Annotated in this window: 802 protein-coding genes, 7 tRNA genes, 1 pseudogene and 5 riboswitches (1 of these 815 only partly in view); of the genes and pseudogenes, 387 read left to right on the top strand and 423 right to left on the bottom strand. The window is 53.0% G+C overall.

All coding sequences use genetic code 11. The annotated features are described in order from the left end of the window. From J4E05_RS13350 to J4E05_RS13310, 9 genes are all read right to left on the bottom strand, one after another. On the bottom strand, positions 1-495 hold the 5' portion of the coding sequence (locus tag J4E05_RS13350; protein WP_085587120.1) for an ABC transporter ATP-binding protein. The gene continues 327 nt to the left of window position 1, outside the view; only the first 495 of its 822 coding nucleotides appear in the window; the start codon lies at positions 493-495; the stop codon falls past the left edge of the window. Positions 496-668: 173 nt separating this feature from the next. Beyond that, complete coding sequence (locus J4E05_RS13345; protein WP_349596355.1) at positions 669-1,910, bottom strand: ABC transporter substrate-binding protein; 1,242 nt, start codon at positions 1,908-1,910, stop codon at positions 669-671. Between the two features lie 110 nt (positions 1,911-2,020). Continuing rightward, positions 2,021-3,094, bottom strand: coding sequence for a branched-chain amino acid ABC transporter permease (locus J4E05_RS13340; protein WP_085587118.1), 1,074 nt, complete (start codon positions 3,092-3,094; stop codon positions 2,021-2,023). A gap of 18 nt (positions 3,095-3,112) precedes the next feature. Beyond that, the gene (locus J4E05_RS13335; RefSeq protein WP_085587117.1) at positions 3,113-4,006 is read right to left on the bottom strand and encodes a branched-chain amino acid ABC transporter permease; all 894 of its coding nucleotides are present in this window, start codon (positions 4,004-4,006) and stop codon (positions 3,113-3,115) included. Between the two features lie 72 nt (positions 4,007-4,078). Further along, complete coding sequence (locus J4E05_RS13330) at positions 4,079-6,031, bottom strand: long-chain fatty acid--CoA ligase (protein WP_349596350.1); 1,953 nt, start codon at positions 6,029-6,031, stop codon at positions 4,079-4,081. 2 nt (positions 6,032-6,033) lie between these two features. Further along, positions 6,034-6,846, bottom strand: coding sequence for an ABC transporter ATP-binding protein (locus tag J4E05_RS13325; protein WP_349596347.1), 813 nt, complete (start codon positions 6,844-6,846; stop codon positions 6,034-6,036). 571 nt (positions 6,847-7,417) lie between these two features. Then, positions 7,418-8,842, bottom strand: a complete 1,425-nt coding sequence (locus J4E05_RS13320; RefSeq protein ID WP_349596344.1) for an esterase/lipase family protein — start codon at positions 8,840-8,842, stop codon at positions 7,418-7,420. Between the two features lie 2 nt (positions 8,843-8,844). After that, a complete protein-coding gene (locus J4E05_RS13315; RefSeq protein WP_349596342.1) occupies positions 8,845-9,762 on the bottom strand; it encodes a Tli4 family immunity protein in 918 nt (305 codons plus the stop codon). Next, entirely contained in the window at positions 9,759-11,075 is a 1,317-nt protein-coding gene (locus tag J4E05_RS13310; protein WP_349596339.1) for a DUF4123 domain-containing protein, read from the bottom strand. The genes J4E05_RS13315 and J4E05_RS13310 overlap by 4 nt, the downstream gene beginning before the upstream one ends. A 390-nt stretch (positions 11,076-11,465) precedes the next feature. Between J4E05_RS13310 and acnA the strand changes: the two genes are divergently transcribed. Further along, complete coding sequence (gene acnA, locus J4E05_RS13305; RefSeq protein WP_349596336.1) at positions 11,466-14,156, top strand: aconitate hydratase AcnA; 2,691 nt, start codon at positions 11,466-11,468, stop codon at positions 14,154-14,156. 198 nt (positions 14,157-14,354) lie between these two features. Then, entirely contained in the window at positions 14,355-16,985 is a 2,631-nt protein-coding gene (locus J4E05_RS13300) for an EAL domain-containing protein (protein ID WP_349596333.1), read from the top strand. Positions 16,986-17,074: 89 nt separating this feature from the next. Here J4E05_RS13300 and J4E05_RS13295 read toward each other — a convergent pair whose 3' ends face one another. Then, positions 17,075-18,409: a sodium-dependent transporter gene (locus J4E05_RS13295; protein ID WP_085587110.1), complete on the bottom strand. Its 1,335-nt coding sequence runs from the start codon at positions 18,407-18,409 to the stop codon at positions 17,075-17,077. Between the two features lie 270 nt (positions 18,410-18,679). Between J4E05_RS13295 and J4E05_RS13290 the strand changes: the two genes are divergently transcribed. The 10 genes from J4E05_RS13290 (at position 18,680) to J4E05_RS13245 (ending at position 27,051) form a co-directional block, all read left to right on the top strand. After that, positions 18,680-19,450: a DUF1223 domain-containing protein gene (locus J4E05_RS13290; protein WP_349596330.1), complete on the top strand. Its 771-nt coding sequence runs from the start codon at positions 18,680-18,682 to the stop codon at positions 19,448-19,450. A gap of 192 nt (positions 19,451-19,642) precedes the next feature. Further along, complete coding sequence (gene ccmA, locus J4E05_RS13285) at positions 19,643-20,422, top strand: heme ABC exporter ATP-binding protein CcmA (RefSeq protein WP_349596327.1); 780 nt, start codon at positions 19,643-19,645, stop codon at positions 20,420-20,422. Then, positions 20,419-21,084, top strand: coding sequence for a heme exporter protein CcmB (gene ccmB / locus J4E05_RS13280; protein ID WP_085587108.1), 666 nt, complete (start codon positions 20,419-20,421; stop codon positions 21,082-21,084). The genes ccmA and ccmB overlap by 4 nt, the downstream gene beginning before the upstream one ends. A gap of 117 nt (positions 21,085-21,201) precedes the next feature. Further along, positions 21,202-21,978, top strand: a complete 777-nt coding sequence (locus J4E05_RS13275; protein ID WP_349596324.1) for a heme ABC transporter permease — start codon at positions 21,202-21,204, stop codon at positions 21,976-21,978. After that, complete coding sequence (gene ccmD, locus J4E05_RS13270; RefSeq protein ID WP_085587106.1) at positions 21,975-22,172, top strand: heme exporter protein CcmD; 198 nt, start codon at positions 21,975-21,977, stop codon at positions 22,170-22,172. Before J4E05_RS13275 ends, ccmD begins: the two co-directional genes overlap by 4 nt. 15 nt (positions 22,173-22,187) lie before the next feature. Then, positions 22,188-22,676 (top strand): cytochrome c maturation protein CcmE, encoded by a 489-nt coding sequence (gene ccmE / locus J4E05_RS13265; RefSeq protein ID WP_085587105.1) that lies wholly within the window; start codon positions 22,188-22,190, stop codon positions 22,674-22,676. A 147-nt stretch (positions 22,677-22,823) separates the two neighbouring features. After that, complete coding sequence (locus tag J4E05_RS13260; RefSeq protein ID WP_349596321.1) at positions 22,824-24,917, top strand: heme lyase CcmF/NrfE family subunit; 2,094 nt, start codon at positions 22,824-22,826, stop codon at positions 24,915-24,917. Further along, the gene (locus tag J4E05_RS13255; protein WP_085587103.1) at positions 24,914-25,453 is read left to right on the top strand and encodes a DsbE family thiol:disulfide interchange protein; all 540 of its coding nucleotides are present in this window, start codon (positions 24,914-24,916) and stop codon (positions 25,451-25,453) included. Before J4E05_RS13260 ends, J4E05_RS13255 begins: the two co-directional genes overlap by 4 nt. Further along, positions 25,450-25,953: a cytochrome c-type biogenesis protein gene (locus J4E05_RS13250; RefSeq protein WP_349596318.1), complete on the top strand. Its 504-nt coding sequence runs from the start codon at positions 25,450-25,452 to the stop codon at positions 25,951-25,953. Before J4E05_RS13255 ends, J4E05_RS13250 begins: the two co-directional genes overlap by 4 nt. 63 nt (positions 25,954-26,016) lie before the next feature. After that, positions 26,017-27,051 carry a tetratricopeptide repeat protein gene (locus tag J4E05_RS13245; protein WP_349596315.1) on the top strand — a complete coding sequence of 345 codons (1,035 nt, stop codon included), beginning with the start codon at positions 26,017-26,019 and terminating at the stop codon, positions 27,049-27,051. 41 nt (positions 27,052-27,092) lie between these two features. Here the strand turns inward: J4E05_RS13245 and J4E05_RS13240 are convergent, their stop codons facing one another. The 3 genes from J4E05_RS13240 to J4E05_RS13230 all read right to left on the bottom strand — a co-directional run bounded on the left by J4E05_RS13240 (position 27,093) and on the right by J4E05_RS13230 (position 30,978). Then, positions 27,093-27,488 carry a hypothetical protein gene (locus J4E05_RS13240; protein ID WP_349596312.1) on the bottom strand — a complete coding sequence of 132 codons (396 nt, stop codon included), beginning with the start codon at positions 27,486-27,488 and terminating at the stop codon, positions 27,093-27,095. Between the two features lie 285 nt (positions 27,489-27,773). Beyond that, positions 27,774-29,621 (bottom strand): lytic transglycosylase domain-containing protein, encoded by a 1,848-nt coding sequence (locus J4E05_RS13235; protein ID WP_085587255.1) that lies wholly within the window; start codon positions 29,619-29,621, stop codon positions 27,774-27,776. 439 nt (positions 29,622-30,060) lie between these two features. After that, entirely contained in the window at positions 30,061-30,978 is a 918-nt protein-coding gene (locus J4E05_RS13230) for a uracil-DNA glycosylase (protein ID WP_349596309.1), read from the bottom strand. A 233-nt stretch (positions 30,979-31,211) separates the two neighbouring features. Between J4E05_RS13230 and J4E05_RS13225 the strand changes: the two genes are divergently transcribed. The 6 genes from J4E05_RS13225 to J4E05_RS13200 all read left to right on the top strand — a co-directional run bounded on the left by J4E05_RS13225 (position 31,212) and on the right by J4E05_RS13200 (position 38,054). Next, positions 31,212-32,849 carry an electron transfer flavoprotein-ubiquinone oxidoreductase gene (locus J4E05_RS13225; RefSeq protein WP_349596306.1) on the top strand — a complete coding sequence of 546 codons (1,638 nt, stop codon included), beginning with the start codon at positions 31,212-31,214 and terminating at the stop codon, positions 32,847-32,849. 204 nt (positions 32,850-33,053) lie between these two features. Further along, positions 33,054-33,677 (top strand): DJ-1/PfpI family protein, encoded by a 624-nt coding sequence (locus J4E05_RS13220; RefSeq protein WP_349596303.1) that lies wholly within the window; start codon positions 33,054-33,056, stop codon positions 33,675-33,677. A gap of 232 nt (positions 33,678-33,909) precedes the next feature. Then, positions 33,910-35,625 (top strand): tetratricopeptide repeat protein, encoded by a 1,716-nt coding sequence (locus tag J4E05_RS13215; protein WP_349596301.1) that lies wholly within the window; start codon positions 33,910-33,912, stop codon positions 35,623-35,625. A gap of 26 nt (positions 35,626-35,651) precedes the next feature. Next, positions 35,652-36,545 carry a 4-(cytidine 5'-diphospho)-2-C-methyl-D-erythritol kinase gene (locus J4E05_RS13210; RefSeq protein ID WP_349596298.1) on the top strand — a complete coding sequence of 298 codons (894 nt, stop codon included), beginning with the start codon at positions 35,652-35,654 and terminating at the stop codon, positions 36,543-36,545. A 141-nt stretch (positions 36,546-36,686) separates the two neighbouring features. Then, positions 36,687-36,761, top strand: a tRNA-Gln gene (locus J4E05_RS13205). 291 nt (positions 36,762-37,052) lie between these two features. Further along, positions 37,053-38,054 (top strand): restriction endonuclease, encoded by a 1,002-nt coding sequence (locus tag J4E05_RS13200; protein WP_349596295.1) that lies wholly within the window; start codon positions 37,053-37,055, stop codon positions 38,052-38,054. Positions 38,055-38,078: 24 nt separating this feature from the next. Here the strand turns inward: J4E05_RS13200 and J4E05_RS13195 are convergent, their stop codons facing one another. Continuing rightward, a complete protein-coding gene (locus J4E05_RS13195) occupies positions 38,079-38,780 on the bottom strand; it encodes a copper homeostasis protein CutC (RefSeq protein ID WP_349596292.1) in 702 nt (233 codons plus the stop codon). A gap of 32 nt (positions 38,781-38,812) precedes the next feature. Beyond that, the gene (locus J4E05_RS13190) at positions 38,813-39,763 is read right to left on the bottom strand and encodes an ROK family protein (protein WP_349596289.1); all 951 of its coding nucleotides are present in this window, start codon (positions 39,761-39,763) and stop codon (positions 38,813-38,815) included. Here J4E05_RS13190 and J4E05_RS13185 point away from each other — a divergent pair. After that, complete coding sequence (locus J4E05_RS13185; RefSeq protein WP_349596286.1) at positions 39,751-40,842, top strand: LacI family DNA-binding transcriptional regulator; 1,092 nt, start codon at positions 39,751-39,753, stop codon at positions 40,840-40,842. The genes J4E05_RS13190 and J4E05_RS13185 overlap by 13 nt on opposite strands. Positions 40,843-40,907: 65 nt before the next feature. Here J4E05_RS13185 and J4E05_RS13180 read toward each other — a convergent pair whose 3' ends face one another. The 5 genes from J4E05_RS13180 to J4E05_RS13160 form a co-directional block, all read right to left on the bottom strand. Beyond that, positions 40,908-41,708, bottom strand: a complete 801-nt coding sequence (locus J4E05_RS13180) for a transporter substrate-binding domain-containing protein (RefSeq protein ID WP_349596283.1) — start codon at positions 41,706-41,708, stop codon at positions 40,908-40,910. Between the two features lie 177 nt (positions 41,709-41,885). Next, positions 41,886-42,809, bottom strand: a complete 924-nt coding sequence (locus J4E05_RS13175) for a glycosylasparaginase (RefSeq protein WP_349596280.1) — start codon at positions 42,807-42,809, stop codon at positions 41,886-41,888. Positions 42,810-42,835: 26 nt separating this feature from the next. After that, on the bottom strand, positions 42,836-43,570 hold the full coding sequence (locus J4E05_RS13170) for an amino acid ABC transporter ATP-binding protein (RefSeq protein ID WP_349596277.1): 735 nt from the start codon (positions 43,568-43,570) through the stop codon (positions 42,836-42,838). A gap of 14 nt (positions 43,571-43,584) precedes the next feature. After that, a complete protein-coding gene (locus J4E05_RS13165; protein WP_349596274.1) occupies positions 43,585-44,256 on the bottom strand; it encodes an amino acid ABC transporter permease in 672 nt (223 codons plus the stop codon). Further along, a complete protein-coding gene (locus J4E05_RS13160) occupies positions 44,256-44,918 on the bottom strand; it encodes an amino acid ABC transporter permease (protein ID WP_349596272.1) in 663 nt (220 codons plus the stop codon). Before J4E05_RS13160 ends, J4E05_RS13165 begins: the two co-directional genes overlap by 1 nt. A 197-nt stretch (positions 44,919-45,115) precedes the next feature. On the opposite strand from J4E05_RS13160, the gene J4E05_RS13155 reads away from it, so the two are divergent. Further along, positions 45,116-48,847, top strand: coding sequence for an ATP-binding protein (locus tag J4E05_RS13155; protein ID WP_349596270.1), 3,732 nt, complete (start codon positions 45,116-45,118; stop codon positions 48,845-48,847). A gap of 87 nt (positions 48,848-48,934) precedes the next feature. Here J4E05_RS13155 and J4E05_RS13150 read toward each other — a convergent pair whose 3' ends face one another. From J4E05_RS13150 to coxB, 12 genes are all read right to left on the bottom strand, one after another. After that, positions 48,935-50,194 carry a M16 family metallopeptidase gene (locus tag J4E05_RS13150; RefSeq protein ID WP_349596267.1) on the bottom strand — a complete coding sequence of 420 codons (1,260 nt, stop codon included), beginning with the start codon at positions 50,192-50,194 and terminating at the stop codon, positions 48,935-48,937. A 54-nt stretch (positions 50,195-50,248) separates the two neighbouring features. After that, a complete protein-coding gene (gene thrC / locus J4E05_RS13145) occupies positions 50,249-51,646 on the bottom strand; it encodes a threonine synthase (protein ID WP_349596265.1) in 1,398 nt (465 codons plus the stop codon). Between the two features lie 225 nt (positions 51,647-51,871). Next, positions 51,872-52,276, bottom strand: coding sequence for a cyclic nucleotide-binding domain-containing protein (locus J4E05_RS13140; protein WP_085587080.1), 405 nt, complete (start codon positions 52,274-52,276; stop codon positions 51,872-51,874). 126 nt (positions 52,277-52,402) lie between these two features. Next, positions 52,403-53,890: a carboxypeptidase M32 gene (locus J4E05_RS13135; RefSeq protein ID WP_349596261.1), complete on the bottom strand. Its 1,488-nt coding sequence runs from the start codon at positions 53,888-53,890 to the stop codon at positions 52,403-52,405. Between the two features lie 148 nt (positions 53,891-54,038). After that, positions 54,039-54,761 carry an SURF1 family protein gene (locus J4E05_RS13130; protein WP_349596259.1) on the bottom strand — a complete coding sequence of 241 codons (723 nt, stop codon included), beginning with the start codon at positions 54,759-54,761 and terminating at the stop codon, positions 54,039-54,041. Positions 54,762-54,768: 7 nt separating this feature from the next. Then, positions 54,769-55,137 carry a DUF983 domain-containing protein gene (locus J4E05_RS13125; protein ID WP_349596256.1) on the bottom strand — a complete coding sequence of 123 codons (369 nt, stop codon included), beginning with the start codon at positions 55,135-55,137 and terminating at the stop codon, positions 54,769-54,771. Positions 55,138-55,196: 59 nt separating this feature from the next. Further along, positions 55,197-55,997, bottom strand: a complete 801-nt coding sequence (locus tag J4E05_RS13120; RefSeq protein WP_085587076.1) for a cytochrome c oxidase subunit 3 — start codon at positions 55,995-55,997, stop codon at positions 55,197-55,199. Between the two features lie 71 nt (positions 55,998-56,068). Next, the gene (locus tag J4E05_RS13115; RefSeq protein WP_349596253.1) at positions 56,069-56,707 is read right to left on the bottom strand and encodes a cytochrome c oxidase assembly protein; all 639 of its coding nucleotides are present in this window, start codon (positions 56,705-56,707) and stop codon (positions 56,069-56,071) included. A 3-nt stretch (positions 56,708-56,710) separates the two neighbouring features. Beyond that, the gene (locus J4E05_RS13110; protein WP_168184787.1) at positions 56,711-56,854 is read right to left on the bottom strand and encodes a cytochrome c oxidase system small membrane protein; all 144 of its coding nucleotides are present in this window, start codon (positions 56,852-56,854) and stop codon (positions 56,711-56,713) included. Further along, positions 56,851-57,777 carry a heme o synthase gene (locus J4E05_RS13105; RefSeq protein ID WP_085587074.1) on the bottom strand — a complete coding sequence of 309 codons (927 nt, stop codon included), beginning with the start codon at positions 57,775-57,777 and terminating at the stop codon, positions 56,851-56,853. Before J4E05_RS13105 ends, J4E05_RS13110 begins: the two co-directional genes overlap by 4 nt. Positions 57,778-57,855: 78 nt before the next feature. Further along, on the bottom strand, positions 57,856-59,451 hold the full coding sequence (gene ctaD / locus J4E05_RS13100; protein ID WP_085587073.1) for a cytochrome c oxidase subunit I: 1,596 nt from the start codon (positions 59,449-59,451) through the stop codon (positions 57,856-57,858). 11 nt (positions 59,452-59,462) lie between these two features. Further along, positions 59,463-60,314, bottom strand: coding sequence for a cytochrome c oxidase subunit II (gene coxB, locus J4E05_RS13095; protein WP_085587072.1), 852 nt, complete (start codon positions 60,312-60,314; stop codon positions 59,463-59,465). Between the two features lie 1,153 nt (positions 60,315-61,467). On the opposite strand from coxB, the gene J4E05_RS13090 reads away from it, so the two are divergent. Both J4E05_RS13090 and J4E05_RS13085 read left to right on the top strand, forming a co-directional pair. Then, the gene (locus tag J4E05_RS13090) at positions 61,468-62,277 is read left to right on the top strand and encodes a protein phosphatase CheZ (RefSeq protein ID WP_085587070.1); all 810 of its coding nucleotides are present in this window, start codon (positions 61,468-61,470) and stop codon (positions 62,275-62,277) included. Between the two features lie 360 nt (positions 62,278-62,637). After that, a complete protein-coding gene (locus tag J4E05_RS13085) occupies positions 62,638-63,081 on the top strand; it encodes a DUF1801 domain-containing protein (protein WP_349596247.1) in 444 nt (147 codons plus the stop codon). Positions 63,082-63,168: 87 nt separating this feature from the next. Here J4E05_RS13085 and J4E05_RS13080 read toward each other — a convergent pair whose 3' ends face one another. Next, the gene (locus J4E05_RS13080) at positions 63,169-63,798 is read right to left on the bottom strand and encodes a TetR/AcrR family transcriptional regulator (RefSeq protein ID WP_349596244.1); all 630 of its coding nucleotides are present in this window, start codon (positions 63,796-63,798) and stop codon (positions 63,169-63,171) included. An 89-nt stretch (positions 63,799-63,887) separates the two neighbouring features. Here J4E05_RS13080 and J4E05_RS13075 point away from each other — a divergent pair, with 89 nt between their 5' ends. Both J4E05_RS13075 and J4E05_RS13070 read left to right on the top strand, forming a co-directional pair. Then, positions 63,888-64,907, top strand: coding sequence for an NADP-dependent oxidoreductase (locus J4E05_RS13075; protein ID WP_349596241.1), 1,020 nt, complete (start codon positions 63,888-63,890; stop codon positions 64,905-64,907). Between the two features lie 39 nt (positions 64,908-64,946). Further along, positions 64,947-65,249 carry a putative quinol monooxygenase gene (locus tag J4E05_RS13070; RefSeq protein ID WP_349596238.1) on the top strand — a complete coding sequence of 101 codons (303 nt, stop codon included), beginning with the start codon at positions 64,947-64,949 and terminating at the stop codon, positions 65,247-65,249. Positions 65,250-65,406: 157 nt separating this feature from the next. On the opposite strand, the gene J4E05_RS13065 is transcribed toward J4E05_RS13070, so the two are convergent. Beyond that, positions 65,407-66,579, bottom strand: coding sequence for an MFS transporter (locus J4E05_RS13065; RefSeq protein WP_349596235.1), 1,173 nt, complete (start codon positions 66,577-66,579; stop codon positions 65,407-65,409). A gap of 105 nt (positions 66,580-66,684) precedes the next feature. Here J4E05_RS13065 and J4E05_RS13060 point away from each other — a divergent pair, with 105 nt between their 5' ends. Next, positions 66,685-67,602, top strand: coding sequence for a LysR family transcriptional regulator (locus J4E05_RS13060; protein ID WP_349596232.1), 918 nt, complete (start codon positions 66,685-66,687; stop codon positions 67,600-67,602). A gap of 32 nt (positions 67,603-67,634) precedes the next feature. Here the strand turns inward: J4E05_RS13060 and J4E05_RS13055 are convergent, their stop codons facing one another. Next, positions 67,635-68,246 (bottom strand): TetR/AcrR family transcriptional regulator, encoded by a 612-nt coding sequence (locus tag J4E05_RS13055; protein ID WP_349597577.1) that lies wholly within the window; start codon positions 68,244-68,246, stop codon positions 67,635-67,637. 64 nt (positions 68,247-68,310) lie between these two features. Between J4E05_RS13055 and J4E05_RS13050 the strand changes: the two genes are divergently transcribed. Continuing rightward, positions 68,311-69,288: an alpha/beta fold hydrolase gene (locus tag J4E05_RS13050; RefSeq protein ID WP_349596230.1), complete on the top strand. Its 978-nt coding sequence runs from the start codon at positions 68,311-68,313 to the stop codon at positions 69,286-69,288. A gap of 68 nt (positions 69,289-69,356) precedes the next feature. Here J4E05_RS13050 and J4E05_RS13045 read toward each other — a convergent pair whose 3' ends face one another. Beyond that, positions 69,357-69,935, bottom strand: coding sequence for a YqgE/AlgH family protein (locus J4E05_RS13045; RefSeq protein WP_085587063.1), 579 nt, complete (start codon positions 69,933-69,935; stop codon positions 69,357-69,359). Positions 69,936-70,196: 261 nt separating this feature from the next. On the opposite strand from J4E05_RS13045, the gene J4E05_RS13040 reads away from it, so the two are divergent. Continuing rightward, positions 70,197-72,416, top strand: coding sequence for a protein-disulfide reductase DsbD family protein (locus J4E05_RS13040; RefSeq protein WP_349596226.1), 2,220 nt, complete (start codon positions 70,197-70,199; stop codon positions 72,414-72,416). A gap of 144 nt (positions 72,417-72,560) precedes the next feature. Continuing rightward, complete coding sequence (locus J4E05_RS13035; RefSeq protein ID WP_085587062.1) at positions 72,561-73,043, top strand: peroxiredoxin; 483 nt, start codon at positions 72,561-72,563, stop codon at positions 73,041-73,043. Positions 73,044-73,240: 197 nt separating this feature from the next. Here the strand turns inward: J4E05_RS13035 and J4E05_RS13030 are convergent, their stop codons facing one another. From J4E05_RS13030 to J4E05_RS13000, 7 genes are all read right to left on the bottom strand, one after another. After that, positions 73,241-73,651, bottom strand: coding sequence for a hypothetical protein (locus tag J4E05_RS13030; RefSeq protein WP_349596223.1), 411 nt, complete (start codon positions 73,649-73,651; stop codon positions 73,241-73,243). A gap of 197 nt (positions 73,652-73,848) precedes the next feature. Then, the gene (locus J4E05_RS13025) at positions 73,849-74,796 is read right to left on the bottom strand and encodes a protein phosphatase CheZ (protein WP_349596220.1); all 948 of its coding nucleotides are present in this window, start codon (positions 74,794-74,796) and stop codon (positions 73,849-73,851) included. A gap of 216 nt (positions 74,797-75,012) precedes the next feature. Further along, a complete protein-coding gene (gene gcvPB / locus J4E05_RS13020; protein WP_349596217.1) occupies positions 75,013-76,515 on the bottom strand; it encodes an aminomethyl-transferring glycine dehydrogenase subunit GcvPB in 1,503 nt (500 codons plus the stop codon). Beyond that, positions 76,512-77,867: an aminomethyl-transferring glycine dehydrogenase subunit GcvPA gene (gene gcvPA / locus J4E05_RS13015; RefSeq protein ID WP_349596214.1), complete on the bottom strand. Its 1,356-nt coding sequence runs from the start codon at positions 77,865-77,867 to the stop codon at positions 76,512-76,514. Before gcvPA ends, gcvPB begins: the two co-directional genes overlap by 4 nt. Beyond that, the gene (gene gcvH, locus J4E05_RS13010) at positions 77,867-78,244 is read right to left on the bottom strand and encodes a glycine cleavage system protein GcvH (protein WP_085587058.1); all 378 of its coding nucleotides are present in this window, start codon (positions 78,242-78,244) and stop codon (positions 77,867-77,869) included. The genes gcvPA and gcvH overlap by 1 nt, the downstream gene beginning before the upstream one ends. A 69-nt stretch (positions 78,245-78,313) precedes the next feature. Next, positions 78,314-79,429 (bottom strand): glycine cleavage system aminomethyltransferase GcvT, encoded by a 1,116-nt coding sequence (gene gcvT / locus J4E05_RS13005; protein WP_349596211.1) that lies wholly within the window; start codon positions 79,427-79,429, stop codon positions 78,314-78,316. A 58-nt stretch (positions 79,430-79,487) separates the two neighbouring features. After that, positions 79,488-79,600: riboswitch (glycine riboswitch) on the bottom strand. A gap of 3 nt (positions 79,601-79,603) precedes the next feature. After that, a riboswitch (glycine riboswitch) is annotated at positions 79,604-79,707 on the bottom strand. Between the two features lie 111 nt (positions 79,708-79,818). Beyond that, on the bottom strand, positions 79,819-80,370 hold the full coding sequence (locus J4E05_RS13000) for a hypothetical protein (protein WP_085587056.1): 552 nt from the start codon (positions 80,368-80,370) through the stop codon (positions 79,819-79,821). A gap of 317 nt (positions 80,371-80,687) precedes the next feature. Between J4E05_RS13000 and ispH the strand changes: the two genes are divergently transcribed. The 4 genes from ispH to J4E05_RS12980 all read left to right on the top strand — a co-directional run bounded on the left by ispH (position 80,688) and on the right by J4E05_RS12980 (position 85,731). Continuing rightward, positions 80,688-81,635, top strand: coding sequence for a 4-hydroxy-3-methylbut-2-enyl diphosphate reductase (ispH, locus tag J4E05_RS12995; RefSeq protein ID WP_349596208.1), 948 nt, complete (start codon positions 80,688-80,690; stop codon positions 81,633-81,635). Between the two features lie 14 nt (positions 81,636-81,649). After that, positions 81,650-82,627, top strand: a complete 978-nt coding sequence (locus tag J4E05_RS12990) for a homoserine kinase (protein ID WP_085587054.1) — start codon at positions 81,650-81,652, stop codon at positions 82,625-82,627. A 4-nt stretch (positions 82,628-82,631) separates the two neighbouring features. Next, positions 82,632-83,075 carry a ribonuclease HI gene (gene rnhA, locus J4E05_RS12985; protein WP_085587249.1) on the top strand — a complete coding sequence of 148 codons (444 nt, stop codon included), beginning with the start codon at positions 82,632-82,634 and terminating at the stop codon, positions 83,073-83,075. Between the two features lie 238 nt (positions 83,076-83,313). After that, positions 83,314-85,731, top strand: a complete 2,418-nt coding sequence (locus J4E05_RS12980; protein ID WP_349596204.1) for a putative bifunctional diguanylate cyclase/phosphodiesterase — start codon at positions 83,314-83,316, stop codon at positions 85,729-85,731. A 243-nt stretch (positions 85,732-85,974) separates the two neighbouring features. Here J4E05_RS12980 and J4E05_RS12975 read toward each other — a convergent pair whose 3' ends face one another. Then, the gene (locus J4E05_RS12975; protein ID WP_349596201.1) at positions 85,975-86,715 is read right to left on the bottom strand and encodes a 3-oxoacyl-ACP reductase family protein; all 741 of its coding nucleotides are present in this window, start codon (positions 86,713-86,715) and stop codon (positions 85,975-85,977) included. Between the two features lie 121 nt (positions 86,716-86,836). Between J4E05_RS12975 and J4E05_RS12970 the strand changes: the two genes are divergently transcribed. Further along, positions 86,837-87,457: a TetR/AcrR family transcriptional regulator gene (locus J4E05_RS12970; protein ID WP_349596198.1), complete on the top strand. Its 621-nt coding sequence runs from the start codon at positions 86,837-86,839 to the stop codon at positions 87,455-87,457. Between the two features lie 18 nt (positions 87,458-87,475). Here the strand turns inward: J4E05_RS12970 and J4E05_RS12965 are convergent, their stop codons facing one another. Further along, complete coding sequence (locus J4E05_RS12965; RefSeq protein ID WP_349596195.1) at positions 87,476-89,536, bottom strand: ethylmalonyl-CoA mutase; 2,061 nt, start codon at positions 89,534-89,536, stop codon at positions 87,476-87,478. 252 nt (positions 89,537-89,788) lie between these two features. Here J4E05_RS12965 and ccrA point away from each other — a divergent pair, with 252 nt between their 5' ends. From ccrA to J4E05_RS12950, 3 genes are all read left to right on the top strand, one after another. Beyond that, positions 89,789-91,069 carry a crotonyl-CoA carboxylase/reductase gene (gene ccrA, locus J4E05_RS12960; RefSeq protein WP_085587051.1) on the top strand — a complete coding sequence of 427 codons (1,281 nt, stop codon included), beginning with the start codon at positions 89,789-89,791 and terminating at the stop codon, positions 91,067-91,069. A 258-nt stretch (positions 91,070-91,327) separates the two neighbouring features. Beyond that, positions 91,328-93,004, top strand: coding sequence for an acyl-CoA dehydrogenase family protein (locus tag J4E05_RS12955; RefSeq protein ID WP_417842437.1), 1,677 nt, complete (start codon positions 91,328-91,330; stop codon positions 93,002-93,004). Between the two features lie 182 nt (positions 93,005-93,186). After that, complete coding sequence (locus J4E05_RS12950; protein ID WP_349596192.1) at positions 93,187-95,301, top strand: methyl-accepting chemotaxis protein; 2,115 nt, start codon at positions 93,187-93,189, stop codon at positions 95,299-95,301. A gap of 94 nt (positions 95,302-95,395) precedes the next feature. Here the strand turns inward: J4E05_RS12950 and J4E05_RS12945 are convergent, their stop codons facing one another. The 4 genes from J4E05_RS12945 to J4E05_RS12930 form a co-directional block, all read right to left on the bottom strand. Then, on the bottom strand, positions 95,396-96,736 hold the full coding sequence (locus J4E05_RS12945; RefSeq protein WP_349596189.1) for a ferredoxin reductase family protein: 1,341 nt from the start codon (positions 96,734-96,736) through the stop codon (positions 95,396-95,398). A 263-nt stretch (positions 96,737-96,999) separates the two neighbouring features. Then, entirely contained in the window at positions 97,000-97,455 is a 456-nt protein-coding gene (locus J4E05_RS12940; protein ID WP_349596186.1) for a hypothetical protein, read from the bottom strand. A gap of 34 nt (positions 97,456-97,489) precedes the next feature. Further along, complete coding sequence (locus tag J4E05_RS12935; RefSeq protein WP_349596184.1) at positions 97,490-98,656, bottom strand: adenosylhomocysteinase; 1,167 nt, start codon at positions 98,654-98,656, stop codon at positions 97,490-97,492. A gap of 191 nt (positions 98,657-98,847) precedes the next feature. Continuing rightward, positions 98,848-99,294: a hypothetical protein gene (locus J4E05_RS12930; protein WP_085587046.1), complete on the bottom strand. Its 447-nt coding sequence runs from the start codon at positions 99,292-99,294 to the stop codon at positions 98,848-98,850. A 155-nt stretch (positions 99,295-99,449) separates the two neighbouring features. Between J4E05_RS12930 and J4E05_RS12925 the strand changes: the two genes are divergently transcribed. From J4E05_RS12925 to xylB, 8 genes are all read left to right on the top strand, one after another. After that, on the top strand, positions 99,450-100,082 hold the full coding sequence (locus J4E05_RS12925; protein ID WP_085587045.1) for a hypothetical protein: 633 nt from the start codon (positions 99,450-99,452) through the stop codon (positions 100,080-100,082). A 145-nt stretch (positions 100,083-100,227) separates the two neighbouring features. Next, complete coding sequence (locus J4E05_RS12920; protein ID WP_349596180.1) at positions 100,228-100,734, top strand: EndoU domain-containing protein; 507 nt, start codon at positions 100,228-100,230, stop codon at positions 100,732-100,734. A gap of 337 nt (positions 100,735-101,071) precedes the next feature. After that, positions 101,072-101,269, top strand: a complete 198-nt coding sequence (locus J4E05_RS12915; RefSeq protein ID WP_085587043.1) for a twin transmembrane helix small protein — start codon at positions 101,072-101,074, stop codon at positions 101,267-101,269. A gap of 93 nt (positions 101,270-101,362) precedes the next feature. Further along, the gene (locus J4E05_RS12910; RefSeq protein ID WP_349596177.1) at positions 101,363-101,965 is read left to right on the top strand and encodes a cob(I)yrinic acid a,c-diamide adenosyltransferase; all 603 of its coding nucleotides are present in this window, start codon (positions 101,363-101,365) and stop codon (positions 101,963-101,965) included. 255 nt (positions 101,966-102,220) lie between these two features. Further along, entirely contained in the window at positions 102,221-102,970 is a 750-nt protein-coding gene (locus J4E05_RS12905) for an electron transfer flavoprotein subunit beta/FixA family protein (RefSeq protein ID WP_085587040.1), read from the top strand. A gap of 15 nt (positions 102,971-102,985) precedes the next feature. Further along, on the top strand, positions 102,986-103,921 hold the full coding sequence (locus tag J4E05_RS12900; RefSeq protein WP_349596175.1) for an electron transfer flavoprotein subunit alpha/FixB family protein: 936 nt from the start codon (positions 102,986-102,988) through the stop codon (positions 103,919-103,921). Between the two features lie 36 nt (positions 103,922-103,957). Continuing rightward, on the top strand, positions 103,958-104,845 hold the full coding sequence (locus J4E05_RS12895; RefSeq protein WP_085587038.1) for a 3-hydroxybutyryl-CoA dehydrogenase: 888 nt from the start codon (positions 103,958-103,960) through the stop codon (positions 104,843-104,845). 164 nt (positions 104,846-105,009) lie between these two features. Further along, positions 105,010-106,476 carry a xylulokinase gene (xylB, locus tag J4E05_RS12890; protein WP_349596172.1) on the top strand — a complete coding sequence of 489 codons (1,467 nt, stop codon included), beginning with the start codon at positions 105,010-105,012 and terminating at the stop codon, positions 106,474-106,476. Positions 106,477-106,520: 44 nt separating this feature from the next. On the opposite strand, the gene J4E05_RS12885 is transcribed toward xylB, so the two are convergent. Then, a complete protein-coding gene (locus J4E05_RS12885; protein WP_349596170.1) occupies positions 106,521-107,144 on the bottom strand; it encodes a TetR/AcrR family transcriptional regulator in 624 nt (207 codons plus the stop codon). 99 nt (positions 107,145-107,243) lie between these two features. Between J4E05_RS12885 and J4E05_RS12880 the strand changes: the two genes are divergently transcribed. Then, positions 107,244-108,032, top strand: a complete 789-nt coding sequence (locus J4E05_RS12880) for an SDR family NAD(P)-dependent oxidoreductase (RefSeq protein ID WP_349596167.1) — start codon at positions 107,244-107,246, stop codon at positions 108,030-108,032. 157 nt (positions 108,033-108,189) lie between these two features. On the opposite strand, the gene J4E05_RS12875 is transcribed toward J4E05_RS12880, so the two are convergent. After that, positions 108,190-108,744: a TlpA disulfide reductase family protein gene (locus J4E05_RS12875; protein WP_349596165.1), complete on the bottom strand. Its 555-nt coding sequence runs from the start codon at positions 108,742-108,744 to the stop codon at positions 108,190-108,192. Positions 108,745-108,777: 33 nt separating this feature from the next. Here J4E05_RS12875 and argH point away from each other — a divergent pair, with 33 nt between their 5' ends. The 4 genes from argH to J4E05_RS12855 all read left to right on the top strand — a co-directional run bounded on the left by argH (position 108,778) and on the right by J4E05_RS12855 (position 114,471). After that, positions 108,778-110,193, top strand: a complete 1,416-nt coding sequence (gene argH / locus J4E05_RS12870; protein ID WP_085587033.1) for an argininosuccinate lyase — start codon at positions 108,778-108,780, stop codon at positions 110,191-110,193. Further along, positions 110,190-110,348, top strand: coding sequence for an LPS translocon maturation chaperone LptM (gene lptM, locus J4E05_RS12865; RefSeq protein WP_168184786.1), 159 nt, complete (start codon positions 110,190-110,192; stop codon positions 110,346-110,348). The genes argH and lptM overlap by 4 nt, the downstream gene beginning before the upstream one ends. After that, positions 110,345-111,610, top strand: coding sequence for a diaminopimelate decarboxylase (gene lysA / locus J4E05_RS12860; protein ID WP_349596161.1), 1,266 nt, complete (start codon positions 110,345-110,347; stop codon positions 111,608-111,610). Before lptM ends, lysA begins: the two co-directional genes overlap by 4 nt. Before the next feature lie 170 nt (positions 111,611-111,780). Further along, complete coding sequence (locus tag J4E05_RS12855; protein ID WP_349597572.1) at positions 111,781-114,471, top strand: DUF4175 domain-containing protein; 2,691 nt, start codon at positions 111,781-111,783, stop codon at positions 114,469-114,471. 368 nt (positions 114,472-114,839) lie between these two features. On the opposite strand, the gene J4E05_RS12850 is transcribed toward J4E05_RS12855, so the two are convergent. Then, positions 114,840-115,685, bottom strand: a complete 846-nt coding sequence (locus tag J4E05_RS12850; protein ID WP_085587030.1) for a zinc-ribbon domain-containing protein — start codon at positions 115,683-115,685, stop codon at positions 114,840-114,842. A gap of 397 nt (positions 115,686-116,082) precedes the next feature. Between J4E05_RS12850 and ftsE the strand changes: the two genes are divergently transcribed. The 4 genes from ftsE to J4E05_RS12830 all read left to right on the top strand — a co-directional run bounded on the left by ftsE (position 116,083) and on the right by J4E05_RS12830 (position 119,658). After that, positions 116,083-116,766: a cell division ATP-binding protein FtsE gene (ftsE, locus tag J4E05_RS12845; RefSeq protein WP_085587029.1), complete on the top strand. Its 684-nt coding sequence runs from the start codon at positions 116,083-116,085 to the stop codon at positions 116,764-116,766. A 53-nt stretch (positions 116,767-116,819) separates the two neighbouring features. Continuing rightward, positions 116,820-117,722 (top strand): cell division protein FtsX, encoded by a 903-nt coding sequence (locus J4E05_RS12840; protein ID WP_085587028.1) that lies wholly within the window; start codon positions 116,820-116,822, stop codon positions 117,720-117,722. A 192-nt stretch (positions 117,723-117,914) separates the two neighbouring features. Continuing rightward, a complete protein-coding gene (locus tag J4E05_RS12835; RefSeq protein ID WP_349596157.1) occupies positions 117,915-118,733 on the top strand; it encodes a YdcF family protein in 819 nt (272 codons plus the stop codon). 124 nt (positions 118,734-118,857) lie between these two features. After that, positions 118,858-119,658: a lysophospholipid acyltransferase family protein gene (locus tag J4E05_RS12830; RefSeq protein ID WP_349596154.1), complete on the top strand. Its 801-nt coding sequence runs from the start codon at positions 118,858-118,860 to the stop codon at positions 119,656-119,658. Positions 119,659-119,796: 138 nt separating this feature from the next. Here J4E05_RS12830 and J4E05_RS12825 read toward each other — a convergent pair whose 3' ends face one another. The 6 genes from J4E05_RS12825 to J4E05_RS12800 form a co-directional block, all read right to left on the bottom strand. Further along, positions 119,797-120,756 (bottom strand): DMT family transporter, encoded by a 960-nt coding sequence (locus J4E05_RS12825; protein ID WP_349596153.1) that lies wholly within the window; start codon positions 120,754-120,756, stop codon positions 119,797-119,799. A gap of 74 nt (positions 120,757-120,830) precedes the next feature. Further along, positions 120,831-121,400: a gamma-glutamylcyclotransferase gene (locus J4E05_RS12820; RefSeq protein ID WP_349596150.1), complete on the bottom strand. Its 570-nt coding sequence runs from the start codon at positions 121,398-121,400 to the stop codon at positions 120,831-120,833. Positions 121,401-121,459: 59 nt separating this feature from the next. Continuing rightward, positions 121,460-122,350, bottom strand: coding sequence for a DMT family transporter (locus tag J4E05_RS12815; RefSeq protein ID WP_349596148.1), 891 nt, complete (start codon positions 122,348-122,350; stop codon positions 121,460-121,462). A gap of 162 nt (positions 122,351-122,512) precedes the next feature. Next, positions 122,513-123,496 carry a prephenate/arogenate dehydrogenase family protein gene (locus J4E05_RS12810; protein WP_349596146.1) on the bottom strand — a complete coding sequence of 328 codons (984 nt, stop codon included), beginning with the start codon at positions 123,494-123,496 and terminating at the stop codon, positions 122,513-122,515. A 1-nt stretch (position 123,497) separates the two neighbouring features. Further along, positions 123,498-124,595 (bottom strand): histidinol-phosphate transaminase, encoded by a 1,098-nt coding sequence (hisC, locus tag J4E05_RS12805; RefSeq protein ID WP_085587021.1) that lies wholly within the window; start codon positions 124,593-124,595, stop codon positions 123,498-123,500. A gap of 45 nt (positions 124,596-124,640) precedes the next feature. Beyond that, on the bottom strand, positions 124,641-125,531 hold the full coding sequence (locus J4E05_RS12800; protein WP_085587020.1) for a chorismate mutase: 891 nt from the start codon (positions 125,529-125,531) through the stop codon (positions 124,641-124,643). A gap of 163 nt (positions 125,532-125,694) precedes the next feature. Here J4E05_RS12800 and metX point away from each other — a divergent pair, with 163 nt between their 5' ends. The 4 genes from metX to J4E05_RS12780 all read left to right on the top strand — a co-directional run bounded on the left by metX (position 125,695) and on the right by J4E05_RS12780 (position 128,805). Further along, positions 125,695-126,852 carry a homoserine O-acetyltransferase MetX gene (gene metX, locus J4E05_RS12795; RefSeq protein WP_085587019.1) on the top strand — a complete coding sequence of 386 codons (1,158 nt, stop codon included), beginning with the start codon at positions 125,695-125,697 and terminating at the stop codon, positions 126,850-126,852. 4 nt (positions 126,853-126,856) lie between these two features. Continuing rightward, positions 126,857-127,519 carry a methionine biosynthesis protein MetW gene (gene metW / locus J4E05_RS12790; protein ID WP_349596142.1) on the top strand — a complete coding sequence of 221 codons (663 nt, stop codon included), beginning with the start codon at positions 126,857-126,859 and terminating at the stop codon, positions 127,517-127,519. 83 nt (positions 127,520-127,602) lie between these two features. Continuing rightward, complete coding sequence (locus tag J4E05_RS12785; protein ID WP_349596140.1) at positions 127,603-128,460, top strand: hypothetical protein; 858 nt, start codon at positions 127,603-127,605, stop codon at positions 128,458-128,460. Between the two features lie 54 nt (positions 128,461-128,514). Beyond that, complete coding sequence (locus J4E05_RS12780) at positions 128,515-128,805, top strand: hypothetical protein (RefSeq protein ID WP_349596138.1); 291 nt, start codon at positions 128,515-128,517, stop codon at positions 128,803-128,805. 45 nt (positions 128,806-128,850) lie between these two features. Here the strand turns inward: J4E05_RS12780 and J4E05_RS12775 are convergent, their stop codons facing one another. The 4 genes from J4E05_RS12775 to J4E05_RS12760 all read right to left on the bottom strand — a co-directional run bounded on the left by J4E05_RS12775 (position 128,851) and on the right by J4E05_RS12760 (position 131,636). Next, positions 128,851-129,312, bottom strand: coding sequence for a molybdenum cofactor biosynthesis protein MoaE (locus J4E05_RS12775; RefSeq protein ID WP_349596135.1), 462 nt, complete (start codon positions 129,310-129,312; stop codon positions 128,851-128,853). A 20-nt stretch (positions 129,313-129,332) separates the two neighbouring features. Continuing rightward, complete coding sequence (pgsA, locus tag J4E05_RS12770) at positions 129,333-129,884, bottom strand: CDP-diacylglycerol--glycerol-3-phosphate 3-phosphatidyltransferase (protein WP_349596132.1); 552 nt, start codon at positions 129,882-129,884, stop codon at positions 129,333-129,335. A 170-nt stretch (positions 129,885-130,054) separates the two neighbouring features. Continuing rightward, positions 130,055-131,326 (bottom strand): uracil-xanthine permease family protein, encoded by a 1,272-nt coding sequence (locus J4E05_RS12765; protein WP_349596130.1) that lies wholly within the window; start codon positions 131,324-131,326, stop codon positions 130,055-130,057. Next, entirely contained in the window at positions 131,316-131,636 is a 321-nt protein-coding gene (locus J4E05_RS12760; RefSeq protein ID WP_349596128.1) for a hypothetical protein, read from the bottom strand. Before J4E05_RS12760 ends, J4E05_RS12765 begins: the two co-directional genes overlap by 11 nt. 755 nt (positions 131,637-132,391) lie before the next feature. Between J4E05_RS12760 and J4E05_RS12755 the strand changes: the two genes are divergently transcribed. The 7 genes from J4E05_RS12755 (at position 132,392) to J4E05_RS12725 (ending at position 138,395) form a co-directional block, all read left to right on the top strand. After that, positions 132,392-133,108, top strand: coding sequence for a FadR/GntR family transcriptional regulator (locus J4E05_RS12755; protein WP_085587011.1), 717 nt, complete (start codon positions 132,392-132,394; stop codon positions 133,106-133,108). Positions 133,109-133,179: 71 nt separating this feature from the next. After that, complete coding sequence (locus J4E05_RS12750) at positions 133,180-134,142, top strand: Bug family tripartite tricarboxylate transporter substrate binding protein (RefSeq protein ID WP_085587010.1); 963 nt, start codon at positions 133,180-133,182, stop codon at positions 134,140-134,142. Between the two features lie 170 nt (positions 134,143-134,312). Continuing rightward, positions 134,313-134,786: a tripartite tricarboxylate transporter TctB family protein gene (locus tag J4E05_RS12745; RefSeq protein ID WP_349596125.1), complete on the top strand. Its 474-nt coding sequence runs from the start codon at positions 134,313-134,315 to the stop codon at positions 134,784-134,786. Beyond that, positions 134,786-136,291: a tripartite tricarboxylate transporter permease gene (locus J4E05_RS12740; protein ID WP_349596123.1), complete on the top strand. Its 1,506-nt coding sequence runs from the start codon at positions 134,786-134,788 to the stop codon at positions 136,289-136,291. Before J4E05_RS12745 ends, J4E05_RS12740 begins: the two co-directional genes overlap by 1 nt. Before the next feature lie 76 nt (positions 136,292-136,367). Further along, on the top strand, positions 136,368-137,102 hold the full coding sequence (locus J4E05_RS12735; RefSeq protein WP_349596120.1) for an SDR family NAD(P)-dependent oxidoreductase: 735 nt from the start codon (positions 136,368-136,370) through the stop codon (positions 137,100-137,102). A gap of 27 nt (positions 137,103-137,129) precedes the next feature. Further along, complete coding sequence (locus J4E05_RS12730; RefSeq protein WP_349596117.1) at positions 137,130-137,822, top strand: RraA family protein; 693 nt, start codon at positions 137,130-137,132, stop codon at positions 137,820-137,822. A gap of 48 nt (positions 137,823-137,870) precedes the next feature. Beyond that, on the top strand, positions 137,871-138,395 hold the full coding sequence (locus tag J4E05_RS12725) for a 2,4'-dihydroxyacetophenone dioxygenase family protein (protein ID WP_085587004.1): 525 nt from the start codon (positions 137,871-137,873) through the stop codon (positions 138,393-138,395). Between the two features lie 78 nt (positions 138,396-138,473). On the opposite strand, the gene uvrC is transcribed toward J4E05_RS12725, so the two are convergent. The 4 genes from uvrC to J4E05_RS12705 all read right to left on the bottom strand — a co-directional run bounded on the left by uvrC (position 138,474) and on the right by J4E05_RS12705 (position 143,134). After that, positions 138,474-140,390 (bottom strand): excinuclease ABC subunit UvrC, encoded by a 1,917-nt coding sequence (uvrC, locus tag J4E05_RS12720; protein WP_349596114.1) that lies wholly within the window; start codon positions 140,388-140,390, stop codon positions 138,474-138,476. 435 nt (positions 140,391-140,825) lie between these two features. Continuing rightward, the gene (folB, locus tag J4E05_RS12715) at positions 140,826-141,251 is read right to left on the bottom strand and encodes a dihydroneopterin aldolase (protein ID WP_349596111.1); all 426 of its coding nucleotides are present in this window, start codon (positions 141,249-141,251) and stop codon (positions 140,826-140,828) included. Positions 141,252-141,323: 72 nt separating this feature from the next. Next, on the bottom strand, positions 141,324-142,094 hold the full coding sequence (locus J4E05_RS12710; RefSeq protein ID WP_349596108.1) for an SDR family oxidoreductase: 771 nt from the start codon (positions 142,092-142,094) through the stop codon (positions 141,324-141,326). 80 nt (positions 142,095-142,174) lie between these two features. Continuing rightward, complete coding sequence (locus J4E05_RS12705) at positions 142,175-143,134, bottom strand: calcium/sodium antiporter (protein ID WP_349596105.1); 960 nt, start codon at positions 143,132-143,134, stop codon at positions 142,175-142,177. A gap of 534 nt (positions 143,135-143,668) precedes the next feature. Between J4E05_RS12705 and J4E05_RS12700 the strand changes: the two genes are divergently transcribed. Further along, entirely contained in the window at positions 143,669-145,477 is a 1,809-nt protein-coding gene (locus J4E05_RS12700; RefSeq protein ID WP_349596102.1) for a cation:proton antiporter domain-containing protein, read from the top strand. A 117-nt stretch (positions 145,478-145,594) separates the two neighbouring features. Here J4E05_RS12700 and phoB read toward each other — a convergent pair whose 3' ends face one another. The 6 genes from phoB to J4E05_RS12670 form a co-directional block, all read right to left on the bottom strand. Continuing rightward, positions 145,595-146,293: a phosphate regulon transcriptional regulator PhoB gene (phoB, locus tag J4E05_RS12695; protein ID WP_073955491.1), complete on the bottom strand. Its 699-nt coding sequence runs from the start codon at positions 146,291-146,293 to the stop codon at positions 145,595-145,597. Between the two features lie 4 nt (positions 146,294-146,297). Further along, positions 146,298-147,029, bottom strand: coding sequence for a phosphate signaling complex protein PhoU (gene phoU / locus J4E05_RS12690; protein WP_085579331.1), 732 nt, complete (start codon positions 147,027-147,029; stop codon positions 146,298-146,300). Between the two features lie 20 nt (positions 147,030-147,049). After that, positions 147,050-147,856, bottom strand: coding sequence for a phosphate ABC transporter ATP-binding protein PstB (gene pstB, locus J4E05_RS12685; RefSeq protein ID WP_085586999.1), 807 nt, complete (start codon positions 147,854-147,856; stop codon positions 147,050-147,052). Between the two features lies 1 nt (position 147,857). Continuing rightward, a complete protein-coding gene (gene pstA / locus J4E05_RS12680) occupies positions 147,858-149,204 on the bottom strand; it encodes a phosphate ABC transporter permease PstA (RefSeq protein WP_085586998.1) in 1,347 nt (448 codons plus the stop codon). Next, positions 149,197-150,576, bottom strand: a complete 1,380-nt coding sequence (gene pstC, locus J4E05_RS12675; protein WP_085586997.1) for a phosphate ABC transporter permease subunit PstC — start codon at positions 150,574-150,576, stop codon at positions 149,197-149,199. Before pstC ends, pstA begins: the two co-directional genes overlap by 8 nt. Positions 150,577-150,717: 141 nt before the next feature. Beyond that, positions 150,718-151,749, bottom strand: coding sequence for a PstS family phosphate ABC transporter substrate-binding protein (locus tag J4E05_RS12670; RefSeq protein ID WP_349596096.1), 1,032 nt, complete (start codon positions 151,747-151,749; stop codon positions 150,718-150,720). 532 nt (positions 151,750-152,281) lie between these two features. Between J4E05_RS12670 and J4E05_RS12665 the strand changes: the two genes are divergently transcribed. Continuing rightward, a complete protein-coding gene (locus J4E05_RS12665) occupies positions 152,282-152,584 on the top strand; it encodes a hypothetical protein (RefSeq protein ID WP_349596093.1) in 303 nt (100 codons plus the stop codon). A 124-nt stretch (positions 152,585-152,708) separates the two neighbouring features. Here the strand turns inward: J4E05_RS12665 and J4E05_RS12660 are convergent, their stop codons facing one another. From J4E05_RS12660 to J4E05_RS12645, 4 genes are all read right to left on the bottom strand, one after another. Continuing rightward, on the bottom strand, positions 152,709-154,187 hold the full coding sequence (locus tag J4E05_RS12660) for a heterodisulfide reductase-related iron-sulfur binding cluster (protein WP_349596090.1): 1,479 nt from the start codon (positions 154,185-154,187) through the stop codon (positions 152,709-152,711). Continuing rightward, positions 154,188-155,489, bottom strand: coding sequence for an FAD-binding protein (locus J4E05_RS12655; protein ID WP_349596087.1), 1,302 nt, complete (start codon positions 155,487-155,489; stop codon positions 154,188-154,190). It abuts the gene before it with no gap. A 93-nt stretch (positions 155,490-155,582) separates the two neighbouring features. Continuing rightward, positions 155,583-157,067 (bottom strand): FAD-linked oxidase C-terminal domain-containing protein, encoded by a 1,485-nt coding sequence (locus tag J4E05_RS12650; protein ID WP_349597570.1) that lies wholly within the window; start codon positions 157,065-157,067, stop codon positions 155,583-155,585. A gap of 12 nt (positions 157,068-157,079) precedes the next feature. Then, positions 157,080-160,547: a pyruvate carboxylase gene (locus J4E05_RS12645; RefSeq protein WP_085586992.1), complete on the bottom strand. Its 3,468-nt coding sequence runs from the start codon at positions 160,545-160,547 to the stop codon at positions 157,080-157,082. 457 nt (positions 160,548-161,004) lie between these two features. Here J4E05_RS12645 and J4E05_RS12640 point away from each other — a divergent pair, with 457 nt between their 5' ends. The 3 genes from J4E05_RS12640 (at position 161,005) to J4E05_RS12630 (ending at position 164,098) form a co-directional block, all read left to right on the top strand. Next, positions 161,005-162,408, top strand: a complete 1,404-nt coding sequence (locus J4E05_RS12640; protein ID WP_085586991.1) for a cache domain-containing protein — start codon at positions 161,005-161,007, stop codon at positions 162,406-162,408. A gap of 120 nt (positions 162,409-162,528) precedes the next feature. Then, positions 162,529-163,203 carry a response regulator transcription factor gene (locus J4E05_RS12635; RefSeq protein ID WP_349596082.1) on the top strand — a complete coding sequence of 225 codons (675 nt, stop codon included), beginning with the start codon at positions 162,529-162,531 and terminating at the stop codon, positions 163,201-163,203. 172 nt (positions 163,204-163,375) lie between these two features. Continuing rightward, entirely contained in the window at positions 163,376-164,098 is a 723-nt protein-coding gene (locus J4E05_RS12630) for a Crp/Fnr family transcriptional regulator (RefSeq protein ID WP_349596079.1), read from the top strand. An 88-nt stretch (positions 164,099-164,186) separates the two neighbouring features. On the opposite strand, the gene J4E05_RS12625 is transcribed toward J4E05_RS12630, so the two are convergent. Beyond that, the gene (locus J4E05_RS12625) at positions 164,187-164,846 is read right to left on the bottom strand and encodes a hypothetical protein (RefSeq protein ID WP_349596076.1); all 660 of its coding nucleotides are present in this window, start codon (positions 164,844-164,846) and stop codon (positions 164,187-164,189) included. Between the two features lies 1 nt (position 164,847). Here J4E05_RS12625 and J4E05_RS12620 point away from each other — a divergent pair, with 1 nt between their 5' ends. Further along, positions 164,848-165,168 carry a hypothetical protein gene (locus J4E05_RS12620; RefSeq protein WP_349596073.1) on the top strand — a complete coding sequence of 107 codons (321 nt, stop codon included), beginning with the start codon at positions 164,848-164,850 and terminating at the stop codon, positions 165,166-165,168. Here the strand turns inward: J4E05_RS12620 and J4E05_RS12615 are convergent. Together J4E05_RS12615 and J4E05_RS12610 are read right to left on the bottom strand one after the other, a co-directional pair. Then, complete coding sequence (locus J4E05_RS12615; RefSeq protein WP_349596070.1) at positions 165,139-165,423, bottom strand: hypothetical protein; 285 nt, start codon at positions 165,421-165,423, stop codon at positions 165,139-165,141. The two genes, J4E05_RS12620 and J4E05_RS12615, sit on opposite strands and share 30 nt — an antisense overlap. A gap of 185 nt (positions 165,424-165,608) precedes the next feature. Further along, a complete protein-coding gene (locus J4E05_RS12610; RefSeq protein ID WP_349596068.1) occupies positions 165,609-166,712 on the bottom strand; it encodes a hypothetical protein in 1,104 nt (367 codons plus the stop codon). Positions 166,713-167,075: 363 nt separating this feature from the next. Between J4E05_RS12610 and J4E05_RS12605 the strand changes: the two genes are divergently transcribed. The 4 genes from J4E05_RS12605 (at position 167,076) to J4E05_RS12590 (ending at position 172,335) form a co-directional block, all read left to right on the top strand. After that, a complete protein-coding gene (locus J4E05_RS12605) occupies positions 167,076-168,989 on the top strand; it encodes an ABC transporter substrate-binding protein (protein ID WP_349596066.1) in 1,914 nt (637 codons plus the stop codon). 45 nt (positions 168,990-169,034) lie between these two features. Next, entirely contained in the window at positions 169,035-171,389 is a 2,355-nt protein-coding gene (locus J4E05_RS12600; RefSeq protein WP_349596064.1) for an ATP-binding protein, read from the top strand. Between the two features lie 270 nt (positions 171,390-171,659). After that, positions 171,660-171,875 (top strand): hypothetical protein, encoded by a 216-nt coding sequence (locus tag J4E05_RS12595; RefSeq protein WP_085586986.1) that lies wholly within the window; start codon positions 171,660-171,662, stop codon positions 171,873-171,875. Between the two features lie 226 nt (positions 171,876-172,101). Beyond that, a complete protein-coding gene (locus J4E05_RS12590) occupies positions 172,102-172,335 on the top strand; it encodes a hypothetical protein (protein ID WP_085586985.1) in 234 nt (77 codons plus the stop codon). Between the two features lie 324 nt (positions 172,336-172,659). On the opposite strand, the gene gltB is transcribed toward J4E05_RS12590, so the two are convergent. Next, the gene (gene gltB / locus J4E05_RS12585) at positions 172,660-177,210 is read right to left on the bottom strand and encodes a glutamate synthase large subunit (RefSeq protein WP_085586984.1); all 4,551 of its coding nucleotides are present in this window, start codon (positions 177,208-177,210) and stop codon (positions 172,660-172,662) included. A gap of 30 nt (positions 177,211-177,240) precedes the next feature. Beyond that, complete coding sequence (locus J4E05_RS12580) at positions 177,241-178,671, bottom strand: NAD(P)-dependent oxidoreductase (RefSeq protein WP_349596059.1); 1,431 nt, start codon at positions 178,669-178,671, stop codon at positions 177,241-177,243. Positions 178,672-178,936: 265 nt separating this feature from the next. Between J4E05_RS12580 and J4E05_RS12575 the strand changes: the two genes are divergently transcribed. Then, on the top strand, positions 178,937-179,767 hold the full coding sequence (locus tag J4E05_RS12575) for an undecaprenyl-diphosphate phosphatase (protein WP_085586983.1): 831 nt from the start codon (positions 178,937-178,939) through the stop codon (positions 179,765-179,767). Between the two features lie 136 nt (positions 179,768-179,903). Here J4E05_RS12575 and J4E05_RS12570 read toward each other — a convergent pair whose 3' ends face one another. After that, entirely contained in the window at positions 179,904-180,257 is a 354-nt protein-coding gene (locus J4E05_RS12570) for a VOC family protein (protein WP_349596056.1), read from the bottom strand. Between the two features lie 120 nt (positions 180,258-180,377). Between J4E05_RS12570 and J4E05_RS12565 the strand changes: the two genes are divergently transcribed. The 3 genes from J4E05_RS12565 to J4E05_RS12555 are packed head-to-tail and all read left to right on the top strand — an operon-like array spanning position 180,378 to position 181,713. Then, the gene (locus J4E05_RS12565; RefSeq protein ID WP_349596053.1) at positions 180,378-180,695 is read left to right on the top strand and encodes an ArsR/SmtB family transcription factor; all 318 of its coding nucleotides are present in this window, start codon (positions 180,378-180,380) and stop codon (positions 180,693-180,695) included. Further along, positions 180,692-181,048, top strand: a complete 357-nt coding sequence (locus J4E05_RS12560) for an SRPBCC family protein (protein WP_349596050.1) — start codon at positions 180,692-180,694, stop codon at positions 181,046-181,048. Before J4E05_RS12565 ends, J4E05_RS12560 begins: the two co-directional genes overlap by 4 nt. A gap of 38 nt (positions 181,049-181,086) precedes the next feature. Next, the gene (locus tag J4E05_RS12555) at positions 181,087-181,713 is read left to right on the top strand and encodes an ATP-dependent Clp protease proteolytic subunit (RefSeq protein ID WP_349596047.1); all 627 of its coding nucleotides are present in this window, start codon (positions 181,087-181,089) and stop codon (positions 181,711-181,713) included. Positions 181,714-181,835: 122 nt separating this feature from the next. Here J4E05_RS12555 and J4E05_RS12550 read toward each other — a convergent pair whose 3' ends face one another. From J4E05_RS12550 to J4E05_RS12540, 3 genes are all read right to left on the bottom strand, one after another. Next, on the bottom strand, positions 181,836-182,111 hold the full coding sequence (locus tag J4E05_RS12550; RefSeq protein ID WP_085586978.1) for a DUF3572 domain-containing protein: 276 nt from the start codon (positions 182,109-182,111) through the stop codon (positions 181,836-181,838). A gap of 9 nt (positions 182,112-182,120) precedes the next feature. Beyond that, positions 182,121-182,513, bottom strand: coding sequence for a phosphatidylethanolamine N-methyltransferase family domain-containing protein (locus tag J4E05_RS12545; protein WP_085586977.1), 393 nt, complete (start codon positions 182,511-182,513; stop codon positions 182,121-182,123). Between the two features lie 529 nt (positions 182,514-183,042). Then, positions 183,043-183,131: transfer RNA gene (locus J4E05_RS12540), tRNA-Leu, on the bottom strand. 262 nt (positions 183,132-183,393) lie between these two features. Between J4E05_RS12540 and J4E05_RS12535 the strand changes: the two genes are divergently transcribed. From J4E05_RS12535 to J4E05_RS12525, 3 genes are all read left to right on the top strand, one after another. After that, complete coding sequence (locus tag J4E05_RS12535; protein WP_085586976.1) at positions 183,394-184,785, top strand: autotransporter domain-containing protein; 1,392 nt, start codon at positions 183,394-183,396, stop codon at positions 184,783-184,785. 150 nt (positions 184,786-184,935) lie between these two features. After that, positions 184,936-185,646, top strand: a complete 711-nt coding sequence (bluB, locus tag J4E05_RS12530) for a 5,6-dimethylbenzimidazole synthase (RefSeq protein WP_349596042.1) — start codon at positions 184,936-184,938, stop codon at positions 185,644-185,646. A gap of 38 nt (positions 185,647-185,684) precedes the next feature. Beyond that, positions 185,685-185,933 (top strand): hypothetical protein, encoded by a 249-nt coding sequence (locus J4E05_RS12525; RefSeq protein WP_349596039.1) that lies wholly within the window; start codon positions 185,685-185,687, stop codon positions 185,931-185,933. A 55-nt stretch (positions 185,934-185,988) separates the two neighbouring features. Here J4E05_RS12525 and J4E05_RS12520 read toward each other — a convergent pair whose 3' ends face one another. The 3 genes from J4E05_RS12520 to mutT all read right to left on the bottom strand — a co-directional run bounded on the left by J4E05_RS12520 (position 185,989) and on the right by mutT (position 187,772). After that, positions 185,989-186,324 (bottom strand): hypothetical protein, encoded by a 336-nt coding sequence (locus J4E05_RS12520; protein WP_349596036.1) that lies wholly within the window; start codon positions 186,322-186,324, stop codon positions 185,989-185,991. A gap of 56 nt (positions 186,325-186,380) precedes the next feature. Beyond that, positions 186,381-187,130, bottom strand: coding sequence for a competence/damage-inducible protein A (locus tag J4E05_RS12515; RefSeq protein ID WP_085587238.1), 750 nt, complete (start codon positions 187,128-187,130; stop codon positions 186,381-186,383). A 210-nt stretch (positions 187,131-187,340) separates the two neighbouring features. Beyond that, complete coding sequence (mutT, locus tag J4E05_RS12510) at positions 187,341-187,772, bottom strand: 8-oxo-dGTP diphosphatase MutT (RefSeq protein WP_349597568.1); 432 nt, start codon at positions 187,770-187,772, stop codon at positions 187,341-187,343. A gap of 134 nt (positions 187,773-187,906) precedes the next feature. On the opposite strand from mutT, the gene J4E05_RS12505 reads away from it, so the two are divergent. After that, complete coding sequence (locus J4E05_RS12505) at positions 187,907-188,794, top strand: alpha/beta hydrolase (RefSeq protein WP_349596033.1); 888 nt, start codon at positions 187,907-187,909, stop codon at positions 188,792-188,794. Positions 188,795-188,843: 49 nt separating this feature from the next. Here the strand turns inward: J4E05_RS12505 and trpA (J4E05_RS12500) are convergent, their stop codons facing one another. Both trpA (J4E05_RS12500) and trpB (J4E05_RS12495) read right to left on the bottom strand, forming a co-directional pair. Further along, positions 188,844-189,629 carry a tryptophan synthase subunit alpha gene (trpA, locus tag J4E05_RS12500; RefSeq protein WP_349596030.1) on the bottom strand — a complete coding sequence of 262 codons (786 nt, stop codon included), beginning with the start codon at positions 189,627-189,629 and terminating at the stop codon, positions 188,844-188,846. Continuing rightward, positions 189,626-190,888 carry a tryptophan synthase subunit beta gene (trpB, locus tag J4E05_RS12495; RefSeq protein ID WP_349596027.1) on the bottom strand — a complete coding sequence of 421 codons (1,263 nt, stop codon included), beginning with the start codon at positions 190,886-190,888 and terminating at the stop codon, positions 189,626-189,628. Before trpB (J4E05_RS12495) ends, trpA (J4E05_RS12500) begins: the two co-directional genes overlap by 4 nt. Positions 190,889-190,996: 108 nt before the next feature. Here trpB (J4E05_RS12495) and J4E05_RS12490 point away from each other — a divergent pair, with 108 nt between their 5' ends. Beyond that, positions 190,997-191,887, top strand: coding sequence for a LysR substrate-binding domain-containing protein (locus J4E05_RS12490; protein ID WP_349596024.1), 891 nt, complete (start codon positions 190,997-190,999; stop codon positions 191,885-191,887). Positions 191,888-192,108: 221 nt separating this feature from the next. Here the strand turns inward: J4E05_RS12490 and secA are convergent, their stop codons facing one another. Continuing rightward, a complete protein-coding gene (secA, locus tag J4E05_RS12485) occupies positions 192,109-194,832 on the bottom strand; it encodes a preprotein translocase subunit SecA (protein ID WP_085594573.1) in 2,724 nt (907 codons plus the stop codon). A 307-nt stretch (positions 194,833-195,139) separates the two neighbouring features. Between secA and J4E05_RS12480 the strand changes: the two genes are divergently transcribed. From J4E05_RS12480 to argJ, 4 genes are all read left to right on the top strand, one after another. Next, positions 195,140-196,261, top strand: a complete 1,122-nt coding sequence (locus J4E05_RS12480) for a hypothetical protein (RefSeq protein WP_349596020.1) — start codon at positions 195,140-195,142, stop codon at positions 196,259-196,261. A gap of 40 nt (positions 196,262-196,301) precedes the next feature. Continuing rightward, a complete protein-coding gene (locus J4E05_RS12475; RefSeq protein ID WP_349596017.1) occupies positions 196,302-197,405 on the top strand; it encodes an SPM autocatalytic domain-containing protein in 1,104 nt (367 codons plus the stop codon). Positions 197,406-197,888: 483 nt separating this feature from the next. Next, the gene (locus J4E05_RS12470; protein ID WP_349596014.1) at positions 197,889-198,728 is read left to right on the top strand and encodes a peptidylprolyl isomerase; all 840 of its coding nucleotides are present in this window, start codon (positions 197,889-197,891) and stop codon (positions 198,726-198,728) included. Positions 198,729-198,887: 159 nt separating this feature from the next. Continuing rightward, positions 198,888-200,117 (top strand): bifunctional glutamate N-acetyltransferase/amino-acid acetyltransferase ArgJ, encoded by a 1,230-nt coding sequence (gene argJ, locus J4E05_RS12465; protein ID WP_349596012.1) that lies wholly within the window; start codon positions 198,888-198,890, stop codon positions 200,115-200,117. Positions 200,118-200,251: 134 nt separating this feature from the next. Here argJ and J4E05_RS12460 read toward each other — a convergent pair whose 3' ends face one another. Continuing rightward, entirely contained in the window at positions 200,252-201,532 is a 1,281-nt protein-coding gene (locus tag J4E05_RS12460) for a pentapeptide repeat-containing protein (RefSeq protein ID WP_349596009.1), read from the bottom strand. A 415-nt stretch (positions 201,533-201,947) separates the two neighbouring features. Between J4E05_RS12460 and J4E05_RS12455 the strand changes: the two genes are divergently transcribed. The 3 genes from J4E05_RS12455 to J4E05_RS12445 are packed head-to-tail and all read left to right on the top strand — an operon-like array spanning position 201,948 to position 205,887. Further along, positions 201,948-203,168 carry a response regulator gene (locus tag J4E05_RS12455; RefSeq protein ID WP_085594581.1) on the top strand — a complete coding sequence of 407 codons (1,221 nt, stop codon included), beginning with the start codon at positions 201,948-201,950 and terminating at the stop codon, positions 203,166-203,168. A gap of 18 nt (positions 203,169-203,186) precedes the next feature. After that, positions 203,187-204,458, top strand: a complete 1,272-nt coding sequence (locus J4E05_RS12450) for an HD domain-containing phosphohydrolase (RefSeq protein ID WP_349596006.1) — start codon at positions 203,187-203,189, stop codon at positions 204,456-204,458. A gap of 4 nt (positions 204,459-204,462) precedes the next feature. Then, positions 204,463-205,887, top strand: coding sequence for a two-component system sensor histidine kinase NtrB (locus tag J4E05_RS12445; RefSeq protein ID WP_349596003.1), 1,425 nt, complete (start codon positions 204,463-204,465; stop codon positions 205,885-205,887). 19 nt (positions 205,888-205,906) lie between these two features. On the opposite strand, the gene J4E05_RS12440 is transcribed toward J4E05_RS12445, so the two are convergent. Together J4E05_RS12440 and J4E05_RS12435 are read right to left on the bottom strand one after the other, a co-directional pair. Then, a complete protein-coding gene (locus J4E05_RS12440) occupies positions 205,907-206,224 on the bottom strand; it encodes a YnfA family protein (RefSeq protein ID WP_349596000.1) in 318 nt (105 codons plus the stop codon). Positions 206,225-206,483: 259 nt separating this feature from the next. Continuing rightward, on the bottom strand, positions 206,484-207,488 hold the full coding sequence (locus J4E05_RS12435; protein WP_349595998.1) for an asparaginase: 1,005 nt from the start codon (positions 207,486-207,488) through the stop codon (positions 206,484-206,486). A gap of 241 nt (positions 207,489-207,729) precedes the next feature. On the opposite strand from J4E05_RS12435, the gene J4E05_RS12430 reads away from it, so the two are divergent. Beyond that, positions 207,730-208,584, top strand: coding sequence for a hypothetical protein (locus J4E05_RS12430; RefSeq protein ID WP_349595995.1), 855 nt, complete (start codon positions 207,730-207,732; stop codon positions 208,582-208,584). A 121-nt stretch (positions 208,585-208,705) separates the two neighbouring features. On the opposite strand, the gene J4E05_RS12425 is transcribed toward J4E05_RS12430, so the two are convergent. After that, a complete protein-coding gene (locus tag J4E05_RS12425; protein ID WP_349595993.1) occupies positions 208,706-209,197 on the bottom strand; it encodes an Lrp/AsnC family transcriptional regulator in 492 nt (163 codons plus the stop codon). Between the two features lie 167 nt (positions 209,198-209,364). Here J4E05_RS12425 and phhA point away from each other — a divergent pair, with 167 nt between their 5' ends. Continuing rightward, a complete protein-coding gene (gene phhA, locus J4E05_RS12420) occupies positions 209,365-210,339 on the top strand; it encodes a phenylalanine 4-monooxygenase (RefSeq protein WP_349595990.1) in 975 nt (324 codons plus the stop codon). A 132-nt stretch (positions 210,340-210,471) separates the two neighbouring features. On the opposite strand, the gene J4E05_RS12415 is transcribed toward phhA, so the two are convergent. Together J4E05_RS12415 and J4E05_RS12410 are read right to left on the bottom strand one after the other, a co-directional pair. Beyond that, a complete protein-coding gene (locus J4E05_RS12415) occupies positions 210,472-210,891 on the bottom strand; it encodes a response regulator (RefSeq protein WP_085594593.1) in 420 nt (139 codons plus the stop codon). Positions 210,892-210,976: 85 nt separating this feature from the next. Further along, on the bottom strand, positions 210,977-211,150 hold the full coding sequence (locus J4E05_RS12410; protein WP_168184970.1) for a hypothetical protein: 174 nt from the start codon (positions 211,148-211,150) through the stop codon (positions 210,977-210,979). A 370-nt stretch (positions 211,151-211,520) separates the two neighbouring features. Beyond that, a riboswitch (cobalamin riboswitch) is annotated at positions 211,521-211,691 on the top strand. 95 nt (positions 211,692-211,786) lie between these two features. Between J4E05_RS12410 and J4E05_RS12405 the strand changes: the two genes are divergently transcribed. The 3 genes from J4E05_RS12405 to meaB all read left to right on the top strand — a co-directional run bounded on the left by J4E05_RS12405 (position 211,787) and on the right by meaB (position 217,336). Continuing rightward, entirely contained in the window at positions 211,787-213,877 is a 2,091-nt protein-coding gene (locus tag J4E05_RS12405; RefSeq protein WP_349595986.1) for a methylmalonyl-CoA mutase family protein, read from the top strand. A gap of 2 nt (positions 213,878-213,879) precedes the next feature. After that, positions 213,880-216,036 carry a methylmalonyl-CoA mutase gene (scpA, locus tag J4E05_RS12400; protein ID WP_349595983.1) on the top strand — a complete coding sequence of 719 codons (2,157 nt, stop codon included), beginning with the start codon at positions 213,880-213,882 and terminating at the stop codon, positions 216,034-216,036. Positions 216,037-216,289: 253 nt separating this feature from the next. Further along, positions 216,290-217,336: a methylmalonyl Co-A mutase-associated GTPase MeaB gene (meaB, locus tag J4E05_RS12395; RefSeq protein ID WP_349595980.1), complete on the top strand. Its 1,047-nt coding sequence runs from the start codon at positions 216,290-216,292 to the stop codon at positions 217,334-217,336. 210 nt (positions 217,337-217,546) lie between these two features. Here meaB and J4E05_RS12390 read toward each other — a convergent pair whose 3' ends face one another. Next, a complete protein-coding gene (locus J4E05_RS12390; protein WP_168184971.1) occupies positions 217,547-217,699 on the bottom strand; it encodes a hypothetical protein in 153 nt (50 codons plus the stop codon). 520 nt (positions 217,700-218,219) lie between these two features. Between J4E05_RS12390 and J4E05_RS12385 the strand changes: the two genes are divergently transcribed. Both J4E05_RS12385 and J4E05_RS12380 read left to right on the top strand, forming a co-directional pair. Then, the gene (locus tag J4E05_RS12385; protein WP_349595978.1) at positions 218,220-219,215 is read left to right on the top strand and encodes a tRNA dihydrouridine synthase; all 996 of its coding nucleotides are present in this window, start codon (positions 218,220-218,222) and stop codon (positions 219,213-219,215) included. Between the two features lie 45 nt (positions 219,216-219,260). Further along, positions 219,261-219,707, top strand: coding sequence for a GNAT family N-acetyltransferase (locus tag J4E05_RS12380; protein ID WP_349595975.1), 447 nt, complete (start codon positions 219,261-219,263; stop codon positions 219,705-219,707). Between the two features lie 108 nt (positions 219,708-219,815). On the opposite strand, the gene fdhA is transcribed toward J4E05_RS12380, so the two are convergent. From fdhA to J4E05_RS12360, 4 genes are all read right to left on the bottom strand, one after another. Then, positions 219,816-221,006, bottom strand: coding sequence for a formaldehyde dehydrogenase, glutathione-independent (fdhA, locus tag J4E05_RS12375; protein WP_349595973.1), 1,191 nt, complete (start codon positions 221,004-221,006; stop codon positions 219,816-219,818). A 606-nt stretch (positions 221,007-221,612) separates the two neighbouring features. Then, on the bottom strand, positions 221,613-247,373 hold the full coding sequence (locus tag J4E05_RS12370) for a hypothetical protein (protein ID WP_349595971.1): 25,761 nt from the start codon (positions 247,371-247,373) through the stop codon (positions 221,613-221,615). 257 nt (positions 247,374-247,630) lie between these two features. Then, complete coding sequence (locus J4E05_RS12365) at positions 247,631-248,935, bottom strand: HlyD family type I secretion periplasmic adaptor subunit (protein ID WP_349595968.1); 1,305 nt, start codon at positions 248,933-248,935, stop codon at positions 247,631-247,633. Continuing rightward, the gene (locus J4E05_RS12360) at positions 248,932-251,274 is read right to left on the bottom strand and encodes a type I secretion system permease/ATPase (protein WP_349595965.1); all 2,343 of its coding nucleotides are present in this window, start codon (positions 251,272-251,274) and stop codon (positions 248,932-248,934) included. Before J4E05_RS12360 ends, J4E05_RS12365 begins: the two co-directional genes overlap by 4 nt. Before the next feature lie 311 nt (positions 251,275-251,585). On the opposite strand from J4E05_RS12360, the gene J4E05_RS12355 reads away from it, so the two are divergent. From J4E05_RS12355 to J4E05_RS12345, 3 genes are all read left to right on the top strand, one after another. Next, positions 251,586-251,726, top strand: coding sequence for a hypothetical protein (locus tag J4E05_RS12355; RefSeq protein ID WP_168184873.1), 141 nt, complete (start codon positions 251,586-251,588; stop codon positions 251,724-251,726). A 291-nt stretch (positions 251,727-252,017) separates the two neighbouring features. After that, complete coding sequence (locus J4E05_RS12350; protein ID WP_349595962.1) at positions 252,018-252,896, top strand: M48 family metalloprotease; 879 nt, start codon at positions 252,018-252,020, stop codon at positions 252,894-252,896. Positions 252,897-253,220: 324 nt separating this feature from the next. After that, on the top strand, positions 253,221-254,030 hold the full coding sequence (locus J4E05_RS12345) for a MarC family protein (protein WP_349595960.1): 810 nt from the start codon (positions 253,221-253,223) through the stop codon (positions 254,028-254,030). 121 nt (positions 254,031-254,151) lie between these two features. On the opposite strand, the gene J4E05_RS12340 is transcribed toward J4E05_RS12345, so the two are convergent. Next, positions 254,152-256,512, bottom strand: coding sequence for a thiamine pyrophosphate-binding protein (locus J4E05_RS12340; RefSeq protein WP_349597566.1), 2,361 nt, complete (start codon positions 256,510-256,512; stop codon positions 254,152-254,154). Positions 256,513-257,262: 750 nt separating this feature from the next. Between J4E05_RS12340 and J4E05_RS12335 the strand changes: the two genes are divergently transcribed. Next, a complete protein-coding gene (locus tag J4E05_RS12335) occupies positions 257,263-258,354 on the top strand; it encodes a beta family protein (protein ID WP_349595957.1) in 1,092 nt (363 codons plus the stop codon). On the opposite strand, the gene J4E05_RS12330 is transcribed toward J4E05_RS12335, so the two are convergent. After that, a complete protein-coding gene (locus J4E05_RS12330) occupies positions 258,326-258,898 on the bottom strand; it encodes a sce7726 family protein (RefSeq protein ID WP_349595955.1) in 573 nt (190 codons plus the stop codon). The genes J4E05_RS12335 and J4E05_RS12330 overlap by 29 nt on opposite strands. A gap of 134 nt (positions 258,899-259,032) precedes the next feature. Beyond that, entirely contained in the window at positions 259,033-260,259 is a 1,227-nt protein-coding gene (locus J4E05_RS12325; protein ID WP_349595952.1) for a methionine gamma-lyase, read from the bottom strand. Between the two features lie 224 nt (positions 260,260-260,483). Here J4E05_RS12325 and J4E05_RS12320 point away from each other — a divergent pair, with 224 nt between their 5' ends. From J4E05_RS12320 to J4E05_RS12305, 4 genes are all read left to right on the top strand, one after another. Beyond that, positions 260,484-262,157: a sigma 54-interacting transcriptional regulator gene (locus J4E05_RS12320; protein ID WP_349595949.1), complete on the top strand. Its 1,674-nt coding sequence runs from the start codon at positions 260,484-260,486 to the stop codon at positions 262,155-262,157. Between the two features lie 171 nt (positions 262,158-262,328). Further along, on the top strand, positions 262,329-263,111 hold the full coding sequence (locus J4E05_RS12315; protein WP_349595946.1) for a 3-hydroxybutyrate dehydrogenase: 783 nt from the start codon (positions 262,329-262,331) through the stop codon (positions 263,109-263,111). A gap of 216 nt (positions 263,112-263,327) precedes the next feature. Further along, positions 263,328-263,744 carry an antitoxin Xre-like helix-turn-helix domain-containing protein gene (locus J4E05_RS12310; RefSeq protein ID WP_349595943.1) on the top strand — a complete coding sequence of 139 codons (417 nt, stop codon included), beginning with the start codon at positions 263,328-263,330 and terminating at the stop codon, positions 263,742-263,744. Further along, positions 263,741-264,445 carry an RES family NAD+ phosphorylase gene (locus J4E05_RS12305; protein ID WP_349595940.1) on the top strand — a complete coding sequence of 235 codons (705 nt, stop codon included), beginning with the start codon at positions 263,741-263,743 and terminating at the stop codon, positions 264,443-264,445. The genes J4E05_RS12310 and J4E05_RS12305 overlap by 4 nt, the downstream gene beginning before the upstream one ends. A 75-nt stretch (positions 264,446-264,520) precedes the next feature. Here the strand turns inward: J4E05_RS12305 and J4E05_RS12300 are convergent, their stop codons facing one another. Both J4E05_RS12300 and J4E05_RS12295 read right to left on the bottom strand, forming a co-directional pair. Next, a complete protein-coding gene (locus J4E05_RS12300) occupies positions 264,521-265,219 on the bottom strand; it encodes a competence protein CoiA family protein (RefSeq protein ID WP_349595938.1) in 699 nt (232 codons plus the stop codon). A 141-nt stretch (positions 265,220-265,360) separates the two neighbouring features. Further along, on the bottom strand, positions 265,361-266,236 hold the full coding sequence (locus J4E05_RS12295; RefSeq protein ID WP_349595935.1) for a LysR substrate-binding domain-containing protein: 876 nt from the start codon (positions 266,234-266,236) through the stop codon (positions 265,361-265,363). Between the two features lie 139 nt (positions 266,237-266,375). Here J4E05_RS12295 and J4E05_RS12290 point away from each other — a divergent pair, with 139 nt between their 5' ends. Both J4E05_RS12290 and fghA read left to right on the top strand, forming a co-directional pair. Further along, complete coding sequence (locus tag J4E05_RS12290) at positions 266,376-267,500, top strand: S-(hydroxymethyl)glutathione dehydrogenase/class III alcohol dehydrogenase (protein ID WP_503012347.1); 1,125 nt, start codon at positions 266,376-266,378, stop codon at positions 267,498-267,500. A gap of 60 nt (positions 267,501-267,560) precedes the next feature. Beyond that, a complete protein-coding gene (gene fghA, locus J4E05_RS12285; RefSeq protein ID WP_349595929.1) occupies positions 267,561-268,418 on the top strand; it encodes an S-formylglutathione hydrolase in 858 nt (285 codons plus the stop codon). Positions 268,419-268,475: 57 nt separating this feature from the next. Here fghA and J4E05_RS12280 read toward each other — a convergent pair whose 3' ends face one another. The 21 genes from J4E05_RS12280 to J4E05_RS12185 all read right to left on the bottom strand — a co-directional run bounded on the left by J4E05_RS12280 (position 268,476) and on the right by J4E05_RS12185 (position 286,155). Next, positions 268,476-269,093: an energy-coupling factor transporter transmembrane component T family protein gene (locus tag J4E05_RS12280; RefSeq protein WP_349595926.1), complete on the bottom strand. Its 618-nt coding sequence runs from the start codon at positions 269,091-269,093 to the stop codon at positions 268,476-268,478. Further along, positions 269,090-269,764, bottom strand: a complete 675-nt coding sequence (locus tag J4E05_RS12275; RefSeq protein ID WP_349595923.1) for an energy-coupling factor ABC transporter ATP-binding protein — start codon at positions 269,762-269,764, stop codon at positions 269,090-269,092. Before J4E05_RS12275 ends, J4E05_RS12280 begins: the two co-directional genes overlap by 4 nt. 73 nt (positions 269,765-269,837) lie before the next feature. After that, positions 269,838-270,383: a biotin transporter BioY gene (locus J4E05_RS12270; protein WP_349595920.1), complete on the bottom strand. Its 546-nt coding sequence runs from the start codon at positions 270,381-270,383 to the stop codon at positions 269,838-269,840. A gap of 239 nt (positions 270,384-270,622) precedes the next feature. Then, positions 270,623-270,916, bottom strand: a complete 294-nt coding sequence (locus J4E05_RS12265; RefSeq protein WP_349595917.1) for a hypothetical protein — start codon at positions 270,914-270,916, stop codon at positions 270,623-270,625. A gap of 1 nt (position 270,917) precedes the next feature. Next, complete coding sequence (locus J4E05_RS24090) at positions 270,918-271,124, bottom strand: DUF4258 domain-containing protein (RefSeq protein WP_503012346.1); 207 nt, start codon at positions 271,122-271,124, stop codon at positions 270,918-270,920. Further along, the gene (locus J4E05_RS12260; protein ID WP_349595915.1) at positions 271,124-271,339 is read right to left on the bottom strand and encodes a hypothetical protein; all 216 of its coding nucleotides are present in this window, start codon (positions 271,337-271,339) and stop codon (positions 271,124-271,126) included. Before J4E05_RS12260 ends, J4E05_RS24090 begins: the two co-directional genes overlap by 1 nt. A gap of 419 nt (positions 271,340-271,758) precedes the next feature. Beyond that, complete coding sequence (locus J4E05_RS12255) at positions 271,759-271,998, bottom strand: hypothetical protein (protein ID WP_349595912.1); 240 nt, start codon at positions 271,996-271,998, stop codon at positions 271,759-271,761. Continuing rightward, positions 271,995-273,302 carry a hypothetical protein gene (locus tag J4E05_RS12250; RefSeq protein ID WP_349595909.1) on the bottom strand — a complete coding sequence of 436 codons (1,308 nt, stop codon included), beginning with the start codon at positions 273,300-273,302 and terminating at the stop codon, positions 271,995-271,997. The genes J4E05_RS12255 and J4E05_RS12250 overlap by 4 nt, the downstream gene beginning before the upstream one ends. Positions 273,303-273,620: 318 nt before the next feature. Continuing rightward, positions 273,621-274,238, bottom strand: a complete 618-nt coding sequence (gene ureG / locus J4E05_RS12245; protein WP_085590803.1) for an urease accessory protein UreG — start codon at positions 274,236-274,238, stop codon at positions 273,621-273,623. Continuing rightward, positions 274,235-274,954 (bottom strand): urease accessory protein UreF, encoded by a 720-nt coding sequence (locus J4E05_RS12240; RefSeq protein ID WP_349595906.1) that lies wholly within the window; start codon positions 274,952-274,954, stop codon positions 274,235-274,237. The genes ureG and J4E05_RS12240 overlap by 4 nt, the downstream gene beginning before the upstream one ends. Beyond that, entirely contained in the window at positions 274,944-275,558 is a 615-nt protein-coding gene (locus J4E05_RS12235; protein ID WP_349595903.1) for an urease accessory protein UreE, read from the bottom strand. The genes J4E05_RS12240 and J4E05_RS12235 overlap by 11 nt, the downstream gene beginning before the upstream one ends. 11 nt (positions 275,559-275,569) lie before the next feature. Next, positions 275,570-277,279 carry an urease subunit alpha gene (gene ureC / locus J4E05_RS12230; RefSeq protein ID WP_085590809.1) on the bottom strand — a complete coding sequence of 570 codons (1,710 nt, stop codon included), beginning with the start codon at positions 277,277-277,279 and terminating at the stop codon, positions 275,570-275,572. Positions 277,280-277,281: 2 nt separating this feature from the next. After that, positions 277,282-277,593: an urease subunit beta gene (locus tag J4E05_RS12225; RefSeq protein ID WP_349595899.1), complete on the bottom strand. Its 312-nt coding sequence runs from the start codon at positions 277,591-277,593 to the stop codon at positions 277,282-277,284. 15 nt (positions 277,594-277,608) lie between these two features. Beyond that, positions 277,609-277,911: an urease subunit gamma gene (locus tag J4E05_RS12220; protein ID WP_085590813.1), complete on the bottom strand. Its 303-nt coding sequence runs from the start codon at positions 277,909-277,911 to the stop codon at positions 277,609-277,611. 38 nt (positions 277,912-277,949) lie between these two features. Further along, positions 277,950-278,942 carry an urease accessory protein UreD gene (locus J4E05_RS12215; protein WP_349595896.1) on the bottom strand — a complete coding sequence of 331 codons (993 nt, stop codon included), beginning with the start codon at positions 278,940-278,942 and terminating at the stop codon, positions 277,950-277,952. Positions 278,943-279,061: 119 nt separating this feature from the next. Beyond that, on the bottom strand, positions 279,062-279,757 hold the full coding sequence (urtE, locus tag J4E05_RS12210; RefSeq protein WP_349595893.1) for an urea ABC transporter ATP-binding subunit UrtE: 696 nt from the start codon (positions 279,755-279,757) through the stop codon (positions 279,062-279,064). Between the two features lie 2 nt (positions 279,758-279,759). Then, a complete protein-coding gene (gene urtD / locus J4E05_RS12205; RefSeq protein ID WP_349597563.1) occupies positions 279,760-280,515 on the bottom strand; it encodes an urea ABC transporter ATP-binding protein UrtD in 756 nt (251 codons plus the stop codon). A gap of 35 nt (positions 280,516-280,550) precedes the next feature. Then, on the bottom strand, positions 280,551-281,738 hold the full coding sequence (gene urtC, locus J4E05_RS12200; RefSeq protein ID WP_503012337.1) for an urea ABC transporter permease subunit UrtC: 1,188 nt from the start codon (positions 281,736-281,738) through the stop codon (positions 280,551-280,553). A gap of 3 nt (positions 281,739-281,741) precedes the next feature. After that, positions 281,742-283,436, bottom strand: a complete 1,695-nt coding sequence (urtB, locus tag J4E05_RS12195) for an urea ABC transporter permease subunit UrtB (RefSeq protein ID WP_349595890.1) — start codon at positions 283,434-283,436, stop codon at positions 281,742-281,744. A gap of 128 nt (positions 283,437-283,564) precedes the next feature. Then, the gene (urtA, locus tag J4E05_RS12190; protein WP_085590821.1) at positions 283,565-284,842 is read right to left on the bottom strand and encodes an urea ABC transporter substrate-binding protein; all 1,278 of its coding nucleotides are present in this window, start codon (positions 284,840-284,842) and stop codon (positions 283,565-283,567) included. Between the two features lie 359 nt (positions 284,843-285,201). After that, positions 285,202-286,155, bottom strand: a complete 954-nt coding sequence (locus J4E05_RS12185) for a LysR family transcriptional regulator (protein ID WP_349595887.1) — start codon at positions 286,153-286,155, stop codon at positions 285,202-285,204. Between the two features lie 72 nt (positions 286,156-286,227). Between J4E05_RS12185 and J4E05_RS12180 the strand changes: the two genes are divergently transcribed. After that, positions 286,228-287,130: an MBL fold metallo-hydrolase gene (locus J4E05_RS12180; RefSeq protein ID WP_349595884.1), complete on the top strand. Its 903-nt coding sequence runs from the start codon at positions 286,228-286,230 to the stop codon at positions 287,128-287,130. 96 nt (positions 287,131-287,226) lie between these two features. Here the strand turns inward: J4E05_RS12180 and J4E05_RS12175 are convergent, their stop codons facing one another. After that, complete coding sequence (locus J4E05_RS12175) at positions 287,227-288,417, bottom strand: urate hydroxylase PuuD (RefSeq protein ID WP_349595881.1); 1,191 nt, start codon at positions 288,415-288,417, stop codon at positions 287,227-287,229. Positions 288,418-288,735: 318 nt separating this feature from the next. Between J4E05_RS12175 and J4E05_RS12170 the strand changes: the two genes are divergently transcribed. Beyond that, positions 288,736-289,650, top strand: a complete 915-nt coding sequence (locus tag J4E05_RS12170) for a LysR family transcriptional regulator (protein ID WP_349595879.1) — start codon at positions 288,736-288,738, stop codon at positions 289,648-289,650. Positions 289,651-289,672: 22 nt separating this feature from the next. Here J4E05_RS12170 and J4E05_RS12165 read toward each other — a convergent pair whose 3' ends face one another. Both J4E05_RS12165 and J4E05_RS12160 read right to left on the bottom strand, forming a co-directional pair. Then, entirely contained in the window at positions 289,673-290,377 is a 705-nt protein-coding gene (locus J4E05_RS12165; RefSeq protein WP_349595876.1) for an LrgB family protein, read from the bottom strand. Continuing rightward, a complete protein-coding gene (locus J4E05_RS12160; RefSeq protein WP_349595873.1) occupies positions 290,364-290,846 on the bottom strand; it encodes a CidA/LrgA family protein in 483 nt (160 codons plus the stop codon). Before J4E05_RS12160 ends, J4E05_RS12165 begins: the two co-directional genes overlap by 14 nt. 90 nt (positions 290,847-290,936) lie before the next feature. Here J4E05_RS12160 and J4E05_RS12155 point away from each other — a divergent pair, with 90 nt between their 5' ends. Further along, complete coding sequence (locus tag J4E05_RS12155; RefSeq protein ID WP_349595870.1) at positions 290,937-291,866, top strand: LysR family transcriptional regulator; 930 nt, start codon at positions 290,937-290,939, stop codon at positions 291,864-291,866. Positions 291,867-291,898: 32 nt separating this feature from the next. On the opposite strand, the gene J4E05_RS12150 is transcribed toward J4E05_RS12155, so the two are convergent. The 3 genes from J4E05_RS12150 to J4E05_RS12140 all read right to left on the bottom strand — a co-directional run bounded on the left by J4E05_RS12150 (position 291,899) and on the right by J4E05_RS12140 (position 294,802). Then, positions 291,899-292,996 carry a histone deacetylase family protein gene (locus tag J4E05_RS12150; RefSeq protein ID WP_349595867.1) on the bottom strand — a complete coding sequence of 366 codons (1,098 nt, stop codon included), beginning with the start codon at positions 292,994-292,996 and terminating at the stop codon, positions 291,899-291,901. 69 nt (positions 292,997-293,065) lie between these two features. Beyond that, positions 293,066-294,244: a methyl-accepting chemotaxis protein gene (locus tag J4E05_RS12145; protein ID WP_349595864.1), complete on the bottom strand. Its 1,179-nt coding sequence runs from the start codon at positions 294,242-294,244 to the stop codon at positions 293,066-293,068. Between the two features lie 24 nt (positions 294,245-294,268). Next, a complete protein-coding gene (locus tag J4E05_RS12140) occupies positions 294,269-294,802 on the bottom strand; it encodes a PAS domain-containing protein (protein WP_085590840.1) in 534 nt (177 codons plus the stop codon). Between the two features lie 343 nt (positions 294,803-295,145). On the opposite strand from J4E05_RS12140, the gene J4E05_RS12135 reads away from it, so the two are divergent. After that, on the top strand, positions 295,146-295,757 hold the full coding sequence (locus J4E05_RS12135) for a hypothetical protein (RefSeq protein ID WP_085590842.1): 612 nt from the start codon (positions 295,146-295,148) through the stop codon (positions 295,755-295,757). A gap of 88 nt (positions 295,758-295,845) precedes the next feature. Here the strand turns inward: J4E05_RS12135 and J4E05_RS12130 are convergent, their stop codons facing one another. Next, the gene (locus J4E05_RS12130; RefSeq protein ID WP_349595861.1) at positions 295,846-297,045 is read right to left on the bottom strand and encodes a helix-turn-helix transcriptional regulator; all 1,200 of its coding nucleotides are present in this window, start codon (positions 297,043-297,045) and stop codon (positions 295,846-295,848) included. Between the two features lie 139 nt (positions 297,046-297,184). Here J4E05_RS12130 and J4E05_RS12125 point away from each other — a divergent pair, with 139 nt between their 5' ends. Continuing rightward, a complete protein-coding gene (locus J4E05_RS12125) occupies positions 297,185-297,670 on the top strand; it encodes a hypothetical protein (RefSeq protein ID WP_349595858.1) in 486 nt (161 codons plus the stop codon). 250 nt (positions 297,671-297,920) lie between these two features. Here the strand turns inward: J4E05_RS12125 and J4E05_RS12120 are convergent, their stop codons facing one another. From J4E05_RS12120 to J4E05_RS12075, 10 genes are all read right to left on the bottom strand, one after another. After that, a complete protein-coding gene (locus J4E05_RS12120) occupies positions 297,921-298,991 on the bottom strand; it encodes a BMP family ABC transporter substrate-binding protein (RefSeq protein ID WP_349597554.1) in 1,071 nt (356 codons plus the stop codon). A gap of 123 nt (positions 298,992-299,114) precedes the next feature. Further along, the gene (locus J4E05_RS12115; RefSeq protein WP_085590847.1) at positions 299,115-300,035 is read right to left on the bottom strand and encodes an ABC transporter permease; all 921 of its coding nucleotides are present in this window, start codon (positions 300,033-300,035) and stop codon (positions 299,115-299,117) included. After that, positions 300,035-301,114: an ABC transporter permease gene (locus tag J4E05_RS12110; RefSeq protein WP_349595855.1), complete on the bottom strand. Its 1,080-nt coding sequence runs from the start codon at positions 301,112-301,114 to the stop codon at positions 300,035-300,037. Before J4E05_RS12110 ends, J4E05_RS12115 begins: the two co-directional genes overlap by 1 nt. Continuing rightward, positions 301,101-302,702, bottom strand: a complete 1,602-nt coding sequence (locus J4E05_RS12105) for an ABC transporter ATP-binding protein (protein ID WP_085590851.1) — start codon at positions 302,700-302,702, stop codon at positions 301,101-301,103. Before J4E05_RS12105 ends, J4E05_RS12110 begins: the two co-directional genes overlap by 14 nt. 113 nt (positions 302,703-302,815) lie before the next feature. Continuing rightward, positions 302,816-303,268 carry a nucleoside deaminase gene (locus J4E05_RS12100; RefSeq protein WP_349595852.1) on the bottom strand — a complete coding sequence of 151 codons (453 nt, stop codon included), beginning with the start codon at positions 303,266-303,268 and terminating at the stop codon, positions 302,816-302,818. A 164-nt stretch (positions 303,269-303,432) separates the two neighbouring features. After that, positions 303,433-304,608: a xanthine dehydrogenase accessory protein XdhC gene (gene xdhC, locus J4E05_RS12095; protein ID WP_349595849.1), complete on the bottom strand. Its 1,176-nt coding sequence runs from the start codon at positions 304,606-304,608 to the stop codon at positions 303,433-303,435. 5 nt (positions 304,609-304,613) lie between these two features. Further along, the gene (xdhB, locus tag J4E05_RS12090) at positions 304,614-307,055 is read right to left on the bottom strand and encodes a xanthine dehydrogenase molybdopterin binding subunit (protein WP_349595846.1); all 2,442 of its coding nucleotides are present in this window, start codon (positions 307,053-307,055) and stop codon (positions 304,614-304,616) included. Further along, a complete protein-coding gene (xdhA, locus tag J4E05_RS12085) occupies positions 307,048-308,535 on the bottom strand; it encodes a xanthine dehydrogenase small subunit (protein WP_349595843.1) in 1,488 nt (495 codons plus the stop codon). The genes xdhB and xdhA overlap by 8 nt, the downstream gene beginning before the upstream one ends. Before the next feature lie 8 nt (positions 308,536-308,543). After that, a complete protein-coding gene (gene uraH / locus J4E05_RS12080) occupies positions 308,544-308,897 on the bottom strand; it encodes a hydroxyisourate hydrolase (protein ID WP_349595840.1) in 354 nt (117 codons plus the stop codon). 181 nt (positions 308,898-309,078) lie between these two features. Continuing rightward, on the bottom strand, positions 309,079-309,306 hold the full coding sequence (locus J4E05_RS12075; RefSeq protein ID WP_349595837.1) for a hypothetical protein: 228 nt from the start codon (positions 309,304-309,306) through the stop codon (positions 309,079-309,081). Positions 309,307-309,308: 2 nt separating this feature from the next. On the opposite strand from J4E05_RS12075, the gene puuE reads away from it, so the two are divergent. The 4 genes from puuE (at position 309,309) to J4E05_RS12055 (ending at position 312,592) form a co-directional block, all read left to right on the top strand. Further along, entirely contained in the window at positions 309,309-310,223 is a 915-nt protein-coding gene (gene puuE / locus J4E05_RS12070; protein ID WP_349595834.1) for an allantoinase PuuE, read from the top strand. A 55-nt stretch (positions 310,224-310,278) separates the two neighbouring features. Beyond that, positions 310,279-310,836 (top strand): 2-oxo-4-hydroxy-4-carboxy-5-ureidoimidazoline decarboxylase, encoded by a 558-nt coding sequence (gene uraD, locus J4E05_RS12065; RefSeq protein ID WP_349595831.1) that lies wholly within the window; start codon positions 310,279-310,281, stop codon positions 310,834-310,836. A 36-nt stretch (positions 310,837-310,872) separates the two neighbouring features. Continuing rightward, a complete protein-coding gene (alc, locus tag J4E05_RS12060) occupies positions 310,873-311,892 on the top strand; it encodes an allantoicase (protein ID WP_349595829.1) in 1,020 nt (339 codons plus the stop codon). A gap of 178 nt (positions 311,893-312,070) precedes the next feature. Further along, complete coding sequence (locus J4E05_RS12055) at positions 312,071-312,592, top strand: ureidoglycolate lyase (RefSeq protein WP_085590863.1); 522 nt, start codon at positions 312,071-312,073, stop codon at positions 312,590-312,592. A 176-nt stretch (positions 312,593-312,768) separates the two neighbouring features. Here J4E05_RS12055 and J4E05_RS12050 read toward each other — a convergent pair whose 3' ends face one another. Beyond that, positions 312,769-313,539 (bottom strand): hypothetical protein, encoded by a 771-nt coding sequence (locus J4E05_RS12050; protein ID WP_085590865.1) that lies wholly within the window; start codon positions 313,537-313,539, stop codon positions 312,769-312,771. Between the two features lie 88 nt (positions 313,540-313,627). Continuing rightward, complete coding sequence (locus J4E05_RS12045; protein WP_349595825.1) at positions 313,628-315,424, bottom strand: hypothetical protein; 1,797 nt, start codon at positions 315,422-315,424, stop codon at positions 313,628-313,630. 325 nt (positions 315,425-315,749) lie between these two features. Here J4E05_RS12045 and J4E05_RS12040 point away from each other — a divergent pair, with 325 nt between their 5' ends. Next, positions 315,750-317,255, top strand: a complete 1,506-nt coding sequence (locus tag J4E05_RS12040) for a jacalin-like lectin (protein WP_349595822.1) — start codon at positions 315,750-315,752, stop codon at positions 317,253-317,255. 161 nt (positions 317,256-317,416) lie between these two features. On the opposite strand, the gene J4E05_RS12035 is transcribed toward J4E05_RS12040, so the two are convergent. Then, positions 317,417-317,815, bottom strand: a complete 399-nt coding sequence (locus J4E05_RS12035; RefSeq protein ID WP_349595820.1) for a winged helix-turn-helix transcriptional regulator — start codon at positions 317,813-317,815, stop codon at positions 317,417-317,419. Between the two features lie 131 nt (positions 317,816-317,946). Between J4E05_RS12035 and J4E05_RS12030 the strand changes: the two genes are divergently transcribed. After that, on the top strand, positions 317,947-318,498 hold the full coding sequence (locus tag J4E05_RS12030; protein ID WP_349595817.1) for an NADPH-dependent FMN reductase: 552 nt from the start codon (positions 317,947-317,949) through the stop codon (positions 318,496-318,498). Positions 318,499-318,623: 125 nt separating this feature from the next. Here the strand turns inward: J4E05_RS12030 and J4E05_RS12025 are convergent, their stop codons facing one another. The 6 genes from J4E05_RS12025 to J4E05_RS12000 form a co-directional block, all read right to left on the bottom strand. Further along, positions 318,624-319,406, bottom strand: coding sequence for a succinate dehydrogenase iron-sulfur subunit (locus tag J4E05_RS12025; protein WP_085590875.1), 783 nt, complete (start codon positions 319,404-319,406; stop codon positions 318,624-318,626). 25 nt (positions 319,407-319,431) lie between these two features. Beyond that, positions 319,432-321,228, bottom strand: coding sequence for a succinate dehydrogenase flavoprotein subunit (gene sdhA / locus J4E05_RS12020; protein ID WP_085590877.1), 1,797 nt, complete (start codon positions 321,226-321,228; stop codon positions 319,432-319,434). A 3-nt stretch (positions 321,229-321,231) separates the two neighbouring features. Then, positions 321,232-321,609, bottom strand: coding sequence for a succinate dehydrogenase, hydrophobic membrane anchor protein (gene sdhD / locus J4E05_RS12015; RefSeq protein ID WP_246832936.1), 378 nt, complete (start codon positions 321,607-321,609; stop codon positions 321,232-321,234). Positions 321,610-321,641: 32 nt separating this feature from the next. Further along, positions 321,642-322,022, bottom strand: a complete 381-nt coding sequence (sdhC, locus tag J4E05_RS12010) for a succinate dehydrogenase, cytochrome b556 subunit (RefSeq protein WP_085590879.1) — start codon at positions 322,020-322,022, stop codon at positions 321,642-321,644. A 244-nt stretch (positions 322,023-322,266) separates the two neighbouring features. Next, positions 322,267-323,325 (bottom strand): MaoC family dehydratase, encoded by a 1,059-nt coding sequence (locus tag J4E05_RS12005; protein WP_349595812.1) that lies wholly within the window; start codon positions 323,323-323,325, stop codon positions 322,267-322,269. Between the two features lie 243 nt (positions 323,326-323,568). After that, positions 323,569-324,447 carry an HpcH/HpaI aldolase/citrate lyase family protein gene (locus J4E05_RS12000; RefSeq protein WP_349595809.1) on the bottom strand — a complete coding sequence of 293 codons (879 nt, stop codon included), beginning with the start codon at positions 324,445-324,447 and terminating at the stop codon, positions 323,569-323,571. A 316-nt stretch (positions 324,448-324,763) separates the two neighbouring features. Between J4E05_RS12000 and J4E05_RS11995 the strand changes: the two genes are divergently transcribed. From J4E05_RS11995 to J4E05_RS11985, 3 genes are read left to right on the top strand one after another with little or no spacing between them, the layout of a single operon-like run. Further along, a complete protein-coding gene (locus J4E05_RS11995) occupies positions 324,764-326,335 on the top strand; it encodes an OmpA family protein (RefSeq protein ID WP_349595806.1) in 1,572 nt (523 codons plus the stop codon). A gap of 26 nt (positions 326,336-326,361) precedes the next feature. After that, positions 326,362-327,948, top strand: a complete 1,587-nt coding sequence (locus J4E05_RS11990; RefSeq protein WP_349595803.1) for a hypothetical protein — start codon at positions 326,362-326,364, stop codon at positions 327,946-327,948. A gap of 25 nt (positions 327,949-327,973) precedes the next feature. Further along, positions 327,974-328,834: a hypothetical protein gene (locus tag J4E05_RS11985; RefSeq protein ID WP_085590888.1), complete on the top strand. Its 861-nt coding sequence runs from the start codon at positions 327,974-327,976 to the stop codon at positions 328,832-328,834. 116 nt (positions 328,835-328,950) lie between these two features. On the opposite strand, the gene J4E05_RS11980 is transcribed toward J4E05_RS11985, so the two are convergent. From J4E05_RS11980 to pspA, 11 genes are all read right to left on the bottom strand, one after another. Beyond that, positions 328,951-329,868, bottom strand: a complete 918-nt coding sequence (locus tag J4E05_RS11980; RefSeq protein WP_349595800.1) for an efflux RND transporter periplasmic adaptor subunit — start codon at positions 329,866-329,868, stop codon at positions 328,951-328,953. A gap of 7 nt (positions 329,869-329,875) precedes the next feature. Continuing rightward, on the bottom strand, positions 329,876-330,079 hold the full coding sequence (locus tag J4E05_RS11975) for a DUF1656 domain-containing protein (RefSeq protein WP_349595797.1): 204 nt from the start codon (positions 330,077-330,079) through the stop codon (positions 329,876-329,878). Then, positions 330,076-332,295, bottom strand: coding sequence for an FUSC family protein (locus J4E05_RS11970; protein ID WP_349595794.1), 2,220 nt, complete (start codon positions 332,293-332,295; stop codon positions 330,076-330,078). The genes J4E05_RS11975 and J4E05_RS11970 overlap by 4 nt, the downstream gene beginning before the upstream one ends. 8 nt (positions 332,296-332,303) lie before the next feature. Further along, positions 332,304-332,780, bottom strand: a complete 477-nt coding sequence (locus J4E05_RS11965) for a MarR family winged helix-turn-helix transcriptional regulator (protein WP_349595791.1) — start codon at positions 332,778-332,780, stop codon at positions 332,304-332,306. A 444-nt stretch (positions 332,781-333,224) separates the two neighbouring features. Then, positions 333,225-334,346, bottom strand: coding sequence for a serine hydrolase domain-containing protein (locus J4E05_RS11960; RefSeq protein ID WP_349595788.1), 1,122 nt, complete (start codon positions 334,344-334,346; stop codon positions 333,225-333,227). Between the two features lie 150 nt (positions 334,347-334,496). Beyond that, positions 334,497-334,856 carry a hypothetical protein gene (locus J4E05_RS11955; RefSeq protein ID WP_349595785.1) on the bottom strand — a complete coding sequence of 120 codons (360 nt, stop codon included), beginning with the start codon at positions 334,854-334,856 and terminating at the stop codon, positions 334,497-334,499. Positions 334,857-334,973: 117 nt separating this feature from the next. Next, on the bottom strand, positions 334,974-335,579 hold the full coding sequence (locus J4E05_RS11950) for an EndoU domain-containing protein (protein WP_349595783.1): 606 nt from the start codon (positions 335,577-335,579) through the stop codon (positions 334,974-334,976). A 70-nt stretch (positions 335,580-335,649) separates the two neighbouring features. Continuing rightward, positions 335,650-337,029, bottom strand: a complete 1,380-nt coding sequence (locus J4E05_RS11945) for an ATP-binding protein (RefSeq protein WP_349595780.1) — start codon at positions 337,027-337,029, stop codon at positions 335,650-335,652. A 362-nt stretch (positions 337,030-337,391) separates the two neighbouring features. Next, positions 337,392-338,045 carry a hypothetical protein gene (locus tag J4E05_RS11940; protein WP_085590906.1) on the bottom strand — a complete coding sequence of 218 codons (654 nt, stop codon included), beginning with the start codon at positions 338,043-338,045 and terminating at the stop codon, positions 337,392-337,394. Beyond that, a complete protein-coding gene (pspB, locus tag J4E05_RS11935; RefSeq protein ID WP_085590908.1) occupies positions 338,042-338,290 on the bottom strand; it encodes an envelope stress response membrane protein PspB in 249 nt (82 codons plus the stop codon). The genes J4E05_RS11940 and pspB overlap by 4 nt, the downstream gene beginning before the upstream one ends. Before the next feature lie 86 nt (positions 338,291-338,376). After that, positions 338,377-339,042 (bottom strand): phage shock protein PspA, encoded by a 666-nt coding sequence (pspA, locus tag J4E05_RS11930; RefSeq protein WP_085590910.1) that lies wholly within the window; start codon positions 339,040-339,042, stop codon positions 338,377-338,379. A gap of 134 nt (positions 339,043-339,176) precedes the next feature. On the opposite strand from pspA, the gene pspF reads away from it, so the two are divergent. From pspF to J4E05_RS11915, 3 genes are read left to right on the top strand one after another with little or no spacing between them, the layout of a single operon-like run. After that, a complete protein-coding gene (gene pspF, locus J4E05_RS11925) occupies positions 339,177-340,238 on the top strand; it encodes a phage shock protein operon transcriptional activator (RefSeq protein ID WP_349595775.1) in 1,062 nt (353 codons plus the stop codon). 7 nt (positions 340,239-340,245) lie between these two features. Next, entirely contained in the window at positions 340,246-340,761 is a 516-nt protein-coding gene (locus J4E05_RS11920) for a hypothetical protein (RefSeq protein ID WP_349595772.1), read from the top strand. Further along, positions 340,739-341,884 carry a 2-methylaconitate cis-trans isomerase PrpF family protein gene (locus J4E05_RS11915; protein WP_349595770.1) on the top strand — a complete coding sequence of 382 codons (1,146 nt, stop codon included), beginning with the start codon at positions 340,739-340,741 and terminating at the stop codon, positions 341,882-341,884. The genes J4E05_RS11920 and J4E05_RS11915 overlap by 23 nt, the downstream gene beginning before the upstream one ends. A 20-nt stretch (positions 341,885-341,904) precedes the next feature. Here the strand turns inward: J4E05_RS11915 and J4E05_RS11910 are convergent, their stop codons facing one another. The 10 genes from J4E05_RS11910 to J4E05_RS11865 form a co-directional block, all read right to left on the bottom strand. Beyond that, complete coding sequence (locus J4E05_RS11910) at positions 341,905-343,038, bottom strand: acyl-CoA dehydrogenase (RefSeq protein WP_349595767.1); 1,134 nt, start codon at positions 343,036-343,038, stop codon at positions 341,905-341,907. Between the two features lie 78 nt (positions 343,039-343,116). Continuing rightward, positions 343,117-343,737: a carbonic anhydrase gene (locus tag J4E05_RS11905; protein WP_085590916.1), complete on the bottom strand. Its 621-nt coding sequence runs from the start codon at positions 343,735-343,737 to the stop codon at positions 343,117-343,119. Between the two features lie 106 nt (positions 343,738-343,843). Further along, entirely contained in the window at positions 343,844-345,028 is a 1,185-nt protein-coding gene (locus J4E05_RS11900; protein WP_503012336.1) for an acetyl-CoA C-acyltransferase, read from the bottom strand. Between the two features lie 53 nt (positions 345,029-345,081). Beyond that, on the bottom strand, positions 345,082-346,254 hold the full coding sequence (locus J4E05_RS11895; RefSeq protein WP_349595760.1) for an isovaleryl-CoA dehydrogenase: 1,173 nt from the start codon (positions 346,252-346,254) through the stop codon (positions 345,082-345,084). 98 nt (positions 346,255-346,352) lie between these two features. Then, positions 346,353-346,814: a PaaI family thioesterase gene (locus J4E05_RS11890; RefSeq protein ID WP_085590922.1), complete on the bottom strand. Its 462-nt coding sequence runs from the start codon at positions 346,812-346,814 to the stop codon at positions 346,353-346,355. A 214-nt stretch (positions 346,815-347,028) separates the two neighbouring features. Then, positions 347,029-348,324, bottom strand: a complete 1,296-nt coding sequence (locus J4E05_RS11885) for a TRAP transporter large permease (RefSeq protein WP_349595756.1) — start codon at positions 348,322-348,324, stop codon at positions 347,029-347,031. Then, positions 348,321-348,893 carry a TRAP transporter small permease gene (locus J4E05_RS11880; RefSeq protein ID WP_246832937.1) on the bottom strand — a complete coding sequence of 191 codons (573 nt, stop codon included), beginning with the start codon at positions 348,891-348,893 and terminating at the stop codon, positions 348,321-348,323. Before J4E05_RS11880 ends, J4E05_RS11885 begins: the two co-directional genes overlap by 4 nt. A 125-nt stretch (positions 348,894-349,018) precedes the next feature. Beyond that, complete coding sequence (locus tag J4E05_RS11875; RefSeq protein WP_085590926.1) at positions 349,019-350,041, bottom strand: DctP family TRAP transporter solute-binding subunit; 1,023 nt, start codon at positions 350,039-350,041, stop codon at positions 349,019-349,021. Positions 350,042-350,543: 502 nt separating this feature from the next. Beyond that, positions 350,544-351,383, bottom strand: a complete 840-nt coding sequence (locus J4E05_RS11870) for a substrate-binding periplasmic protein (protein WP_349595752.1) — start codon at positions 351,381-351,383, stop codon at positions 350,544-350,546. Positions 351,384-351,966: 583 nt separating this feature from the next. Then, positions 351,967-353,835 (bottom strand): DEAD/DEAH box helicase, encoded by a 1,869-nt coding sequence (locus J4E05_RS11865; RefSeq protein ID WP_349595749.1) that lies wholly within the window; start codon positions 353,833-353,835, stop codon positions 351,967-351,969. Between the two features lie 378 nt (positions 353,836-354,213). On the opposite strand from J4E05_RS11865, the gene J4E05_RS11860 reads away from it, so the two are divergent. Then, positions 354,214-355,884 carry a methyl-accepting chemotaxis protein gene (locus J4E05_RS11860; protein WP_349595747.1) on the top strand — a complete coding sequence of 557 codons (1,671 nt, stop codon included), beginning with the start codon at positions 354,214-354,216 and terminating at the stop codon, positions 355,882-355,884. 236 nt (positions 355,885-356,120) lie between these two features. On the opposite strand, the gene J4E05_RS11855 is transcribed toward J4E05_RS11860, so the two are convergent. Together J4E05_RS11855 and J4E05_RS11850 are read right to left on the bottom strand one after the other, a co-directional pair. Then, positions 356,121-356,981: a prephenate dehydratase gene (locus tag J4E05_RS11855; RefSeq protein ID WP_085590933.1), complete on the bottom strand. Its 861-nt coding sequence runs from the start codon at positions 356,979-356,981 to the stop codon at positions 356,121-356,123. Positions 356,982-357,287: 306 nt separating this feature from the next. Next, positions 357,288-358,034, bottom strand: a complete 747-nt coding sequence (locus J4E05_RS11850) for a 3-deoxy-manno-octulosonate cytidylyltransferase (RefSeq protein ID WP_349595745.1) — start codon at positions 358,032-358,034, stop codon at positions 357,288-357,290. A gap of 344 nt (positions 358,035-358,378) precedes the next feature. Between J4E05_RS11850 and J4E05_RS11845 the strand changes: the two genes are divergently transcribed. The 3 genes from J4E05_RS11845 (at position 358,379) to J4E05_RS11835 (ending at position 361,297) form a co-directional block, all read left to right on the top strand. Then, positions 358,379-359,167 carry a c-type cytochrome gene (locus J4E05_RS11845; protein ID WP_349595743.1) on the top strand — a complete coding sequence of 263 codons (789 nt, stop codon included), beginning with the start codon at positions 358,379-358,381 and terminating at the stop codon, positions 359,165-359,167. A gap of 102 nt (positions 359,168-359,269) precedes the next feature. After that, on the top strand, positions 359,270-360,052 hold the full coding sequence (hisN, locus tag J4E05_RS11840) for a histidinol-phosphatase (RefSeq protein ID WP_349595741.1): 783 nt from the start codon (positions 359,270-359,272) through the stop codon (positions 360,050-360,052). An 18-nt stretch (positions 360,053-360,070) separates the two neighbouring features. Beyond that, positions 360,071-361,297 (top strand): cation:proton antiporter, encoded by a 1,227-nt coding sequence (locus J4E05_RS11835; protein WP_349595739.1) that lies wholly within the window; start codon positions 360,071-360,073, stop codon positions 361,295-361,297. Between the two features lie 232 nt (positions 361,298-361,529). Here J4E05_RS11835 and J4E05_RS11830 read toward each other — a convergent pair whose 3' ends face one another. From J4E05_RS11830 to J4E05_RS11800, 7 genes are all read right to left on the bottom strand, one after another. Continuing rightward, complete coding sequence (locus J4E05_RS11830) at positions 361,530-362,270, bottom strand: LysE family translocator (protein WP_349595737.1); 741 nt, start codon at positions 362,268-362,270, stop codon at positions 361,530-361,532. Then, positions 362,267-362,770 carry a DinB family protein gene (locus J4E05_RS11825; RefSeq protein ID WP_349595734.1) on the bottom strand — a complete coding sequence of 168 codons (504 nt, stop codon included), beginning with the start codon at positions 362,768-362,770 and terminating at the stop codon, positions 362,267-362,269. Before J4E05_RS11825 ends, J4E05_RS11830 begins: the two co-directional genes overlap by 4 nt. Positions 362,771-362,813: 43 nt before the next feature. Continuing rightward, positions 362,814-363,830 (bottom strand): DMT family transporter, encoded by a 1,017-nt coding sequence (locus tag J4E05_RS11820; RefSeq protein WP_349595731.1) that lies wholly within the window; start codon positions 363,828-363,830, stop codon positions 362,814-362,816. Positions 363,831-364,306: 476 nt separating this feature from the next. Beyond that, entirely contained in the window at positions 364,307-365,296 is a 990-nt protein-coding gene (locus J4E05_RS11815; RefSeq protein ID WP_349595728.1) for an aldo/keto reductase, read from the bottom strand. A 68-nt stretch (positions 365,297-365,364) separates the two neighbouring features. Continuing rightward, a complete protein-coding gene (locus tag J4E05_RS11810) occupies positions 365,365-365,769 on the bottom strand; it encodes a (R)-mandelonitrile lyase (protein ID WP_085590952.1) in 405 nt (134 codons plus the stop codon). A 321-nt stretch (positions 365,770-366,090) separates the two neighbouring features. Then, positions 366,091-368,268, bottom strand: coding sequence for a potassium/proton antiporter (locus tag J4E05_RS11805; protein WP_349595725.1), 2,178 nt, complete (start codon positions 368,266-368,268; stop codon positions 366,091-366,093). 194 nt (positions 368,269-368,462) lie between these two features. Next, positions 368,463-368,927 (bottom strand): Lrp/AsnC family transcriptional regulator, encoded by a 465-nt coding sequence (locus J4E05_RS11800; RefSeq protein WP_085590956.1) that lies wholly within the window; start codon positions 368,925-368,927, stop codon positions 368,463-368,465. Between the two features lie 417 nt (positions 368,928-369,344). Between J4E05_RS11800 and J4E05_RS11795 the strand changes: the two genes are divergently transcribed. The 4 genes from J4E05_RS11795 (at position 369,345) to J4E05_RS11780 (ending at position 372,300) form a co-directional block, all read left to right on the top strand. Then, on the top strand, positions 369,345-370,493 hold the full coding sequence (locus tag J4E05_RS11795) for a DMT family transporter (protein WP_349595722.1): 1,149 nt from the start codon (positions 369,345-369,347) through the stop codon (positions 370,491-370,493). 253 nt (positions 370,494-370,746) lie between these two features. After that, positions 370,747-370,998: an EamA family transporter gene (locus tag J4E05_RS11790; protein WP_349595720.1), complete on the top strand. Its 252-nt coding sequence runs from the start codon at positions 370,747-370,749 to the stop codon at positions 370,996-370,998. Further along, entirely contained in the window at positions 370,995-371,189 is a 195-nt protein-coding gene (locus tag J4E05_RS11785; protein ID WP_349595717.1) for a hypothetical protein, read from the top strand. Before J4E05_RS11790 ends, J4E05_RS11785 begins: the two co-directional genes overlap by 4 nt. A 349-nt stretch (positions 371,190-371,538) precedes the next feature. Then, complete coding sequence (locus J4E05_RS11780) at positions 371,539-372,300, top strand: SDR family NAD(P)-dependent oxidoreductase (RefSeq protein ID WP_085590962.1); 762 nt, start codon at positions 371,539-371,541, stop codon at positions 372,298-372,300. A 148-nt stretch (positions 372,301-372,448) separates the two neighbouring features. Here the strand turns inward: J4E05_RS11780 and J4E05_RS11775 are convergent, their stop codons facing one another. The 3 genes from J4E05_RS11775 to J4E05_RS11765 all read right to left on the bottom strand — a co-directional run bounded on the left by J4E05_RS11775 (position 372,449) and on the right by J4E05_RS11765 (position 374,189). Next, on the bottom strand, positions 372,449-372,733 hold the full coding sequence (locus J4E05_RS11775) for a 4a-hydroxytetrahydrobiopterin dehydratase (RefSeq protein WP_349595714.1): 285 nt from the start codon (positions 372,731-372,733) through the stop codon (positions 372,449-372,451). An 80-nt stretch (positions 372,734-372,813) separates the two neighbouring features. Beyond that, on the bottom strand, positions 372,814-373,479 hold the full coding sequence (locus J4E05_RS11770) for a uracil-DNA glycosylase family protein (protein WP_349595711.1): 666 nt from the start codon (positions 373,477-373,479) through the stop codon (positions 372,814-372,816). A 41-nt stretch (positions 373,480-373,520) separates the two neighbouring features. Next, positions 373,521-374,189, bottom strand: a complete 669-nt coding sequence (locus tag J4E05_RS11765) for a glutathione S-transferase family protein (protein ID WP_349595708.1) — start codon at positions 374,187-374,189, stop codon at positions 373,521-373,523. A gap of 336 nt (positions 374,190-374,525) precedes the next feature. On the opposite strand from J4E05_RS11765, the gene J4E05_RS11760 reads away from it, so the two are divergent. Continuing rightward, on the top strand, positions 374,526-375,926 hold the full coding sequence (locus J4E05_RS11760) for a leucyl aminopeptidase family protein (RefSeq protein WP_349595705.1): 1,401 nt from the start codon (positions 374,526-374,528) through the stop codon (positions 375,924-375,926). 86 nt (positions 375,927-376,012) lie between these two features. Beyond that, entirely contained in the window at positions 376,013-376,360 is a 348-nt protein-coding gene (locus J4E05_RS11755; protein WP_085590966.1) for a MarR family transcriptional regulator, read from the top strand. 764 nt (positions 376,361-377,124) lie between these two features. Here J4E05_RS11755 and J4E05_RS11750 read toward each other — a convergent pair. The 7 genes from J4E05_RS11750 to J4E05_RS11720 form a co-directional block, all read right to left on the bottom strand. After that, complete coding sequence (locus tag J4E05_RS11750; protein ID WP_349595702.1) at positions 377,125-377,793, bottom strand: LysE family translocator; 669 nt, start codon at positions 377,791-377,793, stop codon at positions 377,125-377,127. 229 nt (positions 377,794-378,022) lie between these two features. After that, positions 378,023-378,688, bottom strand: coding sequence for a hypothetical protein (locus tag J4E05_RS11745; RefSeq protein ID WP_085589903.1), 666 nt, complete (start codon positions 378,686-378,688; stop codon positions 378,023-378,025). Between the two features lie 42 nt (positions 378,689-378,730). Then, on the bottom strand, positions 378,731-380,365 hold the full coding sequence (locus J4E05_RS11740; protein ID WP_349595699.1) for an ABC transporter ATP-binding protein: 1,635 nt from the start codon (positions 380,363-380,365) through the stop codon (positions 378,731-378,733). Positions 380,366-380,374: 9 nt separating this feature from the next. Further along, positions 380,375-381,409, bottom strand: a complete 1,035-nt coding sequence (locus J4E05_RS11735; RefSeq protein WP_349595697.1) for an ABC transporter permease — start codon at positions 381,407-381,409, stop codon at positions 380,375-380,377. A 3-nt stretch (positions 381,410-381,412) separates the two neighbouring features. Then, positions 381,413-382,516 carry a microcin C ABC transporter permease YejB gene (locus J4E05_RS11730; RefSeq protein ID WP_085589909.1) on the bottom strand — a complete coding sequence of 368 codons (1,104 nt, stop codon included), beginning with the start codon at positions 382,514-382,516 and terminating at the stop codon, positions 381,413-381,415. Between the two features lie 3 nt (positions 382,517-382,519). After that, a complete protein-coding gene (locus J4E05_RS11725; protein ID WP_349595693.1) occupies positions 382,520-384,457 on the bottom strand; it encodes an extracellular solute-binding protein in 1,938 nt (645 codons plus the stop codon). 114 nt (positions 384,458-384,571) lie between these two features. Further along, positions 384,572-385,489, bottom strand: coding sequence for a LysR substrate-binding domain-containing protein (locus tag J4E05_RS11720; RefSeq protein ID WP_085589911.1), 918 nt, complete (start codon positions 385,487-385,489; stop codon positions 384,572-384,574). Positions 385,490-385,640: 151 nt separating this feature from the next. Between J4E05_RS11720 and J4E05_RS11715 the strand changes: the two genes are divergently transcribed. Then, a complete protein-coding gene (locus tag J4E05_RS11715) occupies positions 385,641-385,856 on the top strand; it encodes a DUF1127 domain-containing protein (RefSeq protein ID WP_085589913.1) in 216 nt (71 codons plus the stop codon). Positions 385,857-386,168: 312 nt separating this feature from the next. Here J4E05_RS11715 and J4E05_RS11710 read toward each other — a convergent pair whose 3' ends face one another. The 3 genes from J4E05_RS11710 to J4E05_RS11700 form a co-directional block, all read right to left on the bottom strand. Beyond that, complete coding sequence (locus J4E05_RS11710; RefSeq protein ID WP_349595689.1) at positions 386,169-387,467, bottom strand: class I SAM-dependent methyltransferase; 1,299 nt, start codon at positions 387,465-387,467, stop codon at positions 386,169-386,171. A gap of 208 nt (positions 387,468-387,675) precedes the next feature. Beyond that, positions 387,676-388,671, bottom strand: coding sequence for an NADPH:quinone oxidoreductase family protein (locus J4E05_RS11705; protein ID WP_349595687.1), 996 nt, complete (start codon positions 388,669-388,671; stop codon positions 387,676-387,678). A gap of 104 nt (positions 388,672-388,775) precedes the next feature. Next, positions 388,776-389,081 (bottom strand): hypothetical protein, encoded by a 306-nt coding sequence (locus J4E05_RS11700; RefSeq protein ID WP_085589919.1) that lies wholly within the window; start codon positions 389,079-389,081, stop codon positions 388,776-388,778. A 322-nt stretch (positions 389,082-389,403) separates the two neighbouring features. Here J4E05_RS11700 and J4E05_RS11695 point away from each other — a divergent pair. The 4 genes from J4E05_RS11695 (at position 389,404) to J4E05_RS11680 (ending at position 392,535) form a co-directional block, all read left to right on the top strand. Then, positions 389,404-389,493, top strand: a tRNA-Ser gene (locus J4E05_RS11695). A gap of 428 nt (positions 389,494-389,921) precedes the next feature. After that, positions 389,922-391,145, top strand: a complete 1,224-nt coding sequence (locus J4E05_RS11690; protein WP_349595684.1) for a hypothetical protein — start codon at positions 389,922-389,924, stop codon at positions 391,143-391,145. A gap of 42 nt (positions 391,146-391,187) precedes the next feature. Further along, positions 391,188-391,826: a Vgb family protein gene (locus tag J4E05_RS11685; protein WP_085589922.1), complete on the top strand. Its 639-nt coding sequence runs from the start codon at positions 391,188-391,190 to the stop codon at positions 391,824-391,826. A 148-nt stretch (positions 391,827-391,974) separates the two neighbouring features. Next, a complete protein-coding gene (locus J4E05_RS11680; RefSeq protein WP_085590142.1) occupies positions 391,975-392,535 on the top strand; it encodes a type 1 glutamine amidotransferase domain-containing protein in 561 nt (186 codons plus the stop codon). A gap of 78 nt (positions 392,536-392,613) precedes the next feature. Here J4E05_RS11680 and thpR read toward each other — a convergent pair whose 3' ends face one another. The 6 genes from thpR to J4E05_RS11650 all read right to left on the bottom strand — a co-directional run bounded on the left by thpR (position 392,614) and on the right by J4E05_RS11650 (position 399,628). Continuing rightward, on the bottom strand, positions 392,614-393,249 hold the full coding sequence (gene thpR / locus J4E05_RS11675; protein ID WP_349595680.1) for an RNA 2',3'-cyclic phosphodiesterase: 636 nt from the start codon (positions 393,247-393,249) through the stop codon (positions 392,614-392,616). A 232-nt stretch (positions 393,250-393,481) separates the two neighbouring features. Further along, positions 393,482-394,369, bottom strand: a complete 888-nt coding sequence (locus J4E05_RS11670) for a pirin family protein (RefSeq protein WP_349595677.1) — start codon at positions 394,367-394,369, stop codon at positions 393,482-393,484. 89 nt (positions 394,370-394,458) lie between these two features. Next, complete coding sequence (locus tag J4E05_RS11665) at positions 394,459-395,499, bottom strand: NADP(H)-dependent aldo-keto reductase (RefSeq protein WP_349595674.1); 1,041 nt, start codon at positions 395,497-395,499, stop codon at positions 394,459-394,461. Positions 395,500-395,624: 125 nt separating this feature from the next. Further along, on the bottom strand, positions 395,625-396,779 hold the full coding sequence (locus tag J4E05_RS11660; protein WP_246832898.1) for an FIST signal transduction protein: 1,155 nt from the start codon (positions 396,777-396,779) through the stop codon (positions 395,625-395,627). A 231-nt stretch (positions 396,780-397,010) separates the two neighbouring features. Next, the gene (locus J4E05_RS11655; RefSeq protein WP_349595670.1) at positions 397,011-397,712 is read right to left on the bottom strand and encodes a J domain-containing protein; all 702 of its coding nucleotides are present in this window, start codon (positions 397,710-397,712) and stop codon (positions 397,011-397,013) included. 1,157 nt (positions 397,713-398,869) lie between these two features. Next, entirely contained in the window at positions 398,870-399,628 is a 759-nt protein-coding gene (locus J4E05_RS11650) for an arylesterase (protein WP_349595667.1), read from the bottom strand. Between the two features lie 144 nt (positions 399,629-399,772). Here J4E05_RS11650 and J4E05_RS11645 point away from each other — a divergent pair, with 144 nt between their 5' ends. Both J4E05_RS11645 and J4E05_RS11640 read left to right on the top strand, forming a co-directional pair. Then, on the top strand, positions 399,773-400,525 hold the full coding sequence (locus J4E05_RS11645) for an ABC transporter ATP-binding protein (protein WP_349595664.1): 753 nt from the start codon (positions 399,773-399,775) through the stop codon (positions 400,523-400,525). Then, entirely contained in the window at positions 400,525-403,068 is a 2,544-nt protein-coding gene (locus J4E05_RS11640; protein ID WP_349595661.1) for an ABC transporter permease, read from the top strand. The genes J4E05_RS11645 and J4E05_RS11640 overlap by 1 nt, the downstream gene beginning before the upstream one ends. Positions 403,069-403,215: 147 nt before the next feature. Here J4E05_RS11640 and J4E05_RS11635 read toward each other — a convergent pair whose 3' ends face one another. Then, positions 403,216-404,832, bottom strand: a complete 1,617-nt coding sequence (locus tag J4E05_RS11635; RefSeq protein WP_349595658.1) for an acyl-CoA synthetase — start codon at positions 404,830-404,832, stop codon at positions 403,216-403,218. A 136-nt stretch (positions 404,833-404,968) separates the two neighbouring features. Further along, the gene (locus tag J4E05_RS11630; protein ID WP_349595655.1) at positions 404,969-406,720 is read right to left on the bottom strand and encodes a hypothetical protein; all 1,752 of its coding nucleotides are present in this window, start codon (positions 406,718-406,720) and stop codon (positions 404,969-404,971) included. A 241-nt stretch (positions 406,721-406,961) separates the two neighbouring features. On the opposite strand from J4E05_RS11630, the gene J4E05_RS11625 reads away from it, so the two are divergent. Beyond that, entirely contained in the window at positions 406,962-407,684 is a 723-nt protein-coding gene (locus J4E05_RS11625) for a Bax inhibitor-1/YccA family protein (RefSeq protein ID WP_349595652.1), read from the top strand. Between the two features lie 327 nt (positions 407,685-408,011). Here J4E05_RS11625 and J4E05_RS11620 read toward each other — a convergent pair whose 3' ends face one another. The 3 genes from J4E05_RS11620 to J4E05_RS11610 all read right to left on the bottom strand — a co-directional run bounded on the left by J4E05_RS11620 (position 408,012) and on the right by J4E05_RS11610 (position 415,781). Further along, complete coding sequence (locus J4E05_RS11620) at positions 408,012-409,508, bottom strand: hypothetical protein (RefSeq protein ID WP_349595650.1); 1,497 nt, start codon at positions 409,506-409,508, stop codon at positions 408,012-408,014. A 146-nt stretch (positions 409,509-409,654) separates the two neighbouring features. Beyond that, positions 409,655-410,548 carry a zinc metalloprotease HtpX gene (gene htpX, locus J4E05_RS11615; RefSeq protein ID WP_349595648.1) on the bottom strand — a complete coding sequence of 298 codons (894 nt, stop codon included), beginning with the start codon at positions 410,546-410,548 and terminating at the stop codon, positions 409,655-409,657. A 397-nt stretch (positions 410,549-410,945) separates the two neighbouring features. Continuing rightward, the gene (locus J4E05_RS11610; protein ID WP_349595645.1) at positions 410,946-415,781 is read right to left on the bottom strand and encodes an NAD-glutamate dehydrogenase; all 4,836 of its coding nucleotides are present in this window, start codon (positions 415,779-415,781) and stop codon (positions 410,946-410,948) included. Between the two features lie 377 nt (positions 415,782-416,158). Between J4E05_RS11610 and fabI the strand changes: the two genes are divergently transcribed. Then, on the top strand, positions 416,159-416,917 hold the full coding sequence (gene fabI / locus J4E05_RS11605; protein ID WP_349595642.1) for an enoyl-ACP reductase FabI: 759 nt from the start codon (positions 416,159-416,161) through the stop codon (positions 416,915-416,917). Positions 416,918-417,233: 316 nt separating this feature from the next. Then, complete coding sequence (locus J4E05_RS11600) at positions 417,234-418,064, top strand: oxidoreductase (protein ID WP_085589940.1); 831 nt, start codon at positions 417,234-417,236, stop codon at positions 418,062-418,064. A gap of 122 nt (positions 418,065-418,186) precedes the next feature. Here the strand turns inward: J4E05_RS11600 and J4E05_RS11595 are convergent, their stop codons facing one another. From J4E05_RS11595 to J4E05_RS11585, 3 genes are all read right to left on the bottom strand, one after another. Continuing rightward, positions 418,187-420,346, bottom strand: a complete 2,160-nt coding sequence (locus tag J4E05_RS11595; RefSeq protein WP_349595638.1) for a putative bifunctional diguanylate cyclase/phosphodiesterase — start codon at positions 420,344-420,346, stop codon at positions 418,187-418,189. A gap of 418 nt (positions 420,347-420,764) precedes the next feature. Further along, positions 420,765-420,839 (bottom strand) — tRNA-Gly (locus tag J4E05_RS11590). Between the two features lie 34 nt (positions 420,840-420,873). After that, positions 420,874-420,948: transfer RNA gene (locus J4E05_RS11585), tRNA-Gly, on the bottom strand. 220 nt (positions 420,949-421,168) lie between these two features. Here J4E05_RS11585 and J4E05_RS11580 point away from each other — a divergent pair. From J4E05_RS11580 to J4E05_RS11560, 5 genes are all read left to right on the top strand, one after another. Further along, on the top strand, positions 421,169-421,687 hold the full coding sequence (locus J4E05_RS11580; RefSeq protein ID WP_349595635.1) for a prolyl-tRNA synthetase associated domain-containing protein: 519 nt from the start codon (positions 421,169-421,171) through the stop codon (positions 421,685-421,687). 152 nt (positions 421,688-421,839) lie between these two features. Beyond that, positions 421,840-422,766, top strand: a complete 927-nt coding sequence (trxA, locus tag J4E05_RS11575; protein WP_349595632.1) for a thioredoxin — start codon at positions 421,840-421,842, stop codon at positions 422,764-422,766. Beyond that, the gene (locus J4E05_RS11570; RefSeq protein ID WP_349595629.1) at positions 422,763-423,461 is read left to right on the top strand and encodes an LON peptidase substrate-binding domain-containing protein; all 699 of its coding nucleotides are present in this window, start codon (positions 422,763-422,765) and stop codon (positions 423,459-423,461) included. Before trxA (J4E05_RS11575) ends, J4E05_RS11570 begins: the two co-directional genes overlap by 4 nt. Positions 423,462-423,550: 89 nt before the next feature. Next, the gene (locus J4E05_RS11565; RefSeq protein ID WP_085589945.1) at positions 423,551-423,742 is read left to right on the top strand and encodes a Trm112 family protein; all 192 of its coding nucleotides are present in this window, start codon (positions 423,551-423,553) and stop codon (positions 423,740-423,742) included. 13 nt (positions 423,743-423,755) lie between these two features. Continuing rightward, on the top strand, positions 423,756-424,145 hold the full coding sequence (locus J4E05_RS11560) for a gamma-butyrobetaine hydroxylase family protein (RefSeq protein ID WP_349595627.1): 390 nt from the start codon (positions 423,756-423,758) through the stop codon (positions 424,143-424,145). A gap of 149 nt (positions 424,146-424,294) precedes the next feature. Here the strand turns inward: J4E05_RS11560 and J4E05_RS11555 are convergent, their stop codons facing one another. Continuing rightward, on the bottom strand, positions 424,295-424,960 hold the full coding sequence (locus J4E05_RS11555) for an OmpW/AlkL family protein (RefSeq protein ID WP_349595626.1): 666 nt from the start codon (positions 424,958-424,960) through the stop codon (positions 424,295-424,297). Positions 424,961-425,515: 555 nt separating this feature from the next. After that, positions 425,516-426,739, bottom strand: coding sequence for a UbiH/UbiF/VisC/COQ6 family ubiquinone biosynthesis hydroxylase (locus J4E05_RS11550; protein ID WP_349595624.1), 1,224 nt, complete (start codon positions 426,737-426,739; stop codon positions 425,516-425,518). 565 nt (positions 426,740-427,304) lie between these two features. Here J4E05_RS11550 and J4E05_RS11545 point away from each other — a divergent pair. The 7 genes from J4E05_RS11545 (at position 427,305) to J4E05_RS11515 (ending at position 437,531) form a co-directional block, all read left to right on the top strand. Further along, the gene (locus tag J4E05_RS11545) at positions 427,305-427,643 is read left to right on the top strand and encodes a P-II family nitrogen regulator (protein ID WP_073955310.1); all 339 of its coding nucleotides are present in this window, start codon (positions 427,305-427,307) and stop codon (positions 427,641-427,643) included. A 23-nt stretch (positions 427,644-427,666) separates the two neighbouring features. Further along, the gene (amt, locus tag J4E05_RS11540; protein WP_085589949.1) at positions 427,667-429,010 is read left to right on the top strand and encodes an ammonium transporter AmtB; all 1,344 of its coding nucleotides are present in this window, start codon (positions 427,667-427,669) and stop codon (positions 429,008-429,010) included. 298 nt (positions 429,011-429,308) lie between these two features. Next, a complete protein-coding gene (locus J4E05_RS11535) occupies positions 429,309-430,547 on the top strand; it encodes an ammonium transporter (RefSeq protein ID WP_349595622.1) in 1,239 nt (412 codons plus the stop codon). Positions 430,548-430,799: 252 nt separating this feature from the next. Beyond that, a complete protein-coding gene (locus J4E05_RS11530) occupies positions 430,800-431,990 on the top strand; it encodes an aminotransferase class I/II-fold pyridoxal phosphate-dependent enzyme (RefSeq protein ID WP_349595619.1) in 1,191 nt (396 codons plus the stop codon). A 50-nt stretch (positions 431,991-432,040) separates the two neighbouring features. Beyond that, positions 432,041-434,509, top strand: coding sequence for a DNA translocase FtsK (locus tag J4E05_RS11525; protein ID WP_085589954.1), 2,469 nt, complete (start codon positions 432,041-432,043; stop codon positions 434,507-434,509). 186 nt (positions 434,510-434,695) lie between these two features. Then, positions 434,696-436,093 carry a C4-dicarboxylate transporter DcuC gene (gene dcuC, locus J4E05_RS11520; RefSeq protein WP_349595616.1) on the top strand — a complete coding sequence of 466 codons (1,398 nt, stop codon included), beginning with the start codon at positions 434,696-434,698 and terminating at the stop codon, positions 436,091-436,093. A gap of 70 nt (positions 436,094-436,163) precedes the next feature. Next, positions 436,164-437,531 (top strand): lyase family protein, encoded by a 1,368-nt coding sequence (locus J4E05_RS11515; protein ID WP_349595613.1) that lies wholly within the window; start codon positions 436,164-436,166, stop codon positions 437,529-437,531. Between the two features lie 133 nt (positions 437,532-437,664). On the opposite strand, the gene J4E05_RS11510 is transcribed toward J4E05_RS11515, so the two are convergent. Continuing rightward, positions 437,665-438,603, bottom strand: coding sequence for a LysR family transcriptional regulator (locus J4E05_RS11510; protein WP_085589962.1), 939 nt, complete (start codon positions 438,601-438,603; stop codon positions 437,665-437,667). Between the two features lie 556 nt (positions 438,604-439,159). Here J4E05_RS11510 and J4E05_RS11505 point away from each other — a divergent pair. Beyond that, positions 439,160-440,785: a methyl-accepting chemotaxis protein gene (locus J4E05_RS11505; protein ID WP_349595611.1), complete on the top strand. Its 1,626-nt coding sequence runs from the start codon at positions 439,160-439,162 to the stop codon at positions 440,783-440,785. A gap of 702 nt (positions 440,786-441,487) precedes the next feature. Further along, positions 441,488-443,173 carry a methyl-accepting chemotaxis protein gene (locus tag J4E05_RS11500; RefSeq protein WP_349595608.1) on the top strand — a complete coding sequence of 562 codons (1,686 nt, stop codon included), beginning with the start codon at positions 441,488-441,490 and terminating at the stop codon, positions 443,171-443,173. Positions 443,174-443,295: 122 nt separating this feature from the next. Here J4E05_RS11500 and J4E05_RS11495 read toward each other — a convergent pair whose 3' ends face one another. The 7 genes from J4E05_RS11495 to tsaE form a co-directional block, all read right to left on the bottom strand. Then, positions 443,296-443,979 carry a dienelactone hydrolase family protein gene (locus tag J4E05_RS11495; RefSeq protein WP_349595606.1) on the bottom strand — a complete coding sequence of 228 codons (684 nt, stop codon included), beginning with the start codon at positions 443,977-443,979 and terminating at the stop codon, positions 443,296-443,298. 83 nt (positions 443,980-444,062) lie between these two features. After that, on the bottom strand, positions 444,063-444,383 hold the full coding sequence (gene trxA, locus J4E05_RS11490; RefSeq protein WP_085589967.1) for a thioredoxin TrxA: 321 nt from the start codon (positions 444,381-444,383) through the stop codon (positions 444,063-444,065). Positions 444,384-444,476: 93 nt separating this feature from the next. Then, the gene (addA, locus tag J4E05_RS11485; protein WP_503012345.1) at positions 444,477-448,001 is read right to left on the bottom strand and encodes a double-strand break repair helicase AddA; all 3,525 of its coding nucleotides are present in this window, start codon (positions 447,999-448,001) and stop codon (positions 444,477-444,479) included. A 23-nt stretch (positions 448,002-448,024) separates the two neighbouring features. Next, a complete protein-coding gene (gene addB, locus J4E05_RS11480; protein ID WP_349595601.1) occupies positions 448,025-451,267 on the bottom strand; it encodes a double-strand break repair protein AddB in 3,243 nt (1,080 codons plus the stop codon). Between the two features lie 206 nt (positions 451,268-451,473). Continuing rightward, a complete protein-coding gene (locus tag J4E05_RS11475) occupies positions 451,474-452,205 on the bottom strand; it encodes a nucleotidyltransferase family protein (protein WP_349595598.1) in 732 nt (243 codons plus the stop codon). A gap of 33 nt (positions 452,206-452,238) precedes the next feature. After that, positions 452,239-453,348 carry an aminoglycoside phosphotransferase family protein gene (locus tag J4E05_RS11470; protein ID WP_349595596.1) on the bottom strand — a complete coding sequence of 370 codons (1,110 nt, stop codon included), beginning with the start codon at positions 453,346-453,348 and terminating at the stop codon, positions 452,239-452,241. Continuing rightward, positions 453,345-453,821, bottom strand: a complete 477-nt coding sequence (tsaE, locus tag J4E05_RS11465; protein WP_349595593.1) for a tRNA (adenosine(37)-N6)-threonylcarbamoyltransferase complex ATPase subunit type 1 TsaE — start codon at positions 453,819-453,821, stop codon at positions 453,345-453,347. Before tsaE ends, J4E05_RS11470 begins: the two co-directional genes overlap by 4 nt. A 233-nt stretch (positions 453,822-454,054) precedes the next feature. Between tsaE and J4E05_RS11460 the strand changes: the two genes are divergently transcribed. After that, positions 454,055-455,083 carry an NAD(P)/FAD-dependent oxidoreductase gene (locus J4E05_RS11460; RefSeq protein WP_349595590.1) on the top strand — a complete coding sequence of 343 codons (1,029 nt, stop codon included), beginning with the start codon at positions 454,055-454,057 and terminating at the stop codon, positions 455,081-455,083. 83 nt (positions 455,084-455,166) lie between these two features. Here the strand turns inward: J4E05_RS11460 and J4E05_RS11455 are convergent, their stop codons facing one another. Continuing rightward, the gene (locus J4E05_RS11455; RefSeq protein WP_210402864.1) at positions 455,167-455,628 is read right to left on the bottom strand and encodes a heme-degrading domain-containing protein; all 462 of its coding nucleotides are present in this window, start codon (positions 455,626-455,628) and stop codon (positions 455,167-455,169) included. A 133-nt stretch (positions 455,629-455,761) separates the two neighbouring features. Further along, positions 455,762-457,567 (bottom strand): translation elongation factor 4, encoded by a 1,806-nt coding sequence (gene lepA / locus J4E05_RS11450; protein ID WP_085589979.1) that lies wholly within the window; start codon positions 457,565-457,567, stop codon positions 455,762-455,764. Between the two features lie 293 nt (positions 457,568-457,860). On the opposite strand from lepA, the gene J4E05_RS11445 reads away from it, so the two are divergent. Both J4E05_RS11445 and J4E05_RS11440 read left to right on the top strand, forming a co-directional pair. Continuing rightward, positions 457,861-459,909, top strand: a complete 2,049-nt coding sequence (locus J4E05_RS11445; protein WP_349595585.1) for a sensor histidine kinase — start codon at positions 457,861-457,863, stop codon at positions 459,907-459,909. Positions 459,910-459,963: 54 nt separating this feature from the next. Next, the gene (locus J4E05_RS11440; protein WP_349595582.1) at positions 459,964-460,416 is read left to right on the top strand and encodes a hypothetical protein; all 453 of its coding nucleotides are present in this window, start codon (positions 459,964-459,966) and stop codon (positions 460,414-460,416) included. Positions 460,417-460,440: 24 nt separating this feature from the next. Here the strand turns inward: J4E05_RS11440 and J4E05_RS11435 are convergent. Continuing rightward, positions 460,441-460,722: pseudogene (locus J4E05_RS11435) on the bottom strand (LysR substrate-binding domain-containing protein); the annotation flags it as partial. 20 nt (positions 460,723-460,742) lie between these two features. Here J4E05_RS11435 and J4E05_RS11430 point away from each other — a divergent pair. After that, positions 460,743-460,877 carry a thioredoxin domain-containing protein gene (locus tag J4E05_RS11430; protein ID WP_349595579.1) on the top strand — a complete coding sequence of 45 codons (135 nt, stop codon included), beginning with the start codon at positions 460,743-460,745 and terminating at the stop codon, positions 460,875-460,877. A 102-nt stretch (positions 460,878-460,979) separates the two neighbouring features. On the opposite strand, the gene pheT is transcribed toward J4E05_RS11430, so the two are convergent. From pheT to J4E05_RS11390, 8 genes are all read right to left on the bottom strand, one after another. Continuing rightward, entirely contained in the window at positions 460,980-463,388 is a 2,409-nt protein-coding gene (gene pheT, locus J4E05_RS11425) for a phenylalanine--tRNA ligase subunit beta (RefSeq protein ID WP_349595576.1), read from the bottom strand. Positions 463,389-463,392: 4 nt separating this feature from the next. Then, positions 463,393-464,463: a phenylalanine--tRNA ligase subunit alpha gene (gene pheS, locus J4E05_RS11420; protein WP_349595573.1), complete on the bottom strand. Its 1,071-nt coding sequence runs from the start codon at positions 464,461-464,463 to the stop codon at positions 463,393-463,395. A gap of 127 nt (positions 464,464-464,590) precedes the next feature. Continuing rightward, on the bottom strand, positions 464,591-464,947 hold the full coding sequence (rplT, locus tag J4E05_RS11415) for a 50S ribosomal protein L20 (RefSeq protein ID WP_085589989.1): 357 nt from the start codon (positions 464,945-464,947) through the stop codon (positions 464,591-464,593). A 17-nt stretch (positions 464,948-464,964) separates the two neighbouring features. Then, positions 464,965-465,162, bottom strand: coding sequence for a 50S ribosomal protein L35 (rpmI, locus tag J4E05_RS11410; protein ID WP_085578950.1), 198 nt, complete (start codon positions 465,160-465,162; stop codon positions 464,965-464,967). Positions 465,163-465,540: 378 nt separating this feature from the next. After that, positions 465,541-465,945, bottom strand: a complete 405-nt coding sequence (locus tag J4E05_RS11405; protein WP_085589993.1) for a response regulator — start codon at positions 465,943-465,945, stop codon at positions 465,541-465,543. Between the two features lie 35 nt (positions 465,946-465,980). After that, positions 465,981-466,496: a translation initiation factor IF-3 gene (infC, locus tag J4E05_RS11400; protein WP_085589995.1), complete on the bottom strand. Its 516-nt coding sequence runs from the start codon at positions 466,494-466,496 to the stop codon at positions 465,981-465,983. A 208-nt stretch (positions 466,497-466,704) separates the two neighbouring features. Beyond that, entirely contained in the window at positions 466,705-467,715 is a 1,011-nt protein-coding gene (locus J4E05_RS11395) for a glycosyltransferase family 9 protein (RefSeq protein WP_349595567.1), read from the bottom strand. Then, positions 467,712-468,947 (bottom strand): glycosyltransferase family 4 protein, encoded by a 1,236-nt coding sequence (locus J4E05_RS11390; protein ID WP_085589999.1) that lies wholly within the window; start codon positions 468,945-468,947, stop codon positions 467,712-467,714. Before J4E05_RS11390 ends, J4E05_RS11395 begins: the two co-directional genes overlap by 4 nt. A 39-nt stretch (positions 468,948-468,986) precedes the next feature. Here J4E05_RS11390 and J4E05_RS11385 point away from each other — a divergent pair, with 39 nt between their 5' ends. Then, entirely contained in the window at positions 468,987-469,781 is a 795-nt protein-coding gene (locus tag J4E05_RS11385) for an alpha/beta hydrolase (RefSeq protein WP_349595564.1), read from the top strand. Positions 469,782-469,864: 83 nt separating this feature from the next. Here the strand turns inward: J4E05_RS11385 and J4E05_RS11380 are convergent, their stop codons facing one another. The 3 genes from J4E05_RS11380 to J4E05_RS11370 are packed head-to-tail and all read right to left on the bottom strand — an operon-like array spanning position 469,865 to position 470,904. Further along, on the bottom strand, positions 469,865-470,212 hold the full coding sequence (locus J4E05_RS11380; RefSeq protein ID WP_349595561.1) for a Rieske (2Fe-2S) protein: 348 nt from the start codon (positions 470,210-470,212) through the stop codon (positions 469,865-469,867). Next, a complete protein-coding gene (locus J4E05_RS11375) occupies positions 470,209-470,622 on the bottom strand; it encodes an EVE domain-containing protein (RefSeq protein ID WP_349595558.1) in 414 nt (137 codons plus the stop codon). Before J4E05_RS11375 ends, J4E05_RS11380 begins: the two co-directional genes overlap by 4 nt. A 3-nt stretch (positions 470,623-470,625) precedes the next feature. Then, complete coding sequence (locus tag J4E05_RS11370; RefSeq protein ID WP_349595555.1) at positions 470,626-470,904, bottom strand: YciI family protein; 279 nt, start codon at positions 470,902-470,904, stop codon at positions 470,626-470,628. Between the two features lie 168 nt (positions 470,905-471,072). Here J4E05_RS11370 and J4E05_RS11365 point away from each other — a divergent pair, with 168 nt between their 5' ends. Further along, positions 471,073-471,645 (top strand): hypothetical protein, encoded by a 573-nt coding sequence (locus J4E05_RS11365; RefSeq protein WP_349595552.1) that lies wholly within the window; start codon positions 471,073-471,075, stop codon positions 471,643-471,645. Then, complete coding sequence (locus J4E05_RS24085; RefSeq protein ID WP_503012335.1) at positions 471,635-472,048, top strand: GNAT family N-acetyltransferase; 414 nt, start codon at positions 471,635-471,637, stop codon at positions 472,046-472,048. The genes J4E05_RS11365 and J4E05_RS24085 overlap by 11 nt, the downstream gene beginning before the upstream one ends. Before the next feature lie 17 nt (positions 472,049-472,065). Here the strand turns inward: J4E05_RS24085 and J4E05_RS11360 are convergent, their stop codons facing one another. After that, positions 472,066-473,073: an NAD(P)H-dependent glycerol-3-phosphate dehydrogenase gene (locus J4E05_RS11360; RefSeq protein ID WP_349595549.1), complete on the bottom strand. Its 1,008-nt coding sequence runs from the start codon at positions 473,071-473,073 to the stop codon at positions 472,066-472,068. A gap of 66 nt (positions 473,074-473,139) precedes the next feature. Beyond that, positions 473,140-474,198, bottom strand: coding sequence for a tRNA (adenosine(37)-N6)-threonylcarbamoyltransferase complex transferase subunit TsaD (tsaD, locus tag J4E05_RS11355; RefSeq protein WP_349595547.1), 1,059 nt, complete (start codon positions 474,196-474,198; stop codon positions 473,140-473,142). 273 nt (positions 474,199-474,471) lie between these two features. On the opposite strand from tsaD, the gene hemC reads away from it, so the two are divergent. The 4 genes from hemC to J4E05_RS11335 are packed head-to-tail and all read left to right on the top strand — an operon-like array spanning position 474,472 to position 479,386. Next, positions 474,472-475,428 (top strand): hydroxymethylbilane synthase, encoded by a 957-nt coding sequence (hemC, locus tag J4E05_RS11350; RefSeq protein WP_349595545.1) that lies wholly within the window; start codon positions 474,472-474,474, stop codon positions 475,426-475,428. Between the two features lie 59 nt (positions 475,429-475,487). Further along, positions 475,488-476,219 (top strand): uroporphyrinogen-III synthase, encoded by a 732-nt coding sequence (locus J4E05_RS11345; protein WP_349595543.1) that lies wholly within the window; start codon positions 475,488-475,490, stop codon positions 476,217-476,219. Positions 476,220-476,273: 54 nt separating this feature from the next. Next, positions 476,274-477,968 carry a mitofilin family membrane protein gene (locus J4E05_RS11340; RefSeq protein ID WP_349595540.1) on the top strand — a complete coding sequence of 565 codons (1,695 nt, stop codon included), beginning with the start codon at positions 476,274-476,276 and terminating at the stop codon, positions 477,966-477,968. Then, entirely contained in the window at positions 477,965-479,386 is a 1,422-nt protein-coding gene (locus J4E05_RS11335; protein WP_349595537.1) for a heme biosynthesis protein HemY, read from the top strand. The genes J4E05_RS11340 and J4E05_RS11335 overlap by 4 nt, the downstream gene beginning before the upstream one ends. A gap of 173 nt (positions 479,387-479,559) precedes the next feature. Here the strand turns inward: J4E05_RS11335 and J4E05_RS11330 are convergent, their stop codons facing one another. The 4 genes from J4E05_RS11330 to J4E05_RS11315 form a co-directional block, all read right to left on the bottom strand. Beyond that, positions 479,560-482,121, bottom strand: coding sequence for a TIR domain-containing protein (locus tag J4E05_RS11330; RefSeq protein ID WP_349595535.1), 2,562 nt, complete (start codon positions 482,119-482,121; stop codon positions 479,560-479,562). A 179-nt stretch (positions 482,122-482,300) separates the two neighbouring features. After that, positions 482,301-483,917 (bottom strand): bifunctional phosphoribosylaminoimidazolecarboxamide formyltransferase/IMP cyclohydrolase, encoded by a 1,617-nt coding sequence (gene purH, locus J4E05_RS11325; RefSeq protein WP_349595532.1) that lies wholly within the window; start codon positions 483,915-483,917, stop codon positions 482,301-482,303. 178 nt (positions 483,918-484,095) lie between these two features. Next, positions 484,096-486,006 carry a polysaccharide biosynthesis protein gene (locus tag J4E05_RS11320; RefSeq protein ID WP_349595530.1) on the bottom strand — a complete coding sequence of 637 codons (1,911 nt, stop codon included), beginning with the start codon at positions 486,004-486,006 and terminating at the stop codon, positions 484,096-484,098. A gap of 187 nt (positions 486,007-486,193) precedes the next feature. Then, positions 486,194-487,225, bottom strand: coding sequence for an MraY family glycosyltransferase (locus tag J4E05_RS11315; RefSeq protein WP_349595527.1), 1,032 nt, complete (start codon positions 487,223-487,225; stop codon positions 486,194-486,196). 186 nt (positions 487,226-487,411) lie between these two features. Between J4E05_RS11315 and J4E05_RS11310 the strand changes: the two genes are divergently transcribed. Beyond that, positions 487,412-488,770 carry an RsmB/NOP family class I SAM-dependent RNA methyltransferase gene (locus J4E05_RS11310; protein ID WP_246832902.1) on the top strand — a complete coding sequence of 453 codons (1,359 nt, stop codon included), beginning with the start codon at positions 487,412-487,414 and terminating at the stop codon, positions 488,768-488,770. A 114-nt stretch (positions 488,771-488,884) separates the two neighbouring features. Next, positions 488,885-489,553: a ribulose-phosphate 3-epimerase gene (gene rpe, locus J4E05_RS11305; protein ID WP_085590026.1), complete on the top strand. Its 669-nt coding sequence runs from the start codon at positions 488,885-488,887 to the stop codon at positions 489,551-489,553. Between the two features lie 129 nt (positions 489,554-489,682). On the opposite strand, the gene J4E05_RS11300 is transcribed toward rpe, so the two are convergent. After that, complete coding sequence (locus tag J4E05_RS11300) at positions 489,683-489,862, bottom strand: PIN domain-containing protein (RefSeq protein ID WP_349595523.1); 180 nt, start codon at positions 489,860-489,862, stop codon at positions 489,683-489,685. 163 nt (positions 489,863-490,025) lie between these two features. Beyond that, positions 490,026-490,319: a DUF1674 domain-containing protein gene (locus J4E05_RS24080; protein WP_246832903.1), complete on the bottom strand. Its 294-nt coding sequence runs from the start codon at positions 490,317-490,319 to the stop codon at positions 490,026-490,028. A gap of 184 nt (positions 490,320-490,503) precedes the next feature. Between J4E05_RS24080 and J4E05_RS11290 the strand changes: the two genes are divergently transcribed. The 6 genes from J4E05_RS11290 to J4E05_RS11265 all read left to right on the top strand — a co-directional run bounded on the left by J4E05_RS11290 (position 490,504) and on the right by J4E05_RS11265 (position 497,573). Beyond that, positions 490,504-492,903, top strand: coding sequence for a Tex family protein (locus J4E05_RS11290; RefSeq protein ID WP_349595520.1), 2,400 nt, complete (start codon positions 490,504-490,506; stop codon positions 492,901-492,903). A 157-nt stretch (positions 492,904-493,060) separates the two neighbouring features. Further along, positions 493,061-493,182, top strand: a riboswitch (TPP riboswitch). A 67-nt stretch (positions 493,183-493,249) separates the two neighbouring features. Continuing rightward, a complete protein-coding gene (gene thiM, locus J4E05_RS11285) occupies positions 493,250-494,065 on the top strand; it encodes a hydroxyethylthiazole kinase (protein WP_349595517.1) in 816 nt (271 codons plus the stop codon). Next, positions 494,062-494,724, top strand: a complete 663-nt coding sequence (gene thiE, locus J4E05_RS11280; RefSeq protein WP_349595514.1) for a thiamine phosphate synthase — start codon at positions 494,062-494,064, stop codon at positions 494,722-494,724. Before thiM ends, thiE begins: the two co-directional genes overlap by 4 nt. Positions 494,725-495,223: 499 nt before the next feature. Beyond that, positions 495,224-495,529, top strand: coding sequence for a hypothetical protein (locus J4E05_RS11275; RefSeq protein WP_246832904.1), 306 nt, complete (start codon positions 495,224-495,226; stop codon positions 495,527-495,529). Between the two features lie 162 nt (positions 495,530-495,691). Then, the gene (locus J4E05_RS11270; RefSeq protein WP_349595510.1) at positions 495,692-496,639 is read left to right on the top strand and encodes a cyclase family protein; all 948 of its coding nucleotides are present in this window, start codon (positions 495,692-495,694) and stop codon (positions 496,637-496,639) included. Between the two features lie 334 nt (positions 496,640-496,973). Next, positions 496,974-497,573, top strand: a complete 600-nt coding sequence (locus tag J4E05_RS11265) for a superoxide dismutase (protein WP_349595509.1) — start codon at positions 496,974-496,976, stop codon at positions 497,571-497,573. 64 nt (positions 497,574-497,637) lie between these two features. Here the strand turns inward: J4E05_RS11265 and J4E05_RS24075 are convergent, their stop codons facing one another. The 5 genes from J4E05_RS24075 to J4E05_RS11245 all read right to left on the bottom strand — a co-directional run bounded on the left by J4E05_RS24075 (position 497,638) and on the right by J4E05_RS11245 (position 502,399). Further along, complete coding sequence (locus tag J4E05_RS24075) at positions 497,638-497,970, bottom strand: type II toxin-antitoxin system RelE/ParE family toxin (RefSeq protein ID WP_503012344.1); 333 nt, start codon at positions 497,968-497,970, stop codon at positions 497,638-497,640. Then, positions 497,921-498,103 carry a hypothetical protein gene (locus tag J4E05_RS11260; RefSeq protein ID WP_349595506.1) on the bottom strand — a complete coding sequence of 61 codons (183 nt, stop codon included), beginning with the start codon at positions 498,101-498,103 and terminating at the stop codon, positions 497,921-497,923. The genes J4E05_RS24075 and J4E05_RS11260 overlap by 50 nt, the downstream gene beginning before the upstream one ends. 138 nt (positions 498,104-498,241) lie before the next feature. Further along, positions 498,242-499,741, bottom strand: coding sequence for an L-piperidine-6-carboxylate dehydrogenase (gene amaB / locus J4E05_RS11255; protein ID WP_349595504.1), 1,500 nt, complete (start codon positions 499,739-499,741; stop codon positions 498,242-498,244). A gap of 78 nt (positions 499,742-499,819) precedes the next feature. Further along, positions 499,820-501,121: an aspartate aminotransferase family protein gene (locus J4E05_RS11250; protein WP_349595501.1), complete on the bottom strand. Its 1,302-nt coding sequence runs from the start codon at positions 501,119-501,121 to the stop codon at positions 499,820-499,822. Between the two features lie 90 nt (positions 501,122-501,211). Then, positions 501,212-502,399 carry an NAD(P)/FAD-dependent oxidoreductase gene (locus tag J4E05_RS11245; protein ID WP_349595498.1) on the bottom strand — a complete coding sequence of 396 codons (1,188 nt, stop codon included), beginning with the start codon at positions 502,397-502,399 and terminating at the stop codon, positions 501,212-501,214. Positions 502,400-502,827: 428 nt separating this feature from the next. Here J4E05_RS11245 and gcvA point away from each other — a divergent pair, with 428 nt between their 5' ends. After that, entirely contained in the window at positions 502,828-503,781 is a 954-nt protein-coding gene (gene gcvA / locus J4E05_RS11240) for a transcriptional regulator GcvA (protein WP_349595495.1), read from the top strand. A gap of 126 nt (positions 503,782-503,907) precedes the next feature. Then, a complete protein-coding gene (locus tag J4E05_RS11235) occupies positions 503,908-505,620 on the top strand; it encodes a methyl-accepting chemotaxis protein (RefSeq protein WP_349597551.1) in 1,713 nt (570 codons plus the stop codon). On the opposite strand, the gene J4E05_RS11230 is transcribed toward J4E05_RS11235, so the two are convergent. The 6 genes from J4E05_RS11230 to J4E05_RS11205 all read right to left on the bottom strand — a co-directional run bounded on the left by J4E05_RS11230 (position 505,621) and on the right by J4E05_RS11205 (position 511,890). After that, complete coding sequence (locus J4E05_RS11230; protein WP_349595492.1) at positions 505,621-506,487, bottom strand: heme ABC transporter ATP-binding protein; 867 nt, start codon at positions 506,485-506,487, stop codon at positions 505,621-505,623. Next, a complete protein-coding gene (locus J4E05_RS11225) occupies positions 506,484-507,626 on the bottom strand; it encodes a FecCD family ABC transporter permease (protein ID WP_349595490.1) in 1,143 nt (380 codons plus the stop codon). Before J4E05_RS11225 ends, J4E05_RS11230 begins: the two co-directional genes overlap by 4 nt. Further along, entirely contained in the window at positions 507,623-508,501 is an 879-nt protein-coding gene (locus J4E05_RS11220) for a heme/hemin ABC transporter substrate-binding protein (protein WP_349595487.1), read from the bottom strand. Before J4E05_RS11220 ends, J4E05_RS11225 begins: the two co-directional genes overlap by 4 nt. Further along, positions 508,498-509,556: a hemin-degrading factor gene (locus J4E05_RS11215; RefSeq protein ID WP_349595484.1), complete on the bottom strand. Its 1,059-nt coding sequence runs from the start codon at positions 509,554-509,556 to the stop codon at positions 508,498-508,500. Before J4E05_RS11215 ends, J4E05_RS11220 begins: the two co-directional genes overlap by 4 nt. Positions 509,557-509,884: 328 nt before the next feature. Continuing rightward, positions 509,885-511,153, bottom strand: coding sequence for a CynX/NimT family MFS transporter (locus J4E05_RS11210; RefSeq protein ID WP_349595482.1), 1,269 nt, complete (start codon positions 511,151-511,153; stop codon positions 509,885-509,887). 80 nt (positions 511,154-511,233) lie between these two features. Next, complete coding sequence (locus J4E05_RS11205; protein ID WP_349595480.1) at positions 511,234-511,890, bottom strand: LysE family translocator; 657 nt, start codon at positions 511,888-511,890, stop codon at positions 511,234-511,236. 389 nt (positions 511,891-512,279) lie between these two features. On the opposite strand from J4E05_RS11205, the gene J4E05_RS11200 reads away from it, so the two are divergent. The 12 genes from J4E05_RS11200 (at position 512,280) to J4E05_RS11145 (ending at position 525,551) form a co-directional block, all read left to right on the top strand. Next, positions 512,280-512,921, top strand: coding sequence for an RT0821/Lpp0805 family surface protein (locus tag J4E05_RS11200; RefSeq protein ID WP_349595478.1), 642 nt, complete (start codon positions 512,280-512,282; stop codon positions 512,919-512,921). Positions 512,922-513,136: 215 nt separating this feature from the next. Further along, positions 513,137-513,436, top strand: coding sequence for an SCP2 sterol-binding domain-containing protein (locus tag J4E05_RS11195; protein ID WP_085590059.1), 300 nt, complete (start codon positions 513,137-513,139; stop codon positions 513,434-513,436). A 37-nt stretch (positions 513,437-513,473) separates the two neighbouring features. Next, positions 513,474-514,127, top strand: coding sequence for a DUF6134 family protein (locus J4E05_RS11190; protein ID WP_349595475.1), 654 nt, complete (start codon positions 513,474-513,476; stop codon positions 514,125-514,127). Positions 514,128-514,195: 68 nt separating this feature from the next. Beyond that, the gene (locus tag J4E05_RS11185) at positions 514,196-515,482 is read left to right on the top strand and encodes an OmpP1/FadL family transporter (RefSeq protein WP_349595472.1); all 1,287 of its coding nucleotides are present in this window, start codon (positions 514,196-514,198) and stop codon (positions 515,480-515,482) included. 96 nt (positions 515,483-515,578) lie between these two features. Further along, positions 515,579-517,273 (top strand): long-chain-fatty-acid--CoA ligase, encoded by a 1,695-nt coding sequence (locus tag J4E05_RS11180; RefSeq protein ID WP_349595469.1) that lies wholly within the window; start codon positions 515,579-515,581, stop codon positions 517,271-517,273. Between the two features lie 102 nt (positions 517,274-517,375). Then, positions 517,376-517,783, top strand: coding sequence for a MerR family transcriptional regulator (locus tag J4E05_RS11175; protein ID WP_085590067.1), 408 nt, complete (start codon positions 517,376-517,378; stop codon positions 517,781-517,783). Positions 517,784-517,827: 44 nt separating this feature from the next. After that, on the top strand, positions 517,828-518,964 hold the full coding sequence (locus tag J4E05_RS11170) for a thiolase family protein (RefSeq protein ID WP_349595466.1): 1,137 nt from the start codon (positions 517,828-517,830) through the stop codon (positions 518,962-518,964). Beyond that, entirely contained in the window at positions 518,964-521,288 is a 2,325-nt protein-coding gene (locus J4E05_RS11165) for a 3-hydroxyacyl-CoA dehydrogenase/enoyl-CoA hydratase family protein (protein WP_349595463.1), read from the top strand. The genes J4E05_RS11170 and J4E05_RS11165 overlap by 1 nt, the downstream gene beginning before the upstream one ends. An 11-nt stretch (positions 521,289-521,299) precedes the next feature. Further along, on the top strand, positions 521,300-523,084 hold the full coding sequence (locus J4E05_RS11160) for an acyl-CoA dehydrogenase C-terminal domain-containing protein (RefSeq protein ID WP_349595461.1): 1,785 nt from the start codon (positions 521,300-521,302) through the stop codon (positions 523,082-523,084). 63 nt (positions 523,085-523,147) lie between these two features. Beyond that, positions 523,148-523,681 carry a thioesterase family protein gene (locus tag J4E05_RS11155; RefSeq protein ID WP_085590075.1) on the top strand — a complete coding sequence of 178 codons (534 nt, stop codon included), beginning with the start codon at positions 523,148-523,150 and terminating at the stop codon, positions 523,679-523,681. A 100-nt stretch (positions 523,682-523,781) separates the two neighbouring features. Continuing rightward, a complete protein-coding gene (locus tag J4E05_RS11150; RefSeq protein ID WP_349595460.1) occupies positions 523,782-524,588 on the top strand; it encodes an enoyl-CoA hydratase/isomerase family protein in 807 nt (268 codons plus the stop codon). A 72-nt stretch (positions 524,589-524,660) separates the two neighbouring features. Next, on the top strand, positions 524,661-525,551 hold the full coding sequence (locus J4E05_RS11145; RefSeq protein WP_349595457.1) for an SDR family oxidoreductase: 891 nt from the start codon (positions 524,661-524,663) through the stop codon (positions 525,549-525,551). 317 nt (positions 525,552-525,868) lie between these two features. On the opposite strand, the gene J4E05_RS11140 is transcribed toward J4E05_RS11145, so the two are convergent. The 8 genes from J4E05_RS11140 to J4E05_RS11105 form a co-directional block, all read right to left on the bottom strand. Then, positions 525,869-526,348, bottom strand: coding sequence for a hypothetical protein (locus J4E05_RS11140; protein ID WP_246832906.1), 480 nt, complete (start codon positions 526,346-526,348; stop codon positions 525,869-525,871). A 174-nt stretch (positions 526,349-526,522) separates the two neighbouring features. Continuing rightward, positions 526,523-528,616 carry a glucans biosynthesis glucosyltransferase MdoH gene (gene mdoH / locus J4E05_RS11135; RefSeq protein ID WP_085590082.1) on the bottom strand — a complete coding sequence of 698 codons (2,094 nt, stop codon included), beginning with the start codon at positions 528,614-528,616 and terminating at the stop codon, positions 526,523-526,525. A gap of 73 nt (positions 528,617-528,689) precedes the next feature. Further along, the gene (locus tag J4E05_RS11130; protein ID WP_349597548.1) at positions 528,690-530,714 is read right to left on the bottom strand and encodes an OpgD/OpgG family glucan biosynthesis protein; all 2,025 of its coding nucleotides are present in this window, start codon (positions 530,712-530,714) and stop codon (positions 528,690-528,692) included. Between the two features lie 789 nt (positions 530,715-531,503). Beyond that, positions 531,504-532,250 (bottom strand): aspartate/glutamate racemase family protein, encoded by a 747-nt coding sequence (locus J4E05_RS11125; protein ID WP_349595453.1) that lies wholly within the window; start codon positions 532,248-532,250, stop codon positions 531,504-531,506. Between the two features lie 10 nt (positions 532,251-532,260). After that, positions 532,261-533,085, bottom strand: a complete 825-nt coding sequence (locus J4E05_RS11120; RefSeq protein ID WP_085590086.1) for an ABC transporter permease — start codon at positions 533,083-533,085, stop codon at positions 532,261-532,263. A 1-nt stretch (position 533,086) separates the two neighbouring features. Then, positions 533,087-533,944: an ABC transporter permease gene (locus J4E05_RS11115; protein WP_085590088.1), complete on the bottom strand. Its 858-nt coding sequence runs from the start codon at positions 533,942-533,944 to the stop codon at positions 533,087-533,089. Positions 533,945-534,040: 96 nt separating this feature from the next. Continuing rightward, on the bottom strand, positions 534,041-535,354 hold the full coding sequence (locus tag J4E05_RS11110; protein WP_349595449.1) for an ABC transporter substrate-binding protein: 1,314 nt from the start codon (positions 535,352-535,354) through the stop codon (positions 534,041-534,043). A gap of 34 nt (positions 535,355-535,388) precedes the next feature. Continuing rightward, positions 535,389-536,474, bottom strand: a complete 1,086-nt coding sequence (locus J4E05_RS11105) for an ABC transporter ATP-binding protein (protein WP_349595446.1) — start codon at positions 536,472-536,474, stop codon at positions 535,389-535,391. Between the two features lie 321 nt (positions 536,475-536,795). Here J4E05_RS11105 and J4E05_RS11100 point away from each other — a divergent pair, with 321 nt between their 5' ends. Then, entirely contained in the window at positions 536,796-537,527 is a 732-nt protein-coding gene (locus J4E05_RS11100; protein ID WP_349595443.1) for a GntR family transcriptional regulator, read from the top strand. A gap of 139 nt (positions 537,528-537,666) precedes the next feature. Here the strand turns inward: J4E05_RS11100 and J4E05_RS11095 are convergent, their stop codons facing one another. Genes J4E05_RS11095 through J4E05_RS11080 form a run of 4 tightly spaced genes read right to left on the bottom strand, consistent with a single transcriptional unit; the run spans position 537,667 to position 542,343 of the window. After that, entirely contained in the window at positions 537,667-539,265 is a 1,599-nt protein-coding gene (locus tag J4E05_RS11095) for a gamma-glutamyltransferase family protein (RefSeq protein WP_349595440.1), read from the bottom strand. Positions 539,266-539,289: 24 nt separating this feature from the next. Further along, on the bottom strand, positions 539,290-540,804 hold the full coding sequence (locus tag J4E05_RS11090; protein ID WP_349595437.1) for a tripartite tricarboxylate transporter permease: 1,515 nt from the start codon (positions 540,802-540,804) through the stop codon (positions 539,290-539,292). Between the two features lie 43 nt (positions 540,805-540,847). Next, positions 540,848-541,399 carry a tripartite tricarboxylate transporter TctB family protein gene (locus J4E05_RS11085; protein ID WP_349595434.1) on the bottom strand — a complete coding sequence of 184 codons (552 nt, stop codon included), beginning with the start codon at positions 541,397-541,399 and terminating at the stop codon, positions 540,848-540,850. Beyond that, complete coding sequence (locus J4E05_RS11080; RefSeq protein ID WP_085590100.1) at positions 541,396-542,343, bottom strand: Bug family tripartite tricarboxylate transporter substrate binding protein; 948 nt, start codon at positions 542,341-542,343, stop codon at positions 541,396-541,398. The genes J4E05_RS11085 and J4E05_RS11080 overlap by 4 nt, the downstream gene beginning before the upstream one ends. 236 nt (positions 542,344-542,579) lie before the next feature. Here J4E05_RS11080 and J4E05_RS11075 point away from each other — a divergent pair, with 236 nt between their 5' ends. From J4E05_RS11075 to J4E05_RS11065, 3 genes are all read left to right on the top strand, one after another. Continuing rightward, positions 542,580-543,413: a sulfite exporter TauE/SafE family protein gene (locus J4E05_RS11075; protein ID WP_085590102.1), complete on the top strand. Its 834-nt coding sequence runs from the start codon at positions 542,580-542,582 to the stop codon at positions 543,411-543,413. A 48-nt stretch (positions 543,414-543,461) separates the two neighbouring features. Continuing rightward, the gene (locus J4E05_RS11070) at positions 543,462-544,133 is read left to right on the top strand and encodes a FadR/GntR family transcriptional regulator (protein WP_085590104.1); all 672 of its coding nucleotides are present in this window, start codon (positions 543,462-543,464) and stop codon (positions 544,131-544,133) included. Positions 544,134-545,001: 868 nt separating this feature from the next. Further along, complete coding sequence (locus J4E05_RS11065; protein WP_349595430.1) at positions 545,002-546,579, top strand: aldehyde dehydrogenase (NADP(+)); 1,578 nt, start codon at positions 545,002-545,004, stop codon at positions 546,577-546,579. Between the two features lie 240 nt (positions 546,580-546,819). Here J4E05_RS11065 and J4E05_RS11060 read toward each other — a convergent pair whose 3' ends face one another. Then, positions 546,820-547,281, bottom strand: a complete 462-nt coding sequence (locus J4E05_RS11060) for a PaaI family thioesterase (protein WP_085590171.1) — start codon at positions 547,279-547,281, stop codon at positions 546,820-546,822. A gap of 285 nt (positions 547,282-547,566) precedes the next feature. On the opposite strand from J4E05_RS11060, the gene J4E05_RS11055 reads away from it, so the two are divergent. Both J4E05_RS11055 and J4E05_RS11050 read left to right on the top strand, forming a co-directional pair. Beyond that, on the top strand, positions 547,567-547,758 hold the full coding sequence (locus J4E05_RS11055) for a hypothetical protein (protein WP_085590108.1): 192 nt from the start codon (positions 547,567-547,569) through the stop codon (positions 547,756-547,758). A gap of 78 nt (positions 547,759-547,836) precedes the next feature. Then, on the top strand, positions 547,837-548,760 hold the full coding sequence (locus J4E05_RS11050) for a LysR family transcriptional regulator (protein WP_349595427.1): 924 nt from the start codon (positions 547,837-547,839) through the stop codon (positions 548,758-548,760). 76 nt (positions 548,761-548,836) lie between these two features. On the opposite strand, the gene J4E05_RS11045 is transcribed toward J4E05_RS11050, so the two are convergent. Then, positions 548,837-549,628, bottom strand: coding sequence for a sirohydrochlorin chelatase (locus J4E05_RS11045; RefSeq protein WP_349595424.1), 792 nt, complete (start codon positions 549,626-549,628; stop codon positions 548,837-548,839). Between the two features lie 294 nt (positions 549,629-549,922). Here J4E05_RS11045 and J4E05_RS11040 point away from each other — a divergent pair, with 294 nt between their 5' ends. The 7 genes from J4E05_RS11040 (at position 549,923) to J4E05_RS11010 (ending at position 555,164) form a co-directional block, all read left to right on the top strand. Then, positions 549,923-550,303 carry a COG4315 family predicted lipoprotein gene (locus J4E05_RS11040; protein ID WP_349595421.1) on the top strand — a complete coding sequence of 127 codons (381 nt, stop codon included), beginning with the start codon at positions 549,923-549,925 and terminating at the stop codon, positions 550,301-550,303. Positions 550,304-550,387: 84 nt separating this feature from the next. Continuing rightward, positions 550,388-550,918 carry an RNA polymerase sigma factor gene (locus J4E05_RS11035; protein WP_085590116.1) on the top strand — a complete coding sequence of 177 codons (531 nt, stop codon included), beginning with the start codon at positions 550,388-550,390 and terminating at the stop codon, positions 550,916-550,918. After that, positions 550,915-552,063 (top strand): anti-sigma factor family protein, encoded by a 1,149-nt coding sequence (locus J4E05_RS11030; protein ID WP_349595418.1) that lies wholly within the window; start codon positions 550,915-550,917, stop codon positions 552,061-552,063. Before J4E05_RS11035 ends, J4E05_RS11030 begins: the two co-directional genes overlap by 4 nt. Positions 552,064-552,169: 106 nt before the next feature. After that, entirely contained in the window at positions 552,170-552,865 is a 696-nt protein-coding gene (locus J4E05_RS11025; RefSeq protein WP_349595415.1) for a pirin family protein, read from the top strand. Positions 552,866-552,930: 65 nt separating this feature from the next. After that, the gene (locus J4E05_RS11020; RefSeq protein WP_349595412.1) at positions 552,931-553,404 is read left to right on the top strand and encodes a DoxX family protein; all 474 of its coding nucleotides are present in this window, start codon (positions 552,931-552,933) and stop codon (positions 553,402-553,404) included. A gap of 180 nt (positions 553,405-553,584) precedes the next feature. Beyond that, positions 553,585-553,839: a hypothetical protein gene (locus J4E05_RS11015; protein ID WP_349595409.1), complete on the top strand. Its 255-nt coding sequence runs from the start codon at positions 553,585-553,587 to the stop codon at positions 553,837-553,839. 104 nt (positions 553,840-553,943) lie between these two features. Next, positions 553,944-555,164, top strand: a complete 1,221-nt coding sequence (locus J4E05_RS11010; RefSeq protein ID WP_349595406.1) for a response regulator — start codon at positions 553,944-553,946, stop codon at positions 555,162-555,164. Positions 555,165-555,535: 371 nt separating this feature from the next. On the opposite strand, the gene J4E05_RS11005 is transcribed toward J4E05_RS11010, so the two are convergent. The 3 genes from J4E05_RS11005 to J4E05_RS10995 all read right to left on the bottom strand — a co-directional run bounded on the left by J4E05_RS11005 (position 555,536) and on the right by J4E05_RS10995 (position 558,737). Continuing rightward, positions 555,536-557,008, bottom strand: coding sequence for a sensor histidine kinase (locus J4E05_RS11005; RefSeq protein ID WP_085590128.1), 1,473 nt, complete (start codon positions 557,006-557,008; stop codon positions 555,536-555,538). After that, a complete protein-coding gene (locus tag J4E05_RS11000; RefSeq protein ID WP_349595403.1) occupies positions 556,995-557,477 on the bottom strand; it encodes a putative pterin-binding protein in 483 nt (160 codons plus the stop codon). Before J4E05_RS11000 ends, J4E05_RS11005 begins: the two co-directional genes overlap by 14 nt. A 78-nt stretch (positions 557,478-557,555) precedes the next feature. Beyond that, on the bottom strand, positions 557,556-558,737 hold the full coding sequence (locus J4E05_RS10995) for an EAL domain-containing response regulator (RefSeq protein ID WP_085590132.1): 1,182 nt from the start codon (positions 558,735-558,737) through the stop codon (positions 557,556-557,558). Between the two features lie 155 nt (positions 558,738-558,892). On the opposite strand from J4E05_RS10995, the gene J4E05_RS10990 reads away from it, so the two are divergent. Next, positions 558,893-559,864 carry a DNA-binding response regulator gene (locus J4E05_RS10990; protein WP_085590134.1) on the top strand — a complete coding sequence of 324 codons (972 nt, stop codon included), beginning with the start codon at positions 558,893-558,895 and terminating at the stop codon, positions 559,862-559,864. Between the two features lie 22 nt (positions 559,865-559,886). On the opposite strand, the gene J4E05_RS10985 is transcribed toward J4E05_RS10990, so the two are convergent. The 3 genes from J4E05_RS10985 to J4E05_RS10975 are packed head-to-tail and all read right to left on the bottom strand — an operon-like array spanning position 559,887 to position 563,112. Then, a complete protein-coding gene (locus J4E05_RS10985; protein ID WP_349595399.1) occupies positions 559,887-561,047 on the bottom strand; it encodes an ABC transporter substrate-binding protein in 1,161 nt (386 codons plus the stop codon). Then, positions 561,044-562,429, bottom strand: coding sequence for a sensor histidine kinase (locus J4E05_RS10980; protein ID WP_085590136.1), 1,386 nt, complete (start codon positions 562,427-562,429; stop codon positions 561,044-561,046). The genes J4E05_RS10985 and J4E05_RS10980 overlap by 4 nt, the downstream gene beginning before the upstream one ends. Then, complete coding sequence (locus tag J4E05_RS10975; protein WP_349595397.1) at positions 562,426-563,112, bottom strand: response regulator transcription factor; 687 nt, start codon at positions 563,110-563,112, stop codon at positions 562,426-562,428. Before J4E05_RS10975 ends, J4E05_RS10980 begins: the two co-directional genes overlap by 4 nt. Positions 563,113-563,222: 110 nt before the next feature. Between J4E05_RS10975 and J4E05_RS10970 the strand changes: the two genes are divergently transcribed. From J4E05_RS10970 to J4E05_RS10960, 3 genes are all read left to right on the top strand, one after another. Then, positions 563,223-564,209: a Bug family tripartite tricarboxylate transporter substrate binding protein gene (locus J4E05_RS10970; RefSeq protein ID WP_349595394.1), complete on the top strand. Its 987-nt coding sequence runs from the start codon at positions 563,223-563,225 to the stop codon at positions 564,207-564,209. Positions 564,210-564,275: 66 nt separating this feature from the next. After that, a complete protein-coding gene (locus J4E05_RS10965; protein ID WP_349595392.1) occupies positions 564,276-564,707 on the top strand; it encodes a tripartite tricarboxylate transporter TctB family protein in 432 nt (143 codons plus the stop codon). A gap of 1 nt (position 564,708) precedes the next feature. Further along, on the top strand, positions 564,709-566,226 hold the full coding sequence (locus tag J4E05_RS10960; protein ID WP_349595389.1) for a tripartite tricarboxylate transporter permease: 1,518 nt from the start codon (positions 564,709-564,711) through the stop codon (positions 566,224-566,226). A 74-nt stretch (positions 566,227-566,300) separates the two neighbouring features. Here J4E05_RS10960 and J4E05_RS10955 read toward each other — a convergent pair whose 3' ends face one another. Continuing rightward, positions 566,301-566,996: an IclR family transcriptional regulator gene (locus J4E05_RS10955; protein WP_349595386.1), complete on the bottom strand. Its 696-nt coding sequence runs from the start codon at positions 566,994-566,996 to the stop codon at positions 566,301-566,303. A gap of 278 nt (positions 566,997-567,274) precedes the next feature. Between J4E05_RS10955 and J4E05_RS10950 the strand changes: the two genes are divergently transcribed. From J4E05_RS10950 to J4E05_RS10920, 7 genes are all read left to right on the top strand, one after another. Beyond that, positions 567,275-568,468, top strand: a complete 1,194-nt coding sequence (locus J4E05_RS10950; RefSeq protein WP_349595383.1) for a CaiB/BaiF CoA transferase family protein — start codon at positions 567,275-567,277, stop codon at positions 568,466-568,468. After that, positions 568,465-569,268, top strand: coding sequence for a citryl-CoA lyase (locus tag J4E05_RS10945; protein ID WP_349595380.1), 804 nt, complete (start codon positions 568,465-568,467; stop codon positions 569,266-569,268). Before J4E05_RS10950 ends, J4E05_RS10945 begins: the two co-directional genes overlap by 4 nt. A gap of 33 nt (positions 569,269-569,301) precedes the next feature. Then, positions 569,302-570,288, top strand: coding sequence for a Bug family tripartite tricarboxylate transporter substrate binding protein (locus J4E05_RS10940; protein ID WP_349595377.1), 987 nt, complete (start codon positions 569,302-569,304; stop codon positions 570,286-570,288). A gap of 66 nt (positions 570,289-570,354) precedes the next feature. Then, positions 570,355-570,786, top strand: coding sequence for a tripartite tricarboxylate transporter TctB family protein (locus J4E05_RS10935; RefSeq protein WP_085595739.1), 432 nt, complete (start codon positions 570,355-570,357; stop codon positions 570,784-570,786). A gap of 1 nt (position 570,787) precedes the next feature. Then, positions 570,788-572,305, top strand: a complete 1,518-nt coding sequence (locus tag J4E05_RS10930) for a tripartite tricarboxylate transporter permease (RefSeq protein WP_339777526.1) — start codon at positions 570,788-570,790, stop codon at positions 572,303-572,305. 165 nt (positions 572,306-572,470) lie between these two features. Next, positions 572,471-573,562 carry an AbrB family transcriptional regulator gene (locus J4E05_RS10925; protein WP_349595372.1) on the top strand — a complete coding sequence of 364 codons (1,092 nt, stop codon included), beginning with the start codon at positions 572,471-572,473 and terminating at the stop codon, positions 573,560-573,562. A gap of 82 nt (positions 573,563-573,644) precedes the next feature. Further along, complete coding sequence (locus J4E05_RS10920; RefSeq protein ID WP_349597546.1) at positions 573,645-573,887, top strand: XRE family transcriptional regulator; 243 nt, start codon at positions 573,645-573,647, stop codon at positions 573,885-573,887. 34 nt (positions 573,888-573,921) lie between these two features. Here J4E05_RS10920 and hutI read toward each other — a convergent pair whose 3' ends face one another. Both hutI and hutH read right to left on the bottom strand, forming a co-directional pair. Beyond that, the gene (gene hutI / locus J4E05_RS10915) at positions 573,922-575,145 is read right to left on the bottom strand and encodes an imidazolonepropionase (protein WP_349595369.1); all 1,224 of its coding nucleotides are present in this window, start codon (positions 575,143-575,145) and stop codon (positions 573,922-573,924) included. 132 nt (positions 575,146-575,277) lie between these two features. Next, positions 575,278-576,810: a histidine ammonia-lyase gene (gene hutH, locus J4E05_RS10910; RefSeq protein ID WP_503012343.1), complete on the bottom strand. Its 1,533-nt coding sequence runs from the start codon at positions 576,808-576,810 to the stop codon at positions 575,278-575,280. A 310-nt stretch (positions 576,811-577,120) separates the two neighbouring features. Here hutH and hutC point away from each other — a divergent pair, with 310 nt between their 5' ends. Both hutC and J4E05_RS10900 read left to right on the top strand, forming a co-directional pair. Then, a complete protein-coding gene (gene hutC / locus J4E05_RS10905) occupies positions 577,121-577,912 on the top strand; it encodes a histidine utilization transcriptional repressor HutC (protein ID WP_349595363.1) in 792 nt (263 codons plus the stop codon). Positions 577,913-578,077: 165 nt separating this feature from the next. Next, the gene (locus J4E05_RS10900; RefSeq protein WP_349595360.1) at positions 578,078-578,512 is read left to right on the top strand and encodes a VanZ family protein; all 435 of its coding nucleotides are present in this window, start codon (positions 578,078-578,080) and stop codon (positions 578,510-578,512) included. 39 nt (positions 578,513-578,551) lie between these two features. Here J4E05_RS10900 and J4E05_RS10895 read toward each other — a convergent pair whose 3' ends face one another. The 15 genes from J4E05_RS10895 to J4E05_RS10825 all read right to left on the bottom strand — a co-directional run bounded on the left by J4E05_RS10895 (position 578,552) and on the right by J4E05_RS10825 (position 594,966). Next, positions 578,552-579,379, bottom strand: a complete 828-nt coding sequence (locus J4E05_RS10895; protein WP_349595357.1) for a glycosyltransferase — start codon at positions 579,377-579,379, stop codon at positions 578,552-578,554. Beyond that, positions 579,369-580,667, bottom strand: coding sequence for an oligosaccharide flippase family protein (locus J4E05_RS10890; RefSeq protein WP_349595354.1), 1,299 nt, complete (start codon positions 580,665-580,667; stop codon positions 579,369-579,371). The genes J4E05_RS10895 and J4E05_RS10890 overlap by 11 nt, the downstream gene beginning before the upstream one ends. A gap of 100 nt (positions 580,668-580,767) precedes the next feature. Continuing rightward, complete coding sequence (locus tag J4E05_RS10885; RefSeq protein ID WP_349595351.1) at positions 580,768-581,910, bottom strand: O-antigen ligase family protein; 1,143 nt, start codon at positions 581,908-581,910, stop codon at positions 580,768-580,770. A gap of 28 nt (positions 581,911-581,938) precedes the next feature. Next, positions 581,939-582,694, bottom strand: coding sequence for a glycosyltransferase (locus tag J4E05_RS10880; protein ID WP_349595349.1), 756 nt, complete (start codon positions 582,692-582,694; stop codon positions 581,939-581,941). Between the two features lie 255 nt (positions 582,695-582,949). Then, entirely contained in the window at positions 582,950-584,407 is a 1,458-nt protein-coding gene (locus tag J4E05_RS10875; protein WP_349595346.1) for an exopolysaccharide biosynthesis polyprenyl glycosylphosphotransferase, read from the bottom strand. Positions 584,408-584,495: 88 nt separating this feature from the next. After that, positions 584,496-585,935 (bottom strand): O-antigen ligase family protein, encoded by a 1,440-nt coding sequence (locus J4E05_RS10870; RefSeq protein ID WP_349595343.1) that lies wholly within the window; start codon positions 585,933-585,935, stop codon positions 584,496-584,498. Positions 585,936-586,002: 67 nt separating this feature from the next. Beyond that, complete coding sequence (locus tag J4E05_RS10865; protein ID WP_349595340.1) at positions 586,003-586,941, bottom strand: NAD-dependent epimerase/dehydratase family protein; 939 nt, start codon at positions 586,939-586,941, stop codon at positions 586,003-586,005. 1 nt (position 586,942) lies between these two features. Continuing rightward, on the bottom strand, positions 586,943-587,533 hold the full coding sequence (locus J4E05_RS10860) for a D-sedoheptulose-7-phosphate isomerase (RefSeq protein ID WP_349595337.1): 591 nt from the start codon (positions 587,531-587,533) through the stop codon (positions 586,943-586,945). A gap of 3 nt (positions 587,534-587,536) precedes the next feature. After that, complete coding sequence (locus tag J4E05_RS10855; protein ID WP_349595334.1) at positions 587,537-588,250, bottom strand: sugar phosphate nucleotidyltransferase; 714 nt, start codon at positions 588,248-588,250, stop codon at positions 587,537-587,539. 54 nt (positions 588,251-588,304) lie between these two features. Beyond that, positions 588,305-589,528 (bottom strand): DegT/DnrJ/EryC1/StrS family aminotransferase, encoded by a 1,224-nt coding sequence (locus J4E05_RS10850; protein ID WP_349595331.1) that lies wholly within the window; start codon positions 589,526-589,528, stop codon positions 588,305-588,307. Further along, positions 589,494-590,456 (bottom strand): transketolase family protein, encoded by a 963-nt coding sequence (locus tag J4E05_RS10845; protein WP_349595328.1) that lies wholly within the window; start codon positions 590,454-590,456, stop codon positions 589,494-589,496. The genes J4E05_RS10850 and J4E05_RS10845 overlap by 35 nt, the downstream gene beginning before the upstream one ends. Positions 590,457-590,460: 4 nt before the next feature. Next, complete coding sequence (locus tag J4E05_RS10840; protein WP_349595325.1) at positions 590,461-591,276, bottom strand: transketolase; 816 nt, start codon at positions 591,274-591,276, stop codon at positions 590,461-590,463. Then, positions 591,273-592,214 carry a GDP-L-fucose synthase family protein gene (locus J4E05_RS10835; protein ID WP_349595323.1) on the bottom strand — a complete coding sequence of 314 codons (942 nt, stop codon included), beginning with the start codon at positions 592,212-592,214 and terminating at the stop codon, positions 591,273-591,275. Before J4E05_RS10835 ends, J4E05_RS10840 begins: the two co-directional genes overlap by 4 nt. Position 592,215: 1 nt before the next feature. Beyond that, positions 592,216-593,211, bottom strand: coding sequence for a GHMP family kinase ATP-binding protein (locus tag J4E05_RS10830; RefSeq protein WP_349595322.1), 996 nt, complete (start codon positions 593,209-593,211; stop codon positions 592,216-592,218). A gap of 237 nt (positions 593,212-593,448) precedes the next feature. Then, the gene (locus J4E05_RS10825) at positions 593,449-594,966 is read right to left on the bottom strand and encodes a B12-binding domain-containing radical SAM protein (protein WP_349595319.1); all 1,518 of its coding nucleotides are present in this window, start codon (positions 594,964-594,966) and stop codon (positions 593,449-593,451) included. 399 nt (positions 594,967-595,365) lie between these two features. Between J4E05_RS10825 and J4E05_RS10820 the strand changes: the two genes are divergently transcribed. The 5 genes from J4E05_RS10820 to J4E05_RS10800 all read left to right on the top strand — a co-directional run bounded on the left by J4E05_RS10820 (position 595,366) and on the right by J4E05_RS10800 (position 601,986). Then, complete coding sequence (locus tag J4E05_RS10820; protein WP_349595316.1) at positions 595,366-597,663, top strand: GumC family protein; 2,298 nt, start codon at positions 595,366-595,368, stop codon at positions 597,661-597,663. Beyond that, positions 597,663-598,358 (top strand): hypothetical protein, encoded by a 696-nt coding sequence (locus J4E05_RS10815; protein WP_349595313.1) that lies wholly within the window; start codon positions 597,663-597,665, stop codon positions 598,356-598,358. Before J4E05_RS10820 ends, J4E05_RS10815 begins: the two co-directional genes overlap by 1 nt. Before the next feature lie 714 nt (positions 598,359-599,072). Continuing rightward, the gene (locus tag J4E05_RS10810) at positions 599,073-600,035 is read left to right on the top strand and encodes a hypothetical protein (protein ID WP_349595311.1); all 963 of its coding nucleotides are present in this window, start codon (positions 599,073-599,075) and stop codon (positions 600,033-600,035) included. Between the two features lie 70 nt (positions 600,036-600,105). Beyond that, positions 600,106-601,362: an outer membrane beta-barrel protein gene (locus tag J4E05_RS10805; protein ID WP_349595308.1), complete on the top strand. Its 1,257-nt coding sequence runs from the start codon at positions 600,106-600,108 to the stop codon at positions 601,360-601,362. Positions 601,363-601,452: 90 nt separating this feature from the next. Next, positions 601,453-601,986 (top strand): polysaccharide biosynthesis/export family protein, encoded by a 534-nt coding sequence (locus tag J4E05_RS10800; protein WP_085593205.1) that lies wholly within the window; start codon positions 601,453-601,455, stop codon positions 601,984-601,986. A 648-nt stretch (positions 601,987-602,634) separates the two neighbouring features. Here J4E05_RS10800 and J4E05_RS10795 read toward each other — a convergent pair. Both J4E05_RS10795 and J4E05_RS10790 read right to left on the bottom strand, forming a co-directional pair. After that, positions 602,635-603,411 carry a metallophosphoesterase family protein gene (locus J4E05_RS10795; RefSeq protein ID WP_349595305.1) on the bottom strand — a complete coding sequence of 259 codons (777 nt, stop codon included), beginning with the start codon at positions 603,409-603,411 and terminating at the stop codon, positions 602,635-602,637. 264 nt (positions 603,412-603,675) lie between these two features. Then, positions 603,676-604,524: a hypothetical protein gene (locus J4E05_RS10790; RefSeq protein ID WP_349595302.1), complete on the bottom strand. Its 849-nt coding sequence runs from the start codon at positions 604,522-604,524 to the stop codon at positions 603,676-603,678. Between the two features lie 449 nt (positions 604,525-604,973). Between J4E05_RS10790 and kdgD the strand changes: the two genes are divergently transcribed. From kdgD to J4E05_RS10765, 5 genes are all read left to right on the top strand, one after another. Continuing rightward, complete coding sequence (kdgD, locus tag J4E05_RS10785; RefSeq protein WP_349595299.1) at positions 604,974-605,882, top strand: 5-dehydro-4-deoxyglucarate dehydratase; 909 nt, start codon at positions 604,974-604,976, stop codon at positions 605,880-605,882. A 201-nt stretch (positions 605,883-606,083) separates the two neighbouring features. Next, positions 606,084-607,067: a Bug family tripartite tricarboxylate transporter substrate binding protein gene (locus tag J4E05_RS10780; RefSeq protein ID WP_085593193.1), complete on the top strand. Its 984-nt coding sequence runs from the start codon at positions 606,084-606,086 to the stop codon at positions 607,065-607,067. Between the two features lie 81 nt (positions 607,068-607,148). Beyond that, positions 607,149-607,634 (top strand): tripartite tricarboxylate transporter TctB family protein, encoded by a 486-nt coding sequence (locus J4E05_RS10775; RefSeq protein ID WP_349595296.1) that lies wholly within the window; start codon positions 607,149-607,151, stop codon positions 607,632-607,634. Further along, a complete protein-coding gene (locus J4E05_RS10770) occupies positions 607,634-609,151 on the top strand; it encodes a tripartite tricarboxylate transporter permease (protein WP_349595293.1) in 1,518 nt (505 codons plus the stop codon). The genes J4E05_RS10775 and J4E05_RS10770 overlap by 1 nt, the downstream gene beginning before the upstream one ends. 137 nt (positions 609,152-609,288) lie before the next feature. Beyond that, positions 609,289-610,233 (top strand): AEC family transporter, encoded by a 945-nt coding sequence (locus J4E05_RS10765; RefSeq protein WP_349595290.1) that lies wholly within the window; start codon positions 609,289-609,291, stop codon positions 610,231-610,233. A gap of 176 nt (positions 610,234-610,409) precedes the next feature. Here J4E05_RS10765 and J4E05_RS10760 read toward each other — a convergent pair whose 3' ends face one another. Beyond that, the gene (locus J4E05_RS10760) at positions 610,410-614,465 is read right to left on the bottom strand and encodes a KAP family P-loop NTPase fold protein (RefSeq protein WP_349595287.1); all 4,056 of its coding nucleotides are present in this window, start codon (positions 614,463-614,465) and stop codon (positions 610,410-610,412) included. A 450-nt stretch (positions 614,466-614,915) separates the two neighbouring features. Further along, a complete protein-coding gene (locus J4E05_RS10755; protein WP_349595284.1) occupies positions 614,916-615,242 on the bottom strand; it encodes an NIPSNAP family protein in 327 nt (108 codons plus the stop codon). A gap of 241 nt (positions 615,243-615,483) precedes the next feature. Between J4E05_RS10755 and J4E05_RS10750 the strand changes: the two genes are divergently transcribed. Together J4E05_RS10750 and J4E05_RS10745 are read left to right on the top strand one after the other, a co-directional pair. Next, a complete protein-coding gene (locus tag J4E05_RS10750; RefSeq protein WP_168184929.1) occupies positions 615,484-616,245 on the top strand; it encodes a FadR/GntR family transcriptional regulator in 762 nt (253 codons plus the stop codon). Positions 616,246-616,395: 150 nt separating this feature from the next. Further along, the gene (locus tag J4E05_RS10745) at positions 616,396-618,063 is read left to right on the top strand and encodes a thiamine pyrophosphate-binding protein (RefSeq protein ID WP_349595281.1); all 1,668 of its coding nucleotides are present in this window, start codon (positions 616,396-616,398) and stop codon (positions 618,061-618,063) included. A gap of 98 nt (positions 618,064-618,161) precedes the next feature. On the opposite strand, the gene J4E05_RS10740 is transcribed toward J4E05_RS10745, so the two are convergent. Further along, entirely contained in the window at positions 618,162-618,794 is a 633-nt protein-coding gene (locus J4E05_RS10740) for a 5'-methylthioadenosine/S-adenosylhomocysteine nucleosidase (RefSeq protein ID WP_349595278.1), read from the bottom strand. A 171-nt stretch (positions 618,795-618,965) separates the two neighbouring features. Between J4E05_RS10740 and J4E05_RS10735 the strand changes: the two genes are divergently transcribed. The 19 genes from J4E05_RS10735 (at position 618,966) to J4E05_RS10645 (ending at position 637,236) form a co-directional block, all read left to right on the top strand. Beyond that, complete coding sequence (locus tag J4E05_RS10735) at positions 618,966-619,625, top strand: hypothetical protein (RefSeq protein WP_349595275.1); 660 nt, start codon at positions 618,966-618,968, stop codon at positions 619,623-619,625. Further along, positions 619,622-620,122: a transcription termination/antitermination protein NusG gene (nusG, locus tag J4E05_RS10730; RefSeq protein ID WP_349595272.1), complete on the top strand. Its 501-nt coding sequence runs from the start codon at positions 619,622-619,624 to the stop codon at positions 620,120-620,122. Before J4E05_RS10735 ends, nusG begins: the two co-directional genes overlap by 4 nt. A 136-nt stretch (positions 620,123-620,258) precedes the next feature. Continuing rightward, positions 620,259-622,097: an ABC transporter ATP-binding protein gene (locus tag J4E05_RS10725; protein WP_349595269.1), complete on the top strand. Its 1,839-nt coding sequence runs from the start codon at positions 620,259-620,261 to the stop codon at positions 622,095-622,097. Then, a complete protein-coding gene (gene rfbF / locus J4E05_RS10720; protein WP_349595266.1) occupies positions 622,094-622,864 on the top strand; it encodes a glucose-1-phosphate cytidylyltransferase in 771 nt (256 codons plus the stop codon). Before J4E05_RS10725 ends, rfbF begins: the two co-directional genes overlap by 4 nt. Next, entirely contained in the window at positions 622,858-623,940 is a 1,083-nt protein-coding gene (rfbG, locus tag J4E05_RS10715; RefSeq protein WP_349597543.1) for a CDP-glucose 4,6-dehydratase, read from the top strand. The genes rfbF and rfbG overlap by 7 nt, the downstream gene beginning before the upstream one ends. Continuing rightward, complete coding sequence (locus J4E05_RS10710) at positions 623,937-624,497, top strand: dTDP-4-dehydrorhamnose 3,5-epimerase family protein (RefSeq protein ID WP_349595263.1); 561 nt, start codon at positions 623,937-623,939, stop codon at positions 624,495-624,497. Before rfbG ends, J4E05_RS10710 begins: the two co-directional genes overlap by 4 nt. Then, positions 624,413-625,717: a methyltransferase domain-containing protein gene (locus J4E05_RS10705; RefSeq protein WP_349595260.1), complete on the top strand. Its 1,305-nt coding sequence runs from the start codon at positions 624,413-624,415 to the stop codon at positions 625,715-625,717. Before J4E05_RS10710 ends, J4E05_RS10705 begins: the two co-directional genes overlap by 85 nt. Continuing rightward, the gene (locus J4E05_RS10700; protein WP_349595257.1) at positions 625,714-626,826 is read left to right on the top strand and encodes a DegT/DnrJ/EryC1/StrS family aminotransferase; all 1,113 of its coding nucleotides are present in this window, start codon (positions 625,714-625,716) and stop codon (positions 626,824-626,826) included. The genes J4E05_RS10705 and J4E05_RS10700 overlap by 4 nt, the downstream gene beginning before the upstream one ends. A 2-nt stretch (positions 626,827-626,828) precedes the next feature. Continuing rightward, positions 626,829-627,563 carry a formyltransferase family protein gene (locus J4E05_RS10695; RefSeq protein WP_349597540.1) on the top strand — a complete coding sequence of 245 codons (735 nt, stop codon included), beginning with the start codon at positions 626,829-626,831 and terminating at the stop codon, positions 627,561-627,563. Continuing rightward, complete coding sequence (locus tag J4E05_RS10690) at positions 627,560-628,336, top strand: cephalosporin hydroxylase family protein (protein ID WP_349595255.1); 777 nt, start codon at positions 627,560-627,562, stop codon at positions 628,334-628,336. Before J4E05_RS10695 ends, J4E05_RS10690 begins: the two co-directional genes overlap by 4 nt. Positions 628,337-628,400: 64 nt before the next feature. Beyond that, positions 628,401-629,519, top strand: a complete 1,119-nt coding sequence (locus J4E05_RS10685; protein ID WP_349595252.1) for a glycosyltransferase family 2 protein — start codon at positions 628,401-628,403, stop codon at positions 629,517-629,519. Then, complete coding sequence (locus J4E05_RS10680; RefSeq protein WP_349595249.1) at positions 629,512-630,402, top strand: glycosyltransferase family 2 protein; 891 nt, start codon at positions 629,512-629,514, stop codon at positions 630,400-630,402. The genes J4E05_RS10685 and J4E05_RS10680 overlap by 8 nt, the downstream gene beginning before the upstream one ends. A gap of 9 nt (positions 630,403-630,411) precedes the next feature. Further along, on the top strand, positions 630,412-631,137 hold the full coding sequence (locus tag J4E05_RS10675; RefSeq protein WP_349595248.1) for an FkbM family methyltransferase: 726 nt from the start codon (positions 630,412-630,414) through the stop codon (positions 631,135-631,137). Continuing rightward, positions 631,128-631,865, top strand: a complete 738-nt coding sequence (locus J4E05_RS10670) for a methyltransferase domain-containing protein (RefSeq protein ID WP_349595245.1) — start codon at positions 631,128-631,130, stop codon at positions 631,863-631,865. Before J4E05_RS10675 ends, J4E05_RS10670 begins: the two co-directional genes overlap by 10 nt. 22 nt (positions 631,866-631,887) lie before the next feature. Continuing rightward, complete coding sequence (locus J4E05_RS10665) at positions 631,888-633,000, top strand: glycosyltransferase (RefSeq protein ID WP_349595242.1); 1,113 nt, start codon at positions 631,888-631,890, stop codon at positions 632,998-633,000. Further along, positions 633,000-633,956: a glycosyltransferase gene (locus J4E05_RS10660; protein ID WP_349595240.1), complete on the top strand. Its 957-nt coding sequence runs from the start codon at positions 633,000-633,002 to the stop codon at positions 633,954-633,956. Before J4E05_RS10665 ends, J4E05_RS10660 begins: the two co-directional genes overlap by 1 nt. Positions 633,957-634,058: 102 nt before the next feature. After that, positions 634,059-635,018: a glycosyltransferase family 2 protein gene (locus J4E05_RS10655; RefSeq protein ID WP_349595237.1), complete on the top strand. Its 960-nt coding sequence runs from the start codon at positions 634,059-634,061 to the stop codon at positions 635,016-635,018. Next, complete coding sequence (locus tag J4E05_RS10650; protein WP_349595234.1) at positions 635,015-636,136, top strand: glycosyltransferase family 4 protein; 1,122 nt, start codon at positions 635,015-635,017, stop codon at positions 636,134-636,136. The genes J4E05_RS10655 and J4E05_RS10650 overlap by 4 nt, the downstream gene beginning before the upstream one ends. Further along, entirely contained in the window at positions 636,127-637,236 is a 1,110-nt protein-coding gene (locus J4E05_RS10645; protein WP_349595231.1) for a glycosyltransferase family 4 protein, read from the top strand. Before J4E05_RS10650 ends, J4E05_RS10645 begins: the two co-directional genes overlap by 10 nt. Positions 637,237-637,473: 237 nt before the next feature. On the opposite strand, the gene J4E05_RS10640 is transcribed toward J4E05_RS10645, so the two are convergent. From J4E05_RS10640 to J4E05_RS10620, 5 genes are all read right to left on the bottom strand, one after another. Then, a tRNA-Arg gene (locus tag J4E05_RS10640) sits at positions 637,474-637,550 on the bottom strand. Positions 637,551-637,825: 275 nt separating this feature from the next. Next, positions 637,826-639,562: an adenylate/guanylate cyclase domain-containing protein gene (locus J4E05_RS10635; RefSeq protein WP_349595228.1), complete on the bottom strand. Its 1,737-nt coding sequence runs from the start codon at positions 639,560-639,562 to the stop codon at positions 637,826-637,828. Positions 639,563-639,707: 145 nt separating this feature from the next. Then, positions 639,708-640,628, bottom strand: coding sequence for an alpha/beta hydrolase (locus J4E05_RS10630; RefSeq protein ID WP_349595225.1), 921 nt, complete (start codon positions 640,626-640,628; stop codon positions 639,708-639,710). 29 nt (positions 640,629-640,657) lie between these two features. Continuing rightward, a complete protein-coding gene (locus J4E05_RS10625) occupies positions 640,658-640,957 on the bottom strand; it encodes a hypothetical protein (protein WP_349595223.1) in 300 nt (99 codons plus the stop codon). A 188-nt stretch (positions 640,958-641,145) separates the two neighbouring features. Continuing rightward, positions 641,146-642,120 carry an ABC transporter ATP-binding protein gene (locus J4E05_RS10620; RefSeq protein ID WP_085593163.1) on the bottom strand — a complete coding sequence of 325 codons (975 nt, stop codon included), beginning with the start codon at positions 642,118-642,120 and terminating at the stop codon, positions 641,146-641,148. A 135-nt stretch (positions 642,121-642,255) separates the two neighbouring features. Here J4E05_RS10620 and J4E05_RS10615 point away from each other — a divergent pair, with 135 nt between their 5' ends. The 5 genes from J4E05_RS10615 to J4E05_RS10595 all read left to right on the top strand — a co-directional run bounded on the left by J4E05_RS10615 (position 642,256) and on the right by J4E05_RS10595 (position 646,924). Next, complete coding sequence (locus J4E05_RS10615) at positions 642,256-642,432, top strand: zinc-finger domain-containing protein (protein ID WP_085578687.1); 177 nt, start codon at positions 642,256-642,258, stop codon at positions 642,430-642,432. Between the two features lie 123 nt (positions 642,433-642,555). After that, positions 642,556-643,779: a tryptophan synthase subunit beta gene (gene trpB / locus J4E05_RS10610; RefSeq protein ID WP_349595219.1), complete on the top strand. Its 1,224-nt coding sequence runs from the start codon at positions 642,556-642,558 to the stop codon at positions 643,777-643,779. Then, complete coding sequence (gene trpA, locus J4E05_RS10605) at positions 643,776-644,624, top strand: tryptophan synthase subunit alpha (RefSeq protein ID WP_349595217.1); 849 nt, start codon at positions 643,776-643,778, stop codon at positions 644,622-644,624. The genes trpB (J4E05_RS10610) and trpA (J4E05_RS10605) overlap by 4 nt, the downstream gene beginning before the upstream one ends. Before the next feature lie 54 nt (positions 644,625-644,678). Then, on the top strand, positions 644,679-645,611 hold the full coding sequence (gene accD, locus J4E05_RS10600; protein WP_349595215.1) for an acetyl-CoA carboxylase, carboxyltransferase subunit beta: 933 nt from the start codon (positions 644,679-644,681) through the stop codon (positions 645,609-645,611). A 2-nt stretch (positions 645,612-645,613) separates the two neighbouring features. Then, positions 645,614-646,924 (top strand): bifunctional folylpolyglutamate synthase/dihydrofolate synthase, encoded by a 1,311-nt coding sequence (locus J4E05_RS10595; RefSeq protein WP_349595213.1) that lies wholly within the window; start codon positions 645,614-645,616, stop codon positions 646,922-646,924. Between the two features lie 346 nt (positions 646,925-647,270). Here the strand turns inward: J4E05_RS10595 and J4E05_RS10590 are convergent, their stop codons facing one another. Beyond that, on the bottom strand, positions 647,271-648,089 hold the full coding sequence (locus J4E05_RS10590; protein ID WP_349595210.1) for a hypothetical protein: 819 nt from the start codon (positions 648,087-648,089) through the stop codon (positions 647,271-647,273). Positions 648,090-648,272: 183 nt separating this feature from the next. On the opposite strand from J4E05_RS10590, the gene polA reads away from it, so the two are divergent. Continuing rightward, positions 648,273-651,113 carry a DNA polymerase I gene (gene polA, locus J4E05_RS10585; RefSeq protein WP_349595207.1) on the top strand — a complete coding sequence of 947 codons (2,841 nt, stop codon included), beginning with the start codon at positions 648,273-648,275 and terminating at the stop codon, positions 651,111-651,113. Between the two features lie 454 nt (positions 651,114-651,567). Then, complete coding sequence (locus J4E05_RS10580; protein ID WP_139835628.1) at positions 651,568-652,230, top strand: substrate-binding periplasmic protein; 663 nt, start codon at positions 651,568-651,570, stop codon at positions 652,228-652,230. A gap of 231 nt (positions 652,231-652,461) precedes the next feature. On the opposite strand, the gene dapB is transcribed toward J4E05_RS10580, so the two are convergent. After that, positions 652,462-653,262, bottom strand: a complete 801-nt coding sequence (gene dapB / locus J4E05_RS10575; RefSeq protein WP_349595204.1) for a 4-hydroxy-tetrahydrodipicolinate reductase — start codon at positions 653,260-653,262, stop codon at positions 652,462-652,464. Positions 653,263-653,471: 209 nt separating this feature from the next. Beyond that, positions 653,472-654,371, bottom strand: a complete 900-nt coding sequence (locus tag J4E05_RS10570; protein ID WP_349595201.1) for an aldo/keto reductase family oxidoreductase — start codon at positions 654,369-654,371, stop codon at positions 653,472-653,474. Positions 654,372-654,465: 94 nt separating this feature from the next. On the opposite strand from J4E05_RS10570, the gene J4E05_RS10565 reads away from it, so the two are divergent. Further along, positions 654,466-655,398 carry a LysR family transcriptional regulator gene (locus tag J4E05_RS10565; RefSeq protein WP_349595198.1) on the top strand — a complete coding sequence of 311 codons (933 nt, stop codon included), beginning with the start codon at positions 654,466-654,468 and terminating at the stop codon, positions 655,396-655,398. A gap of 43 nt (positions 655,399-655,441) precedes the next feature. Here the strand turns inward: J4E05_RS10565 and J4E05_RS10560 are convergent, their stop codons facing one another. Beyond that, on the bottom strand, positions 655,442-655,924 hold the full coding sequence (locus J4E05_RS10560) for an Rrf2 family transcriptional regulator (protein ID WP_349595195.1): 483 nt from the start codon (positions 655,922-655,924) through the stop codon (positions 655,442-655,444). A gap of 171 nt (positions 655,925-656,095) precedes the next feature. Here J4E05_RS10560 and J4E05_RS10555 point away from each other — a divergent pair, with 171 nt between their 5' ends. Further along, positions 656,096-657,004 (top strand): NAD(P)/FAD-dependent oxidoreductase, encoded by a 909-nt coding sequence (locus tag J4E05_RS10555; RefSeq protein ID WP_349595192.1) that lies wholly within the window; start codon positions 656,096-656,098, stop codon positions 657,002-657,004. A gap of 78 nt (positions 657,005-657,082) precedes the next feature. On the opposite strand, the gene dnaJ is transcribed toward J4E05_RS10555, so the two are convergent. From dnaJ to J4E05_RS10540, 3 genes are all read right to left on the bottom strand, one after another. Then, positions 657,083-658,237, bottom strand: a complete 1,155-nt coding sequence (gene dnaJ, locus J4E05_RS10550) for a molecular chaperone DnaJ (RefSeq protein WP_085594641.1) — start codon at positions 658,235-658,237, stop codon at positions 657,083-657,085. 106 nt (positions 658,238-658,343) lie between these two features. Next, positions 658,344-660,254 carry a molecular chaperone DnaK gene (dnaK, locus tag J4E05_RS10545; protein ID WP_085594643.1) on the bottom strand — a complete coding sequence of 637 codons (1,911 nt, stop codon included), beginning with the start codon at positions 660,252-660,254 and terminating at the stop codon, positions 658,344-658,346. Positions 660,255-660,568: 314 nt separating this feature from the next. Then, positions 660,569-661,060, bottom strand: coding sequence for a DUF2244 domain-containing protein (locus J4E05_RS10540; protein ID WP_085594645.1), 492 nt, complete (start codon positions 661,058-661,060; stop codon positions 660,569-660,571). Positions 661,061-661,365: 305 nt separating this feature from the next. Between J4E05_RS10540 and nth the strand changes: the two genes are divergently transcribed. Then, entirely contained in the window at positions 661,366-662,007 is a 642-nt protein-coding gene (nth, locus tag J4E05_RS10535) for an endonuclease III (protein WP_085594683.1), read from the top strand. 52 nt (positions 662,008-662,059) lie between these two features. Here the strand turns inward: nth and J4E05_RS10530 are convergent, their stop codons facing one another. Next, a complete protein-coding gene (locus J4E05_RS10530) occupies positions 662,060-663,400 on the bottom strand; it encodes a penicillin-binding protein activator (protein WP_349595187.1) in 1,341 nt (446 codons plus the stop codon). Positions 663,401-663,402: 2 nt separating this feature from the next. Between J4E05_RS10530 and rsmI the strand changes: the two genes are divergently transcribed. Together rsmI and J4E05_RS10520 are read left to right on the top strand one after the other, a co-directional pair. Then, positions 663,403-664,416, top strand: coding sequence for a 16S rRNA (cytidine(1402)-2'-O)-methyltransferase (rsmI, locus tag J4E05_RS10525; RefSeq protein ID WP_349595184.1), 1,014 nt, complete (start codon positions 663,403-663,405; stop codon positions 664,414-664,416). Between the two features lie 5 nt (positions 664,417-664,421). Then, a complete protein-coding gene (locus tag J4E05_RS10520) occupies positions 664,422-664,817 on the top strand; it encodes a YraN family protein (RefSeq protein ID WP_085594649.1) in 396 nt (131 codons plus the stop codon). A gap of 38 nt (positions 664,818-664,855) precedes the next feature. On the opposite strand, the gene J4E05_RS10515 is transcribed toward J4E05_RS10520, so the two are convergent. Beyond that, complete coding sequence (locus tag J4E05_RS10515; protein WP_085594651.1) at positions 664,856-665,263, bottom strand: DUF2000 family protein; 408 nt, start codon at positions 665,261-665,263, stop codon at positions 664,856-664,858. A 38-nt stretch (positions 665,264-665,301) separates the two neighbouring features. Here J4E05_RS10515 and J4E05_RS10510 point away from each other — a divergent pair, with 38 nt between their 5' ends. Beyond that, the gene (locus J4E05_RS10510) at positions 665,302-666,195 is read left to right on the top strand and encodes an AraC family transcriptional regulator (protein ID WP_349595180.1); all 894 of its coding nucleotides are present in this window, start codon (positions 665,302-665,304) and stop codon (positions 666,193-666,195) included. Between the two features lie 90 nt (positions 666,196-666,285). Here J4E05_RS10510 and J4E05_RS10505 read toward each other — a convergent pair whose 3' ends face one another. Then, positions 666,286-667,308 (bottom strand): aldo/keto reductase, encoded by a 1,023-nt coding sequence (locus J4E05_RS10505; protein ID WP_085594655.1) that lies wholly within the window; start codon positions 667,306-667,308, stop codon positions 666,286-666,288. A 386-nt stretch (positions 667,309-667,694) separates the two neighbouring features. Here J4E05_RS10505 and J4E05_RS10500 point away from each other — a divergent pair, with 386 nt between their 5' ends. Together J4E05_RS10500 and J4E05_RS10495 are read left to right on the top strand one after the other, a co-directional pair. Beyond that, positions 667,695-668,357, top strand: coding sequence for a BON domain-containing protein (locus J4E05_RS10500; protein WP_349595176.1), 663 nt, complete (start codon positions 667,695-667,697; stop codon positions 668,355-668,357). Next, the gene (locus J4E05_RS10495; protein WP_349595173.1) at positions 668,354-669,370 is read left to right on the top strand and encodes a SirB1 family protein; all 1,017 of its coding nucleotides are present in this window, start codon (positions 668,354-668,356) and stop codon (positions 669,368-669,370) included. Before J4E05_RS10500 ends, J4E05_RS10495 begins: the two co-directional genes overlap by 4 nt. Before the next feature lie 317 nt (positions 669,371-669,687). On the opposite strand, the gene J4E05_RS10490 is transcribed toward J4E05_RS10495, so the two are convergent. Next, entirely contained in the window at positions 669,688-670,872 is a 1,185-nt protein-coding gene (locus tag J4E05_RS10490) for a multidrug effflux MFS transporter (RefSeq protein ID WP_349595170.1), read from the bottom strand. Positions 670,873-671,098: 226 nt separating this feature from the next. Then, positions 671,099-671,548 carry a MarR family winged helix-turn-helix transcriptional regulator gene (locus J4E05_RS10485; RefSeq protein ID WP_349595167.1) on the bottom strand — a complete coding sequence of 150 codons (450 nt, stop codon included), beginning with the start codon at positions 671,546-671,548 and terminating at the stop codon, positions 671,099-671,101. A gap of 634 nt (positions 671,549-672,182) precedes the next feature. Here J4E05_RS10485 and J4E05_RS10480 point away from each other — a divergent pair. The 3 genes from J4E05_RS10480 to J4E05_RS10470 all read left to right on the top strand — a co-directional run bounded on the left by J4E05_RS10480 (position 672,183) and on the right by J4E05_RS10470 (position 677,051). Then, a complete protein-coding gene (locus tag J4E05_RS10480; protein ID WP_349595164.1) occupies positions 672,183-673,178 on the top strand; it encodes an adenosine kinase in 996 nt (331 codons plus the stop codon). A 308-nt stretch (positions 673,179-673,486) separates the two neighbouring features. Further along, entirely contained in the window at positions 673,487-675,295 is a 1,809-nt protein-coding gene (gene typA / locus J4E05_RS10475) for a translational GTPase TypA (RefSeq protein ID WP_085594665.1), read from the top strand. Positions 675,296-675,479: 184 nt separating this feature from the next. Then, positions 675,480-677,051 carry an AmpG family muropeptide MFS transporter gene (locus J4E05_RS10470; protein ID WP_085594667.1) on the top strand — a complete coding sequence of 524 codons (1,572 nt, stop codon included), beginning with the start codon at positions 675,480-675,482 and terminating at the stop codon, positions 677,049-677,051. A 180-nt stretch (positions 677,052-677,231) separates the two neighbouring features. Here J4E05_RS10470 and ptsN read toward each other — a convergent pair whose 3' ends face one another. The 14 genes from ptsN to rph form a co-directional block, all read right to left on the bottom strand. Further along, positions 677,232-677,696 carry a PTS IIA-like nitrogen regulatory protein PtsN gene (ptsN, locus tag J4E05_RS10465; protein WP_085578630.1) on the bottom strand — a complete coding sequence of 155 codons (465 nt, stop codon included), beginning with the start codon at positions 677,694-677,696 and terminating at the stop codon, positions 677,232-677,234. A 38-nt stretch (positions 677,697-677,734) separates the two neighbouring features. Next, positions 677,735-678,331 (bottom strand): ribosome hibernation-promoting factor, HPF/YfiA family, encoded by a 597-nt coding sequence (gene hpf, locus J4E05_RS10460; protein WP_085594669.1) that lies wholly within the window; start codon positions 678,329-678,331, stop codon positions 677,735-677,737. Between the two features lie 161 nt (positions 678,332-678,492). After that, positions 678,493-680,067: an RNA polymerase factor sigma-54 gene (gene rpoN, locus J4E05_RS10455; protein ID WP_085594671.1), complete on the bottom strand. Its 1,575-nt coding sequence runs from the start codon at positions 680,065-680,067 to the stop codon at positions 678,493-678,495. A 227-nt stretch (positions 680,068-680,294) separates the two neighbouring features. Further along, positions 680,295-681,116, bottom strand: a complete 822-nt coding sequence (gene lptB / locus J4E05_RS10450; RefSeq protein ID WP_371456127.1) for an LPS export ABC transporter ATP-binding protein — start codon at positions 681,114-681,116, stop codon at positions 680,295-680,297. 18 nt (positions 681,117-681,134) lie between these two features. Then, positions 681,135-682,004, bottom strand: a complete 870-nt coding sequence (locus tag J4E05_RS10445; protein WP_349595159.1) for an LptA/OstA family protein — start codon at positions 682,002-682,004, stop codon at positions 681,135-681,137. Next, positions 682,001-682,711: an LPS export ABC transporter periplasmic protein LptC gene (gene lptC / locus J4E05_RS10440; RefSeq protein WP_085594675.1), complete on the bottom strand. Its 711-nt coding sequence runs from the start codon at positions 682,709-682,711 to the stop codon at positions 682,001-682,003. The genes J4E05_RS10445 and lptC overlap by 4 nt, the downstream gene beginning before the upstream one ends. 2 nt (positions 682,712-682,713) lie before the next feature. Continuing rightward, complete coding sequence (locus J4E05_RS10435) at positions 682,714-683,706, bottom strand: KpsF/GutQ family sugar-phosphate isomerase (protein ID WP_085594677.1); 993 nt, start codon at positions 683,704-683,706, stop codon at positions 682,714-682,716. A 120-nt stretch (positions 683,707-683,826) separates the two neighbouring features. Further along, positions 683,827-684,438 carry a ribonuclease D gene (locus tag J4E05_RS10430; RefSeq protein ID WP_085594679.1) on the bottom strand — a complete coding sequence of 204 codons (612 nt, stop codon included), beginning with the start codon at positions 684,436-684,438 and terminating at the stop codon, positions 683,827-683,829. A 145-nt stretch (positions 684,439-684,583) separates the two neighbouring features. Next, the gene (locus tag J4E05_RS10425; RefSeq protein ID WP_349595154.1) at positions 684,584-685,867 is read right to left on the bottom strand and encodes an O-antigen ligase family protein; all 1,284 of its coding nucleotides are present in this window, start codon (positions 685,865-685,867) and stop codon (positions 684,584-684,586) included. Then, entirely contained in the window at positions 685,864-686,787 is a 924-nt protein-coding gene (locus tag J4E05_RS10420) for a glycosyltransferase family 2 protein (RefSeq protein WP_349595151.1), read from the bottom strand. The genes J4E05_RS10425 and J4E05_RS10420 overlap by 4 nt, the downstream gene beginning before the upstream one ends. Positions 686,788-686,907: 120 nt before the next feature. Next, positions 686,908-686,994, bottom strand: a tRNA-Leu gene (locus tag J4E05_RS10415). A gap of 168 nt (positions 686,995-687,162) precedes the next feature. Continuing rightward, positions 687,163-688,350 carry a radical SAM family heme chaperone HemW gene (gene hemW, locus J4E05_RS10410; RefSeq protein WP_349595148.1) on the bottom strand — a complete coding sequence of 396 codons (1,188 nt, stop codon included), beginning with the start codon at positions 688,348-688,350 and terminating at the stop codon, positions 687,163-687,165. Between the two features lie 113 nt (positions 688,351-688,463). Beyond that, a complete protein-coding gene (gene rdgB, locus J4E05_RS10405; RefSeq protein WP_349595146.1) occupies positions 688,464-689,060 on the bottom strand; it encodes an RdgB/HAM1 family non-canonical purine NTP pyrophosphatase in 597 nt (198 codons plus the stop codon). 85 nt (positions 689,061-689,145) lie between these two features. Further along, the gene (gene rph / locus J4E05_RS10400; protein ID WP_085587278.1) at positions 689,146-689,862 is read right to left on the bottom strand and encodes a ribonuclease PH; all 717 of its coding nucleotides are present in this window, start codon (positions 689,860-689,862) and stop codon (positions 689,146-689,148) included. A 262-nt stretch (positions 689,863-690,124) separates the two neighbouring features. Here rph and hrcA point away from each other — a divergent pair, with 262 nt between their 5' ends. The 3 genes from hrcA (at position 690,125) to cobB (ending at position 692,786) form a co-directional block, all read left to right on the top strand. Next, entirely contained in the window at positions 690,125-691,183 is a 1,059-nt protein-coding gene (gene hrcA, locus J4E05_RS10395; protein ID WP_349595142.1) for a heat-inducible transcriptional repressor HrcA, read from the top strand. Positions 691,184-691,235: 52 nt separating this feature from the next. Further along, positions 691,236-691,880: a nucleotide exchange factor GrpE gene (grpE, locus tag J4E05_RS10390; protein ID WP_085587279.1), complete on the top strand. Its 645-nt coding sequence runs from the start codon at positions 691,236-691,238 to the stop codon at positions 691,878-691,880. Positions 691,881-692,024: 144 nt separating this feature from the next. Next, positions 692,025-692,786 carry a Sir2 family NAD+-dependent deacetylase gene (gene cobB / locus J4E05_RS10385; RefSeq protein ID WP_349595139.1) on the top strand — a complete coding sequence of 254 codons (762 nt, stop codon included), beginning with the start codon at positions 692,025-692,027 and terminating at the stop codon, positions 692,784-692,786. Here the strand turns inward: cobB and J4E05_RS10380 are convergent. Continuing rightward, positions 692,753-693,448: an ArsR/SmtB family transcription factor gene (locus J4E05_RS10380; RefSeq protein WP_349595136.1), complete on the bottom strand. Its 696-nt coding sequence runs from the start codon at positions 693,446-693,448 to the stop codon at positions 692,753-692,755. The two genes, cobB and J4E05_RS10380, sit on opposite strands and share 34 nt — an antisense overlap. An 83-nt stretch (positions 693,449-693,531) precedes the next feature. Here J4E05_RS10380 and J4E05_RS10375 point away from each other — a divergent pair, with 83 nt between their 5' ends. From J4E05_RS10375 to J4E05_RS10365, 3 genes are read left to right on the top strand one after another with little or no spacing between them, the layout of a single operon-like run. Continuing rightward, on the top strand, positions 693,532-694,446 hold the full coding sequence (locus J4E05_RS10375) for a DMT family transporter (RefSeq protein ID WP_349595134.1): 915 nt from the start codon (positions 693,532-693,534) through the stop codon (positions 694,444-694,446). Positions 694,447-694,492: 46 nt separating this feature from the next. After that, positions 694,493-694,822 carry an NIPSNAP family protein gene (locus J4E05_RS10370; RefSeq protein WP_349595132.1) on the top strand — a complete coding sequence of 110 codons (330 nt, stop codon included), beginning with the start codon at positions 694,493-694,495 and terminating at the stop codon, positions 694,820-694,822. Next, on the top strand, positions 694,819-695,166 hold the full coding sequence (locus tag J4E05_RS10365) for an antibiotic biosynthesis monooxygenase family protein (protein ID WP_349595130.1): 348 nt from the start codon (positions 694,819-694,821) through the stop codon (positions 695,164-695,166). The genes J4E05_RS10370 and J4E05_RS10365 overlap by 4 nt, the downstream gene beginning before the upstream one ends. A gap of 40 nt (positions 695,167-695,206) precedes the next feature. On the opposite strand, the gene J4E05_RS10360 is transcribed toward J4E05_RS10365, so the two are convergent. After that, entirely contained in the window at positions 695,207-696,163 is a 957-nt protein-coding gene (locus J4E05_RS10360) for a DMT family transporter (RefSeq protein WP_085587285.1), read from the bottom strand. 250 nt (positions 696,164-696,413) lie between these two features. Here J4E05_RS10360 and J4E05_RS10355 point away from each other — a divergent pair, with 250 nt between their 5' ends. From J4E05_RS10355 to J4E05_RS10325, 7 genes are all read left to right on the top strand, one after another. Beyond that, a complete protein-coding gene (locus tag J4E05_RS10355; protein ID WP_085587697.1) occupies positions 696,414-697,343 on the top strand; it encodes a LysR family transcriptional regulator in 930 nt (309 codons plus the stop codon). A gap of 102 nt (positions 697,344-697,445) precedes the next feature. Then, positions 697,446-698,294, top strand: a complete 849-nt coding sequence (locus tag J4E05_RS10350; protein WP_349595126.1) for a glycosyltransferase — start codon at positions 697,446-697,448, stop codon at positions 698,292-698,294. Between the two features lie 165 nt (positions 698,295-698,459). Then, a complete protein-coding gene (ppa, locus tag J4E05_RS10345; protein ID WP_085587287.1) occupies positions 698,460-698,984 on the top strand; it encodes an inorganic diphosphatase in 525 nt (174 codons plus the stop codon). A 237-nt stretch (positions 698,985-699,221) separates the two neighbouring features. Continuing rightward, on the top strand, positions 699,222-699,755 hold the full coding sequence (locus tag J4E05_RS10340; RefSeq protein ID WP_349595124.1) for a L,D-transpeptidase family protein: 534 nt from the start codon (positions 699,222-699,224) through the stop codon (positions 699,753-699,755). A 70-nt stretch (positions 699,756-699,825) separates the two neighbouring features. Beyond that, positions 699,826-700,800: a DUF2333 family protein gene (locus J4E05_RS10335; RefSeq protein WP_085587289.1), complete on the top strand. Its 975-nt coding sequence runs from the start codon at positions 699,826-699,828 to the stop codon at positions 700,798-700,800. Positions 700,801-700,949: 149 nt separating this feature from the next. Further along, complete coding sequence (locus J4E05_RS10330; protein WP_085587290.1) at positions 700,950-701,522, top strand: NifU family protein; 573 nt, start codon at positions 700,950-700,952, stop codon at positions 701,520-701,522. A 476-nt stretch (positions 701,523-701,998) separates the two neighbouring features. Then, on the top strand, positions 701,999-702,988 hold the full coding sequence (locus J4E05_RS10325; RefSeq protein WP_085587292.1) for a glucosaminidase domain-containing protein: 990 nt from the start codon (positions 701,999-702,001) through the stop codon (positions 702,986-702,988). Between the two features lie 162 nt (positions 702,989-703,150). Here the strand turns inward: J4E05_RS10325 and J4E05_RS10320 are convergent, their stop codons facing one another. Next, positions 703,151-703,603 (bottom strand): hypothetical protein, encoded by a 453-nt coding sequence (locus J4E05_RS10320; protein ID WP_085587293.1) that lies wholly within the window; start codon positions 703,601-703,603, stop codon positions 703,151-703,153. A gap of 159 nt (positions 703,604-703,762) precedes the next feature. Next, positions 703,763-706,030 carry an NADP-dependent malic enzyme gene (locus tag J4E05_RS10315; protein WP_085587294.1) on the bottom strand — a complete coding sequence of 756 codons (2,268 nt, stop codon included), beginning with the start codon at positions 706,028-706,030 and terminating at the stop codon, positions 703,763-703,765. Between the two features lie 155 nt (positions 706,031-706,185). Between J4E05_RS10315 and J4E05_RS24070 the strand changes: the two genes are divergently transcribed. Next, a complete protein-coding gene (locus tag J4E05_RS24070; RefSeq protein WP_503012334.1) occupies positions 706,186-706,542 on the top strand; it encodes a DUF7662 domain-containing protein in 357 nt (118 codons plus the stop codon). A 59-nt stretch (positions 706,543-706,601) separates the two neighbouring features. On the opposite strand, the gene J4E05_RS10310 is transcribed toward J4E05_RS24070, so the two are convergent. Continuing rightward, complete coding sequence (locus tag J4E05_RS10310) at positions 706,602-707,102, bottom strand: hypothetical protein (protein ID WP_349595117.1); 501 nt, start codon at positions 707,100-707,102, stop codon at positions 706,602-706,604. 161 nt (positions 707,103-707,263) lie between these two features. On the opposite strand from J4E05_RS10310, the gene mutS reads away from it, so the two are divergent. The 4 genes from mutS (at position 707,264) to trpS (ending at position 716,066) form a co-directional block, all read left to right on the top strand. After that, positions 707,264-709,960: a DNA mismatch repair protein MutS gene (mutS, locus tag J4E05_RS10305; RefSeq protein ID WP_349595115.1), complete on the top strand. Its 2,697-nt coding sequence runs from the start codon at positions 707,264-707,266 to the stop codon at positions 709,958-709,960. Positions 709,961-710,230: 270 nt separating this feature from the next. Next, positions 710,231-712,975 (top strand): [protein-PII] uridylyltransferase, encoded by a 2,745-nt coding sequence (locus J4E05_RS10300; RefSeq protein ID WP_085587298.1) that lies wholly within the window; start codon positions 710,231-710,233, stop codon positions 712,973-712,975. Positions 712,976-713,333: 358 nt separating this feature from the next. Continuing rightward, a complete protein-coding gene (gene murJ, locus J4E05_RS10295) occupies positions 713,334-714,884 on the top strand; it encodes a murein biosynthesis integral membrane protein MurJ (RefSeq protein WP_349595111.1) in 1,551 nt (516 codons plus the stop codon). 180 nt (positions 714,885-715,064) lie between these two features. Beyond that, positions 715,065-716,066, top strand: a complete 1,002-nt coding sequence (gene trpS, locus J4E05_RS10290) for a tryptophan--tRNA ligase (RefSeq protein WP_085587300.1) — start codon at positions 715,065-715,067, stop codon at positions 716,064-716,066. A 186-nt stretch (positions 716,067-716,252) separates the two neighbouring features. Here the strand turns inward: trpS and J4E05_RS10285 are convergent, their stop codons facing one another. Beyond that, on the bottom strand, positions 716,253-717,704 hold the full coding sequence (locus tag J4E05_RS10285) for a hypothetical protein (protein WP_349595107.1): 1,452 nt from the start codon (positions 717,702-717,704) through the stop codon (positions 716,253-716,255). A gap of 212 nt (positions 717,705-717,916) precedes the next feature. Continuing rightward, on the bottom strand, positions 717,917-719,053 hold the full coding sequence (gene ribA, locus J4E05_RS10280; protein WP_085587699.1) for a GTP cyclohydrolase II: 1,137 nt from the start codon (positions 719,051-719,053) through the stop codon (positions 717,917-717,919). A gap of 240 nt (positions 719,054-719,293) precedes the next feature. Between ribA and J4E05_RS10275 the strand changes: the two genes are divergently transcribed. Next, a complete protein-coding gene (locus tag J4E05_RS10275) occupies positions 719,294-719,983 on the top strand; it encodes a response regulator transcription factor (RefSeq protein WP_085587302.1) in 690 nt (229 codons plus the stop codon). A gap of 308 nt (positions 719,984-720,291) precedes the next feature. Here J4E05_RS10275 and J4E05_RS10270 read toward each other — a convergent pair whose 3' ends face one another. Then, a complete protein-coding gene (locus J4E05_RS10270) occupies positions 720,292-720,996 on the bottom strand; it encodes a YggS family pyridoxal phosphate-dependent enzyme (RefSeq protein WP_349595103.1) in 705 nt (234 codons plus the stop codon). Positions 720,997-721,139: 143 nt separating this feature from the next. Between J4E05_RS10270 and J4E05_RS10265 the strand changes: the two genes are divergently transcribed. Next, positions 721,140-721,682, top strand: a complete 543-nt coding sequence (locus J4E05_RS10265; RefSeq protein WP_349595100.1) for a thiamine phosphate synthase — start codon at positions 721,140-721,142, stop codon at positions 721,680-721,682. A gap of 85 nt (positions 721,683-721,767) precedes the next feature. Further along, positions 721,768-722,994, top strand: coding sequence for a glycosyltransferase family 9 protein (locus J4E05_RS10260; protein ID WP_349595097.1), 1,227 nt, complete (start codon positions 721,768-721,770; stop codon positions 722,992-722,994). Positions 722,995-723,121: 127 nt separating this feature from the next. Here J4E05_RS10260 and J4E05_RS10255 read toward each other — a convergent pair whose 3' ends face one another. Together J4E05_RS10255 and J4E05_RS10250 are read right to left on the bottom strand one after the other, a co-directional pair. After that, complete coding sequence (locus J4E05_RS10255; protein WP_349595095.1) at positions 723,122-724,189, bottom strand: porin; 1,068 nt, start codon at positions 724,187-724,189, stop codon at positions 723,122-723,124. Between the two features lie 632 nt (positions 724,190-724,821). Further along, complete coding sequence (locus tag J4E05_RS10250) at positions 724,822-725,832, bottom strand: porin (protein ID WP_349595092.1); 1,011 nt, start codon at positions 725,830-725,832, stop codon at positions 724,822-724,824. A gap of 247 nt (positions 725,833-726,079) precedes the next feature. Here J4E05_RS10250 and J4E05_RS10245 point away from each other — a divergent pair, with 247 nt between their 5' ends. From J4E05_RS10245 to holA, 4 genes are all read left to right on the top strand, one after another. Beyond that, positions 726,080-726,643, top strand: coding sequence for a DUF3576 domain-containing protein (locus J4E05_RS10245; protein ID WP_349595089.1), 564 nt, complete (start codon positions 726,080-726,082; stop codon positions 726,641-726,643). A 360-nt stretch (positions 726,644-727,003) separates the two neighbouring features. Next, a complete protein-coding gene (locus J4E05_RS10240) occupies positions 727,004-727,396 on the top strand; it encodes a hypothetical protein (RefSeq protein ID WP_349595086.1) in 393 nt (130 codons plus the stop codon). Positions 727,397-727,628: 232 nt separating this feature from the next. Continuing rightward, entirely contained in the window at positions 727,629-727,910 is a 282-nt protein-coding gene (locus J4E05_RS10235; protein ID WP_349595083.1) for a hypothetical protein, read from the top strand. Positions 727,911-727,928: 18 nt separating this feature from the next. Continuing rightward, positions 727,929-728,960, top strand: coding sequence for a DNA polymerase III subunit delta (holA, locus tag J4E05_RS10230; protein WP_349595080.1), 1,032 nt, complete (start codon positions 727,929-727,931; stop codon positions 728,958-728,960). Positions 728,961-729,410: 450 nt separating this feature from the next. Here holA and J4E05_RS10225 read toward each other — a convergent pair whose 3' ends face one another. From J4E05_RS10225 to J4E05_RS10195, 7 genes are all read right to left on the bottom strand, one after another. Next, the gene (locus J4E05_RS10225; RefSeq protein ID WP_349595077.1) at positions 729,411-730,646 is read right to left on the bottom strand and encodes a ParB/RepB/Spo0J family partition protein; all 1,236 of its coding nucleotides are present in this window, start codon (positions 730,644-730,646) and stop codon (positions 729,411-729,413) included. Continuing rightward, positions 730,643-731,458, bottom strand: coding sequence for a ParA family protein (locus J4E05_RS10220; protein ID WP_085587313.1), 816 nt, complete (start codon positions 731,456-731,458; stop codon positions 730,643-730,645). Before J4E05_RS10220 ends, J4E05_RS10225 begins: the two co-directional genes overlap by 4 nt. Next, a complete protein-coding gene (rsmG, locus tag J4E05_RS10215) occupies positions 731,455-732,096 on the bottom strand; it encodes a 16S rRNA (guanine(527)-N(7))-methyltransferase RsmG (protein ID WP_349595073.1) in 642 nt (213 codons plus the stop codon). The genes J4E05_RS10220 and rsmG overlap by 4 nt, the downstream gene beginning before the upstream one ends. Positions 732,097-732,302: 206 nt before the next feature. Beyond that, positions 732,303-734,189, bottom strand: coding sequence for a tRNA uridine-5-carboxymethylaminomethyl(34) synthesis enzyme MnmG (mnmG, locus tag J4E05_RS10210; RefSeq protein ID WP_349595070.1), 1,887 nt, complete (start codon positions 734,187-734,189; stop codon positions 732,303-732,305). 158 nt (positions 734,190-734,347) lie between these two features. Further along, positions 734,348-735,763 (bottom strand): tRNA uridine-5-carboxymethylaminomethyl(34) synthesis GTPase MnmE, encoded by a 1,416-nt coding sequence (gene mnmE / locus J4E05_RS10205; protein ID WP_349595067.1) that lies wholly within the window; start codon positions 735,761-735,763, stop codon positions 734,348-734,350. 57 nt (positions 735,764-735,820) lie between these two features. After that, positions 735,821-736,033 (bottom strand): (2Fe-2S) ferredoxin domain-containing protein, encoded by a 213-nt coding sequence (locus J4E05_RS10200; protein ID WP_349595064.1) that lies wholly within the window; start codon positions 736,031-736,033, stop codon positions 735,821-735,823. A gap of 123 nt (positions 736,034-736,156) precedes the next feature. Continuing rightward, on the bottom strand, positions 736,157-736,405 hold the full coding sequence (locus J4E05_RS10195; protein WP_085587317.1) for a DUF6489 family protein: 249 nt from the start codon (positions 736,403-736,405) through the stop codon (positions 736,157-736,159). A gap of 290 nt (positions 736,406-736,695) precedes the next feature. Between J4E05_RS10195 and J4E05_RS10190 the strand changes: the two genes are divergently transcribed. Together J4E05_RS10190 and J4E05_RS10185 are read left to right on the top strand one after the other, a co-directional pair. After that, entirely contained in the window at positions 736,696-738,747 is a 2,052-nt protein-coding gene (locus J4E05_RS10190) for a thioredoxin domain-containing protein (protein WP_349595061.1), read from the top strand. A gap of 113 nt (positions 738,748-738,860) precedes the next feature. Then, on the top strand, positions 738,861-739,358 hold the full coding sequence (locus J4E05_RS10185) for a methylated-DNA--[protein]-cysteine S-methyltransferase (protein WP_349595059.1): 498 nt from the start codon (positions 738,861-738,863) through the stop codon (positions 739,356-739,358). A gap of 208 nt (positions 739,359-739,566) precedes the next feature. On the opposite strand, the gene J4E05_RS10180 is transcribed toward J4E05_RS10185, so the two are convergent. The 13 genes from J4E05_RS10180 to J4E05_RS10120 all read right to left on the bottom strand — a co-directional run bounded on the left by J4E05_RS10180 (position 739,567) and on the right by J4E05_RS10120 (position 750,876). Continuing rightward, the gene (locus J4E05_RS10180; protein ID WP_349595057.1) at positions 739,567-740,112 is read right to left on the bottom strand and encodes an HD domain-containing protein; all 546 of its coding nucleotides are present in this window, start codon (positions 740,110-740,112) and stop codon (positions 739,567-739,569) included. 262 nt (positions 740,113-740,374) lie between these two features. Further along, positions 740,375-741,640: a transcription termination factor Rho gene (rho, locus tag J4E05_RS10175; RefSeq protein ID WP_085587320.1), complete on the bottom strand. Its 1,266-nt coding sequence runs from the start codon at positions 741,638-741,640 to the stop codon at positions 740,375-740,377. 261 nt (positions 741,641-741,901) lie between these two features. After that, complete coding sequence (locus J4E05_RS10170) at positions 741,902-742,258, bottom strand: helix-turn-helix domain-containing protein (protein WP_085587321.1); 357 nt, start codon at positions 742,256-742,258, stop codon at positions 741,902-741,904. Then, positions 742,255-742,923 (bottom strand): Smr/MutS family protein, encoded by a 669-nt coding sequence (locus J4E05_RS10165; RefSeq protein WP_349595055.1) that lies wholly within the window; start codon positions 742,921-742,923, stop codon positions 742,255-742,257. The genes J4E05_RS10170 and J4E05_RS10165 overlap by 4 nt, the downstream gene beginning before the upstream one ends. A 198-nt stretch (positions 742,924-743,121) precedes the next feature. Beyond that, positions 743,122-743,838, bottom strand: coding sequence for a LutC/YkgG family protein (locus tag J4E05_RS10160; protein WP_085587323.1), 717 nt, complete (start codon positions 743,836-743,838; stop codon positions 743,122-743,124). 14 nt (positions 743,839-743,852) lie between these two features. Then, the gene (locus tag J4E05_RS10155) at positions 743,853-745,283 is read right to left on the bottom strand and encodes a LutB/LldF family L-lactate oxidation iron-sulfur protein (RefSeq protein ID WP_349595053.1); all 1,431 of its coding nucleotides are present in this window, start codon (positions 745,281-745,283) and stop codon (positions 743,853-743,855) included. Between the two features lie 3 nt (positions 745,284-745,286). Further along, positions 745,287-746,075, bottom strand: a complete 789-nt coding sequence (locus tag J4E05_RS10150; RefSeq protein ID WP_085587325.1) for a (Fe-S)-binding protein — start codon at positions 746,073-746,075, stop codon at positions 745,287-745,289. A 245-nt stretch (positions 746,076-746,320) separates the two neighbouring features. Then, on the bottom strand, positions 746,321-747,187 hold the full coding sequence (locus J4E05_RS10145; RefSeq protein ID WP_349595051.1) for a substrate-binding periplasmic protein: 867 nt from the start codon (positions 747,185-747,187) through the stop codon (positions 746,321-746,323). Between the two features lie 21 nt (positions 747,188-747,208). After that, entirely contained in the window at positions 747,209-747,904 is a 696-nt protein-coding gene (gene dnaQ, locus J4E05_RS10140) for a DNA polymerase III subunit epsilon (protein WP_349595048.1), read from the bottom strand. A gap of 1 nt (position 747,905) precedes the next feature. Further along, on the bottom strand, positions 747,906-748,508 hold the full coding sequence (gene coaE, locus J4E05_RS10135; RefSeq protein ID WP_349595046.1) for a dephospho-CoA kinase: 603 nt from the start codon (positions 748,506-748,508) through the stop codon (positions 747,906-747,908). A gap of 20 nt (positions 748,509-748,528) precedes the next feature. Then, complete coding sequence (locus tag J4E05_RS10130; RefSeq protein WP_349595043.1) at positions 748,529-749,395, bottom strand: shikimate dehydrogenase; 867 nt, start codon at positions 749,393-749,395, stop codon at positions 748,529-748,531. A gap of 57 nt (positions 749,396-749,452) precedes the next feature. After that, positions 749,453-750,049, bottom strand: a complete 597-nt coding sequence (locus J4E05_RS10125) for a Maf family protein (protein ID WP_349595041.1) — start codon at positions 750,047-750,049, stop codon at positions 749,453-749,455. Beyond that, positions 750,046-750,876 carry a pyruvate, water dikinase regulatory protein gene (locus J4E05_RS10120; RefSeq protein ID WP_085587331.1) on the bottom strand — a complete coding sequence of 277 codons (831 nt, stop codon included), beginning with the start codon at positions 750,874-750,876 and terminating at the stop codon, positions 750,046-750,048. The genes J4E05_RS10125 and J4E05_RS10120 overlap by 4 nt, the downstream gene beginning before the upstream one ends. A gap of 529 nt (positions 750,877-751,405) precedes the next feature. Between J4E05_RS10120 and hemE the strand changes: the two genes are divergently transcribed. From hemE to hemJ, 3 genes are all read left to right on the top strand, one after another. Continuing rightward, entirely contained in the window at positions 751,406-752,443 is a 1,038-nt protein-coding gene (hemE, locus tag J4E05_RS10115; RefSeq protein WP_349595038.1) for a uroporphyrinogen decarboxylase, read from the top strand. A gap of 170 nt (positions 752,444-752,613) precedes the next feature. Next, a complete protein-coding gene (hemH, locus tag J4E05_RS10110; protein ID WP_349595035.1) occupies positions 752,614-753,708 on the top strand; it encodes a ferrochelatase in 1,095 nt (364 codons plus the stop codon). A 36-nt stretch (positions 753,709-753,744) separates the two neighbouring features. After that, on the top strand, positions 753,745-754,173 hold the full coding sequence (hemJ, locus tag J4E05_RS10105) for a protoporphyrinogen oxidase HemJ (protein ID WP_085587337.1): 429 nt from the start codon (positions 753,745-753,747) through the stop codon (positions 754,171-754,173). Between the two features lie 126 nt (positions 754,174-754,299). Here hemJ and secB read toward each other — a convergent pair whose 3' ends face one another. Continuing rightward, complete coding sequence (gene secB, locus J4E05_RS10100; protein ID WP_085587339.1) at positions 754,300-754,794, bottom strand: protein-export chaperone SecB; 495 nt, start codon at positions 754,792-754,794, stop codon at positions 754,300-754,302. A 418-nt stretch (positions 754,795-755,212) separates the two neighbouring features. Then, positions 755,213-755,809 (bottom strand): FxsA family protein, encoded by a 597-nt coding sequence (locus tag J4E05_RS10095; protein ID WP_349595032.1) that lies wholly within the window; start codon positions 755,807-755,809, stop codon positions 755,213-755,215. 308 nt (positions 755,810-756,117) lie between these two features. On the opposite strand from J4E05_RS10095, the gene J4E05_RS10090 reads away from it, so the two are divergent. The 3 genes from J4E05_RS10090 (at position 756,118) to J4E05_RS10080 (ending at position 758,659) form a co-directional block, all read left to right on the top strand. Continuing rightward, a complete protein-coding gene (locus J4E05_RS10090; protein WP_139835443.1) occupies positions 756,118-756,816 on the top strand; it encodes a Tim44/TimA family putative adaptor protein in 699 nt (232 codons plus the stop codon). Between the two features lie 167 nt (positions 756,817-756,983). Beyond that, positions 756,984-758,252 carry a murein transglycosylase A gene (mltA, locus tag J4E05_RS10085; protein ID WP_349595028.1) on the top strand — a complete coding sequence of 423 codons (1,269 nt, stop codon included), beginning with the start codon at positions 756,984-756,986 and terminating at the stop codon, positions 758,250-758,252. A 41-nt stretch (positions 758,253-758,293) separates the two neighbouring features. After that, positions 758,294-758,659 (top strand): Dabb family protein, encoded by a 366-nt coding sequence (locus J4E05_RS10080; protein ID WP_085587347.1) that lies wholly within the window; start codon positions 758,294-758,296, stop codon positions 758,657-758,659. A gap of 79 nt (positions 758,660-758,738) precedes the next feature. Here J4E05_RS10080 and J4E05_RS10075 read toward each other — a convergent pair whose 3' ends face one another. Then, positions 758,739-759,128 carry a winged helix-turn-helix transcriptional regulator gene (locus J4E05_RS10075; RefSeq protein ID WP_349595024.1) on the bottom strand — a complete coding sequence of 130 codons (390 nt, stop codon included), beginning with the start codon at positions 759,126-759,128 and terminating at the stop codon, positions 758,739-758,741. Between the two features lie 52 nt (positions 759,129-759,180). Between J4E05_RS10075 and J4E05_RS10070 the strand changes: the two genes are divergently transcribed. Beyond that, positions 759,181-760,158 carry an aldo/keto reductase gene (locus J4E05_RS10070; RefSeq protein WP_349595022.1) on the top strand — a complete coding sequence of 326 codons (978 nt, stop codon included), beginning with the start codon at positions 759,181-759,183 and terminating at the stop codon, positions 760,156-760,158. 94 nt (positions 760,159-760,252) lie between these two features. On the opposite strand, the gene rlmN is transcribed toward J4E05_RS10070, so the two are convergent. From rlmN to J4E05_RS10040, 6 genes are all read right to left on the bottom strand, one after another. Then, positions 760,253-761,452: a dual-specificity RNA methyltransferase RlmN gene (rlmN, locus tag J4E05_RS10065; protein WP_349597535.1), complete on the bottom strand. Its 1,200-nt coding sequence runs from the start codon at positions 761,450-761,452 to the stop codon at positions 760,253-760,255. A gap of 466 nt (positions 761,453-761,918) precedes the next feature. Continuing rightward, on the bottom strand, positions 761,919-762,470 hold the full coding sequence (locus J4E05_RS10060; RefSeq protein WP_085587353.1) for an invasion associated locus B family protein: 552 nt from the start codon (positions 762,468-762,470) through the stop codon (positions 761,919-761,921). A 242-nt stretch (positions 762,471-762,712) separates the two neighbouring features. Then, entirely contained in the window at positions 762,713-763,303 is a 591-nt protein-coding gene (locus J4E05_RS10055) for a hypothetical protein (protein WP_349595018.1), read from the bottom strand. Positions 763,304-763,333: 30 nt separating this feature from the next. Next, positions 763,334-763,984 carry a bactofilin family protein gene (locus J4E05_RS10050; RefSeq protein ID WP_246832796.1) on the bottom strand — a complete coding sequence of 217 codons (651 nt, stop codon included), beginning with the start codon at positions 763,982-763,984 and terminating at the stop codon, positions 763,334-763,336. A 153-nt stretch (positions 763,985-764,137) separates the two neighbouring features. After that, positions 764,138-764,818 carry an EI24 domain-containing protein gene (locus tag J4E05_RS10045; protein ID WP_349595015.1) on the bottom strand — a complete coding sequence of 227 codons (681 nt, stop codon included), beginning with the start codon at positions 764,816-764,818 and terminating at the stop codon, positions 764,138-764,140. 629 nt (positions 764,819-765,447) lie between these two features. Beyond that, positions 765,448-766,161: a LolA family protein gene (locus tag J4E05_RS10040; RefSeq protein ID WP_246832798.1), complete on the bottom strand. Its 714-nt coding sequence runs from the start codon at positions 766,159-766,161 to the stop codon at positions 765,448-765,450. Positions 766,162-766,362: 201 nt separating this feature from the next. On the opposite strand from J4E05_RS10040, the gene gshB reads away from it, so the two are divergent. The 5 genes from gshB to J4E05_RS10015 all read left to right on the top strand — a co-directional run bounded on the left by gshB (position 766,363) and on the right by J4E05_RS10015 (position 772,042). Next, complete coding sequence (gshB, locus tag J4E05_RS10035; RefSeq protein ID WP_349595011.1) at positions 766,363-767,307, top strand: glutathione synthase; 945 nt, start codon at positions 766,363-766,365, stop codon at positions 767,305-767,307. Between the two features lie 332 nt (positions 767,308-767,639). Further along, positions 767,640-769,103, top strand: coding sequence for an alkaline phosphatase D family protein (locus tag J4E05_RS10030; protein WP_349595008.1), 1,464 nt, complete (start codon positions 767,640-767,642; stop codon positions 769,101-769,103). 74 nt (positions 769,104-769,177) lie between these two features. Beyond that, entirely contained in the window at positions 769,178-769,801 is a 624-nt protein-coding gene (locus J4E05_RS10025; protein WP_349595005.1) for a glutathione S-transferase family protein, read from the top strand. 149 nt (positions 769,802-769,950) lie between these two features. After that, a complete protein-coding gene (locus J4E05_RS10020; protein WP_349595003.1) occupies positions 769,951-770,280 on the top strand; it encodes a hypothetical protein in 330 nt (109 codons plus the stop codon). A gap of 244 nt (positions 770,281-770,524) precedes the next feature. Beyond that, positions 770,525-772,042 (top strand): YifB family Mg chelatase-like AAA ATPase, encoded by a 1,518-nt coding sequence (locus J4E05_RS10015; RefSeq protein ID WP_349595000.1) that lies wholly within the window; start codon positions 770,525-770,527, stop codon positions 772,040-772,042. A 138-nt stretch (positions 772,043-772,180) separates the two neighbouring features. Here J4E05_RS10015 and J4E05_RS10010 read toward each other — a convergent pair whose 3' ends face one another. From J4E05_RS10010 to J4E05_RS09990, 5 genes are all read right to left on the bottom strand, one after another. Continuing rightward, a complete protein-coding gene (locus tag J4E05_RS10010) occupies positions 772,181-772,792 on the bottom strand; it encodes a class I SAM-dependent methyltransferase (RefSeq protein ID WP_085587708.1) in 612 nt (203 codons plus the stop codon). 214 nt (positions 772,793-773,006) lie between these two features. Beyond that, a complete protein-coding gene (locus J4E05_RS10005) occupies positions 773,007-773,345 on the bottom strand; it encodes a phosphoribosylpyrophosphate synthetase (protein ID WP_349594997.1) in 339 nt (112 codons plus the stop codon). 313 nt (positions 773,346-773,658) lie between these two features. Beyond that, positions 773,659-774,147, bottom strand: a complete 489-nt coding sequence (locus J4E05_RS10000; protein ID WP_349594994.1) for a GNAT family N-acetyltransferase — start codon at positions 774,145-774,147, stop codon at positions 773,659-773,661. A gap of 273 nt (positions 774,148-774,420) precedes the next feature. Next, entirely contained in the window at positions 774,421-775,365 is a 945-nt protein-coding gene (locus tag J4E05_RS09995) for a 2-hydroxyacid dehydrogenase (RefSeq protein WP_349594991.1), read from the bottom strand. A gap of 325 nt (positions 775,366-775,690) precedes the next feature. Beyond that, positions 775,691-776,110 carry a VOC family protein gene (locus tag J4E05_RS09990; RefSeq protein WP_085587376.1) on the bottom strand — a complete coding sequence of 140 codons (420 nt, stop codon included), beginning with the start codon at positions 776,108-776,110 and terminating at the stop codon, positions 775,691-775,693. Between the two features lie 111 nt (positions 776,111-776,221). On the opposite strand from J4E05_RS09990, the gene J4E05_RS09985 reads away from it, so the two are divergent. After that, positions 776,222-777,184: a LysR substrate-binding domain-containing protein gene (locus J4E05_RS09985; protein WP_349594988.1), complete on the top strand. Its 963-nt coding sequence runs from the start codon at positions 776,222-776,224 to the stop codon at positions 777,182-777,184. Here J4E05_RS09985 and J4E05_RS09980 read toward each other — a convergent pair. The 9 genes from J4E05_RS09980 to hisB form a co-directional block, all read right to left on the bottom strand. Beyond that, the gene (locus tag J4E05_RS09980) at positions 777,181-777,660 is read right to left on the bottom strand and encodes a DUF6314 family protein (RefSeq protein ID WP_349594985.1); all 480 of its coding nucleotides are present in this window, start codon (positions 777,658-777,660) and stop codon (positions 777,181-777,183) included. The two genes, J4E05_RS09985 and J4E05_RS09980, sit on opposite strands and share 4 nt — an antisense overlap. Positions 777,661-777,923: 263 nt before the next feature. Further along, positions 777,924-778,295 (bottom strand): histidine triad nucleotide-binding protein, encoded by a 372-nt coding sequence (locus J4E05_RS09975; RefSeq protein WP_085587380.1) that lies wholly within the window; start codon positions 778,293-778,295, stop codon positions 777,924-777,926. Positions 778,296-778,331: 36 nt separating this feature from the next. Next, on the bottom strand, positions 778,332-778,664 hold the full coding sequence (locus J4E05_RS09970; protein WP_349594982.1) for a phosphoribosyl-ATP diphosphatase: 333 nt from the start codon (positions 778,662-778,664) through the stop codon (positions 778,332-778,334). An 81-nt stretch (positions 778,665-778,745) separates the two neighbouring features. Continuing rightward, positions 778,746-779,507 (bottom strand): imidazole glycerol phosphate synthase subunit HisF, encoded by a 762-nt coding sequence (gene hisF, locus J4E05_RS09965; RefSeq protein ID WP_349594979.1) that lies wholly within the window; start codon positions 779,505-779,507, stop codon positions 778,746-778,748. Positions 779,508-779,522: 15 nt separating this feature from the next. Beyond that, positions 779,523-780,251: a 1-(5-phosphoribosyl)-5-[(5-phosphoribosylamino)methylideneamino]imidazole-4-carboxamide isomerase gene (gene hisA, locus J4E05_RS09960; RefSeq protein ID WP_085587386.1), complete on the bottom strand. Its 729-nt coding sequence runs from the start codon at positions 780,249-780,251 to the stop codon at positions 779,523-779,525. Continuing rightward, positions 780,248-780,802: a GNAT family N-acetyltransferase gene (locus tag J4E05_RS09955; RefSeq protein ID WP_085587714.1), complete on the bottom strand. Its 555-nt coding sequence runs from the start codon at positions 780,800-780,802 to the stop codon at positions 780,248-780,250. The genes hisA and J4E05_RS09955 overlap by 4 nt, the downstream gene beginning before the upstream one ends. After that, the gene (gene hisH, locus J4E05_RS09950; RefSeq protein ID WP_349594976.1) at positions 780,799-781,449 is read right to left on the bottom strand and encodes an imidazole glycerol phosphate synthase subunit HisH; all 651 of its coding nucleotides are present in this window, start codon (positions 781,447-781,449) and stop codon (positions 780,799-780,801) included. The genes J4E05_RS09955 and hisH overlap by 4 nt, the downstream gene beginning before the upstream one ends. After that, the gene (locus J4E05_RS09945) at positions 781,446-781,886 is read right to left on the bottom strand and encodes a DUF2628 domain-containing protein (RefSeq protein WP_349594973.1); all 441 of its coding nucleotides are present in this window, start codon (positions 781,884-781,886) and stop codon (positions 781,446-781,448) included. The genes hisH and J4E05_RS09945 overlap by 4 nt, the downstream gene beginning before the upstream one ends. An 86-nt stretch (positions 781,887-781,972) precedes the next feature. Beyond that, positions 781,973-782,572, bottom strand: a complete 600-nt coding sequence (gene hisB, locus J4E05_RS09940) for an imidazoleglycerol-phosphate dehydratase HisB (protein ID WP_349594970.1) — start codon at positions 782,570-782,572, stop codon at positions 781,973-781,975. 221 nt (positions 782,573-782,793) lie between these two features. Here hisB and hslV point away from each other — a divergent pair, with 221 nt between their 5' ends. From hslV to J4E05_RS09920, 4 genes are all read left to right on the top strand, one after another. Beyond that, positions 782,794-783,363, top strand: coding sequence for an ATP-dependent protease subunit HslV (gene hslV / locus J4E05_RS09935; RefSeq protein WP_085587394.1), 570 nt, complete (start codon positions 782,794-782,796; stop codon positions 783,361-783,363). An 85-nt stretch (positions 783,364-783,448) separates the two neighbouring features. Next, positions 783,449-784,759, top strand: coding sequence for an ATP-dependent protease ATPase subunit HslU (gene hslU, locus J4E05_RS09930; protein WP_349594968.1), 1,311 nt, complete (start codon positions 783,449-783,451; stop codon positions 784,757-784,759). A 233-nt stretch (positions 784,760-784,992) separates the two neighbouring features. Then, positions 784,993-785,349, top strand: a complete 357-nt coding sequence (locus J4E05_RS09925; protein WP_349594967.1) for a TA system antitoxin ParD family protein — start codon at positions 784,993-784,995, stop codon at positions 785,347-785,349. Beyond that, positions 785,346-785,933 (top strand): ATPase, encoded by a 588-nt coding sequence (locus J4E05_RS09920; protein ID WP_349594965.1) that lies wholly within the window; start codon positions 785,346-785,348, stop codon positions 785,931-785,933. The genes J4E05_RS09925 and J4E05_RS09920 overlap by 4 nt, the downstream gene beginning before the upstream one ends. Positions 785,934-785,959: 26 nt before the next feature. On the opposite strand, the gene J4E05_RS09915 is transcribed toward J4E05_RS09920, so the two are convergent. Then, a complete protein-coding gene (locus J4E05_RS09915) occupies positions 785,960-787,369 on the bottom strand; it encodes an ATP-binding protein (protein WP_417842713.1) in 1,410 nt (469 codons plus the stop codon). A gap of 201 nt (positions 787,370-787,570) precedes the next feature. Then, the gene (locus J4E05_RS09910; protein ID WP_349594961.1) at positions 787,571-788,152 is read right to left on the bottom strand and encodes a malonic semialdehyde reductase; all 582 of its coding nucleotides are present in this window, start codon (positions 788,150-788,152) and stop codon (positions 787,571-787,573) included. 318 nt (positions 788,153-788,470) lie between these two features. On the opposite strand from J4E05_RS09910, the gene J4E05_RS09905 reads away from it, so the two are divergent. From J4E05_RS09905 to J4E05_RS09875, 7 genes are all read left to right on the top strand, one after another. Then, a complete protein-coding gene (locus J4E05_RS09905; protein ID WP_349594958.1) occupies positions 788,471-789,637 on the top strand; it encodes a polysaccharide deacetylase family protein in 1,167 nt (388 codons plus the stop codon). A gap of 124 nt (positions 789,638-789,761) precedes the next feature. Next, positions 789,762-790,982, top strand: a complete 1,221-nt coding sequence (coaBC, locus tag J4E05_RS09900; protein WP_349594955.1) for a bifunctional phosphopantothenoylcysteine decarboxylase/phosphopantothenate--cysteine ligase CoaBC — start codon at positions 789,762-789,764, stop codon at positions 790,980-790,982. 69 nt (positions 790,983-791,051) lie between these two features. Continuing rightward, positions 791,052-791,504 carry a dUTP diphosphatase gene (gene dut, locus J4E05_RS09895; protein WP_349594952.1) on the top strand — a complete coding sequence of 151 codons (453 nt, stop codon included), beginning with the start codon at positions 791,052-791,054 and terminating at the stop codon, positions 791,502-791,504. A gap of 77 nt (positions 791,505-791,581) precedes the next feature. Next, positions 791,582-792,037: an RrF2 family transcriptional regulator gene (locus J4E05_RS09890; protein WP_085587409.1), complete on the top strand. Its 456-nt coding sequence runs from the start codon at positions 791,582-791,584 to the stop codon at positions 792,035-792,037. Positions 792,038-792,242: 205 nt separating this feature from the next. After that, positions 792,243-793,190, top strand: a complete 948-nt coding sequence (cysK, locus tag J4E05_RS09885) for a cysteine synthase A (RefSeq protein ID WP_349594948.1) — start codon at positions 792,243-792,245, stop codon at positions 793,188-793,190. A 276-nt stretch (positions 793,191-793,466) separates the two neighbouring features. Further along, positions 793,467-794,267, top strand: a complete 801-nt coding sequence (locus J4E05_RS09880; RefSeq protein WP_085587413.1) for a HesA/MoeB/ThiF family protein — start codon at positions 793,467-793,469, stop codon at positions 794,265-794,267. Beyond that, positions 794,257-794,706 carry a DsrE/DsrF/DrsH-like family protein gene (locus J4E05_RS09875; protein WP_349594944.1) on the top strand — a complete coding sequence of 150 codons (450 nt, stop codon included), beginning with the start codon at positions 794,257-794,259 and terminating at the stop codon, positions 794,704-794,706. Before J4E05_RS09880 ends, J4E05_RS09875 begins: the two co-directional genes overlap by 11 nt. A 40-nt stretch (positions 794,707-794,746) precedes the next feature. Here J4E05_RS09875 and J4E05_RS09870 read toward each other — a convergent pair whose 3' ends face one another. Next, complete coding sequence (locus tag J4E05_RS09870; RefSeq protein ID WP_349594941.1) at positions 794,747-795,439, bottom strand: LysE family translocator; 693 nt, start codon at positions 795,437-795,439, stop codon at positions 794,747-794,749. Positions 795,440-795,517: 78 nt separating this feature from the next. On the opposite strand from J4E05_RS09870, the gene J4E05_RS09865 reads away from it, so the two are divergent. After that, positions 795,518-796,441: a LysR substrate-binding domain-containing protein gene (locus J4E05_RS09865; RefSeq protein ID WP_210402809.1), complete on the top strand. Its 924-nt coding sequence runs from the start codon at positions 795,518-795,520 to the stop codon at positions 796,439-796,441. A gap of 362 nt (positions 796,442-796,803) precedes the next feature. Continuing rightward, positions 796,804-797,328 carry an MgtC/SapB family protein gene (locus J4E05_RS09860; RefSeq protein ID WP_085587419.1) on the top strand — a complete coding sequence of 175 codons (525 nt, stop codon included), beginning with the start codon at positions 796,804-796,806 and terminating at the stop codon, positions 797,326-797,328. 109 nt (positions 797,329-797,437) lie between these two features. Here the strand turns inward: J4E05_RS09860 and J4E05_RS09855 are convergent, their stop codons facing one another. Then, positions 797,438-797,842 carry a RidA family protein gene (locus J4E05_RS09855; protein WP_349594938.1) on the bottom strand — a complete coding sequence of 135 codons (405 nt, stop codon included), beginning with the start codon at positions 797,840-797,842 and terminating at the stop codon, positions 797,438-797,440. A gap of 153 nt (positions 797,843-797,995) precedes the next feature. Here J4E05_RS09855 and J4E05_RS09850 point away from each other — a divergent pair, with 153 nt between their 5' ends. Then, the gene (locus J4E05_RS09850) at positions 797,996-798,592 is read left to right on the top strand and encodes a TetR/AcrR family transcriptional regulator (protein WP_349594935.1); all 597 of its coding nucleotides are present in this window, start codon (positions 797,996-797,998) and stop codon (positions 798,590-798,592) included. Positions 798,593-798,653: 61 nt separating this feature from the next. Here the strand turns inward: J4E05_RS09850 and ddpX are convergent, their stop codons facing one another. Next, entirely contained in the window at positions 798,654-799,211 is a 558-nt protein-coding gene (gene ddpX, locus J4E05_RS09845) for a D-alanyl-D-alanine dipeptidase (protein ID WP_085587423.1), read from the bottom strand. A 19-nt stretch (positions 799,212-799,230) separates the two neighbouring features. Between ddpX and tsaB the strand changes: the two genes are divergently transcribed. Beyond that, a complete protein-coding gene (gene tsaB, locus J4E05_RS09840) occupies positions 799,231-800,073 on the top strand; it encodes a tRNA (adenosine(37)-N6)-threonylcarbamoyltransferase complex dimerization subunit type 1 TsaB (protein WP_349594931.1) in 843 nt (280 codons plus the stop codon). A 164-nt stretch (positions 800,074-800,237) separates the two neighbouring features. Beyond that, positions 800,238-800,741 carry a ribosomal protein S18-alanine N-acetyltransferase gene (gene rimI, locus J4E05_RS09835; RefSeq protein ID WP_349594929.1) on the top strand — a complete coding sequence of 168 codons (504 nt, stop codon included), beginning with the start codon at positions 800,238-800,240 and terminating at the stop codon, positions 800,739-800,741. A 169-nt stretch (positions 800,742-800,910) separates the two neighbouring features. Here rimI and J4E05_RS09830 read toward each other — a convergent pair whose 3' ends face one another. Next, complete coding sequence (locus J4E05_RS09830; RefSeq protein WP_085587426.1) at positions 800,911-801,168, bottom strand: sulfurtransferase TusA family protein; 258 nt, start codon at positions 801,166-801,168, stop codon at positions 800,911-800,913. A 186-nt stretch (positions 801,169-801,354) separates the two neighbouring features. Here J4E05_RS09830 and J4E05_RS09825 point away from each other — a divergent pair, with 186 nt between their 5' ends. The 30 genes from J4E05_RS09825 (at position 801,355) to J4E05_RS09680 (ending at position 835,133) form a co-directional block, all read left to right on the top strand. Further along, on the top strand, positions 801,355-801,777 hold the full coding sequence (locus J4E05_RS09825) for a Fur family transcriptional regulator (protein WP_085578408.1): 423 nt from the start codon (positions 801,355-801,357) through the stop codon (positions 801,775-801,777). 163 nt (positions 801,778-801,940) lie between these two features. Further along, positions 801,941-802,729: a l-ornithine N(alpha)-acyltransferase gene (gene olsB / locus J4E05_RS09820; RefSeq protein ID WP_085587428.1), complete on the top strand. Its 789-nt coding sequence runs from the start codon at positions 801,941-801,943 to the stop codon at positions 802,727-802,729. Next, complete coding sequence (locus tag J4E05_RS09815; RefSeq protein ID WP_085587430.1) at positions 802,726-803,607, top strand: lysophospholipid acyltransferase family protein; 882 nt, start codon at positions 802,726-802,728, stop codon at positions 803,605-803,607. The genes olsB and J4E05_RS09815 overlap by 4 nt, the downstream gene beginning before the upstream one ends. Positions 803,608-803,745: 138 nt before the next feature. Continuing rightward, on the top strand, positions 803,746-805,152 hold the full coding sequence (gene miaB / locus J4E05_RS09810) for a tRNA (N6-isopentenyl adenosine(37)-C2)-methylthiotransferase MiaB (protein ID WP_349594923.1): 1,407 nt from the start codon (positions 803,746-803,748) through the stop codon (positions 805,150-805,152). Continuing rightward, on the top strand, positions 805,149-806,270 hold the full coding sequence (locus J4E05_RS09805) for a PhoH family protein (protein WP_085587434.1): 1,122 nt from the start codon (positions 805,149-805,151) through the stop codon (positions 806,268-806,270). The genes miaB and J4E05_RS09805 overlap by 4 nt, the downstream gene beginning before the upstream one ends. Further along, positions 806,254-806,823, top strand: coding sequence for an rRNA maturation RNase YbeY (gene ybeY / locus J4E05_RS09800; RefSeq protein ID WP_349594920.1), 570 nt, complete (start codon positions 806,254-806,256; stop codon positions 806,821-806,823). Before J4E05_RS09805 ends, ybeY begins: the two co-directional genes overlap by 17 nt. Positions 806,824-806,933: 110 nt before the next feature. After that, the gene (locus J4E05_RS09795) at positions 806,934-807,794 is read left to right on the top strand and encodes a hemolysin family protein (protein WP_417842824.1); all 861 of its coding nucleotides are present in this window, start codon (positions 806,934-806,936) and stop codon (positions 807,792-807,794) included. After that, positions 807,791-809,374: an apolipoprotein N-acyltransferase gene (lnt, locus tag J4E05_RS09790; protein WP_349594916.1), complete on the top strand. Its 1,584-nt coding sequence runs from the start codon at positions 807,791-807,793 to the stop codon at positions 809,372-809,374. Before J4E05_RS09795 ends, lnt begins: the two co-directional genes overlap by 4 nt. 72 nt (positions 809,375-809,446) lie before the next feature. Continuing rightward, a complete protein-coding gene (locus J4E05_RS09785; protein WP_371454951.1) occupies positions 809,447-809,947 on the top strand; it encodes a helix-turn-helix domain-containing protein in 501 nt (166 codons plus the stop codon). Positions 809,948-810,307: 360 nt separating this feature from the next. Beyond that, a complete protein-coding gene (metK, locus tag J4E05_RS09780; protein WP_085587441.1) occupies positions 810,308-811,483 on the top strand; it encodes a methionine adenosyltransferase in 1,176 nt (391 codons plus the stop codon). 108 nt (positions 811,484-811,591) lie between these two features. Further along, a complete protein-coding gene (gene trmB, locus J4E05_RS09775) occupies positions 811,592-812,305 on the top strand; it encodes a tRNA (guanosine(46)-N7)-methyltransferase TrmB (protein WP_085587443.1) in 714 nt (237 codons plus the stop codon). Between the two features lie 321 nt (positions 812,306-812,626). Further along, entirely contained in the window at positions 812,627-813,136 is a 510-nt protein-coding gene (locus J4E05_RS09770; protein WP_349594911.1) for an RNA polymerase sigma factor, read from the top strand. Between the two features lie 112 nt (positions 813,137-813,248). Next, complete coding sequence (locus tag J4E05_RS09765) at positions 813,249-814,205, top strand: FecR family protein (RefSeq protein ID WP_349594909.1); 957 nt, start codon at positions 813,249-813,251, stop codon at positions 814,203-814,205. Positions 814,206-814,375: 170 nt separating this feature from the next. Beyond that, positions 814,376-817,081, top strand: coding sequence for a TonB-dependent receptor (locus tag J4E05_RS09760; protein ID WP_349594906.1), 2,706 nt, complete (start codon positions 814,376-814,378; stop codon positions 817,079-817,081). A gap of 181 nt (positions 817,082-817,262) precedes the next feature. Then, complete coding sequence (locus J4E05_RS09755; RefSeq protein WP_349594904.1) at positions 817,263-817,997, top strand: calcium-binding protein; 735 nt, start codon at positions 817,263-817,265, stop codon at positions 817,995-817,997. Positions 817,998-818,130: 133 nt separating this feature from the next. After that, the gene (locus J4E05_RS09750) at positions 818,131-819,924 is read left to right on the top strand and encodes a type I secretion system permease/ATPase (RefSeq protein ID WP_349594901.1); all 1,794 of its coding nucleotides are present in this window, start codon (positions 818,131-818,133) and stop codon (positions 819,922-819,924) included. Further along, the gene (locus J4E05_RS09745; RefSeq protein ID WP_349594898.1) at positions 819,921-821,300 is read left to right on the top strand and encodes an HlyD family type I secretion periplasmic adaptor subunit; all 1,380 of its coding nucleotides are present in this window, start codon (positions 819,921-819,923) and stop codon (positions 821,298-821,300) included. Before J4E05_RS09750 ends, J4E05_RS09745 begins: the two co-directional genes overlap by 4 nt. A 141-nt stretch (positions 821,301-821,441) precedes the next feature. After that, positions 821,442-822,050: a biliverdin-producing heme oxygenase gene (locus tag J4E05_RS09740; RefSeq protein WP_349594895.1), complete on the top strand. Its 609-nt coding sequence runs from the start codon at positions 821,442-821,444 to the stop codon at positions 822,048-822,050. 164 nt (positions 822,051-822,214) lie between these two features. Then, a complete protein-coding gene (gene rimP / locus J4E05_RS09735) occupies positions 822,215-822,754 on the top strand; it encodes a ribosome maturation factor RimP (RefSeq protein WP_085587455.1) in 540 nt (179 codons plus the stop codon). A 9-nt stretch (positions 822,755-822,763) separates the two neighbouring features. Continuing rightward, on the top strand, positions 822,764-824,323 hold the full coding sequence (gene nusA / locus J4E05_RS09730; RefSeq protein WP_085587457.1) for a transcription termination factor NusA: 1,560 nt from the start codon (positions 822,764-822,766) through the stop codon (positions 824,321-824,323). A 19-nt stretch (positions 824,324-824,342) separates the two neighbouring features. After that, positions 824,343-824,933, top strand: coding sequence for an RNA-binding protein (locus tag J4E05_RS09725; protein WP_349594891.1), 591 nt, complete (start codon positions 824,343-824,345; stop codon positions 824,931-824,933). Between the two features lie 80 nt (positions 824,934-825,013). After that, positions 825,014-827,806 carry a translation initiation factor IF-2 gene (gene infB / locus J4E05_RS09720; RefSeq protein WP_349594888.1) on the top strand — a complete coding sequence of 931 codons (2,793 nt, stop codon included), beginning with the start codon at positions 825,014-825,016 and terminating at the stop codon, positions 827,804-827,806. Between the two features lie 17 nt (positions 827,807-827,823). After that, positions 827,824-828,246, top strand: coding sequence for a 30S ribosome-binding factor RbfA (gene rbfA / locus J4E05_RS09715; protein WP_085587463.1), 423 nt, complete (start codon positions 827,824-827,826; stop codon positions 828,244-828,246). Continuing rightward, complete coding sequence (gene truB / locus J4E05_RS09710; RefSeq protein ID WP_085587465.1) at positions 828,246-829,172, top strand: tRNA pseudouridine(55) synthase TruB; 927 nt, start codon at positions 828,246-828,248, stop codon at positions 829,170-829,172. The genes rbfA and truB overlap by 1 nt, the downstream gene beginning before the upstream one ends. A 17-nt stretch (positions 829,173-829,189) precedes the next feature. Beyond that, the gene (gene rpsO, locus J4E05_RS09705; protein ID WP_085578370.1) at positions 829,190-829,459 is read left to right on the top strand and encodes a 30S ribosomal protein S15; all 270 of its coding nucleotides are present in this window, start codon (positions 829,190-829,192) and stop codon (positions 829,457-829,459) included. A gap of 213 nt (positions 829,460-829,672) precedes the next feature. After that, a complete protein-coding gene (pnp, locus tag J4E05_RS09700) occupies positions 829,673-831,796 on the top strand; it encodes a polyribonucleotide nucleotidyltransferase (protein WP_085587467.1) in 2,124 nt (707 codons plus the stop codon). A 108-nt stretch (positions 831,797-831,904) separates the two neighbouring features. Continuing rightward, a complete protein-coding gene (locus J4E05_RS09695) occupies positions 831,905-833,299 on the top strand; it encodes an NAD(P)H-dependent flavin oxidoreductase (RefSeq protein ID WP_085587469.1) in 1,395 nt (464 codons plus the stop codon). Between the two features lie 221 nt (positions 833,300-833,520). Continuing rightward, the gene (gene irrA / locus J4E05_RS09690; protein WP_085587471.1) at positions 833,521-833,958 is read left to right on the top strand and encodes an iron response transcriptional regulator IrrA; all 438 of its coding nucleotides are present in this window, start codon (positions 833,521-833,523) and stop codon (positions 833,956-833,958) included. A 346-nt stretch (positions 833,959-834,304) separates the two neighbouring features. Then, entirely contained in the window at positions 834,305-834,778 is a 474-nt protein-coding gene (locus tag J4E05_RS09685) for a rubrerythrin family protein (protein WP_085587475.1), read from the top strand. A gap of 67 nt (positions 834,779-834,845) precedes the next feature. Continuing rightward, positions 834,846-835,133 carry a YciI family protein gene (locus tag J4E05_RS09680; RefSeq protein WP_085587477.1) on the top strand — a complete coding sequence of 96 codons (288 nt, stop codon included), beginning with the start codon at positions 834,846-834,848 and terminating at the stop codon, positions 835,131-835,133. Positions 835,134-835,183: 50 nt separating this feature from the next. Here J4E05_RS09680 and J4E05_RS09675 read toward each other — a convergent pair whose 3' ends face one another. Next, positions 835,184-835,933 carry a class I SAM-dependent methyltransferase gene (locus J4E05_RS09675; protein WP_349594882.1) on the bottom strand — a complete coding sequence of 250 codons (750 nt, stop codon included), beginning with the start codon at positions 835,931-835,933 and terminating at the stop codon, positions 835,184-835,186. 100 nt (positions 835,934-836,033) lie between these two features. Here J4E05_RS09675 and J4E05_RS09670 point away from each other — a divergent pair, with 100 nt between their 5' ends. Beyond that, positions 836,034-836,216 carry a hypothetical protein gene (locus J4E05_RS09670; RefSeq protein ID WP_349594879.1) on the top strand — a complete coding sequence of 61 codons (183 nt, stop codon included), beginning with the start codon at positions 836,034-836,036 and terminating at the stop codon, positions 836,214-836,216. Between the two features lie 35 nt (positions 836,217-836,251). After that, a complete protein-coding gene (locus J4E05_RS09665) occupies positions 836,252-836,383 on the top strand; it encodes a hypothetical protein (protein WP_349594877.1) in 132 nt (43 codons plus the stop codon). Between the two features lie 89 nt (positions 836,384-836,472). On the opposite strand, the gene J4E05_RS09660 is transcribed toward J4E05_RS09665, so the two are convergent. Then, positions 836,473-837,003, bottom strand: a complete 531-nt coding sequence (locus J4E05_RS09660) for an Lrp/AsnC family transcriptional regulator (protein ID WP_349594874.1) — start codon at positions 837,001-837,003, stop codon at positions 836,473-836,475. 66 nt (positions 837,004-837,069) lie between these two features. Between J4E05_RS09660 and J4E05_RS09655 the strand changes: the two genes are divergently transcribed. Further along, a complete protein-coding gene (locus J4E05_RS09655) occupies positions 837,070-837,456 on the top strand; it encodes a RidA family protein (RefSeq protein WP_349594871.1) in 387 nt (128 codons plus the stop codon). An 87-nt stretch (positions 837,457-837,543) separates the two neighbouring features. Here J4E05_RS09655 and J4E05_RS09650 read toward each other — a convergent pair whose 3' ends face one another. Next, positions 837,544-840,111 carry an alpha/beta fold hydrolase gene (locus J4E05_RS09650; RefSeq protein WP_349594868.1) on the bottom strand — a complete coding sequence of 856 codons (2,568 nt, stop codon included), beginning with the start codon at positions 840,109-840,111 and terminating at the stop codon, positions 837,544-837,546. Between the two features lie 492 nt (positions 840,112-840,603). Here J4E05_RS09650 and J4E05_RS09645 point away from each other — a divergent pair, with 492 nt between their 5' ends. The 4 genes from J4E05_RS09645 to J4E05_RS09630 all read left to right on the top strand — a co-directional run bounded on the left by J4E05_RS09645 (position 840,604) and on the right by J4E05_RS09630 (position 845,865). Next, positions 840,604-841,149 carry an MFS transporter gene (locus tag J4E05_RS09645; RefSeq protein WP_349594866.1) on the top strand — a complete coding sequence of 182 codons (546 nt, stop codon included), beginning with the start codon at positions 840,604-840,606 and terminating at the stop codon, positions 841,147-841,149. Next, positions 841,109-841,624, top strand: a complete 516-nt coding sequence (locus J4E05_RS09640; protein WP_349594863.1) for an MFS transporter — start codon at positions 841,109-841,111, stop codon at positions 841,622-841,624. The genes J4E05_RS09645 and J4E05_RS09640 overlap by 41 nt, the downstream gene beginning before the upstream one ends. 76 nt (positions 841,625-841,700) lie before the next feature. Next, a complete protein-coding gene (locus J4E05_RS09635; RefSeq protein WP_246832807.1) occupies positions 841,701-842,300 on the top strand; it encodes a CHAP domain-containing protein in 600 nt (199 codons plus the stop codon). Positions 842,301-843,279: 979 nt separating this feature from the next. Further along, a complete protein-coding gene (locus tag J4E05_RS09630; RefSeq protein WP_349594859.1) occupies positions 843,280-845,865 on the top strand; it encodes a plasma-membrane proton-efflux P-type ATPase in 2,586 nt (861 codons plus the stop codon). Positions 845,866-846,030: 165 nt separating this feature from the next. Here J4E05_RS09630 and bioB read toward each other — a convergent pair whose 3' ends face one another. The 13 genes from bioB to J4E05_RS09565 form a co-directional block, all read right to left on the bottom strand. Continuing rightward, the gene (gene bioB, locus J4E05_RS09625) at positions 846,031-847,029 is read right to left on the bottom strand and encodes a biotin synthase BioB (RefSeq protein WP_349594857.1); all 999 of its coding nucleotides are present in this window, start codon (positions 847,027-847,029) and stop codon (positions 846,031-846,033) included. After that, on the bottom strand, positions 847,029-847,628 hold the full coding sequence (locus J4E05_RS09620; protein ID WP_349594854.1) for a biotin transporter BioY: 600 nt from the start codon (positions 847,626-847,628) through the stop codon (positions 847,029-847,031). The genes bioB and J4E05_RS09620 overlap by 1 nt, the downstream gene beginning before the upstream one ends. A gap of 273 nt (positions 847,629-847,901) precedes the next feature. Continuing rightward, on the bottom strand, positions 847,902-848,552 hold the full coding sequence (locus tag J4E05_RS09615; protein ID WP_349594851.1) for a GntR family transcriptional regulator: 651 nt from the start codon (positions 848,550-848,552) through the stop codon (positions 847,902-847,904). A gap of 84 nt (positions 848,553-848,636) precedes the next feature. After that, positions 848,637-849,383 carry a proteasome-type protease gene (locus tag J4E05_RS09610; protein WP_085587494.1) on the bottom strand — a complete coding sequence of 249 codons (747 nt, stop codon included), beginning with the start codon at positions 849,381-849,383 and terminating at the stop codon, positions 848,637-848,639. A gap of 16 nt (positions 849,384-849,399) precedes the next feature. Continuing rightward, positions 849,400-850,221, bottom strand: a complete 822-nt coding sequence (locus J4E05_RS09605) for a transglutaminase family protein (RefSeq protein ID WP_085587496.1) — start codon at positions 850,219-850,221, stop codon at positions 849,400-849,402. Position 850,222: 1 nt separating this feature from the next. Beyond that, positions 850,223-851,182, bottom strand: a complete 960-nt coding sequence (locus J4E05_RS09600; protein ID WP_349594847.1) for an alpha-E domain-containing protein — start codon at positions 851,180-851,182, stop codon at positions 850,223-850,225. A 16-nt stretch (positions 851,183-851,198) separates the two neighbouring features. Beyond that, positions 851,199-852,602 carry a circularly permuted type 2 ATP-grasp protein gene (locus J4E05_RS09595; protein ID WP_349594845.1) on the bottom strand — a complete coding sequence of 468 codons (1,404 nt, stop codon included), beginning with the start codon at positions 852,600-852,602 and terminating at the stop codon, positions 851,199-851,201. 174 nt (positions 852,603-852,776) lie between these two features. Further along, positions 852,777-853,547, bottom strand: a complete 771-nt coding sequence (gene cobM / locus J4E05_RS09590; RefSeq protein ID WP_349594842.1) for a precorrin-4 C(11)-methyltransferase — start codon at positions 853,545-853,547, stop codon at positions 852,777-852,779. Positions 853,548-853,550: 3 nt separating this feature from the next. Then, a complete protein-coding gene (cobJ, locus tag J4E05_RS09585) occupies positions 853,551-855,479 on the bottom strand; it encodes a precorrin-3B C(17)-methyltransferase (RefSeq protein ID WP_349594840.1) in 1,929 nt (642 codons plus the stop codon). Next, positions 855,476-856,213 (bottom strand): precorrin-2 C(20)-methyltransferase, encoded by a 738-nt coding sequence (cobI, locus tag J4E05_RS09580; protein ID WP_349594838.1) that lies wholly within the window; start codon positions 856,211-856,213, stop codon positions 855,476-855,478. The genes cobJ and cobI overlap by 4 nt, the downstream gene beginning before the upstream one ends. Next, positions 856,210-857,520: a precorrin-6y C5,15-methyltransferase (decarboxylating) subunit CbiE gene (gene cbiE / locus J4E05_RS09575; RefSeq protein WP_349594836.1), complete on the bottom strand. Its 1,311-nt coding sequence runs from the start codon at positions 857,518-857,520 to the stop codon at positions 856,210-856,212. Before cbiE ends, cobI begins: the two co-directional genes overlap by 4 nt. Beyond that, positions 857,513-858,211, bottom strand: coding sequence for a precorrin-8X methylmutase (locus J4E05_RS09570; RefSeq protein WP_085587510.1), 699 nt, complete (start codon positions 858,209-858,211; stop codon positions 857,513-857,515). The genes cbiE and J4E05_RS09570 overlap by 8 nt, the downstream gene beginning before the upstream one ends. Before the next feature lie 32 nt (positions 858,212-858,243). After that, positions 858,244-859,272 carry a sirohydrochlorin chelatase gene (locus J4E05_RS09565; protein ID WP_349594834.1) on the bottom strand — a complete coding sequence of 343 codons (1,029 nt, stop codon included), beginning with the start codon at positions 859,270-859,272 and terminating at the stop codon, positions 858,244-858,246. A gap of 233 nt (positions 859,273-859,505) precedes the next feature. Here J4E05_RS09565 and cbiB point away from each other — a divergent pair, with 233 nt between their 5' ends. Further along, a complete protein-coding gene (gene cbiB, locus J4E05_RS09560) occupies positions 859,506-860,552 on the top strand; it encodes an adenosylcobinamide-phosphate synthase CbiB (protein ID WP_349594832.1) in 1,047 nt (348 codons plus the stop codon). Positions 860,553-860,578: 26 nt separating this feature from the next. Beyond that, positions 860,579-861,169: a nucleotidyltransferase family protein gene (locus tag J4E05_RS09555; RefSeq protein WP_349594829.1), complete on the top strand. Its 591-nt coding sequence runs from the start codon at positions 860,579-860,581 to the stop codon at positions 861,167-861,169. A gap of 23 nt (positions 861,170-861,192) precedes the next feature. On the opposite strand, the gene rfaE1 is transcribed toward J4E05_RS09555, so the two are convergent. Continuing rightward, entirely contained in the window at positions 861,193-862,665 is a 1,473-nt protein-coding gene (rfaE1, locus tag J4E05_RS09550; protein WP_349594826.1) for a D-glycero-beta-D-manno-heptose-7-phosphate kinase, read from the bottom strand. Between the two features lie 72 nt (positions 862,666-862,737). Further along, positions 862,738-863,319, bottom strand: a complete 582-nt coding sequence (locus J4E05_RS09545) for a D-sedoheptulose 7-phosphate isomerase (RefSeq protein WP_349594824.1) — start codon at positions 863,317-863,319, stop codon at positions 862,738-862,740. 392 nt (positions 863,320-863,711) lie between these two features. On the opposite strand from J4E05_RS09545, the gene J4E05_RS09540 reads away from it, so the two are divergent. Continuing rightward, positions 863,712-864,947, top strand: coding sequence for an EAL domain-containing protein (locus J4E05_RS09540; protein ID WP_085587520.1), 1,236 nt, complete (start codon positions 863,712-863,714; stop codon positions 864,945-864,947). A gap of 137 nt (positions 864,948-865,084) precedes the next feature. On the opposite strand, the gene cobT is transcribed toward J4E05_RS09540, so the two are convergent. Beyond that, entirely contained in the window at positions 865,085-866,119 is a 1,035-nt protein-coding gene (gene cobT / locus J4E05_RS09535; protein WP_349594820.1) for a nicotinate-nucleotide--dimethylbenzimidazole phosphoribosyltransferase, read from the bottom strand. Between the two features lie 114 nt (positions 866,120-866,233). Between cobT and J4E05_RS09530 the strand changes: the two genes are divergently transcribed. Both J4E05_RS09530 and J4E05_RS09525 read left to right on the top strand, forming a co-directional pair. Continuing rightward, positions 866,234-867,133: an adenosylcobinamide-GDP ribazoletransferase gene (locus J4E05_RS09530; RefSeq protein ID WP_349594817.1), complete on the top strand. Its 900-nt coding sequence runs from the start codon at positions 866,234-866,236 to the stop codon at positions 867,131-867,133. Further along, complete coding sequence (locus J4E05_RS09525; RefSeq protein ID WP_349594814.1) at positions 867,133-867,744, top strand: histidine phosphatase family protein; 612 nt, start codon at positions 867,133-867,135, stop codon at positions 867,742-867,744. Before J4E05_RS09530 ends, J4E05_RS09525 begins: the two co-directional genes overlap by 1 nt. Before the next feature lie 172 nt (positions 867,745-867,916). Here J4E05_RS09525 and J4E05_RS09520 read toward each other — a convergent pair whose 3' ends face one another. Continuing rightward, positions 867,917-868,588: a hypothetical protein gene (locus J4E05_RS09520; RefSeq protein ID WP_349594811.1), complete on the bottom strand. Its 672-nt coding sequence runs from the start codon at positions 868,586-868,588 to the stop codon at positions 867,917-867,919. Positions 868,589-869,043: 455 nt separating this feature from the next. Next, positions 869,044-869,255: riboswitch (cobalamin riboswitch) on the top strand. A gap of 64 nt (positions 869,256-869,319) precedes the next feature. Between J4E05_RS09520 and cobU the strand changes: the two genes are divergently transcribed. From cobU to J4E05_RS09475, 9 genes are all read left to right on the top strand, one after another. Next, complete coding sequence (gene cobU, locus J4E05_RS09515; RefSeq protein WP_349594808.1) at positions 869,320-869,847, top strand: bifunctional adenosylcobinamide kinase/adenosylcobinamide-phosphate guanylyltransferase; 528 nt, start codon at positions 869,320-869,322, stop codon at positions 869,845-869,847. A gap of 49 nt (positions 869,848-869,896) precedes the next feature. Next, entirely contained in the window at positions 869,897-870,937 is a 1,041-nt protein-coding gene (gene cobW, locus J4E05_RS09510; RefSeq protein ID WP_349594806.1) for a cobalamin biosynthesis protein CobW, read from the top strand. Between the two features lie 113 nt (positions 870,938-871,050). Beyond that, the gene (gene cobN, locus J4E05_RS09505) at positions 871,051-874,836 is read left to right on the top strand and encodes a cobaltochelatase subunit CobN (RefSeq protein ID WP_349594804.1); all 3,786 of its coding nucleotides are present in this window, start codon (positions 871,051-871,053) and stop codon (positions 874,834-874,836) included. Further along, the gene (locus J4E05_RS09500) at positions 874,823-875,659 is read left to right on the top strand and encodes an endo alpha-1,4 polygalactosaminidase (protein ID WP_349594801.1); all 837 of its coding nucleotides are present in this window, start codon (positions 874,823-874,825) and stop codon (positions 875,657-875,659) included. The genes cobN and J4E05_RS09500 overlap by 14 nt, the downstream gene beginning before the upstream one ends. 331 nt (positions 875,660-875,990) lie before the next feature. Then, positions 875,991-876,671, top strand: a complete 681-nt coding sequence (locus J4E05_RS09495; protein WP_085587538.1) for a hypothetical protein — start codon at positions 875,991-875,993, stop codon at positions 876,669-876,671. 219 nt (positions 876,672-876,890) lie between these two features. Next, a complete protein-coding gene (gene cobO, locus J4E05_RS09490) occupies positions 876,891-877,535 on the top strand; it encodes a cob(I)yrinic acid a,c-diamide adenosyltransferase (protein ID WP_085587731.1) in 645 nt (214 codons plus the stop codon). A gap of 65 nt (positions 877,536-877,600) precedes the next feature. Then, on the top strand, positions 877,601-879,352 hold the full coding sequence (locus J4E05_RS09485; RefSeq protein ID WP_349594797.1) for a cobyric acid synthase: 1,752 nt from the start codon (positions 877,601-877,603) through the stop codon (positions 879,350-879,352). Positions 879,353-879,691: 339 nt separating this feature from the next. After that, a complete protein-coding gene (locus tag J4E05_RS09480) occupies positions 879,692-880,366 on the top strand; it encodes a glutathione S-transferase family protein (RefSeq protein WP_085587540.1) in 675 nt (224 codons plus the stop codon). Continuing rightward, entirely contained in the window at positions 880,363-881,178 is an 816-nt protein-coding gene (locus J4E05_RS09475) for a class I SAM-dependent methyltransferase (RefSeq protein ID WP_349594794.1), read from the top strand. Before J4E05_RS09480 ends, J4E05_RS09475 begins: the two co-directional genes overlap by 4 nt. A gap of 101 nt (positions 881,179-881,279) precedes the next feature. Here the strand turns inward: J4E05_RS09475 and J4E05_RS09470 are convergent, their stop codons facing one another. Next, entirely contained in the window at positions 881,280-882,311 is a 1,032-nt protein-coding gene (locus J4E05_RS09470) for a substrate-binding domain-containing protein (RefSeq protein WP_085587544.1), read from the bottom strand. Positions 882,312-882,373: 62 nt separating this feature from the next. Continuing rightward, positions 882,374-883,252, bottom strand: coding sequence for a tetratricopeptide repeat protein (locus J4E05_RS09465; protein WP_349594790.1), 879 nt, complete (start codon positions 883,250-883,252; stop codon positions 882,374-882,376). Positions 883,253-883,598: 346 nt separating this feature from the next. On the opposite strand from J4E05_RS09465, the gene J4E05_RS09460 reads away from it, so the two are divergent. Together J4E05_RS09460 and J4E05_RS09455 are read left to right on the top strand one after the other, a co-directional pair. After that, positions 883,599-884,501 carry an SDR family oxidoreductase gene (locus tag J4E05_RS09460; protein ID WP_349594787.1) on the top strand — a complete coding sequence of 301 codons (903 nt, stop codon included), beginning with the start codon at positions 883,599-883,601 and terminating at the stop codon, positions 884,499-884,501. Between the two features lie 175 nt (positions 884,502-884,676). Then, positions 884,677-885,684 (top strand): complex I NDUFA9 subunit family protein, encoded by a 1,008-nt coding sequence (locus J4E05_RS09455; RefSeq protein ID WP_085587550.1) that lies wholly within the window; start codon positions 884,677-884,679, stop codon positions 885,682-885,684. Positions 885,685-885,858: 174 nt separating this feature from the next. On the opposite strand, the gene J4E05_RS09450 is transcribed toward J4E05_RS09455, so the two are convergent. Together J4E05_RS09450 and J4E05_RS09445 are read right to left on the bottom strand one after the other, a co-directional pair. Continuing rightward, positions 885,859-886,440 carry a flavodoxin family protein gene (locus J4E05_RS09450; protein WP_349594782.1) on the bottom strand — a complete coding sequence of 194 codons (582 nt, stop codon included), beginning with the start codon at positions 886,438-886,440 and terminating at the stop codon, positions 885,859-885,861. A 126-nt stretch (positions 886,441-886,566) separates the two neighbouring features. Then, positions 886,567-886,962 (bottom strand): DoxX family protein, encoded by a 396-nt coding sequence (locus tag J4E05_RS09445; protein WP_349594779.1) that lies wholly within the window; start codon positions 886,960-886,962, stop codon positions 886,567-886,569. 117 nt (positions 886,963-887,079) lie between these two features. Between J4E05_RS09445 and J4E05_RS09440 the strand changes: the two genes are divergently transcribed. Further along, positions 887,080-887,991: a LysR family transcriptional regulator gene (locus J4E05_RS09440; protein ID WP_349594776.1), complete on the top strand. Its 912-nt coding sequence runs from the start codon at positions 887,080-887,082 to the stop codon at positions 887,989-887,991. 78 nt (positions 887,992-888,069) lie between these two features. Here J4E05_RS09440 and J4E05_RS09435 read toward each other — a convergent pair whose 3' ends face one another. Together J4E05_RS09435 and J4E05_RS09430 are read right to left on the bottom strand one after the other, a co-directional pair. After that, positions 888,070-888,747 carry a GntR family transcriptional regulator gene (locus J4E05_RS09435; protein WP_085587558.1) on the bottom strand — a complete coding sequence of 226 codons (678 nt, stop codon included), beginning with the start codon at positions 888,745-888,747 and terminating at the stop codon, positions 888,070-888,072. Between the two features lie 4 nt (positions 888,748-888,751). After that, the gene (locus tag J4E05_RS09430; protein ID WP_085587560.1) at positions 888,752-889,648 is read right to left on the bottom strand and encodes a dihydrodipicolinate synthase family protein; all 897 of its coding nucleotides are present in this window, start codon (positions 889,646-889,648) and stop codon (positions 888,752-888,754) included. 192 nt (positions 889,649-889,840) lie between these two features. Here J4E05_RS09430 and J4E05_RS09425 point away from each other — a divergent pair, with 192 nt between their 5' ends. The 3 genes from J4E05_RS09425 to J4E05_RS09415 are packed head-to-tail and all read left to right on the top strand — an operon-like array spanning position 889,841 to position 892,667. Further along, entirely contained in the window at positions 889,841-890,845 is a 1,005-nt protein-coding gene (locus J4E05_RS09425) for a sialic acid TRAP transporter substrate-binding protein SiaP (protein ID WP_349594773.1), read from the top strand. 56 nt (positions 890,846-890,901) lie between these two features. After that, on the top strand, positions 890,902-891,375 hold the full coding sequence (locus J4E05_RS09420; RefSeq protein WP_349594771.1) for a TRAP transporter small permease: 474 nt from the start codon (positions 890,902-890,904) through the stop codon (positions 891,373-891,375). Then, a complete protein-coding gene (locus J4E05_RS09415) occupies positions 891,372-892,667 on the top strand; it encodes a TRAP transporter large permease (RefSeq protein WP_349594769.1) in 1,296 nt (431 codons plus the stop codon). Before J4E05_RS09420 ends, J4E05_RS09415 begins: the two co-directional genes overlap by 4 nt. A gap of 132 nt (positions 892,668-892,799) precedes the next feature. On the opposite strand, the gene J4E05_RS09410 is transcribed toward J4E05_RS09415, so the two are convergent. Both J4E05_RS09410 and J4E05_RS09405 read right to left on the bottom strand, forming a co-directional pair. Next, positions 892,800-893,597 (bottom strand): cobalt-precorrin-6A reductase, encoded by a 798-nt coding sequence (locus J4E05_RS09410; RefSeq protein ID WP_349594767.1) that lies wholly within the window; start codon positions 893,595-893,597, stop codon positions 892,800-892,802. A gap of 157 nt (positions 893,598-893,754) precedes the next feature. Continuing rightward, on the bottom strand, positions 893,755-894,858 hold the full coding sequence (locus tag J4E05_RS09405) for a cobalt-precorrin-5B (C(1))-methyltransferase (protein WP_085587566.1): 1,104 nt from the start codon (positions 894,856-894,858) through the stop codon (positions 893,755-893,757). Positions 894,859-895,138: 280 nt separating this feature from the next. Here J4E05_RS09405 and cobA point away from each other — a divergent pair, with 280 nt between their 5' ends. From cobA to J4E05_RS09375, 6 genes are all read left to right on the top strand, one after another. After that, on the top strand, positions 895,139-896,059 hold the full coding sequence (gene cobA, locus J4E05_RS09400; protein WP_349594764.1) for a uroporphyrinogen-III C-methyltransferase: 921 nt from the start codon (positions 895,139-895,141) through the stop codon (positions 896,057-896,059). 115 nt (positions 896,060-896,174) lie between these two features. Further along, positions 896,175-896,999 carry a sulfite exporter TauE/SafE family protein gene (locus J4E05_RS09395; RefSeq protein ID WP_349594761.1) on the top strand — a complete coding sequence of 275 codons (825 nt, stop codon included), beginning with the start codon at positions 896,175-896,177 and terminating at the stop codon, positions 896,997-896,999. Positions 897,000-897,137: 138 nt separating this feature from the next. After that, positions 897,138-897,776, top strand: coding sequence for an SCO family protein (locus J4E05_RS09390; protein WP_246832809.1), 639 nt, complete (start codon positions 897,138-897,140; stop codon positions 897,774-897,776). Positions 897,777-897,798: 22 nt separating this feature from the next. Continuing rightward, a complete protein-coding gene (locus tag J4E05_RS09385) occupies positions 897,799-899,244 on the top strand; it encodes a cobyrinic acid a,c-diamide synthase CobB (RefSeq protein ID WP_349594757.1) in 1,446 nt (481 codons plus the stop codon). Between the two features lie 246 nt (positions 899,245-899,490). Next, complete coding sequence (locus J4E05_RS09380) at positions 899,491-899,931, top strand: YcgN family cysteine cluster protein (RefSeq protein ID WP_085587574.1); 441 nt, start codon at positions 899,491-899,493, stop codon at positions 899,929-899,931. Positions 899,932-900,083: 152 nt separating this feature from the next. Then, on the top strand, positions 900,084-901,574 hold the full coding sequence (locus tag J4E05_RS09375) for a methyl-accepting chemotaxis protein (RefSeq protein ID WP_349594755.1): 1,491 nt from the start codon (positions 900,084-900,086) through the stop codon (positions 901,572-901,574). A 127-nt stretch (positions 901,575-901,701) separates the two neighbouring features. Here the strand turns inward: J4E05_RS09375 and J4E05_RS09370 are convergent, their stop codons facing one another. The 6 genes from J4E05_RS09370 to J4E05_RS09345 form a co-directional block, all read right to left on the bottom strand. Beyond that, positions 901,702-901,971, bottom strand: a complete 270-nt coding sequence (locus J4E05_RS09370; RefSeq protein WP_349594752.1) for a DUF1150 family protein — start codon at positions 901,969-901,971, stop codon at positions 901,702-901,704. 33 nt (positions 901,972-902,004) lie between these two features. Continuing rightward, complete coding sequence (locus tag J4E05_RS09365; RefSeq protein ID WP_085587580.1) at positions 902,005-902,487, bottom strand: Hsp20 family protein; 483 nt, start codon at positions 902,485-902,487, stop codon at positions 902,005-902,007. Positions 902,488-902,707: 220 nt separating this feature from the next. Continuing rightward, a complete protein-coding gene (locus J4E05_RS09360; protein WP_349594748.1) occupies positions 902,708-904,468 on the bottom strand; it encodes an adenylate/guanylate cyclase domain-containing protein in 1,761 nt (586 codons plus the stop codon). A gap of 168 nt (positions 904,469-904,636) precedes the next feature. Then, positions 904,637-905,365, bottom strand: coding sequence for a glutamine amidotransferase-related protein (locus J4E05_RS09355; protein WP_349594746.1), 729 nt, complete (start codon positions 905,363-905,365; stop codon positions 904,637-904,639). A 163-nt stretch (positions 905,366-905,528) separates the two neighbouring features. Continuing rightward, positions 905,529-905,960, bottom strand: a complete 432-nt coding sequence (locus tag J4E05_RS09350) for a DUF6691 family protein (RefSeq protein WP_349594743.1) — start codon at positions 905,958-905,960, stop codon at positions 905,529-905,531. A gap of 1 nt (position 905,961) precedes the next feature. After that, on the bottom strand, positions 905,962-906,387 hold the full coding sequence (locus J4E05_RS09345) for a YeeE/YedE family protein (protein ID WP_349594740.1): 426 nt from the start codon (positions 906,385-906,387) through the stop codon (positions 905,962-905,964). 298 nt (positions 906,388-906,685) lie between these two features. On the opposite strand from J4E05_RS09345, the gene J4E05_RS09340 reads away from it, so the two are divergent. Then, positions 906,686-907,669: a methyltransferase domain-containing protein gene (locus J4E05_RS09340; protein WP_085587590.1), complete on the top strand. Its 984-nt coding sequence runs from the start codon at positions 906,686-906,688 to the stop codon at positions 907,667-907,669. Between the two features lie 220 nt (positions 907,670-907,889). Here J4E05_RS09340 and J4E05_RS09335 read toward each other — a convergent pair whose 3' ends face one another. Together J4E05_RS09335 and J4E05_RS09330 are read right to left on the bottom strand one after the other, a co-directional pair. After that, positions 907,890-908,732, bottom strand: coding sequence for an FTR1 family iron permease (locus J4E05_RS09335; protein WP_349594737.1), 843 nt, complete (start codon positions 908,730-908,732; stop codon positions 907,890-907,892). Positions 908,733-908,972: 240 nt separating this feature from the next. Beyond that, complete coding sequence (locus J4E05_RS09330; protein WP_349594734.1) at positions 908,973-909,308, bottom strand: cupredoxin domain-containing protein; 336 nt, start codon at positions 909,306-909,308, stop codon at positions 908,973-908,975. Positions 909,309-910,274: 966 nt separating this feature from the next. Between J4E05_RS09330 and J4E05_RS09325 the strand changes: the two genes are divergently transcribed. Continuing rightward, the coding region (locus J4E05_RS09325) for a cadherin-like domain-containing protein (protein WP_349594731.1) at positions 910,275-922,746 on the top strand (12,472 nt) is incomplete at its 3' end.

Here is a 922,746-nt window from a genome sequence, read left to right as displayed (position 1 = left end):
AGACCGGCCAATCGCCAGCATCTGCTGTTCCCCACCCGACAAATACCCGGCCAGCCCGTTACGTTCACGCAAACGCGGGAAATACTCGTAAACCATTTCGATATCGTCTTTAACGCCCTTGTCCTTGCGGGTGTAGGCCCCCAGACGCAGGTTTTCCAGGCAGGTCATATCCTCGATAATGCGCCGCCCTTCCATCACCTGAAAAATGCCGGACCGCACGATATCTTCGGGATATTTGTTGGAAATCGGCTTGCCATCAAAGGTAATTTCGCCGCGGGTAACTTCGCCGTCCTCGGTTTTCAACAATCCCGATATGGCCTTAAGCGTGGTGGATTTCCCCGCTCCGTTGGGGCCAAGCAGGGTTACGATACTGCCCTGTGGCACATCAAGCGACACGCCGCGCAACACAAGGATCACCTCGTCATAAACGACTTCAATGTTATTTACCGACAAAAGCGGCGGTGCGGTTTCGGTCTTGCGGGCGGGTTCGGACATAAATCACCTTCGCAATGGCAGCGATAAAAACAAAACAAAACAAATCAAAAAACAATACGTCACACCGGGGAAACGCCCCCGTCCCTGCCACCATGGTGCCGAAACCGTTCGGGAAAACAGCAGGTTCCGGCACCAGGCGGGAGACATCCTTTCAAACCGAAAGGAGGCTGATCTTAATAGCCAAGCCAGTCGTCGCGGCGCGGCAGGGTCACGGTTTCAAGTTTGGTGACCTTGATGTCGCCGTCATGGGCTTCACCGCTATAGATATTGACAGTGTTAATGCCGCGATGGTCTTCGGCTGTCCAGGTGGCGGGCATGCAAACGCCTTCAAGACCTTTAGGCACCCAGTCAGAACGGGCATACATGCCCTTTTTGATATTCGGCCCGGTAATGCCGCCATTTTCCTTGGCCCATTCCATGGCTTCTTTCATGTAATAGACCGAGCAAATGCCGCGAATGTAATGATGGGTGCGAAATTCCTTGCCCGATTTGTCTGATTCCATCGAAATCTTGCGTACAAGGTCCATGCCCGGCACGCCTTCGTCCGTCCAGAAACTGGTCATCACCGGGAAGATGTAATTATCAACATCGCCAATGGTTTTCAGGGTTTCGTAATCCCCCGCCCAGATATTGGCAAGCCAGGTCGGGTCCACACCAACCGTCCCGCAGGACTTCACCAGCGACACAACCGACGGGCCAAGATTGCCCAAATAACCATAATCGGTTCCGGCTTCTTTCAGCGTCAGGCATTGCGCCTTGAAATCCCCCGGCTTCATCGACACAACAACCGGGTTGGTGACGTCAAAACCCAGTTCATTGGCATATTCGGCGCAGGCTTCCTTGGGCGCGTTCGGGTAAGGGTGGTTATCGCCGATATGGCTAAATACCGGTTTGCCTTCGCCGCCCTTGTCTTTCCAGTCTTTCGCGGCCCACTGCACCATCGCGCGGCAGGCATCGGAATAGGATGCGCCATAAAAGAAGTTATAGGGGGCCGGTTTGGCGGTTTTGGGGTTTTTGCCCGTCGGGTCGGTCAGATGGCCGGAATAGGATGCCGAATAGACCGGCACTTCATCCTTGGCAACAAACGAAATCAGCGCTTCGGTGTCACCCGTTCCCCAGCCCTGCATCGCGATCATGTTGTTGCGCGAACGCCATTTTTTATAATTGGCAATCGCCTGGGGAACCTTATAGGCATAATCAACCGATTCAAATTCCAGCGGGGTGCCGGAAATACCGCCATTTTCATTAATATAGGAAAGGGCATCACGTACCCCGTCGGCATAAAACTTGCCGATAAAGCCGGTCGCGCCGGTAATATCCATCAAATGGCCGACAAACACGCTGTCTTCAGCCTTTGCCGCGCCAACCGACAGGGCGGTTGTGATCATCGCGGTTGCCGCAATCAGTTTCTTCATCTCGACGTCTCCCTTGGACGTTTCATTGAACAAAAAAGCCTCCCGGTCTCCCCCATGTTTTTATTATCCTGCCGATAGATATTTTTATGATGTGGCAGGCGGGGGTTTGGTCAGTACGAGAAGGGATAAAGCTTCCAGTACGCCCTGATCTGTTGCCAACGGTGTGCTAACCCGTCGGGTTCAAAAATCAGGAACAGGATGATGGCCAGACCGATCGCCATCTCCTTGATATAAGCCAGGCCATCGGTCACCGCGGTGCTGTTGGCCCAGTCAAAAACGCTTAAGGCACTGACACCGGTTTCCATGACTTCGGGCAACAACACCATAAAAACAGTGCCCATCAAGGCCCCTTTGACCGATCCCAGGCCACCAATAATGATCATGCCCAAAAACTGGATCGACAGCAAAATGGTGAAGCCCTCGGCCGAGACATAGCCCAGATAATGCCCATAAATCGCCCCGCCGATCCCGGCGTAAAACGATGAAACCGCAAAGCTCAGCAACCGGTATTTGGTCAGGCTGATGCCCATGATTTCGGCAGACAGATAATGATCACGCACCGCGACAAATGCCCGCCCGTCGCGCGACCGCATCAGATTACTGCCCAGCACATACATGATCACCAGAAAAAACAGGCACACATAAAAGAAGCTGAAATCATCAACCACTTCATAGCCAAACACATTAATCGGATTGGCCGCCGCCCCGTAAGACCCGCCGGTAAACCAGTCAGCCCGGGCAAAGAAATCTTCTAAAATAAACTGTGCAGCAAGGGTGGCAATCGCCAGATAAAGCCCTTTGATGCGTGCGGCAGGCAGGCCAAACAGCAAACCCACCGCCGCGGTTAGCAACCCGGCCAGCGGAATGGATAACAAAACCGGAATGCCGGTGTGATTGTTGATCCAGGCCGAGGCAAAGGCCCCGAAACCGAAAAAAGCAGCATGCCCGAGCGAGATTTGCCCGGTAAAACCGACCAGAATATTCAAGCCCAGGGCCGCAATGGCAAAATAGGAAATCTGAATAAACAGATTAACGTAATAGCCATCGAGCACAAAGGGCATCAATGCCGTTGCCACCACGCCAAACACGGCGGCGTAACGCACAAAAGTAGTATCGAAAATGCGGGTATCCTGGCGATAGGTGGTGCGAAAATCGCCGCAGGGACGCATTGAAAAGCCGGCCATAATGGTTCGTCCCCCTGATCAGATACGTTCGATGTCTTTGGTGCCAAACAGGCCATAAGGCTTGATGCACAAAATAACGATCAGCACATAAAACGGTGCGATGGAAAACAGGTTGCCCCAGTGCAGATACTGCCCGTCGACAAATTCGGCCCCGTTTTCAAGCAGCCCAATAATCACCCCGCCGGCAATGGCGCCGATAATGGAATCAAGCCCGCCCAGAATAACCGCCGGAAACACCTTGATGCCGATCACCGACAAGCCGGACGACACGCCGTTAACCATGCCAATCACAATACCCGCAACCCCCGAAACCATTGCCGATATGGCCCAGGACATGGCAAACACGGTTTTCACCGAAATGCCCAGGCTTTGCGCCACCTGCTGGTCAAAGGCGGTTGCCCGCATTGCCAAACCCAGTTTGGAATATTTGAAAAACCAGTAAAACGCCGCCATGATCACCAGCGATATGGCAAAGCTCATGATATAGGCGGTTTCAATTTGCATGCCGCCAATCGAAATCGCACGGGTTTCAAATACTTGCGGGTAGGTTGCCGTGGTGGCCCCGAAAATCCATTTGGTTGCGGCCTGAAAGAAAATCGACAGGCCAATCGTCACCATGATCACGGAAATAATCGGTTCGCCAATCATCGGGCGCAGCACAACCAGTTGCAAAATCACGCCAAATGCCAGCATGAACAATAGGGTAAAAACGAAGCCCAGCCAGAACGGCATTTGAAATTCGACCAGAAACGCATAACAAACCCACGCGCCAATCAGCAGAAATTCGCCCTGGGCAAAGTTGACCACCTGTGTTGATTTATAAATCAGCACGAAACACATGGCGACCACGCCATAAAGCGTGCCGACGATCAGCCCGTTTAGCAGCAACTGGAACAAAAGTTCAAAATTCATGGTGCCATCCCTGTCATGGCGAGGATCAAATCATCCCCGGTTTTGTTTTTTGGCCGCGTCGCTCTGATCGGCTTATTCCGCAGCTTTCGAGGTGCTGTTTTCATGCCCCCGCCCTTCCAGATCGACGACCTGCACGCTGGTTTGAATCCGCGTTTTTGACCCGTCCTGAAAGGTAATCATGGTATCGATATCAACCTTGGGCGTACCCGAATAAACCGCATCGATAATGTCGGCATATTTTTCGGCAACAACACCGCGCCGCACCTTGCGTGTGCGGGTCAGTTCGCCGTCATCGGCGTCCAGTTCCTTGTAAAGCAACAGGAAACGGCGAATGCGCTGGGCTTCGGGCAGGGTTTTGTTTACCTGGCGCACTTCATCGGCGATCATGTCATAAACTTCGGTTTGTGCCGACAGGTTGGTATAGTTGGTAAAGGAAATGCCACGCTGTTCGGCCCATTTCGCCATGATGGAAAAACGAATGCAAATCATGGCGGATAAAAACGGCAGGCCTTTGCCCAAAATCACGGCTTCCGCAATGAAGGGCGAAAACTTCAGCTTGTTTTCAATAAACTGCGGCGAATAGCGTACGCCATTCGATGTTTCCGCCAAATCTTTCATCCGGTCGATCACGACCAGATGTTTGTTGTTATCCTTGAAATAACCGGCATCCCCGGTATGCATCCAGCCATCAATAACGTCTTCGTTATAGGCCGACGGGTTTTTGTAATAGCTGGTAAACATGCCCGATGTACGGGCCACAATTTCACCAACCCCGTTTTCATCGCTATTGATAACCTTGATTTCCGAATTATCAAACGCCACCCCCACGGTATCAAAATCGATATCGTCGGGCTGATGAATGGTATAGGCACCGCACAGTTCCGTCTGGCCATAAAGCTGACGCAACGGAACACCCATGGCATGGAAAAATTTAAAGGTTTCCGGCCCCATTGCCGCACCGCCCGTGGCGGCAGAACGCAAATTGCTAAATCCCAGCCGGTCTTTAAGGGCGCTCATCAGCAAAATGTCAGCCGCCTTTGAATGCCCGCCAGCCTCCATAGCACCCCGCGCCAGTTTCATGCCCCAGTCATACATTTTCTGTTTGAACGGGGTTGAATCCATCATGCGCGCACGCACATCGGCGGCGATAGATTCCCACACCCGCGGGGCCAGCAGCACAAAATTCGGTCCGATCTCGCGCAGATCGGCCATCATGGTTTCCTGTTCTTCAACAAAGTTTACAATCTGCCGGCTGACCAACGATTGCCCGACCACATAAACCTGTTCCATGATCCACGGTAACGGCAACACCGACACATAATTATCGCCCGGCAATTTGGGGTCGGCCCGCAAATAGGCCGCACAGTGATGAAGAAAATCACCGGCATTCATCATCGCGATTTTCGGCTTGGATGTGGTGCCCGACGTGGTGCAAAAAATGGCACATTCATCGCCGCGCGTTTCCCCCACCATGCGATCATAGGCCAACCGGTCGGCAGTTGCGGCCTTGCAGCCCAGTTCATAAAGTTCTTCCACCGCCATCAGGCGGGGATCATCATATTTACGCATCCCGCGCGGATCGCAAAAAATAATCCGGTCTACGGTTGGAATCTGATCGCCCAGTTCCAGCAGCTTGTCACATTGTTCTTCGTCTTCGGCGATAATCACACGGGCTTCGCCAAAGGTAATCAAAAACGCCACCTCGTCATGCAAGCTGTCCTGATACAACCCCAATGACCGGGCACGCAACGCATGGGCGGAAATTTCGGCCCACACCCATTCCGGGCGGTTTTCACCAATAATACCAACGACGTCCCCGGCCCCAATGCCCAGTTCACGTAGGCCCAGGCTCATCCATTTGACGCGGTCGTTATAATCTTTCCAGCTAAATTCCTGCCAAACGCCAAATTCCTTTTCGCGCATGGCAACGTCATCCGGCCAATTTTTGGCGTTATAGGCCAGCACCTTGGGAAAAGTATCAAGCATGGCAATATCGGCGTAATCAGGCGTGGTGTATTTCTTCATCGTTATGCGACCTTCCCGGAAACGCCATCGTCTTCATCGTCTTCTTCGCCGAGATAGGCCTTTTTGACATGGGCATTTGCCATGACTTCGGCAGGCAGGCCCGCCGCAATTTTTCGTCCAAAATCCAGCACCATGACACGGTTGGAAATGTCCATCACCACGCCCATGTCATGTTCGATCATGACAACCGTCATGCCCCATTCTTCATTCAAATCAATGATGAAGCGGGCCATATCTTCCTTTTCTTCCAAATTCATCCCGGCCATCGGCTCGTCAAGCAAGATCAGGTCCGGGCGCAGCGCCACCGCGCGCGCCAGCTCTACCCGTTTGCGCAACCCATAGGACAGGGTGCCCGCCGTTGCCTTGCGAATATGGGAGATTTCCAGAAAATCGATCACGTCTTCGCAAAATTTCCGGTGTTCCAGTTCTTCTTTCTGCGCGCCGGAAAACCAGTACAGCGACCCGGTGAAAAAGTTGTTTTTCAGCAGATGGTGACGCCCGACCATAATGTTATCAAGCACCGACATATGGCCAAACAGCGCCAGATTCTGAAAAGTTCGACCAATGCCAAGTTCGGCCCGGGCATTCGGCTTCATCCCGGTGACGTCCTGGCCCTTGAAATGCACCCCGCCCGACGTGGGATGATAACGGCCGGAAATGCAGTTCAGCATCGATGTTTTACCCGCCCCGTTGGGGCCGATAATCGAAAACAGCTCGCCTTTCTGCACCGAAAAACTGACGTCACTCAACGCACGCACACCGCCAAAAACCAGCGACACATCGTTGATACTTAAAATAGGGTCCGGTGACGTCATCGTCCTGGTATCCTCCCTGACCTGGGCCGCGTTCATCCGCTTTTCACCCGCCAAGGGTGTTCCGAAAATGAACCGTCCAAATTTCAGCGTTTCCCTGATTTGCGTCTGTTATTTTTACCCTGCCGGTCGATACCGAAAAGGCCGCAACGCAATTAATACGTATTTGAGTACCAAATTCACACTATAGCGTCAACGCGTTGCAAGCCCTTCGCTTTGCAACAAAATCACTTATCGCACCGCACAACCAGTCCGGTTATGCAGAACGCTCCCATACACGCCAACATTCCGTAACGGTAATATTTCAACCGCGCCAAAATGGACATCGCGAAATTATCGCAATGCGGCATTGAGAAAAACGTCACTCAACTTAACATTTCATCATTTAAGAGGGGTTTTTTGAAATATCGTTTCGCGCAAATGGCATCGATTCGGCCTGACCGGCCCATCCGCGATAGAAGTAAACCTTCCCATAATCCGCAACGAGCGTTTATCGCGCATTCTCAAAATATCTATTGCCTCTCATCGTTATGAGCTCAGGCTTACGATCTTTGAGACAGGATGAATATGGTCCCTATAATTGTTCTTCAACCATATCAAAAAGCCACCGGGCCGTCAGGCGCCGCGCTTCGGTTGAATCAAAGGCGGCCTGATGTTCAAAACCATTTGTCAGCGGTTCCGACATGGGACCTGAAACATATTTTCCCGATCCGGCATGAACCGTTCCGTCCCCCAGGGCATCTGCGGGCTGAATTTCATAGCGGGTTTCTGCCAGAAAAGTAGTCTGGGCACCATAAGGCGTTGTGTATGTATGCCACTGCCCCCATTCCAGTGTTCCGCGCCCGTCATTGTTCCGTTCTGCATCCGCCGGAATCACGTCTTCCTGCGCTGTTTGCTTCCATTCAATGTGATCAAAGGCAGGATGCCCCGAACCATTGGCATAAAACATGCGCGTATTGGGATGGAAAGCACTTGGTCCGAGTTGGGCGTGGAATTTTGCGGCATCTTTCAAACTCGTGAGGAACTGCTTGAAAGCGGCACCAGAATCTCCCTCCGGATTAAGATATTCCTTAACGATCAAGCGCCACCAATCCTGCTCGTTGCGGTAAATTTCCCCGTAAGGATTTGCTTCGGGTTTTGCCCACAGGCGAGAACCATCACGTCCGGTGGCAAACAGCCACTTCGTGCTCCCATCCACACTTTTATGGGTTTGGTTCGGCAAAAGCTCTAAAACGCCTGGCATATTGCCTGCCGTGGCTGTGGCCTCTTGCTGATTGGCCCCTAACACATGCCTTTCAATCGTTCCCTTTATCCCGCCGCCTTCAAACCCGGCGACAATACGTTTATAGGCCGCAGGTGCGCCATCACTTGGCAAGGCACCATGTATCACGCCATGCACGTCCGACGCACCACCATGGATTTGCGTATAAGCCCGTGCCACCAGCCCGCCCATTGAATGGGTAACAATCACCGGCTTTAAAACCTGAACATCCGTATCACGATATTTCTGGGTGGTTTCCGCCACTGCCTTGGCAACGGTTTCGCCCAGTGCTTTTCCTGAATTCAGATTGTCATCTGTCCAGTTGTAGGGATGCACCCAAACCTCATAATGAAGATTAAAACATCCCCGAGGCACTTGTCCGGCGGCAGGGGTTTCCGCCATATTCTCCAGCCAGGCCATAAAGCTCGCATAGGACCCTTGCATCAAGCCACCCCAACCCCGGTCGATCCGTTCCTGGGATAGAAAATCGTCCACCTGCCCCGGATCAACTTCAAGGTAATCAGGCGAATAAGGTGCACCATCCGGACCGATCATCCGGTCACGTTTTCCAATGGCCCCGCGACGCGCAAGCCCCAAAGCATTTACAGTACTATCTTGTGGCTCCCAGACGACATCTGTTGTCCCCGCAATCCTTAATCGACTTCCCATAATGCCGGGGACAAAAATCAAAGGTAAGGCAATCGGTTCCGGACAGCTTTTAATCGATGAATGAGCCATGTCTACCTCTTGATATCCATGTCTTTGATCAGCTTTTCCCAGATGTTTTTTGCATCTTCCCCTGTCACTGGTTCTGAGCCGGCATCATCCCGACTGTCCGAATATTCCAAGGTGATTTTATATCCAGCCATGCTCTTCGTCGGTTGCTGGCCAACCATTGCAGAAAGATTTATTTCCTTATTCTGCAAACGTAATTCTTTACCTTTTAATCCGGCAATATTGACCGGGTCTCCGTCGGCCCCCTCAATTGCGGAAAAATCCAGCGTCCGCCCGCCCGGTTCACGCACAACTGTTGAAATTCTAAGCAAAATGGAGCGTTCCGTCGGATAGATAAAAGACGCTCCGATATTTTCATTACCTGGCGGAAGGGCAACAAATGCATCTTTCAAGCAAAAACCGGGTTCTGATGGTATCTCGTTCAATTCGCGAGGATGGATCGCGTTCGCGACGGAAAGCATGTTCTCACGATAAAAATCCAGTTTGTCCTTGGTACCTGTTCCGATCAAATGAAAGATGACACCGTCCGACAACACATAGGCTTCTTCCGTCCACGGTTCTGTGATTTGCCCCATGATCGACGTATCGAGAATATGCTTGATGATTGTAAAACCACCAACTTCGTCCGTTCCCAGGAAAATCACGGGATCACCGCCCTCGATGACTTTTTTGTCTTCCAGTGCCTGAATACGGTCTGCAATCCTGTTCTGAAGGTCTTTTTCGTTACCGGCCCCCACTCTTTCAATTTTCAGCCCATTGATAGATCCGCCAAAATCCATCACCTCAAATTCTGTCGGCACATCAATCAGAAGACGCCCGACACAGTAGGTTTTCGTTTCCATCGTTTTCGCCATCACTGTGTGCCCCGTTGTCATTAGGATCAGCAGCCCTGTCACAAGCGCTGCGAGAGCTTTGAAATTCATTCGGCGTTTCCTTCGATCATATTTCTCAGGTGCCACAGGCGAATTGCCGGACCTTGGGCTGTGTTTTGCAAAATCTGCGATGCGTCGTCCGTCTTGCCCAACCATGACGCCCGGATAAAAAAGCACAGGGCTTCCTGCCGTTTTTCAGATGCCTTAAAGCCTTGGTCCCACAGCATATTAAGAGATGATTGCAACTGCACCGTGTCGGGGATTTCCTGTTCCGCAGTACTTTCGGGCAAAAGATCCAACGCCCCGGAAATATCCTGCGCATCACGAAGCGCATTAATTCCGTCATCCAAAGCCAAAATAACTGGCGCGGTCAGTCGTGGAGGAACCGTTGGGGCGGCATATCGGCCAAGGGCGCGGTGTATGATATTGACATCCCGCAGGGTTTTCGCCGGAACAAGCCAGGTCTGACCGCGATAAGTGCCGTCATTCAGCAGGGCCTCCGCCAGTTCAACAGCTTCTTGATTCGTAAAAACCGATAAAATCGATGAATCCCAAAAACGGAAATAGTGCCATTGGTCATCGTCATCGCGAAGACGGGTGAATTTGCGCAGATGGCGGCGCACATCCTCAAATCCTGCGCGGGATCGAATATAAATGCCCAACCCTTTTTCCCATAATCCCTGGATGCCGTCAGAACAGGTAAAAAGGTTTCGGGTAAAGGAACTATCTGGCGCAAGTTCAATCAGATAGGGCGCATATTCACCCAGTTCCTGCTGCGTTTTGCGTTGAAACAAAGACTGAAATCGCAAGCCGGATGTTTCAAGCAGTCCAGTTAAAACATAGGGCATTTTTGACGCATCAAGGACGGCATAAGTCTGCATTGGTGGCACAGAATCTGCCCCACCGTAAAAATCTGCCTCCTCGTCTATGGCATCAACCGCGCCAAACAGGGGCCTTTGCAAAACTTCGGGGACGGATCGCGGCGGATAAACACCCAATTGCATATCCAGTGGTTCAACATCCTCGACAGGCGTCACAATCACACAATTGCAATCTTCTGCCTGTTGGTCTTCACCTTCAACAGTGACCAGATCGGTCAAAACAACAGGGTGATTTTGACAGACGACACGCGCCACCGGCCCAATCTCACGCTGCCGGGCGGGATGTTTTGCCAGATATTGTGGTACCGGATAACAATCTTCGGCCCATATCAGGGTAAGCCCCTGCCTTTGCACATGTTCCGACAATTGGGCACGAAAAGAATCAAGGCCATCCGCCCAGACAGCGGCGCGCGACTGGCAATTGGCATGCGCATCGGTCTGTTGAAACTGACAATCTGCAATCCAGGGCTCGAATTTCGCCATCCAGCGTGCCTCTCTCGGGATTCAACCCGCTTAAAAACAACCATAGCGAGAAAAAACACAAGAATAAGACCACATTTTGGCAAAACCCTGGACCGCACATCGGGACTCGTACCAATTGACATCCCCAGAAAGACAATGCCGGCCGTTTTTTGGCCTATAAGGTTGTATCAGCACAATTATCAGGACCGACAAAGCCCTGTTATCAGGGTGATTTCGCGAAAGACCCTTTTCGGGGTCTGGACTTTCACCCGGATTTGTGGTGTAACGCCCTCGCACTTCTTATGTGTATCGTGACCCGCGTCACGGTCAACAGATAGCCCACCGCTCGGCGCTCCGACGGTCGGGGTGTCTTGTCACGACAAGCCCTTTAACCACCTTGAGGAGGGTCTGATGTCCATTTGTGGCAAAGACAACCTGCAAACGCGCCGCACTTTGAAGGTCGGGGATGAATCCTTCGATTATTTCAGCCTTAAAGCTGCATCCGAAAAAATCGGCGACGTTTCAAAACTGCCGTTTACGCTAAAGGTCGTTCTTGAAAACCTTTTGCGTTACGAAGACGATTTCACCGTTAAGGCTAACGACGTTAAAGCCGTCGTCGAATGGCTGAAATCGCGTAAAAGCACCCACGAAATCAACTATCGCCCGGCCCGCGTGCTGATGCAGGACTTCACCGGCGTTCCCGCCGTCGTCGACCTTGCCGCCATGCGCGATGCCGTGGTCAATATGGGTGGCGACGCCCAGAAGGTGAACCCGCTTTCACCGGTTGATCTCGTCATTGACCACTCGGTCATGATCGACTTTTTTGGCACCGACGACGCACTCGACAAAAACATGGAAGTCGAGTTTGAACGTAATGGCGAACGTTACGAATTTCTGCGTTGGGGCCAGAATGCGTTCAACAATTTCCGCATTGTCCCGCCGGGAGCCGGCATTTGCCACCAGGTAAACGTTGAACATCTTGCCAAGGTCGTCTGGACCGGCAAGGATACCGACGGTAAAACCGTGGCTTATCCTGATACCCTGGTCGGCACCGATTCCCACACCACCATGGTGAACGGCCTTGCTGTTCTGGGTTGGGGTGTTGGTGGTCTCGAAGCCGAAGCCGCCATGCTGGGCCAGCCGATTTCCATGCTGATCCCGGAAGTTGTTGGCTTCAAGCTGACCGGTGCCATGAAAGAAGGCATCACCGCAACCGACCTGGTTCTGCGTGTGGTTCAGATGCTGCGTGAAAAAGGTGTTGTTGGCAAATTCGTCGAATTTTACGGCGACGCGCTGGCACACATGTCCCTGCCGGACCGCGCAACCATCGGCAACATGGCGCCGGAATATGGTGCGACCTGTGGCTTCTTCCCGATTGACGATGAAACCCTGAACTATATGCGTTCGACCGGTCGTTCAGAAGAACAGATCGCCCTGGTTGAAGCCTATGCCAAGGAACAGGGCATGTGGGGCGACCCCGCACATGAAGCGGTTTATACCGACACCCTGGAACTCGACATTTCCACCGTTGAACCTGCCCTGTCCGGCCCGAAACGCCCGCAGGACCGCGTTCTTCTGAAGGATGCCGTATCGAGCTTCACCAAAACCTTTGCCGACATGGCACCGGGTGTTGATGCCGACCGTAGCGTCGATGTCAAAGGCGAAGATTTCGCCATGAAAGACGGTAACGTTGTTATCGCTGCGATCACGTCCTGCACCAACACCTCGAACCCGAGTGTGCTGATTGCGGCCGGTTTGCTGGCGAAAAAAGCCGTTGCCCTGGGCCTGCACAGCAAGCCGTGGGTTAAAACCTCGCTCGCACCGGGTTCGCTGGTTGTTGCCGACTATCTTGAAAAGGCCGGTCTGCAGGATTACCTGGATCAGCTTGGCTTTAACGTGGCCGGTTTTGGTTGCACCACCTGTATTGGTAACTCCGGCCCGCTGGCCGCACCGATCGCAGGTGCCATCGAAGACCAGGACATGCTGGTAACCGCCGTTCTGTCGGGTAACCGTAACTTTGAAGGCCGCATCAGCCCGCATGTGAAAGCAAACTATCTTGCCTCGCCGCCGCTGGTGGTTGCCTATGCCCTTGCCGGTAACCTGAAGGTTGATCTGAACAATGACCCGCTGGGTCAGGACAAGGACGGCAATGATGTCTATCTGAAAGACATCTGGCCGACCAACAAGGAAATTGCTGACACCATCGCGGCCTCGATCTCGGCCAAGATGTACAAGGACCGTTACGACAATATCTTTGCCGGTCCGAAACCGTGGCAGGAAATCCAGATCACCGAAGGCGAAACCTACGAGTGGGATAACAAATCCACCTATGTTCAGAACCCGCCCTATTTTGTCGATATGGCAGCTGAACCGGGTGACTTCTCCGACGTCAAGGGCGCTCGTCCGCTTCTGATCCTGGGTGATTCCGTAACGACCGACCACATTTCTCCGGCCGGTTCGATCAAGGAAGAAAGCCCGGCAGGTGAATACCTGAAGGAAAACGGCGTTGCCGTTCGTGACTTCAACTCCTACGGCGCACGCCGTGGTAACCATGAAGTCATGATGCGCGGTACCTTTGCCAACATCCGTATCCGTAACGAAATGGCACCGGGCACCGAAGGCGGTGTTTCGGTTCATTACCCGTCCGCCGATCAGGGCTGGGTTTATGATGTTGCCATGCGCTACCAGGAAGAAGGCACGCCGCTGGTGGTTATCGCCGGTCAGGAATACGGCACCGGTTCTTCGCGCGACTGGGCAGCCAAAGGCACCAATCTTTTGGGTGTCAAGGCTGTGATCGCCGAAAGCTTTGAGCGTATTCACCGCACCAACCTGGTCTGCATGGGCGTTTTGCCGTTGCAGTTCAAAAATGGTGAAGGTCGCAAGTCCCTGAAACTGGACGGCACGGAAACCTTTGATGTTATTGGCATCGCCGATGGCATCACCCCGCAGCAGGACGTTACGGTTCGTATCACCCGCAAGGATGGCTCGACCGAGGAAACAACTGCTGTGTGCCGTATTGATACCGAAAACGAAGTTCTGTATTTCCAGAACGGCGGTATCTTGCAGTTCGTTCTGCGCAACATGATCAAGGATGCTGCCTGATTTTAAACCCTCAGGGGTTTAATCAGCGCATACCGAATTCACCCCGTCAGTTCCGCTGACGGGGTGTTTTTTTAGTTTTGAATTGATCTATCTCCTAACGCCTGTCGCCACAATTGCGTAGGTGTTAGGGATTACAATGCCCCCGTTGTCCCACGCAGGAGCAAATTCGATGTTTTTACATAATTATTGCGCCGATTAATGACGAGTTACGCCAAAATCCCCGCGCCATTGCTGTCAGTGCGTGTTGGAACCTTAACCCACGGCCAGGTTTTGACCTGCAATCCCGATTTGCCCCTTGGCGATGCCATTGCCCTTATGCACCGTCAACGGCGAAGCTCGATCGTTGTAACTGTGGAAAACAAGCCTGTTGGCGTATGGACAGAACATGACTGCCTGACCATCAGCGCCGAAGATCCGACCGCTTTTCTCCGCCCGATTTCCGACTGGATGTCGTCGCCGGTCCGCACCATGTCGGCCCATGCCTCGGTCGAGGCCGCGACATTTAGAATGCGGCGCGATAAACTGCGCCACCTGATCATTATCGATGATCAGGAATGCCTGGTCGGGATTGTCAGCCAAAGCGACCTGATCCGCGTTCCCAGCGCCATTCACCCCTTGCGCGAACGTGATGTTGCATCAATCGTTCGCCGCAACACCGTAAGTGTCCCCGGCGACACGCCCGTCGGCCTGCTTCAGGCAGCAATGAAAGAAGGCGAATGCGACAGCGCCATTGTCTTTCAACCGGTTAACGGCAACTTGCCCGAAAACTCCGAATCCCCGACCGGTCGCGCACCCGCCACGCTGGCAGGTTTTCAGGATGAAGCCGGGTCTGTCACCACCACAATCGGCATTGTTACCGAACGCGATATTGTCGGGTATCTGGTACATCGCAGTGCTTCCGGGTCAGCATGGGAAATTGCCAGTCGCCCGGTGCGGCGTGTAAACGATCATACCAGCTTGCAAGATGCCCGCCAGATCATGATCGACCATCAAATTCGCCATCTGGTGGTGACGAATAACACGCAGGACGTGTTAGGAATTTTATCGTTTAACGATCTTCTGGCCTCGATCGAGCAGGATTACCTGCAACATATGCACGATGCGATGGAAGACCGTGACACCGCCCTAGCGCGGGCACAAAAATCGCTGCATCTAAGCCGCAAGATCATTGAAAGTTCGCCCGATGGCATCATCATTGTCGATGATCAGGGCAAGATCGAGGATGTAAATCCGTCCTTTACCCGCGTTACCGGGTACAGCCGTGCCGAAGCCATTGGTCAAAGCCCCAACCTGCTGCAATCTGGCCGCCACGATCGCCCGTTTTATGAAGACATGTGGCAAAGCATCACCCGCGCCGGACGCTGGCAGGGCGAAATATGGAATCGGCGCAAATCGGGCGAAATATACCCCGAATGGCTTTCCATCATCGCCATTCGCGATGAAGAAGGAAAAGTTTTGCAATATGCCGGAATATTTTCCGACATTACCGACCGCAAACAAACCAGCGAAGATATCCGCCGCCTGTCACATTTTGATGAGCTGACCGGCTTTCCCAACCGGCGCCGTTTCATCGACGTTTTGGGCCGCACGCTAAACGAATGTCGCGGCAACAAGGATAGCGTCGCGGTATTGCTGCTTGATATTGATAATTTTCAGCGCATCAACAATACGCTGGGCCACGCCATTGGCGATGATGTGCTGGTGGATTTTGCCGGGCGCCTGAACCGGGCCTTGCCCGCCGATGCGATGCTGGCCCGCATGGGGGCCGACGATTTCGCCATTCTGCTACCGCAAAAAAACGACCGCGACACGCTGGAAACCATGGCCCAGGATTTGATGGAGGTTTTTAACCACCCTCATTTTTCGGCATCCGGCGGGGAATTGTTTATTACCGCCAGCATGGGCATTACCCTGTATCCGCGCGATGGTAATGATACCACCATGCTGTTACGCAATGCCGAAATTGCCATGTTGCGGGCCAAAAATCATGGTCGCAACCGGTTCAACCACTATAACCGGTCGATGAACACGGCAAGCAGCGCCACACTGGCCCTTGAAACCGACCTGCGCCACGCCCTTGAACGGCACGAACTGTATTTGGCCTATCAGCCCCAGTTTATTGCCAATAGCGGAATGTTATCGGGGTTTGAAGCCCTGATCCGCTGGCGTCATCCCAAGCATGGCGAACTGGCCCCGGATAAATTTATTCCGCTGGCCGAAGAAATTGGCATGATTGACGAAATCGGCCTGTGGGTATTGCGCACGGCGTGTAGCCAGACTGTAAAATGGCGGCAACGCGGCCTGCATAACATCACGATGGCGGTTAACGCATCCTTGCAACAATTTAACAGCCCGATCGAATTTGGCGATCTGGTGTCATCGGCGTTAAATGAAACCGGATTGGCCGGTGACCGGCTGGAAATTGAAATCACCGAAAGCCTGTTTATGCAGGATATCGAGGATACCTGCCGTAAACTGCAACGCATCAGTGATCTTGGCGTCAAGGTTGCCCTTGATGATTTTGGCACCGGCTTTTCCAGCCTGAGTTATCTGCGTCATGTGCCCTTTGATGTGCTGAAAATTGACCGCAGTTTTGTCAATGATATCGGCAAGGGCATTGGCGGCAGTGAACTGGTGCGGACCATTATCAATATGGCGCACAACCTGGGCAAAACCTGCATTGCCGAAGGGGTCGAAACCTTGCAACAGGAACAGTTCCTGCGCGAAAATCACTGCGATTTCCTACAAGGTTTCTTGCGCGGACGTCCGGTTCGGGCCGAGGAAATTGAAAAAACCTTTGCCCACCTGTTTGCCGACTATCCCGGCTAAACATTTACAAACTGGTATTCCCGAAAAACAAAGGGGCGGAAACGAACCATCGTTTCCGCCCCAAATCGATCTGATGGATCAGCCTGATCTTAACCAGCCAAACCCTGGATCAGGATAAAGGCAATGGCCAGCGGTGCGATAAATTTCACAACGATGCCCCAGGCATTGATCCAGACCGGAACAGTGCCGTTATGCGCGGCAATATCGGCCTTCGCTGCCCCCCAGACGACCCAGCCCACAAACAACGAAATAAACAGGCCGCCAATCGGCAGCAGCAATTTCGAGGAAATAAAGTCCATCAGGTCGAAAAAGGTCATGCCGAAAAATTTGGTATCGGCCATAAGCCCCATCGACAGGGATGACGGGATGCCAAGGAAGAAAATGATCACCCCCATAATGATCGATGCCACCTTGCGGTTCATCGCCCGGTCATCGACAAAATAGGCAACGACAACTTCAAGAATCGACACCGAAGATGTCAGCGCAGCAATCGCCAGCAACAGGAAGAACAGGAAAGCGAACACTTCGCCAAACGGCATTTGGGCAAACACCGCGGGCAGCGTAATAAATGTCAGGCCCGGGCCTGCTGCCGGGTCAAAGCCAAAGGCAAACACGGCAGGTAACACCAGCAAACCGGCCAAAACGGCAACTGCGGTATCAAGCAGGGTTACCCAGCCAGCCGCACCGGCAATGTTTTCCTTTTTCGACAGATAGGACCCATAGGTAATCATGGCCCCCATGCCCAGCGACAGCGAGAAAAACGCCTGCGACAGCGCATCGGAAACCGTATTCCATGTAACCTTGGAAAAATCCGGCTGAAGCAAAAAGGCCAGTCCTTCGCCCGCACCGGGCAAGGTCACTGCGCGCACGATCAAAACCAAAAGCAACACGAACAAGGCTGGCATCAAGATTTTCGAGGCCCGTTCAATCCCGCTGCCAATGCCCGACAACACAACAAATACCGTCAGGGCCATAAAAATAGCGTGATAAACCAGCGGCGAAATGCTGCCACCAATGAAACCACCAAAGGCCGCGCCCAGAACCGCCGGATCACTGCTGGAAATGTCGCCCGTGATCGCCTTGACCATATAGGCAATCGTCCAGCCAGCAACGACGCTGTAAAACGACAAGATCATAAAGGCAGCGGCAACACCGCACAAACCCACCAGTGGCCAGGCACCGCCTTTCAGCTTTTTAAATGCGCCAATGGCATTTTTTTCGGCCATGCGGCCAATCACCATTTCGGCCAGCATCACCGACAGGCCAATCGTAAAGACCAGCGCCAGATAAATCAGCAGGAACGCACCGCCCCCGTTGACGCCTGCCATATAGGGAAACTTCCAGATATTTCCCAGACCAACAGCTGACCCCGCAGCCGCCAGAATAAAACCGAGGCGTGACCCCCAATGCTCACGTTTTATCATTTCCTGCAAACCCTCTTGTCTTGCCGATCTCGTTTCGCACCCGTTTTCGAGTTGATGGACCGGCTTTTATTTTGAATCGGAATAAAAAAGCAGAGGCATCCGGCCCCCGCCCTTTGCCCACCGGGCAAACCGGCTTTAACATCTCCCTTTAGCAGAAAACTTTGGTTAAGGGTGCATCCATTTACGCAAAAAACACGTGTTTTTATGACCTGTGGTTGCTTCAACCGCTTGTGATTGGCAGGTGATGGGGCAATCGGCAATGATAGGGGCATGAAAACACATTCACCCAAACTGATGTGGGGCCCCGCACTGGCAGCTTTGCTCGCGCTTGCTGTTCCCGGTTCGGCCCACGCCGCCGCAGGGCAGGCCACCAGCACAACCCCGCAAGCGGTTGTTGAACTTTTTACCTCCGAAGGGTGCAGCTCCTGTCCCCCGGCAGATGCCGTTTTGCGCGATATTTCCAGCGAAACCGACGATCTTCTATTGCTGTCCTTCCATGTCGATTACTGGAATTATCTGGGATGGAAAGACCGCTTTTCCGCCCCGGTCTATACCGACCGTCAGCGCAAATATGCCGCCTTTCAGCATGAAAGCTATGTTTACACCCCGCAAATCATGATCAACGGGGCCGGGGCGGTCCGTGCAACGCACAAGGATGCCATCCTGAAGGCGGCATTAAAAAAGCCATCTCCGCTGGCGTCCTGGGTAACCATCAAAACAGACAAGACTGCCGGGCAAAAACCGGGCGGCATTGTCCAACTGGCCGCAACAGCAGGTGTGACCCCCGACAAACCCCTTAAAATATGGCTGGTTGGCTTTGACCGCCACGCCAGCACCGATGTTGAAGCCGGCGAAAATGCGGGACGCAACCTCAAGCATGTTAATATCGTGCGCGAGCTGGATGATCTTGGCACATGGGATGGCAAACCACGCGAAATACCGGTGCGCCTGGAATATGAATGCAATGGCGGCATTGCCGTATTGTTGCAGGAAGAAAATGGCGGACCGATCCGCAGTGCGGGAATGGCGCGTTTTTATTGATGCCAAACCGCCATGGTTTTTCAAAACATCGGGATCACATGTTTTTATTAAAATAATGTGCAAAACATCCGCTCTCTCGCCCGGAGATTGACCTGAAACAAAGTCACCTGCACAAATGTCGGATAAAGCATGATTCCCATGACACTTCACGTTATAGAAGTGCATGACATGTGAATGGTTTGTGTGGACTGGATGATTGTTTTTAGCGGTTCTGATCTTACCTGCCGCCGCGGCGAAAGACTGGTTTTTGCCGACCTGGCGTTCGAGGCACATCCGGGCGATGCCCTGATGCTGCGCGGGCGCAATGGTGCAGGAAAGTCCAGCCTGTTGCGCCTGATGGCAGGCCTGTCCGAACCGCTCACCGGCACCATTTTCTGGCAAGGCGAAAATATTCGCACCGATTTACCCGCCCATCGCGCCCGTTTACAATATCTTGGCCATCAGGATGCCGTTAAGCCGGTCCTGACCGTACGCGATAATTTGCGCCTGTGGGCCAGCTTGCGTGATGTCGATAACAGCGACGCGGCCATTGATCATGCGTTAAAGGCGCTGGGCATTTTGCATTTGGCAAAAACCAGCGGCCGGTTTTTATCCAGTGGTCAAAAACGCCGAACCGCCCTTGCCCGTATTCTGATTGGCGAAAGCGACCTTTGGCTGCTTGATGAACCAACCGTTGGGCTGGACCGCGAATCCTGTGCCGACCTGGCCCGGATCATTGATGAATTTCGCGCAGGTGGCGGCATTGTGGTTTATTCGACCCATATTGATCTGGATGTTGCCAACCCGCGCAGTGTTGATCTTGATGAATTTGCCATGCCAATGTTTGATTGGCTAACCACCGATGATGAAAACCACGGCATAACCGGGGACACAGGCGACACCTGCCATAGTGGCGCCAATCAGGGTAACGCCGCTGGTAAAACACACAAAAGCAGATCTACCCCGTCACCTGATTTTACGGGGATCGCATGAAAATATTAATCGCCATTCTGGCCCGCGACCTGCGCCTTGCGCTTCGTCAAGGCGCAGACTCGATCATGGTGGTAGCTTTCTTCATCGTTACCACCACGCTATTTCCCTTCGGTGTGGGACCGGAAGCCAACATTCTGGCGCGCATTGCTTCGGGGGTTATCTGGGTTTCGGCCCTGCTTGCAGCTATGCTGTCACTGGAACGGGTTTTCCAGACCGATTTTGAAGACGGCACGCTGGAGCTTTTGTCGCTGTCGCCTGTCCCGCTGGAACTGGTTGTTCTGGGCAAGGTTTTGGCACACTGGCTGACAACGGGTCTGCCGCTGATCATTGCCGCGCCGTTAATGGCGGTAATGCTGAATATGAATAGTGCCGGTTTTGGTACCCTGATGCTGGCCATGCTGGTCGGCACCCCGGCGCTAAGCCTGATCGGGGCCATTGGCGCCGCCCTTATTCTGGGTGCGCGACGCGGCGGGGTTCTGGTATCGCTGCTGGTCTTGCCGCTTTATATTCCGGTGCTTATTTTTGGTGCCGGCGCTGTGGAAGCCGCCCTTTTAGGCTTACCCGCCGGCGAACATATACAAATTATGGGGGCCATTTTGCTTTTGACCTTGGCCCTTGCCCCGCTGGCAGCCGCCCGTGCGCTGCGGTTGGCAGTCGAATAAATGCCAACAATTGTGGCCCGTTTTCCGTATCGGAACAGGGGCTGCCAAACGACCGAGAGATAGACCAAACCGGTAGCGGAAACCTCTTCCGCCCGTGATGCGAATGGACAAGGAAAAATGCATCGTTTCGCCAAACCAAGTGTGTTTCTAAGACTGGCCAGCGCCGTCATGCCCTGGGCCGTCGGCATTACGGTGTTGACCCTGGCTGTCGGGCTGTATCTGGCGCTGGTGGCATCCCCTGCCGATTACCAGCAGGGCGATACCGTACGCATCATGTATATCCATGTGCCTGCCGCATGGATGGGACTGTTTTGTTATGTCGGCATGGCCATTTGTGGCGCCATGAGCCTGATCTGGAAACATCCGCTGGCCGATATTGCGGCACGCGCAACCGCCCCGATTGGCGCCACCTTTACCGCCCTGTGCCTGATCACCGGGTCATTATGGGGCGAACCGATGTGGGGCACCTGGTGGGTATGGGATGCGCGCCTGACCTCGATGCTGATTTTGCTGTTTCTGTATCTGGGCTATATGGCGCTGGTAAATGCCTTTGACGACCCCGAACGCGGCTCAAAGGCCGGGTCTGCACTGGCACTTGTCGGTGTGATCAATGTGCCGATCGTCAAATTTTCGGTCGACTGGTGGAACACCCTGCATCAACCGGCATCGGTGGCCCGCATGGGCGGCCCCAGCATCGACCCCAGCATGTTATGGCCACTGTTTCTGATCGCCATCGGCTTTACCGGCTATTACGTGATCGTGCTGATTTTGCGCATTCGCCTTGAACTTAACGAACGCCGCATCCGTGCCCTGCAACTAAGCGGCATTGGCGAAGATGCCCCGGGCAGCGTCCAACCGGCCTATAACCCCGAACAGGCAGGAGCAGGCGAATGACCGATTTTTTTGAAATGGGCGGTTATGCCGGTTATGTCTGGTCAAGTTACGGCCTGACCACCATTGCCTTGCTGGTTTTATTAATGGTCAGCCTGCGCGGGCTGAAAAAAAGCCGCCGCGACCTGGCCCATCTTGAAACCCTGTTAAAATCCCGGCGGCCCCGGCGCAAAAAAGCGCCCGTCCGCCAGCCTTAAGCCGAGGTCATTAAAATGTCCCTGTCCCGTGCCAAATCACGCAAACGCCAACGCCTGTATCTGATCGGCGCGGCCTTGCTGGCTGCTGGCGGTGCTGCCGCCCTTGGCCTGACGGCGTTTCGCGATTCTGTCGTGTTTTTCTTCAGCCCGACCGAGCTTGCCGAGCAATCGCCAATGGACCCGGACCGTCGCCTGCGCATTGGCGGCCTGGTCGAGGAAGGGTCGCTGCAAAAACTTGAAAATGGCAGCACGGTGACCTTTACCGTCACAGACATGCAACATGACGTGCAGGTTTCCTATACCGGTATCCTGCCTGACCTGTTTCGCGAAGGGCAAGGTGTTGTTGCCGAAGGCCACATGAACCCCAAGGGGCAGTTCGTTGCCCAGGAAGTGCTGGCCAAACATGACGAAAATTACATGCCCCGCGAAGTGGCCGATGCCTTGAAAAAAAGTGGTCACTGGGAAGAAATCGAAAAACAAAATGCCAAAAATATGCGTAATTAAGCCATATTTTTGAACCATCAGAAATATCAGGGATATTTCTTGTTGGGACGATTTCAGTTTGACGCACTTTCGTTTAGCATCACCGACCATCGCAAGATGGCAGGGGGAACCCTGTTTTTCGTATGACAGGATAAAGCACCGCACGGCATGATCGCAGAAACCGGACATTTCGCCCTTATTCTTTTGTTGATGCTGGGCTGCTGCCAGGCTGTTATCTTTTCGCCGCTTGGTGCGCTTATGCGCCGCCCGTCGCTGCATGTGACGGGGGCAGGCAGTGCCATCGCCGCAAAAACCGGCCCGTGGCAAACAATTTCGGCGTTTCTGTTTAGTCCCTTGCCCACCGGCCCTGGCCCGGCCACGTCACCGGCATCCTCCCTGTCGGGGATACCGATCTGGCCTTTGCCGATATTGATTTGCCTGTTGGCAATCGGCGCACAGGGAAGCCTGATATACAGCTTTATCATTAGCGATTTTACCCTGCCGCTGGTCACCCATTACAGCCATTCCTCCACCCCGGTTTTGTATCGTATAGCTGCCTCTATCAGCCCGGATCGCGGGGCGACCTTGCTGTGGATTACGCTCACATCGCTTGCGACCATTTTGTTTTTGCTGCAAAACGCCGTCTTTAAAAAATCGGAAAATCCGCACGCCATTATCGGCATTATGGGCCTGATCATTGCCCTGCTGGCGGCCAGCGTCCTGTTTGACGGCGACCCGTTTGCCCGCATGGCAAACCCGCCCCTTGACGGCCAGGGGTTTGACCCGCAATCCCAGGATATCCTTGATATCTTTTATTCGCCGATCCTGCATGCAGGGCTGGCCGGATTATCCATTATTTTTGCCGCCACCATTGCGGCCCTGCCGCGTGCCCGCCTGCACCGGTCCTGGGCCGAAATGCTGCGCCCGTGGGCATTATTGTCCTGGACGTTGCTGGGTGCCGCCATGATGATCAGCGCCTATCGCGCCTATGCTGAACAAAGCTGGGGCAACTGGTGGTACTGGGATGCATCGGAAAATGCCGTGCTGTTGCCGTGGTTACTGGCAACTGCGTTTTTACATTGCCTGGCCGTACTGGAAAAAACCGAAGCCTTAAAACCCTGGACCGCCCTGTTGGCCCTGTCGGCCTTTGGTGCGGGCTGGTTTGGTACTTTTCTCGCCCGCTCCGACCTGCTTGGCCCGCTTCCGGCCTCACTTCGCGCCAGTGGCGATAATGCAGTTTTACTGATCGGCTTTTGTCTGCTTTTTGCCGGGGCCTATTACCTGTTTTCGCGTGCTGCCGGTTATTTGCGCGAAAATGCCGATTTCACCCTGGTGTCGCGCGAAAGTGCGATGTTCATCAACAGCGTGCTGCTGGCCGTTGCCGCTGCCATTGTCATGATTGGCACCGTTTATCCGCTGTTTTTGCGCTGGCTGGGCGGTACCATCATTACCGTTGGTCCGCCGTTTTTTGTTCAGGCCCTGATGCCGGTTACCCTTGCCATGCTGCTATTGATGGGCCTGTCGCCTACGCTGCGCTGGCGGGTTGACGGGGCGGCATCGGTTGGGCGGCGCATGAAACTGGCGCTGATTTTATCCATTATCGTTACCCTGTTTGTCTGGATGCGCCATATTGATGCGCCGCCTTTGCCTTTGCTGGGCATTGGTCTGGCCGCATGGGTGGTAACCGCAGCCCTGGGTGATTTATGGGAAAAACTGTGGCGTCACCGCGACCATGGCGAAAGCAAATACCGCAATGTTAAAATGCTGGGGCCGCGTTATCTGGGCATGTCGCTGGCCCATATTGGCATGGCGCTGCTAATTGCCGGGGGTTCTGCCAGCAGCCTGTGGGAAGAACAGGCTGTTTTGTCCGCCCGCACCGGGCAAAGCATCGAAATCGGCCCGTATAATTTGCAATATGAAGGCGTTTCGTTGCTGCCAGGCGAAAATTTTGCCACCCGCAAAGCCAAATTCATTGTTTATCGCAATGCGCAGCCGGTTAGCGAGCTTTACCCTGAAGTCCGCTATTATCCGATCCGCGGTGTTGAAACCAAGGAATCGGCGATCTGGCATGGCCGCGATGGCGATTTACACGTGTCGATCGGGGATCGTGCCGAAGATAGCGGCCGCATTGTCGATGTCCGCTTTTTACCCATGATGCCGTGGGTCTGGGCGGGCATGCTGCTTATCCTGTTAGGCGGGGTCATCAATATGCTTACCCGCATGATCCTGCTTTTTAAGAAGAACGGAGTACCCGCCCCATGAGGTTCTGGATCGCTGTCATACCGCTGGTGTTGTTTGCAGCATTGGCCGGGATATTTCTGACCAATATCGGCAAGGACCAGTCCGTCATTCCTTCCGCCCTGATCGGCAAGCCCGCCCCCGAATTTTCCCTGCCGCCCCTTCCGGGCCGTGACAAGGGCATTTCACGTGCCGATCTTACACAGGGCCATGTTTCGGTGGTGAATGTATTTGCATCCTGGTGCGTGCCGTGCCGGGCCGAACACCCCATGATCAAACGCCTTGCCGCCGAAGCCGGCGTTCCGGTCTATGGCCTTAATTACAAGGAAAAAGACCCGCAAGACGGTGTAAACTGGCTTGATGAACTGGGTGATCCCTATACCGCTGTCGGTATGGATATTTCCGGGCGTACCGGCATTGATTTTGGGGTTTACGGCGTTCCTGAAACCTTCATCATCGATGGTGATGGCAAAATTGCCTATAAACAGGTTGGTCCTATTGATGCCGAAACACTGGAAAAAGTGCTTCTGCCCAAAATCAGGGAGTTGAAAAAAGGATGATGCGCCTCTTTCGCCCAAACAGGTCGATCTGGCTGGCCATGCTGGCAGTTGTGGTGACCCTGTCCTTTTATGCCCGCCCGGCCTTTGCGGTAAACCCCGATGAAATGCTGTCGGACCCGGTGCTGGAACAGCGTGCGCGCACGATCAGCGAGGAATTGCGCTGTCTGGTGTGCCAAAACCAGTCGATTGATGATTCCGATGCCGACCTGGCCCATGATTTACGGGTATTGGTGCGTGAACGCCTTCTGGCGGGTGACAGCAACCAGCAAGCCATTGATTATATCGTCGCGCGCTATGGCGACTATGTGTTGCTAAACCCGCCGCTTAAACCCGATACCTATATTCTGTGGGCCAGCCCGTTTATTTTGCTTATTCTGGCCGCCCTTGCTGTTGTCGGTTTTTACCGCCGCAAAAAACGCGATGACCGCACAACACCTGCAAACCTGACCGATCAGGAACGCAAACGCCTTGACGAAATTCTAAGTCCTTCGGGGGAATAAGCCACTAATGACCGGCATAAAAGACAGCCCGGCCCGCCTGGCCAAATATAACAAGGTCACACCATGATCTGGTGGAGCATTGCCGGGCTTTCCTTCCTGTCCTTTGTAACCGTGTTTTTCACGGCCTTTTGGCGTGGGCAACAGGGCGACACACCGCCCTTGCCCGCTGGGCAATCGCACAGGGCCCCTACCCCGGAAGCCATCGCCAAACCCAAATACCAGATTGGCGATGTCGTCGATGATGATGACGAAGACGACCTTGACGATGATTTTGACTATATCGAATATCGCAGTGCGCAAACGCGTCACAGTGATGGCACCGTCGTTTCGCACACCGGCACCGTAGCTATGGGTGAAGCCTCACCCCCACCCTTTGCGTCGTCAACGTCATCACCACAGACATTAACGCCGGCGGCTTCGAACGGCGGCCAAAATGCCCAAAAAATCATGATATCGGCTGTCATGGCGGCAATTCCGGTGGTTGCGGCCTTTGGCATTTATATGTGGCAGGGACACCCCGATATGCCCGCCCGTCCCTATGCGGAGCGGGCCAGTGAACGCAATATCGCCGCCGCAGCAGCGGCATCCGCCGACCCGGACGACCCGGCGGCCCAAACCGACAAACAAATCCGCCGCCTGTTAGGGCAAATTGTGATTTCGCTGGAATCCAACCCGCGCAATTTGCAAGGGTGGCTGGTTTTGGCCCGTGGGTCCTTACGGTTAGGTGACATCGAACGCGCGGTTGCGGCCTATCGCCGGGCCTATGCGCTGTCGGGGCAAAATCCGTTGCTGGCAATTGAATATGCCGATACCCGCATCACCGCCCAGGGCGGCCAGATCGACGAAATATCGCGCAATCTGGTCCTTCATGCGCTAGGCCAAATGCCCAATCACCGGCTTAGCCGTTATTATTACGGCATCATGCTGGAACAACAGGGGCATTTAACGCAATCGCTGCATGTCCTGCGCGACCTGATCCACGATCTGCCCGCAGACGCCCCGCTAAGCGCATCTACCGCCGCCGAAATTGCGTCACTGGAAGCACAGCTTGAAGCCAGTGAAAACGCCAAGAACAGCGCTGCCAGCAACGACAATTAGACGCAACACGCCAAAACGGGTCATATTAACGGAAAAGTGCTTTAGGCATTTAGCCAGTTCACGATGAACAATGCCAATAGAACAATCCCGACCATCAGGCCAAGCGTCCCAATGACCGAAACGACCCGCAAAACCAGTGGCAATCTTGCCAGCTCGGCCAGATCGGCACGGTTTTGATCATTCGCCGCATGCCCTGACGTTTGTTGCGACGACGGCCAGGGCCCTGTAGATGGACCATTGGCACGCGCCCCTGTTGCAACGTCACTTTCGCCATTCCCCCCGGAATCCCCCCCGCCATCGACTTCTGATGACACACTCCGTTTGGCTTCGTTCTGGCGTACTTTTTCCGTTTGCATATGCCCGTCAAACCGGCGCAGGGCTTCCTCGCCGCTCATGGGGGGCATGGAAATACGATCCAGGATCGTTCCCTCTGCCAACGGCGACGCCGCGGGTTTAGACGGTGGCGATGGCTTTGAGGCAGAATTTTTATCGGGATGCGCTGGCTTCAATTAAACGAACCTGACAGGCGTTAGGGTTTGATCCGGTTCACGACTATCTTGCGCCCGGTATCCAACATATGGCGCAAAAAGATCAAAACCGTCATCGGGCAGTTTATCGCCAATGACGGTTTTAAGGGATCGATATTTTTAAATGTCCTGTCGCCGGGCCACCAACATTTGCCACGCCGTTATAAACTCGCGACAGTCATGTAAGCAGGCCTGCTACTGAACAGCCGCCAGCCCGTCGGCATCCTGTGATTGATAAACAGGCCATTTACCTGCGGCCAGACGATCCAGTGACGGGCGATCCTGCCCTAAACGAGACCGGTACATCCACAGATTTGCCATCACCCGCTCAATGAACAGGCGGGTTTCACGCGACGGAATGCTTTCGATAAAATACAGCGGGTCTTCGTTGTCTTTCAGTGCCTTCTGCCAGCGGCCCAAATTACCAATACCGCCATTATAAGCCGCCATCAGCTGTAAAAAGCCGTTATCAACACCGTTCTGATCCAGCAAATGCCCTACATATTTCTGACCCAGGCCAATATTGACTTCCGGTTCATACAGTTCTTTGCGTTTGGCCCCGCGATAACGGGTATTGCCAATATAACTGGCCGTTGCGGGCATTAACTGCATCAAACCACGTGCGCCAACATGGCTACGTGCTTCGGCGTTAAAGCCCGATTCCTGACGCATCAACGCATAAATCAGGGCACGGTCAACGTTATAGCCCCCTTCCGGCACCCATGACGGCACCGGATACAGGGCATTCACAATCACTTCGCCGGTTTTTTGGGCGATGTAATTGCCAAGGCGCATGGTCAGGGCAGCAAAGGATTCGGTATCGGCCAGAGCCAAAACCGCCCGGCGCAGGCTGGGATCGCTGGAAATAGCAGCTTTGCGCATTTCACGTTCGGCATCATGGCGTTTGCCAATTTGCAACATGGCCAGGGCACGGCGACCATGCGGGTCAAGCCGCAATTTATTGGCGCGATCCTGCGTCAGGCTCAGGCTGTCCCAGTCAAAAACATCATCGCGACCAAGGGCGCGCAGGGCTAACAACCCGTAAAACGAACGCGGATATTTCGCCGCCCGGTTCAACAATTTATCGGCACGGTCAAACTTGCCTTCAGCCAGATCAATACGTGCAGCCCAGAACGCACCGGCTGACCTGGTCCAGCTTGACGCATACTGGTTGGTTGAAACATCGTCAAACTGCTGATGGGCTTCGTCAAACTTGTTCAGGCGCCATGCCGTCAAACCAGCCACCCACAGGGCCTCTGGCAAATATTTACCCGACCGTTTTGCCGCCTTCGCCGCATGTTTCAAGGCAAGATCAGGCTTGCCAAAATAATAATAACCCGATGCAATCGAGGCGCGCGCCTGGTCCTGCTCATAGGCATCAAACAGACTCCGGGCTTCGCCGCTATCAAGTACTTCCAGTGCGCCTGTGGGCCAGCCCGAACGAATGCGCGAATGAATACGCCGTTTTAAAACCGAAACCCGGCTGCGCTGGGCGGCAGACAATTTTTTGGTCGATTTGTGATAATAGGGGCGGATATCTTCGTAATCGTAACCAGCCCCCTTAAGATACGACCCGACAGGGCGCTTGGGCTTGGCAGCGGACCCGCGACGCGACATCGCCAGATCATAAATACGGTCCGCTTCGGGAAGATCGGCATATTTCGCCAGCCAGTCGCGCAGTTCGGAAAACCGCGAACGATATGCCGTCGGATGCAAATAGCGCTGGGCCATGACATGGCCCATCAGCACATCGTCAGACAGGCGCGATATCAGGTTGTCCGCGTCTTTCCAGCGGCCATCCTTTTGCACCTTGAAAATCTGGCGATAGAGTTCTGCATCCCGGCTTGAAAGGACACTGGGAATTTTAACCGCGTCGGAATCAGTCGACTCGTCAAGGCCAGAACTGCCAAGCGCAGCCTGTTCCTGTGCGGCATGAACCACTTTTGGACCTGCCACACAAAGTGTGGCCAGTGCCAAAACGGTAATGCTGCGCCTGATCCGCGTGGTTAAACGCGAAATGAACAATGTACGTGCTTCGATCAAAACCTGTCTTTTCCCCAAACAGACCCCGGTGTAAACGCGGTTTTTCTAACCCGAAGCAGTTTGTCGTCGCAACCTGTGTAAGCGGATTCCCCGTCTTTGAGCTGGCATATATACCAGCAATTCGCCCCTCAACGAAGCATTTTTATCCTGTAATCAGGAAGTTGCCCACCGCCCGGCCCCAAATGCATATCTGCCCTGCCCACGCAGAAACTGGCGGAAATTCTGGTTATTTTCCAAAAACAATTTCAAATTTCCGCCTAACTATCCCCGTCACCATCACAAAAGCTGCCGCACTTGCCCGCCTGAACCGGCAAAGGAAATACGCGCCGTTTTGAGATGAACCGGCACAACAGCGCAGGCAAAAATCGTTAAACACCGCCCCCGGTATTTGCAAAATAGTCACAAAATACCGCGGCAACAGCGCATAACCGCACGGGCATCAGCTAGAGGCCGAACGCCATTTTTTAACGATCCCGCGCAAATCCTGCCACGCGATCCTTTTTTGTTCGGGTGTTTTTAACAAATAGGATGGATGGAACATTGCCGTTACGTCCGCCTGGAGCGAATCGGAAAACGACATTTCATGCCAGTTTCCGCGCAACCGGGTAATGCCCTTATCCTGTTCCATCAAAATTTTGGCAGCACTGCCCCCCAGACATACGACAATACGAGGGCCAATGATTTCAATATGACGGCGCACAAAGGGTTCACAAACCATCAGTTCATCGGCGGTAGGCTGGCGGTTTCCCGGTGGTCGCCACGGTAAAATATTGGTCAGATATGCCGTTTCGCGCGACAGACCGATCGACCGCAACATGGCATCAAGCAACTTTCCCGCAGCCCCGGCAAAAGGAATGCCCTGCCGGTCTTCATCCGCATCAGGGGCCTCGCCCACCAGCATAATTTCAGCATCCGCCGCGCCGCTGCCAAAAACGGTATTGCTGGCCGATTTTTTAAGCGCACAGCCCTCGAATGCCAGTAAAGCCGCCTGTAATTCTTCCAGCGTGGTGGCGTCTGATGCGGCCTTTTGCGCCGAAATGCGCGCTTCCTGTGGCGCATCGGATAGAACAAAACCGCCAATGGCCGCAGGCGGCATCGCCCCTCCACCACCCGGAGTCGCACCGCCGCCCCCGGGCGCACCTGCCCGCGCGGCAGTGCCCCCCTTCATACCAAAGGTGCCCCGCCCGCCTGGTGCGGTTTGCGGGGCCGTTGCCTGCCGCGACAGGCTTTCAGACGCCCGAAACCGGTCCAGCGGCTCGTCGGCAATGGCTTCGTCTGCGCCCATTTCATATTGCCAGATCAGGGCTTGCAGGGCATCCAGGCTATTTACATCAAAATTTGTTATTGGTTTGCTCATCTACACAAATAAGGCGTATGTTGCAGTGCAGCCTGTAAAACAGGTTGCGTCACTCGGAATGACTTTAACGATTTTACGCCACTTGTGCCATATACAAACAGGCGTCAAATCGGTATAGCTTTACCGATTAACACCAGGATGAAACTCGGGGCTTGGGCGAGACCCTGATCGTGACGAAAAAGCCGCAGCACAAAAGGCATTAAAGCCAACCTGCGACAAAGGAGAGAGACGAGATGGAACGGGAATCCATGGAATTTGACGTGGTGGTCGTTGGCGCCGGCGTATCTGGCCTCGCAGCTGCCATCCGCCTGATGCAACTCGCCCAGGAGCAGGAAAAAGAAATCACGGTTTGCGTGGTGGAAAAAGGCTCCGAAGTTGGCGCGCATACCTTGTCCGGCGCGGTGGTAGAACCACGCGCCCTGAATGAACTTTTCCCCGACTGGCAGGAACGCGGCGCACCCTTAAATGTGCCCGCCACCACAGACCAGTTCCTGATGTTAAGCGAAACCGGCGCCAGACAGTTGCCGACCCCGCCGCAAATGCACAATAAAGGCAACTATATTGTCAGCCTGGGCAATGTGTGCCGCTGGCTGGGTGAACAGGCCGAAGCCATGGGTATTGAAGTTTACCCCGGTTTTGCCGCCGCCGAAGTCCTGTTTGATGATGCCGGTTCTGTGCGCGGCATTGCCACGGGCGATATGGGCATTTTACGCGATGGCAGCCAGGGCCCGAATTACGAACCGGGCATGGAACTGCACGCCAAATACACATTCTTTGCCGAAGGCTGCCGGGGGTCGTTGTCCGAACTGCTGATTAAAAAGTTCGATCTGCGCGAAAAATCCGATCCGCAAACCTATGGCATTGGCATCAAGGAATTGTGGGAAGTGGACCCGGCCGTTCATGAAGAAGGCAAAATCCAGCATACTGTCGGCTGGCCGCTGGATTCAAAAACCTATGGCGGGTCGTTCCTGTACCATCTTGATAACAATCAGGTATCGGTCGGATTCGTAATTGGGCTGGATTACGAAAACCCGCATCTTAGCCCGTTCGAGGAATTTCAGCGGTTTAAAACCCACCCGGAAATTCGCAAGATTTTTGAAAATGGCCGTCGCATTTCATATGGCGCGCGCGCCCTTAACGAAGGCGGGTTTCAATCCCTGCCCGATCTGGTCTTTCCCGGTGGCTGCATCATTGGCTGTTCGGCAGGCTTTATGAATGTGCCCAAAATCAAAGGGTCACACACGGCAATGAAAACCGGCATGCTCGCCGCCGAAGCCGCCTTTGCCCAACTGATCAGCGACGCACCTTCTCCGGTGCTTGATGCTTATCCGAAAGCCGTTGAAAACAGCTGGATCTATCCCGAACTTTATAAAGTTCGCAACATTCGCCCCAGCTTTGCCAAATGGGGCTTTTGGGGTGGCATGGCCTATAGCGCGGTTGATACCTATATTTTTGGCGGCAAGGCCCCGTGGACCTTTAAAAACCATGCCGATCATACCTGCCTGAAACCGGCGGCAGACATGCCCAAAATCACCTACCCCAAACCCGATGGCAAAATCAGCTTTGATCGGCTTTCTTCGGTGTTTTTATCCAACACCAACCATGAAGAAGACCAGCCGGTGCATCTGACCTTAAAGGATGCCAGTGTGCCGGTGGACGTGAACCTTGCCAAATATGCCGGGCCGGAAGCCCGCTATTGCCCGGCAGGGGTTTATGAATTTGTTGCCGACGAGGAAAAAGGCGGCCAACGCCTGCAAATCAATGCGCAAAACTGCGTTCATTGCAAAACCTGCGACATCAAGGACCCGACACAAAACATTGTCTGGGTGGTGCCGCAGGGCGGCGGTGGGCCAAACTACCCAAATATGTAACCAGCCTGATATATAACGGCATGTTATATGCTGGCCAGGACTGTTCAGGCCGCCATGATCCCCATCATGGTGGCCTGTTGCCTTGTCGGGGCTGATTTGCCCGGTAAAATTTCAAAATTCACACGGTTTTTTGTCTTTTTCCTTGTTTGAATGCCGTGCTGCGCGTTCAATAGCCGCCCTTTTGGTTGTGCGGTGGAATGTCAGATGAAAATTGCGATTGTGACACTGGATGGTTTCAACGAAATCGACAGCTTTGTCGCCCTGTCCATTCTGGGGCGGGTCAAGGCCGATGGCTGGTCGGTGCAAATCACATCGCCGGAAAAATCCGTTACCTCGATGAACGGGGTTACAGTCACGGCGCAACAATCGCTTTCTTTTGCCAATGATGCCGATGTTGTTTTGTTTGGCAGTGGCACACGCACCCGCGACCATATTGATGATGCCGACCTGATCAGCCAGTTTGCGCTGGACCCGGCCCGGCAGTTAATTGGCGCGCAATGTTCCGGGGCCCTGTTTTTGCACCGCCTGGGTATTTTGCCCGCCACCGCCACCACCGATGCCAAAACCCGCCCGCTTCTGGCAAAAACCGGCTGCCTGGTTGAGGACAAACCCCTCATCGCCCAGGGCAATATCGTTACCAGCGGTGGCTGCCTGTCGTCGCAATATCTGGCCGGCTGGGTTATTGCGCGCACCCTTGGCCTTGAACAGGCCCTGACAATTCTGGAATATGTCGCCCCCAGCGGGCAGAAATCGACCTTCGTGAAGGCCGCGTCTGACATTATCAAACCACAGCTTAACGTTCCGACCCAACCGGCCCTTTATTGCTAGGCGTCCAATTCACCCTTATCGCACAAAATATTGCCCGGTTGCGCAGGCTTGATCGCGCAAGATCGCACGGGATCGCGGTGATGTGATGAATTGCCGCCCCCAAACCGGGCAAATGCTTTGCCTTATATTGGCCGAATAGGTAGGGTATCGAAATGCCCTCGAACGGATGAGACTTGCCGTTTGATCAATACGGTTTTACACCGCGACCAAAAACGAAACGCAGGAAAAATTCTTGAAGCGCAATCTGTTACATCTTCTGGTCCCGGTAACGGCCCTTGCCCTTTCTGCCTGTGGCACAGTCGGTCAAAATGCCCTTAACCAGCCGTTCGATTATCCGCAAAGCGACGGTTTCGCTGGCAATTATCTGGCAGGCAAAGTGGCGCAAAGCAACAATGCCACCGATCAGGCCGCGCAATATTTGCTTCGCGCCCAGCAACTTGAACCTGACAATGACGATCTGCGCCGCCGGGCTTTTTTAGCCCTGATATCGGATGGCCGCATTTCCGACACCGAAACCATCGCCCGCCAGCTGATCATTGATCAACCCCAGGACCTGTTTGCTGTTCTGGCCGTGGTGGATGCCGATATTCGCAACGAAAATTACGAAGCTGCCCTTAAAACCATAAATACCCTGCCCGATCGCGGTTTGAACTCGTTGATCCGGCCGCTTGCCCGGGCATGGCTGTTTACCGCGCTAGACCGCAAATCCGATGCCCTTGCCGCCCTGGACCATTTGCAGGGCAACGGCACCCTTGCCCCGCTATCGGAATATCATCGTGGCCTGGTGCTGGATTATTTTGGTGATTTGAACGGGGCCGAACGCGCCCTTGCCAGCGCCTATGGCGACCCGGCCGACGCACCACTGCGCGCCGCCGAGGCATTGGGCGCCATTTACGAACGCAAGGGCCAAACCCAAAAGGCCGAACTGCTTTATCAAAGCTATATGGACCGCCATCCGCAGTCGCTGGCGATGCCCTATCATCTTGAACGCTTAAAAAAGGGCGAACCGCCCATCAGCACCGCGTTAACACCGGCATCGGGGCTGGCCGAAGGATATCTCGATATCGCGACCTTGCTAAGCCAGGAAAACGCTGTGGATCCGGCATTGTTGATGGCGCGCTATTCGCTGTCGTTACGCCCGGGCGATGCGGTAACCAAATTGCTGGTTGGCGAGGTAATGGAAATTCAAAAACGCTGGCCCGAAGCGATTGCGATTTATAAATCCATCCCGCTGGATTCCCCGCATAGCTGGAACGCGCGTTTGCGCGAAGCCTCCAGCCTGACCGAAATTGACCAAAACGACGAAGCCATTGCGATTTTGCGCAAAATGGTTAACGAACGCCGGGATCGCGCCGATGCGCTGATTCAGCTGGGCGATGTTTTACGCGCAACCAAAAAATTCGGCCAGTCTGCCGATGCCTATAGCGACGCGATTAACCGTTTGGGTGGCGCCCAAAATGTCGGCTGGCGGTTGCTGTATCGCCGCGGTATCGCCTACGAGCAAGACGGCCAGTGGCCCAAGGCCGAGCAGGACTTCCTTCTTGCCCTCGAAATGGAACCTGACCAGCCCTATGTCCTGAATTATCTGGGGTATAGCTGGGTTGATATGGGGATGCATTTTGACAAGGCGCAGGAAATGCTCAAACGCGCCATCGAACTTAAGCCCGATGACGGCTTTATTGTCGATAGTCTGGGCTGGGTCTATTACAAACTTGGCCAATATGATGCCGCCGTTGCCGAACTTGAACATGCGGTATCGCTGATCCCTGATGATCCGACAGTAAATGACCATTTAGGCGATGCCTATTATCAGATTGGCCGCCTCCACGAGGCCGAATTTCAATGGCGTCGGGCGTTATCGTTTGAGCCGACACCGGAACTGCGCAAAGACGTCATGGAAAAGCTGAACGGTAAAAAACCGGCAACCGGCACGTCGGCAACCAATTAATTAACCCGTAAAAATGGGCAGGGGCGATGGAAACCCAGTTGATCGAACCGGCACAGGCCAAGATTAACCTTTTCCTGCATGTAACCGGCAAACGCGAGGATGGCTATCATACCCTTGATAGCCTGGTGTGCTTTGCCGATTATGGTGATGTCCTGCGCGCACGTTTGCGCGATGACGCCACCCTGACACTGGCGATTACCGGCCCCATGGCCGACGCCCTGGAAGATGGCAGCCCCAAAGACAATCTTGTCATGCGGGCTGCGACATTTTTGCAGGAAAAATACGGCATTGCGCAGGGTGCCGAACTGATTTTGGAAAAAAACCTGCCCGTGGCATCGGGCATTGGCGGTGGCTCGGCGGATGCGGCGGCGGCCTTGCGGGTTTTGTGCAAGCTATGGGGCATTGATGCGCCCCCTGCCGATCTGGCCGATATCGCCCTGTCACTTGGCGCCGATGTGCCGGTGTGCCTAACCGGCGGCACGGTTTTAATGCAGGGCATTGGCGAGGAAATAACACCCCTGCCGCCCCTGCCCGGCTTTTCGCTGGTGCTGGTCAATCCTGGCAAGGCCGTATCGACCCCGGCCATTTTCGCCGCCCGCGATGGCGACTTTACCGATGCCGGATCATGGGCCACCGACGCCAGCTTTGCCGATGTCACCTCGCTTGCCACCGTGCTTCGCGATTGCCGCAATGATTTAACCCTGCCTGCGGTCACGCTGCTGCCCGAAATTTGCGACGTGCTTGATGCCCTGGCGCGCGCCGATGGCTGCCTGCTGGCCCGCATGTCAGGCAGCGGGGCCACCTGTTTTGGCCTGTACCCCGATGCACAACTGGCCAACACGGCCGCCACCACCATCGCCCAGGCCAACCCCGATTGGTGGGTGCGGGCGTGCAAAATTGTCGGCACCACGGCAACATAAGGCCGACACACGCCATTGGCGCGGCCATAAATCGCTGAAAACGCCGGAAAAACAAAAAAATGCCGCTGTGACAAAAAAGGATCAAAATAGAGGGTTGCACTTGGCGGAATAGGACGCTATTTTCCGCGCCACACACGCTGATGGGGCGTGGCCAAGTGGTAAGGCATCGGTTTTTGGTATCGTGTACCGTAGGTTCGAATCCTACCGCCCCAGCCAAGACAAACCCCTTCGAGGTTCGCCCTCGAAGGGGTTTTCTTTTGCCTGATCACCTTCTGCTATTCTTCCTTTACAAGTCCCGATTGCACCTTTTTCCCTGTTTCTTCTACGCATAGTTCCGCGCAGAATGTATAAAGCTGGCAATCGTCTTAAAGCCAAACATTACTATATAAACAACGGGACAAAGCTGTAGGCGGCTTACGACGAGACAGAAACGTCTTTATCGGCACCCAGCTCTATCTTTATAAATAAACCAGTCGCCAGAACCGGATTACACGGGGGAAGATCATCATGAGCCATGCACTCTGGGGAATACATATGTCAACCGAACACGGCACGGCCCCGGTTGATCAGGGTTATATCACCATTGGCTGGCACAATATGGGGGATCTTTCCAAACTTGAACGCACGCGTGAAGCCTTTAAGGACAAGTTCCGGCAGGAAGACAAAACGGCCAAAATCGGTGCTATTCCGGTTCAGGCCGGGGTTCTTTTCCGCTTTGCCAACGATATGCAGATCGGCGATCTGGTTGCCTATCCGTCAAAAACCGACCGCATGATCCATATCGGAAAAGTTACCAGCGACTATCAATATCTGCCTGATGCACCGTGCAAGTGTCCACATCGCCGCGAAGTTCAGTGGCTTATACATGTCTCACGCTCGGAATTCTCACAATCGGCGCTACATGAGATCGGCTCGGCAATCACACTATTTTCGATCACAAATAACGCAGACGAATTTCTGGCAGCTCTTGCTGGCGAAGCGACCGGGGCAAATGATGTTGACGATGAAAGCGTTGAAGAAGTTTCGATACAGGTCGAGGAATCGACAGAGGACTTCATCATCAAGCGCCTGAAATCAAAGCTCACCCCCTATGAGTTTGAAAAATTCATCGCTCACCTTCTGACCCGAATGGGATTCTTTGCACGCGTTACCCAACAATCGGCCGATGGCGGAATTGATATCATCGCCCACAAAGATGAACTTGGCTTTGAACCGCCGATCATCAAGGTCCAGTGCAAACAGACATTAGAAACCGTCGGCCGCCCCAAAGTTCAGGAACTGCATGGCGCAATTGAAAACGGCGAACATGGCCTGTTTGTAACACTTGGCGTTTATTCCACCGAAGCCCGAACGTTTGAGCGCGCCAAGCCCAATCTGCGCCTGATCGACGGCCCCGCTCTGGTGGATATGATTTATAACCATTACGAACATTTCGAGCCACGCTATCAGATGTTGCTGCCGCTAAAACACACCTATATCCCCGGCCCCGCGATCAGTACGGCGGATTAAACGCCGTACTGAAAAAACTTTCCCCTAATGATCCATCGCCCGGCGCAAATCACGAACGGCCTTGGCGTCGGTGGCAACGCGGCCTTCCTCGCCCGGCAATGCCGCCCGCTTGCACGATGCATGTAATTGCGATGTGCCGGTTTTGGCGCGCAGGGTGCTAGCTTTGGCAGCCGTCACACCACTGCCCGGCAAAATGATAATCCGTTCGCCCGCACGCGCGATCAAATCGGCAATCAGGGTACAGCCTTCCTCGGCGGTGTTTTTTTGGCCCGACGTCAAAATACGGTCAAACCCCAGTTCAACTGCCGTTTCAAGTGCGGCAAACGGGTCCGGTGTAATATCAAAGGCCCGGTGCAGTGTTTTTGCCATGCCCCCCGCCGCGTCACACAGCAAACGCAAGGCATCCCCGTCAAGGCTGCCGTCATCCTTGCTGGCCCCGAAAACAACACCTTGCGCCCCGGCATCGCGGGCCAGGGCAATTTCGCGGGTCATGGTTTCAATTTCCCCGTCGCTATAAACAAAATTACCCGGACGTGGACGGATCATAACGAAACAGGGCACCGCAATATCACCGATGCGGGCCAGGGCGCCCGGCGTTGGCGTTAGCCCGCCCACCGCCAGGGCTGAGCAATATTCGATACGATCCGCGCCATTTTCGGCGGCGATCAACGCATCATCAAAACTTTCAACACAAACTTCCAGCGTCATATGGCTGATGCGGGTCATGGGTGGCCTCCTTTAGGTCAGACACGGCAAAATCAAAGATCATGTAACAAGGCAGCCCCGCGCAGGCCACCATCGGCAAAAAAGCGCCCCGGCACCACCAGCGCATGGTCATAACGCCCTAAAACACTGGCCCGCACAGCCGCATCAATGCGCGCAATCAGGCCATGTTCAGCAGCAAGGCCCCCGCCCACCGGGATGATATCGGGGTCCAGCACATTAACCATCAGGCGCAATTGCCCGGCAACAAGATCGACAAAGACATCAATGGTTTTAAGGGCAGCGCTGTTGCCGGCCCGCCATGCCGCTGTAATATCCTGGCTGGAAAGATCACGCCCGTGCAAGGCCGCGTGAAGGCGTTCAAGCCCGCGCGCCGCGCCCCACGGGTCAAGGCAGGCCGCCCCGCCACAGCCGCACTGGCGGGCCTTTATGCCGTGGCGCATCAACGGGCCGGAAATATCATTGCCATGCCCCCATTCACCGCGAATGCCGCTGCGCCCGCCAATAAACTGCCCATCAACAACAATACCGCCGCCAACCCCGGTACCAAGAATAATGGCAAATACCGTGCGGTTGCTTTCACCCGCCCCTTGCCTTGCTTCAGCCAGGGCAAAACAGTCGGCATCGTTTTCCACCCGTACCGGGCGGTGCAAGGCATCGCTTAACCCTGCGGCAATCGGCCAGCCCTTGATCGGGGGCACATTTGCCGAAATCACCGCCCCGCTTTCCGGGTCCAGCCCACCGGCAAAACTGATCCCAACCGGGACCAGGGCCGAAACCGCGCCAGATGATGACGCATCGCCCGGTCCACAGCCATGCCCGGCAAATTTCCGGTCTGCATCAACAACCAGATCGCGGATCGCGGCAATAAAACTGTCGCGGTCCTCCAGCGGGGTTGCAACCTTTTGCCGGTGCAAAATGGTGCCATCATGATCAAAAACACCAAATTCTATTTTCGTGCCGCCAATATCGAATGCGTATTTCATTGAACCTTGCCTTGCGATCCCATAATTTCGCCCTTCACAATATGCCTTATCCGGGGGAGCAGACCCTGTCTGACCAAAATACCGCCCGCCTTCGCAAAAACCGCCTGCCCACCTTGCAGGATGTTGCCAACCGTGCCGGTGTGTCGCTGTCGGCGGCATCGCGTGCGCTGTCGCGTGATCAAAAGCCGGTGGCCGCCGAAAAACGCGAACGTGTGCTGGCGGCGGCCCGCGAACTGGGCTATAGCGCCAACCCGCTGGCTCAGGGCTTGTCCACTCGGCAAACCGGGCTGGTCAGTATTATTGTCAATCATATCGGCGATCTTAGTGACCTGGATTTGTTTGATATCCTGATTGGCCGATTGCAGGATGTCGGCAAGCAGGCATCAATTGTGCGGTTGGGATCGGTAAAGAGTGCGCGGGACTTTTTGCGGGGCAGCATCAGCTATCATGTCGACGCCGCCCTTATCTTTTCCGATTTTATTGGTCCAAGGCAAGCCCGGGATTTTTTTCGTACCAATCATGTCATCATGTTAAATGGCCGGCAAGACAGCCAAAGCCTGTCGGTTCAGCCCGATGACGCCCCGGGAATTCACCAGGCGGTTGAAAATGCCGCCCGCCATCAGGTTGAAACCGCAACGCTGATTACGGGGCGCGAAAGCTCTGAACTTGAAAAGCAGCGCATTGCTTTTTACCGCACTGCACTGGCCCGACACGGCATTCTCGTCAGCACTCAATTGCATGGCGATTATTCCTATGCCTCGGGTGTTGCCGCCGCCCGCCAGATTGACCCGCGCCATTATACCGACGCCATTTTTTGCACATCCGATGCCATGGCAATGGGGGTTCTCGATGTTTTGCGCGACCGCGAAGAGGGTATTATTCCCGGCCGCATTCGCCTCTACGGGTTTGATAACCTGTCGCTGACCGACCTTCACAGCTACCCGATATCGTCCATCGGCTTTGACAAGCGCGATTATGTCGAACAACTGGTATCGCTGCTGATTGATCCGGCCCGTGCGCGCAAGGGACCGCGCCATTTGGGCGTTCCCACCCGGTTTTATGGCCGCGAGACAGGGTAAAGTGATGACGCCGCCCGAACGCTAAAACGCCGCCCCGAAGGACGGCGTCATCGGCATGGCACACCTTACCAAAGCGGGTTCAGCGTTGGCGGGTTAGCATCCTCGCCCCACCATTTTTTATAGCTGGTTTCGTAATCACCTGACGAAATATAGTCAGAGACAAACATGTCCATCCAGCGCAGAAATTCCGGGTCGCCCTTGCGCACACCAATCGCAATCGGATCGTTGGAGAACAACCCCTTCATGGTAACCAGATTATCTTCCTGTGCAGCCAGATAATCGACCAGCGAGCTATCCTCGATCCCGGCATCAACCCGGCGTTGCTTTAACAGCAACACGCCATCGGGCGCGAAATTGTCGGTGTAAACCATTTCGGCATCCGGCACCCGGCGCTTGATAAAACTTTCACCGGTGGAGCCCCGACCGACGACAATTTTATGCCCCGCCAGATCATCAAGCGATTTGATGCCCGAGTCTTTTTGCACAACAACCCGCAAACCGGCCCGGTTATAGGGAATGGTAAAATCAATCGACTTGGCCCGTTCCAGCGTCGCCGACAGGTTGCCAATCACGGCGTCCAACTGGTCTGATAACAGCATCGACACACGGGCATCACCGCTCACATCGGTATATTCAATTTTCACACCCAGCTTTTCCGCCAGCCGTTTGGCCAGATCAACATCATAGCCCGCCGGGTTGTTTTCAGCATCGCGAAAGCCAATCGGCTCGCCGCCCAGCGATACCCCCACCCGGATCACACCGCGATCCTTGATGTTTTCCAGCTTGCCCGCCATCGCATGGGACATGCTTCCGGCAATCGCTGCGAGCGCCATCACGCCTGCCAGCACAAATCCTTTTAACCGCATTTTGAAGCCTCCTGTTTTTTATAAAACTTAGACCCGGTTCCCATGAAATTGGCCTATGGGGACCGGGTTAGGCGCGACGGCGCCGCGCGGCCTGCGCCGCGAAAGGCAAGGGCTTTTGCAAAGCCCGCCCGCCGATTGAGGGGGGCTTTGATCGATTTCGATCAAAGCCCTGTGGTCTTAGTCCGCGAGCGTTTCCGCTTCTCGTTTTTCCGGTTTGGTCAGGGTTTCGTCCCAGTACCAGTATCGAATGGTTTCGCGGCAGCGAAAATTCACCACCTTATGGCGACCTTGCGCATCCAGGGCATGAATAACCACCCCGTCAAGATAGCCGGTTTCAAGGTCACGCAATTCATCGACAGCAATCTTCAGGGCATCCTCCAGCGAATAGCCCAGCTTCATCGCCAGAACGATGGTGCGGCACGTGCCAGCCCGCATCGTCATTTCGCCGGTATGGGTGCAGGCCGCCGCCCCATAACGGCTATCGGCATAAAAACCGGCCCCGACAATCGGGCTGTCGCCCAACCGGCCGGGATATTTCCAGGCCCAGCCCGATGTGCTGGTCGCGGCATGAATGCCCTTATGGGAATCAATGGTCAAAAACACGCTGGTATCGCGCACTTTTTCCGGGTCGGTAATGGCACTGTTTAACGGGGCCAACGGCATATCGGGGAATTTGGCCTGTTCTTCAGGGCTTAACATCCGCGCCAGTTTATCCCACCATACCTTTTTGGAATCGGGGTATAGCGTGGGCTGCGCGGTGAAACCGCTTTCACTTGCGAACCTGCAAGCCCCCTCGCCGACCAGCATTTCATGGTTCAGGTCCGTCATCACCCGGCGCGCCACCGATACGGCATGCACCACCCCGCGCAACGCCCCGACCGATCCGGTCCGGCGTGTCGTGCCATCCATGACACCGGCGTCAAATTCCATTTCGCCAATCAGGTTGGGCCAGCCGCCATAACCAACACTGCGCACCTTGGGATCTTCTTCCACCCGGTTAAGCGCTGTTTCCAGGGCATCGAGCCCGTGACGGCCGGATTTCAAAATATCCACCGCCTGCTCGATCCCGGCACCGGCTTCGGAATTGGCAACAATGATCATGGGTCGCTCGTCCTTCTTTCTTATTGTTATTTATTGCGCATCTTTGCCAAAAAGCGCGCAATACGTTCATCGCCATAGCCACCATCTTCGGCAAAGAAACGGTCTGTTGGCATGTCGGCCCGTACCACCCCGTCATCGAGAAAAACGATGCGCGATGATATTTCGCGGGCAAAGGCAATTTCGTGGGTAACAAAAATCATGGTGGTGCCCGAACGTGCGAGTGCCGCCAGCACATCAAGCACTTCACCCGTCATTTCCGGGTCCAGCGCCGATGTCACTTCGTCTAGCAGCAAATAACGCGGTTGCATGGCAAGTGCGCGGCAAATGCCAATCCGCTGTTTTTGCCCACCTGAAAGCTGACCGGGATAGGCATCCGCCCGGTCTGCCAGGCCCACCTGTTTCAGCAGCGCATAGGCTTCGGCTTCAACCTCGGCCTTTTTGCGGCCCAGCACATCCATCGGGGCAAGCGTGATATTGTCCAGCACCGACAAATGCGGATAGAGGTTGAAATGCTGAAACACGGTGGCGCACCGTTTGCGGATTTCGCGCAATTCGCGGGGCTTTGACACATCCAGCCCGTCAATCAAAAGCGACCCGCCATTGAGCCCGGCCAGCCCGTTCATGCAGCGCATCAGCGTGCTTTTTCCCGACCCGCTAGCACCAAGGATCGACACCACTTCGCCCGGCGCAATGGTCAGGCTAACGCCTTTCAGAACCTCGGTATCGCCGAATTTTTTGTGCAGATTGTCTATTTCAATCACGATAAACGCATTCCTTATAATCCGGCCCAGTCCATGTGGCGGCGCAAACGGGTTTCAAGGCGACCACCGGCAGCCGCCAGCAGGCGCGACAGGATGAAATAGGTCACGCCAATGATGGTCCAGACGATAAAGGGCTGCCAGGTGCGCTGGTTCAAAATCTGCCCCACCTTGGTCAGATCAATCACACCAATGGCGGAAATCAGCGATGTGACCTGCAACTGGTTTACCGCCAGCCCGATCAGGGCGGGCATCGCCACCACCAATGCCTGCGGGGCGATGATTTTGCGTAAAATGCTGCGTTCGGAATGACCAAAGCTGCGTGCAGCCTCCAGCTGTCCACGATCAATGGCATCGATGGCGGAAATGGCGATGACGGCGATAAAGGCCGCTGTATTGCCCGTCAGGGTAAAAATGGCAGCTTCGGCGGGGGTGATGTTAACTTGCAACAGCACCGGCACGCCAAAAAACACCAAAAACAGTTGCACCAGCACCGGCGAGTTTTTCAAAAATTCGCTAATGGTCAGCAACAGGGGGGCGGCCACCGGCACCCGGTAAACCCGCACCAGCGCAATGGCAATGCCAATCACGGTGCCCAAAATCATCGAGGCGGCAAAAACACCCAGCGAAACGCCCAGCCCCTGCGCCCACAATATCGGGTCGTGCCAGTTAAAGCCCTGATTGCGCATTATTCAGCCCCCCGCATGAAACGGTTTAACCGCCGGTGCCACAGATTGATCAACAGCGACAGCAGATAGGTCAGCACGCAATAAAACAGCAGCAGGAAGAAATAGACCTCAAACGGGCGGAAGGTATCAGACGCCACGATCTTGGCATTGCCGGTCAGCTCGTTGAGCGTGATGGTCGATAATATCGAGGTCGTCAGCACCAGATTAATGAAAACCGAGCCTAGCGGACGCAGTGACACCCGCAACGCAATCGGCAGAATGATCCGGCGATAGATTTTGAACCGCGACAGGCCCGAAACCTCGGCCGCCTCGATCACGCCGGTATCGACATTTTCAATGCCGGAGCGCAACACATCGGCTGCATAGGCCCCCACCGCAATCGACAGCGCCATGGTGCCAGTGGTGAAGGCATCGATATAAACGCCAATTTCAGGCAGGCCGAAATAAAAGAAAAACACCTGCACGATGAAGGGAATATTGCGAAACAGCCCGATATAGCCCCGTGCAGCCTTGCGCAAAAAGGGCCGGCGCGACACCGCCCCAAAGGCCACAATCACCCCAATGATAAAACTGCCGGCAATGGACAGGGCACTGACCGACGCGGTCACCAAAAACCCGTCCCAAAACATGCCCAGATACCCTGATATCGCCGAAAAGTTCATTTTATAATTTATAACCTGATGATTTTGCTTGTTTATATGATGAAAGCGCTTTCACTTTAGCACATTCAAAACCGTGAGCAAACAAAAAGGCAGCCCTTGCCAAAGCCCCGCCGCCCATACCGTTACCAATTTTGCAATGGCATCAACAACCCTGCCTTGTATAGTTGTCACACGCGGCAAAAAATGGGGGAGCATAGATGTCAGATCCGCAAACGGAAGAAAGCCCGAATAGCCCCCTGAATGCCGACACCATCATCGACAAACTGGCACAGTCCGGATTTCTGTCTGACTTGCTGACAGACCGCGAGGTAAAGGCAGCATTACTTGATGAAATACGCGAATTGGGGTTTCGTCCCCCTTTGCACTACATCGTTTTGCGCCTGATCACCGCCATTGTTTCAAAATCAGAATCATTCCTGGGTGATGCAATTTCATCCCGGCTGCAAGCCTTTATTACCAAAGTCCCGGCTCTGACAGCGCTGCTAGACCGATTGACCACTATCCAGCATGGCAAGGAAACCAAAGACGCCCTTAAAACCGGTATCCTTGGTGCCATAACAGATGGCAGATCAATTGATATTAGCGCCATCGAAATTAACGACACCACCCCCATCGAAACCATGCTGGCCCTGCATAATATTCAAGGATTCGAAAAAGTTCTGAGCGAGCTTGATGAACAGACAGACACCCTGATCCAGACCTTCCAGAAAGAAATTGATCAGCTTTTTCACAACATGTTTTCGCCAGAGCTTAGATGGCCCAAACCACGGCGAGAGCTCGGATCTTTTGATCGCATCAAATACAACTCAAACCTTAACGAGCTATATGGACGCGAAAAAGAAATTGAGCTTCTGACCAATTTCACAGGTGACATCTCGATTTGTGGACCTGAATTTAATTTCCGCTGGATGCTGCTCACCGGTGATGGCGGCACAGGAAAAACCCGGCTTGCCTTTGATTTTACCACAGAAGAGCTAGACCGAAATATCTGGAAGGCAGGCAAGCTCCATCTCCATGATCTCGAAAAGTTTCGCAATCCGGAAAAATGGCGTCCTCGTCAACCAACCTTCATTGTGAGTGATTATGTCAGTGGACAGGCAGAAAAAACGGGGGACCTCTTACGTATATTTGCGAACAATGCTGCGCATTATGACTTTCCTGTCCGAGTTTTATTGCTGGAACGCAAGGCCGACAAAAGCTGGCTAGCAAAAATGCTACCCGAAAACGGCGATAAACCGATGGTAATGGACCATGTCTTCGGGCACGAGGATGAAAACGGACGCACCATCCCGCCCGTAGACGCAACTGCTATCAAAAAGATGATGAAGGAACGCTTTACCAAAGCCGGGCAAACACCCCCAGATGATGCCCTTCTTCTGGCCGCGGCGCAAAGGGTGGATACCAGACCAAACGATGCCAACCTGCCCCGCCCGCTTTTCGCCCTTGCCACGGCAGAGGCAATGATCGCCGAAGCCAAAAAATCACCAGAAGCACAACCCGATTTTACAAAAATCGCCGCACTGCTTAATCAGGAAGACGTCCTTGCAGGAATGCTAAGGCGTGAAGAACACACCCGCTGGCAACACGCCGCGCCCGATGATGGCGACGGCACCCTAACCCGCTATAAGCTCGCCTTGGCACTGGCAACCCTTAAACAAGGGCTGGACCTTAATGACCTCGACACAAAACAAGAGGATTATGGCCCCCTTGCCCGCCACCTGCCCGATCCGCCCCCCGATCACCATCAAGGGCTGATCAGCGCCCTTGGCGGCAGCGGAACATTCCTGCCGCCCCTTGAGCCCGATATTATGGGGGAGTTTTTTCTGGCTCAAATCTTACTAAAGGAGCCTCAAAGTCGACGGCACCTTTTTCTGAATGCCGCTTTGGCTGATGGAAAAACCGCCTCGCTGATCACCCTTTTACGTCTGCAACAAGACTTCCCGCAAAAAATCGCCGCCCTTGATATTCCGGTAGCCATGCGTGCCTGCCAAACCGAAACAGCCGCGGTATGCTACGCATACATGGCACCCAATTGGGTCAACCAATGCTATGCATCACATAACCCGGAGGCGGCGGACAGTTTCATGACGTCAAGTAAACAACTCTCCACGCGATTCGACAAAAACGCCGAAATCGCGCGGTTCGAGGCCATGGCCGCCTTCAATATCTGCTACCATGCCTGTCAAAAAGGCGATTGGGAACGGGTCCTCGCGATGTTGGCGCGACTGGACATACTCCGCAGCCAATTCAACGACAACCCGGAAATCGCATTGCATGAGGCCATGGCAGCCTTCAGTATCAGCAACTATGCCAGTGAAAACGGCGACGGGGAACGGGTCGACGCGATGTTACAGCGACTGGACAAACTCCGCAGTCAATTCAACAACAACCCGGAAATCGCACTGCATGAGGCCATGGCCGCCGTCAATATCAGCAACTATGCCAGTGAAAACGGCGACTGGCAACGGGCCGACGCGATGTTACAGCGACTGGATGCACTCCGCAGCCAATTCATCGACAATACAGAAATCGCTCTGGCAGCGGCCAGGGCCGCCCTCAATATGAACAGCGATGCCGGTGAAAAAGGCGACTGGCAACGGGGCGACGCAATGATCGCCCGACTGGACATACTCCGCAGCCAATTCAACAACAACCCGGAAATCGCACTGCATGAGGCCATGACCGCCGTTAATATCAGCAACCATGCCGGTCAAAAAGGCGACGGGGAACGGGTCGACGCGATGTTACAACGACTGGACGCACTCCGCAGACAATTCAACGACAACCCGGAAATCGCACTGCATGAGGCCATGGCCGCCGTTAATATCAGCAACCATGCCGGTCAAAAAGGCGACGGGGAACGGGTCGACGCGATGTTACAACGACTGGACACACTCCGCAGTCAGTTCAACGACAACCCGAAAATCGCGCTGCACGAGACCAAGGCCGCCGTCAATATCAGCTTCCATGCCGGTCAAAAAGGCGACGGGGAACGGGTCGACGCGATGTTGGCCCGACTGGACGCACTCCGCAGCCAATTCTACGACAATCTAGAAATCGCGCGGGAAGAGGCCAGGGCCGCTTTCAATATCAGCAACCATGCCCGTGAAAAAGGCGACAGGAAACGGGTCGACATGATGTTGGCCCGACTGGACGCACTCCGCAGCCAATTCAACGACAACCTGGAAATCGCGCGGGAAGAGACCAAGGCCGCTTTCAATATCAGCACCGATGCCGATCAAAAAGGCGACCGGGAACGGGTCGACTCGATGTTGGCCCGACTGGACGCGCTCCGCAAACAATTCAACGACAACCCGGAAATCGCACTACACGAGGCCAAGGCCGCCTTCAATATCAACAACCATGCCAGTGAAAAAGGCGACTGGCAACGGGCCGATGCGATGTTACAGCGACTGGACGCACTCCACAAACAATTCTACGACAATATAGAAATCGCGCTTTGCGAGGCCAATGCCACCTTCAATATCACCAACAACGCCGGTCAAAACGGCGACTGGGAACGGGTCGACGCGACGTTGGCCCGACTGGACGCACTCCGCAGACAATTCTACGACAACCCGGAAATCGCACTGCACGAGGCCATGGCCGCGTTCAATATCAGCAGCGATGCCGGTGAAAAAGGCGAGTGGGAACGGGTCGACGCGACGTTGGCCCGACTGGACGCACTCCGCAGACAATTCTACGACAACCCGGAAATCGCGCTGGAAGCGGCCAAGGCCGCCTTCAATATCAGCAGCCATGCCGGTCAGAAAGGAGACTGGGAACGGGTCGACGCGACGATGGCGCGATTGACCACAATCGCGGATACATTCGGAGATGAGTTGGTGCTGGTCGAGGTGAAGGGGCAACCCTTTACGCTGGGCGACGCCATCAATTATGTAACAAAGAAACTCGACAACAAACCCTGACCATACCATACCATAAAAACGGCGCCTGCCATCAGACAGACGCCGTTTGAAAGTGTGGTATCAGATCAGACCGCCAACGCTGTCAGGTCACGCCCGCAAGCGATCCACCAGCGTATCGTATTCCGGCATCTTGGCGACGGGGCCAAGGGCGGTGACGGTCGGTTTGCCCGATATCAGGGCTTCGCCAGCCGCGCGGACCTTGTTCAAATCAACCGCTTCGATCTTTTCGATGATTTCGGGAATGGTTTGCGGGCCGCCATGGACCTGAATTTGCCGGGCGAGCGTCTCGCAACGCGCCGAATTGCTTTCCATGCCCATCACGACCATGGCCTTAAGCTGGGCACGGGCGCGGTTGACTTCTTCTTCGGTCAGATCGACGGTGGCGCGTTTCAGTTCGTCGCACATCACCGGCATCAGTTCGGGCAGGTCATCTGGCCCGGTGCCGGCATAGATCGAGAACAGGCCGCCATCGACATAATGCGACGAGAAGCTGTAAACCGAATAGACTAGCCCGCGTTTTTCGCGGATTTCCTGAAACAGGCGCGACGACATGCCGCCGCCCAAAAGGGTGTTAAACACCTGCACATCATAGAAACTGTCATCGGCATAGGGCACCGTGGGCAGGCCAAAAATGACATGGGCCTGTTCAAGGTCGCGATGTTCGATGCGCTGGCCGCCTTCATAGCGCAGCGTTTCCATATCGTGGTCTTCGTGGGTCGGAAGATCGGTGAATTTTGATGAAACCATATCGACGATTTCATTGTGGTTCACATTGCCCGAGGCCGAAAACACCATGCGTTTGGCACTATAGCGCCGCGACATGAAATCAAACAGATCATCGCGTGACAGGCTGGAAACATTTTCAGGGGTGCCAAGAATAGAGCGGCCCAGCGCCTGATTTGGCAACGCGGTTTCCTGAAAATAATCAAACACGATATCGTCAGGCGTATCAATTGCCTGACCGATTTCCTGCAAGATCACCTGGCGTTCGCGTTCCAGCTCTTTTTCATCAAGGGTGGAATTTTGCAAAATATCGGCGATCACATCAATCGCCAGCGCCTGGTCTTCGTGCAGCACCTTGCAATAATAGGCGGTATTTTCGCGCGAGGTATAGGCATTCATCTGCCCGCCCACCGCTTCGATTTCTTCGGAAATTTGCAGCGCAGTCCGTTTGCGCGTGCCTTTAAATGCCATGTGTTCAAGCATATGGGAAATGCCGTTAATTTCGGGCGTCTCGTTACGCGCCCCGACATCTACCCATGCACCCAAAGCCACAGACTGCACATGTTCCAGGCGGTCCGTGGCGACAATCATGCCATTGTCAAGCTCCGTCAGCTCGACTGTCATTCAGATATTCTCCTGTTTCATATCAAGGTCCAACGATCCGATCACTGCCATCAATCAGGCCGCACGCCGGTTTTTACGAACATGCGCCATCAGGGCATCGGCATCGTTGGTCATGGGTTCAAGTTTCTCTGGTCGGTCATATAGATCGGAGAGGCGTTCGGGCAAGTCCGGGTAAATGCCCGATGCCTGTTTAACCGCATCGGGGAACTTGGCCGGGTGTGCGGTTGCCAGGGCAATCATCGGCACCGAAGCGTCACGGTTGCATGCCCGCCCGGCGGCAATGCCAATCACGGAATGCGGGTCTACCAGTTCACCGGTTTTTTGATACACATCGAGAATGGCAGCACGGGTCTGGTCATCATCCATGCGATAGCCATCAAAAAGTTCGCGGGCTTTGTCAAAGCGGCCCTGCGACATTTCCATAAGGCCGGTTTTGCGAAATTCGGTCATCAGTTGCGCAATTGCGGCACCGTCGCGGTCATACAAATCAAACAGCAACCGTTCAAAATTGCTGCTGACCTGAATATCCATCGACGGACTGATGGTGGGGTTAACCCCGTCCATTTTCATCACGCCATTATTGAAAAACCGCGCGAGAATGTCGTTGGAATTGGAACCAACCACAAACTGTTTGATCGGCAGGCCCATTTGCAGGGCGGCATACCCGGCATAGACATTGCCAAAATTGCCCGAGGGTACGGAGAAAGAAACCTCGCGGTCTGGCGCACCCAACTGGACACCGGCCCAGAAATAATAGGCGATCTGGCACATGATGCGCGCCCAGTTGATGGAATTAACCGCAGAGAGGCCAATTTCATCGCGGAAGGCGTGATCGTTAAACAGCGCTTTGACCAGATCCTGGCAGTCATCAAACGAGCCATCCACCGCAAGGTTATGGACGTTATCGGCAATCACGGTGGTCATCTGGCGGCGTTGCACTTCGGACACGCGCCCGGCAGGATGCAGAATGAAAATATCCACATTATCGCGGTCGCGGCAGGCTTCAATCGCGGCAGAGCCGGTATCGCCCGAGGTTGCCCCGACAATGGTCACGCGCTCGCCGCGCTGTGCCAGAACATGGTCAAACAAACGCCCCACCACCTGAAGCGCGTAATCCTTAAACGCCAAAGTCGGGCCATGGAACAATTCCATCACCCAGTCATTGGCACCAAGCTGTTTAAGCGGGGCAACGGCGGTGTGATTAAAACCGGCATAGGTTTCATCAAGAATGGTTTTAAGGGCGCTATCATCGACGGTTCCGGCAACAAACGGTTTGATCACCGCAAAGGCCACTTCGGCATATGTCATGCTGCGAAATGACCTGATATCCTCGGCCGTGAATTGCGGCCAGGTTTCGGGCACATAAAGGCCGCCATCGCGGGCCAGACCGGCCAACAGAACGTCGTCGAATTGCAAAACGGGGGCGGTTCCCCGCGTGCTGATATAACGCACTTTAAAGCTCCTGATACAAACAAACAGTCATCAGGCAATGGGACGCGCCACAAACACCCGCGGCAGCATCACCATTTCCACAGAATATCGAGTTAGTGCGGACTTACCCCGCCATAGTCAAGGATGAATAGCGGGCAGGTGCCCTGCATTGGTAAAAACACGCCCGATCACCGCAAATAACCGCCCGGCACCGGCATTACGCCCGTGAAGCATACCGAAAACGGCTTAATCCTCGAACGGAATGCCATGTTTGCGCAAAAGCGCCTCAAGTTTGACCGAACGGCGGGTGATTTGCCGGTAGTTTGATAAAAGAATGCGCAAAATGGCACGAATGAAACGGTCGGATTCGTTGAGTTTATATTCAAACTGACGCCGTGAAATGGCGATAACCACCGTACGGTCGCGCGCCCGGGCCGAGGCCATGCGCGGGGCATCGTCGATCAGCGATAGTTCGCCAAACAGGCCCCCGGGTTCGATATGCCCTAAAACCACATCTTCGCCACTGCCGGAGGTTTTATAAATCTCGACCGAGCCTTCCTGCACCACATAGGCGGCACCACCTGGTTTTCCCTCGCGGAAAATGATTTGTCCCGCCGCAAAGACCTGACGGTCCATTACCTTTGATGCCATTTGCCTGTCTGGTCCTGTGCGATTTAGTGTAAGTCAGTTTTTGATGTCAGATTTAGGCCTGCCCGCTGGAAACTCTATCGTTTATCCCGACAAAGGACCAGCGGGCAGACCCGGCGTTATAATAATTTAACCGCCGTAACGATTTTGCAAATGGGCAATGAACGCCTTTGTTTGCAAAGGCGCGCCGGTGGCAGCACCCAGAATTTCATCCGTTGTGGCGCTGGAGCCTTTTTCATGCACATTGGCGCGAAGCCAGGTCATCAGCGGGGCAAAATTGCCAAGGGCAAGCTGTTCCATGACATCGGGCACAGCGGTGCGAATTGCGGCAAACAACTGGGCCGCCGCCATCGCGCCCATGGTGTAAGTGGGGAAATAGCCCCAGGCGCCTGACGGCCAGTGAATATCCTGCAGGCACCCATTGCCGTCATTGGGCGGGGTAATGCCCAAAAGCGATTGCATCATATCGTTCCAGGCACCAGGCAAATCGGCCAGTTTCATATTGCCTTCGATCAGGGCACGTTCCAGGCGATAGCGCAAAATCACATGCGACGGATAAGTAACCTGATCAGCATCGACCCTGATCAGGCCCGGCTCCACCCGTGTATAAAGACGATAAAGGTTTTCCGGCTCCCATGCCGGGCCATTGCCATTAAACGCCTTTTTAAACATCGGGGCCGCATAGGTCAGAAATTCCTGCGAGCGGCTGGCCTGCATTTCAATCAACAAAGACTGGCTTTCATGCATGCTCATGCCGCGCGCCTTGCCCACCGGCTGCATGCGCCAATTTTCGGGCAGGCCGCGTTCATACATGGCGTGGCCGGTTTCGTGCATCACACCCATGATGGCGCTGGTAAAATCGGCTTCGTTATAACGCGTGGTCAGGCGCACATCATCGGCGGTGCCGCCACAAAACGGATGGTGGGAAATATCCAGTCGGCCATGGTCAAAATCAAACCCGACCGCCTTCATCAGGTCCAGCCCGATAGCGTTCTGGGTCGCAATCGGAAACGGGCCCTCGGGGGGCATGGCAGCAGGTTCGCCTTTCTGGCGTTCGATCACGCTGGCAGTAAAGTCGGGCAGAAACGATTCAAGATCGGCAAACAGGCCATCAATCCGCTCGCAGCGCATGGATGGATCATATTGATCAAGCAGGGCATCATACACCGAACAGCCCAGGGCTTCGGCCTTGGCGGTGCCGGCTTCAATCGAGAGGTCCAGCACGGTTTGTAATTTGGGCAACAGGGCGGCGAAATCGTTTTCGGCGCGTGCGGTGCGCCATGCCACCTCGCACGCAGTGGAGGCGCGCGAAATCGCCTCGACCAGGTCACCGGGCACGGCATTGCCATGCACCCATTCGCGTTTCATTTCATGAAGGTTGGCGCGCTGCCAGTCCGTCAGGGTTTCGCCTTCGGCCTCGGCCAGAAGATCCGCCAGGGCGGCATCCTTGATGAGCTCGTTGGACATGACATCAAGGGTGGCCAACTGTTCGGAACGCGATTCTGCCGCGCCATCGGGCATCATGGTGGCCATGTCCCAATGCAGCATCCCGCCAATATCCGCCAGAATGTTCATACGACGAAAACGGTTTTCAAGCGCAAGATAGGCTTTGGTCATAGGGGCTCCGCAGCGTTGGGGACATAAACAGAAATGATCCGGAAAATCATGAAATCACACCACGTTTCCCCCACCCGCAGGCAACAAGGAACGCCGGTAATTCACAATTACCCTGAAAACTAGTCTGCCAATGGCCCCGGCTGCAAGTTCAATCCGCTTTGGGCGGTTCCGGGCGGCGATGATAAACGATAAAAATAACAACCAGCGCAACCGCAAGGCAAAACCACGTAATGGCATATTGCAAATGGTTGTTAGGCAGGGTTACCCGCGCCTGTCCGCCCTTGGGCAATCCACCGGGGTTTGGCGTGGCGTCGGCTTCCAGGTAATAGGGGCTGGCAAGGTCGCCGCCTGCTTCTTCGGCCATATGTTGCGGATCAACATAAAACCACTGGTTTTTCACCGGGTCGTTTTCGGGCTGGGCCCAATGACGGGGCCGGGCGACCTGCAAGACGCCAGTCACATCAACCTGGCCTGAAACCTCGCCTTCCAGGCGGGTGGCGGGGTCGCGTTTGTCGTCGGGTACCCAGCCGCGATTAACCAGAATGATGCGGCCATCGGCCTGTTCAAGCGGTGTGATCACCTGATAACCCACACTGCCCTGCATGGTGCGCGCCATTAAATACATTTCCTGATCATGCAGAAAACGGCCATGCGCCTTTACGGCGCGAAACGACAGGGCGGGGTCGATTTTGGTAACATCAACAGGAAAATCGATGGGCGGCAGGCTGGCCTGGGCTTCGCGTTCAGCGATCAGGTTTTCTTTCCAGAATAACCGTTCCACCTGCCAGCCACATAATACCAGCAAAATCAGCAATGCCAGGCCGGCAGAAATCGATAGTGCGACGGTGGGCCGCGTTTTAAGAAGCGCCATAAAGGGCCTATTCCTGTTCTATGGTCGACCGGTGACGGTATTGCAAGGCAACCATCACCCCTTTTAGCGGCCGCAACAGCAAAAGGGTAACCCCGATCACGGTGGGAAACCACATGACCACATGCAGCCACAAAGGCGGTTGGTACGTTAATTCCACCCATAAGGCAAGGGGCACCACCAAAAAGCCGAGGATGAAAATAATGAAAATCGCGGGACCGTCACCGGCATCGTGACCGCGCAAATCAAGCCCGCAGACATCGCACTGTTCGCGCACCACAAGAAAGCCCGAAAACAGCTTTCCCCCACCGCAGCGCGGACACTTGCAGGCAAGGCCGGTACGAATGGGGGAAAGGGGTGGATAATAATCCAGGGTCATCAGGTTTTTAAAACCTTTGGGTTGGCATTGTCATTTTCGGACAGAGAGTGAGGGGGGCGTTATGCCCCGCCCCAGATATAGACCGAGAAGAACAGGAACAGCCACACCACGTCAACGAAGTGCCAGTACCATGCGGCAGCTTCGAGGCCAAAGTGATGGTCCGGTTTGAAATCGCCGCGGTTGGCGCGATAAAGGCAAACCGCCAGGAACACCGTGCCGACAAAAACGTGGAAGCCGTGGAAACCTGTCGCCATATAGAAGGTTGACGGGTAAATGCCATCATCAAAGGCAAAGGCCGCATGATGGTATTCGTAGGCCTGGCAGGACAAAAACGCGATGCCCAGCAGAACGGTAATCGCCAGCCCCTGCACCATATGTTTTTTATTGCCTTCAAGGCAGGCATGGTGCGCCCAGGTCAGCGTGCAGCCCGACAACAGCAGGATCAGGGTATTGATAAAGGGCAGATCCCATGGATCAAGCACTTCAATACCAGCAGGCGGCCACTGGGTTACAGACGGGTTAAAGTCCAGAAGGGCGCTTTGGAAAAAAGCCCAGAAAAACGCAACAAAGAACATGACCTCGGATGCGATGAACAGCGACATGCCATACCGCAGGCCGATTTGCACCACCGGGTTATGATAGATGCGCGATTCCTGAACAACATCGCTCCACCAGCGGAACATCACAAACAGGATACCGGCAATGCCAATGGCAGCCAGCCAGAAATCGGTCAGCATCCGATCCGAATGCATGAAATAAACCATGCCACCGGTAAACAAGCCTGCCGAAAGTGCGGCCACCATCGGCCACGGGCTTGGGTCTACCAGATGGAACGGATGTTTCTGAGCGTGATCACTCATTCCTCGCCCCCCTCAGTCCTTGAATAAATTAAGTGTCAAACTACGCATTCCCGAACGCTGGCCCATTTGGGTCAGCCTCCGTTCTCACCCGATCTGTCGGCTGCCTGGGCCGCCGTTTTCACGGCGTAAAAGGCAAACGACAGTTTAATTTCGCTCAAATCCTGTAATGCCGGATCATCCGCAATCGCCGGATCAACAAAAAAGCTGATCGGCATATCCACATTCTGGCCCGGCGACAGGCGCTGCTCATCAAAACAAAAACATGCCAGCTTGTTTACATAGCGGCCTGCTTCAACCGGGCTCACGCTATAGGCGGCTTCACCGGTTACAACCTTGTCCGACTTATTGCGGGCGGCATAAAATGCCATCCTGTTTTCCCCCAGCGGCACCGTCATCGACGCCTGCTCGGGAGCAAATTCCCAATCCATTGACAGGTCCGACGTTCCGTCAAAGGACACTGTAATCGTTCGCGCCTGCACATCCGTGCCAGTTGTCGCACTTACCCGGGTTATTCCGCCAGGGGCGGCCAACGCGAGCCCGGCAGCACCGGCCGGACTTTCGTGCATCGCACCCGCGCCATCCGCAAACATGCCGGGTGCCGATGCCATCTTGAAGCCGATAAACCCACCCACCAGAATAGCCGCGGCACAAAAGATCCATCCCCCGATCTTTCTGCGATTTTCCTGGTTTTTGCGTTTCCGGCGCGTCATTTTTCAGCCGCTCATCTTCAGGATGGTGATCACGAAAAACAAAACGGCCAGGCCGGTCAATATTCCCAGAAGAACCCAGTTTTTACGCCGGCGACTGGCATAAAAAGCAGCAAGTTCTTCGTCAGTCATTTTCGGTTGTTCGGTCATACGATGAAACTTTCAAGCCAGATATCGGCAACCATCGCGCCAAACAGCACAAACAGGTACAAAATCGAATAGCCAAACATTTTTTGCGGTGCCTTTTCCTCGGCATTGCGCAAAACACGCCAGGCATGACGCAAAAACCACAGGCCGGTCAGGCCCGCCGTAACGGCATAAAACACGCCAAGCAAACCGGTAAAATAGGGCACCAAAGTCACGGGCAACAACAGGATGGTGTAAACCAGCATTTGCTTTTTGGTCGCAACATCACCCGCCACCACCGGCATCATCGGCACGCCAACCTTGGCATAATCACCACAGCGAAACAGCGCCAAAGCCCAGAAATGCGGCGGCGTCCACATGAAGATGATCATGAACAGCGCGACCGAATTAAGGTCTATGCCACCCGTTACAGCAGCCCAGCCGATCATGGGCGGAAAAGCCCCGGCAGCACCACCAATAACAATGTTTTGCGGCGTGCGGCGTTTCAGCCACATGGTATAAACAAAGACATAAAACCCGATCGACACCGCCAGCAGAACCGCCGCCACCAGATTAATGGCAACGGCCATGACAGTGACCGATACAATCGACAGGAAAATTCCCAGCGACAGGGCTTCATCCGCCGGAACACGCCCGGCCGGAATGGGCCGGTTCATGGTCCGTTTCATGTGAATGTCGATGTCGCGATCATACCACATGTTAATCGAGGCAGCAGCGCCACTGGCAACAGCAATGCAGCCAATGGCAACCAGGGCCAGAAACGGGTGCAGATGGCCAGGCGCAATCAGCAGGCCAACGGCACCGGTAAATACAACAAGCGTCATGACACCGGGTTTAAGCAGCGTAAAATAATCACGCACGGTCGAAACCGGAATGCTTGGAACGGTATCAAGGGTCAGTGTCTGATCAAGTGCGGTCTTGCTCATGACAGGTGCGGTCTTCTTTCTGGCTTTGGTGGTTGTCTTTCGCCGGGAAATTCCGGCGAAAGACAAAAGATCGCATGGTTACTTGATGCGCGGCAGTTCATCAAAAGTATGGAACGGCGGCGGCGAGCTGACAGTCCATTCCAGGGTATCAGCATATTCGCCATACGGGTTTGCGGCGGCTTTCTTACCACGAATAAAGGCGTGTGCCACCACACCGAGGAAGAAAATAGTTGCTGCAAACGAGATATACGCACCATAGGACGAAACAAGGTTCCACCCAGCAAACGCATCAGGATAGTCGGCATACCGACGCGGCATACCGGCAAGCCCCAGGAAGTGTTGCGGGAAGAAGGTCAGGTTCACGCCGATGAAAAACAGCCAGAAGTGAATCTTGCCACCAAGATCGGAAATCTCGTACCCAGTCATTTTGCCGAACCAGTAATAGAAACCGGCAAAGATCGAGAAGACAGCGCCCAGCGACAGCACATAGTGGAAATGCGCAACCACGAAATAGGTATCGTGCAACGGCAGATCCATGCCGGAGTTCGCCAGAATAACCCCTGTCACACCGCCGACGGTGAACAGGAAGATAAAGCCGATCGCCCACAGCATGGGCGCGCGCAAACTGATAGAACCGCCCCACATGGTGGCGATCCACGAGAAAATCTTAACCCCGGTTGGCACCGCAATCACCATCGTTGCCGCGGTGAAATAGGCACGGGTGTCAACATCCAGGCCAACAGTATACATGTGGTGCGCCCACACGATAAAGCCGACAACACCAATGGCAACCATCGCATAAGCCATGCCGAGATACCCGAAAATCGGCTTGCGCGAGAAGGTGGAAATGATGTGGCTGATGATGCCAAAGCCCGGCAAAATCATGATGTAAACTTCGGGATGACCAAAGAACCAGAACAGGTGCTGATACAGGATCGGATCCCCGCCCCCGGCCGGATCAAAGAAGGAGGTGCCAAAGTTACGGTCGGTCAGCAGCATAGTGATGGCACCACCCAAAACCGGAACCGCCAGCAAAAGCAGGAAGGCGGTAACCAGCATCGACCAGGCAAAAAGCGGCATTTTATGCAGGGTCATGCCCGGCGCACGCATGTTGCAGATCGTGGTGATAAAGTTGACCGCGCCCAAAATCGAGCTGGCACCGGCAAGGTGAAGCGCGAAAATGGCCATGTCCACCGATGCCCCCGGATGCCCCAGCACACTTGAAAGCGGCGGATAAACCGTCCAGCCTGTACCGGCCCCCGTGCCGACGGCCGCCGAAAGCAGCAGCAAAAAGAATGCCGGAACCAGCAACCAGAACGAAATATTGTTCAGGCGCGGAAAGGCCATGTCAGGTGCGCCAATCATGATCGGCACGAACCAGTTGCCAAATCCGCCAATCATGGCGGGCATGACAACAAAGAACACCATGATCATGCCGTGTGCGGTCACAAGCACGTTAAAAAACTGGTGATCTTCGATAATCTGGGTTCCGGGATGTGCCAGTTCCATACGGAACCACACCGAAAACGCCCCGCCGATCAAACCGGCCACCAGCGAGAAAATCAGATATAACGATCCGATATCCTTGTGGTTGGTCGACAAGAACCAGCGGCTGAAAAAACCGGGCGTATGATCGTGGTCATGATCATGCGCATGTGTATCAGCGTGAGCCATTGAACTCTCCCTCACTCGGCCGAGGCAACTGAAACAGCGTTCGGCAAGGTTGCCGATGCAAACTGTTCCTGAGCCGTCTTGACCCAATCTGCGTATTCTTCCTTGGTCACGGCTTTAACCGCAATCGGCATATAGGCGTGATTGACACCACACAGTTCCGAACACTGACCATAGAACATCGTTCCGGCATATTCGGCCGGAATGCGGGTCCAGGTTTCGTTAAGACGACCCGGAACAGCATCGAGTTTAATGAACAGTGACGGCATCGCCCAGCTATGAATCACATCTTCGGATGTCATGATCAGGCGAATGTCGGTATCGACCGGCAGAACAACGGGATTATCCACATCCAGAAGGCGTTTTTTGCCTTCGGCAACGGCCGCATCCTCATCGAGCATCAGCGAATCAAAGGTGAAATCGCCGTTGTCGGGATATTCATAGGTCCAGTACCACTGCTTGCCGATGATTTTTAGCGTCATGTCGGCGTCTTCGACATGATCTGCGTAATACAGCAAACGGAAAGACGGGATGGCAATGATCAGCAAAATCAGGACCGGCACCACCGTCCATGCCACTTCAAGCAAGGTATGATGGGTGGTCTTTGATGGCTTCGGATTGCGCTTGTGGCTGAAACGAAACAGCACATAAAGCAGCAACGCCAGCACGATAACAACCACCGCTGTCATCAGCCAAACCAGCAAGATGAAAAAATTATGGCCCTCAACCGCCACTGGCGAAACTGCGTCCTGAAGACCCAGTTGCCATGGCTCGGGCTGGCCCACTGCGGCAATCGCAGATGAATCCAGTCCTGTCAGAACTGCCAATCCCAGCAAAAAAATGGGAAACAGCATCTTGATCGACATGCGAATCTGCCCCCTCGCATTACAACTCAAGGCATTATGCCATTTTCGGCAAGGCCGAACAGCGCGACACATTCCGATCGGGAAGGCCCGATCGCTCCCCGAAAATGACCCGCCATGACATTGGACCGCGGATCGGTCCCGACATTAAAACGACAAACTAATTAGCTAACACTAATTCTATTATCCTGACATGCCAAGCATATCGGTATGCGTGGCAAATAGCTTATCTTTTCAACCTGTTCCACAAAAAACCTTGCTGCGCTGCACAAATTAATTTTGTGTTTCCTCATAGGGTTTTAGCTGATTTCAGTATTTTTCCAAAACTAAACCTATGGATCAAAAGGAATATTCCCCTTATAGCAACCCAACCACAACGCCCGCAATGCCATATCGCCCTGCGGTAGCCAAAGGCAACAAAGCTATGTGCGCGCGGCGCGCATCGCGATGCAACCTGAAAATTTTGCTGAAATATTTCAATTCACCCCAAGCGCGTTCGATCGCGTCGCAACCTGTGATCCACATAATTTGGTATGGTTTTGCCGGAATTGGTGCAAAAGCGTCGCGAATCGTCCGGCAACTTTTCAATCCTGTCGGCAAAACACAGTGTCATATTGGGCAAAACCCGCTTTCAACCGGTTTCAACCGACAGATTTTCTTGCACCGCATATCAAGTCGCCCGCCCCCATCCATGCCCGCCCTATCCCCGGAAATGCCCGCCCCGGCCCCTATCTGGTTTCATCGGTAATTCTGTTTTTATTGCCCGTATGGCCCCAAGGGTAAGGAAAGAGCGGCATAAACCGGTATCTTGCCGGAAAATCGGGCCTGGATCAGGTAATTACAGCCGGTTTGCAAAGGTATACCCTCAACCGGCCGGATCATTTTGGTGGCAGGTGCAAGAACAGTATAAGGCTATATTCTTCTGTCTAAGCGGCCAAATCGGTATTTTTTGCAAAATTTACTCGCAGTGATCCCTTTACTTGTCGCCAGCTTTCCCCATTATCAAAGCATGGCAAGCGGTACGGAACGGTTGGCAACAGCCGGGGGCCGAAATTTGCAGGCGCGCTCGCAATGACATACCGGGAAACTTTAGCACCCGGCGCTCAGGTATAGTGTAGTATAATACAAGACAGATTTTCGTTATTGAGGTTTGCCTATGGCTCGTCAAAATCAAAAGAAGCTGTTCACTGCCGAAATGCGGTTGTTAAACAAGCTGGAACATATGAGCGACATCGTATCGCTGCCCGAACCGGCGAATTACGGTGAAGGACAGGCACAGGCACCTGATTTGTCGTCCCTGCATAATGCGATCGAAGATTTGAAGCTGGAGCTTCTGTCCGACATCAAAATCATGATTGACGAGCAGCGCAAGCTGGTTCAGACGCCCGAAGAACAGGGCGATGCCCGTAACGAATTGCGGATGCTGAAAACCGAAATTCGCGCGCTGGCCAATTCAATTCAGGAAACCAAAAAAGAAATCGCCGCCCTTTATTCGGCACCGGACGATTCCAGCGGCACGCGCCTGAACATTGTGAAGGGCGAGCTTGACTCGATTGTTGAAGCCACCGAGGAAGCCACGGCCAACATTCTGGAAAATGTCGAAAATATTGATACCGTTGCCCATAATATTCGCTCCTCCGCGACCGATGATTATGTACAGGGCCTGGCCGATGATATTGTTGAACTGGTTGTTAAGGTGTTTGAATCCTGTAACTTCCAGGACCTGACCGGGCAGCGTATTACCAAAGTCGTCAACACCATGAAATATATCGAGGAACGCGTGAACCGCGTGATCGAGATCTGGGGCGATGAAGACTTTGACGAATTTGACCTGCCGCCGGATCCCAAAGGCATGGATAACCTTGATAAAACCGTTACCCGTGCCCCGCAAAATCAGGAAAAGAACAACCAGAACGAAATCGACCAGATTTTCTCGCAAGACGAAATCGACGCTTTGTTCGACTAGGCCGTATCTCTTGCAAAACAAAACAAGGCAGCGATCCCGTTAGCGGGCGCTGCCTTTTTATTGCCCGTCTCCTCCCTGCTTCTGCCCCGCGCCGTAAACCATGATTGTGCGTAACAAAGCAGGCAAGGCAACACGCCTGCGGCAAACTGACGAGATTTGCGGTCCTGTCATGTCATGTCCTACCCCGTCCCTTCCTCTCAATCCAGGCGTCCTTCCGCCCTCCCCTTCCTGCCTGTTGCGCCGTTTTTCACTCCTTCCGGCCACCAAAGGCACAAGAATCTGGATCAGCAAGGTCGCCAATATTAACAATGCAAGGCAAATGGCTTAGGCTTTATCTGTATTGCAAAGGAGCCTGCACACATGTCGCCCCCGGCCCTGCCTGCCGCATTATCCGAAACATTTGAGCGTTATTCGACAGATGTGAGCCGGCGTCTGCTTCAGATACGCAGCCTGATTTTTAACACGGCAGCCAACACACCAGGCGTTGGCGTATTGACGGAGACACTGAAATGGGGCGAAGCAGCCTATCTAACCGCGGCAAGCGGTAGCGGCACAACCATCCGCCTGGGCCCCCCCAAATCCGCGCCCGATTGCTGTGCGGTCTTTGTAAATTGCCAAACCACCCTGATCAGCGATTTCCGCAGCCATTTTGCCGATGACTTCATATTTGAAGGCAACCGCGCGCTGATTATTCCGGCCAGAGCACCCCTGCCCGAAGGGCCGCTTGTTTTATGCCTGCGTGCAGCCCTGACCTATCACCTGCACAAAAAACAAAAGGCAAAAGCAGCCGTGATCAAGGCTTAAGGGCCCAAAAACACGGCCCCGTTACGTTACAGGCCCAATTGCGCGAATATTCGCTCTATGCCCGCTTGAACGACCAATCAGGTAACGTCAGGCTTTCGGGCCGGCGTCATTAGGCTCCTGCGCAGTTATGGTCGATGGCGGCAGTTTTTTCACCAGCGCATCAATCGACGCCGGATTGGTCAGGATCGCACCTGCAATAACACCAAAAAGATGTTCCGCCCGCGGGGCCAACGCCGGTTGATCGCCCAGCCACCCCAGCGCACTGATCAGGGCAAACAGATCCGTGCCATCCATATCAGTACGGGCCAGCTTAGCCGCCTGTGCACGAACAAGAAGCTGTGTTCCTGCCGCACGCAGAGCAACACAGGACGTATGCAAGGCAGAATCCGGCTCGGCAATTGCTGCAACCATCAGGGCGATAACCCCGCTGTAATTTTGCGTCACCGCCACGATCTCTTTTAGCCAGATCACAAGAGCCTGTGCGCAATCATCTGCCGTTTCAAGATCACGCGCCCTTATGGTCAATTCATCAAACCGTGCACGAAGCAAGGCTTCAAACAAGGCTTCGCGGGTGGGAAAGTGCCGGTACAGCGTGCCAAGACCAACACCGGCCTTCCGGGCAATTTCGCGCAATGAAACCTCGGCACCCTGCGCCATCACCACATCACGGGCAATGACAAGCAGGTGGTCATAATTCTTTTGAGCGTCCGCGCGCATCTATCCTCCTTGACAAACGGAACACTGATCCGTTTATATGGAGCAGCGCTCCGATTAGGGGTATCATAGATACAGTACAAGGAAAAGATATGACATCAACCATGATGAAGGCGGTTCGCCAACACGCGTTTGGCGGACCAGAGGTGCTGCAATACGAGGACGCACCGATGCCGGAATTAAACGCAGGCGAAGTGCTTGTGCGGGTTCACGCTGTGGGCCTTAACCCGCCGGACTGGTATCTACGCGACGGCTATAAAATGCTCCCGGAGGAATGGCGCCCCGAGGTTACCTTTCCTTTCATTTTGGGAACCGATATATCGGGCATGGTTACTGCAATTGCCGATGACGTGACGGATTTCGCAATTGGCGATGCCGTTTACGCGATGGTGCGCTTCCCTGACGGCCTGGCCGGGGGCAGCAAGGCCTATGCCGAATATGTCAGCGTGCCCGCGTCGGAACTTGCAATCAAACCTGCCGGGATTGATCACGCCCACGCTGCCGGTGCGCCCATGTCATTGCTGACTGCATGGCAGTTCATGATTGATTTGGGCCACACCGCGCCAAACCCGTTGCAGGCCACATCCCACCAGCCCGTACCACTTAAGGGCAAAACCGTGCTTGTAAACGGGGCGGCCGGAGGTGTGGGGCATTTTGCGGTGCAAATTGCAAAACTGAAAGGAGCGCATGTGATCGCCGTGGCGTCGGGCAGGCACGAAGCCCTTTTGCGCGACCTTGGGGCCGATGAATTTATCGACTATACCAAAACCCCGCCCGAAGAGGTTGCCCGTAACATTGACCTCGTTATTGATGCCCTTGGTGGCCCTACCACAGGTCGGTTTCTGACGACACTAAAACGGGGCGGTGCCTTGTTTCCGATCTTCCCGTTAGGCTTTTCCGGCGAAAAAGAAGCCGAAAAGCTGGGCATTACCGTTTCGACCACCCAGGTCCGTTCAAGCGGGGCGCAGCTAGCCGAAGTCGCACATTTGCTGGATAGCGGGGAGATCCGGGTGGTTCTTGACAGCACCTTTGCACTTGCTGATGCCAGCAAGGCACATGAACGCGCCGCCAAAGGCCACATTCAGGGCAAAATTGTCCTTACCGTCGATTAGAACCAAAACCCCAAACGGCGCAAACCAGCAGCGAGGACGATGATGATTATTGTTTCGGGGCATATCGACATTGCCCCAGCGGATGTGAGCGCATTCCTGGCGGATATTGAAAAAATCAATCCCGGCAATAAACCCGATAGTGGCTGCCTTTCCTATGCCGTTGCAATAATCGCCCCGGATATTGCGCGCCTGCTGATCGCCGAACGCTGGCAGGACCAACCATCGTTAAGCGCACATTTGACCCGCAAGGAAACATTGGCCTTTATTGGCAAATGGTCGGGCAGGATGCAGGGGGACATTTTGAAATATGATGCCACAAATGAACGCCCGTTAATGGCATAGGCCCAAAGAGACCATTATGACAACGTAGCGTTTTCCGACTTTATATCGCCTGTAAAACCCGCGAAAGACTGGGTACCTTAAACAAAAGACGGCCCTGTGATATGGCCGTCTTTTGTCGTAATCGTATGATCGGCAAAGTATAGCGGAGCGGTTTGGATCACGCGGCCAAAGACGCCAGCTTTCCATCGGATGAACGATCCATTCGCCAGCTGATCAGGGCCAGAACCAGCCCGCCTGCCGTAATCGCGGCAGCCACCAAAGGCACCCCGGCGAGGCCCGGTCCATGGTCAATGGCAACACCCCCAAGCCACGCACCGCCAGCATTGCCAAGGTTAAAGGCAGCAATGTTAATGGAAGATGCCAGGCTTGGCGCGCCTTCTGCCTTGGCAAGAACCCGCATTTGCAACGGGGGCACGGTTGAAAATGCCGCCGCCCCCAACACACCAACCGTGATAATGGTGAAAATCTGATTATCAAGTGCATAGGTCAGCACCACCAGAACGACCGATAAAAACACCAGCGACCCGATCAGGGTGACCATTAACCGGCGGTCTGCCAGCCGCCCGCCATACAGATTGCCAATAAACAGCCCCACCCCGAATAACAACAAAATCGGCGACACGGCCGCATCGGAAAAACCGGCAATTTCGGTTAATAACGGGGCGATATAGGTAAAGGCGGCAAATACCCCGCCAAAGCCCAGCACTGTAATCGCCAGCCCCAGCAATACCTGCGGGCGCAATAGGGCCGTCATTTCGGCAGCAACATTGATGGTGGTGTGTTTTTTATCGCGCGGCACCAGAAAGGCTGTTGCGATCAGGGCCAAAACACCAATCACGGTGACGGCTTCGAACGTGGCGCGCCAGCCATATATTTGCCCCAGCCAGGTGCCAAACGGAACACCCAGCACATTGGCAACGGTTAGGCCGGTAAACATAATGGCAATGGCCGATGCCTTTTTTTCCCTGGCGACAAGGTCGGTTGCGACCACCGCACCAATGCCGAAAAACGCCCCGTGGGCAAAGGCAGCAATAATGCGCGCCATCATTAACGTGGCATAATCAGGCGCAATGGCGCACAGAAAATTACCGATGATAAAAACCGCCATCAAAAACAGCAGCACATTTTTTCGCCGCCATCTGCCGGTAAATATGGTCAGAACCGGGGCACCAACAACCACGCCAAGGGCATAGCCGGTAACAAGAAGCCCGCTACTGGACAGGGACACATCAAGATCGCGTGCCACATCAAGCAGCAGGCCCATAATGACGAATTCCGTCATGCCGATGCCAAAGGCACCGGCGGCAAGCGCATAGATTGCTAAGGGCATAACAAAGCCTTTTGGTTAATACTTTACATGGCCTGCACTATGGCTTTTCTGCTTTGATGTGACTATAATTCAACAATTATAATTAGTTTGGAATTTTATTCTCAAATGTTGCCAAACCGCTCGGGCGAAATGGAAGTGTTTTTACGGGTTGCCGATGCGGGCAGCTTTTCGGCCGCGGCGCGGCGATTGCAACTTACCCCGTCGGCGGTGGCAAAGCTGATTGCGCGGTTAGAAGAACGGCTGGGCGCGCAGTTATTTGTGCGATCCACCCGTAATTTAAAATTAACCCGCGAAGGCCATGCCTATTATCACGACGCCAGCCGCATACTGGAAGATATCAGCACGCTTGAAGCCAGGCTGGCCCATGACAGCGCCACCCCGCGCGGCGCCATTCACGTTAATGCCACCATTCCATTTGGCAACCATGTGCTGGTGCCGGTATTGGGTACGTTTCTGGAAAAATACCCTGAAGTATCGATTGATTTAAGCCTGACCGATGATGTGATTGATATTCTAGATGAGCGCGCCGACATTGCCATTCGCAGCGGGGCCTTGCGCGATTCACGCCTGCTGGCACGCAAACTGGGGGTAAGCCGCCGGGTGGTTATTGCGGCACCATCCTATATTGAACGCCACGGTCGCCCGCAAACCCCGGCAGAGCTTGAAAAGCATAATTGCCTGAATTTCAATTTCCGCCGTGCGCAAGACCAATGGGCATTACCCCAGACCGAAGGTGACGGTAACGGGGGCCACAACGACGACCCCGGCGCACGAACCGGCAATTTGCAGGTTAATAACGGTGAAACCATGCGCCAGCTTGCCCTGGCCGGCATCGGTATTGGTCGGCTGGCGCTGTTTCATGTTGGGAGGGATATCGCCAAAGGCCGACTGGAAATATTGTTGGACGCGGGCATCGAACCCGAATTTGAACAGATCCATGCTGTTTTTGTCGGCCAGCGGCAAATGCCATTACGGATGCGGGTTTTTCTCGATTATCTGGCAAAAAACATCAACATCGAATAGGGCGCACCTGGCACATCGCAGCATCAAAGCCGTTAATTATTGCCGTCGCCCCGATCTTTAAGACCCGATACAACATCCTCAACAATTGCCTGCAAGTCTTCTTTCGCAACACCATCGCGCGCCTGAATAGAGATGCCTTGCAAAATGGCCGATACATAACGGGCAAGACGGTGCGCCTCATCACCATTTTTGGTAAAAGGCCGAAGCGCATTGGCGACAGACTCCCGCAACACCTCGCGCCGGGCTGCGGCATCCAGGGCAAGCGAATGAAGGTTGGGATGGCACGCAACCATACCGCTTGAGATCATACATCCCCGCGGACGGGCCGGATCAGTCACAGCACGAACAGCCCCTTCAAGCAATTTTCGCACGGCTTCAGCCGTGGAACTCGCGTTTGCGACAGACGCAAAATCAAGCGAACCGTATTTGTCCTCGTAGCGCTTTACCGCCTCCTGATAAAGGCCGGCCTTGTTGCCAAAAGCCGCATAAAGGCTTGGCGGTGCAACACCGATGACTTTGGTCAGATCCCCAACCGACACACCTTCATAGCCATGCTGCCAAAACAGCTGCATCGCCGTTTCGATGGCCTGTTCACGGTCAAAGCTCCAGGGGCGGCCGCCATGTGATTTTTCATCAGGTTTCATAGCGATCAATAAACAACACTTGACGCACAAAGTCAATCATGTTGATTAATGATCACTAAACAACATGAGAAAGATGATGCACAATTTACGAAAAACATTCATTTCAACAGCCGCTATTCTGTTTGCCATTGCCATTGGAACAGCCGCTTATGCGCCATCCGGCCATGCCGCGCCGACAGAAACGGCGAAAACCGACACCCGAAAAAATGAGGATGCCCGCGACCATTTCGAGGTGCGGTCCAGCGACGGAACAACATTGGCTGTCACAGCACAGGGGGCCGTTGATGCCCCGGAAATCCTGTTGATACACGGGCTGCGACAAAGCCATCTTAGTTGGGAAAAACAACTGAGCGACCCAACATTAAAAGGCTTTCGAATCGTAACATTTGATTTGCGCGGACATGGCGATTCGGACAAACCCGCCGCACTTGCCGCATATTCAGATGCCGATAAATGGGCAGACGATGTGAATGCCGTCATCAGCGGCGCAAAACTGCGTCGCCCCGTTCTGGTCGGCTGGTCACTTGGCGGGTATGTCGCAGGTGCCTATTTGCGTAAATATGGCGGCACGCATATTGCCGGGATTAATCTGGTGGACGCCGTAACGAATATGTCGCCCGACCTGTTCACCAGTGAAGCACTTGGTTTTGCCAAATCAACAACGTCGCACAACCTGGCAACACGGGCCGCTGCCACGGCCGATTTTCTTTTCACATGCTTTTATCAGGCACCGACACCATCAGCACTGCAGCAGATGATGGTCATTAACGGTATAACATCCCGCGCCGTCTATGAAGGGTTCCTTCAAACCAAAACCACGAACCTGGAACCCTTTTTTGCGGCTTATAACGGCCCGGTTTTGTTGTCGCACGGGATCCATGACCGGCTGGTAAAGGTTGCGATGTCCGAACGGATCAAATCCATACATGCCAATAGCCGCCTGTCCGTGTTTGACAATAGCGGCCATAGCCCATTTTACGAAGAACCGGCACGTTTTAACGAAGAACTGGCGGATTTTGTAAAAGAAGCCACGGCAAAGTGACCTTGCGATAAAGGCGCGCCGCAATCACGCGGCGCCCTTTTTTCATTGTACCGATTATTGGCGAATATTCAGGCGTGGCCGGCTTCGCCCGATAGCAATTCGGGGGCAAAACCCAGCTTGGCAAAGGCGCGCTGCCATTTGTCTTCGCAATCGGTACCAAACAGCAATTCTGCATCGGCATCGACATGCAACCAGCCATTGGCGCGAATTTCGGTTTCAAGCTGCCCGCTGCGCCATCCGGCATAGCCAAGGGCAAGAATGCTGTTATGCGGGCCTTTGTTCAGGGCGATATTTTCCAGAATATCGACCGTGGCAGTTACCGAAACATCCCGGTCGACCTGCAAGGTGGCATCGTTGTGGAAATCGTTGGAATGCAGGACAAACCCCCGGCCCGATTCAACCGGCCCGCCAAAATGCACCTGAATATCGGCAATGGTTGAAGCCGGGCGGACGATGCCCAATTGTTCGAGCAATTCGGGAAAGGTGATGGAATCGATCAAGCGGTTCACGACAATGCCCATGGCACCGTCTTCATTATGGGCGCACAGATAAACAACACTTTGGGCAAAGCGCGGATCACGCATGCCTGGCATCGCAACCAATAGCTTGCCCGATAGATATTCTCCGTCGCTGCCTGCATATGCCATTTGCGCACCATCCTCATTCACTGAAACTCAAGACTACCCTGTTCTCACGGGTCAAGCCAAGCATGGTCTTAAAATAATCACCCGGACCTGTTCTTAATCAATCCGCTGTTTTTTTCATATGGGTATAATTGGCAAAGCAAACCAGACCGTTTTTTTTAAGCCCCGATAGTGCTAACGCCGCAGTAACATGTTCGTGGCTTGCATTGAGCCATTCATCGTCGTACCCCTGCCTCGCTGACCAATTTTCCGGGAATCCGTGCCGTGACCAAGCGTATTTTTGCCCTGCTTATGTTGATAATGCTGCCGCATCTGGCGCAGGCTGCACCGGCAGAAAGCGCCTGGCAGGACGAGGATTTTGCCTCTGTTCGCATTATCAGTGCGCGCAACGGTGTCAAGGATGTTCACAGCCTGCGGCTGGGGCTGGAATTTGCCCTGCAACCACACTGGAAAGTATATTGGCGCAGCGCCGGGGATGCCGGGTTTCCGCCGAAAATTGACTGGACAGGGTCAGAAAATGTTAATGCTGGCGCAGAAAACATGCTGTGGCCCGCACCAATGCGATTTTCCATTTTCGGGCTGGAAACCTTTGGTTATGAAAACCGGGTTATTTTCCCCGTCGACATTCCGGTTCTTGACCCGTCCCAGCCGGTAAAGCTGCATTTATCGGTTGATTATCTGGCATGTAGCGACATTTGCGTACCCGCCACTGCTGTATTGAACCTCACCCTGCCCGCCAGTTCGGGCGACATTTCCAGCCACGCCCACGAGATTGAAAAATTTGCTGCCAAAGTACCGCTAACGGGTGGCAACCTGCCGATGGGCGTTGCCAGCATTTGGGAAACAGGCGATAGTAAAGCCAGTTATCTTGATATCGCGCTACGCGATGTTCCCGATGACAGCACCCCCGATATTCTGGTGGAGGGTAAACCAGCCGACAGTTTTGGTGCACCACAACCAACCGGAGAAATGCTTGATGGCGCACCGGTTTACCGCCTGACGATCCATAACAATGCCAAAGCCGACAGTTTTGACGGACAAAACCTGACCGTAACCATTTTGGCCGGGGCGCTGGCGGTTGAACAACCTGTTCAGGTCGGCAGTGCGCCGGAAAGCGGCATGGTGGCCGCCAACGACCTTTCAGGCGGCAACACGCCCCCGAAACAGGCCATGACAACCAGCCCCCATGGCACCGCCTGGTGGATTATTGGCGGGCTGGCATTACTGGGCGGTTTAATTTTAAATGTGATGCCCTGTGTATTGCCGGTTTTATCACTTAAGGTGATGGGGGCTATTCAGCTAGGAACGCAAAACCGGGCCAGCACCCGGCGTGGTTTTTTTGCCAGTGCGCTTGGCATTCTGGTGTCGTTCTGGATTATTGCCGGGGCGTTAGGCATTTTGAAACTGGCAGGTGGCTCCATTGGCTGGGGCATTCAGTTTCAGCAACCCCTGTTTTTAACGGTTATGACCATTGTTGTCGTACTGTTTGCCTGCAATATGTTTGGCCTGTTTGAAATCAGTGCGAACCGCTTAAACAACCTTGCCAATGACGCCATCGACCATCATCAGGCCCCGCAAGGTCATGCACCTGGTGCCAGGGAAGGTATGGGCGGGCATTTTCTGACCGGGATGTTTGCAACCCTGCTGGCAACCCCCTGTTCCGCCCCGTTTTTGGGAACGGCGGTTGGCTTTGCCCTTGCCGGGTCCATCTTTGATATTTTCTGGATTTTCACCCTGCTGGGCATCGGCTTTGCCCTGCCCTATCTGTTAATTGCGGCACGGCCCGAAATTGCCCGCCTGTTGCCCAAACCGGGTCGCTGGATGGTGGTGGTTAAATTTGTGCTGGGGCTGGCACTTCTGGGTACCGCGATCTGGCTGCTTGGCGTGCTGGCCGGGCAAATTGGTACCAACGGGGCCATTGCCGTTGGCCTTGGCCTGGCGCTTGCCAGCGGGTTGATCTGGTGGCGCCATAAAACCACCCGTCTCAAACGCAAACCGTTACTGGCGGGCTTTGCCACCCTTGCCGTGCTTGTCGCCCTGTTTGCGCCGGGCTTTTCCAAACCACCCGCAAACAGCGCACGTAACACGGCATCACACACAGGGGACGACGCGGCATTGCCATGGCAGCCCTTTGCCCCCGAAACCATCGCCCGTGATGTGGCCGATGGAAAAACAGTGCTGGTCGACATTACCGCCGACTGGTGTGTGACCTGTCAGGTCAATAAACGGCTGGTGATTGATACGGATGATGTGCGCGCAGTACTTGGCGGTGAAAACATTGTGTTAATGCAAGGCGACTGGACCCGCCCCGACCCGGCGATTGCCGCCTTTCTGGCGAAATATGACCGTTATGGCATTCCGTTTAACGCGGTATTTGGCCCCAATGCACCTGACGGTGTTTTACTGTCCGAATTGCTTAGCAAGGATCAGGTTATTTCTGGCATTGCCACCGCCAGCGGGGCAAACGGCCTTGCAAAAGACTGATCGCCACCACACCTGACGGGAAGCTGCTGGCACTGAATGATTTTTTAAGTCATTCTAGCAAGCTGTAATGCATAATCTGCCGGGCCACCTTACACCGGTAATCCATGCCCGCATTCAATGCGGCATATAAAACGGAGAAACGCCATGACCATCGCCGAAGGCGCAACATTGCCTGACGTCGTATTGCACCGTGCCACTGCGGATGGCCCCGAAGCCGTCCAGAGCAAGGATTTGTTTGCCGGTCGCAAGGTTGTTCTTTTTGCTGTTCCTGGTGCCTTCACCCCGACCTGCTCGATCAAACATCTGCCCGGTTTCATCAACAAGGCCGACGAGATCAAAGCCAAGGGTGTGGATGAAATTTTCTGTCTTGCCAGCAATGATGCCTTTGTCATGCAGGCCTGGGCCAAATCGGAAAATGTTGGCGAAGCCATTACCATGCTGGCCGATGGCGATTTGAATTTTACCAATGGCACCGGCCTGAAACTGGACTTGCGCGGCAAGGGTCTGGGCGAACGTGCTAACCGCTATGCCATGGTTATTGAGGACAACAAGGTTACCCACCTTGCTGTTGAAGAACCGGGCGCATTTGATGTTTCCAGCGCGGAATCGGTTTTGGCGGCACTTTAACCCCCCGTCCTAACGGGCAACATGATCGATCTGAAATGTTTGCCCGTGTCATAAACAAAAACAGGCCGAACCGCATAAACGGGGTTCGGCCTGTTTTGTAATTACCCGGCACATGGTGCCATTTGCCCATGCCACGCGACCGTCGGCACATTCGCCTGCAAACCGGATGATCACTTTTAATATCCCGGATGGGGTGTTTATCGCGGTAACATTACCGGGATCGCGTCCTGACGGCTGTCGAATTCGCATTCAAATACCGGCTTGATGCTGCGCGCGAGAAAATGAACGACCCCGTCGCGATATTCATCCTTGATCTGCGACCAGCTGATATAAACACCGCCGCGCCCGTCATATTCGCGAATGTCGCGGTCTTCGCGCAATTCCCGAAAAACAAAACCAAGATCCCCGGCATTACCGGCTAAAAGCCAGCCCGGCTTAACGCCGCCATGCCACACCAGATAAACGCCGCCAACACCATCGACTTTCAATTCGCTAATGTCGTCAATCATATACAAGCGAAAATAATCGCCGCGCGGCCCTGCGCGCCATTTGATGTCCTGCGCTTTGGCCTGTGTTGCATTTGTTTTGGTTGTTGACCAAAATGCCATATTTCCAGTCCTCCAGAACCTCCGGGACGGGAAACGCCCTCCCGGATGCTCGCTTCAAATCCTTCGGCACGGTAAACCGCCGGTCCGGCGGTGAATACCCATAAAGACAGTTTTACAATGCGATTGCATTATATATCTACCCTTACGAAGGGTATACCTTTTCGGGATGTTGGTATTCACGCGCGAAAATTAAAGGTTCAGTCGAACAATTTATCAATATCGTCCTGACTAATCCCCTCGCCTTCCATTTGCGGACCATTCAAAAGATCGGCATCTTCGTGTTTGACCTCGTCTTCTTCCTCTTCGGACATTGGCAGGTCGGCAAAGGCATCCTCGCCCCAGATCAGAATCATGTTGTGAACGCGTTTTTCAACAAATTCCAGGGTGTTAACCACCTTGTTGATGCGCTGGCCGGTAATATCCTGAAAATTACAGGATTCAAAAATCTTGGTAACGATAAAGGCAATCTGTTCAACATGATCGGCGACAAAATCGCTGGTGGCAGAATTTTTCAATGTCATCGCCAGATCGTCGATCTGTTCGGCCGATTCGAGAATGGTGTGGGTCGCCATCTCGGTATCCTTGACGATAGCATCAAGTTCGCTGGCCGCTGTTACCAGCCGGTCATCCGGGGCTTTGGGATGGCGCAGGGCGGCAATCTGGATTTTCGCCCTGTGAATATGTTCGTTCATTTCCTGAATCTGGCCACGGATCAGTTCCAGGTCGTCGCGGTCAGGTTCGCTGGCCCCTGGCCGATTGGAATGCGACGGGCGGCTTGAAACCGGCTCGGGCAAGACATCTAGCGGTTCGTCATTGGCCGCAACAGATTGCGGCGTAGTTTCGCCGCCTGCATCATCAGCCGCGGCAGTGGCAGCAACAGACGCGCCCTGGGCAATTGCATTGCGCAGCTGGGCCATTTCAGCCCGCATGGCGCGAATTTCATCCAGGATCAGCTGATTATCGCTACCAGCGGCCGCAGATGGCGCTGGTGAAACAGATGGCGAAGGTGCCGGCAGTTCACCGGCCCCCATGCCGGTTTCAAGTGTCGGATCAAAAAAGGAATCCGACCAGTCTTCGACCACAGCTCCCTGACGTTCTCGCAAACGTCGTTCAGCTGTAAAAATCTTCTGCACGGGACGCGTCATAACAGTCTCTTACCTCCGCCACGGGCTATATGCCCTGGTCTCCCAATCACGCATTTCCAGCCCCGCTTTCCCAAAACAGCGCGGCGATCGCAAATGCATTCAGATTATAAGGGGCCAGATTGCGACGAGTCCAACGGCTTTCAAGATCAAGCCCTTGAAAAAGAACACCCCGGCCATAGGACCGGGGTGCAAAAAATCGCAGCGCAGCATTGCAGATCAAGCGTTTGCCGGGCTCCAGCGCAATACTGGCTTGCGTGCAGCGGCTGTTTCATCCAGTCGCCGACGCGGGGTTAAATAGGGTGCATTTTTGAAGAATTCCGAATCACCGGCCTCTGCCTTGGCAACCAACGACAAAACTGCATCGCAGAACTGGTCGATCGATTCTTTGGTTTCGGTCTCGGTCGGTTCGATCAAAAGCGCCCCGTGAACGACCAACGGGAAATACATGGTCATCGGGTGGAAGCCTTCATCAATGATCGCCTTGGCAAGATCCAGCGTCGAAACACCGGTGCCCTTCAGGAAATCATCATCAAACAGGGCTTCGTGCATGCAATAGCCAGGATAAGCGACGCTGAGTTTGGTTTTAAGGCGTGCCAGCAAATAGTTGGCATTCAAAACCGCATCGCCCGATGCCTGACGCAACCCGTCGGCCCCGTGGCTTTTCATATAGGACAATGCACGCACGAACATCCCCATCTGGCCATGAAAACCCTTCAGGCGGCCAAACGGTTTTTTGCCGTCCTGTTCATCGGCGGTTTCCACCAGATGAAAGCCGTTTTCGGTTTTAACCACATAGGGGATCGGTGCGAACGGTGCCAATGCCTCGGAAAACACAACCGGCCCTGAACCCGGACCACCGCCGCCATGCGGGGTGGAAAAGGTTTTGTGCAGGTTGATATGCATGGCATCAACGCCCAGATCCGCCGGGCGCACCCGACCGACAATGGCGTTAAAATTCGCGCCATCACAATAGAAGTAACCACCGGCCGCATGCACCAGATCGGCGATTTTGCGCACATCGCGTTCGAACAACCCGCAGGTATTGGGGTTGGTCAGCATGATGCCAGCCACATCATCGCCCAGCTTGGCTTCAAATGCCGCCAGATCAACCCGTCCGTCGGCAGTGGCGGGGATCGAATCCACCGTAAAGCCACAAGCCGCAGCCGTTGCCGGGTTGGTGCCATGGGCCGATTCGGGCACCAGCACCCGACGGCGGTTTTCACCGCGCGCATCCAGGGCAGCACGAATCGCCATCATGCCGCACAACTCGCCCTGCGCACCCGACGCGGGTGACATGGCAACAGCGGGCATCCCGGTTAGAACCAGCAACCAGTGCGCACACTGATCCATCAGTTCTAACGCCCCCTGAACGGTGCTTTCGGGCTGCATCGGGTGCAAATCGGCAATGCCGGGCAACCGGGCAACCTTTTCGTTCAGGCGCGGGTTATGTTTCATGGTGCAGGAGCCGAGCGGGAAGAAACCGGAATCGATACCGAAATTCTTCTGGCTCAGGCGGGTAAAGTGACGCACCACTTGCGGTTCGGACAGGCCCGGAAGGCCAATTTCACTGTCTTCATCACGGGCGAGGCCGCCAAGGCGGCTTTTGACCGGTGCCGGGTCGGGCAGGTCAACCCCGGAACGTCCAGCTTCACCCTGTTCAAAAATCAGCTTTTCTTCAAGGACAAGGCCACGATTGCCGGTATGGGTCTGAAACGTCATGCCAGCACCTCCTTAAGGGCCGCCGCAAGGGCAGCGATGTCTTCGTCGGTATTGGTTTCGGTCGCTGCGACCAGCATAAACGCGCCCAGATCATCGCGGTTGGGATACAGACGCGACAACGGAACCCCGCCCATGATGCCACGGGCAACAAGGGCTTCGACCACCTCGGCTGCCGGTTTGCTCAGCTTGACGGTAAATTCGTTAAAGAAGCTGTCATTAACAACTTCAACCCCGGCAACCCCCTCAAGCGCGTCGGCGGTTTTAACCGCGCGTTCGTGGTTAATGGCAGCCAGCTTGCGATAACCGTCTTCGCCCAGCAAGCTCATATGCACCGTAAAGGCCAGCGAACACAGGCCCGAATTGGTACAGATGTTCGAGGTCGCCTTTTCACGGCGAATATGCTGTTCGCGGGTTGAAAGGGTCAGCACGAAACCGCGCTTGCCATCCTGATCGACGGTTTCACCGCACAGACGTCCCGGCATTTGGCGGACAAGTTTACTGGTGGTGGCAAACAGGCCCACATATGGCCCGCCATAGCCCAGTGCATTACCAATCGACTGGCCTTCGCCGCACACAATATCAGCCCCAAAACTGCCCGGCGATTTAATGGCGCCAAAGGCAACGGCCTCGGTAAACACGACGACCAAAAGCGCACCCTTGGCGTGGCAGGCTTCGGCCAGTTTGGTGTGGTCATCAAGACGCCCGAAAACATCCGGATACTGCACCACAACACAGGCGGTCTGATCGTCGATCAGATCGTCAAGCTGATCGGCAGTTGCCTGGTGTTCCGGGTGGCCATCGCGACCGGCAACCTGGGTATCGCTATATTGGCAATAGGTTTCGGTCACTTCGCGGTAATGCGGATGCAAACCACCCGACAAAACCGCCTTTTTACGCCGGGTGGCGCGGCAAGCCATCAGCACCGCTTCGGCACAGGACGTTGCCCCGTCCCACATCGACGCATTGGCAACATCCATATTGGTGATGGACGCCACCTGGGTTTGAAATTCAAACAGGTACTGCAAGGTGCCCTGGGCGATTTCGGGCTGATACGGGGTATAGGCCGTCAAGAACTCGCCGCGCTGAATGATATAATCCACCGTGGCAGGAACATGGTGCCGATAGGCCCCGGCACCCAGAAAACTGGGGGCCGATGCCGTTCCCATGTTTTTTGCTGCCAATTTGGCCATATCGCGTTCGACCTGCATTTCACCCAAATGGTGCGGCAGATCAACCGGTTCTTTAAGCAACGCACCTTCTGGTACATCGCAATACAGGTCATCGACCGAGCCGGCACCGATGGTTTCAAGCATCGAGGCCCGGTCTGCCTGGGTCAGCGGAAGATAGCGCATCAGTCCTCCAGACCTTCGACAAATGCCTTGTAACCGGCTTCGTCCATCAGATCGTCAAGCTGGGAGGCATCGGTGATCTTGATTTTAAAGAACCAGCCGTCATTTTCCGGCGATTCGTTAACCAAAGCCGGATTGGCATCAAGCTCTTCGTTGGCTTCAACAATTTCGCCGTCAACCGGGGCGTAAACGTCGCTGGCGGCCTTGACCGATTCAACAACAGCCGCATCGCCGTCCTTGGCCAGCTTTTTGCCAACTTCAGGCAGTTCAACATAAACGATATCGCCAAGGGCCTGCTGGGCATGGTCGGTAATGCCGACAGTTGCCACATCGCCGTCGATTTCAAGCCATTCATGTTCTTTGGAGAATTTTTTAGCCATTTTGATTTGTTCCTGCAAATTAGGTTGTCTGCTTAATTTTTGCTGCGTTTTAAACGCGATACGGCGCAATCAGCCGCGGAAATAACGATGCGGCGCAAAGGGTAACGCAACAATTTCCGCCGGGCGGGCCTTGCCACGAACCATCAGGTCCACCTTGGTGCCCGGCTCGGCAAATTCAATTGCGACATAGCCCATGGCAATCGGCGCATCGACGGTGGGGCCAAAGCCGCCACTGGTGATTTCGCCAATATCGTATCCATCCTTGTTAAGCACCATCGTATGTTCACGGGCGGGTGCCTTGCCTTCGGGTTTAATCCCGACGCGTTTACGGTCTGCCCCGTTGGCAAGCTGGTCGAGAATAATATCTGCGCCCAGAAATCCACCTTCTTCGCGGCGACGCTTATTGATAATCCAGTTCAAATCCCCTTCGACCGGGGTGGTCGTGGTATCAATATCGTTGCCATACAGGCACAGGCCGGCTTCCAGACGCAGCGAATCGCGTGCGCCAAGGCCAATGGCCTCGACCTCGTCTTCAGCCAGCAACAGACGGGCCAGCTTTTCGGCATCGGTATCAGGCACGGAAATTTCAAAGCCATCCTCGCCGGTATAACCCGAACGGGTGACAAAACAGGGAATACCGGCAATATCGATTTCAACAAAGGACATGAATTTAAGGCTGGCAACATCCGGGGCAAAACGCGCCAGAACGTTGGCGGCTTCCGGTCCCTGCAAGGCCATCAGGGCGCGGTCGCTCAGTTCCTGCAATTCCACGCCGTTATCAAGATTGGCGCGCATATGGACAATGTCATCATCCTTGCAGGCAGCATTGATAACCAGAAACAGGCTATCGCCCGCATTGGTAATCATAAGGTCGTCAAGGATGGTGCCGTCATCATTGGTAAAGGCGGAATAACGGGTTCGGCCCGGTTTCAAAACGGCAATGTCGCCCGGCACCAGTTTTTCCAGTTCGGCAACGCGGTTTTCGCCCACCAGACGAACCTGGCCCATATGCGATACGTCAAACAACCCGGCCTTGGCACGGGTATGAAGATGTTCGCCCTTAACCCCTAACGGATATTGCACCGGCATGGCATAGCCTGCGAACGGCACCAGTTTGGCACCCAGTTCAACATGCAAATCATAAAGGGCTGTTTTATATAGATTTTCGGCTTGTTGGTCCGCCATCAGGCTCTCCGTGACAGTCATTGCGAAACATAGCCGACCACTGGCCAACCACATCCCCCTCTGTCTTGGAGCCTGAAAGAATCACCTTTTCCGGGGCAGGATTTGCACCGGATCGGGCTTACATCTTCGGCGAGGCGCACATGAAACACCCATGTCGCCTGCTTTCCAGAGTCCCATCTCCCCGCGGTCCATTATGCCTGAGAGTTTCCGGGGTGGTTGCTCCTTCGGCGTCCGCGTATCACTGTGAAACGATCGCGGAACTCTCCCACGGGGATCACTTGGGTATGGGTCCTTATACGGATAACAGTACGATTGCACCAGTCAAAACATTAGAAATGCGTCACCGGTCATCACAATTCACACACGTGCTGTCAGCCCTCAACCGCCGGTTACCTGGCGAAGCGGCGATTATAATCCAGCTGTTCATGGCTCAGCTGAAAACCCATGTAAATTTCATAATCCGGACCATAATTTACATCGGCCAGCGGCACATGCAGCGATACCTGTTCGTCGGTGTAACGCACACGATTGGCATCTTTGGGGAAGGTCAGATCAACATCGAAAACCGATTTCTGAACAAACTCCCCTCCCGGATTTTTAAGGGCAACAAAATATTGTAAATGCTGCGAACGATCCGATGCGGCAGGCCCCATCCGGGCGGAAAATTCCGGGCTGATCAAAATATCAAGTTTCTTGTCTTCCAGATCATAGCTGCATTCGCCCTTATAACCTTCAAACCCGGCCTCAAAAATCACGTCGGTCAGATCGCGGCCTTTATCCTTGAACTGGGTCAGCTGGGCGGTATCCGTGGGCAGGAAGGTGCGCGGGCACGACGGAACAGGCGTTTCCCCGAACGGATCAGTGCCGCACGCAGCAAGGCCCGCAGCCATCAAAACCACACCAAGCGCACTTGCGCGCCGCAGATTGCATGCAATCGTCATCAAAGCCTCATTGATCAGACACGCCGAAGTGACCCGGCACCGGTTGTTGCGCGCAGTCTATGCTGTTGATCTGCCCGGCACAACCCGTTGCAGTGCACATTATGCAATGCACACCGGCCCGCCGCCCCGGGCAGATGGTAAAAACCCGGCAAAGCCTGTGTGAAAAGCACAAACAGGTACCATAAACCGCGTCTTTGACGGCAATATATCAACGCGCCATCATTGCACCTTTGTCGCAGGCGCGTTATGTAACCGGAAATACCTGTTAACGTGATACCGGCACAAACCGGTATCCTTGCATTTTCGAGGCGGTGCCGATGCCCGACAAAGCGAACCTTCACATTCTGCTGGCCAACCCGCGCGGTTTTTGCGCCGGGGTGGACCGTGCCATTGAAATCGTTGAAAAGGCGCTGGTCAAATACGGTGCCCCGGTTTATGTGCGCCACGAAATTGTTCATAACAGATTTGTCGTGGATCGCCTGCGCGATATGGGCGCGGTATTTGTTGATGAACTTGATGCCGTGCCCGATGGTGTGCCGGTCATTTTTTCGGCCCATGGCGTGCCCAAATCGGTGCCGGAAAATGCCGATCAACGTGCCCTTCATTACCTCGATGCCACCTGCCCGCTGGTTTCCAAGGTTCACCGCGAGGCCGAACGCCACTTTGCCGAAGGCAAGCATATTTTGCTGATCGGCCATGCCGGGCACCCCGAGGTGGTAGGCACCATGGGCCAACTGCCCGAAGGCAGCATGACCCTGATTGAAACCGAAAACGATGCCCGAAATGTGCATGTTGCCGACCCGGAAAACATTGCCTTTGTCACCCAGACCACCCTGTCGCTGGATGACACGGCAAAAATGATCGCCATTTTGCAGGACCGTTTCCCGACCATTTCGGTGCCGAAAAAAGAAGATATCTGTTACGCCACCACCAACCGTCAGCACGCGGTAAAAATGATTGCCGAACGCGCAGATGCGATTTTGGTACTGGGGGCACCCAATTCGTCGAATTCCAACCGGCTGGTAGAAGTTGCCCGGCGCGAAGGCTGTGCCGTATCGGTTCTGGTTGAACGGGCGCACGATATTGATTGGGCCAAACTGGAAAACATCAAAACCCTGGGCATTACCGCTGGCGCATCGGCCCCGGAAGTGCTGGTCGAGGAAGTGATTGATGCCTGCCGCGAACGTTATGAAGTCAGTGTTGAAACCATCACCCTGACCGATGAAAACGTCACCTTCAAACTTCCCCGCGAACTCGCAAGCTAAGGAAACGCCTGCCAATGGCCGTTTATACCGATGTGTCCGATGAAGATATCGCCCGTTTTGTGGCCGAATATGACATCGGCAAAGTCGTTTCGTTCAAAGGCATTGCCGAGGGCGTTGAAAACACCAATTTCCTTCTTCATACCGATCAGGCCCCGTTTATTTTAACCCTGTATGAAAAACGGGTTAACCCCGATGATCTGCCGTTTTTTCTAGGGCTGATGGACCATTTATCGTCCAAGGGGTTAAATTGCCCTACCCCGATCCATGGCACGGACGGGGTTGCCCTGCGCCGCCTGTGTGGCAGACCTGCTGCCATTACATCGTTTTTAAACGGTATGTCGGCACGCCGGGTGTTGCCCCATCACTGTGCCGGGCTGGGCGATGCGCTGGCAAAACTGCACCTTGCCGGGCAGGATTTTGACAATTACCGCCCCAATGCCCTGTCGGTAAAGGCGTGGCGCCCGCTATTTGGCAGTTGTGGTGCTGATGGTGCCGACGACGTAATGCCGGGCCTTTCCGAGCTGATCAGCAAGGAACTCGATTATCTTGAAGCCAACTGGCCTGCCAAACTGCCGGCCGGGGTTATTCATGCCGACCTGTTTACCGATAACGTGTTTTTCTTTTCCGGTCAGGGCGAGGTATCGGGACTGATTGATTTTTACTTCGCCTGCAACGATGTGCTGGCTTATGACGTGGCAATTTGTCTGAATGCCTGGTGCTTTGAACCCGACAACAGCTTTAATGTCACCAAGGCGCAAAACCTGTTGGCAAGTTACAACCGTACCCGCCCGCTTTCCGACGCCGAAATTGCCGCCCTGCCGGTTCTGGCGCGCGGATCGGCATTACGGTTTTTGCTTACCCGGTTATATGACTGGATCAACACACCGGCCGGGGCACTTGTGACCCCGAAAAACCCCCGCGAATATATAAACAAGCTGCGCTTTCATCAAAAGGTGGTCTCGGCCAGCGATTATGGCCTGGGAGACCGATAAAACCATGACGAAAGACGAAAAAGATACCGTCACCATATTCACCGATGGTGCCTGCAGCGGCAACCCCGGCCCCGGTGGCTGGGGGGCGATTTTGCGGTTTCGCGGCGTGGAAAAGGAACTTTCAGGTGGCGACCCGGCCACCACCAATAACCGCATGGAAATGATGGCGGCCATTTCGGCGCTGGAAGCCATCAAACGCCCGTGTATCGTCGATATTTATACCGACAGTTCCTATGTGCGCGATGGCATTACCAAATGGGTCTTTGGCTGGCAAAAACGCGGCTGGAAAACGGCCGATAAAAAACCGGTTAAAAATGTGGAGTTGTGGCAGCGCCTGCTTGAAGCGGCCCGCCCGCACACGGTTGAATGGCACTGGGTCAAGGGGCATGCTGGCCACCCGGAAAATGAACGGTGCGATGAACTGGCCCGAATGGCCGTTCCCCGTTAAAGCCGCCACGAAATTTATTTGCAAAAATCAATTGTGAAAATCCGGCCGATTTCAACTATTTAAAATCGCACTTGGCATTTTTTTTGTTCGTATGATCAAATTATATGTCTAAAATCAATCTTGTGCTTCGCCGTATCGCCAGTATGCGATACAAGTTAAGTACGGGGATGAGTATAGGATACACATCCAGATGGGGGACAAAAACTGACCGAAAGATCAGGTCAGTCAGGAGGATGAATTGCCGCACGGGTCTCACGGCTTTTTGCAGCGAAAATCGCTTAGCAGCCGGCTGCTGTTTATTGCTCTGCCGCTGGTAGCCCTGTGTTGTCTTATCCTGTTCGTTATCTTTGGTTATGCCAGCTATATTGTGCTGCGTGACGATTTGAACGAAAAAATCGAACAAACCGCCGATATCAATGCCCGCGTTCTGGCGACACCCTTCTGGTATCTTGATGTTGATAACATCGAATCGGCGCTGAACGCCATGAGCCGCGACCGCGATATTGTTGCCGTGCGTGCCCTTGGCGCAGATGGCACCGAATTTGCCCGCACCGGGGCATCGCAGGGCGACCTTAACGATACATTACGTCTGTCGCGCCGGGTTTATTTTGAACGGAACAATGTCCGCCACGATGTGGGCGAGCTGGTTATTTACTTTACCGAAGAGCGCGTACGCGAACTTTTGTGGCGCCGAATTCTGATCGATCTGATCCTGTTTGGCCTGCTGATTGCCGTGGTGACCGCCAGCCTGCTGATCGCCAATCGCCGTTCGATAAAGGAACCCCTTTCACGGCTTTTGCATTCCATCCGCATGACCAAACATGGCCGCCTGCGGCGCCCGGTGGAATGGAACAGTGTTGATGAACTGGGCCTGCTGATTCGTGAATATAACGAAATGGTGGCCCTGCAAGGCCAGGCCCAGGAAGAAGCCCAGCGCAAACAGGCTCTGCTAGAAGCAACCCTTCATAATATCGGCCAGGGAATTTGCCTGTTTGATCAGGATTTGAACCTGATGGTGTGGAACGAACGCTATATCGAGCTTTTGAACCTGCCGCGCGATCTGGTGAAGGAAGGAACGCCCCTTTCCGATATTTTACGCTTTAACGGGGAGCGCGGGGAATATGGCGAGGTCAGCATTCCCGCCCTGATTTCCGACCGGGTGGCGATTGCCCGGCGCCGCGAACCTTACCGCATGGAACGCACCCGCCCCAATGGCCGGGTTGTGCAGGTGGACCATAACCCGATGCCAGGTGGCGGTTACGTTGCCACCTATACCGACATTACCGAACGCAAACAAACCGAAGCCCGGATGCGCCACCTTGCCGTGCATGATGTGCTGACCAGCCTGCCCAACCGCACCCTGTTTTTGGACCGGTTGCGTCAGGCCCTGCTTTCTGCACGGCGGTTTCAGCGTGGTGTGACGGTACTGTTTGTTGACCTGGACCGGTTCAAGGATATCAACGACCATTTCGGCCACGATGTGGGCGATTTGATGATACAGGAAATGGGGCAACGCCTGTCGCGCATCATTCGCGATTCAGATACCGCCGCGCGTTTGGGCGGGGATGAATTTGCCATCATCCAGACCGACGTTCAAAATATCGAAGACACCATTGTGCTAGCACAGCGCATTATTGACGAATTGGCCCAACCGTTTGACTGCCGGGGCATTCGCCTGCATTCAACCGCGTCAGTCGGCATTACCCTGTTCCCCGAAGATGGCGACAACCCCGAACAGCTGGTTAAAAACGCCGATATGGCGATGTATGCCGCCAAGGCCGAAGGCCGCAATAATTACCGGTTCTTCCTGCCTTCCATGCATGAGCGGGTCAAGGAACGTAAAACCATCGAGGAAGACCTGCGCAACGCGCTGGATTACAACCAGCTGGAACTGTTTTACCAGCCCAAGGTCGATTGCCAGACCGAACAGGTGGTTGGGGCCGAAGCCCTTGTGCGCTGGAACCACCCCGAACGCGGCCTGATTTTGCCCGGCGAGTTTATTTCAGTCGCCGAGGAATGCGGATTGATCAATCGCCTGGGCGCCTGGGTGCTACGCGAAGCTTGCAAACAAACGCAAATCTGGCGCGAAAACGGCATGCCCGATTTACGCATGGCAGTTAACCTGTCACCGGCACAGTTTCAGGATGCTGAACTGGTGCGCACAGTCACCCAGACGCTGCAAACAACCAAGTTGCCCCAAGGCACGCTGGAACTGGAAATTACCGAATCGATCCTGATGAACAACCCGGAAAAAGCCGTTTCCACCCTGAAGGAACTGAAAAAGCTGGGCGTTGGCATTTCGATTGACGATTTTGGTACAGGCTATTCATCGCTGAATTACCTCAAACGGTTCCCGGTTACCTCGATCAAAATTGATCGGTCCTTTGTTAACGACATCAATGTGGACCCTGACGACAAAGCCATTGTCGATGCCGTTATCGGCCTTGGGCACAGCCTGCATCTTGATGTGGTTGCCGAAGGTGTGGAAGAAATCGAACAGCTGAAATATTTGCAAGCCAAAGGCTGCGATTTTATTCAGGGCTTTTTGTTTTCCAAGCCCCTGCCCGTCCCCGTTTTTGAAAAATGGGTTACGGAACGGGCCGCAAAATACAAAGCCGGTATCATTGATACCCAACCGGTTAACGGCGACGACTGACAAAGATCGTGTTTTGATAAACCGGCCTGTGTAAGCAGGGATGACATGGCAGCATCATCGCACTGCTTATCAGGCGTAAGACAAGCCAACCAAGTGCCAAGTGCGGGACAGTGGCTGCCACCATGTCAAACATCAGGTTCCGGGTATAAAACATGCATGACCCCCGGACGGGCCAGATGAGGGTCGCAGATGCGCCTGTTCACCACACCAATGATCGTTCAGGTTCCGGGAAAATTCCCCCGATCAGGCGTTCAAGCCGCTGTCGACCGTGAATTCGGCACCGGTAACCGTGCGCGCCTCGTCACTTGCCAACCAGGAAACCAAACCTGCGGTATCTTCGGAACGACTAAATTGCTTAATCGCCATGAAGCTGCGCATCGCGTCGCCGTTTTCACCATGCTCCGGGTTCATGTCGGTGTTGGTCGGCCCCGGATGCAACAAATTGACCGTAATGCCCCGCGCGCCCAAATCACGGGCGACCCCGCGGGTGAAACCGATCAGGGCTGATTTGGTCATGGAATAAAGACTGATACCAGGAAATGGAACCTTGTGTGCAAGGCTGCTGCCGGTGGTGATGATGCGCCCGCCATCGGGCATATGTTTCAGGGCAGACTGAACCGCGACAAACACCCCGCGGATATTGACGTCAACAATGCGATCAAACGATTCAAGTGTTTCATCCTCGATCGAGCCGCCACTCAGTATGCCAGCATTGTTAACCAGTATATCAATCTTTCCGAACGTTTTTGCCACTTCCTCGATCGCGGCGCGTACTGCTTCCGGGTCACGGTTGTCGGCCTTAATCGCAAAGGCCTCGCCCCCGGCTGCCTTGATTTCGGTAACAACTTCGGCGGCCTTGTCAGCTGCATTACCATAAGTGATGGCAACCGCAGCCCCGTCACGAGCCAGGCGTTTTGCGATGGCGGCACCGATGCCCCGGCTGCCGCCGGTTACCAATGCCATTTTACCGTTGAGTTGGGTCATTTCTGGAAACTCCATTAATTTTGTAATGTTCACTACAAAAACAAATGCGCCCCTTGCAATCATTCGTCAAGCCATTTATTTATCGGTCATTACATAATTCATGAAATGCGAGGTTTTCTTAATGGCTGAACGTGGACGCCCCCGGAACTTTGACCGGGATACTGCGCTGGAGCAGGCAATGGTGATTTTCTGGGCCAAAGGATATGAAAGCACGTCTATCTCGGATTTAACGACGGCAATGAACATGAAGCCACCAAGCCTGTATGCTGCCTTTGGTGACAAGCAATCGCTGTTTGAAGAAGTGGTGGAGCGTTACAATAGCCAATATGGTGCAAGACTTTGGGGTGATATGGAACGCTTTCACCACCCAAAGGACGCGACACAGCATGTTCTGACCACAACGGCATGCCTTTACACCCAAGATGACACGCCACATGGATGCATGGTGGTACTCGCCGCGCCACAGGCGGTTTCAAACCATGCAAATATCAATCAGGCCCTGCGTGATCTGCGCCGTCTCACTATCGGCAACCTGAAGAATTTATATGCCAAAGCGCAACATGACGGCCTTATCCCGCCCGATGCAAATATTGATAATATGGCGAACTATTATACGACGGTGCAGTATGGCATGTCGATCCAGGCACGTGACGGTGCGACGCGCCATGAACTGATCGCCGTTGCTAACGCGGCAATGGCAACGTGGCCTAGCCTGATCAACCCTTCACCGGTCGCATCCTGAAACCGGAACCCGCCGCAATCAATAGATGCTGGTTTGGCCCGCGTCAGGCGCGCCTTCAACATTACGCGGGGCCGGATACTCAGATAATTTGCGATCCACCAGATCGACAATTTCAGAAATCACCCGGACCAGTTGGTAATCCTTGGGCGTATAAACCGCCGATACGCCCATCTGACGCAAAACAAGTATATCTGAATTGGGAATGATACCCCCGACAACAACGGGGATATGCCCCGCCCCATGCGCCCGTAAACCATTTACAACTTCACGAACCAGCGCCACATGCGACCCGGACAGAATCGAAAGGCCGATCACATGGGCACCTTCGTCAATGGCGTTACGCACCAGTTTATCGGGCGTCCAGCGAATGCCGTCATAAAGGACTTCGATTCCGGCATCCCCCGCCTTGACCGCGATTTGTTCAGCCCCGTTGGAATGCCCATCCAGCCCCGGCTTTCCGACCAGCATTTTCATCCGTTCGCCAAGCTTTTCGGAAATTTCAGCCACACGACTGCGCAGTTTTTTGATGTTGTCCTCCTCGCCAGTCACAATCATGGATGTGACCCCGGTTGGTGCACGATATTCGCCAAAGACTTGACGGAGGGTTTCGGACCATTCCCCGGTCGTAACCCCGGCGTGGGCACATGCGATGGAACTTTCCATGATGTTGCGATTTTCGCGTGCGGCAGCTTCAAGACCGGCAAGGCTTTTGGCAATGGCGGCCTGATCACGAGCGGAACGCCATTCTTTCAGTTTTTCAATCTGTTCGTGTTCGACCATGTCATCGACCATCATGATCGACTGAATACCATCTGCGGTTAACGGCGAGGGTTCGGTTTCAACAAAAGCATTTACGCCAATAATGCGGGTTACATCGTTTTCAATATCGGACAAACGCTGTGCATTGGACTTCACCAGTTCGCCCTTCATATAGCCGCTATCCACCGCCGCAATCGCCCCGCCCATGGCATCTATTTTCGCCAGTTCGGCCAATGCGCCCTGTTTTAACGTTGCCACCTTGCGCTCTATCGCCGGGTTGCCATCAAACAGGTCTTCATATTCCAGAAGGTCGGTTTCATAGGCCATGATCTGTTGCAGGCGCAACGACCATTGCTGATCCCACGGGCGCGGCAGCCCCAGCGCCTCGTTCCAGGCCGGAAGCTGCACGGCGCGCGCCCGGGCGTTTTTCGACAACACCACCGACAGCATTTCAATCAAAATGCGGTATACATTGTTTTCAGGTTGCTGTTCGGTCAGCCCCAGTGAATTCACCTGCACGCCATAACGAAACCGGCGGAATTTTTCATCGCTAATGCCATAACGGGTTTGGGTAATTTCATCCCATAGCTCGCAAAACGCCCGCATTTTGCAAATTTCAGTGACAAAGCGAATACCGGCATTCACAAAAAACGAAATTCGCCCCACCACCTGACCAAATTCATCCTCGGGCACCTGGCCCGAGCTGCGCACGGCATCCAGCACGGCAATGGCGGTTGCCAGGGCAAAGGCCAGTTCCTGTTCCGGCGTCGCCCCGGCTTCCTGCAAGTGATAGGAACACACATTCATCGGGTTCCATTTTGGCACCTCGCGATAGGTAAAGGCCGCCACATCGGTGATCAGTTTCAAACTGGGGGCGGGCGGGAAAATATAGGTCCCGCGTGACAGATATTCCTTGATGATGTCGTTTTGCGTCGTGCCCTGCAAATCGGCGCGCTTTACGCCCTGCTTTTCCGCCACCGCGATATACAGTGCCAGCAACCATGCCGCCGGGGCATTGATGGTCATGGATGTATTCATTTTATCAAGCGGGATACCCTCAAACAGGGTTTCCATATCGCCCAGATGCGATACCGGAACCCCCACCTTGCCGACCTCGCCGCGCGCCAGCACATGGTCGGAATCATATCCGGTCTGGGTGGGCAGGTCGAACGCCACCGACAGGCCGGTTTGCCCCTTGGCCAGGTTTTGCCGATACAGCGCATTTGATGCCTGGGCCGAACTGTGCCCGGCATAGGTGCGAATCAGCCACGGCCGGTCGCGTTCCGGCGATGTTGCAGTGCGTGTGCGATCTGATGACATGGCGACCTCGCGTACATTTGTTGCTTAAACGCTTTCCGATTATTTCGTGAAAACGTTCTTAAATTACCCACTAGACAAGTTATGAGTAATTATATAACAATTTGTGCAACGCGATAAAAGCGAAATTACGCAATGCAGTGAAACCAAAGCGTTAGATGCCATTGCCATCGGGGAATCGGAAAACTTACGCCTTCCCCAAGCCGACAAGTCGTTATTCCGTGCCGCACGCGGCCCGAAAAAGGAGTGAAGGCCATGAACACCGCCGCTGAGATTATTTCGTACCGGGGCGGACCGGACGTCAAAGACCTTTATGACATTGGTGAAATTCCGCCGCTGGGCCATGTGCCAAAACAGATGTATGCCTGGGCCATTCGCCGCGAACGGCATGGCGAACCCGATACCGCAATGCAATGCGAAGTGGTTGATGTCCCGGTTCTCGACTCGCACGAGGTTCTGGTGCTGGTGATGGCGGCCGGGGTCAATTACAACGGCGTGTGGGCGGCCCTTGGCAAACCGATTTCGGTATTTGATGTCCATAGCGAACCGTTCCACATTGCCGGTTCTGACGCGTCGGGCATTGTCTGGGCGGTGGGGTCCAAGGTTACCCGCTGGAAAGTGGGGGACGAAGTGGTCATTCACTGTAATCAGGATGATGGCGACGACGAGGAATGCAATGGCGGCGACCCGATGTTATCGCCGACCCAGCGCATTTGGGGTTATGAAACGCCTGACGGGTCTTTTGCCCAGTTTACCAATGTGCAATCGCAACAATTAATGCCACGCCCCAAACACCTGACATGGGAAGAAAGTGCGTGTTACACGCTGACACTGGCAACGGCCTATCGCATGTTGTTTGGGCATCGCCCGCATATTTTGCGGCCCGGCCATAACGTGCTGGTATGGGGGGCATCGGGTGGCCTTGGGTCAATGGCGATCCAGCTGATTACCACCGCCGGGGCCAATGCCATTGGCGTTATTTCCGATGAAAGCAAACGCGAATTTGTGCTGGGTCTGGGGGCCAAAGCCGTCATCAACCGCAAGGATTTTGATTGCTGGGGCCAGCTTCCCACCGTGAATGGCCCGGAATTTGGCGCCTATATGAAAGAAGTGCGCAAATTTGGCAAGGCGATCTGGGATATTACTGGCAAGGGCGTGGATGTCGACATTGTGTTTGAACATCCGGGCGAGCAAACCTTCCCCGTATCGTGCAACGTGGTCAAACGCGGTGGTATGGTGGTGTTTTGCGCCGGCACCACCGGCTTTAACCTGACCTTCGATGCCCGTTTTGTCTGGATGCGGCAAAAACGCATTCAGGGCAGCCACTTTGCCAACCTCAAACAGGCGGCACAGGCCAACAAACTGGTGATCGAACGCCGGATCGACCCCAGCATGTCAGATGTATTTTCGTGGGAAGACATACCGCGTGCCCACATGAAAATGATGCGCAACGAACACAAGCCCGGCAACATGGCGGTACTGGTTCAGGCCAAACGACCGGGTATGCGCACCCTTGAAGACGCAGTCGAAGGATAAATCCCACATGGCAGGCGATGACGGTTTGGTTCCCTCGACACGCATCCCTTGCCACTTTCGACTGTGACCGGCGCGATCCTGCCCGAACCTCGCCCGTTACGGGCAGGATCACGTCCCGGTTTTGATTTATAAATATCTTTGCGCCTTAAAGCGGGCGTCGCATCATATTGGCCCCGATAATACCGAAATACCGCCACTTGCACGACCAACGCCTTACCATGATGTGTGCCGCAAGGTGCCGCCTGACAGGATAAAGCCATGAATGCCATGACAGAAAACACCCTGATCGCCAACCTGACATCCCTGTGTGACGGTGCCCTTTCCGCCCTGAACCCGCTTTATGATGCCACGCGTGATGCCGTCAGTACCACCATTTGCCCGGATGGCAAACTTGATGCCGACCAAATGGAAAAACACCAGTTTTCCGCCCACGGCTTTGCCTGGTTTGCCACCTATGTTAACGCGCTGCGCCAAATGCGCGCATGGGCAGCCAGGCTGGAACAACAGGACAAATTCGGACGGTTGGAACAACTGATTTTGCAGGCGGCCTTTGGCGAATATCTGGCCCAGATTTCAGGTGGCATCGCCATGTCACAAGGTGAAATCATTCGCCTTGGCGTAATGGGCACGGCCCCCGAAGCCATCGCCGGATTTAACGCCGACATATCGGTGCAAACACTGATCGCGCAGGGCAATGTTGATGCCACACGCCGCGCCATTGCCGACGAAATCGGCGACAGCCTGGCAAGCGGCCAGTTTGGCAATGGCGGGCTGGAAGACGACACCCTTGATATGGTGCGCGACCAGTTTCGCCGCTTTGTTGAGGAAAAAGTCAGCCCGTATGCGCACGGTTGGCACGAACGCGATGAATTAATTCCGATTGAAATTGTCAATGAAATGGCCGAACTGGGCGTGTTTGGCCTGACCATTCCCGAAGAGTTTGGTGGCCTTGGCATGGGTAAAACCGCCATGTGCGTGGTGACCGAGGAGCTTTCGCGCGGCTATATCGGGGTGGGGTCGCTCGGTACACGGTCCGAAATTGCCGCCGAACTGATCCGCCTTGGCGGCACCGATGCGCAAAAGAACCATTACCTGCCCAAGCTGGCATCGGGCGAAATTTTGCCCACTGCTGTGTTCACCGAACCCAATAACGGGTCTGATCTGGCAAATTTGCGCACCCGTGCGATAAAAGAGGGCGACTGTTACAGCGTTTCGGGCAACAAAACATGGATCACCCACGCCGCCCGATCCGATTTGATGACATTGATGACACGTACCAACCCCGATCAGGCCGGGTATCGCGGCCTGTCGATGTTGCTGGCCGAAAAACCGCGTGGCACCGATGAAAACCCGTTTCCCGCCGAAGGCATGAGTGGCGGCGAGATCGAGGTTTTGGGCTATCGCGGCATGAAGGAATATGAGCTGGGCTTTGACGGTTTTCGTGTGCCAGCCGAAAACCTGTTGGGCGGGGTGGAAGGCCAGGGTTTTAAACAATTAATGGCAACGTTTGAATCCGCCCGCATCCAAACCGCAGCCCGTGCGGTTGGCGTGGCCCAAAATGCGCTGGAAATTGGCATGCGCTATGCCCAGGAGCGCATCCAGTTTGGCAAACCGCTTTATGCCTTTCCGCGTGTGTATGGCAAAATCGCCTGGATGGTGGTGGAAACCATGATTGCCCGCCAACTGACCTATTTTTCCGCCATTGAAAAAGACCAGGACATTCGCTGTGACATCGAAGCGGGCATGGCAAAATTGCTCGGCGCCCGCGTGGCATGGTCAAATGCGGATAATGCCCTGCAAATTCATGGCGGTAATGGCTATGCCACCGAATACCAGATCAGCCGGGTTTTGTGTGACGCACGCATATTAAACATTTTTGAAGGGGCGGCCGAAATACAGGCACAGGTCGTGACCCGAGGGCTTTTGGGGCGCTAAAATTCGCCCCGTACCGAACCGGGGCCAACTGGCCCAGCCTTGCGGGTGTCAGCGTGCTGGCACCCGTTTTTTTGCCCCTCAACCTAAAGTACAATATGACATCCCCCCCCATATAGAGATAGGCTTCATGACAACAAAATGAATTATCGGGAAAAACCTGATAAATCCAAAGGAGACGTCCCATGGATATTCGCCAGGCAGCCCCGGGTGCTGCATCCCTGACCCATGCCCGTGCCGCATTTGATGTCATATCCCCGCATCTTGGCGAAATCGCCAGGGATTTTATTGCGCGCCTTGCGCCCCCCTCGCCGCCCGATGCCGCGCAAAAAGCAACTGAAATGGCACAATACTGGCAGGAATTGCTAAGTGCGAGCGGCCCCGAAACCATTACCCGCGACCTTGGCAAAAACCCGGTTTCGGGCATGGCCCCGTTACCGACCACAACCGCCATTGTCACGGCCTATGAAAATGCCGTTGCCAATGCCCTGCGCCATGTGACATCGCACCTTCGTGGCAGCAAGGCGCAAATGTGTGCCGATGCCATTCGCACCACATTTTATACCGATATGGGCGCGGTTTTAGGCCGTCAGATGCAACAGACAGGGTCTGGTAACACGGCGCGATCCGGCAGTGAAATACAGGCGATTTCGGAAATTATTGAACGCGAAACCGATAATATCATTTCCGAAGTCGGCTTTCAGGCCGGGCGCATGAATGATGTTTCCCAAGTCATGGAAACCGATTCGCGGGAATTATCAAAGCTGGTCGAACGCATTACCGAAACCACGGCCATTGCCAGCGGCAATGTAAATACTGTTGCATCGGCAACCGAGGAATTGCAGGCATCCAGCCAGGAAATTGCCCAGCGCATTCACCAAACCAGCGATATTGCCGGGCAGGCCGTAATCCGGGTTGAGGAAACCACCGGCACCATGGCAAGTCTGTCAAGCACGGCTGGTGAAATTGGCAAGGTGGTTGATATTGTCAAACGCATTTCCGACCAGACCAAAATGCTCGCACTCAATGCCACCATCGAGGCCGCACGGGCCGGTGACGCCGGCAAGGGGTTTGCCGTGGTTGCCAACGAGGTGAAAAACCTTGCCACCCAAACCGAAAAAGCCATTTCCGATATCAATGCACAAATTCAGGCCATTCAACAGGCAACATCAAGTGCGGTTGGTGCCATAGAAGGCATTGGCGGCGCGATTGATGAAGTCAGCCGCCTTTCCAGTGATATTTCCGTATCGGTGGAACAGCAAACCGCCGCCATTAATGAAATTTCGGGCAGCGCACAGGAAGTATCAACCCATATGGCCGGCATTGCCGAAGATATCGGCCTGGCACACAGCAAAGCGCAGAATGCACGGGATACATCGGAAAATCTGCGCGGGCTGGCCACCAACATTCGCCGTGATGTCAGCGAAATGGACCAGCGTTTCAGGGCTGTGCTGCGCACCACAAACACCGGTGATGGCACCGGCAATGATACCAAAAACAAGGCAGGCCGGCGGGTGCCGATTGCCGTTGATATTATGGTGGATTTTGGCAAAGGCGACAGCCGCACCGGCGTTACCGCCGATATGTCAACCGCAGGCCTTCTTGCCCGGATCGAGGCCCGCGAATCCGATGCCGGAAAACCCGTTTCTATCACACTGGATGGCGACACCCGCCTGCACGGCACCTTAAAGGCGGTTTCAAACCTGGGGTCGCATATCCAGTTTGACCAGCTTACGGCAGAAGCCCACAAGGTCATCGACGATATGCTGGTTAAAACCCGCGCCCATGACGAAAAAATTGCCGAACTGGGCAAACCGCTGGCACAGCAGCTTGGCAAACTGTTTGACGATGCAGTGCGCCGGGGTGAACTTAAAATCGATGATTTGATGAAACCGCGTTATCAACTGATCGAGGGTACGGACCCCAAACAGTTTACCACCGCATTCCTGAAATTCACCGACACCCATTTTGCCCCCTTGCAGGAAGGCACATTGGGCAAGGATTCGCATATTGTGTTTGTGGCATCGGTTGACCAGAACGGGTATTTGCCGACCCACAATAAAGTTTTCAGCCAACCCCAACGCCCCAACGACCCGGTATGGAACATGGGCAATGCCCGTAACCGCCGCATTTTTGATGATCGCGCCGGATTAATGGCCGCACGCAACACCAAACCGGTATTGCTGCAAACCTATTTCCGCGACATGGGCGACAAGGTTGTCTTCATGAAGGAATGCGATGTGCCGATTATGGTAAACGGCAAACATTGGGGCAATTTGCGCATCGGTTATCGCGCCTGAACCAGGCAAAGGCGACATAAACCCCGCTGGCAGCAAAGCGATAAAACCTTGCTGCCAGCGAAAAATATAACAGTATCCCAAGGGTATTGCGGCCTTATCGGAATTCAAAAAGTTCCTGATGGAAACGGGTGGCAGGCAGGCCATGCCCGGTAAGGTCCCGATACAGGGCAGTGCCAAAGTTGCGCGGCCCGCAAAACCAGAAACTGGCTGTTTTCCATTCTGTTACATCGTTGCGCAACCTGGCACCGGTTAACAGATCATCGCGGCCATCAAGGATAATATGCAGTTTAACCCCCGCCTGCTGCGCCAGCATTTTTAACCGGGACGACAGTTCTTCATCCTCGACCGGAACAGAATGATAAAGATCGATATTCTGGCGTTCAGAGGCGGGCAGGTCTGCCAGTTCCTTTAACCGGGCCAAAAAAGGTGTAATGCCAATGCCGCCACTAACCCAGACCTGCCGTGTTCCAGCGGCATCAAAGGTAAATGCCCCATAGGGACCTTCGATGCGGGCGGCGCGGCCAACCTGCAAATGCCGGGGTAACTTGCGGGTATAATCACCCAGTGCCTTTACCAACATCTTAAGGCGGCGGTCACTGGCATCCCAGGACGATGCAATGGTAAAAGGATGCGCGCCTTCCTGTTCATCAAAGGTGACAAAGGCAAACTGCCCGGCCTTATGCCCGTGCCAGCCCTGATCGAGCTTTAACGTTATTTCCAGCGACTTAATGGCTGGAAATGATTCGGTTTTTTCCACTGTTGCCATCACAGTTGATTTGCGACCCACCCGATTGGTCAAAACCAGAACGGCACTGTATGCCCCGGCCCCCAGAAAAATTGCCAACAGCACCCCGACAGGGCCTGCCCAGTCATCAAAATTGAACAGAACCAGCGCATGAAACACCAGTGCCAGATAGGCAAAGGCAATAAATTTATGGGTTTTGGCAAACCAGCGATAGGGAACCAGTTTAACCAGGGCAATCACCATCAGGGCCGCCGCGATATAAAAGCTCCATTCGCCAATGCTTTCGGCCAGATGGCGTTGCGACATCAGGAATTTCTGCAACATGCCCCAGCCTTCCTGTGAAGGGCGCGGCGGGCGATTGACATTTAACAGCCCCAGGCCCTTAAGCCATTTGGGCCCCTCTACCCACAACCAGTGGGTTACCGCCATAACCAGCGCGGCAATGCCCAGCCCTTTGTGCAAACGATATGTTTTATCAAGCCCGCCCAGCACGGGTTCAAGCCATTTGGGCCGGGTCGCCAAAATCATGATCAGGCTCATCAGGGAAATTGCCATCAGCCCGGTAAGTTGCAAAACCTGATTGCGCACCAGAATAACATTATCCTGCGCCCAGAAATCAGGATGTTCCGCCACCCACAGGCCGGAAACTCCCAGCAGGAAGACACAGAAAATCCATTTTATGTTTCGCATGATATTGTCCTTTGCGCATCCATGGCCAAGCCATCGGGGCCTTTGCCCACAAGCCGGTTAAACCACACTGCGGTCGCAGAACTATGCCGAAACAACGGAAATTTGTACTAAAATGTAACAGCTAACCTTCTGATTTTGCGAATGTTATTCAGACACATCCCAGTCCAGGTATGTAAGTGCCGGTTTCCCCTGGATATTCAAACGAAAACCGGAAAGGGCGGTTTTTCTGAACCATATGAAAAGGGCCGATATAACCCCCTTAGCTATCGATCAATCTGGCTAACATCTATCAGGTCAACGTCACGTCGCAGGGTGCGCTTATAGGCAATCAGTTGCCGGCGCGCCATTAACGGAATCGTGCATCCTGCATAGGTTCGCTGTTCGGCGGCAGCATAATCAATATCAAGGACACCCCAGTCCCCGGTCATGCCATCCTGAATACGGGGATGGTCATCGCTGCCAATTTCAATTTTTATGCCATCATAAACAAATTGCGCATAGGTCAGATCCCAGCCTGCTTCACGCTGGCGAAGGGCGGGTTTTCGAATATAAGCACCTAGTGCATCAACCAGCGGCCAGAAATGCGCGTCGGGCACAAACAGGTCAATATCATTTAAGGGGCGCGACCCGCCATAAGCCCGCACAGCCAGCCCACCGCAATAAAGCCGCGGGGCCCTGGCATGGTGAAGTTTGCTTTCAATCCATTCCAGCGCTTTCATCGGGCCCCCGCGGCTTTTTAGGTGATCGTTATTTCTAATTGTGCGACACCAGAATCCGCTGGGCAATTTCGCCTTCAAGCTCGGCAGGGTAATCCCAAAAGCCGGGTTTGAATGGTGCCGCCCCGCCCGATGCCAGCCAGTCGATCCCGCGCAACAAAATAGCCGAAAACGGATCAAACAGATCCTTGCCCGACCCGCCCATACCCGGCGCAAGGTTAAGCAGGCTGCCGCGGTTAAGCAGATAAACCTGTTTGTCATCGCTCAGATCAAAGCGTTCGATATGGCGGCGCATCCGGGTTTTTGGCAGGGTATCAAGCCAGGCAACATCAATTTCGGTGTTGGAATGGCCAACATTGACCAAAACGGCCCCGCGCCGCACCTGTTTAAGCTGTATTTTGCCCAATATGCCCGACAGGCCGGTTGCCGTTACAATGATGGCATTGTTTTTAAGACCGGTTTCCAGGTCCACCACCGCGCACCCGTGATGCTGGGCTTCGAGCGCGCGAACCGGGTCGCGTTCGGCAACCGAAACCACAGCCCCCAGGTTACGTGCCCGCTCGGCCACACCACGCCCGACCGGGCCAAAACCAATCACGAGAACCGTGCGGCCATACAGGGCCAACCCGGTAACATTGGAAAAAACCGGCCACATTTCCTGTGCAACATGGTGGCGGTTATGGAGGCGATCCTTGATGGCGATATCGTTCCAGTTAAAAACCGGAAAATTCAAATCCAGCTTTTCCACCCGGTGAACACCGGTTGTGGTGGCTTCAAGGGCACCATCCACCTTATGGCCTTTTTTAACAAATGCCTCGATCAATTCCCCACCCATATCGGCAATAATATCGGCTGGTTCGTTCGATAAAATATCAATGCTTTTGGCATATTCATCGGGCGTCATGCCGGAAAAGGCGTGAACCTCGACCCCGTTTTGCGCCAGATAGGCAGCGGCAGCATCGTCGGTGCTGTCAGGGTTACAGGCCCCCACCTTTACCCGTGCGCCCGCCTGGACAAACGGCAACAGGGTAGGAATGGTGTCTTCCAGAACATGCTGAAAACTGACGATGGTTTTGCCCTGCAAATCGCGCCGGGCAACATATTTGCCATAGGCGGCGGTCACCGGGCAAATCACCTGGCGCCAGGCCAGGGTTTCGTCGGTAATGTGTGCTGCCAGCGCGGCATCCTTGATACGACTATTCATGGTGTGGGGCCCATTTTGCAAAATGTGATCCGAAACTGGCCATCAGGACAGTGATCTGACTGCCTTGGTAATCGGTTCGATCCAAAATGAAAAGCACCCAGCACAATGCCATAAAAAATACCCCTGCCCCGGGGCTTAACAACCGCACAGAACAGGGGCACACAACCCGTTGAACGACCACTGATTGCAGACTAGTTTCTATTTACACTGAAAATATTGGTCAGCGCCCGGCTCGACAGCCCATAGGTCTGGCGGATTTCCTCGCGGTTCATACCCTTGCTGTAGTCACCCATAATCAGCGCCCGACGAATGGATTCAGACACGCCCCACGGAGAAGGTATTTCAACATATCCACTGCTGCTTGACAGGTTTAAAATACGCTCATGCAACTTTTGCGAGATATTTAAATCCATTTTGCGGGCCAGATCAGCGCGATCATTACGCAGATAAATTTTACGTCCCCCGTGGCAATACACAAACTCAAGTGCCTCGCGAAAGCCAAAATCCTCGATCAGTTCAGCGACCAGCCATGGCAGTGAAGCCATTATTAATCCACGGTTTTCTTCAAACAAATGTTCCAGTGTCGCGAAGGCTTCGTGATCATAGATCGGGAACCCTTTAAAAATTTGACGTTCCATAGTTCTGCCCCTGGTTACAGTTTCCATCTGTCTTACCTTGTGGTGATTTAAGGTTTAATATCAGTGGAATCATACCCGTTATGCGCGTAATACTTTTAACGTACTCCTAACGGCGAGCAGAAAGCTCAGTCACAACAAAATTTCAGGAGAACAAAATGGATTATACCCTCACCCTTAATGTTGACCCCACGGACCTGAACATCATCAATGGTGCGCAGCAGAAAATCGCCCTGGCAAAACCGGTGGGCAATTCGTCCGTCAGCGTGATCTGGGTGGCTTTTGACCCGTTTGAAAGCAATTCCATTCAGTGGTCGGAAGAATACTGGCTTTATGCTTCGACCGCATCGACGGGCACCAATGGCGAAAAAATCACCAAGCTGTCCGAAGTTCAGCCTGGCCCGTCAATGACCGGCTCCATTTACACCTTTGGCGATAGTGCGACCTTTGGGCAGCCGGTTAAAAGTGCCGATGTGGCATCGGGCACCTTTGCCGCACAGAACGACATGTCCTATGGCAAATACCCCTGCCTGACCTTTGGTCTGTCGCAGACAGCACAGGTCAACCAGAAAATCGAAGAACGCAAGCCGATTTCGGCCAATTCGGTTCTGGCCACCCAGCAGATCCAGGTTACCCCTTACACCCACGTCTATATCTGGCTTGAAGGGCATTTCGAAAGCTCGACCATCATCACCGATGTTACCGGCAAACAGTCGGTGGCCAAATTCGGTGGCGGGGTCAACGAAATCGCCATGACCTATGACGGCAAAAGCGGCCTGTTCCATCAATAATCGTCGTCCCTAACCCGGCCCGGCCTTTGCACCATACGGGGGCAGCCTCCCTTGCCCCCGTATGGCAGAAAAAAGGAAAACAGCCGTGCAAAACAAATTTTGCACCTTCAGGTGGCTCTCCCCACCCATCATTTTCGCAACGGCAATGTTTCTAACCATAACAATGGCGTTTGCGCGCCCGGCATCGGCCCGCATTAACTGCACAACTTTAACGCGCCTTGCGACCGTCGATCATATCGACATTAATCAACGTCATGTTTTTTGTGGTGAAATTGGCCGTTACGGGGCTGTTGGTTTTCATTCGCAACCAGATGGCGAAACACCGGATACGGTTAAATTCGATGCCTATAGCAGTGCGCTGGTCATATCACACCCGGATCACGGACAATGGCACACCAACGGAATATACGAATTAAACAATTTTCTGGTCAGCGACGGCATCGATCAGCTTAACAAAGCCAGATCAACCATGTTTCCCGACCATTGCACGATGAACAATGTGCTTGATGCCATCGCGCACGCCGCCCGGCACAATAACATGTCTGGCCCCACCTGCCTGACAACCCAAAACCGGCAATTTGAAATCAGGCTGTTCTGGTTATATGCCAATCCCACCGGGTGGTATGTCAACACCGCCTATCCTCGCCTTTAAACCGGCCCGCCAAAAACACTCAAACCCCACCCGGACAAACACGAGCAAATAAAAACAACGGAAGTCTGCGCCATTTGCGCGGGCTTCCTTTTGCTGTTTGTGGTGTTTTACCGCCGGATTTTATGATGGTTGACAGGGAAAAACGGATTTTTTTCAACTTCGTTACAGCAAAACTTGCCCTGACGGGCAGATTGACGCAGCATACCGGCCCCTGATCCTTGCCGATGCGATCAGGGCGGTTCACAATCGGGTTCTCAAATGCCTGTGAGCCAGTCTGGTGCCTTGCTGAAACCTGGTGCCAGATTACATATCGGGCGGGTTCTAACGGAGACGATAAATGGCTGCGTTTTTGCAAATCGGTGTTTTGCTGGCGATGGCAGCGGTAGGCATCATTCTGGTGCTGGGCATTATTACGATGGCCCGGGGCAAAAGTGCGCGGACATCCAACAAACTGATGCAATGGCGCATTATTGCGCAGGCAGGTGCAATTTTGTTGTTGCTGATTTTATCTGTCATGGCGATGGGTCACCACTAGATTAGCACCCACAGCGAACGCCAGCCCGGATCAACGCCAATACGGATGATACCGGGCCCTTCGGAAATCAAACAGGAAACGAACACGCAAAACATGGTTCAGCTGACACGCATTTACACCAAATCGGGCGACAAGGGCAAAACCGCCCTTGGCAACGGCAAACGGGTTGCCAAAAGCGACATTCGCGTTGAAGCCTATGGCACGGTGGATGAAACAAATGCCGTCATCGGTGTTGCCCGGCTGCACAGCGCCGATGCGCCCGGGATTGATGCCATGCTGGCGCGTATTCAAAATGATCTGTTTGATCTGGGGGCAGATTTATGCACGCCGGGCGATGGCACCGATGACACAGGCGACTATCCGGCCTTGCGCATTGTCGAAAGCCAGGTAACCCGGCTGGAAAACGAAATTGACGCCATCAATGCCGATCTTAACCCGCTAAAATCCTTTATCCTGCCCGGTGGCACAGCGTTGGCCGCCCAGTTGCACGTTGCGCGCACCGTTTCGCGCCGCGCCGAACGACAAATGGTTGAACTGGCCGCACAGGAAAACATCAACCCGCAGGCCATACGTTATATCAACCGCCTGTCGGACCATATGTTTGTGCTGTCGCGCTACGCCAATAATGGCGGCAAGGACGATATTTTATGGCAACCGGGCCTGACCCGCGATGCCGCCAAAGACGATACAAAATAGAATTAGGTTTCAGAAAGGCGTAATTCAGATTGCCAGCCTTCCTGAAAATATTGTTTTTGATCCCGGTTATTCCGGTTGCCAGGGTCAAATTTTCAGTAAAGAAGTTGTCGTTAACGTTAACCTCTTTACGTAAATTGACAAGCCTGCATGTGCCGATTATTGTGCATCGCAGGGAAAACAGTAACACCGGATGTATCAAGCCGTTAAAAGGGTGATGCATCCATTGGTTAGACAACAAAAACGAACAGGTCTGTCATGAAGGTTCTTGTCGCCGTTAAGCGCGTTGTGGATTACAACGTCAAGATCCGAGTCAAACAGGACCAGTCCGGCGTTGAATTAAACAACGTCAAGATGTCCATGAACCCGTTTGACGAAATTGCCGTTGAAGAAGCCGTCCGCCTGAAGGAAGCCGGCAGTGCCACCGAAGTGGTCGCCGTATCCCTTGGGGTGAAACAATCGCAGGAAACCCTGCGCACGGCCCTTGCCATGGGTGCAGATCGCGCCATTCTGGTAGAAAGCGACGACGAATTGCAGCCGCTAGCGGTTGCCAAGCTGCTAAAGGAAGTGGTGGCAAAAGAAGCCCCCGATCTGGTTATTCTGGGTAAACAGGCGATTGACGATGACGCCAACCAGACCGGCCAGATGCTGGCGGCATTGCTGGGCTGGCCGCAGGGTACGTTTGCATCCAAGGTCGTAATTGCCGATGGCAAAATGGATGTCACCCGTGAAGTTGATGGCGGCCTTGAGACCATCAAGCTGGACCTTCCGGCGATTGTGACCACCGATTTGCGCCTGAACGAACCGCGCTATGCATCGCTTCCCAATATCATGAAGGCCAAGAAAAAGCCGCTTGATACCCTGTCGCCTGCCGACCTTGGGGTCGATACCGCACCGCGCCTGAAAACCCTGAAAGTGACCGAACCGGCATCACGCAAGGCGGGCATCAAGGTTGCGGATGTCGCCGAACTGGTCGACAAACTTCGTAACGAAGCCAAAGTAATTTAAGCAGGGGCAGGTCATATGAGCATTCTAGTTATTGCCGAACACGACAATACCGAATTAAAGGGCGCAACCCTTTGCACCATCGCCGCTGCCAAAAAGATTGGCGGTGACATTACCGTACTGGTTGCCGGTGAAAACTGTGCCGCCGTTGCCGATGCCGCCGCCAAAGCCGATGGCGTTGCCAGGGTTTTGCTGGCCGACAATGCCGTTTACGGCCATGCACTGGCTGAAAACCTGGCTGGTCTGGTGATTGAACTTGCGGGCGATTACAGCCACATCCTGGCTGCATCCTCGACCACGGGCAAAAACTTTATGCCCCGCGTTGCCGCCCTAAAGGATGTCGCGCAAATTTCCGACATCGTTGATGTTGAAAGTGCCGATACCTTTGTGCGGCCGATTTATGCGGGTAACGCCCTTGCAACCGTGCAGTCCTCCGACAGCCTGAAAATAATTACAGTGCGGACCACGGGTTTTGACCCGGTTGCAGGTGAAGGTGGATCGGCCAGTGTTGAAACCGTTGCGACGGCGTCGGATTTTGGTAAATCCAGCTTTGTCGGACAGGAATTGACCGAGTCGGAACGCCCGGAACTGGCGGCAGCGTCGGTTGTGATCTCTGGCGGGCGCGGCATGGGGTCGGGGGAAAACTTCCACCTGATCGAACCGATTGCCGACAAACTGGGTGCCGCCATTGGCGCATCACGCGCAGCAGTTGATGCAGGGTACGCCCCGAACGACTGGCAGGTGGGTCAGACTGGCAAAGTTGTTGCACCGCAGCTATACATTGCGGTAGGCATTTCAGGTGCTATTCAGCACCTTGCCGGCATGAAGGACAGTAAGGTCATTGTTGCGATCAACAAGGACGAAGACGCACCGATCTTTTCGGTTGCCGATTACGGACTTGTTGCGGACCTGTTCGAGGCCCTTCCCGCATTGGCGAGTGAACTCGACAAATAGTCAGATCCTTTTTGGATAGGGATTAAGTGGGGAAACATGGCTTCATTGGATGATATCAAAACAATCGGCGTCATTGGTGCCGGTCAGATGGGCAACGGAATTGCCCACGTGATCGCACTGGCCGGTTATGACGTCCGTCTTCTTGACGTATCGGAACAGGCACTTGAAAAGGCGCTGGTTCAGATTGGCAAGAACCTGGACCGCCAGCTTAAAAAAGAGATGATTTCGCAAGCAGAGAAAGACGAAGCTTTGTCCCGGATTACCACCGGGGTGGAATATACGTTTTTGTCTGACTGCAATCTTGTCATCGAAGCGGCGACGGAAAACGAAGAAGTCAAAAAGCAGATCTTCAAATCGTTGTGCCCGGTTCTGGGTGAAGAAGCCATTATTGCGACCAACACGTCGTCCATTTCGGTGACGCGCCTGGCATCCTACACTGACCGGCCATCAAAGTTCATGGGCATGCATTTCATGAACCCGGTGCCGTTAATGAAACTGGTTGAACTGATCCGTGGCATCGCCACCGATGAGACGACCTATCGCACCATTCATGAATTGACGAAAAAACTGGGCAAGGACACGGCAAGCGCCGAAGATTTCCCGGCCTTTATCGTCAATCGCATCTTGCTGCCCATGATCAACGAAGCGGTCTATACCCTGTATGAGGGTGTGGGCAATGTGCAGTCGATCGATACCGCCCTGCGTTTAGGTGCCAATCACCCGATGGGCCCGCTGCAACTGGCCGACTTTATTGGTCTCGATACCTGCCTGTCGATCATGCATGTTCTGCATGATGGCCTGGCCGATACCAAATATCGTCCGTGCCCGCTTCTGGTCAAATATGTCGAAGCCGGCTGGCTTGGCCGCAAGGTTGGCCGCGGCTTTTACGACTATTCGGGCGACGAACCGGTACCAACCCGCTAAACCGGTTGCCAAATCAATTTTCAAGCCATCACCTTCGGGTGGTGGCTTTTTTTGTATTTCGGCAACCTTTCGTCGCAAACACAAAAAATTCGCAATCAAATCAGTTGATCTTATCGCCTGAATTTGTACTCCTGTAGGTAATAAAATTAACGGGAGGCGTTGCGATGTTTATGGGAATTGATGTTGGCACATCAGCGGTAAAAGCCCTGCTGATGGATGACACATCGGCAATTGTCGCCGAAGCCGACATTGCCCTGTCGCTTAGCAATCCTCACCCGTATTGGAGCGAACAAAACCCGGCCGACTGGTGGGAAGCCACCCTGCAGGCAATTGACCTGATCATGGCAAACAATGCCCGGGCATTATCGCAGGTCCGTGCCATCGGTCTTTCAGGGCAAATGCATGGTGCCGTGGTGCTGGGCGAGGACGACACCCCGCTACGCCCGGCCATTTTATGGAATGACGGCCGCGCCAAGGCCGAATGCGACGACCTCGAATCCGCGCTTCCCGGCCTTGCCCTGCGCGCCGGTGTGGTCGCCATGCCCGGTATGACGGCACCCAAAATCATGTGGCTGCGCAAACACGAACCCGATGTGTTTGAGGCGATTCGCACCATCATGCTGCCCAAGGATTATATCCGCCTGCATTTGTGCGGCGAAAAGGCGACTGAAATGTCTGATGCCGCCGGGACATTATGGTTAGACGAGGAAGCACGCGCCTGGAACCCCGATGCCATTGCCGCCACCGGCCTTAACGCCGATCAACTACCGCCGCTCTTTGAAGGAAGCGATGCCACAGGCACGCTGCGCCCCGATTTGGCCGCGCGCTGGGGCATGACTAAAAATGTTGTCATTGCGGGTGGCGGCGGCGATGCCGCCACCGGGGGCATGGGGGCCGGTGCCGTTACCCACGGGGCGGGTTTTATTTCGCTTGGCACGTCATCACAGCTTTTTGTCGCATCTGATCGCTATCGCCCGAAACCGGAACTGCTGCTGCACAGCTTTGCCCATGCGGTGCCCGATCGCTGGTTTCAAATGGCCGTTTTGCTCAACGGGGCCAGTTGCCTGGCGTGGGTGGCAAAAATGCTGGGCGAAACCAACATTTCAGACCTGTTGGCACGAACCGAGGCACAACATAAAAAACCGTCTGATCTGATGTTTTTGCCGTATCTTAGTGGCGAACGTACGCCGCATAACAACCCCTATGCACGCGGGGTGTTTTTTGGACTGGGCACCAACACCACCCGCGAACATATGGTGCAGGCGGTGCTGGAGGGCGTAGCCTTTGCCTTGGCCGATGCGCAATCGTGCCTGCATGCCGCTGGAACACATTGCGAATTACCCGGCGTCATTGGCGGCGGCGCACGCAGCCTTTACTGGACCCAAATGATAGCCGATATCATGGGCACCCCGCTGGCACGCTATCAGGGCGGGGCCAAAGGCCCGGCATTTGGCGCAGCAAGGTTGGCACGCATGGCGGCGAAGGATGGCACCATCGAGGATGTTTGCACGCCCCCCGTCATCGAAAATGTTTTAAAACCCGATGCGCACCGACACGAACAATACCTGCCCCGCATGGCCAAGTTTCGCCGCCTCTATGATGCGCTGGCCAACGAATTTCAGGATCACTAGAAACTGAGCCTGATCAGTATCAAAGCATAAACATCCAGCCCCGGTCAGACAGATGACGGGGTGATCGCGGTTTTGGCATTATCAAGCGGTGCCAGGCCAAGCCGCTTGCGGCCAGCGGCCAGTATCTCGTCAGAAAATTGCGGATCATCGGCGATGCGGGCCATAATGACCGAGCCGATCAGGGTGGCAACATTGGCAATCGCCACCTCGCGGTCATCGGCTGCATCAGCATCCACGTTACCATCAATTCCGGGCTGAATATTGTCCCCGCCAAATTTTGGCCGGGCCATTTGCGCAACAAAATGGTGCAAATTGTGGGTTAAATCGCGCCGCAAACCTTCATTGCCGCGCACCAGTTCCGTACCAAGTGACGAGAACACGCAAGAGTGATCAACATGGTCGCGATGCCGGCGGCTGAGATACAAATCTGAAAAATCCTGTGCCGAAATGCCGTCATCGACCAACTGGTCATTTGGCATCCCCAGGGAGGCCTGCACCAAATCATCCTTTGATTTGAAATGGTTATAAAACCCGCCATGAGTCATTCCGGCGGCCTTCATCACATCATTTACCGAAACCCCGGAAATACCATGCTGTCGAAACAGGCAGGCTGCGGCGGCCAGAATACGGCGACGATTGGCGTCTACCTGGCTTTGCGACAGCTTCATGAAAACCTCCTGTTGACTCTAATAATGTTAGTCATCATCATAAGGAAATATACATGAACAGGCAAGGGCGATGCCCTGCAAAAATCCGGAGAATTTCCTATGTCGCAGTCAAATAAAAGTACGGTTGCCATTACCGGTGCGTCCACCGGCATCGGTGCCACCTATGCCGACCGTTTTGCCAAACGTGGCCATGATTTGCTGATTATTGCCCGCAACGAACAACGCCTTAATGCCCTGGCTGAACGCCTGCGGGTCGAAACCGGTGTAAAGGTCGATATTCTTGTTGCCGATTTGACCGATGCTGCGGACCTTGCAAAAGTTGAAGACCGGCTTGCCAGCCTGCCCAATCTTGGCATTCTGGTGAACAATGCCGGTATGGCTGCCCATGGCGGTTTCACGGATGCGACGTCTGCTGAAATCCGCAACCTGATTACGTTAAATGTAACAGCCTTAAGCCAGCTTAGTGCTGCCGTTATTCCGCGTTTTGTTGAAAACAAAGCCGGGGCAATTATCAATATCGCGTCCGTCGTCGGGCTGGCCCCGGAATTACCGCTGGGCTATTACGGGGCAACCAAATCCTTTGTTATCGCCCTGTCGCACGCAATGAATATTGAACTGGCTGCAACCGGTGTGCATGTTCAGGCTGTGTTGCCCGCAGCCACCCGTACTGAAATATGGGAACGTTCAGGCCGCAATGTTAACGACCTTGATGGCGTGATGGATGTGAACGAACTGGTTGATGCCGCCCTTGCCGGTTTTGACAAAGGCGAAACCATCACCATTCCCCCCCTGCACGACGAAAATTTATGGCTGACCCTGGAAGATGCCCGCAAAGCAATGCTGCCGCATTTGCTTAACGGGCAAGCCGCACCACGTTATCAGGCATAAATCCATCCCTGCCCTTTGATAATAACCAGCACCGGTCCCATATTGCCTGCCATTACACATGGCGGGCAACGAGGGGCCGGTGCTTGCAATTCACAGATAAACCAGATCCGGCCGGTTCATTGGCCCCGCGCAACAGGCACGCGATACCAAGCGCCAATCAGTCGTTTGTCAGATCGGTGAAATACTTGATAATCGCCGGATCGGCCCACGGTGCCACCCCTTCGACATAGCCAATCACATTGCCATCTTTACCGATCAGAATGCTGGTTGGCAGGCCGCGCACCTTGAACGAGCGCGCAAGCGCGCCTTTGGGGTCAAGGGCAACATCAAGGTTATGAATATCGTTTTCGTCGAAAAACGCCTGCACATCCTTGGCACCGCCGCGATCTTGGCTAATCGCAATCACGCGAAACGGTTTATCGGCCATTTTATCGGCCAGATCGTTCAGATCCGGCATTTCGCGCACGCACGGCGCACACCATGTCGCCCATAAATTGACCAGCATCACCGTGCCCTTGAACCCTTTCAGGTCATGGATATTGCCGTTTTCGTCGCTAAATTCGGTTTTATCGGGCAGTGGCCCAGCATGTGTTGCGCTATCAAGTTTGGAAAGTTGATCAGGGACAGCCACATTGGCAAAGGCAGGGCTTGCATAAATGGCGGATATGGCGACAATCACGCCAAGTTTTATATATTGAAGCAGCGCCTTCACAACACACACCTTTCAGACCAAAGCGAAAACAACATGACCGACCAGACTTCTGCCAACCCGAAAAACGCCAACGCCTTGTGGGGCGGTCGCTTTGAAGCAGGCCCTTCCGCAATCATGGAAGAAATCAATGCCTCAATCGGGTTTGATAAACGCCTGTATGCCCAGGACATTCAGGGATCAAAGGCCCATTGTGCCATGTTGGTCAAACAAAACATTATTCCGGCTGAGGATGGCGAGAAAATCATCGAAGGTCTAGACCGCATTCTTCAAGAAATCGAGAGCGGCCATTTCGTGTTTTCGACCGCCCTTGAAGATATTCACATGAATGTCGAAAGTCGCCTGCGCGACCTGATCGGTCCGGCAGCAGGCCGCCTGCATACCGGCCGGTCGCGGAATGACCAGGTTGCCACCGATTTCAAACTGTGGGTGCGTGACGTTGCCTTGAATGACCTTGAAGCAGGCCTTGCCGGGTTGCAGGAAGCCCTGATTGGTCAGGCAGAAAAAAACATCGATACCGTAATGCCGGGCTTTACCCATTTGCAGGCCGCGCAGCCGGTAACATTTGGCCACCATATGCTGGCCTATGTTGAAATGTTTGGCCGCGACCGCTCTCGCGTCGCCGACTGCAAGGTTCGAATGAACGAAAACCCGCTGGGCTCTGCCGCCCTGGCCGGTACGCCCTACCCGATTGACCGGCACCTGACATCGGAAACGATGGGGTTTGACCGCCCGGCAGCCAATTCGCTCGATGCCGTGTCAGACCGTGATTTTGCGCTGGAATATCTCAATGTGGCCTCCATTACCGCCATGCATCTGTCGCGCCTGGCCGAGGAAATGGTGATCTGGTGTTCGGCCCAGTTCAAATTTGTTGGCATGTCCGATAAATTTTCGACCGGTTCATCGATCATGCCGCAAAAACGCAACCCCGATGCCGCCGAGCTGATCCGCTCCAAAATTGGCCGGATTGTGGGCTGCTATAATTCGCTGATGCTGTCGATGAAAGGCCTGCCGCTGGCCTATTCCAAGGACATGCAGGAAGACAAGGAACCGGTTTTCTTTGCCCATGACCATTTGGGCCTGTGCGTTGCGGCCATGACCGGCATGGTCGCCGATATGAAAGTGTTTGCCGATAACATGCGCAAGGCTGCCGGGGCCGGTTACATCACCGCAACCGACCTTGCCGACTGGCTGGTGACCGAACTGGGCATGCCGTTCCGCGATGCACACCATGTCGTTGGGGCAACTGTGAAACTGGCCGAAACCATGGGCTGCGACCTGGACCAGCTGCCGCTGGAAGAACTGCAGAAAATCGAGCCGAAAATCACCAGCGCGGTTTTTGATGTGTTGACCGTGGAAGCATCGGTTGCCGCCCGCAAAAGTTTTGGCGGCACGGCCCCGGAACGTGTTCGCGAATCCGTTGCCGCGGCAAAGGAAAGGTTTTTGAAATGAAAAATCACACGATAACCCGCCATGGCACGCGTGCGCTGATCTTGGCGCTGGCAGTGACCATGGGCCTGGCCGTTGCCGCCTGTGGCAAAAAAGGCCCGCCCGTACCGCCAACAGATGCTGGCAAAGATTACCCGCGGAGCTATCCCAGCCAATGAACCATTTTGAGTATGTTGATGGTGTTCTGAACGCCGAAGGCGTTTCGATACCGGAACTGGCCGACCAGGTCGGCACCCCGTTTTATTGCTATTCCACCGCAACCCTGGAACGCCATTACAAGGTGTATGCCAGCGCGTTTGACAGGCTGGATGCCACGGTTTGTTATGCGCTTAAGGCCAATTCAAACCAGGCCGTGATCAGGACCCTTGCCAAATTGGGGGCCGGGGCCGATGTGGTTTCGGTGGGGGAAATGCGCCGTGCCCTTCGCGCGGGCGTCGCTCCGTCAAAGGTGATTTTTTCGGGTGTGGGCAAGGCCGATGCCGAAATGCGCGAAGCACTGGATGCCAACATTGCGCAAATCAATGTCGAATCAATCCCTGAACTGGTCGAATTGAACCGCGTGGCATTGGATATGGGCAAAAAGGCCCGCATTGCATTGCGCATCAACCCGCATGTCGATGCCAAAACCCACGAAAAAATCGCCACGGGCAAGGCCGAAAACAAATTTGGCATCGACTGGACCCGCGCGATTGAGGTTTACCGCGATGCCGCCAAAATGGATGGTATCGAAATTACCGGTATTGCCATGCATATCGGTTCGCAATTGACCGACCTGACCCCGTTCCGCGAGGCCTTCACCCGCCTGGCTGGCATGGTCGAGGAATTACGGACATATGGTATCGATATTAAAAACCTCGACCTTGGCGGCGGGCTTGGCATTGCCTATCAGGGCGAAACACCGCCCCTGCCCGAAGCCTATGGCCAGATGGTGCGTGAAACGGTGGGGCATCTTGGTTGCCACATCACCCTGGAACCGGGCCGTTTGATTGTGGGCAATGCCGGTATTCTTGTTTCGCGCGTCATGTATATCAAAGACGGCGAAGCCAAACGCTTTGCCATCCTTGATGCCGCCATGAACGATTTGATCCGTCCGACATTGTATAACGCCTATCACGAAATCATTGCCGTTAATGAAGCCGGCGATGATGACAAAATGGCGTTGATGGACGTGGTTGGCCCGATTTGCGAAACCGGTGATACCTTTGGCAAAGACCGCAAACTGCCCGATAACCTGCAACCGGGGGATCTTGTTGCGATCTGTTCGGCAGGGGCTTATGGCGCGGTCATGTCGTCGACCTATAACACCCGTGCGCTGACACCCGAAGTTCTGGTTAGCGGCGATAAATTCGCCGTTATCCGCGAACGCCAGTCAATTGATGAATTGATCGGACTGGACAAAATTCCGGGCTGGCTGGATTAATTTCGCCGCATTGCGGGGAGTTGCCCCAAAACGGCCCCTGGGCCAATATCGAACAGGGTCGCGCGCGTCGCGGCCCTTTTTTTGTCCCTGATCACGCGGTCTTTGCTTGACCTTAAGCATTGCACGTCCAAACTGATAACAAGATCCACCACAGGGCCGTTTGCGTGAATATGTTGATCACATCCGCCCGGCTGGAACGTCGGCTAAAAATCGCCCGTCTTGTTTTGACGTGGGAACGGGTGTGGCCACGCCTGATCCCCGTTTTGGCGATTATTGCCAGTTTCGTTGGCCTGGCCCTGACCGGCGTTATTAACCAGTTACCACCGATCGTTCATTTATGCCTGTTGGGGCTTGCGATTATCGGGCTGGGTGTTTTTGGTGTTTTTGCATGGCGCGCCCTTAAATCCCCCCCCGCCATTCAGGTCATGGCGCGGATAGAGGCCGAAAACAACCTCTACCACACCCCCCTGCAAAGCCAGACCGATGGCATTGCCGCATCGGACGACGCCCTGACAACCTATTTGTGGCAACGCCAGCTGCGCGCCAACGAAACCAAAACCGGCCATTTGCACCTGCCTCGTCCCCGTCCGGTACTGGCCAGGCACGACCCGTTCGGGCTGGCCGTGATCCCGGTATTGCTGCTTTTCGTGGGTGTGATGGTGGCACATGGCAAATACGGCGACCGCCTTTCAACAGCACTGGACCCGCTTAGCCGGTTAAGCGGGGCTGCTTTTTCCACCAGTTTGTGGGTAACACCGCCTGCCTATACCGGCAAAATCCCCCGTGTTATTAACCCGGGACATGAAGGTGCCATCACCTATTTTACCGCGTCAAATAATGGTCTGGGCACCACAGCCCCAAACGAAGGTACCGGGCGAACCAGTGCCACATGGAATGGCAGCAGCAGTGTTTTAACCCGACCTGATCCAGGGTCAGAAACACCTGGCGCGGACAAATCAGGGCAAAATACAAACGAAACGGCAGAGCGTGATGGCACCAGTAGCGACGCCAGCGATGAAAACCAGCCGGTGCAGTTACGTGTTCCGGCAGGCACCATTCTGGCAGGCAGCATCACCAGTGCATGGCAACCCACCCTTATCGCCCCTGATGGCCACAAACGGCCGCTTGGAAACAGCGAAAACAACAGTTATTCCGTTTCAACATTGCTGGATCAGCCCGGCGAATGGAACATTACGGTCTGGGGTACCAGCCGGTTACGAATGCAGGTTGATATTGTTGCCGATATTCCGCCGGTTCTGGCTTTTGTTGCGCCCCCCACAACCACAAAACGCGATCATGTCCGCCTGGATTACATTGCAAATGACGATTACGGCATTCGCACGCTAAACTTAATTGTCAGCCCGCGCCTTGAAGCCACTGCGGCTTCGGTCTATGGCAAAATCGAGCCTATTACCATCAACCTGACCGGTGGGACCGACGGATCATCTGCTAAAAATCAGCGCGAAAATTACGCAGAAAACGGTCCGGTTAACGATGGCGCTGATGATAACACACCAGAAACAACACCGGATAGTGCAACCAACGATGCGCCCGTATCCGTTAACAACCTGCATGGGCCTTATTTTTTGAATCTGGTTGCGCATGCCTGGGCCGGGTTGCCGGTAAACCTGCAACTCGTCGCTACCGATAATTTCGGCCAAACTGCCAAAAGCGAAATACAGTCGCTGGTATTACCCGAACGAGAATTCACCCATCCGGTTGCTCGCAAGCTGATTGATATTCGTAAACTTTTACTGCGTTATCCCGACCAGGCACGCGACCTGCGCAACAGCCTGTACCCGGTGTTAAACGCGCCCCAGGCATATGGCGGCGATATTGGGGTCTTTCTGGGCCTTTCGGTGGCAACAGCACGGTTATCGGCCCACCTTGACGATATTGCCTATCACCAGAATGTCGGCGATCTTTTGTGGCACATTGCCGAGGAAATTGAACGTGGCCATTATGGCCTGGCCGAACGCAACCTGATCGAAGCCGAAGAAAAACTGCTGGATGCCCTGTCAAACCCGGACATCGGCGAACAGGAAATTTCCGACCTGATCGAACGTTATCGTCAGGCCTTAAACGAATATATGGCCGCACTGGCGCAAAAAGATGCCCCGATGCGCCCGGAAAATGCGCCGCACGGCCAGATGATTGAACAACAGGATCTCTCGCGCGTCATTGACCAGATCGGGGCGCTGATGCGGTCGGGGGCACGCAACGAAGCCCGCGACCTGATCGACCAGTTGCGCCAGCTGGTTGAAAACATGCAGGTCAGCAGCGACGGCAAAGGACAGGACATCACACAACCCCTTCGGCAGATGCTCGATGGTATGCGTGACCTTGCCCGACGCCAGCAGGAATTAATGGACCAGGCTAACCAGCGCAGCAATGACGCGCCCAGCAGCCAGGACCGTGCACAAACCCAACAGCAATTATCCGACGATGCCGGTTCCCTTACCAACAATAACGCCTTTGACCGTTTCGGGAATAGCAGCGGCCTGAAAAGTGCAATTGATGCCATGAAACGCGCCTCTGACGCCCTTGACCATGGTCGCCAGCATGAAGCCCTGCAACAGCAACAAAACGCCCTGCAAAGCCTGCGTGAAGGTATTGGCGCCCTGGGCCAGGCGCTTGAAGGGCTAAGCAAAATGATGCCCATGTTTGATGAACTGGGCCAGCCGGGCCAGCGTGACCCGCTGGGACGGCCGGTGGACGGCGAAAATGGCACCCATATTCCCAATGCCGATACACTCAATAAAACCTGGCAAATATTGCAGGAACTGCGCCGGCGCTCCAGCGAGCCGGGCCGGCCGGTACTTGAACATGACTATATCGACCGGTTGCTAAAACGGTTTTAACATCCATTGGCCAAGCACCTGGTAACATCCGCCTGCCCCACATCTCGACAACCACGCATGCCAACGGGGCAGGAAACCTGCGCGTTACTGCACACTGCGGCAAGATGCAATGCCTTCAATAGCTGATATGCCGGCGATACGGTGTAGCTGTGCCCGACATTCGCAACACCCCGCCCCTCTGCACCAGTGACCGATGCCATTACCGGCCAATTACCCGATAAGTTTTTGCAAACCGCGATCGCGCCCGGGTAACCATTATGCCCTGACGTTACAGCCCTAGATACGCCGCCAAACAAAACGGGCAGCACCCGCTGGTACTGCCCGTTTCACAATTCTTTCAGGCGGCATTATCACCCGGTGATAATGCCTTAAGGCTCAACGGCTTCACGCGGGTCAAGGAAGGTTACCTGAAGGCGCGTGGCTGTCGGGTTTGGTTTGCGGATTTTGGTTTCCACATTCAATGTCTTACCTACCGGCAAAACCTGTTCCTGAATGGGCATCCCCGGTTCAACCTGTGCCGCCTGCTGATCATAAATCAACGGAACTTTTTTGCGCTGAACCACCCGGTCAAGCGGATCAAGAAGTTCGATCAGCAAATAGGGCAGCGAACGGTCAACCTTACTGATATTAACGATTTCAGCGCGCACCACCAAAACATCCACGCCGTCTTCTTCTTCACGGGTCGGCGGCATTTCCTTAATATCAAGACCTTCGCCAACATGGGGCACATCCAGGCCAACCATGTCATACATTTTGGCGATCGGCGGCCAGGCGTTGATCAAGGCATCCTTGGCAAAATAGGCGCCGGCACCAATCCCGATGATGATCAGCAAAAACAGGATCCAGCCGACAATGCCCTTTTTCGATTTGGGCGCCGGGTCGTCATTTCTATTGAGCTGACGCGGAAAGGGCGGCGGATCGGGAATACGGTCCGCACCTTCAAAACCGGCATCGACATCGCCGTCATACTGGCCCGCACCAAAATCCCCCCCAGCGGCCCCATCGCGGGCAAACGGGGGTGGTGTCATTTCCTCGTCACCGGCAGATGAAACCGGCGCGGGCGCAGGCGCAGCCGGCGCAGCAGGTTTCGCCCCCGGAGGGTCCTGATGCCAACTGTTACCGCAACTTTTACAGCGTACAGTTCTGCCTTTCGGTCCGATAGACTCGGCCTTTACAGAATATTTTTTAGAGCAGTCTGGGCAAGTTATGATCATTGCAAACCTGGCATAAAGCTGTCAGCAGCTCGAATTCCGAACCTAGGGTCAGGACCCATTGAATACAGGAAAAACGGTCGACGGACACCCCCCGCTTTTCGCCGCTTCATACTATATGTAAATAGCGCCGATTTAACAGACTGTTAAGCAAAGATAACAGAAGCTGGATAAAGCAGCGTATAAACTGCGTTCAAGATCACATACCATTGCCATAAAACACACCCTTGATTGATAATTTTTTATGTTAAAACAGTGCCATGCCCGGTAACGCCATGCGCACATTTGCATATCCACGCATTTTTAAGGCATTTTCAGGTATAAGCCGGTCTGTGGCGTCGTTTGGCGGCAGATCATGCCCAAACGCACCACCGCCCACAACGCAGTCAGGAGGACGCAGGTGAACGATGTCGTCAGTTTTCGCAATGTCGGGGTCCGTTATGAATCGGGACCGGAAGTTCTGCGTGAACTGAACTTTTCCCTGACACGCGGCAGTTTTCACTTTTTAACCGGGGCATCCGGGGCTGGCAAATCCACCCTGATGCGTCTGCTTTATCTGGCATTACGACAGACGCGCGGCGAAATCAGCATTTTTGGCCGCGACAATATTCGCATCCCGCGCGATGAATTACCGGCAATACGACGTAAAATTGGCGTCGTCTTTCAGGATTTCCGCCTGATCAACCATCTATCGACCTTTGAAAACGTAGCTTTACCCTTGCGCGTGGCCGGGGTTGAAGATTTGCAAATTCGCAAAAACGTAACCGAATTGCTTGAATGGGTCGGCCTGGGCGATCAGATCAACGCCATCCCGTCGCGGCTTTCGGGCGGGCAACAGCAACGTGTGGCCATTGCCCGTGCTGTCATCAGCCGCCCGGCCCTGTTGCTGGCCGACGAACCAACCGGCAATGTCGATGACCGTATTGCCATGCGCCTTTTATACCTGTTCGAGGAACTGAACAAACTGGGCACCACGGTGTTGATCGCCACCCATAACCGCCACCTGATAAGGCGGTTCGGACATAAACACTGGCTGCTCGAAGGTGGCACCATTCACGACCTTGACCACCGGCCCCAGGCGTAACAGCGACCACACCGCAAAACACCAAGACAAAAAGCAGGAAATACCCAGGCATTATGGCATTCCGTTCCCGTCCCTCGCATTTGCCGCTTGAAAACGACTCCTCAAGCAGGTTCCTGCCCAGCATCGTGGCGCTGATGGTGGCGTTGCTGACATTTTCGATTGTCGGCCTTGCTGTATTGCACGATACCGTTGGTCGCTGGGCCACCCAGATTGACGGCAGCCTGACCATTCAGGTGCCCCCAACGGGCCTGTCGCAACTCGAACCAAAACAACGCGAAGCGGCCCTGGAAGAACGGGTTCAAACCATTATTGCCGCTGTTTCAGGCCAACCCGGTGTTGCCCGCATAGCCGAACTTAGCCCCGATAAAATGGTTGAACTGCTTGAACCGTGGCTTGGCCCCAATGAAATGATCAGCGATCTTCCCATACCGCGCATCATTGAAATTACCCCGTCATCGGGCTTTGATTTTAATGTGCTTGAAGCAACGGTTTCCAGAACCGCGCCCGAAGCCGTCCTCGACGATCACCGGATCTGGCTGGAACGGATCAGCGATGTCGCCGTGTCGGTTGAAATGGCGCTGCTTGCGCTGATTGGTGTTTTGTTTGCCGCCACCACGTTATCGGTATTTTTCGCTACCCGCTCCGGCCTGTCCATTCATAAATCGATCATTGAATTACTGCATCTGATTGGCGCACCTGATGGTTATATTGCCGGTCAATTTGCCCGCCACACCATGCGACTGGCCTTTTTGGGCAGCCTGATCGGCATTGCCATTGCATTGCCGGTATCGCTTTTGATTGGTTATCTGGGGTTACGTGCGGGCTGGCAAATTCCGGCCACCCTGCATTTGCCGCTGTTTTTTATTCTGGTGCTGATCGTTCCTGTTGCCATTTCGTCGGTGGCATGGTTAACGGCAAAGCGCACCGTCCTGAAGGTGTTACGGCGGATGTTATAACCACAACATTGATTTTATGTTGTTTTATCTCTTACACTTTGCCCGCTCACCCTGCCTGCACCGGTAGACAACCCCACCTTGAATGTGCGTAATGTATGCGTCATTTGCGGAATCGATATTGACGCGCTTTGCGATATGTAATGGGAGACCAACGATGCGCCTGCGCCCCGGCGCCGCCAAAGGCATCCCGGAATGAAGAGAACCCGAACAGCCCCACGCTCGGTCCAGAACCGGCGGCGGTCGCGCCGTGTGCGTTTCCTCATTTCCACCTTGATCATGCTGGCACTGGTATGGGGTGCCGGTTTTTTCTGGTATGTGGGTCAAATCCCCGATCATGTTCCTGACCCCTATCAAAAAACCGATGCAATTGTTGTGTTAACCGGTGGCAGCGAACGGCTAAGCGAAGGCCGACGCCTGCTTAACCGTCACCTGGCGCAAAAACTGTTTATTTCGGGGGTTTATCGCGGCGTCGAGGTTGATGAACTTCTAAGTGCGGGCCACGCCGACCCCGACCTGGTTGCCTGCTGTATTGTTTTGGGGCATATCGCCGAAAACACACGGGGCAATGCCATTGAAACCGCCACATGGGTTTACAAACAAGGCTATCACAGCCTGCGCATCGTCACGGCCAACTACCATATGCCGCGCTCGCTGCTGGAATTTCACAACCTGATGCCCGATGTCGAAATTGTCGCGCATCCCGTGTTCCCAGAAAATGTCAAAGTAAACGACTGGTGGCGCTGGCCCGGTAGTGCGGCGCTTATTTCAAGCGAATATAACAAATATCTGTTTGCGGCCTTTCGCAACAAGGTGCTGGAATGGTTTCCATCCACACGGCAAAGCCTGCCGCCGGTTCCCGACGAAATACCCGACAATAACGAATTGTCGGCGGCGAACCCGTTAAATGCGGTTAGCGGCGAAACTAAGCCCCAAAGGCAGTCCTATAAGCAGCCGGGCAATCGCAATGCGAATACCGATGCCTCCGTCGTCATTGTCGGCCCGCAGGGATAAGAACGAAACGCACGGGGCAGGCAAAACCGCAGGTGGGCATTACATGTGAAGCATTTATTTCACATTGCCCCCAAAACCCCCTAAAAGACCAGAACGCAATGAATTTGGTTTGAAGGACGTAAAGATGAGCACAATTCGTGCCCTGATTTTCAACATCCTGTTTTTTGGCGGCACAGCTGTCGAATGCCTGGTGCTGTGGCCGTTTTTGTTTTTTGGCCCCAAATTTGCCCAAAAAACCGGTCGTTTCTGGTGTATGTGGGTGCAGTGGCTGTTGAAAATTACGGTCAAGCTGGAACCCCGCATTGTCGGCGGCCAGTATTTGCCCGACGGACCGTGCATTCTGGTATCCAAACACCAGTCCGCATGGGAAACACTGACCTTTCATACCCTGTTGCATGATCCGGCCTATATCCTGAAAAAGGAATTGATCGATATTCCCGTCTTTGGCCTGTTTTTAAAATATTCAGGGCAAATCCCGGTGGATCGCTCTGCCGGTGGATCGGCCCTTAAGGACATGATCAAGGGGGTTGATTCCGGGTTGAAACGCGGTGCGCGCGTGGTGATTTTCCCCGAAGGAACCCGCACCCCGCCCGGATCGGACCGCCCTTATCATCCCGGTGTTTATGCCCTTTACCGGGCCTTCCCCGATGTCCCCATGATCCCGGTTGCCCTTAATTCCGGCATGTTCTGGGGCCGGGCAAAATTTATGAAATATAGCGGCAAGGTGACGCTGGAATATTTGCCGCCGATGGAACCGGGGCTGGATCGCAAAACATTTATGCGTGAAATTAAATCCCGCATCGATGACCGTACGCGCGAACTGGAAAAAATCGCCCAAATCGAATTTGACCTGCCAGCACCGCCCCCCACACCGGGTATTACCGACACAGATGCCGACGCCAATGCCCCCCAAACCACGGCCTAGGCGGGTTTAGGCGGCACTGTCGCGCTTCGATCATTCCCGTTTGGGCATTTTCATCAAGAACGGGCGAAAACATAAAGGCCGGTCAGAAATTCTGACCGGCCTTTTGCATGGAATTTGATGGTTCTGCCAGCGTAAAAATCAGGCCGTTTTCGTCGGTGCCGGTTTGGGGACACGCCGGGTGGCCCGCCAAATCCCCACGGCAATCAGGGCGATACCACCCAAATGATATAAATGCAGTTCTTCACCGAGAAAAATAATGGCCAGCACACTGGCAAAGGCGGGCATCAAATACAGAAACACACCGGCATTGGCCGCCCCCACCATGCCAACCCCCCGGTTCCAGAACAAATAGCCCAAAAAGGCCGGTCCGGCACCGATATAGGCAATTTTGATCATGTCGGGCCAGGCCGGGTCCAACCGGGTAAAATACGGGTCACCATTGACCAGAATGCTCCACAGATAAATCGGCGTCAGATAAACCAGCCCGACCACGATGGAGGCGAAAATCAGACTAAACGGGTGAATGCCACGTGGTGCATATTTCAGTAGCATCGAATAAACCGCCCAGATCATTGCCGAAATAAGGGCGAACAAATCGCCGGAAACAAAATTCATTTCCAGAAAAACATTAATGTCGCCCTTGGCAATGATCACCGCAGTTCCCAAACCGGCAATCAGAACGCCCACCCATTGGGTCATGCGGGGTTTGTCTGCCGTCAATAACGCTGCAAACAGCAACACCCAGATTGGCGTTGTCGCATTCAAAAGGCCTGTATTAACCGCCGTGGTGTTATATGCCGCCAGATAGATGGCAATGGTGAACATGAATGTCCCGGTGGTGCCGATCCAGAATATCGGTTTCCAGCCCTGTCTGATCAGTGGCCAGTCACGGCGGACCTTGCCCATACAAACCGGCAGTAACAATAAAAGGGCGACAACCCAGCGCCAGAAAGCCAGTGCCGCCAGTGGCACCGATGCATTCACCCCGCGCGCCACCACATGGTTGGACCCCCACATCAACGCGCAGGCGATGAGGAGCATATAGGCAATCACGGGAACGGCCTGTGTTTTACCCGCCGTTGAATTTGCCTGAGACATCAAGTTCCCCCCGAACCTGCCCCAAACCCGCACAGATATATGCCGGGGCAAGGTTCATTATTTGTTGGGCCGGGTTAAATCCCTGCACCCATATTTAATTGTCCATATTCGCGACGCACCAGATCCATCAGATCATGCAAGGGCGGATCAACAATGCCCATCTGATCAAGGTGGCAAACCGTATTTTCAAGATATTCCAGATTAGGGCCGACATTACCATAGGCTGCGGTAATAATTTCAGCCGCCTCGCGCATTGGCAGGTTGCCCGCATATTGCGGGTGTGCCGGGTCGGCCACATAGGTATGGGCAATAACGTGGCGGCCATCGGCCAGTTCCACATCAACATCGGCCGGAATATAGGTATTGGTTACCAGTTCGCGTTCATCAAGATAGGCCTTCACCATCGGCCAGTTTTCCGGTTTGACGCGAAAGGCCATGCCGTGGCATTCACCCCCGGCCGACAGGCCCAGAACCAGACCCGGATTTTCCGGCGTGCCGCGATAATGGTGCGAATAGATGCAAAAGGATCGATGATAATCGCGCAAAAGCGCCTGGGCACGTTCCTCGCAGGTGAAACCGGGCCGCCACAACAGCGAACCATAGCCAAACACCCATTTATCATCGTGGCCCGCCTCGCCCGTCATTCACATCCTCCTGATTTTGGCCTGTCTGTCTATTTTGCTGGCTTGATCTGGCCCCGACCCTAACGTTTCGACATCACCATTGCCACCCCAAGGGCGGCAACACCAAACCCGACAAAGCCCAAAACACCAATCTGTTCATCAAACAGCACCCAGGCAAAAAAGGCGGCCGTGGGCGGCACCAGATAAAACATGCTGGCCACCCGGGTCGCCTCGCCCTGTTTGATCAGCACCATCAACAGCATGATCGCCCCGATTGAAAGCACCAGCACCAGCCACACCATCACCAGGACAAAATCCAGCGTCCAGTCAACATGGCGGGTTTCAAGCGAAAAAGCCGCAATCGCAACAACGGCACTGGCGGCACTATATTGAATAACCGTACCGCTGCGCAAATCCATGCCGGTGCAAAACCGTTTTTGATACAGCGTCCCTGCCGTCATCCCCAACAACGCGCCCACGGCCAGCAACACACCCACAACGGTAATTCCGGAACCATCGCCAATTTTAGGGCCAAGCACCAGCCCCACACCAACCAGCCCCAAAGCCAGCCCCAGCCATTGCCGTGCTGTAACCCGTTCGCCCAGCAACGCCCCAACCACAGATGCGGTTAACACCGGCTGCATGCCGACAATCAGTGCCGACAGCCCCGCTGGCAAACCATGATTAATAGCGGCAAAGACCCCACCCAGATAAATGCCATGTACCAGCATCCCGGCCACGGCAATATGCAGGGTTTCAGCCAGGGTTTTGGGCCAGCGCGCACGCAGCAGCCACACCACCGGCAACATAATGGCAATCACCACCAGAAACCGGATCAACAGAAAGGTAAACGGCTCGGCATAAGGCAGGCCAAATTTGGCACCAACAAACCCCGTGCTCCACAAAAACACAAACACAAACGGCATGAACCGGGCAAAGGCCGGATGGCTCGATATGTTTTGTACGGGCATTTGCGGGGTTCCTTGCAGGCGAGACCGTTGCAGGCACGGCCTTTTTGCTGCCAAACGGCATTAATCGTGAAAAAAGACCCGCCGAAACAAGCAGCCCCGTTTAAGGTAAGCATTACCTTCAAGGGCCGTTAACACCGGCCGGGTCTTTTCAATTCAGGTTACTCAGGCGTCCGTTGCCGGTTGGGGCTTTTTGCTTTTGCCACTTTCATCAGACTTGCGGTCTTCGCCCTCGGCCGAGAAATTGGTAAAATACTGCCCGGCATCGACAATGCCCCGGCGAATTTCACGGGTACGCGAAAACAGATCAAACAGCTTGTCGCCCTCGCCCCAGCGAATGGCACGTTGCAGGGCCATCAGATCTTCCTGAAAACGGCCTAAAACTTCCAGCACGGCTTCCCGGTTGTTTAAAAACACATCGCGCCACATGGTCGGGTCGGACGCGGCAATACGGGTAAAGTCGCGAAACCCGGTGGCTGAAAACTTGATCACTTCCTGGCGCATTGCGTCTTCAAGGTCGGTTGCCGTGCCAACAATGGTATACGCGATCAAATGGGGCAAATGCGATGTAATGCCCAAAACACGGTCATGATGGTTGGCATCCATGCATTCCACCCGCATCCCGCAGGCCTCCCACAGCGCCTGAACCCTGGCATTGGCCTCATCGGGCACGCCGGGGATAGGGGTTAAAATGCACCAGCGTCCTTCAAACAGTTCGGGAAAGCCCGCATCGGGGCCGGAATGTTCGGTCCCGGCCAGCGGATGGCCGGGGACGAAATGCACCCCTTCGCCCAGATGCGGGGCAATATCGCGAATAACCGCCTGTTTAACCGAGCCAACATCGGAAACAATGCAGCCCGGTTTAAGGTGGCCTTCAAGCTGTTGGCCGATGGTTTCGTTAATGCCCACCGGCACGCACAGCATCACCAGGTCCGCGTCTTTGACCGCGCTTTCGATGTCGCAATAGGCGTAATTGGCAATGCCCAGTTCCAGAACCCGGTCACGGGTAGCTTCGGAACGCACAGCACAGCTAATGGAACCTGCCAGGCCGTCGCGGATCATGCGGCGCGCCATCGAGGAACCAATAAGGCCCATGCCAATGAATGCAACTTTGTCAAACAGCGGGGTCGTCGATACGGAACTGGTCATTTTAATTCGCTATAAAATCTTTGATTGTTTGCAGACATATCTGCATTTCTTCTTGTGTGCCGATGGAAATACGCAACATTTGCGGCAAACCATACGCGCCGATTTTGCGCGGGATCACCCCACGGGCCATCATGAATTCGTTGGCGGCATCGGCGTTTTTGCCTTCCTCTGCCGGGAATTCAACCATGACAAAATTGCCATAGGACGGATGGGCCTTAAGATCGGCCAGTTTGTTGATTTCCTCGCGGAACCATTCCCGCGTTTCCGAGTTATGGCGCACACAGGCATCGACGAAATCGTCATCCTCAAGGGCGGCAACACCGGCTTCCTGTGAGGGCAAACCGACATTGAACGGGTTGCGCAGGCGTTGCAACACATCGGCGACGGCAGGCGGCGCATAACACCAGCCCAGACGAATACCACCCAAACCGTAAATTTTGGAAAAGGTGCGTGTCATGACGGTATTATCACCCTTTGCCACCAGTTCGGCCCCGGCGGTATAATCTTCCTGCCCGGTCATGAATTCGGCATAGGCGGCATCCACTACCAGCAAAATATCTTCGCGCAGGCCCTCACGCAGGCGTGCAACCTCGGCCGAGGTAATATAGGTCCCGGTCGGGTTATTGGGGTTGGCAACAAAAACGATTTTGGTTTTATCGGTGACGGCGGCCAGGATCGAGTCAACGCTGGCTGTCATGTTGGTTTCAGCCGCGGTAACCGGCACCGCCCCCACACCCTTGGCAGCAATCGGATACATCAGGAAGCCATGCTGTGAATACAGCACTTCGTCGCCCGGCCCGGCATAAGCCCGGATCAAAAGCGTAATCAGTTCGTCTGATCCAGCACCGCATACGATCTGATCAAATTCCAGGTCGTATTTTTCAGCCAGTTTGGCGCGCAAAAGGTCACACCCGCCATCAGGATATCGATGCAGTTTGGTTGCCGATTTTTGCAGGGCTTCGATGGCCCTGGGGCTGGGACCAAGCGCGCCTTCGTTTGACGAAAGCTTGATCACGCGGGCAGCACCCGCACTGCTGGATTTACCACCAACATAGGGGGCAATATCAAGAATACCGGGACGGGGGGTGGGCGCAGTCATAACAGGAAACTCCCTGGGGGTATGTTCGTATGTTCGTATGTTCGTTTACATTTCGTCAGCGGGGATAGGCACGCCATAAGCACCCAATACCCGCACGTCACCGCATTTCAAACCATGGTCCAAAAGGGTGCGTCGAAAATTTTCGCCCTGATTACAAAGGAATCCGGCAACATCAACAAGGACAAAACCATGATTTTCAGTTGTTGGCGTAAAAACGCCAAGGATTGCCGAACCGGGGCTGGCTTTGGCAAAATCTTTGCGCAAGGTGGCCTCGTCACCGGGCTGATCAACCTTTACGACAAACAGGGTGCGGTCATCCCCGCTTTCCTCAAGCTCGATTGCGGCAAGAACAAACCCTTCGGTATCTTCACCACGCCCCACCGGGCGCCCGCCAAAAGGCAGTTTTGACACCACCCTGACCGCACTGTCAGCTGAAATCAGCGGCCACCACGAATGGCCTTCCCCCGCAACCGGGGCCGGAAAGACACCCACGGCGGCCCGACCGTCTTCCAGCGCATGAATGGCTTCAAGCTGGCTGTCAAATTCGACAATTTCATTTAAGCAGCCAAAATTAAGCCTGGCCAGTTCCCAGCAATCCTGCCCGTCGGCATCCCGGCACAGCGCCACCGTATAGGGCGCTTCCAGGCGGGTGCCCGCCGCAATCAGTTCCCGCCATATCTGGATAAGGGCGGTTTTGGGAAAGGCCCCTTCGTGGCGGCGCACCAATGTGCGCATGATGCGGGCTTCGCGCGCCGGGCGATAGGGCACATGTACCTTGCTGCCCGCTGCAATTTGCCGGTCCTTAAACGCACCAACGGCCTGCACCACGCGGGTACGGCGAATGATCAGGGCCTGCATCGCCTGATCGATCTCGTCGATTTCAGCCCGCAGCCCGTTAAGGTCAAGATTTGCCAAATTTTCGTCGTTTTGCGCCATGATCCACTCTTTTGCCAAACGGCGCTCAGTTTTAGGGAACTACCCGGCATTTGCAAAGAAAAGATTGACTAAAAGCATGCCTGTTCCTAACTGGAACGAACAAAAAAGGCTGGCGCAGCGTTTGGCGCGCCTGACATTGCCCGTGCAAAGGAATAAAACGTCCATGTCCCATACCGCCCCGCTTTCGCGCCGCGCCCTGCCGGGCCATCAGATTGTACTGGGCGAGACCGACAAGCTGCGCCTTGATAGCGGTGTTGATTTTGGCCCGTTCACGCTGGCCTATCAAACCTATGGCGCGCTGAATGCCGATAAATCCAATGCGGTTCTGGTGTGTCATGCCCTGACCGGCGACCAATATGTCGCCGATGATGTTCACCCCATTACCGGCAAGGAAGGCTGGTGGCGCGCCATTGTTGGCCCCGGCAAAATCATTGATACCGAAAAATATTTTGTGATTTGCACCAACGTGATTGGCGGTTGCCTGGGCAGCACCGGCCCCAAGGAAACCAACCCGGAAACCGGCAAACCCTGGGGGCTGGATTTTCCCGTGATCACGGTTGGCGATATGGTGCGTGCCCAAACCATGCTGATCGACCATATGGGCATCGACAGCCTGTTTGCCGTTATTGGCGGGTCCATGGGTGGCATGCAGGTGCTGGAATGGTGCAAAAGCTATCCGGAGCGCGTCTTTGCCGCCGCACCGATTGCCACGTCCTATCGCCATTCCGCACAAAATATCGCCTTTCACGAAGTGGGCCGCCAGGCCGTGATGGCCGACCCCGACTGGTGCGGGGGAAATTACCTGCTGGAAGGCAAAAAACCTGCCCGTGGTTTGGCCGTGGCACGCATGACGGCACATATCACCTATTTGTCCGAACCGGCACTGCATCGCAAATTTGGCCGCAAGCTGCAAAATCGTGGCGGCATTACCTATAGCTTTGATCATGATTTTCAGGTCGAAAGCTATTTGCGCCATCAGGGTAAATCGTTTGTCGACCGGTTTGATGCCAACAGTTACCTTTATATCACCCGCGCGATGGATTATTTCGACCTGTCAGTGGAATTTGACGGGCGCCTGGCCGAGGCCTTTCGCGGGTCAAACACCCGGTTCTGCGTGATTTCGTTTTCATCGGACTGGTGCTTTACCACCGCCGAAAGCCGCCGTTTGGCCCATGCCCTGAATGCGGCATCATGCAATGTCAGTTGTGTGGAAATTGAAAGCGATAAGGGCCACGATGCCTTTTTGCTCGACGAACCCGATTTCCACATGGTCCTGAGCGGCTTTATCGAGGGGGCCGCCGAAGCGCGCGGATTGAATTAAGACCATGACACAAACCTTAAACCAGACAGCCGCCACAAATGGCACCCCCCCATCCGACCGCATTCGTGTTGATTTGCAACTGATTGCCGACATGGTGGAACCTGGAACGCGTGTGCTTGATATTGGCTGTGGTGACGGCGAATTACTGGGCTATTTGAAGCGCACCAAAAAGGTTGATGGCCGCGGGCTTGAACTTTCAAACGAAGGGGTGCGCAATTGTGTGGCACAGGGCCTGCCCGTGATGCAGGGCGATGCCGACCGTGATTTGCACGATTACCCCAACGATGCCTTTGATTATGCGATTTTAAGCCAGACGCTTCAGGCCACTAACCGCCCGCGCGAAGTGCTGGCCGAATTGTTGCGCATTGGCCGTAAGGCGATTGTATCCTTCCCCAATTTCGGCCATTGGCGCGCCCGGTTTGATTTGATGTTTCATGGCCGGATGCCACAAAACCCCAACCTGCCAATCATGTGGTACGAAACACCCAACATCCATTTTTGCACCGTGCGCGACTTTGTTGCCATGTGTAAGGATATGGACCTGATCATTGAACGATCCATGGTGCTAAATGAAAGCGGATCAAAGGTCAGCCTGGGCAGCCATTCAAACCTGGCCAATTTTTTTGGCAATCAGGCTTTGTTCATGCTGAGCAAGAAGAAGGGATAACCCCCCGTCTTTTCGCTGGCCGTTCGTCACAAAACCCCTGATACACCGTCACCCCTGATCGCCGCGCAATCAGGGGATGCAGGATGAATTTTTACCGGGTTAAAAAAGAATGTTCGCGGGGGTGTTTCCTTGCGATGCTGGCCTTGCTGGCGGGCTGTGCGCAAAAGGCCGATGCGCTTAAATTATCGGCCCATCAGTTTAGCGTTGAAGCCCAACAGGCCATTTCGGCCCTGGATGATGCCCGCACCGCGCAGTTCAGTGCGCCCGTGCGCAGCCTTGATGCCCAACAGGCCATTTTCAGTGCCAATCTGGCGCAATTTACCGGCACGCTAACCGCCGATAACCTGCCGATATTGATCAACCCTGACGCCATTACAATTGACCCGGCTGAAAACGCCCGCTGGCAGGGCGAAATGGCAAATCTGCGCAATCAATATCAAAGTTTCGCCGCCATTTTTACTGACATCGGGGCAGACGACATTTTTGGGGCAGGCACCATCAAGGCATCGGCACCGCTGTTGCAAAAACTGCGGACCCAGCTGGCATCTCTGGCGCAAACGCTGGGCACATCGCCGCCGGCATTTCTGGTGCGCCGCGACGCGTTGATTGCCCGCATCAACAAAATCCACAGCGACACATCAATTTCCGCGACGGACCGATCCAGCCAGATCAAGGACTGGTGGCAGCAATGGCAAACCCTGGCCGGGGATGAAAAAACCACATGGCAAAATGCCATGCGTCATTTTATCACCGCAAGCCAACTGGGCAGCAAATTGCAAACCCAGATTGAAAATTATGATAAAATTACATCGCAAACCATGTTGACCGGCATTGACAAAGGTTTGCGCCTTGTTGCGCAGAACCGCAATTTAAGCGAAAGCCAGATCAAACAAAAAGCAGGCACCATGATTGATGATCTGGTCAAACAGGCCCGGCCCTGACCGTGTTTAAGGCCCCTTTAGATAAAGTCGTAAAACAAATTAACGGAGACCCGGATGTCAGATGTATCTAAACTGATCAGTGCTGCGATGAAGACATTTATCGCCCTTGATACACAATACGAGACGGCAGATATTAATCAAAAGGTTGCCCTTACCGCCAGCCGCAATCGGGCAGCCAATGCGCTTACCAAATTAAAGGACAACCAAATATCGCAAGACATAACGGTTAACCCCGCCGACATTGCACAGATGAATGCTCTTGCCGCCAAAGTACAAAATGGTGCGGCTTTGCAAACCGGCTTGCTGGAATTTCTCGATATCGTCAAAAACTACGTGCAGGTTTAGAACCCGCCCCGGCAACAAGCAGGGCAGCACAAGGCAGCACGGCAATTATTGGCCGCTTTCCCAGCGCCCAAGGTCATCTTCATCGCTGGATTTGGCGGCAACCCATTTTTCACCATCATCGGTTTCTTCGCGTTTCCAGAATGGGGCGCGGCTTTTTAAAAAATCCATGATGAAATCGCAGGCTTCAAATGCTGCGCGGCGATGGGCTGACAGGGTAATCACCAGCACAATGCGATCCCCCGCCAGCAGGCGGCCAAACCGGTGGATAATGCGCACACCATCCAGCGGCCAGCGTTCTGTTGCCTCATTGGCAATTTTTTCAAGCTGGCGTTCGGTCATGCCCGGGTAATGTTCCAGCGTCATGGCGCTGACATTCTCTGATCCGGCAATATCACGCACCAAGCCAACAAAACTGACGGCAGCCCCAATATCGGTTCTGCCATCGGTCAGGGCCGCAAGCTCGGAACCGGGGTCGAAATCGTTTTGTTGAACCGTAATACGCGCCATAGTCGCCTCGCGAAAATCGATCAGTCGAGATGCTTAAGCCCGGTGCGCAGATAGATATACCCCGTCTGCACGGTCACAATACCGGCAATCCACAGCAAGATATCGCCGATCATGATCGACGGGATCATATCGGGCGAGGCATCGCCGACCAGCAAAAAGCCAATCGCCAGGATTTGGGCTGTGGTTTTCCATTTGGCAAGAACCGTCACCGGCAGCGGCACCTTAAGCTCGGCCAGATGTTCGCGCAGGCCCGACACCATAATTTCGCGACACATAATAATCACGGCAGGCAAAACAGCCAGACCGGAAATACGGCCAAACGCCACCATCATCATCAGGGCGGCTGCGACCAGAAGCTTGTCGGCAATCGGATCAAGGAAACGGCCCAGCGGAGAAACCACATTCATACTGCGCGCAAGATAGCCGTCAAAAAAGTCCGTTACCCCTGCAAAGGCAAACAGGGCAAACCCGAGCCAGTTCCCCACCGGTCCGTCGACATAAAACGATAACACCAATGCCGGGATCACAATGATGCGCGACAAAGTCAGCAGATTGGGAATCTGGTTTTTCATTTACGGGCCTGTATACGGGTATTTGGGGCATTTAATATGGTGACATGCGTCGCCTGGCAGGGCCAAACGACCCCAGGACGCCCAATTAGTAAAGGCTTGCGCTTACAACCACAAGGGCCGTGTTGATTTGCCATAAAACGAAAACACGGCCCTTGCAGCGATAGGCAAATTCAGTCGTTATTTGCCGCCTGTTCTGTCGCACGATCCGCCTTGCCGCGCCCGATGCTGAGAACCTGATACAGAATAATCGCAGCCAGCGTTGCAGTGCCGATTCCGCCAATCGCAAAACCGCCGATGCTGACGGTGAAATTCCCGGCCCCGAAAATCAGGGTGATGCCCACCGTGAACAGATTGCGCGGATCAGAAAAATCAACCCGGTTATCCACCCACAAACGGACCATTGCCGCCGCAATCAGACCAAACACTGCAACCCCAAGCCCGCCAAGTACCGGCCCTGGAATTGTGTGCAGCAACGCACCAAATTTGGGCGAGAAACCCAGCAAAATGGCAATCATGGCGGCGATCACAAAGATCAGGGTCGAAAACACGCGGGTCACAGCCATAACCCCCATATTTTCCACATAGGTCGTCACACCGGTGCCACCGCCAGACCCGGCCAGCATCGTTGCCAAACCATCGCCAATAAAACCACGGCCAATATAACGGTCCATGTTTTGTTTGGTCATGCCGCCAATGGCTTTGATGTGACCCAGATTTTCCGCGACCAGAATAAACGCCACCGGTGCAATCATCACCATGGCCGAGCTTTCAAAACGCGGCGCAACAAAATTGGGCATGCCAAACCAGGCGGCTTGCGACAGTTCACTAAAATCAATGGCGGGCATCAGGCCAAAACCGTTACCAAGGATCAAAACCAGCACATAGCCCAAAAGAATACCGGCCAGAATCGACACACGGCGCACCGCAATCGGCGCATAAACCGACACCAAAGCAACCGATAACAGCGTCAGAAGCGCGACCAGCATATGGATACCATCCCCGGAAATACCGCTGATCCCAACCGGTGCCAGATTAAGACCAATGGCCGCCCCAACCGCCCCGGTCACCGCCGGCGGCATCAGTTTTTCGACCCAGCCGGTCCCCGTTGCCATCACGATCACGCCAATCAGCACATACAGCGCGCCAGCAGCAATAATACCGCCCAGTGCCCCGCCAATATCGGGATTGACGCCAGACCCGGCATAGCCGGTAGCAGCAATGACCACCGAGATAAAGGCAAAGGACGATCCCAGATAGCTTGGTACACGCCCGGCAGTGCAGATAAAGAAAATCAGCGTGCCGATACCGGAAAACAGAATTGCCAGATTGGGGTCAAACCCCATCAACAACGGACCGAGAATGGTGGAACCCGACATCGCCACAAGATGTTGCAACCCCATCGGAAACATTGTTCCCCACGGCAGGCGTTCATCAGGCAGCACGGTAGAAGACCGGGTCAAAGACCAGGAAGGAAAATAGCGCATCTTTGGTAAGCCAATTTTTATGGACGTTTCGCGCGAAGGTGCCCTGCCATAACAGCAAGACGCACCGGGTATCGCGCCCCTTACCGGAAAAAGCAAGGTGATATAAGGTGATGCAAGGCGATAGCCGGCGATCCCGGATGATGTTCGGTGATGCAGAAGGTATTTTTACCATTGCCGGATCGAGGGCCGAACCAGCAGCCGCCCTTACTGGAATCGCAACCACATAAACGGTGTGGCCCGATAAAATTGCGGGAGAAAAACCAAACAATTTGAATTTCCAAACCTGGGAAAGACCGTTCTGGCGTTACCCCGATTCCGAACCACAAGGCCAGGCAAGCAGGCAGCCTTGCCCGCAGAAAAGGCCGAAATAAGGGACAAATGCCATTTTGCGCGCCGCGTTAAAAACGGGAATGGAATGCTGAATATTTTTGCCGATCTGTTTTATCGTTCTGTTTTGGGAACGCACAGTTGCCACATTACCGGCTATGCCCTGCCCGCTCCAATCGTTAAGTTAGCTTCATACAGCAAGCCAATGTAACGAAACGAAGGAGGCTGCCCTTGAAAATCCATAGGAATGCAATGTGATATCGCCTTGGCGGTGTGTGCCCATTATGCCGCCCTGGTAAAACTTCCCGACATTGCCTCTTCCCTAAACGTTTTCTCTTTTCCTTTTTGTCGTGGTCAACTTCCCCCCCCCCCCGACCCCGTGACCACGGCAGATTTAGCGGCCCCCTTTCCCCAAGGGGGCCGTTTTTCTTTGCGCGCAAACAACACAGTTTCTGTGTGCAGTGCGTTAAAGCGCAAAATCATCAAAATTTTTTTCCCCGTTTTTCTTAATCTGCACTGCGCCTTTAGGCGAATTGGTTCCTTTCTGTGCAACGCAGCATTGGTAGGACCTATTGACTCACCATTTAATTTCAGCATTATTCATCCTACCAATAACAATTAAAATATCTGCGCTATTGCGCTGATATCATTAGGGCGGAAACTATCCCTGAACCATAACAGGGATAAGGAAATGCAATGAAAACAGCTGACCCCGCATGGCGTTCCGGCGCATCGGTTGCATGTGACAAAATTGGCCGCGCCATTGTTTCAGGCCGATTTGCCGAACATTCGCGTTTACCCAAAGAGGCCGAACTTGCCGCCGAATTTGCCGTTTCGCGTAACACCTTGCGCGAAGCGATGAAGGCCCTGGCCGCCAAGTCACTGATCGAAATTGCCCCACGCCGTGGCACGCTGGTTTTACCGCGGTCACGCTGGAATATACTGGACCGCGATGTGGCCGAATGGGCGGCACAAATTTTTATCAACGACCCCGGCTTCATGAATGAATTGCTGGCTTTTCGCCGCCTTCTCGAACCTGCCGCCGCCGAGGCCGCCGCCCTTCACGCCACCCCGGACGAGGCCGCTGACATCCAGGCTGCCTATGTTGAAATGGCCCGCGCGGTCGAAATAGACGATCTGGAAACCTGGGTAAATGTAGATATCGAATTTCACAAGGCCGTGTTTCGCGCTTCGCACAACAGGTTCATTCAGTCCGTGGCAGATTCCGTTATTCACGCCCTGCGCACCAGCTTTTTAGCCGTTAGCAACCAGCCCAGCAGTTATGCCCAGAATTTGCAAAACCACAAAATTCTGGCCGATGCCATTGAACATAAAGATTCTGAAGCGGCCAAACAAACCGCGGAAAAACTGATCGAAACAACCGCCAACGTCCAACGGAAAATGCTTCGATAACCAGCCTGCCCCGCAAACAGGCAACCACAAGAGTTGCCCTTGCAAAACAAACGATCCAGTGGAGGAAACACATGAAAAAGATAACAACCCTTGCCGTGCTTGCCGCATCTGTTTTTGCCGCCAGCCCGGCCTTTGCCGAATATCCCGAACGCCCGATCACCCTGATCGTGCCATGGTCCGCCGGGGGTGGCACCGATGCCGTAGGCCGAACCATTGCGCAGGGTTTGCAAGAACAGCTTGGCAAACCGGTTAATGTGGTAAACCGCACCGGGGCGGGCGGCGTTGTCGGCCATACCGCCATGGCCGATGCCGACCCCGATGGTTACACCATTGGTTTGGCCACCGCTGAAATCACCACTTATAAATCGATGGGTACCTCGCAAATCACCTATCAGGATTTAACCCCGATCGGGCTGGTAAACTTTGATGCCTCGGCCTTTAACGTTTCCACCGACAGCGACTGGAACGATGTTAAATCCGCGCTGGACGACATCAAAGCCAACCCGGGCAAATACAAAATGTCGGGCTTCCCGGTAGGGGCGGCGTACCATCTGGCTTTTGCCGGTTTCCTTAATGACAATGGCATTGATCCACAATCGGTTCCGGTCGTGCCCAGCCAGGGGGCTGCACCGGGCTTTCAGGAACTCGCGGCGGGCGGCGTTGCCATTGTACCATCATCCCTGCCCGAAGCCGTGCCGATGCGTCAGGCAAAACGGGTAAAAACGCTGGCTGTTTTATCTGACAAACGTCTGGATGCCTTCCCCGATGTGCCAACCGTTGAAGAAGCTATTGGCAAAAAAGCCGTGGGGGGCACCTGGCGCGGCATTGTAACGCCCAAAGGCGTTTCTGATGACGTGGCACAAAAACTTGAAGCTGCCCTTAAAACCGTGGTGGCGTCATCCGAATATACCGATTTCATGAGCAAACGTGGCTTTGGTGTTAAATGGCTTCCAGCGGACGAGTTCGAGGAATTCATGAAAAACGCCGATGAAAGCAATGCTGCCGTGATCAAGAAACTAGGTCTTGGTCAGTAACGCCAGATCCCGTTGATCGAAACCGGTCAACGGCCCCTTCGTGGCGGGCGGGCAAAAACATACCTTTGCCTGTTGCAGCATAAGCCGCACGGCACCGCCGCACATATCCCGGTTCCCATAAGCAGGCCTTAGAGGAACCGGGAACAACAATTGCGTTTTCGGATGCTGACATGAAAATCAACGATGCCCTTTTCGGGATTGTCTTTGTCCTTTTGGCAAGCGCGATTCTGATCACGGTGCAGTCGTTTCCGACCCTGCCGGACCAGCCTTACGGTCCGGGAACTTTCCCGACAATCATTGCCACCATCATGATGCTGGGCGGCATTGCATTGTGCATTTCGGGATATCGGGAACGGGCACACCAACCCTTGATCCGGCTTGCCGCCGTGATGAAAACCCGCGACGGCCTTGTGCGCATGGCCTGTGTGCCGGTTTTCATGATCCTTTATATTTTGCTCAGCAAACCCGTCGGCTTTCCCATTGTGGTGCCGGTCCTGCTGGCTGCCTTTCTGGTCATCACCACCCGAAACTGGCTGAAATCAGTGATTATTGCCGCCGTGACAACCGCCCTTCTGTGGCTGTTCTTTGTCGATTTCCTAATGGTGTCCCTGCCTTTGGGCATCCTGACCAAGGTGATTTACTGATGGATGTGTTTTATTCAGCGCTTGAGCAGGTCTTACGCCCGGATGTGTTGCTGATCATTTTAGGATCATCGATTTACGGCATTGTCATTGGCGCCATTCCCGGCCTGACCGCGACCATGGGCACCGCCCTTCTGGTTCCGTTAACCTTTTTCATGGACCCGGTCCCGGCCATTGGCGCCATTGTTTCGGCCACCACCATGGCGATTTTTGCCGGTGATATTCCCGGTGCGCTTTTGCGTATTCCCGGTACCCCGGCATCGGCGGCCTATACCGACGAAGCTTATAAAATGCGCGAAAAGGGGCTGGTGGAACTGGCCCTTGGCACCAACGTCATTTGTTCCATGATTGGCGGACTGGTCGGTGTGCTGGTGCTGGTGCTGGCCGCGCCGCAAATTGCCGAATTTTCGCTGATGTTTTCCAGCTATGAATATTTCTGGCTGGCCGTCCTGGGCCTTTCCTGCGCCATCATGGTGTCACGCGGATCGGCGATAAAAAGCACCCTGTCGCTGACCATCGGGCTGATACTGTCCATGATTGGCATTGATGTGGTGATGGGCATCAAACGTTTTACCTTTGGTGATACCGAACTGGTCGGGGGTATTTCGATTATCCCCACCCTGATCGGCATGTTTGCCATTACCGAAATTTTACGCAAAATTGGCGAATTGCGTGAATTACCCCCCGTGCCGCCGGTTCATATTTCGCGCATGATGTCGGGCGTTGGTTCGGCGATCTGGAAATATAAGGGGGGTGTGGCGCGGTCATCCATTCTGGGCACCATGATTGGCGCGCTGCCCGGTGCCGGGGCCGACATTGCGGCCTGGGTTTCCTATGCGGTGTCCAAAAAGTTTTCAAAAACACCGGAAAAATACGGCGAAGGCCATATCGAAGGCATTATTTCCGCCTCCAGCGCCAATAATGCCGCCCTTTCCGGGGCCTATGTGCCAACGCTGGTTTTTGGCATTCCCGGCGATACCATCACGGCCATTCTGATTGGCGTTTTGCTGATGAAGGGCATTACCCCCGGGCCGATGGTTTTTGTTATGGATGCCGGGTTGGTCAATGCCATTTTCATGGTGTTTGTGCTGGCCAATGTCATCATGGTGCCAATCGGAATTGGCGCGGTTCTGATGTCGCGCCATGTGCTGGGCATTCCCCAGGCCATATTGTTTCCCATCATTTTGCTGTTTTGCGTCATCGGTGCCTATGCCGCCAACAACACCCTGTTTGATGTCTGGGTGATGCTGGTGGTGGGGCTGGTCGCCTATGTGCTGGAGGAAAACGACTTCCCGCTGGCCCCGATGATATTGGCCCTGATCCTTGGCCCCTTGATTGAAGAAAACTTCATGAAATCCATGATCAAGGCCGACGGCCATTTGATAGAGTTTTTCTCGCGTCCGGTTAGCGGCACGCTGGGGGTTATCACGCTTGCCATCTGGGCCGTAATGACTGTCATGCATTTGCGCCACGCCAAACGCAAACACGCCGCAAGCCTGCCATCATGACCCATTCCTGCCCGCACCCTGCGCCCCATGTATCCATAGTGCCACCATCTGGCTATTTTGCTTATCAGAGGTTCCCATGACCAGAACGATTGTCGTTATCGGCGGCTCCAGCGGGATTGGCCATGCCATTGCCACCGGCTTTGCCCGGCAAGGGAATGACCCGCACGGCAATGGCAATGACAAGCCCCATGTTATTGCCACCGGCATAGAACCGGCCGCTCCACCTGCTTTTTCAGGTGATATTCTTGAATTTCAAACACTTGATGTTACCAATACAGAAGCGGTACAGGCCTTTTTTTCGACCCTGGACCGGCTTGATGTGCTGGTGAATTGTGCCGGGATCATTCGCCGCAACGGGGCCGAATTTACCGCCAGCGGCTTTGAACAGGTGATCGACGTTAACCTGACCGGCACGCTGCGCTGTTGCGAGGCGGCAAAACCGCTTTTGACGCAAAGCCGTGGTTGCATCATCAACACCGCATCAATGCTGACATTTTTTGGCAGTGCCTTTTCCCCTGCCTATTCGGCATCCAAGGGCGGCATTGGCCAACTGACCAAATCGCTGGCGAGTGCCTGGGCACCAGACGGCATTCGCGTGAATGCCCTGGCACCGGGCTGGATTAAAACCGATTTAACAGCGGCACTGGAAAAAAACAGTGAACGCAGCGCGCAAATCATTGCCCGCACCCCGATGCAACGCTGGGGCACGCCCGATGATCTGGTGGGACCAGCCCTGTTTTTGGCATCAGACCAGGCCGGATTTGTGACCGGATCAATCTTGCCGGTGGATGGCGGATTTTCGGCCAATTAACCCCGCCGGTGACGAAAGGATTTCACCATGACAAATTTTGACAGCGACGCCGCCCTTTTCAAAACCCTGAAAAGCAACCTGTTTACCGCCGTGATTGGCGATGTTCTGGACCAAATGGGCCTGACCCGTCAGTTTTTGCCGCCCGAAATTGCCCCGTTGCAACCGGGCACTAAAATTGCCGGGCGGGCAATGCCGGTATTGGAAGCCGATATTTTCGATTTGGGCCACCCGGCATCAAACGGGCCGCTGGCGAACAAGCCGTTTGGCCTGATGCTGGAGGCTTTGGATGACTTGCGCGAAAACGAAATTTACATCGCAACCGGCGCGTCGCTTCGTTATGCGCTGTGGGGCGAACTGATGTCGACCCGTGCGCTGCACCTCAAAGCAGCTGGGGCGATCCTTGATGGCTATGTCCGCGATGCTACTGGTATTCGCAGCCTTGGCTTTCCCGCATTTTGCCGGGGCATTTATGCCCAAGATCAGGGACCGCGCGGCAAGGTGATCGATTATCGCTGCACCATCGAAATTGGCGGTGTCAAGATTGCTCCGGGCACACTGCTGTTTGGCGACGAAGAAGGGGTGCTTGCCATCCCCGCCGAGGCCGAACATGAAGCCATCACCCGCGCGCTTGAAAAAGTCAAAAGCGAAAACATCGTTGCGGATGCCATCAAGGGCGGCATGAGTGCGACCGAAGCCTTTGCCACCTATGGCGTGATGTAAAGTCACCTTTAATCCCCCAGACGGATCGTAAAGATCAAGGAGAGACAAATGACCAAGGACAGCCAGGATCAGGCCAAAATGCCCTATCAACTGGCGATGCCCGCCGAAGCCGGACGCGACATTGTGGTAGAACATGCCATCCCCAAGGATGACCGCATTTGGGTACCACAGGCCGAAAATGTGTGGTTTCGCCCGCTATGCCTGAATGCCAGCCAGGGGTACTGGGTGAATTTATTAAAAGTGCGAAAATCGGGCGTGCTTAGCCGCCACCGCCACCCCAACCCGGTGCATGGCATGGTCCTTAAGGGGCGCTGGCATTATCTGGAGCATGACTGGGTCGCCAATGAAGGCGGCTATGTTTACGAACCGCCCGGCGAAACCCATACCCTTGTTGTTCCCGATGATGTCGAGGAAATGATCACGATGTTTCAGGTTAACGGCGTGATGTATTATGTCGACCCATGGGGAAAACACATGGGCTATGAAGATGTTTTTACCAAAATCGACATGTGCCGCGCCCATTACACCAAAATCGGCCTTGGTGCCGATTATGTCGACCAGTTCATTCGCTAGGCGATTTGAAAATGTATCAGGCCGGCCGTTATTGACCCTGCCTGATGCAAATTTACAGATGCCAGGGCAAAGCTGCCCTTAATCGTCGCTATGGAAATGACCATAGATTTTGCGGGCAATGGCGGCACTAATGCCGTCCACCGCTTCAAGGTCCGCCAACCCGGCATCGGCCACACCGCGGGCAGACCCAAAATGATGCAGCAATGCCTTTTTGCGCGCCCCGCCAATGCCCGGCACATCATCAAGCACGCTTTTGCCAATCTGTTTGGACCGTTTGGCACGGTGCGTGCCAATCGCCCAACGGTGTGCTTCATCGCGCAGACGCTGAATGAAATACAGGATCGGGTCTTTCTGGTCCAACCGCACCGGGGCCTTGCCGGGAATATGCAACACTTCCTTGCCCGCGTTACGGTCCACCCCCTTGGCAACGCCGACCAGCATCACATCTTCAATGCCCAGATCTTCCAGCACCTGTCGCGCCACACCTAGCTGGCCGAGGCCGCCGTCAATCAGACACAGGTCGGGCCAGGTACCATTTTCACGGTCCGGGTCTTCTTTTTGCGCACGGGCAAAGCGGCGGGTAAGCACTTCGCGCATCATGGCAAAGTCGTCGCCCGGTGCGATATCGCCCTTGATGTTGAATTTGCGATAGGCATTTTTCATAAACCCTTCCGGCCCGGCAACAATCATGCCGCCAACCATGTTGGTTCCCTGAATATGGCTGTTATCGTAAACTTCAATACGTTCAGGCGGGCTATCAAGGTCCAGTTTGTCGGCCAGGCCATCGAGCAATTTGCGTTGCGACGCACTTTCGGCCATACGGCGACCCAGGGCCTCGCGGGCATTGGTCAGGGCATGGTCCACCAGATTACGCTTGCCGCCACGCTTGGGCACATGCAGTTCAACCTTGTAGCCATTGTTAATGCACAGGGCCTCCTCGACCAGTTTCTGGCCTTCAATTTCGTGGCTTAGCAGCACCTGGCGCGGGGCCGGTTTATTGGCATAAAACTGGCCAACAAAGGCCGAAAGAATTTCGGGAATTTCAGCTGATTGCTCATGGCGCGGAAAATAGGACCGGTTGCCATAATTGGAGCCGCTACGGAAAAAGAACACCTGCACACAGCTTTGCCCGCCTTCGTGATGCAAGGCAATCACGTCGGCTTCTTCCAGCCCTTCCAGGTTGATATCCTGATGTGACTGAATTTGTGACAGCGCCCGAATGCGGTCGCGATACATGGCTGCCTTTTCAAATTCCATGTTTTCCGATGCCGCAAGCATGCTGGCCTCAAGCTGCTTGAGGATTACTTTGCTGCGCCCGGACAGAAAATCGCGGCAAATATCAACCAGCCCGTCATATTCAGGTTTTGAAATACGATCAACACAGGGGCCGGAACAGCGCTTGATTTGATAAAGCAAACACGGGCGGGACCGGTTGGCAAAAACAGAATCGGTACAGGAGCGCAGCAAAAAGGCACGCTGCAAATGGTTAATGGTATTGTTCACCGCCCAGGCAGAGGCAAAAGGCCCAAAACAGCTGCCATCCTTGGCCCGTGCCCCGCGATGTTTAACAATACGCGGATAGCCGTGATCCTCGGTGATCAGGATATAGGGGAAACTTTTGTCGTCGCGCAGCAGAATATTGTAACGCGGCTTGAGCTTTTTGATCAGGTTGGATTCAAGCAGCAGAGCTTCGGCTTCGGTGTGGGTGGTAATAATTTCCATCCGCACCGTTTGCGCCACCATTCGCGCAATGCGCAGTGCCAGACGCGCAATATGGGTATAGCTGGTAACCCGTTTTTTCAGATTTTTAGCCTTGCCGACATACAGGACCCGTTCCTTTTCGTCGATCATGCGATAAACGCCTGGTGACCCCGGCATTGTCTTTAACGCATGTTGAATTGCCGCCACCCCACGACCGGCTTTTCCGTCATGAAGATCATCCAGCGACAGTTCAATGTCACGCGGTGAGGAAGAAGAGGGTGCGGGGGAAGTCATCAGAAGGTCCTGGATTGTGCAATTAACGGGCTTTTGGTCGCCAATGGCCGGTTTTCTATACGATGGTCTAGCCGAATCAGCTTAGATAATTACGGATTGTTAAGGGAATCGTACCCCTGGAAAAGTTTCCACCAACCCTGTGGATAAGTATGTGGGTAATAGGGGGGCTGAACTCTACAGCCGTTGGGAGTCTTAACGTTCTATGAATTGCCCATATTTTAGGCATAAATACTAAGTATTTGATTTTATTAACTAAAAATACTGTCAACCTGAAAACATTCCGTAATCTTACCGTAAAATATCTTTTTACCCCTATGTTTTTGTCGCCAGGAATGCTTGTGCATAAACGACCAAAGCGATTCGCCCTTAGGGAATCACAGATTCGCCATGATAATGGCCCCGATATCGGCATTTATACATTTCAAAACGCTGATATCACCGCGCGAGATTGAACCGCTCAATTTCGACCCCGACCGCCGCGACATCGTCAAACACATCCAGTTTTTCGACCCGCACACAGACCTTGCGCACCCGGCGATCGGTCAAACACATCTCGGCAATTTTCTCGCTCAGGGTTTCCACAAGGTTCACATGGCCGGTTGCACAAATTGCGCGCACGCCGTTCACCAGTTCCTCGTAACACAGCACATTTTGCAATTCGTCATTCTTGGGGCCTTCGCCCTCGACCACGGATAAATCCAGGTTGATGCGCACGCGCTGGGGCGCATCCTTTTCAAAGTCGTAAACCCCGATCGAGGTATTGACCACCATGTCGCGCACAAAGACGCGCCGCAAGCTGCCTGCCTGATCGGCATAGGGCAAGGTGGTGATGTTATCGTCCTGTTTCAGACCTGCGGTCATGTTTATTTTCCTTCGTGCTGCGCGGGTGGGGGCAACTGGCACAAACCGCCAGCATCGGCATGGCAGTGCGGGTTATTCGACAGGCTGTTCGTTACTGTCGCAAGGCGCCCAATTCATATGTTGCCCACCATCAAGGGCTAACATTTGCCCGGTGACAGCGGGTGCTGCAAGAAAAAATCGTATCGCGTCGCAAATCTGCTGCGGCGATGTCCCAATTCCCAACGGTGTTTTACGGCACTGCGCATCGAAATCTTCCTGGCTTTGCCGCACGCTGGGCAATACCGGCCCCGGGCCAATACCATTTACCCGAATACGCGGTGCCAACCCCAGCGACAGGGTTTGGGTCAAGGTCCATAACCCGGCCTTGGACAGGCTATAGGTGGTAAAATGCGGCGTCAGATTCCACACCCTCTGGTCAATAATATTGACAATCAACCCGCCTGCGTCTTCGGGCAACTGGCGCGCGAAGGCCTGTGACAACACAAAAGGTGCACGCAAATTGACTTCCATGTGAAAGTCCCAGCTTTCACGGGTTGCCGTTTTCACATCATCATAATCAAAGGTCGATGCGTTATTAACCAATAGCCCGACCGGGCCAAGGGCATCATGTGCTGCCGCCATGATACCGGTGGTTTCTTCCTCGCGCGACAAATCGGCGCACACGACATGGCATTTGCGGCCCATATCGCGAATATCTGTTGCCAGTTCATCGGCGGCATCCCGCGAGCGGTTACAATGAAGAACAATATCATAGCCCTGCCCGGCCAGATCCAGCGCAATTACACGCCCGATCCGTTTGGCAGCCCCTGTGACAAGGGCGGTTTTTGGCAAATTGTCCGTCATCGCTTTTATCCGTTTCCTGCCATTTAATTATCGTCATCCGGGTAGATTGCCATGATCGGCATCCTGCCCCTTTTATTTGTTCAGGCAAACAACATGCCGATATAACCGGCATAGGCTGCCATAAAAACAGCCCCGGCAATACGCCCGATCCGTTTGGCGCAAAATGCCACCACCAGCACCGCCACCGTAACCGCCAGCATTATCCAGATATCGGACTGGGCGATTTGCGCGGGAACCGAAATGGGGGAAATTACCGAAACACCGCCAATAATCACCAGCAGGTTAAGCAGGTTCGAGCCAAAAACATTTCCCAGCGCCACATCCGAATGCCCGCGAAATGCTGCAACCATTGAAGCGGCCAGTTCGGGCAAGGACGTACCAAACGCCACCAGCGTCAAGCCAATCACGGCTTCCGACACACCAAAATCGCGCGCGACGGTTACACCACCATCCACCAGCAAATCGGCACCAAATGTCAGGCCCACCACGCCAACGACTGTGGCAACAACCGGTTTAGTCCAGCCCGACGGGGCTTCGCCGACTTCGTCGGCCTCATCTTCGTGCAGCGAACTGGCATCACCGGGATTTTGCTTGTCATGTTTATAGGTGAAATACCACATGCCGATCAGCACTGCGAGCATCACCAACCCCGCCCAGCGGTCGATCACACCAAACATGCAAAACCCGATAAACAGCAAAGTGCCTATTAACATGGCCCCGCCATCCCGAACGGTGGTGGTCCGGCTGGCAGCAATAGGTTTTAAAACAGCGACAGCCCCCAAAATCAGCAAAATATTGGCAATATTCGAACCAACCACATTCCCCATCGCAATATCGCCCGACCCGGCAAGGGCTGCGTTCAGCGACACCACAAATTCAGGTGCCGATGTGCCCGCAGCAACAATGGTAAGCCCGACAATGACCTTGGAAATCCCCATCAACAGCGCCAGACCAACGGCCCCGCGAACCATAAATTCGCCTCCGACCGTCAAAAGCACCAATCCGGCTAATATCTGTAAATAGGGTATAAGCTGTTCCAAAACCGGTCCGCCGTTTTTTATTAAAAAAAATGTGCCCTGTATTCATCCGGGCACTGCCGCGCAAGATGGCACTGCCACCCTGCAAACGCAAGCTGTGTCCCCAAATAGCGGATCGCAGGCATAACTGACCAGCCCTGTATTATCGTGTTGTTACCTAAAACACAGCCGATCGCCGCCTGAATGTGACATTACATATGGCACATCTTTAAAAACACAATGCGTCAAACGGAATGTGACCTTTTTCTCCTGCCAGAAACCGGTTTTCCAGCCCCGCTCATTGAAATTGAAACATCGCCGACCAACACTTGAAAATGCCGAACCAGAACCTGGACAATATCGGGCGCAATGCCCCGCCGACATCGTAAAACCATCTTGAAAACCTTTATAAACCCATGCCTAAAAGCAACTTTCCCACGCAAACACACACCGTAAAAACCAGATTTACATCGTTTTTTCACCCCGTTTTGCTATGCTGCACGCAACCGGGACCGTTTGTTGACTGGCCGCGAATTTAACGACCCTGGAAGATCATTCATGCCTCATAGCAATGTGCTGTTCGAGCTGTTCCTGATTTTAAGCGCTGCCGTGATTGCAGTGCCCCTTGCCCAGCGTTTGCGGGCCAATTCGATTATCGGGTTTCTGGTGGGCGGGTTGGTGATCGGCCCTTTCGGATTGGGGCTTATTCCCAGCAACAGGGATATTTCCACCGTTGCCGAACTGGGCGTGGTGTTCTTGCTGTTCATGATCGGGCTGGAGCTGTCGCGCGAACGGTTGCGCGTGATTGGCGGCAAATTTGCCGCCCTTGGCGTATTGCAAATTCTGGTGACGCTGGGCGTCGGCTTTATCGCCCTGGTGGCCATTGATTTACCCCTGCCCGCGGCGTTGGTCATTGCTGGCGCGCTGGCCCTGTCATCAACGGCAATCATTCTTAAGCAATTATCCGATGAACGTCAGTTACATACCCGTTTTGGCCGGGCTGCATTGGCGGTTTTGCTGTTGCAAGACGTGTCGGTCGGACCGTTTTTGATCATGGTGCAGGCGGCGGGCAACACCACCAGTACCACCAGCCCGTGGGTCAGTATTCTGGCCGGGTTTGGTGCGGTTGCCCTTTTATTGCTGGCGGGGCGGTATTTATTACGTCCGATGTTTCGCGCCATTGCCGCCCTGCACAACCCCGAACTGTTTGCCATTGGCACCCTGTTTGCGGTGCTGGCTGCCAGCACCCTGACCGAAATGGCAGGTCTTTCCATGGCGCTGGGCGCGTTTATTGCCGGCGTCATGTTGGCCGAAACCGAATTTCGCCACCAGATCGAAGCCGACATTGCCCCGTTTCGCGGGGTGTTTCTATCGCTGTTTTTCATGTCAGTTGGCATGTCGGTCGATATCGGGGTGGTTTACAATCACGCGATCACGGTGATTTTGGGCGTGGCGGCCCTGCTGTTGATCAAGGCCGCAATCCTGTTTGTACTGTCGCTGGCAACACGGTTTGACCGTGCCGTTTCGATCCGCATTGCAATGGGGCTTGCGGGCGGCGGCGAATTTGCCTTTGTCATGTTTACACTGGCCGCCCAAAACGGTGCCATCACACCCGATCTTGCCGCCATTCTTGTGCCGATTGTTGCCATTTCCATGGCCGTAACACCCAGCCTGATCAGCCTGGGCAAAAAGCTGGAAGATATCCTGCACCCGCGCGAAACCGACCAGCTTGGTGAAATTGAAAGCCACACCGAAGGGGTTGAACATCATGTGCTGATTATTGGCTGTGGCCGCGTTGGCCGCGTTTTGGCGCGTTTGTTAAAAACCCGGAATATTCCCTTTATCGTGCTGGAATCCGACGCCCAGCAAGTTGCACGGGGCCGTGCCGAAGGATTACCGGTTTATTTTGCCGATGGCTCGCGTCCGGAAAGTTTTCGGGCGGCCCATACCGATCAAGCCCATGTGGCCGCCGTTGCCATGGGCACCCCGCATGAAACCGAAAAAACCGTGGCCTTGCTGCGCCAGCATTACCCGCATTTAAAAATTTTCGCCCGCGCCCAGGACATTTCCCATATCGGCGCATTGGCCCGCAGCGGTGCCAATGCCGCCATCCCCGAAGTGTTGGAAACCGGCCTGCGCCTGTCAGACCATGTATTATCAGCCTGCGATGTCCCCCAGGATGAAATTGATACCGAAATTGCCAAATTCCGCCGTGCCGACATGCTGCTGATGAACGAACTGGCACCACGCGCGCCATCACATTCACCCGGCAGCGCCACAAAACCGATCAGTGCGCCATCTACGGCACCCGCAACGGCGACGGCCAAAACCACCGCTTCCGCCCCCCTGTCCGGCGAAAAGCCATAACGAAGGGCGACAATATTTCAATATTGTATAAAACAAGGCCCTGTCATGTGACAGGGCCTTGTAATTTCAGTGTAAATTGCGAAATTCTGTCACAATTTACTTAAATAAAAATGCCGGTTACGCAGCGGCATCATCGTCAAGGGCATAGCCCGCCGCACGAACAGTCCGAATAACGTCCTTGGTGCCTTTAACATCGTTCAATGCTTTGCGCAGACGGCGAATATGCACATCTACCGTGCGGGTTTCGACATAGATATTCGGCCCCCAAACGGCGTTAAGTAACTGTTCGCGCGAGAAAACCCGCCCCGGATGTTCCAGAAAATACCGCAACAGGCGAAATTCTGTCGGCCCCAGATGGATCGGTTTGCCACTGCGGTTAACCCGGTGCGCGGCCAAATCCATTTCGATATCAGAATAGATCAACTGCCCCTGTGGTTGCGCCGGACCCGACCGACGCAAAAGCGCACGGATACGGGCCAGCAATTCGCCAATGGCAAAGGGCTTGGTCACGTAGTCATCGGCACCGGTATCAAGGCCACGAATACGGTCGCCTTCTTCGCCGCGTGCGGTCACCATAATCACCGGCAAATCCCGGCTTTCCGGTTTCCGGCGGATCTGGCGGCACACCTCGATCCCCGACATGACCGGCAACATCCAGTCGAGCAAAACCAGATCAACATGGGTTTCAGCCATGATTTTCAAGGCTTCGTCGCCATCACCGGCTTCGACAACATTCATGCCTTCGCGTTCAAGGTTATAGCGCAACATCGTAACGATGGCGGCTTCATCCTCGACAATAAGAACCGTAGGATCCATCCTGTTATTCCCCTGCCTCGTTGGGTTCAATCACAGCAAAATTGGCAGCGTCATTTTTCGGACGGCCATCAACGGGCAAATCTTCACCCTTGATCCGGTAATAGATCGTTTCAGCGATGTTGGTGGCATGATCGCCAATACGTTCAATGTTTTTGGCAATGAACAAAAGATGGGTCGATGCGGTAATGTTGCGCGGATCTTCCATCATATAGGTCAGCAATTCGCGGAACAGCGAATTGTACATATCGTCCACTTCCTGGTCCCGCGCCCAAACGCGCTGGGCCTTTTCGGCATCGTTTTCGATATAGGCGTCCAGAACGTCCTTGATGATTTCCTGGGCCAGGCGCGCCATGTTGGGAATAACCTGAACCGGGCGGATCGGCGCCATCTGGTTAAGAACCTGTGCGCGTTTGGCAATGTTCTTGGCCAGATCGCCAATGCGTTCGAGATCGTTCGACAGTTTCAATGCCGTAACGACCTGTCGCAAATCATCGGCCATCGGCTGACGCAGGGCCAGAACACGTACAGCAAAATCCTGCACTTCCTGTTCTAGCTTATCAATCCGCAGGTCCGAAACAATGACCTGTTCGGCCAGTTCGGAATCGCGTTTTGAAATGGCGCGAATGGCCGAAATCAGCTGGCTTTCGGCCAAACCGCCCATTTGCGAAATGATATTGTTCAACCGTGTCAGTTCATCGTCAAATGAACTGACGATATGGCTTTCTTCTTTTCTCATCGTATTACCTCCTGCCCGGCTTAGCCGAAGCGCCCAGTGATATAGCCTTTGGTGCGTTCGTCTCGCGGGTTGGTAAAAATTTGGTCCGTTTCGCCGACTTCCACCAGTTTACCCAGGTGGAAAAAAGCCGTGCGCTGCGACACACGCGCGGCCTGCTGCATGGAGTGAGTGACGATGACAATTGTGTAGTTCGAACGCAGCTCGTCGATCAGTTCCTCGACCTTGGCGGTCGCGATCGGATCAAGCGCGGAACAGGGTTCATCCATCAAAATAACTTCGGGGCTGACCGCAACGGCACGGGCAATGCACAGGCGTTGCTGCTGCCCCCCGGAAAGACCGGTGGCAGGCGATGCCAAACGGTCTTTGACTTCTTTAAGCAGGCCAGCCTTTTCCAGCGAAGTCATGACGATTTCGTCAAGTTCATCGCGGGAATTGACCAGACCATGAATACGCGGGCCATAGGCCACGTTATCGAAAATCGATTTTGGAAACGGGTTCGGTTTTTGAAACACCATGCCGATGCGGGCACGCAACTGCACCACATCAATAACCTTGTCGTAGATATCGCGGTCATCAAGAGTAACCTTGCCGTTGATGGACACGCCATCAATGGTGTCGTTCATGCGGTTCAGGCACCGCAAAAACGTCGATTTACCACAGCCCGACGGGCCGATCAGCGCGGTGACTTCGCGTTCAACAACATCAAGGTCAACATTATAAAGTGCCTGCGCGTCGCCATAAAACAGGTTCAGGTCGCGGGCCGCCATTTTCGAATTACCCCGCGTTTGCGGTGCGTTCGTCATTGCATCAGTCGTTACAACAGCCATTTTACCACTTCCGTTCAAATTTCTTGCGCAATAACACAGCCAACCCGTTCATCAGGATCAGGAAGGCCAGCAACACCATAATCGCCGCCGAGGTTTTTTCGACAAAGGCGCGTTCCGGGCTGTCTGCCCACAGGTAAATCTGCACAGGCAACACCGTTGCCGCATCCATTGCACTGCCGGGAATATCAACAATAAAGGCCACCATCCCGATCATCAAAAGCGGGGCGGTTTCGCCCAGTGCCTGAGCCATCCCGATGATGGTACCGGTCAGAATGCCCGGCATGGCAAGCGGCAAAACATGGTGGCTAACCGTTTGCACGGGTGACGCCCCAAGGCCAAGGGCCGCCTGGCGAATAGAGGGCGGTACAGCCTTGATCGCGGCACGCGCGGCAATGATGATGGTTGGCAATGTCATCAATGCCAGGGTCAAACCACCAACAACCGGGGCCGAACGCGGCAAATGCATCACGTTAAGATAAAGTTCCAGCCCCAGCAGACCAAACACGATGGAAGGAACAGCCGCGAGATTGTTGATATTGACTTCAATAATCTGGGTCAGGCGGTTTTTCGGGGCAAATTCTTCAAGGTAAATTGCCGCCGCCACCCCGATCGGGAAAGATAAAAGCAAGGTTACGATCAACGTATAGAACGAGCCAACAGCAGCGCCCCAGATCCCGGCCAATTCAGGTTCACGGGAGTCACCATTGGTAAAAAACCGGGTGTGAAACCGCTTTTCAATGGCATCGCCGTTTTGAAGGGCCTGGAACCAGCCGATCTGGTCATCATCAAGGCGTCGGCTGGCTTCGTTGGTGTCGGCACTGATATAGCCCTTGTTGAGCATATCAAAATCATCACCGGAAATAAGCCAGACCTTGCGCGTTTGCCCGATCAGCGACGGGGTATCAAGAACCCGCTCGCGCAGATCATAAGACGCACCACTTGAAACGATGTCGTAAAGTTTACGTTTTTCCGAGCGCGATGTGACCTCGGGGAAACGGGCGCGAAGGGCTTCCTTGATCAGACCATCATAATTGGCACGTCCGATAACAGCCGGGTCACGGTTGCCTTCGGGGTCAATCACCGCCGGATCAAAGGTAACCTCGATCTGGACATAGGTTTGAACAAAGGCGCTGTAGCCCTTTGATATGATCGAATATCCCAGCATCACCAACGCGGCCAGTGCCAGCATGATCGCGGTCAGACCATAGGTCTTGAACCGGCGCTCGGCGGCATAGCGTTTTTTGATACTGCGCGAAATGTCGGCACTGTCCCAGTCAACCGGCTTGCGCAGGTTGGCGGCGTCCGTAGTGGCAGCGCGATCTTCCATCAATGATGCCATATCAGTCATATTTCTCGCGATACTTCTGCACAACCTTCAGGGCGAACACGTTCAACCCCAGGGTCACAAGGAAAAGAACCAGACCAAGTGCGAAGGCTGACAGGGTTTTTGCACTGTCAAATTCCTGGTCACCCACGAGCAAGGTAACAATTTGCACCGTTACCGTCGTTACTGCCTGCAAGGGATTGGCGGTAAGGTTGGCCGCAAGGCCCGCCGCCATCACCACAATCATGGTTTCGCCAATCGCCCGGGATACTGCCAGCAGGATGGCCCCGACAATACCGGGCAAGGCCGCCGGGAAAATAACGTGGCGAATGGTTTCGGATTTGGTTGCCCCCAGCCCATAGGAACCATCACGCAAGGATTGCGGCACCTGGGACATCACGTCGTCAGACAGCGAGGAAACAAATGGAATGATCATGACCCCCATGACCAGACCGGCGGCCAGCGCACTTTCTGAACTGACACTTAAACCAAGCACCGAACCAGTATCGCGCAGAAATGGTGCCACGGTAAGGGCGGCAAAAAAGCCGTAAACCACCGTGGGCACGCCTGCCAGAATTTCCAGCGCCGGTTTTGCCCAGGCACGGAAAGTTGGCGATGCGTATTCGCCCATATAAATCGCCGAAAACAAGCCGACCGGCACGGCCACCAGCATGGCGATAAACGTGATCAGCAAGGTTCCGGCAAAAAGCGGGATCATGCCAAACGAGCCATCGGATGCGACCTGATCGGCGCGGATTGCGGTTTGCGGGCTCCATTCCAGACCAAACAGGAATTCAAGCGGATTGACCTTGCTAAAGAAATGCAAGGCTTCAAACATCAGCGAAAACACAATGCCAACGGTCGAAAGAATGGCAATGGCCGAACAGCCGATCATCAGATAACGCACGATCCGTTCGACATTGTTGCGTGCCCGCATGTCGGCAACAATCCGGCGATAGGACAAACCCAGCCCGACCAGTGCTACGCACAACAGAACAACAATCAACGCCGTATTGGAAATGGTATGCAAAAGGGCTAGGCGATTACCGGCTTCAACCACTTCGGGGGCGACATTAAGATGTTGGCCGTTGTCGGCTGCAATCAGTGAAATTGCATTTAATGCCAATGACAGCTTGCCGGTATCGGATGTAATTTCGACCGGCAGGTCATTGATGATCAGGGCCTCGGTCACCGGGCCTTGCAGGGCATACCAGACAATCAGCAACGCCAGCGCCGGCAGACCACACCACAAAGCAGTGTAGGTGCCATAGTGGATTGGCAGGGAATGCAGGTTGCTAAAACGGCCGCCTGAAAGTGCAATCGCTCTCTGCCGTCCAAAGACGAAAGAGAGCGCACAAAGCAACGCAACCGCCAGCAACAAAAAGGTCAGGGACATTGTGTTATTCCATTTGCCTGAAAAAACCGGAAACCCGGTCGATGCACTCAGAGCGGGTGGGCAAAGTAATAATAAAAAAACAATTTTAAAACAAAGAAACCGGCGGCAACCCCGGATGGGCTGCCACCGGTCTTAATGCGATTACATGCTCAGCGGGGTCAGGTTTTTCGCAGCTTCGCGAACCTGTTCACGCTCGGCGTCATCCATCGGGATCAAACCACGGTCAGCAAGGTAGCCTTCCGGGCCCCAGGCTTTGTCGGCAGTGAACTGCGCAACATATTCTTCCATGCCCGGAATGGTGCCAACGTGGGCATTCTTGACATAGAAGTAAAGCGAACGGGAAACCGGGTAGGAACCATCCGAAATGGCTTCGAAGGTCGGCTCAACGCCACCAATTTTCGAACCGTGCAGCTTGTCGCCATTCTGATCAAGGAACGAGAAACCGAAGATACCCAGAGCAATCGGGTTCGCTTCAAGTTTCTGAACGATCAGGTTGTCGTTTTCGCCAGCTTCGATATAGGCACCGTCTTCACGGACACCGGCACAAGCAGCTTTGTGCTTGTCTTTGTCGCTGTCCTTAAGGGCAGCAATTGCCGGAAATTCGTCACAGGCTTCTTCAAGTACCAGTTCGGTGAAGGCATCGCGCGTACCGGAGGTCGGCGGCGGCCCGAGAACTTCGATCTTTTCGTCAGGAAGGGTCGGATCGATTTCTTTCCAGTTGGTGTACGGATTATCGATCAGATCCTTGCCGTCTTTGGACGGAACGATTTTGGCCAGTGCGAGGAAGATCTGTTCCTTGGTCAGTTCGAACAGCGGTGCTTCCTTGGAGTTGGCAAGAACGATGCCGTCATAACCGATTTTGACTTCGGTAATGGCTTCAACGCCGTTTTTGGCGCAGGTTTCAACTTCGGATTTTTTAATGCGGCGCGAAGCATTGGTGATGTCGGGGTTCTGTTCCCCAACGCCAGCACAAAACAGCTTCAAGCCACCGCCGGAACCGGTTGATTCGATAACCGGTGTTTTGAAAGAAGTGGTCTTACCGAATTCTTCCGCAACTGCGGTTGCGAACGGAAACACGGTGGACGAACCAACGATACGAATCTGATCGCGCGCATGTGCGGCGCCGGTCAAGGCAACGCTCGCGAGTGCTGCAATAGCGAGTGTCTTCTTCATGTAAATCCCCATTTGTGTGTTCCCTTAAGGAACTGTGCAACGATCTGCGAGGCGGACTTTACAGCTATGCTTTTACCGTATTGCGTCAGATTTGTTAAGGTTATGTTACAGTCGATTTTAGGGCGTCATATTCAAAAATTATTGTTTTAATTCAGTGTATTAATAAAAAAATATCTTTCCCGTTATTTGCCGGTTTCCTGACTTTTCCGGTTCTGCCATCATGCTTGTGACGCCAAATGTTACAATAAGGACATTCAACCTCAGGATCATCACGGCGGATGATTCGCCGTCCTTATGGTTTGGCACAGCCATCAGCGCTACCATTTTCCCCAGTCTGCTTCGGCTTACAGCCTTGCGACACCTCCTCCCGATTTTTACCGCCGCAGGAAAACAATAAAACGAATCATCGATAGTCATCGCAGTCGCGCTTTACAAACCCTTAAGAAGAGGCGACGCTATCCGAAATGGCGGAATAATCGCCATATGGGGATGACACCCGCAAAAGGGGACCTGCGATATTTTGGGGAGAGAAATGGTGAATGAACAAATCGACGGCTTAAAAGCGACAATTGATAAATTGTCGGGCGAACTTGGCGAAGTATCGCAAATGGCTGCCCGGCATTTTGATGAATTGCATGATGCGGTAAACAATGTTGCCAGCCATACCTTGGCAATGGAGGCAATTATATCGGCCATTCTGGTCAATATCGACATCGACCAGAAAACTGTTACCAGCTGGATCAGGGCGAAAACGGCGGAATATTCATCGCCTGAACATGGCGAATCTGCTGCCGAAGCCATTGCCCGTGATTTTCTTGGCAACAAAGGGGCATAATCGGGCAAGCTGGTATCAACCGTGATAAATGCCTGATGATAAATCAGATAAAGCGCCCTTTCACCAAAACCGGACCAGCAAACCGGTTCTCAATTCATGCCCGCCTGCCATCATAATTTGCGGGTTATGATATATGCTTCAGTTTTCCCGGGCAGGGACCACCTGTGGCCCAGTCCAGCAATTGTACAGTATGCACCACTTTAAGATCATCGGTTTCAAGCTGGATCATGCAGCCAATATTACCGGTCGCGACCAGGTCGGGCCGGGTATTGCGAATATTCGCCTGTTTGCGGACTTTTAACTGCCCGGCAATTTCAGGCTGCAACAGGTTATAAACCCCGGCAGAACCACAACATAAATGACCCTCGGCAATTTCCAGCACCTCGAACCCGGCTTTGCGCAACAAATCGCGCGGGGGACGGGTAATTTTTTGTCCATGCTGCATCGAACAGGCCGAATGATAGGCAACCCGAATTGCCCCTGTGCCATGGGACGATGCGGTTTCAAATGTGGCCACGGCCTTGCGTGTTGATGCCGCCGCACGATCAGAAACCGATGCCGGTGCTGATGATGGCGTAACAGACCCTGCAAAGGTGCCGTTCCGGGCCGATACCGCCTGTGTTGGCCGGTCCGGTTTGGCAGGTAACGGGGCAATGGGCTGCACAAGCTCCGCCGGTACGTCTATTTTTGCCAGATATTCGGAAATGTCGCAGGCCAGGCTGGCAATCCGGGTCGCTTTTTGCGCCCAGGTGGTGTTATGGGCCAGCATATTTCCGTAATCCTTGACCGTGGTGCCACAGCCCGATGCCGTAATAACAATCGCGTCCAGCCCCTCGCCGCCAGCCTCGGCCAACTCGCTATGCCAGGCGGCAATATTATTAATGGCCTGGGCATGGGATGCATCTTCCTTACCCATATGATGCACCAGCGAACCGCAACACCCCGCTCCCTGTGCCACCACAATTTCAATACCCAGACGGGTTAGCAACCGAACTGTGGCCTCGTTAATTTCGGTTTCCAGCACCTGTTGTGCACACCCGGTAAGGATGGCAACCCGGCCCTTGCGCGCCCCTTGCGCCGGAATAACCTGTGGCCGATCCACCCAGCTGGGCGGGGGCAATGGCCGCGCCCCCATTTTAACCATGCCACGCAACCGCCCCGGCATCAGCCCGGCCAGCGGCGATGCCAGCCTTGCCCCGATAAGGGCCGCCCGAAACAGGGTTGGGCGTGGCACCACCCATGCCAGCAATTTACGCAACCATTTATCCGCCATCGGGCGTTGATATGTTTTTTCAATATGGGCGCGCGCATGGTCGATCAAATGCATGTAATCCACCCCCGACGGGCAGGTGGTAGTGCAGGACAGGCACGACAAACACCGATCAAGGTGGCGAACCACCCGTTCATTGGCCGGTTTGTCGTTTTCCAGCATATCCTTAATCAGGTAGATCCGGCCACGCGGGCTATCAAGTTCGTCGCCCAGGGTGACAAATGTTGGGCAAGTGGCCGTACAAAACCCGCAATGCACGCATTTACGCAAAATCTGCTCAGACTGTGCCATTGCAGGGTCGGCAAGCTGACGGGTGCTAAAACCTGTTTGCATTTATGCCCCCACCGCCTGATTGCCGCTGACACCGCCCTGTGCCAAACCGGGCGTCATCCGCCCCGGGTTTAAAATATTGTGCGGATCAAAATTTTCCGAAATTTTGTGATTTATCCGGTTAATTTCCGATGATAACGGCTGAAATACCGGAATTTCACGGCGTAAATCGTCTGCGGCCCGAACCAGACAAGCCTGCCCACCTGCGTCAACCGCAATCTGGCGAATTTTACCTGCCTGCTCAACACTTCCGGCTGCGAATTGCGCCCAAACCAGCCCGCCTGCCCAATCAAGCATGGCATCGACATTTGGCTCAATCCGGCCTAATGCCTGTACCACGGCACCACCGGATGATGGCGGCACCGACAAACGCCATAAAATACTGTCATGCCGGGACTGCATTGGTTTTACATCGGCAATGGCCTGCCACACCGCCAGGCTTTTTTCCGTCCGCAATACCATCGCGCTCCCAATATCGTCGAGCAACCGGCACAGGGCCGCTGCCCGCCAGTCTACCGACTGTTCCGGCCCTTCGACCCGTAACATCACCATTGACGTTGCAGAACCGACATCGCCCGTTTCTGCCGCATCTGGCGAAATCATTGCCAGCATGGATGCAGGCACCCATGCCGCCCCGGAAACCTCGTTTTCACTGCCCATCGCGGCGGTCATTGCCTGTCCGGCTAAAACAACATCCTCGCAAGGCACCAGCACGGTTCGGGTTTTTTCCGGCACCGGCATGGCTTTTAAGGTCAGCGTGTGCATCACGCCCAGCGTACCAAAAGACCCGGCCATTAATTTCGATAAATCAAACCCGGTAACGTTTTTCATGACACGCCCGCCAGATTTAAAATCCTCGCCCCTGCCGCTAACCGCGCCGAACCCCAAAACATGGTCTCGTGCCGCACCGGATTTTAACCGGCGGGGGCCGGAAATATTGGTGGCCACCATCCCCCCCAGGGTTCCTGCCGGTGCCTGCCCGGCCACGGCACCATCCCGCTGCCCGCCTAACAGACGGGGAAAATCGCCCGGTTCAAACTGAAATTGCTGGTGCTTTTGCGCCAAAAGTGCAGTGATTTCGGCAAGCGGGGTGCCTGCATGGGCCGAAATTACCAGTTCTTCGGGCTGGTAAAATAAAATACCGGTCAGTTTTGATAAATCCAGCACGTAGTCGGCACGCACTGCATGACCATAGGCACGTTTGCTGCCATGCCCGATAATTTCCAGTGCCACCTTGTCACCCAAAGCCCATAAAATGGCATCACGCAATTGCGCGGGACTGGTCGGGGTTATTGTTTCCGCCATGGCGGGTTCCTCTCCTGATCCGGCGGCCGGTCTTTGCGGGGTCACGGCACACCGTTTTGCATTCTTTTGGTCAAGTCTCCGGCTTTTTGCCGGTTAAAAACGCGGAATATCGGGAAATTTTTCAGCAACAGAGCGTGCATGAAGGGTTTTTAACTCTCCACAGCCATGCAACACCGGAAAAACCTTACCCGGGTTTAACAACTGGTCTTCATCAAAGGCCAGTTTCAGGCGCTCCTGATGTTTCATGTCGTCTTCGGTAAACATTTCCGGCATCAGATCGCGTTTTTCAATGCCAATGCCATGTTCACCCGACAGGCAACCGCCCACCTCGACGCAGAGTTTTAAAATATCGGCGCCAAAGGCTTCGGCCCGTTCAAGTTCGCCAGGCTGGTTGGCATCAAACATGATCAGCGGATGCAAATTACCGTCGCCAGCATGAAAGACATTGGCGACCCGAAGGCCATGACGTTGCGAAAACACCTGCATCCCGGCTAGCACATCGGACAAACGCCCGCGCGGAATTGTGCCATCCATACAGATATAATCGGGTGAAATACGGCCAATCGCCGGAAAGGCATTTTTCCGACCCGACCAGAACAGAGCACGTTCTTCTTCGTTTTCAGAAATACGCGAATATACTGCGCCACATTGTTGGGCAATATCGCTAACCCGGTCAATCAGGTGATTAACCTCGATTTCCGGTCCATCAAGTTCAACCAGCAAAAGCGATTCCACATCCAGCGGATAACCGGCATGGACAAAATCCTCGGTCGCGCGGATGGCCGGCGCATCCATCATTTCCAGCCCACCGGGGATAATGCCACTGGCAATGATTTTGGCAACGCAGTCCCCGCCAGACTGATTGTCGGGAAAGCCCAGCAACATGGCACGCGCGGTTTCAGGTTTGCGCAAAATACGCACGGTTATTTCGGTAACAATGCCCAGCAACCCCTCGGACCCGGTAATTACCCCCATCAAATCATAACCGGCACTATCCAGGGCCTTACCGCCAAGGCGCAAAACATCGCCCTCGATGGTGACCATTTCCAGGCCCAGCACATTATTGGTGGTCAGCCCGTATTTAAGGCAGTGCACCCCGCCGGAATTTTCCGCAATGTTGCCGCCAATCGAACAGGCGATCTGACTGGACGGGTCCGGGGCGTAATAAAACCCGCGGTGCTCAACAGCACGGGTAATGCCCAGATTGGTCACCCCGGGCTGCACCACACAGGCGCGATTATCCCAGTCGATATCCAGCACACGGTTGAATTTCATCATGCTAATTGTAATGGCATCAGCCATTGGCAGGGCACCGCCCGAAAGGCCGGTGCCCGCCCCGCGTGGCACCACACGGATTTTGTTTTGATGGCAATATTTTAAAATCGCAGCAATTTGCGCCGTATTTTCGGGCAACACCACAATCATCGGCAATTGGCGATAGGCCATAAGCCCGTCGCATTCATAAGGCCTGAGCGCATCTTCCTCGGCAATCACGGCACCGGATGCGGGCACTATGGCCCGCATCGCTGCGATGATGTCCGTGCGCCGGGCAAGAACGGATTGGTCCGGCTCAGGCATTTTCAGCATTTTTTACTCCGTCAGTTCCACCAGCAAGTCCTTGCTGTCCACCTGGGTTCCTGCCGGGGCATGGATTTTCGCCACCGTCCCGTCTTTTTCGGCATGCACCGCTGTTTCCATTTTCATCGCTTCCAGCGCGCAAATCACATCGCCCGCCTTCACCTTCTGGCCTTCGGTAACCGACACCTCGACAACAAGGCCCGGCATCGGGGCCGCCACATGCAGACCATTGCCATCTTCCGCTTTGGGCCGGGATTTGCCCGAAACTGCCAGCTTGTTATCGGCAACTTTTACGGTCCGTGGTTGGCCGTTCAACTCGAAAAACACCGTACGCTGGCCTTCGTCATCGCCAAATTCCGATGTTGCCAGATACCGAATGACAAGGGTTTTGCCCTTTTCGATATCCACCGAAATTTCCTCGCCCTGCCCCATACCATAGAAGAACACAGGGGTTGGCAGAATCGACACATCGGCGTTGTGGCTGCGATGTTCGGCATATTCCAGAAACACCTTGGGATACATCACATAGGATGCGACCTCCGCATCGCTGGTATTACGATGGGTTTTCTTTTCAATCTCGGCCTTGGTCGCGGCAAAATCAATCGGCTTCATATGCTTGCCCGGGCGATCGGCCAGGGCCTCGCCGCCCTTAAGAACCTTGCGCTGCAAAGCAGGCGGAAAACCGCCAACCGGCTGGCCGATTTCACCCCGGAAGAATGAAATCACACTGTCGGGAAAGGCGATATCCTTTTTCGGGTCCAGTACGTCCTGTTCGCTTAAGCCCGATGTCACCATCATCAGGGCCATATCACCAACCACCTTCGAGCTTGGCGTGACCTTGACAATATCGCCAAACATCTTGTTAACCTTGGCATAGGCCTTCGAAACCTCGGGCCAGCGTTCTTCCAGACCAACGGCACGGGCCTGATGGCGCAGGTTGGTATACTGACCACCCGGCATTTCATGCACGTAAACATCCGACGTACCGCTGCGAATGTCGCTTTCAAAACCGGTATAATAACGACGCACCTGTTCCCAATAGGTGGAAACTTCACGCAGGGCTTCCGGGTCCAGCCCCGGGTCTCGTTCCATGCCGCGATAGGCCTGGGCAATAGAACCAAGGTTGGGCTGAGATGTTAACCCTGACATTGAATCAAGCGCACCATCCACCGCATCCACCCCGGCATCAATCGCCGCCATCACGGTAGCGGCTGAAATACCGCTGGTATCATGGGTGTGGAAATGGATCGGAATATTAACCGTGTCCTTTAGCGCCTTAAACAAGGTGGTTGCAGCCGCAGGGCGCAGCAAACCCGCCATGTCTTTCAGGCCCAGAATATGCGCGCCGGATTTTTCCAGTTCGCGGGCCATTTCAACATAATAATCGAGGTTATATTTCGACCGGTCCTTGTCGAAAATATCGCCGGTATAACAAATGGCCCCTTCGCACAGCTTGCCGGTACGAAGGACGGATTCCATCGCCACCTTCATGTTTTCAACCCAGTTAAGGGAATCAAACACCCGAAACAGGTCCATGCCATGTTCCGCCGACTGCTTCACAAAGTAATCCACCGCGTTATCAGGGTAATTGGTGTACCCCACCGCATTCGAGGCACGCAGCAACATCTGGGTCAGGATATTGGGCACGGCTTCGCGCAGTTTCACCAGCCGGTCCCACGGGTCTTCTTTCAAAAACCGCATGGCAACGTCAAAGGTCGCCCCGCCCCAGCATTCAATCGAAAACAGGTCCGACAGGCCATGGGCATAATAAGGGGCGATTTTCAACATATCGAAGGTGCGCATCCGCGTTGCGATCAATGACTGATGGGCATCGCGCATGGTGGTATCGGTCATCAAAACGCGCTTCTGGTCTTTCATCCAGCGCGAAAAGCCTTCCGGCCCCAACTGATCCAGCTTTTGTTTGGTGCCGGGGCGGATTTCCTTCAGGTCAATCGATTTTGGCATCACCGGCGGGTTGAAATTGGCCGGTTCGGCCCGGCCTGCCACCTCGGGATTGCCATTGACGCTGACTTCGCCAATGAAACGCAAAAGGCGGGTTGCACGGTCGCGGCGACGGGCGAATTTAAACAGTTCCGGCGTTTCATCAATAAAGCGGGTGGTATATTCCCCTGCCCGAAATTTCGGATGATTGATCAGGTTTTCAAGGAAGGCCAGATTGGTGGTCACCCCGCGAATACGGAATTCGCGCAGCGCCCGGTCCATGCGATCCACAGCTTCACGCGGGGAACTGCCCCAGGCGGTAACCTTTTCCAGCATCGAGTCATAAAACGGGGTAATCACTGCACCGGAATAGGCCGTGCCACCATCGAGACGAATGCCAAAGCCATTGGCCCCGCGATAGACCTTGATCCGGCCATAGTCGGGGACAAAGTTGTTTTCGGGGTTTTCAGTTGTAATACGGCATTGCAGGGCATGGTCACGCAGCTTGATTTTATCCTGCCACGGAATGCCGGTTTCCGACGGAAACCCGATGCGCCCGCCCTGCGCAATCAGAATTTGCGCCTTAACCAGGTCCAGCCCGGTGACACATTCGGTTACCGTATGTTCAACCTGAATGCGGGGGTTTACCTCGATAAAGTAAAATTTGGATGTATCGACATCCATCAAAAATTCAACTGTACCGGCATTGACGTAATTTGCCGCCTTGCCCAGACGCATGGCTGCATCGCAAAGCTCGGTGCGTTGTTCTTCACTTAGATAAGGGGCCGGCGCGCGCTCGACCACTTTCTGGTTGCGGCGCTGCACCGAACAATCGCGCTCAAACAAATGCACCAGGGTGCCGTGGGTATCGCCCAGCATCTGGACTTCAACATGGCGGGCACGACGGATCAGTTTTTCAAAATAAATTTCACCGTTGCCAAAGGCGGCTTCGGCTTCGCGTTTCGCAGCCAGCACCTGTTTTGCCAGGTCCTTGCCGTTTTCGATCACGCGCATGCCACGGCCGCCACCGCCCCAGCTTGCCTTTAACATAATCGGAAAACCGACCTGCTTGGCGATTTTGGCAACTTCGTCCATGTCATCGGGCAAGGCGGCGGATGCAGGCATAACCGGCACGCCCGCAGCCTCGGCCAGATTACGGGCCGAAACCTTGTTGCCCAATGATCGCATCACATCGGAATCGGGGCCGATAAAGGTAATACCGGCATCGGCACAGGCATCGGCAAAATCGGGATTTTCGGACAAAAAGCCGTAACCGGGATGAATGGCGTCAACCCCGGCATCGCGGGCAACGCGCAAAATATCCTCGATATCAAGATAGGCACGAATGGGTTTGTTGCCCTTGCCAACCCCATAGGATTCGTCGGCTTTAAACCGATGCAGGGCAAAACGGTCTTCATCGGAAAAAATCGCAACTGTGCGAATGCCAAGCTCGTTGGCTGCGCGCAAAACACGAATCGCAATTTCACCGCGATTCGCAACCAGAAGTTTACGGATTTTCTTGGGTGCTGGACGTGACATCTAGGACCGGACTCCTACCAGATATGAATGGCAAAAGCGGCCCTGAACGCCCCTGCCGAAAGCCAAGAGAAACGCCACGATACGGTCCTGTAGCGTGTTGCGGCGCGGAAAACCGGCAACACCGTATCCTGTGTGGCGAATGCAGGCACGAATACGCATTAAACGCGCATAAGCTACCCGAAGTTCCTGGCGCCTGGTGGGCAGGCGACGCTTTTGATATATGCCCAATGTCCGGCCTCTGTCAAAACAGTAATTTCAACTGGTAATACCAATTTTAAATTTACGCCGCCACAACCTTTCCACGATGTGAAAACAACTTTCTTGCGAAAAAGACAAAATTGCGACCGTTCCGTTACGTTTTTTCACGATCAAACGCAGACATACGCTGCTTTTATGTTATTGTCGGGCCGCTTTTGGGGAGCCAATCCTTTATCCGTTAGTTGAAGTCCGCCCGACCATGCCTAAACTGAATTTGCGCCTGAAATTTCTGTTGCTGTCGATATTGCCGCTATTGCTGGCTGCAAGCGCGATTTCCGGGCTGGTTTTTGCCCAGGCGGAACGGCTGGCGAAGGCAGAAACACGCACCTTTGAGCGCAATATCGTCGAAGCCCGCAAGGAAGAGTTAAAAAGCTATCTTCAACTGGCGATGGCGTCGATCAATCACATCTATTCGGTGGCAAGCCCGCTTGATGCGGTATCGAAGGAACGGGTTAAGGCGATCATTAATGACCTGTCCTATGGCAAGGATGGTTATTTCTTTATTTATGATCGCGATGGCACGGCCCTGGTGGACCCGCCAGAACCCTGGCGCGTGGGTAAAACATACTGGAACCTGCGCGACCTGAATGGAAATTCCGTTATTCAGGCCCTGATCAAAAATGCCGAAGATGGTGGCGATTTTTTACGCTTCATCTGGGATAAACCCTCCACCGGATTGCCGGCCGAAAAAATCGGCTATTCGCTGATGCTTGATAAATGGGGCTGGATGATCGGCACCGGGATTTATATTGACGATATATCCCAGCAGGTCACCGAAATTGAAACCGAGGTTGCCGCCCATATTCGCGAAACCACGATTTCGATCATTGGCATTACGGTTCTGGCGGTGTTGCTGGTGGGCATTTCGGGCACGGTTGTCACCCTGTCGGAACGCAAACTGGCCGACGCCAAGCTAAAGGAACTGGCCCATCGGGTGGTCGATGTGCAGGAAGAAGAACGCTTGCGGGTTTCGCGCGAACTGCATGACGGCATCAGCCAGATACTGGTATCGGTGAAATATTCAATCGAACTTGCCAGCGACCGAATGCGCCAGAATATGTCTGATGCCGCCATTCCGATTGAAAAAGCCGCCAAACGGTTACAGGATGCAATACAGGAAGTGCGACGTATTTCGCGTGACCTGCGCCCGGCGGTGCTGGACGATCTGGGGTTAAAACCGGCCATCGAAAGCATGTGTAATGAATTGCAGGACCGGTCGGGTATTCAAATTGGCGTAAAATGCGACCCGGTTGAAAATGCCCTGACATCGGCAAAAAAGACAACGCTTTACCGGGTATTGCAGGAAAGCCTGACCAATATTGAACGCCACGCCGATGCCACCCATGTTAGCGTGCGCATTCGCCGCGACGGTGCCAGTGTCGTGATGACCGTTGCGGATAATGGTGTGGGGTTTGAAACAAAAAGCTATATTCGCAATCGCGACCCGCGTGCCGGGATCGGGTTGCGTAACATGCGCGAACGCATGGAATTTCACGGCGGCGGGTTAAGTGTTACCTCGGAACGCGATGACGGCACCACCATTACCGCCTATGTGCCAGTGACCCCCGGCACACCACCCCTGCCCCCGGCATTAAAAGCATGATGCCGGTAAAACAATATCTTCTGGCTGCGCCCCCAGCCTTTTCGTGCCCATTTCGCCTTTTCCCGGCTGCTTTTGCTCCACAAGGCGGCCAGATCATACTGACAGGGACCGACGACAACGATGACCAGTGATGCTATTGTTTTTTCTTCGGATCGCCCGATCCGTATTTTGCTGTGTGACGACCATGCCCTTGTGATGGATGGCATTCGTTCGCGCCTGGAATGTTATGCCCATATCGCCATTGTTGGCGAAGCCTGCAACGGGCAACAGGCCCTTGATTTGGCCGGAGAATTAAAACCCGACATCGCATTGATGGATATCTCGATGCCGGTGATGAACGGCCTTGAAGCGGCCGAAAAATTCCGCGAAACGCTGCCCGATATCAAGGTCATCATGCTCAGCATGCATGAAAACCCGGAATATTTGCGCACGGCCAAACAGGCCGGTGTGCGCGGTTTTATCCTGAAGGACGTGTCATCAAATGATATGGTTCGCGCCCTGGAAGCGATCGCCAGTGGCGGCGAAGCATATAGCCCGTCTTTCGACAAAATCGACATCACCGAAGATTCCAGTGATGACGGCATGCCGTTAACCACGCGCGAACGCACGGTTTTGCGATTATTGGCGCGTGGGGCCAGCAACAAGCATGTCGCACGCGAACTTGATATCAGCGTCCGTACGGTTGAAACCCATCGCCGCAATATCAAACGCAAACTTGGCATTGACAGTTCGGCCGGCCTGGTGCGTTACGCCATCGAAAAAGGCCTGGTCACGCTTGACAGCGCCGCCGGATAATTACCTTTTTGACAGGCATTACCAGTGGCAAAGGAAACAGTTTTTAAAAAACGGGCGATTGAATTTACATTCTCTAATGCTAAATTACACAGCAGGTTGTAGTAGTTAAAATTCAAACCTGACGACACCGCCGACCACGCCTGTCGCCCGGTCGTTATAAAAGGGGGTCTTCGTGTCACAAACCGGTTGTGCCAAACCCAAACCTGACATGGTACGCTGCAAAAGCTGTGGCGTGCGTCAGCTTGCGCTGTTTACCGATATGACAGACGAAGATTTTAAACTGGTGCATCAACCGGTTGACGAAATCAAACTGGTGCAAGGCGAGGTTTTATATCATACGGACGACACCGCAGACTGCCTTTACACCCTGCGATCGGGCCTGGTTAAAATGACGCATTATCTGATCGACGGGTCGCAACGGGTAGTGCGGCTGGTGCGGCCCGGCGGCACCATGGGGTTAGAGGCGCTGGTGGCCGGTCGCTTTGCCCATAATGCCGAAGCCCTGCAAGATAGTGTTTTATGCCGCATTCCGGTTTCGGTGGTTGAAAAACTGGACCGTGAAAGCCCAAGGCTGCACAAACAGATATTAACCCGCTGGCACCAGACTGTCATGGATGCCGATTACTGGCTAACCCAGATGAGTACAGGCTCGGCCCGGGAACGGGTTGCTCGCCTGTGCCTGTTTTTGGCCAATGATGATGGCGATCTGGCTGCCTGCCATTTACCAGGACGCGAAGATATTGGCGCGATGCTGGGCATTACCACCGAAACGGCTAGCCGCGTGATTGCCGATTTTCGCCGCCAGGGCCTGTTAACAACCCATTCACGCCGGGAATTTTCCATGAATATCAATGGCATGCGCGCATTGGCCGGAACCGAGGACTACGCAGCATAACAGCTGTAGCACTGCCAGCACTGCCAGCAGCATGGAGGCCCTTTTACCGTTCCCCCAAGCCGCACATGGCACGCCCGCCTGTACATTGTTAACGGCGCATCGCCGCAGGCAAAGTTGTTTGAAAAGCCGAATTTGGCCCACAGGCGTGGGACAGACGGGTATATTCCGCTGGCGTGTCGATCTTCGCGTGGTCCCGTTGACGGGCGTTATCGATTTTGGCCAACAGGGATTTAAAATCACGCCCGTATCTGGATAATAAATTTTGAATCCGCGATGCCGCCAACCTGGCGGAAATTGGCTGCATTCGGGAAAAATCGCGCGTTACATCGTCCAGAAACGTCGGCAAAGCGTTGCGAATATCCAGTTCCATGTGCTGGTTAATCGCCACATGCTGCCCTTCATGGGCATAAACCACGTCATACTCGCAACTTCCCCGGTCCAGTTCGCTGGCGATATAGACCAGATGTTCGCTAACCGTTACCGTGGGATGAATCCGGGCTGGCAACAAACAATATCGACCATCGCCAAGCGCGACCGGTTCTATCCGCATTTCAAACTTTGCCTGCATTGCATAACTGGTAAGCCCGGTAACAAACCAGCCCGGGTTATGGGATGCCGCCTTGCGGTTTAGCCATTTAACCGACCGGTTGCGATCAAGCTGTGGCGATTTTGGCACAAAATCAAACGCAATTTCAGGCGGGCTAACCACCGGGCATGCCGCAGCCTGCGCCGGATGTAAGGGGAACACCGTGCAGATTCCCACCAAACACAGCATTCCAGCCCCGAACCTGACCTGCCCCCCCGTTTGGCAAAGCAAAACAGCGATCAAATTACGCAAGAATGGCAAAAAAACTGGAAAAAACGCAATCCGTGGCAAACCCGGCACTGAAAACCCCGTTAAATTAAGCGTGCCCCGCCTTTATGCATCGGCATCGGGTTTAATATGGCACCTGAATGGAAATATTGAAGAGATCACGGCCCGTCACACGAATATTAAGACGACCCTCGCCACCCTCACCACTGAAAAGGCGATAGGACCATCACGATGTTTCGTGCAACCAGCGACGTAAGACCGCCACAGCACGGTCCGGTTCAGTATCGACAAGCGTGCTGGCACGATGGACAAGGTTTTGGGCAATTCGCCCTTCGATGCCATCCAATGCCAGGGTAACATCGTTTTGCACGTCAGCGGAAACCGGTGCAACACCCCCTCTGTTGGCGGCCAGTTGCGGGGCTGGCCCCGGCAATTGGCGCGGCAACGGGGGTGTTGGTTTGCTTGCCATTGGCATGGCAGGTGTATCGCTATCTTTTAACTGCATACCCAAGTGTTGATCTGAAACCCGCACTTAACAAGTGAAATATTGATCGTTGCAGCATGGCGGCCAAATAACCCAGGCCGCCCGGAAACGTCGGCAGGAAAACAAATCTTCCCGCCGACGCAATCTCGTGCTTACGGTATCACACAACAGCCATTGACCAGTTGTGACCCGACACCCGCCCAGGCAACGGCTTAATGAACGGTGCGGCGTTTGTTGCTTTTGCTACAATCACCACAGGCATCAACCAGTTTTTCCATCGCGGCGTCGGCTTCGTCATCATCAAGGTGATGCGATTTCATGTTTTTCTGAATTTTGCAGCATAGAACCGCCCCTTCGGGGAAGGTCTCATCTGTCCAGAAACACTTGGCCGGATCGAAATAGCCGATCTCGTCAAGGAACGACACGCCATAATAATAGGCAGCACCGACAGAATTATAAAAACTGTCATCGTCAATAAAGCCGCCATCCTGCGTCATCGACACATTCAGGCACCAGTCAAGAAGACTGGATAAATCATCGCTGGCTTGCTGATGCGCGGCGTCATCAACACTTGACCAGCCTTCCGCAAAAATTTTGGCAACGTCGTAATTGTTGTGGTTATTAAAGTCGCCGTTGTGCTTCCAGCCATAGGGATATGTGCCATCGCGCAACGACAATGTGGTGGCAAATATTTCCGGCCAGTAAGCAACCTTGCCATGCTGATAGGAAATATTGTGAAAGCTCAGGCTCAGATCAGCGCTTTTAACCAGTGTTCCGTCTTCCTGCTCAAACCACGCACCCCAATACCCTGTCTGCGGGTCCTGCCAGTCATCAAGCCAGGCTTTATAGGCGGCAATATAGTCATCCGTCAGATCAAAGCCTTTGACGTATTGACGGAAATAATCGCGAAGTTCGCTTTTGAAGCACATTTCCGACAGCACAGCTGTCACGGCCCCCAATGCATCGCGACGATCTATCCCATCGGCGAAAATCTTTGAGGTACGCTGGTCATTCAACCAGTTTTGCATGCCCTCGATAGTGGCGATCGGGGCCATAAAATCAAACGGGTATTGCGGTGCCTCGCCCTGATCGGCCAGTTCGTTAACCGCATCAATCATGGCATCTACTTTTAAAAACCACTGATGATAACAAGGCCCCCATGATCCATCGACCGAAGATTGTTCCTCGGCCCACTCCTGATCCCTGTTTTTAAGCGACTCGGCAAGCAAAGCGATTGCTTCCTGAAGGCTTTTCCAGTCTGCCGTGTATTGCAGCAGCCATTTGCATTCAATCATCCTTTGATCTGAAGCTGCCATGCTGTTTCCCTGCTCTTGCAAGGTCGACAGACGGTCTTCCAACGGTGAAAGCTGACTGGCAAATTTTTTCTGTTGTGAAATATAATTTGGATCAAAGACGCAAAACTGCTTATTTATCATACTATTGTAATCTATCATTTATACATATCCTGAATGATCATGCCGGTTGTGGCACCGAAGAAAAAACCAACGAAAACCTGTTCTGCCTGACGCTGTTTTAATGACTTTTTCGCGAGGATAATCAATTAAATGCCATCAAAACTTTACCTTAATGTTTTTTTTCTTTATTCACCACCTAAGGATAGCGGATACGATACCTACCGCTTGTTATAATACAAAAGCATAAAATCAGTGGAGCCACGCGTGCCCGGAAAATTTTTCCAAACCTGCACCGTCCTGTTCGCAGCTATGTTTGTTTTCGCAATTTCTGCGACAAGCAGCTATGCCGTTGAATTTGGGCAGGCTCCATTGCTTGATGACCAGGTAAAGAACGGCCAGCTCCCCCCGATCGAGGACCGGTTGCCCCGTACCCCCATGATCGTATCGCCCGTCGACAGCCTGGGCAATTACGGTGGGACGTGGCATATGGCTCAACTGGCCGAACGCGACTATGCCCTGCTTATTCGCACCATCGGCTATGAACCTTTGTTACGCTGGACACCTCAATGGACAGGCACCGTGCCCAATGTGGCATTGTCATTCCAGACAAATACAAATGCCACCGATTTTATATTCCGGTTGCGCCCTGGCATGCGTTGGTCCGATGGCAAACCTTTCACTGCCGAAGATATTTTATTCTGGTACGAAGATATTCTCAAAAACCCCGATTTAACCAGAAACGTCCCCGACTGGCTTACCTGTGGTGGCGAGGCTGTTCGTGTCACAAAATCCGACGATTATACTGTAACATTCCACTTCGCCGCCCCCTATGGCCTGTTTTCAACGTTTCTGGCCCAGCCCGACGGGGTTGAACCGGTTTCCTATCCGGCGCATTACCTTAAAAAATATTTGCCAAAATATAACCCAAATGCCCAAAGCGATGCCCAAAAGCAGGGATATGCCAGTTGGCAGGAACGCTTTATTGATATTTTTGGCCAACCCGGCACCATTGATGACCCGTCGCGCTGGCGCAACCCCGATGTACCAACCCTGAATGCCTGGACGCTGAGCGGTGTTTACGGCAAACAGGACCCTTTGATTGCAAAGCGCAATCCATATTACTGGAAAATCGATCCAACCGGTCGGCAGCTGCCCTATATCGATACAGTGTCATTCAAACTTGTCGATAGCAAACCCGACGCCATCAAACTGGCGATGGATGGTGGCATCGATATGCAGGAACGCCACATCAGCAGTGGCACCGACGAAATTATTGCCCGCCGCAAAGACATGTCGTCTTTTACCCTGATCGAAAGCGACATGAACAAACTGACATTATCGCTGAACCTGAACCATCGCGACAAAACACTGCGCAGTCTGTTTCAGGACAAAAACTTCCGCGTTGGCCTGTCTCATGCATTTGACCGCGATGCCATTATTGACCAGTTCGTGCCAACAGCCCTGCCCCATCAGGCCGCACCGCGCCCGGAAAGTCCGCTGTTTCATTCGGTGCTGGCACGTCAATTTATAACTTATGACCCGGACCTGGCACTGGACTTTTTTGCCAAGGCAGGTTTAGTCAACCGCGACAGCCAGGGGTTTTTGCTAATGGCAAATGGCAAGCGGGTCAGCTTCAATATCGACACTGTTGGTAGCAGCCGTTTTGAAATGCTTGAGGCTGTCACCGGATACTGGCGCAAACTGGGAATTAATGTCACCCCCCGCGATATGGCGCGCGACGCATTTTACGAACAACGCAAGGCCAACCATTTTGATGCAACCGCCTGGGGCGGGGATGGCGGGCTGGATGCCATGTTGATTCCAATCAACTATTTGCCAATTTCGAAAGATTCATGGTTCGCACCGGCATGGGCGGCATGGTATCTTGATAAAACAAGTGAGACGGCAAAAATCCCGCCGCGAACAGTGCAAAAACAGCTGTCGCTTTATGACCAGCTAAAATCGACCGCAGACACCACGGAACAAAACGATCTGATGCGGGCGATCCTCGACATCAGTGCTGATCAGTTTTATGTTATGGGAGTTGCACTTCCGCCAAATCGCAAGGGAATTGTCGCAAATAACTTTAAAAACGTACCCAAGGTAATACCCGCGGCCTGGAGCTTTGCCACACCGGCACCAACCAACCCGGCCCAGTATTATATTGAGGACAAGTAACAGAAAAAAGCCGGGGGACGACCGGATCAGGGCGTAGAGGGTAGCTTGAAAAAACTGTTCGACCGGCTGTTTGGTAGTCTGGCGTTCAAGATCGGTTTTGCAATTGTTATTGTGGAAACCATTTTTCTAGGTCTGTTTGGTGGATATTATATCCAGTATTTCGGCGCAGAAATTGATCGTCGCACAGCCGAACAAATTAGTGCTCCTGGCCGCTTGATCCAGGAAGAACAGCTTAAAATATCGATTATCAGTGACAAGGCGCAACTGCGCCGTTTGCTAGGCCCGCATGTTATTGATGCCCTGGCCGTTGGCTTTGACGGCACCATTTACCATTCGATGAACCAGGCCCTGATCGGCAGCAACATTGCTGAGCTCGACAAATATCCGGCCCGCTGGTTTGCTGCCGATATTGTCGAACCGCGACTTTTTACAGTTCATGATACCAATGGCCGACAAATGGTCAGCGTTACCCCGCTTTTCAGTCTGAACGCCACCCAGCCCTTTATGTTCGTTTATTTCAAGGTTTCCACCGTCGGCCTTGAAGAAAGCCAGAACCGCATGCAGTCGGTTTTACTGATCGGCTCGGTGATGTGCCTGTTTTTAACATCAGGGCTGATCTTTTTGCTGATGCAGCAAACTGTTTTGCGCCGCCTGACCGGCATGGCGCAATTTGTCAGCGATATTCAGTTTGGTAAAATTGGTGCCCGGCTGCACCCCGCCAGCCGTGACGAAATTGGCGCGCTTGAACGCGGGTTGAATGCCATGGCCGAAAGCCTGGAACGCCGCACCGGCCAGCATCAGACCGCCCAGGATGCCCTGCGTGACAGCGAGGAACGTTTTCGTGATTTCACCCTGTCCTCGGCCGACTGGTACTGGGAAATGGGCCCGGACCTGCGCATTACATTTGCGTCCTATAAATTCTATCAACTGATCGAGGAACTGCATGGCTCCCCGCAGGGGCAGCGGTTTGACACGCTGGGGTTAACCGCACGCGACCACGAAAGCTGGGGCGTGTTGATGAGTCGCCTTGAAAGCCACCTTGCCTTTCAGAACTTCGAGTTTTCGTGGCAAGGTAAAGATCGCGATATTCATTTTGGCCGCATAAACGGGGTGCCGGTTTTTGATCTCGACGGGGTTTTCAAAGGCTATCGCGGTACAGGCAGCGATGTTACGGCCCAGCACCGCGCGACCGAAGAACAACATGCCCTGCAACGCCAGCTTGCGACGTCGCAAAAGCTTGAGGCCGTGGGCCAGATGGCGGGCGGAGTTGCCCATGAATTTAACAATTGCCTGGCGGGCATCCTGAGTTTTGCCGAAGTAGCACGCGCCCGCATTGATGACCATGACCGGGTGGAAGAATATATCGGCCATATTATTTCGCTGGGCGAACGCGCCACCAGTGTTGCCGACCAGCTTTTGATGTTTTCGCGTCGCAAGGTTGAACAACCCACCATTGTTCAGGTCAATGATGCCGTTCTGGATATGGAAAAGCTGCTGATCACGTTGCTGGAGCATCGGATCGAACTTGAAATCTGGACGTGTGAAACAGCCCTGTATACCCGGGTTGATCCGACCCAGCTTTCGGCGTGTATTCTTAACCTGGCGATCAATGCCCGCGATGCAATGCCCGATGGCGGAAATCTTCAAATCAGCTGTTCTTCTGAAATCATCCCGCCGGAAGACCAGCGCGATCCGCTTGATGAAATAACCTATCCCGATTGTGCGCCCGGCGGTTACGCGGTTATTACGGTGCAGGATACCGGCACCGGCATACCAGACGAAATTCTGGACCATATATTCGAGCCATTTTATTCCACCAAGGAACCTGGCAAGGGAACAGGACTTGGCCTGTCGATCGTCCATAGCTGGGTGGAAGAATCCAACGGGTGCATTGATGTCCAGACAATAGAGGGAGAAGGCACAACCTTTTCCATCTATTTACCCCTGTGCGAAGCTGGCACAGCAACGGTTCAGCCAATTGATACCATCAGCTATCACCCCGGCAATGGTGAACGGGTATTGGTCGTTGATGATGAACCATCATTACGCACCACAGCAAAAATCATTCTTGAAGATGCCGGGTTTAGCGCCATTTGCGCCCAGAATGCCGACGAGGCCTTGAAAATCCTGGCATCCCAGGAAGGCGACGACAAGATTGACGTTATTCTAAGCGATGTCGTCATGAGCGGCCTTAGCGGGCCACAACTGGCCATCGAGGCATTACGGCAATACCCGCATCTTAGCATTGTCTTTATGTCGGGCTACCCGGCCCGCACACGTCAGGAAATGGAAAAGATGCTGGGCGAATATATTTTCGTCAAAAAACCCTTCCGCCCCGCTCAGTTGCAAAAAGCCATCCATGAAGCCCTGGTGCAAAAGGCTGAACGCCGCCGCCTTTAACGCAAGTTTCCTTTAACACGCCCATGCCGAAAAATACCGGATTTGGCGAACGCGCCTAAAACTGCGGCAAATTCCAGAAATCATGTTTTAAAACGCCCCGTCATACAGGGGCGTTTTTTTATGGTCCGATATTTTTGTGCCTGCTTGTGACGGCCATCACTTAAAATTTGGCTAAACGGCCCTATATCTTAGTAATACGATGAAAATGCTTTCTGGCGCAGGCGCGATATCGACGGCCAGCAACTGCCAGACAACACAGGCGAGGACATCATGGTCGGCTCGATTGGTTCAGGTTTAAGCGCAGCGCAACAGGCGCTATCAGACAGGGTCACACCGCAACGCGCGGATGGGGCACCGCTTAGTGCCGCCGGATCATCGATGAAAAAGGCCGAAGGCCTGATGGAAAGCATTGCTTCAATCGTGACAGATTATCAACCCCTGGAAACCAGTGGTTCCCGTGGCACGCGGGTTAATATCGTGACCTGATTTTATTGCCTCCCTCCTCGTTGGCTTCTACTGGGGCAGCGTTCGCGCTGCCCCTTTTCTTTGCCCGTTATCACGAGGATCAAAGCCCGTTTCGGCAGGATTGACGAAGAACCGGACCAACCCCAAATCACGACGATACAAGATGAAATGTGATCCCCCCAAACTGAATGGTTCAGATTTTAATCAAAATCCCCTAGAATGAGCATTCGACAACAAGGGAAAAATAATGGCGCTCCTACCGCTTGGCAGTTCACGTACCAGCACAGGCGATATTACCGAAGCCCCGACCCGCAATGGTCCGGGACGCCCCAACACGCCAGGAGCCCGGCGCAGTTCCGCGGACCGCCCGTCAACCGAACTTGATATCCTTAGCCAGCTTGCCCGCCTGCGCAACCTGATTGCGGCCGACCAGATCGACCATTCGGCCCGACGGGGTACTTACCTGGATTTGCTGCTTTAACGCATGTTTCCGCATATTCCAGAAAATGACAAACCCTGACAGCCTTGGCCGGGTTTTTGCCCATATCAAGGCATGATGCGCCTGTTGCATTTTACCCACCGCTTTAATTAGCAGTTAATACGTGGCGAAAACTGCAGGAAAGTTGCCTGTTCACCATCGCCCTGGTCATCGATTACGATTAACAGGCTTTGGCATTATTGTGTTTTTGCCCTGTGTGTTCCCATATCAATAGCCCAAAAAAAGATACCCCGCACCGAGATGCGGGGTAAGTTGGTTTGTCCGGGTGTTTGGACAAGGGAGCTTACGCAAGCTGCGTGATCGTAATCACGCAGTTGCCTGGTCTTCGCTCTGGGAGCGAATGGGGTTTTCCAGCTTGTCGACGATTTCCTTTGGCACAACCTGCCAGAAGTGCCCGCGCTCGCGATCCCAGTTATCAAGGAGGTTGCGGGCGAAACCACTATCGGTTTCAGCAACATGCTCCTCGATCAGGCTGCGGCACAGATCGTCCCAATGCGGGGTTTCAATACGTTGATACAAAACCGAACTGTCATTGACGACATCGCCAAAATTATTGTTACGGTCATAGATAAAGGCCATGCCACCGGTCATGCCAGCGCCAAAGTTTTCGCCAACTTCGCCAAGGATAACAGCCGTTCCGCCGGTCATATATTCACAACCGTTTGAACCACATCCTTCAACCACCACCGTGGCACCGGAGTTACGAACACAGAAACGTTCGCCCGCCTGACCCGCTGCAAACAGCTTGCCCGCCGTTGCACCGTAAAGGACGGTATTGCCAATGATGGTGTTTTCGTTGGTCTTAAGCGAGCTTGACGGACGCGGACGCAGAACAATGGTGCCGCCCGAAAGGCCCTTGGCAACATAGTCGTTGGCATCGCCGTGAACTTCGATTTTAAGACCCTGAACCGAAAACGCGCCCAGTGACTGACCGGCCGAACCACGCAAACGCACATGCAAATGGCCGGGTTTCAGGCCAAACATGCCGTATTTCTGCGTGATCAGGCTGGAAATGCGGGTGCCGATGGCACGCTGCGTATTTTGAATATTATACTGCAGCTGCATTTTTTCGCCGTCATCCAGCAACGGACGGGCATCCTTGATCATTTGCGCATCAAGGGTATCAGGCACTTCGTTGCGGCCTTCGGTGGTGCAGTAACGCGGGTGCCCTGCCGCATCGGCCTGGGCCAAAAGCGGGTTCAGGTCAAGGTCAACAAGGTCCTTTGCACCACGGTGAACCTGCTGAAGCAGATCCGAACGGCCAATCACATCCTGCAGGTTGTCATAACCCAGTTCTGCCAGCACATCCTTGACCTCTTCGGCCATGAAGGTGAACAGGTTGACCAGTTTGTCGGCCGTACCATTAAACTTGGCACGCAGGGCCGGGTCCTGGGTACAAACGCCGACCGGGCAGGTGTTGGAATGGCACTGACGCACCATGATACAACCAAGAGCAATCAGCGATGCCGTACCGATACCGAATTCTTCGGCACCCAGCATGGCACCAATCACAACGTCGCGGCCGGTTTTAAAACCACCATCGACGCGCAGCTTCACGCGGTGACGCAGGTTATTGAGTGTGAGAACCTGGTTAACTTCCGACAGGCCCATTTCCCACGGAATACCGGCATATTTGATCGAGGTTTGCGGGCTTGCCCCCGTACCGCCATCATAACCGGAAATCAGGATCACATCGGCCTTTGCCTTGGCAACACCCGCGGCAATCGTGCCCACGCCCGACCGCGACACCAGCTTCACGCACACGCGGCAGCGCGGATTGATCTGCTTAAGGTCGTAAATCAGCTGGGCGAGGTCTTCGATTGAATAGATGTCGTGATGCGGCGGCGGTGAAATAAGGGTCACACCCGGCGTCGCATGACGCAGCTGGGCAATTTCGACCGTCACCTTAAAGCCAGGCAACTGCCCACCTTCGCCCGGTTTTGCCCCCTGGGCGACCTTGATCTGAATTTCTTCGCAGTTATTCAGATATTCCGCCGTCACACCAAAGCGACCCGATGCCACCTGCTTGATCGATGAACGGGCATTGTCGCCGTTGGAACGCGGACGGAAACGCTCGCGCGATTCCCCGCCTTCACCAGAGTTGGACTTTGCCCCAATCCGGTTCATGGCAATTGCCAGGGCTTCGTGGGTTTCAGTTGAAAGGGCACCATGCGACATACCAGGCGTTACAAAACGCTTGCGAATTTGCGTGATGCTTTCAACTTCTTCCTGATGCACCGGCTTGCGGTCCCGGCGGAAATCGAGCAAATCGCGCAGATGCAGCGGTTCGCGCTGACGCAGGCCTTCGCTAAACTTGCGGAACGTATTGTAGCTGCCTGTTGTAACAGCAGACTGCAAGGTATGGATCAGCGGGCCGGTCCACACATGGCGTTCACCGCTGCGACGATATTTATACAAACCACCAACCGGCAGGCTGACAACATTACCGGCAAAGGCGTCCTTGTGCTGGGCAATCGTGCGGCGCTGAATACCCTGAAGGCCAATGCCCGAAATGCGCGACGGCATACCCGGGAAGAATTCAGCCACCAGCGAGCGCGAAAGGCCGATGCTTTCAAAGTTATAGCCACCACGATAGGAACTGATGATCGAAATGCCCATTTTGGACATGATCTTAAGCAGGCCCTGATCAATTGCGGTTTTAAAGCGCTGCATGATTTCGGCGGTGCTGTGGATGTTCGGGAACAGGCCACGAGCATAACGGTCCAGCAAGCCTTCCTGGGCCAGATAGGCGTTAACCGTGGTCGCACCCACACCAATCAACACGGCGAAGTAATGCACATCCATGCATTCAGCCGACCGTACGTTCAGCGAAATATAGGTCCGAAGCGAGTTTTTGACCAAAAAGCTGTGAACGCCCCCAACAGCAAGCACCATCGGAATGGCAGCATGGTTTGCATCAATGCGTTCATCGGTCAAAATCACGTGCAAGGCACCGCCGCGCACGGCTTCTTCGGCTTCTTTCTGGATGCGGGTAATCGCATCGCGCAGCGCAGACGGACCAGCGCCAATGTCGAACGTGGTATCGATTTCAACAGCACTGTCGCCCATATAGTCGCGCATGGCGTCATATTCGCCAGTCGTCAGAACCGGGCTGTCAAGCTGCAACAGGTCGCACTGGCTTTCGTCTTCTTCGAGAATATTGCCAAGGTTGCCAAGGCGCGTTTTCAAGCTCATGACGCGGGCTTCGCGCAAGCTGTCGATCGGCGGGTTAGTGACCTGTGCGAAATTCTGACGGAAGAAATGATGCATGCCACGATAACGATCCGACAGGATCGCAAGCGGGGTATCATCGCCCATCGATCCAATCGCTTCCTTGGCGTCTTCGGCCATCGGATGCAGGATCAGTTCAAGGTCTTCATGCGACAGGCCCATTGCCTTTTGCATCCGCAAAAGGTGTTCCTTGTTAAAATTGGCCGGTTCGGATTTTTCCGGCGATACCAGGTCATCAAGAACCTTGGTCCGGCCGACCCATTTCGACCAGTCACGGCGATGTGCCAGTTTATCTTTCAGTTCGGTATCGTGGTAGAGCTTGCCTTCTTCAAGGTTAACCGCAATCATCTGGCCCGGCCCAAGGCGGCCTTTTTCAACGCAGCTTTCCTCGTCGATATGCACCATGCCGGTTTCCGAACCGGCAATCAGCAAACCGTTGCCGGTCACGGCATAACGCAGCGGCCGCAGGCCGTTACGGTCCGTACCGCCCAAAAGCCATTTGCCGCCATAAGCCGCAAGCGCTGCCGGGCCATCCCACGGTTCCATCACCGCGTTGCAATAGGCGTAAAGGTTTTTATAGCTGTCCGGCGTGGTCGCTTTTTTCGACCATGCTTCGGGCACCATCATGGTTTTCACCATCGGCAGGTCACGACCGGCACGCACCATCAATTCAAACACGGCGTCAAGGGCGGCGGAGTCTGATGATCCGGGTTGAATAACCGGTTTAACGTCTTCGATCGTATCAGAAAATGCTTCGTTACCCATGCGGGCTTCGTGGCTTTTCATCCAGTTGACGTTGCCGCGCAGCGTGTTGATTTCGCCGTTATGGGCCAAAACACGGAACGGCTGCGCCAGCGGCCAGCTGGGGAACGTATTGGTCGAATACCGCTGGTGATAGACGCAGAAATTTGACGTAAAGCGTTCGTCACGCAGATCAGGGTAAAAAATGTCGATCTGTTCGGCCAGGAACATGCCCTTGTAAATAATCGAACGGCACGACAGCGAGCAGATATAAAAATCCTTGATCGATTCCGTCATTACCGCTTTTTCAATACGGCGACGAATAACGTAAAGATCAACTTCGAACTGTTCTTCGTCGATGGTGGCAAGGCCCCCGACCAGAACCTGTTCGATTTCCGGGCGGGTTGCGTTGGCTTTTTCACCAATCACCGACACATTAACCGGCACCTGGCGCCAGCCAAGAATCGAATAGCCCATTTTCAGGATTTCGGTTTCCACAATCGCACGGCAACGTTCCTGTGCCGCCATGTCGATACGCGGCAGAAAAACCTGACCCACGGCAATCATGGAATCCGGGGCTTCCTGATTGATCAGCTTGAGATGGGCTTTAAAAAAGTCCTGCGGCACCTGAAGGTGAATACCAGCACCATCGCCGGTTTTACCATCGGCATCGACAGCCCCGCGATGCCAGATCGATTTCAAGGCTTCGATACCGGCTTCGACGACTTCACGGCGCGGTTTGCCATCAATGGCGCCAATCAGGCCAACGCCGCAACTGCTGTGTTCGTCATCCACGTCATACAGGCCGTTTGCCGACAAATGTTCGGCGTTACGCTCGAACCGGGCGATTTCTTCGGCACCGTGACCTTTGATAATTTCATTCATGGCTTTGTTCTCCAAAATGCGGCGGCGGGCTTAGGCGGCTGCTTCTTTCCGCGCCAGCAAATATTCGTCAATGCGATCAGCGGCATCGCGACCATCACGGATCGCCCAAACCACCAGCGACGCACCCCGTGCGATGTCACCGGCGGCAAAAACGCCATCCAGATTGGTCATCATCGAACGGAAATCGATCTTCACGGTACCCCAGCGTGAAACACCCAGTTCCGGGGCTTCAAACAGGGTCGGCAGGTCTTCGGGTTCAAAGCCAAGGGCCAGGATCGCCATGTCGGCTTCCATCGTATAGCTGGAATCCTCGATTACTTCCGGGCTTTGGCGGCCACCGGCATCGGGTGCGCCCAGGCGCATTTTAACGGCCCGCACACCATTTATCTTGTCATCACCAACAAAGGCTTCCGGGTTGGTTAACCAGACAAATTCAACACCTTCTTCCTCGGCATTGGCCACTTCGCGCTGGGAGCCGGGCATATTGGCACGGTCACGACGATACAGACATTTGACCGACTTGGCACCCTGGCGAACAGCCGTACGCACACAGTCCATCGCGGTATCACCGCCACCAACAACCACAACATGCTTGTCTTTGGCATTCAGCGTACCATCGTCATAGGCTGGCACGGCATCGCCCAAACCCTGACGGTTCGATGTGGTCAGATATTCCAGTGCCGGATAGATATTTTTCAAGCCAACGCCTGGCACCTTAAGGTCACGTGCCTTGTAAACACCGGTCGCAATCAGAACGCTGTCGTGCTCGCGGCGCAATTCTTCAAGCGAGGCATCGCGCCCGACTTCAAAATTGGTGTGCATGACGATGCCAGCTTCTTCAAGCAACTTGATCCGGCGTGCAACAATGTGTTTTTCCAGTTTGAAACCGGGAATACCATATACCAGCAAACCGCCCATACGGTCGTAACGATCATAGATATGAACGTCATAGCCTTTAAGGCGCAACTGTTCAGCTGCCGCCATACCAGCAGGACCACCACCGATAATACCAACCGACAGGCCGTTTTCCTGCCCGGGCACCGGTGCCTTGACCCAGCCGTTTTCAAAGGCGGTGTCGGTAATGTATTTTTCAACTGACCCGATCGTCACCGCCCCGTGGGTGGATTGTTCGATCACGCAATTACCTTCGCACAGGCGATCCTGCGGGCAAATACGGCCCGTGATTTCGGGCAGGTTATTGGTCGCCGAGGAAATGGCATAGGCTTCTTCCATCCGCCCTTCCGTGGTCAGGCGCAACCAGTCGGGAATATTATTATAAAGCGGGCAATGGGCCTGACAGAACGGCACGCCGCACTGCGAACAACGCGCGGCCTGATCGGCCGCAGCATCAGGTTCGAAGTCGGCATAAATCTCATCGAAGTCTGTCCGACGCTCAGCGGCTTCACGCTTTTGCGGATATTTTTGTTCAAGATGAACAAACTTGAGCATCTTTTCTGTCATTGAGGCCCCCAAAAAGGCTGTTTTGTTGCGGGAGTGGCCCTTTATATACCTGCGCCAGAAAAGAGAATCCAGCACAAAATGCACCATAGGTCAACAATACTGACCAATTTAACAAAAAGCCCTGACGGCGCCTAGGGTTTTATGGCAATTTTTCGGCGTCTTAAAAGTTTAATTAGTACCGAAATGGTACTAATTCAGTTATTCGCCTAGAGAAAACAAGCTGCTATAAGCAAATTTCCCTTCAAAAATCAGCACCGAGGCAGGTGTGACTCTTCAGCACATAATTCTCCTTGCAGTCGTTCAGGGTATCACTGAATTCCTGCCCATCAGTTCTTCCGGCCATCTTGTTCTGACACCCGCAATCACCGGCGCCGCCGACCAAGGCTTGCTGCTGGATGTTTCGGTGCATGTTGGAACCCTTCTGGCTGTTTTGATCTATTTCTGGCGCGACGTCCTTGCGATGATTATCGGCTTTTTCCGCCTGTTTACCGGGCGGATGACACCGGGTGCGCGCATGGCACTGCATATTGTGGTGGCGACCATTCCGGTGGTTGCTGTCGGCTTTTATCTTAAACAGTCCGGCATCGAGGAACAGATGCGGTCGGTCGAAATCATCGCCTGGACCACGCTTGTTTTCGGCATCCTCCTGTGGTTTGCCGACAAGGTCGGCATGACGATCAACCGGATCGAACATATGGGATGGGCCGGATCCATTTTTATTGGTCTGGCCCAGGTCATCGCCCTTGTTCCAGGTGTCAGCCGATCGGGCATCACCATGACAGCCGCCCGCTTGATGAGCTACGAACGCTCGGATGCGGCGCAATTTTCGATGCTAATGTCGATTCCTGTCATCATGGGGGCCGGGCTTTTGGCCGGGCTGGATTTGCATAAAGCCGGCAATATGGAACTTAACCGCGAAGTTCTTATGGCGATTGGCTTTTCCTTCATTACCGCACTGATCACAATTGCGGTTCTGATGTCGTGGCTTAAACGTGCCAGCTTCACGCCCTTTGCCATTTACCGGATCATTCTGGGGATTGCGCTGCTGGTGTGGGTCTATGGTTATGACACCGCCCCGCTGGGAACGCTGTTTTAACATCCCCTTGCGGTCGTTGATTTTGGAACGTTGATCGTAAAGGTGCGACTCCGAATGGGTCGCGCCTTTTTCTTATGCCCGTGCTGATGCGCCCATCACAGGCCACCGTACTTTTCGGCCCGGCCTGCAACATGGGTCAGGCTTTGTGCGCCAGAACATTCACCAGCCTGCCAAATGGATCGCGCACGAAAAAGCGCCGTACCCCCCATTCCTCGTCGACCGGCCCGTATTCCAGATCGATACCAGCGGCACGCATCCGCGTTTCGGCGGCGGCAATATCATCCACCTCAATAGACAGATCAGGCACCGGCGTACCGGCACCGCCCTGGCTGGCAATGCTAAGTTGCACCGACATTTTAACATCGTTGCCAAATGTAACGATCCAGCCATGATCCATCATAATATCAAGCCCCAGCACATCGCGATAAAACGCCGCGGCCTTTGCTGTGTCAGGGCTGGCGATGTTGGCAACGATACGCTTTACCTGCATGCCCGATACTCCTTTCCTTACCCAAACCGTTAAAGACAGCTTACATGCAAACCATGCAGCCGCGGCAACAATACACAAAATCGCTTGATCAAACACATAAGTACGTGCTTATGTGTTTGCATGATAGAAAATAACATCTTCAAAGCCCTTGCCGACCCCACCCGGCGCACAATTTTTGAAAAACTGGCAACGGCCCCGCGCATGAATGCCAGCACCTTGCGCACGGGCATGGAAATTAGCCAGCCCGCCATGTCACAGCACCTTGCTGTTTTACGGCAGGCCAAACTGATCCGCGAAGATCGACAGGGGCGCTTTGTCTATTACGAAGTTGACCCGGAAGGATTTGGGGTCATCGCGCAGTGGGTGGCAAAATATCGCACCTATTGGCCCGAACGTATTGATGCCCTGAAGGCGACCCTAAAGGACATGGACCAATGACAAACGAAAAGAACCATGCGCCCATTAAAACGTTGGTGCAGGAATACACACTTGATGCCCCGCGTGAAAAAGTCTGGCGGGCAATCACCATTCCCGCTTTTCGCGAAAACTGGTTACCGCAGGAAACCCTTCGCGACGCTGCGCCATCGGCGGTTATTCCCGGGCAGGAGGTAACCTATAAAATGCAGGATACCGAACCGCCCTTTTTTGAAAGCACGGTGACATTTCGCCTTTCAGACACTGATAACGGCGAAACCAACCTTCTGATTATCCATAAACTAACCGATCCGAAGGTTCGTGGTATCACAAAGGCGGCAAACACCAACACCCCTCCCTTGATGCGCGCTGCCTGAAATCCGTTCTGCCATTTCGAACAAACAGGAGTTCGCCAATGCGCGACATGATGCAACTCGTCCCGATGGTTGTTGAACAATCAAGCCGTGGGGAACGTTCATTTGATATCTATTCACGGCTGTTGCGCGAAAGAATCATCTTTCTGAATGGCGAGGTCAACGACACCATATCGTCACTGGTTTGCGCGCAATTACTGTTTCTGGAATCCGAAAACTCGAAAAAACCGATCCATCTTTATATCAATTCGCCCGGGGGCGTGGTTACCAGCGGTCTCGCCATGTATGACACCATGCGCTACATCCAGTCTCCGGTTCATACCCTTTGCATGGGAACGGCCCGTTCAATGGGGTCTTTTCTGCTGATGGCAGGCGAACCGGGCCATCGGGCTGCCTTGCCCAATGCCAGCCTGCATGTGCATCAACCCCTGGGCGGGTTTCAGGGCCAGGCATCGGACATTCTGATCCATGCCGAAGAAATGCGTAAAACCAAACATCGCATGATCACACTTTACGCCCGCCACTGCGGACGCAGCTATGAAGAGGTCGAACAAACCCTTGATCGCGACCGTTTCATGACGGCAGAACAGGCACTGGAATGGGGGTTGATCGACCAGATTCTGGCCCATCGCGGCGCCAACGACCAGGACGACACACCGCACGTTTAAAACTGATCCCAAACATCACAGAACTTAAAACGCGCGGCGGCCCGTCAAACACAGGCCGCACGCCCTACACCTGTCCTGTACAAACACCCCAAACAAGCAGGAACGCCGCCCCACGCGGGGCATTAATCCTGCCAGATCGGCCCGCCAGAAAGAATGATATGGGCTTTGGCTGGCATATCGGGCGGGCAATCAATGGCATCGACCAGACGCATTAAAAACGGTTCATGCGACAGCAAAAATTCCAGCACGCCGCGCTGCACATCGACATTGCCAAGCCCTGCACGTAAATCGTTTAAGTCCATACCGGTTTGCATCAGCAGGCCTTGCAACAATTCCTCGTCACCCGCAACAAAGGCAATCGCCTGAATAGCCAGGGTTTCGGCCGCGTCGTTATTCATTATTTTCGCCTATTTCAACCAGTTGGCCTTCGACAAGGCCCGCCACATTACCAAACCTGCCACCAGTATAATCCCGGCAGCGACAAAGCCCAAGCGGCTTCCCGCCAGTAAAACCAGCCCCCAGAACCCGATGGTGCCAAACCCGATTGCCAAACTTAAAAAAGCAGCTTTCGCCAGACTATCATGGCTTTTCTGGGCGGCCTCGGCCCGTTTGATTTCGTCAACCACCTCATACCAGGCCAGTTGTTGCCAGCGGTTATATTTCAAACCGCTTTTGGGGCCTTTGCGCAAAAACTCGTCAAGCTGTCGCACCACGTTATTGGCACGCTCCTCGGGGGCAACATATTTACCGAATCGTTCTTTTTTGCGTGGCTGGTCGTCGTCACTATCACTCGTACTCACGTCACTAACCCTGTCGTCGTCCCCAAACAATGCCGCACAGTGACCGGCAACGCATTTACATCCGGTAAATCTGCCTCATTTACCAAACCGGCAATTGCAACTTTCGGCCTGCATTCCTATCTGATAAATTCAGTTATGCAGGCTGATGTATCGTCGCTCTGCCCCATGAAAACCCCTGGTGATCATGGGATGTGGTTCGGGAAACAATTGATCGCCCCGACACGACCACCTGCCAACCGGATGATGCTGGTTTACCAGCCCGGTCAAACTGCCAAGTTGCTTGGCAAACAATAATGTACGGCAGGTATTTTAGGGAAGAAACAGCCACATTGGCAGGGTTAACTCACCCGCCGACGGGCTGGTTTTGTGTGTCTGACTGGCACAGAAACCGTAATTTCGCCCCGCACGAGACAATGATTTTGGGATGACAAAAAAGGATTTCTGGCAAATTTTCGTTGCGAATCGACTTTGCAATGCAACACGAACTGCAAAACGAGGCTGAAAACTGTAATTCCGGAAGGAGGGAATATGGTGCGGGCGGCCGGACTTGAACCGGCAAGGTCTGTTAGGACCGGCGGATTTTAAGTCCGCTGCGTATACCAATTTCGCCACGCCCGCAAGAACTTGGCAGAAACGTCCGGAGCCAATCACCCCAAAGACAGGACAGGTTTCTAGCGCGGCTTTGACGATGACGCAACATTCTATTGCAGGGATTTATAATTCGGTAACTCCCCTGCGCTATCACCAAATGGGGACACGAAGGTTTTTCAAGGCCTGACAGCCCCATAAAATACGCAATTTTCGCCGTTAGCTGTTGGGCAACGGCGAATGAAAAGGGCGGCAAAACGCCGCGAAACCGCGACAAGAGAAACAAAAAACAATGAAACTGCGCTGGAGCATCATAGCCATCGGCACAGCCTGCATTGGCGTTTCCACCCTGCCGCCAGACAGGGTTATTCCGCCGTGGATCACGCACGCCCATGCCGCACAGGACAAATATCTACGCACCAGCGAATCGCCTATTCTGCGCACCGAAACCATGACCCGGTCCAAAAACCGGCTTGGTCACCTTGACCGGCTTTCTGACCGGCTCGATGGCAACTTTGTTACCAACACGTTGCAACCCCTGTTTCTTGACGGCAGCATCGCCCCCCAGGACCAACCCGCCGATGCCCTGGCGATGGGAACCGACGTTGCATCGCAAATAGAAAGCTATAGCGGGCGCGATGCCCTGGGGTCGCTTGCCGAACGCATTGATTTTGACAGTGCTAACGGGTCTTTTCCAACCCAGGACCGCGCCACCGAGCGCGCCATAAGCATATGGGTCCATGGCACCCGGCAAAGCATTGATAACCGCGTTACCCGTGACGGCTTCAACCCGGGCCTTAATGGCGACGTCATTGCGGTGGATACCGGCGTTGATTACCGCATCGATACATCTACCATTGTTGGCATTGCCCTTGGCTGGGGCAGCACGGCAAGTGATATTGCCGCCCGGCAAACCCTGTATCGGGAAAACAACGTTACCTTTTCCCCCTATTTTCTAACGCGCATGACCGACTGGTTAAAACTGAATGGCAGCCTGGGCATTGGCAGCAGCGACATCACGCGCACCGGCCTTTCAAGCAGCTATGAAAATACCAGTTCCAGCATGACCTATTCCGGGTCGGTCGGGTTTGACGCTGAACAAAATCTGGGGCAAACGCCGCTTAGCCTGCGATTAAGCGGCAACCTAATCAGCGCACGCGAATCCTATGGCAAACATTTTACCCCCAACGGGGAAATTGTATCGGGCCATGTCGCGACATCGACCCTGTTTGATTCCGAAGCCGAGGCGCGCTATCGCATCGAAATGGGCGACCATACCCTGACCCCGTTCATGGGTGAAAACCAAACCATGTCGGTATTGAATGAAGGGTTTGGCCAGGACCAGACCCGACGTTATTTCTCCGGCACGGATTATAATTATTCACCGCTAAGCCTGAATGCGTCGCTGGAGGCCTTTCGTGAATTCAGCCCCGATGATGAACCCTATGAAGGGGTGAAGGGCGAATTGCGCTTTTCAACAGTCTTGCCGCGCGATTACGGCACCTTGCAGCCATTCGTTAATACCGAACGCGACAGCGATGCGGTTAAGGTTGGCGGCGGGATTGACCATTACTGGACCGAGTTTTCCGGCCATGTCGGCCTTGAAATCAATCAGACTGTCACCTTTGATCAGACCGACAAGGACCCGTTATCGGGGTTGCTAACGCTTAGTTTCAACATGTAGTCGGTTTTGCCTGTCCTGTCGGGCATTATAATATTTGCCTTTATGTAAAATGCGGCAAAACCGGCAACAAATGTGAACTGATTGCTTCTATTTGGGCGCAAAAGCCCCTAGGGTGCGGATAGATTTATTTCAGCGTGCCAGGCCACAAACATGACCCAGACCGACGACACCCAGCCCCCGGCAAGCAACAGCATTTCGCAAGCACCAAAAGGCAGTGATAATTTGACACCGCCGGTGTTTGACCATGCCTTTCAGCAGCAATTCATTGATTTGCTGTTATGGCGCCGCGATGTGCGGCGGTTTCGCACCGACCCGCTGCCCAAAGACGATATTGACGGCTTAATTGCCGAGGCCTGCCTGGCACCGTCTGTGGGAAATTGCCAGCCGTGGCGGTTTGTAAAGGTCAATGCCCCCGAACGACGCAAGGCAATACGCGACAGTTTTGAACGCGCCAACCAGCAGGCCTTAAACGATTATCACGGCGAACGTGCCCGGCTTTACGCGTCGTTAAAATTGCAGGGGATGGACCAGGCCCCGGTGCAGCTTGCCGTTTTCGCCGACGAGGAAACCGAGGCCGGCATGGGACTGGGCCGCAAAACCATGCCTGAAATGCTTGATTATTCCGCCGTTGCCGCTGTTCAGCTGTTATGGCTGGCGGCACGGGTAAAAGGCATTGGTGTTGGCTGGGTCAGCATTTTGGAACCCAAAACAGTACAACAGGTGCTTGAGGTGCCCGAACATTGGCGTCTTATCGCCTATTTGTGCATTGGCTATCCCGAGGAAGACCATGTGGTGCCCGAACTGGTTCGTCATGGTTGGCAGGACCGGATAGACCCGCAAGATCTAACCCTGGAACGCTAGAACATGTTTCGTAAAATAAAATATCAGGGAATACCAGTATGACAGCCGACCCGGCGGGGCAAAAACAGCCTGAAGCACAAGAGAAAAAACTGTCAAACGGCCATTATTTCAAGATCATGGGCTATTTGCTCACCGCATGCTGGGTGGGCTATATCGTGGTCATCACCAATGGCAATACCAGCGATCCGATGTTTGATTACATCTTTTCCGTACCATTGGTGTGCTGGATTATCGGCATGGTGATTGCGCATTTCGTGCGTAAAAAAAACAAGGCCGATCGCCCCTAACACCTGCAGCCTTTAGGCGCAGAACACAAGGTGCAACCATGTTTTTGATGGCGCGTTAATTCGCGCCATCGTCATTTCTATGATGGCGGCGTTCGTCATCGTAATCATCATTGTCGGAAAAACCACCCAGCAGCATCACCCCTGCCCCCATGCTGATGCCGCCAAACGTGATGAACAAACCAAAAAACAGCAAAAAGATAAAAACCAGCGTATCGCGCGAGGCATTGGCCAGCGTCCAGATGCCGCCAATATCGAAATACAGTGCCAAAACACTAAATACGACCGACCCCACCCCGCCATACATCAAATGCGTCAGCATGAATTTGATGATTTTCCATTCATCGCCGGGTTTTTGCGGCGGGGTCGTGTCGGAATTTACCTGTTCGCGCATTACCAAGGGCCTTTCTGGTCACTGGGCGGGTAACGCGGGCAAAAATTACGACGCGATTAATCAGCAACAACCTCGCGTCCAAAACCGATAATCGCATCGGTAATCCGCTGGATCGCCGCATCCACATCGGCCTGTTCTTCGCCGCGCACCACCAATGTGGTCCCAAGTTTTCCTTCGCGCAAGAACGGATAGGACCCTATATCAGTATTTTTGAATTCATCCTGGATTTTACCCAGAACCTCGGCAATCATCCCTTCGGGAATATACCCGCCGACCGAGCCTGACAGCATGGGTTTGCCGCCGACCAATTGATGTTTGATCCCCTGAAACATCGCCTGCATGATCATGGGGACGCCCGCCATGACATAAACATTTTCCATGCGATATCCCGGTGCCTTGCTAACCGGGTTTTCCACCAGTTCGGCCCCACGCGGGATACGCGCCATACGCAGGCGGGCTTCGTTCAAATCAACATCGGGATTGGCGTAATTGCTACGCAGCATTTTAACGGCTTCATCGTTTAAATCCAGCGGCACGCCAAACGCTGCGGCCATGCAATCGGATGTAATATCGTCATGGGTCGGCCCGATGCCACCGGTGGTAAACACATAATCAAATTTTGCCCGACATTCATTAACGGTATCGATAATGGTTTGAGCAATATCAGGAATCACGCGGGTTTCAGCCAGGCGCACGCCCAGCTCGTTAAGTTGCTCGGCCAGATAAGGCAGGTTTTTATCGTGGGTGCGGCCCGAAAGAATTTCGTTGCCAATAATCAACAGGCAGGCGCGAACAGTTTTGGACATTACACCCTCGTATTTTAAAATAAATCGCCCACCGGGACCGGCACGCGCCGAAATGCACATAGACACCAGCCAGCGTTTTCGCCAGCCGCATCAATGCCATAATAACCACGACCACGCCTTAAAGCACAGCCGGTTATCCACAACCGTTTCCCAAAGCCCCATTCATTTCAGATGGCCACATCACCGGGCCACAGGACCAATGGAAAAAGTTTATAAAAAGTCACGCAGCATCGCCACCAGCGGCACATCGGCCGGTGGCATAGGATAATCGCCCAAACGCATGGGCCGCACCCATTTCACCGACTGCCCTTCCATCGGGCGAATTTCACCTTTCCAGACCCGGCACAAATAAAGCGGCATCATCAGATGGAAATCGTCATAGGTGAAAGAGGCAAAGGTAAACGGTGCCAGACAGCTTTCAGTAATATCGATATCCAGCTCTTCCTTAAGCTCGCGCACAAGGGCCATTTCCGGGGTTTCCCCGGGCTCGACCTTGCCGCCGGGAAATTCCCATAGCCCGGCCATCGATTTACCTTCGGGGCGCTGCGCAATTAACACCCGATGATCAACATCAACCAGTGCCACAGCACTGACAAACACGGTGCGCTCGGGCACGCGACCCTGACGCAAATCGACCGACATGCAGCCGCTATCTGGTTTTTGAACTGTCATGGGGCATTTTTATCGCGCTAACGATTTTCCGCCAAGAGGGGATGCAATCCTTTTGATGTTTTTTTGCGTATACACAAACAGATCCATAACAATGTCCCGGTGCCATGCCTCGCCCAAAATTATTTATCATCGCCGCCAACGCCCTGCTTGCTACCTTTCTTTTGGCCGGGTGCGACAAACTGGGGGCCTTTAACAGCCTGCAAGCCGGGGACTTAACCCCGGATCTGGCTGATATACCCTATGGGCCCGATCCCCGCCAAAAAATGGATATTTACCTGCCACCGGCCCACCTGCGCCCGGCCCCTTTGATTGTGTGGTTTTACGGGGGGTCGTGGGATTCGGGGGAGAAACGCAAATACGCCTTTGTCGCCAAGCGGTTTATTGAAATGGGCTATGGCGTTGCCATTCCCGATTATCGCCTGGTACCTGCGGTGCATTATCCTGCCTTTGTCGCCGATGGCGCACGGGCCGTTGCATTTGCCCATCAATATGCCATCAGTCACCCCAATGAAATTGATGACAAAAAGCTGGTATTGGCCGGACACAGCGCCGGGGCCTATAACGCCGTGCAACTGGTTGCCAATCCGGCTTTTTTACACAATGTCGGTATGGCGCGCGACGATATAGCCGGGATTATCGGCCTTTCCGGCCCGTATGATTTTTACCCCTACGATGTCACTGCCACCCAAATTGCCTTTGGCGATACCGCCGCAAAGGATAGCCAGCCGGTTAACCAGGACCTGCATGACATGCCGCCACTATTGTTAATTACCGGTGAAGATGACCACACGGTTTTCCCACGCAATTCCATTCGCCTGGCGGCCCTGGCCCCTCATGCCACACTGGTAAAAATCCCCGATACCGGGCATGTCGGCACCGTTGTCGGGCTGGGTACATTTTTAACTGGTGACCGACGTATCACAACCCCGATCAAAACCTTTTTGCATGATGTTGCCCCCATTGATGCACCCATGCCAGGTGCCCCGCAATAAGGCCCCTAGCATTGGTTTGACCATCAAAATAATAAAGATCACCGCTTGCCTAACGCGGCAAGGCTGACGCCAGCGATGCCACCTCGCCCAGTGCGGCTGCGACCCCATGTTTTGCCAGTACATCCACCAGCCGCGACCCCACAACCACCAAATCGGCATGGGCGGCAACCTTGCGCACCTGTTGCACGCTGCGAATGCCAAACCCCGCAGCAACAGGCAAATCTGTATGCGCCCGCAACCGGGTTATTGCTGCGGCTATCACCTGTTCGTCCGGTGTGCCTGCACCCGTCGTTCCTGCTATCGCAATATGATAGACAAACCCGGTTGCCGGTTTTAGCACGGCGGCCATACGCGCATCGCTGCTGGTTGGGGCTGTCATTGCAATCAGATGCAGGCCTGCTTTTTCCAGTTGCGGGCGATAGACATTGGCGTGCTCAAGGGGTAAATCCACCAAAATCACCGCATCGGCCCCTGCGTCTGCCACGTCGGCAAAAAAACGCGCCGGTCCATAATGCAGCACCGGGTTAAAATACCCCATCACCACAATTGGCGTCGCATCATCGCGCAGCCGCACTTCACGCAGCATTGCCATCATCTGGTCCAGTGTTTGCCCACCTGCCAATGCGCGAATATTGGCCGCCTGCAATATTGGCCCGTCTGCCACCGGGTCGCTAAAGGGCATTCCCAACTCGATAATATCGGCGCCGGCCCGGCCCAACTGGCATAAAAGGTCAAGTGATGTCGTATAATCAGGGTCACCACCGGCAAAATATGTTACCAGCCCGGCACGATTTTCGCGTTTCAACGCGTCCAGTTTCCGATCAAGGCGGTTCATGCCTGCGCCCCTTTTTTCCCGTGTGTTTCGGTATTATTTTGCTTACGCCCAAAATGCGTTACGGTTTCAATATCCTTGTCGCCGCGCCCGCTTAAACACACGATCAAATTTTGGTCTGGTGCCATTTTCGGTGCCAGTTTGCGTGCAAAAGCCAAGGCGTGCGAACTTTCAAGTGCAGGAAGAATACCTTCCAGCCGGGTTAACCAGTGAAAGGCTGCAATGGCTTCATCGTCGGTGACAGAAGGATAATTGACCCGTTTCAGATCATGCAGCAACGCATGTTCCGGCCCGACACCGGGGTAATCCAGCCCGGCCGAAACCGAATGTGCATTGCGGATTTGACCATCGCGATCTTGCAAAAAATAACTAAGGCAGCCATGCAAAACGCCCTTTTCGCCCGTACCGATACAGGCGGCGTGATCGCCGGTTTCAATGCCCCGTCCCCCTGCTTCAACCCCGTAAAGTTTAACGTCGGCATGGCCTAAAAACGGGTAAAAAAACCCGATGGCGTTGGAACCGCCCCCCACACACGCCACCATCGCATCAGGCAAACGCCCGGTTTTTTGTTTTATCTGGGCATAGGTTTCATTGCCGATAATACGTTGTAAATCACGCACAATACGCGGATAGGGGTGGGGCCCGGCCCCGGTACCCAGCAAATAATAGGTGGTATCAACATGGGTTATCCAGTCGCGCAGGGCTTCGTTCATGGCATCTTTCAGGGTGGCAGTGCCCGAATGCACCGGCATGACCATTGCCCCCAGCATTTCCATGCGCTGTACATTCACCTGTTGCCGGGCAATGTCTTCGGCCCCCATATAAACCACGCATTCCATAGCAAACAGGGCGCAGGCCGTGGCCGTGGCAACACCATGTTGCCCCGCACCGGTTTCGGCGATAACACGTTTTTTCCCCATGCGCCGCGCCAGCAAGATTTGCCCCATGCAATTGTTAATTTTGTGCGCACCGGTATGGTTCAAATCTTCGCGTTTCAAAAAAACCTGGGCCCCACCCAATTCTGACGTCACGTTCCCTGCTTTAAACAGGGGGCTGGGGCGGCCCACATAATCGGTTAGAATTTCTTGAAGCTCATCCCAATAGGTTTGGTCATTGCGGGCTGCGGCGTAAACCTGTTCAAGCGCCCGCAAGGCAGGCATCAGGGTTTCAGGCATATATTGGCCACCAAACGGGCCAAACTGCCCTAATTCATCAGGCTCTTCGTGATGAAAATTATGTGTTCGCACGGGCTGCACCGTCATGTCCTCCGGTTTGGAACGATGTAATTTTGCCCAGACTAGGAAAAAATTCAGGCCGCCGGAATCGACAAATTCTTGTCTATTAATGTGAGAAAAACTAACATCATATTTATGATCAAATTACCGCCCCTCAATGCCCTTAGGGTTTTTAACGCCGCTGCCCGCCATTTGAATTTTTCATTGGCAGCCAAAGAACTATGCGTCACCCACAGTGCCGTTAGTCATCAGGTTCGACATTTGGAAGACTGGATGGGATGCACCCTGTTCGTGCGTCATGCTGGCGGCGTGCGACTAACCGATGCGGGGCAAAGCCTGCAACAAACAACGCAACAGGCATTTAGTTTACTCGAAGCCCGATGCGAGGAACTGTTAAATCGCAACGAACCCCGGCACCTGCTTTTGGCCGCCCCGGCCAGTTTTCTGGCAAACTGGCTTATTCCACGAATTGAACGGTTTGAAGCCCGCCACCCCGATATTATTGTAAAACTGCAAACCAACGCCGACCTTGCCACCCTGCAAACACGCCAGGTCGATGCCATTATTCTTGCCGGGCAAAACTGGCCCGCCGATATCCTTGCCCGACCATTATTTGCCGAAACCATCGGCCCGGTTTGCGCCCCATCCCAAGCGAAAAATATCACAACCGCCGAAGACGTAATATTGCAGCCCATGTTGCAAACATCCTCGCGGCCCCTGGCATGGCAAGACTGGGTCAAACAAAACGGCCTTAATGGCGCACAAATCAAACCCGGTCGCCAGTTTGACCATTTGGGCCTGATGCTTGAAGCCGCCACCGCCGGGCTTGGCATTGCCATTGCCCCATCGGTTCTGATCGCGCAGGAGCTTTATCGCCATCGCCTGGTCGCCCCGTTGGGCTTTGTCGCATCGGGGGCATCATTTTGCCTGTGCACCCGGGAAAATGACACGGCATCCCCCCAGCTTACCCAATTGCACGCATGGCTAACCGACGAAGCCGCAAGCGACGCCGCCGGGACGCCATAAACCTGGACCATCATCTAACGCGGCAGTGGTAAATACGCGAAACAAACCGGCGGGTGCAAAGGCAGACCTGAGCATGCCCGACACGATGTGTCGCATGCAAACGACAGTGACCGAATAAGTGGTAAAACCGCCTTAACGACCCCGACACCACAGCTTTTCCCATAAAAAAACGCGCCGTTTTTGACACAGCGCGTTTTTCAAAATCAAATCTTTGCCGCCAATCAGGCAAGCTGGCCGTGGCAATGTTTGTATTTTTTGCCCGAGCCACAAGGGCACGGCGCATTGCGCGAAACGCGTCCCCAGGTCGAGGGATCGTTGGCATCAACATCAACGCCACTGCCCTGACGGGACTGTACCGTTTCCTGCTGGCGTTCTTCCGCTGCCGTGGCAGCCGTTGCATCACCTTCAGGGGCAGGATGGTTTTCCTGCATTTGCTGCTGGCGGCGCGGTTCCAGGTCTTCCGGGCGCGGGGCAGATTGCAATTCAACATGCGACAACATCTGCGTCACACGTTCACGCAACGTGCCCAGCATGCCTTCAAACAGGTTAAAGGCTTCGCGTTTAAATTCGTTCAGCGGGTCGCGCTGACCATATGCGCGCAGGCCGATGCCCTGACGCAAATGGTCCAGTGCCAGAAGGTGGTCTTTCCATGACTGGTCCAGCAACTGTAACAGCAGGCTTTTTTCGACCTGGCGAATAATGTCGCTGCCGTAATTGGCGACCTTGGCGGCCATTTTCGAATCAACGGCCTTGGCGATGCGGTCGTGAACTTCCGCAGGATCAATGCCTTCTTCCTTGATCCAGTCGGCCACCGGCAAATCCAGACCGAACAAACGCAGGCATTCTTCATGCAGCGAGTCTGCTTCCCACTGTTCCGGGTAAATCTTTTCCGGGCAATGGCGGGCAACAATGCCTTCGATGACTTCGGCGCGCATTTCGGCAACGTCTTCGGCAACGTCTTTTGCCTGCATCAAATCGCGGCGTTGTTCGTAAATGACCTTACGCTGGTCATTCATCACATCGTCAAATTTCAACAGGTTCTTACGAATGTCGAAGTTGCGGCCTTCAACTTTCTGCTGTGCTTTTTCAAGGGCTTTGTTGATCCACGGATGATAGATCGCCTCGCCTTTTTCCAGCCCCAGTTTCTGCAACATGCTGTCCATGCGCTCGGACCCGAAAATACGCATCAGGTCATCTTCCAGCGACAGGAAGAATTTCGATCCCCCCGGGTCACCCTGACGACCGGAACGACCGCGCAGCTGGTTATCAATCCGGCGCGATTCGTGGCGTTCGGTTGCAATCACAAACAAACCGCCCGCTTCCAGAACCTTTTTCTGATCCTCGATCACTTCCTGGCGAATCCGCTCGATGCCAGCTTCACGTTCGGCATCGGGCACATCCGCCAGTTCCAGTTCGGCGCGCATTTCCACGTTACCGCCCAGTTTAATGTCGGTACCGCGACCGGCCATGTTGGTGGCAATGGTAATAGCACCCGGTGCACCGGCCTGTGCCACGATATAGGCTTCGCGTTCGTGCTGCTTGGCGTTCAGAATTTCGTGGGGAATTTTACGCTTTTTCAAAAGCGCGCTCAGCATTTCCGATTTATCGATCGAAACGGTGCCGACCAGGCAGGGTTGCTGACGGGCATGGGCTTCGACCAGCAAGTCGGCAATGGCATCCCATTTTTCTTCCGCGGTCCGATAAATTTCGTCGTCGAAATCCTTACGGGCAATCGGGCGATGGGTCGGAATTTCCACCACGCGCAGGCCGTAAATTTCTTCAAATTCTTCGGCTTCGGTCATGGCCGTGCCGGTCATGCCTGCCAGTTTCGGATACAGACGGAAATAGTTCTGGAACGTGATCGATGCCAAAGTCTGGTTTTCGTTCTGAACTTCAACCCGTTCCTTGGCTTCCAGTGCCTGATGCAACCCGTCGGAATACCGGCGGCCTTCCATCATGCGGCCGGTAAATTCGTCAATAATCACAACCTTGCCATCCTTGACGATATAGTCGGTATCGCGCTGGAACAGTTTATGGGCGCGCAGCGCCTGGTTGGTGTGATGGACCAGATGAATATTGGCGATGTCGTACAGCGTGCCTTCGGTCAGAATGCCCATTTCACCTAGCAGTTGCTCGGCGTGTTCGGTGCCTTCTTCGGTCAGGGTAACGGCCCGGGCCTTTTCGTCTTTTTCGTAATCGGCTTCGACCAGTTTCGGGATCAGCTGATCCACCGCCATATACATCGCCGATCCGTCTTCGGCGGGGCCGGAAATGATCAGCGGGGTCCGGGCTTCGTCCACCAGAATCGAATCGACTTCATCGACGATGGCATAGTTGAATTCGCGCTGAACCATGTCTTCCAGACGGAATTTCATGTTATCGCGCAAATAGTCAAAGCCAAGTTCATTATTGGTGGCATAGGTGATGTCACACCGATAAGCCGCCCGGCGCTGGTCGTCGGTCATGCCATGCATGATCACGCCGACCGTCATCCCCAGGAAGCCGTAAACCTGCCCCATCCATTCCGCATCGCGGCGGGCCAGATAGTCGTTGACCGTCACAACATGCACACCCTTACCCGACAGGGCATTCAGGTAGACCGGCAAGGTCGATACCAGCGTTTTACCCTCACCGGTTTTCATCTCGGCAATTTTACTGTCGTTAAGAACGATACCGCCAGTCAGCTGCACATCGTAATGGCGTTCGCCGCGCACACGTTTTGCGGCTTCGCGCACCGTGGCATAGGCATCGGGCAGAACCTGTTCTAGGGTCTCACCATTCGTCAGACGATCGCGCAGCCAGTCGGTCCGGGCGCGCAGTTCTTCGTCAGACAGTTTTTCGACCTCGGGTTCCAAGGCGTTGATTTGCTCGACCGTGGCCCGAAGGGCTTTGATTTCACGATCGTTAGCTGAACCGAAAATTTTCCGGGCAATGACGCCGAGCATTAAAACGTTCCTGGATAAAATGAAAATAACAAACAGACGGGTCACGGTACATACACCGGGCCCGATCACAGATAGAACCCTGACTTTGATCTGTCAACGGAACGAACCACTAAGATGTACGTAGAATACCCGCTTTCCTATCATTCCGTATAAATCTGGCTGTTTTTTGGTCCTTGAGATAGGCGTAAAAACACTTTATGATAAAACCTTAAGTTTTCAAAAGCGGGCAAGTAGCCCGAACATATTGCCCGATGCAGCAATTGTTGCACCATGATCAGGCGGTATTGTGCCTCAGGAGGAGGATACTATGGCGGACATATCCGCATTTGGCCCGCTACGTGGCGGCTCGATACCCAGCACAGATGCCCGGTTAACCCAGGGCCATGGAACCGATTCAGAAGCTGGATCGCGCCTTGGTCGCCCGGCATCCCAGGCGGTTGACCGTCTTTCGCTATCCCCGCAAGCTGTTAGCGCCGCACAAGCCAGCGACAAACCTGCTGCCACCACCGCCAACCCGATGATTTCGGCTGACGGGCTGGGCTCGACAGCCCTGTCATCGGCGCTGGAACTGATTCGCGGCAGCATGACAGAAATGTTTGCCCTGTCTGGCATGAGCGACGATGAAGCCACCGCCGCCACACAGGCCCTGTTTGATGACATCACAAAAATGGCATCCGGGTCCGACAATTTTGATTTTTCTTTCAAGCAGGCCATTGCCAGCCATTCGCGCAGCGAAATTGCCTATAGCAATGGCAATGCATCGGCGGCGGGCTTTGCCGAGTCTGCCATGTTTGCCGCCCAGTCGCTCGATATCAGCATCGATAACACCACTGGCGATTTTTCCTTTAGCTATAACACCGCCAAACTTGAAGTTTCCCGCGTGGCGGTTTCGGCCGTTGGCAACAGCGCCGGTGCCGCCCTGGGCGCACTGGGCACCGCACTAAACGGTTTGGGTGGTGCAAACCTGATAAACAGCCTGGGTCAATCGGCCAATGCCGGTGATGGCGGGTTACTGTTTGATATTAACGGGTCCGGCGTGGCCGACTTCATTAAAGATTTGCTGGAGCGCACCACCGGGGATTCCAGTGCTGCGAACAAAACCGGTGATCAGGATACGACGGCAAACACAACCAATGGCACCGCCGCCGCCACACAGGCAGGCCCCAGTGCCGCCGACCTGGCCCTGAAACATGCAAGCGACCTTCAGGCACAACTGATGAAACAGGCCGCGGTAATCGTGCGCGATGTTCAGCAATTGATGCAACCGGGCGAAAATGGCGTTGATAAACCGGTTACCAAACTGGGAATCGATTTGTTGTTGCCAATGGGCCGCGCAGGAAATGATGGCAACACACCCACATTCCAGATGCCCGATGGTAACAAGCTGTCCATTACGCCAGCCGATGATGCAAACAGCGTAACGGCCTGAACCGCCTGTTTCTGAAACGCTGTCATCATGGAGGCAGCCGATGGTTTCCCTTAATCTGAACAATGCGGCACAAGGCCGGGCAAGTTCGCTGGTATCGCTACAACAAAACAGCGCCACTGCAAGTGCAACCGCCCTTCAGGTATCGGCAACACGCGGTCAGGCTTCGGCCAGTATTGTTAGTAATGCGGCACAATTAACAAGCGCGCGGCTTAGCCTGTCAGCCACAGGCAACAGCAACAACACGCCCGGGGCAACGGCCACGCCGGGGGGTGATGCTGTTTCGTCGCAAATTTCCAAATTGCTGCATTTGTCAGGCAGCGGCGGCGGCGAAGTAATTAATGATGCGTCGCGCCGAATGAACCGTGATGCCCTGATCGTGCTGGCGATGCTGGGTATTCCCCCGGCAAAAGCCCGCGAAATGGCCGACCAGCTAACCGGCGCTGCCACGGCAGACAGCATTGGCAGCGAGGCAAATTTCAAATCCTCGCTGGCACAATCGGGCCAGGCATCAAACGGGTTTTCGCTGGTGGCTAGCAGTGTTGAACTGCAATTCAGCCAGACCAGCTTGCAAGCCAGCAGCAGCAACGGCGGCAGTACCCGTATTTCGGTTAGCGATTTACAGGTCCGCGTTAGCCAAATTCGCATGGAGATTGGCAATGTCACCCAGCAGGACCCGTTAATTCTGGATCTGGATGGCAATGGCATCGACATTACCAGCCTGCGCGACGGCGCCGTTTTTGACCTTGATGGTAACGGCACGGCCACCCAGGCCGCCTGGGTTACCGGTAACGATGCGTTGCTGGCACTTGATAAAAACAAAAACGGTAAAATCGATGATGGCCGTGAATTGTTTGGCGACCAGAACGGTGCCACCGATGGATTTGCCGAACTGGCAACCTATGACGACAACAACGATGGCACCATCGATGCGCAGGACAAGGTATTTTCATCGCTGATTCTGCTACATGCCGACGGATCACAATCCAGCCTGCAAGACGAAGGCATATCAAGCATTCGTCTTTCGGCAATTACGCCGCTATCGCAACGTCTGGTTGGTGGTACGCTCGCCGCAGAGGGCCAGTTTGAACGCGATGACGGCAGCATTGGCAAAGTTGGTGAAGTCCTGCTTGATATGGAAGCATAGGCAAACCTGGCCTGTGGGATGCTGAACGATCACCACCTGTAATCTGAAATCTCCTGTGGTGGGTACAGCACGCGAAGCTTTCCTATCGATATGCTGCCGTTTTGGCATAGTGGTTATCAATGCGTCATCATCAATTAGCGTGGTCATGCCCCGCTGTCCTTCCTGCTCTGTACTGTTCCAGTTCCTACAGCCATGCGGTTTTCTAACGTCCGCCTCAGCGGATTACAGAGCCAAATTTGCACGCCATTAACACATCAATGGTGTTTTCCAGATGCCAATTGGCACTGTCTCTCCCTTAAATTGCCGCATTATGGGGTTATTTACGGGCCTCGGGATCGTTTCATTATCACTTTTGCGCCAGCCACCGGGAAAAAACCGTGACATTGGCGGGCTGCCTCTTGTGCCATGATAAAGGATATGATTTACCCGTTAGATAACAGGAACAGGGTCATCCGGCCCTTAATAAATAAATCTGGAGAAAACATGCTGCGTAAAACCCTTCTCGCTGCTTCACTGGCCACCGTCCTTTTTGCATCTCCGGCCATGGCGCAGGATTCTGCACCGGCCGAAGACAAGGTTCTGGCGACCGTAAACGGCGAAAAAATTATGGAATCCGAAGTGCGCGCTACGCAGCAGGGGCTTCCGGCACAGTATCGCCAGTATCCGTTTGAGGCCCTTAAGCCGATGCTTCTGGACCGCGAAATCAGCCAGCGTCTGTTGACCATGGCGGGTGAAAAAGCCGGCCTGAACGACGACGAAGAAGTCAAAGATCGCGTTGCCGCCATGAAGCGCCGCATCGTTGCTGAAACCTACCTTGACCGTGAAATTGCCAAGGTTGTGACTGAAGACGCGGTTAAAGCACGCTATGACGAATTCATTAAAACCAATGAACCGGAAAACCAGGTTCACGCCCGTCATATCCTGCTGAAAACCGAAGAAGACGCCAAAGCCATAATCAAGGAACTTGATGGCGGTGCGGATTTTGCCGATCTGGCCAAAGAAAAATCAACCGGCCCGTCTGGCCCCACCGGGGGTGATCTGGGCTTTTTCAGCCATGACCAGATGGTACCGGAATTTGCGGATGCCGCGTTCAAAATGGAACCGGGCAGCTACAGCAAGGAACCGGTTAAAACCCAGTTTGGCTGGCACGTTATCAAGGTTGAAGAAACCAAAAAAGGCGAACAGCCCAGCTTTGAAGACAAACGTACCGAGCTGACCGCCGAACTGACCCAGGAAACCTACAAAAAGCTGGTTGCTGACCTGCGATCAGATGCTGAAGTAGACAACACCCTGGAAACCCCGGACGCCAAAGAAAGCAAATAAGCTGTTAATGGCACCACAAAGTGCCTTATCGGGCTTGATTGCCAAATGACCAGACGGGGTTGGCCCAACGGCCTGCCCCGTTTTTTTGCCTGTATCCTGCATATTATACCATATTTTGCATTCCCGGTTTCGCCCGGCCAGACAAGGGACATTAAACACATGGCTGCACATACCGTTTCGCCGCTTGCCCCGGCTGCTTTTCCCGAATTGCCCGAAATTGGCGGCCTGACGCTGCATACCGCAACCCTTGGCATTCGCTATAAGGGGCGCCCGGATGTTTTGCTGGCCGAACTGGCATCAGGCACCAGCGTTGCAGCTGTTTTTACCACATCAACCACGGCATCGGCCGCTGTACGCTGGGGCCGCGAAGCCCTGCGCGGCGGTACCGCACGGGCATTTCTGGTTAATGCGGGCAATTCCATTGCCTTTACCGGCAAGGCTGGCGAACAGTTTGTTGCCGATGAAGTTGCCGCAACCACCAAATTGTTGTCGTGCGAGAAAAACGAGGTTTTCACCGCGTCAACCGGTGTGATCGGTGAACCGGCCACTGCAAACCGCATTACCGATGCCCTGCCCGCAATGCTGGAAGCAAAGGCAAGCTGGTCGGATGCGGCACGCGCCATCATGACGACCGATACCTTTGCCAAGGGGGCAGCAGCCACCAGCGAAATTGGCGGCACACCGGTTAAAATTGCCGGGATCGCAAAAGGTTCAGGCATGATCGAGCCGAACATGGCGACCATGCTGGCCTTTGTTTTTACCGATGCCAAAATTCCGCATGCAACCTTGCAGGCCATGCTGGCCGATTGTAACGGCCGCAGCTTTAACGCCATCACGGTCGATAGCGATACATCGACATCCGATACCCTGCTATGCGCAGCAACAGGGGCCGCTGGCAACGCCGAATTTGACGATGCCAATGGGGCCGACCTGGCCGGGTTTAAAACCGCCCTTGAAGCTGTTCTGGTTGACCTTGCCCATCAAATCGTGCGCGACGGCGAAGGAGCCAGCAAATTTATCACGGTGAATGTCACATCAGCCCTTAATGATGCCGAGGCCAAAACCGCAGCAAAGGCGATTGCCAATTCGCCCCTGGTGAAAACCGCCATTGCCGGTGAAGATGCCAACTGGGGCCGGATTGTGATGGCTGTTGGCAAATGTGGCGTGATGGCCGATCCCAACAAACTGACCGTTTCCATTGGCGGCATTCCCCTTGCACATAAGGGCGAACGGGTTGCCGATTTTGACGAGGCCCCGGTAACCGCCCACATCAAGGGTCAATATATCGACATTGATGTTGATCTGGGTTTTGGCAACGGATCGGCGACCGTCTGGACCTGCGATTTGACCCACGGCTATATTTCCATCAATGCCGATTACAGAAGCTAAAGCCCGATAACCCGGGCTGCTGCCGGCTGAATGACATACACAAAGGCGGTGCATGTGTTTCACAGCACCGCCTTTGTTATATGCAAAGCATAATATCCATCTTGCCAAAGGAAACGGGCAATTCTGCGTCAGGGTCAGGCTTTATCCAGTGACTTTCCCATAACAGGTGTCAATGCCGCCTGCATGTTGCACCCTTCAAAATCGGCACCGTCAACATCGCATGATTTAAAGGTCGCCCCGGAAACATTTGCCCCATTCAACAGGGTGTTTCGCAGCCGCACTTCGACAAATTTTACATTGCGCAAATCGCACTGAAGCAAGCTGGCATCGCTTAAATCCGCCTTCCAGCTTTCGCCGGTAGCACTTCCGGTGGCATCGCGCTGGGCAACGGGTCCCATATGCACGCCCATCAACACAGCACGATCCAGCTTCGCCCCCATCAAGCGAATCCCCGAACAATGTGCCCCGGTAAATTTCGCCCCTTCAAGGTTGGCATTACGAAAAGATGCCAAAATAAGCACTGCATCCATAAACTTTGTTTCACGCAACGTGCAATTATCAAAACAGGCTCCGGTCAGGTCACTGCCCGATAAATCAATGCCTGATAAATCCTCGCCCGCTACATTTAACGGGCTTCCGGTTTGCCCTTCGCTGCTAATCCAGGCGGCATGCCGATCAATACGTTCCTGGATGGAATCGGGCAATTTGGGGCCTCGTTTAACGCCAATTGCCCCACTGGTGTTGCAGCGACTTAAATCTACCTGCGACAAATCGACATTGCGCAGGTTAACCCCGCTTAAATCGGCACCGGTAAGGTCGGTATATTTAAGGCGCGCGCCTTTCAGGTTCGCATTCTTTAACTTGGCCCCGGTCAGGCGACACCCGCTCAGGTCTGCGCCCTCCAGATTGACGGCAAACATGTTGGCTTCGCTCATATCAACATTGTGCAGTTTGGTACCGCTCATGTTGGTATTTGCCAGATTGGCACCCCACATTTTGGCCCCCGACAAATCAGCACCGCTCAGGTTACTACGACGGCTGACAGACTTTTCGTGCCCGGCATCAAGGATAATAATCGATCCTGCCCGAAGGTCGGCCTCGGTAAAGTCGGTGTCGCATAACCGGCAACGCGCCATATTAACGCCACGCATATCGGCACGGTTAAAAAACGACCCTTCCAGGTCAGCCTCGACAAAATTACTGGCAAAAAGATCGGCGAAATCAAACCGGACATCATGCATTACAGCCTGAATAAAGTTGGTTCCCGGCAACACGGCATCGGCCAGCGTTATGCGTCGCACCTTAAGACGCGACAAATTGGCATTGCGCACTTGCAACCGCTTACCGCCCGGTTTTCGCGAGACAAACGCCTGATGAAGACGAATGGCTTCATATAGCTCCTCGCGCGTTGTCACCGATATTCCCCCCGCACCACAAAAAACCGGTTTTTATTTTTTTAACGCATTGGATCGCCGCGCTCCGGGCACTTGTGCTGCAATGCCCCTTTTTAACCTTCATAAAACTATACAATAGAATTAATTTTCGACAATGTTAAAGGAAGGTTAACACCGCTTCGCCGAGCACTCTTTTTCCAACGCGCACACGAACCCTCTGGTTAAGGCTTCATCTTTTTATCCCCCCTGCCGGTTTTATCCGTTACACATGCCTTAAATCCCAACCGGGGATTATAAAGTTAAAGGTAAATACACCCAAAACGTGAAACCTGGCGTATAATCGGGAAAACAGTATTTCGTATGTCTTCGCCTTTATATTCGTGTGCCGAACCCCCAAATAAAACTGACAAGGTGCTTTGCTCGGCAGGGATTTTTAATGAATGAAGTTCTGTTCGTCGATGATGACGAAAACATACTCAACGGGCTTCGACGCCGTTTGCACGCAAAACGGCCCAAATGGCGTACCCATTTTGCCACCAGCGGCAAAATGGCATTGGAACTTTGCGAAGCCACAAGCATGGATGTTGTCGTAAGCGACATGCGGATGCCGGGCATGGATGGATCTTCCCTGCTGGAAAAAATCCGTCTGGCCCATCCCGAAAGCACGCGCATCATTCTGTCTGGCTTTGCCGAAGACGAAGCCATTTTGCGCACTGTCGGCCCGGCCCATCAATATCTGGCAAAACCGTGCGAAGAAAGTTTGCTCATTGATACCATTGAAAATGCGCTGGAACTGAAAGACACGCTGCAACGCCCGGCCCTGCGCGCCCTGATGTCAGGAATTGATGCAATTGCCTCCCCGCCCGATACCTATATGCGCCTGGTCAAGGCGCTGGAAGACCCGTTGACAGGAAATGACCGCATCGTCGCCATTGTATCGGCCGACATCGCCCTGACCGCCGAAGTCCTGAAACTGACCAATTCAGCCTATTTTGCCATTACGCAAAAAATCAGTTCCGTGTCCCATGCCGTGCGGATGATCGGCATGGATACCCTGAAATCACTGGCCCTGTTTGTTGGCCTGTTTCAGGGGTTCAAAGGCCCGTCACACGTGACCCGGCGGCTGTATCTGTTATGTCATCGCAGCCAGCAAATTGGCATTACTGCAGCCCTGATCGCCGAGGCCGAAAATCTGGGCAAACAAATTTCCATGATGGTGCCCTCGGCAGGCATGCTTAGCCATATCGGAAGTCTGGTTTTATTGATGAACCGAACCGAAGAAATGGAAGACGTGATGGCACGTGTTGACACAAAAAACATCTCGATCATTGCGGCCGAGGAAGAAGTATTTGGTGCGGCCCACCCTGAAATCGGGGCCTATTTGCTAGGGCTGTGGGGCTTCCCCGGGCCGCTTGTCCAGGCTGTCGCCTTTCACCATCGCCCGGCCGACGTACCCGAACGGGCAATGACACCGCTTTCGGCGCTTTATTTTGCGCAAATGCTGTGCCGTGACATAAATAACGACAAAAGAACCAAGCCTTACGCCGATCAAATCGACATGACCTATCTGGAGGAACTTGGCAAAACCGACCGGCTTGAAACCTGGCGACAAATCGCCATCAAGGTAAATGACCAATATAAAACCCTGACCAGGTAATCCATCAAGGAGGGTGCAATGGAAACAAACAAGGTTCTTTTTGTCGATGATGATGAAAATTTGCTGCGCGGTGTTCGTCGCACCATGCGGGGAAAATTCGATTTGTCGATTGCGGTTGGTGGCGCACAGGCACTTGAAATCCTGGCCGGGGAAGGCCCGTTTGCCGTCTGCATCGCCGACATGCGAATGCCCGGCATGACCGGGGTTGAACTGCTTGAAACCGTTGCAAAAAAGTACCCGGAAACCGTCGGCATCATGCTGACCGGCAATGCTGACCAGGCAACAGCCATTGATGCCATTAACCGGGGCAGCATTTTTCGGTTTTTCAACAAACCCTGCGATGATGAAATTCTTGAATCCGGCATTCGTGCCGCCCTGCGCCAGCACCAGTTAATAACCGCCGAGCGCAACCTGATCGAACAGTCGCTGGCGGGCAGCATCAAGGTCCTGACCGACGTTCTGGCGCAGCTTAATCCCACCATTTTCGGTCGTGCCATGCGGGTAAAAACCTGGTGCGACAAGATTGCGGGCGACATTCAATATCCGCAACCCTGGGAACTGGGGCTGGCCGCCTTGCTGTGCCCGATTGGCATGGTATCACTCCCGCCCGATTTGCTAAGCCGGATGTCGGGTGACAAACCGTTACAACCCCTTGAACGCGATATTGTCAAACGCACCCCCGAGGTTGCCGCCAAACTGGTTGGCAATATTCCGCGTCTCGAACATGTTGCCGAAATCGTTAGCATGCAGAACCGCAATTACGACGGTACCGGCTTCCCCGACAAGGGGCCGGTGGGGGAAAATATTCCGCTGGGCGCACGGGTATTGCGCATTTTAAACCATCTGGCCGAACGCGCCCGTGGTGATGCCCCCCTGCCCCAGGATTTTGACGAATTACTGTATCACAAGGAACGCTATGACCTGGACCTGCTGGCGCGTTTGCGGTCACTACTGGCGGTTGTTGATGATGTCTATGACGAAACCGTTTATCCCGATGGTCAGGAACTTGCGATCAATATCAAGGAATTGCGGGTTGGCGATTATCTGTTAACCGACCTTGAAACCATGGAAGACCGGGTTTTGCTGACCCACGGAAATTTCATTTCCGAGGTACAGCTGCAACGGCTTAGAATATTTGAACGGCTCCACAAGTTTCGCGAACCCATTGAAGTCCGCCGTGGCGGGCAATCATTAAAGCGGGGCCGGGCCGTAACATCTTCACCGGCATCTGACAAAGCCGCTGCGAACGCTCCTGCGACATCGTCCCCGCCGCAAGAACCAAAGGCCTGACATTATGAGTGTTTCCGCCGTGCCAAAAGAAACCGCCTTTGACCCGTCCACCAGGGAAACCGTAATTCTTAGCCCCAACGACAAGGCCGATTTTGACCTGATCGCTGCGGTGCGCGAACTGGGCCTGCCCGACGAAATGGCAGCGCGCGTTGAAATGCTGATCGAGGCGCAAAAAAAACGCCACCGGGAATCCTCGCAACGCCTGCAAACCATTCTTGATAGCGTTGTTGAAGGTATTTTGATTGTCGACGGGGTTGGCCGCATTCAGGACTGCAACAAATCGGCATGTGTTCTGTTACGATCCGACCGGGAGGATCTGACAGAATCAGGAGCGGACGAAATGTTTATCGACCGCAAAAACACCGTGCGTCACAAATTGCTTAATCGCTGCATCAATATCAGCAGCGGTATTTTGCGCTATGACTATACCGAAACCATGGGCCAGCGGCGCGACGGCGACAGTTTTCCGATGGAAGTTATCGTCAGCCCCGCGCATTTCATGGGTGAAAACAGCTTTTTATACATTTTTCGCGATATCACCCGACGCAAAAAAGCCGAAGAATCACAAAAGAAGCTGGAAGGCGAACTGCGCGAAGCCTTAAAACTTGAAGCAATTGGCCATCTTGCCGGAGGCATTGCCCACGAGATTAACACACCCAGCCAATATATTCGCGATAACCTGAAATTCCTCAATGACGGATACGGGTCGTTGTCGCGGTTGTTGGGGACCGCCCTTCAAACATTATGGAAACACCGTGACAGCCTGCCCGAAGGCACCTTTCGCGAGTTTTCCAAACAAATGCGCGATGCCGATCTGGAATTTTTGCTAGATGAAATCCCCCATGCCACCCAGCAATCGCTGGACGGGATTAATCAGGTGGCACGCATCGTGCTGTCGATGAAGGAATTTTCCCATCCCGGCAGCAGCGAAAAGACCGCAACCGACATCAACCGGATTCTGTCCAACGTTATTGTTATTTCACGTAACGAGTGGAAACACAGCGCCGAACTGACCGAGGAACTGGACCCGGAATTGCCGCATATTCCTTGTTTTATCAATGAAATAAATCAGGTGTTTCTGAACCTGATTGTCAATGCGGCCCAGGCGATTGAATCATCAGGGCGCAGCGTGGAAGAAGGCCATATTCATATCAAAACCACAGCCCTTGATGATCAGATTCTGGTCAGCATTACCGATAATGGTTCGGGCATTGCCAAGGAAAACAGATCGAAAATCTTTAATCCGTTTTTCACCACCAAAGAGGTTGGCAAAGGAACGGGCCAGGGCCTGGCAATTACGCATGATATTGTGCAGGTCAAACATGGCGGTCGGATCTGGTTTGAAACTGAAATCGGAAAAGGCACCACATTTCATGTTTTGTTACCGGGCGAAGACCGCACTGGTACGGGGAACGCCCCCAACAGCTAACCAAGGCAGGTTCCGCGCCCTAACGCGGGGCAAACAAAATGACCATTGCCCCGGCCACACACATGCCAGCCCCGACCATATCCCAGCGGTCGGGGCGCATTCCTTCGACCAGCCATAACCATAGCAGCGATACCGCGATATAAACCCCGCCATAGGCCGCAAACGCCCTCCCGGCAAATGCGGTATCAACGCGGGTCAGCAAAACCGCGAAAATCACCAGGGCAATCATTCCCGGGGCAGTCCACCACGGCGATTTATCGTTTCGCAACCACGCCCAAAATGCATAACATCCGGCTATTTCGGCAGTCGCGGCAGCGATATAAAACAACAGTGACACAACAGCCCTTTCACGCCCTGATATTTCGAAATACCGAAAACGGGGTACCACAGCACCATCAATGCCACGTCAATTGACTTAGGCGACATTGATCATTGCAGGACACCTGGCTAACAGCCCCAAATATTACGGTTTGTCCCCGCGTTAGCGGCGATGGTAGCGGCAAGAATACCAATACCAATATGCCCGCCATTCGCATACTGACCGGGATGGCATTTATAGTGGTAAACAGCCCTAAAGGCCTTGTGCGATCCTGCCCTTAAAAGGCGGGGCGCATATCACCGGCATATTTGCCCGCCCAGTTGGTTAGAACCGGCGTCAAATAATCTTTCAGAGTTGCCGCACGGGCATCATCAATCACGCCATGGCGACGCAGCAATGCCCCCATTGCCACCTCGGCACCACGTTGGGCACCGTCATCAATTTTAAGGGCCACGCCCAATCCTTGTTGGGGAAATGCTGCGCAATAAACGCCTTCGGCGCCGACCTTGACCAAAGCATCGGTACCGCAAACTTCCATCACCTTGGTGCAAAAACGCCCGGTGCCTGCCACCATGAACGGGTCAGCCGCACAGCCCTTGCGAATCCGCGTAATTGCCTGTGCGCGTGCCGGGGCCAGGCCACTGGTATCGGCCATACGTGCCATTGCCAGCCCCAAATCGCGCAACCGCATGCCAATAACCGGAATTCCGCAACCATCAATACCGCGTGGCGCAGATGACAAATCACAATCGCCCATTTCTTCCAAAATGCGAATCAGGCGTTGCTGCACCGGGTGGGCTTCGTTGATATACCCCGTCGGGTCTTCGCCCAAATGCACCGCCGTTGTCAAAAAGCCCGAATGTTTACCTGAACAGTTATTGTGCGCCCTGGTCAGTTGTACATGGTCCACCGCCTGTTCAATCGCCGATGCCAGTCGCAGCGAATAATGCGGCGCACATTCCAGCGTATCAACCGACAACCCCAGTTTTTCAAGCCATGCCGCCACAGTATGGGCGTGGCGTTCCTCACCGTTATGCGACGAACAGGCCAGCGCAATATGCTGGTCTTCCAATTTAAACGCATCGGCCGCACCGCTTTCAACCATCGGAATTGCCAATAATGGCTTGATCGCGGAACGCGGATACATCAACGCATCAATATCGCCGCCCTGCTCAATTACAGTGCCATCGGCTTTCATCACCACATAACGCCCGCGATGAAAACTTTCGACCATGGTTCCACGGGTGGCTTCAACAAGGATCGGGTTGGCACGATTGGTCATGATGGGCTCCGCATATGGGGGACGGGTTATATCGGTCATCGAATACTAATCTTTCCTATGCCTGAAATCACAGGCAAAAGGCAAGAACCGTTCACGGCGCGGACCGCACGATAAAACCGGTTACAATTTGCTTTTCACCATCCTTTACAGGGGAACCAGTCCCGTTCCCACGCGTCGGCAGCATCCCGATAACAGGGTGTGTTTCAATCACCCCGTGTAACATTATCAGGAGTATCCCGTCATGAAACGAGCCTTGTTCGCCCTTTGCAGCATCGTCATATCGAACAGCCTTGCGTCACCCGCCGTGGCCGAAAACAAGTGGCTTACCCCCCAGGATGCGATCTCGCAGCTATGGTCGGGCCGCTCCCCTGTCGGGCAGGGAAAAGAATGGCCGGTTGATCAATGCAATAATTGGGGAGCCTTGCCTGAAGATGTTCAGACGGCATCAACCAACACCTTGTCCGGGCTGGTTATTCCCACGGTGGGTGTTAACCGTGCGATCCTGACCACTGGCCTGCAACAAATGGCCAAATCCCTGCTGGCCTATGATTTAGCCACGCTCGAAGCCGGTCATTTTTATCCGCCCGACGATATTGACGGTCCCTTTGCCCTTAACCCCGCCTATTGGCAAAATGCTGCCCGGTCCCCGCATGGCAATGCTCTTGACCACCTGCCAGTCCTTGATATTTCCGGGTTTGACAACGAAATTCATATGACCGAAGTGCTAAAAACACAAAACCGCGCCGAAGTCATGAATACCCTTAATCAAACCGGGGGAATGACCAACAGCCAGCGATGGAACTATTACGCGGCGCGTTTTTCAAAAGTAGGGCAGGAAAACATTCCGCTAACGGGCTATGTCGAATTTACCCAGATGGAAGACCAGTGGGACGACCAATATGCCTTTGCCGCGGCTGACGGGCGCATCGTTTACGATTACGTCAACAACCGGATATACTATACGCCTGCCCATTACAAACAATGGAAACAGGACGATTTCACACCTGATGACACCCCGGCATATGGTTGCACGCCCGAAGGCACCTGTTGCGACCCGTTTTTCAAAATTGCCAATGACCAACAGGCTGCACAATAACAAACGATCTGGCAGGAAGGCGGTGTAAAGCCCCTTCCTTGCCGGTTTTCGGCGACCATTGCACCTGGCACATCTGCTGTCACGAACCTGCCTGCTCGTTGCCCTGCATCGTGCCTTACATCTATATCCGCGCCGACGGATCCACCCTGATCGGAATGGCGGTTTCGTTTTTATATTCCTTAAGCACCAAACTGGATTGCACATCGCGTACATTGGGCATCGACAGCAATTTATGGGTCACAAAATCACCAAAACTTTCAATGTCTTGTGCCAGTGCCATTAACAAAAAATCCTGCCGCCCGGTCATGGCCCAGCACGACAAAATCTCGGGCAAATCATTCATCGCACGGGCAAAATCTTCGGCACCAGCTTCGGTATGGCGCTGCAAACGGACCTGAACCGTTGCCAAAACCCCCAACCCTGCTTTTTTGCGATCCAGCAGGGCAACGGTTTTACGGATCATTCCCGATGCCTCTAGCTGTTTCACCCGGCGCAAACAGGGCGATGGTGACATACCCACAATTTCAGCCAGGGCAACATTGCTTATGCTGGCATCCTTTTGCAGGACATTTAAAATTTTCACATCCGTTGCCGAAAGCTCAACATCCGTCATTTTTAACCCCAAAATCGCAATAATCAGTCACATCATGACATACAAACCATAAAAACGCATCCATATCGCCCGGAAATGACGCTGAAACTACTGTAAAATACAATCTTCACAAATACCCGAAACCGGCCACCAGAATGCCGGAGACTTATTCGTCAGTGAGGAACGTCATGAACAGGTTTCAGGCCGAAAAAACACCTTCCTTTGTCACCGATCCGCATTTTAGCCCGGCAGAAAGGCAAAACGGCAATGATAGCGCCCAATTAGCGCCCTCTTGTGCGCCAAAGGCTCCGGCCCCTAACCTGCGCGGAGATTACAGCCATACCCATGACGATTACACAGTCGATCAAAACTGGGAAAAGTACAGCGCCGCCGAACATGCCTTGTGGCGCGAATTGTATCAGCGCCAAAGTGCAATTTTACCCGGCATGGCCGCCGACGATTTTATTGCCAATCTGGCACGGATGAACGCGCAGGATGGCATTCCAAAATTCGATAAAATCAGCGAACAGCTTTTTGCTGCCACCGGCTGGCGGCTGGTCGCCGTGCCCGGCCTTGTGCCCGATGATGCGTTCTTTAATCATCTTGCCAATCGCCGTTTTCCGGTAACGGTGTGGCTGCGCAAACCCGAAGAGATCGATTATCTGGTCGAACCCGACGTTTTTCACGATTTTTTTGGCCATGTGCCCATGCTGTTTGATCCGGTATTTGCCGATTATCTGGCGGCCTACGGTGCCAAAGGCCCGGAAGCGATCAAACACGGGTCACTAAAGCAGCTCGCCCGGCTGTACTGGTACATGGTGGAATTTGGTCTGATCAAAACTACAGACGGTTTGCGTGCCTATGGCGCAGGAATGTTATCGTCAAAAAGCGAGACTTTATATTGCCTTAGCGACCCACGACCAAATCGCATCGGATTTGCACTGGAACGTGTGATGCGAACAGACTACAAGATCGACGATTTTCAAAAAACCTACTTCGTTCTTGAGAGCTATCAACAGCTGTTCGAGGCGACGTTACAGGATTTTGAAAATCTCTATACGCGTCTTGCCAGTCTGCCCGTTATTCCACCAGCAGGCGTTCTGGATTCAGACCGCGTGTATCACTTCGGTAACGAAGGATACGCCTTCGATGGCACTGGCTAACACCGGGTGCCTGGACAAGGGAGCTTGCCCGCCGGTTGCGATGCGACCGGCGGGTTTTATTTTGCCGCCACTCCCGTTACCGCACCATTGGCAATAGCGGTCTAACGCGAGCGCGCAGCAAATATTGATGAATTAATGGCTAAGAACGTTTTCCAAAACGCGGTTCAACTGCGCGATAACAACCATCGGACTGGAATCCTTGCTGATAAAATCAGCCGCCCCAAGGGCTTCAGCCTGGGCGCGAGTATCGGCATCGTAATGGGCGGAAAAAAACAAAACCGGGACATCATTTGAACTGGGAAACCGGCGGCGAATTTCGCAAAAAGCTTCAAAGCCGCTCATACCGGGCATTTCCAGATCCAGAATAATGGCGCGAGGTGCCATACCATCTAGCGAATCGATCAAATCATCGGCGCAATCAAACCCTGCAACAGCATATCCCGCACGCCGCAAAACCGTCTCAAGGGCGGCTTTGGCACTGGGGCTGTCGTCGGCAAAGGCCACCAGACCAGACAGGCTGGGATAAGGCGGCATGGCGCTTAGCGCGTTCATGAATGGCTTCTCTCCGAATTTCAGGACAGCCCGACCATAGAGGCTGAAAATGTCGAATTGGTTAAATGTCGAAATTTTGCCGCATTTAAACGGCTTTCTCCCGCAATGATGCAACAAACGCCAGAAATGCACGGGTTTTGGCCGGTGGATGGTGGCGCGAAGGGTGATAAACATGGGCGGGGAAAATTTCTTCGCCCCAGTCCGGGAACAATTCTGTTAACGCATTTCTGCCCGTGAAATGCAGACGACCAACTTCCATAACCCGGGCAATCCTATGGCCTGCAATACTGGTGCGATAAAGCGCTCCTGTATCGCCCAGCAGCAAAAACCCCCGTTAAGCACAATAAGGAAACCGCTGTTGATCGCTCTGGTTTGTGGGAACCTGCCCGTCTTCGAATCCCGAAACGCGGCATGGTTCTTTGCCGTTCCCGGGTGTCCTGTTGTTCATCATAGCACCAAAGTCTGATGCGCCCACATCGCCAAACGGCCTTTTCGACACCATCAGACACATGCAAAATTTTTCCTTATTAATTGAATTTGCACTATTTTTCATCGATTCTTATTTTAACCGGGTTCTACCTTTCGAATAAATAGGTATTTCCATGCCTATTTACTGAATTGGGCGGGGGTGCTATAAACAGGACCGTCCCCGCAAGGGGACATGGAACATTTTCCGGGAATTCGGTGCGGCCCCTGCCAAATCCGAAACTGCCCCCGCAACTGTTGGTTCCGTAACGTCAGGGGCGCCAATGCAGCCTGTGACGCCGGGAACAAGTCAGATTACCGGGATTGTTTCGCTCTCTGACAGGGGCCGGGCGGGGTGTACCGGGCGATGGGAACCAATGGTGCCACGCCAGTGCGCGGTACTTCGTATCGACCGCGACCGGGAGCAACCATGACCGATCAGAGCTTGAAACTGGCATCTGAATTTCCGCCTGCCGATTATGCAGCATGGCGCAAACTGGCCGAAGCCGCCCTGAACGGCGCGCCGTTTGACAAAAAACTGGTAACACACCTGCGCGACGGTTTTGATGTTCAGCCCATTTACACAGCCGATGATCTTGATGGTGACATCGCCCAAATTCACCCCTCCCTGATCGCGACCAACAGCCAGCTTGCCGCGGCACCCAACGCGAATGAAAAAACAACAAATACCGGCGCAAACCCTGCCGCAACCGGCTGGGATATTCGCCAGCTCCATGCCCATCCATCACCCAAAGCGGTGAATGATGCCATTCTGGAAGATCTGGAAAGTGGTGTGACATCCATTTTGCTGCGGTTTGATCATGCCGCAAGGTTTGGTCGGGGTGCCCGTGGGGATGATGCGGGGCTGGGTGGCGTCATGGTTTATAATCTGGATGACCTCAACCACACACTGAACGGCGTTTATACCAATCTGGCACCAATCGCACTGGATGCCGGGGCAGCAACCATACCCTGCGCAGCCTTGCTGGCCGCCCGCATGGCCCGCGAAGACGATATTTCCGACGCCGCACCTGCCTTTAATTTTGACCCGATAAGCACATATGTTGCCGAGGGGTACTGCCCAACCGACCTGACAACCGCATTAAAACAGACCGGCAGTTTTGCCCGAACGATGGCTGATAAATTCCCCAATGCCACAGCGATAACGGTAAACAGCACGCCGTGGTATAATGCCGGGGCAACCGACAGCATGGAACTTGCCATTTCACTGGCAACCGGCCTTGCCTATTTCCGTGCCATGGTTGATACCGGTATGGAGGGCGCAAAGGCTGCCACCAGCATTACTTTTACCACGGCCATTGGCACCGATTTTTTTGCCGGCATTGCCAAATTACGCGCCCTGCGCCTGATGTGGCGGCGTATTTTGCAGGCATCAGGCATTGAAGGCTGCCCCATCACCATCAATGCCATATCGGCCGAACAAATCATCAGCAAAGTGGACCCGTGGGTAAATATGCTGCGCACCACTGTCACCAGTTTTGCCGGCGGGCTGGGCGGGGCAGATAGTGTTGTGTGCCTGCCCTACGACCATGCCATTGGCTTGCCGGACGGTTTTTCACGCCGTATTGCCCGTAATACCCAGCTGATTTTACAGGAAGAAAGCAATGTTCACCGTGTCATCGATCCGGCAGGTGGTTCGTGGTTTATTGAAAACCTGACCCGTGATCTGGCACTTAATGCCTGGCAAAAATTTCAGTCCATCGAAGACAATGGCGGCATTATCAATGCCGTTGAAAACGGCAGTCTCGTTGCTGAAATTACCGATCTTTGGCAAAAACGTGAATCCCGCCTTGCAACCCGGCGCGACCCGTTAACCGGTGTTTCCGAATTCCCCAATATCGACGAAGCCGCCGTGCATTGCGAAACACCCGATATTACGGTTTTGCGTACGGCGGCCCAAAACAGGGCCATGCCGCCTGATGTAAAAATTGGCAATGATTTTAGCGATCTGGTCACCGCCGCAGCCAAAGGGGCCAGTATCGAACAATTGTTTAATGCCCTGTATGGTGACCCGTCATCGGCAAGCCGCATACCCCCACTGCCACAACATCGTTTGTCCGAGGCGTTTGAAGCCAACCGCCGCCGTGCATCGGCACATAAAATGGAAACCGGTACGGCACCACAAATTTTCCTGTGCAATATAAGCAAGGTTGCCGACCATACGGCACGGGCAATGTTTGCACGTAACTTTTTTGGTGCTGGCGGCATTGAAGCCATTCCCAATAACGGCTTTGCCAACGGCCATGATGCGGCCATTGCCTTTAAGCAAAGCGGGGCAAAAATTGCCATCATTTGCGGATCGGATACACAATATGCCGAACATGCCGCTGAAATGGCAAAATCGCTAAACGCAGCAGGTGCCCGCAAAATTTATCTGGCCGGGCATCCCGGTGATAACCGGGGGGCTTTTGAAGCCGCCGGAATTAATGATTTCATTTTTGTCGGATCGGATGTGGTTGCCACAACCACCGCCGTCCTTGACCATCTGGGAGTGAAATAACCATGACCCGGATCCCTGATTTTTCCGATCTGCCCTTATTTGATACAAAGGCAAACACGCCCACCGCCCCGTCATCGGGCGTGCCATGGCATACGCCCGAAGGCATTGACGTAAAACCTGTTTACGACACCGATGATATTGCCGGGCTGGACCATTTGCACACCATGCCAGGGATGCCGCCCTTTTTGCGCGGCCCCTATCCCACCATGTATGTGCAACGCCCGTGGACGATCCGCCAATATGCCGGTTTTTCCACCGCCGAGGAATCCAACGCCTTTTACCGCCGCAACCTTGCCGCCGGGCAAAAGGGCCTTTCGATTGCCTTCGACCTGGCCACCCATCGCGGCTATGACAGCGACCACCCCCGGGTGGCTGGCGATGTCGGCATGGCCGGTGTGGCGATTGATAGCATCTATGACATGCGCACCCTGTTTGATGGCATCCCGCTTGATCAAATGTCGGTGTCCATGACCATGAATGGCGCGGTGTTGCCAGTAATGGCGCTGTATATTGCCGCGGCCGAGGAACAGGGCGTTAAACACGCCCAGCTTTCGGGCACCATCCAGAACGACATTCTCAAAGAATTCATGGTGCGCAACACCTATATCTATCCGCCCAAACCGTCGATGCGGATCATTTCCGACATTTTTGCCTTTACCTCGCAAAACATGCCGAAATTCAATTCGATTTCCATTTCCGGCTATCACATGCAGGAAGCCGGGGCGACGGCGGACCTGGAACTGGCCTATACCCTGGCCGACGGGGTGGAATATGCCCGTGCTGGCATGGAAGCCGGTCTCGATATCGATAAATTCGCCCCGCGCCTGTCGTTTTTCTGGGCGATTGGCATGAATTTCTTTATGGAAATTGCCAAAATGCGCGCCGCCCGTATGATCTGGGCCAAGCTGATCAAACAATTTGATCCCCAAAGCAACAAATCACTATCGCTGCGCACCCATAGCCAGACATCGGGCTGGTCACTGACCGCGCAAGATGTGTTTAACAACGTGATCCGCACCTGTATTGAAGCCATGGCATCAACACAGGGTCATACCCAGTCGCTTCATACCAATGCCCTGGACGAAGCCCTGGCTCTGCCAACCGATTTTTCCGCACGCATTGCCCGCAACACCCAACTGTTTTTGCAGCAGGAAAGCGGAACCACCAATGTGATCGACCCGTGGGGCGGCAGTTATTATGTCGAACGTCTTACCCGCGATCTGGCCGAAAAGGCCTGGGCGCATATTGCCGAGGTCGAAGAACAAGGCGGCATGGCCAAGGCGATTGAAGCCGGCATTCCCAAAATGCGGATCGAAGAAGCCGCCGCCCGCACCCAGGCCCGTATCGATAGCGGCCGTCAAACCCTGGTCGGGGTGAACAAATACCGCGTAACGGACGACCGCCCGGTAGATGTGTTGCAGGTTGATAATGCCGAAGTTCGCCGCCAGCAAATTGCCAAGCTGGAACGTTTGCGGGCCGAACGCGACGATAACGCCGTTGAAAGTGCGCTTACCGCGCTGACCAATGCGGCAGGTGAAAAATCGGGCAATTTGCTGGAACTGGCCGTGCAGGCCGCGCGGGCAAAATGCACCGTTGGCGAAATTTCCGATGCGCTGGAAAAGGTTTATGGTCGTCATCAGGCTGTTATCCGTTCCATCGCTGGGGTTTATAAAACCGAAGTAGGTGCCAATAACGCTGCCCTTGAAAAAGTGGCGCGCCTGGTCGATGCCTTTGCCGAGGCCGAAGGACGCCGCCCGCGTATCCTGATTGCCAAAATGGGGCAGGACGGGCATGACCGTGGGCAAAAGGTGATTGCAACAGCCTTTGCCGATTTAGGCTTTGACGTCGATATTGGCCCGCTGTTCCAGACGCCAGAAGAAGCCGCCCGCCAGGCCGCTGAAAACGACGTGCATATCGTCGGCGCAAGCTCCCTTGCTGCCGGGCATTTAACGCTGGTGCCGCAATTGCGCACCGAGCTGGATAAACTGGGCCGCGAGGACATTATGATTGTGGCTGGCGGGGTTATTCCGCCGCAGGATTTCGATAAGCTGTTTGCCGCCGGGGCCGAGGCCATTTTTCCGCCCGGCACCGTGATTGCCGAAGCCGCCAGCGAATTACTGGAAAAATTGCTGGACGGCGAAACATCAAACGCGGCCTAGAACCAAAACTCTGAGCCGGGCAGCGGTATCCAAAGCACAGTCTGTGCCCGGTTTATTTTACCATTTACGCCTTCATCAATTTGCCCCCGCCACAGGCGGCTCGATAGCCCGTTAATACAGGGCAACAAGTGGCACCAACCTTGCCCGTGCGATGGTGCAAGCAGTATGATCGACAGGATGGGGTAAAAGGTAGCGCAAAAAACCATGGCGAAATGCCCTGTTTGAAACCTGACGGCATGACAAAGGATATCTGGTGAAGGAAACGTTGCGCACCATTCCGGGTAAAAACGCCACCACCAACCCGCGCCCCCGGGTGCGCAGACGGGTGCTGGAAACCACCGAGATAGTCGAGGGTGTTCTGGCGGGCAATCGCACGATATTGTCACGTGCCATTACACTGGTTGAAAGCCGCAAACCCGAACATTTCACTCAGGCGCAACAGGTGCTGGAACAGTTAATGCCCCATACCGGCGGATCACACCGTATTGGCATTACCGGGGTTCCTGGCGTTGGCAAATCGACCTTTATCGAGGCGTTTGGCACCAAACTCACCAAAGCGGGGCATAAAGTGGCCGTTTTGGCCGTGGACCCGACCAGCGCACGGTCAGGTGGATCGATTTTGGGGGATAAAACCCGGATGAACGACCTGTCGATTGACCCCAACGCCTATATTCGCCCCTCGCCCAGCAGCGGGTATTTAGGCGGTGTCAACCGCATGACGCGCGAAACCATTTTGCTGTGCGAGGCCGCAGGCTTTGACGTGGTGCTGGTCGAAACCGTCGGGGCCGGGCAAAGCGAAACCATGGTTGCGCAAATGACCGATTTCTTTTTGGTGCTGATGTTGCCCGGGGCAGGCGATGAATTACAGGGCATTAAAAAAGGCGTGTTGGAAATTGCCGATCTGATTGCGGTTAACAAATCCGATGCCGACCCGGCCAAAGCCCGCGAAGCCAAACGGGAATATTCATCGGCCCTGCGCATTTTACAGCCCACCAGCCATCACTGGCGCCCGCAATCCATGATGGTGTCCTCCCTGACCCGCGAGGGGCTGGACGAGGCATGGGACCTGATCAAACAACACCGCCAGATCATGGAAAAAGAAGGCGAATTTGCCGCCAAGCGGGCGCGCCAGCAACATGAATGGATGTGGACCATGCTGCGCGACCGGCTGCTGGAAACCTTTACCCGGCGCGAAGATGTTCGCAGCGCCCTGCCCGATCTCGAACAAAACGTATTATCGGGTTCCATAAACCCGACACAAGCGGTCGAAGAACTTTTGGCGATGATGGCGCAAAAATAGCGAAAAAACAAAAGGGCTACGAAACCGCAGCCCTTTATCCCAATATCCAATGAACGCAATTTACCATCGCAACCGGCTACCAGGGACGATAACCTGCGGGAAATGTAAAATGCCCCTGACCTATCATATAGGCCGCGCCAAGGCATATCACACCGCATTGCGTCTGGTGCGCTCGTCAAAATCAGGTATCAAACGCCAGACAAGCCAGCGTTATTTCTTTTCGTCAGCTTCGAGCTTATCTTTAAGTTCCTGAAGTTTGGCGACCGCCTCGGAAATCTCGCGATCCACGTGGGAGTAGCTTTCGCGTTTGTCACGCGGCATGGCTTCAAGCTCGTCCAATGCCTTTTGCACAATATACAGCATCGTTGGGATCCTCCAGTTCGTCGTTTATGATGTATTTTATAATCAAACCAATCGTCAACACCCCTTAATTCCTGCGGAGTGCAGATGTCTTTTATCCTGTTGGGGCTACCAGATAAATAGGGATTTCCAATGAAAATAACCAGACTTGATCACCTGGTTTTGACCGTGAAAAGCATTGCAGTCCCTGTTGAATTTTATCAAACCATTTTAGACATGAACCGTAAGGATTTTGGTAATGGCCGTGCCGCCCCGCATTTTGGGGGGCAAAACCAATTTGCACCCAGCAAACACCATTCCTGATGATAACGTACATCGCCCCCTGCCCGGTTCCGCCGATTTGTGTTTTTAACCCAAACACCGCTTGACGCCGTAATTGAACATCTGCACAAGCACGGACAGAAAACTATCGAAGGCCAGATCGAACGAACCGGTGCTACCGGCCCGCTTCGGTCAGTTTATATTTACGATCCGGCCGAAAACCTGATCGAAATTCGCAATCCGCGATAGGGAATAAAAGACGATGACGCAATTGGTGTTAGCACCAATGGAAGGGCTTGTAGACTGGCGCGTTCGGCAATTGCTAAGTGCGGTTGGCGGCTTTGACCAATGCGTTACCGAATTTATCCGCGTGTCGCAAACCCTGTTCCCGGCGCATGTCTTTTATCGTTATTGCCCCGAATTGCATCAGGGCGGCAAAACCGCCAGCGGGCAGCCTGTTCTGGTCCAGCTGATGGGCCATGACCCGCAATTATTGGGTGAAAATGCTGCCTTTGCCGTTGAACTGGGCGCACCGGGCATTGATATCAATTTTGGTTGCCCGTCCAAAACCGTCAATAAACGCGAAGCAGGCGCGTCTTTGTTAAAATGCCCGGAAAACCTGTTTAACATTGTCCGTGCCGTGCGCGCCGCCGTTCCGGGCCATATCGCGGTTAGTGCCAAAATCCGCCTGGGATATGCCGATAAAACCCTGTTTCTGGAAAATGCCCGTGCGGTTGAAGAAGGTGGCGCGCAACATTTAACCGTTCATGCCCGCACCAAACTGGAAGGTTACAAGCCGCCCGCACATTGGGAATATCTGGCCCGCATCCGCGAGGTCCTTTCCATCCCAATGACAGCCAATGGCGAAATCTGGACCCTCGAGGATTATATCCGCTGCCGCGATATTTCCGGCTGCACGTCCTTTATGCTGGGGCGCGGTGCCATTGCCTGCCCGGACCTTGCCGCGCGCATCAAGGCAATGGAAACTGGCGAAGCACCGGCAAAACAAAGCTGGGCCGATGTTTTGGGCATTCTGTTGGCCTATATCGACCTTCTGGCACAGGACGGTGCGACTGAAAATCATCAGGCCGGGCGCATCAAACAATGGGTCGCGCTGATGCGCAAGGGCCATGCCCCTGCTGCACAATGCTTTGACGAGATCAAGCGCATTCGCGATATTGACGAGCTGCGCACCAAATTAAGCGAAGACCGCGAAAAGCCTGAAAACCGGCAGCAAGACAAACGGATCGCGGCTTAAAAAAAGCCTCAAAGCCACCAAACGCCTCCGGTTATGGACGTCGCCATGCCCCTTTCCGATCTGACCATACGCCCCTATGATCCGCAGGATTGCGACGATCTTCTCGCAATCTGGCTTGCGGCATCGCGCCTTGGGCATGCCTTTTTGGGGGAAAAGACGCTGTTACAACAACAGCTCATCGTGCGTGATGTCTATTTGCCGCAGGCGGAAAACCACGTTGCCCTCGTTGGTCACATTCCGGTGGGCTTCATTGGTTTGCTCGATTGTTTTATTGGCGGGCTTTTTGTGGCCCCGGCCTTTCATGGCAGGAATATTGGCCGGTCCCTGGTGGAACATGTCAGCCCGGTCAAACCCTGGCTGGAACTCGAGGTTTATGCTGCCAACCCCTTGGCACCGCCTTTTTATCGCAAATTGGGTTTTCACGAAATCTCCCGCCGCGCCAAGGATGATGACGGACGCCCCTTTGAGCTGATCCGCATGCGACGGGGTTAATCAGCCGCCATAAGGCCGGGCTGTTGGAGCAAACCAAAACATAAAAATCCCCGCCAGACGACCTGACGGGGATTTTCGTTACATTCAGCAGGTCAAAGCCAGCTAACCTTAGCTTGCCTTGGCCAGCATGCCGTGCGGGTCGAGGACAAATTTCTTGGCTGCCCCCTGGTCAAAGCTTTCATAGCCCTGTGCGGCATCTTCCAGCGAAATGACCTGGGCATTAACGATATCGGCAATGTTCAGTCGGCCATGCAAAATGGCCTGCATCAGTTGCCGGTTATATTTGATCACCGGGGTCTGCCCGGTATGGAAGGATTGTGCCTTGGCCCAGCCCAGGCCAAAGCGCAGCGACAGGCTGCCCTGTTTGGCCGCTTCGTCAACAGCACCCGGATCTTCGGTAACATACAGGCCGGGAATACCGATGGAACCTGCCGCCCGGGTGATTTCCATCATCTGGTTAAGCACAATCGCCGGCTGTTCACCGCCACTATGCCCACGCGCCTCGAAACCCACGGCATCAATGGCGCTATCCACTTCGGGGCTGCCGGTGATTTCGGCAATCATCTCGCCCAACCGGTCGCTTTGTGACAAATCGACAGGCTCAAACCCCATTTTAGCCGCATGGGCCAGACGTTCCTTGTTGAAATCGCCAACCATTACAACGGCCGCACCCAAAATACGGGCCGATGCCGCCGCCGCCAGACCAACCGGGCCTGCACCTGCCACATACACAATGGAACCAACACCAACACCGGCCTGCACCGCGCCATGAAAGCCGGTCGGCAAAATATCGGACAACATGGTCAGATCGCGGATTTTTTCCATCGCCTGATCCCGATCAGGGAATTTCAGCAAGTTAAAGTCGGCATAAGGCACCATCACATAATGGGCCTGCCCGCCAATCCAGCCGCCCATATCGACATAACCATACGCCCCACCGGCACGGGACGGATTAACTGTCAGGCATACACCGGTATCTTGCGATTTGCAGCACCGGCACCGGCCGCAAGCGACATTAAACGGAACCGATACGATATCGCCAATTTCAAGCTGTTCAACATCGCTGCCCTTTTCAATAACCTGCCCGGTTATTTCATGGCCCAACACAAGGCCAGGCTCGGCCGTTGTGCGCCCGCGCACCATATGCTGGTCAGACCCGCAAATATTGGTCGATATCACCTTTAAAATAACAGCATGGTCGATCTTGCGACCATCTGGCGATGACATTACCGGATCCAGAATATTCCGGACTTCCACTTTGCCCGGACCAACATAAACAACACCTCTGTTCGCGCTCATTTGCTTCCTCCGCTGATATAAAGCCTTCGGACATTCCGGGGCTTTGATTGTTTTCTTTTGATGGCCCTGGTCACCGCGCAGGTACACGGCCGGCACTTCGGGGCGAAATGCCTATAACGCCCCCGATCAAAAGGGCGCTGAACAAGTCCTGAAGAAGCACAAAATCTGGAGAAGCGACACAAAACCCAAAATACCCTGTTTTGCGTCATTCACCTGCTGCCGGAGCAACACGCAAATCCGGTGTCGATTATTTGAATTTGCCGGGCGAAGCACCAAAACGGTGACTTCACACTATTGATTATGCTTCATCCCTTTCAAACGGCCCCTGTAGGAAAAGACAGCCTGAAAGACGTGCGATGGAAAACCCAAAGGTTCATTTGGAATTACCCTAACAGAACCCCAAAGCTAAAAACGGGAAGTTTGCGACGTTTCGTCTGTAAGTTTGCGCATATCGATCAAATACACGTGTGAGTAAGGAAAGGGGGGGACAGTACAGACCGGGACAGGTCAGCATTACAAACATGGCCCGACGCACCCCAACCAAACCACAAAACCCGCAAATGCCGGGCATTTGCGGGTTTGTTTTAGCAACCGGTTTATTACGGCCTAGCCGTGGAAATTAAAATCATCGGCCTTAAGATTATGGTCAATGCCCATCAACGTAATCGATGCGTCATGGCCCAGGTCAATCACCAGGTTTTGCCCACTGGCATCAAGGTGCATATCGGCTTCGATCTGGTTAAAGTTGTTATAGTTCCACTCGCTTAGATCAATGATGTCTTCGCCTTCGGTGAAATCGGTAATCACATCATGGCCGGTCACATCACCCGCCACAAACTGATCCCAGCCCGCACCGCCCGACAGCGTATCATCGCCCAAACCACCATAAAGCGTGTCGTTGCCTGCTCCACCGCTCAGAACATCGTCCCCGGCATTCGACCAGATCACATCATTGCCATTGCCACCATTAATCGTGACATCGCCGTAACTTTCATTCTGGCTGGTCAGATCAACAATATCGTCCCCGTCACCGGCATCAATCACTTCAATCCCGGAAATACGCGGTGATGTGCCCGGATCACTTGTCGTATCATCCAGGAACAGAACATCATTGCCATCAGTCATTTGCAGGGTATCGTGCCCGTCGCCACCTTCGAAAATGTCGTTGGACTGGTTGTAGCCATCCAGATTGACCATATCGCCGGTGCCGCTGTCACCACCATCGCCGTGACCATAGCCATTGCCATGATGGAAGAAATGCCCCCAACCGCCGGTGTTGTTGTGGCTGTCAGCACCCGGTGCCCCGTCATTATGGGCATACCACTGATTGTTCCACTGACCATCGGCGTTATATTGCAGCACATCATCGCCCGCACCACCATCCAGCACATCCTGGCCGGAACCACCCGAAAGCAGGTCATTACCGCTGCCCCCATGCAGGGTGTCGTTACCATCCCCGCCGATCAACACATCGTCCCCGGCATTGGACCACAAAATATCGTCGCCCGTGCCACCATCAATCGTGACATCGCCGTAGCTGTTGGTTGAACTGGTCAGATCAACAATATCGTTACCGTTCCCGGCATCAATCACCTCGACCCCGGAAATGCGTGGCGTTGTCCCCGGTGCTGAAAGGTCGTCATGCAGGATCAGGGCATCATTACCCGAAGACATCACCAGCGTGTCATGGCCTTCGCCACCGTTAAAAATGTCGTTCGACTGGTGATAGCCGTTCAGATTGACCTGAACGTTGCTGCCATCGGCGCCCGGATCGCCCATGTCGCGCACGGCATTGGCCGAAGACCAGTTGGCATCATCGTGATATTGCAACACGTCATTACCGGCACCGCCATCAAGCTGGTCCTGCCCGGCACCACCCCACAGGGTGTCATTGCCGTCACCGCCCGCAAGGTAGTCATTGCCGTTACCGCCCCACAAAGTATCGTTTCCGGCACCGCCCAGCAGGTCATCATTGCCCGCCCCGCCCGATAGCAAATCATCACCATTAAGGCCCGAAAGCAGGTTCGCCCCGTCATCGCCAAACAGGGCATCAGCAAAGTTTGACCCAATCAAATCCTCGATCGAATTAAGGAAGTCCTGACCTGCCCCGCCCGATGCCGTATGCACCGAAAGATCAGCAGCCACTGCCGCACCTGCATTGGCATAGCTTGCGGTATCACGGCCCGACCCGCCATCAAGGCTGTCATTCCCCGCACCACCGCTTAGCGTATCATTGCCATTACCGCCCCACAGGCGGTCATTACCATCACCGCCATCAAGAACATCGTTACCGTTATCACCGTTCAGGCTGTCATCACCGCTTTGACCATACAGGGTGTCGTTACCATCCTGGCCCCACAGGCGGTCATTGTTGGCACCGCCATCGATCACGTCATTGCCGGTGCCGCCATAAAGCGAGTCATCGCCATTTTCGCCAAACAGGGTATCGTTGCCGTCGTCACCCCAGATACGGTCATTATTATCCTGACCGTTCAGAACGTCGTGGCCGGTACCCCCCTTGATCGAATCATCGCCCGAACCGCCAAGAATGGTGTCGTTACCATCCTCGCCAAACAGACGATCCTGGCCCTGGCCACCATCAAGCGTGTCATCGCCGGTGCCACCCAGCAGGCTGTCATCGCCATCATTGCCCAGCAGCACATCATTGCCATCACCCCCTTCAAGGCGATCCTGGCCGCTACCGCCTTCAAGACGGTCATTGCCCTGATCACCATAAAGGCGGTCGTCACCGTCATCGCCGTAAAGGGTGTCGTTACCATCCATACCGCGCAGGGTATCCTGCCCGCCAAGGCCCATGACCGTGTCATCGCCAGCAAGGGCGGCGATGGAATCATTGTTGCTGGTGCCATACAGCACGTCGCGATATTCGGTTGGGCCGCTGCTGCCGGTCACACCGACAAAGGAATCAGCACTCAGGTTTTCAAGGCGGACATCTTCAAGTGTCAACGTGCCTTCGCCATTCAGGAAAATGACAACATCATTGCCAACCTGCGACATGTGGCTGGCAAGGTCCGACCAGTCGGTAATGCCCATCGCCACGAGCGAGATTTTGTCCTGTCCGATGGCAAAATCGGTGACAACCTTGTTCCCGGCATTGTTGGAAACAACAATGGTGTCGTCGCCAGCTCCACCGGTAAAGGTGTCGTTGCCTGCACCACCGTCCAGCGTGTCATTGCCATCGCCTCCCAGCAGGTAATCATTTCCGGCATCGCCGCTCAGGGTGTCGTTACCATCGCCACCCCACAGGGTATCGTCGCCATTCCCGCCTGAAAGGGTGTCATCCCCGCCACCATTGTTCCAGTCACCGGCCAAAAGGTCGTTACCATCACCACCGGTGATAATGTCGTTGCCGGCACCGCCTTCAATGGTGTCGTTGCCGCTATCGCCCGACAGGGTATCGTTGCCTGCACCGCCAAAGATCAAATCTTCGTTGTCGCCACCCGAAACCACGTCATTGCCGTCGCCTGCTTCAATCCAGTCATTGCCGCCAGAACCAAAAATGGTGTCGGTTTCGGCCCCGCCAATCAAATGGTCGTCGCCGTCCTTGCCATCAATGTAATCCTGCCCGCCTTCACCGTCGATTACGTCGTCGCCAGCCCCGCCAAACAGGGAATCGTTGCCATCACCACCGGAAATAACATCTTCGCCGTCTTCACCATCGATCCAGTCATCGCCTGAACCGCCATCCAGCACGTCATCCTGATTGCCACCCAGAATGGTGTCATCACCCGACCCGCCGGAAATCTGGTCATTGCCGTCATTGCCGATCAGGGTGTCATCACCGGCACCGCCTTCAACAACGTCGTCCCCGGCCAGTGCATCAATATAATCGCCCGCGGTTGTGCCCGACAAAACGTCGTCATACGGCGTGGCCCCGACAAAGCCGTCAACATCTTCAAATGTATCGGCACCAATATCGCGCAAATGCACGCCCTTAAGGGTCAGCGAGCCATTTTCACCCAGATCAATTACCAGGTTGCCATTAACCTCGGACAGGCGCGGGGCCAGATCGGACCACTCGGTAATGCCAACCCCGGCCAGCGACACCTTGTCTTCGCTGGTATTAAAATCGGTTACCAGCTTATGACCTTCTGTGCTGGTCACAATCACATGGTCAGCCCCGGAACCGGTCTGAATCGTGTCATCGCCAGAACCGCCATCAATGCTGTCATTGCCGCCGCCGCCATTTAGAATATCGCGTCCGGCATCGCCATAGAGGGTATCGTCACCCAGTTCGCCATACAAAACGTCATTGCCTGCGCCGCCATGAACGATATCGTCGCCATTGCCCACCCATATGGTGTCATTGCCAAGGCCGCCATCGATGGTATCGGTGCTGACATCGGCCTCGATATTATCAAACACATCGTTGCCATCGCCCAGATCAACCACATTGTCCTGGCTGTTGCCGTAAATGTAATCGTCATGGGCCGAGGCAATAACCCGTTCAATGCCCGACAAAACATCGCCTGCAGCATCGCCCGTCAGCCCTTCATTCGCTGCCCACGGGTTGCGGGCATTGCCATCCGTGCCGCCAAGATAGGCTTCCACACCCTGGGTGGAATGGCTGTAATCAACCGTATCAATACCGTCGCCACCCATCAGGGTGTCGGCACCGGCACTGCCCATCAGGGTATCATCGCCCGCCCCGGAATCGACCACATCATTGCCAGCGCCATCATGGGTTATGTCATTGCCGTCGCCACCCAAAATGGTGTCGTTGCCCGCATTGGTCCACAAAACATCATTGCCACTGCCGCCATCGACCACAACATCGCCATAACCATATTGCGAACTGGTCAGATCAACCACATCGTCGCCCGCCCCGGCATTGATCACTTCAATGCCCGAAATACCGGCTTGTGCCGTGCCATCGGCATGGTCCGCATCAAGGATAATGGCATCGTTGCCATCTGTACCGGCCAGGGTATCAACGCCATCGCCGCCGGCAAATACATCGTCCGACAGTTCCTTGCCATCCAGCGACACGCCAATGCCGGTACCATCTATATCAGGGCTTCCGGCATGGTCGGTATCATCATGGGCCGTCCCGGTATGGTCACCGGCAAACTGCAACACATCATCGCCCGCGCCGCCAATCAGCGTATCGGTGCCGGTGCCACCTGCAAGGGTGTCGTTACCACCGCCCCCATCAAGCACATCGTTACCGCTATTGCCCAGTAAGGTGTCATCCCCGGCCCCGGCCGCAACACTGTCATCACCGCCAAGGGCATCGATCACGTCATTGCCATCGGTTCCGCTCAGAGTATCGTCAAACGCACTGGCGACATTTTCGATGCCGTTAAACTGATCCGGCCCCAGTTGCGATGCCGAAATACCTTCAAACGTAATCGTTCCGCCCTGCGGCAATGAAATCACCGCATTGCCGTTCACATCGTCAGCAATCATGCCTTTAAGTTCGGACCAGCTACCAATGTTAAGGTCCGGCAGGGAAACGTGGTCTTCGGTCAGGCTAAATCCGCGTACCACATCGTGGTCGCTGCCATTGGCAAAAATCAGGGTATCAGCCCCGGCCCCGCCATCGACAATATCATCACCGGCACCCGCGATCAGGGTATCAGCCCCTTCGCCACCCAACAGCAGATCATTGCCATCGCCACCGTCAATCACATCATCGCCTGCTCCGCCCAGCAGCGTATCGGCACCTTCCCCGCCCGAAAGCAGGTCGTTCCCGTCGCCACCGCCCAGAACGTCGTCGCCGCTTCCACCAAGCAAGGTATCAGCACCATCGCCACCGTCTAGCTGGTCATTTCCGGCACCGCCATCAAGGGTATCATTGCCAGCATCACCTGACAGGCTGTCAGCACCATCGCCACCTTTAAGGGTGTCGTTTCCGGCACCGCCCAAAAGCGTATCGGCCCCGTCGCCGCCCGACAGGGTGTCGTTACCTGCCCCGCCATCAAGCAGGTTATCGCCCGCATTGCCGGTCAAAACGTCATCTTTTGATGAACCGATCACATCCTCGATCGAGGACAGCCGGTCGGTTTCGCCGGCCCCTACCTGGGCCGAGCCCGAGGCGAGGTTAACCGTTACGCCACTGCCAGATGTGCTGTAATCAGCGGTATCGCGCCCTTCGCCACCGATCAGCGTGTCGTTGCCTGCACCACCCGAAAGGGTGTCATCACCCGCACCGCCGTTCAGAACATTGGCCGATGCGTTACCGTTAATCGTATCGTTAAAGTCCGAACCGACAACATTTTCAACATATTGCAACACATCGTTGCCCGCACCACCGGTGGCGGTATTGGCCGACAAGTCAACATTTACACCCGAAATGGCATCATCAAACAGCACGGTATCAACATCACCGCCGCCATAAATGGTGTCATCCCCCAAGCCACCGCGCAGGGTGTCGGCACCCACGCCGCCAATCAGGTAATCATTGCCCGATGCGCCATCCAGCATGTCGTTGCCAGACCCGCCATCCAGCGTATCGTTCCCGGCACCACCATACAGATTGTCAAAACCATTGCCGCCCAGAAGGGTATCGTTACCGGCATTGGCCCACAGGGTGTCGTTGCCATTACCGCCATCAATAACGACATCGCCATAGGTCAAATGGTCGCTGGTCAAATCGACCACGTCATTACCATTACCTGCGGCGATGGTTTCAATACCATCAATCTGCGCGCCTGCCGGTGCCTCGGTTACCGCATCAAAGCGAATGGACCGCAGGAAATAATCGCTGCTGTCGCTGCCCTGTGCGCCATTGCCATAAGGTTCGGCCGCAAAGGACAGGTAACGGAAGGAAACCGGGTTACCGCTGGCATCCAGCACGGAAATTTCGGCTGTGCCAACATCGCCGCTGGTGTAATCGATGGTATCCGCGTTCAAATCGCCCGTCGCAACAAGGTTGCCATCGGCATCAAATGCCTGCCAACTGCCGGTTTCCCCACCGGATTCCCCTTTAAGCATGTTGGAAACCTGAATCGTCGCACGGACAGAATCCGCGCCCAGATCAACAACGATGCTTTCGCTTTGTCCGGTTTGGCCGTTATGGTTGATCTGGCTGCTCGCCGGGCTGCCACCATTATTGCCAATGCCGTTGCCATCATAGGAAATGGTGTCTGTCCCGGCGCCCAGGTTCAGCTTGCCGTTTTCATCGGTCACCGAAACCCCGAAATCATAGGCATAAAGCCCGGCACCGGACCATGCCGATTGCACCTGATCAGGGGTGGACTGATTGGTCAGGCCAAAGCTGCGGGTTTCGGTGGTACCTTCACCGCCCAGCCCCAGTTTACCACCATCAAGCACCAGCGCATCATTGCCGTCCGACAACTGCAGCGTATCGTTGCCATCGCCACCGATAAAGCTGTCGGCCGAAATGGCATGGTTGCCAATATCGGCGACATCACCAGTGCCACTGACACCCGGACTGCCCTCATTTTGCGTGGTTGTGCCCGCATCGGCCTGATCATCGGCATTAAATTGCAACACATCATCGCCCGCACCACCGTCGAGCTGATCAGTCCCATCGCCGCCGCCCAGCGTATCGTTGCCATCACCGCCCGCAAGGCTGTCATCACCGGCACCACCAGCAAGGCTGTCATCGCCAGCGCCACCGGCAAGGGTATCGTTACCGGCATCGCCGCCCAGGCTGTCATTGCCATCGCCACCGAAAACCGTGTCATCCCCGGTGCCGCCCGATAACGTATCATTACCGCCATCGCCCGACAGGGTATCGTCACCGGCACCACCGGCAATGGTGTCATTGCCATCCAGCCCGTCGATAACATCGTCGCCCTCGCCCCCGGCAAGGTTGTCGTCATAGGCAGTGCCACCATCGGCAACACCGACAAAATCATCTGCGCCCAACGTGCCAAGCGCAACGCCCTGAAGCGTAACTGTACCACCGGCAGGCAGGTTGATAATGGTGTTGCCATGGCCGTCATCAACCATCTGTTCGCGCAATTGCGTCCAGCTGATATAGCCGCTATCGGGCAGGGAAATGGTATCCTGACCATGGGTGAAGTCGGTTACCACATCATCATCAACACCATCGGCAAAACGGAACACATCATTGCCGGCACCACCGGTTAATGTATCGTCCCCGATGCCGCCATCAAGCAGATCATTGCCCGCACCACCGGCCAGCGAATTGTCGCCATTGCTGCCCAGCAAGGTATCGTCCGAAGCACCGCCAACCACATTTTCAAAACCGGAAACAGTATCATTACCAGTGGAACCGCTGCTGGCGGTACCTGCGGCCAGATCAACTGTAACAGCGCCAATGGCGCGGCTCATATCCAGGGTGTCGATCCCGGCATCGCCATTTAAAATGTCATCGCCTGCACCGGCATAAACCCAGTCATCGCCGGTTCCGGCATCAATGCTGTCATTGCCCGCGGCCCCATCGAGCACATCGTTACCGCTGCCGCCCAGCAAATGGTCGGCCCCGGCACCGCCGGTCACCACGTCATGCCCGGCACCACCGTCAAGGCGGTTGCCAACATCATTGCCTGTAATGAAATCACGCCCGGCACCACCGGTGACATTTTCAATACCGCTTAGGGTATCGTGCCCGGTTTGCGCCGAAACAGCTGTGCCTTCCTGCAGGTTAACCGTCGCACCCAATTGCGCCTGCGACATATCAAGCGTGTCAAACCCGCCATCGCCCGCCAGCACATCGTCACCCGCACCAGCCAGCAATGTATCGTTGCCATCACCGGCCGAAACGGTGTCATTGCCCGCACCATCGGCAATCACGTCATTTCCGGCACCGCCCGAAAGGCTGTCGTTACCGGCTCCACCGTCCAGCGTATCGTTGCCTTCGCCACCGGCAAGGCTGTCATTTCCGTCACCACCGGCAAGGGTATCATTGCCCATGCCACTATCAATAACGTCGTCGCCGGTGCCGCCATCGAGGCGGTCATTCCCGGCACCACCGGAAATATCGTCGTTCCCGGCTCCACCATGCACGACATCATTGCCATCACCGGCGACAATGGTGTCGTTGCCCTGATTGGTCCAAAGGGTATCGTCGCCGCTGCCGCCATCAACCGTGACATCGCCATAACCAAACCGGGTTGATGTTAAATCGAGAACGTCGTCGCCTGCACCGGTATTGATAACCTCAACGTCAACAATACCCGGCGTACCATTGCTGGTACTGGCATGATTATCATCAAGAATAACGGCGTCCTTGCCATTGGTCCCTTGCAGGGTATCAATGCCATCGCCGCCATCAAACACATCGTCGCTAAGCCCGGCACCATTCAGCGATGCCACATCGCCGGTCCCGGCAACGCCGGGGCTGCCAACATTGTTGGTACTGTCTGTGGTCGAGCCAGTCTGGTCAGCTTCAAAATGCAGGGTATCGTTGCCAGCACCGCCCAATACGGTATCGCGGCCTTCGCCGCCGCCCAGTGTGTCCTCGCCATCGCCGCCCGAAATCACATCGTCGCCGCTGCCGCCATCGATGGTGTCATCACCATCACCACCGCCCAGCGTATCGGCACCATCACCGCCACCAAGGCTGTCATCGCCCGCACCGCCATCAAGGCTGTCGTCTCCGGCACCACCGCCCAGCGTGTCGTTGCCATCGCCGCCGGTCAGGGTGTCGTTACCGGCACCGGCATCAATCGTGTCGTCGCCATCACCACCGCCGAGGGTATCGTCACCATCGGTGGCAACATTTTCCACACCGTCAAAGGCATCGGCATTCAAATCGGCAAGGGCTACACCGGTCAGGGTAATCGTTCCGCCCTGCGGCAGGGTAATGACGGCATCGCCATTGTCGTTCTCACCCAGATAGGGCTGCAACAAGGTCCAGCTTGAAACATTGTCATCAGGCAGGGAAATAACGTCTTCGCCAACGGTAAAGCCGTTTACCACATCATGGTCTGTGCCATCGGCAAAGACCAGCGTGTCGGCCCCGGCCCCGCCATCGATAATGTCATTGCCGGCACCGGCGTTAATCACATCATTGCCGGCACCACCCGAAAGGCTGTCGTCGCCAGCCCCACCCAAAAGCGTATCTGCCCCGTCGCCACCGCTGATCAGGTCGTTACCTGCGCCGCCGTCAAGCACATCATCCCCGGCACCACCCGTCAGGGTATCAACGCCGTCTCCACCAGAAAGCTGGTCGTCGCCTGCGCCACCATCGAGAATATCGTTCCCGTCGCCGCCCGAAAGCGTATCGGCATCATTTCCGCCTGAAAGGCTGTCATCACCGACACCACCCAGCAGGGTATCAACGCCGTCCCCGCCCGAAAGCTGATCATTGCCTGCGCCACCGTCAAGAACATCATTTCCGGCACCGCCCAACAAGGTATCATTGCCCAGACCGCCCAGCAGGCTATCATTGCCATCATTACCGGACAAAAGATCGTCGCCAGCTCCGCCATCAAGAATATCGTTGCCTGCGCCGCCATCAACCGTATCGTTTCCGGCCCCAGCAGCAACGCTGTCATTGCCTGCACCGGCATTAATAACGTTATCACCCTCCGACCCGGCGATAATGTCATCCCCGGCAGAGCCAATAACGTTTTCAAAGCCCGAAAGGGTATCTGTGCCGCTGGCATCGCCCGTCGCCGTTCCGGCGGACAAATCAACATGGGCCTGACCGGCACCGGTCATATCAAGGGTGTCGGTGCCGTCCCCGCCAATAAGCAGGTCATCACCGGCACCAGCCACAACCGTGTCATCGCCCGCACCGGCATCAATCACGTCGTTACCGGCACCGCCGTCTATCACGTCATTGCCTGCCAGCCCGGCAAGGCTGTTGGCCCCGTCATTACCGGTCAGGGTATCGTTGCCCGCAGAGCCGCTGACATTTTCAATCCCGGAAAGCTGATCCGTGCCGGTCGCCCCCGAAGATGCGATGCCCGTTGCCAGGTTTACCGTCGCCCCGTTTGCCGCCGCCATATCCAGCGTATCGGTGCCATCACCGCCCACAAGGGTATCATTGCCGGAACTGGCAACCAGCGTGTCGTTTCCGGCACCGCCGTCAACTACATCATTACCTGCACCGCCATTAAGGACGTCGTTACCCGCGCCGCCCAACAAGGTATCGTTGCCCGCATTGGCCCACAACGTATCATCGCCCGCACCACCATCAAGTGTGGTGTCGCCATAGGCATATTTGCCGCTGGTCAGATCAACAACGTCGTTGCCATCACCGGCATCAATCACTTCAATATCGCTAAGCGCCGGGGCATCGCTGCCCCCCGCATGATCGCCATCGAGAATAATGGCATCATCGCCCGATGTGCCCAGCAAGGTATCCGTGCCACTGCCGCCATCAAAACGATCATCGCTAAGACCCTTGCCATCGAGGTCGGCAATCGCGCCGGTACCCGGCATGCCGGGGCTTCCGGCATGGTCGGTCTGATTGCCCGTCTGGCCCTGTCTGTCGCCTTCAAACTGCAATACATCGTCGCCAGCCCCGCCCGAAAGGGTATCGGTGCCGGTGCCGCCGCTCAGATGGTCGTCATCGTCGCCGCCATCGAGCACATCGTCGCCGCTGCCGCCATCGATGGTGTCATTGCCACTTCCCCCGGCAACGGTATCGTTACCCGCACCCGCGCTAACCGTGTCGTTACCGCCAATGGTATCAAAGCTGTCATCGCCGTCGGTGCCCGTCAGGGTATCGTCACCCGGTGTGCCAACATTTTGCACCCCGTCAAACTGGTCGGGGCCAAGCTGGTCAACCGCAACACCCTGCAAGGTTACCGTGCCGCCTTGCGGCAGGTTAATCACAGCATCCCCGGCATCATTGCTGCCCAAAAGCGGCTGCAAATCGGTCCAGGTGGTAATGTTACTGTCGGGCAGTGAAATAACATCCTGCCCCGGGGTAAAGTCGGTCACCACATCGTGGTCGGTGCCATCGGCAAAGACAAATGTGTCGTTGCCGGAACCACCCGACACCACATCGTTGCCTGATCCGGCATCGATAATATCGTTTCCGGCCCCACCGATCAGCACATCATCGCCAGCCCCACCGGCAATCATGTCGTTACCCGCACCACCATCAATGGTGTTGGCCCCGGTATCGCCTGTTAACTGGTCGTTTGCACCCGACCCGGTAATATTTTCAAAGCCGTTAATGATGTCAGAGCCGGTCTGCTCACCGCTGGCCGTGCCCGCTGCAAGGTCAACATCAACGCCGCCTGTCGTGCCGGAAAGATCAAGCGTATCGGTGCCATCGCCGCCTTCAAGGGTATCGTTCCCCGCGTCCATTGCCACGGTATCATCGCCGCTTCCGGCAATTACATGGTCATCCCCGGCACCGGCCGAAATGGTATCGTTACCCGCACCGGTATCAATCAGGTTGGCCTCATCATTACCAATAACGGTGTCGTCACCCTCGGTCCCAATAACGTTTTCAAACCCGTCAATACTGTCGGTTCCTGTCGCATCTGATGCCGCTGTGCCATTGGCAAGGTCAATTTGCGCGCCATTGGCTCCGGCCAAATCAAGGGTATCGGTGCCAGCGCCACCCAACAAAACATCGTCGCCCGCACCGGCACGCACAACGTCATCGCCGATCCCACCATCGATCACATCATTGCCAGCACCCCCGTCGAGCACATCATTGCCATCACCGCCCGAAAGCATGTCGGCATCCGCACCGCCCGAAAGGCTGTCATCACCCGCACCACCCAGCAAGGTATCGGCACCGGCACCACCGTCGATCACGTCGTTGCCAGTTCCCCCGTCGAGCACATCATTGCCATCACCGCCCGAAAGCGTGTCGGCATCCGCACCGCCCGAAAGCGTGTCGGCATCTGCACCGCCCGAAAGGCTGTCATCACCGGCACCACCCAGCAAGGTATCGGCACCGGCGCCGCCATCGATCACATCATTGCCATCGCCACCATCAATGGTGTCGTTGCCTGCGCCACCACGAATGTTGTCATCCCCGGCACCGCCGGAAATAACATCGTTGCCATCATTGGCCCACAGGGTATCGTTGCCGTCGCCACCATCAATGGTGACATCGCCATAGCTGAATTTTTCGCTGGTCAGGTCAACAACATCATCGCCGCCACCGGCCTGAATATTTTCAATATCGACAAGTGATGGCTGGTCCGCCCCGCCATTGGCGTGGTCATGATCCAGAATAATGGCGTCATCGCCATCACCCGCCACCAGCGTATCAACGCCAGCGCCGCCCACAAAACTGTCCGATGACAGGTTTTTGCCGGAAATATCGGCTATTTCACCGGTTCCGGCACTGGTTGGGCTGCCAACATTGTCGGTCGTGTCGCTGGTATCGGCGATGCTGTCGGTTTCAAAATGCAGCACATCATTGCCAGCGCCGCCATCGATCAGATCTGCGCCCAGGCCACCGGCCAGCGTATCGTTACCATCGCGGCCAAACAGGCTGTCATCACCTGCACCGCCAACAAGAATATTATCGCCATCCGAACCGGCCAGCGTATCGTCACCGGCACCGCCGGTGACACCTTCAATATCGATCAGGCTGTCATTGCCTTGTGCGCTTTGCGCCGTACCATCGGCAAGGTCAACCGTAACCGATGTATCACGGTCGCTGTAATCGGCCATATCGGTGCCCGCACCACCGGCCAGCGTATCATTCCCGGCACCGGCTTGCAGGGTATCGTTACCTTCGCCGCCCAGAACGGTATCGTTCCCCGCCCCGCCAGCCAGCACATCATCCCCGGCACCGCCCGAAATAATATTGTCCTGTGCGTTGCCGGTTATGGTGTCGTCAAAGGCAGAACCTTCAACATTTTCAAACCCGGAAATAACATCGTTGCCCGCAGCACCACCAGCCGTGCCCGATGCAAGGTCAACATCAACCCCGCCATTCGCATCTTCATAAGACAGGGTATCGTTGCCAATGCCGCCAATCAGGGTGTCATCGCCGCCAGCACCCAAAATGGTATCGTCACCCGCTCCGCCATCCAGAATATTGACGTTTTCATCGCCAATCAAAACGTCATTGCCGTTGCCGCCGGTGGCATTTTCAATGCTATCAAGCACATCATTGCCTGCGGCACCAGTCGCCGTTCCGGCACCAAGATCAACCGTCACACCGGTATTGGTATCACCGTAATCAACCGTATCATTGCCATCGCCACCGCGCAGGGTATCATCCCCCGCACCACCAATCAGGGTGTCATCGCCAGCACCGGCATTGATCACGTCATCGCCGTTCTTACCATCGATAATATCATTGCCATCCAGCGCATTGATTTCATCATCAAGCTGGCTGCCATTCAGGATATCGTCGTTTTCCGTGCCTTCGATGGTGACATAGCCATAAAAATTGCCCGGCCCGAGGTCGTTGATATCAACACCTTCCAGCGTCAGACTTTCGCCTGGTGCCAGCGAAATAACCACATTGCCCGACGCATCGTTAAACATGCGGTCCGACAAATCTTCATAGGTTTCAATACCATAGGCCGATAGATCGATTTTATCATGTTCGGGGTCAAAATCGGTCACATTGTCGCTGCCACCGCCCGGTTTAACGACAACCATATCGTCGCCATCACCGGTGATAATCACGTCATCTGACGCCCCGCCCATCAGGGTGTCATTGCCCGATCCGCCATCCAGCGTGCTAACACCATCGCTGCCAATCAGGGTGTCGGCATAATCGGTGCCAATAACATGTTCGATATTGCGCACAATATCGTTGCCAGCGGCCCCACTGGCATACTGGTTCACCAGATCAACAACAACCGGGCCATCAACTTCGGAATAATCGGCTACGTCGTGGTTACCATCGCCACCATCAATGATGTCGTCGCCCGCATCACCATAAATCCAGTCCTGCCCGGCATTACCCTGCAACACATCGTCGCCTTCACCGCCGCGCAGGGTATCGTTACCCTCGCCGGCATCAATAGCATCGTCGCCTGATCCGCCCGAAATGGTATCATTCCCGGCACCGGCATTAATATCATCAGCACCGGAACCGGCATCAATCACATCATCGCCAGCACCCGTATCAATGGCATCATTCCCGCCGCCGGCAGCAACGGTGTTATTTGCCGCACTGCCCTTGATCACGTCGTTAAAATCCGACCCGATCACGTTTTCAATGCTGTTAAGGCTGTCGGTGCCCTGGCCTGTTGCGGTACCGTTTTCAAGGTCAATATGCGTGCCGGTTGCCGCGGATGAATAATCAACAGTGTCGTTGCCATCACCGCCCAGCAGGGTATCGTCACCTTCCCCGCCTTCAAAAATGTCATCCCCTGAAAGGCCGGTTAACACGTTGTTGCCACTATCGCCACGCAACACATCGTCAAACAGGGTACCGGTCACATTTTCGATACCATCAAGCGTATCGTCGCCATCCCCACCGATAACGGTGTTTTGCGACAAATCAGCCGAAATACCACTGCTTTCGTTGGAATAATCAGCGGTATCAACCCCGTCACCGCCGCGCAAATCATCGCGGCCCTGACCACCAACAAGGGTGTCATCGCCTGAACCACCATCCAGCGTATCGTTACCGGCGCCGCCAATCACACGGTCATCGCCCAGCCCTGCTGAGACGGTATCATCGCCGTCAAGGGCATTGATAATATCGTTGCCACTGGTGCCGGTCAGCTCATCGGCATTTTCCGTCCCCAGTTGGGCATCAACGCCCTTGAAGTTATCCACACTCAAATTCGCGGGATTAACATTTAAAAGCGTGATGCTGTCAGTGCCATTCAGGCTGATCGTCAAATTACCATTGGCATCGGTGCCAAACATCGATTTCAAGGCATCATAGCCGCCAATATTAAAGGCGGTCAGGTCGATCACGTCGCCGCTGGCCTCAAAATCGGTAATGGTGTCATTACCATCGCCGGGGTTAAACACAACCGTGTCATTCCCCGCGCCCAGCGTTAAGCGGTCATTGCCGCTGCCTGCATCGAACCAGTCATTCCCCGCACCACCAACAAAGGTGTCGCTGCCGCTACTGCCGATAAAGCTGTCGGCGGAATCTGTGCCTTCAACAATTTCAACATTGGTCAGGGTATCGGTACCGGCACCGCTGCCACTTACCGTTCCGGCTGCCATATCAACGGTGACAGAACCGTCAACATTGCGATAGGACGCAGTATCAATACCGGCCCCGCCGTCGATCTGGTCATCACCCGCGCCAGCCATAATAATATTGGCCCCGGCATCGCCGGTAATAATATCGTTTCCTGCGCCCGTGGTGATGTTTTCAATATCCACCAGGCTGTCAGTTTCGCCATTGATGGTGACAGTGCCTTGCGCCAGATCAACCACCTGGTCGCCGCCCTGTGCCGATGTATCGACGGTATCAATCCCCGCACCGCCATCAAGCGTGTCAACACCGGCACCGCCCGAAAGCGTATCATCGCCAGTACCGCCCAGCAGCACATCGTTACCAGCACCACCTGCCAGCACATCGTTGCCTGCTGCACCATTGAGAATATTGTTGCCATCATCGCCGGTCAAAACATCGTCTGACCCGGAACCGGTAATATTTTCAACATTCGTCAACGTATCGGCATCACCGCCGCTGACCTTGCCTGTCATAAGGTTGGCATTAACACCCGATGTGGCCGTGTCATAGCTAACGGTATCAATACCGTCGCCACCATCAATCACATCGGCCCCGTCACCGCCACGAATATAATCGTCGCCTGCATCGCCAAACAGGGAATCGTCACCACCACCGCCCAGAACGGTGTCATTGCCCGCTCCGGCATGCAGAATATCGGCATCGTTGCTGCCCGTCAGGGTATCGGCATAATCCGAACCAACAACTTCCTCGATCCCTGAAAAACGGTCCTGACCAATGTCGTCACCGCTGGCGATTGCCGCAGCAATGTTAACAGTCACACCGCCATTTGCTGCGCTGTAATCAAGAACATCCTGCCCTGCACCGCCAATATAAACGTCGTCGCCCGCTTCGCCGAGGAAGTGATCGTTGCCCACGCCGCCATCAAGAATATCGTTGCCCGCACCGCCAGTCAGGGTGTCGTCTCCGGCCCCGCCCGTTAGCACGTTGTTGGCACTGTTGCCGAAAATGGTATCGTTAAAGGCAGACCCGGTAACATTTTCAAACCCGGAAACGGTGTCGTTTCCGTCTGCACCGCTGGCAACACCTTGTGCCAGGTCAATGGTGACGTCTCCGGTGGCTTCGCTGTAATCGAGCGTATCGGTGCCTGCACCGCCCGCCAGAATATCATTTCCGGCACCCCCGCTAACCACGTCGTTTCCGGCACCGGCATCAATCACGTCATCGCCAGCCCCGCCCGACACCGTGTCATTGCCACCAAGGGCATTAATGATATCGTTACCGGCACCGCCGCGCATAATATTATCGACACTGCTACCCGACAAATGGTCATCAAAATTGGTGCCGGTTACATTTTCAATGCTTTCAAGGGTTTGATTGCCCAAATCACCTGTCGCGGTGCCATCGGCCAAATCAACAGTAACCGCAGCGCCAACATTGCTGAAATCAACGGTATCGGACCCGACCCCACCCTGAAGCACATCATCGCCCGCACTGCCCAGAAAAGTATCGTTGCCTGCACCGCCGACCAGAGTATTGATGGCATCATTGCCGCCAATAATATCGTCTCGGGCCGACCCGATAACATTTTCGATGTTTGTCAGGCTGTCGGTACCACTGTTTGTTACCCCGACACCAGTTGCCAGGTTAACCGAAACCGCGTTGCCCAATTCACTGGCATAGCTAACGGTATCAACCCCGTCGCCGCCATCGATCACGTCCGAGCCGCTGCCACCATCAAGCAGGTCATTTCCGGCACCACCCAGAAGGGTATCATCGCCGCCCCCGCCGGAAATTGTGTCATTCCCGGCAAGACCACTTAGCGTATTGGCAAGACTGCTGCCGACAATGATGTCACCATATTGAGAACCACTGGCATTCTCAATGGAATCAAGGCGATCGCTCCCCATGCCGATGGCTGAGCCCTGCGCCAGATTAATGGTCATCGCACCGTTGGCATTGCCATAACTGACGGTATCAATACCGGAATCACCGCGCAGGGTGTCGTTACCTTCACTGCCAATAAAACTGTCGTCACCCGCTCCGCCAATCAGAACGTTGTCAACACTGCTACCCGCCAGAGTGTCGGCAAACTGGCTGCCATTTATATTTTCAATATCGACCAGGCTGTCATTACCTGCCGCACCGGTGGCAGTCAGATGTTCCAGATCAACATTTACCGCACCACTGGCTGTACTATAATCCGCAGTATCGGTGCCACTGCCGCCAAACAGGGTATCATCGCCAAGGCCACCGGCCAGGGTATCGCTTCCAATACCCCCATCCAGAATATTATTGGCGCCATCGCCACGTAAAATGTCATTGCCCGATCCACCAACGACATTTTCAATATTGGCAAGGGTATCGCTACCGGTTGCTCCGGTGGCTGTCCCTTCACTTAAATCAACGTTAACGGTACCTGTGGCATCATCAAAATGAACGGTATCTGTTCCTGCACCACCATCGATATAATCACTTCCCATGCCGCCGGTCAGTTGGTCATTACCATCCCCGCCCAGCAAATAATCATTACCATCCAGACCAATAATGGTGTCGTTGCCTTCCAGCCCCGACATGGTGTCGTCCGCTGACGTGCCGATCAGAATATCGTCGCCCGATGTCCCTGTAATATCGTGAATGCCAACAAAATTGGCGGCCGAAATATCGTCCAGACCAACACCCTGCAAGGTCATGCTGGTACCATCACCCAGGTCAACCACCAGGTTGCCATTGGCATCGACCGTCATATTTTCGCGCAAGCGGCCATAGGTATCGATATCAAGTTCGCCAACATCAATGCGATCAGTCGCAACGTTAAAGTCGGTAACCAGATCATGGCCGTCACCGGCAGCAACCTTGTAAAGGTCGGCACCTTCACCGCCCGACAGGGTATCGTCGCCCGCGCCACCACGCAGGGTATCATTGCCCGCACCACCGGAAATCCGGTTAACCCCGTCATCCCCGGCTAGAATATCGTCGCCGTCAGACCCGGTAATATTTTCAATACCGTCAAGCCGGTCGTTGCCTGCTGCGCCGGTGGCCGTTCCCTGCGATAAATCAACAGTAACGCCGTTGGTTCCGGCATCGGCATAACTGACGGTATCGTTGCCCTCACCGCCCGAAATCGTATCGTCACCCAACCCGCCAACCAGGGTATCGTCGCCGTCGAGACCGGATAATACGTCGTTCCCGGCACCGCCTTGCAAAATATTGGCCTGCCCGTCGCCCGACAGCACATCGTCAAAATCCGAACCGGTCAGATTTTCAATATTGGCAAGGGTATCGCTACCATCAATGCCTGTTGCCTGCCCTGTGGTCAGATCCGCATTGACGCCCCCCGTGGCATCATCAAAGGCAACAGTATCATTTCCGGCACCGCCATCAATGGTGTCATCACCTGAACCGCCGCGCAGCAAATCATCGCCATCGCCACCGGTAATAATGTCATCTCCGGCCCCGCCGGAAATCAGGTCATTATCAGCCCCGCCATCAAGAATGTCGTTACCGGTCCCACCATCAAGGCTGTCGGCCCCGGCACCGCCGGAAAGAACGTCATCACCGCCCGCGCCTGCCAGCACATCATTGCCGCCATTGCCGCTCAGGCTGTTATCGGCCGCATCGCCGATAAGTGTATCGGCAAAGCCGGATCCGTTAATATCTTCAATCGATGTCAGTTGGTCGGTTTCACCACCGGATTGTGTTGCGATACCATTTTCAAGGTCAACAACCACGCCCCGAGTGTCGGCATAATCGGCCATATCCCGGCCAGCACCACCATCAAGGCTGTCATCCCCGGCACCGCCAATCAGCGTGTCATTACCTGCCCCGGCCAAAATAACGTCATCGCCGCCACCGCCTGAAATCACATCATCGCCCGCCAGGCCGTCAATCATTTCGGCAAAATCGGTCCCGGTGATCCGGTCAGCATTTTCGGTGGCGCCCAACGAGGATATATCGTTAAAATTCGCCGCCGTCAGGGCGTCGGGCGAAACCCCCGTCAGGGTCAGTTCCTGGCCGTTAAGACGAATAACGGCATCACCCGCATCGTTGCTGCCAATGGCAAGGCGCAAGGCTTCCCAATTGGGAACATCAAAGCCCGACAGGTCAATAAAGTCGGCTGCCGGGTCAAAATCGGTGATAGTATCGTTGCCCTGATCGGCCCCGAAGACAAACTGGTCAGCCCCCGCGCCACCGGTTAAAACGTCATTGCCCGCACCGCCATTTAAAATATCGTCGCCTGCGCCACCCAAAAGGGTGTCAGTGCCGCCGCCGCCCGACAGCACATCATTACCCGCCCCGCCTGACAGAGTATTGGAACTATCATTCCCAAGAAGGGTATCATCACCCACACCACCGGTAACGTTTTCAATGCCTTGCAAAATATCACTGCCAGCGGCGCCTTCAGCAGTACCCGCGGCCAGATCAACCGTTACCGCCCCGTCAGCATCACTGTAATCGGCAGTGTCATTACCCGCGCCACCTCGCAGCAGGTCATCGCCCGCGCCACCATGCAGGATGTCATTGCCGCCGTTACCCGACAAAGTATTGTCACCGGCATCGCCCGCCAAGACATCGTTAAAATTCGATCCTTCAAGATTTTCGATGCCATTCAGGCTGTCATTACCCGCGGCACCTGTGGCTGTACCCTGGCTCAGATCGGCATTCACACCACCGGTCGCATCGCCATAACTTGCGGTGTCGGTGCCTTCGCCGCCTTCAAGCACATCATTTCCGGCACCACCGGAAAGAGTATCATCGCCGTCCCCGGCAGTAAGGGTATCCTCGCCTGCGCCCCCCAAAAGCACGTCATTACCACTGCCACCATCAAGAAGATCAGCACCCTCTCCGCCCGATACAATGTCATTGCCATCACCGCCGGTGATCGTATCGTTTCCGGCGTTACCGCTTAAATTATCGGCACCGGCACCACCGTCAATCAGGTCGTTACCATCGCCACCCGAAACAATATCGTTGCCGTCCCCGCCATCAATTGTGTCATTGCCGCCAAACCCGTCAATGGTGTCGTTCCCGGCCAGGCCATCAATCACATCACTGCGATTGGTTCCTTGCAATATATCGGCATCAGGCGTGCCTTCCAGCGACCGTACACCGGCAAAATTCCGGTAGGTAAGGTCATCCGGACTTACATTTTCCAGCGTAATAACACTATCGCCAACAGTAATGGTGGCAAAACCCTGGGCGTTTTCACCAATCAGCGGGGCCACATCGGCAAACAGTTCCAGCCCGTCAATGCCCTGAATATCAAGGATGTCACTGGTCGGGTCAAAATCGGTAATCAGGTCGTTACCGCTGGCGCTGGAAACCACAAAGCTGTCTGCCCCGGCACCGCCCGACAACACATCATCGCCTGCCCCGCCATCAATCGTGTCATTCCCGGCACCGGCACGGATGGTGTCGGCGGCATCGCTACCCGTCAGGGTATCGGCACCCGCCGAACCTTCATATTGCTCGAACCCGGAAAAGCTGGTGGTGGAATCGCCAATGGTGGCCGTGCCGCTACCGATATCAAGGGTGACACCGCCAGTGCTATCGCCAAAGGACAGGGTATCGGTGCCGCTGCCACCTTCAAGCACGTCCGCCCCGGTGCTGGCGAAAACGGTATCGTTACCCGCACCGGCATCGATATTGTTATCACTGCCGTTGCCATGGATAATGTCGTTGCCGTCACCAGCAATAACATTTTCCACCGATTGCAACGTGTCGTTGCCTTCGCCGGTCGCCGTGCCATTTGCCAGGTTAATCGACAAGTCAGCGTTGCTAGCCGAATAATCTGCAGTATCGGAGCCGGAACCACCAATCAGCGTATCATCACCTCCGGCCCCCACCAGCACATCGTTACCGGCACCACCATTTAGAATATTCGCGCCATTATCGCCCGAAATATGGTCATCCCCGGCCGAACCGGTAACATTTTCAATGTTTGAAAGGGTCTGGCTACCTGATGCAAGGTCGGCATGGCCTGCGGCAAGGTCAACCTGAACAGCACCGTCATTTGCGTAGCTAACGGTATCGCTGCCATCGCCACCGTCAAGGATATCATCGCCACCCCCGCCAGCCAATGTATCGTCACCAGCACCGGTTTGCAGGTGGTTATTGGCGGCATCGCCCTTTACAACATCGTTGCCACTGCCAGTAAGGATGTTTTCAACGCTGCTAACACTGTCAATTTCATCGGTCGATGTGTCGGTGGCAATGCCATTGGCAAGGTCAACATTCTGTGCTGTGTCGCGCGCTCTTAAATCAAGGGTATCGGTGCCGCTGCCACCAATATAGGTGTCATTTCCTGCTTCACCGACAAAACTGTCATCCCCTGCACCGCCATCCAGCACATCATTGCCACCGCCGCCGGTGATCACGTCATTGCCAGCACCGCCCTCAAGCCGGTTTACCCTGCCATCGCCATTCAAGGTGTCGTTATAATCTGATCCGATAACGTTTTCGATCCGGTCCAGAACATCATTGCCCGCAGCACCGGTAGCCGTTCCTGCCGCCAGATCAACATTTACACTGCCGGCAGCATCCGAATAGTCAACGGTATCAACGCCTTCCTCGCCGCGCAGGGTATCATCCCCCGCGCCACCATTTAAAACATCGTTACCATCACCGCCCGACAGAACGTCATTACCCGCGCCACCCCGCAGGGTATCGTCGCCGTCAAACCCGTAAATGGCATCATCGCCACTTGTACCGGCAACCGAATCATCGGCATCATCGGCAAAAATGCGGCCAAAACCACGGAAATTATCCTGCGTTAACGACGACGCATCGACATTTTCCAATGTCAACGATCCGTCATCCCCAAAATCAATAATGGTATTGCCGTTGCCATCATCGCTCATCATACTCTGAAGAGTGGCAAAATCAGACACAGCCAGGCGCGACAAATCAATAATATCGGCACCGGTTTCAAAATCGGTAACGATATCGTTGCCAAAACCTTCGGTCAGTTGAATATCGTCAACACCCGCCCCGCCGGTCAGGGTGTCATCGCCAGCGCCGCCTGTCAGGGTGTCAATGCCATCACCGCCCGACAAAACGTTATTGCCGTCATCACCGGTCAAATGATCGTCAAAGGATGACCCTTCAACATTTTCAACCATCTGAACAATGTCATTCCCGGCACCACCCGTCGCGGTTTCATTGGCAAGGTCAACCCGCACACCCCCAATGGCATCGCCATAATCGGCGGTATCCGTGCCTTCACCACCCTGCAACTGGTCATCACCCAGGCCACCGCGCAAATAATCGTCACCAGCGCCGCCCTGCACAACGTCATTGCCATCGCCGCCAATCAGGCTGTCATTGCCCGAACCGCCTTGCACAATGTCATTGCCCGTGCCGCCATCCAGCAAATCATCGCCGTCCCCCCCCTGCAACACGTCATCACCGGCATCACCGGTCAGGGAATCATTTCCAGCACCGCCTTGCAAAATGTCGGCGCCATTGCCGCCATCAAGCACGTCATCGCCGTCGCCCCCCTGCAAGGTATCATTGCCATCAGCCCCGGCCAGCGTATCGGCCCCGGCACTGCCATGCACAATGTCACGACCAGGCGTTGGAACATTATCACTCGGCGTGGTGCCGTCAGTTCCATTGTCGCCGTCGCTGCCATCTTCGCCGGTTTCATCGGTTTCACTGGCATCACTGTCACCACCTGTCGTGTCATCCCCCGATGACCCGCTGGTGTCGTCGCTGCCGTTACTACCCAACGCGTCACCATCGCCATTCGTCACACCATCGGTGCCACCGTCTGTCGATCCGTCGCCGGTTGCTGCCTCGCCAGATGTATCCCCCGATCCATCGGTTGAACCGGCATCACCGGAGCCTGTGTTGTCACCGGATCCATCATTCGCATCCGTATCCGTGCCAGTATCAGCGTTGCCGTTACCGGTTTCACCCTTACTGGTATCGCCACCCGTCGTGTCATCCCCTGATGACCCGCTGGTGTCGTTGCTGCCGTTACTACCCGACGTGTCACCATCGCCATTCGTCGAACCATCGGTGCCACCGTCTGTCGATCCGTTGCCGGTTGCTGCCTCGCCAGATGTATCCCCCGAGCCATCGGTTGAACCGGCATCACCGGAGCCTGTGTTGTCACCGGATCCGTCATTCCCATCCGTATCCGTGCCAGTATCAGCGTTGCCGTTACCGGTTTCACCCGCGCTGTTATCGCCACCTGTCGCGTCATCCCCCGATGACCCGCTGGTGTCGTTGCTGCCGTTCCCCCCCGCCGTGTCACCATCGCCATTCGTCGCACCATCGGTGCCACCGTCTGTCGATCCGTCGCCGGTTGATGCCTCGCCAGATGTATCCCCCGAGCCATCTGTTGAACCTACGTCAGCGGAACCGTCATTCTCCCCGGACCCGCCATTCGTATTCGGGCCAGAGCCAGCACCGGTGTCGCCGTTGCCGGTTTCACCCGCACTGTTATCGCCACCTGTCGTGTCATCCCCTGATGACCCGCTGGTGTCGTTGCTGCCGTTACCGCCCGCCGTGTCACCATCACCATTCGAGGCACCATCGATGCCATCGTCTGTCGATCCGTCGCCGGTTGGAGTCTCGCCAGATGTATCCCCCGAGCCATCGGTTGAACCGGCATCACCGGAGCCTGTGTTGACACCGGATCCGTCATTCCCATCCGTACCCGTGCCAGCACCGGTGTCGCCGTTGCCGGTCTCACCTGTACTGTTATCGCCACCTGTCGTGTCATCCCCCGATGACCCGCTGGTGTCGTTGCTGCCGTTATCCCCCGCCGTGTCACCATCGCCATTCGTCGCACCATCGGTGCCATCGTCTGTCGATCCATCGCCGGTTGCTGCCTCGCCAGATGTATCCCCCGAGCCATCTGTTGAACCGGCATCACCGGAACCTGTGTTGGCACCGGATCCGTCATTCGCATCCGTGCCCGTGCCAGCATCGGTGTCGTTGCTGCCGTTATCTCCCGCCGTTTCACCACCGCCATTTGTGGCACCATCGGTGCCACCGTCTGTCGATCCGTCGCCGGTTGCTGCCTCGCCAGATGTATCCCCCGAGCCATCTGTTGAACCGGTATCACCGGAACCTGTGTTGTCACCGGATCCGTCATTCGTATCTGGGCCCGTGCCAGCATCGGTGTCGCCGTTACCAGTTTCACCTGTACTGGTATCGCCACCCGTCGTGTCATTCCCCGATGACCCGACGGTGTCGTTGCTACCGTCACCCCTGACCGGTTCGCCATCCGTTGCACCATTGGTGCTTTCGTTGGCAGATCCGCTATCGGTTTCGCTGTTGCCCGACGTATCAGCCGGTTCATCCGCCGGAGTTACATCGGTATTATTGGTAATTTCGCCCTGACCGGAACGCACATCCACCACAACGCCGCCCTCGGCATCGCTGTAATCAATGGTATTGTTGCCGTCGCCGCCGATGATCTGATCGTTGCCACCGCCTGGGGAAAATGTATCGTCCCCGCCTGCGCCATACAGGATGTTGTCGCTGGCGTCGCCGCGCAGCGTATCGTTGCCATTTGATCCGGCAACATTGTCGATATTGGAAAAAGAAACCGTATCGCGGCCATTGGAACTGCTGGCAGTACTTGCACCCAGATCAACATCAACACCGTCAAGCTGGCCCCAATAGGACAGGCTGTCATTGCCATCGCCACCGTCGACAACATCATTGCCGCCTCCACCGCTGATCGCATCATCGCCCGATGTTCCGGCGATCACGTCATCATCGGCACTGCCTTCGATGTAATTGAGGGATGAAAGATCAGGCAGGGTAATCGTGCTGCCATCGGCCAGACCGACGGTGTCACCAGCATCAACAATCGACACGGCTTGCAGGTCGGCAAGTGTCAGGTTTTGCAACACCAGCAGATCGCCATTATCGAATGTAATAATGACATTTCCGGCGTCTTCATGGGCAAGGCTGATCAGATCCTGAACTGTTTTAACGCCCGTCCCCCCGAGCGACAGGGAATCTTGCGACGGGTCAAAATCGCTAATCGTGGTTTGCCCGAAACCCTGCTGCAAAACAAAAAGGTCGCGGCCATGCCCGCCTGTCAAATGGTCGTTGCCTTCACCGGCCACCAGCGTATCGTTGCCCGCCCCGCCATCAAGGCTAAGCGTTGAGCCATCGGCAATCAGCACATCGTTATAGGCGCTGCCAATAACATTCTGAATGTTGGTAAAAACCTGGGTCGCAATTGATTGCGGCACCTGTGCAGGAGACGCCCCGGCATTTCTGGAATCCACTGTGGCGCCATCACCCGCTGCGGAACCATTTTCCGTGCGTGTATCAAGCACATCTTCCAAGCTGGGGTCGGTAAAACCCGTGCCATCATCCTGATTGGCTGCCGCTGTCAATTTCGTAACTCCCTACATGGGACCACCCGGCACCCCTGCCGGAAAAAAGTCACAACTTCCCATATACGACAGTATATTTCAGCGACCCGCCAGCGGCAACAGCAGAAACGCCCGAAAACCATATGTTTCGGCCTTTTTCACCCTACGTCCCGCTAACGGAGCAGCAAAGCAAAAGAAATGTCAGATTGTGTCAGAATATAGCGCTGTTGCTTCGGTTCTTGAGGCCGAAAATACGCGACTCGGCCAGATAAACCGGCCTATTCCTCGCGGAAGGCACGCTGGAAACTATCCGTGATCGGTTCAAACAAATAGGCCAGAATGGTTCGTGCACCTGTCACAATCTCAAGTTGCGCTGCCATACCAGGGGACAGGATCATACCTTCATGTTCGGCCAGACTATCGGCATCAATTTCCACCATCGCCCGGAAATAAGGGCGTCCATCCCCGTCGCTCAACCGGTCCGGCGATACATCAACCACCTCGCCTTTAACGGGTGCAAACCAGCGCTGACTAAAGGCTGTCACACGGATATTCACCAGCAAGCCCGGCGACACCACATCGATGTCATTGGGTGAAATTCGCCCTTCAATTACCAGCCGGTCATTATGGGGCACAATCTCCAGAATTGGCGCACCTGGCGGTATCACGCCGCCCACCGTGGTAAATTTCAGGCTGGTTACTGTCCCTTCGGTCGGGGCGACGATTTTGGAACGCGCCAAAATATCCTCGGCCGAGCGTAACCGTTCCGTCAGGTCCGATAAATCCGCCTGCACATCACGCAGTTCGGTGTTTACCGTTTCCAAATGATCACGGCTTAACTGCGCCTGGCTGGCACGCACCTGTTGTATCTGTTGTTCGATCCGGGCGATATCGGCTGAATATCGACCAATATTGCCCAGATTATCCACCAGTCGGCTTTCAAGCTGCAACAACCGGGTGCGCCGGGCATAGCCCTTTTCCACCATCGGCTTTACCATCGCCAGCTCTTCCTTAACGATGCCAACCTGCTGTTGCGACGCAATCTTTTGTTCATTCGTTGCCGAAATTTCACGGCGCAGCTCTTTTATGCGTTCATCATAAAGCTGCACCTCACCGCGAAAGGCACTGGTTCGGCTGTCAAACAGGTCTTTTTGTGCCATCACAAGGTCTTTGTGGGCCACGGGATTTAAATCAGACGGCCAAACCACATGGTCCATCCCCTGCCGTTCCGCATTCAGGCGGGCCTGGGTCGCCAGCGCATTCAAATGCCGTTTATACAGCAAATCATAACTGGCCCGCGCCCTGGTATCATCCAGTTCGATCAGGGTTTGCCCCGGTGCGACCCGCGCACCATTTCGCACCAGAATATTGCGGATTATTCCGCCTTCCAGATGCTGCACGGTTTGCCGCCCGGAAAAGGGCGAAACCACCCCGCTGGCAATGGCCGCAGAATTAATACGCGCAGTTGCCGCCCATAAAAAAACCGACCCAAACCCCAGAATCAAAATCATCAAACCAAGGCGGACCAGCGGTTTTACATCGGTATCAAGGGTCCGAACCGACGGAAGCTCGACACCGTTCATCGACCGCCCCCTTGCCTGCGCCCGGCCGATCCTTCAACCACGCGCAATTGCGGGCGCCCATCCAGCCCGGTTTTTACCCGTGGCGTGCGTTGTTCACGCGGCTCACCAGGCGCTGCGGCGGAAACACGTGTGTTTCCATCATCCGCCCCACCCTGATCCGCTTGCTGGCGGGCAACCTGGCGGGCGGTTTTTTCGCGGCTCAGACGGGCATCTGCAGCGTCTTTTTGTGCCTTGCGGGCCGCGGCCTGTTTGCGGCGTGCCACGTCCTTTGGCCCCTCGCCACGGTCCAGCCCTTCGTCCTTGCGCGTGGGCGGCGCAAGGGGCCGCATTACCTTCATTGTGCCATTTGCCGTGCTGCGCAGGGCCTGTTGTTCGCCCCCCTGCCCAGCAGCTGCCCCGGCCCGCACGGTGCTGCGGGCCGTGCCATCATCCGTCATTCCCGCATCAGGGTTGCGGCGGCGGGCGGCATCGGGGTTGGGAACGGCGCGTTTTTGCGGGGTAATGCGCATCTGGTTATCGTCCCCCGCATTGCCCTGCCTGCCTGCCCCCGTGGCCGTTTTCGCAGAAGACAGCGCATCCGGCCGCGGCGGCACCTGCGCCGAGGACGGCAAGGCCGCAACCGACGCCGGTGCAGGAGGAGGCGGAGTTTGCATACGATTTACATTTACCGGCACCACACGAATTTGCCCGCCAGAAAGCGCAATAATCGCATCTGCGCGTTTTAAAACTTCGCGTTCATGACTAACAATGAAGGCGGTAATCCCCGCACGGCGGACGATATCGACCAGATTGGTCACATATTCCATCCGCCCTTCATCAAGGGCGGTTGTCGGTTCATCAAGCAACAATAATCTTGGCTTGCCATACAGGGCCGCCGCCAGGGCAACAAGCTGGCGTTGGCCGCCCGAAAGATTGGTACCGCCCCGGTCCAGTTTGGTGTCATAACCATCAGGTAAATCAAGAATAAATTTATGCGCCCCGGCCAATTCCGCCGCCTGCACAATCTCGCGCGGGTCGGCCGAGCCCAGCCGGGCAATATTTTCAGCGATTGTACCGGGAAACAAAAACGGGTTTTGTGCCAGATAGCCAATTTGCGGGCCGATCTGGGCACGATCCAGTTTTGATGCTTCGACCTCATCGAGTTTGATCGATCCCGAAGCGGGCGACCAAATCCCCATCAGCAGCTTTAACAGGGCGGTTTTACCCACTCCGTTAAACCCGGCAATGCTTACAACCTGCCCCGCGCCAACCTTGAACGAAAACCCTTTAAACAACACATTTCGGCTGCCGGGCGGGGCAAAAACCAGCCGATCTACCGAAACGGCCATGCCTTTGGCCTTTAATGCCGGTGCGGCAAGGCGGGGTTTGCGGTCCAGCAAAATGCGGTTTAGCCGCTCAAACGAATTACGTGCCGATGTCCAGGACCGCCACGCCGCCACCGCCCCGTCAAACGGTGCCAGGCCGCGCATGCCCAAAATCATCGATGCCACCATAATGCCGATTGTGATGCTTTCGCTTAGCACCAGATAAGCCCCGGTGCCGATAAACATCACCTGCATCGACAGGCGCACAAAATGCGACAAGGTGGTCGATGTGCCAACCCGGCGGCTGGTTTGGCCTTCCCAATACAGCGCATCGGACTGGTCCGCCTGCCAGCGCGCGCGGGCCGCAGGCGTCATGCCCATGGCTTCCATTGCCTCGGCATTGCGAACATAGGTTTCTTCCTGGGCAATGCCGCGATTTTGCGATTGTTCGGATCGATCTACCGAAATTCGCGCCGCAGCCTCGTTGGCCACCGCAATCAAAATCAGGATCACCGCACCGCCAAGCGCAACCATGCCCAGACGGATATCGAAAATGAAAACCACGCCAATATAAACCGGTGCCCACATGAAATCGATCAGGGCAAACGGGCCAGACCCGGTTAAAAACCCGCGCAAGCCATAAAGGTCACGTAAGGGGCGCTGCCGGTTGGGCGCGCCGCGCGATGCCTGTTCCACCACATGGGCAAACAAATCGCCGCCCAAACCAAGATCAAGCCCCGTGCCCACCCGGATCAAAACCCGGGATCGCAATTGCTCCATCGCGGCGATAAACACCAGCACAATGGCAATGCCAAGGGTCAACAAAAACAGGGTATCGAAACTGCGCGAGGACAAAACCCGGTCAAAGACCTGCATCGAATAAATCGGGATCACCATATTCAGCAAATTGATGACCATGCTGAATCCGCCCACAATACCGATCGACCGCCAGAACATCCGTTCAAGCGGGGTGCGATCACCTTCGCGGTTGCGTCCGGCCAATATGCCGGAGCGGGCTTTGTTCGGCTGGGCCATCCTGATCCCGTAAATATCGTCGCCGCGTGCCTGCGGCCTGTCCCCAACAGCAATCATCCCGTCGCATCACACGGCAGGACAACCTATCTGGTTGCATTAGTCCTCTACGACTATTCTAGTCAAACTTAATAAAGATGCGTTAACGAAATCATTGGTTTTGGGCCAATGCTTCATCAATTACCTGAATTTACAGCCCTTCTTTTGTGATCTGGCGCACCATTCCTGATCACACCACAGTCAAAACCCTTGCAACGGGCCTCGATCTATCCAATTTTCGTTTTTTTAATTCTAAAAACAGTTGCGAGTCCCCAATGGCTAACCCCAAAAATTCCTCAACCCCGAACCACCTGCAACAGGCCAAATCCAACCCGTTCAAAAAAGCCCTGTTAACCATTCTTGCCGTCATGGCACTGTTTTATGTCGGATACTGGTTTAGCCAGATGGTGTTTTAAACACTATCCTTCCCTGCCTGTCGTTGCCTGGTAAAACAGGCAACACTGGCCAGTCCGAACTGGCGGCCCGAAAACAACAGGATCAGGCACCACAACCCCCAATTCCTGTTTCGCACCTCCCCTGTTACCCGCCAAAACCCGGCTTGCATCATCAGTGCCATTTTGCCCGTCAGCGGTTATTTTGCCGAATTGATCAAGCCCCATGCACCGGACAACGCAGAAGCGTATCATCAGGGATCATTGCCCATGGCAAGATTTAGCGGTGGCCTGGTACGATAAGGGGATTGTCAAATGCTGGAACTTCCCAACTCCGTTCAACGGTTTTTAGCCTTACGCGCAGGCGGGGTTACCCATACCAGCGGGCTTTTAGCCTGCATGGCAGGGGTTCTGGTTGTTTGTGCGTGGCTTCTGGGCGGGCCCATGATGATGGTTTCGGCGTTTTTTGCCATTACCCTGATGATGATGTTCGGGCCAATGGTATCGTCAGACACGATAATGAAGCTGCTGCGCGCGACACCCTTGTCCCCCCAAAGCCATCCGGCCCTGTATGAAATGGCGATCCTTCTTGCGCATCGGGCAGGTCTGGCCTTTATTCCGCGTCTGTATCTATTACCCGGTAAAGGGGTTAATGCCATTACCACCGGCAAGGATGACAGCACCATCATTGCCTTGTCACAAGACGCCATTACCGGCCTGTCCCCCCGGCAATTGCGGGCGGTTCTGGCCCACGAAATCGCCCATACCTGGCATAACGACACCCAGATCCTGATGATGACCGACATTCTTTATCGCGCGACCTGGACCGTGGCGGTTTTTGCGATGTTTGTATTCATATTCAGCGCAGCACACCCAACCCCGCCAATATGGCTGGTCATCGTGCTGGCCACAGCGCCAAGCATAAGTTTTTTGTTGCAACGCGCCGTTATCCGAGACCGCGAATTTGCCGCCGATCACGGTGCAAGCGACCTTTTGGGTGGCCCCGACGATCTGATCGACGCACTGGGCCATATCGAACAAATCAATCGCCGCACCCTGCGTCTGATCCCCTATCGCAGCACCGAACCCCCGGCCCTGCTCGATACCCATCCTTCTGTGACCACCCGTATTGCCGCATTGCGCGACCTGCCGCCACCTTTTGCCGGGGGCTTTTTTACCCGCCCCCGACGTTAACCCACCTGGCACGACAGGTACCGCCCAAGATACCGCTCATTGAAAATGACCTCGTAATAATCAGTACAAGACAAAAACCACAAGCCGGCGATATATCGACATGTCAAAACGGAACCGCGCCGACAGGGCATGGTTGCCCCGACAATTACCGGCAACATCGGGAACCGGGCATTTACCTTTCTCGTTCAAACGCGTAAATCAACGCTGGCTTTTCCGGTGACTTCGGGCGAGCTGAAAACCGCCTGTTTATGGCGACAATTACGGCGTGATGTGCAAAAAATGCACCCTTACATCGACGGATGATCAAGCAAAAAAGGAAATCCCATGCCCGATATCAGCATGTTAAGCGAACTGATCGCCGCCTTTGTTACGCTGTTTGTAATTATCGACCCGGTGGGGCTGGTTCCGGTTTTTCTGGTGCTGACCCAGGATACCAGCACGGCTCACCGCCGCCGCATGGCGATCCGGGCCTGTATCACATCCTTTCTGATTTTAACGGCCTTTGCCCTGCTGGGTGAAAAACTACTAGGTATTTTTGGCATTCATATGCCCGCCTTTCGCATTTCGGGCGGAACCTTGCTGTTTTTGATCGCCCTTGAAATGCTGTTTGAACGGCGCGGCAAAAAACGGAATGAACGCGCCGAACAGGTTCATCAGGAACTTGAACACGAAGATGACCAAATCGTTGCCGGCAGCAAAATCCCGTCTGATGCCAAACCGCCGCAAGCCGCAACCAGCCCGCATACAGGCACAGTTGCCAGTACCAGTACCACCGTCACGCCTGGGCAAACCCCGGCATCCAAACCGGCACAAACCGCCCCCCATGATGAAGACGACCACGAAGATGTGTCGATCTTCCCCATGTCGATCCCGTTTCTGGCCGGTCCTGGTTCTATTGCCACGGTTATGCTCCTGATGGGCAAATATCAGGACAATATCGTTATGCAAACCGGCGTGATTGGCGTTGTCGGGCTGGTCATGGTCTGCGCACTGGTGATGTTCCTGTTGTCAGGCCTGGTCGCCAAACGCCTCAGCCCCACCGTCGCCACCGTCATCTCGCGCCTGCTCGGCATGATCCTCGCCGCCCTCGCCATCCAGTTCATCATTGACGGAATTAAGCAGGCGTTTTTCTAACCTCGTAATCATCAGATCGCGTTCCGAACGTCGAATTTCTGGTAGCGCACATATGTGCGCGTGCCCAAACAAAAAGGGAGAGCTAAAGCCCTCCCTTTCGCCGTCCCGTTTTACCGGGTGATCAGTCCCACCGCTTGGCCGCGCGCAGGATGGCTGCGGTGTCGATCTGGTAATGCTTATACAGATCGATGCTGTCGCCGCATTGACCAAACGCATTTATTCCCAGCGGGGCCACAGCATGGCCGCGCACCGCGCCAAGCCACGCCAGCGCCGCCGGGTGGCCGTCAATCACCGTGACCATGCGGGCATCTGATGCAAGTGGCTTCAGCAGGTTTTCAATGTGGGCCATGTCGTCACCTGCCTTGCCTTCCAGCCGGGCGCGTTCCAGGTCTTGCCATTCATTATATAAACGGTCCGTCGAGGTAACGGCCAACAGGCCAAGGCCCGGATGGTCGTCTTTAAGCTGTTCCCACGCTGCAATGGCTTCGGGTGCCATTGCCCCGCAATAGGCCAGCACCATTTTGCAATTTTCGCCCGGTTCGCGCAGCCAGTAGCCCCCGCGCACAATGCTGGATTTGGTCGCGTCATCCAGTTCACGTTCCGGTTGCGCCATCGGTTTGGTTGACAGGCGCAAATAAACCGATCCGCCGTCTTTATCCTGCATATGATTAAACGACCAGCCCATCACAGCGGCCACTTCATCGCCAAAGCTGGGTTCAAAGCTGGTCAGGCCCGGCTGGCCCATGCCAATCATGGGTGTTCCAATCGATTGATGCGCGCCGCCTTCGGGTGCCAGTGAAATACCACTGGGTGTTGCCACCACCATAAAGCGCGCATCCTGATAACAGGCGTAATTCAGCGCATCGAGCCCGCGGGCAATGAACGGATCATAGAGCGTGCCAATGGGAAACAACCGCTGACCAAACAGGCTGTGCGACAGGCCAAGGGCGGCAAGGTTCAAAAACAGGTTGTTTTCGGCAATGCCCAGTTCCACATGCTGGCCCTTGGGCGTTCTGATCCATTTTTGGGCCGAGGGCACCTTGCGGTCGCGAAATTCATCGGCCAGATTTTCCCGCGCAAACAGGCCACGCTGGTTTACAAAGCCGCCCAGATTGGTCGACACCGTCACATCGGGCGATGTGGTGACAATACGGTCGGAAAAATCGCTGTTTTTGGCTTTCGCCAGTTCATTGAGGATCTTGCCAAACACTTCCTGGGTGCTGCTTGTATCTGCCCGCTGATAGGGCATTTCCGGCACGGTGATGATTTCGGCAAATTTCTGGCGGGGCTGGCGGTTGTTAAACGGGGCGGCATCAACAAAGGCGCGCAGATCGTCGGCGGCGCAATCCAACCCGGCGGTCATATCCCATTCTTCACCCTCGGCAACATTGTTGGCTTTGCGAAAGCCTTCCATCTGCGCCACATTCATCAACCCGGCATGGTTATCCTTATGGCCCTGAAGCGGCAGGCCAAAACCCTTGACGGTATAGGCGATAAACACGGTGGGTTTGTCGTTGGGCACATTTTCAAAGGCGTTTAAAATTGCCTCCATGCAATGCCCGCCCAAATTGGTCATCAGGTCATGCAGGGCATCATCGTCATAATCGGCCAGCAGGCTGGCAAGCGCATTATCGCCCGGCATATCGGCCAAAATCTGTTTGCGCCAGGCGGCGCCACCCTGAAAGGTTAATGCGGAATACACATCATTGGGCGATTCATTGAGCCATTTTTTAAGCGATTTGCCGCCCGGACGACCAAAGGCCTCGTGCAGTTTGCGACCATATTTAATGGTGATGACGTTCCAGCCCACAGCGCGGAAAAACCGGCCAATCACACGAAACAGGTGGGCATCAATCATGCCATCCAGACTTTGGCGGTTATAATCAATCACCCACCAGACATTGCGAATGTCGTGTTTCCAGGTATCAAGCAAGGCTTCGTAAATATTGCCTTCATCAAGCTCTGCATCGCCGACCAGCGCCACCATCCGGCCCGGCTTTTCGCCATTGGGCAGCATGTTTTTATAACGCAGATAATCCTGGGTTAAGGCGGCAAAGTTGGTGACCGCGGCACCGAGCCCGACCGACCCGGTTGAAAAATCCACAACATCGCCATCCTTGGTGCGCGACGGATAAGACTGCGCCCCGCCAAAAGCCCGGAAATTTTCCAGCTTTTCACGCGATTGCCGACCATACATATAGTTAATGGCATGAAAAACCGGTGACGCGTGGGGTTTTACCGCCACCCTGTCTTGCGGGCGCAACACATTAAAATAAAGGGCGGTCATAAGGGTGCTTAGCGATGCACAACTGGCCTGATGCCCGCCAACCTTGATACCATCGCGCTTAGGCCGGATATGGTTGGCGTGGTGAATGGTCCAGCTTGACAGCCAGCGCACCTTTTTTTCCACCTCGGCCAGCATTTTCAAATCGGTTGCCGAAACGCTGGTGCCAGCCGTGGCTTCAATAATTTCGCCTGTCATATCGGTATCGCTGTTTGCTGCCAATTTCTTTCTCCCGTTTCTTGAAAGCGGACCGGCCCTGAGGATTAAGGCGCGCCTTTATTTTGGTACCTGAATGCGTATTTTTAAAACGGATCGACGCTAGGCAAGCGATTTTGCCAAAATTGGCAGAACCAGCGACAGTTTTGAAAAATCTTCGATCATCTCACGCAAGATTTCATAAAATTGTCGAATACCAAAACCGGCCCTTTTGCCCATAAACCGACCCAAATGGCGATTCGGCCCTTGTAACCGTAAGGTCATTTCTCCGAACAACGAGCACCTCTTGCGCAGCACCTACATTAAGCAATGCCTTCAACACTTGGGAAAGAGGGCGCAAGATCTGATTTGATCATCTATGCAAAATTGACCCGTCGGACATCCACTGTCTAAGGTGAATGACACAAGAGTGAGCCATTGCAACCAACACTGTTTTCTCCCCGGCAACAACTGCAAGCATTACTGCCTTAAGCCGAGGTCGCTGCCACCGGTCCGACGTCGAACGCCTTTCAAGAACAGGCAAAATATCATTCATACGTTCTATTTTTTACACGATGAAAAAGAAAACAGCCCAACCCGAACTCAATATATAGAACCATTAAAGTAAACGATATAATTCTATATAACTCTTAAAAAAATCACATAAATCGCCCCTCTCAATAATAATTTCACATATCCACAAAAACAAAATATAATTTTACTGCTTTAATTTTCTTACTAAAAAAGGAATACATGATGAATTTTGATCATAAACATTATGTCCCTCTCTTACGTGGAAAGATGGGAGAGTTCATTGCATTAAAAGAGCTCACGCAGCCTGTGCGAAGCAAGTTAACCCCGCTACTTGAAATCCCTGAACGGGACTGGGACTATGACCTAGAGGAGTACAAAAAAACTATTGAAGAACACATCAATCGCTTTCCGGACTTAATAAGCGGCAACTGGGGACTTGATCAAATATTCATTGACGGGCCATCAATTAGTGAAACCGACAAAATGAATGATGACTCTCACCCGCTAGATTATATTTTTAGACAGCTGTCATCGGCGGGTTCAGCAGCTATACCTGTTACGTCGCTATCAAGACCTAAAAACTATCAACAAGCTGTCAAAGCTATTATTGCGCGCGACGGTCGAGGGCTGTGCATAAAAATAGAGCAAGAAACATTAAGCTCTGCCATTTTCAATTCCGACCTTAAGAATCTGCTAGAAAACTTTAACTTGGCCGAAAATCAAGTCGACCTAGTACTCGATTTAGGTTTTATCGGGGGCGACAACCAAGTACCGATATTTCAATCACTTGCAACCAATTTTATATCAACGAACTCTTTCGCTTTGAACTCTCGAACCTTAACACTTTTAAGCTCCGCATTCCCCGTAAATTTGTCGAATTTCGGGATAGGCATATCCTCAACCCCAAGAAGCGACTGGCAACTTTGGCAAAATATTATCGCCACTCCACAACTACCCCGCCTACCCTCTTTCGGAGATTACGCAATCAGCAATCCAGAAGTCTCGCAAATTGACCCACGCCTAATGAGAATGAGCGCTAGCATACGTTATACATCTCAGAATGAATGGTTCATCTTCAGAGGTTACGGAATTACCAACGCGCAAAGAGGCGGTGCGAGTCAATACTTTGATCTAGCGAGAAAAATTACCAAGCATCCTTCTTGGTGTGGGAGTCACTTTTCTTGGGGCGATACTTTCATAGATAATGTAGCTAAAGAACTATCAGGGCCAGGAAATGGACAATCTTGGAGGCAAGCTCCAACCAATCACCACTTGCATTTCGTTATCGATCAGATCGCCAACCTACCCTAGTTTTCAAACGATCGCGAACTGCATCACGCAGTATGTCAACCGACAAACATTCGGCAAGGCGGCGATAAATTGCCGCCTTATTTTTACTACGAACCCCTTTTGCCACTCCGTGCTTCTCTAGAACATCTAGGGCCTCATCTTTCCATAACAACGAAGCAAGCGCTTCCGGCTCCTGTGATCGATTCAGTTTTGGAAAGCGTTCTTGGGAAAACTCTATACCACCGCGAGGACCAGAAACAGCTACTTTTATTCCCCACCACGCCGGCACGCACTCTTCTACTTTTTCAAAATGTCTCTCACCACAAACAATCGTAACCTTATCAAAAATACGGGAATAAGCTCTGGACTGTTCGGAGAGGCGCCCCAATGTGTCTTTGTCTGACTTGATTTCAATCCCGTGCAGCGAGCCATTAACAACGGCAATATCCACTCTTGACGCCCCGCCCAACACACCCAATTCGTGCACAACAAGAGTATTCGGATCAGCGTTATGATCACGCAAAACCTGTCTCTCAAGAGCCTGCCTAACGTCAATGTCTCTCATTTTACCGCTATTTTAATTGCCTCGGGCCTGTATTGAATCGACTTTGCATTGGCCATTCAACAATTTTATTTGCAAGGCACAATAGACGAATTGCATTCGTTAAACACAAGCCCCCCAAGAAACACCCTTCCTCACTACTCAGCAACAGCTAAATACTTATAATCCAGCGCGTTTTCAAGGTCGGCCAGAATGTCATCAATGCTTTCCAGCCCGGCGGAAATGCGGATCAAACCATCGGTGATCTGATATTCAGCGCGTTCTTCGGGGCTATAGGTGGAATGCGTCATCGAGGCCGGATGCTGGATCAGGGTTTCGGCGTCGCCAAGGCTCACGGCACGGGCAATCATTTGCAGGCTGTTCATCATTTTACGGCCTGCTTCAATTCCGCCTTTCAGCTCAAACGCGATCATGCCGCCAAAACGGGTCATCTGTTTTTTGGCAAGGTCATGCTGGGCAAAGCTTTCAAGGCCGGGGTAATAAACCGCCTCAACCTGCGGGTGCGCTTCCAGAAACGCCGCGATTTTTTCGGCATTGTCGCAATGGCGTTCCATGCGCAATTCCAGGGTTTTCAACCCGCGCAGCACCAGATTGGCATCCTGCGGCGAAAGCACCGCCCCTGTCATATCCTTTAGCCCCACCAGGCGGATATCGGTCAAATCCTCGGCTGTGCCAATAATGGCACCGGCCATTAAATCGCCATGGCCACCCAGATATTTGGTGGCTGAATGCACAACAATATCCGCCCCCATTTCCAGCGGGCGTTGCAGATATGGGGTGCAATAGGTGTTATCCACCACCACCTTGGCCCCGTGTTTATGGGCAATGTCGGAAATGGCCTGCACATCGACCAAACGCATATTGGGGTTGGCCGGGGTTTCAAAATAAACCACCTTGGTGTTGTCCGAAATCGCGGCTTCAAGATTTTTCGGGTCCGACAAATCAACATGGGTGTGTTTAACCCCGAACCGTTCCAGCCCGTGGCGGAAATAGGCAAAGGTGCAGCCATATAATGTCCGGTCCACAATCACTTCATCGCCCGGCGAAATCAACGTCCAGAAAACCGAGGTAATCGCCCCCATGCCCGAGGCCGTTGCAATGGCGGCTTCCCCACCTTCCAGGGTTGCCAGGCGGTCTTCCAGCAAACTTAATGTCGGGTTGCCAATACGCGAATAAATATAGCCGCCCTCGTCTCCGGCAAAGCGGCGTCCGCCTTGCTCGGCGGTATCAAAGGCAAAGGTCGAGCTCATATAAACCGGTTGATTCAACGCGCCGTTATGGCTGGCAGGATTATAGCCATGATGAATAGCGCGGGTGGCAAAACCGGCTTTGGCGTTCCGGTGGGCATGGTTTGACGAAGACATAAAGGCACTCCCGTTTTTTAAACTGTTCTGCCCTCATCAACGCAACCGCCGTGCCAGTTTCAGCTTTTTGTTTGAATTCAACATCTTAAAAATATTCCACAAATTATACCTGTATCGTAAAGTTTACACACCCGAAGCAACACGCCGCAGAAATGCTTGTCTTTCGCAAAAACAGCGCCTTATATATGTATATAATAGTTTACGCTGTAAATTAAGGTGTACGGATGCGCTTTGAAATCACCGGCGAAAACCGCCTTGGCATTACCCGCGACGTTGTAAACACCTTAACGGCGCGCGGACTGGATATTCGGGCGTTTGAAGTCACCCCGCACCATATCTATGCCGACATTCCCGCCCTTGCCCCCGATGATTTTGCCGAACTGGCGCGCCACCTGATGCGGGTGCCCGGCATTCATAATGCGCAGCCGATTGACCATTTACCGACCGAACGCCGCCGCGCCCAGCTTCACGCCACCCTGGCCGCCCTTGGCGACCCGGTTATTGCGGTTAATGCCAACGGCCTGATTGCACAGGTTAACCCGGCGGCACAAAAAATTGCCAGTACATCCAAAACAACCCTGCGCGACCAGCCTCTTGCCAGCATCTTAGCCGAACCAGATATCGCAAGCCTGCGCCGGGACGGCTTTTCGCAAAGCGAACGCGAGGTGACGCTGGGCGGGCAAACCTACCTGTTGCAGGTCGAACCGATTGGCCAGGTCGAGGATGGCAGCCCGGTGCACGATGGTGGCCCCCGCGAAGATAACGCCCCATGGGGAGGGGTGTTGATTTTTCACCGTGCAGCGCGGTTGGGCCGGGTCATCACCGCCCTTCAGGATCGCAATCACACCGAATTTGCCGACATTATTGGCGACAGCCGTGCGCTGGCGCGGGTTAAAACCCAGGCCCAAAGACTGGCGATTGTCGATGCGCCGCTGCTTATTTTAGGCGAAACCGGCACCGGCAAGGAACTGTTTGCCCGCGCCTGCCACCGGGCCAGCAAACGCAACGGCCAACCGTTTTTGGCCCTGAACTGTGCCGCCCTGCCCGAGGGTTTGGCCGAAAGCGAACTGTTTGGCTATACCGCCGGGGCCTTTACCAGCGCACGGCGCGGCGGCAAACCGGGGCTTTTGGAACTGGCCGATGGCGGCAGCCTGTTTTTAGATGAAATTGGCGAGCTATCGCCCTATTTGCAGGCCAAATTACTGCGCGTTTTGCAAGATGGCCGCTTTCGCCGTGTGGGCGGAACCGAGGAAATTTCGGCCGATGTGCGCATCATCAGCGCGACCAACCGCGACCTTGAAGCCATGTCGCATGATGGAACGTTTCGTGAGGATCTTTATTTCCGCCTCAATGTTCTTGGCATCACCTTGCCGCCCCTGCGCGAGCGGCGCGAGGATATTGACGCGCTGGCGCAATATTTTGTCGCCCGTGCGGCCCGCCAAACCGAACGCCCCTGCCCCAAAATCGCGCGCGATGCCTTGCAATGGCTTGTCACCCGCGACTGGAAAGGCAATGTCCGCGAACTTGAAAACACCCTGTTTCGCGCCGTTGCCCTGCTTGATGGCGATATTTTGGCCGCCGCCGACCTGCAATCGGCTTACGGCCCGCATTCGGCATCGCAATACGACGATAAAACAGCGTCGCCACCGCAAAATGGGCCCCTTTTGCCCGAAAATGCACTATCAACCGCCGCGACCTCGCAAAACACGCTCGAAACCTCTCTGATTGATCAGGCGCTGTTTTGTGAAAATCATGGTGCAGCAATGGATTTACTCGAAAAAAGCCTGCTTGAACGGCTTTACCCCGATTATCCCAGTTCGCGCAAACTTGCGGCCCGACTGGGGCTGTCACACACAGCGGTTGCCAATAAACTGCGCAAATACGGCATCGGCACCTGATCGCACCAGCCAGCACTGCGGTGCCGCATTCGCAAAAAAGGTGAAACATCAATCAAGCGCAAGCAACCACACCGTGATTCCTTGCCTCAACGATTGCGCTGCGGCATGATCGGATTACCTCATAAGGGCAAACCCGCCAAACGCCCCCTCATCGGACAATGGAGAACCACCATGCTTAAAGGCAAACACGCGCTTGTAACCGGCTCGACCAGCGGTATCGGCCTTGCGATGGCAAAGGCACTTGCCGGGCAAGGTGCCAATGTCATGCTTAACGGTTTTGGCGATGCTGGCGAAATTGAACAAATTCGCCTCGGCATCGAAAGTGAATTTGGCGTCAAAGCACTTTATAGCGGTGCCGACCTTTCCAAACCCGACCAGATCGAAGACATGATGAAAATGGCCGCCAGCGATTTTGGTGGCGTGGACATTCTGGTTAACAATGCCGGCATTCAATATACCGCCCTTGTCGAAGATTTCCCGATTGAAAAATGGGATGCGATCATCGCAATCAACCTGTCATCGGCCTATCACACCACCCGGCTGGCCCTGCCGCATATGAAAAAGCAAAACTGGGGCCGGGTGATCAATACCGCATCGGCGCATGGCCTTGTCGCTTCCCCGCAAAAGGCTGCCTATGTTGCCGCCAAGCACGGTATTGTCGGCTTTACCAAGGTTGTCGCCCTTGAAACCGCCGAAACCGGCATTACCGCCAATTCGATCTGTCCGGGCTGGGTCCGCACCGAACTGGTGGAAAAACAGATCAAGGCCCTGGCCGAGAAAAACAATGTGTCGGTCGAGGAAGCGGCAACAGAGCTGGTGTCAGACAAACACCCGTCCAAAACCTTTGTCACCCCCGAACAAATCGGCCAGACGGCGGTTTTCCTGTGCTCGCCCGCAGCAGACCAAATGACCGGCACCAGCCTGTCGGTCGATGGCGGCTGGACGGCGCAGTAAAACACATGTCTATGTCACCGTTCGGTGGCATAATACATCTATCCCCGTGAATAAAACCGATCCGTTACATGTCATATTTTCATGGGATGCAGCGGGTCGGCATCATACATTGCGGTTTATCACAACCACCGCCCCGGCAACAGCAACCAGACATCCAAAACCTCTTGCTCAATTCTTATCATATGATAGATTTAATCACATCATATGGAGGAAAACATGCTTCATCCCGTTATCCGTGATGGCGAAGCAGGCATTGTGCGGCCCATGACGGAACGCGATAAAATAGCCGTTCTGGTCAAGGCGATTGTGCGCACCGCCAACGCATGGGGCCTGACCAATGCCGAAGCCGCCGCACTTTTTGATGTCCCGACAGCCACCTGGAGCCGCATGAAAGCAGGGTCTTTTCAGGGTAAACTCGATCAGGACAAGGTGACACGTGCCAGCCTGTTAATCGGCCTGTTTAAGGGCTTGCGGTTGCTGTTTAACGGCCCGCTTACCTATGGCTGGCCCAAAACCCCCAACAAGGGTGCAGGCTTTAACAACAAAACCCCGATCCAGATCATGCTTGATGGCGGCATCCCGGCGATGATGCGGGTTCGCCAACATATTGATGCGCTGCGGGGTGGTGTTTGATAAATGCAGCCGACCTGCAAAGCCGGGATTTTACCAGCAACCATACCATTCGGCTGATTCCGACCGCTTATATTGATGAACCCGCCCTAAGCCCGCTTGCCGATAGCGATGACGAGCTGGATCTTCTTGCCGAAATCGAAGGGCTGACATCGGCACGGCTGCAACCGCCCCTTTCCATTCCGGGCGGGCTGGCGCCAAGCGAACTGCTAAGCCCGGCCCATGGTTATGGCTGGAGCTATGTCAACGCAGCCTTTTGTTATACCCACGCAGAGGGCAACCGGTTTAACAGCGCGGAACGCGGGGCCTGGTATGCCGCCTATGGCAAAAAGGCCACCCAAACCGCACAGGCCGAAGTCGCCTGGCATTTAACCCGTGAGCTTGAAAATACCGGCATTTTTGAAAATACCACCGCCTATCGCGAGCTGATCGCCGGGTTCAACGCCCCGTTTCACGATCTCACTCCGCATCCACAAACTTCCGCCCTTGATCCCTCGCCCGCCATTGCCTATCCCGCCGGGCAGGCGCTAGCCCGCACCCTTCTGGCATCAGGCGGCAATGGCCTGCTTTACCCGTCCGTCCGCCACGCTGACGGCCACTGCATCGCCGCCCTGCGCCCCCATCTTGTGCAAAATATCCGCCAGGGCGACCAATGGGTTTTCACTTGGTCAGGCTCTGCCATCCCGGAAATCATCCGAGCGTAAAAACGCCGCTGCCTAACGCTCCAAGCGTCTATAGCTTAAGCCAACTAAATGAACTTGAACCATTCATCAAAAACATCATGCAAACTTATGCACGGCACGAATAAATTCTGATCGACTAATTCGAGAATAAGCAAAATATCCTTCTTCCAATGGCTGACCTCCATTTAATTTCTTTGAAAGTGCCTCACCTGCAAGAAAAAAAATATGCCCATCATAGTCAAAGAACACGTATGCAGATGATCGCTTCCATTTCTCAATGAACTGACTACTTCTTGATGCGAAATACACTATCTCAAAAGTGCGACCGTCAACCGTCACAGACCGAGAAGAAAGCCCCAGCGATAAGCGAAAATTCGTTCCAGCAAAGCTTCTCTCATCATGAAGATGAACTAGCCAAAACATTCGGTGCCGTTGACGATAAAATACCTCTCGTTCAATACGCTCTTGCTCACTTATGCTGGAATGCTGCAATTCCAAAACAGTTGCCTGAGGCGTATTCCTTCCACAAAGCACGTCAGCACGGTGCCATTCACCAGCAACGTCGTCAAAAAGCCCAATTTCACGGCATTCCTCTGGAAACTCTTCTTTCCAGCCAAGATGCCAAGGGCCTTCAGATTCGCTCCAGCAATCACAATCTCCAGCCTTATGCCTCCAATGCCTAACGTTTTTTGAAGGAATAACCGAAGTTAAAACTCCGCCACATTCGCGGCAGGCCGTTCTTTCCCCCTTAGCAATCGGTTGACGCTTTACTCCATCGACCAACGCATAAAGCATTGTTCCTCACTACTAATTTTCTGCTTTTAGCTCACTCATCTAAAAGAAGGCCTTTGATAGGTTCACAGATTAACTATTCAGCTTTTATAAGAAGGTTGACCTTTAAATCTTATGTTATTTCCATCCAATACACGATCAAAATCACCCCAAATACCGTGCCAAATGCTCCACCAGCATCCGCACCTTTGATGACAAATGCCGGTTGGCGGGGTACAGCGCCCAAATGCCTTCGTCAGACGGTTGATAGCGTGTAAGGATCGGCACCAGCTCGCCACTGGCGATATAGGGATCAACGTAAAAATCGGGCAATTGCACAAGGCCAAGGCCCTTGCGCGCGGCATCGAGCAGGGCCTGGCCGCTATTGGCGGTGATGCTGCCGTGGATGCGAATGGTGCGTTCGCGGCCATTTTCCTCGAACCGCCAATAATCCAGCGTGCCGGGCAGGCAATTATGCCGCGACAGCTCCGACAGGCTATGGGGCTCGCCGCGCTTGGACAAATAAACCGGTGCGGCACACACATATAAACGGCGCGATGACAGCCGCTGGCTCATGATGGTTCCGGGGGTTCCCTCCAACCGCCCCAGCCGGATCGCCAGATCATACCCCTCCAAAATCAAATCCAGCTTCTGGTTGGTAAAGCGGCAATTTACTTCCAGCTCCGGGTAGCGGGCGACAAAATCATTGATCAGCGGGGCAATGACGCTTTCGCCGTAAGTGGTGGGGGCTGTCAGTTTTAATTTTCCGCGCGGGGTATCTTGCAGGCTGCTAATCGCGCGTTCCGCCTCTTCCAGGCCATCGCGCAACTGGCGGCAATGCTGATAATAAATCAGCCCCGCTTCGGTGAGGGTGACCTTGCGCGTCGTTCGGTAAAACAGCTTGCTGCCCAGGCGGGTTTCCAGCGCCGTGATCTGGCGGCTGACATGGGCGATCGAAACACCCAGCTGCGCGGCAGCCCCGGTAAAACTTTGGCATTCCGCCACCGCGATACATTCGCTGATCCCGTCCCACGCATTCATTATTACTACACCGTAAAAGTTATTTGCATAAATACGGGATTAACATTTTCTCGGAAACAAATAAACTTTCCTTCATATCTTTGCATCCTTGTATGCATTCCCGCTGGTCTGAAAAGGATTTACCATGACTGCACAAACCATCACCTGCAAAGCTGCCATTGCCTGGGAAGCGGGCAAACCGCTGTCGATCGAGGAAGTTCAGGTCGCGCCGCCCAAAGCAGGCGAAGTGCGCATTAAACTGACCGCGACCGGCGTTTGCCACACCGATGCCTTCACCTTGTCGGGCGATGATCCCGAAGGCATTTTTCCCGCCATTTTGGGCCATGAAGGCGGCGGCGTTGTTGAATCCATCGGTGAAGGTGTGACCAGTGTGGCCGTAGGCGACCATGTTATTCCGCTTTACACACCGGAATGCGGCGAATGCAAATTCTGCAAATCGGGCAAAACCAACCTGTGCAGCAAAATCCGCGAAACCCAGGGCAAGGGCCTGATGCCCGATGGCACCACGCGCTTTTCGCAAAACGGCACGCCGATTTTCCATTATATGGGCTGCTCGACCTTTTCTGAATATACCGTTCTGCCGGAAATTTCGGTCGCCAAGGTCAATAAGGCCGCCCCACTGGAAGAAGTTTGCCTGCTGGGCTGCGGTGTAACCACCGGCATGGGGGCGGCCACCAACGCCGCCAAAGTGAAAAAGGGCGATACCGTTGCCATTTTCGGGCTGGGTGGCATTGGCCTGTCGGCAATTATTGGCTGCCAGATGGCGGGGGCAGAACGCATTCTCGCCATCGACATTAACGAAAAGAAATTTGATCTCGCCAAACAGCTGGGTGCGACCGATTGCATCAATCCCAAAAATTTCGACAAACCGATCCAGCAGGTGATTGTCGATATGACCGATGGCGGCGTTGATTACAGCTTTGAATGCATTGGCAATGTCAACATCATGCGCTCGGCATTGGAATGCTGCCACAAGGGTTGGGGTGAATCCGTGATTATTGGTGTGGCCGGGGCCGGGCAGGAAATCTCTACCCGTCCGTTCCAGCTGGTTACCGGGCGTGTCTGGCGTGGTACGGCCTTTGGCGGGGTTAAAGGCCGTTCTGAACTGCCAAATTATGTTGAACGTTATCTGGCCGGTGAATTCAAACTGTCCGATTTCATCACCCACACCATGCCGCTTGAGGAGATCAACCATGCCTTCCATCTGATGCATGAAGGCGAAAGCATTCGCAGTGTCATCCATTATGCACCGGCCGCCAAATAAGTTGCCGCCACTCTGGGCCGGAAGCGATCTTCCGGCCCACTCGCGTAATTGGAGGATGAAATGAGCATCGAAAATATCTCTAGCGCCAAAAGTTTCGGCGGCTGGCACAAACAATATAGCCACCCTTCATCGACGCTGGGCTGCGACATGCGCTTTGCCATTTACCTGCCGCCCCAGGCAGGCAATGGCACCACGGTCCCGGTGATGTATTGGCTGTCCGGCCTGACCTGTACGGATGAAAATTTCATGCAAAAGGCTGGCGCGCACCGCCTTGCCGCCGAACTGGGCATTGCCATTGTTGCCCCGGACACCAGCCCGCGCGGCGACCATGTGCCCGATGACGAAAACGAAGCCTATGATTTTGGCAAAGGGGCGGGTTTTTACGTCAATGCCACCCAGGAACCCTGGCGGCAAAACTACCGGATGTATGATTATATCCTAAACGAGCTTCCGGCCCTGATTGCCGAACATTTCCCGGTCAATGACAATGCGGTGATTTCCGGCCACTCGATGGGCGGGCATGGCGCGTTGATGATGGCACTGCGCAATCCGGGCAAGTTCCGCTCTGTCACCGCGTTTTCGCCCATTTGCAACCCGGTCAATGTGCCCTGGGGGCAAAAGGCGTTTGAAAACTATCTTGGCCCCAAACAGGCCGATTGGGCCGCTTATGACAGCTCCATGCTGATGAGCACCGCCCAACCCACCGGCTTCACCCCCGCCCTTATCGATCAGGGCGATGCCGATGGCTTCCTCAAAGACCAGCTAAAGCCCGAAACGCTGGAACAGGCCGCCAAAAACAGCGGCTACCCGCTAACGCTGCGCATGCAGGAAGGCTATGATCACAGCTATTATTTCATCGCCAGCTTCATCGAAGACCATATCCGCTTTCATGCGACGCATTTGGGACTAACGGCCTAAAACATTCAGCCGACAAGACCCGCTTTCATGCCGGACCTGACAACAGGTCCGGCATTTTTATTTGCGTCCGGCAGGATCATAACTCCGCGCTTCAATCGCATCGGCGACATCATCGGCCATTTTCAGAGTACGGATGATCAGTGGCACCGACAGGGCCAGCATATTGCGATCCAGCCCCCGCGCCTTTTGAGCTTCACGCACATCATCGAAAACGCTGGCAATGACGGGGATAAAGCGTAGCACCAGCGAAAAGGCGAGGCCAACTTTTTCCGGATTGATGCCGACAAAGCGCAGCGGCTGCATCGCGCGTTCGAGGGCAGCGAGCATTACGGAAACCTGTGTGGTGAGCGTCACCAGGGCGGCAAACAGCACGACGATAGCAAGCCGTGTGACCACCACGAGGCCCGCTTGCCAGTCATTCAGCCACAACTGCACGGCAAAAAACACCACCAGCAACCAGACAAGCGGCCGGATTTGCGCCCATAAAATTTGAGGTGAAAACCGCGCCACCCCATAAAGCGCAATGACGGCCGCCAATATTGCCAGCAGAATTTGCCAGTTTGGAATAAGAAACACCGCCGTGCCGAGCACCACGAGTGCCAGCACCTTTAGCCCAGCCGGCAGGCGATGGATCAACGAGGCGCGATCCTGATACAGGCCGCTGGCAAGGTTCATGACATCAGATCCACATAAAACGGCAGCGCCTTTTGCGGCACGTCATCACACACCACCCGGCCCTGATCGATCACCAGAATACGGTCATAATCGGCCAGAAGGTCCAGATCATGCGACACCGTAATCACCTGTTGCTCCAATTCAGCAATGGCCTGTGCCACCCGGTTACGATTGCGCAAATCGAGCAAGGTGGTGGGTTCATCAAACACAATGCAGGCGGGCTCCATAATCAGCACACCACAAATCGCCAACAACTGCTTTTGCCCGCCGCTCAATTGATTGCTGGGATGGGTGCGATAGGCCCCAAGGTCATAACGCGCCAGCATGGTATCAATCCGTCGGCTGACGTCGTCTTTGGGCAGTTTCAACGGTTTCAGACCAAAGGCAAGGTCTTCCTCGACCACGGGAAAAACGATCTGGTTATCCGGATTTTGAAAGACGAACCCCACCCGTGCGCGTACTTTGCGGCCCTCTTTTGCGGTATCAAAACCATCGACCTGCACCTGGCCTGCGCTGGGCACCAACAGCCCGTTAAGCAGACGCGCCAGCGTGCTTTTTCCCGATCCATTGGCACCAACAATGCCAATACGCCGTTCGCCAAGGGACAGGGAAATATCTTCCAGCACGTTTTGCGCCCCATAACGCAGCGCGACATTCTGCAATTCGATCATTGGCCTCTCATATTCCGCCCAGCAAAAAGCCGCCTGCACTTATTGCACAGGCGGCCCGATTAAAGCATGCAAATCAGGCTGGCGAAACCAGCGGATAAGCCCGGCGCACCGTAAGGGCCGCCCCGGTTGCGACAAAGACCTTCAACGCATCGCCAACCAAAAAGGGCGCGGACCCGACCGAGGCCTTCCAATAGGAAATATCAACCACGACAGCCACCCAGGCATTGCCCAGCCCATAAAGCACAACAATGCCGCCAAAGGCGATGATGGCAGCCGTATTCACTGCGTTCAAACGGTCCCAGAATTTCTCGATCAGATAGCCAATGACAAAGGCCGATACCGCCCAGCCGATCATGAAACCACCGGTCGGCCCCAAAAACACACCAAAGCCACCGCGCCCACCAGCCAAAAGCGGCAAACCCAGCGCGACCAGAACCAGAAACAGCACCACCGACAGCGCCCCGCGCCGCGCGCCCAAAATCGCCCCGGCCAACATCGGTGCCAGTGATTGCGCCGTAATCGGCACGCCCGTCAGCGGCAGGGTAAAGGGCGGAAACAGCCCCAAAACAGCCATCAGGGCCGCAAAAAGGGCGATATAAACAATGTCCTTGGTCTTCATTCTGATCCCTCACTTCCGGGTCAGCCCTGCAGCGGCCCATAAACCGGCCTACCGCAAACACAAAACCGACCCCGCCTCACGCCAGGGCCACCAAATTCATTGGTAATGGATAACTACAAATGCAGGATTTTCCAAGGGAAATGCAAACCGAAAGCAAAGGCGACAGTAGGAACGTCGACGGTGCGAGGCACGCTATCCAAAAAATCACACGCTCAGCTTACTTAAGTTTTAATGAATGACTATAGTTCTGAAATTAAATATTCAATTTTTTGAATCGCACCGTTTACAATTGGCTGAGTAACCTGATCTAATTTATTTTCATTTTTTTCAATAAGATAAGAATTAACAGACTCCAAATCAGTCAATTTTTCTGTAAATTTATGATCCCATTCACTTGGGCAAACATCTAGCGCATCGCGCAAAAAAATCAAATCCTCTACGAGATCTCCTAAGCCAATTGCCCCATTTTTATAGTTTATGACCTGATCCTTCATTCTTTTAATTTGCCGGTCATCATATTCAGTTCTCATCATTTCACCTCGCCCCTCTCATAACTGTTATCACTTTTTCATTTTCAGTAATTACAGTTACTTTATTTTCCATATCAACATACCGAACTCGACCTGGGATTGGATCAGCACTACGTTTTCCAAATTTTACCGCATTTTCAACAGATGATGACATTATACCCCTATTTTGCATTTGATCTAAGGCATGACCAGAATATTCGCGACCAGAAATTACGCCATCAGAGTTTCGAGTTTTCTGATATGCTGAATTCTTAAGCTCATGACCTTTTCTGCCCCCAAAATCGCCCCGGTCAGCATCGGTGTTAACGATTGCATCATAATCAGAACACCAGTAAGCGGCATGGTAAAAGGCAGGAACAGCCCGAAAACGTCCATTAGCGCCGCAAAAGGGCGATATAAACAATTTCTTTGATCTTTGGTCTTCATTCCTGATTTATCATATCCGGGCTAGCTTTGCCGCAGCCCGAAACTCAGCCACCACAAACGTAAAACCGGCCACACCTCGGGTCAGGGCAACCAATTTCTTTAGCAATGGACAGCGGGAAATGCGCCTGCTTCCAAGGGAAATGAGATATCGCGGTTACGAGAAAAGGAGCGGCCTCCCAAAAGACGACAACGTTTGACCACTGGTCAACCTGAAAATATCTCGTCCAAATTCAGTTACCATAAATTATCGAGATACTTTTTTGCCTTAAAAACTAAATACCGTATCTGCTCCGCTGAATCACACAACGACCTCATGTAACCCCCTCTCGACAGTGGTTAGGGCTCTACAAAATTTCGCAAAAAATAATTTCCTACAAATTAAAAAACCAAGACCTTAAGAATTCACCGCAGGAGACATCTCAGGAATTTTGAAGCTTCTTTGACAACGAAACAAGTTCTTCTATTGAAAATTCGAATTCCTCTCCATCTTCCATAGAGCTAAGTTCCAACAATAATTCCTGCATATCCTCGTCCGCTTCCGAATCTCGTTGATGATCCATAAATATCTCAAAGGCCCAGCGAGACAGGATAACCAGATCATGTGTCTCGTTGACCTTTTTTTCTAACATTTTACCAAACTCTGATTTAGACAGTTTCATCGGATACCCAATTCGGTTCCAGTTGGGGGATAATGAAGAGAATCGACATGTTGACCGTTTATCATTTTGGGATGTACTCGGTTGATCCTCCCTGACTGATCATATGCTTCATTCCATGAACGAACCATTCCCGTATTAGAATTATATTCCGTTACATATGAAGAGCCTCTCGTTGGGCCTGGGCTCTTCGCCGAACGTTCGGCTCCATAATACCTGATACGCCCATCTGGCAGCTCGCGAACTTTCACTGCCTTGCTTTGAGCACGCTCCAACGCAGATAATTTCCTCTTCAGAGCAACGCCGGCATTAACGTTATTGGCACCCAAATTTGCACTATTTGTCGTGTCCGCAGTAGATTCAGTTTTCATCTCCTTCGGGCGCAATTTTGGCGCCGTTATTTCATTTTTTTCAAATTTCTCGAAATTTTTATTTGAGACAACCTGCTGTCGCGGCTCAACTATTGGCCTTGAAGTCTTAATTTCTACCGGCGAAGTTTTTGGGGATTCTTCGATTATTTGACGAGGGGATCTTCCTCCCACCCCTGTACGCCCAGCGGCATGAGTGAGCAACGCAATCAATAACCCCACTGTGATTTCAGCGGCAACACGTGCAAAAAGTGCAGCCGCGCGATCCAGATCTCGCTCATCCTTGGCGTTGGCAACCAACTGCATGGCCCCCATCAGGTCGCCAACAGCACCGAAAATTGCCCAACCAACCATCGCATAACCAATACCCAGGATAATCGCGAGAATGGTCCCGCCGCTTGCGAATGCCAGTGCAGCAATCGTCGCCGCAGCCGTTGCAAGTGCAACAGGTGAGACAAGCCCGCGCAAGGTCTCTGCGAAGCCTTCACCCAAATGATTTTCTAATTTCCCAAATGTCAGCTCGAATTTTTCGTCCATCGACATCGTTGCCACATTGCGGCCCTTGAGTGTCGAAAGCACTGGGGTCATCCGGCCACTGATCTTTTCAGGAACGGCACAGCCAACTCGGCGCTCATCGGCAATTTCAAGCGCCATCCATGCGCCTTGACCAACAATACGGCCAACATCACGCACCATATCCCGCTCATTGCGCGGGGCAAGGTTGCCACCACCTGCGGACAACCAGAAGTGACGCAGCTTAAGCCCGTTACCGGGATGAGAGGCATAATGCCGGACCCGGTCGGCAATACGCTGCGGATCGTCAATGCTGCCGCACATTCTTGCATCAAAACGATTGAGCTGACCAAAACTGATAGGACGGCCAATCAACAAGATAGAGCCATTGCCGCGCAATTCGACAATTTCGCTGTGGGAAAACACATCCTTCTCCTGACAGGTCCACATAACAGGTGGGGAAAACCGAACATGCAGAGACTATCGTGAAGGCTTGGGCATTTTCCTGTGCAAAAGTTCAAAATTCTGAACTTTCCTGAAAACAGAACAAGATATTGAATTTATGGGGAAATCATAAAAATCACTCAAGCAGACATGTTTCAATATCTGGCGAAATTCCGCTCGCGCCGGCGAATATTCGCCCGACAGACCAACTTTTACGCGAATCGTAAAAACAAACACCCGGCCCTTTCGGGCCGGGTGTTGCTGAACTCCCATCATCTGCGATTTTCTGCTTGTTTTATGTCACGCAGCAGATTGACGGAGCCCCCCTGATTCGATGATAAAGTTTTTCACATCCTCAAGGCCTTCCATCGCCTTGAGATTGGTAAAAACAAAAGGCCGATCCCCGCGCATTTTGCGCGCATCACGGTCCATAACCCCCAGATCGGCCCCCACCAGCGGGGCGAGATCGGTTTTGTTGATAATCAAAAGGTCCGAACGGGTAATGCCCGGCCCGCCTTTGCGCGGAATTTTATCGCCCGCCGACACATCAATCACGTAAATCGTAATATCGGCCAGTTCGGGCGAAAACGTCGCCGACAGATTATCACCGCCCGATTCAATAAAAATCGCCTCAAGACCCGGATGTTTCGCACTCATATCTTCGACTGCCGCCAAATTGATCGAGGCATCTTCGCGAATGGCCGTATGCGGGCAGCCGCCGGTTTCAACACCCGCAATGCGGTCCGGCGCAAGCGCCCCCGAGCGGGTCATGAATTCGGCATCTTCGCGGGTATAAATATCGTTGGTGATGGCGGCGATGTTAAATTCGTCGCGCATCGCCTTGCACAACCGTTCAAGCAATGCCGTTTTGCCAGAGCCAACCGGCCCACCAATACCAATGCGAAGCGGAGAAGTCATGATCGGAACAACCTTGTATATTGGGTTTCGTGTTTCATCGATGTCCAGTCGATCAACGGCGCGCAGGCACCTATGTCATCCGGGTCGGTTTCCATGGCCTGTTTAACGGCCAATTCCACCGCATTCTCTAGCGCAGCAATGGCGCGAATGCCATCGGTCTGCCCCAGCGGCACCAGCCGCACGGCACTGGAAACCAGATTGGCCACCATCGCATGGAAAAACGCCGTTAAGGCGCTGCGCAAATCAATATCCGCCCCCGCCGCGGCAATCGCAACCGCCACCGGATAAGACGGCAACCGGCCATCCGTACGCATCGAAGCGGCCCAGTTTGCCAGCAAGGCATCATCCCAAACCTGGCCAAGGGTGGAAACAAACGCCCGCCCCTGAGCGGTTGCCTCCAGCGCCATTTCGGCCGTGCCCCGGCGGCAATCGGCATCAATGCCAATGGCAATCAGATCCTCAAGGTCACCTGCGCAGGTGGCATGGTAAGCCTGGCAAAACAGTACCCCGTCAATGCGCCCGGCACCAAAGGCCAAAACACCTTCCACCCAGGTTATCACGCTGTCGCGCTTGCCAACCCGGCCATCCTCAATCGCAAATTCAACGCCGTGCGAATAGGTATAGGCGCCAACCGGAAAAGACGGCCCCAGCCATGTCATCAAGCGCATCAACCCGCGAGAATTAAGGGGCTGCGGCACGGTATGATCAATGGTCATGATCACCCCCGGCGGCAGGGTTGTGGGTGTGACGGTGACTGTCGCTTTGACCATGGCGGGGAACAGCAATGGGCCCCGTCGCATCCCCCGCGTCCCCGTGATCAGCATCGGCAAAGAAATCGTGGTCATGGCCATGATGATGGCCATTTTCCTGCGCATTACCGCCGAGGCCATGATAGGCCCCGCGTTCGGGGTCAAAGGGTGCAATTTCGCTGTCAACCACACCGCCAAGGCCAATGATCATATCGCGCAAAACATGGTCTTCAATAATGCGCAAGCGCCCGTCTTTAAGCACCTGCATCGGCGTATGGCGGTTGCCAATGTGCCAGGCCATGCGGGCCGCCGCAACGGGGCCGGCACAGGTAATGGTCAACACCGGTTCGGCGGCGGCACACACTACAATAATGCCACCATCGGCCAGTTTCAAATGATCGCCATCGCCCAAACGCACCGCATGGGGCAGATCCAGCAAAAAGGGCGCGCCCGCATCATCAAGCAGGCGAATGCGCCGCCGGTGCCGGTCAGCAAAGGCCAGCGTTACCGTCCCGCGCATTTCGGCGGCATGGTTTTGCCCGACGGGAATATGTTCAATGGCGCGCCGCATGATCCCGCCCCTTAAAACAGGAAGTAACGTTGTGCCATCGGCACTTCGGTTGCCGGTTGGCAGGTTAGATGCACCCCGTCCGCATGAACCTGATAGGTTTCCGGGTCGACATCAATTTTTGGCAAGGTATCGTTCAACTTCATGTCCTTTTTGCCGATATTGCGCGTATTCGATACCGGCAACAACTGACGTTGCAAGCCAAATTCGGCGGCGATCCCGGCATCGATCCCGGCCTGGGACACAAAGGTAAAGCATGATTTGGTCAGCGCCCCGCCAAAAGCCCCGAACATCGGCCGGTAATGCACTGGCTGCGGCGTGGGGATAGAGGCATTCGGGTCCCCCATAGCAGCCCCCATGATCATGCCGCCCTTCAGGATCATATCGGGCTTCACGCCAAAAAACATCGGTTTCCACACCACCAGATCGGCGATTTTACCCACCTCGATCGAACCGACATGGCTGGCAATACCCTGGGCAATCGCGGGGTTGATGGTGTATTTGGCGATATAGCGCTTGGCGCGGAAATTATCGTTTCCGTCGCCGTCTTCGGGCAAGTTGCCACGCTGCTTTTTCATCTTGTCAGCCGTTTGCCAGGTGCGGCAAATCACCTCGCCCACCCGGCCCATCGCCTGACTATCGGACGAAATAATCGAAAACGCGCCCAGATCATGCAAAATGTCTTCAGCCGCAATGGTTTCGCGGCGAATACGGCTTTCGGCAAAGGCCACATCTTCGGGAATTTTCGGATCGAGATGATGGCAAACCATCAACATATCAAGATGTTCGTCGATGGTATTAACCGTAAAGGGCCGAGTCGGATTGGTCGAGCTGGGCAAAACATTGGCTTCGCCGCACAGCTTGATAATGTCGGGCGCATGGCCGCCCCCGGCCCCTTCGGTGTGGAAAGTATGAATGGTTCGGCCCTTGAACGCGGCCCGGCTATGTTCGACAAAGCCGCTTTCATTAAGCGTATCGGTATGGATCATCACCTGCACGTCAAGATCATCGGCAACCGACAGGCAAGCATCGATCGTGGCCGGGGTGGTGCCCCAGTCTTCATGCAGCTTTAATCCGCAAACACCTGCTTTTACCTGTTCGATCAGGGCGGCAGGCAGGGTGGCATTGCCCTTGCCAAAATAACCAACGTTAACCGGCAAACCGTCGGCGGCTTGCAACATGCGGGCAATATGCCACGGGCCGGGGGTGCAGGTGGTGGCGTTCGTACCCGCTGCCGGGCCGGTACCCCCACCCAACATCGTGGTTACACCAGAATACAGGGCTTCATCCGCCTGTTGCGGGCAAATCCAGTGAATATGCGCGTCAATACCGCCTGCGGTGATAATATTTCCTTCACCGGCAATCACTTCGGTACCCGGACCAATAATAATATCCACATCGGGCTGAATATCGGGGTTGCCTGCTTTGCCAATGGCAGCAATGCGGCCATCACGCAGGCCAATATCGGCCTTTACAATGCCCCAGTAATCCAGAATCAGCGCGTTGGTAATAACGGTATCCACAGCCCCTTCGGCGCGCGATGCTTGTGACTGCCCCATACCGTCGCGGATCACTTTGCCGCCGCCAAATTTGACTTCTTCACCATAGGTGGTGAAGTCTTTTTCAACTTCGATAATCAGGTCGGTATCAGCAAGGCGCACTTTGTCGCCCACGGTCGGGCCAAACATGGCAGCATAGGATGAACGATCAATTTCATAGGCCATGTTCAGTCCCCCAACGCGCCGTTAATTTTACCATTGAAGCCGTAAACCACACCTTTGCCGACATATTTGACCAGGGTGACTTCGCGGGTTTGGCCCGGTTCGAACCGCACGGCACTGCCCGCAGGAACATCAAGGCGGCAGCCCCGTGCGGCTTCGCGGTCAAAATCAAGGCCGGGGTTGGTTTCGTAAAAATGATAATGCGACCCCACCTGCACCGGGCGGTCACCGGTATTTGATACCGTTATGGAGACGGTTTCACGGCCCTCGTTTAAGGTCAGGGTACCGGGTGCTGTTATAATTTCACCGGGGATCATAAAAACGCACCTTTCCTAGCGAATGGGTTCATGAACGGTAACGAGCTTGACCCCGTCAGGAAAGGTCGCTTCGACCTGAATGTCATGGATCATTTCGGCAATGCCTTCCATCACCTGATCGCGGGTCAAAACTGTGGCCCCGTCACGCATCAATTCGGCCACCGATACGCCGTCGCGCGCGCCCTCCACCACGTAATCCGTAATCAGGGCGATGGCTTCGGGGTAATTCAGCTTTACGCCCCGTTCCAGCCGCCGACGGGCCACCATTGCGGCCATCGCGACCAGTAATTTGTCTTTTTCGCGTGGCATCAGGTTCATGGTGCCCTCCCTTTTTCGTGCAAGCCGTTCTGCATCGCTTAAATCTCCCACATGCGCGGCAGGCGCGCCGGAAGATGATTTACCTTATGGCGAAACATCGCCCACCAGGCGCCATAGGCGCTGCGCAACCGCATCGGTTCAACCGCCAGCCACCGCACAATGACAATATTTGTCATTGCGGTTGCCGCCGCCAAAACCCCGTCCCCCTGTTGCGCAGCGCCCTTTAGGCATTCGCGGGCAACCTCAAGCTGATTTTCGGCCCCCCGACCGGTGAAAATCGCCGTGGCACTGGCCCGCGCCCCGTTAAAACTTGCCGGATGATCCAGCACCCGTAAAATATCGCCATCCAGATGCAACGCATCACGCCATACGGGGCGACCATCAAGGGAAACATCCCAGGCATCACGCGCCAGACCGTGCGAAAAAACCTCGCCCCGGGCCAAACGGCCAAAAACCATTATTTCCCCGGCCAGAACCCGGCCAGAACCGAAAACAGAAACCGATGTTGTGCGGCGCAAACGGGCACCATCAAACAAAATCGTTTCCTGGGGCAACCATTCCAGCCACGCGCCATCTTCGGCGGTCAGATCGACCGTCATTTTGCCATCCGGCCCTAATGACCGATAAACTTTTTCTGCCGCCTGCGCAGTCAGTTGTAATTGGGTATTTTCACCCGCCCGGCCCGAAAACGCCAGTTGATCGCCACCAACCATACCGCCCGATGTGGTCACCAGCACCGCCTGGCTAATATCGCCGGGCTGGGTGCGCGGAAACAGCATCTTCATCGGATCACGATAAAACAGATGGTTCAGGGCCGAAGGCTGGCCGGGATGATGTGCTGCCTTGAAAGAAACTTCCGCCCGCCCATCGGTCACAATCGGGCGCGCCAAACAATCGGGGTGCACCTTTGTTTCCGGGCGCACTACCGCCGAAATCGCGGTGTCGTCAAGCGCGGAACTTTCAATCTTGCCTAACTGCACAGGCCCACCCAACGCCGTTTCAACTTTGCCACCAACAGCAGCAAGCAACATATTAGCAAGATCCAGGCCAGAACTGATACCCGGCCAACATCGGCGCATTAAGGCGTTTTTTGGCGCGCAAACACACAATCGCGCCTGTTGTTCATGCGCGAAAATTAGGCAGGTGCTGATCAAACGGTCAGATAGGTGCGAACATTTTCCCGGTCCAGTTCATTTTTCGCCCCCGCCAGCACCACTTCGCCGCGTTCCAGCACAATGATTTCATCGGCAAGTTCATGTGCAAAATCAAAATATTGTTCAACCAGCAAAATCGCCATGTCGCCCCGATCTGCCAATTGTTTGATCACGCGCTGAATGTCTTTGATGATCGAGGGCTGAATGCCTTCGGTTGGTTCATCAAGGACAAGCAACCGGGGCCGGGTCACAAGGGCGCGGCCAATTGCCAGTTGCTGCTGCTGCCCGCCCGACAAATCGCCGCCGCGCCGCCCCAGCATGTCGCGCAAAACGGGAAACAGATCAAAAATTTCATCGGGAATATGACGTAGCGGCCGGGGCAAGGCCGCAAAACCGGTTTCAAGATTTTCCTTAACCGTCAAAAGCGGAAAAACCTCGCGCCCTTGGGGGACAATGGCAATCCCCGCTGCGGATCGTTTCCACGACGGATCCCGCGATATTTTTTTACCTTCCCAGACAATATCGCCACTGGCTATCGGGTGCTGGCCGACAACAGCGCGCATCAACGATGTTTTGCCCACCCCGTTGCGGCCCAGAACCGCCGTTACCTTGCCGGTTTCCGCCCTGAGCGAAACCGAACGCAACGCATGGGACGCCCCATAATAAAGATCGATGTTTTCAACACTCAGCATGATCAGCGCCCCAGATAAACTTCAATAACACGCGGGTCTTTTTGCACGCTATCTAACCGCCCTTCCGCCAGAACCGAGCCCTCGTGCAGCACCGTCACCTTGCAATCAAGATCGCGGACAAATTCCATATCGTGTTCCACCACCACAACCGACCGGGTTTTCGCGATATTGCGCAGCAAAATGGCGGTTTGTTCGGTTTCAGAATCGGTCATGCCCGCCACAGGTTCATCAACCAGCAACAATTGCGGTTCCTGCATCAGCAACATGCCAATTTCCAGCCATTGCTTTTGCCCATGCGACAAATTGGCCGCCAGCGTTTCGCGCGCATCGCCCAACCGAATGGTCGCCAGGGTCTCCTCGATCCGCTGTTTTTCAACGGTGCTTAGCCGGTGAAACAGGGCCGAAAACACCCTGCGCCCGCCAGAACAGGCCAGTAACAGATTGTCAAAAACCGTATGGCTTTCAAACACGGTCGGTTTTTGAAACTTGCGCCCAATGCCCAAATTGGCGATGTCGGCTTCGTCAAGTTTGGTTAAGTCCACATCGCTTTGATACAGCACATCACCCGTATCGGGGCGGGTTTTGCCGGTGATAATATCCATCATCGTGGTTTTACCCGCCCCGTTAGGACCGATAATGGCGCGAAGTTCACCCGGTTCAACATAAAAGCTCAGGTTATTAAGTGCGCGAAAACCATCAAAACTTACCGATACGCCATCGACATACAGGATGGTGGCGGCCTTTTCGCTTTGAATCATGCGGCTTTCTTCGGAAAGAAGGTCTTCTGCGGTATTCATGCCTTGCCCCCCTGATTGGCGCGCCAGGCGGCCAATCTTTCACGCCAGTTCCCCTGTGCGCCCGGCCCCGCAGCACCACCAAACGCAGGAACCGCCCCGATGACACCCTTGGGCAAAAACAGCGTCACGGCGACAAACAACCCGCCCAGGAAAAACAGCCAGAAGTCGGGCATTACACCGGTAAAAAACGTTTTGGCATAATTGACAATAAACGCCCCTAACACCGCCCCGTAAAGCGTGCCACGCCCGCCAACCGCCACCCAGATCACCACTTCAATACTGGCAGCAGGGGCGAATTCGCCGGGGTTGATAATGCCGATTTGCGGCACATAAAGCGCACCGGCAATGCCCGCCATCACGGCTGAAACGGTAAACACAAACAACTTGTAATATTCCACCCGATAGCCGGTAAAACGCACCCGGCTTTCGGCATCGCGAATGGCAATTAACACCTTGCCCAAACGTGATTGCGTAATGCCCCGCGCCACCAGATAACACAGTGCGAGCATCACAGCCGATGCCACAACCAAAACACAACGGGTTTGATCCGATTGCAGATCAAAGCCCAGAATATCCTTGAAATCGGTCAGGCCGTTATTGCCGCCAAAACCCATATCGTTGCGAAAAAACGCCAGTAACAGCGCATAGGTCATCGCCTGGGTAATAATCGACAGATAAACCCCGGTCACGCGAGACCGAAACGCCAGAAATCCGAACACAAACGCCAGCAAACCGGGAACCAGCATCGCCATAATCACGGCCATGCTGAAATGATCAAACCCGTACCAGTACCACGGCAGTTCCTTCCAGTTCAGGAACACCATAAAATCGGGCAAAACCGGATCGCCATAAACCCCGCGATCACCGATCTGACGCATCAGATACATGCCCATGGCATAGCCGCCAAGGGCAAAAAACGCCCCGTGGCCCAGGCTTAAAATGCCGCAAAAACCCCAAATCAGATCAACACTCAGGGCCAACAGCGCATAACACAAATACTTGCCCAACAGCCCCAACATCCAGGTTGGCACATGAAAGGCCGATCCTTCGGGGATCAGCAAATTTCCAATCGGAATCAAAATGCTGCCAGCCAGCAAAATGCCCAGCAAAATCATGCCGCCCCGGTCCTGCAACAACCAGCCCAGAACCGGCGTCATTTTATATTTCTGGCGATAGTCGGTCATGGATCAGGCCTCCACCGCGCGGCCCTTAAGGGCAAACAACCCTTTGGGACGTTTCTGGATAAACAGGATAAGAGCAACCAGAACAAAGATTTTTGCCAACACAGCCCCGGCAACAGGTTCCAGGAATTTATTCACAATCCCCAGGCTAAACGCGCCCAAAACCGTGCCCCACAAATTGCCAACGCCGCCAAACACCACCACCATAAAACTGTCGATGATATAACCCTGCCCCAGATTGGGGCTGACATTGTCGATCTGGCTAAGCGCGACACCGGCAATCCCGGCGATGCCCGATCCCAGGCCAAAGGTCAGCGCATCGACATAGCCGGTGCGAATACCAACCGACCCCGCCATACGGCGGTTTTGCGTCACTGCCCGCATTTGCAAACCAAACGCGGTATAGCGCAGCACAATGGCAATGCCACCAACGACGAGCAGGCTAAACAGAATAATCCACAGCCGGTTATAGGTGAGAACCAGACCGGTCGAAAATTCGATGGCGCCACTCATGAAATCGGGTGCAACGACCTGGCGGTTGCTGGCACCAAAAATGCTGCGAATGGCTTGCTGTAAAAACAGGCTAAGCCCCCAGGTCGCCAGCAGGGTTTCAAGTGGGCGGCCATATAAAAAACGAATGATCAAACGTTCAATCACCACGCCAACCCCGCCCGAAACCAGAAATGCCATTGGCACTGCTACCGCCAGCGACCAGCCGATACCGGCAGGCCACCACACCATAAAAGCCTGCTGCACCGCATAGGTGGTATAGGCCCCAATCATGATCATTTCGCCGTGCGCCATATTAATGACGCCCATCACACCAAAGGTAATCGCCAGCCCCACAGCAGCCAGCAACAAAACCGACCCCAGGCTGATGCCCCGATAAACGTCACCGCCGGTCTGCCACATCTTTAACCGGCCTTCGACCGATGCCACCGCGTCCTTTGCCGCAGCAACCACTTTGGGGTCATAATTTTCGGCCTCGGCGGCATTGACAAACTGCAACAACACCGCGCGAATTTGCGGGGTGGTCTGGCTTGCCAGAATATCAATCGCATCCAGCCGTTCTTGCGATGTTTTGCCCGCTGCCAACGCCATGGTCGCCCTGGCAAGTTCCATTCGCGCCAGTAATTCGGGGTCGTTCTCGCGGTCAATGGCACGCTGCAACAATGGTGCCATTGCCGGATCGCGGGTATCCATTACGGTTTCCACGGCCGCCCGGCGGGTTGCCAGGTCCGGACTAAATAAATTCAGGGTCGCCAGCGCATCACGAAGCGCCCCGCGCAGACGGTTATTAATCCGTATTTTATCAAGATCGCCCGATCCGCTTTCCCCTGTGACCGCCCCGCTAACAACATCAATATGCTGCCAGACCTTGCCCTGCTTTTTACCAATAACCACCTTGTCATCGGCCTTGCTGACATATAAATCGCCGCCCAGCATTGCTTCCAGGATCGGGGCAACACGCGGGTCGCCATCCGCCGCCATCTTTTCAATGACATCAAGCTTTTTGGTCGAACTTTTGGCGTTTAACTGTTCCGCATTCTGCCGCAACTGTTCGTCGCTAAAGGCATGTGCCTGTTGCGGGGCCAATGCCACCAGCATCAGAGCCACAATGGCAAACAGGGGCATGAAAAAACGGCGGAAAGAATGATGGGGCATTCGGCCCGGCGCAGGCGGGGAAAAATCTTGACGCATGATCAAAGCCTTCGCATCGCGCATTCAAATATACAGGCAAATTCAAACGGGGCGGTAAAACATGTTGCCATCCCGCGCACCAGCAAAACGGGCCGGAATGCGCATGGCATCCGGCCCGTCCATTTCAATTAATATGTCGGTTTTTCGCAGTTACCGCAGACCCACGGATAGGTCCAATCCGCCGTCAGCTTCGCACTTTCGGGGATATAGTCTGACCAGGAATCACCGACAACAACGTCGTCGGTTTTCCAGACGGTATCAAACTGGCCATCATCCTGTACTTCGCCAATCAGAACCGGTTTGGACAAGTAATGGTTGGGGTTCATCACCGCAACACCACCGGTCAGGTTCGGTACTTTCTGGCCATACATAGCCTGACGAACGGCATCGACATCGGTGGTGCCAGCCTGCTCAACCGCATGGGCCCACATGGTAAAGCCGATATAGGTGGCCTCCATCGGGTCATTGGTTACGCGTTTGTCATCGCCGATATAGGCATGCCATTTTTTGATAAAGGCCGCATTGGCTTCGGTATCGACACTTTCAAAATAGTTCCAGGCGGCCAGATGACCAACCAGCGGGGTGGTATCAATACCAGCCAGTTCTTCTTCGCCGACTGAAAATGCAACGACGGGAATGTCTTCTGCCTTAATGCCCTGGTTTGCCAGTTCCTTGTAGAACGGCACGTTGGCATCACCATTGATGGTCGAAACAACAGCGGTTTTTTTGCCCGCCGATGCAAAGGTTTTTACGTCCGACACAATGGACTGCCAATCGGAATGACCAAACGGCGTATAGTTTTCCATAATGTCTTCGTCAGCAACACCCTTGCTATGCAAGTAGGCGCGCAAAACCTTGTTGGTGGTACGCGGATAAACATAGTCCGTTCCCAGCAGGGCAAAACGCTTTGCGCCGCCGCCATCTTCGCTCATCAAATAGTCAACAGCCGGAATTGCCTGCTGGTTCGGGGCAGCCCCGGTATAAAACACATTGCGCGAGCTTTCTTCGCCCTCAAACTGCACCGGATAGAACAAAAGACCGTTGTCTTCTTCAAAGACCGGTAAAACCGATTTGCGCGAAACAGATGTCCAGCAACCAAAAACAGCGGCAACCTTGTCTTTTTCCAGAAGCTCACGCGCTTTTTCGGCAAAAAGCGGCCAGTCCGAAGCCGGGTCAACCACCACAGCTTCGACCTTTTTGCCCAGAAGACCGCCTTTTTTGTTGATGTCATCAACCAGCATCAGGACCGTGTCCTTTAACGTGGTTTCCGAAATCGCCATCGTTCCCGAGAGAGAGTGCAGTACGCCAATTTTGATCGTATCGTCGGCGGCTTGCGCCGGCGTCATGGCCATTGCAGACCACGCCAGCGCCCCCGCGCCAACGATCGTCTGAAGCGTCTTCTTCATTTTGTAGCCTCCACTGCGAGTTTATTGCACCGCAGCGGTACTAGCCAAAATCGTGCCAAATTTTGAAGTTTTATACGAATCTTCAAAAACCGCAGAGACTCAACGCAATTTAACAATACTACATTGCGGTTTAGTAGAAAATTATTGCGTCACATGCATTTTGTATGACTATTTTTCATTCACATATATTTTTTTGACTGTTTTTTAATCAACCGAAAGGTACTTGACCCCCCTTATTAACCGGCGTATCCCACCGCCCGGAGGTTTCGGCCTCCACCGAGGTTATTGCACCACAATACCTCGCACCCCGCTAGTTTGCCCTGGCGGGGTGCATTTATTTCGCCCCTGTACCATCATCATCATGATGCCTGCAACGCCACGATGCGAATACAATCACGCATCCATAAGACAGCAACATCGCGTTCCGTATGGCGGGCCCAGACCATAAAGCTGGCTGAAAAACCCTGTGCGACCGGCACCGGGCTGGTCACCAAACCAAATAGTGCGGCATAGCGCCTGGCAATGCGTTCTGGCACCGTCGCAATCAGGGGGGCCTTGGCCGCCGCGGCCAACAACGGCAAAAAAGCCGGGGCCGCAAACCCGACATCGAGCGTATGCCCGGTTTTTTGATAAATATCTCCAACACAGCCTGCGATATTGGCACTGTGTGAAAAAACCGCGTGGCGTGCCGCAAAATATGCATCGGCGTCCAGTGGCGCGTTTCGCCCAATCAAATCAGGGTGAAAACAGCAACTGGCGTGGGCATCAAACAGCTTTTCGCCCGCAAACGACCCTTGCGGCACATAGGGCACGCCCACAGCAACATCTATTTCACTACGATTCAGCAAAGGCTCAACCGTTGGCAGGCTTAATTCCCGGGCCAAAATGCCAATGCCGGGTGCGGCATGGGCCAGATACCCCAGAAGGTCCGGCAACAGAACCTGCGCCATCTCGTCAGAAACCCCGATGCGAAATACCCGTTTTTCCGTTCGCGGATCAAAATCATTTCCCACCTGCAAGGCGACTTGTGCCTGCTGCAAAGCATGGCGGATCGGCCCGGACAGGCTTTGCGCGCGGGCTGTTGGCTGCATTTCCTGCCCAACCCGAACAAACAAATCATCGCGCAACAACATCCGCAACGTTGCCAGATTATGGCTCATCGCGGACTGACCGATCCGTAATTTTCTGGCTGCCCGCGTCACACTGCCTTCCGTGATCAAGGCATCAAAGGCAACCAGCAGATTAAGGTCAAAAGATCGTAAATTGAAATGATCAATGATTTGCATTACCGACATCGATTTGATTAATGACAAACCCAGATATAGCCTGTCTGAACCAACTTACAAAGCCCCGCCTGCGTGGCGGGCAACAGACAGGAAACCACCATGAACGCCCCGATCAAACATCCGGCATTGCCCAACCCCGTTCCCGGTTATTACCCCATGATCCTTGGCAACATGGTCGTCACCGCATTATCAGACGGAACCATCCCCTTTGCGCTGGAAAAACTTTATCTAAATACCAATGCCGACCATGTCGCTGCACGGCTGACTGATACCTGGCAAGGCACGCCAACCCCCGCATCTTTTAATGCCTTTTTATTTGCCATCGGTGATCGTCTTGTTCTGGTCGATACCGGCAGCGGCGACCTGGCCGGGCCTGCACTGGGGCATGTGGAGCGCAACCTTATGGCAGCGGGATACCGGCCTGCGCAAATTGATGACGTTATTTTAACCCACCTGCATAGCGACCATGTCGGCGGTTTGATCCGCGATGGCAAAATGGCATTTCCCAATGCCCGCCTGCATATCCCGAAACGCGATGCAGACTTTTTCCTAAACCCGGACCACATGGCACTGGTCCCCGCTGCCATGCATCCGCATTTTAAAAATGCCATTGCCTGCATCGCGCCCTATGAAAATGCAGGGCATGTGTCCGTATTTGCCGACAATGCCAGCCCCATCCCCGGTTTTGCAATGTCGGTTCTGTTACCCGGTCATTCACCGGGGCATAGCGGCATCGTCATGCAATCGGGTGAAAATGCCGTCTTTTGCTGGGGCGATATCAGCCACGGCCATATCGTCCAGTTCGAGGACCCCGCCATCGCAATCTGCTTTGACGTCGATGGCGACACGGCGGTTCAAAGCCGTAAAAAAGCGCTGGAATTTGCCGTTACAAAGAAATGCCATGTGGCAGGCAGCCATATTGCGTTTCCCGGCATCGGCCATATCACGGTTGCCCGGCAAGGCTATCGCTGGAACCCCACTGTTTTTCAAAACCTGCCATAACAAAACCAAACCCAGAAAAAACAGGGGGTGGATCACAATGTTCCACCCCCTGCTTATCTCGGTCATAGCTTAATTACGATCGGACCCACACAAACCCTATTCCGGCATCTTCGCCCTTATCCACTGGCCCAGCTTGGCCCGTTCTTCGTCGGTCATTTCAGTAAGATTACCTAGCGGCATGGATTTGCCAATCACAGCCTGCGCCATAATGCGTTGCGCATTGGTATGGACCTGGTCAAGGCTGTCAAACATCACACCGGCCGGGGCTTCATCAAAGCCATCCTCGGTTGGATGGGCGGAATGACATACGGCACAGCGGGTTTGAATAATGCCCATGGCTTCGTTTGACGAAATAATGTCGCCACTGCGCGGGGCACTGGGGTCATAGGATACAAAAACCACCAGTATCGCCATAAATACCGCCGCAGCGGGCAATTGCCAGGCAATCGCCTTACCCGCACCACCCGAATTGCGGGTATTGAAAAAATGCCGCACCAGCCCGCCCACAATCAGGATCAGACCAATCACCACCCATGCCTGATCATGGGCATAGGTCATGGGGTAATGGTTGCTGATCATCATCGCCAGCACCGGCAAGGTCAGATAGTTATTATGGGTGGAACGCTGTTTGGCCTGCAAACCCAAAGCCGGGTCGGGCTTTTCCCCCGCCATCAGCGAGGCGACGACCTTTTTCTGATTGGGAATGATGATGCGAAAAACATTGGCCGCCATCATGGTGCCAATCAACGCACCCACATGAATGAACGCCCCACGCCCGCTAAAAACATGGGTATAAATCCAGGCAAAGGCCATAATCTGAATGAACAGGGCAATCGCCAGCGTGCCGGTTTTACGGCCAATCGGGCTTTTGCAAATCAGATCATAAATAAACCACCCGGCGACCAGGCTGATCAGGCCGGTCAGGATGGCATCCCATTTGGTCATCGGCATCACCGACGGATCAATCAGATAGGATTCCGCACTCCAATAATACATCGTCACCAGCAGGGCAAAGCCGGTCAGCCAGGTGAAATAGGCCTCGTATTTGAACCAGTGCAAATCGTCGGGCATTTTGGCCGGGGCGACCATCCATTTATTGACATGGTAAAAGCCGCCGCCATGCACCATCCAGGCTTCGCCGTAAACGCCCTCATCCATGCCCGGGCGCTTGCGCAGCGATAAATCCAGCCAGACAAAATAAAATGACGAGCCAATCCACGCGATCCCGGTAATCACATGCGCCCAGCGCAGGATCAGATTGATCCAGTCCTGAAACAGAATATCCACCTGTTTGGTCCCTCTCTCTTACCGGGATGTCCCTGCGATAACGATCGCGGGCCCCGGTCCCCGTCCCTGATTTTGCCTTGCAGCATATTATGACGCGAATTTTCAGAATTCTTACAATCCCTATTTTCCTAACACAGGCTTGAAGGGGGCTCTATTATTTAGGAAGCGGGCATAATCGAAATGACTTTCAAGACATTTTTTAAAATGGCACAGTAAAGACGCGATCAAGGCTTCGCTCCCGCAGCAAAATAAAAGCCCGATCGCTACAGCACCCCAACAGGGGAGCCTGTAAACCAACAAGAGTGAGAGCATAGCCCTATGTCCGATTTTGAGGACATCCAGATTTTTGTGCGCGTTGCCGAACTGGGCAACCTTTCGGCCGCCGGGCGCGAATTGCGCCATTCGGCCGCCGTGGTGTCAAACCGTATTGCCCGGCTGGAAGAACGACTGGGCGTACGTTTGCTTAACCGCACCACACGCCGCGTGGGCCTGACCACCGAAGGCGACATTTATTATCGCCATTGCCAGCGTATTCTGGCCGAAATGGAAGAAGCCGAAAACGCCATTGCCAACCAGAAAAACACCACCCGCGGCCCGGTAACCGTCACCTGCCCGGTGGCCTTTGGCAATATGTTCGTCGCCCCGATCATTCCGAAATTTGTTGAAAAAAACCCGGATGTACAAATCCGCCTGCACCTGTCAGACCGGCTTTTGGACCTGCTGCAAGACAAGGTTGACCTTGCCATTCGCATTGCCGAGCTTAAGGAAAGTTCGCTGATTGTGCGCAAACTGGCCGCCAACAAACGGGTATTGGTGGCAAGCCCGGCCTATTTAAAACGCAACGGCACCCCGCGCACCCCCGCCGACCTTCTGAACCATAACTGCCTGTTGCTGCGTTTTCCCGGCTCGCGGCAATATCAATGGACCTTGCAGCCTGAAGACGACGACGCACCGAGCACCTTATCGGTTTCAGGATCGATGGATTCGGACAATGGCGAGGTTTTAACCCGCTGGTGTGTCGATGGGCATGGCATTGCCCTGAAATCGATGTGGGAAGTTGGCCCGCTGATCGCCTCGGGGGTGCTAAAGGTGGTTCTGCCCGACTGCACTCCGCCAGCCCATGCGGTTTATACCCTGTACCCTGAAAACCGTTACCTGCCAACACGGGTGCGCGCCTTTGTTGATTTTCTGGTTGCCGAATTTGGCGGCATCCCGCCGTGGGAACGCCCATGATCCACCCGGTATTTCGCCCTTGTTAGCCCCGCAAACAATAAGCAATCACCGGGGCGATCAAAACATTCAGCAAACCAACCAGCACCATAATCAACCCGGCGACCGATCCTTCTTCGGTGCCAATTTCGTGGGCCTTGGCCGTTCCGGCCCCGTGTGCGCCCATGCCCAGTGCGGCCCCTCGGGCCAGGGTCGATGATACCGGCATCCGGGCCAGCATAATTTCGCCCAGAACCGCGCCAAACACCCCGGTCACCACCACAAAAACTGCTGTTAAATCGGGAATGCCGCCAATATCGCCCGAAACTTCCATGGCAAAGGGCGTGCTGATGGAACGGGGCAGCAAACTGAGCCGCAAGGCACCATCCAGCCCCAAAAATGTGGCCAGGCACCAGCCGGTTACCATTGCGGTAACACTCCCGGCAACCGCCCCCACCGCCAGCACCGGCCAATGACGATAGATAAATTTGCGCTGTTCATAAATTGGCACGGCAAAGGCAACCATGGTCGGCCCCAGCAAGGTTACCAACCAGCCGGTCCCGCGAATATACGCGCCATAACTTTCATGAAGCATCAACGCCAAGCCGATCAGGATCACCGGCGTTACCAGAAGCGGCGTTAACCAGCCGTGTTGCCAGCGGCGATGAAGTTTACGGGCCAGAATGTAAAATCCGATTGTTGCCAGCGACCAGAAAATGGCCTGGGCAATGGCATTATCAAACCACGTCATGACGGGACCTGAAATGTACAAAAACGTCCATGATCAAGGCGGTAACAGCAATAACCGAGGCCGTACTACCCAATATAACCACCAAAACCTTCACGCCCAGCATCCCGAACAATTCGGAATGGTTTAAAACCGCCAATACGGCAGGCACAAAAAACAGCAACATCTCAGCCAGATACCACTGCGCCCCGCGCCGCATGCTGTGCAAGCTGATGCGGTGTGTTGCCAGCAGGCCAAAAACAACTGCCATGCCAATAATACCGCCAGGCAAAGGGACATGCGCCGCACGCACAATCGCTTCGCCCAGCAACCAAAAGGCAAATATCAAGGCAATTTGTAAAAGGCGACTATTGCGCACGGCATGGCGACTGCGAATGGTGATGCCGGTGAAAAAGCGACCGGTCGTGAGCGGCGCAACGACGGCGTGGGTCGTGGCAACGGCAGATGGAACCGTGGAAAGTGGGGTGCTCATGTCTGTTCTCCTTGACGGCCACCATAACGCACTGCACAATATGATTAAAATGAATTGAATTACTTAAAACTATTCCATTTAGGAATAATTATGGATATTCGCGCCCTGCGCGCCTTTGTCGAAGTTGTTCGTCAGGGCGGGTTTTCCCACGCGGCCAAAACAGTTTTTGTCACCCAGTCGGCGATCAGCAAGTCTGTGCGCCAGCTTGAAGATGAAATTGGGGTACCGTTGCTCGAACGCATTGGTCATAACAACCGTATGACGGCCGCAGGCGAGGTTGTTTATGCCCGTGCATTGCGCATTTTGGCCGAGCGCGAAGACCTTTTGGCGGAACTTGATGAAATTCGCGGTTTAAAACGGGGTGCGCTGCATTTGGGCCTGCCGCCAATTGGCAGCAACACCCTGTTTGCGCCAGTATTTGCCATTTATCGCAAACGGTTTCCCGGCATTGATATTCGCCTGGTCGAACAGGGCAGTACCCGGCTGGAAGAAATGCTGCAAAGCGGCGAACTGGAACTGGGTGCATCGTTGTTACCGGCAGCGGGTGATTTTGATGCCCAACCCGTGCGCTGCGAACCGCTGGTCGCCCTGTTGCCAAACGACCATCCCGACGCGCATAAACCCCGCATCACCTTCGATGATTTGCGCGATACACCGTTGATCCTGTTTGAAAAGGGGTTTGCACTGAACCGTATTTTAATTGACGCCGCCCGTCGCCGTAAAGTTGAACCGGTGATTGCGGCGCGCAGCAGCCAGATCGATTTTATCACCGAACTGGTCGCAGCGGGCCTTGGGGTCAGCTTTTTGCCGCGCATGATCGCGCAGCAGCGCCCGCATCCTGGCCTGAAATACATCGAACTCAACGAAGCAGACACCCAATGGGACATGGCCATGATCTGGCGCCGGAACGGGTTTTTATCGCACGCTGCCAAGGCATGGCTGGAGATCGTTCGCGAGATTTACCCCACGGCTTCGGCCCTGCCCGCCCCACAACCCGGTGAACCACATCTAACCAGTTAAAAGTATCAGCCCCTTTTAAAACACTGACCCAATCACGGGTTACTTCCGATACCGCCTAAAAACCCCGACAATACCGCCACCACATTTTGCCCGATCACATCGTGGGCATACCCGCCTTCCATCACAAACAACGTGCGCAAGCCAAGGCTGGCAATCTGTTGGCCAATTGCAAAATAATTTTCCGTCGTCAGGCCAAGGGTCCCCAAAGGTTCAACCTCATGGGCATTTACCCCCAGTGACACCACCAGCATATCGGCATCAAACCCGATAATTTTTTGCCGCGCCAAACCAAGCCCGTCAGAAAAACCTGAAAAACCGGCATTTTCCGCCAAAGGTATGTTCAGGTTGGTGCCCAAGCCGTCACCCGCGCCGGTTTCGTGGGCATAACCGCTAAAAAAAGGAAAATGGTTATCCGGGGCTGCATGAATAGAAACAGTTAAAACGTCGCCACGCTGATAAAAAATATCCTGCGTGCCGTCGCCGTGATCCTGATCAATATCAAGAACAGCTACCCGGTCTGCCCCCATTGCCCGCATATGCTGGGCCGCAATCGCCGCATTATTTAACAGGCAATGCCCACCATAACAGGCACGGTGTGCATGGTGCCCCGGGGGCCGGCCAAGACAAAAAGATGCCTCGCCGTCCTTCATCACCGCATTGGCCGCCGAAATAGCAGTTTGTGCCCCCCAATAGGCAGCCTGCCAACTGCCATCACCAATCGGCGTGTCAGTGGCATAGGCATATTGGCCCAGCTTTTTAAGGATATGACAATGATCGGGCAGGACACTGGCGGCATGTGCAGATTTATCGCCCGGATTCAAATTTGCATCACCGATACCTGTCACCATGGCACGCCAGACACCGGGAACAGCAGCCCCGTCAAACCCGGCATTGCTCCAGTCCTGCCAGGCATGGCTTAGAAAGTTCAGATACCCCGCATCATGAACAGCCCGGATCGCAGCCATGCCATGATCTGTCGGGTCTACCAGCCGGGCGGCAACTTTATGGGCCAAAGCATCACGGATAATGCCCATGCGACGCGGATCGTCGAGGGCGGAAATGGTTTGCCCGTGATAAAATTCAGCTTTCACGTCATGGGCGTCATGCCGGGCATTGAAAAATACACGCATTGTCATATCCCTGAACCAGCCCGCCAGGCTCGACCGGTTCAAGGATACATCCGGTGGTTTACCTGCGGATTATTTTTTACGTGATGAAGTATACAACAATTGCGTAATATTATCGAGAAAACCGCCCAACTGCCCGCGCAGATGTTCCGCCTGCTGTGCCAGATCGGCCGCCATTTCACGCGTGGTTTGTGCCGCCTGACCGGTTTGGCTGGTCATATCGGAAACGGCGGTGATGTTATCGGTTACATCGCGTGCGCCATCCGATGCCTGTTCAACATTGTGCGTCATATCGGACGACAACGACGTCTGGGTTTCAACGTTGGTGGAAATCAAATCAGAACGCGCCGCCAGATCGTCGATTACCCCGGCAATCTCGCGGATTGATCCAACCGAAAGCTCGATCGCGTTTTGAATATCCTGAACTTTTTCTTCAATGCTTTCGGTTGCCTTGCTGGTCTGGTTGGCAAGGCCTTTGACCTCGTTGGCGACCACGGCAAAGCCTTTGCCCGCCTCACCCGCGCGGGCGGCTTCAATCGTGGCATTCAGGGCCAGAAGGTTGGTCTGGGCGGCAATATCGCGAATAAAGCTAACGACTTCGACAATCTCGACGGCCGCGGTTTCAAGCTGTCCAATACGCCCATCGGTTTCACGGGCCAGGCCATTGGCGCGATGCGCAATATCAACCGATTCCCGGGCCTGCTCGCTGACTTCGCGAATGGAATGGTTCAGTTCCTCGGACGCGGCGGAAACACCGGTGACGTTATCGGCCGTCTGGCGGGCAGCGGCGGCAACATTGGTGGAACGTGCACTGGTTTCATGGGCTATGCGGCTGGCATCATCTGATGCCCCTTCAAGGGCGACCGATGCCTGGGCAATACGGTCCACCGCATCAAACGACCCGCTGCGAAATTCATCGACAACTTTTTGGAAACCGCCCAGCTTTGTTTCAATCATGCCGGTGGCTGCGTTAATTTCACGCGCCGATGTTAAATAAGCCCCGACAAGCCCGGTTTCGACAATACGCCGGTAATAACGATTTTCAGCCACCGCAGCCATAGATGCGGCACTTTCGCGCAAAAAGGCATCGTTTCGGTCGATCAATCGGTTGATAGCGTTAAATAAATCCCGCATTTGCGGATGGCTATCAATATGGGTAATACGGGCTTCATAATCGCCATTTGCTGCTGCTTCGACAACTTCCAGCGCCTTTTGAATTCCCGACTTCGTAGACCTGCCAAACAGCGACATATTCAAACCTCGGCGTTAGGGTTGTTACAGGCTTTGGACGAACTGATCATATTCAAGCCCAAGATCCTTGACCTTTTGCGCCATCGCGCGCCCGGCCATATGCATGCCGTCCTTGCGGCTGGCCTGGCTTTCCTCGATTTTGCGCAATTCGGCATAAAGGGGCTTTATGGTTTTATCAACCACACCGGCTTCGGGAACCCGACGGTTGGAATGATATCCCGTGATTTTACCGTGCTGGTCAAAGCTGGGGGTAATATGGGCATAAACCCAGTAATGATCGCCGTTTTTTGCCAGATTAACGACATAGGCAAAAATCTCGCGGCCCGCCTCGATTTCAGACCATAGCAACTGAAAAACACACCGCGGCATATCAGGATGGCGGATAATGGAATGGGGTTGTCCCAGAATTTCTTCTTCGTCATAGCCTGCTATGTCAAGAAACGTATCATTGGCATAGGTAATCCGGCCTTTAAGATCGGTTTTACTGACAATCAGTTCGTCTGCACCGAAGTGGCGCTCCTTGCCCGTCGGCTGCACATGAGATCGTGTTTCAGTCACGTATCCTACCCCGGTTTTTGTCTTGATTATCCACCGTTCCCAACAGACGGCAGTATTACGTTTTCACGTATCATGTAACGATATATCCGCGAAGGATAAATGTAAAATATCCATGTGCCATACGGGCTAAGCGCGCCACCGAAAATTAGAATAATACAAATATGCACTGTAAAAAAATAATACCTGTGCAGCAGTCTGGCGTTTTTTTATCAAAACCCGGCCAGTATCCCCCGCACGGGGGATTTGCAGATACCCAAAATCACATTGAATAGCATCGAATACACCCGACACGGCTTGCATTTAGGGCAACTGCGAACCGGTCTTACACGCCTGGGAGACTTTTATGAAAAAACTGATAATTCCTTTTATTATTCTAATCGGGCTGGCAGCCTGCCAGACAAACAGCAATGTCGTGCGCAACAGCCAGGTCAGCCTGCTGTCACTGGCCAAACCGGACCTTGCCGTCGGCGATGCCTATGCCTATTACCGTAATGGCAACAAAGAAACACTGACCGTTACCGGCAAAAATGCCGATGGTTTGATGTTTGAAATCACCGAAGGCCCCAATAAAGGTTGCACATCAGAGGGAGCAGATTTCTTAAGCCCCGATACCAAATGGACCAATTGCGGCGGGTCAAACGGCACGCAAAGCGTTATCCGGCAAGGCGATATCTGGCCGTTAAAACCTGGTGCGATGGAATCCTTCGAGATTGAAGGCACAGACGGCAAAGAAACATGGTCAGCAACACGCGATTGCATCGTTGCCGGGACCGCAATGGTCACCGTTGGCACCAAAACCATCCCGACCTATGAAGTCATTTGCAAAGATGCATCAAACACACGCAGCTGGTTTTATTCTCCCGACAACAAATGGCCGATCAAATTCACCAAGGTTCACAAAAAACGCGGCCTTGTCGAAGATTATGTCATCGACCTTGGACAGGGTGCCAGCTAAGCATAATTAAAGACACAGCATAAACAGACACGACAAAACACCCGGTCGGTCAAACATTCAACCCGCCGACCGGGCCTTAACCTGCCTGCTAATCCTGTAACGCCCGTCTGACCCCCGGTTTTGGAGCATCGCCATCACCGTTGAGCGGAATGATCAACTGAACCGCAAGGCGCACAAGTTCCAGCCGGTCATTGGCACCGGTTTTACGAAATATGCTCGCAAGCTGGGATTTTACGGTTTCGCGTCCCTTGCCCAAATGATCGGCGATATCACTATTGCTTAAACCACGAAGAACAGCGTCGAAAATGTCGATTTCGGCCTTCGTCAAATTGTAATGATCGCGCATCAGGCCAACATTTAAATCCGTATACCAGAACGGATCCACCACCGTAACCAGCACACCGGAAAACTGCCCGCCAAAAGCGCCACGGGTTTCGCGCAAGGGCGATAGATCCAGCAAATAGGCGCTGTTTTCATTGATCCTGCTGCCAAGGCGGATACTTTCCGATGTCGTAACCAAACTGTCCTTGCGGCTTAGTTTTAAAACGGCATCGCGTAACAGACGGGCATCATAATCATCGCGGGCCGACAGGCTGGAATCCGCCCCCAGCATAAGACTGTCGCCGGTTGAAACGATGCGATTAAACTCCTCGTTGGCAATCACAAGCTCCGACCCTGCCGTTACAATCCCAACCCCGATCCGCAAGCGGTCCAGCACATCAAGAAATGCGCCATATCGATGCCGCAAAAGATTGACCGGGCGGTTCATTTCAAGAACCTTGGTCAAATGGGGGCCGATAATGCGCAGTATGCTGGTTGCTTCTTGCGGGACAAAATCCCCACCGTCGCGATAATGGGTGGTTAGAATGTCATACCCGGAAGGCTCGTTCGACAGGCAAATTCCCGCAGCCTGATTACAACCGGTGTTTTTTTCCAGCCATGGGTAAAAACGCGATGGCGACATGTCCCCGTTGCGGTGACGCATTTCATCACCAACTGAAAATTCATACACATCAAGCTGATGAAAATAGGCCGACCCGTCATTATTGTTCAAACCAAGTCGCAGATAGTCATCCGTCATTTCCGGCGTGATCCAGCTGTTGGTATGAAAAGAATAATCAGAAATTTCAGGTCTGATATTTTCAATGCGAACAAGAACAACATTCTTGCTGCGCAATACCCCTGTTAACCAGTCAAGGCGCTCTTTCCACAAATCGGGCGAAATTGCCGCCTCATATAATGCAGGAATCATCGAATTCAGAACGCCAAATTCTCTTTCACCGATCATTACCCTGCACCTCTCCCTATTGCCAGCTAAACTTTAGAACAGATAAATCTTTCGAATTCAAAGACAAAGAATTTATACATCTTTTAAGAACGCTTTATGTATCATTGGCTAACCGCCAAAGGCTGGCGTTGGGGGAGATATGAAAAAAGATCTGCGAAATTTTCCGTTTCGGATTGTTATTCACGAACGGCAATCAGCGCAGCCGATCCTGGACTGGCTGGACCGAAATATTCGTCATGATCGCTGGACCATGGGTATCCGCAATATTGAAATGCCGCGATCAGACCAAAGTGCACCATTTGTCGATATGGTGATCCACTTTGCCCGCAGCGATGATATGGAACTGTTTCGCGAAAAATGGGCCGGGGAAAGCCGGCAGCGCCGGGTAAAATTAAAATTCATCCGTGCTGCCCTGTTCGCCCTGACCCACCCGCGGGCCGATATGGTATTTTACGAAACCCTGTCCGACGCCGACAACGAACGTAACGCAAGGGCCCTGGCAAAAGCAAAAGCGGCCGAAAAAGAAAAGAACGCCCAGGAGCTCGATGCTGCAATTAATGCTGCAGAGGCAGCGCTGGACGCGCCAAAGCAAACATCGTCACCAAAACCGCAAAACCGGCAATAATTCCCATATAACCGCCCCCGCGGGGGCTAGCCCCGGTACTGGTCGCAAACAGGATGTTTTATCTCCGCATCAGATCTACTCGTCACCAGCCCCCAAATCGATAGGTGGTTTTCCCTGAAACCCGTGTTCGGGGCAGGTGCCTTAGAGCATATTTTACAAATAAAACAGCCCCACAGATCATCTGCGGGGCTGTCATATTTTGCTTATAGGCAACTGCAATCGTTAAAACTGCAATTAACCACAAGATATTTTATTTCGGCAGTTCGGCATCAATGCCTTTAACGTACCAGTCCATACCCAGCAGCATGCCGTCCGGGGCAACTTCGCCTTCCTTGACGCGCAATTCGCCAGCCTGATCATAAATCGGGCCTTCAAAGATTTTGATGTCACCCGAAGCAATTTTGTCTTCGGTTTCCTTGGCAAGGGCAGCAACATCGTCGGGCATGTTGGTAAACGGTGCCATATGGACCATGCCTTCTTTCAGGCCATGCCAGGTGTCGTCTGCTTTCCAGGTACCGTCCATAACAGCCTGAACGCGGTCGATGTAATAGTCATCCCAATGGTCAACAATCGCGCTAAGCTGGGCTTTGGGCGCAAATTTGATCATATCGGATGCCTGACCAAAACCCTTGATGCCACGGTTTTCAGCAACCTGAAGCGGTGCCGGGCTGTCGGTGTGCTGCACCATAATGTCGGCACCCTGGTCGATCAGGGCCTTGGCAGCATCGCCTTCCTTGCCCGGATCATACCAGCTGTTAACCCAAACAATTTTGACCTTCACATCGGGGTTAACCGACCACGCACCACGCATGAACGCGTTAATGCCACGCACAACTTCGGGGATCGGGAAGGACCCGACATAACCGATGACGTTGCTTTTGGTCATTTTACCGGCAATCACACCGGCAACATAACGGCCTTCGTAAAAACGTGCGGCATAGGTTGCAACGTTATCGGCGCGTTTGTAACCGGTTGCATGTTCGAATTTCACATTCGGGAACTGCTTTGCCACCTTGATGGTCGGGTTCATGAAACCAAACGAAGTGGTGAAAATCAGTTCGTTGCCGGTCTGGGCCAACTGGCGGATAACACGTTCGGCGTCAGCACCTTCCGGCACATTTTCAACAAACGTGGTTTTAACCTTGTCGCCAAATTTTTCTTCAACAGCCTTGCGGCCCTGATCATGCTGGTAGGAATACCCAAAGTCACCGACCGGGCCAACATAAACAAAACCGACCTTTAACGGATCAGCTGCCTGTGCCGCCCCCATGCCCAGTGCCATTGCGCCCACAGTCGCCAATGCGGCTGCCGTGCGCTTCATAAAACGTGCCTTCATAAGAATGTCTCCCTTAAAACCTCTGCACAGGATTTATACCTGTTATTGCGTGCAATCAACAATGCGCGTCATAATTGAGTGTGACGCACCTCCCATTTTGCGCCGGCGTTATTGCGCCGGTCGGAACGCCTTGCCGATGCAGGCCGGCGCGTTAAGGCGAATTTTGGTAACATCGCTGGAAATAATCACCAGCACGATCACGGTTGCCAGATACGGCAGCATCGACATGAATTGCGATGGCACATTGATGCCCGCACTTTGCGCATGAAGCTGCAACACCGAAATGCAGCCAAACATATAGGCCCCGGCCAAAAGCCGCCCTGGCCGCCAGGTGGCAAACACCACCAAGGCCAACGCGATCCAGCCCCGCCCTGCCGTCATGTTTTCAGCCCACATCGGGGTGTAAACCAGCGACAGATACGCCCCGGCCAAGCCCGACATCGCCCCGCCAAACAGGGTGGCCATATAGCGAATACGAATAACGTTATAGCCAATGGCATGGGCGGAATCATGAGAATCGCCCACGGCTTTTAAAATAAGCCCGGCGCGTGTTCTGGTTAAAAACCAGCCTGACGCGATCACCATGAAAATCGACAGATAAACCAGAAAATCCTGCCCGAACAGGATCGGCCCGATCACGGGAATGTCGGAAATAAACGGAATATGCAGGGACGGCAGTGGTTCGATGGCAAAACCCACAAAGCCCGAACCAACAAGGGCGGAAAAACCCACCCCGAAAATGGTCAGCGCCAAACCGGTTGCCACCTGATTTGCCATCAGTGTCAGGGTTAAAAAGGCAAAAATCAGCGCAATCGCCATACCGGCAATGGCCGCAGCAATAATACCCAGCGTTGCCGACCCCGTAGAAACCGTAACGGCAAAACCGGTGATGGCACCAATTAACATCATGCCTTCAACGCCCAAATTCAGAACGCCGGATTTTTCGGTAATCAACTCGCCGGTTGCCGAAAGCAAAAGCGGGGTTGATGCCGTAATCACAGTAAGGATTAAAGGGACAATCCAGTCCATTATGCAGGCTCCCCGGATTTGCTAACCGACCCGAAACGAAGGCGGTATTTGGTCAAAACATCGCAGGCCAGCAGGAAGAACAATAAAATCCCCTGAAACAGCCCGGTTACGGCACTGGGCAAACCCAATCCTATTTGCGCCAGTTCCCCCCCCAGATAGGTCAGCGCCATGACCAGCCCGGCAAACAAAATGCCAATCGGATGCAAACGGCCCAAAAAGGCAACGATAATGGCGGTAAAACCATAACCCGGCGAAATAGACGGTTGAAGCTGGCCGATGGGACCAGCCACCTCGAACATGCCGGCAAGGCCGGAAAGCCCGCCCGACAAAAGCAAGGTGAACCACACCATGCGTTTTTGCCGGAAACCGACATGGCGGGCCGCCTGTGGCGCCTGCCCGACCACGCGAAGCTGAAAACCAACCACCGATTTGGTCAGCAAAACCCAGCCGCCTGCAACAATCAGCAAGGCAAAGATCCCGCCCAGATGCACACGGGTACCGTCATAAATAATCGGCAGGAGGGCGGCATCGGGGAAAGCACGGGATTCAGGAAAGTTAAAACCTTCGGGGTTGCGCCACGGCCCATAAACCAGATAGCTGAGAAACAAAGTTGCCACATAGGTCAGCATCAGGCTGGTCAGGATTTCGTTGGCATTAAAACGCGTACGCAACCATGCCGGGATCGCGCCCCAAAATGCCCCGCCAATAGCAGCCATGACAAACATGCCGGGTAACAAAAACACACTGGTACTGTCATAAAACGCCAGTGCCAGCCCCCCGCCAAAAATTGCCCCCATCGTCAACTGGCCTTCGGCACCGATGTTCCAGACATTGGCGCGAAAACCCATTGCCAAACCAATGGCAATAATGACAAGCGGGGTTGCCTTAACAAACAGCTCGCCGACACCATAGGCATTGTTAATCGGCATGATGAAAAAGGTATAAAGCGCCTCGATCGGGTCTTTGCCCATAAAGGCGAAAATAATCGCACCACTGATCAGGGTCAGGACAATCGCCAGCAAGGGCGAAAGATAGATCATTTTTTGCGAATGCTGACGCCGTGGTTCAAGCCGGATCATTCTGGCCTCCGTTCAGTTCGGGGGCCGGATTTGCGCCCAGATCATGTAACCCGCCCATCAGAAGGCCGATTTCATCAATGCTGGCATCGGCCATATTGCGAGCTGCCGACATTTTGCCTGCCGCCATCACCACCACCTGGTCGCAAATGGCGTAAATCTCGTCGAGATCCTGTGAAATAACCAAAACCGCCGTACCCTTTGCCGCCAAATCCAGCAAGGCCTGATGAATGGCACTGGCCGCCCCGGCATCGACCCCCCAGGTAGGTTGGGAAATAACCAGAACCCCCGGGTCCTGCATAATCTCGCGGCCGACAATGAATTTTTGAAGATTCCCCCCTGACAGGCTGCCTGCTTCGGCCCCGTGACCGGTGGTACGGACATCAAATGTCTTGATAATGCTATCGGCAAAGCTGCGGGTTGGGACCTCGCGGATCAGACCGCGAGCGGAAAGGGCCATGCGGCGAAACGCAGTCAAAAACCCGTTTTCAGCCAAATTCATATCGGGCACAGCGCCATGACCGTTGCGTTCTTCGGGCACAAAGGCAGCCCCCAGACGACGGCGACGGCGCGGGCCAAAATCGGCCACCGGTTGTTTATCCAGTGTGATGCAATCGGGTGTGCCGTGAATTTCCGTTTCGCCGGCCAGGGCCTGAAACAGTTCGTTCTGCCCGTTCCCGGCCACCCCGGCCACGCCCAGAATTTGCCCGCCGCGCACCTCGAACGAAATATTTTTAAGATCGGTGCCAAATTGCTGATCACTCACCAATGACAGGTTTTTGACCGCCAGGCGCACATCACCCGGTGCCGGGCGCACACCCCGGTCCGGTGCGAGCAGTTTTTGCCCGATCATCATTTCCGCCATCGACTTGGCGGTTTCGGCGCGCGGGTCACAAGTGGCGACAACCTTGCCGCCTCGTAACACCGTTGCATGCTCACAAAGCGCCTTAACCTCGTGCAGCTTATGGCTGATATAAAGAATGGCACAGCCTTCGTTTGCCAACCGACGCAGGGTTTCAAACAGTTTGTCCACTTCCTGCGGGGTTAACACCGACGTTGGCTCGTCCAGAATCAGCAATTTGGGATTTTGCAACAGGCAGCGCACAATTTCGATGCGCTGCCGTTCACCGACTGACAGGGTGTAAACATGGCGGTCCGGGTCCAGCGGCAGACCATAGGTTTTTTCAACCTCGATCACTTGCTGGCGTAAAACAGCCATATCGCGCACATCGTTCATGGCAAGCGCGATGTTTTCCAGCACCGTCATGGTTTCAAACAGCGAAAAGTGCTGAAACACCAGCCCGATGCCCATTTCACGCGCATCATGCGGGCTGGCGATGGTAACGGTTTTTCCTTCCCACAACAGTTCACCGGCATCGGCCTGCATCACGCCATAGATCATTTTGACCAGTGTGCTTTTGCCGGCACCGTTTTCGCCCAGCAAGGCGTGGATTTCGCCCGGCTCGATCCGAAAACTGATATTGTCGTTGGCCAAACAACCTGGGAAAGCCTTGGTCACGCCGCGTATTTCAAGCTGCGCGGGCCCTGATCCCGTTCGTTGTTCGACGGCCCCGGTGGTATTGCCGGTCATCGCGGTCACTGTCTGCCACCCCCTGATTGCGATCCGATTACATGCGCCAAAGGCGTTTTACCCCTGCCCGGCCCGGTAATCAAACTGTCTCGATGCTTTTTTAAGTATGTTTTTTAATAGGCGATCTTATCTTCCTTGGCTGCCCATTGGGCAAAGACCTCGGCGGCTTCGTCCATTTCGATATGTTCGCACGGCAATTCGCGTTGCGATATGGGTTTGGCAACCTCGTCATATAAAAACTGGTCATCAAAACCAATGGCGGCAGCATCTTCGCGACCATTAGCATAATAAATGCGGTCGATCCGCGCCCAGTAAATCGCCGACAAACACATGGGGCAAGGTTCGCAACTGGTGTAAATTTCGCACCCGGCCAGGCTAAAATCGCCTAGCGCCTCACACGCAGCACGAATGGCAGAAACTTCGGCATGGGCCGTCGGGTCCATGCTGGATGTGACATTATTCCAGCCTTCGGCAATGACTTTGCCATCGCGCACAATCACCGCGCCAAACGGCCCGCCACACCCCTCTTGCATCTTTTGGCGTGATAATTCTACTGCGTAGCGCATATGTTTATGCCGAATATCATCACACACAGTCTGTTCTCCTTGTTAAGCCCTGCCCGATCATTCGGGATATTGTCTATTGTGTTATGTACCGCATCCCCTGCCAAGCCGGCTATGCGATAGTGGTTTGTTCCCGCGTTATCACTGGCGGCAAAATGCCCCTGCCATTATCCGGTATTTCTGTTGTCCTTCCCATACTTGCGGGCCGCGCCAGCTGTATATGCACCAATACCGGGCGTATCCAGTTTTTGACGTTGCATATTTTCACGCAACCCCACCAATTGGGCGGCCACAGATGCGGCAATAATGGCGGGATGTTTCCCCGTAATACCGTCCACACCAATCGGACATGTCAGGCGCGCCAATGCCGCATCAGACATTTGACGTTCGCGCATCCGCGCAATAAACCGCGCCCGTTTGGTGGCGCTGCCAATCATACCAACCAGGCCAAGATCGGCACGTTTCAGGGCTGTACGGCAAATCTCAAAATCTTCGGCGTGGGAATGGGTTAAAATCAACACCAGCGCACCGGCAGGGATATCGGCGACTTCTTCCCACGGGTTGGGGCTGTGATGGCGATGCAGACGAGATGTTTCCGCAGTATTGGCAGGGGCATCAGGCGGAACATCAATGTAATCACGTCGCGAATCGACCCAGTGGACATTAAATGGCAAAGGCGCAAGCGCCCGCACAATTGCGGCCCCGACATGCCCGGCGCCAAAAACCCAAACCGGCGTCGCCCCATCATCAAGCCGGATAAACAAAGCCCCTTTTGCCCCTAAAACAGGCTGATCTGCCACATGGTTAGCGGGCAACATGCCGCCGCGCAAATTGCCAAACTGTTTGACCAAACCCAAGGCATCATCGCCCGATACAACAGCAAAATCATCTTGCGGATGCTGATTTGCGGGCAGTATCAGCCACACGGGCGATATATCGCTGTCCTGCCCGGTACATAACGCTCGAACAGCTTGTAACAAAGCTGCTTTTCGCTGATCATTGATGGCATGAAAGCCAACCTGCACCGACCCGCCGCAACATTGCCCCAGCGATGGCCCCAGCGGGAAACGCATAAATTGCGCCATTGGCACCGTTTGTTGCGCCAGCCATTCGCGGGCCTTGCGGGTCAATTGATGTTCCAGATTGCCGCCGCCAACGGTGCCCGCCGTATGATTGGGCGTTATCACCATAAATGCGCCTGCTTCACGCGGGGTAGACCCGGCAATTTCGGCAATGCTGACCATCACCATCGGTTCGTCTGTTTGCAACAAACCAATCCATGATGCCGGGTCCAGCGACAAGGCCGGATATGCAACCGATGATGAATCAGCAAAGCTGGCCATGTGGTTTATGCCCCCACCTGCGGCGCGCCAACCCCGACCATTGCGGTATTATCGGCACCCTTCACGGGCAAATCTTCGTGTTGGCGGGCGGCATGACCGGCCATATCATCGGCAAGGCGGGCCACAGCACGTAAAACGGCCTCGGGCGTCGCCGGGGTATTTAACGCCGGAACAATTTTACCCTGCGCCACCGACGCCACCGCATGGGCAATGGCACGATGCACCGAAATTGCCAACATCAAGGGGGGTTCACCAACCGCCTTTGAACGATGGATGGATTTTTCAACATTTCGACCCGATGACCACAGGTCCATGCGGAAATCTTCGGGGTGGTCCGAACAGGCGGGAATTTTATAAGTTGATGGCGCGTGGGTGCGAATACGTCCCGCATCGTCCCACCACAGTTCCTCTGATGTCAGCCATCCCATGCCTTGAATAAAACCGCCTTCAACCTGCCCCCGGTCAATCGCCGGGTTAAGCGACTGGCCAACATCGTGCAAAATATCAACCCGTGTAACCTTGTTTTCGCCGGTCAACGTATCGATCATGACTTCGCTGCAGGCCATGCCATAAGCAAAATAGAAAAACGGGCGCCCCGATGCCGTTTCGCGATCATAGTGGATTTTCGGGGTCGCATAATAACCGGTTGCCGACAGGGATACTCGGCCCAGATAGGCCAGTTTGACCAGTTCGGCAAAACTGATATCCGCAACGTCACCTATAATAACCCGTCCCGGCACAAACTGAATGGCAGTGGGCGCAACCTTGTAATAACCGGCAGCAAATTCAATCAGCCGGTCCTTAATGGTACGGGCGGCATTGCGTGCGGCCATGCCGTTCATATCCGCACCCGACGATGCCGCCGTGGCCGATGTATTGGGCACCTTGCCGGTATTGGTGGCGGTGATTTTGATCTGATCAAGATCGATCTGGAATTCCTCGGCCACAACCTGGGCCACCTTGATAAACAGGCCCTGGCCCATTTCGGTGCCACCGTGGTTTAAATGCACCGATCCATCCTGATAAACATGAACCAACGCCCCAGCCTGATTAAGGAAGGTGGTGGTAAAGGAAATGCCAAATTTAACCGGGGTAATGGCAATGCCCCGTTTGATCACCGGGCTTTGGGTATTAAAGGCATCAATTTCCGCCCGACGTGCGCGATAATCCGCACTTGCCAGCAAATCGCGGGTCAGTTCGGGCAGAACATTGTCTTCGACCGGCATATGATAGGGCGTCATATTGCGCCCTTCGCCACCATAATAATTGGCAAGGCGCACATCCAGCGGGTCCAAACCCAGCGTCATGGCAATTTCATCGATAATCCGTTCAATCGCCACCATGCCCTGTGGCCCGCCAAAGCCGCGAAAGGCGGTATTGGACACAAGGTTGGTTTTACAGCGATAGGACCGGATTTCAACATCGCCCAGATAATAGGCATTATCGGTATGGAACATGGCACGATCGGCAATCGCAGATGACAAATCGGCGCTGAAACCGCAATTAGCTGCGTATTGAATATCTGCGCCACATATGCGCCCGCCATCGTCAAAGCCGATATCGTAATCAACGATGAAATCATGCCGTTTACCGGTCATTATCATATCGTCATCGCGGTCCAGCCGCATTTTGGCCGGGCGCCCGGTTTTTATTGCCACGATGGATGCCAGGGCCGCCCATTGCATGGATTGGGTTTCCTTGCCACCAAAACCACCGCCCATGCGCCGCACTTCCACCGTAGCGGCATTGGCCGGGCGGCCCAGCACATTGGCGATGTTATGCTGTACTTCGGACGGATGCTGGGTGGAGCAATGAATAAAAACATCGCCATCTTCCTGCGGGATGGCAAAGGAAATATGCCCTTCAAGATAAAAATGGTCCTGCCCGCCAATCACCATGCGCGATGCATGGCGGTGCGGTGCAGATGCAAGCGCACTTGCACTATCGCCGCGTTTCATCACATGAGGGTCGGCAACATAGGATTTTTGCGCCATCGCATCGTCAATCGACAGGATGGCGGGCAATTCCTCATATTCAATTTCGGCAAGTTTAGTGGCAGCACGGGCCTGTTCGCGGGTTTCCGCCGCCACACAAAATACCGGCTGACCGTAAAACTGCACGATGCCATCGGGCAAAACCGGTTCGTCATGGGTATGGGCCGGGGAAACATCGTTGATGCCGGGAATATCATCCGCCGTTAGCACACATACCACCCCCGGTGCCGACCGCACCTTGGACAAATCCATTTTGGTAATTTTGCCATGCGCAATGGTGGCAGCCCCCGGGGCCAGATGAAGCGTGCCATAAGGTTCGACAATATCGTCGATATAAACGGCTTCGCCGGTTACATGTTTGGGGCCGCTATCGTGCTTGCTGGCAGAACGCACCCCGCCCTTAAGGCCCCGTGTCGGTGCAATCAGATCGGTGTTGTCGGCTTTATCAAGCATGTGCCGCTACCTTCCCGACAAGGCGGGTTGCCACGCCGGGTTGTGTGGTTTCAATAAACAGTTTGGTCAGCAGGTTTTGTGCGACCAAAGTGCGGTATTCGCCCGATGCCCGCATATCCGTCATCGGTTTAAAATCATCCATCAAAGCCCGCCGCGCGGCATTCAGGGTTGCATCATTCCACGGCTGATTGACCATCGCAGCTTCGCATTTTTTAGCCCGCATCGGGGTCCCTGCCATGCCGCCAAAGACCGCGCGCATATCATGCACCACACCGTTTTCCAGGGTTATGGCAAAGGCACCAAGTACAGCGGTAATATCCTGATCAAATCGTTTGGAAATTTTCCATGCCTTGAACTGCGTTTGCGCACCGGGTTTTGGGACAATGATTTTTTCAACAAATTCGCCTTTGGCGCGGTCCTGCTTGCCATAGGTGATGAAAAAATCCTCCAATGCGATTTCACGGCGGATATCGCCCATACGCAGGACAATGCGCGCACCAAGGGCAATTAGGGCCGGTGGCGTATCACCAATCGGCGAACCATTGGCAATGTTCCCCCCCACGGTACCGGCATTACGAATTTGCCGCGACCCAATACGTCGAATCAGTTCGCCAATATCGGCGGCAACTGCCCCCAACGCATCATGCGCGTCGCTATAGGTGGCACCAGCCCCGATATGCAGTTCAGTGCCAACCTGTTCGACCTGTTTAAGATCGGCGACATTACCAATATAGATAATCGGGTCCAGACGTTTAAGGTGTTTGGTTACCCAAAGGCCAACATCTGTGCCGCCAGCCAGAATAACTGCATCAGGATGCGTCACCAAAAGGTGCGCCAGATCATCACTGTTACGCGGTGCAAAATAACGTCCGCTTTCATGGCTCAGGCTTAATCCGCCCTCCTCCCCAATCAGGGCTTTAAGGCGCTCGGCAATTTCCTGACGGCGCGATTGTTCAAGTTTATCATTTATTGAAACGCCACCTGATTGGCGTGCAGCCTCTATAATTGGTCCATAACCGGTGCAGCGACACAAATTACCCGCCAATGCATCGTTAATCGCACCGCGGTCATCCTCGCCGCCATCCAGCCAGATTTTATACAGACTCATGACAAAACCGGGTGTGCAAAAGCCACATTGCGAACCATGACTATCGACCATTGCCTGCTGAACCGGATGCAAGCTGCCATCCGCCGATTTTAAATGTTCCACGGTCAAAAGCTGTTTGCCATCCAGCGTTGGCACAAACTGAATACAGGCATTAACGGTGCGGTAAGACATGCCCCCCGCCGCTGTGTCGTCCACCTCGCCCAAAACGACGGTACAGGCCCCGCAATCGCCCTCCGCGCAGCCTTCTTTGGTGCCGCATTTATGCTCGGTCAGGCGCAGATAGTTCAGGACTGTGGTTTGCGGATCGATATTTTCGATCCGGCGTTCTTCATTGCCCAACAAAAAGCGGATGTCGCTTCGCATATTTGTCATCGTCTTTCTTAACTGCCGCGATAGGTGGAATAGCCAAAGGGCGAAAGCAAAAGCGGTACATGGTAGTGAGAATCGGCATCGGAAATGCCAAAGCGAATTACCACCTGATCAAGGAATTTCGGGTCAGGCAGGTCATAACCGGCCGCATCAAAATAATCCCCGGCATGAAACACCAGCTCATATTTTCCCGGTCTAAAGGTTTTGCCCTCCAGCAAGGGGGCATCGGTACGGCCATCTTCATTGGTCACGGCCATGGCAACGCGATCATCATGACCACCATCAAACCGGTGCAATTCAATGCGAATACCCCCCGCAGGGCAGCCGCGCGCTGTATCAAGCACATGTGTGGTCAAGCGCCCCATGACGGGTCTCCTTTGTCACTGAACCGAGGATCTCGTAATTTCTCGATAATTTTAGGACGGTTGCCCGCCTGCCTCTCTGATCCGGCCTGTTATAATTTTGAAGGCCAAGCCGGTTTGTTTGTGATGTTTTTAAAAAGGTCGCACTGCAACAGGCATTCAGGAAAGAGGCGATAAAGTGAAACTATATCAATAATTCTTTGAAAAAGGACATCACCAGCATCGCACAAAACACTTCCAATGCCTGAAAACCTGCGTCTTTTAGCCATGAGAAAGGATGGATATTTTCAAAGCCACCTTGAAAATTTCCCATATGCCCCGCGCGAGATTTTCTTGCTGCACCGCAGCCAATGGTTAATGCTACACCAAATAACCCGGCGAACCAAACCGGGATTAATCGATCTGGAGGCAAAGATGACCGACACTCCCTATGCGCGTGACCTTATCGGCTATGGCGCAAACCCGCCCCATGCCAACTGGCCGGGCAAAGCCCGCATTGCGGTGCAGTTTGTGCTGAATTACGAAGAAGGCGGTGAAAACTGCATTTTGCACGGGGACGCGGCATCGGAAGCCTTTTTATCCGAAATGATTGGTGCCGATGCCCGCAAGGGCGTGCGTCATATGAGCATGGAATCGATCTATGAATATGGATCGCGTGTCGGGGTGTGGCGAATATTGAACCTTTTTCGCGAACGCGAAATTCCCATTACCCTGTTTGCCGTTGCCATGGCCCTTGCCCGCCAGCCCAAGGTTGCCGAAATCGCCATGAAAGACGGCCACGAAATATGTTCGCACGGCCTGCGCTGGATCGATTACCAGTATGTTGACGAAAATGTTGAACGTGACCATTTGCATCAGGCCATCGACATTATCAAAAACATCACCGGCGAACGCCCGCTGGGCTGGTATACGGGCCGCACCAGCCCCAATACCCGGCGCCTTGTCGCCGAAGAAGGCGGTTTCCTGTATGATGCCGATGATTACAGCGACGAATTACCATTCTGGAGCACCCAGACCGAAAACCCGCACCTGATTGTGCCCTATACCCTTGATGTCAACGACATGCGTTTTGCCGCCATGCAGGGCTTTAATTCCGGCGAGCAATATTACCAGTATTTAAAAGACAGTTTCGACACCCTGTATGAGGAAGGCACCCATACGCCCAAGATGTTGTCGGTGGGCTTGCATTGCCGCCTTGTCGGGCGTCCGGGACGGTTTAGCGCGTTAAAACGCTTTGTCGATTATGTGCGCGGCCATGACGATGTTTGGTTTGCCCGGCGCATCGATATTGCCCGGCACTGGCGCGAACATCACCCTTTTGCCGGTTGACCAGACAATGCCCAAATGACAGGCAGTCTTTACCTGATTTACAGGAACGTTTCCGATGACTGAAAACACCCCCTCCACGGCAACCGGGCCGGGTGAAAAAACATCGCTGTTTACAAGCAACCCGCCCAGCACCCTGGCGGCAAAATCGTTTGTTAATTTATATGGCGGTGTCTACGAACATTCGCCCTGGATTGCTGAACGGCTGGTTGAAAATGGCATCACCCCGGCCCTCGATAGCCCTGAAAATCTGGCAAGTGCCATGCAGGTTATTGTCGAGCGCGCCACCCGGGACGAAAAACTTGCCCTGTTACGTTCCCACCCCGACCTTGCCGGTAAACTGGCCCTGGCCGATTTAACAACATCGTCACGCAATGAACAGCAAGGTGCGGGGTTAGATCAATGCAGCAAGGACGAACTTGTGCGATTTTCCGAACTTAATGATGTCTATAAGGGCAAGTTCGGGTTTCCGTTTATCTTTGCGGTAAAAGGATTTCATCGTACCGACATTCTGGCCGCGTTTGAGCGCCGGGTGAAAAACGATATGGACACCGAATTTAACGAAGCCCTGCAACAGGTTCACCGCATCGCCTTATTGCGATTGCAATCCCTGTAAGCGTGGCACGCCCCTTTATCAGCAGGACGCAAACCCATGACCCATTCAAGCAGCGATACCGCACCCGATTTTACCCGGCGTTTTGTCAATCTGGCAGACGAACGCCTTGGCGCGGTTGCCATTTTTGCCACCGACGATTTTTTCGCCGACAAACAGCGCATGTTGCAATCGGCACCGGCAATTTTTTATCCTGACAAATACGACGATAACGGCAAATGGATGGATGGCTGGGAAAGCCGTCGCAAACGGGTGGAAGGCCACGATTACGCCATCGTCCGTCTGGCAACATCTGGCAAGATTTATGGTGTTGATATCGACACCAGCCATTTCACCGGCAATTTCCCGCCCGCAGCATCGCTTGAAGCGTGTTTTTGCCCCGACAGCGACCCGGACGACACCACCGCCTGGACAGAAATTGTCCCCCCGCAAGGATTAGGGGCCAGCGCACATCATTATGCCGAAGTCAGCCATGACGGGGTGTTTACCCATGTGCGTTTGCATATTTACCCCGATGGCGGCATTGCCCGGCTGCGCGTTTATGGCCGCCCCAACCGCGACTGGACAGAAATGGCCGCCAAGGGCGAACAGGTTGACCTTGCTGCCATGATCAATGGCGGCATCGCTGTTGCGTGGTCTGATGCCCATTATGGCAACCCCAATGTGGTGTTGGCACCGGGACGCGGCATTAATATGGGTGATGGCTGGGAAACCAGCCGTCGGCGCGAACCGGGAAATGAATGGCTGATTATCGAACTGGGCCACCCCGGCGAAATCGATAAAATCGTGATTGATACCTGCCATTTCAAAGGCAACTTTCCCGACCGCGTTTCCATTCAGGGGGCCTATGTGGACGGCGAAAAGGATAAATCGATTATTGCCCGTTCCATGTTCTGGCAAACCATCTTACCCGAACAAAAAATGCAAGCCGACCGTATTCACGAATTTGGTGGCGCAGCGATCACTGCACGCGGGCCTGTTTCGCATTTACGCATCAATTCAATACCGGATGGCGGCATCAGCCGGATCCGTATTTTGGGGAAACCGGCCCGTCCCTGATTTTCATTAACCGGCCTTCGCAGGAATTTCCATGAAGGCCTGCCTGAACGTGGTCGCGCCGCACACCCTGAAAAATTGGCACGGGCTTGCTATGGCCACCGGCCCAGGGTCAGGGGCGTGGCGACCGGTTTAGGTTCATGAAATCTGGAACTATAGATACGGACAACAGGGGGTAAAAATGAAACTGACTGTCGAACCGCTGACACCGGAATCCTTCACCGAATTTGGCGATGTGATCAGCACGGAAACAGCACGGGAATCCTTTGGGATCAATCAGGGAACAACCACGCGCTATCACGATATTTCCGGCATCGACACCAGCGAGGAAGGCGGACGGCCGATTATCAGCATTTTTCGTGGTAACCCGCGCCCCTTGCCGATCCGCATTGCCATGATGGAACGTCATCCATTGGGATCACAGGCATTTGTCCCGATGCAGGGGCAAAAGTTTTTGATTGTGGTGGCCCCCGCAAGCGACATGCCCAAAGCAGGCGATTTGCGCGCCTTTGTCACCAATGGCAAACAGGGCGTTACCTATGACAAAGGGGTTTGGCACCACCCGCTTCTGGTACTGGAACCCGATAGTGAATTTCTGATTATTGACCGCGCAGGGCCGGGTAATAATCTTAACGAAGTTGAAATGGGCGATATTGACGGCGTGCCCATCAGCCTGGACTGGTCACAAACCAAAGCCAGCTAAAATGCACATCCCTTAATGCGCCAGCGCCATCCCCGCAAATAAGACAAAAGTTCGCCCCCCGATGCCACAACATGCGAAACCCTGGCGGTAAATAGCATGTTGGCATCGCAGGGCTGCCAACGCCCTTTGAGCGGCGGCAAAAGACAGGCATCACTATTGATTAACACGCCATCACATCACTGTTGGGCGGCACCAACGCCCATATCCAGGGCCAAAAGCTGCTTTTGAATACGCTGGGACAATACGGGATCGGGATTGGCATTTAATGCGCGCTGATAGGCAACACGGGCCATATCGCGTTTGCCCATTGCCACGGCGTTATCGGCAAAATGGGCCAGATGTTCGGCAATCGGCGCGGCCTTGTTGGCCTTGATCAGGGCTTCCTCGGCGGCGGCATAGTCGCCCTGTTTATACAGGATCAGCCCATATGTATCCTGAATCGACGGATTTTCCGGCTGTACCTGCATCGCCATTTTAATCAGCCTTTCGGCCTCCATCAGGTTTTCGCCCTTTGTGGCGTAATGATAGGCTAACCAGTTAGCGGCTTCGATGTTTCCGGCTTTGGCCGCCTGTGCGGCTTCGGCCGTCAGGGTGTCGTTATACGATTTAATCACATCGGCAACGCCTTGCTGGTCCAGCCCATCGATCGATGTCAGGCCCAACCGCGATACCTTGCAATTGGCACCTCCGCCATTTTGGCACATCGCCAGCGCCTGCTGCCCCGCGCCCACAACCGTGGCATTCGGCCCGGCGGAAAATGCCTTGCCGCTGTCATCGGTTGCCATTGCCTTGAAATCAACCATCCCCGCATAGGCACTATCAAGGCTGGTTTGCTCGGCCGGGCCGCCCATCATGTCCTGGGGTTCCCATTTTGGCGCGGTGTCTCCACACGCGGCCAGCCCCAAAAATGCGACGCTAACAATCACATGTCGGAAATTTATCGGCATGGTGTGCGGCCTCCCTTAACGATAATCCTGATACCCAACCAATAGGTCAGGCCACTTAACAATCATAGCAAAAACCCGTCGCGTCATGTTAACGGCTTTGTTCCCAAAGTATTCCCCCCACGGATAAATCGGAATATGCGGGGACCTCCGGTTTGAAATCACCCTGTTGTAACTGGTCGATGATATCGATACTGGCCTTACCGTTTGCCAGATACAAATCGCGCACCTTTACCCAGTCCTTTTCCTCAGGGCGGTATTTTAACATCGCCGCAACAGGCCTGAGCGAGAAAAACACAGCTTCGTCCACCCCGTCGCCATCCATATCAATAATCAGCAAGGCACATTTGTTTTGTGCTTTGGCGGCCTGCTCAGAAAAGCCATCCTCTTTGCAAAACTGACGATCAAATTGCAAATCCTTATCCATCATTTGTGACAGGGCATCGCGCGAATAAGGTTGATCCTCGGGAAAGACCGGAATTTCATCGGCGGCTGAATCCCGCCGCTGTTTTAAGATTGTGGGCATCAAACGCAATTCGGCCAACTCTGGCACGGTGTCAGGGTAAACCTGCTTTAGGTCCGTAATGGCCTGTTCACCAGGCTTGCCCAGTTGTTGCGCCATAAAGGCCAGGTCGGACTGGTTTATATCTTCGATGTGCAATAGCCGGGCCTGCTGGTTACGTGCAGCGATACTTACCGGGTCAAGCCACGGCAGATGGATTAAAAATGCACAGATGGTCGCACCAATGGCGACATGGCCGAACGCCCGTTGCAAGGCAATGATCATGCCATCGCCACGCGTCATGCCTGCACGCATAATCCAAAGCGTGGCAACCAGCACGGCAACCACGATCCAGGAACCATAAATGCGTTGGGGGGTCAGCCCGTAATCATCGACACGCACCCATATCGTCCCAATGCCCAGCAACGCACAAAGAGGGGCCATCCACAGGGTATAGCGAAAAACAAAATCACCCCAACGACCGAACAATGTTGTTTTCGTACCCGACTGTATCGCCCCGAACAGTAAATAGCTTAGCCAAAGCGAGGCCGAAGTTACCACCAGCCAGATACTGGTATCCTGCCCCAAAAGCTGTTCCCAGCCCCCAAGCGCCCCCAATAATAAAAATAGAAAAACCCCGAATGCCTGAAAGGGATAAAAAAACCGGTACAGGGTGCCCAGCACCTGACGAACGGCGCGCAACAAATTTGGTTTTTCACGGGTTAGCATAATACCGGTGGCAAAGGCCGCCCCCGACAGGACGGAGCCACCCAGCCCGGTTTCAAGAAAATCCATAAAGGCGGTGAAACCGACAATATTAAACAGAATTGCCAGCAAATAGGCCATGACCCAAAACACGCCAATCGCCACGACGCCAAAAGAAAGCGATAGCTTGATGTTCCAGATTTGCGGGCCGATTTGAGAAACCCTGATCAATGGGTACGAGGCATCCGCGGATTGACCACTGTCATCATGATCAGGATCGTTCGTAACACCCTGTTCCTGAAACAGCGAGGCATCACCTGGTTTCACTGGCAATGGCTGCAATATGCTGCGCCAGATCGCCACAACCAGCGCAACCCAAACAGCCTGGGCGGCAATTAAACCGCCAACTGTGGTATCCTCAACATGGTCGAACCCGACCAAATGCTGAAAAACGGCAACTTGCCCGGCAGCCAGCCCGGAAACCAGCACCGAAAACAGGATATCGCCCCACAGTTTGCGAACCCCGATTGCAAACCAGCAGCAATACGCCGCCACAATGATGAAAACCAGCAATGACGGGGCATACAGGCTGTGTTCGTCAAAATGGTCAAGCAAATACCACAACGCCCAACCATAAAGCCCGCCGCTTAGCGGGAACAACCACATCAGCCTGTTTACCATCTATATCTTTCCATGTCGTATTGCGCAGGGCCTCTGCGCATGAGGTGACGCCACAAACAACCCGCCACCGGCCCCGGAAGACTAAAAATCAAAACTGCGACCACATCAGGGCAGAACGGTTGGAAAAATGCGACGAAAACATCACCACAAAATCATCTAACCCGCTTGAAGGTGGTGTTTTTTTATGCGGCGCGCCATTTCATTCAATACCAAACCTGGCGGATATCATTAAATTTTAGCAACAAAACTGACAACTTAAAATTTTATGATGGTAAAATAAAACAACTATAATACGATGAAATTCGTATTAATCCAGGAGGCTTGAATGGCCAGTAATAATCCGTCTACGATTTTTCAGGGTTACAGTACCGTTTCGGGCAGGACCTATTTGCAGGCGGTAACCGGTGACACCACCAAATCGGGCGCGCGATCGTCTGTTGATGTTCTTGTCACCAGCAGCGCTGAAAAAGTTGCCACCAGCATGGAAATTCAGGCATCCCTGACTGCAAGCTACGGCCCGGTCGCATCGGGTTCGACAAAGGTGGATTATTACCACAGCCTGGAAATAACCACCTACAGCATCGTAATCATGGTTTCGGCATCAAAAACACTTAGTTCCGAAAGCATTATATCCAATTTGCGAATGCTTGACGGTGTTGCGACACCAACCAACAATGCCGAAGCTACGCAATTTTTCAAATCCTACGGTGACTGCTTTTTGCAAAGCGTCAATACGGGTGGTGAATATTATGGCACTTATGTTTTTTACTGCCAGTCCCGCGAAGAACAGGAATCGCTTAATACCGAATTATCGGCATCAGGCATTTATAACGGGGTAAGTGCCAGTGCCAGCCTGCAAACATCGCTAGACAGTTTCACCAAATCAACCACGGTCAGTTACAGCTTCAAACAGGTTCTAACCGGAATCAGCAACCCGTCTCTGCCAACCCAGGACGATTTTGTCGCCTATGCCCTGGCCTTTCCGTCACTGACACTCGACGCACCGGTCATTAACAGCTTCGACGTCTGGAGCTATACCAAGGTTATCAATCAGGCATTTGACGCCATTGAGCGCAATCGACTGTATTTTACCGGCGATGAATTCACCGTTGGCCTGACAGCAAGCGCAACCAAGCTGTCTGATTTGCAAGATCAAACAGACCGGATCATTGATACCTACGAATTCTATCGTGGTAGTGATTTTGACTGGCAGGAGTTTGACCCAAAACTGGCCAGTGTCGATGTGGAAACCGGCGATGACCTTGACAAAATCTCTGCCCAGATGGAAGCCTACCTGACAGATCCAGTCACCCCCTATGAAAAACCGAGCCTTCCGGCACTTGATCATGGGACCCCGCAACTGGTGACCTATTATTCCTATAGCACGATGGAAGGCGGCGGTGGCGGCAGCCCGTTTGATGATGTCGACACGATTAACGGCATCAGCAATCATACCCATATAACGGCCATTGAATTGCGCGCCGGGGCACGGGTTGATGCCCTGAAAGTCACCTATAACAACGGTTCCGGGCAAAAATGGCAAACCGTCCATGGCGGCGGTGGCGGTAGCGCGGTTGGTCCGCTGGAACTTTCCGAATCTGTCCCGGTCACTGCTATTTCCGGTCGTGCGGGTTCTAAAATAGACCATCTCAGCTTTGCAGCAGCCAATGGCACCACCCTTGATGGCGGTGGTGGCGGCGGTGGCGTTTTCAACTTCACCTTCCCCGAAGGCATGTTTCTGGTTGGTTTTACCGGCAGGTCTGGATCGGAACTTGATGCGTTTGGCGCCGTATTTGGCGGCTTCAAGCAGACGAAATGGTCTAACAGCTAGTTTATGCCTGCCATTATGGCATAGGCGAAACAATGTCACGGAAAACACAGGCCGCAGGCATTTCTGCCATACGCCAACAATGCACCACCCGGCCCCATCATCAGATGGGGCCGGGCACATTTTCGGGCCATCTATATCCATTTGATATCAGAGATGCCGCCTTAGCTGTCTTGTGCGTTCAAATCAAATTGCTGACGTGCGTGCTGAATTTCAAATTTATGGGCAATTGCCCAATCGGCAAGCGCCATAACCGGTTGCCATAATGATTGCCCCAGCGGGGTCAGGCTGTAATCAACCCGTGGGGACTTACCCGGCGTCACATGACGTGTAACCAGGCCATCACGTTCCAGATTGCGCAGGGTTAATGTCAGCATTCGTTTTGAAATGCCGCCAATACGGCGATGCAGGTCACTAAAGCGCACCGGGCCATCACCCAGCAACCGAACGACAAGGACGCTCCATTTATCGCCAACCCGCGATAACACACCGCTTACCCCGCGACAGGTATCTGGCAAGTGATCGTCTGCGGGGTCGGTCAGAATGAAGGAAGCTGGTAACATAGGTGTGCCTTATTGAGGAAAAGCCATTTGCCGATATATATGTAGGTTACAAATAATTACCTGACTTCAACCTGCCATCACAGCCAAAATTTGGCGATCTCGGATGGCAGTGACTTAAACAAGGAGAAACCATGGCGTCGATCAAACTGGCTGTCATCGTTGGCAGCAACCGCAAAGATTCAATCAACCGAAAACTGGCAAATGCACTGGTGAAACTTGCGGGCGACCGCGTTGAGGCATCGCTGGTACAGATTGATGATTTGCCAATGTATAACATGGACCTGGAAGGCAACCGCCCCGACGCGGTGAACCGGTTTACCGCCGAAGTCGCCGCCTGCGATGCGGTATTACTGGTTACGCCTGAACATAACCGGTCAATCCCCGCTGTTTTGAAAAACGCCATCGACTGGGGCTCCAAACCGATGAATAAAAACGTATGGCGTGGCAAGGCAACAGCCATTACCGGCACGTCACCCGGTGCCATTGGCACTGCCGTCGGCCAGCAGCATTTACGCCAGATCATGGGGATCCTGGGCGGGCTGGTAATGGGCGGCGAAGCCTACATTGCGTTTAAACCCGACCTGATCGCAGAAGATGGCAGCATCGCCATTGAGGACACCAGGGCCTTCCTGCAAACCTATATCGATAATTTCGTAAACGTTGCGCAAAAACTCTCGGCTTAATTGCCTTTTACGAACGATACCGGGCAAACCAACATTTGCCACGAAAAACACAAATGCCGCCGGAAAAAATCCGGCGGCATTTGTTTTACGCAAAATGAATTGCGATATCTTCTGATCTGCCGTGATTAAGCGCCGCGTTCCGCAATCATTTTTTTGATTTCGGTAATCGCCAGTGCCGGGTTCAACCCCTTCGGGCAGGTATTGGTGCAGTTCATGATCGTGTGGCAACGATACAGACGGAACGGGTCTTCAAGCATATCAAGACGTTCGCCAGTATATTCATCACGCGAGTCAGCCAGCCAGCGATAGGCCTGCAACAGAACAGCCGGGCCAAGGTAACGATCAGAGTTCCACCAGTAAGACGGACATGCGGTAGAGCAGGAAAAGCACAGAATGCATTCCCACAAACCGTCAAGTTTGGCACGTTCTTCACGAGACTGCAGACGTTCCCCGTCCGGCGGGGTCGGGCTGTCGGCCTTAAGCCACGGCTCGATCGAGGCGAGCTGGGCATAGGGCTGTGACAGGTCGGGCACCAGATCCTTGACCACCGGCATATGCGGCAACGGATAGATTTTAACATCACCGCTAATGTCTTCGATCGGTTTCAGACAGGCCAGCGTGTTACGGCCGTCAATATTCATCGCACAGGAACCGCAAATACCTTCACGGCAGGAGCGACGGAAAGTCAGGGTCGCGTCGATTTCGTTCTTGATCTTGATCAGCGCGTCCAGAACCATCGGGCCGCAGGCATCAAGGTCAAGTTCGTAGGTATCGGTGCGCGGGTTATCGCCGGAATCCGGATCATAACGATAGATCTTGAATTTCCGGGTATTCTTCGCATTCGCCGGTGCAGAAAACGATTTACCGTCCTGCACGACCGAATTGGCGGGAAGCTTGAATTCAGCCATCTCTCAAATCCTCTCTGTCCGCGCCTTAATACACGCGTTCCTTCGGCTCGATATACTCAACTTCGTCGGTAAGGGTGAAGCTGTTAACCGGCCGATAGGTGAGATCAACGCCATAGTTGTTGTCCCAGGCAACCTTGGCAATCGTGTGCTTCATCCAGACTTCGTCGTCGCGCTTGGGATAATCTTCGTGCGCGTGCGCCCCGCGGGATTCATGGCGCGCCTCGGCGGAATTCATGGTTGATGCTGCGCAAACCATCAGGTTTTCCAGCTCCATGGTTTCCACCAGGTCCGAATTCCAGATCAATGAACGGTCCGAAACAGAAACATCCCCAAGGGTTGCTGCTGTTTTGGCAAGTTTTTCGACACCTTCACCCAGGATTTCGGCAGTACGGAACACGCCGCAATTACCCTGCATGACCTTTTGCATTTCGAGGCGGATTTCCGCCGTCGGACGGGCACCCTTGGCCCAGCGCAAACGATCAAAGCGGTCAAGGGCTGTCTGGCCATCGCTGGCTTTAAGTTCCTTGAAGGACGATTTCGCGTCAACAACCTCGGCGGCATGCATGCCACACGCACGACCAAACACAACCAGGTCAAGCAGCGAGTTCGTGCCCAGACGGTTCGCACCGTGAACAGAAACACAGGCAGCTTCACCAGCCGCCATCAGGCCCGGAACGATACGATTGGGGTCATCTGCCGTCGGGTTCAGGACTTCGCCCTTATAGTTGGTCGGAATACCGCCCATATTGTAATGGACCGTCGGCAGAACCGGGATCGGTTCCTTGGTCGCATCAACACCGGCAAAAATCTTGGCGGTTTCGGTAATACCCGGCAGGCGTTCCCACAGGACTTCCGACCCCAGATGCTCAAGATGCAGATGGATATATTCGCCATGTTCGCCAACACCGCGACCATCGCGAATTTCCTGTGCCATCCCGCGCGATACAACGTCACGCGATGCCAGGTCTTTCACGGTCGGGGCATAACGTTCCATGAAACGTTCGCCTTCGGAGTTGGTCAGATACCCGCCTTCACCGCGAGCGCCTTCGGTGATCAGGCAGCCCGAACCATAAATGCCGGTCGGGTGGAACTGAACAAATTCCATATCCTGAAGGCCAAGGCCCGCACGGGCCACCATGCCATGACCGTCGCCGGTGCAGGTATGAGCCGAGGTGCAGCTAAAGAAGGCACGGCCATAACCGCCCGATGCCAGAATGGTCATCTTGGCGTTGAAACGGTGCATGATGCCGGTATCAAGATCCCATGCCACCAGACCGCGGCAGGTACCATCTTCATCCATGATCAAATCAATGGCGATGAATTCAACAAAGAATTCAGCCTTGTGTTTCAGGCACTGCTGGTAAAGCGTGTGCAGCATGGCGTGACCGGTACGGTCAGCCGCGGCACAGGCACGTTCAACCGGGGCCTTGCCGTGATCGCGGGTGTGACCACCAAACGGGCGCTGGTAAATCTTGCCTTCGGCGGTACGCGAAAACGGCATGCCGTAATGTTCAAGTTCATGAACAGCGGGCACCGCATTGCGGCACATATATTCGATGGCATCCTGGTCACCCAGCCAGTCCGACCCCTTGACGGTGTCGTACATGTGCCACTGCCAGTGATCTTCCGACATATTGCCCAGCGACGCACCGATACCACCCTGGGCGGCAACAGTGTGTGAACGGGTCGGGAAGACCTTGGTGATGCAGGCGGTTTTCAAACCGGCCTCAACCGTGCCCAATGTAGCGCGAAGACCAGCACCACCGGCACCCATAACGACAACATCGTAGTTATGGTCAATAATTTTATAGGATTCTGTCATTGCTCAGGCTCCGGCAAAAACGATTCGCAGCACCGAAATAATCGCGGCAACGGTCATAAAGACCGCCAGGGCGCGGATCAGCAACATCGAAACAATTTCTGCTTTACGGTTATGCACATAGTCTTCGATCACAACTTGCAGGCCGAGAACGAAATGCCAGGCAACAGAGATGACCAGAAGGACCATCATGGTTGCGTGGAAATAACTGCTCAGCCAGGCCCGGACTGCATCGAATGATGCCGTGTGGCCAGCAAGGATCGAATAGATAAACCAAAGTCCCAGCGGCAGGTTCGCCGCAGCGGTGACGCGTTGCGCCCACCAGTGCGAAGAGCCGCTTTTGGCGGAACCGAGACCGCGTACACGGCCCAGATCGGATTGCATCTTCATAACAACCTTGTCCCCATTTGCCTGGATCAAACCAGACCGATAATCCAGGTGATGATGGTCAGCACGACTGCCGCGCCAAGAACGATCGGGTTGGACTTTGCCGCCCCTTCATTCGACAGGCCGCGACCGGTGTCCCAGACGAGGTGCCGGAGACCGTTGCAGGCGTGATAGTAAAACGCCACTGTCCAGCCGAACAGCAGCAACAGACCAAACCACGAGGTGAAAAATGCCTGATAGCCCTCGAACGTATCCCGACCGGCGCCAGCGGCGATAAGCCACGACGCCAGGAATACGAAACCAATGGCAAGGCCAATGCCCATGATGCGGAACGAAATGGACATTTTGGCCGTCAGCGGGAGCCTGTACACCTGAAGGTGGGGAGACAGCGGCCGATTGGCTTTGCTCATAACGGAATTGCCTCTTCTCAAATAGCTGGCGGGAAAGCAGGGATTATTTACCCACGCACAGGGGGTAAGTCAATCTCAACGCCTTTGAAAACCAGAGAAATCTGCGAATTAACGCCATTTCTACCGTTGTTTTAGATTTGTTTCATATAGTTGAACGCAAGGCAATATCCCCCTTAGTCGGAGATATATGATGCTGTAACGCACCAAAACAGGTGTCACTATGAAATTTTATTCTTTTTACGGATCAAGTGCGCTTTGGGATCAAAACAGTATGGTCAAAATCCAGTAACACGGCGGAGTCATATTTTCCGGCTTCATCGCGTAGCACAAATTCCGTCGCGCCACGGTTGCGCACTGCAACAAGCCTTACGCGCAGTGCGCCCACATCATCGCGCCCGGCAAGGCTGATTTTGTCGACAATTTCGGACCAGGCAAACACCGTATCACCGGCAAAAGCGGGGTTGGCATGGCTGCCACCATTGATAGCCACAATTTTAAAGGCATTGCCCAGCCCGTTAAAGGACAAGGCCCGGGCCAATGACATGATATGCCCGCCATAAATCAGTCGCTTGCCAAACCGGCCCTTATTGGCGGCAACCTGATCAAAATGCACTTTGGCGGTATTCTGATACAACCGGGTCGCAATCTGATGTTCGGCTTCTTCAATCGTCATGCCATCCACATGGTCGATCTTTTCGCCAACCTCATAATCATCCCAGTAATGGGGGGCACCGGCCAGTTCACAATCATATCCGGCCAGATCAAGCCCAACCGGCACCCGAAAACTGGCAGCATCAACCGTCGCGGCCAGGTCTGGCACAGCGGTGACAGGTGCAGGGGTATCAATATTGTTTTTATGCACCATGACCCAGCGGTTATAATCCACCACCATTTCACCATGCTGATTCGACCCGACCGAATTAACGTAAACAACCCCGGTTTTACCGTTTGAATTTTCTTTTAAGCCAATCACACGTGACACGGTACTAACGGTATCCCCCGCATATACCGGGGCATCAAACACCCCGCCTGCGTATCCCAGATTGGCCACCGCATTTAACGATATATCGGGCACGGTTTTGCCAAAAACCATGTGAAACACCAGCAAATCGTCGACCGGGGCCCCTCGAAAACCAATGGCGCCGGCAAATTCAGCCGAGGATTGAACGGCAAAACGTGGACCATATAACCCGGTATAAAGGGCGACATCCCCCGCGGTAATGGTGCGCGGAGTAGCATGGCGTAGCACCTGCCCGAGATGGAAATCCTCGAAATAATTGCCAGGATTATTTTTGGAGATCATCACCGAAAATTCCTTGTTCCCTGCGCAATAGACCTGCGCATTAAGCCAATCCGACACACCTTCGTGACAGTAAATAACCCCGGCTCTCTATGGAAATAACGCAATTGAGGACCGGTTAAACACAACACCGCCGCATGGCCTGTGCCACACAAAAGGGGATCAACGAGTATGCCTGCCAAGCGAAGACCTTGTTGATCGGCTTCAATCAACAGGATTGTGGTATAACCCCGGCTTCCCGACAATTCAGGTGGTTGCCATTGCTGCGATTTGATCGGCAAGAGCAACAAGGCGCTGCGCACTCACCACGTGCAGATTTTCAATCAATTTTCCATCAACCACCACAACCCCCTGTCCCTTCCCGGCGGCATCCTGATGGGCCGCAATAATTTTGCGTGCCCAGGCCACCTCGGTCTCGCTTGGTTCAAAGACTTTATTTGCAGCAGCAATGGTTTTGGGATGAATCAGGGTTTTACCGTCAAAGCCCAGTTCGCGACCTTGTACACAGGATGCGTCAAAACCTTCATCGTCAGCCAGATCAAGATGAACACCATCAAGAATGGCAAGACCATAAGCCCGCGCGGCGAGCATACACAGACCAAGGCTTGTGATCATGGGCAGGCGATCGCGCGTGTGGGCACAGTTCAAATCCTTGGCCAAATCGGATGTGCCCATCACAAACCCGCCCAATAACGGATGCGCCCCGGCAATTTCACGGGCGTTTAGCATCGCTAGCGGCGTTTCCATCATGCACCAGATACGCATGTTGTCATGCGCCCCTTCGGCCTGCATGATCGCCGCGACCTGACGAATGGTTTCCGGGCTTTCGACCTTGGGCAACAAAATGGCATCGGCCTTGCTGCGTGCCGTGGCAACAATGTCGTCATAGCCCCACGGGGTATTCAGGCCATTCACCCGCACCTGTATTTCGCGCGGACCATATCCTCCCTGATCAAGGGCGGCCATAATTTGTTCACGCGCCACAGCTTTGGAGTCGGGGGCGACAGCATCTTCAATATCAAGGATAAGACCATCCGCCGGCAAAGCCCGTCCCTTTTCCAGGGCTCGCGCGTTGGAACCAGGCATATATAAAACGGATCGACGCGGACGCGATGAAACAGCCATCTAAAAGCCCCTGATTTGTAACTTTAGTATAAAATAAGACAACCAAACTTTAACAAAATTACCAAATTTTGCTGCGATGCGGCAAGTTGTATTTTTATATTCACCACACAATCAGTAGGCGAGGGTACACTTTTCGGGTGATATTCTAACCGCCATACCAGATTATACTGATATCGGAAAAAGTGATTTCCTCTCAACGGGATATTTATTTTCCCAATCGCCTTTTCCATAGCTTGCGAAGACAGGGATGCCTTCGTAAAAAGAAATGATATTGTTGTCAGACACGGTCAAGCCGGCTGTGGATACAGGGGGTCCCATGCGCAAAAACTGCGTTCGCAATACCATTGCAGCACTGTGCACAACCAGCTTGCTTGCCGGATGTGCCAACCAGCAAGCGCCATCCTTTTTAAATGTGCAGCCGGACCAGAATGGCGCCTGCCAATTTAACGAGGCTGGATATGTTATTGGCGGCGCATTGCTAGGGGCCGGGCTGGGGCTTTTGGTCGGGGGCAAAAACCGGGGTATCGCCACGGTCGCAGGCGGCGCTGCCGGGGCGTTGGCTGGTAAGGGCCTTCAATCCTATTTAACCAGTCGCTGCGAAAAGCTTGCTGCTGTGCAAAAGGAACTGCGCGAAACCCGAATGGGCATTGCGCGGGTGAATGTCCCGACCGGATCAACCTGGGCCAATCCCGATGCCAGCAACAGCAAAACCTCGGAAGGCTTGCTGGTCACCGTGGATAACAGCGGCATGTTTGCCAGCGGCGACGACAACCTTTCGCCGGCCGCCAACAGGGATATGCACAAAATTGCCGACACGTTCCGGGGTACAGACCGCAATATCCTGATTGTCGGTCACACCGACAGCACAGGCAGCCGGGCGCTAAACCTGGACCTGTCGCAACGCCGTGCGCGTACCGTTGGCCGCATTTTCGAACAGGAAGGTGTCGATAAAAACCGCATCTTCTACAAAGGTGCCGGAGAAGACCAGCCGATCGCCAGCAACACCACCGAGACGGGCAAGGCGCAAAATCGCCGCGTCCAAATTATCGAGCTTGAAACCCGCGAAGCCATCATGGCATTTGCCAACCAGACCGAGACCGACCCGACATTGCCCGAGCGCGTAAAGGTCAATCAGGCCCCGGCAGATGTAGATGAACCGGTTACAGCACCTGCCCCACCCAAAAAATCAACTTCACCGCAAAAAACCACACCCAAAGCGCAAAGCACGCCCCCTGCCACGCAGGAAGCCATGACCAAACCGGGCTATCAGGTTGCGAAATCCGGACATGGCATTGATTTTGGAGGCAAACCTGCCGAAACCATGCCCAACACATTATCGGGCAAAGCCGGTTTGCCTGATAAAGAAGACGAAGGTGTTCTGTCATCGCTTTGGCCTTTGGGGTCGGCCAAGGCATCGGAAACTACGCTGCCAACAAATATTGCCTGTATTGAAGATACCTATCGCCCGGTCGGGGCTGTTATGTCGCTTGCAAATGATCGCCCGGTTCACGAAACAGCCGATTATTTACCCGCCCTGTATTCGACCAGCTGGTACGATACGGTAAACAACCACCTGGTCGGGCTGACCAAAGTTGCCGTTTTGCAAAACGGCGGATCAGTCGACGGGGACCCGGACGTCTTCGTGTTTGAAAACTATAAAAAAGGCGATCAGAAACCGGCCATTAAAACCATCGGCCATGCCAGGTCCTATGTTGGAACAGACGGGGTGATGTATCGGGTATTTATGGATGGAGATGCCTGGCCTGTGCGCTGCATGGATGTGCTTTTTTCGCGCAAGGACCCGTTCGGCACCGCCGAAGGCCGCATTTATTATGACAGGGATGGTCATGTCTATGCCCGTGACATCGGTCTTGAAAAAGCAAAATGATTTTGGGGAATTCGGGGAATTAATCGATGCTTGACGAAATTTACGCCTTTGTTCTCGCCTACCGCGAACTTATCTCGATTGTGGTTCTGACAATTGTGCTGGTGGTTTTACTTTTGAACTGGTGGGACGAAGTAAAACTGTTTGCCAAAAGCACATTTTACAGCATGCCGTTTATTGGCAAAACCCGGCGCCTGTCAAAGGATCTCAATATCCGCCGTGACGGCTGGTTTGCCTCCGAGCGGACCCTGTGTGAAGACTTCGCCGGTGACATTCGCAAAATTGCGGCTGATCCCGACATGTATGACAAAGCCAAAAGCTATCTGGGCAAAGTACAGGAACTGGGCCGCAACGAACTGGGCATTGGCATGCGCCTGTTGCTGATTGCCATGGTGTTTATCGAGGCCCTGGGTTTTGCCTATGTGCTTTCGGGCTATACCCTGCCCGGTGCCAGCGAGAAGTTACAGGTTCAGGGGGCGTTTGGTATTGCGTTCCTGATTTCCTGCGTCCTGGTGTTTTTCACCCACCAGGCGGGTCATGAACTCCACAAACGTGGGCTTATCGGCAAGGTTCGAACCTGGTGGAACCACGACAGCAACCCCGACCGCCCCAATCTGATGGGCCGCACCAACAAGACAACTTTGGAAAATGATCATCTTGATGATGATGATCCCGCCTATCTGCAAATCCTGCATCGGCTTGACACCAATGCAACGGTAACCAAGGGCACCCCGATCTGGACGATTGTTGCCGTCATTGCCATTATCGGCGTTGCCTGCACGGCCACCTATGTGCGCTATGAAACATACAAGCAGGAAAAAACTGCCGAAACCACCGGTGCCCCTGCAGCCGACAACACCTTTTCGCTGGGCGATCTTATGTCCAACGATGATGCCCTGCCCGACCTGCTGGCCCAGCCGCAACAAAATGCCGATCAAAAAGCCTCGCAGGAACGCGAAGGCGCACGGGATGCCGCAAATTTGTCAACCTATGCCATTTTGGCGGCCCTGTTTATCCTGATTCAGATCATGGGGATCGGCATTGGTTTTAAAACCGGTTTTGCCGGCAAGGAAAGCAGTGAAGCCCGCCGGATCATTGGCAAATTTTCCAGCCGGGTTGCCTATGAAAGCTGGTTTGAACGCAAACGCGATGCCATTGCCCGCATTGCCCAAAAACACCTGACGAACCTGCAATCGCGCCTGACCGAACATGCAGCCGCCACCGGCGTTGACAAAACCCATCGTGACATTCTGCAATTTTCCGCCGATCGCCACTTCATGGAACATTATTACCAAAGCGAAGATAAAAGCTATCATGCGCGCCAGGCCCACGAAGCTGTAACCCGCAACACGCACGCGCAAAGCCGTGAAGCAGCAGCAGCCAGCACGGCACCTGTCGCACCAAGCGAACCGGCGACATCTGCCCCGGTGGAAAACGCGACACCGGTAGCGCCGATGGAAACAGCCGAGCAAATGGAGCAACGTCTACGCGCAAAGATCAAACAGGAAATGGCCGAAAAGAAGGCCCGCGAAGAAGCAGAAAAAAAAGCCAAACCTGTGGAAACAGAAGAAGAAATGTATGCCCGTCTGCTCCGGGAAGAAGGCACGGAAAACTAATGTCAACGCCGGAACGGAGGACAGAATGGCCAGACAATTAAACAGCTTTACCCGCACAGGTCTGGCGATGCTCGCAATTGCCGCCTCGTCGCTTGCCCTGATTTCCCCGGTACAGGCAGGAAGTGCGAAAATTGGCAGTTGTTACGACCAGGTTCGCATCAACGATGTTGAAACGCCCAGGCTGTCGCGCGACCTGTATATTGTTGTGGATCAGACCCTGATATTTGACAAAAAGCTGCAAGAAGATGCCTATCGAAAATTGCAGGATTTTGTCGAACCTGGCACCGCCTATCATGTCGTGACCTTTTCGGCCAATGCTGCCGGGCGCTATGCATCGGTTCTGATTAATGCGCAGGTCGATACGCCGTTGGAAAATGACGTTCGCTATGACATTTCCAAAAAAACACTAACCCTGCTTGATGCTTGCCAGAAGAAACAGGCCCTGCTTGCCAAAAAAGCACTGGGGCAGGCTTTGTTAAAGGCATTTGGCGATGCCAGCACTGAATTACCCCACACCGAATTGATGGGGAACCTTGCCAATATCTCGCGTAATCTGGCCGGGGCATCCGACATTGCCGATAAGTACCTGGTTGTGATTTCGGACATGATCGAAAATTCCGATCTGCTGTCATTCTATCAGGCGGGAAACCTGGAAAAAGCCAATACCGACGCCCATTTTGAAAGCTATGCACAAGCCGGGGCGATTGGTGACTGGCAACAGGCCAGGGTTTACGTCATCGGTGGTGGCTATGCCCCGGATGGCAGTTACTGGTCATCCGCGCAGCTTAAAATTCTGCGCGATTTCTGGACCAGCTATTTTGAACATTCAAATGCCCGCATGATGGAATTTGGCACCCCGTCGCTTTTGGGCAATATTGGTGATTAATGCCAAAAACCCAGAACAGGCGTGCCTCCGTTATCTTTCGTAACTAACGAAAAATGCTAACAAAACAGCCCTGAATTATTTTCAGGGCTGTTTTGCTATCCAATTAACAAGCGCCATTAAAACAGCTTACTCAGGCGTTCACCCTTGCTGCTTATGATATCTTTGCCATCCTCTATCACACGAACGGTCGCGCTCCGCCCGGCAACCAGCCGCACATCGGCGGGAACATCCTGCAATGTAACGCGCACGGGTACACGTTGTGCAAGGCGCACCCAGCTAAATGTAGGTTTGATATTGGCCAGGCTGCCGGTGGCACCTGTGCGTTCGCTATCCTGAATACCGGCTGAAATGCTGGCGACGTGGCCGTAAATGGGGTGTTCTTCCCCCATTAACTGCACCTCGACACGGTCGCCAATGGCAATGCGCGGCAATTTGGTTTCTTCAAAGTACCCGGCAACATAATAGGAATGCGCATCAATCAGTGCGGCAATTGCATTGCCCGCCCCCACATAATTGCCGGGTCGCATTGAAAAGTTGGTCAATGTGCCGTCAACAGGGGCGCGGACTTTGGTACGCTTCAGGTTCAGTTTCACCAGGTCAAGGTCTGCCTTCGCCAGTTCGACAGCAGCATTGGCCGTTGCCAACGCCGTACGCACCTGTTCCTTTTTCTGGCGTGAAACGGCATCACTGCTAAGGTTGCGATAACGTGCAACTTCGCGTGCTGCCTGGTCCTTGCTCGCAACAGCGCTGTCTAACCGGGCCTGCGCCTGGCTTACCGCCACTTCAAACCGGGCGGTATCGATTTCAAACAATAAATCACCCGCCTTGACCTGCTGGTTATCGGTCACATCCACCTTGCTGACCAAACCCGATACATCAGGGGCAATAGCCACCACATCGGCACTGATGCGCCCGTCACGCGTCCAGGGATCGTTCATGTAATAATCCCACAACTGAATACCTGCGACCACGGCAGCTGCGACCAGAACCCCGGACAGCACAAACCGCCCGATCCATGAAAACCACTTTTTCATAATTCACCTATCGAACAAAAATCGCCGTGATCCCGGCCAGCAGTAATACAAACAGCGCCAGATCGATCAGGGCCGGATGGAATGTGGTGCGGTAAAAACCAACCCGCACCAGAACCTTGCGCAGAACAACCAGGCTGCACCACGCCGCAATCGCAAACACCAGAAAACCCGGTAAATACACACCATATAAATCCACCATCGCACCGATCATGCCCGTCCCTCCAGACTTGCAGGTACAATGTCATTCGCACATGACAACGGCAGGGTAATGCGCTGAAAACCATGTCCGAAATCGGGCTCGCCATCGCGGGCAAGCACCCGGCGCATCGCCACCAGCGACACCACCAGCCTGCGTTTAAAGTTATGGTCCATGTCCATCTGTGCCGGTTTTGCCGTATTCCGCATGTCCCGTGATGCCACCAGCCCGACAAACCCGTCGGCAAGGCACGACACGTCCTGTCCTTGCGGTTGATCTGCGGTTGCCTGCATCAGGATTTCGTCAAGCAAGGTTAAAAGTTCGGCGTCGGGCTTACGGTCAAAATCATGGGTTCTAAGGTCAAAATGATTGGCCATCCCGCCCAGGAAACGATCAAGCAGATCGGCGATATCACCGTTCACCCCTTTGCGGACCCGGCGCAAATCAAACAGGTTGGCCGCAATAGAGACTTCCGGCATTGCGCGCATCAACTGGCCCCGATGGTTTGGGGCCAGGGCCAGTTTCGGCAAGATCAAACCCTGACGATCCAGCAAGCGACGCAGCACTGTCATACGCGGGGCAACACGGTCAAACCGCGCCAGATTGGCAAGGTCGCGCCAATTGGCCTGCAACAGGCGGCGAATGGAATGATCCGGCGTCATGGAGCGCATCATCGCCGTTACGATTGCCGCCACAGCAAAGCCGGAAACCATAGCCACGGCCCCGTCAATCGAACTGGCAAAGTTACCGCTATAACGGGTGGAAATGTTAAGCAACATCACCGTATTAACCGCCATTGGCAGCGCAAAGATAAACGTTTTGGGTGACGGGATCAGCAAGCCGATGAGCAGCAAATAGGGGGCAAAAACGGCAACCAGCAACGGAAAACCGTCAATGGCCGGCAGCACGGCATAGCCGTAAAACAGCGTTACCACCACCGAAAACAGGGTATAGGTGATAAAGCCTTTTTGGGCGGGTACCGGGTCATCGAGAAATGACAATATACTGGTGCCGACAGCGGCCATCATCGCGGCCGAAGAACCATTGGGCCAACCGGTTTCAACCCAAATCAAACAGACCACCAATGTCGCAAGGGTCGCGGTCAAGCCCGAGCGTAACGCCAAACCATAATCCACATGCAACGAAGCTTTGTCGCCCGGGTCTCGCCAGCGGTCCACCACCGTTTGGGGAACCCGCCCTCCGCGGATGCCAGCCCATAACAACTGGCAATCGTCGTAAAAACCAATCAGTCGATGCAAACGCACACACAGATTGATCACCAGAAGATCATGCCAGTTACGATTAACCTCGTAATGGCGGGCCAATTCGGAAATATCGTTGTGCAACCGGTTAATCCGGGTCTGGTCAAACGGATCGGCATTTCCATCCTGTATCCAGGTATCGATGCTGCGCAACAGAACGGCCACATTTTGGGGGATGCCGGGACCTGTTGCCGCCAGTGCATTGATCCGGTCATGCAGGCTGTAAAGGGATGGCAATAAAGCCGCCATGGCGTTTTGCAATGCCTGCAACGGACGCGTCATCCCGTTCAGAGACGAACGTTCATAACCAACATGAACGGCAAGACCATGTATTTCGCCAATATCGGCAATCAGTTTAATACGGTCCTCATGCAATTTTTCATCATCATGGTCACCGGCAAAACTTAAACCCGCAAGATCGCGCACATCTTGCAAGGCACGATCAATTCTTGCGGCTAACACAGGCCCCAGATGACGTGGAAACACCACATGACTAACAAGTGTGGCACAAATAATGCCCAGACTGATTTCCTGGACCCGGGCAACAGCAACGTCAAAGACAGTGCCGGGGTCGGTAACACAGGGAAAACCGATAATGGCAGCGGTATAACCCGCCAGCATAAACAGGTAACTGCGCGGGGTGCGATCAAGGCGTGACAGATACAGGCACAATCCAACCCAACCCGCCATCATCAACGACAGTAAAACCGGTGCATCCACCAAATTGGGTACCAGCGCCACGGCGAAAACCGCGCCAATTATGGTGCCAACCACGCGATATACCGCCTTGGATGCCAAAACCCCGGTTAACGGATTGGCAATGATATAAACAGTTGCCATCGCCCATACCGGGCGGTCCAGATCAAATGCCAGCGCAATAAACAGGGCAAGCATACCGGCAAAAAAGGTTTTGGCCGAAAACAACCAGTCATCCAGTCCCGGCCGGGAGGCAAGAATATTTTTTAACATCACATCCCCTAACCGTTATTGTCTTGCGGGTCCTTGCCTTCGCGACAGGTCAATCTGGCCAGCAGCTGCTTTAGAACCTTCAGGGTGGTTTCAAGGTCGCCATCATCAATTTCAGCCGTAACGTTATCGCGGACACGGGCCAGAATTTGCTCGATCTCGGTTGCCTTGATCGCCCCTTGCGAGGTGAGGGATACCATTTTCGCCCGCCGGTCTGACGGGTCGGCAACACGGCGCACCATGTCGTCGGCCTCCAGCGCATCAATCACACGCACCAGCGATGGGCCTTCAACACCAATTTCCTCGGCAATGGCGCCTTGTCGTACGGTGCCACCGCGCCGATGCAACACAATCAGCGGTAATGCCGTGGTTTGCGACAAGCCGTGCGCTTGCAGGGCATGGTCGATCTCGCGACGCCATTTTCGCGCTGTGTTAATCAGGGCGCTGCCAATGGTCAAATGCTGGGAAAAGGGGTCAAAATATGTCATGCAAAAAAGGTAGCATTGAATTAGTTTGAATCCTATCTATTTTAATTCCAATCAGGCATGCCATCAACGCATGGCATAACGAACCCTGGATTTGCAGATAAGCTCCATTACCGCCGCGACCATTGCGGGCACCAATGCGCACCAACAAGCTTTTGTGGAAAGTGCAGTCCCCTCAAATGAACCTGATTGATGCACTGGCTGCCTGCCGTACTGCTTACAGTGTAACGACAGAATTATACAAAAGCCGAGATTTCCGGGCGGTAGCTCACCTATCTGCGTGTGTGGGGGGGGGGGGGAGATGAACACACAGATTAACCGGTTTGAAAAACAGGATTTCGTAAAATTCCACACGGCTTTGCCACGCCGGACGCATGCGTTTACCAAACACCCGTTATTGCACCGCACCCGGCCCTTGCACGGAAGGCAATCGTCGGTAAAACTGCTTTATTGCAGGGGATTACCAAAAATGGCAGGCAATATTTGCTGAGTAAAAGGGGATACATCATTTAGCGGCCGACCATTGGTTAGAAAAACAATGGCTGTTTTTTGCTTGGGAAACCACGATATTTCAGCGCTATAGCCAAAATAGGTGCCATCATGCCCCCAAACCGGCCCCCAGTCGCTTTCCCCGACCATAACGCCATAGCCATACGCCCCGTTACCGGCAAACATGGTATCAGTTGTCATGCGCTCAATTGCCTGGGGGCCCAACAAGGTACCATCAACAAAAAGCCCCCGGATAAAAGCCAGCATATCGCGCGCGGTTGAAACAACCCCGCCATCAGCCAGATGGTCGCCCACATCATAACCGGTGACATCTTCAAGGTTCCCGTCACCATCGCCATCGTCATATCCGCGCGCAAGATCAGCATCACGCGGGAAACTGCCAAAACTGGTCGCGTCCATTTCCAGCGGGGTAAAAATGCGTTTTTCAAAAACCTCCTCGATTGAGGCCTGTTCGATCTGCTCGATGATATAGCCCAGCAAGATATAATTGCTGTTGGAATTGGCATATTCGCTTCCAGGCGAAAAAACGGGATCGCGATCAGCGATCAACGGCAAAAGCTCGGCATTGCGCCATCCATGCCGGGGTTCACGCCCCACCAGTTCAAAAAAGAAATCACCGTCCAGATAATCGGGGATGCCGGAACTGTTATGTAAAAGGTCAATCAGGGTAGCCTGTTTGGCGTTGGCGATGGACTGGGCATATTCGAGTGGCAGCCAGCGCGCCGGATGATCCGACAGCTTTAACCGTTGTTCGGATGCCAGTTGCAGGATCACGACCGACGTCATCATCTTGGTTAAAGATCCGATATAGAACCGCTCCGCCCCACGCATTTTCCGGCTTGGGGCGACATGGGACAAGCCTGCCGCGGCAAAACGACTGCTACCATCCTGATAGGCAATACCGACGACGGCGCCGGGCAATCCGGCCTGGGTGATATAGGCCTGCAAAAAGACTTGCAGCGGATCGGCCTGTTTTTGTGTTTGCGAAAAGGCCGGTTTACCACAACCAGCAAATGCAAAAAAAACAATTACAAACAGAACAGGGCCCAAAGCCGCCATTTGGCCTGCCCTTGCCCCTATATGCCACCACCGATCACGCACCGCTTCTGTCCCCCGACTGAAATCACAGCCTTTTCACTATGGACAGCATTTGCCTGCAATCAAATTAAAAATTCAACGACAATTGGTACGCTACAGCACGTTTCGCGCCTACTGTGCCACCCGGGTTCTATCAATATCGGCAATCCGGCGCTCCAGCGCGGCAAGAAGGTCAGGGGTTTGCACAACAACCGGGGCCTCACCCGTATCATCAATGGCGGGTTCAATAACCGAGGTTTCAGGACCAATGGTAACGCTATAGGCATTCATCACAATGTCATCTTCTGCACTGCCCTGCCCGGCGCGGACAGGCTGATTTATGATGCGATCGCGAACATATTCGGCCTTTTCATGAGACTGTTGAATATCAAGCACCAGAAACGCCGTGATACGCGCATGACCAACATTACTTGCATCCCGCCCCGGCCAGTCCGGTACAGCAGAATAAGGCCCACCTAATACTTCACCCATCAAAACCTCCTGTTGAGGCAAACGACACGCCAGCATTTTAATCCTAAACAAATGAAAAAGACAGCTCCGGCAAGGCGGCGTTTTCTAGGCCACCAGACGGAGCTGCCTTGCTACAGGTTACGGTGCGACGTTAATCGGAAAGGCTGTATTAATTGCGGTGCCCGATATCGCCATTGCGACTGAGAAACGCAATGACGCATCTTTACCAACACAATATTTTCCAGCATCAGCCACCGGTAATGGTTCAGGCCGGTTATAACCGCATTTGGTCCATCCCGGTGCCCCTGCCGGGCAGGCTGCCTCAAGATGATCGGCAGCATATGTGATTGTTTCCTCGATCTGGGTTTGACTGCAATCATCGGGGAACAGGGTTGAAAACTTCGACGGGTTGGAGGGGTTGGCAGCCCCGACCCGGGCGCTATTCCAAAAAACCGTGGCATCATAAATGCCATTGGCATTTTCTGAACCCGGTGTCACGTTCACGGCAGAAATGGTTGCCGGGTTAACAGCCCCCGGGCGTGAATGAAAACCGACAAACCGGTTTTTGGCATTCACCTCGCCGCAAAAAACATGTTCAAGATTGATAGAATAAGTCCCGCTGCTATGCCCCTGCCCCGGACATGCAACCTGCGCCTGTGCTTTATTTCCCGCACAGACCAACAAAACAGCCAACAACATGGCAGTGCCAGTTAAAACCCGGCCTGCCGTTAATAGGATATACATTTGACGCCCCCGTCATGTGTTAAGAATACGTGCCGGTCGACGACCAGCCACATCCAACGACGCCAGCGCCCTATAACTGTGAAAATTCCAGTCCAATCCGCAGGGCCAATACACTGGCAGGTTCAAACCGCATGGGTTCACCGCCCAGCTTGCCGCCATGCCATTGAGCCTTGGTAAGGACAAATGCCCCCAAGGGCAAATCGTGGCTGGTTTTGAAATTCACCAGCGCACGAACTTCCTTTGGTTTGCGGATGGCATCGTCGCGCCACATACAGTGATAGGCAAAAAGCGGCGTTCCACTACGGCGGTCCAAAAATACAAACGGCACTTCATAATGGCCCCAGCGCGCATAAAACAGGCTTTCCATACCCGTACTGGATGCCAGAAACTGGGTTTGAATGGCGGTTTCCACCAGCCGGGTCACCGTATCTTCGCCTTCGGCGCGGCCCCCAATAAGGCCGCTTCGCAAACCGGGGTGAATCAGATGTACCTTAAAGGCAACAGCGCGCTGAAACGGTTTGGCATCCTGATCGATCCGTTCCAGCCGACGTACCAGCCACGCACTTTCCAGATATTCGAGATATCGGCGCAGGGTGTTTTTTGCCAGGTCAAGTTCGCGCGCCAGGGTTTCAATCGAAAATTCGGCCCCGGTATTATAGGCCAGCAAAACAAACAGGCGATGCAGGTCTGACGGGCTGGAAATACCATGCAAACCGGGCAAATCGGAATGAAGGGAACGATGAATGGCCCCGGCTTCGCCATTGCGATCATGAAAACCGCCTTCGTTTATGTAATCTTCAAACAGGCGGTTTAATTCGATCAGGCCATCGGGCACATCTGTTGTAAAGCGCCCCGCATTTGGCGGTTCGGGCAAAACATCGGCAGGTTTAATGCCTTGCTGCCCCAAGTATTCGGCAAAGCTGAAGGGGGGCAAAAACAATGTGGTCAAATGGCTCCGATTTTCGGCATTAGGCGCCAGCGCACTGACGGCAACCACGCGCAACATCGGGTCGGCTTGTAACAACTTGGCAAGCTGGGCCTCCCAGTCGCGCTGATAGGATACTTCGTCGATAAACAGCCATAACGGATGATCAGCCGAAATCCCGCGCGAAGCCCGCAACAGGCGCGGCAGCCGGGAAATATCAAGTTCCAGAAATAACGGATGTTCCAGCGAAACATAACAGACATGGCGGCGCGGGGTATCGCCGTCGAGTAATTGCGACACGGCCTGACGCAGCATCACGGTTTTGCCCACACCGCGCGGCCCGGTTAACAAAACGGCCTTCTTATCACCGTCGCCACGTTCAATCGCATTCCAGAACCGCTTAAAAAATGCCCGTTCCGGCAGATTATGAACCACATCATCAGTGATGCCATCCCACCACGGATTATCCAGCATCAATCGACGCAGAAAATCCGGCTCGCCAGGATGTTCAACAAAAGTCGCCATAAACCGCCCCCACAGCTTGCCAGTGGCCGCTATTGCATCGGCAAAATAACGCCAGCGACAGCACCCAAATTAGGATTAGTCATAAACCTTATTCCGATATTTTTTAACAAATACTTGTCAAACACCGATTCTTTTGCCTGTTACCCACAAAAAACGGATCGCCTGCCGGGGAGGCAAGCGATCCGACGGACCGATCTGCTATGCGGGAAGGCACAAGTCCTGGGGAAGACGCGAGAAAGACTGACCCGACAACGGGAGCGCCAACTGCATCTCGGTCCTTTTGCACCGGCCAGGCGGGCGGGGGAGGCTTACCAGCCGATGCAAACCGGAGATTTGGTAATCAGAACAACAAGACGGACAAATTATTTGTCAGGTTTTGTATCCGGGCCGGGAATATCGCCCTCATCAGGCTGGCCGGTTACATTCTTGCCGGGCTTGCCGGTGCCTTGGGCACCGTCGGCCTTGCGCATCCGTTCCAGTTCGGAAGATAAATTATAGTCACCCGAGGCAACATAACCTTCCATATGGCCAGTCCGGCGTTCAAGATCGTCAAACTTGGCGCGCAATTCATCCATCCAGGGTTCTTCATAATCAACCCCGAAAGTCGGATGCTCTACCTTATCAGAAGCCGCATCGTCACCCGCTGTTGACCCGCTTCGTGCCGAAGTGGCCCCACCGGACGACCGGCGGGAATGACGACCCAGAAAACCGAACCATTCCGGATGATGAACATAGGACCAGGCGGCAATAAACAGGAACACGCCGACGGGGAAGCTGAAAATCAGCGTTGCGATCCAGGCGACAAGCACCCCTTTGCGCGGAATTCCGAATTTTTCAGAGATGCCGGTAATCGTGCTTTTGATCGGCCCGGACCGGTGCGGGCCATTATGATGCCCACACCCGCCCTGGCTGTGGCTTTGGTCACGCCCCCGGCGAAAACGGCACCCGCCGCCGGTATGATTATGATGCCTGTTATTAAAGTATCGTGCACCGGCAGCAGCTTGCTCGGCAGTCATATCCTGTTCCTCCATTCGGCAACCTCTGCATCCAGAAGACTCTCCAGTGTCGCAACACGGCCCTCAAGGCGCTCCGCCTGCAATTTCAGACGGGCCATTGCTTCCTTGTGCTGCTGACTTTCCGCTGGCGGAACTTCCTGACGTTCAGCTTTCATACGTTTCCACACGGTAATGTAATGAAAGATCACCCAGATTGGCCCGACAATAGAAATAAACACAATCAATGGAACGGCAAAAACCCACATAAGCGCCCTTTAACTGATCAGGGTTCGATCATGCCACAACTGGTCATGATCGCCGGCTGCGAACACCAAAATGCCCGCACACTGAATTAGTTGTCTTTATTGACCCGTTCCTTCAAGGCCTTCAGGTCATCTTCGATCCCAAGTTCCGCTTCAAGATCGCCGAACTGCTCGTCTAGCGATTTGGCACGACCCATATCATAGGAATCCGCACTGGCTTCAAGTTCGTCAATTTTACGTTCCATTGCCTCATACCGCAGCAAGGCATCATCGATCTGGCCATTATGCAGTTTTTCGCGCATTTTGACCCGTTTTTCTGCGGTTTTCATCCGAATTTCCACCGCACGCTGCTTGCCTTTGGCTTCGTTCAGCTTGTTGTGCAGTTTGTTCAGATCTTCGTCAAACTTACCCAGTGTTTCTTCGATCACTTCAAGCTCACGTTCCAGAACCACCGATTGCTCAGCCAAACGACGACGCGCCATCAGCGCCCCCTTGGCCAAATCATCACGGCCCTTGGAAACCGCAAATTCGGCTTTTTCTTCCCATTCATTCTGGCCGTCATGCAGCTTTTTCAGCTTGCGTTCGACTTCCTTTTTATCCGCAATGGCCTTAACGGCACTGGAACGGACTTCAACCAAAGTGTCTTCCATTTCCTGAATCATCAGGCGCACCATCTTTTCCGGGTCTTCGGCCCGGTCCAGCAGCGAATTGATATTGGCATTAACGATATCGGACAAACGCGAGAACACGCCCATTGCTCGATCTCCTGTTGGGGGATGTAAACTCTTCTGCCCTTCTATTGCAGGCAGCGTGCCAACTTTATGTTTTCATAAAAACCAATGACTTACATATCAGTCGCCATTTTTGATTAATATTTATCGCGACATTTATGGTGTTTTCCGATAACGTTTTTCGCGAAATGGACACCAGATCACAACCTATATTGGGCGAAGACCCCCGTTTTTTGGCAGCCCTGGAGCATGTTTCGCGCCTGGCACCAATTAATCGCCCGTGCCTGGTAATTGGTGAACGCGGGTCGGGCAAGGAACTGCTTGCTGCCCGCCTGCATTATCTTTCCACCCGCTGGGGCGGGCCGCTGGTCAAGGTCAATTGCGCGGCACTAAGTGAAACCTTGCTTGATACCGAATTGTTTGGCCACGAAGCCGGGGCGTTTACCGGGGCCGCCAAACGCCACACGGGCCGGTTTGAACGCGCCAATGGCGGCAGCATCATTCTAGATGAAATTGCCACCGCCAGCCCCATGGTGCAGGAAAAATTGCTGCGCGTTGTCGAATATGGCGAAATTGAACGGGTTGGCGGCAGCGAAATTATTGATGTTGATGTCCGCGTGATTGGCGTTACCAATGAAAACCTCAAACACCTGGCGGCACAGGGAAAATTCCGCGCCGATTTGCTTGACCGGCTGGCATTTGACGTAATTGCCGTGCCGCCCTTGCGCGAACGGCCGGACGATATATTACCGCTGGCCGAACAGTTTGCCCTGGAAATGACCAAACGCTTGTCACGCCAGGTATTTTCAGGCTTTAGCAAACATGCCACACAACAATTGCAAAATTACGACTGGCCCGGAAATGTGCGCGAATTGCGTAACGCCGTTGAACGCAGCCTGTATATGTCTGACGACCCGGAGGGCCCGCTGCCCCATATCGTACTGGACCCGTTTGCCGGAATCTGGAGCGAAACGAAGGCAGACGTTGCAACACCATCGACAAACACGCTGCCTGCCATAGCCGCCCCATCGCCCACATCGGATACAACCAACCCTGCACTGGATTTCAAGGCAGCGATACGTGACTACGAAATTACCCTGCTTGAACATGCAATGCACCAAAGCCACAACAACCAAACCGAAGCTGCCGAAATGCTGAAGCTGAATTATCACCAGCTTCGCCGCTTGCTGGAAAAACACGACTTGCTGCCAACAAGATAAAACCAACATGTATCAGCCCCGCACCCCAGGCTATTCCAGGTATGACGCCATTAAACGCTGGCATTTGCCAGATCGGGTGTTTTTCGCCTGTGGGGCTTGTCATATCCTAGCTTATGCCTTTATCGAGCAGTATGACGCAAACGACACATCACATTTTGCAGCTTTATGGATCAAACCGGCCAGCGGGTTTATCGGCAACCATATTGTAATTGCGGGCGATGACTGGATATTTGACTATCACGGCTATAGCCACCGCACGACGTATATGAACCATACGCTCAAGCGCGCACAACAACGCTGGCCCGGCTGGCAGGCCGAAATGATTATACTGGCACCTGACATTCTGGTTTCCGAACAAAAATCACGCGCGATAGATGGCTTATGGCTGCGCGAACCTAGCCAATTTCTACATGATGCCTTGCCCCGGGCGCAGAAATTTCTCAGTCGTTTTTCATCGCCGCCTCCACCAATGATCGCACCTTCGCCACAGGAACCGTTCCATGCCCAACCCGCAAAACAATAACCCGCAAACTGCCCTGCGCGCTGTTTACATGCGCGGCGGTACCAGCCGGGCACTGTTTTTCCACGAAAAAGACCTGCCCGCCGCAGGTCCGGCCCGTGATGCCATGATATTGGCCGCCATGGGCAGCCCCGACCCGCACAAACGCCAGTTGGATGGTATGGGCGGTGGCATTTCGTCGCTGTCAAAAATTGCCATCATCGGTCCGGCAAGCAGATCAGATGCCGACATTGATTACACCTTCGGCCAGGTCGCGGTTGATACCGCCGTGGTGAGCTATAAGGGAAATTGCGGCAATATTTCATCGGCGGTCGGGCCGTTTGCCATCGATGAAGGGCTGGTACCCCCCGACAGCAGCACACAGGCAACCGTGCGCATCCATAATACCAATACCGGCAAAATCATTGTTGCGCGTTTTGCCCTGCAAAATGGCAAAGCGGCAATTATGGGGGATTTTGCACTGGATGGTGTGGCGGGTACGGCAAACCCGATTGCACTGGACTTTCTATATCCCGGTGGATCCTCCACCGGTCATATCCTGCCCACCGGCAACGTAACCGATCTGATTGAAACAGAAGGATTTGGCCCGCTTGAGGTTTCGCTGATCGATGTGAGCAACCCGGTAGCCTGCTTGCGTGCAAGCGACCTAAACCTGACCGGCAGTGAAAGCCCGGCTGACTTGACCGCCATGCCGAACCTTCTGGAACGGATTGAAACGATCCGCATCGCTGCCGCTGTCAAGATGGGATTATGCAACACCGAAGAAGCCCGCACCACGTTGCGCAACCTGCCGCAAATTGCAATTGTGTCCGCACCATCACCGGGCAACAACGCCCATATTACGGTCCGCATGATTTCTGCCGGACAGGCCCATTTGGCAACGCCGCTTACCGGGGGCATGTGCCTTGCCGCTGCCATGCGTATTCCCGCGACAATCGCCAATCGCACGGCGCATCTTCCCGGCGACCCGGCTCAACCGCTTAATATCAGTCATCCGTCTGGCACCTTGACTGTCGATGCAACCATTTTAACCACCCCGGAACTACACATCCCGTCAGTGACAGTATATCGCAGTGCGCGGCGACTTATGCAGGGCGAGGTTTTAGTGCCGACCCATCGCATTTAACGCAGTCAGGCCAAAGTGGTCTAGTCCGCCAGCGACCGTGCAATCACCATGCGTTGAATATCGGATGTGCCTTCATAAATCTGGCAAACACGCACGTCGCGATAGATGCGCTCCAGCGGAAAGTCTTTAAGGTAGCCATACCCGCCGTGGATCTGGATCGCCTTGGAGCAGACTTCCTCGGCCATTTCGGATGCAAACAGTTTTGCCATGCAGGCCTCGGTCAGGCAGGGTTTGCCATCGTCGCGCAAGGCCGCGGCGCGATGGACCAAAAGGCGGGCAGCATCAATTTTGGTCGCCATATCGGCCAGACGAAAAGCAACCGCCTGATGGTCGATTATCTTTTTGCCAAATGTTTCGCGTTCATTGGCGTAATCACGGGCAGCATCAAAGGCGGCACGCGCCATGCCCACCGATTGCGCAGCAATGCCAATGCGCCCGCCCTCAAGATTGGCAAGGGCGATTTTATAGCCCTGCCCTTCGGCCCCCAGCATGTTTTCGTCGGGCACCCGGCATTCAACAAAGGTAATCTGGCAGGTATCCGATGCGTTTTGGCCCAGTTTTTCTTCGGTTCGCGATACCACATAGCCCGGCGTGTCGGTCGGCACGATAAAGGCGGAAATACCGCGTTTTCCGGCTGACGGGTCAGTCACGGCAAACACAATGGCGATATCACCTTCGCGGCCTGATGTGATGAACTGTTTGGCCCCGTCAATCACCCAGTGATCGCCATCGCGCACGGCCCGGGTTTTAAGGGCACTGGCATCGGACCCCGCCTGTGGTTCGGTCAGGCAGAATACGCCAATTTTTTCACCAAGCGCCATAGGCACCAGAAATTCCTGTTTCTGGGCCTCGGTGCCGAATTTTAAAATCGGCATACAGCCGACCGAATTATGCACCGACATAATCGTCGAGGTCGCGCCGTCGCCTGCGGCGATTTCTTCCAAGGCCAGCGCATAGGACACATGGTCCATGCCTGCCCCGCCATATTGTTCGGGAACCAGCATGCCCAAAAAACCAAGCTCGCCCAGTCCGTTAATCGCTTCGGCGGGGAAAATATGGTGCGCGTCCCATTTTGCCGCGTGGGGTTTTAATTCGTTTTCGGCAAATTCACGCGCGGTATCGCGCACCATGATCTGATGTTCTTCCAACCGCATGGCGGTTCATCCTCCCGATTGGGCGACATTACCGGCCATACGATCGGAACGGGGATACCCCCAAAGACCAGGCCAGGTTTATTCTTCGCCCTGAACAAATTCATCCTGCGCCGCATTATAGCGCCACAGAACCCCTTCTTTCATGCCATACCACCACCCGTGCAGGGTAAGGTCACCGGCTTCAACCCGTTCCTTGATGAACGGGAACGTCATCAGGTTTGTTAGCGAATTACGGATCGAATGACGCGATACCTTGTCCACATCCGGTCCGTGGTGAAGGCAGCATTTCGCCATGCTGACCCATTCACCGATAAAGTCACGCTCAGGAACCTTGCCCGCTTCGCCATGCTCGACAAGTGCCTGAATCCCCCCGCACGCCGAGTGACCCAAAATCACGATATCGTTGACCTTAAGGTCCCGAACCGCAAACTCGATGGCAGACGACGTGCCATGATAATTTTCGTCGGGCTCATAAGGCGGGACAAGATTGGCAACATTGCGGATGACGAACATTTCGCCCGGCTCTGCATTGGTCAAAATGGCGGGATCAACGCGTGAGTCCGAACAGGCAATCAGCAACACTTCCGGCTTCTGACCCATATTGACCAAATCTTCAACGCGCTCAGGGCGCTGTTCGTAATACATCGCCCTGAAGCTTTTGAAACCGGCCAGCATCCGCTCGACAGTGCTTTTTGCCATCGTGTCAATTCCCTGTGTTGAAATACTCTCTCGTGGCACAAAATAAGAGTAATCCACCGGCTTGGGTAGCCCCGAAAAGACAGTTTTTAGAATTTCTCTAAAGTGATCAGATCAGCTCCACCGCCATTGCAGTGGCTTCGCCGCCGCCAATACACAGCGATGCAACACCCTTTTTGCCCCCGCGCGCCTTAAGGGCATGGATCAAAGTAACCAGCAATCGTGCGCCTGTTGCCCCGATCGGATGCCCAAGGGCACAGGCCCCGCCATTAACATTGACCTTCGCGTGGTCCAGCGACAAATCGCGCATCGCGGCCATGGCAACCACGGCAAAGGCTTCGTTGATTTCCCATAAATCAACGTCATCGACATTCCAGCCGGTTTTTGCCAGGACCTTGCGAATAGACTCTATCGGTGCCGTGGTAAACCAGCACGGTTCCTGGGCATGGGTGGCATGGGCCAGCACACGGGCCAGCGGTTTCAGGCCACGTTTTTCGGCCTCACTTTGGCGCATCATCACCAATGCGGCCGCCCCGTCGGAAATAGAGGCCGAATGTGCCGCTGTTACCGTACCATCCTTGCGAAAAGCCGGGCGCAAGGCAGGAATTTTTTCAGGGTTGGATTTGGGCGGTTGCTCATCGGTAGAAACAACAACATCGCCTTTGCGGGTTGAAACTGTAACCGGGGTAATTTCACCTTCAAACTGGCCGGTTTTAATGGCTTCCTGCGCCCGCGTTAACGAGGCAATGGCATATTCATCCTGTGCGTCGCGGGTAAAGCCGTATTTATCCGCCGTGTTTTCGGCAAAGGTCCCCATGGAACGGCCTTTTTCATAGGCATCTTCCAAACCGTCCAGCGCCATATGGTCATAAACCTGCGAATGACCATATTTATTGCCACCACGCATATTGGGCAGCAAATACGGCGCATTGGTCATGCTTTCCATACCGCCCACCACCATCGCTGTGGCACTGCCAGCCAGCAAAATGTCATGGGCCAGCATCGCTGCTTTCATGCCCGATCCGCACATTTTATTAATCGTTGTCGCCCCCGCAGCACGCGGAATACCGGCATTCCAGGCTGCCTGGCGCGCGGGCGCCTGTCCTTGCCCGGCAGGCAGCACATTGCCCATTATCACTTCATCAATGTCATCAGCCGAAACATTGGCGCGTTCCAGTGCGGCTTTGATAGCAAAGCCACCCAGTTCAGCCGCAGTCAGACTGGCAAAATCACCCAGCAAACCGCCCATCGGGGTACGGGCACAGGAAACAATTACAACCGGATCATTCTTCATCAAAATCCCCTTTATTCGGGAGAACAAAATTTATATCGCGAAAATTATGGCAATTACGCCGTTTCGCCAAATAATTCACGGCCAATGAGCATACGGCGGATTTCGCTGGTGCCTGCGCCAATTTCGTAAAGTTTGGCATCGCGCAGCAACCGGCCCGTGGGATATTCGTTAATATAGCCATTACCACCCAGCGCCTGGATCGCCTCCAATGCCATCCATGTCGCTTTTTCAGCGGCATATAAAATCACCCCGGCCGCATCCTTGCGCGATGTTTCACCGCGATCACAGGCCTTGGCAACTTCGTACACATAGGCACGGCAGGCATTCATGGTGGTGTACATGTCGGCCATCTTACCCTGCATCAGCTGAAATTCGCCAATCGCCTGACCAAACTGTTTGCGTTCGTGAATATAGGGCACCACAACATCCATGCAGGCCCGCATAATGCCCGTGGGGCCAGCAGCCAAAACGGCACGTTCGTAATCAAGGCCGCTCATCAGCACGCGCACGCCGCCATGCAGATTGCCCAAAACGTTTTCTTCGGGCACTTCGCAATCCTGAAACACCAGCTCGCAGGTATTGGACCCGCGCATCCCAAGTTTGTCGAGCTTTTGTGCGGTTGAAAAACCCTTAAAACCTTTTTCAATAATAAAGGCCGTAATGCCTTTTGGCCCCGCACTGGCATCGGTTTTGGCATAAACCACCAGGGTATCGGCATCCGGCCCATTGGTGATCCACATTTTATTACCATTCAGGATGTAACGATCACCCTTTTTCTCGGCCCGCAATTTCATGGAAACCACGTCGGAACCGGCACCGGGTTCGCTCATGGCGAGCGCCCCAATATGTTCGCCGCTGATCAGCTTGGGCAGATAACGGGCCTTTTGCTCCGCCGTGCCGTTGCGTCGCAACTGGTTCACGCACAAATTGGAATGTGCCCCATAGGACAATGCAACCGAGGCCGACGCCCGGCTGATTTCCTCCATAGCCACCACATGTTCCAGATAACCAAGGCCGGTGCCGCCATCTTCTTCGGGCACTGTAATGCCCAACAGGCCCAAATCGCCGAATTTGCGCCATAAATCGTTGGGAAATTCGTTTTTCGCATCAATCTCGGCGGCACGCGGGGCAATTTCGGCCTCGGCAAAGGACGAAACACTGTCGCGGATGGCTTCGGCGGTTTCGCCAAGATCAAATTTCAAACCGGGAAAATCAACAAATGCCATGGGATAATTCCTGCCCTAGATCGATTGTTATAAACGAAAATCCGGCGCCGGCATTGCGGCACCTTTTATTTGAATGGCGGGCACTTAACCCGCCTGTGTCAGGCTGCCCCCAGCAATTCGGGCGGCAAGCGCATGACTTTCAGGGTTTGAAGGGCCGTCGTGCATAAAACATCACGTTCACCGTCATGGCCAAACACGTCAATACGGGTCACGATAATAGAACGTCCCCGCGATATAACCTCGCCCACGGCGCGCAGCTGATCACCTAACCCCGGTGCGACGATGTTAAGTTTATATTCCACCGTCAGCATCCCCTGATCCGCGGCAACCAGGCTCCATCCAGCGAAACCACCGGCAATATCGGCCAGCCCGGCAATCGCCCCGCCGTGAAAATAACCGTTATGCTGCACCAGATCAGCGCGGGCCGGCATCACCAGCTCCACCCTGCCCGGCATAACCTTTTCCACCCGCGCACCCAGCGACAGATTGTAAGGTTGCTGGGCAAACCGGCGGCGAACTTCGGCATCATAGTCGGGATTTTGTGGTTCAAATGCGGTCATGACGGGCGTGCCATCCTGAAAATCGGAAAATAGATTCCCTTTGTAGTTAACGTTTACGTTAACGTCAAATTAAATCGGCAAGAGACTACCGAATTAATGTTTTGCCCTGTAACGAACCTTGGTAATCCCATCAAAAAAGGCGACATCCATTAAACGGATGCCGCCTTAAAACCGGATCACGCCGCCAACAGCGACCTGCCGAAGGATCAAATCTTTATGTGCGGTAGCCTAACAATTCAGGCAGCCAGGTTACCAATGACGGAAATGCAATCACAAAGGTCATCGCAATCGCCATCGAAAGGACCAGCCACAGGCTCCATCCCACCGATTTTTCCAGCGGAATACCGGCAATTCTGGTGGTGACCATCAAATTAACGGCAACAGGCGGGGTGAACTGACCAATGGCGATGTTCATTGCCATCACCACACCAAACCAGACCGGGCTCCAGCCAAATTCCTGCATGATCGGCATCAGGATTGGCAGCATGATTAGATAGATCGACACGCCATCCAGCACCATACCGGCCAGCAGCAACACCACCATGATCAGGGCCAAAACCACATGTTCGTTGCCAGACAGGCTAAGAATACCATTCGCCAACAGATCAAACGTGCCCAACGCCGCACCAGCCCAGGCAAAAATACCTGCCAATGTAATGATCAGCATGATCACGCCCGATGTCACCGCCGAATCGACAAACAGGCGGTACAGATCCCGCAAGCGAATGGTGCGATAAACAAACATGCCAATCACCAGCCCATAGGCAACAGCAACTACGGCGGCCTCGGTCGGGGTGAACAGGCCCGATCGCAAGCCCCCCAGAATGATAACCGGGGCCAAAAGACCGGGTAGGGCATGCATGAAAGCAGGCAGCAAGGCAGACTGGCTTCGGGTTTCCTGTGCGCCAAAATCATGTTTGCGCGACAGCAAAAGCACGGGAATGATGATGGCCGCACCGGCCAGAATACCGGGAATAATGCCACCGGCAAACAGGGCACGCAGATCAACACCGGGCACGATGATGGAATAAATGATCAACGCGACCGACGGTGGAATAAGAATGGCGGTAGAAGCCCCCGCCGCAATCACGCTGGCGGAAAATTCGCGTGGATACCCCGCCCGCATCATCGACGGGATCATGACCACGGCAACCGCTGCTGCATCGGCCGGGCCAGACCCCGACATGCCACCCATCATCATGCATACCAGCACGGCAACAACAGCCAACCCGCCGCGACGCGGGCCAACAATGGCACCGGCAAATTCCACCAGCCCCCGCGCCACCCCGGACCGTTCAAAAATCATACCGGTTAAAATGAACAGGGGAATGGCGATCAGCGGATATTTGGCAATGCCGTTATAGGTATTGGTGCCAACTGTCGCCAGGGCATAGACATCAAGACCGAAATAAATGCCAACAACCGCAGAAAAGCCAAGCGCAATGGCAATGGGCGCGCCCATAAACAACAAAACAGCAAAGGACGCCAGCAGGGCGAAACTGGGGGTCATTTCACCCCTCCTTCGCGCTCGGAATTGCGGCGTGCATGAGCCAGTCGCCAGGCATGTTCAACCACGCGAAACAGAATAACCAGCGACAGAAGGGGCAACCACAGCGAATAGATCCAGCTGGGATAGCCCAGACCGGCAGAAACCTCGCCATATTCGTATTGATCAAGGGCAAAAGTCGCCCCGTAATACATGATCATGGCGAACAGCAGGGTTGTTATTGCCAAAATCAGAAGTTCGACAACAATACGAACCGGGCGCGGGAAACGCGCCAGAAAAAATGTTATGCGAATATGTTCGTTCCGGGCAAACGCAATTGAGGCCCCGACCAGCGTCATCACCACCAGCAAAAACACCGAAAATTCTTCGGTAAAGGCAAAGGAAATGTCGGTCAGATACCGCACGACCACATTTGCAAGACTGATCAGGCAGATCAGTGCCATGGCAAGGGCGGCGATGGCCTCTTCTATTTTCAGCCAGGGGCCGCCGGCAGGATCGCCGTGTGCTTCGGGGGATGCATCACCATCTGGTTCGGCATCAAATTCAATAGGGATTCCGTCACGATCCGACACGGTCGGGACCTTTCAAACATAGCGCATAATTTTACGGGAAAAGTAGAAAACAGAAAACCGGCCCCCACAATCGCAACATGCAGTTGTGAAGGCCGCGTAATCAATATTGTACGGATCAGATAACCTTAGCGGTCAGCAATGGATTTTTCAGCCATATCAACCAGATCGGCCCCGATACGATCTTTCCATTTGCTATACACATCACGGGTCGCATCGACAAATTTCTGACGCTGTTCTTCGGTCAGGGTGGTGATTTTCGCACCACGTGCTTCAAGGGCCTTGATCAATGACTGGTCATCATCGGTCATGCCTTTACGCGCCAGACCAATGCCATAGGCACCCGCATCGTCGGCAGCCTTTTTAACAATCGCCTTGTCTTCGTCGCTAAACGAGCCCCAGACACGTTTATTCACCGCAAAAATCAGCGGGTCAGCCACATAATGCCACAGGGTAATGTAGGTTTGCCCGGCGGTTTCCATTTGCGCCACGTCATAAACCGTCAGCGGGTTTTCCTGGCCGTCAACAGCACCGGTGGTCAGGGCGGGCTTGGCGTCGGCCCAGCTCATTTGCGTCGGGTTTGCCCCCAGCGCTGTGAAAATATCGTTATAAAGCGGCGAGCCAACAACGCGCATTTTCAAACCGTCGAGATCGGCTGGCGAGGTAATCGGATGCTTGGAATTGGTCACTTCGCGGAAACCGTTCTCTGCCCAGCCAATCGGCTCGATCCCCTGTTTGCGGATGGCTTCGAAAATTTTCTCTCCCACCGGCCCCTGGGTCAGGGCATCCATCGAGGCAAAATCAGGCATTAAAAACGGCAGCGAAAACAGGTTCAGTTCTTTTACCTGCGGCGACCAGTTGATGGTCGAGCCAACGGCCATGTCAATAATGCCCTGGCGCATGGCGGTAAATTCCTTGGTCTGGTCCCCCGAAACCAGTTGGGCATTGGGATAGACCTTCATATGGATGCGCCCATCAGTGCGTTCTGACACCAGTTCCGCCCATTTTTCAGCAGCTTCCCCCCAGGGGAACGGTTTGCCAAGCACGGTGGAAACCTTGTACTCGCCTTTATAATCGGCGGCATGCGCACTGGCGCCAAGCGCCAGGGCCGCGCCAACAACTAACGCGGGCAGGCTTTTAAGAAAGTTCATAATGTTCGTCCCTCCCAGAACGGATGTGTTTTTGGCAACTTAATTTTGTTAATGGCGGAAGTTAATATGGAATCTGTCGTAAAAACAACTCCAAAGGCACAATTTTGCCGCGCCACCACTAGGGTCATCCCTTGTCACGCAAACGACATACGTATTTCCCCGCACCCACAAAGCTGCACTTCAAAATCGATCCAAGTACAAACAATCCAAAGGGTTTATATTGCGCTGGCACAAAAACACCCTCAAAGACCCGATACCAAAGAACAGAATGCGGAGAAATACTGCTACAGTCGCCGGTGACACGCCTGTTTGAACAGCCACAGGTCGATCAAACACACTGCGTAATGGGCAAAGCGTACCCCGAAACCGCAACAGGCTTAGCCCTGACCGCCCAACCCTGACCGCCCTGCCCGACAAACCACAATTGAATGGGGTCATAAAAAGGCGGCCCCATTAGGACCGCCGACCATGCTAAATTGCATTCACACACCCCACAGCACGATCAGTTGGTGAACCGGCCCCACTGTTCGATATTACTGGCGAGAAGTTTTTTCATCAGGCCATCATCCACCAGTTTTCGAATGGCGGCGGAAAGTTTAACGCGCAGGGTTTCAGTATTACACGGTGATGTTCGCGACATGGTGACAAACAAATCTTCGGCACTGATATCAACCGGATTGGCGACAATCTGCGACATATCATTTTTGGCAATAAAGGCCGCCGCCGGAAAATCCTCGTAAACCAGATAATCCGCGCGCCCCAGTTCCACCAGCCGCAAGCTTTGCGCCAAGGTCGGGCTTTCGCGCAAGGTTAATTTTTCCTGCGCGAAACTGTCAAATTTCGCGCCGAAACTGTTATTGATGACGGTAACGCCCTCCAACCCGATCAGTTCCTGCCAGCTGCTGATTTGACGGGGAAAGTTTTTACGGGTCCAGATCCGGGTGCGGGTCCCCTGAAAGGCTGGCTTCAGGTAATCCATATAAAGAGTGCGCTGGGGTGTAAAAAATGCGCCCGCAATCAAATCAAGATTACCCCGACGCATTTCTTCCTGCACCCGGCCCCACGGGCCTTCATTAACCACAGAAATTTCAACGCCAATTTCCCGCCCCACCTGAATGATAAATTCGGCGTTTGCGCCAATCAGTTCAGCGGGGTTATCGGGGTTGGGCCATAAATAAGGCGGGTAATCCGGATTACCCGAAACAATCAGGCGATGGCAAATGTCATCCTCCGCCCAGACTGGCGTAACGGCCATCATCAGGCATAGCGGCACGACAGCCAAACATCCGATAAAACAGGATGTCATCCGCTGAACCGTCATAGAACAAAGGCTAGAGACCATGTTCGATCCCCCGTTCCTATAAAATGCCAGGCTGTTGTTCCAAAGAATATCAAATACAGCCAAAGTCTTGCAGGCACTTTACCCGCCAATACTGGCCGTTTTCCACATCCGCACCGATTTTGTCCAGTCTGACCATCAATGACTTTAACACAAATCAAATCCTGTCCAAATACGATATTTGAAAAGGGCATTTTTGTGCAGGTGCAGCAAAAGTTTAGTATAAATTAAATCTAATATTATAGAATAATCACACATGAAAACATAATATCAACAGGTAAAACTGAAAAATCTCAAATGAAAATCAAAATCATTCCCATTTTTACAAATTTAAAAATACAAAAATCATGTTATTTCGAATAAAAATATTTAAAAACGAGAACTTCACCAGCACAACGACGAAATATTTCAATTATTTACTTTTGCCCAACAAGTAATAACATCAATCACCGGATCGGCATTTCAACCGGATCAACATCCGGTCTCACCGCGATCAAGGCAGCAATAAATCAGGCAAAATACAAAAACGGGCGGCGAGCCATACAGCTCGCCGCCCGTAAAATTTATAGTCCCGTCCGGCTCAGGATCAGGCCGAGCGGCGCTTCAGGCCAGCCTGACCGGTACGTGCGCCACCCTGGCTGCGCGGACGATCACCGAAATCACGTTTAGCACGACCTTCGCCGCCTTCACGGAATTTGAAGCCTTCGGTACGACCGGCATCACGCGGTTTGCCTGCGAAACGACGTTCACCGGCACCGGCGGCCGCACGATCTTCACGCGGGGCACGATCAGCGCGGTCTGAACCACGATCGTTGCGATCATCACGGCCACGGAAAGAATTCGGACGATCATTGCGATCACCACGGTCCTGACGGTCAGCACGTGCCGGACGATCGGCCTGTACCGGGCGTTCGCCCCGTTCAGCACGATCACCACGCGGCGCATAACCACCATCACGTTCACCACCACGGGCAAAACGTTCGCGATTCGGACGACCGGCAAAGCCACCACGGTTACCACCACGATCTTCACCTTCGAAACGCGGCTTGCGCGCTGCGAAATCCCCACGGTCGCCGCGATCACCACGATCATTAGCTACCGGAGCATCATCCCGACGGGCAAAACGACGGCCACCTTCGCCTTCGCTGCGGCCGCCAAAGCCACCGCCGCCATTACCACCGCGACCAGCATAACCGCCACGACCAGCACCGGCACCACTGCCATTGCCGCCACGACCGGCATAACCACCACGACCACGACCAGCACCACCGCGATCATCACGGCCACCACCAGCACCGCCACGGCGCGCTGCCGGGGGCGATACATGGAATTCGTGATCTTCATCAATCGTCACATCCTGACGGATGACACGTTCGATATTGCGCAAATGACGGACATCACGCGGTTCGCAGAACGAAATCGCAATACCGTCGGCGCCACCACGACCGGTACGGCCAATACGGTGAACATAGTTTTCCGGGTCGGTCGGCAGATCGTAGTTCACAACATGCGAAATGCCAGGAACGTCGATACCACGGGCAGCAACATCGGTTGCCACCAGAACCGGGAAACGGCCATCACGGAAATTACGCAGAATTTTCTGACGGATACGCTGCTGTTTGTCGCCATGAATGGCGTCAGACTGCACACCGGCATCCTGAAGCTGGAAAGCCAGTTCGTCGGCATCCAGTTTGGTTTTGGTGAAAACCAGAACCCGGTCGCTGCCTTCGCGCTTGATAAGCTGCAACAGCAAAGCGGTTTTGTTCTGACGGGTCACAAACATGCCACGCTGGGTAACACGTTCGGTCACACTGGCCTGCGGTGCGGTCTGCACCTTGACCGGATCGCGCAGAAGGCGGTCGGTAAGATGACGAACGGCATCAGGCATGGTTGCCGAGAACATGACGGTCTGATGTTTGTAAGGCAGCAGTTCAGCCACTGTCAGAACATCTTCGGAGAAGCCCATATCAAGCATACGGTCGGCTTCATCGAGAACGAAAACTTCAACATCGTCAAAACGAACCGTGTTGCGTGACATATGGTCAAGCAAACGACCCGGCGTTGCGACAAGAATATCACAACCGCGACGCAGTTCCTGAATCTGCGGGCCCATCGGTGAACCACCGTAGACAACAGTTGAAAACAGGCGAATGCCTTTTTTGAAATCGCGCAGGCACTGGCCGATCTGGTTTGCCAGTTCGCGGGTCGGTGCCAGAATAAGGGCACGCGGCTGACCAGGGGCCGGGCGTTTCGGATTTTCAGCCAAACGCTGAAGCAGGGGTAAACAGAATGCTGCAGTTTTACCGCCACCCGTCTGGGAAATACCCATCAGATCCTTGCCTTCCAGCAAAGCAGGAATGGTTGCGGACTGAATTTCCGTCGGAGCTGTAAAACCTGAGGATTCGACATTGCGCAGCAGAGGCTCGATAAGGTTGAGCCCTTCAAAATTCGTCATAAAAGGTAAAGTCCTTCAAAACACCGGTGGCGTCATGTTCACGCCTGAAAAAACAAGCCTGCCCGAACGCAAGCTTTCCGGTGCTCGGCGATAAACCGCAGCCACGGACCCTGCATGAGAAGGCAATGATGAGGTCATGACGTCATCACGTCATGCCCGCCCCCGCCTATCTACACAGTTCCTGACAGCACTATCTGCCCTACAAGCGAAGGAATGACCCGGTTGATACAGATATGTGGGTGCAATGTCAAATTATCTGCACGCCGGGCAGCCATGCGGCAAAAGCACAAGAACAACTATTCGATGAACTGTAATGGACCGCCCTCTCTTTTTGAATTATTCCAGTAAGCCTAATTCCATTTGCAGAGGGCAAATGCCATGCGCTTTCGCGTTATGACTGGTATTTTCGCCATACCGGCGATATGCCTGATCACGTTAATCGCCATCGTAACAACAGTGGCCTTTAATTACCAAAACAGCATTCGCACAGAGAAATACAGCGAAATCAGCCACTTGACTGAGGGCGCTGTTAAAATTATTGACCAATATGTCAGCAAGGTAAAATCAGGCGATCTCGACGAAGCGACCGCCAAAGCCCAGGTTCTTGCCCTGTTGCGCGAATACCGGTTCGATTCCGGCAATTACGTTTATATTTCCGATTTCAGCCATTGCATGGTGCTGGACCCGCTAAGCCCCGAAGACGAGGGGCAATGCAAACCGGACAGCAAGGTTCGCAAAATGATTGTCAGCACCGCAAAATCAGGCGGCGGCATCATTACCTATGACACCAAAAAACCGGGCGAAGGCGACCGCCTGATCGAAAAGGCTGCCTATGTGCGCCCGATTCCGCAATGGAAATGGGCCCTTGGCACCGGCGTTTACATGGATGACGTCGCCAAACAGTTTCAATCGGTTTTATGGCAACTTGGCATTATTTCGCTGATTGCCATTATCATTGCAGGCACCCTGTCCTGGATGGTCAGCAAGCAGATTGCCAACAGCATCGTCGGTTTGAACCGCAATATTCGCACCATTGCCGATGGCAATTACGATGCCGACGTCGATACCGACTCGCGATTTGTTGAAATTGCCGACATGGCCGCCGGGGTGGTATCATTACGCGATACGTCGGCATCGGCCAAAAAACTTGAAACCGAAGCCCTGAAGCAAAAACAGCAGGCCGAACAATCGCGTCGAAACCACATTCGCGATATTGCCAAAAAACTCGAACAGGATGTTGGCTCGATTGCCCATGCCGTTGACGGGTCGGCGGGAAAATCGCTGACGCTGTCGGAAAACATGGCACGTAATGCCAGTGGCATTCTGGTTCACAGCCGCGACGTTGCGACAACTGCAAGCGATGTATCGGCAAATGTTGACGCAGTTGCGGCTGCGACCGAAGAGCTTTCATCCTCTATTCATGAAATTGGCGGCCAGATCGACCAGATGGCTCAAACCGTTGTGCAGGCAACAGATGAAAGCAACAATGCCCGCAACGATGTGGGCGGTTTGTCACAATCGGTTGATAAAATTCAGGAAATCGTCAACCTGATTAACGACATTGCCGGTCAGACCAACCTTTTGGCCCTGAATGCCACCATTGAGGCAGCCCGGGCCGGTGACGCTGGCAAAGGGTTCGCCGTGGTTGCAAGCGAGGTTAAAAACCTGGCCACACAAACCGCACGCGCCACCGAAGAAATCGCCAATCAGATCAATTCGGTCGTTGAAGGCACCAACCGGGCTGTAAGCGGCATTAGCCGGGTATCAGACACCATTGGTATTTTACGCGAGGTTTCCACCACCATCGCCAGTGCAATTGAAGAACAGGGCGCTGCCACCCGCGAAATCGCCAGCAATGCCCATCGCAGCGCTGGTGGCGTTAAACAAATTTCGGATACGTCGGATAAAACCATGCGCGACGCGCAGGGAACAACCGGGGATGCCGAACAGATGAAAGCTGCAGCACAGGAGCTTTCACAGCGTTCTGCCGAGCTCACCCGTATGATTGGCCATTTTTCACGCGACCTCAGCAAACAGGCCGACAACTAAGCCGATAATATTCAAAAAATACGGCCTTGTCCTGCGCACCAGGCCAAAGACCCAACAAAAAAACGGGCTGTCACATGTCAACGTGGCGGCCCGTTTTATATTTTCAAATCCGGTTAACCTTGTCTTTTCCTCGACAGAAAAAACAGACAAGGCGTTGTCTTTCACGGCACAAGACACACAATCCGTGCCATCAAATCGACGTCAACTTTAAGGGGCAGGCTTTAAAACCCCGTGCGTTACTCTGCAGGCAACACATTTTCACGACGGAACGGATGGGCGGGATAAACGCCTAAAATCAGAACCTCGTGGGAAAAGAACTGCAATTCTTCCAACGCATGGCGCAGCCCGAGCTGGTCGGGATGAGCCTCGACTTCGGCGAAAAACTGGGTCGCGGTAAAATGGCCTTCGACCATATAGCTTTCCAGCTTTGTCATGTTGATGCCATTGGTGGCAAATCCACCCAGCGCCTTATACAGGGCAGCCGCAACGTTGCGCACCCGAAAAACAAAACTGGTCACAACCGGGCTGCCATCATTGGGGGCGGTTTTGGCTTCGCGCGACAGAATAATAAAGCGCGTGGTGTTGTGCGCCGCATCTTCGACCTCGGTGCGCAAAACATCGAGCCCGTAAATTTCGGCCGCCAGCAACGGTGCAATGGCCGCGATGGATTTATCACCCAAATCGGCAACTTCCTTGGCACAGCCCGCCGTATCGGAACCAACAACAGCGGGAACACCCAGTTCCTTGCGAATTTTACGACATTGGCCGAGCGCATGAACATGGCTGCGAATTTCGCGAATATCAGAAATTTGCGTGCCTTTAACCCCCAACAGGGCATGATTGATACGCAGGAAGGTTTCACCAATAATATGCACGCCCGACTCGGGCAGCAAATGGTGCACATCGGCAACGCGACCCGCCAGCGTATTATCAATCGGGATCACAGCCAGATCAACTTCACCATCACGCAAGGCCCCAAATGCGCCTTCAAAGGTCGGGCAAGGTACGGTTACCGCGCCCGGAAAAGCCCGCCGTGCCGCCTGATCGGAATAGGCACCGTGCATCCCCTGAAAAGCAATTCGCATCTGGTTGGTCATTGGATCATTCCTGTTAAATTCGGGCAACAGCCCCTAGCGTATAGAAACAGATATTCGAGGTCATGCGTCGCAACATGCGAATCCTGCCGCATGTTGCGATAACGACACGACATTTTTGTTATAGCTATAATTCAGGCCCGGATAAAACCATCCATTTCTCACAGGCCACTCAGGCACGACCGGAAGCCCCGGAAGACATGGCACTATGTTATCGATGTATCGGCCATTGGCACAAAAAACCTGTACTGCCCGCCAAAATCGATCCCGGAATGCCGGTTTGATCGGCGATAGCCCGTCTCGGGGCAATCAGCCCCGATTTGCCAGAAATTCGCGGGCGCGTTCCAGGTCTTCGGGGGTATCAACGCCCAACGGCACACCATCGACCAAGGCAACCGCAATCACCATGCCGTTTTCAAGTGCGCGAAGCTGTTCCAGCCGTTCGCGCACTTCCAGTTCGGCAGGCGGCAAACTGACAAACCGGTCCAGCGCGGCACGGCGATAGGTATAAAGCCCAATATGATGATAAAGTGGCCCGTCGCCATGTGGCGCAGTCGCCCGGGTAAAATACAGCGCCCGTGCCACCCGCAAATTGCCAAATGCGGCAACCGCCTTGACCACATTGGGATTGTTGCGTTCTTCATCGCGGCGAATAATGGCCGCCAGCGTTGCAATATCCACCGCCGGATCGGAAAGCGGATTAAACACAGCACGAATATCGGCGGCATCAATAGTGGGCAAATCGCCCTGCACATTCACCACGGCGTCATGTTTTTTAAGCGGATCAAAACTGCTTAATGCCTGATGTACCCGGTCCGAGCCACTGGGAAGGTCGGGATCAGTTAAAACAGCAATACCGCCAGCATTGCTGATGGCATCGGCAATTTCCTGTTCGGCGCAGGCAACGATCACGGGGCCAATTTCGGCTTCGACCGCGCGACGCCAGACATGCACAATCATTGCTTCGCCGTGAATATCGGCCAACGGTTTGTTTGGCAGCCGGGTGGATGCCATACGGGCCGGAATAACAACAACAGGATTGCGAGGGGCGGACATGGGTATGGGGTCTCCGATCCGAAAACAGTATGCGGGCATCCCGGCGAAGCATTCATCAACGTAAGCGCGATGCTTTTTTACCGGGAAGAAGTTGAAACGACGCGACAATAACCGGTTTCGCCCCCTTGGCAAAAGCAGGAATCCACCTGTAACCGCCAATTTCTGGCAAGTTTCGTCATAACTGTGAAGAAAGGTTGATGAAAAACTATGAAACGTATAGTTTCCGATCAGCAGTCTGGCCTGTTGTCGCATGCGTATTTGTGTGGGGGCGTCAGGGACGCATGGGTCAGCCGCGTCATAAGAATAAAACCTGAGAGTTATATTGGCTGTTACGGGATCCCGTCATGAAAACGATGGAAATCAACAAGATCGTCGCCGGAATTATCGTTGCCGTACTTTTGGTGGTCGTAGTCGGCAAAATCGGGGGTGCACTTGTACACCCCAAGGAATTGGAAGAACCGGTTTATCCTTTTTCGGATGACCTGATGGCGGCTGCAAACCAACCTGCGGCTGCACCTGAAAAACCTGCAGGACCGGAACCGATCCTGGCAATGCTGGCAGATGCCGATGTTGCAGCAGGCGAAAAGGTGTTTAAAAAATGTGGCTCGTGCCATGACAACACCAACGGCGGCCCCAACAAGGTTGGTCCGAATCTGTATGGTATTGTCGGTAACGTGGTCGCCCACAAGGATGATTTCAGCTATTCCGATGCCGTTGCCAACCACGGCGGTAATTGGGGCTATACCGAGCTGAACCATTTTCTGTATTCGCCCAAGGATTACATCCCGGGGACCAAAATGTCGTTTGGCGGCCTGAAAAAACCGTCTGACCGCGCCAATGTCATCGCGTTCCTTAACAGCATGTCGGACAATCCGTTGCCCGCACCAAGTGCCGATGAAATTGCTGCCGAAGAAGGTGGCGACAAGGCCGCAGCTGAAACCGGCGAAGCCCCGGCAGACGAGGGTGCAGCCAAAACCGAAGACACCAACGGTGATGCAGGCAATGCCGAAGCAACCGACGATGCCGCCGGTGATGTTGCGATGCCCGAAGAAGGCCCGGCCAAAGACGGTGATGCCGCCAATGACAATGGCGAACCGGCACCCGCCGAAGAAGCCCCGACTGCGGGTCAGTAAAGCGGACTGAAACAATAAAACGCATATTTTGCAGGGGACGGTTTTCCGTCCCCTGCTTTTTTATGGCATAAAGCGATTCTCTGTTGCGCACAGGAGCCTGCCTTGGACCAGTATAACCAATTCGTAAAAATCGCCCATCGCCTTGCCGATGTCGCTCGCCCGGTGGTTCGCAAATATTACCGCACCGCAGTTGCCGTCGATGTGAAGGCCGATGCCAGCCCGGTTACCATTGCCGACCGGGAAGTGGAAACCGCGATGCGTGCCATTCTGGCCGAGGCATGCCCCGATCACGGCATTCTGGGCGAAGAACATGGCCGCCAGAACATCGATGCCGAATATGTCTGGGTTCTGGACCCGATTGATGGCACCAAATCATTTATTGTTGGCAAACCCAGCTTTGCCACTTTGATTGCGCTGTGCCACAACGGCAAACCGGTGCTGGGCATTATCGATCAGGCGATTACCGACGAACGCTGGGTTGGGGTCACAGGCGAGGAAACCACTTTTAACGGCAGCCCGGTTTCGACCCGGCCCTGCCCGACGCTGGATCAGGCGATTTTCTTTACCACCGCCCCCGAGCTGTTTCGCAGCCCGCAAATTTTAGCCTACGAGACGATTCGCAACCAGTGTCGTCAGCCAATGTATGGCGTGGATGCCTATGCCTATGGCCTGACGGCCCTTGGCCTGGCCGACCTGGTGGTCGAAGCAAACCTGCAAGCCTATGATTTTTGCGCCCTCGTGCCCGTTATTGAAGGGGCCGGCGGCAAAATGACAGATTGGCAAGGCGAATCCTTACACATTTACAGCGATGGCTGTGTCGTGGCGACTGGTGACCGGCAGTGTCACGAACAGGTGCTGCCCATTACCAGGGCAGCACTGCCATAACAGCCAGAGGCCACCATTATGCTGGAATGGATCGCAATTTTGTTTGTCGCATCGGGGCTGGTTTATGGCCTGTGGTCGCGCCGGATGCAAAAATTCAATATATCCTCGCCAATGATGATGGTGCTGGCCGGCGCGATCATAGCCCTCCCGCTAGGGTTATGGGCGCAAGCCCCGCTGGAACCTCTTAAAGAGAATTTCCATTTTGCACGGGTCTTTTCCGAACTGACACTGGCGATCATTCTGTTTCTGGATGCGGCAATTCTGGATTGCCGCAAGGAACGACCAGCCCTGCGGCTTGCAACCCGTTTGTTAATGGTGGGCCTGCCGTTAACGGTTTTGCTAACATGGGTTGCCGCCTGGTACGGCATTGCACCGGGTCTTGGCATTGTTCCAGCTCTGCTTATTTCATTAATGGTATCCCCTACCGATGCGGCCCTTAGCCGCCCGGTTCTGGAAAACCGGCACATTTCATCACCGGTGCGTCAGGGCATCAATATTGAAAGCGGGCTTAATGACGGGCTGGTGTTGCCGGTCTTCGCCACGGCCCTTGCCATTCAGGCAGCTTTATCCGGGCAAACGACCAATGGCTGGATAACCGAAGCCATTTTGGAAATCCTGCTGGGTGCCGGTGTGGGCATCGCCTGCGGGGTGATATTGGGGATGCTGGTAAACCATGCCGTTGCCCGCAACCTTATGATTGACCGGTTTGAACGGTTGTTTGGGGTGTTATCGGCCTTACTGATTTTTTTGCTGGCGGAAAAAGCCGGTGGCAATGGCTTTGTCGCTGCCTTTGCTGGCGGCCTGGCCTTAAATATTGCCAGTTCCAGGGTGGCCAATGTGATTGAAAGTTTTGGCGAGGCGGAAGCTGAACTTTTAACCATGCTGACATTTTTCGTCTTTGGCCTGCTGATCCTGCCCTCGGTCTATGAACTATGGACCGTGGAAATGATGCTGTTTTCCGCCCTTAGCCTGCTTGTCCTGCGCCCCTTCTGTGTGTGGGTCTGCATGATCGGATCACCGTATAATCTGGCAGAAAAACTGTTTATTGGCTGGTTTGGGCCACGCGGCATTGCCTCGATCATTTATCTTTTGATCATGGTCACCATGCTTGGAATTTCAGGATATGAAGCGCTGGTTGCATGTGTGGCACTGATTGTTACCGTCAGCGTCGTTGCCCACGGCATCAGTGCCACACCGCTATCAAACGCACTTGCCAATCACACCAAAAAGAAACGCCCGGCCTGAACACCAGGGCCGGGCGTATTCCATATGCCTATCTCCCACCTGCACGATCAGGCAAAAAACACACCATATGGTCGCGGAACCGCACCTGAAAGCGGCCCCGCCTTACCCTTTCATGTCTAGTGAAAACCGGTTGGTTTCATCAGGCATGATCGGGAATCCTGCCAGATACCTGGCACAATTGTGCCAATATATACCGGACAACAGATCGGCCACTTTTCCAACAAGTTGTGGTTCAAATACCCCGGTCGCCAAGTGCAAGACGCAGCCCCAGCGCCAAAAACACCGCACCCAATGCCCTTTGCAGCCATTTCCCCACTGACCGACTGGAAAAATGCTGGTGAAAACGGCGTGCCGCTGCTGCAACCACCAGCACAATGGACGTTTCAACAACAAAACCAATCATATTTACGATGGTTCCCAGGACAAAAAACTGTGCCGACTGATGTCCCAGGGCCGGGTTAACAAACTGTGGTAAAAACGCCATAAAAAACAGGGCGACCTTGGGGTTAAAAACATCAATCAAAACGCCTTGCCGCCATGCCCGAAAAGCCGTTGGTGCCACCTGATTGCGACGCCCCGTGCGAGTACGGGATGCAAAAGCAACCGGTGCCGATGCAGAGGCCCCCACCGCCTGGGCATTATCTTGCTGTGCTGCGTCGTCTGTTACTGCCGCGGGTGACTTGAAGGTCGCGTAAATCGCCCCAAACCCCAACCACGCCAGATATAAAACGCCCACCCATTTCACCACGGCAAATGCCAGTGCCGATGTCATTAAAATGGCAGACAGACCAATGGCCGCAAATATCACATGAACAAATGCCCCCGAGCACACCCCAAGACTGGACATAATCCCAATTTTGCGGCCATGGGCTGCGGCCTGTGCCGAAACAAATGCCAGATCAGGCCCCGGCGCAATATTTAGCACCAAAGCCGCAAGCAAAAACGGGCCATAGGACAACACCAGATCAATCACTGCGAATAACCTTTAAGCCGGGCGAAATAGATCATGTCTATTTCCAGTGACGGGTGTCCCGCTGATATCAGCTGGCTGTGAAGCTGGCCTCGATGATGGGTTTGATGGTTAAAAACATGCCCCATAATTACATTACGCGGGGTGGCATAGGTAACCCCGGCAACATTTTTGTACGTTAGAACATCGGCCAGCGCAGCATCATCGAGTGTATCGACATAATTGATCATACTGTCGTCAACGGCGATTCGCGCAGCTTTGTAATCGTCATATAGCGGCCATGGGGTGTCGGCCAGCCCCATCTGCAAAATCTCGCCGCGTAACCGCGCCATCCATAATGTATCGCCGACCAAAAGATGGTTTAACGTTTTCATGATTGACGGAAAAAATGCTTCACGCGGCGCATCAAGGTCAATCTGATCAAGGGTATCACAGGCCGCAATAATATGCGCATTCGCCCACTGACTATAGCGTGCGAACATTTGAAAATATGCTGCGTTCATCTTTCCCCCATCTAAAACTGTTTCTATGCGCCCGGTATTATTTTCAGGGCGCGTCGCCCTTGCACGGCACAGCTGCAACCATCGCCGCTGGCGCACGCATCGACAAGTCCATGTTACGCTTTGCCGACATCCCCGTCGAAGCCGGATCGGATACCGGCGTATTGCCTTCTGTTACCAATGCCTTTGCAATCGCCTTTCGCCGCGACAAAATTACCACATTGCCCACCAGTGTCAGACCAACACCCAAAATGATATTGGCATGCCAGACAAAACCTTCGGCAAAGGTTGAAATTGCCAGCGCCACCACTGGAAACATCACCGAACTGTATGCGGCACGGTCCGGCCCGATACGCCCCAGCAGGGTCAAATAAAACCCGAATGCAAGTATGGAGCCAAAAACGGACAGATACACCAATGCAATCAAGAAGGATGGGCTGGTATCAAAAACAATCGGCTGGCCGGAAACCAGAATATAAACAGCCAGCATTAAAGACCCATACATCATGCCATAGGCATTGGCCTGCATTACGGGAATACCGCTGGCCTGATTGCGCGCCGATGCCATATTTCCCAAAGACGCCACATAGCATGCGACAAGCGCCATGATCAGGCCAATGCTGCCCCCGGCAGCAAGATCAAACCCGGCCAGATCAGGGGCAAAAATAACGCAAATACCGCCCAAACCAATAATTGCGCCAATGATGGTGCGGGTTTCAGGGCGCCGTTTAAAGAAAATCGCACCATTAATCATGTTCATGATGACAATGGCCGAAAACACCACCGCCAGCAAACCCGATGTCAGCCAGGTTTCCGCCATGTAAATCATTACGTAATTAAGCGAAAACAGGCATCCCCCCATCAGGGCCATAAACATATGATCCCGGCGAGAATAGCGCATGGGTAATTTACGGATTTTGCAATATGCCATCAAAATTGCCGCTGCCAAAATAAAGCGATAGGCAACAGCCAGTTCCGGCGATACCGACAACTGATATTTGATCGCGATCCAGGTGCTTCCCCAGATTAAAACAACGGCGGCATATAATCCTAACGGCCCCACAATACATACTCCCATGCTGGTGCGAGGTCGCGAATTTATGACGATTCCAGTAACTTTCTCAAACCATCAAATTTGATCAAATCATTAGAAAAACTAATGCATAATCGAGCGCTTAAAATGCCTGTTGCCGTTTTCTGCGATGTTTTGATGCGCACGGCCCTGGGGCAACAAACCTGTTTTTCACCAACACCGACGCAAAACTGTCAGCAGATACTGCAAACATCAGCCGGGATGATGAAGATTGCAGGCAAAATACATCGGCGGGTGGGCTGGGGAATAAAATACAAGCCTGATCCGGGCGGTTTACCCCCGAATCAGGTTTGCTAACGGGTCGGTCGAAATGGTTTTGCCTCTTTGCCACCAGGTCGCAGGCTATAGCTTAGCCAAGGCCAATGCTGGCCGCGGTGATCACGAAAACCCTGTTTTTAATCTGATCGGACATGGCACGTTGCTTTCAACCTGTTTCACCGGTTGGCCTAGCGATTGATCCACTGCTGCAAATGCGCCGGATAACGGTCGCCCACCACCTTGATCCCGGACAGGGCGTCGGCAATTTCGTCCAGGTCGCTGGTGCCCAGTTCAATACCGGCTGCTTTGATATTTTCCTGTAAACGATGCAATTTTGTGGTGCCGGGAATGGGCACGATCCATGGTTTTTGCGCCAAAAGCCACGCAAGGGCGATTTGGGCCGGTGTTGCCTCTTTATCATCGGCAATTTTGCCTAACAACGTGACAAGCGCGTGATTGGCCTTGCGCGCCTCGGCGCTAAAACGTGGCACGATATTGCGAAAATCGCCTTCATCAAATTGGGTTTGATCGTCGATGGCACCGGTTAAAAACCCTTTGCCCAAGGGGCTAAACGCGACAAAACCAATGCCCAATTCTTCAAGCACCGGCAAAATGTCATCTTCGGGCTCACGCCACCACAGCGAATATTCGCTTTGCACCGCTGCCACCGGATACTCGGCATGCGCACGGCGAATGGTGGTCGCACCGGCTTCTGACAATCCGAAATGTTTAACTTTGCCTTCGGCAATCAACCGGCCCACTGTCCCGGCAACTTCCTCGATCGGCACATCGGGATCAACACGATGTTGATACAACAGGTCAATCCGGTCAGTGCCCAACCGTTTAAGCGAGGCCTCGGCCACAGCCCGAATGTTTTTCGGGCGGCTATTCATGCCCGACTGGCGGCGATTGTCATCTATTTCGAATCCAAATTTGGTCGCTATAACAACGTCATCGCGGATGGGTGCCAATGCCTCGCCAACAATTTCTTCGTTGGTAAACGGACCATAAGCCTCGGCGGTATCAAAAAAGGTAACGCCAATTTCATGCGCCTTGCGCAAAAGCGTCACGGCATTTTCCTTATCCATTGGCTGGCCATAGGCGAAGTTAATACCCATGCAGCCAAGGCCAATTGCCGAAACCTCAAGTCCACTATTCCCAAGAAAACGTTTTTGCATCACCGATATTCCTTGTTGGCACCCAGCACCACCAAATGTGGCCCGGTTTGGCTGCAGGCAATGCTGGTTTAGGCCAGACTGGAAAGATAATCAGCGTCTTCAACCTTTTCGAGCCAATCGACAGCTGAACCGTTCACAGCTTCGGCTATGGCAATGTGTGTCATGGCAGTAATATCTGTTGCGCCGTGCCAATGGCGCTCACCTGGTTCAAACCACACAATATCGCCCGGGCAAATTTCCTGCTTTGCCTCGCCTTCGCGCTGCACCCAACCAAGGCCGCTGGTTACTATCAGGGTTTGTCCCAAGGGATGCGTATGCCATGCGGTACGGGCACCGGGTTCAAATGTTACCGTTGCACCACCTGTCCGGGCAGGGTCCGGGGCCTGAAAGCGACTGTCGATACGAACGTTGCCGGTAAAATAATCGGCCGGGCCAACAACCGAACCTGTGCTGGCATTGCGCTGAATCTTCATGGGGAAAACCTCCGGGTTTCAAAAAATAACCGTATGACAGCGCAATACAGAGGATGGATGTACGACCATTTGCACCAGTCCGTTAACGAAACGGCCTGTCACCATACAGAACGGCCATGATTGTTGACGCATCCATCAAAGGTCACAGCCAGATCTGTGTCCCCGACGATCACGCTCTTGCGCATGTAAAACAGGGACAATTACATCAAGTTCGAGTACAGCACGACTGATGTCCAATCCTTTTCCGGATATCGTTTATATTATGCCAGCCGCTGCCGACATTCCCCTGCGATACCAGCCTGACAGGAATGAAGACAGCCGCTAACGAACCGGCTTGTCCTCGTTATCAACCTCTGCATGATCCGTGTCGGCATCAATGTCAGCCTCGGCATCCCCTGCGATTTCGTCGTTATCAGGCATTTTTTCGGCCTTTCGGGGTGGCTTGGTCCCGGTTTCGTCGTCTTCTTTATTGGCATCTGGTTGCAGTGCCGGGCTGCCAGGTGGGGCGTCATCTTCGCCCAACGTATCATCATCAGATGTTGTGTTTGATGTCAAATCGGCTTCGGTCGCGGGCAGCGGCTCTGCTTCGGAAAGCGCGATTGCGTCGGTTTGTGCCGCGGCATCAGCAGCGGCGGCCAAATCTGCTGGCGCCAGAGACGACATTTTTTTACGCCGGTTGGTCAGTTTGGCGCGTAGTTTACGACGCAACCTTCTACGGCGGCTTAACCGCCACAAAGCCAGCAATTCGCTGCGTGAATGGAATATCGGCAAGCGACGGCGATTTTCCGGGTTAAGTTCAACCGACATGCCGACTTCACGAATACCGTGCGCATCATCAATACGCCGTACAATCAGTTCAACAGGGCCATAAACGATACGGTCCGCCGGTTCAATATCCCCCGACAATTCACGTTCCAGCAATTCACCCAATGTCAAATCGCCATCACCAGGCGCAACCGGAAAACCATATAAGCGGCCCACATCCAGAATGCCGGTATCAGGCGGGAAACTGAAATCGCCAAACATATCGCGGTCATTCGCCCCTTCGGCGGGACCGGCAAACAGCTGATCAAGCAGTTCGACATATTGCGGCGGGGTGAAGATATAAATCTGATCATCACCCAGCAGACGCCCGGCACTATGCGGACGCAATGATTTACCATCGCGCAAAATAAGCGATGGGCGCGCCCATCGCGGAATACGATGCCCAGTGGCAACCGCGCTATCGGGATGGACCCGGTAAACCACCACTTCCTGATTGGCATTGCCGGGCAATTCCAGATCGATCCTGTCAACCGGCCCGCGCCGTGCCGGCACAATAATGCCCAGCCAGCGGGCAATTGGCTTGATCGTCCAGCCCTGCAACAACAGCGAGGTAATCACCACGATAAAGGCGGTATTAAAAAGCAGTTGGCCCTGCTCTATTCCCTCGACCATCGGCACAATTGCCAACAGGATGGAAACAGCACCACGCAAACCCACCCACGAAATAAAAGCAGTATCGTTGCGCGAAAAGTTAAAAAACATCAGGCACAGCCAGATGGCAACTGGCCGTGCCACAAACACCAGAATAAGGGCCAGCAAAAAGCCCGGTATCAGCACGCTGCCAAATTCAGACGGAGTTGCCAGCAAACCCAGGGTGACAAACATGGCAATTTGCGCCAGCCAGGTAATAACATGTTGAAACCGGCGGACACCGGCGCTCATGCGCATTTTGCTGTTACCGGCATAAAGACCGGCAACATAGACCGCCAAAAAGCCACTACCGCCAACAATGCTGGTGGCACCAAACAATGTCAGCGCACAGGCCAGAACCACAATTGGTACCAGCCCCGGCTCCAGTTTGATCCGGTTCATGCCCTGAACAATCAAAACGCCGCCCAGAAACCCCAGCACACTGCCCAGACCAATTTGAAAAACAAACCGTTCGGCCAGTTCAAGCGCCAGATTATCACCGGTTCCCTGAACAATCAGTTCAACCAGCGAAATGGTCAGAAACACCGCCATCGGGTCGTTGCTTCCCGATTCAACTTCCAGCGTTGATCGCGTTCGATCACGCAGGTTAATACCGCCAACCCGCAACAAAAAGAACACCGCCGCCGCATCCGTTGAACTGACAATCGCGCCAAACAGAAAACCGACCAGCCATGGAACCCCCAGCAAGAAATGGGCGGCAACACCAACGACCCCGGTGGTCATTAGCACCCCGAAGGTTGCCAGTGTCAGCGCGGGGGCCGATGCAATACGCAAGGCCCGTGTCGGGGTTTCAAACCCGCTGTCAAACAGGATAAGCGCCAGTGCAATGCTGCCAATAAAATAGGCCAGCGGCGCATTATCGAACTGAATGCCACCAATACCGTCTTCGCCAGCCGCGACGCCGACAAAAAGAAACACCAGCAGCAAGGGGGCACCAACGCGAAAACTGATCAGGCTGGTAAAAACGGCAACCATAACCAGAATCGATGCAATCAGGATAACCAGATTCATCGATTCAATCACAGGCAGCCTCCTATTTTTACAAACCAGATAACAAAAACGTACCGCCGCCATGCCAAATCGTCACAGCCAGCAATCGCACGGTCACAAGGCCGCATTTCCACCGGAAAATTGCGGCAAAATTAATGTCGATGCTTTGCACTCACATATGAATGCCTGACATATAGCATCCCGGTAACATTATTGCGCGGCTAAAGTTACCCAATATCGGGTGTTTGTGCCGGAATAAACGCAGTTTCCTTGGCCGTAGACAGGGCAATTTCCGGTAAAACCTCAACAATTCCGGGAAGTTCCTTAATCACATCGGTCACAAAACTTTCAAGATGGGCTGTATCACGCAACCGCAATTTTAGCAGAAAATCAAATCGCCCGGTCATATGATGGCATTCCATCACCTCGTCCGCCTTGATCAGGGATTTGATCATTTTACGGTTTCCCTTGGCGGGGTCGGTGCGTAACCACACCATCGCCATCAGGGACCGGCCAACGGCATCGGGGTCAATCTCGATCCGGTAGGCCCGAATAATACCCTGGTCACGCAATTTACGTACGCGGTCATTAACCGCCGAAACTGATAACCCCACCTTGCCGCCCAGCACCGCATATGATTGTGATGCGTCTTCCTGTAAAATATCCAGTAACTTCGCGTCGATGGCATCCATAACCTTCCCCCCGGTAACGAGCCCCTTGCCAATAAGCAATAATACACAAAAATCAGTCCGTTGCGAAGAAACACCGTATCGCTAAAAGCGAAATACTGCGAACGGCACCCGTTGATGGTGCGAAGCTGGATTTTTTATAAAATCCGGTATACTCATTTAAATAACATGCGTTTTCCGGGGTTTCGCGGATATATCTGCGTTTTCGGACCTGACCTTGCGTCATGGCATTAAAGGCATGGTGGATCAAATGGCCCGGTGCGGTTATTTGCCGCCAGCCTCGTTTTTGCGTTTTGATGACCATGGGCCTGTCACCACGCCGATACCATCACGCTCGTGCCGACAATCATTTGCTCAACCGATTGCCGCACCCCGTCCTTAGCGGGGAAATTGCATCCACAATGACAGGCTGGCATCACAATGAAGCAATGGTTTCAAAACTTTCCCAACTATGTTCAGGCCGCTATTTTTGCCACCATTGCCGCCATAACCGCCGCCGGATTTTCGGTCACCGTGCGCCTGGCAGCACAGGAGCTGCCGCCACTCGAGGTGGTTTTTTTTCGTAACCTGTTTGGCTTTTTACTGATTGTGCCGGTATCGCTGCGGGCAGGGTTTTCATCGCTTCACACCACACGCTGGCGGATGTTTTTTCTGCGTGCCATTTTGTCAATGGGCGCAATGAGCTTCTGGTTCTCGGCACTGGCTTATTTACCACTGGCCGAGGCAACAACCCTTAATTTCACCGTACCGCTATTTGGCACCGTGCTGGCCGCCATTTTCCTGAAAGAACAAATCCGCCATCACCGGATTATCGCCCTGATTGCCGGTTTCGCCGGAGTTGCCATTATCATTCGCCCCGGCAGCGACACCATGCAACTTGCCAGCATTTTACCCGTTGTGGCGGCCCTGTGCATGGCCTGTGCGGGCATGACAATCAAATCACTGGCCCGCACCGACAGCAGCCCCAATGTGGTGCTTTACACCATGTTGCTGATGACACCAATGACGCTCATCCCCGCGTTATTTGTCTGGGAAACGCCCAGCTGGAATGTAATCATGATTTTGCTGGTCGGCACCTTCATGGCCAACATTACCCAACTGTGCAACACCAGCGCCTTTCGCCTTTTTGATTACAGTTTTGTCATTGGCTTCAACTATTTGCGACTGCCATTCGTTGTGGTTGTGGCATTGGTCATGTTTGGGGAAATTCCCGAAATCTGGTTGCTGCCCGGTGCCGGATTGATTGTGGGATCGGCAATATATATTGCCCGGCGCGAAGCCGTTCTGGCCCGCGAGGCCAAGCGGTTTGACCGCGAACATTCATCGCCCGCAACCGACCTGGACCCACCACCCCGGCAACGCCCCGCCCCCGATACGCGGCCCAGTGCCAGTATGGCGTTCAATACCCAAACCGATGCCCCGGCAACCGGAAAACCCGATACAGCACCAAATGCAGATGCGGCGAAAGCAGCCCCCGAAACAGTGACAACGGCAAAACCACAAGCAGATACAGATACAAACACATCCATGGCGCAAAAAAACCGTGACCGCGCCCCACCACCCAAGTGAAACAAGCCTGGCAAAACCTTCCTGCGGCGATGAAAGCTGCCCTTTTTTCCATAACAGCTGCCAGTCTGGCAGCGTGTTTTAGCATCATTGTTCGTATTGTCACCCGTGACATACCGGCATTTGAAGCAGTGTTTTTACGCTTTGCCTTTGGCCTTTTACTTGTTGTGACATTTGCCCTGCGCAGCGGCATAACGGGGTTAAAACGCCGCACTTTGCCCTGTTCGGCGTTCGCGGGGCGCTTTCAACGGCAGAAATGTGTTTGTGGTTTTTTGCCGTGCAATATTTACCGTTAGCACGGGCAACCACCCTTAATTTTACAGTTCCCGTATTTGGCACCCTTCTAGCGGCCATTATCCTGCGCGAAACAGTCCATCATCATCGCTGGATCGTCATCGGTTACGGGGTTATCGGCGGGGCGCTTATCATTCAACCAGGCTTTAACGGGGCCTCACTGCCAGACCTGCTGCCAATTACCGCGCTCTGTGCATGGCCGGGGCTGGCATGACAACCAATTTATTGGTTCGCAAGGCAAACCCGGCCACGATCATGTTTTATTTAATGGCAATAATCACACCGGTGTCGCTTATTCCGATGTTGTTTGTGTGGCAAACACCAGACTGGCAAAGCCTGACCTTAATGGCATTGGCAGCCGCCATGATGAACGCGATGCAATATTGCAATGTCAAAGCCTTGTAACTGGCCGATTACAGCTTTTTTGTCGGTTTTTCCTATTTGCGTCTGCCGCTAATCGCGCTGTTGGCTGCCCTGTTATTTGGGGAAATTCCTGATATATGGCTGCTGCCCGGTGCCGGGTTAATTATCGCCAGTACCCTTTATGTTGTGCTGCGCGAAAGGCAACTGACTGCACAAAGCCGAGCACCACACAACACCCCGACTGCACGCTAACAGGCGGATCTTCCGAGGGGCGTTTCGTAAAATTAATGCCCTGCCTTTGGCACAACCGGCTTAAGCGCCTTTTCCTTGCCTTAAAAACAGATAATTTGGTATAGAAATACCAATTAAATTATTTAAGCAGGAGAAGCCGATGCAGGTTTCAGGAAAAGTTGCGATTGTTACCGGAGCAGCATCTGGCCTGGGGGCTGCAACAGCGCGGGTTTTGGCGGCAGCCGGGGCCATTGTTGCGACCTTTGACCTGAACGGTGACGGTGCCAATGCCACAGCGGAAAAACTGGGGGGCAAGGGTTTTGCGGTTGATGTAACCAATGCGCAAAGCGTTGAAGATGCCGTGGCCCGCGTTGTTCGCGATTTGGGCACACCACGCATTTTGGTCAGTTGTGCCGGAATCGTGCATGGGGAACGCATTGTCGGGCGTGAAGGCCCGGCCAATCTGGATAATTTTAGCCGCGTGATCAATGTGAACCTGATCGGCACATTCAACATGATGCGCGTGGTGGCCGATGCCATGAGCAAGGCCGAGCCGGTGGAAAGTGGCGAACGCGGCATTATCATTAACACCGCATCCATTGCTGCCTTTGAAGGGCAAATCGGCCAGGCCGCCTATGCGGCATCCAAGGGAGCTGTCCATTCGCTGACATTGCCAGCGGCCCGTGAACTGGCCCGCCACGGCATACGGGTGATGTCGATTGCCCCTGGCCTGTTTGGCACCCCCATGCTTTCGGGCCTGCCAGACGACGTTCAGGACAGCCTTGCGGCCAACACCCCGTTTCCCAAACGCCTGGGCTGGCCGGAAGAATATGGCCGCCTGGCCCTGCATATTTGCGAAAACGAAATGATGAACGGCGAAACCATTCGCCTTGATGGGGCCGTACGGCTTGAACCAAAATAATAATCGCGGTTATCGAACCCGAAACCTTTGAAACTTAATTCCACATTCATACCGCTTCTGGATACGCAAAAGCCGGTGGATCATCCCACCGGCTTTTCACGTAAAAACGCTACACGGGTTCACAAACATGCCACCTGGTGGAGCGCTATCAGGCGGCATCATCGGCAAATGCCGCCAGTTTAATATCCTTCTGCGACACACCGCCGACATCATGGGTCGTCAAGGTGATTTCGACCTTGTTATAGACGTTAAACCATTCAGGATGATGGTCCATTTTATCGGCCTTCAGCGCAATCCGGGTCATGAAACCAAAGGCTTCGTTGAAATCCTTGAATTTAAAGGTTTTCTGAATAGACAACCCGTCACCCGCCAGAGTCCAGCCGCTGACTTCGTTCAAGGCAATTTCTATTTCGGCGGGGGAAAGTTTGCTCATTTCAGCCTCCTGTACCTGTTTTCACATCAGGGTTAACATATCGTTCTGTCATGATAGCCACATACAGCCATGAAAACATGTCAGGAATTTGAAATCCTGGTATTTTGTCCGTCCAGTGCGTGCCTTACCCGTTCGCGCAAAACGGGTAACAACGCGCTTTCGAACCATGGATTTTTACGGATCCATGCCGTATTGCGCCAACTGGGATGGGGCATGGGCAACAAACCGTCGGGCAAAAACTGTTCAAACCGGCGCACGGTTTCAGTCATGGTTTTGGCCCGGCGCACGCCCAGATAATGCGCCTGCGCATATTGCCCGATCAGCAAGGTTAACCGCACATGCGGCAAGTGACGCAAAAGTACATCATGCCAGGTTGGCGCGCATTCGGGCCGGGGAGGCAAATCGCCACCACGCGCAAACCGGCCAGGGTAACAAAACCCCATGGGCATAATTGCCAGTTTGGCCGGGTTATAAAACTCCTGATGCGACATCTGCAACCAGTCTCGCAGCCGATCACCCGACGCATCGTTCCATGGCAGGCCGGTTTGGTGCACCTTTGTTCCCGGGGCCTGCCCAATCACCAGAACAGGTGCTAAAATGGCCATTCGCACCACCGGGCGCGGCCCCAGTGGTAAATGGGCTTCGCAAATACGGCATGCCCTTACATCGGCCAAAACCCGGTCAAGGGCCGGGTCCTGACCAGGCGGGTCCACTTCGGGCACATAACGGGAAGACGAAACAGGCAAGGTATCCTCGGCGAATGGTGGCAAAACCAATAAGGGTTAAATTACTCTTTTGCCGGTAATTCGGCGGCGTCAATAACCCAGCTTTCCGCAAGTGCCCCCTGATACCATTCCTGCATTGCAGGCATGGCAAGCACAGCCTGTTTATAAGCCTCGCCAACCGGATCAAGCGTTACACCATAGGTTTTAAACCGGGTAATGACCGGGGCAAACATGGCATCGGCAATGGTGAAATGGCCAAACAGAAAATCCCCACCCTGCCCATAACGGCTACGGCACATGTTAAAAATGGTGCTGATCCGTTCGATGTCTTTTTCAACACCGGGTTCACGCCCGCGACCGGAAAGATCTTTGCGCAAATTCATTGGCATGTTGGTACGCAGAGCCATAAACCCGCCATGCATTTCCAGTGCAACCGACCGGGCAATGGCACGGATATCCATATCAAGCGGCCATAACAGGGTATCGGGTCGGGTATCGGCAATATATTCCAGTATCCCCAAGGCTTCCCAAATGGTTTTTGTTCCATCGAAATAGGCTGGAACCTTGCCCGTTGGCGAAAAAACCGGGGCCTTGGCAAACCACTCTTCTGTGTAAAGCGATACCAGCTTTTCTTCAAATTCAACACCGGTGGCCCTGAGGCCCAGCCAGGCCCGTAACGACCATGAAGAATAGTTTTTATTGCCAATATAAAGTACCGGAAGATTTTCCATTTTACCCGTCATACACTTAAAACAAGGATCACAGAACCATACGTGCGCCAACCGCACAGGTGCAAAAGCAAGGTTCTTCAAAACCCGCAGGCCACACACAAAATATATTCCGGCAGCACCGGCCACACAACACGTACCGGATGACGGATACCACGCCAATCCTCTTGTTGTTTGTGGGCCAATCGCCGCATAATAACCATAACAATGTTGATCATGACACCCGATGTCACACATCTTCATTCACATAAACCACCCCGAGCCACTTTAACTGGTACATGATGCCGGGTTAGGTGTATCGGGCAACGCGCCCCGCCAAAACAAACAAGGACGGATCAATTGTTCGACCATATTATCCCCACACCCGCCTCTACCGATACCCAAACAGCCCTGACAATTCATGCTGTTACCCCGGCCAAATTTGGCGAATGGCTGGAAAATCAGTCAGATCTGCATAAATCATGGATTGATGCCAATCACTTTGAAAGCAAACGGGGCACCAGCCTTTTGTTGCCATCAACCGACGGCAAGGCCGCATCGGTGGTGCTGGGTTTTGAAAATGATGCCAAATCGGTGTGGGATTTTGCCACCCTTGTCACCCTTTTGCCCAAAGGCACCTATCAGTTTGACGCAACCGTAACCGGCAACGACGAACTTTGCGAACGTGCCATGCTGGGCCTGTATCTGGGTGGCTACCGGTTTGACCGCTATCGCAAAATCGATGCGCCACAGGCCACATTTATTCGCCCCGACAACGCCGCAAGCGACCGGGCCGAGAACACCGCACGCGGCATGGCCCTGACCCGCGACCTTATTAATGTACCGGCCAATGACATGGGCCCGGCCGAGTTGGCGGCTGCGACCCAAACATTGGCCGATGAATTTTCCGCCACCGTCACCACCATTGTTGGCGACGATCTGGAAGCACAAAATTACCCGTCCATTTATGCGGTGGGCAAAGGCAGCGACCGTGCGCCCCGACTGGTTGATATGCGCTGGGGCGATGAAAATGCACCGCGTGTGACACTGGTGGGTAAAGGTGTGTGTTTTGATACCGGTGGCTATGATTTAAAACCGGCCAGCAACATGCTTTTGATGAAAAAAGACATGGGTGGTGCGGCACAGGTTCTGGGGCTGGCCCGTATGATCATGGCGGCCAAATTGCCGGTCCGGTTGCGTGTGCTGATCCCGGCTGTGGAAAACATGGTATCGGGCAACGCCTTTCGCCCCAGCGACATTATCAATACCCGCAAGGGCATTACGGTTGAAGTTGGCAATACCGATGCCGAAGGCCGCCTTGTTCTTTCCGATGCGCTGACAGAAGCCGCCAGCGAAGACCCGGAAATTCTGCTGGATTTTGCCACCCTGACCGGTGCGGCACGTGTTGCCTTGGGCCTTGGTTTACCGGCCTTGTTTTCCAACAATGATGATCTGGCAAATGCCCTGCAAAATACCGGCATGGAAATGGGCGACCCGATGTGGCGTTTGCCGTTGTGGGAAGATTACCGCCCGATGCTTGATAGCAAGGCTGCCGATACCAATAATATTTCTTCAGGGGCATTTGGCGGTGCGATTATTGCTGCCTTGTTCCTGGATCGGTTCGCCAAGGGTGCCAAAGCATGGGCACATATCGATTTAATGGCCTGGAACCCGGCAGGAACCCCCGGTCGCCCCGAAGGTGGCGAAGCCCAGGGTATCCGGGCGGCTTTCAAGGTGATTAGTGATCGTTACGGTAAGTAAATTAATACAAATCAACCTTTGACTTCATGTCAGGGGTCAGGTAAACAGATTACGTATTCGTAACAAACAGGCTGTTGGACATAGATATGCCCATCGAGATCAAACCGTCACAAGCGCTTGACCTTTGGCGTATCGCGACTGTCGAAAGTGTACGTCGGGATTCCCCCGATTTATCTGCACGACAGATGGCCCTCGTTCTGACTGTTTATCTGACCCCGGCTCCCCACACTGTTCGTGGACTTGCCGATGCCCTGAACATTTCCAAACCCGCCATCACCCGCGCACTTGATCGGCTAAGCTCGCTTGGCATGGTTAAACGTAAAGTGGATGAAGACGATCGTCGTTCGGTTCTGATTCAACGCACTGTTAAAGGCTCGGTCTTTTTGCGTGAATTTGGCGATATTGTTGGCAGTGCAGGCAAAACTACCCAATAAGTTTAACTATCTTATTGCGGCAACCTTCTACCCTGAAATGGTTGCGTCATAAAGACACCCGAGATTTGGTAGCCTGGCCACCTACCGTTTGGCCTGCTGGCCCGTGCACCCCCAAATGTCCCCTTATTCCGACGCCCCCCAGCGCCAGTCCGCCCTACCAACCAAATGGTATGATGTACATACCAACATGCATTACATACCGACCGTTTGGTATGTAATGCCTTTTGAGCGTTCGTTTCATGGGCCACATTGGCAAACATTTTGTTGAAAACAATAACCATGGAGATGTCGATTAGGCATCCCCACAAGCCTGTGTAACACCTTTCCGCCCTTCCCCTTCCTTGCGCTCTCCCACCCGAGCGGCTCGGCACCAAAAGCTCTTTACCAACAATAAGGCCGGGCCTGGATCATAAGCAGCGGCGCAATTGATGTGTGCGAGGACAAGGATGCTGACCAAAGCTGTTACCGATCCAGTACAGCCAAATAACCTGAACACGCCCCTTGCCCTGAAACAGGGTATCACTCAACATGTTATCATCTTGCCCGGGCCAATTGGCATTCGCGCAAATGCAATACCGTCAAACACGTTGCGATGCAGCGTTACGGTCCCCCAATGCATTATACATTGCCAAGCCCGTTTAAGGCTTCTGCCCACAAATGACGGATATGAAATTACCAGAGAAGATGGAACCGGGGCCAGGCATCGGCCGAGACATCACTTAATAAAAGGCAGGGTCAATCGGCAGGTGCTCCCCCACACCTGATTATTTCTCACCGGCAAAGCTGCCTGGCATATCAATCAGGGAAAGCAACATTGCCGCAACGATCAGCACACCGCCGCTAAAACGGCCAATGGCACGGTGACCACCATGGCGGGTTACCCAAGGCGTAATGCGCGATGCCGCCGCCGCGTAAACCATTACGGCAGTGTAATCAAAAACAACAAAGGTTACCCCCAAAATCAAAAGCTGAGGCAGCAAAGGCTGTGTTGCATCAATAAACTGAGGAAATAAAGCGCCGAAAAAAGCAATCGCCTTTGGGTTACCGGCCGCAACCAAAAACCCCTGACCGAACATTTTAAGCGGACGCGCAGGTTCACGGCCTGATATATTTTTTATTACGATATCGTTTTTAATGCCTTTTCCGGCGGGCTTGCGAAAAAACGCCGCCAGCCCCATTGCCAGCAAAAACGCCACGCCAACCCATTTGACCGCATAAAATGCTGTCGCCGATGTTGCCAGAATGGCCCCAAGACCAACTGCTGCAATCACCATCTGGATCATATTGGCGGTAACATCGCCCAATGCGGTTACCAAGGTTGGCACAGGACCGTACCGCATGGAATGCGACATACCAATCAGCACACTTGGACCTGGCGTTGACACCATCAATGCCACCAGGGCGCAAAAACTGATCCATATATGCAACGACATTTAACACCCCGATACCTGGCAATAATTGCGGGGTGTATCACAACCAATCGCACGAACAAGCGCAATCCGGGCAAACCAACCATGCCAAGGCAATTGAACCTGTCAGCCCGACCAACCGACCGGCCGGCCGGATTTAACAGAACATCCGTTGTAATAACGAGCGTATCAACCAGGTTTAATCAGCGTGCGTTACCGCTTGTTGCCGGAATGACGGGTGATACCCGCATTCCTATCGTTCATTGGGCCATTGATCAAACAGACCACGCACCTGCACCGACTTCACAATATCGGGGCCCAGCACCTTGTTACAGGTTGCCAGCAAACGCCGTTGCAGGCCCACAATGATCGGGTCCGGCGTTGGTTTAAACGGAGAAAAAAGCGGTTTTTCAGCCTCGCCTTCGGCAGGTTCCTCGTGAATTTCGTTACCGTCTTCATCCAGTTTTGGTTTCGGCGGTAAAAGCAGTGACGGCGCCTCGTAATGATAGCCACGCTTGCCCTTGGCAACCTTTTCGGCGCGATACTGGGTGTCGCGATAAAAATAACGTTGAATATCGCGCAAAAAAGCGTTCAACAATTTGGGCTGAATGCGCGTTACAATGGCACGATGTTCGACAGAGGACAGCTCAAGCCAGACATCTGCCGCGATCTGGCGGATCATGCCCTGACGCGGCAAGACAATAGATGTCACAACTTTTTCAAGTTCGAATACATTGGCTGGCAAGGCCACACCAGCAGATTCACCTTCTGCCGCAGCCTCCTTGCCTTCGCCCGAAGAGGCATATGCATTTGAAATGGAAAATGCCGTCAGGGCAAAAACGGCAATGCCGAAAAATATACAAATACGGGCTGCCAGCGGCACAGTTTTCCGCTGTGCTGTCTTCCGGGTTTTACCCATTATTTCCAACCTACTATCACGTTTTATATGCTTCTTTGTATGCTATAGCGCATCAACTCGCCCATCAGGGGCATCTATGTCAAGCGCGGCGGCCAGAAGCTGTTTGGTATAAACATGTTGCGGATGATCAAAAATCTGATCGGCGGCACCACTTTCAACCAGTTTCCCGCTTTTCATCACCATCACCCGATGCGAAAGGGCGCGAACCACTTTCAGATCGTGACTGATAAACAGATACGCCATGTTATGACGCATTTGCAAATCGCGCAGCAATTCAACAATTTGCGCCTGCACCGACATATCGAGTGCCGAGGTCGGTTCGTCAAGGACCATAAAGCGAGGTTTTAAGACTAAAGCCCGTGCAATCGAAATACGCTGGCGCTGCCCCCCGGAAAATTCGTGCGGATAACGGTGCAGCGCACTCTCGGGTAAATCAACCTCTAGCAAAGCCTGGGCAATACGGTCTTCGCGTTCGGCACGGCCAAGTTCCGGCTGGTGAATTTCCAGCCCTTCGCCAACAATTTGGGCCACAGACATACGCGGACTGAGCGAACCGAACGGGTCCTGAAACACCACCTGCATATCACGGCGCAAGGCGCGCAATTGTGCCCCCTCGCGGGCACGAACATCCTGCCCGTCAAACCGGATATCCCCCTGGGAATGCAACAGGCGCAATATTGCCAGGGCCAATGTGGTTTTACCCGACCCACTTTCACCAACAATACCCAGTGTTTCACCCTGCCGAACAGATACCGACACACCATCCACCGCATCAAGGTAATATTCCGGACGACCAAGAATGCCTTTTTTACCAATCGGAAACCGCACGTGAATATCGCCGGTTTGCAATAATTCCTGCGCGTTATCGGGCAAAGGCCGCGCCTGCCCCGAGGGTACGGCATCCAGCAAACGCCGTGTATAGGGATGACGGGGTTGTTCAAACAGGCGCGTGTTATCGCCAAATTCTACAATCTCGCCGTCTTTCATGACACAAACCTGATCGGCCATTTTCTTGACTATTTGCAAGTCATGGGTAATCAGCAACAAAGCCATTCCAAGCCGGTTTTGCAAATCACGCAATAACTGCAATATTTGCGCCTGAATGGTCACATCCAGCGCGGTTGTCGGTTCATCAGCGATAAGCAGTTCCGGGTCATTGGCCAGCGCCATCGCAATCATCACGCGCTGGCGTTGCCCGCCCGAAAGTTCATGCGGCAACGATCGCAGCCGCGATTTCGGATCAGGAATACCGACAAGATCCAGAAGCTCAAGAATACGTTCGCGGGCCTTGGCCCCGCGCAGGCCTTTATGCAGCAACAATACCTCGCCGATCTGCTTTTCCACATTATGGAGCGGGTTAAGCGAGGTCATTGGCTCCTGAAAAATCATCGAAATGCGGTTACCGCGAATTTGGCGCAAGGTGCATTCGGGCGCACCAACCATTTCCTGCCCGTCAAACAGAATAGACCCTGCAGGATGCGTGGCACGCGGATAAGGCAGCAATTGCAAAATCGACATTGCCGTTACCGATTTTCCCGACCCGCTTTCACCCACCAGAGCTAACGTCTCACCGCGCTGCATGCGAAAAGAAACACCGCGCACCGCATCGACACTGCCAAAGCGCACCGCGAGATTGCTGACATCCAAAAGATATTCGGCTTTGCCCTGTTCTGACATCAAATTCCCCTAGAATGTCTTGCGCGGATCAAAGGCATCACGCACGGCTTCACCAATGAAAATCAGCAAACTCAGCATGACGGCGATGGCAAAAAAGGCGGTAATGCCCAGCCACGGTGCCTGTAGGTTGTTTTTACCCTGCGAGAGCAATTCACCAAGCGACGGTGAACCCGGTGGCATACCCAGGCCAAGAAAATCCAGCGATGTAAGGGCAACGATGGAACCATTTAACACAAAGGGTAAAAACGTAATGGTTGCCACCATCGCATTGGGCAACACATGACGTGTCATAATGCGAAAATCACCCACACCCAGCGCCTTGGCCGCCCGGACATATTCAAAATTCCGCGCGCGTAAAAATTCGGCACGGACAAGGCCGGTCAGGCTCATCCAGTTAAACAGCACCATGATAAACAAAAGCGTCCAGAAACCCGGTGCGAACAGGCTGGCGAGAATAATCAGGATAAAAAGCTGCGGCAGCCCACCCCAGATTTCAATCACACGCTGAAATGTCAGATCAACCCAGCCCCCAAAATATCCCTGCACCGCCCCTGCCGCGATGCCGATGACCGAACTGATCAGGGTCAGGGCCATGCCAAATAAAACCGAAATGCGAAACCCGTATATCAGCCGCGCCAATACATCCCGGCCCAGATCGTCGGTTCCCAGCCAGTGCCGGGAGGACGGGGCTGCGGGTAACGGTTCGCGCATGTTGAAATCAATGGTGTCGTAGGAAAACGGAATAATCGGCCAAACGGCAAAACCGTTATTCTGAATTTTACCTCGCAAATAGGGATCGTAAAAATCGGTCGCGACATCAAAATCGCCACCAAAGGTGGTTTCAGGGTAATCCTCGACAATGGGAAAGTACCAGTTGCCATCATATTTGACGATCAGGGGCCGGTCATTGGCCAGCCCGTCGGCCAACAGGCAAATCACAAACAGCACGGCAAAAATCATCAATGACCAATAGCCGCGCCGATTGGCACAAAAACTTTCGATACGACGCTGGTTTAGCGGGGAAAGGTGCAATGGATTTGCCATGTCTCAATCCTTCCGCGCATCAAAGTCGATACGCGGATCGACGAAATGGTATGTCAGATCGCTGATCAGGTTCAAAATCAGCCCTGCCAGCGTAAACATGTAAAGGGTGGCGAACATTACCGGGTAATCGCGCTTCATGACGGATTCAAACCCCAAAAGCCCCACCCCGTCGAGCGAGAAAATCACCTCGATCAGGACCGATCCGGTAAACAGCAAGCCAATCAGCGCGCTGGGGAAACCGGCAATAACCAACAACATCGCATTACGAAACACATGCCCGTATAAAACCCGTTTTTCGCTTAGACCCTTGGCCTTGGCCGTCACCACATATTGTTTGTTGATTTCATCGAGAAACGAATTTTTGGTCAGCATGGTCAGGGTGGTAAAGCCCCCAATGGTTAGCGCGATAATGGGCAAGGTCAAATGCCAGAAATAATCGCCTATTTTACCAAGAAGCGACATGTCATCCCACCCCGCTGACGTCAGACCGCGCAATGGAAAAATATCCAGATATGTCCCCCCTGCGAACAACACAATCAGCAACACGGCAAACAGAAAACCGGGAATGGCATAGCCGGTAATAATGGCAACCGAGGTCCAGACATCAAAGTTACTGCCGTCGCGCACGGCCTTGGCAACGCCCAGAGGCACCGAAATCAGATAAATGATCAGCGTGGACCACAACCCCAGAGAGATCGACACAGGTAGCTTGTCGATCACGATATCGACAACATCGCGGTCCTGAAAATAGCTTTGGCCAAAATCGAAGGTCAGATAATTTTTCATCATCATCCAGAACCGTTCGTAGGCCGGTTTATCAAACCCAAACTGCTTTTCAAGCTGGGTGATGACTTCAGGGTCCAGCCCTTGCGCCCCCCGGTAATTGGAATCGCTTGAAAAATTATTGCCACTTTGGGCACCACCGCCAGTATCGGCACCATTGTTTGAAATGCGTGCCGTGGTCGAGACACTGGCACCTTGAAGCTGGGCGACCATCTGTTCCACCGGGCCACCGGGCGCGAATTGAACAATCGCAAAGTTCAACACCATGATGCCAAACAGGGTCACCGGGATCAAAAGAATGCGACGCAGAATATAATTCAGCATGGCTTAATATCCCCCCTTGCCCAGTTTTTTTGATTTTTCCGGGTCAATCCACCATGTCATCATTGAATTGCCTTTGGTTGGCACCACCGATGGCCGACCAAAAATATTCCAATATGCCAAACGGTCAGCGGGTTGATACCATTGCGGAATGGTATAATCCCCCCATAACAACACACGGTCCAGTGCCCGGGTACGTTGCACCAGGCTATCGCGGCTGTCGGCCGATATCACCAGATCAATAATCTGATCGACCACAGGGTCCTTGATACCGGCAAAGTTACGGCTGCCTGGCTGGTCGGCCGCAGCAGAGGACCAAAAGTCGCGCTGTTCATTACCCGGCGACAAGGTTTGCTGCCACCAGAATGTGGTCATATCAAAATCGTGCGCCTGTATCCGGTTAATCCATTGACCGGTATCGACCAGGCGGAAGTCCATTTCAATACCCAACTGGCGCAAACGCGCCTGCATCATCAGGGCTATTTTCTCAAATCCCGGCTGGCGTAATAGCAAGTTAAAATGAAACAATTCGCCTGTTTTTTCATTCACCAGTTTCCGGTCTCGCAAAACCCACCCGGCATCGTTTAACAATGTCATGGATTCACGCAGGGCCTTTCGGCGACCATTTTCCTGATCATAATCAGGCAGACTATAGGGCTTGGGAAAAAGATCCGGTGGCAATTGATCCCGGAACCTGTTCAGAACTTCCAGTTCCTCGCCCTTGGGCAAGCCTGAGGATGCCAGTTCAGAATTAGAAAAATAGCTGTCTGTGCGCTGATACGCGCCATAAAACATGGCCCGGTTCAACCACTGAAAGTCCATCGCATATTGCAAGGCCCGACGCACCCGATGGTCGGCAAAAATCGGACGGCGCGTATTCATTACAAAACCCTGCATTCCGCGGGGTTGGTGATTGGGGATCAGTTCCTTTTTGATATCGCCATTGCGCACCGGGGGTTTGTCATACCCGGTCGACCATTCCCGCGATGAATGTTCACCGCGATAATAATATTCACCGGCAAAAAACGCCTGACGTTCAACATCAAGATCCCGGTAATAATCGTAGCGAATGGTATCAAAATTATACATGCCCTTGACCGAAGGCAGGTCTTTGGCCCAATAATTTTTGACCCGTTCATAGGTAATATGACGACCCGGCTCGAAATCCCTGATTTTATAGGGGCCACTGCCAACCGGAATTTCAAAGGTAGTTTTGGTAAAATCCCGGTCTTTCCAGTAGTGGGCCGGTAATACCGGGACCTGCCCCAAAATCAACGGCAATTCCAGATTATCGCCGGGCTTGAATACAAACTTGACCGTCAGATCATCCAGTTTTTCAAGATGATCAACCGAGGCATAATATTGCCGATACAGCGGATTTCCTTTTTCAATCAGTGCATTGAACGAGAAAATCACATCATCGGCCGTGATCGGGATGTTGTCCTGAAAGCGAGCCTTGGGGTTGATGAAAAATGTCGCATAAGATCGGTCTTCGGGAACTTCAATCTTTTGCGCGACCAACCCGTATTCGGAAAAAGGCTCGTCATCGCTACTCACCATTAAGGTATCATACATCAACCCAAGCCCGATCGCCGGATCACCCTTTAAAATATAAGGGTTCAGCGAATCAAACGATCCGGTCCAACTATCCAGCAAGGTCCCGCCCTTGGGCGCATCGGGGTTAACATAGTCAAAATGGGTAAAACCCGGCCCGTATTTTAAATCGCCATACAGCGATATCGCATATTCAGGCCGCGCCAGACTGGCAAGGGGTTCTTCGCTCACGGCAACGGTCGGCGCAGGGGTGATATTGGGTTTGGCTTCCTCAGCCGGGCTAATAACGGGCCATGCCAGCACCACACATCCCGCAATCCATGCCCTGATCATATGCTTTTTACACCGCACAAAACCCAACCGAACCACCTCACCTGTACTGATATCCATCAAAATAACCGTTTTTTCCAATGATCGCGGTTGGTGATGCAAGGCAAATATGCCCTTTATCTGCTTGTTCATAATGGGGAACAAAATGGTTCAATTTCAAGGCATCATAAAGCATTACACCTGTTTTTGAACGGTTTTGCGCCTTGTGGTTTCAAGTGTAATTTCACTCATCAACCAATCGCGAAAGGCGCGAACCTTGCGCCGCTCCAGTCTTCCATCCGGATAACACAGCGAATAGGCATAGGGGCTATCGACCGGCAAATCAAACGGTACGGTCAAACGGTTCGTCACCACATATTCGCCAATCATTGCCGGATCGGAAATAACCACACCAAAACCGCTGGCGGCAGCCTCCATTGCCATATCAAGGGTGGCAAAAACCGGCCCCCTGTCGGCATCCACCCCTTTTATACCCGTACCATTCAGCCATATACGCCAGTCTTCACGCTGGGCCGAGCAATGCAATAATGGCACCTTTGCCAAATCCTCGGGCTGCGACAATTGTGCCACCAGGCTGGGATGACACACCGGCAACAACCGTTCACCGGTTAAAAATTCATGCACCAGCTGGTCACCCGGGGTATCGGCAAAGCGAATAGCAATGTCGGTTTCGGAAAAATCAACCGGCAGGCTGTCGTCATTAAAGGTGCCCAGTTGCACCTGCAAATCGGGATATTCCGACTGAAACCGACCCAGCCGCGGCACAATCCAGCGCATGGCAAAGGTTAACGGCGCCAGCACCCGCAACTGGGTATCATCGGGCCGATCCTCGATTCGCCCGACCGCAGATTCAATCGCATCAAACGCCTCGGTCAACGACATTAACAAAATTCGGCCCGGCCTAGTGAGTTTTAATCGCCTGTGATGGCGCTCAAAAAGACGCCGCCCCAGAACATCCTCCAAATGCTGAACCTGGCGGCTGACCGCGCCCTGAGTAACGTTAAGTTCTTGTGAAGCCTTGGTAAAACTTTCAAGTCGGCCTGCGACCTCAAAAGCACGCAAAGCATTCAACGGCAAGGGACGACGTTTCATAACGGCCTTTCTTGCATGAGTTTACCTCATGCAATGATGCTAAAATATGGTTTGAGAGCAAGTAAAAAACGGCGTAACTCTGGGTTTAACGAAACGAAATTCATGGCCGCATCCCTTGAGAGAGCCGCCAGCAAATTGAAGGAATACAATTATGGTCGCGATCACCAAGAACACTGCCGCATTCACCGCCCCCCGTGCTGGCAACAACGACATTCTTGATCGTTTGCTTGCCCTGCCGCGCCAGTGGGCCGCACGCTTTACCCTGCGCAACCGCCTTGCCGACATGGACGCCCATTTGCTGCGCGACATTGGCTGGGATGTTTACGACGCACGGATCGAAGCCAAAAAACCTTTCTGGCAGGTCTGATCGACCAGCCATAGCGGCAAAATCTTTTGCTGCCGACCGGGCCGGGTCGCATTCCGGCCTGTTAAACTGCCAAACCCGGAAATTCATTATGTCTCCCCGATTTTTCAGCTTGCAGGGACGCCTTTCATTCCCCCTGCAAGTTCTTGATGCCCTTCTTCGTGCATTCTCCCATACACAGCCGCGGGTTCGTCATTGAAACGCAGCTAACCTGGCCGGTCATCGCAAGATGCCCGGCTTTTCTTTTGCGCCAAAACCACCCCTTTTTCGCATCTCGGGCAAAGCAGGCCGCACGCGCCCTTTTGCACATTTCAATCAGGCCGGGTGACGCAAAAACATCAGGTTTGCTGCTGACAATACCGCAAATAAGGCCGCCACCTGCGCATAAAATGGTTCAATTTCGGGTAACGGCTTAAACGACTGGCGAATATCTTCCAAACTGCGGTGCCCGTTCACCCGCGACAAAATGGCAGCACTGGCCGGGGGAAGCGCACGTGTCAGTGAAAAACCGTTGAAATTAATTTTGATCTGCGCATTTTTGGCTACGGATGCCGCCAGTTTCGCGCCATCTATTCGGCCCAGATACGGCACCATCACCGACAAATCCTGCCTCTGAACCAGCATTTTTCCTGTTTTCTCGCGTCCTGAAATTTCAACCGGACGTGTTTTATTATTTGCTTTGACGACATAAAAAATATGCTTGGTAATATTGCCAGCCAGCAATTCGGCCATGGCGCACCGTTCACGCGAAGAAAGCCCGGCCAGCTTTGCGCGAACAGGGGCGCTCGTGGTGTAAACCACCGGATCATAACGCAGCGGCTCAACAAAACTTTGCAGTCGCAAACCTGCCTGTTCGACAAAATCATAAACTTCGTCAACACGATAGGCCCGATCTTGCTGGTGCAACAACAAATCATAAAACCCGGCATCACCGCCCTGAATATGATCATTCACAAACGGGTTGCGTTTTAACCAGTTGGTTGGCGGTAACCCCTCGAACAATGACTTACCGACATCAAGCCGGGCGCGCCCTGCCGCCTCGGCCGACAGGCGCTGCATCATTTCCTGCATATGGTAAACGCCGGTACGGCCAAGGGTGGCGTAAACCATCAGGCCCATGCCGCCCCCCGGCTTCAAGCTATCGGTCAGGGCGCGCAACCCGGCATCCGGGTCAGGCAAATGATGTAAGACCCCGCAGCAATCAATGTAGTCATAGGGACCATATTGTCCCGCAAGGTCAACAAACGACCCGGTCACAAAGGTTACGTTTTTCAAACCCCTCCGATTAACCCGGCTTTCGGCGATCTGGCGCGATGCGGCAGACAGGTCGATATAGATGATTTCGGCATTTGCACCGCGATCCTGCGCCTGTTGGGCCAGCATCACTACCGCATCGCCCGTGCCACCTCCTGCCACCAGAATACGCAAAGGTGCGCCATTTTGCCCGGGGTCGCGCCCGCCAAAAATATAATGAACAACCTCGCCCCAATCCCCGGGTGACCCGGCAATCAGGCGCTTGTCCTCGTCCTCTGCCTGGCGCGCGGGATATGGGAATGTTTCATATTGGTCACGGGTACGGCTGGCATTTTTTTTGCTGGGTTTAGACCGGCTCATAGGGATGCTTTCGTCTGAAAAATGCCATCGGGTTGCGCGGCCAACGATACGCCGAAACGCCCCAAATCAGAAAACATCATACCGATCACACGGGGCATCCGCATTTGTCGTGGCCAAGCCTTTAAAATTCATGGTTTTTGCGCCAATGGCAAGCCAATGTAACCCGATGCCAGCCCTGCTATTATAAAAACAGCGATATAACGTGGTGTTATTGAGCATCTTCGCGACACAGAACAACCATTTTGCTTGTCGCACTGCGGTCACGCAAGGCACTAAAGGCCTGTGATACATCATCCAGGGCAAATTGCCGCGAAACCGATGGTGTTATATGACCAACCGCCAGATTATGTAACAGCTCCGACATACCATCGCGGGCAATGTCGGGGTTTTGATCCAGATAGGCCCCAAAATAAAACCCCAGCACCGCAATGTTTTTCACCAGCAGGATATTGGCCGGAATTTGCGGAACATCGCCACTGGCAAACCCAATGACCAGCAAACGTGCGCCGGGTGCGACGCATCGCAAGGACTGATTAAACACATCGCCACCAACAGGATCATAAACCACATTTACCCCGGCCTTCCAGCCGTGCCGCTGGCAAATGTCCTTCACAGTGTCGGTTATGTTTTCGGTTTTATAATCAATGACAAAATCGGCACCATGCTGACGGGCGATCTCGCATTTTTCAGGGCCGCCTGCTGTCGCAATCACATTCGCACCCAAAACCTTGGCGCATTCAACCGCCGTCACACCCACCCCGCCGGCGGCACCATGCACCAGCACAACCTCGCCTGCGCGTACATTGGCGCGATATTTCAATGCAAACCACGATGTCCCATAGGTGATTTGAAATGCCGCAGCATCGGTGAAGGCCACACCATCAGGAATGGGAATAATCCGCCCGGCATCAAGGGCAATTTTTTCGGCAAAACCGCCATTGGCGACCATTGCCATCACCCGTTGCCCAATGACAGTGGCATCAACACCTTCGCCCACCGAAGCAACAACCCCGGCAATTTCAAAACCGGGAATAAACGGAATGTCAGGCTGTTGCTGATATTTTCCTGCAATGATCAGGGTATCGGCGAAATTGACCCCGCAGGCGTATATGTCAATCACCACTTGGCCCGGACCGGCCTGCGGGTCATCCACCGTGCGCATCACCGGGGCCACACCAAACTTTTCGCACATCATGGCCCGCATTACTGTTCTCCGCAGGTTGATCCCGTCAAACCGGTTTCCGATGAAAGCAGCTTATAAAAAAAAGCCAGTCAGCCGCAATGTGCCACACGAACCACAATTTATGATCAGAAAAACTTTGGTTTACGTTTGCGCCGTGCCAGAAAACTCAGCAGCACACCAGGCACAAGCAACAGCAAAAACGCAGGTAATAGCAAGCCGGGAACAAAAACCTTGTCCCAAAGCCAGCTCGAGACATAACGCTCGATCAGGGCTTGCAGTAAATTCAGGCTTCCTGCATCCAGCCGATACCATAGCTCGCCCCCTGCAACGAACCGGATGGTTCCTGTTTGCAGCGCGCTAACCCCATCGCCCACCAGTACAGCCAGACAGGCAAATAAAAACAGCCAGCCCAGCACCCTGAAAAACCACATACTCTTCTCCGCCTTTTCGGCTTCAAACTTTTCGGTTTCGATATAATTGCCGACACCGTAACGGTTTTAGACACCTGCCGTAAAGGGACACTACATAACCGAACGTCCCATAATGCATAAAATTACGGCAAACATTTGATTGCAGAGTACATGTTAGATCAAAAGTGTTAGCAATTACCCATATCGTTCTGTTTTTTCGCCATTCCGGGTTCATAAATGGCCGGCAATCAAAAATCGTCCCGCTGCGCTGAATTTGGCCTTGTCATCCCCGATGCTGTCGGCTAATGTCCGCCCGCTTTCGCGATATATACAGATCGCATGTGGAGAGATGGCCGAGTGGTTTAAGGCGCACGCCTGGAAAGCGTGTTGGGGTGCAAGCCCCTCAGGGGTTCGAATCCCCTTCTCTCTGCCACCACCCCTAAATTCCCTTATTATTTTGTATCCTGCCAGGAACAACCCTGTGAAACCGTCAGGTTCGCTGGATCTGCCTGTGCATGATTTTCCGGCTGGCTCGCATGGTTCAACCCGAGCCATGCCCGGTTGCGCAGTTATGCCAAACACGCAGCCCTAAAACAATTTTTACTCCTGAAACGAAGCCTGTTCGCGTTCCAACGTATCCTTATGTGTGCCTGCCACTCATCACGCAAAACTACCCGGGGCACGATATTATCTGCCGGGTCGAAAATGGCATTTATGCTGGTTTTCAGCGTGATTTCTTTGCATCCTTCGCGGAACGACCGATTTATCAGGCATGGTCATAAGACCGGAAATTGGCGATCATTGGGAAAACCATAAACATGGAATTCTCCCGTCAGGAGCGGCAAACATGACGCGATTTAAATGGATTCAGTAATCACTGCCGCCGCACGGGCCTTGGCATCAGGGGATCCATTGGGCGCACTGGGGCGCGTTTCATTACGTGATGACCCACCGGCACTGGCTTTAAGGGGCATTGCCATGGCCCGACTGGGAGATTTTGAACGCGCCCGAAGCCTGTTAAAAACAGCAGCCCGGGCCTTTGGCAGCAACGAGCCACTTGCGGCCGCACGATGTGTGGTTGCCGAAGCCGAAATTGCCCTTGTTTCACGCAACCTTAACCGCAATGACAAAAAACTGGAAGCCGCCCGCAGAACCCTTGAAGCAATGAACGATGCCGCCAATGGTGCCCATGCCCGCCATATCGAAGCGCATCGCCTGTTGCTATCGGGGCATATCGATCAGGCTGAAAGTTTACTAGGTGCAATAAAAATAGAAAAACTGCCTGGCTTGTTACGGGCCGCACATGAACTGGCAATTGCCGGTATTGCCACCCGGCGCCTTGACATAAAAACGGCCCGCACAGCTTTGGATCATGCCGCCCGAATTGCCGATAGCATGAATGTCCCCATGATGATCGCCGAGGTCGAAAAAGCACAGCATATCCTGAACACACCTGCTGCCCGCCTGATCGAGAGCGGCAAGGAACATCCTGTTTTGCCAGATGACGTGGCACAAATCATTATGTCAAAGAACATATTGATTGATGCCTGCCGGTATGTTCTGCGACAGGACGGTAATGCGATGTTGCTGACATCGCGCCCCGTGCTGTTTTCATTATTACGCAAGCTGGCCGAAGCCTGGCCCGATGATGTTTCTCGCGAGGCGCTTTTACAAACGGCCTTTAACGCCCGGCATATCGATGACTCTCACCGCGCACGGTTACGCGTCGAAATTGGACGATTGCGGGAAAAAATACGTGAAATTGCCACCATTCGTGCCACCAAAACCGGGTTTGTTCTGCACCCATGCGACAAAACCCGAAAAATCGTCGTTCTTGCCCCACCGGTTGAAGACCGTCACGCGCCGCTTCTGGCATTGCTGGCCGACGGCGAAGCCTGGTCAAGTTCCGCATTATCCATGGCACTGGGATGTAGCCAACGCACAATACAAAGAGCACTGGACGACCTGGCAGCCAAAGATAAAATCCTGTTTTATGGCAAAGGACGCGCCAAACGCTGGATGACCCCGCCCTTTCCCGGTTTCACGACAACCTTGTTACTCCCTGGTCCGCTGCCGGGCACCTAAACTGGAAACACCGACAATATCCAGACCATAAGGAAACAGAACATGAAACGCGCAGCAGCAGAGATTATTGCAGAACTTGGCCCGTTTGACGGGGTCAGCACTGTTCACGGGGTAACATATGACGGGCAAAAAATCTGGTTTGCAGCCGGAGCAGAACTGATCGCGATTACCCCCGAAGACGGCACCAAAACCAAAACTCTTGCGGCCGAGGCCGATGCAGGAACCGCCTTTGATGGCACCTATTTCTATCAGATTGCCGATAACCGTATTAACAAGATCGACCCGGAAACCGGCGCGGTTTTAGCAACCATCCCGGCCCCTGGCCCTGGCAACGGGGCGGTTTCGGGTATGGCCTGGGCGGAGGGTTCACTATGGGTTGGGCAATATCGTGATCGCAAAATACACAAAATCAACCCGGAAACCGGTGAAATTCTCCGTACCATTACATCAGATCGCTTTGTCACCGGTATCACCTGGGTCGAGGACGAACTTTGGCACGGCACCTGGGAAAATGAACAAAGTGATATCCGCCATATCGACGCCACTGACGGTACCGTCCTTGCCCGGATCGACATGCCGGATGGTATGGGGGTATCGGGGATGGAGTTTGATGGAAAAGACCGTTTCTTCTGTGGCGGCGGCAATAGCGGCACGGTGCGTGTGGTGCGCAAAAACACCTGATCAAAGCACAAGAAATAAAATAAAAATATTTTATTTCAAATATTTAAACTAAAAAAGTGAACCTTTTTCTGAAAAAATCAGGAACGTTTTAGCCGCCATATCGTTGAGGGGACATAACGCTCGAACATCAAATGAAAGGAGAGACGTTATGCCTGCTATCGATACCGCAAAAATCCTGATCCTTGCGACAGACGGCTATGAACGCTCTGAACTAAGGGTTCCCCGCGACAAACTATCCACCCATGGGGCCGATGTAAAAATCGCCTCATTAAAAAGTGGTAGCATTAAAAGCTGGGACAAAGGCGACTGGGGCGACAGTGTTGATGTCGACCTTGAGGTCAAAGACGTTGATATCAAGGATTACGACGCACTGGTTATTCCCGGCGGGCAAATTAACCCCGACCTGTTACGCAATGACGAAGGCGCTGTGTCGCTGGTACGTGAATTTGTCGCATCAGGCAAACCGGTGGCCGCAGTTTGCCATGGCCCGTGGTTGCTGGTCGAGGCAGATGCCCTGCGCAATCGCAAGGCAACGTCCTATCCATCGATCAAAACCGACATGCTAAATGCCGGTGCCACATGGCAGGACAAGGAAGTGGTTTGCGATCAGGCGATTATTACCTCGCGCAACCCCAATGATCTTGATGCGTTTGTCAGCAAGATTGTCGAGGAAGTTAGCGAAGGCAAACATAGTCGCCGGGCAGCCTAACCAGCGTCAGGCAAAAGTAAGCCTGTAAACGTATTTAAACCCCCGATCTTGTGCATTTTGCACGGTCGGGGGTTTTTGTTAGCGTTTGGGTCCTGCGGTAAAGTCAATATCGGCAAATGCCTCATCATCGCAAAAAGCGGTGGTTTCCCGTGCTGCAGGTTGGCCGATACCGACGCCGTCATATTCCGCCACAACCTGATAAACCGGACCATCGCCTGTTGAAATCGACTGATACAGGCAAAACCGGTCCACCTGAAAAGACCGGCTGACCAAGTCGGCGTGATCGGCCACCGCCTGCCCTATTACGGCCCGGCTGGCAGAACGGTTACGGCCCAATGTGATATGCGGGGTGAACTTACGCCGATCAAGCTGGCCGGAAATATCATCACACCGAAACAGGGCTGTTTCCACCCGATGGGCAAGCTGGTTTAATAACGGTTGCGCCTGTACTGCTGCCCACAAAATGCGTGCCTTGCGGTCTGTTCCAAACATCCCCAACCCGGCAATTTGCAAATCAAACGGTGTAAAGCGGGTCTGAAGCAGCGCATCATCAATACTCGCAGCTGTCACACGGTCATGAACTGTGCCAATGAATTTAAGGGTCAGGTGCATGTTTTCGGGGGTTTGGGCCTCCAGCCCGCGAATGGCACGGGCAACAGGATACAGATTTTCGGCGATATCGACCGGGATGGGAATACCGACAAACAGGCGCATTTTCAGTCTCGCATTGCAGATGGGATCATCAGGCGGGTGCCCGGTAAAGTCATACTTACCGGGCCGTTCAGGGCATAAGCCTTAACCAGATATAATATTCAAACGTCATAAAACCGCCTCATCGGAACGTGATGAAATGGACAATACCGTAACGGGCATGGGCTTACGCAAATTCGCCCGCCGAAGACGGGACAAGTTAACGAAATGTGATCAACAAAATTTCACATGCATATTACGATGCAGGCGGGGGTGTAACTTTTTGAGATGTGCCGGGCATCGGCACCAGGTCATCTTCACCCGGCACCGGGGCAAAGCGGCCCTCGCGCCAGTCCGCTTTGGCCTGTTCAATTTTATCCTTGCTGGTGGCAACAAAGTTCCACCAGATATGGCGATGCCCCAACGGCAAACCACCCAGCAACATCACCCGACAATGGTTTTCAGCAACAATATCGGGGATTTCCTCGGGTGCGACGTAAATGAAGCTAAAGGCTTCATAGCGCACGCCATTCACCCGCAATACCCCGTCAATAACATATAAGGCTGCCTGCTGGTTTTCACCGGGCAGTAACAATTGCGCCCCGCCGTCCATATGCACATCAAGGTAAAACAGCTTTGATTTCACCGGCACCGGGGCCGTCAGACCAAAGGCTTCGCCCGCGATCAGGCGCATATGCAGGCCGGATTCATGAATGACCGGTAAATCATCCTTTCGGACATGGGTAAAATCAGGCGCGCAGTCCTCGTCTGCCTCGGGCAAGGCGACCCATAATTGCAAACCGTGCAAATTATGGTCGGAATGACGCAAATCCGATGTTTCACGTTCTGAATGCACAATACCACGGCCGGCTGTCATCCAGTTTAAATCACCCGGGGTAATTTCAAGATGATTTCCCAGACTGTCGTGGTGCAAAATCGCCCCGTCAAACAGATAGGTCACCGTTGCCAGGCCAATATGGGGATGGGGCGGCACATCAATGCCCGAACCGGCGTCAAAACTGACCGGTCCCATATGGTCAAAAAATACAAACGGACCAACCGAACGCACATCGCGATGCGGCAAAAGGCGCCGCACGGACATTCCTTCCAGGTCGGTTTCCTTGCCTGAAACGATCACTACCATACGACGCCTCCTTTTATATCGGCGTTACTGGGCGGCACCAACGCCCCCCGGCATCATAAATATACGCCAAACCTTAACCCAAAGCCTGCTTACGGGCAGGGATTAGGCCACTGGGTCTGGATGTTTTCGATTTCGGCCAAAACATCGTCCGACAGGGTGATATCTGCGGACCCGATATTGGATTTCAGCTGTTCCATCGATGTGGCACCAATGATATTTGCCGTCAGGAACGATCGTGAATTCACATAGGCCAGTGCCATTTGTGCCGGGTCCAGCCCGTTATCTTTTGCAAGTTTGACATAGGCTTCGGTGGCCTTGATGCCATTTTCCTTAAGATAACGGCCAAAATATTGCGGCCACAGGGTTGTCCGTGCCCCTTCCGGGCGCGCACCATTCAGATATTTACCCGAAAGTGCCCCACCGCCCAGCGGTGAATAGGCCAAAAGACCGGCATCTTCACGGATCGAGCATTCAGCCAAACCCACTTCATAGGTACGATTCAACAAACCATACGGGTTCTGCACCGAAGCAACCCGGGGCCAGCCTTTTTTCTCGGCCAGTTCCAGAAACTTCATCAGACCCCAGGGGGTTTCGTTCGACAGGCCGATATGGCGCACCTTGCCCGCCTTGACCAGTTCATCAAGGGCGGAAAGGGTTTCCTCTATGGGCGTGAATTCCTCGTTTGTGTCATGCTCGTACCCCAGCTTGCCAAAGAAGTTGGAATTACGATCCGGCCAGTGCAGCTGATACAAATCGACATAATCGGTTTTCAGGCGCGATAGCGAACCATCAATGGCGGTAAAAATCTGGTCACGGGTCAGGCGCGGGCCACCCCGCACATAGGGAAAACGCTCCGCCGGACCAACAATTTTGGTGGCAATCACCAGATCATCGCGCTTGCCGCGTTTTTCCAGCCAGTTGCCAATGATGGTTTCAGTGCGGGTGAAGGTCTCTTCCATCGCCGGAACCGGATACATTTCGGCGGTATCGATGAAATTGATCTCGTTGCTGGTGGCATAATCCAGCTGTTCAAAGGCTTCGTCCTGGGTGTTTTGCTGTCCCCAGGTCATGGTTCCAAGGCAGATAACACTGACATCGATGTCAGTACGCCCTAAACGGCGATATTCCATCCTAAAAGTCCCCTTTTTACAGCCCTGTTTGCGGACTGTTTCATTTTGGAAATAGGATGAATATATCCTGCCTTGGCGACAATGAAACCGCTGTGAGCCTTTTTTCGTGAAATTTCATCACGATATTACATGAACAGGGTTAAAACACCCGTATAAGCGTAAAAACGGTCGTTACATATTTCACCATTTCCGTAAAAACCGGTCAGGGGCAAATCCCCCAGTTCTTCCTGAATGATCATCATTTCGCGGTTTTCGGTGCCAAACAAATGCGGCCCACGGGCGACACAGCTGCAATAAAGCGCGCCCCGCGGCCGGCCAGGCAGGCGACGCTGCAAATCGGCCAGCATTCGGCGCAAATCCTGTTCGGCTGTTACACTGTCACGGCGAACAAAGCGCACAGCATCGCCGGGCCGGGCGTCGTCATTTACGGCTATCAGATTGTTTTGCGGGTCAATACCCATCAAATTACGTACGACAAAATCACCGGTATCAGTACCAGGCACCATAAAGGCAATGTGATAGCGCCCGGTGCCCAGTTGCGCACCGGTGCCTCCCCCCGATGCCAACGACAGGCCGTTTTCATCGGCAGCCATTTCGTCACAAAATACCTGATAGGCTGGCTTGTCATCCAAAAGTGATATAATGCCGCCCCGCCCCTCGGTAACCCGGTGCACAGGGCCAATTGGCGAACAGGCCTGGCTTAAGCCAACCTGCACCACGGTGTCATTGGCAAACAAAACCCCGGAAAGCCCCCCACGGGTTACCTTGTTGGCAATTTGCGCCGCCCCCTTGTCATTACCCGACGCAACACCCCCCACCAGATAGGTTGACCCGGTACGGGCCAATTCGGGCAAAAGTTTCAGGGCTTCGGGCACACCAGGGTCGGCATGGATCAGGCCGAATAATGGTTCCAGCCGGGTGATGGCATCCTGAAGGGCATCATCATCAATATCGTCATCGGTGCAAATGGGGTCAAACACATGAAAACTGTCTTCGTGCAACGGGGCAATCATGACCGATGCCGCAGGCACCCCGAAATAGGCCCGCCCCGGCCCACAAACGCCAACCCCCGATGTCCCGACCCAGCATTCAACCCCAAGACGGGACCGCAGAAATGTCAACATGCTGGCCATATCGCCGGCTATCGGCTCGGAAACATATAAAAAAGCCAATCCACCGGCAATCGGTCCCTGACGTTCGAGTTTTTCAGCCAGTTCCGACGAAATTGCTGCCCAGTGTTCACCGCTGGCGTGGGCCGCAATAAATTCCGCTGTCATCATATTTCCCCGTTAATTGGCGCAAACACCCAGGCGACCATATGCGAAACAGGATTATGGTTCATATCCATTGCCAATATGCGCCCCATCGCGTTCCCCGCCAAATAAGTTGTTTTGACCGTTTGATCTAACCATTCCAGCAGGTTGATCACAAGGGGGCAAACACAGACCTGTCAAAACACCAGCGCGACACATTATAACAGTGCCTTACTATATGTGTCGCAAAAACCCGGATTAACCGACATGGCGCCGCAACAGTTCCATCGCCGCATTTAACTGTGTCATCCGCTGATGCGAACCATAATTGCTATCGGGATGGTGAATCGCGGCCAGCACCCGGTATTTGGTACGAATGGCCCGCAAATCGGGCCGGGCCCCCGGCGCAAAACCCATGACATGCAGCGCATCGTTATAGGTACTAACCCCGCGATCCAGCGGGTCAAACGCCAGATTATGGACTATCTGGCGCAACCGTTCGACCTCCTCGCGCGATTGCGTCAGTTCTGCTGGGGGTTGCATGATACGTTTTTTAAGATCGGCAACTTCCTGTAACGCCCGGCGCTCGGCGGCCAACACATCAGGACGGTCCACCCGGATGCGGACATCACCACCTTCAAAATCCAGGGCCATTTTCAGGGCCTTGCGCACCGTGATAACCGAATAACCCGATGGTAAACGCAATTGCAGGCGCGGTTTGCGGCGCCACGGGCGTCCTTCGGCAGGGCCGGATTTAAGCACGATGGTTTCGCGGTCCCCTGCGGGCGGGTCGCCAGGGTCAACATAGCCGTCAATAACGTCTTGCGGCACAATCAGCATGACAGAACGTGCCAGATCGGCGGCATTCACTTCGCGTCGTGCAGCAAGATCAAGCACGGCATCGCGAAAAACACTGGCACAGGGAATGGTATAGGACTGTTTTACAGTTGGCAACGCCATGAAGCCCCTTGTAACGAAAATGGCTTTGATAAAGTGCGACCGGAATGGAAAAACAGCCCGCGTTCAACTTCGATAATCGCGGGGCACAGTGTATGCGAGGGCATATAACCGTGCAACTGCAAAAGTAGACAGTTTTGAATCGCTTCCGAGTCAAAATCCGGTTTGCAACAAGGTTTGAAAGCGAATTTTTACAAAGAACAGCTATTCCAAAAACTTAAATTATTGAAATATATGGATATTTTTTAACTTTCATTATCCAAATTCGACATTCGGGAAATGCATAACAAAGTATTAACAAAACACGCCAGAGCTATGCAAGCCAACCGCAGTCTCGACCTAACCCCGTTTTCCACCCATTAAAAACATATATATAACAATTAGTTATGATAATTTCGAAGCAAAGATCGCAACCCGTTTCTCGAAACTGCTCAAACCCCAAATTTGTTTCGGTTTGCGGCCTAATTTTTGTATTTTGACGCCAGCCCGCGATACAAAATCGATTGGCCTCTTTAAAAATCTACGAATGCAGTTGCGACATTAACAATTAGAACACAGCCGAAAGTAAACAAGATCTTAACAGGCACAACTCGTCGCGAAAATTGCTGGTTTTTGGGGCGATTTCCAACAGATTTACCGCAATATTGACGCCGACAAACAAACATAAACCATTGATATATAAAAATAAAATACGAAAAGAGAAAATCTTCCATTGCGTATCAAAGATCACGGCAAACATCGTTGCCTTTTCGTTACGAAAACTATCTACATTTGTAGTTTTACAAGACAGATTTTTGTCCTACAGCATATTTTGCTGCCAGAAACACCCTAATTCAGGTCAAAATCACGACCCAAGCCATTAAAGCCACGGCATTTTTTATATGATGCGATTATTCAGCCATGCGAATTTGACAGGACATTGCTTCAACAGCAAAAAACAGCCTGCTTCATCGCGCTATACGTTCCCCAGAAATAATAATAAGGTATAAAATACAATGCACTAACCAAAATCGAACCGGAACAGATCGCATTGTAGGCTATCGGTTCAGACGGCAACACTGTTTCGCCTCAGACCATTGCCTTGCATCTGGCATCTGACCTTTCGTTCCCCGAATGCCGTCCTTCCCGTCCACAGCACAAGCCCAACGCAGCACACCCGTTCAGTTTTTTAGGGCCGCAATCACAGCTGGCGTTATATTTTTCACAATAACATCAACCCCCCTGGCATTAGGATGCATACCATCCCCCTGATTGAGTTCCGGGTTTGCAGCAACCCCATCGAGGAAAAACGGATAAAGCGGAAGCTGAAATTTCTGTGCCAAATCAGGATAGATCGCATTAAACTCGCCCCCATATTCCTTACCCATATTTGGCGGTGCCATCATACCGACCAGCAAAATGCGGGTTTGATCTGCCTGTAACTTTTCAATGATTTTTTCAAGATTATTACGGGTTTGCGCCGGATCCACCCCACGCAAGGCATCATTTGCGCCCAGTTCCAGCACCACCAGATCGGGCTTGTCGACCAATGCCCAATCAAGCCGTGCCAACCCGGCCGCCGTCGTATCGCCCGACACACCACTGTTAATAACCTTGGCATCCAGCCCCGCATTTTTCAGGGATTGTGCCAGATTAGGCGCGAAACCATCCTGATCTGGCAGGCCGTAACCGGCAATCAGACTGTCACCAAACAGAACAATGGTTGGTGTTTGCAAAGAATCGTTTGCGTCATTTGCAGTTTGCGCGTGGGCCGATTGTAAAAATACACAAACCGAAACGAAAACCAGCAATGCCAAAACACACTGCATGACACGTGCACGCGCCCCGGAAAAATAGCGCCCCGCCTGTGCAAAAGTGAAACTGTTAACACCGGGGCCTTGCTCCGATATGGATATTGACACATTTGTGCAGGTAATCATTGGCTTCCTCTTGTTATGCTGGCGCAATATTCGGGTATTTTGGTGTTTACCGCCAAATTGCATGAAAACTAATCATCGCAATGGCTGTTTGTCTCTGTCAAATGCCTACCAAATCGCAATGGCGCAACCCTGACTGGAATTTTCATGCGTGATTCTGCTTCTGCCTCGTCCCTGTCATCGTCCGCCACCCAACCCGAAACGGCTACTCCGCCGGCAAGCCTGCCAATTAATGTCAAAGGCCTGAAACTAAGCCTGAAAGGCCCTGCCGGGACGGTCGATATTCTTAAAAATATCGATCTGGCCATTAATGCCGGTGAACGCGTTAGTTTAATTGGCCCTTCGGGCTCAGGCAAAACATCCCTTTTGATGGTCATTGCCGGACTGGAACAGGCCCAAGACGGTAAAATTGAAATTTGCGGCCATAATTTGCGCCAGCTTAATGAAGACGGGCTGGCATTGTTTCGCCGCCACCATGTCGGCATCGTATTTCAGGATTTTCACCTGGTGCCATCAATGAGTGCGCTTGAAAACGTGGCCTTGCCCATGGAATTTGCCGGGCGTACCGATGCGTTTGAGCGCGCCCGCGAAGAACTTGCTGCCGTTGGCCTTGGACATCGTCTGGACCATTACCCCGGTCAGCTCAGCGGCGGCGAACAACAGCGCGTTGCCCTGGCCCGCGCACTGGCAACCGACCCGGAATTGTTGCTGGCCGACGAACCCACCGGTAATCTTGACGGGCACACAGGCGAAACGATTATTGAATTGCTGTTTGATCTGGCCCGCAAAAAGGGATCAACCCTGCTTTTGATTACCCATGACGAAGGGCTGGCCGCCCGGTGTGATCGCTCCATCACCATGCGCGACGGGGTTATTGTTTCGGATGGGGATGGTGCGTAATGGCGGGTGAAACAACGCAACCAAACCAGTGGGGGCTGGCATGGCGGGTGGCACGTCGCGAATTGCGCGGCGGTTTGCGCGGCTTCTGGATTTTTCTGGCCTGCCTTGCCCTGGGTGTTGGCACCATTGCCGCCGTGGGAAATGTTTCGCAATCGGTTTTAGGGGCGCTAGAGCGCGATGGCCGCGCGCTTTTAGGCGGCGACATTGAAATTCAACAGGTCAATATGCCTGCCAGCCCGGCCCAGCAAAGCTGGTTTGCCAATAATGCCGCGCGTGTTGAACAGATTGCCACCTTGCGCGCCACCGCCTATGGCAATAACCAGCGCCGGTTGGTGGAACTAAAAGCAGTTGATGGCCAATACCCGCTTTTTGGACAGATTCAGTTGCAAAACGATGTCCCGTTTGCGGGCATTTTAACCAAAAAGAACGGTATTTGGGGCGGTGTTGCCGAAGCCGGATTGTTAGAACGCCTGAACATCAAAGTCGGCGATACGGTGAAACTGGGCGATACCGATGTGCAAATTCGCGGCATCATCGCCAAGGAACCCGACAAAGCCATCGGCTTTTTAAACTTTGGTCCCCGTTTGATGGTGGCCTTGCCCGCCATGGCCGATACCGGCCTGATCGTGCCAGGCAGCCTTGTGCACTATCATTATCTGATCGATCTGAAAAACAGCGACACGATCAAAGCCTTTCGCACCCGTTTGGATGATGCCTATCCCGACGAAGGCTGGCGTGTGCGCGATACCAACAATGCCAGCCCCGGCCTGAAAAACTTTATCGAACGACTAACACTCTTTTTGACCCTGGTCGGGTTATCGGCCTTGCTGGTGGGGGGGATTGGTGTTGCCAATGCCGTGCGCAGCCATGTCGAAAGCAAAACGTCTGTGATTGCGACGTTAAAATCAATCGGTGCCACCCATAATCTGGTTTTGCGGATCTATTTTTTGCAAATTCTGACAATCGCGGTTTTGGGAATTATCATCGGCCTGATGATTGGTGCCGTGGCCCCCATGCTCGTCGCCCCGATTCTGGCCGACAAATTGCCAATCGCCGTAACGGCGGCCCCTGCCCTGCCGTCGCTTTTAACGGCCACGGCCTTTGGCATTTTAACCACACTGGTTTTTGCCTTGCCATCCTTGTTGCGCGCGCGTGAAATTCCTGCAGCCCGGCTGTTTCGTTCAGGTGCCGGATTAACCGGTAATTTCATTCGCCGCCGCGATCTGCCGGTTTTGGCAGTTCCGCTGGTATTATTACTTATTCTGACAGTTGCCAGTGCCACCGATACAGCCATTGCATTGGGCTTTATCGGCGCGTCCATTGCCGCCATTGTCATTTTCACACTGGCCGGGCGCGCTGTTATATCGATATCAAAACGGTTCACAAAGGGGCGCAGCGCCTTTACCCGTTTGGCATTGGCCAACCTGCACCGGCCCGGCACATCCACCACCGCCGTTACTTTATCGCTGGGATTAGGCCTGACATTGCTGGTCACCATTGCCAGCATCGAAGGCAACCTGAACCACGAAATACAAGACCGCTTGCCAGAATCCGCCCCGGCGTTTTTCTTTCTCGATATCCGCCCTGACCAGATCGATGCGTTTCGCAGCGAACTTGGCAGCCAAAAAGGCGTTGATAACATTGAACAAACACCAATGTTACGGGGCCGTGTTACTGCGTTAAACGGGGTAAACGCCAACGATGTGCCGCCAGGTGATGATCGCTGGTTTTTACGCGGTGATCGGGGATTAACCTTTGCCAAAACAGCACCCGAAGGAACCAAAATTACCCAGGGAAAATGGTGGCCGGCAAACTATAACGATGCCAGCAAGCCGCTGGTATCGCTGACCGCCGATATCGGGACCAGCTTTAACCTGAAACCGGGCGATACCTTGACGGTGAATGTGCTGGGCCGCGACATTACCGCCGAAATTGCCAATCTGCGCGAAGTGGACTGGCAAAGCCTGCGCATGAATTTTGCCATGGTGTTCTCCCCCGGCCTGATCGACAAGGCCCCCTACAGCCTGATCGCCACCGCACACATGCCCCCGGCAATGGAAGAACCGGTTGACCTTATGATTGGCAAGGATTTTCCCAATGTTTCCGCCATTCGCGTACGCGAGGCACTGGAAGCAGCCAATACCATTTTGGCCGGGATCGGCCTTGCGTTAAGTGCGACCAGTTCCATCGCCATTATTGCCGGGGTGCTGGTGCTGGCCGGTGCGGTTGCCGCCGGGCGACGCAAACGCATTTATGATGCCGTTGTCCTTAAAACGCTGGGCGCAACACGGGCCAACATCTTATACGCCTATGCACTGGAATACGGCATTCTGGGCCTGTCGACCGGGTTAATTGCGGCCCTGTTTGGCAGTGCGGCGGCGTGGGCCGTTTTGGTGCTGGTAATGGGCGCAAGCTGGACGCTGTTACCCGTAACCATTTTTGGCCCGATCCTGATCGGATTGATCGCCACATTAACAGCCGGGTTCATCGGCACCTGGCAAGCCTTGCGCAGCCCGGCAGCGCCGATTTTACGCAATGAATAACCGCCCATGAAAAAAAGCGGGCAGAACCCTGTTGCCGGTTCTGCCCGCTTTTCTGTTTTAAGGCCAACATCGGCCAGAAAATGGCGATCAAATCGCATACGATTCGATTTTCATGGCCCAGCACGCTGCCAAGCCATACACCAAAACCTAAGCCATATCGCGCAAGGCCCGGCGCACGACCTTGCCCGTTGCCGTCATCGGCAAGGCATCGACAAAGGCTATTTCACGCGGATATTCATGTGCGCCCAGCCGGGTGCGAACAAAGTCTGAAAGATCCCCTGCCAAGGCATCGCTTTGCTGATCCTGATCACCTAGCACCACAAATGCCTTGATAATCTGCCCGCGCACCGGGTCTGCCTTGCCAACCACACCGGCCATGTGCACGGCGGGGTGCGCAATCAGGCAATCTTCAATCTCGCCAGGGCCAATGCGGTATCCGGCAGAACTGATCACGTCATCTTCACGGCCAACAAAGCGAATAAAACCATCCTTGCCCCTGGCCCCCAAATCCCCGGTCAGCATCCAGTCGCCAATGAATTTGGCCTGTGTGGCCGCGTCATTCCGCCAATATTGCAAAAACATCACCGGGTCCGGGCGATGTACCGCAATCATACCAACCTCACCCGGGGCCATTTCGGTTCCGGTTTCATCAATAATCCGCACATCATGGCCCGGCACAGCACGCCCCATATGGCCCGCTGATGTCGCCTTAAGGCGCGACGATGAACTGATAATCATGTTGCATTCGGTCTGGCCGTAAAACTCGTTAATCGTTAAGCCAAATGTATCGCGCCCCCATTGCAGCATTTCAGCCCCCAGGGTTTCGCCGCCGCTGGCAATGGAACGTAAATGGCAATTATGCTGTGCAATCACGTTTTGCGGGGCGGCCCGCATCATCTTAAGGGCTGTTGGCGGCAAAAACGCATTGCGCACGCCATATTCGGCCATCAAGGCAAAGGCGCGTTCGGGGCTGAATTTTTCAAACCTGTGGGCCACCACCGCCACCCCGTGATGCCAAGCCGGCATTAACACATCCAGCAAGCCGCCAATCCAGGCCCAGTCTGCTGGCGTCCAGATCAAATCACCGGGCTGGGGAAACATATCGTGCGACATTTCAACACCGGGCAAATGACCCAACAACACCCGGTGCGCATGAAGCGCGCCTTTGGGTTGGCCGGTGGTGCCCGATGTGTAAATGATCAGGGCCGGGTCATCGGCGCGGGTTTTAACCGGGGTAAAATCATCGCTGGCTTCGTAACTTAACGCCTTGAAGTCCAGGCAATCGTCGGGTTTGCCATCGATGACATAAACATGTTCAAGGGCAGGTAAAAGATCACGGATTTCGGCAATTTTGCGTGCCCCGGCCAAATCTGTTACCAAAACACGCGCCGCACAGTTACCCAGCCGGTATTCCAGGGCATCCACCCCGAACAGGGTAAATAACGGCACCGCAATAGCGCCAAGTTTATAAGTCGCGATATGGGAAATTGCCGTTTCCGGGCATTGCGGCAGCAATATGCCCACCCGGTCGCCTCGCCCTACCCCATGTCGCGATAAAACGTTTGCGAAACGATTGGACAAACGGCGCATCTGGGCAAAGCTGTAATCACGGCGCGTCCCGTCGCCCCGACGGTGGATCAGGGCTAAACGTGTCGGGTCATCGGCCCATTTATCGCAAACATCGACACCGATATTGTAAAATTCCGGCACTTCCCAGGCAAAATCCCGCTCCTGTGCCGCATAATCATCGCCTGCTGGCAGCATGTTTCCTCCCTGCCTGAAATCTGTCTTGCCCGTTATTCGGGTCTGTTACGACAGATTGCTGTTATCGCCCGCATCCTATGACGGAATGCGGGGAAACAGAACTATTCTGTTGCTTTTTCTAATATTAAACTGCGGATCAGTTCGCCGGTGCCAGCACAAACGTAAAATTAGCCAATTGCCCGGCATCGCTACGGGCCGTGCTGTGACAACCAAGGCAGGTTCCGGTTTCCTGATGCTGGATAAAACTTTCCAGTGCCACATTACTTAAAAACCGCGGCACTTCACCTACGCCAAACGGCGCACCACCGCCATTACCAATCCATTGGGTGCCGACCAGAAAATAGTTATCCCATACACTACCAGCCAACGCCTGATGCCACAGGGTGTTGGTTTTGTCCGTTCCTTCAAACACACGCCAGCAACGCACAATTTGCGACGGGGCAATCGCTTGCCCGGTTTGGTCAACGGCATAAGGTGCGTGCTCTGCCCACAACGCAGGGCGGACAACGCCCTGATTAACCGTTTCGCCACCAGATCCTGCCACAGCCGGCATTGTGCCTGCGCCTGTCGTCGCGGCCACACCCGTTATTTTGGTTTTCATCATTGTTGTATCCGGGTTTGGTGACGGTCGGTTTTTCGCCTGCTCCAACGGGATGTTTATACCCCCTGCCATGCCGAACAGGTTAAATCGTTGCAGATTTGCAATGTTTTTCTCATTGCCGGTTTGCAATATGCCGGGCTCCTGCCCGGTTGGTGCAAAACACCCGTCGGGGAACAGTTTTTTGGCAATAAAGCTGTTCGGTCGCCGCGCGTTGACTGCCAATGGGGCATTTGCGACATGTTCAAATGTTGACCAGATCCAGCGATCGCCATTACCACTAACAACCCGCTGAACCAGATGCATGCCAATCATGCCGACAACCACATCGCGGCAAAACGGGTTTCGCGTAACACTGTCGCGGGCTGGCACAAACAGCCGGGCGTTACGGGTTAGAAACTGCGCGGGATTATCATCGGGGCTTAACACCCGCCAGGCAAACTTCAACAACGTTGCCCCGGGTCCAACACGGTGCCCTTCCACATTTTTTAAAACCTGCCGATCCCCACCTGCAATTTCCTTACCCGACATATCACCGGAACCATCGGCATTTTTGCCTGGGTCTTGTTTATTTGGGTCTTGCATCGGAAACGAAATTTCACTGCCGGTTTCCGCCCGCCTGCTGCGCCCTGTAAATGATGCAAGCTGGCTATCGCGGATATAACCAGCGGCAACATCGTTTAACCTGGTTTCATACAGAACATAATTTCCCCCCTGGTCGACCAGCACATCGCCTGTTGCCTGATGAAAGGCATATAATAACAATGTATCGGCAGGTTTTGGTGGCAGGCTGGTTGAAGGACTATCGCCCGCACCACAAAAAGCCTCCGCCCGGGAAAAAGGTGAAACACCGCCCTCCCCCGTGATTAATTGATCACGGTTCACAAGACGTTGCCAACGCGGCACATCTCCCTTCGCGGGATGGGCGGCCTGCCCATAGGGCAACGCCACACCGTTGGCCGTTAACGGCCATGTCATTGCGATAAAAGACTGCCACGAAAACTGATCGAACGGGCGCTGGGACTCCGGCCCAACAAAGCGATAGATAAAACTGGCGTCAAACTGGGCAATGTCGGTAGGAAGAATCGGACAAGGCTGCGTATCAAAAGCAGGATCGGCGCAAAAATCGGCTGCCAATTGATCACTTTGTTTTGATAAGGAAACATTCACTTCGGCATCAGCCGCCGCAGACATGATCATAAAATTGCCAAATATGATCACTGCGGCCAAAAACAGCGCGTTGCGCATTTGGCTGATACTTTTAACTAAAGTGTTTATTTTCAATTCCATACGAAATCCCTTACTCCCCCTACAGTAATCCGATTCCTTTTATCACCCCAACTATAGCGAGAATTTTGGCGCATGATTTATTTTGTCATATTTTTAATTGTGAACAAAATCACAACCGTTTGACCCACAGCCCGTCGCAAAAGCCCGCAATCGTTGCTTTTCAGGCAAATCCTGCCATATTTTGACCAGTGACGGGTTGTAAGCACAATCCCGCTCAATCTGGATCATATGAGGGAATTCAATGGCTTTCGAAACGCAACGACGCGGCTATTCTGTCTCGGCTGGCCAGTCGGCGGCCGACATTGATGCCGGTCTTCGGACCTATATGCTGCGCGTCTATAACTACATGGCGTCTGCGCTGGCTTTAACCGGTATTGTCGCACTGGCAGCATCCAGCAGCCCTGCTTTCATGCAGGCTGTGTTCGGTTCCGGCTTGTCCTGGATCGTTATGCTGGCACCGTTTGCGCTGGTCATGGTTCTTAGCTTTGGCATTCACAAAATGAGCATGCCTGCAGCACAGGCCGTGTTCTGGGCCTATGCCGCGCTGATGGGGCTGTCGCTTTCGTCCATCTTCCTGGTTTATACCGGTGAAAGCATTGCCCGCACCTTCTTCATCACCGCCGGTACTTTTGGTGCCATGAGCCTGTATGGCTACACCACCAAAAAGGATCTGTCTGCGTGGGGCAGCTTCCTGTTCATGGGCCTGATCGGGATCATCATTGCCAGCGTTGTGAATATCTTCCTTGGCAGCACCATGTTGCAGTTTATCATTTCGGCTGCCGGTGTTCTGATCTTTACCGGTCTGACCGCCTATGACACCCAGCGCATCAAGGAAAGCTACTGGGAAAACGACGATGCCACGACCGCTGGCAAGAAGGCCATTTTTGGCGCCTTGCAGCTGTATCTTGATTTCATCAACCTGTTCATCATGTTGCTGCGTTTCTTTGGTAATTCGCGCAACTAACAGGTCTGGCATCATTGCCACACAAAACACCCCCGCAATTGATGAATTGCGGGGGTGTTTTTTTATGGGCAATCCTGTCGTGCTTTTACCCTCTCCATAATCATCCGATGCTGGCAAAAATGCCAATGTGCCATATCCGATGGCACAATAATCCCCACAGATTGCGCGTTATGTATGCGGCAAAAGTTCGACGGTTTGTTAAGCCCGATGTCACATCAGGCGCGAAACAAATCGGTTTTGATCAACAGGCTTTATGGTTTTGGCACAATTACACAAGCATATCAGATAAAGCCGAAGCCATACGTCAAAAGCAGGATATGGCAGATATTATCCGGCAACCTTGGCCTGACGCGGGGAGGAAGAGGATGCCCCCTCGTCCTCCCGGGCGGACATTTCGGCCATTAAGGTTTCAACCCGCATTTGCCCGCCCATTGCAGTACGCGCCGCAGAACGCGCGCCCGCTTCTTCAAGGTTCTGCTGGGCCTGTATGAAATTCATTTTTGCCGTCCGCAAAATTCCCACGTCACCGTTTTCACGCCCCTGCATGGCCTGCACGGTTGCCAGGGCAAACACCGCCCGCCCCCACAGATAAAGATTTTCCCGCCGGGAACATACTTTTAGGGTCGCCTGAAAAAATGGAATGATGCTTTCATACAGAATGCCGGTTTTTGCCAGTTCTCCGTGTGCAATCAAAACATCGCCCAAATGATAGGCTGTCAGCCCATATAGTACCGGATAGGTTTTGGCATCCGTCGCGCCAAGGGCCCGCCGCAGATAATTGATGGCTTCGGCAGCAAGGTCCGGATCCCGGGTTTCACGGGCCTGGGCACCACTAGCTTCTCCCAAACGCATCAAACAAACAGCCTGTGCAACACTGGCACCAGCTGCAAATTCAAACCGGCGATGCAATATCCGCCAGATTTCGACCGCCAATTTTGAAACACGGGTGGCCGAGCTGCCCAAAACAGACCAGTTCAGCAAATGGCCATATAGTGCCAACAAGGCAATGTCTTCGGGCTGAAGCTGATCAACGCCCGATTGCCCGGCCACCGAAATCATCATGGCCAACCGGTCACGGTCACCACAATCATCAAAACCAAAACATCGGGCGACCAAAGGTTCCAGCGCCTCGGATGCCAGTTGGCACCAGCTTCGATCGCCATTTTCGGCCAATGCCAATGCCGCCGATGCAAAACACAAAACCACGCCGTCACCGCATTCATCAAGCAGATCAAGGTTACGAACCCGGTCTTGCTGCTGTTCCAGCGATTTGCACAGTTCGGTCGAAATCACCATACGCCGGGCCGGGTCATCGACCTGACGCAGGGATGTTGCACGTAATAGCAGTTGTATTGCCTGTGTGAAATCTTCGGCCAGAGGTAATTTGAAACTGTATTTTTGTGACAAAAACAGCTCGTGAGGAGCAAACGTGTTTTGCCGGTTGGCCAGCCAGACATTAACGCCATTTTGGTCCGGCGCAGCCACCCCCCATAACAGCGCCGTACAATTTTGCCGCAAAGCTGCGTTCCAGGCCCAGTTCTGGGCATCACGTACAGCATGAAACGGATCAACCGCATCGGCGCTAATCGACAATTGCTGGGAAACAGTCACACAGGAAAACGCGGTAAAATCCGACAGGCAATCCTTGATCGCAGCCTGAATATCCTGCCCCGCCGTGCCAAAATCGGCAATGCCACAAACAAATTGCGGATCACCCGAATGTCGGTGTGAATAAGGCGCCAGCGGATTAGGGACAGTTTCCCCCGGCACAACCCCGAACACCGCTTTGAACACAAGACCGAGTGTTGACCAGAAACCGGCCATCCTCCGCTATTCCTTCCCGGCAATATACTGAGCCACAACGAAAACCATATCTGACAAGGACATGATCAAACGCAAACAGGTCTCCGTCAATTATTAACGGTGTATAAATTACCAATACCAAAGAATAGGAAATGAGCGGATAAATTTCAACCCCAGGGCCGTTTACGGCGCCGGGTTGCGGAAACCGTTGCGCCAGCCATTGCGCGCAGTTTTGCAATACGGTTTTCCATCGCCGGGTGCGTGGCAAACAGACTGTCCATGCCTTTGCCCGATAACGGATTCGCAATATACATATGTGCCGTTGCCGGGTTGCGCTCTGCATCGGGGTTGGGCACCGAATGCACCCCGCGATCAAGCCGCCCCAGGGCATCGGCCAACCACAACGGATGCCCGCAAATTTCCGCCCCGATCCGGTCGGCTTCATATTCGCGGGTACGCGAAATCGCCATTTGCACCAGGCCTGCCGCCATCGGGGCCAAAATGGCGACCAGAATCATTCCAAATCCGCCTAGCGGGTTGTTATTGTTTTCACGGTGTCCGCCAAAAATACCGGCAAACATGGCAAAGTTCGCCAGGGCCGATATCGCCCCTGCCAGGGTCGCCGTGATTGTCATTGTCAATGTATCGCGGTTTTTGACATGGGCCAGTTCGTGGGCCATCACCCCTGCAATTTCGTTGGCATTTAACAATTGCAACAACCCGGTGGTTGCCGCCACCGCCGCATGTTCGGGGTTGCGCCCGGTAGCAAAGGCATTAGGCTGCGGGTTTTCAACAATATAAACCTTGGGCATTGGCAAATCAGCCCGCCGGGCCAGCTGGCGCACAATCCCCACCAGTTCAGGGGCGGAATTTTCATCTACCTGTCGGGCCCGGCGCATACGCAAAACCATGCTGTCGGAATTCCAATAGGCAAACACATTCATTGCCCCGGCAAATAACAAGGCAATAATCATGCCTTGCTGCCCGCCGATCATCATGCCGACCACACCAAATAGCGCTGTGATGCCCGCCAGCAACAATCCGGTCCGCACATAATTCATACTGGTCTTCCTCCATTCGGCTTATCGGCCAAAAGATAGGCCATTTTATGCCTCGCACAAGCCGGAAGCAGCTTCGTTGTGAATTAGGTCGCAGTCGTTAACGCAACCGGAACCAAAAGGTAAAATCCCGGTTTTCAAGCCTGACGGCCATCAAGAAACCACCCGGCAATATCCAATACCAAAGCTCGTTGATCGAAACCGATCCGCAAGCCTCTCAATCGGCGGGTGGGCCCGACAAAGCCCTTTCATTTTGCGGTATTGGTCGCGCGGCGCCGTGTGCCTATCCAATTGTCGATGAGAAGAATTCATCGACAATTGGTATAACATGCCCATAAAAAAGCGAGGGCAACTGTTGCCGCCCCCGCCTTGTGCTTTCGCAAGATATTTGATCGGGCGCTTATCCGCCAATCAAAGCCCTGATCTGACGGTTGGCAACCGTGATCATGGCAAGGTCGATCTGGCCGACAGCGCGTAATTCGTCGATCAGCTGATCGCACCGCTGTGTGCCACGTTGATGCGCCGTGACCCATTGTTCAACAGCATCGGGGCCGATGATGCCGTTTTGGTCTTCGGCCAGAACCACACGGGTCAATTCACGCTGATGACCAAACAGATCATCAATTGCAGCATTGCGTGCCAGTTTCTGCCAGTGGGTTTCGGCTTCCACCGTTTCGGCGGCAGCCCGCAAAATGCCCAACTGAAAACGCGAGCCAACGGCAAAATACGTCGCCCCGACATCAAGGACATCGCGATCAGCCCCTTCGGCAATCCGCACAATATCGCACACGGCCACCATTTGTGGCATTGCGGCCACCCGTTTGGCCAAATCTTCGGGCACACCCTGTTTTTTAAGGTGATCCACCCGTTGTTTCAGACCATTACGAATGGCTGCATCGCCAGGAATGATTTGATCAAACGCTTCAATCACACGCATGACCTGCGGGCGGAATCGTTCAATCTTGGAACCAACATTCAATTCCTCGCAATTACGCAGGAACCATAATGTCACGTCCTCGACCATGCGACCGACATCCTTAAACATTTCGGTCTGCACATTGGCAGCAACGATATTGTCCAGGGTTTCTATGCCAGCCCAGATATCACGCAGGCCAAACACCGCCCGCGAAATCAGGTATCCACGCGACACATCCACGGCAGAAAAGCCGGTGGCCTCCATCATATCGTGAACAAAGGTGCCACCAACCCGGTTAACCAGGCTGTTAATGCCAACTGTGGCAATAATTTCGCGACGCAAACGGTGGTGTGACACAGCATCGGCGTATTTTTTACGAAGCGGCGTCGGGAAATACCGCACCAGTTCCTCGACCAGAACCGGGTCGTCAGGCAGGTCGGAATTTAGCACTTCGTCATACAGCCACAGTTTGGCATAGGGCATCAGTACCGAAATTTCCGGCCGGGTCAGGCCTTCATGGGCATTAAAACGCCGGGTGATTTCCTCTTCATCGGGCAAAAATTCAATTTCACGGTTCAGGCGCCCTTCGCGTTCCAGCATCCTGATCAGGCGAACCTGGGCGTCAAGGGCATCACCCCCACCCGCAAAGATGTTGGAAATGGCCTGGCTTTGCACATAGTTATCGCGCTGCACCAGTTCACCAACCTCTTCGGTCATGTCTTCAAGCAACTTGTTACGCTGCTTTTCCGTCATGTCGCCATTGGCGACAACTTCCCCCAACAGGATCTTGATATTGACCTCGTGGTCAGAACAATTGACCCCGCCGGCATTGTCGATCGCATCGGTATTCAGGCGGCCACCGTGATGGGCATATTCAATCCGCCCCCGTTGCGTGCAGCCCAGATTAGCACCTTCACCAATCACCTTGGCCCGTACATCGCCGCCATTGATGCGAATGGCATCGTTGGCCCGGTCCCCGGCATCGGCATTACTTTCGTTGCCCGATTTGATGTATGTGCCAATACCACCAAACCACAACAATTCGACTTCAGCCTTCAAAATGGCTTTCATCATATCGGCCGGGGTGACTTTACCGCTGCCCAAATGCAGCAATTTGCGCACTTCGGCCGACGGATCCAGTGTTTTAGCACGGCGATCAAAAATACCACCGCCATTGGATAGCAGCTTTTCATCGTAATCCGCCCAGTTAGAGCGCGGCAAATCGAACAGGCGTTTGCGTTCGGCAAAGCTGGTTTCCGGGTTCGGATCAGGATCGACAAAAATATGCAGGTGGTTAAAAGCTGCAATCAGTTTGATCTGTTCGGACAGCAACATACCATTACCAAATACATCGCCCGACATGTCGCCAACACCAGCAACAGTGAAGGGTTCCTTCTGGATGTCTTTGCCAATTTCGCGGAAATGCCGTTTGACGGATTCCCATGCTCCACGGGCCGTAATGCCCATTTTCTTGTGGTCATAGCCCTGCGAGCCACCCGATGCAAAGGCATCATCCAGCCAGAAGCCATAATCACGCGCAACGCCGTTAGCGATATCGGAAAATGTCGCAGTGCCCTTGTCGGCAGCCACCACCAGATAGGGATCATCTTCATCAAGACGACGGACCCGCTCTGGCGCCACCACCGTACCGGCGACGATATTGTCGGTAATATCAAGCAGGCCGCACATCAACGTTTTATAACAGGCAATACCTTCTTCCAGGAAAGCCTCGCGCGTGCCATCAACCGGCGGACGTTTGACGACAAAGCCGCCTTTGGAACCGACCGGCACGATAACGGCATTCTTGACCATCTGTGCCTTTACAAGCCCCAGAATTTCGGTGCGGAAGTCTTCCTGGCGATCGGACCAGCGGATACCGCCACGGGCGACCGGCCCACCACGTAAATGCACCGCTTCAACACGCGGGGAATAGACAAACACTTCGCGCCAGGGGCGCGGAAGCGGCAGGTCTTCGACCTCGGCAGAATTAAACTTGATCGACAGATACGGCTTGGGATTGCCATCTGCACCAACCTGAAAATAGTTGGTACGAAGGCTGGACTGCACCAGATTAAGAAAAGCCCGCAAAATACGGTCTTCATCCGGGTTCATCACGTCATCAAGCCGGGCGAGGATATCGCTTTCAATCGCACCAATTTCGGCTTCCAGCCCAAGATCGCGGTCCGGGTCAAAACGGGCAATGAACAATTCCACCAGCGACGTTGCCAGGGCTGCGTTATTTGCCAGCGTTTTTGCCAGATAATCCTGCGAGAAGGCCGACCCGGTCTGGCGCATGTACCGGGCAAAAGTCCGCAATATAACAACTTCGCGCCAATCCAGCCCCCCCAGCAATACCAGGCGGTTAAAGGCGTCGTTTTCAACTTCGCCGTGCCACATGCGCACAAACAGTTCCTGGAACTTGTTGCGCACTTCATGCAGCGTAAACGTGCCATCAACAATGACGCCAAAATCATGAATGCGCACACCGACAGCACCGTCACGCGGGGTTACCGCAAACGGGTTTTCAGTGATCACCTTCAAACCCATATTTTCCAGCATCGGCAATACATCAGACAGGGGCACCGGTGCGGCTGGGTTATAAATTTTAAAGCGTAATTCGTTTTCAGCCGCTTCAATCGGTCGGTAAAGATTAACCCTTAAATCGTTCGAATTCAGAACATCTTCAAACCGTTCAATATCAAGAACCGCAGTTTCCACGGAAAAACGGTCCTGATAGTCGGTAGCAAAGGAATCGCCATAACGCCGATAAAGTGACAGGCCTTTTTCTTCGCCCATTTCACGCACCAAAACCTGGCGCATGGTGTCATTCCAGTCCCGTGCGGCCTCGACCAGGCGTTTTTCAATGTCCTGGACTTCATATTCAGGCAGTTCGCCCGGTGTGGTTCGTACCAGCACATGCAAACGCGCAAGCGGGGAATCGCCGATCTGGGTGTAATGGGCCGATACCGTGCCATTAAAGGCTTCTTCCACCACCCGCTGGAAATTTATGCGCAGCTTGGTCGTGAAACGGTCCCGCGGGCAGAAAATCTGACACGATACAAACCGTTCAAAGGCGTCACGGCGCACAAACAGGGCAATGCGCTGGCGTTCCTGCAAATGAAGAATACCCATGCAGATGTGGTAAAGGTCATCAAGTTCGATCTGGAAAAGTTCGTCACGCGGGAAGGTTTCCAGAATATTGACCAGCGCCTTGCCATCGTGACTGTTGGGCGGGAACCCGGCACGTTTGACCGTTTCGGCCAGCTTCATGCGTAAAAGCGGGATCAGTTTCGGGCTTAAATTATAGGCAACCGATGTGAAAAGGCCGACAAACAGGTGCTGGCCAATTACCTTACCCGTTTCATCAAACTGTTTAACAACGATGGTATCAAGATGAACAGCGCGATGAACTGTTGACTGTTTGTTGGCCTTCGTCACCATCAAAAGGTTTGGTTTGGTAACAAAGTCCTGCACTTCGGGCGATAATTTGCCCAGTTGGCGCAATTCATCAAATATGTGGGTCCCTTCACGACGAAGGATACCAAGCTGACTGTCCGTATTAACGTCGACCTTGGCCTTTTTGCCTTCACCGCTAAACTTGTATTCGCGGTATCCTAAAAGGGTGAAATGATCATCATAGAGCCAATCCAGGAAATCACGGGTCTCCTGCACGGCATCTTCTGAAATGCCTTCGGGCGCCTGTTCAATCTGGGAAAGGACTTCCTTTACCCGTGACATCATCGGCTGCCAGTCCTGCACCGCCAGGGCAACGTCGGTCAGGACATCTTCAAGACGATTATGAATCGCCTGAAGGGTATTTTCATCTGTCTGCTCGTCAATTTCGACATGCATAACCGATTCACGTGGTGCATCGGAGTCTTCAACACTGCTGACAGATTGTAAAATGTTATCGCCATCTCGCGCGATTCGAATAATCGGATGAATCACCAGATGAACGGTGGCATCAAATTCGTTCAGCGCAGACGTTACCGAGTCCACCAAAAATGGCATATCGGTATTAATCATCTCGATCACGGTGTGATCGGATTTCCAGCCGTGCTCTTCCAGGTCCGGATTATAAACCCGGATCTTGGCAGCATTATCGGTCGGTCGCGTGCGGGCAAATTTATAAAGCGTCAATGCCGCGCCATAAAGGGCATCGACTGAGCGTCCGGCCATATCGTCGGGCGGAACGTTCTTATAAAAAAGGCGAACGAATGCTTCTGCATCCTTCGCCACGTCTCCTGCCAGCCGCAGGTGAATTTGCTCGACAACTTTGTCAATGACTTCCCGTTTCGGGTCGTCGGTTCGGGCTTTCATGTCGTATTTCCCTTTTTGTCGGTTCTGTTTGCCAGAACCGCCTGCACCCGTCTTTGCGACGGATACTAAACACCTCGGATTATCACTTTGCTTTGGGACTCCGGCAGCGCCACCCTGGGAAAGAAAAACACACGAAAACGCCGCCTTCATCCAGACTTACACATAGCTTATCGCCTGCTCAAAAACTACGTCTGGAATGTAAAAAATTTGATTTCTCAATCGGTTCGGCTATGTGCCACTTGCATAGGTCGTATATTCAATGTCACTTAACTTTGCCATTTGCTGCATCGCAAACTGGTTTAGACTTTCTTCTGACACGATCTTTTTAAAAACTTTCGCAATTGCAGCGTGATTTAAATTTCAAAAGGGGTATCTGGATGCTGGCAGGAAAAAAAGGATTGGTGATTGGCATCGCCAACGATAAATCCATCGCCTATGGCTGTGCACAGGCTTTCCGACGCGACGGTGCCGACCTTGCCGTGACCTATCTTAATCAAAAAGCGGAAAAATATGTCCGTCCGCTGGCCGAAAATGTCGATGCGTCGATCATTGCACCGCTTGATGTTTGCGATGAGGCCCAGGCCGACGCCCTGTTTGCCGATATTGGTGAAAAATGGGGCAAACTCGATTTTGTCCTGCATTGCATTGCCTTTGCCCCGGCGGATGATTTGCATGGCCGCGTGGTTGATTGTTCGCGCGACGGTTTTTTAACCGCAATGGATATTTCCTGCCATTCATTTCAGCGCATTGCCAAACGGGCAGAACCGCTCATGGCCGATGGCGGCGCCTTGCTGACCGTTAGCTATATGGGATCGGAACGCGTGATCGACCATTATGGCATTATGGGACCGGTTAAAGCAGCTCTTGAATCGGCAACGCGCTATATGGCGGCAGAACTCGGCCCACAAGGCATTCGCGTCCATGCCATTTCGCCCGGCCCGCTCCTTACCCGTGCGGCATCGGGCATTGCCGAATTTGATAACCTGATGACACAGGCCCGCACCCGTTCGCCCGAACACCGCCTGGTTACAATCGACGAAATCGGCGATCTGGCTTCATTTTTAGCCAGCGACAGGTCGCGGGCCATTACAGGCGATGTCATTCACATAGACGGCGGCTATCATATCATGGGGTGACCCTATCCCTGCTGCGACACATCCTTACCTGTTAAACGGTTAAAAGCACTTGTTAACGCCGACGGCAAACCCTGCCCGTCGGCGTTACTTTTTGAAGCCGAACGATACTCCTGCGGCTCGTCTCCAGGCGGTGATGACAGGGTAAAAATCCGATGATCAGGCAACATTGCAGGTTCCGATCAACTTAATAAGTCCGATCAAACCGGTTTTATTAGAGGATTGTGCAATCCTTTGCGGGGATCAGTCTACCGCATAATGCCTTGCATCAGATAAGTTGGCTTCATCACAGTCATATAGCGACCAAACGGAGGCATTGATGCCCAAGACATGGTTTATCACCGGTGCCAGCCGCGGGCTTGGTGCCGAAATCACACGAGCGGCCCTTGATGCAGGGGACCGCGTTATTGGCACCGCACGCAACCGTGACAATCTTGCCCATCAGTTTCAATCGGCCGGGGACCGTTTCGTTGCCCTGACACTTGATGTTACCGACGAAAGCCATGCCAAGAGTGCTGTTTATGCGGCATCTGCAAAGTTCAACAAAATCGACGTTCTGGTCAACAATGCCGGTTACGGGCATTTCGGGTTGTTTGAAGATTCAAGCGATGAAGACATTCGCGCCCAGTTTGAAACCAATGTATTTGGTGCCATGAATGTCACCCGTGCCGTGCTGCCCACCATGCGTCGGCAACGGTCGGGTCATATTTTCAATCTGTCTTCCATCGCCGGGTTGCGCGGCGGGTCTGGCGGGTCGCTTTATTGCGCCAGCAAACATGCCATTGCCGGTTTTTCCGAATCCCTGTCAAAGGAAGTGGCCCAGTTTGGCATTCACGTCACCATTGTCGAACCCGGGTTTTTCCGAACCGATTTTCTCGATAAATCATCCGTTCGTTTTCTGGAAAGCACGATTGAAGATTATCAGGAAACCGCCACCAACCTTAAAAACACCTATGGCAGCTATAACCATCAGCAGCCTGGTGATCCGCGTAAACTGGCGCAAACACTGGTGCGCCTGTCAAATGATGATGAACCGCCGCTTCATTTTCCTGTCGGGCCTGATGCCGTTGAAATCATGACAACCAAAATCGCCAATCATCAATATGAACTGGACCAATGGCGTGATCTTTCAACTTCAACAAACTACTAAAATTATACCCTGACCTTATTCTTCCACCAACAACAAACCGCACCAACATCGTACTTGTTATCAGGAATGCGCATACATTGATCAGGTATCCCCGACCCGGGTATACGGGTACAGATCGCATTTTAGTGATTCTGATCGCCCAATAATACAGCGCGGTCCGGTTCGGCTGCAATCAATGCCAAAACCTGGTCGGAGGGAACGGCTTCGGAAAAATAAAAACCCTGAATCGCATCACAGCCAATTTCGCGCAGGAACTCCACCTGTCTGATATTTTCAACGCCTTCAGCCGTTGTTAAAAGTGATGTTGCCTGGGCAAGCTCGACAATCGCACGCACCATGGCCTTGTCGCAGTCAGACTGATCAAAACCATGAATAAAGGTCTTGTCGATCTTGATGCGGTCAACATCAATCTGGGTTAGACGCCCCAGTGACGAAAAGCCGGTTCCAAAATCGTCAAGTGCCACCCGAACACCCATCATGCGAATGGCTTGCAGATTATCCTCGCAAGCCCCGGTCGTTACCACGGCCGTTTCGGTCACTTCCAGCTCCAGCCGGGCAGGTGACAGACCGGTTAACGCCAGCATTGCCGAAAGATTTTTCGCATAATCCGCATCCTGCAATTCAATGATCGACACATTCACCGACACAGTATGACCCGGCCATTGCAAGGCCGCCTCGCAGGATTTTCGCAAAACAAACTGCCCCAAATCACGTATCAGCCCCGCCTCTTCGGCGACGGGAATGAAAAACTCCGGCGAGACCCAGCCCCGCGCCGGATGCTGCCAGCGCAGCAAGGCCTCAAAGCCGATCAGGCTGTTTTGTTTAACATCGTAAACCGGCTGATAATGGACCTTGAACTGGTCGAACGAAACCATGGCTTCGCGCAGATCGCTTTCAACCCGGCGGCGATTGCGCAACAGCACGTCCATCTCAAGATTAAAACCGGTAAAATCGTTACGCCCGTTCATTTTGGCGTGATACAGCGCCACATCGGCCTTGCGCATCAATTCGTTGCGGTCCTGGCCATGTTCCGGAGCAAAGGCATACCCCACACTAAGCCCGACAAAAATCTGATGTCCTTCAATATTAAAAGGCATCCGTGCCAGTTCAATCAATCGGCGACAAAACCGTTCAATATCCTCGCGCTGGCGAATACCGGTTAACATCAGGGTAAATTCATCGCCTCCCAGTCGTCCCGCGGCATCGCGCTCGCGCGACAGGGAAAGCAGGCGCTGCCCGAATTCATAAAGCAACTTGTCGCCCAGGGGATGCCCAAACGAATCGTTTACCTGCTTAAACCCGTTAATATCGAGAAACAGCAAGGCAATACCAGCCCCACCTGGGGCCAGGCGGGACAGTTCCAGATCAACGCGCTGGTTAAAATGCACCCGGTTCGGCAGGCCGGTCAGGGCATCATGCATCACCATATAGTGCATTCTGGCTTCAACGGCATCCTGACTGGTCTCACGGCGGTGCATAAGCGACATAAAGACAAATACCCCCGCAACCAGCCCGCCAAACACCAGCACCAGCATGGGCGAAATATAAGCCATTACCGTTGATCCCGGGCGATATGGCTGCCAGATATAATAGCCTATCGTTTGATTATCGTTTGTAACCATCGGATAAACGCGTTCATTACCTACTGCATCCTGAACGGTGGAAAACCGTAAGTGATCAAACAGGTATTTGCGTTCCAGTTCCGCCAGGTATTCCGGCCCGTCAATATACCGTACAGCAACGTGTAAAAATTCATTGCCGGGTATTTGCCGAATTTTACCGGTGTCACTGACAATCGGTTTAACGCTGACAATTGCAGGATGCCCCCCCACCAATTTAAGTGCGGTTTCACCGGGTGTTTGCAGTTTGGCGGCGTTGGGACCATCACCGGCCCGCAAACGTGCACGTAATTTGTTAACCAGCGGATATAAAACGTCACCAAATTCCGGGCTTACATGTGCCTGCAAACCGGTACGTGACAGAAAGGCAAGAACAGGCACGTCGCGGGGATCAAGAACGTAAAGTTCATCAAACCCGAAATAGTCATGCATCCACGATCCCAGATTGGCATCTAGCCAGCTGCTATCCCATCCAAGTGCAGCCCGGACCGCATCATCCCAAACAGTCGTGCTTTCCTGCTCATAGGGGATAACCCGCAAGGTTTCCGCCTGCGCCTGATCAAGCAGATAAAGCTGACGTGCTGTTGCCACCCGATCAGTCTCGCTGGTAGCCCAGTATACCAGAAAAAAACCTGAAACCCCGACAAGCAGCACCAGCAACATAGCGGGCACCGTGCGCGCAAATAAAAAATGACGGCTGGAAATGACATCTATCCCCGGTTAGCGGCCCAATATCCAGAATCTGCCCTGATACATCCTGTTCAAAACGGAAATTATCACAAATTTACTGAACACAATATACAATCGGATAAGAAAAAGCATTTATCCGATATCCGCGCACGTTTGAATTTGCCCATAAACCAAGCCCGAAATCAGGGATCACAATACCAGAAAGGAATTTAATAGCATTAACGCGAATATAAAAATGCCAGATCATGAACCGGCCCATTGCAGACCGGATAAACACCTGCAACCCAATGTCTGACGCGACGCCATCAAGAGGAACATCTACCGGCAGACCGGATTGGCGAGAACAAAACAAAAGGCCGCCCCGAAGGACGGCCTTGAGATACTTTCATTATGGAGCGGGCGAAGAGATTCGAACTCTCGACCCTAACCTTGGCAAGGTTATGCTCTACCCCTGAGCTACGCCCGCATCATAATGAAAGCGGTATTCCCAAACGACCTGATGGAGCGGGCGAAGAGATTCGAACTCTCGACCCTAACCTTGGCAAGGTTATGCTCTACCCCTGAGCTACGCCCGCATTCATCAGTCTGTTTGTGTTCCCCTTGGGGAGCGGCGCGGATAATAGCCCAAGAACGAGTGATTGCAACACCTTTTTTGATGAAAATGTCACATCATAAAAAATGGCTGTTTTCCAACAGTTTTTATTGGTTTTTTGCGCGTGACTATCTATCTGGCGTAATTTTTGTGCTATTGTTATGGCAATTATTTTTCAACAGCCCAACCATAGCGGAAATAATATGGACGATGCATCCACTCGATTATTTGACTGTCTGAACAAATTGGGAATCGAATTTAACACATTCGAACACGCCCCCCTTTTTACAGTCGAAGAATCACAGGCCCTGCGCGGCGACCTTCCGGGAATGCACAGCAAAAACCTGTTTTTAAAAGACAAAAAAGGTGCGCTATGGCTGGTCGTTGCCGAAGAAAACCAACCGATCCGAATAAACCACCTGCATAAAAAACTTGGCTGCAACCGGCTATCCTTTGGAAATTCCGATCTTTTGCTTGAAACGCTTGGCGTTATGCCCGGCTCTGTAACGCCATTTTCCCTAATCAACGATGATGCCAAAATCGTTAATGTGGCCTTTGACAGTGCCTTTTTTCGCGATCCAGACAATGTTCTGAATTTTCATCCGTTGCGAAATGACCGCACAACATCCATTGCACCGGCAGATTTGTTAAAATTCGTCACTTCACTGGGATATGATCCCAAAATGTTGAATTTTGAAGAAGAAATTGCCGAAAGCGACTGAAAAACAGTTGCATTCGCGATTGAATATCCCAGATTGCTGGGGTTACCGATCCCGCTGCCAAACATTGCAAAAACGTAATCTAAATCACTGCCCCTTGTCCTTGTGGATAAGGACCCTCATTTAAAATACGACCAACAGCGAGTAACCTTATCATGTCTATTATTCTTGATCCCAATGCCCCAGCCCCGTCGGCACAGTCCGGGGCAAATTCTGACCTGATCAAGGATTCCGGCATCGAAACCTTTGTGCAGGATGTGATCGAACCGTCAATGGAAGGTCCCGTTGTTGTTGATTTTTGGGCACCTTGGTGCGGACCTTGCAAAACGCTAACGCCAATTATCGAAAAAGTCACGCGTGAAGCGGGCGGGCGGGTGAAGCTGGTTAAAATCGATATCGATAAAAACCAGGACCTTGCCATGCAATTACGCATCCAGTCGGTGCCAACGGTTTATGCCTTTAAGGATGGCCGCCCGGTTGACGGCTTTCAGGGTGCACAGCCCGAAAGTGAAGTCCGTGCCTTTTTTGAACGTATTGCCGGCGGCCCGATCGAAAGCCCGATCGAGATGCTGCTGGAAAAGGCTCATGCTGCCCTCGCGGACGAGGATGCGACAACCGCCTATGGCCTGTATGGCAATGTTCTGGAACGCGAACCAGACAATGACACAGCACTGGGCGGTGTTTTGCGCTGCATGGTCGCCATGGGCGAAACCGAGCACGCCCGCGGATTTGTTGATGACATGGACGATAAAACCCGGCTTAAAACCCCGGTCGCGGCCGCCATCAGTGCACTTGAACTGGCCGAAGCAGGGTTTCACAACGCAGACCTCGATGTTGCACGCGCAAATGCCGAGGCCAGCCCGAATGATATCCAGGCACAATTTGACCTGGGCATGGCCCTGTTTGCGGCCAACAAACGTGAAGAAGCTGTGCAAACCATGATTGCGATCATTCGCCAGGACCGCGATTGGAATGATGATGGTGCGCGCACCCAATTGATCAAGTTTTTCGAGGCATGGGGCCCAATGGATCCGGCAAGTGTTGCTGGTCGCCGCGCCCTTTCAACGGTATTGTTTGCATGAATATTTGCGGCCCATTTGATCCAGATTTTTCAGAACTTCCGGCAACGCTACCGGTGTTTCCGCTTAGCGGCGCGCTGTTACTGCCCCGCGGTCATTTACCCCTTAATATTTTCGAGCCGCGTTATCTGAACATGACCATGGATGCCCTGGGCCGCGACCGCATGATCGGAATGGTGCAACCGCGCCATTCCGACACGCCTTCGAAAGGCAACGACAATACCGATACATCGACTGCCGAAATGTTTGGCACCGGGTGTGTGGGCCGTATTTCTGCTTTTAGCGAAACAGATGACGGGCGTTTTCTGGTCACCCTTACCGGCGTATGCCGGTTTGATATCGCAGAAGAATTACCGTTGTCCAAAGGGGGATACCGGTCCGTCCGATGTGATTATTCACGCTGGCGCGGTGATATGGATTATAACATCCAGTCGATGGACCAGCCCCTGAACCGATCACGTTTGCGCCGTGCGCTGGACGCCTATTTTGCCCACCATTCCCTGCGGTCGTGCTGGGATACCATCAGCGATACCGACGATGAAATGCTGGTCACCGCCATCGCAATGGGCTGCCAGCTTGATCCGCTGGAAAAACAGGCTTTGCTGGAATGTCCAAGTCTGTATGATCGTGGCGACATGCTGACAACCTTGCTGGAAATGGCATGTCACCCGCAAACAAACAAGGCCGCCAGCAACTAGGGTTTATCTCTGGGACAAAACAGACGCGAATGGATGCTTCATAACCTCTGGTGTGTGAATGCATTTTGCAAAGACAAGGCAAACTTAACATGACGACCGCAAATCACAGCCCGGTTGATCCGAAACTTCTGGAAATTCTGGTATGTCCGGTAACCAAGGATACACTGGAATATGACCGCGAAAACCGCGAACTGATCAGCCGCAAGGCCGGTCTTGCCTATCCGATCCGTGATGGCATTCCCATCATGCTGCCCGACGAAGCGCGCGTCATCGAAGACTGACAGGCTTGCAATCATGACCGGCAATGCTTTCACGCCAAATCACATCCCGGTCGAGATAAATTATCTCAAAGATGACCGTCTACTGGAAATTATCTGGGACGGTGACCAGAACACCCGCCTGAGTGCGGAGCTTTTGCGCGTGGAAAGCCCATCTGCCGAAGTACAGGGACATCACCCATCTGAAAAACGGATTATTTCCGGCAGAAAGCATGTCGGGATTATTAATATCGAGCCTGTTGGCCAATATGCGATAAAAATCACGTTTGATGACCTGCATGACAGCGGCATTTACAGTTGGCACTACCTGCGCGAATTGCACGAAAACCAGGACAAGCTCTGGCAGGCTTATGAACAGGCGCTGAAAGAGCGCGGCCTGTCTCGCGAGCCACGCAAACCAGCCTGACCGCTCGCCGATCCCTTGCGACTGCGACCACATGAAATGCAGTCGCCTGAGTGTAAACTTGCGCATTCGCGATTTCAGCGAGCCACAAACAAAAAGACCGCCGCAGAGGACTGCGACGGTCTTTTTTGCATCTGTCCCCGAAAGAACAATTAGAAGCGGTAACCGATACCGATACCGAACAGCCACGGATCAAGGTCCGCATCAGCTTTAACAGTGCCGGCACCAGTGTTGACCGAAACGTCGGTGTTCAGGAAGATCTTCTTGACGTCAACGTTCAAAGACCACGGACCAGAGATTGCATAGTCAAAACCGGCCTGGAATGCATAACCAAAACCATTGTCATATTTAACTTCCTGGAACTGACCCGGCTTGGAGTCATAGAAGAACGTGTAGTTGACACCAGCGCCGATATACGGGCTGAAACGTTCTTTGCTAAGGAAGTGATACTGCAGGGTCAGGGTCGGCGGCAGCAGACGAACACTACCCAGATCAAGATCCGAAGCACCAGTGTTCCAGCTTACGTCATGTTTAGACGTACCAGCGATCAGCTCGAGTGCGATATTGTCGGTAATGAAATAGGAAAAATCGAGTTCCGGGATAACGTCGTTATCAACGTTGCCTTCACCGCCAAGCGAATCACTTTTGATATCTTCGTCAGGAACAACGCCGACGATACGGCCACGGACCAGAATGTCGCCAGCGGACTTGCCTTTAAAGCCCATATCGTCAGCCGAAGCCGGAGCGATCGAAGCAGCAGCAGCCGCAACCAGAATAGCAGCTGCACCGGCAGCTTTAAGAGTATTGATCAGTCGCATAATATGGACTCCCCTACGTCAAAGAATTGATCGAGGCGGAGCATCGTGCAATTGGGACGCAAAAAGCTTGACCCACATCAAGAAAACCACATGAAATCATGTGTCTTTTAGAACGATTTTCAACTGTTGTCGTGTAGTTAAGGTTTTCCGCCACTTTTTGCAGTGGCAAATTTGCCACGTTCTCGAAAAAAGACTGTTAAAAAAGTCTCACGGCTAAAATTTCAGACGATCGAACGTGCAATTTAACCGCGAATCGCATGACCACGGTTCATTTATTTCCCAAGAATCCATCTCCTGACCGCACACTCGCAAAACTGCAAACACCGGATTCCATCCTTTGCGGGATCATTGGAGCCATCATAGTTTTGAAAAGTTTTAAGTTTTAAGGGATCGACGAAAACCCAACCATTGGCCACGCGCACAATCCCACACCCAACACCACCGACCAATGGTCAGTCATCCTGCCCCCGAGATTTCGCAGGCCACAAAGCCAAAGCCCCACATCACACAACGCGGGGCTTCTGTCCCAAGTCGAAAAATGGAATTTCAGGCGCCTTAAATCGGCTTGCCCTGCATCAGCAGCGGCAATGTCCCCGCATATCCCATTGCATGAGACATAAAGGTACGTTTCAACGCCGGAATTTTTTGCACAACGGCCAGTCCTGCATCCCGCGCCAGCCGAACCGGGGCAATATCATTCGAAAATAGCCGATTGGTCGCATCGGTAACCCCAAGCATCACCGTATTATCAAAACGGCGCCATTGCTCGTATTCTGCCAACACATCCTGCATGCCAATATCGCGCCCCAACCGCCGGGCATTGATCAGGATTTCGGCCAAAGCCGCCACATCGCGAATCCCCATATTCAGCCCTTGCCCCGCAATCGGGTGCATTCCGTGCGCGGCATCGCCAATCAGGGCCAAACGGGCATCACTATAATGATAGGCATGTTGCAACCCCAGCGGATAACAAAACCGCGGTCCAATCACTTCAAGATCACCCAGATATCCGTCAAAACGCTGATGGAGTTCATCCAGAAAGACTTCATCACTTTGCCCGACCAGATAATTGGCGATTGCTGTGCTTTCGGTCCACACAATGGATGACCGGTTTTCAGTCATTGGCAAAATGGCAAACGGGCCTGCGGGCAAAAAATGCTCAACCGCAACACCTTCATGTGGGCGTTCATGCTTTACTGTACAGACAATCGCACTTTGATTGTACTGCCACTGATAGGTTTTAATGCCAGCCCATTTGCGCAACGGCGACCCCCGGCCTTCGGCACCAATCGCCAACGGCGCATGTACAACGCAGCCATTGTCCAGGGTTAAAACCATACTGGCACTATCGCGGGTAATTTCCGTGACCGATGCGGGTGCCATCAGCGTCACAAGATCATTTTCATTCATTGCCCGGTACAGCGCCTGGCGCGTGACCCGGTTTTCAACAATATAACCCAGTGCTTCCGTTCCCACATCACGATGATCGTAATGCAGGTAAAGCGGGCTTTTACCATCGGCAATGCGAATATCCGAAATCGGCTCGGCATCGGCTTTCATATATTGCCATACACCGGTAACATCGAGCACCGCACGCGATGCCGCAGCAATGGCACAGGTACGACCATCATGGTTGGCCCCCAGCAATATTTGCGGATCTTCCCGGTCAATAACAACACTGCGCAAACCACCATGCGCCAAAGCCATTGCCATACTGGCCCCTGCCAGGCCACCACCCAGAATAATCACATCAAAATGAAGGACATCATTCGTCGTCATCTTTATTGATCCTGTCATTGCCCGGTTACCACGCGGCATCTGCCTGTATTCCACCTGCATACGATGCGATCTTTATGATCATTCATACAGCACATGCCCAAAACATGATCGCTGCATAATCCTCGTACAATCCCGGTGGCAGATCAGAGCCTGATGTTACCACAAGCCCACCAATGCCTGCATTTTCCCGGAGCCCAAACCCCCGGGCGGCTAAAATCAGACGCAACATAGGCTGTCAAAACCGCTTCCGCCAGCCTTATCGCTATCTATATGTACGAATAGGGCGAGTCTAAGTTCATGCAATCAATGATAAAAATCACCTGACACATTTATGCCCATTTTTGATGCAGTTTTAATCACGCTGCGTTTTCTTTGCACAAATTATACGCGCCCGTGGTGATTCCATTTCCCCGAAGCACCCCACCATAAATTCAATAAACCAAAATAAATCAATGCTTTATTCGATGAATTTCGAATCTGGCACGATTCTTGGTTTACCTCCTGTGACTGCGAAATCGTGATTGCCACACTGGTGGTCAACGGATGTGCCGGGAGGTCGCATATTATGAAATTGGTTACTGCTGTTATCAAACCGTTCAAACTTGATGAAGTTCGCGAAGCGTTAAGCGCGCTTGGTGTTCAGGGTCTGACGGTCACCGAAGTCAAAGGTTTTGGCCGTCAAAAGGGTCAGACCGAAATTTATCGTGGCGCCGAATACATGGTCAGCTTCCTGCCGAAGGTAAAGCTGGAAGTCGCGATCACGGATAATCTGGTCGATCAGGTTGTCGAAGCCATCACGAAAACGGCTCAGACCGGTAAAATCGGGGACGGTAAGATTTTCGTTCTCGACGTAAGCCATGCGGTTCGTATCCGCACCGGCGAAACCGGCGACGACGCCCTGTAAGCCCGGAGACAAGGGGAGACATTATGAAAATCTCGATGAAGAATACCGGCCTTGCCGGGCTAATTGGGGCAGCCACACTGGCGATGATCGAACCGGCCTCTGCACAGGATGCAGCCGCCGCTTCCGGGGTTTCGGCAGAAACCGGTTACATTTTCAACACCTTCAGCTTTCTGATCCACGGCGCGCTCGTGATGTGGATGGCTGCCGGTTTCGCCATGCTCGAAGCTGGCCTGGTTCGCTCCAAAAACGTTGCCACCATTCTGCTTAAAAACGTTGCCCTGTTTGCGGCAGCGGGCATCATGTATTACCTCGTCGGCTACAACCTGATGTATGCCGGTGTTGATGGCGGCTGGATTGGCAGCTTTGGCATCTGGGGCGCAGATGACGCCGCAGCCCTTGCTGGCGATTATTCTGCCGGTTATGCATCCACCTCTGACTGGTTCTTCCAGATGGTGTTTGTGGCAACTGCTGCTTCTGTTGTTTCAGGCACCGTTGCCGAGCGCATCAAACTGTGGCCTTTCATGATCTTCACGGTTGTCCTGACCTCGGTCCTTTATCCGATCACGGGTTCATGGCAGTGGGGCGGCGGCTGGCTGGCCGAAATGGGCTTCTATGACTTCGCCGGTTCAACCCTTGTTCACTCTGTCGGCGGCTGGGCAGCCCTTACCGGTGCCATCATCCTTGGCGCACGTAAAGGCAAGTTCGGTGCAGACGGTTCGGTTCACCCGATGCCGGGCTCCAACCTGACCCTGGCCACCATCGGCACCATGATCCTGTGGCTCGGCTGGTTCGGCTTCAATGGCGGCTCGCAGCTTGCCATGAGCACGGCTGGCGACGTTATTGCCATTGCCAACATCTATGCCAACACCTCGATGGCAGCTGCTGGTGGCGTGATCGCAGCCATGATCCTGACCCAGATCCTCTACAAAAAAGTCGACCTGACCATGGCCCTTAACGGTGCTTTGGCTGGCCTCGTGTCGATCACTGCCGGTCCGGACACCCCGTCCATCGGTGCAGCGATCATCATCGGTGCCATTGGCGGCATCCTGGTTGTCATCGCCGTTCCGCTGGTTGACAAATGCAAAATCGACGACGTTGTCGGTGCTGTGTCTGTTCACCTTGTTTGCGGTATCTGGGGCACCCTGGCTGTTCCGATCACCAATGCCGACGTTTCCTTCGGTGTCCAGCTGACCGGCGTAGTCGCCATCGGCGCCTTCACCCTGGTAACCTCGGCCATTGTCTGGCTGGTTCTTAAATTTACCGTCGGCCTCCGCCTGTCGGAAGAAGACGAAGCATTGGGTACCGATGCTGCAGAACTGGGCCTCGAAGCCTATCCGGAATTCGGTAAAGGTTCGCAGCGCTTCTAAGATGCCCTGCACAACAATTTCCTGACGGATGCTAACGCATCCTACCTGTCAGACCAACTGACCCGCCCTTGTGGCGGGTCTTTTCTTTTTGTGCTGCCTTTTTAAGCAACCATTTGGTCACTTGGCAGGCATACCCGCAAAACAGCAAAAGCACACCAGACATTGCCATTAAGCACATGAACGCCGTCAACCTTCTGTTTTTTAACGAATTTTCCAGGCAAACAATGGTGTTGGCACAGATATTGATCTGGGCCGCCCACCAAGAGGAAACGTTACAAACAAAAACAGAGGTCGTCTCATGGAGGCTTTTCAAACTGCCTCGGACGTATTTTTTGTGCTGATGGGGGCCATTATGGTTCTTGCCATGCACGCCGGTTTCGCCTTTCTCGAAGTCGGAACCGTTCGAAAAAAGAACCAGGTTAATGCCCTGGTTAAAATCATCGTTGATTTTGCCGTCTCAACCATTGCCTATTTTTTCATCGGTTATGCTGTGGCCTACGGTGTAACTTTTTTCAGCAATGCCAATGTGTTACGTGGGGCCGAACTTGTAAACGGCCAACATGCCTTTGCCAGCAGTGGCTTTGATCTGGTTAAATTCTTCTTTTTGCTGACATTTGCCGCCGCCATCCCGGCCATTATTTCGGGTGGCATTGCCGAACGGGCCAAATTCTGGCCACAGTTGATTGCCACCGCCGTTCTGGTCGGTGTGTTTTACCCGCTGTTTGAAGGCGTTGTCTGGAACGGTAATTTTGGCATTCAGAATGCTATTACCAACATTTTCGGCGCACCATTTCATGATTTTGCCGGGTCAATTGTGGTTCATGCCGTTGGTGGCTGGATCGCCCTTGGTGCGGTCATTCACTTGGGCGTTCGCAAAGGCCGCTATACCAAAACCGGCGGACTGGTGGGTATTCCACCGTCCAACATCCCTTTTCTCGCCCTGGGGTCGTGGGTATTATGTGTGGGGTGGTTTGGCTTTAATGTTATGTCTGCACAATCGGTTAGCGGCATTACCGGGCTGGTTGCGGTTAATTCGCTCATGGCGATGGTTGGCGGCATTTTAACCGCACTGATCGCCGGGCGTAACGATCCCGGCTTTGTCCATAACGGTGCACTGGCCGGGCTGGTCGCGGTATGTGCCGGGTCCGATGTCATGCATCCCATCGGCGCGCTGATCACCGGCGGGCTGGCCGGTTTTCTGTTTGTCTGGGCGTTTGAAAAATGCCAGGCAAAATGGAAAATTGATGATGTTTTGGGCGTTTGGCCCTTACATGGCATGTGCGGTTTAATGGGCGGCATAGCCTGCGGTGTTTTTGGCCTGTCGGCACTTGGCGGCGTTGGCGGGGTATCGTTTGGTGCGCAGCTTGTCGGTTCGATCAGCGGCGCGGCCTATGCCGCGATTGCCGGATTCGTGGTTTATGGCGTTTTGAAAAACACAATCGGTATCCGCCTTGATTCCGAAGCAGAATATTATGGTGCCGATCTGTCGATCCATAAAATCACCGCCTATCCCGAGGATGATGTAAAGGCAAGCTAGGCCAAAAATATAACAATTCAAAAAGCTCGGAAACCGCACGTTTCCGGGCTTTTTGCGTTTAAGGACACTGTCCTTTAAATCTTTCTTTGTACTTTTCCATTAGGGGTAAACTATGTGTGCGCTCTGATTGCGTAAGATCCTGATTGCAAATCATCCTGCAAATTGGGCCATCCGCGCCAATCAATCACACACAGGCAAGCTAACCCGCCAGTTTGCCAATTGGGGTCTTTTAGAAACGGAACGTCACACAACATGCTCAACCAGCGCCTGGACACTTTGCCCGATTATCCTTTTCCGCGGCTTGCCGCCCTGCTGGACGGTATTGCACCGGGCAAGGACCCGCTGGTGATGTCCATTGGCGAACCCCAGCATGAACCCCCGGCCATGATCACCGAAGCCATGATCGCCAATGCCCATTTGTGGCACAAATACCCGCCGGGGCAAGGCACGCCGGAACTGCGCGCCGCCATCAAGGGATGGCTTGATCGCCGCTATGACCTGTCAGAAGACATGATCCACCGTGACAACCACATCATTCCGGTTGCCGGTACGCGCGAAGCCCTTTATCTGATCGCTACCTGCGTTATCCCACAGGACCAACCCGGCCCCAAACCCAAGGTCCTGTTGCCCAACCCGTTTTATCAGGTCTATTGCGGCGCCGCCGTGCTTAACGATGCCGAAATGGTGCCGCTGGCCGCCACGCCGGAAACCGGTTTTTTGCCCGACCTTGATCAAATCGATGTCGAAACGTTATCGGCTTGCCGCCTGTTTTTCCTGTGTTCGCCCGCCAATCCGCAAGGGGCTGTTGCCTCGCGCGACTATCTTGAACGCATTATTGCCCTGGCGCGCAAACACGATTTTGTTTTGGCGATGGATGAATGCTACGCCGACATTTACGACCGCGATGCCCCAACCGGCGCCCTTGAAATTTGTGCCGCCCAAAATGGCAATATGGACAATGTGCTGGTGTTTCACAGCCTGTCCAAGCGCTCCAGTGCGCCGGGCTTGCGGTCCGGTTTTGTCGCGGGCGATGCCAAAATCGTCAAACAGTTTAACCGCCTGCGCAGCTATTGTTCGGCAACCATTCCCATGCCGATCATGGCGGCATCCACCGCCCTGTGGAATGACGATGCCCACGCAGAAGCCAACCGCGACCTGTACCGCGCCAAAATTGATATCGCCGCCGAAATTTTCGGCAACCGTTTTGGCTTTTATCGCCCCGCGGGCGGGTTCTTTATATGGCTTGATGTGGGTGACGACGAAGCAGCCACAAAAAAAATATGGGCGGAAGAAGGGGTTAAAGTCATTCCCGGACGTTACCTTTCGATCAACGGTCCAACGGGCGATAACCCGGGCGCACGTTTCATTCGTATTGCTTTGGTGCATGATCTTGCCACAACCCGCGACGGGCTAAGCCGGATTAACGCCGCCCTATCACGCTAACCCGGTCACGTTTCAGACAGTACGTAACAGGACTAACAACGGAAATCGGCATGAGCAGTCAGACAAACCTTCTTGAACGCGGCACTGCCTTTCTACCCAGTGCACTGGTCAGCTTCCTTAAACGCGGGGGCATCCAGCTGTGTGGACTGGCGCTGACAGCGGCGGGGATTGCCCTGTTTATCATGCTGATCGGATTTCACCCCGGTGATCCGTCGTTTAACCACGCCAGCGACCACGCCTATATCTATAATCCGCTGGGCATTTTTGGCGCCTATTTCGCCGATATGATGTTGCGCACCCTTGGTTTGGGGGCTGCATTGTTAACCGCCCTTATTGTTGGCTGGGGCCTGCGCCTGATTGCGATGCGCCCGTTTAGCTGGATGTGGCTGCGATTTCTGGTATTGCCGCTGGCCTTGTTGTTAATGGCAACGGCGGCATCGGCTGTGCCACGTGGCATGACATGGCCCTTAACCGTTGGTTATGGCGGCTTTGCCGGTGATTTGTTGCTTGGTCGCCTAGGCATGTTGTTAACCCTGGCCGGCATCCCTGCCGGGCCGGTAATTATCGGCCTGTTCAGCATGGTTGTCGGTATGGGCCTGACCCTGTTTTGCATGGCCTATCAATTATCCGAATGGCGGGCCGTCGGCCATGTATTGTCGCGTATTGGCGGCACAGTTATTTACGGTGTGGGCCGTGCCATTCCAGGCAACAGCGCGGACGAAGTTGCCGAAATTGCACCAGGTGAACGCAAGGGCGACCGCAATGCCCGCCCCCGTCAGGAACCATCGATGGAACGGTCGGAAAAACGGGTGGCGGCGGCAGTTGAACGCAACACTCTGTCGGCCAGCGATGATGCCGATGATTATGACGATATCGACAATGAACCCCCGGTTCATATTGTGGCCCCGCCGGCGGCCAAGGTCCAACCCAGCACCAAGGCATCAGCCCAGCGCCAGTCCTCCTTTGATCTGGGTGCCGGAGAATACAGCTTCCCGCCGCTTGGCCTGCTTCATGAACCCAGCGAGGAAGACTACGCCCAGATTGATCAGGGGGCGCTGGCGCAAAATGCCCGTCTGCTGGAAACCGTGTTGCAGGATTTTGGCGTCAAAGGCGAAATCGTACAGGTGCGCCCCGGCCCGGTAGTGACATTATACGAACTGGAACCAGCGGCCGGGGTTAAATCATCGCGCGTGATTGGCCTTGCCGACGACATTGCCCGTTCCATGAGTGCGATAGCCGCCCGTGTTGCGGTGGTGCCGGGGCGCAATGTTATCGGCATCGAACTGCCAAATTCCACACGTGAAACCGTGCATTTGCATGAAATCCTGGCTTCGAACGATTTTGAAAAGAATACCGGCAAACTAAACCTGAGCCTTGGCAAGGATATTGGTGGATCGCCGGTCATTGCCGATCTGTCAAAAATGCCACATTTGCTGATTGCCGGGACCACAGGGTCCGGTAAATCGGTGGGTGTGAACGCCATGATCCTAAGCCTGCTATATAAACACACGCCCGAAGAATGCCGTTTCATCATGATTGATCCGAAAATGCTGGAACTGTCGATTTACGATGGCATTCCGCATTTGTTGACCCCGGTAGTGACCGACCCGCACAAAGCCGTCGTCTCCCTAAAATGGGCGGTGCGTGAAATGGAAGACCGTTACCGCGCCATGAGTCAGGTCGGGGTGCGTAACATTGCCGGATATAACAAACGCATCAAGGAAGCCGCTGCCAAGGGCGAAGAACTGACCCGTCGGGTGCAAACCGGATTTGATCCCGAAACCGGCAAACCGATTTTTGAAGACCAGCAACTGCCGATGGAAGCCCTGCCCTTTATCGTGGTTATTGTCGACGAAATGGCCGATTTGATGCTGGTGGCCGGCAAGGATGTGGAAGCATCGATCCAGCGCCTGGCACAGATGGCGCGTGCCGCCGGTATCCATTTGATCATGGCAACCCAGCGCCCGTCGGTCGACGTGATTACCGGTACGATCAAGGCCAACTTCCCAACCCGCATTTCCTATTCTGTCACCTCGAAAATCGATTCCCGCACCATTCTGGGTGAAATGGGTGCAGAACAGCTTCTGGGGCAAGGGGACATGCTGTTTATGGGCCAGGGGGGGCGGTTGCAACGTGTACACGGCCCGTTTGTATCGGACGAAGAAGTTGAAAGCATTGTAAAACACCTGCGCGACCAGGGCGACCCGTCCTATCTTGATGAAGTCACCGAAGAACCGGAAGAAGACCCGGTTGCAGCCTATATGGCAGGCGGCGGTAATGCCGGTTCAGGTGGTGGTAACAGTGCGGATGACGACCTTTACAATCAGGCCGTCGGCATTGTCCTGCGCGAGAAAAAGGCATCCACCAGCTTTGTTCAGCGCAAACTGTCGATCGGTTATAACCGTGCCGCCCGAATTATTGAACAAATGGAAGAAAACGGGCTGGTATCGGCAGCCAACCATGTGGGCAAACGCGAAGTGCTGATCGGCAACATGGATGGCACTCCGTTTGAAGATTAAGCCCTTGAAAACCGATAAAATGCTGCATTGCAAAAGGGTTGCCTTACCGGCAGCCCTTTTTTGCATTTACCATGCTCCCTCTACGCGACCGATGCAAAAATGCGATAAAGTGATCGCGACAAAGCAATATACAGCCTTTGCCCGCCCCCCATATCGTGCCCGACCGTACGACTGGGAGGAAACAAAATGATAGAATTAATGATTGCGATTGTGGTCAGCGTGGTTGCTGCCACCTTAATCGTCAAAAAATACCAGCCACATACTGTCTTGCTGCTGGCCGGTTTAACGCTGTTTGCCGTTACCGCCATTTTTTACCCGACCCATGATATTGTTTTCAAAAAAGACGACCCCACCGGCTGGCCCGGCTTCGATATTTTTGAACATATCCATGCCATCATGTCCTATCGCCTGGCGGGTTTGGGCCTGATCATTATGGCAGCTGGCGGCTTTGCCAAATATATGGACCATATTGGCGCGACACAGGCGATGGTTAACATCACCACCCGTCCCCTCGCCCGTATTGGCGCGCCTTATATTGTGCTGGCTTTGGGTTATGCTGTCGGCCAGATCCTGAACATTTTTATCCCCAGTGCCGCCGGCCTTGCCATGCTGTTGCTGGTTACCCTGTATCCGACACTGGTAAAACTTGGTGTTAGCCGCGCGGCCGCAGCTGCCATGATCGGCACCACATCGGTTCTCGACCTTGGCCCGGCATCGGGCACCGCTAACCTTGCCGCCCATACCGCCAATATTGATGTTGCGATTTTCTTTGCCCAATATCAAATTCCGGTCGCCGCCTGCATTGTGCCTGTTATCTGCATTCTGACCTATTTCAGTGCAAAATATTTTGACCGCCGCGATAATCACGAAGTTGTCGTGCCCCATCATGGCGCGGTCATAACGGGTGCCGGCTCCACAGCGAGTGACGAACCGCACGCTCCGGGTTTTTATGCCCTGTTACCCATTCTGCCCTTAACCCTGATTCTGATTTTCAGCAAATTGCTGATCCATCAAATTGAACTCGGTGTTGTTACCGCCATGATTATTGGCGCGTTAATTGGCCTTTTCTGCGAAATGTTTCGTAATCGTCACAAAATGGCCGATGTGTTCAAGGGGTTCATGGTGTTTTTCCGGGGCATGGGCAACATGTTCTCGACCATCATTTCCCTGATCATTTGCGCCGAATTTTTTGCCGCAGGCCTTAAAGCCATTGGCGCCATCGATTTCATGATCGCCAGTGCGCAAAATGCCGGTTTTGGCATTCTGGGTATGATGCTGGTGGCCTGTGCGCTGGTGGCTATCACCGCTATTATGACCGGGTCAGGCAATGCGGCGTTCTTCTCGTTTGCCAGCCTGGCCCCAAACATTACCGCTGGCACGGCCACCGGCGCTGTCAGCCTGTTATTGCCGCTTCAGTTTACTGCCGGTATCGCCCGGTCACTGTCGCCGGTATCGGGTGTCATCATTGCCGTGGCCGAAGTCGCCGAATGCTCGCCAATCGATATTGTTAAACGAACGGCCATACCGCTTATTGGCGGACTGGTTATGCTGTTTGTCTATAACCTGCTGTTTGTGGTGGGTTAACCGCCCCGATCAACCTGAACTGCCAATGCGCCCGCCCTGCCCTGACGCCGCAACACAAGAGACGATGATAATGAACACGCGCAACCTGCCTGTCTCGACCGACGATTTGTTTACATCACAAGCCACCTGGCAAAGCTGGCTGGATGTAGAAGGCGCATTGGCAATCGCCCAGGCCGAATTGGGCATGATCCCCCAAACGGCCTGTGACGAAATCATCAAGCATACCGATTTGGCCCAATTTGACGTTGACGCCTTAAAAAATGACATCGCCGCCAGCATGTCCCCGATTATGTCGACCGTACGTGCCCTGGCGGCAAAATGTGCGGGCGATGCCGGGGGGTATGTTCATTGGGGGGCGACCACCCAAAACATCATCATTGCCGGTAAAACCCTGCAATTGCGCAAATCACACCATTTTGTCCTGGCCCGTATCGGAAATGCGTTGGCGAAAATGGCCGAGATGGCCGACCGGACGGCGGACTGGCTTACCGTGGCGCGCACCAACCGCCGCCAGGCCCTGCCAATTACCTTTGGCTATAAAATGGCGGGCTGGATTGACGAATTTCAACGCTGTGCCGACCGCCTGATCAGCGCCGAACCACGCACCTTTATGCTAATTTTTGGCGGTGCCGCCGGCGCCATGCACAGCTATGGCGATATCGGCCAAAAACTGGCCGATACGATGGCGAAACATTTGGGTTTAACCGCCTCAACGGTGCATTCACGTGCCACCAATGATGGCTTTGCCGAATATGTTGCCATGCTGGGCATGTTTGCTGTCGCCTGCGAACGCATGGGCACCGAACTTTATACCCTGATGTCAAACGAGGTGGATGAAGTCAGCGAGGTTCAGGCAGCCGATGTCGTTGGCAGTTCTACCATGCCGCACAAGTTTAACCCAAAATATGTTGTCAGCCTGCTAACCGCAGCGTCCAGGCTGCGTAATCTGGTAGGCCCGACAATGGAAGCCTGCCGCCCCAGCCACGAAGGCGATGCGGCTTATAATTTCCGACTCTACGAACTGATTGATGAAGCAGGCTCGCTTTCCTACAAGGTCGCCAGCCAGCTTGAAACATTGCTCGACCATGTGAAAATCAATCAGGATCGCATGTATGAAAACCTGATGCGCGATCCTGCCCCGCTTGTGTCGGAAAAAATCATGATGGAACTGGCCAACACAATTGGTCGCCAAACCGCCCATGATCTGGTGCATCACGCGATTGTTGATTGCCGCGATACCGGCATTTCCTTTGCAGATGCGTTATACAAACACGATGACGTTCGTACATGTTTTGCCCACCGCGAGGATCTGAACGCCGCACTTGACCCGCGCCTTTACACCGGGTGCAGCACCACCATTGCCCACGATACCGCCGCCAGCGCGCGCAAGCATGTCGCACATATCCGCCAGCATATTACCCAGGTTAAAACCGGTTAACATGCCCGACTTTACTGGTGCAAAACACAAACGGCCCAGCCTGAAACAGGACCGGGCCGTTTTTTATGCAAGGTGTAATCAAAAACCGCAGGGGAATGACAGATATTTGCCCGATGGCATGCATATGTGCCGGTTAATCTGGTAATAACAGCCTTACATTGGCGCCATATGCCGCGTCATCGGCGCACCGACGCGCAATTTGCTGGCGCAACAGGGCCACAAACCGCATCGCCACGGGGTTTTGCCCGGCCGGCGGAAAAACACAGGCATAAGGCAACCAAAATTCAGGCCCAACCGGGCGCAAGGTGGTTTTGGACGGATCAATAAAAACACTGCTGATCCCGTCCATCAGGCCAAGGCCATACCCGCTTTCAACAAATTTGGGCACCAGCAAACTCGACCCGATTTCAAGGCTGATGCGTGGCACCTTGCCAATCGCTTCAAACAGGTGGTCCAGCCTTTGCCGCCATATCTGATTGGATCGCAAGGAAACAAAAGGCTGATCAACAAGGGCCTCGACCGGCACACATGCAAGGGCCGCCAACGGATGATCAACGGGCAACAGCACCTGGGTTCGCGCTTCCAGCACGGGTTCAATCGCCAGTTCGACCACAGATGTTTTAATTGGTAACGACAGCAGGCCCAGATTATAGCGCCGTGACCCCACCTGATTTTCGACATCGGACCGCGTGCCAATATCAATTTTGCATTTCAAATTGGCATGTTCGGCATTTAGCAAATCAATCACGGGCGGTAACAACGATGCCCCGATCGGACCAACCGTAATAATGCGCAGGGTATCCACCGCCTTCTCGCGAATTTCACGCGCAATCGCCGGGATTTCCTCGACCCCGTTTAAAATATGTTCAGCTTCGTGGAAAAAACGTTCCCCTTCGCGGGTTAAGACCAGCCGCTGGTTCGTCCGTTCAAACAAGGTCAGCTTCAGTTCACTTTCCAGCCCCGACAACATTCGGCTGGCGGCAGACTGACTAAGGTGGGCCGCCGTCGCCGCCCCCGAAAGGGTGCCATGCAACACAGTCAGGCGAAACAGCCGTAGCGCCTTAAGATTCATATCATCCCCGATTTTTGCAGGGTTTCCCCCCGAAACACCCGGCTTCCATTTTCACGCCCCACCCCGCCAATCACAAGTAAAAACACAGGCATCATCCCCGCCCTTGTCATTACAAATTTAAACCGAAGGTCCCCCGCTAAAACAACACCTTAAATGCAACCATCGCAAAGAAAAACACTGCCAGAGCCCAAAAAACCAACACCATTAGTGTTTATTTTTTAAATATTATCAATCCAGAGTTAATTCACAGCCTGAAAGTATTATTTTTTTGTTGCCGGTCATTGTTATTTACTGACCACCTCAATAATTAATGCTTCTCTAGCAAGACGAATGGGACATGTGGAAAGAAAGTTGCACAGGAAGACAATATCGACCGTAATTTCAATCAATAAACAGACATCAACTTATAAGAGAATGACAGAAAACGGTCACAATGCGCAAAACTGCATTGTCTGCTGCAACATTATAAATACTTGGGGCGATGATGATAAACCTATCCAATTGTACAATATCGACAAAACTGCGACTTTTATTAGGAATTGTCGCAGTCGCATTTTTGGCCTTAACGGCCTATGACCTTTTTACCCTTCGCGGCACCCTTGTTGATGGTCGCAAGCAAAACGTCAAAAATGTTGTCGAAATGGCGCGCTCAACGATCGACCATTTCGCCCGGCAGGCGCAAAATGGCACCCTGTCGCAAGATGATGCCAAAACACAGGCACTGGCGGCGGTAAAAGACCAGCGGTTTAACGGCGACAACTACGTTTTTGTTATCGACCATAGTGCTCATATTCTGATGCACCCGATAAAACCGGAACTGAACGGCAAGGATGGCACCACAATTACCGACGAAAATGGTGTCAGAATATTTGCCGATCTGGCAAAGGTCGCATCTGCACCGCAAGGCGGATATCTGAACTATATCTGGCCCAAGCCAGATCAGAAAACCTCGGCACAGAAAATTTCATATGGCGCCAGCTATAAGCCCTGGGGCTGGGTTATCGGCGCAGGCACCTATATCGATAATGTTGACGATGCCTTTTGGCAACGCGCCATCAGTGATATTATCGTAGCCCTGTTTGTTGTTGTCATTGTTGGCCTGATTGGCGCTGCAATTAGCCGTTCAACCGGGCGACCACTGGGCGATATCACCCGGGCCATCAATGGTTTGGCACAGGGAAACAACAATATTGAAGTAGATATTCCCGATGTCGAAGACCGCCAGGATGAAATTGGCGAATTGGCCCGCGCACTTGCCGTTTTCCGGTCAAATCGAAAACGCAACGAAGCCGCAAGCGCCGAACATCAACGTAATCAGCAAGCCCAGATCGAACGGGCCCAGCGGATTGAACAGCTTATTGGCCAGTTTGAAGGCGATGTAACACAAAACCTGAACGGGGTTAACGATGCTGTGCGTAAATTGCATGGCACGGCAGGTGAAATGACCCGGCAGTCATCGCACACCACCGATCAGGCCACTGCCGTTGCCGCAGCAACCGACCAGGCCGCCCGTAACGTTGATACAGTTGCTGCCGCAGCCGAACAGCTTGCAACCTCGATTGACGAAATCACCCAGCAGGTTAACCGCAGTTCCGATATCGCCCGGACCGGTGCGCAGGAAGCCGATGACGCCACCAAAATTTTTGCGGCCCTTGGCAGCGCTTCGGAAAAAATTGGTGAAGTTGTTCAGCTGATTCAGTCAATTGCCGAACAGACCAACCTTTTGGCCCTGAACGCCACGATTGAAGCCGCCCGCGCGGGCGAAGCCGGCAAGGGATTTGCCGTCGTTGCAGCCGAGGTTAAAAACCTTGCCAACCAGACCACCCGCGCCACCGAAGATATTGCCGTACAGATTAACGACATTCAGGGGTCCACTCAAAATGCCCTGGGCGCGATCAGCCATTTGTCCGGACGAATGAAGGAACTAAACGAAGTTGCCGCTGGCATTGCCGCCGCTGTTGCCGAACAGGATGCGGCCACCGGCGAAATTGCCCGCAATGTGGGCGAAGCCGCACAGGGAACCAAGGAAGTCTCGGCCAATGTTGCCGGATTGCGTCAATCGGCTGAAAGCGAACGTGTCGCATCAAATGACGTATTAAATTCGGCACAGGGGCTGGATCAAAAGTCTCATTCACTTATGAACCAGTTCCGTAATTTTCTGGCTGATATTCGCAACGCCTGAACCGGGATTTTCAAAGCCGGACGCACCAAAAACCCGCGATAATGTAAAACCATCTTTTAAAGGCAGGGCATACCCTGCCTTTAAATTTATCCGCTGCAATCCCTTAGTGCGGGGTAAACACATTAATCAGGATAAGTGACCTGCCCCATCACAGACCTGCACACCTGCGATGACCCCGCCCTGGCGGCACATGCTCACTCATAATTCCGCTTCCCTGTGAAACAGCAACGCTTCTACCGGTTATGATAGGACGTCTGTTTCCATGCCCGAAACCAGGGTTAAACGACTCGTATATCCCCGTTATCGCCGGTCAAAAACGCCCCCGGTCGCATGTCGGGATGACAGCATGTTATTTTTTAGAACGGCTTTATGGGGGCAAAATGTTTGAAGACCACGCGCCACACAACCCTGAGGATAAAAAGAAGAAAATATTTTTCTTCTGGAATTATTATAAAAATTAAGCGAAACCGATAAACCATAACAACATAATATTTTTCTTATATAAAATATACCCTTCAAACCCTTTTTAATCCTCAATAATTTGATTTTTTTGTGTTGCCACTTGGTATCAGATCAATTCACGTCTGGATGAATTTTGCTATCTTTTTGCCACTATAAGGTGAATTGGCGATTTTCAGCATTTCGCAAGAATGGCCATTTAGCCGGTTCCGGTCTGGTAACATCACGCGCAGGGTTTCACATATGACTCTTTCCAATTTCTCAATTGCAGCAAAACTTCGTTTACTCATGATCCTCGTTGCGATTGCTTTATGTATTCCAACAGTTTTTGATCTGTTTACCCTGCGTTCAACCCTGCTTGACGATCGCAAGGAAAACATCCGCCAGATCATTGATATGGCCGAAACCAGCATTGCCCACCTGGATGACAAGGTAAAATCCGGCGACCTTACCGAGCAGGAAGCCAAACAACAGGCGCTTGATGCGATATCAAGGCTGCGTTTCAACGGCGATAATTATGTTTTCATCATGGATGCAAATGGCACCATCGTCATGCATCCTGTAACGCCGTCCCTGGTTGGCAAAGGCGTTGCGCAAATTAAAGATGCCAACGGCACTGCATTCCTGTCGGATCTGATCACGGCTGCCAAAGGCCACGATGGCGGATTTGTTAATTATGTATGGGCCAAACCCGGCCAAAACGGCACAGCACCGAAACTTTCCTATGCCCGCAACTTTGCCCCCTGGGGTTGGGTCTTAACCACCGGCATTTATATTGACGATGTCGATGCCATTTTCTGGCAGCGCGCCACCGCCGACATTACATTTGCCGCCATTTTACTGATCATTCTGTGCGTGATCGGCTTCTCCATTGGCCGGTCTATTACCAAACCCCTTGGCGAAATTACCAACGCCCTCACCGCCCTTATCGGCGGCAACACCGACGCCGAAATTCACCACACGGATCGCGAAGATGAAATTGGTGAACTTTCACGGGCATTTGTTGTTTTCCGTGAAAATCGCAAGGAAACTGACCGCCTGCAAACAGAACAGGCCCGTATCCAGCAGGAACACATCGATCGCGCCGAACGCATCGAAAACCTGATCCACAGTTTTGAAGGCGAAGTTGAAGGTAACCTGACCGTGGTCAACGCGGCGGTAACCCAGCTACGCGGCACGGCTGGCGATATGAGCAACCAGTCCTCGCACACAACAGAACAGGCGACCGCCGTTGCCGCCGCCACCGAACAGGCTGCCAACAATGTTGATACCGTTGCGTCAGCCGCCGAACAACTGGCTGCCGCGATTGACGAAATCACCTTGCAGGTCAGCCGCAGTTCACAAATTGCCCAGTCGGGTTCCGAAGAAGCCGACGAAGCCAGCGGACTGTTTAGTGCCCTTGGCACCGCATCGGAAAAAATTGGCCAGGTTGTTGAACTAATCCAGTCCATTGCGGAACAAACCAACCTTTTGGCACTCAACGCCACCATCGAGGCCGCCCGCGCCGGTGACGCGGGCAAGGGTTTTGCCGTGGTCGCGGCCGAGGTTAAAAACCTTGCCAACCAAACCACCCGCGCTACCGAAGAAATTGCCGGGCAAATTGGCGATATTCAGGGCTCGACCCAAAATGCCCTTGGGGCGATCCAGCATCTCGCCGCGCGCATGAAGGAACTAAACGAAGTAGCCGCCGGTATTGCCGCCGCCGTACAGGAACAGGATGCCGCCACCGGCGAAATCGCCCGCAATGTTGCCGAAGCTGCCACCGGCACCAAGGAAGTTTCGCGCAATGTTGAAGGCTTGCGCGCATCTGCCGAGGATGAACGCCAGGCATCGGGCGAGGTATTGCACGCTGCTCGTGACCTTAGCGATAAATCCCACGCACTTTTGTCGCAAATCCACGACTTCCTGCGTGATATCCGGGCCGCATAATTAACCCCGCACCAAACCCGATAAAAACGGGCAGGCTGAAAATCATCAGTCTGCCCGTTTTTTATCGACAATACGTAATGTGCCACAATTTAACGGCAGTCACCGGATAATGGCAGCAAAGTTCAGATAACCGCGCCACAGGCGACAAACAACGCCGCCGAGCGCACCCGGGCCAATTTGGCATCGGCAAGGTCTGAATCCGGTCTGCCATCGTTATTAAAACCATGGCCGGAATTTTCATAAATATAAACCGGCACTTCGGGATGGGCTTTTTTGATCGTGGCTGTAACGTCATCGGCCGGAATATGCGCATCCTTGCGCCCAAAATTGCAAATAACCGGGCATTTTAACGCCACATCGGCAATCCCGGCGACTCCGCCACCGTAATAACTGACCGCTGCGGACAGATCGCTGATTTGCGCCGCAGCTCGCCACGCAACAGTACCGCCATAACAATAGCCGATTAAAAATACCGGGCCATTTTGCTTAAGTGCATCTACGCAAGCCTGCACATCAGATACCGGATTTTCAGTACCATTATCCCCGGCATATTTACGCCCGGTTTCAAAACCACTGGCGTCATGATCGGCCACAAAGCTGCGTTCCTGGCGGTCAAACATCGATGGCACGATCACTTCATAGCCTTCGGCCACCCAGCGTTTTGCATCCTCGATCATATAATGATCCAGACCGAAAATTTCCTGAATCAGAACCAGCCCGCCTTTACGCGGCCCGGTTGGTGCCCCGTACCAGGCATCAAATTCAAATCCGTCTATCGCGGATGTCAGCTTTATCATTTCAGGCATTTCATTCTCCTGCTATCGGGCAAAAGAAAAGGCGGGGCCTGCCGGCACCCGCCTTTTTCGATAGTTAAGTCCGCTCATGACGATTAAAGCGACTGATTGATCCAGTCAACCAATGCACTTTTCGGCATGGCACCAACCTTGATCGCAGACACTTCACCATCCTTGAAAATCATCAGGGTCGGGATGCCGCGAACGCCGTATTTGGCTGGCGTGTTCGGGTTTTCGTCGATATTGACCTTGGCAATGGTCAGTTTCGTGCCAAGTTCACCGGCGATTTCGTCAAGATATGGGGCAATCTGCTTGCACGGACCGCACCATTCCGCCCAGAAATCGACCAGAACCGGCGCGTCTGCGCCAATAACGTCAGAGTCAAATGACGTATCGGATACTTTAATCGTTGTCATTCTGTCAGATCCTAGTTGTTACGAGGTCAAACGCCCAAGCGGGCAACCTCGATCCGCTTATGGATGCAAAGGTAGGCAGGCGGAGGCCAAAGGTCAAGCGCGTTGCATTCGCATCAGGGTTTCTGGCAGTTCCACCATCCACGGCCCGTTGGTCCACAGAATATGACAGCGAATGATTTTATCTGGGTACATCTGGGTCAATGCATCGCGATAAATCGCCATTTGCCGCCGATATGCCATTGGCGTTTGGGCCACATCGCGCGGCGGCGGACGGTTGGTTTTATAGTCCACAATCATAACTTCATCGCCAGTTATCACCAATCGGTCAATCTGGGCAGAAACCACATCCCCCCCCACAATCCCCACCAAAGGCACCTCGGCGCGCGACGCGGGGCCAAAGATTGGTGCAAAATCGGGATTATCGAAAATCGCCAATGTTTCATTGGCAATTTCAAATTGCTGGTCGGGCTCCAACCCATGCACCGGCTGTCCTAAAAACCGTTCAGCGGCATCAAACCGGCGATCTGGTGCCAGGTCAGGCAACAGTTCAAGCAATTTATGGATCAAAATACCGCGTTTGAAACTTTGCCCCTGATCCCCTCCCAAGGGCGATTGCACCGATGGTTCGTCTTCCAACGGGCGACTGGGCGCCAGGGGGCGCGGCGGAAATACTTCTTCAGGGGCCACTGCCCGGATCAATTTGCGCATTCCCACATCATCGGATGATGTGTCTGCCCCAGCGGTTGCTATCCCCGTCGCAATCTTGTCCAGCTTGGGTTCCGCACTTTGTGTGGTTTCCCAAATAAAGCCATCCCCTTGCCAGCCAGAGGGCGAAAGCATGCTAAAATCCATCGCGTCGGGTGAGGCAAAATCACTTAGGGCCGCTTCACACAAATTATACCAGCAATGTTCGGGCGGGCTTTTCTGCCCCTGCCAGCCACAAATATAAAGCCGGTCTTCGGCCCGGGTCAGCGCCACATAAAGCAAGCGGTTATATTCCTGATCGCGTTTTAAGGCGATGTCATCGCGCAACAGCTTCACCCGGTCATTTTCCAGGGCCACACGGGGTAACCAGAACATCAACTGGTCCTTATCCTGCCAAAACAGGTTCGGGGCCTGGGTGGGGACTTGCATGGTATCGGGCAAAAACACAATCGGGGCCTGAAGGCCCTTGGCCCCATGCACCGTCATAATCCGCACTTCATCGCGGCCACTTTGTTCCAGGTCGCGTTTAATCTCGGCATCGCCGGCCATCAACCAGTGCAAAAATCCTTGTAGGGTCGGGGCGTGTTCGGCCTCGTAATTCATTGCCAGGTTCAAAAATTCATCTATCGGGTCGTTGGCTTCGATCCCTAACCGGCCCACAAGGCGCGCGCGCACCCCGCGTGCCCCCTCGCCGCGCCCACCCAGCAATTCGCCATACAGCTCAAACGGGCGTTCATAATCCACCCGGCCCAGCCATCGCGCCAAAAAGCCATAGGCCCGCGCAAACATCGGGTCATCCCCGGCCCGTTCACGCAGCGCGTGCCACAATGTGCGCCTGCGGTTATGGGCCAGATGAAACAACTGATCCTCGCTAAAACCAATGATCGGGCTTTTCAGCAAGGTTGCCAAATTCAAATCATCATCAGTCATCAGCAAAAACCGGCCAAAGGCGATCAGGTCCATCACGGCGAGCTGTTCGGTAATTTCCATGCGGTCCACACCGGCCACTGGCACGTTGCGTTCTTTAAGGGCCTTTACCACTTCATCGACAAAGGCGGTGCGCCGTCGCACCAAAATCATAAAATCACCGGCCCGAACCGCCCGCCCGCGTGAGGGCAAAACTTCACGGCTGTCGATTGCATGGCGAATATGCCCGGCAATGACGCGCGCCAGCCTTATTTCCGGGTCATCAAGGCGCACAATTTTGGTCGGCGGCGTCCAGGGTTCTTGCTCTTCACGCGCCAGCGGGGCCACCGGCGGCCACAATTCGATGCGCCCGGCATGGCCCTGCCGAAAGGCCTGGTGGGCAACATCGCGGCCTTCATCGCCCACGCCCTGACGGGCAATTGGCCCGGCAAACACCTTGTCCACCACGCCCAGAACCGCATCGGTCGAGCGAAACGATATGTTCATCGGCACTTCACGCCATTCGGCCTCAATCTCGGCGGCACGTCGGGCAAAATGGCGGCGCATGTCGGCAAACTTTTCGGGATCGGCGCGCTGAAAACTGTAAATAGATTGTTTCGCATCCCCAACGGCAAAGATAGTGCGGGGTTTATCTTCGTGCTGGCTGGCATCGTTGAAAAATTCTTCAGCCAGAATTTGCACAACTTTCCATTGGTCCGGGTTGGTATCCTGGGCCTCGTCAATCAGGATATGTTCCAACCCTTCGTCCAGTTTAAACAATACCCATCCGGCCATTCCGGCCTGTTGTTCCAAAAGGCGCACGCTGTTTAAAATCAGGTCATCATAATCCAGCCACGCATGGAGCGCCTTTTTGCGGGCATAACGCGCCAACATGGCTTCGCCCATGCAAATCAGGGCGGTTGTCGATTCCGCCAGCATCGCTGCCTTGCGGTTTTTCTCAAGTTCCACCAGCCGCGCACATTCCTGTTCCAGCGCATCGGCCCCGGCCGGGTGATTCTCGCCCGCTTTTTTGGTAATCAGCTTTGCGCGCGGCGCACCGGTGGAGGCTGTAAAAAACACAGTGCGATAATCGCTAAAAACCGCGATACGGGCATCAATATCGGTTTTTTCTAAAAACTGCGCCAGGGCGGGCACACGCTCCTTGTCGGTTTTTGTCCCGACCTCAAGGGCTGCCAGCGCCATCATCAAGCCGTCGCGATCAAATGCGCCATCGGCAAGAGCCGCCCGCAACATCATATCGGCCGTTTGCCCCGGTGCCACGCCCAACGATTTATAAACCGCCTCACACATGCGATCACGGCCATGATGAAAATCCAGCATCCGTTTTAACCGGCCCCGTTCACGGGCCAGATCGCGCATCACATCGCCAAAGGCCCCTTCGCGGACCTGCCCTGTCACCACTGCCAGGGCATCGGCCAAAATCGGGTCTTGCCCGCTGCGCGCATAGGCCAGCACTTCTTCCTGGGTATCGGCCATCGTTTCGGCTGCGGTACGGTCATCCATAATTTCAAAGTGCGGGGCCAACCCGGCTTCTAATGGAAACCGGCGCAACAAGGATTGGCAAAAAGCATGAATGGTCTGAATTTTCATTCCGCCAGGTGCATCAAGCACACTGGCAAACAGGCGACGTGCCCGGCGCGTTTCATCTGCGCCCGGTGCTGTCCCGGCCAGTTCGGCCAGATCGCGCTGTAAATCGGCATCATCCATCGTCGCCCAGCGGCCCAGCCGTTCATTCACCCGGTTGGCCATTTCGGCAGCGGCAGCCTTGGTAAAGGTCAAACATAATATGCGGTGCGGTTCCGTGCCCGATAACATCTGGCGCAAAACCCGGTCCGACAGCACCTTGGTTTTGCCCGCCCCGGCCGATGCCGACACCCACACCGATGCCATCGGGTCCGATGCCATACGCTGCAACACGTTAGGGTCGTCACCGCCGCCATCCCCCCCGGTTAACAGCACAGGCGGGCGATTATCCGCAACATTCATTCCGGCACCCTCAACAGAATTTCTCATTTCTCGTCTCCGGCGTTGATGGCTGCCAAGGCAGGTTCGCTCTCGCCCGTTTCTTCGCTGCCCATCCATTCGCGCGCCCGCGACAAATGCACGTAATCGGAATATTTCGGGGCATTATCGGGGTGCGGCACGCTTAAATACGGGGTTTGCGGGTCGGCAAAGGCGGTGGCAAGGGCGGCCACCCCGGCAACCGCATCGCGCGCAAGGTCATGCGGGGTGGTTTTCATCCGCGCGGTATCAATTTCGCGAATTTCCCCTGCCGGGTCCCCGCCAGATAGCTTCCAAAACGCATAGGACGCGGGCGGGCCTTTATCCACGTCATTAAAGCCGCCCTGCTCTGCAATCGCCCCTTCCAGCGGCAATTGCGGGGCGAACCCGTTAATCACGTCCTTGGCGCTGGGCGGCACGCCGGTTTTATAATCAATAATCGCAATGCCACCATCGCGCAGCACATCCACCCGGTCCGCCCGGGCATAAACCTCAAACCCTGATCCTAAAACAAGGCTGCCGCTGCGTTCGGTATAGGATGCGCGCAAATAATCGCGCCGCCCGGCTTCGGTTTGCACAAACCATTTGGCAATGCGCCCAAAGCGGGGCCACCAAAACGCCCATAACCCCGGGCGGGCTTTTAACGGGGCAAAAACCTCTTCGCCAATCGCCATCAGGCGGGCTTCGGAATCGGCGGGTAAATAATCATGATACTGGCTGATAAACCGGTCCAGCGCCTCGTGAATGTAATTGCCATAATCGGCCGCACCGGGGTCCAGGTCGATATCATCCAGGCTTTGCAATTTCAAAATATGGCGGGCATAAATCGCATAAGGGTCGCGCATCCATGTTTCAATTTGCGTGACCGACAGGCGGTTGGGCCGGGCCGCGACCGGCGGTGTCGGTGCCGGGCGGCCCACGCGCACGCGCATTTCGGCTGTGGGTTCATCAAGCTGATCGGCCAGGTGGCGCCACTGCGTGGCATCGGCCTTTTCCATTGCCACGCCAGACTTGCGCAAAAGGTTTTCAATCCGTAACAACCACCGCGACGGCACGGTTGGCGTGCCACCGACGCGCAAGGCGCGGGTCATTACCACTGTTGGCGCACAAAACAGTTGCTGAAAATCGTGGGCGGACTGGCCAATGCGATGTTCAGGGGCGGGCAAACCAAATTTGGCGCGCATCGGGCGGCTCATCCACGGGTCGGACCCGGCATCAGGCGGCCAGACGCCTTCGTTTAGCCCACCCAATATGGTTAAATCGGCCTGCTGCATCTGGGCTTCGACCGTGCCCCAAATAAACAAACGCGGATGTTTACCAAACCTTGGGCGCACCGCCCGGTCGGCCATCAAGGCATCTAAAAACGCGCCATATCGCGCGCCTTGCAAGGCATCAAATCCCGGCAAGGCCTGCAACAATTCATAAACGAAATCGGCCAAGGCTTCGCCCGCATCGCCGCGCCACAGGCGGTCTGGCCCGCTTTGCTGGTCGCTGGCCGCCAATGTTTCGCAACACCGCACATGGGTGCGCAGGGCTTCGACCGGCAACACAGTTTTATCTGCCATCAAATCAAGCAACGGCGACAAGGACGCCTCAAGGGCTTCGACCAGGTGATGCAAACGTTGATGATCATCGCGAATACGTTCGATCCGCGGGGCTGCATTCACCGCATCAGCCCTGGTTATCCGCTCGATGGTTTCATCGCACCAGCCATCAATCGCATCGGCCAAACCGGCCAATCCCGGCCCCGGGCGTGGACCGCGCAAAATTTGCAATTCCAGCAGGCGGGTCTGCGTACGAAACGTTTCGGGGGGTAAACCAGCCGCACATAACGGGTGCTTTAATAGCTCCAGCAACGCTACAGGGGCAAATTGTTCCTGCACGGTACGCACCACCAGCCGCATGAAAATGGCCGGGGCCGTATCATGCAAGGGCACCCCGGCGGAATCATCAACATCAATTTCCCAGCGCCGCAATTCAGTAGCCACCCGGCGGGCCAACCCGCGATCGGGTGTGACCAGCGCACAGGTCTTGCCGGGGTCCTCCAGCGCGTCGCGCATCATCAGGGCGATGGTTGCGGCCTCTTCGCGCGCACCGGAACAATCCACCCGCAACACACCTGCCAAAACATCGGGCGCAAAATCATCAATATAACGCCATTGATCAGTGGTTTGGGCCGGGCGCAATGCTTCGCGCGCCAAACGCCGCCGTTCATGGCGCGCATTGCCCGACGTTCCAGCGGTATGCAGGGGGGATGCGACGGACGGCACAGAAACGCGGGCATCTTCATTGCCATCCGCAAACAAATCACGCATCGCAGGCGCAATTGCCGATTTTTGAATGGCGGCACCTTGCAAAGGCACGCCAGCATTGCTGCCATCGTTGCCCCCATCTTCTCCCCCCCAAGGCAAAACATCATCCGCTGTACGCTCTATCTGGTTTAACAACCGTGCCAGCAAATGTTGTGGATGGGCGGCATCCTCGTTAATCGCCAGCCAATCGCCTGCGGACAGACCACTCATTAACCCCGGCAACACCACCCGCCCCTGTGGCAGGTTTAAAACCGCACCAACCAACGTGCGCAATGCGGGGAACGGGGCCGTGGACCCGGCCACAATCACCTGGTAGTCGGGCGGGTTAACACCCCAAAGCTCGATTTGGGCCGCAATCATGGCGTTGCGCCGGGCGGCACGGTCGCTCACCCCTTGATCAGCCAAAATATTTGGCCAAAAGGTGGTCAGGATTTGCAAAAATTCCAGCGTTAATTGCCAGTGCTGGGCAAATTCGCTCGGCACCAAACCTTCAAGATCATCGAATTTGCAATTTTCGGTTTGCACCTGGTCTAAAAAGCGGGCCAGTTCGCCTGCCAGTCGTGCCGCCTGATCGGCCGTTGGTTTTTCACCTTTGTAATCGGCGCGCGACATGATCAACCGGGTCAACAGCAATTTTCGTTGCAAATCCGGAATGGCTGGCGGTAAATCAAGCACCACATCCTGATCGGCGCGGCCAAACATCGCCAGTTCGTCTTCATCGGCCTCACCTAACGGACGAATGGTGGGAAGCAGCGTTACCTTGCCTTGCGTCTGCCGCAAAAAAGCATCGCGCATCACCTTGCAAGACCGGCGATTGGGCACCAACAGCAACGTATCGGACAAGGCCACCGGCTGATCCACCGTTTCGCGCAATAATTGCTGTGCCAGCATATCGGCAAATGGGGCACCTGGCGGGATGTAAAACAGATTGTCCGTCATTGTGGTCCCTGTTTGATAAGATTACGTCCAACCGGGAAAATCCACCGGTCCGTATTCATGTGGAAATAATGATGGTGCGAATAATGCAGACTAACGCGAATATAGCCGGGATGGCATCCTGCCAATCATCGTTTTATACGCCGCGGACACACAACAAAAATCTGGCGCGCGACACTGGGCCAGTTAAGCACCGCAATTACACTGTTTTACAACGCGGCAATCGCATCCTCGGCATCGCGCAGGGCTTCGGGCGTACCAATGTGAAACCAACCGCCGTCATGCACCAGCCCGTAACAGCGCCCGTTTGCCAAGGCCCGGTCGTAAATAACATTAAGCGAAAAGTTACCCGGCAAAATGCCATCAAACAGCCGGGGGTTTAAAATTTGCACCCCGGTAAAAAAATACGGCGCGCTGGCGGCATCGCCCCGGCGCGTTAACCGTCCGTCAACCTGCCAAAAAAAGTCACCTGCCCCGTCATAGCCAAACGCCCCCTGCACCGGGGCTATCGCCATCAGGCAATCCATATGATCGGCATCGAATGCATCGATCATGCGGGAAAAAAGCGGGTCTTTGCCTTCGGTCCAGAACATATCGGCATTGGCGACCAGAACTGCATTTTCATCAAGCATCGGCAGCGCATTTTGCACCCCGCCGCCGGTTTCCAGCAAATCGGCCTCTGGCGAACAAACAACCGACGGAAAATCGCGCTTTTCCACATGTTTCGCAATCATTTCGCCAAGGTAATGATGATTAACCACCACCCGGTCAAACCCGGCATCACCCAACCTGTCCAAAACATGGTCCAGCATCGGCTTGCCCGCCACCTTGACCAACGGCTTTGGCATATGATCGGTAAGGGGGCGCATACGCTTACCCAACCCGGCAGCCAGAACCATCGCCTGTGCCGGCTTTAAAACGGTGTGCGCATTCGTGCTCATATCCGGGTCCAGTTTACCGTGGTCAAAAAAGGATTAAACAGCGGCGTTAATCGCAGGGATCATGCGGGCATCTGGCGGGATGTACATATCTACCCACGCTTCAAGCGCTGGCAGGTTTTCAGGCGCTCCGCGCAGAATCAATTCCCAACAGCGGGGAATAAATTCCAGATACCGGGTTTTACCGGTCTCACGTGCCAGCCAGCCAAACCGGCCCAAAATACGGAAATTACGCACCATACCGGTAGCAATATAAGCGCGGTGAAACGCCGCTTCATCAATGGCGGGAAACGCCGCCAGATATCGATCCAGCATATTGCGTTCCAGATCCTTGCCGACATCATGGCGCACATCGCGCAACAAGGACACCAGATCATAAGGACGTGGGGCAAGGGCGGCATCCTGAAAATCAATAATTCCACAATCCACCCCGCCGTCATCGGTATCAACCAGCATCAAATTATCAACATGGTAATCCCGATGAATAAGGGTATCGCCAACCAGCCCGCATTGGGGCAAGACCTCGTCCAGCAGACAGTTAAAATCCTGAATTGCTTTATCGCGTGCGGTCGCATCGACCAAAACCATCGGCAGATAATCGCGGCAAAAGCTGGCAAGCTGACGGCGCAAATTTTCGGGCTGATACCGGGCCAATTCCGCCCATTCCGTGTTTTCCCTATCCGCGTTTGCCATCTCGGCATCAACACGACGATGCAGCAACACAAGAGAATCGGTAGCGCGAATATACAGGCTGGCAGGGGCAATTTCGCCCATGCTCAAGGCCTTGGTAAAGGTCAGATCACCGAAATCCTCGATAATCGCCAACCCCTGCTGAATATCATGTGCAAAAATATCCGGCACCCGCCAGCCCAGCCGGGCAAACAACGCGGTTGTCCGCACAACCGGTAAAATTGATGCCGGCCGTTCTGGCATATCGTTTAAGCCATGCGGATCAATCGATACAGCATCAGGGGCAAAATCCATCAACAAGGCCGTTTCATTACCCCTGCTTAACCGCCAATATTTGCGAGCCGAAGCATCATCAACCAGTTTTTCACGCAGGGCATCTGCCCAGCCATATTGACGCAAAAAAACATCAATCACGCTAAGCCGCTGATCTTGCCTGCTTTGGGCAAAATGGCTCATGCCGCGTTTCCGCTGATGTTATCCAGTCGCATTTCCCAGTTTTCCCCATGAGAAACCAGCTTGATCCGGCGGGCATCAGGGTTTGATCCGGGTTCGATATAAATATTCAAACGGTTTTCGGGGGTTAAATGCTCCAGTCGTTCAGGCCATTCGATCAGGCTAACGGCCTCGCTAAAGGCATCTTCGATGTCAAGCTCATGAACTTCTTCAGGATCAGACAAACGATACAGGTCAAAATGCCAAACCGGTAACGGCTCAAGATCGTAAATCTGGACCAGTGTAAAGGTCGGACTGGGCACTTCTTCGTCCGGGTTCCCCGCCAATGCACGAATATAGGCGCGGCAAAAGGCACTTTTGCCCATCCCCAGTGTCCCGTGCATCAAAATCACATCACCAACCCGCGCCACCGCTGCCAGTTCGGCCGCCAGTTTTTCTGTGTCAGCCTGATTTTTGATAACAAGATTCTTTTCCATATCCGCCTGCGCCCGCTGTGCCTGAGGTAACAAAAATCATCAGCTTTCCCCTGTTCTAAGGTCAGAAAGGACGATTTCGCAATGCTTTTAAAATCGGTTTCAGTGTAACCTGAACCGGTTAAAACCATATCAACACCCAACTATCAGGGCCAGATAACGTTGCGATGGCAGGGACAAAATGCTATTTCGCCCCTGACAGGTCTACGCCCTTTGTTTTTTGGAATGGAATCAAAATGTCGGAAGCGTCGCACAGCACGGATATCGCCATCATTGGTGCAGGCCCGGTCGGGCTTTTTGCCGTATTTGAAGCCGGAATGCTGGGTCTTAAAGCTCATGTTATTGATGCGCTCGACATGGTGGGTGGCCAGTGCAGCGCCCTTTACCCGGAAAAACCGATTTTCGATATTCCCGCCCATCCGCAAATCACCGGGCAGGACCTGATCGACCAGCTTGCCAAACAGGCCGCTCCGTTCGAACCGACCTATCACCTCGGCCAACAAGTGACGAAACTTGAAAAACGCGACGATGGCCGCTTTACCCTGGAAACCTCGGTCGGCACTGTGATTGACGCTGGTGCGGTGGTCATTGCGGCTGGTTGTGGCGCCTTTGGCCCCAATAAACCGCCGATGGACGGGCTGGATGATTTTGAAGGGTCTGGCGGGGTTCAGTATTATGTTAAACGCCGGGCCGATTTCGCCGGTAAAAAGGTAGTTATTGCCGGTGGCGGTGATTCGGCGGTCGACTGGGCGCTGTCACTACACGACATTGCAGAAAAAGTTTATGTTGTCCATCGTCGCCCCAAATTTCGCGCCGCACCCGATAGCAGCGCCAAATTACAGGCCCTTGCCGAAGCCGGCAAAATCGAAATGGTCATCCCCTATCAGCTTAAAGGCTTAAAGGGCGATATTACCAGTGGCAAACTCAGCCACGTAACGGTTGCGACGCTGAAGGGCGAAGAGCTTGACCTTGAAGCCGATCATTTGCTGCCCTTCTTTGGCTTGGCGATGGAACTGGGACCAATTGCAGACTGGGGCCTGAACCTGGAACGCAACCATATTGGGGTGACCCAGGCAACGATGGAAACATCTGTTCCGGGCATCTACGCCATTGGCGACATTGCCACGTATGAGCATAAACTCAAATTGATCCTGTCAGGCTTCGCCGAAGGGGCAAGTGCCATTCACAGTGCACGCAGCTATCTGTTCCCGGACAAGGAATTTCATTTCGAATATTCAACAACCACTGGCGTCCCTGCGGAATAACCTCAGATACATCCGTTTATTGCTCGCATGGCAAACAAAAACGCTCCGTTTCTAAAACGGGGCGTTTTTCATATCCCCATGTGTTAGTCCGGTGCCACTTTCAACACAGCCGATAGGACTTCAACAATCAGGGCATGATCATCGGCCGATGCCAACCCGGAAACAGTAATCGCGCCGATCACCCCCACCCCTTTGACCCGCAGCGGAAAACTGCCGCCGTGATCGGCATAATCGGCGAAATCAAGGCCATGATCGGCCAGAGTTTTGGTTTTGGTCTTAAGCGCCATGCCAAACCGGCGCGATGATTGATGTTCTCGCAAAACAAGGTTGCTTTTGCGCCGCGCCCATTCGTCATTGGCAGGCACAGCACCAGGCAGTGCCGCATGAAACAACACCCGGTTCGGGGTGCGAATATTAACCACCACCGGGGCATTGCGTGCACGGGCTACTTCCACCAGGGCGGCCCCAACCTTCCATGCCATATTTTCATCAAAGGCATCAAAAACCAGTTCGTTTTCCTGCCGGGCCAGTAAATCCAGATCCATGCCTGTCATCCATATCAAAAGTTGTGGGGCCGCTGCTCATCAGCTAAACGCACCCCCCCGGCGTCACGCAACATAAAAAAAGGCCGCGTCCCTGATTATCAGGCGCGGCCTTTAATGTTTATGTCCTGCTGGCTTATTTATCGTCGCTCATTTTAAGCGCATTGATAAAGGCCGATTGTGGAATTTCGACCTTGCCGAACTGGCGCATTTTCTTTTTACCGGCCTTCTGTTTTTCCAGAAGTTTGCGTTTACGCGAAATATCGCCGCCATAACATTTTGCTGTCACGTCTTTACGCAACGCCGAAACGGTTTCACGGGCAATCACCTTGCCACCAATGGCGGCCTGAATGGCAACGCGGAACATCTGGCGCGGGATCAAATCCTTTAACCGGCCGCAAATGGCACGGCCACGGGTTTCAGCCTGGCCACGATGAACCATCAATGCCAGCGCATCAACCGGCTCGTCATTTACCAAAATCGAAACTTTGACCAGATCGCTTTCGTCATAATCGGCCAGTTCATAGTCAAAGCTGGCATAGCCGCGCGAAATGGATTTCAGGCGATCATAAAAATCGAAAACCACTTCGTTAAGCGGCAATTTATAAACCGCCATCGCCCGGTTCCCGACATAGGTCAGGTCCAGCTGAACGCCACGGCGTTCGGTACACAGGGTCAAAATACCGCCCAGATATTCATCGGGCACCATAATCGACGCCTTGATCCACGGCTCCTCGATTGATCTAATCTTGGTGACCTCAGGGAAATCTGCCGGGTTATGCAGCATGATTTCTTCGTCATTGGTCATGTTGATCTTGTAGGAAACCGACGGTGCGGTTGTGATCAGATCAAGTTCGTATTCGCGTTCCAGCCGTTCCTGAATAATCTCAAGATGCAGCAACCCAAGGAAGCCACAACGGAAACCAAGACCAAGGGCGGTCGAGTTTTCAGGCTCGAACTGGAAAGACGCATCATTAAGGTGCAGTTTTTCCAGTGCATCGCGCAGCGAATCGTATTCGCTGGTATCAACCGGGAAAATACCGCAGAAAACCACCGGAATAGATGGTTTGAACCCGGCCAGCGGCTTGGCACACTGGCGTTTTTCCTCGGTAATCGTGTCGCCAACTTCGCATTCGGCAACAGTTTTCATACCACAATTGATAAAGCCGACTTCGCCCGGCCCCATCTGATCAAGCGCCAGCGGCTTGGGTGTAAACACCCCGACACGGTCGATGGTATGGGTGACCTTGGCATTCATAAAACGGATCTTCTGGCCCCGCTTAAGCGTGCCTTCCTTAACCCGAACCAAAATCATCACGCCCAGATAGGCGTCATACCAGCTATCAATCAGCAAAACCTGAAGCGGCGCATCGGCATCCCCGGTCGGCGCTGGCAAGCGGGTCACCAAGGCTTCAAGCACATCGGGCACACCCATGCCGGTTTTCGCCGAAATCATCAGCGCATCCGACGCATCGATGCCGATAACCTCTTCAATCTGTTCCTTAACCTGATCAGGTTCTGCCGCGGGCAGGTCAACCTTGTTCAGGACCGGAATGATTTCGTGGTTATTGTCCATCGCCTGATAAACGTTGGCCAGCGTCTGGGCTTCAACACCCTGTGCGGCGTCAACCACCAGCAACGATCCCTCGCACGCCGCCAGCGAACGCGAGACTTCATAGGCAAAGTCGACATGGCCCGGGGTGTCCATCAGGTTCAGGGTGTATTCTTCCCCGTCCCTGGCGACATATTTCAGGCGTACCGCTTGCGATTTGATGGTAATGCCCCGTTCACGTTCGATATCCATCGAATCGAGAACCTGTTCATTCATCTCGCGATCGGTCAAACCACCCGTTAATTGAATCAACCGATCAGCAAGTGTGGACTTACCGTGGTCAATGTGGGCGATAATCGAAAAATTTCGTATATGTTTAAGATCGGTCATGGGATGCTTTTCTAGCAATCAGCTATCGATATATCCAGTGTCACGTCAACAGATCGAAAAAGAAGTTTGTTCAAAATGCCGCGTCTGCATGCCAAAGATGCGACAGCAGGCAACCAGACAGCCCTTTTTCGGCAAGAAGCTGTCTGCGATGAAAACACCATTTCCGATCACAAGCGGATCGTTTAACAGCAACCACCGGGTCATAGCAATCTCGCTTTACGCTTCGTGCCGGTTTATTTAGGCTTTTGTCCTTCATCCGTATAGAGGAAATCGACAGGGATGCGCCCAGTACAATGTTTCTGACCGCTATTGAACCGTCTCTGTCGCAGCGAAGTCTGCGTACATTGCGTCATCGCTTGTTGCTGCTTTCCCTAAGCGGCACATTCATCGTTTTGTTATCATTCGGTATTATCCAGAAAACACTGTATGACAGCGCCCTGGAACAGGGACGTTCCGAATTGGTACGTCTTGTTTCCTCTATCAGCATATCAGTTGCGCAGGCCAGCAAACGCAACCTGCTCTCCATTCCCACCCATCAGGATAATATTTCGCTGGTGGTCGTCGACAACAACCTTGATGTGTTGCATGGCAGTTTCCCCCCTCATCTTGCAACAGAACTCCGCGAAATCCTGATTAAAAATCGCCATAATATTGATGGCAGCCTGACCTGCGAACACGGCAAAAAATCCATCATGCTGGCCTATCATGCCATGCCACGGCTTAACCGTATGACGGTGGTGATGGTGCCCAAAATGACACTCCTGCATGAATGGTTTCGGGGCCTCGCCTTGCATGCCGTTCTTTTTGCCATGATCCTGGCCGTTATGGCGTGGTTGTCGATCTGGCTGTGGATTCGCCTGAAACGTCAGCATATCCGGGCATCAGACCTGGCTGGGCATTTCAACGATGTTGAAAACAGCCTGTCAAATTTTGGCTGCGCATTAATTGGCTGGCGTTTATCTACCCCGCACGCCGCCCTTAACCTTCGGCTGAACTGGCCTGAAATATTAGGAAAATCCGACAATAATCCCGAAATGGTCACAGCAAACGATTTTATGAAGCTGCTCGGCCCGGCTTCCTATGCCCAACTGCGTGGAGCCCTGATTGAGGACCGCTGGCCCCAGGACCGCATTGCCGCAATGGTATCGCTTCATCCTGACGATAACTACAGTCAACGATTTTACCTGACCGCGACCCGCCATTCCGATCATGGGGAAAATTTTGCCACGGTGCTGTTGCTTGAAACCACCGGCAGCCAGGAAATCTGCAACCCGTTTGAAGCCTATTTGCAACATTCCCCCGAACCCGCCATTGCTGTTGATTTGCAAGGCATTTTACGCGGATTTAGTGCCGCCCTTGAAAGCGTGTTGGGTGACAAGGTTCATTTTGCCATCGGCACCCCGTTTTTTGACCTGTTTGCCGACGACCAGCGCGAAGAGGCCGCCAATGCCTTCGCCGCCTGTATCAGTGGCGAAAAACCCAGTGCCGAACTGGTATTTCGTATGGCCGACAAAGACGGAGATTTACGCTGGCTGGCGTGGCATTGCATTGGCCCGTTGGATGGCGTGATGCTGGGAAGCGCGCGCGATGTGACCGAATTTGTCGACAATGCCGAAAAACTGCGCGAAACCCTGAACCAGCTTAAACGCAGCAACGAAGACCTTGAACAATTTGCCTATGTCGCATCGCATGACCTCCAGGAGCCGCTGCGCATGGTCACCAGTTATACCCAGTTATTAAAACGGCGTTATGGCGGCACATTGGGGCCAGATGCCGACGAATACATCAACTATGCCGTTGATGGTGCCAAACGGATGCACAAACTGATTACCCATTTGCTGGAATATGCCCGCACAGGCAGCAATGGCGGCCAAACCCTGATCGATTGTAACGAGGTCCTTAACGAAGCCCAGGCCGACCTTAAAGCCGCGATCAGTGAAACCCAGGCAACCATTACCCATGCCGCCCTGCCGCAATTATATGGCGACCGGATCGCCTTGTCGCGGCTGTTTCAAAACCTGATCGGTAATGCCATCAAATATTCGCGTCCTGGCGTGCCACCTCTGATTAACATCAAAGCCGTTCGCGACCCCGAAAGACCGGATTTCTGGCGTTTTACCCTGCATGACAACGGTATTGGTATTCACCCCGAACATGCCCAGCGCATTTTCCGTCTGTTTCAGCGCCTGCATAAGGAAGAATTTAGCGGCACCGGCCTTGGACTTTCGCTTTGTCGAAAAATCGTCGAACAGCATGGCGGCGAAATCTGGCTTGATACCAACCGCCCGATCAGCGATCCCGGTGCAACATTTGTCTTTACCCTGCGCGGATCAGAGGAATGATTATAATAGCCCGGAAAATCGCGGATTTTAACCGGCACCTACAGGAGACTTGCAATGACGAAAAACAGCTTTATTCCCGCGACATTCACCGGGCTGATGTTACTTTCCGCCTGTAGCAGCGACCCGCGCATTATGCCCAACAACCATATGCAGCAACTTGCAGCGAACTTTTCCCAACGCGACATTCACGGGCCGCTACCCAGCGGCTGGCGCCAGCTTGATGGCACAGAAATCAGCTATCGTTTTGCAAACGAAACATATGGCGTTTATTCGGTAACCACGGACCAGCAATTGCTGGTAATCCATCTCGAAGACAATTCCACCGGCAACCTTGTCGGGCTGGACCAGCCGCGCAAATGCCAATGGACCAGTATTGCCGACCGTCTGACACTTGATTGTGAAAAATTCGAAAAATCCTGGCGCATTTACACCAATGGACCAGACCTGATTGCCGCCGACCTTGAAGAAGAAACCTATGCGGTAATGAAAAAACGCAGCACCTATTAGGGCCAAACAGGACCTGATACAGCTTTAAGGGGCTGTTGCCAGAACCTTGGCCAATTCCGCCGCCATAAAATCGGCAAAGGCGCGGGCGGCGGGTATCGCGGCCCGTCCAGCGGGGAAAATAGCATGCAGGTCAACCTGACCCATATCCCACCCGGTTAAAACCTCCACCAGTTGACCGCTGGCAATTTCTTGTGCGCAGCCTGCACGGCTCATGGAGACAAGGCCCAGCCCGGCCATGGCGGCTGCCGTCGCCACCTCGTTTATAGTGGTTGACAATTGCCCACTGACACGAACAGACGATACCTCTCCTCCCCGGCGAAATACCCATGCCCGCCCGCTATGTAATTGATCAAACTGGCACCATCGCCTATGCCGAGGTTAACGCTGACTACACCAAACGCCCGGAACCGTCCGATATGTTTGCTGTTCTTGACCGGTTAAAGTCGGAGAATCAGGCTTAATCACCCTGTACGATGCCCACCTGACGCGCACAGAAACAGCCCATAATAAAAGCGGACCACCATTTGGTGGCCCGCTTTTATTCAGTCTCAACACAACACCTATCAGCCGCGCAATGCGCCGCCAGTTGCCTTTTCAACAGCTGCAATTACCTTTTTGCAAACCCCGTCGATTTCTTCATCAGTCAGGGTTTGTTTGGTCGGCTGCAGGGTAATGGAAAATGCCAGTGACTTTTTGCCATCTTCGATGCCTTTACCGGCATAAAGATCGAAAATCGTCACATCGCTGATCAGGCCCTTATCCGCACTGCGCGCAGCCTTGGCCACCTGCTCGGCACTAACCGTTGCATCAAGCAAAAAGGCAAAATCACGTTCAACCGACTGGAATGCCGACGCATTTAGCGGCGGACGGTTGGTGCCTTTCTTTTTGGGCATCGGCAGGTTTTCAACAAACAGTTCAAACGCTACCAAACGGCCTTTGACATCCAGCGCCTTGAGGATACGCGGATGCAATTCGCCGAAATAGCCAAGAACGTTTTTCGGACCCAATTGCAGGGCAGCTGAACGGCCCGGGTGATACCATGACGGCGCACCTTCGGCATTCACCTGAATATTGCCCGCCGGCACACCCAGCGCATCAATCAGGGCTTCGGCATCGGCCTTGACGTCAAACACATCAACATCACGGCGCGAACCGGTCCAACTGCGATCGGTGGTTGCCCCGGCACGAAGACCTGCCGCAACAAGGCGCTGATCACCCGGCTGATCACCGAAAAATTCCGGCCCCACTTCAAACAGGGCCAAATCGGCAAAACCACGGTTCTGGTTACGCCCCGTCGCCGAAATCAGATTGATCAGCACATTGGGCCGCATCACATCCAGATCAGAACTGATCGGATTGGCCAAAAACAGACCTTTTTTCAGATCGGTAAATTCCCTGACCAACCGCGAATCGGCAAAGGCCCAGGTCACGGTTTCATACATCCCGCGCGAAGCCAGCACCCGGCGCGACAAACCAACGCGTTTTTGCATCGGGCTTAGGGCCGGGACCGGCAGGCTGGTTTCACGTTCCAGTTCCACAGTCGGGATCTGATCGTAACCGACAATACGCAAAACTTCCTCGACCAGGTCGGCTTCGCCAACCACATCGGGCCGCCATGTTGGCGCAATGGTGGTTAACACACCGTCACCAGCAGTCACAGCAAAACCAAGGGATGTCAGAATTTCGGCAGCACGGTCCTGCGAAACGCTCACACCGCCCAGTTCTGCAATGCGGGCAATGCGCAAATCAAAGCTGTTTTTGGGTGCCGGTACGGTTCCAGCAGTTACAACATGTGAAACCTCGCCGCCGCACAGTTCGGTAATCAGACGGGTTGCCACCTCGATTCCCCAAACAACCGACTGCGGATCCACGCCGCGCTCAAACCGATAGCGAGCATCAGAATTGATTTGCAGCTTGCGGCCGGTTTTTGCCGTTACGATCGGATCAAACAAGGCGCATTCAACAAACACATTAACCGTGTCGTTCTGGCAACCGGTCAATTCACCGCCCATAATGCCGCCGATACTTTGTGCAGCAGCCTGGTCAGCAATAACAACCATGTCGCTGGTCAGGCTGTATTCCTTGTCGTTCAGTGCCTGAAGCTTTTCACCCTCACGGGCATAACGCACATCGATATTACCGCTCAGCTTATCGGCATCGAACACATGCAGCGGGCGGCCAAGGTCAAAGGTCGCAAGGTTGGTGATATCCACCAGAATTGAAATCGGGCGCAAACCAATGGCTTCAAGACGGGCTTTTAACCAGGCCGGGCTTTCGCCATTTTTAACACCGCGAATATAGCGACCATAAAATGCCGGGGCAGCTGCGTTGGCGGCCACATCGTCGGCAATGGTGACAGTTACCGGGCTGTCAAAGCTGCCATCGACCGGCACCTGATAAGGATCATCCTTAAGCGTTCCCAATCCGGCAGCGGCAAGGTCACGGGCAATGCCACGAACAGCGGTACAATCGGGGCGGTTTGGCGTCAGGTTAATTTCTATGATGGGGTCATCCGCCCCAAGAACACCTGCCACCGGCGCGCCAATTTCGGCATCATCCGGCAATTCAATAATGCCATCATGGTCTTCACCCAGGCATAATTCCCGGGTTGAACACATCATGCCCTGGCTTTCGACCCCGCGGATTTTACCCGGCTTTAGTTTTGATCCATCAATCGGAATAATCGCACCGGGCTGTGCCAACGCCACCTTGATGCCGGTTCTGGCATTGGGCGCGCCGCATACCACCTGAATCATTCCGCTTCCGGTATTAACCTTGCACAGCTTTAAACGGTCAGCATCAGGGTGCTGGCCAGCTTCTTCAATATAAGCCACGCGAATGTCGGCAAGGGCAGCAGAACGATCAACAAAACTTTCAATCTCAAGGCCAATAGCCGTCAGTTTGTCGGTAATCTGTTCCACCGGCGCGTCGGTTTCAAGATGCTGCTTTAACCAGCTTAATGTGAATTTCATAATCTTAGCCTCTAACCATATTCGGCACATCCAGCGGCACGAAACCATAATGTTTCAGCCAACGCAGATCGGTATCGAAAAAGGTTCTCAGGTCGGGAATGCCGTATTTCAGCATGGCGATACGTTCAATGCCCATGCCAAAGGCAAAGCCCTGATATTCTTCGGGGTCAAGGCCACAAGCCGCCAAAACGCGCGGATGCACCATGCCGCACCCCAGAATTTCCAGCCAGTCGTCGCCAGCACCGATTTTAAGCTCGCCGCCCTTGCGCGAACAGCCAATGTCCATTTCGGCACTGGGCTCAGTGAAGGGGAAAAAGCTGGGACGATAGCGTACCGGCACGTCATCAAGCTCGAAATAGGTTTTCACAAATTCCAGCAAACACCCCTTTAGGTGGCCCATATGGGTTTTCTTGTCGATGACAAGGCCTTCAACCTGATGGAACATCGGCGTATGGGTCATATCGCTATCGGAACGATAGGTCCGGCCCGGTGCAATAATGCGGATCGGCGGCGTTTTGGACTGCATCGTTCTGATCTGCACCGGGGATGTATGGGTGCGCAGCACCAGCCGCGATCCATCTTCACCTTCGGGCAGATAAAACGTATCCTGCATTTCACGCGCCGGATGTTCGGGCGGAATATTCAGGGCGGTAAAGTTATGAAAATCGTCCTCGATATCCGGGCCTTCGGCCAGGGCAAACCCCATTTCACCAAAGATCGACACAATTTCGTCAATTGTCTGGCTGATCGGGTGAATGCGGCCTGCGGTTTCGCTCGGGCGTGACGGCAATGTCACGTCAATACGTTCACCGGTCAAGCGTGCCTCAAGGGCAGCGTTTTCAAGGTCACCCTTACGCATATCAAGCGCACTTGCAACCTGGTCTTTAACAGCATTCAGGGCCTGACCAAATTCGCGACGCTGGTCCGGGTCCATCTTGCCAAGGTTTTTCATAAGGCCGGTAATACGGCCTTTTTTGCCAAGAGCACTGATGCGGATGTCTTCAAGGGCTGCCAGATCGGCGGCCTTCTCAACTTCTGCCAGAACCTCTTCGCGCAACGCTTCGATGTTTTCCATAACTTCCGACGCTTTGGCTGGGGTGAACAGGATAAAGGGACTTAAATACAAAACGGGGACGGCCAAAAATGGCCGCCCCCGAAATAAATCAGGCAAATGCCGTAAAAACCTTTTAAAAAAAGGTTTATCAGCCGAGCGCAGCCTGGGCCTGGGTCACCAAAGCCTTAAAGGCTTCGGGTTCGCGCACAGCGATATCAGCCAGGACTTTACGGTCCAGCTCGACACCAGCTTTTTTCAGGCCATTCATGAACTGCGAATAGGTCAGGCCGTTTTCACGAGCACCGGCATTAATACGCTGGATCCACAAGCTGCGGAACTGGCGCTTTTTAGTGCGACGATCGCGGTATGCATATTGCAAACCTTTTTCGACAGCCTGGACGGCAGTACGATAAGCATTTTTACGGCGACCGCGGTAACCCTTGGCAGCCTTGATAACCTTGCGGTGACGGGCGTGTGAAGACACGCCCCCTTTAACACGAGCCATTTATACTCTCTCTTGCCTTAGCCGTAGGGAAGGAATTTTTTGACGATACGTGCATCCGCATCACAGAGAATTTCTGTGCCACGTGCATGACGTTTCATCTTGGTCGACTTTGCCGTCAACAGGTGACGCTTGTTAGCGACATTGTGACGAACCTTACCCTTGGCAGTCAGGCTAAAGCGTTTTTTGACGCTCGCTTTGGTCTTCATCTTGGGCATTTTTCTATCCTTGCAAAAAGCAATTTGACAAAAATCCCCTTCGGCGGCTGGGCATGCCCTGAGATAATCGCAATTATCTCCAGCCTCACCACCTGGTTCGGGGACGGGTGGTTATAGACTCCACCCCATGCTTTTTCAAGGAACTTTTCCACAAAGCCCGGCAAACGGCCATCAATGCTGCATTTACCGTTCATTTCGCCAATTTTGGCAGATTTCCGCGACGAAAGCGGCACAAACCAGCGCCAAACATACCCGCAATTAACGCTACACACACCCGTTATGCTTTTGCATAACAGCATCGCGTGCCAATAACCGGAATATCACAAAGGAAAAAACAGTCTCAAACAGACGAGACCATGGAAAAACGGTCAAAAACAGTTAAACAGCCGTCTTGATCAGATGCGCTTTGCCCAACCATTTTTCGATTCGGCTTAGCAGCTTCTCGCGGTTAACCGGCTTAAGAACAAAATCATTGCCCCCCGCCGCAATACCACCACGCAAATCTTCTTCGCTTTGGCGTGCGGTGACATAAATAATGGCGGCCGAAATTTGCGGAAACCCGGTACGGACCCGCAAGCTGGCTTCAAAGCCGTTCATTTGCGGCAACATCACATCCATCAGGATCACACGTGGCCGCTCGGTTTTTAAAACCGATAAAAGTTCGTGCCCGGAAGACACGCCGATGAAACGGTAACCGCCACTTTCGACGATCCGTTTAAGCAGAACAAGGCTTTTCCCGTCGTCATCAACACCGACAACAAGGGGTCCCTGACTTGCTCCCATCGGCGTCTCCTTCCGGTTTGGCTTGTCGCCACGTGTTAACGCGGCGCCAGCACCATAATCATTATCCGGCCTTCCATTTTTGGCATCATTTCCGGTTTGGCCAGATCTTCCAAATCCCCGGAAAAACGTTGCAACATGCCAAGACCAAGATCCTGGTGCGCCATTTCACGCCCGCGAAAACGCAGGGTGACTTTCACCTTGTCGCCGCCACCAAGAAACTTCTGAGCCGCACGCAGTTTGACATTATAGTCATGGATATCGATATTCGGTCGCAGTTTGATTTCCTTGACCTCGATAACCTTCTGCTTCTTTTTGGCTTCGTTCTGTTTCTTGCTTAATTCATATTTGAATTTGCCAAAGTCGATCAGCTTGCAAACCGGCGGCTCGGCAGTCGGGGCGACTTCGACGAGATCGAGTCCTGCCTCCATCGCCATGTCAATGCCTTCACGAACACTAATCGGCTGTGACAAATTGCCTTCTGCGTCAACAACACAGATGGAACGGGCTTTGATATCCTGATTGACGCGCGGACCGTCTTTGGTCGGCTGCATCGGTTTGCGTGGTCGTGCTATGGAGAATCTCCTATGACAGTCAAAAAACAAAGGCAAACAACAAAACATGCCCGATGCCCGCAAAAGCATCAGTAGCAAGTTGATTTAGCATATCCGCCTCATATCAGAAAGCAATGATTTCACAACATAAGACAGTTAGGTAACAGTTCACTGGCCCGGCACTTGCATGGCTTTGCTGTTTTGCGGTTCAGTCTTCCAGATTAAGGCGCTGGCGAATCACATCAAACACGCGGGTAATTGGCAAATTACGCAAATCAGGCTGCTGAATAATGCTGACCGCATCTTTTGCATGTCCACGCGGCGCACACATTTCCGGGTTCGAAGCATCAGAAAACAGAACAATTGCTGGCGCGCCTGCCGCCGCGGCCAAATGCATTGGCCCCGTGTCATTGCCAATTGCCAGCACCGCCTGCTGGGCCAGACTGGCGATTTCCAGAAAATCGGTGCGTCCCATCAAATTGCGCGCTCGCGGGCACATATTGCTGATCCGGTCCAAAACTTCGGATTCACTATCGGTACCAATCAGCACCGGTGTTAACCGATAATCGGCCAACATTTTTGCCAGCAAGCCAAAACGTTCGGCAGGCCAGCGCTTTTCCGGTCGATGAGGCGACCCGCCCGGGCAAATCAGAACATAGGGCGTTTTAATGCCATAGCGATCCGGCTCAACCTTGGGCGCCCGGATATGGGGCAATGGCACATTGGTAATGCCAACATCGGCAAGCTGGTCAATGTGGCGGTCAATCGTATGCATTTTATGCCGTTCGGGGTTTTTATGAGGATGCGAACACCCCCAGGCAATCCCCGACCATTCCGGCACCTTGCCCGGCCAGAACAACCGATAATAAAACGTGGTCCGGTCCGATGTTTGCAAATCATATACGCGGTCAAATTCACCGCTGCGCAAAAAACGGCGCAACGCCAGAACATCGCCAATGCGTGTCAGTTTTGGTCGCCGGTCAACGGCAATTGCATCAAAACAACCAGTCGACTTGGCCAGATCCACATAAAGTTTGGTGGTTAAAAGCGTAATATGGGCATCAGGATGTGCCTGCCTTATCGCGGCAAATGGCCCTGTTGCCATCACCACATCGCCCAATGCACTTAATTTGATCACCAGAATTCGTTGCTGCCGAACGGGTTCTTCCCCACCGACTGCCATTTCCGCACCAACCGGCGCCATTTTGTCGTCTGTCATGCCGCATTATTCCTGACGATACGCTGCAAGGCCTTGTCGTAAACCGCCAGGGTTTGTTCCGCCATCTGGGTCAGGGAAAATTTCTCAATCACATGTTGCCGCCCCTTTTGCGCAATTGCCTCGCGCCGTTCAGGGCTTAGTTTTAAAACCTGTGCCAAAGCATGGGACAACTGGGCCACTTCACCCGCTGCCACCAGCCAGCCGGTTTCACCGGGTAAAACTGTTTCGGTTGCGCCACCATGGGCCGTTGCCACAATCGGTCGTCCCATCGCCTGCCCTTCAGTCGGCACCCGGCCAAAGGCCTCGGGGTCCAATGACGGGCATACAACCACATTGGCCAACATATAGGCCGCTGGCATATCGGCGCAATGGTCAACGATATGAACAATATCCTGCACATCAAGACTGCGGCTAAGTTCGATCAATTCCTCGCGATACGCCGTGCGCCCCTGGTCAGACCCCACCAGCAAACACCGCACATTGCGATGGCCGATTTCTTCGAGCATTGCCGGAATAGCCTTGATCAAAAAGGCCTGTCCTTTCCAGCGCGTCAACCGGCCCGGTAACATGATGACATAGTCATCCCCGTTCAGCCGCCATTGGGTTGAAAGCGCAATCAACCGTTCCTGACTGACATTTTCCGGATTAAACAGGTCCACATTGGTGCCGCGCGGCACCACATTGAGGCGTTCTTCGTCAATCTTGTAATATTTGCGAATATGATTGGCGATAAATTCCGACACCGCAATCACCTGGTCGCCCATGGTCATGACCGAATTGTAATATCGCTTAAACGGGTTGGTATACCCCGAATAGGTACCATGAAAGGTGGTCACAAACGGCACCTGCATATGACGCGCTGCCCAGCGCGCACTCCAGGCCGGGGCGCGGGATCGGGCATGAACAATATCCACACCTTCAGCACCAATCAAATCAGCCAGCAAACGCCCGTTCTGGCGCATGGTCAGTAAATTTTTGGATTTAAGCGGCAAGGTAATATGACGTGCGCCAATGCGTTCAAGCTCACGCTCCAGCCGTCCGCCCTGGGATGCCACCAACGCCACCCCGCCACCATCGACAATGGCCTTGGCAATATCAACCGTTCCACGTTCCACACCGCCTGTTTCCAGTTCGGGCAGAACCTGAAGGATTACCGCCGGACGAAAGTCCGAACCTTGCGTCTGCCGCCCGGGGCGATAGACTGCGTGTGTCTCGTTTTGTGACGCGCTCATCCAACCTTAACCATTCAGCATCCAGGATTCTTGGCCCAGATGACTTATGACATGCCGACACTTATGTTTCTCGACCGGCCTGACGGATCAAAAATCGCATACCACGCGATCCCCCGCAAGCAGACAGCGACACCAAATGAACAAAAGCCCGGTATCCTGTTCCTTGGTGGTTTCATGTCCGACATGACAGGCACCAAAGCAACGCATTTTGAAGAACATTGTGTACGGCGCGGGCTGGCTTATACCCGCTTTGACTATTCCGGTCACGGACAATCATCAGGCCGTTTTGCCGAGGGCACCATCGGCCAATGGAGCAGAGACGCCGTTAGCATTCTCGACCATGTTGCCACAGGGCCGCAAATCCTTGTTGGATCATCGATGGGCGGCTGGATCAGCCTGCTTGCCGCCCTTGCCAGACCAGAGCGCATCAAAGGGTTAATCGGCGTTGCAGCCGCCCCCGATTTTACCGAAGACCTGATGTGGGCACAATTTAGTGATGCCCAAAAACAAACCCTTGAGGAAAAAGGCGCGCTGATCGAACCGACCGATTATGGCGACGATCCCTACACCATCACCCGGGAACTGATCGTTGAAGGGCGCAATCACCTTTTATTGCGCAAGCCCATCGAGCTGAACATTCCGGTACGACTGGTCCAGGGCATGCAAGACCCGGACGTTCCCTGGCAAACTGCCCTCAAACTCGCCGAAACCCTGACCAGCACCGATGTCGAAGTTCAGTTAATCAAATCGGGCGATCACCGCCTGTCCAAACCAGCCGAGCTTGATGCCATCACCCATCATATCGATGTTCTGACAGGTTTTCGTGCAGACTAAACGAGATACCAACCTTACAAGAGCGGGGCGACTCCATATGGTGCCGCCCCGCTCTCACTACTGAATTCACAGGCTTTTTTGCCTTATGCCATCACCACATTGCCGCCAACAACCTTAACCGCAACAGGCTCCAGCGCATCCCCGCTACAGGGGCCGGAAACACAATAGCCGTCTTCAATACGAAAGCGGGCACCATGTGTTGAACACAAAATCTCGCCGCCAAATTCGCTGATGAATTCGTCGGGCTCAAATTCCAGCGGCACACCAATATGCGGGCAGCTATTGACGTAGCCAAAAACCGCATCCCCCTCACGCACGACAAAAATGTTCTGCCGTGCCGCCCCTTCGCCCACAAACAGGCCTTTGGCCCCTGTGGCATCGAGGTCGCCAAGCGCACATAAAACAGTACCTTCAGGGGCAATGTGGCTCATGGTGCCACGCCGCCCATTTCGCAAATGGCTTTCCAGGAAGCATCGTCAACCTGCAGGACCGACAGGCGCGACTGCTTTAACAATGCCAGTTCGGAAAATTGTGGGTCTGCCTTGATCGCATCAAGCGTGACCGGCCGAACAAACGGTTTGACGGTTTTAACATCCACCTGCACGAACTTGCCTTTGGGATCGCTTGGGTCCGGGTAGGATTCACGCACGATCTCGACAATGCCGACAATGCTTTTTTCCTTTACCGAATGATAAAAGAACGCCTGATCACCGACTTTCATCGCCCGTAAATTATTAGCCGCCTGATAATTGCGCACCCCGTCCCAGCCTTCAATATCCTTCGCCACCTGATCATCCCATGACCAGCTTGACGGTTCGGTTTTGATCAGCCAGTACGCCATGGATCAGAAAACCTTTTTAAACGGCCGGATCACCACCGATTCAAACAAGCCTGCTTTGGCATAGGGGTCATTTGACGTCATGGTTTCGGCAGCCGTCATATCTTCCAGATCAATGATAAAAACCGATCCGTTCATCCCTTCAAGGTCCGGGTCAAGGGTCGGCCCGGCGGCAACGATTTTATCGGCATAGCCATCTTTCACATAGGCCAGATGGGCATCACGATTGGCTTTGCGCACATGAAGATGGCCGGGTTTATCAACACAACGAATGTAAAACAGCATAGGTTTTTCCTGCATTTGATAGGATTGAAAAACAAGATACCGCCAAAGTGACAGAATGATCCGCACAGCTCAAGATTGACCTCACCCGCGCCGTCATTTTGCGCCATCTGATCACCTGATTGTGTATTCTGCGCTTACGCTCTGCACAGGAAAGCGACCGATAAGACAATGAGACTTAAGGATTTCAAAAATCACCCCCTGTTTCCCTTTGCCGACTTCAGGGAAAATAATGCGGCATTTCAGCTGCTGATAGATTTTTGGCAACAGCTTGTCAAAGAGTCCCTGGGCGAGGAACTGTTCCCCAAATGCGAAACTTTGCAGGATTACGAACGCGATAACGGACCTGAACCGTTCTATAATCCGGTTATGTTCGATTTCTGGGTGCCAGCGCTTAATAGAGGGGCCCGTATCACCCTGACTGAAAATTTCGACAACTCCCCCTTACTCGCCGATGCAAAGGGAGACGAGCGATTTACCGCCTACGATCCTTTTGTCTATTACATGAGTTTCAGATGGCTGCCTGATAATAGCAAAGATATCCCTCAGATTGTTCTATGCTCGGATATGTCCGATTCTTCCCTGGAAGCTACTCAAGAAAACCTGCGCGAATTCCTTGTTGATCAGATATCTGTCGACGAAATTGAAGAAATGATAAAGAACGAAATAAGGGACATGCCTAATTACCCAACGGAAGAAGAATGGGACGCGTATTACGAACGCATATCAGAAGATGATGACTGAGATCAGAGATATCGCATGTCTGTCGCAAGAGAATGTTATTTCCCGCCTGAAACAGAACGATATTTCATGTAACGATTTCACCCGTCATTTCCCGTTAAACGGGGTTGAGGCAAATTGTTTTTGCATTTCCACCCCGGGCAATTCCTGCATTTTTGTGCTGTTATATTATTATAAATCGCATCAAATTGGTTATTGGACCAACCCCGAATACCGGGGAAAAGGTTATGGGCGGGAATTTCTGAAAACGGCCTTTAAACATGCAATACACAAATACGACCCATCCTATTTGCTGGCCCGTGTTAATGCGGGCAATACAGCAAGTGGAAAAATAATTTCAGCCTGTAAGTTCAAAGTGGTGTCAGAATTGGCCCACCAAAAACTATATGTGTGGTATCGGCCGTAAAAGACATAAAAACGGGGTTAAAGACGGGCTTCCTGCTCGTCCCGAAACGGGCGGGTCAGCAATGCGTCAATGGTATCGCGGAGTGCCGCTTCATGGTTCGCAACCTGGTTCACCGCGTTACAGATCGGCATTTCCACACCGTATTTTTCGGCCACCGCACTAACCGAGGCGGCGGTATGCACCCCTTCGGTCACACTGCGACGCGAAGCTAAAATATCGGTGGCCTTCTGCCCTTCGCCAAGGGCCACACCAAAGCTGTAGTTGCGCGACAGCGTACCGGTACAGGTCAGCATCAAATCGCCCAAACCGGCCAGCCCCATCAGGGTTTCCGCCCGCCCGCCCATGGCAATTGCCAAGCGCGACATTTCAGCCAGCCCCCGCGTAATCAGGGCGGCACGGGCATTGTCGCCCAACTTCATACCGGCAACAACGCCGCTGGCAATTGCCAGCACGTTTTTAATTGCCCCGGCCACTTCTACCCCGGTTACATCCGAACTGTAATAGGGACGGAATGCCGCCGTGCCGATCATATCAACAAGGTTTTTGCCTATCTCGCGGTCCCGGCACGCCAATGTCAGGGCGGCGGGCAAACCTGCGGCAACTTCCTGGGCAAAGGTTGGGCCGGACAAAACCGCAACCGGCACATCCCCCAAAACATCGCGCACGATATTTTCCATCAAGGCACCGGTGTGTTTTTCAATGCCCTTGGCACAAATAATGGCGGGGACATCCCTTTGCCATTTATCGGCAATCGCGGTGAGGGACTCGCGCAAAAACTGCGCCGGGGTTACCAGCAAAACGGCATCGGCCTGTAATACGTCGTCGGGATTTCGGGTTGCGGTTAATCCGTTTGGCAACTTAACGCCGGGCAAATACAAGTCATTTTCGCGGGTTTCGTTCATCCGCGCGGCAAGGTCACCGTCGCGCAGTAACATATGCACCTGCGCGCCGGCCCGCACCGCCTGTATCGCCAATGCGGTGCCCCATGCCCCGCCACCAACAATTCCTATGCGTTTTTCCGACATGCCGGTTATTTCCATTAACGTAAAATATTCATACATATTCCGGGCAACGATACCCGGTTATCAAGGTCAGGCCTTCACCCCGGCACCGGGGCGTTTGGGGGCCTCAGGGTCCAGTGGCCAGCGCGGGCGCGGCTTGAAATCCAGCGGATCCTCCTGCCCCAGTCGAAAACGTTCCAGCCCCGCCCATGCGATCATGGCGGCATTGTCGGTACACAGTTCTAGCGGCGGGGCAACCAGCTTCATCCCTGCCTTGTCGGTCAATTCTGTCAGGCGGGTGCGCAAATACTTATTCGCCGCAACCCCACCGGCCAGCACCAGTGTATTGCCCGCCGGATAATCGTTCATGAACTGGTAAATCGCGTTTTTGCAGCGATCAATCAGGGTTTCACCCACCGCACGTTGAAACGATGCCGCCAGATCGGCCTTAACTTCTGGCGTGCGTTGCTCTACCGGGAAACCGTCCAGATGCACCCGCACCGCCGTTTTCAAACCGGAAAACGAAAAATCACAGCCGGGTCGCCCGCGCAACGGACGTGGCAGGCGAAACCGCAACGGATCGCCGGTGGCTGCCAGCTTTTCCAGCGCGGGGCCACCGGGATAGCCCAGGCCCATCATTTTCGCGGTTTTATCAAAGGCTTCGCCGACAGCATCATCAATGGTGGTGCCAATGCGTTTATATTGCCCCACGCCTTCAACGATTAAAACCTGACAATGCCCGCCCGAAACCAGCAACAATAAATAAGGAAATGCCACATCATCGGTCAGACGCACGGTTAAGGCGTGCCCTTCAAGATGATTGACCGCCAGAAACGGCTTACCCGTGGCAAAGGCGATTGATTTTGCCGTCATAGTACCAACCATCACCCCGCCAATCAGGCCCGGCCCACCAGTGCAGGCAATGGCATCAAGATCATCAAATTCCAGCCCAGCATCATCCATGGCCTCGGCCACCAGACGGTCGATATGCTCCAGATGCGCGCGCGCAGCAATTTCGGGCACAACCCCGCCATAGGGTCGATGGTCTTCCAGCTGGGTCAAAACGCGATTGGACAAAATTTCGCGTTTGTCATTTACAACGGCGGCGGCCGTTTCATCACAACTGGTTTCAATACCAAGAACAATCATGGATTTTGATATCCGGCTATCACTGATTTGCGCCCGATCAAAGCGGGCCTGTGGGCGATGATGTAGCCCAAAGTAACACGCCTTGCCACCCCTTGCAGGATATCGCAGCAATCAAATACGATCAGATTAGGAAATTTCATCTATCCTGCGTGATATTGATCCTATGCAGGCCCGCATCGTCAGGGCTACATAATGATCATGGACACCAGCGGCACCGCAACGATACCGTGCAAAACTTGTTTAAACACTGAATTCGGATTACAAACCGGCACCATGACAAATACAGCGACAGATACAGTAAAACTTCGCATCGGCACCCGTGGCTCCCCTCTTGCTTTGGCACAGGCGTATGAAGTACGCGACCTGCTGGCAAAGGCCCATGCCGACCTTGCGGGCGAAAACGATATTGAAATCGTTGTTATTTCCACGGTTGCCGACCGGGTAACCGACCGTGCCCTGTCTGAAATTGGCGGCAAGGGCCTGTTTACCAAGGAAATCGACGAAGCCCAGCTTAAGGGCGAGATCGACATTGCCGTTCATTGCATCAAGGATGTTCCAACCATCCTGCCAGATGGCATTGCCATGCCCGTGATTATGCCGCGTGAAGATGTGCGCGATGCCTTTATTTCGGTGAAATACAAAAACTTTGCCGATATGCCCGCCGGGTCTGTTGTTGGCACCGCATCGCTGCGCCGTCAGGCAATGGTGTTAAACAAATACCCGCACCTGAAAGTCGAAACATTTCGCGGCAATGTGCAAACCCGTTTGCGCAAACTTGAAGACGGCGAAGCCGATGCCACCTTGCTGGCAATGGCCGGGCTGAACCGTTTGGGCCATCCCGAAATTGCCACCCATGTTATCGCCGAAGACGACATGCTACCCGCCGTTGGGCAGGGGGCTATCGGACTTGCAATTCGCACGGGCGATGAAAAAGTGGCAAACTGGCTTGCCCCGCTGCATTGCCATAAAACCGACCTGCGTATTACAGCCGAACGCGCCGCGTTACGTGCGCTTGACGGATCGTGCAAAACGCCCATCGCCGCCCTGGCAGAATTTGACGCCAACGGCACCATGCGTTTACGCGTCGCCATTGTGCGCCCCGATGGCAGCGAATGGCTTAATGCGGAACGGATTCTGGAAAACCCGGATATTGCCGGTGCCGACAAAATCGGCACCGATGCCGGAAATGAGCTTAAGGAACGGGGTGGGCCAGACTTTATTCTGGCCTGACATGCCGTTTGCTACCACGTAACAAAGCACGACCGAACTTAAACAACACGGAAGAAAATATGGGGAAAACTGTCCTCAACACGCGACCGGAAACAGACTCGACCGAATTACGTGCAGAATTGGCTGTACGTGGGTATCAGGTCTGTAGCGCGCCAATGTTGACGATAGAATTCCCCCCGCTGACCAATGGCAACAACACCCTCGATCTTGAGGGCGTTCAGGCGCTGGTTTTCACCTCGGCCAACGGGGTGCGCGCCTTTACCTGCCATTGTAACAGGCGCGATTGGCCGGTATTGACCGTGGGTGATGCTACCGCCAGCACCGCACGCAGCGCCGGGTTTGTAAATATTGCCAGTGCCGGCGGCGATATCCATGATTTAGCCCGGTTGATTTCGCAACGATTGTCACCGGACGCCGGTATACTTTATCATCCTGCAGCACGAAAAACCGCCGGTGACCTGGGAACATTACTGGCATCAAAGGGTTATCTGGTACGCCGCGAAACATTGTACGAAGCCCACGCGACAAACAGTTTTCCACCTGCCATTATGGATGGCCTTGTTCACGCTAACATTGATGCAGTGTTATTTTTCTCTCCCCGCACTGCGGAAACCTTTGTTAAGCTGGTTGAACATCACAATATAAAAGGGGCAATGGCCAACATGACCGCAATTTGTCTAAGCCCCGCCGTAAAAGACCGGCTTGCATGCCTTGACTGGCGCAAGATCAAGGTCGCGGAACAACCGACACAACAAAGCCTGTTATCAGCACTAGATAACGCAATCGCCTGACTGTCCTGCGCCAATGGGCGTATCGGAACAACCGCAAACTGCAATGGTCCGACCGTGAAAAAACCAGAAACGCCAAGAACCGACACCTCTGCGACGCCGGCCAAAGGCCAGGATACAATTTCGATCGACAGCAAAGGCAATGCCAATACGGGCGAAACACCCGGGCAAAATGCCCCATCTGGCAAGGATGGCGCATCATCCAAGCCTGCGTCTGCCACCAGCACAGCACAACCTGGCAATGCAGCAAACAGCACAAAGTCTGCCGCATCCACAAACGGTGCGAACAAAACCGCTGGCACAAATGCACCCGCAAACGGCACCACATCAAAACCCGCCGGTACGGCCACAGGAACCGGAACCGCCTCGGCAGGTGGTGCAGGCGGCAAAACGCCCGGTGGTAATAATGGAGGCCCCGCGCGCCCTGCTTCCGGTGCTGCCTCAGGTAAACCGGGAAAACCTGGAAAACCGGCCATTATGGTGGTGGTATGGGCGATTATCATTGTTGGTATCGTTCTGGCACTTGCATGGGCCAGCCGCGCCTTATGGTGGCAACAGGCCCAACCAGCGCTGACAGACATTTTGCCGCAAACCGCGATAGAAGCGCTGGCGCCCGATGCCGAAAACAATGCTGACATATCGCAACAACCAGCACCTGACACACCCCTGCCACAAGCCACTGAGAACGGTGCGAAAACAACCGATACGGCACCCGAAACCACCCCATCTGCGACCACACCCGCAAATGATGCCGACACCAATTCGCAACCGGCCAACACCGCCAGCAATGGTGATGGCATGGGCAATATGGGAATGGATACACAACAGGCAGCCCCCTCAGCCGATATGGACGCCTCGGAAACGCAGGACGCCCCGGATAATGCAGGTGATTCAAATGCCAGCAATGTTGTTGTCGCAAGCGATCTGACCGCCCGTCTTTCACACCTGGAAGGTACAATCAGCGCCCTGCGCGAACGCCTGGATCAGGAACGCGGCGGCGAGTTGAACGATTCTGTTGCCCGCCGTCTGGGTGAACTTGAAACCCGTACGGCCCCGATTGACGAAGTTGCCCGGGTGCAATCCGAACTTTCCGGTGTCGCCAGCGAGATGCGTGACCTTACCGCCCGGATGGCAACGGTAGAAGACGAACTGAAAGCCACAGAAGGGCTGCGCATTGCCGGTCGTGGGCAGGCAATCGGCATCGCTGTTGCCATCCTGCGCGATGCCGCCCAGCGTGGCGGACCGTTCGAGGTTGCCTTAAACCAGCTTACCCGTAGCGGTTCGGACGATCCTGTCGTGCAAGAACAGATCGAAAAGCTAAAACCGCTTGCAAGTACGGGCGCACCGAAAATTGAATTGTTGCGCCAAACATTTTCCAAAGCTGCGGAAGACGCAATCAAATCTGCCAGCGATGATAATTCGGGCGGCATTTGGGACTCGACGGTGGCAAACCTGAAAAAGCTGTTCCCGATCCGCCGTGTTGATGTGGTCGGCCAGGAAACACTTGATGGCCGCCTGGTAAGTGCCGAACAGGCCCTGGCACAGGATAATCTGGCCAATGCCATTTCCGCCCTTGAAGGTGTAGAAGGCGATAATGCCCAAACCGCCCTTAAACCCTGGCTGGATCAGGCGCGTGCGCGCCAAACCATCAATCAGGCGATTGATGTGCTGAGCAGTCACGCGATTGGCCTTTTGACCGGCACCGAAGATAAAGCCGGCAATCCCACCACCGGATCGGAGGCAGCCCAATGATCCGGCTGGTTATATTTGTACTGATCACAGCCGCCCTTGTGACCGGTGCCGTGTGGTTTGCCAATAATCCAGGCACCATGACGGTCATCTGGCTAGGCTACCGGTTTGATGGTTCCATCGGTATGGTGGTGCTCGCCATCCTTGCCATGGTCATGGTGCTGGTGGTGCTGTGGCGCATATGGTTTGTCATTTCACGTTCGCCTGGCTGGGTCGGCCGGATGCTGGGCAGCCGTCGCCGTAAAAAGGGCCAGCAAGCGCTGACAATGGGCCTGCTTGAACTGGCATCGGGCGATGTTCGTCAGGCCCTCAAACACACCCGTGCGGTTGATAAATACCTTGAGGACGATACCCTCACCCGGCTTCTCACCGCACAGGCCGCCGAACTTGAAGGCAACGACAAAGCCGCTCATCACCAGTTTGAAGAAATGCTGAAATCACCTGATTCAGCCTTCTTTGGCCTGCGCGGCCTGTTGCAGTTATCGCTTAAAGCCGATGACCGCACCGCAGCCCTTGACTATGCCGAGCGCGCCCATCGTTTACGCCCGCGCAATCCGTCGGTTCTTGTCACTTATTTTGACCTGCTTTTGGGCGCAAAACGCTGGGACCGGGCCTTAACCCTGCTGGTTGATGCGCAAAAGGCCGAGATTTTCAAGGAAGACGAACTATCGCGCCGTCGCGCCCTGCTGATTACCGCCAAGGCCGAAGATGCAGTACGTGACGGGGAAAACAGCGAAGCCGTCAAACTGTTGCGCAAAGCCTTAAACGCCCATCCAGATTTCAGTGGTGCGGCCATTTTGCTGACCGAACTTTACATCAAGGTCAATCAGCCCGCCAAGGCGCGCGATATTGTTACCCAAAGCTGGCAAGTCAGTCCCAATGGGGCGTTGGGCCAGCTTTATCTGCAAAGCCTTGATGGTGATGCGCTTGGCAAAATCAAGGCCGTTGAAAAACTGATTGCCGGTAAAACCGACCACCCCGAAAGCCAGTTGCTGCTGGCCGAAGCGGCCATTAATGCCCAGCTGTGGGGCATGGCACGCAGCAACCTTGAAAAGGCAATTACCAAAAACGCACAGGCTCGTCATTACCGCCTGCTCGCCGATCTGGAATTTGCCGAAAAACAGGACCCGGCCAAGGCCCGCGAATTGCTGGTCAAGGCCAGCCATGCCAACCCGGACCCGGATTGGCGCTGTGGCGCCTGTGGTGCCGAAACCGGCAAATGGTCGGTTATTTGCCCATCCTGCCATTCGTTCGGTGCGATTGACTGGCGCGCGCCGCTACGCCTGCACAATCACCCGCACAGCGATCCCGGCCAAACGGACATCAAAGGCAAACCCGCCGCCCCGTTGGCTGTTTCAATGACGGGAACAACGATTGAAGGGGATGAAACACTCACCTCTGGCCAAAAGCCACAATCCTGACCCTCGACGACGAAACAATGATCAAACCAAAAACGGCGACCCACATCACAGGCCGCCGTTTCTCGTTCAAACCCTTAACAGGGCTTAACCTTAATGCTGGGAAAGAATTGCGATGTCATTTTCATCGGCAAGAAAAAACGTCGCACCCACTCCTGATGTAACGAATAAACTTTCTAAGCATCTCTATATCCTTCTAAAGAGGACGTGCTCAAACGACTAACATTCTCAATTCTTTTTTGGCATTCAGCATAAGATAAAACATCTATTTTAATATCTTTATCTTCTATTTTTTGCTTTAACATCCTTAGTTCTATTTGAAGATCAAAGAAATCTTTCTTATCTATTTTAGAGAGAAATTTCTCCGCATCTCTCCATTGACCTCTAACAACAGCATGTCGTGCTTGCAATTGCAGAGCATCATATTTCCTATTAACAGAATTAGCTGTTTCCACAACAAATGGCAGAAGAGATGCATCTCCTTGCTCTATCAAAATTGCACACTTTAAAAGTTGCAAACTAAACTGATTAGCTTTTGGAGAAGTCTCCGCTTTTTTCAAAAAACCAAGCGCGTCATCAAATCTTCCTTCGCGAATTGCTTTTCCCGCATTATAGATATATATTTCACCATATTCATCATCTCTTCCTAAAATCTTTTTCTCTAATTCAGAAGCTTCTTTATGGCTACGCATCCCTCGTAATGCCCGAATTTTCTGAACTATGAGACCAGTTTCACGTTCGATTTGCCAATCCGGTAAACTATTAATAACCTCAAGAGCATCAGAAAAACGTTGCATCCTAATATAGGCCCTAGACAAAAGCCGAGCATTTCTTAATTTAAAATGCTTCATTTGGAAAGATTTATTTAGATTAACTACGGCTTCGTTGTTGTCCTTCTTAACATAAAATGCATAACTACCTTCTAAATAATAAACAGATGAAAACGACGAGTTACGCATTTTTTCAATAATATCAGATGGGTAAACACCAGCTCTGATTGCACTATCACCTCCAGTAAACAATATATGCTCTAAGGAATCATCCGAAGCCTTCATCTTAAGCGCTAGTTTAGAGAGGTTATAAGCACTTAAAAAAACCTCTTTTGCTCCCTTTGGCATTTCTCGAGCACGAGAAAAGCGCGATGTAACCATTGAAAGAAGCGATGAGCTCGTCACCAATTCGAATAACTCATCAGGTATTTTTCCAGCTTCTTCAAGACTAGCAAGTAACAAGGCATCAATCAATTGAGCATCCAGCTTACCTTGAGACATATCTTCCTCAATTATTCTTTTTACTTCTTGAAAAAGCTCCATGCCGAATTTATATAGCTCTTTCCTAGAACGGTAGGTCACGATTCCTGGGCTACTAAAATATTCTGCACCTGCCGCTGCAATGAGGGAACTTTCTTGTAAATCCCAGATTTCTTCAGAAAGTTCCTTTCTGGGTACGTTAACCACTCTCGACATAATCCCAAAGGACAATATCGGAAATATTCCAAGCAATGCTATTATTTTCTTTTGAACATTTGAAAGCATTTCTGATGAAAGAATAATACCAAGAACTCTTTCTTGAAAAGCAAATATTGGCTCTGGATTTTCATTAAGCGTGTCTAAATTTTTCCCAGTATTGATAAGTTTTGCTGCATAATGAGCCGTAGCCGGGTGCCCATGTATGTGACGAGACAAGGCTTCAGATTTTCCAGAATCATAATACCGCGCTTCTATCAGTTCACCGAGTAAATACTGTATATCAGAATCAGAAAGCTCTCCAACATGGAACTGAGCCAAATTCTCAAAGTTCAAAGCTGACTCATCTGGAAGACGTCGATCTGATATGTATATAACTCTTAAAGATGGAGTGGACTTAGAAATTTCTAAAAAATGAGAAAACCAAGGTTTCATGTTACGCGACCTATCACGCAACCCTTTTCTAGTTTTAACAACAACCGGCTGATTTATTAACGCCCAATGCTTGAACAAGCCATAAACGAATTGCGCTTGCTGTTCTTCTTCCATACCTTGAAAACAATCAATTTGGCGCTCCAGTTCCTCCTTTGACATTGCACCTTTAATATCTTGCAATAAAGCCAAATAGAAATCAATCGCCTCGGCCATATCAGGAAGATCAAAAACCGGCCCAGCTGGCCTCATACTATGAAAGGTTTTTCTCGTAAACTCTGAGGCGACAGAAGTTCTTCCCATTCCAGGAAGCCCTGCTATAACAACGTGCTGAAGAGGAGCACCGGTAGCTTGGAGATTTTTTACAGATTTAAGATGAAATTGACGACAAAGCTCTTCTCTTCCTATGAAGACATGACGCTCGTGACTTACTTCAGATATTATTTCGTTTTGTAAAAATAAAATTTGCCGCACTATATCGGACACAGAAAATTCTTCAGTACAAGTCATAAATTCTTGCATCCAGTCTGGCAAAGAATGATAGTTTTCCCCTCCTATTGGAACAATTAAAACTCTCCCACGCCTTGAAGCTTTATTTATTTCAGCTAAATCCCTCTCATACTCCACCCATGTATTAACTGTATTAGGAGAATGGAACAGAACAAATACATTCTTCGTCGAATTAGCACTCTTCATGGCGTCCAAAAACGACTGTCCAGGATAAACACTTTTTATATCGTAAAAAGTATTTGACACATCCAATCGATTATATATTTCCTCAACGAATTCTTTATCAGAACTAGAATGCGATAAAAAAATCTCTCCGTAACCCTCTGACATCCCCACCCCCTAGTTATCTCCCGCAATCAAAACGCGTAGCAATGTCTAAAACCCTACATGATTTTTTCTCATTTTCCAGAAAATATTAAGCCACGACTGACTTTATTTTTCGAAATAAAAAATGACCCCACAATAATGAAGGGCCATTTTTTAGATATTATTCTTATTAAAAATTAAAATCAATGCCGGAAATGGCGCATGCCGGTAAAGACCATCGCGATGTTATTTTCATCGGCGGCATCGATCACTTCCTGATCGCGCATCGACCCACCGGGCTGAATCACCGCCGTTGCACCAGCCTTCACCGCGGCCAGCAGGCCATCGGCGAACGGGAAGAAGGCATCGCTGGAAACGACGGAGCCTGTGGTCCGCACGGTTTCTTCACCGGCATTTTTGCTGGCTTCTTCAGCTTTCCATGCGGCAATGCGCGAGCTGTCAACACGGCTCATCTGACCAGCACCAATGCCAACGGTCTTGCCTTCTTTGACATAGACAATGGCATTTGATTTCACATGTTTGCCCACACGGAAGGCAAATAACAGATCATCCAGTTCCTGATCGGACGGGGCGCGTTTGGTAACAACCTTCAGCTCTTCACGTTTTACGCGGCCTGCATCGCGGTTCTGAAGCAGATACCCCCCTGCCAGCGAACGCAGGGTCATGTCTTCGGCTTCCGGGTCGGCCATGCCGCCCGTGATCAGAACACGCAGGTTCTTTTTCGCGGCCAGAACAGCCTTGGCAGCATCGTCTACATCCGGTGCAATCACGACTTCGGCAAACAGTTTGGCGATTTCTTCGGCCGTTGCGGCATCCAGCGTGCGGTTAACAGCAATGATGCCACCAAATGCCGATACCGGATCGCATGACAAAGCCTTGTGATAGGCCTCAATCAGGGTTTCGCCTTCGGCAACACCACACGGATTGGCGTGCTTGATAATCGCAACAGCCGGTTTTTCGGAAAATTCGGAAACCAGTTCAAAGGCAGCGTCGGTATCATTCAAGTTATTAAATGACAGTTCCTTGCCCTGAAGCTGGGTTGCCGTTGCCACACCAGGGCGGTTTTTGCCATTGGTGTAAAATGCCGCCTGCTGATGGGGGTTTTCGCCATAACGCAGGGTCTGTTTCAGTTCAGCCGAAACATTCAAACGCTGCGGGAAGGTTTCACCAAGCTGACCGGCAAACCAGGTTGAAATCGCCGCATCATAGGCCCCGGTGCGGGCATAGGCCTTGGCGGCCAGCGCACGGCGGGTTTCATAGGTGGTTGCCCCTGCATTGTCGCCCATTTCGGCAACCACGCGGTCATAATCGGCCGGGTCGACAATAACCGTTACCGATTCATGGTTTTTGGCGGCAGAACGGATCATCCCGGGGCCGCCAATATCGATATTTTCGATGCAGGTGTCATAATCGGCACCTTTGGCAACGGTTTCCTCGAACGGATACAGGTTAACGGCCACCAGATCGATCGGCGTGATGTCGTTATCCGTCATTGCCTGCATGTGGCTGGAAACAGAACGACGGCCCAACAGGCCACCATGAATTTTCGGATGCAGGGTTTTGACACGGCCATCCATAATTTCAGGAAAACCGGTATGAGAGGCAACTTCCTTAACCGGAATACCAGCCGCTTCAATGGCTTTGGCAGAACCACCGGTCGAAAGAATTTCAACACCCTGTTCGTGAAGGGATTTGGCAAATTCAACCAGGCCGGTTTTATCGGAAACAGAAATAAGCGCGCGCGCAATACGGGCTGTCATCGTGGCTTCGCTTTCATGCAGGAACGGAAACAGGAACATGGCCCGGGCGCATTAATGATGGTTCCGCAATTTCGGCAAACACACATCATTAATGGGCCCGGTCCGATTTCGGGCGGAGCAATAGCACGCAACAGGCCAAATGTGGACCCCGAATTGTTGCAAGGCGGCTATCTCGTCGGCACAAATGAAACCTGCCCTTTTTTCAGGCAAACCGGTTTTATCCGGCATCGACAGCACGATTGGCAATTTCGGCCTGTTGTTCGGCCAAAATCGAACTGACACTGATTTCAGGGGGCTGAAATTCCGGCACCAGTTGTGAAATCAGTTCCAGCGTACGCTGCGAATTGCGCGCCTGTGCACTTTCGGCCAATTGCTCCAGCACCGATTTAATCAGGCCATAATCCAGCACACGCGGCGCAGCCAGCAACACACCCTCTGTAGCCGTAGGCTGCGGAGGTTCAGAATCATGAAACAGTTCTTCATAAAGTTTTTCGCCCGGCCGCAGACCGGTTACTTTAATTTTCACATCGGTATCAGGGCGCAACCCGGCCAGCAAAATCATCTGCCGTGCCAGATCAACGATTTTTACCGGACGGCCCATATCAAGAACAAAAATCTTGCCCCCTGCCGTCATGCCCTGGCGGCCCATTTCGGCCGCCTGCAACACCAGCTCCACTGCCTCGGCAATGGTCATGAAATAGCGGGTAATACCTTCGTGGGTCACTGTTAAGGGCCCACCTGCTTCAAGCTGGCGGCGAAACAGCGGCACAACCGACCCGGTCGAGCCCAGAACATTGCCAAACCGTACCGTCACAAACCGGGTTTTACCACGCAACTCATCGCTTAGGGTTTCCAACGCCTGACAATAACATTCCGCCAGCCGCTTTGACGCGCCCATGACATTGGCCGGGTTTACCGCCTTGTCGGTTGAAATCAAAACCATGGTTTCAACATCAGCCGCCCGGCACGCCTCGGCAACATTATGCGTTCCGATGGTGTTGGTTAAAATGCCTTCGTTGGGGTTATGTTCCACCAGCGGCACATGTTTATAGGCCGCAGCGTGAAACACAATATCGGGGGTTTCAACGGCAAAAACCTGGTCCAGGCGCACCCGGTCCCGTACATCACCCAAAACACTATGTCGTGACAGGTCGGGATGTTTTTCCGACATCTCCATGTCGATTTCATACAGGTTATATTCACCCGCATCGAACAGGCAAATATGTGCCGGGCCATAACTGGCAATCTGACGCACCAGTTCCGAGCCAATAGACCCGCCCGCCCCGGTTACCAGAACCCGGCGCCCGGCGATCATATCGCGCACCTTGTCCCGGTCCAGCCGGGCTTCGGGCCTTCCCAGCAAATCCTCAATTGCCACCGGGCGAATTTGCAGCGGGTCGGAAACGCCGTCGCGCAAATCACCCAATTTGGGCAAACGCGATAAAACCAGCCCGCGCCGGTCGGCAATTTCCACCCACTTCCCGACATCAGGATGGCGCAGGGCATTACCGGTTAATACCAGCTTACGCGGACGGTGATCAAAACGCGATTTTTCCAGCTTATCAAGGGTCGTCTCAAGGTTATCAACCGTGTCAAAAACCTTGACCCCGTGCATGTTGCGGCCCACGCGCCCGTCGGTCAGGCCAACAATGCCAACAACTTCAAACGGTGCAAGTGCAGATCGGCGGGTTTCGCGAATAAAGGCTTCGGATTCATCCCCTGCCCCAATCAACAAAATCGGAATGCGGCTTTCGCCCTGGCGCGCCATCGCAAGCGATACCGACCGGTCCTTGATCACACGATACAACAGGCGCGGCCCACCCAGCAGCGCCATCAACAAAAACCACTGAATAATTGGCGCCGAGCGTGGCAACCAGTCTAGCCGGGTGGTTAAAAACAGAACGGCAAATAACACAGCAATTGCCAATGTCACCGCCTTGGCAATACGCGACAGGTCATTTAACGACGCATATCGCCAAATGCCGCGATAAAGCCCGAACAACCAAAAAATACAGCCGGCAAGAGCCGCAAAACCAAGCGTTGCCAGAACCATGTTTTGCGGCACAAAATAAGGCAGGGCATCGCCAACGCGCAAATATAACGCCAGCGGAAATGAAATTGCTGCCATGATCACGTCATGAGCAAACGCCACTTTGCTACGCTGTATCAATCGCCACATAAATGTCCCAAACCAGTTGCCGGTGCGCCGCCTCATTTCCAGGGAAATATGCGGCTGACTTATTTGTATATTATCCTAGCTCGATCTTTTCGCGCCCAGCCGGGGGCAAGTCAAGCACAGGTGGTATATTGACAGGTTATTTCCCGACCAGGCCATCAGCCTTTTTAACCGGCCAATACCGCAAAATCCCGACCAGTAACAATACAACAACCAGTGCCAGCACCAAACGGGTAATCGCCCCGTCAAGCTCAACCGGCAATGCCATAAAAGCAACCGCAATCAAAAACAAATTTGCCACCAGGATTAACAAGGCAACCGTCCCGTGGCTCATGCCGCGCCCGGTTGCCACCTGATAGGCATGCTGGCGGTGTGCCTGCCATATTTTTTCCCCCCGTACGCCCCGGCGCACAAGGGTAAAGGTCGCATCAAACAAATAATAAGCGGGAAATATCAGCGCGGGCAACCATGCACCGCGTGCTGCCACTTCCAGCAACAACCAGCCCAGGACATAACCCAGCGGGATAGACCCGACATCCCCTAAAAACAGCTTGGCCGGGTGCCAGTTCCAAATCAAAAACCCCAGCACGATCGCCACAATACCAAGGCCGATAACACCAAGGTCAACAAAAACCGGGGTAAAAGCCAACAGGGCAACCACAAACACCCCTGCGCCGATCGACCCGGCTTCAACCCCGGAAATACCGTCTATGCCATCCATAAAATTAAACAGATTTACGAACCACACCCACGTCAGCACGACCAGAACATGATCCAGCCACAGGGGTACCAATCCTTGCAAAACCGGGCCGCTCAGGGCTGTGATCCCGCAAATAACGGCAACAAACTGAAACCCGAAACGCAAACGTGCCGACAAATCGTGGCGGTCATCCATCCAGCATATGGCTGCCAGACCAAGGGCGGCCGCCAGCATCAGCCAGCGCTGCCAACCCGCATCCCCAAACCAGATCGTCACCCCGGCCACCATCAATAACACCAGTGGCGTCACCGCAAGGCCACCCCCGCGCGGGGTTGGAACGGCATGGCTGGATCGATGGTTCGGCATGTCCAGAATCGCTTTATGGCGTAAATAGCGCAAAACAATCCCGGTCAGCAGCAACGCAGCAATCAGCAATCCACCTGAAAAACCGGCAAGGGCAGCAAATGACATTAAACAGACCCGTTCATAAGTAAGATTTGATTTCTGGATTAGCGATGCCAACCTTCAACCGCAAGGTTTTTCGCTTTTTCCACCTAAACCATCGGTGTGACAGGGCTGAATTGCGGGCAAGACGCTTTACACCCCCGATCATCGCGCTTACTTACACTGTTATATTGTTCAAGGAGAAACCCTTCCGTGCGTGAAAGCCGTTCAAACCGCCCTGACCACCGCAATGCCAATGGTCGCGCCACCAGTACCCCTGTGGCCGTAGACCCGCGTATGCTGGCCCTTAAAACCCTGCAGGAATTGCGTGGCGGCGAGGTCACCCTTGATGAACTGCTGACAAAACACGGTTATGGCCTGCCCTCACGGGACCGTAATTTTCTGCGCCAGCTCCTGGGTAGCACCCTGCGCCATCTGGGCGAAATTGATGCCATTCTTGCCCCGCGTTATCACCCGCCGCAGGACCGCACCGCGAACCGCCTGACCAACATCATGCGTCTGGGTGTGACCCAGTTGTTTTTTATGGATGTGTCTGAACATGGCGCTGTTGATAGCACGGTAAATCTCGCACGTGATGCCGGTTTGCATAAATATGTCAAACTGGTGAACGCGGTGCTGCGTGGCCTGCAACGCGATGGCTATGAATTACCTGAAGGCGTCGAAGACTGGCAGTTAAACATTCCGGCCTGGCTGCGCGGTGTGTGGAAAAAAACCTATGGGGCAGATCGCGCACGCGACATCGCGCGTGCCAGCCTTGGTTACGCCAAACTTGATATTTCCGTACGCGACGGCGAAGAACGCGCACAATGGGCCGAAAAACTGGGTGGCATCCTGCTGCCCACCGGCACGATCCGCCTTGAAAGCGGCCAGCGTATCCGCGATCTCCCCGGTTATAAAGACGGCAAATGGTGGGTGCAGGATGCCGCTGCGGCCCTTCCCGCCACACTGTTTGGCGACTATGAAGGCAAAACCATTTACGATTTGTGTGCTGCCCCTGGCGGTAAAACCATGCAGTTGGCGGCCCGCGGCGCCAATACTATTGCGGTTGATAAATCCGAAGGGCGTTTACGCCGGGTTTATGAAAACCTTGAACGGGTTGATCTGGGTGCCGCAATTGTCACCGGCGATGCCACCGAGCTTGCTGACGATGCCCCCATTGCGGATGCGGTCTTGCTCGACGCACCATGTTCGGCGACTGGCACCATTCGCCGCCACCCCGATATTTTGCTGCGCTCGGGTGATGCCTTGATGAAATCACTGTTGCCGATCCAGCAAAAACTGCTGCTTCAGGCTGACCGGGTTCTGGCTGTTGGTGGCGAGCTGATATATTGCACCTGTTCGATGCAGCCCGACGAAGGCGAATTTCAGATTAAATCATTTCTGGCCGACCACCCCAATTATGCCCGCAAGCCGATTACAGCTGACGAACTGGGTGGCTGGGATGAAGCCATAACAGCCGACGGTGAATTACGCATTTTACCGGTTCATATGACCGATCTTGGTGGCATGGACGGGTTTTATTGCGCACGGCTGGTAAAACAGCGCGGATAAGCACTGCTAAATGCCAATCAAGGCTGGTTTAAGTGACAAAGACGGGAATTTGCGTTATAGCAGCCGCAAATTCCCGCTTTTTCATTCGTGTTTCGATCAGGACCGTGCCGCGCCATGACAACGCAAAACACCATCAAGATTGCCCCGTCCATTCTTTCGGCTGACTTTGCCAAGCTGGGCGAAGAAGTTGCCGCAATTGACGCCGCAGGTGCCGATTACATCCATATCGATGTCATGGACGGCCATTTTGTGCCCAACATCACCATCGGCCCCGATGTGGTCAAGGCGCTGCGCCCGCACACCGACAAGGTGTTTGACGTGCATCTGATGATTGCACCCGTCGATCCCTATATCCAGGCATTTGCCGATGCCGGGTCCGATATCATCACCATCCATGCCGAAGCAGGCCCGCACCTGCATCGCAGCCTGCAACTGATCAAATCTCTGGGCAAAAAGGCCGGCGTGTCGCTTAACCCGTCGACCCCGGAAAGTGTGATTGAATATGTGATGGATCAGGTTGATCTGGTGCTGGTCATGACGGTCAATCCCGGCTTTGGCGGGCAAAAATTCATCGCAAGTCAGCTTGAAAAGATCAAACGCATCCGCAAAATGATCGACGCAACCGGTCGCCACATCGATCTTGAGGTTGATGGCGGTGTAAACCCCGAAATTGCGCGTGACGTGATCGCAGCGGGTGCAGATGTTCTGGTCGCAGGCTCCGCCACTTTCAAGGGTGGCCCCAGCCAGTATGCCCCCAATATCAAGGCCATTCGCGGAAATTAAGTCTCATCAAAAGAACAAACGGCGATATTCCGGTTAAAGAATATCGCCGTTTTTATTCCACATGCCCCTGACACCAAAATCGTCAATTATTTCGTCCTTACTGATCAGCGCAAGGGACTCAATCCGGCTTTACACAATCAGCATCCGGTCACACGGGTCACGACGAAGAATGTTCCGTCCGCCCGCCAGACGAGCATGTTGAAAACTGATCGATAATGACGCAAACCCTGCCTGTTGGATCCAGCCTTCATAATGCAACAACAAAGGCACCATCGACGGCGATTTACCAAGCTGCACCTTGGTTGCCACTTCCCACATCCTCGCCGTTATTTGCCGCCCAAATCAAAGCAGAAAGCTGGGATTTAGGATTTGGCATCGTATATTTTTACCAGTTTCATGGTAACGCCCTCTTAGAATTAGCTAAATCTAAGAGCAAAGCCCCAGGCACATTGCAAATCAGCCAACGCAGACATTAAAAATCGATACAACGCCCTTTATGTTCCCAATCGCCAAAGCGGGTGGGTTCAGGGCCTTTGGGGCCACCGATTTCGCGCTGGGCGGCTTCGCGAAAGGCTTTCGCTTCGGCAAGGGCATTAATTGCATCTTGCGATAAAGCCGGTGCTTCTTTCGCCATATCAGGCGCATCATTGGCACCCGCAACGGTGCTATCTGCTGCCTTTTCGTCATCCTTGTTTGCAGGCGAAGCCGCATTGGGAACGGAACCAGTTGAACGATGGATAACCGTTTCGCGGAATTTTCCGGCCATGGGAGCCTCCGATCAAAGCCGCGCAGGGCGGCGATTTTTCAATACTGCCCAACAGATAGCGCCGCAAACGGCCAACGACAAGCCCCGGCTTATGATGGCTGCCTTGTGATTGCCGCAAACTGGCTCTTTCCAGCAGGGGTGAAAGCCGCTATTTCAAGCGGACGAGCAAAACCAAGGAGAAACCATGCGTTCAATCCCCCAGCGTATCGCCGAAGAACTTTCTGTCCGTCCCGAGCAGGTCCTTGCCACCATCGAATTGCTAAATGAAGGCTCGACCGTGCCCTTCATCGCCCGCTACCGCAAGGAAAAGACCGGCGGACTGGACGATACCCAACTTCGTAACCTGGATGAACGCCTGCGTTACCTGACCGAACTGGAAGAACGCCGGGCATCGGTGATTGACAGCATCCGCGAACAGGAAAAACTGACACCCGAGCTTGAAAAGGCCATTAACGCGGCCGATACCAAAACCCGCCTTGAAGATTTGTATTTACCGTTCAAGAAAAAGCGCCGCACCAAAGCCCAGATCGCGCGCGAAGCCGGACTGGAGCCGCTGGCAGACGGGTTGTATCAAAACCCGCAGCTTGACCCCGAAACCGAAGTCGCCAAATTTATCGATGCTGAAAAAGGCATTGCCGATACCAAAGCCGCCCTTGATGGTGCACGCCAGATTTTGATGGAACGCTTTGCCGAAGACGCCGACCTGGTGGCCCGCCTGCGTCAGCTTTTGTGGGATGACGGCGAAGTTACCGCCAGCGTCATTGAAGGCAAAGAAGCCGAAGGGGCAAAATTTTCCGATTATTTCAGCCATTCGGAAAAGATCAAAACCTGCCCGTCGCACCGCGCACTGGCCTTGTTCCGGGGCCGCAACGAAGGCATTTTGCAAATTAAACTAACCCTGGGCGCCGAAGACGAAGACCGCCCGCGCGGCGAACCGGGCCGGGCCGAAACCGTGATTGCCGCCCATGTGGGTATTCGCAACCAGGGCCGCCCCGCCGACAAATGGCTGTCCGACACCGTGCGCTTTACCTGGCGGGTTAAATTGTCCCTGTCGATCGAGCTGGATTTGTTTGGCAACTTGCGTGACAGCGCCGAAGAAGATGCGATCAAGGTGTTTGCCGACAATTTGAAAGACCTGTTGCTGGCAGCGCCTGCCGGGCAAAAAGCCACCATGGGGCTGGACCCGGGGGTTCGTACCGGTGTCAAGGTTGCCGTGGTCGATGCCACGGGCAAGTTGCTTGATACCGCCACCGTTTACCCGTTCCAGCCGCGTAACGATGTGCAGGGCGCGATCAACACGATGGCCGCCCTGGCGGCAAAACACAAAATCGAACTGATCGCGATTGGTAATGGCACATATTCGCGCGAGACAGACCAGCTTGCAGGCATGTTGTTAAACGCCTTTCCGCAAATCAAGGCGACCAAGGTTATTGTCAGCGAAGCAGGTGCGTCGGTTTATTCGGCGTCGCAATTTGCCGCCGAGGAATTCCCCGATCTTGATGTGTCATTGCGCGGGGCGGCCTCGATTGCGCGCCGCCTGCAAGACCCGCTGGCCGAACTGGTAAAAATCGACCCGAAATCAATTGGTGTCGGGCAATATCAGCATGATGTGTCGGACTCAAAGCTGGCACGCTCGCTCGATGCCGTGGTTGAAGACTGCGTGAACGGTGTGGGCGTTGACCTTAACACTGCCTCCATCCCGCTACTGACCCGCGTTGCCGGGCTTAGCGAAGGGCTGGCGCGCAATATCGTTACCTACCGCGATGTCAACGGGGCGTTTCGCTCGCGTGCGGATTTGCGCAAGGTTGAACGCCTGGGGCCTAAGGCCTTTGAACAATGTGCAGGCTTTTTGCGCATTATCGGCGGTAAAAACCCGCTCGATGCCTCGGCAGTTCACCCCGAAGCCTACCCGGTTGTTGAAAAAATCAGCCGCGAAAGCAGCCGCGACCTTGCCAGTCTGATTGGCGATTCGCCCTTCCTTAAAACGCTTCACCCGGAAAAATTCGCCGACGACGTGTTTGGTGTGCCCACCATCCGCGATATTCTGGCCGAGCTCGACAAACCGGGCCGGGACCCGCGCCCGGAATTCAAAACCGCGAAATTCATTGAAGGTGTCAATGAGATCAAGGATTTGAAAGTAGGCATGAAGCTGGAAGGTACGGTTACCAACGTGACCAATTTTGGCGCGTTTGTTGACGTCGGTGTGCATCAGGACGGCCTGGTTCATATTTCGCAACTGGCCGACAAATTTGTTGCCGACCCGCGTGAAGTGGTCAAGGCTGGGCAAATCGTTTCGGTGACCGTGATGGAAGTTGACGCACCGCGCAAACGCATTGGCCTGTCGATGAAATCGGACCCCGATTACGAAGGCGCACAGGACCGCCGCGAACAGCGCAGCCAGCCATCAGGTGCGCGCAACAGCAATGACCGGAGCGCGCAACGTCGCCCGGCAGGCAATAACGGCACTAATAACCGTGATGCCAACCGAGGCGGTGGCAACAACCGCGCCAATATGTCCGCAGGTGATGCCGGTGGCAATGCCATGGCGGCGGCCCTGAAAGCTGCAATGGAACGCCGCAAATAAAACCGGATCCCGGCAACGGCGCGGGTTATCTGCCTTTGCAATCCTATGCTGGCGGCGGAACGATATCATAATCGTTCCGCCGCCATTTATTTATCAGGCCGGGCCCACCCACCGGTAAACAGCCGATTGACACATCCCGCCTTAACACCCATCTTGCATCTTCACCAAGGGGAGCCCCGACAGGGGGCTGAGAAACTGCCACACGGAAAACCCGCAGCGCAGTGACCCGTTGAACCTGATCCAGTTCATACTGGCGTAGGGAGGGTGCGAATGCTGTTTTTCGGCATTTTTCCATCATTCCGGCTTCGAACTGGGTTTCCAGACATGTTTGTATTGGAGCCTTAACATGACCAACGATGCCACCAACCCCACACCTTCTGCCCTTTTTGCCCAAATGCGCGACACATCGCCGCTGGTGCAATGTATTACCAATTATGTCGCAATGAATTTTGCCGCCAATACCTTGCTGGCGGCGGGCGCTTCACCGGCAATGGTACACACACCCGAGGAATCCGGCGAATTTGCCACCATCGCCGGGGCGTTAACGGTTAATATCGGCACATTGTCCCCGCAATGGGTGGAGGGCATGAAAGCTGCCGCGCAAAGTGCCAATCAGGCAAACAAACCATGGGTGCTGGACCCGGTTGCCCATTTTGCCACCGCCTTTCGCCGCGATACCGTGGCCGAACTTTTAGAACTTAACCCCGCCATTATTCGCGGCAATGCATCGGAAATCATCGCCCTTGCAGGGGGCAAAAGTACCGGACAGGGGGTTGATAGCGGCGACCCGGTTGAACAGGCCGAAGACGCCGCAACAACCCTGGCCCAAAGCCGGAATGCCGTGGTTGCGGTAACGGGAACCGTTGATTTCGTCACCGACGGCACCCGCGCGGTTCGCATTTATGGTGGATCAGATTTAATGCCAAAAATCACGGCAATGGGGTGTTCGTTAACAGCCCTGGTAGGGGCCTTTGTTGCCATTGCCCCGGATGCCCCCTTTAACGCCACCGTGGCCGCCCTTGCCACCTTTGCCGCCGCCGGGGCCATTGCTGCCGATACAGCAAACGGGCCGGGCAGCTTTGCCGTGCATTTCATTGATGCCCTTTATGGGCTGGATGCCAACGCCCTTAACGCCAAATCGCGGATTGAAACCCTGTCATGACCTTTGATCTATCGCTTTATCTGGTTCTGGACCCCGATTTATGCCGTGAACATACCATGGTCGAAACCGCCCGTGCCGCCCTTCGCGGCGGGGTTACCATGGTGCAACTGCGCGACAAAACCGCCAGCACCGACGCCATGATCAAGGTCGGCCATCAGTTAATGGCGGTTTTGGCTGGCAGTGGCGTCCCCTTGATTGTAAACGACAATATCGACGTCGCCCTGGTAATTAATGCAGATGGCCTTCATATCGGACAGGATGACATGCCCGCCAGCCTTGCCCGGCAAAAACTGGGCAAGGATAAAATACTTGGCCTCTCGGTCGAAGACCCGACCGCGCTGCGCACAGCGGACCCGGCACTTGTCGACTATATCGGTATCGGCCCGGTTTTTGCGACATCAACCAAACCCGGACACAAACCTGCCATCGGCTTTGACGGGCTGGCACACCTTGCCCGCCAAAGCCCGCTGCCATCTGTCGCCATTGGCGGATTAAAACAGGAACATGTCGGCGCGGTTTTTGCAGCCGGGGCCCAGGGGCTGGCTGTGGTATCTGCCATTTGCGGCCAGCCGGACCCGGAACTAGCAACCCGTATCCTTGCCACTGCAATTTCGACGGCTTCTGCACCACCCCCATCCCTCTCTGATCAGGGCGAGTGATATTGCGACGGCAAGGGTCAATGATGGACGTTTCAAAGAACGCCCTGATTGGCACAGCCAGACGACCGCGATGAAACCAGTAATCGCGGCCCCGCCAGCTTTGATGTTGCACGCGTAAAACCGGATTGCCGACCAGGGATTACCCACAGAAATTCCAGGCACAGAGTCTAAAAATGCGACATCGGGCAAAAAATAAGGCAAATCTGCCAAAAATCGAAATATCCGGGTAAAAAGCCTCGCAATCAAACCGTTGCGAGGCTTTTTTGTTGGTTTTTTCGCATTTTCAACAGGAAATATGGCATCGAATTGCCTCATTCGCGCCCCGAATAGCCCTTGATTGCCTGCAATATTACCTTTCAACGACGATAAACAAGGGTCAATTCCGGCTCGAAGGCACAGTCAGGCATCCTGCAGTTTCACCGGTCAATGGTACCGGAACAGACTAAAATGATGTTTACCCTGCAGTGTTATCGCACAAACATTTTGCGAGGAGACATTCATGTCGAAGTCTTTCCGCAGCAAACCGGTGGTTCTCGCCCTGATCGGTCTTTTGTCAGTGACGACAGCTGCCCTGGCTGCGATCAAGGTTGCCCCGAAAGCCGTAACAGATACGGTCACCATTCAGTCCGATGCGCCAAACGGTGAGGTCGTTCTGACCTATCCTGATGGCAGCATGGCCCTAAACAAAACCTGTGGCAGTTTCCCCTGTCAGTTAAATATCAGCAGCCTGCAAAAAGGCGAGTACGGGGTGATGATCCGTCAGGGAACCGACATACAGAATATGGTTAGCCTTTATAAGGAATAACCTTCCACGAATAACATGCCGGCACACAGGTACTTGCATCGATTGGCATCTTCGTGAATTGATACCCTGAAAAGCTGAACCAAATCAGCTAGCCCTTTATCAAGGGGCATTGCGTTCAAGAACAAAACATCATGTTCAAACACGTTTTCAGGGAAGCATGAGATGCACATATCAAAAAAACTGGCCGGAGTTCTATTGCCTGCCCTTCTGGCCGTCAGCGGTTGCGCCCAAACAGGCCAAGCCGACAAAACCAGTCTGTGGTCCGCCTACGACAATACCTTTAAAAACGCCAAATATATTGATCTGACCCATGCCTTTGCCCCGGTTCAGCCTGTATGGCCGGGGTTTGGCAATGCCAAATTCAAGGCGGCTATTGCGGGCCAGAAAATTGATGGCTATGTCAATGTCGGCCAGGAATTTACCTACGAAAACCACGGGTTTGTTGCCACAGCCTATGACCTGCCAACCGACCAGTACGGCACCCAGCTTGACCCGCCCGCCCATTGGAACCCGATGGGTGCCACCATCAGCGACCTTCCCGCCACCTACAGCTTGCGCCCGCTTGTGGTAATCAACATTGCCGACAAGGTTGCCAAAGACCAGGGCTATTTCCTTCATGTCTCCGACATCGAGGAATGGGAGAAAAAACACGGAAAAATTCCGGAAGGGTCCGTCGTTATGGTCCGTTCCGACTGGTATAAACGCTGGGACGACATCAAAAGTTTCAATGAAACGCCGTTTCCCGGCGTCGGGCTTGAGGCGCTTAAATTCCTGCACCTCAAACGGCACATCCTGTTTCACGGCCACGAACCGCTTGATACCGACGCGACCCCCGATCTTGAAGGAGAATATTGGCTGATGCACAATAATTTCACCCAGGCCGAAGGGGTTGCAAACCTTGATAAGGTGCCGGAATCAGGCGCGCTTATCTCCATTGGCTTTGCCAAACCCCTGGGCGGCACCGGCGGCTATGCCCGCTATGTCGCCATTGCACCGGCAGACTGGAAATATGGCGTCACCATTGCCGATGCCCCGGGTGCCCCGTTGCCAGAACAGGCCTGGCCGCTAAAACGTGATGAAAATGGTGTGATGCGGCCAACCCCGAAATAAAACGGTCGATTTCATAACCATCAGGTAAAATTTCTGATCGCGTCGGGAACGCCCTGGCATCCCGGCGCGTTTTAACTCAAAACAGGCAACACACTGCCCTGCAGCCAAAGGTTTTAAGCTTTTGTAAAAAACATTGCATAAGTCAAACTTTGACCTAGATAGAACGGGCAGACAAGTTTCGCCCTCCATTTGGGTGGATAGGAAGCAAAATTACCGCATAACAACAGGTTGTACGGCAATTTAACTTTCACACAAACCCCAAATGGGGATATGTTGCGGAAGCTTTGTGCGATCCGCACCGTTTAACGATAATGAACTTCGAGGTACTGTAATCATGGCTCTTGAACTCCCGGCACTCCCCTATGCCTACGACGCCCTTGGCCCCTATATGTCGGCTGAAACGCTCGAATTCCACCATGACAAGCACCACAATGCCTATGTCGAAACCGGCAACAAGCTGCTGGAAGGTTCGGGCCTTGAAGGAAAGACACTGGAAGAACTGGTTCTGGCTACCTATGCCGACAAATCCAAAGGCAAACTGTTCAATCAGGTTGGCCAGCATTGGAACCATGTTGAATTCTGGAAAATGATGAAGCCGAACGGCGGTGGCAACATCCCCGGCGAACTCGAAAAGAAAATCATTGAAGATTTCGGCTCGGTCGAAAAATTCAAGGAAGACTTCACCGCTGCTGGCGTTGGTCAGTTCGGTTCCGGCTGGGCTTGGCTCGTGCAGGATAAAGACTCCGGCAAGCTGATCACCACCAACAGCCCGAATGCCGAAAACCCGCTGGTAACCGGCCATAAGGTTCTGCTTGGTTGTGATGTGTGGGAACACTCCTACTACATCGATTACCGCAACAAGCGCCCGGATTACCTCAAGGCATTCCTGAACAATCTGGTGAACTGGGAATATGTCGCCGAGCGTTTCGCCTAATCAGGCAGATCGCCCGACATAACCGGTTAAAGATGAAAGCGGCCTTCTTTGGGGGCCGCTTTTTTCATGCCTGAAATAAAAACCCGTCCGGCCATTGGCGCGATATGTGCAAAACGGCAATGATCGTAAGGATCTGGTGCCCAATATCGTAAGCGATCATATAGGGCATGCCATTTATTATCAGCTCTCTTGTCCCTGCAACCCTGCCTATAAACGGGTGCTGATCAATCGGGCTGACCGACCCAGTAATCAGCCGATAAGTTGTCAGTGCGACATCAGAATTCCGGTCTTCTATGTCATCCGGAATGCCGTGCAAATCCGAACAGCCCGGATGTCCCAAACAATCGTCATCGCGCAGTTTTATCACGAAAACGGCGGTCAAATTCAGCCAGAACATCGTCATGGGCAATGGTTTGCGCGCTGCCATCGCGCACGGAGGCATGACGGGTTCTGCCAAAGGCGTCGGCTAGCGTCGCAAGCCGGGTGCGAATATCACCGTCAACCCGACCGGCAAGGGTGTCTTTACGCATGATGATTACCCTGTTTGCAATTCAGCAGGGGCGCGCCAATGGTCGAAACAGATGCAAAATTCAAAACGCAAAACACCGCCAACAATTATGTCGGCGGTGTTTGGGTATTACGCGGTTAAACCTGCCGGATCAGACAGATCAGATATCGAACTTGATGCCCTGTGCCAGCGGCAATTCGCGGGAATAGTTAATCGTGTTGGTTGCGCGGCGCATATAGCCTTTCCAGGCGTCCGAACCGGATTCGCGGCCGCCGCCAGTTTCTTTTTCGCCGCCGAACGCACCGCCAATTTCCGCGCCCGACGGGCCGATATTAACATTGGCAATCCCGCAATCCGAACCAACAGCCGACAGAAACAGTTCGGTTTCGCGAAGGTCGGTCGAGAAAATGCACGATGACAGGCCCTGCGGCACACCGTTTTGAAGCGCAATGGCTTCTTCCAGCGTTTCATAGGTCATGACATACAGGATCGGCGCAAAGGTTTCGTGTTTGACCGTATCGGTCTGGCCCGGCATTTCCACCACGGCAGGCTGCACATAATAGGCATCGCCATATTGGTCGGCCAACACACGTTCGCCGCCATGCACGGTGCCACCATCCTTTTTGGCATTGGCAAGGGCAGCCTGCATATTATCGAAACTGTCCTTGTCGATCAGCGGGCCAACCAGCGTACCATCGGCAAGCGGATCGCCGATTTTAACCGATTTATACGCCGCAATCACCTTGGGCAGCAGGTCGTCTTTGACATCTTTATGTACGATCAAACGGCGCAGCGACGTACAGCGCTGGCCACAGGTGCCAACAGCGGAAAACACAATCGCGCGAACCGTCATGTCCAGATCGGCCGACGGGGTAACGATCATGGCATTGTTGCCGCCCAGTTCCAGAATGGTGCGACCAAAGCGGGCCGCCACACGCGGACCAACTTCGCGGCCCATGCGGGTGGAGCCGGTGGCCGATACCAGGGCCACATCATTGCTGTCGGTCAGGGCTTCGCCAATGTCACGCGCGCCAATCACAACCTGATGCAGGCCTTCGGGTGCGTCACCAAAACGATCCAGCGCCTTTTGCAAAATGTTCTGGCAGGCAAGGGCGGTTAACGGGGTTTTTTCCGACGGTTTCCAAATAACGGCATTACCGCACACCAGCGCCAGTGCCGTGTTCCACGACCAAACCGCAACCGGAAAGTTAAAAGCAGAAATAACGCCGACAACACCCAGCGGATGCCAGCTTTCCATCATTTTATGACCCGGACGTTCGGACGCGATGGTCAAACCATAAAGCTGACGCGACAGACCAACAGCGAAATCGCAAATGTCGATCATTTCCTGAACTTCGCCCAAGCCTTCCTGATAGATCTTGCCACATTCAAGGGCAACAAGGCGGCCCAGCGGTTCCTTGGCGGCGCGCAGTTCTTCGCCCAGCAAACGCGCCAGCTCACCCCGGCGCGGACCAGGCACCTGACGCCACTGTGCAAATGCCCGTTTCGCATTGGCAATGATATCGCCCATCGCTGCCGGGTCCGTTTCGGCAATGCTGGCGATCTCCGATCCATCCACCGGAGTCTGGACTTTTAAGGCACCGCCCGAGATGACATCATCGGTCAGGCCGAGTTCGCTCAGTATCTTTGCATGGCTCACAATAAGCTCCCTTTCATTTTGGTTCTGTTGGGGTGATTTGCCAAATAACCATCACTGTCCTGTCGGATCCAACCGCCCTTATTGCACATCGGCAAGGGCGGGCAAAAGACGCCCGATAATTTCGAACGCTTCATCCACCTGATCAAACGGGATGGTCAAGGGCGCCAAAAGACGCACCACATTGGCATATTCACCACTTGGCATTAACAATAGCCCGTTCTGACGGGCCAGTTGCAATAAAGTTTGCAGTCGGTTTGGCGACGGCGCACCGTCATCATTGACCAGTTCAAAGGCCCGCATGGCACCGATGCCCCGCACGCCGCCAATCACATGTCCGCCTGGCAACAGGCGCAGTTTTTCAACATGATCCACATATCGCTGGCCTAACTGATTGGCCCGGGACAAAATATTTTCGGTTTCCAGCACATCAAACACGCCGGTTGCCGCCGCACAGGCAACCGGATTACCCGAATAGGTGCCGCCAAGGCCGCCCGGTGCCATCGCACTCATCACATCTTGCGCCCCGGTTAAGGCGGCAAGCGGAAAACCACCGCCAATGCCCTTGCCCATCACCACAATATCGGGGCACACCCCGGCATGTTCGATGGCAAACAATTTGCCCGTACGTGCAAAGCCGGACTGAATTTCATCGGCAATTAAAATCATACCATGCTGGTCGCACAGGTGACGCAGGCTTTGCAAAAACGCGGACGAACAGGCGCGAAATCCGCCCTCGCCCTGCACCGGTTCAATCACCACCGCCGCAATTGATTGCGGTTCGGCAACAACCTTGAAAATCCGGGCAATTGCGGCGAGCGCATCCGCATCTGATATATCGGCTTCGCGGCACGGATAAGGCACATGATGCACATTTCCGGGCAAAGCCCCCAACCCGGCTTTATAAGGGGCAACCTTGCCGGTCAGCGACAGGGTTGCCAATGTGCGACCATGAAAGCCACCGTCAAAGGCGATAACGCTGCTGCGCCCGGTAAAGGCGCGGGCCAGTTTCAGGGCGTTTTCCATCGCTTCGGCGCCGGAATTGGTTAACATCGATTTGGCGGGGCCTTCGATCGGGCAATGATCTGCCAGCCAGTCGGTTACGGCAATATAGGGTTCATGGGGCAGCGCGTTAAAACAGCTATGGGTAAAACGTTCAAGCTGGGCGGCAACCTTTGCCATCACCACCGGGTGACGATGGCCCAGCGTTAAAACGCCAATGCCGCCAACAAAATCCAGATAACGTTTACCGTCACAATCCCAAACCACGGCATTTTCCCCCCGGTCGATATAAACCGGGTGCAAGGTGCGAATGCCGGCTGAAACCGACTGTTTTTGTCGGCTCGCAAGGCTGGATGAAACGGCAATATCATCGCGGGGCATTGTCGGTGGCTCCAGTTAAATCCGGGATGAACGGCACAGGCAAAACCGTTCTGTTTCCTGTTTCACAAGGCTTGTTTTTATATCGTAACGTCAGATTACATTAAGCTCGCGCACCGGGGCATTGTCGCGCACACGTTCATAGCCAAACACCGACATATCAAGCGTTTGGTAGCGCCCCGTTGCCACCAGTTCGCCCAGCGCACGGCCCACAGCCGGGCTTTGTTGCAACCCATGGCCGGAAAAACCATTGGCAAACAGAAAATTGGGAACATCGGGATGCGGACCAACAATGGCGTTTTGATCCAGCAGGTTATAGGCATAATGCCCGGCCCAGGAATTAATCACTTTAACCGCTTCAAACCGTTCGCAACGCTGATACAGACCCGGCCAGATGATGTCGTCAAACAGGCTGTGATCAACCTCGAAATCCCAACATTCGCCATCGCGGTCTGCCGGGGGCTGAATGCCGGTGATAAAATATTCACCTTCGGGCCGAAAATACAGGCCACTTGGATCAATCAGCATCGGGCATGTGGCCACAATATCGGCAGCATCACGGCAGTTAAAAACAAAAATGCAGCGTTTGCGCGGCTCAACCGGGATATCAAGCCCGGCCATGCGGGCCACTTTGGTCGCCCCGGTGCCAGCGGCATTAATGACGGTGCCGCAGCTAAATTGCCGCCCATCGGCCAATGTCACGCCGCTCACACGGTTACCGTCGCGCAAAAGGGCTGAAACTTCACCCTCCACGATATCCGCCCCACGCAGCTTGGCCTGACGACGAAAAATTTGCAGCAGGGAATAGGCATCAAACCAGCCCTCGCCGGTGCGCCCCCAGCAACCGGCAGATAAATCATCGACGCTCATCCACGGGTATTTCGCCTTAAGCTCACCTGGTTCCATCCAGGCAATATCGGCCCCGTGGGCTAACTGGGTTTGATGGTTACTGGTTAAAATATCGCGGCCATCGGGGGTGGCAAGTACCAGATACCCCTTTTCATGCAGGGAAACATCCGCATCCGGGTCCACATCGCGTTTCAGGTTACGCAAAAACTCAATGCCATAACCCGACATTTCAATATTGATCGGGGTTGAAAACTGCTGGCGGATCGAGGCCGCAGAAAGGGCGGTCGAGCAAAATTCATAGCTGGAATCCTTTTCAATCACCAGCACCCGGCCATCAAAATCACTGCGCCCCAACAAATGCCATGCCGCCGAACAGCCGATAACTCCGCCGCCAACAATAATGACATCATAAAACTCGCCACTTACACCCATAAAAGCCAACTTCCCGATAAACATAACGAAACCGGAACAACCATTGGTTTTCCTGAAAATCGTTATTTTTGTTGTTTAACTGCCCGCTTTGTTTCAACGGGGCTGATCTGCAAAATAGCCGATGTTTTTCGACCCGAAAAGCGAACTTGCGACGTGACAATGCCAGTTATGCCACAGGGTTGGTGGGGCCAAACCACAGGGCCTTAAAGGCCATGACAAATGCGATACCCACAGGAAACATAACGACAGACCGTACGTCGCATTTTTCCATTTTATCGCAATCAACACCTTGCAATCGTCACGCGGGCGGCGCGAGGGCGCTTTCCGGGCCGCTCACACGCTAGGCCTTGGCGAAGGGCATCGCAAACGATATATTGGCACGATATCATTCCATTTCGGAATGAAGTATTGAGGCGGGAGTTCCCCGGATGCGTCGTGTTTTACCGTCTTTAACAGCCCTGCAGTTTTTCGAGGCATCGGCCCGCCATCTTAGCTTTACCAAGGCAGCACAGGAACTTAACGTAACCCAAAGTGCCATCAGCCGACAGGTAAGGTCGCTGGAGGAATATCTGGGCCGGGATCTGTTTCGACGCATTCGCCAACGTCTTAAACTTACCCCGGCGGGCGATGCCTATGCCGCACAGGTCCGCGACCTTCTGGACCGTGCCGAAGCCGCCACATTGCAAGTCATGGCCTATAGCGGCGAAGGCGGCATGTTAAATGTGGGCACCCTGCCCACTTTCGGCGCGCGCTGGCTTGTGCCGCGTCTGGGCGATTTTCGCACCGCCTGGCCCGATATTCAGTTAAACCTGATCACCCAAATCCGCCCGTTTGACTTTGCCGAGGAAGCAATTGATATCGCCATTCATTTTGGCGAGGCCAACTGGCCGGGATGCGTTTTTCACCGCCTGATGGGCGAAACCCTGATCCCGGTATGTGCGCCCAAACTGCTAAAAGACAACGACGATTTGCCCATAGCACGTGACCGCATTCGCAATTGCACGCTGTTGCAACACGCCACCCGCCCCACCGCCTGGCAGGACTGGTTGATGGCCGCAGGTGTACCCGCAGTTGATGATCTGGCAGGGCCGCGGTTTGAACATTTTCACATGGTGATCCAAGCCGCCGTCGCCGGGCTGGGCCTGGCCTTGATGCCGGAATTTCTGGTGCGCGAAGAACTCGACAATGGCCGTCTTCTCGCCCCGTTTGATCTAAGCATCCCCAGTCATCATGCCTATTATGTTGTGTATCCCGAAGAAAAGGAAAGCACCTTTGCCGTGCGCGCCTTTCGCGACTGGATCCTGGCTGCCAGTGGCAACACCCCGGTTGGCAAGGTTATTGGTGAAAATCAACAAGGTGACGTGGCCCTTGCAAGTGCCTGATCTTTGTTTTTGATTGCACCACATCCCGGCCCCCCCTAATGTTTTTCAGCCCGCAAGCCATATATAACAAAACGGGCGTCAAATTGATCAATCGGGGTAGCACAAAGGGGAATAACTTTGTCGGTCGTGGAGAGCAGCCTTCATCTTTTTCAAATCGAAGCAGAAGACTTCGTAAAATTTCAACGCGTTTCAGATGTTGTATTTGCCCCCATGGGACAAAGGGCAAAACAGTTTTACCAGATCATTTCTGAAAACGTCGCGGTGAAGATCGACGATGCCCGGATAGAAAAGCTGACAGCGCTGCTTGAAACGCACTGGACACGCCTGTTTAACGGCAAGATCGACCGTAAATTAAGTGATCAGGCTGCTGAACTGGCGCAATTGCACGCCGGGGCCGGGGTTTCACCCGCCACCATCATTCTGGCGATGTCCACTGTGCAGCAATCGCTTGCCACCGGCATTTTGGGCCGCTTTCGATGGAATATTGGTCAGGCAGGGGCCCTGGCGACCCTGGCAAATACCACCCTGATGTTTGATTTAAACCTGCTGCTAGCCCCAAATACAAACAATACCGCGCCGGGCACCAAACCCGCCCAGGGCAGCCATGCAAAGGCCCTGTCAGAAACCGAATTTGCCGACAAATTGATGGACCGCACCATGGATATGTCGGTTGCAATCAATGAAGGGGTTATTTCCAACGCCAAAATGATGCGTGGCCTGCAACAGGTTGATCATCGGGCACGCTCCATTTCCAGCGCCGTTGATGAAATGGTCGCAGGCATTAACAGCATTAATGAAAACAGCAGCTTTGCCGCCGCAAATGCCGCCGAAGCCATCGAAGCCACGCGCAATGGCCAGGAAACTGTGTCAAACGCTGTTGCCGGAATGGACGATATCGCCAGCGCCGTTTCAGATGCCGCCGAGCGGGTGGGTATTTTGGCCGAAGCCTCCGAAAGGATTGGCGAAATTGTGCAGTCGATCGAAGATATTGCCAGCCAAACCAACCTTTTGGCATTAAACGCCACCATCGAAGCCGCCCGCGCCGGCGAAGCGGGCAAAGGGTTTGCCGTGGTCGCGGGCGAGGTAAAATCGCTTAGCCAGCAAACAGCCCGCGCAACCGAGGAAATCCGCCAGCGCATTGGCAATTTGCAAGAAGAAATGCGCAATATTGTCGAAGCCATGGCCCGCGGCACCCTGGCCGTAACCAACGGCCAGCAAGTGATTGGCGAAGTTTCCACCCGGATCGAGGATATCGGCGTAAAAATGGGCGATTCGACCCGCCGGATCGAAGATATTTCACACATTCTGGCCGAACAAACCCGATCCGCCGATGCCGTGCAAAGTGGCATTTCCGAAATTGCCCGCCAGACCGGCGATCAGGTCAGCGCCATTCGCTCCATTATTGACGTGATTGGCAATGTGGAAAGCCTGATCGATGTTCAAATCAGCGAACTGGTGCAATATGACATCCCCAACCGCACCATCCGCAGTGCCAAGGCCGACCATTCGGTTTATTGCAAACAAATCGCCGAAATACTGGCCGGTCTTGCCAGCGAACATGACCCGTCGATGACCAAATCCACCACCTGCCGGTTTGGCAAATGGTATGATGGCCCCGCATCCGAACCCTTCCGCCACCTTAGCGCCTATAAGGCGATAAAGGCCCCACACCAGACCCAGCATGACGAAGGTGCCGCAGCCCTTGCCGCCTGTCGCAAAAAAGACATGGCAACCGCTCAGGCCCACTTTACCCGAATGGAAGCCGCCACCCGCGAGGTTCTGGAAAAACTGGGTCAGCTTGCCAGCGAAGCCCGCACTATCACCGCACAGCAAGCCTGATCAGGCAAACCCGGCCCGGCTTACCAGAATGTCAGTTGCACCATCCGGGTCGGGCACCGCCCGGATCGGGCTTTCAAATACATCGCTTAGCAGATCAGGCCGCATGACCTGATCTGTCGGGCCTTGGGCTGCGACCCGGCCCTTGCGCAAAATCACCACCCGGTCGGCATAACCGCAAACCTGATTAAAATCATGCAAGATCATCAAAACCCCGGTTTTGTGGTGCTGTGCCTGTGCGCGCGCAATCGACAGCAAACCATGCTGATGGCCAATATCCAGCCCGGCTGTTGGTTCATCAAGCAACAAAAAACGCGCCGGGCCACGGGTTCTGTCAAGCCTATCGACCGTATCAGGCATATCCGTATGCCTGGCCATCTTCACCGCAGCCCCTTCGGACATCCCCCACAATTGCACCAGGGCACGTGCCAAATGCACCCGCTGTTTTTCACCGCCCGAAAGGGCGGGATAGGCATGATCAGCCAAATGGGCAATATCGGCCAATGCGATGGCTTTTTCCACCAGATCGCGGTCAATTTTCCGGGATGATGTTTTACGAAAGGGTGCCCGGCCCAGCAAAACCACATCGCGCACGATGAAAGGAAATGCCATTGCGGCAGCCTGCGGCATCACAGCACGATTTTGCGCCAGGGCAAGGGCGGGTACATGGGCAATATCAACCCCGTTTTGGGTTACACGCCCTTTATTTGGGGCAATCTCGCCCGCCAGCACCTTTAACAAGGTCGATTTACCCGCCCCGTTGGGGCCTAAAACCGCCAAAACCTCGCCGGGATGAAGGATTAGCGATACATCGTCTAACAAGGTCTGTCCGCGCACGGCAAAGGTCACATTCTGGGCACACAGGGTCATATCCGCCGCCTTTTCTTTTCGCGCATCAAAAGCCCCAAAAAGAACGGCCCGCCCAATATCCCGGTGACCAGACCAATCGGCAATTCGGCGGGTAACACAATAATCCGCGCCACGGCATCGGCACCAACCAACAAAATTGCCCCGCATAAAGCCGATGCCGGAAGCACAATTTTGTTATCCGGCCCGCAAACCAGCCGCACCAGATGCGGGGCCAGCAAGCCTACAAAGGCAATAATCCCCGAAACCGCCACCGCCGCGCCAACAACAAGGGCGGTGATAATGGTGGCCCGGCGTTTTAAGGCCTCGACCTCCAGCCCTAAATGGCGGGCTTCGGCCTCGCCAAGCAAAAACAGGTTTAAGGGAGTGCCTAGCATCAGCAAATACGCCATCCCGGCTGCCATGCCCACAAGGGCAGGCATGTCTGCCGGCCCATTGCCCGACAAAGCCCCCATTTGCCAGAATGTCAGGCTGCGCAACTGGGCATCATCGGCCAGATAGGTGAAAATCCCTACCCCGGCAATCGCAATGGCATTAATCGCCACCCCGATCAGCAGCATAATCGCAGCATCGGTATGCCCGTCCTGGCGCGATAAAACCCTTATTACCCCTGTTGCCAGCCCGGCCCCCAAAAAGGCCGCCACCGGCACCCCATAGGGGCCAATAGCGGCATAATGGCTGCCTAAAAGGGCATGACCACACACAATCATCGCCACCGCCCCACAGGCCGCACTGGCCGACACACCAATAATGCCGGGGTCGGCAATCGGGTTCCGAAACAGGCTTTGCATCACTGTTCCCGCTACGCCCAAGGCCGCACCTATCACAATTGCGCGTATGATGCGCGGCAGGCGCAGGCTATCAAGTACGCGGGCGCTAAAATCATCCACGCCGCTAGCGGCCAAGCCTGTTTTATCGGCCAGATGCCACAGCACCTTGGCAACCCCAATGTCAGCCCCGCCAACACCCAACGAAATGACAACAGCAACCAGCAAAAGCACAAACAATGCCAGCAAGGACAGGGCTTTTCGGCTTATGCGTCCCCGCCCGTCCGCGTCATCGCCGATAACATACAAGGCGGACAAAACCCGGCAGGCCTGCTTGAGTGTACCAGCCCCCATTTTGATCATTGGCAAAGTCATTGCATGGCGTCGTATTGGTGAATTTGCGCGGCAAGATCGCGAATTTCACCAACTGAGCGCGGACCAAAACCCAAAATGGTCGAGGCCGACACCGTTAACACATGGCCGGCAGCCACGGCCTTGTGCAAACCCAAAACCGGGTCGGCCTGCAACCCGGCCAGCCCGCCAAGCTGATCGAGCGTTGAAGACGTTACCATAACGTAATCAGCGCCGTTCGCTGCGATAATTTCGGGTGAGACGGGTTTAAACCCGTCATACCCTGCCATCGGGTTTTCACCACCAATCAGCGCGATAATTTCGTTCGCGGTGGTATGCGCCCCGGCCGACATCGGCTGCCCGTGCCCTACCGACATCAAAAATACAATTTCCTTGCGGTTTGCCCCTGCCTTGTTCCCACCAGCCAGATGCTGAAGCGCTTCAATATCGGCTTTCACCTGATGTGCCAATATCTGCCCCTGACCCTCGCGGCCAAGGGCCGTTGCCGCCACCATGATCGCATCGGGCAGGTTTTCAAGGGTGGCTAGAGACGGCAAAACCGTCACCGGAATACCAAGTGCTTGCAGATCATCCAAAACCGGCGTCGGGCCGCTGTCGGCGACGGCAATAACATGGTCAGGCTTCAGGCTGATAATGCCTTCTGCCGCCAGATTGCGCATATAGCCGACTTTGGGCAGGGTTTTCACCTTTTCAGGCCAGGTGCTGGTGGTGTCGGTGGCAACAACTGTTTCCCCCGCGCCCAATGCAAAGACAATCTCGCTCGCCGGTGCGCCAACCGTCACCACCCGTTTGGGCATATCGGCGGCAAAGGCAGGGAAACACAAACTGACGAAGCCAACCAACGTTGCGATAAAAACACCATAAAAACGCATGATCATCCCCCCGCCTTCATCAATCGTGCGGAGGCCAGCCGGGGCATATCTTCGGCCAGTCTTTGCCATTCGGGGTTTTCCGGGTCCTTGGGCGCGCGTTGACCACACAGGATGGCAAAGTTGTTATGCGCGGCGTCATAAAGCTCGATCGTGGTAATTACACCCTCGCGGACCGGCTTGCGCACCAGCCACATTTCCGCCAAATGATCGGCCCGTAAATGCAGGGTAAAACGCGGGTCCATCACATTGACCCAGTTATCCATTACCCGAATGGTATTGATCGGCCCGGTATGAATTTGAATGGCCCCCGAATTACCAACAAAAACCATAATCGGCACCTGGCGGGTGGCTGCATTTTCCAGCAAGTTTTGAAAATGGGCCGGGTCAAGCTGCTCGGCAAATTCGGCCCCTGCCAGGCGCAATCCCTGATGCCGCCCCAGGTTAAAATCTTTCAACAGGCCGTGAAACTGGTGCACGTCTGTCATCCGTCCCCAATGAGCACGCCAGTTTTTAACATCCACATCCTGATCCGCCCGTGTAACCGGGGCGCGCAAAGGCGGCAAAACCGATATTTCAGGGCTTTGGTCAGGCGCGCCAAAATCGCTTACCAATGCCTCATAGGCCGCTAGATCAGATTTATCGGTTAGAAAGATTTTATGGATCGCGGTGCCATCATGACCAAAAAACTGCAAGCTGCGGCGCCCGCGCGCGTTGACCGCAAAGCCAAAACCCCAATGGCCCAAAAACAGCCGTAAATCGACATCGCCATTTAACACCAGCCCCATATCGCCATGAATGCTGACTGCGCCAAATGTGCCGGTTTTTTCATGCACAACACTGGGGTTGCGCGTTAACACCATTACCTCGCCAAGGTTTTCAAGTCGCTTGATCACATCGCCCCAATCGGCATCCATCCTTGTGACCGTGGTTCCGCACCCTGCTGCTACCAGTTCGGCTTCGCTGATGCCAAGCTGCTGTGCAATATCAACGGCATAGCCCTTGGCGGTTCCGGTAGCAAAACCCGTCCAGGCCTTTGCAATATCGGTTAATTCTGGTGTCATATCGTCACTTTCCTGGCGTGATGGATGTTTCCTGCGGCAAAACCGCCTGAACCCATGACGAAGCAATACATCTGTTTTCTGAAACTTATTTTGATAATAACAATTATTATTATCAACAAATGCCAGTTTGAAGCCGCACACCTAAAGAACGAATACAATCGCGTTTACCGGCGCGGCGTCGCTTCCCGGAACAACATTGTTAACAATACAAAACAAAATTTCGGGACGCGAAAGGCAGCATGAAACATTTTACCGTCCCCTCACACCAGGCAAAAAAACACCCCGAAGGCAAAACCATCGGGGTGTTAAACCGGTAACAGAACAAGCGTTAGCGTGACACAATCCTGTCAGGCGACCCGGCCCGCAGGCCGGAAACGAACTGAACCACGACAACTACAAACAAAATAAGCAACGGTATCTGCCAGTTTTGCAAATAATCGTGCAGGGCACCAAACAGGACCGGGCCGGTTGCCGCCAGCAAATAGCCCAGCGATTGGCACATACCCGACAGTTTGGCCGAAGTTTGCGGATCTGCCCCGCGCAAACCGACCAGCGTCAGGGCAATGCTGATCATGCTGCCCTGGCCCAACCCCATGCATAATGCCCATAAATAGGGCATGTCGGTGGTGGCAAAAACGAACCCGGGAATGCCAATGAATAACGGCACATGCAAAACAACCATTGCCAGTTTTTTGTTGGGGATGGCCGAATAAATCAGCGGGGCCAGAAACGCCGCCGGAATGCCAAAAACGTTAAAAACCGTCAAAAGCGTGCCAGCCTCGGCATCGGACATACCGGAATCGATAAAGATTTTCGCAACCCACGCCGTGCCGGTATAAAATACCATCGACTGGCAGCCAAAAAACAGACTAAGCCACCACGCCTCGCTATTACGCCACAGCGATATGCGCGGCGAGGCCCCCTGTGCATGATGATGGTAACGTAGCATTGGCAACCAGCACACACAGCCAATTGCAGCCACCACCGCCCACACCCCCAGCGCATAACGCCAGTCGCCTTCCATGCTGTTGCGCAAGGGAACCGCGCTAAAGGCAGCAATCGTCGCCCCGCTGGACATAACAAAGGTATAAAGGGCGGTAATCAACGCAACCTTACCGGGGAAACTGCGCCGTACCAGCGACGGGGTAAGCACATTCATCACGGCAATGGCAGCACCAAGCACAATGGTGCCAATCACCATCACCCCATATTGCCCGCTGGCACGCAAACCCTGCCCCACCGCCACCAGTGCCAGCATCAAAACCAGCGTGGCTTCAAGACCAAACCGCTGCCCCAAACGCGGCGCAAATATCGATAACACACCGAAACAAAGTACCGGAATGGTGGTGAGAAGCCCCAACTGCACCCCTGATAACTGCAAATCAAGACCAACTGTTTCGGCCAGCGGCCCCATCACAACGATGCTGCCGCGCATGTTAAACGCCAGCAACAGCAAGGCCGCCAAAAAACCCAGATGCGGCGCAACACGGCGAAACCCGCGCTCTGCCTGGTCGGTCGCGGGCAAGGATGGATTTGGTGAAGAGCGACGATGTTCAGATACCGCGGGGGACGAAGCAGACGATTTGGGATCAGACATGGAAAATACTGTCCGTTAAGCAGGGCCAGATGACAGGGCCAAAAATTTAAACAGGATGAAAGGTAGCAGGCATGGCAGCCTTAACCGGATGTCATGCCCATCAGGCCCGGGATAATCCCCCACAACACCCGTACAGCAATGACCAGAAACAGGACTGCAATCAACCGTTCAATAATGCCGGAATTGCGCCGCAACCACGGCAAAACCGCCCCGTGCGAAAACCCGACTGCCACCAGACAATACCATGCACAATCAATGCCCGCCGCCGTCAGGGCCAGCCATATTTTAGCGGTCCAACTGGCATCAGCCGAGACAAACTGGCTAAACAAAGCCAGAAAAAACAATGCAATTTTGGGGTTTAAAAACGCAATCATAAAGCCATCACGTGCAGCATGGCCCAGCGTATCGGCAATGGCACCGGGGTGATTGTCATTTTGAAAACGTGCGGCACTGCCTGCCCCGCGCCAGGCTTTAAATGCCAGCCATGCCAGATAAAGCGCCCCCAGAATGCTGACAGCTTCGCGAAACACCGGCACGGTTTGAAACAGGACACCCAGCCCCGCCATCGTGATTACAGCGTAAAAGCCAATTCCGGCACCATGTGCCAGCGCACAGGCAAAACCGGCCCGCCGTGACTGCCCAACTGAATGACGCAAGACAACAGCCAGGCTGGGCCCCGGTGTCATTGCCCCCAAAATACAAATGGTGGCAACCGACAGCCACGCAGTGAAAGTCATAACGTTTCCCCGGCACTTCTTTTTAAACGGTTTAAGTAAGTGACAGAAAGCTATCTGCCTGTGCAAACGGTTTCAACGCAAATGACGTCCTTCAGACGTATAGGCAACCACCGAAATCACTCCGTTTTGGCCCCGGTTGCCAGCTGTTCGGCGTGGTGCTGTATATCAACACCCGTATAAAAACCAACCGATGCCCCCTTAATCACACCTGACCACACCGGTATCACCGCCATAATTTGCCCTAACTAAGCCTCATCTACCCCACAAATACCGTCCATAGAGATATCCGGGACATAGTTGCAGGGCAAATTCGCATACAAATTCAGGCAAACCATGCGGGTGTAAAGACAAAGCGCATTACGCTGCCCCGCCAAAAGGAAAGCCGAAAAATGGCAAAAAACAAGTTTCGTTTCGTGATCGGAATTTTTGCGCTGGGCCTAAGCGGTGTTTTCATCAGTCCGGCCCAGGCCGACCCGCCCCCATGGGCGCCAGCACATGGTTACCGCGCAAAAGGCGGGCCAGACGGGCATCCCGGCAAAGGGCCGGGTTTCAAAAATGGCCCCGCCATTCATAATGGACACGATTTTGGCGCAGATGGTTTTGGTGACCTGTTTTTGCCAAATGGTAATATCCTGCAATGCAACCGCGACGTAATCGGGTCAATTCTGGGCGGTGTCGCCGGGGCCGCGGCGGGTTCGACAGTTGGCAAAGGTGACGGGCGCCTGCTTGCCACCATTGGCGGGGCCATCTTTGGAATGTTGGCGGGAAATGCCATTGGATCAGGCATGGACGCCACCGATCAGGCCTGCGGCGGTTATGCGCTGGACCGCCTGCCCGACGGTCAAACTGCGGTCTGGACCAATCCCGACTCGAACCAGCAATATGGCATTACCCCGGTAAAAACCTTCCAGAACGAAAACAACCAATATTGCCGGGAATATAGTGCCTCCGTCAAAATCAACGATGCGCGCCAGCAAACCTATGGCACCGCATGCCTGCAATCCGACGGGTCATGGCGTATCCTGTCGTGAAATCGATGCGATAAAAATAAAGCCTGACTGCACGTTAGCAGACGTGCAGTCAGGCTTTATTTACGTCTATAGGTTGAAAATTCTCCCTGACAATCAATGCCCTAGCAGCAATTGAATGACTTTGAAGTAAAACAATTTACCTTTACGTCACTTTGAGCTACATTACGGCAACAAGAACACAAAAACAAAATCAACAAACGTCCAGGGAGGATTTCGTGGATAACAGCATCCTCGAAGCCGTCGAAGCCAGATTACCGCAATTGCGGGGGCTGAACGCCGTTGTCGCCTTTGATTGTGGTGATGATGGCAGCATTGTTGTTGATGCAACCGGGCCAACCCCGGAAATCAGCGATGATGATGTTTCGGATGCCGATTGCATCCTGAAGATTTCCCAAGCCAATTTACAAAAACTGATCACCGGAAAACTCGACCCGATGCTGGCCTTTACACTGGGCAAGCTCAAGGTAAAGGGGTCCATGGGCATCGCCGCCAAGCTGTCCTCCATGCTGGACTGACGGCTTTTCTGTTTTTGATCGGGGTTGGGGAACTCTTATGTCTCGAAAATTATTGGGCGGTGTCGCCACTGCTTGCGCAATTTTTGCTACACTTTATGCCGGACTGCACGGTGCCAAAGCCGATGAAACCCTGAATTACAAGGTGTTCAAGGATGGCGACCCGATTGGTTTTGAAAAAGTGGTGTTAAGCGATACAGCCGACGGCCAGATCGCACATATCACCACCGAAACCTCTGTCCAGGTGCTGTTTTTACAGTTCCACTATCATCATGACCGCACAGAAACGTGGAAGAATGACCATCTGGTTTCCGTCAAAGCCGAAACCGACGATGATGGCACCCCTTATGCGTGGCTGGCGGAATATGAAGGCGATTGTTACGAAGTCGCCGGAAAGGGTGTTCCGCGCCGTGAAGAATGTAACGCGGCCTGGCCCCTGACACTGTGGCGCGAAGATATTACTGCCAAAACAAGCCTCTACAGTGTCATCGACGCAGCACCCTATGCGGTGTCGGTCGCAAAAACCGTTGATACCAGCCTGACCATTGATAACCGCAAGATCCCCGCCACCCACTATGTGATGACCGGGGATGTTGCCCGTGACCTTTGGTACGACAAAGACGGTAAATTGCTGAAAACCAGCTTTAAGAAAAAAGGCTATGACATCGATTTTATCAGGGTCGATGCCCAATAAAGCCTGACCAATAAAATGCGGGCGCAAAAAAGCGCAACAGCACCGAAATCGTTTCTAGGGAGAAACAAATGACAAAGACGTTGAACAAAGCCTGCCTTTGTGCGGCTGTTTCGGGTACCGCTTTGCTCGGTTCCCTTGCCATTGCGACTACGGCCCATGCATCAGGCTATCAATTGCGCGAAGTAAGCGGCACCCTGCAAGGATCATCGTTTGCCGGGATGTCGACCTCGTCAGTCGATGCTTCGACCATTTTTTACAACCCTGCCAATATCGGCCAGTTTGACCATAGCACCTATAGTGTTGGCGGAACGCTGGTCATGCCAAAATCAACCCTGAAAAATGCCAAGGCAACCGCACCGTTCGGCCAGAACGTCTCGCGGACTGACTATGGGGACATGGCGCAAGATGCGTTTATACCCAATGCCCATGCGGTATGGAAACTGACCGACAACCTGAATATGGGTATTTCCATAACCGCCCCTTGGGGTCTGGTCACAGATTATGACGGTGACTTTGCAGGGCGGTTCTTTGGCACGACATCCGATATTAAAACCACCAACGTCAAACCGGCCTTTGCCTATCGTTTTGATAACGGTCTTTCGCTGGGTGCCGGTCTGCAAATTCAATATATGGACGCACGCCTGTCAAAAGCCGTCGTAACCGGTGCCGGCACCGAAGCTGCCTCGGACGTGAAGGGTGATGACCTGGCGCTGGGTTGGTCCGCCGGGATGAACTGGGAAGTCATCCCCGGAACCCGGATCGGGGCAAGTTACACTTCCGAAGTCAAACAGCATTTGAAAGGTGACGTCAAATTCGGTTCGACAGCAGCCTACAACGACCAGTCTGCCTCTGCCGAAGTGACAACCCCTGAATTTGTAACATTCGGTATTGCACAGGATATCGGCGAAAAATGGACGATCATGGCCGACGCCCAGTGGACAAACTGGACATCCCTTACAAACCTGACATTCAATTACGGTGGCAACGTCTCAAACCTCGGCACGCCCGTCACCTCCAGCTCGGAATATTATAACTGGAGCAGCGCGTGGTTTGGCGCCCTTGGTGCCCGGTATCAGTATGATGAAAACTGGGCCTTCACCGGCGGTGTTGCTTATGACCAGACACCGGTCAAAACCGAACATCGCACTGTGCGTTTGCCGGACTCAGACCGGTATTGGGTGTCTCTTGGCACGTCTTACAAAGTCAATAATTGGGCTGATGTAAGCCTGGGCTATACGCATATTTTTGCCAAAGAAGCCCATGTCAGCCTGCGTGACAGTTCCAACAACACATTTTCCGGCGATTATGAATCCAAAGTCGACATCATCGCCCTGCAAGCAAAATTCCAGTTCTGATCCTATATAATACCGGTACGGGTGTTTCCTGACGGATCGCACCGTACCGGGTTTTTTTGCCGCGAAAGTGACGTTAACGTAATGGAGTTAACGCGGATGATCCAAATGAACATTCAACAAGCCCCCTCGACCGCACCCGGTGTCGATATGACAACGCCAATTACGCCACGGCTGGTTCATGATATTTTCGACGATGCTGCACATGTTTTTGGCAACCGGCCCTGCATCGATTTTCTGGGCCGTATATATGACTATCAGGAAATTTCCGACCAAATCGACAAGGTTGCCGAGGGGTTTCGCCAGCTTGGGGTGCGCAAGGGGGACAAGGTTGGCCTTTGCCTGCCCAACACCCCGTATTATGTAGTTTGTTACTATGCCGTACTGAAATGCGGCGGCGTGGTTGTCAATTTCAATCCGCTTTATGCCAAACGCGAAATTGCCTTCCAGATCAATGATTCCGGTGTGCGAATCATGGTCACGCTGAACCTGAAACAGATTTATCCCAAGGTTGCCGCCTGTCTGGATGAAACCAGCCTGCGGCGCATTGTCGTGTGCGAAATGAGCGACATTTTACCCGCCGTCAAAAGTGTTCTGTTTTCGCTTTTCAAACGCAGCGAACTGGCCGATGTCCCGCACGATTTACGCAATATTCCCTATTCGCGCCTGGTAAATTGCCCGCCCTTGCAAAAATCCTGCGGTGCAACCCCGGATGATCTGGCGGTTTTGCAATATACCGGCGGCACGACTGGCCGTCCCAAAGGCGCGATGCTGACCCACGCCAATCTTAGCGCCAATGTCGAGCAACTTACCCGCTGGATGCCAAATGCGCGGCCGGGGCAGGAAGTCACATTATGCGTTTTGCCGTTTTTCCATGTTTTTGCCATGACGGTTGCGCTGAACACCTCGATTAATATGGGCGCAGAACTGGTTTTACAGCCCCGCTTTGAACTTGAAGCGTTGCTTAAGGCGCTGGATCGCAAAAAAGTGACCATTTTCCCCGGTGTGCCGACCATTTACACCGCAATTAACAATTCCCACGAAACCGTGAAACACGACCTGTCATCAATCCGATGCTGCATTTCGGGGGGCGCGCCCCTGCCCGTCGAGGTAAAACACCAGTTTGAAGACCTGACCGGTGCCAAAGTGGTTGAGGGTTACGGCTTGTCCGAAGCCAGCCCGGTTTGTACCTGCAACCCGCTTTTGGGTACCAACAAGGAAGGGTCCATCGGCATTCCGATGCCCGGGGCCGGCGTGGAAATAAGATCGCTGGACGATAAAACCCGCACCCTGCCCGATGGTGAAAAAGGTGAACTGTATGTTCGCGGACCTCAGGTTATGACCGGATACTGGCAAAACCCCGAAGAAACCGCTGCCTGCCTGAAGGATGGCTGGCTTGCCACCGGTGATGTTGGCTATCGCGACCGGGAAGGTTACCTGTTTTTGGTCGACCGCCTTAAGGATGTCATTATGTGCGGCGGATATAACGTTTATCCGCGCGCCATTGAAGAAGCCCTCTATCTGCATTCCGATATTGCCGAAGTTACCGTGATCGGCGTTCCCGATTCCTATCGCGGTCAGGCGCCCAAGGCATTTGTACGTTTAAAGGATGATGCGGACCCTCAGGCCATCACACCTGAAACATTACGTGCCTTTCTGGAAGATAAAATCTCGCGCATTGAAATGCCCCGGGAAATCGAAATGCGTGACGAATTACCCAAAACAATGGTCGGTAAATTGTCGAAAAAAGAGCTGATCGATGAGGAACGCCTGAAAGCCGGTAACCATGTCTGACGTGAAGAATCTGCGCACGGATGACAAAAAAGAAAAATCAATGTGACGTTAACGTAAACTAGTTGACGTATAGATAAAAAAATGCACCAATAGGGTCAGAAAATGACGAACATTGACAACCGGATCTATACCGTTCCCGAACTGGCAAAGGATTTGGGCGTCACACCGCGAACCATTCGGTTTTACGAACAAAAAGGACTGGTTTCCCCGCAACGCGCAGGTAGCACCCGGGTCTATACGCGATCAGACCGGGCCAGAATGTTGATCATTTTGCGGGGCAAACGACTGGGTTTCAGCCTGAGCGAGATTGCAGATTATCTGGATCTTTACGGCGCTGATCCAACCCAGACCGAACAAATCAGAATGCTACTGGGCCGGGTTCGTAAACGGATGAAGGAATTGACCGAACAGCGTCAGGCGCTGGATGTCACACTCGATGAATTGCGCGACATCGAACAACAATCGATTGATGCGCTTAAAGAAAAAGGACTCGATCCGGATACGGAATGAAACCGCACCGGCATCGCAAAAAAGCTCAGGAAGGAAGACCCGCTATGACCAATGCTGTTATCGTCGGCTATGCCCGATCCCCCTTCACCCCGGCGCGCAAAGGTGCGCTGGCTAAGGTTCGTCCCGATGATCTGGCCGCCCAGGTGGTTAAAGGGCTGGTGGAACGATCCGGCATTGATCCCAATGCCATCGAAGACCTTATTTTGGGCTGCGCCTTTCCCGAAGGGGAACAGGGATTAAACGTTGCCCGACTGGTCACGTTTCTGGCCGGGCTGCCACGTTCGGTGGCTGGGGTTACGGTTAACCGGTTCTGCGGCTCTTCCATGCAATCCATCCATCAGGCGGCAGGTGCCATTGCCATTGGCGCAGGCGATGTTTTTATCTGTGCTGGTATCGAAAGCATGACCCGGGTGCCGATGATGGGCTTTAACCCCATGCCGAACCCGGCCCTGTATAAAGAAATGCCCGAAGCCTATATCGGCATGGGCGATACCGCCGAAAATGTCGCAAAAAAATGGAACCTGTCGCGTTCCGATCAGGAAGCCTTTGCCGTTGAAAGCCACAAACGGGCGGCAGCAGCCCAGAAGGCCGGCAAATTCACCGACGAAATCATTCCGATCAGCAGCCCCGATGGGACTGTCGATCAGGATGGCTGCATTCGTGGCGAAACCACCGCCGAAGGGCTGGCTGACTTGAAACCGGCCTTCCGTGCCGATGGCGTGGTCACGGCAGGGACGTCTTCGCCCCTGACAGATGGCGCGTCGGCCGTTTTGGTCTGTTCTGAAGAATTCGCCAAGGCCAATGGGCTGACCCCGCTTGCGCGCATCAAATCGGTCGCGGTTGATGGCTGCCTGCCCGAAATTATGGGCATTGGCCCGGTGGGGGCCAGCAAAAAGGCCCTGAAACGCGCCGGTATTACCGCTTCTGACCTGGGTGTTGTTGAACTGAACGAAGCCTTTTCCTCCCAGGCGATGGCCTCGATCTCCGAACTGGGCCTTGATCCCAAAACCGTCAATATCGATGGCGGGGCCATTGCCCTGGGCCATCCGCTGGGGGCGACAGGTGCCCGCATCGTTGGCAAGGCAGCCGCCCTGATGAAACGCGAAGGCGCAAAATATGCCCTGGCCTCACAGTGCATTGGCGGCGGACAGGGAATCGCGACGGTTCTGGAGGCAATGTAATGGCTGAAATCAAACAGGTCGCCGTAATAGGCGCCGGCGTTATGGGGGCGTCCATCGCGGCCCATATCGCCAATTCGGGAACCCCGGTTCTGTTACTTGATATCGTGCCCGAAGGGGCCAAAAACCGCAATGCCGTGGCCGAAGGTGCCGTGGCAAAGATGCTGAAAACCGACCCGGCCCCGTTTATGAACAAGCGGGCGGCAAAACTGATCAGCTGCGGCAATATCGAAGATGACATGGGCAAACTGGCCGATTGTGACTGGATTGTCGAAGCCGTCATCGAACGCCGTGATATTAAACAGAACCTTTATCACAAAATCGATGAAGTCCGCAAAGCAGGCTCGGTTGTGTCTTCCAACACATCAACCATACCGCTGGCAACCCTGATCGAGGGGATGCCTGCCAGCTTTGCCAGTGATTTCATCATCACCCATTTCTTTAACCCGCCGCGTTATATGCGCCTGTTGGAACTGGTTTCCAGCGGGGAAACCAATGATGGCGTGGTGGATATGGTGGCGGCGTTTGCCGATGAAAAACTGGGTAAAACCTGCGTTGTCTGCCACGACAAACCGGGCTTTATTGCCAACCGCCTGGGCGTTTACTGGATTCAGGCCGCGATGGTCGAGGCGATGGATGCCAAATTAACCGTCGAAGAAGCCGACAGTGTCATTGGTCGCCCGTTTGGCATTCCCAAAACCGGGGTCTTTGGCCTGATGGATCTGGTCGGGCTGGATCTGATGCCCCATGTGCAGTCCAGCATGGCCAGTGCCCTGCCCAAATCGGACCCGTTCCATGCCATTTACCGCGAATCCGAGCTGGTTTCCAAACTGATTGCCGATGGCTATACCGGCCGCAAGGGCAAGGGCGGGTTTTACCGCCTTAACCGCGAAAACGGCGGCAAGGTTAAAGAATCGGTCAATCTGGAAACTGGTGAATTTGCCAAATCCGAAAAGGCCCGCCTTGAAAGTGTGAAGGCCGCTGGGAAAAGCCCGCTTGCCCTGATGCAACATCCCGACAAGGGTGGCCAATATGGCCGCGCCGTGATGGCAAAGACCCTCGCTTATGCCGCCTTCATCGCCGAAGAAGCCGCCAACAGCATTGTCGATGTCGATGAGGCAATGAAGCTGGGCTATAACTGGAAAACCGGGCCGTTTGAACTGATCGACGACATTGGCGTCGATGCCCTGATTGCCATGCTCAAGGAAGACGGAATTGATGTGCCGCCACTTCTTGAACGCGCGGCGGGCAAAAGTTTTTACAAGGTTGAAGACGGCACCCTGCATTATCTGGCATTCGATGGCAGCTATCAGGCCCTCACCCGCCCCGATGGCGTGTTGCTGCTTGAAGATATCAAACGCAAATCGGATCGTATTCTGGGCAACCGGTCGGCATCGCTGTGGGATATTGGCGACGGTGCTGTTTGCCTTGAATTTCATACCAAAATGAATGCGCTGGATGCTGATGTCATGGCGATTGTGAAATCCGCCATTCGCACAGTGAAAAAGCAATACAAGGCACTGGTCATTTACAACGAAGGCAGCAATTTTTCTGCCGGGGCCAATCTGGGTCTGGCATTGTTTGCCGCCAATATTGCCGTTTGGCCGGAAATTGAAAATCTGGTTGAAACCGGGCAAATGACCTACAAGGCGCTAAAATATGCCCCCTTCCCGGTTGTGGCGGCCCCCAGCGGGTTGGCACTGGGCGGCGGGTGCGAAATTGTGTTGCATTCCGATGCGGTGCAAGCGCACGGCGAAACCTATATCGGGCTGGTTGAACCCGGTGTCGGGCTGGTGCCAGCCTGGGGCGGATGCAAGGAAATGATCCGCCGCTGGGCCGAAAACCCCAAATTCCCCAAGGGGCCCATGGCCGCCAGTGCCAAGGCATTTGAAATCATCAGTGTCGCCACTGTGGCCAAATCGGCCTATGAAGCCAAGGAAAGCCTGTTTCTGCGCCCCGATGACGGCATCACCATGAACCGCAACCGTTTGCTGTTTGATGCCAAGAAGCGTGCCCTTGCCATGGTGGACGGATACCAACCACCCGAAGAAATGGTGTATCGCCTGCCCGGCGAAAGTGCCCGTGTTGGTTTTGAAATGGCGGTTGATGGTTTTTACCGTTTGGGCAAAGCCACCGATTATGACCGCGTGGTGGCCGGTGAACTGGCAACGGTTCTGGCCGGTGGCAACACCGACGTTACCACCGAACTTTCCGAAGACGACATGCTGGAACTTGAACGTGACAGCTTTATGCGTCTGGCCCGCAACCCCGGCACGCTGGCGCGCATTGAAACCATGCTGCTGACCGGCAAACCGCTGCGGAATTAAAGGACAGAAAAATGGCTGAATTTAAAGCACCCCTGCGCGATATGCGTTTCGTCCTGACCGAACTGTTTGATTTCAACGACATCAATCAGCTTCCCGGTTGCGAGGATTTCACACCCGACGTGGTCGATGCCATTCTGGAAGAAGCGGCCAAGGTGTGTGAGGAAGTCCTGCAACCGATCAACCGCAGTGGCGATGAAGAAGGCTGCACCTGGGACGACGGTGTTGTTACGACCCCGAAAGGTTTTAAGGAAGCCTATAAAACCTTTGCCGAAGGTGGATGGACCGGCATTGCTTGCGATCCGGTCTATGGCGGGCAAGGCGCGCCGAAAACCCTGAATGCCCTGGTCGAGGAAATGACCTGTTCGACCAACCTTTCCTTTGGCATGTATCCCGGCCTGTCCTTTGGGGCCTATGCCGCCCTGCACAGCCATGCATCAGACGCGCTCAAAGACAAATACCTGCCCAAAATGGTGGCGGGCACATGGTCGGGCACCATGTGCCTGACCGAACCGCATTGCGGCACCGATCTGGGCATTATCCGCAGCAAGGCCGAACCGCGCGATGACGGTAGCTATGCCATTACCGGCACCAAAATTTTCATTTCTGCCGGTGAACATGACCTGACGGAAAACATCATTCATCTGGTGCTGGCCAAACTGCCCGACGCGCCCAAGGGCACCAAAGGCATCAGCCTGTTTGTCGTACCAAAATTCATGGTCAATGACGATGGTAGCCTTGGCGATCGCAACAGCGTCAAATGCGGTTCGATCGAACATAAAATGGGTATCAAGGCATCTTCGACCTGCGTGATGAATTTTGACGGTGCCATTGGCTGGCTGGTGGGGGAACCCCATCAGGGCATGCCCGCAATGTTTACCATGATGAACCAGGAACGGCTTTCGGTTGGTATTCAGGGGCTGGGACTGGGCGAAGCCGCCTATCAGGGGGCTGCTGCCTATGCCCGCGACCGGTTACAGGGCCGGGCCCTGACCGGACCAAAATCGCCCAACAAAGAGGCCGACAGCCTGCTGGTTCACCCCGATGTGCGGCGCATGTTGCTCACCCAGCGGGCCTATAATGAAGGGTCGCGCGCAATGGGCATTTGGGTGGCCCGCGCGCTGGACACCATGAAGCATCACGAAAATGCCCAGGTCCGCGAAGAAGCCGACGAATTTGTTCAGCTTATGACACCCATCGTCAAAGCCCTGTTTACCGACTGGGGGTTTGAAACCACTAATATCGGTATGCAGGTATTTGGCGGGCACGGCTATATCCGCGAATGGGGCATGGAACAATATGTGCGTGATGCCCGCATCGCCCAGATATACGAAGGTACAAACGGCATTCAGGCACTGGACCTGGTAGGGCGTAAAATGGGGGCCAAGGCCGGGCGTTATTTGCGCCGGTTTTTCCACCCGGTGCAGGAATATATCGAAACCCATGTGAATGACGACGGATTGGGCGAATTTGTGCAACCGCTGGCAAAGGCCTTTATGCGCCTGCAACAGGCCACAGCCGAAATTGCCCAGCGCGGTATGAAAAACCCCGACGAAGCCGGGGCCGCAGCCACCGAATATCTGCGCCTGTTCGGTCTGGTTGCGGTTGGTTTCATGTGGGTGCGCATGGCCGAAATTGCCCTGCAAAAACAGGATGATGACGCCGATGGTTTCTATAAAGCCAAGCTGGTGACAGCCCGGTTTTACATGGAACGCATCCTGCCGCAATCAGGTGCCCTGTTTTCCTCCATCATGGCCGGTTCCAAAACCATGATGGCGATGGACGAAGACGCATTCTAACTTGTTTCGGGTCCGCAACTTCCTTTTAAAACCGCACAATAGCGGGAAAATTCGGGGCAGACGATGAATTTGATCTTTCGCTTGATCCGCATTTTGTTTTTGGGGTGGTTGCGGCCCGCCATGCACCCGATGGATCCGTCGGCACTGGCATTTCGTACATGGCCGACCGATCTTGACATCAATATGCACATGACCAATTCGCGCTATTTTGCCCTGATGGATTTGGGCCGCACCGAATTGATCCTGCGGACCGGTATTTTCCGGCTGGTGTTAAAACACAAATGGCAGCCGGTCGTTTCGGTATCGACCATGCGGTTCAAACGCGCCATCAAACCGTTTCAGCGCTTTCATCTCGAGACACAGGCGCTGTATTGGGACGAACAGGGGTTTTATCTGGAACAACGCTTTGTTGCCGACGGTAAAACACTGGCGCTGGCCGTGGTCAAGGCAGTGTTTGTTGGGCGCGGCGGGGTTATTCGCCCGGCCCATATCTGCAATGAACTGGGCATGATGGACCCGTCGCCCGATGTTCCCGACTGGTTAAGTGGCTGGCCCGACATCGAAAATGCCATTGAAGAACGACTAGGTGCAATTTAACCCGGCCCGAACCACCCCGCAGATGCCCAAACCAAAGAAGGCATCATCAAACAAAATACCAATAGATAACAGGACCGCCTTTGCGCGGGGAGGAAGCCAAATGACATCGCAAGATGCTGTTACCCTGAACATTGAAAACGATGTTGCCACCATCACCCTGAACCGGCCAGACCGCATGAACGCCCTTGATGGCGCGATGATCACAGGTTTGTTGGCAGCACTAGACCAAATCGATACCGAAATGGAAAATATTGGCGCGGTTGTCATCACAGGTGCCGGCGGCACTTTTATGGCTGGGGGCGATGTAAAGTTTTTTCACACACTTGGTCAAATCCCCGCTGACGAAGCCCAACCCAAAATCACCGCCATGATCGATAAGGTTCATCAAATCATCACCCGCCTGGCCGATTTACCCCGCCCGGTTATCGCCCGGCTTAATGGTGCTGTTGCCGGGTTTGGCATCAGCCTGATGAATGCGTGTGATCTGGCAATTGCCAGCAATGAAACCGTTTTCACCCTGGCCTATTGCCATATAGGCACATCCCCCGATGGTGGAGCTACCCATTCGCTGGTTCGGCTTGTCGGCATGAAAAAAGCCAAGGAAATTGCCTTTTTGGGGGACAGGTTTGATGCCAGCGACGCCCTGCGTCTGGGGCTGATTAACCAGATGGTCGCCCAGGATGAACTTGATTGGGCCACCGCCAAACTTGCCAAACGATTGGCCGCCGGCCCGCGCGCGGCATTGGCCCGAACCAAGGCACTTCTTAATTCCGCACCGGACCATGATCTGCACACCCAACTGGCCGCCGAGGCACAGTGCTTTGCCCAATGCGCCATCAGCGATGATTTCCGCGAAGGTGTGGCTGCTTTTGTTGAAAAGCGCAAACCGGTCTTTAACCGCACTTAAACCAAGCCACAAAAAACAGAAAACCGTACCCGTCCGACCACTGTTAAACAAAATAATATTCAGGGAAAAATCATGGCCGACCTCAAAGGCAAAACCCTTTTCATTACCGGGGCATCGCGCGGCATTGGCCGTGAAATTGCCCTGCGCGCTGCCCGCGATGGGGCGCATATTGCAATTATCGCCAAAACCGACGAACCGCACCCGAAACTGCCCGGCACCATTTATAGCGTGGCAAAGGAAATTGAAGACGCAGGCGGCAAGGCTCTGCCCCTGAAAACCGATATCCGCGATGAAGACCAGATCGCCGCTGCCGTGGCACAAACCGTCGATCATTTTGGTGGCATTGATATCCTGATCAACAATGCCAGTGCGATTAACCTGACGCCGACATTACAAACCCCGATGAAACGTTATGATTTGATGGCCCAGGTTAATACCCGTGCGACATTCGCCTGTGCCCAGGCCTGCCTGCCCCATCTGTTAAAATCGGATAATCCCCATATTTTAACCATGTCGCCCCCGCCAAACATGAGCCCGCACTGGTTTGCCAACCACCCCGCCTATACCATGTCAAAATACGGCATGAGCCTGGCAACCTTTGGTCTGGCTGCTGAATTTGCCGATGATGGCATTGGCGTTAATTCGCTGTGGCCGGTCACGGTTATTGAAACCGCCGCCTTAAACATGATCCCCGGTCTTGAAGCAGGCAGGGCACGCAAACCGCAAATTCTGGCCGATGCTGCCCACGCCATTTTAACCAGCCCGGCACGGCAGGTAAGTGGTGGTTTTTTCACGGATGAATGCGTGCTTGAAGCCATCGGCATTAACGATTTTGAAGCCTATAACCTGACACCGGGTAAAGAACCCTTTCCCGATTTCTTTTATGAAACCGATAAAAACGGTGCCTATGACCCGCATGTCGCCGGGCTGCTGAAAATTATTGGCGCTCATTACCAAAACTGACCGCGCAACGGCGCGGCACGCTGCCGACGCCAGATTGCCACTACACTAAAGAATTCGTCCGTTTTGCCAGTTTGAAAATCATACCATTCGTCGGTATCGGGGCCTTGGCCCGGATACCACAATAGGGGCCAAACCAATGACGGGGCGGCCCCATTCGCCCGCGAACTCGACCCGCCCCCTACCGGGCGGGTTCTTTTTTGCGCATAGCGGCCTGTCAGAAACGGGCTAAAAACAAAAGTGCCGCCGGGCTTTGGTACCGGGCGGCATCTTTTGGGCAACCGGAATTGTATTCCGGCAAAAATTTTTAAATCAAATGATTACGAAGCGCGTGTTTCAAGCGTCTGGCGCGGCATCACACGTTCCTGACGGGCCGGAGTCGGCAACATCATCTGCGCCTGCAAGGCCATATTCAAATCCTGGCAGCCCTGATTGCGATCTAGAAAACGTTCACACCAGCCCTTGTTTTCGTTGGCTGATAAAAATGCGCAGCGCAGCATGGCAAACTTGTTGGCACCATGTGTCGCTTCGTCACCCGTTACATGGGACAACCATGTTGCAATAGCGGTGTGGGCAGCTTCATCAAGCATGTCCTGCAAATTGCCCTTGGCAACCGCACCAACCATGTCGTCGCGCAGAGCCGCACGAAGTTCGTTCACCAAACGATCTTCAGCAATCTCGCTGCGAACACCAAAGGACCGGGTCCATGCGCGTGCCGTTTCATTCAACAACCGCGACATTGCTGCCGGTTCGTTCGACGTACCTGAATTTGAAATTTCCACGTTACTCATTTCAACCATGATGCATTCCCTGCTCGGGTTATGTGAAAGTTAACTGCAGCTTTCTTGTTGTCGTTGATCTTCACAATGCCCTGAATATAGTCCGAATCTTTGCCGAAACTTAGACGTTTTTGTGGCAGGGGCCATGCAATGCCCACATGGGGCCATACCAATTATGCGTATATTTTTTGCTGGCTAAGCCGAAGTTTTTTCAGGGCTTTCTGCCCCGATCAAATGCTGCCCGGCCATAATCTGGTCCAGCGGCTTTACCGGCCACGACAAAATCTTGAGCTTCTCTTCCTTTGTCAGCGCCTCAACCCCCAAGCGGGCCAGTTTTTCATAGATAATGCCCACTTCAATCTGGGTACGGCGATCAGGCTTGCGGGCTGGCAACAACGCACTGTGCAGGGCATTGGCATAAGGATCTTCGATCAATTGCAGCAATCCGTCACGCACATCGTCGCCCGGGTGGTCATCCATCAGCCGATATAACGATGCCAGTTCTTCGGGCGTTGCGGTTTCTTCAGGGGTCAGAAACAGCTTAAATTTACGCGCCTTTTGCCCCAGCCACAACAGGCTGGACCAATGCGTTAACCAGGGCGACAAAACCAGCCCGGCCAGAATAGGCGTTAACCACCAGAAAAACGCACTATCGACGTAAAGCGCAATCGCGCCCCAAACCAGACCAACAATAATAATGCCGATATGGGTTTTGACAGCCGCCATAAACGGCACACCGGTATCGTCACGTTCCTGCGCATCCCAACCAACCTGGTTCCCGGTTAAAACCGAAAACACAAACCGCGAATGCAGGGTCATCATGATTGGCGCCTGAAGTGCGGAATAAACCATTTCCAAAAGGCCGCTTAACAACACGGCTGCCCCGCCATATTTGCGCCGGTCCCGGCCCAAAAACACCATGAACACCGAAATCACCTTGGGCACAATCAACATGCCAATGGTGAAAACCAGCAACACCACCATTTCCATCGACCGGTCAACCGGCCATTGCGGAAACATCGTGAACTGTCCCGGGAAAAAGCTATAGGTCAGGCGCGAATTTTGCAGTGTTGCAATGGTCGAACTTAACAGCAGCAAAAACCACAATGGCGAGGACAGGAAGCTCATCACCCCCATAAAGAAATGCAGGCGCGACAGCGGCAAAAAGCCCGGCGCGAAGAAAAGCCGTGCATGTTGCATGTTGCCCTGGCACCAGCGCCGGTCGCGTACGGCAAAGTCAATCAGATTTGGTGGTAACTCTTCCCAACTGCCTTCCAACTGCGGGATCAGCCATACCCGCCAACCGGCCTTACGCATAAAGGCGGCCTCGACAAAATCGTGACTTAAAATATGGCCGCCCATCGGCGGCTTACCCGACAAAACCGGCAAGCCACAACAATCGATAAAGGCCTGCACCCGGATAATGGCGTTATGGCCCCAATAGTTGGAACTGCCCATGCACCAAAACGCCAGCCCGGCCGACATGGTGGGGCCGTGAACCCGCGAAATGAACTGCAAAATACGGGCAAAAAGGGTGGACCGCCCCGTTGGCTGCGGCGGACTTTGAATAATGCCCGAGTCCGGGTTGTTTTCCATCAGGTAAGCCATATTCACCATGGCCTCGCCCGACATTACGCTGTCGGCATCAAACACAATCATATGATCATAGTTCGATGCATAGGTTTCGCAGAATTCCTTAAGATTGCCCGATTTACGTTCGGTATTCTCCGAGCGACGACGGAAGAATATTTTTCCGCGCGCATTTAATTCCGCACAGGTACGCGACCATGCCATTTCCTCGGCAATCCAGATATCAGGATCGCGGGTGTCAGACAGAACAAAAAAATCAAAGGCATCAATTTCGCCCGTGGCGACCAGGCTTTCATAACTGGCGCGCAAACCGGCAAAAACCCGGTCCGGGCTTTCATTATAAACCGGAATAACCACCACGTTTTTTGATTTCAGCTTACCTTTGCGGTTAATCGGCTTCATCCGGCGCAAGGTGATGGCATCAATGCTAAAGGCGCGCAGGAAAATACCGACAACCCCGGTATAAAATGACAACGCGATCCAGGCGAAGTTAATGGTGAAAAACGTAATCACCACCATTTCCATCGCCGTTAACTGGTCAGCGCCCAAAACATCCGACATCAACCACGCGGCGTAAAACGTGGTTACCAGGGCTGCACCAAACAAAAATATGCGCCGCACCACCGACGATGGCCCGGCAAGCTTAACGGCCGGGTCAAGTTCTTCTGGGGTACGGGGCATCGCCGGGCTGTCGGTCATTAATTTTGTTCCTGAGCAGAAAGGGCTGTTTGGAAATTACACACATAAAAATTCGGGCAGGCCGAACGCCGCGTTAAAATGCCCACGGCATGGTCCAGGTTTCGCTAATGACGCGATCCTTGTAATGCAGGAAAGCCCGCAGGTTTGATGTTGGTGTTTCACCCGTCCCGGCCAGATCAAACGTCATCCGCACACCGCCATTCTCCGCATCTTTTTCCACCCGGATATTGCTGACATTGGCATTCGATGCACTGACATCGGCCTTAAGACTGGCAATATCATCCATATAATAATCCAGGTCGCCACCACGGAAATTCAGAATAAAGCGGTGAATACCACCATTATCCTCGTCCCCGCCGGGGATCGGCGCAATACGTGTATCAAGTGCGCGTGCCATCCCGTGCAATTCGCGACCATCGCTCATGGCGGTTAGATCATAGGAAATTTGCAGTTCATCGCCTGCTTTTGGCTTGGTGTCCGGCACCCAGAAGGCAACGATGTTTTCGTTGGTTTCATCGGGCGAGGGAATTTCAACAAGTTCCACATGGCCCTTGCCCCAATCCCCTTTCGGCGTAATCCAGTAACCGGGGCGTTTTTCAAAATGTGCGCCGGCATCCTGATAATGGTCAAAATTGCGATCACGCTGCATCAGGCCAAATCCACGCGGGTTCTGATCCAGAAACGAGCTTATCTGCAAATTTTTGGGGTTATCAAGCGGCCGCCACAACCATTCACCCTGGCCGTTATGAATCAGCAAGCCATCGCTATTATGCACTTCGTTGCGATAATCATCAAAATGGCGGCGTTTTTGCTCGCCAAACAGGAACATGCTGCTAAGTGGGGCAATTCCCAGTTTTTGAATTTGATCGCGGAAAAACAATGTCGCCTTGATCGACGAAACAGTCCGTTCACCCGGGAAAATATCAAATTGATAGGCCCCGGTCACACGCGCACTGTCTAGCAACGCATAAACCGTAACCTTGCCCCAGGGGTCGGTCGGCTGTTCAACCCAAAATTCCCGAAATACCGGAAATTCCTCGCCCGACGGCCCCGCCAGATCAATCGCAAGGGCACGCGCCAACTGGCCGCGCACCTGATCACGGCCCATAACACGGAAATAACTGGCCCCTAAAAAAGATGCCAGTTCTTCATTACTTTTAACCGAGTCGAGCGGATATTTCAGACGGAACCCGGCATAGCCCTGCGCCCCGACATTATTATCGGAAAGGCCCGTATCGGCAAAATCAAACAGACTGGATGAATAGGGAACCGGCTGTGTTTTACCATCCCTGATCAGATTAATGCCAACCGGCACATCATACATATAACCAGGATGATACAGCTCCATCGAAAAACCGGTGGCGGAATCCTTTAAAAATGCCTGATCTGCCTTGAATTTGATTTTGGCATATTGTGCCGCATCCAGATCGGCCAGCGCACCGGGCAATTCACGGTGCGGATTTTCAAATGGCTTTTTCGCCAGTTCACGCGCGCGGTCAATGACCAGGTCCGGACTAAACGGCGGTTTCTGGTCAGCATTGGCCGCCTGGGCATTGTTATCACCGGCCTTCGCCGCATCACCCGTATTAACGGCATCATTTGCAGCATCCGCACCCGGCGTTTGCGCATTTTCGCCTGCGGCAGAACCCTCAGCGCTGGCCCCGCCATCCGTTGCCGGGGCGGATTCGCCATTTCCGGTATCGGTTTTTGGCTCGTCACCACCGGCATTGCCCGTGGCCTGCGCCTGCTCGGCCGTCGGGGAATTATTGGCATTTGCCGTCGCTGCCGCATTATCCGCGGCTGGCGCCTTGCCGGTTCCATCATTAGCCGCGTCTTGCGTCTCGGCCACAGGCACGGCTGATTGTGGTGCCGCGCCATCCGTGCCGCCACTATCGGTGGCAGCTAACGGTTCATTCTTTGCCGGGGCCGGGGCAGCAGCCTGCTTTGTTGCAGCGCCCGCCTTGCTATTTGCGGCCAAACCCGGTTGCGCCCCAAGGCACAACGCGACAATAACAAACGCGGAAACCATCCCCATCCGGGAAACAGAAAAGCCTTTCCGTGCGACACGCTGCTGGTCAACCTGCTGGCAAATTTGCATTTTTTTCACGCCGAAACCTTTGTTTGAATGCCTTGCGGGCTTTTGCACGATGAACGGGGCAGCAATGTGACAGCATGGAACAATCATCAACGACGCCCCCGCCCGGTCGATCTTGCCTGTACGGATTTAGGCCCTGTTTAAGGTCTTGAAAAGCCAGTTTTTCGCATGTTCAACGCAGGGGCGATGGGAATGTTTCCACAAACCGTGCCAGAAGCATGAAAAATCTTTGATTTTTTGAAATTGTGCGTCGCAATAAATTCACCAGAATTATGCCTGCCCGGCATCATCGCCCGGCAAAGTCCTTCTCAAATTCGGTGCAATTTTTGTTGAAAAACAAGGCTTCTATGGGCAGGAAACCGTCGTTTCCCGATTATTACCAGCCCACACATAAAACCGGCCTCCCCAAAACGATGCTTTATTTTGCAAAGCAACAAAACCCTGAATTGCAATTTTGATTCACCGATACAATCGTGTTTGATTTTAACGATCTATACTTGGGTATGGATGCGATTTTAATAAAAAAAACCAATGCGAACCGAGTCCGCACCGTTCTTACACCACCGATTATGCCAAATCCCGAAAGCCGGAACCAATCATCGGGCCGTTGTCTGGCAGGCAAACCTACTTCTTGATACACATAGAAAAATGCACCCGTGGCTATGCAACCGCCCCGATAAACAGGTCTTGCCAGCATAAACATCAATTATGCAAAAATCGGCTTCCCGAATATATGCCTCCCCCTCGCCCTGTATTAAGGTCCGGCAATCGACATACCGCCACGGTTTATTTTCAAATCAGGGGTAACGGAGCAAACTCACCAAACATCCCATGATATGATTTTGCCGGAGGCTGGCCATAGGTACTGTGTTTGCTGGTAGAAAGCTTCAAGGCTGCCATGCCTTCAATCATTTTAATTGCGGCCTGTACCCCGTCAATCACCGGCACACCCAGGTCATTTTTTAAGCGATCCGCAATGTCGGTCATGCCAGCACAGCCCAGTACAATCGCCTCGGCACCGTCGCTTTGCAAACTTTTGCGCGCGGCATCATATAAGGCGGTATAGGCGATTTCGGCCTGCGATCCTTCAAAATCAAGGGTCCGCACCCCGGCTGCACGCACCACACAATCGCGATCCGCGCCATATTTACGCACCAGATGTTCCAGCGGGCGCACAGAAACCGCCATCGGTGTCACAATCGCATAGCGCCCGGCAAGGGCCTGGGCAAAGCGCACCGCCCCTTCACACAGCCCCATCACGGGGGCGGCAGTCAAACATCGGGCGGCATCAACGCCGGTATCGTCAAAACAGGCCACGACATAACCTTCAATCCCGGTGGGGTCGATCTCGCGGATAACCGATAACAGGCCCACGCTGGCAAAGGCTTCGTCATAATAACCTTCGATGCTATCGGGGCCAAAGCGTGGGTTCAGGGCCAGAATTTCGTTATGTGGAAAGGCAATTTTGCAGGCCTGCTCGCGTATTTTATTGGTAAACCCCGCCGACATGTTGGGGTTGATGATGGCTATTTTTGACATCTTAGCGGCCTCACCCTATCGCCTTGCGACGACGCAACAACAAAACCGCCCCAAATGCCAAACCAATGATGACAAAGGAAAATACGGTGGTTAACGTGCCGAGCGCATAAAGAACCGGCGTTGTGACATTTGTGGTCATGCCATAAATTTCCAATGGCAGGGTATTTAGCGAACCAGCCGTCATCAGGGTGCGGGCAAACTCATCGTAAGACAGGGTAAAAGAAAACATCGCCACCCCGATCAGGCTGGGGGCCACCATGGGCAACACCACATGGCGAATGGTTTGCCAGTTTGACGCCCCCAAATCACGCGCCGCTTCCTCGAACGAGGGATCAAACCGGTTAAACACCGCAAACATGATCAAAAGGCCAAACGGGAATGTCCAGGTCAAATGGGCACCAAGGCCGGAACTGTACCAATGCGGCTGGATCTGAAAAATATTGAACAGCAAACCAATGCCCAGCGAGATCAGGATCGAAGGAACGATCAAGCTGGCAATGGCAAGGTAAAAAACAAAGGTGTCACCGCGAAAGCGCCGCCGAAACGCCAGCCCCGCCATAAAGGATACGACAACTGTTACCACCATAACAATTGCGCCAAGTTTTAATGACCGCAGAAAAGACCCGCCAAAATCGCCCACTGCCTGTTGCTGAAACAGGTTTACAAACCAGTGAAACGAAAATCCGTTCATCGGGAATGTCAGCCCGCCATTTTCGCCCTGAAAAGACAGGATAAAAATGGTCAGCATCGGCCCATATAAAAACAGCACAAACAGGGCAAAAAATGCGGCAAGGATATAAAAGGCCGTGGGCCGTTTTTCGCGGGTTCTGACCATGTTAAAGCTCCTTGCGAATATCGACGAGGCGCAAAAGGGCGGTGACGATCAGCAAAACCGTAATCAGCAACACAACCGCACTGGCCGCTGCCGCCGGATATTGCAACAGCCCGATCTCATTGGAAATTTGTAACCCGACCGAGGCACTTTGCCCGCCGCTCATCAGCCGCACAGTAATGAAATCGCCCATCACCACCGTAATGACGAAAATGGAGCCAATGGCGATGCCCGGTTTGGAAAGCGGTACAATAATATGACGCAGCGTTGCCCAGCCACTGGCACCGTTATCGCGGGCCGCCTCGATCAATGACCGGTCAATGCGCATCATCGAATTGAAAATCGGCACCACCATGAACAGCGTGTATAAATGCACGTCGGCCAGCACCACCGCGAAATCGGAAAACAGCAAAAACTCAAGTGGTTCGTGAATAATGCCGGTCCCCATCAAGGCCTGATTAAGCAAGCCATTGCGTCCCAAAAACGGGATCCACGAAATCATGCGGATGATGTTTGAGGTCCAGAACGGGATGGTGCACACCATAAATAAAATGATCTGCCAGGTTAAACTGCGCACATGAAAGGCCAGAAAATAGGCCACGGTAAAACCGATACCCAGGGTAAAGGCCCAGGTCAGGGCGGCGTATTTGAACGTATTTAAATAGATTTGCCAGGTCACTGACGATCCCAGCAAGTAGCTGTAATTCTCAAAAATGAAATCGGGCAGGATGCGGTATTCATCGTAATCCCAGAAACTGACCACAACGATGGTCAGCAATGGAATGACCAGAAAAATGGCAAACACCAGCGCCATAGGCGTGATCAGAAAATAGGAACCGCGTTTGGAATTGGGTGCTGACATGCCATCCCGCCAAAATCAGAAATCGTGAAAAAGGTTCGCCGTCATGGGCGAAGTCCGGGCCGCCCTGGCAGCGACCCGGCTCAAATTTTCATCGCATCAGGCAGCGATAAATTCGTTCCATTTACGAACCATGTGCTTGTTTTCATCCATAACGGAATTCCAGCACGCCACATGGCCCATACGTTCTTCATAGGAACCGCCATCGCGTACGGCACCGGCTTTTTCCATAACCTTGCCTTCGGGGCTCATAATGTCGCCCTGCGCTTCCTTGCCTTCCATCCAGTATCCCCATTCATCATCGGACATGAATTTTTGGGCGGTTGCAGGGGCTGCACTGTAATACCCCTGACGGTTAAGATACGCCCCAACCCAGCCCGACAGATACCAGTTGATATATTCATAGGCCGCTTCCAGCTCGAGGCCCGACAGGTGCTTGGCCAAACCAATGCCGCCACCCCATGCCCGATAACCTTCCTTAAGCGGCTGATATTTGCATTCGATGCCTTTGGACCGCACCGCGGCAATCGCGGGGGACCACATCGACTGGATCACAACTTCGCCCGACGCCATCAGATTGACCGACTCATCAAAGCTTTTCCAGAATGCGCGGAACTGCCCGGCCCGTTTGGCTTCAATCATCAGGGCAATGGTTTTATTGATTTCTTCCTGGGTCATGTTGCCCTTGTCGCCATAGGTGATTGCACCCATTGCCTCGGAAACCATGGCCGCATCCATAATGCCAATCGCCGGAATATTCAGGATTGATGCCTTGCCTTTAAATTCCGGGTTCAGCAATTCGGCCCAGCTATTGATCGGGCGCCCAATCAGATCGGGGCGAATACCCAGGGTATCTGCATTGTAAATCGTCGGAATCAGCGTCATCCACTGGGTCGGGGCGCTGGCAAAATCGGTGCTGTCCGGGCCTTCGACAAAACCAACCTTGTGCGGGGCTGTGCCCTGGGCAATTTTGGAATCAGGCGTCAGCTTGCCGGTAATGAACAGCGGCGAGATTTTGTCGTAATTCTTGATCTTGGCAACGTCCATCGGCTGAAGCGTGCCGGCCGGGAAAACCTTTTTGCAAATCCAGTATTCAATATCGGCAATATCAAATGAATTGGGCTGGGTGACGGCGCGCTGGGCCACCGCATCGGAATCAAGGGCCGTCATTTGCAGGGTGAAACCCAGATCTTCCTTCACCTTGTCGGCAACGGCATTGATGTTGGAAACCCCGGTGCCAAACTGGCGCAAGGTCACATTTTTAATGTTCTGCGCCCAGATGGTGGGGAAACCTGTAATGGCTCCCGAACCAATCGCAACACCGGCCGTGGCCGCAGCCCCTTTAAGGAAACCGCGACGGGTAACATCCTTGCCTGGAAGAATGGACTTCAATTTGCTTTTTTCGGTCGTCATGTGAAGCTCCTGATAAAACGATGTTTTTTTGATTTCAGGCCAGAACATGTGCGTGTTCGGGTTCCCAATAGGCGATAAACTTTTCCTTCCTGCGCACAGGCGCACGCCGAAATTCGCTTTCGGTCTTCATAAGGGTGATGTCCTTGCCATCTACCGTGGTGGCAACGATCCGCACCCAAAGTCCCAAATATTCCACTGTGGTGATTTCAACCGGAATCTGGCTTTGCCCTGCCCCGGCGGGAATTTCCTGCGCCAGACCAATCAGGTCGGTACGAATGGTAAATTCCAGATCTTCGCCCGTCTTCGCATCCCCGTGAACCGGCAATACAAACTGGTCAGGGCCGCGCTCGATAATCGTAGTTGTGGCATCGGCCCGGGCGACCTTGCCTTTAAAAATGTTCTGCCCACCCATAAAATTGGCAATAAAGCGCGATTTGGGCCGGTTGAAAATTTCCTCCGGGCGACCCTTTTGGCGGATCACCCCGTCCTCCATCACCACCACCATGTCCGACAGGGCCAGGGCTTCGTCCTGGGCGTGAGTGACATGAACAAAGGTAATGCCCAAATCCTGTTGCAGGCGGCGCAATTCATCACGCATCCGGGCGCGCAAAAACGGGTCCAGCGCCGACAAAGGTTCATCAAGCAGCAAAACTTCGGGCTGGGTGATCAGGGCGCGAGCGAGCGCAATGCGCTGTTGCTGCCCACCCGAAAGCTGGTCGGGCTTGCGATCTGCAAATTTTTCCATATGGACACGGGCCAGCATTTCGGTCGCACGTTCGGCCCGCTCCGCCGGGGAGACACCCTGCATACGCAGGCCGAACGCGACATTTTCAGCACAGCTCATGTGCGGAAACAGCGCGTAGTTCTGAAACATCATTGCCGTGCCACGTTTAACCGGTGGCAATTCCGTAACGTTGCGCTGTCCGATCAGCAGATCCCCCTCGCTGATCGCCTCGTGACCGGCTATCATGCGAAGGGTTGTTGTCTTGCCGCAGCCCGATGGACCGATCAGACAGCAATAAGCGCCAGCCGGAATTTTGAGATCGATCGATTTGACTGCGATTGTACTGCCGTAATATTTACTGACAGCGATCAGCTCAATGGCCCCGTTACCCGTCATCCGCCCACCCGATACTGCATGCAAAATTGTCAACAATCTGTGTTTTTATTGTTAGCAAATGCTGTGCCACATCAAAAATAACGCGCAAAAGCGTCATTTCAGATCTTATAGGTTGAGGTTTTCGGGGCCACCTCGCGAATAAATGCTAATTTTATACGCAACGAATGAACAGTTTTTAGACAATTTTTATAATATGCATATTTTTTAGACTTATTTGACAATAAGCTGGCCGTTGGACAGTTTTTTGTTATGCAAATCGTCAACAATTTTGTAAAAACTAAAGATCACACCTTCTCGCCCCCATCAGGAAAGACCCGCCCCATGGCCCACCCCGCCGAGCCCCAACGCTTCACCGGCAGCGGAAAATTACGGCCGGAAGAACAGATTTATCAGGAAATGCTGGGTGCCATCCTTGATCGCCGTCTGGAACCGGGCATGAAGCTGATCGAGGAAGACCTTGCCAAAACCTTTGGCGTCAGCCGGGCGCGTATTCGTGCCGCCTTTTTACAATTGGCCCACGACAAACTGATCAATCTGGTGCCCAATCGCGGCGCGTTTGTTTCCGAACCGACTATTGCCGAAGCCATCGAGGTTTTTTCCGCCCGCCGCATGATCGAAGATGGCGTGGTGCGCAAAGTCACCGCGCATATGAACGACGATCAGGCCGAACAAATCCGCGCTCACCTGCAAGCCGAACACAAAGCCCACCACGAGGGCGATCACCGTGCGGCCATCATTTTGTCCGGTGAATTTCACCTGTTACTGGCCCGCCTTGCCAATAATCTGGTGATCGAGGAATTTTTGGAACGGCTGATTTTGCGAAGCTCGTTGATCATTGCGATGTATGAAAGTCCACAACCCGCCGATTGTTCGCATGATGACCATGACGAACTGTTGCGCGCCCTGACCGGCAGCAACCCCGACGAAGCCGCATCCTGCATGGCAAAGCATCTTGATAATATCCGTGACCGCCTGCAACTGCATCGCGAAAAACCCGGCAAAACCGATTTCGCCAGCATCTTTGGCCGCCATCTCAGCAGCAAGGCAGGTTAAAACGTTTTTGGGCTACTGCCCCCTTGCCTTGCATCAATCCGCCCCGGCAAAAAAAAAGGGCCGGATGCCAAAGCACCCCGCCCCGTTACTTTTCGACCGCAAAGCCGACAGAAATAATATCGCCCGATCCTATCGGACCTTAAAAACCAACGGCACAACCATCCTTGCGCGGGTCGGACCCGGCGACATAGCCGGCATCGGTTTTGGCAATCAGCTGCGCCCCGCCAAAGCCGAAATTGGTTTGATCGGGCGTTTCGACCAAAATGTTATGGCCCTTGGCGCGCAAGGCTTTGATCGTTTCATCCCCCAAAACATGCTCGACGGCCACATCCAGCCCGGAAACGGCCTGCCAGCGCGGAGCATCGGCGGCGGTTTGCGGGTCCTGCCCCCAAAGCTGGGTGCGCAGGGTCATTTGCAAATGCCCCTGGGCCTGCATCGGCCCGCCCATGACGCCAAAGCTCATGACCGGATTGCCATCCTTGCCCATCAAAAAGGCCGGAATAATGGTTTGGAACGGGCGTTTGCCACCGGCAACCAGGTTGGGATGACCGGGCTGCAACGAAAAGCCATGCCCCCGGTTTTGCAAGCTAATCGAAGTACCCGGCACCACAACGCCGGAGCCAAAACCCAGATAATTCGACTGAATAAACGACACCATCATGCCGTTTTCATCCGCCGCCGTGACATAAACCGTCCCGCCATGTTCGGGTGCCCCGGCCTTAAAATCCTGTGCGCGCGCCGGGTCAATCAAGGCCGCCCGCGATGCCAGATATTTATCTGACAGCAAATGTTCCACCGTCACATCGCGCATATGGTCCAGATCGGCGACATAAGTGTGCAAATCGGCAAAGGCCAGTTTCATGGCCTCAATTTCCAGATGCAGCGCCTCGGGGTCATCGGGGCTATATTGGTCAATCTGGCAATGGCGCAAAATCCCCAAGGCCATCAGCGCCGAAATGCCCTGCCCGTTGGGCGGAATTTCATGCAGGGCGACATCGCCAAATTCCTGGCTGATGGTGCCACACCAATCCGCCTTATGATTGGCAAGGTCTTCTTCATTCAGGGCCGCGCCATGCTGGCGGGCGAAATCGGCAATTTTTTTTGCCAATCGCCCCTTATAAAAACTATCCCCACCGGTCTGGGCAATATCGCGCAGGCTTTCGGCCATCGCCGGGTTAACAAACAACTCGCCTGCTTTGGGGGTACGGCCGCCGGGCATAAAGGCTTCGGCAAAGCCGGGTTTGTCATGCAACACTTTTGCGCCATTGGCCCAAAGCTGGGCAATGATGGGCGATACGGCAAAGCCCCGGCTGGCATATTCGATGGCGGGTTCAAACAGTTTCTCAAACGGCAATTTGCCAAATTTATCCGATATCGCCCGCCACGCAGATACCGCACCGGGCACCGTGACAGCCTCCCACCCCCGTTGCGGCATTTTTTCCTGCCCGGCAAACCGTTCGGGCGACCACGCCGCCGGGGCACGGCCCGATGCATTCAAGCCATGAATTTCCGTGCCATCCCAAATAATGGCATAGGCATCCGACCCCAAACCATTGCCGGTTGGCTCTACCACCGGCAAGGCGATAGCGGCGGCCAGGGCCGCATCGGCGGCATTACCGCCCTGGGCCAGCATCCGCAAACCGGCCTGTGCCGCCAGTGGTTGCGATGTCGAAACGATATTGCGCGCCATCACCGGTGACCGGCGCGAGGCATAAAGCCCTTCGGTGGTAAATTTCATGGGTTTAATTCCTCCTCGCGGCACTCAGACGAGCGCATCTTTGTTTCCATTGCCCTTTTTATGGGCTTTCCAGATCGACCGGATGCTCAAAATAACCGACAAAACCGCCGCTGCCAAAAACAGGGCAGAAATCGGCCGGGTAAAAAACACCGTCCAGTCGCCATCACTCATTAACGCACGGCGCAAATTGGTTTCGGCAATCGGGCCAAGAATGACCCCCAAAACCAGCGGGGCCAGCGGATAATCCAGACATTTCAAAATGTAGCCCACCAACCCGATCGCGCCGAGCAGATAAAGATCGCCCATGCGGTTATTCAGGGCAAAAGCCCCGATCACGCAGCAGATCATCACGGTTGGCACAATGAACTGTTTGGGAATATCGGTAACCCGCAAAAACAGCCGCATCGAGGCCACACACACCACCAGCATCATAAAGCTGGCAACGGTGAGCGCGATAAACATGCCATAAACCAGATCGGCATGATCCAGAATCAGCCTGGGGCCAACACTAATGCCATGCACCATCAGGGATGCCATTAAAATGGCATCCACTGCCGATCCGGGAATGCCCAGCGAAATCAGCGGGATCAACCCGCCCCCTGCCGTGGCCGAATTACCTGCCTCGGAGGCCACAACCCCATCGGCAATCCCCTGACCGAATTTTTCCGGCGTTTTGGAACTGCGTTTCGCCTGATCATAGGCCAGCAAATTGGCAATCGAGCCCCCGGCACCGGGCAACGCCCCAATCACAACCCCGACCAGCGATGATCGGATCAAATTAACCGGGCGCATCAAAACTTCGCGCATCACTTCCCAGGTTTTGAAATCGATGCTTTTGGGAATCAGCGCATGATTGACCTTTTTGCCGTGCATTTCGACCTCGTCCAGAAGCTGGCTGATGGCGAAAATGCCAATCAGCACCACCAGAAACGGCAGGCCCGGTGCCAGCAAATCCATATCAAAGGTCAGGCGCGGGCGGCCCATCATCGGGTCCGGCCCGATGGTAGCAAGGCCCAGGCCAATCACCCCGGCAATCAGGCCGCGGATCAGCGAATTACCCACCAGACTGGCGACAATGGTTAAGGCAAAAACGATCAGCGAAAAATATTCCCACGGGCCTAGGCGCACCGCCACAACCGCCAACGGCGGGGCGGCAACAATCAGCACCAGTGTGGAAATAATGGTGCCGAAAAACGATGCCCACACCCCCAGCGACAAGGCGCGGCCCGGCTCGCCATTGCGCGCCATGGGAAAGGCATCAAAGGTGGTGGCAACCGAACTCGGGGTGCCGGGAATACCTAACAAAGCCGCACTGATCAGGCCGCCGGTATAGCCCCCGACATAAACCGACAACATCACCGAAATGCCCTGAAGGGGTTCCATGGCAAAGGTCAGCGGCAAGGTCAGGATAATGGCCATCGTCACGGTAAAACCGGGGATCGCGGCGGCAACAATACCCGCCACCGACCCGATCAACATATAAATCAGGGTATCAAAGGCAAAAACCTGATGCGCGCCCTGAAAAAAAGCATCCAACATATGTCTGAACTTTCAGCAGTATGTGACGGCGCTGTATCGCTGCCTAAAAGGCAATCAGAACACCACGCGGCAGGAAAACATTGAAAACATCGGCAAACAGCATGTTCAGCCCGAACGAAAACACCAGGGCAGCGATAACAGACTGAATAACCGTTCGGCGCGTCACACCTGCGATCAGCAATTGTGCAATCAGCAAAAAGCCGAACGTCGCCAGCGAAAAGCCCAACGTGGACAACACGCCAAGGTAAACCACCAGCAACCCGTAAATCGCAAAGGAAATGCGCCGGATTTTAAGCCAGCGCCCAAAGGCATAAACCGCTTCGGGCATGCCGCCATTGCGGTGAATATCAATCACCGACTTGATCGCGGCAAACAGGCACAAGGCGGCCAGCACAATGAAAACCAGTTTGGGGAAAGATCCGGCCCCCAATGGCTCCCAGCGTGATGTCGGCAAGGATGATGCCCGCCAGGCGCAATAAACCGCAGCAACACCAAAAACAATATAGGAAACCAGCCGGGCCAGTTCGTTTCGGGCCCGCGTGGCAGCAGATGCCACTGCATCTGCCGCCGCCGGTTTCGGGGTATCGGCCGTCATCCCTGCAACTTGCCGACCAGTTTGGTCACGTCAGCATCAAGTTTTTCGAGATAGGCTTTGTAATCTTCCTCGCCAATAAAGACATTGGCAGAACCGGCATTTTTCATTTTGGTTTTGATGTCATCAAGCGACATGGCTTTTTTCAAATCATCCGCCAGCTTGTCGACAATCGGCTGCGGTGTGCCCTTGGGCAGAACAACCCCGCGGGTCACCGCCATTTGCAAATCGTAGCCCTGTTCTTTCATCGTTGGCACATCGGGTTCTTCGGCGGTGCGTTCTTCTGTGCCGACACCGGCAAAAATCAGATCGCCGTTTTTAACAAACTCGCTCGCCGATGAAACATCGCCAATGGCAATATCAATATTGCCGCCCACCAGGGCGCGAATACGTTCACCCGTGTCGCGGAACCCGACATAACTGAACTGGACGCCAAGGGCATCCTCGATCATGGCCATGTGCAAATGCGGCACCCCGCCCAGGGTCACACCGGCGCGCACCTTGCCCGGGTTGGCCTTGGCATAGGCTTTTAATTCTTCAAGATTTTTGAAATTGTCGTTTTTGGAAAGCGTCAGATATTGCGGCGAAGATGCTACCAGCGCGACCGGAATAAAGCTGTCCCAATCCAGATCGGTGATGCCGGTTTTATTTGCCGTTAACAACCCTTCGTGGATTTGCGAAATCGTATAGCCATCTGCCGGGCGCTTGGCAAATTCCTTCAGGCCTACCGTTCCGCCAACGCCGGGCATATTAATAATTGGCACCGGCTGACCGGTCACTTCCGACAGGCCAAGGCCAACAATACGCATCAGGGTGTCGCTACCGCCACCCGGGCCCCAGGGCACAATAAATTCAATCGGTTTATTCGGATAATCCTGCGCCATAACCGGTGTTACCGCCGCTGCGGCCAGCATCAATCCCGCCGCCATCGCAATTTTGCGAAGCATATCTCCAGCCTCCTGATAAGTGGTTCATCATTTCCTCAAACCATTTTAGTCATGGTTCGTTATATTTATGCCAATATTGTTTGCACCTTCATTGCTGCGGCGCAAGCACAAAAACACAAATTTGCCATAAATTGCCATTTTTAGCGCTCGCACGTGCAAAAATTCTAGCCAAAAACGGAAATTTGTGACTAGAACCATTAATTGATTAAATCAAAATTGGTTTGGATTGGTTTAAAATGATGGATCTGGGAAGCGGCGCGCATCTTTATCTTATCTGGGGCGGCGCCATGCTGTTTGCCGGTGTGGTTGGCGGCATTATGGCCGGGTTGCTTGGCGTTGGCGGCGGCATTGTCATTGTGCCGGTGCTGTATCATTTCCTCTCCGTGATGGGGGTGGATGAAAGCATGCGCATGCAAATTGCCGTGGCAACATCGCTGACCACCATCATTGCCACCGCCCTGTCATCGACACGCAGCCATTACAAAAAAGGGGCGGTTGATGTCGGGCTGCTTAAACGCTGGGGCCCTGCCATTGTTATTGGCGTTATTATTGGCACCGCCATTGGCGGCCATGTTGACGGGCGGGTCTTAACCGTTGTTTTTGCTGTGGTGGCGTTGCTGGTAGCTGCCAACATGATGTTGGCACGCGACAGATCAACCGATTCGCAAAAAAACCCGCCCAAATCGGTATGGGCTGCACTGGGGGTTCTGGCGGGCGGTTTATCGGCGATGATGGGCATTGGCGGCGGCACCATTTGCGTACCGCTGCTTAGCTTTCTGGGCTATGACATTCGCAAAGCGGTTGGCACTGCATCGGCAATCGGATTGATCATTGCCCTGCCCGGCACCATTGGTTATGCCATGTCGGGCATTGGCATTGCGGGCAGGCCGCCCTTTTCCGTTGGCTATGTCAATGTGCTGGCAGCCGCCCTTCTGATACCCATGACCGTGCTTTTTGCGCCGGTTGGCGCGCGTATTGCCCACAGCATTCCCCAGCGGGCCTTACGCATCTGTTTCGGGCTTTTCTTGCTCGTTACGTCAATTCGTATGTTCCACGACCTGATTTTTTGATAGCTGATTGCACCGGAAACGTCAGTAGCAACAAGAAAAACACCTGCCATGAACGATATATCAACACAGGGGCTGGCCAAAACGCTGCGCAATGCCTTTAACCAGGGGCAATATGTAGAGAATGGTCGCGTCATTGCCGAACGCAGCCTGGCCGAAAAACTCGATGTGGGCCGCCGCGCCCTGCGCAAGGCGCTTGACGAACTTGAAGCCGACGGGCTGATCTGGCGCCGTCAAGGCCAGGGTACCTTTGTCGGCACCCCGCCTACCCCGCGCTTGCGCCGCCTTGAAGGGCTCGCCACCAAAACCAGCCCTTATGAAATTATGGAAGTTCGCCTGGAAATTGAACCGTCGATGGCGCGCTTTGCTGCCCTGCGCGCATCACAAGCCGATATCGATGCCATGCGCATGATGGTTGAAAACGCCGCCAATGCCCAAAATCAGGCCGATTATGAAAAATGGGATTCGGCCTTTCATCAAAAACTGGCCGAAAGTGTGCGCAATACCCTGTTTTTAGCGGTATTTGAGGCCGTAAACGCCGTTAGACGCGATGCCGCATGGTCGCGGATGCGCGAAAGTACACATTCCGACCGTCTGATCACCAAATTGTCCGAACAGCACCGCGCCATCGTCAATGCGATCGAAATGCGTGACCCCAACCAGGCGGAAGAAGCCATGCGCGCTCACCTCTCACAAGTCGAACGCGCCCTGCACCAAAACTGATTACAAACAGGAACCGGTAGTTAATCCCTTCGTGCCACCGCCCTGAAATATCGCTCCCCCCCGCCAATAACCGACCTAACCCCACCCTTGCCGGGCGAACTCGCCATTCACGTCAGTCTTTCGCCCCCGCCACACCGCAAAACACATGGATAATCGCACGCTGCTTCTGTCGTGCGGTTATGACCAACACATGTGTCGATTGGCAATGCAGCTAACACTGCAGCTCTCCGCCCGTGCGATCAGGTACACAGCACACAGCCCCCGGATTTAACCGCCCTGTACCGGCTTCGCACCGCTAAAACGACCCTGCCAGACACCACCATCACCATGCCCCACCCATTACACGCCGTTTGTTTGCAAGCCTTGCGCGCTTGTCCCGTCGTGTCTGCTATTGGCAAGACCATCTACGATACCATTCGGTCGGCTTTCACAACCAGCCTTGCACCTGGAAAGTCCTCATCTTTCGCAACAGATTAAATTGCATAAAATATTCACTTATCCAAATGCGCTGGAACAAAGCCAATATGCATTTGTTATCATGATATATTTGTTTCGACACCTGTTGCCCGCCCGCGCGAATTGATGTCAACCGCATTACTTTTCATATGATGACTTTACAAGCCACGGTCTGAACCATACATTCCCGATCAACAAACACCCGTCCGGATCAGGCGCGCCGGATGACAAAGCCCTGCTTTGTATCGTACTATTGTATGAGTTTTATAAAGAAGGAGGTTTTTTGCAGTTCACATCGGCCCTTTCCCTTCACGACAAAGGCCCGAATAGAACCATAAAACCTGCGTCAAACCTGTCGCCGCTGCGCGCGCCACAATAACGGATGATCAGATCCAACCCACAGGAGAACCCGATGCTGAGCGGAAAAAACTATATTGCAGGCGAATGGCTGGACGGACCGGACGTCTTTCAGGCGGACAACCCCGCAACCGGCGAAAAGCTGCCGACCAAATTTCAGCAGGGCACTGAACAGCATGTCGATCAGGCTGCCCGTGCGGCCAATGAATGCGCTGAAGAATTTGCATCCATGTCGCCGGCCAAACGGGCTGGTTTCCTGCGCGCCTGCGCGGATGAAATTGATGCCCGCGGCGATGAGCTGACTGAAATGGGCAACCTCGAATCGGCCCTGCCGCCCGCACGTCTGCAAGGCGAACGTGGCCGCACCGTCGGTCAGCTGCGTTTCTTTGCCGACTGGATCGAAGAAGGTTCGTGGTTTGAAGCCCGCATCGAAACCGCCCAGCCCGACCGCGCCCCGCTACCCAAACCCGACATCCGTTCGATGTTTAAGGCCCTTGGCCCGGTTGGCGTATTTGGCGCCTCAAACTTCCCGCTGGCATTTTCGGTTGCCGGTGGTGATACCGCATCGGCGCTGGCCGCGGGTTGCCCGGTCGTGTTCAAGGCCCATGCGGCGCATCCTGGTACATCCGAAATCGTGGCACAGGCCATTGATGCCGCGATCAAAAAAACCGGCATGCCCAAGGGTGTGTTCAGCATGGTTCACGGTGGTGGCCGCGTTGTTGGCCAGTCGCTGGTCGCCCATCCCATGATCAAGGCTGTTGGCTTTACCGGTTCTACCGGTGGGGGCCGTGCCCTGTTTGATATCGCTGTTAGCCGCCCGGAACCGATCCCGTTTTACGGCGAACTGGGCAGCAACAACCCGGTTTACCTGATGCCCAACGCCATGAAGAAAAATGCCGCAGGCATTGCAAAGGCATGGGCAGGGTCGCTGACCATGGGTGTCGGCCAGTTCTGCACCAATCCGGGTCTTTTGCTGGCCCTTAAGGGCGACGATATTGATACATTCGTCACCACCGCCGTTGAAGAACTGGGCGGCGTTGCCAGCCAGGCCATGCTGACCGACCGGGTTTCAAGCGCCTATCACGACGTCAATGATGCGATGGCAAAACACCCGAAAGTCACCTGTGCGCTTAAACGCCGCGATGGTGACGGCCCGTTTGAAGGCAGCCCCGCTGTTTACCGCGTATCTGCTGCCGACTGGGAAGCCAACCCGGAACTGGCCGAAGAAATGTTTGGCCCGGCCGGGATCATCATTGAATGCGACAGCACCGATCAGATTTTGGCCATTTCCGCCAAACTGCACGGCCAGTTAACCGCCACCATCCAGATGGACGATGCTGATGCCGAATTTGCCGGCAAGCTGCGCCCGCTTCTGGAAAAATGCGCTGGCCGTATTCTGGTCAATGGTTGGCCGACCGGCGTTGAAGTCTGCCATTCCATGGTCCACGGTGGCCCCTACCCGGCAAGCACCGACTCGCGTGCAACCTCGGTTGGGTCGCTGGCGATCAAACGCTTTGTCCGCCCGGTTGCCTATCAGGCCTTTGCCGATGCCTTGCTGCCCGATGCGCTGAAAGACGGCAATCCGCTGAACATTCCGCGTCTGGTCGATGGCAAATGGCAGATGCCGAAATAATCATCGCTCACCATACCCTTCACGTCACAGACAAAGGCGCTGCATCATTTGCAGCGCCTTTTGTTTATCCCCGTGAACCTGCTGTCAGGCAAACCTGAATACATCATTGCGAGGATGAAGAAGGAAAGGAGAGAAGGGAAGAAGGGGAGATAAAGCACGAATACCGTTCCCACAGCACACTGCTTTCCCTTAAGGACAAATACAGCATTCGTCAGGTCTTAAAGCAAAAACGCGACCGGGTTAGGGCTGGCCGCTTCCACGCGGCATTCCGGCTTCATCTTCACTGCCGCGATGATACCGAAATGTACCGCTGGCCGAGGCAATAATGCTTCCTTGCTGGTCATAGGCCGCTGCGGTGGTAAAAATAATTTTGCGTCCCCCACCCTGATATTGAGCCACGACAGAAACAGTCTCGCCCGCCCTTGCCTGCCCCATAAACTGCGTAGTCAGCGACAGGGTTAAACACCGGCGAATATTGCCTGGCACCGGGCAATAGCAACACGCATATCCCGATGCAGTATCAAGCAAGGTTGCCAAAACACCCCCGTGCAAAATTCCCGCACGGTTACAATGCTGCGCTGCAACCTTCAATGTGACGACGGCCTCGTTCATGCGCCATTCGACCAGCCGGTATCCCAGCATTTCCTGAAGACCACTGCCATGTTGCTGCTCGAAAGCAAGATTGTCATCGTCGTTGCTCAAAAGGCCCTCCTTTTCCAATATGTGCCATTTTTTCACATAATTGATGAATTTTTTACACATAATAACAATCAATAACGAGGTGTTCTTTGAAGTAAAAACATAAATAAAGCAGTTTGATTGTGCGGCGCAAAAACACAGAATTGATATTTTTCAATGACTTAACAGCTATCGTTCTCCAAACAAGAACGGGGACGCCGCAAACCGGTGATAGTGGGCAATGCTGGCTTTTGCTAACTTTCAACTCAAGGAAAACGACCCAAACTTCTTCCTAAAGGAGACTTCAAAATGGCTACTCTCGCATTTGACAGCGCCCCTGTTGCCCGCACCGAACCGGCTGCCGCAAAACCGAAATTTGGCTGGTTTGTAAACTTTCTTGAAGCCGTTCGCGTGGCCCAGATTCTGCAAAACAGCCCGGCGCGTGATCACACTGCCCTGATCAACGAATGGCGCAAAAACATGCTGGATGCAAAGAACTGATTGTTCTTCCCCCAACTTTGACGACGATCCGTAATAATCGCGCTTGACCGCTTCATTGCAGGCGACCTAAACGATTATATGCAAAAGTTTGATATCGTCACGATCAGGCTGTTCGTCGCCATTGTTAAGGCCGGCAGCATTAACGAAGCAGCCCGGCGCGAACATATCGCAACATCCGCCGTCAGTCGCCGCATTGGCGAACTTGAGGCCCTGTTGGGTGTGCGTTTGCTACGACGTTTGCCGCGCGGTGTTGAACCCACGCCGGAAGGAACTATTTTCGCCCGTTATGGCGAAAAGCTTCTGGGCGACCTGCGCCATCTGTCAAACGAATTACGTGATTTCAATTACGGTGAAAAAGGCGAGATTTTTCTGGCCACTGTCACGTCAGGTATCCTGACGGGATTACCAACCTATCTGGCTGATTTCGGGGTTGATTTCCCCGGCATTACAGTTGATGTCAGCGAACTGACCAGCCGTGAATCGGTGGATGCAATCCGTGATGGCCGGGCCGATCTGGCCGTGGTTGCCGACAATGTTGGCCGGTACGACCTTGATTATCATGTGTTTTGCGACGACCCTATCTGGCTGGTAACGCCAAAAGGCCATCCTCTTATTCCTGATCCGCAAAATCCGCAGCCGGTTCATTTCGCCGATGCCATCAAATATCAGATCATTTCCCTGCATGAGGGCGGCGTTATTGATGACCTGATCAGCGAAGCGGCCAACAAACTTAGCCATGAAATGCATCCGCATATCAAGGTAATGCGTTTTGGCTCACTGCGCCGTGTCATAGCCGCCGGGCTTGGTATCGGTTTTTTACGCCGCTCCAGCGTTGAAGAACACCTCTCGCACATGAATATTTCCGGCACACCCATTGCCGATGACTGGGCAAAGCGCCAGTTGCTGATTGTGCATGAGGCAGAAAAAAACCTGTCCACCGCCACCCGCACCCTGCGCGATTATCTGCTAAAAAAATCCCACGCTGCCGCTTCCCCGGAATAAATTTCTTTCATCCGGGCTATGGTCGATCACCGCGTTAGGGATCCTGCACATCTGGCGCGCCTGACATGCCGAACATTCAGCCCGCCGGTACACTTTGCGACACAAATTTATCAGCCGTGGTAAAATTTGCCAGCACCACAGCATGGCGGGTTCTTTTTTGGGCCTGATCCAAAATCAATGGCGGCAATTCAGGCCATATTCCAATTGGCGATAAAACGACTGCTTCATCAGCTTCGGTCAATGCCATCATTTCAGGCACATCGGTACGGGCATGCACGCCCCCGCCTGCCAACAATGGTAAAAACATGCTGTGCGGACGATCAGCCATCGATCTCCAGTCAGCAAGCGAGGGCTGACCCTCGACATTAGCAATTTTCACCGATAATTCAGGAACAACATTGGCAATGCGCTGGGCCTGCCAGATTTGCTCGTCACTGGGTTCTTTCAGGGATTTAAGGCCGTGTGGCACCAGAAACAGGGTTGTCTCGCCTGCTTGCCAGTTTCTGGCGGCAAGGGTTGTCGCCAGACAATCGGCCACCATCGGAATAAACCCGTGTAGCCCCGTTACCGGGGGTAACACCATCGCATGGCGCAGCCCCGCTTCGTTCAGAATGGCGGGCAATTCATCATTCACCAGATATCCGGCACTAAAAAACAACGGCACCACCACAAGCCGTGCGGTTTGCCCGGCTTGCATCATTTTTCCCAGAACCGACCTTAAGCCTGGGTCACTGCGCATATAGGCATGGGTAACAGGGCCGTTCCAGTGCGGGCGCAACTGGCGCGCCAGCATACCGGCCGGGTCGCCATCGGCAACACTGGTGCCATGTGCAACAATCAATAACGTCGTTTTACCGCGATAGGGCATGGTTACCGGTCACTTTGCAGCCTGATAAAACAGAATAACGTTGCCAAACTACATTCGGGTACGAAGCGAAACGAAATTTCGATCAAAATTATATCCAGCTTTTTGAGCCTAAATAGTTTTTTTCGCTGAATTTGAATAATTTTAGTCCCGGCGGGAATAAATCAGCCGCCTGTGGTGTCTGACAGGATGAGACGCTTTTTAAGGCCCTGTCCACTTTGGCAAAACAGCCGCTTCATCCCTTCCTGTTCTGACGGCAACAAACGCAGCAGAACATCAGACAAAAGGACACCCACCATGTTTACAGTCAAAACCATCCTGGTCGCCACGACCCTGTGTATTGCCGGGGCGAGCAGCGCCCTTGCCGCGCCGGTTAAATCCATGGATACCGACCTTGGCACCGTCCTGGCCGGAGAAAACGGCATGACCCTTTATACCTTCCAGAAAGACGGCAAGGATATGTCAAACTGCTATGACAAATGCGCTGCCAACTGGCCGCCATTCATGGCAACCGACGGCGCGATGGCAGATGGCGCATATTCCATCATCACCCGTAAGGATGGCAGCAAGCAGTGGGCGCACGACGGCAAACCGCTTTATTTCTGGATCAAGGACAGCAAACCGGGTGACACGACCGGTAACGGTGTTTTGAATGTCTGGGATGTTGCGCGCCCCTGACGGCCAGGCCTCCCTGCTGCATAATGCCTTACCTCCGATCAATTTGATCAACCAGAGCATGACGGGCACAAAAAGGCACCCCGGATGAAAGAACCAGGCATTCTTGAACTGATCCCCAATTTGCGTCGCTATGCGCGTGCCCTTGTACGCAACAGCCACGACGCCGAGGATCTGTTGCAGGACTGCCTGGTTTCTGCCTATGGCAATGCGCAAAGCTGGCGCGGGATCAACCGCAAGGCATGGCTGATGAAGATCATGACCAATTTGAATTATAACCGGCTGCGCAAACAACGCAGTACACGCGCCCTGTTTGACGAGGATGGCGAAAATATCGTCGAAACCGTCGCCAGCCCACCCGCAGGCGACTTTGCCACACACGATAGCCTGCGCCGCGCTGTTGAATTACTTGATCCCGACCAGCGGGCTGTTCTAATGCTGGTGGCAATTGAAGGCTATAGCTATGGGGAGTGTGCCGATATTCTGCAAATTCCCCAAGGCACAGTGATGTCACGCCTGTCGCGCGCTCGCAAATTTTTGGCAACACATCTGTCCTTGCAAAATGGTGACGACCATACGACACCCCCCAATGTGATTGCGTTACGGAGACCAAAATGACCGGGCAGAACAACGAAGATATTGGGGAAGACGACCTTCACGCCTATGTTGATGGTCAATTATCGCCCGAACGCCACCGCGTGGTTGAAGCCTGGCTGGCACAGCACCCGGACGCAGCAGCCGAGGTCGCAGACTGGCAGGCGCAAAATCAGCTTTTGCAAACCATTTTCCAGCCCGCCGCCTCCCCTGATGATCAGGAAATTAACGCGCAGGCCCGCATAACAGCACAGACACAACAAAACGATTATTCCGGCCATGACCCGGCAGTTATGTACACCGACAACGCCAACACCGCCGAAAATGGCATGGATGGCGTCGATGGCGCCGACAAACCCCATAATAATCACCTTTCAGACAATCATAACTCCCCAAACAGCACCACCGCCGGGCATGACGACCGGAATACGGTTTTGGACCTGGACGATGAGATTGACGATCCCGCTGATCGCGCCACACCCGTCCGCAATACGCGACGGTTATCCCCGCACCGCGAACATTTAACGCAAAATTTGCGCGCGCCATCAACCGGTGGCAACCGGCAGATCCCCCCGGCCCCGGGTCCTTACGAAGATGGCCCCAATCAACCATCGGGACGGCGCACACATTACCCGTTTCGGCAAATGGCGGCGGCACTGGTCGTTTTTATTGCAGGCGGAATTGGGGGGGCTGCGATTATGGAAGCCGCGATTCCGAAACAAGGCCAAAGTCCGGATTATGTTCAAACCCTGCCCGAAGCATCAAGTGCGGGATATGGCATTTATGCCAGCGAAGTGCGCCACCCGGTCGAGGTTTATGCCAACGAAAAAGACCATCTGGTTGGCTGGCTCGGCAAACGGCTGGGAATACATTTTACCGCCCCGGACCTGACATCGCAGGGATTTAACCTTGTCGGGGGGCGGCTGGTGCCCTTTGCTGGCAAACCCGGTGCATTGTTGATGTATGAGGATAATAGCGGCCAACGCCTGACCATGATGGTCGGTCACGATGCAGATAATCGATCCACCGGTTTTCGCTATCAGACATCGGGAAATATTGAGACATTCTACTGGATCGACGGAACCATCGGCTATGCGTTAAGCGGTGAAATCGGCAAGGCCCATCTCGAAGATGTGGCAATGGTGGTTTATCAACAGCTTGGCGCATGATTTATACTGAAATGGAAACAGTTTGTGTTTATTTCAATTGATTGTGCTTAATTAAAAACAACGTAAGCTGGCTCCAACAAATGTCACCCTGACACAGGAGCCGACAATGATTAAAGTACGCACATCAGCAGAACGTGGCCGGGCCGATTTTGGCTGGCTTGATTCACACCACAGCTTTTCGTTCGGTCATTATCATGACCAAAACCACATGGGCTGGGGTCCGTTACGGGTTATCAACGAAGACAGGGTTACAGCCGGTGCCGGCTTTGACCCCCACCCCCACCGCGACATGGAAATTATTTCCTATGTCATCGAAGGGGCCCTTGAACATAAAGACAGCATTGGCAACGGCTCGGTTATTCGTCCCGGACGCCTGCAACGCATGAGTGCGGGCACAGGCATTCGCCACAGCGAATATAACGGTTCAAAAACCGAACCGGTCCATTTCCTGCAAATCTGGATCATCCCTGAAAAACAGGGAATTGAACCAGGTTACGAGGAAAAGGACATTGCCGCCCCGTCAAACAGTTTGCAGTTGATTGGCAGTCATACAGGTCGGGATGGGTCGATCACCATCCATCAGGATGTGGATTTGTATGCCGCCCATTTAACCGCAGACAGCAAGGTTGACCATCCGTTGCGCGCAGGCCGCCTGGCCTGGTTGCAAGTAGTAAAGGGCACCCTGACCCTGGGCGACACCGAATTGAATGCCGGTGATGGTGCTGCCATTTCCGACGAAAACCTTCTGAAAATACACGCACAAACCGATATCGAGGCCCTGTTGTTTGACATGGTTGCCTGACTGACGGTTTACCGCTTTTCCCAATTTGCATCGTACGATGCCCCCTGAATTTACGGAGAATTCCAATGAACACGTCCCTCAACCCGTCTGGCGCCCGCCCCATTATCCCTGCCCTTGCCAATGTCTGGGCAGCCCTTGAACCCCTGTCATGGCTGATCGTTCGGGTGACCACCGGCATTCTTCTCATGCCGCATGGTGCCGGCAAGCTGTTTGGCCTGTTTGGCGGTTATGGTCTTGAAGGAACCGGTGGCTATTTTGACAGCATCGGCTTCCACCCGGGCTATCTTTTTGCCTTGCTGGTGGGTTCGCTTGAATTTTTCGGCGGTGCCCTTCTGGTTCTGGGCCTTTTGACCCGCCCGGTAGCAGCAGCCGTTGTCGTCTTCATGACCGTGGCGTTCTTCATTCACCTGCCCAATGGTTACGCCTGGATCAATGCCGGTTTTGAAATGCCCGTTCTGTGGGGCATGATGGCCCTTTCCATCCTTATTCGGGGTGGCGGCAAAATTTCGCTGGATCGCAAACTGGGTTTTGAATTCTAAAATTCTGTTTTGCGCACCCTGCTGCGCCATCGCACGCCATGACACGGGATACCCTTAAGGGTATCCCGTTTTTTGTTGTTTTTCATACGGTTAACATCCATCCCCAAATGGGGATATAGCGCACAGCGAAAACTCCCTATGGTTGCAGCCAGCAAGACACCGGATAGAAAAGTGATAGCAATGCGCAAAGATCAAACAGCCCTGCATTCAAAGTCAGCCACGGCACAAAATGCTTGCCATCCCTCTTTGATGGCAACATCCCAAATCATTATAAACGGTGCCAATTTGCCGCAATACCGGGATGTGCAATCGGCTTCACAGACGTTGCAGCACGATCTGTTGCAATCTTTCATTGCATGGAACATTGAAACACACCGCACATCGCGTCACACCCTGTTTTCAAACTGGCTTGGCAGTGTTTCTGCATCTGATTAAACACCGCAAAAATCCGGTAAGGCGAAAACCGCATCCTTTTCTCAATCAATTCCATCGTATTGTGCGACTTGGCTCCACAAATGCGCCGTACAAGGGACAGCTTCATGTCAAACGCACCGTCAATCATATTTGTCGATGACGATCCCAACGTTCTAAGCGGCCTGCGCCGCCGGGTGCGGACAAAGCGCCCAAACTGGCGTTTGCAGTTTTGCGACAATGGGGAAGAAGTGTTGAACCTTCTGCAATCGCGTCACAGTGTTGATGTGATTGTTTCCGACATGCGCATGCCGGTGATGGATGGTGCGGAACTGTTTCGCAAGGTTTCAAGGCTTTACCCGGAAATTGGCCGTATCCTGTTATCTGGCTATGCCGACGAACATGCCAATCTTCTGGGCACATCTGCAACCCATCACTTTTTGATGAAACCATGCGATGATCAATCGATCATTAACGCAATCGAACGGGCGCTGATTTTGCGGTCCTATTTGCGTGACCCGTATTTGCTGGGTGTGATGTCCTGTTTGCCGGGTCACTATTTGTGGCCCACCGCATTTCGCAACCTGCAAACCACCCTGTATCACGAAGGCCCGGTATCGGAAGAAAACCTGTCGCATTATGCAATGGACCACAGTGACTGCGTTTCCTTTATCCGGCATTATGCCCGCCGGGAAGGGTTGATTGCCGCAAACAGCACGGCAACCCTGCATCATCTTTTTGAGATTTTGGGTATTGAAAGCGTCAAGGCTCTGGCCTTGCTATTTGAAATTTATGGCAATGGCGACGGCGAAACCGCAGAAAATGACCCCGAATTGATCCGCTCCCTGATCATGGCAGAAATTGCCGCCCGGCTGGGCCGTCATGAAAACAGCGAATTTGAAAACATCGATGCCAGCCGGGCTGCGTCCCTTCTCGCCCATGTTGGCAGCAAACTGATTGAAACCGTTTTGCCCAATCAAAGCATGACGGCCCGGCACATCGCCGACAAAAACCAGTGCGACATCATTTCCGCCGAAATTGATGTGATGGGCATCAGCCATGCCGGGCTGTCCGCCTGTATGGCCGCTCTCTGGAGCTTCAAGCACGAAATTATCGAGGATATTGCCTTTCATCACCGTCCCGAATCGGCCCCGACCGGCCGGTCATCAACCCTGGCCATGGTCTACGCCGCACAGCATTTCTCGCGCGAATATGGCCGGTCCGGACGGCTGGTAAGGGAAAAATATCCACTTTCCGAACGCTACCTTGCAACAGTTGGCATTGGCGACAAATGGACATCCTGGTCCAACATTGCCCGCGATACCGTTCGATTTCACGAGGCCCAATAAGCCCGGAATGCGTTGATCGAAACCGGTCAACGCCCCGCAACCGACGGGCAAGGTTTGCGAAAACCCTTGCCCGAAGCAGCATAAATCACGTGCTGTGATGACGTTATGACTTTCATCATGTGAATTCCCTGGCACATGATAGAAAACCCCGGTTTCCCCTGCCAAAAGCAGAACAGGGAAACCGGGGTTTTCATTTCAGTGGTCATCAACATCGCTTAAAAATCATACCCTTCGGCGATATCGATACGGACCGGAAGGCTGGCGCGTCACACCTTTGCCCGTTTTATTTCACACATGGCACAACCGTCTCGCCGCGCCAAACCTTGACAGGTTCGCTACAGCAAAAACACCCTTCATAGGCGGGGCAAATATCAGGCATTCTCTTGCAAACGTTCGGTCGATACCGGCAGAAAAATAACAAATTCAGCTTCGCCAACCAGCCCTTCCGTCAGGATCAGGTCACCGCCAAAATCATCCTGAATCAGCTTGCGACAAATCGGCAGGCCCTGCCCGGTGCCCACACCATGTTCCTTGGTGGTAAAGAAATAATCGAAAATCCGGTTGCGTAGTTCATCTGGCACACCGCCGCCATTATCGCGAACCCGGATTTCAATGGTATCGGCAACCAGATTAACCACCACCAGCACCCGGCCATTTTTAACGCCGTTGCTTTTAATCGCCTGTCCGGCATTCACAATCAGATTGATAAGCGCCTGTGACAAATGGTTACGCCGCCCAATAACCTCGGTTACATCCGAATGATAGCTGTAATCAAGCTGGGCCACATGTTTGATCTGGTTGCGCGTCAGGGTAATGGCCGTTTCTATTTCATCGGGAACAGAAACCAGTTCGATGGACTCATTGGTCGGATGGGCAAATTTGCGAATACCGCGCACAATTCCGGCAATGCGCTCCAATCCTTCCAGGCTTTCACGCAACGCCAAAGGAACTTCTTCAGCCATAAACTCCACCCGGTCACGCTCGATTTCCAGGTTGGCAGGCCCATCCTCGCGATAGCGGATCGCCCCGGTCAGTTCGGTAAAACTGTCGGACAAAAATTCCAGGTTATTGTGAATATACTGTGCTGGCGTGTTAATTTCATGGGCAACCCCACCGGCCAATGTGCCCAATGCGTGCATTTTGGCGTATTCGGCGGCTTCCTCGACAACATGTTGTTGTTGCCGTGCCACCTGTGCATCCATATCGGCACGCAAAACCCGCTGCCGGTTATGAAGCAAAAACACCAAAAGCCCGATCATCACGACCAGGCCAAAAATAAACAGATAGGAAAGTTCCTCGATATCGTTTTTGACCCCGGCAATATTGCTGGAATTATAAACCGATACATAGTTTGTCGTCAGAACCGCAGCATCCTGAATTTGTTCTGCCATTCCCCCCAGTTGCGTGTCGATCAGGGCCACAATCCGGGCTTCGGGCAAACCTTCGGCAATATGCTGGTCAATATTTTTAATGATGGTGGTAAGTTCTGCCAGCAATTTGATCGCTTCGGGAATTTCGTGCAACGTGGCAAAACCGCTGCCGTCGCGCACAATCGATACCCGGCTAACAAACAAATCATAATCAAACAGAATATCGTCGTAGGTTAACGACCCGTCTTTTTTGTCGTCGGAATATTTAAGGATATCGCGATCCAGAACCAGATACTGCTTTTGTATCTGAAACATTGCCCAGGCAAAATTCTCGCGATAGGCAAACCGTTCGTCTTCAAGTTTGCGAACAATCGCCATCGAATAAAAATAATAGACAACGACAAACAGGGTCAAAACCAGAATGGCGACCCCGTTCGTGAGAAAAGACTTTTTCTTGCTATTAAGGTTGGGCATTAATCGATTTCACCTGCCACACAGCATAAGACCAGTATTGATCTGTCTGGAAAGACGGGTGGCTGTCAAACGGGAAAATGACCCAATATGGTCCCTTGTCGCGAACAGACATGGTTTTACCATCAAGTTGATAAGCCAAAATCGCCCCGTTTTCGGTCAATTCAGTGACCGGAACTGTCACGCTATAATCATTCAATGCCGAAACACGCACGTCTCCCTCAGCAATGCCATATTTGCTCAGCAAATCGGCAAAGGAAACACCGGTGAAAACACGTTTTCCGACAGTCCAGGGGGTGTTGGTTGTCACCTTGCTTGCCGGCAAGTTTAACAGATCATCATAGGATAGAACTGTTTTACTGCCATCAGCGGTCACAACCGTTAATTCATTGCGGGCCTGCGCCGAACTGACCGGCAGCAACATGGCAGCAAATGCCACCGCAAGTACCACCCTGGTGAAAAATTTTAACATTGAATATTCCCCTTCACGGAAACAGTTTCTCTGGCCCCCCAAGGCCAACGTTAAATTTGGGGGTTAATCACGCATGGATCAAGAAGTCGTCATTCCGGAAAAACAATTTACCGGTAAATCGCAAGGCATCTTGGGTCGGCAAAAATAATATCCCTGCATTTCATCAACCCCATATTTCTGAAGCCTCTCGGCCACATCCAGGCTTTCCACCCCTTCGGCAATCACACTTAAACCCAGTTTATGGGCAATCTGAACGGTCCATTCGACGAACGAGTCGTCAATCACTTCGGTCATCATGCGCGATACAAGGCCGCGATCCAGTTTGATGCCGGTATAAAAATCATAGCGCAGTAACTGAATGGAATTATTGCCGGTACCAAAATCGTCGATCAGCAATTGCACGCCCTGTTCTTTCAGATAGCGGGCATTGCGAATAAACGGCTCGGACAAAACCTTGACATTATGTTCGGTAATTTCAAATTCCAGTTCGATATTAACCTTGCGCAAATCCAGGACGCGCTGCATCAAAAACTGAACAAAATCCATATTGCTAAGGGAATAGGGCGAACAATTTACCGAAATACGCGCCGGTTGCCCCAGCTTGGGCTGTACATCACTGGCAGCCATCTCCAACAGGCGTAAAACATTCGATGTCAGCTGGTTAATAACCGGATGATCTTCACTGGCGGAAATAATTTCATCCAGGGTGAACCGATGCTGTAATTCGTCAAAGCGGCTTAAAACCTCTCCCCCGACAATACTGAAATCATGGGCGGAAACCCGGGGCTGCACCACAATCTGATGGCCATTTTTTTCAACAGCCTCCCCCACCAGAGACGAGGAAATCTTGCGTTTCTGACCGCACGGCAAAGGCGATGAAATACTGTCATTCAGGGCCTCGCGCAACACCGCCGGTGAAACCGGCTTGGCCAGAACCCGGCTTACCATACCGCGATTAATGGCATCGCGCAGTGACACCGACGATACATTCCCCGACAGCAACATGCGCGGCACGCTAGGGGCCACCGTAAATGCCTGCTGTAAAAATTCGATCCCGTCCATTTCCGGCATCATCAAGTCGGCAATGACCGCGTCGACCGTGCCATGATTTTTGGCAAGCCACACCAGGGCCGAAACAGACGAACAGTTGGTAACGATATTGAAATTACCGCCCAAAGTCCGACGGACTGAAGACAACAACATTTCATCATCATCGACCATCAAAATCGTGGGACGAAAATTATGGGCGGCTAATTCCATCGAACATGACTTCCTGTTGCAGAAGTTAAACTGGCATTCCCGGCCAACACAACACAGCGTTGTTGCAAGTCGGATCAATTAACGGATAGGCTTCGTTAACCGGAAGATACGGCATGACAGGACTGTCGCCATATCCCCAAACGAGGAGGGATTTGATGAAATTGGCTACTTCGGGCGTAAAAGTTGCGTTTGTCGATGACGATGACAATCTGCTTGCCGCCCACAGGCGAAGCCTGCGCGGCATGTCACTGGACTGGGAGGCATTGTTTTTTAACAATCCCCAGCAAGCGCTTGATGCCATTTCCGCCGATAACGCCATCGAAGCCGCCGTCCTTGATATTCATATGCCCGTCATGACCGGGCTGGAGCTGGCAGCAAAATTGCGTCAGGTCCGCCCTGACCTGATCGTGATCATGCTAACCGGCTATGCCGACCTGGAATCGGCACTGGAAGCGGTCAACGAACACGGCGTCTACCGGTTTTATCCAAAACCGACCCCGCTTAAAATATTATTGGAGGGCATCGCCGGTGCGGTGGAAAAAACCCGCGGGTCACAGGCCCATATCCCGCCGGCCTTTCTCGATATTTTCAATCTGGGCCTGATCGCGACCGACCAAAACCTGGTCATCAACCACATGAACGCCCAGGCCGCCGAACTGATCCGGCGCTGCCCGCTGATACATGTCCAGGCCGATAATCGCCTTGCCCTGGACCGTGCGCCCGAGGACCTCGATAAATTCCTTTATCCGCCTGCCGGGCGATCCATTCCGCAACAAAAAGGATTCGCACTTGAATCCGATGATCTGACGGTATCCATCTTTTTGCGTCGCATTTCCGATAAAAACGGCGAAAAACCCGGCTTTGTTTTCATTCTGGTCGAACCCGACAGTATCGGCCCGCCATCGGTTGATAATCTAATGGATGTTTTTGGCCTGACCCGGTCCGAAGCACGCCTGACCCAGAAACTGGCCGAAGGCGTCGCCCTGGACGAAGCCTCCGAAGCGGTTGGCATCTCGGTGCAATCGGCACGCACCTATTTAAAGTCCATTTTTGTTAAAACCGGCGTCAACCGACAGCCGCAGCTGTTAAAAACGGTGTTTTCCAGTATTCCATCCCTGCGTAACTAAACAGTCAGGATACAGCCCCCGATCAGGGGTGGCGCGATAATTGACGGGGCGGCAAGGCGGCCCGCCACTGTTGCAAAAATATATTACGCTTGGCCTGATCAAGCCCCACCATCAGGGCCGGGGTTAACGCAATCGGGCGTAATTCCTGCGGATCGGCACCTTTAACCGTGCCCACCAGTTGCGCCAGGCGATCCGGCCCGCCAATCGGCGATAACAAACCGGCATCGCGCGACAAAATCGCCCGCCCCGGAGGTGAGAGCATAAAATCAATAAAAGCCCGTGCCAGCGCCGGTTCCTCGGCATCGCGTGATATAAAGGCCGCCCGCGACATGATCAGCGTATAATCACTGGGTAAAACCAGCCCAACCCGATCATCCCGTCCGATACGCGACAAGGCATAAGACCCCAATACGTTATATCCCAGCAACAGGCGGCCATCTGCCACCCGTTCCAGTATTTGCCCGGTACAACAAAAAAGCTGGGCTTCGTTTCGTCCCAAACTTTCCACCAGCCGCCCCCAGGTGCTGGCCTGAATGGCATCCTGAAAGGCAAACAAATACCCCACCCCGGAAGTTTCGATATCGTAACTTCCGACCTTGGCACGAAAGGTGTCGCTTTCACGTAAAAGATCGATCAGATCAAAACGGTTTTGCGGTGGTTTGCGATTGGCAAAAAAGGCCTTGTTATAAACCGTCACCGCCGGTTCATAGGTTAAACCAAACAGTTGGTCCCGCCATTTGGCCCAATCTGGCAAATTTGCCCCGACCCGGGCACCGGGCGATTGGGCACACCCGTCATTGACCAGCTTTAATTGCTGGTCAATCGACGATGAAATCACCAGATCGCCCAAAAAACGGCCCTGATCACAGGCATGTTCCATCGCATCATTCAGCTCGTTGGTAGTAAGCTCGTTATACGTAATCAACACATCGGGCCAGCGTTCCTGAAAAGCGTCAATCACCGGAGAAAAAATGACATAATCGGTGGTGCTTTGAATAACCAGCCGCCCCGATACATCCGCCGTCACCGGAAATTCACGGTCCCCTGCGCTGGCAACATTCATCACGGTGGCAGCAATACCCACCGTACCGGCAATTAAGGCTGCCAGTGCCCACAAACCGGTTTTAAGCCGGCGACCGGGGGTAAATGCCATCCGGCAAATTTGCCAAACTGTTTTTGTCATAACGTTGCCACCGGAAATTCCAGCCCAATTTCAAAACCATCATCAGTGGCACGTCGCACCAGAACGGCCCCATGCGAGGACGCCACCGACGATACAATCGATAACCCCAGCCCGGCACTATCCGGCCCAATGCCGTTTGAAGCAAACCGTTCGCCGATCTTGCTGGAAATTTCCGGTGTTATACCCGCCCCGGCATCGCACACCAGCAGGCAGGCATGGCCATTTTGCACCGGTGTCACCACCAGGCTAACCGGCATTTCGCCGTGCTTTAAGGCATTATTCAGCAGATTTTTAACCGCTTCGCGCAGGCTGATCGGGTCCCCCTTGATCGCAACGGGTTCATCGGGCAAATCCACCTGAATAAATTCATCCGATACCGCGCGCATTTCACGCTCGGCCTCCAGCGCAATCCGCCGTAAATCCAGTTCCTGCGAAACTGCCATATCGGCCCGGTGCGCAATCAGGGCATGGCTTAATAACTGGTCTGCCAACCGCCCCAACCCGACGGTCCGTTCGTGCAAACGTTTGTGCAGGCGGGCCAGAACCACAGGGTCATCTTCTTCCAGCGCCAGTTGCAACTGGGCGCGCAAAGCCGTTATCGGGGTTCTGATCTGATGGGCGGCATCGGCAACAAAGTTTTGCATTGCTTCAATTCGCCGGTCCAGCCGGCGCATAAAACGGTTAATCGCGGCCAGCAACACCGCCACCTCGGCCGGGGCCGCAATATCAATGGGCGACAGGTCATTCACATCGCGGTCCAAAATGGTGCGTTCCACCCGGGCCAGCGGGCGCAAGGCAATTCGCATCATAACAACTACCAGCAACAGCAAAACAATACCCGCAGCCGCAATCGTCAAAACGGCCTGGGTGGTAATGCTTCGCGCCAATGCCACCCGTTCTGTCGTGGTTTGTGCCACAATCACTTTCACATCACCGCTGACAAACCGTTCAGCCAATTGACGGCGCAGCAAATAGGCCCTTACATCGGCCCCTTTATAGCGCGTGTTATAGGTCTGATCGGCACGTCCCTTGTCATCCCTGGGGAGGGGCAAATCCCCATATCCGGTCAGGGTTTTGCCATCCGGGCCAATGATGCGGTAAAAAATGCGGTCCGTTCGCGCCAGCGATAACAATTCGAACGCCGAAACCGGCAAATCAACATTGGCATGGCCGTCAGTAACCAAAATGCGTTCGGCAATTTGCAGTGCAGCGCCCCGCAACAACCTGTCGAAGGTTTCATCAGCGGCGTCCTGGCCATATTTATTGGCCGCAAAAATGGTTCCCAGTAGCACCACCGCCAAAATAACCGCCATCGCCATGCCCAAACGCACGGCAACCGACTGGCGCGGATTGGTAGATGGGGGAACCAAAACTGGCTTCATGACGGTTTCTCAGCCCGCCCGCCAGGCACCGCCTGGTATCCAAGGCCGCGTAATGTTCGAATTTCAAGGGTGGCATCCGCCAGCTTACGGCGCAATCGGGCAACATATACTTCCACCGCGTTCAGCCCGGCTTCACCCGTTAACCCGTACAACCGGGAATACAGTTCCTCCTTTTGCAAAACCCGGTTCAGGTTCGACATAAAGGCTTCAAGTAAAATAAATTCACGCCTTGTCAGTTCAATATCGGTTTCATCGACACGCACGGAATGGGCAGCAAAGTTACAATGTAAATTACCCACCGAAACCGTTGCCTCGTTGGCCCCGTGTTTGCGCCGGGTAACGGCGCGGGCGCGGGCTTCAAGTTCACGCAAATCAAATGGTTTAACCAGATAATCGTCCGCGCCAAAATCCAGCGCATCAATTTTATCATCAACCTGCAATCGCGCCGTCAACACCAGAACCGGCACCCCGTTTTTCGATGCGCGCAGCTTTTTTAAAAAATCCAGCCCCGACCCGTCCGGCAGGTTAATGTCGAGAATAACAAGGTCGTAGGTTTCCAGCCCTAAAAAATGGGCCGCATCTTCCAGGTTGCTCGCAGCCTCGCATACATGTCCCTGCCGCGAGAAATGCGAAAGGATGGCATCGGCCACATCTTCGGTATCCTCGACAATCAGTATTCTCAAACCGTTACTCCCGGAATTTTTCTGATGACAGGTTGGTGAAAGGTTCGCCCGCTACTCTCATATATACCGTCGTACCAAAAAGGTGCGAATAGAAACTGGGAGGAAGAACCATGAGAAAGATTGCCGCACTTGGTGCCGCAACTGTGTTTGCTGCGCTTTCCTTTACATCATCGGCTTTTGCCTTTGAACCGTCCAAGCCTGAATGTATTGCTCCGGCCAATGCTGGTGGCGGCTGGGACTTTACCTGCCGTCAAATCGGCAAGACCCTTTATGACCTTAAAACCATCGCCAGCCCGATGCAGGTTGTTAACCTGGCAGGCGGCGGCGGCGGTGTTGCCTATGCCGAAGTCGTTTCCAAACGTAATGACGATAACGACCTGATCGTTGCCGCCTCTTCGGCAACCACCACCCGTCTGGCCCAGGGGGCATTCCCGGGCTCCACCATGGATCAGGTTCGCTGGGTCGGGACCATTGGTGCTGACTATGGCGTCATTGCCGTTTCCAAGGATTCCGACATCAAAACCCTGCCGGAGCTGTTCGAAAAAGTTAAAGAAAACCCGCGCGGCATTGCTTTTGCAGGCGGTTCGGCCGTTGGCGGCTGGGACCATCTTAAAGTTCTGATCGCAGCAAAAGCTGCTGGCATTTCCGATGCCCGCGCTGTGAAATACATTGCGTTTGAAGGCGGCGGGGAAGCTGTCACCCAGCTTCTGGGCGGCCATGTTCAGGCTTTCACCGGCGACATTTCCGAAGCCAAAGGCTTTGTTGATTCAGGTGATCTGAAAATCCTTGCCGTTCTCTCCGAAGAACGCCTGCCGGGCGAGGAATTCAACAAATTCCCCACCGCCAAAGAACAGGGTATCGACGCTGTCGGGGCAAACTGGCGTGGTTTCTATGCCCCCAAAGGCATGAGCGATGACGCATATGACTATTGGGTCAATGCCATCAAAACCACCTATGCCAGCGACGAATGGAAAGAAGTCATGGCCAATAACGGCCTGATGCCGTTAAACAAATTTGGTCCGGATTTTGAAAAATTCGTTAGCGACCAGATTTCCTCGACCCAGACGCTCAGCCGCGAAATCGGCCTGATTAAATAAATACCGCCCTCCTGTGGCGCCGCACTCCATCGGGGTGCGGCGCTCTCTTCATTTTGGAGAAGAGCCATGAGTGACAGAGCCCTGGGCGTTGCATGCCTGTTGCTATCTGCATTCTATATTTTCATGGCGACCCAGATCCAGACCAGTTTCATTACCGATTACCTGGGACCAAAGTTTTTCCCGATTCTGGTCGGTAGTTTGCTGGCGATCGCCGCCATTTTCCCGATCCTCAAGCCGGATCCCGAGCCTGACTGGCCCGGTATTGCGCGCCTGATCGAAATTGTGTTCGCCGTTGCCGTTATGGTTGCTTACACCTATGCGCTGCCGGTGGCCGGTTTTGTTCTCTCCACCGCCATTACATCGGGCATTCTAAGCTGGCGCCTTGGGGCAAAACCCGTTGCCGCCGCCATTGCCGGTGTTTCGATCTCCGTGGGCATTTACGTCGTGTTCCACCTCGTTCTTCAACTCTCGCTGGCTCGCGGGCCCTGGGGGTTCTGACATGGATGTACTTTCACAACTCGCCGACGGTTTTGCTGTTGCGCTGACATTTCAAAACCTGGCACTCGCCCTGGTCGGCTGTTTTCTTGGCACCATCATCGGGGCCTTGCCCGGTCTGGGCCCGTCCAACGGTGTCGCCATCCTCATTCCGGTGGCCTTTACCCTTGGCCTGCCCGCAACACCGGCCCTGATTTTGCTGACATCGGTTTATTACGGCGCCATGTATGGCGGGCGTATTTCATCGATCCTGCTCAACATTCCCGGCGATGAACCCGCCCTGATGACCACGCTGGACGGCTACCCGATGGCGCAAAAAGGCCAGGCGGGCGAAGCCCTGGCCCTGTCGGGCATTGCCTCTTTTGTTGGTGCTTTCTTTGCTACCTGGGGTCTGGTCTTTCTGGCACCGCAGCTGGTCAAGGTTGCCCTGCTGTTTGGTCCGGCTGAATATTTTGCCCTCTTTGCCCTGGCCTTTGCCACCCTGGGCGGGGTTGCCTCGCAAAACCAGGCCAAAGCCGTTATTGCTGCCATGATCGGCCTTGCCATTGCCATGGTTGGTGTCGATCACCAGACTGGCGTACCGCGCATGACCTTTGGCAATATCCACCTTTACGAAGGCATCGACTTTCTGGTTGCCATCGTTGGCCTGTTTGCCATTTCCGAGGTTTTGCTGTTTTTGGAACACAAAACCGGGTCGGCCCCCAGTGCAAAAACCCATAAACTGGCCCGGGTGACTGCCCCGTGGTCAATGCTGAAAAGCACATCGGGTGCCATGGGCCGCAGCACCATCATCGGTTTTCTGGCCGGTGTATTGCCCGGTGCCGGCGCATCGCTTGGCTCGTTCGTTTCCTATACCATCGAAAAGAAAATCAGCGACAAGGACGGCACCTTTGGCAAAGGCGACCCGCGCGGGGTTGCCGCACCGGAAGCCGGGAACAATGCTGCCGCCGGGGGCGCTTTGGTGCCGATGCTGGCCCTTGGTGTTCCCGGTTCGGGTACCACGGCGGTTCTGCTTGCCATGCTGATGGCGCTTAACATTACGCCGGGTCCACTTCTGTTTACCCAGCGTCCCGATGTTGTCTGGGGTCTGATTGCGGCCCTGTTCATCGGCAATATCATGCTGCTTTGCCTTAACATTCCGATGGTCGGGCTGTTTGTGCGCGTACTGCGCGTTCCCAGCAAATATCTGATGCCTGCGGTGACCATGATATCGTTTGTCGGCATTTATGGCATTTCCGGCTCGACCTTTGATCTTCTGATGATGATCATTTTTGGTGTGATCGGTTATCTTCTGCGCAAGCTGAACATTCCGACAGTGCCGATTATTCTGGGCATTCTGCTGGGCAATGAAATGGAAAAGAACCTGCGCCGTGCGCTGGAAATTTCCAATGGTGATGTCAGCACATTGTGGGGATCACCCTTGACGATTGCCATCTGGGTGCTGGCCATTGTCGGCTTTATCGCCCCGTTCGTTTTTGGTCGTTTCCTGCGTCCCAAAAAAGACCCGACAGTCGCACCTTAAGGCGACCTGTAATTTAGCAAAACGGGCGCAAGGTTATTCCTTGCGCCCGTTTTTTATCACACATCATCAAAGGTTTAACGAACCAGCGCCCCGCCCTCATCAAGACGTCGAACCGCTTCCTTAAGTGCTTGAACACATTTTTCAATCAATGCGCCATCAAACCGTGTAATCAGCCCCGATACCGAAACTGCCCCGGCAATACCACCATCATTCCAGAATACCGGAACAGCAACAGCAGCCACTTCAGGGTCTCGTTCTCCTTGCGAAACAGCATACCCGGCCTCGCGAATTGCCGGTTCGTCACCGCTATTAAGGCAATCTTTCGACCAGGCCATCAATACCCTGGCACTTGCCCCCGCCGTTAACGGAAACTGAGCCCCTTCATTGACGTTGTGGCGAATGGCCCGCATCGGTTCACTGCGAAACAGACAAACACGGTTTTCTCCCTCGCGTACATAAAACGACGCCGTTTCACCAATTTCATCAGCCAGAATTTTCAATTCCGGACGAATGATATCTCCCAGATTGAATCCCCGTCGATAGAGGGAGCCCAATCTCCAAACGGTTGCTCCCAGTCGAAACCGCCCATCGCTTTGACGGCGGATATAGCCAAATTTTTCAAGCGACACAGCCAACCGCAAAATCGTGCTTTTGTAAAAGCCCGTGCGCCGGGAAAGATCGGCCAGACCCAAAGTTTCCGATTGTCCATCAAAGCAATCAAGCAGGCTCAATGCGCGATCTACCGCGTCGACCCCCTTTTCGTCAGACATAACATCGTTCCATTTAACAGAATTTCGTTCTGGACCACAGAATATCGTTCTGTTAAATAGAATTAAATTCCAACAAACAGAACAATAGGCCAGTTGGGAGGAATCAATGAGCAAGGCTGTCAGCCCTGTCAAGACGTCAGATGCCAATGCCTCGTATAAAACTGGCAGTGGAAGATACCAGCATCCGGCATCCTGGAACCGATCCCTCCTCATTCAAAACGCATAGCCGGGTTTTGCCCCATCGCACCATGCGTTTTGAAATACCGCCGGAGGAAAAGATGCAACGACCGCTGGAGGGCATTCGTGTCCTTGACCTTACCAACGTATTGGCCGGACCCTTTTGCTGCCATCAGCTCGCCCATATGGGGGCCGAGGTCATCAAGGTTGAAGCACCTGGCCGTGGCGATCTGGCCCGGCAGTTGGGGGCGGACCCCGAATTAAGCAAAAAAAACATGGGAATTTCCTTTCTGGCCCAAAATGCCGGCAAGAAATCCGTAACTCTCAATCTGAAACACCCTGAAGGCAAAAAGCTGTTAAAGCAGCTGGTCGAAACAGCGGATGTCCTGGTCGAAAACTTTCGTCCCGGCGTGATGAATCGTCTTGAGCTTGGCTATGACGTTCTGCGCGAAGTTAATCCAAAACTGATTTATTGCGCTATTTCCGGTTTCGGGCAGGATGGTCCCTGGTTACACCGCCCCGCCTATGACCAGATCATTCAGGGCGCGTCGGGTCTTATGTCCATTACCGGCGATACGCAAAGCGCCCCTTTGCGCGCTGGCTATCCGATTGCCGATACGATTGGTGGTCTTACCGCCGCCCTTGCCATATCCGGGGCATTGAATGCGCCACAACGGGGCACCTTTATTGATGTTTCCATGCTCGAGGCAACCATTGCGACAATGGGCTGGGCCGTATCAAACTATCTGATCGGCGGGATAGAACCCACAGCCAACGGCAATGAAAACCTCACATCGGCACCATCAGGCACGTTTGAAACCGCAGATAACCCCCTTAACATTGCCGCGAACAAGGACGAACAGTGGGAAGCACTGGCGCATCACCTTGGCCGCGAAGAACTGTTAACCCGACCGGAATATGCCACCCGCGAAGACCGCAAAGCCAACCGGGCGGCCTTGAAGGCCGATCTTGAAAAAACGCTCCGAACGCGTCCGGCGCGGAACTGGGCGCGTGAACTTAATGAAATCGGCGTACCGGCAGGTGCCGTGTTCAGTGTCCCCGAAATCCTTGCCCACCCACAAATTGCCGACCGGGGCATGTTGGCAACCTTCAGCGATACCCCGGATGTCGGACGCGACATCACCATCGTTAGAACCGGCTATAAAATTGACGGCGCGGCACCCGATGTATCAACCCCTCCGCCAGGTCTGGGTCAACACAATGACGAGATCTACCGATCACTGGGCATTGACGACGAAGCCCTGGCTAAATTGAAGAAGGAAGGAACGTTATGAACGACGTTTCCGATTGGTGGCGCACTTCCATCATTGAAATGGAACCCGGTAAAATCAGTTTCCGCGGTTACCCTGTCGAGGAACTGATAGGCAATGTCAGTTTTCCGCAAATGATCTGGCTGATGACACGCGGCGAATTACCCGGTCAGGATCAGGCAGCACTGCTTGAGGCAGCCCTTGTTGCCGCTGTTGATCACGGCCCCCAGGCCCCCTCAATTGCGGCGGCCCGCATGGCCGTTACATGCGGTTTACCCTTGAATGGCGCAATGGCGTCCGCTGTCAATTTCCTTGATGACGTCCACGGCGGTGCCGGGGAACAGGCCGTTGAACTTTATCACATGATTGATGAAGCCGGCGGGCCCGAACACACATCGGAAATGCTGGTCGAATGGCAAAAAAGCCGGACAAAATATATTCCCGGTTTTGGTCACCGTTTTCATAAACCGGTGGATCCACGCTCCCCCCGCTTGCTTGGTCTTGTCGACGAAGCTGCTGCCAAAGGCGTGGTATCGGGCCGCTTTGCCGCCATTGGCCGGTCTATTGAAGAATCTCTTGCCCAAACCAAAGGCAAAGCCGTTCCGATGAATATCGACGGAGCTACTGCCGTTATCTATGCCGAGCTTGGCTTTCCAGCCCCGCTTGCTCGCGGCCTTTTCTGTTTGTCTCGCAGTGTTGGTGTCATTTCACATGCCTGGGAGCAAATGGGTCAGGGAGGACGGAACAAGGGTCCGACTCCCCCATCCTACCGGTGGACCTACGATGGCCCGCCGCGTATGCCGGGGCGCATTGCCCCAAAATAAAATCAATAGTCACACCAATAATGGGAGGTATCAGTGACGCGTTCTTTAATCAAAGCACTTACAATTGCGGCTTCGATGGTCATCGTTTCCACTGCCGCACACGCATTCGAACCCGAGCAACCTGAATGTATTGCTCCGGCCAATGCTGGCGGCGGCTGGGACTTTACCTGCCGTCAAATCGGCAAGACCCTTTATGACCTTAAAACCATCGCCAGCCCGATGCAGGTGGTTAACATGGCTGGCGGCTCCGGCGGTGTTGCCTATGCCGAAGTCGTCTCCAAGCGTAATGACGATAACGACCTGATCGTTGCCGCCTCTTCGGCAACCACCACCCGTCTGGCCCAGGGTGCTTTCCCGGGTTCCACCATGGATCAGGTTCGCTGGGTTGGGACCATTGGTGCTGACTATGGCGTCATTGCCGTTTCCAAGGATTCCGACATCAAAACCCTGCCGGAACTGTTCGAAAAAGTTAAAACAGATCCAAAATCACTTGCTTTCGCAGGTGGGTCGGCCGTTGGCGGCTGGGACCATCTGAAAGTTCTGCTTGCCGCAAAAGCAGCCGGAATTAACGATATTCGGAAAATCAAATACGTCGCCTTTGAAGGTGGCGGGGAAGCCGTCACCCAGCTTCTGGGCGGCCATGTTCAGGTATTCACCGGCGACATTTCCGAAGCCAAAGGCTTTGTTGATTCAGGTGATCTGAAAATCCTTGCTGTTCTCTCCGAAGAACGCCTGCCGGGCGAGGAATTCAACAAATTCCCCACCGCCAAAGAACAGGGTATCGACGCTGTCGGGGCAAACTGGCGTGGTTTCTATGCCCCCAAAGGCATGAGCGATGATGCATATGACTATTGGGTCAATGCCATCAAAACCACCTATGCCAGCGACGAATGGAAAGAAGTCATGGCCAATAACGGCCTGATGCCGTTAAACAAATTTGGTCCGGATTTTGAAAAATTCGTTAGCGACCAGATTTCCTCGACCCAGACGCTCAGCCGCGAAATCGGCCTGATTAAATAAATACCGCCCTCCTGTGGCGCCGCACTCCATCGGGGTGCGGCGCTCTCTTCATTTTGGAGAAGAGCCATGAGTGACAGAGCCCTGGGCGTTGCATGCCTGTTGCTATCTGCATTCTATATTTTCATGGCGACCCAGATTCAAACCAGCTTCATTACCGATTACCTGGGACCAAAGTTCTTCCCGATCCTGATTGGTGTGTTGCTGGCGATCGCCGCCATTTTCCCGATCCTCAAGCCGGATCCCGAGCCTGACTGGCCCGGGGCTGCGCGCATGATCGAAATCGTCTTCGCCGTGGCTGTCATGGTGGCTTACACCTATGCACTGCCGGTGGCCGGTTTTGTTCTCTCCACCGCCATCACATCGGGCATTCTAAGCTGGCGCCTTGGGGCAAAACCCGTTGCCGCCGCCATTGCCGGTGTTTCGATCTCTGTGGGCATTTACGTCGTGTTCCACCTTGTTCTTCAACTCTCGCTGGCCCGCGGGCCCTGGGGGTTCTGACATGGATGTATTATCGCAACTCGCCGACGGTTTTGCCGTTGCGCTCACCTTCCAGAATCTGGCTCTCGCCCTGGTTGGCTGTTTTCTCGGCACCATCATTGGTGCCCTGCCCGGTCTTGGCCCGTCCAACGGTGTCGCCATCCTCATTCCGGTGGCCTTTACCCTTGGCCTTCCGGCAACACCGGCCCTGATTTTGCTGACATCGGTTTATTACGGCGCCATGTATGGCGGGCGTATTTCATCGATTCTGCTCAACATTCCCGGCGATGAACCCGCCCTGATGACCACGCTGGACGGCTACCCGATGGCGCAAAAAGGCCAGGCAGGCGAAGCCCTGGCCCTGTCGGGGATTGCCTCTTTCGTTGGTGCCTTCTTTGCCACCTGGGGTCTGGTGTTTCTGGCACCACAATTGGTAAAGGTTGCCCTGCTGTTTGGCCCGGCTGAATATTTTGCCCTGTTTGCGCTGGCCTTTGCCACCCTAGGCGGTGTTGCCTCGCAAAACCAGGCCAAAGCCGTTATTGCCGCCATGATCGGCCTTGCCATTGCCATGGTTGGTGTCGACCACCAGACCGGTGTGCCGCGCATGACCTTTGGCAATATCCACCTTTACGAAGGCATCGACTTTCTGGTCGCCATCGTTGGCCTGTTTGCCATTTCCGAAGTTTTGCTGTTTTTGGAACACAAAACCGGATCGGCCCCCAGTGCGCAAACCCATAAACTGGCCCGGGTGACTGCACCGTGGTCGATGCTGAAAAGCACATCGGGTGCCATGGGCCGCAGCACCATTATCGGCTTTCTCGCCGGTGTTTTGCCCGGTGCCGGGGCGTCGCTGGGGTCCTTCGTTTCCTATACCGTGGAAAAGAAAATCAGCGACAAGGACGGGACCTTTGGCAAAGGCGACCCGCGCGGGGTTGCCGCCCCGGAAGCGGGGAATAATGCTGCTGCCGGGGGGGCACTGGTGCCGATGCTGGCCCTGGGGGTTCCGGGATCAGGCACCACGGCAGTGCTGCTTGCCATGCTGATGGCGCTTAACATTACGCCCGGTCCGCTGTTGTTTACCCAGCGCCCGGATGTTGTCTGGGGCCTGATCGCGGCCCTGTTCATCGGCAACATCATGCTGTTGTGCCTTAATATTCCGATGGTCGGGCTGTTTGTCCGGGTTCTGCGCGTTCCCAGCAAATATCTGATGCCTGCGGTGACCATGATTTCGTTTGTCGGCATTTATGGTATTTCCGGCTCGACCTTTGATCTGCTGATGATGATCATTTTTGGTGTGATCGGTTATCTTTTGCGCAAGATGAACATTCCGACAGTGCCGATCATTCTTGGTATTCTGCTCGGCAATGAAATGGAAAAGAACCTGCGCCGCGCGCTGGAAATTTCCAACGGCGATGTCAGTACATTGTGGGGATCACCCTTGACGATTTCGATCTGGGTGTTGGCCATTGTCGGCTTTATCGCCCCGTTCGTTTTCGGCCGTTTCCTGCGCCCGAAAAAAGACCCGACAGTTTCCCCGTAAAGCAGGACCGTGAAAAGGGCCGGGTTCGCGATGCGGACCCGGCCCTTTTTTTGTCCGTTTTTTATCTGGCGGCTTGTTTGCCTTACCCGTATTTAAATACGATTATCATTTTCAACTCGTTCCGCATCACGATCACCCTCAACATCACCAACCCCGGAAATAGCCATGCCCGCAAAACCCGACACGTTCCTTGCCAGTTTAACGCCCCGCTTTTTCCGGCTTTTGGCAACCGGGCTGGTGATTGGCATGGTCGGCGGGTTTGTGGCACATGTCATTTCCATGCCGCTGGCCTGGATGATGGGGCCCATGCTGGCAACATTCCTTTTCGCCCTGCTGCGCGTGCCCATGGCCATCCCCATGAAATTTCGCGCCATGATTTTGGGCGTGATCGGGGTGTTTCTGGGCGGATCATTTACACCAGATACCATCGACCAGGCAGCGCGCTGGCCGATCAGCATGGTTGCCGTCCTGCTTTATGTCCCGATCATTACCGCCATTATTACATGGTTTTATGCCAAAATCGCCCGGCTCGACCCGGCCACCGCCCTGTTTTCAGCCACCCCTGGCGGGTTAACGCCCATGGTAGTTTTAGGGGCGGCCGCAGGTGGCAACGAACAGGAAATTGCCCTGACCCAGGGGTTGCGGGTGTTGCTGCTGGTGATGTCAGCCCCGATCATTGTAATGATGATTACCGGGGTGGTCGCCAATGGGCACGGGGAAGCGGGCGTTGTCATGTCGCTTGAAGATGGCTTGCTAACCGCCTTTTGCGCCATTGTTACCGTGCTGATTTTTCGCCGCTTGCGCGTTCCAGCCGCCGAAATGACTGGGGCCATGCTGGCAAGTGCCACCTTGCATATCAGCGGCATTGTCGATGGCAATTTACCGCAATGGCTGTTGGATGGCAGTTTGTGGATTCTGGGCTCCGCCATTGGCAGCCGCTTTGCCGGGGTTAAACTGGCATTTCTGGTGCGCCTTGCCGGTTACGCCGTGGCTGCAACGGTGGTTATTCTAGCCTTTACCGGGGTTGTTTCCTGGTTCGTTGCCCACTGGCTGGACCTGAATTTTATGGCGGTGTTGCTGGCTTTTGCACCGGGCGGGGTTGCCGAAATGTCGCTGATTGCGCTGGCCCTGAACATCGAACCCAGCTTTGTCGCCTTTCACCACATCATCCGCATTTTTGAAATCGTGCTGCTGGCACCGATGCTGGCCCGGTGGCTGCAAAAACGGCATTTCGAAAATAGGACAAACAACAAATAACAGTCACCTTCGATACCACCGAAAAGAAATTGTTCTTTGTGCGGGAAACAAGGCCAGCGATAAAAAACGGTTTTATGATGTGATGATTCCGATCGCAGATCGGGAGTTTGCAGCACATCTGGCCGAACTTCGCGAACGCATGCACCTGACACAGAGCGATATTACAGCTGCTTTAGGTATCAAACAGCCGACTGTTTCCGATATGGAACAATCAGGACGTGACCTGAGGCTCTCATCTCTCAAACGTTATGTTGAAGCATCTGGTGGCAAATTACACCTTGATGTGAAGCTTCCCGACGGCACCCATTACGGGTTTCCTCTTTAAGGGCAAACAGACACGGTACACTTGAAGCAGACAGCTACCTTCGCAACGTGCCCTGCCGAACAACAGCAAGGCACGGATTGCCGCCAATGGCATAGGAAAGTTCGGCCGGGCTATCAATGTCCCAGACCACAAAATCGGCGACCTTGCCGATCTCAAGCGTTCCGTGGCTGTCGCCCCGGCCCAGGGCACGGGCACCATTGCGGGTAATTCCCGCCAGCGCTTCTTGCGGGGTCATGCGAAACAGGGTGCAGGCCATATTTGCCATTAACAGCAGAGATAATGCGGGCGATGTGCCCGGGTTGCTATCGGTGGCAATCGCAATATCCACACCGTGCTGGCGCAGCAAATCAATTGGCGGCAATTTGGTTTCGCGCAAACAGTAAAACGCGCCGGGCAGCAACACCGCCACCACCCCGGCTTGTGCCATCGCCGCCACACCGTCTTCGGCCAGATATTCCAGATGGTCCGCCGACAGGGCATGATAATCGGCAGCAAGAATACTACCTTTCTGGTCGCTTAACTGTTCGGCATGTAATTTAACCGGCAAATTATGGGCACGCGCCGCCTCAAACACAAGGCGGGTTTGTGCGGTGTTAAAGGCGATGTTTTCACAAAAAGCATCAACCGCATCGGCCAGCCCTTCGGCGGCAATGGCAGGCAGCATTTGCGAACAAACCAGGTCAATATACCCATCGGCATCATCAGCATATTCGGGCGGCAACGCATGGGCGCCTAAAAATGTTGTCACCACATCAATATTATTCTCAACGCCCAAACGCCGCGCGGCGCGCAACATTTTGGCTTCGTCTTCGGTTCGCAGCCCATAACCGGACTTGATTTCGATGGTGGTGACACCTTCACGCAGCAAATTGTTCAGCCGTTTTTGTGCATGTTTCACCAAATCATCCTCGCTCGCCGCACGGGTTGCGGTCACCGAGGACCGAATCCCCCCGCCCGCCCGGGCGATTTCTTCGTAACTGACACCATTCAGGCGTTTTTCAAACTCATCGGCCCTGTTACCGCCATACACCAGATGGGTATGACAATCGACCAGCCCCGGTGTTACCCAGGCACCGGCCAGATCCGTTACAGACTTTGCCAGTTTTTCCGGTGCATCGGCCAGATCATCCATCAATCCCAGCCAGCAAATTTTGCCATCCTGCACCGCCATCGCCCCATTGGGGATTGCCCCGTAAGGCTGCTTGATGGCCGGGTTCATGGTGGCAAAATGGCCGTTGATCCAGATATGATCCCACATGATGCTGTCCCTGTTTTGGTGTTTGCCAAAGGCTTTATGTATAGACAATTAAATGCACGCTTCGCCGGGCCGGGTCAAGAACCGTTCCGTATCCCCGATGTGCCGCAAATACATCGGGGATACAAAAACCGGTCAGGCAAAACTGGGCAACAAATCATCGACATAGCCATGAATGGCGGTCGATTTCAAAAGCGCCTTTACCGCTGCAATATCGGGGGCAAAATAACGGTCCTTGTCGTAAAACGCGGCCACCGCGCGAACCGATGCAATAACCTTTTCCAGCGCATCACTGGATGTCATCGGGCGGCGAAATTCAATCGCCTGACAGGCAGCCAGCATTTCAATCGCAATGATGCCATTCACATTATCGGCAATATCGGCCAGACGGCGCCCGGCAAAGGTTGCCATCGACACATGATCTTCCTGATTGGCCGAGGTTGGCAAACTGTCAATCGATGCCGGATGGGCCAGTGTTTTGTTTTCCGATGCCAGGGCCGCCGCCGTCACCTGGGCAATCATGAAGCCGGAATTAAGCCCGCCATTTTCCACCAGAAAAGCTGGAAGATCGACCATTGCCGGGTCAATCAACAGGGCAATGCGACGTTCGGAAATCGCACCAATTTCCGATGCCGCAATCGCCAGAATATCGGCGGCAAAGGCCACCGGTTCGGCATGAAAATTCCCACCCGACAAAATATCCCCCTCATCAGGGAAAATCAGCGGGTTATCCGTCACCGCATTGGCTTCACGTTCTAAAATGGCGGCAGCATGGTTGATCTGATCCAGACACGCCCCCATCACCTGGGGCTGGCAACGCAATGAATAGGGGTCCTGTACACGGTCACAATCGGCATGAGACCGGCGAATTTCCGAATCTGCCAGCAATTCGCGATATTTGGCCGCCACAGCAATTTGCCCGGGCTGACGGCGCAATTTATGAATGCGGGCATCAAACGGGGTATCGCTGCCCTTGGCGGCATCAACCGAAACCGACCCGGCCAAAACCGCAGACGCAAAATTATCCTCAATCGCAAACAGACCAAACAGGGTAAGGGCGGTTGAAACCTGTGTGCCATTTAACAAGGCCAGGCCTTCTTTTGGTGCCAGTACCACGGCATCCACCCCGGCTTTGGCCAGGCCTTCGATGGCGGGAATAACGTTACCCTCATGGCGGACCTCGGCCTCGCCAATCAAGGCCAGGCTCATATGGGCCAACGGTGCCAGATCGCCCGATGCCCCGACCGACCCCTTGGCCGGGATCAGCGGGTAAATGCCATGATTAAACAGCGCGATCAGGGTATCGATCACCACCGGTCGCACCCCGGAATGCCCGGCAGCAAGGCTGGTGATTTTTAATGCCAGAACCAGCCGTACCACCGCATCAGACAGCGGATCCCCCGTGCCGGTGCAATGCGAAAGCACCAGATTGCGCTGTAAATCGCGCAGGCTGTCTTCATCAATGCGGGTTTTTGCCATCAGGCCAAAGCCGGTATTGATACCATAAACGCTTTTGCCGCGTTTCAACACTTCTTCCACCGTACCGGCGGCGATAGCAACCCGCTCCCGGCAGGCATCGTCAATATCGATCTGCACATTACCAGCGGCAATTTTGCGCAATTGGGCCAGTGTCAATTCACCCGGGATTAGCTTGATCGTTTCCATAATTTTTCACCATCGGCAAGTTGAGGCCCTGTTTGGGGCACGGTGATTACGACGTCATAACCGGCATCAATAGACCGCCGCCGGCAAATCGCCGGGCCATAGGCCTTCTTCTGATCCAATATGTATATACAAATCTATAAATCGCGCTTTGTCAACTTGGCAAGAGAAAGGTTTTCGGGGGAAAATGCCTGAATATTACGATATTTTTGACATTTCCCGGCATTACACGCACACAAAAGATCTATACATTTAACGAAATCGTGTTTAGCTCCCTGGTTCGATTGCCCCTTTTACGCCGGTGGCAACATCAGACATGACGAAAAAGGCCCGTTTCTTGACCCAGGATTTGCCTGCAACGCTGTCCGCTACCAACCTGACCCTTGATGGTAATGGCCCGCTTTATGCCCAGATCAAACGGGTATTGGCGCGCAATGTCATTTCCGGGCATTGGGTTTCCGGCCAGAAAATTCCAACCGAAATGGAGCTGGTCCGGGTCTTCCGGGCATCGCGCATGACGGTAAACCGCGCCTTGCGCGAACTGGTGGCGGAAGGTGTTTTAACCCGCACCAGAGGGGCCGGCACCTATGTTGCCGATCGCAAAGGGCAATCACCGATATTGGAAATTCGCGCAATTGACCGCGATATTCGCGCCCGCGGGCACCGCCATGACAGCGAAATTATAACCTTTGATACCGTGGCCGCCGATGCCCCCCTTGCAACCCGGTTTGGTCTGACACCGGGGGCATCGCTGTGCCATTTTGTCTGTCTGCACCGCGAAGAAAATGTTCCTGTTCAGGTCGAGGACCGCTGGGTTAACCTTGCCGCCGCCCCGGCCTTTGCCCAACAGGATTTCAGGGATATTACCGCTGCGGCCTGGCTTTTGGCCAACGCCCCCTATTCAGATGCCCAGCATTTGATCGAAGCAATAGCAGCAGATAACACCACCGCCAAACGCCTGGATATCGCCCACGGCGCACCGTGCCTGGTATTACATCGGCGCACCTGGTTTCACGGCACCCCCATTACAGTGGCAAAATTCACCCATCCGGGCGAAAGTTACCAGCTTGGCGGGCACTTTGCCCCACAGCATCCCAGTGACGGGTAAAGTAATATCATTCCACACGAATCCAACTATCTCTGATGTATCGCCATTTCAATCCGGAAGTGGTTTTATATTACAACAGCCTTAGATTAGTTTACAGATAGGCTATGATAATCGAAACGTTAACGCTCGAGACCAATAACAACTAATACATGGAAAATCACCGACATGAAAACGGATAACGCCGCAAATTCAATATCTGAACATGATAACAGTTATCCGACGTCGGCAGCCTTCATGAGTCGATTCAAGGGCCGACTTTATCGCTATAGACTAATCTTACTTTCAATATGGGGTATAGGGTTGATAACAATTGGTTATGCAGGGATCGACAGCCGGTTTGCCGTTACCGATCATTATAATTTTGATAAAATCGTTCACATCAGTGTATTTGCTGCTATGGCATTCTGGCCGGCCATAATTTACGGGCGCAAGCTCGTCAGCACGATTCTTGTAATGATTATTACTCTGTGCGCTCCAGGACTGGAGTTGATGCAAGCTCACTTCGGTCATGGACGTATTGCTTCGATCGCAGATATGAGTGCGAGTTTGGCCGGAATCCTAGCTGGAATTGTTCTGGCAAATATTTTACGTAAAATATAATATTCGCTAGCCCAACGTTACATCAGAAAAAATAAATTCTTATTTCTTCCGTATGAACTCATATAAATGCCGCTTTACAAAAACAGGAGACAATCGAAAAAATATGGTTGGCAAGAGTGATATAAAAAAAGACTTCGAGTTCAATCGGTTCATTTTCAAATGATGGATTTTAAAATTCATTTCGTGGAATAAGTATTTAAAACCACCTCTCCTAGAATACTGGTCCGTAGAAACTCGAACATTCACCAACGGGGATTGGATACAGTAAAAAATAAATCCTTGAGCGGACAGCCGTAAATATAAATCCCAGTCCTCCAATAACCCAAAATATTTTGAATATCCTCCCACCGAATGAACTATTTCTTTTCTAAACATTATAGTTGGATGAGAAATAACATTTCTATATTGCAGAGCCTTCTTTATATCAACGTCGAATTCAGGACTCTTCTTTACGCGAAAAAATGATTCATAATCACTTTCAAATTCTCCTTGCCAACTGCAGCAAATGTCAACATCGCTATCACTCTCTAAAATGGATAACTGTTTCTCGAAGCGGTTTGGCAACGAATAATCATCGCTATCCATTCTTGCAACATATTTCGTCTGGCATAACGATAAGCCAAAATTTAAAGCAGATGCCAAACCAACATTTTTGGGTAAACACTCAACGCGAATATAAATTTCTGATTCTTTCTGAACTGATTTAATTTCCTCCATCAGTTCTTCTGAAACAGGGCCATCAACTACTAAAACGATCTCGTTAGCTTTAGCAGACTGATCAATAACGCTTTGCAGAGCCAATTTTAAGTCGCGAGGGTTGTCATTCTTATACACGGACATTAGAACAGTAAGATCGTTATTTCCCATGTTTGAACATTCGCCTCTTGATGTCAGCACCAAAGGTAAAAAAGACAACACATATAAGACCAACCGAGTCCGCAATAAGTATCAAAAATGCTGCAGTAGTTGCAATAGGAGGCCGAACCGAAACGAAATACCCAACCAGGACAACGCTACAACTCATCAACACAGAAAAAAAGAAAAACTTATCTTTATGAGCTGGCAGCAAATAATTAATACCTAAAGCATTAAATATGCTTTGAATGAACATTTGCACTGATAAAATTTTAATAACATATTTTATTTCCCCCTCCCCGACCACGCCAAACACAATTCTATTTATCGCACCGGAAAAGAAAATAAGTAACATCATAACTAAAAATGACATTACGATCAAAAAAATAGTGGAATTCCCCACGAACTTGGGAACCAATGAATTTGGATCTTTGATAAAAGAAATTACTTTAGGAAAAATCACCTGCCTTAATGGCTGGATAGCATTAAAAACTGTTCGGACTACTCTGTCACCGATAGCATAAACACCTGCAGCTTTAAGTGAAAAAAACTCTCCTATAATTATAACAGGAAATATATTATACAGCGACCCAAAAACATGGATGAAATATATTCCCCTTGCTTTATTCAACGATAAACGCACATAAGGCCCCCACTTGAAATCGCGGTAAAAATTACTTACTTCACTATTCATAAATATATAAAAATATGAAAGAAACAATGACAGCACATGAGAAAAAGCTAAAATTTCAAAGTAAAAATGGGCATCTTTAGGTTCATTTATAACTAAAGCACAAATAGAAAGAGCAAGTATCTTCGGGATAACATCACATATACCAGCCAATAAAATCTGTTGTTTTCCTAAAAAATACCAAGCGGGCGTCAGACCTAAAGAAATCCCCCAAATCAAAGCCGGCACGAATAGATCTAACGGATAAAAAGAATTATGAAAAAATAAAATAAATAGAAAAAACAGAATACCACATACTAGTGATAAAATTAATCTCAAAACAAATACCACACAAAAGAAATTCAATGAATGCGAAGTATTGTCTCTATTTTCAGCAATTTCACGAGTTCCAAAGAGATGGGCCCCCCCTTCGATGATAATTGAAATATAGGTGCCTATTGCAGATACTCCTGCAATCATCCCCCATGTATTTATTCCAACGCTCGGAACGATCAACGGAATAATAGCTAACGGAACGAAAGCATTAAGTCCAAAAATGAAATAAGCTTGAACGCTCTTCAGAATAAAATCTTTTCGAAGGAAAAATATATTTTTTAAAATTTTACTCATGCGTTTATATACATATCTATCAATTACTAATATTTTTTATTGGCACATACAGACAAAACCATTTCTCCAGCGCTCGAAAAGTAAATAATTTTATCGAAAACTAGCCATCTTCCATCAATTCCCTACTTTCCCCCTCTACCATTGAAACTTGCCCTAAAAATAGTCCAAAAATAAGCCATTCAAAAATTCCGTACCCCGTCCACTGAAACAAACCAGAGATCAACATAGCTGTAGCAGCGCCGTATGTAGATTTACGAAAAACATCTCGAGTAAACACTGTAAAAATAACTCTTCGTGCGAATATCAAGAAAACGAACACACTCAGAAAACTTCCTTCTACCAAATATTGAATATAAATATTATGGAAATTATTTTCAACTACTGAAAAATGATACGCACTCTCCAAATTTCTTATGCCATTGCCCACTCCAACACCGAGAAGATTATTTTTGAAAATGTCCCAACCAGAAGACCATAGAAACAACCTTCCCTGCTCTTGCATCAAATATGACCATTCTAGATCAAATTTAAAAAATTGATCTAAAAATGTATAAGTAATTGTTTCAAAAAACAGCCCTAAAAACACTACAGCCAACATAAAAAGATATATCACGACAATATAGAAAGTTTTTATTTTCAGCATATCTCTAAAATAGAAAAAAGCGCTTAAAAATGCTATAATTAATCCGGCACGACTGTCATATAACGATGACTTTAACAGGACATAAATGATAAGTGAAAATCGAGCATAAAAATCACGTGTTAGCAGACTCGCCATAGCCAGGATACTAATTTCAATATTTGGTCCTCCGTTCGTTACAAAAAAGAAATCATAAACATTATATGAGGTGTGGCCATTAAATATATAAAAAAAGTCTCTTATTAAATTTGCTGCCAAAAGCAAATAACATACTTTTGAAAAAAAATCACCCAGCTTATTATAATAAAACTTAGACAAAGTTACACCAAGTGCGGACCCAATAATAATATTGGCGCACGTCATCATCTTATAGTTAAATCCAAATTCAAAAGTTGATATTAATGACGAAAGAAAAGTAATTACAAAAAAAACAACAGGTATCAACATTTCCTTTCCAAAAGAAATGGGGAAAAATAAAAAGAACAACGCAGAAAACACATACGCTGTCCCAACATGACCCTGGCCAAATTTGAAAAGAGAGAAATTAAGAAAAATCCCAAACACTATAATTACGTGAAGATGATAAATTCTACTAGTTGTCATCACATGAATTCTTCTCTAAAAAACAAGATCACTTACTTATAAACCTGAAAAAACTCAAACAAAAATGCCCCAAAATTCTCTTAAAATAATAGACGTAAGAAATAACAGGATTTGCGCCATGCTTAATAGAAATATTACGCACATCACGAACTCCCTGAAAATATTTCCTATGGCTATTTCCCCCAATCTGATTATAGCATATTAGTTGATCACAATATCTTCCTATTACTCCTTTATTATGTATTGAAAGCAAAAAATCATAATCAGGAGCGACTTTAAACTCATCATCAGTCATTTTTGAAACATGATATATTGACAACCGGCTAACAATCGATGTGTAATTGATTCTTGGCATAGTATATTTAATTTTTTTCGCATAATTCTTGTCTCCGTATACACTATATACGATTTTGCCAAAACTATCACAGAACACATTATTTCCAAAAACGTAGTCTGCCTTAGTTGATGTTAAGAACCTCACAGCATTACTGATATAATTTTCCGGAATCCAATCATCAGCAAACAAAAACATAATATACATGCCTGTCGAATTCTCAATTGCCTTTCTCTGAGCTTCAGCAGGACCACTATCTTTTTCACTTATAGCGAGTGATATATTAGAGTTATATTTTTTAACAACATCCATAGTACCATCTGTTGATTTTCCATCAACAACGATATATTCAATATTTAAATAATCTTGAGACAATACACTTCGAATTGTTTTCTCTATCGTCGCTTCGCTATTAAAACAAATAGTTGCAATCGTTACACGTGGATTCAATTTTATGCCCTCCCCCAAAAAAATATCCGCAGAAATTAAATTTATAACTCGCGATATATAAAAATAATTAAAGAGACTCCCATAAACTATTCTCTTCCCACTTCAAAAAAAAAATAAACCATATAAATTTTTATAAAAACGGACCTTATAACGTAAAAAAAGACGCGATATTAAATATTTTCAAAACATATAACAGCACACACATAAAACATTATTATACTCAAAATAAAATTAAACCAATTACTTGATGAATATTTAATATGCCCCATCAAAGGAACATACGGTGAGCGGTGTTATCAGTAAGATTTTGAGATCCAAAAAGACACTCCAATTACGCGCGTACCTAGCATCAAGATCAACACGACGTTCATAAGAGGTATTACTTCGGCCAGAAACCTGCCAAAGACCGGTTATACCAGGCATAACCGAGGTATAAAGTTCACCTTCATCCCCGTAAAACATATCGAGCTCAGTTCGAACCACGGGGCGAGGGCCTACTAAACTCATATCTCCCTTCAATACATTAATTAATTGAGGTAACTCATCGATGCTTGTTTTTCGAATAAACCTTCCAAAACGCGATACTCTTGGGTCATGACGCAATTTACAGTTTTCTTCCCATTCTAACCGCGCCGCCGCATCAGTAGATAAAAAGTCCGCTAACAAATCATCAGAATTCTGATACATGCTCCGGAACTTCAAACACTTAAACAATTTCCCATTGAAGCCAACGCGCTCATGGCCAAACAGAGCAGCTCCACCATCAGCCCTCACAATCAACGCAGTAATTATCATTGGTATACACAAAAAAACTAACAACAATGAAGAAATCAACACATCCATTGTTCGCTTTATAATGCGGGAAGACGTCTTCATTAACCTGTTATTTCCATAAACAAACGGAATCCCATTCTTGAATACCATATTTTGATAAAGTCCACGCCTTGCAGCAACGCCCAATTCTGGAATTAAATAAAATTCGACACCACGACGCTCAAGTTCAAAACATAATTTCTCAATTTCTATAATTTCAGAAGGTAAAACAGAAAAAATGAAAAGCCCGTTTCTCTCTATGACAGTGTCAATTAACTTTTTAAAATCTTTTCCTTTTGAACTGTAATCACTAAAAGAGACATTAATCTCTATCTGACAATTATAAAGACCTGACCATTCTCTATTCAAAACATCCGTTAGAGAATTCTGGACTTTATGTGATCTTAAAATAAAGGTTGGCCGTCCCCAAATTCCGAAAGATTTCAAAATACTTCTGGTAAGTAAAAAAAACGTCGGTAAAACAGCCAAAGCAGCGCACCAGCTTCCGATCAACCAAAGACGCGAAAATGACTGCTGCGTAGCATATTGAATAACGACGTCAATTGTGAATGCAAAAACAATTGCTTTAAGGCATATACCAAATCTGCCCCAAATATCACATTCAGCATCATATTGATTTTCCGATGCTAACCACCCCAGGCAAGACATCGATAGAACACCAAAAATTATAGACCTTTGAAAAATTTGATCAACATCACCCAATATTTCATAATTAGAATCTATAAAGAAAAAATTCACTCCGTATCCGATTATTCCTCCGATCAAAAAAGACAAAACAAAAGATAAAAAATCTGAAAAAAACAAGGCCGCAAAAACAAACTTCTTATTAAACCTAGTTTTTACTACTTTTTCTCTTTTTAATGAATAATCATCAACCACGACATCCAATCCTTATTGAACTAAATTAAATATATAAATATTTTTTTTTCATTTGAAACATGTCATTGTCATTCGCATTCATACGTCATCATTTTTTCTGTGACGACCAAGATTGAGCCCAAGCAACACCTAGTAAAAATGAAAATGACCAACCTACCGCAGGAATCTGGACACTAAAATCAAAGAGACTATGCATTCCGATTAAAGTAGCAACAGCCAGTCCCATGATTGGATAAATTTGACACCTTCTACGATTTTTAACTCCTCGCATAATATGAAAAATAATAATACCAATGCCTGTTAATAAAACAGCAGCACCCAAAATTCCAATTGTGAATGCCAACTCCAGATATGTATTATGTGCGAAGCTCCAGGTTGCCCATGCTGTATTAGGGACACTAAACAAACGTATTCCCTCTTTGAAGGTCCCAAACCCATAGCCTGTAAGGGGGGCTGTTTTTATACCTTCCCATACCTGCATATATAACGACGTTCGCCAATTAAGATCCCGATCAAATAAGTCAAACCTCTGAACGATATCTTCTCCGCTCAAAGAAAATATTAATATAACGCCAATTGCAGCAAAAATGGCAATCCACCTGGTAAACTTTTCCGGCATTAATTTTGAAAATCGTAAACAAAAAACTGCAACGACAAGCCCCGCCAACGTACTCAATGCACCAGCCCGCGAATGTGTCAGTAACAATGCACTAGCATTCAACAACATGCCAATAACAGCGATTCCAAAACGATAAGTATCACGCGCCATGATACGAATAATAACTTGTCGAAAACTATGACCTAAAATTGCATATTTTTGCATAATCTGAGCGAACATTAGAAATGATATGATCAGTCCTAGACCAGCATATGTTGCAAAATTATTTCTATTTATAAATGTACTCGTCAGATCATTTTTATAGTATATCTTTTCAAACCAAAGGATACTATAAAATCCACCGAGAAAAACAATCAAACCATATGCAGAATATAGAGATGTAAAAATGACAAATGAATTAGAAAATGTCTTTGCTTTTTTCTCATCAATAGAATAGCAGGCTGACAAAAAGAATATAAAAATTGAAGTTATTATTTTTATAACAGATTCAGATGTCTCAAAGGAATCTATAGTAATTGAACGACTTAACTCTTTACCTAAAAAAGGTTCAGAGAGAATCCATATTGGATTTGCGGCAATCCCCAGAAAGTCAGTTATATTTTGCAGCCATGCCCATATAATGACCATTCCGCAAAATATGGCTGGCAGAGTCAGTCGAGATGCAGCAAATTGCGACAACGGTTTTTCTTCTAATAATTCCTTTGCGCTAAATAATAATATTAGAATTATTGTGTATAAAAAAGATAGTGACCACACCCATGGAACATTTGCGCCAAATGGCAATGGAACCAACGCCACAAAGAAAATAAGTGCAAAAAAAACAAATTCAGATATGAATTTTTTCACCGATTTTTTGTCTTTTAAGCTGAAAAATGACAATTTTTCGATATTTTCATACGGTAATGTCATTCAAAATTCGAGCCTATTTTCATTTGCAGCGTTGCATTTACGTAACGTGCCTAAAATTTAAAAAACTTTAAACATTTCCATATCTTGTGTTTTTCAACATCGCATACCCTTTCACTAACTCTTCAATGCCACGAGAGAGTGAGAATGTAGCTTTGAAACCTGTTTTTTCAATCTTATCGTTAGAAACGACATAGTTTCTTTGGTCTGGATCTTTAGTCAATTCAGCTTCAATAACTGTAAATTCACTAACTATCTTTTGAATTTCCTCGCAAAGTTCCTTTTTCGACACATTAGCTTCTGAAAGTCCAACATTGAATATTTCACCCTTCATATTTTCGAAATTGGAAACACCGTGCTGAAACACCCGCGAAATATCCCGAACATGAATGTAATTACGCTTAAAGTGCCCCTCGAATAGAACGACTGCCTTATCGTGAACTGCTCGATAAGTAAAATCGTTAACGAGCAGATCTATGCGCATACGCGGAGACATACCGAACACAGTGGCCAGACGAAAACTAATGGCATTAGGGTGCTCCATTAGTTCTTTTTCAACCAACACTTTATCTATCGCATATTTTGAAATAGGGCGAAGCGGCGATTCTTCCGTGCAGAAATTATTGTCATCGCCCGATCCATATGCACTATTCGTCGTAGGCATGATGATCCTCTGATCTTTCGACACAAGGTCCATCATCAGCGAAATAGCGCCATGATTTGTTGTTTCAGCTGCAACAGGATCTCGCGAGCATAGTGGCGCACCCACAATTGCGGCTAAAGGAATTATCACATCAGCGTCCTTGATCAACGGAGCTACCGCTTCTTTAACGCGTACATCGCCTCGAACAACATTAAATTTATTATGATAACAAACATGATTAAGACTATCTTGGCCATACATAAAGTTATCGATAACAGTAACCTCATGTCCTGCAGCTAATAAATCAGGTACAAGAATTGATCCAATATAGCCTGCGCCGCCCGTCACCAAAATTTTGTAAGACATGTCAATCCTGTATTTTAAAAATTTCACGTTCTACGCATTCGCACAATGAATGAGCCAACACGATATGTACTTCCTGGATAGCTGCAGTGGTCTCACCGGATGCAACAATGCAATAGTCCGCCATTTCCTTGGCTTTACCTCCTTCATAACCGGTAAAAACAATCGACGGCACACCAATCTCTCGGCAAGTGTCTAGAGCAAGCAAAATATTAGATGAGTTACCTGACGTAGTAATACCAAGAAAAATGTCCCTGGATGTCATTTTTCCCTGGATTTGGCGTGAGAATACTTTGTCATAACCATAATCGTTCCCAATTGCAGTTAAGACAGAACTGTCAACCGTTAGTGCTTCTGCAGGAAGCGGCGACCGATCGCGAGCAAGTTTACTAACAAATTCTGCGGCAAGATGTTGAGCATCAGCGGCAGAACCACCGTTTCCTGCAATGTAAATTCGACCACCATTCTTATAACGATTTACAACTTCTCGAACGGAAGCACCAAAAACAGCAACTTGATTGACCTTTGCAATCATTTCTTGTTTCGCCGAAATTGACGCTTTGAGATTGTGAACAAGAACTTCTTCTGCAAGCATAATTCAATCTCCTTGAACACCAACAACAGTCGATGCCCGCAAGTAATCATCAGGGACACCGATATCTATAAAGGGGCCGTCACACTCCATTCCGTACACAGCTTCACCTTCGCTGAGCAACCTGGCAAATATGTCGGACTCCAAGGAAAGTTTATCTCCTAAACAATCGTAGTGTTTTCTCATCATAGTAGGGTCAATCAGATAAACGCCACCGTTGGCCAAGTCGCCAATAACGCCCCTTTCTGAACGCAAGCCGACTATTCGACCACTGGTGTCAACATCCATGCCCATATAGCGATTATCTTCGGTAGCCCGAAACAGCGAAAATGTACAACCAGACTTCTTTTCGGTGTGAAATTTTTTTAATTTGTCGAGGTTTACAGAAAATAAGGTGTCACCATTCAAAAGCAAAAATGGGTTATCTGTCGAAATTGACTGCATCGCCAATAACATGCCCCCTCCCGTTCCAAGCGGTTGCTCTTCAACTGAATAGGTCACTGGGCATCTGCGATAACTTGACCCAAAATACTCTTGAACTATCGAAGATAAATATCCAACCGACAGCACGAACTCGGTTACACCCTGATTTATCCAATAATCCATCAGATGCTTTAAAAAAGGTTGTCCTGCGACAAGAGCCATTGGTTTAGGGCGATCTGCGACCACACTTCTCAGGCGGGTACCAAGCCCGCCTGCGAGGATGATGGCTGTCATCATAAAAGGAACCCTTTTCAAAAATTAATGCGTAATAGAACATACTTTTAGAACTTATTACGCTTCATTTAAAACGTTGCAGATGAAAATAATTTCTTCATTGCTCAGGTCTGGAAAATTACCGATATAGAAGCCGTAAAAATGGATATAGTCGACTTCTGGAAAGTCCTTGTAAGCATCCGGTGCAACGATCCCCTTAAGATAGGGTTGTCGAAGCTGGTTACCTCCCCCGGCACTGCCTCGACGATATTCAATACCTTCTTTTTTAAGGCAATTTTCGATTTTTTTGAATTTCTCTGAAGTGCCATGTTTTAAAATAACATTGAAAGCATAGTTGCTCGACCCTTCAAATCGAAAATCGTTACGATATTTGGTATGATCAAGGTTATCAAAGAACAGGGCCTGATTTTCTGTACGGCGTCGAACAATATCATCAAGCCGTTTCAATTGGTTAAGCCCTAAAATTCCACCAATTTCATTATTACGAACATTGTAGCCCGAACAGGCAAAGATAAAAGATTCGTTCAGGTCAGGATTTTCCGAAATATAACCATCCTTTAAATCCTGATCCGTGGCTTCGCGAACCATGCCATGTCCGCGCAGCATGCGAAGTTGTTGATAAGTATCGTGATCATTGGTGCAGACCATGCCACCTTCAATCGTACTCATATGATGTGCGTAATAGAATGAGAAGTTTGACATGTCGCCAAAACTTCCGACCTTTTGACCATTGTGTGTAGCGCCATGTGATTCGCACACATCCTCAATCAACGGAATATTTCGGCGTTCAAGTTCAGTCAAAAGGCTATCAGTCAGACCATTAAATCCCTGAATATGCGACAAAAACACCGCACGGGTTTTCGGGGTGATTTTTTCCAAAATCTGCGCCGGATCCATTGCCAATGTTTGTGGATCAATATCGACAAACACCGGAGTAAATCCGTTATGCAAAACGGAAGAAATATCAGAAACCCAGGTAAACGCAGGAACAATGACCTCACCGCCTTCCGGGTGGCGAATTTTCAAAATAGCCATCGACAATAAATTCGCGGCAGACCCAGAGCTCACAAATACCGAGTATTTCACCCCAAGCCAATCAGACCAGGCTTGCTCAAACTCTCGGCACCGAGCACCGTTGGTCAACATAGGATTGTCTTCTTTAAGAAGCTCAATCGCCAGATCAAGGTCTTCGCGCGTAACATTATTACGCATTAATGGAAATTTGAGCATTTTACCCCCACGGAATTTAAGAAACTTTTTTATAAAATTTTTCAATTGCATCGAATGAAGCATCCAGGCCAATACCAACCTGTTCGTGCAATTCATTCCTGCTACCAAGCTCAAAATTATAGCCTGGCTGAACACCAATCCCAAGATAAGGGACAAGCAAATCGTGGTCGGTTATGAATTCATGAAATCTCGCATCAACCCCACCCCGATTTTTAAAACCCTCTTCGAGTGAGACTAAACCTTTATAATTTGAAATAAATTCTATCAGTGACTTCTCATCAAAACTCTGAATATCAAACAGGTCGACAACAGCCACTTCAACACCGTTTACGGCAAGCTTTTCAGCAACACATAAAGCTGTATGAACCATATATCCTGTTGCGATCAAGCAAACATCTTGGCCGCTACGCAGAATTTGATATCCCTGAAGCATATTAGGCTGGAATTCTTCATATAAAACCGGCAAGACTTGCGCATCGAGACGTATGTATTTGGGCGCAACCTTCGATAGACATTTGTCCAGTAATGCAGCAGAAGTAATATGATCGCTCGGTGAATAAATTTCAAAATTCGCCAATGCCCGCATAAGCGTTAAATCTTCATAACATTGATGTGTCGGTCCTGACACCACATAGCTATAACCTGCACCAACCCCGATCAGATTAACATTAAGAGGACGCACTTCGGAAAGAAGTGCCAAACTGACTCTTAATTGCTCATAGCAGCGCATAGTTATAAAAGGCGCAATTGCATATGCAAAAACAGTAAACCCTTCCAACCCGAGGCCAGCAGAAATATTAATGAGATTCTGCTCCGCAATCCCAACATTTTTGAACCGATCGGGATAATCTGCTCTTATTTTATCAAGCACCGGCGAGCCAAAATCAGCAGTCACAAAAAATATTTTTTCGTCGTGCTTCATTGCCTGCCAAATTTTCTCCAGCAAGGCATCCCGCATAGCTATTGGTTTTATGGTCATAGGATTACTCTATCAGACTATCGAGTACTTCAGGCTTCACGCCAAGAATGTGCGAAAGTTCAGCATTTTCAAGATTTGGCACCCCTCTCCCTTTGATTGTATTGCAAATCAAAGCCTTGGGTGCTTTGTTGCGGTTTATTTTCATTCTGGAGAGCTCGGCCTGGACCTGACCAACATCATGACCGTCAACTTCGGACGTATGCCAGCCAAAGCTTTGCAGTTTTGCGTGGAAATCGCGATGGCTCACAATATCGTCAGTGTAACCAAGCATACTGATCTTGTTGTTATCAATAACAAGATTCAAATTATCCAACCCATGTTGGGAAGCAAACATAATTGCTTCCCAACATGCGCCTTCATGCAACTCGCCATCTCCTGTTACGACAAAAACGCTTTGTTCTTTACCGCGCGCTTTCAAACCGCAAGCCATACCGGCCCCAACCCCCAGCCCATGACCGAGGGACCCGTTAACAGTTTCATACCCGGGAATAACAGGATCTGGAATGCCACCCAGAAAACCGCCCGAATGACAAACCCGCGCTAGTTCCTCACGCGGAAAATAACCGAGGTCAGCAAGAATCGGATACATACAGATCGATCCATGACCCTTGCTAATAATGCATCGATCACGTGCGTCATCGAGTGGCATATCCGGATTGAAATGCAGAATATTTCCGTAATAAAGCGAGACAAAAATCTCGATCGGAGAAAGAGAGGACGCAATACGGGTTTCCGGTGCATGACGGTTAATTAACAATGTCTGCTGCCAAACCCAATGAGCTTTCTCTTTAAGGAAGTTGTCTTCTTTGATCGAGGTCATTTAGCCCAATTCTCCAAGTACCACTTATAAGTACTTTCAAGTCCATCCAAAAAATTAACCTTCGGCTTCCATCCCAGCCCCAAAAGGCGTGCGCTATCCAGAAGTTTCCTCGGCGCTCCATCAGGTTTTGTGCTGTCCCATTTTATATCACCTTCAAATCCAACAACTGCCGCAATTTCGTGTGCCAGCTCTCTGATAGAGTAATCACTTCCTGAGCCGATATTAAGCGGTAGCGGCACTTTCTCAACATCGCTGGAAAGAATCATGATAACAGCGTCCGCAATATCAGACGAGTAAACAAACTCCCGTCTTACATCCCCGGTCCCCCACAATGTCAGTTCAGGAAGCCCTTCCTCTTGCGCACGGTGAATACGGTGGATTAACGCCGACAATACATGCCCTGTGTGCGGATCAAAGTTGTCGTTTGGCCCAAATACGCTATTCGGAATAACAGGGATAAACTTTGTTGCGCCAAACTGCTTGTTATAGGCAAGACACAGCTGTAACCCGGCAAGCTTCGAAATGGCATAAGGTAAACTTGTCAGTTCAGGGACTCCAGATAGCAATACATCTTCGGACATAGGTTGCGGGCATTCACGCGGATACATGCAGGACGACCCAAACAACACGAGTTTGCGGACATTGTTTCGATGCGCACTTTCCAAAACGTTGAGCTGTATTTTCAAATTCGTTGTCAAGAAATCGGCCGGTATTTCCTGATTCTGTAAAATACCACCGACCTTTCCTGCGGCAAGAATCACATAGTCTGGCTGGGCCGCTTCAAAAAACTCTGACACTGCCTTTGAATTTGTCAGTTCAAGTTCCTCATGGGAACGAAGCAATAAGTTAAAATATCCCGCAGATTGTAATTCTCGAACCAGAGCAGAGCCAAGAAGTCCGGTATGGCCTGCAACATAGATCTTATCACTCTTATTCATATTATAAACCGTCCGGCTGATAGAAAGCGATACTTGAGCCACTATTCTCAAACTTGAAAGGAACGTAAACCAGCCTGGACAGTTTTTCTCTGATTTTTGCCTGGAATTCTGGCGCAGCAAATATCAGAATAAAGCCTCCTCCTCCCGCACCCAGAATCTTGCCACCTTCCGCTCCGCAGTCAACAGCTGTCTGATAAATTTCGTCAATTGCGCCATTTGAAATCTGCTCAGACAAACTGCGTTTATAGCACCAGCTTTCGTGCAGCATCTTACCAAAATCCGATATCGGTGCACTGGGACTACTTAAAATAGCAATAGCCTCTGGCACCATTGCTTGCATTGCTTTAAGTTCGGTTTCCCGATTCTTTAGGTTCTGAATTTGCGACGCTGCAATTTCCGAAGCGAACCTGGTTACTCCCGTGAAGAATAACATCAAATGTTGATTCAACATTTGTTTCCTCTCGGTTTTTATCACCACCGGGCTAACCGCAAAGTCATCATTTTTCAAGAAATCAACTCGATTGAGGCCCCCAAACACAGTACCAACTTGATCCTGAGAGCCTACATTTTCCTTGAGAATATTTTGCTCAATATGAATAGTCTCACGCGCGAGCGTGTATTTATCAATTAATTCACCACGCAAACTTTTGATTGCATGAACCAACCCTGCCGTAAATGACGAACTTGAACCTAGCCCAGATCTCGCAGGCAAATCGCCATCATGGTGAATTTCCAATCCACTTTGAACATTCATATAATTAAAAACACCCCGAACCGCCGGATGTTTTATGTCATCATTTAATATTACATTTTCTATTAATGAATAAACGATCCTGTGCTTATGATTAAAAAAAGGCGGGAGATTTCGGCAAGATATATAACAATACTTATCGATAGATGTTGTTAGAACACTGCCACCAAATTCTCTGAACCATTCAGGGTAATCGGTACCACCCCCAAAAAATGATATTCGGTACGGCGTTTTAGTAATGATCATAAACCAGTCCCAAATCCAGATTGATAAATGTAATATTTTTGAATTTCAAATAACAAGAGATACAATAAAACGAATTCAAACTCCCACGTTTGAATTCGTCAACCACCCCCTGCACCCTCATACTGATCGCCCCCGACCTTATACACAAATATAATCTTTATAAAAGCTCTATCACTGCAACAAAGCAACTGTTAGCGTGTCTTAAGACAGTACCTCCCCCAACAAACACCAGCGAGTTCAATCGCCAAGCAGTTTTCGCTTCAACCGGATCTTAGCCATTTCCTCGATGTTTTTTCGCTCTTTCACACCGAATTTATGCTCAATCATACCTAGATAAGACGGATTTGAAAAAAACGTTTGCCATGCCTCGTCCCTGAATCGCAACACATCTTCTGCACTCACGTACCGGGTCGGCAAAGGCTTACAATCGTAAGACAGGAAAGCGTATCCTTCATAAGAATCAGGCAACTCCCAATTGTTAAGCTTTGCTTCAAGATGAATAGGGCTGCCTGGAAGAGCCTGGCACGGGTACATATTGGCCATTTCCGTATTAAGCTGCATCGCAAGATCAAGTGTTTCCTGCATCGTTTCCATAGTATCCTCGGCGAATCCAAAGATAAAATTACTGATAATCTTGATATCAGCATCTTGAATCATTTCACAAATCTCACGAATATTAAGTTCGCGAAATGATCCTTTTGACACTTCCTGGCGAACGACCTGATTACCTGACTCAATTCCCAAAGCCAACCAATTCACACCAGCTTTCTTGAAAAGCTCAAGTTCTTTCTGACGCACGGTATCAACACGTGAATAAGCCCACATATTAAAGTCAAATTTTTCTTCAATACATTTCTCAAGAATTGGTCGATAGAATTTTCGGTTAAGGAAAAACATCTCATCGCTTATGCGAAGAGTTTTAACTCCCATCTCTGAGAGTTTCCTCATTTCACGAATAACCCATTCCGGGCTCCAAAATCTCATACCTTTAAAATTAGCAGCACTTACTTCGTCATCATTATCAACTCGATTCAATATGTTGATCATGCAAAAATCGCATGCAAACTGGCAACCAAGAGAAGTATAAATTGCGGCAAACGGCGTCCGCTTCTCATGATCAAAGTCCGCATGCCAAAAATGCGCTCGATACATATCCAATGGCTTTTCATTATATGGCAAAAGATCCCATGCATATCCGGGCATATCTTCATCCATACGATCTTGGGGCACAACTTTTTCTGGTGAGTTCAAAATCAGTTCATTACTGTCAGAATTTTTATAACCAATACCTTTAATGCCTCTCAAATCCGGTCCCAAATCGCTGCGCAACAAATTTTGCACTGCGTAGACACCTTCATTTAACAAAACAATATCAACGCAATCATATGCCAATACTTCTTTAGGTAGCGCACTGGTATGCGAGCCAACAAAAGCAATTTTTATATCTGAATTTTCTTTTTTCAAAGCTTCCGCAAGCGCCAAAGCTCCAATCATACTTGTTGTTCCTGAATTCGGATTTTGTCCGTAAACCACAAATACCACCAAGCGTGCACTAGCAATACAAATACGATCAACTGCCGCATCAAGACTCAGACGTTCTGCATCACAATCAAGAATTCCGACTTTAAATCCATTTGAACGACAAGATTCAGCCAACAATAAAGACCATGTTGGCGGCTCAATGGCAGAATAAACGGCAGAAAGCCCCTGATAAGCTTTTGCAGAAGAATCGGGAGTAACAAACAATGCATCCATAATATAAAAATACCTTTTCAATTTAATAAAAATTTCGATTGAACTGACTAAACCAACAATGAACTGTGCAGCTCGTGTATGTCACAAAAGAAACGACACCGTCAAACATCAAACGCTGACTAAAAGGCGAAATTATAAAAATCTAATAAAGCAAAAATTTTCTTCTTGTAGAATTTTCAAGCCTCCTCCCCCCACCATTATATCAGTGAAATTGATACGCAACTGTCTCTCCGCACATCAACCTTCAGACACGCTACATAACATTTCACAGCAAGAAACATCTTTTTATCAAATTTCCATAGCCTATTGGTTGCTGTTGCTTTCGAAATTCCGTATAGCTACCGATCATAGTCAGGTTTGGGACAATCTGGCACAGAAAGACCTGACACGGGGGCAAGCTTGAGCAATTCCAGCACACCATCAACGACTCTTGCTAACACGCAAACCGACGAAAAACGATCACGCTTGAAAACGTTGGCCAGCAACGTCGGTCGTGGCGGCGAGAAAGAAGAGCTTGATTTAAAAGAATTGCTGCGTACAGCCTGGCGTCGTAAAGGCGTTATTTTTTCCGTAATCTTTGTGCTAACCGTACTGGTAACGCTGATTGTCTTTCAAATCGCACCCCGTTTTACCGCCACCAGCAATGTCATTATTGACGGTCGTAAAAACCAGGTCGTCGACATTGAAAGTGTCATGAGCGGCGTTTCATCCGAAATGGGCGCATTGCTAAGCGAAGTGGAAGTCATCAAATCAAGTTCGCTTATTCGCCGTGTGGTGACAGATCTTAACCTGGAAAAAGACCCCGAATTTAACGCCGAGCTGCGCGAAGTCCCGTGGTATAAAACCCTGCTAAGCCCTGAAACCTATGTCAGTGACGATTTCCTGATTTCAATCGGCTTAAAAAATCCTGCCGTTATTCTCAGCGATACCGAACTGGCAGAAGAACTAGCGAACCGTGTGATCAACAATGTTAAATCACATATGGATGTCGGTATTGTTGGACGGTCCCAGGTCATCTCAATCAGCTTTACCTCAACCAACGCCCGCAAGGCATCGCTGATCGCCAATACCATCGCCGATCAATATATCGTCGATCAGCTTGAAGCCAAGTTCGAGGCCACCCGTCGTGCCACATCATGGCTGAACGACCGTCTTGCCTCGCTGCGCGACAAGGTTCAAACCTCCGAGGCTGCGGTACAGGCCTATAGCGAATCCATTTCCAGCAAGGTTGGTCAGGGTTCGAAAATGACGGAACAGCAAATTTCCGAACTCAGTTCACAACTGATCCTCGCCCAGGCCAGCCGCGCCGAAGCCCAGGCCCGCCTCAATCAGGTACAAAGCCTTCTGGGCAACAGTGCTGATCTGTCATCTGCTGCCGAAGTGCTAAATTCCCCTCTGATTCAGCGTTTGCGCGATCAGGAAGCAGAGCTTCTGCGCCGCGTCTCAGAACTTGAATCAAAATATGGCGACCGTCACCCCGCCATGATCAAGGCCCGGGCCGAACTGGCCGATTTACGCACCTCTATCGAACGCGAAGTTCGCAAAATCGCGCAAAGCCTTAAAAACGAGGTTGGCGTTTCCCAGGCCCGGGTCAGCACCTTGCAACAAAGCCTAAATGGCCTTGAAAGCAAAAACAACACCCAGAACCAGGCCGAAATTCGCCTGCGAGAGCTTGAACGCGAAGCCAATGCCAATCGCCTGCTCTATGAAAATTTCCTGAACCGCTTTAAGGAAACCAACAGCCAGGAAGACCTGCAACAGGCTGATGCCCGCATCATTTCGCGTGCCGAAGTCCCGGTAGATCCCTCTGCCCCGAAAAAACAGCTGATCATTGCCGTTGCCTTTGTTGGTTCTGTTTTTCTTGGCGTTATTCTGGTCTTTGTGCTTGAACAGCTTGATAACAGCTTTCGCAGCACCGAACAGCTTGAACAGATTGCCGGCGTACCCGGTATTGGCATGATTCCGCTTTTGACCGGTAATTTGCTCGGCAAAACCGATGTCGGACGCTTTCCAACCCACAAGCCCGGTTCTGCCACAACTGAATCTGTTCGCAGCCTGCGAACCTCGCTGATGCTCTCCAATGTTGATAATCCGCCGCGGATTGTCGGCATTACCTCGACTGTTCCCTCCGAAGGTAAATCAACGCTGGCAGCATGGCTGGCACAGGTCACCTCAAATTCCGGCCAGCGCACCCTGCTGGTTGACTGCGACTTGCGCCGCCCGACGGTTCATAAAACCTTTGGTGCCGATAACACCCATAGCCTAGTTGAATTGCTGGCCGATGAATGCACCATCGATCAGGCAATTAAGCGCGATGAAGAAACCGGTCTTTACCTGCTTCCGGCCAAGGTCACCCAGGCCAACGCACTGGATTTGTTATCCTCGACCCACATGGAAACAACATTGCGCGCCTTGCGTGAACATTTCGACTTTATCGTGCTTGATGCTCCGCCAATCCTTGCTGTTTCTGACTCCAAGGTTATCGGCCTGATGGCCGACAAAATGCTTTATGTGGTAAAGTGGGACAGCACACCACGCGGGCTGGTTAAAGCAGGCCTTAAGGAAACAGCCGAAGCCGGTATTGACCTTGCCGGGGCAGTTCTCACCCAGGTGAATGTCAAAAAACACGCCAAATATGGCTATGGCGATTACGGTTATTATTATGGCCGTTACAAAGACTATTACGCCAAGGGATAATGATGCGCTTTATCTCAAAGCGCAGAATTCCTGCGATTATCGGGCTACTGGCGGGAACAGGGCTGCTTGTTCTCGCCATTCCCCATACCATGGCGTCAATGCTGCTGGCACTGTCAACGCAGCGATATCAGTATATCAATAATCCCGATACCAGCGACGAAACCATAAACCAGCTATACGACACCACCATGGATGCCATCGGCTGGGTTGCAACTTCCGATGCCTGGACCCGGATCGGCTATATCGAAATGGCGCGCGCCAGGCGTGCGACAACCGATCAGATCAAAAAAGACCACTATTTGGCCGCAAGAAATGCATTTGCAGCCGCCCTGGCTCTTTCACCAATGAATACCTTCACCTGGGCACGTCTGGCATATACACAGTTGTTAACAGGTGGTGCCCGCGACGGAAGTGCTGTCGAGTCGTTACGAATGTCCCTATTGACCGGCCCTTATGAACGTAATCTGGCAATAAAGCAGATTAGCTATGCCATTGAACTATGGGACCAACTATCACAAAGCGAACAGCACGAAATAGACGAAAAAATCCGCTGGATTGATACGCTTGAACATCAAGATCTAATTAAACTGGCTAAAAAAAACCCGACCACCATTCGCATCACTGTTGGCGCAATGGCAACAACCGAACCCCAACAATTTTCTAAATTTATTACAGATATCAACAGCATTAAATAAGATACATATAATACTTCTCCGCGCTCGCAGATCTTCATCTACCTCGTGGATGGATAAAATTTCGGACACAAAAAATTAACATAGATTTATATTTATATCGGAAATGATCGCTCGAGCACAAAAACCAGAAAATTAAATATTTAACCTTGCCACCGCAACAGCATCCCCTGAGGTATTATCTTGATGTAAAACTCAGGATTTTTTAGGTTGCGAAGACACAGGTGTAAAATCAGTATGCCGCCGTTACAGCATTTCATACTATAATATTATATTTAAATTAATCTCTATAATAAATAATCATATTGATAAAATATTGAAAAATAAACACACATTATCTGCATAAAAAAATCAATCCTTGGTAGTTCGTTGTTGCATACCTGATCAAAATCAACCCTGATATAAAAAATATTATTTTAAAAGACCGATTCCAAATCTCAATTTAATCACCTCCATAGCTAAACTTACCCACTGAAAAATTAGACATCGCAATCTCCGCAGCATGACAAAAACATGCACCCCGTCAATTGGTGTTGCAAAATAGCAACAGTTTACTCCTGTTGTGACATAAAATCACTCAACAGATGTAATACCATTTGCGTATAAAATTTACCTCACATAGATTTATTCTTATGGATAAAGATGATAAGTATAGATTATATGCTTTATCGTCTTGGGGAAATATTAGCGTACTAAGGGAGTCGCTGGAACATGAAGATGATGAGCAAACTTGCAGCAGTCACTGCATTAGCCGGTGGCATGCTTATGGGGGCACATGGCCTCGCCAATGCGCAATCTGCGGGTGCAGATGCCATTACGCCGTCAATCGCAGCATCACTTGACGCCGCCAAAGGAACACCGGAAAGTCTGGCCGCAGCCGTTAGCGCACTGGTTCGTGCAAACCCGGGTGCTGCTGCCACCATTGCCGCAGCCGCCGCAAAAGCAAACCCGAATGCCGCTGCACAAGTTGCAAGCGCTGCCGCCGCAGCCGCCCCTGACTCTGCCAGCACAATTGCAGCTTCGGTTGTCACCGCCGTTCCGGCTTCGGCCGAAGCAGTAACCGGTTCGGTCGTCACGGCTGTTCCGACCGCCGCCGCGCAGATTGCGGTTTCTGTGACAACAGCATCCCAAAAATCTGCGGCCGCAACCGGCACAGCAAGCACAGCCTCGCCAGCCGCCATTGCTGCCGCCGCGACCAAGGCATCCCCAAATAGCGCCCTTACAATTGCCGCTTCTGTTTCGCGAGCAAACCCGCAAGCCGCCAGCCAGATCGCCAGCTCGGTTGCCGTTCAGGCCGCCGCAAGCGGATCAACCGCCACGCCGGGACTTATCGCCGCAGTATCGGCCAGAAGCGCAGGTGTCGACCAAATTGCCGTTGTTCGGGCTGTTTCAAATGCAACAAACATATTTCCTGCAAACGTTGCGACCCAGGCTGCGGGTGCGGCAAACGGTCGACTGATTAACTCGATTGTGAACCAGTCAGCGCAAACCGTGCAGACGGCGCAAAATGACGCACAAGATGCAAGCTCAGCCAATCAGCAGGCAAATACCAGCATACAAGCGTCAAATGCTAACGAACAAACTGGTGGGGATGCCGGAGTCATTAGCGGAAATGACGATACTGCTGCCATCGAAGATCAAAAAGGCAGTGAAGATCAAAACAACTCAAGCCCATCTTAATTTCCAACCAGGGTTAAGTTGAGCTGTCCGGCTTAGTGGTGAATGCAAAAAGTTTAGAAGGGGATACAACGTGAAATTTCTTAAAGGGGGGCTGCTCACATCTGTAGCAGTCGGTGCATTGGCAGTAGCATTTCCGGCAGCCGCGCAGGAACAGGTGAACCCGGATAAAGCAGTAACCGAACGCGCACTGGAAGGATATGAACCCAACGGCATCACGCTTGGTTCTTTCCGCCTTTATCCGAAGGTAGAAGCTGCCGAAGAATATAACGACAACATCTACAAATCGAACACCAACGAAACTGACGATTACATCACCAAAATTTCGCCGGGCTTACAGTTGCGTTCAAACTGGAACCGTCACTTCCTGCAGTTCGAAGCATCGTCCGAATTTGGCATTTATGCCGATACCAGCGACAATGATTATACCGACTATAATCTGCGTGCGACCGGTCGTGCGGATGCCACCGAAGCCCTGAAATTCACCGGTGATGCTCGCATGCAGCACCTGCATGAAGAACGTGGCGGTGATGACGTTTCAACCGATGCAAAAGAACCGGTTGAATATGATAAGTTAACTGGCGTTATTGGTGGGACCTATAAACCCAACCGCTTCAGCGTTGGCCTAACCGGGACGGTAGACGACTACAATTTCGACGACAACACGACAGTTGGCGGCGGCACTGACAACAACGATGACCGTGATCGCACTGAAACCAAAGGTGAAGTGCGCCTTGGTTATGAAATCCAAACCGGTTATGAAGCCTTCATCAAAAGCTCGCTGAATGAACGTGATTACGATTCTCAGTTTGACGACAGTGGCGTAAACCGTGACTCGAACGGTTATAAGGTAGAAGCTGGTATTTCCATTGATCTGGACCGCTTGATCCGTGCCGACCTTGGTGTGGGCTGGATGGAACAGGATTATGACGATTCGGCACTTGAAGATGTTGATGGTTATTCCGCCGATGCCCGCATTCGCTGGAACATCACCGAACTGACGACGTTGCGTGCGTTAGCATCACGCACCATCAACGAAACCACCACAACCGGTGCGTCTTCGACCATCGGCACTGCTGTTGGCGTTGGTGTCGATCACGAATTGCTTCGCAACCTGATCCTGAATGCAGATGCGAAATATTATAACTCTGATTATCAGGGTATTTCGCGCGAAGACGACAAATACACCTATTCTGTTGGCGCTGATTACAAACTCAATCGCAACCTTTATGGCGGCGTCAAGCTGAGCCACGAAACCCGCGATTCAACCAACACCGTCAACGAATATGATCAGAACGTAATTATGGTAAAGGTTGGCGGCCAGTTCTAATTGGCTGTGAACCATTCCTCATTCGCTCTGTAGATGTTATGATCCCTTCGGGTTCCCCTCCCGAAGGGATTTCTATTAGACAGGTTGGTAATGCGTAAATTATGTGGATTCATCTTCGCCCTGATCATTGCCCTGTGTGCAGTTAACACTGCCTATGCGGCACAACCGGTTTATACACTGGGATCGGGCGATAAAGTTCGGATTACGGTATTTGGCGAACCCGACTTATCGGGCGAATTTGAAGTATCGGGTGATGGCCAATTATCCCTTCCCCTGATTGGTTCTGTTTCTGCCGACGGGAAAACCCTGAATACATTAGGTACAGACATCCAGACAAAGCTGATGGATGGATATCTGGTTGACCCAAAAGTAAGTGTCGAAGTCCTGAACTACCGTCCTTTTTACATTCTTGGTGAAGTCAAGGAACCTGGCAGCTACCCGTTTGTAAATGGCATGAGTGTCCTGAACGCTGTTGCATTAGGTGGTGGTTTTACCTACCGCGCCGACAAAGACGATATCCTGATCATTCGTGGTGGCGATGAAAGCCGGAAACCCGAAAAAGCAACACCGGAAACCATTGTCCTGCCCGGCGATATCGTCCGTGTGGAAGAACGCTTCTTCTAACTGCGGCATCTAAGGCGATAATGCCGGTTTTATGAAGATGACTTCTGAAAAACACATCCAGACCGGCACATGCCGGTCTTTTTTTGTCTTGTCCTCACGCTCTCGATATCCCCGGACACTTACATATCCCACCCTGTACATCTCCCACCCTGCCATTTTCCTGGAACGGTGGGTTATCAGCATCGGGCACCGTCTGCCTTCAAAGCACTTTTCCGTTAAAGTACCCGTGTTATTCGAGACTGTTTTTTAGCCCATTTTCGATTATCACGTGGCAAAGCATGCGCAAAGATAACAAGGTTTCGCGTGACGGCGGTTATTGCCTGTTTCTTTTAATAACACCTACTTTGTTTGTTTTGGCCTATCGTTTGGCACGGTCCGGTGCTGCGCATCGGGCGAACCGTATAACACAACCAAATATCACCAAAAACAAACCCGGCGGGCCGGTGCAGTCTGCCGCCTGGCAAAATGGCCCTTATTAAAACGGATACTTTGGCGCCTGCTGATTAACGATAACGCCGATATCATCTGCAAAGCCGCAATAACCGGCACATCCCGCACAAGGCCCCATACGCGACCCCATCGTAAAATGTCTAACCAGGTCAAATGCGGCTCTTTTTCCAACGCATGGGTCACAACGTGTAAAACGGCCTATAAAAACCGGTAGCCACGTCCTTCAAGGCGAAGACAGGTTAGCTTATTGGAATAATACGCCCCGGTATCAAGTCCGATTCGGTTGTGGCAAACCACAGGTTCATCACCCACAGTATGACCATGAATTACAACCTTCGCCAACGGTGCGGCATGGCTTAAAAATGGTTCACGAATCCAGCGCAAAATATCTGGCCCCTGCCCGGCAATCGGTCGTTCCGGGTCAATCCCGGCATGAACAAACAAATAATCGCCCAGTTCGTAACTATCGCGAAAATCTGCAATAAACCTGTCATGTCCGGCATCGGCCATTGCGGCCCGCAAATCTTCCGAGGCCTTAACTGCTTTAGCATTGTTAAAGGCACCGGCCGCGACCGAAACATTATAGCTTAGCAAAGTTTCAGCCCCGCCATAGCCAAGCCATTCAAGGCTGTTTTCCGGGTCATCGAGAAACCGAAGCATAAATTCCTCGTGGTTTCCCATCAGCCAGATTTGACGAAGCCCGGCCTTTTGCTGGTCTAAAATCAGATCAATAACATGTTTGCTTTTTAAGCCGCGATCGACCAGGTCCCCAAGATAAACCACCGTCTTGCTCTGCGATGACAGCACCGGATCGGCCAGTATTTTTACAAGCTTCTTTTCCAGCAGATCAGCACGCCCGTGAATATCGCCAATGGCATACACCACGACATCCGCCGGAACGCTCGCCTCATCAAGCGAAACCTGCTTCTTAACCGATTGCGTCGGCTTGCTTTTTTTTCGAAACCAGCCAAACATGAAATACCCTCTTGTTTTCCTGGTGCGAAACACCGGAAAAACCATTAATCCGCATTAAAACAAAACCGGCCCGAAGAACCCGAACCGCCAATATGGACACCCGGTAAAACCGTTATCCGATGCCAAACCGCATCGTCCATCCCAACGCGACACAGCGCCAACAGCGTTACGAACAATAGCTACGCCGACACGATCCGGCCAAAACATCACCTCTGGTGGCAACCTTTGCTGCCCTCTGTCTGGGCTATGCAACCTGTGACCGGCCTAATCTTTTGCCACCAGCGTCATATAAATCCAGACACGATATGTTTTTCCATCCGGCCCGATATAGGAAAAATGGCCCCAGCCATTTTTCTGCTCAATCAAATGAAGAGGGGTCGTTTCCGGCATGGCAAACGCCACTTCAAAATCGGTTCCCGGCCCCATCCGCGCATTAACATTGCCCGACGTTGTTCGCCAAACATCACCAGACGGCGCATCTGCCGCGTTCGCCGCAGTTGTATTCTCAGGCGATGGGGCCGTCTCTTGCTCACTGGCTGTCATGCCAGACACATCGGTTGCTGCTGTATCCACCGGCATGGTTGCGGCATCATCCGTGGTATCTGTTTCCGGGGAAACCGCCTTTCTGTCGCCGTCTGCGGTATCAAGGGCATTGGTCATTCCCAGTGCTTCGGACTCGCGCGTTTCCATTTCTTTTTGCGCATCTGCTCCGCCAGTGGCGCCGGCATCATCCATTGCGGCAAATTCAAGCGGGCGGCCATCAACCACCAGCTGGCTTAACTTCCAGCACTGATCGGTCGTTTTTTCCTGCACCGAACAAACATAGTCAATCTGTCCGTAATAGGCTGGCGATAAATTGCCGCTCCGGGCCGTTCCGCGGAACACCCAGCTGTCATCCTCGATGCGGTCGCCTGGCACCAGCATGGCAATCTTGTAACCATGCACCTCAAAAACCGGCGAAACCTGATCGGCAATTCCTGAATAAAGCTGCGCTGGCGACGGATAAAACCGGTCAGCCATTTTCTGCTGTTCGGCTTTTTGCTGGTTCCAATACAACCATCCGCCCACGGCAACCAGTCCCAGAACGATAATTCCAATTAACAGCTTTTTCATCCGCACCCGCTTTTACAAGACCTACCTGACACACCCGGAAATCGAATGCGACTTACCCCGTCCCATCAGGGCCGCGTATCTTCCTGCCTGCATCCTATGAATCTGATCCCTTTGAATCCAGTCACAAATTTAAATTTCATTCAATCTTGCGGTTGCTTTTTCTGTCCTTAAGCTCCCGGGTTTCGGATTATGGTAAATTTCCCCCTATATTCATCACATCAATTTATATTTCTGCTTCCTGGCCCGTCAATTTGGCCTGTATTTGGGCAAAAACGTGCCAAATTCACCCTGTTTTATGGTCAAAACGGCCCTCGCGCAGCACTTCATATTCGACTGTTTAATGCCGAAATTCATATTATGTTATTGACGAGACATATCACCTATTTTAGGGTGCGGCCCTGGCTTGGCGATGCGATCAGGCACGCGTACACCTTCAAAGAGAAATAACCATGACCCCAAATGATCTGAAAAAGGCACTGGCCTCGGGCCTGCTCTCCTTCCCAACCACCGTTTTTAACGATGATTACAGCTTCAACGAAGGCCGCTATCGCAAACAGGTCGCGTGGCAGTCCGGTTTTGGCGCAGCTGCCCTGTTTGCCGCTGGCGGCACCGGCGAATTTTTCTCGCTTTCCCCGGACGAAGTGGTTGCGGTTGTTCGCGCGGCCAAGGCCGAAGCTGGCAACACCCCGATCCTGTCAGGCTGTGGTTATGGCGCCGGCATTGCCCCGAAACTGGCGCGCGCCACACAGGATGCCGGTGCCGACGGCATTTTGCTGCTGCCCCATTATCTGGTGGGGGGCGATCAGGAAGGCCTGTTTAACCATATTCGTTCGGTTTGCGATGCGGTTGAAATCGGCGTCATTGTCTATAACCGCGATAACAGCATTGTTTTACCTGACACCCTGGCAAAGCTGTGCGACGTTTGCCCGAACCTGATTGGCTTTAAGGATGGTGCCGGCGATATCGACCTGGTTGCGCGGGTTTGCAACAAAATGGGCGATCGTCTGACCTATATTGGTGGCATGCCCACCGCCGAAGTTTACGCCCAGGGCTATAAAGCCATTGGCATGACAACCTATTCCTCTGCGGTGTTTAACTTCATGCCGGAACTGGCGCAAAAGTTCTATGCGGCCGTTACCAGCGACGATGCAGCGACAGTCAAATCATTGCTGGAAAACTTCTTTTACCCCTATGTCGCCATTCGCGACCGGGGCGCAAAGCGCGGCTATGCCGTTTCCATCGTCAAGGCGGGCCTGAAGGCCATTGGCCGCGATCCCGGCCCGGTGCGCGCACCTTTATGCGACCTGCGCCCCGATGAATATAAAATGCTGCAGGACCTGATCGCCAAAAACAGCTGATTTGGCGAAATGATTGGAAAACATGATATTGGACTTGCGAAATATTATGTTGTCTGACAAGCATAGATAAGATGAGTTTGGGGCAGGCAGGCAAATTGGCCCGTTCTGCCCCCTTTTACCCGGCCACATGGCGCATGCCATGAATGACAAAAGCAACATCCCGGATCCGCGTCTGAAATGAGACCCATCAAGGAGGGAACGATGATCAATCGTTTGTTTAAAATCGCCGCAATCGGCGTTCTGGCTGCGACTGCCTTTTCAACTGCTTCATTTGCTGCCGATTATCCCAGCAAGGATATTCGTATGATTATTCCGTGGGGCGCTGGCGGGGGCACCGACGGCATCGTGCGCAAGCTCAGCACCATTGCTGAAAAAGAGCTGGGCACATCGATCTATGCCGAAAACATTGAAGGCGGCGTTAGCGCAACCGGTGTTCTCGAAGTCATGAAAGCCCGCCCCGATGGCTACACCATTGGTTCGCTGACCTACGATTCTGTTGTCACTGTTCCCTGGCAGGGTTTGCTGCCGACCTACAAACTTGACAAACTGAAACTGATCGCCCGCGTCACCAGCGAACCGGACGCCCTGATCATTGCGTCGGATGCACCGTATAAATCGGTAGATGACCTGGTGAAGGCCGCCAAGGAAAACCCGGGCAAAATCAAGGTTGCCATTCAAAATACCGGGTCGCGCCTGCACTTGGCGATGCTGCAATTTGAAAAACTGACCGGCACCGATTTTAAACTGGTCGCCTATCCGGGCGGTGCTGCACCGCAGAAAGAAGCCATCCTGTCCAAGGAAGTCCAGGTTGCTGCCACCAGCCTTGGCGATTTTTCATCGCTGATTGAATCGGGCGATGTTAAAGGCCTGGTCGAATTTTCCGACAGCCGCAACCCAACCTACAAAGACGTCCCGACCGCCAAGGAAGAAGGCATCGACCTTCAGATTGGCAGCTTCATTGTGCTGGCCGCCCCGGCAAAAACCCCCGATGACATCGTTGCCAAAATCGAAGCGGCCTATAAAGCCGCCCTTGATAGCGATGAATTTCAGACCTGGGTTGCCAAAGTTGGCGTTGCACCGAACTGGCTGGGCACTGCCGAGGTTACCGACTGGGCCAATGACACCCAGGCGACCCTGTTCAAACAGATGCAGACCCTCGTTGACCAGGGCGTGATCAAGAAATAATCATTTCCCTATCAAAGGACGGCGGCCAAACTGGCCGCCGTTCCCCATTTTGACGACCCTTGTCGAAACGGAGACGACCAAATGAAGTCCGGTTCATCGGGCGGCTGGGACAGACGCCTAATCCTGCCTTTCGTGCTCTTTGTGATCACCAGCATTTATCTTGCCACCGCCCTGCAAATTACCGCCCAGTTTGACGAAGGACTGGTTGGCCCGTCCTTTGTGCCGGTGGTCGCATCCATCCTGATGTATGTTGCGCTGGCATTCGTTGTTTTGGGAATGCGAAACGAGACGGACACCGGCGAACGCGAGAAACTGAATCTCGTGGCTCCCATCAAGGTGGTTGTCGTCACAGCCATTTATATTCTAGCCTTCAAGCCGCTGGGATATCCGGTTTCGACATTTTTATATGTTTTCGCCCTGCTCTACATTTTTGGGCTGGAAAATACCGGCCTGATCAAACGTCTTGTTTATACCGCCGTCATTACCGCCGTTTTCTATGGCCTGTTCGCGGTGATTTTTCAGGTTCGTCTGCCGTTGTTTGATACCGACTTCTGGGGGATGTTCTAATGGACTTTACCCTTCACATTCTCGGCGGTTTTGCCGCCCTGACCGACCCCACCGTGCTGGGCTATATGATTATCGGCTTTTTGATCGGCACCTTCTTTGGCGCTGTGCCCGGCCTGACATCGGTTCTTGCCATTGCCCTGCTGCTTCCCATTACCTATAGCCTTGATGTTGTGCCCGCCCTTGTCATGTGTGCGTCGATTTTCATGTCAGGCATGTATGCGGGTTCTATTACGGCCACCACCATCAATATTCCCGGCGCGCCATCTTCAATGATGACCTCGATCGAGGGCTATGCCCTGATGAAAAAGGGTGAAGGGGCCAATGCCCTGGGCCATGCTGCGCTGGGTTCCATGATCGGGGGGGTGATTGGTGCCCTTTTGCTGATCTGCCTGACACCGGTTGCCGCCAAGCTGGCATTGCTTATTCAAACGCCTGGCAAATTTTCGCTGATTCTGTTTGCCCTGATCGTCATCGTTATTTCGCAGCGTAACGCCATTGCCAAAGGCTTTGTCGCCACCCTTTTGGGCATCATGATTGCCACTATCGGCATTGATGTGATGCAGCCCATTGCCCGGTTTAACTTTGGTACCGAAGTGCTGGTAGAAGGCATCGACATGATGCCGCTGATCATTGGCACCTTTGCAATCAGCGAAATTCTGTTTCAGGCCTGCGAAAACCGGAACGCCCTGACTGTTGATAAAAAAATCATCGACATTCCCCCCATTCGCCGCCGCGACTTTTTCCCCACCCTGGCGGAAATTCGCGAGATCGGCATCTGGACCTATTTGAAAAGCGCCATCATTGGCTATTTCATTGGTGTTCTGCCCGGGGCTGGCGGCTCGATGGCGGCGTTTGTGTCCTATGCCGAGGCCATGCGCAAATCGAAGAATCCCGACCTGTATGGCAAGGGATCGCGTGAAGGCATTGCCGCGGCCGAAACCGCCAACAATTCGATGTGCGGCGGGGCATTTGTGCCCATGCTGATGTTTGGTATCCCCGGCGATCCAACCACGGCCATCGTTTTGGGTGTTTTGATTATTAACGGCCTGCAACCCGGCCCGCGCCTGCTTGATACCCAGATCGACCTGATCGCCCCGATGTTTGCATCGCTTCTGATCAGTGCACTGGTGTTGATACCGCTAACCCTTTACCTGCTTGGCCCGTATTTCGTTAAAATCGTCTCGATCCGCAAGGCGGTACTTTATTCCTGCATCGCGGTTGTTGCCCTGGTTGGCAGTTACGTTGCCACCTATTCGCCGTTTCAAATGATGCTGGCTTTGGTGTTTGGCGTACTGGCGTTTTTCCTGCGTGCGCAAAAATACCCCACCGTTACCCTGCTGCTGGGCTTTATCCTTGGCCCCGATCTGGAACAGTATTTGCGAAGGGCATTATCGCTAAATGATGGCAACCCGCTGACATTTATCACCAGCCCCGACAGCCTGTTCTTCCTGGCCTTAACGGCGGTGTTTTTCTACTTCATGGTTGTCCGCACACCGCCGGCAGCCAAAAAAACCTGATCACGGTAACGCAAGATATTGCCAATACCATTAATTTGCGCCACTGACGTTTAACCACGTCAGTGGCCATCGTATTTCAAAGACATACCGGTAATCCTGAAACACAGCCTTGCCGGGCAGATGCAAGGGACCCGGGCATGATATCTTCCCTGATTGATCAGTTAGGCCCCATTTTTTTGCTGGTTGGAGCCGGATATGTTCTGGCCTGGCGCGGCTTGATCGGTGCTTCGGCCATTCAGGGCCTTACAAAAATGACCTTTTGGGCTTTGATCCCGGCCACCCTGTTTCAAACCATATCGTCCAACCGGGTTGCGGAGCTTTTTAATCTTAATATCTGGGTCTGTTACTATGGCGCGGTTATAAGCGCCGCCCTGATTGTGTTTGTGGTGCTGACCCGCTGGCAAAAGAACAACCGTGCGGAAGGCATTGTGCTAACCTTTGGCGCAATTTTTTCCAATATCGGGATGCTGGGCATTCCCGTGATTGATATTCTTTATGGCCATGACGGGCTTTTGGTGTTGGCAACCATTCTGTGCATTCATGCGCTAAGCCTGCTGACCCCGACCATTCTGTTAATGGAATGGAGCCGCAACACCAAAGGCAACCCCAGTGCTGTTCTGGCCAATACGCTGCGGGCCCAAATTTGCAATCCCATCATTATTGCCATTTTAAGTGCCATTGCGGTGGCGTCCTTCGATGTCAGGATGCCGGTCGTGGTGGATACATTTTTCACCATGCTTAAACAGGCCATGCCGCCCATTGCCCTGATGTTGATCGGGGCAGGCATTTACGGGCAAAAACTGCGCGGCAACATGACCACCAGCATGATCGCGGCCACCGCCAAGGTGTGCCTGCTGCCGGCACTGGTCTTTACAATCGGTCTGGCCCTGGACATGCCATCAAAAATTATGGGGCCTGCCATCATGGTCGCTGCGCTGCCGCCCGGGGTGAATTCGGTTCTTATGGCGGCATCTTATGACACCGCACGCGAACGCACCGCGACCACCATGCTGGTTGCGACCCTGATGTCGATTGTGGTTATTCCGTTGCTGGCAATTTTGCTGGTCTTGCCCGGCGAATAACTGGTTTTGTTATGCATTGAAGCATAGCTCTAGAATCGAGATATATAAATTTAGAGTAAATAACCTATTCTATATCACCATATCGACCAGTGGCTGCCGACTTCATAAGAATCGAAAACACCTCTTGAGACATCTACTCAAAAATTTTCGTTAAAAATCGTAACAGAGATTAGCTATCAGACTTTCAAATTCTTCAATATGCGGGATTCCGGAAATATCTTTTGCAATATTTTAATTTGATTGGCATCCAATTCTTCAATAGAAGAGGATTTTTCAAGTGCACTTTTGCCGCCAAGTTTTGAGATACTTCTGGAAATAATATTAAACTGATCCCCTGAGAGTGACGGGAGCGATTCTATCAACCTTGAAGCCAAGTTAACTTTTAATTCAGTCGACAACGACTGTTCATCGATTTTTTTGATCTGTTCAATCACCACGGATCGTGTTTCAACATCTTCATTTGATTGCAATATGGATTTCACAATAGCCAAATCGCGCTTAAAAAAATCACTAAAACGTATCATCACGCGACGTTTTTGGGAATCATTCAACGTATCATCGGAAATCACCATACCCACAATAGCTACTAGATGATCGTCAATGCAATCAAGCCACGTCACAACTGCACCATCAGGTTGGCCAAACAAAGATTTCGGTTGCGAAGACAGCACGCCCTTTAAAACTTTGTAGTTAGCTTCGGAATTATTTGCACTAACAACGGACTTAAGCAACGCGCGTAACTGGTCAATTGTAAGATCAGCATGATAATTGCCCGCTAGAATAGTAGCTACATGATTAGGCTCCAGAATCTTTCCTACATACGGGGATTTATCGAAAATACTGTCGGGAGAAACAATCCAAACTTTAGGTATCACGGATGCAATCTGTTTTTCAGTACTTGCACTTGCAATACCATTCTCTGACAAACTAATCATAGAACAAAGCACATCACCTATGCCTTGATTGCCGGAGTTGTTCTCGATGAACTTGCACGACCGTTCAACAATATTGTCTGGGTTGTAATTACCGCAATGCTCATCCACGATCGGCCAGTGTCCCGCCATCAGACGATGGAGGGCAATAAAGGCTTCAGGTGCACCTGCCGCATTTTCAAATAGGGGCAAGAGTAATTTTGCCGTCTGACCTTTCGACGAAGCACTAAATAGAGCCATTGCACTTGGATAGATTCTAGTTAAAAAGTTTGTATCGGCATGCATATCACGTAACCGAATAAACAACCGCCTCAAATGATCGGACCAGGGCAATTCTCCCCAAGTCTTAATAGGAATTGAACGAGCAAACTGATAATAACGTTCTGATACGGCATGATCGGGCAGCGGCTGATTAATCAAGGTATCCATCTGCGCAACTAAACTGGTCGCGTGGCTGCCCTCAAAGAATGCGGCCTCTCGCCCTACATGGGCACAGACTTTGATCGGCGTATCCTTCCAATTACCCTGTATTATATTTGTGATCGCGGTGTCCCATGCCTGTTTGACGCTGTCCCGCAAGAGGTTTAGTGCACGAATTGCATACTCCTCGCATTCTTCTGTTACAGCCCAAGCTGTTATCAGCGGCTCGATTGCAGCGCCAGTTTCACTATCGATTTCCGTTCGCCATTGCGTGAAGGAATCGTTAAATACGTTTGCTCCAACCTTCCAGTTTAAAGGCCAACTCTTGTCATCATCCAGTTCCTTCTTCAAACGCCCAGCAAACGCGGATAGGAAGTCTCTTGCTTGAGCATCGGACGCCAGCTCTCTGTATTTCTCGGCCACCTTCCACGCTTCCTCCACTGCGATTGCTGGTTGGACCGAAATCAATCGCGTAAGCTGTTCCCACATGATCAGCCGATCCTCCTGGCCATTTTCAGAGAGCTGATCAAATACTGCCACTATCCGGTAGAGCGTTTCTTGTGGCGACAAAATCGATTGTGGTTCGGTCTCAAACTCGGTGATTACCTGGGCAGAATACTCACTACCAAGGTCGGTTAAAAGATGCTCACTATGCTGAGCCATGAGGCTTTCAAGGTCCACAAACAACAACGTATGGCGCTTGTCGCCAACTTGGATCGCGCGCGAAAGAAGCCAACTCAACAGCATTTCATCTGCCAATGTTGGTAGTTTATTTATTTTGCGTACATCCAAGGCTAAATCGAGTACTTCGCGAACGAATTGCTCTCCTTCCCGAAGGTTGATTGCCCCACCAGAAGCATGGCGCCATTCGATAGCACCATCACAAAGGAAATCTGCTATGAACTTCTCGGCAACTTCTCGCCGATCATCGCGCGTCGCATGCTTAATAATTTTATGTGCGGCTTTCGGTCCGACGTTGATGCGAACCTCCTTGAGGCTAACCATCTGCCGAAGTAATGGGGTTAATAAGCTGCGGCGACGTTCTTCTGGGATGCGTTCGACAAGTGCCGCAAGCACGCGAGATGCATTAATACGTCGAGACGACGTTTCCTGAGTAAGCGTGTCTGTCAACCCCTCGAGAAGAGTAATATCTTCCTGACCAAGAACATTGTTATCCAAATCCCGGCCAAATCCTTCAAGAACACCGCGGACATCGCCAGACACAAGAGCATCACGAATGGCTGGCGCACGATCCCCGAATTGGCGAGTAACCGAGTCCTCCGCCAATCGCAACAGTGGTTGCAGACTCTTCGGCCAACGCAAATCCTGAATGCTAGATAGATATTGGCGTAGCTTTCTATGCTCGATTTGAACATCGGAGCCAAGTTTACCATCTGCGTCTTTAACGAGGAATTTTGACAACATATCCTGTGTAACTACAGCTTGATCAGCCGCTTTTTCTGTGCCGAATACGACACGGCAAAACTCGTGAATGAACTCTGGACGCGTCTGAACACATCCGTAGAAATCCGGAAAATCAACCCGTAAGACGCAAAGCGCGGCCAGCGATAATGGATGCTCGGTCACAGCACCCTCATAAAGTGCACCGGGTGCAGATGATCCGATACCCCCCCTTTCTCGCTGCTTGGCTATCCACCATGACTGTATAAAAGCGTTCAGTAGCTGGATTGCGTTACGCGGGCTTTGAACATCGACATGAATAAGTCGGTCAATAATATTTGCCGCAGATAGCCCTTTGGATTCCAGATCGAAGACGATTTCGCTGGCCCCTGTTAGCTTGTTCTCGGCGAATTGACGCATATCCTGCTTCGGGAAGTGTGGAATTTCCAACCGGAATTGGAACAACCTATCAAGATAGCGACGCGCATCGGCACGAGAAAATACAGAACCGGGTAATTCCGTAGCACCTAACCGACCACGTCCACGATGCAAAGCTTCCGCAATCCTTTCTTCGTCGCAGGAAATCACAAATACGACGCCGAAACCATTTGTATCATTATTGAAGGGTAACTCAAGAAACGTACGGATTGCATCAAGACCACTGACCATTTCAGGTGCAGAGAGGCGATCAAGGTCGTCAACAAAAACGATAAGACGCTGGCACTGTTTTCCAAAACCATTGCGAAAGCGTTCTATTTGCTCTGTCAACAGCCGTTCGTATTCCTCGGCCGATGTGGATGGAAAAGAGAACGCTGTTTGCGGAAGAAACATCGCTGGCGTCCGGACTCGAAGGTCCACAACATGCTTGCCTATCCACCCAGTAACAACAAGTGCGGCAACTGCAATGCTGACGAGCGATATTGAATCGTCAATTCCCGTGTATTTGACGAATACAACGATAATCAGAAGAATCAAAGCGAGGAGAATAGCAAAAACTCCAGCTGTACCGACGAGTTGACCAAAGGCCTCTCCAGCCCACTCCTGGAATGACCGTTTATGATGAGTGACGCTGTTGACCTGTTCAAAAAGTTCACGGCGAAGCGCCGCTTCGTCTCCACCAAGTTGTCGAAAGGCATCACGAAGAAGAGCCCGCTTCAAATCTTGTTCACCACCAAACCGCCATGCATTGAAAGTGATAACATGAAAACGGTCTGACCTTCGGCTGCCAACCTTGCCGATTTTGTCACTCATCAAGCCGTGTCTGTACAGTTCCTTAATTGTGCTTTTACCAGTGCCCCACGGACCAAGAAGACCGATGCTAAATGGCGGGGTATTTAGAGGTGATTCAACCAAGTCTTTTAGCGCGTCAGCATAGGATTGATGGCCGAAAGCATCGCCATCACGCTCGCTTAGCTCACGATCTAGAATACTCGGCATTCCGGGAGGCGCAGCCTTCGACTTTGGGTTGCTTTTTTTCATTGATCCTCCCTTAAAGGCTACGGTGTTTCGTCAAACTATATCCGCAAGTATTTTCTGCATTTTTATCCTACCTTACCCCACACTCTTTTGGTTAGAAATCTTGCTTCAAACGCGCTCGCCAAGATAGAAAAGAGGCGGAGGAAAAGATGGTATCAACGATAGAAATTTCTGAAATCTACTGTGCAGCCAAAGTGGTTTGTTCAATAATGAACAAGATGATTTAAGAAATCGGCGGTTATGTTTCATTTATTCGTGATAGGATATAATAGTATTATGTGTCGCAAGCTATCCAACTTCATTGAATCCAGCGAAATGAATTAATTCATAATTGTGTAAAAGGATAATATCAAACCAAGCTAAAGAACTCGTCATTTACAAAATCCAAAAAAAGCCCCCATGCCAAATGCGGCATGAAGGCTATATATCGATATCGCACCACGAATAGCGCAATTAACGCGCTGGTGGTGTCCAGAACGGTGCCGGCAACATCAGTTTGTTTTCCTGGTTCACCAAATGGCCTGCTTCGGCACTTTTCTTTAGATAAGCCTGCCATTCCGGGTCAGCCTGAAGGGATTTGCGCTTTTCTTCGCGGTCCGCCGCACTGTCATAGGCCCAGATGTGAACATAGGAATTCACCGGGCCGGTTTCCGTTACCATATAGGCATGGGGCTGCCCCAAATGGCGGCTTTGCACCGGAAAGCCAAACTCGCCATACAGGGCAAGCTGTTTTTTCAATGTGCCTGGATAACAGCTATAGGTGCGAACGTCGTAAAGCATAATGATTTCATCCCGTTATTACGTAATGTCATATTGGATGCGTTGCCCACGCCCGTTTAAGCGACATGCGCCGGGCAAAACATCCTCCCTTGATCTCTGTTTTTACAATAAGTATTATTGTCAGACAACATTATTTAATGATGACAGCGCAACAACCATATGCCACAAAGTTGTATCGCCCATAGCGCGCCAGTTGAACCTTTTGCGATACCGCACCCCTGAAAAAGCGCAAGAAAACCTGATGCAAAAAACAGAACCACACCGCTACGAAAAAATTATCCGCCCCCGGCGGTTGCCCGATGAAATTGCCGCCAAACTCACCGGGCAAATCAGCGACGGTATTTTGCAACCGGGCGACAAATTGCCCACCGAACAGGAACTTGCAACCAATTACGGGGTGGCAAGAACCGTGGTGCGCGAAGCGGTATCGCAACTAAAAAGCGATGGTATGATCCAGTCCAAACAAGGCGTTGGCGCCTTTGTATCGGAGCCGGGCGCACGGAGCGTTTTTCGTATCAGTGCCGATTGTTTTGCCAAGCGTAAGGAACTGGTGCAAATCCTGCAATTACGCACCAGCAACGAAGCCGGGGCCGCCGCCCTTGCCGCCGAGGCCCGTAGCGATGCCGACCTGGCCCTGATTTATGAACAGCTTCAATCCATGCAGGTGGCGACGGGCCAAACCCGTTTTGAGACGGCCGAACATCGCTATGATGCGGAACGCCGGTTTTATCGGGCCATCGCCAGGGCCTGCGGCAATAGTTATTTTTACGATTTTCTGACCATGCTGGATGGCCGGATTGACGCCAATTTGCGCAATGTCGCGATTAAAAATGTCATGACCGCCGAATGGGGGGATGGCGTGATTGGCGAGCATAAAATGGTTTACGAGGCGATCCGAGCGCAAAACAAGGCTGCTGCCGAAATCGCCGTGCGCCAGCATTTTGAAAATGCCGCCGGTCGCCTGATGGAACGGGCCGATATTGCCGATGTAACCGCCCCCTGATGTCTCAAGCCGCGCTAACGGCTTTGGGGCCGTTTTTTGCAGCGTTCCCCCTTTACCTTACCATCCCGGCATGATGATATCGGGGTTCTTTTGATAAGACCAAAACAAACATATGACGAACGCCACCACTCGCCACCAATGAGGAAAAACATGTCCAATACCCCCGGTCTGCGCCACGGAGGGCGCATTCTTGTCGATCAGCTGCACATTCATGGCTGCGAACGCGCCTTTCTTGTGCCCGGTGAAAGTTTTCTTGCCGTGCTCGATGGCATGGTTGACCACCCGGAAATTACGCCGGTTGTTTGCCGCCAGGAAGGCGGTGCGGCCATTATGGCCGAGGCCTATGGCAAACTGACCGGAAAACCCGGCATTTGCATGGTAACGCGCGGCCCCGGCGCGACCAATGCATCGGCCGGTGTTCATGTTGCCCATCAGGATTCAACCCCGATGATCCTGCTGGTCGGCCAGATTGGCCGCGACATGGTGGATCGCGAAGCATTCCAGGAAGTCGATTATCGCAAGATGTTCGAACCACTGTGCAAATGGGTTGCCCAGATCGACAGTATTGAACGTATTCCTGAATATATCAGCCACGCCTATCATATTGCCACATCAGGGCGCCCCGGCCCGGTTGTTCTGGCCCTGCCTGAGGATATGCTCTCATCCAGCGCAGTTGTTGCCGATGGCAAACCCTATGTCGAGGTGGAAGCCCGCACTGCTGGCGAAGATGTCGCCTTCTTCCGGGCCGAACTTGAAACGGCCCGCCAGCCAATTATGATTGTGGGCGGGGGCGGCTGGACCGCACAGACCAGCCAGAACCTGATCCGCTTTGCCGAAGCCAACAATGTTGCGATTGCGACATCGTTTCGCTGTCAGGACTATATGCCTAACAGCCACCCCAATTTTATCGGCGATGTTGGCATTGGCATAAACCCGAAACTGGCCGGGTTTATTCGGGATTCCGACCTCGTGATCCTTGTTGGTTCGCGCATGGGGGAAATGACCAGCAGCGGGTATAACCTGCTCGACATTCCCTGCCCCAAACAGCGTTTGATCCATGTTTATCCGGGGCCGGACGAGCTTGGCCGTGTGTATCGCCCCGATATCGCCATTAATGCCTCCCAGCGCTCCTTTATCCGCGCCATTGCCGATATGGCGCCAACCGATGGCAGTGCGCGGCAGGAACAGGTAAAACAGGCTCGCGAGGCCTATGTTGCATTTTCGACCCCGCTTGATACCCCGGGCGATGTGAAAATGGCCCATGTGATTGGCCATCTGCGCGACACCCTGCCCGACAACGCCATTTTAACCAATGGTGCTGGCAATTATGCGGCATTTTTGCACCGGTTTTATCGTTATGAAACCTATCGCACCGAACTTGCGCCAACATCAGGGTCCATGGGCTATGGCCTTCCGGCATCGGTTTCGGCAAAGCTCCATCACCCCGACCGCCCGGTGGTCTGCCTGGCTGGTGATGGCTGCTTTTTGATGCATGGTCAGGAATTTGCCACAGCGGTGCAATACGGTGCGAACATCATTGTGGTGGTGGTTAATAACGGCATGTTTGGCACCATCCGTATGCACCAGGAACGCAACTATCCGGCCCGTGTATCGGGTACCGAACTGCACAACCCCGACTTCGCCGGTTACGCCCGCGTCTTTGGCGGCCACGGCGAAACCGTGACGAAAACCGAAGATTTCGGCCCCGCCCTGGAACGCGCAATTGCCGCCAATAAACCGGCGATTATCGAGGTACAGGTTGACCCGCAGGCGTTAACACCGGCGAAGACGCTGGATGAGATTCGGGCAGGGTCCTGATCGTCGCAACAAACGAGAATACAAGAAAACAATGACGAAAAGCCGCCATCCGCTCATCAGATGGCGGCTTTTGCGTACGAGAAAAAAATCAGTCGGCCTTAGTAATCAAGCATCCCATCCGCAATGGCAACCTCAACAAGATTCAGGGTATCACACAGTTTTTCATCAATGACATGAAGATATTCCGTCCAATCGCCAAGATGAGTTAATTCCGTCGCTCCGTCGGAAATGCCGCGCAAGCCGATCAGGGGCACATTAAATTTATGACAGGCGCGCAGGATGGCGAAAGTTTCCATATCGACCATATCAGCCTCAATCAAGTCATAGGCCGCACCTGTAACAATGCTCGCACCGGTCGATAAGGTCGCTTCGGGAATACCGGGAATACGATATGGCAAATCGACAGCAGCTGGCAGGTCGACAAACGGCGTACAACCTTTCTTGAAACCAAGAAGGGACACATCCATGTCTCGATAGGAAACCGAGGTAACCTGAAAGACTTCCGCCTGCGGCAAAGATCGGGACCCGGCCGAACCAAGGGAAACGACGACATCAGGCAACGCCTTGCCTGCTGCCATTTCTGCTAATGCCACAGCAAGATTCACCCCCGCTTCCACTGGGCCGATTCCAATCATCAATGGTGTAATGCGCGCTTGAAGATAAGCACCATATTCAGCAGGGGCGGCCATGGTGTAGAGAATTTTTGCAGAGCAAGACGGTGCAAACGACATTTTTTGTAACCTCTTTTGGCCCGTGGAAATCGCCAACATAGGGACTTTCGGTATTTTCCGCCAGATTTCAGGTCATTACTGCAATATTTGTAACTAAACACCACAAATCACCATTTGACGCCAGGCCCAACCTCACGTTATTCACAGTGTGAATGATACCGGGGAAGCAGTATGCCAGACAAGTCTGATACACAGACGGAAATCAATTTCTTGAGCGCGCTCGAGAATGGCGAAGTGACAACCCAGATGCGGCTTTCACAGCGCGTCTCGATTTCGGTTGGCTTGGTCAATGCTCTGCTTAAGCGCGCAATCCATAAGGGATACGTTAAAGCGCGATCTGCCCCGGCAAAACGTTATGCCTATTATTTGACTCCAAAAGGCTTCACAGAAAAGAGCCGCCTGGTAGCCGAATACCTGGAAACCTCACTCGACTTTTTTCGACTTGTGCGGACCGAATATGGTGAGATCTTCGAACGCCTTAAACAACGCGACGAAGCCCGGGTTATTCTGGCGGGGCGAGGTGAACTTACTGAAATCGCCATGCTAGCGGCCCGTGAACATGGGATTGAACCCGCAGCTGTTTTCGATCGCGAAACCAATGCTGAATTTTTCCATGGCTTAATGATCATTCGGCAACTTGATGGCCTGAAGGCTGATGATGCCATCGTCATCACGGAATCTCGTTATCCGCAGAATCTGGTCAATGACCTACTGAGCGATCAAATCGCAACGGCTTTACTAATCCCTTCCTTTTTGCAGGTTTCCATGCCGATAAAATCGGAAAAAACCAACACTGATGCAGACGGACCTGCTAACGGCGGCCCTGTATGAAAAAGTGGTTCGCAGTCAACACCGCACCGCATCAGGAAGCCCGGGCACAGCTCAACCTTAATCGCCAAGGTTACGAGACCTGGTTGCCGGTTTTTACTAAAACCAGGCGTCATGCCCACAAAACTGAAACAGTTAAGGCCGCGCTGTTTCCCGGTTATCTTTTCGTCACTTTAGATCTTGAGCGCAACGCGTGGACGCCGATCAATGGGACTTTTGGAGTAAGACGGCTGGTAATGCAGAACACCAAACCTGCGGCACTGCCCGCCAGTTTCGCTCAAGACCTACGCAACATGACCAACGAAGCTGGCTTGATTGCATCCCCTCGTCATCCATTTGCGTCAGGCGATAAAGTTAGAATAGCAGAAGGACCATTTGCGGATTTAGTTGCGTCTGTTCTCGATCTCCCGACAGAAAGCCGCGTGCGGGTACTGCTTGAAGTTCTCGGCGGGAGCGTGGTAACCACGCTTCCGTCTTTCCTACTCTCCCGGGCCCAATAAGCATCTCTTCGCTCAACAGGTTTTCTGCCGGGAGAAAAATATAGACTGGACGTCATATGACGTCGACGGTTGACCCCGAAAGTCACCCGAATGGCGGTAGCGTAGCCACCTCAATTTTAAAGAAACGAAGAAACCATTGAAATCAATTAGAAAAATTATTTACTTACTTAGCCCAGCCGAACGCAGGCGTGGTGCAGCACTTCTTGCCATGATTCTTGTCATGGCTTTGCTGGATACCATTGGTGTGGCATCCATTCTGCCTTTTATGACAGTCTTAGCCAATCCGGATACAATTCACAGCAACCAATATCTTTCATACGTTTACGTCACCCTTGGATTCACATCATCCAGATCATTTTTATTATTTTTGGGAACCTCTGTATTAACAATTTTATTATTTTCAATAACGTTTAGAGCAATAACAACCTACGCTCAACTACGTTTCACAATGATGCAGGAATACTCGTTAGCACGACAATTAGTCTCGGGATATCTGCACCAACCCTATGAATGGTTTTTGAATCGAAACAGTTCAGACTTGGGGAAAACTGTACTTTCGGAAGTTTCTCAAGTGATTAGCAGTTGCATCACACCAATGATGCAGGTTGTTGCACAAATTTCTGTCGTCATTGCTTTAACGACGCTGTTGATCATTACCGATCCAATTCTTTCTTTAATTGTTAGTTCTGTCCTTATAATTGCTTACGGCACGATCTACGGGTCTCTGCGCAAATATCTTGGAAAAATTGGCGCTGACCGTGTCGCTGCAAACCAGGAGCGCTATCGGGCTGTCGCCGAAGCATTCGGTGGCATAAAAGACGTAAAAATAGCCGGACAAGAAAAAACTTTTTTAAATCGTTTTGAAACTCCAGCAAAACGCTTTGCCTCTCACCAAGCAACTGCAAGCATTATTGGACAATTACCCCGATTTTTACTTGAAGCTATCGCTTTTGGCGGAATGATTTTGCTGGTCTTATATTTAATGGGAACCGGTCAGAATTTTCAATCAATACTTCCAGTTCTCACATTATATGCGTTTGCAGCATATCGACTATTACCTGCCTTACAAATCATGTATCAACATATTACGGCTTTGCGTTTTTCCAGCAAAGCATTGGATGCTCTATATGAAGACATGAAAAACCTTTCAGAAGTGAAATATAGCGAAATATCATCATTTCAAAAATTAAAAATAAAAAATGAAATATCTTTAGAAAACATCACATATACATATCCGGGGGTAAAAGAGCCTTCAATTAAGGATATGAATATTCATATTGCAGCAAATAGTATCGTCGGTCTTGTTGGCACCACAGGAAGCGGAAAAACCACAACCATAGATCTAATTCTTGGTCTTCTATCCCCACAGAAGGGTAAGTTAAAAGTTGATAGCATGACCATTAACCTTGATAACGTAAGGTCATGGTATAGAACTATTGGTTACGTCCCTCAACATATTCATCTTACTGATGATACCGTTGCGGCCAATATCGCATTTGGCGTTCCCAAAGAAGAAATTAATCAAAATTCTGTAATAAGAGCAGCACGTATTGCGAATTTACACGATTTTGTTATTAGTCAACTTCCGGAAGGTTACGACACTGAGATTGGCGAACGTGGCGTCCGCCTTTCTGGCGGACAACGTCAGAGAATAGGTATTGCTCGTGCGTTATACCACAACCCGCAAGTTCTTATTCTTGACGAAGCAACAAGTGCGCTGGACAATCTTACCGAAAAAGCGGTAATGGAAGCGATTCACAATCTAGGTCACGAAATTACAATTATTCTTATCGCACATCGTCTTTCAACAGTACGGAATTGCGACGTAATTTACTTCCTGGAGAAAGGTCAAATTCGCAGCCACGGAAGCTTTGATGAATTGCTTGTTCAGAGCAAAGATTTTCGAAACATGGTCGGCATGCCCGCGAAAAGTGCAATCAAAAGCATCTCTGAACAATCAGGAAATGAATCGTGAAAGCAGTCATTCTCGCAGGGGGCCTTGGTACGCGTATCTCCGAAGAGACGCACCTACGGCCCAAACCAATGATCGAGATCGGTGGAAAACCGATTCTTTGGCATATCATGAAAATTTATTCTGCACACGGCGTAAACGACTTCGTCATATGCTGCGGATATAAAGGATATGTAATTAAAGAATATTTTGCCAATTACTTCCTTCATATGTCTGACGTCACCTTCGATATGCGAGACAATAAAATGGAGGTACATCAGCAAAAGGCCGAACCCTGGCGCGTCACCTTAATTGATACCGGCGAGAATACGCTGACGGGGGGACGCCTCAAACGCGTTGCCAAATATGTAGAGGATGAAGAAGCCTTCTGCTTTACCTATGGCGATGGCGTTTGTGATCTGAATATCTCGGCCCTGATCGAGTTTCATAAATCACACGGAAAAGATGCAACCGTAACAGCAGTGCAACCACCCGGCCGCTATGGTGCATTGGAAAAATCTGGCAACAATGTTACCGGATTTTCTGAAAAACCGCGCGGCGATGGTGGCCTTATTAACGGTGGTTTCTTTGTGATGTCACCCAAAGTGCTGTCGCTAATTGATGGTGATCGAACAAGCTGGGAGGGCGCTCCCTTGGTCGAACTTGCCCACCAGGGAGAACTCATGGCATTCGAACACCACGGATTTTGGCAACCAATGGACACTTTGCGTGACAAAAACCAGCTGGAAAGCCTCTGGGAAAGCAATCAGGCACCGTGGAAGAAATGGTGACAAACTCTCATCAACTCGTCGCCAGCGCCGGATTTTGGGCGAATAAATCAGTCCTGATAACCGGTCATACCGGTTTCAAGGGATCATGGTTAACGCTGTGGCTGAACAGATTGGGTGCCAAAGTATCCGGTATCAGCCTGCCGCCTGTTACTGCCCCAAATCTGTTTCAGCTTGCAGCAATCGAAACCCGGAACAAACCCAGTCAATTCTGCGACATCCGGCATGTAGAGCAGCTCAAAGATCGAATTTGGGATGTTAAACCGGAAATCGTTTTCCATCTTGCAGCCCAACCGCTTGTCCGGGCAAGTTATCGTGATCCTCTAGATACCTTTAATACGAATGTCATGGGCACGGCCAACCTTTTGGAGGCTTTGCGTGGGATTGAATCGGTCAAATCTGTCGTGATGATAACCACCGACAAGGTCTATAAAAACCATGAGTGGTCCTGGCCATATCGTGAAATCGATGCTCTTGGTGGACATGACCCATACAGCGCCAGCAAGGCCGCGAGCGAACTTGTTATAGCAAGCTATCGTGACGCTTTTCTTGCTGAGAAGGGCATTGGTATTGCAACTGCACGCGCCGGTAATGTTATTGGCGGCGGCGATTGGTCGGAAGACAGGCTGATTCCCGATGCCATTCGGTCTTGGACATCAGGGAAACCTCTTCACATCCGTCGTCCCGACGCAGTACGTCCCTGGCAACACGTCCTTGAACCACTTCATGGCTATTTGCGTCTGGCTGAGGCTCTGTTCAAAGATATAGCCTTCGCGGGAGCCTATAATTTTGGTCCATCGGCCCAGGAGACCGCACCTGTTCGAACTGTAATCAACCTCGCCCGCGAAATTTTTGGACAGGGCGAAATTTTGTATTCAAACGACAATGAAGGCCCGCACGAAGCCGGATTACTTGCACTTGACAATTCCAAGAGCCATTCTGTTCTCGATATACGGCCAAAATGGAGACTATCTGAAACTATTGAGCGAACGATGAACTGGTACCGGGCGCAAGCTGAAGGACAGGATAGCGCGGCTCTTTGCCATAATGAAATAGAGGCATATGAGGACACGCTGTGAGTCGTTTTGAAATTATCCCGCTGCCACTGGAAGGCCTGAAGAAGATCACTCGCCAGAGCTTTGGCGACCATCGAGGTTTTTTCTCCAGGATTTTCTGTGCCGATGAGCTATCTGCCGCCGGTTGGCATAAACCAGTATCGCAGATCAATCATACCCGAACTCAAAAGCAAGGCTCTGTGCGAGGAATGCACTTCCAGTTTCCGCCATATGCCGAGGCAAAACTCGTAACCTGCATTAGAGGCGAGGTTTGGGATGTCGCAATTGATCTGCGTAAAAACTCTTCTACATTTCTTCAATGGCACGCTGAACGATTATCCCTGGAGAACAGCACCGCGCTCTTGATACCTGAAGGTTTCGCTCACGGCTTTCAAACCCTGACGGCGGATGCAGAATTACTGTATTGTCATTCCGCACCCTACACACCTTCCGCAGAAAGCGGGCTTAATCCCCGGGATCCTAAATTGGCAATCACGTGGCCATTGGCGATAACGGAAATTTCAGGGAAGGACGGCAATCATCCAATGCTGAACACAAAATATCAGGGGCTCGTGATATGAATTGCCGCCATTGCAATACACCTTTGCAACAAACGTTTCTGGATCTCGGTTTTGCGCCGCCATCAAACGCCTATCTAACGGCAGCAGACCTCTCAAAGCCGGAAAAATACTATCCGCTACGCATCAAGGTTTGCACCGAATGCTGGCTGGTGCAAACCGAAGATTATGCAGAAGCAGAGGAGCTATTTAGCTCTGAATACGCCTATTTCTCGAGCACATCTAAAAGTTGGCTTGAACATGCTGAACGCTATTCAAAGACAATGATTGAGAAATTTGCGCTGAATTCGGAAAGTCTGGTTGTCGAAATTGCGTCAAATGACGGCTACTTATTGCGAAATTTTGTCGCACGAAACATTCCTTGCCTGGGGATCGAGCCAACAGACAGCACCGCAGCCGTTGCCGAACAACAGGGTATTCCGGTACTGCGCGAATTCTTTGGTGAGGATCTGGCTCAACAATTGGTTACGAGAGGCCAACAAGCGGACCTGATTGCGGGCAACAATGTCTATGCCCACGTTCCCGATATAAATGACTTCACACGCGGCCTGAAAATTCTTCTCAAACCTGGCGGTACCATCACGCTTGAATTTCCGCATGTTATGCGGCTGCTCGAATTCACCCAGTTCGACACAGTCTATCACGAACATTTTTCCTATCTGTCGCTCTATACGGTGAACCGAATATTTAAAGCAGCAGGGTTAAAAGTAACCGATGTGGAAGAACTGCCGACTCACGGTGGAAGCCTGAGGGTATATGGATGTCATGAAGACGACCCTCGCCCGATTTTGGATGCGGTAACAGATATCCTTGCAGAGGAAAAAAAGCGCGGTTTACAAGAAGGTACGATTTATCGTGACTTTCAAAAACGGGCAGATACGGTTAAGAACGATCTTCTTGGTTTTCTGCTTCAGGCACGACAGGAAGGGAAAACAGTTGCGGCCTACGGTGCCGCTGCCAAGGGAAATACATTGCTCAATTATGCAGGCGTAAAGCCCGATCTACTGCTATTTGTGTGTGATGCCGCAATTGCCAAACAGGGAAAATATATGCCGGGTAGTCATATTCCAATTGTGGCACCGGATCAGCTCACCTTTAAAATACCAGATTATCTTGTTGTTCTTCCTTGGAATATTTTTCCTGAAATCCACACACAATATAGTAAACTGACCACTCTCGGCACCAAATTCGTCACTGCCGTTCCGGAGTTGAAAATTCGATGAATAATCGTATCCACTACACCAAACCATCAATAACAGAACTTGAAGTTCGCTACGCGACAGACGCTGCCGCAAATGGATGGGGCGAGAAGTGCTACGACTATATTCATCGTTTCGAGAACGCCTTCAAGGCGCATCTTGACGTAGAATATGCAATTGCGACATCAAGCTGCACCGGCGCGCTACATATGGGAATGGCTGCACTTGGTATTGGTGCAGGCGACGAGGTCATATTGGCAGATACTAATTGGATCGCAACAGCCGCGCCTATCGTCCATTTGGGAGCGACCCCCGTTTTTGTCGATATTCTGTCCGACACATGGTGCCTTGATCCCGAGCTTGTAGAAGCTGCAATCACACCACGTACGAAAGCCATTATTGCCGTTCATATTTATGGCAATCTTTGCGATATGGACCGCCTTCTTGAAATTGGTGAACGGCATGGGATTCCGGTGATCGAAGATGCTGCCGAAGCAATTGGATCGGTTTACAAAGGCAAGCGTGCCGGTAGTATGGGCAAATTCGGTGCATTTTCCTTCCATGGCACCAAAACAATTACAACGGGTGAAGGTGGTATATTCGTTACCAACGATGCGGAATTGCATGAGCGCGTTTTAACACTGAGCAATCACGGCCGTGCGAGAGGTCAAACCAAACAATTCTGGCCCGACCAAATTGGTTTCAAGTATAAAATGTCGAACATTCAGGCTGCGATCGGTTGTGGTCAAATGGAACGTATAGAAGAACTAATTTTACGAAAACGCGAAATATTCAAATATTATCTTTCATATTTTTCAAAAAACGGAAATGTGAAACTCAATTTTGAAGATGGAGAAACATGTATTGGTGCATGGATGCCATCTATCGTTTTTGACGAAAATTTAAACATTACCCGAGAAGATTTAAAAAGAAAATTCGAGGAAGAAAATATTGATGGAAGAGTATTTTTTTGGCCGTTAACTTCGTTACCTTTTTTCGCCACAACATCACAAAATTATAACTCTCACAATATTCCAAAACGGGCAATCAATCTACCGTCGTACCATGACATCACAAAGTCAGATCAAGATAGGGTTGCAAATGCCATACTTGATCTAATGGAGAAGGCGTGACAATGCGGTTGGCGATATTTGCTGACGGTGAAGTTGGAGAAAAAATTTTAGACGTTTTGCTGAATCAATATCAGAGTGACGTCGCTGTCGTTGTTTCCACTGGAAAAAATAACATCAAAAGAATGGCGGATAAATCTGGTATAGAATCCCTCGTTTTTCAAAATGAGGGAGATTTAATCAATAAAATACCCCATGACGTTGACCTCGGACTACTGGCTTGGTGGCCTAAAATAATAACCGAAGATTTAATAAAAATACCGAAGATGGGTTTCATTAATACCCACCCAAGTTTTTTACCATGGAACCGTGGTAAACATTACAATTTTTGGGCATTAGTAGAAAACACACCTTTTGGTGTTACGCTTCACAAAGTTGACAAGGGAATAGACACTGGTGCCATAGTTGCCCAGCTTCCGATCCCTTATGATTGGACAGATACGGGTGAAAGTCTATACCATAAAGCTCAGAATGCGATGGTTGAATTAGTCAAAATGGCATGGCCCACAATTCGACATGGAGACATTCCCGCAATCCCTCAATCAGCGAATGCGGGATCTTTTCATTTCGCATCCGAGCTAGAAAACGCAAGCCATATTGATTTAGACAAATTCTATCAGGGACGTGAAATACTTAACCTGCTACGTGCCCGAACATTCTCGCCGCATCCAGGCTGCTGGATTGAAGAAGATGGGCAGAAATATGAAATTTCAATACGAATCAGAAAGTTGAACCAATGACCCCCCAAGATAAATTCAAACAAGAACGGAAAGCTGAAATTGAGCTAATGGGAAATGACAATTCAGCAAAAGCGCACACACTAAACTGGATCAATGCGGCAAACAAACTGAAATATTCCTATCACTTTGACTGGATGGAACGCCCTATTATCCAGTATCCACAAGACATTGTAGCAATGCAGGAGCTTATTTGGTCCATCAAACCCGATTTGATCATTGAGACCGGGATAGCACACGGCGGATCGTTAATTTTTAGCGCATCCATGCTGGCGATGCTGGATATGTGCGACGCGATTAAGCAAGAGAAAACGATAAATCCATCCGTTTCCAAACGTAAAGTTCTGGGTATTGATATCGACATTCGGTCTCATAACAAGGAAGCAATAGAAGCTCATCCGATGGCTTCCCGGATTGAAATGATTCAAGGTTCAAGCATCTCGAACGACGTTATAGAGCAGGTCCAACAGATCGCCCGGCAATACTCTCGTGTACTTGTCTGCCTTGATAGCAACCACACACACGATCATGTCCTTGCGGAACTGGAAGCCTACGCGCCACTCACCACGTCAGGCAGTTACTGCGTTATCTTTGATACCATTGTAGAAGACTTGCCAAAAGAAATGTTCCCTGACCGCCCTTGGGGTCCCGGAAACAACCCGAAAACAGCAGTTTGGGAATATTTGAAAAGCCACCCAGAATTTGAAATTGACAAAAATATTGAGCAAAAACTTCTCATTACTGTGGCTCCAAATGGTTATTTGAAGAAGAAATGATATTTCTCATCAATAGACCAAAATGAAAAATAATTCATAAACATAAAATCAAGATGCTATAAAAATGAAAAAAATATCGATAATCGTTCCAACAAAAGATCGAGCAGATACGCTATATTGGTGTCTAAAAACATTAAAAAATCAGAAATGTGAAAATATTGAATTTATAGTAAGTGATAATTTAAGCAGCTCTGAAACAAGAAAAGTCTTCGACGAATTGCAGGACAAGAGATTTAGATATATCAGAACTAAAAGAAGATTAGGAATGTCTGAGCATTGGGAGTTTGCACTCGAACATGCTGCTGGCGAATGGGTGACATTCCTTGGTGATGATGATGGAATGCTTCCAAATGCTGCAGAAGAATTCATTGAGCTAGCCAACAAACTCAATGTCAGAGCTATCAGCTCCAACATGTGCAAATTTTATTGGCCGGATGCCTTAGACAGAACCAACGCCAACAAACTAATAATCAGATCAGGAAAAGGAGTAGAGGTTAGAGAATCCCGAATTTGGCTGAATAAAGTTCTTAATGGACAGGCTGGGCACGAATCATTGCCTTGGATATATAATGGTGGATTCGTACACCATTCCGTCATAAAAGAAATTAAAGAAAGTCAAGGAAAATTCTTTAAATCAATAAATCCTGATGTATATTCGGGTGTATGTATTTCTCAACATATAGAAAAATATGCATTCTCTTTTAAACCATTAATGATAGGAGGATCTTCCAAGCACAGTAATGGTGCAAAAATTTCCAACGGAAATTCTTGTACTGATTTCTTTACAGAAGGAAAATTAAGATTTCATGAAACTTTAGGAACAGGGAAAACCACATCGGTACCAATTTTAGTTTATGAATCTTACTTAAAATCAGACAAAAAAATAATATCAAATAAAACAACAAGCTTACCATATCAACTAGCCAGAGCAATAGTATCAGCCCCTCCTTCTCAAAAAAAGGACATTACAAAATATTGCCACCAAATATTAAAGGAAAACAGCCCATCAAAAACCCTATTCATGTTTTATAAAGCTACACTTCGAATAAAAAGAAAACTAGATTCCCTAAAGCAAAAAGAACATACATTTAAAAAGAAAATATTTGAAAATCCAAGCGCCAAAAATATCCTAGAAGCAGCCAATTTTGTGTCCGACACAATTAACGACCAACTAAATGAATAACTTAACTGTAGCTATAACCTGCTGGAACGCCGAGGCGACAATTGAGAGATGTTTAAAATCTCTCATCAAATCTGACAAAATCATTAACGAAATTTTGGTTTTAGATGATGGATCAACTGACAGCTCGGTTTCAATAATCAAAGAAAACATAAATAAAAATAAAAAAATAAAATTAATCAGGCATATAAAAAATAAAGGCGTTGCCGCTTCTCGCTCCAAATTAATTCATGAAGCAAGATCAAAATTTGTAGCTTTTTTAGATGATGACGATGAAGCTCACCCAGAAAGGTTTGACAAGCAAATTCACCTTATAGAAAAGGCAGAAATTTCTTATAAAACAAACTTAGTTGCCTGTTATTGCTCACGGGAAGTTATTTCCGAAGAAAACAGTCAATATATGGGCGCCATAGGGGTAACTCCCCCTTCACCGCACGGAAAAATGGTCGCACTTAATATTCTTGCCGGTTATAAAGAACCTGGATACGTATTTGGCCCTGTTGGATCCGGTACATTAATAGCAAGAAGGGAAACCTTTCTAGCTGTCGGTGACTTTGATCCCAACCTCAGACGAACAGAAGACCTTGATTGGGCCATTCGGCTATCGTTAATGGGAGGCGTTTTTATTGGCTGCCCTGAACCTCTTATAAGACAACATGTGACAGTTTCTCATGAAAAAAGTAATTTTAAACCCCTTATCGACAGCTTTCAACTTTTAATTAAATATCAAAAATACTTGAAGGCCGAGAAATTTTATATATCTTCTTTTATATTTCAGGCAGCAAAGTTTTTTTATGCAAAAAAAAAGAAGTACCGATACAAATTTCTCTTAGCCACACTCTATGCAATCAACAAAAAACTATTTTCAAACCTAAGGGGAAAATAAAAATTGCGGATGCTCCAGAAGATACACAGAATTTTTTTTCATTTTTTAATGCATTTATTTGGAGTTAACTTCTCTTTTTACGATATTTTTTATCGAAAATGCATCTATGCTATACCTATTATTGAGCCGATTATTCATTTGATGCCCGTATTTTTAAGAATAAAAACCATTCCTGGATCCCGAAATGAAATAATGAAAATAAATAGAGGCGACATAGTCCTGGATTTGGGAGCCAATGTTGGCAGTATTTCATCTTTATTCTTGTCTCGCGGTGCCAATATACACGCCTACGAACCCGATTCTCGCTGTATATCTCTCCTTAAGAGACGCTTCAAATATTATGGCAAGAAAATCACACTACATCATGCAGCAGTCAGCAATTATAATGGTGAAACTCGTTTGAACTATGGCTCTTTCAATACTGAGGGCAACAGTATCGTCGAAAATAAGAAGAGTGCTGACGGTAGTAGTGGAAGTGAAACTGTCCCTGTTAAAAACATCACAGATATTATTGATACCCTAGGCCATATCCGGCTGATAAAGATGGATATTGAAGGGGCAGAATATGATGTTCTGGATGCGCTTCTGACACCTGCATACTCAACTAAATTTGACACCATTCTCGTCGAAGTTCACTCGGAGAAAATTCCGTCATTAAAACCTCGGCAGAAAAAACTGGAAAAAGTAATTTCAGATCTGGACCTCGAAAGCAGAGTGATTTTGTCATGGCACTAAACCAACCACAAGACGTTTCTCTGGAATTTCCTACATTTACCAGATTTCTTAAACTCTTTGCACGGAAAATGGATAAATCAGTTCTCAGGACTCTGGAATATGAGAAACTATCCCATATTCAGATTGACGGGAAAATACTTGATTTTGGCGGAGGGGAAAATTCAAAATATAATCATATTAAAGAAAAATGGATAAAAGAAAATTCCGATTATTTTTTTCACTCGGCAAACATTGATAAAAACATGGATCCGACATTTATAGTTGATGTCGATGGAAAAATACCTTGCGCCGAAAACACATACAACCATGTCATTTCCCTAAATACCTTCGAGCATATTTATGATGTGTCGATCTGCCTGACAGAAATAAACAGAATACTGGAAGAAAACGGAAAAATTATCTTTACCGTTCCCTTTATATACCAGGTTCACGGGCATCCAAACGATTATAGTAGATTTACCCCAAATTATTGGCGGGAATTTTTATCTCGGCACGGATTTAATGATATAAAAATAGAATCTCTAAACTGGGGACCCTTTTCAACAGGAGCGTCGATCTCGGGATGCCCTGGGCCATTTCGCGCCCTTAGAATAAAAATTTCCCTCTTACTCGACGTTTTATATTTTGCATGTAAGTATAGAGGTCAAAGTCACATCAGCGCCCAACAAGATGCTTCCGTCTGCAGCGCATCGCTTGGTTATTTGATCATAGCACGCAAATCTGTGTAATAAAATAAACTGAAAAATTAGAATGAACTTGCGTGTTTTTTTGTACTTCTTCCGTTTACACCAGTCTTCTGGCGGGGCCGAGCGTATGATTTGCACCTTGGCCAATGCTTTAATTGCGCGTGGAATGGAGGTACATCTTGTTTCTCTGGATGCCTCAAACGAAACTGATTGCTTTTATTCGCTGTCCCCACAAATAAGATGGCACCGTTTGGGCAATGACACGACTTTTCTGGATAAAATCCAACGTACTCTTCGCTTGGCATCTCTCCTAAAGCGTGAAAAAGCTTCCGCATTTATCGGATTCGTGATGAGCGGAGATAAAACAATTTATGCGGCTGCCAAATTGGCGCGCACGCCTATCATTGCAGCCGAACGCAATGGTCCTTCGATATATTGGCTACGCTATTCGTTCCTTCAACGTGCCATAAGCTTTACATTATTGCATTTAGCTCACCGTATTATGGTGCAATTGCCCGGATATGCTAGGCGATACCCCAAATCTCTTCACAAAAAAATCTTGGCTATTCCAAATCCGGTTTCACGTGCGGATACTTTGGCGCAACCAAATCAACCAGGATCCAACGGCAAATACGCCCTGCTCACTGTCAGTCGTCTTGATAGCACTCAAAAACGTCTTGATATCCTTATAAACGCCTTCGCGCGCATTGCCGATCTTCATCCAGAATGGCAGCTTCGTATTGTCGGAAACGGTCCGGAGCGAGATAAACTCAATCTTCTCGTTGAAGAGTTGGGTCTTGCAAAACGCATTACATTGACCCCCGCCGTTGCAAATATTTTCAGCCTATATCAGGAATCACATCTCTTTGTTTTGCCATCACTATGGGAAGGCTTCCCCAACGCTTTGGCAGAAGCAATGGCACACGGTCTTCCTGCTGTTGGCTTTGCGGATGCCGAAGGCGTATCCGACCTCATTTCTCTGGGGGCCGGATGGCTTGCCCCAGGCGCCGACAGTACGGTCACGCTAGCAGACACTCTGTCACAAGCGATGTCGGGCCATGCCGAGCGCGCTGAAAAAGGTGCCCTGGCGGCTAAGCGGATGACAAATTTCGACAATACACACATTATCGATCAATGGGTCATGATGCTTGATGAATTGTCACAGGATAAACAATAATGAGTCAGCCTCTGGTAACAATCGGCCTGACAACTTACAATGCCGCCGATAGCGTGAAAAAGGCTATAACATCTGCTTTATCTCAGACTTGGCGCCCGATCGAAATCCTCATTTGTGACGATTGCTCATCGGATGACACGCCTGACATCGTATCAAAGATGGCGACGATTCATCCGGAAATCCGTCTTTTACGCAATGAGATCAATTCGGGCGTCGCAACATCGCGCAATCAAATCATCAAAGAGGCACGCGGTGAATATATCGCATTTTTTGATGATGATGACGAAAGTGTTCCAGACCGGATCACAATGCAAATCAATCGGATAATTACCTATGAAAAGGAATTTTCCAACGGTGCTCCAGTTATCTGTCATACAGCCCGCCAGGTAATTTATCCTGATGGCACGGAACGTATTGAGCACACTATGGGTGAGTGCACAGGGTCATCCGCACCATCGGGGCTTGCAGTTGCCCAGCGCATTTTAATGGGCACGCCTCTGATTGATGGGAATGGGGCCTGCCCGACATGTAGCCAGATGGCACGCACCTGTACATACCGCGACCTCGGCGGATTTGATGCAGCTTTTCGTCGTGGTGAGGATACAGAGCTCAATATTCGCCTGGCTCTTGCCGGCGGGCATTTTACCGGCATTGGTGAACCCCTTGTTCGTCAATCAATGACAAAAAGCTCTGATAAAAGCCTGAACGACGAACATCGCTATATGTTGAATATTATGAAAAAACATCGCGATATCATGGAAGCTGCAGGACAATATGTTTTTTGTCTGCGCTGGCTGAAGAGCAAACAAGTGTGGCTAAAGGGGGAGCGTTTGAAATTCTGTTTTTATTTAACACAACTAATATTCACGCACCCCATACTAACTACCCGACGGTTGAAAGAAGCCGCGCCCAATCTGGCGTTAAATCGCGCATTTCGAAAGTTTCATGATATATAAAGACAACGAAAACATCAGCTTTGAGAAAGCCATTACTATTAGGCGATCCTGTATTTTAAAAACTGCGATGTCATAAAGCGCAAAAAACTGGTTACTGCCTCAATGCAATCTGCCCTGGTCACTATCGGCATCACATGCTTTAACGCTCATTCGACTATTGATCGTGCGATTAAGAGCGCTCTGGAACAAGACTGGCCCAACATTGAAATTTTTATCGTCGATGACTGCTCCTCAGATGGTTCCGTCGCAATTATTGAGCAGGCAATTGCTGGCCGAACAGGTATCAACCTCATACAGCACCCGCAAAATGCTGGTCCGGCAGCAGCCCGCAATACAATTCTAAAACGGGCGAATGGTGAGTTCATTGCTTTCTTCGACGACGACGATATATCGCTTCCAAACCGGATCAGTAGTCAGGTGCAACACTTAAAAGACTACGAAAAACAGCAAAAAGTAGACCTCGTTGCCTGCTATGCGTCAGGTCGTCGAAAATATGACACTGGATATGAACTTGAATTGCCTGCAATCGGTTCGCAGGGCGAAATAGCACCGAACGGTTCCGAAATCGCAGACTATTTACTGCTCTATCGCAAACATAAAGATCGATTTTACGGCACAGGAACACCAACTTGCTCTCTGTTGGCCCGCAAATCAACGTTCGAATATGTAGGGGGCTTTGATTCTACTCTACGCCGTGTCGAAGATGCCGATTTTGCCATTCGACTGGCATTACTAGATGGACATTTTATCGGCACACAAGAACCATTATTTATTCAATATTCAACAACATCCGAAGATAAATCGCCGGAAAAAAATCTCGCCGCCGAACAAAAAATCGTCCGCAAACATAAGAAATATTTAAATAAAATAGGATTCTATTACTATGCTTGGCATTGGCCAAAACTAAGATACTACCATTTCAAACGGAAATATCTAAAATTCACCTGGGAACTAATTAATCTGTTTGCGCGATACCCTCTTGCGACATCACGTCATTTCTGGGCAACTGGCCCCAAAAGACTAATGCACGAAAAGCGGATCCGGGAAAGACAACCTTCATGAAACTGATGTTTTCCGCTAGAGCCGTTGACAATGTCGCAGGCGGCGTTGAACGCATGATCATTACTGTGATGAATGCACTGGTAGAACGTGGCCATGATGTTGATTTTCTGACCTGGGATCCAAAGGAAGCAACGACATTTTACCCATTAGACGCTCGGGTAAAATGGCATCGTATGAACATTGGTGACCCCACACAGCGAGCCAGTTTAAACATCCTAAGAAATCGTATGAAAGCCGTACGTTCACTGCTTCGAACCCGGAAACCACAAGCTATCATTGCTTTTCAGGACGGTCCCTATAAAGCGCTTCGGTTATTCAGTGCAGGCATGGGAATCCCCGTAATCGCCGCTGAAAGAAATGCACCGACACGTTTCGATCATACGCGCGCCGGTAACAGACGCCGCCTTCTGACATTTAACAGCTTCAGATTTGCGCACACTGTCACTATCCAGTGCGAAGGCTATCGCACACTGTATCCACGGTATCTTCACAACAAGATAGTGACAATTCCCAACCCTGTTCCACCTACTCAACATATCACTCATCCTGACGTCGCTGCTCCAAACAGACGATTTCAACTTCTTTCCGTCGGACGACTGAGTTGGCAGAAAAATTATCAAGCCCTTATTTCGGCATTCACCCAACTGGCTCCGGGTTTTCCCGATTGGGATTTAATCATTGTCGGTGAGGGAGAACAACGTGCTGAACTTGAAACTATAATCCATGAAAACGAATTAGCCGACCGGATTTTGCTGCCTGGATCAACATCAAATGTAAGCAGCCACTACACTAGTGCCCATTTATTTTGTCTTCCTTCACGATGGGAAGGATTCCCAAACGCGTTGGCAGAAGCACAAACTCATGGATTACCAGCAGTAGGCTTTAAAAATTGCGCTGGCGTAAATGAATTAATCCTAGACGGCCAAACCGGTCTTCTCGCCGCCGGTAACGGAGAGTCCGCGAACCTTGCTGCGACTTTGGCCAAACTAATGAATGATGCAGAAATGCGCCGGGAAATGGGTGATAAAGGACGAAAAGCAACTGAAAAATTTGCGCCAAACCTTATTATCGACAAATGGGAAACAATGTTGCATCAGGCGGTTGGCGAATGCGTTTAGTTTTTGCAATCAAAGCCTTATCAAGTGCTGGAGGCGGTGCCGAACGGGTCTTTGTTGAGGTTGTAAATGGATTAGCCGCCCGAGGACACGATATTCACGTCATAACGTCCGATCGCCCCGGTCAGCTATCCTTCTATCCTCTTGATAGCAAGATCAACTGGATTACTCTGGGCATTGGGAAAGTTGATCGTTCAACCACAATGTTCGATATAATTGCCCGCGTTTGGCAATATCGCCGTAAAACCTGTCAAATCAAGCCAGATGCTGTCGTAGCATTCATGCACAGTACTTTTATCCCCCTCGGAATTTCTTTGACGGCTACAGGCATACCCGTCATCGCCAGCGAACATATTTTGCCGGCACATTATAAAACAAGACCGATAGAAAGAGCACTATTGGCAATTATGCCTTGGTTCACACGACGGATCACAGTGGTGTCCGATCAGGTTCGGCGCGAATACCCAAAAAACTTACGTCAGATGACGGAGGTTGTTTCCAATCCGGTCACAATCAAGATTAAGCAGCGCGCTGACGTTACCGGACAAGGAAAAAAGCGTAAAATACTACTATCAGTAGGGCGCCTTGCAGATCAAAAAGATCACATCACACTTGTCGAAGCCTTTGCGCGCATTGCGCCACATGTACCGAACTGGGATTTACGGATCGTTGGGGACGGCGAATTACGCAAAAAACTCGAAAAACGCATTAGCGAACTAGAACTTTCTGATCGAATATTGCTGCCCGGTGCAACATCAAATATTTCAGAAGAATATTCGTCAGCACAGCTCTTTGCCCTGCCTTCACTATATGAAAGCCTGGGCTTGGTATTAATAGAAGCGTTGCGCCACGGGTTACCAGCAGTTGGCTTTGCTGATTGCGCAGGCGTGAACACATTGATCTCATCCGGACATAACGGTATATTGGTCTCGGGACCGGATCGCATCACTTCTCTAGCCGAGGCTTTAGAATGGTTAATGGTAAACGAGACAGCAAGAACAGCACTGGTTGCTCGACAAGATGAATTGCCGGACAGCTTCAATCTCTCAAAAGTCCTGGATCAATGGGAAAAACTACTCAGAGACGTGTCATCAGAAGTATGACTTCTCATACAATCAAGTTTTACTTAATTTTGCTCCCTAGTTGACCGGGGACTCCCATATAATACGATGAAAAATCATCCTGCCAATATCTATCTAGATACCACATTTACAAAAATGCGTGGCTTGGCATTTGATTTACAGATTAGTTTACTATGCTATGCGCCGTATTAACATCGCTATATCGGCGATATTCATCAATAAAATCGATATATTATATAGCAACACACATGAAAAAAATGGTGCACCCGACTGGATTCGAACCAGTGGCCTTTGCCTTCGGAGGGCAACGCTCTATCCAGCTGAGCTACGGGTGCACATGGCTTTGTCTGTTCTGACCAAGCGGTTTGGGTGATACAGGTTTTGTGACAGACGGGCAAGGGTTTTTGATCAATTCATTGCCCGATTCCGAATTTTATTGGTCCTATAGCAATCATGCCCTGACCAGCCCTTACGGCCAGTCATTTTCCGGCATCGACACAATTGGCACCGCATCGGGATTACCTAGCTTCAATGCCAGTGCCAACGCCGCTGCACCACCAGGCATCCGTCCTGCGGCATCAAATCACCACCTAACAGGCCGTAAACCCGCCTAGCTTTCTACGTCCCGGCGTTCATAGGGGTCGCGCACCACCCAGGTGCCGTTCCATTCACGGTCCTGTTCGCGACGGCTCAGGCGTTCCATGCGGTTCATCATCAACTGGGCGGCAAAATCGGCATCGTTAAATTCAAGCACCTTTTCAAATAACGGCCCTGCCTGATCAAACGTACCTTCGCGGTAAAAGCCCATTGCCGTTTCGTAATCCTTGCGCCATTCACGGCGCTCGTCGCTCAGTTGTCCGCTTTCAGACAGGACTTCATACAGGTAAACCACCTTTTCAGTCCCCAGCAATACAACATGGTCCAGATCACGCATCTCGACATCGGATGATGCCAATTCCGCCGTTTCGTTGGACGCCAATATCCGTGTGCCGTAAATGCGGTTAGCTTTTTCCAGGCGGTGCGCATAGTTCACACAATCGCCCACCACTGTATAGGCACGCGATTTATCGGTGCCGATCGACCCCACCACGACCTCGCCCGTGGCAATACCAATGCGGATATCAAGGCCGTGATCACCAATCAGGTCGGCATATTTGGTTTTAAGGGCGTTAAAGCGGGCCACTTGTTCCAGCGCGGCCTTGCAGGCATGCATGGCATGGCTTTTTTCATTGCAAAACGGCGGCCCCCAAAAGCCCATCACCCGGTCGCCAATAAAATTATCAATAATGCCGCTATGACCGGAAATCGGCTCTGTCATCGCGGTTAGATAATCATTGAGGAAATCGACCAGTTTTTCGGGCGCAGTATGTTCGGCCAGCCAGTCAAACCCGGTCAGGTTCACCACACTGACCGTCATCACCCGCTTTTGCGAGGTTTCAAGCGCCGTTTCCTGCGACAACAGATTATTCAGAACCTTGGGATCAACATATTTGCCAAACCGTTCGCGCATCCGAAACCGCACCCGCAATTCCCGCGTCATGCGGTTAAAGGCGTTAGCCAGCGCGGAAAAGTCACCCTGCCCTTTAAAATCCAGGTTGGTATCGAGTTTACCCGACTGCACACTGTTAATCGCCTTGGTCGTATCTGCAACCGTGCGCGCCACACCAATGCCGAGGTAATAGGCAATGCCAAGGCCGGCGATAGCCGCCACCAACATCATGATAAATTCGGCCTGGATCAGAAAATCTTCCCGGGCCGAAACGGCCTCTACCGTTTCGGAAACATACCGCTCGAGGCGTAAAATCTCGCTTCGCAGGTTCAAAACAATATTGCGATGAATGCCCCGAACAATGTTTTCCTGCCGTTGAGCAGTTAAAATGTCGCCTTCGCGCACCGAATCGAGCAGCTTTTCGACCCCGATATTGAATTGCGAGGAAATATCGGCAAATTCCCGCATTCGCACATCGAGGTTAAGTAAAACCCCCTGCTCGAAATGCGTACTGGCCTGCGCCCGGCCAAGGGCAGCAGAGGTAAATGCCTTGCGAAAAGCCTGTTCGATCTGGGTTTGTTTGGCGCTGATTTCAATTTCAATGCCGCTTAACAGCGAGGCATCGGCCCCGTCGCTTTCGAGCACACGCATATAGCGATCCAGCAGGGAAATCTGTTCAAGCTGGCGGGCGCGCACATCAGACAGCGCATCCTTGACCGGCGTTACATAACGCGACACCGCCTCAAGGTCGCCATTGATCCCCAAAGACTGGATCACGGAAAAACCGGTTCCAATGGTCAGGCAGACGACAAAAAAGGCCGCGACACCCAGGAACTTTGCTCGAACGGTCCGCAGCATACCGGTCCTGATCCTTCCGCAGCGGGCCAACCGGACCTAATACATCTCCTGATGTATTATGATGGTCAATCAGCCCTTATTTTTCAAATGCTTCAAAATGTTACCTGATCCTGGCGTTGCGGTCAAAAAGCAATCCCGATCCGCGCTAGCGGCATTGGCTGCTTTCATCGCGGGGGCTGCCCCTGATCCACATCGCAAGATCATCAATCACCTGAGGCCCGTTCAAATCGCGCAGCAACATGTGATATCCCTGTTCATACACACAAATTGTTGCCGATCCCTTATCAATCCTGGTTGAGGATGCCGTTTTTGCCATTCCGGGCAAATCCCGAACAAAAGACGCCATCACATCGGGCGGAATAACCTGATCCTTGCGGCCCGACATCACCAGAACCGGCAAATCGAGATCCCCCGCCCTTAAACGCGCCATATCCATTAAATCGGCAACACCTGCCACCATATCAACCCGCACCGATGATAACATATTGCGATCCCGGCCCAAACGCCGCAGCATTTCGATATTATCAGACGGCCAAATCTTCAATCCGCGGCCCGACACCGGTAACCACGGCAAGCTATGCGATAAAACCGCAAGCGGCATGGTTTGATACCATGGCATGTCGGCCCGGTCCCATACCGCGGGCGACACCAGAATAACCCCGTCCATCACATGCGGGCGACTTGCCGCCGTTATAGTCGCCACCGCCGCCCCCATCGAGACCCCAACCAGATAAACCGGCGTTGCCGGATAAAGATGATGCAAAACCAGCAGGGCGTCGCTGGCATCCTGGACCAGGCTGCTGGCACCTGGCCAAAAACCGCGCGTGGGCGAGCGGCCAAAACCGCGTTGGTCATAGGCATAAACCGCAATGCCCTGTTGCGCCAGTTGCGCCCCCGCCTCGGCAAAGCCATTGGCATAATCACCAAAGCCGTGCAGCCCCAAAATCACCGCCTGTGGCGCGGCCGCCAAAGCCTGCCCTGCCGCGTCCCCGGGTTCGACATCCGCCTTTGCAGACGCCTTACAGGCAGCACCTGACACAATGGAAACAGCGTCAGGCCCGGGCATCCAACGCTGTAACGCCAGTAACGTGCCATCTATCGTGCGGAAAACAGTTTTTGGTGTTTATGAACATCCGTCGCAGCGCTGATGCCGACATTGGTATTGGTGTTGGCATTGACCGAGCAATGGGCAAGATCATCGGCCATATCGACATTTTTAATGGCCTGTTTGCTGTCCTGCCCGGTTTCTGCGTCGCTGCCCAGAACAAACGATACCGTCGCCATCGGCTTTCCCGCCGGGCGTAAAGATGGCGCACATCCCGCAACCAACAACAACAGGGCCCCGGCCATAACAGCCCTGGCATGATCCATGACACCGGGAATTTTCAATTTCACGAGATCCATAACCGCATTGTTCATCGGTCGTCAAAGGCACCACACGGCCTGTTACCCTGACGCATATTTTCTTTTGCAAGATCCGTCAGATAAAAATAATCCCGGCAGGATGGCATGATCCTGCCGGGATCGGACGTAAAATTTTGCGTCAATTTGTGCTGACTGGCATTTTCACCAATCCGTTGATATCAGGCTGCCTGTCCGGCGGCACCTTCGGCCAGCGATTTGTTATTTTCGCGGGTCAACATCAGGAAGATATCTTCCAGATCGCCTTCATCGGTCGAAAGATCGTTAATTTCCAGACCGCTGGCCTGAATGGCCAACAAAATATCCGCCATGCTGTTTTCACTGGGGCGATAATGCAGGGCAATCTGGCTTTCGCCTTTTTGTTCGGCACCCCAGGGCTTTAATGCGTCGGGAATGGTGCCAATTGTGCCTTTTACCGTCAGGATCAGCGCTTTGTGATCAATACGCCGCAACAGGGTTCTTTTATCTTCATGGGCAATCACCTTGCCCTTGTTGATGATCGCGATCTGATCGCAAAGCTCTTCGGCTTCTTCAAGGTAATGCGTGGTCAGAACAATGGTGACACCGGCCTTGTTGAGTTCTTTTACATAGGCCCACAATTGCTGGCGCAGTTCGATATCGACACCGGCTGTCGGTTCATCAAGGACCAGAACCGGCGGGTTATGCACCATGGCCTTGCCAACCAGAAGACGGCGACGCATCCCGCCCGAAAGCGAACGGGCATACGAATCCGCCTTGTCGAGCAAGCCAATCGCATCGAGAATTTCATCGGTCCGACGTTCGGATTTCGGCACACCATACAAGCCGGCCTGCAATTCCATTGCCTGGCGGGGACTAAAAAATGCATCGAGATTAAGTTCCTGGGGAACAATGCCGATCGAGCAGCGCGCCAGACGCATCTGATCGACAATATCATGCCCCCAGATTTTTGCCGTGCCGCCACTTTTGGTGACCAGACCCGCCAGGATATTGATAAAAGTAGATTTTCCGGCGCCGTTTGGCCCTAACAGGGCAAAAAACGAACCGCGTGGAATTTTCAATGAGACGTTATCAAGCGCAAGCTTTTCGCCTTGCGCGCTTTTATAGACCTTGGTCAGACCTTCGACCTCGATCGCATAATCGGGCATTGCATTCATAAATGCATGATCTCCGCTCTTTTCCACATGGCGCAATTGCGCTAAACCGATGCGGAAGTGTTGATTGAATGTGCGTTATGGGTATCATCCCGGTCGAACCGGGGTCAATATCGGCGCAAACTGGGAACGAGATATATGAAGATCACCGAAGAAATCAAAGTCGGCAGCCTTAATATTGCCTGTGATGGTGGCAAAGGCCATCTGGGTCACCCGACCGTCTACCTCAATCTTGAGGAAAAAGGCGAGGTGGTCTGCCCGTATTGCTCGAAAAAATATATCCTGGACAAAACCCTCGCACATGCTGACCACTAGGGTCGTCTGCCCTGCACATTTCAGCCTGCCAGCAGGCCCGTATTTGTGCGGGAATGTTTTATCCTGATCTGCCCGCCTCACCCGTCGCAGTAATGTTGCTGCGGCCCAAAACGGGGACTATCCATGACGTCTGCTCCAAATTCGATAAACAGTTTTCGCACCCTGCCAGACCCGGAAGGGCATTTTGGCCAGTTTGGTGGCCGGTTTGTCGCCGAAACCCTGATGCCGCTGATCCTCGAACTTGAGCAAGCCTATAAGGACGCCAGGGAAGACCCCGCATTTCGCAAGGAAATGGATTATTTCCTGAAATATTATGTGGGCCGGCCCAACCCGCTTTATTACGCGCAGGGGCTTAGCGACCATCTGGGCGGGGCAAAAATATATTTCAAGCGCGAAGACCTTAACCATACCGGCGCGCATAAAATCAACAACTGCATCGGTCAGATTCTGCTGGCCAAACGCATGGGCAAAACCCGTATCATCGCCGAAACCGGTGCCGGGCAGCATGGTGTGGCAACAGCCACTGTCTGTGCCCGTTTTGGCCTGCCTTGCACCATTTACATGGGTGCAAAGGACATTGAACGCCAATCGCCCAACGTGTTTCGGATGCGCCTGCTTGGCGCCGAGGTTAAACCGGTTACATCGGGTTCACGTTCGCTTAAAGATGCGATGAACGAAGCCCTGCGCGACTGGGTGACCAACGTTTCCGATACATTTTACATCATTGGCACCGTGGCCGGGCCCCATCCCTACCCCGAACTGGTCCGCGATTTTCAATGTGTGATCGGCAACGAAGCCAAAGAACAAATCCTTGATGCCGAAGGCCGCCTGCCCGACGAACTGGTCGCAGCCGTTGGCGGCGGGTCAAACGCCATGGGCCTGTTCCATCCGTTCCTTGATGACAAGGACGTTGCCATTACCGGTGTCGAGGCCGCAGGGCATGGGGTGCACACCGGCCACCATGCCGCCAGCCTGACCGCAGGACGCCCGGGTGTTTTACACGGCAACCGTACCTATTTGCTGATGGATGATGACGGCCAGATCAAGGAAGCCGATTCGATTTCTGCCGGGCTGGATTACCCCGGTATCGGCCCGGAACATTCGTGGTTAAAAGACATCGGCCGGGTTAATTATGTGTCGATCACGGACAAGGAAGCATTATCGGCCTTTACCCTATGTTCAGAAAAGGAAGGCATCATTCCCGCCCTGGAATGCAGCCATGCCATTGCGCAGATCGTCAAGACCGCGCCGAAAATGAACAGGGACCAGATCGTTCTGATGTGCCTGAGCGGCCGGGGCGACAAGGATATCTTTACCGTGGCCGAAGCACTGGGAGTCAAACTGTGAGCGACGCAATTATCGGCGGCAAGGACCGCATCGCCAAACGGTTCGAAAAACTGCGCGCAGAAAACCGCGCCGGTCTGGTAACCTTTATCACCGCTGGCGACCCGGACCCGGAAACATCGTTTGAAATTTTAAAATCCCTGCCTGATGCCGGTGCCGACATCATCGAACTGGGCATGCCCTTTACCGATCCGATGGCCGATGGCCCTGCCATTCAGGAGGCCTCCAACCGCGCGCTTGCTGCTGGCATGCATATGCGCAAGACCTTGTCGCTGGTGCGCGGTTTTCGCGATCAGGACCATGAAACACCGATTATTTTAATGGGCTATTACAACCCCATCTATATTTACGGTGTGAATGAATTTCTTGAAGATGCCCGCAATGCCGGGGTTGACGGCCTGATCGTTGTTGACCTGCCGCCCGAAGAAGATAGCGAGCTTTGCATTCCCACCGTGGAAAAAGGTCTTAGCTTTATTCGCCTGACCACGCCAACATCGGATGACAAACGCCTGCCCAAACTGGTGCAAAACACCAGTGGCTTTGTTTATTATGTGTCGGTTGCCGGTGTCACCGGGGCCGGATCGGCCACCAATGACCAGATCATTGAGGCCATGGCGCGCCTGCGCCGCCATACCGATTTGCCGATTGCCGTTGGTTTTGGCATTAAAACGCCGTCCCAGGCAGCCGAGGTCGCCCGCGAGGCCGATGCCGCTGTTGTAGGGTCGGCGATTGTATCAAAAATCGCTGAAAGCCTTGACGAAAACGGCAAGGCCACCGATAACACCGCCCTTGTGGTCTCTGGTCTGGTACGTGAACTGGCCGATGGTGTACGCAACGCCCGCAAATAATGTTGCGCGCACCAGCAAGACCGATTTAGGCAAAACCGAGGATCAATATCCGATATGTCGTGGCTGACTGAATTCGTCCGACCCAAAATTCAGAAACTTGTTCGCCGCAGCGAAGTGCCGGAAAATCTCTGGCACAAATGCCCGTCCTGCGAACAGATGATTTTTCATCGCGACCTGGCCAAGAACAACCATGTTTGCCAGCATTGCGGCCATCACATGCGGATTTCCGCACGTGACCGTCTGGAACTGATGTTTGACAGCGGCAAATACCAAACCATCGAGTTGCCCTCGGTGCCGGTTGACCCGCTGCGTTTTCGCGATCAGAAAAAATATGTCGATCGCTTGAAAACAGCCCAGGCCAAGGCAGAATTCAAAGATGCCCTGGCTGTTGCCCATGGCACCGTTGGCGGCCATGCCACCGTTATTGCCGTTTTCGACTTTTCCTTTATGGGCGGGTCAATGGGAACGGCCGTTGGTGAAGGCATTGTGGCGGCGGCCGAGTTGGCTGTTGTCCAGGATGCAGCCCTGATCGTTGTTCCCGCATCGGGCGGGGCACGTATGCAGGAAGGCATTTTATCGCTGATGCAAATGGCGCGAACCACAGCGGCGATTGAGAAGGTCAAGGAAAAGGGCCTGCCCTACTTCGTGTTGCTGACCGACCCGACCACCGGGGGTGTTTCGGCATCCTTTGCCATGCTGGGCGATATCCAGATTGCCGAGCCTGGTGCGCAAATCGGCTTTGCCGGACGCCGCGTGATCGAAAACACCATTCGCGAAAAACTGCCGGACAATTTCCAGACAGCCGAATATCTGCTGGAACACGGCATGGTCGATATGGTGACACCGCGTAGCGAACTGAATGCGACCTTTGGCCGCCTGATTGACATGATCCGCCGTCCCAAACCCGGGGCATCGGTCGTACCGATCAAGGACGGTAAAAAAGCCGCCGGCAAAGACAAAAACCCAACTGCGGAAAAAGCTGACTGACCATGCAGGTGTCAACATCGCGAAGCAACGCCATTTTAAACCGTCTTGGCATGCTTCACCCAAAGATAATTGATTTATCCCTGGGGCGAATTGCAACGCTGTTGCAAAAACTCGGCGATCCACACCTGAAACTTCCGCCGGTTATCCATATCGCAGGGACCAATGGCAAGGGATCAACCCTTGCCTATCTGCGCGCTATTTACGAGGCGGCAGGTCTGCGGGTTCATACCTCGACCTCGCCGCATCTTGTGACCTTTCACGAACGCATTGTGCTGGCAGGCAAACAGATTTCCGAAACAGATCTGTGTGATCTTCTTGAAGAAGTCGAAACCATCAATGGCGGGGCGCAGATCACCTATTTCGAAATCACCCAGGCAGCCGCCTTTTTGGCATATTCGCGAGTCGATGCCGACGTGCTGTTGCTCGAAACAGGTCTTGGTGGCCGCTTTGATGCCACCAACATTTTACCCAACCCTGCCCTGTGCGTGATTACCCCTGTTTCAATCGATCATCAGGCGTTTCTGGGTGACACGGTTGAAAAAATTGCCTTCCAAAAAGCCGGGATCATGAAACCGGGTGCGCCCTGTGTGGTTGGCCCCCAGGTTTTACCGGCGTTTGATGTGCTAACCCGCCATGCCGGCAAGGTTGGCACACCCTTAATTACCAATTTTGCCATCACCGCAGAAGATGACGACGGGTTTGATATCCATATTGACGGCGAAGCTGTGCATTTACCAGCCCCGGCATTGCCCGGTCGCCACCAATATACCAATGCGATGGTCGCGACGGTTGCTGCGCGAAACGCCGGCGTTGCACCGGATGGACAGGATAATATCGACTTCGAAACGATTTCCCGTGGTTTGAAAAATGCCGTATGGCCCGCCCGCCTGCAACGGCTGCACAAAGGCCCGATGTTTCGCATCCTGCCCGAAGGTGCCGAACTGGTTGTAGATGGCGGCCATAATGTCGCCGCTGCTGCGGTAATCGCCGACTGGCTGTCACGCAACCCTATTGATGGCCAAACTGTTGTCATTGCCGGAATGCTGAGCAACCGTGATCTCACCACCTTTTTAAGCCCTATCGCCAAATATGTTGATGGTCTGGCAGGGGTGCTTATTCCCGGTGATGAACATCAGTCGCACAGTGCGGCGGATGTTGCCAAAGCCGCCGAAGATCTTGGCATTGCCGCCGTCGCCACAGAGGGTGTCCAAACCGGTTTGTTAGCATTACGAAACAAAAACCACAACATCAAACGGGTTCTGATTTTAGGGTCGCTCTACCTTGCCGGTCACGTGCTGGCAGACCATTCCTAGATCGAACAACCCCGTTCCAGTACCCCCGTCACCTTTTTTTTGCGGCCGGTAGAAAAACGCCAATCCCCGGATTATTATAAATTATATCAAAGCGTTAAAGCATACCAACCGGTATGAACGAATGAAATAATCCGAGAAATTACCATGCCAGCACCCGGTAACACCGGTATTTCGACATCCCCTCGCCGGTAAAAACTCTGCTGTCAAAACCGCAGAACAACACCTGTGCGGTAATGCCTTGTCTTTATCAGACGATCGGCTGCCCGGTGTAATTTTTCGCGCTGCCATCGATGCCACGCGGCAGACAACATTCGCCGCTTCGCCATAATAAACAGGCGGCCCGATATTATACCCGGTTGGGCGCAGACCGCCGCGGGACCGGGCCAACTGGCCGGACATCAGAAAGACCGGACCTGGCAGTTGCCCCGCCGGGACCATCATTTTTACCGTTGCGGTTTGGTCCGGGGCCGCCAGCGCGGGAACCGGTTGCCTTGCCGATACCGGCCCCCCGGCCCGGATCAGGCCAGCCCCCATCGGACCCTTCGCGTTCACGTCGTCGTCGCACAGATTTTCCCGACAACCAGGTATAGATAACGACATACAAGATGAACCCGCCCACCCCGATTGTCAGGGTTAGGAACTGAAGAATGGGCAGGAAACTGCCAAACATGCCTGCCCCGCCATAGATCATGAAAATACAAATCGCGGCCACCGGCGCCAGCGCCATAAAAAACAGGCCCCGCACCTTGTGGCGGATCGGGCGGTAATGCATCAGCATCAGGTAAAACAGATGCATCAGCGTGACAAAAACCAGCAATTTAATCAGCAACACAAACTGTTCGCCATTTGAAAGGCTCTGATTGCGATCATAAATACCAAAAGCGACAAACAGCCCGTGCAGGGCGCCACCAAAAAGAACAAGGGTTAACAATGCGCGCAACAATGTTCCGCGTGATAACCAACTGTCCCCGCTGGCGCGTCTGGCTTTTGCCTGTTCTTTCCGATTGGCCTTTGCTGCTTTTTTGCTGTTTTTGCGCCGATTTTCCAGTTTCATGCCGTCGTGAAGCTCACGCGAAAGGCCAGCCGCCTCGACACCCTTGCCGAACGGTTGGTAAACCGGCTTTTCGCCGCGCCGGTTAACCGGCTTTTCCGCGCGCCTGATCACTTACGCCAAATCCCTGCCATGCATTATAAAGATGCAACACCGCAAAACATAACAAGCCTGACCCGATATTGTCAGCACAAAGCGCCGAGTTGGATAATTCGCTGTCACCCTACTCGACTTCGCCCGCCTTATACGGCATTCTGCGGGCCACCCAATTCATCGAGAAAAACGAGCATCCATCGTATGACCGATTCTGCCCAGCCCCCCCGCCGCGTCGTCCTGGTTGACGGCTCCGGCTTTATTTTCCGCGCGTTTCACGCCTTGCCGCCCATGAACAGCCCGGACGGAACCCCCGTTAATGCCGTTTATGGCTTTTGCACCATGCTGATGAAACTGCGCGAAGATACCCGGCCTGATCATATGGCGGTTATTTTTGATACCAAGGGCAAAACGTTTCGCAACGATTTTTATCCGGCTTACAAGGCCCACCGCCCGCCGCCCCCCGAAGAACTTGTGCCACAGTTCGGCCTGATCCGCGACGCGGTGCGGGCGTTTAACCTGCCATCCATCGAACTTGAAGGCTATGAAGCCGACGATCTGATCGCCACCTATGCCCGACAGGCGGCCGAACAGGGCGCAGATGTGATCATTGTGTCGTCCGATAAAGATTTGATGCAACTGGTCACCGACCGCGTCGAAATGTTTGATGCGATGAAAAACCGCACCATTCGTACCGCCGAGGTCATGGAAAAATTTGGCGTCGCGCCAAACAAGGTGATTGATGTTCAGGCCCTGGCCGGTGATGCCGTTGATAACGTGCCCGGCGTGCCCGGCATTGGCATTAAAACCGCCGCACAATTGATAGATGAATATGGCGACCTTGATAGCCTGCTGGAACGGGCGGGCGAAATCAAACAGCCCAAGCGTCGCGAAAAGCTGATCGAAAATGCCGACCTGGCCCGTATTTCACGCGATCTGGTACGTCTTAAAACCGATGTTCCGGTCACTCACCCGGTCGATGATTTTGACCTGCTGGAGCCGGACCCCGATGTGTTGCTGGCTTTCATTGCCACCCATGGCTTTAAATCGCTGGCGTCCAAGGTAAAGGCCAAATATGGCGGCAGCATCGATGCCAATGGCCTGACCGAGGCGGGCACCGGTGTCAATGATGTCAGCGTGACCAAGGCTCAATACGAACTGGTGCAAGACGAAGACCGCCTGAAACACTGGATCGCACAGGCTGATTATGAAGGCACGCTGGCGGTTGATACTGAAACCACATCGCTTAACGCCCATCAGGCCAAACTGGTTGGTATCTCCATTTCGGTCAAGCCAGGTGAAGCCTGCTATATCCCGCTGGGCCATGGCCTTATTGACGAAGAAACCGCGGCCAGCGATAGCAGCACAGCACAGGGCGGCTTTGACTTTGACAGCAACCCGGCAGATACCAAAGACGACACCCCGGCCAAGGAAATTCCCAAACAGATCCCGCTTAAACGCGCGATCGAGCTTTTAAAACCGCTGCTTGAAGATCGTGGCGTTTTAAAAGTTGGCCAGAACATCAAATACGACAAAATCATTTTTGCCCGCTATGGCATTGATGTTGCGCCGATTGATGACACCATGGTGCTGTCTTATGTGCTTGATGGTACCAGCCACGGCCACGGCATGGACGAATTGGCCGATTTGCATCTGGATTATAAAACCATCAAATTTGCCGACGTTGCTGGGTCGGGCAAAAAGCAAATCACCTTTGATCAGGTGCCGTTAGACAAGGCGCTCGATTACGCCGCCGAGGATGCCGACATTACCTTGCGTTTGCACCGGTTGTTAAAACCCCGCATCGCGCAGGAACATATGGCCAGCGTTTATGAAACGCTGGATCGCCCGTTAGTCCCGGTTCTGGCGAAAATGGAAGGCATTGGCGTTAAGGTCGATGCTGATATTTTGCGTCATTTATCATCCGATTTCGCCACCCGCATGGCCGTTCTGGAAAAAACCATTCACGAAATGGCAGGCGAACCGTTCAATCTGGGCAGCCCCAAACAACTTGGCGAAATCCTGTTTGAAAAGATGAGCCTGTCGGGCGGCAAAAAAACCAAAACCGGCGCATGGCAAACCGGGGCCGATGTGCTTGAAGGCCTCGCGGCACAGGGCCACGACCTGCCAGCCCGCATTTTGGACTGGCGCCAGCTTTCCAAACTGAAAAGCACCTATACCGACGCGCTGGCAACCCATATCAACCCGCAAACCGGGCGGGTTCACACCAGTTATGGCCAAACCAACGTCAATACCGGCCGTTTGTCATCGAACGAGCCCAACCTGCAAAACATTCCGATCAGAAGCGAGGAAGGCCGTAAAATTCGTACAGCCTTTATCGCCGATAAGGGCTGCAAGCTGATATCTGCCGACTATTCGCAAATCGAGCTGCGCCTGCTGGCCCATGTTGCCGAAATCGATGCTCTGCGCACCGCTTTTAAAAATGGCGAGGATATTCACGCCTCGACCGCGTCCAAGGTGTTTGGCGTGCCGATTGAAGGCATGGACCCGATGGTGCGGCGCAAGGCCAAGGCGATTAACTTTGGCATCATTTACGGCATTTCCGCCTTTGGGCTGGCAAACCAGCTGGGCATTCCCCAAAAAGAAGCCAAGGCCTTTATCGAAGCCTATTTTGAAATTTACCCCGGCATTCGCGATTATATGGAACGGGCCAAGGATTTTGCCAAAACCCACGGCATGGTCCGCACCCTGTTTGGTCGGAAAATTTACATCAATGGCATTAATGATAAAAACGGCATGCGCCGCAGCTTTGGTGAACGTGCGGCCATTAACGCCCCGATTCAGGGCGGTGCCGCCGACATCATCAAACGCGCCATGATTGTCGTACCCGATGCCCTGGTCGATGCCGGGTTAAAAACCCGCATGCTCTTGCAGGTTCACGATGAACTGATCTTTGAAGCCCCGGAAGACGAGGCCGAAAAAGCCGTCAAAGTCATCCGCGATGTGATGGAAAATGCCGCCCACTTAAGTGTGCCGCTGATTGCGGATGCAGGCATTGGCAACAGTTGGGCAGATGCGCACTGACCACGCAACAACGGGTCACCAGCCTGTGGTCATTCGCACCTGATATTTTATCTGAAAATCAACGGCCCCGGCGATATTCTTCGCCGGGGCCGTTGATCATTAACCACAGAAAACAGACAAAAATTTAAAACTCTTTCTATCTCTGACAATATTGATACGATTATGAAGCTGATTTCACACGTGCAGGAATGGGGAAAACGGGTACGTGAGGCTTTTTCCGCAACTGGAGATACTGTCTTCCAGACCTCGGCGAATAAATGTCGCGGGAGATGTGCGGAATAATTTTTTCCCAAAAATCAGACAAAAACCGAGTATTTTGGAAAAATCCCGGGAAATAAATTTTAATTTCATCATTTTATCTTCTTTTTTCCTGATACTGTCCTTACCTGTACAGGCTCAAACAAGCAATTCCGACCCTGCTTTGCCGACAATAGCGGTCCCCCGTGATCTGGAAATGGTCACGACCGAATGGCCGCCTTATTCAGGCGAGGAATTATCGGACTATGGCCTTAGCAGTGCGACGGTCCGTACCGTATTTGCCAATGCCAACATGACCATCCATTTATCGGTTTTGCCGTGGCGGCGCGCGCTGCAAACCTTTCGCACCACCCGCGATATCGATGGCATTTTTCCGGTTTACAAGGACCGTGAAGGTTTCGACGAAATGCTGCTTTCCGCCCCGATCAGCTATAGCCCAATGGGATTTGTGGTTTTTCATAACCAGCTGTTTGACTGGAAAACGCTGGCCGATTTACAGGGGATGGCAATTGGTGTGGTTGCCGGATACACCAACACACCGCTTTTTGACGAACTGGTTGCCAGCGGCAAGCTGCGCACTGTTGAAACCAATGATGATTTAACCCTGTTGCGATTATTACGTACCAACAGAATTGATGTCGCCGTTATGGACAAACTGGTGATGGAGCATCTGCTTGGCACGTACCAGGAGTTTGCACAGGTTGTTAATTCTTTCCGGTTTCACCCAACCCCGCTTGCCAACAAGGGGCTGTATGTTGCCTTTCATAAAACACCTGCCGGTGCCAATTTACGCGAGATATTCAATCAGGAACTCAACCGGCTGGAATGCAATAACGAAGCCGGATGCGCCAGCCGCTAAACAAAAGCGGGGCTGCATATATTGCATCCCCGCGATAAATCCAGTGCCTTATACCAAAGCCTGCTGATCAAAACCGATCAAGAAGCCGCTTAACCGGCGGGCGGGCGGGCGCGACGAAGCCCTTGCCTGTCGCGGCACTGGCCGCGCAGCACCGTCGCGCCGATCCAATTGTCGATAAGTTCTTCTCATCGACAATTGGTATTACGCATGTGCCGGTTTTGTCAGCGCAGCTTAAAGCCCTAAAATATCCTGCATGGAATAAAGCCCGGCATCCTTGCCAAAAGCCCATTTTGCCGCGCGCATTGCCCCCTTGGCAAAAACTTCGCGCGAGGATGCCTTGTGGGTGATTTCAATCCGTTCGCCTTCACAGGCAAAAACCACCGTATGGTCCCCCACCACATCGCCGCCGCGCAGGGTGGCAAAGCCAATCGCCCCGTCTTCACGCGCGCCTGTATGCCCATCGCGCGAGCGAACGGCAACATCGTCGAGCACAACACCCCGCCCGCGGGCCGCCGCTTCGCCCAGGCCCAATGCGGTGCCGGACGGCGCATCCACCTTGTGCTTGTGGTGCATTTCAACAATTTCGATATCCGCCGTGTCCTTGTCCAGGATCGCGGCAACCTTTTCGACCAGGGCAAAGGCCAGATTAACGCCGACACTCATATTCGGGGCAAAAACAATTGCGGTCTTTTCGGCCGCTTTTGCCAGTTCCGCTTTCTGATCAGCCGACAGGCCCGTGGTGCCAATGACCAGCACAGTTCCGGTTTCCGCCGCCAGCGCCGCATGTTTCAGGGTTGCGGCCGGGGTGGTAAAATCAATCACTGCATCGACATCGGTAAACAGAGCCTTGGGGTCATCGCCAATGGCAATGCCGCATTCTTCCAGCCCGGCAACCAGGGCAATATCCTTGCCGACAAAGGCACTACCCGGAAGGTCGGTGCCCCCGCCAATTTCGCAGCCACTGGTTTTGGCGGTTTCCGCCACCAGCATCCGTCCCATACGTCCAGCACAACCGACGATTCCGATTTTCATTTTTGGCCTCCTGCAGGCAAATTCAGTCAATATGCCATCTGCTTTAGCACATCACGCCAGGCGATGAAACGGCGGGAACCGCGCAGAAACACAACACAACAAAACACGACGAAACACGCCACATAACAAAAAGGGGTGGCGCATATTTGCACCACCCCGATCTTGATTGCACAAGAAGGTATTTTTAAAACAGCTACCTTGTGGAATGTTTAATGAGCGGCATCTGCCGGGGCATCCTTTGCCGCGTCCCATACCCCGTCAAGCTCGGCAACCACGTCGGCCGACAAGGTAACAGCGGATGCCGCAATGTTTTCGTGCAAATGTGCGACCGATGATGTGCCGGGAATCAGCAAAATATTGGGCGCGCGCTGCAACAGCCAGGCAAGGGCAACCTGCATCGGTGTCAAATCCAATCGGGCGGCAATATCGGACAAAATCTGCGATTGCAGCGGTGAAAATCCGCCCAGCGGGAAAAACGGCACATAGGCGATGTTCTGTTTTGCCAGATCATCAATCAACGCATCATCATGACGATGCGCCAGATTGTACTGGTTCTGCACACAGGCAATATCCGTAATTGCCTGCCCTTCGCGTATCTGCGTGGGCGTGACGTTGCTAAGCCCCAAATGCCGGATCAATCCCTGCTTTTTCAAATCTGCCAGCACCGAAAACGGCTCGGCAATCGATCCTTCCGCCGGGCCGTGCAAGCCGTGCATGCTGCGGAAATTGACCACATCAAGGGTTTCAAGGCCCAGATTGCGCAAATTGTCATGGACTGCCCGGGTGAGTTCTTCGGCTGACAAGGCCGGAATCCAGCCGCCCTTTTCATCGCGACGGGCCGAAATTTTGGTCACGATCAGCAAATCATCGTTATAGGGATGCAACGCCTTGCGAATGATCTGGTTGGTGATGTGGGGACCGTAAAAATCGCTGGTATCAATGTGGTTGATCCCGGCATCCATGGCCGCATGCAAAACTTTTTCGGCCCCTTCCGGGTCACGCGGCGGGCCAAACACACCCGGCCCGGCCAACTGCATGGCACCGTATCCCATCCGCTTTACCGTACGACCGGCAAATTCAAACGTTCCCGATTTTTCAATAATAGACATGTGAAACCTCCTTTGTGGCTGCCTCAAAGCTAGTGCTTGCAACACTGATCTTCAATCAGGCACAATCAGAACAACTTGTACGGAAAATCGAACAATGAATGTGGATCTGGGCGACTTAAACGCTTTTATTACCGTTGCACGGGCGGGCGGCTTTCGCGAAGGCGCACGGCTCAGTGGTGGCAGTGCATCGGCCTTAAGCGATGCTATTCGACGCCTGGAAACACGCCTGGGGGTTCGGTTGTTTAACCGCACCACACGCAGTGTCGCCCTGACAGCGGCGGGCAATGGCCTGCTGGCCCGGCTGGAACCGGCATTGGGCGAAGTTGCCAATGCGCTGGATGTGGTGAATGGCTATCGGGATCGCCCCGCAGGCACCTTGCGGTTAAACATTCCCGTCAGTGCCGCCCGGCTGGCCCTGCCCGAAATCGTCCCAGCCTTTCTGGCCCGCTATCCCGAAATCCAGCTTGAGATCATCACCGAGGAAAGCTTTGTCGACCTGATGGCGGAAAATTGCGATGCCGGTATTCGGTACGACGAACGGCTGGAACAGGACATGATCGCTGTGCCCATCGGGCCACGCAAACAGCGCTTTGCCGCGGCTGCCGCCCCGTCCTATCTGGCACGGTGTGGCACCCCGCAACACCCGCAGGATATGCTGGATCATGCCTGCATTCGCGGTCGCTTTGCCAGTGGCGCCATGTTTGCGTGGGAATTTGAAAAAGACGGCGAATCGATTGAAATTGCGGTAAACGGACCCTTCATCATGCGGCCCGGTGGCGGCACCGACCTGGCAGTAGAGGTGGCCAAAGCAGGCATCGGGATCATTTACCTGTTTGAAGACTGGCTTCAGCCTTATTTCGATGACGGGTCACTGGTTCCGGTTTTGCCAGACTGGTGGCCGTCTTTTCCCGGTCCCAAACTGTATTATCCCGGGCGGCGACTGGTGCCTTCGCCGTTGCGCGCCTTTATCGATTTTGTCCGGGCATGGCCTGCATCATCGCGACCGGCAAGACCCGCAAAATCGTAGATCCCGTTGCTGATACGGGTATCAATATCGACACGATGCCGGGTCAGGAACCGGTTTTATCATGGTCGAGAACATGCCCGAACCGGCGCGCTTCGACCGGGTAATCGAGCAATCTTTTATCAAAATCAGCGGCGATATCGGCCAATGTAATGGTCGCAAACCGGTCCATCATCAGGGTCTGCGCCTGTTCCAGGGTATGATCAATCGCGCTGTTAACTGCCTTTTCCACCAGGCAAACAGGGTTATCCTGTGCGTTGCCGATGGCAAATAAGGGTGGTTCCCCCAAGGCCGTATAAATATCGCGCAGCGTAATATCACCCAGCCCGCGCGCCAGCCGCCAGCCGCCGCCGTGGCCTTTTTCCGACGCCACCAAACCAGCCTTGCGCAAGCCCGCCAAAGTCCGGCGCACAACAACCGGGTTGGTGCGCAACATTTCGGCAATTTCGTCAGATGTTGCGTGTTTGCGGTGACGATCGAGATGGATCAGCACATGCAACATTCGCGACAAACGATGGTCCTGTCTCATCGGCCAAATCTCCTACGGCGTTGCACGTTTTCTTAGCAAATTTCGCTACACGTAACAAACAAAGTTACAAATTTTCTTGACGGACTTTTACTTTTCCAATTATGAAACTTCATAAGTTACGTAAAACTTGCGGGCCGCTTTCCCGTATTTTCCACTTCGAAAGGACACATCATGGAACATGATTTCGATGTTATTGTCGTCGGCGGCAGCTTCGCCGGGATGTCCGCCACCTTGCAACTGGTTCGCGCCCGGCAAAATGTGCTGGTGCTGGATGGCAATTTACGCCGCAACCGTTTTGCCCGCCATTCGCATGGTTTTCTGGGCCAGGATGGCCGCGCCCCTGACGACATCATCGCCGATTCCCGCGCCCAGCTTATGAAATACGAGACCCTTACCTGGAAAAATGAGCTTGCGGTTACGGCCCGGCGCACAGACCGTCTTATTGAAATCACGACCGGAAACGGCGACACATTTTCCAGTCGGACCCTGATCCTTGCCACTGGCGTCAAAGATACCTTGCCCGATATACCCGGCCTTGCCCAACGCTGGGGCAAAGCGGTTTTTCACTGCCCCTATTGTCATGGATATGAACTAAACCGGCAACCCATGGGCGTTCTCGCCAGCTCCGGCCTCGCCATGCATCAGGCATTGATGCTGCCCGATTGGGGGCCGACCACCCTTTTTCTGAACCATGCATTTGATCCCGATGAAACCCAGCTGGCACAATTGGCACGGCGCAATGTCACGCTTGAACGCACCGGCATTGCCGGAATTACGGGCGATAATGCGACTGTCATTCTTGAAGATGGCCGCAAAATTGATCTGGCAGGCCTGTTAATTCAAACCCGTACCGAAATCAGCAGCCCGCTTGCACACCAGTTGGGGTGCGCCTTTGAGGAGGGGCCACTGGGCCCATTCATCAAAATCGATGCCATGATGGAAACAACCATCCCCGGTGTTTTTGCCTGTGGTGACGCCGCCGTTGGGGCTGGATCGGTCGGGTTGGCCGTTGGCAACGGGGTCCGCGCCGGTGCCGCCGCCCATCACGCCCTGATTTTTTGGGATAATGCCGTGGCGTAAGCCTGCAAAACAGGCAAAAAACAACCCCCGCACATTGCTGTGTCGGGGGTTGTTTTATTAATCTGATCATCAGCCCGATCAGTCCGTCAGGTCTTTCCAGATTTCTTTCATCTTGGAAAAGAACCCTTCGGATTCCGGGTGGCTGCCTTCTTCACGGGAAATATCGTCAAATTCGTGCAGCAATTCTTTTTGCCGTTCCGACAAATGAACCGGCGTTTCCACACTGACCTCGACAAACATGTCACCGCGCGCCTGCGAACGCAGCACCGTCATCCCCTTGCCGCGCAACCGCAATTGCTGACCGGACTGGGTCCCTGCCGGGATATTGATGCGCGTGCGCGTGCCTTCAATGGTCGGAACTTCAATCGTTCCGCCAAGGGCAGCCTTGGTCATCGGGATCGGAATCCGGCACAGCAGATTTGCCCCTTCGCGCTGGAAAAAGCGATGCGGCTGAATATCAAGGAAGATATACAGATCGCCCGAAGGTGCATTATGCGCCCCGGCTTCACCTTCACCCGCCAGACGAATACGCGTGCCATCCTCGACCCCGGCCGGGATCGTGACTTGCAGGTTTTTCTGTTTTTCAACACGACCTGCCCCGTGGCAAACCTTGCACGGGTTTTTAACGATCTTGCCCTGGCCATGACAGGACGGACAGGTGCGTTCGATGGTGAAAAAGCCCTGCTGGGCGCGCACCTTGCCATGCCCGTTACAGGTCGGGCAGGTTACCGGCTGCGACCCGGATTCAGCACCACTACCATCACAGGCATCGCACTGAACTGAACCGGGAATGGTGATTTCGGATTTTTTGCCGTTAAAGGCATCTTCCAGCGAAATCGCCATGTTATAGCGCAGGTCCGCCCCACGATTGGGCGAAGCACCCCGGCGGCCACCGCCGCCCATGGCCCCGAAAATTTCGTCGAATACGTCGGCAAATCCGCCGCCGCCACCGCCGAAACCACCAAAGCCGCCGCCGCCAAACGGGCCACCGCCGCCTGCACCGCCCTGTTCAAAGGCTGCATGGCCGAACCGGTCATAGGCCGCGCGTTTATCGGCGTCCTTCAACACGTCGTAGGCTTCGCTGACTTCTTTAAATTTTGCTTCCGCAGCGGTATCACCCGGGTTTTTATCCGGGTGGAACTTCACTGCCATTTTACGATATGCGCTTTTGAGCTCGGCGGCGCTGGCATCCTTGCTCACGCCCAAAAGCTCGTAATAATCCTGTTTCGCCATCCGTTACTCCGGAAATACGGGCGGGCCGTCCGCACATTTTTCTGCTGCGCTGAACGGCCCGTCACGAGTTACAGGGCGGCGTGCCTAGACGACCGCACCGGTCGCCTTACTTGTCTTTTTTGTTGTCGTCGACTTCTTCAAAGTCGGCATCAACAACGCCATCGTCAGCCTTCTGAGCAGAATCCGATGCATCTGCACCGCCTTCTTCTGCCTGCTGGGCCTGATACATGGCTTCGCCAAGTTTCATGGCGGCTTGCTGAAGTTCATTGATCTTGGTGGTGATCAGTTCGGGATCTTCACCGTCCTTGGCTTCCTTAAGGGCCGCCAGGGCATCCTCGATCATGGACTTGGTATTGGCATCAACCTTGTCACCATGTTCAGCAATGTTCTTCTCGGTCGAATGAACAAGGGCTTCTGCCTGGTTGCGGGCTTCGACCAGCGCTTTGCGCTTTTTGTCGCTGTCTGCGTTAGACTCGGCATCCTTGACCATTTTTTCGATTTCATCATCCGACAAACCGCCAGATGCCTGAATACGAATCTGCTGTTCCTTGTTGGTCGCCTTGTCCTTGGCCGAAACGTTGACGATACCGTTAGCATCAATGTCAAAGGTGACTTCGATCTGCGGTACGCCACGCGGCGCGGTCGGCAGGCCAACCAGGTCGAACTGACCCAGCATCTTGTTATCAGCGGCCATTTCGCGTTCACCCTGGAACACGCGGATGGTCACAGCGGTCTGGTTGTCTTCCGCAGTCGAGAAGGTCTGCGACTTGCGGGTCGGGATGGTGGTGTTACGGTCGATCAAGCGGGTGAACACACCGCCAAGGGTTTCAATACCCAGCGACAGCGGGGTAACGTCCAGCAACAGAACGTCTTTGACGTCACCCTGCAAGACACCACCCTGAATGGCAGCACCAAGGGCCACAACTTCATCAGGGTTCACACCCTTGTGCGGTTCACGACCGAAAAATTCCTTAACGCGTTCCTGAACCTTCGGCATACGGGTCATGCCGCCAACCAGGATCACGTCATCAATTTCACCAGCCGAAATACCGGCATCCTTCAACGCGGCTTTACACGGCGTGATGGTGCGATCAATCAGGTCCCCAACCAGTGCTTCAAGTTTCGCACGGCTAAGCTTGACATTCAGGTGCTTCGGACCGGACTGGTCAGCCGTGATGAACGGCAGGTTGACTTCGGTCTGCATCGAGGAAGACAGTTCGATCTTGGCTTTTTCAGCGGCTTCTTTCAGACGCTGCAGGGCCAGACGGTCCTTGCGAAGGTCGATCTGCTGTTCTTTTTTGAACTCGTCGGCCAGATAATCAATGATCTGTTTGTCGAAGTCTTCACCACCAAGGAAGGTATCGCCATTGGTTGATTTAACTTCAAAAACGCCATCGCCGATTTCCAGAACCGAGACGTCAAAGGTACCACCGCCAAGGTCATAAACAACAACCGTGCCGCCTTCTTTTTTGTCCAGGCCATAAGCCAGGGCAGCAGCGGTCGGTTCGTTGATGATACGCTTGACTTCAAGACCGGCAATTTTACCGGCATCCTTGGTGGCCTGACGCTGCGAATCGTTGAAATATGCCGGAACGGTAATCACGGCTTCGGTTACCGGTTCGCCCAGGTGGGCTTCGGCGGTTTCTTTCATTTTCTGCAGGATCATCGCGGAAATCTGGCTCGGAGCCATTTTCTCGCCATTAACTTCGACCCATGCGTCGCCGTTTTCACCGCCAACAATTTTGTACGGTACCAGATCTTTATCTTTTTCGACTTCCGGGTCGCCCATGCGACGGCCGATCAGGCGCTTGATCGCAAACAGGGTGTTTTCCGGGTTGGTCACAGCCTGGCGTTTTGCCGGCTGACCGACAAGGCGCTCACCATCATTGGTGAAAGCGACCATCGACGGCGTTGTACGTGCGCCTTCGCTGTTTTCAATAACCCGGCCTTCCTTACCATCCATCACTGCAACGCAGGAGTTGGTGGTGCCAAGGTCAATACCGATAATCTTGCCCATAATTCGTTCCTCTTTTAGCGGCCGGCCCGTCCCGCAGCCTTCGCCTTGAAGCGCCGCGCAGGACCTCCTGGGACCAATGGTTGTAATAGCGTTTTGTCCACGGGGCAATCACCCCGCGCACCTATATATGAAAGTCAAAACAAAGTCGCAAGCCGTGAAAATGGGGATTCTTTAGGGTTTTTTCGTCTTAAACCGCCGCAGTCTGCCCATAACTGGCCATAAAGCACCGCCAGACAACAGCATTTCCCGGCATTTCGGGCCGGTTTGTGCGATTTCCCCATACAACACGCCATCGTCCTTTTTTCACACCGTCGTCAAACTGGCAGCCCGCCCCGACAGATCAAAAGTTTTTCGCGCAGGGTGTTTGCCAGTTCCTGTTTGGCATCTTCAGGCAAAAACGGGGCAATTTCCGTATCACGGCCATGGCTGCGTAATACCAGAATACTGCGCGTCGCATCACCGGGTTTCATCACCACCTGTAACCAGTAGGTCTGAAAATCAAATTCCTCGCGCACGCCACGGGCCGATATTCGTGTCAGCCGTAAAACATTGCGACGCAGTTCGATCATTTCGCCGCACCGGGCCGACTGAAAGTTCAAATGGAAAGCAAAAGACAAAAGCGCAACGTCAATTCCCATAAAACCGGCAATCGGCCACGCCCCCATCGACCAGAACAACACCCCCAAAGATGATGTAACACCCCCAACACACCAGACAAGCCTGCGTGCCCCGCGCCGCGTCAGGGAACGCCGGGGGTGAAGATCGGTTTTAAAAACCGGTTTTTCGATACGCGGTATGCGCGGCATTATTTAACGTCCTGCGCCCGGATGCAGCCAGCGACATGGCGGCCCGGCGGGTTACGACGGGGGCCCGGCCTGTTCCGGTTTGGTGGTTGCTATTTTCAGCCTGACACCAGCCCAACAACCTTATGTAAATCAGGCAGCACCTAATATGATGCCGTGAATTCTGGAATCACTCCAGCCTGATCGCAAACAAAATTCGACCTTCCCGTGTGCACATCCTATAAATAGTCCCATACCAAGGCTGCCCCGCCCGTTGCCATAACGCCATTAAAAAGCAGAAAGCCATGTCCCTTCCGACGTCCCGCCCGATGAGCAAAGCCGCCATAGAAGAATTTTTCCAACGCCTGTCCGATGCCGACCCGGAACCAAAGGGCGAACTGGATTACACCAATGTTTATACATTGCTGGTCGCTGTCGCCTTATCAGCACAGGCCACCGATGTCGGGGTGAACAAGGCCACCAAAAAGCTGTTTGAAATTGTTGCCACCCCGCAAGATATGCTCGATCTGGGCGAAGAAGCCCTGATCAGCCATGTGCGCACGATTGGCCTGTATCGTGGCAAAGCCAAAAATATTATGGCGGCAGCGCAAATTCTGGTCGAAAAACACGGCGGTGTTGTGCCCAATGATCAGGACGCGCTGGAAGAACTGCCCGGTGTCGGTCGCAAAACGGCCAATGTGGTGCGCAATATTGCCTTTGGCGAACCTACCATTGCCGTCGATACCCACATATTCCGCCTGGGCAACCGAACCGGCATGGCCAAGGGCAAAACCCCGCTGGCTGTGGAAAAGGCGCTGGAAAAGAAAATTCCCAAACGGTTTTTACAGCATTCGCACCACTGGATGATTTTGCATGGCCGTTATATTTGTAAGGCCCGCAGCCCGCGTTGCCCTGACTGCATAGTCAGCGATCTGTGCAACTTCAAAGAAAAAACACCCGCCACGGAATAGGCGGGTGTTTATCAGTCATTCAGGTGATTAGGGCGCGTCGGCCATTTTCAAATCAGAATACCGCATCAAAGGATGCCGGGGCCGGGCTGATCATTTTCACACCGCTACGCGAAATTTGCATCACGGCATAACCGCGCTGGGTTCGGCCATCGGCATTCAGACGAAAGACACCGTCAATACCGGAAAAGCCGGTAACATTGGTTAAGCCCGCCATTGTAATACCGCTCTCCGACCCGGCCAAAACAGCGGCCAGTGCCGTGCTGTCATATGACAGGCTGGCAATACGTGGTGGTTCAACCCCAAAGGTTTTACGATAACGGCTGGAAAAGGCATTCCAGTTGCCCGGTTCAGGTGCAGCAAAAATCCCGCCATTCAAGGCCGGTTCGGCAAACAGGCTGGAATCATTCCAGCCAAAGGTGCCGATATATTGCACATTGGCCGGGTCAACATCGTAATATGCCAAAAGGGCCGATACCTGGCGCAAATCGCCGCCGGTTGCCGGCAGGATCAAGGCATTAAAATTCGGATCTCCTAAAGTATCCAGCCCGCCAAGCCGCTGCAGGGCCCGCTGGGACGCACTGTCACCAGCCGCACCCAGTTCGCGTTTACGCGCCAGCAAAGCCCCGTGGCGCTGGTCATACTGGGCAAAATTCTTAACCGTCTGTTCCATCGCATCGCTGCCAGGCTGATAGAAAGCCACCTGGCCCATGGTGCCACCGGCACTGGTAATGATCTGGTCAAGCGAAGCCGAAATCTGACGACCATATTCATTTTGCGGCAACAGGGCAGCAAAACGGTATTTGCCCTGACTAATGGAATAGGCCGCAGCACGTTTGATCTGGTCTTCGGGCGACAGGCCGTTTACCCACACACCGGGTTCGGCGGCGCGGATATTATTGGAAAACGACAAAACCGGCACATTGGCCTGTTTGGCGATTTCACCGGCACCGCGGACCGAGTCGGAAAATAACGGACCCAAAATCAGTTTGGCTCCGGCATTGATCGCCTTTTGTGCCGCCAGTCGTCCGCCATCGTAACTGGCTTCGGTATCGATTGGCATCAACACAAAGTCGTCAGCAGCAGCATCAAACAAGGCCAGTTCGGCAGCGTGGCGCATCGCCCGCCCCAAATCGCCGTGGGGGCCCGACAATGGCAAAAGCAAGGCCACCCGTTTATCGGTGGTGGCGGCTTCATCATTATAAAGACCCGACAGAACCTGCCCGTCACCGGGCATGCCGTCAAACGGGCTGGGTTCACCAATCAGCCCCTGATTGGGCGCACGAGTGGCCGTATCGGGGCCATTATTGGTAACAACAGGCGCTGGCTCACGCTGTGAATCCGTGCTAGTCAGGTTCGAACTGCACGCGCCCAGCCCCAGCGAAAGGACCAACACAGATGCCGTCCGGCACGCAAACCGGCGCCACGCCGAATTCCCGTTCCTCGTCGCAGACGGATGAAGTTTCGGAAAACCCACTCTCTTCACCTCCCAATGGCGTTATTTCTTCGCAGGGTAATGCGGGCGATCCGGCAAGTAAACCGGATCAAACAGGGAATGACAAAACCTTGCCATTATCGGCCGGGCTTTATCTGGTTGCTACTCCAATTGGAAATTTGGGCGATATTACGTTTCGTGCGGTCGATATCCTTAAACGGGCCGAAATTATTTTGTGCGAGGACACCCGCACATCAGGCAAGCTTTTGTCACGTTTCGGCATAAAGACCAAACGCATTGCCTATCACGAACACAACGCCGAAAAAATGCGCCCCGAAATCATGGACAGGCTTGGCAAAGGCCAGGCCATTGCCCTGATTTCCGATGCCGGAACCCCGCTGATCAATGATCCGGGTTACAAACTGGTGCGCGACTGTCAGGCGACAGGCCATACGGTAACGACGGCCCCCGGGGCTTGTTCCCCGATTGTCGCGCTGATTTTATCGGGCCTGCCCAGCGACCATTTCTTTTATGGCGGTTTTTTACCGCCCAAATCGATGGCGCGGCAAAAAGAACTGACCCGCTTTGCCCCCATTCCCGGCTCGCTGATTTTTCTTGAAAGCCCCAAACGCCTGGCGGCCTGCCTGCGTGACATGGCCAATTGCCTGGGGGAAAGTCGCCCCGCTGCCGTTACCCGCGAACTGACCAAACTGTTCGAGGAAGTCCGACCCGGCACACTGGCGGACCTGGCCGCGCACTATGACGAGGCCGGTGCGCCCAAAGGCGAAGTCGTAATTGTGGTTGGCCCGGCACCGGCAGGATCAAATGAGCCCTCGGCCGATGAAGTCGACGACCGGTTGCGGGTGCTGTTGCAAAGCAACCGGACCAAGGATGCAGCCGATATTCTGGCGCGCGAAACCGGCCTTAAAAAACGCGATCTTTATAACCGCGCCCTGGAACTGGGGCAGGATAGCTAGGCGCCATGGGCCAATCCCCCCGGCGCCAAACCCGCAACCCGGACCAAAGATCATCCCGAGCCCTTGCCGAAAAGGCCGGTCGCCGGGCCGAAAGCCTGTGTTGTTTGTGGTTGTCGATCAAGGGATACCGCATTCTGGCACGGCGCTATCGCGGTATGGGCGGCGAAATTGACATCATCGCGCAAAAATCAGGCATTCTAGTTGCCATTGAAGTCAAACACCGCACCTCTGAAAATGCGGCCCTGTTTGCGGTTACCCCGCGCCAACAAAGCCGCATTGCCCGCAGCCTGCAAGGATTTGCCGCCCGAAACGGCCATGATGGCGACATGCGCATTGATGTGATGACGGTACAACCATGGTGCCGCATCCGCCATCATATCAATGTCTGGATGGGGTCATAAATACGTGCAGGCGATAATAGCAGAACAGGATGTCAGGGTCAGGGGTGCATTTTGGCCCCTTTGACAATTTTATCCGCCACCCGTTTTTCCGCCCGCAATGCAATGCCAACCACTTTGGCATCATCCGGGGCAAATTGCGCAAAAACCTCGCGGTTGGCGGCGTCATGGCCGGTTGAAAACATTTCCTCGATATAAAGCGAGGCCGGAACACCACGATCAATGATGCGATTGTGGATTTTGCCCAATGTTGCCTGGTCGGCTGCCAGCACGATGGCGGGTTGCACCGACATGGGATTGTATTTATTGCCGTTGCGATCCACATAATCTTCGCCGATGATTTCGGGAAATTTTGCGATAATACCGCTCATCAAAAAGGCTGTCACATTTAGCGACTGCCAGCTTTCAAGGTCGTTTCGCAATACAATGGCAACTTTGGTATCAAACATGAACGTCATAATCCGCATAGCTAATGAAAGGGGAAAAGATGACTTCGCTTGTAACCTTCCCCGATAGCGCCGGTATTGAACGTTTGTGCAATCTTTCCACCCGCGAACGTTTTTTAACCGCCCCGGCCCTGCCCGGCATTGAACGGATAGAAGCACAGTTTTACGGCGATATGTTTTCCCCGCATCGCCACGATACCTATGCGCTGGGGGTAACCTTGCACGGGGTGCAAACATTTTCGTATCGAGGGGCCAAACAATTTAGTCAGCCAGGCAATATCATCGTCCTGCACCCCGATGAAATCCACGATGGCGGGGCCGGCACCGAAGCCGGTTTGCGTTATCGGATGCTCTATCTCGAACCGTCATTATTACGGCGCGGGCTGGGTGAAAATGCCGGTAGTTTACCCTTTGTCGCCCAGCCGGTTTTTTCGGACCCGGCCCTGTCTGCTACCTTGCTTGAAATGCTGGCCCATCTTGACAGCGACCTTGATGAATTGCTGATTGACCAACTGGTATGCGGAATCGCCGAAGGGCTGTCGCGCCACGCGAAACAGCCGATTCGCCGCAGCAAAAACCTTGCAACCACCCGCATGGAACGTGCGCGCCAGTTCCTGGAAGCCAACATCAATGATGTCGTGACCTCGGCCGAACTTGAAGACGTTACCGGGCTGGATCGCTATACCCTGATCCGGCAGTTCAAGGCCTGTTTTGCCACCACCCCGCACCGGTTTCTGGTCATGCGGCGGTTACAGCGCGCCAAAACCCTGATCGCGCAAGGCGAACCATTGGCCGGTATTGCGGCTGAAACCGGTTTTGCCGATCAAAGCCACCTCAACCGCCATTTCAAACAAGCCTTTGGCATTACACCAGGCCGCTGGGCCGATATGATCCGACCACACCAATGCCCGTCCATGCCGCTGATTGCCCCGTAGTATGACCCCAGATATTACCCTGAAACAAAATCGGCAGGCATTGCTGCCCGCCGACTGTAAACAGAATAGATTTATCTGCAATCAGGCACATCAGCCCTTGCGATACCCACTCTGACGTTCCAGCATCCAGCCCGGATATTCTACCGGCAAGGCACTGACAGCGTTCAGGGCTTCAAGGTCCGCACCGGTCAGTTTGATGCCGGTTGCCTTGATATTATCTTCAAGCTGTTCGGTGCGTTTTGCCCCGACAATAACGCTGGTCACCGCTTGCTGATGCAGCAACCACGCCAGAGCAATTTGTGCCACACTGCAATCATGCGCGCGGGCAACAACACGCATTGTGTCGATACAGTCATAGGCACGGTCGCGGTTTACCGGCGGAAAATCGAAACTGGCCCGGCGGCCTTCGCCATCGGTTTCGTTATCGCGGTCATATTTGCCGCTAAGCAATCCCCCGGCAAGCGGGCTCCAGACCATAAGACCCACATTTTCCGACTTTAACATCGGTACAATTTCGCGTTCCAGGTCACGCCCTGCCAATGTGTAATAAGCCTGCAGTGACGCAAACCGCGCCAGGTGATGGCGTTCGGAAATACCCAGTGCCTTTACAATTTGCCACGCAGCCCAGTTTGACACGCCGATATAGCGAACATGCCCGTGTTTCACCAGAGTATCCAACGCATCCAGCGTTTCTTCAATGGGTGTTGCGGTATCAAACCCGTGAATCTGATACAGGTCGATATGGTCGAGCTGCAACCGTTTCAAGCTGGCCCTGGCCTGATCCATGATGTGATGGCGCGAGGCCCCGGTGGAATTAACATTAGCCCCCATACGACCAAAAACCTTGGTGGCAACCACCACGTCTTCGCGTGCCACCCCCAGGTTTTTCAGGGCCTGACCGGTAATTTCTTCCGATTTGCCTTCTGCATAGACATTGGCGGTATCAATAAAATTGATTCCGGCATCAAGGGCGGTTTTCACCAGCTGATCAGCATCACCTTGCTGAACCTTGCCGATTTTTTGCCACATCTCGCCCTGGCCGCCAAAGGTCATGGTGCCCAGGCACAGTTCCGAGACAAAAAGCCCGGTTTGACCAAGTTTGTTATATTGCAACGGTTCGGTCCTTTCTTAAGCGGGGAAGAAAGAGTGCCGCGGTTTTAAAACCAGCCCCGAACAGGCAACTTACCACACGGTAGCGCCCCGGGCAGATCCACACACGGACACGAAAGATGCACTAAACATAACCGTGATGCGGTTGCTGGCAATGGGCTCCGTAGGATCAGGCAAGGATCAAGGCGTATTATTTCATCGTCACCCGTCGCCGCCCGAAAACAGGCAAGGCCAGCTTAAAGGTGGGGGAATTAACCATCAAAAGTCTGTTTTTAGGCCAAAAAACCCGCCAAACAGCATCAACACCCCCTGCAATACCCTGCTTTTTTAAAACTCCTTAACATCCGTAGCCCATAGTAAGCGTTGCAATGGGGCGGACAGGTAGTTCAATGACGTCTATTTCCAAACCGGGCAATCATCATGACCCGGGACAAAAATATAACAGGCACAAATTTCCTGCACGCCTGGGCGCTTGCTTTTTGCTGGGCGCTGCCTTGCTGGCAAATGGCGGCTGCACATCGCTGGTGGTAGGGGCCGGCGCCACTGCCGGTGTCGCTGCGATGCAGGAACGGGGCTTTAAAAACTCGGTCAGTGATAACGCCATCAACGCCAATTTATGGCGCAAATATCTGGAAATCGACAAGCAGATGTTTGTCGATATCGAAATTGAAGTGGTCGAAGGCGAAGTATTGCTGGCGGGATACGTTCCCACTGCCGATGTCGAAATGACAGCTGTAAAAACCGCGTGGCAAACCGATGGTGTAAAACGCGTTATCAACCAATTAAAGGTTGGCAAGGAAGTTGGCCTGATTGATGCGGCCAACGATCTTTTGATCAGTACACGTATAAAAACCGCGCTGATGTTTGACAGCCGCGTTTATGCGATTAACTACAATATAGAAACCGTTGACGGCACTGTTTACCTGATGGGGATCGCCCAGAACAAGGACGAGCTTGATCGGGTTATTTCGCATGTGCGTGCGACGAGTTATGTTAAAAAGGTTGTCAGTTTCGTTCGTTTAAAAGACGACCCTACACGCAAGAGGACTTGAAAATCACAGGCGTCATCCCGGAAACAGATCGTCAGAAATCGGCTTTGCGGTGGCTGGAATCGTATGCGCAAGGACAATATCCTGACGCGACAGCGGCCGAGGCAGCGTTGCATTTTGCCAGTCTGGACAAGACCGACCGTGATATTTCGCCTTATCTGGCCCGGCTTGATGATATTTGTGCCGACCTGGAGCGCAGCATCGCCGATGCCGCCGGAGCAGGCGGCAGTTCGCCGCGCGTGATGGACCTGGCAATTGCCCTGCAACATGTCATTCCCGGATATCATGGGTATCAGGGCGACGAGGAAAATTACGACGATACCGACAACGCCAACCTGATGAGCGTGATTGACCGCAAACGCGGCCTGCCTGTGGCACTGGCACTGTTATATTTACATGCGGCAACGCGCTGCGGCCTTGATATGACCGGCATTGATTTTCCCGGTCATTTCCTGTTGCGCCTTGAAGCCCACGGGGAACGGGTGCTGATTGACCCGTTTCACAATGGTATTGTTTTAGGTGCCGCCGAACTGCGTGAACTTTTGAAAGCCTTTCAGGGGCTGGATGCCGAACTACAGCCCGAACATTACCGCGAGGCGAACGAAAGAACGATTTTGTTGCGCCTGCAAAATAACATCAAGGTCCGGGCCCTTCGCAGTGGTGACCTTGCCTATGCCACAACCATTCTTGAACGCTGCCTGATCATTGCCCCGGATGAAGCCGGGTTATGGCATCAGGCCGGAACACTTCACGCCCGTCTTAACAATGATGAAAAGGCACTGGCCGCCTTCGAGAAATTTCTGGCCCTTAACCATGATCAGCGCCATCACCAGCGCATCCGCAGCCTTGCAGCCGAATTGCGCGACAGAATTGCCGGCATAAAACCCGACGACACACACGCAGAAACCTCATCGTCCCCCGATGCCGACGAAACCGTTATACAGTTTCATCCGCCAAAACCATCGGCGGACAAAACACCTGCCCCCCAAACACCTGATGACCCTTCGCCAGCGTAGCTGGTTGATTCTGCGTCAGAAATACATCGCGGCATTAGCAAATGTTTTGCAGGCATGAAACCGCCTTTAACAATTATTCACATATCACACCAAGATCATCAGACATAATCTATAAGAATTTAATTATCAAAAGTAACTCATAATAAATCGATATAGAATTAAATAAAATTTCCTAATTGATATTTTACAGAATGTTCGTCCCGAAAATCCGGCATTGAGACTAGGATCGTTAGCCAGTTGAAAACACCAGAAATTCGCGCCTTTACGCGAATACAAAACCGGTCTTTCGCGCCAGCCCGTCCTGTTAAAACTTAAAACTATTCCGGCTGAGGTAATGCCGAACGGCGCAACGCAATCCAGAATGACACTTGCGACACAACGCCCGCCGCGGACAGAACAAGCGCCGCCGCCAGCGCCGGATTATCACCAAGCCCGGCAAGAGCGGTACAAATTGCACCAACCGCCATTTGGGTACTGCCATAAAGCCCGGACGCCGAGCCAATAACCTGCGGATTAACGCTTATGGCTTCGGTCAGGGCGGCGGGCGATGCGGTTCCAGCGCCCAGAGTGAACAAAAACATTAACCCGATGGCATTAATCACTGTCAGATTGCCCGTTAAAACGACCGCCAGCAGCGAAAAAGCCGCGGCAACGCTTACCAGATTTGCCACCACCAGCAACCGGCGCAACGGCACATGGCGGATCAGCCGACCTGCCAGCAAACTGCCAAACCAGACGCCCAAAATCAAAACTGCCAGATATGGTCCAATTTCGCTGGTCGGCCGGTTAAGCTGATGCACGAAGATAAACGGTGCGGCACCAATAAAGGCGTACATCGCCGTGGTGGCGCAGCCCCCGCCAATGGCATAGCCCAAAAAAGCAGGCGAACGCAGTAAGCTGAAATAATTGCGCACCACAGCCAGCCCGTCGCTCGCCATGGCATTCCCGCCGGTTTCAGGCAAAAGCCGCCAGGTTAGAACAACGTTGATAACCCCGAGCCCGCATAAAAATAGCAACACCGAGCGCCAGCCAAGATCGCCGGCCATCAAACCACCAAGCAATGGTGCAAACCCGGGACCCAATGTAACCATCAAATTCATCAGGGCCAGCCGCCGGGTTGCTTCTTTGGGCGCGCAGGTATCGCGCACGATGGCACGCCCCAGGACCAGGCCCGCACACCCGCCCAGCGCCTGAAACAACCGCGCTGCAATAAGCCAATGGACTTCCGGTGCCAAAAGCGCCCCGACACCTGCAACAGTATATAATGCAAGCCCGACCAGCAAAGTCGGCTTACGCCCGAACCGGTCCGATACCGGCCCGTAAATCAGCTGGCCAACTGCCAGCCCCAAAATATAAATACTGATCGTCATTTGCATGGCGCCGGCATCGGCACCAAGGTCAGCTGCGGCCAATGGCAATGCCGGAACAAAGATATGCATCGCAAGTGTGCCGCTAAACGTTACCAGAGCAAGCAGCCAAAGTGGTGCGGCCCGGGTTTTCAACCCCTGTTTGGCCTGCGCGACCCCCCCTGTGTATTTTTCATCTCCGTGCCGGTGTGTATTTTGGACGCTGCGTTGACCGTTTTTCGCGCCAACAGGTTGTACATTATCTTGCCGGGCGATACCGACATCCGAATTTCGATTTATTGTTTCGATATCAGAATGTTTAGAACACACTTCGGGACAGTCGGCTGGGTCGTCGTCAGAGCTTAACGAAATCCTGTCCATTCTACGCGGCCCCACCTTTGGTTTGGCGCGCAACATGGGCCAACACACGCAAAGTTGTGGCGATATCATCGGGGCTGACACCGCTTAGGGCATGTTCACGGACATTGGCCGCGGCCATTTCGACTTTTTCGACCATCGCACGTCCTGCCCCGGTAATTGTTATGGTTTTGGCACGGCGGTCACCGGCCTCTTCCTGCCGCTCAATCAGGCCATCTTTTTGCAGGCAATCCAGCAGCCGCACGACCGCCGACCCGTCAAGCATCAACCCTTCGGCCAGTTGTTTTTGCCGCAAGGGTTCGGGCGCGCGCGCCAAATGCACAAGCGGTAACCATGTTGCCTCGGTCAGGCCAAAGGGTTGCAAGCCCATGTCAACGGCCCGTCGCCATTGCCGGGCAGCCTGTGCCAGCATGGGGCCGAAACTGGTTTTGGGTAAATCCGGATTGGAAACCACAATGCCATCCTCATTAGATGATATATCATCTAATTTTATATCATCTAATTTCCTGTCAAGCCAGCTGTGCCATGTGCCAGACGCAAAATTGGATTTTTATCGATATAGAATGTATTAAATAACGTTATATCGGTATATTTTATAGTTATCTGATTAATCCTAAAGACGTACAAAACAGTCGGTATTAGTTGGGAATGACACCAAACAGCCGAGAAACGGCCTGATATTTGGGATCAGATTATCTTCAAAATGCTTAATCAATATGTTTTTGGCGCAAATTACGGAATTCAACAAACAAATACAGTACCTAATGCAGTCACATGAACATTAGGATTTCTGCGGGGTTTTGCTTGGCGCCCGACGATATTTTGCGCACTCAAAGCCATCATCACTTTTGATAAAGACCACACCGGTCATTGCAGCATCGCGCGAAAAGATGCCAAAACCGATCCGCTGTCGAACCGGTTTGGTGCCCGAAAAACAACATATGAAGTTTTGTTTTTCAGGACATCCCGACAAACAAACGGCTGCGCAACGGTCGCAAAACTTGCACGTCGGGTCCGAACCATTATACTGCCGCGCAAATTACCGGGCGATCTTACCGGCCCCTTTACCCAACCAGCAGGAACCATAGATGAGCGCACCCACAGTTGATGTTGTCGGAATTGGCAACGCCATCGTCGATGTTTTGACCCATTGCACCGAAGACGACCTGACCCGTCTGAAGCTGGTTAAAAACGCGATGACCCTGATCGACACCGACACCGCCGATGCGCTTTATAAGGAAATGGGGCCGGGCATCGAAATGTCTGGCGGGTCGGCGGGTAACACGCTGGCCGGGATTGCAGCCCTGGGGGGCAAAGGTGCCTATATTGGCAAAGTCCGTGATGATCAGCTGGGATCGGTATTTCGCCACGACATTCGCGCCATGGGCGTCAGCTTTGATACAGCCGCTGCCAGTGACGGGTCGTCAACTGCGCGCTGCCTTATTTTTGTGACCCCGGACGGTCATCGCACCATGAACACCTTTTTGGGCGCCTGCACCGAACTGGGACCGAACGACATTGATGCCGATCTGATCAAGTCGGCAAAGGTCACATATATGGAAGGGTATTTGTGGGACCGCGACGAAGCCAAGGAAGCCTTCGTTCTGGCCGCAAAAATTGCCCATGAAGCCAACCGCCAGGTTTCGATCACGCTGTCAGATTCTTTTTGTGTTGATCGTCACCGCGATTCATTCCGCGATCTGGTTCATAACCATGTCGATATTCTTTTCGCCAATGAAGACGAGATTAAATCGCTTTATGAAGTCGACACCTTCGACGAAGCCCTGATTGAAGTCCGCCGCCACTGCAAGGTGGCCGCCCTGACCCGCAGTGAAAAAGGCTCGGTTATTGTTTCGGGCGATTCCGTTATCGAGGTTGCGGCCGAACCGGTAATCAAGGTCGTTGACACCACCGGCGCCGGTGACCTTTTTGCATCGGGATTCCTTTACGGCTATACACAGGGTTTCGATCTGGCCACCTGCGGGCGTCTGGGATCGATCTGTGCAGCTGAGATCATTTCGCATATGGGGGCACGCCCGGACGCAGACCTTAAAACCCTGTGCCAGGGGGCCATTCCGGCCTAAGCAACTGCAAATACAAAATTTCACGGGACGGCAACAAACGCGCCGTCCCGCAGAAATACGCCGCTAATCCGCACATGCCCGTCATTTCGCAGTTGCAAAGCATTGACAATCTGCGGCCAATGGCGCATGTACCCGGCGTCTGTGTTGTATTTTTAACAAATCAAGCACTCTGGCATTTGCAAGGCAGGTGATGCGCCGCGACGTAAGCGAGCAGCACTCCGCCTTCACAATATATATCGCCCAATCTTGTTTCTGACCGATGCGCTAGGCACGACCGGCGCGCGGCATGTTATACGGAGTCCGCGCCCATGAAGCTGCGCAATATCGCCATTATCGCCCACGTTGACCACGGTAAAACGACCCTGGTTGACTCCATGTTCCGCCAGTCCGGCGTCTATCGTGACAACCAGCGCGTTGATGAACGCGCCATGGACAGCAACGATCTGGAACGTGAACGCGGCATTACCATTATGGCAAAGCCGACCGCGATTCAGTGGGGGGAAACCCGCATTAACATCGTCGATACCCCTGGCCACGCCGATTTCGGTGGTGAAGTCGAACGTATTCTGTCGATGGTTGATGGTGTTGTTCTGCTGGTCGACTCGGCCGAAGGCCCGATGCCGCAGACCAAGTTCGTTCTGGGTAAAGCCCTGAAACTTGGCCTGAAGCCGATCGTGATCATCAACAAGATCGACCGTCCGGACCAGCGCGCTGAAGAAGTACTTGACGAAATTTTCGATCTGTTCGTTTCGCTTGAAGCCAATGACGAACAGCTGGACTTCCCGGTTCTGTATGCATCCGGCCGTGATGGCTGGGCTGCTGAAAACCCCGAAGGCCCGAAAGAAAACCTGACCCCGCTGATGGATCTGGTTCTTAGCTATGTTCCGGCCCCGAAAGCCGAAGTGGACGCCCCGTTCGCCATGATCGCCACCATGCTTCATGCCGATAACTTCCTGGGTCGTATTCTGACCGGTCGTATTGCACAGGGCCGTGCCAAACTGAACATGCCGGTTAAGGTTCTGCGCGGTGACGGCACCGTTGAAACCGGCCGCCTTTCGAAACTGATGGGTTTCCGTGGCCTGGATCGTGTGCCGCAGGAAGAAGCCGAAGCTGGCGACATTATCGCCATTGCCGGTTTGACCGACGCCACCGTGGCCGACACCATCTGTGCTGCCGACGTTAAAGTTGCGATCAAAAGCCAGCCGATCGATCCGCCGACCCTGGCGATGACCTTCTCGGTCAACAACTCGCCGCTGGCCGGCCAGGAAGGCGACAAGGTTACCTCGCGTATGATCCGTTCGCGTCTCGAACGCGAAGTTGAAGGCAACATTGCCATTCAGCTGACCGAAACCGAAGACAAGGATGCCTTCGAAGTTGCCGGTCGTGGCGAATTGCAGCTGGGCGTTCTGATCGAAACCATGCGCCGCGAAGGCTATGAACTGTCGATCTCGCGTCCGCGCGTTCTGATCAAGGAAATCGACGGCGTTCTGTCTGAACCGTTTGAAGAAGTTCAGGTTGACGTTGACGAAGAATATGCCGGTTCCGTCGTTGAAAAAATGAGCCTGCGCAAAGCCGAAATGACCGACATGCGGTCATCGGGTGGGGGCAAGACCCGTATTCTGTTCCTGGCCCCGTCACGTGGCCTGATCGGCTATCATGGTGAATTCCTGACCGATACCCGTGGTACCGGCGTTATGAACCGTGTTTTCCATTCCTATGGCCCGGTCAAGGGTGCCATTGCCGGGCGTCGTAACGGCGTTCTGATCTCGAATGATCAGGGCGATGCGGTTGCCTATGCGCTTTGGGGTCTTGAAGATCGCGGCATGATGTTTATTGAGCCGGGCGCACGCGTCTATCAGGGCATGGTCATTGGTGAACACAACCGTGACAACGACCTGGAAGTAAACATCCTGAAGGGCAAAAAGCTGACCAACGTTCGGGCATCGGGCAAGGATGATGCGATCACCCTGACCCCGCCGCGCCAGATGAGCCTGGAAGAAGCCCTTGCTTACATCCAGACCGACGAACTGGTCGAAGTGACCCCGCAAAGCATCCGTATTCGCAAGCTGCACCTTGATCCGAATATCCGCAAGCGCGAAAGCCGCAAGAAAGACTAAACGCCGCTTAAACGACGTTTCATTCGTTCTTCTGACAAGGCCGGTCCCTATTGGACCGGCCTTGTTGCATTCCTGCCCGCGAATAACTGTCATATTTTAACTGCGATCTTACAACGCTTTGGGCATTCTTTAACTGATGGCACCATATGGTCTGCAAAAGGCAGCCGGATATTCAGGGGGAAAAATGAATAGCCACACCAAACGCAGCTGGGGTGAGGCGTTTCGCGCCCTGACCAACCCGCGGGTTATTACGATGCTGTTTCTGGGGTTTTCCGCCGGAATTCCCATTTTGCTGATTTTCTCTACGCTGTCGATCTGGCTACGCGAAGCCGGGGTGGAACGTGCGACGGTTACCTATTTCAGCTGGGCGGCCCTGGGGTATTCCTTCAAGTTCGTCTGGGCACCTTTAATCGACCGTCTCCCCCTGCCGATCCTTCACACCACCCTGGGCCGACGTCGCAGTTGGCTGATTGTTGCGCAAACCGCCATCATTGGCGCCATATTATGGATGGGCCTGACCGACCCGGCCCACAATCTGACCATGATGGCCTTTGCGGCCGTGGCCCTTGGTTTTGCCTCGGCAACACAGGATATTGTCATTGATGCCTATCGTATCGAGGCTGTCGATACCGATTTGCAGGCCATGATGAGTTCAGCCTATATCGCCGGATATCGCATTGGCATGATTGTGGCCGGTGCAGGCGCGCTGACCATCGCCGCACTGATCGAAGGGGAAGGCACCTACCAGCCCCTGGCATGGCGTGTGGCCTATGGCTGCATGGCGCTGGCGATGTGTGTGGGGGTATTGACGACCTTGCTGGTCAGTGAACCCACGGTGGTGCGCAAGGACAGCAAATATTTCCACCACACCAGCGACTATATCCGCTTCCTGCTGATGTTCGCGCTGACCATCATCACCTTCATTGCGGCAAATATCTATGTTGGCGATGCGGTTGAACCGATGAAAACGGCGATGGTTAACGGCGGCATGACCAAAGAACTGGCCGGTTTTCTAACCGGTACCTTGCAACTGGCTGTCGCGGTGATATTGGCAATTGCCGTTGCCTGGGCGACCACCCTGGCGGGGATAACCCCGCGCGAGATGGTGCGTGAAACCTATGTCGCCCCGATCAAGGATTTCATCGACCGCTATGGCAAGGTCGCCATCGTTGTTCTGGCATTGATCGGGTTTTATCGCATTGCCGATATTGTTATGGGGGTCATGGCCAATGTGTTTTACACCGATATCGGCTTTTCCAAGGAAGAGATCGCAGCTGTATCAAAAACATTTGGCCTGTTCATGACCATTGCCGGCAGTTTCCTGGGGGGGGTCCTGTCGGTGCGCTACGGTGTGATCAAAGTATTGTTTCTGGGTGCCTTGCTATCAGCCATCACCAACATCCTGTTTGCCGTCATGGCGCAAATTCCCGCCAATACAGTAATGTTTGCCGTGGTGATCATGGCCGATAATCTGTCGGGTGGCCTGGCAACGGCTGCTTTCATCGCCTATTTGTCCGGGCTGACCAACATTTCCTTTACCGCCATGCAATATGCCATTTTCAGTTCCATCATGACCCTGTTTCCCAAGGTCATTGCCGGGTTTTCCGGAACGGCGGTTGATGCGGTTGGTTACCAGGCCTTTTTCATTGGCACGGCCATTCTGGGATTACCGGTTTTACTTCTGGTCGTGCTGGCAGGCCGCCTGACCGATGTTGAAAACCCGAAATCCGGAACCGCCAAAACAACAGCCCGGTAACAAAACCCCGGGCCTGTGCCGTTTTCCTACAGCACGGTCAATTTCGCGCCCCCAACAAGGCCCACGCTGGTATAGGCGCCTTTCGCACCGTCTTTGAAAAACAAAACCCCCGCTTTTTTCAAAGCGGGGGTTTTTCGTTGCCAAACCCGATTTATCCGGGCCCGGTCAAAGCTATATTTTTCAGGCGGCCTGTTCGGCCTCGTCCTGGGTCAGCAATGCATAGATTGCATCAGCCGATGCAGCCCCACGCAGCTTTTCACACATACCCTGATTGCGCAGCAACCGGGAAATACGTGCCAAAGCTTTCAAGTGATCGGCACCGGCCTCTTCAGGGGCTACCAGCATACAAAACAGATCGACAGGCTGTTCATCGACAGCATCAAATTCAATCGGATTTTGCGCACGGGCAAATACCATGTAAAGCCGGTCCAGATCGCCCAGCTTTCCATGCGGAATCGCCACGCCACCACCAACGCCGGTGCTGCCCAGCTTTTCACGGTCAAGCAAAACAGAGAAAATCTGCCCTGCGTCACGTCCGGTTACCTCGGCGGCTTTTTCTGCGAGTTCTTCGAGAACAGCCTTCTTGGCACCGGAACGCAATGCCGGAATAACCCCTGACGGGGAGAGAATTGTTGAAATGTCCATCTTTCGCGTTGCGTTGTTTGGACCAGAGGTCGCGTTCGTCAGGCTGCCCCGGCTTTTTCATCAGCCGGATCAAGCCAGCCAATGTTGCCATCGGCCCGACGATACACGACGTTCAATCCGCCATGTTTGCCATTCCGGAACATAAGCGCCGGAATATCCCCCAAATCGAGACGCATGACCGCCTCACCAACAGAGAGCGTATCAATGCGATCGGGTGTTTCTGCAACGATCAACGGATCAAAGCCGTTTACATGATCGTCATCAGAATGATCTTCATTTTCCTGCTGGATCACGTAATGACGCGCATCCATCAAGGCATCTTCATACTGATCACGGTTCGTATGGTGATCACGCAAACGCCGTTTATAACGGCGCAACCGTTTCGCCACCTTCTCACAAGCTGCATCAAAGGCAGGATATACCTCATTTGCCGATGCTTTTGCCTGAACCAGCATGCCCTTTCCGACATGGACCGAAATCTGTGTGTGATAAAGATGAGCCTGTTTGGTAATCGTTACCGTGGCCTCGATCGCATGATCGAAATATTTCTCTACCGCAAGGTCCAAGGTCTCGACGACGTGTTCACGTAGAGCGCTGCCAACGTCAAGTTGCTTGCCAATTACTGTAATCTGCATGGATCGCCTATCCCCAGTTGAGTGACTTCCAGTACATCTGCGAACAATGGTGCCCCTCAATCAGGTGGCGGCACCATATTCCGTCGCCAATGCCAAGTCAACATTTGGGTATTCACCAATATGTTTCAATACCTTAAGCATTGTTTATTGGCATCAGGCCGTTATCGGGCCTGTGCTTTTTTCTCGCGCCGCCTTTGGACGGACGACGGAATCCGCATTGCCTCCCGGTATTTTGCCACTGTTCGCCGGGCAATGTCGATCCCTTCCTTTTGCAGAAGTTCGACAAGTTTATCATCCGACAGAATTTTTTTCGGATTTTCCCCATCTATCAATGACTTGATCCGATGCCGTACCGATTCGGATGAATAGGAATCTCCACCATCAGAAGATGAAATAGCCGTGGTGAAGAAGTATTTCAGCTCGAATATGCCACGAGGGGTCGCCATGAACTTGCCATTTGTCACCCGCGACACCGTGCTTTCATGCATCGAAATGGCTTCGGCTATATCGCGTAAAATCAACGGGCGCAGGTGCGAAACCCCGTGATTAAAGAATCCATCCTGCTGGCGAATAATCTCGGAGGCGACCTTGAGAATCGTTGTGGCACGCTGATGCAGGGCCTTAACCAGCCAATTTGCCGTTTGCAGCCGCTCGTTGACGAAACTTTTTTCTTCCCGGCCGCGAATCCCTGTACTGATGACTGCAGCATATTCTTCGTTCACCAGAACACGCGGCAAGGCATCGTTGTTAAGTTCAATCATCCAGTTACCCGCATTGCCTGCACGCACAAGCACGTCGGGAATAACCGGTGTTGCCGGTTCACCGTCACTGGTTCGGCCTGGTCGCGGGTCCAGCGTTCTGATTTCGGCAATCATATCGGCCAGATCGTCACCATCCACACCGCAAATACGGCGCAGCCGGTCAAATTCGCGACGGGCCAGTAGCTCCAGATTATTAAGCAATGCCGCCATCGCCGGATCAAACCGGTTCCGGTCGCGCAATTGCAACTCCAGACATTCGGCAAGATTGCGGGCGAATACCCCGACCGGCTCGAACCCCTGCATACGGCTCAGCACAGAACGAACCTGCGCCATTTCACAACCAAGAGACTCGCAAACTTCAGCCAGGTCGCCACTGACATAACCGTTATCATCAAGCATATCGATCAGATAACTGCCGATCATACGCTCCACAGCCGTGGAAAAAGCCAGATTAAGCTGATCATCAAGACTTTGGCGCAGGCTAACGGTATCGGCAAGGGTCTGTTCCAACCCCGGCAGGTCATCACTATCCCCCCCGGACATTGACCCGCCCCCCCCGGCATAGGGCTGGGAATAGTCATGGTTGGCCCCTGCGGGCGCACCATTGGATGTGATTTCACCTTCACCGTCAAAAAGAGCGTCTGCTGCACAATCAAGCGGGCTACTGGCCTCACTCCCCATGCTGTCACTGCTGGCAAGGCGGTCGGTGCCGCGCATATCCTCGCGGTCGCGAAAATCGTCAATCGCGCGCGCATCCATCCCCTGCTCACCGTTGCCAACCGCTTCATCGCCGGTTTGCGCAAAGGTTTGCCCCGGTTCGGCCCGTTCCAGCAACGGGTTTTCCAGAAGCTCGCTATCTATAAAATTGGAAAGCTCGATATTGTTAAATTGCAACAGCTTAATCGCCTGCTGCAATTGCGGCGTCATGACAAGAGACTGTGACTGACGAAGATCAAGCCTTGCCTTCAGGGCCATATCAGTACCTACCCCGTATCAATCCGCTTTCCCCCATTTCCTTGCCTTGCCTTTGTAACCCGTCCGCGTTTCTTTTGATGACGCGGTATGAGTTTATTAAATTTCACCGGCAGAACAACTCTGCCGCGCCGCACCCTTACAGGCACACGGTAAACAATCCAGTCAATTGTTATCAGTCCGAAAAAGACAGGGACAGCCAAATATTAGAGCCAGGACCCTAAATTGTTTTAAAGACTGAACCGGTCACCCAGATAAACACGGCGCACATCGACATTGCGAACAATCTCGTCCGGGCCGCCTTCCATCAAGACCCGACCATCATGCAGAATATAGGCCCGGTCAATGATGTCGAGGGTTTCACGCACGTTATGATCGGTAATCAAAACCCCGATACCACGATCTTTCAAATGCCGTACCAGATCGCGAATATCGCCAACCGCAATCGGGTCAATCCCGGCAAGCGGTTCATCAAGCAACACGAAATTGGGATGCGCTGCCAGCGCGCGGGCAATTTCACAGCGGCGACGTTCCCCACCCGAAAGAGCCAGCGCAGGCGTGCGGCGCAAATGCTCAATCGCAAATTCGGCCAGCAAATCTTCAAGGTTTTGCTCGCGCTTGATCCGGTCACCTTCGATGACTTCGAGAACAGCCATGATGTTCTGTTCTACCGTCATGCCCCGAAAAATAGAGGCTTCCTGTGGTAAGTAACCAATTCCCATGCGCGCACGCTGATACATCGGCATCATCGTAATATCGCGGCCATCCAGCGATATCGTGCCCCTGTCTGGCGATATCAGGCCGGTGATAATGTAAAAGCTGGTGGTTTTACCCGCCCCGTTCGGCCCAAGCAGGCCAACCGCCTCGCCGCGCTGTACAGAGATGGAAACGTCCTTTAAAACCGGGCGCTTTTTAAAACTTTTGCCCAAATTATGTGCCACCAGCCCCTTATTTGCACTCACCAGTCGCGGCCCGCCCGCACTTTCGGCGTCAGGCAGGGCAATAGACGCATCCGCGCCCGGAGTATTTGTGCTTTTGCGAGACCAGAACACTGTCTTTCCGACCCTTCGTCAGTTTGTTTTGCCGGCTGGTTTGGCACCGGCTTCGGGTTTCTTTTCCTTGTCAGGTACCAGCAAACCACGAACCCGTGATTTCCCGTCTCCCTTGCCATCTGCCATCAGACGGCTAATTCCGGTCTTAAGGTCAACAACGGCGCGATCCCCGTTTAACTGGTTTTTGCCACGCGTGATCTTAACCGATCCGGTTAAAGTCGCGATACCCGTTTTTGCGTCATAAACCCCTTGATCCCCCACAACAAAATCTGTGGCTGTTTCAATGGTAACATGACCATAACCGTCAATACGTTCAAGTTCGTTATCGCCCTTGGCAGACTGAACAAACCGGGCACTTAGCACATCAGCACTCAATTGACGCCCTTCAGATATAGCAACAGCATTGCCGCGCGCCACCGCCATATGTTTGGCTTCCCAGTATTCCAGGCTGTCTTTTGCGGTCAGGGTTTCGGTCGGGGTCTTGTATTTAAGGTTTTTGCCCGTCAAAACCACCACCGCCTGGTCAATATCATAAATGGCCAGGTCGCCCGTTGCGACATCGGTGCTGGTCGACAATTTTACATGGCCATGTGCTTCCAACCGGTAAATTTCGGTTCCGGTATCAGCTTCACGATAGAAAGCGCGCAATTCATCGCTATTGACCTGTGAATCGCCACGGCGGGCAAATGCATTGCCCCGTGCGATCAACACATTGTCGTTACGGCGCCATTCAATACCATTATCGGATTCAACATCAAGGCCGCCGGCACCTTGCTGGGTCAAACCCAGCGATGCCGCATGAACCGGGCTGATCCCTGCACCGCAGGCAAGCCCAACCACAAGCGTCGCCGCAAATAAAACCCCACCCCCGCGCGGCGTTCTGATCATGATTTCCCTTTCATTGCCTTGTCAAAAACCGTCAGTTTCGATTTGCCCAGAAAATGTATAACAGACCCCTTATCTTCCAGCTCAAATCCTGAATCGGACTTAATTGTTCCAAACGGCCCCTGCCCGTCAACCGGGTCAGTCCCGCTGGCATTCCCCTGTTTTAACCTGATTTTGGCACTTTCGGTATGAATCTCGAACCCCTTGTCGTGATACATATTAACAGCACCATTCAAATCCAGCCTGCTTTTACTTTCGGTATAGAACCCTTTATCCGCCGTCAAGGCGACCCAGGTGCCATCCGTCAGTGTCATATCGGCCTGCGGGCGCTCCAACAGAACATGTTCCATTGCACTTTCGCCGTCCTTGCGCTGCTCAATTGCCTCTGTCGCCGTTACGGTAAAAGGCTGACGATTACCGTCCACGCCAAAAAACCGTGGATTGCTCATGGCGACATTTTCCATCAGATCATCGGGTGAACTGGAAAAACCAAGACGAAACCCGCTTTCCTGTATCTGTTCGATCTGCGGCCACAACACCACCAAAGCCAGCAATGCCGCCGCAACCATTGGCAGAATTAACTTTAGCATTAAAACAATGCTGCGGCGAACCGGATTGATTTCAACATTGCGCCGTGTCGACGACAGCCGGTCGCGCGACTGCGGATTATGCGTCTCGCCACCGGGAATATCGGACTTTTCAGCGCTCATGATCAGGCAACTCCCAGGCGCAGCAAATCATGAATATGCACAAGACCGCACGGAGCACCCTGATCATTAACGACAAACAGCGAAGTGATGCTGCGATCATTCATGATCGCCAGCGCTTCAACCGCCAGCAACTCGGCCGTTATGGCCTTTGGGTTGCGGGTCATCACGGTTTCAACCGGGCGCAAAACCAGATCATCAGCCATGTGGCGACGCAAATCACCATCCGTTACGATCCCGGCAAGTTTACCGGCATCGTCCACCACGCCAACACAACCAAATGATTTGCCCGTCATTTCCATCAGGGCATCGGCCATACGGGCCTGTATCGAAATGGTTGGCAACTGATCGGCACCATGCATGACTTCGCGTACCCGCAACAAACGCTGGCCCAGCTTGCCACCGGGATGAAAAGTGCGGAAATCATCGGCGCTAAACCCGCGCCGTTCCATCAGGGCAACGGCAAGGGCATCGCCAAGGGCCAGCATCGCGGTGGTCGATGTCGTCGGTGCCTGGCGGTTGGGGCAGGCTTCAAGACTGTTGGGTAACACCAGCGGAAAATCACACTGGCTGCCGAGCGAGCTTTCGGCGCGGCGGGTCATACCGATTAACGGGATATGAAAACGCCTTGTATAGGCAATAATATCGGATAATTCCGGTGTTTCACCCGAATTGGACATCGCCAGCACGGCGTCATCCTGCCCGATCATGCCTAGGTCGCCATGGCTGGCTTCGGCAGGATGAACAAAAAACGAAGGCGTGCCGGTGGACGCAAAGGTTGCGGCCACCTTTTTGGCAATATGGCCGCTTTTGCCCATGCCTGTTATCACCAGCCGGCCCTTTAACCCTTCAATCAGGGTAATGGCCCGGCAGAAATCACCATTAAGCGACTGTGCCAGTTCTTCAAGCGCAGCCGCCTCAATACCCAGAACCTTGCGGGCAACAGCGAGATCGTTTTTTTCGGCTTCGGTAACTGTCATGGGCTTCTTTAATGTCATCGGTCCACCACCGGCCCGATTGCGGTTTAATCTACAACCGGGGTTCACTGGCGTAAAAATGTGTCAACAACACGGACGTTTGGCCCATCACCCTAACGGGTAACGGGCGATAAACCGGTCCTAATGGGCAAAGATGTCTGTTTCGGCCCATCCTGCAAGGTCCAGGCTGGCGCGGGTCGGCAGGAAATCAAAACAGGACTGGGCAATTTCCATGCGACCTTCACGAACCAGGCGACGATCAAGCTCTTCTTTCATCTTGTGAAGATACAACACGTCGCTGGCAGCATAGGCGATTTGCTCGGCGCTTAGCTCGGCGGCACCCCAGTCCGAGCTTTGCTGCTGTTTGGAAATTTCAACACCCACCAGCTCGCGCACCAGGTCTTTCAAACCGTGGCGGTCGGTATAGGTCCGGATCAGTTTTGAAGCGATTTTGGTGCAATAAACCGGGGCGCAACGTACACCAAGATACGCATCCATGACGGCAATATCGAAACGGCCAAAATGGAACAATTTCAATACATCCGGGTCAGCCAGCATTTTTTTCAAATTGGGCGCGCTGTAATCGGCGCCATCAAATTTGACCAAATGGGCATCGCCATCACCAGACGATAATTGTACCACACACAAACGGTCACGATGCGGGTTTAACCCCATCGTTTCGCTGTCGATCGCAACAATTTTGCCAAGATCAAGCCCGTCGGGCAAATCTCCGTGATGGAGGTAATTTGTCATCGCGATTCTCCGGTCTGAAAGTTTGGCCCTGTCTTAACACAGCAAAGGCGTGCCCGCGACGCAAAAGACATCTCTAATTTGCGGATAATATGCTTAAAATCGGCAAATTCCGGGCATTTGGACCATACGGCACAAAACAGGCCCCCTAACCCGTAACATGGGACGACCGCTTAAAAACATTCAACGCCGCCACCGCACAGCCAATTGACATCCAGGCAAGAATGGCCGGCCAGTTTGAAAAGGCACTTTGTGTTGCAGCAAAGGGAAAGAAAGATGCATTCAACGTTGCCAGATAGAAGGCAACCAGCACCGTTTGCGTATGCCCCGCACGGATCAACCGCACCCCGGCCCAAATAACAATTCCAACAAAAACCAGCCACGGCAATGTTCCGGCAAGGCCACTACTGGCCAGCCATTCGGCATAAATATTATGAGGGTGCGGATAACAGCCAAATTCCAGCGCTTCGGGTGGTTGCTGTGCCCGGCAAACTTTTTCAAAGCTGCCCATGCCAATACCGGTTAAGGGGTTTTCGGTAAAAAAGCGCCAGCCCATCAAAACCAGCTTGCCATAAATCGAGTCTGCGTAATCAGACACAACGGACCCTAACGCAACCACCCGCCCGGCGATACGGTCGCTAAAGGACAACAAAAGCCCAAGGCCAACAACCCCAACCGCGCCTAAAAACACCGATAGCACCCGAGCGCGACCACCGCTGATAAACAAGCCAATCACAATCGCAACCAGCCCCATCAGGGTTAAAACACTGGCAGTACGTTCCCCACTGAGGAAAATAACAATCAGCACCGGCACCATCACCCAGGCACCGATCAAAAACAGACGTTTTTCTCCAAGCTGTTCGCGCGCCACAAACGCCAGAGCCATAATACCGAATGCCAGTTTTGACAGATAGCTGCCAATATTTGGGCGATCAAGCGGCCCGGTCAGGCGATCTCCGTTTGAGACCATTCCCTGCCCACCCAGCAGCGAATAACCCGCAAAAAACTGATAAAACGCATCAAGAGCAGCAACAGACAGGGCGGCAAAAGTTGCATAACACACCGCACGGATCGCCGCCTTATCGACCAGAACCCAGCGGGTGACTGCGGCATAAAACACCACAAACCGCACCCAGATCAGCCCACGGGCAAAATTTTTCCCCGGATATTCGCCAAAAGGGGCGACCACAACCACCAGCATCAGCAATGCCAGCAGCAAAACCGCAACATCGATCTGCCGCGCCCATGCCCAATCGCGGCGCAAGGTACTGCGCACCAGAAACAATACTGCCAACAACACCAGCGATACATCGGCAGCCCCACGCGCAAACAGCAAAAAAGTCGGGATCAGGCACAAAAAGACCAACGCCGCCATATGCAGGCGACGTTCGATTTTATCACTATAAGGCAGTGCAACGGCAAATCTGGTCACGGGCGGTCGGGCCTCCGAATTGCGGGGATTTGGGCAAACGCATCATGGAACATATCTATCATTTTGCTATCGGGGGATAGCAAACCGGCCTTGGCGGCAAAATAGGCAAACTGAACTTTTAATCCCGGCAGTGCCGCGCCATCGCGCGCGGCCTTGCGCGCTGCAGAAACACATTTCCGAGCCAGTTTCATTCGGCTACTGGCCGGCAAATCAGGATGCTGATGCAAAAAATGATAGAACGTCATGAAGCGGTCGTGATGTTGCTGAATTTTGTTGTCCGACAAATGGCTTCCCGCTGCGGGCACCCAGGTGACAACTGCCGAACTGTCAACAAGACAACGGGCATGGGCCGCTAACCTTAATGGCAGCGATTCATCCTGCACAAACACCTGTTCATCGCACCCGCCAGCACGCAAAAAAAGGGCTCGTTCCACAAGCCACGTCATGCGGACGATCCCCCGGCCCAATACCCGGCCCAGCGGATCTTGAAAAACCTTTTCCGCCCCGTCAGGCATAATAGTGCCTGCCTGTATCTGATCAATTGGATCGGCAGTTTTGTGCCATTTCCCATGCACCATATCGGCATCATGACGGCCAGCAAGGCCCAGCAACGTGGCAATAGCATTGGGGGCCAAAACTTCGTCGCAGTCAAACAGCGCCAGATATTTTCCCGTTGCCAAGGCCGCCCCCTGATTAAGCCGAATGGCAGGACCGGCATTTTTGGTATTTTCAACGATCTGTACATTAGCCATATCCGCCGTCTGCGCACGCAGAACAGCAAGCGAGTCATCGCTCGACAAATCATCTATGAAAATATATTCGGCGGAAAACTCCCCGGCCTGCTCGCGCAGGGAGCGAATAAAAAACGGCAGGGCTGCGGCCTTGTTAAAAACCGGCAAAACATAACTGATATCTGGCACCCACGCCCCCATTTGCCAAATCTGCGGTACGCAGTTCTAGCGACATCGGCACAGCACTGCAAAGGCAAAATCAGCCCTGAAACGACAATACCCCAGCACATCGTTTGATGTACTGGGGTATGGTGCCCAGGAGAAGACTCGAACTTCCACGACCTTGCGGCCACTGGCACCTGAAGCCAGCGCGTCTACCAATTCCGCCACCTGGGCTTAGGGGCTGTCTGGTATGCCCCGGATTTGTCGTCCGGAACGGGGCGGAATATACGCGCTGACAAACAAGTGTCAACAAACTTTTTTGAAGTTTCTGTCGAAGTTTTTGCCGTTTTTTATCAAAGCCGTAAAAATGGCAAAAATCCGCCATTTCCACCACACCCGTTCCTAAACCGACTGGTCAAAAAGATAGGCCAGAACCCCGTTCAACCGGTTACGGCCCTGCTGTGTCGCCCGCAAACCGGCATCGTCACACACCAGATCACCCGAAACAATGAGGGTTTCAAGGCGTTCAGCATTCAGCACATCACGTGGGCCAGCGCCCGCCACACGGTCAAACCGCGAGAGGGGAATCGCCTCGTTAAGGCGTAATCCCATCATCACCATTTCAATCAAACGTTCGTCGCTTTCCAGCGCGACTTCTTCCTGGGTGCCGTGGCCAAGCTTCTCGACCCGATCAAGCCAGATATCGGGCGCACGGTGACGGCGCACCGCCATCGGCGTAATATGCCCGTCTGCGCCCACCACGGCTTCGCGACCATGCGCGCCGGGGCCGATCCCCAGATAATCGCCATAGCGCCAGTAAACCAGGTTATGGCGGCTTTCCTGCCCCGTTTTGGCGTGATTGGAAACTTCGTAACACCGATAGCCGGCCAGTTCGGTTTCTTCCTGGGTAATATCGTAAAGCTCTGCCGCCAGATCTTCACCCGGGACTTTCAGCTCGCCGCGCTGATGCAAGGTATAAAACCGCGTTCCCGGCTCAATCGTCAGCTGATAAAGCGAGATATGCCCATTGGCGATATCAAGCCCTTCGCGCAATTCGCGGCGCCACGCCGCCGGGTTATGATCCGGCCGGGCATAGATCAGATCAAACGAAAAACGATCAAATACCGTGGTTGCCACATCAAGGGCACGGCGGGCCTCTGTTGCATTATGGACCCGGCCCAGAAATTCCAGATCGCGGTCGTTCAGGGCCTGAATACCTAGCGATACCCGGTTAATACCATTGGCGGCAAAGGCCGAGAAACGGTCAATCTCAACCGTACCGGGGTTGGCTTCGAGCGTGATTTCAACATCATCAGTCACCGGCCAGTATGTTTTAATATCCGCAATCAGCGCCCCGGCGGTTTCCGGGTCCATCAACGAGGGTGTGCCACCGCCAAAAAAGATTGATCCCACCACCCTGTCCGGATGTCGCGCTGCCCCCACCGCCAGTTCGGCCCGCAATGCGGCGCGCCAACGGGCGTGATCCACATGGCTGGCAACATGGCTGTTGAAATCGCAATAAGGGCATTTCGACAGGCAAAACGGCCAGTGGATATAAATACCAAACGGGACGGTTTCGGGCGTTATCAACGGTATGGTCTTTCATGGCAGCGGAAAACACAGCCCCACCCGGGGCTCATAAAATTCAGGCACCGCCGATATCAACCGACGGTGCCCGAGATCAGATAAGCCGGATCAGGCCTTTATGCAAAACAGGCCTTTACCAGCAAGTCAAAAGCAAGGGCACGATGGCTCATTTCATGTTTTTTCTCGGCAGGCATTTCACCAAAGGTTTGGTCATAACCACGTGGCTGAAACATCGGGTCATACCCGAAACCGTTTTTACCACGCTTTGGCCAAACCAGATCGCCTTCGATGCGGCCTTCAAAATTTTCAACATGGTCGTCTGGCCAGGCCAAAGACAACGCACAGACAAAATCCGCCCGGCGGTCAGGATGGTTGCCCACCGCCGTTTGCACCTTTTGCATCGCCAGGTCAAAATCCCGGTCCGGGCCAGCCCAGCGCGCCGAATAAATGCCCGGCGCACCATCCAGTGCCCAGACCGCCATGCCTGAATCATCGGCCAATGCAGGCAGTTTAGCCGCCCGCGCCGCAGCAAGGGCTTTTAATTGCGCATTGCCAATAAACGAGTTTTCGGTTTCTTCGGGTTCTGGCAAGCCCAGATCACCCGCCGAAACCACCTCGATTCCAAAAGGGGCAAGAAGCGCTGCAATTTCAACGATCTTGCCTTTGTTGTGGCTGGCAATCACCAGCTTTTTTTCCGTAAAGCGACGTACCATTTTCCGGCCTGCAAGTATCAGGATTAAACACGTTCAGTTTTTTGGTTTTTGGCCGTTAATCTTTGATCCTGGGCCAAAACCCGTTTTACAGACCCAGTGCAGCGCGCTGTTTGGCAAACAGCTCGTCACAGCCCTTGCGCGCCAGATCCAGCATCTGATCAAACGCATCGCGTTCAAACGGTACATCTTCGGCAGTCGCCTGGACTTCAACCAGCCCGCCCTTGCCTGCCAGCACAAAATTGGCATCGGCCCCGGCATTGCTGTCTTCGGCGTAATCAAGATCCAGAACCGGGGTGCCTTTGTAAATACCACAGGAGATGGCGGCAACAGCCTGGGTAAACGGAATTTCCTTGATCAGGCCAAGGCGACGCACCCCCTGAAAGGCGATATGGGCGGCAATATAGGCCCCGGTGATTGACGCGGTGCGCGTGCCGCCATCAGCCTGGATCACATCACAATCAAGACGCATCTGCATTTCGCCCATGGCTTTAAGGTCGGTGACCGCGCGGATGGAACGACCGATCAAACGCTGGATTTCCTGGGTACGGCCCGACTGGCTGCCCCGGGTAGCTTCGCGCTGCATGCGCGAATCGGTTGCGCGCGGCAACATGCCATATTCAGCTGTAATCCAGCCCTTGCCCGAATTGCGCATCCAGCCCGGCACCTTGTCTTCAACCGTTGCGGTACACAACACATGGGTATCGCCAAATTTAATCAGGCAGGAGCCTTCGGCATATTTGCTGACACCGGTTTCGATGGTGATATCGCGAAGCTGATCAAGGGAACGACCGGAAGGGCGCATGAAGGAAACCTCATAACAAAATGATTAAAGGACCCGAAATGCAATCCGGGCCAAATCTGGAATGGGGCCAAGCTAATGGTCCCTCCCCCAAAGGTCCAGTATTTTCGCCGGTTTCACCTGTATCGCTGACGTGAAAACAGCCGTACAATGGACAATCAGGAAAATTAACCGCCCGGCCCTGCCACAGCGCGCAATTGACGGCGCGATACGGGCTGTCTAAATTCAGCAAGATATAGCAAAACCGCATGGAACAAGGTTTCAAATGGCACTTATGGACAACACAATGCTGGGCGATCTGAATGAGCGATCCCGCGAAGTGTTTCGCCAGATCGTAGATGCCTATGTTGAAACCGGCGAACCGATTGGCTCGCGGACCATTGCGCGGCGCCTGTCGGAAAAACTTTCGGCAGCCACCGTGCGCAATGTCATGTCCGATCTTGAAGATCAGGGCCTGCTGGTGGCACCGCATATTTCCGCCGGGCGACTGCCCAGCGAAAAAGGGCTGCGGCTGTTTGTGAATGCCTTGATGGAGGTTGGTGACCTTCCCAATGCGGAACGTGACCAACTGACCAAAAACTGTGAACGGGCGGGCTATTCGCTTGATGAAATGCTGGGCGAAGCCACCAGCATGCTTTCGGGTCTGTCGCGCTGTGCCGGGTTGGTGGTTGCGCCCAAAACCGACGGATTACGCCTTAAACAAATCGAATTCGTGCCACTTTCACCTGGCAAGGTGCTGGCTGTGCTGGTGGCGCAAAATGGCAGTGTGGAAAACCGCATTGTCGATGTTCCGGCCAATTTGCCGGCCTCGGCATTGACAGAGGCGGCGAATTATCTAAATACGCAGCTAGCTGGAAAGACTCTTGATGATGCACGCCTTCTGGTCGCGCGCGAGCGGGACCGCATTCAGACCGAGCTGGACGTTTTATCGGCCAATCTGATTGATGCAGGCATTGCAACCTGGGCAGGTGGTGTAAAAGATTCATCGCTGATCATTAAGGGGCAATCCCAGCTGCTGGAAAATATTGCGACCATTGAACAACTTGAAACCGTTCGACGGCTGTTTAATGTTCTGGAAGCCCGAGACCAGATGATCGAGCTTTTGGACGTTACATCAGAGGCGGAAGGGGTTCAGATTTTTATCGGAACCGAAAACAAGCTGTTTGGTGGATCGGGTTTATCTATGGTGATATCGCCCTATCAGAACGCCGAAGGAAGCATTGTCGGCGCAATCGGGGTTGTCGGACCGACGCGGATCAATTATGCCCGCATAATTCCGCTGGTCGACTATACCGCCAAACTGGTCGGGCGACTGATTGGTTAAATTTTGTGGCGCTGCGTGTCAGGCCACACAACAAATGAAGGTAGTCCAACACATGACGGAAACCGCAAAAAACACCACCGAGGAAGAAATGCAGGACGCAACACCGGCCGAGCAGGTTGCCGCCGAAGAAGCCGCGCAGGAAGACATTGCGCAGGACGGGGCAAATGAAGCCGATGAAATCATCGCAGCCCTTCAGGCCGAAAATGCCGAACTGAAAGACCGGATGTTGCGCACCGCCGCCGAAGCCGAAAACATTCGCCGTCGCGCCAAAAAGGATGTCGAGGATTCGGCCAATTACGCAATTACCAAATTTGCCCGCGACCTTCTGGATGTCGGCGATAATCTGCGGCGCGCCCTTGAAGCAGCAGGCGATGGTGCCAACCAGAACGAAGCCATGAAAACGCTGATCGAAGGCGTTGAAATGACGGAGCGCACCCTGTTGAAATCGTTCGAGCAGAACGGTATTGAAAAGCTGGAACCGCTGGGCGAAAAACTGGACCCAAACAAACACCAGGCCGTGTTTGAAATGCCGAGTAACGAACATCCCGAAGGCCATGTCGCCCAGGTGATGCAGGCAGGTTACGTCATCAAGGATCGGCTATTGCGCCCGGCAATGGTCGGCGTTGCCAAAAAACCCGAAGGTTCCGCGCCTGATGCAGGCAGCGAACCGGGCAGTAATGTTGATACTTCAGCATAAGCGGTTAACACATTGATTTCGCAAAATGGCCCCGCACCCCCGGTGATCGGGGCCATTTTTTTGAGTTTGCCCGCAAACATTGATAAATTAATTTAAATATTGAATTAAAATCATTGTAATTGCACGTAAACACGAGGGGCCATCATGTCTCTTTCCCGCACTATTATTGATGTCTTGCGTGATGAGGCTGCGCCGATTGTCATTTTAACCGGAGCCGGCATATCGCGCGAAAGCGGGTTGCATACCTTTCGCGACCCGGACGGGATTTGGGCGAAATACGATATTTCCGAAGTCGCCACACCCGAGGCATTTGAAAACAACCCGGCCCTGGTTCACAGCTTTTATAATGATCGCCGCAAAATTCTGCACGACCCGGCCGTCATTCCCAATGCCGCCCATCATGCCCTTGCCGATCTGGAAAAGAACTGGCCAGGGGATGTGTTGCTGGTGACCCAGAATATTGATGATCTACACGATCGTGCAGGCAGCCAAAACCTGATCCATATGCATGGCGAGCTGTTAAAAGTGCAGTGCCTTCACTGCCTCGCCATTTCCCCCTGGCAAAATGACCTTGGCAACGCGGATACCTGTGCCCGGTGCGGTCATACAGGTGGCTTGCGGCCCCATGTTGTGTGGTTTGGCGAAATGCCGCTGGAAATGGAACGGATTTACAGCGCGCTGGAAAAATGCGGGCTGTTTATATCGATTGGTACATCAGGCAATGTTTATCCGGCCGCCGGGTTTGTTGAAATTGCCCATCACCAAGCCGGGGCCGAAACCATCGAAATCAACCTTGAACCCAGCGATGGTGCCAGCCTGTTTGATAATGGTATTTATGGACCTGCCACCCAAACGGTTCCGGCCTTTGTCGATCAGTTGTTGGGTCGGGCAGAAAACAAATCGTAAAAGGCCCGCTCACCTTTCGGCGTAAAATCCACCACGCGCGAGTCGCGTAACCGCCGTGCCCAGCCCAAATCCAGCATACGTTGCAATAATCCCGCCCCCAGCGCCCCTGCCAGATGCGAACGCCGCATCGACCAATCCAGACATTCACGGCACAACGGGCGCCGCAATTGCCGCATATGGGCCAGATCAAGGCCAAACCCTGCGACAAAATCAGCCCCGGCATCGGTCAGCTTGATATCGCCGCCGGGCTCAAAGGCAACAAGCTGACGCTGTTGCAGGTTTTCAAACAGAACAACCCCCATTTCCCCGGCCAAATGGTCGTAACAAATGCGGGCCTTGCGCAATGCCGGGTCTTTGGGGCCGGTACGCACACGATTCTGACCGGTGCGCTGGGCAATGCCCATAAGGGTTTCCAGCAATTCAACGATATCAGCATTACCAAGGGTGAAATACCGATGCCGCCCCTGTTTGCGGGCATCAATAATGCCGCCTTCTTGCAGCTTTGCCAGGTGCGAACTCGCGGTTTGTGCGGTTACCCCGGCTTCCTGTGCCAGTTCGGTTGCGGTTAAGGCACGGCCCGCCATCAGCGCGGTCAACATATTGGCCCGCGCCGGATCACCAATTAAAGCCGCCACACGGGCAATGTCGGGTCCTTCTTTCATAGTTCGATGTTAATCGAAACATTGCAGTCGCACAATCGGGATAATGGCCAAAGTTCGTATGTTTTCCCGATGCAGGATCCATCATGCAAAACCCCAAAACCAGTTTGGCAACCGAGTTTCTGTTGCTGGCTATTCTCGCCCTTTTATGGGGGACGTCCTATATTTTCATCAAAATCGCCCTTGTGGACATTCCACCCATCACCCTGATTGCAATGCGGGTAAGCATTTCGGCCCTGTTTTTGACCGGTGTTGTTCTATGGCGGAATGATAAATTTCCACGTGATGGCAAAACATGGCGAATGTTGCTGGTTCAGGCCATTTTCAATTCGATTGGCGCCTGGACGGTGCTGGCATGGGGCCAGCAATATGTCGATAGCGGGCTTGCCAGCGTACTTAATTCCACATCCCCGGTTTTTCTGTTCTTTATCACCTTGTTTGTCACCCGCCACGAAACGGTAAACAAAGCAAAACTGATTGGCGCACTGCTGGGTGTTGCCGGTGTCGTCATGATTGTCGGCCCCGATGCTTTACGCGGTCTTGGCGCTAATATTGGTGGCCAGGCAGCCATATTGCTAGGCGCCCTGCTTTATGCCTGCGGGGCCATTTATGGCAAACGTTTTGGCGCACTTTCAGCACCCGTCACAGCGGCAGGCACCATGGTATGGGCCAGCATTTGCCTGATTCCAGCAAGTCTGTTGCTTGACCAGCCCTGGACATTAACCCCGGCACCCCGTGCGATTATCGCGGTTCTTATGCTGTCGGTATTTTGCACCGGTATGGCCCTGATGATTTATTTTCGGCTGGTGCGCACGCTAGGCTCGATGGGGGTTGCCAGCCAAAGCTATTTGCGCGCCGGAATTGGCGTTGCCCTGGGGGCTTTGTTGCTGGGTGAAAAAATCGGCCCGCTAACACTAGCAGGCATTTTCTGCGCCCTGTCCGGCGTTGCTGTCATCAATTGGCCGCGCAAACCGCGCCCGATTGCCACCAACCCCGCATAACTCCCCGTCCCTTCATTTAATTTTTCAGCAACCAGGAAACCGTCAAATGCTGACCTGTTTTATCCGCTATGAAATCGACCCTTACAAAAAAGACGCCTTCGCCGAATATGCGCGTAACTGGGGTCAGGCGATCCCGCGTTGCGGGGCAGACCTGATTGGTTATTTCGCCCCGCATGAAGGCACAACAACCACCGCCTATGGGGTTTATTCGCTGTCCGATCTGGCGGCCTACGAAGCCTATCGCCAGCGCCTGCAAAATGATCCACTGGGGCAGGAAAATTACCGTTTCGCCCAAAAAGAACAATTCATTCGCCGCGAAGACCGGCAGTTTTACCGTCTGGCCTCTGGCCCGCATGGCACAAGGATCAAACCATGATCGCCGTTATTTTTGAAGTAACGCCCAAACCGGACCGGATAAACGACTATTTCGATATCGCCGGTACCTTGCGACCGCTGCTTGATGAGATTGACGGCTTCATATCAATCGAACGCTTTGAAAGCATCAGCACACCGGGCAAAATTTTATCCCTGTCATTCTGGCGCGACGAGAATGCGGTTAAGGCGTGGCGAAACCTGGAGGCACACCGCCTGGCCCAAACCACAGGCCGTCACCAGATATTTCAGGATTACCGCCTGCGGGTTGCCACCGTGATGCGCGATTACGGCATGATCGCCCGTGATGAAGTGCCAGCCGATTCGCACCATCATCACGATATATAAATATACTTATTATACCGCCGGACCGCGCGGCCCAACACGATCAAACCTGTGCATCTGCACACTTCACCTTTGACGAAGAATCGTCTTTTAACGTTTTTTCATCCGGTTCATCGGCGGTGGCCGGCCTGGCCCCGCCTTTGAAATCAAGCAGCATCACCGCCAGCACCACCAACCCGGCTCCGACAAAAATAATCGGCATTGGCAACATGTCGAAAAAGATCAGATCCATCGCCATTGAAAATGGCAAAGCGGTATAGGCGGCGGGGGAAATAACGCTGGCATCGGCAACACGAACAGCCCGCAAAACCATGTAATTGGTCGACATGGCAAAAAAGCCCGCCCCGCCCGACAGTGCCCAGTCGGCGATGCTGGCCGGTTGCCACATAATAATGGCCACCGGCAACCAGATCACCACAGCAATCAGTTGCGGCCAGAACAACATTGAAAAGTTGGTCTCGGTTCGGACCATAACCTTGGCAAAAAGGGTTTGGGCCGAAAAGCAGAACGCCCCGAACAATGCCGCAGCAATGCCCAGCGGCACGCCAAAACCGTCCATTTTGGGTACACACATCACCCAGACGCCGACAAGCCCCAATACCGTCGCGCCAATTTTACGCGCCGTCAGTTTTTCACCAAAAAACACCACCGCCAGCATCACTGTCAGCAGGGCCTCGATAAACAGATAGGCGTTAACCTCGCTGATGCTCATTTGGCGCAAGGCAAAAAAGACACAAAAAAGCGAGCCATACCACAACACGCCCCTGGCAATATGCGCCATTGGGCGGCGGGTGCGGATTTGCCGGGTGCCCACAAAACAGACCACCACAACAAACACCACCACGGTTAAAATGGCACGCATCGCCAAAATCTGGGCGGTTGGAATTTCGGCTGAAACCAGCTTGGCGCACACATCGACAAAAACGCCCGACGCCATTGCAGCTGTCATCCATAAAACGCCGCGCAAATTTCCGCTCAGGCGCGTCAGCGTCCGGGTCATAGCCAAATTCCTGTGTTCAGATGAAAAGGATAAAGAGGGAGTTTCCAAAGCCGGGATCAGTCAAAACTGCGGGTGGCGCAAGGAGACATAGGGTATGGAAACCCTCTCTGGACGACATATTGCCCGGAACTATTCAAAAAAACGAATGAAGAGTTTTCACCGACCGATGAGAAAATTTTGTGCCAAACAAAATGCCGGTCCTGTTAAACAGAACCAGCCCACAATGCCTGTTAGCGGAAAACCATCCATCATGCGTCGCAAATTACCGCCCTTACGCGCCCTTGTCGCCTTTGAAGCCACCGCCCGTCATCAAAGTGTGAAGGATGCCGCCGAAGAGCTGAATGTTACCCAAAGTGCGATCAGCCACCAGTTGCGCCAGCTTGAAGAAAGCGTTGGTGTTGTATTGTTTGTGCGTAAGGGACGCGGATTATCGCTGACCAAATCGGCGCGTCAGCTATTACCGCGCCTGACCGCTGCCTTGGATGATATTTCTGGCATCACCAGTGAAATCGGCCCCGACAAGGGGCGTGCCATTCGCATTGGTGCGCTGGCAACCCCGGCCCTTAGCATCCTGATCGAAGAGCTGGAAAGCCTGAGAAACGCCATGCCCGGCGACATCCCGGTGCAATTTCGCAAAATCGAATTTGATGACGATCTTGATCCGTTAGAAATTGATATTGCCCTGCAAATTGCCCCGAAAGACCTGCCCGGCCCGGAGGGCTGGACAATGGAACTTCTAACCCCGGAAATTTACCATGCGCTGGTATCCCCGCAATGGCTGAAACAACGGGGCCTGAACGAAAACACTGTCGATGTTTCACGCCTTGAACCCCGCGACATTTTACTGATCGACAGCGACAGCGAACAGTTTTCGCAAATCAACTCGTGGTTTGAAGAAACACATTTCGCCCTGTCTGACTGCTGGACATTCAGCCACCATATATGGGCGCTGGAAGCCGCACGCGAAGGACATGGCATTGTCGCAAGTACCGATGTGGTGGCGCGCAAATATGTTGATCGCGGCGAACTGGTTGCCCTTAATTTCCCCGACTTCATGTCAAGCTGGTGGTACCGCTTGCTGATCCGCCCGTCGCGCGAACGCGACCCTGCCGTAATGGCCGCCGCGAACTGGATTCGCGACCAGATCGGCCCGCAATCGCGTGAAAACACATCACTGTAACCTTCACTTTGTTGCGAAATACCTTTCAGGCCTGTACAACCTTCTGGCACAATATTGTTGAGGGGCAATATTGGTATTAATCAGAATTCATCCGGGGGGAAGATGTCCAAGGTAAATCTGGTATCGGTTATCGTGACCACCTATAACTGGTCATCGGCACTTGCCATGGTTTTGCAATCACTGATTGATCAAAAAGACCGACATTTTGAAATCGTCATCGCCGATGATGGTTCTGATCGCGAAACCCGCGATCTTATTGAAAAATTTGCCCGCCGTTCCCCCGTTCCTGTTCATCATTTCTGGCAAAAAGATTCCGGTTTTCGTGTTGCCCGTGCCCGAAACGGCGCGCTTTCAATGTGTCATGGCGATCTGGTGCTGTTTATCGATGGCGATTGCTGTGTCATGCCCGATTTTATTGCCCGCCATCGTCAGGCGGCAACACCGGGTTGTTTTGTGACGGGAAAACGCGTTTTCCTTAAACGTCGCTTTACCGACTTGCTGTTGCGCACCCAGCTGGCCTTTCATAAATGGCCGCGGGCTGCCCTGTTCGGGCTGGGCCTGACCGGCCAGTGTAACCGCCCGTTCCAGTTTGTACCGATGTTGCAAACAGACAAAGGCCTGTGGAAACACGAAAATTGCTGGAAAAAGGCCCAAACCTGCAACCTTGCTGTTTTCCGCAGTGATATCGACCGGGTAGCAGGTTTTGATGAATCCTATGAAGGCCATGGAATGGAAGATTCGGACTTTGTCCTGCGATTGTTAAGGTCCGGTTTGCGGCGCAAAAACCTGGAATACAGCTCGCCAGTCTTGCACCTGTTTCATGGTCGGAAAATTGCCCAGCGCCATGCCGGTTCTGACAATAACGGGGTTCATTTCAAGAATCTTGAACAGGATGCAACCCGGTTCCTACCGGGAAAAAGCATGTTTTTATCCCCCGAAGCCGCAGAATAACCCCCTACACGACCAAGGACGCACAAGCGCGTTCTTGGAACATGGCGCATTTCGCGATAAAAGGGCCGCATCATTTTTGCACGCCTGCCAAGGGCGCGTAGATGAATCCCATATCAAAGCCCGGCAACGGGCGATCTGAAGCAAACGCGAAAGGGTGTTTCCCCGATGGACCTCAGCAAGATTGCGGTTGGTAAAGACGTTCCCTGGGACGTCAATGTTGTTATTGAAATCCCGCAGGGCGGGCCGATCAAATACGAAGTCGACAAGGATTCCGGCGCCTTGTTCGTTGACCGTTTCCTGCATACCTCGATGTATTATCCGGTCAATTACGGCTTCATCCCCAACACCCTGGGTGAAGATGGCGACCCGGTTGATGCCATGGTCATGTTCCGCCAGCCTGTTGTTGCCGGTTCTGTCATTCGTGCACGCCCGATTGGCGTGCTGATGATGGAAGATGAAGCAGGCATGGACGAAAAACTGATCTGCGTGCCGCACGAAAAAGTTGATCCTTACTATAAGGACATCAAATCGCACGAAGATCTGCCCGAAATCCTGCGCGACCAGATCCAGCATTTCTTTGAACGCTACAAGGATCTGGAAAAAGGCAAATGGGTTAAGGTCACCGGCTGGAAAGGTGCAGACACCGCCGCCGAACTGATCAATGTTGCGATTGAACGTTTCGCAAAATAATGATGCCAGCCCGTTCTGACCAACATAACGGGCATGGATAATTTCAACGCCTCGCAGAAATGCGGGGCGTTGTTGTTTTTGGCACCGTCGAAATGGCGCAATATAGTATATATCATCTGAAAATATCGCAGCGATGCCAGCGACCATGCCGGGGCAAAATTCAATATCGCCCTAACCGCTCATGGTCATTTAAATGCGTTAACGTGTGTATCATTCCCCTGTCACAGGTACGACTTGATGGATAGTTTTGCCCCCAACCCGGCCCGACATAGCGACATCACCGTGAATAAAAACGGAGAGCTTGCCTTTGGCGGGCAGACATACCGGGCAGCAATTGGCAAAACCGGAGTGCAGCACAACAAAAACGAGGGTGACGGTGCCAGCCCGATTGGAATTTGGCATTTACGATATGTGATGTACCGGGCCGACCGGGTTGCGCCACCGCGAACAAACCTGCCTGTTTATACCATAACCAAAGACGATAGCTGGTGTGACGATGTACATAACGTGGCCTATAACCGCCCTGTACACCTGCCATTTGCAGGCAGTCATGAAAAACTTTGGCGCGACGATGGTATCTATGACCTGATCGTGACCCTGAACCACAATGACGACCCCGCAATACCGTGCTATGGATCAGCAATCTTCATGCATATTGCCCGCCCGGCATACGACGGAACCGAAGGATGCATTGCGCTGGCAAAAAATGATCTGGAAACAATTTTGGCGAATTGCGACGTCTACAGCCGCCTTTGCATTGGCATGACTTGAACATACCCTTGCAGGCAAACCTGCAACACCCTAGGTTCAAGGCCGTACATTTATCAGACCGGGACAGAACATGATCGAAGACGATTATCTATACACCAAGGGCGGCATTAAAGGATTTGGCGCAAAACTGCGCAAATTTTTTGGCAGCGGACGTTTCTGGCTGCGTGCATTTGCCGTCATTGTGGTTCTGTGCCTGATCTATTATCCGGTCGGGATGCTGATTGTTCAGAAAATCGACGATAACCCCGATTTTAGCGGCGATTACCAGGGCGGCAGCCACGCCGTTGCCACCGCCATCGGCCTGATTGACCGCGAAGTTAACCAGCATCAATGGACGGCAAATGACCCGTTCTTCATGCCCGGTGCCGCGCTCGACAATATGCCGAATTTCCAGAGCGGGATTATTTACGCCCTGTCGCGATTCGCAATCGAACTTTCAGACCAGATCGGTCGGGCGCGCGGCTCCAGCCAGGTCGATAGTGATCTCGATAACGCTGCCGGTGTTTTAAAATTCCGCGGGGACAAATGGGTATTTGATCCCAGCATTTCGCTTTTGCCCGGTGTGTCATCCGAACAGCAATACCGCCAGGCGATTTCAGCGTTGCGGCGCTATAACGAACGACTGGCAAGTGGGAACGCTGCCTTTGAACGCCGCGCAGACAATTTGCAGGAAACACTGGGACGGATCGCCAACGATCTGGGGTCCGCATCGGCCCTGATTGATAACAAGGTGATCAATCCATCCATTTTTGACACCACCGCTGATGACGTTTTTTACGCCACCAAGGGTCGGCTTTACGCCTATAGCCTGATTTTACGGGATTTGGGCACCGATTTTGAGAACATCCTTAACGAACGCCAGGTTAGCCAGGTGTGGGCAGAAATGGTGGCATCCTTGCAGGCCGCCTCCAGACTGGACCCGGTTGTCGTGATCAATGGCTCGGCCGATGGCATTATCCTGCCCAACCATCTTGCCGGACTGGGTTTTTACCTGTTGCGCGCACGCACCCAGATGAATGAAATCATCAGTATCCTGCAACGCTAGGCCCGATATGGTATTTTTCCGAATACCTGAGTTGCATGGTCGGACTTGATCTTTTATCAAAATTGGCCCATTTAGAGACCAAAGAGAAAGACATGAGGGCTGCCGCATGTGCCATGACTGCGGCGCCACAGCAAAAGGACTTGGTGAAAATGTTCATACAAACCGAACCCACCCCGAATCCGGCCACCCTTAAATTTCTTCCGGGCGAAGAAGTTATGGGACGCCAGGGTACCGCAAATTTCACCAGCAACGATGAACATGTGAAATCGCCGCTGGCGCGCAAACTGTTTGAAGTTGACGGTATTACCGGTGTGTTTCTGGGCGGTGATTTTATCACCATCACCAAAGAAGACAGCCGCGAATGGCAAACCCTGAAACCGCAAATTCTGGGCGGGATCATGGAGCACTATACTTCGGGCCAACCGGTTCTCGATCAGGGCAGCGATGCAACCAAAGCCACCAGCTCGGCGGCCGAAGGCGATGATGAACTGGTAACCCAAATCAAGGAACTGCTCGATACCCGTGTGCGTCCGGCCGTGGCCCAGGATGGTGGCGATATCGTTTTTCACAAATTTGAAGACGGCGTTGTCTATCTGGAAATGCATGGGGCCTGCTCTGGCTGCCCCAGCAGCACCGCGACCCTGAAAATGGGGATCGAAAACATGCTGCGTTATTATGTTCCGGAAGTTCAGGCTGTTGAGCCGGTGATGGCCGAATACTGATCGTATTCACCGTCTGACCAAGATATTTTCATATTCGCGCCGAATTTATGGGCTACTGGTGTTCGCACCAAAAAGACTGACCGATAAAATATCGGCGCGAATATTGCGACCCGCTTGCGACCCTGCCGGCCACCTATCGGTTCCCTGCATGTGATATGCAGCACAGGAACCAATCTGCGCGTCATGCAAGATGCGTCTTACTATAGATGGTAGCCCAACAGGCACGGGGTACAAAACACAGTGTTTTGGCCCCATAAAAACAGGATGAAAACATCCATCATTAACCGATTCGTAACTATTTTTGCCCTGCGTGCGAACTTTTTCGCTCGCGATGCGTTGCTGTTCTGATCCGCAACGCAAGCATTGGTGGGGGTTTTTGCTGTGTGTATTTTTTCGGATTGCGCCAATACCGCGGTCCGGTCATAGATATTCATGCGCAGAAAACGAACAGGTTCAATGATCCTGGAGAGAGATGAATGAGTAGCGCAAATCAGAGTACATTTACCAAAGTCGCACTGGCGTCATTAGTTGGCGCTGTGGGATTACAGTATGTGCTGATGTTTGGCGGCTTCGATATCGCCCCGAAACCGGCCGGTATGGTCATTGATGCGTCAATTGTGGTGCCGGTCAAACCGGAAAAACCCAAGGTTAAAAAACTTTATCAGCGAGACCCGGAAGTGGTCGCGCTCGACCAGTATTTTAAAAGCATCGACTATAAACTGGCCAGTGCCGTTGAAATTCCGCGTGTCTATATCAAACGTGTCCCCAAGGGCCTGCGCGATCTAAGCTCGGTTGCGGAGCGCAAACAGATCTTTTTGCGCATTATCCTGCCGCTTGCATTGCGGGTAAACGAGGAAATTGCCGCCCGTCGTGATCGTTTGTTATCGATCCAAAGCAATGAATATGCCGGTGTTCCTGCCACCCCGACCCAGCAAAAATGGGTCGAAAAAATGATGAAACGCTATCGCGTAGACGGCGGTGGCATTGCCGCCCTGCTGGAACGCATCGACATCATTCCGCCTTCGCTTATTTTGGCGCAATCGGCTGAAGAAAGTGGATGGGGCACATCCCGCTTTGTGCGCAAGGGCAACGCCCTGTTTGGTCAGTGGGCCTATAACGAGGAAGAAGGCATTGTTCCCGAAGACCGCGAACTGGGTAAAACCCATGTCATCAAGGCGTTTGATACCCTGATGGATTCAGTCCGCGCCTATGCCGTGAATATCAATTCCCACCCGGCCTATGAAGCGCTACGCGAGCAACGCGCCAATCTTCGGGCCGAAGGAAGCGATATTACCGGTTGGGAACTTGCCAAAACCCTGATCAAATATTCCGAACGGGGCGAAGATTATGTTCAGTCCCTGCATGCGATCATGAAGGCCAACGACCTTGATACGCTTGATGCAATGAAATTTGCCGTCGACGATGTGCCGCCGCCCCCCAATTTGCTGGCATCCCTGCAAGGCTAAGCAGCACAAAACAAAATGCAGAAACGACAAAAGGGTGCCAAATACGGCACCCTTTTTTTATAATTCGATAGACGCCCTCTGAATGGGCGATAGGCATGGGCACAGTAAGTATCACCGGCCAATAATCGAAGGCCCTATCCGGTTTTGCTCAACCAGATTACCTTATGGGCGATAGATCCAGCCTTTTTCGGACTTCACCAAACGGATTTCATTGCTAACCCCGCGACGATCCCCCACGGTAAAGCCGCCTTCTTTCAGGGCCAGCATTTTCATTTTCAAAACATCCACGGCGTCACGCGCAGCTGCCCCCGCCGCATCAAGATTTTCGGCCTGTTTGCTTTGTTCCACCACGTCATCGGCGAAATCGGAAATGCTGCGATCAAAAACCATGTCATAGCTGACCATGACAGTTACAGCACCTTCACCATCGCTAACGCTGTTGGTTTTATGGACATTTTCAACATGAGCCACCCGGGCATAAGGGTCATTGCGAAAACGTTCAATCACTGCCGTGGTAATTTCATCGGGGCTAGGTTCGGCCTTTACGGCATCATTACACCCCGCCAGTACCGGAAAAATCAGTAAAAATGCAAAAATACGGGCAAAACGCTGCATCAGGTGAAATCCTTCCTTATTTTGTCCGCGATTTATAACAGCCGTCTATGAAACAGATATGGCGGAAATCGGATTTTGCCAATTTCCGCCATATCAAAACATATCTTTTTCCCCATGCACAACCCACAGCCATGATTGGGGAGTTTACGGCATTCCGCCCTAGCCGTGTTCGGCTTCGTGTGCAGCAAGAGCTGCCAGATTAACCAGATCGTTCACAGTCGCCCCCATTTGGGTGATCTGGGCCGGTTTGGCCAAACCAATCATGACAGGGCCAATAACGGTGCCCCCGCCAAGTTTACCCAGCAATTTGGAAGCTGTGGTCGCAGCATGAAGGGCTGGCATTACCAGAACATTGGCCGGACCGGACAAACGACAGAACGGATAAAGTTTTAAAAGTTCGGTATCAAGTGCGACATCGACGCTCATATCGCCGTCAAATTCAAAATCTACATCCGAATTTTCAAGGATCGACACTGCTTCGCGAATCCGGTCGGTATCCTTGGTCCAGGGATTGCCAAATGTAGAGTGAGAAATCATCGCCACACGTGGTTCATGCCCCAGCTGTCGCGCCTTTTTGGCCGCCTGAATGGCAATTTCGGCCAGTTGTTCAGCATCGGGTTCGTCATGAACACGGGTATCGGCAATAAACACCGTCCGACCCTTGGCAATCGCAATCGACAGACCCATCGGGATTTCGCCATCCTTGGCATCAATCACTGTGCTGATATCGGTGAAGCTGCGGTTAAAGTTCCGCGTTAACCCGGTAATCATGCCATCGGCCTGGCCCATGGCGACCATGGCAGCGGCAAACACGTTGCGCTTCTGGTTGACCATGCGCTGGCAATCACGCCACAAATAACCTTTGCGCTGCAACCGTTGATACAGAAATTCAGCATATTTGCGGTTATCCGTGGTCAGGGCAGCGTTGGTAATTTCAACCCCGTCCAGGCTTTCGATCCCCAGCGATTTTGCCGTTTCGATAATACGGTCTTCACGCCCGACCAGAATGGGCGTGCCATAACCGGAATTACGAAACGCCGCAGCGGCACGAATAACAGTTTCTTCCTCGCCTTCGGCAAAGGCGATACGCTTGGGATGCGCACGCACATAATCGGAAATCAGTTGCAAATGGGCCGCCGTCGGGTCCAGACGGCTACGCAGCTGATTTTCATATTCAGCCATATCAAAAATCGGCTTGCGGGCAACACCACTATCCATTGCCGCCTGGGCAACCGCCTTGGGCACAGCAATGATCAGGCGCGGGTCAAACGGGGCGGGAATGATATATTCCGGTCCATATTGCAAACGACGGCCCGAATAGGCGGCAGCCACTTCGTCAGGTACGTCTTCGCGCGCCAGTGCTGCCACCGCATTGGCGGCCGCAATTTTCATTTCCTCGTTAATCGTTGATGCCTGAACATCAAGTGCCCCACGGAAGATATACGGGAAACCCAGCACATTGTTGATCTGGTTGGGGTAGTCCGAGCGGCCGGTTGCACAAATCGCATCGCTGCGAATTTCGGCAACATCTTCGGGTGAAATTTCCGGATCGGGGTTTGCCATGGCGAAAATGATCGGCTGTTTGGCCATGCTTTTGACCATGGCCGGGGTAATCGCCCCCTTAACCGACAGGCCAAATACGGCATCGGCCCCCTTCATTGCATCTTCAAGCGAACGGGCATCGGTATCGGCGGCATGGGCCGATTTCCACTGGTTCATGCCATCTTCGCGGCCTTTATAAATGACACCGCGTGAATCACACATTATGACATTATCGGGCGTCACACCCATGCTTTTGACCAGTTCGGCCACTGCAATGGCTGCAGCCCCGGCACCATTCACCACCAGCTTGATGTCTTCAAGCTTGCGACCAGTCAGATCGCAGGCATTGATCAGGCCCGATGCGGCAATAATCGCGGTTCCGTGCTGGTCATCATGGAATACGGGAATATCCATAATCTCGCGCAGGCGGCTTTCGATGATGAAACATTCAGGTGCCTTGATATCTTCAAGGTTGATACCGCCAAATGTTGCCCCTAAAAAGCGCACGCAATTAACGAATTCATCGACATCTTCGGTCGATACTTCCAGATCCATCCCGTCAACATCGGCAAAACGTTTAAACAGAACCGCCTTGCCTTCCATCACCGGTTTGGACGCCAGTGCGCCCAGATTGCCAAGCCCGAGAACGGCAGTACCGTTGGAAATGACAGCAACCAGATTACCCTTGGATGTGTAGTCATAGGCAGTGGCAGGGTTTTTGGCAATTTCCAGACAGGGCACGGCAACGCCGGGCGAATATGCCAAAGACAGGTCTCGCTGGGTGGTCAGCGGCTTGGAGGCGGTAATTTCGATTTTTCCGGGGCGGCCACTGGAATGAAACAGCAGCGCTTCACGGTCACGAACCTTGATTTCTTTTTCTTCCATTATGTCTTCACTGACGCTTGCATGGTGGGTGAGAAAGCTGTGAACCCGCAAACAGGGTGTGGGACTGCCTGAGGGGGTCACCTAATAAATCAGGGTTCCGCACGCCGGTCAAAGGACCAGTTGATGAAAATCACGATTTTTCCTGCATTTTCCGTATGTTGCATCGCAGCAATATGGATACGGCAACATCAGCGAAATGTCATTTCCCGGAAAAGATGCAGGGTGTGGAATGCGTTCTCAGGTTGAAAGGACAATCCTGGCGGGTAAATACGACCCCTTGCATTACTTTTTACGCAAATTCCGTGGCACCGAATGGTCTGCCCGTTATCAGGAAATTGAAAAGGTTTTGGGCTTCGATTTACCCGGGAGTGCCCGGGAGTGCCCGGCAATATTCAGCATGGTGGTCCAATGAACGCCAAGGCTCACATACTCATGCAAGATCGTGGCTCGATGCCGGTTTCAAAACGAGCCACGTAAATATTACGGCAGAATCTGTGTTATTCTCAAAATAGTTAGGCGACCGTTCAAGATCGCCTAACTTCATAAATCTCAAAATAGCGTTCGTATTCACTTAATCGTTAGTGTGAATATGAACATTATGCGCGTTATTCAGGGCAAAAATCTCGCGGGCCTGGGTTTCCTTGCTGGCATCTTCCGGGTCCAGACGGACCCAAAGTGCTGCGGAACCTTCCTTGATCGCCTCGGCGAATTCTTCGGTATGGGGGGTGGATGTGACCTTGTCGATGAAATCAGTCAATGCCATTGTGCCCACCCCGGCGCCAATCGCCAATGCAAGGGCCGCTGTAGCCGCCCCCCCAAACAGGGCAATGGCACCCGAGGCCACCAATGGCACCTCGTATTTGACTTCGCCAAACATTGCGGTCAGCACATCTGACCACGACTGACCATCCTTGCCGGCAACATCGATGGATTCATGTGTGCTAAGGGCGGAAAGGTCGGTATGGGCGAACCCGGCATCCGTCAGCGCACGCACCGCTGCATCAAAGGATTCTTTGGTATCAAACAGGCCGACCAGTTCCGGCACCTGGGCTGTGCTGTGTTGTTCAGACATTGTTGTTTTCTCCTGGGTCACTGGTCCGATAGAAATTCATACAAGTATTTTATCATATATTGCAAAACTTTAGGGCAAAATAACGGCCCCTCTCGCCAAGTGCGGCGGGGTTTGATATCAAGGCTTCCATGAACACAATGCCCGGATCACCTGACAAAACCATGACCGCACCCGATTTTAACCGCGATGGCGCAACCCCGATGATGGTTCAGTTCCTTGAACTGAAAGAACAGTATCAGGATTGCCTGCTGTTTTATCGTATGGGCGATTTTTACGAGCTGTTTTTTGACGATGCCGTCAAAGCCGCCGAAGCCCTTGATATTGCACTGACAAAACGTGGCAAACATCAGGGAAACGATATTCCCATGGCCGGTGTTCCGGTTCACAGCCATGAAACCTATTTGCAGCGTTTGATCCGCAAGGGATTTCGTGTCGCTGTATGCGAACAAATGGAAGACCCGGCGGAAGCCAAAAAACGCGGCGCAAAGTCGGTGGTCAAACGCGATGTGGTGCGCCTGATCACACCGGGCACCCTGACCGAAGACAGCCTGCTTGATGCGCGACGTCATAACTACCTTGCCGCCATTGCCGATGTACGCGGGAAAATGGGGGTAGCATGGCTGGATATTTCGACCGGCGATTTTTATGTGCAACCCTGCACCATGGCTGCTCTGGGTGCTGCCCTTGCCCGGCTTGATCCCGGTGAAGTTCTGATTTCCGACCGGTTATTGAACCGCCCGGAAATGTTCGATCTTTATAACGACTACAAAAACATCATCACCCCGCAGCCTGCGGCCCGGTTTGACCCGGCCAATGCCGAATTGCGCCTGAAAAAGCTGTATGACGTGGCCGCCCTTGATGCCTTTGGCGGGTTTGAAACCGCCGAACTTTCAGCAGCGGGCGCACTGATTGATTACGTTGAACTGACCCAAAAGGGCCAAATGCCGCGCTTGTCCCCGCCCACGCGGATGGCACAAGGGGCGGCAATGGAAATTGATGCCGCAACCCGGCGCAGCCTGGAACTGACACAAACCCAAACCGGCGAGCGCAAGGGATCACTGCTATCGGTGATTGACCGTACCCGTACTGGCGCCGGAGCACGCTTGCTGGCCGCCCGCCTGTCGGCCCCGTTAACCGAGGCCGACAGTATTAATCACCGCCTTGATCTGGTTAGCTATTTTCATGACCACGACGATTTGCGCAGCGATTTGCGGGCGTCCCTCGCTGAATGCCCCGATATTGAACGTGCACTTTCACGCCTGTCGATTGGTCGGGGTGGCCCGCGCGATTTGGCATCATTGCGCGATGGGTTGGCGTGTGCCTTTGCCATCCGTAATTTGCTCGATCGCCCGGCAGATAACAGCCTTGATACCCTGCCCGCATCACTAAATGATCATTTAACCGAGCTGGGCCATCACGGTGATCTGGTTGATTTATTGCGCCGGGCCTTATCCGAAAGCCTGCCGCTTATGGCGCGTGATGGCGGTTTTATCGCCACGGGTTATCACCCGCCACTTGATGAATTGCGCATGCTTTCAAGCGAAAGCAAAAAACTGATCGCCAATTTACAGGCCCAATATACCGAACAAACCGCGATTGGCAGCCTTAAGGTCAAACATAACAACGTTCTGGGTTATTTTATCGAGGTGCCTGCCAAACAGGCCGATAAAATGATGGAAATTGACGAATTCATTCACCGTCAAACCATGGCCAATGCAGTGCGTTTTACCACCGTGGCCCTGTCCGAACTTGAAGGCCGGGTTTCCAAGGCCGGTGATCAGGCAATGGCGCTGGAACTCGACCTGTTTGCCGACCTGGTAACATCTGTTCTGGCCCATGCCGACCCGATTGCCCGTTGTGCCCAGGCATTGGCCGGGCTGGATGTTTCATCCTCTCTTGGCGAACTGGCCCGTGATCAGGGCTGCGTGCGCCCGGTGATTGATAACAGCCTGTCATTTGATATTCGTGGCGGCCGCCACCCTGTGGTGGAAGCGGCCCTTCGTACGGCTGGCGAATCACCGTTTGTTGCCAATGATTGCCGGTTGGAAGATGAACAAAAATTGTGGCTGATCACGGGTCCGAACATGGCTGGTAAATCCACCTTCCTGCGGCAAAATGCCCTGATCGCCGTGATGGCGCAAATCGGGGCTTTTGTGCCCGCACAATCGGCGCATATTGGTGCCATCGACCGGTTGTTTTCACGGGTTGGTGCCGCCGATGATCTGGCACGGGGCCGATCAACCTTTATGGTCGAAATGGTGGAAACTGCCGCCATCATTAATCAGGCGACCGACCGTTCACTGGTTATTCTGGATGAAATTGGCCGGGGAACATCCACCTTTGACGGTCTTTCCATTGCGTGGGCAGTGGTGGAAAACCTGCACGAAATTAATAAATGCCGCGGGCTTTTTGCCACCCATTATCACGAATTAACCGCCCTTGCCGCCAAGCTGGACCATTTATCGTGTCATACCATGCTGATCAAGGAATGGCAGGGGGAAGTGGTATTTTTACACGAGGTCGGGCCTGGCAGCGCGGATCGGTCCTATGGTATTCATGTTGCCCAGCTGGCAGGTTTGCCCAAGGCCGTGATCAAACGGGCCGAACAGGTGCTTAAAACCCTGGAAAAAGGACAACAGGGCGGTGGTGTGGCCAAACTGGCCGATGATTTACCCCTGTTTGCTGCCGCCATGGCGCAAGTGGAAAAAGAAGAAAAATCATCGGTCCCTGCCCTGTCAGACCAGCAAAAAGCCCTGCTTGATGCCGTGAGCAATATGGACCCCGACGATATGTCGCCACGCGATGCGTTAGATGCGCTTTACCGATTGCGTGACTTGCAAAAGCAGGCTGCCTTTTGATCCGGGGGACCTGCGCTGTTTTGCCTGATCCCGGATTGGACACTGGAAAAAGCGGTTTCCTGCCAAATATATAAATGAACAAAGGGCCAAAGTTTTTGCTGGTAATGCCAAGCATCGCACGCAAAAATCGCCGTTATATTGCCCAATCACAGATGAACGCTATATTCCCCCAAAGGGATATAAACGCCACTGTGACCCGAAAATCTGTCTGAAAATACCCGAAACGTGCCCGTTCCCTGCAAGCCCGGACCAAGGACACCGCATTCCATTATGCTAAAAGTTAAAAACCAGCGTGATATTATCGACCGTCGCACCGTTTATACCAAACTTGGCAATATTGGTCGGGATGGCGACTTAAAACCGCTAAAGCAACGGGCAGCCATACTGGGCTGTTTGAAAGAAACGCTGCAACAGGGCCGCGACGAAATTCGCACCCGTTTTGAAGACAGCAATTCCGGGCACAATGCCGTTTTTTCATACAGCTTTCTAATCGATCAGATCGTACGTCTGATCCACGATTACGCCATTGAGTTTGTATACCCCCTGCATAACCCGACCAAGGAACAACGCATGTCGGTGGTGGCCGTGGGCGGCTATGGCCGGGGCGATATGGCGCCGCATTCCGACGTCGATATCCTGTTTTTATTTCCCTATAAACAAACCGCGCACGGCGAACAGGTTGTTGAATACATCCTTTATATGTTGTGGGACCTGGGGCTAAAGGTTGGTCATGCCACCCGGTCGGTCGAGGATTGCCTGCGCATGGCCAAACAGGACATCACCATTCGCACCAACCTGCTGGAAAGCCGGTATGTCTGGGGGGATGAAACCATTTATGACCAGTTCCGTACCCGTTTCATGGAAGAACTGGTCAAAGGCAGCGGCCTTGAATTTATTGAAGCCAAACTGAACGAACGCGATGATCGCCACATTCGCATGGGCGATTCGCGTTATGTGGTCGAACCCAACGTCAAGGATGGCAAAGGCGGCCTGCGCGACCTCCATACATTGTTCTGGATTGGCAAATACCTGTATCGCGTCAACACACCGATGGAACTGGTGGATCAGCGGGTTCTGACCAAAAAAGAAGCCCAGGGCTTTTTGAAAGCACAGAATTTTCTATGGTCTGTCCGCTGCTGGCTTCATTATCTGTCTGACCGCCCCGAAGACCGCCTGACATTCGACATGCAACGCGAAATTGCCACCCGTCTTGGCTATACCGACCATGCCGGTGCCAGTGGCGTTGAACGCTTCATGAAGCACTATTACCTGATGGTCAAACATGTGGGCAATCTGACCCGCATTTTCTGTGCGGCCCTTGAAGAACGCCATCAACGCCGCCCGCTGATCCGGTTTCCGGCGCGCTTTTTTGGCAATAAGGAAATTGACGGCTTTCAATTACGCAATGACCGGCTGGCCGTGGAAAGCCGGGACGTGTTTCGCGAAGACCCGATCCAGATGTTGCGATTATTTCTGGTCGCTCATCAAAACGGGGTTGGCATTCATCCCGAAAGCCTGCGCTGGGTGACGCAAAATTTGCAACTGATTGACCAGAATTTGCAAAAAGACCCGGCGGCAAATGCCGTGTTCCTGCAAATTCTGACACATAAGGTCACACCCGATATTCCGTTGCGCAAAATGAACGAAGCTGGCGTTTTAGGCCGCTTTGTCCCGGATTTTGGCCGAGTCGTGGCGCAAATGCAGTACGACATGTACCATACCTACACTGTCGACGAGCATACCATCCGCGCCATCGGGATTTTGAACCAGATCGAATGTGGTGACCTTGCCGAAGAAGCCCCGGTGGCAACATCCGTCATCCACAAGGTGATTTCCCGGCAGGTTCTGTACGTGGCCGTGCTGTTGCACGACATTGCCAAAGGCCGTGGCGGTGACCATTCGGAACTGGGTGCCGAAGTGGCCGAAAAGCTGTGCCCGCGTTTGGGCCTAAGCCCGGCCGATACCGAAACCGTGGCCTGGCTGGTCAAGGCGCATTTATGGATGAGTGCAACCGCGTTTAAACGCGATTTAAACGACCCGACCACCATTCGCGCCTTTGGCGACCTGGTGCAGTCACAAGAACGTTTGCGCTTATTGCTATGCCTGACTGTGGCCGATATTCGCGCTGTTGGCCCCAATATCTGGAATGGCTGGAAAGCAACACTATTGCGCGAGCTTTATTATGCCACCGACGATTTATTGTCAGGCGGGTTAAATGCCGACAGCCGCGATTCCCGTGTGGCCCGTGCCCAGCAAAAAGTACGCGAAGCCCTAACCGGTTGGGATGCACAGGATATCGAGGATTTCATTGATCGCGGTTATCCATCCTACTGGCTGAGTTTCGATACCGAAACCCAGTTACGCCATGCCGAACTAACCCGGGATGCCAAAAAATCCGGTGCGGATATTACAATTAACACCCGCATCGAAACCGATATGGATGCTACCGAAATTACCGTTCACACCACCGACCATCCCGGCCTGTTTTCGCAAATTGCCGGGGCAATGGCAGTATGCGCCGCCAGCATTGTCGATGCGAAAATCCTGACGCTCAGCGACGGTATGGCCCTTGATACATTCTGGATTCAGGATGCCAATGGCGAGGCCTTTAACGACAAGGGCCGCATTGCCAAACTGCGTAAAACGCTTGAACAGGTTATTTCCGGGCAATTACGCCCCAGTGGCGAAATTAAAAAACGCCAGGTGGTGGATAACAAGGCGCGCACCGCCGTCTTTAAGGTGGAACCAAACGTTATTATCGATAACAAGGCAAGCCGCACCCATACCGTAATCGAGGTAACAGCACGTGACCGCCAGGGGCTCCTTTATGACATCACCCGGGTCTTGCGCGATCTGTCACTGCAAATTGCCTCGGCCCGCATTTCCACCTTTGGTGAACGCGCCGTTGACGTTTTTTATGTGAAGGATGTTTTCGGTTTAAAAATCGACAGCCGGACCAAGTTTGTCCAGATCAAGGAAAGCCTGACCGATATTTTAAGAAACGATGACCGGTAAAATTCGGGAAAAATCGAAAAGGACGACATGACGAGAGCAAGGGTATCACCACCGCCCGGGATCTACATTTTGCAGATCAGGCTTGCTCGGAGCTGACAGGTCGGGGGTCCCTGTTTTTTGCTCTCGTCAGTCAAATTTCCAAGTGCTCGTGTCCCAACAAAACTTGGTATCATTAAAATATACCGGCCCTTGTCGAGTTGCATGTGACAGCCATCACAAGCCATAAATATTTTGTGAGGATGCGGCACCGCCTGGCGCCAAAATTACCAATTCTTTCACCTTCCAGTGGCAATCTCGCGGCTGAAAAATTGCATCTGCTGCCTCTATAACCCTCGGAACCCTTCGGATTTAGAACATTATGTCGCTTGTTCGTTCAATTGCCACCGTCAGTGGCTTTACCCTGCTGTCGCGCTTGCTGGGGTTCGGCCGCGATATTCTGATCGCTGCAATGCTGGGTGCCGGAGGCATGGCCGATGCCTTTTTCGTCGCGTTCAAATTTCCCAACCTGTTTCGCCGCCTGTTTGGCGAAGGCGCTTTTTCGGTTGCCTTCATTCCCCTGCTGGCAGGTGACATTGAAAAACGCGGCATTGAAGAAGCCCGCGATTTTGCCGCTAATGCCCTGTCAATCCTGGTGGTCATCACCGGGTTTCTGGTCGCAATTATCGAAATTGTCATGCCATGGGCAATGCTGGTTTTTGCCCCCGGTTTTTCCGAAAACCCGGAAAAATTCCACCTGGCAATTGAACTTTCACGTATCACTTTTCCCTATCTGGCATTTATTTCTGCCGTTGCCCTGATGTCGGGCATTTTAAATACCCTGCACCGTTATGCCGCCGCCGCCGCCGCACCGGTTGTTTTGAACATTTTTATGATCGGTGCATTACTGGGGCTAAGCCCGATAACCGAAACACCGTCCCATGCCCTGGCATGGGGGGTTATGATGGCCGGGATTGGCCAATTTATTTGGCTGGTCATTGCCTGCAAACGGGCAGGTTTTGCCATCCGCCTGCAAATGCCCCGGCTTGATGACAAGGTAAAACTGCTGGGAAAACGCATGATACCCGGCATGATCGGCGTCGGGGTGTACCAGCTGAATTTGCTGGTCGATACCATGCTGGCATCGATGGTATCTGACGGGGCTGTGTCCTGGCTTTATTATGCGGACCGGGTACATCAACTGCCACTTGGTGTAATTGGCATTGCCATTGGCACCGCGATGCTACCCACGCTGTCGCGCCAGTTGCAGGGCAAGGATCCCTCGGTTGCAATGTATAGCCAGAACAGGGGCATTGAAATTGCCCTGTTACTGACATTGCCAGCCGCTGTGGCCCTGGCCGTTATGGGCATTCCGATTATCAATGTTTTATTTCAACGCGGTGCCTTTACCGCCACCGAAACCGACGCAACCGGCATGGCACTTACCATTTTTGCCTGCGGGTTACCGGCATCAGTATTGGTCAAGGTTCTGGCGCCGGGCTTTTTTGCCCGCGAAGATACCAAAACCCCCATCCGTATCGGTATTATCTGCATGTTGCTTAATATCGGCATGATCGTGGTTTTCATGCCGTTCTTTGGTCATCTCGGCATTGCAGCGGCAACGGCCATTTCATCCTGGGTCAACGCCACATCGCTGGGAATGACCCTGCATAAACGGGGGCATCTGGTTCTTGATCCGCGCCTCAAAAGCCGCATTCCACGTATTTTCCTGTCATCTATGCTGATGGGTTTAACATTATGGGCAGCCATTTTTGCCCTGTGGAATGCCGATAGCAACGCAATCATGCGAATAACGACAATGGCCGGAATCGTAATTGCCGGAATGGTCGTTTATGCCGTTATCGCCCAGTTAAGTGGTGCCACCAGTTTTCGCGAACTTAAAACAACCCTGCGGCGTGGCAGCCCGGCCTGAATACCGCACAACACCATGGTAAACGGCATTTTTCCCCAATTTGCGACAAGCTGCTTGACCTGTCCGTGCTGCAGGGCTTAACTCCGCGCTCTATTCGTTTGCTCGTCCGCCGGCGGGTGTCCACAACCTGGCGGAGCATGCGGACCTTTTTTGAACCTTCCTGAAATGGACGATACACACATGCAACGTGTTTTTTCGGGCGCACAGCCCACCGGTAACCTTCATCTTGGCAACTATCTGGGTGCAATCCGTAACTGGGTTCCCCTTCAGAACGACTTTGAATGCATCTATTGTGTCGTCGATATGCATGCCATCACCGTGTGGCAAGACCCGACCGAACTGCGCGCCAACATCCGCGAACTTGCTGCCAGCATGATTGCGTCGGGCATTGATCCGGAAAAACACATTCTGTTTAACCAAAGCCAGGTTTCAGCCCATGCCGAACTGGCGTGGATATTTAACTGTGTGGCCCGTATCGGCTGGTTGAACCGCATGACCCAGTTCAAGGAAAAGGCTGGCAAACACCGTGAAAACGCCTCGCTGGGCCTGTATGCCTATCCCAGCCTGATGGCGGCTGATATTCTGGCCTATAAGGCCACCCATGTACCGGTTGGCGAAGACCAGAAACAACACCTTGAACTGACCCGCGACATCGCGATCAAATTCAACAATGACTTTAATGCCGAAGGCTTCTTTCCCACCCCCGAGCCCCTCATTCTGGGACCGGCAACACGGGTAATGTCGCTGCGCGACGGAACAAAAAAAATGTCCAAATCCGATACCTCGGATATGGCCCGTATCAACATGACGGATGATGCCGATACGCTATCTAAAAAAATTCGCAAGGCCAAAACCGATGCCGAGCCACTGCCGTCCGAAGCAGAAGGCCTGGAAGGACGCCCGGAGGCCCGCAATCTGGTCACCATTTATGCAGCACTGCTTGAAAAACCGGTGGCCGATGTGCTGGCCGAACATGGCGGCACACAGTTTTCCGGCTTTAAACAGGCCCTGACCGACGTTGTGGTGGAAAAACTGGCCCCGATCACCGAAGAAATGGCCCGTCTGAAAAATGACACTGCCTATATCGATGCGTCCCTTGCCAAAGGTGCCGAACGCGCCAATGCCATCGCCCAGCCGATCCTGCGCGAGGTCAAGGAAGTGGTTGGCTTTCTCAACAGCTGATTGATCCGCATCCTAAAGTCAAAGGCCCGGTCCCGGTGAAAGGGAGCGGGCCTTTTTTTATGTTGGAATTACGCGCACTTTGACTTCTGGCAACACAGATCAATCATACCAATGTTCGTTGATCATAAACAGTTGCCGGAACCCTTGCCTTTCACAGCACAGGCCGTTCTGTGACATTGCGCCTGATCAGATCGAACCCGAAGCTTTTTGCTGCTTTTGCATGGCCTGATATTTTTGCAAACCATCCATCATGGTCTGACTAAACCATGCCCCGACCGGCGCCTCGCCAGCATTATGCTGTTCGGCTTCCTGCACAAGCGGGTGTTCGGCAAGCGGATCGGTGGGTGTTGCAGTGCTGGCAGATGTGGCAGATGCCCGTGCCGGTTCGTTGCGGCTGGCAACCGGGCGGCTATCATTGTGTGACTGCGGCCTGGTGTTCCGATTTGTCGCAGTATCCGCCGCCTGGGTTACAGGGCCAAGCCCCAGGGCCGCATTAAACCGGGCCGCCATTTCGGCGGCTGATAATACCGGCCCACCCGCCGTTTCATCGCTGGCAACCGCATCAGTCATCATTGCCGGATGTACATTTGCAGCAAAATCATCCTGTTTCGAGCGTGCCTTAATCAGTTCACCCTGAATTTCGGTGCCAAAAACCGGGCCGGAAACACGACCGGTATTTTCCGCCCGCTGCCATACTGTGGCACCTTTATCGTGATTAACATGCACATTTCCAGACAGCCTTGATGAGGATGTTACCGGGTCGCGCTGTGCCACCAGTTTGGAGGCGTAATCACTGTGCCCGGCCCGGGCCAGGGTAACGGCAAGTTCTGCCGGGTCGGCGTCGCTGGCGGCCTGGGTTGCTGCATCTTCAAATGAAGATCCCGAACGGGGGTTTTGCAATGGCGAGGCAGAATTATTTGCCCCCGAAAAAGGCATCCCGGCAGAAAATGCCGCCTGACTTGCCGCAGATACCGGGGTTGCCCCGATATTTTGGGCTATATTTTCGGAAACCGGGGTGGCGCCGCCAAAGGGCAATGTCTGATTATTGGCCTGTTCTGTACCAGTTTGGCTATCGGCCATAACCGATGCCATCGACGTATCGCCAGTTGACCACGGCAATACCAAACCATTTGCACTGGCAACCCCACCCATACCAGCTGCCGATTCGGCGCCATTTTTCGCACCATATGGCCCGTTATCGTTTTGGACGACTGCGGTTCCGGCCGCAGGGGCAGCGTCGCTGTCATCCCCTTCAAACAGGGCCAGAACATGCTCGCCGGTATCAGCCCCGGTCGTACCATCGACAACGGCATCAATTGCCGCCCCGGCCAGGCCAAAAATGCCACCGAAAAGGCCGCCACCGACAACACGGGCCGCATTTCCCATTTCATCGCCGGTCAATTCGCGATACAGCGCGCCGACAACAGGAATATGTTGCAGCGGATTAATCACATCAATGATGTCACCAAAATCAAAGCCATCATCACCAAACAGAAAACTGGCAAAACCACCGGATTCACCTTCTTTTGCTGTTTCTGGCGTGGTCGCACCGGCCCTGGCTGCACCTTGCTGTGCGCCATTTGCCGTTTGTGCCCCCACACCGGGCGATATTTGCCGCCAATCTGCACCTATCGACATCGCGATCCTCCTCTTGCCAAAGGATATGCAACCCTGATGCCAAATCGTATTGTTCGACGAATTTTTTCAAAACCGGTGAGAAACTGAAACGCCCGAAGCCCGTAAGAATGCCGACAAAACAATTGCCCAACATACAAAAATGCCCCGACAAAAGTGCCGGGGCAGAAATAATTTAGCTCGATACGTTACCCCAAACCAGGCGGAACCAGCCCTTAAAACAAATGACCGGCCCGTTCTTTTTTGGTTTTCAGGTAAAAAGCATTATGGCCATTGGACGGAAATTTATGAGGGACCCGTTCGCTCACTTTTACCCCCCAGCTTTCCAACCCGCGCAGCTTTTCGGGATTATTGGTTAAAATCCGCACCGATGAAAAACCAAGCTGACGCAACATTTCGGCTGCCGGGCGATATACCCGTTCATCGGCATCGAACCCAAGTTCTTCGTTGGCATCAAGCGTATCAAAACCCCGGTCCTGCAAGGCATAGGCCCGCAATTTATTGACCAGGCCAATCCCGCGGCCTTCCTGGCGCAAATACAAAACAATACCGCCTTTGCCGCTGGCCGATATTTCAGCGATGGCACCGCGCAATTGCGGGCCGCAATCGCATCGTAATGACCCGATCAAATCGCCTGTAAAACATTCCGAATGCAAACGTACCAGCACCGGTGCATCGGCGGCAGGTTCATCAATAATAATCGCAATATGCTCCTGCCCGCCATCGGCCGGGCGAAAGGCCACAACACGGGCATTTTCGGCATTTTCCAGCGGCACACGTGCTTCGCTTACCTGGCGCAGGGACCCGGCGGCGGCATCTTCATAGCCGTTTACCGATTCTGCAGCCAAAACCAGCAGATTTTCGCGGGCGGCAAAATCATCAACTTTTGCCGGATCAACCGGCACGGTCACAATGGCGGGTAACAAACGCGCCAGCTTTGCCAGCCGAATGGCAGCATCTTCGCCCGTTTGTGTTTTGCGCCAGGTTGCAACCGGTTTTTCAACCATATCAAGCAACGGATTGGCCCAAACACCCAAAGCAAGGCTGTCGACCTCGGCATGATTTTGCGGCTGCAAGGCGCAAAAGCCATTTTCAGCGTCAACATGGCCCAGCGCCCGGGCGCGTACACGCGGCAGCACCAGGGCAATACCGGCTGCATTTAACGCAATGACACGCAAACGTTCCAACCCGTGATCAGACAGGGGTTCGGTTGCAATGGCGGCAATCGCCGTTTTGTCAGACCGGATCAGGATCATTTCGCCACGGCGCAAATCGGCAACGGCACGGGAAACCGAAATCAGCTCGGTTGTTGAAATTTCGGATCGGGCCGAAATGCTGTTGGGCGAGGTCATCGTCATACTTAATTTTATTACCGATTTAGGGTCAAAGCGATCACAACATCGCGATCAGGCCGGTATGGGGCTGGATCATTCGTTCGTCAATGTCTAAAGCCAAAACAGTTTGTTCTTGAAAAAGTGACGATTAGAGTGTGAGACTTGTTTATATTGCAAATAGGCAACGCGCACCTAATTGCCACAAAAAAGAACAGGGCCTGAATATAGACCGAATTTAGGGACCAGCAAGGGATGGCAATGACGACAGGAAAACAGGTTTTAGTGGTTGAAGATGACGCAGCGTTAAGCCAGTCACTCACCGAACAACTTCGCCTGCATGAAGAATTTGATTGCGTTGTTGCCCATAGCGGCCAGGAAGCGCTTGAGGCGGTTAAAGACAACTATTTTGACGTCATTCTGCTTGATGTTGGCCTGCCCGATATTGATGGCCGCGACGTGTGCAAACTCATGCGCCGCGCCGGGGTGAAATCGCCCGTTATCATGCTGACCGGGGCCAATAGCGATTCTGATACCATTTTAGGGCTCGAATCGGGTGCAAATGATTATGTCACCAAGCCGTTCCGCCTGAATGTGTTGCTGGCCCGGATCCGCGCCCATATTCGCCAGCATGAACAAAGCGAAGATGCCGTTTTTGCCATCGGCCCTTACAGCTTTCAGCCCAGTGCCAAAATTCTGGTAGAAACAGCCACGGAAAAGAAAATCCGCCTAACGGAAAAAGAAACCTCGATCCTGAAATTTCTGTTCCGGGCGGGCGACAAACCGGTTTCACGTGAAACCCTGCTTGATGAAGTCTGGGGATATAACGCCGGGGTAACGACCCATACCCTGGAGACCCATGTATATCGGTTACGGCAAAAAATAGAAAAAGATCCGTCAAGTGCGACCATTCTGGTAACCGAACCAGGTGGCTATAAACTGGTCCCCTAATGGTCATATCGATCAGTATTGATAGACATGCTGGCGTCACATTGCCTTCAACATAGCCTAAAATAATTACAGGATAACAATGGTGCATTGTTATCCTGTTTTTGTTGCCGTGTTCTGACAAATGAAAAACGTCATCACAAAATAATCGCAACAGCGTCTTTAGATCTTGGCCATGATTCCATCATGTCACCCAATAGAACATTTCAACCTTGGGCGCTTTTACAAAAAGCATGAAATACGAACGATTCCTGATAGATTTAACGCCCGAATCACGGGTTTTTATCGTTTTTTCCCAAAAACCAGCCATTTTAATCGATATTATAGGCGCGATGCCCAAAAATTGCCGTTCCAACCCGGATATGAGTCGCTCCAAGACGAATTGCGCTCTCGTAATCGCCACTCATCCCCATGCTCCGAACTTTTAAACCATGACGGTCGGCAATTTTGCCCAACAAGGTAAAATATGGCGCAGGTTCTTCATCAACAGGGGGAATGCACATCAGGCCTGTCACCGGCAATTTTAAATCTTCAATACATTCGCGAATAAAATCATCCGCATCTTCCGGGGCGATGCCAGCTTTTTGCGGTTCGCAACCAATATTGATCTGAATATAAAGGTCGGGGCAGTGGCCGGTTTCATCACGCAAACGGGCAAATGTTTTTGCCAGCTTGGGCCTGTCCAGGGTTTCAATGACATCAAACAACGCGATTGCCTCGCGCGCCTTATTGCTTTGAAGCGGGCCAATCAGATGTAGCTCAACATCCTGGTAATCCTGCTTCAATAACGGCCATTTTTCAGCGGCTTCCTGCACGCGGTTTTCGCCAAATATCCGGCGCCCGGCTTCAAGCGCCCCGCGCACATGGTCCGCCTCATGGGTTTTACTTACACAAACTAGGGTAACCTCACGGCTATCACGCCCAACAACAGTCGCAGCCTGATCGATATTTTCCTGAATACGGGCAAGATTGGCAGCGATATCGACATCGCCAGATGAAACGCTATGATCGCTCATGATATGCGAGATATCCTGGTTAAGTGCCCAAAGAAGGACGTTACAACGCAATGGAGCCCAACCTAGCAAAACTTGCCCGGCAACTCAATTTACGTAACGCCGATAGCCCCCCTCTCCTTCGGTCCCTGCCTGCTGTCATACTCATGACCGACGATCATCGCCTTGCCGATCCCATACCTGCGCTTGCCAGGCTTCCTTTACGCAGCATGGTTATTTACCGGCATTATAACCATCCTGATCGCGATAAACTTGCATGGCAGGTTCGACAGGCATGCCGTAAATATGGCCATCTGTTTTTTGTATCGGCGGATATAGCGCTCGCAACTCGCATTGCCGCACATGGCCTGCATTTACCCGACCGTGCACAATCACACCTCCGCCATGCGCTTCAAACCGCACAATCATGTGGCCTTATGGTCAGTGCATCAGTTCATGGTCTGTCACAGCTTAATTGGTTACGGGTCTTTGCCGATAATATTGATGCTGTAATTATTTCACCGGCCTTTGCCACCCAAAGCCATCCAGGGGCCAAACATTTATCACACCAGGTATTTAACCAACTTGCCTGCCTTGCCTATCGGGCCGGGATTGCACCCTACGCATTGGGCGGCATTAATTATAAACATTTGCTGCAACTTAAATCCGCCCCCATTTCCGGCATTGCCGGAATTGGCTTTGCCACCTAAATTGGCTTTGGCTGTGATATAGACCATAGCCGAACATTAATATCCGCCGGTTTTCCCGATTTCTGCCGTTCCAAGGATCGTTACTTTGGCATCCACATCCCTGCATTTGTCTCGCGCCCGTTTTACCCGTTTCAAGACGAAGCAGCCCTTCGAATTTGGCCTGCCCAATGTTGCAGCCAATATCCGCCAAAAATCCGATGGCAGTGCCAGTTATTTAACCCGGGTGTCATCCCTTTTGCGCCAGCAAATCCTGCCTAAGGCTGCATCGGTTAAAATTGTCTCAGACACCATTCATCTGGATGTGCTGCCGCGTGATCACTGGCAACATCCTTTTAACCGCAAACGCATATTATTTTTAATACCGGCCGATGCCCTGGGCGATTGTGTTGGTATGACGATGTTTTTACGCGCTTTTCAGGTAACCTATCCGACTTGCAAAATAGGTTTGCTAAATACCGGCAGCGCCAGCGACATCTTCGCCAGCTTGACGAATATTGAAATCTTTCAGCTTTTCATTTCCGCCAATCAGCTTAAACGGTTTGATATGCTGATTGATTTGTCTGAAATGGCAGGCTGGAAAGATATCGCAACGGCACCGGTTGATTGTGAAGGTGTACTATGTCGCGAATTTGCAATACCGCCTGTGCCTGAACCAGTGCCGGCACGACCAACAACTGAAAAGTTGCGAATCGGCATTTTACCAATGGCTTCCTCACCGCTTCGCACGCTGCCGCCGCAATTTGTCGCGAAAACGATATCGGCAATTACCGATCAGGCCAGCGATATCTCGGTTGTCCTTAATGCCTATCAGGGCGTCAAGGACGCGTATAAGTCCGCCATTGGACCGCTCCCGACAACGATAAACCTGATCGACGGCTTTAAAACAATTGCCGATCTTATGTCGTTCATTGGCACGTGCGATTACGTTATTGTTGCTGACAGCGGCCCGGCCCATATCACCAAACTTTATGGTATTCCGGGAATCGGCGTTTATACCTCGGCATCACCGACGGTGCTGCATGGCAGATTTACCAATATTACAGCATGGCAAAGTGATTATCACGGTGACTATTGCTCGACCCCTTGTGGGCTTGCCAAACTGCATGCGACCGAAAACGGCGAAATCGGCTGCATGGGCAGCCTTAAAACATCGCGTGAAAAGCTTGTTGCCTTGCCATCCCGTCGTGATCCGGCGCTTGTCCAGCGTCTTTCAACTGTTCAACCCGTACCATGTGTCAGCCACCTCGTAGCAACATATGAACGGTTTAAAATATCCCTTACCGCAGATATCGCTGCCCGCTGCCATAGCTGATCTGTTGTTAAAAATCATTTTTTATGGATAGCCACTCGGCCCACGTCGCATAGCTGATAATATCGTTCAAAAAAAAAGAGGGCGCCAAAGGCACCCTCTTTCTCGCGATTGCTGATCGTCAACTTGATTAGAAGTCGAGACGCAGACCAGTAACAGCACCGTAGCCGTCATTGTCAGCTGCAGAATTGTTATTGTCGTCATCAAACCAGAAGATCGATGATTTCCATGCAACGCCAGCGCCGAGCTGATAAGCAAGACCAAGGTCAACCGTGCTGATTTCGCCGGTATTGCTCGGAGAAATGCCATTGCTCATAGCTGAGGTCGAACGGTTACCATAATCGGAGTATGCATAGGTCAAGGAAACCTTGGCTGCATCCATTGCGTAAGCAACGCCGATGTCATAGGTGTCGGTTTCATCACCAGCGGTCTGGCGATCATTTACACCGTAATCGTCTTCGATGTGGCCCCAGGAACCGCCAACGGTGAAGTTGCCAAAGCCAACATTCGCACCAAGACCATACCAGTTACCCTGACCTTTGTGTTCGCCAACAGCGGACAGGCCAAGTGCAACACCGTCAAAATCATGATCAAAGGTCAAACCGGCAGAAACAACCGGCAGGCCTTCGGTCGTGGTCTGACCAAGGTTACCACCCGTACCACCAGCATTTTTCGACTTGTCGCTATCGGTGTAGGAAACACCGGCGCGGAAGCCACCCATAACCGGGGTGAAATAGGTGATTTTGGGATCATCGCCGTCGCTCGGAACGGTATCAGGCAGATAAGCGTCAACCCAGTTGGTCAAATCGCCATCGTTGACGCCAACCGGGCCAACTGCCGGTGCAGTGATGCCCATGTCGTCAGCTGCGCCGTCATCTTCACCCAATTTGATCTGACCGAATGAACCATTGACATACAGGTACTGTTCGTCAATCTGGTCGCCAGAGGTTTCGCCTTCGAGTTCTACCACAGCGCCAACTTCGATGCCGTTATCAAGAGTGGTCGAACCTTTGAAGTGAATTTCGGTATCGGACTGAAAAGCATTTTTGTTATCAAATGCATCATCCTGCGAGGTGATACCGGCCCACTGTTCCATGTAACCACCAACCGAAAGTTTAATTTTTTCGGATGCGCTGGCAGATACGGCGAAACCGGAAACGGCGACAAGTGCCGTGGTCGCAACAAGAATCTTTTTCATCTTTTCCCTCATTGAAAACAAACGCTGTTGGCGTTGGTTAGCAGAACATTTTTCTGTTTGCTGAAGACTAATTAATCCAACAAATGACCGTCGGTCAATTGAAAGGAGCTATCGACGTGATCTTTTTGCCGGATGCGTGATAAAAAAATCACAGTCATGTCTCCTCATGAACCTATTCCGTCCTTATGCAACAAGAATTCGCCTTGTTGCCACCGCTCACGAAATACAACTATGCCAATTTAATGACCAATGGTCATTTTGTTGTCACATTTAATTTTGGATCCGTAAGCCAGATTAAGATTAGCTATTGGAGAAAAGTGCTCTGGCGCAGATTTAGCGGCTACTCAACATATGAAGCCCTAAGCACCTGCCAACATAGAAGCTACGCATGCGCCAAAAATTAAATAGTGCTGGAAACAAGCCTCGCTGTAACCCTTGCCATCACAAAATGGCAACACAGATTTCAGATCCTAACGAGGTTGAGAGCACCTCAAACACTAACAGATTTCGCGCACCAAATAACGAAAGACGATGTTGTCGATCAATATCGATACTGACGAACTATAATTAAATTACAAAAAAAGAAGGGAGCGAAAACGCTCCCTTCTCAATTCGTTCAACTAATCGGAGGATTAGAAGGACAATTTAATACCGGTAACTGCACCGTAGCCATCATTTTCGTTAGCTGCAGTGTTACTATCGCTGTTGAACCAGAAGATCGAGGTCTTCCAATCAACACCGGCGCCGAGAGCATATGCCAAGCCGAGGTCAACAGTGTCAACATCGTTGCCATCGGTGCCATCGGTGCTTTCGCCGTGAGCATAAGACAACGAAACGGAAGCTGCGTCCATTGCGTAAGCTACGCCGATGTCAAAACCGGTGGTATCATCACCATTCGGGGTTCCGTCTTCGGTGAAGCCAAATTCTTTGTCTTTCTGGCCATAAGAAGCGCCAACGGTGAAGTTACCAAAGCCAAGGTTGGTACCAAGGCTAAACCATTCGCCTTCACCCTGGTGTTCACCAACAGCCGACAGGCCGAGTGAGAAACCATCGAAGTCGCCGTTATATTCAAGACCAGCAGAAACAACTTCATTACCACCAGTGGTGGTGTCAGCATTTTCAGATGCCGAAGAGTCAGCATAAGAAATACCAGCACGGAAACCACCGAGAACCGGGGTGTAGTAGGTGACGCGCTTGTAGTCGCCGCCATCCCAAACAGTGTCAGCAAGATTCGAGGAGACCCAGTTGGTCAAATCGCCGTCGTTTACGCCAACCGGGCCAACTGCCGGTGCAGTGATACCCATGTCAGCAGCTGCGCCGTCTTCCTGGCCCAGTTTGATCTGGCCGAAAGAACCGTTGATGTACAGGTACTGTTCGTCAACCATCGAAGAAGAGCTTTCGCCTTCGAGTTCGATTGCTGCACCAACTTCAATACCGTTATCAAGGGTGGTCGAACCTTTGAAGTGGATTTCGGTGTCGGACTGGAAAGCATTTTTGTTGTCAAATGCATCGTCCTGGGAGGCAATGCCTGCCCACTGTTCCATATAACCGCCAACCGACAGTTTAATTTTTTCAGAGGCCTGTGCCTGGCCTGCAACTGCAACAGCAACGAGTGCGCTGGTAGCAATAAGAATCTTTTTCATCTTTTCCCTCAACGTCTTCTTCAACCCGCTTAAGCGGTTATTTGAAGTGTGAACGACAATTATGGTGTCGCCCGGTTCGACGCTATGGAGCCAGCATTTTGCCCCCCCGTCAACCAAACTGTGGCGACAATGTAACATTTTTGGGGACCCGTGGCAAAAAGGACACACTTGTTTTCTTTGCCCTCCTCGCAATTGCTGCTTATAGTGCGCTCAGCATTGCCATTGACTGATCAGAAGGCCGCACAAAGTGACTGTTTCCAAATTAAAATTGATTGCCGCTTGCACCCTAGTTTCAGCGCTTGCTGCTTGCAGTGGCGCATCGCAGTCAGACTATGACAATTACCCCGGTTCAGCACCTGGCAACGAACGCATCCTGGGCCGGTCGGCCACGCGCGCCGATATGAAAAAACAGGGAGGTGTGTTTGGTGATGAAGGCCTGAACATTTTTGGCAGTGACAGTAAAAAACAGCAAGGCGGTACAGGTATCGGTGTAAACAGCTTTTTGTGGCGTGCTACGCTCGATACGCTGTCTTTCATGCCGCTGAACTCTGCTGATCCTTTTGGTGGCGTCATCATTACCGACTGGTACAGCCCGGCTGAAACGCCAAATGAACGGTTCAAGATTACCGGATATATTCTGGGTGTTGCCTTGCGTTCAGATGCGGTCAAGGTTGCCATCTTCCGCCAGGTTCGCGCCGGTGGCAATGAATGGGCAGATGCCGTTGTTGATCCGAAAACCGTGACTGCAATGGAAGATTCGATTTTAACACGCGCCCGCCAGTTGCGTATCGATAGCGCCAGCAATCAGTAAATAGTACCAATGTGCTTAACTGGTGCAGACACCCGGTATACCTCACCAACATACAATCCCCATTCGCTTAATCGCCGATGGGGATTGTTTTTGTCCGAGAAAAAGCATGAAACACCGGCAGCCTTAACCGCCGGAAGTGATCGTAAAAGCGACACTTCAAGAAACTTTCGTGAAAACCTTGGCTTTCACATCCAGAACAATCTGGTTCAAATACCCTGTTTATTATCAGCAACGAATAGCCTTGACCTTGCGGGCAAACCGCCATCGCATCATCGTCAGGATAATATTGTCGGCCCGATCATTTTGCACGATGGCATAACCGATATCCCAACCCTGATAGACGAGGTGGGAATCGACATTGTGACCCTGGCCGTATTATCAGACGTACCGTTGCACCGTCCGCGCCGCCTTGAACTTGAAGATCTGGTCAGCCAATGGCGCTGGTTACGCCAGGTTTGGCAATTTTTCTGTCAGACTAAAGTCGACAATTCTCACCATATCAGCTCGAATGAAGCAGACCTTGTTACGGCAAGGTCTGCTAATATTGTTCGTGAAATCAGCCAGGCTCGATACAACATCGCGATTGCCGACATGCGCGCCATGTTTCAGGGTTTGAAAAAAGCACCTGATAATTGCAACGAACCAGATCAATTGCAGTTTCTATACCTGATGCGTTTGTTTTGCCCTTACATCGGGCATGAATTATTGTATCGCTATGGATTAGTCGAAAAGCCTGACCAATCGGAGTCCTGAAACGATGTTACTGCGTCCTATCATGTCATTATTTCTTTGTCTGGCAGTACCATCTCTGGGTGCATGCGGATTTCACCCGCTTTATGCACAAAATCAGGCCAATGAAACAACTTCGGATGTCTTATCCAGGATAAAAATCGATTTAATCGAAAACCGTGTCGGACAATTAACCAGAAGCGTCCTGCTGGAAAACCTTACGCCAAAAGGTGCTCCGGTAAATGCGGAATATGAATTGGTCGTCGACTTAAACGAAACCACAAACGATCTTGGCTTCACCAAAGCAAATGAAGCCACCATTTCCGACTATATTCTGTCCGGAAATTACAAACTGATCCGGATTTCCGACACCAAAATTATACGTAGCGGCACATTGCGCGCACGAACCAGCTTTAACCTTGTTCAATCTGATTTTGCCAGCCTGGAAGCCGAAGCAACCGCCCGCGAAGATGCGGCACGTAATCTGGCACGGCAAATTTCAAATCAGGTTGTAATTGGCGTCAACAATGCTGAATAAATTCAGTTCCGTAATTTTATGAAACTCAAAGCAACCCAGGTCGAGTCGTTTTTACGTTCCCCCGATGCCAAGGCACAGTTCATCCTGATTTATGGGGAGGATGAAGGCCTTGTGCGCGAGCGGGGTGCCACACTGGCGAAAACCGTTGTCGATGACCTGAAAGACCCCTTTCGGGTCGTCGAACTTGGCCCTTCGCATTTAAAAGAAGACGGTGGGCGATTACGCGATGAAGCAGCAGCCATAAGTTTTGGTGGCGGCAGACGCGTCGTACGACTCCGTGATATCGGTGATGCCCACGCAGCCGTCGTCTCGGACTTTCTGCAACACCCCGCTGGCGACGCCTTGATTGTTTGTGAAGCAGGAAGCCTGCCTTCCCGCTCAAAGTTGCGGCAGGCCGTTGAAAAAGCCTCTAACGGCATGGCCCTGCCCTGTTATGCCGACTCGGGCCGGGACCTGGAAGGCCTGATCAAATCTGTGATGGACGAGCATCATCTTCAGGTTGAACGGGATGCAATGCGTTATCTGATTGCCAATCTTGGCAGCGACCGCATGATTTCCCGCAACGAGCTACAAAAACTTGCCCTTTATGCCTTAAATCAGCAGCAGGTAACCCTGGCTGATGCCATGGCCTGTATCGGCGATAGTTCTGCCCACCATTATGATGACGTGCTTCAATCTGTTTCTGCTGGAAATGTCGCCAATCTTGATCTTGCCCTCACCCGACTGGTCGAGGAAGGCCTTAACCCCGTTGGCGCCCTGCGCATGATGATCGGTTATTTTCAGAAATTACATTTGGTGAAGGGTCAGGTTGCCCAGGGTACATCTGTTGAACAGGCGATGAAATCCTTACGGCCGCCCCTGTTTTTCAAAGCTGCGGACCAATTTCGCGCCAATTTATCCTATTGGCCGCTACCGCATATTCAGCGGGCCTTGCAAATATTTCTTGAAGCTGAAAAAGACTGTAAAAGCGGCTTGGCAGTGCCCGAAACCCTTGCGCATCGGGCCATGATCAAGGTTACCGTTGCCCGGCAAAAACAGGGCCGTCGCTGATCACGGTTTCACAGTTGTACACCGGGCTAACGTGCATCCTTCAAACGCCCCGGTTGGTCACTATATACGTACAATCATCAGCTTTTCGTAATTTCATCCCAGGGAACGCAACTGCATCCTAGCGACACGCTATCGCATTTTCGTGCGTACGCCCCTTTTCATCATACGTAATGACAACTTCTTAAAAACTACTCCAGACGATACACAAGACCATATCTTACCCGGTCGACGTTTGCTTTGCCTGGGCCTCACGGCTTGGAGTCCAACGAGTCGGTATCTATCCGGATCAGGATATAGCGAAAATTAACAATGCTACCGGTTGGTCAAAAGCAGCCAGATTTGAACAACAAATTTGGTCTCGTCAAAAGCAATCTCAAAAAGAAATAAGGCCGGTTTTCAAAGAAAAACCGACCTTGTTGCAGTGCAGCATTTAACGTTTTGTCGTTGCAATTATCGACGCTCGTTAACCTCTTCTGCAATAACATCAGCTAAAACGTCATCGTCAACTTCTTCACGAGACATCGGAGCATCTGCTTCCGGTGCTGTTTGACGATCGCTGTCATCCTCGTCCTTGCTTAAATCAAGCATGATGCCCGACGTGTCAGCGATCGACTCCAGTTCCTTTGTAATATCTTCGTCCGCATGGTTATTTTCGTCGATATCAGCCGAGTCGTCCATGAACATCGAGTCAAATTCATTTTCGCCAGCATCCGAGGCGTCAGACATGTTAGTACCGTCCTCTGCCGTCATACTATCAGCGCGCCCATGCGTTAACCGCTGAAGAATATCATCAAGTTGTTCAAGCGTGTCATAACGTACGGTCAAACGGCCACCCGCTCCGTCAAAATCAATGCTAACCGCCAGTCCCAGCATATTGCTGAGGTCTCGTTCCAGCGACACAGTATCCGGATCCTTTTGCGGGCCGGACGCACCTTTTTCCCGCTTGGGTCGCGATGCCTTGCCACCATCGGTCTTAACCAGCTTTTCGGTCTGACGAACATTCAAACCTTTTTTAACAATCTGGGTTGCCAACTCTACAGCATTATCTGCACCTAGTAATGCCCGTGCATGCCCTGCGCTTAATACCTTGTCAGATAACATCTGTTTAATCGGCGACGGCAAAGACAAAAGCCGCAAGCTATTGGCAATGTGGCTGCGACTTTTACCCAGTGCCTGCCCCAGGGCTTCCTGGGTATGCGAAAATTCCGCCATTAACCGGTTATAACCTTCGGCCTCTTCCAGAGCCGACAAATCCTGCCGTTGCAGGTTTTCAATCAGGGCAATTTCTGCCGTTTCGCGGTCGTCAAATTCCCGTACCAGGACCGGTACTTCGTGTAACTGCGCCCGTTGAGCCGCACGCCAACGCCGTTCACCCGCGATAATTTCGTAAACTGTTGCGCCAGTCGACGATGCCCGCACCAGAATTGGCTGAATAATCCCTTTTTGCCGGATCGACGCCGCCAGATCATCAATGGCCTCGTCATCGAAATTACTGCGTGGCTGGAATGGTGATGGTGCCAGGTCACTAATCGCGACCAGCTGCGTCGTCCCGCCAGGGCCCGGATGTGCCACTTCGGACGAACCCGCAGTATTACCACCACTTACCGCCGCGCCAACTTCCTCGTCTTCTTCGCCCAATAACGCCGAAAGCCCTCGTCCCAAACCGCGTTTTTTTGCTTCACTCATGCCTTCACTCCTTCGCGTTTCAGGACTTCACTTGCCAAATTCAGATACGCCTTTGAACCGGGGCATTTAATGTCATAAACAAGAACTGGTGCCCCATGGCTGGGGGCTTCGGAAACCCGCACATTCCGTGGAATGACGGTTTTATAAACCACATCACCAAAATAATCCCGCACGTCATTGGCGACCTGAGCCGACAAATTATTGCGCTTGTCATACATGGTCAACACGATGCCCTGAATTTCCAGCTTGGGATTAAAGGCCTTTTTCACCCGTTTGATGGTCCGCACCAGATGGCTGATCCCTTCCAGCGCAAAAAATTCGCACTGCAACGGCACCAAAACGGCATCAGATGCCACCAGCGCATTAAGCGTCAACAATCCCAAAGATGGCGGACAATCGATCAATACATAATCAACGTCTTGCGGTAAACGCGACAACGATTCCTTAAGCTGCATTTCCCGGCGTTCAAAATCGACCAATTCAATCTCGGCGCCGGACAAATCCATGCCGGACGGCACAATATTCAGGCGCGGAATCGCTGTCGGTCGACGGGCTTCCATTAAGCTGGCCCCATTGATCAGCACATCATAAGAACTGATATCGCGTTCCGACGGTCGTAAGCCCAAACCGGTGCTGGCGTTGCCCTGCGGGTCAAGATCAACAATCAAAACACGCTGATCGACAGCCGCCAGCGCCGTTGCCAGATTGATGGTAGTCGTTGTTTTACCCACCCCGCCTTTCTGGTTGGCAATGGCGATAATACGAGGGCGTCTACCGCCCGTATTTACGGGCAAGTCAATCACATCTGTCATCGCTCTACTCCCTCAAGAATCATCACCACGCCCTCCGGATCAACAAGCCCCGGAAAGGTTGTTACAGAAAAACGCCATCCGGCGTCCCGCGCATCGGCCAGTTCACTTTCAAAGGCACGTCCTTTTAGCAGCACATATTTTCCGCCTGGCTTTAAATGGCGCTGACCCATTTCCAATAATTTGGGCAAAGGCGCAAAAGCCCGGGCGGTAATAATATCGGCATTTTCGGGATTTGCGGCTTCGATCCGCTCCCGAGCGACACGAGTCTTATCCAGGCATCCACAAACCCGGCAGGCCTCGGTCAAAAAGACCGTTTTTTTGGTAACGCTTTCCATCATGGTCACATGGTTTGCACCCAAAATGGACAAAACCACCCCCGGAAATCCGGCACCGGAGCCAAAATCAACAATTTTTGTATCGGGTTTTTGGGCAATATCGGCAAGATGCGGCCAAATTTGTGCCGAGTCCTGTAAATGACGTGCCCAAACGTCTTCGGCCGTGCTGGCGCCTACAATGTTAATACTCGGCTGCCACTTCACGACCAGATCGGCATAATGCTCCAGGCGAGACAGTGTTTCACGTGAAACATGAAGTTCAGTCTCAAACCATTTTTTGACAGATTCTGTGTTTGCTTGCATAAATTTCTTATAAAACCGGATTGATCACCACGCCAGCGTTGTTTTTGCCAAACATCGGTTTAATGCACTTATTTCCAAATTTTTTTGAAAAAAAAGCTGCCAATGTTTCACGTGAAACATTGGCAGCCAAAATTTATACCTAAAATCGTTTTCAATAACAGTTGATAGATAGAGAAACCTCCCTACTCCAACGGCCGTCTACACGATCAAGCAGATTTTTGATTAATCGCCTGATGACGATGCGACCGAATATGCCCTAACAAAGCGGTCACCGCCGCCGGGGTGACTCCCGGAATGCGTGATGCAGCGCCGATGGTTTCTGGCATGATCTGCTGAAGCTTCAACCTGATCTCGGTCGACAATCCACCAACCCGGTCATAATCCAGATTGCGCGGCAGGCGCAGTTCTTCGTCGCGACGAAATGCCGCCACATCCGCAGCCTGACGATCAAGATAACCTTTATACTGTGCATCGATGGCAAGCTGCTCGCGGATCGCCGGAGCAACATCACGAAGCTCCGGCCAAACGTTGGCAAGCTGATCATAGGAAATATCCGGGTATGCCAGCAGGTCAAAGGCACTACGGCGCACACCATCCTGATTAACCCTGATCCCGTGTTTGACCAGCTGATTAGGGGTTTCAGCCAAATCGCCAATCCGCTGCTTGGCCGATGCCAAGGCATCGCGTTTGTCCGTCCAGGCATTTTGACGGACCGACGCAACACAGCCAATAGCCATACCCATTCCGGTCAATCGCTGGTCGGCGTTATCGGCCCGCAACATCAAACGATATTCTGCACGGGAGGTAAACATCCGATAAGGTTCGCGCGTGCCCTGGGTCACCAGATCGTCAATCATCACACCGATATAAGCATCCGCCCGATCGAGAACAAATTGCTGCTCACCGCCATCCGCCACCAGGGCCGCATTGACCCCGGCGATCAATCCCTGCCCTGCGGCCTCTTCATAGCCCGTGGTACCGTTGATTTGCCCGGCGAAAAACAACCCGGCAACTTTCTTGGTTTCAAGGGTATGGCGTAACTCGCGCGGGTCGACAAAATCATATTCCACCGCATAACCGGGGCGGAAAATTTCGACCTTTTCCAACCCGGGGATACTGGCCAACAATGCCAGCTGAACATCCTTTGGCAGCGATGTTGAAATCCCGTTGGGATACACCGTCGGATCATCCAGCCCTTCGGGTTCAAGGAAAATCTGGTGCTCGGATTTATCGGCAAATCGAACTACCTTATCCTCGATCGACGGGCAATAGCGCGGGCCGCTGCTGCTGATCTGGCCGCTATACATGGGCGCACGATGAAGATTATCGCGAATGATCTTGTGCGTTTCTTCGGTGGTATGCGTCATATAACACGAAATCTGCGGCACCGTGATCGTGTCATTCAAGAATGAAAACGGCTCTGGCGGGTTGTCGCCAGGCTGTTCAATTAACCGCTGCCACTCAATCGTGCGGCCATCCAGACGGGCCGGTGTTCCGGTTTTTAGGCGACCCAAAGCAAATTCGTATTTGGCCAGCGTATCGGACAACCCCATAGACGGGGCATCGCCCATACGGCCCGCCGCCATGGTTTCTTCGCCAATATGAATAATGCCGCGTAAAAACGTTCCGGTCGTCAATACAACCGCCCCGGCCAGATACTGCGCTCCCTCGCCGGTTATAACGCCACCGACCCGGTTATTTTCATCAATAACCAAGTCTTCAACCGCAGCTTCAATAACCGTCAGGTTTTCCTGCTCGGCCAGAATATCCTGTACAGCATTGCGATACAGCTTACGGTCGGCCTGCGCACGCGGACCCCGTACAGCTGGCCCCTTGGAGCGATTAAGCATCCGAAACTGAATACCGGCACGGTCAATGGCACGGCCCATTATACCATCAAGCGCATCGACCTCGCGCACCATATGGCCCTTGCCCAACCCGCCAATCGCCGGGTTACAGGACATTTCGCCAATACGGTCAGCACGATGTGTGATCAGGGCGGTTTGCGCCCCCATGCGCGCGGCAGCCGCCGCGGCCTCACATCCGGCGTGGCCACCACCGACCACAATCACATCAAAACGGTTCTGTGACATCAGTTCCTCATGCCCGCAACGGGCGGTTTCTAGCGATGCAACCCCCAGGACGAATTTCCCGGATTGCTTTTACGGTCAACTTAATCGGGCATTATCCCGGCATCGGAATCGGTACTGTTTCACGTGAAACATATTCAATTAAACCTATTGCCAGATAATTATTTACCAATGCAGAAATCACCAAAGATGATATCAAGCAAATCTTCAACATCTACACGTCCGGTAATCTTTCCGATTTCCCGCACTGCCAGGCGAATATCCTCGGCAGCCAGTTCGGCAATATCGGTCCCCAAGCCCCGTTGAAGATGGGATAGCGCCTGTTCAAGGGCGCGACGATGACGCATTCGCGTCAGCGGGACAGGCCCGGCAAAATCGAGCCCCTCTTTTACGCGACTTTCCAGCAGTTGCAAGAGACTTTCCATCCCCGCTCCGGTCATAGCCGATATCGCCAAAACCGGTAGCTCCAGCGCCGCCCCTGCAGCATCCACACCAGACCATACACGTCCGGACGGCCGATCATGTAACGGGGCGGCGGCAATAACCTCCCCATCCTGATCCGCCTTGTTAATCAGAATAACGGTGTTGCAATCAAGCAACCGTGCGGCTTCGGCATCGATATTTGGCCAATCGGCACGGTCAATAACGACCAGCCTAAGATCGGCATTTTCCGCCCGCTGGGTTGCCCGGCGCACGCCTTCGGTTTCAATCGCATCGCCGGTTTCGCGCAAACCCGCCGTGTCCACCATCGTCACCGGGAACCCGCCCAGATCAAGATGGATTTCAATCGCATCGCGCGTGGTGCCGGCAATGTCAGAAACAATTGCCGCATCACGCCGGGCCAGCCGATTTAACAGGCTTGATTTTCCGGCATTGGGTGCACCAAGAATAACAATCTGAAACCCTTCACGCAGCCGCTCTCCGCGCCGGTTATCGGCCAGGTGGGCAGCAATTTCCCCGCCGATCCGATCCAGATCGCCGCGCAGCACCGCAACAATACCGTCGGGCAGATCTTCGTCGGGAAAATCAATATCGGCTTCGATATGGGCAAGGGCCCGCATCAGGCGCAAGCGCCAGTCTTCGTAAAGCTGGCCCAGTTCCCCGGCCATTTGCCGTACGGCCTGGCGACGCTGTGCCGCGGTTTCGGCATCAATCAAATCGGCAATGCCTTCGGCTTCCGTCAGGTCCATTTTACCGTTCTGAAAGGCACGGCGGCTATATTCCCCCGGCTCTGCCAATCGCAAACCGGGTTGACGGCCAAGGCATTCCAGCACACCTTCGATCACCGCCCGTCCACCATGCACATGCAGCTCCACCACATCTTCGCCCGTGAAGCTCGCCGGACCGGCAAAATACAGGGCAATGGCATCATCAAGCCGTTCACCACTTTGCGGGTCAGCGATGGGCGCATACACCGCCACACGCGGTTTGGGCGGCGTTTTACTGCCCAGCAGCGCACATAAGACTGGCAGTGATTGCGGACCCGACAGGCGTATAACCGCAACGCCTGCCCGGCCTGCACCGCTAGACAGGGCAAATATCGTATCAATCATGGGGGTAGGACCGTGCAAAACCATATTCCGTATCCTGGCAGTGTAAAAAATGGCCGCCTGTTTGGCGGCCTTTGTTAAATCTTACTGATCAGGTTGCAATTGCAATCGTTCAACCACCCGGCCTTCTATCAAATGTGTTTGAAGAATTTCCTCGATGTCATCCTGATTTTCATAGTGGTACCAGGTTCCCTGAGGATAAATCACCATTACCGGTCCCAGTTCGCAACGGTCCAGGCAACCGGCCGTGTTGACCCTGGTTTCAGGTAATCCCAGTTCCTTAACCCGAACCTTCATATAATTGCGCAGCCGGGTTGCTCCTGCAGCCTGACAACATCCACGAGGATGCCCCTCTGGCCGCTCATTTTGGCACACAAAAATATGGGACTGATAAAAATGTTCTGTATCACTCAAGTCCGGTCAATCCTTCTTCATGGGGCCACCATTGTTAAACTGGTTCCAGAATGCCTTTTGCATCTGTTCCCAGTTTTGCATTCCCTGCGGCAACCATGTTTTTAACATGGTTTCCGGGTCCATCGCCTGCAGATTGGCCTTCATCCGGTCTTCAATTTCCTTCATCAGGGCCTGCTGCATCGGCTGGACATCGGGCAATCCGAAAAATGTGCGTAACTCTTCCGGACTGCAATCGATATCAACTGAAATTTTCATAACCAAACCTCCTGACTGACCCGTTTTTATTTTATGACAATGGCCGTTTACAAAAGCTGAAAACGGCACTTTTTTGCTATTGCCAGACTTTATCCCTGGCCCATCTTCGTCGCATTTCCTTTATATGGCAATTGTGCAAAGCATTTTCCTTTCTTTTCAATAGTTTTGACCCTATTTTATGAAAATAAGAATTTGCGAATTTACCTTTTTCAATGTGGCTGTGCCCTATCGACGCCACACTGAAGGGCAACCCTGAACGCAATCAAACCAGCTTGGGACAGCATGTGATTATGGATTTTGGACGCAACAATCTGGGTCAGGAAACCAGCCCCTATCTTTTGCAACACCAGACAAATCCGGTCCATTGGCAACCATGGTCTGAACAGGTGCTTGCCGCCGCACAGGCCGCAAACAAACCCGTTTTATTATCGGTGGGTTATGCCGCCTGCCATTGGTGCCACGTTATGGCCCATGAAAGTTTCGAGGATCCCGAAATCGCCGCGCTGATGAATGATCTGTTCATCAATATCAAACTTGACCGCGAAGAACGCCCGGACCTTGATGCCCTGTATCAAAACGCACTGGCGTTACTGGGCCAACAGGGTGGCTGGCCGCTAACCATGTTTCTCACCCCCAAAGGTGAACCCTTTTGGGGCGGAACCTATTTCCCCAAGCACGCCAAATACGGACGACCGGGATTTGACGATGTTTTAAATTCCATTGCCAATATCTATAACAGCGAACCCGAAAACGTCGCCCATAACGTCAAGCAGATCAATACAGCCCTGATGCGTATGAATACGGCACGAAGTGGCGATGTCCCCCTGCTTGAAACGATTGACGAATTTGGCAAAAGCTGCCTGCAATTGATGGATCTGGAAAATGGCGGTACCAAAGGTGCTCCCAAATTCCCCCAACCCACGCTGCTGGCATTTTTATGGCGAACAGCGGCACGCACCCGCGACGAAAACCTGCAAAATGCCGTCACTCTGACGCTGGATCGCATGTCGCAGGGCGGGATTTATGACCATCTGGGCGGCGGTTATGCCCGTTATAGTGTCGATGACCAATGGCTGGTGCCGCATTTTGAAAAGATGCTCTATGACAATGCCTTGCTGATCGAAATGCTGTGCGATGCCTGGCGTGTTACTGCCAATCCGCTTTATGCCCAACGGATAGGAGAAACCATCAACTGGATCCTGCGCGAAATGCGGGTTTCCGGCGGGGCGTTTGGCGCCAGCCTTGACGCGGACAGCGAAGGCGAAGAAGGCAAATTTTATGTCTGGGACTCATCCGAAATCTCCGGTTTGTTAAACACCGCGGATGTAAACCTGTTTAATCGTTATTACGATGTTACAGAGGCAGGCAACTGGGAAGGCCACACCATCCTGAATCGCACTTCATCAGGCTTGTCACTGGCAGACCATGAAGTCGAAGCAGCCCTTTCCAATATGCGCCAAACCTTGCTTGCAACACGGGACAAACGCATCCGCCCGGGGTGGGATGACAAGGTTCTGACTGACTGGAATGCGATGGCAATTGCAGCCCTGTGCGAAGCCGCAATGACGTTTCGGCGTTCCGAATGGCTGGATTACGCCAAACTGGCCTATAATTTCATCCGAAAAACCCTTGGCAACAACGATACGTTATTGCACAGCTATCGGGCCGGCCGGGCGCAACATGCCGGTATGCTCGAAGATTATGCCCATATGATTCGCGCCGCCTTGCGACTTTTTGAAATTTCAGGTTCTGCATCCTATCTGCGCGATGCCATCAGCTGGGCCGAACAGGTGGAAAACCAGTTTGTCGACCATAAGCAAGGTGGATATTTTCAATCTGCGGCCAACAGCAACGACCTGGTCGTACGCAGCAAACCGGCTACAGATGGCGCTGTTCCCTCGGGCAATGGCATTATGGTGCAAAACCTTGCCAGACTTTATGCACTAACCGGTGACCAGCGGTATCAAACACGCGCCGAAACGACCCTGGCCTGCTTTGGTGGCCGTCTGCGTGACCAGTTTCCCTCCATGCCGGGTCTGTTGCTTGGCGCGGAAATGCTGCAAAATACAGTACAAATTGTTATTCTCGCATCTGTTGGCAGCGCAGAATTATACGCCATGCGCCGGGCAGTTTTTGCCACCTACCTGCCTAACCGGGCGCTCACAATTCTGGGCGACGAGCATGACCTTCCCCAAAACCATCCTGCTTGTGGCAAAACCCGCATAAATGGCAAGGCAACCGCCTATATTTGTCGCGGTCCCGTTTGCTCCGCCCCGATTACCGATATCGATGCACTGGGCAAGTATCTTGATGAAATTGCAAAGGGCGAAGATCCGGCCTGATAGACAGCCCCCTTTTCACCAATTAACCTTGCGACACAAAGGATAAAAACGGCATATAAAGCAATTAAACGTGGTTTTAATGCCGATATTTTCCGCCAACAGGAGCCAGAACAATGCCACAGATATCCTTCAACAGCCCTGTTGGCGCGCTGACAATTTTTGAATTTGACGATCAGATTGTGTCGCTGGACTGGGGGTTTGTCGAAGATATGGAGCCAAGCCCGGTACTTAACGAAGCAAAGTCACAAATTAACGCCTATTTCGCCCGCAAGCTGGACCGCTTTGACTTGCCACTCGCACCTGGTGGAACAGCTTTTCAGGCCGCTGTATGGGCTGCCATCTGCGAAATTCCGCTGGGGCAAACAGCCACCTATCAGGACCTCGCCCGCGCCGCAGGCTCCCCAAAGGGATTTCGCGCTGTTGGCATGGCCTGCGGTAAAAACCCTATTCCAATCGTGATTCCCTGCCATCGCGTCCTTGCCACCGGTGGCAAACCGGGCGGATATTCGGGTGACGGTGGCCTGGAAACCAAGGAAATATTGCTGAAACTTGAAGGCGTTGACTTGTACCCTGCTTCAAAAACCCGCAATCAAACAGAATTTGATCTTTGATTGGACTATACTTTTGGGCTGAAGAGAATATCTTAATTTTCAAAATAACCCGTAAAAGTCAGATATATTTTTAAAAATTGATCAAATGCATATATCTATTTTATCACAAATTTTGTGATTTTCCGGTTCCACGACAGGCGATAGCCCTTCCTTATCGGCGGGCTACGTCGCTGTCGTTATGATACCCGGCGAAAATCCAGTTTTTAAATCAGGCTTCGCCATTACTGACGTGCCAGGCACGAACGTCACGGCTGATCGCATCAAAACGGTCACTTAAGTTCTGGCTTACAGCGCGGCACGGGGTAACAACAGCTTCCGCCCAATCGACATATCCTAAAATCTGGCTTTGGTCCCAACCTAGCGGGGTGTCGGTCAACATTGCCCCGACATTCGCAATTTTATCGGCCAAACGCACCAGCTTTGCATCATTGCTCAGTTCCGGTGCCAGCTTAATTTGCATTGCCTTGCGCTCGTCGCGGGGCAATGCTTTGTCGTCGCTCACCTCCAAAACGATATTGGCAATATTTTCATTAAAGCAGGAGGCAATTTCACCGTGCGTCGCACCGCAATCCTCGATCACGTCATGCAATATGGCCGCACATAATACATCTTCGGCGGTGTCTGGTTCGCATTCGACAATTAAACGCGAAACTTCAATCGGATGATTAATATAGGGTTCCCGGGCAGGTCCCTTGCGGCGTTGATCACGATGGGCACGGGCGGCAAAATCGACAGATTTTAAAAGAAGCTGCATGTTCCTGACGGTCATTGTGAATAATTAATCACAGCGTCCCATGCCTTGGCAAAAGCTGCAAGTCCCGATCCACCCATATCCGGTTCAATACCAGCAACGATCCCCCTGCCCTGTTAAAGATGAAGCGGTAAAACGGTGAAGTATCGCCCAAATGTTTCCCGTGAAACATTTCTTGCCGACGTGAACACAAAAAAACGGAGCCCGATGAAGGCTCCGTTCTAATCTGCCTGGATCAATGTGCCAGATATTCCGACAACAACGTTTATCCGTTCATCGAATCGAAGAAATCATCGTTGTTCTTGGTCGATTTAAGTTTACCAAGCAGGAATTCCATCGCGTCCTGCGGCCCCATCGGGTTGAGGATACGGCGCAGAACCCACATTTTGGAAAGCTCGCTTTTGCCAACCAGCAATTCTTCCTTACGCGTACCCGATTTAAGGATATCAATCGCCGGGAAGATACGCTTGTCAGCCAGTTTCCGGTCAAGAATAAGTTCGGAGTTACCCGTGCCCTTGAATTCTTCAAAGATGACTTCATCCATACGCGAACCGGTATCGATCAGCGCGGTTGCGATGATGGTCAGAGAGCCACCCTCTTCGATATTACGAGCGGCACCAAAGAAGCGTTTCGGGCGCTGCAAGGCATTTGCATCGACACCACCGGTCAAAACCTTGCCTGAGCTTGGGACAACGGTGTTGTATGCACGCGCCAGACGGGTGATCGAGTCGAGCAGGATGACAACATCATGCTTGTGTTCGACCAGACGCTTGGCCTTTTCCAGCACCATTTCCGTCACCTGAACGTGACGCTGCGCCGGTTCGTCAAAGGTCGAGCTGATCACTTCGCCTTTTACCGAACGGTCCATGTCAGTCACTTCTTCCGGGCGTTCATCAATCAGAAGAACGATCAGATAGGCTTCCGGATGGTTTTCCTCGATCGCATGGGCAATATTTTGCAGCATCACGGTTTTACCGGTGCGCGGCGGTGCCACGATCAGGGCGCGCTGACCTTTACCCAATGGCGACACAAGTTCGATCACCCGGTTGGTGATGTCCCTGTTATTGCCGTCCTGGTCCAGATTGCGCTCCATTTTCAGGGGCTGATCCGGGTAAAGCGGGGTCAGGTTATCGAAATTGATGCGATGACGGACTTTTTCCGGCGCATCAAAATTGACCTTGTCGACTTTTAACAGGGCAAAATAACGTTCACCTTCCTTGGGCGAACGAATTTGTCCTTCTACAGTATCACCGGTACGCAGGCCAAATCGGCGAACCTGGCTTGGCGAGACATAAATATCATCCGGTCCAGCCAGATAGTTGGCTTCCGGGCTCCGCAAAAAGCCGAAGCCATCGGGCAATACTTCCAGGACACCCTCGCCATAAATAGCGTGGTCGTTCTCTGCAAGCTGCTTGAGAATGGCAAACATCAGCTCCTGCTTGCGCAAGGTGCTGGCATTTTCAATTTCGAGCTCTTCCGAAAGGGCAAGAAGCTCGGTCGGAGATTTAAGTTTCAGGTCCTGGAGATGCATATGTGCGTATGATGATCTGTGATTGCCGGGGAAAGGGCGAATAGGTCAGGAGGGGCGATTTTTGAGTGCAGTTTTCTATGCCGCATTAAAGAACACGACGTTAAAATACCGAAAATAAACCGCTGATTGCTTAAGGTAGGAATGTTTCGTGCAAGAGTGACGAAACATGAGAAACAGATAACGCCGATCCGACAATTAGTCAAACCGGTTTGGTCCAAACGGCCGCCGTCATTGTGATTGAGGTCACACTGGCAGGCTTTTTCAACCGCGTTCCTGCACAATTCGCAAGATTCGCGTCAATTGATCCTGATTTAATCCCGCAATACGTTCGGCCAGCAGATTGGCAAGCTCCGTCGCAGCAGGTTCAAGGCCAGCGGTATCAACTGTCACTTTGGGATGAGACAATTGCGCCAGACGCTTTATCTCATCGACTTCATCCCAAATCAAATTAAAATAACCACAAATTTGCTGAACCAGCCCCGGGCTTGGTCGACCGCGGTGCCCATGCTCCAATGCAGACAAATAGGCAGGCGACAATTGCAGCGCATTTGCCATTTCTGTCAGGGTTACATTCTGGCGCGTTCGCAATTCGCGAATGCGATTGCCAAAAGGTGTCACACGCGTCTCCGTTTCAACAAAACATAAAAGGCACCTGCCCCGCCATGCCCGATCTGCGCCTGGCTTACCGCCAATATATGCGGGCGCAGACGCGGCGCGCTTAGCCATTGCGGCAATCGTTGCCGCAACAAACCGGTCCGGCCATATTCATCGGCCCGGCTGCCTTTACCCGTAATCACCAGCACACACCGTTTATCACTACGCCAGGCGCTTTCAATAAACGCATTAAGGGCATGGTGCGCCACCTCCTGGGTCATACCATGCAAATCGATCCGACCTTCAATCGCCATGCGGCCTTTTTTGAATTTATCGGCAGTCGATTTGTCAATTCCGGCCGTTTTGCCAGTTTGCAAGTCTTCCAGGCCTTTGGCCTGGGCACCGGGTTTCCGATCGGCATCGCGGGCAGATGGCAAATTACGCGCCAAACGGGTTGCTTCGGACCGGGCAATTTCCTCGCCTAGCGAGGCGGTTGGCGGCAAAGCCGTTTCGCCCCCCGATATCGTGGCTTCTGTCCCTACTGCATCTGCAAACGCGCTGGCATCTTCATCGCTTAGCCCCTTGCGACGCGCACGCAAAGGCGCAACATCACGGGTAAAAGCCTGCCAAAGGGCTTTTTCCGACTCAGTTACGTTACGGCGCTTTCGGTGGTTCTTGCGATCTGTCATCGGCTAACATATAGCCGCATTGTTTTAAAAATGCACCGCCGGGAAACAGTAAAATCATACGAAATTGACCAAAAATCAGGTCAAAACGGCATAGATCATCAAAAAAACCGGCAGGCAGAGCCACCGGTTTTCATGATTTGATTAAATTACCCACGCGATATATGCATCAATTCCGCGCCAACTGCCCGTTTTCACAAATTAATCAGGCTGGGCAACGGGCGTCTCACCGGTATCATCAACCAGAATAATATGCAGGCGGCGCGGGCCATGCGCCCCCAACTGCAAAGTCTGTTCAATATCACCGGTACGTGATGGGCCTGTGACCCACAAAAATGTACGGGGCATTGTACCTCGACCCTGACTTTGCCGTTGCAACCCCCACACTTCTTCATAAGTGCCCACAATCTGGCTGGCGCGAATCACAACGATATGGGTATCGGGCAGCATATTAAGCGTATAGGGCTGATCCGGCCCGGATCGCAGCATCAGACTGCCGGTTTCTGCCACACCCGCAAAAGCCGGCGTCACACTCACCAGATCCAGCGGCCCGGCAACGCCAGACGATATTTCCAGCGTCGTTTTATCCCAGTCCAGCCCGGTAATAAACGAATCCGGTGCCAGGCGCACCACCGCGGGCTGGTTATGCTCGGCAAGATATCGCGAAACCTCGCCCACAATAGCCTCGCTATTTTCAATCCGGCTAACACTGGCATTCACATCCCCGGCCATTTTGACAAACAGGTCCAATTGCTGGTCATGGGGGATTTGCGCGCGGGCGGGCGTAATGTTGCGTGGCGGGTTGCCAAGCCGGGCAACAACCTCGGCCGGGGCATCCTGCGGGCTAGTATCGCGGCCCAGATTTTTGCGAATCCGCCCTAAAATGGCATTTCGCGATGACGATGATGACTGGTTCATTTACGGCTCCGGGATCAGGCTTTTTTCGCGGCTTGCTGTTCCGCCCAAAGCTGTTTGAATGTTTTACCCTGCGGGGCTGGCAAATCGCGAATATCGGTCCAGCCACGCGCCAGCGGCAATTTGTGAATGGCCCGCTTGCGTCCGCCCATTGATTTTAGAACTTTGGCGGCAAAACCGGTGGCAAGCTGATACAATTTTGGTCGGCTGGCCATCCAGGCCCAAGCCTGAATGCCGAACCGCATTGATTGCGGACCCAGATGTTTCTCAAATTCGCGTTCGCGCCAATGGCGCATCATTTTCGGCAAAGGAATGCGCATCGGGCACACTTCTTCGCATTTGCCACAAAAAGTCGATGCATTGGGCAAATGCCCGGCTTCGTCCACACCGATAAGGGACGGTGTTAGAACCGACCCCATCGGCCCCGGATAAACCCAGCCATAGGCATGGCCGCCCACCGCCCCGTAAACCGGACAATGGTTCATACAGGCGGCACAGCGAATACAACGCAACATTTCCTGAAATTCGGTACCCAGCATGTTGGACCGGCCATTATCAAGCAAAATCACATGATATTCTTCGGGCCCGTCAAGGTCCTCGCTCCGGCGCGGACCCGTTGAAAATGTCGTATAAGACGACATTTCCTGCCCGGTGGCCGAGCGGGCAAGAACCCGCAAAATCGTCGAAGCATCTTCAAGGGTTGGCACCACCTTTTCCAGGCTGGCAATCGCGATATGCACCTTGGACAGCGTCTGGGTTAAATCGCCATTGCCTTCATTGGTGACAATCACCGACGTCCCGGTTTCCGCGATCAAAAAATTGGCGCCGGTAATGCCAATATCGGCAGCAAAAAAATGCTCGCGCATCACTTCACGGGCTTCATCAAGCAAATCGCGCGGTTCATCAAGTGGTCGGTTAATATCGCGCCCTTTATGGGTCTGGCGAAAGCTCTCGGCGACCTGTTCTTTATGAACATGAATGGCCGGGGCAATAATATGGCTTGGTGGTTCGTTGCGCAGCTGAATGATATATTCGCCAAGATCGGTTTCAACGACCTTCAAATCCTGCTTTTCCAAAAAGGCATTCAGGCCGATTTCCTCGGAAATCATCGACTTGCCTTTAAGGACAGATTTGGCTTCTTTATCCTGGCAAATTTTCAAAACCGTTTGCCGGGCTTCCTCGGCATCGGCACACCAGTGTACATGGCCGCCATTGGCAATCACATTGGCTTCAAACGCCGTTAAATAATGGTCCAGATTGGCCAGGGTGTGGTTTTTAATATCGCGCGCGGCATCACGCAGTTGCTCAAATTCCGGCAATTGGGCAATGGCAGCGGTGCGTTTATCCTTGAACCCGGTTTTCAAACGGCCAAGGGCACGCTGCAAACTGGCATCATTTAAAGCATTATGGGCGTTTTGTTTGAAATTGGGCGATGTCGAATGTTCCATGACTTAGCCCTTTTCCGATCCGGCAATGCCAGGGGCTGCCATTGTCATATCCGCCAAAACCTCGGCCACATGGCGAACTTCAATGTCCGAACCTTCACGGCGCAGCTTGCCTGCCATATTCATCAAACAGCCCATATCCCCGGCCAGCAGCATGTCGGCGCCACTGTTTTTAATATCGGTGGTTTTATCGCCCACCATTTTCCCGGAAATTTCAGGATATTTGACGCAAAAAGTGCCACCAAAACCACAACAGGTTTCAGATTCCTGCAATTCGTTAATAGAAAGGCCCTTTACAGAGCGCAGCAATTTGCGCGGCTGTTCCTTAACCTTTAATTCGCGCAAGCCCGAACAACTGTCGTGATAAGTGATGCTGCCATCAAAAGCAGCGGCAACACCATCAAGTTTCATAACATCTGTTAAAAACGATACCAGTTCCCAGGTTTTTGCCGCCAAAGCCTTGACCGGTTCTGCCAGTTCCGGATCATTGGCAAACAATTCGGGAAAATGCTTGATCATCATACCAGCGCACGAACCGCTAGGGGCGACCACATAATCATGATCGGCAAACATCGCGATCAGGGGCTTTGCCACCTTGCGCGCCGATGCCAAATCGCCTGCATTAAAGGCAGGCTGACCACAACAAACCTGTTCCATCGGCACATCAACAACACAACCGGCTTCTTCAAGCAGCTTAACCGCCGAAAAACCGACCGTTGGGCGAAACATATCAACCAGACAGGTCACAAACAGACCAACCCGGGGCTTGGACGTGGACGACGGCGCGAAAGACATCCTGGTTCCCTCTCTGATAGGCACATTGGCAAACATGATTTGCGGGATCTGTTTGCTCTATTGCCAAAAACATCTAACTGGTATTACCAATTTTAAAAACCATGGTCCAGCACTTGATGAGCAACACCATGACCATTTACTGGTACCAACCAAAAATGCACACAGCCCTGGCGGTAGGCCAAACCGTTAAAGCTCTCATTTTTTCAAAATAGGATTAAATAAAAATTCTTATTTAAAATATAAAGCTATTCGACATCAATACAGCCAACATTACGGTTGGCGGGGTCCTGAATGGCCTGAATAAAATCACTTTCAGGATTGGCGTTCAGGTCAAAACCCATACGCATTCTTAAAAAACGCCCACTACGATAAAATTCATCGAGGCTATTTTGCAATTTATCGACATCTGTTTGCGGGCTATCCTTGCTTAACGCAAAATACAAATAACAAACGCGGTAACTGGCTAGGCGGCCGACATTTTGTACGGCTGCGTTTTCGGCATCACTCTTTAAAAAACCAAGCGGTGAAGCCCCCATCGCCAGCACATCTACCCGGTCTGCCAACAGCATCGCCAACAACTGATCATCGCGTTGAACGGCAACAATATCTTTTACGCCACGCAATTTCAGATAATTTTCCCGGGCCGATCCCATCGCCACACCAATACGGGCTGACTTGAAAATATCCCCTGGTTGACGGTGTGCCCAACCAGCATTTTTCAACCCGTATAAATTCCATACCGTCCGGCTCACCGGGCCAACCCATTTCAAATCATCTTCACGATCTGTGGTACGGGTTGTTGGATAAATAACATGGCGCGGTCCATAAATCGTTTCCTGATAGGCACGCTTCCATGGCTGTTGAACCTGTTCGATAAAAGGCAAACCCGCATTTTTGAAAACGGATCGTGCCAGTTCGTCAAAAAACAACTGTTCAGGGCGTCCTTCATCAGCATTGTTCGGGTAACTTTGATGCAGAACATACGGGATCGTATTTGAAACTGACGGTGCTTCTGCCAATGCCGTTCCGATAAAACCACACAACATCAGAACCACTATAAAACCAGCCCGTCCAGCCAGACAAAAAAGCTGACCCTTTTTTTGCCCCATCATCCCCACCCCGAATAATGTCTGCTATTTCAACCAGACCGCATCTTTAATTTTTTCGCTGATATATGCCTGATGTGCCGAGATTTCCTCGGGCTTGGCTGCATGTGGACGCGGAGCCCGAAACGGCTTGGCCGATGTACCAGCCCGCATCCCTTCGTCATTGTTCGCCTGTCCCTGCCCATTAGGATCAAGAATTAACCCGTGTTGGCGCCCGCCCAGTAATTCCAGATACACCAGTGCCAGCAAATCGGAGTCAAGCAAGGCACCGTGCAAGGTACGATTGGAATTATCAATTTTAAACCGGCGGCACAGTGCATCCAGACTAACCGGGGACCCCGGAAATTTCTTGCGCGCCATTTGCACGGTATCAATCGCGCGGTCATTGGCGATCAGCGGCTTGTTCAGCCAGCCCAGTTCCGCATTCAAAAACTTCATATCGAAAGCGGCATTATGAATAACCAGCTTTGAATCATCGCCGATAAATTCAATAAAATCATCAACCACTTCGGCAAAAACCGGCTGCTTTGCCAAAAATTCATCACCCAATCCATGCACGTCAAAGGCTTCCTTGGGCATGCTGCGCTGCGGATTGATATATTGGTGATACTGTTTGCCAGTCGGCATATGATTGATCAGTTCGATACACCCGATTTCAACCAGCCGATGGTCTGAATAAGGGTCAAGGCCGGTGGTTTCCGTATCGAGAACAATTTCACGCATGTCAGGTCCGTTTATTCCGGTTGTTCAAGTACCCGATAATGGACTGAATGGATCGAAATGTCACCGCACGACCCAACCCGGTAGGAATAATAAAATCCGCCCGGCGACGTTTTTCATAATCAGGCACCTGTTTTTGTAAAATTCCGGTGAATTTCTGTTCGTTCATACCCTCCCGACGCAACACACGCTGGCGTTGAATAAACGCCGGCGCCGATACGACCGCCACATGGTCACAGTTTTTGTCACCACCGGTTTCAAATAATAACGGAACATCCAGCACAACCAGCGCATATCCCACCCGCCGACAATTGCGAATAAAGGCATCGCGTTTGGCACGAATTAACGGGTGCAAAATTCCTTCAAGCCGGGTTAATGCATCGGCATTGCCAAAAACATGTCCCCCCAAAAGATGCCGGTTAATTTTACCCCCCACAATCACATCAGGAAATAAACTGGCGATCTCGTCAAATGCTGCGCCACCTGGCATTGTTAAATTATGGGCATTGGCATCGGCGTCATAAACCGGCACCCCAAGATAGCGAAACATGCCCGCTGCCGTCGATTTTCCCATACCGATTGATCCGGTCAGGCCAAGAATAACCATTTTGGAAATATCCTTTGTTCTTAAACCGGCGAAAGAACGAATTCGCGCAATTCTGGCGTCACAACAGGATCAATGCCAAACCATTTATGAAATCCCGGCCGCGCCTGATGCAATAACATGCCCAGGCCATCCACCACTCTGTTGCCACGGGCCTCGGCCTGTAACAGAAGGTCCGTTTTCAATGGCGCATAAACGATATCGGTCACCACAGCATTTTGTCCCAAACCATCCAGGTCAATGTTCAATGCCGGTTGCCCGACCATGCCCAAACTGGTGGTGTTTACCAGCAAGGCAGCATCACAAAGGGTTTCCTTGCCAATTGGCCAATCCACCACAGTGACACGATCATCACCAATTTCACGGGCCAAATCATGGGCACGGCTGGCAGTTCGATTAGCCAGGCGAATTTGCGGGCAATTTTCATCCAATAACGACACAATAATTGCCCGCGATGCGCCCCCTGCACCCAATACAACCGCCGGGCCGGATGAAAAATCGATATCAGGCACATGCTGACGCAAATTTTCGATAAACCCGAAACCATCGGTATTATCGCCGTGAATTTTACCGTCGGCTAAAAATGTAACAGTATTTACCGCGCCAATGCGTTTCGCCCGATCGGTTAATTCATCACAAACGGCAAAAACAGCCTGCTTATGGGGAATGGTTACATTAACCCCGGCAAACCCCAAATCCCGCAGGGATTTAACCGATACCGCAAAATTTTCCGGGGCAACAGGCAATGGCATATATGTGCCATCAATACCGTATTGTGCCAGCCAATAGCCCTGTAACCGCGGCGATTTTGAATGGGAAACAGGCCATCCCATAACACCGGCCAGCCGGGATGTACCAGTTAATGTCTGTATAGATACCGGGTTATTCATTTATCGTTTTCCGCTTCTTTGGGCAAATTCGGGTTGTCAGGATCAAAAGGATCAAATCTATGCTTTTAAAATTCCATGATCGCGTAAAAACCCGATCAGAGGCAAAAGCGGCATCCCCAGAACGGTAAAATAATCGCCCCTTATCTCGGTAAATAACTGTGCGCCCAAACCTTCAAGTTGATAGCCGCCAACACATTGAAAAATGTCTTCACCAGCAGCATCAAGATACCATTCCAGCCATTCATCACTGAAATTGCGCATGGTTAAATGGGCGGTATCAATTTTGCCCCAAATCCGCGAACCTTCCTTATAAACCACAGCCGCTGACACCAGTTGATGGCGCTTGTTACGCAGGGCTCGCAATTGTGCTCTTGTCTGATCACGATCGGTTGGTTTGTCAAACCACACCCCGTTGCATTCCAGCATTTGATCAGCAGCAATCACAATTGCGTCGGGTCGCTGGCGGTACATCCGCAAGGCTTTCATTTCTGCCAGGGTTTCGGCGGCTTCCATCGCCGATGCGCCTTCGGCTTTCATCGCCTGCTTATAACCATCTTCGTCAATCATCGACGCAACGGCTTCACAATCTACCCCGGCATTTTGCAACATTTGCTGCCGGGCCTTGCTGCTTGATGCCAAAACAAGACGGTTCATTCATTTTCCTCCCGGCGGTCGTTTAATGTCGCCATAATCATTGCTGCTGTTTCTTCAATGGATCGGCGGGTTACATTGATAATCTTCCAGCTGCGTTCGGTAAAATAACGCCGTGCCTGAAAAACTTCGGCACGAACAGCAACCGGATCAACATAATCACCGCCCTCGCCCCGTTCGATTTGGCGTAAACGGTTTTTACGAATGGAAACCAGTTGATCCACATCCTTGATCAGGCCGATAACCAGCGGGTTTTTCAACTGGTCAAGCTCTGGTGGTAACGGACAACCCGGCACAAACGGAATATTTGCCGTTTTGATCCCGCGATTGGCCAAATAAACCGATGTTGGTGTTTTTGATGTACGTGATACGCCAACAATCACCACATCAGCTTCTTCCAGGTCCCAGGTGGCCTGCCCGTCATCATGGCTCAGAGCATAATCAATCGCTTCAATGCGATTAAAATAATCCTCGTCCATTTTATGAAGGGCACCAATGCGCCCACGTGATTGCTGACCCAAATATCCAGCCATCATGGTGATGGTTGTATCAAGAACATGACTATGAGGTACCTGCATTCGACGGCAGCCTTCCTCCAGCTTGCGGCGAATTTCACTGTTAAAAACTGTATAAAGAACAATCCCGGGATGACGTTCAATATCGGCAAGAACCCGGGCAAGTTGGGCATCGGTTCTGATCAGGGGCCAAACATGTTCATGGGCCTGAACATCGGGAAATTGCGCTACACAGGCACGGGCGACCCCGTCCACGGTTTCACCTGTTGAGTCAGAAACAAGGTGCAGATGAAAAATGCTGGTTTGGTCGCTCATATCTGCTCCATCGCGAATGCCTGTTTTTTACGCACTAAAAAATCGCTTTTTCCAGAATCGGAGTCGGGCCTGTGGATAAATGTGCATAACGGGTGCGACTCCGGCAAAATTCATCAGACGAATTTTATCCTCAACCCTTTACAATTTTCCTCAAACCAGTTGTCCCGCTATGGATAACCGGAAAATTTTTTACCTGATAGCAGGGATAACGGGCACAAAACCAGTTTAATCCCCACTATCCCCATTATTCAAAATTGTCTTTTCCCAAGGTAGAGCCTGAGAGTCGTTCGGAGTCGTCCCCAGTTTTCCCCAAGATTGATTGCGACGGATCAATTTATCCGAGTCGCAATGTGGATAAGATGTGAACCAAATTTAATCCCGGTTATCCACAGGCATCCACTAACAAACAACATCCTTTTTTATTTAAAGTGGTTTTGTTAGAGAGACGGTGGAAAAAACGCATGGATAGGCCACGACCCATTTCGGGCATCGTGGACCGGGGATCGAAAAACAGGAACTGGACAGACATATGCCTAACCAAAAAAAACTGTTTCTGCGTGCGTTAGCCGGCGAAACACTGCCAACGCCACCTATCTGGCTTATGCGTCAGGCAGGACGTTATTTACCCGAATATCGCGCTACCCGCAGCGAAGCAGGCTCGTTCCTCGATCTATGCTATAACCCCGATCTGGCCTGCGAGGTTACATTACAACCTTTGCGCCGATATGACTTTGATGCTGCCATTCTGTTTTCCGACATTTTGGTCATCCCACAGGCGCTAGGTCAGCATTTGGCCTTCAAGCAGGGGGAAGGCCCCCAATTGGACCCTATTCGTGACCAGGCAGGCCTTATACGCCTGAATATCGATGGTATTCACGATGTGCTGGGTCCCATTTACGAAACAGTTGCCAAATTATCTTCTGCCATTCCCGATCATACCACACTTATCGGCTTTGCCGGTGCCCCCTGGACTGTTGCGACCTATATGGTTGAAGGTAAAGGCAGCAAGGATTTTGCCAATATTCGCCGGTTTGCCTATGGCGACCCTGACGGTTTTTCAAAACTGATCGACATTCTGGTCGAAGCAACCACCCAGTATCTGTTAGCTCAGATCAAGGCGGGGGCTGAAACCATCCAGCTATTTGAAACCTGGGGCGGAGTGTTATCAGAAAACGGCTTTCATCGCTGGGTGATCGAACCAACTTGTAAAATCGTGCAAAGCATCAAGGCTGAATATCCGGATATGCCGATCATTGGCTTTCCAAGGGGAGCCGGTTTGCATTTACTGGATTTCAAAAACCTGACTGGTGTTGATGCGGTTGGCCTTGATAGTGGCGTTCCCCTTAAATGGGTGGCAGAAAACCTGCAAAAACTGGGTCCGGTTCAGGGTAACCTTGACCCGATGTATCTGATTACCGGGGGCGATGAAATGCTGGCCGAAACCCGCCGTATTTTAACAACCCTGGGCAAGGGTCCGTTCATTTTTAATCTTGGTCACGGCATTACCCCGGAAACATCGCCGGAAAATGTTGGAAAGCTGGTGGATTTCATCCGCAAGGGCGCATGATTTCTTTAATCAATGAAATCCATTGAAAAAATCAATTCGTAATCAAAGCAGACTTGATTGCTTTTAGGAATTGTACCCGTCATCCTTCGTGCCGGATGACGGGAGGGATTTTATAAATTAAGGATTTACACCTGTTTTCCGGTTTTCTGGAACGCCAGAAGGATTTTTCGATGCCTGATCATGCTCAAAAAAAACGCGCCATCATTCTGTTTAATCTGGGTGGTCCCGACAGCCCCGAAGCTGTAAAGCCGTTTTTGTTCAATCTGTTCAATGACCCGGCAATTATCAGCTTGCCTAATCCGTTTCGTTATTTGCTGGCAAAATTGATTTCATCGCGCAGGGCCCCGGTTGCCCAGGAAATTTATGCGCATCTGGGCGGGAAATCTCCTTTGCTGGAACTTACACAGGACCAGGCCAATGCATTGCAAACCAGTTTGAATGACAGTGATAACGGTTTTGAAAACCGTTGTTTTATTGCCATGCGATATTGGAAACCATTTGCCAGTGAGACTGTAAAACAGGTGAAAGACTGGGGCGCAGACGAAATGATTTTGCTGCCGCTCTATCCGCAGTTTTCTACTACCACCAGCGGATCATCTGTAAAGGACTGGAAAGAAGCCTGTAAAACGGCAGGCCTTGCCATTCCAATGAGAACAGCCTGTTGTTACCCAACCAATTCGGGTTTTGTTAATGCAACAGCCGATATGGTCAAGGAAGGGTACGAACGCGCACGGGATCAGAACAAAGGTGTGCCACGTTTGTTATTTTCGGCGCATGGTGTGCCCAAAGCCGTTATTACAAGGCGCAACGATCCTTATCAGTCGCAAATTGAAAAATCGGCACAGGCCGTGGTTGATAAAATGGCTATTCCCGATCTGGACTGGCTGGTGTGTTATCAAAGCCGGGTGGGGCCAATGGAATGGATTGGTCCTTCGACCGAAGATGAAATTAAACGCGCTGGCAAGGACGGTGTGCCATTGGTGATTGTTCCAATCGCTTTTGTGACCGAACATTCCGAAACTTTGGTCGAACTTGATATTGAATATCGCGAAATTGCCGATCATTTGAAAATTCCGGTCTATGAACGGGTAAGAACCGTATGTTCGCATTCAAAATTTATTGCCGGTCTCGTAAACGTGATCGATGAAACGCAAATGGCTCTCGACCAGAACGGTATTGATAATGATAGTGCTCAAACCCGTGGTTGGTGGTGCCCTGATGATCATGTTTGTGCAACTGCACAACAGCCAGGGGCACATCGCTAGTCCGTTTGAATTTTAAGAATCATAACCGAGAGATCGATGGATTTATTTAGCATTATCAAATCATTACACGTCATCAGCGTTATTGCCTGGATGGCGGGAATGCTATATTTGCCCCGGCTTTATGTTTATCATTGCGACGTAACCCCTGGTTCCGAGGCAGATGAAAAGTTCAAAATCATGGAACGGCGTTTGCTTCGCGCCATTATGAACCCGGCGATGATCGCGACCTGGATTTTTGGGGGCTATCTGATTAGCGCAACCGGTGCCATGACCGAAGGCTGGTTTCACGTGAAACTTCTTTGCGTGGTCCTGATGACGATTGTGCATATGGTTTTGTCGAAATATCGCCGTGTTTTTGCTGCTGGTGCCAATACCAAATCCCCAAAATTCTATCGTATTTTAAACGAAGTTCCGACGATTCTGATGATTGTAATTGTGTTTATGGTTATCGGAAAACCTTTCTGATTTTGAAAAAATCGACAAATACGATTTTTCGGCAAGGATCAAACATAAAAAACCCCGCTAGTCTTTAGCGGGGTTTTTGCGCATTAGATTATTCATCTATGCTTAAATTCCGATAATCCTGATTAATCAGGCATTGCCAGCCGGGGTGCTTTCAGCAGCCTGGGCATATTTTTTACGGAACAGGTCGGCAAAATCGATCGGATGCATCATCAGCGGCGGGAAACCACCATCTGCGGTCAGATCAGCAACAATTTTGCGGGCATATGGGAACAGAAGACGCGGCACTTCGATCAACAATACCGGCAGGCGATGTTCATCAGGAACATTCAGGGTAACAACCGCACCATATTGCAAATCGATCACAAAGGCTGTTTTGTCAGCAATTTCAGCTTTGACATCAATTTTCAAAACAACTTCATGCAAACGCTGGTCTTCGGTTGTCCGGGCCTGAACATCAACATCAATGTTGATCTTGGGCTGCTGTTGCAGGGCAACGCTTTCCGGTGCGTTCGGATTTTCAAACGACAAATCCTTGGTATACTGGGCATGAATGGTGATCGGATTGCCAGCTTGCTGTTGTGCTGCGTCCGTGCCTTCTGCACCGGTGGTATTTTCAGCCATTAAAAGATAACTCCCTAATATCTTGGAATTTGGTCAGGAAAAAACCGTTCAACCCTGACGAAACCAGTTGCCGACGGCCGGTTTATTTCCGACGGGGCACACTGTAATTTTGGCTGAAGGCGGCTTTTTTCTAACACCGTGAGGTTCGGTTCCCGGGTTTTGACAACACGAAAATAACGCCTGATGGCCTAGCATGTCTGGAACAGGTGGGCAAGATCAAGGCAGGCTGTTATGTGGTTTTTAGCAGCACGGGGACATATCCCCTGGCCGGGCCGGGGCAAAGGTTAAGGCAAATTTTTTGACAGGCTGGATTTTAGGGGTTTGACAGAAAAAAGCCGGGCAAAGTGCACCCGGCTTTTGAATTTTTCATGATCAAACGACGTTAAAATATGCCTGTCAGACGACAATGGCAGCTTCTTTAGCCGCGTGGTGGCAAATTCTGTTTTGTATAGGTGTCGTCCTTGTCATCAGGATCATTGGCTGATGTGTCTTTTTGTTGATCAAGGTTTTCGTAATCGCCATCAATAACAGGGCCGCCGCCAGGGCCACGTTGCCGGTGCGATCCGCCGGCACTGTTGGTACCGGCTCCGCCAAACGGGTCGTTCTGACGATAAGCCCGGCCACTTGACCCGGCACCAAAAGACATGCGCATTTTTCCCGATTTCATCATTTTCAGGATCAATCCGGCGCCAATTACCCGGCGTAGCGGTGGGATGAGTAATAAAAAGCCCATCGTGTCGGTGACAAAACCGGGTGTTAGCAGCAAAATGCCTGCAATCAAAATGCAGACCCCGTCAAACAGCGGGCCGAGGGGCATTTCGCCCTGGTCAAGTTCCTGCTGTGCTTTGGCCAGGGTTTGTAACCCCTGGACCCGCATTAACGATGTGCCCAGAATGGCGGTTAACACGACAATTGCAATGGTCGGCCACAAACCGATCAGTTCGCCCGCCTGAATAAAAACGGCGATTTCGACGATCGGCATTACGACAAAAATGCCAAAAAGAATAAAGCCCATAATTGCTCCGTCTGGCGCTGGCTATTTGTAAATAAACAGAACTCACCAAAAGGCGAAATTCTGCATTAAATGATAACAGATGATAAATCCACGCTGGTGCGATACCGACATAACTGGACGAAAATGCGGCAGCGTGCCAGCCACGCTATGTCGTTTTAGCATGTTTGAAGCTGTTCTGGTGAAGTTGATCACATTTTTCCAAGTTCGATAGTTGCCCTTGCATTCAGATAAGGTCATACCATTTCACGAACACAGGCTGTATGATGGCGGTTGCCGTCCGTCGACACCCCAAAAGCAAGAGTTCGGAATTGCAATATTTTGATATTATTCTTTTTGCGCTGATCGCCATCTTTCTGATTTTGCGCCTGCGTAGTGTGCTGGGCCGTAAAACCGGCAATGAAAAACAGGGACCGACCGATGTTTTCGGGCGGCGTACCCACGAAGATGCCGCTGGACAAAACCAGAAAGACGGCAATGCTCCGTCGGGTGAAGACAATGTGTATCGTTTACCTGATACCAGCCGAAATTCCGAAACGGAAAATCAGGTATCCAACCCTGCCCTCACCCAGATCCAGCTTGCCGACAGGTCTTTTACCCAGCAGGATTTCCTGAATGGGGCGCGCATGGCGTTTGAAATGATTGTCGAAAGTTTTGCCAAGGGCGACAAGGAGACGTTGAAATCATTGTTGTCGCCGGAAGTTTATAAAAACTTCGCTACAGCAATTGATGATCGTGCCTCCAGTGACGAACATGAAGAAACAACCCTGGTTGGAATTAAGTCCGCCGTTATCCACGATGCCAATGTGGAAGGCCGCACAGCTTATATCACTATTAAATTTGTATCCGAGGAAGTGTCGATTGTTCGGAACAAGGCAGGTGATGTGATTTCAGGTGATCCAAATAACGTGATCGAAGCCGAAGATTTGTGGACATTTGCCCGCAATATGGAAAGTTCCGATCCAAACTGGCAGCTTGTTGCGACCGAAACCCCCGATGATGAAAACTGATATCGGTTTTCCGGGGTTTTAATGATGCAAAGGCGGTTTCCCGAAAGGCGAAGCCGCCTTTTTGATATTTGGTGTTCTTTTTATTGGCCGACATGGCTGGCGCTTTTGGTTTTTTAACCGTTTCCACCGACACTGTGCAGATCTGAATTTTGGTTCCGGTTTGTTTAATGGCGGCCTTTTTGATTAAAAAACGATCCCCCTTGCTGTTTGGTGTTTTGCTGGCATTTATGACGATCATCCTTGTTGGCAGTGCTGTCTGGTTTTTTTGGCCCCGGATTGTCGAATATGTCACACCGCCCGAAAAGCCGGACCATTTAACCCTGTCTCCGGCCCGTTTTAGCGACCTGGATGGCTGGCAAACCGATAACATGCAACCAGCCCTGATTGCCTTTCAACGCTCGTGTGAGCGGATATTAAGGCGGGCAGACGACAAGGATATTGGCCCCGACCCCCGTGTGGGGACGGTGGCGCAATGGCGGCCGGCTTGCGAAACAGCACTGGAAATTAATGCCCAAACTGTACGCAGCGAAGATTTGCGCGTTTTTTTCCAAACTGCGTTCAAACCCTGGCGGGCGGGCAATAATAACGACCCCGTAGGATTATTTACCGGTTATTACGAGCCGGAATTGCGCGGCAGTTTAACCCGGCATGACCAGTTTCAAATTCCGCTTTATTTAAAGCCGGATGATATGGTCGATATTGATCTTGGTGCCTTTCGTACGGACCTGAAAGGCCAAAAGGTTGTGGGCCGTGTGACCGGCAAAAAAGTGGTGCCTTATTATAACCGTACCGACATCGAGGCCGGTGCCCTGGCAGATCGTGGTCTTGAACTGGTTTGGGTGGATGACGCGGTTGATGCGTTTTTCCTGCAAATTCAGGGATCCGGCCGGGTGGTGCTTGATGATGGCAATATTTTAAAAGTGGGATATGCCGCTACCAACGGGCAGGCCTATTTTGCTATCGGTCGGGAATTGATCAAACGTGGCGCGTTAACGCCGAAAACCGTGTCGTTGCAAACCATTCGTCAATGGTTGCATGATAACCTCGATCAGGCCGATGACGTGATGAACCTGAACGCATCCTATGTGTTTTTTCGTCAATTGCCCGGGGATCCTGATGTCGGTCCGATCGGGGCGCAAGGGGTGCCGTTGGAAACGGAACGATCCCTGGCCGTTGACCGGCGCTTTCATGCCATGGGGGTACCGATCTGGCTTGAAACCCGTGATGCAATGAATGCTGATCGTAAGTTTCACCAGCTTATGATTGCGCAGGATACCGGCGGGGCCATACGCGGGCCGGTGCGGGGTGATATCTTTTTTGGCCCCGGTGAAAAGGCCGCCCTGCATGCCGGGCATATGAACCGGCAGGGGCAAACGTATCTTTTGTTACCGGCCGGTATTTCGATTGATGAATCCCCGTTAAACCGTCAGGATTAACCAGGGAAATTTCAATAAAATAGCAGGCAGGAATCAATGTGATGATTCGTCATATTGTTTTGGTACAGGTGCCCTATCATGCCGACCCGGTTGAAACAGCGGCGGTGTTTTCCGGCATGAAAGAAATTGCCGAAAATGTTGAAGGGATGCTTGGTTTTGTCGGCGGGCGAAACCTTGATAAAGATGGCCTGCATCAGGGTTTCACCCATGCCTTTACCATCGATTTTGTCGATATTGCCGCCCGCGATGCCTATGTGGTCGGGCTTGATGAAAAACAGATCGGTCATCGTCTGACCAAACTGGCGCAAGGCGGGTTGGGTGGCATTATGGTGATGAATACCGCCATAAACAGCACATCGGTAACCGGGCCTAAACGTCCGCGTAAACTTGAAGCCAGTTGGAGTTAAAACGAATAATTTTTATATAGGTATAATTAATGATATCTAATTTTAAATTATATTGGATTAATATCCGATTTTACCTTGGTTAAGGAACATCGGCATCACCCTGGTTTTTTAGCGAAACGCCGATTTTACGTAACATTCGTAGTGGATCGCGCAGGGAACTGCCCAGTTCCGTCAGGCTGTATTCTACTTTGGGCGGGATCTCCGGGTAAATATGACGGCTGATAAATCCGTCCTGTTCCAGTTCCCGCAATTGCTGTGCCAGCATTTTTTGCGAAATTCCGCCAATATTGCGTTCCAGTTCCGAATAACGGCACGGCTGATACGCAAACAATGAAAACAGGATTTCAACCTTCCAGCGGCCAGCCAGCGCGGAAAGGGCATCCGATACATGTTCTGCCGACCCTCCGGCACTAAAACAGGGGCCCTTACCTTTTGGTAAGTTACTGTGAATATTGTGCGTTCTTCCCAATTTCTACCAATCCTTCTATGTGTCAAACCATCATGACACGCGGAGAAGGTTGATGAAATATCGATTATTGGGGCGCAATACCGGTGTTGCGGTGTCGCAACTCGCCCTGGGTACGGCGCGAATGGGCCGCCTTGAAAATGGTAAAAGTGACCCGGGCGAATCGCAAAAAATTCTGCATCATTTTGCTCATGCTGGCGGCAATTTTATTGATACTTCCAGTGCCTATCAGGGTGGGTTTTCCGAACAGATGGTGGGGGATTTTTTAAACGCATCATCCCGCGATGATTTTGTGATCGCCTCGAAATATTGCCGGACACCTTTAAATCAACCAGGTGCCGCCACCCATGGCAACCATCGCAAAGCGATGATAGCCGAGGTCGAAGGCAGCCTGAAGCGGCTTAAAACTGATTATATCGACGTTTATTTCGTGCATTTTGACGATAGTATTACACCGATTGCAGAAATGATGCGCGGGCTTGATGATCTGGTACGTGCAGGCAAGGTTTTATATATCGGCCTGTCAAATATGCCGATGTGGCGCCTGGCATCGGCCAACATGCTGACACAATGGCGTGGTTTGAGCCCGGTTAGTGTGATGCAGATGCAATATAACCTGCTTGAACGGGCCATTGAACGGGAATATATGCCCTTTGCCGAAGCAACCGGAATGGCTGTTATGGCATGGTCGCCACTTTTTGGGGGTGTTTTGGCAAAAAAGGATACAGAACATCCTGAACATGCCGCTTCATTGCAAGCGTTGGGTCACATTGCCGATCAACTGCAAAAAAGCCCGGCTGAAATTGCCCTGGCCTGGCTTTTGGCAAAAAATACATTTCCGGTATTGGGGCCACGCACCCTTGATCAGCTATCAAGTGGGATAAAGGCGCTAGATGTTGTTTTGTCTGCTGCCGATATCGCGGCACTTGATCAGGCTTTTGCCTTTGCGACCGGATATCCCTATGATTTGTTGTCAGCCACCCAAACTAAAGCGGGATATGACGTGTTACGTCCTGACTATCCGGTTTTGTAACGGGTTATTTTGATAAAAACGGGCAGGAACTACGCCCTGCCCGTCGATATTGGCTGGTATTTCAGTGTTGGTTGGCCGGTAAATTTATCGGGTATTACTGGGCAGCAACCGTGTCGCTATTGGTGGTATCGCTATGGCAGGCCCGCGCCTTGCGCAGGCGCTGGCTTTCGGATTTAAGCTGACCACAGGCTGCCAGAATATCGCGGCCGCGGGGCCAGCGGATTGGTGCCTCATAGCCACATTCATTCAGGGTATTGGCAAATTTCTTGATGCCAGCCGTTGGCGTGCATTCATAATCCGAACCCGGCCATTTGTTAAACGGGATCAGGTTAAATTTGCAATTTACCCCTTGTACCAGCTTGGCCAGCGCACGGGCATGTTCGGGTTGGTCATTCACCCCTTTTAACATCACATATTCCATGGTGATGGGGCGCGAATTGGACATGCCGGGATAGTGGCGGCAGGCATTCATCAATTCTTTAAGCGGGTATTTTTTATTGATCGGCATGATTTCATTGCGCAAATCATCGTCCGGGGCATGCAGCGAAATCGCCAGGCCAACGCCCAGTTCTTCACCTGCGCGGACAATTTCCGGCACTACGCCCGATGTTGAAAGCGTAATGCGACGCCGCGAAATCGAAATGCCTTCGCCGTCCATGGCAATGCGCAGGGCATCGCGCACATTTTCATAGTTAAATAACGGTTCGCCCATGCCCATCATAACGATATTGGACAGGCGACGAATGCCATTGGCCGGGGTCGGCCATTCGCCGTAACTGTCGCGTGCGACCATGAACTGGCTAATAATTTCGCCCGGTGTCAGGTTACGCACCAAAAGCTGGGTGCCGGTGTGGCAAAACTTGCAGGTCAGTGTACAGCCCACCTGGGAGGATACACACACAGCGCCCCGGTCTTCGTGCCGGTCGGGAATATAAACGGCTTCGGCTTCGTTACCATCGCCAAAGCGCATCAGCCATTTGTGGGTATCGTCTGAGCTTTTTTGATCCGCGGTCAAAACCGGGCGGCCAATGACGTAATCCTGGCTGAGCCTTTCGCGCAGCTTGACCGAAATATTGGTCATGCCGTCGATGCTGGTCACACCCCGGTTATACATCCAGTTCCACAGCTGTTTGACGCGAAACTTGCTTTCCCCCATGCCCGAAAGAACTTCGGTCAGTTCCTCGCGCGACATGCCGATCAAATCCTTGCGGCCATCCGCTGTCAGCCCACCTTTGGCACGGGCGACAAAATCAGACAGGCCCGGCTGGCTTGCAGCGGCAGGTGCGGCAGGCATGGTATGGTTTTCGTCTTGGGTACCGGAATTTTCCACATCCATGCGGGTTCCCTGATCAGCATTTTGGTGCTGCGGGGTTATGTCGCTTTTAGATGCGTGTAAGACATCGCTGTCGGTCATTCCGGTCTCTCTCTTGTCTGGCAAGGGGTATTTTGATGTTTTGGTCTGGCATGTGCAGGGTGCCCGTGGCAGCCAGCCATAACATATTCAATTCACCGGTCATATGGTCATGACATTTGAGAATGCAAATGCCGCCGGAATTGCCATGTTGCGGTTTTGGCTAAAACAGGTGTTTCGCGGGTATCGTAACTGGCACGCCAGCATGAATTAAAAAACCAATCGCCCCGCATATAGCGGAGCGATGGTTAATTATAAACGATAAAATTCACATTGCAGCTATCAACCGGAAACAGGGGGAATTTTGAATTCCGGTCGAGATCGTGTTTTGCAATGGTTTCGCAAGGCTTTAATCAACGGGCTTGGTACCACAAGCCTTTGAAATTGCATTATAGGCGTCGGTAAAACCGGAAAGTGAATAGGTGTCGGTGGTTTTCGTGTCTCGCGATGAAAAACCAACGACCGACATTTTGATACCGGCTTTCATGGCCTTGACCAGCTTGCGGTCTTCTTCGCTGTTCACGGCCCAGGCTGAATCGTCATAGGTAAAGAGTTTAAAACGATTCGAATCGACCCGGACATCAACCTCGCTGTTTTTCTTGTAGGTGTAGCCGGTGATAAAGCTGACTTCGTTAAACAGTTTCAGGGCGGGGCGATGGGTTACCATCACATAGATTTTCCCACGCTTGCTGTAGTCACCTTTGGCCGAGGTCGGCTGGCTGCCCATATAGCAAACTTTTTTGCCTTTTTCCGTATAGGTATAGGCTTCCCACTTATTATAGACGTCGATCAATTCCGGGGAATTTTGCGCAAAGGCTGAACTGCTGCCGGTCACCGACACCATCAGGGCAATTGCGCCGAGAAGAGTGCTTTTGACGAGACGATGTACTGCTTTTTCCATGGTATCCGCGTAACTAATCTGTGGTTATCAGGATCTTGGTGCCGGCATTTTGGGCCGACAAAGGCATATCATGCGATTAAAACAACGGACCAAACCGGAAAATCCCGTGTCAGACGCCTTTGTTTTCATCACATCATAAACCGAAGAAATTATTACCCATCAATGTGGCGTGGAAAGGTAAAGATTCGACCAAGGAATGGCAGGTTATTCGGTATTTATAGATGTATCTGCACAGGTGAAATTCATCCCTTGTGCGATTGCTTGTCTTTTACCACTTCGTCAAGGCAGTCCTGTAACGCAATTTCGCCGTTTCCGTCACGCAATCGTGCCAGCATATGAACCAGCACAGGCTGCTTTTTGCCCCCTTGCGGATAGAAAAAAACATCCAGAGCGCAACGATCAGACCGGTATTGCCAAACTTTGGCTGAGCCCTCGCCGCGCTGCATTTCCGGTTTGCCAAGTTTGGCCTCAATTGCTTTGCTATCAAGGTTGGCAAGGCTGGCGGCCTTGATTTGAACAAACGGGATTGCGGCGGTTTTTTTCGGTTTTACATCGGGTCTGATCGGCGGTTTACGGGCCGCCAGGGATGCGGCCTGGTTATTTGGCACGGTATTATCGGTTTTTTTTGTCGCATTGCGCGCCGGTGCTTGCGCCATGCCGTCGCTATAGGATGCGCCGTTCAGGGTATTTTTGCCGTAATTTGTGTTGGTTACCCCGGGGCCAACCGCATTACCGGCACAGGCTGCCAGTAACCCCGATAACAATGTTACCGATATAATCGCGCCAAGCCGTTTCCGGGCGCTGCCTGGCAGCGCACCGGTAAAGTCGGGCATGAATTTTAAACAAATTGCGGCGCGCACGGATCAGGAATCGTCGCTTTTACGTGGAATGGTAATGGCAGCCGACGGTGCCTGGCGGCTCGACGGGTCATCATTGCCTTCGATATAATCAAGGCTGCCCTTGATCCGCGCGCCATTTTCAATTTGCAGGCTGCCGTAATTAATGGCGCCCTTGATATCGGCCGTACCCAGAATGGATACACGACGGGCATTAAGTTCGCCCTGGAAATTGCCGCTGATTTCAGCTTCATCAACTTTGACTGTGCCGACAAAGGTGCCGCCGTCGCAAATTTCGATGCGCTGGCAATCGTTGATCTGGGCTTCAACATGGCCTTCAACGACCAGAATGTCGCAAGACCCGATTTCACCTGACAAACGAATATCCCGGCCAACAGTCAGCTTTTTGCCCTCGGTATTTGATACCGGGGTGCTGGGACGGTTGGCACTGCCACGGGTCGGAATTTCCAACGGACGTTTCGGAATTTCCGGGCGGAAGTTGGTGGAATGGGGTTTGCTGGACATTGCGGGTTCATCCTTGGTGCGCGTCTGGGTAAACAGGCGCGGCTCACTACGTTTTTCAGGTGTATCTTCCGGTTTTTCTACCGGTGACGGTCCGGTCTTTACCTCGGGCCGGTTCGGCGTATCTTCCGTCTTCCCGGCAACTGCGGGTTCCAAAGATGTATCCGACGAAGCGGGTCTGCTGTCGACTGTTTTGTTGGCTTTTTTCTTACCGAACATGGGATTGGTCAATCCTTGTCTTGCAGTTTCCGGCGCGAGGTAACGCCATAGGGTTGGTTTTGCGAAATAATCAGGTCAAATTAAAAATTGTCAGGCATCCACACCGGGCTGGAAGGCGCCAAGACGAATGCAGTAATGAACCATGAAAGCCGTTGCAATAATCGGGGCGATCAGATTAACGAAAGGCACTGTCATTAAAAATGTCAGTGCGACACCGGCAATCCACAGTTTCATCTGGCGGCGCTTACGAAAGGCCGTCATGGTTTGCACATCATAACGACGTGCCGCAACCAGTTCAAAATATTCACGCGACAGCAAATAACCGTTCATCGCGTAAAAAGCCACGATGTAAACCGGCCCCGTGATGAGCAAGGGCAGGATCAGAATATTAAGCAGCAATGCCGTCAGGGCAAATTTAAGGCCGTTGATCAGCGCTTCAAAAAACGGTTGATGCCGGGGTTGGGGCAAATGCGGGTAATGTTTGTTTTCAACCGCTTCGGCCACCTGGTCCAGCAACAGACTGCTGATCAAAACCGTCATTGACGGGAACAGCAGCAAGACCAAAACAGCCAGACCAACACCAAGCAACCAGTCGGCCGCGGTTTCCATCCAGCCGCCATCGGTGAAAAAAGTTACCGAATTCAGGCCAAAACCGATTAGTCCCCACAATGCCAGAATGGTCAGGATGGCACCGCCAACCCCGATCAGGACCACACGCCGAAACCGGGGGTCCGAAAACTGGGCCAGTGATTTCATGAAGTCGTTGATCATTTCTCTGGTCGGGTCCTGTTCTGGTACCATTTGTCATTTAGCATCATGCCCGATCCTGTCGACCGGCTCGGGCATGCAATTTTCAACATGCATCATACTTGATAGGCAATGAAAATTAACAGCGGGTGAAGCTGTTGCTCTGCTTTTGTCAAAATCGTTAAGAAAGATGAAAAAAATTATTCTTTGGTCGCAAAGTCACCCGAAATTCGGGCTTTGATCAACATTCAGGGCCTGAAAATATCGGTATTTTTACTGGGAAGGGTATATTGCGGACAAAAAAGAGGCGTCCGGCCAGGGGGGTAACCGGACGCCAGCGCTCCAATATTCTGGAGTGTCGAGGAAACGGTAGGGGAAACCGCATCCTCACACCGGCTTTCCTGAAAATAAGGAAGCCTTGTGACAAGTGATGATATGGGAACGTGATGCGCTGTTTACCAGTCTTGCTAAGGACATGGCGGCTATAAATTTAATGCATGGCAGCGGGGGTTTTTCCGATTTTGGGCCAGGCAAAAAATTACCGGCCAAAACGCACATCAGGTTTTGGCCGGCGGAAAATTTGTATTGTTTTGAATTTGCAGCGATTTTTAAAAAATCACGCCAGCTTTGCAATCATTCGAGCCTTATCAGCCCTAGTTGCCGTTGCCAATCCAGATACGTTTAAATTCAAACAATTTTTGATCCAGTTTCATGCCTTCTTCGGCATTAAACAGGGTAACTGTGGTTTCAATACCTGTGGCATCCTCGACAACCCACTGGCGCAACTGCATTGGATTATCCTGAAATACCAGGGTGACATTGCCAGCACCGGGGTCGGATTTGCGCACCAGCTTGACCCGGATGGTTTCGGCCGTACGGCGAAAATCAATGATTTTAACATCACGGCTCAGCGAGACATTCTCAGCCAAAATCAACCCGGCAGGGGTTTCGTCGATGTCAAAATAGGTCGGCGCGTTGATTTCCTTGTCGTAATAAATGAAATCATGGCCAGTCGCGACCAGCAGAATTTGGGAAGGCGGTGCATACTCAAACCGCATCTTGCCCGGGCGCTGCATATAAACAGTGCCCTTGGCGGCCCCGCCATCCGACGAGATTTGTACAAAATCGGCTTTCAGGGTGGTGATTGCGTTTAGATAGTCTTCAATCCGGGCAACATCCTGCTTGTCCTGGGCGTCAAGCGTTGCGGCGGCATCCGCAGCGTGTGCAATTCGTGCCCCCATAAGCGTTGTCGCCGTAAATGGCACAATCGTGATCGCGGCACCGGCCAGCATGGTCGATGTTGCAAGCGGGCGAATGAAGGTAGCAAGTTTTCTGGCAATACTGGCGAAGCGCAAATCTGAACCCATTTATGTAGCCTGTTTATCAAATCTGCTTCGCGCAATGGCGATTGCGAAAGACAGATGGCAGATGATAGTAATTTCATCAAACATTTAACATATCGCATCATTTGGAGCACAAGGCCAGTCTGGTCAAGCTGTGCCTGCAAATGATCACAATTGGCGGAAAATTGCCCGAATTGGCACCCGCGACAAGGAGATACCCGGAAGATGAGCCGTATTGTCGCCATCCAGATGGACCCGGTTGAAGATATCAATATCAAGGGTGATTCGACCTTTGTAATGGGTCTTGAAGCACTTGAACGTGGTTATCAGCTTTATCACTATCACCCCGATGACATGTTTTATGATCAGGGCCGGGTCAAGGCACAGGTCCGCCCGCTGGTCCTGCGCAATGAAGCAGGCAATCATTATGACTTGGGCGATGCAAAGATCATTGATCTGGCGCGTGAAACCGATGTGATCCTGATGCGTCAGGACCCGCCCTTTGACATGAACTATATCACTGCCAGCCATTTGCTTGAGGCAATCCACCCGGAAACCTTTGTGGTTAACCATCCCGGTCATGTGCGCAATGCACCGGAAAAGCTGTTTGTTACCGAATTTCCCGATCTGATGCCGCCCACCATGATCACACGGTCGCTTGAACGGATCAGGGATTTCCGCAAACAGCATAAAGACCTGATCGTAAAGCCGTTATTTGGCAATGGCGGGGCAGGTGTCTTTCATATCAAACCTGATGATGAAAACCTGGCATCCCTTGTGGAACTGTTTGCGGTGCAGTCACGCGAACCTTTGATGGTGCAGGCTTATGTTCCTGCCGTGCGCAAGGGTGATAAACGCATCATTCTGGTTGATGGCAAACCGGTGGGTGCGATTAACCGCGTGCCCGCCGATGGCGAAGCCCGGTCAAATATGCATGTGGGCGGTGTTGCTGAAAAATCGATGCTGACCGATCGTGAAAAGGAAATTTGTGACCGCATCGGGCCGGAACTTAAAAAACGCGATCTGATTTTTGTTGGTATCGATGTGATTGGCGATTATCTGACTGAAATTAACGTTACTTCGCCCACCGGTCTGCAGGAGATTAACCGGTTTGACGGATCAAAACTTGAAGCATTGATCTGGGATGCGATTGAAACCCGCCTGCCCTGATCAACGACAGTTTGATCAGGGATTATAGGCCCGGTTTATGATGAGGCCTGTTTTCACAGTTTGATCGCCGGTTGATCGCCGATTTCGACACCCCCTTGGGCCGATGATGGACCAAGGGGGTTTTATTTTGTGGTTTTATCGGGCCGATATAACCGTAACATTTTGTTTAATTGCCATTTTAACCAAAATATTTGCCACGAAGTCGTCACAGCAAGCAGGCAGGGTAGCTGTACCAAATCAATGATATTGCTGATTTTACGGAACTTATTGCAGCGCCACGGCGTATCACCTGTTCTGGGCATGACATGTAACCGGTTAAAAAAGGCAGCGATATGAACGAAGCGCAGCACGACGAAACATCTGATTGCTGGCTGGCGGGGCCGTTTTTGTTTGGCCGTGGCTGCCATGCCGGGGCCGTGAAAATCGCAGCGTTGCTTATTACCCGTCATGATGATGCGCCACCGGTTTTGTCACCAATGGGGGAAGGCAGCATCACACCGGTTAAACTGGCCGAAAAGTTTGATCGCAGTTATTGGCGTTATGATTTTACCCTGCCCCGGCAAGCCGGTGCCTGGTATGCAATTGGCGATAATCATTTCCCTGTTTCTACCGATTTTGGTGACAATCTTGATCTGGCTTTTGTGTCTTGCAATGGGCAGGAACAAGACGATCTTGACCGGCCGATAGACCAGCGCAATGCCTTATGGGCGGATTTATGTGATCGCCACGACTTGCAACCGTTTTCCCTGTTATTGCATGGTGGCGATCAGATTTATGCCGATAATGTCTGGCAATGCCACCCCGATATCACCGCATGGCAAAAGGCACCCAATCGCCAGAAAAAAGAAACGGCCTACACCGATGATATGGCTGATGCGGTTCTGAAATTTTATCTTGATCATTATATTACCGTTTATTGCCTGCCCCAGATTGCCTATCTGATGGCGCGGGTGCCGTCGGTTATGATGTGGGATGACCACGATATTTTTGACGGCTGGGGCAGCCATCCTGGTGGATTTCAGGACATGGCGGCGGCACGGGGCATGTTTGACGCTGCCCGTTATGCTTTTATGCTGATGCAATTATGTATTGCCCCCGACGGCAGTGATTTGCCCGATAGCATATATGACCCGACTGCCCGTTCTCTGGGCTGGCGCTATGATTATCCCGGTATGAGCATCATTGCCCCTGATTTGCGATCCGAACGGCGGCGGGATGCCTTGATGGGGGATGTCGGCTGGGCCATGCTGGAAAAAATGGTGCGTGACGTGCCAAAATCCAGCCGGATTTTGCTGATGTCGAGCGTTCCGGCCATTGGCCCGCGCCTGTCGGTGGTCGAGGCGATTTTATCTTTGATGCCAAAATCGCAAAAATACGAGGATGACCTGCGTGATCAATGGCAAAGCCGGGCACATCGCCGGGAATGGCGCCGTTTTCTGGAATTGATTGAAGACATCGCCACCACCGATGATCACGATGTGACAATTCTTTCAGGTGAAATCCATCTGGCGACGCGGGGTGTTTTTGAAACCCGGTCGCGTGTTGTTCATCAACTGGTGGCATCGGGCATTGCCCATAATGCTCCGCCAAATGCCTTTGCCCGGTGTTTGGGCTTTTTGGCGTGGCTGGGCGATAATCCTTTGCCGGGGCGGCCTACCCGGCTGCGTCCGCTGCCCGGTCAATCCTCCATTTATGTTGCTGAACGTAATTACCTTACATTAACGCGGCATAAATCGTCATGGCATGCCAACTGGCGTCTCGAACAGTCGGGTCTAAGCCCGGACATAAAAATTTAATTGGGATCAGGCGATACATTCCAAACTGTTGCTGCTGCCTCAATGCCCTTTCCCTTTGATGATCAGGATAAACGATGCGTTTGTTTTTTGCTTCAACGTCGCCTTTTGCGCGCAAGGTTCGTATTTGTGCCCGGGAGCTTGGCCTTGGCGCCGATATCGAAGAAATTTTGATCAACCCCTGGACCGACGAAAAGTTGCGCGCGATTAACCCGCTGGCCAAAGTGCCGACATTGCTGGCGGATGATGGCCAGGTTCTTTTTGAATCCGGGGTAATTTGCGATTTTCTTGACGAGTTGGCACGAAACACGGGCAAAACAGATCGGCGCCTGTTTCCCATCGCCGGGCCAAGTCGCTGGCACGCCCTGCAGCTTCAGGCACTGGCCGACGGTATCATGGCCGCAACCGGGCGCCTGTTTGCCGATCAGCAACGCCCCGCGGGCGAACGGTCGGATTTTGTGATGAAACGTCAGGCTGATGCTGTGGTTTCCGGCTTAAATGCCCTTGATCGGCAAGTTGACACCCTGAATGGCACCTTACCGGGCATTGGCGAAATTGCAGTGGCATCGGCGCTGGAATATCTGGCGTTTCGCTGGCCCGATGAACATCAGTTTCCCATGCCGGCGACATTGGCGGCGTGGCGGGCCGAATTTGGAAAACGTCCTGCCATGGTTGAAACCTGTTTTTATCTGCCAGAATAACGGTGCTGAAAGGCATTTTACCCAACAGGCAGCATCAGGATATGATGCGATAAAGGATATCTCCCGATAATCGCCCTGTCGTATTTTTTAAAATCGTCTATACAGGGCGCCTATCTTCCCGCCATGCCGTATTTAATGATCAGGATGACATGACCCCAATTTCCAAAGCTGTTCGTGAACGTGCCTGGGCGCGGGCGCGTAAAATCAAGGGGGAAAACCCCGACGAAGTTCGTGTGCATAAGGCCAGCGGCATTACCATGAAACGTGAAAGTTTCGGCAAAATGCGCAATTTTGGCTGGACCGTGGTAGAAGGCAAAGCCGTTCCCTGCCGCAAGGAATTTCTGGTGCCACGTGAAGACGGCGCTGTTGCGAGTGAAAGTGACAGCGAGGTTGAAGATGAAAATGATGACGACATCGAAGATGGTGACGTTGTTAATGCCGATATTGCCGCAGACAATAACAAAAACAGCCGCGAATAATAAAATCATCTATAATAATCATATAAGATCATATTATTGATTTTGAATGGTAAATTATTCGGTTTTATTGGCCATCTGCACCTGTTTTTGACGGTTACGCATCTTTAAATACCCGTTTTTCAGATGGTCTTTGCCACGGGTCTGTGTTTGATCCGGGCATGTATTGGTAAATTTGCACGTGCTGGTTGCCTGTTTTTCCGTTTAGCGCCAAAGTGATGGCCTTGGGGATTACACAGGCTTCATCATGACTGCACATGTATCGACCGTGGCCTTTTCCGGCATTAACACCATTGTGGTGGATGTGCAGGTGCAAATGGCCAGCGGCCTGCCTGCCTTTACTGTTGTTGGCCTGCCGGACAAAGCGGTATCGGAGGCCCGCGAACGGGTGCGTTCCGCGTTATCGGCGATGGGTCTGTCCCTGCCACCCAAACGCATTACCATCAACCTTGCCCCGGCCGATTTGCAAAAGGAAGGATCTCATTTTGATCTGCCGATTGCGCTGGGCTTGCTGGCGGTGATGGATGTCATCAGTTTTGAAGATGTATCATCGTGGGTGGTTTTGGGGGAATTGGGGCTGGATGGCTCGATCTCGGCGGTGGGTGGTGTGTTGCCTGCCGCGATGGAGGCTGCAGGTCGTGATTTTGGCATTATTTGTCCCAAAGCCAATGGTAACGAGGCATTGTGGGCGGGCGAGCTGGACATTCTGGCAGCACCCAGCCTGATATCGTTGATCAATCATTTTAAAGGTAGCCAGATTTTACCGCGCCCGGTGTCAGTGAAAGCGCTTTCACCCACGTCGGATCAACCTGATTTGCGTGATATCAAAGGGCAGGAAAGTGCGAAGCGGGCATTGGAAATTGCTGCTGCAGGTGGGCATAATTTATTGATGAACGGTCCGCCGGGATCGGGGAAATCAATGTTGGCGGCGCGCCTGCCCGGCCTGCTGCCCGATCTTTCCCCGGCCGAGGCTTTGGAAAGCACGGTTATTCATTCGGTATCGGGGATTTTGCCCGAAGGCGGGCTGGTGCGTGCACGGCCTTACCGGTCGCCACATCATTCGGCCAGTATGCCGGCCCTGGTTGGCGGGGGGCATCGGGTACGGCCTGGTGAAATTTCATTGGCCCATCATGGGGTATTGTTTTTAGACGAGTTGCCGGAATTTAATCGCAATGTTCTGGATGCCTTGCGCCAGCCCCTGGAAACCGGCGAGGTATCGGTGGCGCGCGCTAATGCCCATGTTACCTATCCGGCCCGTGTGCAGTTAATTGCTGCAATGAATCCGTGCCGCTGCGGGTATCTGGGGGATGAACATGCTGCATGCAGCCGCGCCCCGCGGTGCGGCGAGGATTATCAGTCCAGGTTGTCCGGCCCGTTAATTGACCGCTTTGATATTCAAATAGATGTGCCTGCCGTGACCCCCGACGAACTTGATGCGCCGGCCAATGGTGAAACCACCGCGATTGTTCGGGAACGGGTTTTGGCGGCCCGTGCCCGCCAGATTATCCGTTATGGCCCGGACAACAAGGTAAGCTGCAATGCGCTGGCTGATGGTGACCTTTTAACGCGCTACGCCACCCCCGACCCGGAAGGCCGCGAATTATTACAGGATGCCACCCGGCGCATGAAACTTTCGGCACGCGGATATCATCGTGTTTTGCGTGTTGCCCGTACCATTGCTGATCTTGGCAATAGCGATACCGTTACACGTGGCCACATTGCCGAAGCATTGATGTATCGGCAAATGGTCTATCGTCGCAAATAACCAATAACCAGCCTTACAGGCCAGATGTTGCGGCAATGGGGATATAAAATGACATGGTTAAGTCAGATGAGGGGCATATCGGGGAAGGAATTTGACGAAGGAGAAGGCAGGAAAGGGCGGGGTTAAATTTTTATGGATTCAGGCATAATGCTGGGGTTGCTGGTTGTTGTCGCCAAACCAGTCGCTATCGTCGCTGCGTGACAGGCGATAGACGCTTGAGGGTGGAACATTGCGTATGGTGTGGCCGACACGGGTGGCTTTCAGCCCTAACCGGTTAAGGATATTGGCGTGAACCGGGCACCGTGGACCATAGGTGAACTGGTAAAAATACCCGCCGGGCCGAATATAGCGAAAAGCACCTGTCAGAACCCCCATTACCTGGCGGGGATTCATTGAAAGCAGCGGTAAGCCACTTATAACAGTACCAAGGTTTTGGTCAGGGTAAAGGTTGGCTTTGGCCAACCGGGTGGCATCCATGCACATCACCCGTGTCCCGGGAAACCGCCCGGATAAGGCATGGGCAAAATCCTTGCCGGCTTCGATCAGGGTCAGGTCGTGGGGGTCAAGGCCGCGGGCCAGAAGGGCGCGGGTAAAAACACCCGTGCCAGGGCCAAGTTCCAATACCGGGCCGTCCTGGGGGTTTACTTCACGGGTCATCAGTTCAGTCAGGGCTGGCCCGGACGGGCTGATTGCGGCAACACGCCTGGGGTCACTAACCCAGGCGCGTAAAAACGGCAACAAATCGGACATCGAATTTTCCATCTCTCCGGCGGCGTTTAACCACACTGCTTTCGTTATGACGCGCCCTTATATGTTCGCTAGAAGGTGGTGATTTTGCGGCAAAATTTCTATTTTAAAAATGAATTTTTACCGCCTTTGTCATCGCTTACTCCAATATCCTGGCCGGGCCGCAGGCATGACGACAGGTTTTTGCAACCTGTTGTGATGTTGCCAGATGTTGCCTCTAGTGACGATGAAGCAACTGATCAATGATTTTTGCCTTGGCCGGATCAGCATAAAAACCTGCCGGTACAATCAGGGTACCTTTGCTGCCGTCGCTGGCTTCGATCATGTAAATTGTGGCGTCATCACCGGGGTCAGTGCCGGTATCAACACTGTTGCTATGCACGATGCGAAGATCCGAGACCGGGTATACCGGCCCGTCGCCATCCCGTTTGACACCGCTTTCGGTGCAAACAAAACTATGGGTGAAGCCATGTTCGACTGCATTGTCTTGTAACTCTGACAGGTTCATCATGCTCTCCTTGGTCTGATGCGATGTGCTTTTAAAACGTAGCAGCATCGCGTCTGTTCCCGGCTTTATTGCCGGGGTCCCGGCCCTACCGGGGTGCATTGCGCAAAAACGGCACTGCAAACTAACCCGTTATCAGGGGCCAACTGGCAAGCTATGGTGTGGATACCCGGCCTTTGATATCAGCTGCAACTAGGTACATTTCCACCTGATCCGGCCTTGCGAAGTTTTTTCGCCAGACCTTGATACAGGCTGACATCCTGCACCTGAATTGTGGCAATGCTCTGCCAGTGTATTGGATGCCTGCAAGGTAAACCGGGTTTTGGGGAAGCAAGAACAGGAACCGGCCGGATTGGCACAGGGTTTAAAGCTCGCGTTTCATGCCTTCGTGGCTGGCGACAAATCCAAGGCGTTGATAAAACCGGTGGGCGTCGGCGCGGGTTTTATCGGTGGTAAACTGCATTAGCGATGCGCCAAGGTCGCGGGCGATATTAACGGCATGTAAAATCATGGCCTCGCCAATTTTTTGCCCACGATAATTTGACGATACTCGCACCCCTTCAATCTGCGCCCGTAACCGGCCCTGACGGGACAAGCCGGGGATCAGGGTCAGTTGCAGACATCCCACAATTTGTTCGTCCATAATTGCCAGTAAATACTTGTTGGGCAAGGCATCGGTACTGGTGGCTTCCATGGCATCAAAGGCATTGCCATAAACATCGGGCAACGGATTGGTAAAGTTTTCGCGGGTTTTTCCTTTTTCATCATCAGCAAGCAACGCGACGATGGCGGGTAAATCGGCGCGGATGGCATAACGAAAAACCGGTAATGCTGATTGTGGTGATTGTGACATGGAAAACCCCTGTAAATATTGGCGATTAGATGTGTTTTACGAAAAATCGGGGTATTCCGCCACATGGAAACGGGGGGCGATTTTAATACAAAAAACCCCGCAACCAGCGTGGTTGCAGGGTGAAATCAGCATTTCTTCGGGTATTTATCGGCTTTAAGGCCTTTTCCCAATAGTCCTGTTTGCCATGCCGGATATGGCAGGGGACAAAGGCAGAATAGGGAAAATCCCCAGGAAACCGGATGAACCGGGCCACGCCCGACCAAACAGGGATTTTTAATAACCGATATTCAGATCTACCAGCCCAATCGGGGTTTCCCCCTTGTCGATGCGACTAATATTTTCGGCAATCTGGTCCACTGCCGGGCCAATGCGGGTGGCGGCAGCGATATGAGGTGTCAGGCGAATTTTGGGGTGATTCCAGAACGGATGGCTTGACGGCAGGGGTTCGTTGACGGCCACATCCAGAAAGGCCCCGCGCAAATGCCCGGTATCAAGCAGACGCAAAAGGTCTTCTTCCACAATCATCGCCCCGCGCGAGGCATTGATGATGGCGGCATTGGCGGGCAATTTTGACAGGCGCGCACTATCAAGCAACCCTTCGGTTTGCCCGGTGCGTGGCAACAGACAAATCAGGATGTCGGTCTGGCCCAAAAACTCATCCAGGGTTTCAGCCCCGGCAAAGGTTGTTACCCCTTCAATGGCTTTCATCCGCCGGCTCCAGCCTGAAACGGCAAACCCCATATTGGAAAGATGGGTGGCAACGGTTGCACCAAGGGCACCCAACCCCATCACACCCACACGGAAATGTCCAATTTCGGCAACATCGCGGGGGTGCCAGTCGCCATTATTTTGCGAGCGCATATAATGGTCAAAATCACGCACGAAATGCAGGGCGGCATATGTGTGATATTCTACCATCTGCTGTGCCATGCCTGCATCTTCAAGGCGGACGATGGGCACATTTTTGGGCAGAAACGGGGCGGATAACACATGTTCAACACCGGCACCCAGCGAGAAAATACCGCGCACATTGGCAAGGCTTTTCATCATGCCCTGTGGCTGTTTCCAAAGCATGGCAAAATCAATTTCGGCCGGGTCGTAATTTTCATCCTGCGTATAAATGGTGGCGTCTGGCAGCCGGGCGGTCATCGCCTCTTTCCAACGTTGTTCCTCGCCTTGGGCGGCAATCAGGATTTTGTAGGGGGCGGACGCAGGCATTGCTGCTCTCCTTGTTTGTTTTTAATTTGTTAGTTGTTTCGGGTGTCAATTTATAACGCATGCCAGATGGCGGCGTTCCCCAAACATGCAGCTTTTGGCAATTTATCTGTTTTGCGGTGGTTATCTTTGGGCAGAATACAGGCGATGGCACCGTCGCGCCATGCCCTCACCGGTTTAAAATATTGATATCGTTTTACATCCGCGTGTAACCCGGTCTGGTGTTTAACCGGGGCCAGGAATGCACGGCATCAACCCTGTGCTAAAAGCAGCTTTAATCCGGCTGTGACCGGCTATTGGGCAGGATGGTCACAGCCGGGCATGTTTGTTAATGGGCAAAAATCATGGCCGGATCGCGGAATGTCTTAAATTCCAGCCCGTTTCCGGCGGGATCGGTGACAAAAAACGTGCCCTGCTCGCCGGGTTCACCCACAAAGCGGATTTTCGGGTCCAGCAAGAATGTTATCCCGGCATTTTTTAACCGGTCTGCCAGATCATGCCATTGTTGCCATTCCAGAACTGCCCCGAAATGCGGGATTGGTACGGCGTCGCCATCGACTGTGCCGGTTCCTGCATTTTGCCCGGCTTCGGGGCGGACATGGGCGGAAAGCTGATGGCCGAAAAAGTCAAAATCGATCCAGTTTTCGGTCGATCTTCCTTCATCACAGCCCAGAATATCGATGTAAAAAGTGCGGGTATCAGCAATGGATTTAATTGGAAATGCCAAATGAAACGGCGGAATTTGCATGGGTTTAATTTCCAGAAAAATTAACGGTAATCGCTGGTCATGACTGTAAATCAGAATGATAATGGCTAAAAAGTCAGAAGTTCTGATTATATCAATAGGAAAACTATCGTTATGGCTTTGCGCCCTGCCACCCCGTCGTTAAATGCCTTGCGCGCGTTTGAGGCCGCAGCAAGACATGGCAGTTTTGCCCGTGCGGCAACGGAACTGGCCGTGACACCCGGTGCAATCAGCCAGCAGGTTGCCAATCTGGAAGCACGGCTGGGCATATCCCTGTTTGATCGCAACGGGCCGCAACTGGTGTTGCGTGATGCCGGTCGGGCCTATTTACCGGCTTTGCAAAAAGCGTTTGACGAAATTGAAGCCGCCACATTGGACCTTTTGACCCACGGTGGTGCGGATCGCAAACTGGTCATCGGCGCTTTGCCAACATTGGCAACTGTGTGGTTGATCCCGCGTTTGGCCCGGTTTCAAACCGCCTTTCCCCATATCCGGCCTGTCATTGAAACCCTGTCGCTGAACTTTGCCACGCCAAACCGCATGCCGGATCTGGGGGTGCATCAAATGGATGTGGGGCTATATTTCGGGAATGGGCACTGGCCGGGATTTGCCAGTTTTAAAATACTCGAAGAACAACAGATTGTAGTTGCCGCCCCCGGCCTGATCGCCCAAAAAGACCTATCCGATGCCGTGGACAGCGCAACGTTGCTGGCGCGCTATCCGCGGCTGGTACATACCACCCGGCCCCGTGCGTGGCATCAGTGGGGCCTGGCCAATGATGTGGTCATTCACGGCGAACCGGGGTTGGGGTTCGAGCATTTTTTTATGCTGATCGAAGCGGCCAAAAGCGGCATGGGCATTGCCCTGTTGCCGCGTATTTTAATTGAAACAGCATTGGCAAAGGGCGATCTGGAAATTGTTGCAAAGGGCAGTTTGCAGGCAAGTGACGCCTATTACCTGATTTGCGATGAAACCCGGCAAAATGACCCTGAAATAACGGCATTTCGCCAATGGTTATTGAGCGAGGCCACATTGGCGCAGACGGCTGGCACCAACACCGGGGTTAACGTCCCCTAATCCTGTTTGGGTGCCCGGTGATAAAGGGTATGAAGTTCATAATCCTTTTTCGGGCCAACCACTTTAATTCTGGTTTCGAAATGATCTGCATGGTGCCAGAACATGCGGTGATGATACATGTCCTCCCCGCAAGGATGGTGGTCTTGTGCGGCAAGTACGTCATTGTCAGAAATATTGTTAAAATCGAGCAAAACATAGCGGTTGCCAAAACTGACGGGATCACGAAACAGCATTTCAATCGCCTGCCCGCGCAAGACGAAATCATATTCGCGGTAGCCCTCAAAACGTTGCCCGTCAAAACGCTGTAGCATTCCTTCTTCACGGTAACGCAGGCTGTTTTTTGGGCTATCAGGGGCGGCAAAGAACCGGGCTGTTCCGGCAAAAGTACCCATTTCGCCCATTGCCCGGCGCAGGGTCCAATCCCCGGTCAGGCTGGTAAAAATGCGTTGCGCGGCGATTTCAGGTTTAACCGACATTTCGGGGTTTCATCATTCGGGGCATCGGCAGGGGGAAATGGCATATTTGGAAAAGTGATTTAAAATCAATCGGTTTTCCCCAGATCGATTTGACAATATCGTGGTTTTTACCGTGTTATCCGGGTTTTCCACAGGATTGGTTGATTTTTGTTTTGATTTCGAAATGTTGTAAGGGTTTGATGCGGAGCGAAACCCGCATATCGCCTTACCCGATGTGAGAGCAGACTTAACTGGCGTGCTATAGGCACGCCAGCATGTGCCGGTTAGTCCTGGGGCAGCATCAGGCCCAGTTTTTTACCACCGATGATATGAACATGCAGATGCGGTACATCCTGACGGCCATGCTCGCGGGTGTTCGAGATCAGGCGATAGCCATCTTCAACCACACCGGCAGCGGCCGAAATTTTGCCAATCGCGCGGGTAAAGGCCAGAATTTCTTCGTCGGATGCATTCATCGCGAAGTCGTCATAGCTGGTGTAAGCGCCCTTGGGGATCACCAGAATATGGGTTGGCGCCTGCGGGGCGATGTCGTGAAAGGCAAGGACGTGGTCATCTTCAAAAATCTTGTTGCACGGAATGTCACCGCGCAGGATTTTGGCGAAAATGTTTTCGGAATCATATTCTTTAACGGCCATCGGAAGGCTCCTGATATCAGACGGGATGTAACCGGATTATTCGCTACGCGATGCCTTTTCGGCAATACCTGAAATGCCCTGGCGTTTTGCCAGAATTTCCCAGACCTGTTCGGGTTTTACGCCGCGATCAGCCCATAGCACCAGCAAATGATACAGCAGGTCGGCACTTTCGGATGCGACATTTTCCGGCCCTTCGGCAAGGGCGGCAATCACGGTTTCGACCCCTTCTTCCCCCACTTTCTGGGCGATTTTGCGGGTACCCTTGCTAAACAGCCTGGCGGTATAGCTTTCTTCGGGGTCGGCACCCTTGCGGGCGGCAACTGTAACGTACAGCCGGTCAAGAATTTCGCCGTCCAGTGCTTTGGTCATTTTCCCGTCCTGCCCTTTGGCAAACATTGGCAAACAGTGAATAAACTACACTATTTCGAAAAACGTTATGTTTTCGAAATATTATGCGTCGCGAACCGGAAGGCCGGCTGCTTTCATATGGTTTTTAACATCGCGAATGCGATAAGTACCAAAATGAAAGATCGATGCCGCCAGCACAGCCGAGGCATGGCCTTCGGTAACCCCTTGAACCATATGGTCTAAAGTACCAACACCACCTGATGCAATGACCGGAACAGATACCGCATCGGCAATGGTGCGGGTCAGCGGAATGTTAAAGCCGGACTTGGTGCCATCACGGTCCATCGAGGTGACCAGCAATTCACCTGCCCCATATTCGGTCATTTGTTTTGCAAACGAAACAGCATCTATTCCGGTTTCGTTACGACCACCATGGGTGAAAATTTCAAACTTGTCCGGCCTGGTGGATTTTGCATCAATCGACACCACAATACATTGTGAGCCAAACTTGCGCGCCGCTTCGCGTACAAAGTCCGGGTTGTTCACGGCTGCTGTGTTGATCGATACCTTATCGGCCCCGGCCAGCAGCAATTTGCGGATATCTTCCAGGGTCCGCACCCCGCCGCCGACGGTGACAGGCATAAAGCAGGCTTCTGCAGTGCGGGCCACGACATCAAATATGGTATCGCGGTTATCGCTTGATGCCGTGATGTCAAGAAAGCAAAGCTCGTCGGCCCCTTCGGCATCATAGATGCGGGCCTGTTCGACCGGGTCGCCAGCATCAATCAGATCGACAAAATTCACACCCTTGACCACGCGACCGTCTTTGACGTCCAGGCAGGGTATCACACGGGTTTTCAGCATGTCGGCTTCCTGTCGTTATGCCAGCGCGGCAATGGCTTGTGCCAGCTCGATGCGGCCATCATAAAGTGCGCGGCCCGAAATGGCGCCATCGATGCCGGCATCGGCCTCGGCTTTTACGGCCAGCAAATCCTCAAGCGAGGAAACCCCGCCCGATACAATGACCGGGGTGGAAATGGCACGGGCCAGGGCAACGGTCGATTCAATATTCGGTCCGCCCATGGCGCCATCGCGGTCAATATCGGTAAAGATGATGGCTGATACGCCACAATCTTCAAATTTTTGCGCCAGTTCCAGTGCGGTAATTTCCGATGTTTCGGCCCAGCCTTCAACGGCAACAAAACCATTTCGCGCATCAATGCCAACGGCAATGCGGCCCGGCCATTTGGCACAGGCTTCCTTGACCAGGTCGGGGTTGCGCAAGGCCACTGTGCCTAAAATCACGCGGTGAACGCCTTTGTTTAACCAGTAATCCACGGTGTCCATGGTGCGGATACCGCCACCCAGTTGAACCTTGGCACGTTCGCCAACAGCGGCCAGAATGGAATCAACCGCAGCGCCATTGACCGGTTCGCCGGCAAAGGCCCCGTTCAGGTCAACCACATGAACCCAATGGCACCCCTTGGCAACAAACTCGCCCGCCTGATTGCCAGGGTCGTTGTTAAACACGGTGGCCTTGTCCATATCGCCGCGCAGCAGGCGCACACAGGCACCATCTTTCAAATCGATTGCCGGATAAAGGTTCACTGCTCGGTTTCCTGTATTTTTTTGGTGTAGTAATAGCCCTCGACCATCTTGCCGTCGATCATGGCGTAATAGGGGTTAATGCCCCAGCGGACATAGCCCATGCTATGATAAAGGGCGATGGCAGCGGTTTGCGTTTCGCGCAAATCCAGCTTTAAAACGCTGTAGCCCTGCTGGCGGGCGAAATATTCAATCGCCCGGACAATTGCCTTGCCATTGCCGCGCCCGCGTGCCCACGGGGCGACAAAATGGCCGGTAATTTGCGCCGAATGGCGTTGGGCTTCCAGGTTTGAAGGCGTTTCCAAAAGCTGGGCCGCGCCGGAAATAACCCCGTCCACGCGCGAGACAAACAAATGCCGGCCGGGCATGATCAAAACGCCGCGCCAGTATTTTTCCATTTCCGGGCGGCCAGGTGGTGTTAACCAGCCAAATCCGCCGCCTTCGACAATTGCCTGAATGCAGGCATCAACAATGTCGGATAAATCGCCGGCCGAAAGTTCGGTCACGTGTTCGGCAAAGACGCTGGGGTTCATGGTGACGCTGGGTCCGCTCATGGTTTCCATCCCAGGAAATTCCCGATCAGGGTCAATCCGGTTTTTTGGCTTTTTTCAGGGTGAAACTGGGTGCCGACCATGTTGTCGCGCCCGACCACGGCGGTAATGTCGGTGCCATAATCCACGTAAGCCAGCCGTTGTGACGGGGTGGCGATTTTCATGTGAAAACTATGAACAAAATAGGCATGGTCGCCGCTGGCAATGCCATTCAATACCGGGTGACTGGCACCGGCATCGTCCAGAACCAGTTCATTCCACCCCATATGGGGAATTTTAAGTGACGGGTCATTGGGCTCAATGGCAACCACTTCGCCGTCAATCCAGCCAAGGCCATCGGTATTGGCAAATTCGCGGCCTACCTTTGCCATCAGCTGCATGCCGACGCATATGCCCATAAAAGGTTTGCCGTCGTTAACGACCTGTTGTTCGAGCATCTCGACCATGCCGCCAACAGCATCCAGCCCGGCCCGGCAATCGGCAAAGGCCCCGACGCCGGGCAACACGATATGGCTGGCAGCCTTAACCTGATGCGGATCATTGGTGACCACCACATCAAGGGCAAGGTTGTTTTCGCGGGCGGCGCGTTCAAATGCCTTGGCGCATGAACGCAGATTGCCCGAACCATAATCAATAATCGCGACGGTCATGGGGTGGGGATGCTCCCGTTATAGGACGAATGATAGGATGAAACAGCGCCGGGGGTTATTTTCGGGGCGGTGACTGCTGTGCTGATAAAGCGGTGCAGGGCGCCGGCTTCATTGGGGCTGGCAATGATATCGACCATTTTCCAGCCCTGACGGGCCAGTTTGCGGCGGCGCAAATCATTGGCGATCAGGCCAAAGCCGATGCCGGTGACAAGGGCCAGTAAAAAGTCCATTTCCGGGCCGCCATTGGCCAGTTCTACCGCAATATTGCATAGCATCGACACCACCAGCAGGCCGATAAATGCCAGCCATTGCCGGTGATACAGCGCCCACAGGCCGGACAAGATAAATGCCCAGAAATTGAAACCTTCACGGATCAGCACAGCATCCTCAAGCGGATCAGCATGGCCGGGGTGGATATGGACGGTATAAACCTTCATCGAAATTCAGACTTTCGTCCCAAAACCGTATCAAGGGCATTGGGCTATTGTGGCCTGATGATCAGGCCCAAAATACACAGGTCGGGTTATAATGATCCGCCCAGAACGCCCTTGGTCGACGGAATGGCATCGGCCTTGCGCGCATCAATTTCGATGGCTTCGCGCAGGGACCGGGCCAAAGCCTTAAAGCAGCTTTCGATAATATGGTGGTTATTTTCACCATACAGGTTTTCTACATGCAGCGTAATCCCGGCGGCCTGGGCAAAGCCCTGAAACCATTCGCGAAACAGTTCGGTATCCATATCGCCGATTTTGTCGCGGCTAAACGTGACATTCCAGATCAGGTAAGGCCGGCTGGAAATATCCAGTGCCACACGGGTCAGGGCCTCGTCCATTGGCAACAGGCAACTGCCATATCGGCAGATGCCTTTTTTATCGCCCAGCGCCTTGGCAAAGGCCTGGCCAATCGCAATGCCGGCATCTTCGGTGGTATGGTGAAAATCGATATGCAGGTCGCCTTTGGCACGAACGGTCAGGTCCATCAGGCTATGGCGTGAAAGCTGTTCAAGCATGTGATCCAGAAAACCCACACCGGTCTGCACATCATAGATGCCAGTGCCGTCAAGATTAACCTCGGCGGTGATTTGGGTTTCGTTGGTGTTGCGCTCTACGCGGGCCTTGCGCATGCAAAGGCTCCTTTCCTGCAAAATCAATGCGTCTGTTAGGTGGTTATTTAGCAACATCGCACCGCAATTGCCAGTTTAACCGCATACCCAATGGCCGCAAAAATCATAAAGGGTTAAAAACAACACACTGTTAGCGCCGGGCCTTGCCCTGCCCCTTGACCCTGACTTTCTACGTGCTAACTCTTGATCGGATAAGTTAAGGCCAATTTCAGGAAGTTTTTATGAGCGATCAATCGCAGCAAAGCTGGCACGGCACGACGATTCTTTCCGTTCGCAAGGGCAATCAGGTGGTGATTGCCGGGGATGGCCAGGTGTCGCTGGGCCAGACCGTGATCAAGGGCAACGCCCGCAAGGTGCGCCGCATTGGGGCAAAGCAGGACATTATTGTCGGCTTTGCCGGGGCCACCGCCGATGCCTTTACCCTGCTTGAACGGCTGGAAGCCAAACTGGAACGCCACCCCGGCCAAACCATGCGTGCCTGTGTTGAACTGGCCAAGGACTGGCGCACGGATCGTTACCTGCGCCGCCTTGAAGCGATGATGGCGGTGGTAGACCGTGATATTTCGCTGGTTCTGACCGGCATGGGGGATGTGCTTGAGCCTGAAGACGGCATTATCGCCATTGGCTCGGGCGGGAATTATGCCCTGTCGGCGGCCCGTGCCCTGATCGATCAGGACATGGATGCCGAGGAAATCGCCCGTCGGGCCATGAAAATTGCCGGTGAAATTTGTGTTTACACCAATGGCAATGTCACGCTTGAAAAAATCGATGAGGCAAAGGACGTCGCCTAGCCCCTGACCCTGGGACGTTCATCATTTTTCGCAATGATTGCTCATTACGGGGATCATTGCGGTACAAAAACCGGACCGGAAATACATGACACAGCAATTCAGCCCGCGCGAGATTGTTTCAGAACTTGATCGCCACATTATTGGACAAAAAGACGCCAAGCGCGCCGTTGCGGTGGCGTTGCGTAACCGTTGGCGTCGCCAACAGCTTGAAGAACCGATGCGCGGCGAAGTCCTGCCGAAAAATATTCTTATGATCGGCCCGACCGGGGTGGGTAAAACCGAAATCGCCCGCCGCCTTGCCAAACTGGCCGATGCGCCGTTTTTAAAGGTCGAGGCGACCAAATTTACCGAAGTCGGCTATGTTGGCCGCGATGTGGAACAGATCATTCGTGATTTGCTGGAAGTTTCCATCGACCTGACCCGCACGACCATGAAACGCAAGGTTACCGCCAAGGCCGAATTGCAGGCCGAAGAACGGATCCTTGATAGTCTGGTTGGCGACAATGCTTCGGCGGAAACCCGGCAGAAATTCCGCAAAAAGCTGCGCGAAGGCGAATTGCAGGACAAGGAAATCGAGATTCAGGTACAGGAAAGTGCCTCGACCTCGATGCCGACCATTGATGTGCCAGGCATGCCGGGCGCACAAATGGGAATGCTGAACCTGTCGGACATGTTTGGTAAAGCCTTTGGCGGCCAGACCAAACCCAAACGCATGAGTGTTGCCGAAGCCTTTGAGCGCCTGATCGAGGAAGAATCTGACAAACTTCTCGATATGGACAAGGTGACCGCTGAAGCGATTGAGAATGTTGAACAGAACGGCATTGTCTTTCTTGACGAGATCGACAAGATCACCGCGCGGTCCGAACGCAGTGGCGATGTCTCACGCGAAGGCGTGCAGCGTGATTTGCTGCCTCTGATCGAAGGCACATCGGTTGCCACCAAACACGGCACCGTTAAAACCGACCATGTGCTGTTTATTTGCTCGGGCGCGTTTCATCTGTCCAAACCATCCGATCTGCTGCCGGAATTGCAGGGCCGTTTGCCGATCCGGGTTGAGTTAAAAGCCCTGACTGAAGCCGATTTCCGCTGCATCCTGCTTGAACCTGAAGCCTCCCTGATCAAGCAATATATTGCCTTGATGGGAACCGAAGCTGTCACGCTGGAATTTAGCGATGATGCGATTGACGAAATCGCCCATATTTCGGCCAGTGTGAATGAAACGGTTGAAAATATCGGTGCGCGCCGCTTGCATACGGTTCTGGAAAAGCTGCTTGATGAAATCAGTTTCACCGCAACCGACCGCTCGGGTGAAACCGTTAAGATTGATGCCCAATATGTGCGCGATCAGGTCGAGGAGCTTTCGAAAAACACCGATCTGTCGAAATTCATTTTGTGATTGGCGGGGTAACTTGCCATCCGTGATCGACCGTAAAAGGCCGGGGCAGCATATGCTCCGGCCTTTTGGTTTATATCAGTTCTCTGTGAGGAAGACTTATGGGGAGCTGGTTAGGCGCGACGGCGCCGCCCGCCGACTTATTAGAGGCGGGATTACCAGCTTGCATTTCTGGTAAATCTTGATGATCAGGTGGCATTTTGCTACCTTTTGTATCGTAAGAGCAGGAGGTGACTATGGCTCAATCCGTGAAACTTGCCGACGACATCATGGCACTTGTCCGCCACGAGGCGGATATTCACAGCCGCTCTGTTGCAGGCCAGATCACTCATTGGCTGAAGCTTGGGCGCGCGATTGAGCATTCTGGTAGGTTTGATCATGCCAGGATCACTGCGGTTCTTGAAGGCAAACTGGATACGACGGAGCTTGGCGCGGAAGAAGAAGTCGCCTGGCTTGATGCTTTCAGCACCAAAATGGCTCAACCATCGGAGCATGAAAAAACTTTCTTCGCAAAGCGCAGAAGGTTGGGGCTGGGTGTTGGCCTCGATGCCGGTGGCAATTTATGCTACGCGAAGGATGATGACGCCTTATGAGACCCAGCCTTGTTCTATTGGCCGGTCCAAATGGCGCGGGTAAATCGACGCTTTATCACACCCGTGTTGCCCCAAGTTTTGCAGGGCCCTTCGTCAACGCGGGCCTTATCCAGCATGATATCCTCAAGGACGCGTCGATGAAGGCATCCTACAAAGCAGCCGAAATAGCTCGCGATCGTCGCTCCGCGATGCGCGCTACTGGAAAAAGCTTTGTAACCGAGACTGTCTTCTCCCATCCTTCGAAACTTGAAATCATCGAGAATGCGCAGGCGCGTGGTTATATCGTCATTGTTATGCATGTCGGTGTGAATAGTCCCGATCTTTCGGTTACGCGCGTTAAAGAACGTACCTTGGAAGGGGGACATGATGTTCCGGAAGAAAAGGTCCGTGCGCGCTATGATCGTGGGCAACCATTGATCCGAGAAGCTGTGCTGCGTGCTGACCGTGGCATGGTTTATGACAACTCGAAACTTAACCAGCCACCGCAACAGGTTGTTGTCTTTGCCAGCGGACGCCTGATACAGGCGAACGCGGTCCTGCCCAAGTGGGTTTTACAGGTTTATGGCGACGACCTCGCCATTTGAGTATTCCCCCGTCAGCGGACATTTTATTACGCCCGATAAAGCTTATGCACATTATCGGCAGTTTGGGCGGGCAAATAGACTGTGAAGACCGAGCCCTTGCCGACTTCGCTGTCAATGATCATGGTGCCGCGGTGGCGTTGCACCAGATGTTTGACAATTGCCAGACCAAGGCCGGTGCCGCCGACTGCGCGTGATCGTGCAGTATCGACGCGATAAAAACGTTCGGTCAGGCGGGGTAAATGTTCGCGGGCAATACCGTCGGACTGATCACATACCGAAACGGCCATGATGCGGTTGTGACGATAGCGCGCAAGTGCTGCTGGCGGGTTTGTTACCAGGCCGATTTTGACATCGACCGTGCTGTCCTGATGGCCGTATTTGATGGCGTTTTCGATCAGATTCTGGAAAACCTGAACCAGTTCCTTTTCCTCGCCAATCGTTGTTGTCTGGTCCAGCGTCGATGTGACGCGGATATTCATGTTTTTGGCGTCGGCCTTTACCTTCAAACCTGCGGCAACCTTGTCAATGATGGTGGCAACATCACAATCATTTGACGGTGGTGTATGTTCGTTCAGCTCGATCCGGGCCAGGGACAGCAAATCCTCGACCAGACTTTGCATGCGCTGGGCCTGGTCGCGCATCACGGGCAAAAACTGGCCCAAAGCATCGGGGTCGTCCTTGGCCGGGCCTTCAAGGGTTTCGATAAACCCGAGCAAAACCGATAATGGTGTGCGCAATTCATGCCCGGCATCGGCGGCAAAATCGGCGCGCATCTGTTCAACCTTGCGCAGTTCGGTAAGATCGCTAAACGATAAAACAAAATTCCGATTGCCGGTTCCGGCGGGTAAATGGGCGGTTAGCACATCAAAATGGCGCTGGGCGTCGCTGGCAACGACAAATTCGGTATGTTGCAGGGTACGGCGGCCCGATGACACCATATCAAAAGCATCAAGCAAAATGGGATCACGGATAAAGCGCGTCAGGTCGTGTCCGGTTTCCAGATTATGAAACAGCGACTTTGCCGCCTGGTTAAACCCGGTAACAGTGCGCTGGCGGTTTACCATCACCACCGGATTTGGCAAATGATCCAGAATTTCGGCATCGGTGCTGGTTTGGGCTTCCAGGGTCAGGATGCGTTCGCGAAAGGCCGCCGTGATCTGGCTGTAAAGCGATGAAAGTTCGGAGGCTGCCTCGAACGAGAGGTGCTGGGGCGGGGTGCCGCGAAAATGGTCGCGCAGGGTCGCAGCATAGCGCGCCACACTGCGCAGATCCTTGAAATAAATTCGCAAAATGCCAATGACACCGGCATAGGCGGCCACAGCGCACACCACAGCGATACCCCAGGTGATCTGATCCGTTGCCGCCAGTAATATCATAATGGCAGAAGGGGGCACGTTCAGTGCGAATGCGGTTGCAAGCAATTGCCGGAAGCCCAAGCGATTCTCCAGATCATAATGGCGGCAGAAATTTGCCTGATATACGAATAATTTTGCCTAACATGATGATGTCTTCGCGAATATCAAATCAACTTTAAATGACAGTTTTCAATTCGTTGAAATGTTTCGTGTTTTTCATATGAAAAAACCGCCCCGCGCAAAAACGGGGCGGTTTGAAGCGGAGTCGCCGATGTTTTTGGCCTAAATGATGCTGGCCCCGTCATTAAATGCCAGGCGCGGGCTGCGATCAAACAGTTTCGATGCGTCGCCATAACCGATATTGACCATGAAATTGGTTTTGATTGTTGTGCCAGCGAAAAATTCGCCATCCACACCATCGGCATCAAAGCCGGACATCGGCCCGCAATCCAGCCCAAGGCTGCGCAAGGCCAGAATCAGATAGGCGCCTTGCAAACTGCCATTACGAAAGGCGGTGGCTTTGATCAAACCGTCGTTTCCGGCAAACCACGACCGGGCATCAGCATGGGGGAAAAGCTGCGGCAGTTTTTCGTAAAATGCCATATCCATGCCGATAATGGCCGTTACCGGCGCGGCCATGGTTTTGGCGGCGTTGCCTTCGGACATAAACGGTTTGAGGCGGGCCTTGGCGGCGTCGCTTTGTACAAACACCACACGCATCGGTTCACAATTGGCACTGGTCGGCCCCATTACGGCCAGGTCCCACGCCTTGTGCAGAAGGTCCGTATCCACCTTTTTGTCCAGCCAGCCATTGTGGGTCCGGGCCTTGTTAAACAGAACATCAAGGGCTTTTTGATCAATCATGACGAGGTTTCCTTAAAGCGTTTTAGTTGCAATGGACCTAGCCTAGGTAATTAAAACGGCAATGAGAAGGCCGGAATTATGATCTTTGCCCTGTGTGGACCGTTTGCCGGTGCCCGGTATTCAGATTGCCCGGGATCATGATGCCCGTCGGTGCGTTATGACAGGGTGGTATAGGGCGGCGGGGTTTCAGAAGCATCCGTATAATGTATCGCCGAAACGACAGAATGAACATTGTGCCTTGCCACAATATCGCGACAATGGGGCTGTTGAATATCACCGACAGCGATGCACACATCATTGAATGGCATGGATATTTAGATGCAGACTGATAAAATTATCCCCGCTTGCGGTACTTCGGGCAAAGACGGGATGAAAGGGCATTATATGCGTGGCGCGCTTTTGACAGCAGCGACCGCACTGGCCTTTATTCTGGCGGCGCCGGCACAGGCGCAAAATGCGCAAACGCCACAAACCGGACAAACCGCGCCAGCCAGCGACACCCGGAATACAGCACCGGCCAAATCGACGGCGGAATCTGCATCGGCTGTCGTGTTTATGTATCACCGCTTTGACGAAGGTGAATATCCCTCGACCAATACACGGGTGGACCAGCTATCGGCGCATATCGCCGAACTGGGCAAAGCCAAATATCATGTAATGGATACGGGTGAGATTGTGTCGGCTATTGCCAATGGCACAGCCCTGCCTGACCGGACCATCGGTATTACGGTCGATGATGCCTATCGTACTTTTTATAATGTCGCGTGGCCGATGTTTAAAAAGGCGGGTTTGCCGGTGACGGTTTTTGTATCCACAAGCCAGCTTGATGCCGGTTATGACAGCTATATGACCTGGGACATGCTGCGCGACCTGGTGAAGCAGGGGGTCAAAGTGGGCGGTCATAGTGACAGCCATGCCCATTTATCATCGGTGCCAATTGCGCAAACCAAAGCCGAACTGGAAAAATCTGCCAAACGTTTCAAACAGGAATTGGGTTTTGTACCGGATCTGTTTGCATATCCTTACGGCGAAGCGGATACCGACGTGCAGCAGGCTGTGCGTGATGCCGGGTATAAGGCAGCGTTTGGTCAGCAAAGCGGCGGGTTTGATAAATCCGCTGATATGTTCTATTTGCCGCGTTTTGCCCTGAACGAACATTATGGATCGCTTGACCGGTTTGAACTGGCGGCAAATTCATTGCCACTTGATGTAAGCGACCTGACACCGGCCAATTATACCCTACAGCGAAACCCGCCCGCCTTTGGCTTTACCTTGCTAAAGCCAGCCAATGATGTGAAATGTTATCCGTCCGAAGGAACCGCCACCATGAGCCGACTTGGCGATGAGCGGGTGGAAGTGCGCCTTGACGGCCCTGTTTCACCGGGGCGCTGGCGGATTAATTGCACGGCTGGCGGGCCTGATGGCCGGTGGCGCTGGCTGGGAATGCTTTATACCGTGCCCAAAGATATCAAGACATCTGGCTGATTTGGCATAAATGCCTTTCTACGGTTATATTTCGTTTTTTTCTGTTAAATAACGGCTATTGCGTGTTGAACCGCAACGCGCTAGGTTATCCACACTTCGATAACGTAGATAATGGCTAACCACAGTGCTGACAGGAAAAAACATACTTTTGATCATCTCGGGCGGTATTGCCGCCTATAAGGTGTTGGAAGTCATCCGTCGTTTGCGCGATCAGGGGGCATCGATTCGTGCCATTCTGACCAAGGGTGGAGCCGAATTTGTCACTCCGCTGTCGGTGGCGGCGTTAACCGAAAACAAGGTTTACCAGGATCTTTTTTCCCTGACAGATGAAGCCGAGATGGGCCATATCCGCTTGTCGCGCGAGGCTGATCTGGTTTTGGTGGCCCCCGCCAGCGCCGATTTACTGGCAAAAATGGCGGCAGGTATGGCCAATGATCTGGCAACCACCGCCCTTTTGGCAACCAACAAGCCGGTGCTGGTTGCACCCACCATGAATGTCGAAATGTGGAACCACGCCGCGACGCAGGCCAATATTGCCACGCTGGAAAGCCGGGGCATTTTGCGCATTGGCCCGGCGGGTGGCGATCTGGCGTGCGGCGAAACCGGTACCGGGCGTTTGGCCGAACCTGCCGAAATTATTGCCGCTGTTCAAAATTTCTTTGCTCAGCAAGACGGCCCCAAACCCCTGGCGGGCAAAAAAGCCGTGGTCACCAGTGGCCCGACACATGAACCGATTGATCCGGTGCGCTTTATTGCCAATCGATCCTCGGGCAAACAGGGCCATGCCATTGCCGCCGAACTGGCCCGCGCCGGCGCCGATGTCACACTGGTTAGTGGCCCGGTAACATTGGCTGACCCGGCCGGGGTTCGCATGGTACGGGTGGAAACAGCACAGGAAATGCTGACTGCCGTTCAGGGCCAGTTACCTGTCGATATTGCGGTCTGCGCTGCGGCGGTGGCCGATTGGCGGGTTTTGCATCAGGCGGATCAGAAACTTAAAAAATCTGGCGATGGTGTTATCCCCGCCCTGCAATTTGCCGAAAATCCCGATATTCTGGCAACCATCAGTCAAGACGGGCCAAATCGCCCGTCACTGGTGGTGGGCTTTGCCGCCGAAACCGAAAAAGTGGTCGATCATGCCCGTGCCAAACGTGACCGCAAGGGATGTGACTGGATATTGGCCAATAATGTCGCCCCCGAAATGGGCACCTTTGGGGGGGATGACAACGAAATTCATTTGATTGGCGGTTCTGACCCGGCCCGCGACGAAGTTTGGCCCCGGCAAAGCAAAACCGGTGTCGCCCGATCGCTGGTGGCGCGGATTACCCGCCATTTTAACCCTTAAAACCAACCGGCCCGGAATGTCGTGTGTGGCAAACGGGGCGGATAAACAGATGCGATACAGGATACATAAATGACCGGCTTATCTGTGGATTTAAAAGTACTGGATCACGGGCAGGATTTGCCCCTGCCCGCTTATGCGACCGCACAGGCTGCTGCGGTTGATCTGGTTGCCGCCATTGAAGATGTGCTGGTAATTGAACCAGGTAAACGGGCCATGGTTGAAACCGGCATTGCCATTGCCCTGCCCGCCGGGTTTGAAGCCCAGGTGCGGCCCCGTTCCGGGCTGGCGGCAAAAAACGGTGTCACGGTTTTAAACAGCCCGGGCACGATTGATGCCGATTATCGCGGTGAGATCAAAGTCATTCTGGTTAATTTTGGTGATGTGGCATTTCGCATTGAACGCGGTATGCGTATTGCGCAAATGGTGATCGCACCGGTCAGCCAGGTGGGCTGGAATGTGGTGGCGGATTTGGATGCAACCGACCGTGGTGAAGGCGGTTTCGGGTCCACCGGCGTTGCATGACCTAGCTGTAATTTGGTGATCAACGCGGTTTTCGGGCTGCGATGACAGACATAATCGAGGGGAGCAAACGAGAGACGATGCTTAAACTTTCAAAGAAGATGTTGTTTGCCATCGAAGCCGTGGTGGACATTGCCTATAATGCCGCGGGTGAACCGGTGCAAAGCCGCGATATTACCGCGCGCCAGGGCATTCCCAAACGCTATCTGGAACAGACCCTGCAGCAATTGGTGCGGGCGGATATTTTGACCGGTGTGCGGGGGCCGCGTGGTGGTTATCGGTTGGCGCGTGAACGTCGCCGTATTACCCTTGCCGATATTGTTTCGGTGATCCGGTCGATGGAAACATCGGATGACCCGATCGAGGATCCGGCAGGCTCGCCATTGGGCAAGGAAGTGGTTCGGCCCTTGTGGCGGGAATTGCAAGATACCATGATGCAGCAGCTTGAACTTATTACGGTCGAAGATTTGTGTAATCGTGCCCGCGATGCCGGGTTACGCAGCGGGATTGAAGAATCGCCAGATTTTATCATCTGAATTTTTCATCCCGGTCTGGCTGTGCGATATTTTCAAACCACAGAAAATTTTCGCATATCAGTTTGATTGCACATTTACGAAATTGCACCCCGGTGCAGAAAAACCGTAAATATTCCTTGTCGACCCTTTGACTTGCGGTAAACTCGGAATAAATACAAATACAATATGTGTTGATTTGTAATGCACACAAAAATGCGAGGAAATCATGACTGAATTTCGCGGCAAGATTTATGACAGCATCATCGACACCGTCGGTGCAACGCCGCTGGTTCGCCTTTCGCGGATTGCGGATGCCGAAGGTGCGAAAGGCGAGATTCTGGGCAAACTGGAATTTTTCAACCCGCTGGCTTCGGTCAAGGATCGCATTGGCCTGGCAATGATCAATGCTGCCGAAAAAGACGGCAAAATCAAACCGGGTGCCACCCTTGTTGAACCGACATCGGGCAATACCGGCATTGCGCTGGCATTTGTTGCTGCGGCCAAGGGCTATAAGCTGATTTTGACCATGCCTGAAAGCATGTCGCTGGAACGGCGCAAAATGTTGATGTTGCTGGGCGCACAGATTGACCTGACCCCGGCAGCCAAAGGCATGAAGGGGGCTGTTGCCCGGGCCGAGGAACTGGTTGCTGAAATTGACGGTGCCGTTATGCTGCAACAGTTTGACAACCCGGCCAACCCGGAAATTCACCGCAACACCACTGCCCAGGAAATTTTGAAAGATACCGACGGCAAGGTTGACATTTTTGTTGCCGGTGTAGGCACGGGCGGCACGCTGACCGGTGTTGCCGATGTGTTGAAAAAACATAATCCCGATGTGCAGATCATTGCTGTTGAACCCGAAGACAGCCCGGTTATTTCCGGGGGTGCACCCGGCCCGCATAAAATTCAGGGCATTGGGGCAGGTTTTATTCCCGGTAACCTTGATACCAAACTGATTGATCGGGTCATGACAATCGGCAATGAAACCGCGTTTTCGACGGCGCGAAAACTGGCCGCCCTTGAAGGCCTGCCGACCGGCATTTCCTCGGGCGCTGCGGTAGCCGCTGCCATCGAACTGGGCCAGATGCCGGAAAACGAAGGCAAGCGGATTGTTGTTATCATCCCGTCCTTCGCCGAACGTTACCTGTCGACCCCGCTGTTTGAAGGGCTGTAAGCCAGCCTTTTGCCCGTTGATATGATTAAATAATACAAGGCTCGGAAACCTCGATGTTTCCGGGCCTTGTCATTTTTGTGTCCGCTTTTATGTCCGGCAAATCGTTGCTGAGATATTGTTATATTACAATATGTTGTGTGAAATGGCGGCCCCTGGCATGTCCGGGTAAATGTTTGCTTGGCGGGCATGTTAATAAAACAGCGGGCATGCAAGTTTGTGGTTGAGCAACAACGGCCTGCACCCTATCTGTAGGGCGGTAACCAGTGAGGCCTGAATATGGATTTTGACTTTAGCGACAGCGAAATACAGCGTTATGCGCGCCATATCGTTTTAAAGGATGTGGGCGGGACCGGGCAGATGAAGCTGAAGCACGGGCGTGTGCTGGTGGTCGGTGCTGGCGGTTTGGGCTCGCCGCTGGCGATGTATCTGGCGGCGGCCGGTGTGGGCACGATTGGTATTGTTGATGACGATGTGGTCGAACTTTCCAACCTGCAACGTCAGATCGCCCATGGCATGGGCGACATTGGCACCCCCAAGGTCGACAGTGCGCGCGCGACGATGTTGAACATGAATCCGGATGTCACGGTTCAGACGCATCAGATGCGTCTGAACGCCAAAAATGTTCAGGACCTGATCGCGCAATATGATGTGATTGCCGATGGATCAGATAATTTTGAAACCCGGTTTTTGCTAAACGATGCCTGCTATTTTGCGGGGAAAACCCTGGTTAGTGGTGCGGCGTTGCGCTTTGACGGGCAGGTTTCAACTTTTAAGGCGCATTTGGGTGCGCCGCATCCGTGCTATCGCTGTATTTATCATGCACCACCCCCGGCTGATGCTATTCCTTCTTGCTCGCAAGGGGGTGTTTTGGGTGCGGTGGTGGGTACCATTGGCGGTATGCAGGCAACCGAAGTGCTTAAGGAATTGATGGGAATTGGCGACAGTTTGTCGGGACAATTGGTGATTGTAGATGCGCTTTCGGCCAGTTTTCGCAAAATTCGCGTCCCGCGTGATCCTGGCTGCCCACTTTGTTCTGAATCCGCAACAATTAAGGATTTAAGCTGCCATGAGCATTAATAATTCCACCAATCCCGATGCTGCGGGCGTTGAAAAACTGTCGCTGGTGGTTTTTTCCGGCAGCTTTGAAAAAGTTCATTACGCCTTGGTAATGGCAAGTGCGGCTTTGGCCACCGGGCGGGCAGTTACTTTGTTTTTCACAATGGAGGCCAGCCGGGCATTGCTGGCCCCGTCCGGTTGGCGCCATTTGCGCCCCGATGCTCAAGGGGCCACCGCCACCAGTCTTGATTTTGGCTATGCCGAACGCGGTGTGGCAACTTTTGAAGAATTGCTATCGGCCTGTGCCGATTTGGGGGCGAAATTCATGGTTTGTGAAATGGGGTTGCGCGCCCTGGGGCTGGAGCATGAAAAACGCCGGGCAGAGCTGACCATCGAGGTTGGCGGTGTGGTGACATTTTTAAACGATGCCCGTAAAAACGGCGAGATGCTGTTTATTTAAACGAAGGCACAAACGGTATTTGGGAGTGCAGGTGCGGGTTTTATCCGTTTGCCAGAATTTTGATGCCTAGCCCGGCCAGACACACCCCGACCCCGCGTTCGATCCAGACCCGTGCCTTGGCAATTTTTGCCTGTATTGCGGGCAAGGTCAGGGCGGCGGCAACAATGGCGAACCACACCATATGGCAGAGGGCAATAAACACACCATAACCAAGCTGCATTGCGGCACTGGTGTCGGCCGAAATAACCTGGCTGAACAGCGAGACAATAAACAACATTGCCTTTGGGTTTAAGGCATTACAAATAAAACCGGCCCAGAAAGAGGACGCGTTTTTCCGGGTTTCGGGTGCGTTTGGGGTGATCAGGGTATTTGTACTTTTTGAATTAGAAAGGGCTGCTTTGGCGGACCGGATGCCAAGGCGTAATTTCAACCTTTGCCATATGTCGGGTAAAAATGCGCTGATTCCAAGCCAGATCAGATAGGACGCGCCGAGAATACGGATGGTGTTTAACACCCAGATATTATGGGCAAAAATCACACCCAGCCCGATCATGGTGTAAGCGATATGCACCGAAATGCCGCTGCCAATGCCAATGGCGCATAAAATTCCGGCTTTGCGCCCCCGGGCAATGGCGATGCGGGTGACCATGGCAAAATCCGGGCCGGGGCTGATGACGGCCAGCACCGTAATAATGCCAACAGCCATAATTTCAACCGAGATGCCATCGGGCATTTTGATTTTCCTTAATTTGTGAGAAAATCCAGTATCAGGGATAACTTTTCCCCGGAAAAACGAAATAAAATAGGAATTATGGTGAATAATATTCACATAAAGCGCGGGTTCTTACCGCTTGCTCCCCTGCCCGCGTTTGAGGCCGCAGCCCGCCATCAAAGTTTTTCCCGCGCAGCCGAGGAACTGAACCTGACCCACGGCGCGATTAGCCGCGCTGTTGCCCAGATTGAAGAACGGCTGGGGGTGGATTTGTTTGTGCGGCGAAACCGGCGGGTTTATTTAACGCGCGCGGGTGAAAGGTTGCTGCGCACCGCCGAAACGGTGCTGCATGACCTTGATCGTGCGGTAGAGGATATTCACCGCCATGATGCGCAGTCGCCGATTTTGTCGGTATCATGCGAACCCAGTTTGGCAATGCGCTGGTTAATGCCACGTTTGGGACGTTTTCGCGAAGAGAACCCCGATTTGAATGTGGAAATGCACATGGCAGGTGGGCCGATTGATTTGCTGGCTTCGGGCAATGATATTGCCATTCGCCGCCGTGATTTTGGCCTGCCCGATGACTATTTTGTCACCCCGCTTTGGGCAGAGATGGCCGGGCCGGTGTGTGACCCCGATTGTTGGCAAAACATATTGGCCTGCGATTTAAGCAATGCCCGCTGGTTACATAGCCGCACCCGGTCTGATGCCTGGGATATCTGGAAAAAAGCCAGCGGCTTTAAGGGCCGCCCGGCCAGCGAGCAATATTTTGATCATTTCTTTTTTGCCCTGCAAGCGGCAGTGAATAGGCTGGGCACGGCGATTGGATCCTTGCCGCTGGTGATTGATGATCTTGCTGCGGGGCGTTTGTGTGCGCCCCTGGGCATGGCGCCAACCGGGGTGGATTATGTGATGCTGAGCCTTGATGATCCGAAAAAAGATCGCCGGATTACCCGTTTCGCCGATTGGCTGGCAACAGAAGCACAGGCAACCGAAACATGCGCGCAAGAGGTCATTGGGTAATGTCTGATGACTAAAATGGATTTTCGCGCCGGGCAGTGAAAGCGTTTTCACTGCCCGTTTTTTGCTGCCGTTTATTGCATCTGTATTGAAATTCGGGTGACGGTGATGACTGCAGGTTTGTCGTGATCTGTCTTGCTGAATGGTCCGGTTTTGTTCCGCCTTCGACAAATGGCTAACCCTTGGCGGGCAAGCCAAGGTGGCCAGGTTTAATCGGGATGCTGTTTTTGAGTATTTTTTATGTTGTTCAGACCGTTTTTAGCGTTTTTAGCACCTTGCCGGTGAAATGCCATTTGCAGCGGTGTGGAACATAGAGGCAACAGGCGCGTTACAGGACGTAACCCAACAATTGCGGAAAAACCGGCATGTTTGAGCTGCCCTATTTTACCACGGCCAGTCAGTATTTTGACATCGAATTGATTGACGTGATTTTACGGCTGCTTGCTGCGACCGTAATTGGCATGGTGATCGGGCTGAACCGCGACATTAACGATAAACCGACCGGAATGCGCACGCTGGCCCTGGTGTCGCTTGGCGCGGCAGTGGTTTCGGTGGTTGCTGTTCATTTCGAAGATCTGATCGACCATCCCGATGCGTTATCACGCGTGGTACAGGGGATTTTACAAGGTGTTTTAACCGGTATCGGTTTTATTGGTGCGGGTGTGATTATGCGCCAGCCAAAGGACAAAACGGTTACCGGCCTGACAACTGCGGCCACGGTCTGGATTACCGCGGCCCTTGGTATTGCCTGTGCGTTGGCGGCATGGCAAATCGTGCTGGTGGCCAGCGTTCTAACCTTTTTTGTTCTGGTTGTTTTAAAACCGGTCGAACTTTTTCTGGTGCGTTTGTTTGGTGGCGACCCCGAGGCCGTTCGCGAAGACAAAAACTGATTTCACGGTATTTTTGTGCGCTGATGGGGCGACACCGATCCGCGATGATATTGCCGGAACACATCTGTGATTGATGTGCTCCGGCTGTTTTGGTTTGGGCTGCTTTTAATTAAGCCTGGGCCGGGATACGGGCGATTACCTTGATTTCAAAGTCAAACCCGGCCAGCCAGGTGACACCCACTGCCGTCCAGTTGGGATAGGGGGGCTGGGGGAAAATCCGGTTTTTGACCTCCATGATGGTGTCAAACTGGTTTTCCGGATCGGTATGAAAAGTGGTGACATCAATCAGGTCATCAAAGCTGGCACCCGCTGCACTTAACGTCGCTTTCAGATTGTCAAATGCCCGTTCGACCTGGCTTTTAAAATCCGGTTCGGGGGTGCCATCTTCGCGGCTGCCGACCTGACCCGAGACGAATAACAGATCGCCTGATCGAATGGCGGCAGAATAGCCGTGGGCATCATAAAGGGCATGGCGGTTTTGATTTTTGGGAAAAATTGCTTCACGTTGTGTCATGAAAGTCAGTCCTTTGGTGTTTTTGCGACAGGCCGGTTGCCAATGTGCTGGTTTTTTGCCGGCCTGTGTTTTACATACGGTATGTATGTTAAATATACAGATACGCTTCGTATGTCAATTGATATACGTTCCGTATGTGAGTGGAGAAATGGCATGGCAGCCAAAAAACGAACAGAAATGATGGCGGAAAATCGGGCCAGGTTGATTGCTGCTGCCCGAAAAGCCTTTGCCCAAAAGGGCTTTGCCGCCGCATCAATGGATGATCTGACGGCTGCTGCGGGCCTGACACGCGGTGCGCTTTACCATAATTTTGGTGATAAACGCGGTTTGCTGGCTGCCGTGGTCAACCAGATTGATGGTGAAATGGCAGCACAGGCCCACAAAACCGGTGCACAGCAAGCCGACCCGTGGGACGGGCTGCTGGCCGAGGGTGTTGCCTATATTGAAATGGCCCTAAACCCGGAGGTGCAGCGCATTGTGCTGCTTGATGGTCCGGCTGTGCTGGGGGACCCGTCGCAATGGCCCAGCCAGAACCAGTGTTTGATCGAAACCCGCAATATGGTTGCGCAATTGATTGATCAGGGTGTTTTAAAACCGGTCGACGCCGATGCCGCCGCCCGGTTGTTAAGCGGGGCGGCGTTAAATGCGGCCCTCTGGATTGCCGCAAGCGACACCCCGGAAGATGTTTTACCCAAAGCGTTAGAGGCGTTTCGTGCCCTTGCCAGCGGCTTGCGGCTTGGCTCGTCATGATTTGCAGCAAAATGAAAGTTTAGGGCATATTTGTTTTAATAAGGCCCATTTTGCCTGTGCTTTAACCCATCATGGCAACCGGAAGGGCGCTGTCGGAAAAGAGTGGATACCGGCTTCGCGCATTGGGCAATTGATAATGCCACCATTCGTGATCGTAAAATTCGAACCCGGCGCTGACCATGATGCCCAACAGCAATAGGCGATTGGATTCGGCAGCTTGCGAAAGGCCCTCTGCCCCGTGATAGGATTTAATATCCATTTCATCAAAGCCGGTTCCCATATCCAGTTCCTTGCCGTTTTCGTCTAACAGCGTTAGATCAATGGCGACACCGCGGCCATGCGGTGATCCGAAATCGGGATTGGCGACGAAATCGGCATTCGGGGTGTGGTTCCAAAGAGCGCGCTGAGCTTCTTGCGGGCGGAACGCATCTAACAGGCGAAATTTAACGCCTTGCCGTCTGGCGATCAGGCTTGCCTTTTTCAGGCAGACTGCCGCATCCTGATGCAGATAACATGCTGGCCGCGAATAAATTGGTGCCCCGGTAAAATTGCGATCGGTGGCATAAACAATGTCGATTTCGACATCATATTCTTGCGGCGTAATTTCGACCAGCGCCATTGGCGGAGGCTCCCTGTTCTTGACGTTTACCGACTACATCAAAAAGATGCTGACCGGGCAGATGGTTAAATCATCGCATAGCGCAGATCTTAATTCTGCGCAAATCCCTGACGTCGGTATTTCCGACCAAAAACCGTTTGGGCCAACCTTGCTGGCAATTGATACGGCGTCGACCTCGCTGGCAACCGCGGTGCTGGTTAATGGCGAGGTTAAGGGCGAGCTGTTTGAAAATATGGAGCGCGGCCAGGCCGAGCATCTTTTGCCCTTTATTATGAAAAGCCTGCGCGAAGCCGGGCTTGATTTTGCCGATATTGACGGCATTGCCGTCACCGTTGGGCCGGGTGCCTTTACCGGGATGCGTATTGGTTTGTCAACGGCACGGGGCCTGGGGCTGGCGCGGAAAATTCCGGTTCTCGGGGTCAGTTCGCTTGAGGCGGTGGCTTATGGTGTGAGCGAGCGGGACCATCAGGGCCGCAATATACTGGTTGCCCTTGATAGCAAACGAAACGAAATTTTTGCCCAGGCCTTTGACGCCCGCAAAAACCCGATCAGCTCGCCCGAATGCCTGGGGCCGCGCCAGGCGTTACTGCTGACCCCGCCGGGCCCGACGATATTGGTGGGTGATGCGACAGCCCGCTTGTTAACTGCTGCCGCCAATGGTGGAGACGATTTTTTCACCGGAACAGCACCTGGTTTGCCGCGTGCAGGCAATGTTGCCCGGATTGCAGCACAACGCTGGGCAAAAGGTGAAAATCTGTCACCGGTGCCGCTTTATTTGCGTGCGCCCGATGCCAAACGCATGGATGAACTGGCCGCTGAAAAACGGGCAAAGTTGCAAAATGACGACGCGGACGGGGACTAAATGTTCGGGACGGGTTTTTGACCGGCCATCATGGTTATTCTTTTTGAAGGATATAGGATGCGTTCGGGTGAATTTTGAACCGTCAGATGCTTTGGTTTTAAGACATTATCGGGATACCCCTTCCCTTTGTGATGACAGGTTTATGCTGTGCAAAGGATAATGACGTGACAGCACAGGATGATACAGCGCAGGTGGATGTTATTGCCCTGACCCCGGCCTTTGCGGCGGTGGCGGCAGCCCTGCATCAAACGGGGTTTGATGAATGCTGGGATGAAAATGCCTTGTGCGATTTGCTGGCCGTGCCAGGGGCATTCGGGTTGCTGGCCTTTACCCCGGGGCTTGATCAGCAGGGCGATGGTGTATTGGAAGACGATATTCCGCTGGGTTTTGTGCTGGTGCAAACGGTTCTGGATGAGGCGGAAATCAATACGATTGTTGTGGGGCCACAGGCGCGACGACGCGGTGTTGGCCAGGCCTTGATGGAAAATGTGCTGTTATATCTGCAAAAGCAGGGCGTTAACCGGCTGTTGCTGGAAGTGGCTTGCGACAATGAAGCGGCCATTGCCCTTTATCGAAAACTGGGTTTTGCCGAAATTGGCCGACGGCGTGAATATTATCGGCGCAAGGCGGGGCCAAGGGTTGATGCGCTGGTGATGGAACGGCTATGACAGCCCGTTACCAGGATGATTTGAATTTTACAAAATAATCTAATAACCGATTGAATTTAAATGTGAAATAAACCACATAAAGGGTGTGGTCTTGATCTTGAAATTGTTATAATATTCTGGTCATCAACCATGGTTTGGCGGCCTTTGCCTGTGAAGAACGCCCGACCGCTTAGTTTTTTCGGATTGTCAGCCGGTACGTATCGGTTTCATCAGCCATTTTTGTCAGGTCCAGAACGTCGTCGCCCATATCGGTTACTGAACGCGGTACATTTTTAAGCGGTTCGCCGTCTTTAAGGATGACCTGCAGAATTTGACCCGGTGTCATTTTTTCAAGTTTCAGGCGCGTTTTGACGAAAGTCATGGGACAGACATCGTTTGTGATATCTATTGTGATATCGGGCGTCGGGATTTGGCTGTTGTTAGGCATTCCATCCTCGTGATCGGTACTTCTGATGACGAGGTAACCATATATAATGAAAACGGCAAGGTGCCCGGGTTATTTTCGTGAAATCGGTCTTGCGACCGGGCAAAGATTTCTCGATATTTAAGCGATCAGAGCGTATGTAGCCTGCGGGCCTTGGGGACAGGCGGAACCGGAAACGAGAACAAGAGTATGTTGGCAGAATCAACCATCGAGCAAAAATGCATTGACGCGGGCCTGAAAATGACCGGTCAGCGTCGCGTTATCGCCAGAGTATTGTCCGAGTCCGAAGATCACCCGGATGTTGAACTGGTTTATCGTCGCGCCACCGAAATTGACCCAAAAATTTCGATCGCCACCGTTTACCGGACGGTACGTCTGTTTGAAGAAGCAGATATTCTTGAGAAACATGATTTTGGTGACGGTCGTGCGCGCTACGAAGAACTGACCGAAGAACATCATGATCATTTGATCGATATGCGTTCGGGGCGGGTGATTGAATTTTCGAACGAAAAGATCGAAAAATTGCAGGAAGAGATCGCTCGCGAGCTGGGTTACGAGCTGGTCGGTCATCGCCTGGAACTTTATGGCGTTCCTGTTAAAGACGGGAAATGACAGTTCTCTAACTGTTTACGCTCAATAGGTGTATATAAAAGCCATCCGTGCTACAGTGCGGATGGCTTTTCATATTTTTGTTACGTGTTCTTAACAAAGCCTTCACTCGCTCTTGGTGTTAATCTTGCGCAAGATTAATGTAACTGAACGAAAGGGAGTTGCGATGAGCGACGTTCGACAGCAGGGACTGGAAGTTCGCCTTGCAGAAAGCGAAGCGGAAATTCTGGCCAGCCAGCGTTTGCGCTATAAGGTTTTTTACGAAGAGCGTGGTGCGCAAGCAACTGCTGAGATGATGGAAGCGAAACGCGATTTCGATCATTACGATCCGATTTGCGACCATCTTCTGGTGATCGACCATAGCCGCGGCGAAGGTGCCGATGGTGTTGTTGGCACCTATCGTTTGCTGCGCCAGTCTGTTGCCAATAAAAATGGCGGCTTTTACAGTGCAGATGAATATCAGATCGACTCGATGCTTTCGACGATCAAGTCAGGCGAGATCATGGAACTGGGCCGCTCCTGTGTTGAGGAAGGCTATCGCACGATGCCAACCTTGCAACTGTTGTGGCAAGGCATCGCCAAATACGTGTTTGAACATGATATCAAACTGATGTTTGGCTGTGCATCGTTTCACGGTACCGACCCTGATGCCTTTAGCGATGTTCTGACCTATTTGCATCATCATCACCTTGCCCCGGAAGCCATGCGTCCGCGTGCGGTTGCCGAGCGGTATGAAAGCATGGCGCGCGCCAGCATTGACGGGATTGATGCCCGCCAGGCCCTGCGCGACCTGCCGCCGCTGATCAAGGGATATTTGCGTTTGGGCGGCTATGTTGGCGACGGTGCGGTGGTGGACCATCAGTTTAACACCACCGATATCTGCATTGTCCTGCCGACTGAAAAAGTAACCGAGCGTTATTACAAGCATTATGAACGGACCGCGAGGGTATCGTGAGCTGCTATCCCTGTGCTGCCATCAGGCTGCTGATCTATGCATTGCTGACATTGACGCTGCTGCCGGTTCAAATGGTGGCGGTTGCCCTGCGTTTGAAGCTGGCGGATGACCTGCCACGATTTTATCATGGCCTGTGTCTGAAAATCATGCATATCGATGTGCAATATTCAGGTGAGCCGTTACTGGAAGGTGGCGGGATCATTGTTGCCAATCATGCGTCCTATCTTGATATTCCTGTTTTGGGCGCGATGACCAAGGGCAGTTTTATTGCCAAAAAGGAAGTGGCGAACTGGCCGGTCTTTGGTCTTTTGGCGAAGTTGCAGCGTTGCACCTTTATTGAACGTCGCCCGGTTCGGGCCCGCGAGCAAACCATCGAGATCAGTCAGCGGCTGGCCAACGGGCACAAGCTGATTTTGTTTCCCGAAGGAACCAGCAATGACGGCAACCGTGTCTTGCCGTTTAAGTCGACCCTGTTTGGTGTGGCTGAAACAGTTTTGCCCGATGGATCGCAGGTAAAAGTGCAGCCGGTTTCAATTGCGGCCACCCGCCTTGACGGTGCGCCAATGGGCCGGGATTTGCGGGCATTTTATTCGTGGTACGGGGATATGGACTTGGCGCCGCATTTGTGGCAGTTTCTCGCCCTCGGCAAGGTTACGGTGGAAGTAGTTGTTCATCCGCCAATGACGCTGGCACAGGCAGGATCGCGCAAGGATATGTCCCGTATTTGCGAGTCGCTGGTTGTTCAGGGGCATCAGGCTGCATTAACGGGCGCCAAGCAGGGTGCCGGTGTGTCGCTTCCTGACACCAGGCGGTCGGGTGATTTGATTGGATGTACCCCGTTGGCGGTTGTTTTTGAAGATTTTCGCCTGTTTGGCTAGAATTTCCAGCGCATCGCGATGATGGCTTTTTTTCCGTTTCGCCGAAAAACGGGTTGCACGAACGTAAAATTGTGCCACCTGATCTCAGATATCAAAGATGTTCGACAGGCGGTGTGAATTTCACGCCGCTTTCGACGTATGAAACGAGCGGAACGGATCATTAAAGTGAGCGCGACGAAAAAGCTTTTTGTTAAGACCTATGGCTGCCAGATGAATGTCTATGACAGCCAGCGGATGCAGGATGTTCTGGCACCGCTGGGTTATGAGCCGGTCGATGAGGCAGCCGGTGCGGATATGGTTATTCTTAATACCTGCCACATTCGCGAAAAGGCCGCCGAAAAGGTTTTTTCCGATCTGGGCCGGATCCGCAAACATAAAAAAGCCAAGGAAGAAAACGGAATCGATAAAATGATCGTCGCCGTCGCCGGGTGTGTTGCCCAGGCCGAGGGTGCCGAACTGATGCGCCGCGAACCGATTGTCGATATGGTTTTTGGTCCGCAAACCTATCATCGTCTGCCTGAAATGGTGGCGCGCGCCAACCGTGCCATTGGCAATGACCGCATCATTGATACCGACTTCCCGGTTGAGGAAAAGTTCGATCATTTGCCTGCGCAGGTGTCGCAGCAGGGATATTCCGCCTTTATCGCCATTCAGGAAGGGTGTGATAAATTTTGCACCTTTTGTGTGGTGCCTTATACCCGTGGTGCCGAATATTCGCGCCCCGGCATGGATATCATCACTGAAACCCGGCAGATTGTTGCCCATGGCACGCGTGAAATTACCCTTTTGGGCCAAAATGTGAATGCCTATCACGGGGCAGGCCCTGATGGCGATGAATGGACATTAGGTCGGTTGTTGCGCGAATTATCCGACATCGAAGGGCTGGAACGCATCCGTTATATTACATCGCATCCGCGTGATGTGGATGACGATCTGATTTTTGCCCATCGCGATTTGCCCAAGGTGATGCCGTTTTTGCATTTGCCGGTTCAGTCCGGCTCTGACCGTGTGTTGCAGGCGATGAATCGCAAGCATGACCGTGAAACCTATTTTGATATTGTCAAACGTCTGCGCGCGGCCCAGCCCGACCTGGCATTGTCGTCTGACTTTATTGTCGGTTTTCCTGGTGAGTCGGAAAAAGACTTTGAAGATACGCTGGATCTGGTGCGTCAGGTTGGCTTCATTCAGACCTTCAGCTTTAAATACAGCCCGCGCCCCGGCACCCCGGCATCTGCCATGGAATTGCAGGTTCCCGAGGAAGTAAAGGCCGAGCGTCTGGCCCGGCTGCAAGACTTGCTGGCTGAACAGCAAATGGTTTTTAACCAAAGTTGTGTCGGTCGTGAAATGGATGTGTTGCTGGACCGGACAGGCAAGTTTGAAGGCCAGCTTGTGGGACGCAGCCCGTACATGCAGCCGGTCCATGTGAGTGGCCTGACCGAGGCAGATTTGGGCCGCATTGTGCGTTTGAAAATTACAGCTGCCAAACCGTTCTCTCTGGCGGGTGAACTGGTTGAAAGTGGCAGTTCGGAAAGGAATGTTGCGTGAGCGCTACCACTGAAAAGGCAAAAAGCCCGATCAAAAAACAAAAACAGACGCCACTTGATACGGATCAGATAGAATTTAACGATAATGCCTTGTCGCAGTTGCTTTATGGGCCCCAGGCGCAAAATTTATTGCGGCTGGCCGAAGGCACGGGCACGGAAATTTCCAGCCGGGGTTCTATCGTTGTTGTGCGCGGCGCGCCGCAAAAGGTTAGCCAGGCAAAGACGGTTCTGTCACAGCTTTATGCGCGGTTGCGCGATCAGGAAATTGACCGGGTTGACGTTGAAACGGTGGATGCCGCCATTCGTTTGTCTGAACCTGATGAAGGCAACCCGTGGGATGATCCGGCGGCCCCGAAAACCGGTATGTTTGGTGGATCGGAACTGGTGATCCAGACCAAAAAGCGCCGGATTTCGCCGCGATCGAAGCGCCAGAAAGATTATGTGAAGGCAATGCTGGAACATGAACTGGTGTTTGGTGTTGGCCCGGCGGGCACAGGCAAGACCTATCTTGCTGTGGCGATGGCTGTGCAGATGTTAACGCAAGGCCAGGTCGACCGGATTGTGTTGTCACGCCCGGCCGTTGAAGCCGGCGAGCATCTGGGCTTTTTGCCAGGTGATTTGAAAGATAAAGTCGATCCTTACCTGCGCCCGCTTTATGACGCGTTGCACGACACCTTGCCGGGTGACGTTGTGATCAAGCGTATGGAACGCGGTGAAATTGAAGTGGCTCCGCTGGCCTTTATGCGGGGGCGTACTCTTTCGCATGCGTTTGTTATTCTTGATGAGGCGCAAAACACCACACCGATGCAGATGAAAATGTTTCTGACCCGGCTGGGCGAAGGTTCGCGGATGGTGGTGACGGGTGACATTACCCAGATCGATTTGCCCTCCGGGGTGAAGTCGGGCCTGCGTGATGCGATGGAAACACTTGATAAGGTTGAAGGTGTTGGCCGGGTTAAGTTTGACCAGCGCGATGTGGTGCGCCATGCCATGGTAACCCGTATTGTGCAGGCCTATGACGAAGCTGACGCCCTGCGTGAACGCATTGGCAAAAGTTATAGCCAGGGGCACGGGGATCGCAAAGTACGAGAGAAAGCCGGTGATGACAGCGCAGCTTGATCTCGACGTTGTGATCGAGGCCGGTGACTGGCGCGATGACGAGCTGGTCGCGATTCGTTCTGCAGTTGAAGCGGCATTAAATGCTGCGGCACATGATGGTGCGCTGTGGGACGAGGATGACGAAAAATCGCTGTTAGATCAGGTGACGGTGATTGAAATCAGCGTTACCTTGTCTGATGATGCCAGTGTGCGTGTGCTTAATCGTGATTATCGGGGCAAGGATGCGCCGACCAATGTGCTGTCGTTTGCGGCACTGGAAAGCGACGAAGGTGCCAGCGAATTTGATCTGGCACCTGATATGCCCTTGATGCTGGGCGACATTATTATCGCCCGGGAAACCTGCCAGCGCGAAGCAGACGACCAAAAAAAGCCGCTTTTGCACCATCTGTTACATTTATCGGTGCATGGCACACTTCATCTTGTCGGTTATGACCATATGGTTGATGATGAAGCCGAACATATGGAGCAACTGGAGCGCCATATTCTTGCCGGGATGGGAATAGATGATCCCTATGCCCCAATTGAAGATCAGGATGTCGAAACGGGACAATGAACGACCTCAGTGAACGCGACGAAGACAAGGACAGTATCACGCCCCGCCTTGGTGGGGAGTTACATGAAGAGGCAGATGGTGCCTCGTTTTGGGGGAATGTTGCCTCTGCCATGGGATTGCGCAAAACACGATCACGCAATGGCGAAGCATCCCTGAGCGATACTTTGGAAGAACTGGCCGAGCGGACCGAGGAAGACGACGAGCCGGTATCTTTGCATGAACGTTCCCTGTTTGAAAATATCATCGCCTTGCGCGATATGACCGCCGAGGATGTGATGATCCCGCGGACAGACATTGTGGCTGTACCCAAAAAAATATCCCTGCCCGATCTGGTGAGTGAAATGGTGACCAAAGCCCATTCACGCCTGCCGGTTTATGGTGATACGCTCGATGATGTTGCCGGGATGGTTCATATCAAGGATGTGCTGGCCTGCCATGCAGCAGGACGGGAATACCGGCTTAGCGCCCTTTTACGACGGGTTCTGTTTGTATCGCCAGCCATTCGGGTTCTGGATTTACTGTCAGAAATGCGGTTGTCGCGCACGCACATGGCGCTGGTCGTTGATGAATTTGGCGGTATTGATGGTTTGATCACCATCGAGGATCTGGTCGAGGAAATTGTGGGCGAGATCGATGATGAACATGATGTTGACCAAACGCCGAAATTGATTCGCCTTTCCGATGGCTGTTTTGTTGCCGATGCCCGCTATGAGATTGAAGACCTGGAAGAAAAGCTGGGTTTTGGTCTGCTTGATGATGAAGAAGATGAGGACATTGATACGCTTGGCGGATTGGTGTTTTCCTTGGCGGGTCGGGTTCCGGCCCGTGGCGAGCTGATCGAACATCCTCTGGGGTTGCAGTTTGAAGTTCTTGATGCCGATCCGCGCCGGGTGCGCCGGTTGCGCATTCATTTACACCGTACAGATCCTTCCCTGCCGGGCGGGGAAATTGCGCAGGAAATGCCTAAATGATTGATCGCTTGGCCGGGCGTCTGGCCACCATGGATGGCTGGCCGCGCCGGTTGGTGTGGCTTTTATCGGGGGCGGCGGCCGTTCTGGCTTTGCCGCCTTTGTTTTTTATTCCTGCATTGCCATTCGGCTTTGCCGTTCTGCTTTGGACGCTGGATGGCGTTAAAAGCCGCAAAAGCGCGCTTGCCGCAGGCTGGTGGTTTGGTACCGGGCATTTTGCCGCCGGGTTTTACTGGATCGCGCATGCGTTTCTGGTGCAGCCGGAAATTTATGGCTGGATGATCCCCTTTGCCATTCTGGGCCTTGGCGGAGGTCTGGCGATTTTTCCGATGATTGCAGTCTGGGCCAGCTGGCGGTTGGGCAGCGGGCGGATTTCCCGTGCCTTTTTACTGGCAGCATTCTGGGCAATTGCCGAATTTGCCCGCGGCCATGTGCTAACCGGATTTCCATGGAACCTGTTGGGTCATGTCTGGGCGATTGATCCGGCCCCGATGCAATTGGCATCCGTGATTGGCGTGTATGGCCTTAGTGCTGTTACAGCACTTTTTGCGACCCTTCCCTCACTTTGGGTGGCCGGGCGCACGGGGCGCTTGGTTTCGATCGGGGGTTTGCTGATTGCGGTGGTTCTGTGGGTGGGGGGGGCTGCGCATTTGGCAGGATTGCCAGCTGCCGATGTTGCGGTTGCCGATGCGCCGGCCGATGCACCGGTCCTGCAAATTGTTCAACCCAACATTCCCCAGTCTGAAAAATGGGATAAATCGCTTCAGGACCAGCATTTTCGCCAGTTGCTTGCCATGTCGCGCCGCCCGGCAGATTTACCGGCGGGGCGCAAACGGGTTGTTATCTGGCCTGAAACGGCAGCGACCTTTTTTCTTGAAACCGATCCGGGCCGCCGGGCAATGATGGCGGATGTTTTAGCGCCGGGTGATGTGTTGATTACCGGGGCACCGCGCACCTTTCCGCGCGATAGCGATGACTTTCAGGTGTGGAATTCGGTCGAGGTTATTAATGATGAAGGCCGCATTGTTGCCAGCTTCGATAAATTTCATCTGGTGCCGTTTGGGGAATATGTTCCGTTTCGCTCTATCCTGCCATTTCCCAAGCTGACGGCGGGGCGAACCGACTTTTCATCCGGTCATGGTCCGGCAACTTTACATGTAAAAAACTTGCCGCCCTTTTCGCCGTTGATATGTTATGAAATTATCTTTCCCGGTGCCGTTACCGATGACCACGACAGGCCGGAATGGTTGCTGAATGTGACCAATGACGGCTGGTTCGGGCATAGTGCCGGTCCCTATCAGCATTTGGCAGCTGCACGTTTTCGGGCAGTGGAGGAAGGGTTACCGTTGGTCCGCGCAGCCTATACGGGCGTATCGGCTGTTTTCGATTCTTATGGCCGAAACCAGAAGTCCCTATCCCTAACCAAACAGGGAATCCTGGTATCCCCCCTTTTGGGTGATAAAAACCATACCACAGTATATTATTTGTGGCGCAATATACCATTTTACGGTATTGTGACACTAATCATCGTTCTCGTATTGGGATATCAGCGGTTTCGTAAATCCCCTGGAACGAAAAAATAGTTTACCGGACCGCCCAAAAAGTGTCCCCCATAAGAACAGGGCGGCAGGTCGGAGTGTGAGAAGGACAAGACGATGTCGCCGAAGGATGACAGTGTGATGATTGTAAAGAATACACGCGGTCGTGGCCGTGGCCGTACGGCCACAGGAAAACCGAACCCTGTGGATATCCATGTTGGTGCCCGTGTGCGTTTGCGCCGGACCCTGCTGGGTATGAGCCAGGAAAAGCTGGGTGAGGCCATTGGCCTGACTTTTCAGCAGGTTCAGAAATATGAACGGGGTGCAAACCGTGTGGGTGCATCGCGTCTGTATGATTTGTCCCGTGTACTTGAAGTGCCGGTTTCGTTCTTTTTTGATGATATGCCGGACGAGATTTCAGCGAAATCTGTTCATGAACGCCGCGAAATGTCGGAAAGCCCGGATCCGTTTGATAACGATCCGATGAACCGTCGCGAAACCCTGGAACTGGTGCGGGCTTATTATCGCATCACGGATCCGGTTCAGCGCAAACGTGTTTTTGAACTGGTCAAGGCAATGGGTGTTTTGCCGGCTGCCGATGGCAGTGACAGCAAATAACAAGTTTAGCGTGACGTAACTACGTCTGGCGACGTTGAAACCTGCAATATTTTGAACGCATTCGGTGCCTGGCCCGAATGCGTTTTTTTGTCTGGGTAATGTGACTTAATAGCTTGGCGCTAAAGGTAACTTTACCCTTTTTTGTTTCTCGTCATATGCAGGGTGAAGTTTTTTCCAGTCACTTGACGTAAAAAGCTTGGGTCATTTTCCCTGATGGGATATGACATGTTGATGACGTGGACGGATTTGGACCGCTTGCCACCACGCAAAAAAAGGCTAAGTGGGCGCTGATCGATACGTTCGTATCACGGCCCTCCGGTCCAGTTTTTGGAAACTCCCTTTTCACCGGAGAAGGTTTATATGTCTCATAAAGAATATCTCTTCACCAGCGAGTCTGTGTCAGAAGGTCATCCTGACAAGGTTTGTGATCGCATTTCCGACTCGATCGTTGATGCATTTCTGGCCGCCGATCCTGATGCCCGCGTGGCGGTGGAAACCCTGGCGACGACCAATCGCGTGGTTCTGGCGGGTGAAGTTCGTGGTCCGTCCAGTGTCGCCAATGACGAAACCATGATCGAAGCAGCGCGCGAAGCCATTCGGGCGATTGGTTACGATCAGGAAGGTTTCAGCTGGAAAACTGCCGATATTTCGTGCCATGTGCATGAGCAGTCAGTCGATATTGCCCAGGGTGTTGATTCCAAGGACAACAAAGACCTTGGCGCTGGCGACCAGGGCATTATGTTCGGTTATGCCTGTGATGAAACCGACGAATTGATGCCGGCTCCGATCCAGTTTTCACACCGGATTTTGCGCCACATGGCCGAAGACCGCCATTCAGGCAAATCTGACATCTTTGGTCCGGATGCCAAAAGCCAGGTGACCCTGCGTTATGTCGATGGCAAGCCGGTTGGGGCGACATCTGTTGTGGTTTCGACCCAGCATAATGAAGGTTTTAGCCAGGACGATGTGCGTGCAGCCGTGCTGCCTTATATCGCCCAGGCCCTTCCCGAAGGCTGGCTGCCGCCGGAAGATGAAATTTACATCAACCCGACGGGCCGCTTTGTCATTGGCGGACCGGACGGCGATGCCGGTGTAACCGGTCGCAAGATCATTGTGGATACCTATGGCGGGGCTGCCCCGCATGGTGGCGGTGCTTTTTCGGGCAAAGATCCGACGAAGGTTGACCGTTCGGCGGCGTATGCGGCGCGCTATCTGGCGAAAAACGTTGTGGCGGCTGGGCTTGCCAGCAAATGCACATTGCAGGTTGCCTATGCGATTGGCGTGTCAAAGCCGCTGGCACTGTATGTTAACACGCACGAAACCGGTGACGTTGACGAAGTGAAACTGGGCAAGGTTCTGCGTGAATTGATGGACCTGAGCCCGCGTGGCATTCGCGAACACCTTAATCTGTGTGCCCCGATTTATACGCCGACATCGGCTTATGGTCATTTTGGCCGCCAGCCGGAAGAAGGCGGGTTTTTCTCGTGGGAACAGACCGATCTGGTCGGCGAGCTTAAATCGGCCTTTGGTGCGTAAACTTGCCACAGTAGCCGGATAGGTGATTTGCCAAAGTCACCAGACATGTTATGAGGCGGGCGGCCCGGAAAGGCCGCCCGTTTTGCATTTTCAATTGCCAGATAAGTCATGCGTAGCAACAGACCGATTCCAACCCCAGACCGCCCGAATTTTTATGGCCGCCGTGGCAGCCGTCCGCCAAAGGCATCGCGTCAGACGTTGATGGATGATTTGTTGCCAAAACTGGCGATCGACTATCCAGAGCAGGGCGGTGTTGATCCGCAGTCATATTTCACCCCGGATCGATCACAATTATGGCTGGAAATCGGTTTTGGGGGCGGCGAACATCTGGCGGGACAGGCCGAAGCCAACCCAGATGTTGGAATTATCGGCTGTGAACCTTATATGGATGGCGTTGGCAGCCTGATTCGGCATATTAGCGATCGTAACTTGCAAAATGTGCGCGTGGTACCCGATGATTCACGCCCGCTTTTGTATAAATTGCGCGATGCCTGTTTTGACCGGGTGTTTTTGCTGTTTCCGGATCCGTGGCCCAAAAAACGCCATGCTGAACGCCGGTTTGTCGGCCCTAAAAACCTGGCGTTGCTGGCGCGTCTGTTAAAGGATGGCGGTGAGTTTCGGGTTGCCAGTGATGATATGCAATATATTTCCTGGACCCTCCAGCATTTGCACAATCACCCCGATTTTGTATGGCTGGCAGAAACCCCGGATGACTGGCGCATTCCGCCGGAGGACTGGGTGAAAACCCGGTATGAGCAAAAGGCGCTACGCCAGGGCAAAAAGTGTAATTATTTGCGCTTTCGTCGTAAAAATCGCGTCTGATACATTCGGACGAAGCGTCCCGTGGGGCCACTTTAATATCGCAGCCTTGTGCAAGGCCCTTTGTCATGGACAGAGGGCCTTTTGGCTTTTGAGGGCATGTGCGATGTAGATCCGGTTTCGGGGCAATCATTGCCGAAGGCTGCGAAAACGGTGGGGTTTTTTGCGGAAAAACAACATTCCCGCATAGGCAGGATCAAGTTTTTATTGAGAATGAGTTTCATATGCGATATCTGTTTTGTATTGCTGATATGACATTACCGCGTTGTTCCGGATTATAAAGCCGGAACGTTTGAACGTGGGTTCGTTTCAAAGGTCAGGCTTGTGACCCATTGGGATATCAACCAACTGTTTCGACAATATCAGGTGCGTTTGCGGCATTTTGTGCAGAAACGCAAGCTGGCCTGGTACACGGCAGATGACATTGTTCAGGACACGTTCCTGCGTGTTGTGACCACCCCGTCTTTGCCCGATGTTAAATATGCGCAGGCCTATTTGTATCGCACGGCGCAAAATCTGGTGATTGATCATTTCCGTCGCGAACGGATTTTACGCTTTGTTCCTGATTCTGAAAAAAGTCTGGAATTTGTTGCCAGCGATGCTCCCCTGCCCGACCAGATCGCGTGGTCGCGTCAGGAGTTGCGCCAATTACAAAAAACCCTGAATGCCTTGCCGCCCCCCTTGCGCGACGTTTTTATCCTCGCCCGGCTTGAGGGGAAAACCTATGTCGAGATCGGCGAGAAACTGGGTATTCCACCGCAAACAGCCTTTAGCCGCATGGTTCGTGCCTTAACCCTGATTAAGGAAGCGACGGATATGGGCGAAAAAAACTGATTTTTTGATCAGATATCAGAGCAATCAGTTCGTCCTATAAAAAGGCCTGCTGCAGTTATGTGTCTGCACGGGAATTTCAGGCGTTTATTTTGCAAAACGGAACAGCCAAATAATGGATTCAGGTGGCCCCATCGCGGAAAATCAATATGGGAGCAGTGCAGCCGAACAGGCAATTTACTGGTTCGCGCTGTTGCTTGATGGTACCGAGTCCGAGCATGATCGTGCGAATTTTGCACACTGGCTTGCCGCTGATCCGGCGCATCACCGTGCGTTTATGGAAATAGAGCATCTGTGGACCGGAACCTCCAGTCTGAATTTAGGCAATTTAAATTTGGATGGGCAGGGCAAGTCAGGGCGTCGGGCTTTTCTGGGGGCGGGGCTGGCTGCTGTCCTTGTCGGGGCAGCGGGCTGGTATGGGGATGTCATTCCCCATCACCCATTTGCCGATTTTCGAACGGTAAAAGGGGTACGTCGCAAAATCACATTGCTGGACGGGGTACAGGCCGAACTGGCAAGCCAGTCTTCTTTGTCAGTGATTACCGACGACAAAGGGGCAACCGGCATTGCCCTGCATAAAGGCGAGGTATTTTTTCAGCATGATGGTCGCCAGCGGGACTTTTTTGTCCGTGCAGCTAATGGCTTTGTCCGCCCGGTTGCCGCGGCCCGGTTTGATGTTACCTGTTATGATGGACAAAGCGAAATCATCACGCAAACCGGTTCCGTTGATGTTGAAACGGCTTTAAACACGCGTAATGTGACCCGCGGCGAGGGTGTTTCCTGTGATAATGGCGTGTTGGGCACACCTTATGATGTTGATCTGGCAATGCGGCTGGCGTGGCGTAAAGGCCGGTTGGTTTTCGTCGGCGATCCGCTGGAAAAAGTTGCGAATGTACTTCAGCGCTGGCATCCAGGGCGGATCATTGTTTTGGGCGATGCCTTAAAACAACGGCCGGTGACGCTGGTGGTTAACTTGAACCGTACGTCCGATGTCTTGCCCCTTGTGGGCAAGGTGCTGTCGATCAATGTTGATCAGATTGGTGGTTATCTGACCATTTTGCGTGATGCCTGATTGACCGGCAAGGCTGATGGATGAAGGTTTTGGCCATATTATTTTCATGAGAATAAAAATTATTCGCAAAAATTAATAAAGCCATCGGATATCCCCACTTCAAACCCGTCTTACTGAGTAGATCGCGATAATGCGATGCATTTGCATGATTTGCCTGGGAGACAACGAGAATGGATTTTGTGGGGGCCGGAGCAGTGCCGTCTTTATCTGGGGTAAAGGGCGTGGGCCGGAAAAAACAGTTTTCCTCAACCTGGATAGCAGCAACGGCTTTATCCGGATGTTTGATGGTTATGGCGCCAGCACCAGTGCAGGCGGGGTCAAATGAGGACGCTTTCGGAAACAAGCTGGTTGAGCTGGCACAAAGTGGTGATTTGGGCCGTGTTTATTATTTTGATATTCCGGCAGAAAATCTGGCGTCCGCGCTGGTCAAATATTCCCAGATTTCCGGGATTGATGTGGTGGTGGATGGCAGTTTGCCTACCGCTCACGTCATTGGTGCTGTTAAGGGTGAAATGACAGCCACTGACGCGCTTGATCTGATGTTTGCCGGAAGTGAGCTGAGCTGGCAGCCCCTTGATGGTAAAACCGTTTCCATCGTTGCAGCAAGAACCGATGAGTCTTCAACCGACGTTACAACCGCCCCCATCACGATTATTTCCCGAGCGAACGACAATATTGGATATGAGGGCAATCCCGACTGGGTTTATGAGACGCCGGGTTCGGTATCGGTCATTAGCCAGGAAAGCATGCGGAAAACACCGGGACGAGATGCTTCGGATATTTTCAACCCGATAACGGGTGTCGATGTTGCGGGTAATCGGCAGCAGCCGGGATTGTCTGTAAACGTGCGCGGGCAGCAAGATCAGGGGCGGGTTAATATGAATATTGATGGCGCGCGCCAGAACTTCAGTCAGTCAGGTCACGGTGTCGTTAACAGAATGTATGTTGATACCGCATTACTTGCGGATGTCACTGTTGAAAAAAGCGACATGTCTGGCGTGGGTGGAGCCGGAACATCCGGGGGGATTGTAACCATGCGAACCCTGAATACAGACGATATCCTTGATGCAGACGAAAAGGTCGGCGGGAAAGTCAATTTGTCGCGCGGGACCAACGCCTATAGTTTTGCTGGGGATGCAGCCATTGCTGCCAGGATCTCGCCGAAATTGGATGTCGCAGCGGCCTTTAGTCGAAAGCTGGTTGGTGAATACAAGGGCGGAAAGAATAATCCCGGATTGTATATTGATAATTCGGATGACCTTGTTGAAGCGAATGGCCAAAATCAACAATATACAGGTCAACGGCAATCCTCCGGCCTGTTAAAAGCAAATCTCGCCCTTTCAGAAGATCAGGAATTAAATCTTGGTTATGTCGGCTTTACGACGAAATTTGGCAAAGCAACTGGCGAAGACGCCCAGTACAATGACTTTGATGAAGCGACTTCTCATACAGTAACGGCAAAACATTCCTGGAATCCGGATACGGACCTGATTGATTTGAAAACCGGTCTTTGGTGGACGCAGACCGAGAATAAGCAATTTCGGCCGGCACGTTACTCCTCCAGTGGCAATGTCACGACTGATGCGTTTAACACTAAATACAAGATAGATACCTATGGCTTTGATACTGCAAACAAAAGTTCATTTTATCTTGATGAACTGATGAAGCAGGCCAGTATCTTCAGCCTTGATTACGGGGTTGAGACCTTCCAGGACAAAACTAAAACCCAATCTAAAACGCTGGGCCTTGGTGGCAAGGGGGCCGGGTTTGAGCTTGAAGGGTCGACGCCAAGTGGCAAACGCGATGTTCAAGGAGCGTTTTTAGACGGAACATTTGATTGGGGTGATTTGGTCCAGCTGAAAGGTGGGATCAGATATGACCGTTTCCAGCTCGATGGCGATTCATATTGGTGTGAGCAATATAACGCGGCCAATAAGTGTGAAGATGGAGGGACGCCGCTCGACATTGACCTTTCTGGACATAAAATCTCCCCTTCAGTAAGTCTGGGGGTGTCACCACTCAATGGAATTCAGTTTTTTGGTTCCTATCGTCAGGCTTATCGGCCTCCGACAATTATGGAGGGCATGGTCAAGGGGCGGCATGTTGCTGGTGTACCTGTTCCGTTTTATGCAAATCCTGATCTTGAACCTGAGGAATCTTTTACGACGGAGTTTGGTGTCAATTTCAAATTTGATGATGTGTTGACGAAGAACGATGGATTCCGGGCAAAGCTCTCTCATTATCGGACAAAAATTGACAATTATATTGTTTCGGCAGCTGTTGCGCAGCCGACACCCCAACCTCTTGGCCCACCGGGTTGGACGCTTGCAGCACAGGCAGAGTCTTATGTGAATTTGCAGGATCCGGTTTACATTTCCGGCACCGAACTGGAATTGGGATATGACGCCGAGAAATTCTACATTTCCGGGGCAATGTCATTCACCGATACTGACCTCGAAGGAAATTACGATCCTATTATTCATCCATTGGCAGCTGTGCCGTCCTCTCCGACCAATGGAACTGGATTACCTGCTAGCTGGGGTAAGGCAGGCGGGTTAATGACTGTTTATACATTGCCCAAGCGAAAATATACGCTCGATAGTGGGGTCCGGTTGTTTGATCAGGATTTGATCCTGGGCGTACGGGCGACATTTGTATATCCGGAAGATAATATTACGGGAACGTCGGGTGATGACGCACAAAGTGTCCTCCGCTATCGCACATACGATCTGTACAGTTCGTACGAACTTAATCGGAATCTCAAATTCAGATTTGCAGTTAATAACGTGACCGATGAAGCATATGTCGACGCGCTTGGGGGCCTTACTTTGGCGCCGGGGCGGACTGCGATAATGACTTTAAGTGGTAATTTCTAATTTAAAATCGCCATTGCCAAGTCTTGTGTCAGGCTGGGAGAAATCCCGGCCCGGCATGCTATTTTTCATTTAAGTATATGATTTTAAACAAATTTTTTATTTGACTCGTAGTGATATTAATAGTCATTATCGAATTGTTGCCTCGCTGGTTGAGGCAAAAATGCAAATGGAGAATTGTACAATGACGATCACGATTGACTTAACCGCAGATAGTTCCGGCAACGGCGTTGATCTTCATGGTTTTCTTGAAGATTTTGACAACAACTTCTCAAGTGGAACTGGTAATTACGGGGCGTTCCTGGGTGGCACGTCGCCAACAGAAATGGGAAATCAGTTCTGGCTTGAAGATCAGGATACCGGGAGTTCCTATACCGGTGCATTTCTGGCAACAACCGGAACCGGCATGTTCGAATATGATATGTCCGACCACACCGTTGGTGGCAATCTTGATGATGTTTCCTTTGGTAGCACTCTGGGTTTCGACTCTGATTCAGGGCTTGCTGAATTCACCGATTCGTCGGTTGATATTTCCGGACTGAATCTTGGCGATGCCGATACCAACTCTGTTCTTGCCGAATTGCGCACGGGCGATGTGTCTACTCTGGAAAGTACTTTTGCCGATCAGGGCGTTGCCATTAACGGCAGTGCTGGTGCAGATGTGATTGGTGGCTGGGCCGGTGATGACGTTCTGACCGGCAATGGCGGTGCGGACGTGTTTGAATTTGATGCCAGCGCCAGCTTTGGCAATGACACGATCACTGATTTTACCGATGGCAGCGATCTGATCGATCTTGATTACAATGATGTCACCATTGCCGATGACGGGGCTGGCAATGCCCTGATTACGCATGCCAACGGCACCGTGACCCTGACCGGCGTTGATTTTGCCGATATTGACCAGAACGATTTTGTCTAAGGCAAAAAACGGCCCGTTCCGAGAGGGCTAATCGCGGAACGGGCGCATGGTCTTATTCCGGGTGCCGCAGCATTTTTCACATAATGCGGCACCCACCCTATTCTAGCGACAAACCAGCGGATAACCAATAGTCATGCTGTGGCGTGCCAGTGCTTCTGCGTATTCATCTTCCTTATCCCCGGCTTCGTCCCCTGCCTCGCTTGGCGGTGTTATTGCATCGTTGCGCAAGGTGTTTGGCATTGTTGCTGCCCTAAGTGGTGTGTCCAATATCCTGATGCTGACGGGGCCGCTTTTTATGCTTCAGGTCTATGACCGGGTACTGGCCAGCCGCAGTGTACCGACATTGCTGGCGCTGACCGGGCTGGTGCTGGGGCTTTATTTATTTTTGGGCACAGTTGATGCCTTGCGCGCCCGAATGCTGGTGCGCATGGGCTGGCGAGTGGACGAACAAACCGGGCCGGTGGTGCTGCGCAGTGCTGTGTCGCTGCCGCTTGATCAACCCGGATCAGATGCACGCCCGATGAATGACCTGGACCAGATCCGGCAGTTTCTGGGCAGTGCCGGGCCGGTGGCGATTTGTGATTTGCCGTGGATGCCGCTGTTTTTGGGCATTGTGTTTTTGTTGCATCCGTGGCTGGGGATGCTGGCATTAACGGGCGGGCTGGTGTTAGTGATTCTGACATTGATTAGCGAAACGTTGTCGCGCCGCCATGTTTCGCGCATGAACCGGCAGGCGGTACGGCGCACTTCCTTGCTTGATGCCGGGCGGCGCAATGCTGAAGTATTGCGCGCCATGGGTATGGTCCCGGCCTTTGCCGGGCGCTGGGCCATGGTCAATGATCGTTATTTGCAAACCAATACCACGGCGGGCGATGTTACCTCTACCTTTTCAGCCTATATCAAGGTCATTCGCCTGGCCATGCAGTCGGGGGTTTTGGCCCTTGGTGCCTATTTGGCGATTTTGCAGGAAGTTTCGCCCGGGGCAATGGTGGCGGCATCGATATTAACCGCCCGCGCCTTGTCACCGGTTGAACAGGCAATTGGCAACTGGCGCGGGTTTGTTGCCGCGCGCCAGGCCTATGCCCGTTTGCGCCGGTTGCCTGATGCGGATGTTATGAATGTGCCCTCCCGGTCTTCGCCCCGGCTGGTGCTGCCTGCGCCGTGCCAGAATATGACGGTGCAATCACTTGTGGTGCAAACCATGCCGCACCGTGCGCCGGGCCATCCTCATCGGCCCACTGCCAGGCCGGCATCAGGGCGGACATTGTTGAAAATCGCCCAGCTTGAATTGCGTGCGGGCGATGGCCTGGGGGTGATTGGCCCCAGCGGGTCGGGAAAATCGACCTTTGCCCGTGCCCTGGTTGGTATTGGTCATTATGCGCAAGGAAGCATTCGCCTGGACGGGGCCGAACTTTCGCATTGGTCGCGCGATGATCTGGGCCAGTATGTGGGGTATTTACCGCAGGATGTGGAACTGTTTGACGATACAGTTGCGCGCAATATTGCCCGGCTTCAGGCAAGGCCCGATGCGAAAAAGGTGATCGCAGCGGCAAAACAGGCCGGAGTCCACGACCTGATTCAGTCCCTTCCTGGCGGGTATGATACGCAAATTGGTCCCGGTGGTGTGGTATTATCGGGCGGGCAGCGTCAGCGTATTGGTCTGGCCCGGGCAATGTTTGATGATCCGTTTCTGGTGGTTCTTGATGAACCGAATGCCAGCCTGGATAGCGATGGCGAACAGGCCCTGCTAAAGGCCGTCGCTGGTTTGCGTGAACGCGGGGCAATCGTGGTTATGATCGCGCACCGGCCCAATATTCTTGCCTGTGTGAACCGGGCGATGGTTATTCAGAACGGGCAGCAGGTTGCCCTGGGATCGCGGGACGATATTTTGCGCAAAACCCTGCGTCAGGTCGGAGAAAGCGCATGATCAACCCGTTGGAAAAACTTGCTTTGGCGGGGCATTCTGTTGTGCCATCCGCCGGCCCGGATGAGGCAGATAATATGCAGGGCAGTCTAGCCCTGCACTCGCTTCGGCGGCATATTCTGTTTGGCGCGGTAACGGTTCTGGTGTTGTTTGGTGCTATGGCAGGGTGGCTGGCTTTTGCCAGTTTATCGGGCGCGGTGGTGGCCAGTGGCACCATGGTGGTCGAAAGTAATGCCAAGGTGGTGCAGCACCCTGATGGCGGTATCGTTGGCAAAATTTTTGTCCGCGATGGGGACCATGTTCATGCGGGCGATATGCTGGTGCAGCTTGATGCGACACAGGCACGTGCCAGCCTGGGTATAGTTGAAAGCCAGATTGATGCCTTAAGTGCCACCGAAATGCGGCTGGTTGCCGAACGTGATGACGCGGCTGCGCCCGTGTTGCCGCAAAATTTGGCGGCGCGGATTAGTCAGCCCGATATTGCCGCCCTGATTCATGCGCAAAACCGGTTGTTTACCGCCCGTCAAACCAGCCTGATTGGTGAAAAACAGCAATTGGCGCAAAAACGCAGCCAGTTGCATGAACGCGTTGGCGGGTTAAACGCACAAAAAACTGCCAATGTTGCACAGCACCGTCATATCATAGACGAATTGACCGGGCTGGAAATGCTGTTTGCCAAGCAACTGGTGCCAATTACACGGGTTGCAGCCCTGCGCCGGGAAAAGGCCCGCCTTGAAGGACAGCGCGGCGAGTTAAGTGCCGAAATTGCCGCGGCGCAAATGCAAATTGCCGAAACAGAAATGGCGATATTGCAGCTCGAACGCGATCGCCAGACCGAGGTGCTTACCGATCTTGCCGATATTGACCGCCAATTGGCCGAATTGAAACAAAAACAGATCGCACTGGTGGACCAGCTGCGCCGTACCGAGATCCGAGCCCCTTATGATGGCACCATTTATCAGATGCAGGTGCACAGCGAAGGCGGCGTGATTGGTGCGGGTGAGAAAATTATGGGAATTGTCCCCGATCAGGATGCGCTGGTGATTGAGGCACGTATCCGCCCCGAGGATGTGGATAAAATACATCCCGGACAAAAGGCCGCTTTGCGTTTTACAGCCTTTAACCGCCGGACCACCCCGGAACTGGCGGGGACGGTTGATTTTGTGGCGGCTGATTTGTCACGGGACGAGGTGACGGGGGAAAATTTTTATCCGGTGCGGATGCATATTACCCAGGGCGAGCTTTCGCGGCTGGGGGAGCACGCGTTAATCCCCGGTATGCCCGTCGAAACCTTTATCGCCACGGGTGAACGCACAGCCCTGAGCTATTTTGCCAAACCGCTGAGCGACCAGTTTGCCCGCGCCTTTCGCGAGGAATAGTGCGAAAACAGCCATCAATGCCAGATTAATTGGGCAGGGTTTCGGATATTGCATGGGCTGGTTCGTACTGAATAACAAAGGGGCACATGCGATGTGCCCGCAGGAAAAGTTTCAGGACCATATATATAAGGGTGCCCTACAATGACATCGGATACCGCAACGCGGACAGCACAGGAAACACCGACCCGGCTGGAGCGGATAAAGGCAAATACCCGTGATGATCATCAGCAGATTGACGATATGGTCATGGCAATGAAGCCGTTTGACAACCGGGAAAATTATGGTCGTTTTCTGGCTTTGCAATATTGCTTTCATGCCGTGATGAAGCCGCTTTACCATGCTGATGACCTTAATGCGCTTATCCCCGGTCTGGCAGACCGCAGCCGGTTTGACAGCGTTTGTGCCGATCTTGGTGATTTGGGTTTGCCGCTTCCTGCCCATGAGGGGGCGGTAACGGCACCGCAAAGTGGCCCGGCGCGGCTGGGATGGCTTTATGTGTGCGAGGGGTCAAATCTGGGGGCGGCCTTTTTGTTAAAGGCAGCGGCGCGGCTTGATCTGAATGAAGGGTTTGGTGCCCGGCATTTGCGCGCCCATGACGACGGACGAGGCAAGCACTGGCGGCAATTTGTGACGCAGCTTAACAGTTTGGTGCTTGGCGCGGAGGATGAAATTGCCCTGCAACAGGGTGCCCATGACGCGTTTGACTTTTTTCACAATCTTCTCATTGCAGATCGCAAGCTGGCAGCCTAGGCGGGCAAAACGGCCTATCCCTTGGTTGAATGCGGTTTGCAGGCAGGATCGTGACTTGATTTCTGCTTAAACTGGCGTTATAAAGCGCGCAAGCTTTTTGTAAAACGTAACAAAGAGTGGGCCTCGGCCCGCTCTTTTGTGCATTCTGGGGTATGGCATTCTATATGGCTGAACTGATCGGACAGCAGTTGAAAGACCCGCTTTTGTCGCGGATCGCGGAAATTATTGCACCGTCGATAGAGGCACTGGGGTTTGAACTGGTACGTGTGTCCATGATGGGCAAGGACAGCCAGATCCTGCAGATTATGGCGGATCGCCCCGAAGGAAACGGCAGTATTACCGTTGAGAACTGTGTTGAAATCAGTCGGACTGTTTCAGCGCTGCTTGACGTTGATGACCCCATTTCCGGAGCTTATCATCTTGAAGTCAGTTCGCCCGGCATTGACCGGCCGCTGACCCGGCGCAAGGATTTTGATATTTGGCGCAGTTTTGATGCCAAGGTCGAATTGGTGGTGGCTGTTGCCGGTCGCCGCCGTTTCAGCGGAAAGCTGGATGGACTCGAAGACGATGCGGTCGCCCTGATAGTGGATGGCGAACGTGAATTGTTGCCGTTAGCCGATATCGCAAAGGCGAAACTCGTGCTGACGGATGAATTGATCGCGCATGTCACCGGCCAGCGCCGGTCTGACGACAACGCAGAATAGAGGTTGGATATGGAAGCAACTTCGGGAATGCCGCGGCCAGAGCTTTTGCAGGTCGCTGATGCTGTCGCCCGCGAAAAAGGCATTGATCGTGACGAGGTTCTTGGCGCGATGGAGCAGGCCATTCAAAAGGCTGGTCGCTCCCGTTATGGCCATGAACATGACATTCGGGCCCATATCGACCGCAAAACCGGCGAAATCCGGCTGGCGCGTTTTATTGAAGTCACCGATGACATCGAAAATGATTTTACCCAGATGTCACTGGAACAGGCCCGGATTCGTGACGAGAATATCGAGCTTGGCGAATTTCTGATTGATCCGCTGCCACCAATTGATTTTGGCCGTATTGCCGCACAGACCGCAAAGCAGGTTATTGTCCAGAAGGTGCGTGATGCTGAACGGGAACGTCAGTATAACGAATATCAGGATCGTATGGGCGAAGTGGTTAACGGAGCCGTCAAACGGGTTGAATTTGGTAATGTTCTGGTCGATCTGGGCCGGACTGAAGCCATTTTGCGCCGTGAAGAACTGATCCCGCGTGAAACCATGCGCCAGGGCGACCGTGTTCGTGCCCTGATCCTGGATGTGCGTCGGGAACAGCGCGGCCCGCAGATTTTTCTGTCGCGTACCCATCCGACCTTCATGGCAAAGCTGTTTGCCCAGGAAGTGCCGGAAATTTACGACAACATTATCGAGATTAAATCGGTTGCCCGTGACCCCGGGTCGCGCGCAAAAATTTCGGTGCAGTCTTCGGACAGCTCGATTGACCCGGTTGGGGCCTGTGTCGGTATGCGCGGTTCGCGTGTTCAGGCTGTTGTCGCCGAATTGCAGGGCGAAAAAATCGATATCATTCAGTGGTCTGAAGACCCGGCAACCTTTGTTGTGAATGCTTTGGCTCCGGCTGAAGTTACCAAGGTTGTGATTGATGAAGAATCGAACCGCATTGAAGTGGTTGTTCCTGATGACCAGTTAAGTCTGGCAATTGGCCGTCGTGGCCAGAATGTACGGCTTGCATCGCAGTTAACCGGGTGGGATATTGATATCCTGACCGAGGAAGACGAAAGCGAACGTCGTCAGGAAGAAGGGCGCAAGCGGGCAGAAATGTTCATCAAGGCCCTTGATGTCGATGAAGTTATCGCCCATCTCCTTGTCGCGGAAGGTTTCACCTCTATTGAGGAAGTCGGTTATGTGCCTTTGGCCGAACTGGCGGAAATCGAAGGATTCGGAGAAGAGCTTGCTGAAGAACTTCGGGGACGTGCGCGGAGCTTCCTTGCGGAAGAAGCCGACCGTCTTCAGGCGCGTCGTGATGAACTTGGCGTTGCTGATGATTTGATTGAATTCCCGGGGATTTCTTTGGCAGTTGCCGTGCAGCTTGGCGAGAATGGCGTTAAAAATCTTGAAGATTTTGCCGATCTGGCCAGTGACGAACTGATTGAATTTGCCGGTGCAACTGAAACTATTACCCTTGATCAGGCAAACGACATGATCATGGAAGCCCGCCGTCGTCTGGGTTGGTTTGATGACCTGGAAGAAGAAACCGGCGATGCCGGGGCGGAAGGCGAAGACGCCTGATCGCTGATCGGAGGGGACCATGTCGCATCGCAAAGGCGGCAAGGAACGAGAAGTTCCGGAGCGCCGGTGCATTGTCACCGGCGAGGTCCGGGAGAAGGAAGATCTTATAAGATTTGTGATCGGCCCGGATAACAGTGTCGTTCCAGATCTTGATGAACGGTTGCCCGGACGGGGATTATGGTTGTGCCCGTCGCGGGATGTGGTAAATACCGCCTGTGCAAAAAATGCCTTTGCCCGGGCGGCCCGACAAAAAGTCGTGGTGGATCCGGCGCTGGCAGACAGAATCGAGGCTATGCTGTCTCAAAAATGCGTCGATCTACTGTCGCTGGCGCGTCGTGCCGGACAGGCTGTTGCCGGGTTTGAGAAAGTTCGCGCCCAGATTGATGACGGCGCAGAACTGATTTTGGCGGCACGTGACGGTGCTGCGGACGGAAAAGCACGGATCGCGGCAAAAGCCGCCGATCTTCAGGTTTTTTCCGTTCTGAATGCTGCCGAGATTGCCGCGGCTTTTGGCCGCGATCACGCAGTACATGCGGCAGTTGCGCCAGGTGGTCTGGCGCAACGCCTAAGCCGGGCACTACAGCGGCTTGAAGGATTCCGCGCAGCCTGAAGGCAGGCCGCGCCGTACGGAAGAACAGGATTGGCCGCCAGGCGACTGATCCCGCAGGAAATGAGGAAGTTGGACGGATAATGAGTGATCGCGATCAGGAGAAGAAGCCGCTAAGCCTTAATCGATCAAAGCTTGAATTACGCAAGACGGTCGAGGCTGGGCAGGTGCGTCAAAGCTTCTCGCACGGACGGTCCAAATCTGTGGCCGTCGAGGTGCGCAAGAAGCGTACTTTTGAACAGAACGAATCCGGCCGCTTCCGCGAAGTGAACAAGGATAAAGTTGCCGAGGGCGAAAATGCTGCCCCGGCGGCACCTGCCGCACCCGCAGCTTCGGCCCCGGCAGCAGCGCCGGCCCCGACCCCGAAAAAACCGGCCCCGGCCCCGTCAAAGCCCGCCCCGGCCCAGCGCCACAAGCCGAAGCCTGCACAGCAGCGCCCGCGCGCCAATGAGGAACAGGGCAACCTGACCCAGGGCGAACGTGCTGTTCGTATGGCGGCATTGAAAGCTGCCGAGGAACGCCGCAAGCAGGAAGAAGCTGCCGCCGCCGAGCAGGCCCGTAAGGATGCTGCGCGCAAGGTCGAGGAAGAAGCTGCACGCAAAAAAGCTGAAGCCGAAGAAGCGGCACGCGTTGCCAAAGAACAGGCTGAAGCGGCGGCCTCTGCCGCTGCTGCACCGGCATCTGCGCCTGCTGACAAGGCAAAAACCGCGGATGCCGAACCTGCCCGTGATGCAAATGCACCGCGTGCGAAATTGCAGCCGCGTCCGAAACCGGAGGTTCGTAAAAAGGCCGCCGAGGAAATTACCCCCGGTGCCCCGGCTGAGCCGCTGGTCCCCGAGGAACGTCGCCGTTCTGCGCCTTCGGCCTCCAAGCCGAAAAGCCGCAAGGAACTCGACGAGGAAGAAGTGCGTTCAGCTGCTGCACGCAAGCGGGCTGAAGAAGCCGAAGCTGCGGGCCGTGGTGCGCGGACGAAAACCGAAGATAGCAGCCGTCGCCGTGGCAAACTGTCGATCAACACCGCAATGACCGGTGATGAAGGTGGCCGTCGTCGTTCGATGGCTTCAATCAAGCGCCAGCAGGCCAAAGCCAAAGCCCGTAATCAGGGCCAGCAGAAGCCGAAAGAAAAGATCATTCGGGAAGTTATCGTTCCGGACGTTATTACCGTTCAGGAACTGGCGAACCGTATGGCCGAACGTGCGGCTGACGTGATTAAATCGCTGATGGGTATGGGCGTTATGGCCACCATCAACCAGAGCCTTGACCCCGATACCGCCCAGCTGGTGGTTGAAGAATTCGGTCATAACATGAAGCGTGTTTCTGACGCCGATGTTGAAGAAGCCCTGGTTGTGGCCGATGACACCGACGAACAGCTGATTTCGCGTCCGCCCGTCGTGACCGTTATGGGCCACGTTGACCATGGTAAAACATCCCTGCTTGATGCGTTGCGTAAAACCGACGTGGTCAGTGGTGAAGCCGGTGGTATTACCCAGCATATCGGCGCCTATCAGGTGACGATGGCAAACGGGTCCAAGATCACCTTTATCGATACCCCGGGCCACGCGGCATTTACTGAAATGCGTTCACGCGGTGCCAAGGTAACCGATATTGTGGTTCTGGTGGTTGCAGCTGACGACTCGGTCATGCCGCAAACGATCGAAGCCATCAATCATGCCAAGGCTGCCAATGTCCCCATGATCGTTGCGATCAATAAAATGGACAAGCCGGGTGCCGATGCAAACCGGGTTAAAACTGCCCTTCTGCAATACGAAGTTGTTGTTGAAGAAATGGGTGGTGATGTTCAGACCATCGAAGTTTCGGCGAAGGCCGGAACCGGTTTGACCGACCTTGAAGAAGCAATTCTGCTGCAGGCCGAAGTTCTGGACCTTAAAGCCAACCCCAACCGTGTTGCTGATGGCGTTGTCGTTGAAGCACGTATGGAAAAGGGCCGTGGCCCGGTGGCGACTGTTCTGGTTCAGCGCGGTACGCTCAATACCGGTGATATCTTTGTGACCGGCCCTGAATGGGGTCGTGTCCGGGCCCTGATCGACGATCACGGATCGCGTATCCAGACCGCCCTTCCGGGGATGCCGGTTGAGGTCAACGGCCTTAACGGTGTTCCGTCGGCCGGTGATGACTTTGTTGTTGTCGAAACCGAAGCCAAGGCCCGTGAAGTTTCTGATTTCCGTCAGCGTCGCATCCGCGAAACGCAGGCGGCAGCGATGAAAAAATCGGCGCTTGAAAACATGTTCACCACCAATGGCGGCAGCAAGGAATTGCCGATCGTTATCAAGGGTGACGTGCAGGGCTCGGTCGAAGCACTAATTGGTACCTTGCAGAAACTGGGCAATGAAGAAGTCAGCGTCCGTGTGTTGCATAGTGGTGTTGGCGGGATTAACGAATCCGACGTTACGCTGGCGCGTGCCTCGAATGCGCTGATCATTGGCTTTAACGTGCGTGCCAACCAGCAGGCCCGTGACCAGGCCCGTCGTGACAATGTCGATATTCGTTACTATTCGATTATTTACGATGTTGCCGACGATACCAAGGCAATGCTCAGCGGTATGCTGTCACCCGAAGTTCGCGAAAAATTCCTGGGTTACGCCCAGATCCGCGAAGTCTTTACCATTTCGGGCAACAAGATTGCGGGCTGCATGATCACCGAAGGGACCGTGAAACGCGGTGCCGGTGTTCGTTTGCTGCGCGACAACGTGGTTATTCATACCGGCGAACTTTCGACGCTGCGTCGCTTCAAGGACGAAGTCAAGGAAGTGCGTGAAGGGTACGAATGCGGGATGTCATTTGCGAAATACAATGACATTGTCGCAGGCGACGTTATCGAATGCTTCGAGCAGGAGGAAATCGCCGTCCAGCTTTAAGGAGGCGATGAAACGATATGCCGAAGCAACCTGCCAAAGGACCAAGTCAGCGACAGTTACGCGTGGCGGAGGAAATCCGCCAGGCGTTGTCGCGCGCTCTTGAACGTGGTGACATTTACGACCCGGAACTGACCCGCCGCCCGGTTACTGTGACCAAGGTGGATTTAAGCCCGGATATGCGGAATGCGATGGTGTCGGTAACACCCCTTGGCGGGGGTGATGCCAAACCGACCCTGGATGCGTTAAAACGCCAAAAGGGTGTTTTGCGCAGCCATGTTGCCAATAGCGTACATATGAAATATGTCCCGGCATTGCGGTTCCTCGAAGATACCAGCTTTGATATTGCTGATAATATTGGCGCTTTGTTGCGCGATCCGCATGTGGCCCAGGACCTGTCGTCTGATGAAGACGCGGACGATTACGATAAAGAGGACGACTGATGGCGCGTCGGCGTCGCGGCAAAATTATCAGCGGCTGGCTTGCCGTCGACAAACCCCTTGAGATCACGTCGTCAACCGTGGTTAATCAGGTGCGTCGTCTGCTTGATGCAGCCAAAGCCGGGCATGGCGGGACATTGGACCCGCTGGCAACCGGCGTTCTGCCCATTGCATTTGGCGAAGCGACCAAAACGGTTGCCTATGTCATGGATGGCAGCAAAAGTTATCGCGTTACCCTGAAATTCGGGGAAGCACGCAGCACCGATGATGCCGAAGGCGAGGTTGTTGCCACGTCGGACCATCGGCCAAGCCCGGCGGAAATCGAGGCTGTGCTGGGTGAATTTACCGGTGAAATTCAGCAGGTACCGCCAAAATTTTCGGCGATCAAGGTAAATGGCAAGCGTGCCTATGATCTTGCCCGCCGCGATGAAGACGTGGTTTTAAAAGCGCGTCCGATTTTGATAAAAGATCTTCGACTGGTTGACATGCCTGACCGCGACCATGCCGTGTTCGATGTAATATCGGGCAAAGGGGCATATATGCGGTCATTGGCGCGCGATATTGCGTTGCGCCTTGGCTCTGTCGGCCACATTTCCGCGCTCCGCCGGACATCGGCGGGGCCTTTTGCAGAAGGGGATTCCATTCCGTTGCAAACCTTGCTCGAAATGGACCCCGAGGCGGTAATGGAAAAACTGCTTCCGGTCGAGACCGCGCTGGACGACATCCCGGCGCTGGCCCTGACCGAAGTCGAGGCGCAACGACTTGCCAGTGGGCAGCCTGTCGGGCTGCTGGCTGTTGCCAAGCGGAGCGATCTCGGAACTCCCGTCGCCCAGGACGGAATCGTCTGTGCCATGCTTAACGACCGCGCTGTTGCGCTGGCCGAGATTCATGGCGGCGAAATCCGCCCGGTGCGTGTATTTAATCTTTAAAGGCGAAAGGATGCCTGATGTCGATTACTGCTGAACGTAAAACTGACCTGATCAAAGAATTCGGCCAGAAAGAAGGCGATACCGGTTCCCCCGAGGTCCAGGTTGCTATTCTGACCGAACGGATCAAAAACCTGACCGAACACATGAAAGAGCACAAACACGACTTCCATAGCCGTCGTGGTCTTTTGATGATGGTTGGTCAGCGTCGTCGGTTGCTGAAATACTTGCAGCGCAAAAATACTGAACGTTATGAAGCGATTATCGCTACTCTCGGTATTCGCCGCTAATTTTGACGTGCGGCGGAGTGGTTTTGCCCTCCGCCGTCGTTTTTTATTGTCCCGCGGATCGGGATATACGGGAGGGCCCGCCAGAAAGGCTGGTTATGCTCGGATTGTCCGGACCCATTAATTATGCCGCTTGACTTAAAAGCCTCATAATTAATGTGTTCGGATCTCGTGTAAAAATTACTTGGTCCGCAAGTAGGTTTGGAAGGAAGTAAAATGTTTAATGTCGTCCGTAAGGAAATGCAGTGGGGTAATGCCAAGCTGGTTTTGGAAACCGGCAAGGTTGCCCGCCAGGCAGATGGCGCGGTTATGGTCACCTATGGTGAAACCGTGGTTCTGTGTACTGCTGTCGGCGCCAAGTCGCCGCGCCCGGACATCGATTTTTTCCCGCTGACTGTGAATTACCAGGAAAAGGCATTTGCCGCTGGTAAAATTCCGGGTGGTTTTTTCAAGCGTGAAGGCCGTCCGTCAGAAAAGGAAACTCTGGTTTCCCGCCTGATCGACCGTCCGATCCGCCCGCTGTTTCATCCGCAATATCGCAATGAAACCCAGGTTGTTTGTACCGTTCTGTCGCATGACATGGAAAACGATCCTGACGTTGTTGCCATGATCGGTGCATCGGCTGCTCTGACCATTTCGGGCCTGCCGTTCCTCGGCCCGATCGGTGCAGCCCGCGTTGGTTACAACGATGGCGAATATGTTCTGAACCCGGCCACCGAAACCGTTAAGGGTTCGGCTTTGGACCTGGTGGTTGCCGGTACACGCGAAGGCGTGATGATGGTTGAATCCGAAGCATCAGAGCTGTCGGAAGAAATCATGCTCGGCGCTGTTAAATTTGGCCATGAACAATTCCAGGCCGTGATCGACTTGATCATTGATCTTGCCGAAGACGCTGCCAAAGACCCCCGTGACATTGCCGGCCTGCCGGAAGGTTATGATGCGCTGGTCGAAAAAATTGCAGCACTTGGCACCGATAGCCTGACCGCTGCTTATGGCCATGTTGTCAAACAGGACCGTTCAGCTGCTGTTTCAGCTGCCAAGGAAGAAATCCTTGCGAAGCTGGCAGAAGAAGAAATCGCCGATGCCCTGAAGGGCAAGGTTTCCTCGATCCTGAAAAATCTGGAAAAAGACATCGTTCGTGGTGCCATTCTGAAAACCGGCAAGCGTATCGATGGCCGTAGCGGTTCTGACGTTCGTCCGATTTTGGGTGAAGTTTCGGTTCTGCCGCGCGCACACGGTTCGGCCCTGTTTACCCGTGGCGAAACCCAGGCGCTGGCAGTTGCCACCCTTGGTACCGGCCAGGACGAACAGATTGTTGATGCCCTGGACGGTGAATACCGTGAAGGCTTCATGCTGCATTACAACTTCCCGCCCTACTCGGTTGGTGAAGCTGGCCGCATGGGCTCGCCGGGACGTCGTGAAATCGGTCATGGTAAACTGGCATGGCGCGCCATTCATCCGTTGATGCCGGCCAAGGATGCGTTTCCTTATACCGTGCGTATCGTTTCGGAAGTGACCGAATCGAACGGTTCGTCCTCGATGGCGACTGTTTGCGCAACCTCCCTTGCGATGATGGATGGTGGTGTTCCGCTGGTACGCCCTGTTGCCGGTATCGCAATGGGCCTGATCAAGGAAGCCGACGAATTTGCCATTCTGTCCGACATCATGGGTGATGAAGATCACCTTGGTGACATGGACTTCAAGGTTGCCGGTACCGAAGTTGGTATTACATCCTTGCAGATGGACATCAAGATTACCTCTGTGACCGCAGAAATCATGCAGATCGCCCTGGGCCAGGCCCGTGATGGCCGTTTGCATATTCTTGGTGAAATGTCCAAGGCCCTGCCGGAAGCCCGTGGTGAAGTTTCGGGCAATGCCCCGACCATCACCCAGTTCAGCATTCCGCGCGACAAGATCCGCGACGTTATCGGTTCTGGCGGTAAGGTTATTCGTGAAATTTGCGAAGAAACCGGCGCCAAGGTTGATATCGAAGACGATGGCTCGATCACTGTTGCACATACCGATGGTGCAAAAGGCAAGCAGGCTGTCGACTGGATCAAATCGATTGTTGCAGAACCTGAATTGAACCATATCTATGATGGTAAGGTTGTTAAGGCTGTCGATTTCGGCGCATTCGTGAACTTCTTTGGTGCGCGTGACGGCCTGGTTCACATTTCGGAACTGGCACAGGAACGTGTCAAACAGGTTTCCGATGTGGTGAAAGAAGGCGATCAGGTCAAGGTCAAGGTCATTGGTTTCGATGACCGCGGCAAGATCAAGTTGTCGATGAAGCGCGTCGATCAGGAAACCGGCGCGGACCTTGACGCTGCTGAAGCCTGATTAAAGGTATGTGAGAGCGGGCGGCAATAATAATAATATGCTGCCGCCCCTTCTTCACATGCATTCGGATGACCCGCTCATCTGAAAAGCCGAATGGGAGAGACGAATTTGAAAGCCCTTAAACCGCTCGTCATGTCGGGAAAAGAGGTTCTACCTTTGGTCGAAGGTGGAAAAGGCATCTCTGTTTCGACAGGTCAAAGCTCAGGCGCATGGGCCGCGGCCGGTGGTATTGGCACTTTTTCTGCTGTCAACGCCGACACATTTGATGCGGACGGCAATGTTGTGCCGATGACATATGAAGGCAAAACCCGTGGTGACCGCCACCACGAGCTTGTTTCATATGGTATTGCGGGTGGTATCGCCCAGGCCCAGATCGCCCATGAAACCCGCAACGGCGAAGGCCGTTTGCACATGAATGTGCTGTGGGAAATGGGGGGCGCTGAAGAAATTCTTGAAGGTGTCCTTGAGGGCACAAAGGGCCTGGTTCATGGCGTTACCTGTGGTGCAGGCATGCCCTACCGGGTTTCAACAATTGCGGCATCGTTCGGGGTTTATTATTACCCGATCGTGTCTTCTGCCCGGGCGTTTCGCGCGCTTTGGCTGCGGGCCTATAAAAAGGTTCCCGAATGGCTGGGTGGCGTGGTTTATGAAGACCCGTGGCTTGCGGGTGGTCATAACGGTTTGTCAAATTCCGAAGACCCGCTGATCCCCGAAGATCCGTTTCCACGTGTTCGTGCCTTGCGTGAATTCATGAATTCCGTTGGTCTTAATGATGTTCCGATCATTATGGCAGGCGGGGTCTGGTATCTGCGTGATTACGAAGACTGGATCGATAATCCTGAAGTGGCTCCGGTGGCGTTTCAGTATGGTACACGCCCGCTTCTGACCCAGGAAAGCCCGATTTCCGACGAATGGAAAAAGCGGCTTGTTACTTTGCAGAACGGCGACGTATCGCTGCATAAATTTAGCCCGACCGGCTTCTACAGCTCGGCTGTGCGTAATGCGTTTCTTGAAGACCTGCATCAGCGTTCGGATCGTCAGGTTCGCTATTCGCGAACTGCCGAGGCCGATTTGCATGTGGGGATTCCGCTGGGGCGTCGCGGGCGACCGATTTATGTGCGTGAAGACGATGCCGACAAGGTGCGCAGCTGGCTTGCTGCCGGTTATAGCGAAGGCATGCCAACCCCGGATGACACCATGGTTTTTGTCACTCCGGAAAGCGCGCTTGAAATCAAGAAAGACCAGATCGATTGCATGGGCTGTCTGTCCCAGTGTCAGTTTTCCAACTGGCAGCAGGGCGAAGGCACGACTGGAAAACGCGCCGATCCACGGTCTTTTTGCATTCAGAAAACCCTGCAAAATATTGCACATGGGTCACCTGTCGAGCATGAATTGATGTTTGCTGGCCACAATGCCTATAAATTTGGTCAGGATCCGTTTTATGCCAACGGTTTTGTTCCGACGGTCAAACAGCTTGTTGATCGCATTGCGACCGGCGACTAACCCGGTTTGCACGGAGCAACCCCGCGTTGCATATTAAAATGAAAGGGCTGGTCATTGACCGGCCCTTTTTTTATGCGTTATTGCCGTTAATGATCCTAACAATGATTATAGTTGATCAAAATCAAAGAAAACGCCTTTAAGGTTCGCCTAATATAGCCTCGAAATCAAAGGGCAGTTGTCTTTCAACCGCCGGTTCGAAACTTCATCGAAGGGGCACCATCATGACCATCCAGCGGCCTTATACCCACGCGCTGAACCGCCTTAAAGAAGCCGGTCTGCGTCCGACCCGCCAGCGCCTTGCACTGGCCCGTTTCCTGTTTGACGCTGGTCCCCGGCATGTGACCGCCGAACAGCTTCATTCCGAAGCCATGGCACAGCATGTGAAGGTTTCACTGGCCACGGTCTATAACACCCTGCATCAGTTCACCGATGCCGGGTTGATCCGTGAAATCATTGTTGATTCCGGCCGGTCCTATTTCGATACCAATGTTGCCCCGCATTACCATTTTTATTGCGAAGACGATGGCAGCCTGGTCGATATTCCCGCCGATGCTGTGCATTTGGCGCGTATTCCCAATATGCCACGTGGCACTGAATTATCATCGGTTGATCTGGTGTTTCGTCTGCGTCGCCAGCAGGAACGTCACGTCGCGGCCTAACGCCCTGCCAAATGCGGTGACACCGGGTTTTCATCCCTGATGCGAAGCCGATGGTTATCTGGCGATGTAATGACCTGATCCGGGCGGCATGTTATTTGCCGCTCAAGCCGGGTTGTTGCTGTGACAGGGGGATGAAAATGAACCGGCGCGTTGCCAAACGCCCCTTTGGTTCTTGACGCGCATCGATATTGGCACAAATAGAAGGACGGCAATGCGGGTTTCGCGTGCCGTCCTTTTCTGGTTTTGAACCCATTGATGTGATCGGCGGGTAATTTACGACAACGATCACGTTTTCGGGTGCGATCCTGATCCTACGTTCTAGTTCAATAAGAAACAGGGGGCCCATGTGGCGCTAAAGGGAACACGTACCGAGGAAAACCTGCGCGAAGCCTTTGCGGCCGAGGCAGCAGGGAACCGGCGTTATCTTTATTTTGCCCAGCAGGCGGATATTGAAGGGTTGACCCAGCTTGCCGAGCTGTTTCGTAGTGCGGCCGAAGCAGAAACTGGCCATGCCTTTGGTCATCTGGAATTTCTGGAGCAATGCGGCGACCCGCAAACCGGTTTGCCAATTGGCAATAGCCGTAAAAACCTGCGCGCGGCCCTGATGGCGGAACGTGACGAGGGTGAAAACTCCTATCCGGCAATGGCACAGATCGCCCGTGACGAGGGTCTTGACGATATTGCCGCGTGGTTTGAAACGTTGGGGCGGGTTGAAAACCAGCATGCAAGCAGGTTTGAACGCGCACTGCGCGAACTGGGCGAAACGATTGAGGATGATGACACAATAACCGGCGCAACAAAGACGACAGACCCGGCCTGAGATAAATTCGATTGGTACGGGTTAAATTTAACCGCGTTACGCAGCCCATTTCCGGATAATTTTGCAAATGTTCATTGTAAACCTGACTTATCTTGTCGATCTGGCAAAAGTTGATGCTGTTCTCGCTGATCATGTCGAGTGGCTAAAGCAATGTTACGGCACAGGCATTTTCATCGCATCAGGCCCCAAAAAGCCACGCGATGGCGGGGTTATTGTTGCCCGTGGTCCCCGTGAAAAACTTGACGACTGCCTGCAAGCTGACCCCTTTTGGCAAAAGGGATATGCCCGTTACGACATCATTGAATTTGAACCGGCCATGATGGCCAGCGGGTTTGAAAAACTGCTGGCAAAATAGCTTTCAAAGCCGCTTTTGACACTGCCAACGTTTCAACCTTGGCCAGTGTTTTACGAGGCCCGGTGGGCGATGGCGATTAATTCGGGGCTGTTGTCGCGCACCGGTTCGCCGTCCCAGTTGCCCCGCCATGTGACGGTGCTAAAACCTGCATTGGCAAGCAAGTTTGCGATGCTTTCCTGATTTTGGAAACGCAATGTGCTTTGATTGATCAGGGGCGAGGCTGTTGATGTCCCGGGGAAATAATGCCGGGTTTCAAATGTGACATATTCCCCCTGCACCGATTGCAGGTCGTGCTCAACAGTTACATCGCCAATATTGGTAATCGAAACTGTTTTCCGGGTTTTTTCCGGTATCCAGTTTTTCCAGCCACAAACTTTGGGGTTTCGGCTGTCAAATACCAGTTTCCCACCGGGGCAAAGATGATTAAAGGCTGTGGTAAGGGCGGCCTGGGCATCTTCATTGCTTTGAAACACCTGAAACACATGCCCGGTCATGATCACCAGGTCAAATTTGCGACCAAGCTGTAAGCTGGTGGCATCGTTCTGGTGCCAGGTTACCAGTTCTCCTGCCGGGCGCTGGCGGGCAATGGCAAGCATCTCAGCAGCCGGGTCTATGCCGGTTACATCTTTGCCCTGTTGGGCCAAACGCGCGGTTAGCAGGCCGGTGCCGCAGCCGATATCCAGTACCGATCGGGCATCTTTGGCCATATTTTCATAAAATGCGGTGTCGGCACCCGCCGGGTTAAGGGCGTCATAGAGGGCAACAAGATCGCGGTTCTGATAAATGGCATCAAGTTTCATGGACGGACTTTCGCGTAGAAAGTTTTACAAGAATGTTGTGGTGTTAAAGGTGCAAGGCTATCATTTCAAACGATAAGCCCAACCATTTCAAGGCGGAAATATGAAACGCCATCATCTTGTTCTACAGGCTATTACATCCCGTGACCGCCATCTTGTCGCGCGTCAGATACAGGATACCCTGACCCTTGCGCAGGGTTGGGTGGATGATGCCCGTTTTTATTCAAACAAAATGACCACGATTAGCTTCACCCTTGTTGCGCCCGAAGCGTACCTGTTTTCATAGCCAAATTACACGAATACGGCCTGACGATAGACGATATGACCCGTGATGGCGCCGGGATCGAGACGGTATCGACACAAGGCGATGCCGAGATTTCAGGCTCGATCCAGATTACCTTTCTTCATCGTGAGCCTGATCTGAAGCAGGTTATTCCGGCTGTGCCGGGGTAAGGTTTGCGGGCTTTATTTACCAGATCTGGCACATTTCAGAATGGTCAGGCACGATAAAAGCCATTTACAGCGCCGATCGCTGTCGCGGTTCATTCAGGTGGCATTGGCACTTGCGGCCATTCATGGGTAACATCTGCCTGAACCGGTCGTTCAAGATATGTCGATAACACGACATAGCTTTTTGTTCCTCTAACGCCAGGAAGAACGTAAAGCTGCGAAAGGAATTGCTCCATCGCTTGGGCGCTGGCGGTTCTAACCTTCAAGATCACACAGGTATCCCCGGCTACGGAGTGCATTTCCTCGACTTCGGGAAATGCCTGCAACCGGATCATGCGTTGGCTTTTACCCCAGCCGTTTGCGTCGACATGGACAAACGCAAGAAATGGTTTGCCCACCAGTGCTCCGTCCAGTGTCGCTTGCATTCCCTTTAGCGTTCCGGAGGCCCGGAGCCTTTTGACGCGCTCATGCACTGCTGGCGCAGATAATCCTGCTGCTTCTCCTGTTTCCGCGTAGGACAAGCGTGCATCCTGAACAAGCGACCTTAATATTTTTCGGTCAAAAGCATCCAAAGGACGAGACGGTCGATCATTCTGCGGAACATCTTCTGTTTCTTTATTCATTCGATAAAATCCTGTTTTTCGGAATATTATTCCGTGATTTTATCTTCTTGCAAAAGGAGATTCAACATGCAGATGACACCGCGAAATCCTGACAAAGGCATTTACCCTGCCACACCCGATTACGTGCATGCGATGGAAGTGACAGGCGCTGCCCGCTTCTTGTTCGTGAGTGGAACCATGGGTCTTGATGGTGATGGCAGGGCGCCTGATGACCTTGGCGATCAGCTGTCATTACTATGGTCCAATATTCGCCGCATTCTGGCAGAGGCCGATATGACGCCTGAAAATATCGTCCGCGTCACAAGCTATTTGTCAGACGTATCTTTTGTCGAGGCGAACCAGAATGCCCGTCTTCATATCCTCGGAGAACGACGCGTTCCGACCACGGCGATTGTTGTCCAGACACTGATGCCGGAATGGCTGGTGGAGATTGAAATTGTGGCAGCGGCATAATGACGGAAACCGCAATACAAACTGACATTGAGCTTTCCGGTGCAACCCGGATGCCCTTTCTTCATCGTGATCCTGATGTGAAACAGGTTATTCCGGCTGAGCCGAAGTAAGGTTCGCGGGTAATTCGGCGGGATCGGCCGGTATGGCCTGCGTCGGTTTTGTGGTGTTGGCCGTTGCCAATTTGCGAAATCCGGCGCGGGCCAGGATCGCCCGGCTTTTTTCCCGGGCGCTGATCACCGGGATAGGGGCAATAGCGGGTTCGGGAAGGGCAAGTTGCGCTGTTTTGTTTTCGCGCGCATTGGCCATTTCTAATGGTGGCGATGAAACCGGCAGTTCGGCCTGATCGGCCCTGGCAACAAATTCCATCACCAGATCAACAGCACCGGCGATGTCTTCGTTTAAAATGCCGTGGCGGTCAGATGGCAGCATTTTTACGGTTTTATTTTGCGTGCCTGTTAAACGCCGGGCAATCATATTGGCACTGGCCGGGTCAACAACCTGATCATTATCGGCCTGCATGACCAGCACCGGCACATCAATATGGGCCAGTTTTTCGTTCATTTCGGCAACGGCGCGGCGCAAATGATACAGGCCATTAATGGGAATATGCCGGTAGTTGGTTTCGGGATGTTCAGACTGGTTGGGGCGGAACCCCAGCATTTCGCCCGCATTTGGCACCCAGCCCATTAATTTGTTGGCCCCGTAAAGCAGCGGCACAAACATCAGGTTGCGATTGCGAAATTTTAACGGCGAACTGGCCATGACCATGCCCGCCAGCCTTTCAGGGTGGCGGGCCGCGTAAATAGCGCCAAGTGCCGCCCCGGTTGAAAAGCCAACTATCACAACCTTGTCGCAAAAGGCCGAAAGGATGTCATAGCCGCGCTCCACCGATGCCAGCCAGTCCTGCCAGCTACGGGTTTGCAAGTCATGCGGCGATGTTCCGTGCCCGGACAAGCGCACACCCAGCACCGCATGGCCTTTGGCGGCAAGGGCGTCGCCTACATTGCGAAGCTCCGCCGGAGAGGCTAAAAACCCATGCACCATCAAAATCCCGGTTTTGCTGTGTCGGGCGGGTTGAGGTAAATGCAAATAGGGTTCGCCCGACAGCGATGCCGTTTCCTGATCGTTGATGGTGGCAAATTGCGGACGGTGAAACTTTTGCCAGTTCCACTTCCAGATGCGTATTTCATCGTCAAACCGCAGGCGGGCATAGTCGGCAGGCTGATTTTTGTCGATTTGTTTGCGCGCGGCTTTCAGGGCATCCCATGCAGGTTGGATCGGGGCCATTTCATTGGCATAGACCATGACCGGGTTGTCCATACGGATTTGGTCAAAGCCGGCTTCGGCCTGCAATTTGGGTAAAAAGCAGTATTTGCCATCACACCGTTCGATCAGGCCCAATTGCACCGCACTGTCAATAAACTGGCGGATTTGCGGACAGTTGAGGTTGAAGATGCCGATATAGGTCGATGGATTGCGAATGCCGCGATGCAAATGGACATTGGCAGCCTGCTGTACATTTTTGATCGCCAGATAAATGATTTTATCAAACCGGTCGATATCAACACTGGTTTCCCCGTCGGCCAGCATCATTTTCATTAACCGTGCAGCCAGATGGCTGACATTCAGGGTGATGTTGGAATACATCACCGCCATGCACTGGTCGCGTAACGGATGCACATGCCGGGTTATGGTATTTTGAATAACCCGGTCGCCCAGACGAGGCAGGTCCTTTGCCGGGCGAAAAAGATCGTCGATGGTTTTGGCATGGCGTACGACACGCGCCAGCAAACGATGATCCAGCCAGTTAAACCTGTCATGGGGGGAAACCGGTGCCCCAAGGCGAATATCCATGTCGGTTTCCCTAAGGATCAGGTTGCCCTCGATAATCAGTTCCTCGGCCATTTTCGGGCTTAACCCGCCTGTAAACATTTCTGCTCCGCGCGCCAGCAAGTTCTGATCTACGCGTAGCGGGTGAAAGGTAATATTGGCGGGGAACATCAGGGTGGGTTTAATGATGGCAGCGTGAAGCTGTTCGGGGGTAACGCCGATAATATCGGCCCAGCGGACGGCCTCGTCGGGGCAGCCATGATTAATCAGCCAGTTTAACCCGGTTTTAAAGCCATCAAGGCCCAATGCCAGCACGGCAGCGCCAGTATGGTGGGCGCGACGTTGATCGGCCGAGCGCGAATAAATGCTGTAGTCGGGTTTGCGGCCAATATAAGGGCTATCATCGGTCATGACACGGCGGTCCTTGACCATACCCCCTTCGGGGAAAATGACCACTTTGCCGCCCCGTAATATTTCTTCGGCCAGAAACGGCAATAACCGGGCATAATTGTTGGGCACCCCGCCCAGCGCACGCAGATATTTTGACAGCGCGTTATCTTCGACAAAAAATTCGGCCGATGCCACCGAGCGGCAATAAATCCCGGTTTCAAGAGCAATCAGATATTGCGGAATAAAGGTTTCGAACCGGGCGAAATGGTTGAACATGAAAATGTCGCCCTGGGCGATATGGTCACGATCACCATGCAGCTTGATATTGATGTCCACCCGGTTGCGCAGCACGCTCATGGCGCGCATCGTCCATTCGCAGGCTGCGGGATGAATGGCGAACTGTTCGCGTTCAAGCTGGTTGAAATCGGGTGTCATGCAGGGTGGTTCCTTGCGGTTTGGTTGCACAAGGCGGCAAGATATAAATCTGATGTTATCCTTAATATGTGGGGAAAACATGGCGTTGCCAAGGACCGCTGCCCGACAATCGGGATGGCAACCGGTGCCGGTCATGGTTATAGTGTTTTTGCTGACCGGTTATCGGGCCTTTGCCCCCGTATTTACAGCCCTGTTTCCTGCCAGCGTTGTGTATACCGCCCCGTGATGTCGGCATTTTTGCCCTTTTATTGCCCGACATCAGCCACCTCACTGGAACCATTTTGACCGCGCACGCCCCCGGCCCGTCCATTTTTCGCGACCGAAATTTTATACTGTTCCTGACGGGACAGGCGATTAGCACGCAAGGTTTATGGATCGAAAAAATAGCCATGTCCTGGCTGGCCTGGTCTTTAACCGGGTCGGCCTTTTGGACAGGATTAATTGCCGCGCTGCATTTTGCCCCTGCGTTTTTTTTTCGGACCGGTTTTTGGTGTGATTACCGACCGGGTTGATTTGCGTCGGGCCGCCATTTTTTTAAATTTACTGATGGCCTGCACGTCGTTTTTTCTGATGGGATTGTCTTATAGCGGGCATGTCACGCTGGGCTGGATGGTGGTGATTGCGACCTGTAACGGCATTTTGGCCAGTGCGACAACACCGGTACGTTTGTCTTTGGTGCCTGCAATTGTGCCGCGCGAATATATGAGCCGGGCCGTAACATATGCGGCGATGAATTTTAACCTGTCCCGTCTGGTCGGACCGGCCATTGGCGGGCTGGTGATCGCATGGTTTGATGTCGGGACGGCGTTTTTGCTTAATGCCATCAGTTATCTGCCCTTCATTGTCGCGATGATGCTGGTTCGTATTAACAGCGTAAGCGGGGCACAAATACCTCATCGCCGAATCTGGGCTGCCTTAATCGATGGTGCGCGTTATGCGATCGGTGATCCGCGCCATGCTTTTGCTGTCCTGTGTAATTGCAATTGTTGGTCGCGGGATGCTGGAACTGATGCCGGTTTTTGCCGAAGCCGCCTATGATAGTGGTGTTACCGGGCTGGGTGTTTTGTCGTCTGCCGGGGGCTTGGGTGCGGTTATTTCCACATTTATTTTGTCGCGCACCAAATCAGACCCGCAAAGTTTTCAAAGGGTTGCCGTTTTAGGCGCTTTTTTATCCGGGGCGGCCATGCTGGCATTATGCTTTTGCCCGTGGTTTGAACTGGCCGTCTTTCTGGTCGGGGTGGCCGGGTTTGGTCTTACGGCGGTGGGGGTGGGGTCGCAAACGGCATTGCAATTGACTGTCGACAACACCCTGCGAGGCCGTGTAATGAGCTTCTGGAGCGCCACCAGTTTTGGTGGCGTTGCGTTGGGTGGCACCGTTCTGGGGGCGATCTCGCAATGGACCGACATCCGTGTAACTGCGGGTGGGGCCGGTTTGTTGATTATGCTGGTGGCATTGGTGGCGATCTGGCGGTTAGGCCGGGCGGCTTCGCCAGAAATGTCGGCGGCGGAATAACTTAATTCTGTATCATAAGGTTGATGCAGAAGTGACTGTGTAAACACTTGTTTAAACATCGATAGGGTATGGTGGAATGCAGTTATTTGGGGGTCGTGGAATGCGTCAGCTTGCGATTGTCTGTCTGAGTTTGGTTTTAGCCGGGTGTTTTTCTACCGCCAATAGTGCGACCGGTGTGTCCGTTCAGCCCGATTTGGATCGCGATGCGCGTGTTACCCAGGTTGCCCATGTATCTTTGCCATCAGCACGGTTAAACAGTTTCCCCCCTACCGACGAATTTTTGCAATGTGTGCCCTATGCCCGGGCGGTTTCGGGCATTGAAATTTATGGCGATGCCTGGACCTGGTGGGGTAAAGCCAAAAACCAGTTCAAACGTGGCAATACGCCGGTTGTCGGGTCGGTTCTGGCGTTCAAAAAAACCAAACGCTTGCGATATGGTCATGTTGCTGTGGTTGCTGCTGTTCTTGATAAACGTCATATTCTGGTTAACCAGGCCAATTGGGGCAGTGATTCCCGTACGCGCGGCAAAGTGCATTTGCGCCAGCCGGTCGAGGATGTTTCGCCCAAAAACGACTGGACCCAGTTACGCCTGATGAACACGATTGGCACATTTGGCCGAATTTACCCGTCGCACGGGTTTATCTATCAGCCCAGTGAAACAGCCGAGGCCAACTAGATTACTGCCGTTCCATTCGGCCTCTTTGCCTGGTCTTTACCTTGAATACGCTATCGCCCGCCTGTGTTTTATCATTGGCGGGTTTTGTGTTTTAAGGGTGCAGTTGCTGTTGCTTGCGGGTTTAACGGGCGGTGTGCTGTGCCATTTGGTGTCGGCTGATCTCACTTCATTTTGTCGGCCCCCGTCCGATCTGCTCTCGGATCAGTCTGCTTGCCGGCCCTGGCTCCGCCTCGCCCGCCCCGTCTGATTTTAAAGTCATTTCGCCCTGCTTAACCCGACTTGGCGCTTATAATAAGGGGTTAGATTCTGCTGAAAATTGCCCGTGATTTTGCTGAAAGAAGGTCAAATTTGATGTGTTTTTCTGTTTGCAGATTATGATCATAAAAAAGACCAAATAACAGGTGCTTATATAAATTTCTGCATGATTTACTTCAAAAATTGAAATAATTTCGGGTACACGCAAACAATACCGCTCAGCTTTTTCCTGCTATGATTTTTGTCAGAAATTGACTTTTTCAGAACAACGAATCCGACGTAAAAAATTTGTAGCTGACTGAAAGCATCGCCCTTGATATAGGAAAATTATACTTTTTTATCAAAATACTATCCTATTGGTCTGATTTGATGCTTTAACATTTTTAAATTGATTTAAAAGTTAAAGTAATTTCTGAGTTTTTTCAGATAGCGATCTGGCATGGATTTGCCCGTATCCCCGAATTGGACAACGTGTTGCGGGATTGTTTTGATAAAATTTGCACCTGAAGGCTGTTTCATCGTTTTTTGCGTACTGCCCGTTGGTTTTTCGAACGTTTTGGTGAGAAAAAGGGTTCAATTTTCATCGTATTTTCAAAGCACTGATCCTGATTTTTAATCAATTGGATTTTAAAATTTCCCCGTGACGTTTGATTTCTCTCAAAGTTTTATCTGCGGGTGGGGCGCATAGTTCTGCCTTCGATCTGTTGTTTACGGAAACCATGCCATGTCAGATGATCTGGAAGGGCGGGACAACAATCACTCTCGCCATCGTGCTACTCCCTCCTCTGCTCATGCCCCGATACCGCCAAAAAAGTCTTCCTCCGCTTCTGGCCCTGGCACTTCTGCCTCATCCGGGCCGCTTGAAAACCCGACCGATATTCAGACCGGCCTTGCCACGGCGGATGCCCAAAACCGCCTTGCCAGCGATGGCCCCAATGTTATTGCCGAACAGACACAAAATGTCTGGTGGAAGCTGTTGTCTTATTTTTGGGGGCCGATCCCGTGGATGATCGAGGTTGCGGCCATTTTATCGGCTGCGGTTCAGCATTGGGCCGACTTCGCCATTATCCTGATCATGCTTTTGTTAAATGCGGGTGTCGGCTTTTGGCAGGAATTCAAGGCGGATAATGCCATTGCGGCATTGAAAAACCAGTTGGCTCTGAATGCCCGTGTGTTGCGTGATGGCAAATGGCGGGAAATTCCGGCGCGTGATCTGGTGTGCGGTGATATCGTTTCGCTGCGACTGGGCAATATTATTCCTGCCGATGCCCGCCTGGTGGACGGTGATTATCTGGCTGTGGATCAGTCCGCGCTAACGGGGGAATCGTTGCCGGTTGATAAAAAAGCCGGCGACGATGTCTATTCAGGTTCGATTGCGAAAATGGGCGAAATGACAGCCCAGGTTACGGCGACGGGCATGAATACCTATTTTGGCAAAACCGCAAGGCTGGTGCAAAACGCCGGCAATATTTCGCATTTTCAAAAAGCGGTGATGCGGATTGGCAATTTTTTGATTTTGTCGACCCTTGGCCTTGTTGCCATCATTTTAACCGTGGCACTGTTTCGCGGTGACCCGTGGTTTGAAACCGTTTTGTTTGCCTTGATCCTGACAGTGGCGGCGATCCCGGTTGCCCTGCCGGCTGTATTGTCGGTCACTATGGCGGTGGGTGCGGAAAAACTGGCTCGTCTTAAAGCCATTGTGTCGCGCCTTGTTGCGATCGAGGAACTTGCCGGGATCGACATTTTATGTTCGGATAAAACCGGCACCCTTACCCAGAACCGGTTAACCCTGGGGGAGCCGATAATATTGGCAGCAAAAGACAGGGATGATCTTTTGCTGGCGGCGGCATTGGCCTCGCGTCCCGAAGGGGGCGATGCGATTGATCAGGCGGTGATAGGCGGCCTTAACGGTCAGGCGATTTCGTCTTCCTGTCAAACGACCGCTTTTCATCCGTTTGATCCGGTATCCAAACGTGCAGAAGCAACTGTTATCTGTGACGGAAAGCCGTTTCAGGTCGCCAAGGGGGCGCCACAGGTTATTTTAAAGCTGGTTTCGCCAGATGCCGCCATTGTTAAAACAGTGAGTGATGCGGTTGATGATATGGCGGCACGCGGGTATCGCACCATTGGTGTGGCACGTCGTGTGGTGGCAGAAACATCAACAGGGATGGATGCGAAAGATGCCGGGGCATGGCAATTTTTGGGCCTGTTGCCCTTGTTTGACCCGCCCCGCGAGGATGCCGCCCAAACCGTGCGGGAAGCCGCAGCGATGGGGGTGGATATTAAAATGGTTACCGGCGACCACGAAGCCATCGCCCGGCAAATTGCCACTTCTTTGGGTATGGGACACAATATCCTGCCTGCGGATCAGGCCTTTGGCGACGGCATACCGGCAATTAGTGCTGCTGCCATTGAACAGGCAGATGGCTATGCCCGGGTATTTCCCGAACATAAATACGCCATCGTCAAGGAATTGCAGGATCGTGGGCATATTATTGGTATGACCGGTGATGGCGTCAATGATGCCCCTGCCCTAAAGCAGGCCGATGTTGGCATTGCGGTAAGTGGTGCCACCGACGCGGCACGGGCGGCAGCTGATCTGGTGTTAACGGCACCGGGCCTGTCGGTGATTACCACCGCAATAGAAGAAGCACGGCGGATATTTGAACGCATGGGCAGTTATGCCACCTATCGGATATCGGAGACGATCCGGGTGTTGCTGTTCATGACGATATCGATTTTGGTGTTTAATTTCTACCCCGTGACTGCCGTCATGATCGTGTTGCTGGCCCTGCTAAACGATTTTCCGATCATGATGATTGCCTATGATAATGCGCCGGTATCCCCCCGTCCGGTTCGGTGGGATATGGCGACGACGCTGACCATGTCGTGCATGTTGGGTGTTTTGGGCGTTGTGGCATCGTTCCTGTTGTTCTGGATTTGTGAACAATATCTGCATCTTGACCGTGGGTTAATTCAGTCGCTGATTTTCCTGAAATTGCTGGTGGCTGGCCATTTAACGATTTATCTGACCCGTAACAAAGGTGCTATCTGGCATAAACCGTGGCCTAGCCTGAAGCTGTTTATCGCCACCGAAATTACCCAGATTGTTGGCACACTGGCGGCCGTCTATGGCTGGTTCATTACCCCGGTTGGCTGGAAATATGCCTTGTTGATCTGGGCTTATGCGCTGATCTGGTTTGTGATCAATAGTGGCTTTAAAATTATGGCTTATCGCTTGCTGGCGTATCGTGAAGCCCGTCAGGCCCGCCATATTGCCCGTATGACCGATGTGTTTCATTCACATTGATGCGGCCTGACCAAACATAACAAAAAGCGACCCGGATTTTCACGGGCCGCTTTTTTTCCGGGCCATCGTCGGATGTGGAAAAATGGCGAAGGCCTGCTGGCAGGCACTTCGCCAGAATGAACCTTGCGCGGGTGGGGTGCGCAGGTTCGGGGGAGTGAGTGATGATCAGGCCATTGTAACCGACACCGGAACAGGGCCGAGAGCAGCAAAAAGGGCCGTATCGCAATCTTCTTCCGGGTTTGGTGTGGTCAGAAGTTTTTCACCGTAAAACACCGAATTAGCCCCGGCCATCAGGCACATGATTTGGGCCTCGCGACCAAGATCAGTCCGCCCTGCCGACAGGCGCAGGGTGGATTTTGGCATGGTGATGCGCGCGGTTGCGATCATGCGGACCAGTTCCAGGGCATCGACGGGCGCGCGATGGGCGAGTGGCGTTCCCGCCACGGGGACCAGCGCGTTAATCGGCACACTTTCGGGATGGGGGGCAAACCCGGCCAGAACATGGAGCATCGATGCCCGGTCACGGATACTTTCGCCCATGCCGATGATGCCGCCACAGCAAAGATCAATACCGGCGCCGCGTACGGCGGCAAGGGTATCAAGCCGGTCCTGATAGGTTCGGGTCGAGATGATCTGGCTGTAATATTCCGGGCTGGTATCGAGATTATGGTTATAGGCCGTTAATCCCGCCCCGGCGAGGCGTTCGGCGTGCCGGGTTTCAAGCATGCCAAGGGTCACGCAGGCTTCCATGCCAAGATCGCGCACACCGCGAACCATGTCGATTACCGCGTCAAAAGCGGCCCCGTCGCGCACGCGGCGCCACGCGGCCCCCATGCAAAAACGGTCCGCTCCGGCGGCTTTGGCGCGGGCTGCCATTTTTAAAACGATCCCGGGGTCCATTAATTGTTCCTTGCCCAGTTTGACCTCGCGGTGGTGGGCCGATTGCGGGCAATAGGCGCAATCTTCGGGGCAGCCGCCGGTTTTGATCGACAGCAGGCTGGCCTTTTGCACGGCATTCGGGTCGTGATGGGCCCGATGGACCGCGCTGGCGCGGCCCATCAGTTCCAGCAGGGGCAGGCGACAGATCGCCTCGATCTCGTCCACGCTCCAGTCATGGCGGATGGTTTGATCGATTGCCGGGTTTTGGGTGGGATGGCTGTACATTATGCGTTGCCATCCTGATTGCGGTTGGCAAAGCGGGTGCAGGCCGCACTGCCAAAGGCAACAAGAGCAATTTTCAGGGTGTCGCCGAGAATGAAGGGGGTGAAGCCGTATTGGGCAACCTTTTCAAGCGGAACGAAAACCGCAAGCCATGCCAGACCCAGAACATAGACCGGGATCATGCCGACCATCATGATGCCAAAACGGGCCAATGTGCCGCGCCCCTGTGCAAGACTTCCGACCAGCCATGATGCCATCAGGTAACCCAACAGATAGCCGCCGGTTGGCCCGACAATATAGGAAAGCCCGATACCGCGTTCCGGTGTGCCGGCAAAAACAGGCAAACCAACGGCCCCCGCAGCTAGATAAGCAAGAAAGGTTGCGCTGGCAACGCGGGGTCCGGTCGCCAGCGCAATTGCCATAACCGCCATGGTTTGCAGGGTCATCGGCACCGGCCAGAAAGGAACGGTTATTTTGGCACTTGCGGTCAGCACGGCGATACCGGCCAGAATCATCAGGCTGTATTTCAGGCCCGTTTTTGTTTCCGGTTTTGATTCTGTTGCGATGCGGGTTTCTGCCGGTTTGGACACGGTGTTGTTCATGGTGATTTGGTCCTTCTGTGGAGCGTTCTTAAAATTATAGATAAAAACGAATCTGATCTATTAATTACGCCGTGCCAGAAGGGTAAAATCAATCGAAAAATAGATAATGAGGGTATGTGTGTGGATTTTTATGAGTGTTTCTATCTATATAGCTGATTTAATTAATTTATTTTTATCTATAAAATAACAGGCGGGCGCACAAATACGCACCTGCAAGGCTCAAAGGCAGGCAGGTTTGTCATCCGGGACAGAATTTCAGGGGCAAAAAAACATTCAGGAAAGGGTTTTCAGGCGGGGTTTGGCACCCGGCTTGGCGCCAATCCATTTGACGTGACGGGCAAGGGTGGCGGCGGCGACGTCAAATTGCCGGTCGCGCAGGGCTTTCAGGATGGCGCGGTGATCCTGATCGGTCGGGGCCCCCCATTCCATGCGAAAGCCGGAAAACAGGAAGCGGGCACTGGCGGCGTGCAGGTCGTCAATCGTTGTTAGCAAACGTGGCATGCCACACGGGGTCAGGATCAGGCGGTGAAAGGCGCGATTGGTTTCTTCCCATGCCCGGACATTAGCGGCATTTTCCCCGGCGCGGTTAATTGCCTCGGCCTCGTCCAGAATGGCGGTGGTTAAATGCGGGGCTGCATGGCGCAGGGCCAGAACTTCAAGCGATGCGCGCATTTCGGCGACTTCGCGAACTTCGGCAATATCAAAACTTGCCACCCGAACACCCCGGCGTGGTTCACTTACCACCAGTCCCTGTGCTTCGAGGCGGCGAAAGGCTTCGCGCACGGGGACATGGCTTGCGCCGAATTCCTCGGCGAAGTGATCCTGCCTTAATTTGCTGCCCGGTGCGATATGCCCGGCGATGATCCGGTCGGCCAATGCGCGCGTGATCTTGCCGGTAATCGTATTGTCTTTGTCGTTTGTCATAATTTTATAGATAATTTGCGCGCCCGAACTTGTCGAGCGCGCATATCGCTATCGGGTAAATTAGGTCATTTTCGAATGATATGTTTAACAATCCGGTGCGCAATGTTCGTCAGGCATATCGGAGAATGCCTTGCGCAGCGCCTGGGACCAGGCATCAGACAGTGCTTTGAAACCGGTATCTTCGGCTTCGATGCGACGCCGTTCGGAAAATGCACATTTACCTTCGGGTAACACTGCCAGATCCAGCGGCATTCCGACCGATAAATTGGACCGCAGGGTCGAATCCATCGATAAAAGGGCAGCTTTCACGCCCTCTTCGATCGGTGTTTCCTGGGTAATCACCCGGTCGAGAATGGGTTTGCCATATTTGTGTTCGCCAATTTGCAGGTAAGGCGTGTCTTCAGTGGCTTCGATAAAGTTGCCCGCAGCATAAATCAGAAACAGGCGTTGTGCGCCGCCTGCCCGTTGGCCGCCCAATATAATACTGGCACCGGAGCTTTCCTTGCGTTGTTCCAGTGTGTCCTGGTATTTGTGCTGAACCGACTGCATGGCTTCACCCACCAGTTCGGCCACGCGAAACATGGTCGGTGCAGTCAGTAAATTATCGCCTTCGGGCGTATCGGGGTCGTCGATGGCTTCGCGCAAAACGCTGACGACGGCTTGTGTGATGGCAAGGTTTCCTGCCGTCAGCATCACAATGGCGCGTTCACCAGGAACTTCCCAGGTAAACATTTTGCGATAGCGCGAAATATTATCAAGGCCTGCATTGGTGCGGGTGTCAGACAGGAAAACCAGCCCTTCATCAAGCATCAGGCCCACGCAATAGGTCATTTTTTCTTACGTCCAGCTATTGTTGTGACTGCGCGACGATGACGGTTACATCCAGATCCTCGTCGGCACCACCAGAATGTATGCCACGTATAGGTGAGGCGTCTCTGGCGTCAAGTCCAGACCCCAGGCGAACATAAAAATCTGTTGGGCAACAGCGATTGGCAGGATCAAACCCGACCCAGCCAATATCATTAATGTAAAGTTCGGCCCAGGCGTGGGCGGCCTCGTGCGGGACTCCTTCGGAATCGGCAAACAGATAACCCGATACATAACGGGCCGGAATATCCATAAGGCGGGCTGCAGTCAGCAAAACATGGGCGTGGTCCTGGCAAACTCCCTGCCCGGCAGCCAGGGCATCGGCCGCAGTCGTATGGGCGTGGGTGGAGCCAGGGACGTAGTCAATCTCGTCGCGCACGGCGGCGGCCAGGGCATGGGCCGTTTCAAGCAGGCTTGCTGTGTCGCCAACTGATTTTGCCACCGATTTTGTCAGTTTGCGAATGGCAGCGCTGGGTTTGGTAATGGCAGTGGCGCGTAAAAATACCTGTGGCGATGCTTTTTCACGATGATTAACAAGTACCCCGGCCATATCGGTCGTTTCGATCAGACCGCGCACTATAATTTCAACTTCATCGACAGGGCCATTGCAGGTAAGCGTGCTGACGGTGTCGCCGTAACCATCAACAAATTCTGACGTGATGGCACAGTTTTCTGCCGTGATCGACCAGTCGACAATGCGTTGCCCGTCAAACAGGGATGGGGTCAGTTTCAGGCTTTGGGTGACGTAGCGTGCAGAAGGCGCATAACGATAGCGGGTTCTGTGTTCAATTGTCAGGCGCATGTTACTGCCCCCCGAAATAATAGGTTTCGGCAATTGCCGAGGACAAAGCCTGATAACGCCGCAGGCAGTCGCTTAAAAATTCGTGCAGGCCGTGGCTGAAGATTTCGTCCATGTCTCCCTGTGTCAGGATGGCATAGGTATCGACCGCCAGACTGTGAACCGCCTGACGCTGGCCATATTGGCGGGCCAACCGTTCGAGGTGGCTGGTGATATTTTCCACACAATGGGCCAGCGATCGGGGGCTGAACGGGTTGAGGATCAGGAAATGGGCAATGCGCCACGGTGAATAATCATCACGGTAAACCCAGTGAAAAGCCCGCATCGAGGATGCTGCCCGTAAAACCGTGGTCCATTGATAGTTATCAACCCCGTCGCCGACCATGCTGGTTTCGGGTAGCAGCACGTAATATTTCACATCAAGCAGACGGGCGGTGTTATCGGCCCGTTCCAGGAATGTGCCCAGACGGATAAAATCATAGCCGTCATTCCGTAAAATGGTCGAGTCGGTGGCACCGCGAAACAGCGCGCCCTGGCTTTTGACCCAGTCTATAAACCCGGGCAGGTCGGTTTTTGCCAGGTTGTGCATCGGGGTACGGCGTAGTTCCATTAATGCACCATTAAGTGCTTCCCACATTTCCTGGGTAATGGCGGTGCGCATGGCACGGGCATTGGCCCGGGCATATTCAAAACAATTAATGATCGATGACGGATTATCGCGGTTAAAAATCAAATAATCCGACACAGAGGCCTGGGTCAGTTCTGTATTGTCTGCGCTGTTGGCATCAAACCCTTCGGCACAGCCAGCCGCAGAGAGAACCGATCGCCATTCCGACCTGTTACCATCTCCCGCGGCGGGCATCAGGGCCATGCGATAGCCCATTTCCAACAGGCGAGCCATGTTTTCCGCACGTTCCACATAGCGCGACAGCCAGAACAGATTTTCAGCAGTACGACTTAGCATGTTCTGTCTTCCTGTTTTATTCCGCCATGATCCAGGTGTCTTTAACACCCCCGCCCTGCGATGAATTCACCACCAGCGATCCTTCCCGTAACGCAACCCGTGTCAGTCCGCCCGGTGTCAGGCGAATGTCATCGCCGACCAGGCAGAAAGGCCGAAAATCGACATGGCGCGGGGCGATCCCGCTATCGACAAAGGTTGGACAGGCCGAAAGGGACAGAGTGGGCTGGGCAATGAAGTCCGACGGGTTGGCTTTAATGCGTTCGGCATAGGTTGCGCATTCTTCTTTGGTTGAGGCCGGACCAACGAGCATGCCGTATCCGCCAGACCCGTGCACTTCCTTGACCACCAGTTCAGGGAGATGCTCCAGCACATATTTCAGGTCGTCCTGGCGGGCGCATTTCCAGGTGGGAACATTATTCAGGATCGGTTCCTGACCCAGATAAAACCGGATCATGTCGGGGACATAGGTGTAAATCGCCTTGTCATCGGCCACACCGGCCCCCGGTGCCGAACAAATGGCAACCCCGCCGGAACGATACACATTCATCAGGCCTGGCACCCCCAGAACCGAGTCGGGGCGGAAGCAAAGCGGGTCGATAAAATCGTCATCAATGCGGCGATAGATAACGTCTACCCGTGCTGGTCCGCGGGTTGTGCGCATGTAAACCCGGCCTTCAGAGACAAAAAGATCCTGTCCTTCAACCAGTTCAACCCCCATCTGGTCGGCCAGAAAGGAATGTTCGTAATAGGCGCTGTTCATGGCACCAGGGGTGAGCACGACAATATTGGGGTCGTTTTCACATTTGCGCGGCGCAATGCTTTTTAACGTTTTTAAAAGCTGATCGGGGTAACTGTCGACCGGTTCGATCCGCAATTTGGAAAACAGTTCGGGAAACATCCGCATCATGATTTCGCGGTTTTCCAACATATAGGAAACGCCCGATGGTGTACGGCAGTTATCTTCCAGCACATAAAATTCATCGGGGCCTACACGCACCACATCCACGCCCACAATGTGGCTATAGACCCGGCGGGGCGGGTCAATGCCGATGACGGCGGGTTCAAAGGCGGCGTTGCGGTAAACCAGATCGGCGGGGACGATTCCGGCACGAATGATTTCGGCATTGTGGTAAACGTCATATAAAAATGTATTGAGCGCCCGCGCCCGTTGTTTGACACCGCGTTCAAGCTTGCGCCATTCGGCGGCGGTAAAAATGCGCGGGATCAAATCAAACGGAATAAGTCGTTCGGGGTCGCCGCCTTCGCCGTAAACGGCAAAGGTAATGCCGATTTTGCGAAACAGCGTTTCGGCTTCCAGCCGTTTTTGGGCCAGTGTTTCAGGCCCCGTGGCATCCATCCAGTCAACCAGTGCGCGATAGGGTTCGCGCACCTGATCGTTCATTTTCATCTCGTTGAACATGCGCCATTCCCTTCCTTTTCGGGTCGTTTTCCGACCTTGGTATAGATTAAAGGCAGCGGAACCGGCGGGGGTCAAGGATGTTTGGGTGGATAATGAATGTTTTTTATGCGTTTTGACTGGTTGATGAAAAAATATGCTGCAACTGCGAAAAGTCTGGGCAGAAACCGGCAGTTACTATTTGACCGACGGTTTTTTTGGGCGCAGCACATGATGATGGTCGGCGGCATAAAGCCGGGAATCGGTAAAATCGCGGCGACCGAACACCTCGCCCACCATGATCAGGGCGGTGCGGGTAATGCCGCTGCCTTTTATCTTGGCGCGAATATCGCCCAGCGTTCCGTAAAGGTAACGGGCATCGGGCCATGTGGCGCGATAGGCAATGACAACCGGGCAATCTTCGCCGTAATGTGGCATCAGGTCGCGTACCACATTTGCCAGATTGTTAATTGATAAATGAACCGCCAGTGTCGCACGCGATTTGCCCAGTTCCGCCAGGCTTTCACCATCCGGCATAGACGAGGACCGCATTGCGGTACGGGTCAGAATGACGGTTTGCGAAATATCTGGCAGGGTTAGTTCCGCGCCGATTTCGGCGGCAACGGCCGCATAGGCCGACACACCCGGCGTGATGTCATAGGGAATATCAAGGTCTTCAAGGCGGCGGATCTGTTCGGCAATCGCCCCGTAAATGGAGGGATCGCCCGAATGCACCCGGGCCACATCCTGCCCGGCTTTGTGTGCGGTTTTCATTTCGGCGATGATTTCATCCAAATTCATCGGGGCGGTATCTATCACCCGGGCATCGGCTGGTGCACTCGTCACAATTTCCTCGGGCACCAGCGACCCGGCATAAAGGCAAACCGGGCATTTTTCGATCAGGCGTAAGCCGCGGACCGTGATCAGGTCGGGGGCACCGGGACCAGCCCCAATGAAATGAACCGTCATGATTTAGTCTTTCTTTGTCGTCGTGCTTGGGGCGGAATGGCTGCTATGAACCGGGGCCTTGGCGGCATCGGCCCCTTTTTTGGCATAGCCACGCGGGGTGTAAACCCATTCGCCCATGCCCCGGATGATATGTTTGCTGTTGCTGGACCCGACCAGAACGGTGGTCAGCATATCGACCATATCGACCTCAAGTTTCGATAGCGGAACGACCGTAATTTCCTGATCCGGGCGGCCTAACTGGCGGCCCAGCACCACCGGCGTATCCGCCGGGCGGTTATCAAGCAGCACGTCACGCGCGGTTGCCAGCAAATCGCGGCGACGTTTGGATACCGGGTTATAAAACGCAATGACAAAATCGCCCGCCGCGGCGGCGGCAATACGGCGCAAAATATCTTCACGCGGGGTGAGCAGGTCGGACAGGGAAATGGCGCAAAAATCATGGCCCAGCGGCGCGCCAATGCGTGCGGCGGCGGCTTGCAGGGCTGAAATACCGGGTGATACCTGTATGGCAACCCGGTTCCAGGCGGCCTTGTCTTCGCGGTCCAGCAATTCAAATACCAGGGTTGCCAGGGCATAAATGCCAGCATCGCCCGACCCGATCAGGGCGACATCGCGCCCTTCGGCGGCCAGTTCCAGCGCGTGGCGGGCGCGGGCCTCTTCGGCCCCCAGGTCGGAATGGTGTAATTCCTTACCGGTAATCAGGTCGCCCAACAGGTCCAGATACATCTGATAGCCAACAATATCGCTGGCCTGCGCGATCAGGGTGCTGGCTTCGGGGCTGCGCCAGCTTGCCTGGCCCGGCCCGATGCCCACAATTGATAAACGCCCCTGCCCGCGCCCGGTTTTTTGCGGCGAAATATCCGCTGGCGACAGGCCAATGGCACAGGTGGCGCGTTTTGATTTCTGTTTCGCAACGATCAATGTGCCATCGCTGCCAACACTGGCAAGGGCCGCCCCCTCGGCCACTCCGTGGCAGCCGGTTTCGGCAAAGACGATGTCTGATGGGGTTTGCAGGCGTGGGGCCTGTTCTTCCAGTTCGTTTGCGGTAAAAAAGCGGGCCGGAACGCCCAAATGTGTTGCCAGGGCATGAACGGCAGGTTCGTCGGCCTTAAGGTCGATCGAGGTGACACAGGCAACGGCCTTGGCACTTAACCCGGCATCGGCCAGGGTTTTTTCGGCAAGCGCGATCAGCTCGGCTGGGTCGCAATTGCGTTCGCACCCGACGCCCAGCGCCAGCACAGGCGGGTGGAACGTGACGGGGGCCAGATCGCCGCTTTGATCGGCGAGAATGCCGGTTTCGGCGCGCGCGGTAACATGCAGGGCCACGGTGCCGTGCTCATCCTGGGGGATGGCACTGTTGGTCAGCCAGGCGGCCGAGCCGGCATCGATGGTGATTTTGGCACTGGCCCCGGCCAACAGGGCAGCGGTGGCGGGTTTGACGGCGGCTTTATCCGCCAGTTTCCAGCCCGCAGGCGGTTCGTCCAGCGCCAGGCCCAGGGCGGCATCGCCCGGTGTGGTAATGGCGGCACGCGCGCCCAGCTTTTTGGCCAGATCACGCGCCAGTTTGTTGCCCCCATGATGCCCGCCCAACAGCGGAATAAAGGTTTCACCGGCTTCATCAACCGCGATCACGGCGGCATCCTGCCATTTACCGGCCAAAAGCGGGGCCAGCGCGCGGATTAGGATGCCACTGGCGCAGACACCGATAATCACATGGTCGGCGGCAAAGGTTTGTTGCAGATGCGCAATGGTATCATCAAACGCGACATCCACTTCACGGATGGAAACCCGGGTGCGCAACCCGTGCAGGCTGGCCCCTTGCAGGGATGATGCAATGCGCTTTGCCGTGGGCAGGGCGCGCTGGGTTAAGCAAATAACCGCGATGGGGGCAATCGGATCGGTTGGCAGGGGGGATGGGATGGGGCTGTTCATTTCCATGCGTCTCCGCGACGGTGGATCAGGATCATTGAAAAATAAGGTGCGGTGGCATCATCGGGCAAGTCTGCCAGTGGCACCATTTTTTGGCTGTCCAGTGTTGCCCGTTCGATATAGCGCGCCCGGTCCGTCAGGCCCAGTTCGTTAATCACCTGTCGTACCTTGGCAAAATGGCGGCCCAGCTTGATGATGGCGGCGGCATCGGTATCGGCCAGTTGTGTTTTCAGGCGGTCGGCAGGCAAGGGGCCGGGAATGACCTGCAAAACATCGTTTTTGGCGGCTAGCGGTGCGCCCAGTTGTGCGGCACAGGCCATCATGGAGCTAACGCCTGGAACTGTGTGCACCGGAAAGCCTGCTTCGGCCAGGCGGCCATATAAATACATAAAGCTGCCATAGAAAAACGGGTCGCCTTCACACAAAACCGCCACCGTGCGCCCGGCGCGCAAATGTTCGCCAATCTCAAGGGCGGCGGCATCGTAAATACGATCGGCCGGTTGGCCCATGGGAATGCGAATGGCAATTTCGGTGCGGCCTTCCGGCATATGCGGGGCGATAATTTGCCGGGCCAAACTGGCACCGTCTTCCAGTGCCGGATAGGCAATGACGTCGGCTTCCTGCAAAATTTTATAGGCTTTTAGCGTGATCAGGTCGGCTTCGCCCGGCCCAATGCCCAACCCATAGGCGGTGCCTTTGCGTGTGACGGTCGCATTTGTGTTTGCGCTCGCGGTCATGATTTAACTCCGACATAGTGGGTGACCGGGGCCAGATTGTGCCAGCCGGTAAAATTGCCACGTGCGGCCAAACGTGAAACCGTTAACCGTGATAGCGTGCCGCCAAATTTATTATAAAATCGAAACAATTCCTGTTCGCCTTCCAGCGTCACCGTATTTGCCACCAGTCGCCCGTGGGTCGATAACAGGTTCCAGCAGTGTTCCATCAGGTTGGGTGTGGTGATGCCTCCGCCAATAAAAATGGCATCAGGTGCCGGGAAGCGATGTGGATCAGAGGCTGTTTTTGCCATATCCAGGGCATGGTCGATGCTGGCATGATGCAAAATTAAATCCGGGGTGCCCAGCCGGGTGGCATTTTTACCGATCATGTCACAGCGTTTGCCATCGCGTTCAATGGCAACGGCACATCCGCCCAGGCGCATCCATTCGATGGAAATGCTGCCGCACCCTGCCCCGATATCCCACAACACGGCCCCTTTCCACGGACCAAGCGAGGATATGGTTTGGGCGCGTATTTCGGATTTCGTGATCATGCCGTCATGAATAAAGGCATCGTCGGGCAGGCCGGGGCCAAGCGGCAAGATGGATGCGGTGACATCGGCAACCAGATCGATCAGGATAACGTTAAGCGGGTCGATCAAATTATCGGGATCATGGCCTACGGCCTTATGTTGCCATTCGCGCGCAGTTTTGGTGGTGATTTTTTCGTGTTCGCCGCCCAGCCGTTCGCAAACCGTGATGTTGCTGTCGCCATATCCGGCATCATAAAGCATTACGGCGGCCAGGGCCGGAGTGGTGGCATCATGTGACAGGGCAATAATTCTGCCGCGCGGTCGTAAACAGGCGCGCAAATTTTCAGGGCGGCGGCCATGTAACGTGATCACATCGCACTCTGCCAGCGGCCAGCCCGTGCGGGCACATGCAAGGTTGATCGACGAGGGCGCGGGAAAAATCGATATGTTTTCGAAGCCGAAATGATCAGCCAGCGTGTTGCCAACGCCAAAATACATCGGGTCGCCACTGGCAAGGATAACCGGGTTTTGCGCCAATGCATCGGCGATGAGGGGCATATTGTCGTAAAACGGGCTGATCCACGGGGATTGCCGGGCTGCAATATCGTCAGGCAGCATTGCCAAATGCCGTTTGCCGCCAAAAATTATGCTGGCCTGTTTTATGACCTGGCAGGCGGCAGGGGACAGGCCTGAAAACCCGTCTTCGCCAATGCCGATAACCGTGATTTTGCCGTTTTGCGCCGGGATTTTATCGGTGTGTGCGGGGGGGGTAGCGCTGTGTGCAGGTTCAGTCATGGGCGATTTTTCCGTCCTTGGTCATGACGGGTGTGGTGCCATCGGCGTTTTCGGCGGGTTTGGCGATGCGGGCCAACGCATTTACCGTGGCTGCAGTAACGGCGCTGCCGCCAAAGCGCCCGCGCAGGGTGACAAAGGGAATACCGGCATCCTGTGCATGATTGATCAGGGCTTCCTTGCTTTCAGCTGCGCCGACAAATCCCACCGGCATGCCAATGATCAGGGCGGGTTTGGGCAAGTGGCCCGATATGACGGCATCAAGAACATGAAACAGGGCGGTTGGGGCATTGCCAATAGCGATAACTGCGCCGGCGATGTCGTTGGTCCAGGTTTCAACGGCGGCGGCCGACCGGGTGGTCCCGGTCATGGCGGCAAGGGCGGGAATGTTATCGTCATTTAATCGGCAAATGACCGTGTTTTGCGCCGGAAGCAAGCGCGTAATAATGCCATTTCGGACCATTTCGGCATCAACCAGTATCGGCTTGCCCGCCAGCAAGGCCCTGGTGCCTGCATTGATGGCGTCGGGACCAAAAACAATGTTGTCGGCCATTTCAACCATGCCGCAGGCATGAATGATACGTATGGCAACGGGCCGTTCTTCCGGCGAAAAACGGGCGAGGTTGGCTTCGGCTTCGATGGTGGCGAAACTTTGCCGGTATATGGCCTGCGGATCGCGCAGATAATCAAACATAACCCCGCCCTTTGTCGCTTGTTCTGGCAGCTTTATTTGCCGGTTTTGTCTATGGCGCTGTGGTCATGATTATGATCGTGATGATGGTCATGTGTGTGTGAATGACCGTGATCATGGCTGTGACCGTGCGAATGCCCGTGGCTATGACCATGACCATGGGAATGTCCGTGGCTGTGCCCGTCGGTGCCAATACCCATCACATGGTGATGGTGTCCGACCTGCGGGGTGGCAACATCGCCTTCATACCCAATGATCTGTTCGCGGTATTTGCACAGCTGACAGTTCATGTTGTTGTCGCCGGTATCAATTTCGGCCAGCCGTTCGGCAAAACTTTCCAGAACCAGCGGGTGATCAGCCAGATACGACGCCTTGATAAATTTGATATCGGGGAACTCGGCGGAAACTTCGTCAGTATGGGCATAAATACGGTCGATCAGAATGCCGACAAACAGGAAATACGGGAAGACAACAACCCGTTTATAACCCAGTTTCATTGCTTCGCGCAGTCCGGCATTCACACGCGGATGGGCGACCCCGGAATAGCTGACTTCTACCCGGCCAAACCCCATGCCTTCTTGCAGCATGCGCGCCACTTTATAGACATTGGAATTGGCGTCGGGGTCGTTGGTACCACGACCAACCACCATTAACAGGGTATCTTTGCGCGCAACACTGTGATCAGCGGTTGCCAGTGCTTCTTCGATGCGGTCTGCGCTGGCACGCAGTAATTTCGGGTCAATCGCCAGATCGCGGCCGAATTTTACCGTAATATCGGGGTTTTCATGGTCAAAATTATTGACCTCGCTGGGCAGGTCATTTTTGACATGACCCGCAGCAAACAACATGCCTGGCAGCGCGTAGATCTTTTTGTGGCCCAGGGCTTTCAGCTTTTCAAACCCGTCTCGTAAAATCGGATGGGCGAATTCCAGAAAGCCGCTTTCGACATCGTAATCGGCGAAATGGGTCTGTTTCATCTGTTCAACCATGTTGTTGAACTGTGAAACGGCACGTTCGTCGCGTGAACCGTGACCGCAAATCATGACCGCACCTTTGGGGGACATAAAGGCTGCTCCTTTTTCTCTCTCTCGCCAATGCGGTCTGAACCTGTCCTTATGGACATGGTGCCGCTCGATGTTCCTCACGTTTTCCCTGATTGAACACCCGATTGCAAGCAGCAGCTTTGGAAATTGTACTTTTGACTGTGCAGGCCTGTTACAGGATGTTGGCTAAGTTATGAAGAATATTGAAAAATTATGAAAATGGTTAAAGGTGTGATCAGCAAAGTCATATTGACGTGATCTCGCAAGCGCCGCATCTTGCGGTGATGGAACAGGCATTTTTCGATTTTTTTGTCCCGATACCGGGCATTTATGGCTTTGGCGTTGCCGTGATCATTCTGGGTTTGGCTCTGGATGGGGTTGCGGGCGATATGCCGTGGCTGTTTTCGCGCATTTCGCATCCGGTAGTCTGGATCGGCAAGCTGATTTCCTTTTTTGAAAAACGCCTGAACCGTCCTGAACGCAGTGACGGGGACCGGTTGTTTCGCGGTGTCATTACCGTATTGATCGTGTTGGCTGTTGCGGGATGCACGGGGGGGCTGGTGCAGTTCTGGGCACAACAGGCCCCCTCGGGCATTGTGGCGGAAATTTTCCTGCTGGGTGTGCTGATTGCGCAAAAAGGTTTGTATCAGCATGTCGCAATCGTCGCTGACACGCTGGAGCATGACGGGCTTGCGGCCGGGCGCACCGCAGTTTCCATGATTGTCGGGCGCGACCCGGCCAGTCTGGACCATGCAGGGGTCAGCCGGGCAGCGATTGAAAGCTGTTCGGAAAATTTTTCCGACGGGGTGGTGGCACCATTGTTCTGGTTTGCCGTTGCCGGGCCGATTGGTCTTTGTCTTTACAAGGCGATTAATACCCTGGATTCCATGATCGGCCATCGTAACCGGCGTTATCTTTATTTTGGCCGTTTCGCTGCCCGGCTTGATGATGTGGTTAATTTTATTCCCGCCCGGCTGGCCGGTGGGCTTGTGTGTTTGGCGGTGCTGATTTCACAAGGGGTGATAGCAGGTGCACGTGCCTGGCACACCATGTGGCGCGATGCACGCAAACATAAATCGCCCAATGCCGGTTGGCAGGAAGCGGCAATGGCGGGGGGATTGGGCCTGTCGCTGGCCGGTCCACGCCAATATGGCCGTGAAATTGTCCATGATCCCTATATTGGGGACGGACGGCGCAATGCCTCGCCCGATGACATTCGCGCGGCTTTGCGGGTGTTTGTGCTGGCGTGCGTGCTAAACGGCTTGTGGCCGGTTCTGGTTTGGATGGCCCTGAACCGTTAGGTTTCGTCACGGGAGGCGGTGGCAAAATGCAGGATATTGAAACCCGTTTTTTGGCAATGGTACGCCAGAACCCGCATAATGATGCGATTCTGAACCGGATGGCGATATTTGGGTTGGCAGACTGGTGGTTAACCGCTGGCTGCCTGGCGCAAACGGTGTGGAATCTTCAGGCCGGGTTTGCAGTCGATGCCCATATTGCCGACTATGACCTGTTTTATTTCGATAGTGATACATCGTTTGAGGCAGAAGACCGGATGATTGCGCAAATCGCTGATGTGTTTGACGATTTACCGGTTCGGGTTGAAGTTCGCAATCAGGCGCGGGTACCGATCTGGTACGAACCAAAATTTGGCTTTCCCTATGGGCCGGTTACGTGTGCCGCCGATGGCATTGGCCGTTTTGCCTATCAAACCACGGCAATTGGCGTGGCGCAAAATCCGGCTGGCGATTGTTGTGTTCATGCGCCATTCGGTTTGGAAAATGTGATGGCGGGGCGGGTTGTGCCTAATCCTGTATTGCCGGTTGGCGATGTTTACCGCCAGAAAACCGAACGCTGGCGCAAAATCTGGCCGCAACTTTCCATTCTGCCATGGCCGGATGACGCGCCGTTAAATTGATTTGATTTCGAAATAACCCTGTTTCAACCGGGTTTTTGGTTCATACGTGCGATGGTTGATGTGGTTGAAAATCCATCGGCCAGCTGGGCCAAAAACACCTTGCCGCCATAGCCCTGAACAATATCGGCCCCAACCACGGTTTCGATGGTGTAATCCGCCCCTTTGACCAGAATATCGGGTTTTAAGGCTGAAATAACGTCGCGCGGGGTATCTTCATCAAAAATAACCACGCCGCTGACGGTTTCAAGTGAGCCCAGAACGGCTGCACGGGCCGCTTCGGACTGAACCGGGCGGGTTTCACCCTTCAGGCGTTTGACCGAGGCATCGGAATTCAGGCCAATCACCAGCCGGTCGCATTGCGAGCGCGCCTGTTGCAACAGGCTGATATGGCCCGGATGAAGCAAATCAAAGCAGCCATTGGTAAAGCCAACCTTGTATCCCTTGCGGCGCCAGCGTTCGACCCGATCGACCATGCGGTCCAGTTTCATCAGTTTGGCTTCACCGATCATAAGGTCATGGTGATGCAACAATGTGATCAGTTCGTCGGGGTAAACAATGGCGGTGCCGATTTTACCGACCACAATACCGGCGGCAACATTGGCAATGCGGGCCGCATCGGCGATGCTGCTACCTGCGGCAATGCTGGCGGCAAGGCAGGCAACCACGGTGTCACCGGCACCCGAAACGTCATAAACTTCGCGGGCTTCGGTGGGTAAATGAAGCACATCGCCGTTCGACGATACCAGCGTCATGCCATCCTGGCTGCGGGTCAGCAAAACATTTTCAATGTCGCAATTTTCAATGATATGGCGTGCTGCGCGTACTGCATCGTCATCACTATTTACAGCAATGCCGGTGGCGGCTTCTGCTTCGGCCCGGTTGGGCGTTACCAGTGTTGCCCCGCGATAGCGGCTGTAATCATTGCCTTTGGGATCAACAATAACGGTTTTGCCGGCGGCACGGGCGGCGGCAATGGTCGCGCTGACGATATGGGCATCCACAAGGCCCTTGCCGTAATCTGACAGAACAATGGCGTTTACATCGGGTGTTAGCTGTGCGGCGAGTTCGCCCACATGGGTCAGAGTGATCGCAGACGGGGGTAATGTGGTTTCGTTGTCGGATCGTAATAATTGCTGACCGCCCGCGATAAAGCGGGTTTTAATCGTGGTCGGGCGGTTACGTTCGATCTGGATATAGGGTTCAACCAGTTTATCGCCCGCAACATATTCCATGACCTCGCGTCCGGGCAAATCATCGCCAACCATTGATAAAAATTTGACGGCTGCACCAAGAGCAGTGGCATTGCGCACCACATTGCCAGCCCCACCCAGCATTGCGCTTTCGCGTTGTACCCGAATAACCGGAATGGGGGCTTCGGGCGAAATGCGTGTGACAGACCCATAAACAAACCGGTCCAGCATGACATCGCCAATACAAAGGATTTTGGCATTGCCTAAATCTTCAACCAAACGGGCAAGGTGGCTAAGGTCGGTCATCGGCGGCACTTTCGGGTTTAGGGGCTGTTGGGTGTGGCAGGCAATGCAGGCAATAGTTGTGGCAGGGTAAAACTAGTCGCGCAGGCCCAGCCGGTATTCCAGAATACCCACCAGCATCTGGCCCAGCATGATGTGCATTTCCTGAATGCGGGCGGTGGTCTGGCTGGGGACGATCATTACCGGGTCACACAAGGCGGCCATGTCGCCGCCCGAACGCCCGGTCCAGCCGGTGGCAACCAGGCCCATTTCTGTGGCTTTTTTCAGTGCCAGATTAACATTTTTGCTGTTACCTGACGTTGAAATGCCAATGGCGATATCACCGGCTTTGCCCAGGGCTTCGATCTGGCGTTCAAACAAATGATCAAAGCCGAAATCATTGCCAATGGCCGTCAGAGCTGAACTGTCGGTGGTTAATGCAATAGCAGGCAGGGCACGGCGGTTATGGACATAGCGAACCGTGAATTCAGTGGCGATATGCTGCGCATCGCCTGCAGAACCACCATTGCCAAAAAACAGCAATTTGTTGCCGGCGTTAAAGGCGTCAGCGCACAGGTCAACCAGCTTGATAAACGGGTCGCGGGTGGCCTCGCGGGTTTTGTTGACCAGATCAAAATGCTCGTCAAATTCGGCATCAAAAAACGTGTTAATGTCCATTTTTCGGCTCATATCTTAATTTTTGAAAGTGTCAGCCACATCACGCGATCAGGGCACGGAAACAGTGGAAAGTGAGTTTGGCGATCGGGGTGATCATAGCGGTCGTCTTACAGGGCCTGTGTCACGCCATGCCAGGAATTTCGATCGGGCCGGTTATCAGGGTGCGATAGCGTCGCCATATATCAATCCACAATCTTTCACGGTAATGATCGCGGCGAAACTAGCACTTTGGTTTGTGTGTGGCTACGGCTTATCAGACTGAAAGTAATGGAAGCATTCAAGAAAATATTCGACAATTGTTGGGTGTTGGATACATATGCTGTTAACGATAGGACGTTATATTATTCTTGAATCCGTATTTTCGGATTAAATGTGCAAATAACCGGGTAAACATGTCTGACAATTCATTACCCTCACCCGAGGCATTTCTGGTTGATTATGTCCGGCGGCTGGAACGTCGCAGGCAGGGTGTGGGTGCTGTCCATGTGCATATCTCGAAATTGCAAAACTATAACCGTCGCGAACATCATATTCGCACCTGCCTGACAGCGTTTGAAGACCTGGTGCCCGTTGTTACCGGGCGATTGTTTTTTCTGACCAATCAGGACATTATCTTTATCTATGAGCAAAAATACGTCGACGAAGTAAATGCGGCCATTTTTCGCCTGAAATTCCTGTTTAATGATGACCCGTTATTAAGCGAGGGTAAGGGGCCCGATGGTCTGCCGGGCAGCTTCACCGATTTTTTTGATGTCGATAAGGAATACAAGGATTTCCTGCATTTAACCCAGCGTCTGGTGCGCAGCAATGCAGGCCGGGAAAAAACCGTTAGCGAAGCCGCCCAGCGCCATAATGACGTTCCTGACCAAAATCAGGACGGGGCACCGTTAACGCCAAAAATTCTTAGCCGGATTGACGAGGCCCTGCGCCGTGCCGATCTGTCGAACCTGATGCGACGTCAGGCAATTTGCGCCGTGGTCGGTGGGGCCCAGCCCACCCCGGTTTTTCACGAACTGTTTATTTCGATCCGCGATTTGCAGCATACCTTGTTGCCCGATATCAATGTGACATCCAATCGCTGGCTGTTTCAGCATCTGACCGAAATTCTGGATCGCCGGATGCTGGCCTTGCTGTCACGCACCAATGACACCAGTGTTTCAGGTTCTGTCAGCATTAATTTGAATGTATCAACCCTGCTGTCGCCCGAATTTCTGACCTTTGACAGTAATGTAAAGGCCGGGCAGCGCGGAACGATTGTGCTGGAACTACAAAAGATCGATATTTTTGCCGATCTCGGGGCTTATTTCTTTGCCCGCGATTTTTGCCGGGACCGGGGTTATCGCATTAGCATTGATGGCATCAGCCACCTTTCCCTGCCCTATATCAATCGCAATAAACTGGGTGTTGATACCATCAAATTGATGTGGTCACCGGAAATGAGCGAGCTTTCGGCAGAGAAGGTGGATGAAATTCGCGAGGCCATTAATGTGGCGGGCGATACCCGTGTAATCATGTGCCGTTGTGATGACCAGACAGCGATTGATTTTGGCCATTCGGTGAATATCACCATGTTTCAGGGGCGCTATGTTGAACAGCTTTTGAACGAATATGCGCGGGCCAAAAAATAAAGCCTGATCCGAAGATCAAGACATTTAGTGCAGCTGAAAACCGAAACACCGCCAGAAAATGTACTGGCGGTGTTGCAATTTTCAGGGATGACTACGAAACTGGTTCGGGTTGGTCATCAGTTAAGTGATCTTCGTTATCAGGGTGTTTCACGGGTGCTGACATGGGCGGTTTCAAATGTTGCCATACCGTTATGACATTCGGCTGCAGCGCGCAGCAATGGTAATGTCAATGCTGCCCCTGACCCCTCGCCCAGGCGCATGTTGAAGTCCAGCAATGGTTTTTTGCCCAGTTTCTCGATCAGGTTTTTGTGGCCCGGTTCAGCAGACATATGCCCGATCAGACAATGATCCAGGGCATCTTCGCGCATTTTAAATAAAATGGCGGCTGCTGCACAGGATACATAGCCGTCAAGCACCACCGGAACCCGCAGGAACCGTGCCGCCAGAATGGCGCCAGCCATTGCCGCAATTTCACGTCCGCCCACACAGCGCAAAACACCCAGGGCATCGGCCATCTGGTTGCGATGTAATATGACGGCATCGCCGACCACCCGGGTTTTGCGGGCCAGTGTTGTGTCATCGATGCCGGTTCCACGACCGGTCCAGTCGGCGGGAGTACCACCAAACAGGGCATGGGCAATGGCAGCGGCGGCGGTGGTGTTGCCAATGCCCATTTCACCGGGCACAAAAATATCAATGCCAGGTTCAACCGCGCTCATGCCAAAGGCCATGGCTTCGGCGCAATCTTCGTCCAGCATGGCGGCTTCGCGGCTGAAGTCATTGGTGGGAATTTCAAGGGCCACTTCCATGACCCGCAATTCGGCGTCTACCGCCTTGCAAATCTGGTTGATCGCGGCACCGCCATTGATAAAGTTTTCCACCATCTGCTGGTTTACACTGGCAGGAAAGGCGGAAACACCTTGTTCACATACGCCATGGCTGCCGGCAAAAATGGTAACACGCGGGCGGCTTGCGCGGGGCCGCGCACTTCCTTGCCAGCTTGCCAGCCACAGGCTGATCTCTTCCAGCCGCCCAAGCGAGCCTTCAGGCTTGGTCAATTGCGGTTCGCGCGCCAGAACAGCATCGCGGGCCGTTGCGTCGGCGGCGGGAAGATCGGCCATAAGGGCACGGATATCATCCAGATTTTGCGGCGGATGTTTGGGATCGAACATGAATTTGGTCTCCGGGCGGCAGGAAGTGCCAAGGGCAATGGAGCTTGGCTTTGGTGCGCACCATGATTAGTCTGCCCATAGTGAAATTGCCAGTTTGAAAATGGGAAATTGCCGGTGCAACAAAATCAGCCGCCTTTTAATGCCCGGCCAGTGCAGGGTGTCGTGCCGGAAAAAACAGCGGATGAAAAAACAGATGATCGCGACGCACAAGATATGACAGATGCACAAAATCGCGATGATACGGGCTTTTACAGCATGGTTTGCGGTGATTTTGGCCGGGCAGTGATGCTGTTGTCGCGTATACCGTGGCCTGCAGATGTTCAGTTTCGGCCAACTTTGATTGCCCGTTCGGTCTGGTGTTGGCCTTTGGCCGGGTTGTTTCTGGCCGGGCTGGCGGTTTTACCTGCCCTGGCCCTGTTATGGTTAAGCGGTAATAACGGGCTTGCTGCTGTTTTTGCCATTCTGACAATGGTGGTTTTAACTGGCGCCCTGCACGAGGATGGCCTGGCGGATTGCGCAGATGGTTTCGGTGGCGGAATAACACGTGATCGCAAACTTGAAATCATGCGCGATAGCCGAATTGGCAGTTACGGTGTCGTTGCACTGGTTCTGGCGTTTGCGGCGCGTTTTTTTATCGCCATGCAGGCGTTTGATCTGGGCATTTTCATCACGGCGACGATCATAACGGCAATGTTTTCGCGCCTGGCGATGCCGGTTTTGATGATGGGTCTATCCCCGGCACGGTCCGATGGTTTGGGGCATGGGGCCGGACGACCGGGGGTAATTCCATTTTTGATTGCGCTATTAAGCGTGCTGCTGGTTACCATCATTCTTGGCGGTGCGGTGATGATGCTGGCCGGGTTATTGGCACTGGCTTGTGCCTGTCTGGTTGTCGGGTTTGTTGCCAAATGGCAAATCGGTGGTCATAGCGGTGATATTTTGGGAAGTGCACAGATGATCGCGGAAATTTTTGTTGCGATTGCGATCCTCTCTGTCGCTGTGCGGGGAATGTGATGAGTGGCTTTGCCGTTACGCGCTGGTGGTTGGTCCGCCATGCCCCGGTCAATAATCCGGATGGCGTTATTTATGGTCGTACTGATTTGCCAGCCATTTTTGAAGATGACGGTTTGCTAAAACGGGTTAGCGCAGCCTTGCCAGACGATGCGATCCGGGTGGCGAGTAATTTGGCACGCAGTATTGATACGTTAAAACGCCTTAGCCTTGTGCAGCGCGACCAGCTTGACATCAAGGTGATACCAGCCCTGGCCGAACAGGATTTCGGGGTTTGGGAAGGACAAAGATGGGCCGATATCCCCGCCGAGCAGGCCCGTATGTTTTGGGATGATTATGCCAGTTCCGTGCCGCCAGGGGGGGAAAGCTTCAATCAGCTTGCAGGTCGGGTTGGCGAGGCCTTTCATGCCCTGACGACGGAATATGCAGGGCGAAATATTGTGGCTGTTTTACATGGCGGTTCAATACGTGCCATTCTGGCATCTATATTAGGTACGCCGCCTGCGGCATCATTGTCATTTGATGTCGCCCCGCTTGCCATCACCCGGGTTGATTATCTTGATGCACCAGATAATCCCGGTTGGCGTATTGGCAGTGTTAATCTGGTGGTATAAGGCGCGTTTTTGCCGATAGCCGAATTTCCCGGTTGATACTATTGTTTGTTTTGCATCCGGTATGATGTCTTCGGGCACAGTCCAACGGCGTTAGTTGCCTGTTTTTCCCTTGCTGCTATCCCGGCCATTACCTGAAATTATGGTAATGGCCAAAACGGCGCTGATCCCCTGATCAGGCCGATTGACGGTTTTCGTTTTCATCACTATTGGCGGTAAATTCGGATAAAAACCGGTCCAGATTGTCGTGGGCGATATTGTATTTAACGGCAAGATCGTTCAGATCAGAAAGATATGCCTTGTAATATTCAAGCGGCCGGCTACGGGACTTGCCGCGCAAGCGATTGGTCCGGGGGAAATCCTCGGTAAATTCGCTGCTTTCAATCACGCCCGAAATCGAATCATCAAGGATCGCTGCTGGGATACCTTCATACATTTTACCGCAGGCAGACAGCATTTTGCTGGCCGTCGGAACAGAGATTCCCGGCTGTCCCAACAAATGATTCAGGCCATTATCGTCAAAGCTGTCGCATTCAAACAAGGTCACCAGAGTTGGCAAGTCGCGCACCAGCAACGATAATGCGTTTACACGAATACCCCGTGCGTGGGCCCAGATGATTGCTGCAACCATACCCAGTTCACGGTCGGCCTTGTAAAGGGCGCGCACCTGGCGGCGACGCAGAACGACTTCATGGTCGTCTGCATGCTGTTCCAGAAAACTGGAAAAGTGGGGCGCGTCATTTTGCAGCCGGTCCAGCAATTTTGTCCACATATCGCGACGCGAGGTGGTTTGCCAGATCAACAGTTCCTGGGTCCGGATCTTTTCGACATAGTTTTCTATAGCCATTGGGATAAACAATTTTGTTGTTATCTGGAATGATGGTTAGCAGACAGCGCTCGGTTCCCATACACCCGGGTTTTCCCGGTGTGTTCGATATCAGCAAGTTCCATTCCGTATTTTTATTGTTTTCATGTTCTCTCAAAGGATTCCCCGTCTCAACATATCAATTCTTACAAATACTGACCTTTAGTCTAGTAGCGGTTTATGCATTAAGGAGGGGGCGGGAAATTATAAGGGGGGAATTTTGCCATATGGTTATGCTTAAGCCCGGAAATCTGCGGTGGGGCGGTTCGGCTTTTATATGGCAGCGCCTGTTTAATTTCTGTTTTGCAGGACTGTTTTTCAGCTAGCAGCAAAGTGATCTCAACAGTCTGATTTTATTGATATTTGCAACCAATACGGTTCGGTTGAATCTGCAATGCGCCTATTGGGGGAAATCTGAAAGGGCGACGCGGCCTCTTCTATTAACGAGTCTTTTGGGCTAGGGTGCGTCGCTGTTTGGTAATGGGAAATCCGGTGCAAGGCCGGTGCTGCCCCCGCAACTGTATCGGGATGGGTTATTTACGGCAGGTACGCCCTGTCACCCACTTAAGGATTGGTTTGAAAGTCCTTTGGGAAGGGAAATAACTGACATGCCCGAAGCCAGGAAACCTGCCAAAAGCGATCCGCGTGCAAGTGTGCCTGATCTATGCAACCGGGTCTCGGGTGGAGACCATAGCGCAAGGAACCGACGGGCCATGGCCCCAACTGTAATTGAAAGCGGCGTTCACCTGATATTGGGGGGGGCGCGTTCCGGCAAAAGCAAATTTGCCGAAGACATGGTCATTGCTGCCGGCGGGGGCACCTATATTGCCACCGGTCGCGCGTGGGATGACGAAATGCGCGATCGTATCAGCCATCATAAACAACGCCGTGGCCCGCTTTGGGCCACGATAGAGGAACCGCATGACTTATGCGGGGTTTTGTCGCGATTAGATCAGCACAGCGAAGGACCGGTTCTGGTCGATTGTCTGACCCTGTGGATCACCAATCTTATGATCAATGAAGACAATATTGATCAGGAAATTGATCAACTGTGTGATCTGTTGCCCCGGCTGGCTTTGCCGGTATTGCTGGTGTCAAACGAGGTTGGCTTTGGCATTGTCCCCGAAAACGCGATGGCACGGGCCTTTCGTGATCATGCCGGGCGCTTGCATCAGCGTATTGCCGCCCTTGCCCGGCGCGTGACCCTGGTGGTTGCGGGCATTCCGATGACGGTTAAATAATTTCATATCCGATGTTTGAACATCCGATTTTATCAAGGATTTAAAGACTATGGCGCATTTGGGTAAAATCCCCGCTACTGTGATTACCGGCTTTTTGGGTGCGGGCAAAACCACCATGATTCGCAACATGCTGCAAAATGCCGGGGGCAAGCGTATTGCCCTGATTATCAATGAATTTGGTGATGTCGGCGTTGATATGGAAGTCATCAATGGCTGTGGCATTGAAGGCTGTGCGGAAGAAGATGTGGTTGAGCTGGCCAATGGCTGCATTTGCTGCACGGTCGCAGATGATTTTGTCCCGACCATGCAAAAATTGCTGGATCGCGAGACACCGCCAGATCATATCGTTATCGAAACTTCTGGTTTGGCTTTGCCCAAACCACTGGTCAAGGCGTTTAACTGGCCGGAAATCCGCTCGCGCGTGACGGTGGATGGTGTTGTTGCCGTGCTGGATGCCGCGGCCCTGCGCGACGGGTTATTTGCCCACGACCATGCCGCCGTGCAGGCCCTGCGCGAAGCAGATGATAATCTGGACCACGAAAGCCCGCTTGAGGAACTGTTTGAAGAACAGCTTCATTGTGCCGATATGGTGGTTCTTAATAAAACTGACCTGTTAAGCAGCGATGAACTGGTTAAGGTTGAGGCCGACATTCGGGCGGAGCTGAAACGCCCGTCGGTCAAGATCATTTCAACTGAGCATGCACGCATTGAAAATGCTGTGTTGCTGGGTCTGGGTGCTGCCGCCGAGGATGATTTGGAAAGCCGCCCGTCCCATCATGATGACGGGCATGAGCATGACCATGACGATTTTGAAAGTTTTGTCGTGACACTGGATGATGTTAACGATCCGGCAGCACTGGAACAACGCCTGATTGCGGTGGTGCGTGACTTTGACGTGTTGCGTATCAAGGGCTTTGTTAATGTGCCGGGCAAGGCCATGCGCCATGTGGTGCAGGGCGTTGGGGAACGGTTTCAGCGTTATTTTGACCGGCCGTGGCAAGAAGGCGAAAGCCGCCAGTCGCGTTTGGTGGTGATTGGCTTGCATGATATGGACCAGGCCGCGATTGCCAAGGCCATTTTGGCCGCCTGAAAAAGTCAGAACGGGCGGGGAAATGCCATTGCATAACCCCGCCCGGTTTTTTGATCGGCAGGGTTATGCCCTGCCGATATTTCTGCGCTCATTTTACCAGACAGGTTCTGTTTATGCACTTACTTGCCGCACAGCCGGGCACGATCACCGATGGTAGCGAAGCCGTCGATCTGGGGCAAAACCCCGGCGATGTTGTTATTCTTTCGGCGGCAGAATCCGAACTGGCCTGTCTGGCATCGGCGCAAACCGGTTTAGATGCGGAGTTTGATGGCGCTATTCCGTCGCTGCGTCTGGCCAGTTTGTTACAGCTCGGCCATAACATGTCGGTTGATTTGTATCTGGATGATGTGGTGTCCCATGCCCGTTTTATCATTGTGCGGGTGCTGGGGGGGCGTGGTTATTGGGAATATGGCGTTGAACAACTGGTTGCTCATGCGCGCGACAACGATGTTCCGCTGGTTTTGTTGCCCGGCGATGATCAGCCCGACGGGGAAATGCTGTCGCTTTCAACCCTGAAAGGTCAGGCGTGGCAACAAATATGGCGCTATCTGGTCGAAGGTGGGCCGGGCAATGCAGGAAATTTGTTACGATATGTTTATGAATATTTGACCCCGGATACCGACTGGCACTGGCAACCTCCGGTCCCATTGGTTAAGGCCGGTCTCTATTGGCCCGGCACAACGGGAATGTCGCTGGCCCAAATTGGGGCCAAATGGCACGCAGATCGCCCGGTCGCGGCAATTGTGTTTTACCGTGCGCTGGTTCAGGCGGGTAACCTTGACGTGATTGACGCCCTGATTGGCGCGCTCGATAAAGCCGGGATCAACGCCCTGCCAGTTTTTGTGTCCAGCCTGAAAGACCCGGTGGCCGCTGCCCTGGTGGCAGAATGGCTGGCGCAATCGCGATCAGATCTGATTTTAAATACCACTGGTTTTGCCCTTGCCGTGCCGGGTGCCGTGCGCGGCGAAAGCCCGTTTGACGCGGTGGATGCACCGGTGATGCAGGTGGTGTTATCGGGCGGTAGTGCTGCGGCATGGCGCGACGGGGTTAACGGGCTGGCTGCACGCGACATCGCCATGAATGTCGCCCTGCCCGAGGTGGATGGGCGGATATTTTCCCGTGCTATTTCGTTTAAGGGATCTGCCGGGCGTGATGCGCTAACGCAAATTGACCTGGTTAAATATATCCCGGTGGCTGATCGGGTGGGTTTTGTCGCCCAACTGGCGGCAAACTGGGTGCGATTGCGCCAAACCCCGGTGGCCGAAAAACGGGTGGCAATGGTGATGGCAAATTACCCCAACCGCGATGCCCGCCTTGGCAACGGGGTGGGCCTTGATACGCCCGCTGGTATGATGGAAACCCTGCACGCCATGCAGGCCGCGGGCTATGACATATGCGACATGCCCGATGATGGCGCGGATTTGATTGCCCGGGTCAAGGCGGGGCCAACCAACGATTATAAGTCGCTTGATCAGCGTGTTGTGCGCGTTACCCTGCCCGTCGCCGATTATCGTGCTGCATTTGCGGCCCTGCCCGCGTCTATTCGTACGCAGGTGACAGATCGTTGGGGCGCACCGGAAACAGACCCGTTTTATCGCGCGTCGCCGGGCGGGTTTGTTTTATCAATTGTGCCCATGGGCAATGTTGTGATCGGGCTGCAACCGGCGCGCGGCTATAATATTGACCCGCTCGAAAGTTATCATTCCCCCGATCTGGTGCCACCGCACAGCTATTTTGCCTTTTATATCTGGCTGCGGCACAGCTTTGATGCCCATGCCATTATTCATTTTGGCAAACACGGCAATATGGAATGGCTGCCGGGCAAATCGCTGGCTTTGTCCGAAAATTGCTTTCCCGAGGCCATTTTTGGCCCCACCCCGCATTTATACCCGTTTATCGTCAACGACCCCGGCGAAGGTACACAGGCGAAACGCCGCGCCCAGGCCGTGATTATCGACCACCTGACCCCGCCTTTAACCCGTGCCGAAAGTTACGGTCCGCTGAAGGATATGGAGGCTTTGGTTGATGAATATTACGATGCTGCTGCCGTTGATCCGCGCCGGCTAAAGCTGCTCAAGCGTGATATTCTGGAACTGGCCGTGCGCATTGGGCTGGACCGCGATTGCGGAATCGCACCGGGCGAAGACGAAGAATCTGCCCTGGCAAAACTCGACAATTATTTGTGCGAGCTGAAAGAACTGCAAATTCGTGATGGTTTGCATATTTTTGGCAAGGCCCCGGAAGGCCGCCTTTTGACCGATTTGCTGGTGGCTCTTGCGCGCCTGCCGCGCGGCAAGGATGCCGGGGCAACGGCGTCACTGCACCGTGCGCTGGTGCGCGATTTGCTGCCAGACCTTGAAACGGCGTTTGACCCGCTTGATTGTGTGATGGGCGATGTGTGGCAAGGCGACCGCCCGCAGGCCTTGCGCGATTATGACGCGGTTTGCGGCGCTTGGCGCACCCATGGCGATACGGTGGAACGGCTGGAATTACTGGCGATGGATCTGGTGGCGGGGAAAAAAGCCGCCCCAGATGACTGGGTTCAGACCAAGGATGTTCTTTGCGATATCGAAACATCCCTGCGCCCGGCGATAACCCGATGCGGTACTGCCGAGATTAACGGGCTTTTGCGTGGGCTGGCGGGCAAGTTTGTCGAACCGGGGCCATCGGGTGCCCCGACACGCGGCAGACCCGACGTTTTACCGACTGGGCGAAATTTTTATTCGGTCGATACCCGAACCGTCCCAACCCCGGCGGCATGGCAACTGGGGTGGAAGTCGGCCGAATTGTTGCTGGAACGCCATGTGCAGGAACATGGCGAATGGCCAGCGGCCCTTGGCCTGTCGGTATGGGGGACCAGCAACATGCGCACAGGCGGCGATGACATTGCCCAGGCAATGGCGATGATGGGGGTCAAACCAACATGGGATTCCGCATCGCGCCGGGTGACCGGGTTTGAAATTATTCCGATCACGTTATTGGGCCGACCGCGCATCGACATTACCCTGCGCATTTCCGGGTTTTTCCGCGATGCTTTTCCCGGATTGATCGATTTGTTTGACAGTGCCGTGCGCGCGGTGGCCGCCCTGCGCGATGAACCGGCTGATATGAATCCGATTGCCCGGCGGGTTCGCGCCGAAACAGCCAAGCTGACAGCCGACGGTGTTGATGCCGTTTTGGCAGAGAGACAGGCGGCGTTTCGTGTTTTTGGTTCCAAACCGGGGGCCTATGGGGCCGGTTTGCAGGCAATGATCGATGAAAAATTGTGGGAGAACGAAGCCGACCTTGCCGATGCCTATCTGGCGTGGGGCAGTTATGCCTATGGTAACGGGGCCAGCGGCGAAGCGGCCCGCGATGTTTTTGAAACCCGGCTGGGGGCGGTGGATGCCATCGTTCATAATCAGGATAACCGCGAGCATGATTTGCTCGATTCTGACGATTATTATCAATTCGAAGGTGGAATGACATCGGCGGTGCGTCATATATCGGGCCAGCAGCCGGTTATTTACCATAACGACCATTCCCGCCCTGAAAGCCCGAAAATACGTACCCTGGACGAAGAAATCGCCCGGGTGGTGCGGGCGCGCGTGGTGAATCCCAAATGGATCAACGGGGTTATGCGACACGGTTATAAAGGGGCGTTTGAAATGGCGGCAACGGTGGATTACCTGTTTGCTTTTGCCGCAACCGCACGCTGTGTTGCCAACCATCATTTTGATCTGGTTTATGATGCCTATCTGGGTGACGACGCGGTGCGCGATTTTATCGCCACCCATAACCCCGATGCCCTGAAAGACATTCGCGACCGGCTGGCCGAGGCCATTGACCGCGGATTATGGCAACCAAAGCGTAATAGTGTGGCTGCCGATTTAATGGAGGGGCGCAATGAAGCCCGGTAAAGCGATGTGGCTGGAAAAAATTGCCTTTTTTGCAAGGTCTTGCCTGATTTTATCACCCCCGCTTCTGATGTTGCCAGCAATTGCCACGGCCACCCCCCAAAAGGCAGCGGCAACGTGGTTACCGGTCCCCAACGGGGCGCTGCATTGGCAATTGCAGGGCGATGTCGTGCCCGCACCGGGAACAAAGGTTATTGACAGCGATTTATTCGATACACCGGCCAAACAGGTGAAAAAATGGCGCGATCAGGGGCTTTATCCTGTGTGCTATGTCAATGTGGGGGCCTTTGAGGACTGGCGTGACGATGCATCTGATTTTCCCGACGATGTGATCGGGGCGGTTTATGATGGCTGGCAAGGTGAAAGATGGCTGGATGTTCATCACTTTACCAAATTTGCATCGATCATTGAAGCGCGGCTGGATTTATGTGCCCGCAAAGGTTTTTTGGCTGTCGAGCCTGATAATATTGATGGTTATGATAATAAAACCGGGTTCGATATAACCCGCGATGACCAAGTGACCTATCTGCATTGGCTGATCGATCAGGCCCACAAACGCCAATTGGCAATCGGGCAAAAAAATGCCCCCGATTTGATCGATGAACTGGTGGGGGACATGGATTTTGCCCTGCTTGAATCCGCGTGGCGGGATGATTCTTTATCGGATTACATACCGTACCGTCGACAAAACAAGCCGGTTTTTGCCGTGGAATACCGTGAAGACGGCGCCTCTCTGGCCGCTATATGCCCGGATATAAAGCAATATGGGTTTGTCGGAATGGTGGCAAATTATGATCTGGCTGGCCAGGTTGAAACCTGTCCCTGAGACTGCCTGATTTTGAAAATACGGGTCGGTTTACGGGGGTGGCATTTGCGCAATTTGGCAACCTATACGCAACCGGGCGGGTTTTAATTTTATTTTTGAATCGATATAGAAACAATTATTTTTATCTGTATATTGTGGCAAATCTGCCGCGATACCCCAAAAAGTGGAATTTCGGAACATTTGGGTAAAGTTTAACGTTTCGAAACTGGGTGATTTATGCGTTAATAGATTATTAACCCTTGGTTGGGCGAAGAGTCACCCCATTAGGGGCCGGGACGCAGCGGCGAACACAGCCGGTTAAAATGCGCCAGGCCCAAGGCAGGAGGCCGCAATGGAGACTTTGAAACAGGTTCGTTTGCCCCATTATGTGCAAACACCGCCCCCCGCCCATGGCGGGCATGCGGAAATTATTGATTTCCTATTATCCGGGCAGGATGTGCCCCAATGGCTGCGCGATGATTTGCATGGCACGGGCACGGTGCGCCCGGCGCGCGGTGCCATTGGCGCGGTTTTGGCTTTGCGGGACCATTTTGACCAATGCCATGAACCGGTTAGCCAAAAACAGTTCCACGACGGGTTATGCGAACTGGGCGGCCATTTTCCCTTGCCTGAACATCAAAAAATATCGTCGCGCGAACGCATTTACTGGCGGTATTTGCAAGGTGTTGAAAAACCGGTGTGGCAGGCGACGGTGTCACTGGCCCATATTCGGCAAAAAACATTTCCAGTGGTGCGCGATTTACGCAGCCTGATTGCCGATGTGGTTGCCAGCCGCAACTGGGCCGAACACCGCCTGGAGCTGGTGGAACAAAGTTTTCAAAAACCGGCAGCTGCCCCGAATGCCGTTATGGCAAAGGCGTTGGTACGGCTGCGCCAAATGTCCCCCGGTGATCGGCTGCAACTGTTTAACAAGGCCAGGATGCGTCGCCCTGAACTGGCGAATACCGACATGCGCGAACCGGCCAAATGGGCTGATCTGGTTGCATCCGATCTGGGTCTTGTTTCGCGCTAGGGACAGGGCAACAGACTCTGAGCGAATTATATGGAAACGGTACGCTATGGTGTCATGGCGTGCCGTTTTGCGTTTGCACTGACTGACAACAGGAATGACGGCAACTGGCCCCTGGATGGGAAAATTGACAATCCTCCTTGATTGTCATCGGGCTTTGGCCGAGTTTGGCAGGATAAAAATGGTGCATACGCGCAAATTTCAGCAATGATGGAAAAGCCAATGACGGACACCCCGCAAACCCCGGCAACCGGCCCGGCCCCGGATGATCAAAACGCACGCCACGATGAGAAAATGAAAAAGATCAAGGCCGCGCGCGACCGTATGATGGCCGAGAAGATTGACAAAAAAGGCCTGGTGATTGTCCATACCGGCAAGGGTAAAGGTAAATCATCCTCGGCTTTTGGCATGGCGATGCGCTGTGTGGGGCATGGCATGAAGGTGGGTGTGGTGCAGTTTATCAAGGGTGGCTGGGAAACCGGTGAGGCAAAATTGCTGGCACAATTTCCCGACCTGTGTGAATTCCACGCCATGGGGGCTGGATTTACCTGGGAAACGCAAAACCGTGCTCAGGATATTGCGCTCGCCCGTCAGGCATGGGAAAAAGCCCGCGAAATGATGCGCGATCCGTCTTATGCCATGGTGATACTCGACGAATTGAACATTGTTTTGCGTTATGATTTTTTACCGCTGGATGATGTTTTGGCAGCCCTTGTTGATAAACTGCCAGACCAGCATGTGGTGATTACCGGGCGCAATGCGCCTGAAAAGCTGATCGAAGCCGCCGATCTGGTTACTGAAATGACAATGATCAAACATCCATTTCGGGAACAGGGGATCAAGGCGCAGATCGGGGTCGAGTTTTAACTGGCCGTTTAATCGTGCTCATTGGGCCGTTTTGACCGGTTTGCAAGGAAAGTTTCGATTTTTTAATGAAATTGCCAGCGGTCAAAACCACCCCGGCCCTGATGTTGCAGGGGACGGGGTCGGATGTGGGGAAATCCTTGCTGGTGGCGGGCCTCTGCCGGGCGTTTGCCCGGCGGGGATTGCGGGTTCGCCCGTTTAAACCACAAAACATGTCCAATAACGCGGCTGTAACCGCCGATGGTGGTGAAATCGGCCGTGCGCAGGCTTTGCAGGCCCGTGCCTGCGGGGCGGAAGCCAGCGTGCATATGAACCCGGTTTTGCTTAAACCGCAAAGCGACATTGGCGCGCAGGTGGTGGTGCAAGGTCAGGTTTTAACCAATGCGCTGGCGCGTGATTACTATCGCCTGAAGCGGGATTTATTGCCCCGTGTGATTGAAAGTTTCGACATTGTTGCCAGTGACGCCGACCTTGTGATTGTCGAAGGGGCCGGGTCCCCGGCAGAGGTAAATTTGCGCGCCGCCGATATTGCCAATATGGGGTTTGCCGAGGCGACAAAAATGCCGGTGGTTCTGGTTGGTGATATTGACCGGGGCGGGGTGATTGCCTCTATCGTTGGAACCCATGTTTTATTATCCGATAGCGATCGGCAATGGTTGCGCGGTTATATCATCAACAAATTTCGCGGCGATGTGTCGCTGTTTGAACCCGCGCTTGATATTATTTTCGATCGCACCGGTCTTAAAAGTTTTGGTATCGCAACGTTTTGGCCGGGGGCCGCAAAATTACCCCCCGAAGATGGCGTGGCGTTGGGGCAGGTTGAACGTTATCGTCGGTCCCTTCGTATGTCGGGGTCCGCAATACAAAATCATAAAAATGACGGTGTGGCAGACCGCAAGCGCGATGTTGATACGCAACGTCATGATGAACCACACCGGCCCATCAATGCCGGTGCCGATGTAGATGCCGTTACCACTGCCGCAGAAAAAACCGGTGGAAGGGCTGCCGCTGGCGGGGAGGCCATATTGCCAAATGGTAGGGTGCCTGTTGTGCGGGTGGCCGTACCGCACTATCCCCAAATTGCCAATTTTGATGATCTGGACCCTTTGCTGGCCGAACCGGGTATTGACCTTGTTCTGGTAAAACCCGGTGAGGTGATGCCGGTGGATTGTGATCTGGTGGTATTGCCGGGCAGTAAGTCGACATTGGCTGATTTACGGTTTTTAAAGTCACAGGGCTGGGACATTGACATTAAAGCCCACTGGCGCAATGGCGGGCATGTGATGGGCATTTGTGGCGGGTATCAAATGCTGGGTACAATGGTATGTGATCCCGATGGGGTTGAAGGTGCGCCAGGTGACGAAGCAGGGCTGGGTTTATTAAACGTGGAAACCGTGATGGCGGGGCGTAAAACCCTGCGTACGGGCCATGCGGTTGTGGTGGGAAATGGCCGGTGCCCGGTGCCGGACGGCACGGTGTTGCGTGGATACGAAATTCACATGGGCCAAACTACCGGGCCGGACCGCAGGTTTGGCTGGGTGGCAACAGCGGGCAAGGCCGGGGCGGATACTGCCGCTGTTAATGATGCAGATGGCGCCATTGGTGGCGAAGGCCGGGTGATGGGGTGCTATTTGCATGGCATTTTTGCCAGCGATGATTTTCGCCGGGCATATCTGGCCGCCCTTACCGGGCAGGATGTTTGGGGGCAAACTATCGCGTTTGAGGCCGAAATTGATGCGACGCTGGACGGGTTGGCCGATCATCTGGAAAAATGCCTTGATCTTGATGCCTTGTGGGCGCTTGCCCAAACCCGCACCTGATAAAGGGCTGTGGTTGTTGATGCCGTTTGGGGCATGGTCGTTTTAAATGCTCTAGGGTTGTGTCTGCCGTGCCGGACGTCATGCTGCGCAAATCTATTCGGGCGGGTTTTCAAAACCTGTTCTTACGGAAACATTGTTATAATCCGATGATTTAATTCGTTTTGTTAACGATTAGGCGGCATAATGGGGCATGTTAAACCGACATGGCGGTCAGGCGAAGGGATGGCTTTACATCACCCCCTGGCACATGGTTTTTAAAACCATTGCAAATCGGTCCCAAACCGGGTCAAAAGCCGTCACTTTGTCACATCTTAATTCCTGATCGGTAAGCTGCTGACCATGCGTCAATTATATCACTTCTGGCTGTCCCCGTTTTCGCGTAAGGTCCGGCTGGTTCTTGCGGAAAAGAAACTGGATTTTCAATTGGTTGCTGAACCGGTATGGGAACGGCGCGAAGAATTTTTGCGCCTGAACCCGGCGGGTGAAGTGCCGGTTTTGCAAGAAGAAGATGGCACGATCATCGCAGACTCGACCGTGATTTGTGAATATATCGACGAAGTTTACAAAGATGATCCGCTTATGGGCAGTTCACCGGTGGAACGTGCCGAAATTCGCCGACTTGTGGCATGGTTTGATGGCAAGTTTAATACCGAAGTCACAGATAACCTGTTGGGTGAGAAATATCTGAAACGTTATTTCGCCAAGGGTTCCACACCTGATACCGGCTGCTTGCGGGCGGGTCGGGTGAATGTCGGGCATCATCTGGATTATCTGGGCTGGTTGTTTGAGCGTCGTAAATGGCTGGCGGGCGATCATTTGACGATGGCCGATATTGCTGCTGCCGCCCAAATTTCCGTTATCGACTATATGGGCGATATCAAATGGTCGCGTCATGAACGGGCCAAGGAATGGTATATGCGGATTAAAAGCCGCCCGTCGATGCGCGAAATCCTGGCTGATCGCCAGGTTGGTTTTCCGCCCGCGTCGCATTATGCCGATCTGGATTTTGAATGACCTTTGCCAACCCGCCAAAGCCGCCCGGATTTTATCCCGCTGGCGGGTTGAATGTTGCCAGTTATGATTTGCGCGCCGAACTGGACCGCAAACTGTTTGATGATCCCCTGCCCTTTTATCGCGACCTGGCGTTAAAGTCGGGTGGCCCGGTGTTGGAACTGGGCTGTGGTACCGGCCGTATCAGCGCCGAAATTGCCCAAAACGGCATTGAAGTTGAAGGGCTGGATTTATCCGACGCCATGCTTGCCATTGCCCGGCGCAAGCACCCTGCCCTGACTTTTCACCATGCCGATATGTGCGACTTTGATCTGGGCTGTCGGTTTGCCCTGATCATTATTCCGTTTCGCGGATTGCAGGAAATTGTGACCGCACAGGGCCAGCGTGCCGCCCTGGCGCGGGCATTTGCGCATTTAATACCGGGTGGCAGGCTGGTGTTTGATTTGATCGACCCTGATTTGCGGTATTGCCTGCCCGAAGGCGATGCGGAAATCGTCGCATTGCCGTTGTTTCCCATGCCTGAAAATCTCGGTTCTGTTGCGGGCAACAAATTACGTATTACCGCAATGGAACGTACCAATAACCCGCTGACCCAGCAATTTTCCGAACATTGGCGGTTTGAGGAAATCACCCCGAATGGAAAAGTTCTGCACCGCGAGGATAATTGGCATCACATGCGGTGGGTGCATCGGGCTGAAATGGCCCTGATGCTGGAGCTTTGCGGATTTGTTTCGATTTCGGAATATTCAGGGTTTAACTTTGAACTTCCTCGCTACGCGGCCAATCAGGTGTGGATGGCGCAACGTCCATTGTAATGTCTGCCGTTGTACAGGCATAAAAATGGCCCGCCACCGATTTTCGGGCAGGCCATTTATGACGTGATGGACGCGGCGATATATCCCGCGCCCGGCAATGATCAGTTTTTGATGAACTTCTGGGCTTCGGCCAGCGCATTGCTGCGTTCGCCTTCGGGCAGCGGCACAAGGCCGTTATCGACCAGCAAGCCTTCGTCACCAATAATCGCATCGGAAACATAGCTGGCAACAAACGGGGCCAGATCGGGCACCAGTTGGCGGTGGTCATCCTTGATATACAGGAACAGGGGCCGCGAACCGGGATAGCTGCCATCCAGAATGGTGTCGTAATCGGGCATTACACCGGCAATGGGAACGCCGCGAAGCGATACCATATTGCGTTCCAGATTGTTAAAACCCATCACGGCATAGGATGTCGGGTCTTTTTCCAGTTTGCTGATCAAAAGCCGGTCGTTTTCCCCCGCTTCGATATAGGCGCCATCTTCGCGCATGGTGCGGCATAACAGGCGAAAACTGTCGGGTTCACTGCTTTCCATGGCGCTGATATCGGGGAATGTTTTACACCCCCGGTCCATCAAAAGCTGGCCCAGCAGGTCGCGTGTGCCCGATGTGGGCGGCGGGCCATAAACACGAATGGCAAGGTCGGGCAAGGACGCGTCAATATCTGACCACTTCTGATAGGGGTTGGGGACGCTGGCCCCCTGCACCGGCACGGTCCGTGCCAATGCCAGATAAAGCTGCCGCGGGCTGAGCTTCATTTCCGGGGCCTGTTTGGACCCAATCAGAACAATGCCGTCATAGCCAATGCGGATTTCCGAAATATTGCGCACAGAATTGGCGGCACAAACCGCACGTTCGCTGCCGGTAATCTGGCGCGAAGCATCGACAATATCGGGAAATTCATCGCCGATGCCGCCGCAAAACAGCTTGAACCCGCCGCCCGACCCGGTGCTTTCGACAACGGGGGACGGTTTACCAGTGGTTTTGCCGTAATGTTCAGCAACCTTGGCAGTCAGGGGATACAGCGTTGACGACCCGACAATGCGTATCTGGTCGCGCGCCTGCGCCCCGTGGGCAGACAAACCAACACCACATGCCAGGGCAATAAGGGCAGAATAAACGGAACGGCGCATCTTATCCCCCGATGCAAACACACAATAACAGGATCCGATTCACAATCAGATTTGCTTGCACCTTAGTTCTTCCTGGTTTTTTCTTCCATCTTCTTATCGTTACCGTTTTCGGACTCGACATCCATCTTTTCGATATTGTCGCGTGCGGCTTTTGCTGCCGGGGTGCCATCGCCCTGTTCAATCACGGCCAGCCAATCCTGGCGGGCTGCTTCTTTGTTGCCTGCAATCCGGTAAAGATTGCCGCTTTCAAGGCGGGCCTGCAGATGGTCTGGTTGCAATTCAAGGGCGCGGTCAATGTCGGCACGGGCAAGGTCATATGTTTCAAGCGCACGCCATGCACTGCCGCGATAAACCAGCGCATCGACATTTTTCGGGTCCAGGTCCAGCGCCTTGTTCAAATCATCAATTGCTTCCCAGTATTGCCCGGCCATGCCCAGGGTCACGGCACGGTCCACCCACAAGGACGGGTCCTTGTCGATCAGCTTTAACGCACGGGTTTGATCACGCCAGGCAAATTGCAGGTTGTTTACCATTGTCCATGCCTGTGCTGCCTGGCCCAGAAAACCTGCAACAATGTCAGCGGTAGATGCGCTGTTATCAGCCAGGTTATCAAGCTGGGTGGCAGCCTTGGTATAGTCGCCCAAACCAATCAGGGCGACGGCCGCGCAATGTTTGGCAGGTTCACCACCACCAAGATCAGCCCATTGGCTGGCACTGTCATAACCTTCCTGTGGTTTCAGACGGGCAAGTTTCAGGCAAGCCGCATATTGATGGGCGGCTTCGCTTTGGGGGCCTGCATTGGTTTCTGCTGTTTGCGCCATCACCGTTGCCGGAGCAACGACCAGGGTTCCGGTAAATGCCCCGATCATTCCGGCACTAACGGCTGTAAACAGGGACAGTCGGCGAAAACCGGAAAAAGGCGAAACGGTGCGTCCGGGCATGAAATCCTCATTGTGTGACATGGCGTTGATAAGGGCATCGTGTGCTGGCCAACTATAGCCGAAGTGCCGACATCCCATGCGATGAAAACGGCAACAAGATGATAGTGTTCCCGAAAAGACCGGTAATTTGGCAGTAATTCTTTTTTGAAGCAGTTTGAATTGTTAAAACTGTGACAAAAAATAACCGGGATCACCGAGAGGGCGTCGCGGGCTTTTAGTCGCGGGCTTTTAAGGGTGCCAAGGGCGCATAATGCCAAGAGTCTCCTTCTAATTGGCGGCAAAAAACCCTACTGTGCGGCAAAATCAGGTGAAAAATCCTGCCCGCATTCAATAAGGCCGTATTGGTATGAGCAACAAACTTTTCTGTTTTGGCACCGGTTTTAGTGCGCGCCTGGTCGCGCGCAAATTACAGGCCGAAGGTTGGGAAGTCGCCGGAACCACGCGCAGCACTGATAAATTTGATGCCCTGATTGCCGAAGGCATTACGCCCTGCCAATTTGCCGAAGGTTTGCCGGTGGCCAACATTGCCGATGCCTTGCGGGGCGTGACCCATGTGCTGGTTTCCGCGCCGCCGAGCGGCGATGGTGACCCGGTGTTAAACCTGCACCGGGGTGATCTGGCGTCATTACCGGCGCAAACCTGGATCGGTTATTTATCGACTACCGGGGTTTATGGCGACCGGAATGGCGGCAATGTCGATGAGGACAGCGAATTGCTGCCCAGTGGCAAGCGCGGTCGCCGCCGGGTGGCGGCGGAAAAGGCATGGTTTGATTTGGGCGCGCGTCATGATTTATGCGTGCAATCGTTTCGGCTGGCGGGCATTTACGGGCCGGGCCGCAATGCGCTGGAAACAGTACGATCCGGTCGGGCCCGGCGGATCGTGAAGCCCGGGCAGGTTTTTTCGCGCATCCATGTCGAAGACATCGCCCAAACCGTTCTGGCATCTATTGCGCGTCCCCATGCCGGGGCGGCCTATAATGTGTGCGATGATGACGCCGCCCCGCCCCAGGATGTGATTGCCTATGCCTGCGGGTTGCTGGGCATGGACCCGCCCGCCGAGGAAAATTTTGAAACCGCAGTGCTGAGCCCGATGGCGGCCAGTTTTTATGAAGATAACAAGCGGGTGGAAAATACCCGCATCAAGCGCGAACTGGGTGTTAATTTGCGCTATAATAGCTATCAGGCCGGGTTACAGGCGCTTTTGGACGACATTTTACGCAAAACCATGGGCGATCCCGGTGAAAATTGACAAAACCACATTGTTGACGGGGCTATTGCGTCGTATATAACCCTTCGACAGATGTATCAAAGTGGGCCGCATATCCATGACGGTGACCACCCCCCTGAATGGGCAGCCATCGGGCCGCCATCCCCTGGCACGCCATCAGCGCGGACCCAAGAGGCCGACGAGGAGAGAATTTACAATGGATCGTCGTATCATCACCGTATTTGGCGGCAGCGGCTTTGTTGGCCGTTATATCGTCAAGCGCCTGCTGGAAGCCGGGTACAATGTACGTGTCCCGACCCGTTATTTCGAGCGCACCAAAAAATTGAAACCGATGGGATATCTGGGCCAGATGGTTCCGGTTCATTGCGACATCAAGGATACGGATGCGATTCGTCGCGCTGTTGATGGCGCCGATGCGGTGATCAATTTGGTGGGTGTTCTGTATGAACGCGGTGCCAGCAGCTTTATGAACATGCATGTTCTGGCTGCCAAAAACATTGCCGAGGCATCAAAGGCCGCCGGGGTTAAAACCCTTGTGCATATGTCGGCACTGGGCGCGAACAAAAACCCGCACTCGCAATATGCCACCTCCAAACTGGCTGGTGAAAAAGCCGTGCGGTCGGCATTCCCCGAAGCCGTCATTTTCCGCCCGTCGGTTATTTTTGGCCCGGAAGACAACTTCCTGAACAAATTTGCCAGCATGTCGCGTTTTCTGCCGTTTATTCCGGTGGTGGGTACGCCTGCATTGCCGCATGTTGACCTTGGCAAGGGATCGGTTGATTTCTTTGGCGAAGGCGGCCCGAAATTCCAGCCGGTTTATGTAGGCGATGTTGCTGATGCTTTTGTAAAAGCTGTCGAAGACAAACATCTGGCCGGCGAAACCTTCGAACTGGGCGGACCGGAAGCATATAGCTTCTTGCAAGTACTGGAAGACATTCGTGAACTGACCCGTCAGCGCGTGTGCCTGTTGCCCGTGCCGTTCTGGATGGCGTCAATCATGGCGTTTTTCCTGCAATTCCTGCCCAAGCCACCTTTGACCCCCGATCAGGTACGGTTGCTGAAAACCGATAACGTTGTTTCTGCCGATGCCAAGGGCTTTGCCGATCTCGACATCGTGCCCAATTGCATTGAAACCGTCGCCCCGTCTTATCTGAAGCGTTTCCGTCCGCCGCTTAAAAGTGGCGAGTTCCGCCGTTTTAGCTAAACCGGTATGGCGGGTTTGTTGGCTGCACCTGTTTGGTTTGGTGCCGTCTGACAAAATGCCGTGATTCAAAAATGAAACACCTCGCCACAGAAATGTGGCGGGGTGTTTTTGTCTGGCTTGCGCCATCAAACGGGCGGGTTTTTTCGCCGTGTTTGCGCCGGCGGGATGCGGGCCTTATGGCTTGGTAAATCGGCTGGCGATTTGTGCGACACGCGCGCCATAGCTTTGTGCGGTTTCCATATCCCCCCTGGACATTTCATCGGGCGACGCATCGGCATCGGATTGTGCCATTGGCCCGATATAGGACCCCATCCGGTTGGGATCATCGCGTTTGGATGATTTCAGATTGGCCGGTTTGATTGCCAGGCTGACCCAGATGCCGCCATGCTGGCCGGCCAGAAGGGCAAAATATTGCAGGGTATTCAGCTTGTCGCCATTGATGCTGGCGCTGTTGGTGAAGCCGCCAAAGATTTTGTCTTTCCATTTTTCTTCAAACCACGGTTTTGAAGACGCATCGGCGAATTTTTTAAATTGCCAGCTTGGCCCGCCCATATAGGTTGGAGAACCGAAAATGATGGCATTTGCACGGTCGAGAATGGTCCATGCGTTATCAGGGATATTGCCATCGGTATCAATCGCGATCAGGGCGGTATTGCCAAGGGATTCTGCCCCTTTGGCGACGGCTTCGGCCTGACGCTGTGTGTGGCCGTAGCCCGAATGATAGACGATGGCGGTGGTGATTTCGGAATGGGTCATTGTGGTTTCCTGTTATGCGTCGCGTAAAGCGATAGAAAATCGGTGGCTTGGGGGAATGTGAATTGGTGTGGTGCTAGTGACATCCGAAACGAAACAGCCCGGCCGGTGGAAAGCGCATGGAATGTGCTAGCGGGTAAGGGGCAGAAGCGGATGCAGGCGGGGATCGCGCAGGTAAAGGCCACCCCAGGTTAAGACACCCAGCAAAGCCGAGGCGATTTCAGGGGCGGATCCCATTTCGCCCAGTCGGAAATGGGCGCAAATTGCCCCACCAAGAAACCCGGTGACCAGAATGGCCCCCAGGAAGCGCGTGGCAGGCAGGGCATATAAAAGGGCGCATCCCAGCATGATGCTGCCCAGTACCGGGGTTAAAGCCATGTCAAAGCCGGTTTCCTGCATCATGGCGGTGATGCTTGCCGGAGCAAGGAGCTGGGATGCGCCATCCAGTAGCAGAGCGATCACCACCAGCGCACTGGCGATCCGGCCAATCCATAGGGTGCGGTGTGTTGGAGAAATGTCGGGCATGAACCCTCCTTGAAGAATGCTTCAATTTGGGTGCGACGGTATAGTGTTTTATGAATGCAATAAATTATGCAAAAATGAACGCATTGTTATTTCATTGATAAACAATGGTGGTGCCGGATGCATAACCTGGAGCCGATCCTGATTTTCGTCAGGGTCGCGGAAATGGGCAGTTTTACCCAGGCTGCGGACTTTTTGGGGATTCAAAAAGGGCGGGCATCGACCGTTATTCGCAAGCTGGAAGAAGATGTTGGTGCGCGGCTTTTGCACCGGACGACGCGCAGCGTGCAATTGTCCGAAGATGGCAAAGCATTTTATGAACGGGCCTGTGCGTTGCTGACCGATATGGATGATCTGGAAACCATGTTTTCGGGCGAACATGTTGGTTTGCGCGGCAGGTTGCGGGTTGATGTGCCAACAGGGGTGGCCTGGAAGTCGATAATCCCTGCTTTGCCCGATTTCATGGCACGATACCCGGAACTGGAACTGGAGCTGTCGAGTACGGACCGCAAGGTAGACCTTGTTCAGGAGGGGTTTGATTGTGTACTGCGCATCGGCCCTATCGGTGATGACAGCCTGGTTGCCCGGCCATTGGGGCAAATGCGCATGATCAATGCGGCCAGTCCGACTTATCTTGCACGGGTGGGTACACCCCGAACTCTTGATGATTTGCGCAGTCAGGGGCACCGGGCGATTCATTACAGCCAGAATTTGGGGGCAAAACCCTATGGCTGGGAATATCCGTTAGAAGACGGTTCAGGCTATGCATCCATGTCAATGGCCGGTGCGCTGCATGTCAATAGCGTGCAGACATATGAGGCCGCTGGTCTGGCCGGGCTGGGCGTTATGCAAGCGGCCTATGCGGGGATAAGGCCGCATCTTGAAAGTGGCGAACTGGTTGAAATTCTGCCGGATTTGCGGCCATCACCGCTGGATGTGGCCCTTGTTGTGGCGCATCGGCGCAATTTATCGCGCCGTGTGCGGGCCTTTATGAACTGGGTTGAAGGGGTGATGACGCCCTATCTGGAATAGGGCGCTGAGATGTAACCGCAAGGGAGTACGGACTGCGGTCCGCAGGCTGAAAGTTGGGAACCGCGGAGCGATTTGACCTTACATCTCGCCCAGACCAAGGGCGCGGCCACGGGCATTGTCGAGGTGGCTGCGCAAGGCATTGACCGCGCGATCAGGGTCGCGGGATTCAAAACCGGCGATGATTTCCAGATGGTCATTCATCACGGTGGTCAGAAGTTTTTCGTTCAGACGGAACCGTTCCTGACGGATCAGGCGGATTTTGACCGAATTGACCCGGTAAACATTGGAAATGATCGCGTTATTAAGCGAGTCGACAATACAGTCATGCAATGACCAGTCAACGGCCTGTGCGCGTTCCAGCAATTCCGGGGTGATGCCTTTTTCTGCATCTTTCAGGACTTTTTCGTGGGCGGCGCGAATGTTGCCGATCATGTCATCGGTCGCGTTGATGGTAAAAAGGGCGGCGGCCTCAAGTTCCAGAAACATGCGCAGCTGAAACGCATTGCGCACCAGATCAAGGTCGATATGGGCGACCTGCATGCCACGCTGGGGAACGGTGGTGATCAGCCCGTCTGCTTCCAGACGGGGGACCAGTTCGCGAATCGCACCCAGTGGCATGCCGGTAATTTCGACCAGTTCACGTTGAGACAGAAATTGCCCGGGTAATATGTCGCGGGCCAGAAGCCGCTCGGTAAAGCTGTCATAGGCGCGGCTGCGAAGGCTGCGTTCTCCTCTGGGCCGGGCGGCTTCTGTCATGGTCTTACCTCGTTGGCGATGCGAACAGTTCGTCATAGCGTTGTGCAAGGGCTTGATACTGTGCCGGGGCCAGACGGGCAAGGGGGGCGCGGGCCGCCAGCCACGATTGATCGTTCCCAAGATGCCCGACCAAGGCCTTGACCGCCGGTGTTACCGGATATTGCAGCAGGGCCTCGACCAGTTCGGGCAGGCGGGCATCGGTGGGTTTACCAGCCAGAATGGCGGTTAAAAGGTCAGGGCGGAAATTGGCAACACCGCTGATGGCGCCAGCAGCACCCAGGGCAACGCCCTTTGCCAGCAGGCGTTCATCGCCAATCAGAATATCAAGGTCGGCAAAACGTTTAAGAAGTTCTTCGGTGTTTTCCCAGTTTCCTGCCGAATCTTTCACGCCGGTAATCAGGGTAGGGAAGTCTTTTTTCAGTTCTGCAACCATGTCCGGCGTGACCGGGGCGGCTGTAACCTGCGGGATATGGTACAAAATTACCTTCAGCCCGCTGGTGGCAATTTCATTAAGCAAGGTTCTGAACCACGCCAGTTGGCCATCATCGGCAACACCTTTGAAATAGAAGGGCGGGGCCAGCAAAATATGGCTGCTGCCCAGATCGGCCGCTTCGCGCGCACAGGCAACGGCATTGGGCAGCGACGATTCGATAATGGCAAACACGATTTTATCGGCCGGAATACCTGCCGCCGTCATGGCATTGTGCGCGCTGACTTTTTCAGCCTGCGACAAAGACGGACCTTCGCCGGTGGTGCCACCAAGCGTGACCGATGTACAGCCCTGTTCCAGCACATGCTGAACATGGCGCACCAAAAGGTCATTATTAACATTGCCGGCAGCGGTAAACGGGGTGGTTAGCGCGGCAGAAATGCCAAAGGGGCGGGTGGTGTCAAAAGTCATGGAGCGTTCCTGTCAGGCAATAGGCCTAAAATAGTGTTTGTTGTTGGTGGATTAACTGTTGTGTAGCACTAACATGTTAGTTATACAATATGTTTGTTGGTGCTATAAACCCGGTTGATTTTCCGGCGGGAGCCATCCAAAAAGAATAATAAATTAGAAAGATCAGGTAATTAGTCCACGGGAGGACCCTAAATGTTGAAGCATCTACCCAAATACACCGCCGGTATCGCGGCGGCCGCGTTGCTGGCACTGTCCGGTGTTGCGACCTCGGCGATGGCCGATCCGGTGAAATTGCGCATTTCGACCCCGGCGGTTGAAAGCGACTGGCATGCGAAAATGCTGACCGTTTTCAAGGATGAACTTGAAAAGAATGCGCCAGGCGAATTCGATGTTGAAATTCATCTGAATGCCAGCCTGTTCAAACAGGGAACCGAGCCTGCCGCGATGCAGCGCGGTAACCTTGATATGGCCATGATTTCCGCCCAGGACATTGCCAAGCAGATCCCGGCATGGTCGGTCTTTACGGCGGGTTACCTGATTCGCGATCCCGACCATCAGCGCCACGTTTTCCACAGCGACATCGGTAAGGAATTTTACCAGATGGTTGCTGATGACATGAACATTGAAATTCTTGACGTTGGCTATCTTGGTACGCGTCAGCTTGACATTCGTGGTGACAAGAAAATTGAAACCCCGGCTGACCTTGCAGGCATAAAACTGCGCATGCCCGGTTCGGATGCATGGCTGTTTTTGGGCAATGCCCTTGGTGCCAATGCAACCCCGCTGGCATTTGGCGAAGTTTACACCGGCCTGCAGACCGGCACGATTGATGCCCAGGATAACCCGCTGCCGACGGTTAAAGCTGCCAAGTTTTATGAAGTAACCAATCAGATTGTTTTGACCGGCCACCTGGTTGATGCCGTGTTTTTGTCGATGGCGAAGAAAACATATGACGGTCTGAGCGAAGAGCAGCAAAAAGTTGTTCGTGATGCCGCAGAAGTGGCAACGTTGTACAACAATGTGCACCGTATCCAGGACGAGGAAAAGCTGATCGAATTTTTCAAGGAACAGGGCCTGAAGGTTTACAAACCTGATGTTGCAGCATTCCGCAAAAAAGTTCAGCAGGACTATCTGGAATCCGACTTCGCCAAAGACTGGCCGGAAGGCATTGTCGAGCGCGTTAACGCAATTAAGTGAGCGTAGTTGTGCGATCCTATCGATCCATAATGAAAAAAGGTTGCGAGGGCGTCGCGGTGACATTGTTCATCGTGATGTTCGCAACCTTTCTTTTGCAGATCTTTTCCCGTTATGTCCTGAATGCTCCGTTGGGCTGGACGGTTGAGGTTTGCGTTATTTTGTACATTTGGCTGGTGTTCTGGACCTCGGCCTTTTTGCTGCGTGATAGCGAACATGTTTCGTTTAACATGCTGTTTTTAATGGCCAACCCGCGACAAAAACGCGTGATGGCCATTTTAGGCATATTTTGCATCGGGGCGGCGATGGCTGCTGGCCTGCCGGTAATTATCGATTATGTGCAGTTCATGCGCATCGAAAAGGCTCCGGTTACGCGCATTCCGCTTGATTACATCTATGCGATTTTTCCGGTTTTTATCATCGCGGTGGTGATCCGGTCGGTGGTGTCGCTGTACCGGTTGTTTACCCGGCGCTGGCAGGATGAAGTCGCTGCCATTGCCGGTGACGAAGAAGAACAAAGGGATCAGCCATGAGCATGGCTTTTATGTTTAGCCTTGGCGGGTTTTTGCTGCTGGGCGCGATTGGTATGCCAATTTCACTTGCTGCCTTTGCATCTTCGATTGCCTATCTGTTCATGACCGGGCAGGATGTGGGGCTGGTGGCTGAACAGTCGCTTAATGGCCTGTTTAACAGTTATGTCTTGCTGGCCGTGCCGTTGTTCATTCTGGCTGCCAATTTTATGAACGCTGGCACCATCAGCGACCGGTTGCTGAATTTTTGCGTTGCCATTGTCGGCCGGTTGCGCGGGGGCCTTGCCCATGTGAACGTGCTGGCCAGCCTGATTTTTTCGGGCATGTCGGGTTCCGCCATTGCCGACGCCGCGGGCATTGGCCGTGTCATTATCGACCTTATGTGTCGTGATAACCGCTATCCGCCGGGGTATGCTGCGGCCTTAACGGCGGCGTCCAGCGTGATCGGGCCGATTATTCCGCCTTCGATTCCGATGATTTTGTATGCGCTGATTTCAGATACCTCGATTGGGTTTCTGTTTTTAGGCGGGATTGTACCGGGCCTTTTGCTGGCCCTGGTCTTGATGATTTTAAATGCCATTACCGCACGTCGGCGCAATTTTGCCCGGGATGAAGCCGTACCTTTACGCGACATTCCCAAGCTGACCATGCGGGCGTTTCCGGCCCTGATGCTGCCGGTAATTTTGCTGTATGGCATTTACGGTGGTGTAACGACCCCGACCGAGGCCGCAGCCGTCGCCGCAGTTTATGCACTGGTTTTGTCGGTGCTTTTTTATCGGTCATTGTCCTGGAAAGATTTTTACAAGCTGGTGCTGGACGGGGCCCGGTCAACATCGGTGGTCGGCTTGATCATCGCATCAGCGCTGGTGCTTAATTATCTGGTTGCCAGTGAAAATGTGCCGTCAATGGTGGCAGGGCAGCTGGCCGGGCTGGAAATGTCGCCGGTGGTGTTTTTGCTGGGCGTTAACGTGCTGATCCTGCTTTTGGGTTGCCTGTTTGATGCAACGACCCTGCTGTTGATTGTTGTGCCGCTGTTTTTGCCCGCTGCCAAGATGCTGGGCATTGATCTGGTGCATTTTGGTGTGGTGATTACGGTCAATATCATGATTGGCCTGGTGACGCCGCCCTATGGCGTGGTGCTGTTTGTGCTGAATGGTGTAACCGGCATTCCGCTACGCGATATTATTCGTGAAATCTGGCCGTTTATCTTTGTGTTGTTGTTTGCCCTGTTGATGATGACCCTAATACCGTCGATTGTTTTGTGGTTGCCCCGCATGTTTGGGTATGCCGGATAAAACTGCGGTTAAATCAAAGATACCTGGGCCTTAAACAAACAACACCCGCGCAAGTGCATCTTGCGCGGGTGTTGTTTTAAAGGTGCCTTTTGGGGAATGCCCGAAATGTCCTGTGATGCCGAAAGTCCGCTTTTATTGCGCGGTGTGGTGTGCTGCGACCTTAAGCACAACATCCTCGATCGAACCGGCGTAATCCACGTCTTGCAGGTCGGGACGGTCTATCATGATGACTGGCAGGCCAAGGTCGCGGGCAGCGATTAGTTTGCCTTCGCTGGCATCACCACCGCTGTTTTTGGTGACCACAACATCAATTTCATAACGCTCCAGCAATTCCAGTTCGCGTTCGGGCGAAAAGGGCCCGCGCGCTGATAACCATTCGCCATTGGCAAGGTTAAACGGATGGTTGGGGGCCTCGATGGTGCGAACCAGCAGCCAGCAATCGTGCAGTTCGTTGAAATAGTGCAAGTTGCGCCGTCCAATGGCGATCAGGGCGCGGTGGCCCAGCGTTGGCAGTTTGGCAGCCGCAGCGGGAATATCGGGGACGGATACCCAGTTGTCGCCGGTTTGGGCCACCCAGGGCGGGCGGCGATACTGGATACATGGCACAGATACACTGTCGCATGCCTGTGCGATATGGTTGGAAATCTGGGTGGCATAAGGGTGGGTTGCATCAATAACCAAATCGATCCGGTCGGTTTTCAGGCTTTTGATGATACCATCCGGCCCGCCAAAACCGCCGATACGAACCGGGATGCCATCGGGAAGGTTGGGTGCACTGGTGCGCCCGGCAAGGGACAACTGCAAACGGATATGGGTGCCAAACCTGACCAGAAGTTCACTGGCAATGCGATTGGCATCGCCTGTACCCCCGAAAACAAGAACGTTTAACGGGGAAAGGTGCTTTTTCAGTCTCAGGTCAGGATCGGGCATCGGCAATCGGTTTCCATATATAGTGTTTGTCGGTATCAAATCAGCCTGATACCAAAATTGTGTTTTAGGTGGCAAACAGGCCGGATATGCAGGGCAAAGCATGTCGGATGACATTGCGATGGGCGGATCAGGCCTGATATGAACAAGGCCCGAATGTTTATAATTCTTGCCGGTCAAATTGCCCGGCCCGGCCAATCATTTCGCCCTGGCGGTCAAAGATAACCACCTCGATCGCGCAGGCACCATCAATGGTGGCCATTGCTGCTTCACGCGCCTGTCGGGCGATCACGCTGGCTATGGTAACGTTTTCGCGGGCACAAAGTTCCAGCACATGGCGGGCGGTATTGGCCGTTTTTATGGCTTCACACAGTTTTTCGCTGGCACCGTTGTTATGGGCTGTTTCGGCCAGTCTTGCCATATTAACCTGTGAGCGGCTGCTGTGAAGGTCCATATGGCCCTGTGCCAGCTTAACCAGCTTGGCAAAACCACCGGCAATCGTAACCTGCGCAACAGGGTTTTTACGCAAATATTTTAACATGCCGCCTGCGAAATCCCCCATATCAAGCATCGCTTCGTCGGGCAGGTCATACAGGGCCTGAATGGCACTTTCCGATGTTTTGCCGGTTGCCCCGGCCACGTGGGTGCGCCCTGTGGCACGTGCAACATCAATGCCGCGATGGATGGAATGGATCCAGGCCGAACAACTAAACGGGATAACAACGCCTGTGGTGCCCAGTACTGACAGACCACCAATAATACCCAAACGCGGATTCCAGGTTTTTTGGGCAATTTCAGCCCCGCCGGGAATGGATATTTCAATTTCCACATCCGCAGCAACGCCAAACCGTTCGGCCAGTTCCGTAATTTGCGCAACCATCATTTCGCGTGGCTTGGGGTTAATTGCCGGTTCGCCCACGGGCACGGGCAAGCCCGGTTTGGTAACTGTACCCACCCCCGGCCCGGCATGAAATGAAATGCCGTGGCCCGGTTTTGCCCGGCGCACTGTGGCAATAATTTCGGCCTGATGGGTAACATCGGGGTCGTCGCCTGCATCCTTGATGATGCTGGCCTGCGCCCAGTTTTCTCCGATTTCGTGTTTTACCAGGGCAAAACACGGGGTTTCGCCGCGTGGCAGCGTAATGCAAACCGGATCGGGAAATGTGCCATCCAGCAGGGCGTGCCAGGCCGCGCGGGTGGCGGCGGTGGCACAGGCCCCGGTTGTCCATCCTTTGCGAAGCGGGCCTTCTGGCTTGCGGGTCATGATTGTAAATCTGGTTCCTGTGGGTGGGCTATGGGATTACCCCGGTTAGAATTTTTGCCATGCTAGCGGTTTTGGTTGTGTGGGGCCATTGTGCCGTTTGCGGAAATTATAACATAAAATAATTGTTCTATTTTTGGTATTACCATAAATAATTGGATTTATCTGTTGCCCTGTGATGGTTATTCCTGTGTAAGATGGCTGGTAACGGCCCCTGCTGCAACGGGGATGCGCAGACAATGTTTCAGCAATATAGCCCCATAAATTCGGATAGTTTTGGCGTATGACAGCACTTGGTATTGATTTTCCGCTATTTGAAGCAGGCTGGGTGTGGCTGGTGGGGGCTGGCCCTGGTGATCCCGGTTTGCTGACCTTGCATGCCGTTAACGCCATGCAGCAGGCCGATATTGTGGTTTACGATGCACTGGTTGACGACCGGATTTTAAATTTGCTGCGCCCGGATACCAAACGGATTTATGCCGGAAAACGTGGGGGGCGGCCATCAGCCCGGCAAACCGATATTTCGTTGGAACTGGTGGATCTGGCCCGCCAGGGATTGCGGGTGTTGCGCCTGAAAGGTGGCGACCCGTTTGTGTTTGGCCGGGGCGGCGAAGAAGGCTTGACCCTGGTGGAACATGGTATTCCGTTTCGGGTGGTTCCCGGCATTACTGCCGGCATTGCCGGTGCGGCCTATGCCGGTATTCCGGCGACTCATCGCGATTGCAATTCGTCGGTTACATTTGTGACCGGACACGGGGCCAGCGGCGATGTGCCTGATAACATCAACTGGGCCGCATTGGCGCAAGGGTCGCAGGTGTTGATCATGTATATGGCGATGAAACATCTGGGCCGGATTGCAACGGAACTGATTGCGAACGGGCGTGCCCCGGATGAACCGGTTGCGGTGATTTGCCGGGCGACAACACCCCACCAGCAATTGCTGATTACGACGCTGGCCGATGCGGCACAGGATGTTGAAAAAGCCAATATGGAACCCCCGGCGATTTGCATTGTTGGCAAGGTGGTTAATTTGCGTGACCGGTTACAGTGGCTTTCTCCGCAGGATAATGTTTCGGCGGTGCGCCATGTTGCCTTTGACCAGATATTGGAATTAATAACGATGCCTGGCGACGATGGTAAAACAGCAACGGTATCTGCCACGGCATCCCCGACAGCGCCGGCATCTACGCCGGACGATCATTAATATCACCAACTGCTGATTACCAGCGACAGAGATTGATCTATATCGTTGTTCTTTGCCCGGCCCACCGTCACAATCGCGACCGGGCCGGGAAATGGCCGTTGCAACAGGTAGGCCAATGGACGAACAGCAAATTCTTATTCGCATTATCGAAAGCGGCTGGGCGCAGTGCAGTACTGCTGTGCGCCAGGATGGGGGCGTAATGGTTACCGCCCTATTGGCCGGGCTGGTGGGCAGTGCAACCCATTGTGTGGGCATGTGCGGGCCGTTTGTTGTAAGCCAGGTAACGGCGCGTATGGAAAAAATACCGCTTGAAAAAATGTCGGAATTTCGCCGGTTAACCGGGGCGGCCCTGTTTCCATATCATTTCGGTCGGTTAACGACATATATTTTCCTGGGTGTTCTGGCAGGGCTGTTTACTGACAGCATCACCGCTTTGGCGCAGGTTTGGTGGATAGCACCGATATTGCTGTTGTTTGCGGCGGTGTTTTTCCTGATTTATGGCATTTCGGGGCTGGTGCCCCATCTTGGTGGTTTGCTGCCCCCCAAAGCAGACGGAAAATCGCGTTTTCTTTCAGGCAATGTGTTGAAACGTGGTGGTTTGGGGCAATGGTGGCATCGCCATGTTGCGGGTCGTTTAAGCCCGTTTTTTAATGCTCCGTTCGGGGTGCGTGGTTATATTCTGGGATTGTTGCTGGGGTTTATTCCCTGTGGGTTGATTTATGGTGCGCTGGTTCTGGCGGCTGCAGGTGGATCGGCCTTTTCGGGCGGTATGGTGATGGCGGCCTTTGGGGTGGGGACGGTGCCAATGCTGTTTGCCACGGGGTGGATCGGACAATATGCCACCCGTAAATTTCGCAGTGTGATGGCGCCCGTCGGGCGTGGGTTGATGGTGGCAAATGCGGTTGTGCTGGCGTTGCTGGCTTATCACCAGATCGCCTAGGTGCCAGGGCTGTTAACCGGCTTTGGCCGCAAATGAATTGTCACAAATTGGTGTGGATAAAGGCGAAGGCTTGCAACCGGTAATGAGCGTTTTATAGTGCCGGTTGGTTTGGCCCCAGATGCAAGGGACGGGTAGCACGTGAATAGAAGAACCTGGCTGATTATTATTGCCATTATTGTGGTGCTGACATTTGGTTTTGGCTTTCGCCTTTATAATATGGGGCGCGATACGCAAGCTGGAAATGGCGGGCAAACCAGTTCGTCGGGCGTTGCCAGTATTGGCGGGCCGTTTAACCTGATTGATCAGAACGGCAAGGCGCGTACCGAACAGGATTTTCGCGGCGAATATATGCTGGTTTATTTTGGCTATACCTATTGCCCGGATGTGTGCCCGACCGAATTGCAGGCGATGTCCAACGCGATGGATATTTTGCCTGCTGATGTTGCCAAAAAAGTGCAGCCCATATTCATCTCTGTTGACCCGGAACGTGATACGGTGGCGGCAATGGCTGATTATGTACCGCATTTTCATCCGCGTTTGATCGGTCTGACCGGAAGCCTGGAACAAACCAGTGCAGCGGCAAAAGCATATCGGGTTTATTATTCCAAGGCGTTTGAAGAGGGCGAGCCGAAAGATTCGGACACGTATCTGGTTGATCATTCGTCCTTTATTTATCTGATGGGGCCAAACGGGGCCTATGTTCGCCATTTCAATTATGGTGAAACGCCGGAAAAAATTGCGGAAGGTATTGAAAAAGTTGTCGAAACCCAGGGATAAGCGCCTCCCTGTTTCGGGAATAATGATTGCGGCACCGGCCTCTAACAGCGGTAAAACCGTGGTGACGCTGGGCATATTGCGGGCGCTTGCCAATCGCGGTTTGAACATTGCAGCGGCCAAGGCCGGGCCGGATTATATTGACCCGGCCTTTCAGCATGCAGCCAGCCGAACCCCTTGCCTTAACCTTGACCCATGGGCAATGACACCAGATGCGATTTATGAACTGGCGCGCTGGCATGTCGATACGAAAGACAGCCCCTTTGTGATGTGTGAAGGGGTGATGGGCCTGTTTGATGGTGCGGCAGGCGGTGGTGGTTCATCGGCCGATTTGGCCGCGATGATGGGGTGGCCGGTGGTTCTGGTGGTGGATGTGCGTGGGCAGGCGGCATCGGCCGCCGCTGTTATTACCGGATTTTCCCGGTTTCGGCCCGATGTGAGGGTGGCCGGTGTTATTTTAAACAGGGTCGGCAGTGACCGGCACAAACAGCTGATTGTTGATGCCTGCGCGCAGGCGGTGCCCGACATCCCCATTATTGGCGCGGTGATGCGCAATGATGACCTTGTATTGCCTGTACGTCATTTGGGACTGGTGCAGGCCGGGGAACACCCGGCACTGGAACCGTTTCTTGACCGGGCAGCGGCGATTATGGCCCGCGATATTGACCTTGATGCATTGATTGACCTGGCAACAATACCGTTGCCCGATGGTTCGCCAGACCAAACCCGTACCAGGGCGGCAAGTGCAAGTATTGACATGGGTGATGTCGGAACGGGGAATTTTGCCGGCTTTTCTGACGGGACGCATGCGGACCAGGCTGTTGGCAGAAAGGGCTATGTACCATCGGGCGCGGGGGCGGGTGCTGCTGTGGCTCCGGTTACGATTGCGCCGTTGGGGCGTCATATTGCTGTGGCACGAGATGCGGCTTTTGCGTTTTGTTATCCACATATATTGGCAGGCTGGCAGGCTGCGGGGGCAACGATCAGTTTTTTTTCGCCTTTGGCCGATGAAGCCCCGGCGGCGGAATGCGATGCGGTATATTTGCCCGGCGGATACCCGGAGCTGCATGGCGGCATTTTGGCCGCAGCACAGACCTTTCAGCATGCCATGCAAGATGCCGCACGACGCCAGATCACCATATATGGCGAATGCGGGGGGTATATGATGCTAGGCGAAATTTTGGTTGATGCCAATGGTCTTGCGCACCAAATGACCGGGTTATTGTCGCTTGAAACCAGCTTTTATGATCGAAAGCTGCATCTTGGTTATCGACAGGTTGAAATACGCCAGGGATGCAAACTGGGGCCGCCGGGAACGCGTTTACGCGGCCACGAGTTTCATTATGCCACTACGGTACAGGCGGCAGGCGATGGCTGGTTATCGGCAAAAACAGCCGATGGTCGCGACCTTGGCCTTTGTGGTTTGCAAAATGGATCAGTGTTTGGATCTTTTTTTCATCTGATCTGTTAATGGGCGGATCTGCTTTCCACATCAGCACGTACAAATTCGTGATATGACCAGGCGCAAAGTGTAGGGTGCAGGCGCATAAATATGATTGTCCTTTGAACCGTCGGGATTTATCCGGTCTGCTTTGGCGCAAAACCTTGAAAGATATTCACCTTGCCGGGGTTTTGCTTCGTGCATTTGCACAAAACCGGACGATCATTTCGATCATATTTATGGGCAACCCCCTGATTGCGATCTAACACTGGATAAATGATGACTTTGCCTTTCTGGAAAACCAAGCGCCTTGAAGAAATGAACCGGGATGAATGGGAATCGGTTTGTGATGGTTGCGGTAAATGCTGTTTGCATAAGTTGCAGGACGAAGACACCGATGTTTTGTTTTATACATCGGTTGCATGTCGGCTGCTTGATTGTGATAGCTGCCTGTGCAGCGATTATCCCAATCGCCGAAAACATGTTCCCGATTGTGTAAAGCTGACCAGAAAGAATATTGCCGATATCGACTGGATGCCCTCAACCTGCGCGTACCGACTGTTACGTGACGGCGAAGACTTGCCTGAATGGCATCCTCTGATTACCGGTGATCCAAAATCAACTGTAAAAGCGGGAATGTCAGTCTCCGGGCGGGTTACGTCAGAGCTTGATGCAAACCCGAACCTTGAACTTTACATCGTTGATTGGCCCTCATGACGTAAACCGGGATGAGATAAATTTTCCCGGCGGAACAACTGGGGGTATTTTTTTCGCTATGTATATATACTAAGGTGTAGTATAGCTATCCCAAAGATCGAATTTCAAGTTGTTATAAGTTGAAGTTGTGGCTTATTTTCAGGTGACCCAAAATGGCATTTTCCCGGTTCTTTCAGTCGAAAAAAGCGCAGGAAGCGACCCAAATTCTTGAGGCGTTAAATCTGTCGATGGCGACGATCGAGTTCTCGCTTGATGGACGCATTCTGGACGCCAACGAGAACTTTCTGGCGATCAGCGGGTATTCGTTGTCCGAGATTGTCGGGAAATCGCATAGTATTTTTGTGCCGGCGGAAGAGTGTGATTCTGCGGAATATCGCGATTTCTGGAAGAAGTTGCGCGACGGAAAACACCAAAGTGCCGCGTTTCGCCGCGTCAATAAAAAAGGCGAGCAAATGTGGCTTGAGGCCAGCTATAACCCGGTGCTGGATAATACCGGTACGCCGGTTAAAGTGGTTAAATTTGCCACCGATATTACGGAACGCCGCAAGGAGCGGGCGGTTTTGCAAAGCGTATTTAATGCGATTAGCAAGTCACAGGCCGTTATCGAATTTGATCTGGACGGGAACATACTGACCGCCAACCAGAATTTTTTGTCGTTGTTTGGTTATCGCCTTGCTGACCTTGAAGGGCGGCACCACAGCATGCTTCTTGATGCCGGTGTTAAAGGCACGCGCGAATATAACGATTTCTGGCGGGCGTTGAAGCAGGGTGAATTTCAACAGGGCCAATACAAGCGCATCGGCAAAAACGGCAAGGTTATATGGATTGAAGCGTCGTATAATCCGGTGCTGGACCCGATGGGAAAACCGCTTAAAGTTATCAAGTTTGCCACCGACGTTACCGAGCAGGTTAACCTGTTGATTGAGCTTAAGTCGATGATTGATAACAATTTTTCCGACATTGATATCAATATTAACATCCTTGGAACAACAGCAACAGATGCGGTAAGTGCCGCTGAGAATACATCTGAAACGGTGCATACCGTTGCGGCCAGTGCCGAACAGCTGGCAGCATCGATTGCCGAAATTTCACGCAGTATGGCGCAGTCGCGTGCCGCGACCGAACAGGTGTTTGACCAGACGGTTGCCGCTGATTCATCGACCCAGCGGATGTCGGAAGTTGTTGCGGCGATGGGTAACATTGTTGAGGTTATTCAGGATATTGCCGGGCAGATTAACCTTTTGGCCCTCAATGCGACCATTGAATCGGCCCGGGCGGGCGATGCTGGCAAGGGGTTTGCCGTGGTGGCCAACGAGGTGAAAAACCTGGCCAATCAGGCCGCGCGGGCAACCGATCAGATTGCGGATGAAATTTCGGGTATTCAGTCGATTACCATCGAGGTGGTTGACGCCTTGGGGACAATTCGCAACTCAGTAGAAATGGTACGCGATAGCGTGACCAATATTTCATCTGCTGTTGAAGAACAAAGCTCGGTTACCGATGGTGTGTCGCAAAATATCCAGTCGATGCGCCATACAGTAGAGGCCGTGTCGCGCAATATTGGCGATATTCAGAAATCGGCTGATTCGGTTGCGACATCGGTTAATCGCACCCGCGAGGCCGCAGAGGTTTTGGCGCGTTAAAACTGATTGCCATATCCTGAGTTACTTTTGCAGGCGGGTTTGGCAATATTAAATACGAAAAAGGCAGCCCGGGTTCAGGGCTGCCTTTTTGTGTTTTTGATCCGGTTATTTACCGGACAAGCCTGTGTTAGTGAACCGAACGCGGTTCCATATCGTGTTGGCGGATGGCGGCATAGGCCACGGCATAGCTTTCAAACGAGGCAATATGGGTGCCATCGGCAGTGAATACACCATAAATCCGGGCCGCTTCGGCATCTTCGGGGTTTCGCATTTTGCGGACATAGGCAAAATCCTCAATCCCCAGCATGGCGAAATCGCCTGACGACAGCATATGCAGATCCTGCTCGGCCGGGATGACGCCTTCTGCGTCGTCATGGTCTGAGATGCGATTGCTCATATGAACCACTCCTTTAACTGGCCTTGCGGCTTTTTAGACATTTGTTTCATTATCGTCGTCATCTACCTTCATGTCGATGGTGCGCGACGGGATATTTTTTTTGCGGTTCGAATTGATGGCAATTTCACGCACAACCGGTTCGGGAACCGGCCGGTTAAGGTCAATATGCAGCAATCCGTTATCAAGATGGGCACCGATCACTTCGATGCCTTCGGCAAGAACGAATGAACGCTGGAACTGCCGGGAAGCGATGCCGCGATGGATATAGACGCGGTTGCTTTCATCTTCCTGGTGTTTGCCCCGAATGATCAGCTGGTTGTCTTCGGTGGTGACAGCAAGGTCATCATCGGAAAACCCTGCGACAGCAACCGTGATACGGATGTGATTGTCACCAATCTGTTCGATATTATAAGGCGGGTAGCCTTCGGCTTTGGTTTTTGAAACCTGATCAAGAACGCGTTCGATCTGATCGAAACCAAGGAGCAGGGGGCTGTTAAACATTGAAATACGCGACATGGCGATTACTTTCACCTCCTCTGAATGAGCGAGCGTGCAACGGATCAGATCCTTTCGGCATCTGTCTGCCCTGGCCCGGCTACCCGGCACCAAAGACGCACTTTCCTTATAATTACATGTTATTTTGTTACCGGTAGTCAAGCCCCAACCATTGCCGTTACGCAACTGGCTGCCCTGTTAACGTTCATTCAGCCCTCGTCATAGTCCATTTTGTCACGGTCTATTGTGCCTTTTGGCTGGCTGTTGTGCCCTTTGCTGCGGTTTTTTCAGTATGTGACGAAATGGTGGGCAAGGTGGTCAGGGCGTAATATTCCACCTCGCGGTCCTTACCGCGTAACGCTTCGCGGTGTATTTTTGTTCCTTCGGGGATGTGCAATTTTCCACGCGTGATGATATCGCGCGAGATAATCAGCGGCACACCATGTTCCTTGCATTTGGATTCGAGCCGGGCAGTCGTATTAATGCTATCGCCAATCGCACTGATTTGTTCACGCTGGGGGGGGCCCATTTCGCCAACAATGGCATCCCCGATATGAATGCCCAGGCCGATGCGCAAATCGAATGGCAGTTCCGATTTTAGATGGTCGTTTAGTTTGTCGATTCGGGCCAGCATTTCGGCAGCACCACGCATGGCATTTTCGATTGCCCGACGGATATTACGGTCTTCCAGGCCGTAAAGCGCCATCAGGCCATCGCCGGTAAACTGGGCATAATGCCCCCCGGTTGCCCTTAATGCTTCGGTCATTTCGGCAAAAAACTGGTTGAGGATAAACAAAACATCGTAGGGCATTTTGGTTTCGCCCAGTTTTGTTGAATCGCGCAAATCGGTGAAAATAACCACAACTTGCCGTTCGCTGCCCGTTAGGCCACCGGGGCGACGGCCATCGCTGGCGGTGGCGTTGGCGGGCAAAAGCGGGGTAATGGCGAGATTGGCCGTGGGGCGAATTTGGCAGGCAAGGCGCCAGTCTTCCGGGGCATTTATGCTGCGCAGGGCCGCACTTTCGACGGGATTTGGGCCGGGTAAATCGGTCAGGCCACTCCGGCAATGCAGGCGGCATGTGGTGCAGCGCCCACGCCCGCCGCATACCGATGCAATGGGGACTTTCGCCTCGCGCAGGGCCTCAAGTGCAGTGGCACCGGGCGCAACCCGGACTGTTTTACCATTGGGGAGCTGCAAGGTGTGGGCACGGCGCACGCGGTCCAGAATCAGACGTAAGGGGCGCAGGGCGAACGGGCTTATTGCCAGCAGCAGGGTAATGATCAGAAAATATTCTGACATGCGGCTATAGAAGGCAAAGGATTGTGCCGTTCGCCCCGCTTCATTGATGATATGTGCAAGATAGGGGGTTCCGCCGGTGGCGGCACGTTGTAGCACGGTGCTGGCAGCCGCTGTATACCCGGCAAGCGCCAGTGTTGGCACGGCAACGGCCAACCCGCCCAGGACAGCACGGTAACGCGGATAAAACGGTTTTACTGCCAGCCAGTAATGAATACCGATGCAGCCGTGGGTCCAGACCACAATCAGGCCGATGGCCTGCAATATGCCGATACGGGGGCTGAAAACGGCCAGATCGACTAACACTCGTTCATAAAAGGGATCAACTTGCCAGGCGATTTCGGCAACCCGCGTGCCAAGTATATGTTGAAATAGCAAAACCGGGATAAGCAGCCCCAAAACGATTTGCAGCCATTCCTTGGGTTTTAACCGCAGGGACCGACGGCGTACCAGCCGCCCGGTTGCCAGCAAAAAATGGAGGATGATGGCAAGCATCAGCAATTGTTCAAAGGGCGGGTATTTCCACGGTGTAGTCAGAAAAAAATCGGCGCGTTCCATTGCTTCGGGCGAGATAAGACCAAAGGCATGGTTGCAGAAATGCATAAATACATAAGTAAAAAGCAACAGCCCGGAATACAGGCGCAAGGAGGGAGCACGTGCCGCCAGTTTTGCAAGGAAAGGTTTGGCAGTAGGGGCTGTTGTCATGAGGCGGCCAATTGTTGAAATAAAGTTATACTCTATCGGTGGTTTGGCTGGCCCCAAAGCTGTGAATTAATGAAACACGTAAAATTTACGGCGACCGGGTGTTTTAGCCGGTCGCCGTCAAATGACGATTTGCGATTTGTTGCGTTGCGTTTGAGCAAGACGCGGTGGTCAGGCTGCCTTGCGGTTTTGGTTGCCTTGCAGGAAGGCGAGTAACCAAGTGGCAAAGCTGCCACCATCAACCGGATTCTCCAGTGATTTTTCTGCAATAACAGCCAGATCTTCGGCAATGATATCGCCCCGGCGTGATTGCAGCAGGGCATTTTCATAATCGTGCGAAAATTCGGGATGGGGCTGAATTGATGCGGCGTTATCGCCGTAACTTAAACCGGCATAAGGACAAAAATCTGAACTGGCCCAGACCTTGGCATTTGCAGGCAATTGTACCACCTGGTCCTGATGAAAGGCATGCAATTTCATTGATGATGGCGCGTTATGAACCCATTGCGGGGCGTCATTTGCCAATGTGTATTCATGAACACCAATGCCCCAGCCCCGGTCCGACTTGACCACAGTGCCCCCCAGGGCGGCGGCCAGAATTTGATGCCCGAAACAAACACCAAAAACCGGTATGCCTGCGCCAACAATGTCGCGTAGCAGGGCCTGAAGACGCACCATCCAGGGAAGGTTTTCATATACCCCGTGTTTGGACCCGGTAATGATCCAGGCGTCGGCATCGTTGATGCTGGCGGGGAACTGATCGATCAGGACGGACCAGCTTTCAAATTGCAGGGACGGGTCCACTGCGCCCAACATTTTTTCAAACATTGCGGGATAGCTTTTGAACTCGCCCTGCATGTCTTCGGGGACGAAACCGGTTTCGAGGATGCCGATCTTCATGTTTTACCTTGTGAGGCTGCGGGAATGCTTTTTCACAGGTAGGCTAGACGGATTCCAAAGACAAGGTTTATGCGTGCATGTGACGGAATACCTGCCATGTTTGCGGCTGGCCCGAAAATTGATTGCCGGAATTAATGTGTGCTGCCATCGGGGCCGGATTTGATTATCGGACCCACAAGGTTTGAAAGATGCGTTGTAAAGCCATGCCGATCAGCATTGCCGCAACAAATAACAGCGATTTGGTTTGAAATTGCGACAGGGCCGAAATTGCCGGCCCAGGACATAACCCGGCCAGTCCCCAGCCAACCCCGAATAATAATGATCCGATCACCAGCGGGCGGTCTATTTTGCGTTTGACCGGTAAGGTGATGGTGCCACCCAAAAGGGCATTTTTCCGGGGCTTGGCCCAGACAAAAAACGGGATCGCCACGACCAGCCCCCCCAACATGACCAGTGCCAGGCTGGGGTCCCAGCTGTTACTGGCAATGGCTGCGATATCAAGAAATGCCAAAACTTTTTGCGGGTTGATCATGCCTGAAACCGCAAGCCCGGCACCAAACAATGTGCCGCAAAATAATGCACCTGTAATACGCATTTTAAAACCCCGCCCCATGACGCAACAAATAGGTCGTTACGATGCCACTACCCATAAAAGCCAGCGTCGCAACCAGGGACCGGGGCGAAAACCGTGCCAGCCCGCAAATGCCATGACCACTGGTGCAACCACTGCCCAGGCTGCTGCCAAACCCAACCAGAAGTCCTGCCATGACGAGAATGGGCAGGCTGGCATCAACAATGATTTGCGCGCGGTTGCCGGTTATCAGTGCCACCAGCAATGGCCCCAGGACCAGACCGGCCACAAAGGCTGATCGTTCCAGCCGCTGTTGCGATGTGCCTGTCGCAATATTGCTAATAATGCCACTTATGCCTGCAATCCTGCCATTCAGAATCAGAAACAGCCCCGCAGCAAGGCCGATCATGGCGCCACCGCCAAGCGCGCTAAACGGAGTGAAATTTTCCATAATGATGTCCTGCTTTTAATTAATTAATTTGTATATTGTAATGTATTAATTTAAATCAAGGGGAAATCGGATTTGTCCGTATGTTTTGTTCGTCTGACCTGTTGGAAGTAGCAATCGGGCATGTAAGGCCGCTGTTTTGCACAACGCAGATGGCCTATCGGTTTTGGAATTTGAATTTTAAATATTAAGTGTTTGTTTTTTAATGATTTAATCTGTCTTGCCAAAAGCGCGAAACAGGCAGATATAGCGTTTGGTTTTCCCGGCATCCTGTCGGGTGCATTTCCAGGATTTTTCACCCATGAGCAATGATCGGCTTTCAGCAAGTCGGCGCCTTGATGTTGCGCTGGCAATGGCGGAACGGGGCGATATTGATGCCGCCATCGAAGTGGCAACGGCGGCGCTGGAGGCAGACGCGGACTGGGACGAAGCCTATTTTGCCTTGGCCGAGATGCTTGAAAAGGCAGGTCGCAAAGACCCGGCAATTGATGCTTATCGCGAGTATCTGAAACGCGACGCCACCGACCGCATGGGGGCCGAAGTGCGCCTGATGTTGCTGGGGGCTGCGGCAATGCGTGACCGCTTGCCGCCCGAATATGTGCGAGCCCTGTTTGATGATTATGCCCCGCGGTTTGAACATTCCCTGCGCGACAAGCTGACTTATCGCGCCCCGGAACTGATGTTTGAAGCGGTTCGAACCTTGCTTGCCGATATGGCCCATCCGCTTGAAGTGCTGGATCTGGGATGTGGTACCGGGCTGGTTGCCGATGTTTTTGCCGGTAAAATTGATGTTCTTGACGGGGTAGACCTGTCGCCACGCATGTTGAATCGTGCGCGGGCCAAAGGCAGCTATCGTGATCTGGTCGTGGCCGACATTACCGCCATGCCCGATATGGCAACATCGCGCTATGGTATGGTGATTGCCGCCGATGTTTTGAATTATCTGGGCGACCTGGAACCGGTTCTGGCCATGATCCATTCCCGTTTGTTGCCAGGTGGTATTTTGGTGATGTCACTGGAAGAAGGGGACGTTTACCCGTTTGATCTGGGGCCGGGACAACGGTTTCGTCACCATCCTGATGTGATTGCCGACTGGTTTAAGCGGGCCGGACTTGAAATTATATCGGATCAGCAAGGTGCGTTGCGCCAGGAAAAAGGTGTAGCCGTGATTGGACGTATTGTGGTGGCACGGGCTGCTTCTGCCATTTTGGGTGTAACAACGGTGCCCGAATTGGCGGTTGCCGCTATTGACGGTGAATGCGGGGCACCGGTAATTTTGCATTAAGGTGCAATGTTACCGGTTCGTGGTTCTGTATGTGGTTCGACATGTTGATCAAAACAGACCAGCACCTGTGCCTTTCCACCATAGGCAGCACTGAATTCCCTATTGAAAAAGGCGTTTCCAGCCTGCCAGCACCCCTTTGACGTGTGACGTTTTGCATGCGAAAGCTTGCAGATGCCGGTGCGGCCTTTTTGATTGTACCCTAAGGGCCGTCAAGCAGCAGTTATTCGGCGGCACTGGCATGGTTTTGCTGCCGGCTTGGTCGCGCTGCCGCGCGTTTGGTTATTTTGCTGGCAAATGTAATGGCAATAATGGTGACCAGATAGGCAATGATTTGCGTTAGCGTCGGGCGGTCCATGTAACCAACCAGAGTATGCAGGGCTTTGCCCACAAGGCTTTCCTGGCTAAGCAACCATGAGCTATCCCAAAGAACCGGTCCGAGATTAAGGATATCTGCGGCCGATAGGAAATTCATTGCCTGTGCGGCCATCCCGGCCGCCAGAAGCGTGATCATGATGCTGGTGACGGAAAACAGATAACGGGTTGGAATACGCAGAAGGCCAAGATACATGCCTGCGCCAACAACAACCCCGGCCGCAAGGCCGATGCCACCGCCTGCCAGCGTATTGGACAAACCGCCTTCCGCTGTGGCCAGTCCGTACAGGAACAGAACAATTTCCGAGCCTTCACGCAACACTGCCACCCCGACAACAATAGCCAGTGCGGATAATGATTTTTTGCCATTGCGAACGGCATTACCGGCATCTCGCATTTCCATTGCCATTTCGCGGCCATGGACCGACATCCACGCGTTGTGCCAGCCCAGCATTAAAACCGCGACCAGCAGAATAGAGGCATTGAAAATTTCCTGACCATACCCGGCCAGCGCGCCGGCGATGGCACCTGCGAAATAGGCAACAAGGGCTGCCCCTGCGACACCACCGGCAATACCGGCGGCGATCCAGCGCCGCGCACCGCGCACACCATTTACTGCCGCCAGAACAATTCCGACAATCAGGGCAGCTTCCAGGACTTCGCGAAAGACAATGATCAGAGCAGCGGACATGGGATCAATCCCGTTTGTGGCAGAAAGAAATGAAAGGGCTGTCAGGAACAGGCATTTGATTGCCGGGGGCCGACGGACCGAAGACAGATATGCGGGGTGGCAAAAGACAGGGCGACGGTCAGCACAAGGCGGGCAGAATGGCTAATGCGTGGTCGAAATGCAGGGAAGTTACCGAAATGTAGCGATCAGATGTTGCGGATAACAGGGGCGAGCGAGGGTCAAATAGTGTGGTGACGGTTGTTATTGGACATGAACCTTGCCCTGGGCAGTGCTGGCGTGAAATTCCCCCATAAAGCTGTAATCACCGGGGCTAAGGCCATCAAGTTTGATTTTGGCAGTCATGCCCGGGGCGATGATTTTTTCACGGCGCAGATCGTGGCTGTCAAATTCCTCGACAGCGGTGTCGGCATTTTTGACCTGCAATATCACTGGTGTATTGGCCGGAATGGTAATTTCAGCCGGGCTGAATTTATGATCCTTGATCACCATGTCGATGGTTTGGGTATCGGCATGGGCGGCTGCCGATAGAACGGTGCCAGCTAAAATTACAGACAATGCAGCAAAGATTTTGGTCATAACGGAACCTGATGAAGCGGGCAGGGATTAGGATTCAGAACGGGCTGAACAGCCAAAGATGAAGGACGCAATTGCAACTGACTTGCGATTGCGTCCTTCATACGCCCGGAAGCAGGTCACGGTCAAGCCTGGAACAGGAAATGTAGGGTTTGTGCGATTGGCCCGGCAAATGCCAAGGGTGGCGCCAGCATGGTGCCTGACGTGAGGGCACTCATTTACTCGCACAGATATGGAAACAGGTTCACGCCCGTTCCAGACTGATCTCGATTATTCAGGTAATTCTGATAAGCGTTGCGCATGGGAGAAATATCGCCTGAATTATGGTGCAGCATTGCAAGCAGCATTACCGGCAATATGCGGAGGGTGCATTGGTGTGATCGTTTTACGTGCAGTAATGATTTTTTGTATATGACAAGAACTGCAATCCAGAGGTGATTTTATAGTAAATGGCAAATTTATTTTCCGGTTCATACCTTCTTTGATGACGCCGGTTACAACTTTAATGATGCGATTGTATCTATATTACCATTTTATTTTTTATCAAACGCCGATTCGACAATGTCGGGTTTAGCTAACCTATTTTAACGTGAAGTTTTGTTGGTGAAATACCAAGCCTGACGTGTGTTTTCCCTTAAGTCAGAAAATGTCAGATTTCAACTGCACGGATTTTTATTGCAACCGGAAAAGATTGATTATCCTTGAGCATAAAAAAATGAGTATACATAAGTAACTGTAAATAAGAGATTATTCGAAATTTTTTATATTCGGTTATCTTGAAAGATATTTCGTAAGTATAGTTTAATGTTGTATTAACCTTTTTCTATTGACTGATATCCATTTTTAAGTAGTCAAATTTTACCTTGCTAGTGGATAGTATTTTTCGAATATAGCCCTCGGATAGTAAACTTAAAATCACCGTCAATATATCTTTACGTATATATTGCGGGATGTTCGGGGTAGGGAATTATGACGAAACTGTATTTTTCGGCATTAGAGCCGCGCGTTCTGTTGGATGCGGCAGCCGTTGCAACAGTTGCATCAGAAGTCAGCCATCACGACCAGACAGAAACAAAGCATCAGAACGATGCTCAAAAGACTTCTGACAAACCGTCTGATTCCACCTCGCAATTTGATGCTGTGCTGGCAAGCATTAACCCCGAAACGGCAAGTGGCCGTGTTTTGGTCGTTATTGATAGCCGGGTTGAAGGGGCGCAGGAATTTGCCCAAAGCCTGGAAGGCAAAGCCGATGTGCTGATCGTTGATAGTGATCAGTCGGGCGCCAAGGCCATTGCGGATGCCTTGGCATCGGGGACTGATGTGTCAGGTTTGCACATCATATCGCACGGGGGGGATGGTAGCTTTGAACTGGGAAAAGACAGTGTAGATAGCGCCTCTCTTGACGGAGAAACCGGGGCTGAAATTTCATCATGGAGCAAACATTTATCGGCGGGAGCCGATATTTTGCTTTATGGCTGTAATATTGCCAAGGACGGCAGCGGAAAACAGTTTGTCGATGATCTGGCCAGTCTGACCGGGGCTGATGTTGCGGCATCCGATGACGTGACAGGCAATAGTGATCTGGGCGGGGACTGGGACCTTGAATATGCTACCGGCCAGATTTCGGCAACCTTGCCGGTCGACTCATCCGCCCTGCATTCGATATCGCAATTGCTTGACGCCCCTGTCGATCCGGTATTGGGCCATCAGCCTACGATTACGGTTTCTGATGCGGATGCGTCGGTTGAAGCAACCGAAGATACACCTGTGACCATTGGCGGTGTTTCGGTTGGTGACATTGACCACGACAGCAGCAATGTGGGCGATACCCTGACCGTGACAATTACCGTCACAGACGGGTCATCTGACCCGACGGGCGCAATTACATTAAATGATACTTCGGGTCTTGATGTCGTAACGGGCGATAATGGCAACACCATTACGCTGACCGGCAAGCAGGACGCAGTGAATGCGGCCTTGCACAATATGACGCTGACACCGTCAGATAATTTCAATGGCACCGCGACGATCCATTTATCCGTGGATGACGGCACATCAACCGGCACAGTGACCAAAGACATTTCGGTGGCATTTTCACCGGTTAATGATGCCCCCGATCTGACGCCATCGCCGGTGTCGGTGGATGAAGGCGGCTCTGTTGTTATCGGGTCAGATATATTTAACCTGATTGATCCGGAACTGGGGGTAAACCAGACTTCCAGTCAGGAAGTTTTCCAGGTCACCGCCTTGCCGACCGAAGGTGTTTTGAAGCTGAACGGCAATAACCTGCTGGTTGGCAGTACTTTTTCCCTTAAAGATGTGCTTGATGGCAAATTGACCTACAAGCATGACGGCACCGATATTGTTGTCGGCAATAACGACCTGGATGGATTTAAGGTAACCGTTAATGACGGTGGCGGTAGTGGCAATGTTGGCCCGTTTGACATCACCATCAATATTGCACCGGTTAACCAGGCCCCAACGGTGGAGGGTAGCCCGACCGTTCATGAAGGTGAAGGAAGTGAAGCCGTTTATAATGCGCCGGGAACTGTAACCCAGGCGGCAGAAATCGGCTCGCTTTTGACCATTTCGGGGGGGGATGCGGATGGTTCTGATGATCTTGCGAATATGGAGATCACGATTTCCGATGTCGATAATCAGGGGCATGGCATTCTGTTTATCGATACCAACGGGGATGGCATTTACAATGCGACGGATGACCAGACCATAACCGGTTCTGTCACCATTTCCGGGGCGGACCTGGCGAAACTTAAATTTGCCCATAACGGTACGGAACCGGACGGTAACAGCCCGACTTTCAAGATCACGGTCACGGATGGTGGCGGTGGTGCCGGTGATGCTGCCAAGCTAACGGTAAGCAAGACCATTACCATTGGTGTTATTGCCAATGATGATAACCCGGAAATTGCCAATAACAGCCCGCAAACCGTTGATGCGGGTGTGGTAACCACCCTGTCATCTGCCAATCTTAATGTTACCGATGTTGATGATACCAGCGGTGGCAAGCAGCTGGTTTACAAGGTTGTTTCCCTGCCTGTGTATGGTGAATTGCGCCTGAATGGCGTGATTTTGGGTGTTGGTGACCGTTTCAGCCAGGATGACCTTGATAATGGCCGGGTAACCTATTTCCAGACCGCCAAGGTTGAAGCAGCCGACCGTGTATCGGGCGAAAATTACGTTGCCGACAGCTTTAATTTTGAAGTCCGCGATTCTCAATTGCGGTCCTATAACGATGTCGGGGCCGAAGGTGGTGTTGTTGATACATCCACGGGCCTAATCAAAACCAACAGTTTTGCATTGCATATTACCGGCGACTGGACGGGCGATGGCGGGGAAACGCCTGATGGAGCCGTTTCCATCAAGGGCACACCGGTCAATAGCGGCCTGCAAGTAACCGAAGAAGACGGTGTGAGTGGCGGGGTTGATACCGGCACCATTACATCATCAATGCTTAACTATATTCTTCAGGCGACCAGCGGCGGATCGACCTATGATATCGCCGCGACCGATACGATTTACCGTCTGACTTCCCTTCCGACGAATGGCAAGCTGTATCTGAACGGTGTTGAACTGCATGTGTTCGATTCCTTCACCCAGGCTGATATCAATGCCGACAACGTTACCTTTGTGCAGGATGGCAGCGAAGACCATCAAAGCAACTTTGGTTTCTCGCTTTCGGTTGGTGTGAACGAAGTGGTCAAAACCACCTTTGCCCTGACAGCGATTGCAACCAACGATGCGCCCACGGTATCGGGTGGGACGGTTACCGTTGCTGAAGGTGCCAATGTTGGTCTGACGACAGGCGACCTTGGCATGTCGGATGCCGATACATCCAATGAACCGGGCGAACCGGCCGATGCCTCGGACGAGGCGCAGGCCGATGATCTTTATATTCAGATTACAACCTTGCCACAAAATGGCACCTTGCAATATCTGAGCAATGGTAACTGGATCGATGTTCAGACCGGCGACTGGATTTCGGCCAAACTTCTGACCGGAGATTCGGCCACAAGTGGTATTCGCTATGTGCAAACGGTAGATGCGGTCGCATCCGACAGTTTTGAATACCGTGTTCGCGATGATTTCAAAGATGACAGCACAATCGATAGCGACAATGTCCGGTCCGGCGTTGCCGACCCTGATTCCAGCCATGTTTCAGGCAATGGTACGGTTAGTCTGACGATTACATCGGTTGATAACCATGCCCCGTCGATTTCCGGGAACCCGAAAGCCTATGAAGGTCAGGGAAGCGAAAATCTTTATAACGATAATTCCACCAAAACCCAGGCTGCTGATATTGGTAGCCAGATTACAATTGGCGACTTTGACAGCTTTGACGATGCGGCACATTTAAGCGTCGATATCAGCAATGTGAATACGCACGGTGTGGGCACGCTGTTTCTTGATGTTGATGGCGACGGGTATTTCGGCTCTGGCGATACCGAAATTACCGATAATGTCAGCAATCTGACCATTGATCAGATCAAAACCCTGAAATTTGCCCATGACGGATCGGAACCGTCAGATGCGACGGATCCGTCCTTTACCCTGACCGTGACCGATAGCGGCGGTGGGTTTGGCAATGACAAAATCCTGTCGACCAGCAAAAACATCGTTATCGATATTTTGGCCAATGATGATTATTCATCGCTTGATACCAATACGACTGCCCAGATTGATGCCGGTCAGTCCTTTGTGATTGATACATCGTATCTGAGTGTTTCTGATGTTGATGACACCAGCAATGGCGCCCAGTTGGTTTATGAAGTCACCGATCTGCCTGATCATGGTGAATTGCGTTTAAACGGTGTGCGTCTTGAAGTTGGTGACCGGTTTAGCCAGGCGGATGTTGCGGCAGGTAAACTGGCATACGTTCAGAATGGCGCAGTTGACGATCCGGATGCCAAGCAGGCTGGAACAGCCTTTACCGCTGATAGCTTTAATTTCAAGGTTTATGATTCCCAGCAGCGTGTTTTTAACAATGCCGGTGCTGATGGTGGTGTGGTTGACCCTGATAACAACCACGAGATTGCGGTTAATACCTTTAATATCGAGATTCAGGGCGATTTTGCCGGGGATGGCGGGGACGCAACCTCGACGGACCCGGTCACAATTGTTGATGCTACCAATAACGGCCTTGATGTAGATGAAGGCGACGGTGTTTCAGGGGGCAGCGATACCCATGCCATTACGTCGGGTGAACTGAATTACGAATTGAAATACACCCAGGATGGCAACGAATATACGGTTCCGGCCAACGCCACGGTTTACCGTATCAGTGCCCTTCCGACCAACGGCACCCTGTATGTCGATGGCAAAGCCATTGACGGCCTTTATGATTCGTTCACCCAGGATGACATTGATAATGGCCGGGTGGTGTTTGTTCATGATGGCGGCGAAACCCATCAGGGCAATTTCCAGTTTACCATTTCCGTTGGCACAGCCCAGGCCGTTGCCGGGACCTTTGCCTTGCGCGCAACCGCGACCAACGATGCGCCAACGGCAACTGGCGGTACATTGGCCGATGTTACCAAAGGCACTACTGTTGGCATTACCACTGGCACGCTGGGTATGGCGGATGCTGATGTTTCCAACGAAACCGGCGAGCCGGGAAACAACCCTGAAGCGGTCAAAGATGACTTGTTCTTTAAGGTGACTGACCTGCCTGACGGGGGAAAACTGCAATATAACGACGGCAGTGGCTGGGTTGATATTGATGGGACACATTGGATTTCGGCCGATCTTTTGACCGGGGACAGTGCAACTACCAGTCTGCGTTACATCAATGATGATGGCAGTTCGCTAACAGCGGATAATTTTAAATTCATCGTCCGTGATGACCTTGTTCATGATGAAGGCAATGGTCAGCCGGCTATCCAGACGGCGGCGGATCCCGCTGGCGACCACGTTTCGGCCGAAAAACAGGTAAGCTGGAACATTGTGGCAGCCGTAAACCACGCGCCAACGATTGATGGCACGCCGAGCGTTTACGAAGGCCAGGGCACCGAGGATGTTTATAACGCGCCGGGTACCACAACGTCGGCTGCCGATATTGGCGGGCAAATCACCATTGGTGATGTTGATGCAACGGACAGTAGCAACCTGACTGTCGTGATTTCCAATATCGATACCCACGGATTGGGCACCCTGTTTCTCGATGCAAATAATGATGGTCAGATCGATAGCGGTGAAGAAATCACGGCGTCGTCCATGACATTGACCATGGACGAATTCAAGACCCTGAAATTTGCCCATAACGGTACTGAACCGGACGGAACGAAACCCGAATTCAAACTGACCGTGACAGATAATGGTGGCGAACCGGGTGCCGGCCATGAATTGAAGACAGAAAAAACCATTCAAATTAATGTCGTCGCCAATGATGACCATTCGGTTCTTGATACGAACAAAACGGCTACGGTTCAGGCCGGTGTTTCTACCGTTATTACACGCACATTTTTGCATGTTTCCGATGTGGATGACAGCAGCGGTGGCACGGAACTGGTGTTCCGTGTCGTATCCCTGCCGACCTATGGTGAATTGCGCCTGAACGGCAACCTTTTAACGGTTAACAGCACCTTTACGCAGGCTGATATTGACGCCGGGCGGGTAACATATGTTCAGACCAAAGCTGTTACCGATTCTGACAGCTCAACCGCGGGCACGGCCTTTACCGGTGACAGTTTTAATTTCCAGGTAACGGACTCGCACAGCCGCGTCTTTAACAATGCCGGTCAGGCGGGGGGTGTTGTTGATCCGGCTGACGGCACAATCGCGACCAATACCTTCAATCTGCAAATTCAGGGCAGTTACGACCCGGATGCCACGCCCAGTAGTGACCCGGTGGTGATTGACCAAAGTTCGGTCAATACCGGCATTGAAGTCACCGAAGGCGATGGCGAGCGCGGTGGGACCGATAATGATACGGTCACGATCACCAGTCAGAACCTGTCCTACACCCTTAAAGCGACGCAAGGAAGTTCGGCATATACCATTCCGGCAGAAGGCACGGTTTATCGACTGACATCCCTGCCGGAAAACGGAACGCTTTATCTGAATGGCAAGGTGCTGGGGGTTTATGACTCGTTCACCCAGGCTGACATTAACAATGGTCTGTTACAGTTCACCCATGACGGCGGCGAAACCCATCATGGCAGCTTTAACTTCTCGATCTCTATCGGGACCGGCAAGCTGGCCGATGACCGCGCCCAGGGCACATTCACCATTACCGCCATTCCGGTGAACGACGCGCCAACAGCAGGTGGTGGTAGCGTTCCGACCATCGGTGAAGGGGCGACGGTTAATATTACCACCGGCACCATGAAACTGGGTGATGTTGATAACCAGGCCGAAGCCGATGAACCCTATGGTGAAGCTAAACTTGATGATCTGTATTTTCAGGTTGTGGACCTGCCCGATAGTGGAACGCTGCAATATTACGATGGCGCAAACTGGGTTGATGTCGGGGTCGGTGACTGGCTTTCTGGCAGCCTGTTAACGGGTGACAAAACCACCACCCAATTACGCTATATCCATGATGGCACGGAACACTTTACCGATAGTTTCCAGTTCCGCGTGCGCGATGACCTTGATAGCGCAAATGGCATAAAACAAACGGCAGCAGATCCGGCCGCGATTAACACATCAAACACCGCGGCGGTCAATTTCACCATTGCCCCGTTAAATGATGCGCCGATTTCAGATCAAAATCCGGGTGCGGATACTGCAACAACTGAAAATGGCCGGACTACGGTTAACGATGTTCTTGAGGTTGCCGAGGGTGGCTCTGGAACAATTGATGCCAACCACCTGGTCTCGGTCGATGCGGATAACGCGCCGGAAACCCTGCAATATCGCATTACGTCGAATGTTACCTCGGGCATTTTATATTTGAACGGCAAACGTTTGGGGGTTGGTTCCGTCTTTACCCAGGCCGATATTGATGCAGGTAATCTGACTTACCTTCACAATGGCTCGGAAGTACGAAATGACAGCTTCCAGTACATTGTATCAGACAGTGTGAATGACCATACCTGGACCGAAGGTGGCACCAAGGCCGCATCGCAGTTCGATATCATCGTGCCGGCTTCAGGTTATGCCAACGACATCCCCAAAATTACCCGTGCAGGCACGGATTACGATGTTTATGGCACCAACACCTTTGATATGGACGGCAAATTTACCCTTAGCGATCCTGACCTTGTTCTCGTCGATAGCCCCGGTGAAACAGATTTCGTTTCCGTAACGGTTATCCTTAAGGACGCAGGCGGTAACGCGGTAGACCTTACGACGTCAGGTGATTTGTATCTTGCAGTCACAAGCGGCATCACCGTTACCTCGGATGTTGCCAGCACGGGCGCCATCACGTTTCAAGGGTCCCTTGCCGATGTGCAGGCTGCACTTGATGGTATGAATGTTATTTTGCCAGGTACAGACAACGACTCAACCTTTACGGTTGAAGTCAGCGTTGATGACCGTTTGCGCGATAGCAACGGCGACCTTACCGGCGGTGCCAATGGCTCGGAAAATGCGACCGAAAATCAGGATGGTTCAACGATTAATGGTGCCAATAACATCGTTAAAACGTCTGTTTTGCTGCGTTCATCAAGCACGAATACGCCGCCGACCATCACCGTTCCCAATCCTGGTGATGCACGGATAACCTATGAAGACACCACCAAAACTATTTCCGACATTACAATTGGCGATGCCGATGCCTTTGGCAAAGATGTTCAGGTAACCTTGTCTGTCACAAAGGGAACATTGTCTTTTGCTTCAACCGGTTTCGTTACGCTTTCGGGCAACAACACCGATACGGTTACCCTGACCGGGACAGTCGAAAATATCAATTCCCTGATGAGCATACTGACCTATGCTGGCACAAAAGACTATGTTGGCCCCGATGTCCTGTCTATTTCGGTAAACGATCTTGGTAATTCCGGCGGTGATGCACAACAGACCGATACAACGGTTGATATCACCGTTAAATCTGTCAATGACGCGCCTTCCGTTACCAACACCACGCCGGACACGCCAACAAATGTCGTGAATAACGAAACCTATGAGTTCGGTGATTCAGGCAACAGCTTCCTTATTCACGATACCGATCTGCTAAACGGTGCGGGGGAAGATGCCTTTGTCGTAACGGTACGTATTCTTGACCCGAACGGAAATCCGTTGTCGGCAAGTGACTATAGTGACAACACGATCATCATCGACAGTTCCGCAACCAGCAGCGGTGTTAGCGTTGATACGAGCTATGACGGGACCGGTTCTGCCCTGCGTATTTCCGGTACACGGGACCAAATCAATACCTACCTTAGGGGTCTTCAGGTTAATTTTGGCGGCTTTGGGGAAAAGAACCAAACCTATAAACTTCAGGTTATCGTTGATGACCGGATGCCAGGGGCCAATGGCACGCTTGAAAATACCGATATGGCCAATGGCGGACCCAACACGGACCATACGCCCTATGATAATGGCGACAATATTGAAGCCACCGAAATTGATCCTTATTCAACCGACATCTCGGATAGCAAGTTCCGTTACAACGTTGCTGCGAAAACGCGCGATGTCTTTCTGACGGCCTATAATACGCCTGCCGATGTCACCGGTAATAACTTCAACACCGATGAAGCCAATGGCGTGATTACCATTGATGGTTCAAACGCGAATTTGACCATCAATGATGTCGATGATCTTGGTCAGGACATGTCGGTAACACTGACGGTTTCAACCGGCAGTACGATCACGGGAATTGGCGGGCAGACGGTAGATGGTTCTGGCATATCCGGATTGAACAGCGATAGCATCACCCTGACCGGTTTTAACGAAGCCGAATTGAATGCCTTGTTGAAAAACATTACCGTTAAAGTCCCCGATGCGACAGGTGATAGCGCCAGCAATTCAAACTTCAATGGTGATATCACCCTTACGGTTGTTGTAAATGATCTGGGTAATTCAGGTTTGCGGCCCGATGCACTTACGGGTGATATCAACGATACCACAGCGAACCCGGGTGATTATGATTACGTCGATACCAGCGGCGGATCGACGGATGCGGCATTGAAAACAACCCGTACCATCACGATCACGGTTAACCCCACCAACGATGCCCCGGCCATTTCAACGGGAAATACAACGACTGACACGCATCACAGCGTCACAGAAAGTAATGTTGTTGGCACTGGCACGCCTGAAACTGCAATTGTTGAAAATGTCACCATTGGTGATATCGATCTGACAACGACAAGCGAACTTGACAGCACCGTTTTTGGTGCCGGGCAGATTGTTGTGCATCTTTCGGGTGCCCAAAGCGGTGAAGTGCTGTCGATTACCAATGATGCAATGGCGGGCATTGAAACAAGCGGCGTTGCTGGTGGTACAGGCGGTACAGATCTGACGATTAATCTGGCGCCGGATGCGACCCTGGCCCAGGTCAAGGCGATCGTCGAAGCCCTGCGTTATCAGTCGACCGGCGATATTGTGACGGGCGACCGCGACATCAGTATTACCCTTTATGATGCGCAAAATGCGGGTGCGGACGGGAATATTCAAAGCGGTGGTGATGCGGGGGCCGCGCGCCTTTCCAGTCAGATTGATGCGGTTGTAACCGTTACCGAACAAAACGATCCGCCTGCAATTTCCGGGTCGCCGTCGATCACGGCCAAAGAAGACATCGATTACACCTTTAAAGTCAGTGATTTTAATTACAGCCAGCCCGGCGGTGAAAGTGCCCTTGATACTGCCCTTGGAAAAATTACCATCAAAACCCTGCCCGATTCATCCCTGGGTAAACTTTATTATGATGCCGACGGTGACGGTACGTTCACCGAAGTAACCGGGGTTCAGGATGTTTCGGCAGATGATATTGCAGCAGGCAAACTGGTTTATCGCTCGGAACTGAATTTGAACGGTGCGGATGCTGCGACCAGCTTTATCTATTCCGTATGGGATAAGGGCCATGCCAGCAGCGGAAACACCCCGGCTGAATCTGCTACCGGGACCATGCAGGTTTCCGTGACCGAGCAAAACGATGCGCCGGTCCTTGGTGCAACCGATACGACGGCAAGTTCCACCGAAAGCTCGACAAGTGCGACGGGTACCGACCCGGTTCAGATTGTTTCCGGTGTTACCCTGTCTGATATCGATATTTCAACCACGGACGCATTTGGCGGAACGGGTGTTTTTGGTAAGGGCACCCTGACTGTTGATATTACCGGTGCCAATGCCAGCACCAAGGAATTCCTGACACTTGATGGCAGTTATAGTCTGCCAGCCGGCGTTAGTGTGCTTGATGCGGCAGGTAACCCGATCTCGGTAAGTGATACGGTTGGCGATCATAAGCTGGTTTTCAGCTTTGATGCCGATACGACGACGGCTGAAGTTCAAAGCCTGATGGAAGCCTTGCGTTACCATACGCAGTCCGACGTGCTAAGTGGCGATCGCACGGTTACCTTCACCATCAACGATGGCAACAACGAACAGACCAATGGAAAAACCGCCGGTGGCCCGACCAGCCTGCAAGATACACTCAGTGCCACGGTAACGATTACCGAAGTAAACGACCCGCCAATTGGTGGTGATCAGACGGTTACGACATTGGAAGATACACCTTATACGGTGAAGGTTTCGGACTTCAATTACAGCCAGCCCGGGGATGAAACCGATACCTTCAAGGCGGTGCGGATTGATACATTGCCTGTGAGTGGTACGCTTACACTGGACGGCGTTGCTGTTACCGCTGGTCAGGTAATTTCGGTCGCCGATGTCACCAAGGGTGATCTGGTTTATACCCCGGCAGAAAATGTGAACGGTGATGCAACCGCCAGCTTTACATTCTCGGTTCAGGATAGCCGGGATGGTTTTGACACAGCGCCTAATACGATCACGGTTGACGTGACCCCGCAAAACGATGCCCCGACCTTTAATGACAGTACGGGTGTGGTCACAACGGTTACCGAAAGCTCGGCGGTTAATACCGGGACGACACCAACAGCGATCATTACCGGGGCCAATATTGGCGATGTTGACCTTGATACAACCGATGCGCTGACCAGCGGCACATATGGCGAAGGTAAAATCACGGTTTCGGTTGGCAGTGCAACCAGTGCGGACCAACTGGCCTTGGCAGTGGGCGACCGCCCGAGCGGTGTGACGGTAACCGGTGGTACAAACGGTGCTGATCTGGTGATCACGCTGGATGCGGACACGACAGTTGCCGAAGTTAATTCGATCCTGAATGCAATCAAATATGCCAGTTCATCCGACACGCAGTCGGGCGAACGGGTGATTACAACCACGCTTAGCGATGGTCAGCAATCAACGGATGACGGTAATATTCAGTCCGGTGGAAATGCCGGTGGACCGGATGCAAAATCGGTGCAACTGGTTTCAAAAATCACCATTACCGAAGTAAACGACCCGCCTGCCTCGTCTGATAAAACGGTCACAACCCCTGAAGATACGGATTATGTGGTTAAGGCATCCGACTTTAACTATGTTCAGAATGGGGATGAAACCGATACCCTGGCCGGTGTTACCATTAATAGCATTTCTGGCACCGGTACGTTCAAACTTGATGGCGTTGCGGTCAGTACGCCGGTTTTTGTCACTATCGCCGATATCAATGCCAACAAGCTGGTTTATGATCCGGCAGATAATGAAAATGGTAACAGCCTGGCCGGGTTGAACTTTACCGTGCGTGACTCGCGTGGTTTGGATGCGACTTCAGCCAGCGATTTAACTGTAAATGTCACTCCACAAAACGATGCGCCGACCTTTAATGACAGTACGGGTGTCATCACAACGGTTACCGAAAGCTCGGCGGTTAATACCGGGACGACACCAACAGCGATCATTACCGGGGCCAATATTGGCGATGTTGACCTTGATACAACCGATGCGCTGACCAGCGGCACATATGGCGAAGGTAAAATCACGGTTTCGGTTGGCAGTGCAACCAGTGCGGACCAACTGACCTTGGCAGTGGGCGACCGCCCGAGCGGTGTGACGGTAACCGGTGGTACAAACGGTGCTGATCTGGTGATCACGCTGGATGCGGACACGACAGTTGCCGAAGTTAATTCGATCCTGAATGCAATCAAATATGCCAGTTCATCCGACACGCAGTCGGGCGAACGGGTGATTACAACCACGCTTAGCGATGGTCAGCAATCAACGGATGACGGTAATATTCAGTCCGGTGGAAATGCCGGTGGACCGGATGCAAAATCGGTACAACTGGTTTCAAAAATCACCATTACCGAAGTAAACGACCCGCCGGTTGGCGGTGATCAGACGGTGACGACGAAGGAAGACACGGGCTATGCGCTGAAGGAAGCGGACTTCCATTACAGTCAGCCAGGTGGGGAAACCGATAGCTTCAAGGCAGTGCGGATTGATACCCTTCCGGCCAGTG

The sequence above is a fragment of the Thalassospira sp. NFXS8 genome (genome assembly GCF_040148805.1).
GTDB lineage: Bacteria > Pseudomonadota > Alphaproteobacteria > Rhodospirillales > Thalassospiraceae > Thalassospira.
Note: the sequence above shows the minus strand (reverse complement) of the source record. Positions and strands in the feature narration are given on the sequence as shown.

What these genes read in the sequence shown, in the direction of transcription:
- J4E05_RS13345 (WP_349596355.1), bottom strand. Translation starts at nt 1,910, where the DNA reads ATGAAGAAACTGATTGCGGCAACCGCGATGATCACAACCGCCCTGTCG.
- J4E05_RS13340 (WP_085587118.1), bottom strand. Translation starts at nt 3,094, where the DNA reads ATGGCCGGCTTTTCAATGCGTCCCTGCGGCGATTTTCGCACCACCTAT.
- J4E05_RS13335 (WP_085587117.1), bottom strand. Translation starts at nt 4,006, where the DNA reads ATGAATTTTGAACTTTTGTTCCAGTTGCTGCTAAACGGGCTGATCGTC.
- J4E05_RS13330 (WP_349596350.1), bottom strand. Translation starts at nt 6,031, where the DNA reads ATGAAGAAATACACCACGCCTGATTACGCCGATATTGCCATGCTTGAT.
- J4E05_RS13325 (WP_349596347.1), bottom strand. Translation starts at nt 6,846, where the DNA reads ATGACGTCACCGGACCCTATTTTAAGTATCAACGATGTGTCGCTGGTT.
- J4E05_RS13320 (WP_349596344.1), bottom strand. Translation starts at nt 8,842, where the DNA reads ATGGCTCATTCATCGATTAAAAGCTGTCCGGAACCGATTGCCTTACCT.
- J4E05_RS13315 (WP_349596342.1), bottom strand. Translation starts at nt 9,762, where the DNA reads ATGAATTTCAAAGCTCTCGCAGCGCTTGTGACAGGGCTGCTGATCCTA.
- J4E05_RS13310 (WP_349596339.1), bottom strand. Translation starts at nt 11,075, where the DNA reads ATGGCGAAATTCGAGCCCTGGATTGCAGATTGTCAGTTTCAACAGACC.
- acnA (WP_349596336.1), top strand. Translation starts at nt 11,466, where the DNA reads ATGTCCATTTGTGGCAAAGACAACCTGCAAACGCGCCGCACTTTGAAG.
- J4E05_RS13300 (WP_349596333.1), top strand. Translation starts at nt 14,355, where the DNA reads ATGACGAGTTACGCCAAAATCCCCGCGCCATTGCTGTCAGTGCGTGTT.
- J4E05_RS13295 (WP_085587110.1), bottom strand. Translation starts at nt 18,409, where the DNA reads ATGATAAAACGTGAGCATTGGGGGTCACGCCTCGGTTTTATTCTGGCG.
- J4E05_RS13290 (WP_349596330.1), top strand. Translation starts at nt 18,680, where the DNA reads ATGAAAACACATTCACCCAAACTGATGTGGGGCCCCGCACTGGCAGCT.
- ccmA (WP_349596327.1), top strand. Translation starts at nt 19,643, where the DNA reads ATGATTGTTTTTAGCGGTTCTGATCTTACCTGCCGCCGCGGCGAAAGA.
- ccmB (WP_085587108.1), top strand. Translation starts at nt 20,419, where the DNA reads ATGAAAATATTAATCGCCATTCTGGCCCGCGACCTGCGCCTTGCGCTT.
- J4E05_RS13275 (WP_349596324.1), top strand. Translation starts at nt 21,202, where the DNA reads ATGCATCGTTTCGCCAAACCAAGTGTGTTTCTAAGACTGGCCAGCGCC.
- ccmD (WP_085587106.1), top strand. Translation starts at nt 21,975, where the DNA reads ATGACCGATTTTTTTGAAATGGGCGGTTATGCCGGTTATGTCTGGTCA.
- ccmE (WP_085587105.1), top strand. Translation starts at nt 22,188, where the DNA reads ATGTCCCTGTCCCGTGCCAAATCACGCAAACGCCAACGCCTGTATCTG.
- J4E05_RS13260 (WP_349596321.1), top strand. Translation starts at nt 22,824, where the DNA reads ATGATCGCAGAAACCGGACATTTCGCCCTTATTCTTTTGTTGATGCTG.
- J4E05_RS13255 (WP_085587103.1), top strand. Translation starts at nt 24,914, where the DNA reads ATGAGGTTCTGGATCGCTGTCATACCGCTGGTGTTGTTTGCAGCATTG.
- J4E05_RS13250 (WP_349596318.1), top strand. Translation starts at nt 25,450, where the DNA reads ATGATGCGCCTCTTTCGCCCAAACAGGTCGATCTGGCTGGCCATGCTG.
- J4E05_RS13245 (WP_349596315.1), top strand. Translation starts at nt 26,017, where the DNA reads ATGATCTGGTGGAGCATTGCCGGGCTTTCCTTCCTGTCCTTTGTAACC.
- J4E05_RS13230 (WP_349596309.1), bottom strand. Translation starts at nt 30,978, where the DNA reads ATGAGCAAACCAATAACAAATTTTGATGTAAATAGCCTGGATGCCCTG.
- J4E05_RS13225 (WP_349596306.1), top strand. Translation starts at nt 31,212, where the DNA reads ATGGAACGGGAATCCATGGAATTTGACGTGGTGGTCGTTGGCGCCGGC.
- J4E05_RS13220 (WP_349596303.1), top strand. Translation starts at nt 33,054, where the DNA reads ATGAAAATTGCGATTGTGACACTGGATGGTTTCAACGAAATCGACAGC.
- J4E05_RS13210 (WP_349596298.1), top strand. Translation starts at nt 35,652, where the DNA reads ATGGAAACCCAGTTGATCGAACCGGCACAGGCCAAGATTAACCTTTTC.
- J4E05_RS13200 (WP_349596295.1), top strand. Translation starts at nt 37,053, where the DNA reads ATGAGCCATGCACTCTGGGGAATACATATGTCAACCGAACACGGCACG.
- J4E05_RS13195 (WP_349596292.1), bottom strand. Translation starts at nt 38,780, where the DNA reads ATGACCCGCATCAGCCATATGACGCTGGAAGTTTGTGTTGAAAGTTTT.
- J4E05_RS13185 (WP_349596286.1), top strand. Translation starts at nt 39,751, where the DNA reads ATGCGTATTTCATTGAACCTTGCCTTGCGATCCCATAATTTCGCCCTT.
- J4E05_RS13190 (WP_349596289.1), bottom strand. Translation starts at nt 39,763, where the DNA reads ATGAAATACGCATTCGATATTGGCGGCACGAAAATAGAATTTGGTGTT.
- J4E05_RS13180 (WP_349596283.1), bottom strand. Translation starts at nt 41,708, where the DNA reads ATGCGGTTAAAAGGATTTGTGCTGGCAGGCGTGATGGCGCTCGCAGCG.
- J4E05_RS13175 (WP_349596280.1), bottom strand. Translation starts at nt 42,809, where the DNA reads ATGATCATTGTTGCCAATTCCGAAGCCGGTGCCGGGATCGAGCAGGCG.
- J4E05_RS13165 (WP_349596274.1), bottom strand. Translation starts at nt 44,256, where the DNA reads ATGCGCAATCAGGGCTTTAACTGGCACGACCCGATATTGTGGGCGCAG.
- J4E05_RS13160 (WP_349596272.1), bottom strand. Translation starts at nt 44,918, where the DNA reads ATGAACTTTTCGGCGATATCAGGGTATCTGGGCATGTTTTGGGACGGG.
- J4E05_RS13155 (WP_349596270.1), top strand. Translation starts at nt 45,116, where the DNA reads ATGTCAGATCCGCAAACGGAAGAAAGCCCGAATAGCCCCCTGAATGCC.
- J4E05_RS13150 (WP_349596267.1), bottom strand. Translation starts at nt 50,194, where the DNA reads ATGACAGTCGAGCTGACGGAGCTTGACAATGGCATGATTGTCGCCACG.
- J4E05_RS13140 (WP_085587080.1), bottom strand. Translation starts at nt 52,276, where the DNA reads ATGGCATCAAAGGTAATGGACCGTCAGGTCTTTGCGGCGGGACAAATC.
- J4E05_RS13135 (WP_349596261.1), bottom strand. Translation starts at nt 53,890, where the DNA reads ATGACCAAAGCCTATCTTGCGCTTGAAAACCGTTTTCGTCGTATGAAC.
- J4E05_RS13130 (WP_349596259.1), bottom strand. Translation starts at nt 54,761, where the DNA reads ATGGCGCTTCTTAAAACGCGGCCCACCGTCGCACTATCGATTTCTGCC.
- J4E05_RS13125 (WP_349596256.1), bottom strand. Translation starts at nt 55,137, where the DNA reads ATGACCCTGGATTATTATCCACCCCTTTCCCCCATTCGTACCGGCCTT.
- J4E05_RS13120 (WP_085587076.1), bottom strand. Translation starts at nt 55,997, where the DNA reads ATGAGTGATCACGCTCAGAAACATCCGTTCCATCTGGTAGACCCAAGC.
- J4E05_RS13115 (WP_349596253.1), bottom strand. Translation starts at nt 56,707, where the DNA reads ATGACGCGCCGGAAACGCAAAAACCAGGAAAATCGCAGAAAGATCGGG.
- J4E05_RS13110 (WP_168184787.1), bottom strand. Translation starts at nt 56,854, where the DNA reads ATGACCGAACAACCGAAAATGACTGACGAAGAACTTGCTGCTTTTTAT.
- J4E05_RS13105 (WP_085587074.1), bottom strand. Translation starts at nt 57,777, where the DNA reads ATGAGCAAGACCGCACTTGATCAGACACTGACCCTTGATACCGTTCCA.
- ctaD (WP_085587073.1), bottom strand. Translation starts at nt 59,451, where the DNA reads ATGGCTCACGCTGATACACATGCGCATGATCATGACCACGATCATACG.
- coxB (WP_085587072.1), bottom strand. Translation starts at nt 60,314, where the DNA reads ATGTCGATCAAGATGCTGTTTCCCATTTTTTTGCTGGGATTGGCAGTT.
- J4E05_RS13090 (WP_085587070.1), top strand. Translation starts at nt 61,468, where the DNA reads ATGGCTCGTCAAAATCAAAAGAAGCTGTTCACTGCCGAAATGCGGTTG.
- J4E05_RS13085 (WP_349596247.1), top strand. Translation starts at nt 62,638, where the DNA reads ATGTCGCCCCCGGCCCTGCCTGCCGCATTATCCGAAACATTTGAGCGT.
- J4E05_RS13080 (WP_349596244.1), bottom strand. Translation starts at nt 63,798, where the DNA reads ATGCGCGCGGACGCTCAAAAGAATTATGACCACCTGCTTGTCATTGCC.
- J4E05_RS13075 (WP_349596241.1), top strand. Translation starts at nt 63,888, where the DNA reads ATGACATCAACCATGATGAAGGCGGTTCGCCAACACGCGTTTGGCGGA.
- J4E05_RS13070 (WP_349596238.1), top strand. Translation starts at nt 64,947, where the DNA reads ATGATGATTATTGTTTCGGGGCATATCGACATTGCCCCAGCGGATGTG.
- J4E05_RS13065 (WP_349596235.1), bottom strand. Translation starts at nt 66,579, where the DNA reads ATGCCCTTAGCAATCTATGCGCTTGCCGCCGGTGCCTTTGGCATCGGC.
- J4E05_RS13060 (WP_349596232.1), top strand. Translation starts at nt 66,685, where the DNA reads ATGTTGCCAAACCGCTCGGGCGAAATGGAAGTGTTTTTACGGGTTGCC.
- J4E05_RS13055 (WP_349597577.1), bottom strand. Translation starts at nt 68,246, where the DNA reads ATGAAACCTGATGAAAAATCACATGGCGGCCGCCCCTGGAGCTTTGAC.
- J4E05_RS13050 (WP_349596230.1), top strand. Translation starts at nt 68,311, where the DNA reads ATGAGAAAGATGATGCACAATTTACGAAAAACATTCATTTCAACAGCC.
- J4E05_RS13045 (WP_085587063.1), bottom strand. Translation starts at nt 69,935, where the DNA reads ATGGCATATGCAGGCAGCGACGGAGAATATCTATCGGGCAAGCTATTG.
- J4E05_RS13035 (WP_085587062.1), top strand. Translation starts at nt 72,561, where the DNA reads ATGACCATCGCCGAAGGCGCAACATTGCCTGACGTCGTATTGCACCGT.
- J4E05_RS13030 (WP_349596223.1), bottom strand. Translation starts at nt 73,651, where the DNA reads ATGGCATTTTGGTCAACAACCAAAACAAATGCAACACAGGCCAAAGCG.
- J4E05_RS13025 (WP_349596220.1), bottom strand. Translation starts at nt 74,796, where the DNA reads ATGACGCGTCCCGTGCAGAAGATTTTTACAGCTGAACGACGTTTGCGA.
- gcvPB (WP_349596217.1), bottom strand. Translation starts at nt 76,515, where the DNA reads ATGACGTTTCAGACCCATACCGGCAATCGTGGCCTTGTCCTTGAAGAA.
- gcvPA (WP_349596214.1), bottom strand. Translation starts at nt 77,867, where the DNA reads ATGCGCTATCTTCCGCTGACCCAGGCAGACCGGGCCTCGATGCTTGAA.
- gcvH (WP_085587058.1), bottom strand. Translation starts at nt 78,244, where the DNA reads ATGGCTAAAAAATTCTCCAAAGAACATGAATGGCTTGAAATCGACGGC.
- gcvT (WP_349596211.1), bottom strand. Translation starts at nt 79,429, where the DNA reads ATGGCGGACCAACAAGCCGAAAATCTATATAAAACAGCCCTTTATGAT.
- J4E05_RS13000 (WP_085587056.1), bottom strand. Translation starts at nt 80,370, where the DNA reads ATGACGATTGCATGCAATCTGCGGCGCGCAAGTGCGCTTGGTGTGGTT.
- ispH (WP_349596208.1), top strand. Translation starts at nt 80,688, where the DNA reads ATGCCCGACAAAGCGAACCTTCACATTCTGCTGGCCAACCCGCGCGGT.
- J4E05_RS12990 (WP_085587054.1), top strand. Translation starts at nt 81,650, where the DNA reads ATGGCCGTTTATACCGATGTGTCCGATGAAGATATCGCCCGTTTTGTG.
- rnhA (WP_085587249.1), top strand. Translation starts at nt 82,632, where the DNA reads ATGACGAAAGACGAAAAAGATACCGTCACCATATTCACCGATGGTGCC.
- J4E05_RS12975 (WP_349596201.1), bottom strand. Translation starts at nt 86,715, where the DNA reads ATGACCCAACTCAACGGTAAAATGGCATTGGTAACCGGCGGCAGCCGG.
- J4E05_RS12970 (WP_349596198.1), top strand. Translation starts at nt 86,837, where the DNA reads ATGGCTGAACGTGGACGCCCCCGGAACTTTGACCGGGATACTGCGCTG.
- J4E05_RS12965 (WP_349596195.1), bottom strand. Translation starts at nt 89,536, where the DNA reads ATGTCATCAGATCGCACACGCACTGCAACATCGCCGGAACGCGACCGG.
- ccrA (WP_085587051.1), top strand. Translation starts at nt 89,789, where the DNA reads ATGAACACCGCCGCTGAGATTATTTCGTACCGGGGCGGACCGGACGTC.
- J4E05_RS12955 (WP_417842437.1), top strand. Translation starts at nt 91,328, where the DNA reads ATGAATGCCATGACAGAAAACACCCTGATCGCCAACCTGACATCCCTG.
- J4E05_RS12950 (WP_349596192.1), top strand. Translation starts at nt 93,187, where the DNA reads ATGGATATTCGCCAGGCAGCCCCGGGTGCTGCATCCCTGACCCATGCC.
- J4E05_RS12945 (WP_349596189.1), bottom strand. Translation starts at nt 96,736, where the DNA reads ATGCGAAACATAAAATGGATTTTCTGTGTCTTCCTGCTGGGAGTTTCC.
- J4E05_RS12940 (WP_349596186.1), bottom strand. Translation starts at nt 97,455, where the DNA reads ATGAAAGCGCTGGAATGGATTGAAAGCAAACTTCACCATGCCAGGGCC.
- J4E05_RS12935 (WP_349596184.1), bottom strand. Translation starts at nt 98,656, where the DNA reads ATGAATAGTCGTATCAAGGATGCCGCGCTGGCAGCACACATTACCGAC.
- J4E05_RS12930 (WP_085587046.1), bottom strand. Translation starts at nt 99,294, where the DNA reads ATGGAACGTCAAATTTTTAAAGGGTTCCCGATCTATGATCACGAAGCC.
- J4E05_RS12925 (WP_085587045.1), top strand. Translation starts at nt 99,450, where the DNA reads ATGGATTATACCCTCACCCTTAATGTTGACCCCACGGACCTGAACATC.
- J4E05_RS12920 (WP_349596180.1), top strand. Translation starts at nt 100,228, where the DNA reads ATGTTTCTAACCATAACAATGGCGTTTGCGCGCCCGGCATCGGCCCGC.
- J4E05_RS12915 (WP_085587043.1), top strand. Translation starts at nt 101,072, where the DNA reads ATGGCTGCGTTTTTGCAAATCGGTGTTTTGCTGGCGATGGCAGCGGTA.
- J4E05_RS12910 (WP_349596177.1), top strand. Translation starts at nt 101,363, where the DNA reads ATGGTTCAGCTGACACGCATTTACACCAAATCGGGCGACAAGGGCAAA.
- J4E05_RS12905 (WP_085587040.1), top strand. Translation starts at nt 102,221, where the DNA reads ATGAAGGTTCTTGTCGCCGTTAAGCGCGTTGTGGATTACAACGTCAAG.
- J4E05_RS12900 (WP_349596175.1), top strand. Translation starts at nt 102,986, where the DNA reads ATGAGCATTCTAGTTATTGCCGAACACGACAATACCGAATTAAAGGGC.
- J4E05_RS12895 (WP_085587038.1), top strand. Translation starts at nt 103,958, where the DNA reads ATGGCTTCATTGGATGATATCAAAACAATCGGCGTCATTGGTGCCGGT.
- xylB (WP_349596172.1), top strand. Translation starts at nt 105,010, where the DNA reads ATGTTTATGGGAATTGATGTTGGCACATCAGCGGTAAAAGCCCTGCTG.
- J4E05_RS12885 (WP_349596170.1), bottom strand. Translation starts at nt 107,144, where the DNA reads ATGAAGCTGTCGCAAAGCCAGGTAGACGCCAATCGTCGCCGTATTCTG.
- J4E05_RS12880 (WP_349596167.1), top strand. Translation starts at nt 107,244, where the DNA reads ATGTCGCAGTCAAATAAAAGTACGGTTGCCATTACCGGTGCGTCCACC.
- argH (WP_085587033.1), top strand. Translation starts at nt 108,778, where the DNA reads ATGACCGACCAGACTTCTGCCAACCCGAAAAACGCCAACGCCTTGTGG.
- lptM (WP_168184786.1), top strand. Translation starts at nt 110,190, where the DNA reads ATGAAAAATCACACGATAACCCGCCATGGCACGCGTGCGCTGATCTTG.
- lysA (WP_349596161.1), top strand. Translation starts at nt 110,345, where the DNA reads ATGAACCATTTTGAGTATGTTGATGGTGTTCTGAACGCCGAAGGCGTT.
- J4E05_RS12855 (WP_349597572.1), top strand. Translation starts at nt 111,781, where the DNA reads ATGTTGATCACATCCGCCCGGCTGGAACGTCGGCTAAAAATCGCCCGT.
- J4E05_RS12850 (WP_085587030.1), bottom strand. Translation starts at nt 115,685, where the DNA reads ATGATCATAACTTGCCCAGACTGCTCTAAAAAATATTCTGTAAAGGCC.
- J4E05_RS12840 (WP_085587028.1), top strand. Translation starts at nt 116,820, where the DNA reads ATGGCATTCCGTTCCCGTCCCTCGCATTTGCCGCTTGAAAACGACTCC.
- J4E05_RS12835 (WP_349596157.1), top strand. Translation starts at nt 117,915, where the DNA reads ATGAAGAGAACCCGAACAGCCCCACGCTCGGTCCAGAACCGGCGGCGG.
- J4E05_RS12830 (WP_349596154.1), top strand. Translation starts at nt 118,858, where the DNA reads ATGAGCACAATTCGTGCCCTGATTTTCAACATCCTGTTTTTTGGCGGC.
- J4E05_RS12825 (WP_349596153.1), bottom strand. Translation starts at nt 120,756, where the DNA reads ATGTCTCAGGCAAATTCAACGGCGGGTAAAACACAGGCCGTTCCCGTG.
- J4E05_RS12820 (WP_349596150.1), bottom strand. Translation starts at nt 121,400, where the DNA reads ATGACGGGCGAGGCGGGCCACGATGATAAATGGGTGTTTGGCTATGGT.
- J4E05_RS12815 (WP_349596148.1), bottom strand. Translation starts at nt 122,350, where the DNA reads ATGCCCGTACAAAACATATCGAGCCATCCGGCCTTTGCCCGGTTCATG.
- J4E05_RS12810 (WP_349596146.1), bottom strand. Translation starts at nt 123,496, where the DNA reads ATGACCAGTTCCGTATCGACGACCCCGCTGTTTGACAAAGTTGCATTC.
- hisC (WP_085587021.1), bottom strand. Translation starts at nt 124,595, where the DNA reads ATGACTGCGCCCACCCCCCGTCCCGGTATTCTTGATATTGCCCCCTAT.
- J4E05_RS12800 (WP_085587020.1), bottom strand. Translation starts at nt 125,531, where the DNA reads ATGGCGCAAAACGACGAAAATTTGGCAAATCTTGACCTTAACGGGCTG.
- metX (WP_085587019.1), top strand. Translation starts at nt 125,695, where the DNA reads ATGTCCCATACCGCCCCGCTTTCGCGCCGCGCCCTGCCGGGCCATCAG.
- metW (WP_349596142.1), top strand. Translation starts at nt 126,857, where the DNA reads ATGACACAAACCTTAAACCAGACAGCCGCCACAAATGGCACCCCCCCA.
- J4E05_RS12785 (WP_349596140.1), top strand. Translation starts at nt 127,603, where the DNA reads ATGAATTTTTACCGGGTTAAAAAAGAATGTTCGCGGGGGTGTTTCCTT.
- J4E05_RS12780 (WP_349596138.1), top strand. Translation starts at nt 128,515, where the DNA reads ATGTCAGATGTATCTAAACTGATCAGTGCTGCGATGAAGACATTTATC.
- J4E05_RS12775 (WP_349596135.1), bottom strand. Translation starts at nt 129,312, where the DNA reads ATGGCGCGTATTACGGTTCAACAAAACGATTTCGACCCCGGTTCCGAG.
- pgsA (WP_349596132.1), bottom strand. Translation starts at nt 129,884, where the DNA reads ATGAAAAACCAGATTCCCAATCTGCTGACTTTGTCGCGCATCATTGTG.
- J4E05_RS12755 (WP_085587011.1), top strand. Translation starts at nt 132,392, where the DNA reads ATGAAAACAGCTGACCCCGCATGGCGTTCCGGCGCATCGGTTGCATGT.
- J4E05_RS12750 (WP_085587010.1), top strand. Translation starts at nt 133,180, where the DNA reads ATGAAAAAGATAACAACCCTTGCCGTGCTTGCCGCATCTGTTTTTGCC.
- J4E05_RS12745 (WP_349596125.1), top strand. Translation starts at nt 134,313, where the DNA reads ATGAAAATCAACGATGCCCTTTTCGGGATTGTCTTTGTCCTTTTGGCA.
- J4E05_RS12740 (WP_349596123.1), top strand. Translation starts at nt 134,786, where the DNA reads ATGGATGTGTTTTATTCAGCGCTTGAGCAGGTCTTACGCCCGGATGTG.
- J4E05_RS12735 (WP_349596120.1), top strand. Translation starts at nt 136,368, where the DNA reads ATGACCAGAACGATTGTCGTTATCGGCGGCTCCAGCGGGATTGGCCAT.
- J4E05_RS12730 (WP_349596117.1), top strand. Translation starts at nt 137,130, where the DNA reads ATGACAAATTTTGACAGCGACGCCGCCCTTTTCAAAACCCTGAAAAGC.
- J4E05_RS12725 (WP_085587004.1), top strand. Translation starts at nt 137,871, where the DNA reads ATGACCAAGGACAGCCAGGATCAGGCCAAAATGCCCTATCAACTGGCG.
- uvrC (WP_349596114.1), bottom strand. Translation starts at nt 140,390, where the DNA reads ATGACTTCCCCCGCACCCTCTTCTTCCTCACCGCGTGACATTGAACTG.
- folB (WP_349596111.1), bottom strand. Translation starts at nt 141,251, where the DNA reads ATGACCGCAGGTCTGAAACAGGACGATAACATCACCACCTTGCCCTAT.
- J4E05_RS12710 (WP_349596108.1), bottom strand. Translation starts at nt 142,094, where the DNA reads ATGACGGACAATTTGCCAAAAACCGCCCTTGTCACAGGGGCTGCCAAA.
- J4E05_RS12700 (WP_349596102.1), top strand. Translation starts at nt 143,669, where the DNA reads ATGCCTCATAGCAATGTGCTGTTCGAGCTGTTCCTGATTTTAAGCGCT.
- phoB (WP_073955491.1), bottom strand. Translation starts at nt 146,293, where the DNA reads ATGGATCCTACGGTTCTTATTGTCGAGGATGAAGCCGCCATCGTTACG.
- phoU (WP_085579331.1), bottom strand. Translation starts at nt 147,029, where the DNA reads ATGAGAAAAGAAGAAAGCCATATCGTCAGTTCATTTGACGATGAACTG.
- pstB (WP_085586999.1), bottom strand. Translation starts at nt 147,856, where the DNA reads ATGGCTGTTGTAACGACTGATGCAATGACGAACGCACCGCAAACGCGG.
- pstA (WP_085586998.1), bottom strand. Translation starts at nt 149,204, where the DNA reads ATGACTGATATGGCATCATTGATGGAAGATCGCGCTGCCACTACGGAC.
- pstC (WP_085586997.1), bottom strand. Translation starts at nt 150,576, where the DNA reads ATGTCCCTGACCTTTTTGTTGCTGGCGGTTGCGTTGCTTTGTGCGCTC.
- J4E05_RS12670 (WP_349596096.1), bottom strand. Translation starts at nt 151,749, where the DNA reads ATGAAGAAGACACTCGCTATTGCAGCACTCGCGAGCGTTGCCTTGACC.
- J4E05_RS12665 (WP_349596093.1), top strand. Translation starts at nt 152,282, where the DNA reads ATGGTGAATGAACAAATCGACGGCTTAAAAGCGACAATTGATAAATTG.
- J4E05_RS12660 (WP_349596090.1), bottom strand. Translation starts at nt 154,187, where the DNA reads ATGCAAACAGGTTTTAGCACCCGTCAGCTTGCCGACCCTGCAATGGCA.
- J4E05_RS12655 (WP_349596087.1), bottom strand. Translation starts at nt 155,489, where the DNA reads ATGGCGGAAACAATAACCCCGACCAGTCCCGCGCAATTGCGTGATGCC.
- J4E05_RS12650 (WP_349597570.1), bottom strand. Translation starts at nt 157,067, where the DNA reads ATGCCTGAGCCGGACCAATCCGTTCTTGCCCGGCGCACGGACATCATC.
- J4E05_RS12645 (WP_085586992.1), bottom strand. Translation starts at nt 160,547, where the DNA reads ATGTCACGTCCAGCACCCAAGAAAATCCGTAAACTTCTGGTTGCGAAT.
- J4E05_RS12640 (WP_085586991.1), top strand. Translation starts at nt 161,005, where the DNA reads ATGCCTAAACTGAATTTGCGCCTGAAATTTCTGTTGCTGTCGATATTG.
- J4E05_RS12635 (WP_349596082.1), top strand. Translation starts at nt 162,529, where the DNA reads ATGACCAGTGATGCTATTGTTTTTTCTTCGGATCGCCCGATCCGTATT.
- J4E05_RS12610 (WP_349596068.1), bottom strand. Translation starts at nt 166,712, where the DNA reads ATGGCAGCTTCAGATCAAAGGATGATTGAATGCAAATGGCTGCTGCAA.
- J4E05_RS12595 (WP_085586986.1), top strand. Translation starts at nt 171,660, where the DNA reads ATGGTCGGCTCGATTGGTTCAGGTTTAAGCGCAGCGCAACAGGCGCTA.
- J4E05_RS12590 (WP_085586985.1), top strand. Translation starts at nt 172,102, where the DNA reads ATGGCGCTCCTACCGCTTGGCAGTTCACGTACCAGCACAGGCGATATT.
- gltB (WP_085586984.1), bottom strand. Translation starts at nt 177,210, where the DNA reads ATGAATGAAATTATCAAAGGTCACGGTGCCGAAGAAATCGCCCGGTTC.
- J4E05_RS12580 (WP_349596059.1), bottom strand. Translation starts at nt 178,671, where the DNA reads ATGACAGAAAAGATGCTCAAGTTTGTTCATCTTGAACAAAAATATCCG.
- J4E05_RS12570 (WP_349596056.1), bottom strand. Translation starts at nt 180,257, where the DNA reads ATGCAGGTAAAGCGTATCGTTGCCAACATCGCCAGCCCTGACACAGCA.
- J4E05_RS12565 (WP_349596053.1), top strand. Translation starts at nt 180,378, where the DNA reads ATGATAGAAAATAACATCTTCAAAGCCCTTGCCGACCCCACCCGGCGC.
- J4E05_RS12560 (WP_349596050.1), top strand. Translation starts at nt 180,692, where the DNA reads ATGACAAACGAAAAGAACCATGCGCCCATTAAAACGTTGGTGCAGGAA.
- J4E05_RS12555 (WP_349596047.1), top strand. Translation starts at nt 181,087, where the DNA reads ATGCGCGACATGATGCAACTCGTCCCGATGGTTGTTGAACAATCAAGC.
- J4E05_RS12550 (WP_085586978.1), bottom strand. Translation starts at nt 182,111, where the DNA reads ATGAATAACGACGCGGCCGAAACCCTGGCTATTCAGGCGATTGCCTTT.
- J4E05_RS12535 (WP_085586976.1), top strand. Translation starts at nt 183,394, where the DNA reads ATGAAACTGCGCTGGAGCATCATAGCCATCGGCACAGCCTGCATTGGC.
- bluB (WP_349596042.1), top strand. Translation starts at nt 184,936, where the DNA reads ATGACCCAGACCGACGACACCCAGCCCCCGGCAAGCAACAGCATTTCG.
- J4E05_RS12525 (WP_349596039.1), top strand. Translation starts at nt 185,685, where the DNA reads ATGACAGCCGACCCGGCGGGGCAAAAACAGCCTGAAGCACAAGAGAAA.
- J4E05_RS12520 (WP_349596036.1), bottom strand. Translation starts at nt 186,324, where the DNA reads ATGCGCGAACAGGTAAATTCCGACACGACCCCGCCGCAAAAACCCGGC.
- J4E05_RS12515 (WP_085587238.1), bottom strand. Translation starts at nt 187,130, where the DNA reads ATGTCCAAAACTGTTCGCGCCTGCCTGTTGATTATTGGCAACGAAATT.
- mutT (WP_349597568.1), bottom strand. Translation starts at nt 187,772, where the DNA reads ATGTCGGTCGATTTGCGTCAGGGTCGCGTGCCCGAGCGCACCGTGTTT.
- J4E05_RS12505 (WP_349596033.1), top strand. Translation starts at nt 187,907, where the DNA reads ATGCCTCGCCCAAAATTATTTATCATCGCCGCCAACGCCCTGCTTGCT.
- trpA (WP_349596030.1), bottom strand. Translation starts at nt 189,629, where the DNA reads ATGAACCGCCTTGATCGGAAACTGGACGCGTTGAAACGCGAAAATCGT.
- trpB (WP_349596027.1), bottom strand. Translation starts at nt 190,888, where the DNA reads ATGACGGTGCAGCCCGTGCGAACACATAATTTTCATCACGAAGAGCCT.
- J4E05_RS12490 (WP_349596024.1), top strand. Translation starts at nt 190,997, where the DNA reads ATGATCAAATTACCGCCCCTCAATGCCCTTAGGGTTTTTAACGCCGCT.
- secA (WP_085594573.1), bottom strand. Translation starts at nt 194,832, where the DNA reads ATGCTCGGCGTCATTGCCCGGAAAATTTTCGGTTCAGCTAACGATCGT.
- J4E05_RS12480 (WP_349596020.1), top strand. Translation starts at nt 195,140, where the DNA reads ATGGCGGACATATCCGCATTTGGCCCGCTACGTGGCGGCTCGATACCC.
- J4E05_RS12475 (WP_349596017.1), top strand. Translation starts at nt 196,302, where the DNA reads ATGGTTTCCCTTAATCTGAACAATGCGGCACAAGGCCGGGCAAGTTCG.
- J4E05_RS12470 (WP_349596014.1), top strand. Translation starts at nt 197,889, where the DNA reads ATGCTGCGTAAAACCCTTCTCGCTGCTTCACTGGCCACCGTCCTTTTT.
- argJ (WP_349596012.1), top strand. Translation starts at nt 198,888, where the DNA reads ATGGCTGCACATACCGTTTCGCCGCTTGCCCCGGCTGCTTTTCCCGAA.
- J4E05_RS12455 (WP_085594581.1), top strand. Translation starts at nt 201,948, where the DNA reads ATGAATGAAGTTCTGTTCGTCGATGATGACGAAAACATACTCAACGGG.
- J4E05_RS12450 (WP_349596006.1), top strand. Translation starts at nt 203,187, where the DNA reads ATGGAAACAAACAAGGTTCTTTTTGTCGATGATGATGAAAATTTGCTG.
- J4E05_RS12445 (WP_349596003.1), top strand. Translation starts at nt 204,463, where the DNA reads ATGAGTGTTTCCGCCGTGCCAAAAGAAACCGCCTTTGACCCGTCCACC.
- J4E05_RS12435 (WP_349595998.1), bottom strand. Translation starts at nt 207,488, where the DNA reads ATGACCAATCGTGCCAACCCGATCCTTGTTGAAGCCACCCGTGGAACC.
- J4E05_RS12430 (WP_349595995.1), top strand. Translation starts at nt 207,730, where the DNA reads ATGAAACGAGCCTTGTTCGCCCTTTGCAGCATCGTCATATCGAACAGC.
- J4E05_RS12425 (WP_349595993.1), bottom strand. Translation starts at nt 209,197, where the DNA reads ATGACGGATGTTGAGCTTTCGGCAACGGATGTGAAAATTTTAAATGTC.
- phhA (WP_349595990.1), top strand. Translation starts at nt 209,365, where the DNA reads ATGAACAGGTTTCAGGCCGAAAAAACACCTTCCTTTGTCACCGATCCG.
- J4E05_RS12415 (WP_085594593.1), bottom strand. Translation starts at nt 210,891, where the DNA reads ATGAACGCGCTAAGCGCCATGCCGCCTTATCCCAGCCTGTCTGGTCTG.
- J4E05_RS12410 (WP_168184970.1), bottom strand. Translation starts at nt 211,150, where the DNA reads ATGGAAGTTGGTCGTCTGCATTTCACGGGCAGAAATGCGTTAACAGAA.
- J4E05_RS12405 (WP_349595986.1), top strand. Translation starts at nt 211,787, where the DNA reads ATGACCGATCAGAGCTTGAAACTGGCATCTGAATTTCCGCCTGCCGAT.
- scpA (WP_349595983.1), top strand. Translation starts at nt 213,880, where the DNA reads ATGACCCGGATCCCTGATTTTTCCGATCTGCCCTTATTTGATACAAAG.
- J4E05_RS12390 (WP_168184971.1), bottom strand. Translation starts at nt 217,699, where the DNA reads ATGCTGTATATTGTGCAAAAGGCATTGGACGAGCTTGAAGCCATGCCG.
- J4E05_RS12385 (WP_349595978.1), top strand. Translation starts at nt 218,220, where the DNA reads ATGACGCAATTGGTGTTAGCACCAATGGAAGGGCTTGTAGACTGGCGC.
- J4E05_RS12380 (WP_349595975.1), top strand. Translation starts at nt 219,261, where the DNA reads ATGCCCCTTTCCGATCTGACCATACGCCCCTATGATCCGCAGGATTGC.
- fdhA (WP_349595973.1), bottom strand. Translation starts at nt 221,006, where the DNA reads ATGAGCGCGAACAGAGGTGTTGTTTATGTTGGTCCGGGCAAAGTGGAA.
- J4E05_RS12365 (WP_349595968.1), bottom strand. Translation starts at nt 248,935, where the DNA reads ATGAACGGTGTCGAGCTTCCGTCGGTTCGGACCCTTGATACCGATGTA.
- J4E05_RS12360 (WP_349595965.1), bottom strand. Translation starts at nt 251,274, where the DNA reads ATGGCCCAGCCGAACAAAGCCCGCTCCGGCATATTGGCCGGACGCAAC.
- J4E05_RS12355 (WP_168184873.1), top strand. Translation starts at nt 251,586, where the DNA reads ATGGCTAACCCCAAAAATTCCTCAACCCCGAACCACCTGCAACAGGCC.
- J4E05_RS12350 (WP_349595962.1), top strand. Translation starts at nt 252,018, where the DNA reads ATGCTGGAACTTCCCAACTCCGTTCAACGGTTTTTAGCCTTACGCGCA.
- J4E05_RS12345 (WP_349595960.1), top strand. Translation starts at nt 253,221, where the DNA reads ATGCCCGATATCAGCATGTTAAGCGAACTGATCGCCGCCTTTGTTACG.
- J4E05_RS12340 (WP_349597566.1), bottom strand. Translation starts at nt 256,512, where the DNA reads ATGACAGGCGAAATTATTGAAGCCACGGCTGGCACCAGCGTTTCGGCA.
- J4E05_RS12335 (WP_349595957.1), top strand. Translation starts at nt 257,263, where the DNA reads ATGATGAATTTTGATCATAAACATTATGTCCCTCTCTTACGTGGAAAG.
- J4E05_RS12330 (WP_349595955.1), bottom strand. Translation starts at nt 258,898, where the DNA reads ATGAGAGACATTGACGTTAGGCAGGCTCTTGAGAGACAGGTTTTGCGT.
- J4E05_RS12325 (WP_349595952.1), bottom strand. Translation starts at nt 260,259, where the DNA reads ATGTCTTCGTCAAACCATGCCCACCGGAACGCCAAAGCCGGTTTTGCC.
- J4E05_RS12320 (WP_349595949.1), top strand. Translation starts at nt 260,484, where the DNA reads ATGCGCTTTGAAATCACCGGCGAAAACCGCCTTGGCATTACCCGCGAC.
- J4E05_RS12315 (WP_349595946.1), top strand. Translation starts at nt 262,329, where the DNA reads ATGCTTAAAGGCAAACACGCGCTTGTAACCGGCTCGACCAGCGGTATC.
- J4E05_RS12310 (WP_349595943.1), top strand. Translation starts at nt 263,328, where the DNA reads ATGCTTCATCCCGTTATCCGTGATGGCGAAGCAGGCATTGTGCGGCCC.
- J4E05_RS12300 (WP_349595938.1), bottom strand. Translation starts at nt 265,219, where the DNA reads ATGCTTTATGCGTTGGTCGATGGAGTAAAGCGTCAACCGATTGCTAAG.
- J4E05_RS12295 (WP_349595935.1), bottom strand. Translation starts at nt 266,236, where the DNA reads ATGAATGCGTGGGACGGGATCAGCGAATGTATCGCGGTGGCGGAATGC.
- fghA (WP_349595929.1), top strand. Translation starts at nt 267,561, where the DNA reads ATGAGCATCGAAAATATCTCTAGCGCCAAAAGTTTCGGCGGCTGGCAC.
- J4E05_RS12280 (WP_349595926.1), bottom strand. Translation starts at nt 269,093, where the DNA reads ATGAACCTTGCCAGCGGCCTGTATCAGGATCGCGCCTCGTTGATCCAT.
- J4E05_RS12275 (WP_349595923.1), bottom strand. Translation starts at nt 269,764, where the DNA reads ATGATCGAATTGCAGAATGTCGCGCTGCGTTATGGGGCGCAAAACGTG.
- J4E05_RS12270 (WP_349595920.1), bottom strand. Translation starts at nt 270,383, where the DNA reads ATGAAGACCAAGGACATTGTTTATATCGCCCTTTTTGCGGCCCTGATG.
- J4E05_RS12265 (WP_349595917.1), bottom strand. Translation starts at nt 270,916, where the DNA reads ATGATGAGAACTGAATATGATGACCGGCAAATTAAAAGAATGAAGGAT.
- J4E05_RS12260 (WP_349595915.1), bottom strand. Translation starts at nt 271,339, where the DNA reads ATGAAGACCAAAGATCAAAGAAATTGTTTATATCGCCCTTTTGCGGCG.
- J4E05_RS12255 (WP_349595912.1), bottom strand. Translation starts at nt 271,998, where the DNA reads ATGAAACTGTCTAAATCAGAGTTTGGTAAAATGTTAGAAAAAAAGGTC.
- ureG (WP_085590803.1), bottom strand. Translation starts at nt 274,238, where the DNA reads ATGACTTCTCCGCTTCGCATTGGTATTGGTGGGCCGGTTGGCTCTGGC.
- J4E05_RS12240 (WP_349595906.1), bottom strand. Translation starts at nt 274,954, where the DNA reads ATGACCATTGATCATACCGTGCCGCAGCCCCTTAATTCTCGCGGGTTG.
- J4E05_RS12235 (WP_349595903.1), bottom strand. Translation starts at nt 275,558, where the DNA reads ATGCGGCGCGCCATTGAACATATTCCCGTCGGGCAAAACCATGCCGCC.
- ureC (WP_085590809.1), bottom strand. Translation starts at nt 277,279, where the DNA reads ATGGCCTATGAAATTGATCGTTCATCCTATGCTGCCATGTTTGGCCCG.
- J4E05_RS12225 (WP_349595899.1), bottom strand. Translation starts at nt 277,593, where the DNA reads ATGATCCCCGGTGAAATTATAACAGCACCCGGTACCCTGACCTTAAAC.
- J4E05_RS12220 (WP_085590813.1), bottom strand. Translation starts at nt 277,911, where the DNA reads ATGAACCTGATGCCACGCGAAAAAGACAAATTACTGGTCGCGATGGCC.
- J4E05_RS12215 (WP_349595896.1), bottom strand. Translation starts at nt 278,942, where the DNA reads ATGTTGCTTGCTGCTGTTGGTGGCAAAGTTGAAACGGCGTTGGGTGGG.
- urtE (WP_349595893.1), bottom strand. Translation starts at nt 279,757, where the DNA reads ATGCTGAGTGTTGAAAACATCGATCTTTATTATGGGGCGTCCCATGCG.
- urtD (WP_349597563.1), bottom strand. Translation starts at nt 280,515, where the DNA reads ATGATTCAAAGCGAAAAGGCCGCCACCATCCTGTATGTCGATGGCGTA.
- urtC (WP_503012337.1), bottom strand. Translation starts at nt 281,738, where the DNA reads ATGACCGACTATCGCCAGAAATATAAAATGACGCCGGTTCTGGGCTGG.
- urtB (WP_349595890.1), bottom strand. Translation starts at nt 283,436, where the DNA reads ATGCGTCAAGATTTTTCCCCGCCTGCGCCGGGCCGAATGCCCCATCAT.
- urtA (WP_085590821.1), bottom strand. Translation starts at nt 284,842, where the DNA reads ATGAAGAAGACGCTTCAGACGATCGTTGGCGCGGGGGCGCTGGCGTGG.
- J4E05_RS12180 (WP_349595884.1), top strand. Translation starts at nt 286,228, where the DNA reads ATGAACGCCCCGATCAAACATCCGGCATTGCCCAACCCCGTTCCCGGT.
- J4E05_RS12170 (WP_349595879.1), top strand. Translation starts at nt 288,736, where the DNA reads ATGTCCGATTTTGAGGACATCCAGATTTTTGTGCGCGTTGCCGAACTG.
- J4E05_RS12165 (WP_349595876.1), bottom strand. Translation starts at nt 290,377, where the DNA reads ATGACGTGGTTTGATAATGCCATTGCCCAGGCCATTTTCTGGTCGCTG.
- J4E05_RS12160 (WP_349595873.1), bottom strand. Translation starts at nt 290,846, where the DNA reads ATGAGCACCCCACTTTCCACGGTTCCATCTGCCGTTGCCACGACCCAC.
- J4E05_RS12155 (WP_349595870.1), top strand. Translation starts at nt 290,937, where the DNA reads ATGGATATTCGCGCCCTGCGCGCCTTTGTCGAAGTTGTTCGTCAGGGC.
- J4E05_RS12150 (WP_349595867.1), bottom strand. Translation starts at nt 292,996, where the DNA reads ATGCGTGTATTTTTCAATGCCCGGCATGACGCCCATGACGTGAAAGCT.
- J4E05_RS12145 (WP_349595864.1), bottom strand. Translation starts at nt 294,244, where the DNA reads ATGTCGCTGTTTGGCAGGTCTACGAAGTCGGGAATTCAAAAGGCGCTG.
- J4E05_RS12135 (WP_085590842.1), top strand. Translation starts at nt 295,146, where the DNA reads ATGAAAAAACTGATAATTCCTTTTATTATTCTAATCGGGCTGGCAGCC.
- J4E05_RS12130 (WP_349595861.1), bottom strand. Translation starts at nt 297,045, where the DNA reads ATGATCGGTGAAAGAGAATTTGGCGTTCTGAATTCGATGATTCCTGCA.
- J4E05_RS12125 (WP_349595858.1), top strand. Translation starts at nt 297,185, where the DNA reads ATGAAAAAAGATCTGCGAAATTTTCCGTTTCGGATTGTTATTCACGAA.
- J4E05_RS12120 (WP_349597554.1), bottom strand. Translation starts at nt 298,991, where the DNA reads ATGAAGCGCACGGCAGCCGCATTGGCGACTGTGGGCGCAATGGCACTG.
- J4E05_RS12115 (WP_085590847.1), bottom strand. Translation starts at nt 300,035, where the DNA reads ATGGACTGGATTGTCCCTTTAATCCTTACTGTGATTACGGCATCAACC.
- J4E05_RS12110 (WP_349595855.1), bottom strand. Translation starts at nt 301,114, where the DNA reads ATGATCCGGCTTGAACCACGGCGTCAGCATTCGCAAAAAATGATCTAT.
- J4E05_RS12105 (WP_085590851.1), bottom strand. Translation starts at nt 302,702, where the DNA reads ATGACCGGCAATACCACCGGGGCCGTCGAACAACGAACGGGATCAGGG.
- J4E05_RS12100 (WP_349595852.1), bottom strand. Translation starts at nt 303,268, where the DNA reads ATGCGCTACGCAGTAGAATTATCACGCCAAAAGATGCAAGAGGGGTGT.
- xdhC (WP_349595849.1), bottom strand. Translation starts at nt 304,608, where the DNA reads ATGGCCAGCTTTGCTGATTCATCATCGGTTGCATATCCGGCCTTGTCG.
- xdhB (WP_349595846.1), bottom strand. Translation starts at nt 307,055, where the DNA reads ATGCTTGATAAAGCCGACAACACCGATCTGATTGCACCGACACGGGGC.
- xdhA (WP_349595843.1), bottom strand. Translation starts at nt 308,535, where the DNA reads ATGACAAATATGCGAAGCGACATCCGCTTTTTGTTGGGCAATGAAGAA.
- uraH (WP_349595840.1), bottom strand. Translation starts at nt 308,897, where the DNA reads ATGGGGCGCTTGACCACACATGTGCTTGATACAGCGCGCGGCTGCCCT.
- puuE (WP_349595834.1), top strand. Translation starts at nt 309,309, where the DNA reads ATGACCGACACTCCCTATGCGCGTGACCTTATCGGCTATGGCGCAAAC.
- uraD (WP_349595831.1), top strand. Translation starts at nt 310,279, where the DNA reads ATGACTGAAAACACCCCCTCCACGGCAACCGGGCCGGGTGAAAAAACA.
- alc (WP_349595829.1), top strand. Translation starts at nt 310,873, where the DNA reads ATGACCCATTCAAGCAGCGATACCGCACCCGATTTTACCCGGCGTTTT.
- J4E05_RS12055 (WP_085590863.1), top strand. Translation starts at nt 312,071, where the DNA reads ATGAAACTGACTGTCGAACCGCTGACACCGGAATCCTTCACCGAATTT.
- J4E05_RS12050 (WP_085590865.1), bottom strand. Translation starts at nt 313,539, where the DNA reads ATGCCGATAAATTTCCGACATGTGATTGTTAGCGTCGCATTTTTGGGG.
- J4E05_RS12045 (WP_349595825.1), bottom strand. Translation starts at nt 315,424, where the DNA reads ATGGTAAACAGGCTGATGTGGTTGTTCCCGCTAAGCGGCGGGCTTTAT.
- J4E05_RS12040 (WP_349595822.1), top strand. Translation starts at nt 315,750, where the DNA reads ATGGCCAGTAATAATCCGTCTACGATTTTTCAGGGTTACAGTACCGTT.
- J4E05_RS12035 (WP_349595820.1), bottom strand. Translation starts at nt 317,815, where the DNA reads ATGTTACCAGCTTCCTTCATTCTGACCGACCCCGCAGACGATCACTTG.
- J4E05_RS12030 (WP_349595817.1), top strand. Translation starts at nt 317,947, where the DNA reads ATGGCGTCGATCAAACTGGCTGTCATCGTTGGCAGCAACCGCAAAGAT.
- J4E05_RS12025 (WP_085590875.1), bottom strand. Translation starts at nt 319,406, where the DNA reads ATGGCTGAATTCAAGCTTCCCGCCAATTCGGTCGTGCAGGACGGTAAA.
- sdhA (WP_085590877.1), bottom strand. Translation starts at nt 321,228, where the DNA reads ATGACAGAATCCTATAAAATTATTGACCATAACTACGATGTTGTCGTT.
- sdhD (WP_246832936.1), bottom strand. Translation starts at nt 321,609, where the DNA reads ATGCAATCCGATCTGGGCCGTGTACGCGGTCTCGGTTCCGCCAAAAGC.
- sdhC (WP_085590879.1), bottom strand. Translation starts at nt 322,022, where the DNA reads ATGAGCAAAGCCAATCGGCCGCTGTCTCCCCACCTTCAGGTGTACAGG.
- J4E05_RS12005 (WP_349595812.1), bottom strand. Translation starts at nt 323,325, where the DNA reads ATGATCTCCAAAAATAATCCTGGCAATTATTTCGAGGATTTCCATCTC.
- J4E05_RS12000 (WP_349595809.1), bottom strand. Translation starts at nt 324,447, where the DNA reads ATGGCTGTTTCATCGCGTCCGCGTCGATCCGTTTTATATATGCCTGGT.
- J4E05_RS11995 (WP_349595806.1), top strand. Translation starts at nt 324,764, where the DNA reads ATGCGCAAAAACTGCGTTCGCAATACCATTGCAGCACTGTGCACAACC.
- J4E05_RS11990 (WP_349595803.1), top strand. Translation starts at nt 326,362, where the DNA reads ATGCTTGACGAAATTTACGCCTTTGTTCTCGCCTACCGCGAACTTATC.
- J4E05_RS11985 (WP_085590888.1), top strand. Translation starts at nt 327,974, where the DNA reads ATGGCCAGACAATTAAACAGCTTTACCCGCACAGGTCTGGCGATGCTC.
- J4E05_RS11980 (WP_349595800.1), bottom strand. Translation starts at nt 329,868, where the DNA reads ATGAAAAAGTGGTTTTCATGGATCGGGCGGTTTGTGCTGTCCGGGGTT.
- J4E05_RS11975 (WP_349595797.1), bottom strand. Translation starts at nt 330,079, where the DNA reads ATGATCGGTGCGATGGTGGATTTATATGGTGTGTATTTACCGGGTTTT.
- J4E05_RS11970 (WP_349595794.1), bottom strand. Translation starts at nt 332,295, where the DNA reads ATGTTAAAAAATATTCTTGCCTCCCGGCCGGGACTGGATGACTGGTTG.
- J4E05_RS11965 (WP_349595791.1), bottom strand. Translation starts at nt 332,780, where the DNA reads ATGACATATTTTGACCCCTTTTCCCAGCATTTGACCATTGGCAGCGCC.
- J4E05_RS11960 (WP_349595788.1), bottom strand. Translation starts at nt 334,346, where the DNA reads ATGGCGGCTTTGGGCCCTGTTCTGTTTGTAATTGTTTTTTTTGCATTT.
- J4E05_RS11955 (WP_349595785.1), bottom strand. Translation starts at nt 334,856, where the DNA reads ATGGGTGAAGTATTAGGTGGGCCTTATTCTGCTGTACCGGACTGGCCG.
- J4E05_RS11950 (WP_349595783.1), bottom strand. Translation starts at nt 335,579, where the DNA reads ATGTATATCCTATTAACGGCAGGCCGGGTTTTAACTGGCACTGCCATG.
- J4E05_RS11945 (WP_349595780.1), bottom strand. Translation starts at nt 337,029, where the DNA reads ATGGCGACTTTTGTTGAACATCCTGGCGAGCCGGATTTTCTGCGTCGA.
- J4E05_RS11940 (WP_085590906.1), bottom strand. Translation starts at nt 338,045, where the DNA reads ATGACTGCCGAGCAAGCTGCTGCCGGTGCACGATACTTTAATAACAGG.
- pspB (WP_085590908.1), bottom strand. Translation starts at nt 338,290, where the DNA reads ATGTGGGTTTTTGCCGTTCCATTGATTGTGTTTATTTCTATTGTCGGG.
- pspA (WP_085590910.1), bottom strand. Translation starts at nt 339,042, where the DNA reads ATGGGCGTGTTCTCGCGTTTGTCCGATATCGTTAATGCCAATATCAAT.
- pspF (WP_349595775.1), top strand. Translation starts at nt 339,177, where the DNA reads ATGGTGTTTTCCGATAACGTTTTTCGCGAAATGGACACCAGATCACAA.
- J4E05_RS11920 (WP_349595772.1), top strand. Translation starts at nt 340,246, where the DNA reads ATGTATCAGCCCCGCACCCCAGGCTATTCCAGGTATGACGCCATTAAA.
- J4E05_RS11915 (WP_349595770.1), top strand. Translation starts at nt 340,739, where the DNA reads ATGCCCAACCCGCAAAACAATAACCCGCAAACTGCCCTGCGCGCTGTT.
- J4E05_RS11910 (WP_349595767.1), bottom strand. Translation starts at nt 343,038, where the DNA reads ATGCGGTTGGAAGAACATCAGATCATGGTGCGCGATACCGCGCGTGAA.
- J4E05_RS11905 (WP_085590916.1), bottom strand. Translation starts at nt 343,737, where the DNA reads ATGGCAAAAAGCACTGTCGAGCGGATGCTGGCCGGTTTCAAAAGCTTC.
- J4E05_RS11900 (WP_503012336.1), bottom strand. Translation starts at nt 345,028, where the DNA reads ATGAAGAATGATCCGGTTGTAATTGTTTCCTGTGCCCGTACCCCGATG.
- J4E05_RS11895 (WP_349595760.1), bottom strand. Translation starts at nt 346,254, where the DNA reads ATGGCATTTGTTGATTTTCCCGGTTTGAAATTTGATCTTGGCGAAACC.
- J4E05_RS11890 (WP_085590922.1), bottom strand. Translation starts at nt 346,814, where the DNA reads ATGACCGCATTTGAACCACAAAATCCCGACTATGATGCCGAAGTTCGC.
- J4E05_RS11885 (WP_349595756.1), bottom strand. Translation starts at nt 348,324, where the DNA reads ATGACCCCCAGTTTCGCCCTGCTGGCGTCCTTTGCTGTTTTGTTGTTT.
- J4E05_RS11875 (WP_085590926.1), bottom strand. Translation starts at nt 350,041, where the DNA reads ATGAACTTTCTTAAAAGCCTGCCCGCGTTAGTTGTTGGCGCGGCCCTG.
- J4E05_RS11870 (WP_349595752.1), bottom strand. Translation starts at nt 351,383, where the DNA reads ATGGTCTCTAGCCTTTGTTCTATGACGGTTCAGCGGATGACATCCTGT.
- J4E05_RS11865 (WP_349595749.1), bottom strand. Translation starts at nt 353,835, where the DNA reads ATGACGAATTTTGAAGGGCTCAACCTTATCGAGCCTCTGCTGCGCAAT.
- J4E05_RS11860 (WP_349595747.1), top strand. Translation starts at nt 354,214, where the DNA reads ATGCGCTTTCGCGTTATGACTGGTATTTTCGCCATACCGGCGATATGC.
- J4E05_RS11855 (WP_085590933.1), bottom strand. Translation starts at nt 356,981, where the DNA reads ATGACCAACCAGATGCGAATTGCTTTTCAGGGGATGCACGGTGCCTAT.
- J4E05_RS11850 (WP_349595745.1), bottom strand. Translation starts at nt 358,034, where the DNA reads ATGTCCGCCCCTCGCAATCCTGTTGTTGTTATTCCGGCCCGTATGGCA.
- J4E05_RS11845 (WP_349595743.1), top strand. Translation starts at nt 358,379, where the DNA reads ATGAAAACGATGGAAATCAACAAGATCGTCGCCGGAATTATCGTTGCC.
- J4E05_RS11835 (WP_349595739.1), top strand. Translation starts at nt 360,071, where the DNA reads ATGCTGGAATGGATCGCAATTTTGTTTGTCGCATCGGGGCTGGTTTAT.
- J4E05_RS11825 (WP_349595734.1), bottom strand. Translation starts at nt 362,770, where the DNA reads ATGAACGCAGCATATTTTCAAATGTTCGCACGCTATAGTCAGTGGGCG.
- J4E05_RS11815 (WP_349595728.1), bottom strand. Translation starts at nt 365,296, where the DNA reads ATGCAAAAACGTTTTCTTGGGAATAGTGGACTTGAGGTTTCGGCAATT.
- J4E05_RS11810 (WP_085590952.1), bottom strand. Translation starts at nt 365,769, where the DNA reads ATGAAGATTCAGCGCAATGCCAGCACAGGTTCGGTTGTTGGCCCGGCC.
- J4E05_RS11800 (WP_085590956.1), bottom strand. Translation starts at nt 368,927, where the DNA reads ATGGATGCCATCGACGCGAAGTTACTGGATATTTTACAGGAAGACGCA.
- J4E05_RS11795 (WP_349595722.1), top strand. Translation starts at nt 369,345, where the DNA reads ATGAAGCAATGGTTTCAAAACTTTCCCAACTATGTTCAGGCCGCTATT.
- J4E05_RS11790 (WP_349595720.1), top strand. Translation starts at nt 370,747, where the DNA reads ATGTGTTTGTGGTTTTTTGCCGTGCAATATTTACCGTTAGCACGGGCA.
- J4E05_RS11785 (WP_349595717.1), top strand. Translation starts at nt 370,995, where the DNA reads ATGACAACCAATTTATTGGTTCGCAAGGCAAACCCGGCCACGATCATG.
- J4E05_RS11780 (WP_085590962.1), top strand. Translation starts at nt 371,539, where the DNA reads ATGCAGGTTTCAGGAAAAGTTGCGATTGTTACCGGAGCAGCATCTGGC.
- J4E05_RS11775 (WP_349595714.1), bottom strand. Translation starts at nt 372,733, where the DNA reads ATGAGCAAACTTTCCCCCGCCGAAATAGAAATTGCCTTGAACGAAGTC.
- J4E05_RS11765 (WP_349595708.1), bottom strand. Translation starts at nt 374,189, where the DNA reads ATGGAAAATCTTCCGGTACTTTATATTGGCAATAAAAACTATTCTTCA.
- J4E05_RS11755 (WP_085590966.1), top strand. Translation starts at nt 376,013, where the DNA reads ATGCCCATCGAGATCAAACCGTCACAAGCGCTTGACCTTTGGCGTATC.
- J4E05_RS11750 (WP_349595702.1), bottom strand. Translation starts at nt 377,793, where the DNA reads ATGTCGTTGCATATATGGATCAGTTTTTGCGCCCTGGTGGCATTGATG.
- J4E05_RS11745 (WP_085589903.1), bottom strand. Translation starts at nt 378,688, where the DNA reads ATGGGTAAAACCCGGAAGACAGCACAGCGGAAAACTGTGCCGCTGGCA.
- J4E05_RS11740 (WP_349595699.1), bottom strand. Translation starts at nt 380,365, where the DNA reads ATGTCAGAACAGGGCAAAGCCGAATATCTTTTGGATGTCAGCAATCTC.
- J4E05_RS11735 (WP_349595697.1), bottom strand. Translation starts at nt 381,409, where the DNA reads ATGGCAAATCCATTGCACCTTTCCCCGCTAAACCAGCGTCGTATCGAA.
- J4E05_RS11730 (WP_085589909.1), bottom strand. Translation starts at nt 382,516, where the DNA reads ATGCTGAATTATATTCTGCGTCGCATTCTTTTGATCCCGGTGACCCTG.
- J4E05_RS11725 (WP_349595693.1), bottom strand. Translation starts at nt 384,457, where the DNA reads ATGGATATCAGTACAGGTGAGGTGGTTCGGTTGGGTTTTGTGCGGTGT.
- J4E05_RS11720 (WP_085589911.1), bottom strand. Translation starts at nt 385,489, where the DNA reads ATGAAACGTCGTCCCTTGCCGTTGAATGCTTTGCGTGCTTTTGAGGTC.
- J4E05_RS11715 (WP_085589913.1), top strand. Translation starts at nt 385,641, where the DNA reads ATGGTCGCGATCACCAAGAACACTGCCGCATTCACCGCCCCCCGTGCT.
- J4E05_RS11710 (WP_349595689.1), bottom strand. Translation starts at nt 387,467, where the DNA reads ATGAGCCGGTCTAAACCCAGCAAAAAAAATGCCAGCCGTACCCGTGAC.
- J4E05_RS11705 (WP_349595687.1), bottom strand. Translation starts at nt 388,671, where the DNA reads ATGCGGGCCATGATGTGCGAAAAGTTTGGTGTGGCCCCGGTGATGCGC.
- J4E05_RS11700 (WP_085589919.1), bottom strand. Translation starts at nt 389,081, where the DNA reads ATGTGGTTTTTCAGGGTGCTGGGCTGGCTGTTTTTATTTGCCTGTCTG.
- J4E05_RS11690 (WP_349595684.1), top strand. Translation starts at nt 389,922, where the DNA reads ATGGATTCAGTAATCACTGCCGCCGCACGGGCCTTGGCATCAGGGGAT.
- J4E05_RS11685 (WP_085589922.1), top strand. Translation starts at nt 391,188, where the DNA reads ATGAAACGCGCAGCAGCAGAGATTATTGCAGAACTTGGCCCGTTTGAC.
- J4E05_RS11680 (WP_085590142.1), top strand. Translation starts at nt 391,975, where the DNA reads ATGCCTGCTATCGATACCGCAAAAATCCTGATCCTTGCGACAGACGGC.
- thpR (WP_349595680.1), bottom strand. Translation starts at nt 393,249, where the DNA reads ATGCGCCTGTTTGTCGGTATTCCCATCCCGGTCGATATCGCCGAAAAT.
- J4E05_RS11670 (WP_349595677.1), bottom strand. Translation starts at nt 394,369, where the DNA reads ATGGTAGTGATCGTTTCAGGCAAGGAAACCGACCTGGAAGGAATGTCC.
- J4E05_RS11665 (WP_349595674.1), bottom strand. Translation starts at nt 395,499, where the DNA reads ATGGAATATCGCCGTTTAGGGCGTACTGACATCGATGTCAGTGTTATC.
- J4E05_RS11660 (WP_246832898.1), bottom strand. Translation starts at nt 396,779, where the DNA reads ATGATGACAGCGGAATTTATTGCGGCCCACGCCAGCGGTGAACACTGG.
- J4E05_RS11655 (WP_349595670.1), bottom strand. Translation starts at nt 397,712, where the DNA reads ATGGCGTTGCCAACTGTAAAACAGTCCTATACCATTCCCTGTGCCAGT.
- J4E05_RS11650 (WP_349595667.1), bottom strand. Translation starts at nt 399,628, where the DNA reads ATGATTACCTGCACAAATGTGTCAATATCCATATCGGAGCAAGGCCCC.
- J4E05_RS11645 (WP_349595664.1), top strand. Translation starts at nt 399,773, where the DNA reads ATGCGTGATTCTGCTTCTGCCTCGTCCCTGTCATCGTCCGCCACCCAA.
- J4E05_RS11640 (WP_349595661.1), top strand. Translation starts at nt 400,525, where the DNA reads ATGGCGGGTGAAACAACGCAACCAAACCAGTGGGGGCTGGCATGGCGG.
- J4E05_RS11635 (WP_349595658.1), bottom strand. Translation starts at nt 404,832, where the DNA reads ATGCTGCCAGCAGGCGATGATTATGCGGCACAGGAGCGGGATTTTGCC.
- J4E05_RS11630 (WP_349595655.1), bottom strand. Translation starts at nt 406,720, where the DNA reads ATGGAATTGAAAATAAACACTTTAGTTAAAAGTATCAGCCAAATGCGC.
- J4E05_RS11625 (WP_349595652.1), top strand. Translation starts at nt 406,962, where the DNA reads ATGGCTTTCGAAACGCAACGACGCGGCTATTCTGTCTCGGCTGGCCAG.
- J4E05_RS11620 (WP_349595650.1), bottom strand. Translation starts at nt 409,508, where the DNA reads ATGGCCGGTTTCTGGTCAACACTCGGTCTTGTGTTCAAAGCGGTGTTC.
- htpX (WP_349595648.1), bottom strand. Translation starts at nt 410,548, where the DNA reads ATGAATTATGTGCGGACCGGATTGTTGCTGGCGGGCATCACAGCGCTA.
- J4E05_RS11610 (WP_349595645.1), bottom strand. Translation starts at nt 415,781, where the DNA reads ATGAAAGCCCGAACCGACGACCCGAAACGGGAAGTCATTGACAAAGTT.
- fabI (WP_349595642.1), top strand. Translation starts at nt 416,159, where the DNA reads ATGCTGGCAGGAAAAAAAGGATTGGTGATTGGCATCGCCAACGATAAA.
- J4E05_RS11600 (WP_085589940.1), top strand. Translation starts at nt 417,234, where the DNA reads ATGCCCAAGACATGGTTTATCACCGGTGCCAGCCGCGGGCTTGGTGCC.
- J4E05_RS11595 (WP_349595638.1), bottom strand. Translation starts at nt 420,346, where the DNA reads ATGTTGCTGGTGCTGCTTGTCGGGGTTTCAGGTTTTTTTCTGGTATAC.
- J4E05_RS11580 (WP_349595635.1), top strand. Translation starts at nt 421,169, where the DNA reads ATGGACGATGCATCCACTCGATTATTTGACTGTCTGAACAAATTGGGA.
- trxA (WP_349595632.1), top strand. Translation starts at nt 421,840, where the DNA reads ATGTCTATTATTCTTGATCCCAATGCCCCAGCCCCGTCGGCACAGTCC.
- J4E05_RS11570 (WP_349595629.1), top strand. Translation starts at nt 422,763, where the DNA reads ATGAATATTTGCGGCCCATTTGATCCAGATTTTTCAGAACTTCCGGCA.
- J4E05_RS11565 (WP_085589945.1), top strand. Translation starts at nt 423,551, where the DNA reads ATGACGACCGCAAATCACAGCCCGGTTGATCCGAAACTTCTGGAAATT.
- J4E05_RS11560 (WP_349595627.1), top strand. Translation starts at nt 423,756, where the DNA reads ATGACCGGCAATGCTTTCACGCCAAATCACATCCCGGTCGAGATAAAT.
- J4E05_RS11555 (WP_349595626.1), bottom strand. Translation starts at nt 424,960, where the DNA reads ATGCGACTGATCAATACTCTTAAAGCTGCCGGTGCAGCTGCTATTCTG.
- J4E05_RS11550 (WP_349595624.1), bottom strand. Translation starts at nt 426,739, where the DNA reads ATGACGACGAATGATGTCCTTCATTTTGATGTGATTATTCTGGGTGGT.
- J4E05_RS11545 (WP_073955310.1), top strand. Translation starts at nt 427,305, where the DNA reads ATGAAATTGGTTACTGCTGTTATCAAACCGTTCAAACTTGATGAAGTT.
- amt (WP_085589949.1), top strand. Translation starts at nt 427,667, where the DNA reads ATGAAAATCTCGATGAAGAATACCGGCCTTGCCGGGCTAATTGGGGCA.
- J4E05_RS11535 (WP_349595622.1), top strand. Translation starts at nt 429,309, where the DNA reads ATGGAGGCTTTTCAAACTGCCTCGGACGTATTTTTTGTGCTGATGGGG.
- J4E05_RS11530 (WP_349595619.1), top strand. Translation starts at nt 430,800, where the DNA reads ATGCTCAACCAGCGCCTGGACACTTTGCCCGATTATCCTTTTCCGCGG.
- J4E05_RS11525 (WP_085589954.1), top strand. Translation starts at nt 432,041, where the DNA reads ATGAGCAGTCAGACAAACCTTCTTGAACGCGGCACTGCCTTTCTACCC.
- dcuC (WP_349595616.1), top strand. Translation starts at nt 434,696, where the DNA reads ATGATAGAATTAATGATTGCGATTGTGGTCAGCGTGGTTGCTGCCACC.
- J4E05_RS11515 (WP_349595613.1), top strand. Translation starts at nt 436,164, where the DNA reads ATGAACACGCGCAACCTGCCTGTCTCGACCGACGATTTGTTTACATCA.
- J4E05_RS11510 (WP_085589962.1), bottom strand. Translation starts at nt 438,603, where the DNA reads ATGAATCTTAAGGCGCTACGGCTGTTTCGCCTGACTGTGTTGCATGGC.
- J4E05_RS11500 (WP_349595608.1), top strand. Translation starts at nt 441,488, where the DNA reads ATGACTCTTTCCAATTTCTCAATTGCAGCAAAACTTCGTTTACTCATG.
- J4E05_RS11495 (WP_349595606.1), bottom strand. Translation starts at nt 443,979, where the DNA reads ATGCCTGAAATGATAAAGCTGACATCCGCGATAGACGGATTTGAATTT.
- trxA (WP_085589967.1), bottom strand. Translation starts at nt 444,383, where the DNA reads ATGACAACGATTAAAGTATCCGATACGTCATTTGACTCTGACGTTATT.
- addA (WP_503012345.1), bottom strand. Translation starts at nt 448,001, where the DNA reads ATGAATGTTGCGGATAATCGCCCGCCTGTGCTGTTAACCGGGGGGGAT.
- addB (WP_349595601.1), bottom strand. Translation starts at nt 451,267, where the DNA reads ATGACGGACAATCTGTTTTACATCCCGCCAGGTGCCCCATTTGCCGAT.
- J4E05_RS11475 (WP_349595598.1), bottom strand. Translation starts at nt 452,205, where the DNA reads ATGAGCACGAATGCGCACACCGTTTTAAAGCCGGCACAGGCGATGGTT.
- J4E05_RS11470 (WP_349595596.1), bottom strand. Translation starts at nt 453,348, where the DNA reads ATGAGCCATTTTGCCCAAAGCAGGCAAGATCAGCGGCTTAGCGTGATT.
- tsaE (WP_349595593.1), bottom strand. Translation starts at nt 453,821, where the DNA reads ATGGAAAAGAATCTTGTTATCAAAAATCAGGCTGACACAGAAAAACTG.
- J4E05_RS11460 (WP_349595590.1), top strand. Translation starts at nt 454,055, where the DNA reads ATGTCGGAAGCGTCGCACAGCACGGATATCGCCATCATTGGTGCAGGC.
- J4E05_RS11455 (WP_210402864.1), bottom strand. Translation starts at nt 455,628, where the DNA reads ATGGATCTGGATTTACTGGCCCGGCAGGAAAACGAACTGGTTTTTGAT.
- lepA (WP_085589979.1), bottom strand. Translation starts at nt 457,567, where the DNA reads ATGACCGATCTTAAACATATACGAAATTTTTCGATTATCGCCCACATT.
- J4E05_RS11445 (WP_349595585.1), top strand. Translation starts at nt 457,861, where the DNA reads ATGTTTCTGACCGCTATTGAACCGTCTCTGTCGCAGCGAAGTCTGCGT.
- J4E05_RS11440 (WP_349595582.1), top strand. Translation starts at nt 459,964, where the DNA reads ATGACGAAAAACAGCTTTATTCCCGCGACATTCACCGGGCTGATGTTA.
- J4E05_RS11430 (WP_349595579.1), top strand. Translation starts at nt 460,743, where the DNA reads ATGCCCGCCCGCTATGTAATTGATCAAACTGGCACCATCGCCTATGCC.
- pheT (WP_349595576.1), bottom strand. Translation starts at nt 463,388, where the DNA reads ATGAAATTCACATTAAGCTGGTTAAAGCAGCATCTTGAAACCGACGCG.
- pheS (WP_349595573.1), bottom strand. Translation starts at nt 464,463, where the DNA reads ATGGAAAACATCGAAGCGTTGCGCGAAGAGGTTCTGGCAGAAGTTGAG.
- rplT (WP_085589989.1), bottom strand. Translation starts at nt 464,947, where the DNA reads ATGGCTCGTGTTAAAGGGGGCGTGTCTTCACACGCCCGTCACCGCAAG.
- rpmI (WP_085578950.1), bottom strand. Translation starts at nt 465,162, where the DNA reads ATGCCCAAGATGAAGACCAAAGCGAGCGTCAAAAAACGCTTTAGCCTG.
- J4E05_RS11405 (WP_085589993.1), bottom strand. Translation starts at nt 465,945, where the DNA reads ATGGGAGCAAGTCAGGGACCCCTTGTTGTCGGTGTTGATGACGACGGG.
- infC (WP_085589995.1), bottom strand. Translation starts at nt 466,496, where the DNA reads ATGCAGCCGACCAAAGACGGTCCGCGCGTCAATCAGGATATCAAAGCC.
- J4E05_RS11395 (WP_349595567.1), bottom strand. Translation starts at nt 467,715, where the DNA reads ATGACAGACGACAAAATGGCGCCGGTTGGTGCGGAAATGGCAGTCGGT.
- J4E05_RS11390 (WP_085589999.1), bottom strand. Translation starts at nt 468,947, where the DNA reads ATGAGCGCGTCACAAAACGAGACACACGCAGTCTATCGCCCCGGGCGG.
- J4E05_RS11385 (WP_349595564.1), top strand. Translation starts at nt 468,987, where the DNA reads ATGACTTATGACATGCCGACACTTATGTTTCTCGACCGGCCTGACGGA.
- J4E05_RS11380 (WP_349595561.1), bottom strand. Translation starts at nt 470,212, where the DNA reads ATGAGCCACATTGCCCCTGAAGGTACTGTTTTATGTGCGCTTGGCGAC.
- J4E05_RS11375 (WP_349595558.1), bottom strand. Translation starts at nt 470,622, where the DNA reads ATGGCGTACTGGCTGATCAAAACCGAACCGTCAAGCTGGTCATGGGAT.
- J4E05_RS11370 (WP_349595555.1), bottom strand. Translation starts at nt 470,904, where the DNA reads ATGCTGTTTTACATTCGTTGTGTTGATAAACCCGGCCATCTTCATGTG.
- J4E05_RS11365 (WP_349595552.1), top strand. Translation starts at nt 471,073, where the DNA reads ATGAGACTTAAGGATTTCAAAAATCACCCCCTGTTTCCCTTTGCCGAC.
- J4E05_RS24085 (WP_503012335.1), top strand. Translation starts at nt 471,635, where the DNA reads ATGATGACTGAGATCAGAGATATCGCATGTCTGTCGCAAGAGAATGTT.
- J4E05_RS11360 (WP_349595549.1), bottom strand. Translation starts at nt 473,073, where the DNA reads ATGTCGGAAAAACGCATAGGAATTGTTGGTGGCGGGGCATGGGGCACC.
- tsaD (WP_349595547.1), bottom strand. Translation starts at nt 474,198, where the DNA reads ATGATTGTTCTTGGTATTGAAACCAGTTGTGATGAAACGGCCGCCGCC.
- hemC (WP_349595545.1), top strand. Translation starts at nt 474,472, where the DNA reads ATGACAAATACAGCGACAGATACAGTAAAACTTCGCATCGGCACCCGT.
- J4E05_RS11345 (WP_349595543.1), top strand. Translation starts at nt 475,488, where the DNA reads ATGGGGAAAACTGTCCTCAACACGCGACCGGAAACAGACTCGACCGAA.
- J4E05_RS11335 (WP_349595537.1), top strand. Translation starts at nt 477,965, where the DNA reads ATGATCCGGCTGGTTATATTTGTACTGATCACAGCCGCCCTTGTGACC.
- J4E05_RS11330 (WP_349595535.1), bottom strand. Translation starts at nt 482,121, where the DNA reads ATGTCAGAGGGTTACGGAGAGATTTTTTTATCGCATTCTAGTTCTGAT.
- purH (WP_349595532.1), bottom strand. Translation starts at nt 483,917, where the DNA reads ATGTTCCTGTTTCCGTTCCTGCATGAAAGCGAAGCCACGATGACAGCC.
- J4E05_RS11320 (WP_349595530.1), bottom strand. Translation starts at nt 486,006, where the DNA reads ATGGCAGCAATTTCATTTCCGCTGGCGTTATATTTGCGCGTTGGCGAT.
- J4E05_RS11315 (WP_349595527.1), bottom strand. Translation starts at nt 487,225, where the DNA reads ATGTCATTTGCTGCCCTTGCCGGTTTTTCAGGTGGATTGCTGATTGCT.
- rpe (WP_085590026.1), top strand. Translation starts at nt 488,885, where the DNA reads ATGACAACGCAAAACACCATCAAGATTGCCCCGTCCATTCTTTCGGCT.
- J4E05_RS24080 (WP_246832903.1), bottom strand. Translation starts at nt 490,319, where the DNA reads ATGGCCGGAAAATTCCGCGAAACGGTTATCCATCGTTCAACTGGTTCC.
- J4E05_RS11290 (WP_349595520.1), top strand. Translation starts at nt 490,504, where the DNA reads ATGCGTTCAATCCCCCAGCGTATCGCCGAAGAACTTTCTGTCCGTCCC.
- thiM (WP_349595517.1), top strand. Translation starts at nt 493,250, where the DNA reads ATGACCAACGATGCCACCAACCCCACACCTTCTGCCCTTTTTGCCCAA.
- thiE (WP_349595514.1), top strand. Translation starts at nt 494,062, where the DNA reads ATGACCTTTGATCTATCGCTTTATCTGGTTCTGGACCCCGATTTATGC.
- J4E05_RS11275 (WP_246832904.1), top strand. Translation starts at nt 495,224, where the DNA reads ATGTCGAAGTCTTTCCGCAGCAAACCGGTGGTTCTCGCCCTGATCGGT.
- J4E05_RS11270 (WP_349595510.1), top strand. Translation starts at nt 495,692, where the DNA reads ATGCACATATCAAAAAAACTGGCCGGAGTTCTATTGCCTGCCCTTCTG.
- J4E05_RS11265 (WP_349595509.1), top strand. Translation starts at nt 496,974, where the DNA reads ATGGCTCTTGAACTCCCGGCACTCCCCTATGCCTACGACGCCCTTGGC.
- J4E05_RS24075 (WP_503012344.1), bottom strand. Translation starts at nt 497,970, where the DNA reads ATGTTCTGGCTGAATTTGACCGCCGTTTTCGTGATAAAACTGCGCGAT.
- J4E05_RS11260 (WP_349595506.1), bottom strand. Translation starts at nt 498,103, where the DNA reads ATGCGTAAAGACACCCTTGCCGGTCGGGTTGACGGTGATATTCGCACC.
- J4E05_RS11250 (WP_349595501.1), bottom strand. Translation starts at nt 501,121, where the DNA reads ATGCCCCGCGATGATATTGCCGTTTCATCCAGCCTTGCGAGCCGACAA.
- J4E05_RS11245 (WP_349595498.1), bottom strand. Translation starts at nt 502,399, where the DNA reads ATGGGTGTAAGTGGCGAGTTTTATGATGTCATTATTGTTGGCGGCGGA.
- gcvA (WP_349595495.1), top strand. Translation starts at nt 502,828, where the DNA reads ATGCGTCGTGTTTTACCGTCTTTAACAGCCCTGCAGTTTTTCGAGGCA.
- J4E05_RS11230 (WP_349595492.1), bottom strand. Translation starts at nt 506,487, where the DNA reads ATGACCCTGTGTGCCCAGAATGTGACCTTTGCCGTGCGCGGACAGACC.
- J4E05_RS11225 (WP_349595490.1), bottom strand. Translation starts at nt 507,626, where the DNA reads ATGACTTTGCCAATGATCAAAATGGGGGCTGGTACACTCAAGCAGGCC.
- J4E05_RS11220 (WP_349595487.1), bottom strand. Translation starts at nt 508,501, where the DNA reads ATGATCATGCGTTTTTATGGTGTTTTTATCGCAACGTTGGTTGGCTTC.
- J4E05_RS11215 (WP_349595484.1), bottom strand. Translation starts at nt 509,556, where the DNA reads ATGACACCAGAATTAACCGATATTGCAAAGGCCTGGACGGGTTTTGCT.
- J4E05_RS11210 (WP_349595482.1), bottom strand. Translation starts at nt 511,153, where the DNA reads ATGTCTGATCCCAAATCGTCTGCTTCGTCCCCCGCGGTATCTGAACAT.
- J4E05_RS11205 (WP_349595480.1), bottom strand. Translation starts at nt 511,890, where the DNA reads ATGACTTTCACTGCGTGGCTGTCGGTTGCCACCATTTGTATTTTGGGG.
- J4E05_RS11200 (WP_349595478.1), top strand. Translation starts at nt 512,280, where the DNA reads ATGGCAAAAAACAAGTTTCGTTTCGTGATCGGAATTTTTGCGCTGGGC.
- J4E05_RS11190 (WP_349595475.1), top strand. Translation starts at nt 513,474, where the DNA reads ATGTCTCGAAAATTATTGGGCGGTGTCGCCACTGCTTGCGCAATTTTT.
- J4E05_RS11185 (WP_349595472.1), top strand. Translation starts at nt 514,196, where the DNA reads ATGACAAAGACGTTGAACAAAGCCTGCCTTTGTGCGGCTGTTTCGGGT.
- J4E05_RS11180 (WP_349595469.1), top strand. Translation starts at nt 515,579, where the DNA reads ATGATCCAAATGAACATTCAACAAGCCCCCTCGACCGCACCCGGTGTC.
- J4E05_RS11175 (WP_085590067.1), top strand. Translation starts at nt 517,376, where the DNA reads ATGACGAACATTGACAACCGGATCTATACCGTTCCCGAACTGGCAAAG.
- J4E05_RS11170 (WP_349595466.1), top strand. Translation starts at nt 517,828, where the DNA reads ATGACCAATGCTGTTATCGTCGGCTATGCCCGATCCCCCTTCACCCCG.
- J4E05_RS11165 (WP_349595463.1), top strand. Translation starts at nt 518,964, where the DNA reads ATGGCTGAAATCAAACAGGTCGCCGTAATAGGCGCCGGCGTTATGGGG.
- J4E05_RS11160 (WP_349595461.1), top strand. Translation starts at nt 521,300, where the DNA reads ATGGCTGAATTTAAAGCACCCCTGCGCGATATGCGTTTCGTCCTGACC.
- J4E05_RS11155 (WP_085590075.1), top strand. Translation starts at nt 523,148, where the DNA reads ATGAATTTGATCTTTCGCTTGATCCGCATTTTGTTTTTGGGGTGGTTG.
- J4E05_RS11150 (WP_349595460.1), top strand. Translation starts at nt 523,782, where the DNA reads ATGACATCGCAAGATGCTGTTACCCTGAACATTGAAAACGATGTTGCC.
- J4E05_RS11145 (WP_349595457.1), top strand. Translation starts at nt 524,661, where the DNA reads ATGGCCGACCTCAAAGGCAAAACCCTTTTCATTACCGGGGCATCGCGC.
- J4E05_RS11140 (WP_246832906.1), bottom strand. Translation starts at nt 526,348, where the DNA reads ATGGTTGAAATGAGTAACGTGGAAATTTCAAATTCAGGTACGTCGAAC.
- mdoH (WP_085590082.1), bottom strand. Translation starts at nt 528,616, where the DNA reads ATGACCGACAGCCCGGCGATGCCCCGTACCCCAGAAGAACTTGACCCG.
- J4E05_RS11130 (WP_349597548.1), bottom strand. Translation starts at nt 530,714, where the DNA reads ATGCAAATTTGCCAGCAGGTTGACCAGCAGCGTGTCGCACGGAAAGGC.
- J4E05_RS11125 (WP_349595453.1), bottom strand. Translation starts at nt 532,250, where the DNA reads ATGTCAAAAATAGCCATCATCAACCCCAACATGTCGGCGGGGTTTACC.
- J4E05_RS11120 (WP_085590086.1), bottom strand. Translation starts at nt 533,085, where the DNA reads ATGGTCAGAACCCGCGAAAAACGGCCCACGGCCTTTTATATCCTTGCC.
- J4E05_RS11115 (WP_085590088.1), bottom strand. Translation starts at nt 533,944, where the DNA reads ATGTCAGCACCCAATTCCAAACGCGGTTCCTATTTTCTGATCACGCCT.
- J4E05_RS11110 (WP_349595449.1), bottom strand. Translation starts at nt 535,354, where the DNA reads ATGACGACCGAAAAAAGCAAATTGAAGTCCATTCTTCCAGGCAAGGAT.
- J4E05_RS11105 (WP_349595446.1), bottom strand. Translation starts at nt 536,474, where the DNA reads ATGACGGGTAACGGGGCCATTGAGCTGATCGCTGTCAGTAAATATTAC.
- J4E05_RS11100 (WP_349595443.1), top strand. Translation starts at nt 536,796, where the DNA reads ATGGCCCACCCCGCCGAGCCCCAACGCTTCACCGGCAGCGGAAAATTA.
- J4E05_RS11095 (WP_349595440.1), bottom strand. Translation starts at nt 539,265, where the DNA reads ATGAAATTTACCACCGAAGGGCTTTATGCCTCGCGCCGGTCACCGGTG.
- J4E05_RS11090 (WP_349595437.1), bottom strand. Translation starts at nt 540,804, where the DNA reads ATGTTGGATGCTTTTTTTCAGGGCGCGCATCAGGTTTTTGCCTTTGAT.
- J4E05_RS11085 (WP_349595434.1), bottom strand. Translation starts at nt 541,399, where the DNA reads ATGACGGCCGATACCCCGAAACCGGCGGCGGCAGATGCAGTGGCATCT.
- J4E05_RS11080 (WP_085590100.1), bottom strand. Translation starts at nt 542,343, where the DNA reads ATGCTTCGCAAAATTGCGATGGCGGCGGGATTGATGCTGGCCGCAGCG.
- J4E05_RS11075 (WP_085590102.1), top strand. Translation starts at nt 542,580, where the DNA reads ATGATGGATCTGGGAAGCGGCGCGCATCTTTATCTTATCTGGGGCGGC.
- J4E05_RS11070 (WP_085590104.1), top strand. Translation starts at nt 543,462, where the DNA reads ATGAACGATATATCAACACAGGGGCTGGCCAAAACGCTGCGCAATGCC.
- J4E05_RS11065 (WP_349595430.1), top strand. Translation starts at nt 545,002, where the DNA reads ATGCTGAGCGGAAAAAACTATATTGCAGGCGAATGGCTGGACGGACCG.
- J4E05_RS11055 (WP_085590108.1), top strand. Translation starts at nt 547,567, where the DNA reads ATGGCTACTCTCGCATTTGACAGCGCCCCTGTTGCCCGCACCGAACCG.
- J4E05_RS11050 (WP_349595427.1), top strand. Translation starts at nt 547,837, where the DNA reads ATGCAAAAGTTTGATATCGTCACGATCAGGCTGTTCGTCGCCATTGTT.
- J4E05_RS11045 (WP_349595424.1), bottom strand. Translation starts at nt 549,628, where the DNA reads ATGCCCTATCGCGGTAAAACGACGTTATTGATTGTTGCACATGGCACC.
- J4E05_RS11040 (WP_349595421.1), top strand. Translation starts at nt 549,923, where the DNA reads ATGTTTACAGTCAAAACCATCCTGGTCGCCACGACCCTGTGTATTGCC.
- J4E05_RS11035 (WP_085590116.1), top strand. Translation starts at nt 550,388, where the DNA reads ATGAAAGAACCAGGCATTCTTGAACTGATCCCCAATTTGCGTCGCTAT.
- J4E05_RS11030 (WP_349595418.1), top strand. Translation starts at nt 550,915, where the DNA reads ATGACCGGGCAGAACAACGAAGATATTGGGGAAGACGACCTTCACGCC.
- J4E05_RS11025 (WP_349595415.1), top strand. Translation starts at nt 552,170, where the DNA reads ATGATTAAAGTACGCACATCAGCAGAACGTGGCCGGGCCGATTTTGGC.
- J4E05_RS11020 (WP_349595412.1), top strand. Translation starts at nt 552,931, where the DNA reads ATGAACACGTCCCTCAACCCGTCTGGCGCCCGCCCCATTATCCCTGCC.
- J4E05_RS11015 (WP_349595409.1), top strand. Translation starts at nt 553,585, where the DNA reads ATGCGCAAAGATCAAACAGCCCTGCATTCAAAGTCAGCCACGGCACAA.
- J4E05_RS11010 (WP_349595406.1), top strand. Translation starts at nt 553,944, where the DNA reads ATGTCAAACGCACCGTCAATCATATTTGTCGATGACGATCCCAACGTT.
- J4E05_RS11005 (WP_085590128.1), bottom strand. Translation starts at nt 557,008, where the DNA reads ATGCCCAACCTTAATAGCAAGAAAAAGTCTTTTCTCACGAACGGGGTC.
- J4E05_RS11000 (WP_349595403.1), bottom strand. Translation starts at nt 557,477, where the DNA reads ATGTTAAAATTTTTCACCAGGGTGGTACTTGCGGTGGCATTTGCTGCC.
- J4E05_RS10995 (WP_085590132.1), bottom strand. Translation starts at nt 558,737, where the DNA reads ATGGAATTAGCCGCCCATAATTTTCGTCCCACGATTTTGATGGTCGAT.
- J4E05_RS10990 (WP_085590134.1), top strand. Translation starts at nt 558,893, where the DNA reads ATGAAATTGGCTACTTCGGGCGTAAAAGTTGCGTTTGTCGATGACGAT.
- J4E05_RS10985 (WP_349595399.1), bottom strand. Translation starts at nt 561,047, where the DNA reads ATGACAAAAACAGTTTGGCAAATTTGCCGGATGGCATTTACCCCCGGT.
- J4E05_RS10980 (WP_085590136.1), bottom strand. Translation starts at nt 562,429, where the DNA reads ATGAAGCCAGTTTTGGTTCCCCCATCTACCAATCCGCGCCAGTCGGTT.
- J4E05_RS10970 (WP_349595394.1), top strand. Translation starts at nt 563,223, where the DNA reads ATGAGAAAGATTGCCGCACTTGGTGCCGCAACTGTGTTTGCTGCGCTT.
- J4E05_RS10965 (WP_349595392.1), top strand. Translation starts at nt 564,276, where the DNA reads ATGAGTGACAGAGCCCTGGGCGTTGCATGCCTGTTGCTATCTGCATTC.
- J4E05_RS10960 (WP_349595389.1), top strand. Translation starts at nt 564,709, where the DNA reads ATGGATGTACTTTCACAACTCGCCGACGGTTTTGCTGTTGCGCTGACA.
- J4E05_RS10955 (WP_349595386.1), bottom strand. Translation starts at nt 566,996, where the DNA reads ATGTCTGACGAAAAGGGGGTCGACGCGGTAGATCGCGCATTGAGCCTG.
- J4E05_RS10950 (WP_349595383.1), top strand. Translation starts at nt 567,275, where the DNA reads ATGCAACGACCGCTGGAGGGCATTCGTGTCCTTGACCTTACCAACGTA.
- J4E05_RS10945 (WP_349595380.1), top strand. Translation starts at nt 568,465, where the DNA reads ATGAACGACGTTTCCGATTGGTGGCGCACTTCCATCATTGAAATGGAA.
- J4E05_RS10935 (WP_085595739.1), top strand. Translation starts at nt 570,355, where the DNA reads ATGAGTGACAGAGCCCTGGGCGTTGCATGCCTGTTGCTATCTGCATTC.
- J4E05_RS10930 (WP_339777526.1), top strand. Translation starts at nt 570,788, where the DNA reads ATGGATGTATTATCGCAACTCGCCGACGGTTTTGCCGTTGCGCTCACC.
- J4E05_RS10925 (WP_349595372.1), top strand. Translation starts at nt 572,471, where the DNA reads ATGCCCGCAAAACCCGACACGTTCCTTGCCAGTTTAACGCCCCGCTTT.
- J4E05_RS10920 (WP_349597546.1), top strand. Translation starts at nt 573,645, where the DNA reads ATGATTCCGATCGCAGATCGGGAGTTTGCAGCACATCTGGCCGAACTT.
- hutI (WP_349595369.1), bottom strand. Translation starts at nt 575,145, where the DNA reads ATGTGGGATCATATCTGGATCAACGGCCATTTTGCCACCATGAACCCG.
- hutC (WP_349595363.1), top strand. Translation starts at nt 577,121, where the DNA reads ATGACGAAAAAGGCCCGTTTCTTGACCCAGGATTTGCCTGCAACGCTG.
- J4E05_RS10900 (WP_349595360.1), top strand. Translation starts at nt 578,078, where the DNA reads ATGAAAACGGATAACGCCGCAAATTCAATATCTGAACATGATAACAGT.
- J4E05_RS10895 (WP_349595357.1), bottom strand. Translation starts at nt 579,379, where the DNA reads ATGGGAAATAACGATCTTACTGTTCTAATGTCCGTGTATAAGAATGAC.
- J4E05_RS10890 (WP_349595354.1), bottom strand. Translation starts at nt 580,667, where the DNA reads ATGAGTAAAATTTTAAAAAATATATTTTTCCTTCGAAAAGATTTTATT.
- J4E05_RS10885 (WP_349595351.1), bottom strand. Translation starts at nt 581,910, where the DNA reads ATGACAACTAGTAGAATTTATCATCTTCACGTAATTATAGTGTTTGGG.
- J4E05_RS10870 (WP_349595343.1), bottom strand. Translation starts at nt 585,935, where the DNA reads ATGACATTACCGTATGAAAATATCGAAAAATTGTCATTTTTCAGCTTA.
- J4E05_RS10865 (WP_349595340.1), bottom strand. Translation starts at nt 586,941, where the DNA reads ATGTCTTACAAAATTTTGGTGACGGGCGGCGCAGGCTATATTGGATCA.
- J4E05_RS10860 (WP_349595337.1), bottom strand. Translation starts at nt 587,533, where the DNA reads ATGCTTGCAGAAGAAGTTCTTGTTCACAATCTCAAAGCGTCAATTTCG.
- J4E05_RS10855 (WP_349595334.1), bottom strand. Translation starts at nt 588,250, where the DNA reads ATGATGACAGCCATCATCCTCGCAGGCGGGCTTGGTACCCGCCTGAGA.
- J4E05_RS10850 (WP_349595331.1), bottom strand. Translation starts at nt 589,528, where the DNA reads ATGCAATTGAAAAATTTTATAAAAAAGTTTCTTAAATTCCGTGGGGGT.
- J4E05_RS10845 (WP_349595328.1), bottom strand. Translation starts at nt 590,456, where the DNA reads ATGACCATAAAACCAATAGCTATGCGGGATGCCTTGCTGGAGAAAATT.
- J4E05_RS10840 (WP_349595325.1), bottom strand. Translation starts at nt 591,276, where the DNA reads ATGACCTCGATCAAAGAAGACAACTTCCTTAAAGAGAAAGCTCATTGG.
- J4E05_RS10835 (WP_349595323.1), bottom strand. Translation starts at nt 592,214, where the DNA reads ATGAATAAGAGTGATAAGATCTATGTTGCAGGCCATACCGGACTTCTT.
- J4E05_RS10830 (WP_349595322.1), bottom strand. Translation starts at nt 593,211, where the DNA reads ATGATCATTACTAAAACGCCGTACCGAATATCATTTTTTGGGGGTGGT.
- J4E05_RS10825 (WP_349595319.1), bottom strand. Translation starts at nt 594,966, where the DNA reads ATGGATGCATTGTTTGTTACTCCCGATTCTTCTGCAAAAGCTTATCAG.
- J4E05_RS10815 (WP_349595313.1), top strand. Translation starts at nt 597,663, where the DNA reads ATGATGCGCTTTATCTCAAAGCGCAGAATTCCTGCGATTATCGGGCTA.
- J4E05_RS10810 (WP_349595311.1), top strand. Translation starts at nt 599,073, where the DNA reads ATGATGAGCAAACTTGCAGCAGTCACTGCATTAGCCGGTGGCATGCTT.
- J4E05_RS10800 (WP_085593205.1), top strand. Translation starts at nt 601,453, where the DNA reads ATGCGTAAATTATGTGGATTCATCTTCGCCCTGATCATTGCCCTGTGT.
- J4E05_RS10795 (WP_349595305.1), bottom strand. Translation starts at nt 603,411, where the DNA reads ATGTTTGGCTGGTTTCGAAAAAAAAGCAAGCCGACGCAATCGGTTAAG.
- J4E05_RS10790 (WP_349595302.1), bottom strand. Translation starts at nt 604,524, where the DNA reads ATGAAAAAGCTGTTAATTGGAATTATCGTTCTGGGACTGGTTGCCGTG.
- kdgD (WP_349595299.1), top strand. Translation starts at nt 604,974, where the DNA reads ATGACCCCAAATGATCTGAAAAAGGCACTGGCCTCGGGCCTGCTCTCC.
- J4E05_RS10780 (WP_085593193.1), top strand. Translation starts at nt 606,084, where the DNA reads ATGATCAATCGTTTGTTTAAAATCGCCGCAATCGGCGTTCTGGCTGCG.
- J4E05_RS10775 (WP_349595296.1), top strand. Translation starts at nt 607,149, where the DNA reads ATGAAGTCCGGTTCATCGGGCGGCTGGGACAGACGCCTAATCCTGCCT.
- J4E05_RS10770 (WP_349595293.1), top strand. Translation starts at nt 607,634, where the DNA reads ATGGACTTTACCCTTCACATTCTCGGCGGTTTTGCCGCCCTGACCGAC.
- J4E05_RS10765 (WP_349595290.1), top strand. Translation starts at nt 609,289, where the DNA reads ATGATATCTTCCCTGATTGATCAGTTAGGCCCCATTTTTTTGCTGGTT.
- J4E05_RS10760 (WP_349595287.1), bottom strand. Translation starts at nt 614,465, where the DNA reads ATGAAAAAAAGCAACCCAAAGTCGAAGGCTGCGCCTCCCGGAATGCCG.
- J4E05_RS10755 (WP_349595284.1), bottom strand. Translation starts at nt 615,242, where the DNA reads ATGCTTTACGACGTTCGCACCTATAGCTGTTATCCAGGCACATTGAAA.
- J4E05_RS10750 (WP_168184929.1), top strand. Translation starts at nt 615,484, where the DNA reads ATGCAAAAAACAGAACCACACCGCTACGAAAAAATTATCCGCCCCCGG.
- J4E05_RS10745 (WP_349595281.1), top strand. Translation starts at nt 616,396, where the DNA reads ATGTCCAATACCCCCGGTCTGCGCCACGGAGGGCGCATTCTTGTCGAT.
- J4E05_RS10740 (WP_349595278.1), bottom strand. Translation starts at nt 618,794, where the DNA reads ATGTCGTTTGCACCGTCTTGCTCTGCAAAAATTCTCTACACCATGGCC.
- J4E05_RS10735 (WP_349595275.1), top strand. Translation starts at nt 618,966, where the DNA reads ATGCCAGACAAGTCTGATACACAGACGGAAATCAATTTCTTGAGCGCG.
- nusG (WP_349595272.1), top strand. Translation starts at nt 619,622, where the DNA reads ATGAAAAAGTGGTTCGCAGTCAACACCGCACCGCATCAGGAAGCCCGG.
- rfbG (WP_349597543.1), top strand. Translation starts at nt 622,858, where the DNA reads ATGGTGACAAACTCTCATCAACTCGTCGCCAGCGCCGGATTTTGGGCG.
- J4E05_RS10700 (WP_349595257.1), top strand. Translation starts at nt 625,714, where the DNA reads ATGAATAATCGTATCCACTACACCAAACCATCAATAACAGAACTTGAA.
- J4E05_RS10695 (WP_349597540.1), top strand. Translation starts at nt 626,829, where the DNA reads ATGCGGTTGGCGATATTTGCTGACGGTGAAGTTGGAGAAAAAATTTTA.
- J4E05_RS10690 (WP_349595255.1), top strand. Translation starts at nt 627,560, where the DNA reads ATGACCCCCCAAGATAAATTCAAACAAGAACGGAAAGCTGAAATTGAG.
- J4E05_RS10685 (WP_349595252.1), top strand. Translation starts at nt 628,401, where the DNA reads ATGAAAAAAATATCGATAATCGTTCCAACAAAAGATCGAGCAGATACG.
- J4E05_RS10680 (WP_349595249.1), top strand. Translation starts at nt 629,512, where the DNA reads ATGAATAACTTAACTGTAGCTATAACCTGCTGGAACGCCGAGGCGACA.
- J4E05_RS10675 (WP_349595248.1), top strand. Translation starts at nt 630,412, where the DNA reads ATGCTCCAGAAGATACACAGAATTTTTTTTCATTTTTTAATGCATTTA.
- J4E05_RS10670 (WP_349595245.1), top strand. Translation starts at nt 631,128, where the DNA reads ATGGCACTAAACCAACCACAAGACGTTTCTCTGGAATTTCCTACATTT.
- J4E05_RS10665 (WP_349595242.1), top strand. Translation starts at nt 631,888, where the DNA reads ATGAACTTGCGTGTTTTTTTGTACTTCTTCCGTTTACACCAGTCTTCT.
- J4E05_RS10660 (WP_349595240.1), top strand. Translation starts at nt 633,000, where the DNA reads ATGAGTCAGCCTCTGGTAACAATCGGCCTGACAACTTACAATGCCGCC.
- J4E05_RS10655 (WP_349595237.1), top strand. Translation starts at nt 634,059, where the DNA reads ATGCAATCTGCCCTGGTCACTATCGGCATCACATGCTTTAACGCTCAT.
- J4E05_RS10650 (WP_349595234.1), top strand. Translation starts at nt 635,015, where the DNA reads ATGAAACTGATGTTTTCCGCTAGAGCCGTTGACAATGTCGCAGGCGGC.
- J4E05_RS10645 (WP_349595231.1), top strand. Translation starts at nt 636,127, where the DNA reads ATGCGTTTAGTTTTTGCAATCAAAGCCTTATCAAGTGCTGGAGGCGGT.
- J4E05_RS10635 (WP_349595228.1), bottom strand. Translation starts at nt 639,562, where the DNA reads ATGCTGCGGACCGTTCGAGCAAAGTTCCTGGGTGTCGCGGCCTTTTTT.
- J4E05_RS10630 (WP_349595225.1), bottom strand. Translation starts at nt 640,628, where the DNA reads ATGCCCGGGCCTGACGCTGTTTCCATTGTGTCAGGTGCTGCCTGTAAG.
- J4E05_RS10620 (WP_085593163.1), bottom strand. Translation starts at nt 642,120, where the DNA reads ATGAATGCAATGCCCGATTATGCGATCGAGGTCGAAGGTCTGACCAAG.
- J4E05_RS10615 (WP_085578687.1), top strand. Translation starts at nt 642,256, where the DNA reads ATGAAGATCACCGAAGAAATCAAAGTCGGCAGCCTTAATATTGCCTGT.
- trpB (WP_349595219.1), top strand. Translation starts at nt 642,556, where the DNA reads ATGACGTCTGCTCCAAATTCGATAAACAGTTTTCGCACCCTGCCAGAC.
- accD (WP_349595215.1), top strand. Translation starts at nt 644,679, where the DNA reads ATGTCGTGGCTGACTGAATTCGTCCGACCCAAAATTCAGAAACTTGTT.
- J4E05_RS10595 (WP_349595213.1), top strand. Translation starts at nt 645,614, where the DNA reads ATGCAGGTGTCAACATCGCGAAGCAACGCCATTTTAAACCGTCTTGGC.
- polA (WP_349595207.1), top strand. Translation starts at nt 648,273, where the DNA reads ATGACCGATTCTGCCCAGCCCCCCCGCCGCGTCGTCCTGGTTGACGGC.
- J4E05_RS10580 (WP_139835628.1), top strand. Translation starts at nt 651,568, where the DNA reads ATGGTCACGACCGAATGGCCGCCTTATTCAGGCGAGGAATTATCGGAC.
- dapB (WP_349595204.1), bottom strand. Translation starts at nt 653,262, where the DNA reads ATGAAAATCGGAATCGTCGGTTGTGCTGGACGTATGGGACGGATGCTG.
- J4E05_RS10570 (WP_349595201.1), bottom strand. Translation starts at nt 654,371, where the DNA reads ATGTCTATTATTGAAAAATCGGGAACGTTTGAATTTGCCGGTCGTACG.
- J4E05_RS10565 (WP_349595198.1), top strand. Translation starts at nt 654,466, where the DNA reads ATGAATGTGGATCTGGGCGACTTAAACGCTTTTATTACCGTTGCACGG.
- J4E05_RS10560 (WP_349595195.1), bottom strand. Translation starts at nt 655,924, where the DNA reads ATGAGACAGGACCATCGTTTGTCGCGAATGTTGCATGTGCTGATCCAT.
- J4E05_RS10555 (WP_349595192.1), top strand. Translation starts at nt 656,096, where the DNA reads ATGGAACATGATTTCGATGTTATTGTCGTCGGCGGCAGCTTCGCCGGG.
- dnaJ (WP_085594641.1), bottom strand. Translation starts at nt 658,237, where the DNA reads ATGGCGAAACAGGATTATTACGAGCTTTTGGGCGTGAGCAAGGATGCC.
- dnaK (WP_085594643.1), bottom strand. Translation starts at nt 660,254, where the DNA reads ATGGGCAAGATTATCGGTATTGACCTTGGCACCACCAACTCCTGCGTT.
- J4E05_RS10540 (WP_085594645.1), bottom strand. Translation starts at nt 661,060, where the DNA reads ATGCCGCGCATACCGCGTATCGAAAAACCGGTTTTTAAAACCGATCTT.
- nth (WP_085594683.1), top strand. Translation starts at nt 661,366, where the DNA reads ATGAGCAAAGCCGCCATAGAAGAATTTTTCCAACGCCTGTCCGATGCC.
- rsmI (WP_349595184.1), top strand. Translation starts at nt 663,403, where the DNA reads ATGCCGTCCGGCACGCAAACCGGCGCCACGCCGAATTCCCGTTCCTCG.
- J4E05_RS10520 (WP_085594649.1), top strand. Translation starts at nt 664,422, where the DNA reads ATGGGCCAATCCCCCCGGCGCCAAACCCGCAACCCGGACCAAAGATCA.
- J4E05_RS10515 (WP_085594651.1), bottom strand. Translation starts at nt 665,263, where the DNA reads ATGTTTGATACCAAAGTTGCCATTGTATTGCGAAACGACCTTGAAAGC.
- J4E05_RS10510 (WP_349595180.1), top strand. Translation starts at nt 665,302, where the DNA reads ATGACTTCGCTTGTAACCTTCCCCGATAGCGCCGGTATTGAACGTTTG.
- J4E05_RS10500 (WP_349595176.1), top strand. Translation starts at nt 667,695, where the DNA reads ATGACGTCTATTTCCAAACCGGGCAATCATCATGACCCGGGACAAAAA.
- J4E05_RS10480 (WP_349595164.1), top strand. Translation starts at nt 672,183, where the DNA reads ATGAGCGCACCCACAGTTGATGTTGTCGGAATTGGCAACGCCATCGTC.
- typA (WP_085594665.1), top strand. Translation starts at nt 673,487, where the DNA reads ATGAAGCTGCGCAATATCGCCATTATCGCCCACGTTGACCACGGTAAA.
- J4E05_RS10470 (WP_085594667.1), top strand. Translation starts at nt 675,480, where the DNA reads ATGAATAGCCACACCAAACGCAGCTGGGGTGAGGCGTTTCGCGCCCTG.
- ptsN (WP_085578630.1), bottom strand. Translation starts at nt 677,696, where the DNA reads ATGGACATTTCAACAATTCTCTCCCCGTCAGGGGTTATTCCGGCATTG.
- hpf (WP_085594669.1), bottom strand. Translation starts at nt 678,331, where the DNA reads ATGCAGATTACAGTAATTGGCAAGCAACTTGACGTTGGCAGCGCTCTA.
- rpoN (WP_085594671.1), bottom strand. Translation starts at nt 680,067, where the DNA reads ATGGCCCTGAAGGCAAGGCTTGATCTTCGTCAGTCACAGTCTCTTGTC.
- J4E05_RS10445 (WP_349595159.1), bottom strand. Translation starts at nt 682,004, where the DNA reads ATGATCAGAACGCCGCGCGGGGGTGGGGTTTTATTTGCGGCGACGCTT.
- lptC (WP_085594675.1), bottom strand. Translation starts at nt 682,711, where the DNA reads ATGAGCGCTGAAAAGTCCGATATTCCCGGTGGCGAGACGCATAATCCG.
- J4E05_RS10435 (WP_085594677.1), bottom strand. Translation starts at nt 683,706, where the DNA reads ATGACATTAAAGAAGCCCATGACAGTTACCGAAGCCGAAAAAAACGAT.
- J4E05_RS10430 (WP_085594679.1), bottom strand. Translation starts at nt 684,438, where the DNA reads ATGACAAATTACCTCCATCACGGAGATTTGCCCGACGGGCTTGATCTT.
- rdgB (WP_349595146.1), bottom strand. Translation starts at nt 689,060, where the DNA reads ATGGTACGTCGCTTTACGGAAAAAAAGCTGGTGATTGCCAGCCACAAC.
- rph (WP_085587278.1), bottom strand. Translation starts at nt 689,862, where the DNA reads ATGCGCCCTTCCGGTCGTTCCCTTGATCAGCTTCGCGATATCACCATC.
- hrcA (WP_349595142.1), top strand. Translation starts at nt 690,125, where the DNA reads ATGGCACTTATGGACAACACAATGCTGGGCGATCTGAATGAGCGATCC.
- grpE (WP_085587279.1), top strand. Translation starts at nt 691,236, where the DNA reads ATGACGGAAACCGCAAAAAACACCACCGAGGAAGAAATGCAGGACGCA.
- cobB (WP_349595139.1), top strand. Translation starts at nt 692,025, where the DNA reads ATGTCTCTTTCCCGCACTATTATTGATGTCTTGCGTGATGAGGCTGCG.
- J4E05_RS10380 (WP_349595136.1), bottom strand. Translation starts at nt 693,448, where the DNA reads ATGAAAGAAGGACCCGACATTGCCCGTGTGGCGGCTTTAATTGGTGAT.
- J4E05_RS10375 (WP_349595134.1), top strand. Translation starts at nt 693,532, where the DNA reads ATGCAAAACCCCAAAACCAGTTTGGCAACCGAGTTTCTGTTGCTGGCT.
- J4E05_RS10370 (WP_349595132.1), top strand. Translation starts at nt 694,493, where the DNA reads ATGCTGACCTGTTTTATCCGCTATGAAATCGACCCTTACAAAAAAGAC.
- J4E05_RS10365 (WP_349595130.1), top strand. Translation starts at nt 694,819, where the DNA reads ATGATCGCCGTTATTTTTGAAGTAACGCCCAAACCGGACCGGATAAAC.
- J4E05_RS10360 (WP_085587285.1), bottom strand. Translation starts at nt 696,163, where the DNA reads ATGACCCGGACGCTGACGCGCCTGAGCGGAAATTTGCGCGGCGTTTTA.
- J4E05_RS10355 (WP_085587697.1), top strand. Translation starts at nt 696,414, where the DNA reads ATGCGTCGCAAATTACCGCCCTTACGCGCCCTTGTCGCCTTTGAAGCC.
- J4E05_RS10350 (WP_349595126.1), top strand. Translation starts at nt 697,446, where the DNA reads ATGTCCAAGGTAAATCTGGTATCGGTTATCGTGACCACCTATAACTGG.
- ppa (WP_085587287.1), top strand. Translation starts at nt 698,460, where the DNA reads ATGGACCTCAGCAAGATTGCGGTTGGTAAAGACGTTCCCTGGGACGTC.
- J4E05_RS10340 (WP_349595124.1), top strand. Translation starts at nt 699,222, where the DNA reads ATGGATAGTTTTGCCCCCAACCCGGCCCGACATAGCGACATCACCGTG.
- J4E05_RS10335 (WP_085587289.1), top strand. Translation starts at nt 699,826, where the DNA reads ATGATCGAAGACGATTATCTATACACCAAGGGCGGCATTAAAGGATTT.
- J4E05_RS10330 (WP_085587290.1), top strand. Translation starts at nt 700,950, where the DNA reads ATGTTCATACAAACCGAACCCACCCCGAATCCGGCCACCCTTAAATTT.
- J4E05_RS10325 (WP_085587292.1), top strand. Translation starts at nt 701,999, where the DNA reads ATGAGTAGCGCAAATCAGAGTACATTTACCAAAGTCGCACTGGCGTCA.
- J4E05_RS10320 (WP_085587293.1), bottom strand. Translation starts at nt 703,603, where the DNA reads ATGCAGCGTTTTGCCCGTATTTTTGCATTTTTACTGATTTTTCCGGTA.
- J4E05_RS10315 (WP_085587294.1), bottom strand. Translation starts at nt 706,030, where the DNA reads ATGGAAGAAAAAGAAATCAAGGTTCGTGACCGTGAAGCGCTGCTGTTT.
- J4E05_RS24070 (WP_503012334.1), top strand. Translation starts at nt 706,186, where the DNA reads ATGTTGCATCGCAGCAATATGGATACGGCAACATCAGCGAAATGTCAT.
- J4E05_RS10310 (WP_349595117.1), bottom strand. Translation starts at nt 707,102, where the DNA reads ATGTCTGAACAACACAGCACAGCCCAGGTGCCGGAACTGGTCGGCCTG.
- mutS (WP_349595115.1), top strand. Translation starts at nt 707,264, where the DNA reads ATGACCGCACCCGATTTTAACCGCGATGGCGCAACCCCGATGATGGTT.
- J4E05_RS10300 (WP_085587298.1), top strand. Translation starts at nt 710,231, where the DNA reads ATGCTAAAAGTTAAAAACCAGCGTGATATTATCGACCGTCGCACCGTT.
- murJ (WP_349595111.1), top strand. Translation starts at nt 713,334, where the DNA reads ATGTCGCTTGTTCGTTCAATTGCCACCGTCAGTGGCTTTACCCTGCTG.
- trpS (WP_085587300.1), top strand. Translation starts at nt 715,065, where the DNA reads ATGCAACGTGTTTTTTCGGGCGCACAGCCCACCGGTAACCTTCATCTT.
- J4E05_RS10285 (WP_349595107.1), bottom strand. Translation starts at nt 717,704, where the DNA reads ATGTCGATAGGTGCAGATTGGCGGCAAATATCGCCCGGTGTGGGGGCA.
- ribA (WP_085587699.1), bottom strand. Translation starts at nt 719,053, where the DNA reads ATGACCTCGCCCAACAGCATTTCGGCCCGATCCGAAATTTCAACAACC.
- J4E05_RS10275 (WP_085587302.1), top strand. Translation starts at nt 719,294, where the DNA reads ATGACGACAGGAAAACAGGTTTTAGTGGTTGAAGATGACGCAGCGTTA.
- J4E05_RS10270 (WP_349595103.1), bottom strand. Translation starts at nt 720,996, where the DNA reads ATGAGCGATCATAGCGTTTCATCTGGCGATGTCGATATCGCTGCCAAT.
- J4E05_RS10265 (WP_349595100.1), top strand. Translation starts at nt 721,140, where the DNA reads ATGACCGACGATCATCGCCTTGCCGATCCCATACCTGCGCTTGCCAGG.
- J4E05_RS10255 (WP_349595095.1), bottom strand. Translation starts at nt 724,189, where the DNA reads ATGAAAAAGATTCTTGTTGCGACCACGGCACTTGTCGCCGTTTCCGGT.
- J4E05_RS10250 (WP_349595092.1), bottom strand. Translation starts at nt 725,832, where the DNA reads ATGAAAAAGATTCTTATTGCTACCAGCGCACTCGTTGCTGTTGCAGTT.
- holA (WP_349595080.1), top strand. Translation starts at nt 727,929, where the DNA reads ATGAAACTCAAAGCAACCCAGGTCGAGTCGTTTTTACGTTCCCCCGAT.
- J4E05_RS10225 (WP_349595077.1), bottom strand. Translation starts at nt 730,646, where the DNA reads ATGAGTGAAGCAAAAAAACGCGGTTTGGGACGAGGGCTTTCGGCGTTA.
- J4E05_RS10220 (WP_085587313.1), bottom strand. Translation starts at nt 731,458, where the DNA reads ATGACAGATGTGATTGACTTGCCCGTAAATACGGGCGGTAGACGCCCT.
- rsmG (WP_349595073.1), bottom strand. Translation starts at nt 732,096, where the DNA reads ATGCAAGCAAACACAGAATCTGTCAAAAAATGGTTTGAGACTGAACTT.
- mnmG (WP_349595070.1), bottom strand. Translation starts at nt 734,189, where the DNA reads ATGTCACAGAACCGTTTTGATGTGATTGTGGTCGGTGGTGGCCACGCC.
- mnmE (WP_349595067.1), bottom strand. Translation starts at nt 735,763, where the DNA reads ATGGTTTTGCACGGTCCTACCCCCATGATTGATACGATATTTGCCCTG.
- J4E05_RS10200 (WP_349595064.1), bottom strand. Translation starts at nt 736,033, where the DNA reads ATGAAGGTTCGGGTTAAGGAACTGGGATTACCTGAAACCAGGGTCAAC.
- J4E05_RS10195 (WP_085587317.1), bottom strand. Translation starts at nt 736,405, where the DNA reads ATGAAAATTTCAGTTGATATCGATTGCAGTCCGGAAGAGTTACGCACA.
- J4E05_RS10190 (WP_349595061.1), top strand. Translation starts at nt 736,696, where the DNA reads ATGGATTTTGGACGCAACAATCTGGGTCAGGAAACCAGCCCCTATCTT.
- J4E05_RS10185 (WP_349595059.1), top strand. Translation starts at nt 738,861, where the DNA reads ATGCCACAGATATCCTTCAACAGCCCTGTTGGCGCGCTGACAATTTTT.
- J4E05_RS10180 (WP_349595057.1), bottom strand. Translation starts at nt 740,112, where the DNA reads ATGCAGCTTCTTTTAAAATCTGTCGATTTTGCCGCCCGTGCCCATCGT.
- rho (WP_085587320.1), bottom strand. Translation starts at nt 741,640, where the DNA reads ATGCATCTCCAGGACCTGAAACTTAAATCTCCGACCGAGCTTCTTGCC.
- J4E05_RS10165 (WP_349595055.1), bottom strand. Translation starts at nt 742,923, where the DNA reads ATGACAGATCGCAAGAACCACCGAAAGCGCCGTAACGTAACTGAGTCG.
- J4E05_RS10160 (WP_085587323.1), bottom strand. Translation starts at nt 743,838, where the DNA reads ATGAACCAGTCATCATCGTCATCGCGAAATGCCATTTTAGGGCGGATT.
- J4E05_RS10155 (WP_349595053.1), bottom strand. Translation starts at nt 745,283, where the DNA reads ATGGAACATTCGACATCGCCCAATTTCAAACAAAACGCCCATAATGCT.
- J4E05_RS10150 (WP_085587325.1), bottom strand. Translation starts at nt 746,075, where the DNA reads ATGTCTTTCGCGCCGTCGTCCACGTCCAAGCCCCGGGTTGGTCTGTTT.
- J4E05_RS10145 (WP_349595051.1), bottom strand. Translation starts at nt 747,187, where the DNA reads ATGATGGGGCAAAAAAAGGGTCAGCTTTTTTGTCTGGCTGGACGGGCT.
- dnaQ (WP_349595048.1), bottom strand. Translation starts at nt 747,904, where the DNA reads ATGCGTGAAATTGTTCTCGATACGGAAACCACCGGCCTTGACCCTTAT.
- coaE (WP_349595046.1), bottom strand. Translation starts at nt 748,508, where the DNA reads ATGGTTATTCTTGGCCTGACCGGATCAATCGGTATGGGAAAATCGACG.
- J4E05_RS10130 (WP_349595043.1), bottom strand. Translation starts at nt 749,395, where the DNA reads ATGAATAACCCGGTATCTATACAGACATTAACTGGTACATCCCGGCTG.
- J4E05_RS10125 (WP_349595041.1), bottom strand. Translation starts at nt 750,049, where the DNA reads ATGAACCGTCTTGTTTTGGCATCAAGCAGCAAGGCCCGGCAGCAAATG.
- J4E05_RS10120 (WP_085587331.1), bottom strand. Translation starts at nt 750,876, where the DNA reads ATGAGCGACCAAACCAGCATTTTTCATCTGCACCTTGTTTCTGACTCA.
- hemE (WP_349595038.1), top strand. Translation starts at nt 751,406, where the DNA reads ATGCCTAACCAAAAAAAACTGTTTCTGCGTGCGTTAGCCGGCGAAACA.
- hemH (WP_349595035.1), top strand. Translation starts at nt 752,614, where the DNA reads ATGCCTGATCATGCTCAAAAAAAACGCGCCATCATTCTGTTTAATCTG.
- hemJ (WP_085587337.1), top strand. Translation starts at nt 753,745, where the DNA reads ATGGATTTATTTAGCATTATCAAATCATTACACGTCATCAGCGTTATT.
- secB (WP_085587339.1), bottom strand. Translation starts at nt 754,794, where the DNA reads ATGGCTGAAAATACCACCGGTGCAGAAGGCACGGACGCAGCACAACAG.
- J4E05_RS10095 (WP_349595032.1), bottom strand. Translation starts at nt 755,809, where the DNA reads ATGGGCTTTATTCTTTTTGGCATTTTTGTCGTAATGCCGATCGTCGAA.
- mltA (WP_349595028.1), top strand. Translation starts at nt 756,984, where the DNA reads ATGGCGGCCTTTTTGATTAAAAAACGATCCCCCTTGCTGTTTGGTGTT.
- J4E05_RS10080 (WP_085587347.1), top strand. Translation starts at nt 758,294, where the DNA reads ATGATTCGTCATATTGTTTTGGTACAGGTGCCCTATCATGCCGACCCG.
- J4E05_RS10070 (WP_349595022.1), top strand. Translation starts at nt 759,181, where the DNA reads ATGAAATATCGATTATTGGGGCGCAATACCGGTGTTGCGGTGTCGCAA.
- rlmN (WP_349597535.1), bottom strand. Translation starts at nt 761,452, where the DNA reads ATGCCTGCCGCACCTGCCGCTGCAAGCCAGCCGGGCCTGTCTGATTTT.
- J4E05_RS10060 (WP_085587353.1), bottom strand. Translation starts at nt 762,470, where the DNA reads ATGGAAAAAGCAGTACATCGTCTCGTCAAAAGCACTCTTCTCGGCGCA.
- J4E05_RS10055 (WP_349595018.1), bottom strand. Translation starts at nt 763,303, where the DNA reads ATGCCCGACTTTACCGGTGCGCTGCCAGGCAGCGCCCGGAAACGGCTT.
- J4E05_RS10045 (WP_349595015.1), bottom strand. Translation starts at nt 764,818, where the DNA reads ATGATCAACGACTTCATGAAATCACTGGCCCAGTTTTCGGACCCCCGG.
- J4E05_RS10040 (WP_246832798.1), bottom strand. Translation starts at nt 766,161, where the DNA reads ATGGGTTCAGATTTGCGCTTCGCCAGTATTGCCAGAAAACTTGCTACC.
- gshB (WP_349595011.1), top strand. Translation starts at nt 766,363, where the DNA reads ATGAGCCGTATTGTCGCCATCCAGATGGACCCGGTTGAAGATATCAAT.
- J4E05_RS10030 (WP_349595008.1), top strand. Translation starts at nt 767,640, where the DNA reads ATGAACGAAGCGCAGCACGACGAAACATCTGATTGCTGGCTGGCGGGG.
- J4E05_RS10025 (WP_349595005.1), top strand. Translation starts at nt 769,178, where the DNA reads ATGCGTTTGTTTTTTGCTTCAACGTCGCCTTTTGCGCGCAAGGTTCGT.
- J4E05_RS10020 (WP_349595003.1), top strand. Translation starts at nt 769,951, where the DNA reads ATGACCCCAATTTCCAAAGCTGTTCGTGAACGTGCCTGGGCGCGGGCG.
- J4E05_RS10015 (WP_349595000.1), top strand. Translation starts at nt 770,525, where the DNA reads ATGACTGCACATGTATCGACCGTGGCCTTTTCCGGCATTAACACCATT.
- J4E05_RS10010 (WP_085587708.1), bottom strand. Translation starts at nt 772,792, where the DNA reads ATGTCCGATTTGTTGCCGTTTTTACGCGCCTGGGTTAGTGACCCCAGG.
- J4E05_RS10005 (WP_349594997.1), bottom strand. Translation starts at nt 773,345, where the DNA reads ATGCTGCTACGTTTTAAAAGCACATCGCATCAGACCAAGGAGAGCATG.
- J4E05_RS10000 (WP_349594994.1), bottom strand. Translation starts at nt 774,147, where the DNA reads ATGTCACAATCACCACAATCAGCATTACCGGTTTTTCGTTATGCCATC.
- J4E05_RS09995 (WP_349594991.1), bottom strand. Translation starts at nt 775,365, where the DNA reads ATGCCTGCGTCCGCCCCCTACAAAATCCTGATTGCCGCCCAAGGCGAG.
- J4E05_RS09990 (WP_085587376.1), bottom strand. Translation starts at nt 776,110, where the DNA reads ATGCAAATTCCGCCGTTTCATTTGGCATTTCCAATTAAATCCATTGCT.
- J4E05_RS09985 (WP_349594988.1), top strand. Translation starts at nt 776,222, where the DNA reads ATGGCTTTGCGCCCTGCCACCCCGTCGTTAAATGCCTTGCGCGCGTTT.
- J4E05_RS09980 (WP_349594985.1), bottom strand. Translation starts at nt 777,660, where the DNA reads ATGTCGGTTAAACCTGAAATCGCCGCGCAACGCATTTTTACCAGCCTG.
- J4E05_RS09975 (WP_085587380.1), bottom strand. Translation starts at nt 778,295, where the DNA reads ATGGCCGTTAAAGAATATGATTCCGAAAACATTTTCGCCAAAATCCTG.
- J4E05_RS09970 (WP_349594982.1), bottom strand. Translation starts at nt 778,664, where the DNA reads ATGACCAAAGCACTGGACGGCGAAATTCTTGACCGGCTGTACGTTACA.
- hisF (WP_349594979.1), bottom strand. Translation starts at nt 779,507, where the DNA reads ATGCTGAAAACCCGTGTGATACCCTGCCTGGACGTCAAAGACGGTCGC.
- J4E05_RS09955 (WP_085587714.1), bottom strand. Translation starts at nt 780,802, where the DNA reads ATGAGCGGACCCAGCGTCACCATGAACCCCAGCGTCTTTGCCGAACAC.
- hisH (WP_349594976.1), bottom strand. Translation starts at nt 781,449, where the DNA reads ATGACCGTCGCGATTATTGATTATGGTTCGGGCAATCTGCGTTCATGC.
- J4E05_RS09945 (WP_349594973.1), bottom strand. Translation starts at nt 781,886, where the DNA reads ATGAAGGTTTATACCGTCCATATCCACCCCGGCCATGCTGATCCGCTT.
- hisB (WP_349594970.1), bottom strand. Translation starts at nt 782,572, where the DNA reads ATGCGCAAGGCCCGCGTAGAGCGCAACACCAACGAAACCCAAATCACC.
- hslV (WP_085587394.1), top strand. Translation starts at nt 782,794, where the DNA reads ATGAGCGATCAATCGCAGCAAAGCTGGCACGGCACGACGATTCTTTCC.
- hslU (WP_349594968.1), top strand. Translation starts at nt 783,449, where the DNA reads ATGACACAGCAATTCAGCCCGCGCGAGATTGTTTCAGAACTTGATCGC.
- J4E05_RS09925 (WP_349594967.1), top strand. Translation starts at nt 784,993, where the DNA reads ATGGCTCAATCCGTGAAACTTGCCGACGACATCATGGCACTTGTCCGC.
- J4E05_RS09920 (WP_349594965.1), top strand. Translation starts at nt 785,346, where the DNA reads ATGAGACCCAGCCTTGTTCTATTGGCCGGTCCAAATGGCGCGGGTAAA.
- J4E05_RS09910 (WP_349594961.1), bottom strand. Translation starts at nt 788,152, where the DNA reads ATGATTGATCAAAAAGCCCTTGATGTTCTGTTTAACAAGGCCCGGACC.
- J4E05_RS09905 (WP_349594958.1), top strand. Translation starts at nt 788,471, where the DNA reads ATGCAGACTGATAAAATTATCCCCGCTTGCGGTACTTCGGGCAAAGAC.
- dut (WP_349594952.1), top strand. Translation starts at nt 791,052, where the DNA reads ATGACCGGCTTATCTGTGGATTTAAAAGTACTGGATCACGGGCAGGAT.
- J4E05_RS09890 (WP_085587409.1), top strand. Translation starts at nt 791,582, where the DNA reads ATGCTTAAACTTTCAAAGAAGATGTTGTTTGCCATCGAAGCCGTGGTG.
- cysK (WP_349594948.1), top strand. Translation starts at nt 792,243, where the DNA reads ATGACTGAATTTCGCGGCAAGATTTATGACAGCATCATCGACACCGTC.
- J4E05_RS09880 (WP_085587413.1), top strand. Translation starts at nt 793,467, where the DNA reads ATGGATTTTGACTTTAGCGACAGCGAAATACAGCGTTATGCGCGCCAT.
- J4E05_RS09875 (WP_349594944.1), top strand. Translation starts at nt 794,257, where the DNA reads ATGAGCATTAATAATTCCACCAATCCCGATGCTGCGGGCGTTGAAAAA.
- J4E05_RS09870 (WP_349594941.1), bottom strand. Translation starts at nt 795,439, where the DNA reads ATGCCCGATGGCATCTCGGTTGAAATTATGGCTGTTGGCATTATTACG.
- J4E05_RS09865 (WP_210402809.1), top strand. Translation starts at nt 795,518, where the DNA reads ATGGTGAATAATATTCACATAAAGCGCGGGTTCTTACCGCTTGCTCCC.
- J4E05_RS09860 (WP_085587419.1), top strand. Translation starts at nt 796,804, where the DNA reads ATGTTTGAGCTGCCCTATTTTACCACGGCCAGTCAGTATTTTGACATC.
- J4E05_RS09855 (WP_349594938.1), bottom strand. Translation starts at nt 797,842, where the DNA reads ATGACACAACGTGAAGCAATTTTTCCCAAAAATCAAAACCGCCATGCC.
- J4E05_RS09850 (WP_349594935.1), top strand. Translation starts at nt 797,996, where the DNA reads ATGGCAGCCAAAAAACGAACAGAAATGATGGCGGAAAATCGGGCCAGG.
- ddpX (WP_085587423.1), bottom strand. Translation starts at nt 799,211, where the DNA reads ATGGCGCTGGTCGAAATTACGCCGCAAGAATATGATGTCGAAATCGAC.
- J4E05_RS09830 (WP_085587426.1), bottom strand. Translation starts at nt 801,168, where the DNA reads ATGCCTAACAACAGCCAAATCCCGACGCCCGATATCACAATAGATATC.
- J4E05_RS09825 (WP_085578408.1), top strand. Translation starts at nt 801,355, where the DNA reads ATGTTGGCAGAATCAACCATCGAGCAAAAATGCATTGACGCGGGCCTG.
- olsB (WP_085587428.1), top strand. Translation starts at nt 801,941, where the DNA reads ATGAGCGACGTTCGACAGCAGGGACTGGAAGTTCGCCTTGCAGAAAGC.
- miaB (WP_349594923.1), top strand. Translation starts at nt 803,746, where the DNA reads ATGAAACGAGCGGAACGGATCATTAAAGTGAGCGCGACGAAAAAGCTT.
- ybeY (WP_349594920.1), top strand. Translation starts at nt 806,254, where the DNA reads ATGACAGCGCAGCTTGATCTCGACGTTGTGATCGAGGCCGGTGACTGG.
- J4E05_RS09795 (WP_417842824.1), top strand. Translation starts at nt 806,934, where the DNA reads ATGGGATTGCGCAAAACACGATCACGCAATGGCGAAGCATCCCTGAGC.
- lnt (WP_349594916.1), top strand. Translation starts at nt 807,791, where the DNA reads ATGATTGATCGCTTGGCCGGGCGTCTGGCCACCATGGATGGCTGGCCG.
- J4E05_RS09785 (WP_371454951.1), top strand. Translation starts at nt 809,447, where the DNA reads ATGTCGCCGAAGGATGACAGTGTGATGATTGTAAAGAATACACGCGGT.
- metK (WP_085587441.1), top strand. Translation starts at nt 810,308, where the DNA reads ATGTCTCATAAAGAATATCTCTTCACCAGCGAGTCTGTGTCAGAAGGT.
- trmB (WP_085587443.1), top strand. Translation starts at nt 811,592, where the DNA reads ATGCGTAGCAACAGACCGATTCCAACCCCAGACCGCCCGAATTTTTAT.
- J4E05_RS09765 (WP_349594909.1), top strand. Translation starts at nt 813,249, where the DNA reads ATGGATTCAGGTGGCCCCATCGCGGAAAATCAATATGGGAGCAGTGCA.
- J4E05_RS09760 (WP_349594906.1), top strand. Translation starts at nt 814,376, where the DNA reads ATGGATTTTGTGGGGGCCGGAGCAGTGCCGTCTTTATCTGGGGTAAAG.
- J4E05_RS09755 (WP_349594904.1), top strand. Translation starts at nt 817,263, where the DNA reads ATGACGATCACGATTGACTTAACCGCAGATAGTTCCGGCAACGGCGTT.
- J4E05_RS09750 (WP_349594901.1), top strand. Translation starts at nt 818,131, where the DNA reads ATGCTGTGGCGTGCCAGTGCTTCTGCGTATTCATCTTCCTTATCCCCG.
- J4E05_RS09745 (WP_349594898.1), top strand. Translation starts at nt 819,921, where the DNA reads ATGATCAACCCGTTGGAAAAACTTGCTTTGGCGGGGCATTCTGTTGTG.
- J4E05_RS09740 (WP_349594895.1), top strand. Translation starts at nt 821,442, where the DNA reads ATGACATCGGATACCGCAACGCGGACAGCACAGGAAACACCGACCCGG.
- rimP (WP_085587455.1), top strand. Translation starts at nt 822,215, where the DNA reads ATGGCTGAACTGATCGGACAGCAGTTGAAAGACCCGCTTTTGTCGCGG.
- nusA (WP_085587457.1), top strand. Translation starts at nt 822,764, where the DNA reads ATGGAAGCAACTTCGGGAATGCCGCGGCCAGAGCTTTTGCAGGTCGCT.
- J4E05_RS09725 (WP_349594891.1), top strand. Translation starts at nt 824,343, where the DNA reads ATGTCGCATCGCAAAGGCGGCAAGGAACGAGAAGTTCCGGAGCGCCGG.
- infB (WP_349594888.1), top strand. Translation starts at nt 825,014, where the DNA reads ATGAGTGATCGCGATCAGGAGAAGAAGCCGCTAAGCCTTAATCGATCA.
- rbfA (WP_085587463.1), top strand. Translation starts at nt 827,824, where the DNA reads ATGCCGAAGCAACCTGCCAAAGGACCAAGTCAGCGACAGTTACGCGTG.
- truB (WP_085587465.1), top strand. Translation starts at nt 828,246, where the DNA reads ATGGCGCGTCGGCGTCGCGGCAAAATTATCAGCGGCTGGCTTGCCGTC.
- rpsO (WP_085578370.1), top strand. Translation starts at nt 829,190, where the DNA reads ATGTCGATTACTGCTGAACGTAAAACTGACCTGATCAAAGAATTCGGC.
- pnp (WP_085587467.1), top strand. Translation starts at nt 829,673, where the DNA reads ATGTTTAATGTCGTCCGTAAGGAAATGCAGTGGGGTAATGCCAAGCTG.
- irrA (WP_085587471.1), top strand. Translation starts at nt 833,521, where the DNA reads ATGACCATCCAGCGGCCTTATACCCACGCGCTGAACCGCCTTAAAGAA.
- J4E05_RS09680 (WP_085587477.1), top strand. Translation starts at nt 834,846, where the DNA reads ATGTTCATTGTAAACCTGACTTATCTTGTCGATCTGGCAAAAGTTGAT.
- J4E05_RS09675 (WP_349594882.1), bottom strand. Translation starts at nt 835,933, where the DNA reads ATGAAACTTGATGCCATTTATCAGAACCGCGATCTTGTTGCCCTCTAT.
- J4E05_RS09670 (WP_349594879.1), top strand. Translation starts at nt 836,034, where the DNA reads ATGAAACGCCATCATCTTGTTCTACAGGCTATTACATCCCGTGACCGC.
- J4E05_RS09665 (WP_349594877.1), top strand. Translation starts at nt 836,252, where the DNA reads ATGACCCGTGATGGCGCCGGGATCGAGACGGTATCGACACAAGGCGAT.
- J4E05_RS09660 (WP_349594874.1), bottom strand. Translation starts at nt 837,003, where the DNA reads ATGAATAAAGAAACAGAAGATGTTCCGCAGAATGATCGACCGTCTCGT.
- J4E05_RS09655 (WP_349594871.1), top strand. Translation starts at nt 837,070, where the DNA reads ATGCAGATGACACCGCGAAATCCTGACAAAGGCATTTACCCTGCCACA.
- J4E05_RS09650 (WP_349594868.1), bottom strand. Translation starts at nt 840,111, where the DNA reads ATGACACCCGATTTCAACCAGCTTGAACGCGAACAGTTCGCCATTCAT.
- J4E05_RS09640 (WP_349594863.1), top strand. Translation starts at nt 841,109, where the DNA reads ATGCTGGAACTGATGCCGGTTTTTGCCGAAGCCGCCTATGATAGTGGT.
- J4E05_RS09635 (WP_246832807.1), top strand. Translation starts at nt 841,701, where the DNA reads ATGCAGTTATTTGGGGGTCGTGGAATGCGTCAGCTTGCGATTGTCTGT.
- J4E05_RS09630 (WP_349594859.1), top strand. Translation starts at nt 843,280, where the DNA reads ATGTCAGATGATCTGGAAGGGCGGGACAACAATCACTCTCGCCATCGT.
- bioB (WP_349594857.1), bottom strand. Translation starts at nt 847,029, where the DNA reads ATGTACAGCCATCCCACCCAAAACCCGGCAATCGATCAAACCATCCGC.
- J4E05_RS09620 (WP_349594854.1), bottom strand. Translation starts at nt 847,628, where the DNA reads ATGAACAACACCGTGTCCAAACCGGCAGAAACCCGCATCGCAACAGAA.
- J4E05_RS09615 (WP_349594851.1), bottom strand. Translation starts at nt 848,552, where the DNA reads ATGACAAACGACAAAGACAATACGATTACCGGCAAGATCACGCGCGCA.
- J4E05_RS09610 (WP_085587494.1), bottom strand. Translation starts at nt 849,383, where the DNA reads ATGACCTATTGCGTGGGCCTGATGCTTGATGAAGGGCTGGTTTTCCTG.
- J4E05_RS09605 (WP_085587496.1), bottom strand. Translation starts at nt 850,221, where the DNA reads ATGCGCCTGACAATTGAACACAGAACCCGCTATCGTTATGCGCCTTCT.
- J4E05_RS09600 (WP_349594847.1), bottom strand. Translation starts at nt 851,182, where the DNA reads ATGCTAAGTCGTACTGCTGAAAATCTGTTCTGGCTGTCGCGCTATGTG.
- J4E05_RS09595 (WP_349594845.1), bottom strand. Translation starts at nt 852,602, where the DNA reads ATGTTCAACGAGATGAAAATGAACGATCAGGTGCGCGAACCCTATCGC.
- cobM (WP_349594842.1), bottom strand. Translation starts at nt 853,547, where the DNA reads ATGACGGTTCATTTCATTGGGGCTGGTCCCGGTGCCCCCGACCTGATC.
- cobJ (WP_349594840.1), bottom strand. Translation starts at nt 855,479, where the DNA reads ATGAACAGCCCCATCCCATCCCCCCTGCCAACCGATCCGATTGCCCCC.
- cobI (WP_349594838.1), bottom strand. Translation starts at nt 856,213, where the DNA reads ATGACCGCGAGCGCAAACACAAATGCGACCGTCACACGCAAAGGCACC.
- cbiE (WP_349594836.1), bottom strand. Translation starts at nt 857,520, where the DNA reads ATGACTGAACCTGCACACAGCGCTACCCCCCCCGCACACACCGATAAA.
- J4E05_RS09570 (WP_085587510.1), bottom strand. Translation starts at nt 858,211, where the DNA reads ATGTTTGATTATCTGCGCGATCCGCAGGCCATATACCGGCAAAGTTTC.
- J4E05_RS09565 (WP_349594834.1), bottom strand. Translation starts at nt 859,272, where the DNA reads ATGTCCCCCAAAGGTGCGGTCATGATTTGCGGTCACGGTTCACGCGAC.
- J4E05_RS09555 (WP_349594829.1), top strand. Translation starts at nt 860,579, where the DNA reads ATGCAGGATATTGAAACCCGTTTTTTGGCAATGGTACGCCAGAACCCG.
- rfaE1 (WP_349594826.1), bottom strand. Translation starts at nt 862,665, where the DNA reads ATGACCGACCTTAGCCACCTTGCCCGTTTGGTTGAAGATTTAGGCAAT.
- J4E05_RS09545 (WP_349594824.1), bottom strand. Translation starts at nt 863,319, where the DNA reads ATGGACATTAACACGTTTTTTGATGCCGAATTTGACGAGCATTTTGAT.
- J4E05_RS09540 (WP_085587520.1), top strand. Translation starts at nt 863,712, where the DNA reads ATGTCTGACAATTCATTACCCTCACCCGAGGCATTTCTGGTTGATTAT.
- cobT (WP_349594820.1), bottom strand. Translation starts at nt 866,119, where the DNA reads ATGTTCGATCCCAAACATCCGCCGCAAAATCTGGATGATATCCGTGCC.
- J4E05_RS09525 (WP_349594814.1), top strand. Translation starts at nt 867,133, where the DNA reads ATGAGTGGCTTTGCCGTTACGCGCTGGTGGTTGGTCCGCCATGCCCCG.
- J4E05_RS09520 (WP_349594811.1), bottom strand. Translation starts at nt 868,588, where the DNA reads ATGGCTATAGAAAACTATGTCGAAAAGATCCGGACCCAGGAACTGTTG.
- cobU (WP_349594808.1), top strand. Translation starts at nt 869,320, where the DNA reads ATGGCCCCAACTGTAATTGAAAGCGGCGTTCACCTGATATTGGGGGGG.
- cobW (WP_349594806.1), top strand. Translation starts at nt 869,897, where the DNA reads ATGGCGCATTTGGGTAAAATCCCCGCTACTGTGATTACCGGCTTTTTG.
- cobN (WP_349594804.1), top strand. Translation starts at nt 871,051, where the DNA reads ATGCACTTACTTGCCGCACAGCCGGGCACGATCACCGATGGTAGCGAA.
- J4E05_RS09500 (WP_349594801.1), top strand. Translation starts at nt 874,823, where the DNA reads ATGAAGCCCGGTAAAGCGATGTGGCTGGAAAAAATTGCCTTTTTTGCA.
- J4E05_RS09495 (WP_085587538.1), top strand. Translation starts at nt 875,991, where the DNA reads ATGGAGACTTTGAAACAGGTTCGTTTGCCCCATTATGTGCAAACACCG.
- cobO (WP_085587731.1), top strand. Translation starts at nt 876,891, where the DNA reads ATGACGGACACCCCGCAAACCCCGGCAACCGGCCCGGCCCCGGATGAT.
- J4E05_RS09485 (WP_349594797.1), top strand. Translation starts at nt 877,601, where the DNA reads ATGAAATTGCCAGCGGTCAAAACCACCCCGGCCCTGATGTTGCAGGGG.
- J4E05_RS09480 (WP_085587540.1), top strand. Translation starts at nt 879,692, where the DNA reads ATGCGTCAATTATATCACTTCTGGCTGTCCCCGTTTTCGCGTAAGGTC.
- J4E05_RS09475 (WP_349594794.1), top strand. Translation starts at nt 880,363, where the DNA reads ATGACCTTTGCCAACCCGCCAAAGCCGCCCGGATTTTATCCCGCTGGC.
- J4E05_RS09470 (WP_085587544.1), bottom strand. Translation starts at nt 882,311, where the DNA reads ATGCGCCGTTCCGTTTATTCTGCCCTTATTGCCCTGGCATGTGGTGTT.
- J4E05_RS09465 (WP_349594790.1), bottom strand. Translation starts at nt 883,252, where the DNA reads ATGCCCGGACGCACCGTTTCGCCTTTTTCCGGTTTTCGCCGACTGTCC.
- J4E05_RS09460 (WP_349594787.1), top strand. Translation starts at nt 883,599, where the DNA reads ATGAGCAACAAACTTTTCTGTTTTGGCACCGGTTTTAGTGCGCGCCTG.
- J4E05_RS09455 (WP_085587550.1), top strand. Translation starts at nt 884,677, where the DNA reads ATGGATCGTCGTATCATCACCGTATTTGGCGGCAGCGGCTTTGTTGGC.
- J4E05_RS09450 (WP_349594782.1), bottom strand. Translation starts at nt 886,440, where the DNA reads ATGACCCATTCCGAAATCACCACCGCCATCGTCTATCATTCGGGCTAC.
- J4E05_RS09445 (WP_349594779.1), bottom strand. Translation starts at nt 886,962, where the DNA reads ATGCCCGACATTTCTCCAACACACCGCACCCTATGGATTGGCCGGATC.
- J4E05_RS09440 (WP_349594776.1), top strand. Translation starts at nt 887,080, where the DNA reads ATGCATAACCTGGAGCCGATCCTGATTTTCGTCAGGGTCGCGGAAATG.
- J4E05_RS09435 (WP_085587558.1), bottom strand. Translation starts at nt 888,747, where the DNA reads ATGACAGAAGCCGCCCGGCCCAGAGGAGAACGCAGCCTTCGCAGCCGC.
- J4E05_RS09430 (WP_085587560.1), bottom strand. Translation starts at nt 889,648, where the DNA reads ATGACTTTTGACACCACCCGCCCCTTTGGCATTTCTGCCGCGCTAACC.
- J4E05_RS09425 (WP_349594773.1), top strand. Translation starts at nt 889,841, where the DNA reads ATGTTGAAGCATCTACCCAAATACACCGCCGGTATCGCGGCGGCCGCG.
- J4E05_RS09415 (WP_349594769.1), top strand. Translation starts at nt 891,372, where the DNA reads ATGAGCATGGCTTTTATGTTTAGCCTTGGCGGGTTTTTGCTGCTGGGC.
- J4E05_RS09410 (WP_349594767.1), bottom strand. Translation starts at nt 893,597, where the DNA reads ATGCCCGATCCTGACCTGAGACTGAAAAAGCACCTTTCCCCGTTAAAC.
- J4E05_RS09405 (WP_085587566.1), bottom strand. Translation starts at nt 894,858, where the DNA reads ATGACCCGCAAGCCAGAAGGCCCGCTTCGCAAAGGATGGACAACCGGG.
- cobA (WP_349594764.1), top strand. Translation starts at nt 895,139, where the DNA reads ATGACAGCACTTGGTATTGATTTTCCGCTATTTGAAGCAGGCTGGGTG.
- J4E05_RS09395 (WP_349594761.1), top strand. Translation starts at nt 896,175, where the DNA reads ATGGACGAACAGCAAATTCTTATTCGCATTATCGAAAGCGGCTGGGCG.
- J4E05_RS09385 (WP_349594757.1), top strand. Translation starts at nt 897,799, where the DNA reads ATGATTGCGGCACCGGCCTCTAACAGCGGTAAAACCGTGGTGACGCTG.
- J4E05_RS09380 (WP_085587574.1), top strand. Translation starts at nt 899,491, where the DNA reads ATGATGACTTTGCCTTTCTGGAAAACCAAGCGCCTTGAAGAAATGAAC.
- J4E05_RS09375 (WP_349594755.1), top strand. Translation starts at nt 900,084, where the DNA reads ATGGCATTTTCCCGGTTCTTTCAGTCGAAAAAAGCGCAGGAAGCGACC.
- J4E05_RS09370 (WP_349594752.1), bottom strand. Translation starts at nt 901,971, where the DNA reads ATGAGCAATCGCATCTCAGACCATGACGACGCAGAAGGCGTCATCCCG.
- J4E05_RS09365 (WP_085587580.1), bottom strand. Translation starts at nt 902,487, where the DNA reads ATGTCGCGTATTTCAATGTTTAACAGCCCCCTGCTCCTTGGTTTCGAT.
- J4E05_RS09360 (WP_349594748.1), bottom strand. Translation starts at nt 904,468, where the DNA reads ATGACAACAGCCCCTACTGCCAAACCTTTCCTTGCAAAACTGGCGGCA.
- J4E05_RS09355 (WP_349594746.1), bottom strand. Translation starts at nt 905,365, where the DNA reads ATGAAGATCGGCATCCTCGAAACCGGTTTCGTCCCCGAAGACATGCAG.
- J4E05_RS09350 (WP_349594743.1), bottom strand. Translation starts at nt 905,960, where the DNA reads ATGCGTATTACAGGTGCATTATTTTGCGGCACATTGTTTGGTGCCGGG.
- J4E05_RS09345 (WP_349594740.1), bottom strand. Translation starts at nt 906,387, where the DNA reads ATGGAAAATTTCACTCCGTTTAGCGCGCTTGGCGGTGGCGCCATGATC.
- J4E05_RS09340 (WP_085587590.1), top strand. Translation starts at nt 906,686, where the DNA reads ATGAGCAATGATCGGCTTTCAGCAAGTCGGCGCCTTGATGTTGCGCTG.
- J4E05_RS09335 (WP_349594737.1), bottom strand. Translation starts at nt 908,732, where the DNA reads ATGTCCGCTGCTCTGATCATTGTCTTTCGCGAAGTCCTGGAAGCTGCC.
- J4E05_RS09330 (WP_349594734.1), bottom strand. Translation starts at nt 909,308, where the DNA reads ATGACCAAAATCTTTGCTGCATTGTCTGTAATTTTAGCTGGCACCGTT.